The sequence below is a fragment of the Ornithinimicrobium cryptoxanthini genome, from assembly GCF_023923205.1.
Taxonomy (GTDB): Bacteria; Actinomycetota; Actinomycetes; order Actinomycetales; family Dermatophilaceae; genus Ornithinicoccus; species Ornithinicoccus cryptoxanthini.
Genome location: NZ_CP099490.1, coordinates 1,658,912 through 2,581,657 on the forward strand (window position 1 = coordinate 1,658,912; position 922,746 = coordinate 2,581,657).

The 922,746-nt window shown below is 68.7% G+C and carries 848 protein-coding genes, 10 tRNA genes, 3 rRNA genes, 2 other RNA genes, 10 pseudogenes and 4 riboswitches (2 of these 877 only partly in view); of the genes and pseudogenes, 395 read left to right on the forward strand and 478 right to left on the reverse strand.

Annotated features, from left to right (window positions below; translation table 11 throughout):
• Positions 1-1,002 carry the 5' portion of an MFS transporter gene (locus tag NF557_RS07640; protein ID WP_252623278.1) on the reverse strand. Its footprint begins 300 nt before the window's first position, so 1,002 of the gene's 1,302 nt are visible here — the first part of the coding sequence; its start codon is at positions 1,000-1,002; its stop codon lies beyond the left edge, outside the window.
• A 136-nt stretch (positions 1,003-1,138) separates the two neighbouring features.
• Positions 1,139-1,328: riboswitch (cyclic di-AMP (ydaO/yuaA leader) on the forward strand.
• Between NF557_RS07640 and NF557_RS07645 the strand changes: the two genes are divergently transcribed.
• The 6 genes from NF557_RS07645 (at position 1,329) to NF557_RS07670 (ending at position 6,444) form a co-directional block, all read left to right on the forward strand.
• On the forward strand, positions 1,329-2,327 hold the full coding sequence (locus tag NF557_RS07645; RefSeq protein WP_252623281.1) for a C40 family peptidase: 999 nt from the start codon (positions 1,329-1,331) through the stop codon (positions 2,325-2,327). It begins immediately after the preceding riboswitch.
• A gap of 181 nt (positions 2,328-2,508) precedes the next feature.
• On the forward strand, positions 2,509-3,447 hold the full coding sequence (locus NF557_RS07650; RefSeq protein ID WP_370584138.1) for an ABC transporter ATP-binding protein: 939 nt from the start codon (positions 2,509-2,511) through the stop codon (positions 3,445-3,447).
• Entirely contained in the window at positions 3,440-4,303 is an 864-nt protein-coding gene (locus tag NF557_RS07655; protein ID WP_252623299.1) for an ABC transporter permease, read from the forward strand. The genes NF557_RS07650 and NF557_RS07655 overlap by 8 nt, the downstream gene beginning before the upstream one ends.
• 46 nt (positions 4,304-4,349) lie before the next feature.
• Positions 4,350-5,165, forward strand: a complete 816-nt coding sequence (locus NF557_RS07660; RefSeq protein WP_252623302.1) for an ABC transporter permease — start codon at positions 4,350-4,352, stop codon at positions 5,163-5,165.
• A 127-nt stretch (positions 5,166-5,292) separates the two neighbouring features.
• A complete protein-coding gene (locus tag NF557_RS07665; RefSeq protein ID WP_252623305.1) occupies positions 5,293-5,739 on the forward strand; it encodes a hypothetical protein in 447 nt (148 codons plus the stop codon).
• A gap of 60 nt (positions 5,740-5,799) precedes the next feature.
• Positions 5,800-6,444 carry a 4a-hydroxytetrahydrobiopterin dehydratase gene (locus NF557_RS07670; RefSeq protein WP_252623307.1) on the forward strand — a complete coding sequence of 215 codons (645 nt, stop codon included), beginning with the start codon at positions 5,800-5,802 and terminating at the stop codon, positions 6,442-6,444.
• A gap of 24 nt (positions 6,445-6,468) precedes the next feature.
• Here the strand turns inward: NF557_RS07670 and NF557_RS07675 are convergent, their stop codons facing one another.
• Complete coding sequence (locus tag NF557_RS07675; RefSeq protein WP_252623310.1) at positions 6,469-7,545, reverse strand: DNA polymerase IV; 1,077 nt, start codon at positions 7,543-7,545, stop codon at positions 6,469-6,471.
• A gap of 187 nt (positions 7,546-7,732) precedes the next feature.
• On the opposite strand from NF557_RS07675, the gene NF557_RS07680 reads away from it, so the two are divergent.
• The 8 genes from NF557_RS07680 (at position 7,733) to NF557_RS07715 (ending at position 19,255) form a co-directional block, all read left to right on the forward strand.
• On the forward strand, positions 7,733-8,971 hold the full coding sequence (locus NF557_RS07680) for a glycosyltransferase family protein (protein WP_252623313.1): 1,239 nt from the start codon (positions 7,733-7,735) through the stop codon (positions 8,969-8,971).
• Positions 8,958-10,253: a glycosyltransferase gene (locus NF557_RS07685; RefSeq protein ID WP_252623315.1), complete on the forward strand. Its 1,296-nt coding sequence runs from the start codon at positions 8,958-8,960 to the stop codon at positions 10,251-10,253. Before NF557_RS07680 ends, NF557_RS07685 begins: the two co-directional genes overlap by 14 nt.
• Before the next feature lie 12 nt (positions 10,254-10,265).
• Positions 10,266-11,531 (forward strand): glycosyltransferase family 4 protein, encoded by a 1,266-nt coding sequence (locus tag NF557_RS07690; RefSeq protein ID WP_252623319.1) that lies wholly within the window; start codon positions 10,266-10,268, stop codon positions 11,529-11,531.
• The gene (locus NF557_RS07695) at positions 11,528-13,378 is read left to right on the forward strand and encodes an ABC transporter ATP-binding protein (RefSeq protein WP_252623322.1); all 1,851 of its coding nucleotides are present in this window, start codon (positions 11,528-11,530) and stop codon (positions 13,376-13,378) included. The genes NF557_RS07690 and NF557_RS07695 overlap by 4 nt, the downstream gene beginning before the upstream one ends.
• Positions 13,375-14,682: a phosphotransferase gene (locus NF557_RS07700; protein ID WP_252623325.1), complete on the forward strand. Its 1,308-nt coding sequence runs from the start codon at positions 13,375-13,377 to the stop codon at positions 14,680-14,682. The genes NF557_RS07695 and NF557_RS07700 overlap by 4 nt, the downstream gene beginning before the upstream one ends.
• Positions 14,679-15,800 carry a phosphotransferase gene (locus NF557_RS07705; protein ID WP_252623327.1) on the forward strand — a complete coding sequence of 374 codons (1,122 nt, stop codon included), beginning with the start codon at positions 14,679-14,681 and terminating at the stop codon, positions 15,798-15,800. The genes NF557_RS07700 and NF557_RS07705 overlap by 4 nt, the downstream gene beginning before the upstream one ends.
• Before the next feature lie 89 nt (positions 15,801-15,889).
• Positions 15,890-16,513, forward strand: a complete 624-nt coding sequence (locus NF557_RS07710) for a TetR family transcriptional regulator (RefSeq protein WP_252623331.1) — start codon at positions 15,890-15,892, stop codon at positions 16,511-16,513.
• Between the two features lie 120 nt (positions 16,514-16,633).
• On the forward strand, positions 16,634-19,255 hold the full coding sequence (locus NF557_RS07715; protein ID WP_252623333.1) for an MMPL family transporter: 2,622 nt from the start codon (positions 16,634-16,636) through the stop codon (positions 19,253-19,255).
• A gap of 304 nt (positions 19,256-19,559) precedes the next feature.
• On the opposite strand, the gene NF557_RS07720 is transcribed toward NF557_RS07715, so the two are convergent.
• Together NF557_RS07720 and pta are read right to left on the reverse strand one after the other, a co-directional pair.
• Positions 19,560-20,774 carry an acetate/propionate family kinase gene (locus NF557_RS07720; protein WP_252623335.1) on the reverse strand — a complete coding sequence of 405 codons (1,215 nt, stop codon included), beginning with the start codon at positions 20,772-20,774 and terminating at the stop codon, positions 19,560-19,562.
• Between the two features lie 2 nt (positions 20,775-20,776).
• Positions 20,777-22,843 (reverse strand): phosphate acetyltransferase, encoded by a 2,067-nt coding sequence (pta, locus tag NF557_RS07725; protein ID WP_252623338.1) that lies wholly within the window; start codon positions 22,841-22,843, stop codon positions 20,777-20,779.
• Between the two features lie 125 nt (positions 22,844-22,968).
• Here pta and NF557_RS07730 point away from each other — a divergent pair, with 125 nt between their 5' ends.
• The 4 genes from NF557_RS07730 (at position 22,969) to NF557_RS07745 (ending at position 25,665) form a co-directional block, all read left to right on the forward strand.
• Complete coding sequence (locus tag NF557_RS07730; RefSeq protein WP_252623341.1) at positions 22,969-23,871, forward strand: aminotransferase class IV; 903 nt, start codon at positions 22,969-22,971, stop codon at positions 23,869-23,871.
• Positions 23,872-23,954: 83 nt separating this feature from the next.
• Positions 23,955-24,028, forward strand: a tRNA-Val gene (locus NF557_RS07735).
• Positions 24,029-24,193: 165 nt separating this feature from the next.
• Positions 24,194-24,496, forward strand: coding sequence for a helix-turn-helix domain-containing protein (locus tag NF557_RS07740; RefSeq protein WP_252623342.1), 303 nt, complete (start codon positions 24,194-24,196; stop codon positions 24,494-24,496).
• Positions 24,497-24,711: 215 nt separating this feature from the next.
• Positions 24,712-25,665 (forward strand): tyrosine-type recombinase/integrase, encoded by a 954-nt coding sequence (locus NF557_RS07745; RefSeq protein ID WP_280923992.1) that lies wholly within the window; start codon positions 24,712-24,714, stop codon positions 25,663-25,665.
• Positions 25,666-25,687: 22 nt separating this feature from the next.
• Here the strand turns inward: NF557_RS07745 and NF557_RS07750 are convergent, their stop codons facing one another.
• Positions 25,688-26,866, reverse strand: coding sequence for an IS110 family transposase (locus NF557_RS07750; RefSeq protein WP_252623391.1), 1,179 nt, complete (start codon positions 26,864-26,866; stop codon positions 25,688-25,690).
• A 1,271-nt stretch (positions 26,867-28,137) separates the two neighbouring features.
• Between NF557_RS07750 and NF557_RS07755 the strand changes: the two genes are divergently transcribed.
• The 26 genes from NF557_RS07755 (at position 28,138) to NF557_RS07880 (ending at position 55,104) form a co-directional block, all read left to right on the forward strand.
• Complete coding sequence (locus NF557_RS07755; protein WP_252623394.1) at positions 28,138-28,758, forward strand: hypothetical protein; 621 nt, start codon at positions 28,138-28,140, stop codon at positions 28,756-28,758.
• Positions 28,759-29,219: 461 nt separating this feature from the next.
• Positions 29,220-29,669: a hypothetical protein gene (locus tag NF557_RS07760; protein WP_252623397.1), complete on the forward strand. Its 450-nt coding sequence runs from the start codon at positions 29,220-29,222 to the stop codon at positions 29,667-29,669.
• 250 nt (positions 29,670-29,919) lie between these two features.
• Positions 29,920-30,459 carry an SAF domain-containing protein gene (locus NF557_RS07765; protein ID WP_252624013.1) on the forward strand — a complete coding sequence of 180 codons (540 nt, stop codon included), beginning with the start codon at positions 29,920-29,922 and terminating at the stop codon, positions 30,457-30,459.
• A gap of 41 nt (positions 30,460-30,500) precedes the next feature.
• Positions 30,501-31,241 (forward strand): hypothetical protein, encoded by a 741-nt coding sequence (locus NF557_RS07770; protein WP_252623400.1) that lies wholly within the window; start codon positions 30,501-30,503, stop codon positions 31,239-31,241.
• Positions 31,238-32,845 carry a TadA family conjugal transfer-associated ATPase gene (locus NF557_RS07775; RefSeq protein WP_252623403.1) on the forward strand — a complete coding sequence of 536 codons (1,608 nt, stop codon included), beginning with the start codon at positions 31,238-31,240 and terminating at the stop codon, positions 32,843-32,845. Before NF557_RS07770 ends, NF557_RS07775 begins: the two co-directional genes overlap by 4 nt.
• On the forward strand, positions 32,842-33,702 hold the full coding sequence (locus tag NF557_RS07780) for a type II secretion system F family protein (protein WP_252623406.1): 861 nt from the start codon (positions 32,842-32,844) through the stop codon (positions 33,700-33,702). The genes NF557_RS07775 and NF557_RS07780 overlap by 4 nt, the downstream gene beginning before the upstream one ends.
• Positions 33,699-34,613, forward strand: a complete 915-nt coding sequence (locus tag NF557_RS07785) for a type II secretion system F family protein (protein WP_252623408.1) — start codon at positions 33,699-33,701, stop codon at positions 34,611-34,613. The genes NF557_RS07780 and NF557_RS07785 overlap by 4 nt, the downstream gene beginning before the upstream one ends.
• Before the next feature lie 86 nt (positions 34,614-34,699).
• Positions 34,700-34,900 (forward strand): hypothetical protein, encoded by a 201-nt coding sequence (locus NF557_RS07790; protein ID WP_252623421.1) that lies wholly within the window; start codon positions 34,700-34,702, stop codon positions 34,898-34,900.
• Positions 34,901-34,980: 80 nt separating this feature from the next.
• Complete coding sequence (locus tag NF557_RS07795) at positions 34,981-35,322, forward strand: TadE/TadG family type IV pilus assembly protein (RefSeq protein ID WP_252623423.1); 342 nt, start codon at positions 34,981-34,983, stop codon at positions 35,320-35,322.
• Positions 35,319-35,762, forward strand: a complete 444-nt coding sequence (locus tag NF557_RS07800) for a TadE family protein (RefSeq protein ID WP_252623426.1) — start codon at positions 35,319-35,321, stop codon at positions 35,760-35,762. Before NF557_RS07795 ends, NF557_RS07800 begins: the two co-directional genes overlap by 4 nt.
• 5 nt (positions 35,763-35,767) lie before the next feature.
• A complete protein-coding gene (locus NF557_RS07805) occupies positions 35,768-36,211 on the forward strand; it encodes a pilus assembly protein TadG-related protein (RefSeq protein WP_252623429.1) in 444 nt (147 codons plus the stop codon).
• The gene (locus NF557_RS17540) at positions 36,208-39,522 is read left to right on the forward strand and encodes an AfsR/SARP family transcriptional regulator (RefSeq protein WP_280923987.1); all 3,315 of its coding nucleotides are present in this window, start codon (positions 36,208-36,210) and stop codon (positions 39,520-39,522) included. The genes NF557_RS07805 and NF557_RS17540 overlap by 4 nt, the downstream gene beginning before the upstream one ends.
• A 444-nt stretch (positions 39,523-39,966) precedes the next feature.
• On the forward strand, positions 39,967-40,734 hold the full coding sequence (locus NF557_RS07815) for a hypothetical protein (RefSeq protein ID WP_252623432.1): 768 nt from the start codon (positions 39,967-39,969) through the stop codon (positions 40,732-40,734).
• A 37-nt stretch (positions 40,735-40,771) separates the two neighbouring features.
• A complete protein-coding gene (locus NF557_RS07820) occupies positions 40,772-40,984 on the forward strand; it encodes a hypothetical protein (RefSeq protein WP_252623435.1) in 213 nt (70 codons plus the stop codon).
• A complete protein-coding gene (locus tag NF557_RS07825) occupies positions 40,981-41,841 on the forward strand; it encodes a hypothetical protein (RefSeq protein ID WP_252623437.1) in 861 nt (286 codons plus the stop codon). The genes NF557_RS07820 and NF557_RS07825 overlap by 4 nt, the downstream gene beginning before the upstream one ends.
• Positions 41,831-42,139, forward strand: a complete 309-nt coding sequence (locus tag NF557_RS07830; protein ID WP_252623440.1) for a hypothetical protein — start codon at positions 41,831-41,833, stop codon at positions 42,137-42,139. The genes NF557_RS07825 and NF557_RS07830 overlap by 11 nt, the downstream gene beginning before the upstream one ends.
• A gap of 1 nt (position 42,140) precedes the next feature.
• Positions 42,141-42,977, forward strand: a complete 837-nt coding sequence (locus tag NF557_RS07835; protein ID WP_252623442.1) for a hypothetical protein — start codon at positions 42,141-42,143, stop codon at positions 42,975-42,977.
• 21 nt (positions 42,978-42,998) lie between these two features.
• On the forward strand, positions 42,999-44,468 hold the full coding sequence (locus NF557_RS17545) for a TrbL/VirB6 family protein (protein WP_280923988.1): 1,470 nt from the start codon (positions 42,999-43,001) through the stop codon (positions 44,466-44,468).
• Between the two features lie 73 nt (positions 44,469-44,541).
• On the forward strand, positions 44,542-46,044 hold the full coding sequence (locus tag NF557_RS07845) for an SCO6880 family protein (RefSeq protein ID WP_252623445.1): 1,503 nt from the start codon (positions 44,542-44,544) through the stop codon (positions 46,042-46,044).
• 43 nt (positions 46,045-46,087) lie between these two features.
• Positions 46,088-47,575: an ATP-binding protein gene (locus NF557_RS07850; protein ID WP_252623448.1), complete on the forward strand. Its 1,488-nt coding sequence runs from the start codon at positions 46,088-46,090 to the stop codon at positions 47,573-47,575.
• Between the two features lie 5 nt (positions 47,576-47,580).
• Positions 47,581-49,143, forward strand: coding sequence for a peptidoglycan DD-metalloendopeptidase family protein (locus NF557_RS07855; RefSeq protein WP_252623450.1), 1,563 nt, complete (start codon positions 47,581-47,583; stop codon positions 49,141-49,143).
• Positions 49,144-49,207: 64 nt separating this feature from the next.
• A complete protein-coding gene (locus NF557_RS07860) occupies positions 49,208-49,657 on the forward strand; it encodes a hypothetical protein (protein ID WP_252623452.1) in 450 nt (149 codons plus the stop codon).
• Positions 49,658-49,665: 8 nt separating this feature from the next.
• Entirely contained in the window at positions 49,666-51,111 is a 1,446-nt protein-coding gene (locus NF557_RS07865; protein ID WP_252623457.1) for a type IV secretory system conjugative DNA transfer family protein, read from the forward strand.
• Complete coding sequence (locus NF557_RS07870) at positions 51,108-51,764, forward strand: hypothetical protein (RefSeq protein ID WP_252623460.1); 657 nt, start codon at positions 51,108-51,110, stop codon at positions 51,762-51,764. Before NF557_RS07865 ends, NF557_RS07870 begins: the two co-directional genes overlap by 4 nt.
• A 208-nt stretch (positions 51,765-51,972) precedes the next feature.
• Entirely contained in the window at positions 51,973-52,278 is a 306-nt protein-coding gene (locus NF557_RS07875) for a hypothetical protein (RefSeq protein WP_252623463.1), read from the forward strand.
• A gap of 246 nt (positions 52,279-52,524) precedes the next feature.
• On the forward strand, positions 52,525-55,104 hold the full coding sequence (locus NF557_RS07880) for an ATP-dependent DNA helicase (RefSeq protein ID WP_252623466.1): 2,580 nt from the start codon (positions 52,525-52,527) through the stop codon (positions 55,102-55,104).
• 205 nt (positions 55,105-55,309) lie between these two features.
• Here NF557_RS07880 and NF557_RS07885 read toward each other — a convergent pair whose 3' ends face one another.
• The gene (locus tag NF557_RS07885; RefSeq protein ID WP_252623468.1) at positions 55,310-56,617 is read right to left on the reverse strand and encodes an ATP-dependent nuclease; all 1,308 of its coding nucleotides are present in this window, start codon (positions 56,615-56,617) and stop codon (positions 55,310-55,312) included.
• A 750-nt stretch (positions 56,618-57,367) separates the two neighbouring features.
• Positions 57,368-58,570, reverse strand: coding sequence for an AlbA family DNA-binding domain-containing protein (locus NF557_RS07890; protein ID WP_252623471.1), 1,203 nt, complete (start codon positions 58,568-58,570; stop codon positions 57,368-57,370).
• A 611-nt stretch (positions 58,571-59,181) separates the two neighbouring features.
• Between NF557_RS07890 and NF557_RS07895 the strand changes: the two genes are divergently transcribed.
• Genes NF557_RS07895 through NF557_RS07905 form a run of 3 tightly spaced genes read left to right on the forward strand, consistent with a single transcriptional unit; the run spans position 59,182 to position 62,889 of the window.
• Positions 59,182-60,429: a dsDNA nuclease domain-containing protein gene (locus NF557_RS07895; protein ID WP_252623473.1), complete on the forward strand. Its 1,248-nt coding sequence runs from the start codon at positions 59,182-59,184 to the stop codon at positions 60,427-60,429.
• Positions 60,426-60,950 (forward strand): hypothetical protein, encoded by a 525-nt coding sequence (locus NF557_RS07900; RefSeq protein WP_252623475.1) that lies wholly within the window; start codon positions 60,426-60,428, stop codon positions 60,948-60,950. The genes NF557_RS07895 and NF557_RS07900 overlap by 4 nt, the downstream gene beginning before the upstream one ends.
• Positions 60,951-60,957: 7 nt before the next feature.
• Entirely contained in the window at positions 60,958-62,889 is a 1,932-nt protein-coding gene (locus tag NF557_RS07905; protein ID WP_252623477.1) for an AAA family ATPase, read from the forward strand.
• A gap of 626 nt (positions 62,890-63,515) precedes the next feature.
• Here NF557_RS07905 and NF557_RS07910 read toward each other — a convergent pair.
• The gene (locus tag NF557_RS07910) at positions 63,516-64,034 is read right to left on the reverse strand and encodes a hypothetical protein (RefSeq protein WP_252623480.1); all 519 of its coding nucleotides are present in this window, start codon (positions 64,032-64,034) and stop codon (positions 63,516-63,518) included.
• 34 nt (positions 64,035-64,068) lie between these two features.
• Positions 64,069-69,777 (reverse strand): MobF family relaxase, encoded by a 5,709-nt coding sequence (mobF, locus tag NF557_RS17550; protein WP_256855757.1) that lies wholly within the window; start codon positions 69,775-69,777, stop codon positions 64,069-64,071.
• A 396-nt stretch (positions 69,778-70,173) separates the two neighbouring features.
• Here mobF and NF557_RS07930 point away from each other — a divergent pair, with 396 nt between their 5' ends.
• The 19 genes from NF557_RS07930 (at position 70,174) to NF557_RS08000 (ending at position 87,411) form a co-directional block, all read left to right on the forward strand.
• Positions 70,174-70,533: a hypothetical protein gene (locus tag NF557_RS07930; protein WP_252623482.1), complete on the forward strand. Its 360-nt coding sequence runs from the start codon at positions 70,174-70,176 to the stop codon at positions 70,531-70,533.
• A 578-nt stretch (positions 70,534-71,111) separates the two neighbouring features.
• Positions 71,112-71,408, forward strand: a complete 297-nt coding sequence (locus NF557_RS07935; protein ID WP_252624337.1) for a transposase — start codon at positions 71,112-71,114, stop codon at positions 71,406-71,408.
• 67 nt (positions 71,409-71,475) lie between these two features.
• The gene (locus NF557_RS07940; RefSeq protein ID WP_252623484.1) at positions 71,476-72,168 is read left to right on the forward strand and encodes a GntR family transcriptional regulator; all 693 of its coding nucleotides are present in this window, start codon (positions 71,476-71,478) and stop codon (positions 72,166-72,168) included.
• A complete protein-coding gene (locus tag NF557_RS07945) occupies positions 72,165-72,974 on the forward strand; it encodes a carbon-nitrogen family hydrolase (RefSeq protein ID WP_252623485.1) in 810 nt (269 codons plus the stop codon). Before NF557_RS07940 ends, NF557_RS07945 begins: the two co-directional genes overlap by 4 nt.
• A 1-nt stretch (position 72,975) precedes the next feature.
• A complete protein-coding gene (locus tag NF557_RS07950; RefSeq protein ID WP_252623487.1) occupies positions 72,976-73,668 on the forward strand; it encodes a DUF2848 family protein in 693 nt (230 codons plus the stop codon).
• Entirely contained in the window at positions 73,661-75,112 is a 1,452-nt protein-coding gene (locus NF557_RS07955; protein ID WP_252623489.1) for a 4-hydroxyphenylacetate 3-hydroxylase family protein, read from the forward strand. The genes NF557_RS07950 and NF557_RS07955 overlap by 8 nt, the downstream gene beginning before the upstream one ends.
• Positions 75,113-75,131: 19 nt before the next feature.
• Positions 75,132-75,479 carry a cupin domain-containing protein gene (locus NF557_RS07960; RefSeq protein ID WP_252623490.1) on the forward strand — a complete coding sequence of 116 codons (348 nt, stop codon included), beginning with the start codon at positions 75,132-75,134 and terminating at the stop codon, positions 75,477-75,479.
• A gap of 35 nt (positions 75,480-75,514) precedes the next feature.
• Positions 75,515-76,000 carry a flavin reductase family protein gene (locus NF557_RS17710; RefSeq protein ID WP_306255017.1) on the forward strand — a complete coding sequence of 162 codons (486 nt, stop codon included), beginning with the start codon at positions 75,515-75,517 and terminating at the stop codon, positions 75,998-76,000.
• 97 nt (positions 76,001-76,097) lie between these two features.
• Complete coding sequence (locus NF557_RS07965; protein WP_252623492.1) at positions 76,098-77,135, forward strand: ABC transporter substrate-binding protein; 1,038 nt, start codon at positions 76,098-76,100, stop codon at positions 77,133-77,135.
• 131 nt (positions 77,136-77,266) lie between these two features.
• Positions 77,267-77,968 carry an ABC transporter ATP-binding protein gene (locus NF557_RS07970; protein WP_252623494.1) on the forward strand — a complete coding sequence of 234 codons (702 nt, stop codon included), beginning with the start codon at positions 77,267-77,269 and terminating at the stop codon, positions 77,966-77,968.
• The gene (locus NF557_RS07975) at positions 77,968-78,834 is read left to right on the forward strand and encodes an ABC transporter permease (protein WP_252623496.1); all 867 of its coding nucleotides are present in this window, start codon (positions 77,968-77,970) and stop codon (positions 78,832-78,834) included. Before NF557_RS07970 ends, NF557_RS07975 begins: the two co-directional genes overlap by 1 nt.
• Positions 78,831-80,567, forward strand: a complete 1,737-nt coding sequence (locus NF557_RS07980) for a thiamine pyrophosphate-binding protein (RefSeq protein WP_252623498.1) — start codon at positions 78,831-78,833, stop codon at positions 80,565-80,567. Before NF557_RS07975 ends, NF557_RS07980 begins: the two co-directional genes overlap by 4 nt.
• On the forward strand, positions 80,564-81,700 hold the full coding sequence (locus NF557_RS07985) for a CaiB/BaiF CoA transferase family protein (RefSeq protein ID WP_252623500.1): 1,137 nt from the start codon (positions 80,564-80,566) through the stop codon (positions 81,698-81,700). The genes NF557_RS07980 and NF557_RS07985 overlap by 4 nt, the downstream gene beginning before the upstream one ends.
• 1 nt (position 81,701) lies before the next feature.
• Positions 81,702-82,856, forward strand: coding sequence for an acyl-CoA dehydrogenase family protein (locus NF557_RS17795; protein WP_370584438.1), 1,155 nt, complete (start codon positions 81,702-81,704; stop codon positions 82,854-82,856).
• A 232-nt stretch (positions 82,857-83,088) separates the two neighbouring features.
• Entirely contained in the window at positions 83,089-83,835 is a 747-nt protein-coding gene (locus NF557_RS17800) for an acyl-CoA dehydrogenase family protein (protein WP_370584440.1), read from the forward strand.
• Positions 83,832-84,650 (forward strand): enoyl-CoA hydratase-related protein, encoded by an 819-nt coding sequence (locus NF557_RS07990; RefSeq protein WP_252623502.1) that lies wholly within the window; start codon positions 83,832-83,834, stop codon positions 84,648-84,650. Before NF557_RS17800 ends, NF557_RS07990 begins: the two co-directional genes overlap by 4 nt.
• 11 nt (positions 84,651-84,661) lie before the next feature.
• On the forward strand, positions 84,662-85,483 hold the full coding sequence (locus tag NF557_RS17805; protein WP_370584439.1) for an alpha/beta fold hydrolase: 822 nt from the start codon (positions 84,662-84,664) through the stop codon (positions 85,481-85,483).
• The gene (locus NF557_RS07995; RefSeq protein ID WP_252624018.1) at positions 85,476-86,036 is read left to right on the forward strand and encodes an FAD synthetase family protein; all 561 of its coding nucleotides are present in this window, start codon (positions 85,476-85,478) and stop codon (positions 86,034-86,036) included. Before NF557_RS17805 ends, NF557_RS07995 begins: the two co-directional genes overlap by 8 nt.
• A 247-nt stretch (positions 86,037-86,283) precedes the next feature.
• On the forward strand, positions 86,284-87,411 hold the full coding sequence (locus tag NF557_RS08000; protein ID WP_252623504.1) for an MFS transporter: 1,128 nt from the start codon (positions 86,284-86,286) through the stop codon (positions 87,409-87,411).
• A gap of 495 nt (positions 87,412-87,906) precedes the next feature.
• Here the strand turns inward: NF557_RS08000 and NF557_RS08005 are convergent, their stop codons facing one another.
• Positions 87,907-89,034, reverse strand: a complete 1,128-nt coding sequence (locus NF557_RS08005) for an HNH endonuclease family protein (protein ID WP_252623506.1) — start codon at positions 89,032-89,034, stop codon at positions 87,907-87,909.
• The gene (locus tag NF557_RS08010; RefSeq protein WP_252623508.1) at positions 89,031-90,134 is read right to left on the reverse strand and encodes an adenine-specific methyltransferase EcoRI family protein; all 1,104 of its coding nucleotides are present in this window, start codon (positions 90,132-90,134) and stop codon (positions 89,031-89,033) included. Before NF557_RS08010 ends, NF557_RS08005 begins: the two co-directional genes overlap by 4 nt.
• A 621-nt stretch (positions 90,135-90,755) precedes the next feature.
• Here NF557_RS08010 and NF557_RS17555 point away from each other — a divergent pair.
• The 3 genes from NF557_RS17555 to NF557_RS08020 all read left to right on the forward strand — a co-directional run bounded on the left by NF557_RS17555 (position 90,756) and on the right by NF557_RS08020 (position 92,165).
• On the forward strand, positions 90,756-90,881 hold the full coding sequence (locus tag NF557_RS17555; protein ID WP_256855759.1) for a hypothetical protein: 126 nt from the start codon (positions 90,756-90,758) through the stop codon (positions 90,879-90,881).
• Between the two features lie 100 nt (positions 90,882-90,981).
• Entirely contained in the window at positions 90,982-91,629 is a 648-nt protein-coding gene (locus NF557_RS08015; RefSeq protein ID WP_252623509.1) for a hypothetical protein, read from the forward strand.
• Positions 91,630-91,634: 5 nt separating this feature from the next.
• Positions 91,635-92,165, forward strand: a complete 531-nt coding sequence (locus tag NF557_RS08020; RefSeq protein WP_252623512.1) for a hypothetical protein — start codon at positions 91,635-91,637, stop codon at positions 92,163-92,165.
• Between the two features lie 201 nt (positions 92,166-92,366).
• On the opposite strand, the gene NF557_RS08025 is transcribed toward NF557_RS08020, so the two are convergent.
• The gene (locus tag NF557_RS08025; RefSeq protein ID WP_252623513.1) at positions 92,367-93,263 is read right to left on the reverse strand and encodes a hypothetical protein; all 897 of its coding nucleotides are present in this window, start codon (positions 93,261-93,263) and stop codon (positions 92,367-92,369) included.
• 257 nt (positions 93,264-93,520) lie between these two features.
• Here NF557_RS08025 and NF557_RS08030 point away from each other — a divergent pair, with 257 nt between their 5' ends.
• Positions 93,521-93,877 carry a hypothetical protein gene (locus NF557_RS08030; RefSeq protein WP_252623516.1) on the forward strand — a complete coding sequence of 119 codons (357 nt, stop codon included), beginning with the start codon at positions 93,521-93,523 and terminating at the stop codon, positions 93,875-93,877.
• Between the two features lie 32 nt (positions 93,878-93,909).
• Positions 93,910-95,337: a hypothetical protein gene (locus NF557_RS08035; RefSeq protein ID WP_252623519.1), complete on the forward strand. Its 1,428-nt coding sequence runs from the start codon at positions 93,910-93,912 to the stop codon at positions 95,335-95,337.
• A 274-nt stretch (positions 95,338-95,611) separates the two neighbouring features.
• On the opposite strand, the gene NF557_RS08040 is transcribed toward NF557_RS08035, so the two are convergent.
• The 5 genes from NF557_RS08040 to NF557_RS17565 form a co-directional block, all read right to left on the reverse strand.
• Positions 95,612-96,916: an MFS transporter gene (locus NF557_RS08040; RefSeq protein WP_252623521.1), complete on the reverse strand. Its 1,305-nt coding sequence runs from the start codon at positions 96,914-96,916 to the stop codon at positions 95,612-95,614.
• 192 nt (positions 96,917-97,108) lie between these two features.
• Complete coding sequence (locus NF557_RS08045; protein ID WP_252623524.1) at positions 97,109-97,879, reverse strand: LamB/YcsF family protein; 771 nt, start codon at positions 97,877-97,879, stop codon at positions 97,109-97,111.
• Positions 97,876-99,021, reverse strand: a complete 1,146-nt coding sequence (locus NF557_RS08050; RefSeq protein WP_252624021.1) for a diaminopropionate ammonia-lyase — start codon at positions 99,019-99,021, stop codon at positions 97,876-97,878. Before NF557_RS08050 ends, NF557_RS08045 begins: the two co-directional genes overlap by 4 nt.
• 243 nt (positions 99,022-99,264) lie before the next feature.
• Positions 99,265-99,936 (reverse strand): transposase, encoded by a 672-nt coding sequence (locus NF557_RS17560; protein WP_256855766.1) that lies wholly within the window; start codon positions 99,934-99,936, stop codon positions 99,265-99,267.
• 279 nt (positions 99,937-100,215) lie between these two features.
• Positions 100,216-100,572, reverse strand: coding sequence for a hypothetical protein (locus NF557_RS17565; protein ID WP_256855762.1), 357 nt, complete (start codon positions 100,570-100,572; stop codon positions 100,216-100,218).
• 347 nt (positions 100,573-100,919) lie between these two features.
• Between NF557_RS17565 and NF557_RS08060 the strand changes: the two genes are divergently transcribed.
• The 4 genes from NF557_RS08060 to NF557_RS08075 all read left to right on the forward strand — a co-directional run bounded on the left by NF557_RS08060 (position 100,920) and on the right by NF557_RS08075 (position 104,797).
• Entirely contained in the window at positions 100,920-101,990 is a 1,071-nt protein-coding gene (locus NF557_RS08060; RefSeq protein ID WP_252623527.1) for an ABC transporter substrate-binding protein, read from the forward strand.
• 23 nt (positions 101,991-102,013) lie between these two features.
• Positions 102,014-102,880: an ABC transporter permease gene (locus NF557_RS08065; RefSeq protein WP_252623530.1), complete on the forward strand. Its 867-nt coding sequence runs from the start codon at positions 102,014-102,016 to the stop codon at positions 102,878-102,880.
• Between the two features lie 47 nt (positions 102,881-102,927).
• Positions 102,928-103,692 carry an ABC transporter permease gene (locus NF557_RS08070; protein ID WP_252623533.1) on the forward strand — a complete coding sequence of 255 codons (765 nt, stop codon included), beginning with the start codon at positions 102,928-102,930 and terminating at the stop codon, positions 103,690-103,692.
• Between the two features lie 76 nt (positions 103,693-103,768).
• Positions 103,769-104,797: an ABC transporter ATP-binding protein gene (locus tag NF557_RS08075; protein WP_252623536.1), complete on the forward strand. Its 1,029-nt coding sequence runs from the start codon at positions 103,769-103,771 to the stop codon at positions 104,795-104,797.
• Here NF557_RS08075 and NF557_RS08080 read toward each other — a convergent pair.
• A complete protein-coding gene (locus NF557_RS08080) occupies positions 104,774-105,679 on the reverse strand; it encodes a LysR family transcriptional regulator (protein WP_252623539.1) in 906 nt (301 codons plus the stop codon). The two genes, NF557_RS08075 and NF557_RS08080, sit on opposite strands and share 24 nt — an antisense overlap.
• Before the next feature lie 727 nt (positions 105,680-106,406).
• Between NF557_RS08080 and NF557_RS08085 the strand changes: the two genes are divergently transcribed.
• From NF557_RS08085 to NF557_RS08095, 3 genes are all read left to right on the forward strand, one after another.
• Positions 106,407-106,544 (forward strand): hypothetical protein, encoded by a 138-nt coding sequence (locus tag NF557_RS08085; protein ID WP_252623542.1) that lies wholly within the window; start codon positions 106,407-106,409, stop codon positions 106,542-106,544.
• Between the two features lie 45 nt (positions 106,545-106,589).
• Entirely contained in the window at positions 106,590-106,751 is a 162-nt protein-coding gene (locus NF557_RS08090; RefSeq protein ID WP_252623545.1) for a hypothetical protein, read from the forward strand.
• A gap of 777 nt (positions 106,752-107,528) precedes the next feature.
• Positions 107,529-108,164 carry a hypothetical protein gene (locus NF557_RS08095; protein ID WP_252623548.1) on the forward strand — a complete coding sequence of 212 codons (636 nt, stop codon included), beginning with the start codon at positions 107,529-107,531 and terminating at the stop codon, positions 108,162-108,164.
• A 315-nt stretch (positions 108,165-108,479) separates the two neighbouring features.
• On the opposite strand, the gene NF557_RS08100 is transcribed toward NF557_RS08095, so the two are convergent.
• Complete coding sequence (locus NF557_RS08100; RefSeq protein ID WP_252623550.1) at positions 108,480-108,947, reverse strand: nucleotidyltransferase domain-containing protein; 468 nt, start codon at positions 108,945-108,947, stop codon at positions 108,480-108,482.
• 129 nt (positions 108,948-109,076) lie between these two features.
• Between NF557_RS08100 and NF557_RS08105 the strand changes: the two genes are divergently transcribed.
• From NF557_RS08105 to NF557_RS08130, 6 genes are all read left to right on the forward strand, one after another.
• Complete coding sequence (locus NF557_RS08105) at positions 109,077-109,289, forward strand: heavy-metal-associated domain-containing protein (protein ID WP_252623553.1); 213 nt, start codon at positions 109,077-109,079, stop codon at positions 109,287-109,289.
• 210 nt (positions 109,290-109,499) lie between these two features.
• A complete protein-coding gene (locus tag NF557_RS08110) occupies positions 109,500-111,692 on the forward strand; it encodes a heavy metal translocating P-type ATPase (RefSeq protein WP_425342967.1) in 2,193 nt (730 codons plus the stop codon).
• A 57-nt stretch (positions 111,693-111,749) separates the two neighbouring features.
• Positions 111,750-112,064 carry a metal-sensitive transcriptional regulator gene (locus NF557_RS08115; RefSeq protein WP_252623556.1) on the forward strand — a complete coding sequence of 105 codons (315 nt, stop codon included), beginning with the start codon at positions 111,750-111,752 and terminating at the stop codon, positions 112,062-112,064.
• Positions 112,065-112,071: 7 nt separating this feature from the next.
• Positions 112,072-112,842 carry a response regulator transcription factor gene (locus NF557_RS08120; RefSeq protein ID WP_252623558.1) on the forward strand — a complete coding sequence of 257 codons (771 nt, stop codon included), beginning with the start codon at positions 112,072-112,074 and terminating at the stop codon, positions 112,840-112,842.
• A 50-nt stretch (positions 112,843-112,892) separates the two neighbouring features.
• Positions 112,893-113,969: a sensor histidine kinase gene (locus NF557_RS08125; protein WP_252623561.1), complete on the forward strand. Its 1,077-nt coding sequence runs from the start codon at positions 112,893-112,895 to the stop codon at positions 113,967-113,969.
• 157 nt (positions 113,970-114,126) lie between these two features.
• Positions 114,127-114,304, forward strand: a riboswitch (cyclic di-AMP (ydaO/yuaA leader).
• 352 nt (positions 114,305-114,656) lie between these two features.
• Positions 114,657-115,241, forward strand: a complete 585-nt coding sequence (locus tag NF557_RS08130; protein ID WP_252623564.1) for a C40 family peptidase — start codon at positions 114,657-114,659, stop codon at positions 115,239-115,241.
• Positions 115,242-115,688: 447 nt separating this feature from the next.
• Here the strand turns inward: NF557_RS08130 and NF557_RS08135 are convergent, their stop codons facing one another.
• Positions 115,689-117,335: an alpha/beta-hydrolase family protein gene (locus tag NF557_RS08135; protein ID WP_252623567.1), complete on the reverse strand. Its 1,647-nt coding sequence runs from the start codon at positions 117,333-117,335 to the stop codon at positions 115,689-115,691.
• A 290-nt stretch (positions 117,336-117,625) separates the two neighbouring features.
• On the opposite strand from NF557_RS08135, the gene NF557_RS08140 reads away from it, so the two are divergent.
• The 5 genes from NF557_RS08140 (at position 117,626) to NF557_RS08160 (ending at position 123,158) form a co-directional block, all read left to right on the forward strand.
• Positions 117,626-119,110, forward strand: a complete 1,485-nt coding sequence (locus tag NF557_RS08140; RefSeq protein ID WP_252623570.1) for a leucyl aminopeptidase family protein — start codon at positions 117,626-117,628, stop codon at positions 119,108-119,110.
• Positions 119,111-119,280: 170 nt separating this feature from the next.
• The gene (locus NF557_RS08145; RefSeq protein WP_252623572.1) at positions 119,281-119,772 is read left to right on the forward strand and encodes a DUF1269 domain-containing protein; all 492 of its coding nucleotides are present in this window, start codon (positions 119,281-119,283) and stop codon (positions 119,770-119,772) included.
• Positions 119,773-119,829: 57 nt separating this feature from the next.
• Positions 119,830-121,392, forward strand: coding sequence for an SLC13 family permease (locus NF557_RS08150; protein ID WP_252623575.1), 1,563 nt, complete (start codon positions 119,830-119,832; stop codon positions 121,390-121,392).
• 72 nt (positions 121,393-121,464) lie between these two features.
• On the forward strand, positions 121,465-122,670 hold the full coding sequence (locus NF557_RS08155; protein WP_252623577.1) for a hypothetical protein: 1,206 nt from the start codon (positions 121,465-121,467) through the stop codon (positions 122,668-122,670).
• Positions 122,671-122,747: 77 nt separating this feature from the next.
• Positions 122,748-123,158 (forward strand): phage holin family protein, encoded by a 411-nt coding sequence (locus NF557_RS08160; RefSeq protein WP_252623580.1) that lies wholly within the window; start codon positions 122,748-122,750, stop codon positions 123,156-123,158.
• A 93-nt stretch (positions 123,159-123,251) separates the two neighbouring features.
• Here the strand turns inward: NF557_RS08160 and NF557_RS08165 are convergent, their stop codons facing one another.
• Positions 123,252-123,551 (reverse strand): SHOCT domain-containing protein, encoded by a 300-nt coding sequence (locus tag NF557_RS08165; RefSeq protein WP_252623582.1) that lies wholly within the window; start codon positions 123,549-123,551, stop codon positions 123,252-123,254.
• Between the two features lie 135 nt (positions 123,552-123,686).
• Between NF557_RS08165 and NF557_RS08170 the strand changes: the two genes are divergently transcribed.
• On the forward strand, positions 123,687-124,070 hold the full coding sequence (locus NF557_RS08170) for a hypothetical protein (RefSeq protein ID WP_252623586.1): 384 nt from the start codon (positions 123,687-123,689) through the stop codon (positions 124,068-124,070).
• Here the strand turns inward: NF557_RS08170 and NF557_RS08175 are convergent.
• Entirely contained in the window at positions 124,041-124,268 is a 228-nt protein-coding gene (locus NF557_RS08175) for a hypothetical protein (RefSeq protein WP_252623588.1), read from the reverse strand. The two genes, NF557_RS08170 and NF557_RS08175, sit on opposite strands and share 30 nt — an antisense overlap.
• 175 nt (positions 124,269-124,443) lie before the next feature.
• On the opposite strand from NF557_RS08175, the gene NF557_RS08180 reads away from it, so the two are divergent.
• Genes NF557_RS08180 through NF557_RS08190 form a run of 3 tightly spaced genes read left to right on the forward strand, consistent with a single transcriptional unit; the run spans position 124,444 to position 127,687 of the window.
• The gene (locus NF557_RS08180) at positions 124,444-124,917 is read left to right on the forward strand and encodes a hypothetical protein (protein ID WP_252623590.1); all 474 of its coding nucleotides are present in this window, start codon (positions 124,444-124,446) and stop codon (positions 124,915-124,917) included.
• 45 nt (positions 124,918-124,962) lie between these two features.
• Positions 124,963-126,990, forward strand: coding sequence for a winged helix-turn-helix domain-containing protein (locus tag NF557_RS08185; protein WP_342454514.1), 2,028 nt, complete (start codon positions 124,963-124,965; stop codon positions 126,988-126,990).
• Positions 126,935-127,687: a helix-turn-helix transcriptional regulator gene (locus NF557_RS08190; protein ID WP_252623593.1), complete on the forward strand. Its 753-nt coding sequence runs from the start codon at positions 126,935-126,937 to the stop codon at positions 127,685-127,687. The genes NF557_RS08185 and NF557_RS08190 overlap by 56 nt, the downstream gene beginning before the upstream one ends.
• A gap of 39 nt (positions 127,688-127,726) precedes the next feature.
• Here the strand turns inward: NF557_RS08190 and NF557_RS08195 are convergent, their stop codons facing one another.
• Positions 127,727-128,542 carry a siderophore-interacting protein gene (locus NF557_RS08195; protein ID WP_252623595.1) on the reverse strand — a complete coding sequence of 272 codons (816 nt, stop codon included), beginning with the start codon at positions 128,540-128,542 and terminating at the stop codon, positions 127,727-127,729.
• A gap of 64 nt (positions 128,543-128,606) precedes the next feature.
• Here NF557_RS08195 and thrS point away from each other — a divergent pair, with 64 nt between their 5' ends.
• The gene (thrS, locus tag NF557_RS08200; RefSeq protein ID WP_252623597.1) at positions 128,607-130,592 is read left to right on the forward strand and encodes a threonine--tRNA ligase; all 1,986 of its coding nucleotides are present in this window, start codon (positions 128,607-128,609) and stop codon (positions 130,590-130,592) included.
• 161 nt (positions 130,593-130,753) lie between these two features.
• Here thrS and NF557_RS08205 read toward each other — a convergent pair whose 3' ends face one another.
• Complete coding sequence (locus NF557_RS08205; protein ID WP_252623599.1) at positions 130,754-131,212, reverse strand: nitroreductase family deazaflavin-dependent oxidoreductase; 459 nt, start codon at positions 131,210-131,212, stop codon at positions 130,754-130,756.
• A 208-nt stretch (positions 131,213-131,420) separates the two neighbouring features.
• Between NF557_RS08205 and NF557_RS08210 the strand changes: the two genes are divergently transcribed.
• The 22 genes and pseudogenes from NF557_RS08210 to NF557_RS08315 all read left to right on the forward strand — a co-directional run bounded on the left by NF557_RS08210 (position 131,421) and on the right by NF557_RS08315 (position 153,302).
• Positions 131,421-131,873, forward strand: a complete 453-nt coding sequence (locus NF557_RS08210) for a type IV toxin-antitoxin system AbiEi family antitoxin domain-containing protein (RefSeq protein ID WP_252623601.1) — start codon at positions 131,421-131,423, stop codon at positions 131,871-131,873.
• Between the two features lie 135 nt (positions 131,874-132,008).
• Positions 132,009-133,253, forward strand: a pseudogene (locus NF557_RS08215) (IS110 family RNA-guided transposase).
• 167 nt (positions 133,254-133,420) lie between these two features.
• Positions 133,421-133,966 (forward strand): hypothetical protein, encoded by a 546-nt coding sequence (locus NF557_RS08220; RefSeq protein WP_252623617.1) that lies wholly within the window; start codon positions 133,421-133,423, stop codon positions 133,964-133,966.
• 106 nt (positions 133,967-134,072) lie between these two features.
• Complete coding sequence (locus NF557_RS08225) at positions 134,073-134,621, forward strand: HIT family protein (protein ID WP_252623619.1); 549 nt, start codon at positions 134,073-134,075, stop codon at positions 134,619-134,621.
• Between the two features lie 151 nt (positions 134,622-134,772).
• The gene (locus NF557_RS08230; protein ID WP_252623622.1) at positions 134,773-135,621 is read left to right on the forward strand and encodes a nitrilase-related carbon-nitrogen hydrolase; all 849 of its coding nucleotides are present in this window, start codon (positions 134,773-134,775) and stop codon (positions 135,619-135,621) included.
• Positions 135,622-135,630: 9 nt separating this feature from the next.
• Positions 135,631-137,052: a dihydropyrimidinase gene (gene hydA, locus NF557_RS08235; RefSeq protein ID WP_252623625.1), complete on the forward strand. Its 1,422-nt coding sequence runs from the start codon at positions 135,631-135,633 to the stop codon at positions 137,050-137,052.
• Between the two features lie 10 nt (positions 137,053-137,062).
• Entirely contained in the window at positions 137,063-138,079 is a 1,017-nt protein-coding gene (locus NF557_RS08240; protein WP_252623629.1) for a TIGR03842 family LLM class F420-dependent oxidoreductase, read from the forward strand.
• A gap of 39 nt (positions 138,080-138,118) precedes the next feature.
• A complete protein-coding gene (pgsA, locus tag NF557_RS08245; protein WP_252623631.1) occupies positions 138,119-138,739 on the forward strand; it encodes a phosphatidylinositol phosphate synthase in 621 nt (206 codons plus the stop codon).
• A gap of 2 nt (positions 138,740-138,741) precedes the next feature.
• Positions 138,742-139,725: a phosphatidylinositol mannoside acyltransferase gene (locus NF557_RS08250; RefSeq protein ID WP_252623633.1), complete on the forward strand. Its 984-nt coding sequence runs from the start codon at positions 138,742-138,744 to the stop codon at positions 139,723-139,725.
• A complete protein-coding gene (locus tag NF557_RS08255) occupies positions 139,725-140,975 on the forward strand; it encodes a glycosyltransferase family 4 protein (protein WP_252623634.1) in 1,251 nt (416 codons plus the stop codon). Before NF557_RS08250 ends, NF557_RS08255 begins: the two co-directional genes overlap by 1 nt.
• Positions 140,972-141,520: a hypothetical protein gene (locus NF557_RS08260; RefSeq protein WP_252623636.1), complete on the forward strand. Its 549-nt coding sequence runs from the start codon at positions 140,972-140,974 to the stop codon at positions 141,518-141,520. Before NF557_RS08255 ends, NF557_RS08260 begins: the two co-directional genes overlap by 4 nt.
• Before the next feature lie 148 nt (positions 141,521-141,668).
• Complete coding sequence (gene pdxS / locus NF557_RS08265; RefSeq protein ID WP_252623638.1) at positions 141,669-142,595, forward strand: pyridoxal 5'-phosphate synthase lyase subunit PdxS; 927 nt, start codon at positions 141,669-141,671, stop codon at positions 142,593-142,595.
• Positions 142,592-143,260: a pyridoxal 5'-phosphate synthase glutaminase subunit PdxT gene (gene pdxT / locus NF557_RS08270; RefSeq protein WP_252623640.1), complete on the forward strand. Its 669-nt coding sequence runs from the start codon at positions 142,592-142,594 to the stop codon at positions 143,258-143,260. Before pdxS ends, pdxT begins: the two co-directional genes overlap by 4 nt.
• Positions 143,260-144,030, forward strand: coding sequence for a YebC/PmpR family DNA-binding transcriptional regulator (locus NF557_RS08275; protein WP_252623642.1), 771 nt, complete (start codon positions 143,260-143,262; stop codon positions 144,028-144,030). The genes pdxT and NF557_RS08275 overlap by 1 nt, the downstream gene beginning before the upstream one ends.
• A 131-nt stretch (positions 144,031-144,161) precedes the next feature.
• Positions 144,162-144,842 carry a crossover junction endodeoxyribonuclease RuvC gene (gene ruvC / locus NF557_RS08280; RefSeq protein WP_252623644.1) on the forward strand — a complete coding sequence of 227 codons (681 nt, stop codon included), beginning with the start codon at positions 144,162-144,164 and terminating at the stop codon, positions 144,840-144,842.
• Positions 144,839-145,438, forward strand: coding sequence for a Holliday junction branch migration protein RuvA (gene ruvA, locus NF557_RS08285; RefSeq protein WP_252623656.1), 600 nt, complete (start codon positions 144,839-144,841; stop codon positions 145,436-145,438). Before ruvC ends, ruvA begins: the two co-directional genes overlap by 4 nt.
• A 38-nt stretch (positions 145,439-145,476) precedes the next feature.
• Positions 145,477-146,580 (forward strand): Holliday junction branch migration DNA helicase RuvB, encoded by a 1,104-nt coding sequence (ruvB, locus tag NF557_RS08290; protein ID WP_252624024.1) that lies wholly within the window; start codon positions 145,477-145,479, stop codon positions 146,578-146,580.
• A gap of 270 nt (positions 146,581-146,850) precedes the next feature.
• Positions 146,851-147,186 (forward strand): preprotein translocase subunit YajC, encoded by a 336-nt coding sequence (yajC, locus tag NF557_RS08295; protein ID WP_252623667.1) that lies wholly within the window; start codon positions 146,851-146,853, stop codon positions 147,184-147,186.
• Complete coding sequence (gene secD / locus NF557_RS08300) at positions 147,186-149,069, forward strand: protein translocase subunit SecD (RefSeq protein ID WP_252623670.1); 1,884 nt, start codon at positions 147,186-147,188, stop codon at positions 149,067-149,069. The genes yajC and secD overlap by 1 nt, the downstream gene beginning before the upstream one ends.
• Complete coding sequence (gene secF / locus NF557_RS08305) at positions 149,069-150,337, forward strand: protein translocase subunit SecF (protein WP_252623673.1); 1,269 nt, start codon at positions 149,069-149,071, stop codon at positions 150,335-150,337. The genes secD and secF overlap by 1 nt, the downstream gene beginning before the upstream one ends.
• A gap of 25 nt (positions 150,338-150,362) precedes the next feature.
• A complete protein-coding gene (locus NF557_RS08310; protein ID WP_252623676.1) occupies positions 150,363-150,926 on the forward strand; it encodes an adenine phosphoribosyltransferase in 564 nt (187 codons plus the stop codon).
• Positions 150,927-150,998: 72 nt separating this feature from the next.
• Positions 150,999-153,302, forward strand: a complete 2,304-nt coding sequence (locus tag NF557_RS08315; RefSeq protein WP_252623677.1) for a RelA/SpoT family protein — start codon at positions 150,999-151,001, stop codon at positions 153,300-153,302.
• A gap of 30 nt (positions 153,303-153,332) precedes the next feature.
• Here the strand turns inward: NF557_RS08315 and NF557_RS08320 are convergent, their stop codons facing one another.
• From NF557_RS08320 to NF557_RS08330, 3 genes are read right to left on the reverse strand one after another with little or no spacing between them, the layout of a single operon-like run.
• A complete protein-coding gene (locus NF557_RS08320) occupies positions 153,333-154,640 on the reverse strand; it encodes a M18 family aminopeptidase (RefSeq protein WP_252623680.1) in 1,308 nt (435 codons plus the stop codon).
• Positions 154,641-154,643: 3 nt separating this feature from the next.
• A complete protein-coding gene (locus tag NF557_RS08325; protein ID WP_252623683.1) occupies positions 154,644-156,935 on the reverse strand; it encodes a DUF349 domain-containing protein in 2,292 nt (763 codons plus the stop codon).
• Positions 156,932-157,579 (reverse strand): peptidylprolyl isomerase, encoded by a 648-nt coding sequence (locus tag NF557_RS08330; protein WP_252623686.1) that lies wholly within the window; start codon positions 157,577-157,579, stop codon positions 156,932-156,934. The genes NF557_RS08325 and NF557_RS08330 overlap by 4 nt, the downstream gene beginning before the upstream one ends.
• Before the next feature lie 204 nt (positions 157,580-157,783).
• On the opposite strand from NF557_RS08330, the gene NF557_RS08335 reads away from it, so the two are divergent.
• The 12 genes from NF557_RS08335 (at position 157,784) to lgt (ending at position 169,080) form a co-directional block, all read left to right on the forward strand.
• On the forward strand, positions 157,784-158,476 hold the full coding sequence (locus NF557_RS08335; RefSeq protein WP_252623687.1) for an MBL fold metallo-hydrolase: 693 nt from the start codon (positions 157,784-157,786) through the stop codon (positions 158,474-158,476).
• 64 nt (positions 158,477-158,540) lie between these two features.
• Complete coding sequence (gene hisS / locus NF557_RS08340; RefSeq protein WP_252623690.1) at positions 158,541-159,944, forward strand: histidine--tRNA ligase; 1,404 nt, start codon at positions 158,541-158,543, stop codon at positions 159,942-159,944.
• 250 nt (positions 159,945-160,194) lie between these two features.
• A complete protein-coding gene (locus NF557_RS08345) occupies positions 160,195-160,563 on the forward strand; it encodes a YerC/YecD family TrpR-related protein (protein ID WP_252623693.1) in 369 nt (122 codons plus the stop codon).
• Positions 160,564-160,643: 80 nt separating this feature from the next.
• Positions 160,644-161,552, forward strand: a complete 909-nt coding sequence (gene hisG / locus NF557_RS08350; RefSeq protein ID WP_252623696.1) for an ATP phosphoribosyltransferase — start codon at positions 160,644-160,646, stop codon at positions 161,550-161,552.
• Positions 161,549-162,871, forward strand: coding sequence for a histidinol dehydrogenase (hisD, locus tag NF557_RS08355; protein WP_252623699.1), 1,323 nt, complete (start codon positions 161,549-161,551; stop codon positions 162,869-162,871). Before hisG ends, hisD begins: the two co-directional genes overlap by 4 nt.
• Positions 162,868-164,103, forward strand: coding sequence for a histidinol-phosphate transaminase (hisC, locus tag NF557_RS08360; protein WP_252623702.1), 1,236 nt, complete (start codon positions 162,868-162,870; stop codon positions 164,101-164,103). Before hisD ends, hisC begins: the two co-directional genes overlap by 4 nt.
• A complete protein-coding gene (gene hisB / locus NF557_RS08365) occupies positions 164,100-165,194 on the forward strand; it encodes a bifunctional histidinol-phosphatase/imidazoleglycerol-phosphate dehydratase HisB (protein WP_252623705.1) in 1,095 nt (364 codons plus the stop codon). The genes hisC and hisB overlap by 4 nt, the downstream gene beginning before the upstream one ends.
• A gap of 13 nt (positions 165,195-165,207) precedes the next feature.
• Positions 165,208-165,819: an imidazole glycerol phosphate synthase subunit HisH gene (gene hisH, locus NF557_RS08370; protein WP_252623708.1), complete on the forward strand. Its 612-nt coding sequence runs from the start codon at positions 165,208-165,210 to the stop codon at positions 165,817-165,819.
• Complete coding sequence (gene hisA / locus NF557_RS08375) at positions 165,816-166,562, forward strand: 1-(5-phosphoribosyl)-5-[(5-phosphoribosylamino)methylideneamino]imidazole-4-carboxamide isomerase (RefSeq protein ID WP_252623711.1); 747 nt, start codon at positions 165,816-165,818, stop codon at positions 166,560-166,562. The genes hisH and hisA overlap by 4 nt, the downstream gene beginning before the upstream one ends.
• Positions 166,559-167,347, forward strand: a complete 789-nt coding sequence (gene hisF, locus NF557_RS08380; RefSeq protein ID WP_252623713.1) for an imidazole glycerol phosphate synthase subunit HisF — start codon at positions 166,559-166,561, stop codon at positions 167,345-167,347. Before hisA ends, hisF begins: the two co-directional genes overlap by 4 nt.
• Positions 167,344-168,015 (forward strand): bifunctional phosphoribosyl-AMP cyclohydrolase/phosphoribosyl-ATP diphosphatase HisIE, encoded by a 672-nt coding sequence (gene hisIE, locus NF557_RS08385; RefSeq protein WP_252623716.1) that lies wholly within the window; start codon positions 167,344-167,346, stop codon positions 168,013-168,015. Before hisF ends, hisIE begins: the two co-directional genes overlap by 4 nt.
• A gap of 96 nt (positions 168,016-168,111) precedes the next feature.
• A complete protein-coding gene (gene lgt / locus NF557_RS08390; RefSeq protein ID WP_252624026.1) occupies positions 168,112-169,080 on the forward strand; it encodes a prolipoprotein diacylglyceryl transferase in 969 nt (322 codons plus the stop codon).
• Positions 169,081-169,211: 131 nt separating this feature from the next.
• Here lgt and NF557_RS08395 read toward each other — a convergent pair whose 3' ends face one another.
• Complete coding sequence (locus NF557_RS08395; protein WP_252623719.1) at positions 169,212-169,829, reverse strand: hypothetical protein; 618 nt, start codon at positions 169,827-169,829, stop codon at positions 169,212-169,214.
• A 12-nt stretch (positions 169,830-169,841) separates the two neighbouring features.
• Here NF557_RS08395 and NF557_RS08400 point away from each other — a divergent pair, with 12 nt between their 5' ends.
• The 10 genes from NF557_RS08400 to NF557_RS08445 all read left to right on the forward strand — a co-directional run bounded on the left by NF557_RS08400 (position 169,842) and on the right by NF557_RS08445 (position 178,357).
• Positions 169,842-170,843 (forward strand): site-specific tyrosine recombinase XerD, encoded by a 1,002-nt coding sequence (locus NF557_RS08400; protein WP_252623722.1) that lies wholly within the window; start codon positions 169,842-169,844, stop codon positions 170,841-170,843.
• Between the two features lie 92 nt (positions 170,844-170,935).
• On the forward strand, positions 170,936-171,868 hold the full coding sequence (locus NF557_RS08405) for a ParA family protein (RefSeq protein WP_370584446.1): 933 nt from the start codon (positions 170,936-170,938) through the stop codon (positions 171,866-171,868).
• Between the two features lie 17 nt (positions 171,869-171,885).
• The gene (locus NF557_RS08410; protein ID WP_370584445.1) at positions 171,886-172,818 is read left to right on the forward strand and encodes a segregation and condensation protein A; all 933 of its coding nucleotides are present in this window, start codon (positions 171,886-171,888) and stop codon (positions 172,816-172,818) included.
• The gene (scpB, locus tag NF557_RS08415; RefSeq protein ID WP_252623724.1) at positions 172,811-173,458 is read left to right on the forward strand and encodes an SMC-Scp complex subunit ScpB; all 648 of its coding nucleotides are present in this window, start codon (positions 172,811-172,813) and stop codon (positions 173,456-173,458) included. The genes NF557_RS08410 and scpB overlap by 8 nt, the downstream gene beginning before the upstream one ends.
• Complete coding sequence (locus NF557_RS08420; RefSeq protein WP_252623728.1) at positions 173,455-174,447, forward strand: pseudouridine synthase; 993 nt, start codon at positions 173,455-173,457, stop codon at positions 174,445-174,447. The genes scpB and NF557_RS08420 overlap by 4 nt, the downstream gene beginning before the upstream one ends.
• A 65-nt stretch (positions 174,448-174,512) precedes the next feature.
• Positions 174,513-175,244, forward strand: a complete 732-nt coding sequence (gene cmk / locus NF557_RS08425; protein WP_252623731.1) for a (d)CMP kinase — start codon at positions 174,513-174,515, stop codon at positions 175,242-175,244.
• Positions 175,241-176,110 (forward strand): sulfurtransferase, encoded by an 870-nt coding sequence (locus NF557_RS08430; RefSeq protein WP_252623734.1) that lies wholly within the window; start codon positions 175,241-175,243, stop codon positions 176,108-176,110. Before cmk ends, NF557_RS08430 begins: the two co-directional genes overlap by 4 nt.
• On the forward strand, positions 176,110-176,589 hold the full coding sequence (locus NF557_RS08435) for a SufE family protein (RefSeq protein WP_252623737.1): 480 nt from the start codon (positions 176,110-176,112) through the stop codon (positions 176,587-176,589). The genes NF557_RS08430 and NF557_RS08435 overlap by 1 nt, the downstream gene beginning before the upstream one ends.
• 2 nt (positions 176,590-176,591) lie before the next feature.
• Entirely contained in the window at positions 176,592-178,061 is a 1,470-nt protein-coding gene (gene der, locus NF557_RS08440) for a ribosome biogenesis GTPase Der (RefSeq protein WP_342454515.1), read from the forward strand.
• A 222-nt stretch (positions 178,062-178,283) separates the two neighbouring features.
• A tRNA-Pro gene (locus NF557_RS08445) sits at positions 178,284-178,357 on the forward strand.
• Positions 178,358-178,473: 116 nt separating this feature from the next.
• On the opposite strand, the gene NF557_RS08450 is transcribed toward NF557_RS08445, so the two are convergent.
• Entirely contained in the window at positions 178,474-178,962 is a 489-nt protein-coding gene (locus NF557_RS08450) for a VOC family protein (protein ID WP_252623742.1), read from the reverse strand.
• Between the two features lie 129 nt (positions 178,963-179,091).
• Here NF557_RS08450 and clsA point away from each other — a divergent pair, with 129 nt between their 5' ends.
• The 11 genes from clsA to NF557_RS08505 all read left to right on the forward strand — a co-directional run bounded on the left by clsA (position 179,092) and on the right by NF557_RS08505 (position 189,430).
• Entirely contained in the window at positions 179,092-179,697 is a 606-nt protein-coding gene (clsA, locus tag NF557_RS08455; protein ID WP_252623745.1) for a cardiolipin synthase ClsA, read from the forward strand.
• Positions 179,694-180,557: a DUF881 domain-containing protein gene (locus tag NF557_RS08460; RefSeq protein WP_252623748.1), complete on the forward strand. Its 864-nt coding sequence runs from the start codon at positions 179,694-179,696 to the stop codon at positions 180,555-180,557. Before clsA ends, NF557_RS08460 begins: the two co-directional genes overlap by 4 nt.
• Positions 180,554-180,886 (forward strand): small basic family protein, encoded by a 333-nt coding sequence (locus tag NF557_RS08465; RefSeq protein ID WP_252623753.1) that lies wholly within the window; start codon positions 180,554-180,556, stop codon positions 180,884-180,886. Before NF557_RS08460 ends, NF557_RS08465 begins: the two co-directional genes overlap by 4 nt.
• A 3-nt stretch (positions 180,887-180,889) precedes the next feature.
• Positions 180,890-182,011: a DUF881 domain-containing protein gene (locus NF557_RS08470; protein ID WP_252623756.1), complete on the forward strand. Its 1,122-nt coding sequence runs from the start codon at positions 180,890-180,892 to the stop codon at positions 182,009-182,011.
• Positions 182,012-182,052: 41 nt separating this feature from the next.
• Positions 182,053-182,442 (forward strand): glycine cleavage system protein GcvH, encoded by a 390-nt coding sequence (gene gcvH, locus NF557_RS08475; RefSeq protein ID WP_252623759.1) that lies wholly within the window; start codon positions 182,053-182,055, stop codon positions 182,440-182,442.
• Between the two features lie 26 nt (positions 182,443-182,468).
• Complete coding sequence (locus NF557_RS08480) at positions 182,469-182,921, forward strand: FHA domain-containing protein (protein ID WP_370584134.1); 453 nt, start codon at positions 182,469-182,471, stop codon at positions 182,919-182,921.
• Positions 182,918-183,694, forward strand: a complete 777-nt coding sequence (gene ftsR / locus NF557_RS08485; RefSeq protein WP_252623762.1) for a transcriptional regulator FtsR — start codon at positions 182,918-182,920, stop codon at positions 183,692-183,694. The genes NF557_RS08480 and ftsR overlap by 4 nt, the downstream gene beginning before the upstream one ends.
• Before the next feature lie 10 nt (positions 183,695-183,704).
• Entirely contained in the window at positions 183,705-184,199 is a 495-nt protein-coding gene (locus tag NF557_RS08490) for a bifunctional nuclease family protein (RefSeq protein ID WP_252623764.1), read from the forward strand.
• Positions 184,200-184,252: 53 nt separating this feature from the next.
• On the forward strand, positions 184,253-184,831 hold the full coding sequence (locus NF557_RS08495; RefSeq protein WP_370584447.1) for a MerR family transcriptional regulator: 579 nt from the start codon (positions 184,253-184,255) through the stop codon (positions 184,829-184,831).
• Positions 184,832-184,882: 51 nt separating this feature from the next.
• Positions 184,883-184,972: riboswitch (glycine riboswitch) on the forward strand.
• A gap of 51 nt (positions 184,973-185,023) precedes the next feature.
• A complete protein-coding gene (gene gcvP / locus NF557_RS08500; protein WP_252623765.1) occupies positions 185,024-187,843 on the forward strand; it encodes an aminomethyl-transferring glycine dehydrogenase in 2,820 nt (939 codons plus the stop codon).
• Between the two features lie 96 nt (positions 187,844-187,939).
• Complete coding sequence (locus NF557_RS08505) at positions 187,940-189,430, forward strand: glutamate-cysteine ligase family protein (RefSeq protein WP_252623766.1); 1,491 nt, start codon at positions 187,940-187,942, stop codon at positions 189,428-189,430.
• Positions 189,431-189,457: 27 nt separating this feature from the next.
• Here the strand turns inward: NF557_RS08505 and NF557_RS08510 are convergent, their stop codons facing one another.
• Positions 189,458-190,039 carry a histidine phosphatase family protein gene (locus NF557_RS08510; protein ID WP_252623768.1) on the reverse strand — a complete coding sequence of 194 codons (582 nt, stop codon included), beginning with the start codon at positions 190,037-190,039 and terminating at the stop codon, positions 189,458-189,460.
• A gap of 18 nt (positions 190,040-190,057) precedes the next feature.
• Here NF557_RS08510 and NF557_RS08515 point away from each other — a divergent pair, with 18 nt between their 5' ends.
• From NF557_RS08515 to NF557_RS08525, 3 genes are all read left to right on the forward strand, one after another.
• Positions 190,058-190,480 carry an OsmC family protein gene (locus tag NF557_RS08515; RefSeq protein WP_252623771.1) on the forward strand — a complete coding sequence of 141 codons (423 nt, stop codon included), beginning with the start codon at positions 190,058-190,060 and terminating at the stop codon, positions 190,478-190,480.
• 147 nt (positions 190,481-190,627) lie between these two features.
• Positions 190,628-191,557 (forward strand): GNAT family N-acetyltransferase, encoded by a 930-nt coding sequence (locus tag NF557_RS08520; RefSeq protein ID WP_252623772.1) that lies wholly within the window; start codon positions 190,628-190,630, stop codon positions 191,555-191,557.
• Positions 191,558-191,588: 31 nt separating this feature from the next.
• Entirely contained in the window at positions 191,589-192,209 is a 621-nt protein-coding gene (locus tag NF557_RS08525; protein WP_252623775.1) for an L-threonylcarbamoyladenylate synthase, read from the forward strand.
• A gap of 3 nt (positions 192,210-192,212) precedes the next feature.
• Here the strand turns inward: NF557_RS08525 and NF557_RS08530 are convergent, their stop codons facing one another.
• The 4 genes from NF557_RS08530 to NF557_RS08545 all read right to left on the reverse strand — a co-directional run bounded on the left by NF557_RS08530 (position 192,213) and on the right by NF557_RS08545 (position 196,989).
• On the reverse strand, positions 192,213-194,876 hold the full coding sequence (locus tag NF557_RS08530; protein ID WP_252623786.1) for a multicopper oxidase domain-containing protein: 2,664 nt from the start codon (positions 194,874-194,876) through the stop codon (positions 192,213-192,215).
• Between the two features lie 59 nt (positions 194,877-194,935).
• Positions 194,936-196,018 (reverse strand): hypothetical protein, encoded by a 1,083-nt coding sequence (locus NF557_RS08535; RefSeq protein WP_252623789.1) that lies wholly within the window; start codon positions 196,016-196,018, stop codon positions 194,936-194,938.
• A complete protein-coding gene (locus NF557_RS08540) occupies positions 196,015-196,575 on the reverse strand; it encodes a hemerythrin domain-containing protein (protein ID WP_252623791.1) in 561 nt (186 codons plus the stop codon). The genes NF557_RS08535 and NF557_RS08540 overlap by 4 nt, the downstream gene beginning before the upstream one ends.
• A gap of 111 nt (positions 196,576-196,686) precedes the next feature.
• Positions 196,687-196,989, reverse strand: coding sequence for a DUF2249 domain-containing protein (locus NF557_RS08545; protein WP_252623794.1), 303 nt, complete (start codon positions 196,987-196,989; stop codon positions 196,687-196,689).
• A gap of 54 nt (positions 196,990-197,043) precedes the next feature.
• On the opposite strand from NF557_RS08545, the gene NF557_RS08550 reads away from it, so the two are divergent.
• From NF557_RS08550 to mobA, 10 genes are all read left to right on the forward strand, one after another.
• On the forward strand, positions 197,044-197,739 hold the full coding sequence (locus NF557_RS08550) for a helix-turn-helix transcriptional regulator (protein WP_252623797.1): 696 nt from the start codon (positions 197,044-197,046) through the stop codon (positions 197,737-197,739).
• A 102-nt stretch (positions 197,740-197,841) separates the two neighbouring features.
• Complete coding sequence (locus NF557_RS08555; RefSeq protein WP_252623800.1) at positions 197,842-199,077, forward strand: MFS transporter; 1,236 nt, start codon at positions 197,842-197,844, stop codon at positions 199,075-199,077.
• A 60-nt stretch (positions 199,078-199,137) separates the two neighbouring features.
• Positions 199,138-200,409 carry an MFS transporter gene (locus NF557_RS08560; protein WP_252623803.1) on the forward strand — a complete coding sequence of 424 codons (1,272 nt, stop codon included), beginning with the start codon at positions 199,138-199,140 and terminating at the stop codon, positions 200,407-200,409.
• Positions 200,410-200,685: 276 nt separating this feature from the next.
• Positions 200,686-201,522: a helix-turn-helix transcriptional regulator gene (locus NF557_RS08565; RefSeq protein WP_252623806.1), complete on the forward strand. Its 837-nt coding sequence runs from the start codon at positions 200,686-200,688 to the stop codon at positions 201,520-201,522.
• Positions 201,519-205,274 carry a nitrate reductase subunit alpha gene (locus tag NF557_RS08570; RefSeq protein ID WP_252623809.1) on the forward strand — a complete coding sequence of 1,252 codons (3,756 nt, stop codon included), beginning with the start codon at positions 201,519-201,521 and terminating at the stop codon, positions 205,272-205,274. Before NF557_RS08565 ends, NF557_RS08570 begins: the two co-directional genes overlap by 4 nt.
• 74 nt (positions 205,275-205,348) lie before the next feature.
• The gene (gene narH / locus NF557_RS08575) at positions 205,349-207,100 is read left to right on the forward strand and encodes a nitrate reductase subunit beta (protein ID WP_252623812.1); all 1,752 of its coding nucleotides are present in this window, start codon (positions 205,349-205,351) and stop codon (positions 207,098-207,100) included.
• Positions 207,100-207,873 (forward strand): nitrate reductase molybdenum cofactor assembly chaperone, encoded by a 774-nt coding sequence (narJ, locus tag NF557_RS08580; protein WP_252623815.1) that lies wholly within the window; start codon positions 207,100-207,102, stop codon positions 207,871-207,873. The genes narH and narJ overlap by 1 nt, the downstream gene beginning before the upstream one ends.
• Positions 207,870-208,607 carry a respiratory nitrate reductase subunit gamma gene (gene narI / locus NF557_RS08585; RefSeq protein WP_252623818.1) on the forward strand — a complete coding sequence of 246 codons (738 nt, stop codon included), beginning with the start codon at positions 207,870-207,872 and terminating at the stop codon, positions 208,605-208,607. Before narJ ends, narI begins: the two co-directional genes overlap by 4 nt.
• A complete protein-coding gene (moeB, locus tag NF557_RS08590) occupies positions 208,600-209,754 on the forward strand; it encodes a molybdopterin-synthase adenylyltransferase MoeB (protein ID WP_252623821.1) in 1,155 nt (384 codons plus the stop codon). The genes narI and moeB overlap by 8 nt, the downstream gene beginning before the upstream one ends.
• Positions 209,754-210,368, forward strand: coding sequence for a molybdenum cofactor guanylyltransferase (mobA, locus tag NF557_RS08595; protein ID WP_252623823.1), 615 nt, complete (start codon positions 209,754-209,756; stop codon positions 210,366-210,368). The genes moeB and mobA overlap by 1 nt, the downstream gene beginning before the upstream one ends.
• A gap of 11 nt (positions 210,369-210,379) precedes the next feature.
• On the opposite strand, the gene NF557_RS08600 is transcribed toward mobA, so the two are convergent.
• Positions 210,380-211,582: a methyltransferase domain-containing protein gene (locus NF557_RS08600; RefSeq protein WP_342454516.1), complete on the reverse strand. Its 1,203-nt coding sequence runs from the start codon at positions 211,580-211,582 to the stop codon at positions 210,380-210,382.
• A gap of 65 nt (positions 211,583-211,647) precedes the next feature.
• Here NF557_RS08600 and NF557_RS08605 point away from each other — a divergent pair, with 65 nt between their 5' ends.
• The gene (locus tag NF557_RS08605) at positions 211,648-212,451 is read left to right on the forward strand and encodes an alpha/beta fold hydrolase (RefSeq protein ID WP_252623826.1); all 804 of its coding nucleotides are present in this window, start codon (positions 211,648-211,650) and stop codon (positions 212,449-212,451) included.
• Positions 212,452-212,485: 34 nt separating this feature from the next.
• Here the strand turns inward: NF557_RS08605 and NF557_RS08610 are convergent, their stop codons facing one another.
• Positions 212,486-212,884 (reverse strand): single-stranded DNA-binding protein, encoded by a 399-nt coding sequence (locus tag NF557_RS08610; protein WP_252623829.1) that lies wholly within the window; start codon positions 212,882-212,884, stop codon positions 212,486-212,488.
• A 175-nt stretch (positions 212,885-213,059) separates the two neighbouring features.
• Between NF557_RS08610 and NF557_RS08615 the strand changes: the two genes are divergently transcribed.
• Complete coding sequence (locus NF557_RS08615) at positions 213,060-213,299, forward strand: MoaD/ThiS family protein (RefSeq protein ID WP_252623832.1); 240 nt, start codon at positions 213,060-213,062, stop codon at positions 213,297-213,299.
• Between the two features lie 37 nt (positions 213,300-213,336).
• Here the strand turns inward: NF557_RS08615 and NF557_RS08620 are convergent, their stop codons facing one another.
• Complete coding sequence (locus tag NF557_RS08620; RefSeq protein ID WP_252623834.1) at positions 213,337-213,840, reverse strand: hypothetical protein; 504 nt, start codon at positions 213,838-213,840, stop codon at positions 213,337-213,339.
• 128 nt (positions 213,841-213,968) lie between these two features.
• Here NF557_RS08620 and NF557_RS08625 point away from each other — a divergent pair, with 128 nt between their 5' ends.
• Together NF557_RS08625 and NF557_RS08630 are read left to right on the forward strand one after the other, a co-directional pair.
• A complete protein-coding gene (locus NF557_RS08625; RefSeq protein WP_252623836.1) occupies positions 213,969-215,654 on the forward strand; it encodes an NAD(P)/FAD-dependent oxidoreductase in 1,686 nt (561 codons plus the stop codon).
• The gene (locus NF557_RS08630; protein WP_252623838.1) at positions 215,651-217,009 is read left to right on the forward strand and encodes an adenylate/guanylate cyclase domain-containing protein; all 1,359 of its coding nucleotides are present in this window, start codon (positions 215,651-215,653) and stop codon (positions 217,007-217,009) included. The genes NF557_RS08625 and NF557_RS08630 overlap by 4 nt, the downstream gene beginning before the upstream one ends.
• Before the next feature lie 2 nt (positions 217,010-217,011).
• Here the strand turns inward: NF557_RS08630 and NF557_RS08635 are convergent, their stop codons facing one another.
• From NF557_RS08635 to NF557_RS08695, 13 genes are all read right to left on the reverse strand, one after another.
• Positions 217,012-217,431, reverse strand: a complete 420-nt coding sequence (locus NF557_RS08635; protein WP_252623840.1) for a CBS domain-containing protein — start codon at positions 217,429-217,431, stop codon at positions 217,012-217,014.
• Positions 217,432-217,602: 171 nt separating this feature from the next.
• The gene (idi, locus tag NF557_RS08640; RefSeq protein ID WP_252623842.1) at positions 217,603-218,175 is read right to left on the reverse strand and encodes an isopentenyl-diphosphate Delta-isomerase; all 573 of its coding nucleotides are present in this window, start codon (positions 218,173-218,175) and stop codon (positions 217,603-217,605) included.
• Positions 218,172-218,930, reverse strand: coding sequence for a glycosyltransferase family A protein (locus NF557_RS08645; protein ID WP_252623843.1), 759 nt, complete (start codon positions 218,928-218,930; stop codon positions 218,172-218,174). Before NF557_RS08645 ends, idi begins: the two co-directional genes overlap by 4 nt.
• Positions 218,923-219,441 (reverse strand): DUF2238 domain-containing protein, encoded by a 519-nt coding sequence (locus tag NF557_RS08650; protein ID WP_252623844.1) that lies wholly within the window; start codon positions 219,439-219,441, stop codon positions 218,923-218,925. The genes NF557_RS08645 and NF557_RS08650 overlap by 8 nt, the downstream gene beginning before the upstream one ends.
• A gap of 31 nt (positions 219,442-219,472) precedes the next feature.
• Positions 219,473-220,381, reverse strand: coding sequence for a prenyltransferase (locus NF557_RS08655; protein ID WP_252623845.1), 909 nt, complete (start codon positions 220,379-220,381; stop codon positions 219,473-219,475).
• Complete coding sequence (locus NF557_RS08660; protein ID WP_252623846.1) at positions 220,378-220,689, reverse strand: lycopene cyclase domain-containing protein; 312 nt, start codon at positions 220,687-220,689, stop codon at positions 220,378-220,380. The genes NF557_RS08655 and NF557_RS08660 overlap by 4 nt, the downstream gene beginning before the upstream one ends.
• A complete protein-coding gene (locus NF557_RS08665) occupies positions 220,686-221,018 on the reverse strand; it encodes a lycopene cyclase domain-containing protein (protein ID WP_252623847.1) in 333 nt (110 codons plus the stop codon). Before NF557_RS08665 ends, NF557_RS08660 begins: the two co-directional genes overlap by 4 nt.
• Positions 221,015-222,661, reverse strand: coding sequence for a phytoene desaturase family protein (crtI, locus tag NF557_RS08670; RefSeq protein WP_252623848.1), 1,647 nt, complete (start codon positions 222,659-222,661; stop codon positions 221,015-221,017). The genes NF557_RS08665 and crtI overlap by 4 nt, the downstream gene beginning before the upstream one ends.
• Complete coding sequence (locus NF557_RS08675; protein ID WP_342454517.1) at positions 222,658-223,491, reverse strand: phytoene/squalene synthase family protein; 834 nt, start codon at positions 223,489-223,491, stop codon at positions 222,658-222,660. Before NF557_RS08675 ends, crtI begins: the two co-directional genes overlap by 4 nt.
• Before the next feature lie 35 nt (positions 223,492-223,526).
• Positions 223,527-224,690: a polyprenyl synthetase family protein gene (locus tag NF557_RS08680; RefSeq protein ID WP_252623849.1), complete on the reverse strand. Its 1,164-nt coding sequence runs from the start codon at positions 224,688-224,690 to the stop codon at positions 223,527-223,529.
• A gap of 126 nt (positions 224,691-224,816) precedes the next feature.
• Entirely contained in the window at positions 224,817-225,767 is a 951-nt protein-coding gene (locus NF557_RS08685) for a MerR family transcriptional regulator (protein ID WP_252623850.1), read from the reverse strand.
• A gap of 81 nt (positions 225,768-225,848) precedes the next feature.
• Positions 225,849-226,301, reverse strand: coding sequence for a hypothetical protein (locus tag NF557_RS08690; protein WP_252623851.1), 453 nt, complete (start codon positions 226,299-226,301; stop codon positions 225,849-225,851).
• Between the two features lie 70 nt (positions 226,302-226,371).
• Entirely contained in the window at positions 226,372-227,748 is a 1,377-nt protein-coding gene (locus tag NF557_RS08695; protein ID WP_252623854.1) for a cryptochrome/photolyase family protein, read from the reverse strand.
• 141 nt (positions 227,749-227,889) lie between these two features.
• Here NF557_RS08695 and NF557_RS08700 point away from each other — a divergent pair, with 141 nt between their 5' ends.
• From NF557_RS08700 to NF557_RS08735, 8 genes are all read left to right on the forward strand, one after another.
• Positions 227,890-228,690, forward strand: a complete 801-nt coding sequence (locus tag NF557_RS08700) for a DUF4397 domain-containing protein (RefSeq protein WP_252618803.1) — start codon at positions 227,890-227,892, stop codon at positions 228,688-228,690.
• 4 nt (positions 228,691-228,694) lie between these two features.
• On the forward strand, positions 228,695-229,456 hold the full coding sequence (locus tag NF557_RS08705) for a class F sortase (protein ID WP_252618805.1): 762 nt from the start codon (positions 228,695-228,697) through the stop codon (positions 229,454-229,456).
• A gap of 24 nt (positions 229,457-229,480) precedes the next feature.
• Positions 229,481-230,020: an RNA polymerase sigma factor gene (locus tag NF557_RS08710; protein WP_252618807.1), complete on the forward strand. Its 540-nt coding sequence runs from the start codon at positions 229,481-229,483 to the stop codon at positions 230,018-230,020.
• Positions 230,017-230,694 carry an anti-sigma factor gene (locus NF557_RS08715; RefSeq protein ID WP_252618809.1) on the forward strand — a complete coding sequence of 226 codons (678 nt, stop codon included), beginning with the start codon at positions 230,017-230,019 and terminating at the stop codon, positions 230,692-230,694. Before NF557_RS08710 ends, NF557_RS08715 begins: the two co-directional genes overlap by 4 nt.
• Before the next feature lie 70 nt (positions 230,695-230,764).
• Positions 230,765-231,556: a TspO/MBR family protein gene (locus NF557_RS08720; protein WP_252618810.1), complete on the forward strand. Its 792-nt coding sequence runs from the start codon at positions 230,765-230,767 to the stop codon at positions 231,554-231,556.
• Positions 231,557-231,686: 130 nt separating this feature from the next.
• Positions 231,687-232,220, forward strand: a complete 534-nt coding sequence (locus tag NF557_RS08725) for a pyridoxamine 5'-phosphate oxidase family protein (RefSeq protein WP_252618811.1) — start codon at positions 231,687-231,689, stop codon at positions 232,218-232,220.
• Between the two features lie 38 nt (positions 232,221-232,258).
• A complete protein-coding gene (locus tag NF557_RS08730) occupies positions 232,259-232,981 on the forward strand; it encodes a CPBP family intramembrane glutamic endopeptidase (protein WP_252618812.1) in 723 nt (240 codons plus the stop codon).
• 7 nt (positions 232,982-232,988) lie between these two features.
• On the forward strand, positions 232,989-233,996 hold the full coding sequence (locus NF557_RS08735) for an NAD(P)H-binding protein (RefSeq protein ID WP_252618813.1): 1,008 nt from the start codon (positions 232,989-232,991) through the stop codon (positions 233,994-233,996).
• 15 nt (positions 233,997-234,011) lie between these two features.
• On the opposite strand, the gene NF557_RS08740 is transcribed toward NF557_RS08735, so the two are convergent.
• Positions 234,012-236,102, reverse strand: a complete 2,091-nt coding sequence (locus tag NF557_RS08740) for a cytidylate kinase family protein (protein WP_252618815.1) — start codon at positions 236,100-236,102, stop codon at positions 234,012-234,014.
• 176 nt (positions 236,103-236,278) lie between these two features.
• Between NF557_RS08740 and NF557_RS08745 the strand changes: the two genes are divergently transcribed.
• The 5 genes from NF557_RS08745 to NF557_RS08765 all read left to right on the forward strand — a co-directional run bounded on the left by NF557_RS08745 (position 236,279) and on the right by NF557_RS08765 (position 241,641).
• Positions 236,279-238,453 carry a glycoside hydrolase family 3 protein gene (locus NF557_RS08745; protein WP_252618816.1) on the forward strand — a complete coding sequence of 725 codons (2,175 nt, stop codon included), beginning with the start codon at positions 236,279-236,281 and terminating at the stop codon, positions 238,451-238,453.
• Positions 238,454-238,864: 411 nt separating this feature from the next.
• Positions 238,865-239,746: a diacylglycerol/lipid kinase family protein gene (locus NF557_RS08750; RefSeq protein ID WP_252618818.1), complete on the forward strand. Its 882-nt coding sequence runs from the start codon at positions 238,865-238,867 to the stop codon at positions 239,744-239,746.
• Positions 239,747-239,831: 85 nt separating this feature from the next.
• Positions 239,832-240,308 (forward strand): nitroreductase family deazaflavin-dependent oxidoreductase, encoded by a 477-nt coding sequence (locus tag NF557_RS08755; RefSeq protein ID WP_252618819.1) that lies wholly within the window; start codon positions 239,832-239,834, stop codon positions 240,306-240,308.
• The gene (locus NF557_RS08760; RefSeq protein ID WP_252618821.1) at positions 240,305-241,048 is read left to right on the forward strand and encodes an NUDIX hydrolase; all 744 of its coding nucleotides are present in this window, start codon (positions 240,305-240,307) and stop codon (positions 241,046-241,048) included. The genes NF557_RS08755 and NF557_RS08760 overlap by 4 nt, the downstream gene beginning before the upstream one ends.
• Before the next feature lie 68 nt (positions 241,049-241,116).
• Positions 241,117-241,641 (forward strand): DinB family protein, encoded by a 525-nt coding sequence (locus tag NF557_RS08765; protein WP_342454476.1) that lies wholly within the window; start codon positions 241,117-241,119, stop codon positions 241,639-241,641.
• 66 nt (positions 241,642-241,707) lie between these two features.
• On the opposite strand, the gene NF557_RS08770 is transcribed toward NF557_RS08765, so the two are convergent.
• From NF557_RS08770 to NF557_RS08785, 4 genes and pseudogenes are all read right to left on the reverse strand, one after another.
• Positions 241,708-242,433: a response regulator gene (locus NF557_RS08770; protein ID WP_252618822.1), complete on the reverse strand. Its 726-nt coding sequence runs from the start codon at positions 242,431-242,433 to the stop codon at positions 241,708-241,710.
• Positions 242,430-242,870: a sensor histidine kinase gene (locus NF557_RS08775; protein WP_252618823.1), complete on the reverse strand. Its 441-nt coding sequence runs from the start codon at positions 242,868-242,870 to the stop codon at positions 242,430-242,432. Before NF557_RS08775 ends, NF557_RS08770 begins: the two co-directional genes overlap by 4 nt.
• Positions 242,871-242,903: 33 nt before the next feature.
• Positions 242,904-242,990: pseudogene (locus NF557_RS17810) on the reverse strand (hypothetical protein); the annotation flags it as partial.
• 1,461 nt (positions 242,991-244,451) lie between these two features.
• On the reverse strand, positions 244,452-245,177 hold the full coding sequence (locus tag NF557_RS08785) for a hypothetical protein (protein ID WP_252618825.1): 726 nt from the start codon (positions 245,175-245,177) through the stop codon (positions 244,452-244,454).
• Positions 245,178-245,353: 176 nt separating this feature from the next.
• Here NF557_RS08785 and NF557_RS08790 point away from each other — a divergent pair, with 176 nt between their 5' ends.
• From NF557_RS08790 to NF557_RS17715, 5 genes are all read left to right on the forward strand, one after another.
• The gene (locus tag NF557_RS08790) at positions 245,354-246,262 is read left to right on the forward strand and encodes an alpha/beta fold hydrolase (protein ID WP_252618826.1); all 909 of its coding nucleotides are present in this window, start codon (positions 245,354-245,356) and stop codon (positions 246,260-246,262) included.
• A gap of 9 nt (positions 246,263-246,271) precedes the next feature.
• Positions 246,272-246,502, forward strand: a complete 231-nt coding sequence (locus NF557_RS08795) for a ribbon-helix-helix domain-containing protein (protein ID WP_252618827.1) — start codon at positions 246,272-246,274, stop codon at positions 246,500-246,502.
• Entirely contained in the window at positions 246,489-246,836 is a 348-nt protein-coding gene (locus tag NF557_RS08800) for a type II toxin-antitoxin system PemK/MazF family toxin (RefSeq protein ID WP_252618828.1), read from the forward strand. The genes NF557_RS08795 and NF557_RS08800 overlap by 14 nt, the downstream gene beginning before the upstream one ends.
• A 360-nt stretch (positions 246,837-247,196) precedes the next feature.
• Positions 247,197-248,417 carry a hypothetical protein gene (locus NF557_RS08805; protein WP_252618829.1) on the forward strand — a complete coding sequence of 407 codons (1,221 nt, stop codon included), beginning with the start codon at positions 247,197-247,199 and terminating at the stop codon, positions 248,415-248,417.
• Between the two features lie 210 nt (positions 248,418-248,627).
• Complete coding sequence (locus tag NF557_RS17715) at positions 248,628-249,620, forward strand: AAA family ATPase (protein WP_342454477.1); 993 nt, start codon at positions 248,628-248,630, stop codon at positions 249,618-249,620.
• Positions 249,621-249,693: 73 nt separating this feature from the next.
• Here NF557_RS17715 and NF557_RS08815 read toward each other — a convergent pair whose 3' ends face one another.
• The 4 genes and pseudogenes from NF557_RS08815 to NF557_RS17930 all read right to left on the reverse strand — a co-directional run.
• Positions 249,694-249,957, reverse strand: coding sequence for a type II toxin-antitoxin system RelE family toxin (locus NF557_RS08815; protein WP_252618831.1), 264 nt, complete (start codon positions 249,955-249,957; stop codon positions 249,694-249,696).
• Positions 249,954-250,214, reverse strand: coding sequence for a type II toxin-antitoxin system Phd/YefM family antitoxin (locus NF557_RS08820; RefSeq protein WP_252618832.1), 261 nt, complete (start codon positions 250,212-250,214; stop codon positions 249,954-249,956). Before NF557_RS08820 ends, NF557_RS08815 begins: the two co-directional genes overlap by 4 nt.
• Positions 250,215-250,397: 183 nt before the next feature.
• A complete protein-coding gene (locus tag NF557_RS08825; protein ID WP_252624332.1) occupies positions 250,398-250,568 on the reverse strand; it encodes a hypothetical protein in 171 nt (56 codons plus the stop codon).
• A 56-nt stretch (positions 250,569-250,624) separates the two neighbouring features.
• Positions 250,625-250,669 (reverse strand): annotated as a pseudogene (locus NF557_RS17930) (hypothetical protein); the annotation flags it as partial.
• Between the two features lie 173 nt (positions 250,670-250,842).
• On the opposite strand from NF557_RS17930, the gene NF557_RS08830 reads away from it, so the two are divergent.
• On the forward strand, positions 250,843-252,972 hold the full coding sequence (locus NF557_RS08830; protein ID WP_252618833.1) for a M1 family metallopeptidase: 2,130 nt from the start codon (positions 250,843-250,845) through the stop codon (positions 252,970-252,972).
• Between the two features lie 103 nt (positions 252,973-253,075).
• On the opposite strand, the gene NF557_RS08835 is transcribed toward NF557_RS08830, so the two are convergent.
• Positions 253,076-253,513, reverse strand: coding sequence for an MmcQ/YjbR family DNA-binding protein (locus tag NF557_RS08835; RefSeq protein ID WP_252618834.1), 438 nt, complete (start codon positions 253,511-253,513; stop codon positions 253,076-253,078).
• 110 nt (positions 253,514-253,623) lie between these two features.
• Between NF557_RS08835 and NF557_RS08840 the strand changes: the two genes are divergently transcribed.
• Both NF557_RS08840 and NF557_RS08845 read left to right on the forward strand, forming a co-directional pair.
• Positions 253,624-254,964, forward strand: a complete 1,341-nt coding sequence (locus tag NF557_RS08840) for a uracil-xanthine permease family protein (RefSeq protein ID WP_252624040.1) — start codon at positions 253,624-253,626, stop codon at positions 254,962-254,964.
• A gap of 53 nt (positions 254,965-255,017) precedes the next feature.
• Positions 255,018-256,175, forward strand: a complete 1,158-nt coding sequence (locus tag NF557_RS08845) for a glycosyltransferase family 4 protein (RefSeq protein ID WP_252618835.1) — start codon at positions 255,018-255,020, stop codon at positions 256,173-256,175.
• A 58-nt stretch (positions 256,176-256,233) separates the two neighbouring features.
• On the opposite strand, the gene NF557_RS08850 is transcribed toward NF557_RS08845, so the two are convergent.
• Positions 256,234-257,253 (reverse strand): LLM class flavin-dependent oxidoreductase, encoded by a 1,020-nt coding sequence (locus NF557_RS08850; protein WP_252618836.1) that lies wholly within the window; start codon positions 257,251-257,253, stop codon positions 256,234-256,236.
• Positions 257,254-257,308: 55 nt separating this feature from the next.
• Here NF557_RS08850 and NF557_RS08855 point away from each other — a divergent pair, with 55 nt between their 5' ends.
• The 5 genes from NF557_RS08855 (at position 257,309) to NF557_RS08875 (ending at position 263,566) form a co-directional block, all read left to right on the forward strand.
• Positions 257,309-258,202, forward strand: coding sequence for a patatin-like phospholipase family protein (locus NF557_RS08855; RefSeq protein WP_252618837.1), 894 nt, complete (start codon positions 257,309-257,311; stop codon positions 258,200-258,202).
• Positions 258,203-258,355: 153 nt separating this feature from the next.
• On the forward strand, positions 258,356-259,582 hold the full coding sequence (locus NF557_RS08860) for a multidrug effflux MFS transporter (RefSeq protein ID WP_252618838.1): 1,227 nt from the start codon (positions 258,356-258,358) through the stop codon (positions 259,580-259,582).
• A 13-nt stretch (positions 259,583-259,595) separates the two neighbouring features.
• Positions 259,596-261,161 (forward strand): aspartate:alanine exchanger family transporter, encoded by a 1,566-nt coding sequence (locus tag NF557_RS08865; RefSeq protein ID WP_252618839.1) that lies wholly within the window; start codon positions 259,596-259,598, stop codon positions 261,159-261,161.
• A gap of 158 nt (positions 261,162-261,319) precedes the next feature.
• The gene (locus tag NF557_RS08870) at positions 261,320-262,159 is read left to right on the forward strand and encodes a D-hexose-6-phosphate mutarotase (protein ID WP_252618840.1); all 840 of its coding nucleotides are present in this window, start codon (positions 261,320-261,322) and stop codon (positions 262,157-262,159) included.
• Positions 262,160-262,249: 90 nt separating this feature from the next.
• A complete protein-coding gene (locus NF557_RS08875; RefSeq protein ID WP_252618841.1) occupies positions 262,250-263,566 on the forward strand; it encodes an AI-2E family transporter in 1,317 nt (438 codons plus the stop codon).
• A 133-nt stretch (positions 263,567-263,699) separates the two neighbouring features.
• On the opposite strand, the gene NF557_RS08880 is transcribed toward NF557_RS08875, so the two are convergent.
• Positions 263,700-263,882, reverse strand: a complete 183-nt coding sequence (locus tag NF557_RS08880; RefSeq protein ID WP_252618843.1) for a CsbD family protein — start codon at positions 263,880-263,882, stop codon at positions 263,700-263,702.
• A gap of 324 nt (positions 263,883-264,206) precedes the next feature.
• On the opposite strand from NF557_RS08880, the gene NF557_RS08885 reads away from it, so the two are divergent.
• Positions 264,207-264,566 carry an RNA polymerase-binding protein RbpA gene (locus NF557_RS08885; protein WP_252618845.1) on the forward strand — a complete coding sequence of 120 codons (360 nt, stop codon included), beginning with the start codon at positions 264,207-264,209 and terminating at the stop codon, positions 264,564-264,566.
• Positions 264,567-264,696: 130 nt separating this feature from the next.
• On the opposite strand, the gene NF557_RS08890 is transcribed toward NF557_RS08885, so the two are convergent.
• The 9 genes from NF557_RS08890 to kdd all read right to left on the reverse strand — a co-directional run bounded on the left by NF557_RS08890 (position 264,697) and on the right by kdd (position 274,883).
• Positions 264,697-265,377, reverse strand: a complete 681-nt coding sequence (locus NF557_RS08890) for an FxsA family protein (RefSeq protein WP_252618847.1) — start codon at positions 265,375-265,377, stop codon at positions 264,697-264,699.
• Positions 265,356-266,183, reverse strand: a complete 828-nt coding sequence (locus tag NF557_RS08895) for a polyprenol monophosphomannose synthase (RefSeq protein ID WP_252618848.1) — start codon at positions 266,181-266,183, stop codon at positions 265,356-265,358. Before NF557_RS08895 ends, NF557_RS08890 begins: the two co-directional genes overlap by 22 nt.
• 11 nt (positions 266,184-266,194) lie before the next feature.
• A complete protein-coding gene (gene lnt / locus NF557_RS08900; protein ID WP_252618849.1) occupies positions 266,195-267,688 on the reverse strand; it encodes an apolipoprotein N-acyltransferase in 1,494 nt (497 codons plus the stop codon).
• A gap of 48 nt (positions 267,689-267,736) precedes the next feature.
• Positions 267,737-268,837 (reverse strand): 3-deoxy-7-phosphoheptulonate synthase, encoded by a 1,101-nt coding sequence (locus NF557_RS08905; RefSeq protein ID WP_252624042.1) that lies wholly within the window; start codon positions 268,835-268,837, stop codon positions 267,737-267,739.
• A gap of 581 nt (positions 268,838-269,418) precedes the next feature.
• Positions 269,419-269,811, reverse strand: a complete 393-nt coding sequence (gene kal, locus NF557_RS08910) for a 3-aminobutyryl-CoA ammonia lyase (protein ID WP_252618850.1) — start codon at positions 269,809-269,811, stop codon at positions 269,419-269,421.
• A complete protein-coding gene (gene kamE / locus NF557_RS08915) occupies positions 269,808-270,614 on the reverse strand; it encodes a lysine 5,6-aminomutase subunit beta (RefSeq protein ID WP_252618851.1) in 807 nt (268 codons plus the stop codon). Before kamE ends, kal begins: the two co-directional genes overlap by 4 nt.
• A complete protein-coding gene (gene kamD, locus NF557_RS08920; RefSeq protein ID WP_252618852.1) occupies positions 270,611-272,200 on the reverse strand; it encodes a lysine 5,6-aminomutase subunit alpha in 1,590 nt (529 codons plus the stop codon). The genes kamE and kamD overlap by 4 nt, the downstream gene beginning before the upstream one ends.
• Complete coding sequence (locus NF557_RS08925) at positions 272,197-273,798, reverse strand: amidohydrolase (RefSeq protein WP_252618853.1); 1,602 nt, start codon at positions 273,796-273,798, stop codon at positions 272,197-272,199. Before NF557_RS08925 ends, kamD begins: the two co-directional genes overlap by 4 nt.
• Positions 273,795-274,883 (reverse strand): L-erythro-3,5-diaminohexanoate dehydrogenase, encoded by a 1,089-nt coding sequence (kdd, locus tag NF557_RS08930; protein ID WP_252618854.1) that lies wholly within the window; start codon positions 274,881-274,883, stop codon positions 273,795-273,797. Before kdd ends, NF557_RS08925 begins: the two co-directional genes overlap by 4 nt.
• Before the next feature lie 82 nt (positions 274,884-274,965).
• On the opposite strand from kdd, the gene NF557_RS08935 reads away from it, so the two are divergent.
• The 6 genes from NF557_RS08935 (at position 274,966) to ybaK (ending at position 282,548) form a co-directional block, all read left to right on the forward strand.
• On the forward strand, positions 274,966-276,420 hold the full coding sequence (locus NF557_RS08935; protein ID WP_252618855.1) for a KamA family radical SAM protein: 1,455 nt from the start codon (positions 274,966-274,968) through the stop codon (positions 276,418-276,420).
• Between the two features lie 171 nt (positions 276,421-276,591).
• Complete coding sequence (locus NF557_RS08940; protein WP_252618856.1) at positions 276,592-278,268, forward strand: peptide ABC transporter substrate-binding protein; 1,677 nt, start codon at positions 276,592-276,594, stop codon at positions 278,266-278,268.
• 135 nt (positions 278,269-278,403) lie between these two features.
• Positions 278,404-279,330, forward strand: coding sequence for an ABC transporter permease (locus NF557_RS08945; RefSeq protein WP_252618857.1), 927 nt, complete (start codon positions 278,404-278,406; stop codon positions 279,328-279,330).
• Entirely contained in the window at positions 279,323-280,309 is a 987-nt protein-coding gene (locus NF557_RS08950; RefSeq protein WP_425342938.1) for an ABC transporter permease, read from the forward strand. The genes NF557_RS08945 and NF557_RS08950 overlap by 8 nt, the downstream gene beginning before the upstream one ends.
• The gene (locus NF557_RS08955; RefSeq protein ID WP_252618858.1) at positions 280,306-282,048 is read left to right on the forward strand and encodes a dipeptide ABC transporter ATP-binding protein; all 1,743 of its coding nucleotides are present in this window, start codon (positions 280,306-280,308) and stop codon (positions 282,046-282,048) included. The genes NF557_RS08950 and NF557_RS08955 overlap by 4 nt, the downstream gene beginning before the upstream one ends.
• A gap of 5 nt (positions 282,049-282,053) precedes the next feature.
• Complete coding sequence (ybaK, locus tag NF557_RS08960; protein ID WP_252618859.1) at positions 282,054-282,548, forward strand: Cys-tRNA(Pro) deacylase; 495 nt, start codon at positions 282,054-282,056, stop codon at positions 282,546-282,548.
• A 16-nt stretch (positions 282,549-282,564) separates the two neighbouring features.
• On the opposite strand, the gene NF557_RS08965 is transcribed toward ybaK, so the two are convergent.
• Positions 282,565-283,017 carry an Lrp/AsnC family transcriptional regulator gene (locus NF557_RS08965; RefSeq protein WP_252618860.1) on the reverse strand — a complete coding sequence of 151 codons (453 nt, stop codon included), beginning with the start codon at positions 283,015-283,017 and terminating at the stop codon, positions 282,565-282,567.
• A gap of 21 nt (positions 283,018-283,038) precedes the next feature.
• On the opposite strand from NF557_RS08965, the gene NF557_RS08970 reads away from it, so the two are divergent.
• Entirely contained in the window at positions 283,039-283,986 is a 948-nt protein-coding gene (locus NF557_RS08970) for a 5'-3' exonuclease (RefSeq protein ID WP_252618861.1), read from the forward strand.
• 34 nt (positions 283,987-284,020) lie between these two features.
• Here NF557_RS08970 and NF557_RS08975 read toward each other — a convergent pair whose 3' ends face one another.
• The 18 genes from NF557_RS08975 to NF557_RS09060 all read right to left on the reverse strand — a co-directional run bounded on the left by NF557_RS08975 (position 284,021) and on the right by NF557_RS09060 (position 304,013).
• Entirely contained in the window at positions 284,021-284,569 is a 549-nt protein-coding gene (locus NF557_RS08975; protein WP_252618862.1) for a PH domain-containing protein, read from the reverse strand.
• A 71-nt stretch (positions 284,570-284,640) separates the two neighbouring features.
• On the reverse strand, positions 284,641-287,613 hold the full coding sequence (locus NF557_RS08980) for a DEAD/DEAH box helicase (RefSeq protein ID WP_252618863.1): 2,973 nt from the start codon (positions 287,611-287,613) through the stop codon (positions 284,641-284,643).
• Positions 287,614-287,776: 163 nt separating this feature from the next.
• A complete protein-coding gene (locus tag NF557_RS08985) occupies positions 287,777-288,658 on the reverse strand; it encodes a diacylglycerol/lipid kinase family protein (protein WP_252618864.1) in 882 nt (293 codons plus the stop codon).
• 43 nt (positions 288,659-288,701) lie between these two features.
• A complete protein-coding gene (gene tatC, locus NF557_RS08990; protein ID WP_252618865.1) occupies positions 288,702-289,481 on the reverse strand; it encodes a twin-arginine translocase subunit TatC in 780 nt (259 codons plus the stop codon).
• Between the two features lie 56 nt (positions 289,482-289,537).
• Complete coding sequence (locus tag NF557_RS08995; RefSeq protein WP_252618866.1) at positions 289,538-289,948, reverse strand: twin-arginine translocase TatA/TatE family subunit; 411 nt, start codon at positions 289,946-289,948, stop codon at positions 289,538-289,540.
• Positions 289,949-290,007: 59 nt separating this feature from the next.
• Complete coding sequence (locus NF557_RS09000) at positions 290,008-290,979, reverse strand: helix-turn-helix transcriptional regulator (RefSeq protein WP_252618867.1); 972 nt, start codon at positions 290,977-290,979, stop codon at positions 290,008-290,010.
• Positions 290,979-291,971 (reverse strand): helix-turn-helix transcriptional regulator, encoded by a 993-nt coding sequence (locus NF557_RS09005; RefSeq protein WP_252618868.1) that lies wholly within the window; start codon positions 291,969-291,971, stop codon positions 290,979-290,981. Before NF557_RS09005 ends, NF557_RS09000 begins: the two co-directional genes overlap by 1 nt.
• Positions 291,972-292,067: 96 nt before the next feature.
• The gene (locus NF557_RS09010; RefSeq protein ID WP_252618869.1) at positions 292,068-293,240 is read right to left on the reverse strand and encodes a DUF3866 family protein; all 1,173 of its coding nucleotides are present in this window, start codon (positions 293,238-293,240) and stop codon (positions 292,068-292,070) included.
• Positions 293,241-293,402: 162 nt separating this feature from the next.
• Positions 293,403-293,780 (reverse strand): FKBP-type peptidyl-prolyl cis-trans isomerase, encoded by a 378-nt coding sequence (locus NF557_RS09015; RefSeq protein WP_252618870.1) that lies wholly within the window; start codon positions 293,778-293,780, stop codon positions 293,403-293,405.
• A 67-nt stretch (positions 293,781-293,847) separates the two neighbouring features.
• Positions 293,848-294,861 (reverse strand): FKBP-type peptidyl-prolyl cis-trans isomerase, encoded by a 1,014-nt coding sequence (locus NF557_RS09020; RefSeq protein WP_252618871.1) that lies wholly within the window; start codon positions 294,859-294,861, stop codon positions 293,848-293,850.
• Between the two features lie 88 nt (positions 294,862-294,949).
• The gene (pafA, locus tag NF557_RS09025; RefSeq protein WP_252618872.1) at positions 294,950-296,329 is read right to left on the reverse strand and encodes a Pup--protein ligase; all 1,380 of its coding nucleotides are present in this window, start codon (positions 296,327-296,329) and stop codon (positions 294,950-294,952) included.
• On the reverse strand, positions 296,330-297,229 hold the full coding sequence (prcA, locus tag NF557_RS09030) for a proteasome subunit alpha (RefSeq protein WP_252618873.1): 900 nt from the start codon (positions 297,227-297,229) through the stop codon (positions 296,330-296,332).
• Positions 297,226-298,053: a proteasome subunit beta gene (gene prcB / locus NF557_RS09035; RefSeq protein ID WP_252618874.1), complete on the reverse strand. Its 828-nt coding sequence runs from the start codon at positions 298,051-298,053 to the stop codon at positions 297,226-297,228. Before prcB ends, prcA begins: the two co-directional genes overlap by 4 nt.
• A complete protein-coding gene (locus tag NF557_RS09040; protein ID WP_252618875.1) occupies positions 298,050-298,244 on the reverse strand; it encodes a ubiquitin-like protein Pup in 195 nt (64 codons plus the stop codon). The genes prcB and NF557_RS09040 overlap by 4 nt, the downstream gene beginning before the upstream one ends.
• Before the next feature lie 56 nt (positions 298,245-298,300).
• A complete protein-coding gene (gene dop / locus NF557_RS09045; protein ID WP_280923958.1) occupies positions 298,301-299,815 on the reverse strand; it encodes a depupylase/deamidase Dop in 1,515 nt (504 codons plus the stop codon).
• Positions 299,816-299,872: 57 nt separating this feature from the next.
• Complete coding sequence (locus NF557_RS09050) at positions 299,873-300,448, reverse strand: TetR/AcrR family transcriptional regulator (RefSeq protein ID WP_252618876.1); 576 nt, start codon at positions 300,446-300,448, stop codon at positions 299,873-299,875.
• The gene (locus NF557_RS09055) at positions 300,445-302,487 is read right to left on the reverse strand and encodes an MFS transporter (RefSeq protein ID WP_252618877.1); all 2,043 of its coding nucleotides are present in this window, start codon (positions 302,485-302,487) and stop codon (positions 300,445-300,447) included. Before NF557_RS09055 ends, NF557_RS09050 begins: the two co-directional genes overlap by 4 nt.
• Positions 302,488-302,606: 119 nt before the next feature.
• Positions 302,607-304,013 (reverse strand): sugar porter family MFS transporter, encoded by a 1,407-nt coding sequence (locus NF557_RS09060; RefSeq protein ID WP_252618878.1) that lies wholly within the window; start codon positions 304,011-304,013, stop codon positions 302,607-302,609.
• A 115-nt stretch (positions 304,014-304,128) separates the two neighbouring features.
• On the opposite strand from NF557_RS09060, the gene NF557_RS09065 reads away from it, so the two are divergent.
• The 7 genes from NF557_RS09065 (at position 304,129) to NF557_RS09095 (ending at position 310,907) form a co-directional block, all read left to right on the forward strand.
• Positions 304,129-305,310, forward strand: coding sequence for a sensor histidine kinase (locus tag NF557_RS09065; protein WP_252618879.1), 1,182 nt, complete (start codon positions 304,129-304,131; stop codon positions 305,308-305,310).
• A gap of 42 nt (positions 305,311-305,352) precedes the next feature.
• Entirely contained in the window at positions 305,353-306,078 is a 726-nt protein-coding gene (locus tag NF557_RS09070; protein ID WP_252618880.1) for a LytR/AlgR family response regulator transcription factor, read from the forward strand.
• A 16-nt stretch (positions 306,079-306,094) separates the two neighbouring features.
• Positions 306,095-306,457: a hypothetical protein gene (locus NF557_RS09075; RefSeq protein WP_252618881.1), complete on the forward strand. Its 363-nt coding sequence runs from the start codon at positions 306,095-306,097 to the stop codon at positions 306,455-306,457.
• Positions 306,454-308,211 carry a sodium/solute symporter gene (locus NF557_RS09080; protein ID WP_252618882.1) on the forward strand — a complete coding sequence of 586 codons (1,758 nt, stop codon included), beginning with the start codon at positions 306,454-306,456 and terminating at the stop codon, positions 308,209-308,211. Before NF557_RS09075 ends, NF557_RS09080 begins: the two co-directional genes overlap by 4 nt.
• Before the next feature lie 268 nt (positions 308,212-308,479).
• A complete protein-coding gene (locus NF557_RS09085; protein ID WP_252618883.1) occupies positions 308,480-308,758 on the forward strand; it encodes a DUF4212 domain-containing protein in 279 nt (92 codons plus the stop codon).
• Positions 308,755-310,485 carry a sodium:solute symporter family protein gene (locus NF557_RS09090; RefSeq protein ID WP_252618884.1) on the forward strand — a complete coding sequence of 577 codons (1,731 nt, stop codon included), beginning with the start codon at positions 308,755-308,757 and terminating at the stop codon, positions 310,483-310,485. Before NF557_RS09085 ends, NF557_RS09090 begins: the two co-directional genes overlap by 4 nt.
• Positions 310,482-310,907, forward strand: coding sequence for a hypothetical protein (locus NF557_RS09095; RefSeq protein WP_252618885.1), 426 nt, complete (start codon positions 310,482-310,484; stop codon positions 310,905-310,907). The genes NF557_RS09090 and NF557_RS09095 overlap by 4 nt, the downstream gene beginning before the upstream one ends.
• Before the next feature lie 295 nt (positions 310,908-311,202).
• On the opposite strand, the gene arc is transcribed toward NF557_RS09095, so the two are convergent.
• The 3 genes from arc to NF557_RS09110 are packed head-to-tail and all read right to left on the reverse strand — an operon-like array spanning position 311,203 to position 315,085.
• The gene (gene arc, locus NF557_RS09100) at positions 311,203-312,873 is read right to left on the reverse strand and encodes a proteasome ATPase (protein WP_370584226.1); all 1,671 of its coding nucleotides are present in this window, start codon (positions 312,871-312,873) and stop codon (positions 311,203-311,205) included.
• Positions 312,874-312,904: 31 nt separating this feature from the next.
• Positions 312,905-313,957 carry a tRNA (adenine-N1)-methyltransferase gene (locus tag NF557_RS09105; protein ID WP_252618886.1) on the reverse strand — a complete coding sequence of 351 codons (1,053 nt, stop codon included), beginning with the start codon at positions 313,955-313,957 and terminating at the stop codon, positions 312,905-312,907.
• Between the two features lie 30 nt (positions 313,958-313,987).
• Positions 313,988-315,085, reverse strand: coding sequence for a site-2 protease family protein (locus NF557_RS09110; protein ID WP_252618887.1), 1,098 nt, complete (start codon positions 315,083-315,085; stop codon positions 313,988-313,990).
• Between the two features lie 93 nt (positions 315,086-315,178).
• Here NF557_RS09110 and NF557_RS09115 point away from each other — a divergent pair, with 93 nt between their 5' ends.
• The gene (locus NF557_RS09115; protein WP_252618888.1) at positions 315,179-316,087 is read left to right on the forward strand and encodes a RecB family exonuclease; all 909 of its coding nucleotides are present in this window, start codon (positions 315,179-315,181) and stop codon (positions 316,085-316,087) included.
• A 9-nt stretch (positions 316,088-316,096) separates the two neighbouring features.
• On the opposite strand, the gene NF557_RS09120 is transcribed toward NF557_RS09115, so the two are convergent.
• Positions 316,097-316,795 carry an HAD family hydrolase gene (locus NF557_RS09120; RefSeq protein ID WP_252618889.1) on the reverse strand — a complete coding sequence of 233 codons (699 nt, stop codon included), beginning with the start codon at positions 316,793-316,795 and terminating at the stop codon, positions 316,097-316,099.
• Between the two features lie 141 nt (positions 316,796-316,936).
• Here NF557_RS09120 and NF557_RS09125 point away from each other — a divergent pair, with 141 nt between their 5' ends.
• Positions 316,937-317,788, forward strand: a complete 852-nt coding sequence (locus NF557_RS09125) for a PAC2 family protein (RefSeq protein WP_252618890.1) — start codon at positions 316,937-316,939, stop codon at positions 317,786-317,788.
• A 27-nt stretch (positions 317,789-317,815) separates the two neighbouring features.
• On the opposite strand, the gene mshC is transcribed toward NF557_RS09125, so the two are convergent.
• The 6 genes from mshC to NF557_RS09155 form a co-directional block, all read right to left on the reverse strand.
• On the reverse strand, positions 317,816-319,081 hold the full coding sequence (mshC, locus tag NF557_RS09130) for a cysteine--1-D-myo-inosityl 2-amino-2-deoxy-alpha-D-glucopyranoside ligase (protein ID WP_252618891.1): 1,266 nt from the start codon (positions 319,079-319,081) through the stop codon (positions 317,816-317,818).
• A 61-nt stretch (positions 319,082-319,142) separates the two neighbouring features.
• Positions 319,143-319,985, reverse strand: coding sequence for an SCO1664 family protein (locus tag NF557_RS09135; protein ID WP_252618892.1), 843 nt, complete (start codon positions 319,983-319,985; stop codon positions 319,143-319,145).
• Between the two features lie 25 nt (positions 319,986-320,010).
• Complete coding sequence (locus tag NF557_RS09140; protein WP_252618893.1) at positions 320,011-320,550, reverse strand: DUF3090 domain-containing protein; 540 nt, start codon at positions 320,548-320,550, stop codon at positions 320,011-320,013.
• 10 nt (positions 320,551-320,560) lie between these two features.
• A complete protein-coding gene (locus NF557_RS09145; RefSeq protein ID WP_252618894.1) occupies positions 320,561-321,292 on the reverse strand; it encodes an MSMEG_4193 family putative phosphomutase in 732 nt (243 codons plus the stop codon).
• A complete protein-coding gene (locus NF557_RS09150; protein ID WP_252618895.1) occupies positions 321,292-322,338 on the reverse strand; it encodes an LLM class F420-dependent oxidoreductase in 1,047 nt (348 codons plus the stop codon). Before NF557_RS09150 ends, NF557_RS09145 begins: the two co-directional genes overlap by 1 nt.
• Positions 322,339-322,341: 3 nt before the next feature.
• A complete protein-coding gene (locus NF557_RS09155) occupies positions 322,342-322,743 on the reverse strand; it encodes a hypothetical protein (protein WP_252618896.1) in 402 nt (133 codons plus the stop codon).
• 157 nt (positions 322,744-322,900) lie between these two features.
• Here NF557_RS09155 and NF557_RS09160 point away from each other — a divergent pair, with 157 nt between their 5' ends.
• Positions 322,901-323,086 carry a DUF5703 family protein gene (locus NF557_RS09160; RefSeq protein ID WP_252618897.1) on the forward strand — a complete coding sequence of 62 codons (186 nt, stop codon included), beginning with the start codon at positions 322,901-322,903 and terminating at the stop codon, positions 323,084-323,086.
• 38 nt (positions 323,087-323,124) lie between these two features.
• Here NF557_RS09160 and NF557_RS09165 read toward each other — a convergent pair whose 3' ends face one another.
• Positions 323,125-324,462, reverse strand: a complete 1,338-nt coding sequence (locus NF557_RS09165) for a M20/M25/M40 family metallo-hydrolase (protein WP_252618898.1) — start codon at positions 324,460-324,462, stop codon at positions 323,125-323,127.
• A 147-nt stretch (positions 324,463-324,609) separates the two neighbouring features.
• On the opposite strand from NF557_RS09165, the gene NF557_RS09170 reads away from it, so the two are divergent.
• Both NF557_RS09170 and NF557_RS09175 read left to right on the forward strand, forming a co-directional pair.
• The gene (locus NF557_RS09170) at positions 324,610-325,455 is read left to right on the forward strand and encodes a phosphatase PAP2 family protein (protein ID WP_252618899.1); all 846 of its coding nucleotides are present in this window, start codon (positions 324,610-324,612) and stop codon (positions 325,453-325,455) included.
• 129 nt (positions 325,456-325,584) lie between these two features.
• Positions 325,585-326,052, forward strand: coding sequence for a nuclear transport factor 2-like protein (locus tag NF557_RS09175; protein ID WP_252618900.1), 468 nt, complete (start codon positions 325,585-325,587; stop codon positions 326,050-326,052).
• Between the two features lie 83 nt (positions 326,053-326,135).
• Here NF557_RS09175 and NF557_RS09180 read toward each other — a convergent pair whose 3' ends face one another.
• The 3 genes from NF557_RS09180 to NF557_RS17815 all read right to left on the reverse strand — a co-directional run bounded on the left by NF557_RS09180 (position 326,136) and on the right by NF557_RS17815 (position 327,883).
• Positions 326,136-326,834 carry a DUF981 family protein gene (locus NF557_RS09180; protein ID WP_252618901.1) on the reverse strand — a complete coding sequence of 233 codons (699 nt, stop codon included), beginning with the start codon at positions 326,832-326,834 and terminating at the stop codon, positions 326,136-326,138.
• Between the two features lie 4 nt (positions 326,835-326,838).
• Positions 326,839-327,090, reverse strand: a complete 252-nt coding sequence (locus NF557_RS09185) for a hypothetical protein (RefSeq protein WP_252618902.1) — start codon at positions 327,088-327,090, stop codon at positions 326,839-326,841.
• Between the two features lie 541 nt (positions 327,091-327,631).
• Entirely contained in the window at positions 327,632-327,883 is a 252-nt protein-coding gene (locus NF557_RS17815; protein ID WP_370584444.1) for a transposase, read from the reverse strand.
• Positions 327,884-328,014: 131 nt separating this feature from the next.
• Here NF557_RS17815 and NF557_RS09190 point away from each other — a divergent pair, with 131 nt between their 5' ends.
• From NF557_RS09190 to NF557_RS09200, 3 genes and pseudogenes are all read left to right on the forward strand, one after another.
• A complete protein-coding gene (locus NF557_RS09190) occupies positions 328,015-329,133 on the forward strand; it encodes a site-specific integrase (RefSeq protein ID WP_252618903.1) in 1,119 nt (372 codons plus the stop codon).
• Positions 329,134-330,439: 1,306 nt separating this feature from the next.
• A pseudogene (locus NF557_RS09195) lies at positions 330,440-330,919 on the forward strand (tyrosine-type recombinase/integrase); the annotation flags it as partial.
• 437 nt (positions 330,920-331,356) lie between these two features.
• Positions 331,357-331,797, forward strand: coding sequence for a DUF6262 family protein (locus NF557_RS09200; protein WP_252624047.1), 441 nt, complete (start codon positions 331,357-331,359; stop codon positions 331,795-331,797).
• Between the two features lie 421 nt (positions 331,798-332,218).
• Here the strand turns inward: NF557_RS09200 and NF557_RS09205 are convergent, their stop codons facing one another.
• From NF557_RS09205 to NF557_RS09210, 3 genes and pseudogenes are all read right to left on the reverse strand, one after another.
• Positions 332,219-332,518, reverse strand: a complete 300-nt coding sequence (locus NF557_RS09205; protein WP_252624334.1) for a hypothetical protein — start codon at positions 332,516-332,518, stop codon at positions 332,219-332,221.
• 249 nt (positions 332,519-332,767) lie between these two features.
• Positions 332,768-332,917 (reverse strand): annotated as a pseudogene (locus tag NF557_RS17570) (PIN domain-containing protein); the annotation flags it as partial.
• Entirely contained in the window at positions 332,917-333,171 is a 255-nt protein-coding gene (locus tag NF557_RS09210; protein WP_252618904.1) for a type II toxin-antitoxin system Phd/YefM family antitoxin, read from the reverse strand. The gene NF557_RS09210 and the pseudogene NF557_RS17570, both read right to left, overlap by 1 nt.
• A 443-nt stretch (positions 333,172-333,614) precedes the next feature.
• On the opposite strand from NF557_RS09210, the gene NF557_RS09215 reads away from it, so the two are divergent.
• Both NF557_RS09215 and NF557_RS09220 read left to right on the forward strand, forming a co-directional pair.
• Positions 333,615-334,208 carry a hypothetical protein gene (locus NF557_RS09215; protein ID WP_252618906.1) on the forward strand — a complete coding sequence of 198 codons (594 nt, stop codon included), beginning with the start codon at positions 333,615-333,617 and terminating at the stop codon, positions 334,206-334,208.
• A 214-nt stretch (positions 334,209-334,422) separates the two neighbouring features.
• The gene (locus tag NF557_RS09220) at positions 334,423-334,893 is read left to right on the forward strand and encodes a UPF0158 family protein (protein ID WP_252618907.1); all 471 of its coding nucleotides are present in this window, start codon (positions 334,423-334,425) and stop codon (positions 334,891-334,893) included.
• 159 nt (positions 334,894-335,052) lie between these two features.
• Here NF557_RS09220 and NF557_RS17820 read toward each other — a convergent pair whose 3' ends face one another.
• Complete coding sequence (locus NF557_RS17820; protein WP_370584443.1) at positions 335,053-335,388, reverse strand: DUF3024 domain-containing protein; 336 nt, start codon at positions 335,386-335,388, stop codon at positions 335,053-335,055.
• 139 nt (positions 335,389-335,527) lie between these two features.
• On the opposite strand from NF557_RS17820, the gene NF557_RS09225 reads away from it, so the two are divergent.
• Together NF557_RS09225 and NF557_RS09230 are read left to right on the forward strand one after the other, a co-directional pair.
• Entirely contained in the window at positions 335,528-336,397 is an 870-nt protein-coding gene (locus NF557_RS09225; protein WP_252618908.1) for a formate/nitrite transporter family protein, read from the forward strand.
• 105 nt (positions 336,398-336,502) lie between these two features.
• Complete coding sequence (locus NF557_RS09230) at positions 336,503-336,649, forward strand: LuxR C-terminal-related transcriptional regulator (protein WP_256855770.1); 147 nt, start codon at positions 336,503-336,505, stop codon at positions 336,647-336,649.
• Here NF557_RS09230 and NF557_RS17825 read toward each other — a convergent pair.
• Positions 336,638-336,808, reverse strand: a complete 171-nt coding sequence (locus NF557_RS17825) for a hypothetical protein (protein WP_425342969.1) — start codon at positions 336,806-336,808, stop codon at positions 336,638-336,640. The two genes, NF557_RS09230 and NF557_RS17825, sit on opposite strands and share 12 nt — an antisense overlap.
• 382 nt (positions 336,809-337,190) lie before the next feature.
• Between NF557_RS17825 and NF557_RS09235 the strand changes: the two genes are divergently transcribed.
• On the forward strand, positions 337,191-340,442 hold the full coding sequence (locus NF557_RS09235) for an ATP-binding protein (RefSeq protein ID WP_252618910.1): 3,252 nt from the start codon (positions 337,191-337,193) through the stop codon (positions 340,440-340,442).
• Positions 340,443-340,458: 16 nt separating this feature from the next.
• Positions 340,459-341,265 (forward strand): 3-(cis-5,6-dihydroxycyclohexa-1,3-dien-1-yl)propanoate dehydrogenase, encoded by an 807-nt coding sequence (hcaB, locus tag NF557_RS09240; protein WP_252618912.1) that lies wholly within the window; start codon positions 340,459-340,461, stop codon positions 341,263-341,265.
• 288 nt (positions 341,266-341,553) lie between these two features.
• Here hcaB and NF557_RS09245 read toward each other — a convergent pair whose 3' ends face one another.
• The gene (locus tag NF557_RS09245; RefSeq protein ID WP_252618913.1) at positions 341,554-342,603 is read right to left on the reverse strand and encodes a GNAT family N-acetyltransferase; all 1,050 of its coding nucleotides are present in this window, start codon (positions 342,601-342,603) and stop codon (positions 341,554-341,556) included.
• Between the two features lie 491 nt (positions 342,604-343,094).
• Between NF557_RS09245 and NF557_RS17830 the strand changes: the two genes are divergently transcribed.
• Complete coding sequence (locus tag NF557_RS17830) at positions 343,095-343,364, forward strand: DUF2938 family protein (protein WP_370584442.1); 270 nt, start codon at positions 343,095-343,097, stop codon at positions 343,362-343,364.
• A gap of 111 nt (positions 343,365-343,475) precedes the next feature.
• Entirely contained in the window at positions 343,476-343,889 is a 414-nt protein-coding gene (locus tag NF557_RS09250) for a PPOX class F420-dependent oxidoreductase (RefSeq protein WP_252618914.1), read from the forward strand.
• A gap of 118 nt (positions 343,890-344,007) precedes the next feature.
• Here NF557_RS09250 and NF557_RS09255 read toward each other — a convergent pair whose 3' ends face one another.
• A complete protein-coding gene (locus tag NF557_RS09255; RefSeq protein ID WP_252618915.1) occupies positions 344,008-345,201 on the reverse strand; it encodes a hypothetical protein in 1,194 nt (397 codons plus the stop codon).
• Between the two features lie 268 nt (positions 345,202-345,469).
• Between NF557_RS09255 and NF557_RS09260 the strand changes: the two genes are divergently transcribed.
• Positions 345,470-346,267 (forward strand): hypothetical protein, encoded by a 798-nt coding sequence (locus NF557_RS09260; protein ID WP_252618916.1) that lies wholly within the window; start codon positions 345,470-345,472, stop codon positions 346,265-346,267.
• Positions 346,268-346,316: 49 nt separating this feature from the next.
• Here the strand turns inward: NF557_RS09260 and NF557_RS09265 are convergent, their stop codons facing one another.
• The 6 genes from NF557_RS09265 to argS all read right to left on the reverse strand — a co-directional run bounded on the left by NF557_RS09265 (position 346,317) and on the right by argS (position 357,991).
• A complete protein-coding gene (locus NF557_RS09265) occupies positions 346,317-347,105 on the reverse strand; it encodes a hypothetical protein (RefSeq protein WP_252618917.1) in 789 nt (262 codons plus the stop codon).
• 279 nt (positions 347,106-347,384) lie between these two features.
• Complete coding sequence (locus tag NF557_RS09270) at positions 347,385-350,585, reverse strand: hypothetical protein (protein WP_252618918.1); 3,201 nt, start codon at positions 350,583-350,585, stop codon at positions 347,385-347,387.
• Positions 350,586-350,781: 196 nt separating this feature from the next.
• Positions 350,782-352,872, reverse strand: coding sequence for a hypothetical protein (locus tag NF557_RS09275; protein WP_252618919.1), 2,091 nt, complete (start codon positions 352,870-352,872; stop codon positions 350,782-350,784).
• Between the two features lie 73 nt (positions 352,873-352,945).
• Entirely contained in the window at positions 352,946-355,168 is a 2,223-nt protein-coding gene (locus NF557_RS09280) for a hypothetical protein (protein ID WP_252618921.1), read from the reverse strand.
• On the reverse strand, positions 355,165-355,854 hold the full coding sequence (locus NF557_RS09285) for a hypothetical protein (protein ID WP_252618922.1): 690 nt from the start codon (positions 355,852-355,854) through the stop codon (positions 355,165-355,167). The genes NF557_RS09280 and NF557_RS09285 overlap by 4 nt, the downstream gene beginning before the upstream one ends.
• Positions 355,855-356,260: 406 nt before the next feature.
• The gene (gene argS, locus NF557_RS09290) at positions 356,261-357,991 is read right to left on the reverse strand and encodes an arginine--tRNA ligase (protein WP_252618923.1); all 1,731 of its coding nucleotides are present in this window, start codon (positions 357,989-357,991) and stop codon (positions 356,261-356,263) included.
• 200 nt (positions 357,992-358,191) lie between these two features.
• Between argS and NF557_RS09295 the strand changes: the two genes are divergently transcribed.
• The 4 genes from NF557_RS09295 (at position 358,192) to NF557_RS09310 (ending at position 360,732) form a co-directional block, all read left to right on the forward strand.
• Positions 358,192-358,389, forward strand: coding sequence for a ribbon-helix-helix protein, CopG family (locus NF557_RS09295; protein ID WP_252618925.1), 198 nt, complete (start codon positions 358,192-358,194; stop codon positions 358,387-358,389).
• Complete coding sequence (locus NF557_RS09300) at positions 358,386-358,775, forward strand: type II toxin-antitoxin system death-on-curing family toxin (RefSeq protein WP_252618927.1); 390 nt, start codon at positions 358,386-358,388, stop codon at positions 358,773-358,775. Before NF557_RS09295 ends, NF557_RS09300 begins: the two co-directional genes overlap by 4 nt.
• 563 nt (positions 358,776-359,338) lie before the next feature.
• Complete coding sequence (locus tag NF557_RS09305) at positions 359,339-359,629, forward strand: hypothetical protein (protein WP_252618928.1); 291 nt, start codon at positions 359,339-359,341, stop codon at positions 359,627-359,629.
• 2 nt (positions 359,630-359,631) lie between these two features.
• Positions 359,632-360,732 carry a radical SAM protein gene (locus NF557_RS09310; RefSeq protein ID WP_256855768.1) on the forward strand — a complete coding sequence of 367 codons (1,101 nt, stop codon included), beginning with the start codon at positions 359,632-359,634 and terminating at the stop codon, positions 360,730-360,732.
• Positions 360,733-360,936: 204 nt separating this feature from the next.
• On the opposite strand, the gene NF557_RS09315 is transcribed toward NF557_RS09310, so the two are convergent.
• Positions 360,937-361,521, reverse strand: coding sequence for a TetR/AcrR family transcriptional regulator (locus NF557_RS09315; RefSeq protein ID WP_252618929.1), 585 nt, complete (start codon positions 361,519-361,521; stop codon positions 360,937-360,939).
• Between the two features lie 34 nt (positions 361,522-361,555).
• Here NF557_RS09315 and NF557_RS09320 point away from each other — a divergent pair, with 34 nt between their 5' ends.
• A complete protein-coding gene (locus NF557_RS09320; RefSeq protein WP_252624053.1) occupies positions 361,556-362,443 on the forward strand; it encodes a flavin-containing monooxygenase in 888 nt (295 codons plus the stop codon).
• Positions 362,444-362,603: 160 nt separating this feature from the next.
• On the opposite strand, the gene NF557_RS09325 is transcribed toward NF557_RS09320, so the two are convergent.
• Positions 362,604-362,972 (reverse strand): VOC family protein, encoded by a 369-nt coding sequence (locus NF557_RS09325; RefSeq protein ID WP_252618930.1) that lies wholly within the window; start codon positions 362,970-362,972, stop codon positions 362,604-362,606.
• Between the two features lie 161 nt (positions 362,973-363,133).
• Here NF557_RS09325 and NF557_RS09330 point away from each other — a divergent pair, with 161 nt between their 5' ends.
• Positions 363,134-363,460: a DUF1905 domain-containing protein gene (locus NF557_RS09330; protein WP_252618931.1), complete on the forward strand. Its 327-nt coding sequence runs from the start codon at positions 363,134-363,136 to the stop codon at positions 363,458-363,460.
• Positions 363,461-363,913: 453 nt separating this feature from the next.
• Here NF557_RS09330 and NF557_RS09335 read toward each other — a convergent pair whose 3' ends face one another.
• Positions 363,914-365,074, reverse strand: coding sequence for a hypothetical protein (locus NF557_RS09335; RefSeq protein WP_252618932.1), 1,161 nt, complete (start codon positions 365,072-365,074; stop codon positions 363,914-363,916).
• 267 nt (positions 365,075-365,341) lie between these two features.
• Between NF557_RS09335 and NF557_RS09340 the strand changes: the two genes are divergently transcribed.
• Both NF557_RS09340 and NF557_RS09345 read left to right on the forward strand, forming a co-directional pair.
• Positions 365,342-365,539: a ribbon-helix-helix protein, CopG family gene (locus NF557_RS09340; protein ID WP_252618933.1), complete on the forward strand. Its 198-nt coding sequence runs from the start codon at positions 365,342-365,344 to the stop codon at positions 365,537-365,539.
• Positions 365,536-365,925, forward strand: a complete 390-nt coding sequence (locus NF557_RS09345; protein WP_252618934.1) for a type II toxin-antitoxin system death-on-curing family toxin — start codon at positions 365,536-365,538, stop codon at positions 365,923-365,925. Before NF557_RS09340 ends, NF557_RS09345 begins: the two co-directional genes overlap by 4 nt.
• A 40-nt stretch (positions 365,926-365,965) precedes the next feature.
• Here the strand turns inward: NF557_RS09345 and NF557_RS09350 are convergent, their stop codons facing one another.
• The 3 genes from NF557_RS09350 to NF557_RS17835 form a co-directional block, all read right to left on the reverse strand.
• The gene (locus NF557_RS09350) at positions 365,966-367,207 is read right to left on the reverse strand and encodes an IS110 family RNA-guided transposase (protein ID WP_252618936.1); all 1,242 of its coding nucleotides are present in this window, start codon (positions 367,205-367,207) and stop codon (positions 365,966-365,968) included.
• Between the two features lie 275 nt (positions 367,208-367,482).
• Complete coding sequence (locus tag NF557_RS09355; RefSeq protein WP_252618938.1) at positions 367,483-368,688, reverse strand: IS110 family RNA-guided transposase; 1,206 nt, start codon at positions 368,686-368,688, stop codon at positions 367,483-367,485.
• Between the two features lie 281 nt (positions 368,689-368,969).
• Positions 368,970-369,443: a transposase gene (locus tag NF557_RS17835; RefSeq protein ID WP_425342939.1), complete on the reverse strand. Its 474-nt coding sequence runs from the start codon at positions 369,441-369,443 to the stop codon at positions 368,970-368,972.
• 247 nt (positions 369,444-369,690) lie between these two features.
• Between NF557_RS17835 and NF557_RS17575 the strand changes: the two genes are divergently transcribed.
• From NF557_RS17575 to NF557_RS17840, 8 genes are all read left to right on the forward strand, one after another.
• Positions 369,691-372,471, forward strand: coding sequence for a winged helix-turn-helix domain-containing protein (locus NF557_RS17575; protein WP_280923959.1), 2,781 nt, complete (start codon positions 369,691-369,693; stop codon positions 372,469-372,471).
• A gap of 179 nt (positions 372,472-372,650) precedes the next feature.
• The gene (locus NF557_RS09370) at positions 372,651-372,893 is read left to right on the forward strand and encodes a hypothetical protein (protein ID WP_252618939.1); all 243 of its coding nucleotides are present in this window, start codon (positions 372,651-372,653) and stop codon (positions 372,891-372,893) included.
• On the forward strand, positions 372,859-373,608 hold the full coding sequence (locus NF557_RS09375) for a DUF4386 family protein (RefSeq protein WP_252618940.1): 750 nt from the start codon (positions 372,859-372,861) through the stop codon (positions 373,606-373,608). Before NF557_RS09370 ends, NF557_RS09375 begins: the two co-directional genes overlap by 35 nt.
• 99 nt (positions 373,609-373,707) lie before the next feature.
• On the forward strand, positions 373,708-374,649 hold the full coding sequence (locus NF557_RS09380) for a hypothetical protein (protein WP_252618942.1): 942 nt from the start codon (positions 373,708-373,710) through the stop codon (positions 374,647-374,649).
• Between the two features lies 1 nt (position 374,650).
• Positions 374,651-375,583: an ABC transporter ATP-binding protein gene (locus NF557_RS09385; RefSeq protein ID WP_252618944.1), complete on the forward strand. Its 933-nt coding sequence runs from the start codon at positions 374,651-374,653 to the stop codon at positions 375,581-375,583.
• Entirely contained in the window at positions 375,580-376,392 is an 813-nt protein-coding gene (locus tag NF557_RS09390; RefSeq protein ID WP_252618945.1) for an ABC transporter permease, read from the forward strand. Before NF557_RS09385 ends, NF557_RS09390 begins: the two co-directional genes overlap by 4 nt.
• Before the next feature lie 283 nt (positions 376,393-376,675).
• Positions 376,676-377,002 carry a hypothetical protein gene (locus NF557_RS09395; RefSeq protein WP_252618947.1) on the forward strand — a complete coding sequence of 109 codons (327 nt, stop codon included), beginning with the start codon at positions 376,676-376,678 and terminating at the stop codon, positions 377,000-377,002.
• Entirely contained in the window at positions 376,939-377,136 is a 198-nt protein-coding gene (locus NF557_RS17840) for a hypothetical protein (RefSeq protein WP_425342970.1), read from the forward strand. Before NF557_RS09395 ends, NF557_RS17840 begins: the two co-directional genes overlap by 64 nt.
• Positions 377,137-377,513: 377 nt before the next feature.
• Here NF557_RS17840 and NF557_RS09400 read toward each other — a convergent pair.
• A tRNA-Leu gene (locus NF557_RS09400) sits at positions 377,514-377,600 on the reverse strand.
• A gap of 73 nt (positions 377,601-377,673) precedes the next feature.
• Positions 377,674-379,077, reverse strand: coding sequence for a DNA polymerase IV (locus tag NF557_RS09405; protein WP_252618948.1), 1,404 nt, complete (start codon positions 379,075-379,077; stop codon positions 377,674-377,676).
• A gap of 38 nt (positions 379,078-379,115) precedes the next feature.
• Here NF557_RS09405 and NF557_RS09410 point away from each other — a divergent pair, with 38 nt between their 5' ends.
• From NF557_RS09410 to NF557_RS09425, 5 genes are all read left to right on the forward strand, one after another.
• On the forward strand, positions 379,116-379,883 hold the full coding sequence (locus NF557_RS09410; protein WP_252618950.1) for a HipA family kinase: 768 nt from the start codon (positions 379,116-379,118) through the stop codon (positions 379,881-379,883).
• Positions 379,880-380,257: a DUF3037 domain-containing protein gene (locus tag NF557_RS09415; protein WP_252618952.1), complete on the forward strand. Its 378-nt coding sequence runs from the start codon at positions 379,880-379,882 to the stop codon at positions 380,255-380,257. Before NF557_RS09410 ends, NF557_RS09415 begins: the two co-directional genes overlap by 4 nt.
• Entirely contained in the window at positions 380,254-380,469 is a 216-nt protein-coding gene (locus NF557_RS17720; protein WP_306255099.1) for a YbaK/EbsC family protein, read from the forward strand. The genes NF557_RS09415 and NF557_RS17720 overlap by 4 nt, the downstream gene beginning before the upstream one ends.
• Positions 380,470-380,542: 73 nt before the next feature.
• Positions 380,543-380,785 (forward strand): YbaK/EbsC family protein, encoded by a 243-nt coding sequence (locus tag NF557_RS17725; protein WP_342454520.1) that lies wholly within the window; start codon positions 380,543-380,545, stop codon positions 380,783-380,785.
• 108 nt (positions 380,786-380,893) lie between these two features.
• Positions 380,894-382,162 carry a hypothetical protein gene (locus tag NF557_RS09425; protein WP_252618953.1) on the forward strand — a complete coding sequence of 423 codons (1,269 nt, stop codon included), beginning with the start codon at positions 380,894-380,896 and terminating at the stop codon, positions 382,160-382,162.
• Positions 382,163-382,166: 4 nt separating this feature from the next.
• Here NF557_RS09425 and NF557_RS09430 read toward each other — a convergent pair whose 3' ends face one another.
• The 5 genes from NF557_RS09430 to NF557_RS09450 are packed head-to-tail and all read right to left on the reverse strand — an operon-like array spanning position 382,167 to position 389,211.
• Positions 382,167-385,958: an adenylate/guanylate cyclase domain-containing protein gene (locus NF557_RS09430; RefSeq protein WP_252618955.1), complete on the reverse strand. Its 3,792-nt coding sequence runs from the start codon at positions 385,956-385,958 to the stop codon at positions 382,167-382,169.
• A 10-nt stretch (positions 385,959-385,968) separates the two neighbouring features.
• Entirely contained in the window at positions 385,969-386,754 is a 786-nt protein-coding gene (locus tag NF557_RS09435; protein WP_252618956.1) for an MBL fold metallo-hydrolase, read from the reverse strand.
• A 38-nt stretch (positions 386,755-386,792) separates the two neighbouring features.
• Positions 386,793-387,674, reverse strand: a complete 882-nt coding sequence (locus NF557_RS09440) for a TrmH family RNA methyltransferase (protein WP_252618958.1) — start codon at positions 387,672-387,674, stop codon at positions 386,793-386,795.
• A complete protein-coding gene (locus tag NF557_RS09445; protein ID WP_252618959.1) occupies positions 387,671-388,432 on the reverse strand; it encodes a sulfite exporter TauE/SafE family protein in 762 nt (253 codons plus the stop codon). Before NF557_RS09445 ends, NF557_RS09440 begins: the two co-directional genes overlap by 4 nt.
• Positions 388,429-389,211, reverse strand: a complete 783-nt coding sequence (locus NF557_RS09450) for an ABC transporter ATP-binding protein (protein WP_252618960.1) — start codon at positions 389,209-389,211, stop codon at positions 388,429-388,431. The genes NF557_RS09445 and NF557_RS09450 overlap by 4 nt, the downstream gene beginning before the upstream one ends.
• A 42-nt stretch (positions 389,212-389,253) precedes the next feature.
• On the opposite strand from NF557_RS09450, the gene NF557_RS09455 reads away from it, so the two are divergent.
• Positions 389,254-390,003, forward strand: a complete 750-nt coding sequence (locus tag NF557_RS09455; RefSeq protein WP_252618961.1) for a hypothetical protein — start codon at positions 389,254-389,256, stop codon at positions 390,001-390,003.
• 45 nt (positions 390,004-390,048) lie between these two features.
• On the opposite strand, the gene glgA is transcribed toward NF557_RS09455, so the two are convergent.
• A complete protein-coding gene (glgA, locus tag NF557_RS09460; protein ID WP_252618963.1) occupies positions 390,049-391,275 on the reverse strand; it encodes a glycogen synthase in 1,227 nt (408 codons plus the stop codon).
• Positions 391,276-391,330: 55 nt separating this feature from the next.
• Here glgA and glgC point away from each other — a divergent pair, with 55 nt between their 5' ends.
• The 3 genes from glgC to cphA all read left to right on the forward strand — a co-directional run bounded on the left by glgC (position 391,331) and on the right by cphA (position 396,482).
• Positions 391,331-392,584 (forward strand): glucose-1-phosphate adenylyltransferase, encoded by a 1,254-nt coding sequence (gene glgC / locus NF557_RS09465; RefSeq protein WP_252618964.1) that lies wholly within the window; start codon positions 391,331-391,333, stop codon positions 392,582-392,584.
• Positions 392,585-392,647: 63 nt separating this feature from the next.
• Positions 392,648-393,580: a cyanophycinase gene (locus NF557_RS09470; protein WP_252618965.1), complete on the forward strand. Its 933-nt coding sequence runs from the start codon at positions 392,648-392,650 to the stop codon at positions 393,578-393,580.
• Between the two features lie 19 nt (positions 393,581-393,599).
• Complete coding sequence (cphA, locus tag NF557_RS09475) at positions 393,600-396,482, forward strand: cyanophycin synthetase (protein WP_252618967.1); 2,883 nt, start codon at positions 393,600-393,602, stop codon at positions 396,480-396,482.
• 39 nt (positions 396,483-396,521) lie between these two features.
• Here cphA and NF557_RS09480 read toward each other — a convergent pair whose 3' ends face one another.
• Genes NF557_RS09480 through fabG form a run of 3 tightly spaced genes read right to left on the reverse strand, consistent with a single transcriptional unit; the run spans position 396,522 to position 400,236 of the window.
• A complete protein-coding gene (locus NF557_RS09480; RefSeq protein WP_252618969.1) occupies positions 396,522-398,723 on the reverse strand; it encodes a tetratricopeptide repeat protein in 2,202 nt (733 codons plus the stop codon).
• A 5-nt stretch (positions 398,724-398,728) separates the two neighbouring features.
• Complete coding sequence (gene fabI / locus NF557_RS09485; protein ID WP_252618971.1) at positions 398,729-399,484, reverse strand: enoyl-ACP reductase FabI; 756 nt, start codon at positions 399,482-399,484, stop codon at positions 398,729-398,731.
• Positions 399,485-399,507: 23 nt separating this feature from the next.
• Positions 399,508-400,236 carry a beta-ketoacyl-ACP reductase gene (gene fabG, locus NF557_RS09490; protein WP_252624055.1) on the reverse strand — a complete coding sequence of 243 codons (729 nt, stop codon included), beginning with the start codon at positions 400,234-400,236 and terminating at the stop codon, positions 399,508-399,510.
• A gap of 67 nt (positions 400,237-400,303) precedes the next feature.
• Between fabG and NF557_RS09495 the strand changes: the two genes are divergently transcribed.
• The 6 genes from NF557_RS09495 (at position 400,304) to NF557_RS09520 (ending at position 405,554) form a co-directional block, all read left to right on the forward strand.
• A complete protein-coding gene (locus tag NF557_RS09495; protein WP_252618972.1) occupies positions 400,304-400,684 on the forward strand; it encodes a DUF3099 domain-containing protein in 381 nt (126 codons plus the stop codon).
• Entirely contained in the window at positions 400,671-400,874 is a 204-nt protein-coding gene (locus NF557_RS09500) for a hypothetical protein (protein ID WP_252618974.1), read from the forward strand. The genes NF557_RS09495 and NF557_RS09500 overlap by 14 nt, the downstream gene beginning before the upstream one ends.
• Before the next feature lie 2 nt (positions 400,875-400,876).
• On the forward strand, positions 400,877-401,674 hold the full coding sequence (locus NF557_RS09505; protein ID WP_252618975.1) for an SURF1 family cytochrome oxidase biogenesis protein: 798 nt from the start codon (positions 400,877-400,879) through the stop codon (positions 401,672-401,674).
• 38 nt (positions 401,675-401,712) lie between these two features.
• A complete protein-coding gene (locus tag NF557_RS09510; protein ID WP_252618977.1) occupies positions 401,713-402,480 on the forward strand; it encodes an SDR family oxidoreductase in 768 nt (255 codons plus the stop codon).
• A 102-nt stretch (positions 402,481-402,582) separates the two neighbouring features.
• The gene (locus NF557_RS09515; protein ID WP_252618978.1) at positions 402,583-403,011 is read left to right on the forward strand and encodes a universal stress protein; all 429 of its coding nucleotides are present in this window, start codon (positions 402,583-402,585) and stop codon (positions 403,009-403,011) included.
• A gap of 185 nt (positions 403,012-403,196) precedes the next feature.
• Entirely contained in the window at positions 403,197-405,554 is a 2,358-nt protein-coding gene (locus NF557_RS09520; protein WP_252618980.1) for an HNH endonuclease signature motif containing protein, read from the forward strand.
• A 36-nt stretch (positions 405,555-405,590) separates the two neighbouring features.
• Here NF557_RS09520 and NF557_RS09525 read toward each other — a convergent pair whose 3' ends face one another.
• Together NF557_RS09525 and NF557_RS09530 are read right to left on the reverse strand one after the other, a co-directional pair.
• Positions 405,591-407,489 (reverse strand): ABC transporter ATP-binding protein, encoded by a 1,899-nt coding sequence (locus tag NF557_RS09525; protein ID WP_252618981.1) that lies wholly within the window; start codon positions 407,487-407,489, stop codon positions 405,591-405,593.
• Positions 407,490-407,531: 42 nt separating this feature from the next.
• Positions 407,532-409,130, reverse strand: a complete 1,599-nt coding sequence (locus tag NF557_RS09530) for an ABC-F family ATP-binding cassette domain-containing protein (RefSeq protein WP_252618983.1) — start codon at positions 409,128-409,130, stop codon at positions 407,532-407,534.
• 119 nt (positions 409,131-409,249) lie between these two features.
• Between NF557_RS09530 and ypfJ the strand changes: the two genes are divergently transcribed.
• Positions 409,250-410,176, forward strand: a complete 927-nt coding sequence (gene ypfJ, locus NF557_RS09535; RefSeq protein ID WP_252618985.1) for a KPN_02809 family neutral zinc metallopeptidase — start codon at positions 409,250-409,252, stop codon at positions 410,174-410,176.
• Positions 410,177-410,205: 29 nt separating this feature from the next.
• Here ypfJ and NF557_RS09540 read toward each other — a convergent pair whose 3' ends face one another.
• Genes NF557_RS09540 through NF557_RS09580 form a run of 9 tightly spaced genes read right to left on the reverse strand, consistent with a single transcriptional unit; the run spans position 410,206 to position 417,486 of the window.
• Positions 410,206-410,826 carry an acVLRF1 family peptidyl-tRNA hydrolase gene (locus tag NF557_RS09540; protein ID WP_252618986.1) on the reverse strand — a complete coding sequence of 207 codons (621 nt, stop codon included), beginning with the start codon at positions 410,824-410,826 and terminating at the stop codon, positions 410,206-410,208.
• Positions 410,827-410,854: 28 nt separating this feature from the next.
• Positions 410,855-411,181, reverse strand: a complete 327-nt coding sequence (locus NF557_RS09545) for a metal-sulfur cluster assembly factor (RefSeq protein WP_252618988.1) — start codon at positions 411,179-411,181, stop codon at positions 410,855-410,857.
• Between the two features lie 55 nt (positions 411,182-411,236).
• Complete coding sequence (sufU, locus tag NF557_RS09550) at positions 411,237-411,692, reverse strand: Fe-S cluster assembly sulfur transfer protein SufU (RefSeq protein WP_252618989.1); 456 nt, start codon at positions 411,690-411,692, stop codon at positions 411,237-411,239.
• 8 nt (positions 411,693-411,700) lie between these two features.
• Positions 411,701-413,014, reverse strand: a complete 1,314-nt coding sequence (locus tag NF557_RS09555; RefSeq protein WP_252618990.1) for an aminotransferase class V-fold PLP-dependent enzyme — start codon at positions 413,012-413,014, stop codon at positions 411,701-411,703.
• The gene (sufC, locus tag NF557_RS09560; protein WP_252618991.1) at positions 413,014-413,775 is read right to left on the reverse strand and encodes a Fe-S cluster assembly ATPase SufC; all 762 of its coding nucleotides are present in this window, start codon (positions 413,773-413,775) and stop codon (positions 413,014-413,016) included. Before sufC ends, NF557_RS09555 begins: the two co-directional genes overlap by 1 nt.
• 18 nt (positions 413,776-413,793) lie before the next feature.
• Entirely contained in the window at positions 413,794-414,156 is a 363-nt protein-coding gene (locus tag NF557_RS09565) for a non-heme iron oxygenase ferredoxin subunit (protein ID WP_252618992.1), read from the reverse strand.
• A complete protein-coding gene (sufD, locus tag NF557_RS09570; protein WP_252618993.1) occupies positions 414,153-415,355 on the reverse strand; it encodes a Fe-S cluster assembly protein SufD in 1,203 nt (400 codons plus the stop codon). The genes NF557_RS09565 and sufD overlap by 4 nt, the downstream gene beginning before the upstream one ends.
• Positions 415,355-416,776, reverse strand: a complete 1,422-nt coding sequence (gene sufB, locus NF557_RS09575) for a Fe-S cluster assembly protein SufB (RefSeq protein WP_252618994.1) — start codon at positions 416,774-416,776, stop codon at positions 415,355-415,357. The genes sufD and sufB overlap by 1 nt, the downstream gene beginning before the upstream one ends.
• The gene (locus NF557_RS09580; RefSeq protein ID WP_252618995.1) at positions 416,773-417,486 is read right to left on the reverse strand and encodes a helix-turn-helix transcriptional regulator; all 714 of its coding nucleotides are present in this window, start codon (positions 417,484-417,486) and stop codon (positions 416,773-416,775) included. Before NF557_RS09580 ends, sufB begins: the two co-directional genes overlap by 4 nt.
• 172 nt (positions 417,487-417,658) lie before the next feature.
• On the opposite strand from NF557_RS09580, the gene NF557_RS09585 reads away from it, so the two are divergent.
• The 3 genes from NF557_RS09585 to NF557_RS09595 all read left to right on the forward strand — a co-directional run bounded on the left by NF557_RS09585 (position 417,659) and on the right by NF557_RS09595 (position 420,148).
• Positions 417,659-418,357: an ABC transporter ATP-binding protein gene (locus tag NF557_RS09585; RefSeq protein WP_370584450.1), complete on the forward strand. Its 699-nt coding sequence runs from the start codon at positions 417,659-417,661 to the stop codon at positions 418,355-418,357.
• Positions 418,354-419,133, forward strand: coding sequence for an ABC transporter permease (locus tag NF557_RS09590; protein ID WP_252618998.1), 780 nt, complete (start codon positions 418,354-418,356; stop codon positions 419,131-419,133). The genes NF557_RS09585 and NF557_RS09590 overlap by 4 nt, the downstream gene beginning before the upstream one ends.
• Positions 419,134-419,206: 73 nt before the next feature.
• Entirely contained in the window at positions 419,207-420,148 is a 942-nt protein-coding gene (locus tag NF557_RS09595) for a COX15/CtaA family protein (protein WP_252619000.1), read from the forward strand.
• A 75-nt stretch (positions 420,149-420,223) separates the two neighbouring features.
• Here NF557_RS09595 and NF557_RS09600 read toward each other — a convergent pair whose 3' ends face one another.
• Positions 420,224-421,174, reverse strand: a complete 951-nt coding sequence (locus tag NF557_RS09600) for a heme o synthase (RefSeq protein ID WP_256855774.1) — start codon at positions 421,172-421,174, stop codon at positions 420,224-420,226.
• Positions 421,175-421,438: 264 nt separating this feature from the next.
• On the opposite strand from NF557_RS09600, the gene tkt reads away from it, so the two are divergent.
• From tkt to pgl, 5 genes are read left to right on the forward strand one after another with little or no spacing between them, the layout of a single operon-like run.
• A complete protein-coding gene (gene tkt, locus NF557_RS09605) occupies positions 421,439-423,661 on the forward strand; it encodes a transketolase (protein ID WP_252619001.1) in 2,223 nt (740 codons plus the stop codon).
• 5 nt (positions 423,662-423,666) lie between these two features.
• The gene (gene tal / locus NF557_RS09610; RefSeq protein WP_252619003.1) at positions 423,667-424,797 is read left to right on the forward strand and encodes a transaldolase; all 1,131 of its coding nucleotides are present in this window, start codon (positions 423,667-423,669) and stop codon (positions 424,795-424,797) included.
• Positions 424,794-426,425 carry a glucose-6-phosphate isomerase gene (locus tag NF557_RS09615; protein WP_252619004.1) on the forward strand — a complete coding sequence of 544 codons (1,632 nt, stop codon included), beginning with the start codon at positions 424,794-424,796 and terminating at the stop codon, positions 426,423-426,425. Before tal ends, NF557_RS09615 begins: the two co-directional genes overlap by 4 nt.
• Complete coding sequence (zwf, locus tag NF557_RS09620) at positions 426,422-427,963, forward strand: glucose-6-phosphate dehydrogenase (RefSeq protein ID WP_252619006.1); 1,542 nt, start codon at positions 426,422-426,424, stop codon at positions 427,961-427,963. The genes NF557_RS09615 and zwf overlap by 4 nt, the downstream gene beginning before the upstream one ends.
• Positions 427,960-429,828 carry a 6-phosphogluconolactonase gene (gene pgl / locus NF557_RS09625; protein WP_252619007.1) on the forward strand — a complete coding sequence of 623 codons (1,869 nt, stop codon included), beginning with the start codon at positions 427,960-427,962 and terminating at the stop codon, positions 429,826-429,828. The genes zwf and pgl overlap by 4 nt, the downstream gene beginning before the upstream one ends.
• Before the next feature lie 3 nt (positions 429,829-429,831).
• On the opposite strand, the gene NF557_RS09630 is transcribed toward pgl, so the two are convergent.
• The 10 genes from NF557_RS09630 to uvrA all read right to left on the reverse strand — a co-directional run bounded on the left by NF557_RS09630 (position 429,832) and on the right by uvrA (position 441,663).
• A complete protein-coding gene (locus NF557_RS09630; protein WP_252619008.1) occupies positions 429,832-430,179 on the reverse strand; it encodes an RNA polymerase-binding protein RbpA in 348 nt (115 codons plus the stop codon).
• A gap of 89 nt (positions 430,180-430,268) precedes the next feature.
• On the reverse strand, positions 430,269-430,511 hold the full coding sequence (secG, locus tag NF557_RS09635) for a preprotein translocase subunit SecG (protein WP_252619009.1): 243 nt from the start codon (positions 430,509-430,511) through the stop codon (positions 430,269-430,271).
• Between the two features lie 81 nt (positions 430,512-430,592).
• Entirely contained in the window at positions 430,593-431,381 is a 789-nt protein-coding gene (gene tpiA / locus NF557_RS09640) for a triose-phosphate isomerase (protein WP_252619010.1), read from the reverse strand.
• A gap of 3 nt (positions 431,382-431,384) precedes the next feature.
• Positions 431,385-432,590 carry a phosphoglycerate kinase gene (locus NF557_RS09645; RefSeq protein WP_252619011.1) on the reverse strand — a complete coding sequence of 402 codons (1,206 nt, stop codon included), beginning with the start codon at positions 432,588-432,590 and terminating at the stop codon, positions 431,385-431,387.
• 8 nt (positions 432,591-432,598) lie between these two features.
• Positions 432,599-433,603, reverse strand: coding sequence for a type I glyceraldehyde-3-phosphate dehydrogenase (gene gap / locus NF557_RS09650; protein WP_252619013.1), 1,005 nt, complete (start codon positions 433,601-433,603; stop codon positions 432,599-432,601).
• Positions 433,604-433,799: 196 nt separating this feature from the next.
• Positions 433,800-434,780 (reverse strand): DNA-binding protein WhiA, encoded by a 981-nt coding sequence (gene whiA / locus NF557_RS09655; protein WP_252619015.1) that lies wholly within the window; start codon positions 434,778-434,780, stop codon positions 433,800-433,802.
• A gap of 88 nt (positions 434,781-434,868) precedes the next feature.
• Positions 434,869-435,816 carry a gluconeogenesis factor YvcK family protein gene (locus NF557_RS09660; protein ID WP_252619016.1) on the reverse strand — a complete coding sequence of 316 codons (948 nt, stop codon included), beginning with the start codon at positions 435,814-435,816 and terminating at the stop codon, positions 434,869-434,871.
• On the reverse strand, positions 435,813-436,751 hold the full coding sequence (rapZ, locus tag NF557_RS09665; RefSeq protein WP_252619017.1) for an RNase adapter RapZ: 939 nt from the start codon (positions 436,749-436,751) through the stop codon (positions 435,813-435,815). Before rapZ ends, NF557_RS09660 begins: the two co-directional genes overlap by 4 nt.
• Positions 436,752-436,761: 10 nt before the next feature.
• A complete protein-coding gene (gene uvrC / locus NF557_RS09670) occupies positions 436,762-438,768 on the reverse strand; it encodes an excinuclease ABC subunit UvrC (RefSeq protein WP_252619018.1) in 2,007 nt (668 codons plus the stop codon).
• A gap of 3 nt (positions 438,769-438,771) precedes the next feature.
• Positions 438,772-441,663 carry an excinuclease ABC subunit UvrA gene (uvrA, locus tag NF557_RS09675; protein WP_252624059.1) on the reverse strand — a complete coding sequence of 964 codons (2,892 nt, stop codon included), beginning with the start codon at positions 441,661-441,663 and terminating at the stop codon, positions 438,772-438,774.
• A gap of 398 nt (positions 441,664-442,061) precedes the next feature.
• Between uvrA and gltB the strand changes: the two genes are divergently transcribed.
• Genes gltB through NF557_RS09695 form a run of 4 tightly spaced genes read left to right on the forward strand, consistent with a single transcriptional unit; the run spans position 442,062 to position 449,694 of the window.
• On the forward strand, positions 442,062-446,645 hold the full coding sequence (gene gltB, locus NF557_RS09680; RefSeq protein WP_252619020.1) for a glutamate synthase large subunit: 4,584 nt from the start codon (positions 442,062-442,064) through the stop codon (positions 446,643-446,645).
• Positions 446,638-448,095 carry a glutamate synthase subunit beta gene (locus tag NF557_RS09685; RefSeq protein WP_252619021.1) on the forward strand — a complete coding sequence of 486 codons (1,458 nt, stop codon included), beginning with the start codon at positions 446,638-446,640 and terminating at the stop codon, positions 448,093-448,095. Before gltB ends, NF557_RS09685 begins: the two co-directional genes overlap by 8 nt.
• A 19-nt stretch (positions 448,096-448,114) precedes the next feature.
• Complete coding sequence (locus NF557_RS09690; protein ID WP_252619022.1) at positions 448,115-448,813, forward strand: MBL fold metallo-hydrolase; 699 nt, start codon at positions 448,115-448,117, stop codon at positions 448,811-448,813.
• A complete protein-coding gene (locus NF557_RS09695) occupies positions 448,810-449,694 on the forward strand; it encodes an EamA family transporter (RefSeq protein WP_252619023.1) in 885 nt (294 codons plus the stop codon). The genes NF557_RS09690 and NF557_RS09695 overlap by 4 nt, the downstream gene beginning before the upstream one ends.
• A 23-nt stretch (positions 449,695-449,717) precedes the next feature.
• Here the strand turns inward: NF557_RS09695 and NF557_RS09700 are convergent, their stop codons facing one another.
• The 3 genes from NF557_RS09700 to coaE all read right to left on the reverse strand — a co-directional run bounded on the left by NF557_RS09700 (position 449,718) and on the right by coaE (position 454,047).
• On the reverse strand, positions 449,718-450,788 hold the full coding sequence (locus tag NF557_RS09700; RefSeq protein WP_256855776.1) for a TerC/Alx family metal homeostasis membrane protein: 1,071 nt from the start codon (positions 450,786-450,788) through the stop codon (positions 449,718-449,720).
• A gap of 213 nt (positions 450,789-451,001) precedes the next feature.
• On the reverse strand, positions 451,002-453,113 hold the full coding sequence (gene uvrB / locus NF557_RS09705; protein ID WP_252619024.1) for an excinuclease ABC subunit UvrB: 2,112 nt from the start codon (positions 453,111-453,113) through the stop codon (positions 451,002-451,004).
• A gap of 10 nt (positions 453,114-453,123) precedes the next feature.
• Positions 453,124-454,047, reverse strand: coding sequence for a dephospho-CoA kinase (coaE, locus tag NF557_RS09710; protein ID WP_252619026.1), 924 nt, complete (start codon positions 454,045-454,047; stop codon positions 453,124-453,126).
• A 36-nt stretch (positions 454,048-454,083) separates the two neighbouring features.
• On the opposite strand from coaE, the gene NF557_RS09715 reads away from it, so the two are divergent.
• A complete protein-coding gene (locus NF557_RS09715) occupies positions 454,084-454,839 on the forward strand; it encodes an SDR family NAD(P)-dependent oxidoreductase (protein WP_252619028.1) in 756 nt (251 codons plus the stop codon).
• Between the two features lie 320 nt (positions 454,840-455,159).
• Here NF557_RS09715 and rpsA read toward each other — a convergent pair whose 3' ends face one another.
• Positions 455,160-456,647 carry a 30S ribosomal protein S1 gene (rpsA, locus tag NF557_RS09720; protein WP_252619030.1) on the reverse strand — a complete coding sequence of 496 codons (1,488 nt, stop codon included), beginning with the start codon at positions 456,645-456,647 and terminating at the stop codon, positions 455,160-455,162.
• 166 nt (positions 456,648-456,813) lie between these two features.
• Between rpsA and NF557_RS09725 the strand changes: the two genes are divergently transcribed.
• The 5 genes from NF557_RS09725 (at position 456,814) to NF557_RS09745 (ending at position 461,985) form a co-directional block, all read left to right on the forward strand.
• A complete protein-coding gene (locus NF557_RS09725) occupies positions 456,814-457,686 on the forward strand; it encodes a class I SAM-dependent methyltransferase (RefSeq protein WP_252619031.1) in 873 nt (290 codons plus the stop codon).
• Positions 457,687-457,965: 279 nt separating this feature from the next.
• Positions 457,966-459,225, forward strand: coding sequence for a branched-chain amino acid ABC transporter permease (locus NF557_RS09730; protein WP_252619032.1), 1,260 nt, complete (start codon positions 457,966-457,968; stop codon positions 459,223-459,225).
• Positions 459,226-459,237: 12 nt separating this feature from the next.
• Positions 459,238-460,215: a branched-chain amino acid ABC transporter permease gene (locus NF557_RS09735; RefSeq protein WP_252619033.1), complete on the forward strand. Its 978-nt coding sequence runs from the start codon at positions 459,238-459,240 to the stop codon at positions 460,213-460,215.
• Between the two features lie 178 nt (positions 460,216-460,393).
• A complete protein-coding gene (locus NF557_RS09740; RefSeq protein ID WP_252624069.1) occupies positions 460,394-461,200 on the forward strand; it encodes an ABC transporter ATP-binding protein in 807 nt (268 codons plus the stop codon).
• The gene (locus NF557_RS09745; RefSeq protein WP_252619034.1) at positions 461,197-461,985 is read left to right on the forward strand and encodes an ABC transporter ATP-binding protein; all 789 of its coding nucleotides are present in this window, start codon (positions 461,197-461,199) and stop codon (positions 461,983-461,985) included. Before NF557_RS09740 ends, NF557_RS09745 begins: the two co-directional genes overlap by 4 nt.
• A gap of 447 nt (positions 461,986-462,432) precedes the next feature.
• Here NF557_RS09745 and NF557_RS09750 read toward each other — a convergent pair whose 3' ends face one another.
• Both NF557_RS09750 and polA read right to left on the reverse strand, forming a co-directional pair.
• On the reverse strand, positions 462,433-463,788 hold the full coding sequence (locus NF557_RS09750; protein ID WP_252619035.1) for an ABC transporter substrate-binding protein: 1,356 nt from the start codon (positions 463,786-463,788) through the stop codon (positions 462,433-462,435).
• 203 nt (positions 463,789-463,991) lie between these two features.
• Positions 463,992-466,664 (reverse strand): DNA polymerase I, encoded by a 2,673-nt coding sequence (gene polA, locus NF557_RS09755; RefSeq protein ID WP_252619036.1) that lies wholly within the window; start codon positions 466,662-466,664, stop codon positions 463,992-463,994.
• A 19-nt stretch (positions 466,665-466,683) separates the two neighbouring features.
• On the opposite strand from polA, the gene NF557_RS09760 reads away from it, so the two are divergent.
• On the forward strand, positions 466,684-467,091 hold the full coding sequence (locus NF557_RS09760; protein ID WP_252619037.1) for a PaaI family thioesterase: 408 nt from the start codon (positions 466,684-466,686) through the stop codon (positions 467,089-467,091).
• Between the two features lie 92 nt (positions 467,092-467,183).
• Positions 467,184-468,029, forward strand: a complete 846-nt coding sequence (locus NF557_RS09765; protein ID WP_252619038.1) for a DUF554 domain-containing protein — start codon at positions 467,184-467,186, stop codon at positions 468,027-468,029.
• A gap of 14 nt (positions 468,030-468,043) precedes the next feature.
• On the opposite strand, the gene NF557_RS09770 is transcribed toward NF557_RS09765, so the two are convergent.
• From NF557_RS09770 to pyrR, 35 genes are all read right to left on the reverse strand, one after another.
• Positions 468,044-468,730: an ANTAR domain-containing response regulator gene (locus NF557_RS09770; RefSeq protein ID WP_370584175.1), complete on the reverse strand. Its 687-nt coding sequence runs from the start codon at positions 468,728-468,730 to the stop codon at positions 468,044-468,046.
• Positions 468,731-468,838: 108 nt separating this feature from the next.
• Positions 468,839-468,921, reverse strand: a tRNA-Leu gene (locus NF557_RS09775).
• 40 nt (positions 468,922-468,961) lie between these two features.
• The gene (gene pyk, locus NF557_RS09780) at positions 468,962-470,419 is read right to left on the reverse strand and encodes a pyruvate kinase (protein WP_252619042.1); all 1,458 of its coding nucleotides are present in this window, start codon (positions 470,417-470,419) and stop codon (positions 468,962-468,964) included.
• Between the two features lie 51 nt (positions 470,420-470,470).
• On the reverse strand, positions 470,471-471,211 hold the full coding sequence (locus tag NF557_RS09785) for a DsbA family protein (RefSeq protein WP_252619043.1): 741 nt from the start codon (positions 471,209-471,211) through the stop codon (positions 470,471-470,473).
• Positions 471,211-471,732, reverse strand: a complete 522-nt coding sequence (locus NF557_RS09790; protein WP_252619045.1) for a MauE/DoxX family redox-associated membrane protein — start codon at positions 471,730-471,732, stop codon at positions 471,211-471,213. Before NF557_RS09790 ends, NF557_RS09785 begins: the two co-directional genes overlap by 1 nt.
• Before the next feature lie 11 nt (positions 471,733-471,743).
• Positions 471,744-472,541: a tryptophan synthase subunit alpha gene (trpA, locus tag NF557_RS09795; RefSeq protein ID WP_252619047.1), complete on the reverse strand. Its 798-nt coding sequence runs from the start codon at positions 472,539-472,541 to the stop codon at positions 471,744-471,746.
• Positions 472,538-473,734 carry a tryptophan synthase subunit beta gene (trpB, locus tag NF557_RS09800; RefSeq protein WP_252619048.1) on the reverse strand — a complete coding sequence of 399 codons (1,197 nt, stop codon included), beginning with the start codon at positions 473,732-473,734 and terminating at the stop codon, positions 472,538-472,540. Before trpB ends, trpA begins: the two co-directional genes overlap by 4 nt.
• Entirely contained in the window at positions 473,731-474,546 is an 816-nt protein-coding gene (gene trpC, locus NF557_RS09805) for an indole-3-glycerol phosphate synthase TrpC (protein WP_252619049.1), read from the reverse strand. The genes trpB and trpC overlap by 4 nt, the downstream gene beginning before the upstream one ends.
• A 121-nt stretch (positions 474,547-474,667) precedes the next feature.
• Positions 474,668-474,874: an HGxxPAAW family protein gene (locus tag NF557_RS09810; RefSeq protein WP_252619050.1), complete on the reverse strand. Its 207-nt coding sequence runs from the start codon at positions 474,872-474,874 to the stop codon at positions 474,668-474,670.
• Positions 474,875-474,933: 59 nt separating this feature from the next.
• Positions 474,934-475,602, reverse strand: a complete 669-nt coding sequence (locus tag NF557_RS09815) for a Trp biosynthesis-associated membrane protein (protein WP_252619051.1) — start codon at positions 475,600-475,602, stop codon at positions 474,934-474,936.
• 66 nt (positions 475,603-475,668) lie between these two features.
• On the reverse strand, positions 475,669-477,507 hold the full coding sequence (locus NF557_RS09820) for an ABC transporter ATP-binding protein (protein WP_252619052.1): 1,839 nt from the start codon (positions 477,505-477,507) through the stop codon (positions 475,669-475,671).
• The gene (locus NF557_RS09825; protein ID WP_252619053.1) at positions 477,504-479,414 is read right to left on the reverse strand and encodes an ABC transporter ATP-binding protein; all 1,911 of its coding nucleotides are present in this window, start codon (positions 479,412-479,414) and stop codon (positions 477,504-477,506) included. Before NF557_RS09825 ends, NF557_RS09820 begins: the two co-directional genes overlap by 4 nt.
• Before the next feature lie 145 nt (positions 479,415-479,559).
• Complete coding sequence (locus tag NF557_RS09830) at positions 479,560-479,988, reverse strand: PH domain-containing protein (RefSeq protein WP_252619058.1); 429 nt, start codon at positions 479,986-479,988, stop codon at positions 479,560-479,562.
• A gap of 37 nt (positions 479,989-480,025) precedes the next feature.
• Entirely contained in the window at positions 480,026-480,733 is a 708-nt protein-coding gene (locus tag NF557_RS09835; RefSeq protein ID WP_252619060.1) for a nicotinamide mononucleotide transporter family protein, read from the reverse strand.
• A 153-nt stretch (positions 480,734-480,886) separates the two neighbouring features.
• A riboswitch (FMN riboswitch) is annotated at positions 480,887-481,017 on the reverse strand.
• 57 nt (positions 481,018-481,074) lie between these two features.
• A complete protein-coding gene (rpe, locus tag NF557_RS09840; protein WP_252619061.1) occupies positions 481,075-481,734 on the reverse strand; it encodes a ribulose-phosphate 3-epimerase in 660 nt (219 codons plus the stop codon).
• Between the two features lie 19 nt (positions 481,735-481,753).
• Positions 481,754-483,250 carry an RsmB/NOP family class I SAM-dependent RNA methyltransferase gene (locus tag NF557_RS09845; protein ID WP_252619062.1) on the reverse strand — a complete coding sequence of 499 codons (1,497 nt, stop codon included), beginning with the start codon at positions 483,248-483,250 and terminating at the stop codon, positions 481,754-481,756.
• The gene (fmt, locus tag NF557_RS09850) at positions 483,243-484,223 is read right to left on the reverse strand and encodes a methionyl-tRNA formyltransferase (RefSeq protein WP_252619063.1); all 981 of its coding nucleotides are present in this window, start codon (positions 484,221-484,223) and stop codon (positions 483,243-483,245) included. The genes NF557_RS09845 and fmt overlap by 8 nt, the downstream gene beginning before the upstream one ends.
• A 127-nt stretch (positions 484,224-484,350) precedes the next feature.
• Positions 484,351-486,117 (reverse strand): ABC transporter ATP-binding protein, encoded by a 1,767-nt coding sequence (locus NF557_RS09855; protein WP_252619064.1) that lies wholly within the window; start codon positions 486,115-486,117, stop codon positions 484,351-484,353.
• Positions 486,117-487,061, reverse strand: a complete 945-nt coding sequence (locus tag NF557_RS09860) for an ABC transporter permease (protein ID WP_252624071.1) — start codon at positions 487,059-487,061, stop codon at positions 486,117-486,119. The genes NF557_RS09855 and NF557_RS09860 overlap by 1 nt, the downstream gene beginning before the upstream one ends.
• 153 nt (positions 487,062-487,214) lie before the next feature.
• Positions 487,215-488,732, reverse strand: coding sequence for an ABC transporter permease (locus NF557_RS09865; protein ID WP_252619065.1), 1,518 nt, complete (start codon positions 488,730-488,732; stop codon positions 487,215-487,217).
• A gap of 239 nt (positions 488,733-488,971) precedes the next feature.
• Complete coding sequence (locus NF557_RS09870; protein WP_252619066.1) at positions 488,972-490,852, reverse strand: ABC transporter substrate-binding protein; 1,881 nt, start codon at positions 490,850-490,852, stop codon at positions 488,972-488,974.
• Positions 490,853-491,112: 260 nt separating this feature from the next.
• Positions 491,113-493,275, reverse strand: coding sequence for a primosomal protein N' family DNA-binding protein (locus tag NF557_RS09875; RefSeq protein WP_252619068.1), 2,163 nt, complete (start codon positions 493,273-493,275; stop codon positions 491,113-491,115).
• A 26-nt stretch (positions 493,276-493,301) separates the two neighbouring features.
• Positions 493,302-494,516 carry a methionine adenosyltransferase gene (gene metK / locus NF557_RS09880; RefSeq protein ID WP_252619070.1) on the reverse strand — a complete coding sequence of 405 codons (1,215 nt, stop codon included), beginning with the start codon at positions 494,514-494,516 and terminating at the stop codon, positions 493,302-493,304.
• Between the two features lie 49 nt (positions 494,517-494,565).
• Positions 494,566-495,864 carry a bifunctional phosphopantothenoylcysteine decarboxylase/phosphopantothenate--cysteine ligase CoaBC gene (gene coaBC, locus NF557_RS09885; RefSeq protein WP_252619072.1) on the reverse strand — a complete coding sequence of 433 codons (1,299 nt, stop codon included), beginning with the start codon at positions 495,862-495,864 and terminating at the stop codon, positions 494,566-494,568.
• Between the two features lie 49 nt (positions 495,865-495,913).
• The gene (rpoZ, locus tag NF557_RS09890; RefSeq protein WP_269762038.1) at positions 495,914-496,177 is read right to left on the reverse strand and encodes a DNA-directed RNA polymerase subunit omega; all 264 of its coding nucleotides are present in this window, start codon (positions 496,175-496,177) and stop codon (positions 495,914-495,916) included.
• A complete protein-coding gene (gmk, locus tag NF557_RS09895; RefSeq protein ID WP_370584177.1) occupies positions 496,174-496,857 on the reverse strand; it encodes a guanylate kinase in 684 nt (227 codons plus the stop codon). Before gmk ends, rpoZ begins: the two co-directional genes overlap by 4 nt.
• Positions 496,858-496,864: 7 nt before the next feature.
• Complete coding sequence (mihF, locus tag NF557_RS09900) at positions 496,865-497,182, reverse strand: integration host factor, actinobacterial type (RefSeq protein WP_252619073.1); 318 nt, start codon at positions 497,180-497,182, stop codon at positions 496,865-496,867.
• Positions 497,183-497,363: 181 nt separating this feature from the next.
• Complete coding sequence (pyrF, locus tag NF557_RS09905; protein ID WP_252619074.1) at positions 497,364-498,212, reverse strand: orotidine-5'-phosphate decarboxylase; 849 nt, start codon at positions 498,210-498,212, stop codon at positions 497,364-497,366.
• Positions 498,202-499,152, reverse strand: a complete 951-nt coding sequence (locus tag NF557_RS09910; protein WP_252619075.1) for a beta/alpha barrel domain-containing protein — start codon at positions 499,150-499,152, stop codon at positions 498,202-498,204. The genes pyrF and NF557_RS09910 overlap by 11 nt, the downstream gene beginning before the upstream one ends.
• Before the next feature lie 8 nt (positions 499,153-499,160).
• Entirely contained in the window at positions 499,161-499,958 is a 798-nt protein-coding gene (locus NF557_RS09915; RefSeq protein WP_252619076.1) for an iron-sulfur cluster-binding protein, read from the reverse strand.
• Positions 499,955-503,350 carry a carbamoyl-phosphate synthase large subunit gene (gene carB, locus NF557_RS09920; protein WP_252619077.1) on the reverse strand — a complete coding sequence of 1,132 codons (3,396 nt, stop codon included), beginning with the start codon at positions 503,348-503,350 and terminating at the stop codon, positions 499,955-499,957. Before carB ends, NF557_RS09915 begins: the two co-directional genes overlap by 4 nt.
• A complete protein-coding gene (carA, locus tag NF557_RS09925; RefSeq protein ID WP_252619078.1) occupies positions 503,337-504,485 on the reverse strand; it encodes a glutamine-hydrolyzing carbamoyl-phosphate synthase small subunit in 1,149 nt (382 codons plus the stop codon). Before carA ends, carB begins: the two co-directional genes overlap by 14 nt.
• Positions 504,482-505,834 (reverse strand): dihydroorotase, encoded by a 1,353-nt coding sequence (locus NF557_RS09930; RefSeq protein WP_252619079.1) that lies wholly within the window; start codon positions 505,832-505,834, stop codon positions 504,482-504,484. Before NF557_RS09930 ends, carA begins: the two co-directional genes overlap by 4 nt.
• Entirely contained in the window at positions 505,831-506,787 is a 957-nt protein-coding gene (locus NF557_RS09935) for an aspartate carbamoyltransferase catalytic subunit (RefSeq protein ID WP_252619080.1), read from the reverse strand. Before NF557_RS09935 ends, NF557_RS09930 begins: the two co-directional genes overlap by 4 nt.
• Entirely contained in the window at positions 506,784-507,389 is a 606-nt protein-coding gene (gene pyrR / locus NF557_RS09940) for a bifunctional pyr operon transcriptional regulator/uracil phosphoribosyltransferase PyrR (protein ID WP_252619084.1), read from the reverse strand. Before pyrR ends, NF557_RS09935 begins: the two co-directional genes overlap by 4 nt.
• Before the next feature lie 520 nt (positions 507,390-507,909).
• Here pyrR and NF557_RS09945 point away from each other — a divergent pair.
• Positions 507,910-508,947: a hypothetical protein gene (locus NF557_RS09945; protein ID WP_252619086.1), complete on the forward strand. Its 1,038-nt coding sequence runs from the start codon at positions 507,910-507,912 to the stop codon at positions 508,945-508,947.
• 24 nt (positions 508,948-508,971) lie between these two features.
• On the opposite strand, the gene nusB is transcribed toward NF557_RS09945, so the two are convergent.
• The 3 genes from nusB to NF557_RS09960 form a co-directional block, all read right to left on the reverse strand.
• Positions 508,972-509,385: a transcription antitermination factor NusB gene (gene nusB / locus NF557_RS09950; protein WP_252619087.1), complete on the reverse strand. Its 414-nt coding sequence runs from the start codon at positions 509,383-509,385 to the stop codon at positions 508,972-508,974.
• 7 nt (positions 509,386-509,392) lie between these two features.
• Entirely contained in the window at positions 509,393-509,953 is a 561-nt protein-coding gene (efp, locus tag NF557_RS09955; RefSeq protein WP_252619088.1) for an elongation factor P, read from the reverse strand.
• Between the two features lie 121 nt (positions 509,954-510,074).
• Positions 510,075-510,512, reverse strand: coding sequence for a type II 3-dehydroquinate dehydratase (locus tag NF557_RS09960; RefSeq protein ID WP_252619090.1), 438 nt, complete (start codon positions 510,510-510,512; stop codon positions 510,075-510,077).
• Between the two features lie 52 nt (positions 510,513-510,564).
• Here NF557_RS09960 and NF557_RS09965 point away from each other — a divergent pair, with 52 nt between their 5' ends.
• The 3 genes from NF557_RS09965 (at position 510,565) to NF557_RS09975 (ending at position 514,258) form a co-directional block, all read left to right on the forward strand.
• Positions 510,565-512,130 carry an FMN-binding glutamate synthase family protein gene (locus NF557_RS09965; protein ID WP_252619092.1) on the forward strand — a complete coding sequence of 522 codons (1,566 nt, stop codon included), beginning with the start codon at positions 510,565-510,567 and terminating at the stop codon, positions 512,128-512,130.
• The gene (locus NF557_RS09970; protein ID WP_252619094.1) at positions 512,127-513,350 is read left to right on the forward strand and encodes a phosphotransferase; all 1,224 of its coding nucleotides are present in this window, start codon (positions 512,127-512,129) and stop codon (positions 513,348-513,350) included. The genes NF557_RS09965 and NF557_RS09970 overlap by 4 nt, the downstream gene beginning before the upstream one ends.
• A 350-nt stretch (positions 513,351-513,700) precedes the next feature.
• Positions 513,701-514,258: a hypothetical protein gene (locus NF557_RS09975; RefSeq protein ID WP_252619095.1), complete on the forward strand. Its 558-nt coding sequence runs from the start codon at positions 513,701-513,703 to the stop codon at positions 514,256-514,258.
• A gap of 7 nt (positions 514,259-514,265) precedes the next feature.
• Here the strand turns inward: NF557_RS09975 and aroB are convergent, their stop codons facing one another.
• From aroB to NF557_RS10020, 9 genes are read right to left on the reverse strand one after another with little or no spacing between them, the layout of a single operon-like run.
• On the reverse strand, positions 514,266-515,348 hold the full coding sequence (aroB, locus tag NF557_RS09980) for a 3-dehydroquinate synthase (RefSeq protein WP_252619100.1): 1,083 nt from the start codon (positions 515,346-515,348) through the stop codon (positions 514,266-514,268).
• Positions 515,345-515,860 (reverse strand): shikimate kinase, encoded by a 516-nt coding sequence (locus NF557_RS09985; protein WP_252619101.1) that lies wholly within the window; start codon positions 515,858-515,860, stop codon positions 515,345-515,347. The genes aroB and NF557_RS09985 overlap by 4 nt, the downstream gene beginning before the upstream one ends.
• A complete protein-coding gene (gene aroC / locus NF557_RS09990) occupies positions 515,857-517,170 on the reverse strand; it encodes a chorismate synthase (protein WP_252619102.1) in 1,314 nt (437 codons plus the stop codon). The genes NF557_RS09985 and aroC overlap by 4 nt, the downstream gene beginning before the upstream one ends.
• A 20-nt stretch (positions 517,171-517,190) precedes the next feature.
• The gene (locus NF557_RS09995) at positions 517,191-517,940 is read right to left on the reverse strand and encodes a prepilin peptidase (protein ID WP_252619103.1); all 750 of its coding nucleotides are present in this window, start codon (positions 517,938-517,940) and stop codon (positions 517,191-517,193) included.
• Entirely contained in the window at positions 517,937-518,755 is an 819-nt protein-coding gene (locus tag NF557_RS10000) for a shikimate dehydrogenase (protein ID WP_252619105.1), read from the reverse strand. The genes NF557_RS09995 and NF557_RS10000 overlap by 4 nt, the downstream gene beginning before the upstream one ends.
• A gap of 3 nt (positions 518,756-518,758) precedes the next feature.
• The gene (gene mltG, locus NF557_RS10005; RefSeq protein ID WP_252619106.1) at positions 518,759-520,036 is read right to left on the reverse strand and encodes an endolytic transglycosylase MltG; all 1,278 of its coding nucleotides are present in this window, start codon (positions 520,034-520,036) and stop codon (positions 518,759-518,761) included.
• Positions 520,033-520,545, reverse strand: coding sequence for a Holliday junction resolvase RuvX (ruvX, locus tag NF557_RS10010; protein ID WP_252619107.1), 513 nt, complete (start codon positions 520,543-520,545; stop codon positions 520,033-520,035). Before ruvX ends, mltG begins: the two co-directional genes overlap by 4 nt.
• 13 nt (positions 520,546-520,558) lie before the next feature.
• The gene (gene alaS / locus NF557_RS10015; RefSeq protein WP_252619109.1) at positions 520,559-523,252 is read right to left on the reverse strand and encodes an alanine--tRNA ligase; all 2,694 of its coding nucleotides are present in this window, start codon (positions 523,250-523,252) and stop codon (positions 520,559-520,561) included.
• A 32-nt stretch (positions 523,253-523,284) separates the two neighbouring features.
• The gene (locus NF557_RS10020; RefSeq protein WP_370584449.1) at positions 523,285-524,670 is read right to left on the reverse strand and encodes a replication-associated recombination protein A; all 1,386 of its coding nucleotides are present in this window, start codon (positions 524,668-524,670) and stop codon (positions 523,285-523,287) included.
• Positions 524,671-524,775: 105 nt separating this feature from the next.
• On the opposite strand from NF557_RS10020, the gene NF557_RS10025 reads away from it, so the two are divergent.
• Positions 524,776-525,558 carry a GNAT family N-acetyltransferase gene (locus tag NF557_RS10025; RefSeq protein ID WP_252619110.1) on the forward strand — a complete coding sequence of 261 codons (783 nt, stop codon included), beginning with the start codon at positions 524,776-524,778 and terminating at the stop codon, positions 525,556-525,558.
• 33 nt (positions 525,559-525,591) lie between these two features.
• On the opposite strand, the gene pepN is transcribed toward NF557_RS10025, so the two are convergent.
• The 6 genes from pepN to aspS form a co-directional block, all read right to left on the reverse strand.
• Positions 525,592-528,183, reverse strand: coding sequence for an aminopeptidase N (gene pepN / locus NF557_RS10030; protein WP_252619111.1), 2,592 nt, complete (start codon positions 528,181-528,183; stop codon positions 525,592-525,594).
• A gap of 51 nt (positions 528,184-528,234) precedes the next feature.
• Positions 528,235-528,906: a methionine ABC transporter permease gene (locus tag NF557_RS10035; protein WP_252619113.1), complete on the reverse strand. Its 672-nt coding sequence runs from the start codon at positions 528,904-528,906 to the stop codon at positions 528,235-528,237.
• The gene (locus NF557_RS10040; protein WP_252619114.1) at positions 528,906-529,925 is read right to left on the reverse strand and encodes a methionine ABC transporter ATP-binding protein; all 1,020 of its coding nucleotides are present in this window, start codon (positions 529,923-529,925) and stop codon (positions 528,906-528,908) included. The genes NF557_RS10035 and NF557_RS10040 overlap by 1 nt, the downstream gene beginning before the upstream one ends.
• A gap of 44 nt (positions 529,926-529,969) precedes the next feature.
• Positions 529,970-530,914 carry a MetQ/NlpA family ABC transporter substrate-binding protein gene (locus NF557_RS10045; protein ID WP_252619115.1) on the reverse strand — a complete coding sequence of 315 codons (945 nt, stop codon included), beginning with the start codon at positions 530,912-530,914 and terminating at the stop codon, positions 529,970-529,972.
• A gap of 317 nt (positions 530,915-531,231) precedes the next feature.
• A complete protein-coding gene (locus tag NF557_RS10050; RefSeq protein ID WP_252619116.1) occupies positions 531,232-532,722 on the reverse strand; it encodes a phytoene desaturase family protein in 1,491 nt (496 codons plus the stop codon).
• Positions 532,723-532,841: 119 nt separating this feature from the next.
• Positions 532,842-534,680: an aspartate--tRNA ligase gene (gene aspS / locus NF557_RS10055; protein ID WP_252619118.1), complete on the reverse strand. Its 1,839-nt coding sequence runs from the start codon at positions 534,678-534,680 to the stop codon at positions 532,842-532,844.
• 387 nt (positions 534,681-535,067) lie between these two features.
• Between aspS and NF557_RS10060 the strand changes: the two genes are divergently transcribed.
• Together NF557_RS10060 and NF557_RS10065 are read left to right on the forward strand one after the other, a co-directional pair.
• The gene (locus NF557_RS10060) at positions 535,068-535,568 is read left to right on the forward strand and encodes a SigE family RNA polymerase sigma factor (RefSeq protein WP_252619119.1); all 501 of its coding nucleotides are present in this window, start codon (positions 535,068-535,070) and stop codon (positions 535,566-535,568) included.
• Positions 535,561-536,475: a hypothetical protein gene (locus NF557_RS10065; RefSeq protein ID WP_252619120.1), complete on the forward strand. Its 915-nt coding sequence runs from the start codon at positions 535,561-535,563 to the stop codon at positions 536,473-536,475. The genes NF557_RS10060 and NF557_RS10065 overlap by 8 nt, the downstream gene beginning before the upstream one ends.
• A 119-nt stretch (positions 536,476-536,594) precedes the next feature.
• Here NF557_RS10065 and NF557_RS10070 read toward each other — a convergent pair whose 3' ends face one another.
• The 39 genes from NF557_RS10070 to NF557_RS10260 form a co-directional block, all read right to left on the reverse strand.
• Complete coding sequence (locus NF557_RS10070; protein ID WP_252619121.1) at positions 536,595-537,020, reverse strand: DUF1801 domain-containing protein; 426 nt, start codon at positions 537,018-537,020, stop codon at positions 536,595-536,597.
• A gap of 70 nt (positions 537,021-537,090) precedes the next feature.
• On the reverse strand, positions 537,091-537,762 hold the full coding sequence (locus NF557_RS10075) for an NUDIX domain-containing protein (RefSeq protein WP_252619122.1): 672 nt from the start codon (positions 537,760-537,762) through the stop codon (positions 537,091-537,093).
• A complete protein-coding gene (locus tag NF557_RS10080; RefSeq protein ID WP_252619123.1) occupies positions 537,762-539,444 on the reverse strand; it encodes a CTP synthase in 1,683 nt (560 codons plus the stop codon). The genes NF557_RS10075 and NF557_RS10080 overlap by 1 nt, the downstream gene beginning before the upstream one ends.
• 6 nt (positions 539,445-539,450) lie before the next feature.
• Positions 539,451-540,557 carry a glycosyltransferase gene (locus tag NF557_RS10085; protein ID WP_252619124.1) on the reverse strand — a complete coding sequence of 369 codons (1,107 nt, stop codon included), beginning with the start codon at positions 540,555-540,557 and terminating at the stop codon, positions 539,451-539,453.
• Positions 540,558-540,561: 4 nt separating this feature from the next.
• Complete coding sequence (gene murJ / locus NF557_RS10090; RefSeq protein ID WP_252619126.1) at positions 540,562-542,196, reverse strand: murein biosynthesis integral membrane protein MurJ; 1,635 nt, start codon at positions 542,194-542,196, stop codon at positions 540,562-540,564.
• Positions 542,193-543,131 (reverse strand): hypothetical protein, encoded by a 939-nt coding sequence (locus NF557_RS10095; protein WP_252619127.1) that lies wholly within the window; start codon positions 543,129-543,131, stop codon positions 542,193-542,195. Before NF557_RS10095 ends, murJ begins: the two co-directional genes overlap by 4 nt.
• Complete coding sequence (locus NF557_RS10100) at positions 543,128-544,345, reverse strand: copper transporter (RefSeq protein WP_252619129.1); 1,218 nt, start codon at positions 544,343-544,345, stop codon at positions 543,128-543,130. Before NF557_RS10100 ends, NF557_RS10095 begins: the two co-directional genes overlap by 4 nt.
• Positions 544,346-545,530: a putative cytokinetic ring protein SteA gene (gene steA / locus NF557_RS10105; RefSeq protein ID WP_252619130.1), complete on the reverse strand. Its 1,185-nt coding sequence runs from the start codon at positions 545,528-545,530 to the stop codon at positions 544,346-544,348.
• A gap of 144 nt (positions 545,531-545,674) precedes the next feature.
• On the reverse strand, positions 545,675-547,414 hold the full coding sequence (gene recN, locus NF557_RS10110) for a DNA repair protein RecN (RefSeq protein ID WP_252619131.1): 1,740 nt from the start codon (positions 547,412-547,414) through the stop codon (positions 545,675-545,677).
• A 9-nt stretch (positions 547,415-547,423) separates the two neighbouring features.
• Complete coding sequence (locus tag NF557_RS10115; RefSeq protein WP_252619133.1) at positions 547,424-548,311, reverse strand: NAD kinase; 888 nt, start codon at positions 548,309-548,311, stop codon at positions 547,424-547,426.
• The gene (locus tag NF557_RS10120) at positions 548,312-549,160 is read right to left on the reverse strand and encodes a TlyA family RNA methyltransferase (protein ID WP_252619135.1); all 849 of its coding nucleotides are present in this window, start codon (positions 549,158-549,160) and stop codon (positions 548,312-548,314) included. It lies immediately after the preceding gene.
• A 7-nt stretch (positions 549,161-549,167) separates the two neighbouring features.
• The gene (locus tag NF557_RS10125; protein ID WP_252619137.1) at positions 549,168-549,329 is read right to left on the reverse strand and encodes a hypothetical protein; all 162 of its coding nucleotides are present in this window, start codon (positions 549,327-549,329) and stop codon (positions 549,168-549,170) included.
• Between the two features lie 117 nt (positions 549,330-549,446).
• Positions 549,447-550,271, reverse strand: coding sequence for an HAD-IIA family hydrolase (locus NF557_RS10130; protein ID WP_252619139.1), 825 nt, complete (start codon positions 550,269-550,271; stop codon positions 549,447-549,449).
• The gene (locus NF557_RS10135; protein WP_252619141.1) at positions 550,268-551,149 is read right to left on the reverse strand and encodes a tetratricopeptide repeat protein; all 882 of its coding nucleotides are present in this window, start codon (positions 551,147-551,149) and stop codon (positions 550,268-550,270) included. Before NF557_RS10135 ends, NF557_RS10130 begins: the two co-directional genes overlap by 4 nt.
• Positions 551,071-551,793: a hypothetical protein gene (locus NF557_RS10140; RefSeq protein ID WP_252619143.1), complete on the reverse strand. Its 723-nt coding sequence runs from the start codon at positions 551,791-551,793 to the stop codon at positions 551,071-551,073. Before NF557_RS10140 ends, NF557_RS10135 begins: the two co-directional genes overlap by 79 nt.
• Positions 551,794-552,129: 336 nt before the next feature.
• Positions 552,130-552,246, reverse strand: a 5S ribosomal RNA gene (gene rrf / locus NF557_RS10145).
• A 115-nt stretch (positions 552,247-552,361) separates the two neighbouring features.
• A 23S ribosomal RNA gene (locus NF557_RS10150) occupies positions 552,362-555,491 on the reverse strand.
• Between the two features lie 442 nt (positions 555,492-555,933).
• Positions 555,934-557,452: ribosomal RNA gene (locus tag NF557_RS10155) — 16S ribosomal RNA — on the reverse strand.
• The 16S, 23S and 5S rRNA genes sit together here, the layout of an rRNA operon.
• A gap of 518 nt (positions 557,453-557,970) precedes the next feature.
• Positions 557,971-559,236, reverse strand: coding sequence for a tyrosine--tRNA ligase (tyrS, locus tag NF557_RS10160; protein ID WP_252619145.1), 1,266 nt, complete (start codon positions 559,234-559,236; stop codon positions 557,971-557,973).
• A gap of 46 nt (positions 559,237-559,282) precedes the next feature.
• Positions 559,283-559,909, reverse strand: a complete 627-nt coding sequence (locus NF557_RS10165) for a DNA-3-methyladenine glycosylase (RefSeq protein ID WP_252619146.1) — start codon at positions 559,907-559,909, stop codon at positions 559,283-559,285.
• Positions 559,910-559,946: 37 nt separating this feature from the next.
• Entirely contained in the window at positions 559,947-561,368 is a 1,422-nt protein-coding gene (argH, locus tag NF557_RS10170) for an argininosuccinate lyase (protein ID WP_252619148.1), read from the reverse strand.
• A complete protein-coding gene (locus tag NF557_RS10175) occupies positions 561,365-561,952 on the reverse strand; it encodes an arginine repressor (protein ID WP_252619149.1) in 588 nt (195 codons plus the stop codon). The genes argH and NF557_RS10175 overlap by 4 nt, the downstream gene beginning before the upstream one ends.
• 28 nt (positions 561,953-561,980) lie before the next feature.
• Positions 561,981-562,943, reverse strand: a complete 963-nt coding sequence (locus NF557_RS10180) for an aminoglycoside phosphotransferase family protein (protein ID WP_252619151.1) — start codon at positions 562,941-562,943, stop codon at positions 561,981-561,983.
• Positions 562,944-563,025: 82 nt separating this feature from the next.
• Positions 563,026-563,799: an SDR family NAD(P)-dependent oxidoreductase gene (locus NF557_RS10185; protein WP_252619152.1), complete on the reverse strand. Its 774-nt coding sequence runs from the start codon at positions 563,797-563,799 to the stop codon at positions 563,026-563,028.
• Positions 563,796-566,345 (reverse strand): phenylalanine--tRNA ligase subunit beta, encoded by a 2,550-nt coding sequence (gene pheT / locus NF557_RS10190; protein ID WP_252619153.1) that lies wholly within the window; start codon positions 566,343-566,345, stop codon positions 563,796-563,798. Before pheT ends, NF557_RS10185 begins: the two co-directional genes overlap by 4 nt.
• Positions 566,345-567,439 (reverse strand): phenylalanine--tRNA ligase subunit alpha, encoded by a 1,095-nt coding sequence (pheS, locus tag NF557_RS10195; RefSeq protein WP_252619155.1) that lies wholly within the window; start codon positions 567,437-567,439, stop codon positions 566,345-566,347. Before pheS ends, pheT begins: the two co-directional genes overlap by 1 nt.
• 141 nt (positions 567,440-567,580) lie before the next feature.
• Complete coding sequence (locus NF557_RS17845; protein ID WP_425342940.1) at positions 567,581-569,077, reverse strand: IS30 family transposase; 1,497 nt, start codon at positions 569,075-569,077, stop codon at positions 567,581-567,583.
• A gap of 194 nt (positions 569,078-569,271) precedes the next feature.
• Complete coding sequence (locus NF557_RS10205) at positions 569,272-570,078, reverse strand: TrmH family RNA methyltransferase (protein ID WP_252619157.1); 807 nt, start codon at positions 570,076-570,078, stop codon at positions 569,272-569,274.
• Between the two features lie 31 nt (positions 570,079-570,109).
• Positions 570,110-570,505 (reverse strand): 50S ribosomal protein L20, encoded by a 396-nt coding sequence (rplT, locus tag NF557_RS10210; RefSeq protein ID WP_252619158.1) that lies wholly within the window; start codon positions 570,503-570,505, stop codon positions 570,110-570,112.
• A gap of 33 nt (positions 570,506-570,538) precedes the next feature.
• Positions 570,539-570,733, reverse strand: coding sequence for a 50S ribosomal protein L35 (gene rpmI / locus NF557_RS10215; protein WP_252619159.1), 195 nt, complete (start codon positions 570,731-570,733; stop codon positions 570,539-570,541).
• Between the two features lie 78 nt (positions 570,734-570,811).
• Positions 570,812-571,474, reverse strand: coding sequence for a translation initiation factor IF-3 (infC, locus tag NF557_RS10220; RefSeq protein WP_252624080.1), 663 nt, complete (start codon positions 571,472-571,474; stop codon positions 570,812-570,814).
• Positions 571,475-571,758: 284 nt separating this feature from the next.
• Positions 571,759-572,589 (reverse strand): SseB family protein, encoded by an 831-nt coding sequence (locus NF557_RS10225; protein ID WP_252619161.1) that lies wholly within the window; start codon positions 572,587-572,589, stop codon positions 571,759-571,761.
• Entirely contained in the window at positions 572,586-573,302 is a 717-nt protein-coding gene (locus NF557_RS10230) for a HisA/HisF-related TIM barrel protein (RefSeq protein ID WP_252619162.1), read from the reverse strand. Before NF557_RS10230 ends, NF557_RS10225 begins: the two co-directional genes overlap by 4 nt.
• On the reverse strand, positions 573,299-573,928 hold the full coding sequence (locus tag NF557_RS10235) for a hypothetical protein (protein ID WP_252619163.1): 630 nt from the start codon (positions 573,926-573,928) through the stop codon (positions 573,299-573,301). Before NF557_RS10235 ends, NF557_RS10230 begins: the two co-directional genes overlap by 4 nt.
• 9 nt (positions 573,929-573,937) lie before the next feature.
• Complete coding sequence (locus NF557_RS10240) at positions 573,938-576,955, reverse strand: bifunctional [glutamine synthetase] adenylyltransferase/[glutamine synthetase]-adenylyl-L-tyrosine phosphorylase (protein ID WP_252619164.1); 3,018 nt, start codon at positions 576,953-576,955, stop codon at positions 573,938-573,940.
• Positions 576,952-578,289: a glutamine synthetase family protein gene (locus NF557_RS10245; protein WP_252619165.1), complete on the reverse strand. Its 1,338-nt coding sequence runs from the start codon at positions 578,287-578,289 to the stop codon at positions 576,952-576,954. The genes NF557_RS10240 and NF557_RS10245 overlap by 4 nt, the downstream gene beginning before the upstream one ends.
• A gap of 88 nt (positions 578,290-578,377) precedes the next feature.
• Positions 578,378-579,397, reverse strand: a complete 1,020-nt coding sequence (gene fgd, locus NF557_RS10250) for a glucose-6-phosphate dehydrogenase (coenzyme-F420) (protein WP_252619166.1) — start codon at positions 579,395-579,397, stop codon at positions 578,378-578,380.
• A 60-nt stretch (positions 579,398-579,457) separates the two neighbouring features.
• On the reverse strand, positions 579,458-579,745 hold the full coding sequence (locus tag NF557_RS10255; protein ID WP_252619167.1) for a DUF1905 domain-containing protein: 288 nt from the start codon (positions 579,743-579,745) through the stop codon (positions 579,458-579,460).
• Positions 579,746-579,771: 26 nt separating this feature from the next.
• Positions 579,772-580,005: a methionine aminopeptidase gene (locus NF557_RS10260; protein ID WP_252619169.1), complete on the reverse strand. Its 234-nt coding sequence runs from the start codon at positions 580,003-580,005 to the stop codon at positions 579,772-579,774.
• Between the two features lie 45 nt (positions 580,006-580,050).
• Here NF557_RS10260 and map (NF557_RS10265) point away from each other — a divergent pair, with 45 nt between their 5' ends.
• Entirely contained in the window at positions 580,051-580,914 is an 864-nt protein-coding gene (gene map / locus NF557_RS10265; RefSeq protein WP_252619171.1) for a type I methionyl aminopeptidase, read from the forward strand.
• Positions 580,915-580,951: 37 nt separating this feature from the next.
• Positions 580,952-581,722, forward strand: coding sequence for a polyphosphate--glucose phosphotransferase (gene ppgK / locus NF557_RS10270; protein ID WP_252619172.1), 771 nt, complete (start codon positions 580,952-580,954; stop codon positions 581,720-581,722).
• Positions 581,723-581,833: 111 nt separating this feature from the next.
• On the opposite strand, the gene NF557_RS10275 is transcribed toward ppgK, so the two are convergent.
• Entirely contained in the window at positions 581,834-583,291 is a 1,458-nt protein-coding gene (locus NF557_RS10275) for a GuaB1 family IMP dehydrogenase-related protein (protein WP_252619173.1), read from the reverse strand.
• A 70-nt stretch (positions 583,292-583,361) separates the two neighbouring features.
• On the opposite strand from NF557_RS10275, the gene NF557_RS10280 reads away from it, so the two are divergent.
• Complete coding sequence (locus NF557_RS10280) at positions 583,362-584,024, forward strand: MBL fold metallo-hydrolase (protein ID WP_252619174.1); 663 nt, start codon at positions 583,362-583,364, stop codon at positions 584,022-584,024.
• Positions 584,025-584,036: 12 nt separating this feature from the next.
• Here the strand turns inward: NF557_RS10280 and NF557_RS10285 are convergent, their stop codons facing one another.
• The 3 genes from NF557_RS10285 to NF557_RS10295 form a co-directional block, all read right to left on the reverse strand.
• Positions 584,037-585,143, reverse strand: a complete 1,107-nt coding sequence (locus tag NF557_RS10285; protein WP_252619175.1) for a VIT1/CCC1 transporter family protein — start codon at positions 585,141-585,143, stop codon at positions 584,037-584,039.
• 73 nt (positions 585,144-585,216) lie between these two features.
• On the reverse strand, positions 585,217-585,696 hold the full coding sequence (locus tag NF557_RS10290; protein WP_252619176.1) for a DUF421 domain-containing protein: 480 nt from the start codon (positions 585,694-585,696) through the stop codon (positions 585,217-585,219).
• A gap of 11 nt (positions 585,697-585,707) precedes the next feature.
• Positions 585,708-586,223, reverse strand: coding sequence for a hypothetical protein (locus NF557_RS10295; protein WP_252619177.1), 516 nt, complete (start codon positions 586,221-586,223; stop codon positions 585,708-585,710).
• A 65-nt stretch (positions 586,224-586,288) separates the two neighbouring features.
• Here NF557_RS10295 and NF557_RS10300 point away from each other — a divergent pair, with 65 nt between their 5' ends.
• Positions 586,289-587,020: a tyrosine-protein phosphatase gene (locus tag NF557_RS10300; protein WP_252619178.1), complete on the forward strand. Its 732-nt coding sequence runs from the start codon at positions 586,289-586,291 to the stop codon at positions 587,018-587,020.
• 4 nt (positions 587,021-587,024) lie between these two features.
• Here NF557_RS10300 and rnpB read toward each other — a convergent pair.
• From rnpB to NF557_RS10315, 3 genes are all read right to left on the reverse strand, one after another.
• An RNA gene (gene rnpB / locus NF557_RS10305) (RNase P RNA component class A) lies at positions 587,025-587,407 on the reverse strand.
• Between the two features lie 65 nt (positions 587,408-587,472).
• Positions 587,473-588,882 carry an MFS transporter gene (locus NF557_RS10310; RefSeq protein WP_252619179.1) on the reverse strand — a complete coding sequence of 470 codons (1,410 nt, stop codon included), beginning with the start codon at positions 588,880-588,882 and terminating at the stop codon, positions 587,473-587,475.
• Positions 588,883-588,996: 114 nt separating this feature from the next.
• A complete protein-coding gene (locus tag NF557_RS10315) occupies positions 588,997-590,433 on the reverse strand; it encodes an RNB domain-containing ribonuclease (protein ID WP_252619180.1) in 1,437 nt (478 codons plus the stop codon).
• Between the two features lie 86 nt (positions 590,434-590,519).
• On the opposite strand from NF557_RS10315, the gene NF557_RS10320 reads away from it, so the two are divergent.
• Complete coding sequence (locus tag NF557_RS10320; RefSeq protein ID WP_252619181.1) at positions 590,520-591,272, forward strand: YaaA family protein; 753 nt, start codon at positions 590,520-590,522, stop codon at positions 591,270-591,272.
• A gap of 57 nt (positions 591,273-591,329) precedes the next feature.
• On the opposite strand, the gene NF557_RS10325 is transcribed toward NF557_RS10320, so the two are convergent.
• The 5 genes from NF557_RS10325 to NF557_RS10345 are packed head-to-tail and all read right to left on the reverse strand — an operon-like array spanning position 591,330 to position 596,779.
• Positions 591,330-592,475 (reverse strand): cystathionine gamma-synthase, encoded by a 1,146-nt coding sequence (locus NF557_RS10325; RefSeq protein ID WP_252619182.1) that lies wholly within the window; start codon positions 592,473-592,475, stop codon positions 591,330-591,332.
• 41 nt (positions 592,476-592,516) lie between these two features.
• Complete coding sequence (locus tag NF557_RS10330; protein ID WP_252619183.1) at positions 592,517-593,875, reverse strand: cystathionine beta-synthase; 1,359 nt, start codon at positions 593,873-593,875, stop codon at positions 592,517-592,519.
• Positions 593,875-595,143, reverse strand: coding sequence for a bifunctional RNase H/acid phosphatase (locus tag NF557_RS10335; protein WP_252619184.1), 1,269 nt, complete (start codon positions 595,141-595,143; stop codon positions 593,875-593,877). The genes NF557_RS10330 and NF557_RS10335 overlap by 1 nt, the downstream gene beginning before the upstream one ends.
• 2 nt (positions 595,144-595,145) lie before the next feature.
• Entirely contained in the window at positions 595,146-595,883 is a 738-nt protein-coding gene (locus NF557_RS10340; RefSeq protein ID WP_252619185.1) for a zinc ribbon domain-containing protein, read from the reverse strand.
• Positions 595,880-596,779: a Nif3-like dinuclear metal center hexameric protein gene (locus NF557_RS10345; RefSeq protein WP_370584455.1), complete on the reverse strand. Its 900-nt coding sequence runs from the start codon at positions 596,777-596,779 to the stop codon at positions 595,880-595,882. Before NF557_RS10345 ends, NF557_RS10340 begins: the two co-directional genes overlap by 4 nt.
• Before the next feature lie 106 nt (positions 596,780-596,885).
• Here NF557_RS10345 and NF557_RS10350 point away from each other — a divergent pair.
• Positions 596,886-596,958 (forward strand) — tRNA-Val (locus tag NF557_RS10350).
• Here the strand turns inward: NF557_RS10350 and ctlX are convergent.
• From ctlX to NF557_RS10365, 3 genes are all read right to left on the reverse strand, one after another.
• The gene (gene ctlX, locus NF557_RS10355) at positions 596,918-597,898 is read right to left on the reverse strand and encodes a citrulline utilization hydrolase CtlX (protein ID WP_306255175.1); all 981 of its coding nucleotides are present in this window, start codon (positions 597,896-597,898) and stop codon (positions 596,918-596,920) included. The genes NF557_RS10350 and ctlX overlap by 41 nt on opposite strands.
• 149 nt (positions 597,899-598,047) lie before the next feature.
• Entirely contained in the window at positions 598,048-598,530 is a 483-nt protein-coding gene (locus NF557_RS10360; protein ID WP_252619186.1) for a peroxiredoxin, read from the reverse strand.
• Positions 598,527-598,943, reverse strand: coding sequence for a DUF3052 domain-containing protein (locus NF557_RS10365; protein ID WP_252619187.1), 417 nt, complete (start codon positions 598,941-598,943; stop codon positions 598,527-598,529). The genes NF557_RS10360 and NF557_RS10365 overlap by 4 nt, the downstream gene beginning before the upstream one ends.
• Before the next feature lie 140 nt (positions 598,944-599,083).
• Between NF557_RS10365 and aceE the strand changes: the two genes are divergently transcribed.
• On the forward strand, positions 599,084-601,903 hold the full coding sequence (aceE, locus tag NF557_RS10370; protein WP_370584456.1) for a pyruvate dehydrogenase (acetyl-transferring), homodimeric type: 2,820 nt from the start codon (positions 599,084-599,086) through the stop codon (positions 601,901-601,903).
• A gap of 102 nt (positions 601,904-602,005) precedes the next feature.
• Here the strand turns inward: aceE and NF557_RS10375 are convergent, their stop codons facing one another.
• Both NF557_RS10375 and NF557_RS10380 read right to left on the reverse strand, forming a co-directional pair.
• A complete protein-coding gene (locus NF557_RS10375; protein WP_252619189.1) occupies positions 602,006-603,007 on the reverse strand; it encodes a glycerophosphodiester phosphodiesterase in 1,002 nt (333 codons plus the stop codon).
• Positions 603,000-603,587: a DinB family protein gene (locus tag NF557_RS10380; RefSeq protein WP_252619190.1), complete on the reverse strand. Its 588-nt coding sequence runs from the start codon at positions 603,585-603,587 to the stop codon at positions 603,000-603,002. The genes NF557_RS10375 and NF557_RS10380 overlap by 8 nt, the downstream gene beginning before the upstream one ends.
• Before the next feature lie 87 nt (positions 603,588-603,674).
• Here NF557_RS10380 and NF557_RS10385 point away from each other — a divergent pair, with 87 nt between their 5' ends.
• The 6 genes from NF557_RS10385 to NF557_RS10410 all read left to right on the forward strand — a co-directional run bounded on the left by NF557_RS10385 (position 603,675) and on the right by NF557_RS10410 (position 609,957).
• Positions 603,675-604,853 carry a PucR family transcriptional regulator gene (locus NF557_RS10385; RefSeq protein WP_252619191.1) on the forward strand — a complete coding sequence of 393 codons (1,179 nt, stop codon included), beginning with the start codon at positions 603,675-603,677 and terminating at the stop codon, positions 604,851-604,853.
• 79 nt (positions 604,854-604,932) lie between these two features.
• On the forward strand, positions 604,933-605,883 hold the full coding sequence (locus NF557_RS10390; RefSeq protein WP_252619192.1) for an ACP S-malonyltransferase: 951 nt from the start codon (positions 604,933-604,935) through the stop codon (positions 605,881-605,883).
• On the forward strand, positions 605,880-606,929 hold the full coding sequence (locus NF557_RS10395) for a beta-ketoacyl-ACP synthase III (RefSeq protein WP_252619193.1): 1,050 nt from the start codon (positions 605,880-605,882) through the stop codon (positions 606,927-606,929). The genes NF557_RS10390 and NF557_RS10395 overlap by 4 nt, the downstream gene beginning before the upstream one ends.
• Positions 606,930-606,993: 64 nt before the next feature.
• Positions 606,994-607,242, forward strand: a complete 249-nt coding sequence (locus tag NF557_RS10400; RefSeq protein WP_252619194.1) for an acyl carrier protein — start codon at positions 606,994-606,996, stop codon at positions 607,240-607,242.
• A 144-nt stretch (positions 607,243-607,386) separates the two neighbouring features.
• Positions 607,387-608,637, forward strand: a complete 1,251-nt coding sequence (gene fabF / locus NF557_RS10405; RefSeq protein ID WP_252619195.1) for a beta-ketoacyl-ACP synthase II — start codon at positions 607,387-607,389, stop codon at positions 608,635-608,637.
• 186 nt (positions 608,638-608,823) lie between these two features.
• Entirely contained in the window at positions 608,824-609,957 is a 1,134-nt protein-coding gene (locus NF557_RS10410) for a glycosyltransferase (protein WP_252619196.1), read from the forward strand.
• 10 nt (positions 609,958-609,967) lie between these two features.
• On the opposite strand, the gene NF557_RS10415 is transcribed toward NF557_RS10410, so the two are convergent.
• Together NF557_RS10415 and NF557_RS10420 are read right to left on the reverse strand one after the other, a co-directional pair.
• Complete coding sequence (locus NF557_RS10415; RefSeq protein WP_252619197.1) at positions 609,968-610,483, reverse strand: DUF3145 domain-containing protein; 516 nt, start codon at positions 610,481-610,483, stop codon at positions 609,968-609,970.
• Positions 610,484-610,662: 179 nt separating this feature from the next.
• Positions 610,663-610,736, reverse strand: a tRNA-Ile gene (locus NF557_RS10420).
• A 152-nt stretch (positions 610,737-610,888) separates the two neighbouring features.
• Here NF557_RS10420 and NF557_RS10425 point away from each other — a divergent pair.
• The 4 genes from NF557_RS10425 (at position 610,889) to NF557_RS10440 (ending at position 614,206) form a co-directional block, all read left to right on the forward strand.
• The gene (locus NF557_RS10425; RefSeq protein ID WP_370584186.1) at positions 610,889-611,662 is read left to right on the forward strand and encodes an amino acid ABC transporter ATP-binding protein; all 774 of its coding nucleotides are present in this window, start codon (positions 610,889-610,891) and stop codon (positions 611,660-611,662) included.
• Positions 611,663-611,702: 40 nt separating this feature from the next.
• On the forward strand, positions 611,703-612,551 hold the full coding sequence (locus tag NF557_RS10430; RefSeq protein WP_252619198.1) for a glutamate ABC transporter substrate-binding protein: 849 nt from the start codon (positions 611,703-611,705) through the stop codon (positions 612,549-612,551).
• 84 nt (positions 612,552-612,635) lie between these two features.
• Positions 612,636-613,316 (forward strand): amino acid ABC transporter permease, encoded by a 681-nt coding sequence (locus NF557_RS10435; protein WP_252619199.1) that lies wholly within the window; start codon positions 612,636-612,638, stop codon positions 613,314-613,316.
• Positions 613,313-614,206 carry an amino acid ABC transporter permease gene (locus NF557_RS10440; protein ID WP_252619200.1) on the forward strand — a complete coding sequence of 298 codons (894 nt, stop codon included), beginning with the start codon at positions 613,313-613,315 and terminating at the stop codon, positions 614,204-614,206. Before NF557_RS10435 ends, NF557_RS10440 begins: the two co-directional genes overlap by 4 nt.
• 186 nt (positions 614,207-614,392) lie before the next feature.
• On the opposite strand, the gene NF557_RS10445 is transcribed toward NF557_RS10440, so the two are convergent.
• The 4 genes from NF557_RS10445 to NF557_RS10460 form a co-directional block, all read right to left on the reverse strand.
• Positions 614,393-614,465, reverse strand: a tRNA-Asn gene (locus NF557_RS10445).
• Between the two features lie 39 nt (positions 614,466-614,504).
• On the reverse strand, positions 614,505-615,038 hold the full coding sequence (locus NF557_RS10450) for a hypothetical protein (RefSeq protein ID WP_252619201.1): 534 nt from the start codon (positions 615,036-615,038) through the stop codon (positions 614,505-614,507).
• Entirely contained in the window at positions 615,038-617,017 is a 1,980-nt protein-coding gene (dnaG, locus tag NF557_RS10455) for a DNA primase (protein WP_252619202.1), read from the reverse strand. Before dnaG ends, NF557_RS10450 begins: the two co-directional genes overlap by 1 nt.
• A gap of 43 nt (positions 617,018-617,060) precedes the next feature.
• Entirely contained in the window at positions 617,061-618,095 is a 1,035-nt protein-coding gene (locus NF557_RS10460) for an alpha/beta fold hydrolase (RefSeq protein ID WP_252619203.1), read from the reverse strand.
• Positions 618,096-618,133: 38 nt separating this feature from the next.
• Between NF557_RS10460 and ligD the strand changes: the two genes are divergently transcribed.
• Complete coding sequence (gene ligD, locus NF557_RS10465; protein WP_252619204.1) at positions 618,134-619,102, forward strand: non-homologous end-joining DNA ligase; 969 nt, start codon at positions 618,134-618,136, stop codon at positions 619,100-619,102.
• 38 nt (positions 619,103-619,140) lie between these two features.
• Here the strand turns inward: ligD and NF557_RS10470 are convergent, their stop codons facing one another.
• From NF557_RS10470 to NF557_RS10480, 3 genes are all read right to left on the reverse strand, one after another.
• The gene (locus NF557_RS10470; RefSeq protein ID WP_252619205.1) at positions 619,141-620,388 is read right to left on the reverse strand and encodes a deoxyguanosinetriphosphate triphosphohydrolase; all 1,248 of its coding nucleotides are present in this window, start codon (positions 620,386-620,388) and stop codon (positions 619,141-619,143) included.
• Positions 620,389-620,415: 27 nt separating this feature from the next.
• Positions 620,416-621,279: a sulfurtransferase gene (locus NF557_RS10475; RefSeq protein WP_252619206.1), complete on the reverse strand. Its 864-nt coding sequence runs from the start codon at positions 621,277-621,279 to the stop codon at positions 620,416-620,418.
• A gap of 80 nt (positions 621,280-621,359) precedes the next feature.
• Entirely contained in the window at positions 621,360-621,629 is a 270-nt protein-coding gene (locus tag NF557_RS10480; protein WP_252619207.1) for a DUF2277 domain-containing protein, read from the reverse strand.
• Between the two features lie 90 nt (positions 621,630-621,719).
• Here NF557_RS10480 and NF557_RS10485 point away from each other — a divergent pair, with 90 nt between their 5' ends.
• On the forward strand, positions 621,720-622,322 hold the full coding sequence (locus tag NF557_RS10485; RefSeq protein WP_252619208.1) for a hypothetical protein: 603 nt from the start codon (positions 621,720-621,722) through the stop codon (positions 622,320-622,322).
• 1 nt (position 622,323) lies between these two features.
• Here NF557_RS10485 and NF557_RS10490 read toward each other — a convergent pair whose 3' ends face one another.
• From NF557_RS10490 to NF557_RS10505, 4 genes are all read right to left on the reverse strand, one after another.
• Complete coding sequence (locus NF557_RS10490; protein WP_252619209.1) at positions 622,324-624,945, reverse strand: DUF4153 domain-containing protein; 2,622 nt, start codon at positions 624,943-624,945, stop codon at positions 622,324-622,326.
• A 3-nt stretch (positions 624,946-624,948) separates the two neighbouring features.
• Positions 624,949-625,644 (reverse strand): response regulator transcription factor, encoded by a 696-nt coding sequence (locus tag NF557_RS10495; RefSeq protein WP_252619210.1) that lies wholly within the window; start codon positions 625,642-625,644, stop codon positions 624,949-624,951.
• 99 nt (positions 625,645-625,743) lie between these two features.
• Complete coding sequence (dusB, locus tag NF557_RS10500; RefSeq protein ID WP_252619211.1) at positions 625,744-626,976, reverse strand: tRNA dihydrouridine synthase DusB; 1,233 nt, start codon at positions 626,974-626,976, stop codon at positions 625,744-625,746.
• Positions 626,977-627,018: 42 nt separating this feature from the next.
• Positions 627,019-627,567, reverse strand: a complete 549-nt coding sequence (locus tag NF557_RS10505) for a type 1 glutamine amidotransferase domain-containing protein (protein WP_252619212.1) — start codon at positions 627,565-627,567, stop codon at positions 627,019-627,021.
• Between the two features lie 132 nt (positions 627,568-627,699).
• Between NF557_RS10505 and NF557_RS10510 the strand changes: the two genes are divergently transcribed.
• Positions 627,700-627,939, forward strand: a complete 240-nt coding sequence (locus tag NF557_RS10510; RefSeq protein WP_269762039.1) for a ribbon-helix-helix domain-containing protein — start codon at positions 627,700-627,702, stop codon at positions 627,937-627,939.
• Positions 627,939-628,241, forward strand: a complete 303-nt coding sequence (locus tag NF557_RS10515) for a type II toxin-antitoxin system PemK/MazF family toxin (RefSeq protein WP_252619213.1) — start codon at positions 627,939-627,941, stop codon at positions 628,239-628,241. Before NF557_RS10510 ends, NF557_RS10515 begins: the two co-directional genes overlap by 1 nt.
• A 3-nt stretch (positions 628,242-628,244) precedes the next feature.
• Here the strand turns inward: NF557_RS10515 and NF557_RS10520 are convergent, their stop codons facing one another.
• The 8 genes from NF557_RS10520 to NF557_RS10555 form a co-directional block, all read right to left on the reverse strand.
• The gene (locus NF557_RS10520; RefSeq protein WP_252619214.1) at positions 628,245-628,805 is read right to left on the reverse strand and encodes a (d)CMP kinase; all 561 of its coding nucleotides are present in this window, start codon (positions 628,803-628,805) and stop codon (positions 628,245-628,247) included.
• A complete protein-coding gene (locus NF557_RS10525; RefSeq protein ID WP_252619215.1) occupies positions 628,802-629,266 on the reverse strand; it encodes an NUDIX hydrolase in 465 nt (154 codons plus the stop codon). The genes NF557_RS10520 and NF557_RS10525 overlap by 4 nt, the downstream gene beginning before the upstream one ends.
• A 119-nt stretch (positions 629,267-629,385) precedes the next feature.
• The gene (locus NF557_RS10530; RefSeq protein WP_252619216.1) at positions 629,386-630,054 is read right to left on the reverse strand and encodes an FMN reductase; all 669 of its coding nucleotides are present in this window, start codon (positions 630,052-630,054) and stop codon (positions 629,386-629,388) included.
• On the reverse strand, positions 630,054-631,184 hold the full coding sequence (locus NF557_RS10535) for an LLM class flavin-dependent oxidoreductase (protein WP_252619217.1): 1,131 nt from the start codon (positions 631,182-631,184) through the stop codon (positions 630,054-630,056). Before NF557_RS10535 ends, NF557_RS10530 begins: the two co-directional genes overlap by 1 nt.
• A 180-nt stretch (positions 631,185-631,364) precedes the next feature.
• The gene (locus NF557_RS10540; RefSeq protein WP_252619218.1) at positions 631,365-632,603 is read right to left on the reverse strand and encodes a hypothetical protein; all 1,239 of its coding nucleotides are present in this window, start codon (positions 632,601-632,603) and stop codon (positions 631,365-631,367) included.
• Positions 632,600-633,139 carry a SigE family RNA polymerase sigma factor gene (locus NF557_RS10545; RefSeq protein WP_252619219.1) on the reverse strand — a complete coding sequence of 180 codons (540 nt, stop codon included), beginning with the start codon at positions 633,137-633,139 and terminating at the stop codon, positions 632,600-632,602. The genes NF557_RS10540 and NF557_RS10545 overlap by 4 nt, the downstream gene beginning before the upstream one ends.
• Before the next feature lie 88 nt (positions 633,140-633,227).
• A complete protein-coding gene (gene map / locus NF557_RS10550) occupies positions 633,228-633,995 on the reverse strand; it encodes a type I methionyl aminopeptidase (RefSeq protein WP_252619220.1) in 768 nt (255 codons plus the stop codon).
• A 7-nt stretch (positions 633,996-634,002) separates the two neighbouring features.
• A complete protein-coding gene (locus NF557_RS10555; protein ID WP_252619221.1) occupies positions 634,003-635,406 on the reverse strand; it encodes a glycine--tRNA ligase in 1,404 nt (467 codons plus the stop codon).
• A gap of 57 nt (positions 635,407-635,463) precedes the next feature.
• Here NF557_RS10555 and NF557_RS10560 point away from each other — a divergent pair, with 57 nt between their 5' ends.
• The 5 genes from NF557_RS10560 to NF557_RS10580 are packed head-to-tail and all read left to right on the forward strand — an operon-like array spanning position 635,464 to position 638,993.
• Positions 635,464-635,787 (forward strand): DUF6703 family protein, encoded by a 324-nt coding sequence (locus NF557_RS10560; protein WP_252619222.1) that lies wholly within the window; start codon positions 635,464-635,466, stop codon positions 635,785-635,787.
• A gap of 38 nt (positions 635,788-635,825) precedes the next feature.
• A complete protein-coding gene (locus tag NF557_RS10565; RefSeq protein ID WP_252619223.1) occupies positions 635,826-636,755 on the forward strand; it encodes a metal ABC transporter substrate-binding protein in 930 nt (309 codons plus the stop codon).
• A complete protein-coding gene (locus tag NF557_RS10570; protein WP_252619224.1) occupies positions 636,752-637,624 on the forward strand; it encodes a metal ABC transporter ATP-binding protein in 873 nt (290 codons plus the stop codon). The genes NF557_RS10565 and NF557_RS10570 overlap by 4 nt, the downstream gene beginning before the upstream one ends.
• Complete coding sequence (locus tag NF557_RS10575) at positions 637,624-638,598, forward strand: metal ABC transporter permease (protein WP_252619225.1); 975 nt, start codon at positions 637,624-637,626, stop codon at positions 638,596-638,598. The genes NF557_RS10570 and NF557_RS10575 overlap by 1 nt, the downstream gene beginning before the upstream one ends.
• Positions 638,595-638,993, forward strand: coding sequence for a Fur family transcriptional regulator (locus NF557_RS10580; protein ID WP_252619226.1), 399 nt, complete (start codon positions 638,595-638,597; stop codon positions 638,991-638,993). Before NF557_RS10575 ends, NF557_RS10580 begins: the two co-directional genes overlap by 4 nt.
• Before the next feature lie 114 nt (positions 638,994-639,107).
• Here the strand turns inward: NF557_RS10580 and NF557_RS10585 are convergent, their stop codons facing one another.
• The 3 genes from NF557_RS10585 to NF557_RS10595 all read right to left on the reverse strand — a co-directional run bounded on the left by NF557_RS10585 (position 639,108) and on the right by NF557_RS10595 (position 641,246).
• The gene (locus tag NF557_RS10585) at positions 639,108-639,929 is read right to left on the reverse strand and encodes an isoprenyl transferase (protein WP_252619227.1); all 822 of its coding nucleotides are present in this window, start codon (positions 639,927-639,929) and stop codon (positions 639,108-639,110) included.
• On the reverse strand, positions 639,926-640,657 hold the full coding sequence (gene recO / locus NF557_RS10590) for a DNA repair protein RecO (RefSeq protein ID WP_252619228.1): 732 nt from the start codon (positions 640,655-640,657) through the stop codon (positions 639,926-639,928). The genes NF557_RS10585 and recO overlap by 4 nt, the downstream gene beginning before the upstream one ends.
• A gap of 61 nt (positions 640,658-640,718) precedes the next feature.
• Positions 640,719-641,246 carry a hypothetical protein gene (locus tag NF557_RS10595; RefSeq protein ID WP_252619229.1) on the reverse strand — a complete coding sequence of 176 codons (528 nt, stop codon included), beginning with the start codon at positions 641,244-641,246 and terminating at the stop codon, positions 640,719-640,721.
• A gap of 174 nt (positions 641,247-641,420) precedes the next feature.
• On the opposite strand from NF557_RS10595, the gene NF557_RS10600 reads away from it, so the two are divergent.
• Positions 641,421-642,068: an alpha-ketoglutarate-dependent dioxygenase AlkB gene (locus NF557_RS10600; RefSeq protein ID WP_252619230.1), complete on the forward strand. Its 648-nt coding sequence runs from the start codon at positions 641,421-641,423 to the stop codon at positions 642,066-642,068.
• A gap of 2 nt (positions 642,069-642,070) precedes the next feature.
• Here NF557_RS10600 and ptsP read toward each other — a convergent pair whose 3' ends face one another.
• From ptsP to hrcA, 14 genes and pseudogenes are all read right to left on the reverse strand, one after another.
• Complete coding sequence (ptsP, locus tag NF557_RS10605; protein ID WP_252619231.1) at positions 642,071-644,596, reverse strand: phosphoenolpyruvate--protein phosphotransferase; 2,526 nt, start codon at positions 644,594-644,596, stop codon at positions 642,071-642,073.
• A 114-nt stretch (positions 644,597-644,710) separates the two neighbouring features.
• Entirely contained in the window at positions 644,711-645,337 is a 627-nt protein-coding gene (gene dhaL, locus NF557_RS10610; protein ID WP_252619232.1) for a dihydroxyacetone kinase subunit DhaL, read from the reverse strand.
• Positions 645,338-645,339: 2 nt separating this feature from the next.
• Entirely contained in the window at positions 645,340-646,344 is a 1,005-nt protein-coding gene (gene dhaK / locus NF557_RS10615; protein ID WP_252619233.1) for a dihydroxyacetone kinase subunit DhaK, read from the reverse strand.
• Between the two features lie 122 nt (positions 646,345-646,466).
• A complete protein-coding gene (gene era, locus NF557_RS10620) occupies positions 646,467-647,441 on the reverse strand; it encodes a GTPase Era (protein WP_256855783.1) in 975 nt (324 codons plus the stop codon).
• On the reverse strand, positions 647,438-648,790 hold the full coding sequence (locus tag NF557_RS10625; RefSeq protein WP_252619234.1) for a hemolysin family protein: 1,353 nt from the start codon (positions 648,788-648,790) through the stop codon (positions 647,438-647,440). Before NF557_RS10625 ends, era begins: the two co-directional genes overlap by 4 nt.
• Positions 648,791-648,806: 16 nt before the next feature.
• Positions 648,807-649,307, reverse strand: a complete 501-nt coding sequence (gene ybeY, locus NF557_RS10630; RefSeq protein WP_252619235.1) for an rRNA maturation RNase YbeY — start codon at positions 649,305-649,307, stop codon at positions 648,807-648,809.
• Positions 649,304-649,654: pseudogene (locus NF557_RS10635) on the reverse strand (PhoH family protein); the annotation flags it as partial. The gene ybeY and the pseudogene NF557_RS10635, both read right to left, overlap by 4 nt.
• Positions 649,655-649,918: 264 nt before the next feature.
• Positions 649,919-650,740 (reverse strand): annotated as a pseudogene (locus NF557_RS17730) (LAGLIDADG family homing endonuclease); the annotation flags it as partial.
• A pseudogene (locus NF557_RS10645) lies at positions 650,729-651,508 on the reverse strand (PhoH family protein); the annotation flags it as partial. The pseudogenes NF557_RS17730 and NF557_RS10645, both read right to left, overlap by 12 nt.
• 13 nt (positions 651,509-651,521) lie before the next feature.
• On the reverse strand, positions 651,522-651,881 hold the full coding sequence (locus NF557_RS10650) for a histidine triad nucleotide-binding protein (RefSeq protein ID WP_252619236.1): 360 nt from the start codon (positions 651,879-651,881) through the stop codon (positions 651,522-651,524).
• Positions 651,882-651,941: 60 nt separating this feature from the next.
• Entirely contained in the window at positions 651,942-653,303 is a 1,362-nt protein-coding gene (locus NF557_RS10655; protein WP_252619237.1) for an MFS transporter, read from the reverse strand.
• Entirely contained in the window at positions 653,294-654,037 is a 744-nt protein-coding gene (locus tag NF557_RS10660; RefSeq protein ID WP_252619238.1) for a 16S rRNA (uracil(1498)-N(3))-methyltransferase, read from the reverse strand. Before NF557_RS10660 ends, NF557_RS10655 begins: the two co-directional genes overlap by 10 nt.
• Complete coding sequence (dnaJ, locus tag NF557_RS10665; protein ID WP_252619239.1) at positions 654,034-655,155, reverse strand: molecular chaperone DnaJ; 1,122 nt, start codon at positions 655,153-655,155, stop codon at positions 654,034-654,036. The genes NF557_RS10660 and dnaJ overlap by 4 nt, the downstream gene beginning before the upstream one ends.
• 13 nt (positions 655,156-655,168) lie before the next feature.
• A complete protein-coding gene (gene hrcA, locus NF557_RS10670; protein WP_252619240.1) occupies positions 655,169-656,197 on the reverse strand; it encodes a heat-inducible transcriptional repressor HrcA in 1,029 nt (342 codons plus the stop codon).
• Positions 656,198-656,406: 209 nt separating this feature from the next.
• On the opposite strand from hrcA, the gene NF557_RS10675 reads away from it, so the two are divergent.
• From NF557_RS10675 to NF557_RS10685, 3 genes are read left to right on the forward strand one after another with little or no spacing between them, the layout of a single operon-like run.
• Positions 656,407-657,558, forward strand: a complete 1,152-nt coding sequence (locus tag NF557_RS10675; RefSeq protein ID WP_252619241.1) for a peptidoglycan-binding domain-containing protein — start codon at positions 656,407-656,409, stop codon at positions 657,556-657,558.
• Position 657,559: 1 nt separating this feature from the next.
• Positions 657,560-658,216 carry an ABC transporter ATP-binding protein gene (locus tag NF557_RS10680; protein WP_252619243.1) on the forward strand — a complete coding sequence of 219 codons (657 nt, stop codon included), beginning with the start codon at positions 657,560-657,562 and terminating at the stop codon, positions 658,214-658,216.
• A 39-nt stretch (positions 658,217-658,255) separates the two neighbouring features.
• On the forward strand, positions 658,256-659,356 hold the full coding sequence (locus tag NF557_RS10685) for an ABC transporter permease (protein WP_252619245.1): 1,101 nt from the start codon (positions 658,256-658,258) through the stop codon (positions 659,354-659,356).
• A 66-nt stretch (positions 659,357-659,422) separates the two neighbouring features.
• Here the strand turns inward: NF557_RS10685 and NF557_RS17850 are convergent, their stop codons facing one another.
• Positions 659,423-660,970 (reverse strand): IS30 family transposase, encoded by a 1,548-nt coding sequence (locus tag NF557_RS17850; RefSeq protein ID WP_425342941.1) that lies wholly within the window; start codon positions 660,968-660,970, stop codon positions 659,423-659,425.
• A gap of 561 nt (positions 660,971-661,531) precedes the next feature.
• Here NF557_RS17850 and NF557_RS10695 point away from each other — a divergent pair.
• Both NF557_RS10695 and NF557_RS10700 read left to right on the forward strand, forming a co-directional pair.
• A complete protein-coding gene (locus NF557_RS10695; RefSeq protein ID WP_252619247.1) occupies positions 661,532-662,410 on the forward strand; it encodes a DUF3097 domain-containing protein in 879 nt (292 codons plus the stop codon).
• Between the two features lies 1 nt (position 662,411).
• Positions 662,412-663,026 carry a DUF4870 domain-containing protein gene (locus tag NF557_RS10700; RefSeq protein ID WP_252619249.1) on the forward strand — a complete coding sequence of 205 codons (615 nt, stop codon included), beginning with the start codon at positions 662,412-662,414 and terminating at the stop codon, positions 663,024-663,026.
• 89 nt (positions 663,027-663,115) lie between these two features.
• Here the strand turns inward: NF557_RS10700 and hemW are convergent, their stop codons facing one another.
• Complete coding sequence (hemW, locus tag NF557_RS10705) at positions 663,116-664,339, reverse strand: radical SAM family heme chaperone HemW (protein ID WP_252619251.1); 1,224 nt, start codon at positions 664,337-664,339, stop codon at positions 663,116-663,118.
• A 152-nt stretch (positions 664,340-664,491) separates the two neighbouring features.
• Positions 664,492-665,442, reverse strand: a complete 951-nt coding sequence (locus NF557_RS10710) for a type IV toxin-antitoxin system AbiEi family antitoxin domain-containing protein (protein ID WP_252619253.1) — start codon at positions 665,440-665,442, stop codon at positions 664,492-664,494.
• Between the two features lie 243 nt (positions 665,443-665,685).
• Between NF557_RS10710 and NF557_RS10715 the strand changes: the two genes are divergently transcribed.
• The 5 genes from NF557_RS10715 to NF557_RS10735 are packed head-to-tail and all read left to right on the forward strand — an operon-like array spanning position 665,686 to position 669,533.
• Positions 665,686-666,117: a GntR family transcriptional regulator gene (locus NF557_RS10715; RefSeq protein ID WP_252619255.1), complete on the forward strand. Its 432-nt coding sequence runs from the start codon at positions 665,686-665,688 to the stop codon at positions 666,115-666,117.
• Positions 666,114-667,001, forward strand: a complete 888-nt coding sequence (locus NF557_RS10720) for an ATP-binding cassette domain-containing protein (protein WP_252619257.1) — start codon at positions 666,114-666,116, stop codon at positions 666,999-667,001. Before NF557_RS10715 ends, NF557_RS10720 begins: the two co-directional genes overlap by 4 nt.
• The gene (locus NF557_RS10725; protein ID WP_252619259.1) at positions 666,998-667,750 is read left to right on the forward strand and encodes a hypothetical protein; all 753 of its coding nucleotides are present in this window, start codon (positions 666,998-667,000) and stop codon (positions 667,748-667,750) included. Before NF557_RS10720 ends, NF557_RS10725 begins: the two co-directional genes overlap by 4 nt.
• A gap of 2 nt (positions 667,751-667,752) precedes the next feature.
• On the forward strand, positions 667,753-668,736 hold the full coding sequence (locus tag NF557_RS10730) for an ABC transporter ATP-binding protein (RefSeq protein WP_252619261.1): 984 nt from the start codon (positions 667,753-667,755) through the stop codon (positions 668,734-668,736).
• Positions 668,733-669,533 carry an ABC transporter permease gene (locus NF557_RS10735; protein WP_252619262.1) on the forward strand — a complete coding sequence of 267 codons (801 nt, stop codon included), beginning with the start codon at positions 668,733-668,735 and terminating at the stop codon, positions 669,531-669,533. Before NF557_RS10730 ends, NF557_RS10735 begins: the two co-directional genes overlap by 4 nt.
• A 34-nt stretch (positions 669,534-669,567) precedes the next feature.
• On the opposite strand, the gene trmB is transcribed toward NF557_RS10735, so the two are convergent.
• Both trmB and lepA read right to left on the reverse strand, forming a co-directional pair.
• Positions 669,568-670,284 (reverse strand): tRNA (guanosine(46)-N7)-methyltransferase TrmB, encoded by a 717-nt coding sequence (trmB, locus tag NF557_RS10740; RefSeq protein ID WP_252619264.1) that lies wholly within the window; start codon positions 670,282-670,284, stop codon positions 669,568-669,570.
• 47 nt (positions 670,285-670,331) lie between these two features.
• The gene (lepA, locus tag NF557_RS10745) at positions 670,332-672,200 is read right to left on the reverse strand and encodes a translation elongation factor 4 (RefSeq protein WP_370584462.1); all 1,869 of its coding nucleotides are present in this window, start codon (positions 672,198-672,200) and stop codon (positions 670,332-670,334) included.
• A gap of 68 nt (positions 672,201-672,268) precedes the next feature.
• Between lepA and NF557_RS10750 the strand changes: the two genes are divergently transcribed.
• A complete protein-coding gene (locus NF557_RS10750; protein WP_252619266.1) occupies positions 672,269-672,775 on the forward strand; it encodes a type II toxin-antitoxin system PemK/MazF family toxin in 507 nt (168 codons plus the stop codon).
• Here the strand turns inward: NF557_RS10750 and NF557_RS10755 are convergent.
• On the reverse strand, positions 672,768-673,967 hold the full coding sequence (locus NF557_RS10755) for an MFS transporter (protein WP_370584464.1): 1,200 nt from the start codon (positions 673,965-673,967) through the stop codon (positions 672,768-672,770). The genes NF557_RS10750 and NF557_RS10755 overlap by 8 nt on opposite strands.
• 30 nt (positions 673,968-673,997) lie before the next feature.
• On the opposite strand from NF557_RS10755, the gene NF557_RS10760 reads away from it, so the two are divergent.
• The 7 genes from NF557_RS10760 (at position 673,998) to mgtE (ending at position 678,207) form a co-directional block, all read left to right on the forward strand.
• Positions 673,998-674,204 carry a hypothetical protein gene (locus NF557_RS10760; RefSeq protein ID WP_252619270.1) on the forward strand — a complete coding sequence of 69 codons (207 nt, stop codon included), beginning with the start codon at positions 673,998-674,000 and terminating at the stop codon, positions 674,202-674,204.
• 62 nt (positions 674,205-674,266) lie between these two features.
• On the forward strand, positions 674,267-674,530 hold the full coding sequence (locus NF557_RS10765) for a type II toxin-antitoxin system Phd/YefM family antitoxin (protein ID WP_252619271.1): 264 nt from the start codon (positions 674,267-674,269) through the stop codon (positions 674,528-674,530).
• A complete protein-coding gene (locus NF557_RS10770; protein ID WP_252619273.1) occupies positions 674,527-674,952 on the forward strand; it encodes a type II toxin-antitoxin system VapC family toxin in 426 nt (141 codons plus the stop codon). The genes NF557_RS10765 and NF557_RS10770 overlap by 4 nt, the downstream gene beginning before the upstream one ends.
• 55 nt (positions 674,953-675,007) lie before the next feature.
• Entirely contained in the window at positions 675,008-675,493 is a 486-nt protein-coding gene (locus NF557_RS10775) for an RNA polymerase sigma factor (RefSeq protein ID WP_252619275.1), read from the forward strand.
• Positions 675,490-676,116 (forward strand): methylated-DNA--[protein]-cysteine S-methyltransferase, encoded by a 627-nt coding sequence (locus NF557_RS10780; protein ID WP_370584463.1) that lies wholly within the window; start codon positions 675,490-675,492, stop codon positions 676,114-676,116. The genes NF557_RS10775 and NF557_RS10780 overlap by 4 nt, the downstream gene beginning before the upstream one ends.
• Positions 676,117-676,142: 26 nt before the next feature.
• Positions 676,143-676,745, forward strand: a complete 603-nt coding sequence (locus NF557_RS10785) for a DNA-3-methyladenine glycosylase I (RefSeq protein WP_252624098.1) — start codon at positions 676,143-676,145, stop codon at positions 676,743-676,745.
• Positions 676,746-676,866: 121 nt separating this feature from the next.
• Positions 676,867-678,207, forward strand: a complete 1,341-nt coding sequence (mgtE, locus tag NF557_RS10790) for a magnesium transporter (protein ID WP_252619277.1) — start codon at positions 676,867-676,869, stop codon at positions 678,205-678,207.
• A gap of 57 nt (positions 678,208-678,264) precedes the next feature.
• Here mgtE and NF557_RS10795 read toward each other — a convergent pair.
• The 5 genes from NF557_RS10795 to NF557_RS10815 all read right to left on the reverse strand — a co-directional run bounded on the left by NF557_RS10795 (position 678,265) and on the right by NF557_RS10815 (position 680,204).
• Positions 678,265-678,337, reverse strand: a tRNA-Ala gene (locus NF557_RS10795).
• A gap of 71 nt (positions 678,338-678,408) precedes the next feature.
• Positions 678,409-679,044, reverse strand: a complete 636-nt coding sequence (locus NF557_RS10800; RefSeq protein WP_252619279.1) for a histidine phosphatase family protein — start codon at positions 679,042-679,044, stop codon at positions 678,409-678,411.
• Positions 679,045-679,404, reverse strand: a complete 360-nt coding sequence (gene rsfS, locus NF557_RS10805; RefSeq protein WP_252619281.1) for a ribosome silencing factor — start codon at positions 679,402-679,404, stop codon at positions 679,045-679,047. It lies immediately after the preceding gene.
• Entirely contained in the window at positions 679,405-679,986 is a 582-nt protein-coding gene (gene nadD / locus NF557_RS10810) for a nicotinate-nucleotide adenylyltransferase (RefSeq protein WP_256842472.1), read from the reverse strand. It abuts the gene before it with no gap.
• On the reverse strand, positions 679,986-680,204 hold the full coding sequence (locus NF557_RS10815) for a hypothetical protein (protein WP_252619283.1): 219 nt from the start codon (positions 680,202-680,204) through the stop codon (positions 679,986-679,988). The genes nadD and NF557_RS10815 overlap by 1 nt, the downstream gene beginning before the upstream one ends.
• A 35-nt stretch (positions 680,205-680,239) precedes the next feature.
• Between NF557_RS10815 and NF557_RS10820 the strand changes: the two genes are divergently transcribed.
• The gene (locus tag NF557_RS10820) at positions 680,240-681,211 is read left to right on the forward strand and encodes a glycosyltransferase family 2 protein (RefSeq protein ID WP_252619285.1); all 972 of its coding nucleotides are present in this window, start codon (positions 680,240-680,242) and stop codon (positions 681,209-681,211) included.
• Between the two features lie 47 nt (positions 681,212-681,258).
• Here the strand turns inward: NF557_RS10820 and NF557_RS10825 are convergent, their stop codons facing one another.
• The 3 genes from NF557_RS10825 to NF557_RS10835 all read right to left on the reverse strand — a co-directional run bounded on the left by NF557_RS10825 (position 681,259) and on the right by NF557_RS10835 (position 684,245).
• Entirely contained in the window at positions 681,259-682,398 is a 1,140-nt protein-coding gene (locus NF557_RS10825; RefSeq protein ID WP_252619287.1) for a hypothetical protein, read from the reverse strand.
• Positions 682,395-683,369 carry a hypothetical protein gene (locus NF557_RS10830; protein ID WP_252619289.1) on the reverse strand — a complete coding sequence of 325 codons (975 nt, stop codon included), beginning with the start codon at positions 683,367-683,369 and terminating at the stop codon, positions 682,395-682,397. The genes NF557_RS10825 and NF557_RS10830 overlap by 4 nt, the downstream gene beginning before the upstream one ends.
• A 180-nt stretch (positions 683,370-683,549) precedes the next feature.
• Positions 683,550-684,245 carry a class I SAM-dependent methyltransferase gene (locus NF557_RS10835; RefSeq protein WP_252619291.1) on the reverse strand — a complete coding sequence of 232 codons (696 nt, stop codon included), beginning with the start codon at positions 684,243-684,245 and terminating at the stop codon, positions 683,550-683,552.
• Between the two features lie 101 nt (positions 684,246-684,346).
• Here NF557_RS10835 and NF557_RS10840 point away from each other — a divergent pair, with 101 nt between their 5' ends.
• Positions 684,347-684,763, forward strand: a complete 417-nt coding sequence (locus NF557_RS10840; RefSeq protein ID WP_252624104.1) for a VOC family protein — start codon at positions 684,347-684,349, stop codon at positions 684,761-684,763.
• 196 nt (positions 684,764-684,959) lie between these two features.
• On the opposite strand, the gene NF557_RS10845 is transcribed toward NF557_RS10840, so the two are convergent.
• The 7 genes from NF557_RS10845 to NF557_RS10875 all read right to left on the reverse strand — a co-directional run bounded on the left by NF557_RS10845 (position 684,960) and on the right by NF557_RS10875 (position 694,174).
• Positions 684,960-686,243: a glutamate-5-semialdehyde dehydrogenase gene (locus NF557_RS10845; RefSeq protein WP_252619293.1), complete on the reverse strand. Its 1,284-nt coding sequence runs from the start codon at positions 686,241-686,243 to the stop codon at positions 684,960-684,962.
• A 77-nt stretch (positions 686,244-686,320) separates the two neighbouring features.
• Positions 686,321-687,448 carry a glutamate 5-kinase gene (gene proB / locus NF557_RS10850; RefSeq protein ID WP_252619295.1) on the reverse strand — a complete coding sequence of 376 codons (1,128 nt, stop codon included), beginning with the start codon at positions 687,446-687,448 and terminating at the stop codon, positions 686,321-686,323.
• A 94-nt stretch (positions 687,449-687,542) separates the two neighbouring features.
• The gene (gene obgE, locus NF557_RS10855; RefSeq protein ID WP_252619297.1) at positions 687,543-689,069 is read right to left on the reverse strand and encodes a GTPase ObgE; all 1,527 of its coding nucleotides are present in this window, start codon (positions 689,067-689,069) and stop codon (positions 687,543-687,545) included.
• 104 nt (positions 689,070-689,173) lie between these two features.
• Positions 689,174-689,461, reverse strand: a complete 288-nt coding sequence (gene rpmA / locus NF557_RS10860; RefSeq protein ID WP_252619299.1) for a 50S ribosomal protein L27 — start codon at positions 689,459-689,461, stop codon at positions 689,174-689,176.
• A 36-nt stretch (positions 689,462-689,497) separates the two neighbouring features.
• Positions 689,498-689,806: a 50S ribosomal protein L21 gene (gene rplU / locus NF557_RS10865; RefSeq protein ID WP_252624105.1), complete on the reverse strand. Its 309-nt coding sequence runs from the start codon at positions 689,804-689,806 to the stop codon at positions 689,498-689,500.
• 156 nt (positions 689,807-689,962) lie between these two features.
• Positions 689,963-693,139 (reverse strand): Rne/Rng family ribonuclease, encoded by a 3,177-nt coding sequence (locus NF557_RS10870; RefSeq protein ID WP_252619301.1) that lies wholly within the window; start codon positions 693,137-693,139, stop codon positions 689,963-689,965.
• Between the two features lie 303 nt (positions 693,140-693,442).
• Positions 693,443-694,174: a TIGR03936 family radical SAM-associated protein gene (locus NF557_RS10875; RefSeq protein ID WP_252619303.1), complete on the reverse strand. Its 732-nt coding sequence runs from the start codon at positions 694,172-694,174 to the stop codon at positions 693,443-693,445.
• Positions 694,175-694,362: 188 nt separating this feature from the next.
• Between NF557_RS10875 and serC the strand changes: the two genes are divergently transcribed.
• Both serC and NF557_RS10885 read left to right on the forward strand, forming a co-directional pair.
• Complete coding sequence (serC, locus tag NF557_RS10880) at positions 694,363-695,442, forward strand: 3-phosphoserine/phosphohydroxythreonine transaminase (protein ID WP_252619305.1); 1,080 nt, start codon at positions 694,363-694,365, stop codon at positions 695,440-695,442.
• A gap of 54 nt (positions 695,443-695,496) precedes the next feature.
• Positions 695,497-696,678, forward strand: a complete 1,182-nt coding sequence (locus NF557_RS10885; protein ID WP_252619307.1) for a phosphoglycerate dehydrogenase — start codon at positions 695,497-695,499, stop codon at positions 696,676-696,678.
• 4 nt (positions 696,679-696,682) lie between these two features.
• On the opposite strand, the gene NF557_RS10890 is transcribed toward NF557_RS10885, so the two are convergent.
• The 10 genes from NF557_RS10890 to NF557_RS10935 form a co-directional block, all read right to left on the reverse strand.
• On the reverse strand, positions 696,683-698,662 hold the full coding sequence (locus NF557_RS10890) for a TIGR03960 family B12-binding radical SAM protein (RefSeq protein ID WP_252619308.1): 1,980 nt from the start codon (positions 698,660-698,662) through the stop codon (positions 696,683-696,685).
• Positions 698,663-698,744: 82 nt separating this feature from the next.
• A complete protein-coding gene (locus NF557_RS10895) occupies positions 698,745-700,589 on the reverse strand; it encodes an AMP-dependent synthetase/ligase (RefSeq protein WP_252619310.1) in 1,845 nt (614 codons plus the stop codon).
• A 96-nt stretch (positions 700,590-700,685) separates the two neighbouring features.
• Complete coding sequence (rodA, locus tag NF557_RS10900) at positions 700,686-701,783, reverse strand: rod shape-determining protein RodA (protein WP_252619312.1); 1,098 nt, start codon at positions 701,781-701,783, stop codon at positions 700,686-700,688.
• Positions 701,784-701,786: 3 nt separating this feature from the next.
• Positions 701,787-702,749, reverse strand: coding sequence for a bifunctional riboflavin kinase/FAD synthetase (locus NF557_RS10905; RefSeq protein WP_252619314.1), 963 nt, complete (start codon positions 702,747-702,749; stop codon positions 701,787-701,789).
• Between the two features lie 10 nt (positions 702,750-702,759).
• Positions 702,760-703,737, reverse strand: a complete 978-nt coding sequence (truB, locus tag NF557_RS10910; RefSeq protein WP_252619316.1) for a tRNA pseudouridine(55) synthase TruB — start codon at positions 703,735-703,737, stop codon at positions 702,760-702,762.
• Positions 703,718-704,224, reverse strand: a complete 507-nt coding sequence (rbfA, locus tag NF557_RS10915) for a 30S ribosome-binding factor RbfA (protein WP_252619318.1) — start codon at positions 704,222-704,224, stop codon at positions 703,718-703,720. Before rbfA ends, truB begins: the two co-directional genes overlap by 20 nt.
• Positions 704,225-704,386: 162 nt before the next feature.
• The gene (gene infB, locus NF557_RS10920; protein WP_252619320.1) at positions 704,387-707,287 is read right to left on the reverse strand and encodes a translation initiation factor IF-2; all 2,901 of its coding nucleotides are present in this window, start codon (positions 707,285-707,287) and stop codon (positions 704,387-704,389) included.
• 232 nt (positions 707,288-707,519) lie between these two features.
• Positions 707,520-707,834 carry a YlxR family protein gene (locus NF557_RS10925; protein WP_342454480.1) on the reverse strand — a complete coding sequence of 105 codons (315 nt, stop codon included), beginning with the start codon at positions 707,832-707,834 and terminating at the stop codon, positions 707,520-707,522.
• Positions 707,835-707,843: 9 nt separating this feature from the next.
• Positions 707,844-708,854, reverse strand: coding sequence for a transcription termination factor NusA (gene nusA / locus NF557_RS10930; RefSeq protein WP_252619322.1), 1,011 nt, complete (start codon positions 708,852-708,854; stop codon positions 707,844-707,846).
• The gene (locus tag NF557_RS10935) at positions 708,854-709,396 is read right to left on the reverse strand and encodes a ribosome maturation factor RimP (RefSeq protein ID WP_252619323.1); all 543 of its coding nucleotides are present in this window, start codon (positions 709,394-709,396) and stop codon (positions 708,854-708,856) included. The genes nusA and NF557_RS10935 overlap by 1 nt, the downstream gene beginning before the upstream one ends.
• 99 nt (positions 709,397-709,495) lie before the next feature.
• Between NF557_RS10935 and NF557_RS10940 the strand changes: the two genes are divergently transcribed.
• Together NF557_RS10940 and NF557_RS10945 are read left to right on the forward strand one after the other, a co-directional pair.
• Positions 709,496-710,614, forward strand: coding sequence for a DUF4439 domain-containing protein (locus tag NF557_RS10940; protein WP_252619324.1), 1,119 nt, complete (start codon positions 709,496-709,498; stop codon positions 710,612-710,614).
• Positions 710,607-711,590: an aminoglycoside phosphotransferase family protein gene (locus NF557_RS10945; protein ID WP_252619325.1), complete on the forward strand. Its 984-nt coding sequence runs from the start codon at positions 710,607-710,609 to the stop codon at positions 711,588-711,590. The genes NF557_RS10940 and NF557_RS10945 overlap by 8 nt, the downstream gene beginning before the upstream one ends.
• A 10-nt stretch (positions 711,591-711,600) precedes the next feature.
• Here NF557_RS10945 and NF557_RS10950 read toward each other — a convergent pair whose 3' ends face one another.
• Together NF557_RS10950 and NF557_RS17855 are read right to left on the reverse strand one after the other, a co-directional pair.
• Positions 711,601-712,407: a DUF1206 domain-containing protein gene (locus tag NF557_RS10950; protein ID WP_252619326.1), complete on the reverse strand. Its 807-nt coding sequence runs from the start codon at positions 712,405-712,407 to the stop codon at positions 711,601-711,603.
• A 131-nt stretch (positions 712,408-712,538) separates the two neighbouring features.
• Positions 712,539-714,035, reverse strand: a complete 1,497-nt coding sequence (locus NF557_RS17855) for an IS30 family transposase (RefSeq protein WP_425342940.1) — start codon at positions 714,033-714,035, stop codon at positions 712,539-712,541.
• Between the two features lie 139 nt (positions 714,036-714,174).
• Here NF557_RS17855 and NF557_RS10960 point away from each other — a divergent pair, with 139 nt between their 5' ends.
• Positions 714,175-716,166, forward strand: a complete 1,992-nt coding sequence (locus NF557_RS10960; protein ID WP_252619328.1) for a thioredoxin domain-containing protein — start codon at positions 714,175-714,177, stop codon at positions 716,164-716,166.
• A gap of 86 nt (positions 716,167-716,252) precedes the next feature.
• Positions 716,253-717,554 (forward strand): CapA family protein, encoded by a 1,302-nt coding sequence (locus NF557_RS10965; RefSeq protein WP_252619330.1) that lies wholly within the window; start codon positions 716,253-716,255, stop codon positions 717,552-717,554.
• 6 nt (positions 717,555-717,560) lie between these two features.
• Here NF557_RS10965 and NF557_RS10970 read toward each other — a convergent pair whose 3' ends face one another.
• The 3 genes from NF557_RS10970 to NF557_RS10980 are packed head-to-tail and all read right to left on the reverse strand — an operon-like array spanning position 717,561 to position 720,845.
• Positions 717,561-718,310 (reverse strand): TSUP family transporter, encoded by a 750-nt coding sequence (locus tag NF557_RS10970; RefSeq protein WP_306254909.1) that lies wholly within the window; start codon positions 718,308-718,310, stop codon positions 717,561-717,563.
• A 25-nt stretch (positions 718,311-718,335) separates the two neighbouring features.
• Entirely contained in the window at positions 718,336-719,067 is a 732-nt protein-coding gene (locus NF557_RS10975) for an HAD family hydrolase (RefSeq protein ID WP_252619334.1), read from the reverse strand.
• Positions 719,067-720,845 carry a proline--tRNA ligase gene (locus tag NF557_RS10980; protein ID WP_252624107.1) on the reverse strand — a complete coding sequence of 593 codons (1,779 nt, stop codon included), beginning with the start codon at positions 720,843-720,845 and terminating at the stop codon, positions 719,067-719,069. Before NF557_RS10980 ends, NF557_RS10975 begins: the two co-directional genes overlap by 1 nt.
• 80 nt (positions 720,846-720,925) lie before the next feature.
• Here NF557_RS10980 and NF557_RS10985 point away from each other — a divergent pair, with 80 nt between their 5' ends.
• The gene (locus tag NF557_RS10985) at positions 720,926-721,864 is read left to right on the forward strand and encodes an alpha/beta hydrolase (protein WP_252619336.1); all 939 of its coding nucleotides are present in this window, start codon (positions 720,926-720,928) and stop codon (positions 721,862-721,864) included.
• Here the strand turns inward: NF557_RS10985 and NF557_RS10990 are convergent.
• From NF557_RS10990 to NF557_RS11015, 6 genes are all read right to left on the reverse strand, one after another.
• Positions 721,849-722,598 (reverse strand): ABC transporter ATP-binding protein, encoded by a 750-nt coding sequence (locus NF557_RS10990; RefSeq protein ID WP_425342945.1) that lies wholly within the window; start codon positions 722,596-722,598, stop codon positions 721,849-721,851. The genes NF557_RS10985 and NF557_RS10990 overlap by 16 nt on opposite strands.
• Positions 722,595-724,271 carry a branched-chain amino acid ABC transporter ATP-binding protein/permease gene (locus tag NF557_RS10995; protein WP_252619338.1) on the reverse strand — a complete coding sequence of 559 codons (1,677 nt, stop codon included), beginning with the start codon at positions 724,269-724,271 and terminating at the stop codon, positions 722,595-722,597. Before NF557_RS10995 ends, NF557_RS10990 begins: the two co-directional genes overlap by 4 nt.
• 1 nt (position 724,272) lies before the next feature.
• On the reverse strand, positions 724,273-725,148 hold the full coding sequence (locus NF557_RS11000; protein ID WP_252619340.1) for a branched-chain amino acid ABC transporter permease: 876 nt from the start codon (positions 725,146-725,148) through the stop codon (positions 724,273-724,275).
• 44 nt (positions 725,149-725,192) lie between these two features.
• The gene (locus tag NF557_RS11005; protein ID WP_252619342.1) at positions 725,193-726,374 is read right to left on the reverse strand and encodes an ABC transporter substrate-binding protein; all 1,182 of its coding nucleotides are present in this window, start codon (positions 726,372-726,374) and stop codon (positions 725,193-725,195) included.
• A gap of 15 nt (positions 726,375-726,389) precedes the next feature.
• A complete protein-coding gene (locus NF557_RS11010) occupies positions 726,390-727,664 on the reverse strand; it encodes an alpha-hydroxy acid oxidase (RefSeq protein WP_252619344.1) in 1,275 nt (424 codons plus the stop codon).
• A gap of 114 nt (positions 727,665-727,778) precedes the next feature.
• Positions 727,779-728,621 carry a GNAT family N-acetyltransferase gene (locus tag NF557_RS11015; protein WP_252619346.1) on the reverse strand — a complete coding sequence of 281 codons (843 nt, stop codon included), beginning with the start codon at positions 728,619-728,621 and terminating at the stop codon, positions 727,779-727,781.
• 139 nt (positions 728,622-728,760) lie between these two features.
• Here NF557_RS11015 and NF557_RS11020 point away from each other — a divergent pair, with 139 nt between their 5' ends.
• The 4 genes from NF557_RS11020 (at position 728,761) to NF557_RS11035 (ending at position 733,301) form a co-directional block, all read left to right on the forward strand.
• Entirely contained in the window at positions 728,761-730,515 is a 1,755-nt protein-coding gene (locus NF557_RS11020; protein ID WP_252619348.1) for a glycerol-3-phosphate dehydrogenase/oxidase, read from the forward strand.
• A gap of 90 nt (positions 730,516-730,605) precedes the next feature.
• Complete coding sequence (locus NF557_RS11025) at positions 730,606-731,331, forward strand: MIP/aquaporin family protein (protein WP_252619350.1); 726 nt, start codon at positions 730,606-730,608, stop codon at positions 731,329-731,331.
• Positions 731,332-731,380: 49 nt separating this feature from the next.
• Positions 731,381-732,937 (forward strand): glycerol kinase GlpK, encoded by a 1,557-nt coding sequence (glpK, locus tag NF557_RS11030; protein WP_252619351.1) that lies wholly within the window; start codon positions 731,381-731,383, stop codon positions 732,935-732,937.
• Positions 732,938-733,073: 136 nt separating this feature from the next.
• Positions 733,074-733,301 (forward strand): hypothetical protein, encoded by a 228-nt coding sequence (locus tag NF557_RS11035; RefSeq protein ID WP_252619353.1) that lies wholly within the window; start codon positions 733,074-733,076, stop codon positions 733,299-733,301.
• Between the two features lie 30 nt (positions 733,302-733,331).
• Here NF557_RS11035 and NF557_RS11040 read toward each other — a convergent pair whose 3' ends face one another.
• From NF557_RS11040 to NF557_RS11075, 8 genes are all read right to left on the reverse strand, one after another.
• On the reverse strand, positions 733,332-734,039 hold the full coding sequence (locus NF557_RS11040) for a nucleoside/nucleotide kinase family protein (protein WP_252619355.1): 708 nt from the start codon (positions 734,037-734,039) through the stop codon (positions 733,332-733,334).
• A gap of 33 nt (positions 734,040-734,072) precedes the next feature.
• Positions 734,073-735,215: a flavodoxin-dependent (E)-4-hydroxy-3-methylbut-2-enyl-diphosphate synthase gene (gene ispG / locus NF557_RS11045; RefSeq protein ID WP_370584191.1), complete on the reverse strand. Its 1,143-nt coding sequence runs from the start codon at positions 735,213-735,215 to the stop codon at positions 734,073-734,075.
• A 49-nt stretch (positions 735,216-735,264) separates the two neighbouring features.
• A complete protein-coding gene (locus tag NF557_RS11050; protein ID WP_252619359.1) occupies positions 735,265-736,590 on the reverse strand; it encodes a M50 family metallopeptidase in 1,326 nt (441 codons plus the stop codon).
• Positions 736,587-737,849, reverse strand: a complete 1,263-nt coding sequence (dxr, locus tag NF557_RS11055) for a 1-deoxy-D-xylulose-5-phosphate reductoisomerase (RefSeq protein ID WP_252619361.1) — start codon at positions 737,847-737,849, stop codon at positions 736,587-736,589. The genes NF557_RS11050 and dxr overlap by 4 nt, the downstream gene beginning before the upstream one ends.
• Positions 737,846-738,628, reverse strand: coding sequence for a hypothetical protein (locus NF557_RS11060; RefSeq protein WP_252619362.1), 783 nt, complete (start codon positions 738,626-738,628; stop codon positions 737,846-737,848). Before NF557_RS11060 ends, dxr begins: the two co-directional genes overlap by 4 nt.
• Positions 738,628-739,893, reverse strand: coding sequence for an AAA family ATPase (locus NF557_RS11065; RefSeq protein ID WP_252619363.1), 1,266 nt, complete (start codon positions 739,891-739,893; stop codon positions 738,628-738,630). The genes NF557_RS11060 and NF557_RS11065 overlap by 1 nt, the downstream gene beginning before the upstream one ends.
• Positions 739,890-740,195, reverse strand: a complete 306-nt coding sequence (locus NF557_RS11070; RefSeq protein ID WP_252619364.1) for a hypothetical protein — start codon at positions 740,193-740,195, stop codon at positions 739,890-739,892. Before NF557_RS11070 ends, NF557_RS11065 begins: the two co-directional genes overlap by 4 nt.
• A gap of 150 nt (positions 740,196-740,345) precedes the next feature.
• Positions 740,346-741,389: a hypothetical protein gene (locus NF557_RS11075; RefSeq protein ID WP_252619365.1), complete on the reverse strand. Its 1,044-nt coding sequence runs from the start codon at positions 741,387-741,389 to the stop codon at positions 740,346-740,348.
• 1,007 nt (positions 741,390-742,396) lie between these two features.
• Between NF557_RS11075 and NF557_RS11080 the strand changes: the two genes are divergently transcribed.
• Positions 742,397-743,572, forward strand: a complete 1,176-nt coding sequence (locus NF557_RS11080) for an LOG family protein (RefSeq protein ID WP_252619366.1) — start codon at positions 742,397-742,399, stop codon at positions 743,570-743,572.
• A 15-nt stretch (positions 743,573-743,587) separates the two neighbouring features.
• Here NF557_RS11080 and NF557_RS11085 read toward each other — a convergent pair whose 3' ends face one another.
• Positions 743,588-744,010, reverse strand: coding sequence for a hypothetical protein (locus NF557_RS11085; RefSeq protein ID WP_252619367.1), 423 nt, complete (start codon positions 744,008-744,010; stop codon positions 743,588-743,590).
• Between the two features lie 730 nt (positions 744,011-744,740).
• Here NF557_RS11085 and NF557_RS11090 point away from each other — a divergent pair.
• Both NF557_RS11090 and NF557_RS11095 read left to right on the forward strand, forming a co-directional pair.
• Complete coding sequence (locus NF557_RS11090) at positions 744,741-745,805, forward strand: LOG family protein (RefSeq protein WP_252619368.1); 1,065 nt, start codon at positions 744,741-744,743, stop codon at positions 745,803-745,805.
• Between the two features lie 567 nt (positions 745,806-746,372).
• The gene (locus NF557_RS11095) at positions 746,373-747,035 is read left to right on the forward strand and encodes a hypothetical protein (protein WP_252619370.1); all 663 of its coding nucleotides are present in this window, start codon (positions 746,373-746,375) and stop codon (positions 747,033-747,035) included.
• Positions 747,036-747,201: 166 nt separating this feature from the next.
• On the opposite strand, the gene rlmN is transcribed toward NF557_RS11095, so the two are convergent.
• From rlmN to rpsB, 7 genes are all read right to left on the reverse strand, one after another.
• Complete coding sequence (gene rlmN, locus NF557_RS11100; protein WP_252619372.1) at positions 747,202-748,368, reverse strand: dual-specificity RNA methyltransferase RlmN; 1,167 nt, start codon at positions 748,366-748,368, stop codon at positions 747,202-747,204.
• 13 nt (positions 748,369-748,381) lie between these two features.
• Complete coding sequence (locus NF557_RS11105; protein ID WP_252619374.1) at positions 748,382-749,827, reverse strand: MFS transporter; 1,446 nt, start codon at positions 749,825-749,827, stop codon at positions 748,382-748,384.
• Between the two features lie 55 nt (positions 749,828-749,882).
• Complete coding sequence (locus NF557_RS11110; protein ID WP_252619376.1) at positions 749,883-750,758, reverse strand: phosphatidate cytidylyltransferase; 876 nt, start codon at positions 750,756-750,758, stop codon at positions 749,883-749,885.
• A gap of 27 nt (positions 750,759-750,785) precedes the next feature.
• Entirely contained in the window at positions 750,786-751,352 is a 567-nt protein-coding gene (gene frr / locus NF557_RS11115) for a ribosome recycling factor (protein ID WP_252619378.1), read from the reverse strand.
• A gap of 69 nt (positions 751,353-751,421) precedes the next feature.
• A complete protein-coding gene (gene pyrH, locus NF557_RS11120; RefSeq protein WP_252624111.1) occupies positions 751,422-752,117 on the reverse strand; it encodes a UMP kinase in 696 nt (231 codons plus the stop codon).
• Positions 752,118-752,552: 435 nt separating this feature from the next.
• On the reverse strand, positions 752,553-753,380 hold the full coding sequence (gene tsf / locus NF557_RS11125; RefSeq protein WP_252619380.1) for a translation elongation factor Ts: 828 nt from the start codon (positions 753,378-753,380) through the stop codon (positions 752,553-752,555).
• Positions 753,381-753,441: 61 nt separating this feature from the next.
• Positions 753,442-754,440: a 30S ribosomal protein S2 gene (rpsB, locus tag NF557_RS11130; RefSeq protein ID WP_252619381.1), complete on the reverse strand. Its 999-nt coding sequence runs from the start codon at positions 754,438-754,440 to the stop codon at positions 753,442-753,444.
• A 227-nt stretch (positions 754,441-754,667) separates the two neighbouring features.
• Between rpsB and NF557_RS11135 the strand changes: the two genes are divergently transcribed.
• Together NF557_RS11135 and NF557_RS11140 are read left to right on the forward strand one after the other, a co-directional pair.
• The gene (locus tag NF557_RS11135; protein ID WP_252619383.1) at positions 754,668-755,828 is read left to right on the forward strand and encodes a pyridoxal phosphate-dependent aminotransferase; all 1,161 of its coding nucleotides are present in this window, start codon (positions 754,668-754,670) and stop codon (positions 755,826-755,828) included.
• 52 nt (positions 755,829-755,880) lie between these two features.
• On the forward strand, positions 755,881-756,390 hold the full coding sequence (locus tag NF557_RS11140) for a hypothetical protein (protein WP_252619385.1): 510 nt from the start codon (positions 755,881-755,883) through the stop codon (positions 756,388-756,390).
• Here the strand turns inward: NF557_RS11140 and NF557_RS11145 are convergent.
• The 17 genes and pseudogenes from NF557_RS11145 to NF557_RS11220 all read right to left on the reverse strand — a co-directional run bounded on the left by NF557_RS11145 (position 756,300) and on the right by NF557_RS11220 (position 769,807).
• Positions 756,300-757,211, reverse strand: a complete 912-nt coding sequence (locus NF557_RS11145) for an alpha/beta fold hydrolase (RefSeq protein ID WP_342454481.1) — start codon at positions 757,209-757,211, stop codon at positions 756,300-756,302. The genes NF557_RS11140 and NF557_RS11145 overlap by 91 nt on opposite strands.
• Before the next feature lie 93 nt (positions 757,212-757,304).
• Positions 757,305-758,240: a tyrosine recombinase XerC gene (locus NF557_RS11150; RefSeq protein WP_252619387.1), complete on the reverse strand. Its 936-nt coding sequence runs from the start codon at positions 758,238-758,240 to the stop codon at positions 757,305-757,307.
• A 118-nt stretch (positions 758,241-758,358) separates the two neighbouring features.
• A complete protein-coding gene (locus tag NF557_RS11155) occupies positions 758,359-758,988 on the reverse strand; it encodes a murein hydrolase activator EnvC family protein (RefSeq protein ID WP_252619389.1) in 630 nt (209 codons plus the stop codon).
• 32 nt (positions 758,989-759,020) lie between these two features.
• Positions 759,021-760,139: a DNA-processing protein DprA gene (gene dprA, locus NF557_RS11160; RefSeq protein WP_252619390.1), complete on the reverse strand. Its 1,119-nt coding sequence runs from the start codon at positions 760,137-760,139 to the stop codon at positions 759,021-759,023.
• The gene (locus NF557_RS11165) at positions 760,136-761,668 is read right to left on the reverse strand and encodes a YifB family Mg chelatase-like AAA ATPase (protein WP_252624115.1); all 1,533 of its coding nucleotides are present in this window, start codon (positions 761,666-761,668) and stop codon (positions 760,136-760,138) included. The genes dprA and NF557_RS11165 overlap by 4 nt, the downstream gene beginning before the upstream one ends.
• Positions 761,668-762,036 carry a YraN family protein gene (locus NF557_RS11170; RefSeq protein WP_252619391.1) on the reverse strand — a complete coding sequence of 123 codons (369 nt, stop codon included), beginning with the start codon at positions 762,034-762,036 and terminating at the stop codon, positions 761,668-761,670. Before NF557_RS11170 ends, NF557_RS11165 begins: the two co-directional genes overlap by 1 nt.
• Positions 762,037-762,162: 126 nt before the next feature.
• The gene (locus NF557_RS11175; RefSeq protein ID WP_252619392.1) at positions 762,163-762,483 is read right to left on the reverse strand and encodes a DUF2469 domain-containing protein; all 321 of its coding nucleotides are present in this window, start codon (positions 762,481-762,483) and stop codon (positions 762,163-762,165) included.
• Positions 762,480-763,154, reverse strand: a complete 675-nt coding sequence (locus NF557_RS11180) for a ribonuclease HII (RefSeq protein ID WP_252624117.1) — start codon at positions 763,152-763,154, stop codon at positions 762,480-762,482. Before NF557_RS11180 ends, NF557_RS11175 begins: the two co-directional genes overlap by 4 nt.
• 80 nt (positions 763,155-763,234) lie before the next feature.
• Positions 763,235-764,050: a signal peptidase I gene (gene lepB / locus NF557_RS11185; RefSeq protein WP_252619393.1), complete on the reverse strand. Its 816-nt coding sequence runs from the start codon at positions 764,048-764,050 to the stop codon at positions 763,235-763,237.
• 194 nt (positions 764,051-764,244) lie between these two features.
• Positions 764,245-764,604, reverse strand: coding sequence for a 50S ribosomal protein L19 (gene rplS / locus NF557_RS11190; protein ID WP_252619394.1), 360 nt, complete (start codon positions 764,602-764,604; stop codon positions 764,245-764,247).
• A 210-nt stretch (positions 764,605-764,814) separates the two neighbouring features.
• Positions 764,815-765,492: pseudogene (gene trmD, locus NF557_RS11195) on the reverse strand (tRNA (guanosine(37)-N1)-methyltransferase TrmD); the annotation flags it as partial.
• 1 nt (position 765,493) lies between these two features.
• Positions 765,494-766,003 carry a ribosome maturation factor RimM gene (rimM, locus tag NF557_RS11200; RefSeq protein ID WP_252619395.1) on the reverse strand — a complete coding sequence of 170 codons (510 nt, stop codon included), beginning with the start codon at positions 766,001-766,003 and terminating at the stop codon, positions 765,494-765,496.
• Between the two features lie 103 nt (positions 766,004-766,106).
• Complete coding sequence (locus NF557_RS11205; protein WP_252619397.1) at positions 766,107-766,349, reverse strand: RNA-binding protein; 243 nt, start codon at positions 766,347-766,349, stop codon at positions 766,107-766,109.
• Positions 766,350-766,354: 5 nt separating this feature from the next.
• The gene (locus NF557_RS17935; RefSeq protein WP_441007268.1) at positions 766,355-766,669 is read right to left on the reverse strand and encodes a sunset domain-containing protein; all 315 of its coding nucleotides are present in this window, start codon (positions 766,667-766,669) and stop codon (positions 766,355-766,357) included.
• A gap of 132 nt (positions 766,670-766,801) precedes the next feature.
• Positions 766,802-767,308 (reverse strand): annotated as a pseudogene (gene rpsP / locus NF557_RS11210) (30S ribosomal protein S16); the annotation flags it as partial.
• 304 nt (positions 767,309-767,612) lie between these two features.
• Positions 767,613-768,542, reverse strand: a complete 930-nt coding sequence (locus tag NF557_RS11215; RefSeq protein ID WP_252619399.1) for a DUF559 domain-containing protein — start codon at positions 768,540-768,542, stop codon at positions 767,613-767,615.
• A gap of 152 nt (positions 768,543-768,694) precedes the next feature.
• Positions 768,695-769,807, reverse strand: a complete 1,113-nt coding sequence (locus NF557_RS11220; RefSeq protein ID WP_252619401.1) for a metal-dependent hydrolase family protein — start codon at positions 769,805-769,807, stop codon at positions 768,695-768,697.
• A 353-nt stretch (positions 769,808-770,160) separates the two neighbouring features.
• On the opposite strand from NF557_RS11220, the gene NF557_RS11225 reads away from it, so the two are divergent.
• The 3 genes from NF557_RS11225 (at position 770,161) to NF557_RS11235 (ending at position 772,860) form a co-directional block, all read left to right on the forward strand.
• Complete coding sequence (locus NF557_RS11225; protein WP_252619403.1) at positions 770,161-770,697, forward strand: hypothetical protein; 537 nt, start codon at positions 770,161-770,163, stop codon at positions 770,695-770,697.
• Positions 770,698-770,706: 9 nt separating this feature from the next.
• Positions 770,707-772,218, forward strand: a complete 1,512-nt coding sequence (locus tag NF557_RS11230) for a phytoene desaturase family protein (protein ID WP_252619404.1) — start codon at positions 770,707-770,709, stop codon at positions 772,216-772,218.
• An 87-nt stretch (positions 772,219-772,305) separates the two neighbouring features.
• Complete coding sequence (locus tag NF557_RS11235) at positions 772,306-772,860, forward strand: Uma2 family endonuclease (protein ID WP_252619406.1); 555 nt, start codon at positions 772,306-772,308, stop codon at positions 772,858-772,860.
• A gap of 3 nt (positions 772,861-772,863) precedes the next feature.
• Here the strand turns inward: NF557_RS11235 and ffh are convergent, their stop codons facing one another.
• The gene (gene ffh / locus NF557_RS11240; RefSeq protein WP_252619408.1) at positions 772,864-774,483 is read right to left on the reverse strand and encodes a signal recognition particle protein; all 1,620 of its coding nucleotides are present in this window, start codon (positions 774,481-774,483) and stop codon (positions 772,864-772,866) included.
• Between the two features lie 140 nt (positions 774,484-774,623).
• Between ffh and NF557_RS11245 the strand changes: the two genes are divergently transcribed.
• On the forward strand, positions 774,624-775,514 hold the full coding sequence (locus NF557_RS11245) for an oxygenase MpaB family protein (protein ID WP_252619410.1): 891 nt from the start codon (positions 774,624-774,626) through the stop codon (positions 775,512-775,514).
• Between the two features lie 20 nt (positions 775,515-775,534).
• Here the strand turns inward: NF557_RS11245 and ftsY are convergent, their stop codons facing one another.
• From ftsY to NF557_RS11290, 9 genes are all read right to left on the reverse strand, one after another.
• Complete coding sequence (gene ftsY, locus NF557_RS11250) at positions 775,535-776,734, reverse strand: signal recognition particle-docking protein FtsY (RefSeq protein ID WP_252624120.1); 1,200 nt, start codon at positions 776,732-776,734, stop codon at positions 775,535-775,537.
• Between the two features lie 2 nt (positions 776,735-776,736).
• Positions 776,737-777,999: an MFS transporter gene (locus tag NF557_RS11255; RefSeq protein ID WP_252619411.1), complete on the reverse strand. Its 1,263-nt coding sequence runs from the start codon at positions 777,997-777,999 to the stop codon at positions 776,737-776,739.
• Between the two features lie 7 nt (positions 778,000-778,006).
• Positions 778,007-778,219, reverse strand: a complete 213-nt coding sequence (locus NF557_RS11260) for a hypothetical protein (RefSeq protein WP_252619413.1) — start codon at positions 778,217-778,219, stop codon at positions 778,007-778,009.
• Positions 778,220-778,371: 152 nt separating this feature from the next.
• Complete coding sequence (gene smc / locus NF557_RS11265; RefSeq protein WP_252619415.1) at positions 778,372-781,947, reverse strand: chromosome segregation protein SMC; 3,576 nt, start codon at positions 781,945-781,947, stop codon at positions 778,372-778,374.
• A 104-nt stretch (positions 781,948-782,051) separates the two neighbouring features.
• Positions 782,052-782,333: an acylphosphatase gene (locus NF557_RS11270; RefSeq protein WP_252619417.1), complete on the reverse strand. Its 282-nt coding sequence runs from the start codon at positions 782,331-782,333 to the stop codon at positions 782,052-782,054.
• A gap of 4 nt (positions 782,334-782,337) precedes the next feature.
• Complete coding sequence (gene mutM / locus NF557_RS11275; RefSeq protein WP_252619418.1) at positions 782,338-783,255, reverse strand: bifunctional DNA-formamidopyrimidine glycosylase/DNA-(apurinic or apyrimidinic site) lyase; 918 nt, start codon at positions 783,253-783,255, stop codon at positions 782,338-782,340.
• Positions 783,256-783,261: 6 nt separating this feature from the next.
• Complete coding sequence (gene rnc / locus NF557_RS11280; RefSeq protein WP_252619419.1) at positions 783,262-784,104, reverse strand: ribonuclease III; 843 nt, start codon at positions 784,102-784,104, stop codon at positions 783,262-783,264.
• A gap of 13 nt (positions 784,105-784,117) precedes the next feature.
• The gene (gene rpmF, locus NF557_RS11285) at positions 784,118-784,312 is read right to left on the reverse strand and encodes a 50S ribosomal protein L32 (RefSeq protein WP_252619420.1); all 195 of its coding nucleotides are present in this window, start codon (positions 784,310-784,312) and stop codon (positions 784,118-784,120) included.
• Position 784,313: 1 nt separating this feature from the next.
• On the reverse strand, positions 784,314-784,895 hold the full coding sequence (locus NF557_RS11290) for a YceD family protein (RefSeq protein WP_252619422.1): 582 nt from the start codon (positions 784,893-784,895) through the stop codon (positions 784,314-784,316).
• 129 nt (positions 784,896-785,024) lie between these two features.
• Between NF557_RS11290 and coaD the strand changes: the two genes are divergently transcribed.
• Both coaD and NF557_RS11300 read left to right on the forward strand, forming a co-directional pair.
• Entirely contained in the window at positions 785,025-785,504 is a 480-nt protein-coding gene (gene coaD, locus NF557_RS11295) for a pantetheine-phosphate adenylyltransferase (protein ID WP_252619423.1), read from the forward strand.
• A gap of 5 nt (positions 785,505-785,509) precedes the next feature.
• Complete coding sequence (locus NF557_RS11300) at positions 785,510-786,187, forward strand: HAD family hydrolase (protein WP_252619424.1); 678 nt, start codon at positions 785,510-785,512, stop codon at positions 786,185-786,187.
• 44 nt (positions 786,188-786,231) lie between these two features.
• Here the strand turns inward: NF557_RS11300 and rsmD are convergent, their stop codons facing one another.
• The 3 genes from rsmD to NF557_RS11315 are packed head-to-tail and all read right to left on the reverse strand — an operon-like array spanning position 786,232 to position 790,863.
• Positions 786,232-786,807 (reverse strand): 16S rRNA (guanine(966)-N(2))-methyltransferase RsmD, encoded by a 576-nt coding sequence (gene rsmD, locus NF557_RS11305; RefSeq protein ID WP_252619425.1) that lies wholly within the window; start codon positions 786,805-786,807, stop codon positions 786,232-786,234.
• Positions 786,804-789,206: an ATP-dependent DNA helicase RecG gene (locus tag NF557_RS11310; protein WP_425342971.1), complete on the reverse strand. Its 2,403-nt coding sequence runs from the start codon at positions 789,204-789,206 to the stop codon at positions 786,804-786,806. The genes rsmD and NF557_RS11310 overlap by 4 nt, the downstream gene beginning before the upstream one ends.
• Positions 789,181-790,863 carry a DAK2 domain-containing protein gene (locus tag NF557_RS11315; RefSeq protein ID WP_252619427.1) on the reverse strand — a complete coding sequence of 561 codons (1,683 nt, stop codon included), beginning with the start codon at positions 790,861-790,863 and terminating at the stop codon, positions 789,181-789,183. Before NF557_RS11315 ends, NF557_RS11310 begins: the two co-directional genes overlap by 26 nt.
• A gap of 103 nt (positions 790,864-790,966) precedes the next feature.
• Between NF557_RS11315 and NF557_RS11320 the strand changes: the two genes are divergently transcribed.
• The 4 genes from NF557_RS11320 to rpmB all read left to right on the forward strand — a co-directional run bounded on the left by NF557_RS11320 (position 790,967) and on the right by rpmB (position 793,309).
• Positions 790,967-791,152 (forward strand): hypothetical protein, encoded by a 186-nt coding sequence (locus NF557_RS11320; protein ID WP_252619429.1) that lies wholly within the window; start codon positions 790,967-790,969, stop codon positions 791,150-791,152.
• Positions 791,130-792,089: a 1-phosphofructokinase family hexose kinase gene (locus NF557_RS11325; protein ID WP_252619431.1), complete on the forward strand. Its 960-nt coding sequence runs from the start codon at positions 791,130-791,132 to the stop codon at positions 792,087-792,089. The genes NF557_RS11320 and NF557_RS11325 overlap by 23 nt, the downstream gene beginning before the upstream one ends.
• Complete coding sequence (gene surE / locus NF557_RS11330) at positions 792,089-792,916, forward strand: 5'/3'-nucleotidase SurE (protein WP_252619433.1); 828 nt, start codon at positions 792,089-792,091, stop codon at positions 792,914-792,916. Before NF557_RS11325 ends, surE begins: the two co-directional genes overlap by 1 nt.
• A 195-nt stretch (positions 792,917-793,111) precedes the next feature.
• On the forward strand, positions 793,112-793,309 hold the full coding sequence (gene rpmB / locus NF557_RS11335; RefSeq protein ID WP_252619435.1) for a 50S ribosomal protein L28: 198 nt from the start codon (positions 793,112-793,114) through the stop codon (positions 793,307-793,309).
• 97 nt (positions 793,310-793,406) lie between these two features.
• Here rpmB and thiL read toward each other — a convergent pair whose 3' ends face one another.
• Entirely contained in the window at positions 793,407-794,417 is a 1,011-nt protein-coding gene (gene thiL, locus NF557_RS11340; protein ID WP_252619436.1) for a thiamine-phosphate kinase, read from the reverse strand.
• A 92-nt stretch (positions 794,418-794,509) separates the two neighbouring features.
• Between thiL and NF557_RS11345 the strand changes: the two genes are divergently transcribed.
• Positions 794,510-794,743: an Lrp/AsnC ligand binding domain-containing protein gene (locus tag NF557_RS11345; RefSeq protein ID WP_252619438.1), complete on the forward strand. Its 234-nt coding sequence runs from the start codon at positions 794,510-794,512 to the stop codon at positions 794,741-794,743.
• A 113-nt stretch (positions 794,744-794,856) separates the two neighbouring features.
• Positions 794,857-795,348, forward strand: coding sequence for a DUF3515 family protein (locus NF557_RS11350; RefSeq protein ID WP_252619440.1), 492 nt, complete (start codon positions 794,857-794,859; stop codon positions 795,346-795,348).
• Between the two features lie 43 nt (positions 795,349-795,391).
• Here NF557_RS11350 and NF557_RS11355 read toward each other — a convergent pair whose 3' ends face one another.
• From NF557_RS11355 to NF557_RS11365, 3 genes are all read right to left on the reverse strand, one after another.
• Complete coding sequence (locus NF557_RS11355; protein ID WP_252619442.1) at positions 795,392-796,528, reverse strand: D-alanine--D-alanine ligase family protein; 1,137 nt, start codon at positions 796,526-796,528, stop codon at positions 795,392-795,394.
• 73 nt (positions 796,529-796,601) lie between these two features.
• Complete coding sequence (locus NF557_RS11360) at positions 796,602-797,603, reverse strand: NAD(P)H-dependent glycerol-3-phosphate dehydrogenase (protein WP_252619443.1); 1,002 nt, start codon at positions 797,601-797,603, stop codon at positions 796,602-796,604.
• On the reverse strand, positions 797,600-798,319 hold the full coding sequence (locus tag NF557_RS11365; protein WP_252619445.1) for a lysophospholipid acyltransferase family protein: 720 nt from the start codon (positions 798,317-798,319) through the stop codon (positions 797,600-797,602). The genes NF557_RS11360 and NF557_RS11365 overlap by 4 nt, the downstream gene beginning before the upstream one ends.
• A gap of 63 nt (positions 798,320-798,382) precedes the next feature.
• On the opposite strand from NF557_RS11365, the gene cofC reads away from it, so the two are divergent.
• From cofC to NF557_RS11380, 3 genes are all read left to right on the forward strand, one after another.
• Positions 798,383-799,063, forward strand: a complete 681-nt coding sequence (gene cofC / locus NF557_RS11370) for a 2-phospho-L-lactate guanylyltransferase (RefSeq protein WP_252619447.1) — start codon at positions 798,383-798,385, stop codon at positions 799,061-799,063.
• Positions 799,064-799,093: 30 nt separating this feature from the next.
• On the forward strand, positions 799,094-799,324 hold the full coding sequence (locus tag NF557_RS11375; protein WP_252619449.1) for a hypothetical protein: 231 nt from the start codon (positions 799,094-799,096) through the stop codon (positions 799,322-799,324).
• Between the two features lie 90 nt (positions 799,325-799,414).
• On the forward strand, positions 799,415-800,008 hold the full coding sequence (locus NF557_RS11380; protein WP_252619451.1) for an HU family DNA-binding protein: 594 nt from the start codon (positions 799,415-799,417) through the stop codon (positions 800,006-800,008).
• A 64-nt stretch (positions 800,009-800,072) separates the two neighbouring features.
• Here NF557_RS11380 and NF557_RS11385 read toward each other — a convergent pair.
• The 6 genes from NF557_RS11385 to NF557_RS11410 all read right to left on the reverse strand — a co-directional run bounded on the left by NF557_RS11385 (position 800,073) and on the right by NF557_RS11410 (position 803,816).
• Positions 800,073-800,145: transfer RNA gene (locus NF557_RS11385), tRNA-Glu, on the reverse strand.
• A 98-nt stretch (positions 800,146-800,243) separates the two neighbouring features.
• Positions 800,244-800,315 (reverse strand) — tRNA-Gln (locus NF557_RS11390).
• A gap of 150 nt (positions 800,316-800,465) precedes the next feature.
• Positions 800,466-801,905: a glutamate--tRNA ligase gene (gene gltX / locus NF557_RS11395; RefSeq protein ID WP_252624124.1), complete on the reverse strand. Its 1,440-nt coding sequence runs from the start codon at positions 801,903-801,905 to the stop codon at positions 800,466-800,468.
• Between the two features lie 219 nt (positions 801,906-802,124).
• Positions 802,125-802,736, reverse strand: a complete 612-nt coding sequence (locus tag NF557_RS11400) for a DUF2017 family protein (RefSeq protein WP_252619453.1) — start codon at positions 802,734-802,736, stop codon at positions 802,125-802,127.
• Positions 802,736-803,062: an ATP-dependent Clp protease adapter ClpS gene (gene clpS, locus NF557_RS11405; protein ID WP_370584124.1), complete on the reverse strand. Its 327-nt coding sequence runs from the start codon at positions 803,060-803,062 to the stop codon at positions 802,736-802,738. Before clpS ends, NF557_RS11400 begins: the two co-directional genes overlap by 1 nt.
• 22 nt (positions 803,063-803,084) lie before the next feature.
• Complete coding sequence (locus tag NF557_RS11410) at positions 803,085-803,816, reverse strand: sulfite exporter TauE/SafE family protein (RefSeq protein ID WP_252619455.1); 732 nt, start codon at positions 803,814-803,816, stop codon at positions 803,085-803,087.
• An 11-nt stretch (positions 803,817-803,827) separates the two neighbouring features.
• On the opposite strand from NF557_RS11410, the gene NF557_RS11415 reads away from it, so the two are divergent.
• Positions 803,828-805,192 carry a nicotinate phosphoribosyltransferase gene (locus NF557_RS11415; protein WP_370584123.1) on the forward strand — a complete coding sequence of 455 codons (1,365 nt, stop codon included), beginning with the start codon at positions 803,828-803,830 and terminating at the stop codon, positions 805,190-805,192.
• A gap of 25 nt (positions 805,193-805,217) precedes the next feature.
• On the forward strand, positions 805,218-805,805 hold the full coding sequence (locus NF557_RS11420; RefSeq protein ID WP_252619457.1) for an isochorismatase family protein: 588 nt from the start codon (positions 805,218-805,220) through the stop codon (positions 805,803-805,805).
• A 275-nt stretch (positions 805,806-806,080) separates the two neighbouring features.
• On the opposite strand, the gene NF557_RS11425 is transcribed toward NF557_RS11420, so the two are convergent.
• The gene (locus tag NF557_RS11425) at positions 806,081-807,040 is read right to left on the reverse strand and encodes an RDD family protein (protein ID WP_252619459.1); all 960 of its coding nucleotides are present in this window, start codon (positions 807,038-807,040) and stop codon (positions 806,081-806,083) included.
• Between the two features lie 184 nt (positions 807,041-807,224).
• Here NF557_RS11425 and NF557_RS11430 point away from each other — a divergent pair, with 184 nt between their 5' ends.
• Positions 807,225-807,644, forward strand: coding sequence for a Uma2 family endonuclease (locus tag NF557_RS11430; RefSeq protein WP_252619461.1), 420 nt, complete (start codon positions 807,225-807,227; stop codon positions 807,642-807,644).
• 79 nt (positions 807,645-807,723) lie between these two features.
• Here the strand turns inward: NF557_RS11430 and NF557_RS11435 are convergent, their stop codons facing one another.
• The 5 genes from NF557_RS11435 to NF557_RS11455 form a co-directional block, all read right to left on the reverse strand.
• The gene (locus NF557_RS11435; protein WP_252619463.1) at positions 807,724-809,475 is read right to left on the reverse strand and encodes a DEAD/DEAH box helicase; all 1,752 of its coding nucleotides are present in this window, start codon (positions 809,473-809,475) and stop codon (positions 807,724-807,726) included.
• An 86-nt stretch (positions 809,476-809,561) separates the two neighbouring features.
• Complete coding sequence (locus NF557_RS11440) at positions 809,562-809,873, reverse strand: DUF3039 domain-containing protein (protein ID WP_252619465.1); 312 nt, start codon at positions 809,871-809,873, stop codon at positions 809,562-809,564.
• 39 nt (positions 809,874-809,912) lie between these two features.
• On the reverse strand, positions 809,913-810,491 hold the full coding sequence (locus NF557_RS11445) for a YqgE/AlgH family protein (RefSeq protein WP_252619467.1): 579 nt from the start codon (positions 810,489-810,491) through the stop codon (positions 809,913-809,915).
• Positions 810,488-810,877 carry a VanZ family protein gene (locus NF557_RS11450; protein WP_252619469.1) on the reverse strand — a complete coding sequence of 130 codons (390 nt, stop codon included), beginning with the start codon at positions 810,875-810,877 and terminating at the stop codon, positions 810,488-810,490. Before NF557_RS11450 ends, NF557_RS11445 begins: the two co-directional genes overlap by 4 nt.
• Before the next feature lie 13 nt (positions 810,878-810,890).
• Entirely contained in the window at positions 810,891-812,306 is a 1,416-nt protein-coding gene (locus NF557_RS11455) for an NAD-dependent malic enzyme (RefSeq protein ID WP_252619471.1), read from the reverse strand.
• A gap of 103 nt (positions 812,307-812,409) precedes the next feature.
• Here NF557_RS11455 and NF557_RS11460 point away from each other — a divergent pair, with 103 nt between their 5' ends.
• The 4 genes from NF557_RS11460 to NF557_RS11475 all read left to right on the forward strand — a co-directional run bounded on the left by NF557_RS11460 (position 812,410) and on the right by NF557_RS11475 (position 815,040).
• Complete coding sequence (locus NF557_RS11460) at positions 812,410-812,799, forward strand: thioredoxin family protein (RefSeq protein ID WP_252619473.1); 390 nt, start codon at positions 812,410-812,412, stop codon at positions 812,797-812,799.
• Between the two features lie 353 nt (positions 812,800-813,152).
• Positions 813,153-813,767, forward strand: a complete 615-nt coding sequence (locus tag NF557_RS11465) for a GAF and ANTAR domain-containing protein (protein ID WP_256855743.1) — start codon at positions 813,153-813,155, stop codon at positions 813,765-813,767.
• Positions 813,768-814,039: 272 nt separating this feature from the next.
• Positions 814,040-814,702, forward strand: a complete 663-nt coding sequence (locus NF557_RS11470) for a GAF and ANTAR domain-containing protein (RefSeq protein WP_256855744.1) — start codon at positions 814,040-814,042, stop codon at positions 814,700-814,702.
• Positions 814,703-814,803: 101 nt separating this feature from the next.
• Positions 814,804-815,040, forward strand: a complete 237-nt coding sequence (locus NF557_RS11475) for a hypothetical protein (RefSeq protein ID WP_252619479.1) — start codon at positions 814,804-814,806, stop codon at positions 815,038-815,040.
• A gap of 169 nt (positions 815,041-815,209) precedes the next feature.
• Here NF557_RS11475 and ssrA read toward each other — a convergent pair.
• Positions 815,210-815,576: a transfer-messenger RNA gene (gene ssrA, locus NF557_RS11480) on the reverse strand.
• Positions 815,577-815,728: 152 nt separating this feature from the next.
• Between ssrA and NF557_RS11485 the strand changes: the two genes are divergently transcribed.
• On the forward strand, positions 815,729-816,211 hold the full coding sequence (locus tag NF557_RS11485; protein WP_252619481.1) for a hypothetical protein: 483 nt from the start codon (positions 815,729-815,731) through the stop codon (positions 816,209-816,211).
• A gap of 72 nt (positions 816,212-816,283) precedes the next feature.
• On the opposite strand, the gene NF557_RS11490 is transcribed toward NF557_RS11485, so the two are convergent.
• From NF557_RS11490 to ftsE, 5 genes are all read right to left on the reverse strand, one after another.
• On the reverse strand, positions 816,284-816,703 hold the full coding sequence (locus NF557_RS11490) for a CBS domain-containing protein (RefSeq protein ID WP_252619483.1): 420 nt from the start codon (positions 816,701-816,703) through the stop codon (positions 816,284-816,286).
• A 77-nt stretch (positions 816,704-816,780) separates the two neighbouring features.
• Positions 816,781-817,257, reverse strand: coding sequence for an SsrA-binding protein SmpB (smpB, locus tag NF557_RS11495; RefSeq protein WP_252619485.1), 477 nt, complete (start codon positions 817,255-817,257; stop codon positions 816,781-816,783).
• A 92-nt stretch (positions 817,258-817,349) separates the two neighbouring features.
• Positions 817,350-818,903: a M23 family metallopeptidase gene (locus NF557_RS11500; protein ID WP_252619487.1), complete on the reverse strand. Its 1,554-nt coding sequence runs from the start codon at positions 818,901-818,903 to the stop codon at positions 817,350-817,352.
• A 14-nt stretch (positions 818,904-818,917) separates the two neighbouring features.
• A complete protein-coding gene (ftsX, locus tag NF557_RS11505; protein ID WP_252619489.1) occupies positions 818,918-819,841 on the reverse strand; it encodes a permease-like cell division protein FtsX in 924 nt (307 codons plus the stop codon).
• Positions 819,838-820,539 carry a cell division ATP-binding protein FtsE gene (gene ftsE / locus NF557_RS11510; RefSeq protein WP_252619491.1) on the reverse strand — a complete coding sequence of 234 codons (702 nt, stop codon included), beginning with the start codon at positions 820,537-820,539 and terminating at the stop codon, positions 819,838-819,840. Before ftsE ends, ftsX begins: the two co-directional genes overlap by 4 nt.
• A 252-nt stretch (positions 820,540-820,791) precedes the next feature.
• Here ftsE and NF557_RS11515 point away from each other — a divergent pair, with 252 nt between their 5' ends.
• Positions 820,792-821,517: a L,D-transpeptidase family protein gene (locus tag NF557_RS11515; RefSeq protein ID WP_252619493.1), complete on the forward strand. Its 726-nt coding sequence runs from the start codon at positions 820,792-820,794 to the stop codon at positions 821,515-821,517.
• A 33-nt stretch (positions 821,518-821,550) separates the two neighbouring features.
• Here the strand turns inward: NF557_RS11515 and prfB are convergent, their stop codons facing one another.
• The 4 genes from prfB to NF557_RS11535 form a co-directional block, all read right to left on the reverse strand.
• Entirely contained in the window at positions 821,551-822,669 is a 1,119-nt protein-coding gene (prfB, locus tag NF557_RS11520) for a peptide chain release factor 2 (protein WP_252619495.1), read from the reverse strand.
• 61 nt (positions 822,670-822,730) lie between these two features.
• Positions 822,731-824,185 carry a nitronate monooxygenase gene (locus NF557_RS11525; RefSeq protein ID WP_252619497.1) on the reverse strand — a complete coding sequence of 485 codons (1,455 nt, stop codon included), beginning with the start codon at positions 824,183-824,185 and terminating at the stop codon, positions 822,731-822,733.
• A gap of 201 nt (positions 824,186-824,386) precedes the next feature.
• Entirely contained in the window at positions 824,387-825,361 is a 975-nt protein-coding gene (gene holA / locus NF557_RS11530) for a DNA polymerase III subunit delta (RefSeq protein ID WP_252619499.1), read from the reverse strand.
• Positions 825,358-827,643, reverse strand: coding sequence for an ATP-dependent DNA helicase (locus NF557_RS11535; RefSeq protein ID WP_252619501.1), 2,286 nt, complete (start codon positions 827,641-827,643; stop codon positions 825,358-825,360). The genes holA and NF557_RS11535 overlap by 4 nt, the downstream gene beginning before the upstream one ends.
• Positions 827,644-827,762: 119 nt before the next feature.
• Between NF557_RS11535 and NF557_RS11540 the strand changes: the two genes are divergently transcribed.
• On the forward strand, positions 827,763-829,316 hold the full coding sequence (locus NF557_RS11540) for an outer membrane protein assembly factor BamB family protein (protein ID WP_252619503.1): 1,554 nt from the start codon (positions 827,763-827,765) through the stop codon (positions 829,314-829,316).
• Positions 829,317-829,412: 96 nt separating this feature from the next.
• On the opposite strand, the gene NF557_RS11545 is transcribed toward NF557_RS11540, so the two are convergent.
• From NF557_RS11545 to hflX, 3 genes are all read right to left on the reverse strand, one after another.
• Positions 829,413-832,100: an MGH1-like glycoside hydrolase domain-containing protein gene (locus NF557_RS11545; protein WP_252619505.1), complete on the reverse strand. Its 2,688-nt coding sequence runs from the start codon at positions 832,098-832,100 to the stop codon at positions 829,413-829,415.
• A gap of 118 nt (positions 832,101-832,218) precedes the next feature.
• Complete coding sequence (locus tag NF557_RS11550) at positions 832,219-833,238, reverse strand: isopenicillin N synthase family dioxygenase (RefSeq protein WP_252619508.1); 1,020 nt, start codon at positions 833,236-833,238, stop codon at positions 832,219-832,221.
• A 251-nt stretch (positions 833,239-833,489) separates the two neighbouring features.
• Positions 833,490-834,980 (reverse strand): GTPase HflX, encoded by a 1,491-nt coding sequence (gene hflX, locus NF557_RS11555; protein WP_252619511.1) that lies wholly within the window; start codon positions 834,978-834,980, stop codon positions 833,490-833,492.
• A gap of 89 nt (positions 834,981-835,069) precedes the next feature.
• On the opposite strand from hflX, the gene NF557_RS11560 reads away from it, so the two are divergent.
• On the forward strand, positions 835,070-835,672 hold the full coding sequence (locus NF557_RS11560) for a class I SAM-dependent methyltransferase (protein WP_252619513.1): 603 nt from the start codon (positions 835,070-835,072) through the stop codon (positions 835,670-835,672).
• On the opposite strand, the gene NF557_RS11565 is transcribed toward NF557_RS11560, so the two are convergent.
• The 4 genes from NF557_RS11565 to miaA all read right to left on the reverse strand — a co-directional run bounded on the left by NF557_RS11565 (position 835,650) and on the right by miaA (position 838,928).
• Positions 835,650-836,063: a hypothetical protein gene (locus NF557_RS11565; RefSeq protein ID WP_252619515.1), complete on the reverse strand. Its 414-nt coding sequence runs from the start codon at positions 836,061-836,063 to the stop codon at positions 835,650-835,652. The two genes, NF557_RS11560 and NF557_RS11565, sit on opposite strands and share 23 nt — an antisense overlap.
• Positions 836,063-836,467 carry a cupredoxin domain-containing protein gene (locus NF557_RS11570; RefSeq protein WP_252619517.1) on the reverse strand — a complete coding sequence of 135 codons (405 nt, stop codon included), beginning with the start codon at positions 836,465-836,467 and terminating at the stop codon, positions 836,063-836,065. Before NF557_RS11570 ends, NF557_RS11565 begins: the two co-directional genes overlap by 1 nt.
• Positions 836,468-836,519: 52 nt before the next feature.
• Positions 836,520-837,863: an MFS transporter gene (locus tag NF557_RS11575; RefSeq protein ID WP_252619519.1), complete on the reverse strand. Its 1,344-nt coding sequence runs from the start codon at positions 837,861-837,863 to the stop codon at positions 836,520-836,522.
• A gap of 150 nt (positions 837,864-838,013) precedes the next feature.
• Positions 838,014-838,928 carry a tRNA (adenosine(37)-N6)-dimethylallyltransferase MiaA gene (miaA, locus tag NF557_RS11580; protein WP_252624130.1) on the reverse strand — a complete coding sequence of 305 codons (915 nt, stop codon included), beginning with the start codon at positions 838,926-838,928 and terminating at the stop codon, positions 838,014-838,016.
• Between the two features lie 52 nt (positions 838,929-838,980).
• On the opposite strand from miaA, the gene NF557_RS11585 reads away from it, so the two are divergent.
• From NF557_RS11585 to NF557_RS11595, 3 genes are all read left to right on the forward strand, one after another.
• Positions 838,981-839,817: a pyruvate, water dikinase regulatory protein gene (locus NF557_RS11585; protein WP_252619521.1), complete on the forward strand. Its 837-nt coding sequence runs from the start codon at positions 838,981-838,983 to the stop codon at positions 839,815-839,817.
• Positions 839,818-839,970: 153 nt separating this feature from the next.
• Entirely contained in the window at positions 839,971-842,634 is a 2,664-nt protein-coding gene (gene ppdK / locus NF557_RS11590; RefSeq protein ID WP_252619522.1) for a pyruvate, phosphate dikinase, read from the forward strand.
• A 1-nt stretch (position 842,635) separates the two neighbouring features.
• Positions 842,636-843,427 carry a (2Fe-2S)-binding protein gene (locus NF557_RS11595; RefSeq protein ID WP_252619523.1) on the forward strand — a complete coding sequence of 264 codons (792 nt, stop codon included), beginning with the start codon at positions 842,636-842,638 and terminating at the stop codon, positions 843,425-843,427.
• 19 nt (positions 843,428-843,446) lie between these two features.
• On the opposite strand, the gene NF557_RS11600 is transcribed toward NF557_RS11595, so the two are convergent.
• Positions 843,447-844,637: an amidohydrolase gene (locus tag NF557_RS11600; protein ID WP_252619524.1), complete on the reverse strand. Its 1,191-nt coding sequence runs from the start codon at positions 844,635-844,637 to the stop codon at positions 843,447-843,449.
• A gap of 437 nt (positions 844,638-845,074) precedes the next feature.
• Here NF557_RS11600 and NF557_RS11605 point away from each other — a divergent pair, with 437 nt between their 5' ends.
• Positions 845,075-845,323 (forward strand): WhiB family transcriptional regulator, encoded by a 249-nt coding sequence (locus tag NF557_RS11605; protein WP_247088463.1) that lies wholly within the window; start codon positions 845,075-845,077, stop codon positions 845,321-845,323.
• A 21-nt stretch (positions 845,324-845,344) separates the two neighbouring features.
• Here the strand turns inward: NF557_RS11605 and NF557_RS11610 are convergent, their stop codons facing one another.
• Entirely contained in the window at positions 845,345-846,883 is a 1,539-nt protein-coding gene (locus NF557_RS11610) for a sensor histidine kinase (RefSeq protein ID WP_252619525.1), read from the reverse strand.
• Between the two features lie 111 nt (positions 846,884-846,994).
• A complete protein-coding gene (locus NF557_RS11615; RefSeq protein WP_252619526.1) occupies positions 846,995-851,794 on the reverse strand; it encodes an NAD-glutamate dehydrogenase in 4,800 nt (1,599 codons plus the stop codon).
• Positions 851,795-851,919: 125 nt separating this feature from the next.
• Between NF557_RS11615 and NF557_RS11620 the strand changes: the two genes are divergently transcribed.
• Positions 851,920-852,387 carry a hypothetical protein gene (locus tag NF557_RS11620; protein ID WP_252619527.1) on the forward strand — a complete coding sequence of 156 codons (468 nt, stop codon included), beginning with the start codon at positions 851,920-851,922 and terminating at the stop codon, positions 852,385-852,387.
• 9 nt (positions 852,388-852,396) lie between these two features.
• Complete coding sequence (locus NF557_RS11625) at positions 852,397-852,900, forward strand: DUF2505 domain-containing protein (RefSeq protein WP_252619529.1); 504 nt, start codon at positions 852,397-852,399, stop codon at positions 852,898-852,900.
• A gap of 64 nt (positions 852,901-852,964) precedes the next feature.
• Here NF557_RS11625 and pruA read toward each other — a convergent pair whose 3' ends face one another.
• From pruA to NF557_RS11650, 5 genes are all read right to left on the reverse strand, one after another.
• Positions 852,965-854,593 carry an L-glutamate gamma-semialdehyde dehydrogenase gene (pruA, locus tag NF557_RS11630; RefSeq protein WP_252619531.1) on the reverse strand — a complete coding sequence of 543 codons (1,629 nt, stop codon included), beginning with the start codon at positions 854,591-854,593 and terminating at the stop codon, positions 852,965-852,967.
• Between the two features lie 63 nt (positions 854,594-854,656).
• On the reverse strand, positions 854,657-855,094 hold the full coding sequence (locus NF557_RS11635) for a DUF6912 family protein (protein ID WP_252619533.1): 438 nt from the start codon (positions 855,092-855,094) through the stop codon (positions 854,657-854,659).
• A gap of 74 nt (positions 855,095-855,168) precedes the next feature.
• Positions 855,169-856,584: a WS/DGAT/MGAT family O-acyltransferase gene (locus tag NF557_RS11640; RefSeq protein WP_252619535.1), complete on the reverse strand. Its 1,416-nt coding sequence runs from the start codon at positions 856,582-856,584 to the stop codon at positions 855,169-855,171.
• A gap of 12 nt (positions 856,585-856,596) precedes the next feature.
• Positions 856,597-858,003 carry a CpaE/TadZ family protein gene (locus tag NF557_RS11645; protein ID WP_252619537.1) on the reverse strand — a complete coding sequence of 469 codons (1,407 nt, stop codon included), beginning with the start codon at positions 858,001-858,003 and terminating at the stop codon, positions 856,597-856,599.
• Entirely contained in the window at positions 858,000-858,674 is a 675-nt protein-coding gene (locus tag NF557_RS11650; RefSeq protein ID WP_252619539.1) for an SAF domain-containing protein, read from the reverse strand. Before NF557_RS11650 ends, NF557_RS11645 begins: the two co-directional genes overlap by 4 nt.
• A gap of 188 nt (positions 858,675-858,862) precedes the next feature.
• On the opposite strand from NF557_RS11650, the gene NF557_RS11655 reads away from it, so the two are divergent.
• Positions 858,863-859,105 carry a helix-turn-helix domain-containing protein gene (locus NF557_RS11655; protein WP_252619541.1) on the forward strand — a complete coding sequence of 81 codons (243 nt, stop codon included), beginning with the start codon at positions 858,863-858,865 and terminating at the stop codon, positions 859,103-859,105.
• A 4-nt stretch (positions 859,106-859,109) separates the two neighbouring features.
• Here NF557_RS11655 and NF557_RS11660 read toward each other — a convergent pair whose 3' ends face one another.
• A complete protein-coding gene (locus NF557_RS11660) occupies positions 859,110-859,670 on the reverse strand; it encodes a hypothetical protein (RefSeq protein ID WP_252619543.1) in 561 nt (186 codons plus the stop codon).
• A 152-nt stretch (positions 859,671-859,822) separates the two neighbouring features.
• On the opposite strand from NF557_RS11660, the gene NF557_RS11665 reads away from it, so the two are divergent.
• Positions 859,823-860,686 carry a LysM peptidoglycan-binding domain-containing protein gene (locus NF557_RS11665; protein ID WP_252619545.1) on the forward strand — a complete coding sequence of 288 codons (864 nt, stop codon included), beginning with the start codon at positions 859,823-859,825 and terminating at the stop codon, positions 860,684-860,686.
• Complete coding sequence (locus NF557_RS11670) at positions 860,683-861,234, forward strand: Rv3235 family protein (RefSeq protein ID WP_252619546.1); 552 nt, start codon at positions 860,683-860,685, stop codon at positions 861,232-861,234. The genes NF557_RS11665 and NF557_RS11670 overlap by 4 nt, the downstream gene beginning before the upstream one ends.
• 17 nt (positions 861,235-861,251) lie before the next feature.
• Here NF557_RS11670 and secA read toward each other — a convergent pair whose 3' ends face one another.
• The 12 genes from secA to kynA all read right to left on the reverse strand — a co-directional run bounded on the left by secA (position 861,252) and on the right by kynA (position 880,671).
• The gene (secA, locus tag NF557_RS11675; RefSeq protein ID WP_252619548.1) at positions 861,252-863,999 is read right to left on the reverse strand and encodes a preprotein translocase subunit SecA; all 2,748 of its coding nucleotides are present in this window, start codon (positions 863,997-863,999) and stop codon (positions 861,252-861,254) included.
• A gap of 167 nt (positions 864,000-864,166) precedes the next feature.
• Complete coding sequence (locus NF557_RS11680) at positions 864,167-868,066, reverse strand: ExeM/NucH family extracellular endonuclease (protein WP_252619550.1); 3,900 nt, start codon at positions 868,064-868,066, stop codon at positions 864,167-864,169.
• 129 nt (positions 868,067-868,195) lie between these two features.
• A complete protein-coding gene (locus NF557_RS11685; RefSeq protein WP_252619552.1) occupies positions 868,196-869,392 on the reverse strand; it encodes a winged helix-turn-helix domain-containing protein in 1,197 nt (398 codons plus the stop codon).
• A gap of 114 nt (positions 869,393-869,506) precedes the next feature.
• The gene (hpf, locus tag NF557_RS11690; RefSeq protein WP_252619554.1) at positions 869,507-870,190 is read right to left on the reverse strand and encodes a ribosome hibernation-promoting factor, HPF/YfiA family; all 684 of its coding nucleotides are present in this window, start codon (positions 870,188-870,190) and stop codon (positions 869,507-869,509) included.
• A 312-nt stretch (positions 870,191-870,502) separates the two neighbouring features.
• Positions 870,503-871,267, reverse strand: a complete 765-nt coding sequence (locus NF557_RS11695) for a ComF family protein (RefSeq protein ID WP_252619556.1) — start codon at positions 871,265-871,267, stop codon at positions 870,503-870,505.
• 96 nt (positions 871,268-871,363) lie between these two features.
• The gene (locus NF557_RS11700) at positions 871,364-873,151 is read right to left on the reverse strand and encodes an LpqB family beta-propeller domain-containing protein (RefSeq protein ID WP_252619558.1); all 1,788 of its coding nucleotides are present in this window, start codon (positions 873,149-873,151) and stop codon (positions 871,364-871,366) included.
• Positions 873,148-874,770 carry an MtrAB system histidine kinase MtrB gene (mtrB, locus tag NF557_RS11705; protein WP_252619560.1) on the reverse strand — a complete coding sequence of 541 codons (1,623 nt, stop codon included), beginning with the start codon at positions 874,768-874,770 and terminating at the stop codon, positions 873,148-873,150. The genes NF557_RS11700 and mtrB overlap by 4 nt, the downstream gene beginning before the upstream one ends.
• 4 nt (positions 874,771-874,774) lie before the next feature.
• Positions 874,775-875,452, reverse strand: coding sequence for an MtrAB system response regulator MtrA (gene mtrA / locus NF557_RS11710; RefSeq protein WP_256841301.1), 678 nt, complete (start codon positions 875,450-875,452; stop codon positions 874,775-874,777).
• A 9-nt stretch (positions 875,453-875,461) separates the two neighbouring features.
• The gene (gene ahcY, locus NF557_RS11715; protein WP_252619562.1) at positions 875,462-876,931 is read right to left on the reverse strand and encodes an adenosylhomocysteinase; all 1,470 of its coding nucleotides are present in this window, start codon (positions 876,929-876,931) and stop codon (positions 875,462-875,464) included.
• Positions 876,932-877,113: 182 nt separating this feature from the next.
• Entirely contained in the window at positions 877,114-878,499 is a 1,386-nt protein-coding gene (locus tag NF557_RS11720) for a mycothione reductase (protein WP_252619563.1), read from the reverse strand.
• Positions 878,500-878,558: 59 nt separating this feature from the next.
• A complete protein-coding gene (locus NF557_RS11725; RefSeq protein ID WP_252619564.1) occupies positions 878,559-879,797 on the reverse strand; it encodes a kynureninase in 1,239 nt (412 codons plus the stop codon).
• On the reverse strand, positions 879,790-880,671 hold the full coding sequence (gene kynA / locus NF557_RS11730) for a tryptophan 2,3-dioxygenase (RefSeq protein WP_252624139.1): 882 nt from the start codon (positions 880,669-880,671) through the stop codon (positions 879,790-879,792). Before kynA ends, NF557_RS11725 begins: the two co-directional genes overlap by 8 nt.
• A gap of 227 nt (positions 880,672-880,898) precedes the next feature.
• Here kynA and NF557_RS11735 point away from each other — a divergent pair, with 227 nt between their 5' ends.
• On the forward strand, positions 880,899-881,819 hold the full coding sequence (locus NF557_RS11735; RefSeq protein WP_252619565.1) for an amidohydrolase family protein: 921 nt from the start codon (positions 880,899-880,901) through the stop codon (positions 881,817-881,819).
• Here NF557_RS11735 and NF557_RS11740 read toward each other — a convergent pair.
• The 4 genes from NF557_RS11740 to NF557_RS11755 all read right to left on the reverse strand — a co-directional run bounded on the left by NF557_RS11740 (position 881,816) and on the right by NF557_RS11755 (position 885,183).
• Entirely contained in the window at positions 881,816-883,093 is a 1,278-nt protein-coding gene (locus NF557_RS11740) for an SIS domain-containing protein (protein WP_252619566.1), read from the reverse strand. The genes NF557_RS11735 and NF557_RS11740 overlap by 4 nt on opposite strands.
• 11 nt (positions 883,094-883,104) lie before the next feature.
• The gene (locus tag NF557_RS11745) at positions 883,105-883,311 is read right to left on the reverse strand and encodes a Trm112 family protein (protein ID WP_252619567.1); all 207 of its coding nucleotides are present in this window, start codon (positions 883,309-883,311) and stop codon (positions 883,105-883,107) included.
• Positions 883,308-884,729 (reverse strand): phosphomannomutase/phosphoglucomutase, encoded by a 1,422-nt coding sequence (locus tag NF557_RS11750; RefSeq protein ID WP_252619568.1) that lies wholly within the window; start codon positions 884,727-884,729, stop codon positions 883,308-883,310. The genes NF557_RS11745 and NF557_RS11750 overlap by 4 nt, the downstream gene beginning before the upstream one ends.
• Before the next feature lie 97 nt (positions 884,730-884,826).
• The gene (locus NF557_RS11755) at positions 884,827-885,183 is read right to left on the reverse strand and encodes a DUF3499 domain-containing protein (protein ID WP_252619569.1); all 357 of its coding nucleotides are present in this window, start codon (positions 885,181-885,183) and stop codon (positions 884,827-884,829) included.
• Between the two features lie 171 nt (positions 885,184-885,354).
• Here NF557_RS11755 and NF557_RS11760 point away from each other — a divergent pair, with 171 nt between their 5' ends.
• Complete coding sequence (locus NF557_RS11760; RefSeq protein WP_252619571.1) at positions 885,355-885,768, forward strand: metallopeptidase family protein; 414 nt, start codon at positions 885,355-885,357, stop codon at positions 885,766-885,768.
• A gap of 8 nt (positions 885,769-885,776) precedes the next feature.
• On the opposite strand, the gene NF557_RS11765 is transcribed toward NF557_RS11760, so the two are convergent.
• The 3 genes from NF557_RS11765 to NF557_RS11775 are packed head-to-tail and all read right to left on the reverse strand — an operon-like array spanning position 885,777 to position 891,446.
• Positions 885,777-887,909, reverse strand: a complete 2,133-nt coding sequence (locus NF557_RS11765) for a DUF5719 family protein (RefSeq protein WP_252619572.1) — start codon at positions 887,907-887,909, stop codon at positions 885,777-885,779.
• Positions 887,910-887,946: 37 nt separating this feature from the next.
• Positions 887,947-891,174: a glycosyltransferase gene (locus NF557_RS11770; RefSeq protein WP_252619573.1), complete on the reverse strand. Its 3,228-nt coding sequence runs from the start codon at positions 891,172-891,174 to the stop codon at positions 887,947-887,949.
• A gap of 17 nt (positions 891,175-891,191) precedes the next feature.
• Positions 891,192-891,446 carry a WhiB family transcriptional regulator gene (locus tag NF557_RS11775; RefSeq protein ID WP_252619574.1) on the reverse strand — a complete coding sequence of 85 codons (255 nt, stop codon included), beginning with the start codon at positions 891,444-891,446 and terminating at the stop codon, positions 891,192-891,194.
• A gap of 211 nt (positions 891,447-891,657) precedes the next feature.
• Between NF557_RS11775 and cofD the strand changes: the two genes are divergently transcribed.
• Together cofD and NF557_RS11785 are read left to right on the forward strand one after the other, a co-directional pair.
• Entirely contained in the window at positions 891,658-892,644 is a 987-nt protein-coding gene (gene cofD, locus NF557_RS11780) for a 2-phospho-L-lactate transferase (RefSeq protein WP_252619575.1), read from the forward strand.
• A gap of 10 nt (positions 892,645-892,654) precedes the next feature.
• On the forward strand, positions 892,655-893,740 hold the full coding sequence (locus NF557_RS11785; RefSeq protein ID WP_252619576.1) for a coenzyme F420-0:L-glutamate ligase: 1,086 nt from the start codon (positions 892,655-892,657) through the stop codon (positions 893,738-893,740).
• Between the two features lie 4 nt (positions 893,741-893,744).
• Here the strand turns inward: NF557_RS11785 and NF557_RS11790 are convergent, their stop codons facing one another.
• A complete protein-coding gene (locus NF557_RS11790; protein WP_252619577.1) occupies positions 893,745-894,713 on the reverse strand; it encodes a DNA-3-methyladenine glycosylase family protein in 969 nt (322 codons plus the stop codon).
• A 61-nt stretch (positions 894,714-894,774) separates the two neighbouring features.
• On the opposite strand from NF557_RS11790, the gene NF557_RS11795 reads away from it, so the two are divergent.
• Genes NF557_RS11795 through NF557_RS11805 form a run of 3 tightly spaced genes read left to right on the forward strand, consistent with a single transcriptional unit; the run spans position 894,775 to position 896,965 of the window.
• Positions 894,775-895,488 carry a TIGR03089 family protein gene (locus NF557_RS11795; RefSeq protein ID WP_252619579.1) on the forward strand — a complete coding sequence of 238 codons (714 nt, stop codon included), beginning with the start codon at positions 894,775-894,777 and terminating at the stop codon, positions 895,486-895,488.
• Positions 895,489-895,536: 48 nt separating this feature from the next.
• The gene (locus NF557_RS11800; RefSeq protein ID WP_252619581.1) at positions 895,537-896,325 is read left to right on the forward strand and encodes a CoA transferase subunit A; all 789 of its coding nucleotides are present in this window, start codon (positions 895,537-895,539) and stop codon (positions 896,323-896,325) included.
• A 1-nt stretch (position 896,326) separates the two neighbouring features.
• A complete protein-coding gene (locus tag NF557_RS11805; RefSeq protein ID WP_252619582.1) occupies positions 896,327-896,965 on the forward strand; it encodes a CoA transferase subunit B in 639 nt (212 codons plus the stop codon).
• 85 nt (positions 896,966-897,050) lie between these two features.
• On the opposite strand, the gene NF557_RS11810 is transcribed toward NF557_RS11805, so the two are convergent.
• Positions 897,051-898,016, reverse strand: coding sequence for a glycosyltransferase family 2 protein (locus NF557_RS11810; RefSeq protein ID WP_256855737.1), 966 nt, complete (start codon positions 898,014-898,016; stop codon positions 897,051-897,053).
• Positions 898,017-898,126: 110 nt separating this feature from the next.
• Between NF557_RS11810 and NF557_RS11815 the strand changes: the two genes are divergently transcribed.
• Together NF557_RS11815 and NF557_RS11820 are read left to right on the forward strand one after the other, a co-directional pair.
• Positions 898,127-899,476, forward strand: coding sequence for an LCP family protein (locus NF557_RS11815; RefSeq protein WP_252619584.1), 1,350 nt, complete (start codon positions 898,127-898,129; stop codon positions 899,474-899,476).
• Positions 899,473-900,408: a class I SAM-dependent methyltransferase gene (locus tag NF557_RS11820; protein WP_252619586.1), complete on the forward strand. Its 936-nt coding sequence runs from the start codon at positions 899,473-899,475 to the stop codon at positions 900,406-900,408. Before NF557_RS11815 ends, NF557_RS11820 begins: the two co-directional genes overlap by 4 nt.
• Positions 900,409-900,420: 12 nt before the next feature.
• Here NF557_RS11820 and selD read toward each other — a convergent pair whose 3' ends face one another.
• Entirely contained in the window at positions 900,421-901,458 is a 1,038-nt protein-coding gene (selD, locus tag NF557_RS11825) for a selenide, water dikinase SelD (protein ID WP_252619588.1), read from the reverse strand.
• A 106-nt stretch (positions 901,459-901,564) separates the two neighbouring features.
• Here selD and NF557_RS11830 point away from each other — a divergent pair, with 106 nt between their 5' ends.
• Positions 901,565-902,455 (forward strand): universal stress protein, encoded by an 891-nt coding sequence (locus NF557_RS11830; RefSeq protein ID WP_252619590.1) that lies wholly within the window; start codon positions 901,565-901,567, stop codon positions 902,453-902,455.
• 25 nt (positions 902,456-902,480) lie between these two features.
• The gene (gene selA, locus NF557_RS11835) at positions 902,481-903,782 is read left to right on the forward strand and encodes an L-seryl-tRNA(Sec) selenium transferase (RefSeq protein WP_252619592.1); all 1,302 of its coding nucleotides are present in this window, start codon (positions 902,481-902,483) and stop codon (positions 903,780-903,782) included.
• Between the two features lie 31 nt (positions 903,783-903,813).
• Here selA and NF557_RS11840 read toward each other — a convergent pair whose 3' ends face one another.
• From NF557_RS11840 to NF557_RS11850, 3 genes are all read right to left on the reverse strand, one after another.
• Positions 903,814-904,443 (reverse strand): hypothetical protein, encoded by a 630-nt coding sequence (locus NF557_RS11840; protein WP_252619594.1) that lies wholly within the window; start codon positions 904,441-904,443, stop codon positions 903,814-903,816.
• Positions 904,444-904,591: 148 nt separating this feature from the next.
• Positions 904,592-905,200, reverse strand: a complete 609-nt coding sequence (locus NF557_RS11845; protein ID WP_252619596.1) for a class F sortase — start codon at positions 905,198-905,200, stop codon at positions 904,592-904,594.
• A 203-nt stretch (positions 905,201-905,403) separates the two neighbouring features.
• Positions 905,404-906,564, reverse strand: coding sequence for an acyl-CoA dehydrogenase family protein (locus NF557_RS11850; RefSeq protein ID WP_252619598.1), 1,161 nt, complete (start codon positions 906,562-906,564; stop codon positions 905,404-905,406).
• Between the two features lie 102 nt (positions 906,565-906,666).
• On the opposite strand from NF557_RS11850, the gene NF557_RS11855 reads away from it, so the two are divergent.
• Positions 906,667-907,239 (forward strand): Uma2 family endonuclease, encoded by a 573-nt coding sequence (locus tag NF557_RS11855; RefSeq protein ID WP_252619600.1) that lies wholly within the window; start codon positions 906,667-906,669, stop codon positions 907,237-907,239.
• On the opposite strand, the gene NF557_RS11860 is transcribed toward NF557_RS11855, so the two are convergent.
• Both NF557_RS11860 and NF557_RS11865 read right to left on the reverse strand, forming a co-directional pair.
• Positions 907,214-907,615, reverse strand: coding sequence for an SdpI family protein (locus NF557_RS11860; RefSeq protein WP_252619602.1), 402 nt, complete (start codon positions 907,613-907,615; stop codon positions 907,214-907,216). The genes NF557_RS11855 and NF557_RS11860 overlap by 26 nt on opposite strands.
• A complete protein-coding gene (locus NF557_RS11865) occupies positions 907,612-908,640 on the reverse strand; it encodes an LLM class F420-dependent oxidoreductase (protein WP_252619604.1) in 1,029 nt (342 codons plus the stop codon). The genes NF557_RS11860 and NF557_RS11865 overlap by 4 nt, the downstream gene beginning before the upstream one ends.
• A gap of 99 nt (positions 908,641-908,739) precedes the next feature.
• Between NF557_RS11865 and NF557_RS11870 the strand changes: the two genes are divergently transcribed.
• Positions 908,740-909,192 carry a CoA-binding protein gene (locus NF557_RS11870; RefSeq protein WP_252619605.1) on the forward strand — a complete coding sequence of 151 codons (453 nt, stop codon included), beginning with the start codon at positions 908,740-908,742 and terminating at the stop codon, positions 909,190-909,192.
• A 145-nt stretch (positions 909,193-909,337) separates the two neighbouring features.
• Here NF557_RS11870 and NF557_RS11875 read toward each other — a convergent pair whose 3' ends face one another.
• The 9 genes from NF557_RS11875 to NF557_RS11915 all read right to left on the reverse strand — a co-directional run bounded on the left by NF557_RS11875 (position 909,338) and on the right by NF557_RS11915 (position 914,915).
• Complete coding sequence (locus NF557_RS11875; protein WP_252619607.1) at positions 909,338-909,973, reverse strand: transcriptional regulator; 636 nt, start codon at positions 909,971-909,973, stop codon at positions 909,338-909,340.
• Positions 909,974-910,057: 84 nt separating this feature from the next.
• Positions 910,058-910,318 carry a 30S ribosomal protein S20 gene (rpsT, locus tag NF557_RS11880; RefSeq protein ID WP_252619609.1) on the reverse strand — a complete coding sequence of 87 codons (261 nt, stop codon included), beginning with the start codon at positions 910,316-910,318 and terminating at the stop codon, positions 910,058-910,060.
• Between the two features lie 182 nt (positions 910,319-910,500).
• A complete protein-coding gene (locus NF557_RS11885) occupies positions 910,501-910,974 on the reverse strand; it encodes a pilus assembly protein TadG-related protein (RefSeq protein ID WP_252619611.1) in 474 nt (157 codons plus the stop codon).
• On the reverse strand, positions 910,964-911,419 hold the full coding sequence (locus tag NF557_RS11890; RefSeq protein WP_252619613.1) for a pilus assembly protein: 456 nt from the start codon (positions 911,417-911,419) through the stop codon (positions 910,964-910,966). Before NF557_RS11890 ends, NF557_RS11885 begins: the two co-directional genes overlap by 11 nt.
• Positions 911,416-911,859 (reverse strand): TadE family protein, encoded by a 444-nt coding sequence (locus tag NF557_RS11895; RefSeq protein ID WP_252619615.1) that lies wholly within the window; start codon positions 911,857-911,859, stop codon positions 911,416-911,418. Before NF557_RS11895 ends, NF557_RS11890 begins: the two co-directional genes overlap by 4 nt.
• Complete coding sequence (locus NF557_RS11900; protein WP_252624142.1) at positions 911,856-912,077, reverse strand: hypothetical protein; 222 nt, start codon at positions 912,075-912,077, stop codon at positions 911,856-911,858. The genes NF557_RS11895 and NF557_RS11900 overlap by 4 nt, the downstream gene beginning before the upstream one ends.
• 71 nt (positions 912,078-912,148) lie before the next feature.
• On the reverse strand, positions 912,149-913,078 hold the full coding sequence (locus tag NF557_RS11905) for a type II secretion system F family protein (RefSeq protein WP_252619617.1): 930 nt from the start codon (positions 913,076-913,078) through the stop codon (positions 912,149-912,151).
• Positions 913,075-913,941 (reverse strand): type II secretion system F family protein, encoded by an 867-nt coding sequence (locus NF557_RS11910; RefSeq protein ID WP_252619619.1) that lies wholly within the window; start codon positions 913,939-913,941, stop codon positions 913,075-913,077. The genes NF557_RS11905 and NF557_RS11910 overlap by 4 nt, the downstream gene beginning before the upstream one ends.
• Entirely contained in the window at positions 913,938-914,915 is a 978-nt protein-coding gene (locus NF557_RS11915; RefSeq protein WP_252619620.1) for a TadA family conjugal transfer-associated ATPase, read from the reverse strand. The genes NF557_RS11910 and NF557_RS11915 overlap by 4 nt, the downstream gene beginning before the upstream one ends.
• Positions 914,916-914,947: 32 nt before the next feature.
• On the opposite strand from NF557_RS11915, the gene NF557_RS11920 reads away from it, so the two are divergent.
• Positions 914,948-916,354, forward strand: coding sequence for a recombinase family protein (locus NF557_RS11920; RefSeq protein WP_252619622.1), 1,407 nt, complete (start codon positions 914,948-914,950; stop codon positions 916,352-916,354).
• Positions 916,355-916,603: 249 nt separating this feature from the next.
• On the opposite strand, the gene NF557_RS11925 is transcribed toward NF557_RS11920, so the two are convergent.
• The 3 genes in view from NF557_RS11925 to NF557_RS11935 are tightly spaced (at most 54 nt apart) and all read right to left on the reverse strand, a layout consistent with a single transcriptional unit that may run on beyond the window.
• Positions 916,604-917,065: a hypothetical protein gene (locus NF557_RS11925; protein WP_252619624.1), complete on the reverse strand. Its 462-nt coding sequence runs from the start codon at positions 917,063-917,065 to the stop codon at positions 916,604-916,606.
• Between the two features lie 54 nt (positions 917,066-917,119).
• Positions 917,120-920,476, reverse strand: a complete 3,357-nt coding sequence (locus tag NF557_RS11930; protein ID WP_252619626.1) for a DUF499 domain-containing protein — start codon at positions 920,474-920,476, stop codon at positions 917,120-917,122.
• A gap of 1 nt (position 920,477) precedes the next feature.
• Positions 920,478-922,746 carry the 3' portion of a DUF1156 domain-containing protein gene (locus NF557_RS11935; RefSeq protein WP_252619628.1) on the reverse strand. Its footprint extends 485 nt past the window's final position, so only the last 2,269 of its 2,754 coding nucleotides appear in the window; its start codon lies off the right edge, out of view — the gene reads right to left on this strand; the stop codon is at positions 920,478-920,480.

The following is a 922,746-nucleotide window of genomic DNA, read 5'->3' on the forward strand; positions in this document are numbered from 1 at the left end:
GACGCAGGCCGCGACCAGGATCAGCACCCCGCCCAGGATCACAGGTCGTGCGCCCCACCGGTCGGTGAGATAGCCGGCGACCGGCGACAGGCCATACATCCCGAGGATGTGGATCGAGATGACGAAGCCGATGACCTCGACCTGCGCGTCCCCGTGAGCCATGTGAATCGGGGTCATCACCATCACCGCGACCATCACGACATGGCCACCGGTCACCGCCAGCGTGCCGAGGCGCAGCACGGGGGAGGCCAGGATCTGTCGCAGCCCGTGCGCGATCGAGCCTCGCTGCCTGGCCGTAGGCACCTGGGCGACCGTGCCCGTCGTCGGCGCCACCACGGGATGGCCGGTTGCCGAGTGGTCGGCGAGAGCACGCGCGGTCAGGAGCGGGTCCGGACGCAGCAGCACCGAGAGCACGACGGCCGCGACCAGGAAGCCGGCGGCGCTGAACAACCAGGCGCCCGCCAGGGGCGGGAGGCCCAAGGACTGCGCCAGCGCCTTGCCCGGTCCCAGGATGTTGGGCCCCAGCACCGATCCGACAGTGGTGGCCCAGACCACCAGACTGAGGTGCCGTCCGCGCCGCCTGGGTGGTGCCAGGTCGACCGCGGCATACCGAGCCTGGCTGTTGGCCGTCGAGGAGGCGCCGAACAGAGCCGTGCCGAGCAGCAGCAGGGGGAAGTTGCCGAGGACCGCTGCGGTGATCGCCAGCGCGGCACCGACCGTGCCGATCAGATAAGCGGCGACCAGGCCGACGCGTCGACCTCGGGCTGCCATCAGCGCGGCGATCGGGATGGTGATCAGAGCGCCTCCGAGCACCTGTGTGGTGTTGGCCAGCCCAGAGAGGTCGTCGCGGCCACTGATCTCGGCGGCCATCAGCGCCGCGACGGCGATGCCGCTGGCCACCCCGACGCCACCGAGCACCTGGCTGCTCATCAGGGTGCCCACCGTGCGGTTCTGCAGTGCGTGGACCCCAGCGGCGTCCGGGGGCCGCGGGGCGGTCATCATCGGCACAGTCTGCCAGGCACCCCGACCGACTCTGCCCACTCTGAGCCGACACGGCAGCGTGGCGCGCCGTTACCAGATTGTGACAATTGTCGCCAGGTCCGGTACCGTCGTTGGAGCCCGTCGCACGACTGGCCGCGAGGAACGGACGCCGAATCTTGTCACCGTCACCTCGGACCCCTGCACCCCCCTGACAAGAGCGGGGAACCCACGTTCCCCGGGAGAGAGACTCTCCCTTGGGGCCAAGGTTGGACCTGGCACCAGGTCTGACCCGGGCATCTCCAGCCCGCGCCCGACAGCTAACTCCGCAGGCGTTGGAGAGGTATGCCGTGACCCGACTGACCGCAGGCGGGCGCCACCGCGCGCCGAGCCGCATCGCGACAGCCCTGGCCCAGGGCCGCTACTCGACGACGTCCACCCTGTCGGTGGCCGCTTCGGGTGGCATCCTGGCGTCCTCGGTCCTGGTCGCCACGACCCAACCACAGGATCACCTGCAGGCGGCCATGGCTGCCCTCGAGCCCGTGCTGAGCGCCGAGGTTGCCGGTGCTGCCCCGGACACACCCATGACGGAGGCGGACACGCTGAGCGTCGCTGCCGACGCACTGAGCCCCGCCGCCGCAGCCCTGGCCCTGCCCGGCAACGTCCAGACCTTCACCCAGCGCATCGACCGACCGGTCCAGGCTGTCGCCGCGCCGGCTGACGCAGACGTCGCCCCGATGGGCGAGCTGGGTTTTGTCGGCGTCACGCCGGTCGTCGAGGAGCCCGAGCCCGTCGCGGCGGTCGAGGAGAGCACGGCGGCTGCGGATGCGCCGTCGCAGGACCGCACCGAGACGACGGCAAGCCGTTCGACGGCGCGCTCGACCGCGCCCGCTGCGGCGCCTGAGCCGGCGCCCAAGCCCGCGCCAGCACCAGCACCCGCACCAGCACCAGAGCCGGCGCCCGCCCCGGCTCCCGCGCCCTCGGGAGGTGCCGAGACCGCGATCGGCTGGGCCTACAACCACCTCGGACTGCCCTACATCTATGGTTCGGCCAGCGGCGGGGGTTTTGACTGCTCGGGCTTCGTCAAGGCCGCCTATGCCGCAGCCGGCGTGAGCCTGCCGCACGGCAGTTCCGCGCAGTACTCCGCGACCTCCCGGGTCTCCCTGGACAACATCCAGCGCGGTGACCTGCTCTTCTACAGCCAGGGGAGCGGCATCTATCACGTCGCCATCTATCTCGGCGATGGTCAGGTCATCCACTCGCTGAGGGACTGGAGCGGCGGCTTCAGCGGCTCCAAGGTCACCGGGATGCACTACTCGCCCGGCCTGTTCGCGGCCGGTCGGCCCTGATCACCTGAACGCACCGCATCACCTGAACGCACCGCATCACCTGAACGCACCGCCGAGGGGCGGGTGAGGCTGTCCATCGACATCCTCACCCGCCCCTCGGCATACGGTCCCTGGGTCCGCTCTCCGCGTCGTGCCGCCATTGGTTTGGTGACTGTCGGTGCCGGAGACCATGATGACCACCGTGACTGACGCAGAGGCCGGACCGATCATCGTCGCGGAGGCCTTGACCAAGGTCTACGGGCAGACCAGAGCCGTCGACGGGATCTCCTTCAGCATCACCAGCGGCGAGTCGTTCGGGTTGTTGGGCCCCAACGGCGCGGGCAAGTCGACGACGATGCGGATGATCGGCGGCACGCTGACCCGCACCGGCGGGTCGATGCTGGTGGCCGGCCTCGACCCGGACGCGCAGGGCCCGGAGGTGCGGGCCCACCTGGGTGTCGTGCCCCAGCAGGACAACCTCGACGAGGAACTGTCGGTGCGCGACAACCTGATCGTCTACGGCCGCTACTTCGGACTCTCGCACTCCTACCTGCGCAGCAAGGCGGACGAGCTTCTCGAGTTCGCGCAGCTCACCGAGAAGGCCAGGGCCAAGGTCACGGCCCTGTCCGGCGGCATGAAGCGCCGCCTCACCATCGCCCGCTCGCTGATCAACGAGCCGCGGGTCCTGCTCCTCGACGAGCCGACCACCGGCCTGGACCCGCAGGCCCGACATGTCCTGTGGGACCGACTGTTCCGCCTCAAGGAGGTCGGTGTCACCCTCGTGGTGACCACCCACTTCATGGATGAGGCCGAACAGCTCTGTGACCGCCTCATCGTCGTGGACCACGGCCGGATCATGGCCGAGGGAAGCCCCCGGGCCCTGATCCGCGAGTTCTCCACACGAGAGGTGCTCGAGGTCCGCTTCGGCGCGCGGCGCAACGCCGAGGTCGTGGATCGGCTCCAGGGCGTCGGCACGCGCCTGGAGGTCCTGCCAGACCGCATCCTCATCTATGCCGAGGACGGGGAGGCCGCGCTCGAGGACGTGACCCGCCTAGGACTGTCACCCATCACCTCCCTGGTGCGGCGGTCCTCGCTCGAGGATGTCTTCCTGCACCTGACGGGGCGGACCCTCGTTGACTGACAACATCCAGGATCTGCGCCAGCTCGCTGCCTCCGGCCGGGTCCCCGCACCGGAGGTCCTCGCCGCGCGCTCACGTCGCTGGGGCTGGTGGTACTTCGTGGAGTACTGGCTGCGCACCGCCCGCGCCTGGTTCGTCTCGATCCTGGTCTATATGGTCGGGGAGCCGCTGCTCTATCTCGTGGCGCTCGGCCTGGGGCTAGGCGCTCTTGTGGACAGCGGGGTCGGCACGGTCGACGGCGTGTCCTACCTGGTGTTCGTGGCACCGGCGTTGCTGATCTCGACGGTGGTGATGTCGACCGGTGGGGAGCTGACCTATCCGGTGATGGCGGGCTTCAAGTGGGACCGGCTCTACTACGGCCCGGCCGCGACCCCGGTGACACCGGCGCAGATCGCGGTCGGCCAGTTCCTGGGCGTGATGATCCGGTTCACGCTCCAGGCGGGCATCTTCTGGGCGATGCTCCTGGCGTTCGGGGCGGCCCCGCGCGGGTGGGCGATCTCGCTGCTGACCATCCCGATCGCAGTGCTGACCGCCGCCGCGTTCGGCGCACCCCTGCAGGCGTATGCCGCGAGCCTCACCGATGAGGGATACCAGTTCGCCTTCGTGCAGCGGTTCGTCATCATGCCGATGTTTCTCTTCGCCGGGACCTTCTTCCCGCTGTCCTCGATGCCTGGCTACCTGCACTGGATCGGCTGGGTCTCCCCGGTGTGGCACGGCACCCAGCTCTCGCGCCAGGTGACCTACGGCGCGGTCGAGCCGGCGTGGCTCACCGTGGTGCACATCGCCTTCCTGGTCGTCCTGACGGCGCTCGGGCTCGTGTGGGCGCGCCGCAACTACACGGTGCGGTTGGGGAGCTGACGTGACCGATGAGATGAGGACCTCGAGCCCTGCCGTGAGTACCGGCGTGAGCACCGGCGTGAGCACCGGCGCGCGCGGACGCCTGAGCGCGGTCTACGGGGGCAACGCGCGGGCGGTCATCGAACGCGGGTTCCGGGTCATCGCCCGGCAGAACTGGATGATCCTGGTGTCCGGCTTCTTCGAGCCGGTGCTCTATCTGCTCGCGATGGGTCTTGGCCTCGGAGCTCTGGTGGGCGAGGTGGAGGGACCGGGTGGCTCGAGCATCCCCTACACGGCCTACATCGCGCCGGCGCTGCTGGCGACGTCGGCGATGAACGGTGCCATCTATGACTCGACGTGGAACGTCTTCTTCAAGCTCCGCTTCGCGCGTCTCTACCAGGCGATGCTGCAGACCTCGCTCGGGCCGATGGATGTGGCGCTGGGCGAGATCTTCCTCGCGCTCTTCCGCGGCTTCCTCTATGCCTGCGGGTTCATGGTCGTGATGCTGGTGATGGGCCTGGTGACCTCCCCGTGGGCTCTCCTGATGATCCCCGTCGCGCTGCTGATCGCCCTTGGCTTCGCCAGCTTCGGCATGGCCGTCACCTCCTATCTGAAGTCGTTCCAGCAGATGGATGTCGTCAACTTCGTGATGCTGCCGATGTTCCTCTTCTCGGCGACGCTCTATCCCATCGAGGTCTTCCCCGAGGCCATCCAGTGGTTCATCAAGGCGATGCCGCTGTGGCACGGGGTCGAGCTCATGCGGCACCTGGCCGTCGGCTACCTGTCCTGGGCAGCGGTGGGTCACGCCCTCTATTTCGTGGTGATGACCGTGGTCGGCGTGTGGTTCACCACGGTGCGGCTGCGGGCACTCTTCCTGCGCTGAGGCCGCCCGACCCGTCGTGGCTAAGCCAGCTGCGCACCGATGACGGACGCGACCTACGACTTCCCGGGAGGTGGTGTCATCCTCCCGGACGATGTGCGCAGGACCCGGCCGTCGCTACGGTCGAGGCGTGAGGATCTGGGCAGTGGGTGTCGTGCTCCTGGCTGGGCTGGCCGCCTGCCAACCGGCAGCCGACCCACAGGTCGTGGGCAGGGCGGGCGTGAGCGTGGGCGCCGACGGGGTGCCGGTCGCCCACTTCGTCACCTGCGGGGAGTCCTTCGTGGCCGAGATCGAGGTGCGCCTGCGTGACGGGGTGCCCGAGGACGAGATCGCGCCACTGGTCGGTTCGGCAGTTCCTGCCGACAGCTTCGAGCGTGGCCAGGTCGTGCTGGGCGCCGACGTCGTGCCGAAGTGGGATCCTGACCTGCGCTACTGGGTCGAGGCGGAGCATGCCGACGGTGACGAGGTGATTGAGCCGGCGGTCTTCCAGCGGGCACACCTGGATCACCTGGCTGACGGCCAGGTGATTGCCGGCGACGGTGAGACGGTCAGGCTCGAGCTGCTGCACACCTGTTGAGTTGGAGCCCGGGGCGGGTGAGGGGTGGCCCTTGTCAGACCCCGGTGGGACGCTGAGGAGATGGACACGCTCACGCACACACAGTTCACTGAGGCCGGGTTGGCCGACTGGCGCGACCTGGCGCAGGGGATCCACGCCAGATTTGCCACCGGCGACTTCGCGACCGGGCTCCGCTTCGTGACCGCAGTCGGACAGGCCGCAGAGGAGGCCGGACACCACCCCGACGTCACCCTCACCTATCCGCACGTCGACATCATGCTCGTCAGCCATGACGCCGGCGGCCTGACCCCACGCGACCTCGACCTGGCGGGTCAGATCTCCGACATCGCCCGTGACTCAGGCGTGAGTGCGGCGGTCGAAGCCCTCGTGGAGGTGGAGCTGTCTCTCGACACGGCGGACGGGCAGACCATCGGCCCGTTCTGGGCCGCGCTGCTGACCGGGTCGACGGACAGCTTCGCCGACGGTCAGGTCCGCGACAGCGGGGGCAGGGTGCCACTCCTGTGGTTCCAGGACACAGACGCGCACGAGACCCCTCGTCAGCGGTTCCATCTGGACGTGTGGGTGCCGACCGAGCTGGCCGAGCAACGCATCGCGGCCGGGGTGGCGGCAGGTGGCACGGTCGTCGACGACAGTGCAGCGCCCTCCTTCGTCGTCCTGGCGGATGCCGAGGGCAACCGCGCCTGCGTCTGCACCACCGACCGCTAGGTGCCTCCTGCCGAGTAGGCCCGCTCAGGGGGAGCCGCGGCGACCGTGGGTGCGTGGTGGGTCGTAGCCTCCCTCGGGCGCGACCATCTCTGCCCTGACCCCCAGCAGCCGGATGGGTCGGTCGTCGTCGAGCTTGGCCAGCAGGGCGAGGGCGGTGTCGGCGATCACGCCCGCGTCGACGGTCGGCTCAGGCAGTTTTCGCACCCGGGTGACGGTGAAGAAGGGGGCAAACCTCACCTTGAGGTGCACCCTCTCGCAGGCGCGCTGCTCGGCCGTGACGTCGGCGACCACCTGGCGGGCCAGCGAGCGCACCGCCTGCTCGATCTCGTCCGGATCCGTGAGGTCCTGCTGGAAGGTCGTCTCACGGCCGTGGGCCCGCGCGACCCACGGCGTGTCGTCCACGACCGCGCTGCCGCCGCCGCGGCCCAGCGTGCGCAGGTGTGGCCCCGTGGAGGGTCCGAACTCCGCGACCAGGACCTCCTCGACCGACTCGGCCAGGTCGCGGACCGTGCGGATGTCGAGGCTCTCCAACCGCGCCGCGATCCGGTTGCCGACACCCCACAGGGCGTGGGTGGGCCGATCACCCATGACCTCGTCCCAGTTGTCGCGGGTGAGACGGAAGATGCCGCGCGGCTTGCCGAAGTCGGTGGCGATCTTGGCCCGCACCTTTGTGTCCCCGATTCCGATGGAACAGTGCAGGTCGGTGGCGCCCAGGACCGCGGCCTGCACCTCCCGCGCGGCCTGCTCCGGGGCGGCCGTGTTGAGCCCCACGAAGGCCTCGTCCCACCCGAGCACCTCCACGACGGCGCCCGGACACGCGCGCAGGGTCGCCATGACGTCCGCCGACGCAGCCTCATAGACCGGGAAGTCCACGGGCAGGAAGACCGCCTCCGGACACCGCTTGGCCGCCGTGCGCAGCGGCATCCCCGAACGCACACCGAAGGCGCGGGCCTCGTAGGACGCCGTGCTCACGACACCGCGCTCAGTCGGGTCACCGCGACCGCCGACGACGACCGGCAGGCCGGTGAGCTCCGGCCGCCGCAGGACCTCGACGGCCGCGAGGAACTGGTCCATATCGACGTGCAGCACCCACTGCGTCATGGGTCTATCGTGCCGTGCCGACACGCCGGCCGCCCGTGCGCCGCGCTGGTGTGAGCCCTCATCCCGGGCTGCTCGTGAGCGTGGATGAGAGAGGTCTCACCAACTCCTCACGCCCGGTTCATCTTCCGGTAGTTCAGTAGTTCCCAGCGCGCCGAACCTCGGCGCACCCACCTCAGGAGGTGACCGGATGCGCCCCATGGCGAACGACCCGTTCCGGGTTCTGCTCTACTCCCATGACTCCGTCGGCCTGGGGCACACCCGACGCAACCTCGCCCTGGCGCACGCGCTGGCGGACCAGCTGCCGGCCCGGACCGGTCGTCCCGTCACCGGGATGTTGGTCACCGGTGTCGGGCACGGCACCTCCCTCGACCTCCCGGACGGCTTCGACGTGGTCATGCTGCCCGGCGTGCAGAAGACGGGTGCCGGCTACCGTCCCCGTCACGTGCAGGTGCCGATGGCCGACCTCATCGACATCCGCGGCCGCATGCTCAAGGGTGTGGTGGGCGGGTTCTCCCCGGACCTGATCATCGTGGACCGGCACGCCTATGGCGTCGACGGTGAGCTGCGCACCACGCTGGCTGACGTCCGGCGCTGGAGCCCGCAGACCACGGTCGTGCTCGGCCTGCGCGAGGTGCTCGACGAGCCTGAGGCGACCGACCGCGAGTGGGAGCGGCTGGGCGACCTGGGCGAGTTCCGGAGCCTGTTCGACCAGATCTGGGTGTATGGCGACAAGGAGGTTCACGACGTCCGCACCTCGGGGGAGGTCCCGGCCGAGCTGGCCGACCTGATCCGCTACACCGGCTACCTGGCCACCGGGCGGCACTGGACCCCCGAGGACCCGCCCACGCCGGTCCCGTTCGTCCTGACCATGGTCGGCGGTGGCAGCGACGGAGTCTCGCTCTGCCTGGCGGCGGCCCAGGCCGCGGTCCCCGCCGGCCACCAGCACGTCGTCGTCACCGGCCCGCAGATGGCCGAGGCCGACCGACTCTCGATCCAGGCCGTCGCCACCGAGGGGACCACGGTGGTCGACTCCGTCCCTGACGGCCTGGCCATGATCCGGCGGGCCAGCGCTGTCGTCTCGATGGCCGGCTACAACACCGTCTGTGAGGTGATGAGCACCTCGACCCCCGCTCTGCTGGTGCCCCGGGAGCTCCCGCGACAGGAGCAGCTCATCCGGGCTCGCAGCCTGCACGTCGCCGGCGCGATGGACCTGTGCCGCGAGTCAGAGCTAGCTCCCGCGCAGCTGGGGACGTGGCTCGAGGGCGCCGTGCGCCGCAGCCAGCCTCGTGACCACCTCGACCGGGATGGACTCGACGGGGTCGCCTCCATCGTCTGCCAGATCGCGACCTGCCCCGACACCGAACCCACCGCCGGTCTCACCACCAGCCTCACCACCGCCCAGGAGCTCTCCCATGTTGCCAGCTGACCCCTCGCTGACCCACCGCGCCGAGCGCATCGGCTATGTGCTCAAGGTCTATCCGCGCTTCTCCGAGACCTTCGTGGTCACCGAGATCCTGGCGCGCGAGGCCGCCGGGGAGGACCTGGCCATCTTTGCGCTGCGCCCCACCAGTGACGCCCGCTTCCACCCGGAGATCTCTCGGGTGCAGGCACCCGTGACACACCTGCCCAAGCCGGCCAAGCTGTCCGACGCCTGGACCGCGCTCCGGCTCGCCCAGCAGGAGGTGCCAGGTCTGGCCGACCGGCTCCCCGGCATACTCCCGGTGTTAACCCGGCTCGAACCGGCCGAAGCCATCCAGGGCATCAACCTGGCGGTCTCGGCCACCCGGGAGGGCATCACGCACCTGCACGCGCACTTCGCCTCCCTGGCGGCGCGGGTCTCACGTGTGGCGAGTGCGCTGACCGGCATCCCCTACTCCGTCACCACCCACGCCAAGGACCTCTTCCACGAGGACGTCGACCACGAGCTGCTCCAGGACGTGCTCACCCACGCCGACCACGTGGTGGCGATCAGCAAGTTCAACCAGGACCACCTGGTCACCACCTTCCCCGAACTGGCGGACCGGGTCGTCCTGATCCACAACGGTCTCGACCTGGCCAGGTTCCGCTATGCCGAGCCGCAGCCGGTCACCGGCCCGCTGAAGGTGGCTGCGGTGGGGCGCCTGGTCGAAAAGAAGGGCTTCACCCACCTCATCGACGCAGCCCGAGTGATCACCAAGCGAGCGGCTGGTGGCACAGCGGGTGCCCCGTCGGTCGAGGTCCGGATTGCCGGCGACGGGGAGCTGAGGGCTGAGCTGGCTGCCGAGATCACCGCCGCCGGACTCGGCGACGTCGTGGAGCTGATCGGCCCCCGGAGCCAGGACGAGGTGCGCGAGCTGCTGACCTGGGCTGATGTCATGGTGGCGCCCTGTGTCGTGGGAGCTGACGGCAACGCCGACGGACTGCCCACCGTGCTGCTGGAGGCCATGGCGATGGGAGTGCCGGTGATCGGCACCGACGTCACGGGGATCCCGGAGGCCGTGCGCGGCACCGGTCCGCGACCGACCGGCATCCTGCTGAGCGCCGACCAGCTCGCCGCCGGGGATGGCCGCGCCCTGGTCGAGGCCCTCACCGCGGTGGCCGCGGACGACTTCCCCCGGGTGGCGATCAGTCGTGCCGCCCGCGACCTGATCGAGAGCGACTTCAACACCGCGACGCAGTCGAGGCTGCTCGCCGACCACCAGCGCCAGTGTGTGCGCCTGGCGAGCTGAGAGGACCTGACCATGACCCGCCTTGCTTATCTGAGCGCCGACCCCGGCGTGCCCGCCTTCGGCACCAAGGGTGCCTCCGTGCACGTCCAGGAGATCCTGCGTGCGTTCCGTCTGCGCGGAGCCAGTCCCACGCTCTATACGGTGCGGACCGACGACCACGTGCCCGCCGACCTGGCGGACGTGCCGGTCGTGCACCTGCCGGTTGACAGCGACCGTGCCGACCGTGCGCTGCCGCAGCGCGAGCGTGTGGCCCGCCGCGAGCAGCGCCAGGTGCAGGTCGCCGGCGACCTGGCTGCCCGTGCCATCGCAGACGGTGCCGATGTCGTCTATGAGCGCTACTCCCTCTTCTCCACCGCCCTGGCCGAGGTCACGCAGGCCCTGGGCGTCCCCGGCATCCTCGAGGTCAACGCGCCGCTGATCGATGAGCAGGCCACGCACCGCCACCTCGTGGACCGGGACGGCGCCGTGCAGTCCCTGCGGACGCAGGTCGCCGCCGCCTCGGTGATCGCCTGCGTGTCCCGTCCCGTCGCCGACTGGGTGCTGCGCCACTGCCCGGACGCCGGCGAGCGGGTCCGGGTGACACCCAACGGCGTCAACACCGACCGCATCGTCCCGACCGCACCGTCGGCGGGCAGCAGCCCGACCGTCCTGTTCGTCGGGACGCTCAAGCCCTGGCACGGCGTCGAGGTGCTGCTGGACGCCGCGGCCGTCGCGCAGGAGGACTGGCAGATCCGCATCGTCGGTGACGGCCCGCAGGGTGTCGCACTGGCCGAGCAGGCGGAGCGCCTCGGGCTGACCGTTGACTTCCGCGGTGCTGTGGCCCCGAGCGAGATCCCTGCCGCCCTGGCCGGGGCCACCATCGCGGTGGCTCCCTACCCGGCGTTCGTGGACGGGGACGACTACTTCTCACCGCTGAAGATCTATGAGTATGCCGCGGCCGGACTCCCCGTCGTCGCCTCCCGGGTCGGGCAGGTGCCCACCATCGTGGGGCACGACGTGACCGGGCTGCTCGTCGAGCCATCCGACCCGCAGGCCCTGGCGGCCGCCATCGACGCCCTGGTGGCCGACCCGCAGCGGGCGCGCGACTATGGCGCCGCGGGTCGGGCTGTCGTCGAGGCCGCCCACTCCTGGGACGCGGTCCTCGGACAGATCCTGGAGGGTGTGTGTGACGATGCCCGGCACAGTGTCCCGCAGGACACGCACGACGGTGACGGGGATGGCGCGCACAACGGCGTCGTGGAAGGCGCTGGACGCGAGCACCTGGTGCAGATCGCATGAGCCGCACCAACAAGGCCCTGCAGGTCAACCGCTCTGCCCTCCGGCGCACCCTCGGGCTGGTGCGGCCGCACCTGCCCAAGCACGCGCCGATCCTGGCCGGCGGCGCCGGCGCCCTGCTGCTCGAGGTCGTCTTCCGAGTCCTGGAGCCCTGGCCGGTCAAGTTCGTCGTGGACGCGGTCACGCGCTCGCTCGGCGCGGACCTGGCTGAGCCGGGTCCGACGGCCACGACCCGGTTGCTGCTCGCCTGTGCCCTGGCGACGATCTCGATCGTCGGCTTCCGGGCCCTGTTCAACTATCTGGCCACCGTCGCCTTCGCCCTGGGAGGCTCCCGAGTGGCCATCGAGCTGCGCCAGCGGGTCTTTGCCCATGTCAACAGTTTGTCCCAGCGCTTCCACGCCAATGCCCGGTCGGGTGACGTGGTGCAGCGACTGATCGGTGACGTCGGCCGGCTGCAGGAGGCAGCCGTCAGCGCCGGCATGCCTCTGCTGGTCAACCTGTTCACCCTGGTCGCCATGGTCGGGGTCATGCTCTGGCTCGACCCGCTCCTGGCCCTGGTCGTCGTGGTGGCGGCACTGTCGTTCCTGCTGCTGTCGCGGACCAGCTCCGGCAAGATCACCCAGGCGTCCCGCAAGACCCGCAAGAGCGAGGGCGACCTGGCCAACATTGCGCAGGAGGCCCTCGGCGGGATGCGTGTCGTCCAGGCCTATGGTCTGGAGAGTGCGCTGGAGCAGCGTTTCAGCGGTCGCAACAACCGCTCACTCAAAGACGGCGTCCAGGCCCGGCGGCTGGCCGCAGGGCTGGAGCGGATGACCGACATGCTTGTGGGCGTGGCCACGGCGGTGGTGCTCCTGCTCGGTGGCTACCGCGTCATGCAGGGGGCCATGACCCCCGGGGACCTGGTGATCTTCCTGACCTATCTGAAGACGGCGATGAAGCCGCTGCGCGATATGGCCAAGTACACCGGCCGGATCGCCCGCGCTGCCGCCTCCGGTGAGCGGGTTGCCGACCTGCTCGACACCCAGCCCGAGATCACCAGTCCGGACAACCCATGGCGCCTGGGTCGGGCTCGTGGCGACCTCGAGCTGCGCGGAGTGCAGGCCAGCTATGACGAGGCCACACCGGTGCTGCGCGGCATCGACCTGGCCATCCCGGCCGGGCAGCGGGTCGCCATCGTGGGACCCTCAGGGGCGGGCAAGTCGACCCTGACGGCGCTGATCATGCGGATGATGGATGTCTCGGCCGGTGCCGTGCGACTGGACGGTGTCGATGTGCGCCGCCTGGACCTGACCGAGCTCCGCTCCCAGGTCGCCGTCGTGCTGCAGGAGTCGGTCCTGTTCAGCGGCACCATCGCCGACAACATCCGCTATGGCAACCTCGAGGCCACCAACGCGCAGGTGGGATGGGCCGCCCGGGCTGCTCGGGCCGAGGAGTTCATCCTCGCGATGCCCGACGGTTATGAGACTGTTGTCGGCGAACGCGGGGCCACCCTGTCCGGCGGTCAGCGACAGCGCATCGCCATCGCCCGCGCCCTGCTGCGACACTCCTCGATCGTCATCCTGGACGAGGCCACCGCCGGCCTGGACGGTGAAAACGCCCTCGCGGTGCGGGAGGCGATCGGGCACCTGACCCGTGGCCGAACGACCCTCGTAGTCACCCACGACGAGGCCACGGCCCGTGAGTGCGACCGCATCGTGTGGATCGAGGACGGCCAGGTCAGGTGGGACGGCCCGGCCGACGGCATCCTGCCCGACGGCGCCGCCTTCACCGGGTCGTCCGGCTCGCCCGACCGCGGAGCTGCGGACCCGGCAGCACCGCCCTCGCGGGTGCGGATCGGAGTGGGAGGGTGAGCGTCACGACCTCTCGCGCGAGCCGCGCCGTGCCAGTGAGCGGCCGGGTCACCGCCGACCTGTTGATCGACTCGGCGCGACTCTCCGAGCTCCTGGGACGACCGGCCCGCGCGACCAGACTGCGGCACAAGCCCGGCCTCTCCACGACAGCCGCGCTCATCGACCCCACCGGAGAGCAGCCCCCCGGGTGGGTCCAGGTGACCCACCCGGAGCACCAGGACAAGCTGAGCAACGCGCTACGACGGGCGGGGGAGCGCGGACAGCAGGTGCACCTGCGAGACGTGCCCGAGGCCCTGGCCCCCGGCCGCCTCCAGCTGGCCTGGGGCGGCTTCGACACCGACCCCCGTCTGCAGAGCGGCCTGGACACGGTGCGGGTGGCCCACCCCGACCTGCCCGAGGCGGTGCGCGGCGGTCGGCTGACCGTGCTGCGCTACAACCCGCACCGACGCCTCGTCCTGCACCGGCCGATCAATGGATGTCAGCCCTTGGTGCTGCGGGTGACAGCACATCGGCAGCGTTATGTGCAGCGCAACCTCGCCAGGTTGGCCGCAGCCGGCGTGCCGCTGGTGGCACCACTGGCCACCCACGGTCTGGAGCGGACGAGGCGGGTGAGCGTCTGGCCGTGGTTCGGCGAGGGCGACCTGCAGCACCGCAGCACGAACGACGCGCCGCCGGCAGAGATCGCTGCGCTGGCCCACGAGGCTGGTGAGGCACTGGCCCGGGTGCACCACACAGCAGACCTGATCGTGGAGGACAGCACGGAGCCACGCAAGGAGCTGCAGCGCCTGCGCCGGGATCTCGCCCACTGTGATCCCGCGGCGGGGGAGCGCATGGACGCCCTGAACCTTCGGGTCCTCAGCCTCATCGACGAGCGTCCCTGGGCGCGCGGCACCCTGCACGGTGACTTCTCCGCCGACCAAGTCCTCATCGCGACACCCGGCACCGACGGGGACCGGATCGCCCTGATCGACTTCGACCGGATCAGCACCGGCCCACTGGCCCGTGATCTCGGCAGCTTTGCCGCGCACGAGCTGCTGAACCACCCGGTCACGGGGGAGGGGTCGGAGGTCCCGGGGGAGCTGTCCATGACCGCCGCGCTGCTGCAGGGCTATGCCGTGAGCGGCCGTGCTTGGAGTGGTCGGCGGAGCGACACCACCCCCGACGGTTCCGCCGAGCACGATCTGCGCACCTGGACGGCCCACGCGCTGCTCCTGAGGGTGCTCGAACCGTTCCGGGCCGCTGAGCCCGCGTGGCTCGGCCTCATCCACCAGCGGCTGGACCAGATCGAGGAGATCCTGCGATGACGATGTCCAAGACCTCCACCGCGACGGTGGACGAGAGCTTCGGTGGGCCCGTGCCGACGGCGGTGCGCTGCGGCGACGACTTCCTGGTGATCCAGCGGGCCTGGCCCCACGAGCGTCAGCCGGGCGACGCGGGAGCAACGCTGACTGTGGAGGGGCGTGATGAACAGGGACGCCTGCGGGCGGGCCGGCTCGAGCTCACACAGGGCGGCGCCACCTCATCACCAGGCCCCGTGTGGCAGGTCCGGGCAGCGCAGATCACACCGCCGGGGTCTGATCCCAAGCTCGCGGGTCTGGCCGCCGCAGCCGAGGGACACACGGTGGTCGTGCACCGGTTCGGCAAGCGAGCGGTCATCGCCCGCACGGCCGACTACGTCAAGGTCGTGCGGGCGGGACGCGGACCCGGCGTGGCTGAGCAGGCCCGGCGGGGCCGAGAGCTCAGTCAGGCGTCCGGCTTCGCTGCACCCGAGGTCCTGACGGAGGCTGCGGACCAGGTGAGCTTCGGCATACTGGCCGGCCAGAGCCTGCACGAGGTGGGCGCCCACGCGCCCCTGGAGCAGTGGACGGCCACGTGGCAGCTGTGGGGACATCACTGGCAGGTGCTGACCGGGCTGCACGCGCCCGACCTGGCGCCCCACACCCCCGAGGACGAGGTCCGGGTGCTGCAGCGCTGGATCGGTCTGGCCGAGGAGTTCGGCGCCCTGCCACCCCGAGTGCTGGCGGGCCTGCGCGCTCGCGCGGACCGAGTCTGCGCCGTGCTGCTCGGCGGGGAGGCGCAGGCACCGGTCGTCAGCCACCGCGATCTGCACGACAAGCAGATCCTCGCGGACGGTGCCTCGCTCGGGCTGCTGGACTTCGACACGGCAGCGCTGGCCGAGCCGGCGCTCGACCTGGCCAACCTCTGGGTGCACGCCGGGCTCCGCGCGGACCAGCACCTGTGGTCTCACGAGCATGCTGAGGTCGCGCGGGAGGCCATCATGGGCCTGGCCGACCAGCTCGACGTGGAGCCGGAGCGCTTCGAGACCTATGCCGCGGCGACCCGACTGCGACTGGCCTGCCTGTATGCGTTCCGGCCGGCACACCGCGACCTGGCTCTGGCGTGGGCCGACAAGGTCGTGTGACTCGCACCGCGCGTCGCGTGACCGACATCACAGCTGCTGCACCGAGTGCAGGTTTGCACTGAGTGCAACTGTCGACTTATCGTGATCGGGTGACCACCACCCACCACACCCGGCGCGAGCTCAACAAGGCCCGCACGCGGGAGGCGCTGCTGGACGCGCTGCGGACCCAGCTCGCTCAGCGAGGCCTGACCGAGCTCAACGTCGAGGAGATCGCCGAGGCAGCAGATGTCTCCCGGCGCACGTTCTTCAACTACTTCCCGAGCGTCGAGGCCGCCCTCAGTGAGGCGATCTCGGTCCCGATCGGGCACATGGCGTCGATGCTCGGGGACCGTCCCGCGGACGAGCCGCCCCTGGTGGCCGTGCGGCGGGTGGTGGAGGAGTCACCGCTGCCGCAGCAGATGCTGCGCTGGGTCTCCAACGTGCGCTGCTCCTTCACCGAACGGCAGGGCTTCGCCGTCAACGTCTGGGCCTATCACCGAGAGCTGCTCGAAGAGATCCTGCGCGAGCGCCTCGGCGACAGTGATGCGCTGGCCGTCAGCTCGCTTGCCGGCACGATCATGGCGGTCTTTGACGCGACCGAGCGCGTCTGGTTCACCCCCGACGCCGAGGTCGATGAGGAAGCCACCGCGCGGTTCAACGTGCTCCTGTGCCGCGGGCTGGAGCTGGCCGCCTCCGGTTGGACGCACGCATCTGAGCCCCGAGCCAGCACCTGACCCACCGAACTGACCCACCGGTCGGCGCGCGCTCACCGACGAACGTGCGCACCGGCATACGACACCCAAGAGCCTGACTAAAGACCGCCGGACCACGGGTCCGGTCACGAGAGGACAACCGTGGCTTCCTTCCTGCACCGCCTGGGGCGTTGGTGCGCCAACCACCCGTGGCGCACCATCGTGGCCTGGGTCCTGGTCGTCGCTGCCGCCAGCACCGCCGCGGCGACGCTGGCCAAGCCACTGAGCAACGAGTTCAGCATCCCGGGCAGCCGCTTTGAGGCCGTGCTGACCCAGCTCAAGGCGGAGATCCCCGAGGCGGCGGGCGCCATGGGCACCGTCGTGTTCAGCAGCGACGATGGCTTTGACGACGCGGACCGGGCGGCCGTCGGTGACCTGATCGAGGAGTGGGGGCAGCGGGACGGGGTCACTGCCGCCATCGACCCGTTCTCCTTGCAGGCCCAGCTCGACGCCTCGGACGGCCAGCTCACCGACGCGCGCGAGGAGCTGCGCCAGGGCCGCGCGGGCATCGAGACCGGCTGGAGCGAGCTGCGCGCCGCCCAGCAGGAGATCGACAACGGCTGGACGCAGTATGACGGCGGCCTGGCCGCCCTGGACGAGAACAGGGCCGCGCTGCCCCCGGAGGCGGTCGCGGAGGCTGAGGCCCAGCTCGAGCAGGCACGAGAGCAGCTGGAGGCCGGACAGGCCGAGCTGGACGCGGGCAAGCAGGAGCTTGAGGCGGGAGCGGCCGAGCTGACCGCCGGCGAGGAGCAGGTAGCGCTGGGGGAGCGGCTGGCTGGTCTGAGCGAAGGCATGCGCTTTGTGTCGGAGGACGGCACGGTGGCCCTGGCCCAGGTGCAGTTCGAGCTGGAGGGTGCCGCGGTCGACCCCGAGATCGGAACCTTCCTGCAGGAGACCGGTGAGGCGCTCGAAGCGGACACGGGGATCACGGTCGACTACTCCCAGTCGATCGTCCAGGACATCGCGAGTGTCGTGGGCACCACCGAGGCCGTCGGCATCGCGGTCGCGGCGATCGTGCTGCTGGTCATGCTCGGCAGCGTCCTGGCCGCCGGGTTGCCGCTGCTCATGGCGCTCGTCGGGGTCGGCGTCGGTGTCGGCGGTGCGATGGCGCTGACCCAGGTCGTGGACATGAACAGCGCGACCCCCGCCCTGGCTCTGATGCTCGGTCTGGCCGTGGGCATCGACTACTCGCTCTTCCTGATCAACCGGCACCGCACCCAGCTGCGCCAGGGCATGGCGATGACCGACTCGATCGCGCTGGCGACCGGCACCTCCGGCAACGCCGTCGTCTTCGCCGGGATGACGGTCTTCATCGCCCTGGCCGCGCTGGTGGTCACCGGCATCCCGTTCCTCGGCGTGATGGGGCTGGTGGCTGCAGGCACCGTGCTGGTGGCGGTGCTGCTCGCCATCACGCTGACCCCGGCGCTACTGTCGCTGCTGGGCACCCGTGTGCTGGGTCGTCGACGGGGGACGGCGCGTCGGCAGGTGCCCGAGTACGCCGAGGACCCGGTGCGTGGTCGCGGTGGTTGGGCCGCCTGGGTGCAGCGCCGCCCGTGGGCCGTGATCGTCGGGGTGCTGGTGATCGTGGGCACCATGGCCTTCCCAGCCCTGGACATCCGTCTGGGGCTACCGGACGGGTCCTCCGAACCGGCCGACTCCACGGCCTATGCCACCTTCGACCTGACGCGGGAGCACTTCGGCGCGGGCGCGAACGGGCCCATCGTGGCGGTCGCGACGATGGACGCGCCGATCGAGGACTCCGAGTCGGCGCTGATGGAGGCGCAGGTCGGGCTCGCCGAGGACCTCGCGCACGTGCCCGGAGCGGAGTCGGTCGTGCCCTTCGGCGTGAGTGAGGACCGCACCACCCTGGCCTTCCAGATCGTGCCGGAGGGCGGCCCGGCCGAGGAGGTCACGGTCGACCTGGTGGGCAACCTGGACAACTCCGCCGACCAGATCGGCGAGGCGCACGCGGCAGAGCTGGGCTTCACCGGTGCCACCGTGGCCAACATCGACATCTCCCAGCAGCTGGCCGACGTGCTGCCGCTCTATCTCGTGGTGGTCGTCGGTCTCTCCCTGGTGCTGCTCCTCCTGGTCTTCCGCTCCATCCTGGTGCCGCTGCTGGCCACCGGTGGCTTCCTGCTGTCGATCGCGGCCTCCTTCGGCGCTGTCGTGGCCGTCTATCAGTGGGGCGTGGCGGACTGGTTGTTCGGTGTGCACGAGCCGGGACCGATCTTGAGCTTCCTGCCGATCCTGCTGATCGGAGTGCTGTTCGGGCTGGCGATGGACTATCAGGTCTTCCTCGTCACCGCGATGCGGGAGGCCCACGTGCACGGTGAGGAGGCCCGCCGAGCGATCGTCAGTGGTTTCAACCACAGCGCGCAGGTGGTCACCGCCGCCGCGATCATCATGATCTCGGTCTTTGGCGGCTTCGTCTTCGCGCACCTGGCGATGGTCCGCCCGATCGGGCTCGGCCTGGCCATGGGCGTCCTGGTCGACGCCTTCCTGGTGCGCATGACGCTAACTCCGGCCGTGCTCTCCCTGCTGGGGGAGAAGGCGTGGTGGCTGCCTCGCTGGCTGGACCGGACCCTGCCGGACATGGACGTCGAGGGTTCTCAGCTGGAGCGGTCGCTGGGGGTGGACACCTATCCCGACGGTGACGTCGACGTCGTGCCGGACGCGGCAGGTGCTGGCCACGACCACCAGCTGGAGCCGTCGCGGGACTGAGCCCTCGGCATACCCACAAAAGGCCTTGCCGTGGACGCTGCTGGCGTCGTACGGTCTGGGGACACGAGAAGGGAGGTGGTCCGGCCTGTGAATACCTATCGGACGCGTGAGGTGGCTGAGCGCTGAGCCCAGCCTTCGCCTGGCCTCCCTGCCTCGGCAGCGGCCAGAACCCGGACGGGTGACGCGAAAACCACTCAGTCACCGGAGCCCGTGAGCATGGCGTGCTGTCGTCCACCACGCCCCCGCGCACCCGCGCGGGACTCACGGGCTCTCGCCTGCCCGGTGTGGCGTTCCGTGGCCCAGCTCAGCTGTGGGCCAGCAACTGCATCGCCTCGCGGGCGATCTCCCACTCCTCGTTGGTCGGCACGACAAAGGCCGCGACCGCACTGTCAGTCGTGCTGATGCGGGTCTCGCCGCGGGCCGTCGCGTTGGCGTCCGCGTCGAGCTCGATCCCGAGCAGCCCCGCGCGCTGGAGCACGGCCGCCCGCAGCTCGGTGCTGTTCTCCCCGATGCCGGCAGTGAACGCCACGGCGTCCAACCGTCCGAGCACCAGGGCGGACGAACCCAGGTGACGCACCAGCTGCTGCACGACCACGTCGAACGCCAGCGTGGCCTCCTCGTCCCCGTCAGCGCGACGCTGCTCGATCGCACGGAAGTCGCTGTCGCCGGCCAGACCCTTGAGACCTGACTCCTTGTTGAGCGCGTGGTCGAACTCCGGCAGCGTCAACCCGCTCACCCGCGACAGGTGCGCCGGCAACCCCGGGTCGAGGTCGCCCGGCCGGGTGCCCATCACCAGGCCCTCGAGCGGCGTCAGCCCCATCGAGGTGTCGACGCTGCGCCCACCCTCCACGGCGCAGGAGCTCGCGCCGTTGCCCAGGTGCAGCACCACCACGTTGGTCTCCTCGAGCGGGCGCCCCAGGAGCTCGGCGGTGCGCCGCGACACATAGGCGTGCGAGGTCCCGTGGAAGCCGTAGCGCCGGATATTCAACGTCTGCCGCCACGCCAGGGGCACCGCATAGGTGAACGCTGCGGCCGGCATCGTCTGGTGGAAGGCCGTGTCGAAGACCGCGACCTGCGGCAGGTCCGGGAACGTCTCGAGGGCCACCTCAATGCCGGCGATGTTGCCCGGGTTGTGTAGGGGAGCTAGCGGCACCAGCCGGCGCAGCGTCTCCAGCACCTCGTCGTCGATGCGCACCGTCGAGGCGAACTTGGCCCCACCGTGCACCACCCGGTGACCGACCGCCCCCGGGGCAGTCTCCCGCAGGTCTGGACCATGCTCGGCGAACTGCACGGTGAGCAGCTCAAACGCGGCAGCGTGGTCTCGGACCTCCTGCTCGGTGACGTGGTCGGTGCCGTCGACGGTATGCCGTGCGCTCCCGTCGTCGAGGCCGATCCGCTCGATCAGTCCGGTCGCCAGGGACTGGCCCGTGTCGGCGCGGACCAGCTGGTATTTCAGGGAGGAGGACCCGGCGTTGATCACCAGGACCGGCGCTGCGGGGTCAACCGGGTCGGACGGCATACTCACTTCGTCTCCTTGGCCTGGACCGCGGTGATGGCGACCGTGTTGACGATGTCACGGACCGTCGCACCACGCGACAGGTCGTTGACCGGCTTGCGCAGGCCCTGCAGGACCGGACCCACCGCGATCGCCTGGGCGCTGCGCTGGACCGCCTTGTAGGTGTTGTTGCCCGTGTTGAGGTCGGGGAAGATCAGCACGGTCGCGCGCCCGGCCACCGTCGAGTCCTTCAGCTTGGTGGCGGCGACGGCTGCGTCGACCGCGGCGTCATACTGGATCGGCCCCTCGACCTGCAGCTCCGGAGCCAGCTGCCGGACCAGCTCTGTCGCCGTGCGCACCTTGTCGACATCGGCACCCGTCCCGGAGCCTCCCGTGGAGTAGGAGAGCATCGCCACGCGCGGCTCCACCCCGAACTGGGCGGCGGTCCGGGCGGAGGAGATGGCAATGTCCGCGAGCTGCTCGGCCGTGGGGTCGGGGTTGATGGCGCAGTCGCCATAGACGAGCACCTGGTCGGCCAGGCACATGAAGAAGACCGAGGAGACGACCGAGACCCCCTCGTCGGTGCGGATCACCTCAAGCGCGGGACGGATCGTGTGGGCCGTGGTCGTGATCGACCCAGAAACCATGCCGTCGGCGTCACCGTTGAGCACCATGAAGGTGCCGAAGTAGGACGGGTCGACCACCGTGTCGATCGCGCGGTCGAGGGTGACGCCCTTGTGGGCCCGCAGCTCGGCATACTGCTCGGCATAGGCCTGGCGACGCGGGTCGGTCGCAGGGTCGACGCAGGTCGCCGCCTCGATCCGCAACCCCAGCGAGGTTGCCCGAGCACGGATCTCGTCCTCCGGCCCGAGGAGGATGAGGTTGGCAACTCCGCGGGTCAGCAGTTGGTCGGCGGCGCGCAGGATGCGCTCCTCCAGTCCCTCCGGCAGGACCACGGTGGCCGCCGCCTCCCGGGCCCACTCCGTCAGTCGGTGCTCGAACATGCGCGGCGTCACGATGCCGGAGGCGCGGGTGACGCCCTGGGGCAGCAAGGCAGCGAGGTCCAGGTTGGCGTTGACCAGCGCGACGGCCTCTTCGATCTTGCGGTGTGAGCCGGACGCGATGCGAGGCCGTGCGCCATAGCACTTGGTCGCTGTGGTGAAGGTGCCGTAGGAGGTGGTGACCACGGGCAGCTGGACCTCAAGCCCCTCGACCAGCCGTCGCACGTGCGGGTTCAGCGGGAAGCCGCCGTTGAGGACGATGCCCGACAGCCCGGGGAAGGTGCTCGCCCGGTGGGCCTGCAACGAGGCGAGCAGGACCTCCTCACGGTCGGCGGGGCAGATGACGACTGCGCCCTCCTTGAGCCGGTCCAGGACGTTGGGCATGGTCATGCCGGCCACGATCAGGCTCATCGACTCCTGGTCCAGCAGCGCCTCGTCGCCCAGAAGGAGCTCGCCGTCGACGGCGGTCATCAGGTCACGAACCGTGGGCGCGGCGAGGATCGCGTTGGCCGGCAGGACGTATGCGGAGTGCTCACCGAGGTGCTGCGCCAGCGCCGCCCTAGTGGGCTCGACCTGGTCGGGGGCGACCCGGTTGGCGATCACCCCGAGGACGTCGGCGTGGCGGATCCTTGCCTCGTGCACGTTGAGCGAGGCAGCGGTCACGACGTCCTCGGCGGACCGGTCGATGGCGGGCACCACGAGCATCATCGGTGAGCCGATGTTGGCGGCGATGCTGGCGTTGACGGAGAACTCTGTGGGGCCGGGGATGTCGGTGAAGTCGGAGCCGACGACGAGGACGGCGTCGTGCGCGTCGGCATACTGGTGGAAGCGGTCGACGACCTCGCTGATGGCACCCTCGGCGTTGGCATGGATGCGGTCATAGGTGACCCCGACCGCCTCAGCCTCCCCGAGCGGCGAGCTGGCCCGCGGCAGGAGCAGCTGGAGCACATGGTCTGGGACGTCGTCCTGGACGATGGGCCGGAAGACCCCGACCCGGCCGCCGAGGCGGGTCAGCTGGGCCAGCAGCCCGAGGGCAACGGCGGACTTGCCGGAGCGGGACTCCGCCGAGGCGAGATAGAGACTTGTAGGCACCCTCAGAACCTATCGCCCTGCACGCAGTCTGGGATGGGGGCACCCGCTGAGCCGATTGTCCGGGACTCCGGGCCTGTCGGCATACTCCGGCTGCTTGCGTCTGCAGGTCGTGAGAGTCTGACCAGATGAGTGCAGACCGGATCAGGGTGTGGGTTGATGGCCAGCGGGTCGACGAGGGGCCGGCGATCGCGGCGCTCGATCACGGGGTGACGGTCGGCGACGGAGTCTTCGAGACGGCCAAGATCATCGACGGCCAGGTGTTCGCGCGCACCCGCCACCACGACCGGATGGACCGCTCGCTGGCCGGGCTGGGCCTCGGGACTTTGGACCGGGAGCGGGTTGACGAAGGCATCGAGGCCGTGCTGCAGGACGAGATGATCGAGTTCGGACGGCTGCGCTACACCATCACCGGGGGAGTGGGTCCGCTGGGCTCGGACCGGCTCGACTCCCCGATGACCTACATCGTCACGGCGGGGGACCAGCCGCGGCCGACGCCCGCAACCACCGTGGGGGTGGTCCCCTGGATCCGCAACGAGCGGGCCGCGACGGTGGGCCTGAAGACGACGTCGTATGCCGAGAACGTGGTTGCTCTTGCTGCCGCCAAGAAGCTGGGAGGCACCGAGGCGATCTTCGCCAACGGCGCTGGTGACCTGTGTGAGGGCACGGGGTCAAACATTTTTGTCGTGCGCGACGGGGTCATCTTCACCCCGCCACTGGAGTCCGGTCCCCTGGCAGGGATCACTCGGGCCCTGACGATCGAGTGGTGCCGTGAGGAGGGTCTGGAGGTCCGTGAGGAGGCGCTGCCGCTGTCGGTGCTCGGCGAGGTCGATGAGGCCTTCCTGACCTCCAGCACCCGCGACGTGCAGGCGATCGCTGCAGTCCGGGTCGTCGGCGCGCAGCAGACGCTGGCGGGGGAGCTCCCGGCTGCGGACCTGTCGGATCGTCACCTCGGTGACCTTCCCGGGCCGGTCACCGCCAGGGCAGCTGAAATCTTCGCCCGCCTCGGCAGGGAGCGCCTAGACCCCTGACCCGGCCCACCCACCATCCTCCAGGGGGAGGCGACCCGGATTAGGATGGGCCGACCGCGACGGGTTAAAGTAACCGCCGATCGGGACGTGTAGCTCAGCTGGTTAGAGCGCTCGCTTCACACGCGAGAGGTCAGGGGTTCGAGTCCCTTCACGTCCACCCCTCTCCAAGCGTCTGACCTGCGGAAACACGCAGAACTCATCAGTGCGCTGGCTCCGAGCCAGGCGAATAAATACCAGAACACATACCAAACGCGTACCACGATCAACGCGTTGCGCCGTCCTCAGACACCCTGACAGCGGGTTCGCCCGCATAGGGAACTGTATGAGCGAGCGGACCTCCACCCCACTGATGCCGCGCGAGTTGTGGACCGCGCCCCAGCTTGCCGACTACCTCGGCAAGCCGCTCAAGTACGTCTACAGGCTCACCCACGAGCGACGCATCGACCACTACGTCATCGGTCGCGAACTGCGCTTCGACCCGGAGCACGTCCGGTCGTTCCTGGATGAAGCCCACTACGCGGTGCATGTCAGTGACGAAACTGCCGAGCAGGCCCCCGAAACCGCCACAGTCCTTCCGCGCATCGGACGCCCCAGGGGTCACCGAAATGATCGGCATGTGACATGAAGCCCAAGCAGAAGCCGAAGACCGCAGCCGATCGGCGCAAGCTGTCTCCGGGGGTCGGGCTGAGCTCCTACCCGTCTGGTCGGGTCGCCTACCGCTACCGCTGGACTGACAGGACCGGCAAGAGGCAGGTCGCGACGTTTGACACCGCTGACGAGGCTGAATTCTTCCGGGTCCGCATTCTGTCCGATCCACAGGCCGAGGCAGTCACCCGGACCATGACGTTCACCTCGTGGTGGGAGCGGTGGATGGAGCCTCGCGACCTGTTGCCCTCAACCAGGAAGGGCTACGAGTCCCTGGCTCGCAACCACATCTTGCCTGCTGTGGGTGATCTGCGGCTGTGCGACATCAGGCCCTCGCACTTGGTACGGATGCACGCCGACATGCTCCAGAAGAAGGGCTTGTCTGACAGCCACGCCGGCAAAGCGCTAGAACAGGTGGGAGCCTGCCTGCAAGACGCTGTGGTCGAAGGGATACTCGCCAGCAACCCGCACGCGATCATGCCGCGTCGAAAGCGTCGGAGCGCAGGGACGCAGAAGGATCAGTACGCACTGACGGTCTCGGAATTGATCGCTCTCGAGCGGGCGATGGATGCGCACTGGGCCGTCCTGGTGCCGTTCATCGCAGAGACCGGCCTGCGCATTGGTGAGGTCTCCGCCCTGACCGTCGGGGACGTCGACCTGGACAACGGACGGGTGAGCGTGACCAAGTCCCGCAAAAAGACCGGCGAACTGGGCCCACCCAAGTCGAGGGCCGGCTACCGGACGGTGCCGACCCTGACGAGCACCACGACAGAACGGTTGCGGATGAAGATCACGGACCAGACCCTAACCAAGCAGTCACCATTATTCGCCGGCAAACGTGGAGGAATCCTCAACCAGGACAACTTCCGCGGCAGGGAGTGGGCTGACGCCGTAACCAAGGCCGGTCTAGACAAGCTGGCTGACGGACGACCCGCACCGACACCCCACACGCTGCGTCACACGGCCATCACCATGTGGATGCAACGGGCCCACCTGTCCCCGTACCAGGCAGCCCGGCTCGCGGGACACGAGACCAGCGTCGTCACCGAGTCCATCTACTCTCACCTGAATCCCGGCGAGCTCGGGTTCGTCAGAGACGCGATGGAAGGGTGGGGAAGGGCAAAGCTGCGGGCAGTCAGTGATGACTGAGGGTCGTCTGACTGCCCATTCCCTACGGCGTCGCGTGGGGTCGGCTCGACCCAGGGGACCCCCAGCCTGCGGCCAACATACTGTCCGACGGGTCCCCAAACTTGAGTACCGGAAGGGAAAGGTGGGTGGACGCGATGGGGTCAGGCCCCGTTCTGTAGACGAGCTCGGGCAGGCGTCGTTTGAGCGATCTAGGCAGTCGTGATGCTGAGTCATTGCTTGCCGCTGTGGCGATGCGGGTCGTACACGGTGTCGGTGGTCCAGCAGGCCCAGATGACACGGACGCAGCCCCGGGCCAGGATCCGGACCGCGTGCGGATGGCGGGCTCCACGTGTGCCCGCGCGCGTCGGTAGCAGTCGCTGGCCCCGGCCGAGGAGTGGCGGGAGTTGTCGGCGAAACTGGTGATTGCCACCCGTGCCTGCTTGTTGGCGGTGTAGCGGAACCCGACAGTGCGGGACTTTCCCGAGGCCTTGGTGACCGGTGCTGCACTGCAGAGGGCGGCGACTTGCTCGGGGTTGTCACAGCGTTCGAGCAGAGGCCCGATCTCCGCGATGAGACGCGCCAGGCTGACCGTGGCAGTCCGCGGCAACGTCTGCAGCAGTGAGGTTTTGGGGTGTGCCGCTAGGGCGGTGGCGATCTGCTGTTCCAGCACGACGATCTGGCCGTTCAGCATCCTGATGTGGATGATAGAGGCGCCGACGATGACCGTAAGCACGCTCGGTGCGATGGCGGAGGCGCTAACCGGCGCGGCGCGCAGTCGCTGGACCAGTTCGGCTGGGGACTCGCCACCGCGGTAGCTGTGACGGTGGCAGAACTGACGCATCCTGCCCTCGCCGAGGTGTCGCGCTGACTGCGGTGCCGGATAGTCGGCCAGGAACGCCAACGCGATCGGTGAGGTGAGCTTCTGGAAGATGAGCGCGGCTCCGGGCCAGTGTTCAGCCAGGATGGCCCACAGCTGGTTGGATGCCCCCGCGCGTGCCTGCACCAGAGCGGTCCGGGCCCGCACGAGTGCGGCCAGTTCACGTGTGGGCTGCGCCACCGGCTCCACTCGGCGCAGACGGTGGTTGTCGGTGCGGGCGTAGTCGGCGAGCATGAACGCATCAGCGCTGTCGGACTTGGCTCCGGCCGACCCCCATGGGGGGCGGGCTGCCTTGAACGCGGCTGGCTCGACCATCATCACGCGGTGCCCGGCCTGAGTGATCAAGCCCACCACCAAGCACTCACGCGCGCACGCTCGCCACCGGCAGCGCGGCCGGGTCGCCCCGTTTGGCGAGCTGGGCGAATAGCGAGGCAATCTCGCATCGCGCGACTGACCTGCGCGCGAGGTCGTTGCCCTGGGGCGTGGCCCGTTAAGGTCTACGCGTGACGATTCCTGGTATTGGGGCGAGCGACCGACATGAGCAGATGCTGCTCGAGCGGGTGGCAATTGCGTCAGCCGAAGCGCACCGAGCGGACGCCGAACTGAGAGCGGCTCGAGACAGACGCGACACCGCGATTAGGGCGGCAATTAGGGCGGGCATAGACCCGTTGGTCGTCACGGAGCAGGCGGGCATGTCGCGTGGATTTGTCAGTCGCGTTGTCAACGCACCTCGATAGTCCTACGCGGCGCGCCGTTGTTCCTCACGGATCTGGAGCCCTCTCTGCGCAAACTCCTAGCACGCCACGTGCTGGCGTACGGTCCGCTGTTCGCTGACCTGGAAACTAGGCCGACGGCTGCGATCTAGCGACCTGCGGCCGGGAGTAGCCTCATGAGACGGTCAACGTCTTCAGGATCCACGCGGAGAATCCGCGGGCCGCTCCGGTAGGCGGGCAAGCTTCCGTCCGAGATACGGCGTCGTTGCGTTCGCTGGCTGATACCAGTTCCTTCGGCCGCTCCGGCCAAGGACTCGTAGTGCCGCCGGGTCGTTGACTGTGTCGGGCTGTGTGCGCTCATGCACTCTAAACGCCCTGCGCGTGTCTGGGAGCCAGCACCCATGGCGTGGACCCCAGAAGGCAAACAGCACATCTGTCTGAGGCGCCCATGTGGGGGCGCGGGGCCAGTAGCGCCTTGTGAGGCGGCGAAGGCGTTGGTCGAAAAATGGGACGACTCGTGTCTGTCGGGGGCGCCCTTGACGACAACGATCGCACTTGAAGTCCCGGCGACTCCTGTCTATCTGTCGCACGTGCTGACCAGCACGAACGTTTTGGTCGCACAAGGCGGTGCCCGACCGGACGCCACGGTCCGACACGAGAACGGGCCGAACCGAAACCCAAATCTGTCGAATCTTTACCTGATCATTGGTTTCTGCTGAGGATCTTGGGTCTACGGTCGTTAAGACGTGCCGGAGCGCAGTGGGATGACTGGGGCAACCTGCATGTCGGGCTGTGGACAACAAAAGCGGGGGTTGGCAGACCAGTTCTACAGTGCGGAACGTGGCTGATTGAGTCCCAGAACACAGCTTGGGCCGCTTTGGGCGGTAAACGACGGAGAAACTCATGATTCTGACGACCTCCCGGACCACGGGCGCGTACTTGACATTCGCGACGTGCCTCGCGCTTGTGGCGTGTAGCGATGCTGTCGACGAGGCGCCCACACCCTCCACGACAGACACCTCAACAGCAAGCACCTCCGACCCGGCCGTGACCACCTCGACACCGTCGGCCGATGGCAGCGTCACCACCACGGCGCCGCCGGATCAGTCGGCCGAGGAGCACGATCAGGCCGACATTAAGGAAACCCTTGAGCTCTACACCGGGGCGATGACGGCCGCGTTCAACGGCGAAGCGTCGATCGAGGAGATCTACCCTTACACCAAGGGCACGGCACGCGAGCAGTGGACAACCGAGGTCATGGCCGCCGAAGCGCAGGGCTACACCTTTAGCGGGGAAACTCAACTGGAGGTGCTAGAAGTCTCGGTGGATGGAGACTCAGCGACCGTGTTGGCGTGCGCAGACGTCTCGACTGTCGAGGCGATCGACGAGAACGGTGACTCGATCATCGCGGAAGATCGACTCGACCGGACGCTGAACGACTTCGTCCTGGTGCGTGACGACTCGGCGGCCGTGGGCTGGTACGTCGTGGAAGACACGAACAGGAGCGAGCCGTGCGACGGTTGATCGCCCGCTTCTGCGCCCTCGGGGTAACCCTGGGCTGCTCCCTTGTCGTGCTTTCCGGCTCACCGGTTCAAGCTGAGCCAGAGTGCAGGGAGAAGAGCAAACTTACTGGACAGTGCTTGGTTTACGTCACGCCGCCTCCGCCGGATTACCCGTTACCTCCGGGTGTTAGCCCGGGCGAGCCGGGAGACCCGGGTGTCCACAACTGTGTCGACCCTGTGACTGGCACTGACTACGCGTGCATCGTGGGTGACTGGTACTGGTCGTATGAGTGGGCTTGCTATACGAAGTATGCGGAGCCTCAGCCGCCGTGGAGTGACCCGGTGTGGTCGGGCAGTACGGAGGGGGCCGTCTTTTGGTGCTCTCGTGGTGTCACTTTGACGGACCGCTTTCCAGCGGACACGGTTGCGCGGTGGGCGCCGTCTCCGCCGTGGGGTGCCCCGCAGGATCCGAGGGATCTGGCGTTGGCCGCGATCGAGACGATGAACTTGCGGGCGATAGAAATTGGGATTGTTCCTGAGCAGGGCGCGAACCGAGTCGGGCTTTTGGGGTTGCCGACGTGGATGTGGGTGGATGACGTGGAGGGGTCGACCTGGGGGCCGATCACGCGCACCGCAACCTCGGGCCCGTGGTCGGTGACCGCCACTGCTGAGGTGGACCGGATCGAGTGGGACATGGGTGACGGAACTGTCGTGACCTGCACGACGTCCGGGACTGAGTACCAGGACGTTTACCAGGACGCGGACAGTCCGGACTGTGGCCACCGGTATGAGGACCAGGGGACGTTCGCGGTGTCGGCGACTTCCTACTGGGTCATCACCTGGTCGGGTATCGGACAGTCGGGAACGATCGAGATGGACTTGACGCAGGACGGACAGATTGTGATGGGGGAGGCCCAGGTGCTGAGCCAGTAGTTCGCCAAGGGCGGGATCCAACTCGGGGAGGCAGACCTCGAGCCACAAGGGCACAAGCGACGGGGAGAGCGAGAGTATGGCCAAGAAACTGGACCTGGCAGAGGGCCAGCCCGGCAGTGGTGGCGGATCTTTGCCACCTACCACTACGACACCAACCGAGCCCACGGTGGCGGCGCCGCCGAAGTTGCGGCGGCGCCCGGTCTTGGCCCTTGCTGGGTTGGCGTTGGTCATCATCGGTGCGTTGGCTGCGGTGTGGATCTACCTGTTGAGCAGCGAGGCCGTGGAGGCCGTCGCGGTGCGGGAGACGGTCATGCGGGGCGCGATGATCGAGGCGGGCGACCTGGTGACGGTCCGGGTGAACCCGGACCCTGCTCTGCAGCTCGCGCCGGGGGAGCAGATGGACTCGTTCGTGGGCCAGCGAGCAGCCCGGGATCTGAGTGCCGGCAGTCTGGTCACGCGGGAGGCGGTCACCGAGCAGGTGATGCCAGCTGGTGGGCTTTCGATGGTGGGGTTGGCGTTGACCCCGGCGCTGATGCCGGGGGAGGCGCTGCTGGTGGGGGACTCGGTGCGGATCGTGGCCACGCCCGGTCAGGGGGGTGACCCGGCAGATTTTGAGGCCGCGGGCACGTTGTTCCCGGCCGAGGTGGTGGGTGTGAGCCGTTCGTCGGTGGACTACGCGGCTGAGACGGTTGTCTCGGTTCTGGTGCCGCAGGGTCAGGCGGCGCAGATCGTGCAGTGGGCCTCGGCGGGGCGGGTCGCCCTGGTGCTGGACAGCAGGGAGACGAACTGATGGCTGTGATCGCGTTGGTGTCTGCCTCAGGCTCTCCGGGAGTGACGACCACTGCGCTGGGGTGGGCCCTGTCTAGGGTTCGGCGCACGATCTTGGTCGACGCGGACCCGACGGGCGGGGCGGCGATGCTGGCCGGCTACCTGCGTGGTCAGATGGTGCCTCCCGACGCCTTGCTCGAACTGTGGGCGGCTCACCAGCAGGGCAAGCTGCGGGCCGTGCTGCCTACGGTCACGATGTCCTTGCCGGATTCGCAGGTGGGGTTGTTGCCGGGAACCCGCGCGCATAGTCAGGCGGGCAGCCTGGCTGGTTTGTGGGAGCCGTTGCTGGCGGCGCTGAAAGCGCTGGACGGCACTGGCCAGGACGCGATCGTGGACGTGGGTCGGCTCGGGTTGGCAGGGTCGCCGACCCCGTTGCTGTATGGCGCGGATCTGGCGTTGGCCGTGTGCCGCACCGATCTGGTGTCGCTGTCGGCGTTGCGTTCCTGGCTGGCCACGTTGCACACCGAGTTCGAGGACGTGGGCGGAGCCGCATCGTTGGGGGTTGTCCTGGTGGGACCGGGACGTCCCTACTCCAGGGGTGAGGTCGGCAAGGTGCTGTCCGATGTGTGCGGTGGAGTGGACCCGGTCATCGCGAGTGTGGACTGGGACCCGAAGGCAGCGGCCGCGTTCTCTGCCGGGGCACCGGTGCGACGGCTCGATTCCAGCAAGTTGGTGCGAAGCCTGAAAGTCCTTGAGACGTCCGCACGCAGGATCATCGGGACCGCCGAGCAGGTGGCGTCGTGAGCGTGGAGGAGTTCGAGGTGCAGCCCGACTCTGCGGCGAGCACGGACCCGGCCAGTCTGCCGATCTTCGGCACCCCCACTGACACTGGTGCAGGTACGACGTCGACGTCGGCATCGCGCCCTGGTCGCCGCCGTGGTGGGTTCATGTTGGATCAGGCCGGGACGGAGCGTGAAGAGGCACCGCGCGCCTCCACGGGCAACGTCGTGGCCCTGCCGCCGAGGATGGCGCAGTGGGCCAAGCCGGTCGAGTCCTGGGCGGTAGAAGAGGGTCTGGACTGGGACTTGGTGGCCAGCGTGCGTCAGCAGGCCGCGGACCGGCTCAGCCAGGAAGACTCCGGCGGCACCGAAAGCCGCGTAACTGAACGGGAGCGTGGTCGGGCGATCATCTTGGAGCTGTTGGCGCGGGAGGCCAAGGAACGGTTGCGGGCGGGGGAGAGCGCTTGGCCTGCGGACTTGGCGGACCGGTTGGCGCGGGCAGTGTTCGACGCGGTGTTTGGGCTGGGCAGGCTGCAGCCGTTGGTCGATGATCCGCAGATCGAGAACATCATGATTTTCGGGCACGACCAGGTCACGGTCGAGCTGACCGGGGGCCGACAGGTGGCCGCACCGCCGGTGGCTGACTCAGATGAGGAGCTGGTGGACTTCCTGGCGTTCGTCGCCTCCCGCTCGGAGGTCAACGCCCGTTCGTTCTCACCGGCACACCCGGCGCTACACATGCGCTTGGACGGCGGGGCCCGGTTGGCCGCCCAAGCCTGGGTCACGCCGCGCCCGCAGGTCGTCATCCGGCGCCACCGGTTGACGCAGATCGCCCTGGTTGACCTGGTGGGTTTGGGTGCGTTGTCACCGGTCGCGGCGAGCTTCCTGGCGGCCGTGGTGCGCAGCGGACGCTCGATCGTGGTCTCCGGCGCCCAGGGTGCGGGGAAAACCACGATGGTGCGGGCCTTGTGCGATGAGATCGGCAGGCACGAGGTCATCGGCACGTTCGAGACCGAGTACGAGCTGCACTTGCACGAGATGCGTACCAAGCACCCGCACGTCTTCGCGTTCGAGGCCCGGCCCGGGTCCGGTGAGGTCGGCCCTGATGGCCGTCGTCGTGCTGGTGAGTACACCTTGGACCAGGCGCTGCACGACAGCTTCCGGATGAACCTGAACCGTCAGATCGTCGGTGAGGTCCGCGGCCCGGAGGCGGCCGCGATGCTCAAGGCGATGCAGTCGGGGTCGGGGTCGATCTCGACCACACACGCCGCGCACGCGCTCGGCGCGGTGGAGAAGCTGGTGACGTGCGTGATGGAGTCCGGTAGCCACGCCACCCACGACTACGCGCTGCGTGCAGTCGCCTCGGGCATCAACGTCATCGTGCACGTCGACAAGCAAACGAAGACCACGCCGGACGGGCAGGCGCAGGTGTCACGGTTCGTCTCCGAGATCATCACCCTCAGCTTGGGCGAGCAGCAGAGCGGCTACGCGACCACACACGTGTTCAAGACCGCACCGGGAGCAACGACCGCCACCGCCTACGTGCTGCCCGATGAGTACCGGGACCTGAGCAGGCATGGCTTCGACCTGGACGCCTTCACCCAGGAGCAGCAGGGGAGGCGCACATGAGCACCCTGATTGTCGCGGTCGCCGGCGCCCTGGTCGCTGGCGGGGCCTTGATGACGGTGCTGGGCCTCGCGCGCCGACCGGTGGCACCCGCCACGCCTGCCCGGTCGCGCCGGGCGGGGCGCTTCCACCTGGACCGAGCGGGCAGGGTCAGGGCCCTGATCGGCCTGGGCATCGGTGCACTGATCGCCGTGCTGACCGGATGGTTGATCGCGCTGATCGTCACGCCGCTGGCACTGGTCGGTATCCCGGTCCTGCTCGCCGCGCCACCGGCCGAGCGCGAGATCGACCGGATCGAGGCGATGGAGGAGTGGGTGCGCACGTTGGCCGGCTCCCTGGGTGCTGGCGTCGGTCTGGAGCAGGCGCTGATTCGTTCGCTGCGCTCCACCCCCGACCCCATCCGGGCTGAGGTCACCCGGTTGACCAGCCGCCTGCGTGCACGGTGGCGGACCGAGGACGCGCTACGGGCCTTCGCCGATGACCTGGACGACGCCACCGGTGACCTGATCGCCTCCAACCTGCTGTTGGGCGCCAACCGCCGTGGCGGCGGGCTGGCCACGGTCTTGGAAGGGCTTGCCGAGTCAGTGGGCCAGGACGTGCACAACCGCCGCGAGATTGAGGCTGACCGGTCCAAGCCGCGCAGCAACGCCCGCATCATCACCCTCATCACCCTGGTGGTGCTCGGCGGGTTGGCCGTCTCCGGTGACTACATCACCCCCTATGGCACACCGCTGGGGCAGGTGCTGCTGGCGACCTATCTTGGCCTGTACGTGGCCATGCTGGCCTGGTTGCGCAAGATGGCCCAGGGCAGGGCGATGCCACGCTTCGTCGGGGCCAGCGTGCGCGAGCAGGTGTCATGACGACCCTGCAGATCCTCATCGCCGCCGGCTCCTTGGTGGGGTTGGGCGTGGCCCTGATCCTGTTCCAGCTGGTCCCGACCCAGCCGGACCTGGGCCAGGCCCTGTCCAGGCTGTCCCCGGCCGGGGCGCGGCAAACGCAGGCCCGGCAGCTCCCGGCGGGCACGGCCAACGGCAGCGAAGACGTACGGGACGTGCTCGGGTCGTGGGCTGAAAGGGTCCTTCCGGCGGCCCTGTGGGGCAAGGTCAAGGCGCCCGACCTGGCCGTCCTGGGCATCAGCCCGGCCCGGCTGTACGGCGAAAAGATCCTGTACGCCTTCCTCGGACTTCTGGCCGGACCGATCCTGTCCGCTGCGGTCATGTTCTCGTTCAGCATCCCCTTCTACCTGCCGGTTATCGCGACCCTGATCCTGGCCGCGGGCCTGTGGTTCATCCCCACCTACAACGTGCGCACCGACGCCGCCGACGCACGGGTGGCGTTCGCCCGGTCCCTGGGCGCGTTCGTGGACCTGGTCACCTTGGAGATGGCCGCAGGTTCCGGACCCCGGCAGGCTATGGAAGCCGCGGCCACCGTCGGGGACTCCTGGGTCTTTCGCCGGCTGCGCGAGGAACTGGCCCGCACCCGCTGGTCGGGCATCACCCCCTGGGACGCGCTGCGCGGGCTTGGCGAAGAGATCGACATGCCGGACCTGCACGAGCTGGCCGACATCATGCGCCTGTCCGGTGAGGACGGCGCCGCGATCTACCCCCAGCTGAAGGCCCGGGCCACGAGCATGCGGGCCGCGATCCTGTCGGCGCAGAAGTCCAAAGCCAACGAGACCAGCGAGGCGATGACCTTGCCGATGACCTTGCTGGCCCTGATCTTCCTTCTCATCCTCATCACCCCCCAGTTCCTACGGATGGTGGTGGGCTGAGACGAACACCGAACCCAACACCCCCGTCACCAGATACCCACCTCGAACCCCACCCGTTGTGCCACCCACGTGAGAAGGAGAACACCATGAAGAAGTCCACTCTCAACGCCAGCATCTGGACCTGCACCCGAGCGGGCCGGGTCCGTGATGAATTCGCAACCCGACGCGAGCAGGGGTCTATCTCCGTCGAAACTGTCGTGATCGCCCTGGGCCTGTTCGCCCTGGCCACCTTGATCATCGGGCTGCTCACCGTCTGGGCGACCGGCAAGCTCGGTGGTCTGAGCTAATGCCCCCCCGGCTCGGGGTACGGCCTGGCGACGGGGCGCGCATCCTGCGTGCCCAGTCCAAAGACCGTGGTTCGAGCTCGGTGGAAACCGTGATCCTGCTGCCGCTGATGTTCTTGCTGCTGCTCGCGATGGTCCAGGGCGGGCTGTGGTTCCACGCCCGGGCCGTCGCCCTGGGTGCCGCGCAGGAAGGAGCACGGGTCGCGGCGGCAGAAAACTCCTCGGCCGGCGCCGGGATCTTCGCGGCGACCACTTTCGTGGCCGACGCAGGCACGGGGGTGGTGGTCAACCCGACAGTGACCGGTTCACGCTCGGGTGCTACCGCGACCATCACGGTCACCGGGGCGGCACAGTCCCTGGTGCCGTTCCTCAACCCCGCTGTCAGCCAGAGCGCCAGTCTCCCGGTCGAAAGGATCACGGGATGACCCGGACCTGGGGAGTCAACGCACGCGAGGCAGGGTCGGTCTCGATCGAGGTCGTCATCCTGGCCCCGGTGTTGATGCTGTTCATCCTGGGCATCGTGTTCGGCGGCCGGTACGCCCTGGCGCAGCAGGGCGTGCAGACGGCTGCCGCTGATGCGGCACGCTCTGCCTCCATCGCCCGCTCCGCAGGCGAGGCCGGCGATGCCGCTGCCAGCGCAGCCGCATCGTCCCTGGCCAACCAGAACCTGTCCTGTGCCTCCCAGTCGGTGAATATCGACACCGGCGCCTTCGCCGCCCCACCGGGGACCCCCGGGACGGTCTCGGCAACCGTCACCTGCGTGGTCGATATGTCCGACCTGGCCTTTCCGGGTATCCCGGGCAACCAGACTCTGACCTCGACGATGACCTCACCGCTGGACACCTACCGCAGCAGGAACGGGTGAGAACCATGGAAGCGACCCTCCGCCAAGTCAGCACCAAGGCACAGGACCGGGGTTCGGTCAGCGTGTTCGTCATCGTCATCGCGACCGCCTTTTTGATCATGACGGGTCTGGCCGTCGACGTCTCCGGCCAGATCCACGCTATGCAGGAAGCCCGCAGCCTCGCCCGGCAGGCGGCCCGTGCCGGCGGCCAGGAGCTGAACCTGCCTACCGGGGTGCGCGGGCGGGCCGCTGTGGCTGACCCCGGCGCGGCCGCAGCCGCAGCCCAGAACTACCTCGCCCATGCCGGAGCCAACGGCTCGGCGTCAGTGACCAGCCCCACGAGCATCACCGTGGTGGTCACCACGGCCTACCCGACCAAGTTCCTCTCGATCATCGGCGTCGGCAGCCTAAGTGCCAGCGGGACCGCCGACGCCAGGATCACCCGGTCCGTAGAAGGAGTAGAGCAATGAGAACACGGCTACTACGAGGCCTGGGCGCCCTGCTGGTCCTGGCCGGTATCCTCATCGGTCTGCCGGCACTACTTCTCGCCGTGGGCGGCACCCCGCTCCCCGAGAGCATGCCCACCCTGGCCGGTGTCCGCGATGCCTTGTTCACCCCCGACGACGGCACACTTGCGCTGACCGCGGCGCTGATCCTGGGCTGGTTGGTGTGGGCAGCCCTCACCCTCACCATCCTGATCGAGCTGGCCTGGCAACTGCGCGGAGTGAGAGCCCCTGCCCTGCCCGGACTGGCCCTGCCGCAAGCCTCCATGAGCGCCCTGGTCGCGGCCGCGGTGGCACTGTTCATCGCCGCCCCGCTCGGGGTCGTCCAAGCGACCCCCGCCACGGCTGCCCAGATGGCAGGTGTGACAGCCCCCCAGGCCAGCACCGCACCGGCAACTCCAGGGAGCGAGCAGCAGGTGGCTTCCCACCCCTTGAAGGACACGACGGTCGAGGACGACAGTGTTTCTGACCTGCAGGACACCACCGAATACGAGGTGCAGCCTGGGGACACGTTGTGGTCGATCGCCCAGAGGCACCTGGGCTCTGGGCATGACTATCTCCGCATCGTCGACCTCAACGCCGACCAGTTGCGTCAAGGCGCCGACTGGGTGACCCCAGGTATGCGTTTGAACCTGCCCGCACCGCAGGGCGCACCTGCTTCGACACAGCAGCAAGAGGCTCAGGTCGTCGTCGAAACCGGCGACACCCTCAGCGATCTGGCGGCCGAGCACCTCGGCGACGGAGCCGAGTGGCCGCAGATCTACCAGGCGTCCACCGACCTGGTGCAGCCAGACGGTCGCCAGCTGGAAGACCCGGACCTGATCTACCCCGGCTGGCACCTGAACCTGCCTGCCCCTGCAACCCACGCACAACAGCCGCCGACCACCACTGCAGGACTGGTGGCCGCCGACGACGCGCCGTCCCTGGGTGCACAGACCGACAGTAGCCACGAGGCTTCCGACCAGGCCCCAGCTGCTGCCCCGGAGCAGGGGGATGAGACGGACGGGTCGGCCCACGCGAGCACCGGCGTCGACGTGGGCGCGGCAACGGCGACCGCGGACAAGCAGCGACCCGCAACGGTCGCCCAGATCGCACCTGACACGGCTGGGGACGCTACCGGGAACGCCGAGACAGACACGGCTAGGGACGCCGAGGCGGACAGCCCGCCGGCCTGGCTGCTGGAAGGCATCGTCGGTTCCGGGGCTCTGCTTGGTGGGGCGTTGTTCCTGGCACTGAACCAGCGCAGTCGTTCCCGGTTCCGGACCCGCCGCCCTGGTCGGGCCGTCGCGGCCGCCGATCGCGTGCTGGCACCGGTGGAAAAGACCGTCCAGACGCGCGGACCCGCGCCCGCTCTTACCCTGGAGCACCTGGATGAGGCCATGCGCCGACTCGGCGCACAGTGCGCTGCCATCGGCACTCCCGTGCCGGCTCTGGCGGCGGTGCACCTGGCCGACACCGGGATGACGTTGCACCTGCTCGAACCGGGCACGCTGGCCGCGCCATGGCAGGTCGCAGGGCAGGGCCAGCACTGGTTCCTGCCAGCTGATGCATCTCTGGACCAGGTGGGGCCACTGCCGCAGGACTGCCCCGCCCCGTTCCCGCTGCTGGTCTCCATCGGTGCCGCCGATGATGGGTCGGCCTGGCTGCTGAACCTGGAGGACTTGGAGGTGGCCCTGACCGGGGCAGGGGAGTACCCGGCCGACCTGGCCCGCTACCTGGCTGCCGAGGTCGCCGTGAACCCCTGGTCGGCTGGGGTGCGGCTGGACTGTGTGGGCATCGCCGAGGAGGTAGCGCCGATGAACCCGGCTCGGGTCCGCGTCGCTGACGCCCACGCCGTTGAGAATCTCGTCGCCGAGGTTGTCGGTGTGATCGACCGGGTGGGGGAGGGGGACGTCCCCACCTCACGGGTGCGTCAGGACGGGGAGGACACCTGGCCGGCACGCCTGGTGCTGCTCAACACCGACGCGGCCGCCTCACCGGCCGCGAACCAGATGCGTGAGCTGCTGGCGCAGCACGCGAGGCGCACGGGTGCCTCCATCGTCATGCGTGCCGGCGCCCCGACCGAGACAGCGATGGAGATCCAGGCCACCGAGGACGGCCGCATCCTGATCCCGGCCGCCGGCCTGGACCTGATCGGTGTCGGCCTGACCATCGACGAAGCCACCGGGTGCGCCGCCTTGCTGGCCCAGTCCCAGGAGCAACCGGACGTGCCGATGCCCGCAGCCACCTCCGGGGAGCAGGAGTGCTGGCGCGACTGGACCGACCAGGCCGGCGCAATCCGCACCGAACACACCATGCCCCGAGAGCAGGGCGACGACGCTGCGCTCACCCTCCTCCCGCAAGACGATGACGACTATGAGGAAGCGGGCGCCACCACTGCCGCTGACCTGTCGACGTTGTCTCCGCGGGTGGAGCCAACGGTCGCCCAGCAGGTGCTGGACGTCGACCCCACCCTGGATGCAGACCTCGCGGCCTGGTGGGACGAGCGGGCCCACGTCCCCAAACTGACCCTGCTGGGACCGGTGAAGGCCAAAACGTGGGGCAAACCGCTGGCCACGCGCAAGGCGTACCTGACCGAGCTGCTGGCCTACGTCGCGTTGCGCCCCCAGGGTGTGAGCACGGCGGAGACGGCCGAGGCGTTCGCCATCACGGAGGCCAAGACCCGCGACTACATCGGCCGGTGCCGCGAATGGTTGGGCCAGGACCCGGCCAACGGCCAACCGCACCTGCCGCACGCACAGGACGCCCCGGCCGCCCAGCTACGTGGCGTGAACGTCTACCAGGTGATCGGGCTGCTGGTCGACGTCGACCTGTTTCGCCGACTGCGCACCCGCGCCGGAGCCCGCAGCGGCGCCGACGCCATCGCAGACCTAGAGCAGGCACTACGGCTCGTCCAGGGCCGGCCCTTCGACCAACTGCGCCCCGGCGGCTGGGGCTGGCTGTTTGAGGGAGACCGACTCGACCACCACATGACCTGTGCCGTGGTCGACGTCGCACACATCGTGGCCACCCACCACCTGCAGACCGGCAACCTCGAAGATGCCCGCGCGGCCGCAGAGATCGCGTTCCTGGCCGCACCCCACGAAGAGATTCCCACCCTGGACCTGGCCGCCGTCACCGCCCGCTCCGGACACACCGCCGAAGCCGTCCGCCTCCTGCAGAGCAACGTGTGCAACCGCACCGACGACCCCGACCTGCCCCCAGGTGACCTACCCGAACGCACCCAACAGATCCTCGACCGCCACGGTTGGCTGGAAGACCGCAAGGAAGCCGTCTAAGCCAGGACCGCCGCAAACAGCGACCCCCACGCACTCTCTTCCCCGAGTCTGCCCAGCGTGGGGGTCGCGGTATGCCCGAACAGGTCGGAGCTGGCTTATTCGCTGCGGGCGCCGGAGGGGTCGACGTCGACGTCGACGTCGATAAGAGAAGCGTCGGCCCGCGACCTGAAGAAGCTTTCCCATGGCGCGCCCGCGAGCTGGCCTTGCCACGACGTTCGGCGCGCCGGCGAGGCGATCGGCGGCGGTGGGTGACAAGGAAGCAGTAGAGCCCACTTTGTCATCCCGACAAGGCCTTTTGTAGGGACGTGTGGGGACGCACTCTGACCTGCGGGTTTGTCGCGTCCCCAGGGGTGTGCGCCGACCGTTTGGCCTCGGCTGGGGACGCTGGCGGGAGCGCTCGGTGGAGACCTTCCTCTCATGTTCAGGCGACGAGAGGAGTTGGCGATGAGTCTGGAGAGGCAACTAGGGCTGGAGGCGGAACCATTGGTGGCGGCTTGTTCCCGGTGGTGTGCTTGGCAGCGATTCCATCCAATCCTCGGTGTCTGCGACGACGTGCACGACCTACGGGCGTGGGTGAAGCAAGCGGATCCTGCCGAGGCGAATGAGGTGCTGTTGGCCCTTGGCGAGATTGGTGCGGTCGATGGCGGTGATGACCCGCTCGCTTCGACCGTCTTGTTGTGGCTTCTGCTTCCCGGCGCGATTCGTATGGCCCGTTCCTTGCTGCCCTTGAGCGACCGGATTGATGAGTTGGTTGCCGCGCAGTTGTGGATCTGCGTGAGGACGGTCAGCTGGCGCAAGCGGGTGCGGGTGGCCAGCACCGTGTTGATGAACACTCGCCGTGAGGTGCTGACTGACCTGGGAGTGTCTTCCTCAGGCAGGCCACGCGTGTTTCCGACAGCCAACGTAGAACTGCTGGAGGGCTCACCCTCGCCGCAAGATAACGACGCGGCTTTCGATCTGCTCCACAGTCTTCTTCAGGAAGCTACGAGCACTGGGCTGGTGAGCCGAGACGACTGCCAGCTTCTCCTGCGGTTGGCCGAGCGCTCTGACGCCGTCCGTGTGGCCTGTGGGCACGGGGGACTGTTGGCCCGGTCGGCGACATCATCCGTGGCCAGCGAGTGGGGTCTGTCCCGGTCGACGATCACCCGTCGGGCACAGCGCGCACTGGCAGCACTGCACCACGCCTACGCATCAGAACCTCGGTCGGCGTGAGCCCCGGCACGGGGTTTGCGGTGCTTTGGGAGTTGTGATGAACCAACCTGAGATCGGAACCGACGTTGAGCAACTGCTCGAACTGTCCGCGTCGGGGCCGCTGGTGCTGGCGAGTCTGGATGCTTGCGTGCGGCGTTTGCGTGAGGTCCAGGCTGCCAAGTCCGCTCTTGCTGCACTGTCCACCGAGGATGTGCGGCGGGCGATCGCCCGCCGGCAGCAGCGGATGGCCAATCCCGGGAGCCGGGCGTGAGCGTGGTCAGCGTCGATGAGTTGCAGCGGGCCTGGCGTGCCGTCCAGGACGGGCAGTTCCGTCCAGGGGCGCCGGATCATCGCCCGACCCGTGCTAGGGCCAGAGCGCGAGCCTCGAAAGGGGACACCTGCCCCAACTGGTTGCCGACTGCTGGCGTGCTGCCGGTCCTGGGCTGCCACGGGTCGGCCGGTGCCACCACGTTGGCGGTCGCGGTGGCAACCGTCTTGGCGCGGCCGGTACGGGTGGTCGAGGCCAGCTCGGCTGGTGCCAGTGGTCTGGCAGGGTTTGCCACCGCCGAAATGGGCGGGACTGGTACGGGGTGGCTTCGTGGGCGCCGGGACGACCTGGTCCTGGACCGGCTGGAGGACGGGTACGCCTCGCTGCGTGACCTGCCGCTTCCGGACCCGGACCCAACGGAAGGGTCGCCGTCGCTGAACATCCTCGACGTCGGATGGGCAGTGGAGACCCTCGCCATGTCTCCCGGTTGGGTCCGCTCGACCGTGTTGGGCGCACGCGATCTCCTTCTGGTCACGACGGCGACCGTTCCGGGCCTGCGCCGTCTGGAAGGGGCATTGCACGAGCTCGACACGAGCAGCGTGCGCCTGGTCGTGGCGGTCCAGGGCCCGAAGCGGCGCCGCTGGCCTCGAGAGGTGACCCACTGCGTCCGCTCACGCACAGCAACCGTGCTCGACGAGGCGCTGGTGGAGATCGCCCACGATCCCGCCATGGCCATCCGCGGGTTGGACACCTCACCTCTTCCTGGCGCCCTGTTGTCCGCCGCCGCCACAATCACCCAGCTCTTGGCGCTGGGGAGCAGTCCTGACCACCACAAGAAGGGAAATACCCATGTTCGCTAACCTGCAAGACACTGGCCTGCAAGCCGCCACTTTTGCGGCGCAGGTCTGCCCCAAAGCCCCCCCGGGCGCCCAGACGCACGTCGACGACATCCTGGGCTATGTCCTGTGGGGCGTGGGCATCCTGTTCTTCCTCGGTGTCGTGGTCGCGGTTGGGTCCGTCGTCGCGGGGCGGGTGTTCGGGATGCCGCACGCCTCCACCGCCGGCATCATCGGCCTGGTCGTGGTGTTCATCGCGGTCATCGGCTACCTGATCCTGCCGGGCATCCTCGACGCCATGATTGGCTCTGGGTGCGTCTGAGATGTCAGACCAGACACCTGGAGCGTGGAGCCGGGGCAAGCTGATCGCCATCCTCGCGACCGCTGCCGTCGCCGGGCTGGGCCTGCTCGTTGGCCTGGGGTTGTTCATCTGGCAAGTCCTGGGGACCAACGAGCCCCCGACCCAGGCCAGTGAAGGTCGTGTATCCGCCGGCACGCCTGCTGTCGTCGTGGTGGATGAATCCACCCTGGCCCCAGCCGGGCCACAACGGCGCGAGCAGATCGCGGACGCGCCAATGCTGACCGTGCAGGACCCCCTTGCCTACCGGGAGGGCGTGGTCGCCGCAACGGTGACCGAACCGTTGGCCATCCCCGCAGCGACCCGCACCGGGGCGTTGGACGTCCCCACCGGATACCCCCACACCCAGGAGGGGGCGGTGGCGCAACTGGCTGCGATCGACGTCGTGGTCATCTCGGGCATGTCCGTGCCAGCCACGCACGAGGTCTACCGGGCCTGGTCCAGCGGCGGGGGCGACCCAGCTGACTGGGTGATGACGGGCAACGTCACCACCTTCCTGACCGCTGCCAAACAGAGCGGTCAGGCCAAAGAGGCCGGCCTGGTCGTGACGGCGGTACCAGCGGCCGGCCAGATCAAGGGCAGCGACGGGAACGACTGGGTCCTTGCCTGTGTCCTGCTGGAGCTGCGTGCTGATCTTGTGGAGGAGGCCAAGGCTGCTTACGGGCACTGCGAGGCGATGACCTGGGATCAGGACCGGTGGCTGATTGACACGACCCACCCGGTCTCACCGGCGCCCTCGACGTGGCCTGGGACCGAACTGGCCGCCCAGGCCGGGTGGCGGCCTTGGGCCGACGAGCACTAACAGAGCAAGGAAGGCCAAGTCATGTTCGGCATCCCGAACCCTTTTGAGTATCTGGCAGAAAAGGCCGTGGGCGAGTTGGTCGCTGACGCCTGGACCTCCATCATGATGGTGTTCTGGATGAGCGGCCTGTGGTTCCTTCGAACCATCTTGGGGTTCGTCGACGCCATCCTCACCCCGGACATCACCGCTGATGGTCCGGCAGGTGAGGTCTACCGCACCACCTTCTGGTTGGCGTTGGCGTTGGTGCTGATCCTGGCGATCGCCCAGCTGGGGGTAGCCGCGTGGACCCGTGAGGGTGCCGACCTGGCCCAGGCGGGGGTCGGGGTCGCGCAGTTCATGGTCATCTTCGCCGGCTGGGTGGGCTACTGCGTGATGATCATGGCAGCCGCCCAGGGACTGACCAGATCCTTGATGCAGGCCATGTTCGGTGTCGAGTCTTTCGGCTATTGGGAACCCTCCGACGTCTTCCTCATCGCCACCGAGGACGTCACCGACGCACTGCTGGCCACGGTCTTAGGCTTCATGGGGCTGTTTTTGTGGCTGGGCGCGATCGGCTTCTTGCTGGTGATGCTCACCCGGGCCGGGGCGCTCTTGGTGCTGGTCGCTACGGGTCCGATCGCAGCGGCCGGCCTGGTCAGCGGGTTTTCTCGATCCTGGTTCTGGAAGTCGTTTCGGTGGTTCCACGCGGCCGCGTTCACTCCCGTCCTGGTCGCGCTGGTGCTCGGGCTGGGCATCTCGTTGACCACCGGGATCGTGGCGGGCCAGGCCGAGGGCCTGGCCAAGACGATCGGCACAGCGGTGCCTGGGGTGTTCCTGATCTGTATCGCTGTGTTCTCACCACTGGCCCTGTTCAAGCTGTTGGCGTTCGTGGACCCGGGAACGTCCTCGGGGGCAGCGATGCGTGCTGGGTATGAGGCGCAGGGGGGAGTGCAGGGATTGGCCAGTGGATTGGCTAGCCGTGGAGGCGGTTCAACCTCTAACGCGGCCTCCACGGTGGATTCCAACGGCCGCTCCAGTGGCGAGGTGTCCGCGGAGGGGCAGGCCAACCAGCGGGGCGCGCAGGCGGCCGGGAGCATGGCAAAGGTGGGCGGGGGCGCTATCAGTGGTGCCGGCGCTGTAGTGGGTGCAGGGGTGGCCATCGGTCTGGACGCGATGGTCTCGGCAGGAACCCGAGGCGCGGTGGTCGGCGCGGACGTGGCCAACCAGTCGGGCTACGGGCACAACACCTACATCCCCGACTTTCAACCGAACAAAACGGTCCGGCGGCGGGGCACACACCCCGAGCAGCGTGGCGAGGACGCAGGTGGAGGTGGCAGCGATGCGGGCGGAGGGGGGAGCAGTGGGGCAGTCCAGACGCCGCCACCGGCACAAGCCAACCCCAGCACTGGGGGCGGTGCAAGCGGCGCCCCCGGCGGCGGCGCCGGCGCTGCCGGTGGAGGCGCGGGCGCTGCTGGGGCAGGCGCGGGCGCTGCGGCGGGCGCGGTGACGTGATGAGTCCCTGACCGCGCCGGCCCCGCTTTAGGAGCAGACCGACACCGACACAGCCTGCGGGAGGGCACCAACTATGAGCGTCTACGGCGATTACACCAGGGGCCGGATCGGCTGGTTCTTCGGGCTGACCGGTTTGCAGTTGGCGGTCCTGTCTGTGGCGGTCCTGCCGGTGGCCTGGTCGGTGTCCGCACAGGACTGGCTTGCCGCCGCGCTGTTCGTGGTCCTGTGGGGGCTGCTGTTCCTGGTCCTGGCGGTCCCGGTGCGGGGACGGCCGATGACCGGGTGGATCGGTGCGACGCTAAGGCTGGCTGCTGGCACGTTGGCCGGTTGGACCCGGTTCCGGGCAAGGGCCACCCGCGGGCAGCCCAGCGAAGCCGGGCATGCCGACCTGCCCGGCATCTTGTCCAGCATCGTGATCCACGAAGGCCCACCGACGGGACACCACAGCGCGCGGGTGGCTCTGATCCAGAACCACTCCACCCGCACCTGGGCGGTCACCGCCTCGATCGTTCACCCCGGTCTGGGCATGACTGAGCTCGAGGATCGGGCGGCTTACGGGTCGGGCCTGACCGAACTGCTCGACGCCGCGGTGCGGGCAGAGCTGGTCACCGAGATCATCTTCATGGTCCGCACCGTCCCTGAGGACGGCGCCGAGCGTTTGGACTGGGTGCGCCGCCACCGCGCGGCGAACGCGCCAGCTCAGGTCAGCGGGATCAACGACGAACTGCACGAGTCTTTGACGGCCGCGACCGTGCGCACCGAGCAGTACGTCACCGTCGTGGTGCCCGAAGCGCGACTGGCCAAGGTGGCTCGTGAGTACGGCGGTGGCATCAACGGGCGGGCGCGTGCCCTGTACGGCGCGATCACCGAGATCGAGTCTCACCTGCGCGCAGGTATGGGCGTGACCAGTGTGCAGTGGCTGACCAGCCCGGAACTGGCTCATGCGTGCCGGACCGGGTTCGCGCCCGGTGATCGGGCTTCCCTCATCGACGCCCTGGCTGCAGCGCGGACCGACGCTGGGGTCAACGCTGACGTGCCGTGGGAGATGGCTGGTCCCTCCGGTGCCGACGCAAGCGCACGTCACTACTCCCACGACGCCTGGAACTCCGTCTCATCCACGATCAAGCTGCCGATCAAGGGCGCCGCGATGGGTGCCCTGGCCCCGGTGCTGTCCGCCCACCAGGACGGGGAGCGTCGCTCTTTCATGGTCTGCTACCCCCTCGTTGCCTCCAGCCGTGCCGACCGCTCCTCTGCCAACAGTGAGTTCGGGGCGGACCTGGGACAGTCTCTGCGGGTCGCGGCCAGGATGAAGCAGCGAACCAAGAACGTCGACGAGTCCGAGAAGGTGCGCCGGCTGGAGGCGAAACTGGCGCGCGGCAACTCGATGACTGTTCCTTACGCGGTGGCCACGGTCACGGTCCCCAAGACCGTCGCGGCGGCTGAGGCGGGTCGGCGGTTGGACTCCTCGATCCGACGGGCCGGGTTCGCCCCGTTGCGCCTGGACCTGGCCCACGACGTGGCCTTCGCCGCGTCCGTGGTGCCGATGGGGGTCAGCCTGACCCGAAAGGCGGTCTGAGGTGCCCGCCGCACGCGCGCGACGCGCAGCAGGTGGTCGGGACGTGGCACGCCTGTTGGCCGACTTCGGCCACGACGCCCCCTCCATCCCGGCGCCGGTGGCAAGCCCCGGCCGTGAACCGCGGATCTTTCGGCCTACCAGCCCCAAAGGTCCGCGCCGTCGGGACCGGGGCTGGGCGCCAGCGACCGCTCCGGTGGCGACCTGGCGGATGACCAGCGACCAGGCGCCCGCGCTGTGGCCCTTCATCTCTACCCCTGCGCTGCCACCGACCGGTGCGCAGATGGGCATGGACGTTGCCTCCGGCGCGGCGTTCCATTGCGACCCGCTGGGATGGGTGGTGCGCCAGGACGTGCCGATCACCAACCCGAACATCATGTGCTTCGGCAAACCGGGGATGGGCAAGTCAGGGACCACCAAGGCGTTCATTTTGCGGATGATGGACTTCGGTTACCGGGCTCTGATCCTGGGCGACACCAAGGACGAGTACGAAGGTGTGTGCAGGTTCTTGGGGGTCGAGCCGATCGCTCTGGGCGCCGGCCTGGGCGCCAGGGTCAACCCGTTGGCGCTGGGGCCGCTGGCTCACGGCTGGGACCGTCTCGACCGGGTGGAAGCCGGGCGCCGTGCCCAGTCGGTGTTCGGCCGGTGGCTGACCTTGGTGCGGGCACTGGTCGGCTCGCAGCAGATCGGGGATGCCCTGGTGCCGTTCGGCCCGTCCGACGAGGCGGTCGTGCGCACTGCCCTGGCCGACCTGACCGGGTACGCCCACGGAGTCACCCACCTGGCCGAGACCACGCTGCCCGCACTGTGGAACGCCCTGGACAGCCCCAGTGACGACCTGGTCAAAGCGACCCGCCACCCCTCCCAACGTCACTTCATGGAGGCGACCCGACTGCTGCGCGATGCCCTGGGCCAGCTGGTCAACGGGGCCCTGGCGGGCATGTTTGACGAGCACACCAACTTCGACATCGACTGGCTCGCCCCGATCCAGTCGCTGTCCCTGTCTCGCCTCCCCAAAGAGGCGGTGGGGATTGCCCTGACCTGCCTGGGCTCCTGGGGTGCCGGGCAGCGCGAGGTCGTCTCCCGGGCCGACCAGCGCGTCGTCGTCCGTGACGAAGCCTGGCGCCAGCTGCGCTTGGGACCGGAGGCAGTTAAAGCCTTCGATGCTGACATGCGCCTGTCCCGGGGGTTCGCTGGAGCAGGCGGAGACATCCAGTACGCGGTCGCCCACAAACCCTCCGACCTGCTCTCGGCCGGGGACGAAGGATCGCAGGCCCAAACCATCGCCCGAGACATGCTGCACCTGGCGGACATCAAGATCCTGCACGGGCAGGGGGAGAAGGTCGCCCGGGAACTCGACGAGCTCCTCGGTCTGGGTCCGTTGGCAGTGGATGCGATCACCCGGTGGGCGCGTCAGGAACCGGGTCGTGCCGTGTGGCAGGTGGGGGACCGCATGTACAAGGTGGCGACGATCCTGCACCCCCTGGAGAGGAACCTGGCCAACACCAACACCGGTATCGAATCGGCGGGGTGAGAGGGGTGAAAGTTCTCGTTGGTGCGCTGCTTGTGCTCGGGTTGTTCCTGGGACTGCCGGTGTCGGCCGCGGTGATCGTCGCCTCGGTAGCCACCCCGGCCGTAGCCGAAGAGCACCGCACGCTGGCCTGCGAGGGAGTGCTGCCGGCAACGGGGCAGTGGCGCCCACCCTTTGAAAGTGCCTACACCCAGACGTCGCAGTTCGGGAACCGGTTTCACCCCATCCACAAGGAGTGGCGCCTGCACGCTGGGACCGATCTGGTGTCCCAGCCCCCTGGTGGGCAGGTGGTCGCGGCCAGTGGGGGGACGGTATCGGCCGTGGGGTGGTCGGGTGGGGGTGGGAACACGGTGACCATCGACCACGGCGGCGGCGTCGTGACCCGCTATCTGCACCTGGCCGCCCCCAGCCCCCTGTCCACCGGGCAGGTGGTCCACACCGGGCAGCGGGTCGGTATCGAGGGTTCCACCGGTGACTCCACCGGCTCACACCTGCACTTCGAGGTCCACCAGGGCGGGCAGCCCCTCGACCCAGTTCCGTTCATGCTGGAGCACGGTGCACCACTGAGCGGTGCCGCCGTTGGCCCCTCAACACCGCCGGTCGAGGAGCTCCCGGGTCCGGGGCTGCCGGAGGACGGGGAGGGTGGCATCGGCTTTGAGCTTCCTGAGCCTGGGCAGCCACGGCGGGACTCCCTGACCAACCCACCCCGACAGGTTCCTCCCGCCGTCCAGGCGCTCTACGCCGAGGCCGGCCAGAAGTACGCGATCCCCTGGACGTTGCTGGCCGGGATCGGGATGGAAGAGACCGCGCACGGGGCGAACACCGCAACCAGCTCAGCCGGCGCCAGGGGACCGATGCAGTTCATGCCCGCCACTTTCGCCACCTACGGGGTCGATGGCGACGGGGACGGGCTGGCCCAGATCGACAACGACGCCGACTCGATCCACTCGGCCGCGAACTACCTCATCGCCTCGGGAGTCAACAACGGTGAGCAGGGGGTGCGCGGCGCGCTCTTCGCCTACAACCACGCGCACTGGTACGTCAACGACGTCCTCTTCTACGCCCACGCCTACGGCGGGGGACTGGTACTGGGGGACCCGTTGCACTGTCCTGGTGGGCCAGGCAACCCTGACCTGCCCCCAGTCTCCGATGAGCGGGTGGCGACCATGCTCGAGTTCGCCGCCGCCCAGAACGGGGATGCCTACATCCTGGGGACAAACGGACCCGACGCCTGGGACTGCTCCTCCCTAACCCAGACCGCGATGGCGGCTATCGGGATCACCGCACCACGCACGGCCCAGGCTCAACGGGACTGGCTGGCGACCGGTAACGGGTTCCGGGTCCCGGTCCAGGACGCCCAACCCGGCGACCTGTTCTTCTTCGACTCCTACCTGGGCCCCCTGACGATCGGGCACGTCGGGTTCGTCTGGGACCCCACCACCCTCGCCTCGATCGAAGCCGCGAACCCAACCAAAGGGGTCGGACACTTCAGCTACGAGCACGCCCTGGACAACAACATCTTTGAGATCTGGCGCCTAGGCAACATCAACGACAACCCAAAACCCAACTGAGTCCCTGAGCGGACCCGCCCCGCTTTAGGTCACAGAAACTTCCCCTGGATGGAGATGAGGACCAGTGCAACAGGACAGACTTCGCAACCCCCACCCGTGGACCTACGAGATCCCGGTGGCCATCCTCCTGCTCCTAGTGCTCGTCACCGTCCTGGGCATACACACCGGGAGAGCCGTGGCCAACCTGGCCGCTGGAGCAGGCTGGGCCTGGCCGCCAACAACGGAACTGTTCTCCAGCCTTCCCGGACTGCTCTCCGGCGACGCAGGGGCCGGGCTGAGCGACCCGGGCGTGGTCGCCAGCCCCCGCTCCCTGCGGGTCTGGGTCGTGGCCACACAGGGACTGAACCTCATCGTCTGCCTGACCCTGTCCGCTCTCGCTTTCCGGGCCTGGGGACCAGGCCGGTTGCGAGGCATGGCCAACCGGACCCAAGCCGCTGCGTTGCTGGGCCTGCCCCGGCTGCGCAAACACCGGGCGATCATCCGCCCCGACCTGTACGGAAACGCCACACGATGAAACGCCGCGTGCAGTTTGACCCCCGGGACGTCGGGTGGAACCTCGGTCGCTCCACGGCCCCGGCCGGCGTCGACCTGTGGGTGCCCTGGGACCGCACCGCTGGGGTCATCGGCCCCCAGGGGTCTGGCAAGACCCTTGACCTGCTCACCCCGGCACTGCTGGAAGCACCAGGCGCAGCTCTGGTCACCCTCACCAAGCCCGACGACCTGCTACTGACGTTCACCGCACGCTCCGCCGGCAACCGCCCCTGCGTCGTGCTCGACCCCTTCGGGTTGGTGCCCGGGCTGCCCGAGCTGGTCTGGGACCCGATCGAGGGGTGCGTGGACCCCGTCGTCGCCGAACGGCGCGCCAAAGCCTTCACCGCCGGCACCATCAAAGGCGCCGTCGCCGAAGGGTACGGCGACCAGGCTGCCCGCTTCTACGCCGCCGAGGCCGCCAAGGTCATCCAGGCCTACTTCCACGCCGCCGCACTGACCAGACGCACCCTGGACGACGTGCTGGAGTGGGTCTCTGACCCCCGATCCATGATCGAACCCTCAGAGATTCTGCGCACCCACCCCCAGGCCGCCCAGTTCTGGCACGGCCTGCTGCAAGGAGCCCTGCACGGTGACGAACGGACAGCCGGCAACACCGTCACCACGGTGCAGCAGGCGCTGTCGCTGTTCTTCCAGGAACCGATGCGCAAACGTTGCGTCCCCGGGCCTGGCCGGCCACCGACCAACATCGAAGACGTGATCGCCGCAGGCGGCACCATCTACATGCTCGGCCGCGAAGACCCCTACGCCTCCGCCTCCCCGCTGATGACGGCCCTGGCAGAGCACGTCCTAGACACCGCCCTCGTCCTGGCCCAACGCTCTGGGTGGGGCCGGCTGTGCCCACCCATGCTCGCCTGCCTCGACGAGCTGCCTTCCACCGCTCCACTACCCACCCTGCGCACCCGCATGGCCAACGAACGCGCACTAGGGCTGTCGTTCATCTGGGCCGCGCAGACCCGCGCCCAGCTGGACGCGATCTTCGGCCAGCAGGAAGCGCGCTCCGTGCTCGGTCTGACCAATAACCTCGTCCTGTTCGGTGGCTCCAAAGACGTGGCCTTCAACCAAGAAGTCTCCGACCTAGTAGGCAAGGTCCGCGTCGGGCGAGCCACCTGGAACACCGGCCACCGAGGCGGACGCAGCTACTCCGCCGAAGACATCCCCGTGCTGACCGGCTCCGAGATCCGCCAGATCAAAGAACGTCATGCGCTGGTGATCTCCGAGAACGGCAAACCAATCATGGCCAGGTTGCACCGCTGCATCGACGGCAAGGCCGGCAAGAGACTCCTGGCCGACCAGTCCATGCTGCGTGAGCAGATTGGCGGCCACCAACGTGCGGTCATCAGTTCCCAGGCCCGGACCACCGCCGCACTAGCCGCCGCCCGCCAGCACGGCCTCATCACAGCGGAGTACGACCGGTGAGCACACCCCACCAGACGGGAGAACAAGGACGGCGACGCTACCCCCTGGCCAGGCCCTTCCCCAGTCCGGGCCTCCTGATCGTCCACGCCTACCGTGAGCTGGACATCGCCCTCAACGGGGACGACGCCCAACGCAAGGCGATCGGTCATCCGAGCAAGCTGCCCCGACCCTGGGACCCCGGATCCATCGAAGACCCGCCCATGCGGGCCGAGCTGTGGGAATGGCTCGCGGCTGTCGTCGAGTGGGTAAACACTGAGCACGTCTGGGATCCCTCCTACCTCGTCCCACCGTGCTGGCCCGCCCACCCCCACCTCGTCCACGAGATCGCAGTCCTGGCCGACCAGCGTCAAAAAGCCGGCCAGGCGATCGCCAGCGACGCCCTCGAAGAATGGCACCGCTACGCGCTGCCCGCCTTTTTCGACCGCCGAAAGACCCGGCTCCGCACAGCCTGCGACAGCCGCCACCACGACTGGCCAGCCCGACCCGCGCACGTCCGCTTCCAGGACGCCAACGAGCACCGAGCACGGCAGTACACCGGTGACGTCGATCACCACCGCCACCTGCTGCAACCCCCCGACCAGACCCAACCGGGTCCGCACCTGCGCATCGTCGACGGACACCGAATAGACCCACAGACCGGGGAGGTCCGTTGACTCAGTGCACGGCATGTCCCGGGCGTCCGCAGCCCGCGTCACTTGCGGCGTTATGACGCATGTCGAGGAGCGCTTGCCCAGCAGCCAGTCGGAGTCGAGTCAACGTGCGGCGCGTGGCACCACGGAGGACGCAGCTTTCAGTCAGGCCGGGAGTGAGGCATGAGCAGGTCAGATCCGGGTCGACGCTACGTGTGGCAGGCTTCCCGGCATGGACTACAACGACCTCGCCGCCAAGGCCCGGCCGGCGCTCATCACCGCCTCAATGCGCCGCTCGACGATGACGTACGGCGAGCTCGCCCGCGCAATCGACCTTGACCCCGACGTCCCGCTCTCCCACCACATCCGTCGCGTGTTGGATCTGGTCAGCGAGGGCTGCATCGGCCGCAAAGAACCTTCTCTTGCAGTCCTGGTGATCAACGAGAAGTCCGGTGAGCCCGGGCCCGGGTTCCGCGCCGGCAAGACCCCTTGGCACACCGAGACCCGCCGCTGCTTCGATCGCTGGCGGCCCGCCTGACTTGGTATACGGTCCCGGCGGAATGACGCACGCTGAACGGCGGATGGCCCCTGTGCCCTCGTCGGCCCATCGCTATGGTCTTCGTACCGAGGGCAATCTGTGTCGTCGCCGTCTTATCGGAGGTTCGACGTGGCCAACGTTGCCGAACACATCAAGGCCGCCGACGCAGTCATCTGCGCCAACATCGCCACGCTGCCCAGTCAGCGTGACCTCCTATCCCAGAACGTCCTCGGGCAGCTGCGGAACTTGGTCGAGGGCGTCGCCGTGCGCCTGCACGCCGGCAGCGGGGACGTCGAGTACAACTATGACGCCATCGAGGCTGCACTCTCCTGGGTGAAGGCGAACGGTCGACTAAATTTCGTCACGAAGTTCCACACCTTGGTGAAGCCGTCGGTCTCCCACTACACGTTCGACGGGGACACCTCGGAGCGGCTCATGCTCCGCTACTACGAGTACATGCTGCGTCTGCGCACGCTCCTGTACAACGAGGCCGGTGTCGCGGTTCTCGGCAACCTCGAGCTGTTTCCGCTCGACCAGGACCCGGCGCTTGTCGATTACCACGAGAAGATCGCCGTCGAGATCGACAAGCCGGGCAGGGCGACCTCGGCCCGTCACGATCGGTTCTACATCCACAAGACGCGGCCGTTCGTTACCGGCGGCCGAGTGTTCTATGAGGTCACGTTCTACAAGGCCGTCAACCGGGTGAGCAAGGCCGACCGCATCATCGGGTTCACCGATATCGACATCGCGGACAACTACTCCGCGAAGCTGGGCCTTCAGGCAGCCAGCATCGAGGTCTTCGGGCAGCAGGTGCCGGTGACCCTCATCCGCAATTGGGAAGTATCCATCCGGCCGTGCGAGGTCGACCACTTCGCCAGCCTCGTCGGGAAGCCGACGAAGGTGCGGACGGACTCTGCCGAGTACAAGTTCGTGATGACTGGCCTGACCGGCGGCTCAACCCTGCTCGACCTCGTCGATGCCTCCGACGAGTGGTACAACGACGTCAAGGCGCGGGGAACGGTCACCTCCCGGAGTCCGCAGATCTTCCCGGCTATCGACGAGGCGCGCAGCATCATCCGCGGGAAGAGACCTGGCCACAACCTCCTGCGCTACCTGCTTCTTCGGATGCGCAACGACTGGCTGAAGGCGCAGTACCACCGGGAACCGAACACCCGCCTATCGAACCTCAACTTCAACTACGCGTGCATCCCGTTCGACGAGATGCCGTTCTGCACCGCACCGCGGGCCCACAACCCGCGGTTCTGGGACCTCATCAACAGCCTCGACACCACCGGCCGCACCCACGAACTGTTGGCTAGCCGCGTACAGCACAATGTCGAGGGCCGCGGGATTCTTTACACCCCGGTCGCCGACCTCGAGGACCTGGGCGACGTGGCTGCCCTCATCGCCACCTACAACGGCAAGCTGTACTACAAGCACCGGCCTGCCCGGGACCTCGTCCTCGACAACGGCCACGTCTTCATCCAGAGCTATGAGGACGATACCCACGACATCGTGACAAAGCTCCAAGCGCACGCGGCCAGCGGCATCAGCGGGTACACGGCCGCGGTCGAACAGTGGCTCAGTACGACGGCGCACACCGTGGACGACGCCGCCAAGCGCGCAGCACTCACCACATTGTTCACTCAGTCTCGCGTGGCGCTCGTCTACGGTGCCGCCGGGACAGGGAAGACCCGCATGGTCGACCACATCGCCAACTACTTCGGCGGGAACCAGAAACTGTTCCTCGCCAACACCCACCCCGCAGTCGAGAACCTGCGCCGCCGCGTCAGCGCCCCAGAATCAACCTTCCGGACCATCGCGAGCCACAAGCACAACCCCACCGGAGACTTCGACCTGCTCGTCATCGACGAGTGCTCGACGGTCAGCAACGCCGACCTCTTGGACATTCTGGAGAACACCAACTTCAAACTCATCGCGCTCGTCGGGGACGTCTTCCAGATCGAGTCCATCAGGTTCGGAAACTGGTTCAACATCGTGCGGTCCTACATCGAGCCGTCTTCCATTTTCGAACTGACCACCCCGTACCGCACCAGCAGTGATGAGCTCGTCGACTTCTGGACTAAGGTCCGCAACCTCGACGAGAGCATCACCGAGACCATCGCCCGCAACGGGTACTCGACCGTCCTGGATGACAGCCTCTTCGACCACCAATCCACCGACGACATCATCCTGGCGCTGAACTACGACGGCCTGTACGGCATCAACAACATCAACCGGTTCTTGCAAGCCAGCAACCCCTCGCCCGCCGTCCCGTGGGGGCCTGCCGCGTACAAGGCCGGCGACCCGGTCCTGTTCGCGGACAGCAACCGGTTCAAGCCGCTGATCTACAACAACCTCAAGGGCACCATCGTCGACATCCAAGCTTACGACGGAAGCATCCAATTCGACGTTCGCCTCGACCGGCCCGTGACCGAGTTCGACGTCGAGGGGTACTTCGACCTGCAGTGGATCTCCGATTCGACCGTGCGGTTCGCGGTCTACGACATCGACATCAGTGACGAGGACGACGACACCGACACCACCACCGTCCCATTCCAAGTGGCATATGCCGTCGGCATCCACAAGGCTCAGGGCCTGGAGTACGACGCGGTCAAGGTCGTCATCACGAGTGCCAACGAGGACGACATCACGCACAACATCTTCTACACGGCCATCACCCGGGCCCGGCAGGAGTTGCGGATCTACTGGTCGCCCGAGACGCAGCAGGCGGTCATCAGCGGGCTGCAGGCTGTGGACACCAGGAAAGACGTCGCGCTCCTATCTTCGCGAAGGGGTCTCACTCCTATCCGGCGGCGCCCCTAACGAGACGCAGCCCTGGCCTTCAACTCTCACGATATTCTGGGCGAAACGCGGCGGAAGGACGCACTCCGGAACGACCGACCCGCGGCATGGCAGCACGGTCCCGGCCTCGTAGAGTCGAGACGTGGTGAGCGACCTACTGTTGTTGCCCGAGCTCGCTGCTATTCGGTTCAGAGCCCATCCGGGAGCAGGGCCATGTGTCGTCTGACTACTTCGGGCCCGCCTTGAATGCATCTGTGAACTTGTCGTGCAAGCCGACGAGCGCACGTTGACCGGATTGCGTGAGCCGGACGTCCGCGCGGATTAGCGCGTAGGCCATCTCGACCTTGCTCGGGGTGCGAACCCTCTTCCGCTTGGCCCAGTCGGTTAGCGCCTTGGCTACGGGCACCCCGTCGGGGACATCGGTCGCTGTGAACCGCTTGGCCTGCCCCATCGTGTCTAGAAACTTGTTCAGCACGGTGATGTAGTCGTCGCGGTTGATGAGGTCTTCGACCGCGTGGGCCGTGGGGAGGCTGAAGATGCGGCTACCGTCGACGCCCACGGCTTTGAGAGCGGCATTGTGTTCGTTGCCGCCCTTATCGCCGTCGGTGAGATATACAACCTTGGCTGCGACTTCCTCGACGCGGATCCCTGAGCCGTGTGCGTTGGCAAGGCCCGGGGCCACCTGGTAGTCGAGGTCGTCGAGTCTTGTGGCCTTACGGACGAGGGTCGGCAGGAGCACCATGTCGGATGCTCCTTCGGCCAGCACGGCGCTGCGGCACATGGAGAACGCTGCTGCTCCTGCTCCCATGGCGAACAGGAGCGGAGAGAATCCGGGACCTTCTCCCTCCCAGAAGTTGCTCTTGATGACGCTGGCATCTGCGTACTCTGGGTCGCGGGCGAGGACGCGGATTCCGGTGCCGAGGTCGCTGGGAAGGCACCCCGGGGAATGGGTGGTGTAGAAGACTTGGGCTGCGTCGACGCTCTTGAGTAGCACACTGACGAGGTCGGCTTGGGCGTCGTAGTGGAGGTGCGTCTCAGCCTCGTCGATGAGCAGCACAGGCGGCACCGTGTGACCGCCGGATGCGAGGAAGGCGACGAGTGCGACGAACGTCTTGAGCCCGTCGCTGCGCTCGGCGATGTTGGTGACGTCGCCGTTGCCGTGGAGTTCTTTTAGCAGGACTTCCAGAAGGGTGCCGTTGACGTTGAACCGAACGGTAACCTTGCTCTGGTTCCATGCGTGGTCGAAAAGTTCCCGCAACCGGTCGTTGCCTCGCTCGAGGGCCGTCTCCCGCTTGGTGGAGTCACTGGTTTGGATGTGACTCCACATCTCGTCGAGGTCGATGCCCGCGAGGGTCAGCAGCCGCTCGACGGCCGGTGAGATGGCCCGGTTCTCGGGCTGGAGGTTGTAGGACGTTTCGAGGGCGCGATCCTCGTCTTCGAAGAGCACGAAGTCGGGGATGCGATTCGCGATCGCGTTCCAGACGCCTTCCGACGGGTGCGCGTCGGTGACGAGTTCGTAAATGTGGTCGAGCATCCGGCGAGCTGCGTGTCGCGGGCCCGCTTGCGGCCAACTGGCGTCTCCTTGAACCAGGCACTGAGTGACTGGATTGCGCCGAGCCATTGAGATGACCAATCCTCATCGGGGCTTGAAAGTGCTTCGTTCACGGTCTCGGCCCACTCGTTCGGGTCATGCTGCTCCTCATCGACGGCCGCAGCCAACTGAGCCGCCAACGTGGTAGCTGCCTTCGTGAGTCGCGCCCGGGCTAGTTCGAATGGCTTCGCCGGGCGGGTGGGACGCGGAGACAGATCGCGGATGCGGTTGCCGTCCCGCTGCTTGTAGAGCACCAACGTGGTTGGCGCGTTGTCCATCGCAATGTCGGCAAAGGCATTCTTGTCCTCGCCGTCGAGTTCGTAGAACACCTTTACGACGGCGGAGCTGTCCGACGCGGGCGGACGGCTGCGGTTGTGGTCGATGGGTGACATTTGCCCGCCGTGGGTGAACCACGACAGCCCACGCAGGAAGGTGGTCTTGCCTGCTTCGTTGAACCCGACTAACGCTGTCAGCGGGCCGTCAATACTCGTGGCTGTGCTGGCGAGGCGGCGATATCCGTTGAACTCGATCCTGCTAACCCGCACGAAGGCTCCTGTCAGTTGCAGCTACTAGCGTTCGATAGGCGATGTCGTAAGAGGTCGCCACTCCCGTCGTTCTCCTAGAGCCGGCCATCTGACTCGCCAGCCCCTCAAGCCTGGGGTCTCGTGGATAGCCAGCGAGCTCTTGGCGTCGCTAGCGCCGCGTGAGTACCTGCTTAGTCTTCCATCCCTCGTACCCAAGGCCGCGGTACAACCCTGCCAGGAGGCGGTCCGCCAGCAGTGTGACATCTTGCGTCATGAGTGAGGACACCATCGCCTTCGTGTAGTCCGGTGCCTTGAATCGCACGTCGGCAGCTCGAAGGCCGTTGGTCTGTGCTGGTTTGCCCATGAGCTTCGTGCAGTGGATCCCAACACGCCACTCACCTTGGTATCCCCACTGGTTGAGGGCCAGTTCTCGGACTACTTCGATCCACTGGACGGTGAGGGTGGCGATCAGGCCATGTAGGACCGCCTCCTGTTCGTCTCCACCGGGCATGCGCCACTTGGCTGTGGCGCCGCCGCCGACGACGATGACCCGTCCGTCGTCTTTGACAGACACATAGGTCAGCCACTTTTCGTCTGTCGCTTCAACGGGGTGCGAGGTCCACGCCAGTGCAGCGCCGTCGGGGTCGTGTGCGCTACTTGGACATTGGTCAAGGCCAGCATGCCAGCCACTGGGGGTGACGCCACGGAGCGCATCTCTGAGCACGTCCGGGTCGGAGAGGTTCGCTGCGAGTATCGGCCCGACGGGCTCGGCTAGGAGGTACACGTGGCCGTTGCTCTGCTGTCCGGCGATCAACGGCAGCAATGGGTCGCGGTCTGGGAGACCTTGGAGTCGTTGTTCGAACCTGCCGTGGTGCTCGGTGCGTTGATCCAGGATGCGTCTGATCTCGGGGTCGCTCAGTGTCCGCTTGCCGTGGGCGGACCTGCCCCAATACCTGCCGTCCACCATGTGCGGGCCGTCCGCCGATGGTGGCACTGTGACGATGAGGACGGCCTTTGAATCATCGTCAGGGTTCGGGACCGGGTCGTGTACGAAGGGCGACAACGGGGGCGTGACACTTATGGCTGCCACCTGGGAGACCCTTTGGGCGATGCTGGTTGCGTCGCAGCCGACCGGTGTGCCGTCGTCGGCCACGCCGAAGATCAGGATCCCGCCGTCGACGGACAGCGAGGCGAGGTCCCGCGCTAGCTCTGTGTTGACGCCCTTGTTGGTCGGGCCGAGGCTCGCTTTGAGTTCTACCCATTGGTGTTCACCGAGCAGTCCGCCTGCCCCTGCCTCGGTGAGTTCCTCCCAGGTTGAGAGGACCGTAAGGGGTCTGCCGGGCCCGAGATAGAAGCTTGTCTTGGTGTTCACGCGCTGGTCCTGTCACTAGTGCTCGGCGATGTATTCGTAGGCGCGGTCAAACAGGCCGTCGACGCGGTGCGTGCACGTCCCCTAAGCCATGCTAAGACTCGCCCGCTGAACCGCCTTATCGCTGTCTTCCGGGGCAACCCGCTTCTTCATGGTCGAGACCGTAGCCGAACCGCCAACGCTCACGAACTCATGTAGGCAGCGAGGATGTAGTTGGGGTGGCGGTCGGGTCTGCCCCCGAGTGTCAACCAGACCGGGGGCAGACCCATGCGTAGACAGTCGGAAAGGACGGGGGCCATCGTTGACGGGGCGCGGACGTAGTCCCGAACGGCTCGAACGCGTCCTCACCGCCAAGTGCTCCAGGCGCCTGGAAGGGCGGCAAGCGGACGATTTCCTCGTCCACCCCCAGGACGCGCAGCCTTACCTGGTAGATCCCAGTCGCGGCGCTGTCCCAATGGATCGCGCTCGACGCAGCAATGGTCGCACGCAGCTCGGCATCTGGTAGGGCGGACAATCGGCGGAACTACGCTCTTGACCCTCGGACCCATGGTGAGGCTTCGCAGGGCCGGAACCGTGTCGCGACCAGCGCTTCCTCAGATAGTCTCCAAGGCATCATGTCCGAGGAATGCTCAGCGGCAGTGCCTGCGTCACTGGCGAATAGGCGCCCAGGCGAAGACGCAGGCGCCACGTCGTCCGGGTACTACGAGTTCCAGTACGGCTGGGTTGCTCGTCATGCCCTTGAGATGTCCGACCCCAGGAATGATCTCGAATGGGTCCTCTGTGAGTGGCACACGGACTTCATCCTCGGTTGGGCGACTTCGTTCGCTCCTGTGAGCGTGAAGCACCGCGAACCGAACTCGAGCCACTGGACGATCGCGACGTTGTTCAGCGACGGGGGGATGCTCACTCTCTATAGGCGCTGGTACGAGCTCGGCCGCCCAAAGCAGTGTCGTTGGGTGACCAACGGTGGTCTCAACCGTGAGTGCCGGACCCTGGCCAAGGCGTGCGCCTCCACTGACACAGACGCGCTTGATAACTGGCTCGACAAGCATGTCTTTCGTTTCGTCGGTGCGAGTCGTTCCGACGTGCTCGCCTTCCTGCTGGCGCTTCGAATGGACAACAACAGCTCCCAAACCACGGATCAGCGGATCCTCCACATCGAGCGCTTTGCCCGACCGGCTCTACGTGCTCTCGGGCTTAGCACCCGCGAGGCCCCCGCCGTTTACGACGCGGTGGTGGGTATCGCTCGAACTGCTTCGCAGGGATTCGTGGGAACCGAGCCAACGACGTGGTCGAGCAGCCGCGCTGACGCGTTCGATTCGGCTGTCCTCGCCGCTGCCGACTCCACCAAGCGGGTCATCAGACCGGGACCCATCGGCCACTTGGCGCGGAAGCTTGCTGCGCCGGCTGCAGCGGAACCGCCGCCGGAACCGGCGGCGGACACCACGCTTATCAAGAAGTTGCGCCGCGGGGACGTCGTCCCGACGGCTGATATGGCCGCTCGTCGAGCCCGGATGGGTTGGACAGCGTTCGAGGCAATGTATTCGGAGCCGTTGCCACTGGACGGCCAGCCGAGCAAGTTCGAGTCCCTGCGGTCCCGCGTTGTTTCGGAAGCAGCCGACTCCCAGATCGTTGCCGAAAGGTCCGGGCAGCCGTACGGAAACCGCATGTACCAGGAGGTGCGTGCACGGATGCGCGCGGTCGCCGTGGAACCGTCGCCCTTGGGTGCGCTGACCCCTGACCTGTTGATGGGGCTCGCGTACGACCTAACGGCACGCTGCGAAATCTGGTGGTCGGAGCGCTTCGACGTCGACGCGCCAGCCCTCGCCCAAGCCGTCGAAGACGCCCAGGGTGAGTCATGAGCGCACGCAGCCAGCGTCTGGACGCACACACAGGGCGAGTGCTCATCCTCCTCCGGCACTTCGGCGCCACCGGCGAGACGCCTCTCGAAGGACTCACCAAGCTCGCGAAGCTCGACTTCCTTATTCGATACCCGGTATTCACCGACCGACTGTTGGAAGATCTCGGCGCCGACTGGATGCTCGGGACACAACCCACAGATGACGAACGTCAGGCGGTCGAGAGTCGGATGGTTCGCTACAAGTACGGACCATGGGACGACCGCTACTACCCGGTGCTAGGCACGCTCGTCGGCTTGGGCCTGGTCACGTTGGGCAAGAAGGGTCGGACACTCGTGATGAGTTTGACCGAAGCCGGGGCTGACCTCGCCGCGAACATCGCAGGCCAGGAGGACTGGCAGCAGGTAGATCTCCGCGCTTCATTCCTACGAACACATTTCAACGTGACCGGGTCACGACTCAAAAGGCTTATTTACACCAAGCTTCCCGACGTCGTCGACCGCCCAATTCGGACAGTGATCTAGGAACACCATGGGTAAGCGACTCGTCATCGAAAGTCTTGAAGTCCGCACGGATACACGCAGCGTGACCTACGTATTCCGAACGGGCGTCAACGCCGTCACTGGTCCGGTCGGTTCCGGTAAGAGCTCGATGCTGGAACTCCTCAAGTACAGCCTCGGCGGAAGCGCGAAGGTCATGCCAGCCGTTCGCGACAACGTGCAAAGCGTCAAGGTAAAATTCCGCGCTGGGGACGAGCACTGGGAGTTCACGCGGGCGCTACGCAGCCACGTCGTCCAGGTCTTCGACCTCAAGACTCAGGAGTCGCTCGGCGAATGGGCCGCAACAAATCGGCAGAACTCGCGCAAGGTCGGGCCAGCGCTCCTTGACGCGCTTGGTCTGCCTCCGGACTGGCGAATTCCAAAGAGTCGGAAGAATCCCACCGACGAGACCGTGCCCGTGAGCTTCTGGGACGTGCACAAGTACCTGTACCTCGACCAGAACAGTATCGACGCTAGCGTCATCGGCCACAAAGACGCGAACCTTAACAACAAACGCATCGCGGTGTTCGAACTGATATACGGTCTCGCCAATGCGCGGACCGTCGAGCTCCTCACGGAACGAGGAAAGCGACGTGCCGAAGCTTCGGCTCTCCGCAAGAGCGCCGAGGCGGTCTCCGCCTTCCTGCAAGACATGGGCGACCCCGACCCCGCCGAACTAACGGCCAGAAAAGCTGGACTTCTGATAGAGCTTGGGCGCAGCAAGGATGCGCTCAACGAAGCACGCAACGCAGCCCAAAGCGGGTTGGTGAGCGCCGAGACGCTCAATGCCTTGGGCTCGAAACGCGCTCATCTCGAAGACCTCCTCGCTCAACGCGATGCCCTCCAAGTTGCAGTCGCCGAAGCCAAGAGCGTGACCGCGCAACTGAACCTCGAGGAGCAACGAATCAAACGGAGTTCAGGCGCGAGCCGAAGCCTGTCTGGCCTGGAGTTCGTTCAATGCCCTCGGTGCCTCCAAGGACTACCGTACGGCCGCTTCGACGACGGTCACTGTCACCTGTGCGGACAGGCCCAAGAACCGGATGCAAACGATAATGCAGCCGACTCGCTGCTGAAGGTACTCCGAGAGCAACGCCGTGAAACTAAGGATCTCGCCGACGCTGACGAGGCAACCCTGGAGGGTGTGAGCGCACAGATCGAGCTCGCAGAGCAAGCGGTCCTCTCTCAGCTGCGTGCTGCTTCGAACAGTGACGAACCCCGTGCGTTGCCATACATCGGCTCACTCGAGCAGGCAGTCGCCCAAGTGGCGGTGACAGAAGCGGCGATCCAACGAATCGATGACGTTGAGAAACGCTGGGCCACCCATGATGGCCTCCATAAGGAGGCAGATAATCTCGACGTCATCGCTCGAGGAATGGCGAAGGAGGAGTCCCGCATCAAACTCGGACTGCGCGAAGACACGCCCTTGCTGGCTGGTCTGTCCGAACTCTTCGACGAGATTCTCCGAGGACTGCGCGACCCCTGGTTCAACAAAGCGCATGTCGACACCACCGACTACCTCCCCATCGTCGACGGTGAGCCTTTCGACATGCTCGCCGTCGGAGGCGGGCGCAAGACCATCGTGAACCTCGCCTACCACGTCGCGAACCTGTACATGTCGCTCTCTGAGCGGACCGACATGCTTCTCCCGACCCTCCTCATCGTGGACAGCCCCCGGAAGAACGTGGGCGAAGGAGCCCTTGACCGAGCAGTCGTGGAGTCGATCTACTCACGCCTACGGACTCTGCAGGATGCTTCACGGGACGACTTCCAGATGATCTTTGCCGACAATGACATGCCCACCGAGGCATCCAAATGGGTGTCCCAACACATCTCCTTGGACTACGACAATCCGTTCGTTCCTGGGGTCGTCCATCGCGGCGAGCAAGAGCCTAATGACCCGAAGACCGCTGAAGAAATCGACTAGTTTTGCACAGCCGCCGCTGCCCTTGGCGCCGTTCGAATGCCGCCAACTCGATGGTTCGGCCCGCCGGCGACTAACTAGCCAACACCGATCTCGACCCGCGACTTGGGCGGGTCCCAATGCCTCCAAGCCGCAGCTAGATCCCGCTACGCTAAGGGCTACGCGGCATTCCGGTCGAGTGATGATGCCGTCGAAGAACATCGCCGAAGAACACTGCGGCGGGCGACCGTCTGTCGGAGCTTCGGCGCGTCCATCTACCGCACCGTCCGCAACTTCGGCGTGTCAAGGTTTAGGAGCAATCTGCGTGCACATGCATGGGCGTTTCCGAACCGTCCAACGGCCTCAACGAAACGTCCGCACATCGGCGGTTGAGTGATGTCACGACCCTCTGGTGCGCGACTCCCGGGGTGGGACTGAGCCGCGCTAGCCCATAGTGGGCGGTAGGACGCTCGCTACTCGGCGGTACCGCGATGTACCGACCCTCGGCCCTACGCCGATCACCAATATATCCCTGATGAGTGCGCCCACATCGGCGTGACAGCGATGTACCGCCCGTGCTTGTCGACGATGCCTCCAGCAATGACGTGCCGGGGCCTGCGGCATCGTGTGGGTAGGTGACGCCGGGTTGTCTACGGGCGGCGGCCCTCGCGAGGGTCCGGCATGGCTCCGTTGGTGGATCGTTCGCCTTCGGGCCGGCGGATTGATTTGGGGGCAGGGAAGGTCGTGGCGCCTATGGTTCCGTACTTGAGCGACGACCCAGGTGGATTGGCAGGGGCAGGGACCGCAGTGGCTGGCGACAGTAGCCGGGGTCTGCCAGCGGCGTGCGCGGTGGCGGCCAGAACGAGTAGGAGGAGTTCGTCGTCCAGGCCGGAGAGGTCGTTGGACAGGTCGACCGGGTAGTCAGGTGACCCCATCGAGACGGCGATGTTGAGGAAGCGTCGTTCGCCGCCGGAGAAGACGCCCAGCTCGTCGTGGAGTCGGTCCCAGTCGACACGGTAGAAGGAGGAGGAGGGTCCTAGCCGCTCGATCCATGGTTGTGACTCCCGGGCGAAACGTCCGCCCTTTCCGCGGATGAGGAGCTCGACGGCTGCCTCGGTGGGGTAGTGGCCTTTGGCCCATGCCCTGAGGTCGTATGCGGGGACAGTCATGATGGTGCCGCCTTCCTGGGTGAGGTCTCTGTGGTCACCGCGGTACGCCTTCCGAACGGTCGTGCCCGGGGGCGATGATGCGGTGGTCTTCGTCGTGACTCTTGGGCTTGTTGCCCGTGACGGCGTGTGGGGTGGCTTGGGCGGTCGGTGCGATGACGGCGAGGCGGTAGCGCAGCGCCTGTGCCGGACGGGAGGACACCAGGGGCTCGTCGGTGATGCTGGCCCGGGCCAGGGCCTCGACGTCGTGGCCTTCGTCGTGCAGGTGCTGCATGGTGCGGGCCAGGGCGGGCCAGTCCTCCTGGGTGGTGAGGCGGGCGTCGAGCCGGTCGCCGGCGGGAGCCCAACGCTCTTCCGTGGCCTGTCGGGCGGTTGCCTCGATCCGGGCGCGTACCTCGCGAGCGTTGTCCAGCTGTTGGGTGGCTACGGCGTGGGGGTCGTCGTGCCAGGCGCGGACGGCCTGGTGCAGGGCGCGGCGGGTGGTCTGGTCGGTGGTGCCGAGCCGGTCGGCGATCTCGGTGCAGGTGCGGTCCCAGCTGGACGGGTCGGCGGTGGCGAGCACCCGCGCGGCCGCCTTGAGCGCCTCGTCGATTGACAGGTTGGTCAGCCGTTCCTGCAGCAGGAGCTCGGACAGGGGGCAGGAGCCCAGGATCGCGCTGGTCAGGGCGTCTGCGCCCTGGTTGTGGAGCAGGTCTGCGGGGTCGGTGCCCTGCGGTAGGGGTGCGGCGAAGGTGGGGATGTTGTGCTGGGACACCAGCCAGTGGGCACGTTCGGCGGCCATGCGGCCGGCCAGGTCGGCGTCGGTGGCCACGATGACCGGGCCTCCGAGCTGGGCCAGCTGGGTGGCCTGGTCACCGGTGAGGGCGGTGCCCAGAGGAGCGACCCCCACGTACATGCCGCGGGTGGCCAGGGTGATGGCGTGGGCGTCCATCGGGCCTTCGACGAGGACGGGGGTGGCCCCGGCCGCCAGCAGGCTGGCGTCGGCGCCGTAGAGCTGGTTACCTTTGGAGAACAGGGGTGTGGTGGGGGTGTTGAGGTACTTCGGTCCGGCGTGCGGGGCATCGTCATTGACGGAGGGGTTGCGGCGGCCGATGAATCCGAGCACCTGCCCGCTGGTGTGGTCGGTGATGGGGAAGACGGCCCGGTCGCGGAACCGGTCGATCAGGCGACCGTCCTTGGTGGTGCTGGCCAGCCCGCTGGTTTGCAGCTCGGTGTCGGTGACACCTTGGGCGTGCAGGTGGTTGACCAGCCGGGTCCAGCCTGCGGGGGCGTACCCGGGGCGGACGTGGGGGTGGCCGGCAACGTCCTGGCCGAAGCGGTCGGCGAGGTAGTCCCGTGCCCAGCCCCCTGCGGTCAGTTGTTGCTCGTAGTAGTCCAGGGCCATCGCGTTGACCTGAGCCAGGCGCCGCACCGGAACGGGCGACTCCTTCGCCAGGATGACACGGTCGTAGGCGCGGTCCAGGTCGGTCTCGCTGGGGTCCAGGGGACCCATGAGCGGGCGGTACTGGGCGGCCCAGGCCAGGGATGCGTTGACCCGTGCCATGTCTAGTGGCTCAGTCGGGTCGATGGTTGGGGTATCGGCGGCGATGGTGTTGAGGTGTTCGCGGTACTCCGCTTCGGTGGCCTGTACCGAGTAGTGGTGCGGCTCTAGCTCGGCGTGCTCGTGGTCGTGGTCCTGGTCGGTGTCGACGGCGTCGTGGTGGTGGGTCGGGTCGTCCATGAGAGTGCTGATCGTCCAGGTCATGGCCGCGGCGTCGTCGACGTCGGCGCCCGGTGCGGGGGCGGTGGCGGCGAGGTCCTCCAGCGACCACCCGCGGGCCAGGGCGTGGTCGACGGTGGTGACCAGGGAGGGCCACCAGGGGCTGGCCTGCATCTGCTTGGCACGTTCTGTCCCGAGCTTTTCGGCCAGGGCGGGCACCCAACCCGTGGTGAGGTGGTCGGCGTCGGTCGTGGTGGCGACGGCGGGGGCCAGGTGCTCGGCTATGCGCCACCAGAGTGCGGCGGCGCCGTGATCGTCAGGCAGTGGCTTGTCGGCGGCGGCCTGACGGAGCAGGGTGGCGGCGTCGATGCCGGCGCGGGACGCGGCGGCCAGGCGCTCGGCCAGGATCGGCACGAACCAGTCCGTGCGGGCCAGAGGGGCGACTTGGTCCAGCAACGGGCCCCACTCTCTAAGGGCGGGGGTACGGCCTGCTTGCACCAGGGTCGCGAGGGTGGCTTGGTAGGTCGCGGCGGCCTTGCTGGGGTGGGGGCGGCCGGTGGGTCGTAGGTCGGCGTTGTCGATCTTGTTGACGGCTCGCCATACTCCGACCTTGGCCAACACCTCTGCGGCCGGGCGGGCGGCGCCTTGGCAGGCCCAGTCCGGTGTCGGCCCGGTGACGGCGTGGTCGGTGACCTGTTGGGCCAACGTGGTGACCCGCTGTGCCCGCTGGGTGAGGTAGGCCCCCCAGGTCGGGTCCTGCCCCAGGGTTTCGGGGACGGCTGGGATCCACGGCAGCGGGCCGGGCTTGGTGTTGCGCATCCCGGTGTCGTCCAGACGCCAATCCACGACGGAGGCAGGGTCGGCCGCAGTGTCGATCTCGCGGGACAACACTGCCTCACGCAGCACCTGGACCGGGTGGGCCCCGGCGGCGGCCATGAGGCTCAGGTGCGCGCGCAGGGTCGGCCACGCGGGAGCTTCGCTCATCCCAGGAACGAACCGCTCGGCGGCATCGTCCAGACGGACGAGCCCTTCGGTACCCACGTTCTTCGCTGCTGCGGTGTAGAGAGCGTCGACGTAGCGGGCGGTGGCCTCACCGAGGAGGACGGTCGGGTCGTCCAGGCTGGTCAGCATGGTGCTGGCTGAGGTCGGGGACTCGTCGCGGGCCAGGATCGTCTCGAGGAGGTCGGTCCCGGTGCGGGGGTTGATGGTGTCCGGTTTGATGACGTTGTGCTCGTCACCGTCGCCGACGACTTGCAGGTAGACGTGGTTGGCGTGCCGACCGCGGGTCATCATCGTGTACAACTGCTGGCGAGACTCAGCCCCCGTGGCCAGGGCGTGGGTGACGTCGACGGAGACACCCTGAGCGGTGTGCACGGTAGAGGCGTACCCGAGCTCGACGTTGGCGGCCACGTAGTCGGCCGGCAAGATGATTTTGCGCCCGCTCCCGCGGTGCTGAACCGCCAGGGCACCGGTGTCACGCACCTCAAGCACGGTCCAACGGTCCCCGTTCTTCACCCAGTCGGTGACCGCCGTGCGCAACCGGCGGTCGTTCGCCCGGGTGATAACCACATCCCCGGTGGAGGCACGGTTACCGTCCGACAGGCTCGTCTCCGGCCCGGGAAGTTCGACGCCTTCGAGTCGGTCGCGCCGGGCGCGCAGGTTCAGTTCGGCGACCAACTCACGGGTCGGGGCCAGCATGATCGCGTCCCGCCCCTGGCCCCGGTCCGCGCGCCAGGCCTCGAAAACGTCGTCGGTCATCGTGGCCAGGTCCCCGACGTGGACCCGCCTCGCGTCCAGGTAGAACCCGAGGGCGGAGGGCAAGCCGTCGCGCAACTCCAAGGACGCGGCACCTTCCCCCGTGCCAGTGAAGCGCATCAGCTCGGTCAGGTGCAGCGCGCCGTGGGTGGCCCGGATGTCACGAAGCACGCCACCGGCGCCGACGGAGGCCAGTTGCTGGTCGTCACCGATGAGCCGTACTGAGGCGCCGCGGGAGGTGATGAAGTCCACGGCAACGTCGAGGGAGAGAGTGTCGACCATTCCGGCTTCGTCGATCAGGACCAGGGTGCGTTCGTCCATACTCGTAGCCCATCCGGGCAACTCCGCGGGGGAGTGCTGAAGGTGCCAGACGAGTTTGGCGAGGGTGTCTGCTTGGGTCTGCGCGTTCTCCCGCAACACCGCAGCTGCTGCTGCGGACGGGGCCAACCCGATCACGGTGCCACCCGAGGACTCCCACGCACTGGCCAGGGCCCGCATCGCGGTCGTCTTTCCTGAGCCGGCCGGGGCGATCGCCAGTTGCACCCGCGCCCCGGAAGTAGCCATCGCCCGCACGAGGGCGCCCTGCCCCGCGTTGAGATGGACGCCGTTGGCCACCGACTCCAGCAGCGCCAACTCGACGTCCTGGGCCTGGGCGCGGCGCCCGTCGGTGCGTCCTGCAGCGTCCACCAACCGAGCTTCGGCCTCCAGAACGGCGCTGGAGGTGAACCACCGCGAGCCAGCGATCGTGTAGACGCTGGCCCCGTCGGCTCGGCGCAGCGACTCAGGTTCTACCGCCGGGTCCTCGTTCGTCCCCCGCATCGCCATGCTGGACGTCAGGGCTGTCTCGGTGAGCTGTTCCACCAGCGCCTCGACCTGGTCCAGCCTCACGTCGGCACCCCGGACGCGACGTTCGGCCTCGGCCCGCACGTGCCACACCTGCCACGCTGAGCGCGACGTCTGCACGGTGCCCAGGACCCGCTGTGCGGTCTTGTTGATCCAGGCTCGGTCGACCCGTTCCCCGACCCCGTGGGTGCGGGTCCCGGCCAGGGTGGTGGTCACCATCGCGTGCAGCTGGCTCTGGTCACCGAGGACGCGGAGGGCTTCGGCCTGCCAGACCTCGCGTTGTTCTGCCTCGGAGCGGGGCTCGTGCTTGGCTTCCCGTGTCTCCAAGGTGGCCTGTTGCGCCAGTTGGATTGACTCGATCGGGTTGGGTGGCCGGCCGTGTTCGGACTGGAACTTGGCGGCTAGTTCGCTACGGCGGGCCTGGATGCTTGCGCGGCGTGTGGACCACCGTTCGTTGAGTTCTGGGTCGACACCGACGACCTCACGGATGGCCCGCTTGCGGGTGTCCTGGCCCGTGGTGGGGCGTGCGGCGAACGTCAGACCCAGGGGCTGCAGGTGCTTCTCCAGGGCGGTGTTGTAGACCTCGGAGGCTGACACTGTGGCCTTAAACAGCACACTGCCGTCGATGGAGAGCCACCGCCCGTCGGTGACTGTTTGGACCTTGTTGGCGACCGCGACGTGGGTGTGCAGGTCCGGGTCGCCGGCCCGTGAGTCGCGGTGGGTGAACGCGGCGGCGACCATCCCGCAGACGTCGACCTGCTGCACGCCGTCCTTGCCAGTGCGGGTGAACAGGGCTTCCGTCTCCAGGTAGGTCAGGGCGTCGCGGACGGCGGCCTGGTGCGCTGCTTCGATCTGTTGGGCCAGGGGCCGGTCGGCGACCGCCCAGAGGGTGGAGACGGACTTCACGGGAGAGAAGGTCAGGTCGAAACCGGCCACAGCCGTCGTCTTGGGCCGCGACTGTTTGGCGATCAACCCCGCCAACTCCCGGGCATCAGCGGGGGCCCGTCCGTGCTCCTTGAGGAACATCTGCGTGCCGACCAGGGTGCGGATCTCTGCTCGTTCTTCGACCGGGATCGGGTGATCCACCGGAAGCCCAAGGGACTTGTTCCTCGCTTCGCAGCGCCGGGCGACCTCGATGCGGAACGGGGTGACGTCATCGCGTCCTCCGTAGACCTTGAACGGCCGTCCCAGTGAGTGGCCGGACTCATCGCCCAGGGGATGCTCGCCGGTGCCGAACAGGCGGGTCATCTGCTCGGCGGTGACTTCATCCCCGACCGACAAGCCCTTGATTCCGGTCATTCCGGCGCCGACCCAGACCCCGGGTGCCTCGCCCTTGGAGGTGTAGTAGCTGCCCAGCCCGGAGTGGCCGACCTCGGTGGCGTCCTGACGAGCGACTTGCCGGGTCAGGTAGTCATACCCCGACCCCGCCGTCAGCCTGTGGATCGTCATCGCCATACCTATACAAAGCGGGGGACCGGCGCTCAGGGACTCACTTTCGGGCAACTTCTTGGCCCGGTTCGACCGATTTCGACGGGCCGAACTGCGGAGTTCGTGGGGTGGGGACTCGCGTCTCCAGCACCGCCCCGGACATGTCAACCTGGAGTTGATTCGCGGCCTTGGGTCCGGCAATGCAAGAGGTGTGTGGCACATGAGCGGGGCGGTTTCCGTCAGGTTCAAGGTCGGTGAGTCTGCGCGGGTGGTGCGTGGCTCAGGCTCGGTGAGCGTGCACGGGTGGTGCTCGGTTCGGTTGCTCTGGGCGATGATCTGAGCGGGGGTGAGCCCCTCGGGCGTGTTCACCCGCTTTGGGTGGTGTCAGGAGCTCTTTCCAGATCGAAGGAGAGTTGCGTGGATCAGTTGCTGAGACAGCAGGCTCGGGCGCGTGCTCGGCAGGCGCGGACGAAGGTGCGCCAGGAGCAGGCGAAGCGGGAGCGGCGGCTTGCGAAGTGGGGCGAGGCGGTGGCCGTGGCCCTGGCCGAGCGGGACGCGATGGTGACCGACTGCGAGCAGCGGGCGGGGCGGGCGCTGCGGTCCATGATCGAGGCAGAGGAGTTGAGCACGCAGGAGGCGTTGGCGTGGTGCGGTGACGACACGTTGACGGGACGGGAGGTCCACCGGCTCATCCGCGGCGTGGCTGACGGCGAACAGGCGCATGACTCCGACGAAGACCCGCGTGCGGAATGCACCGATCACACCATGCTGGGGTGACCGCACGGCGCTTGTCGGAGGCGCGGGGCGGCTCTGCTCTCAACTGCGCTGCGAGGCCTACGATGAGCGGTCGGAGTGGGGCTGGTCCACGGTAGAGGGACCTGGGCGAGTGGTCAGAGTAACCTGCCTCGCGGGCTGTGCCGTACGCGAAACAGTTCCCCGTCCCGCCCGAGGTGCAGGTGAACCCACTCGACCTTGTGCTGCCCCGCCGAGGGGTTCTCCAAAGATGCGGTCGACAGGATGTAGGCGCCGAAGAGTCCGGCAAGCTCGTGAAAGGCGTCGACAGCACTCTGGACGGGCGGGCATCAATGCTTAACAGCCGGGGATCTCGCCCTTCCTCATACGTCTCGCGGGTCGACGGCTGGATGACTTCCATCCTCGCGCTGAAGTCGCTACGTATTGTCTATGTCGATGTACAGGATCTTGTGCACGGGTCCTCGGAGGTAGCGCGGGTGGTGTGGGCATCTTGTTAGGCCAGAGCCGTTCTCCGCGTGCACCTCGCCGGACACACAGGGCACCGCCACGGGCGTGCTAGCCAAGTGGACAGTGTCGGGGCGGGGCGGTACCGTCTGCTGCCGGTGGCGGAGAAGCCACTGCGTTACCGGTTCCTGCACGTGCCCGCACGGCTCACCCACGGCGACCGCCGACAACGCCCGCGGATCCCGTCGACCTGGCCCTGGGCCACCGCGATCGTGGACATCTTCGCCAACATCGCAGCATTCCGCACCCGCCTGGTCCTGGCCGGTCCACCCATGACATCGCCCGGAGAACCGCAGCCCGGCAGCGCCAGTCAGTACCACAGCGTGCCCGCGCACACCCAGTCGAGCCGCCACGACGGTCAGGCCCTCGTCGCCGTCCTCAGCACAACCTCATGAAAGTCCGGAGCTAGAGCGGAGCTAGAGCGAGCTAGGGCCTTGTGCACCCGGTAGCCATCGTGTATACATGTTGTCTATGACACGGCAACGGGCCCAGCCCAGCGCGCAGGATCGCGCGTATGGCTGGCTGAAGGAGTACGTCGCGGCACTGCCCGGCACGCAAGGCAGATTCCTCACGGAGGCCGAAGTCTGCGCAGAGACCGGCCTCTCCAGAACGCCTGTGCGCGAGGCTCTCTTGCGCCTCGAAGCCGAACAATTCATCGAAATAATGCCCAATAAAGGGGCATACATACCACCCATCACAGAGAGACAAGTCGCTCACCTCATGGATGCTCGCGCTCTCGTCGAAGACTGGTGCGTAAGACGCTCTGTCGAACTAAGTCAGCACATTGTACCTCGACTCCAAAACATAATAGCTGAGCAAAAAGGGCTTAAAGATCGTCCTGTTGACTTCATAAATTGCGATAGAGAGTTTCATCGAACCATTGTTGCAGCAGCAGGGAACGAGGTCATAGCCAACATCTACGAATCCCTCCGGGACCGGCAACTTCGAACCGGCCTGACCGCCCTGGCAGCATCAGCAGAGAGGACGGCCTTGGTACTTACCGAGCACCAAACCATCGTAGATGCAATCGCCACAGGAAAAGCCGATGTGGCGGCTAGAGCAGTTGAGAAGCATCTTGCCAGCACGTTGGGAGTACTCCATCGACTAAACACGGCGAAGAGTACTCCAATGCTGACCGGAAGGACGTTTACATGAAGGTCGCCCTAGTACAGATCGGAAGTCCATCGACGGAGTCTAAGTCCGAACGCATCCAGCGCGCTGAGGACATGCTCCATGACATTCCGTCGGCGGACCTTATCGTCTTCCCGGAGCTGTGGGCACCAGGTTACTTCTATTTCGATCGGTACGAAGAAAACGCAGAACCCTTGGAGGGTCCGGTCCTCGGACACGCGAGGAGGTGGGCGAAGCGGTTGTCTGCCCACGTGCACGTGGGCAGCATCATAGAGACGCGAGATGGCCAACTCTACAACACCGCCATTCTATTGGACCCCTCAGGTGATGTGGTTCAAGTGTATCGAAAAATTCACGTGTTCGGTTACCAATCTAGAGAAGCCCAATTGTTGACGGCTGGGGAAATGGTAACCACTACTGGAACGCCATTCGGTCGCCTTAGTTCCACGACCTGTTATGATCTGCGATTCCCTGCAGTCTGGGAAGCGCTCGTCAAAGAAGGCACCGATATGGCCATCGTGCCAGCAGCCTGGCCAGCCGCAAGGTTACACCACTGGCAACTATTTACCTCGGTGAGGGCTGTTGAGAACCAAATCTATGTGATTGCGTGCAACGCGGTGGGGGAGCAGGAAGGAATCTCGCTCCCCGGTCACAGCCGCGTTGTGGACCCGTGGGGGGATGTCCTTTTTGAGGCAGGTGACGAGGAGGGAATCTACATGTGCGAAGTGAATCCAGCATTAGTTGAACAGGTGCGTCGCGAGTTCCCAGTTCTCGCGGACCGCCAGAAAGTCGGTACGGGAACTAGTGCGATAGCGGAATGGAGCGTTTAGCGTGCATCAGGAACAAAACATCGGATTGAGGCTCCATGTGGTCAATGGCGAAAACTTGGAAATGCAGTCCCCGTGTCTAGTGATCGCTGGATATACAGGAAGCGATCCGGATAGCGTCGCCAGACATATTGACGAACTCCAGGCTATCGGCGTTGCCCCACCTCCATCAGTCCCAACATTCTATCGGCTGCCTTCTGACCTACTGACAACAAACGAAACCGTAGCCACCGTGGGAGATCGAACAAGTGGCGAAGCAGAGCCAGTTCTGATCCGACACGCAGGGCAATACTACATCGGCATAGGCTCTGATCATACTGACCGTGAAATAGAGAGGCTCTCCATACACGAGGCGAAAGCTGCCTGCCAGAAGCCGTTGGGACCAGTCGTTCGCCACATAGGGAGTAGCCCACAGGTTGAGTCTTGGCATCGCGTGCAACTTCGATCGTGGGTTGATGAGGAGCTGTATCAGAACGGAACGCTCACCGACATCCGCAACCCAGATGACATCCTGGATAAACTCGGCGCGCTTCCAATGAGCGGTGACTCAACCGACCTAGTCCTCTTCCTTGGAACTATTCCGATTACCGGTGGCACGTTCCATTATGGGGACTCGTGGACTGTAGAGTTGTTGTTTCCAGACGGCCAGAGCTTGCGTCACTCGTATTCCGTTAGAAAGGAGAACAACCATGCGTAGTGGTTCCCAGTACTTAGACTCCCTTGAGGCTAAGCGAGAAGTTTACGTTGACGGAAGACGGGTGGAACATGTTCTAGAGCACGAGGCCTTCCGGCCCATCGCAGAAACCATAGCAGCGCTTTACGACACGGCTTCCGATCATAAAAATCAGATGATCTACCACTCACCAGAGATTGACGCCGACGCTAACAGAGTCTTCTCGATTCCACGCACGCACGAGGAATTGGTGCTCCGCCGCAAGGCGATTGAAACTTGGGCGAACCAGACACATGGCTGGGTGGGCCGTAGTCCCGACCATGTGGGGGCGTTCATCGCCGCCTTCGCATCGAACCCCAACATGTTCGCGAGGCAACCCCACGACTTGGGGCAGAATGTTGTGAATTACCACAAGAAGATACTTCAGGAAAGTCTGTATGTATCGTACGCTATAATTCCACCACAGGTATCGAGGGCCACGACAGCGCACGGATGGGCGGGGGACTACCTGCAAGTTGGAGTTGTTGCAGAAGATGCTGATGGCATCATGGTTCGAGGCTCCCAAATGCTAGCAACTGGGGCGGTGGTCGCCGATGAATTGTTCGTATCCTGCATTAAGCCCCTCACGCCAGAAGATGCAAAATTTGCTGTCAGTTTTGCCTTGCCGATTACGACGCCGGGGTTAAAGTTGTACTGTCGGCGTCCTTACGCGTCTGGGGATACTAGCGTCTTCGACTATCCACTCACAAGCCAGTTCGATGAGACGGACTCGCTCGTTGTGTTTGATGATGTGAAAGTGCCTTGGGACCGTGTTTTTGTCAACCAGGTCCCTTCCGACCTGTCCAAACAGTTTTATGGCACGGGTGCCCACGTGATGGGAAACAGCCAAGCACAGATTCGGTTCGTGACGAAGCTCCGCTTCATGGCCGGACTGGCTCGTAAGGTGGCAGCGGTCAATGGAGCCGACAAATTTCCAGGCGTACAAGAGAAACTGGGTGAACTTGCGAGCCTTGCGTCCCTGGTTGAAGCGGCGGTATTTGCCTCCGAGTACAACGCGGAGCCGGATAACGAGGGAATGTGGCGTCCTCAAGCGAGGCCACTCTACGGTGCGATGGGTATGCAAGCGGAAATCTATCCCCGGGTCTTGGCAATCGTTCGTGATTTGACTGGGGGAGGCGTACTCCAGCTGCCTGCGACCGTGAATGACGTGCTGTCGGAGGACGAGTGGCCCGACATCGAACGCTATGTCCAGTCGCCAGGCGTGCCCGCAGTTGAACGGATAAAGTTGTTCAAACTCGTTTGGGATGCCATCGGCTCGGAATTTGCTGGACGCCACCACCAATATGAGATGTTCTATGCAGGCGCCCCGTTCATTGCCAAAGGTCATTCTTTCCGGAACTTTGACTACGATGACGCTGTGTCACGTGTCGAAGGATTCCTGTCCACGTACAAAGCCGAAGCTTTGTAATAACTTAGGAGGAACTGAAATGTCCAAGCCTGAGCATGAGTTTCATCCCGTAGACACTGTGGCGTTTACTGACTGTGAGGGATCGGTGGCATCTCTCACTGAGAGAATCCTTGCACAAGATTCAAGGGGAAATGTGACACGCATCCTCTCATTCGCACCCGGTACCGATACGACCCCGAACGGTGTCCAGCGGCACGATTTCTGGGAGGAGGTTTACATCCTCGATGGGAGCATTAGGGACATCCGCATAGACAAAACCTTCACGGCGGGGATGTACGCATGCAGGCCTCCAGGGATGCCGCATGGTCCGTGGGTCAGCGAAGACGGCTGCACAACATTCGAGGTCAGGTACGGGAGCGACTCGTAATGGCTAGCACGACAACCGCTGTGGATGCGTTGAAGATGCGGGATGCGCTCGGCCGCTTTGCGACCGGCGTGGCGGTCATAACCACTCATGACGGAGCTGGACGACCACAGGGGATGACCGTAAATTCCCTAACATCCGTTTCGTTGACGCCACCTCTCATTCTGGTTTGCTTGAGTGAGTCAGCCCGCACTACCAAAGCTGCCCTTGCAACTGGCTCGTTTGTCGCGTCTGTGTTGTCCGAGCGTCAAGAGCCTCTCGCGCGCAGATTCGCGTCGCCGGCCAATGATCATTTCGCGGACCTAGACTTGCACTATGGTGAGCATCTTCTACCGGTTATCCCGGAGGCACTTGCGCACATAGAGTGCTCGGTGGCAGATGTATTTCCAGGCGGTGACCACGTGATATTGGTTGGCCACGTGGCACGCCTGTGCGCGCGCCCAGGACAGCCACTCGCGTTCTACAGTGGCAAGTTTGGTGACTATCAAGACCGTGGCCAAGAACCAGTGAGGTGGTTCTTCTGATGTGAATCGTTCGTCCGGACTCAAGAAGTACGAGTTTCACCCCAAACGTGACTGGCAAATCAAGCTTCAACTACATTCCGACAAAGGAGTCAGAACCATGCGATACCGCAAGCTTGGAGTCTACGCAGTAGCCGTTGCCTTGATGGGTACTGCCGCCTGCAGTCAGAGCCAGCCTGATGACGGAGAGGGCGTTAGAAGTATAAACTTGACACTGTCGTCTACCGCCATGTCTTCGGGCCCTATACTTGCTGCAATCACCCAGGATACGTTCGGTGACCATGGTTTGGAGGTGAACTATACTTCGACGGCAGGTGATTCAACAACCGCACTGGCGACCGTCGCAAGCGGTCAGGCGCCATTCGCCACAGTGGGTGCGTCGACGGTTATCGATGCGCAACAGGAGGGCCTGCCCGTCCAGTTTGTGCTCAATATCGAGAGTCCTGCCGTGACCATCGCCATGCGGGACGATATTGCAGCTGAAATAATGGCTGAAACGGGTGTCGGTCCGGACTCCCCCATTGCGGAACGAGTCGAGGCGTTGCGTGGGCTCCAAATCGGCGCACCGCCAAGCGGCGGTGCAAACTATACCCTGCTTGCACTCATGCTTAACCGGAACGGGATCGACCCCGAAAGTGACGTCACACTACTGCCTTCGGACCAGCAGACTGTTGTTTCCGGAATCAAGGGCGATCGATTTGAGGTTGGTTTCTGGTCCGCCGGGGCACTAGAGGGCGCGATTGTCGACGGCGACGCGGTCAAGTGGATTGATGTGTCGGCAGGTGATATTCCTGAGTTCAGCGATTTCCTTTACATGACCGCGATCACGTCAGAAGACGTCATTAACGAAGACCCCGAGCTCGTCAATGATTTCATCGCGAGCGTTAGAGACGGCGCACAGTTGTTGATCGACGACGATGCTGATACGAAGGCCGCAATCAAGGAAGAGTTCTTTCCTACCTTGCCTGACGGCACATGGGACCTAACATGGGATAGCGCCCGCCAGGCAGTCATTCCCAACCAAACATTCACGCAGGAAGCCCTCGACTACACAGTAGAAGCGACCGAGACGGTGTACGGCAGGGTATACGAGGACCTCATGCTTGCCGATCTGGTGGTCGAGCAAGCTCGGGATTAGGGATGTGATTGAAGATGTTGGCTAGGCAGAGAGATGATGTGCTGAATCGTGAGCCGTCGACTAGACGGGAACCTGTCATCGAGCTCCGAAATGTGGCAATGGGCTTCGGTGGCCCTACTGTGATCGCCGGCGTGACTAATGAGATCCACAGAGGAGAGTTCGTTACGCTCTTTGGGCGGAGCGGGTGTGGTAAGTCCACAATGCTTAATATTGTTGCTGGATTGCTCAGCCCCATTTCTGGAGAAGTTAAGTTTGAAGGAGGTCCCGTAAAGGGGATCAACACGCATGTGAGTTACATGACACAGGAAGACACCCTTCTGCCTTGGAGAACGGTACGCAAGAACATCGAGGTACCCCTGAGACTTCGAAAGTTTAAGAAGCGTGACATTCAGGACCGAGTCGATCGCTACTTGGAACTACTCAACCTGACAGCAGCAGCGGACCGCTACCCGTCACAGTTGTCGGGCGGCATGCGCCGGCGTGCTCTGGTGGCGCGAAGTCTTGTGTATGACCCGGCGGTCATCCTGATGGATGAACCGTTCGGGGGAATCGACGCTAGTCTCCGAGAGGGGTTGCACGACGAACTTCGTAATGCTGTCGAGAAGCTTGACTTGACTGTACTCTTCGTGACCCATGACATACCGGAAGCGGCCCTCCTGTCCGATAGAGTCTTGGTATTCAGGAGCCGTGATGGTGCACCCACTTATCTCGCCACCGAAGTGAATATACCTTTTGGCGAAGAGCGAAACCTGGCAGAGGTGCGTATGTCCCCAGACTATGTCGATGTCCAAAGGGATTTGCGTATGAAACTCGAAGGAGACGAGGTGTCCTGATGAAGTCTGATACGGAGTCGCGCAAGGGCAGGGTTCTATCCCAGGAGACTTCTGTCCAGCCGCCCAATGGGGCAGCGACTCAGGAGGATGCGGTTGCTACCCGCCGACGGAGTGGGCCGCTCGTTCCCCGATGGATGATGCGGCTAATTCTGGCAGTTGTCTTTATCGGCGGCTGGGAACTAGCCTCTGGAAGGCTAGTTGAGGACTACTTCATCAGTAGTCCCTCTCGTATCGCTGTGAGGTTCTGGGAACTACTTGTGGATGGCACGTTGTTGGATAACGTTGGCGTTACAGTAATCGCCGTTGTCATTGGCTTTATTGTTGGCGCAATTGCCGCGTTGTTACTCGGGTATGCACTGGGTTCGAGTCCATACTGGGCTAGCGTCGTGGAACCGTTCATCACGACCTTCTGGAGCATACCTCGCGTGGCTTTGATCCCATTGCTAGTTATTTGGGTTGGGATCGGAACCCAACTCGCCATCACAATCTCAGCTATTCTAACCTTTTTCCTCGTCTTCTTCAATACGTACTATGGTATTCGAGAGGTAAGCCAGGGATTGATTGATGTGGTTAGGATCATGGGCGGCACCCGCCGTGATGTGGCGGTTCGTGTGAGGATTCCATCCGCATTCGTCTGGATCGCCGCAGGAATCAAGCTGTCCCTTCCAATGGCCTTAGTTGGCACCGTTACTGCTGAGATGCTCGCGTCCAACCGAGGCCTTGGGTTCTTGGTAAAGTTCTACGGTAACAGTTTTGATACTACTTCTACCTTCGCGGTACTGCTCGCCCTGCTAATTGTCGGGTTCCTCTTGGATAGGCTAGCCAACAGTGTGAGCAAGCGCGCTTTAGTGTGGAAGTCCACATGATGCCCGCGGAACATGCGACTGGCGGTGACAGGAATTATGAGGTTATTGCCAAACGCCTGCATGGAGAGCTAGCTGACTCGCCATTATACATCCTTGCTGGCGATGCGAATATGAAGCTGATTCATGCCTGCATGTGGGAAGGCATGCGCTGTCTCTCTGCCCGCCACGAGAATGCGGCCGTTTCCATGGCAGTGGGCTATGCGAAAGGTTCCGGACTCGTCGGCGTCGCGAGCACGACACAAGGCCCTGGATTAACCAATGCCGCAACCTCCATCGTCGCGGCCGTCCGGTCTCGACTCCCCGTGGTGCTATTGTGCGGCGCGGCACCTGGATCGGTCCCCGATCATCCTCAGCAACTTGATCAGACCCGCTTCTTGGAAGCATGCGGCGCCTTGGTCCTGTCTGCAGGCGACGGAGTAGACCCGGGAACGTTGGTGAGCCGGGCATTGGAAACGGCTCGTACGCAGCGAACTCTGGTGGCAGTTTCTATGCCTTCGGATTGGCAGGAGCGCGCTCCATCTAATGTGCATATGGTGCCCGTAACGGGGACGTCACCTGGCATGGACGTGGAAGCGGCCGAGGTACTCGGCGACACTGCGACGCAGGATCAGGTCGAGAAGATCGCTTCCTCTTTGCTTGCTGCGGAGCGGAGTCTCATTCTGGTGGGCCGGGGAGCGGTAAATTCAGAGAGCGCCATGCGAGATTTGCACGCTGTCGCCGAGAGGACAGGGTCTATTGTTGCGACAACGTTGCCATGTCACGGAGCGTGGGGAGAATGTCCACGAGCTGTTGGTGTCATCGGGGGCTATGCCCTTCCTGAGGCCCATGCAATGTTCAAAGAACTTGACATTGTACTCGCCGTCGGGGCTTCGCTCGGCTATCGAACCACGAAGTATGGTAGTCTTTTCGGGGAGGCGACAGAGATAGTCCAGGTTGATCATGCTGAGACGTCATTGGGACGATATACTCCCGTTTCTTCGTCCGTTTTGTCCGATAGTGGTGGATTCGCTGAGGCTCTTCGAAAGACCATCGAGGCTAGGGCGCACCCAGGTTCCGGTTATGATTGGGGAATTGCAACTGGGAAATTTCTCAGTCAAGCACGCTCGGGGGTGATAGATTCGAAGGGCGGCACGGAAAGTGGGGAGTCAAAAGGAGAGGCTCAGTGGCATCCATCCGACTTGATGCGTGCGCTTGGCTCAGTGCTGCCCACCAACCGTGCCATTGTCGTTGATGGGGGTCACTGTTCGGGTTATCCCCCAATCTATCTGGACGTACCTGATGGAAAAGCATTCTACTATTCACTCGAGTTCGGAAGCATTGCTCTTGGTTTGGGTGCGGCCATGGGCATGGCCGTGGCTCGCCCTGACCTCATCACCACCCTGGTGATCGGTGACGGTTCACTGATGATGTCGTTGGGAGAATTGGAAAGCGCGGCGCGCCAGAAAATACCAATCTTGGTGGTGCTTATAGACGATGGCGGTTACGGTGCAGAGCGACACATATTGCACCTTAACGGTCTCACTTCGGAAGAGATCTCTGACTTCGATAACCCTGAATTCGTTCCTCTGGCTAGGGCACTCGGTGTTCACGCGATGAATGTCTCCAGCAAGATGGATATGTCGAGGTTTCTTGATCAATGGTTGGCCGAGAACTCGGGACGGCCGGGCCTGATGGTGTGTAACAGTGATCCCGCGGTGCGCGGTGAGTGGCTCAGTTTAGCGTTAGATAGGTGACATTTGTGACAGCTCCACTGGATGGAATCGTAGTGGTCGAGGCCGGCAGGTTTATTAGTGCCCCCCTCGCAGGAATGATCCTTGCTGACTTCGGAGCAACGGTCATTAAGATCGAGGCGCCGGATGGAGGCGATCCATTTCGCGCATGGCGTCCGAACGAGCTTTCTCCTAGATTTGTTGCCGTTAACAGGACTAAACGCTCTCTTGCCTTGGACCTGAGAGACGCGGATGATTTACAGGCTGCTCGCCGTCTTCTAGACAAGGCTGACGTATTCATACATAACTTCAGGCAAGATTTTATTGAAACTGTTGGACTCGATCATGAAGCTCTGAGCAGGACGAACCGCCGCTTGGTCTACTGCGAAGTCAGCGGTTCCGGAAACGCGGCGTCGTTGGCAGGAACTCCAATGTACGATGCCATCGGCCAGGCTCTCTCTGGACTGACAGCTGTAACCGCAGACCCAACACAACCCGCCGGCCCATCAATGTCAGATAGTGTCACAGGATACAGCGCAGCCATGGGCATATTGGCTGCACTAAACCGCAGGCATGTGACAGGCAATGGTTCCCTGGTTCGCGCGTCAATGATTTCTTCGTCTGTCAGCTTTCTGTCTGAGCTCTACACGTATTTCCTCGTCACAGGCGAACGTCCGGACGCTCTGACGCGTGTACGACAATCGCAGAGCTTCTCGTTTCGGTGCTCAGACGGTGGCATGATTTCAATACACTTGTCTACGCCAAAGAAGTTTTGGGAAGCTTTCACGGGGGCGATCAACAGAGTCGACCTGCGACCTGACAAACGATTCACAAGCTATACCGATAGGGTGGACAACTACCTAGCCCTCCGAGACGAACTGACGGGAGAGTTCCTAACTAAACCCGCACAAGTTTGGCTCAAAATCTTGCGAGAAGTGGACGTGCCGTGTGCGGAGATAACTCAGATACCCGAGGTGCTTTCCTCACAGATCGCGGAAGAGTTGGATCTCTTGCGGCCATACGCAGATTGGCCCGAGTCGCCGGGGAGTGTCCTCCCAGCGGTGGAAATGAGTGGGATGCCGCAACCGCGCAAACCGCCGGAGCTTGGGGCGGATAATGCGTGGTTGAGGACGTTTCTTGGGGAGGGTGAGGCATAGCATGAGGAATGGCTTGTTATGGGAAAGTCTCGAGGCCCTGCTTATACCCGCGGACTCTTTTACAGAGGTCAGGCGTGAGGCGCGACAATTCCTGCGTCAATGCAAGGCTGAGAGTAGATATCACAGCAGAAGTGATAATTGGCACATAGGCTTTTCGCCGGAGTTTACCAAACTATTGGCAGGTCGCGGATGGATCGGTATGACGTGGCCGACGGAATTTGGAGGACGCGCGGCCGCGGCGGGGGAGCGGCTTGCCGTGATCGAAGAGCTTCTAGGAGCGGGGGCACCCCTGGCTGCCCATTGGGTGGGGGATAGGCAAGTAGGTCCAACGATACTGAAGTTTGGCACTGTGGAGCAGGCTCATAGATTCCTCCCGGCAATGGCAAATGGAGAGTGCTACTTTGCGCTGGGAATGTCGGAGCCTGACGCAGGATCTGACCTGGCATCCGTCCGGACGTTTGCGCGCAAACAAGAGGATGGTACCTGGGTTCTAAATGGCTCGAAGATCTGGAGCAGCCACGCTCATCGTTGTGACTATATGGTCGTCTTATGCAGAACAGATAGCACCGTCAGTAGTAAGCACGAGGGGCTAAGTCAACTGATAGTGCCGCTTCGCAGTGAAGGAGTGCAGGTGTCCCCAATACGCTCCACGGGGGGCCACAAACACTTCGCAGAAGTGTCCTTCACGAATGTCCATCTCGACAATGATGCATTACTCGGGACTGATGGTGATGGGTGGACACAGGTTCGCGCAGAACTCGCATATGAGCGCAGCGGACCCGAAAGATACCTGAGCACATGGCCGCTGATCGCAGCGATGCTCACTGAATCTCCGGGGTCTGATAGGAACCGCACTGCCGCAGTTCAATATCTGGCACGTATCCAGTCGCTGCGTTCCTTGTCCCGTGCCGTCGGGCACTTGATGGACTCTGGGAAACCTCCTGAAGTGTTGGCATGTGTGGTGAAAGACATCGGGACTTCCCTGGAATCCGATTCGGTCTTTGCCTTCGAGGCTGCTAAGGCAGATGCCGGCGACAACGATATGGATGCCAGCGAGGAACTCAAGAACCTGGCGAGACTGTTTCCGTCATTCACGTTACGCGGAGGCACTAACGAGGTACTCCGCACGGTCCTAGCGAGAGGCATTTATGAGTAGCATGCTTGGAGACATGAACCTCTTGACCGAAGGTATCCTGGCCAGTCCTCTTTGGGAATCGCATCCCGACTATCCGGATGGATGGAAGGCGGTAGTCGACTCTGGCATCACCTCCCTGGGCAAGGGGTACGGAACGCAGTCCCATGAAGTATGGACGCACGCGTTGGAGATGGCGCGGTCTATGGGGTACCACGACCTACATGCTCCCGTCGCCGACCATGTCCTTGGCAACATGCTCTTGGGAAATCTCTCCGAATCTAAGACATTTGCCCTGGCCTTCGCTACCGGACGCCGATTGGACGATGGACGTAGCCTGTGTCGGGCGAACACTCTCTGGGGTGGGGTCTCCGAAAACACGCTTGTCGTTGAAGAGGATGGACTGCGTCTACTAAATGAGAGCCTTGCTATAGTTAGCCGGGTTGGGGGGGATGGGTCATGGATCGGTGAAGCAGAGTATGATTGTGACGGTGGAGATCGCATTGCTTGGTCCGAAGTTGAGTCCGGTTGGGTGAAGGAAGCATGGTCGGTCTTGCTTCTGAGTCAAGTGTTGGGAGCCCTAGTTAGGGTAACGGATTCGGCTATAGCATACGCGGACCTGCGAGAGCAGTTCGGGCGGAAGATTCGGTCTTTCCAGAGGGTCCAAGACCTCATCTGTATAGCGGTTGAGGAAACGTTGATCATGTCAGGCTTGCTCGTCAACTGCATAACTATGGAGGAGCAGCGGTTATCCAGTTTCAATATTTCGCTTACAAGCTCACACGCGAGACAGTGCGTCCGACGGGTTGTTCAGGCGGTGCATCAAACGTATGGTGCGATGGGTTTCACGGAGGAAGCCGGCATCGGTGGCCGTACCAGCAGTGCGATAGCGTGGAGTCAGGCGGTGTCGGGATTGAATGCATGGGAAGAGAGAACTTTGGAACTTATGCCCAGACAGTGGATTGGGATGTCTTTGTTGGAACGTGAGGGAGAAGAAGAGTGACGACTGACACGGTTATTTATGATCTGCGGGATGGCGTGGCGACGCTGTGGCTTAATCGGCCATCTGCGCGAAATGCTATGAACTCACAACTGCATGAGGCGATGGAAGGCCAACTAGATCGTGCGCGGAAAGACCCCGCCGCTAGGGTGGTCGTTATTCGAGGAGCGGGGGGGACGTTTTGCGCGGGTATGGACCTAGGGGATACTTTCGTCCCCGATGCAGACCCAGCCGAAGCCCTTGACAGGGCGCAACTCGCGGCAAATTGGCGCCTCAATGTGTTGCCGAGTTTCCCAAAGCCAACCATCGCCGCAGTAGAGGGGTACTGCTTCGGCGGGGCGTTCAGCATAGTTCAAGGCTGCGACCTCGCATTTGCGGCCGAGAATGCAAGGTTTGGGCTGTCCGAGATCAATTTCATGATGTTCCCTGGTGGTCCGGTATCTCGCTCTCTTGGGTTGTCTATGACAAGCAAGGTTGCTCTCTACTACGCCATGACGGGCGAGCAGTTCAACGGGAAGTCCGCCCAAGAAATTGGCTTCATCAACGAAGCTGTCCCCGACGAGAGGCTTGATGAACGCATACGTGAAGTTGCCGCATCGCTGACTGAGAAAGACCCACATGCTCTCCGCGCGACAAAGGAGGCATACCGGTTCTCGCTGGAGATGGGTCCTGAAGCCGCGATCAACTATGCCATTGCTAAGCAAGCAGAACTTTCTGTTCGTCAGAACGATGAGTGGCGTACTGGCGGTGTGAAGGACTTCTTAGACGGGGTCTACAGGCCCGGTTTCGGTGCACGCGGTTCGAAGATTCAAGAATAGTTCGCAACTCCATGACATCGCAAGAGATTTACTTCGAGTCCCTAGGGGAAGGGCCGCCTCTATTAGCCATTCCTGGGTTAGGACTTAGCGGGGGTGCGCTCAGGGAGTTGCTAGAGACAGTGTCGCGTGTCCGAAACGTGGTTCTTATCGATCCGCCAGGCAGTGGCAACTCTCCACGTTGGTCGAGTCCGTTATCAAGCGATTCGGCATGCGATTTCGTTCTGAAAGTAATGGACGACCTTAGCATAGAATCGGCTGATTTCGTTGGCTTATCGATGGGTGGTATGGTGACGCAAGAAATGCTGATTCGGCATCCCGCCCGCGTGAGGAGCGCTGTTCTCTTATCGACTCTGGGGCGTCATACCGAATGGTCACGCCGAGTTTATGAGTTTCGGCGTGAGTTGTTGCGAGTGTCACCGGCGTTGCACTTCAATGTGTCAACCCTCCTGTTATTTGACCCGAGTTCGATCAGTGCGCACGTTGGACTCTATGAGTCACTCTTGGAGGGGATGAGGGGCGGGGATGTTGATGTCGAGGGTTACGCAGACCAATTGGAGTTCTTCATTCAACACAATGCTTTGGAGCGGTTGAAAGGAGTGACCCACAGGGTTCTCATTGTGTCAGGTGAGTCAGATTTACTATCACCTAAAGAGGCGGCACTTGATCTTGGTGCTGGTCTCGAGGCAAGTCAGGTGTTGATGGTGCCAGGAAGTGGTCATGCCTTGTGGTTACAGCACCCGGGTGTCGTTGGTAAAGCAATTATGGACTTTATCGGTAGAACGACTCAGCGGCATGAAACGGGGTCTCCTGAACTGCCTGGGCGAAATGCTTAGCTCAGGAGATAGTGTGGTGCCTCAGAATTGCTTTGGGCGAGTCGTAACTATTGGGAACTTTGACGGATTCCATATTGGTCATGTTGCCCTTGTGACGCGAGCTGTGGCCGAGGCGAAGGAGCGAGGCATCCCCTGCACGCTAATCACGTTTGATCCGCACCCACTTACCGTGTTGAGACCGGATGAGTGTCCAAGAATCCTTATGACGCTCGAAGAGAAGATCGCACGTGCGATGAGTCTGGGTGTAGATGATGTTTATCCAATTCGTTTCGATGCCGAATTTGCGGATACCACTCGTGATGAGTTTCTTGTGTCGACGCTAGTAGATCGTCTGCAGACTAGGGTGGTTATTGTTGGTCGTGACTTCCGATGTGGCAAAGGGGGGACAGGTGACATCGCGTGGCTAGAAGCAACTGCTCCTCCCTACGGAATCGAAGTGCTTGCAGAGGAGCTTGTTGTTGATGGATCTGAGAAAGTTTCCTCTAGTGCTATCCGTCTCGCGTTGGAGGAAGGGGATATCAACGCGGCGGTGCGAATGCTTGATGGCGGGTAACTGTAGGTTGGTTCGCCTGTGCGAAGGTCCACCTTGTGCCCCAGGCCAGTCGAGTATGGCCTATCAGGCTTGGTCCGATCGCGGCTATGCCATAGAGCCCCATGGAGCACTTCCTAGATGCCTATAAGAAGGGCTGTATTGAATGCCATCCCTTGGGTACAGGAAAAGCCTCTTGGCGAGTCTGACGGCGACGATGGCTGTAGGTCCCCTTTTCACACATAGTTTGTCGAGCTCCGGTATCGCCCTCGTGGAGCAGTATTCGATATCTGTGTCGCAATTTGGGTATTTTGCAGTGGTATTGTTCTCGAGCGCGGGTCTTGCGAGTCTTTTATTGGCTGGTATAGCTGACAGATTGACGGTTGTCCTGCAGTTGATACTGGTTCATGGTGGAACCGCTGTAGCGTTCTTGTTGGTGGCCGTTGGATCGAGGCTCTGGGTCATCTTGTTTGCCGCAGGTGTCGCGGGTGCATGTCAGGCGTTTTCCACACCGATTACGAATCTGATCGTCGCTCGAAGTGTTAGTGCGTCTTTGCGTCCAAGTTGGATAGGCGTTAAGCAGTCTGGCGTGCAGGCTGGGCAGGTGGTTGCGGGTATCGGTTTTCCCGCGCTGTACCTGATCGGTGGTTGGCGTTTCGCCTGTCTCGTCGGGGCGGCCTTCGCTGTGATGCTGCTGGTGTTTGGGATTTTGATTGAGAAGCTCGCAGGGGAGGCGAGGGAAGCGCGCTTTCCGGATCCTGCATCGACAGTGAATGGAACCTCCGACGGCGAAGTAATTTCGGGGTTGGGCTTGGTTTCGCAGACTCTGTTGCTCACAGGGTTCACGTTTATGGTGGGGATTGGGATTCAGTCCACGAATGTATATTTGTCACTGTTCGCGGTAGAACGTCTTGAGATGTCCCTAGTCGCGGGTGGTGTAGCGGTTAGCGTCGCAGGCGGTATTGCTATACTCAGTCGTTTGGCTTTCACGAGAAGCACTTGGGTGCTGCAGCACCGGGTTCAGACGTTGCTGCGTGGTTTAGTAAGTGGTGGTGTCGTAGCCATGGCTGCTCTCATACTCGCGGATGTGTTGCATGCCCCTGTGTTGTTTTGGGTGGGGACGTGCATTCACGGTGCTACTTCTCTAGTTATTATTGTTGTGGTGAATTCCGTAATCGTTCAGAGCAGGTCAGGGAGGGGAATTGGCCTAGCCACAGCAGTAGTGGCTGGGGGTACGTATCTGGGTTTCGCTAGCGGTCCTTTAGTGATGGGCCTTCTGCTGTCTATGTTTGATGGTTTCCTTTGGGCATGGGTTGGTGTCGGGACTGGCTATATTGGGGCTTTTCTAATTCTTCTCGCGTGGGGCTGGTGGGGATCCAGGGTGGCTGGGCGCCCGTGATAATCATTTTGGCTGCTAGGCATGTCTAGTGAGCCGTAGTTGTTTGGCGTGTGATATATTCTCGAACTATTCGTCTTTCCGTTATGTTGTGTCGGCGTGTGAGCTAATTCCTCCTGGTTGCCCGAGGCCCGACATCGACGAGGGCCATTTCGCCGGGGTCAACCAGAGTGACGCGGCGAGGATGAAAGCGCTCGAGCAGGTGGGCGGAGGAGGGTCCCAACCTCACCAAGAGGGAGGTGTCCCTGGCCGTGGCAAAGGGCTTGTATGACTTGGAGTGCCTCCTGGTGACGGGTGGTGGCGATCGGTGATGGTGTCCGAGTCTGTGTCCGACGTCCGTCGCTGGGTAGGCTCCCTCATGCGTTCATTTGTCCTCGGAGACGTGTCACATGGTTGGACTAAGGTCTGTGCCGGTGGTTGGGGGCAACCATGGAGCGTCCTGACGCGGCATGGCACCGCTGTCAGGAGGGCTCCTCTAATAGCGTGCCGCGGGCGCGACTACAGGTCTCCCTTGGACCTGTTGCAGGCGATGCAGAGCATCTGGCAGTTGTCGGGGGTGGTTTTCCCACCATTGGACCAGGGCACGATGTGGTCGGCGTCCATCTTCGACAACTCGAACGTCATTTGGCCGTGAGTGTTGCCGGGGGTCTTGCACTTCTTGCCGTTGGCGCAGCGAGCCTTCTGGCGGGTGAAGGCTCCTCGACGGGCTGCCTTGTCGAACTGGCGCAGGCTGAGGTGCTTCTCGTCACGAGTGAGGACGTAGGGGTAGATACCCTTCTTCGACTTGACCTCGTCGTCGGCCATGAGGTCGTTGATTTCAGTTTCGAGGGCAGCGGTGTCGACGGGGTCCTTGCCGTACTGGTCGTACAGCGGGCCCCAGGCGATGCCCTTCATTTCCGTGCGGTAGCCGACGAAGCAGTCCTCGACCCAGTTCAGGACGTTTCGGAAGTAGGTCCATAGTTTGTTAGCGTTCTGGTCGTGCTGGTGGGTCGCCATGTAGTGCTCGATCTTGCCGTCGCTGATCCACTTCAGCGCGGTCTCCAGGTAGTGCTGGCGGATCGGCGCCCCGGTCAGGTACTTGTCGCCGAGGCCGTAGGCCGCTCCGCCGGTCTTGGAGAAGATCGACTTGGCGTGGGTGAGCCACGGGCCGGTGTAGACCGCGTTGAGGAGTTCCTGGTCGGTGAGCTTCTCGCCGGCGATGTTGATGATGCGGAACCAGTCGAGCTTCTCGGAGTCGGTGCCCTGGCAGAAGTAGACCATGAGCTCGTAGTCGAGGAACTTTTCGCGCTCGTCGGTGGTGAGGTTGTCGAAGCCCTTGCGGTTGCCGTTGAGCAGGACGGAGAAGTCGCCGGCTGCGTACTGGCAGAGCGAGACGGTGCGCTGCTGGCCATCGAGCAGCTCGTACGTCCCGTCCTCGTTGACCACCCAGTAGAAGACGTTGAGCGGGAACCCCTTGAAGATGGTGTCGATGACCGCGTCGCGCTGCTTGTCCTTGTAGACGAACTCGCGCTGGTAGGGCGGGCGAATGTTCAGCTGCCCGCCGTAGCCGAAGACGCCCTCTTCGGCGTGGTCGCGGTAGTTCTCGATTATGTCCCGGATAGGTATCTGGTGCCGATCGATCTTCACGATGCGCCTCCGATTTGCTTGATGATGACACGGTCGAACATGCGCTTGTAGGTGCCATCACTCTGCGCAAGATAGAACCTAGGCCCACCCTTGGTGTAGGTCCCATCGGGCGCGATGTCTTTCATGGGCTGGGCCAAACCGCCGCTGTAGCCGATGATCTCGAACTGATCGGGGTTGTGGCTGTCGAGGAAGGTCGAGGAGACCCCCATCTCACCGTCGTAGTCCCGTGGGATCTGACTGACCGTCCCGACCTCGATGGCCGGATAGTTGACGTACGTCGGGTACTGCTCGGGGGTGTAGCGCTTGAAGAGGGTGAGGTTCTCGTGGCGCTTGGCGATGTCGAGGTTGGTGAACCAAGAGATGTTGCGGAACTTGACGAGGCCGGTCTTGGGGTCAAAGACCCCGCTGGCGAACTTGCGGTCTCGGTAGGCGTCCGGCACTCGGAAGTAGGCGTTCCCGTTCTTGAAGCCGTTCCCGAGCCACATCCGCCCGGATTGGAAGAAGGGCCAGATCGGTTTATAGGTCACAGACAGCTTACTGGCCACGATGACGAACTTCTTGTCGTGCTCCATGAGCTGCCCGATGAACTCCGACAGCAGCGAGAACGGGGGGTTGGTCACGACGATGTCGGACTCATTGAGGAGCTCGACGGACTCTGAGCTGCGGAAGTCTCCGGTGCCCTCCAGCATTGTCATGGTGTTGGCATCGTGCCGCAGGAGCTGCTCGACGTCGAGCAGGTCGATCGCACCGTCGTCGTTGAGGTCGGGCACCTCAGTGATCTCGACCTTGTAAGGCTGCTTCGGATCCGGCGCGTCGCGCAGACCGGCGGTCTCGAAGAGGTCGATTTGGTTCCCGACGATGGGCGACCTGGTGTAGCTGGTGGCGATGAGCTTCTTCAGCCCAAGCGCGTTGAAGTTCATGGCGAAGTACTTGAAGAAGTCACTCTCGTAGGGGTCGTCGCAATTGCAAAAGACGACCTTGTCCTTGAAGTGAGGCTTGTAGTGCCTCAGCTCGTACTCGATGTCCTCGATCCTGCTGTAGTACTCGTCCTTGGGGTCACCAGCCCGCTCGCTGAGTGCCTTGCTGCGTGCCGTCGCCATGCTTCCAGTCCCATCCGCTCGCCTTCGAGGGAGTCTATCGAGCCGGTGCCAGCGCTGACCACAGCCGTCCTGGCTCGGGCGGCGGCTTGCCGTACCCCAGCGGTGGTTGACCATCGGCCGGCAGTAGGTCGAGGCGATCGAGCCGCAGACCGAGCAAGACCAGGAGGACGGCTCACGGCTGCGGCACACAGTGGCGGGCCTGCACCTGGCGCTGGAAGAGTCCCGGATGGAGTTGGGCCGCGCCCAGGCTGCGCTCCTGCGGTCTGCCGCCGCCGTACGGGAGTCGGTCACCTGCCCGATGGGCTGAGGTTCGAGCCCGTGCACGCCAACCTGCTGCACCGCCCGCTTCTCCCAACGGTGTCACGGGTGTCGAGCCAGACCGGCAACGTCCTGTCCTTACCCGACAGCGCATCACGGGCCGCTGGTGAGGGGATGAGGGGCCATCGGGACGTGCCAGGTGACGGCATTGGGCCGGCGCTGTCGATCGCGCGATAAGCGACGGTGAGACCCGGACGCGCGTGCGGCCGCTTTTGGTGCGTAGGTGGGTTCGTGCGGCGGGCCCTGACACAACACCAAGCGAAGGAACGTGACATGACGCAACCATTCACGAACGCTGTCCCGATGGCCGCCCAGCTGCAGGAGGCGCGCATGGCCGTGGCCCGGGTCGGTGAATTGCTGGAGCAGGCGGACGGACAGCTCGAGGTGATTCTGCGATCCGACCTGCAGGCGGTTGACTGCGATGAGTGAGTCCAGCGAGACCGCTGGCGCTGAGTCGGTGCGCGGTGGGTCCGCGGCGTCGAAGGATCCGTTGACGTGGCGGTTTGCCGGGGCCTCTGAGACTCGTTGGTTGCTGTCTCAGACGAAGCACACCCTGGGGCAGGCGCGCGACGGGATCCGGCAGATGAACCAGGCCGTGACACAGGCGTGGTCGTCCGTGGAGGGGATCAACACTCTGCGCGGCAGCCGTGAAGCTGCCAGTTCGGGCGAGGCGCTGCGGGAGCTGGCAGAGGCGTGCGAGAGCGCCGCTCAGAGCGGGCGCAGCATCCATCACCATGTCCGCCAGGGCATCGAGGATGCCCGCACTGCCGTGGTCAAGGTCAGCCGGTTGGAGTCGCCTACCCGGCGGGACGAGGTCGACCGGGACATGTTGGTTACCCGACTGGAACACCTCGACGAGCGGTTGGGTTCGGCCCTGCCGCTGGTGGAGCAGTCCGTGGTCGCTTTGGCTGGCATCGCCGAGCACGCCCGGCAGTCCACGCCCACCCAAGGCCGCGACGCTTCGCTGGCCACGGCCACCCTTGAACACCGCCTGAGGGCTTCGACCGGCGCCGGGGGCGTTCTGCGTGATGAGCTCGCCCGGGCCGAACAGGCCTCCGACCTTGCACGGGCCCAGGCGCTGACCATCTCCCACGGTGTCAGGGTTCGTATGGACGCCGCCCGTGAGCGCGCCCCCGTACCCGGCGGCCCCGGGTCGGCTCCTGGAGTGGGACGGTGAGACAGGTGGCGGCGACGGCCGTTGACCCGCAGGTCCGGGCAGCGGGGAGCCTGCCGGATCTCCAGCAACTCCTGGACGCTGCATATCAGCGGTTCGATGACTGGGCAGAACTGGTCGAGCATCATCCCACGGCTAACACGGGGGTTGTCATCGACCAGGCCGAGGACCTGCGGCGCCTCTTTCGCCAGGCAGCCAACGGCGCCTACAAACTACTCACCGAACTGCGCAGGTCCCAGAAGGTGACGCCTTCCGCAAGTGGGTCCTACCCGCCGGCGATCTTGGCGGTCCTGGCCGCGGCGGCCTCCTTCGACGCCGCGACACAAGCGATCAGCCCGGTGGCCTCCGGGCTACGCCTCGACACGCAACTCCGCTACAAGGTCCCGGCGTCCCTACGGGCCACTGCCCAATTCCTGGCCGCAGCCACCAACGCCCTCACCCAGACACAAGCCTTCCTCGCCCAGGCCGAGAGCGAGGTGACCTCGCAGTCACCGCACCTGCCCGTGGCGCGCACTACCGAACGCACAGGAGGTTGTTGACGAAGGACAGGTCTGGCGAACAGCAGACAAGGGCGGCGCGGGCTGCCCGGGAGGCGCAACGGACCGCACGGACACCTGCGATTCGGCGTGTGCAGGACCTCAACCACACCCAGCGGCTACAGCAGGCGCAACGGATCTAGGAGCAGGAGGACCTCGTCGCCGAGGACGTCGAACGGGCAGGTCGCGACGAGCCGGGGAACGTCAGCGGGCCGTCGTACTGAGCGCGGGGTTTGCTCGCGGGGCCTCGCCCGGGACGACCACCTGCTCACCTTGCATTTCTGGGTGCTGCAGGCGCACTGCCCGGTCCCTGGTGTAGTCGTCGGTGAAGCTCTTGACCAGCAGCTGCGCGTAGACCCTCGCGAGGCCGGTCTGCACCAGGTAGTGGTCACCGATCCGATGACGGGCCCGCGACCAGGACCGGAATGTCCACCAGGTCCACAGCACTACCGCCCAGCAGGCGGTGCTGACGAACATGGCGGGGTCCTGGGTCGCGCCGAGCCAGATCCCCGCGCCGGCATTCATCAGCAGGCAGGTCAGCATGAGCCAACGGGGTATCAAGGCGGAGGCGACGGCCCACATGAGAGCGATGAACGTCAACCAGACCTTCCACGGCGCGAGCAGGACCCTGATCGCCGGGTCGCTGCGGGTCAGGCCGGCACGCATCACACCCACCTCGTGCGCGACAACGGCTGCGGCTGCCCCTGTCGAGAGGTGACCCAGGCGCACGTCCTCGATCAACCCTCGGCTGACCACGATGATCCGTCTCCCGACCGCGGTGACCGCAATTCCACGGCTGGGCCCGACAAGCAACGTCAGGTGTGCTGATTCCACGCCGTGCTCGAGCAGGACCTGCGCGACCGGGCCGAGGGTGTGGCGTTGGTGCAGCCGTGGAGCCCGCGCCCACATGAACACCGCCTGGCACCGTTCTCCTACGGGTGTGCTGGCAGCGATGGCCAGCACCGGCACGATCACCAGCAGGAAGGCCGGCCAGTACTGGCGCGCTACCAGGGCGGCGACGACCAGCCACATCGCCGCGCTCATCACCATCGGCACGATCATCACCCGCGCATAAGCGCGTCGTGCCCGCCCTGCCGTCATCGCTGCCACCTCCACGTGGTCGTTCACCGCCAGTCGTTTGGTCGAGTTTGGGTGGGTGGTTTTGACACCCCCGGCTCTCGCGTCCCCGCTTTAGGGGTCATGACCAGAGTGCCCGAGGCCACCGACAGGCCGCAGCGGTTATCCACAGGCGTTCGCGGCCGCCCGTACGCCCCCAGATCCGCCGCCGGCCAGGACTGCCTTGCCAGGGCGTTGCTAGGCAGGCGGATACCGCCGTCCCTGACCACGAAGGAACTCCCATGATGCCGCTCGACCAGCCGGTTACCACTCCTGCCGCTGCCCAGGTCCTGGTACGAATGCACCAGCTGCTGTGGCAGGCCAGCACCGAGGCCCACCGACGCGCGTGCGCTGCACCCGATCCGCCCGCTGTTGACCTGGCGTTCATCCTGGACCACCTGTGCGCCCAGGTCTATGACCTGGTGCCGGGCGACTACCGCGACGCCCTCCTGGACCGGCCGGCGACGTGCGGGGCCGATCCGGTAGATCTCGCTGCGCAGGCCGAGGGGCTCAGCCGACAGGAACCTGTCAACGACTTCCCGCCCGGGATCTGTCTGGTCGTGGTGCGGTTGATCGACACCGTCCGGGACTTCTCATGACCCGGCGGCCGCCGGCCATCTACCCGCCGAGTGTGGGGGAGCTGATCGAGCGGGGCGAGGTGCTGGCCCGCTCCCTGATGTATGACGCACACCAGCGCGACGGGCGGGCGATGCTGCGCGCCTGGGGCGAGGTTGTCGAGGGGGCCAACGACCTGTGGAGCCGCCTGCCTCAAGCCTCGGACGTTCCTGGGACAGGTAAGCAGGTGATTGACCAACTGGAACGGTCCGCCAGGACGTTGCGCCGCGCAGCTGGCGATGCCCGCGAAGTCGATTCGACGCTGCAGGAGATCGGTCAAGTCTTCACCCAGGCAGCCGAGATGATCGGGCAAAGCGGTGTCGCCGAACGCCGAGAACCCACCCGATGGACCAGCGCACAACTGCGCGACTCTTTCGCCGCGCGCGTCAGCATCATGCACACCCTGTACGTCGCCTCGCACGCGGTCTCTGTGGCCTTGTCCGAGAACGCGCTGGCCGAGCAGCTCGACGCCCGACTGCGGCACCATCGGCGCACGCCAGCGCACGAGTTACGCCATCGAGTCCTCGGGGTTGAGCAGGTCGCCCACTCCTACATCAACGGTCACTACCCGCAGGCGCTGACCGGCAAGCAACGTGAGCCGGTGGACCATGTTCGGATCCCGAGCGCGATCGCAGCCTGGGACGTCTACGCCCAACGGGTCCTCACCCAGGAACCAACAACTCACGCGATGGCCCGGGTGGCCGAGGCGGCGTTCGCGGCGTCGACGCATGCCCACCGCATGTGGCGGGCCGCGGTCCAGGCCGGCCACGTTGACCAGGCGGTGTTCGACTCGCAGATCGCCCCAGCCCTGGAAACCATGATCGAGAAGTGGGGCGAAGCGCACACCCGCTTCAAGCAACTCACGCACCCTCACGAGACGAGTCCGCCGTCTTTGCGGGAGGCAGGCTGGGAACTAGCGGACGCGATGCGAGAGGTGACCACGACTCCTGTGGGTCCCGCCTCGGCGAAAGACATAGGAAATCGTGCCGATATGCCCTCCCTGGTGCGCTCCCTGCACCGCTTCCATGCCACGGTCGCCGGCGTAGGAGCCCTCTTCCACGAAACAGCCCGCCAGGCGCCGCTGGAAGTCGATGCGCGCGCCGCTAACGACATAATCAAGGCAGCCCTCGACACCGACGACGAGCGTCTGTCCCCATCCCGCGACGCCTTCGCGGTGACACCTAGAGATGTACAGCTCAAACGGGCAGTCCCTCTTCCAGACGGAATGCGCGGCCGCCTCGAAAACGCAGGCCACGACGTGGCTACCGCGACCCGCGCGTCACTACGTGCCACCATGGCTGCCAGCGATCGCGGACGAGACGCCATGACCGTCCCGAACAGCTGGACCCATCACGTGGGTTCTGGAAACAAGTTGCCCACCAGCCGGGACCGAGAACAGTCAGCCGCAACGATCAACGTCAGCGTGCCCCACGTACCCAGGTGACATGGGTCCGGTAAGTGTGGCTCTGTGTCAACAGTTCGGGGTAGATTTCGCCTGAATCGTGTACAGATGCGTTCATCGGGTCGAGTGCCCTCAAGGGGCTGTCCCGCCCTTCGGCTCACATCGACTGGCTGTTTTACGCTGATGGTCCCTGCCAGCGATGCCACGTACGACAAGCTAAGCAAACTCAGCCGCACTTGGCGAGACGACGATGAGCCGCAGCGGATGAGCAAGAGCATCACCATCGCTCCCGGCTGCGTCGGTCCTCGGGACCAGCTCAATCCAAGTTCTGATCTTCTGTTGGTTCGGCTGCACCGCCGATGACGCGTCGGGGGCGTCTACGTCCTCCGCCGAAGTAGAACACACTCCTCGGCGGTCGACGAAGTAGATCGCGGCGGAAGCCTGATCGAGCGAGCAAGACAAGCGCCGCGGACACCACGAACAAGACTCCTCCCGCCCTCCAGGCCCACTCGAAGCCGACGCCTTCGACTACGAGTCCCAGCAGCGCCGGACCTGCAGCTCCTCCAACGAACGCGCCAGATTGCACCACCGAGATGGCCTGAGTGGGCGCGTCCCGACCGACCCGGGCCACGGCGAAGAGCATCAGGCCGTGCCAGGACCAGCCGACCCCGAACGCCAAGACGCCGAAGAGAATCACACCCCACAGCTCAGGCACCGCGCCGATCCCGAAGAGGGCGAGCGCCCCTCCGAGCATCATCGTTGCGACGACGGACATGTTACCGCCGAAGCGCCCGTCGGCGCGCAGTCCGCTGAGCACCCGAACCGCCACAGAAGTGCCAGCCCCGCAAGCCATCAGCCATCCAGCTTGCTCAATGGTTAGCCCAGCCTCGTGCGCCCAGATGGCCAGGTAGGCACCGAAGAAGTTGCACGCCATGCTCGCACACCCCACAGCGACCGCGCACAGGGCAAGCGGTCCTAGGGGTGCATGGTCGGAGAGGTCGGAAGTGTGGAGTGAGGGCCTGATCCGCAGCCTCACCGCCTCCTCGCGAGGTTCGCCGGGGGGATGGCGTTGGCGGCGAGTGACCCCCTCCCCAAACGCGTCAACCAGTGCGTACCCGAAGACAAGGATGCCGAGACAGCCGGTGGCCACAAACGTGCTCCGCCAGCCGAGCATCGTCGTAGTCAGGGGCACTGCGAGGCCGCCGAGCATGATGGCGGTTGGCACAGCTGCCTGCTTGATACCGAAGCCGAGCCCGCGCCGGTGCGGCGGCAGCATTGAGGCGACCGTCTTGTTGGACGTCCCCTGGCAGGCGGCGTTCCCCGCGCCCAACACGACCATTGCAAGCGCCAGCCCCGGCAGATCCCGGACGATCAGCGCGACCGCCAGACTCCCGATCGCCACGAGCGCTCCGGAGACCGCCCGGCCGGTCCGTCTGCTCATCCGCTCGAACGTTCCAGTCGACAGCACCGTCACAAGTGCCGCGGCGCCGAAAAACACTGAGACAGCCAGCCCCACTCCAGCCGCGCCGAAGTCTAGGTCGCGCATCACCAAGACTGCCTGGGTTCCCACGAGGAAAGGGGCCAGCGAGCCAAGCACGGTGAGCGCACTGGCTGAGAGCATGAGGCGCCCCATTCCGGGGGGCGCATATGGTGGTGCACCAGCGCTCCGGACTGCTGCGCGCCGGGCAGGGTTTGCGTCCTTAAAATCCATTTGCCGGCCACCTGGGAGGCAGCATCTTACCGACCGGGCTTTCACCAGCGAATCTTGCTGCAGAACTCGCTTCAGGGGGGCGGAACCGCCCGACCGGATCCATCACAATTGGGCGCTGAGCTGAATACCTGCTTTTTGGAGAGCCTTGCGTGTGCGACGGGCGACCTCTACGGCACCAGGAGTGTCCGAGTGGACGAGAAGCGCCTGCGCACTGATTGGGAACTCTTCACCCGACTGCGCAGTGATGCGGCCATGCGTCACCATGCGGACAGCCCGCTGCGCAGCTTCATCGGGGTCGGTTACGAGCGCATTGGGCTGCGTGCGGGGGAGCAGAAGTCCGTCCGCGGTGTAGGCACGGTCTACGAACGCCTCTGCTACAACGCGTATCCCCGACTCTTGAGCGATCGTCCACGTCGCCGTTCCGTCCTGACACAGGATCGGTAAACTGGGGTCGAATAGTCGAGTCGCTTCTACGATTGCTCGAGCGTGCCCCTTGTGGGTGGCCGCCGCATTGTAGAGGGCCCCATGCGCCCGTACATAGGAGACTGAGGATCCCGCTAGTCGGGCAAAGATGTCAAGGGCGCCCATCTGGTACAGCAAGTCGTCGATAAGTTCGTCCACATCGGCGTCGACGAAGCGTCGTCCGAAGCCAGCGAGATCGCGGTAGCTGACCTGTGCCCCGATCGCGACCGCATTCTCCGCAGCCATCTCGCATGTGGCACGCATTATGCGAGGATCCCCCCCATGGAACCCGCAGGCGACGTTCGCAGCCGTCACAATCTTCATAAGTGCTTCGTCGTCACCAAGGCGCCAGATACCGAATCCTTCACCAATATCCGTCGTCAGGGCAACGCGTCTTACATCCTCGCTCATTTGTCCTCCTCCAGTAGCCCGCCATCTGGCAAGGGATTAGCCGACCGCGACTCAGTACTTAGAAGTATGACCGAGGTTTCCGGGTCGAGTTTCAGCGCATCACGCATGGGTTCGTCTGCGGCAGCGACGCGGAGTCCGGCCAGCGTCGCCGCACCACAGGGCCCGGAATCAACCCCAGCGCGGGCTAGGTCGTGAACTGCACCTGCAACCTCGACATCATTGACTGTGACAGAAGCAGAGAGTCCGTCCCTCAGCCAGGGCCAAGCATCGTAGGAAATCGTGCCGCAATTCAGACCTGCCATAATCGTGGGGCGGGTCGCTACCGACACAATGGCTCCCGCCAGCAATGACGTCGTCACCGAGGGCGCCACGTCTGGCTCGACGCCGAGGACGGACACCTGTGTTTGGCTGGCCGCGAATTGAAGAGCCGCCATCGCAAGTGAACCCACACCGATGGGAACGACCAGAAGCAGCGGTTGCGTTCTGTCGGCCTGCTCGAGGAGTTCATCGAACAGTGTCGTATAGCCATTCACGATGAGCTCAGGTACGTCGTGATACCCCGGCCACGAGGTATCCTGCACCAGCAGGACGTTGGGCGTCGAGGCGGCAAAGCTACGAGCGACCTCAACCGCCTCGTCATAGTCGCCTGGCAAGATTTGGAGTGTGGCCCCCTCATCAATGATCGCCTGTTGCGCAGTCTTTGAAACAGAGGAGGGGACGAATACCTTGGCATCAATCCCCAGCCACTGCGCCGCGCGGGCAACCGCGCGGCCATGATTGCCGTCCGTAGCTGTGCTGAGCGTAGGCGTTGCCGCCTCTCCAACTCGAGAGAGAGCCGTTCGGAGCGACTCTGCCGTGAGGGCAGGTTCCTCCCCGTACTCGCGTAGGAAGCGCTGAACCGTTACCGCTGTAGCGTAGGACGCCCCAAGGATCTTGAAGGACGGGAGCCCGAAGCGGCCTACCTCCGACTTGACCAAAAGTCGGCCGATTTCTACCGAGGACGCGAGGTGAGGCAGCGTAATCAACGGGGTCGGTACGTAATCCGGCAAGCTACGGTGAAAGGCACGAGCATTAGCAGCCCAAGCCACGTCGCCTCGCAACCTCGGATGGCCAATGTAAGTCAATCGTTCCACGAGCCCCATCGTGGTCGTCAGAACTGGCTGGGTCCAGTAGGGAATCCTGAACTGCACTCGGCAGCAATCGCACCGGATCACCAGATCTGCGGGTGGCTGTCAAATAATCCGGTCCCCAGAAGGTACAGCAGACGACGCACACCCGCGTGCCGCCGACACAGGTGCCGGGGAGCCTGGACCTGATCAGGGTCTGCGATATCCTTCCCCCGTCAGACCGTCGGACGTGGTCAACCACCCGGGTAATGGGGCTCTTCACAATCGAGGGTGTAGTTGGGGTCTGATTCCGCCGGTCTTGAGTAGTGCTCGGGCGATGTAGTGGGTGAGGTTGCGGAAACCGAGGGCCAGGCCGCGGAGGTGCTCGAATCGACCGTTGATGGCCTCGCTGGGGCCGTTGCTGGTGCGGGGCCGTTCGAAGTAGGACAAGACGTCGCAGACGCGCCGGGCCAGGGTGCGGCCGAGCTTGCGCAGCTCGACCAGCTGGGCGGGTACGGTCTTGTTGCTGAGGGCCTCGATGACCGAGGCCATCTCCGCCCGCCCGGCGCCACGGTCGCGGTCACGGTAGGCGGCGATCATGCGCTGGTAGATGCCCCAGATGCACTCCACCTCCTCGTGCTGCGGTCGGGTGAAGAGGGTCTCGATCCCCTCGGGCTGGCCGTCGGTGAGCAGGTTGGCACCGGTGTGCAGGGTCCTTCGCGCCGAGTAGAGCGGGTCGCCCTTGCGGCCACGGTGGCCGTGCAGTTCCTGCTGCACCCGGCGCCGGCACTCGTCCAGGGCCTCCCCGGCGAGGCGGACGACGTGGAAGGGATCCACGACCGCCACGGCTCCGGGCAACTCCTCGGTGGTGGCCGTCTTGAAGCCGGAGAACCCGTCCATGGCCACGACCTCGATCCTCTCGCGCCAGGCCAGACACGCTGCGCGAGCCAGTCCTTGAACGCCTTCTTGCTGCGGCCTTCGACCATGTCCAGCAGCCGGGCAGGGCCGGTCCCCTCACGGACGGGGGTGAGGTCGATGATGACGGTGACGAACTTGTCGCCCTGCGGGTGTGCCGCCAGGCGTGCTCGTCCACGCCCAGGACACGGACGCCGTCCAGACGGGCAGGGTCATCGATCAGGACACGTCGACCTTCGGCCAAGACCGCGTCGTTGGCGGTGTTCCACGCCACGCCGAGCCCTTCGGCGACGCGCGCCATGGACAGGTGCTGGGTCACGATGCCGACAAGGCCCCACCGCAGCCCCGCACGGAGATCTTCGCCCGTGGCGCGGCCGCGGCGGTCGTGTCCTGGCGCCACACGTGCGAGCACTCGATGCTGCGGTAGCGGCGGACGGTGACCAGCAAGGTCGTGGGTCGCCACCCGAACGGCTCGTGCGCCAACTCCCGAGTCGCCGTGTCCCTCGGGACGCCCTGGCAGCCGCACCGCCGGCACCAGTCGTCCGGCTCCACGACCCGGCACGCGAGCTCCGCGCGATCCGGCTCCACGAGCTGGGCGGTGACTCCGAGTCCCAGGCCGTCGAGGCGTGTGAAGGTGGTCAGGTCGGGGCGCGTGAAGGTAGCGTCGGGCACGTCGAGGTCGTTTCGGATGGCTGGCGTAGGAACCTACATCTTCGGAAGGCCTCGACACCTACCCCGGCAACGACGCGCCAGCGACCTCTACACCGTCATCTGCGAAGAGCCGGTAATGCTGCACCCTCCGTGATCGGCTCGTTCCAGCTCCCACTGTCAACTATCCCCAACTGACGGCCTGGTGTACCGGTGTGCCGGCGGCGCGTCTGCACGTCCAATCGCACACAGTCCCTACCGAATACTGGGCAGAATCCGTACGTTGACGCTGACTGTCACCCCTGCTTGACTCGAGTTTGTCCTCGCATGACTCATCCGCGAGACATGCGACCCGGAGATGGGAGAGTGGCATGAAACCACTGCACACTCGGTGGGCGGCCCTACTAGCGGCTGCACCTCTGTTGATCGTGGCCGGCTGCGGCTCCTCCGCCGACGAGGGAGGGGACTCTCCAGGAGCACAAGAAGCGAGCGCTGATGACCTCGTCGTCGCAGCGGGGGGCGGCGATTACCGAGACTTCCAAGAGGACTTCAATGTTCCAGCGATGACTGACCAATGTTCCAGTTCTATCGTGTGGGACTACACCGAGGACGATGTGAAGATCACCACCGTCCGCACCCAGGGCGAGGCAGCAGGAACCCTCGACGTGGTGGAACTCCCTGACACCCGGATGCAACAGCTTGTCAATGACGGACTCATGCTTCCTTTAACTGAGGATGAGGTCCCAAACATATCCATTATTCGTGAAGGTCTCACGAGCGAGTATTGGATTCCACACATCTATTCGGCCAGCGTCATCATCTATAATGAGGATAAGGTTCCTGACGCATCTAGTTACAACATTCTATGGGATGACCAATACAGTGGGAAAATCGGAGTGCTTTCGACTCAATGGAGCAACTTCTTCTATGCGGCTACCGCGGTATCCCCTGATGCGTCAAATAGCAGCGACTGGGGTGCTGGATGGGAAAAACTCAAGGAGCTGTCTGACGATGTCGTCGTCTTCGCTTCACAGGAGGAAATGGGGCAAGCGCTAATGTCAGGGCAAATATGGCTCACCGTGAACTGGAAAGCGCGCGCTCTTCAATGGAACGACATGGGAGCCGTGCCCCTCGGAGCCTCCGTGCCCGAAGAAGGCACATTCCCAGTGGTCTTCGCCGCCGGCGTCCCGGCCAACGCTCCGAATCCTGAATGTGCATTTGACTATTTGAACGGGCTACTCGACCCAGAGGGCCAGACCCAGTTCGCTGAAAATATGGGGTACGCCCCCACCGTTACCGAAACAACGCTCGGCGACGAACGCGCCGAAGCTGTGGATTTCACACCTGACGAGCAGTCGAGGATTCAGCCGCTAGACATTTCCTACATTGCTGAGAATGACGCGGACTGGGGAGATCTGTGGCAGCAAGAGTTCATCAATTGAGCTGCTGAAGGAATAGTTGACATATGAACCTGAGTCCCAGGTCGACCAGATTGCTGGCAGCAATACCGATCCTTGTAGTTGGACTCGGACTCCTAGTTCCCTTGGCATTCTTCCTTCGTTTTGCTTTTGCTGAGAGCGCTGGTGCTGGAGTCCCAACGAGTGGCTTCACCCTTTCCAACTTCGGGGAACTCTTTACCCGCGACTACTACCGGGATACCCTGACTCGCACATTCGCAATCGGCATCGGTTCAACCCTGTTCACCTTGGTCCTCGGCCTGGCAGTTGCACAACTCATCGTGTCAGTGGGTCCGCGCTTGAAAGCGGCTCTCATCATCATGACCGTCTTCCCAATGTTCGTGGGCACCGTTGTCAGGGCCGTTGGATGGCTCGCTCTTTTCGGGTACGACGGTGTTCTTAACGCCCTCCTCCTCGGAGCGGGGCTCATAGATACACCGATGATGGTCCTCAAGACCCCTGCGGCTGTAGCAGTGGCCATCACCTCGGTCGAACTTCCCATTATGGTCCTCACCCTATACTCGGGTCTGCAGCTCATCGGGACCGAAACCACTCTTGCGGCACAATCGCTTGGGGCGAAGCCCATTAGGGCCTTTATAGAGGTCACCCTTCCTCAGATGGGCCCGGCACTCGTCACAGGTGGATCGCTTGTTCTCGTGGATTCCGTTAACGCATACGCAACCCCGGTCCTAGTGGGCGGATCTCAGGTTCCAATGATCGCGCCCGAGATATACGACTCCGTGACACGAACAAATGACTGGGCATTGGCAGGCGCCTTCGCAGGGGTAACCATGGTCATTAGCCTTGCGCTGATAGGCATCTATTCCGCGATCATGCTGCGCTCGCAGCGCCGTTGGCGGGAGGTAGCACAATGAAACGGTCACCTACCCTTTCGGTGATCGCATGGCTATCCGTCATATTCATGTTGGCTCCAGTCGTTCTGGTGATGTATTTAGCCTTTGTCGACGACAACTTTGTGACGGTGCAACCCAGCGGCTACTCGATCAAATGGTTTCGCGAAGTTCTCAGCCGTGGTCAAATGGTGGACGGCCTTATATACTCAACCCAGATATCAGCTGTGGCAACCCTCTTGTCCGTTGCATTGGGTTTGCCCGCGGGGATCAGTTTAGCCCGATCGCGGATGCGGGGTCGTCGCATACTAGAAAGCATGTTCATTCTTCCTGTGGTTATTCCGGCCATCGTGGTGGGAGTTACGCTCTATATATCTCTATATCAGGTAGGTGGCACCTTAGGATTTCAGCTGGCTCCTAGTTTTGGGTCCCTGGTGCTCGCTCATATTCTAATCACGTTTCCCTGGACATTCAGACTCGTCTACGCTGGTATGCTCAGTATCGACCCAAAGGTTGAGCGAGCCTCGATCGACTTGGGCGCTAATCAATTCCAGACCACGCTTCGCGTTATATTGCCCCTCCTGCGTCCGGCAACCATAGGTGCAGCGACTCTAGCATTTGTGTTCTCCTTTTCGAACTTGGAGGTCAGTTTGTTCCTCGTCGATTCCGGGAACAGCACCCTGCCTGTTGCCATGACCCAGTACGCCAAATTTCGCGTCGATCCATCAATCGCCGCCATCTCTACAATTCAAATTGCCCTGGCAGGAGTGCTGTTGATTGTAGCCAATCGGGTCCTAGACTTTGGCACCACCTTCTCCGGAGGCAGTAAGGGATGACGAATCAATCGGAAGGAAATGTCTCGTGAGCTCGCTATCATTACGCGGCGTCCACCGTGCCTACGGACCCAAAGTCGTGCTGGATTCGTTTGACCTCGACGTGGCAGATGGCGAGTTCCTCAGCCTACTTGGTCCGAGTGGTTGTGGCAAAACGACCACGTTGGGGATAATCGCCGGCTTTGTATCCGCAGACGCGGGAACGGTGCAGATTGATAACATAGATGTAACCCACATGGCAGCGAATAGGAGAGATTCCGCCATGGTCTTCCAGAACTATGCTCTCTTTCCGCATTTGACGGTAGCTGCCAATATTGGCTACGGGCTACGGGTACGAAAACTTGCAAAGTCAGCTATTTCAGAACGAGTCGCCGAGTGTGTCCAATTGATGGGCATTCCTGAACTTGTTGACAGGTATCCGGGTCAGCTCTCAGGCGGGCAGCAACAGCGTGTAGCTGTCGCACGCGCGCTGGCAGTACGTCCGGGGGTGCTCCTGATGGATGAACCTTTGTCGAACCTGGACGCCCGACTTCGTGCTGATATTCGCAGCGAACTCCGTTCCATTCAACTTGATCTTGGTCTCACAGTGGTGTTCGTCACCCATGATCAGGAGGAAGCTCTGACAATGTCCGACCGTATTGTTCTTATGAATCGCGGGAAGGTTGAACAGGTGGGCGCCCCAGAGTCTGTGTACGAAGCGCCACGAACAACGTTCGTGGCGGACTTCCTGGGGGTACGGAATATTATGAAGGGCAAGGGCGACGGATCAATATGGCGTAGTGAGAAGGGCATTGAGTTCAAAACAGATATTAAGTCTCCAAACGTCGGTGTTCGCCCATCAAAGATTGGCCTGCTGAGTGGGCATTCGGGGTCGCCAGATCAGCATGCATCCAGCATTCGAGGCCAGGTGACTTCGGCTTCCTATCAGGGAGATACAGTAAGTTACGAGGTACAGACGAGCGCCGGGCTGTTCCGTGCGGGCGGTTCCGCCGCAGGGAACGTATTTGGTCGGGACCAAGATGTGCGCCTTGTAATCGATCCGGCGAATCTGCTACCTCTAGAGGCAAGCGTTGGAGGAGATCTTCTAGAAGGAGATGTCCCTGCCTGAGTGATGTTGACTCAACGCTCTAATCTCTTCGACTGTTGTGACGACTGCGGGATAGTGAATGGATTGTGCCCTAGTTATTACCTTGACTCGTCGAAAGGGGCTATCTAGGGTGAGTAGTGTTACGTTGTCGAGCGCGGTGCACGCCTTGATAAGCGCTGGAAGAAAACCAACCGCGTGGCCGGACTTGATTAGTGCAACATGAGTCAACAGGTCGTTGGTCTGATAGCGGACTCTGGGCTCAAACCCTGCCTCGCGACATCTGCTAACTGCCCATCTGCGGGAAAGTGAGTCGTCAGGCTCCATCACCCATGGCATTGCCGCGGTGTCAGCTATCTCAGTGACAGTCCCCGTCATGTTTTTTGGTATGGCTAAGTAGAGGGGGTCTTTCATCACTGCTAAAGTCCTCAGGTCTCGCGTCGTAGCGGGCTGGTGGTCGCCGTAGCCTTCGGCTATCGCTACGTCAAATTCGTGATTCAGAAGCGCGGGGAGAGCCGCTTCAGGTTCGAGTTGGGATGCGATAACTTCGATTTGCTGTTCAGCTAGGTTTCTTATCAGGTTGGGCAAAATAGCTATATTGAATGTTTGAAAGGCCGCGATCTTTACCTGTCCTGTGGCTTTCGTCTGGACCTCTGCCAGCGCCGCCTCGGTTCGTTCGGCCTGTTCGAGCATGATTACGGCGTTGTCGCATAGGATTTCGCCTGCTCGAGTCAACCGAACACGGCGCCCGACACGTTCGAGGAGCGTGACGCCTGTTTCGTCCTCGAGTGTGGCCAGTTGCTGGGAGACCCCTGAGGGGCTGTAATGGAGAGCCTGGCCAACAGCGGCGATGGTCCCCAGGCGGCGCAGTTCGACGAGGAGTTGCAACCGGCGCAGATTGAGCATTCTGGAAATTTATCATTGCTCGCTGAATCTCCCTGTCCGAGGGCGGATGCTGCTTCAGGGCAGACCAGACATCAGAGTTTTGCCCCCATCTCATACCCAGGGCGTTCAGCTCAGCCGAATGCGTGGCAGGCCCGGACGAGGCAGGGTCCGGCGATGGCTGCTCGGCCGTCAGAGTGGGCGCCGTCGTGCTGGGTCGAGCCCAGTACTGGGTGAGTCGCACCCCGGGGGCATGGAAGGTGTCCACGACTGTATCGACCGGGGTGGCGATGTCCGCCAGGTCTGGAATGATCTGGGACTGGTTGTTCCCGCCGGGGCAAGTAGGACCCGCCCTGTGCCCCGGGTGCGAAATGTTCGAGACGGGTCGCGGCTCTGAGCGTCGGCGCGGATACCAAACTGCTGTGTCGGTGCATACCAATGCGCATACCACTTGACTAGGAACGTGCGGGAAGTTGCCGGAACTCACGGGTACGATCGCTGGTGTTCATATCCATCTCCAGCGCCCCACAGGAGACAAACATGCAGGTCACAGTATTGGGCAGGTCTCGCTGCCGAAACGTGACCGCAGGCTTCACACGCGAGAGGTCAGGGGTTCGAGTCCCTTCACGTCCACTAATAGTAAATGGCCCTTGACCAGCGGAAACGCCAGTCAGGGGCCTTCGTCATCCCGGGCGCGTGTCCATAGCGTGTCCAACGGTCCGGCCCCGCGATCCGCAGGAGGGCATGACCAATGACCACCACACCGAACTCTTGGCTCCACCTCGCCGGGTGCACCCTGCACCCCGAGCACCGCGGCCCGTGCATCCTCGCGCGCCCGTTCCGTATCCGGCCAGAGGGCGGGCGCGAGTATGTGGGGGAGGGCCAGTGAGCGCCCTGCCCGGTCCCGACATCGCGGCAGGCAGCCGAGCAGTACGTGAGCAGCTGCCTGGGTGAGTACGCGCCCGAGCACGACGTGCCGGCGATCACTGACGCGCTCTATGACCTCGCGGGGTCGTGGGACGTGCGCCAGGTCGCCCCGGAGGACTTCTGGCAGGTCGTCAAGGCGCACGCGCTCGACAGCAGCGCAGGTCAGTAAGTGTCCGCCCTACGTGATGGGGGACGCCGAACGCGGGCCAGGTCCAGGGTCACCGCAGCAGCGTCCGCCCCACGTGATGGGGGACGCCGCCCAGCTGAGCTACTGGCCCCGGTGCAGGTCAGAGTCCGCCCCGCGTGATGGGGACGGGGCGTCCCACCTCTGCGAGGACTGTGGCCGGGCCACGTCCGCCCCGCGTGATGGGGACGGGGCGCGACGATGAGCACTAGCGGCGGGGCATCGGTGTTGGCCGGTGCGGTGCGCGCCCTACTCGCGGAACGTCTGTTGTCTCCCGAGGTCGTGGCAGCAGAACTAGAGATGCCCGAGGATGCCGCACCGTCTCGAGCGCCACCCAAACTGTTGACAGTTCGGTCTCGAGACTCTAACGTGCGGTCCACAGCCACCCATCCGGGGGGCGTCCAGATGGGACTCAATCATAGCAACCATCACTGCTGGACGGATCGGTACCTCAGCGTTGCTCGCGACTGCACTCCTCGCCACCGCGGCACTTTCGGCCGAGGCGTACACTGCCGCTGGCACAGGGATCAACTGCGCTGACGGTGACTGGGCCGCCGTCGGAGGGCGGACCGAAGGCACCGTGAATGCCCAGAATCGGAGGGCGTACCTGATTGACGGCCGTCAGATCGCCTATATCGTGCCGGTTCAGTACAGCGGGGTGACCTTCTGGGTGAAGACTTCCTGGGAGGACATTGCGGATTCCTCCTCGTACGGGAACATCGCGGCCTACTGGGCGGCATCCGACTGCTTCGACTGATGGCCATGAGAAGTCATCGCGCCGCCTGGCCGGCGGCGCTCCTTTTGCTTCTGGCGTCGACCGCTTGCGCGAGCAGTACTGAGGAGCCCTCGGTTGGCGCTTCATCTCCGGTTGTCGTCGAAGGTGCCGCGCCCAACGGCGACCTCGCGACGCAGCTCGGTATCGCCGACCCTCCGGAGGTGGAGGTAGTTCGCGAGACAACGCCCGCCGATCACCATGAGGCCCTCGCGGCGTGCCTGCAGGATGCCGGCTGGAGCGCCAAACTGCTGCCAGACGGAACGATCGAAGTCGGACCGTTTAGTCCCGAGCAGGAGGCTGCCTACAACCGCGCCTACTACGTCTGTGCGATGCAGTATCCCATGGCCGAGATCTACACGGCGGAACTTACTCAGGCACAGCGCGGCATCGTCTACGAGCACCTTCGCGACGAGTTCGTTCCCTGTGTCGATGAGTTGGGCATTGAGCTGGGTGCGCTGCCGAGCCTGGAAGCCTATCGGGCTGATCCGGGGAAAGACTGGATGGGTGACGTTACCCCGCAGCTCAAGCTGGCGCTCGCGGATGGGCGGCTCGCCTATCCCAACGAATGGTTGGTCATCTGCCCGCCGAGTCCGCCGACCGAAGTCCTGTACGGGACCGGGTAGGGGACTGGGTAGTCCGTCGCGGTTCTCCGCCCACTTTCACGAGGTGTGTCCCCTCGGCTTGCATGACTCGGCGGGCCTCCTGGTGACGGGTGCTGGCCCCTTGGTGCCGGCCATGCTCCTGTTCCTGTGGCGCATCACCGCCCCACAGCGACTCTGGGTCGCGAGAAAGAGCCTCGATGCCGGCGGAGAGCCGCATGCAGGTGGCGTCGACTGTCAACTGGTCATCTAGGTCTGCCGTGGCGTGCCGTTGGGCCAACTCTAGGTGCCCGAGCGCCTCGCCCAGGATCTCGCGCGTCGATCTCGTCGACCGGTACGTCATAAGGGCAACGCCTCGGCCAGCACCCGTTCACGAAGGTCCGGGCGCACCACGCTCTCCGGGATGAGGTCGACGTCAGCTCCCACGACTTTGGCCACCTGCTGCTCGAGTTCACCCAGTTCCATGAGACTCATGGGAGAGGACATCGTGAAGACCAAGTCGACGTCCGAGCCGGGTCTCTCCGCGCCTGTTGCTACAGAACCGAAAATTCTGACGTTCGTGCCGCCAGCTGACCTGATCAAGGCAAGGATCTGTGACCGCGCGGACCTGACCTTCTGACCTAGAGGACCTGTGCCGTGAAAGCGCAGCAGGCGGGACACCTCGGGCTGGCTACGACCGATCGCGGCCCCGATCTGCTCTTGAGTCATGCCCTCCGCTGCCGCCTGCCGTACTGCGGCGACCAACCGGGCACGCGCGTCGCGGACCGCCTTGTCCGCCTCGTGGGAGACCGATTCTAAGGTCGACATGCAAGTCAGTATAGCACTTGCTATGCCTCTCTGCTCTCGATTCTTTAGGGCGCCCGCCTGCGTCAAACGCTTGATTTGATACCCCATACGGGTATACGGTGGCTGCACGCCACAGAAGAGGACACCACGATGAACAACATTCAGACTTATGCGGTGACCGGAATGACTTGCAGGCACTGTGAGTCCGCTGTGCGTGGGGAGGTCTCCCAGATCCCTGGCCTGGAGCAGATCGCTGTCAGCGCCTCGACCGGGTCGCTTGAGATCACCGTCGGCAGCCCTGTTGACGACGCTGCGGTGCTCGCTGCGGTAGATGAGGCTGGATACCAGGCAGCGCGGAACTAACCATGCGTGCGGTCGCCGGTGCCGAATTTCACCATGTGCACCTGCAACGCGACGCCAGCACATGGTCCATCCCGTGGCAGGGGACCCGGGCGGGCAGGCCCCCGCCATGGTCGGTACTACGCCTTAACAAGGCGGGCGAGCACAATCCCCACCGTAGGGGCCACGCGGCACAAACTCACTCCATGACAGGTATGCGATAGGAGCATGACCATGCGCCACGACAATAGGGACGGCTCCGACGTGCCGCACCGCGCCGATGATTCCCACGGCGGTCCCGATCAACACGGTGAGCACGCTCACCACACGGAACAGAGGGTTGATCACCCCGGCCATGCGCACAGTGCCCATGACGGGCATGAGGGGCATGGTGGATCCGGTCATGGTGGTCATGGTGGTCACGCCGGCCATGGTGATCACGTGGGACAGTTCCGGCGGTTGTTTTGGATCATGCTGGTCCTGGCCGTGCCGGTCGTGGCGTTCAACGACATGTTCGCGGATCTCCTGGGGTATGACCTGCCCTCCGGGGGATGGGTCTGGTGGGTCTCGCCTGTGCTTGGCACGGTGGTGTACGCCTGGGGTGGTCAGCCGTTCCTGACCGGGGCGGTAGAGGAGATCCGTGCCCGCAAGCCCGGCATGATGCTGCTGATCGGCTTGGCGATCACGGTGGCGTTCGTTGCCTCGTGGGGCGCGAGCCTTCGCGTCCTTGATCACGAGCTGAACTTCTGGTGGGAGCTAGCCCTGCTGGTGGTCATCATGCTGCTGGGTCACTGGATCGAGATGCGTTCCTTGGCGCAGACCACCTCTGCGCTGGACTCTTTGGCGGCGCTGTTGCCGGATGAAGCTGAGAAGGTCAGCGGCGAGGGGGTCGTCAAGGTGGCCCCGGGCGATCTGGTGGTCGGCGACGTCGTGTTGGTTCGCCCTGGCGGTTCGGTCCCCGCCGACGGCAGGATCGTCGACGGTTCGGCGAGCATGGATGAGTCCATGGTGACTGGCGAGTCCAAGACCGTCCGTCGCGGAAACGGTGAGCAGGTGGTCGCCGGGACCGTGGCCACCGACTCCGGGCTGCGGGTCGAGGTCACGGCCATCGGCGATGACACCGCTCTGGCCGGTATCCAGAAGCTGGTCGCCGATGCCCAGGCATCCTCGTCGCGGGCCCAGCGGATCGCCGATAAAGCGGCGGGGTGGCTGTTCTGGTTCGCCCTGGGTGCCGCGGTGGTCACCGCGACTATCTGGTCGCTGATGGGTCTGCCCGACTCGGCGGTCGTGCGCACGATCACCGTGCTGGTGATCGCCTGCCCCCACGCCCTCGGTCTGGCGATTCCGCTCGTGGTGTCCATTGCGACCGAGCGCGCGGCCAGGGGTGGCGTTCTGATCAAGGACCGCCTCGCGCTGGAGTCCATGCGCACGGTCGACGCCGTCCTCTTTGACAAGACCGGCACGCTGACCAAGGGCGAGCCCACCGTCAGCGGTGTTGAACCCGTCGCGGGGCGCGGTCAGGACGAGGTCCTGGCATTGGCCGCGGCAGCGGAGTCCGACAGTGAGCACCCGCTGGCAAAGGCTATCGTCGGCGCGGCCCGCGGCCGGGAACTGACGATCTCGTCCGCCTCAGACTTCTCCTCCTCCCCAGCAGTTGGGGTGAAAGCCAGCGTTGAGGGGACGGTCATCGAGGTGGGTGGGCCGTACCTGCTGGAGAAGCACGGTGCCAGCGAGCTGCCCGTCGTCGAGGGCTGGCGTCTGGAGGGTGCGATCATCCTGCACGTTCTCGCCGACGGTGAGGTGATCGGTGCGCTGCGCCTTGCTGATGAGATCCGCCCGGAGTCCCGGGCGGCGGTCGAGGCGCTCCACGCTGCCGGCGCGCAGGTGGTGATGATCACTGGAGACGCCCAGGCCGTGGCGGACACCGTCGCCAAGGAACTGAACATCGACCGGGTCTTCGCCGGGGTACGCCCGAAGGACAAGGCCGCCAAGGTCGCTGAACTCCAGCAGGAGGGGCGCAAGGTCGCCATGGTTGGCGACGGGGTCAACGATGCCCCCGCCCTGGCCCAGGCCGATGTTGGCATCGCCATCGGTGCTGGCACCGACGTGGCCATCGGCTCGGCAGGGGTGATTCTGGCCTCCTCGGACCCACGCTCGGTCCTGTCGGTGATCGAGCTGTCGCGTGCCAGCTACCGCAAGATGAAGCAGAACCTGTGGTGGGCCGCGGGCTATAACCTGATCTCCGTGCCTCTGGCTGCCGGTGTCCTGGCGCCTGTTGGGTTCGTGCTGCCGATGAGTGTCGGCGCGATCCTCATGTCGGTCTCCACGGTCGTGGTCGCGCTCAACGCCCAGTTGCTGCGCCGGCTCGACCTGACCCCGGAACACAGCGCCCGGACCTTCCTCGAACAGCAAAGCACCACCCCGTAAGCCTCCCGAGAGGCAGGCAGCGACCCCAGTCGTCATCACACAGGAGGATTCAGTCATATGACCACCGAGACCACACCACGAGTCGAAGCCACGCATGGCTACATCAGCAACAAGTCCCGTTACCTCGCTCGGCTCAAGCGGATCGAAGGACAGGCCCGAGGAATCCACCGGATGGTCGATGAAGACACCTACTGCATCGACATCCTCACCCAGATCAGCGCACTCACCTCGGCCCTGGAGAACGTCGCGCTCGGACTGCTTGATGACCACCTCAAGCACTGCGTCGTCGCCGCCGCGAAAGCAGGCGGTTCCGAGGCAGAACAGAAGATCAACGAGGCTTCGCAGGCCATCGCCCGACTGGTCAAGTCATAAGCAGCGCATGACAGCCGACCTGCCGCCCCCCGGCCGCCGCGGCCCCGGCCGTGGATACCGGGTGCTCGTGGTCGATGATGAGAAGCCCCTGGCCGACGTCGTAGCCCGGTACCTACTGCGGGACGGCTACGACGTCACGGTCGTCCATGACGGACCGGCCGCCCTGCAGTGTTCGCGCCGACTGGACCCCGACGTCGTCATCCTCGACCTGGGACTACCCGGACTTGATGGCCTGGACGTCTGCCGCGGGTTACGCGAGTTCTCGGACTGTTACATCGTCATGCTCACCGCACGAGCCGAGGAGCCGGACACGTTGGCGGGGTTGCGTGCTGGCGCCGATGACTACATGACGAAGCCGTTCAGTCCCCGCGAACTCGTGGCACGGGTCCAGGTGATGCTGCGACGGCCGCGACAGCAGGTGGCGAAGGAGCCACCGGCAGGTGCCCAGCTGTACGTCTTTGGTCCGCTGAGCATTGACGTCTCGGCCAGGGAGGTCCATCTGGATGGCGATCGTGCCGTGCTGACCCGCACCGAGTTCGACGTCTTGCAGGCCTTGGCCGCACGGGCAGGCCAGGCGATGACTCGCCGCCAGATCATCGACGGTGTCTGGGGAGAGACGTGGGTCGGTGATGAGCAACTGGTCGACGTCCACGTTGCCCACCTGCGGCGCAAACTGGGGGATCCTGCCAGCGGCCCGCGCTTCATCCATACGGTGCGAGGGGTGGGCTATCGGTTGAACGTCGGACAGGTCACCTCCTCGCCGGAAGGGGACCTCTAATGCAAGGTGCTTCCGTCAGCTTTCGGGAACGCCTGCGGACAACTGGGCTGGTGACCCGCCTTCTCATAGCGCAGGGTCTGGTCGTCCTGGTCGGACTCGCGACGATTTTGGTGGTCACAGAGATCGTGGGCCTGGCGCTGTTCCGCGAGCACATGGTGGCGGCCGGCCACGAGAACCCTGACGTGGAGGCTATCCACGTCGAGGAGGCGTTTCGTTCTGCAATCACGTTCGCCCTGGTGGTGGCCCTGGCCGCGGCCCTGGTGGTCGCGCTGGCCGCGAGTTACTACCTCACCAGGCGGGTGGCGCGGCTGGTGCGAGGGGTAGCAGAAGCGGCGTCAACTATCGCAGCAGGTGACTACGAGGCTAGAGTCCAAACCCCAGCCTTGGGACCGGAGTTTAAGGTCCTGGCCGACTCGTTCAACCAGATGGCAGGCCGGCTCGCGGACACCGAGACCACGCGCCAGCAGATGCTGGGAGACCTCGCTCACGAGATGCGCACCCCCATCGCCACCCTGGATGCCTACCTTGAGGGCACCGAGGACGGCGTGACCCAACTGGACCCGCCGACCGTGGGGATGCTGCGCGGGCAGACTCAGCGGCTCGCACGGTTGGCCGAAGACATCAGCACCGTCTCGCGCATCGAGGAACACCATCTGGCCCTGGTTCATGAACCGGTGCACATCGGACGACTGATCGAGCAGGCCATCACTGCACACGAGGCGGTCTACGCGGCTAAGGGGGTCCGCCTCGCGAAAAAAGTTGAGGAGGATCTGCCAACGGTCGGCGCGGACCCCGATCGGTTGGGCCAGGTGATGACGAACCTGCTGGACAACGCGCTGCGTCACACCCCTGAGGGGGGTGCGGTCACCATTTCGGCACAGTCCACCGGGGAGCGGGTCGTGGTGACGCTCGCCGACACCGGCGAAGGCATCCCCGCCGACGCTCTGGAGCACGTGCTCGAACGGTTCTACCGCGTCGACACCGCCCGCGACCGACAGCGCGGTGGCTCCGGGGTTGGCTTGACGATTGCCCGCGGCATCGTCAAGGCCCACGGGGGAGATCTCTCGGTCACCAGCCCCGGCCCAGGGCGTGGGACAACCGTCGCCTGGTGGCTCCCGGCCCTGTAGACCCCCGTCTGCAGCGGTGTGCCCTACGCACTGCCCGGCTTTCATGAAGGTTCCATGAAGAACGACCATGATTCGGGTCCTGAGGGCGTTCCACTGAGTCCTGGCCGTTATCGTTTTGTTACCTACCTGCCCCTGGTGGGTCCCGGGCGTTCGCCGAGTCTTGTCAGCGCTGCGGGTCACACGAGAAGTCCGCATGACAAGAGCGGGGGACCCATGAAGTGGAACGCCTTGCGTTCCTCCGGGGCGAAGGTTCGGCTCACGAACACTGGGCCGTTTCCCGGGCAACTCCAGCCCGAGCCCGACAGCTAACCCCGCAGGCGCAGGAGAGGTAAACCCGTGAAGCGACGCATACCCGGGCGCCACCGCGCCCCACTCAACCTGCCCCGTCCCGTGACCGGAACCGCCACCGTGGCGGCCTCCGGCCTGCTCGTGGCCGCCCTTGGGGCCGCGACCTCCGTGCCCGCGCCCCCAGCGACAGCCTTCGGTGTCATCGGCACTGACCCGCTCCCGGCTCCGGAAGGCATTCAGCGCCCGATGGTGATCGATCAGAGCTCCACTCCCAGCTCTGCTGCCTCGCTCCGTGTGACCGCCGAGCCGGCCAGAGACGTTCCTGTGCAAGCGCTCCCGGCACCAGCCCCGGATGACGTTGAGCAGCACAGCCACTTTGGCGAACTTGGCTTTACCGGCGTGACCCCGGCACCGGAGCCGGCACCGGAGCCGGAGCCGGAGCCGGAGCCGGTGGAGGTGGCGAACGAGAGCACCGCGCCGGCTTCCGAGAATCTCAGTGACGCGGGGGTCTCCGCCGCGCAGACCCGCGAGGAAGACAGCGCGGGCAGCCGGTCGGAGTCCCGGCAGGAGGCGCCGGCCGAGCCGGTTGCACCCGTGGCCCCCGTCGGTGGCCAAGGCGCCGAGGCAGCCATCGCCTGGGCACAGGCCAACCTGGGACTTCCCTACAGCTGGGGATCGAACAGCGGCGGTGCCTACGACTGCTCCGGCTTCACCACAGCGGCCTTCCGTGCCGCCGGCATCAGCATCCCGCACGGGAGCGAAGCCCAGTACCACGCCACGAGCCGGGTCTCCCTTTCCGAGATCCAACGAGGCGACCTGCTCTTCTACAGCAGCAACGGCTCCCCCTCTGGCATCTTCCACGTAGCCATCTACCTCGGGGGCGGGCAGGTCATCCACTCCCTCCGCGACTGGTCCAGCTGGGACGGTTCCAAGATCAGCGGCATCAACTACGCCTCCGGGCTGATGGCAGCTGGTCGCGCCTGAAACTCGAAACAGCATGGTCACGGTGACCCTGTCCTCGAGCGGTATTTCGGCCCACCTCGAGGTGCAGGGTGACGGCCGTGGCAGTCCTATCGCTGACTGCGAGCCTGTATGCGGACGCTTCGTCCGCTCGGGCTGGCCATCGCCTGACAGATCGCCCACGCCCACGGTGGTTCGCTCACCGTCGACAACCGGGCCAGCCCGATGCCCGGTTCGTCCTCAGCCTACCCCTGAGGATGAGGACTCCTTCTTGGACCAAAGCACCGCTGAGGCTCCTCACCGGATGGAACTGGCCGAGTATGCCGTGCGCTGGCGCGGCTCTTCCTCCAGCCACTTCTCGTCCTGTGGGCACTCTACGGCGGCGGCTGGCTCCGGCGAGCCTCGCCACCGAAGCCTCGATCCGACTGACTGGCCCGACGCCACGGACACGACCAGGTCCTCGGGCATCGGTCAGCGCTCCACCTCTTCTAGTCGTTGGCGCAGCGACTCCAGCCGCTCGGCGTCCCACCCCTCCGGTTGCACCACGGCATACCACGCACTCAACGGTTGCGTCCCGTAAAGATGTCCGTGGTCCTGGTCGAAGTCGTTGCCGACTGCCATGTCGACCGCGACCTGCAGGAACGTGGCCACCGGGGTCCAGTCCATCGCCGGGTTCACCGCGGCGTCGAGTGGCTCTTCCAGCCAGTCTGGCTCGGTGACGAGCAGGTCCCAGTCCCACCAGACGATGGGGTCGTCCGCCTGTTGGAGGAAGACCGAGTGTGCTGTGGCTCCCTCCATGTCGCTCTGGCGGTTGGCAAACAGGAAGGTCTTGCCGTCGCCGACGATCGGTCTGATCTGCAGCGACCCTGGCGCGCGGGTGCGCTCGGCCTCCCGGCGCAGGTGCATGGTCTCGGGAGATCCCACCCAGACTGCTCCCGCGACACGCTCTCGGCTGTCCTCCAGGGAGTCAAAGGCCTGCGAGCCGCCGGAGGAGCCGAGGCTCTCACCGGCCATGTAGATCGTGGGTCGATCTCCCTCCAGTGCAGCAACACGCTCCTCCACAGCCTCGAGGAGCGCGGCAGCCGTCTCGCCAGCGGCCTCAGACTCAGCGACGAACGCCAGTGGGCTGGGCAGGTGTGAGTACTGCATCGACACGGTGGCGATGTCACCGCCGTAGAAGTACTCCAGGGGCTGGACGATCTGCTCGTTGATCCATCCCGTGCCGGTGGGAATCATCACCAGCAACCCCTCACGGTCAAAGGCACCGAAGCGCTCCATCTCGTCCATGACCAGGTCGACCCGTTCGGTCACCGTCTCGGCACTCGCCCGCCCCGCATAGACCCGGATTGGCTCGGTCACCTCGCCGGTCGCGAAGTCAGCCAGCTGCTCGGTGCCCACTCCACCGGAGAGGAAGTGGCGTCCCTGCAGGCCGATCTCATCCCAGGCCATCATCGAGGCGGGCCCACCGGAGCGCAACGCAGAAGTGGGCAGTGGCGGGGCGTTCTCGAGGCTCAGGTCGCCACGCGCGAAGGTGTCATTGATGCCGTCGATCGTGCGCTGGAAGACGAAGGTGTTGAGTGACGCCAACACCACCCAGCCCACCAGCACCAGCGCCAGCGCCCCAGCGATCCAGGCCGGGAGCATCCGGGCGCCAACGTGCGTGGTCCGGACCCACATGATCTTCAGGAGGCGACCGAGCCCGAACAGCACCAGGGCCAGGACCAGGGCCAGGAGCAGGGAGCCGAAATAGACAAACCAGAACGAGGAGCGTTCATAACCGAGCCTGTCCCAGGTCCACCTATGTTCGGGGACTGCCCCGACCACCGCCCAGAGGCACAAGACCGCGACGAGCACAAAGAGGATGATGCGCAGAGTCTGATCGGAGCTGGGCGTCAAGGGCTGCAACCCCCAGCCGAAGCGCGCTCGGAGCAACTTGCCCAGCCGTGTCAGGCCCAGTCCGATGCCGTAGCCGAGTGCCACCGAGGCCCCGGTGACGACACCCTGGAAGAGCCAGGAACGGGCCAGCAGGGACGGAGCCAGCGACTCGGCGAAGAGCCAGGCGGCGAGCACCATGCCCAACAGGCTGGGGCGGTGCAGCAGTCGTTCCCAGCGTGTCATCGGCTGGGGATCAGTCGGAGAGAGCGCGTCTGGCATCAACTGCGGTGTGGCAGAACGATTCTCCGACATGGTGAGCCTCCTTGGCTGTGTTGAAGACTACATTCGAGAGTTCCGTTGTCGCTGCCGATGGCGACATGCATGAGGCCACTCTCATCGGTGGACACCTCGCGCGATCCACCCACTGCGGGTGATGTCGCACGGGCAGGGGCGAGGTCATGCTCGTGGCACGTCGTGGAAGTCCACCCCACGACACAGGTGTCCCCACTCTCCCGCCGAGTCAAGGAGTCCGCATGTCTCACCCCGCGCCATACCCACCGCTCAGTCTCCCCACGCGCCAGCTGCGCGTGACTGCGGGCGCTGCGACCGGCGACGTGACAGCCGTGGGTCACGTCGTCTTCGAGGGCGACGACCCACCCGATGAGTCGGGCCTGACCCGCGCCAGGACCACCGAACTCGGCTTCACCCCATCGGTGGGCAAGTCCCTCGTGCTCCCGGGAGCTACGGGACCGGTCATCGTCCTGCTCGGCGGAGGTCAGAGGGCAGACGTCACCCCGGCGGTGCTGCGCGACCTCGCCGCGTGCCTGGCCCGCGCGGTTCCTGGACAGGAAGACCTCGCCATCGTCGTCCCCGACACCAAGGTGCCCTCCGAGGAAGCCGCGGCAGCGTTCATCGAGGGTGCCGCCCTGGCCAGGTATGTCTACCGCATCGGCGAGGAGCTTCCGGAGGCCAGACTTGCCTCCCTGACTCTGGTCAGCGGTGAGGGGAACACCGCTGCACTCGAACCGGGGATAGCTCGTGGGCTCACCCTCGTGAGGGCGACCAAGCTTGCGCGTGACCTGGCTGGGACACCCGGTGGCATTCTGACAGCGAGTGCCCTCGGCGAGGTGGCGCGTGATCTCGGGGTCGCAACTGGTCTGGAGGTTGAGGTCTTCGACGAGGAAGCCCTCCTCGAACTGGGGTGCGGCGGCCTGCTCGGTGTCAACCTGGGCAGTGACGAACCACCGGTGATGGTGAAATTGGTCTACCGCCCCGCTGGCGAGCCCACGGGAAGGCTCGCCCTCGTCGGCAAGGGGATCATGTATGACGCGGGGGGACTGGCACTGAAGCCCGGGGACGAGGTCCACGCCACCATGAAGAACGACATGGCTGGTGCGGGAGCCATCCTCGCGGCGATGACTGCTCTGGCGGAGCTGGGCTGCACTGCCCAGGTGACGGGGTTCCTGATGTGCACCGACAACATGCCCTCCGGGTCGGCGCTCCGCCTGGGAGACGTCATCGTGATGCGCGGTGGCAAGACCGTTGAGGTCATCAACACTGACGCCGAGGGCCGTCTGGTGATGGCGGACGCACTGGTCCTGGCCCGCGAGGAACCCGTGGACGCGATAGTTGATGTCGCTACCCTGACCGGAGCCTGCCTGCGCACTCTCGGCACCGAGATCGCGGGTCTCATCGGCAACAACGATGCCTTGCTCACCCAGGTGAAAGCCTCCGCGGAGCGTGTCGACGAACCGGTGTGGGAGCTACCGTTGGCGCACCGATACCGCAAGGAACTGGACTCAGGGATTGCGGACCTGCGCAACCTTGGTGGTCCCAACGCCGGATCGATCACGGCGGCCCTGTTCCTGGCGGAGTTCGTGGGCGACACCCCATGGGCGCACCTCGACATTGCCGGGACAGCGCAGTCCCCCCAGGCGCAGAAGTGGACCAACAAGGGCACCACAGGGTTCGGCACGCGACTTCTGGTCGACCTTGCTCTCCACTTCGCCCAGCCCTGACCGGGCCCGGCACCACAGACGCTGCCCGACGTCGACTCGGTCCACGCTGTCCTGCGAGGCAGGGTGGACTACCCGTAGGGGGTGATGCGAGCCACTGTCACGGAACTCAGAGTGGGCATCGGCACCGCGCACCTGTGTCGCGGCCTGCTCCGACCTCGAGGAGACGACCCATGTCTGAACTGATCATCATCGGCTACGACGACCACACCGTGGCCGAGCGCGCCAACAACAAGGTGCTGGAGCTCCAGCGCGACTTCATCGTCGATCTCGCCGGTCTGGCGGTCGTCCGCGTCGACACCGACGGCAAGAGGCACATCGACACACCTGGGTCGATCGTCGGTCGCTCCGCGTCCTCTGGGGCGATCTGGGGTGCGGTCATCGGACTGTTGTTCCTGGCCCCAGGTCTGGGACTGATCGTCGGGGGAGCCTGGGGTGCTCTCATGGGCAAGGCTTCCAAGGCGGGGATCAACCGGAGCCTGCGTGAGCGTGTCGACGGGCTACTCGAGCCCGGCAAGGCGGCGCTCGTGGTCATGGCCAGGAAGGTGACCGAGGACAAGTTCTCCGCCGCCATGGCCGAGTTTGGTGGGACTGTCCTGAAGACCTCGCTCTCGGACGCCGATGAGAAGGAACTCGCCGTCGAGCTCGCAGACTCGCAGGGGTGAGTCCGGCTCGTTGCCACCGCCACACCGATTGCTGCGACCGAACCCACGGGAGGTGACGTGACCGACAGCGTCATCACGCTGCTCGTGCTGGCAGTCACCGTCGGGCTCTTCATCTGGGACCAGCTGCCCGTCTCCGTGGTGGCTCTGCTGGTGCCGCTCCTGCTGTGGTCAGGTGGGGTTCTCGAACTGGACGACGCGCTGGCAGGGTTTGGGGATCCGACCATCTTGTTCATCGCCGGCCTGTTTGTGGTGAGCACGGCACTGGAGGCCACCGGGGTGACCGCTTGGGTCGGCAACCTGGCCATACGCGTTGCCGGGGAGAGCCCGTCCCGGCTCATGGTCACGGTGTTGCTCCTCGTGGCCCTGGTCACCGCGCTGCTCACCCCGAACGGTTCCATCGCAGCTCTCACGCCTGTCGTGGTGGCGCTGGCCGTGCGGGCTGGACGCTCGCCGTCCCAACTCCTGCTCCCGGCTGCGTTCTCGGCCCATGCCGGCTCTCTGCTCATGTTGACCGGGACACCAGTCACCGTGGTGATCGCCGACTACCTCGAGAGCGTCACCGGCAATCGTCTGGGGTTGTTCGCCATCGCTCTCGCCGGAGTGCCCCTCGTCCTAACCACGATCCTGCTTGTCGTCCTGCTGGGCTCCCGGCTGGTGCCGGAGCGGGCACCCCGGACCGCCCTGCGTGACTTCGGATCCCACGGCGAGACCCTTGGCGTCCACTACGCACTGGCCGGTGAGAGCGGCCCCCTGATGGGCCGCGACGGTGGCGTGGGCGAGTTCATGATCCCCCCGCGGTCTCCCGTGATCGGGTCCGAGGTCTATCGCGGCATGATCACCGAGAGTGGCGAGCTGGTCGTCGCGGCGGTGCACCGCAAGGGGCACGACGTGCAGGAACGGATCCGTCTGGCCGCGGGCGACTCACTGCTGCTCCAAGGATCCTGGCAGGCGCTTGAGGAGGCTGCGCGCACGCCCGACCTCCTCGCCGTGGACGATCCCACAGCGGTCAGGCGCCAAGCCGTCCCGTTCGGCCCCGGCGCGACGAAGGCGGTGATCGTCCTGGTCGGCATGGTGATCCTGCTCGCGACCGGTGTCGTGCCTGCTGCGGTTGCCGGAATCGTGGCGGGCATCGCCATGATCGTGCTGCGCGTGATCGCGGTGGACACGGCCTATCACGGGATCTCGTGGACGACCCTGATCCTGGTCGGCGGGATGATGTCTCTCGCGACGGCGATGGTGTCCAGCGGAGCCGCGCAGACACTAGCCGAGAGCCTCGTCGCGTTGACCGGGCCCGGCGGACCATACGCACTGCTCGCGGGTCTGTTCATCATGACCGCGCTCATGGGCCAGCTGATCAGCAACATGGCTACGGCTCTGATCGTGATCCCCATCGGCTTCTCGGCAGCCACGGAGATGGGGATCTCCTCGGCACCCGTCCTGCTTGCGGTCGCAGTCTTTTCTGCCGGCGCGTTGCTGACCCCTGTTGCGACCCCCGCCAACCTCGTGGTGATGGAGGCGGCTGGATACCGCTTCTCCGACTACTGGCGACTCGGACTTCCACTCCTGCTTGTCTACGGATTGGTCGGGACATTCCTCGTCCCTGTCTTCTGGCCCTTCTAGCTCCGTCTGGTCCTACAAACCCACACACCGAGAGGTCCTCATGCATCAGAACCCACATCCGGAGCGGATCCGATGAACCCGGTGCTGGCCTTCGTGGTGGTGATGGCGGTGTGGACCGTCAGCGACTTCGTGGCCAAGAAGACCCAGTCCCTGCTGTCGTCGCTCTTCGTCGCGTCCATCATCTTCCTGGTCGGGTTCCTCACGGGGATTTTCCCCGAGGACCTGCTGGCGAGTGCTTCGCTGCTGGCCCTGGGCGGCGTCGTGGTGGGTTTTATCATCGTCCACCTCGGCACCCTGATCAGCGTCGACGACTTCAAACGACAGTGGAAGACCCTCGTCGTGGGGATCGTCACGGTGGTCGGCATCGGCGTCCTGCTATGGATCGCAGGCTTCATCTTTGGCGGTGGGCGTCAGGAGGGCCGTTATGACGGCGTCGCCCAGGCGCTCGACTTCGTCATCGCAGGCGTGGGTGCCCTCAGCGGCGGGACGATCTCGGTGCTCATCATCCAGGAGGCTGCCCTCGACGTCGGTCTGACGGCGGTGGCCGTCTTCCCGGTGCTGATCGCGGCGCTTCAGGGCTTGATCGGGTTCCCGCTCACCTCGATCATCCTGCGGAAGGAAGCGGCTCGGTTGAAGGGGGAGTACAGGGCCGGCAACCTGGCCACACCCGTCTCCGAGGAGGTAGCGGCTGTCGCACCGTCGAAGTTGCCGGCCGTCCTGCAGACCACCCCGGGCGTGCTCATGGTCGTGGGTGCGGTCGTGCTTGTCTCGATCCTCATTAACAACGCGACCGACGGCATCCTCAACACCTTTGTCGTCGCGCTGATCCTGGGCATCGTGCTGCGGGCCACGGGTGTTTTCAAGACGGGGATCTTGAACGGGATCGACTCCTTCGGGCTGATGATGATCTCTATCCTGATCCTGGTGTTCGCCCCGTTGGCCACTGTCGAGGTGGCGGATGTCACGGCACTTGCCTTCCCGCTGCTGATCGCGTTCGTCTTCGGTGTGGCCGGCATCCTGCTGTTTGCGGCCATCACCGGCAAACTGCTTGGCTACACGGTCTCCATGTCAATCGCCATCGGGCTGACCTCGCTCTACGGCTTCCCAGGGACGATGATCCTGTCCCAGGAAGCTGCCAAGGGGGCTGGGGAGACTCCTGAGGAGGTCGCCGCGATCGAGGGCGAGATCCTGCCCAAGATGATGGTTGCGGGCTTCTCCACCGTCACGATCACCTCGGTCGTCGTGACCGGAATCATCGCCAGCGGCATCGGGCGGTGAGCGATCAGCACCACCCCTCTGGCCAGCTTCCCCACGTTGTCGGCACGGACCGAGACCTTCCACCACAGGAGTGACCCATGATCCGCTTTCTGGCAACCTCGTTGCTCTATCTGATGGGCAACGCGCTTGGCCTCCTGGTGGCGGCCTGGCTGCTGCCCGGCTTCCACCTGGCACCGCTGGGCTTCCTGATCAGCGTGCTCTTCTTGTCCCTGGTAGAGATCCTTCTTGGACCTTTTGTCTTCAAGATGGCCGTGTCCTACGTCCCAGCCCTGCGTGGTGGCATCGCCCTGGTCACGACGTTCATCGGCCTCCTACTCACCACCATCTTCACCAACGGTGTCCGGATCGAGGGTGTGCTGACCTGGGTGTTGGCGCCATTCGTGGTCTGGATCGTGGTGCTCCTCGCGGCGGTCCTGCTGCCACTGGTGCTCTTCAAGAAGGTTCTTGCGGGACGCAGAGGCGAGAGCGCCAGCGCTGCACAGCCCTGACGCCCCAGAACGCCCTGACGCCTCGGAGCGCCCTGACGCCTCGGAGCGCACTGAGGCCCCAGAACGGCAGCGACTTGTGGTGCGGCCCTCAGCTCAGCCGCCGTGGAGCACCCGAGCTTTCTGCACCTCGAACTCGGCGTCCGTGAGCACCCCCGCAGCCTTCAGTTCGCCCAGTTGGGTGAGCTGGGCGATCATCGTGGCCGTGTCCTGTGCGGGGGCTGGGGTCGGCGCTGCGGGCGCGGCTGCGGGAGGTGGTTCTGGCGCCGCCGGAGCCACAGGCTGCTGGTGCTGCTCAGCCCACTGGCCGCTCTGGCGCCGTGAGGCGCGCTGGTGGACCCGGGTGGCCGTGCTGGTGATGACTGCTGTGCGTGCGGCAGTGCGGAGCAGGCTCATGCTGGTGTTCCTTCCATCTCGTCTGGGTCTTGTTGGTCGGCCAGGGCTTCGGCAACCGCTGCGGCGTCGAGGTGGGCTGCGGTCACTAGGCGGGCCCGCCCATCCTGGAGCGTCGACCAGTGGCGTCAGCCACACGTGCTCGAACACCACGACGGCGGCGAGACTGCCAGGCTCGATCTGTTCCCCGACGAACGCTACGTCGTCCTCGTCGAGCAGTCCCGAGGAGGCACCGATGAGGAAGTTCAGTTCAGGGGATGCCACGCCGACGGCCTCCTCGATGTCGATGAGGCGGACGTCTCCCTGCTTGCCCGAGCGGACCAGTTCCAGGTCCAGGATATGGATGACGTGGCGACGGACCAGATCCTGCAGCACCTCGAAGCCCTGGGTGGAAAGTTCTCCGCCAGGGAACTCGACGACGATCATGTCGACTGGTGCGAGACGGTCCTGCGCGGCGACAGTCATGGTCTGATCAGTCCTTCTCAGTCAGGGTCAGGCCCTCGGAGTTGTCCCCGAGAGTGAGATGCGTGCCGTCCATGGACACTGCGGGCTGCGATTCAGGAAGGTGGAGAGCCACTCGTCCTGCTCCATCACCCCAGACGCTGTCTCGGTCACGAACGAGCGCCCAGCAAGGTCAGGAGAGCCCGCGCCACCGCAGGCACTGAGCACGACGCTCGCGGGAAGCGCCACGGACGGCACCCGGATGATGAGTTCGGCCATCAGGTGTCCTCCTCTGGGTGGGGACCGCGCACGTTTCGCGACGGCAGGGGGCGCGACGGCCCATCAAATGCGGTGAACATTCGAGTTCTCGGCCCAGCCTGCTGCCCCGCCCTGCAAGCGCGGATCACCCCCAACGGGTAGTCACAGGAGGTGTTACGCCGCGCACGATGGTCAGGTGTCCTCCGTCAAGGTGCAAATTGGTGTGCGTGGTGAGTTTCCCCGCGCGGTGCGCGAGGAACTGTCGGGCTTTGTCGAGAGCCCGGTGCCGGGCGGCAGCATCCTGCGTGGGGTCGTTCCTGATCAGGCCTCACTCCTCGGTGTCCTGGAGCGGCTGCACTTTGCCGGTCTGTCGCTCGACGACGTCGAGCGGCTGGACCCCGGACCTGTCGACCCGACAAGGCACGTGGGCGCGCATCCGGAGACCGAGCCGGGGCTCCAGGTGCGCATCCAGGTGGAGGGGAACGTTGCGGCATACATCCTGCGCGCACTGGACTCGGTCCCACAGGTCGAGCAGCGGTTCACCACGACCTTCGAGGTGCTCCTGGCCGACCAGGACGCACTCTTCGCGGTGCTGTCGCGCCTCGAGGCGTCGGCGACAGTGATCAGGGAGATCCACGTCGCGCAAGACCCTTCCCAGACGTTGGGATGATCGCTAGTCTAAGAGCGACATTGGCGGCTTGAGGAGACAACCGGCATGCCACGTGCAGAGGGGGTCTCGCCACTGGCTGCGGCCAGACTGACTGTCCCGCTGCCCTCCACTCGGCTGATCTCGCGCGAGCGCGTAACTCGACTGCTGGATCGCGCCGTGGCCCGTCCGCTCACGCTCGTCAGCGCGGGGCCCGGGACCGGCAAGACCCTGGCTGTGGCCACGTGGGTCCGCGAGGGCCGCGCCCCCGGACCTGTTGCCTGGGTCACGCTCGATCGCGTGGTGGGTGTGCCTAGCCGGTTCTGGGGTGCCGTCCTGACTGCTCTCGAACGAGCGCTGGAGCCTGGGACGCTCGGCGTGGTCCAGTCTCCTCGCAGCGTTGACGACGAGTTCGTCGAGGCACTGCACGGACGCCTCGCGGGTCATCAGGTCGTTCTGGTCCTGGACGACGTGCATGAGCTCCCGGCTGACGTGCTCGATGGTCTCGACCAGTTGCTGCGACTTCCGCCTGAGGGCCTGCACGTCGTGTTGATCTCCCGGCACGATCCCTCGCTCTCCCTGCACCGGCATCGACTCGCGGGGCACCTGGGGGAGGTGCGCGCCGCTGACCTGGCCTTCACCTCCGCGGAGACGCGTCAGCTCCTGGAGGACGGTGGCGTGCGTCTCGCCGAGGACGGGCTCGCTGAGCTGGTGCGCATCAGTGGGGGGTGGGCCGCTGGTCTGCGCCTGGCGCTGCTCTCCATGGAGGGCGCGAGCGACCCTCAGCGTGCGCTTCGTCAGTTCAGCGGCCAGCAGCCGCTGGTGGCGGGCTACCTCGACGAGGAGGTCATGCGCAGCCTCGGCCCGGCGCGCGCCAACTTCCTGCTGCGCACCTGCGTCACCGACCGGATCTGCGCGCCCCTGGCCGAAGTCCTGACGCGGGACGACTCTGCACCGGGACTGCTCAGGTCCCTCTCCGGCGACCACCTGCTGGTCCATGAGCTCGGGGAGAGTGGCTGGTCCCGCTACCACCCACTCCTCCTGCAGACCCTCCGGTCGCGCCTGAACCGGGACGAGCTTGAGCTGGAGCACGAACTGCACCGCCGCGCGAGCGTGTGGTTCGAGGGCGCCGGGGAGTGGCTTCTCGCGCTGGAGCATGCCGTCGCCAGTGACGACCTGGCGCTGAGCGTGCGCGTGGGGTTGGGTTCCTCGGCCGTCCTGGTGTTCTCCGGGCACCGTTCGCCGCTGGGGTCGATCATCAGCCGGATCTGCGCACAGGCGTCACCACACGATCCCGAGCTGCTGATGCTCCGTGCCCTGGGCGCCTACAGCCAGGACAACCATGCCAGGACCGTCGACCTCCTGCCGCTGGTGGAAGCTGGGGTCCACGAACTGCCCGAGCCTCGCCGCACCATCACGCTGCTGAACCTGCGGGTGTTGCAGGCGCTGGAGGCGCGCGTGGCCGGTGACACCGAGCAACTCACCAGGGCGTCTGAGGAGGCCGTTCGGTTGGTCGGGGGACTGCGTGGCGAGGACGCCCCCGGTTGGGCGGTCTTCAGGGGAGTCCCCCTCAAGATCGTTGCGGTGGGCCAGCTGTGGTCGGGTCGGCCGGCAGCTGCGCTGCGACTCCTGCGTCAGGCGATGGTCTTTGGCCAGGAGACGTTCACGGGATACGCCGCGGTCTATCACCAGGGACTGACTGCTCTGGCGCTGGTGATGTGTGGGCAGGTTGCCGCAGCCCGGCGCGAGGCGCTCGCGGTGGTCGGCCAGGTGGAGGCGTCACCGATCGAGAGACCGCACGGGAGCGGCCCAGCTTGGCTGGCGCTCGCCCTTGCGGAGCAGTCGTTGGGACACCAGGAGACGGCTGCCAGCGCTGGCAGCCGGCGAGAGTGTTGCGGTCGGTGGACCCGACCCGTTCGTGCCAGTCTGTCTGGCGCTGGCCCGTGTGCGGGCAGCGCTCATCGCCGGGGACCTGCGAGGCGCACGAAGAGCGCTCGCTCGTTCCGAGAAGGACTGTGCCTATCCCGGGCTGACGTATGCCGTGCTCCTGCGGGCCGCGCTCGAGATCGAGGTCGAGCTAGGGGCGGGCAATGTTGATCACGCGCTGGAGTTGCTCGCTGCTCATGACCTGCGCCGGACGCAGCTTCGAGGCGATGCCACGGTCAACCTCGATTGGCCCGATGAGGACCCGATCGAACTGGTCAGAGGTCTGGTGCTGCTAGCTTCTGGTCGGCCGGAGCAGGTTCGCGCGGCCGCGGCGACAGCCGTCGAACAGTCGCCCTCCTCGGCCGCAACCGGGTGGGTGGCGACCGCGCTGGCCGAGGACCGGCTGCGTCACGACGTCCTGGCGACGGAGGCGATGGGCTATGCACTCGACGTTGCGGCCCCACAGGGACTGGTCCTGCCCTTCCGCGTGCCGGGCGGCCACGTCGCTGCCATTTTGCGGCTCCACCAGTTGGTCGACGGTCGCCATGGCGCGTTTGTCCAGCTGCTCCTGCAGCAGATCGAGGTGAAGCCTCCGGCGGCTCCCTCCCTGGCGACGTTGCTCGAGCCCCTCACCGAGCGCGAGCGCGTGGTCGTCGCCTATCTGCCGACCATGCGGTCCAACGCCGAGATTGCCGACGAGATGGGCATCTCGGTCAACACGGTCAAGCAACACCTGAAGTCCGTGCACCGCAAACTGGGGGTCACCAGTCGACGGGAGGCGGTCCGCGCAGCTCGCCAGTTCGACCTGCTGCCAGAACCGGCCGGACTGGAGTCCGCCGAACCTGCACCAGTCGGTCCGCGAGACTGACGCGGCCCACCCCGGGCTGCTGCTGGTGCAGCCTGATGGTCAGTCCGGGATCTTGCCGATGGGCTCGCGCTTCTCGGCCTGGAAGCGGTCCTCGGTCCGTCCGTTGGCCCAGTAGCCCGACAGCGACAGGTCCTCACGGGGCACGCCCCGCTCCTTGAGGACAGCACGCACGGCCTTCATCGACTCCCGCTCACCGTGGGCGAAGACGTGCACCCGGCCGTGTGGCCACGGCCATGCCGCCGCGGCGTCCGCGAGCAGGGTGGTCTGCTCGGCAGGGCCGACCAGCCACGTCTGTCGTATGCCGACCGGCCCGGTGATCTCGAACCGTCCCGACTCCTCGGTGACCTGGAAGAAGGCTGCCCCCCGGGCATCTGACGGCAGCCGCTCCAGCGCAGCGGCGATGGCCGGCATGGCTGACTCGTCGCCGATGAACAGGTGCCAGTCCGCCGTGAGGTCGGGGGAGTAGGCCCCGCCTGCCCCCGAGAGGCTGAACTGGTCGCCCGGTCGGGCGTTGCGGGCCCAGGGCGCGGCGAAGCCGTCGTCCCCGTGGACCACGAAGTCGATCGCCAGTCGCTCGCTCGTCCGGTCCACCCAGCGCAGGGTGTAGGTGCGTCGCACCGGCCAGTCCTCGGGCGGGAGCTGCTCGCGAAGGGCCGCCTCGTCATACGGCGGAGTCAGCCCCAGCTCCGGCCGGACGAAGACCAGCTTCACGTAGGCGTCGGTGAAGTCGTTGAAGCTGAGTTCTGAGAAGCCGGGTCCGCCGGCGACCAACCGCACCGTGGTCGGGGAGACCCACTGGGAGGACTCGACGGTCAGGACCGCCTGGGGGCGTGGTGGACGATTCGGCTGGCTCACCCCATTAGAGTTGCATAGCGCCGCCCTGCGGCCGAAACCATGCACACCCACCCGAGGAGTCACTGTGTCCGCCCAGATCACCGTCACCGTCGCCGGCAGCGAGCGAACGGTCGATCAGGGCACGACTGCCGCTGACCTATTTGCCGACGACAGGCAGGTCGTGGTCGCGCGGGTCGGTGGGGAGCTGCGCGACCTGGCCCACGAGCTGACCGAGGGCGAGGTCGTGGAGCCGGTGCTGATCAGCGAGCCGGACGGGCTCGACGTGCTGCGCCACTCGTGCGCCCACGTGCTCGCGCAGGCCGTCCAGGAAATCAACCCGGCGGCCATGCTGGGCATCGGGCCCCCGATCCGCGACGGCTTCTACTACGACTTCGATGTGGCCGAGCCCTTCACCCCGGAGGACCTGAAGCAGCTCGAGAAGGTGATGCAGCGCATCATCAACACTGGTCAGACGTTCCACCGGCGCGAGGTCTCTGACGACGCCGCCCGCGCCGAGCTGTCGGGCGAGCCCTACAAGCTGGAACTGATTGGGCTCAAGGGCGGCGCTGCCGAGGACGCCGCGGAGGGCGCCTCGGTCGAGGTCGGCGGGGCCCAGCTGACCATCTATGACAATGTCGACCGCAAGGGTGAGCCGGTCTGGGGCGACCTGTGCCGCGGACCGCACCTGCCCACGACCAAGCTGATCGGCAACGCCTTCAAGATCACCCGCAGCGCCGCGGCATACTGGCGCGGTTCGGAGAAGAACCCGCAGCTGCAACGGATCTATGGCACCGCCTGGCCGTCCAAGGACGAGCTGAAGGCCTATCTGGACCGCATCGCCGAGGCCGAGCGCCGCGACCACCGCAAGCTCGGTGCCGAGATGGACCTCTACTCCTTCCCAGAGGAGATCGGCCCGGGCCTGCCCGTCTTCCACCCCCGCGGCGGCGTGCTCAAGCGGGTGATGGAGGACTACGTCCGCCAGGCCCACATCGAAGCCGGCTTCCAGTATGTCGGGACGCCGCACATCTCCAAGGAGGGGTTGTTCCACACCTCCGGGCACCTGCCCTACTACGCCGACGGGATGTTCCCGCCGATCGACGACGACGGGCAGCCCTATCGCCTCAAGGCGATGAACTGCCCGATGCACAACCTGATCTTCCGCAGCCGCGGTCGTTCCTACCGTGAGCTGCCGCTGCGCTTCTTTGAGTTCGGCACGGTCTATCGCAACGAGAAGTCCGGCGTGCTGCAGGGCCTGACCCGCGTGCGGATGATCACCCAGGACGACAGCCACTCCTACGTCACGCGCGAGCAGGCTCCTGCTGAGATCAAGCACCTGCTCAACTTCGTGACCACGCTGCTGAGCGACTTCGGGATGGACGACTACTACCTTGAGCTGTCCACCCGTGACGAGGACGGCGACAAGAAGGACAAGTTCATCGGCTCGGCCGAGCAGTGGGAGGAGGCCACCGCGATCCTGGAGCAGGTGGCCAGCGAGTCAGGTCTGGAGCTGGTGGCCGACCCCGGAGGTGCGGCCTACTACGGTCCGAAGATCTCGGTCCAGGCGCGCGACGCGATCGGGCGGACCTGGCAGATGTCGACGATCCAGTATGACTTCAACCAGCCCGAGCGCTTCGAGCTGGAGTTTTCGGCAGCCGACGGCACCCGGCAGCAGCCGGTGATGATTCACTCAGCGAAGTTCGGCTCGATCGAGCGGTTCATCGGGGTGCTGGTCGAGCACTATGCCGGGATGTTCCCGCCGTGGCTCGCGCCGGTCCAGGTGCTGGGCGTGCCGGTGGCCGAGGAGTTCGACGGCTATCTCAAGGAGGTCGAGGCCCAGCTGCTGGCCGCGGGCCTGCGCGTGGAGCTGGACCTGTCTGACGACCGGTTCCCCAAGAAGATCCGCAACGCGAGCAAGTCGAAGGTGCCGTTCATCCTGATCGCCGGTGGCGACGACCGCGACGCCGGTGCGGTCTCGTTCCGTTATCGCGACGGGTCGCAGAAGAACGGCGTCCCGATCGCGGAGGCCATCGAGGAGATCGCCGCAGCTGTGCACGACCGCGTCCAGATCTGAGTCAGTTCCGGGGAAGTCCGGATCGTGCCTCGCCCCTCAACCCGAGAAGGTGGCCCTCAACCCGAGAACGAGTCCCTCAACCCGAGGTAGTTCGTCGGGTTCGGGGCCACTTTCTCGGGTCAAGCCGGGTCCGCGGTCGAGTGGGCTTGAGCAGGCGGCGGTCAGCGTGGCTCGAGCAGGAAGACCGGGATCGTCCGCTCAGTCTTGCGCTGGTAGTCGGCGTAGGGCGGGAAGGCCGCGACACCGCGATCCCACCAGAGGTCGCGCTCCGCACCGGGACTCAGCTCGCGGCTGGTCATCGGGATGTCGGTGGTGCCGTCGCGCACGACAACCTCGTCCGGGTTCTTGCGGATGCTGGCGACCCACACCGGGTCCTTCGGTGCTCCGCCCTTGCTGGCGACCGCGAGATAGCGCCCACCGTGTTCCACCCGCATCAGGGGAACGCGTCGTGGAAGTCCACTCTTGGCACCGACCACCGTGACCACGACAATCGGTCGACCCTGAATCTGGGCGACCGTCGTGTCTCCGCCTGCATCGTCGATGACATCGAGCTGCTTGCGCACCCACGGCTCCCCGGGCTGGATGAACTCCTGCTGTGCTGAACTCTTCGAATCGGGCATGTGTCAAGAACCAGGCTCGGGCGGTGCCTGTTCCCACGCCGCACAGCCCGCCCTCAAGGTCACTTCCCGAAGACCGTTGGCGAGGGCCCCGACATCCAGAGCCTCGACTCTCTCGTGCGCTGTGCACCGCACTCCAACTGGCCAGCCGTCGTCCACAGGTCGCCCAGCATCGAACCGCCGCCGGTGCAGTGCAGGTGAGGGTGCGGGAATGGACCTCGCGGTGCGGCAACTGGCGGAGAAGCAGCACGGACTCTTCACGACGGGGCAGGTGCATCTAGTCGGAAGCTCTCGCAAGGCAGTGCGGCACGCGCTGGCGGCCCACGAGATCATCCGGCTCACCCGCGGTCTCTACGTCCTCGCAGACCACTATCCGTCGACCACGGTGGAGCGCCATCTCCAGCTGGCTCGTGGCGCGCTGCTCCTGGTGCCGGACGGTGTCCTTAGCCACTGGACCGCGTTGCTGGCCCACGGGATCCCCGTCGTGACCGTGCCGCCAGAGGTGCGCTTGCGGCGGCCAGTCTCATCAGAGTGCCTGGGGCCGCGTGGCGGCCGTCGTGGGGTCAGAAGAGTCCTGACTGGTCACCTTGGTCGTTCGGGTGGACAGTGGGGAGCGTGGATCGTGGTCGACCTCGGACACTTCTTTGTGCCGGTGAGCCAGTAACAGAGTGTGAGGTGCGGGGCCTGCCACGGGAACCGTGGATTGTTGCTACGAGCACGCGAGTCAGACTCCAGAACCTGATCAGCCCCGCCCGCGGTCCACACATCTCAGATCACGGATCACGGAAGGAACAGGACGATGGAAGTGCTGCACCCGCGCTGTGCGGGACTGGATGTGTCCAAGCGGGACGCCAAGGCGTGCGTGCGGATCGTGCCCTCGGGCAAGGTCCGCCCCACCGAGGAGATCACCACCTGGTCGTCGATGACCGGCGACGTCCTGGCGCTGCGCGAGCACCTGGTCACGGCCGGGTGACGTGCGTGCGTGGTGATGGAGGCCACGGGTGACTACTGGAAACCGTTCTACTACCTGCTGGAGGACGGCCCGTTCGAAGTGACGCTGGTCAACGCGCATGAGGCAAAGAACCTGCCCGGCCGCAAGACCGACGTCTCGGACGCCGCCTGGTTGGCCCAGTTGGCCGCGCACGGGCTGCTACGGGCCAGTTTCGTGCCGCCGCCCCCGATCCGCCAGTTGCGGGACCTGACCCGCGCCCGCACCGCGGTCACCCGGGAACGCACCCGCGAGGCGCAACGCCTGGAGAAGGTCCTCGAGGACGCCAGCATCAAACTGTCGGTCGTGGCCACCGACATCACGGGAGTCTCCGGGCGGGCGATCCTGGCAGCGATGGTCGCCGGGGAACGCGACCCCGCCACGCTGGCCGAGCTGTCGGTGCGCAGGCTGCGGGTCAAGATCCCGGCCCTGACCCAGGCACTGGCCGGCCGGTTCACCGAGCACCATGCCTTCCTGGTCCAGTTATACCTGGAACTGATCGACCAACACACGGCCGCGATCAACACCCTTACCGAACGTATCGAGGAGGCGATGGTCCCGTTTCGCGCAGCCCGAGAGCTGGTCACCAGCATCCCCGGGATCGGCGTCCCGACCGCCGACGTCATCATCGCCGAGACCGGTGGCGACATGAGCGTCTTCGCCACCCCCGGGCACCTGGCCTCCTGGGCCGGTGTCTGCCCAGGCCACCACGAGTCCGCCGGCCGGAAGAAATCCAGCAAAACCCGCCCCGGCAACCGCTGGCTCAAGGGCGCGCTCGGTGCAGCAGCCCTGTCCATCGCCCGACACCCGGGCACCTTCCTCAACACCAAGTACCGCAGGCTGGCCAAGTCCCGCGGAAAAGGCAAGGCCGTCGTCGCTACCGAGCGCACCCTGCTCACCCTCGTCTGGACCATGATGAACACCGGCGAGCTCTACGCAGAGCCCGGCCCGGACTACTACACCCGACGCAACCCCGAACGCGCCAAGCGCCACGCCCTCCGCCAACTCCAAGCACTGGGCTACGACGTCACCGTCCACCCCCGAGGAGCCGCCTGACAGCCCCAACACTCACCTGATCTTCGAGTCAGGTACGGCGCAAGGGTCAGGTCCGCCGCGCCGGGATCGTCATCGATGCCGGAGCAGACGATGCGGTGAGGGCAAGTCCTCACGGGCCCACCGTGGCGATCAGCACCGCCCTCCTGCAACATGCGAAGTGCAGAGGGGTGGAAGAAGGCTTAGCCTCCGCGGATGCGGCCGTCCGCGCTGCTCTCGTGCCGCGCCGAGAGCTGGTGGAGAAGGCAGCCGCTGACGTTGGGCCCCACTCGCGCCGAGGCAGGCGGGTCGCCGAGCTTGCTGTCGGACGGATCGAGTCGGTGGGGGAGTCGCGCATGCGGTTCGTCTGCATCGTGGGCGGGATTGAGGTCGTTCCGCAGGCCACGATCAGGGACGAACAAGGAACTTTTGTGGCACGCGTGGACTTCCTGGTCAGGGGGACCAACGTGGTGCTTGAGTTCGACGGCAGGGTGAAGTATGCGGATGCCACGGGCCGAGCGCTCTGGGACGAGAAGCGACGAGAGGACAGGTTGCGGGCGCTCGGGTATGTCGTGGTGCGGGTCATCTGGACCGACCTGGCTGACCCCATGGCCGTGGTGGTCAGGATCCGGGAGGCGATGGTGTGTGGGACCAGCTCCCAGCCGGCTCCCGCACGCGCCACGCCCGCGCGGGGCACGTTCACCCAGCCCGAGAAGGTGTCCCCCGACCCGGGGTAACTTGTCGGGTCGCGACCCACCTTGTCGGGTTTAGGCCCACCGTGTCGGGTCGACTGACCGTCCGGCGGGGCCACGGCAGGAGAGCGCCACGGTTTAGGATCGCGGCATGGTCGAACTGGAGCACGGGGACGACTTCGCGGGCGTGCCTGACGGCTTTGAGCGACTGTGGACGCCGCACCGCATGGCTTATGTCCAGGGCGCGCGGCCCACCGAGCACGCGGGGGAGGGCTGCCCGTTCTGCGCGGCGCCGGACAAGGACGATGCCGAGGGGCTGATCGTGCACCGCGGCGCGAACTGCTATGTCGTGCTCAACCTCTTCCCCTACAACCCGGGGCACGTGCTGATCTGCCCCTACCGCCATGTCCCGCTCTACACCGACCTGACCGACGCCGAGACGGCCGAGTTCACGGCGCTGACCAAGTCGGCCATCGAGACCCTGCGCCGTGCGTCGGCCCCCGGCGGCTTCAACATCGGCATGAACCAGGGCGAGGTCGCGGGTGCCGGCGTTGCCGCCCACCTGCACCAGCACATCGTGCCGCGCTGGGCTGGCGACATGAACTTCCTGCCCGTGATCGGTCAGACCAAGGCGCTGCCGAGCCTGTTGGAGGACACCCGGCAGGCGCTGGTGGCGGCCTGGGGGCAACCGCCCGCCTGAGCCCAGCAACAAGTCGTCAGCCAAAACCCTTAACGCCGGCTCCATCCTCCGCTAGATTGGGTGATCCTCGGGGCCGCGTGCCAGGACTGCCTCACAGGGCAGGACTTAGGACGCGGACCACCTCACGTCAGCGTCGACGAACAGGACACACATGGCTACCGTCAGGGCGGCAATCACCCAGACCACCTGGACCGGTGACAAGGACTCGATGCTGGACAAGCACGAGCAGTTCGCCCGGGATGCCGCCGCGGGGGGCGCGCAGGTCATCTGTTTCCAGGAGCTGTTCTACGGCCCCTACTTCGGCATCACCCAGGACGCGAAGTACTACCGGTACGCCGAGCCGTCCGACGGCCCAATCGTCCGGCGCTTCGCCGACCTGGCCAAAGAGCTCGGCTTGGTCTCGATCCTGCCGATCTATGAGGAGGAGCAGACCGGCGTCTACTACAACACGACGGTCGTGGTCGACGCCGACGGCAGCGTCCTCGGAAAATACCGCAAACACCACCTCCCGCACCTGGACAAGTTCTGGGAGAAGTTCTACTTCCGGCCGGGCAACCTGGGCTACCCAGTGTTTGACACCGCCGTCGGCAAGGTCGGGACCTACATCTGCTACGACCGGCACTTCCCGGAGGGGTGGCGCGAGCTCGGTCTGAACGGCGCACACCTGGTCTTCAACCCCAATGCCACCAAACCGGGGCTGAGCAACCGGCTGTGGGAGGTCGAGGGGCCGTGCGCGGCTGTGGCCAACGGCTACTTCGTGCTGCAGCCCAACCGGGTCGGGCGGGAGGACAACGAGTATGGCGAGGAGGCCGTCACCTTCTACGGCACCAGTCAGGTGATCGACCCCCGCGGCAACTTCGTCGGGGAGCGCGGCTCGTCGGAGTCTGAGGAGGTGCTCATCCGCGACCTGGACCTGGACATGGTCCAGCAGATGCGCGACGACTGGCAGTTCTATCGTGATCGCCGCCCGGACTCCTACACCCGCATCGCCCAGCCCTGAGGAGCAGTGATGGCAACCACCCTGATCAGCGGCGGCACCGTCGTCTCATCCACCGGTCGCACCGAGGCCGACGTCCTCGTGGACGGCGAGAAGATCGTCGCCGTCCTCGCCCCAGGCTCCACGGTGCTCGGTCACGACCTGGCCGCCGGTGCGGACACCGTGATCGACGCCACCGGCAAATACGTCATCCCCGGCGGCATCGACGCGCACACCCACATGCAGATGCCGTTCGGTGGCACGGAGGCCTCCGACACCTTCGAGACCGGCACCCGGGCGGCAGCCTGGGGCGGCACCACGACGATCATCGACTTCGCGATCCAGCGCTACGGCGAGCGCGTCGAGGAGGGGCTGGCCGCCTGGCACGACAAGGCGAGCGGCAACTGCGCCGTCGACTACGGCTTCCACCAGATCATCGGTGGGGTCGACGAGTTCTCCCTCAAGGCGATGGAGACTCTGGTCGACGAGGGGATCAGCAGCTACAAGCTGTTCATGGCCTATCCCGGCGTCTTCTACAGCGACGACGCGCAGATCCTGCAGGCGATGCAGAAGGCCGCCGACCTCGGTCTGCTGACGATGATGCACGCGGAGAACGGCCCGGCGATCGACGTCCTGGCCGAGCAGCTCTACAACCAGGGCAAGACCTCGCCCTACTACCACGGCATCGCGCGGGCCTGGCAGATGGAGGAGGAGGCGACGCACCGCGCGATCATGCTGGCGGACGTCACCGAGGCTCCGCTGTATGTCGTGCACGTGAGCGCCAAGCAGGCGGTCGAGCAGCTGGCCGCGGCCCGGGGCAGAGGTCGCAACGTGTTCGGCGAGACCTGTCCGCAGTACCTTTACCTCTCCCTCGAGGAGCAGCTGGGAGCCCCCGGGTTCGAGGGCGCCAAGTGGGTCTGCTCCACGCCACTGCGCTCGCGCGCCGAGGGGCACCAGGAGGCCATGTGGCAGGGGCTGCGGACCAACGACCTGCAGATGGTCTCCACCGATCACTGTCCGTTCTGCATGAAGGACCAGAAGGAGCTGGGCCGCGGCGACTTCCGGGCGATCCCCAACGGCATCGGGTCGGTCGAGCACCGGATGAACCTGATGTATCAAGGTGTCGTCACCGGGGAGATCAGCCTGGAACGCTGGGTCGAGCTCACCTCGACCACGCCGGCCCGGATGTTCGGCCTCTACGGCGCCAAGGGCCTCATCGCACCGGGGGCGGACGCCGACATCGTCATCTATGACCCCAAGGGCCACACCTCGATCGGGCTGGAGAAGACGCACCACATGAACATGGACTACGCCGCCTGGGAGGGCTTCGAGATCGACGGCCACGTCGACACGGTGCTCTCGCGCGGTCGCGTCCTCGTCGACGGTGGGAGCTACCACGGGTCCGCCGGCCACGGGCGCTACCTGCGGCGCGGCCTCAGTCAGTACCTGGTCTGAGGAGGCACCCGTGGACTTCGGAGCCGTCTTCCAGACCGACCCGCCCTCCAGCCGCGTCGTCCAGCTCGCTCAGCTGGCCGAGCACCACGGCTTCGGCCACGTGTGGACGTTCGACAGCCACCTGCTGTGGCAGGAGCCCTATGTGATCCACTCGGCGATCCTGGCCGCGACCCGCAAGGTCACGGTGGGACCGTTCGTCACCAACCCGGCCACGCGTGACTGGACGGTCACCGCGAGCGTGTTCGCCACGCTGAACGAGATGTATGGCAACCGCACCATCTGCGGGATCGGCCGGGGGGACTCCGCCGTCCGGGTCACCAACGGGGCGCCCTCCACGCTGAAGACCCTGCGGGAGAGCGTGGAGGTGATCCGGGAGCTCGGCAACTCACGTGCGGTCGACTACCGCGGCTCGACACTGCGCTTCCCGTGGTCCACCGGCTCCTCCCTGGAGGTGTGGGTTGCGGCCTACGGCCCCAAGGCCCTGGAGCTGACCGGCCAGGTCGCCGACGGCTACATCCTCCAGCTGGCCGACGTCGACATCGCGCGGTGGATGATCCAGGCGGTGCGGGACGCGGCGGACAACGCCGGCCGGGACCCCATGTCGGTCAAGATCTGTGTGTCCGCGCCGGCGTATGTCGGACCGGACGTGGCGCACCAGCGTGAGCAGAGTCGGTGGTTCGGCGGCATGGTGGGCAACCACATCGCCGACATCGTGGACCGTTACGGCAGTGCCGGAGCGGTGCCTCAGGCACTCACCGACTTCGTCGCGGGACGCACCGGCTATGACTACAACACTCACGGGCGGTCCGGCAACGACCACGTCGACTTTGTGTCCGACGAGATCGTCGACCGGTTCTGCGTGCTGGGGACGGCCCAGGACCACATCGACAAGCTCACGGCGCTGAAGGAGCTGGGAGTCGACCAGTTCGCGGCCTATGTCATGCACGACAGCAAGGAAGAGACGCTGCGGCAGTATGGCGAGATCGTGATCCCGGCTCTCCACGAGCACGTGCTGGCCAGGGGCTGACACACTCCGGTCCAGAACGTCAGTACCCTTGGGCACGCCATGCTGAACAAGTACGCGCGCTCTTTCGCCACCGTCGTCTTCACCCCTCTCGCACGCCTCCTGCTGCGACTCGGGGTGAGCCCAGACGCCGTGACGCTCCTGGGAGTCCTCGGCGTGACCTTCGGCGCGCTCTGGTTCTATCCCCGCGGTGAGCTCTGGTGGGGCTCCTGGTTCATCGCCGTCTTTGCCATCACCGATCTGATCGATGGCACGATGGCTCGCACGTCCGGACGCACGACGTCGTGGGGGGCGTTCCTGGACTCGACCCTGGACCGGATCGGTGACGGCGCGGTCTTTGGTGGACTCATCCTCTATTTCACCGGCCTCGGCGACCACGACCTCAACGCGGCTCTCGCGCTGGTGTGCCTGATCCTCGGCTTCGTCACCAGCTATGCCAAGGCCCGCGCCGAGGGCCTCGGCTACACCTGTGACGTCGGCATCGCCGAGCGCGCCGACCGGCTCACCGTCGTCCTGGCGACCACCGCCTTCGTCGGGCTCTTCCTGCCCATGTGGGTGCTCACGGTCGTGCTCGCCCTGCTGGCCGTCGCCAGCGCGGTGACCGTGCTCCAGCGCATCCTCACCGTCCGGGCACAGGCCCTGGCCACGACGGCAGGGGGATGAGTATGCCGATCCGCGAGCAGGTGCAGGTCGGCGCCTACCGGTGGGGCTGGGCGGCCGTCCGCAAGCTGCCGGCCCCCGTGGCCTACCGCCTCTTCGACAGGATCGCCGACGGCATGTTCCGCCGAGGCGGCAAGGGCGTGGAGCGGATGCGGTCGAACTACGCACGAGTCCGCCCCGAGCTCGACCCCGAGGAGCTCGAGGCACTGGTCCACGCGGGGCTGCGCTCCTACCTGCGCTACTGGTGCGACTCCTTCCGGCTGCCGGACCGCTCTGCCACCGAGCTGGCCGCCACGGTGCGCGTCGTCGGCGACGGACCGCCGCGCGCTGCACTCGACAGCGGTCAGGGTGTCGTGGCCTTCCTCGGGCACCTGGGCAACTGGGACACCGTCGGGGCGTGGGCCACCCACCACCTGGCCAGGGTGACGACGGTCGCCGAGCGGCTGAAGCCCGAGGAGGTCTTCGACCAGTTCGTGGCCTACCGCGAGGCGCTCGGCATGACCATCCTGCCGCTGACCGGTGACACGCCCCCGTTCCCGACCCTGGTCCGCACGGTGCACGCCGGCGGACTGGTGCCGCTCCTCGCCGATCGCGACCTGACCGCGTCCGGGATCGAGGTCACGCTGTGCGGGCACGCTGCGCGCATGGCTGGTGGTCCTGCCGCGCTCGCCCTGGCCACCGGTGCCCCTCTGCACCCGGTGACCGTCACCTACGAGCCGCTCCCGGAGGCCGAGGCTCCCGCAGAGTCGCGCACGCTCGCCGACCGGGCCAGAGGGGCACTGCCACGTCGGCGCCGACCGGACCCCTCCGCATACCGCGTGGTGCTGACGTTCGGGCCGGCCGTGCCCGTGCCGACGGGCGGGACCCGGGCCGAGCAGATCACCGAGCTGACCCAGGCCTGTGCCGACTACCTCGGAGAGACCCTGCGCGAGCACACGGAGGACTGGCACATGATGCAGCGCGTCTTCGTCGCGGACGGGATCCGCTGATGCGCATCGGTCTGGTCTGTCCCTACTCCTTCGACGTCCCCGGCGGGGTCCAGCTGCACATCCGTGACCTGGCGGACTACCTCATCGACCGGGGGCACGAGGTCTCCGTCCTGGCCCCTGCCGAGGAGGACACCGAGCTGCCGTCGTATGTCGTGAGCGCAGGTCGGGCGGTCCCGGTCCGTTACAACGGCTCGGTCGCCCGCCTCGCCTTCGGCCCGATCGTGGCCAACCGGGTGCAGGCCTGGCTCGACAAGCACGACTTCGATCTCCTGCACCTGCATGAGCCGGCGGCGCCGAGCCTGTCGCTGCTGGCGCTCTGGGCGGCCGAGGTGCCCGTGGTGGCGACGTTCCACAGCTCGCAGACCCGGTCGGTGGCGCTGCGCGCGGCCCAGCCGATGCTGCAGCCGGGGCTGGACAAGATCTCGGCCCGCATCGCCGTGTCGGAGTCTGCGCACCGCACCATGGCCGCCCATGTCGGTGGCAGCACGGTGGTCGTCCCCAACGGGGTCTATGTCCAGCGCTTCTGCACCGGCACCGATGTCGTCCCGGACCCTGGGGCCGCCCGCGTGGTCTTCCTCGGTCGGTTCGACGAACCCCGCAAGGGGCTGCCCGTGCTGCTGGCGGCGCTGCCGCTGGTGCGGGCGCAGGTCCCCGACCTCGAGGTGCTGGTCGCAGGGCCCGGAGACATCAGCGAGGTCCAGGAGACCCTGTCCGGCCAGGTGGCTGACTGTGTGCGCTTTCTCGGTCTGGTCAGCGAGGAGGAGAAGGTCGAGCTGCTGGCCGGTGCCAACGCCTACATCGCGCCCAACACCGGTGGCGAGAGCTTTGGCATCATCCTCGTCGAGGCGATGAGCGCGGGAGCGCCCGTGATCGCCAGCGAGCTGGAGGCGTTCACCGCGGTGCTCGGCGACCAGGGCGCTGGCCGGGTCTTCCCCGTCGGCGACCACCGGGCACTGGCGGCCGAGATGGTCCGGGTCCTGGAGGACCCGGTCGAGCAGGAGCGGCTCCGCGCGGCGGCCCGGGTGCGGGCGTTGGCGTTTGACTGGTCCCGCGTCGGGGCGCGGATCGAGGCGGTCTATGACTCGGTCGCGGTCGAGCGCGAGCGTGCTGCTGGCGACTCGGTCGGCAAGCACCGAGAGGCTGCGGAGACCCGTGCGTGGACCGCCCCGATCGCGGCCGCGGTGTCGACGCCCCGGGCCGTCGTGAACCGACGGGTGTCACGGCCCCTGCGCAGGTGGCTGGACCGATGATCAGCGACTGGGGACCGTTGGAGTTCGCCATCATCGGCGCCGTGCTCCTGGCGCTCCTGCTGGCCGTGGGGTGGTATCTCTCCTACACGGCGGTGCGGATCGACCGGCTGCACCACCGCGTGATCGGCACCGCTGCGGCTCTGGACGCCCAGCTGGTGCGCCGCGCCGAGGCTGCCCTGGAGGTCGCCTACGTCGCAGGCATCGACCCCGCCTCGGCCACGCTGCTGGCCGCGGCGTCGGCCCAGGCGCTGGACCACGACGAGCCCTGGAGCCAGGAGCGTCTGGACGCGGAGTCGCAGCTGACCGAGGTCATCCGGCTCACCGAGTCGCCGACGGGCGAGCACCTCGTCGAGGTCGCGGAGCTGCTGACCCGGTTGCAGGGCGCGGGGGAGCGGGTCAAGCTGGCCCGCCGCTTCCACAACGAGGCGGTCAGTGAGACGCGTCAGGTCCGTGGGCACCGGTTGGTGCGGGCCCTGCGGCTGGCCGGGAGCGCCCGGGTGCCGCTGCCGATCAACTTCGACGACGACTGGCCGCGCGAGGCCTGAGCCCCGGGCTGGTGCGGTGCCACGCGCCTGGGACCGTAGACTGGACAGCCGACCCCCACGACCACGTGGGACGACTGCCCCGGCGGCGTCCCGCACCCGTGACCCCGGCAGTATGCCGAGCACCAGTTCGCCCGGAAGGCACCAGCAGATGAGCACCCCAGAGAGCAATGCGGCTTCGAGCGCGACCCCCGGTCAGCAGGCCGGCACCACCCGAGTCAAGCGCGGCATGGCCGACATGCTCAAGGGTGGCGTCATCATGGACGTCGTCACGGCCGACCAGGCCAAGATCGCCGAGGACGCCGGCGCGGTGGCCGTCATGGCCCTAGAGCGGGTCCCGGCGGACATCCGCGCGCAGGGCGGCGTCTCCCGGATGAGTGACCCGGACATGATCGACAGCATCATCGAGGCCGTCTCCATCCCGGTGATGGCCAAGGCCCGGATCGGCCACTTCGTGGAGGCCCAGGTCCTGCAGAGCCTTGGGGTGGACTACATCGACGAGTCCGAGGTGCTCACCCCTGCGGACTACGCCAACCACATCGACAAGTGGGCCTTCACGGTGCCGTTCGTCTGTGGTGCGACCAACCTGGGTGAGGCACTGCGCCGGATCACCGAGGGCGCGGCGATGATCCGCTCCAAGGGCGAGGCCGGCACCGGTGACGTGTCCAACGCGACCACCCACATGCGCGAGATCCGGCAGGCGATCCGACGGCTGCAGAGCCTGCCCGAGGACGAGCTTTTTGTCGCAGCCAAGGAGCTGCAGGCACCCTATGACCTGGTCGCCGAGGTCGCCCGCACCGGCAAGCTGCCCGTCGTGCTCTTCACCGCCGGCGGGATCGCCACCCCCGCCGACGCCGCGATGATGATGCAGCTCGGTGCCGAAGGTGTCTTCGTCGGATCCGGCATCTTCAAGGCCGGCAACCCCGAGGCCCGGGCCGAGGCGATCGTCAAGGCCACCACCTTCCACGACGACCCCGACATGATCGCCAAGGTCTCGCGCGGGCTGGGTGAGGCCATGGTCGGCATCAACGTCGAGGAGATCCCGCAGCCGCACCGGCTGGCCGAGCGCGGCTGGTGACACGGCATACCTCTGCCCCTCTGATCGGGGTCCTGGCCGTCCAGGGCGACGTGGTCGAGCACGTCCGCGCGCTGACCCTGGCCGGTGCTCAAGCGGTCCCTGTGCGCCGTCCCGCCGAACTGGCGACGGTTGATGGCCTCGTCATCCCCGGCGGCGAGTCGAGCACGATCGACCGGCTGATCCGCATCTTCGAGCTGGATGCGCCCCTGCGCGCCCGGCTGGCCGACGGGATGCCCGCCTTCGGGTCCTGCGCCGGGATGATCCTGCTGTCCGGTCAGATCCTGGACGGGCACCGCGACCAGCGCTGTCTCGGCGCACTGGACATCTCCACGCGGCGCAACGCCTTCGGCCGACAGGTGGACTCCTTTGAGGTGGACCTGCCGGTCACCGGGCTGGCGGAGCCCTTCCGGGCCGTCTTCATCCGGGCCCCCTGGGTGGAGCGCGTGGGTGAGGACGTCGAGGTGCTGGCACGGGTCGAACGTGAGGGCAGCGAGCATGTGGTGGCCGTGCGCCAGGGCAGGGTGCTGGCCACCTCCTTCCACCCCGAGATGACCGACGACCCGAGGATCCACGCGCTGTTCGTGGAGATGGTGCGGGAGGCGGGTAGCATCGACAGCCGAGCAAACACCAGAGCAACCGCACGCGCGACAAGCAAGGATGACTGATGGCAGGGCATTCCAAGTGGGCGACGACCAAGCACAAGAAGGCGATCACTGACGCCAAGCGCGGCAAGCTCTTTGCCAAGCTGATCAAGAACATCGAGGTGGCCGCACGCACCGGCGGCGGCGACCCGGCGGGCAACCCGACGCTGTTCGACGCCATCCAGAAGGCCAAGAAGACCTCGGTCCCCAACGACAACATCGACCGCGCCGTCAAGCGCGGCTCGGGCGCGGAGGCCGGCGGTGCCAGCTATGAGGCGCTCGTCTATGAGGGCTATGCCCCCGGCGGTGTCGCGCTCTATATCGAGTGTCTGACCGACAACAAGAACCGTGCCGTCATGGAGGTCCGCACCGCGCTGACGCGCAACGGCGGGACCATGGCGGACAGCGGGTCGGTCGCCTACCTCTTCGAGCGCAGGGGTCAGGTCGTCGTCCCCAAGACCCAGGAGGACGGCGAGACCAGCGAGGACGCCCTGCTCGAGGTCGTGCTGGAAGCCGGTGCAGACGAGATCTCGGACCTGGGGGACTCCTTCGAGGTGACCTCCGAGGCCACCGACGTGGTGGCCGTGCGCACGGCGCTGCAGGAGGCTGGGTTGGACTACGACTCGGCCGAGGTGACTTTTGTGCCGAGCATGCAGGTGCCCCTCGACGTCAACGGTGCACGCAAGATGATCCGCGTGGTCGACGCGCTGGAGGACTGCGACGACGTGCAGAACGTCTTTTCCAACGCTGACATCTCCGACGAGGTCCTCGCCGAGCTCGACGCCGACGACTGACGCTGGCCAGGCTGCACGGCGAGTCCTGCGCCGGACTGTCCGTGCGGTGTCGTAGCGTGGTTCGCGAACAGGTGTTCGGACCGGGCCGCGAGGTGGCCGCAGGTCCGGCGCCGCGGAGGAGGGCTGGACAGGTGCGTGTCCTTGGCGTGGACCCTGGGCTGACCCGTTGCGGCCTGGGCGTCGTGGAGTCCGACGGAGGCCGCCGGGTGCGGATGGTCGCCGTGGGTGTCGTCCGCACGCCCGTGGGTGATGATCCCCAGGAGCGCCTGCTGACGCTGCAGACAGAGATCGACGAGTGGTTGGCCGAGCACCGCCCGGACGCCGTCGCGGTCGAGCGGGTCTTTGCCAAGGCCAACATCAAGGGGATCATGGGCACGGCGCAGGCGTCTGCCGTGCCGATGCTGGCCGCCGCCAGGCTCGGCCTGCCGCTCGCGCTGCACACGCCCACGGAGGTCAAGGCTGCCGTGACGGGCAACGGGCGTGCCGACAAGGCGCAGGTCACCCTGATGATCACCCGCATCCTCGGACTCGACACCCCGCCCAGGCCGGCCGATGCCGCCGACGCCCTCGCGCTGGCGGTGTGCCACCTGTGGCGCGGCCAGGCCGACGCACGTCTGCAGGACGCGGCCCAGGGCAACGCGCTGCAACGTGCCGCGGGCGAGGCTGCGCGCTCCGGCAGGCCGCGCAACCGGCTAGAGGAGCTGCACGCCGCGCACCCGGGCCGCCGCAGGAGTGGGGCCCCTGCAGTCAAGGCCACCGCCGTCAAGGCCACCGCAGTCAAGGCCACCGCCGTGCGAAGGAGCGCCCAGTGATCGCGTCTGTCCGGGGCACCGTGCTGCACGTCGGTCTCGACCATGTCGTCGTCGAGGTCGGCGGTGTCGGCCTGCAGGTCCGCACCACGCCGGCCACCGCTGCCGGTTGCACCACGGGTCGCGAGGTCACCCTGGCTACCACGCTGGTGGTGCGCGAGGAGTCCCTGACGCTCTATGGCTTCGACAGCAGCGAGGCCCGGGGCCTGTTCGAGCAGGTCCAGACCGTCTCCGGGGTGGGGCCGCGGCTGGCGATGGCGATGCTGTCCGTCCATCCGCCCGAGCAGGTGCGCCAGGCCATCGCCGGCGGTGACCTGGTGGCGCTGACCAAGGTGCCCGGCATCGGCAAGAAGGGCGCCGAGCGCATCGTCCTCGAGCTCAAGGACAAGATCCTGGCCATGGGCGTCGAGCCCTCCCTCGGCGCGACCCCCAGCTCCGGTGCAGCAGACGCGACCAGCAACCAGGTCCAGGCCGCGCTGGTCGGCCTCGGCTGGAGCGCCAAGCAGGCTGACGACGCGGTCGCGAGGGTCGCCACCAGCGGCGCCCCCACCCAGGTGTCCGAGTTCCTGCGGGCCGCGCTGCGGGAGCTGGGCCGGTGAGCCTGCATGATCAGGCTGGCCAGGGCGAGGGCTGGGCGCTGTCCGCCGATGGCCCCGACCGTGCCGGTGACGGCTCCGTCGACGCCACCGCCCGCGTGGTTGACGGAGCCGCCGCCACGGACGAGGAGCGGCAGGTCGAGGCCGCACTGCGGCCCCGCCGGCTCGCGGAGTTCCCCGGCCAGCAGAGGGTGCGTGACCAGCTCGGCCTCGTGCTGGAGGCCGCGCGTCGCAGGCAGGCCCCACCGGACCACGTGCTGCTCTCGGGCCCGCCTGGCCTTGGCAAGACCACCCTGGCAATGATCATCTCGGCCGAGCTCGAACAACCGATGCGGATCACCAGCGGGCCGGCCATCCAGCATGCCGGCGACCTGGCCGCGGTGCTGTCCTCGCTCGTCGAGGGCGAGGTCCTCTTCGTCGACGAGATCCACCGGATGGCCCGGCCCGCCGAGGAGCTGCTCTATCTGGCGATGGAGGACTTCCGGGTCGACGTCATCGTCGGCAAGGGACCCGGGGCCACCGCCATCCCGCTGGAGCTGCCACCGTTCACGGTGGTGGGCGCCACCACCCGCGCCGGCCTGCTCCCGGCACCGTTGCGGGACCGGTTCGGCTTCACCGGGCACCTCGACTACTACTCGACCGAGGACCTCCAGCGGATCCTGGTCCGCAGCGCCGGGCTGCTGGAGATCGAGGCCACCCGCGACGGCATCTATGAGATCGCCTCACGCTCCCGAGGCACCCCGCGGATCGCCAACCGGCTGCTGCGACGGGTCCGGGACTGGGCCCAGGTGCACGGCCAGCACATCGTGGACCATGAGGCGGCCCTCGCGGCACTCGAGCTGTTCGACGTCGACCAGCAGGGTCTGGACCGGCTCGACCGTGCCGTCCTCGAGGCGCTGTGCAAGAGGTTCGGCGGGGGACCGGTCGGTCTGGGCACCCTGGCCGTCGCTGTCGGTGAGGAGCCGGACACGGTCGAGACCGTGGCCGAGCCCTACCTCGTGCGGGAGGGTTACATCGTCCGCACCCCGCGCGGCCGGTCGGCCTCGCGCACCGCCTGGGAGCACCTCGGGCTGACGCCACCCCACCCGGGCGTCGCCCAGGACCAGCTGCCGATCGGGGAGCAGCCCGGTCGTCTCGACCACTGAACGGGTCGCCATACCACCACGGCCGGGTCGTCTGCACACGTGCCCACGCGAGACGTTGCCAGCCGTCGGCAGGCCCCCGAGGGCGGTCGTCGTGCCGGTGCCCCGACCACATCTGGGGCAGAGGTGACCGAACCGTGATCTGCCGCGCGGGGTGTGGTGTTGGGCGGACCCAGACTCGTCACCTAGACTGCCGCGAGTGTCCACCGGGAGGACCGACAGCGGTCACGGTGCCGGGACACCCTCAGACAGACGTTTGTTAGGAACTCTTTGATGTCGCCAATGGCCTCGGCCGCTAACTCGGGTGGGAGTGGGTTCACCTCGAGCCTGCTCCTGCTGTTGCCGCTCCTCCTGATCGCCTACATCGTCTGGTCTCAGCGACGTCGGCAGAAGAAGATGCAGGAGCTGCAGGCCGACCTGCAGGTCGGGGCCCGCGTGATGACCACGACCGGCCTCTATGGCACGATCGCCCAGCTCGACGAGTCCACCGTGATGCTCGAGGCCGCGCCAGGCGTCGTCCTCCAGTGGGACCGCCGCGCCGTCGTGCCGGCCCCCGGTGACCAGCCGCCGCACGTGCAGCCGGGCGCCGACGAGGCCGGGACAGTCTGATGGCGCGCAACCCGCGCAACCGTCACTCTCGCAACACGCTCCTGGCTCTGCTGGCGATCATCGTCCTGCTCTTCACCGGGATCGGCGCCGCCAGCATGTGGGGCACTCCGAAAGGGCAGTGGACTCCGCTGCTGGGGCTTGACCTGGCCGGCGGTCGGCAGGTGGTCATCGAGCCGATCGTCGAAGGCGGGGCGAGCGTCAGCGGTGAGCAGCTCGACCAGGCCATCGACATCATCCGCCGGCGCGTGGACGGCAGCGGCGTGGCCGAGGCCGAGGTCTCACGCCTGGGCTCCAACATCCAGGTGGCCATCCCCGGTTCACCGACGGCCTCCCAGCTCGAGGCGTTGAGCAGGTCCTCCCAGCTGCGCTTCCGCACCGTCCTGGTGGCGACCCCCGTGGCCACGCAGGCGCCCACCGAGCCGCCACGTGAGCTCCCGATGCCGGTCGGACCGGTCGAGGAGCCGACCGAGGCGCCGGAGCAGAGCACGGACCCCGCGACCGACGACACCGAGACCACCAACGCCGCCTATCCCGAGGGGTTGCTCGCCGACCAGCAGCAGGTCCTCCAGGCGGGCGGTCCGGTCCCGGTCCCGCAGAGCAACGACGGCGCCGAGGCGACAGAGTCACCGGCGCCGGGAGCTGACGACGACAGCGCGACCTCAGACGGCCCCGAGGCCCCTGACGTCACGGACGGCCCCGTGCCGACCAACGCCAGCGACCTGGCGTGGGTCACCCCCGAGCTGCAGGCCCAGTTCATCGACTATGACTGCTCCGACGCCGACAACCAGCGGGCTGCGGCCACCACACCGATGGCCGAGGCGATGGTGGCCTGCAACGTGGACGGCACCGAAAAATACATTCTCGGCCCCTCCGAGCTCAGCGGCGCCGAGCTGACCGATGCCAGCTCCGGCCTCCAGGTCGGTGCGGGAGGCCAGCCCACCGGCCGCGTGGAGGTGCGACTGCAGTTCAACGACGAGGGCACGACCGCCTTCCGCGAGATCACCACCCGGCTCTTCGGTTTCGGGCAGAACACCACGCAGAACCGGTTTGCGATCGTCCTGGACGGACAGGTCATCTCCGCCCCGGGTGTCAACACCCCGATCAACGACGGTGTCGCCACCATCTCGGGTGGCTTCACCAACGACAGCGCCAAGGAGCTGGCCAACCAGCTGAAGTTCGGCGCGCTGCCGATGAGCTTCGACGTGCAGACCTCCGAGCAGCTGAGCCCTCAGCTCGGCGGTGAGCAGCTGCGGTTGGGCATCATCGCCGGAGCGATCGGCATGGTGCTGGTCTTCATCTACTCGCTGTTCCAGTACAGGGCGCTGGGGCTGGTGACGATCGCCTCACTGATCATCGCCGGTGTCATGGCCTACGGCGCGGTGACGCTCCTGGGGTGGACCAGCAACTTCCGGCTCACCATGGCCGGGGTGACTGGTCTGATCGTGGCCATCGGTGTCACTGCCGACAGCTTCATCGTCTATTTCGAACGCATCAGGGACGAGGTCCGCACCGGCCGACCGCTCAGGTATGCCGTGGACACCGGCTGGAAGCGGGCCCGCCGCACCATCCTGATCTCCGACTTCGTCAACCTGATCGCCGCCGGCGTGCTCTACTTCCTGTCCGAGTCCGGTGTCAAGGCCTTCGCCTTCGCGCTCGGACTGAGCACCGTGATCGACCTGTTGGTCGTGGTCATGTTCACCCACCCCGTGGTCAGCATGCTCGCCAACACCAAGTTCTTCGGTGAGGGCCACAAGTGGTCGGGGATGGACCCCGAGCACCTGGGCGCGCGCCGTTCGACCTATCTGGGACGTGGACAGTTCGCCATGCCTGAACCGGAACGGACCGGCCCGACCCGCGAACAGACCGAGGGAGGCATCGTCTGATGTTCAGCTTCGCAAAGTTTGGCAACGACCTCTTCTCCGGCAGGCGCTCCTTCAACATCGTGGGGCGGCGCAACCTGTGGTACACCATCGCGGCCGTGCTGCTGCTGGTCTCCCTCTTCGGAATCCTGGTCAAGGGACTCAACTTTGGCATCGAGTTCCGCGGTGGCACCGAGCTGCGGGTGCCCGGCGTCAGCAACATGCAGGACTACGAGACCAGGGCTGAGACCACGCTGCGTGAGCAGGCCCCGGACCTGCCCGAGGTCTCCGTCACCCAGATCGGTGACAGCACGGTGCGCCTGCAGACCGGTGAGCTCACGGTCGACGAGTCGAACAGTGCGATCACCTCGCTGGCCGACGAGTTCGGCGTCAACCCCGACAACGTCACCAGCTCGTTCGTGGGACCGTCCTGGGGCGACACGGTCACCACCAAGGCGATCCAGGCGCTGGTGGCCTTCCTGGCTCTGGTGACCGTCGTGCTCGCGCTCTACTTCCGCACCTGGAAGATGGCCCTGGCCGCCATGATCGCGCTGCTGCACGACGTGGCGTTCACCGTCGGGATCTATGCCCTCCTCGGCATCGAGATCTCGCCCGCCTCGATGATCGGCTTCCTCACGATCCTCGGCTACTCGATCTATGACACCATCGTCGTCTTCGACAAGGTGCGGGAGAACACCGAGTACGCCCTGGAGTCGAAGCGCACCACCTATGCCCACGCGGCCAACCTGGCGGTCAACCAGACCCTGGTGCGGTCCATCAACACCTCGGTGGTGGCACTGCTGCCGGTCGCCGCGATCCTCTTCTTCGGCGTCGCGTTCATCGGCCCGGGGACCCTGCTCGACCTCTCGGTCGCGTTGTTCGTCGGGATGGCGGTCGGCACCTACTCCTCGATCTTCATCGCCACGCCCCTGTTGGTGCACCTGCGCCAAGGGGAGGCGGAGGTCAAGGCCCTTGACGCCAAGATCGCCAAGCGCGCCGACCGGGTGGCCGGCAAGGTGGACTACTCCGCGCCCCCAGGCATGGAGGCCATCGACAACAACGCCCCTCCCGGGATGGAGGCCATCGACGCCACCTCCCGCTCAGGTGGGGTCGACCTGCTGACCGAGCCGGATGAGGACCTGCCGGAGGCACCGGAGGCATCGGGCGCCGCCACCAAAGCGCCGACCGGGACCACGCCCGCCCCCGACGTGCACCCACGAGCGCGGACTGTGCACCCGCGCGCCCGCGGCCCGCGCAACCAGCCGAAGCGGCCGCCGAGGTCGAAGCGCTGAGCACGGCGCACGGCATACTCACGCTATGACCCCAGACCAGCGTCCCGTCGACGGTGACGGTCCCGATCCACACCTGGCCCGGGACGTCGCGGCCAGCCTGCGCGCGATCCCGGACTTCCCCGAGCCGGGGGTGCTCTTCAAGGACTTCACCCCGCTCCTGCTCGACGTCGACCTGCGCAACCGGGTCAGCACAGATGTGGTGCGTCGTTATGACGGCGCTGCCGACCTTGTGATCGGCATCGAGGCACGCGGTTTCATCCTGGGGTCGGTCATCGCCGACCGGCTCGGTGCGGGCTTCGTCCCGGTCCGCAAGGAGGGCAAGCTGCCCTCGCAGACACACTCGGTGTCCTACTCGCTCGAATACGGCTCGGCGACCGTCGAGGTGCACACCGACGCGATCCAGGCGGGCCAGCGCGTGCTGATCGTCGACGACGTGCTGGCGACCGGCGGGACGGCTGCCGCCGCCGTGGAGCTGGTCCGACGCTGCGGCGGCGAGGTCGTGGCCGTCGAGGTCGTCCTGGAGCTGGGCTTCCTGCGCGGCCGGGACAAGCTCGCGGGAACGCGCGTCAACGCCCTGCTAACCGACTAGACCCAGGGACGCGGGGTCGGCGCGAGGTGCGCGCGGGCGAAGTCGCCGGCTCGTTCGGCCTACAATCACGTCATGAGTGAGGACCTCCCGCAGACCTCCTCCCACACCAGCCAGGGCGTGCGGGCTCGCCTGGCCAGACTGGGAGGGACCCGCGCCGGGTCGAACCCGGTGCTGGAGCCGTTGCTGCGCGCCGTGAAGGCGACCCACCCCAAGGCCGACCTCGAGCTGATCGAGCGCGCCTACGACGTCGCCGAGCGCGCCCACCGGGGCCAGGAACGCAAGAGCGGCGACGCCTACATCACCCACCCCCTGGCGGTCGCCACCATCCTGGCCGAGCTGGGCATGACCCCCTCGACCCTGGCCGCGGCGCTGCTGCACGACACGGTCGAGGACACGGCATACTCCCTGACCCAGCTGCGCACGGAGTTCGGCGAGGAGATCGCCATGATGGTCGACGGGGTGACCAAGCTCGACAAGGTGCAGTATGGCGAGGCCGCCCAGGCGGAGACCGTCCGCAAGATGGTGGTCGCCATGGCGCGGGACATCCGCGTGCTGGTCATCAAGCTCGCCGACCGGCTGCACAACGCCCGCACCTGGCGTTATGTCTCGCCCGAGTCGGCCGCCCGCAAGGCCAACGAGACGCTGGAGATCTATGCGCCGCTGGCGCACCGGCTCGGCATGAACACGATCAAGTGGGAGCTGGAGGACCTCTCCTTCGCCCAGCTCTATCCCAAGGTCTATGACGAGATCGTGCGGATGGTCGCCCAGCGCGCCCCGGCCCGGGAGGAGTACCTCGCGGCCGTGCGGCGCGACATCCAGAAGGACCTCAAGGAGGCCCGGGTCAAGGCCGTCGTCACCGGCCGCCCGAAGCACTACTACTCCGTCTATCAGAAGATGATCGTGCGCGGGCGGGACTTCGAGCAGATCTATGACCTGGTGGCCGTGCGGGTGCTCGTCGAGACGGTCCAGGACTGTTATGCAGTGCTCGGTGCGCTGCACGCGCGGTGGAACCCGGTCCCGGGCCGGTTCAAGGACTACATCGCGATGCCGAAGTTCAACATGTACCAGTCGCTGCACACCACCGTGATGGGCCCCGACGGCAAGCCCGTCGAGGTGCAGATCCGCACCCACCAGATGCACCGCCGGGCGGAGTATGGCGTGGCCGCCCACTGGAAATACAAGGAGGACGGCTCCAAGTCGCTCGGCTCCGACGGCGGACCGGCCCAGATGGAGGGCATGGAGTGGCTGCGCCAGCTCCTCGACTGGCAGAAGGAAACCGCGGACCCGGGTGAGTTCCTGGAGTCCCTGCGCTTTGAGATCAGCGGTGCCGAGGTCTATGTCTTCACCCCTGGTGGTGACGTCATGGCGCTGCCGTCCGGCGCGACCCCGGTCGACTTCGCCTATGCGGTCCACACCGAGGTCGGCCACCACTGCGTCGGGGGTCGGGTCAACGGCAAGCTGGTGGCCCTGGACAGCTCCCTGAGCAACGGCGACGTGGTCGAGATCCTCACCAGCAAGGCGGCCGGGGCCGGCCCGAGCCGCGACTGGCTCAACTTCGTCAAGAGCCCGCGGGCCCGCAACAAGATCCGCCAGTGGTTCTCCAAGGAGCGCCGCGAGGAGATGATCGAGTCCGGCAAGGACCAGATCGCCAAGGTGCTGCGCAAGCAGAACCAGCCGCTGCAGCGGCTGATGTCGCACGAGACGCTGACGGCTGTCGCCAACGACCTGCGCTACACCTCGGTCGACGGGCTGTATGCCGCGGTGGGTGAGGGCCATGTCTCCGCAGCCCACGTGGTGAGCCAGCTGGTCGCCAACCTCGGCGGTGAGGACGGCGCCACCGAGGACCTGGCGGAGGCGACCCTGCCGAGCCGGGGCCGCAGCCGCACCCTGGACGCCGGTGTCACGGTGGTCGGCACGGATGATGTGTGGGTCAAGCTGGCCAAGTGCTGCACACCTGTCCCGGGTGACCCGATCATGGGGTTCGTCACCACCGGCAACGGGGTCTCGGTGCATCGCACCGACTGCACCAACGCCGAGTCGCTGCGGCGCTATCCCGAACGCATCATCGACGTGGCCTGGAGCCCGACCGAGACCAGTGTGTTCCTGGTGCAGCTGCAGGTGGAGGCCCTCGACCGAGCCGGCCTGCTCGCGGAGATGACCAAGGTGCTGACCGAGCAGCACGTCAACATCCTGGCTGCGTCGGTGCAGACCGGACGGGACCGGGTCGCCCTGTCGAAGTTCACCTTCGAGATGGCCGACCCGAGCCACCTCGAGTCAGTGGTCCGCGCGGTGCGGCGCGTCAGCGGCGTCCTGGACGCCTATCGGATCACCGGCACCGCCCAGACCGACCCGCACCGCCGGCACCGCACGGCCTGAGCCCCCTGGCGCCTGAGGGTCTGAGCCCCCTCAGGCAGGGAAGAGGAAGGCTGCGAGCGCCGCGGCATACATCGCCTGGTCGGCCACCCCGCACGCCTCGCGGGTGGAGTGCATCGACAGCGTGGGAGCCCCGAAGTCGACCGTGGTCGCGCCGGTCAGCGCCGAGGTCATCGGCCCCACCGTCGAGCCACAGGGCAGGTCGGTGCGGGTCACGAACGACTGCACCGGCACGCCCGCCTGCTCGCAGGCCAGCCGGAACGCGGCGGCGCCCATGCCGTCGGTGGCATAGCGGGCCTGCGCGTTGATCTTGAGCACCGGGCCGCCGTTCAGCTGCACGTGGTGGCCCGGCTCGTGGCGGTCGGCATAGTTGGGGTTGGTGGCGTGCGCCATGTCGCCTGAGGCGATGACGGTGCCGGCCAGGGCCCGCAGGTAGTCCTCGCGGGTGCCGCCCCTCGAGAGCACGATCCGCTCCAGCATCGCCGGCAGGAAGGTCGACTGGGCCCCGCGCTCGGTGGTGCTGCCGACCTCCTCGTGGTCAAACAGGGCCACGACGGGGACGACGCCGGCGCCGGGGGCCAGGTCCTCGTCGACGGAGGTGGCCAGCGCGACTGTCGCGGCGAACGAGGTGGCCAGGTTGTCCAGCCGGGCCGAGGCCAGCAGGTCACGGTCGCGGCCGATGCGGCGCGCCGGAGTCAGGTCATGGGTCATCAGGTCCCAGCCCAGGACGTCCTCGGGGGCCACGTCGAGGCGGTCCGCGACGAAGCCCACGAAGTCACCAGCCTCGTGGCCCTGCCCCCAGTGCGGCACCAGGTGCTGCTGGGCGTTGAGGCGCAGCCCCTCGCTGTTGACCGTGCGGTCCAGGTGCGGTGCCAGCTGGGAGACCCGCAGCAGGGGCTCGTCGATGAGCAGCAGTCGCGGCTGTGCCCCGTGGTCGGAACGCACCGCGACCCGGCCCGACAGGCCCAGGTCACGGTCCAACCAGGTATTGAGCAACGGCCCACCATAGATCTCGACCGCGAGCTGCTGCCAGCCGTGCCGCAGGACGTCGGGGCGTGGCTTGATCCGCAGGTTGGGGGAGTCGGTGTGCGCGCCGACGACCCGGAAGGGCGTGGCCGGCCCCTGATCCGCCTCGGTGGTCCAGGCGATCAGTGATCCGCCCCGGACCGCCAGATAGCGGCCGGGCTCGGTCGGTGTCGGGTCGGTCTCAGCCACCCGCGTGAAACCGCTGGCGCCGAGGATGAGCGCGGCGCCCTCGACCGCGTGGAACGGGGAGGGAGAGGCATCGAGGTATGACGCCAGGAGGGCTGCGATGTCGTCCTGGTCGAACTCGTGGGCCACGGGTCAGCCGCCGAACTCGGAGACGCCGCCCCGGGCAGAGTCCAACCACTCGCGGCGCGCGTCGAGCGCGGCCTGGGCCTGCTGGATCTTCGTGTCGTCGCCGGAGGCCTGCGCCGCGGCGAGGTCCTGCTCGAGGCCCTGCACCGCGCGCTCGAGCTGCTCGACCATCGACTGGGCACGGGCGTTGAGCTCGGGGTTGGTGCGGGTCCACTTGGCGTCGTCGAGGTCGCGGACGGCCTGCTCGACCTTGCGGAGGCGACCCTCCACGCGGGACATGTCCTCGCGGGGCACCTTGCCGGCCTCGTCCCAGCGGTCCTGGATGGCCCGCAGCTGGGCCTTGGCCGAGGTCAGGTCCTTGACCGGGACCAGCGACTCGGCCTCCTTGAGGAGGTCCTCCTTGACGACCAGGTTGGCCTTGAACTCTTCGTTCTCGGCGGCCACCACCTCGTCCTTGGCGTTGAAGAAGGCGTCCTGGGCAGTCTTGAAGCGCTCCCACAGGGCGTCGTCGTCCGCACGCTGGGCACGACCGGCGCGACGCCAGTCCTGCATCAGCCGCTTGAAGGCACCGGCGGTGGAGCCCCAGTCCTTGCTGGTGGAGAGTGCCTCGGCCTCAGCGACCAGCTTCTCCTTGGCCCGCTTGGCTTCGGTGTGCTGGGTGTCGAGCTCGCTGAAGAAGCCCTTGCGCGACTTGTCGAAGGTGCTGCGGGCCGAGCTCAGCCGCTGCCAGAGGGCGTTCTCGACGTCCTTGTCGAGCTTGGGGCCCTTCTTCTGCAGGCCGCGCCACTCGTCGAGCATGCCGCGCATCCGTGCGCTGGCGGTCTTCCACTGCACCTGGTGGACGTCGGCGGCGGCGAGCTTCTCGGCCTCGGCGACGAGCGCCTCGCGGGTCACGGTGGCCTCAGCCTTGGCCTGGGTGCGTGCCTCGGTCTCGGCGCGCTGGCGGTCCTTGACCGCGACCTCGATCTGGTCCACGGCCTCGCGCAGCGCCGGCAGGTCGCCGACGACGTTGGCCTCACCGATCTGGTCTCGGAGCGTCTTCAGCGCCTCGCGCGCCTCGTGGGCGGAGAGGTCGGTCTGCCCCAGACGCTGCTGGAGCAGGCCGGCGTTGGCGGTCAGCTCGTCATACTTGCGGGCGAAGTAGGCTAATGCCTCCTCGTGGCTGGCCTCGGGGTAGGACCCGACGGCACGCTCCTGCTCACCGTCCTTGACGAAGACCGTGCCGTCGTCGCCCACCCGGCCGAACTTTACCGAGTCGGACATGGCCGCTGGGGGCGGCATGACCGGCACGACAGGACGCGCTGCCGGCCGGCGGCCTGCGAGGGCCGCGGGTGATGGCACGGGCGGACCCGGCTTCGGCGTCGGAACCGGGCTCGGGGGAGTGGCTGCGGGCTCGGGGGCTGCCTCAGTTGCCGGCTCTGGTGTGGCCACGGGGGCGGGCTCGGGCGCTGCCTCAGCGGCCGGCTCCGGTGCGGCCACAGCTGCGGGCTCGGGGGCAGGCTCGGCCTCCGACGACGCCTCAGCAGCGGGCTCCGACACGACCTCAGGAGTCGCTGTGTCCGGGACTGACGCGAGCGGGTCGGGCTCGGGGGTCGGGTCGACGGGGTCGGGGACTGGGGACGGTGCTGGGTCCGGCTGGCCCGGCTCGGGCTGAGGTTCAGGTGTCGGCTCGACGGGCTCTGGCAGACCGGGGACCGGGACGGTCGACGGGTCGGGGCTGGGCACTGACTCCGCCACCTCCGCACCGCTCGTCTCTCCTGCGGGTTCGGGTGTTGTCTCAGGGGCCGGCTCGGCTGCGGGCTCGGGGGTCGGGTCGATGGGGTCGGGGACTGGGGACGGTGCTGGGTCCGGCTGGCCCGGCTCGGGCTGAGGTTCAGGTGTCGGCTCGACCGGCTCTGGCAGACCGGGGACCGGGACGGTCGACGGGTCGGGGCTGGGCACTGACGCCGCCACCTCGGCACCGCTCGTCTCGGCTGCGGGTTCGGGTGCTGTCTCAGGGGCCGGCTCTGGTGTGGGCTCGGGTGCTGTCTCGGTGGCCGGCTCGACGGGGTCGGGGACTGGGGAGGGTGCTGGGTCCGGCTGACCCGGCTCGGGCTGAGGTTCAGGTGTCGGCTCGACCGGCTCCGGCAGACCGGGGACCGGGACGGCCGACGGGTCGGGGCTGGGCACTGACGCCGCCACCTCGGCACCGCTGCTCTCGGCTGCCTGGTCTGCGGGTGCCGTCTCGGGTGTCGTCTCGTCCGGAGCCACCGAGGGCTCGTCCGGTGTGGCTGGGGTTCCCTGCGTGTGCTCGCTCACTCTGACGCCTTTTCCTGTGTGACCTCGACCGAGAGGATGCTGATCGGTGCCGCGGGAGGCCCGTCGGCACCGCCGCCATCGACGCCTTGTTCGGCGACGCGGTCAACGATGTCCATTCCACTAGTGACCCTACCGAAGATGCTGTATCCACCACCTTGCGTCGGCAGCTCGGTGTCGTTGTAGACGATGAAGAACTGCCCGCCGTTGCTGTTGGGGTCCTGGCTTCGCGCCATCGCAAGGGTGCCGGGTGGATACTTGCCGTCCTCGGGGGCGTTCTCGATGCCGAAGGTGTAGCCCGGCGTGCCCCGTCCAGTGCCGGTCGGGTCACCGCACTGCAGCACATAGATCCCCTGCGTCGTCAGTCGGTGACAGGGACTGTCCTCCCAGTAGCCATGCTCGGCCAGGTGCGCGAAGGACCCGACAGTCTGGGGTGCCTTGTCGCCGTAGAGCTCGACCTCGATGATGCCGCAGTTGGTGGTGATCGCACCCTGCCACGTGCCGGTGATCTCAGCCTCCGGCGCCTCCACCTGGGTCTGCCTGCCGCTGGGCACGGCGGGCGCATAGCCACAGCCGGCGTCGGCGCCGGCCGGAGACAGTGTGGTGGAGACGGCCGTCTCCTGAGGGGACGAGGACGGTTCGGCCACTGGAGCCTGAGAACTGCCGCAGGACGCGACGACAAGCGCGCTACCCACCAGCAACCCCCGGGCCAGCCACCGGTGACGACCCAACGCCATTCTTGTGCTCCTGACGTGCTCATCGGGTGGAGCCGCCAGTTTAGGCAGCGGCCCGACGCGAAGTGGTCACAACGTGATGACGGTTTGGACACGATCACGCGTAGGTTGGGTCATGTGTTGGTGAAGCGGATTGAGGCGGCGGCCTTCGGGACCAATTGCTACGTCGTGGCGCCGGAGTCGGGACAGGAGTGCGTCATCGTCGACCCCGGCGTGGGTGTCGAGGCACACCTGGCAGAGGTGCTCGCGGACAGCGGGTTGCGCCCGGCCGCGGTCCTGCTCACCCACGGTCACCTCGACCACACCTACTCCGTCACGCCGGTCTGTGCGGGGACGACGGCCGCCTACATCCACGAGGATGACCGCTATCGCCTCCGCGACCCGCTGTCCAGCACGAGCCCGGCGCTGCTCAACATGCTGGAGCAGCAGTTCGGCACCCGCGCCTCGTGGAGCGAGCCCGACACCGTCGTGGACGTCAGGGGAGGGCAGGTCCTCCAGCTGGCTGGGCTGACCCTCGGCATCTCCCACGCCCCCGGTCACACGGAGGGGTCCGTCCTCTTCGACCTGGCCGGGGTCCCGAGCGGCATCGACGCGGACGTCGACCGCACGGTCCTCACCGGTGACGTCCTTTTTGCGGGGTCCATCGGGCGCACCGACCTCCCGGGCGGCGACCACGGTGCGATGCAGCGCTCCCTGCGTGACGTCATACTCCCGCTGTCCGACACCAGCCTGGTGCTGCCCGGTCACGGGCCAGCCACCACGATCGCCCACGAGCGGGTGACCAACCCCTATCTGACCTCGCTGCGCTGACGCCCGCCGCGCTCACCTCCTTCCGGCGACGGGCCAGGGCCAGGATCTCGTTAGACTCGCCGTCGTGATCAAGCCCCGCACCGCCCCCGGCACCCTCGAGCTCCTGCCCACCGAGCAGATCGCGTTCCAGCGCATGCTCGACGTGATCCGCAGCGGCTACGAGCGGTTCGGCTTCCTGCCGATCGAGACGCCGGCCTACGAGGTCACCGACGTGCTGCTGACCAAGACCGGCGGCGAGACGGAGCGGCAGGTGCTCTTCGTCCAGTCCACGGGAGCGCTGGAGAAGGCTGCAGCGAACCCCGCGGCGGGGCTGCCCGACCTCGCGCTGCGCTTCGACCTCACCGTGCCGCTCGCGCGCTATGTGGCCGAGCACGAGCACCAGCTCACCTTCCCGTTCCGTCGCTATCAGATGCAGCGCGTCTATCGCGGTGAGCGTCCCCAGCGGGGCCGGTTCCGGGAGTTCTATCAGTGCGACATCGACATCATCGGCAAGGACGGTCTCAGCTCACGCCACGACGCTGAGTGCCCGGCGGTGATCCACACGATCTTCACCGACCTGGCCATCGGCCCGTTCACGGTCCAGCTCAACAACCGCAAGCTGATGCGCGGCTACTTCGAGGACCTCGGGCTGACCGACGCAGACCTGCAGGTCACGGTCCTGCGTGAGGTCGACAAGCTGGACAAGCGCGGTGCGGACGCGATCCGCCAGACCCTCGTGGGCGAGGGCCTGGGGCTGTCGGAGGAGGCCGCGGACGCCGTCCTGGCCCTCGTCGCCGTCCGTTCCACCTCCCACCAGGAGGCGCTGGCGCACCTGGACCGGGTCCTGGGGGAGTCGCGCGGCTCGGAGCTGCTCGCGACGGGAGTCGCCGAGCTGCGTGAGGTGCTGACGGTGCTGCGTGACCTGGGTGTCCCCGAGAGCGACTACGCCCTAAACTTCTCGATCGCCCGCGGTCTGGACTACTACACGGGCACCGTCTATGAGACGACCCTGGATGACCACCCGGAGATCGGGTCGGTCTGCTCCGGCGGCCGCTACGACGACCTGGCGGGGCAGTACACCAAGTCCACGCTGCCCGGTGTCGGCATGTCGATCGGGCTCAGCCGCCTCTTCTGGCAGCTGCGCGAGGCCGGGCTGGTGCAGACCGCCGAGTCGACGGTGCAGGTGCTGGTGCCGCAGCTTGATGAGGCCCACCTGCCGCAGTGCCTGGCCCTGGCCACCGACCTGCGACAGGGCGGGATCAACACCGAGGTGGTCCTGGACGGCGGCAAGCTCGGCAAACAGCTGAAGTATGCCGATCGCGCCGGGATCCGCTTCGTCGCCATCCTGGGGGAGCAGGAGGTCGGGGCCGGCACGGTGACGATCAAGGACCTGCGTCGTCAGGACCAGTTCTCCGTCGCCCGCGACGAGATCGTGCCGGCGCTGCGCGTCGAGCTGGCGCAGCCCCTCGACCTGCCGCGCGACGACTGAGGCGACGAGTGCCCCGACTGTGCGGGTCGGGAGCACGGCGAATTCAAGGGGTCAGCGGCACGTCACCGGGGCACTCGCGCAGCAACTCGGCATCCTTGCCCTGCGCACACGGCATACCTGTGCGGCCGGCCGGGTCGAGTCGTCATACCCCGACCATGCGGTGGCATGGTCGGAATCAGCCGCGAAGCGTGTTAGCGTAATAACGCGCTAACACACCGGTTGGCGTCGGACACCACTCACGGGAGCCTTGATGAAGCGACGCGACACCGGCCAGCCCCTCAGCGTCGCTGACGAGTCGTCACGAGGTGCGCGGGCGCAGGTCGAGCTGGCGCGGGCCCTGGCAGCCGTCGACGACGCAGACCGGATGACGGACTTCCTGGCCGACCTGTGCACACCGGCAGAACTGGAGGCGCTCGCCGACCGGTGGAGCGTGGTGCCGCTGCTGGCCGACGGGGTGTCCTACCGCCAGGTGCACGAGCAGACCGGGGTCAGCGTCACCACCGTCGGACGAGTGGCCCGCTGCCTGGAGCACGGCACCGGTGGTTATCGCGACGTGCTCGCCCAGACCCGCGCGGAAGCCCTCGGGCATAGCCGCGGTGCGCAGCCGGCCCACGGCTGAGCGCACCGGATCAACCTGACGCGACGACGCGCCTGCCCCAGACACCAGGGCCCACAGCGGCCCAGACCCGGAAGGTCACGATGACCCCGCCTGCCACCACCCGAGACCGCCTGCGCGTGGCGATCCAGAAGTCCGGCCGCCTGGCCGAGCCCGCCCGCGACCTGCTCGCCTCCTGCGGCCTGACCTGGCGGGAGAGCCGCGACCGGCTCTTCTGCTATGGCGAGTCCCTGCCCGTCGACCTACTGCTCGTGCGCGACGACGACATCCCCGGCCTGATCGCCGACGGCGTCTGTGACCTCGGGATCGTCGGGCGCAACGTGCTCGTCGAGAACGACCTGGCGCGGCAGCACGATGGTGGGACGAGCGCCTTGAAGGAGTGGCGTCAGCTGGGCTGGGGCGTGTGCCGGTTGGACATCGCGATCAACGACGACGAGCAGTGGACCGGCCCGGAGCAGCTGGCCGGGCAGCGCATCGCCACGAGCTTTCCGCGCACCCTCAGCCGGTGGCTGTCCGACAAGGGGGTCAGCGCTGAGGTGGTCACCCTCTCCGGCTCGGTCGAGATCGCCCCACGCCTCGGGCAGGCGGACGTGGTGTGCGACCTGGTCTCCACCGGCGGGACCCTGGCCGCGAACTCGCTGAAGCCGGTCGAGACCCTGCTGCACTCCGAGGCGGTCATCGCCGGGCCGGTCGCGGCGCTGGAGGACGGTCGTGAGGAGATCGCTGACCTGCTGCTGCGGCGGATGGACGGTGCCCTGCGCCTGAAGGAGACCCGCCTGCTGATGCTGCGTGCCGACCGCGCCGTCCTCACCGACGTGCTGCAGCGGCTGCCGGCCGGCGGCGAGCCGACGATCCTGGCCGTGGACGGTCGCGACGAGGTCTCGGTGCAGCTGCTGTGCCACAACGCCGTGCCGTGGCCGCGGCTGGAGGAGCTCAAGCGTGCCGGCGCACACACGATCATGGTGCTGCCGGTCGAGGGGATGCTGGCATGAGGACCGTGGTCTGGGCAGAGCTGGCTGAGGCCGAGCGCGCCGACCTGCTCTCGCGGGGGACTGCTGTGGCCGGCCCGCAGGTCACCGCCGGGGTCGCCGAGATCCTCGCCGGTGTGCGCGAGCGTGGAGATGCCGCGCTGGACGAGTATGGCGCGCGCTTCGACCCCGTCCCCGCCGAGTCAGTGGTGGTCGCACCCGAGGAGATCGCCGAGGCGGTCCGGGGCCTGACGCCCGAGCTGGGCGAGGCCATCACCGTGGCGGCAGACACCATCCGGACCTTCCACGAGGGCGGGATGGCCAGCGACTATGAGGTCGAGACGGCTCCGGGCGTGAACTGCGCCAGAGTGATCCGGCCGATCCGCCGGGTGGGCCTCTATGTCCCGGCCGGCTCCGCGCCGCTGCCGTCGACAGCGCTGATGCTCGGTGTCCCGGCGCAGCTCGCCGGATGCCCTGAGATCGTGCTGTGCACCCCTCCGGGACCGGACGGGCGGGCCGATGCGACCGTGCTGGCCGCGGCTGCCGAGTGCGGCATCAGCCAGGTCTTCGTGATCGGCGGGGCACAGGCGATCGCCGCCATGGCCTATGGCACTGCCTCGGTCCCGCGCTGCGACAAGATCTTCGGCCCGGGCAACGCCTGGGTCACCGAGGCCAAGCGGCAGGTCAGCACCGCCGAGGGAGGACCGGGCATCGACCTGCCTGCCGGGCCCTCGGAGGTCGTCGTCATCGCTGACGCCGGGGCTGACCCCGAGTTTGTCGCGGCCGACCTGCTCTCGCAGGCGGAGCACGGCCCGGACTCGCAGGTGCTCCTGCTCACCGACGACGCTGTGCTGGCGCAGGCGGTCGGCGAGCAGCTGGAGGCCCAGCTGGTGGACCTCCCGCGCGCCGAGACCGCGGCAAAGGCACTGGGGGCCAGTGCGGTCGTGATCACCAGCGACCTGGACGAGGCCCTCACCATCAGCAACGACTATGCGCCGGAGCACCTGATCCTCGCGCTGCGCGAGCCGTCGACCTGGGTGGACCGCGTCGAGCGCGCCGGATCGGTCTTCCTGGGGGACTGGGCACCAGAGACCCTGGGCGACTACTGCAGCGGGACCAACCACGTCCTGCCCACGGCCGGCGCGGCGCGGTGGACCGGTGGCGTCAATGTCGCGAGCTTCCAGATCGCGATGACCGTGCAACGTGTCACGCCGGCCGGCCTGGCAGCACTGGCCGCGACGGCGGTGGAGCTATCCGCTGCCGAGGGACTCCTCGGGCACCAGGCGGCCGTCACCCGCCGCCTGGCCCGCGCCCGGGGCACGGACCGTGAGGGGAACTCATGACGAGCAGCGAAACCCCTGCAAAAACACGGGGCCGGGCAGCAGAACCCCTGCAAAAATTGTTTCCGGCCCACCTGATCCGGGCGGACCTGCAGGACTTCACCGGCTACTCCTCCGCACGGACCAGCGACGACGGCCCGCCGGCCATGATCTGGCTCAACGCCAACGAGGCCTCCAGCGCCAGCGCCGTCGACCCGGAAGGCGCCAACCGCCGCTATCCCGATCCGCAGCCGGCCGAGCTGGTCGAGGCCCTGGCCCGGACCTATGCCGTCTCGCCCGACCGTGTCGTCGTCGGCCGGGGCAGCGACGAGGCCATCGACCTGCTGGTCCGCACCCTGTGCCGACCGGGCAGCACGGACGCGGTCGTGCAGACCTCACCGACCTTCGGGATGTATGCCGTCAGCGCCCGGCTGCAGGCCGTGCCGGTCATCGACGTCCCCCAGCGGGACCTCGGCGCCAGTTGGGAAGTTGACGTCGCCGCCGTCGCGCACGCCGCCCGCGGTGCGGGTGCCCGGCTGGTCTTCCTCGCCAGTCCCGGCAACCCCACGGGGGCCGTCGTCCCGCTGGATCAGGTCGCAGACCTGGCACACGCCCTGGCGGACACCGCGGTCGTCGTGATCGACGAGGCCTACCAGGAGTTCGCAGGCCCACCCAGCGCCACGACGCTGCTGCCAGAGCACGCCAACCTCGTGGTGCTCCGCACCCTGTCCAAGGCGCACGGCCTGGCAGGAGTGCGCGTCGGCGTCGCCCTGAGCCATCCCGACCTGGCCACGGTGCTGCGCCGGGTGCAGGCGCCCTATCCCGTCCCCGCCCCCGTCGCCGAACTGGCGGTCAGCGCCCTGTCCACCTCGGCCCGGCGCTCCGTCGCTGCTCGGGTCGCCGAGACCCGCGCCGGGCGCGAGCGCCTCGTCGAGCTCCTGAGTGCCGACCCGAGGGTGCGCACCGTCTGTGGCAGCGAGGCCAACTTCCTGCTCGTCCGCAGCCCCGACGTGGATGCGCTGCTGACCGTCCTGCGCGGCAGTGGCATCGTGGTGCGCGACATGCGACACCTCCTCGACGACGCCCTGCGCGTGACCGTGGGCTCGCCGGCGGAGATCGACGCAGTGGCACGCGCTCTTGGCCGGCCCGCTGAAGGGGCACCGACCGCCTCGGTGCAGCCACCGACCGACGAGCTCCACAGCAGACCTGATCTCACCCGACCAACCACCACACCAGCCCGAGGACAACACCCATGAGCACCCTGCGCCCCGTCCTGTTCATCGACCGGGACGGCACGATCATCGAAGAACCCGAGGACTGCCAGATCGACTCCTACGAGAAGCTGCGCCTGGTGCCCGGGGTCCTGCCGGCCCTGACCATGCTGCGCGACGCCGGGTGGGACTTTGTGATGGTCTCCAACCAGAACGACCTCGGCGGCCCGAACTTCCCGGTCGAGACCTTCCAGGGCCCGCACGACCTGCTGCTGCACATCCTGGAGAGCCAGGGCGTCACCTTCAAGGAGGTGCACGTCGACCCGCACCCGCCAGGTCCGAACCAGCCGGACACCCGCAAGCCGGGCATCGGCATGGTGCGTCACCTGCTCAGGGACCGCACCATCGACTGGGACCGCTCGATGATGGTCGGCGACCGGCTCTCCGACCGGGAGTTCGGCGACAACCTCGGCATCAAGACCTTCCTGCTGCAGAGCTCGATGGGCCAGGGTGGCGACGAGGCGGTCAGCTGGGAGCAGATCGCCCACGTCCTGGCGAACCGTCCGCGGGTCGCGGTCGTCGACCGCAACACCTCCGAGACCAGGATCCACGTCGAGGTCGATCTGGACCGCACCGGCGACATCGAGATCTCCACCGGCCTGGGCTTCCTGGACCACATGCTCGACCAGCTCGCCAAGCACGGCGGCTTCTCGATGAAGGTCACCTGCGAGGGCGACCTGCACATTGACGAGCACCACACCACCGAGGACACGGCCCTGGCGATCGGCCAGGCCCTCGACGAGGCACTCGGCGACCGGCGCGGCATCGGCCGCTATGGCTTCACGGCGCCGATGGACGAGGCGCAGGCGAGCGCCGCTCTCGACCTGTCGGGTCGGCCGTTCCTGAAGTTCGACTGCACCTTCGAGCGCGAGATGGTCGGCGACCTGCCCACCGAGATGGTCGAGCACTTCTGGCGCTCTTTCGCCGAGGCCCTGCGGGCGACGCTGCACCTGGGCGTCACCGGAGACAACGCCCACCACAAGATCGAGGTGGGCTTCAAGGCCGTCGCCCGTGCGCTGCGCCAGGCGATCGCGGTGGAGGGCACCGAGCTGCCGTCGACCAAGGGGGTCCTGTGAGCGCTGGTGGGCGATGAGGCGACCGACGATCGCGCTGGTCGACTCCGGCGGGACCAACATCGCCTCGGTGCGCTACGCCCTGGACCGGGTCGGTGCCGACGCGCGGTTGACCGACGACCCTGACGTCATCCGCGCTGCCGACCGGGTGATCCTGCCCGGTGTCGGGGCGGCCGCGGCCGGCATGCGCCGGCTGCACGCCGCCGGTCTGGTCGAGGTGCTGCGCGACCTGGAGCAGCCGCTGCTCGGCGTGTGCCTGGGCATGCAGCTGCTCTTCGACCGCTCTGCCGAGGACGGCGGGACGACGTGTCTGGGTCTGCTGGCCGGCGAGGTGGTCGCGATCACGCCCCGCCCCGGCCAGCGCGTGCCGCACATGGGTTGGAACGAGCTGACCTCCCTGCGCGAGGACCCGTTGACCAGCGGGCTGGCCGACGGCACGCGCGCCTATTTTGTGCACAGCTATGGTGCGCCTGTGACCGGGGACACCGTGATGACCACCGACCACTGCGGGACCTGGAGTGCCGTCGTCCGCAGTGGCAACCACTGGGGTGCGCAGTTCCACCCCGAGAGGTCGGCTACCGCAGGCCTGCGGCTGCTGACAAACTTTGTCCTGGAGGTGTCGCCATGACCGACTTCACCATCTATCCGGCAATCGACGTGCGCGAAGGTCGCGTGGTTCGGCTGCTGAAGGGTGACTACAACAAGGAGACCCGCTATCCCGACGACCCGCTGACGGTCGCGCGGGAGTATGCCGAGGGTGGAGCCACCTGGCTGCACCTGGTCGACCTGGACGCGGCCCGGGCTGGTGACTACACACTGGTGCCGCTGCTGCGACAGATCGTGGCCGAGACCGGGCTGTCCGTGCAGACCGGTGGTGGGGTGCGCGGCAAGGAGGACGTCGCCGAGGTGCTCGAGGCCGGCGCCAGCCGCGTGGTCCTGGGCTCGCTGGCCGTGCGCGAACCGGAGACGGTCGCGTCCTGGATCGAGGAGTTCGGTCCCGAGCGGATCACGGTCGCGTTCGACACCCGGGCCGGTGAGGACGGCTCGTGGGTGCTGCCCACCAGCGGGTGGACCGCAGACTCCGAGACCGACCTGGCAGCGCTGCTGAGCCACTATGCCCGGTCCGGGCTGGCGCACGCGCTGTGCACCGACATCGGGCGCGACGGGACCCTGTCCGGCCCCAATCTCAACCTCTACACCTTCCTGACCCGGGCGGTGCCCGACGTGGCGGTCCAGGCCTCCGGCGGTGCGCGCCACGCCGCCGATGTGCGCAGCGTGCGCAAGGTCGGCTGCGCCGGCGTGATCCTGGGCAAGGCGCTGCTCGAGGACAAGCTGACCATCACCGAGGCGATTGCTGAGGAGCGCCAGTGACGTTGGCGCGCAGGGTGATTGCCTGCCTCGACGTCCGGGACGGACGGGTGGTCAAGGGCACTCGCTTCCGCGACCACCAGGACATGGGCGGCATCACCGAGCTGGCCGCGCACTACAGCGCGGAGGGCGTCGACGAGCTGGTCTTCTATGACATCACCGCCAGCCCGCAGGGGCGGCGCGTCGACCTGTCGTGGGTCGACGCCGTCGCCCGTCAGATCGACATCCCGTTCTGCGTGGCCGGTGGCATCGGCTCCGTCGCTGACGCCCGCGCGGTGCTCCTGGCCGGAGCCGACAAGATCTCCGTCAACACCCCCGCGACCCGCCGCCCCGAGCTGGTCCAGGAGCTGGCCCGCGAGTTCGGCAGCCAGTGTGTCGTCGTCGGGGTGGACAGTCTGCGCGACGAGGACGGCACCTGGCGCATCCGGCAGCTCACCGGCGACCCCGACGCCACTCGAGCCCTGGAGGTCACCACGCTCGACTGGGTCGAGCGGGTCCAGGAGCTCGGTGCCGGTGAAGTCGTGCTCAACGCGATGGGCTCCGACGGTGTCCGACAGGGGTATGACGTGGAGCAGCTGAGCGCCGTGCGGCAGGTCTGTGAGGTGCCCCTGATCGCATCGGGCGGGGCGGGGCGGGCCCAGCACTTCATCGACGTCTTCCGGGCGGCGGACGTCGACGGCGCGCTGGCGGCCGGGGTCTTCCACTCCGGCGACCTCAGCATCGCGGCCCTCAAGGTGGAGCTGGCGGCTGCCGGCATCGTCGTCCGGCACGTGGAGGTGTTGTCATGACCACCCCGCAGGGGGAGGCTCACGCTGGGGCGCAAAGTAGCGCGCAGCGTCCGGCGCTGCAGCTGCCGCACGGGTTGGGCGTGGCCGACCTCGACTTCGCCAAGCAGGGCGGGCTGCTCCCCGTCGTGGTCCAGCACCACCGCACCGGGCACGTGCTGATGCTGGGTTATCAGGATGCCGAGGCCCTGACCACGACCCTGCGGACCGGGCTGGGCACGTTCTTCAGCCGCAGCCGCCAGCGGCAGTGGGTCAAGGGCGCCACCAGCGGCAACTACCTGCGGGTGGTCTCGGTCGAGGTCGACTGTGACCGGGACACCGTGCTCCTGGTGTGCTACCCGGACGGGCCGACCTGCCACACGGGGGAGGAGACCTGCTTCACCGGCGGGGCCGGCTCGTTCCTGGCGGAGCTCGAGGAGATCGTGCTCGCGCGTGACCAGGAGCGACCCGAGGGGTCCTACACGAGCTCGCTGCTGGAGGGCGGCGTGCGCCGGATCGCCCAGAAGGTGGGGGAGGAGGGCGTCGAGACGGCCCTGGCTGCCGTGGCCCAGGACGATCCCGACCTGATCGGCGAGTCGGCCGACCTGATCTATCACCTGCTGGTCCTGCTCCGCAGCCGCGGCCTCGCCCTCGCGGACGTCGAGGTCGAGCTGCGACGACGCCACGGCTGAAGCCCACGCGGCGGTCCGAACCACCCCACAACGGGGAGCGAGCAGGGGGTCGTTTCTCGACGGGGCATGCGGTCCAGCATGATGGGCGGTGTGATCATGTCGATCCCCAGCCCAGACATCAGCCAGTTCTCCATCGGCCCGCTGACCATCCACATCTATGCCCTGTGCCTGATGGCCGGCATGATCCTGGCCTGGGTGCTGGGGCGCTGGCGGTGGGTGAGGCGCGGCGGACTGGCCGAGACCTGGGAGTCGATCGCCTTCGTGGCGATCATCAGCGGCATCATCGGTGCCCGCATCTATCACGTCCTCACACACTGGGGGGACTACTTCGGGGCTGGCCGCGACCCGATCAGCGCGCTCTACATCTGGGAGGGCGGCATCGCGATCTTCGGCGCCCTCATCGGCGGCGGCCTCGGTGCGCTGTATGTCGCGTGGCGCAAGGGCGCCCGGCTCAGCGCCTTCGCCGACGCACTGGCTCCGGGTCTGATCTTCGCCCAGGCCACCGGCCGGCTCGGCAACTGGTTCAACCAGGAGCTCTTCGGTGGCCCCGACGACGGACCGCTGGGCCTGGAGATCGATCCGGACCGGCGCCCTCCCGAGTTCCGGGACGTGGAGACCTTCCAGCCGACCTTCCTCTATGAGCTGACCTGGAACGCGCTCGGCGGGCTGCTGCTGCTCTGGCTGGACCGCAAGTTCACCCTGGGTTGGGGCAAGCTGTTTGCGCTCTACATGGTGGTCTACGGCTCGGGCCGATTCTGGATCGAGGGGATCCGGACGGACTTCAGCTATCTGATCGGCCCGTTTCGCACCAACCAGTTCACGGCCCTGATCTTCATCGTCGTGGGGCTGCTGCTCTTCGCCGCGCTGCACAAGCTCCGGCCCGGACGTGAGCCCTGGGTCGAACGGGCCGGTGTGGGCGGGCCGGACGAGGTCACCCCCGCGGAGGAGAGGGCCGGCTCTGGCGAGGCTGCGACAGACAGCGTCGTCGTGGACGAGGTGGCCAGCGACGCGCAGTCAGAGGACGTCGGCGCCGAGGCCGGGGGGCCCGACCCTCGGGAGACGTGACACTGGTGTGCCCCCGCGCACCAGTGTCACGTGTGCACATCACCCCTGCTCAGGGCCACCTCGTCAGGGGCCACCGCATCAGGAACGACCGTGTCAGGGCTTCTCAAGACCTCTGCTGACTCCCGCCCAGATCACCGTGGGCTGAGCGGCACGGAGCGCAGGCCCAGGCGACGCAGCTCCAGTCCGGCCAGCGCGGCGACGGTCTCTGTGTCCCCTGCCCGCCACTGCTCGAGCGGGTCGGGGTGGACCCGGGCCAGCGTGGCAGGAGCCTGGGTCACCAGCGCCCGCAGTGCCAGGAGCTCGACGGTGCCCGGAGCCTCGCGCAGCCGGGCGATCGCCGTGGCGCGTCGCAGATAGGTGACCCGCAGCGCCAGATAGGCACCTGCCACGAGCAGGATCGGGGTGGCTGCCACCAGGATGGCGAGCAGCCAGGCGACCCGGTTGACGGCACTGTCGAGCGAGTCACCGGCCTGGACGAGCGATCCGCCCGCGTCCGCCGCGCCGGCGAAGGGCCCCGTCAACCGGTCGCCGACGAGCGGCACCTCGCTGATCCGGCCGGCCACCTCATCGAATCGTCCCTGCACCGTCGTGCCCGCCGCGCGCAGCGGGTCCGCAGGGGCGGCGAGGAGGCTGACCAGGCCGAAGGTCCAGCGGCCGATGAGCACCCAGGCGACCACCCAGCCCAGGACGAGCAGATCCCCCACGACCTGCCGGGAGCGTCGGACGGGAGTTTCGGCATACCACTGCATGACAATGAATGTATGCCGACGCCCGCCCTCGCACCCCGCGACCCGCTGAGCCGGGCCGCCCGTGGGTGGCTCGACCACCTCAGGGTCGAGCGCGGCTCGTCGGAGCACACCCTGAAGGCCTATCAGCGTGATCTGAACCGTTATCTGGGTTTCCTCCGGGCCCGGGAGGTGGCCTCGCCGGTCGAGGTCTCCGAGGGCATGGTCTCCGACTTCCTGGCCCACCTGCGCACCGGCGACGAGGATTGCCCGCCGCTGGCCGCGTCGTCGGCCGCCCGGGCTCTGGTGGTGGTCCGCGGGTTCCACCGCTTCCTCGCGGCCGAGGGAGAGTCCGCCGACGACCCGGCACAGGTGGTGGCTCCGCCGACCCCGGCCAGACGACTGCCCAAGGCGATCAGCATCGAGGAGGTAGAGCGGCTGCTGGAGGCCGCCAGCGTCGGCAATACCCCGGCGAGCCTGCGCGACCGTGCGCTGCTGGAGGTGCTCTATGGCTCTGGGGCCAGGGTGAGCGAGGCGATCGGGCTGGACATCGACGACATCGACCTGGGGCCGCGCGGCGGTGCCGGTGGGGCGCAGGGCCCAGGGGAGCAGGGCGACACGGCGCCCGGTGCCGTGGTGCGACTGTTCGGCAAGGGCAGCAAGGAGCGGATCGTGCCGCTGGGGCGCTATGCGGCCGATGCCCTGGACGCCTGGCTGGTGCGCGGCAGGCCAGCGTTCGCGACCAAGGGCAGGGGCACCCCGGCGGTCTTCCTCAACCAGCGCGGCGGGCGACTGTCCCGGCAGAGCGCGTGGTCCGTCATACAACGTGCCGCGGAGGCGGCAGACCTGTCCGGGCACCTGAGCCCGCACACCCTGCGACACTCCTTTGCCACCCACCTGCTGGACGGTGGGGCCGACGTCCGGGTGGTGCAGGAGCTGCTGGGCCACGCCTCCGTGACGACGACCCAGATCTACACGCTGGTCACCGTGCGTCACCTGCGTGAGGTCTATGCCCAGTCCCACCCCCGGGCCCGGTGAGGCTGACCGGAGCACCACCATTGGTCCCCGGGGCCGTCTGCAGTTAAGGTCGGAGCGATCGGCGAGACGCCGAACACGGACCGGAGGGCGGAGTGAGTGTGACATCCGAGGCGACGAGGCAGGACGCAGCGAGCAACAAGACCTCGCACGACCGGCTGCCCGGCACCGAGACCGCAGGCAGCGGACAGGTCGGTCCGACCGGTCGGGTGATGCCCGAGTTCCCCACCCCACCGCCGCTGGATCGGCACGGTCCGGCCCGGATCATCGCGATGTGCAACCAGAAGGGTGGCGTGGGCAAGACCACGACCACCATCAACCTGGGTGCCGCCCTGGCGGAGGCCGGCCGCCGCGTGCTGCTGGTCGACTTCGACCCGCAGGGCGCCCTGTCCGTGGGCCTCGGCATCCCGACCCACCAGCTCGACACCACGATCTACAACCTGCTGGTCGAGCGCGGCCATGACGTCCACGACGTGATCCAGCAGACCCGCGTGGAGAACCTGGACGTCGTCCCCGCCAACATCGACCTGTCCGCGGCCGAGGTCCAGCTCGTCGGGGAGGTGGCCCGCGAGCAGGTCCTGGCCCGCGTGCTGCGCCCCGTGCTGGACGAGTATGACGTCGTCCTGATCGACTGCCAGCCCTCCCTCGGGCTGCTCACCGTCAACGCGCTCACCGCGGCTCACGGTGTGATCATCCCGCTGGAGTGCGAGTTCTTCGCGATGCGCGGCGTGGCCCTGCTGATCGAGACCATCGACAAGATCACCGACCGGCTCAACCCGGCGCTGACTCTCGACGGCATCCTCGCGACGATGTATGACGGGCGCACCCTGCACTCCAAGGAGGTCGTGCGCTCCGTGGTCGACCACTTCCAGGACAAGGTCTTCCACACCGTCATCAGCCGGACCATCAAGTTCCCCGACGCCACCCTCGCGGCGGAGCCGATCACGTCCTACGCGAGCACCCACAGCGGCGCTGAGGCCTACCGGCAGCTGGCCCGCGAGCTCGTCTCGCGCGGCGGCGCGCCCTGACCTTGCAGGTCGCCCACGTGGAGCCCGCGGCGGAGGCAGTCGCCGACCCGGCCACCGACCCGAAGTTCGATCCGGGCACACCCGAACCCGTCCTCCACCCGGAACAGGCCGTCCCCGGTGGTGTGCTCACCCGCCGTGGTCCCGTGCCGTTCCAGGTGCACCTCGACGTCTTCCAGGGTCCGTTCGAGCTGCTCCTCGGCCTGATCGCCAAGCACAAGCTGGATGTCACCGAGATCGCCCTGGCCACCATCACCGACGAGTTCGTGGCGCACCTGCGGGCCGCGCAGAGCACCAGCGAGGAGTGGGACCTGTCCCAGGCCTCGGAGTTCGTGCTGATCGCGGCGACCCTGCTGGACCTGAAGGCCTCCCGGTTGCTGCCGAACCGTCGGGAGGAGGACGAGGAGGACCTCGAGCTGATCGAGGCCCGAGACCTGCTCTTTGCCCGGCTGCTGCAGTATCGCGCGTTTAAAGACGTCGCGGCCGCCTTCTCGAGCAGGATGGCCACGGTCGGTCGGATCTTCCCGCGCGACGTGGCGCTGGAGGATGAGTTCACCTCGCTCCTGCCCGAGCTGATCATGAACATCACGCCCGATCAGCTGGCCATGATCGCGGCCCGGGCGATGATCCCCAAGCCCCCGCCGACCGTCGGCCTCACCCACCTGCACGCGCCCCAGGTCTCGGTGCGGGAACAGGCTGCGATCGTCGTGGAGCGGCTCCGCTCGCGGGGCACGGTCAGCTTCCGGGACCTGGTCTCGGACGCGGACACGACGCTGGTCATCGTGGCCCGCTTCCTGGCGCTGCTCGAACTGTTCCGCGAGTCGGTGATCGGCCTGGAGCAGGAGGACGCGCTCGGCGAGCTGACGGTCCGCTGGACCGGGTCGGCCACGGGCGGGGTCGACGTCAGTGACGAGTTCGACGAGGACGACGTGCAGGAGGTCGATGATGACTGAGCCCGAGATCGAGAACCAGTCCGAGGTCGAGAGCGAGCCTGAGGACGGGGCCGTAGAGCAGGTCGCCTTTGACATCAACGACTTCCCCGGTGGCGCACGATCTGCGCTCGAGGCCGTCCTGATGGTCATCGATGAGCCCGCGGACGAGGCTGTCCTCGCCTCGGCCCTGGAACTGCCGCTGGAGGACGTCACCGCCATCCTGGAAGACCTCGCGGCCGACTATGCCGAGAGCGACCGCGGCTTCATGCTGCGCAAGCTGGGCGGGCGCTGGCGGATCTATACCAAGCCTGCCTATGCCCCTGTCGTGGAGAAGTTCCTGATGGGCGGGCAGCAGGCGCGGCTCACGCAGGCCTCCCTGGAGACCCTGGCCGTCGTCGCCTATCGTCAGCCGATCTCCCGTGCGCGCGTCAGTGCTGTGCGCGGCGTCAACGTGGACGGTGTCGTCCGGACGCTGATCTCACGCGGCCTCATCCAGGAGGTCGTCATCGACGGTGAGCCCGGAGCGGCTGCGCTCTATGGCACCACCGACCTGTTCCTGCAGCGGATGGGCCTGGACAGCCTGGACGATCTGCCAGCGTTGGCGCCCTATCTGCCGTCCGCTGATGTCATCGAAGAACTCGCCTCGGAAGGACACGCATGAACCCGCCCCAGCAACGAGGTGGCTCCAGTGGGGGCCGTTCAGGTGGCTCCAGCGGGGGTCGCTCAGGTGGTTCCAGTGGGGGTCGCTCGGGTGGCTCCGGCGGTGGCCGCGGTGCGCCAGGTGGCGGCGGCAAGCGCCGGCACAATCCGCGTGGTCGCCCCGGCCGTCCGGTCGGACCGGACGCCGGCCCGCCCCGCAAGGTCAAGCCCAAGCGCCAGGCTGGGCCGCCGCCGGTGGACGACTCCGGTGCCGATGTCCACCAGCCCGACGGTGTCCGGCTGCAGAAGCTGCTGGCCGCTGCGGGCATCGGCAGCCGCCGCGCGTGCGAGCTGCTGATCACGCAGGGACGGGTGGAGGTGGACGGACACATCGTCACCGAGCTCGGCGTCCGCGTCGACCCGGTCGGCCAGACCATCCACGTGGACGGCACCCGCGTCGTGCTCGACGAGAGCCGGCTCTATCTGGCGTTCAACAAGCCGCTGGGAGTGGTCTCGACGATGAACGACGACCTCGGCCGTCCCTCCATCGCCGACTACCTGCCGCCCCGCAACGAGCGCCTCTTCCACGTCGGCCGTCTGGACGCCGACACCGAAGGACTCCTGCTGCTCACCAACGACGGTGAGCTGGCGCACCGGCTGCAGCACCCGTCATACGAGGTGCCCAAGACCTATATCGCCCGGGTGCCGGGTCCGATCCCGCGCGACCTCGGCAAGACCCTCCGGGCCGGTGTGGAGCTCGAGGAGGGCCGCGTCGCCGTCGACTCCTTCAAACTGATCGACTCCGCGCCGGGCAAGGCGATCGTCGAGCTGATCCTTCACGAGGGCAAAAAGCACGTGGTGCGCCGCCTGCTCGCCGAGGTGGGGCACCCCGTGGAGGCGCTCTCCCGGGTCCAGGTCGGCCCGATCCTGCTCGGTCAGCTGCGCTCGGGCAGGACCCGTGCGCTCACCGCGGAGGAGGTCGGGGGCCTCTATCGGGCTGCCGGACTCTAGGACCGGGCACAGCCGTGGCCACCCGGGCGGACGATCAGCTCCGCCCGGGCCGTTAGGCTGGTCCGGTGCCCGACAACCCCATCACCATCGCCATCGACGGGCCCAGTGGATCTGGCAAGTCCAGCGTCTCCAAGGAGGTCGCCCGTCGCCTGGGCCTGGCCTACCTCGACACCGGCGCGATGTATCGCGCCCTGACCTGGTGGTGCCTGGACCGGGGCATCGACCTGACCGACGCCGAAGCAGTGTCCTGGGCCGCGCAGGGCTTCCCGTTGCAGATCAGCACCGACCCCGACCGGCCCACGGTGCAGGTGGACGGGCGGGACATCAGCGCCGACATCCGCACCACGGACATCTCGGAGCAGGTCTTCCACGTCGCCACGAACCTTGGAGTCCGTGCGAGCCTGCGCGACCAGCAGCGGCAGGTTATCGCGCACGCCCGTCGCGACGGCGCCGGGATCGTGGTGGAGGGCCGGGACATCACGACGGTGATCGCCCCCGACGCCGAGCACCGCGTGCTGCTCACGGCCTCGGAGCAGGCACGACTCGCCCGCCGGGCCAGGGAGCTCTTCGAGACCGACGACGCCGGCGCGATCGAGGCCACCCGCGCCCAGGTCGTGGGCCGCGACGCCGCAGACTCCACCGTCTCGGCCTTCTTCGAGCCCGCGCCGGGAGTGGTGGGAATCGACACCTCCGAGCTGACGTTCGCACAGTCAGTGGCAGCCGTGCTCGACACCGTCGCGGCGGGCGCGGCCCCCTACACCCCTGTCCACACCCCAGACACCGGAGGCAACCGATGAGCACCCAGACGGACTCGCAGACCAAGCTGGCGGCATACGCCCACCCTGAGCGGCTGGTGAGCACCAAGTGGCTTGCCGAGCACCTCGGTGACGACAACCTGGTCGTGCTCGAGTCCAACGAGGACGTCCTGCTCTATGACACGGGCCATATCCCCGGCGCACGCAAGCTGGACTGGCACCTGGATCTGAACGACCAGCTCTCGCGCGACTACGTCGACGGTGAGCGCTTCGCCCAGGTGATGGGGGAGCGAGGCATCGGACGCGAGACGACCGTGGTGATCTATGGGGACAAGAGCAACTGGTGGGCGACCTACGCCCTGTGGGTGATGACGCTGTTCGGGCACGAGGACGTCCGCATCCTCGACGGCGGCCGCGCCAAGTGGCTCGCGGAGGGGCGTGAGATGACCACCGAGATCCCCGACGTGGACCCCGCCGACTACCCCGTCATCGAGCGCGACGACTCGGTGATCCGTGCCTTCAAGCAGGACGTGGTCGAGCACCTGGGCCAGCCGATGGTGGACGTGCGCTCGCCCGGTGAGTTCTCCGGTGAGCTGCTCTCGATGCCCGACTACCCCCAGGAGGGTGCCATGCGCGGCGGGCACATCCCGGGTGCGAAGTCGGTGCCGTGGGGCAGGGCGGCCAACGAGGACGGCACCTTCAAGACCCGCGCGGAGCTGGAGGAGCTCTATCAGCAGGAGCAGGGACTGGCGCCGTCCGACGACGTGGTGGCCTACTGCCGCATCGGAGAGCGCTCCAGCCACACCTGGTTCGTCCTGACCCACCTGCTCGGCTTCGAGAAGGTGCGCAACTATGACGGGTCCTGGACCGAGTGGGGCAACTCCGTCGGCGTCCCCGTGGAGCGCTGATGGCGCAGTTCGCAGCATCGGACCGCACCGACGACCTGCCCGAGGCCATGGCCGAGCTGGCGGGGGAGTTCCACGCGCTTGCCGAGCGGGACCGCCTCCAGCTCCTGCTAGAGCTGGCCAACGACCTGCCGGACCTGCCGGAGCGGTATGCCGGCCGGCTGGACGAGATGGAGAAGGTCGACGAGTGCCAGTCGCCGGTCTTCCTCGCGGTCGAGGTCGATCCGGAGGGGGAACGGGCGGTGCACCTGCACCTGTCCGCCCCGCCTGAGGCACCGACCACGCGCGGCTTCGCCGGCATCCTGCACGAGAGCCTCGACGGCCTGCCCGCCGAGGAGGTCCTTGCGGTGCCCGACGAGGCACCCTTCCGCTTCGGCCTCGCCGAGGCCGTGTCCCCGCTGCGGATGCGTGGGATGGTGGGCATGCTGGGCCGGATCAAGCGCCAGGTGCGCGCTCACATCAGCATCGACGAGAGGCAGTGACCGTGTCGGACAGCAACGGCGAGGGGGGTGCGGTCCTCGACCCCTCGGTGGAGAACGCCCTGCGGGCCGGCCTGGACGATTTTGAGCTCAGCGAGGAGGACCTCGCGCTCGTCGAGGGACGCCGAGCCGAGGCGGCGGAGCAGGCCGAGGCCGCGACCCGCCCCGTGGTGGCCGTCGTCGGACGGCCCAACGTCGGCAAGTCGACCCTGGTCAATCGCATCCTGGGCCGTCGCGAGGCGGTCGTGGAGGACGTCCCTGGTGTGACCCGGGACCGGGTGGCGTATGACGCGGAGTGGTCCGGACGCCGGTTCACCGTCGTCGACACCGGCGGCTGGGAGGTCGATGCGACCGGCATCCACCTGCGCGTGGCCGAGCAGGCTGAGGTCGCGGTCGCGCTGTCGGACGTCGTCCTGTTCGTCGTCGACGCACGGGTCGGGGCGACCGACACGGACGAGAGCGTGGTCCGACTGCTGCGCCGCTCGGGCAAGCCGGTCGTGCTCGTGGCCAACAAGGTCGACGACCAGAAGGCCGAGCTTGAGGCCGCCGCGCTGTGGTCCCTGGGCCTAGGGCAGCCGTGGCCGGTCTCGGCCCTGCACGGTCGGGGCAGCGGTGACGTGCTCGACGCAGTCCTGGCCGAGCTGCCGGACAGCACGACGGTCGCCGGCGCCTATCCGCGTGGCGGCCCGCGCCGGGTGGCCCTGCTGGGGCGACCCAACGTCGGCAAGTCCTCCCTGCTCAACAAGCTGGCCGGTGAGGAACGCGCCGTGGTCGACGACGTGGCCGGCACCACCCGCGACCCGGTGGACGAGCTCATCGAGCTGGGTGGTCAGCCGTGGCGCTTCGTGGACACGGCCGGGATCCGGCGCCGGGTGCACCAGACCCGGGGCGCTGACTTCTATGCGTCCCTGCGCACCCAGACTGCGCTGGAGAAGGCTGAGGTGGCGGTCGTGCTGGTGGACGCCTCGGAGGCCATCGCCGAGCAGGACATCCGGGTGATCCAGCAGGTGATCGACTCTGGGCGGGCTCTGGTGATCGGCTACAACAAGTGGGACCAGGTCGACGAGGAGCGCCAGCACTTCCTGGAGCGTGAGATCGAGCGAGAGCTGGTCCAGGTCACCTGGGCACCGCGGGTGAACCTGTCCGCCCTGACCGGCCGGCATACCAACAGGCTGGTCCCGGCGCTGACGACGGCACTGGAGTCGTGGGACCGCCGCATCACGACCGCCAGGCTCAACGCCTTCCTGGGTGAGATCGTCGCGGCCCACCCGCATCCCGTGCGTGGAGGCAAGCAGCCACGGATCCTGTTTGCCACCCAGGCAGACACCCGGCCACCGCGCTTCGTGGTCTTCGCCAGCGGCTTTATCGAGCACGGCTACCGGCGCTTCCTCGAGCGCCGCCTGCGCGAGGAGTTCGGCTTTGAGGGCAGTCCCATCGAGATCTCCGTGCGAGTCCGGGAGCGGCGTCGGCGTTAGTCGCTGGTGGTGGCGCCGTCTGCGACCCACAGGTCACTCGCGTCACCTTCCGGCGTGCAGTTGGACGCATCCTTCACGCTCCGGTCGGCATTCCTGTGAAGGATCCATGCAGTTGGTCACCGCGCTGGGCAAGGGGTGGTCGCACCCGGTGGTCCCAGCACATAGTCAGGATTACTTTGTCGGGCGGATCATGGGATAAGGTTCAGGTCGCTCACGAGCACTCGGGCTGTGGCGCAGTTTGGTAGCGCACTTGACTGGGGGTCAAGGGGTCGCAGGTTCAAATCCTGTCAGCCCGACCGAGGAACGTGCAGGTCAGAGGCCGTCTCCAGAACATCTGGGACGGCCTCTGAACTGTCCGCCGATGCCCGTGCTGGTCCGGCACGCAGCGCGTGGTCAGGCACCTCAAGAGCCGTCAGGTGCGGACTGCCGCCTCCATCGCGCTCTTGATCTCGGAGACATCGATGCGGGACTGCGACAGCATGGTGCGCATCGCAGCGGCCGCACGCTGAGGGTCGGGGTCCTCGAACAGCTCGTCCAGCTCGCTCGGATAGATCTGCCAGGACAGGCCGAACCGATCCTTGAGCCAGCCACAGGGACCGAACTCGCCACCCGTCCCCAGCGTCTCCCAGAGCCGGTCGGCCTCCTCCTGGTCGTCGCAGGCCAGGACCAGGGACGCCGCCTCGGTGAAGGGGAACTCCGGTCCTCCGTTGAGGGCCTGGAAACGCTGGCCGTTGAGCTCGAAGTCCACGGTCAACACACTGCCGACCGGGTTGGGCGACGGCGTCTCGACCGTGTAGTGCGTGACTTTGGTGATGCGCGAGTTCGGCACCAGGGAGACATAGAAGGTGGCTGCCTCCTCGCCCTCGGTGTTGAACCACAGACAGGTGGTGACCGGTAGCATGTGTGGGCTCCTTGCCAGATCGGTGACGCCGCGGGTGCGGTGCCTAAGGTTCAGACCGACTCTCCCGCCTGATCTCATCGGTGCGCGCCGTGTCGGACTATCTGCGCCCACGGCCGTAGGCTGTCTCCCGTGAGCAAGAGGCAGGGGCACGGGGGTGGTCAGAACGCGCTCAACGTGCCCAATGTGCTGTCCATGCTGCGCGTGGCTGGAGTCCCCATCTTCCTGTGGGCCATCCTGACCGAGCAGGACGTGCTGGCGCTCCTGGTGCTCATGGGATCGGGGATTACCGACTACCTCGACGGCAAGATCGCCCGTCACTATGGCCTGGTCACGACGCTGGGCCAATATCTCGACCCGATCGCCGACCGGCTCTACATCGCCTCGACCCTCTTCGGCCTGGCCTGGCGCGACATCATCCCGTGGTGGTTGGTCGCACTGCTGGTCGCTCGCGACGCCTTCATCCTCGGGATGTATCCCGCGGTGCGCTCCTACGGCCTTCCGGTGCCCCCGGTGCACTTCATCGGCAAGGCCGCCACCTTCAACCTCATCTATGCCTTTCCCCTGCTGCTGCTGGGCAGCTTCGACTCCTGGCTCGGCACGGTCGCCCTGCCGGTTGGTTGGGCCTTCGCCTGGTGGGGCACGGGGCTCTACTGGCTGGGCGGGCTGCTCTATGCGTGGCAGGTCAGCGATATGCTCGGCCAACGACGGAGACAGTGGCAGGCGGTGGATGCGTGAGGTTCCTACGCAACCGAGTCGTCGACCCCGATCGGGACCCCGCGGAGTCGATGGCTCTCCTCCGCGAGGTGATGGACCCACCGCTCGACCCGGGATACAGCTCCTGGGCTGAGACGCGCGAGCTCAGTGGGCTGCCGCGGAGCACCGGGGGCAAGAGCTGGCTCCTGCTCGTGACGGCAGTGGCGCTGGGCTTCCTGCTCACGGTGTCGGCGCAGACGTTGCGCACCCCCGCCCTCGACGACGGCACGGCGGAGAGCGAACTGCGGGAGCGAGTCGAGGCCGCCGACCTGCTGGGTGACGAGCGGGCTGCTGAGATCGATGTGCTGCGGACCGAGGTGGCGGCGCTGCAGGCCTCGCAGCTGGCCGCGCAACCTGACCCCGCTGCTGCGCGCGCGGCGTCGATCAACGCGGGGGCCGCGGCACTGGTCGGACCCGGAGTTGTGGTCACGCTCAACGACCCGCCGCTCTCGGCGGATGCGCAGGAGGGCGAGCGGGTGCTCTCCCGAGACGTGCAGCTCATCGTCAACGGACTCTGGGCCAACAGCGCCGAGGCGATCTCGATCAACGACCTCCGGCTGACCTCGACCTCGACGATCCGGTTTGCGGGCAAGGCCATCGTCGTCGACAACAAGGGGTTGGCGCGCCCCTACGTGATCAGCGCCATCGGCCCGCAGGCACAGCTGATGGCCGAGCTGACCTCGGGTGACACGGGCACCTATCTCAGCGACCTCAGGTCCGAGTTCAGGATCGTGGTCGACGTTGCTGCAGACGATGACATCACCGTGCCGGCAGCGGCCCGGCTCAGCACGCGGGTCGCGCGTGTGCCGGACGACAGCATGACAACGGAGGACAGTTCGTGATCCCTCTCATCGGCCTGCTGGCGGGCGTCTTTATCGGGCTGTTCCTGTCGCCGACCGTGCCCCTGTGGCTCGAGCCCTATCTGCCGATCGCCGTGATCGCTGCCCTTGACGCGGTGTTCGGCGGTGTTCGTGCTGCCCTGGACGGTGCCTTCAACGACAAGGTCTTCGTCGTGTCGGTGCTGTCCAACGTGCTCGTCGCCGCTGTGATCGTCCTGCTCGGCAACCAGCTGGGGGTCGGAGCACAGCTCTCGACGGGTGTCGTGGTCGTCCTGGGGCTGCGGATCTTCTCGAACGTCGCCGCCATCCGGCGCCACCTCATGGGGGCCTAGCCCGTGGCACAGCCCCGCAAGAAGCGCCGGGCGGTGCGCCGGCAGGGACCGCCGCCCGTCCGCTCAGCTCCGGACGTCGCGATCGACCTCGGCCAGCCACCTGTTGCTGAGGTGGTCAGCGACTCGACCGCCGACGAACCGGCGGTCGAGTCACCAGGCATGGACCAGCGAAACGATGCCACCCCAAGCGATGCCATACCGAGCGATGCCACACCGAGCGATGCCACCCCAAGCGATGCCACACCGAGCGATGCTGCCCCGGACGGTGACGAGCCGGGCGATGTCCCGCCAGCAGGAGATGCGGCATACGAGATCCCGACCGAGACCGCTGCTGCCGCTCCGGTCGATGCCGGCCCGGTCGACGACGATCCCGCCACGCCAGCGGCAGAAGGCGGCAACATGCCGGTCTCCACGCGCCACGCGTGGCGCCGCCTCGAACGTCTGCTCAAGCCTCGCATCAGCACCGGCAACGTGCTCGCTGCGCTGATGACGCTCGCAGTCGGGTTTGCCCTGGTCGCTCAGGTGCAGAACGCGCAGGGCGGCGGGTTGCAGGACCTCTCCGAGACCGAGCTGGTGGCGCTGCTCGACGACGTGAGCGAGCGGGCCGACTCGCTCGAGGAGGAGATCCGGCTCCTGGAAGCCGACCGGCGCACCCTGGAGCAGGGGTCGGGTGTCGAGGCAGCGGAGGCCGCCCAGGCACGCCTGACCAGCAACCAGATCCTTGCCGGGTCGGTGCCGGTCATCGGACCAGGCATCACGATGAGTGTGTCGGCACCAGAGGGCGGGTTCACTCCGACGATGATGATCGACGTCATGCAGGAGCTGCGCAACGCCGGAGCAGAGGCCATCCAGTTCGGCACCGTGCGGGTCGTCGCGAACACCTGGATCGGGACCGAGGACGGGCAGCTGACGGTGGACGGGCAGATCGTGGAGGCACCTTTCCGCATCCTCGCGATCGGCGACTCGCACACCCTCTCCGGCGCGATGGCGATCCCCGGCGGCTTCACCGACAGCGTGCGCGGCATCGGTGGTGACGTGCAGATCGTGGAGGGTGAGTCGCTGCTCATCGACTCCTTGAAGATCACGGGCGAGCCTCGCTACGCTCGCCCCGTCCCGTCAGAGTAGGGTCGGCACCACGGAACGTTTCGATGAGGAGACTGGAAGACATGAGCGAACTTGAGTACCCCGAGGACCTTCGCTACACCAGCGACCACGAGTGGATCCGGGACCAGGGAGAGGGCGTGGTCCGGGTCGGCATCACGTCCTACGCCCAGGACGCGCTGGGCGACGTGGTCTATGCCAGCCTTCCGGCCGTCGGCGATGAGCTGGCCGTGGGTGACGCCTGCGGCGAGGTGGAGTCGACCAAGTCCGTCAGTGACATCTACGCACCGCTCGCCGGTGAGGTCGTCGCCGTCAACGAGGCGCTCGACGCCACCCCCGAACTGCTCAACTCCGACCCCTACGGTGAGGGCTGGATGATGGAGATCAAGCTGGCCAACGAGGCGGACCTCGACGGGCTCCTGGATGCGGGCGCCTACCGGGAGCAGGTCAACTAGGCTGGCGGTCGAAACGAGGAGGTTTTGTGAGCGACAGGGAGCGTGAGCACTACGGGTCCGGTGTGGACCCGACAGCCAACCTGCCCCCGGGGGCCGACCTGCCGGCGCAGGGCTACTCCTTCGACGAGGACCTGCCGCGGCTGTCCGACGCCGACCAGCGCACGGTCGATGCGCTCTTGCCGGGCACGGCCCTGCTGATCGTCCTGCGCGGACCCAACACCGGCGCGCGCTTCCTGCTCGACGCCGAGGAGGTCAGTTCTGGACGGCATCCGAGCAGTGACATCTTCCTGGACGATGTCACCGTCTCGCGTCGGCACGCGGTCTTCGCGCGATCGGGCTCCGGCTATGAGGTGCGCGACATCGGGTCGCTGAACGGGACCTACGTCAACCGTGAGCGGATCGACCAGCAGACGCTGGAGCCGGGGGACGAGGTCCAGATCGGGAAGTTCCGGCTGGTCTTCTATCTTGGGCGGCAGTGAGTCTGCTCACGATCGGACAGGTGCTGCGCGAGCTGCAGCAGGAGTTCCCAGATCTCACCGTCTCCAAGATCCGATTCCTCGAGACTGAGGGGCTGGTGCTGCCGCAGCGCCGAGAGTCGGGTCAGCGTGCCTTCGCCCCTGACGATGTGGTGCGCCTCCGCTTCGTGCTGCGGGCCCAGCGAGACAAGTTCTGGCCGCTGAAGGTCATCAAGGCAGCCCTGGACCGGATGGACCTGGGGGTGGACCTCCAGACTCCGGAGCGATCGACCAACGAGTATGCCGAGGCACCGGGCACCGAGGACCAGGCCGGGACCGGCGACGGCCCGGCCGGCAGCGCGGCCACCGACACCTCTGCCAGTGCCGCGCCCCGGCTGCCGACGGCCGCCCAGCTGCGGCGCCGACGAGCGATCCGGCTGACCCCGCTCGAGCTGCGCGAGCACACCGGGCTGGACCTGGCGGCCTACACCCAGCTCAAGGCCTTCGGACTGATCCGGCTCGACTCCTCGGGCCGCCACCCGGCCGACGACCTGGACGTCGCCCGGGAGTGCACCGCCTTGGCGGCCTACGGGCTGGAACCACGCCACCTGCGCCTCTTTCGGGTCGCCGCCGACCGGGAGGTGAGCCTGGCCCAGCAGATCCTCGAGCCGGTCCGCCGTCGGCGAGCCCGAGGGGTGCCCGAGGCTGACCCGGAGGCGCTCGAGACGGAGATCATCGCCCACACCCTCGCCCTCCACGTGGCCCTCGTGCGGGCAGGTCTGGGTCAGACGCAGTAGCCTGGGGTGCGTGAAGGAGTTGGACGTCCTGGGTGTGCGCGTCGAGATGCCGACCAACAACCCCATCGTGCTGTTGCGGGAACGAGATGGCCAGCGTTACCTGCCGATCTGGATCGCCGCGCCCGAGGCCACTGCGATCGCCTACGCCCAGCAGGGCGTGCAGGCACCGCGACCGCTGACCCACGACCTGATGGTCACCGTCCTGGAGGATCTGGGTCACCGGTTGGACGAGGTGCGGATCACCAGGCTCGAGGACAACATCTTCTATGCGGTCCTGGTCATTGACGGCACGATCGAGATCTCGGCCCGGCCCTCGGACGCCATCGCCCTCGCGCTGCGAGCCGCGACGCCGATCCTGGCTGCCGAGGACGTTTTGGACGCCGCCGGCGTGGCGATGGCTGTCGATGACGAGGACGAGGTGGAGCGCTTCCGCGAGTTCCTGGACCAGGTGTCGGCAGAGGACTTTGACGAAGGACAGGACGACCCACCGCGTGGCGGTGATTGACCCAGGGCGCAACTACGCCTACCGTCGAATCACACCAACGTAGTCTAGGAGGACTGCCAGTGGGCACAGGAGCCGAAGTGCGCGGCCCGCAGGATCCCGCGTCGCCGGAGCAGGGGTTGCTGTTCACCTCCGACGTGCCAGCGCTCGAGGAGGGCATCGGCTACCGCGGTCCGACCGCGTGCAGCGCGGCCGGGGTGACCTACCGACAGCTGGACTACTGGGCCCGGACCGGGCTGCTGGAGCCGTCCGTGCGCAACCCGAGCGGGTCGGGCACCCAGCGTCTCTACAGCTTCCGCGACATCCTGGTCCTCAAGCTCATCAAGCGGCTGCTGGACGCGGGGGTCTCCCTGCAGCAGATCCGGGTCGCCATCAACCACCTGCGCGAGCGAGGGGTGCAGGACCTGGCGCACATCACCTTGATGAGCGACGGCGCCAGCGTCTATGAGTGCACCTCCGACGACGAGGTCATCGACCTGGTCCGCGGCGGACAGGGCGTCTTCGGCATCGCCGTCGGAAGCGTGTGGCGCGAGGTAGAGGGGACCCTGGCCTCCATGCCCAGCGAGAAGGCTGAGGCACCCGGCGCAGGCGACGATGAGCTCTCGCAGCGCCGGCGCGCCCGCAAGAGCAGCTGAACCGCAGACCTCTCGGGTCGGCACCTTTCTGGTTAGACTCGGCACTGCTGTTGAACCCGCGCGTGAGAGTCCTCACGCTGTGAGGCGCCGAAGGGGCAATCTCCCCGCCAAGCTCTCAGGCGCCAGGAACGCGCGGCCGAGGCAACTCTGAACGGGTCACCGGACAGAGGGGGCGCACCAGAAGGAGCCCTCATGTCAACGCTTCCGGAGTTCGCGAGCCGTCACATCGGCCCCCGCGACGACGACGTCGCCACCATGCTGGAGACCGTCGGCTACCCCAGCCTCGCGGCTCTGGTGGACGCCGCGGTGCCCCCACGGATCCGCACCGGCGCAGCCCTCGACATCGAACCGGCCGAGTCCGAACAGGCGGTCATCGCCGAGCTGCGCGAGGTCGCTAGCCAGAACACCGTCGTCACCTCGATGATCGGTCTGGGCTACTACGGCACCCAGACACCGCCCGTCGTGCGTCGCAACATCCTCGAGAACCCTGCGTGGTACACCGCCTACACGCCCTACCAGCCGGAGATCTCCCAGGGCCGGCTCGAGGCGCTGCTCAACTTCCAGACCGTCGTCTCCGACCTGACCGGCCTGCCCACGGCGGGTGCCTCCTTGCTGGACGAGGGCACCGCGGTGGCCGAGGCGATGACCCTGATGCGTCGCGGCACCAAGCTCGGCGACGACGCGGTCCTGCTCGTCGACGAGCACCTCCTGCCGCAGAGCGCCGCCGTCCTGGCCACCCGTGCGCAGTCCCTCGACATCGAGGTGGTCACCGGCGACCTGTCCGATCCAGAGGCGCTGGCTGCTGGCAGGCCCGTCTTCGGGGCCATCGTGCAGTATCCCGGCGCCGACGGAGAGATCCGCGACTGGTCCGCCCTCGCCGAGACCGTGCACGCCGGCGGCGGGCTGGTCACCGCGGCCGCGGACCTGCTCGCCCTGACGGTGCTGCGGGCACCGGCGGAGTGGGGTGCCGACGTGGCCGTCGGCACCACCCAGCGGTTCGGCGTCCCGATGGCCTTCGGAGGCCCCCACGCGGGCTTCATGAGCGTGCGCGCGGGGCTGGAGCGGACCATGCCCGGCCGCCTCGTCGGGGTGAGCAGGGATGCCAGCGGCGCTCCGGCATACCGGCTGGCCCTGCAGACCCGTGAGCAGCACATCCGGCGCGAGAAGGCGACCTCCAACATCTGCACCTCACAGGTGCTCCTGGCCGTGATGGCCAGCATGTATGCCGTGTGGCACGGTCCCGACGGGTTGCGCCGCATCGCCGAGCTCGTGCACGGCCGCGCACGCTACCTGCGCGACGCGCTGGTCGCCGGAGGAGTGGAGGTGGTGACGACCAACTTCTTCGACACGCTGACGGTCCGAGCCGACTCCGCGGCGGTTGTCTCCGCCGCCCTCACCGAGGGCGTCAACCTCTGGCCGCTCGACCCCGAGCACGTGCTGCTCAGCACCGACGAGTCGATCACCCGGGCTGACCTGGACAAGGTGCTGCGTGCCTTCGGGGTCGAGGCCCCGACCGCTCCCGGAGCTGAGGGTCCCGCCTGGGACCCAACGTTCTCCCGGACCAGTGACTACCTGACCCACCCGGTCTTCAACACCCACCGCAGCGAGACGCAGATGCTGCGTTACATCAAGGCCCTCGGCGACAAGGACTTCGCCCTCGACCGCGGCATGATCCCGCTCGGGTCCTGCACGATGAAGCTGAACGCCACGACCGAGATGGAGTCGATCACCTGGCCGGAGTTTGCCTCGTTGCACCCGTTTGCCCCGCACGACCAGACGGTCGGGTCGCGGCAGATCGTCAGCGAGCTGGCGTCGTGGCTGGCCGAGATCACCGGATACCACACGGTCAGCCTGCAGCCCAACGCCGGCTCCCAGGGCGAGCTCGCAGGCCTGCTGGCCATTCGCGCCTACCACCTGGCCCAGGGCGATGAAGCCCGCAGGATCTGCCTGATCCCGGCGAGCGCCCACGGCACCAACGCCGCCAGCGCGGTCATGGCCGGGCTCAAGGTCGTCGTGGTCAAGACCGCCCCTGGCGGCGACATCGACATGGACGACCTGCGGACCAAGATCGACAATCACCGCGAGGAGCTGGCGGCCATCATGGTCACCTACCCCTCGACCCACGGCGTCTTCGAGGAGACGATCAGCGAGCTGTGCGAGCTGGTGCACGAAGCCGGAGGCCAGGTCTACGTCGATGGCGCAAACCTCAACGCCATCATGGGACTGGCCCGTCCGGGCGAGTTCGGCGGCGACGTCTCGCACCTCAACCTGCACAAGACGTTCTGCATCCCGCACGGCGGCGGCGGCCCCGGTGTCGGTCCGGTTGCGGTGCGTGAGCACCTGGCCCCCCACCTGCCCAACCACCCGCTGGACAGCAGCGCCGGCCCCGAGTCCGGCGTCGGTGCCATCTCGGCGGCACCCTACGGCTCGGCAGGCATCCTGCCCATCTCGTGGGCCTACGTGCGCCTGATGGGCGGCGCGGGCCTGACCCGTTCGGCCGAGGTTGCCGTGCTCAACGCCAACTACGTCGCCAAGCGCCTCGGTGAGCACTACCCGGTGCTCTATGCCGGCAAGAACGGCCTGGTGGCCCACGAGTGCATCCTCGACCTGCGCGGCCTCACCAAGGAGACCGGAGTCACCGTCGACGACGTGGCCAAGCGCCTGATCGACTACGGGTTCCATGCCCCGACGATGAGCTTTCCTGTCGCCGGCACCCTGATGGTGGAGCCGACCGAGAGCGAGGACCTGGGCGAGCTGGACCGTTTCATCGACGCGATGATCGCGATCCGCCGCGAGATGGACGACGAGGGTGCCCGCGAGATGCTGCGCGGTGCCCCCCACACAGCGCTGGAGCTGGCGGGGGAGTGGGAGCACTCGTACGACCGCATGGCCGCGGCCTTCCCTGGGGGTGCAGCCGGGAAGTACTGGCCGCCGGTCAAGCGCATCGACGGCGCCTTCGGAGACCGCAACCTGGTCTGCTCCTGTCCGCCACCCGAGGCGTTCGAGGACTGAGCCTTCGAGCCTGTCAGGTTGTGCCTGCCGGACGTGTCCGGCAGGCACAACCTGTCTGCGTCTGACTAGTCTGTCTTCAACGTCAGGAGGCGCCATATGGGACAGGAAGTCAGTTCTGCTGCGTTCAGCCGTGAGGACCGGCAGGCCTACCGGCACAAGGTGCTGCAGTCGCTCGACATCTTCGAGCACATGCTCGAGCAGAGCCGGTTCGACTTCACCCGCCCGCAGATGGGTCTGGAGATCGAGCTCAACCTGGTCGACAGCGCCCTTGACCCTGCTCTTATCAACGAGGTGGTCCTCGCGGACCTCGAGGGGACCGAGTTCGACTTCCAGGCCGAGGTCGGCCGCTACAACATCGAGATGAACGTGCCGCCGCGCCCGATGGCCGGCGACCAGGCGGTGCGTCTGGAGCGCTGGCTCAACGAGTCCCTGCGCCGCGCTGGGGATGCTGCCCGGGTCCACGGGGCGCAGGTCACTGCTGTCGGCATCCTGCCGACCCTGATGCAGGACCTGTTTGACGACGAGTGGCTCAGCCTCGGCGTGCGCTACACCGCGCTGAACAACGCGATCCTCGCCGAGCGTGGAGAGGGCCTGGAGCTGGACATCGAGGGCCCGACCGGCGAGCGGGTCTCGGGCTACTTCGAGACGATCGGACCGCTGTCGGGGTGCACCTCCGTGCAGCTGCACCAGCAGGTGACCCCGCAGGACTTCCCGATGTACTGGAACGCGGCCTCCGCCATCACCGGGGTGCAGGTCGCCCTCGCCGCGAACTCGCCATACCTGTTCGGCCGGCGGCTGTGGGCCGAGACGCGGATCCCGTTGTTCAGCCAGATGGTCGACACCCGATCCGTGGAGCTCAAGGCCCAGGGCGTGCGCCCCCGGGCCTACTTCGGCGACCGCTGGATCACCTCGATCTTCGACCTGTTCGAGGAGAACGTCCGTTGCTTCCCGGCGCTGCTGCCGGAGCAGACCGAGGAGGATCCGGTCGCGGTCTACAAGTCTGGGGAGGTCCCCACCCTCGGGGAGCTACGGCTGCACAACGGGACCGTCTACCGCTGGAACCGGCCGATCTATGACAACGTGCGCGGCGTGCCGCACCTGCGCGTCGAGAACCGGGTCCTGCCCGCCGGCCCCTCGGTGATCGACATGGTGGCCAACGCGTGCTTCTACTACGGGCTGCTCGAGAAGCTGACCAGCAGCGGGCGCCCGATCTGGACCAAGATGCCGTTCAGCGACGCCGAGGACAACTTCGAGCAGGCGGCCCGCCACGGCATCGTCTCCTCGCTGGCCTGGCCCGGGCTCGGCAAGCTGCCGGTGACCGAGCTGGTCGCCGAGCACCTGCTGCCGCTGGCCGACGAGGGGCTGGCCGGCCTGGGGCTGCGCAAGGAGGTGCGGGCGCACTATCTGGAGGTCATCGCCGAGCGGTGCCGGTCGGGTCAGAACGGTTCGTCCTGGCAGGTGGCCTGCACCGAGCACTTCGAGGAGCAGGGGGATGACCGTCCCACCGCGCTGCACAAGATGTTTGCGCTCTACATCGAGAACATGGACGAGAACCGGCCGGTGCACACCTGGGAGCTCCCCGGCTAGGACGGCACCGGCCTCCCACCCCGCCTGTCAGGCGAGGATATTCCACCCCTCGATGACCGGATCCTCCCGGTGGTGTCCCAGGATGCCGACCGCTCCGGTCTCAAAGGTCAGGTGCGCGCCAAACCGGGGTTCGGTGCGCAGGAAGACCGCCGTCAGGATCCGCAGCGACTGGCCGTGACCGAAGAGCAGGACGTCACCCTCGAGGTGGCTGACGTTCGCCAGCACCCGGCTGGCCCGGGCCGCGACCTCCTCGACGGTCTCTCCGGGTGTCCGTCCGGGCTGCACACCGTCACGCCAGACGCTCCAGGCAGTGCCGGTCTCAGCGCGGATCTGCGCGGTGCTGATGCCCTCGGCGGCGCCGTAGTCCCACTCGACGAGATCAGGGTCCACGGTGTCGACCCGCTGACCGGCCAGCTCTGCCGTGCGCAGAGCTCGTTGCAGAGGTGAGGACCGCACATGGGCGATGTCGAACCGCGCCAGCAGCGGCCGCAACGCTCGGGCTCCCTCCTCGCCGGAGGGCAGCAGGGGCAGGTCGGTCAGGCCAGTGTGCTGACCGGACTCCGACCACTCGGTCGCTCCGTGCCGGACCAGGATCAGTCGCTGCGTCATTCTGGCAGGCTAGTGCGTATGAGCGATGACAACCTGCGGAAGATCACCCTGACCCGCACGGGGGAGCGTGACTACGAGGCCGAGAACCCCAGAGGGGGCCGGCTCACCTTCGGGGAGGGGCAGTCGGCAGACTTCACGCCGGTGGAGCTGCTGCTGACCGCGATCGCAGGCTGCTCCGCCATCGACGTGGACTACCTGACCACGCGACTGGCCGAGCCGACCCAGTTCGACGTCGCAGCAGAGGCGGAGAAGCTGCGTGACCACGAGGGGAACCACCTCGGCGAGGTGAGGATCACCTTCACCGCGCGGTTCCCAGCCGGACCCGAGGGAGACGCCGCTCGCACCCGGCTCCCGGACGCGGTGGCCAAGTCGCGGGACCGGCTGTGCACCGTCTCGCGCACCGTCCAGCTCCCCACGCCGGTGGACTACGTCATCACCTGACAGAGCTCGCGCGCCGCCTCGGACTCAGCGACGCGGTGGTGCTCGGGCTCGGTGTGCTGGCCTACCTTTTCCCGCGCCCCTCCGGCGGGACGGGCGGGACGGCCTAAACAGGTTGAAGGCAGAGATGCGGACCCGGATACTTTGGGCATGACCACCTGGGGACACCTCCGCACCGAGGACGTGCCCGCCTGGGCCGAGCTGACCAACCTTCTGGCGCGCGTGGACGAGACCGAGGAGTTCTATGAGCCGGAGGACCTGGCCGAGGAGCTGACCGAGCACGGGTTCACGTCGGAGCTGGACTCGTGGACGCTGTGGCAGGCGGAGCAGCTCGTCGGCTATGGCCAGCTGCGGTTGCGCCAGGACCACCAGGGTGACGTGGTGGCCCACCTGGGCGGCGGCATACACCCTGATCACCGGGGGCGGGGCCTCGGCCGGGCGCTGATGGACCGGATGGAGGCGCGCGCAGTCGAGCTGGGCGACCAGCGTCATCCAGGTGCGCGCCAGCTCTGGGGTGCGTCAGGCAACCTGGAGGGCGCTTCGGTGCGGCCCATGCTGGAGCACCGAGGCTACCGGCCCGTGCGGTGGTGGAACGAGATGAAGCAGCTCTTGCCTGCCACGGTGGACGTGCCCGAGGTGGACGCGCTGCTGGTGTCGCCCACCGACGAGCACCAGGAAGCCACCCGCCTGGCCCACAACGAGGCCTTCCGCGACCACTGGGGGTCGGGACCGACCACGCCCGAGCGCTGGGCCGACAGCTGGACCGCACGCTCCAACCGCCCGGCCCTGTCCACCCTCGCACTGGACGCGGACGGCAGTGTCCTCGCCTACGTGATGGTCGGCCAGTGGGTTGCGGGGGAGGCCTACGTCAACCTGGTCGGCACCGTTCCCGCAGCGCGCGGTCGCGGGCTGGCGCACGCTGCCCTCCTCCGCACGATCGGTCGCGCGGAAGGATATGAGTCGATCTCGCTCGACGTGGACTCCCACAGCCCGACGGGGGCCACCCGGCTCTATGAGAAGGCGGGCTTTGTGCTCAGCAAGACCACGGCGTCCTATCAGCGGGAGGCACTGCGCCGCTGACGGTGCCGCCCCCGCGTGGCTATTGTGAGGCATGGCCACCTTCCTCGACATCCACCCCGTGGACCCGCAGCCCCGTCTCGTCAGCCGGGTGGTCGACACCCTGCGCGAGGGCGGACTGGTCGCCTACCCCACCGATGCCTGCTATGCGCTGGGGGCCGAGCTGGGCAACCGCTCGGCCAGGGACCGGATCATCGACATCCGCAAGCTGGACGACAAGCACCACTTCACGCTGGTCTGTGCCGACTTCGCACAGCTGGGGCAGTTCGTGCAGCTCGACAACGCAGTGTTCCGGGCGGTCAAGGCCGCCTCACCTGGGCCGTTCACCTTCATCCTGCCGGCCACGCCCGAGGTGCCCAAGAAGTTGTTGCACCCCAAGAAGCGCACCGTGGGGGTGCGGATCCCGGAGCACCGGATCACCCAGGCCATCCTTGCGGAGCTGGGCGAACCGATGCTCTCCAGCACGCTGCTGCTGCCCGGTGACGAGGAGCCGCTGACCTTCGGCTGGGAGATCAAGGAGCGACTCGACGGTCAGGTCGACATCGTGATCGACGGTGATGCGACCGGCCACGAGCCGACGACGGTGATCGACTTCTCGCAGGGCTACCCCGAGGTGGTGCGGCAGGGCGCAGGGGATCCCGCACAGTTCAGCTGACCGCTACTCGGTGACCCGCAGGACCCCGTGGGCACCGCGCTCCGCATCGACCATCACGTGTGACACCAACGGATAGTGCCCGGCCTCCGGGAGCACGAGCTCCACGAAACCGCCCTGGGCCGGCTGCAGGCCCAGTGCCTGAGCGCTGCCGGTGCCCTCACCGTCGGCACTGTCCGAGCCTGCGCCGTCCGGCCCGCCGAGGACCCAGCGGCCCTCCTCATAGACGGTGTCGAACTGACCACCGACCACGTGGAAGCTGCTGGCGCGGTTTGGACCGGAGTCCAGCACCCAGATCCGCACCCGCTCACCGACCCCGGCCTCGAGCTGGTGCTCGTCATACTGGTTGGCGATGCCGTTGAAGACGACCAGGTCGGGGCGCTCGGCGACGATCTTGTCGGCACTGACCTCGGTGGCGTCGTCGGCCGACGTGGCGACCTCGCTGAGATACACCTCGGACTGCACCAGGAGATATTCGTGGTCGACCTCCGGGAGGTTGGGCGGGTCGATGATCACCGCACCGGTCATGCCCGCCGCGATGTGACTGGACATCGGCATGGTCGAGCAGTGATACATCCAGATGCCCGAGTGCGTGGCTGTGAAGCGATAGACGAGGGACTCACCCGGGGGGATGGTGCGCATCGGACGGTCCGGCGCCAGCGACCCGGCGTGGAAGTCGATGGAGTGGCCCATCGTGCCGTCGTTGACGAGGGTGATCTCGAAGACGTCACCGACCTTGCCGCGCAGCGTGGGGCCCGGGGCCGTCCCGTTGAAGGTCCACCGCTTCTGCCACACGCCGGGCGCGACCTCCAGCGCGACCTCCTGGGCCGTGAAGGTGACCTTGTGCAGGGTGCCCTCAGGGGCTGGCGCCAGCACGGGGTCGATCGGTGCCAGGACCGGTGGGGGGTCATTTGTGAGGATCGGCGCGGCGGGGGCCGAGCCCGCCGGACCGCCGTGCAGGTCGCCCTGGGTGTCGCCGCTGGGACCGCTGGGGCTGTCGGCCGACGTGCCCGCGGGTGCGCCCTCGGTCTGCACCGTGAAGGTCATCCCCATCTGCCGGTGGCCCACGACGGTGCACCAGCCGTCCATCGGGCCGGTGACGACGTCAATGACGACCTCGGCGCGCTCCTCGTGGCCCAGTCGCGGGGTCTTGGCGTCGCCCAGGACGAGGTCGTGCGTGGTGGACGGGTCGTTGTTGACCAGGTCGATGACCAGACGGTTGCCGAGGGGCACGGTGATGCTCGACGGGGTGTAGGACATGCCGTCGGCAGAGACCTCGACCCGCGTGGTCTCGCCGGTCGCGACCACCCCCTGGGCCTGGGCCGCCGATGTCGGAGTGGTGCTGCTGAGACCGGCGGCGACGGGGTCCAGCCCGACGCCGATCGTGATCGCCACCAGGAGTGCGGAGACGCCACCGACCGACTGGGCGACGGTCAGCGCCGACGCAGGGCGTTCGACAGGGGTGCCGGGCTGGCGCACCGGCACCGCGGGCGGACTGTCGGCGGCCGCCCGGCGGGCCCGGACAAAACTGACGATCGCGGCGATCATCAGGGGGATGAAGCAAGCCAAGGCCGCCAGCACGAGCACGGACACGGTCACGCGCACCAGACTGGGCACCGGCAGCAGGCACAGCAGGAGTCCGACATTGATCACCACCAGGCGCAGCGCGGCCAGCTTGTTGAACCAGGCCTGCGGGATGCGGACCAAGGACGGGCCCCCGCCGAGGACGACGGGCATCAGATAGGACAGGGCCCCGGTGAGCAGCTGGGCGGCGAAGCCGACGACGAAGATCGAGGCCAGCAGACCCACCGAGTCCGAGACCGGGCCCCGTGCGACGAGCCAGGTCGTGACGGCGATCCCCACGGCAAGCCAGACCAGGGCTGAGCCCACGGAAGCCGTGGCAAACTCACGCGGCGGGCGCCGACGGGCGGGCCGCCACAGGGCACGGCCCCACCACACCAGGCCTGCGGCATACACCAGCAGGCCAGCGACCGTCACCCAGCGCAAGCCCGCAAAGGCGCCAGCGTTGAGGATCACCAGCGCGGTCGCGAGCAGGGGCAGGGCCTGGGTGGCCAGCGACTCGGCCCGGGTGTCCATCGGGGTGCGCAACATGGTCGGCCAGAGCGTGATCAGGGTGCCGGTGACGGTCAGTCCGACCCACCCGAGCAGGTTCGTCATCATGTGGGCGACCAGCAGCCGCTCGTGCCAGCTCTGGCTGAGACCGAGGGCCAGCGTGGCCCCGAAGGCGGCGCCGAGCGGCAGACAGACCGCGGCCAGCAGGTAGTAGCGCAGGGTGATCCGGAACCGTCCCGGCAGGGCGTGCCGCAGTCGGCGCCGCAGCATCAGCGCGTGCCAGATGACTGCGACCGACACCAGGCTGGCCCCGACCACGACGAGCCACCAGGTGGCGGTGGGCACGCCGACCAGGACGACCGAGGTGCCGACCAGCAGGAGCACGAGGCGGCGGTTCTGGTGGGATCGGGAGTCCAGCTCGTCAGGAGTCTTCAGCAGCGCCTGGGCGAAGTGGGTGCTCCACACGAAGATGGCATGGGTCAGCGCCCCGAGCAGGACGAGGTGCACCATCAGCCACGTCGCGTCCGGCACCCACTGGTGGATCGCCGCGACGACGACGGCCAGGACCATCCAGAGCAGGCTCGGGTGGTCGCGCATCGGCCACCTGCCTCGTGCCTGACGGCCGGAGGGCGCGGGACGGGGGGACGTCGTCAGACTCATGAGGTTGCCACCAGATAGATCGCGCAGATCGCGAGCAGGAGCACCGCGACGATGGTCAGGACGGAGCCGGACTGCCAGGCCACCGGGCTGGCGCCGCCGAGCAGGTTGCCACCGACGCGCAGCAGCATTCCGGTGTGCAACACCACCAGCGGTGCCCAGAGCAGTGGGCGGTAGGGCAGTTTTACGGAGAGCACCGCAGGCAGGATCACGGGCGCGTGAGCCATCACCATCGACATGGCGAAGCCCAGGAAGGTGGCGTGCACGACGGTGTCATAGGCCGTCGGGTGGTTGGCCAGCAGCCCACCGCCGGCGCCGGGGACCGCGCCGAGGGCCCACAGGCTCCCCGCGACGGCCAGCCAGCCGTAGCCGGCCAGGAGCGCTGCTGCGCTGAAGCGCGGCAGGCCGGTGCCGTTGATGAACCGTCTGGCCACGTCGTGCCGTGCCAGCCAGGCGGTCAGGATCAGCAGGGAGAGCCCGAAGAACGGCCCTCCGACGGCTGGCCAGATCAGTGAGGTCGCGACCGCGGCGGTCAGCAGGAGAGACAGGGCCATCAGCTGCTCACCCGCGCCCCTGGGCATGGCCAGGCGAGCGAGCTCGGCACGCTCGGCCGCGATCGTCAGGACCAGGAAGGCGACCAGCCAGGGGAGCACAGCCCCGACGTCCGTGCGCAGCCACAGGGCCGCACCACCGGCCGCGAGTATGCCGCCGAGCAGCTGGACCAGGACAGTCACCTCGTGCGCCCGTTGCCAGAGCGCGGCATAGACCGCGACCAGCGCCAGGCAGCCCAGGACCAGAAGGACCTGGCCGACAACCAGGGGTGCAGGACTGATCAGGGCCAGACCGCCGGCTCCGAGGAGCCCAGGGGCGAGGGCCCCCCACAGCCTGCGCAGTGCCTGCGCCCGCTCCAGGGCGATGACGGTGCCGAGGAAGCCGAGCACCATGAGCATGCCGTGCACATCCGGCAGACGGTCGAGGGTCACGGGTGCGGGCAGACCGAGCAGCAGGAGTGCGGCGTTCAGGCCGGCCAGCATGCTGATGCCGCCGCCGGCCAGGAGCAGGAACCGGGTGGGTCGGGTCACGGGTGGTGCTCGTGCGAGTGGCCGTTGTCGTGCGAGTGCCCGTGGTCGTGCTCGTGCGGGTGGTCGTGGGGGTGCTCGTGCCCGCCCCCGAGGAGGTGTCCGCGGCCATCGGTCAAGGGTGCCTGCGGGGGAGGTGTCGAGGCGTCCACCCGTTCCCACTCCGCACCGGCGAGCGACATCGCGGCAGCCGGGAACAGGCCGTTGTCCTCCTTGTCGATGTGGGTCCGGAGAGCGAGCTCAAACTCTGGCGCCCGTGCGAAGGCACCGCCGACGACCACCTCGAGCAGCTCGTCGAGGGTGGTGTGCTCTCCGCACAGCACGTCGATGTGGTCGGTGAACTCCTCCTGCTCGCGCATGACGCTGAACAGCCCGACCTCCTCGGCCTGGGTGTGCGGGTGCAGCAACCGGGCCACGACCTCCGCGGTGGCCCGGACCTCCGCTGCGTCCCCGGCCTGGGCCGCCCGCACCATCAGACCTGTCGCATTGATGATCTCGTCGTGCTCAGCCATGAACCGGCCGACGACCGTGATCGACTGACAGCCACAGTAGGAACACATGGGCACACTCCTTGGTCTGTGCGGGCGGTGGCTTCGCGGGGCAGGGCTGCGCGGCGATCTGCGGACGATGCCGCGGCCGGGGGACGGACGTGAGCGTCCGGTGGACGCGACCTAGCGCGTGCGGGTCAGTCGCAGGGTCCAGGCCTCGGGGCCGGGCACGAGGTACTCGACGTCGATGGCACCGCTCTCGCGGTCGTTGATCTGGGCGAGCAGCGGCTTGGGGTCGTGCGGAGCCACCAGGTCGAGAGCGCCGCCGACCTTGACCGCGGACAGTGCCCCGAAGACGGTGGCGTGGCGGATCGCGTGCGGTATGGCGCGGACGTCAAGCTCGGGGACGTCATGGTCGTGCTCACCGCAGGTGCAGGCAGAGGCGGACTGGCCGGACACGTCCTGGACGGGAATCTCGCTGGTCATGGTGGGTTCTCCTGGGGTTTGCGGTTGTGACTCAAGTATTATTACACTCACAATGTGAAGAAATCGAACCGGCTCGGACCCGAGCCCTGGCGCCCGTCTGGTGCGACGGATCAGTCGCCCGCCGAGCGGGTTCTGGCGGCTCTGACCGAGCAGGTGGGGCCGGTCACGACCGCCGAGCTGGTGGCGGTCATCGGGTTGCACGCCAACACTGTGCGGGCCCACCTGCAGGAGCTCACCGAGGCAGGTCTGGTGCGGATGGAGACGGTGGCCTCCGTGGGTCGGGGGCGACCGGCCCACCGCTACTCCATCACCGACGAGGGGCGCGCCGTGCCCCGAGTCAACGACCCCGCGTTCGCGGAGTACCGCGGCCTGACCACGGCCTTCGCGACCTATCTCGCATCGAGGTCGGACAACCCCTCCGACGAGGCCCGCGAGATCGGTCGAGCCTGGGGCCGTCAGCTCGGTGACGATGCGGGCCCGGGCCGCGCTGACCCCGCAGGCATGATCATGCAACTGCTGGCCCGACTCGGTTTCACACCGGTCCCTCCTCCTGCCACCAACCCGGGGGAGGGGATAGCGCTCCGGACCTGCCCGCTGCTGGAGCTGGCGGAGGAGATGCCCGAGGTGATCTGTCAGGTCCACCAGGGACTGGTCGAGGGAGCGCTGGACCAGGCCGGCGCCTCGAGCGTGGGGGTCGAGCTCCTGCCCTTCGCCGAACCGGGAGCATGTCGGTTGCACCTACGGCCCTGAGACACGGCACAATATGACACCACGTAGTAGGTGGGAGGGGCCTGGCGTCCACACCACCACGGCATCCACCGCCACGGCGTGTGCACACCACTAAGGAGCGCGATGTCCGAGCTAGCGGGCACCACCACCGACACCCCGACGACGAAGGCGCCCCGCCGCGCCTGGCTGATGCTGATCATGGCCACCCTGGGGTTCGCCGTGAACTTCTGGGCCTGGGCGTTGCTGAGCCCACTGGGCCCACTCTGGCGGGACAACAACGCCCTCGGCGACATCACCGAGGGCGACGTCGCGCTGCTCGTGGCTGTGCCGGTCATCGTCGGGTCCCTCGGCCGCATCCTGGTCGGCGCCTGGACCGACCGCTACGGCGGCCGGGTGATGTTCCCCCTGGTGTCCGCAGCCACGATCGTCCCCGTGCTGGTCATCGGCTTCTGGGCGCAAAGCTCCCTGATCGCCCTCCTGATCACCGGCATTTTCCTCGGCATCGGCGGCACCGCCTTCGCCGTGGGCGTGCCCTTCGTCAACTCGTGGTTCCCGCCCGCCCAGCGCGGGCTGGCCATCGGCATCTTCGGAGCCGGCATGGGCGGCACTGCCATCAGCGCGTTCACCACGGTCCCGCTCTACAACCAGTCCGAGTCGCTGCCGTTCCTGGTCACCGCGATCGCCCTGGCCATCTATGCCGTGGCCGCGTGGCTGGTCATGCGGGACGCGCCGGGACGCACGATCCCGACCACGTCGTTGGTCGCCCGCGTCGTCGCCAACTCCAAGCTGTCCATCACCTGGATGCTGGCCTTCCTCTATGCCGTGGCCTTCGGCGGCTACGTCGCCTTCTCGGTCTACCTGCCGTCCTATCTGAAGGTGGCCTACGAACTCGACCCCGGTGACGCCTCCAACCGGATGGCCGGCTTCGTCATCGTGGCGGTCATCGGCCGGCCCCTCGGCGGGTGGCTGGCCGACAAGCTCGGTGCCATCGAGGTGCTCTCCGGATGCTTCCTGGTGGTGGCCATCGGTGCGACGATCGCCTCCACCACGCCGATCCTGGAGCACCTGGGCACCTTCGCGTTCCTGGGGATGGCTGCCGCGCTGGGCGCCGGCAGCGGCGCAACCTTTGCCCTCATCGCCAAGGTGACCGAGCCGGCCCGCGTCGGCGGGGTCACCGGCATCGTGGGTGCCGCCGGCGGCCTCGGTGGCTTCCTGCCGCCGCTGCTGATGGGCTACATCTATGGCCGCACCGAGTCCTACGCGCTCGGTCTGCTCCTGCTGGCCATCACGGCCATCGTGGCGCTGATCCTGACGATCACGCTGGTGCGCAAGAAGCAGGCCGAGCCGGCCACCGCCTGACCACTCTGGCGGGCCCACACCGCCACCGGCTCGAGCACCGGCGGGTGGCAGCATTGGGCGGTGCGCCGCGTCCTGCTCGACATCACCCCGCTGCGGCAGTCGCGTCCCTACCGCCACCTCTATCTGGGGATGGTCACCTCGGGCATCGGTGCCCAGCTGGCGACCACCGCCATCGCTCTGCAGATCTATGCGCTGACCGGATCATCGTTCGCCGTCGGTCTGGTCGGCCTCTATGCGCTGGTCCCGATCGTCGTGCTCGGGCTGTATGGCGGGGCGGTGCTCGACACCCACGACCGCCGGACGGTGGCTCTGGTCGGCGGGATCGTGCTGTGGGTTACCGGCGGTCTCAACGTGGCGCAGGCGGCGCTCGGCAACACCGAGGTCGGCGTGCTCTATGCGCTGGTGGCGCTGCACAGTGCTGGGTTTGCCATCATGAGCCCGGCCAGGTCGTCCATCTATCCGCGACTGCTGCCCCTCGAGCAGCTGCCCGCGGCGAACGCCCTGAGTGTGGCCTCGATGAACATCGCGATGACGGTCGGGCCGCTGCTGGCCGGGGTGATCGTCCAGTTCAGTGGCTACACCACGGCATACATCCTGGACGTCCTGCTCTTCACCGTCGCGATGTGGGGACTGTCGGCCCTTCCCCCCATCAGGCCCGAGACGAAGGCGACCAGGAGGGCACCCGGCCTGTCGAGCGTGGTCGACGGCCTGCGCTTCCTGGGCACCCGCCCCAACGTGCGGATGACCTTCCTGGCCGACTTCTGCGCGATGATCCTGGCGCAGCCCCGAGCGCTGTTCCCGGCGATCGCCGTGGTGGCGCTGGCCGGCGGGGAGGCCACCGTGGGCGTGCTCTCGGCCGCCCTCGCGGTGGGGGCAGTGGTGGCGATGATGTTCTCCGGCCCGCTCGGTGCGGTCATCCACCAGGGACGCGCCGTGGTCTGGGCCGTGGTGGCCTGGGGCGTGTGCATCGTCCTCGTCGGACTGGCGGTGCTGGGCTCCGGACGCGTCTTCGGTCCCGGCGCGGCCCTGGTGCTCGCCTGCCTCGGTCTCGCGGCGGCGGGAGCAGCGGACTCGGTCTCGGCGGTCTTCCGCAACACCATCCTGCAGGCGGCGACACCGGACCACCTGCGAGGGCGGTTGCAGGGGATCTTCATCGTGGTGGTGGCTGGCGGCCCCAGGCTCGGCGAACTGGTCTCTGGCACCATCGCCTCCGCGTGGACGGAGTGGGGAGCACTGCTCCTCGGTGGTCTGGCGTGCGTCGTCGCGATGCTGAGCCTGGCACGGGTCCAGCGGGGCTTCCTGACCTATGACGCGCGCGATCCGCAACCCTGAGCGCTGAGGCGCTCGCCCACCAGCTCCACGTGTCGCGTACGGCCATAGGCGGCGGCCGGCCAGGCCTCGCGCGGCTGTTCCGCTAAATATGCCGGTCGCGCCGACGACTTCAGACAAAATGCCGTTTTAGCGCATGGGATCGTGCCCTAATCCAGCCGTAAGGTGGGTCGAAACTGCAGGTCACGACACGCGTCTGCCCCCCTGTCGCGACTACGGTCAACGCGCTAGGGTGGCGCCCAAGTGCATTCCGCTAAATCGCACGGAGAGATGGTCACCATGACAGCGCAGCCGTCGGGAGCGGGCTTGGAGCTGCTCCGCTCTGACGTGCGCCGACGCCTGTTCGACCACCTGTCCAGCCTGCCGGCCGGGACCTCGACCGGTGCTACCGGACACACGAGCCGCCAGCAGGCGCTGAGTGCGCAGGAGCTCGCCGAGGTCGTCGGCCTGCACCTGACCACGGTCCGGTTCCACCTCGACCAGCTGGTGGACGCCGGACTGCTCATGGCGGTCCGGGCGGCCCCCTCTGGAGGCGCCGGACGACCCCGCAAGCTCTACTCGGTGCCGACAGTGCCGATGCAGGCGCCCACCGAGCCACACGCGCTCCAGGCCTATGCCGCGCTGTCCGAGATCGTGACCCGCGCCACCGAACAGTCCGCCAGCCCCTCTGGTGAGCGCACCGACCACGACCAGTCCCCCTTGGAGCAGACACCGCGGGTGCTGGAGGAGTCGGGCCGCGAGTGGGCGCGCGACCGCGTGGACCGGGTGGTCGTCGAGGTCAGCCAGCTTGGGCCCGCGACGACCCCCGGCGCCTGGCTGGCCAAGATCGGCGTCGTCCTGGACCTGCTGGTCGGCTGGGGGCACGCCCCCGAGCTGCGGACCACGGCCGGAACAGCCGAGACCGACATCCTCCTGCGGGACTGCCCCTTCCTGGCCCTGGCCAAGGACCAGCCGCACCTGGTCTGTGGCGTTCACCGAGGCCTGCTGCGCGGTGCGTTGGACGCCTTGGGCGAGGAGAGCGTCGAGCTGGACCTCGCGCCGTTGGTCGATCAGCGCACCTGCCGAGCACACCTGACTGTGACCACCCCGTTCGCCGACCGTGGAGAGCAGAGATGACAGACACCGCAGCACGACCGCAGAACGAGCAGCTTGGCTTCGACGGCCCACTGTCCGCCGCGCTCGTGGGGACCCGCAGGTTCTTCACGCGCGGCAAGGTCTCCGACGACCAACGCACCCTCTCTCTCGAGGGCGGGCGCGCGGGCGACTCCTTCTACCGCGACCGGTGGAGCCACGACAAGGTGGTGCGCTCCACCCACGGCGTCAACTGCACCGGCTCCTGCTCGTGGAAGGTCTACGTCAAGGACGGGATCATCACCTGGGAGGCGCAGCAGACCGACTACCCGACAACCGGCGGGGACCGGCCGGAGTACGAACCTCGCGGCTGCCCCCGTGGCGCGGCGTTCTCCTGGTACACCTACAGCCCCACCCGGGTGCGATACCCCTATGTCCGCGGGACTCTGTTGGAGCTCTACCGCCGAGCCAAGCAGGAGTTCGGCGACCCCGTCGTCGCCTGGGCCAGCATCGTGCAGGACGAGCAGAAGTCCAAGGTCTACAAGTCCGGCCGAGGCAAGGGCGGGCTGGTCCGTTCCACGTGGGAGGAGACGGTCGAGATGATCGCCGCCGCCCACGTCTACACCATCAAGCGTTGGGGTCCGGACCGGATCGCAGGGTTCTCCCCGATCCCAGCGATGTCGCAGGTCAGCTACGTCTCCGGCGCGCGCTTCAACGAGCTCATCGGTGCTCCGATGCTGTCGTTCTACGACTGGTATGCCGACCTGCCCAACGCCTCGCCGCAGATGTGGGGCGACCAGACCGACGTGCCGGAGTCCGGCGACTGGTGGGACGCGGCATACCTGATCATGTGGGGTTCCAACGTCCCGATGACCCGCACCCCAGACGCGCACTGGATGGTGGAGGCGCGATATCGCGGCCAGAAGGTCATCGCCGTGGCGCCGGACTATGCCGAGAACGTCAAGTTCGCCGACGAGTGGGTCGCCCCCGCACCCGGCACCGACGGCGCGCTGGCCATGGGCATGGGCCACGTCATCCTCAAGGAGTTCTTCGTCGACCAGCAGGTCGAGTTCTTCGAGGGCTACACCAAGCGCTTCACCGACCTGCCGTTCCTGGTCTCACTGGTTCCGGTCGACGACGAGGCCGGGGTCGGGGGGGACACGGGGGGCGGAGCCTCCCGTGCGAGTTCCTACCGACCTGGGAAGTTCGTGGTCGCGGGCGATCTCGAGGGCCACCCCGAGGGCTCGTCGGAGAACGCCATGTGGAAGCCCGTGGTGCTGGACCGAGGCACCGACGACGTGGCCGTGCCGCAGGGCTCGATCGGGCACCGCTTCGGCCCCGAGGGCGAGGGGAAGTGGAACCTTGACCTCGGCGACATCGATCCGGTCCTGTCGCTGTATGCCGACACCGGCGACTCGGTGCCCTTGGAGCTGCCCCGTTTCGACAGCGGCGACAAGGTCGTCTACGAACAGCGCGGGGTGCCGGTCCGGCGCATCGGTGGACACCTGGTGACCACGGTCCTCGACCTGATGCTGGCGCACTACGGAGTGGGCCGTCCGGGGCTGCCCGGCACCTGGCCGGAGGACCTGGAGGACCCGTCGGTGCCAGCCACGCCGGGCTGGGCCGAGGCGATCACCTCGGTGCCCTCGCACCAGATCGCCCGTCTGGCCCGTGAGTTCGCCCAGAACGCCATCGACACCGGTGGTCGCGGCATGATCCTGATGGGCGCCGGCACCAACCACTGGTACCACTCCGACCAGATCTATCGCGCGATGCTCGTCCTGACCACCATCACCGGCTGCCAGGGCCGCAACGGCGGCGGCTGGGCGCACTATGTGGGGCAGGAGAAGGTCCGTCCGCTGATGGGCTTCCAGCACATGGCCTTTGCCCTGGACTGGGTGCGTCCACCGCGGCACATGAACCAGACGGCCTACTGGTATGTCAACACCAGCCAGTACCGCTACGACACCTTCACCACTGACGACGTCGGCGCCGGCACCGGCGCCTTCCAGGGGCGGTCGATGATGGACCTGCTCGCGCAGTCGGTCCGGTTGGGCTGGACGCCGTCCTACCCGCAGTTCAACCGGTCGAGCCTGGTGCTGGCCGACGAGGCTGCAGAGGCGGGGACCGACGTCAAGGCGTATGTCGTGGACCAGCTCAAGGAGGGCTCGCTGCGGTTTGCCGTCGAGGACCCGGAGGCGGAGGAGAACTGGCCCCGGGTGCTCACCCTGTGGCGGGCCAACCTGTTCGGCTCCTCGGCCAAGGGCAACGAGTATTTCCTCAAGCACCTGCTCGGGACGACCAACGCGGTCCGCGCCAGCCAGGCCGGGCCGGACCAGCGTCCCCGCGACATCGCGTGGCCGGACGAGGTGCCCGAGGGCAAGCTCGACCTGCTGATGACGATCGACTTCCGGATGACGAGCTCGACGCTGCTCTCTGACATCGTCCTGCCGGCCGCGACGTGGTACGAGAAGCACGACATCAACACCACCGACATGCACCCCTACATCAACTCGTTCAACCCGGCGATCTCCCCGCCGTGGCAGAGCAAGAACGACTGGGACGCCTGGAAGGAGGTGGCCAAGCGCTTCTCCGAGCTGGCCGCCGACCACCTGGGCACCCGCAAGGACGTGGTGGCCAAACCGCTGTGGCACGACACCCCCGAGGCGATGGCCACGGTGCACGGTGTGGTCCGGGACTGGAAGACCGGTGAGGTCGAGCCGATCCCGGGCAAGACCATGCCGGTCCTGGTGGAGGTCGAGCGCGACTACACGCAGATCTACGCCAAGATGACCGCGATCGGGCCCCTGCTCGAGAAGGTCGGGATGGTCACCAAGGGCGTGAAGTACGACCCGTCCGACTTTGTCGACCGGCTCCGCGTCGTCAACGGCACCGTCCGGGGAGGGGTGGCCGACGGCCAGCCGAAGCTGGAGACCGACGTGCACGTCGCGGAGGCGATCATGCACCTGTCGGGCACCACCAACGGTCACCTGGCGACCCAGGGCTTCAAGGACCTGGAGAAGCGCACCGGCGTGCAGCTGCACGACCTGTCGGCCGAGCACGAGGGCAAGATCATCACCTTCGCGGACACCCAGGCAGCTCCGGTGCCGGTCATCACCAGCCCGGAGTGGTCCGGCTCCGAGAGCGGCGGGCGGCGGTATGCGCCGTTCACCATCAACATCGAGCGGTCCAAGCCGTTCCACACCCTCACCGGGCGCCAACAGTTCTATGTGGACCACGACTGGATGCTCGACATGGGGGAGGGGCTGCCGACCTATCGACCACCGCTGAACATGACCCTCCTCTTCGGCGAGCCGGAGATCGGGGCCGAGGGTGAGCTCGGTGTCTCGGTGCGCTACCTGACCCCGCACAACAAGTGGTCGATCCACAGTGAGTACCAGGACAACCTGTTCATGCTCTCGCTGTCCCGAGGTGGCCAGACGATCTGGATGTCAGACCTGGACGCCGACAAGATCGGCGTCCTGGACAACGACTGGATCGAGGCGGTCAACCGCAACGGTGTGGTCGCCGCGCGAGCCATCGTCAGTCACCGGATGCCCGAGGGCACCGTCTTCATGCACCACGCGCAGGACCGGCTGATCGACGTGCCGCTGACCGAGACGGACAACAAGCGTGGCGGGATCCACAACAGCCTCACCCGGATCCTGATGAAGCCCAGCCACCTGATCGGTGGTTATGCCCAGCTCGCCTACTTCTTCAACTACATCGGCCCGACCGGCAACAACCGCGACGAGGTCACCACCATCCGCAAGCGCACCGCACCGGTGACGTACTAAAGACCACCCACCCGAGCCCCTCCGGGGGCGCTCGGGGGCAGCGCCCCCGGGTGACGGCATACAGGAGAGATCACATGCGAGTCATGGCACAGATGGCCATGGTCATGAACCTGGACAAGTGCATCGGGTGTCACACCTGCTCGGTCACGTGCAAGCAGGCCTGGACCAACCGCAGCGGCATGGAGTACGTCTGGTTCAACAACGTCGAGACGCGGCCTGGGCTGGGCTACCCGCGCGGCTACCAGGACCAGGAGGAGTGGAAGGGCGGCTGGGTGCGCACCCCGGCGGGGCGGCTCAAGCTGCGCTCCGGCGGGAGGCTCAACAGGCTGCTCAACATCTTCTCCAACCCCAAGCTGCCCTCGATCGAGGAGTACTACGAACCCTGGACCTATGACTACGAGACCCTGCTGAACGCCCCGGCCCAGGAGAACTTCCCGGTCGCCAAGCCCTACTCGCTGATCTCGGGCAAGCAGATGAACATCGAGTGGTCTGCCAACTGGGACGATGACCTCGGCGGCAGCAAGCAGCACGCGGCCAAGGACCTGATGCTCAAGGGCATCGAGGACAAGGTCAAGATGGAGTTTGACGAGACCTTCATGTTCTATCTGCCGCGGATCTGCGAGCACTGCCTCAACCCCAGCTGCGCGGCGGCCTGTCCCTCCGGAGCGATCTACAAGCGTGAGGAGGACGGCATCGTCCTGGTCGACCAGGACAAGTGCCGTGGCTGGCGGATGTGCGTCACCGGCTGCCCCTACAAGAAGGTCTACTTCAACCACAAGACCGGCAAGGCCGAGAAGTGCACCTTCTGCTATCCCCGCATCGAGGTGGGCATCCCGACCGTGTGCGCCGAGACCTGCGTGGGCCGGCTGCGCTACATCGGTCTGATGCTGTATGACGCCGACAAGGTGCTCGAGGCGGCGTCGGTCGAGGACGAGCACGACCTCTATGAGGCGCAGCGCGCGGTCTTCCTCGACCCGCACGACCCGGTCGTCCAGCGGGAGGCCGAGCGTGCCGGGATCCCCGGTGACTGGGTCGAGGCGGCCAAGAAGTCGCCGGTGTGGCGCCTGATCAGTGAATACAAGGTGGCTCTGCCGCTGCACCCGGAGTACCGCACCATGCCGATGGTGTGGTACATCCCGCCGCTGTCACCGGTGGTCGACGTGATCAAGGACACCGGTCATGACGCGGAGGACACCGACAACCTGTTCGCGGCGATCGATGCGCTGCGGATCCCGATCGAATACCTCGCCAACCTGTTCACGGCGGGCGACCCAAAGCCGGTCGACCTGGTCCTGCGCAAGCTTGCGGCGATGCGCTCCTACATGCGTGACATCAACCTGGGTCGTGACCCGCAGGCCCACATCCCCGAGTCGGTCGGCATGACCGAGGAGGAGATCTACGAGATGTATCGCCTGCTCGCGATCGCCAAGTATGACGAGCGCTACGTGATCCCGTCGGCGCATGGTGAGGAGGCGCACGCTCTGGAGGAGACTGCCACGGACTGCCCCGTCAGTGGTTACGACGACGAGCTGATGGAGCTGTCGGGTCCCTTCGGTGAGGGGTCCGGTCGTGGTGGCACCACTCCTGTCGCCGTCGAGAACTTCCAGATGCTCCAGCAGCGGCAGACCTCTGACGTCCTGCTGTCCGGTGGCTCCAAGAGGGGGCGGGTCAACCTGCTCAACTGGGACGGCAAGGGCGTGCCCGCGGGGATGTTCCCGGACAGCGAGAAGGACGCCTCGGTCAGGACCGTCGACGAGCCGGCCCAGCTGGACAGCCCGCACTCCCGCCCGGACAACACCGCCGGGTCGGACGGGAAGGTCACCTGATGCTTCCCTGGCGGCGACACCGGCGCACCACCTCACGTCTGGACCCCAGGGTGCAGGCCGACGGTTGGCAGCTGTGCTCGCTCCTGCTCGACTACCCGGACGAAGCACTGGTGGAGCGGCTCCCGGTCCTGTGCGAGGTCGCGGCCGCGTTGCCGCCGGAGCTGGCCGAGCCCTTGGCACGGTTCCTGACCCATGCGGGCGGGACGAGTCTCGACGTGCTCCAGCAGGACTACGTCGAGACCTTCGACGTCACCCGCAAGTGCGCGTTGCACCTGACCTACTTCCTGCACGGCGACACGCGCAACAGGGGAGTGGCGCTGGTCCAGTTCAAGCAGCTCTTCCGTGAGCACGGGGTCGAGCTCACGGACGGCGACGGCGAGCTGCCCGACCATCTCGCGGTCGTGCTCGAGTTCGGGGCCACCGTCGCCCCCGACGCGGCGTGGAAGATCCTCAACGACCACCGCGTAGGCATCGAGCTGCTGCGCAGGGCCCTGCTGAAGCGAGAGTCCCCCTGGGCCGACGTGGTCCAGGCGGTCCGGGCCACCCTGCCCGAGCTCAAGGGTGACGACAACCAGGCACTCGCCCGGTTGATCTCCCAGGGCCCACCGCAGGAGACGGTCGGCCTGGACGACGCGGCGCTCAACGCCCCCTATGCCATCGACCCGGCACTGGACCAGATGCACGCCCCGGCAGCGGGATGCGGTGACGGTTCTACCTCGACCAGCAGTAGTCAGTCTCTCGGCACATCTATCCCCGTAGGAGCCCCCCGATGAGCACCTTCCTCTGGGTGATCTTTCCCTATATCTGCCTGGCGGTCTTTGTCGTCGGGCACGTCTGGCGCTATCGCTACGACAAGTTCGGCTGGACCACCCGCAGCTCGCAGCTCTATGAGACCAAGCTGCTGCGGATCGGCAGCCCGCTGTTCCACTTCGGCATCCTCGGTGTGGCGGGCGGGCACTTCCTGGGGTTGATCGTCCCGCAGAGCCTGACCGACCGGATCGGCATCAGCCACGACATGTATCACTTCGTCGCGATGGCCTTCGGCATCCCGGCCGGCATCGCCGCGCTCGCCGGTCTGGTCATCCTGGTCTATCGCCGCCGCACCGTCGGTCCGGTCTTCTCCGCGACGACCGTCAACGACAAGGTGATGTATGCCGTGCTAGGACTGGTCATCGTGCTCGGCATGTGGAACACGATCGCCGGCGGTCTGCTGACCATCGGAGGCGAGTACAACTACCGTGACGGTGTCTCGCCGTGGTTCCGCCAGATCTTCTGGTTCCAGCCGGATGCCTCGCTGATGGAGGGCGCACCGCTCGGCTTCCAGCTGCACGCGTTCTTTGCGTTCCTGCTCTTTGCGATGTGGCCGTTCACCCGCCTGGTCCACGTCTTCAGCGCTCCGATCGGCTACTTCACTCGGCCCTACATCGTCTACCGCAGCCGCGACGATCGTCCGGGCGCGGGCGCTGGCACTCGAGCACCGAAGCGGGGTTGGGAGAAGGTTGGCTAACAGTCCGACCGTCGATCCAGTCGACAGCCTCACCCCTGACCAGCTGACCCGCTACTCGCGCCATCTGCTGCTGCCGGGGATCGGGTTGGAGGGCCAGAAGCGGCTGGTCAACGCCCGCGTCGCCGTGGTCGGTGCTGGCGGGCTCGGCTCGCCGGCGCTGCTCTACCTGGCCGCAGCCGGCGTCAGTCACCTCACGGTCATCGACGACGACCAGATCGACCTGACAAACCTGCAGCGCCAGGTGATCCACCGCACTGCCGACGTCGGGATGTCCAAGGTGGACAGTGCCGCTCGCGCGGTCCGCGACCTCAACCCGCTGGTCACCGTCGACGGTGTGCGCGACCATCTCGACGAGGACAACGTGCGCGGCATCCTTGCCGGGCACCACGTGATCCTGGACGGCAGCGACAACTTTGACACCCGTTATGTCGTCAACGACGCGGCGATGGCCCTGGGGATCCCCCTCGTGTGGGCAGCGGTCCTGCGCTTCGACGCGCAGATCAGCACCTTCCTGCCCCCTGGGCTGGGTGGCGCCGGCGCCGTGCAGCTGCGCGACCTGTTCCCGGTGCCGCCGCGCCCCGAGGACGTGCCCAGCTGCGCCGAGGCCGGCGTCCTGGGCGCGATGGTCGGTCAGGTCGGCTCGATCATGGCTGCCGAGGCGGTCAAGCTGATCACCGGCACCGGCGAGCCGCTGGTGGGGCGGATCCTCCTGCTCGACGCGCTCACCCAGCGCACACGCGAGATCCCGCTGCGCCCGGCGGCTGCCGACGCCGGCACCGCGACGCCGCACCGTGCCCGGATGCCCGAGGCCGGTGAGAGCCGGGACCTCGTGGCCATCCCGGAGATGACGGCGACCGAGGTGCATGACGGTCTGGACGCGTTGCAGGTCATCGACGTGCGGGAGCCGGGGGAGCACGCGCTCGGGACGGTGCCGGGTGCGCGCACCATCCCTGTCGGCGAGGTGCTGACCTGGGAGGACCGGGCCGCCGTCGGCGACGGGCCGGTGGTGCTCTACTGCAAGACCGGACCGCGGGCCGGCCGGGCGGCCCGCCACCTGGTCCATCTCGGCCACCCCGACGTGCGGGTGATGACCGGCGGGATCCTGCAGTGGATCGAGGACGTCGACCCGAGTCTGCCGAGATACTGATGCCGAGCGATGACCGGGCGCCGCAGCGACCGGCCCGACCCGAGCACGACATCATCGTGCTGGCGGGCGGTCGCGGCTCCCGGCTCGGCGGGATGGACAAGGCGGCGCTTGAGGTCGCCGGACGGCGACTGCTGGACCGGGTGCTGGACTCTGCGGCGGCGGCACGCCGGGTCGTGGTCGTCGGGCCGGTCGCTGTCGTCGAGCCGGTCCTGCAGACGGTGGAGGAGCCGCCTGGCGGCGGACCCGTCGCCGGCATCGCCGCCGGCATGATGACCCTTGGTGCGCTGCCCGGCACGGTCGCGTGGACCCTGGTCCTGGCGGTGGACCAGCCGCAGGCCGCCGCCGCGGTCCCCGACCTGCTCGAGGCGGCCGCCCACGCCGGGTCTCACGTCGAGATGGTGTGTCCCCAGGACACGACGGGGCACCCTCAGTGGCTGCTCGCCGCCTACCGCACCACCGCGCTGGTTTCCGCACTGGACCGCGTCGGCACGGGTCACGGGACGTCGGTCCGACGACTCGTCGCTGACCTCTCCTGGGCCCCCGCGAGCGCGGCCCACGTGGGCGACATCGACACGTGGGAGGACCATGCGGCCTGGCAGGCCCGGCTGGAGTGAGGCCCACCCCCTCAACCGCGCCGGAGCAGGGTCAGCACCTCCAGGTGCGGTGTCTGCGGGAACATGTCAAACAGTCGCGCCCGCACCGGCACGAGTGAGGGCATGCGCTCCAGGTCCCGGGCGAGCGAGTCCACGTTGCAGCTGGAATAGAGCACGTGCTGCATCTGTGAGGACTCCAGCCATTCGGTCAGGACGGGGCCGATGCCCCGTCTCGGCGGGTTGACCACGACCAGATCGGGTGGTGCCAGCCCTCGGAGCGGCCCTGCCTCACCGGCTCCCACACCGGAGGCGGCGTCCCCGACCTCAAACCTGGCCGCGCCCGGCAGCTCCGCCGCTGTGGTGCGGGCACTGGCCACGGCCTCGGACGAGATCTCGAGGCCCAGGACATCGCGCGGTGTGCCGTCAGGACGCAGCAGGGCGTGCAGCGCAAAACCACCGACGCCGCAATACAGGTCCCACAGCGTGACGGGGTCGACCTGGTGGATCCAGTCCTGCGCCTGGCGATAGAGGCCGGCAGCCACCGTTGTGTTGGTCTGGAAGAAGGACCCGGTCCGCAGACGCAGCCGCACCTCGTTGACCTGCATCGGCAGGTCCTCGGCCACGGTCAGGACAATCTCTTCCGGACCCTCCAGGACTGCGGCATGGTCCGGCTGGAGATTGACCGAGACGACGCGCAGCCCGGGGATGGTCTCCAGCAACCAGGGGAGGGCACGCGCGATGCGCACCTGCTGACCCGGTGACCGGAGGACAAACCGGATCATCAGCTCCCCGTCGGGGGAGTGGGTCAGCAGGACGTGCTTGAGCTCGCCGCTGCGACGCACGACGTCATAGGGCACCAGCCCCAGGGTGGCGATGACCTCCGGCACCTGCTCCACGACCTCGGCCAGACCTGGCTCATAGAGACCGCAGTGCCGCAGGTCGACACCCTGCCGGTGGGCGTCGAGGATGCCGGCTGTCGGCTCGTCCCGCGTGCCGCCGACGACCAGCTTTGCCTTGTTGCGGAAGCCCTCCGGCACGCTGCCGAACGGCGCCTCCCAGCTCAGACCTGGACAGGCTGCCGCCAGCGCACGGGCCGCGCGCGACTGCTTGTCAGCGAGCTGACCGGCATAGTCGGTCCCCATCAGCGAGCAGGAACGACACCTGCCAGCATCGAAGTAGTCGCACTGCATGACCTGGGCGACAGACAGCTGACCGAGGGGGTGGGCGTCTGACACCAGGCCAGGGTAGTCGGCTGCGGTGGCCGGCACGCAGACGACGGGTGCGACGTAGGGTTGGGGCCGTGACTGACCTGACAGCCCCGACGCTCAACACCACCACCGTCGGCGAGGCCGGGGCCGACGAGCGGGTGGTTTTCCTGCACGGCCTCTTCGGCCAGGGCAAGAACTTCACCACCATCGCCAAGGCGCTCCAGCCGGGGTTCACCTCGTTGCTCGTGGACCTGCCCAACCACGGCAGGTCGGCGTGGACCCAGGAGTTCTCCTATGCCGACATGGCGGACACCGTGGCTGACCACCTGCGCGAGGATTTCGCGGCGGACGGCCGGGTGCACGTCGTCGGTCACTCGATGGGTGGCAAGGTCGCGATGGCCCTGGCCCTGCGCCACCCCGACCTGGTGGACCGCCTGGTCGTGGTCGACATCGCGCCCGTGTCATCAGCCGACATGAGCGAGTTCGAGCACCTCCTTGGTGCGCTGGCCACCCTGGACCTCGACGACCTGCCGAGTCGCAGCGCCGCCGATGACCGGCTGGCCGACCGCATCCCGCACACCGGCACCCGGGGCTTCCTGCTGCAGAACCTGCGTGCCGACGGGGACGGCTGGCGCTGGCAGGCCAACCTGGACCTGCTGCTCGCCGAGCTGCCGACGATCGGCGGTTTCATCCCCGACGGTGCGCCGTTCGACCGGCCCGTGCTCTGGGTCGCCGGTGAGCGCTCGCCCTATGTCCAACCAGAGCACCGTCCCGCGATGGAGGAGCTCTTCCCCCGGACCGTGCTGGTCACCATCAAGGGTGCCGGGCACTGGGTGCACTCGGAGCGGCCGGAGGCGTTCACCTCCGCCGTGCGCACCTTCCTGACGGCCGAGTGACGAGGGGCCTGAGACCCCGTCGGGACGGGTGACCTCAGGGTCGGGCGGCTCTGGCGCGGCGCAGGGCCCTGGCCTCCACCTCATAGCGCGAGGCGCGACCCGCCCCGGTGGCGAAGAAGCGCCGGTGCAGGCCTCCCTCGACCTCCACCATGTCGTCGACGGTCAGGCGTTTGGCTGCCGCGCGGGTGCGAGCGCTCCAGCAGGCGACCTCGATGGCGTCCACCTGGGTCCTGGCCTTCCCGGGTGGTTCGCCCGTGGGCGCGGAGCGGCTGCGCGCGCGTGGTCGCGGCACGACGACGCGGAGCTGGACGACCTCGTCACCGCTGGGCATCACGCGTGACTCGGGGCCCCAGCTGACCCGGCCCACCAGGTGGACGGTGTTGCGGGTCTCGATCTCGGGAGCGGCACGAGCTGATCTCGGTGGTGGACTCATGCTGACAGGCTCGCCGGTCAGGACGCGGTCGGTCGAGCCGGCAGCCGCCCACTGTGGACGCACGGCGGTCTGGGTACACCCTGTGGACTGTGCGCCCTCACCGGCCGACACCACAGGCGCCGCCACATCGCCGGTTCGATCTGAGAGACTACGGGTTCACCCACAGGAGGACACCGTGCCCACCGTTCGATACTTCGCAGCCGCCGCCGAGGCTGCTGGCACCGATCAGGAGCAGGTCAGCGCCAGCACGATTGAGTCGCTGCTCAGCGGACTGGTCGCCAGGCACGGAGATGCGATGGACGCCGTGCTCGCCCGCAGCTCGCTGCTCCACGAGGGACGCTACGTGTCGGATCCCACTGTGGTGCTCTCCGCGGACGCCGTGGTCGACGTGCTGCCACCGTTCGCCGGCGGCTGAGCCACACACGCCGGCCATCGCGGTGAGTGACTAGGCGTCAGGCCTCGGTGAGGAAGTCGTCCTCCGCCTGGTCGGTGCGCTCCACGTGCTCGAGGGCGAGCTGCAACGTCATCGCGGCTGACTGGTAGTCAGCGTGGCAGTAGACGCTGATCCGGGCCGGACCCACCAACCAGTGGGATGCCTCACTGGGGGGGCGACGCCGGTCGTAGTCCTTGCGCGGTGGTCCGTGCACCTCCGTCAGGTCAGCACTCATCTCACCACAGACCCGTTGGACGTCCTGGGCCATGCCGTTGCCGAGGATGTGCAGCCCCACCAGCGCCCCGTCATACGTGTGAGCCAGCACAAAACTGGCGTCCAGCTCACGCTCGCCGGTGAGGCGGAAGGCGCGGCCTGGATAGCCGGGGAGAGTGTCGGCGCGGGTGAGTCGCAGCTCCCCGAGGAACGCGTCGAGCTCGGCCTCGGTGCCTGGCCACCCACCGTCCATGACCTCCTCCACGAGGTCACGCAACATGACTGTCGTGGGGAGACCGTTGCGCACCATGCGTTCACCGTATGACGCAGGGCGCGGTGTCGCATGTTCTGACGACAACCGGTGGCACCGGCCCGGCGCCACCGGACCGGTGGCTGAACCCATTCCCACGAGTCCCTGCGGGCGCTAGACTCGGCGCTGTGGCGCGCCCGCTGATCATGGCCGTGGATCCGGAGCCCGAGGCACTGTCACGCACCGAGGGAGAGTTGAGTCGCCGGTTCGGCGCCGACTACACGGTGCGCGCGGAGACCTCGGCCGACGATGCGTTGCGCCACCTGGAGCGCGCGGCCGAGACGGGCGAGCCGGTGGCGCTCGTGCTGGCTGACACCTGGCTGCCGGAGATTCCCGGGGCTGAGCTGCTCGCCCGGGTGCGCACCCTGCATCCGGACGCGGGCCGTGGCCTGATGGTGCCGTGGGGCGCGTGGGGTCACCGGGAGACGACGACCCAGATCTTGACGGCCATGTCGCGGGGGGACATCAACTACTACGTCCTCAAGCCCTGGACCACGCCGGACGAGCTGTTCAACAAGACCGTCAGTGAGTTCGTCCAGCTGTGGTCGCGCAGCGTCGCCGGTGCCGAACGTGAGGTCGTGGTGGTCGGGGAGCCTCGTGACCGTCGCGGCCACCAGGTCCGCAGCTTCCTGACCCGCAACGGCATCCCGCACGCCTTCCTCGAACGCGGCACCCCGGCTGGGGCGGAGGCGCTCGGGCGCAGCGGCGTGCCCGATCCCGAGTCAGTGACCGGCCCCCTGACCGTGTGGATGCCGGCCATCGGCGGCACCGTCCTGCAGGACCCCACCGATGCCGAGCTCGGCGAGGCGTGGGGCCTGCACACGACCCTCGCTCCTGGCGACCGTGACGTCGACCTGGTGGTGATCGGTGCCGGCCCGGCTGGTCTGGCCTCGGCGGTCTCAGCCTCGTCAGAGGGGCTCAGCGTCCTGTGTCTGGAGCACCTCGCGCTCGGGGGCCAGGCGGGCACCAGTTCCCTGATCCGTAACTATCTCGGTTTTGCCCGTGGACTGGGCGGCACCGAGCTCACCCAGCGAGGCTTCCAGCAGGCGTGGGTCTTTGGCACCAGCTTCGTGATCACCCGGCCAGTGACCGCACTGCAGGCCGATGATGTCGGCTTCCTGGTCGAGGTCGAGGGCGAGGGACCGGTCCGCTCACGGGCGGTGGTCCTGGCGACAGGCGTCGCCTACCGCCGCCTCCCGGTCGAGGCCCTCGACCGCCTCCAGGGCACCGGGGTCTACTACGGCGCGAACGTCTCGGAGGCCCAGGGGCTGAAGGGTGCCCGGACCATGGTGGTCGGCGGAGGCAACTCCGCCGGACAGGCAGCCCTGCACCTGCAGCGGTATGCCGCTCAGGTCGCCATTGTCATCCGGGGGCCCGACCTGTCCGCGACCATGTCGCAGTATCTGATCGACGAGATCAACTCCAGCGACCGGATCACCGTGCTGGCCGACAGCGAGGTCGTCGCGGCGACCGGCGAGGAGTGGCTGGAGTCGGTGACGCTGCGACAGCGCACATCGGGGGAGGAGACGGTCCACCCGGTGCAGGGCCTCTTTGTGATGATCGGTGCAGAACCCCACACCCAGTGGCTGCCCGAGGAGGTCACCCTGGACACGCGGGGCTTCGTGGCGACCGGGATCGAGCACGGCCCGGACCGCCCGCACCTGTCCTACGAGACCTCGGTCCCGGGCCTCTTTGCGGTCGGTGACGTCCGCAGCGGCTCGGTCAAACGCGTTGCCGCGGCTGTCGGCGAGGGATCAGTGGTCGTCGCACAGATCCACCAGTACCTCGCCCTGAGCGGTCCCGGGCCGCGATGAGACCGCGGGCGAGGCTGCTTCCAGCGGCCATCGCCCTGGCGCTCCCGCTCGCCGGTCTAGCCCTCCTGCTTGGTTTTCCCCAGCTGGACCTTGTCTGGCAGCATCACCCCTCGCACTTCTGGATCGTGCTGGGGGCCGCGCTGCTCAGCGTGGCTCTGTCCTATGTCACCTGGGTCAACGCCGCTCGCCGCGCGGACGCACGCGTGATGCTCGTCTCCCTCGCCTTCCTGGCCCCCGCCGGCTTCCTGGCGCTGCACGCTCTGGCCACACCAGGCGTCCTGCTGGCCGGCGGCAACGCGGGCTTCGACCTGTCCACACCTGTCGGCATCGCCCTCGGGGCTGCCCTCGCGGCGCTGTCCGCCCGCGAGGTGGAGGGCGCTGCCGCGGTGACATCAGTGCGTCGGGCGCGGCTGCTGCGCCTCACCCTGCTGACCGTGATGGCGGCCTGGGCGGCGGTCTCGCTGCTGGAGCTGCCCCCGCTCGGCGGCGGCTCGACCCCGGAGCGTGTGTCCGGGTGGTTTGTGACCATCGCGGTTGCGGCGACAGGTCTCTATGGATTCGCAGCCGTGGCCTATCTTCGCCTGTGGGGTCGCCGGGGCGGTCTGATGCCGCTGGCGGTAGCCGCCGCGTTCGTCCTCCTGGGCGAGGCGATGGTCGCGGTGACCCTCGCGCCGAACTGGCACCTGAGCTGGTGGGAGTGGCACCTCCTGCTGCTAGTGGCGTTCGCCCTGGTCGCCTGGGGGGCCAACCGGCAGTGGCATGAGGAGCGGTTCGCTGACCTCTACCTCGACCGGACCGTCTCCGGCACCCGTGAGATGACCGTCCTCTTTGCCGACCTGCAAGGGTTCACGACCTTCTCGGAGTCGCACCCACCCGACGAGGTCCGCACCATGCTCAACACCTACTTCGACGCCGCCATCCCGCCGGTGGTGACCCGGCACGGGGGAGTGGTGGACCGCATCATCGGGGACGCGCTCATGGTGACCTTCAACAGCCTCGGGGACCAGCCGGACCATGCGGTGCAGGCCACCCGAGCCGGGCTGGCGCTCCAGGCAGAGACCAGCCGCATCGCAGAGCAGCACCCGAGGTGGCCACGGTTCCGGGTCGGGATCAACACCGGTGAGGTCGCCGTCGGGATCGTGGGCAGCGCGGGAGGTCGGACCCTGACCGTCATCGGGGACGTCGTCAACACGGCGTCCCGGCTGGAAGGTGCTGCCCCGGTGGGGCGTGTCGCGATCAGCGCCGCCACCCTGGACCAGCTGCCCGACGGCGTGGTCACCCAGCCGCTGGGTGACCTGGAGCTGAAGGGTCGCACCGAGCCTGTCGCCGCCTACGTTGTCGACCGCCTCGGCTGAGCTCAGCGGCGCAGGTAGTCCTCCAGGTGGTCGCGCTCGGCCTCGAGCGCGTCGAGCCGGGCCTTGACCACGTCACCGATGGAGATGATGCCCTTGAGTGCACCGTCCTCGATCACCGGCAGGTGCCGCAGGCGCCGCTCTGTCATCGTCGCGGCCAGGTTGACCAGGTCGTCCCCGGCCGTGACGGAGTGCACCTCGGTGGACATCAACTCGGACAGGGGGCTGGTCTGCTCGTGACCGGTCCGCAGATGATGGACCACGTCACGTTCCGAGACGATCCCGACGACGGTGTCCTCGTCCAGGACGACGACAGCACCGATCTTGTGGTCATCGAGGGTCTCCAGCAGCTGTGTCACCGTCGCGGTGGACGGCAGGGTGACGACGGAACTGCCCTTGTTCTTGATCAGGTCGGCGACGCGCATACATGACGCTAGCACGCAGGTCAGCACGCTGTCTCGAATCGTCTGACAGACTTCGGCGCCCCACCCAACCTTTCGTGGGTCCGACGGGGTGGACCAGGTGTCGTCACGACGTTTTCCGGGGGAGCTTCGGTGCCGGGGACGCTGTCTGTGCCGAGTGGCTGAGCAGGCGGGTCAGGCACCTGGTCGGTCACTCAGCTGCGCCAGCTGCTCGACCAGCCACGGGCTCAGGGCCCACGGGGCAGCCGCGGCGGCGGCGGAGAGCTCACCGGGGGTCACCCACCGCAGGTCCATCACCTCGTCGGGGTTGGGGTGAGGCTGCTGCGAGGTCCGGGCGGTGAAGACGGGACATACCTCGTTCTCGACCGTGCCGGAGGCGTCGACGGCTCTATAGCGGAAGGTGGGGAGCAGCGGTTGCAGGTCGGTGACCTCCAGACCCAGCTCGTGCCGGGCATGCCGGCGCACGGCATCGGCCGGGTCCTCGCCGGGGCGCGGATGACCGCAGAAGGCGTTGGTCCACACCCCCGGCCAGGTGCGCTTGGTGAGAGCACGCCGGGTCAGCAGCACCCGGCCCTGCTCGTCATAGAGGTGGCAGGAGAAGGCCAGGTGCAGCGGCGTGTCCTCGTGGTGCACCGTCGCCCGGGGAGCAGAACCGATGGGTGTGAGGTCCTCGTCCAGCAGGATGACCTCGTCGGGGAGGTCGCCGAGTCCAGGGTCGTCGTCGGTCGGAGTCGTCGGGTGTGTCACGTGGTGGCCTTTCGGAGGGGGCGTCGGTCTGGACGCGTGAACGTGTCTGCCCATCGCTGCCAGGGCGGGATGTCCTGCCAGTTGACCCGCAGTGTGCGCAGGGCGCGGGTCATGCGGCGCCGTCGCTGGACGGCGCCCCGCAGGGACCGCATGGAGACGCCCACGGTCATGGAGGGGACCAGGTCGATCCGCGCGGCAGGGCCCAGCACCAGGGCGAGATCCATGTCGTCGTGCAGCTCGCGGTCGTCGCGGTGCACCGCCGCTGACGCCTGCTGCCAGGCGTCACGGCGGATGGCCATCGACGACCCCCACAGCACATGGTGCCCGGCCGCGAGCAGGCCGAGCGCGTAGTAGCTGCCCAGGTAGGCGACGGACAGGAGGTGCCCTAGTCCCCGCGGTGCATCGTGGAAGACGCCCACCCCACTGACGGCGACGGTGCCGGGCCGGCGGTCCAGGGCTCGGACGACCTGCTCGACCCACGCCCTGGACGGCAGCGAGTCCGCGTCGAGCCGTGCGATCACCGAGCCGGTGGCCGCGTCATAGCCCGTGGCGGCCGCCGCGGGGATGCCTACCGAGGGCTCGGTGACGACCCGTGCGCCGTGGGCGAGCGCGACTGCCACGGAGTCGTCGCTCGAGGCGTTGTCGACCACGACGACCTCCAGCGGTGCCACGGTCTGGCGGGCCAGGGCCTGCAGGCACCGCTCCAGACGCCGGGCGTCGTTGCGCACCGGGATCACCACGCTCACGTCACTCATCGTCGTCCTCAGCCACTGCTCCCAGCGTCGCACCGGCCAGTGCCGATCCCACCGTCCCGGCCGCGAGGTCACCCACCGTGTCGTCATAACCCACGCCGATGGCGTCGTTGAGATACGTGTAGCCGAACCATTCGCCAACCTCCCAGATTACGCCGAGGAGCGCCCCGACGCCGGCGGTCACGATGATCGCGCCCAGCCGGGACATCAGCGGGGCGACGGCCCGGTAACGCACCATGACCAGCACGGCCACGAGGGCGAGCAACCCGTTGGCAACGGCATGGACGAGCAGGTCGAGCCCGGGCACTTTGACGTACCAGTCGAGGGTGGCGGCCCAGGCTCCCAGGATGAGGGTCGCTCCGGTGGCGGCCTGCACGACACCGGACAACCCGGCCACCCGGGGCACCGTCACGCCGAGCAGGACGAGGGCAAAGACCGCGACGACGACACCGTCCCACCAGAACGCGGCCAGGAAGGAGACGATGGCGACGCCCGCGACGAGATCGGTCGCCACCCTGGCCCACCGAGGGCCGGGCACCAGGAGCTCAGGAGGCAAGGCTGATCCAGATGAACAGCTGGGTGACCAGGAAGCCAGTGACCAGGTTGAGCCAGATGAAGCGTCGCCACCCGGCGTTGGCCTGCTCGCAGTCCGCATCTGCCAGCCCGAGGTAGGGGGCGACGCTGGCGGCATACGGCAGGACCAGCAGGGCCGCGAGCCCTCCCGGCCACCCGGTGAGCAGCAGGATGACCCCCGCCGCCAGATAGCCCACGAAGGCCGCTCGCACCGTGCGCGCGGCCCCCAGCCAGGTCGCGACGGAGGAGATGTCGGCGGCGCGGTCGGCCTGGATGTCCTGGACCGCACCGAAGGCCTGGGACGCCATGCCCCAGACAAAGAATGCCGCCAGGGCAGCCAGGACTGGCGGCGAGAACGTGGCGTCCGCCAGGGCCAGGCCGAACACGGCCGGGCTGACGAAGTGGGTGCTGGACGTGGCCGAGTCCAGGACCGGCCGCTCCTTGAAGCGCAGGCCCGGTGCCGAGTAGGCGACCACCGCGAAGACGCTGACGGCCAGGATGATGGTGGACCGCAGGTCGCCCCACAGCACCAGGACGACCACGAACGGCAGGTTGGTCACGGCTGCGGCCCACAGGGTCAGCCGGTGCCAGCGCCGCGACAGGATCACGCCCTCCAGCCCTCCCTTGCGGGGGTTGCGCAGGTCGGACTCGTAGTCGAAGACGTCGTTGACGCCATACATCAGCAGGTTGTAGGGAATCAGGAACCACAGGGTGCCGACCACCAGCGCGGGGGTGATCCCGCCACCTGACATGAGGTATGCCGCGGCGAACGGATAGGCGGTGTTGACCCAGCTCACCGGGCGGGAGGAGCCGACGAGCTGACGCACGGCCGCCACGGCCGGGGGACCGGACGTGGCGGAGGCCGAACTGGTGGCCGTCATGTGATCCCCTCTCTGTGGATCAGCAGCTCGCGCAGGGCCGGCAGCAGCAGTCCGGCTGCCACGGGCCAGGCGAGGTCCTCGACAGGAGCGTGCCACAGCCGCACCCCGAGGAGGGACTCCTCGTTGAAACGGAACAGGTCCGCCTGGATCATCAAGCTGTCGAACACGACGGTCAGGACGAGGAGGATGCCGATGGTGATGCCGGTGGCCAGCCACCACCGGGTGGTCAGGCGGCAACGGACCGAGGCGAGCACGGCCACCGCGCCACACGCGGCCACGAAGACCCCCGCGAGGGCTGCATAGCTCATCGTGCGCCCTCCCCGACCCGTGCGAGGCACAGCTCGACCAGCCCGCGGAGCACCAGCGTGACGTAGCACAGGAAGGTGATGAAGAGCAGCTCCTCGACCGGCAGCTCGGGCGCGAGCATGAGGCCGGTCATCGCCGCACTGTCCCCGCGGTGATAGAAGCCGAGGGAGATCGCGGCGACGTCCCACAGCAGGAACACGACGATGCCGGTGGCCAGGACGAGCAGGGAGCGGCGGCGGTCCCGCCACAGGACCAGGTTGAAGCGCCTGTCCAGCAGAGCCATGCACGCCGTCGCCGCCAGGAGCACGCCGGCGTAGGCCAGCCCGCTCACGGTGCCTCGCTCAGGGGTCCGGTCCTGGTCGGCACGGGTGAGGGACCAGTCGACGTGTCGCCGCGCAGGTGCTTGAGCACCAGCTCGGCGCTGATCAGGCACATGGGGAGGCCGATCCCGGGGATCGTGCTCGCGCCGGCATAGAGCAGGCCGTCCACGTGGCGCGACCGGTTGCGGGAGCGGAACATCGCGCTCTGCCTCAGCGTGTGACTCGGTCCGAGCATGCCGCCCTGCCATGCCGACAGGTCCGCGGCAAAGTCGCCCGGCCCGATGGTGTGGCGCACCACGATCCGCTCGGCCAGGTCCGGGATGCCCGCCCACTCGGCCACCTGGGTGATGGCCGCGTCAGCGACCCGCTCGATGACCGGGTCTCCTGCTCCGTGTGCACCACCGCGGCCCAGCGTCGGGTCGGCTGGGACCGGGACGAGCACGAAGAGGTTCTCATGGCCCTTGGGGGCGACGCCGGAGTCCGTGGCCGACGGCTTGCAGACGTAGACCGACGCCGGGGTCGGCACGCGCCCACCGAAGATCGCGTCGAAGTTTGCGTGCCAGTCGTGGGTGAAGAACAGGGAGTGGTGGGGCAGCTGCGGGAGCTCACCCTGCACACCGAGGAGCACCAGCACGGCTCCCGGCCCGGAGACCTGTGTGTCCCAGTATTTCTGGGGATAGGTGCGCAGCTCGTGGGGGAGCAGCTGTGTCTCGAGATGGTGCAGGTCACCCGCTCCGACCACGACATCGGCGTGGTGCTCGTGATCGAGACCGTCCGCGCCCCTCCAGCGCACGCCGGTCACCCGGGCACGGGGGCGCTGGAGCCGCGGAACGGGCAGGGCGCCGCGTCTTAGGCCGGTGGCCTGAGTGGTCACCGCGGTGACGGTCGCACCGGTGTGGATGCGCACGCCGCGCTCCGTGGCGAGTGCGGCGATGACCTCGATGAGACGGGCGAAGCCACCCTGGGGATACATCACGCCCCCCGTCAGGTCCAGGGCACTCATCAGGTGATAGAGACTCGGCGCGCGGTCGGGGGAGGAGCCCAGGAACACCGCTGGGTAGCCGAGGACCTGGCGCAGCCGCACGTCGCTGAAGCGTGCCGCCACAAAGCTCTCCAACGAGCGGGCGAGCTGGGGCAGCAGACGTGGCAACCGCCGGGCGACGTCGGGGGAGGCCTGGGCCAGTGCAGAGGTGAAGTTGGTGTAGAGGAAGTGGCGCAGTGCGATGGCATAGGCCTCCCGCGAGGAGTCGAGGTAGGCCGCCAGGGCACTGCCCGCCCCCGACTCGATCTGCTCGAAGGCCGCCAGGTTGGCCGCGGTGTCCGCCATGACGTCCAGGTGCGGCGGTGGCTCGGTCCCAGACTCGCCCTCGAAGAAGACCCGGTAGGCAGGGTCGAGCACCTGCAGGTCGAGCTGCTCCTCCATCGAGGATCCCAGGAGCTGGAAGAAGTGGTCGAACACCTCGGGCATCAGCAGCCACGACGGCCCGGTGTCGAAGCGGAATCCGTCGACCGTTCGCGAACCTGCCCGGCCGCCGACCTCCGGCTGCTGCTCGAACAGGTCGACGTCGTGCCCGTCGGCAGCCAGGAGTGCAGCAGAGGCCAGGCCGGCGATCCCGCCGCCGATCACCGCGATCCTGGTGGGAGCCGGAGTCACCGAGCCACCAGTGCGCTACGCGCCACGATCTGTGCCTTGACCAGGTCTGGCACGCGCACCCGCTCACGGGAGATCTGCGCGGCCGGTGTCGCACGCAACCGGGCCGACAGGGCGGCAAAGAGCGCGTGCGCTGCGTGGACGGCACGCCGGCTGCTGGGCGGCAGCCGGGAGATGGCGAGGGCCGCTGTGCGGAGGTCGGCGTCGATGTCGTCCAGGAGCAGGTCACGCTCACGGTCGGTGAAGGTGCCCAGGTCGATCCCGGGAAAGTAGGTCCGGCCGAGCAGGTCCTGGTCCGCCCGGAGGTCGCGCAGGAAGTTGACCTTCTGGAACGCGGCACCCAGACGTCGTGCCCCGGGCGCCAGGTCGTGATAGGCCTCGTGGTCCCCGCCAACAAACACCCGCAGACACATCAGACCCACCACCTCGGCGGAGCCGTAGACATAGCCGGACAGACTCTGCTGGTCGTGGACCGTCACGGACAGGTCGGCGCGCATCGAGTCGAAGAACGGGTCAATGAGGTCAGCGCCGATGTGGTGCTCGGCTGCGGTCAGCGCGAAGGCATGCACGACCAGGTTGGCGCTCCCGCCTGCCTCGATGGCCCGGTGGGTCTCGTCCTGCAGCCCGTCCAGCAGCCGGGACCGCTGGTCTGCGTCCCAGGGCTGCTGGTCGTCGTCCACGAGCTCGTCCGCGACGCGGACCAGGGCATAGATGCACCGCACGTGGGTGCGGACGGGTTCGTGGAGCAGCCGGGTCGCCCACCCGAAGGATGTGGAGTAGTGCTCGATCACGGCAGCGGCGCTAGCCCGCGCGGCGTTGTCGTATGACGTCAAGGGGGGATGTGGCCTTCGCCGGGGGGGCAGGGGCATCATGCGGCTCCTCGCGCGCTTTCGTGGGCGGATGCCACGGTCTCGTCGGAGGGCCTGAGCGTAGCGGACCGGACCAGCAGCAGCTCGGTCATCGCGGCCATGGTGGCTGCCGCCCGGTCGGGCAGGGCGGCAGAGGACGCAAGGGCGGCATCACGCAGCGCCCCCACGTGGGTCTCCACCGCGTCCCGGGCGCCACTGACCACCAGCAGGTCGCGGGCCCGCTGGGCACCCTGGGGCGACAGGTCGGGGTCTCCGACGAGGGTCTCGAGCTGCTCCCACAACGGGGTTGAGCGGGCCGCGACGATGAGGGCGGTGCACTTGCCCTCCCGCAGGTCGCAGAGCGGGTCCTTGCCGGTCTCCTCGACCGGGGCGAAGACACCGTCCAGGTCGTCGCGCAGCTGGAAGGCGATGCCCAGGGCCCTGCCGGCCTGCGTGAGGGCGTGCACCACCTCGTCATCGGCGCCGGCGAGGATCGCGGCCGCCTGCATCGGCAGCTGGAAGGAGTAGGCGGCGGTCTTCCACTCGGCGATGTCGAGCGCCTCGACCATCGACGCGTCTGCGCTCAGGCTCACCCGCACGTCCGCCAGCTCCCCGGCGGCGCTGCGGTGGAGGACCTCCTCCAGCAGGTCGAGGAGACGGGCCACCACCGTGGGACGAGCGCCGCACAGGGCGATCTCACGGACAGCCCCGGCAAGCGCCAGATCACCGGCCAGGATGCCGGCCGCCTCCCCATAGTGCCGGGCCGGGCCCGCAGCCGCACCGGACGCGGTCGCGCGGTCTGTGAACGTCCCGGTGATGTTGGGTCTCCCGCGCCGGACGCCGTCCCCGTCGATGACGTCGTCGTGGATCACAAACGCCGTGTGCAACAGCTCGACCGCGTCACCGACGCGGGCCGCGACCTCGTGGTCCGTCCCGCCGAGCGCGGCATACAGGCCGGTGAGCAGAGCCGGACGGAACCTCTTGCCGCCCTCGGTCTGCTGCTGCAGCGTCTGCCAGAGCACCCGGTCGTGCTCGTCCACGACCTGTGCGTGACCGGTCGCGAAGAAGCGCTGATGGGCCGAGGCGGAGCGGGGCGCAGGATCGGGGGCGACGGCGGTCTCGGGCGCTGAGACCGCCGGGGGAGTGGTGACTCGCCGCGTCGTGACGGCAGTTGGTCTGGTCATGGTGGCTCATCTCGTGCGTCGGGGACCGGAAGTCCGGTGTGTCGCCTAGAGCAAGCATGCACCATAGACAAACATATGACAAACACTAGACACACTCGGCGCGTCGATCCTGAGGACGCCCGCGCGTCAGCGCGCGGGGCGGACCTTGACCGCCACTTCGCGCGCCGCTTGCACCACGGAGTGAGGCAGCAGGATGCCCTCGACGGCCTCGGCCTTCGCAGCGCCACCGCCGACGAAGACCAGCAGTCCTGGATACAGCTCGCGCAGCCGCCGGACCACCGTGACCGCCGGCGCGGCGTCTCGGGGCGTCGGCGCGGACAGGACGACGCCTGCAGGAGCGAGGCGTCCGACGGCGTGGACCCAGCTGTCGACCGGGAGGTCGCTGCCCAGCCAGCGCACGTCGGCTCCCAGCCTGCGCAGGCAGGTGGCGAAGGAGAGGGACCCCAGCGCGTGCAGAGAGCCTGGTGGGAGGCCGACCAGCACCACGGGCCCCTCGAGCGCGGTGCCGGCGGCCTCGAAGGCCTGGCTCAACCGAGCCTGCACGGCCCCGCTGACGAAGTGCTCGCCGGCCACGTCGATCCGGCCGTCGACCCAGGCCTCACCCAGCTCGGTGAGGGCTGGGAGCAGCCAGTGCTCCACCACGGACTCGAACGAGCCGGCCGCAAAGGCGCGGTCCAGGAGCCGGTCCAGCTCACCGCCGTCCAGGGACCGGGCGGGGGAGACCAGTGCCTCGAGTGCGGGCGAGGCGCTGTCCGGGGGCAGGGCCGGCAGCGTGACCCCCGGTGCGTCGCGACCGCCAGCAGTGCTGGCCCCCACCGCGGCGTTGGCGTCGGTGCCCGTGACGACCTCCGGGCGGGCGTGGGAGGCCCGGACCTGCTCCGCGGCGAGTGAGGCGGGCGCGCCGGTCTCGACGAGCTGGACCATCATCCGGAGCCGGGCGAGGTCGGCGTCGTCATAAAGGCGATAGCCCGACTCGCTGCGCGTCGGGGACACCACGCCATAGCGCCGCTCCCAGGCTCGCAACCGGTCGGGGCCGATCCCGGTTAGGGCACTGACCTGCTTGACCGTGTAGGGCACGGGCCTCACCTCCTGAGGCATAGCCTATCCGGTCTTTGGACAAACCTTGGACCGCGGCGCAGACGGCGCGTCCGAGAGGACTCAGAGATCCTGCGGGCCAGCCTCGTGTCCGGAGCGGCCGTGGGTGCGCCGCCGCTGCTTCATCTCGGCCTCGTAGACGTGCCGCCGACCCTGGGTCATCGCGTCACGGACCGCACGGTCCAGCTCCCGAGCGGCCGTCCAGTAGCCGTCGTCGAAGTCCTCGACCAGCTGGAAGCTCCAGCGCCCGGCAACCACGTTGAGGCCGATCAGCTCTTCGCGCAGGCGCCCCGCCAGGTCTTCGTGACCGCTGGCGACCAGCTGGTCAGCGCCCTCACCGAAGCCCAGGTCGGCCGCGCCGATGAGCTGATGGAAGGAGTAGAGGTGTCCGCGGGCCCGCTCGATCTTCTCCAGCGCCTCGCTCACCGTGCCCGCTGCCTCGATCTCTGCGTCGGTCGCCGTGGCGGGTCGGGAGTGCTCCGGGTCCAGGTCGAGACCGGTGTCGTCGGTGTCCATGCGTTCCAACGTAGACCGACTCAACCCGGCCTGCCGGTCCGCAAGGACGGGGTCTGGCGCCCACGCGCGCTCAGGAGGTGGCGGACCTGCCAGTCTCGTAGCGCCGCAGGGCCTCCACCCGCTCCTCGGCATGGTCGACAATGCGTCGTGGGTAGCCGTGGGTGTAGCCCTCGGGGTGTGCCCAGGGTTGGTGCACAGCGGGGCCCGGCAGGTGCGCGAGCTCGGGCACCCAGCGGCGCACGTAGTCACCGTCGGGATCAAAACGCTCACCCTGCCGGACGGGACTGAACACGCGGAAGTAGGGTGCCGCGTCCGTCCCGGTCCCAGCTACCCACTGCCACCCGTGGTTGTTGGAGGCGACATCACCGTCGATGAGGTGGTCCAGGAACCACCGCGCACCGACCGGCCACCACACGTGCAGGTCCTTGGTGAGGAAGCTCGCGGTGATCATCCGCAACCGGTTGTGCATCCACCCGGTGGCCAGCAGCTGACGCATCCCTGCGTCGACGAAGGGATAGCCGGTGTGTCCCGACCTCCAGGCCGCCACCGCGTCCTCGGGCTCGTCGTAGGACAGCCCCGCCAGCTGTGGCCGCAGGTCTCGCCAGGCGCTGTCGGGCCGGTGCCACAGCACGTCGGCATAGAACTCGCGCCAGGCGAGCTCGGTGACAAACCGTGCGGCACCGGGCGCGGTCTCATCCTCCAGGTCGGCCAGCAACGTGCGCGGGTGCACCGCACCGACCTTGAGGTATGCCGACAGCTGGCTGGTGCCGTCAAGGTCCGGCCGGTCCCGGGCCTGGTCATAGGCGGCGAGGTCCTGGTCCAGGAAGGTGCGCCAGCGGGTCAGCGCGGCACGCTCACCGGCGTCTGGAAGGGCCGGCAGGTCGTCCTCGGCCAGGGCCTCGTCCAGGAGGCGCTCACCCTCATCGTCACTGGCGAGGTCGACCAGGTCGAGGCGACGCGGGTTGGCAGCGGGCGCGGCCCACCCGTGCTCGCGCCAGGCCCGGGCGAAGGGAGTGAACACCTTGTAGGGGTCACCGGTGCCGTTGCGGACCAGGCCCGGCCCGACGGCATACGGCGTCCCGGACTCGACCCAGCGAGTCCCTGCTGCCGCGACGGCTTCGCTGACGTCCGCATCGCGACGCACGCCGAAGGGGGTGGTCTCCCGGCTGACGTGGACGGACGCGGCCCCCACCTCGGAGACCACGGCAGGCAGCACCTCGCGGGGGTTGCCGACGCGCACCGCAAGGCGGTCGTCATACTCCTCTCGAGCTGCGCGGAGGCTGGCCGCGACCCAGGCCCGGCGCACGGCACCGGAGCGGCTCCACAGCGCGGGGTCGAGCACGAAGACCACCGCCACGTCGGTGCCCGGAGTCTCGCCCCGAGCTGACAGCAGCGCCGGATGGTCACGCCGACGCAGGTCTCGCCTGAGCCAGAGGAGCGATGTCATGCGCATATCGTAGGCCCGCCGTGAGCACAGTGGACAAGCTTTTGACAAACATTTGACAAACCTGAATCCAAACGGGGGTTCTCGCCCGTAGTGGTAGGTGAGGACGGAATCGATCCGCCCCAGACCCAAGGAGCAGTCACCATGCGCAAGACCACCACCCTCGCCCTGATGACCGGCGTCACCGCCGTCGCCTTCGCCGCTCCTGCCGCGGCAGACGGGCACGAGTCCACCGTCTCTGTCCTGCACGGCGTGCCCGGGCTGACCGTCGACGTGTATGTCAACGGCGAGGAGGCCATTCCGGACTTCGAGCCCGGCACGCTCACCGACCCGATGATGATGGCCGCGGGCAGCTATGACATCGACATCTATGCCGATGGGGACACGCCCGACACCGCTGAGCCGGCACTGTCCGCATCAGGCCTGGAGGTCCCCGGTGGCGCCAACCTCACCCTCGCAGCACACCTGGGTGAGGACGGGACGCCGATGCTGAGTGCTTTCGTCAACGATGTGTCGCAGACTGCCGCGGGCGAGGCTCGCCTGACCGTCCGGCACGCGGCCGCGGCTCCGGCCGTGGATGTGCGCGCTGGCGGCACCCCCGTCATCGAAGGCCTGACCAACCCGAACGAGGAGGTCCTTGACCTGCCCGCCGGCACTGTTTCTGCCGACGTCGTGCTCGGGGGCACCGAGGACGTCGTCCTCGGCCCGGCCGACCTCAACCTGGCCGAGGGGACCAACACGATCGTCTATGCCTGGGGCTCAGCTGCTGACGCCAACCTCGACCTGGCCGTGCAGACCATCGACGGCCTGCACAGCGCCCCGGAGGGCGTGCCGTCCGGTCAGGGTGGCCTGGCCGACAACGGCGCACTGATGGTCCTCGCCCTCGCGGGCGTGGCCGGCGCGGTCGTGGCCGGCCGTAGCATCGTCCGCTCCGAGCGGGTCTGAGCCCATGGGCCGTGCCACCGCCCATCGACGTCACCGGGTCAGCCTCGTCGCGGTTGTCGTGACACTGGCCAGCCTGGTGCTCGTCGGCTGGGCGGTGCGCGGCCTCATGCAGGACACGGTGCCGGCCACTGCCGACTTCGGGTCTTCATCGGTCTTAGAGCCGGTGACTGGCCAGGAGTCCGTCGGTGGCAACGGGCCGTCCCCGGGGGCGGACACCTCCACCGCCACCGGCTCCCCTTCGCCGTCGGCCACCCCTTCCGCGGCGGAGGGGAGCACCACGCCGGGCCGCTCCGCGGCGTCCCTGCCCACCGTGAGGGAGCAGGCGCTGCCGGTGCGGCTCCTGGTCCCCGCACTCGATCTCGACATGGAGCTGGATGCTGTCGGAGTCACGCCGGACGGGCAGATGGAGGTCCCGGAGGACCCCGACCGGGCCGGCTGGTACCGCCACGGTCCTGCCCCCGGTAACGACCTGGGTTCGGTCGTCCTGGCGGGCCACATCGATGACGCAGCCGGGCCTGGTCCGTTCTTCAGACTGACCGAGGCACGCGAAGGCGTCGAGGTGGTGGTCGAGCTCTCCGATGGGACGAGCACGGCATACCGCATGGTCGGCGGTGAGCAGGTCGCCAAGTCCGACCTCGCCGTCGACGAGCTCTTCCGCCGCGACGGCGACCCCGTGCTGCGACTGGTCACCTGCACTGGTGACTGGTCACCGCGTGCCGGGCACTACACCGACAACCTCGTCATCACTGCCGAGCCCGTCCGATGAGTGCCCACCTCCTAGAGTGACTGCATGACCGATGCGCACACTGCGGACGCGGCGATCGCAACAGCATGGACCCACGGGGCGGAGGACGCTCTCGAGCGGGCCTACACGCGCTGGAGTCCTCTGGTCCACGGCCTCGCCCGCAAGGCGGTCGGTCCCGTGGACGCCGAGGACATCACCCAGCAGGTCTTCCTCTCGGCCTGGCGCGGCAGGGACACCTTCGACCCGGCACACGGTCCACTGGGTGCCTGGCTGGTCGGCATCACCCGGCGCGCTGTCGCCGACGTGCTGCGGCAACGCCACCGCACCGCGGAGGTGCCCGACCCCATGGAGGAGGACGCGATCGACGAGCAGTCGGTGGAGCTGGACCGCGACGACCTCCTGGCGGTCTATGAGGAGCTCGAGCGCATCGGCGACCCGCCGCGGCAGATCCTGCTGCTGGCCTATGTGCACGACAAGACTCAGAAGGAGATCGCCGAGCTGCTCCAGCTGCCGCTGGGGACCGTCAAGACCCACACGAACCGGACTCTCGCCCGGCTCCGAACCCTGATGGGAGCTGTCCAGTGAACCAGCACGGAACTGGCCCGGAGCAGCCGCCCGGGTCGCAGGGGTCCGCCACGGATGCGCAGACCGTTGAGCTGCTGCGTCGTGGCGGAGTCGTCGAGCACCCCCCGCCTGCTCACGTCTGGCCCTCGATCGTGGAGGCGCTGGGCAGCTCCCTCAACAGCGCACGCCAGTCGCGCGGCACCACGGGGGTAGGCGCTCGCGACCTGGCGCACGCCCGTCACGCCCGCAGCGGCGGGCGGGCGGGTTCCTGGGCCGGCAGCGGGGTGCGTCTGCTGGCCGCGGCAGCCGTCGGCGCGGTGGTGGCGTGGACCGGTGTCGCGCTCACAGACCGCGACCAGGCAGCAGAGGTTCTTGCCAGCGGAGAGCTCGTCCCGCTTGCGGACGGCGGGACCGGGGGCAGTGCCCAGGTGGTCGAGGTCGACGGGCACCAGCGGCTGCGGGTGCAGCTGAGCGCTGCGCCAGACGCGGCCGACGGCTACCTCGAGGTGTGGTTGCTCCGACCCGACGTGAGCGGCATGGTGACCCTGGGCGTGCTCGACGGGGACGAGGGCGAGTTCCTCCTGCCGGGCGGCATCGACCTGGCGGAGTTCGCCGTGGTGGACATCTCCCGGGAACACATGGACGGTGACCCGGGCCACGGGGGTGACAGCCTGGTGCGTGGGGAAGTCGGGTGACCCGGAGGCCGGACTCCGACGGGTGCGTCAGACCCGGCCCAACCACGGGCACGAGCGATAGCCTCGGCCGATGAGCACCGTGCGTCGAGACCAGCTCGCTGTCTCCTTTGCTGCCCTCGTGTGGATCGGTGGGACCCTCATCGGCACCGGTCTGGTCGGCGGCGGAGGCGTCGCGGAGCAGGGCGAGGGTCTCTTCTCCGACAGGGCCACTCTCATCGCGCCCGCTGGACCGGCCTTCTCGATCTGGTCGGTGATCTATGCCTTCCTCGCCGGTTATGTCATCTGGCAGTGGCTGCCGCGCAGTGCTGACGCCGCGTGGGCGACGCGCACCCGGCTCCCGGCGGCCGCATCGCTCGCGCTCAACGGAGTCTGGCTGCTCGTCGTCTTTGCGGGCTGGGTCCTGGTCTCCGTCCTCGTCATCGCCGGGATCGCAGTGTCACTCGGCGTCATCCTGGACCGGACCGCCGGCCTGCCGGACGGAGGATGGGGCCCGAGGATCTTCGTCTCAATCACCTTCGGCCTCTACCTCGGCTGGATCTGCGTGGCCACGTGCGCAAACGTGGCCATCTGGCTGGTCAGCCTCGGGGTCCCGACGGAGGGCCTCGGCGCCACCATCGCGACCGTCGCAGTCCTCCTTGTCGTCGTGGGACTGGCCGGGTTCCTCCTGACCCGCACGACCGACCACGCCTTGCGTGCCGCCTTTGCGGCGGCGCTCGTCTGGGGCGTCTCCTGGGTGGCCGCCGGTCGCCTCAGCGGTGAGCTGCGCCATGAGGTGGTCGGCTATTCTGCGGTGGCCGCTGCGGTCGTCATCACCGCGACCTGGGCTGTGCTGACCAGCAGGACTGCCCTGGGTCGCCCCTGACCTGACTCTGGTCACGACGGCGACCCCAGCCCGTGTCGTTTCGGTCTGCACCCGGACCCCGGGGGATCTAGCGTGGGGTCGTGCGGCACCCGACTGGGCGCACAACACACGGCAACCGTCAGGAGCGTTGATGACCGAGCATCACGACACGAGCCCCCATGACCCCGTGCGAGTCAGTGATGACCCGGCAGAGGTGGCCAAGGTGCACGAGATGATCTCCGGCATGGACATCGCGATGCTCACGACGGTCGACTCCAGCTCGAGCGAGGGCCGGCTGACCAGTCGCCCCCTGTCCACCCAGGTCGCCGAGGATGACGGTGACGTCCTGTTCCTCGTGCGCAGCAGCAGCGCGGCCGCGGCCGACGTCCGGGCGGACCCCAGGGTCAATGTCGCCTACTCCTCGATGAAGGCGTGGGTCTCACTCGCGGGCACGGCCTCGCTCGTCGAGGACCGGGCGCTGGTGGAGCAGCTCTGGTCGAAGGGAGCGGACTTGTTCATGGAGGGCGGCTCGGACAACCCGGACAACGTGGTGCTGCGAGTCTCGGCCGACACCGCCCACTACTGGGGCGGTGACTCCCTGTTGGGCACCGCGGTCAGCACGTTGAGGGCGGTCACGGGTCGGGACTCCGACGAGCCCTCCTCGACGGTCGTCGAGCTGCCCTGAGTCGGGGCTTGCGCCCCGAACAGGGCAGAGTGGGTCAGGTGAACCCGCTGACCGAGCTGCGCGCCTTCCTGCGCGCTGCTCTGGTGACCCCCGTCCCACGCGACCAGCGCGATCCTGCCCGGGTCCTGCGGCGTCGGCGATGGGCTGCGGGCGTCACCCTCGTGGCGGGCGCCGCAGTGCTGTGGTGGTCCCTGCAGCTGCGTCCGGGCGACCCACTGTTCTATGTCGGCACCGGGGCGCTCGCCGCGACCTGGCTGATCGGCGCGCTGGTCGCCGGACCGCTCTATCTCGGCCGCGCGCACACCCGGTCGGGCACGGGCTATGCCCGGCCCGTCGTGCAGTCCCTCGCGCTGGGCGGCTTGCTCCTCGCGATCTTTCTGGCAGGTGCCCTCCTGGTCGCCCAGGTGCCGGTGCTCCGCGGCCCGGTCGACGACCTGCTGGACCACGCCCGCTTTGGTTCGCTTGCGCTCGTCCTGCTCATCACCATGGTCAACGGGGTCGCGGAGGAGATCTTCTTCCGCGGCGCTCTGTATGCCGCCATCCCGCAACGTTGGACCGTTGCGATGACCACGGTCGTCTATGCCCTCACCACCATCGTCGTGGGGGTTCCGCTGCTGGTGCTCGCCGCGGCCTGCCTGGGGCTGGTGTGCGGCCTGCAGCGGAGGGTCACCGGGGGCGTACTCGGTCCGGTCATCACCCACGTCACGTGGTCGACCGGGATGCTCCTGCTCCTGCCACCCCTGCTCTCATCCCTGAGGTGATGTCGTCATGAACGCTCCGCGCACAGCCCTGGTCACGGGTGCCTCCGGCTATATCGGAGGACTCCTGGTCCCACGCCTGCTTGAGTCTGGGTATGCCGTGCGCGTCCTCACGCGCTCGGGTCACCTGGACGCCCCCTGGGCAGGAGACGTCGAGGTGTGCCAGGGCGACGCCGGTGACCCAGCGCACCTGCGCGAGGCCCTGCGGCAGGTCGACGTCGCCTACTATCTGATCCACTCCATGGACGGTGACGGGGACTTCGTGCGTCGCGACCGCGACCTGGCCGAGGGGTTCGGCCGGGCGGCCCGCGAGGAGTCGGTGGGACGGATCGTCTATCTGTCCGGGCTGCACCCCGACGGCGAGCTCTCGACGCACCTGTCCTCGCGTGTCGAGGTGGGGGAGCGATTGATCGCCTCCGGTGTGCCGACCGCGGTGCTGCAGGCTGCGACCGTGATCGGCCGCGGTTCGGCCAGTTTTGAGATGCTGCGCTATCTGACCTCACGGCTGCCGGCGATGGTGGCCCCGCAGTGGCTCGACAACCGCATCCAGCCGATCGGCATCGACGACGTGCTGCACTGGCTGGTGGCAGCAGCCGACCTGCCGCCCGAAGTTAGCCGCACCTTCGACATCGGTGGCCCGGACGTGCTCACCTATCGCGAGATGATGCAGCAGTTCGCCGAGGAGACCGGCCAGCGCCCACGCTTGATCCTGACTGTGCCCGTCATGACTCCCTGGCTCGCCAGCCACTGGGTCGGGCTGGTGACGCCGGTCGCTGCCGCTGTGGCCAAACCGCTGGTCGGCTCGCTGGTGCACGAGGTGGTCTGCCGCGAGGACGATCTGGAAGCGCTGGTGGGTGCACCACCCGGTGGGGTGACTGGCTACCGCGACGCGGTCCGGCGCGCGATGGAGGGCGTCGAGCCAGACCCGAGGCACGCGGTAGGCGTCGCGGCAGCAGTCGTGGGCCTCGCGGCGGCGGTCGCCGCCGGGCTGGCTGCCCGTGCGGTCCGACGATCCTGACGGGGACGGTGGGCCTCAGCTGGTAGGTGAGGCCTTCGAGTCGGACTCCGGGTACTTGCTGCGATAGAAGCCGACGATCGCGTCCACGACCTGCTCATAGGTCACCGTTCCGGTGTTGATCACGAGGTCGTAGTACTCATCCGTGTTCGGGTCCCACTGATAGAGGTTGCGGGACATCTCGGCACGGACGCGGTCCTCGACGGCGATCCGCGACTCTGCGTCCGACTGGCTCAAGCCGGTCTTGGACCTCACCCTCTCGATGCGCATCTTGAGTGGTGCGGTCAGCCGCACGTGCAGGCCGCCGACCGCGCGGCCGAGGACATAGGCTCCGTTGCGGCCCCGGATGACGGCGCCGTCCTCGGCGAACTTCAGCAGTTCCAGGCGGTTCTGCTCCGCGATGGAGTGGTCCTCGGCGTAGTCCAGGGCGCGTGCCATGTCCGCATCCTGGGTCCCGGTGTAGGACACGGTTCGCAGCCAGCGTTCAAAGCCACTGTCGGAGAACAGTGCCTGCGTGTCCACCTCGGCCACCTCATCGGAGCTGAACTTCTGAGGCACGTACTTGACCCCCAGCTTCGCGGCCACGGCAGGACCGATCTCCGAAGCGCCAGCACCTTCGAGCTCGAAGATGGTGACCACCGGCAAGATTCCCTCCTCGCGCGGGCGCAGCAGCAGGTTCCGTGCGTCACCGAGCTCTTCGATCACGACCCGGTCGGCCTCCACGCCGTACGCCGTGCTGACAGCGCCCTCCGAACGACGGGCGTTGAGATCGCGCACGATTTTCGTGTGGTCGTCGACGCTGAGGTTGTACCAGATCATGACCACGGTCGCGGCAACGGCCAGGAACGCGGGCAGCAAACCCGTGGCCAACCGAATGCCCTGCTCCGCTGTCGCGTCCTGCACATCCGCCTGGGCAACGTAGCCGTAGGCACCGATGAGAGCTGCGCCGGCCCAACCCCCGACGCCCTGGCCGGACTTCCGGATGAAGGAGAGGACGGAGTAGGACCCCCCCTCAGCACGCACCCCGGTCTTCCACTCGCCATAGTCGACTGTGTCCGCCTGCATGGAGAACATGAGGGCATTGGTGCCACCTGAGCCCAGGCCGAACAGGAACCAGGCGACGATGGCGATGGGTAGGTTGCCGTCGGGCACGAAGTAGATCAGCACGAAGGCAGAGATGGCGATCATGGCTGCGCCGATGTAGCCGTTCCGCTTCCCGTAGCGCGAGGTGATGCCGGGCACCAGGGAGGCCACAATGACCGTGCCGACTGTCTGGGCCAGCGCCAGGAAGGTGAACCAGCCGGCGTTGCCCAACACATAGCGCGCGTAGTAGAGGCCCACCGCATTCATCGTGAAGATCGCGGCGAGGAGGAAGAACGCCGCCAGGCACAGGACGATCAACGGCCTGTTGTGGCGAATCATCTTCAGGGTGCGCTTGAGGGAGATCTTGGTCGCGCTGCGCGGCACGACCTCCCTGGCGTTCTTGAAACAGATGAGGTAAAGGACGATGGCGACAATGCCCAGCGCGACCGTGGTCAGCGTGAACTGGAGCCGAACGTTGTCGCCGGTGGTGTCCTGGAACTGCGGAGCGACGATCGCAGAGAGCACAACGCCGGTCAGCGCGTTGGCGATCGACCGGGCACCCGACAGCTTCGACCGGTCGACGGAGTCCTGAGTCATGGCGGCGGACAACGACCCGTAGGGGATGTTGACGAACGAGTACGCCAGCTGGAAGAGCGCATCGAACAGGAAGATCCAGGCGATGGTGAGTGCGGGGCTGAGCCCGGCGGGGACACTGAACAGGAGGACGAAGACGATGGCGAGCGGCGTGCTGCCGAAGAGCAGCCAAGGACGCAGCCGGCCCCAGCGCGTGTTGATGCGGTCGACGGTCTGGCCTGCGATCAGGTCGGCGACGCCAGCCCAGATCTTGGTGACTCCGTAGATCGTGCCTGCGACGCCGGCCGACAGTCCCGCGATGTCCGTCATATAGACCATGAGGAACATCGACGTCATCATGAACGTCAGGTTGTTGGCGACGTCCCCGAGGGAGTAGGAGAAGACCTGGCCGCCCGAGAGGGTTCCCGTGTCCTTCGTGGGCTTCTTGGCCATTGCTCGTCCCCTCGTCAACGCCGTTGGCGGCAGATCACATCGGATGCGCTATCCAGACTCTAGGGCCAGGCGCGCCGCCCGGCCAGAGTTTCCTCAGGTGCGACCCGCAGGACACGGCGGCTCGCGTGCGGTTGACTGGAGGACAATGCCAGCGCCGTGAGAAAAGTGAGGATGCCATGTCCGATCGCCCTAGCTCAGAACAGCCCAGGATCGGCGCCCGATCGAAGGCGACCATCGAGGTCGACGGACTGGTCTTCCGTGACCTGGACGGCGACCAGCACCTGAGCCCCTATGAGGACTGGCGGTTGACCCCGCAGGAGCGGGCAGACGACCTGGTGTCTCGGATGACGCTCGACGAGAAGGCTGGCCTGATGCTCATCGACACGGTCAACGCCGGCTGGGGTGGCACCGTCACCGAGCTCGCCGAGGACTACATCGGCCGGGGTCACATGCGGCGCATCATCTTCCGCAATGTCGTGGCGGTGCCGGGGGAGGAGCGCCAGGGGGACGACAGCCACCCGTTCGTGGCCGGGTCGTCGGTCACGCCGGAGCAGGCCGCGTCGTTCCTGAACGCCGTGCAGGATCTGGCCGAGGGGAGCCGGCTGGGCATCCCGGTGCTGGCCAAGTCGAACGCCCGCAACCACATCGACCCGGACGCCCGCGCCGGCATCAATGAAAGTCACGGGGCGTTCAGCGGCTTCCCCAAGGAGGCCGGCCTGGCCGCTGCGGCACTGGGCGCGGACAGCATGGACCCGGTCGTGGCGTTCGCCGAGGTCATGGGCGCGGAGTGGCACGCTATCGGACTCCGCGGCATGTATGGCTACATGGTCGATCTCATCACCGAACCGCGGTGGTATCGCACCCACGAGTGCTTCAGCGAGGACGCTGCGCTCACCAGTCGGATCGTGACCGCTCTCCTGCAGACGTTGCAGGGGTCCGAGGTTGTCGACGGCTCGTCGCTGAACCCCACGACCGATGTCGCGTTGACCATCAAGCACTTTCCCGGCGGCGGCCCGCAGGAACGAGGGCTCGACCCCCACTACTCCTTCGGCAAGACCCAGGTCTACCCGGGAGACAACTTCGGCCAGCACCTGGAGCCGTTCCGGGCGGCGATCGCGGGCGGAGCGGCCGCGATCATGCCCTACTACGGGGTGCCGATGGGCGTCACCCACGACGGTGTGACCTATGACCAGATAGGCATGGCCTTCAGCGACGAGATCGTGACCGGACTGCTGCGTGACAGCCTGGGCTTCGCCGGCTACGTCAACTCCGACACCGGCATCGTCACCGACCGCGCCTGGGGGCTGGAAGAGGTGACGATCCCGCAGCGGGTCGCGGCCGCCATCAACTCCGGCACCGACACCCTGTCCGGCTTCCACGACATCACCGTCATCACCAGCCTGGTCGAGAGTGGCCTGGTCTCCCAGGAGCGTGTCGACCTCGCCGCAGTGCGGCTGCTTGTCCCGTTGTTCCGGATGGGACTGTTTGAGGACCCCTACGTGGAGGAGGAGGCGGCGAACGACATCCTGGCCACCCCCCGGCATACTGACGTCGCCCTCGACATCCAGCGCAAGTCCGTGGTGCTGCTCCAGAACCAGGATCGGGCCGACGGCTCCGGTCCGGCGCTCCCGCTGCAACCGGGGTCGACAGTGTTCGTCCTGGGCACGGTGGACACCGACGCGCTCACCGCACGCGGCTTCACGGTGGTCGACGGCAACGCCGAGGACCGGCCGAGCGCCGCGGGCGCTGACCACGTGCTGGTCAGTCTGAGCGCGCTCACCCTGGGGACGGGGGACTACCGCAGCGCCGACCCGAACTCGGGGATGCGCCCGGACAAGATCAGCCCCGTCGTCTTCCCCGGCGTCCGCGGGCTGGACGGCAAGAGCCCCTTCGGCGCGGCCGACGCAGGAGTGGCCTACGGCGCCCCGACCTGCACCGACGACGGGCTGCCGTTCGGCGGCCCGTTGCCGTGGGAGAGCGGGGTGCTGGACTTCTCCGGCATGGAGGAGGCCGAGTCGTGGAGCGTCCGGCCGTCCCTGCGCACCATCCAGGAGGTAATGCGTGAGGTCGACGACCCGACCAAGGTGGTGCTCGACGTCTACTTCCGGCAGCCGTTCGTGCTGGACCAGGGGAGTGGGCTGCGCGACGCGGGGGCGATCGTGGCGACCTTCGGCATCTCCGGCGAGGCACTGCTGGACGTGCTCACCGGCGCGTTCGCCCCACAGGGGCGGATGCCCTTCGCGCTCGCCGCGTCCTCGCTGGCCATCGAGGAGCAGTCCAGTGACCTGCCCGGCTACGACGACACGACCGACGGCGCGCTCTACGGGTTCGGGCACGGCCTCACGTTTTGAACGCGCGGGACGCCAGCGTCGATCAAGGAAGCCCAAGAGCGAGGTAACCTTGGTTCGTGAACCGAAAGTGGTTGACGTTCTAGTCCCACAAGTTTCTCGAACCTCGGTCCTCCATCTCGCCCGTCAAGCAAGCGCGGGCACCTGAGCGGCAACTGAGCTGACCTGGCCGTCAGTTCGACGGCCCCCACTGCTGGTTGCCTCGGCGCCGGCAGCGCTAGCGACGAAGGACGCGACACCACCCATGCGAATCGGACGAAACATTGACGTCAGACCACTCGGCGGCGGGCCAGGATGCCTAGCCATGATCATCTTCTCGGTCCTCGCCTCGGTCGTGCTCACCCTCGCCCTCAACCTCCTCCTGCGCTGACCGGGCCGTCTGCGCTAATGACCATTCTCAAAGGAAGTGCGTCAATGACTGCATTCGACCGAATCGTGCTCATCTTCAACCCGAAGAGCACTGGCCCAGCCCCGCAGCTGGCGCAGGAGCTGCACGACGAGCTGACCGCCCGGCTGCCTGACACCGAAGTTGCGATGTCGCCCACCCAGCACGCCGGTCACGGCCGCGACCTGGCGCGGGATGCAGCCTCCACGGGCAGGCCGTTGATCGTCTCGGTCAGTGGGGACGGTGGCTACAACGAGGTGGTCGACGGTGCGATGCAGGCGGGCAACGAGGAGGCGGTGTGCGCCGTGATGGCGGCCGGCAACGCCAACGACCACCGCAGGACCACGAGCGAGCGACCGTTGGCAGACGCGATTGTCAGGGGCGAGGTTCACCGCATCGACCTGCTGGCGCTGACCATCGGGACCGGTCCGGAGGCTCGGACCCAGTTCGCACACTCTTATATCGGAGTCGGACTGACCCCGGTCGTCGCCGTCGACCTCGAGAAGGGCAGCAAGGGCTCCTTGCGCGAGATCGTCTCCGTCGTGCGCACCTTCGCCCGGTTCCGGCCCTTCACGATCCAGCTGGAGGACGGCACCAAGCGCAGCTTCGACAGCCTGGTGCTCGCGAATATCGCCCAGATGGCCAAGCACGCCACCCTGAGTGAGAGCGGCAGCCCGGAAGATGGTCGGTTCGAGGTGGTCACGGTGCGGCACACCGCCAAGTGGCGCGTGCTTGGCGTCGCACTGAAGGCGGCCACCCGCGGGCTCGGCCCGCAACCTACTGCCACCCACTACGGCTTCACCACCCTCAAGCCGACCCCTGTGCAACTTGACGGCGAGGTCCTTGAGCTCGACGCCCAGACCACGGTCAGCATCGACATCGCCCCGCGCGCGCTGGCCACCATCACCTGAGCCCGGCTAGGCACCGACCGAGCTGCTCCTGGCACAGTGGGACCATGATCGACCAGCGACGGCAGATGGAAGGGCTCGCGAGGTCATGAGCGACCGGGTGCATGCCTGGGGCGCCAGGTTGCTGCAGAGCCGGACTTTTGTGCGAGCCCCCATCCCGCTGTTCCGCGCCGGCCTGGGGTTCCTCCTCACCAGGCGGCTGCTGATGCTTGAGCACGTGGGCCGCACCTCTGGACAGGCGAGGTATGTCGTCCTGGAAGTGGTGCGCGAGGAGCCACCGGACGCGTTTGTGGTCGCCTCGGGGTTTGGTCGCACCTCCCAGTGGTTCTGCAACGTGGTCGCCGAACCCAGGTGTCACGTGAGCATCGGGTTCACCCGACGGCGGTCGGCCACGGCCACTGTTCTGGGCACTGCGGAGAGCGAGGCTGCCCTGGCCGACTATCAGCAGGCGCACCCGGGCTCGTGGGAGGACCTGTCAGCCATCATCCGGAAGGCGACGGGGGAGGCTGACCCCGAGATCCCCCTCGTGCGGTTGCAGCTGCAGGCCGCGGGGAGCACCAGGTGACGCACCACAAGCAGGACGCGTCCGTCATACCCCCTCCCATCAGGTATGACGTGGCGCTGCGTGAGCGATTCGTCGCCAACCTGGCGGGACACCAGCGCAGGGTCGTCGATCTCGCCGGCCGTCGGCACGCTGCCGTCGCCCTGGTCCTGGTCGACTCGACGCCCGACTCGGCCATCGTCTGGGCACGACACGAGGACGGCAGGTCGGCTCGCGACGCCCGCCTCCCACACGAAGGGCTCCTCGCGGCGGCGGGAGGGGCCGCCTTCCTGTTGTGCCGCAGGCCTCTGGCGATGCGGCGGCACGCCGGGCAGTATGCCCTGCCGGGCGGTCGGCTGGAACCGGGGGAGGGGGCGGTCGAGGCCGCGCTGAGAGAGACCCACGAGGAGGTCGGGGCCGACCTTGGACCCGACCGGGTGCTCGGTCTGCTCGATGACTATGAAACCCGCTCCGGCTTCGTCATGACGCCGGTCGTCGTGTGGGGCGGGGGAGTGGATCTGCGACCTGACCCAGGAGAGGTGATGGCGGTCTTCCGGGTGGGCCTGCACCAGTTGCAGCGGTCCGACTCACCCCGGTTCGAGTCGATCCCCGAGAGCGACCGCCCGGTGGTCTCGGTGCCCCTGGGATCGACGGAGGTGCACGCCCCGACGGCGGCTGTCCTCGTGCAGCTGAACTGGCTGGGTCTGTTGGGGCGATCGGATCCGGTTCACGACTTCGACCAACCCGTGTTTGCCTGGCGCTGAGCCGCAACCCCGTGCCCGAGCCCGGAAACCTCTCGACAGCCTCCGTGGCCGATGCCACACTGCAGAGCGTGACCTCTCACCCACACCCGCCCATGGACGGCGACGAGACCAGCACCCTGCGCGGGTTTCTCGACCTCCACCGCGCGGTGCTGCGCGAGAAGTGCCAGGGCCTGACGTCCGAGCAGCTGGCCCAGACCCTCCCGCCATCGGACATGACGCTCGGTGGCCTGCTCAAGCACCTGGCGGTCGTCGAGTCGGGCTGGTTCTCGGAGGACTTCCTCGGGGGACCGCTGATCGCACCGTTCGACACCGTGGACTGGGAGGCGGACCGGGACTGGGAGTGGCACACCGCCCACCAGGACACCCCAGAACAGCTGCTGGGTCTGTATGACGCCGCGGTCGCTGAGTCCGAGCGCATCACCGACGAGGCGCTGGCAGCGGATGCCGGGCTCGACACCGTGGCCGCTCGCGACAGCCACGGCCAGCACCCCACCCTGCGCTGGATCCTGGTGCACATGATCGAGGAGTACGCCCAGCACAACGGGCACGCCGACCTGATCCGCGAGTCGATTGACGGCCGCACCGGGTTCTGAGCGGACCCTCCAACGGCGTCGCGCCGGCTCTCACTCGGCACGCATTCGCCTCACACCACCAGCCGCCTACGGCCCTTCGTCGCCCAGCCCGGCCTGCCGGGCGCGCAGGACGGCGTGCACCCGGTCCCGGATGTGCAGCTTGGCGAAGATGCTCGAGATGTGGTTGCCCACCGTCTTATGGCTGATCACCAGCGTCTCTGCGATGTCGCTGTTGCGTTGGCCGGCAGCGATGAGTCGCAGCACCTCGAGCTCCCGTGGGGTCAACCGGTCAAGCGAGGTGTCGCCCGGTGGTTCCGTCGCGACGTGGGTCGCGGGCGTCGGGGTGGGTGGGGCAGGAGCAGCCGGTTCCGCGCCGAACTGGTCAAGCACCCGCTGGGCCACCGGGGCGCCGAGGAGCGCCTCACCGCTGGCCACCGCCCGGATCGCGCGGACGAGATCGCCCCGCTCGGCGTCCTTGAGCACGTAGCCGCGCGCTCCCGCCTGGAGTGCGGCGAAGACCGAGGCATCGTCCTCGAGCATGGTGAGGACCACGACCCCCACCTCGGGGTGCCGCGCCCTGAGCTCTCTGGTCGCTGCGATGCCGCCGAGCCCGGGCATGTTGAGGTCCATCAGGACGACCTCCGGGCCGAGCTCGTCCACGAGTGCGATCGCCTCCTCGCCGCTGGCGGCCGACCCGACCAGGTCGAGGTCTGGTGCTCGCTGCAGCAGGCTGGCGACCCCTTCGCGGAAGAGCCGGTGGTCGTCGGCGAGCACGACGCGGATGACCGGCTCCACGCCCTCCGACCCGGTCACGCCGACACCACCTGGCTCGCCGGCTCGGCGGGCAGCCGGGCACTGACCAGGGTCCCCCCGCGTGGTGCGGGCGCCACCCTGAGCGCGCCGCCGAGCAGCTCGGCCCGGGACCGCATGCTGCCGATGCCGGCGCCGGACTCGCGCAGGTCCTCGGCGACACCCGCCCCGTCGTCCCGGATGGTCAGCGTGACCTCCTGGGTGGACAGCTCCAGGTCAATCTCGACCAGCTCGGCCCCTGCGTGCTTGGCGACGTTGACCAACGCCTCCTGGACGATCCGGAGCACGGCCACCTGCGTCGCGGCCGGCAGGCTGTTGAGGGCGTGGCTCGCGGTGAGTCGGACCTGCAGGGCCGACTCACTCGTGAAGCGGTCGCAGAGCTGGGTCAGGGCACCGACGAGGCCGAGCTGCGCGAGCTCTGCGGGATACAGGTCGTGCACGAGGCTGCGGATGTCGGCGGTGGCCTGACCGACGAGGGCATGAAGCTGCTCCAGGTCCGCAGTCAGCGCCGGCGTGGTCGGGGGCACGGTGTCCAGGCAGGCCTCGAGGCGCAGACGCATGCTGGCGAGGACCGGTCCGAGTCCGTCGTGAAGGTCCCGATGGATCCGCAGGCCGCTCCTCCTCCTGCGCGGCGCAGAGCGCACCCACCTCCTCCCCGCGGTGGGTCAGCGGGTGCACCACGGTGATGCCGCGCACCCCGACGAGCTCTGCGGCGTCGCCGACCTGCCCGTGCGGCGGCTGCTCACCGTGCGCTGCACCCAGGTGCAGCGCAGAGTCGTGGGCATACCAGATCTCCACCTGTGTCAGGTCGAGCGCGCGGGCGATCGTGCGCGCGATGGTCGGCAGCACCTCCTGTGGCTCGGGGACCGACTCCAGGCGCCGACCCAGTTCGGAGACCACCGTGTAGGGATCGACCTGCTGTCCGTACATCAGCCGGTTCACTCCCAGCTGCAGGCGCTCGCGGACCGGTGCGAACAGGACCGCGACCAGGCCGGTGGCAGCCAGCGAGACCCAGGTGGCGTCCCGCTGGGCCTGGACCAGCGAGGCGAGGTAGGCGACCACGAGCAGGTAGGTCCCCAGCAGCACGGCGGTGAGCGCGGCATACACGAGGGTCCGGTTGACGATCCGGTCGATGTCATACAGCCCGTGCCGCAGGATCGCGATGCCCACCGCCAGATACAGGACGCTCAGCGCCAGGGTCTCCAGCGCGGCGTCCAGGACCGGCGGTGCCTCGACGAAGGGGTCCACGGCGAGGAACGACCCGACCAGCACCGCGGCATACGCGAACCAGGCGATCTGGCGTCGCTCGGTCTCCTCTGCGGCGCGGTAGCGGAACACCAGGGAGACCGCTCCGGCGATCACGCTGACGAAGAGGATGTAGACCCCGACGTCGGTGAGCACGCTGAGGACCGCGGCCGCCTCCGTGGGCGCACTCAAGGGGTTGTCGACCGGGATCACCCCGAGCTCCGGCCCGAAAGTGCCGCACACGAGCAGCAGGCTCCCTCCCAGCCCGGCCACCCGGGCCGCCCACCGCCACCGTCGGGAGGGCAGCGACCCGGTGGGATAGAGCAGGAGCAGGAACGGCATCGAGGCCAGCCACAGGACCCAGCCGAGGTTCGCTACGACACCGGCCACACCGTGGCCAGGAGCGCCGCCGGCAGCGGCGTAGCTGGCGTAGGCGCGGGCGCTGAGGGACAGGGCGAGGGCCAGGCCGAAGCCCAGCCACAGCCAGCCGTAGCGGTTGGCGGGGCGGCGCCCAGCCACCAGGACGCCGAGAATCGGAGCGCCGACGGCACCGAGGACGGAGACGACCTGGCCGGACCAGGGGACGTATCCCGCAGGCACCGGGGCAGACCAGCCCAGGGCGAGGAACCACAGGGCTACGGCCAGCAGGACGAGACTGGTGCCGCACACGAGCCACGCCGCACGGGTGGTGTGTGCTGCCCGGTGCATGGTGGCCTCCGTCCGGAGGGGCCGGCCCAGCGGCGCGGGGCGCCAGGGGGGTCCGCCCCGCATCCTGGTCACGATAGCGGAACAGCACCTGCGGGAGCGGGGACGGGGGAGTGGTTGCCGGTGGTCAGGCCGGCCCACTCGGGGTCGGACAGTGACAGGGCACTCCGGGCCGTGGCGCCCATCCCGACGAGCAGGAGCGCAGAGGCCACCAGTGTCAGCGGCAGACTGGACCCGGCGTTGGAGAACACCAGCATGCTGAGGATGATGGCCCCGGCCGGCAGGCGTCCGATGACACGCGCACGGAGGAGGGCGACGGCGAGGACGATGTTTCCGAGGGTGAACCCGGCGATAAACATCAGCAGGGCGAAGAGGAAGCCAGGCGTCTGCTCCATCTCCACGACGAGGGTCTCCATGACCGGGTGGGAGTCCCGCACGGCCGCCATGCCGCCGGTGAGCACGTTGCCGAAGATGTTGTGCCCGGCGGCCCCGAGGACGCCGACCATGGCGAGCGCACCGCCGATATGGGCCAGGACCGGGGACCGTCCGCGCGTGAGGTGGACCATGCCCCACACTGCCGGGACCAGGAGGATGACCGAGATCATGTCGATGACGGTCATCAGCTGCCAGAGGCCGGGGCTGGCGTCGATGGCGGCGAGGAGCTCTTGCTCCCCGGTTGTGCCTCCGAAGGCGGTGAGGCGCAGCACCTGGCCTGCCGCGAGGGCGACCGGTGCGGCGATCAGGCTCACACCGGCCAGGGTGCGGCCGAAGTTGTTCGGGTCGGTGATGTTCAACATGACGTGGACTCCTTGGTGAGCGGGTGGGACGTCGTCCAGCCTTCCCTCCGAACCGCCCCGGGTCATGAGAGCAGACCCCCAAGTTCGCCCCAGATCCCAGACGTCGTAGGGCCCCGCCCCCACCTGCCACCGCATCTGGGCTGGCCACTGCGCCCCGCCCCAGTTAGCGTCTGGCTATGGACAGACTCCACCGCGAGGGGCTCGTCCTCGACATCCTGGACGGCGGACCGGGCGACGGCGAGCTGGTGGTCCTGCTGCACGGTTTCCCGCAGGACGCCACGACGTGGGGGAGGGTCGTGCCACACCTGCACCGAGCCGGGCTACGCACCCTCGCGCCGCACCAGCGCGGCTACTCGCCGGGCGCCCGCCCAAGGCGAGTCTCGGCATACCGCATGGAGGAGCTGGTCGGCGACGCGCTCGCCCTGCTGGATGGCGCCGGTGTCCGTCGGGCGCACGTGGTCGGGCACGACTGGGGCGGCGCGGTGGCGTGGGCGCTGGCGCAGCGGCATCCCGAGCGGGTGGCGAGCCTTGTGGTGCTGTCCACGCCCCACCCGGAGGCGTTGGGCTGGGCCTTGCGGCACGGTGACCAGGCCCGGCGCAGCTGGTACATCCTGGCCTTCCAGCTCCCGGTGCTGCCACAGGTCCTCGGGGCCCGGATGCTGCGGTCCGGGGCACTGCAACGCTGGGGCGTCCCGGAGGACGACAGCCAGAGGTATGCCGCGCGGCTGGGTCGACCAGGGGCCCTCCGGGGACCCATCAACTGGTATCGAGCCGCCGTGCGCGACTTGTTCCGTCGGTCGAGGGCCGGTGGCGGGGATGTCACCGTGCCGACGACCTATGTGTGGGGCTCTCTGGACCCGTTCCTCGGGCGTGACGCGGCTGAGCGCACCGCCCGCCACGTGTCCGGCGACTACCGCTTCGTCGAGGTCGCTGGCGGACACTGGCTGGCCGAGCGGCAGCCGGTGCTGGTGGCGCGCGAGATCCTGGCTCGCATCCGCGCGGGGGAGCAGGGGCCCTGTGACTCGCGACCAGCGGCATGTCCGGATGATGCCACGCAGGTAGTAATCGGTATCCTACCGAGGTAGGATACATGCATGAAGGTGAGTGTGAGTCTGAGCGAAGAGGACCTCGCGGCCCTCGACCGGTATGTCCAGCAAGCCGGTCTCGAGTCGAGGTCGGCTGCCGTCCAGCAGGCCATCCGCCGATTGCAGGACCCGCAGCTGGAGGCGGACTATGCCGCCGCCTGGCAGGAGTGGGCCATCGCAGGAGATGAAGACGCATGGGCCGCAGCGTCCTCGGACGGGCTCACCGATGCTGCGCGGTGAGATTCTTCTCGTCGACCTGGACCCCGTACGCGGTAGCGAGGCCAACAAGCGTCGGCCCGCGGTGCTCGTCAGCAATGACCAGGCCAACACCATGGCCCAGCGGCTCGGTCGCGGAGTAGTGACCGTGGCACCCGTCACCAGCAACGCGGAGCGGGTCTTTCCGTTCCAGGTGCTGCTGCCAGCGGACGAGACAGGACTGCGGATGGACTCCAAAGTCCAAGCTGAGCAGGTGCGTTCGGTCGCAGTTGAGCGGGTGGGCCCTGCACTAGGCCGAGTTCCGCCTGGCCTCATGGCTGCGGTCGACGAAGCGCTGCGCCTCCATCTGCAGTTGTGACCGCGCGACGCGCGGCATGACCGGATGTGTTTGCTCGGCTACTCGCGAACACCTCACTCAGGTGCGCGCGGCCCGGACCGGCCGTCCAGCCGGGTGCGCAAACCGTGACCTGGTCGTGACCCACGGGGTGGCTCCGCGCAGCACACTGGACTCCACAGGAGGTGCGTGCGGGTGCGACGGACATGGGCTTCACGACGTGGGTGGCGGGCCTCTAATCGGGTGTGGACTGGCTCGCTTCTGACGGGTTTGCTCCTGGTGAGCGCTTGCGGGACGCAGAGCGGGGCAGGACCGGGCGACTCGCCAGGCGGAGCCCCCACCACCACGACGGGGGGCATCGCCGGCTTCCCGGCGTGCGCCGACGTGCCCCAGATACGGGCCGACGAGTCGCTCTACCGGGACGAACCGGTCCACGGCAACGCCGACGAACTGGTCCAGGAGGTCCACGAGTGGGCGGCCGGGCAGCCGGGCTTCGTCGAGATCGGGCTGGACCGGGAACGCAACGGGTGGGTCACGCTCTGGGTCAAGGACGCCGACGTCGAGGCCATGTCCGAGCAGGTCGCCCAACGCTGGCCCGGCGAGGGGATCGTGGTGGTGGAGTTGCCCTGGACCGTCGGCGAGCTGGAGTCGCTCGCCACCGAGGTCAATGCTGCCCTGGACCAGGCCGGCGTGCGCACCGGCGGGACCGCGTTGATGCCGCACCATGGTGTGGCGGAGATCGGCCTCGGGGTGATCACACCGGAAGCCGAGGAGGTCCTGGCTCAGTTCGCCGGACGCCCCGTCTGCGTCGAGGGAATCCCCGCCGACGAGGCACCGCAGGAGAAGGGACAGCTGATGGCCGGCGAGGGCTGGCGCCTGCTCGGGGAGGACGAGACCGGCGAGGCCTACCGTTCGGGGGTCGCGACGACGGATGCTCAGCTGGACCAGTTGTGGGCGCTGGCCGGCCTCGAGGGCGAGCCCGCGACCGTCGAGTGGGACAGCGAGATCGCCGTGTGGTTCGGCGCGGTCTACGGGAGCGGGTGCCCGGTCCGGATGGACGGCGTGGTCGTGGAGGGCGACCTGCTGCATGCGGACCTGGTGGTCCCGAACGCGGTGTACGGCTGCGCCGACGACGCCAACCCGCACGCCTTCGTGGTGGCGGTGGAGCGGCAGCTGCTGCCGGAGGGGCCTTTCCGGGTGCAGCTCGAGGCCCGCGATCCCTATCCCGGTACCGCGGAGGAGCGCACCGTCGTCGACGTCGACCTGTCCGCTCCCGGCAACACCGCTACCGACGAGCAGCTGCACATGGACCCGACCTTGGCCCTACCTGCCGAGCCCCCGCTCGTCACGGACGGCGATGCGCTCCACGGTGACGAGGCGGTGCGCTACTTCTACCGACACGACCCGGGGTGCGAAGTCCCCACCCTCGGCCCGCTCGACGGATCGACCTGGCGGCTGGCGGACCGGGAGGCGCCCTGGGACGTGGAGGACGGCGAGGTGCTCACCCTCTACCCGCTCGGCGGGGAGGCCGACCAGATCATCGCCTCCACGCAGCAGATGGACTGGATCTTCGCGCGGCTCCCCGAGGGCAACACCTGCCCCTGAGGCCGTCGAGTGTCGACCTCGCACCAGCCGCGCCGATCAAGGCTTCGGCCTGAGTATCCAGGCCAAGACCTCGTGCAGCCGGTCCGCGTCATCGTCCCCGTTTCCACTGAATAGTCGATGCACGGGGCCGGCCACTGAGGACCGTAGGACTCCACGACGCCGCTGTCGGGGTATCGCTCGGCAAAGCGCAACGGATCCGCCTCCCAGAGCATGTCCTCACACTCGCGACAGGCGCCCCGTGGGGTCGCGCTAGTTGTGGGGGCGCGCATCCTGGAGTACTGCCGGATCACCTCCGAGTCGTCAGTGCCGGTGCCACGCTGCTCTAATCCGGGCATCTCGCCTCCTGGCCAGAGCGGGCCATCTGGACGCCGACCTCGGCCCTGTTGGCACTGTCCGCGTGGCGTGCGCGTCGACAGGGAGCGACTCAGCCACCCGCCACTTCCTGACGGTGCAACAACGTCATCGGGACATGGCCTCACGACCTACCTGCGGCAGAGCTGGACGTTTCCAGGGGCGGCTGGAGTTGACCGCGGCTGGCGGGGACAGCGTCAGTTCGTTCGCGATACTGGACTCGTGGTGACTACTGCTCTTGGGACGCAGCTGGAGCAGGTCGTGTGGATCGGTGGCGGCTCCGGCTCGGGCAAGTCCACCGTGGCTCGTCGACTGGCTGAGCAGGGCGGGATGCGGCTGTACTCCACCGATGAGGCGATGAGCAGGCATGCTGACCGGATGTGCCCGGCCCAGGCTCCACTCCTGGCCGCGTTCAGGACCATGGATATGGACCAACGCTGGTGCCAGCGCTCGCCTGAGCAGATGTTGGAGACGTTCCACTGGTTCGCCGGTGAGGGGTTCGGCCTGATCGTGGAGGACCTGCTGGCGTTGCCTCGTGAGCCTGTCATCGTCGAGGGCTTCCGACTCCTGCCCCGTCTGGTCGCGCCGTTGTCCGCCGCTGGCCGAAGCGTCTGGCTCTTGGCCACACCGGAGTTCCGGCGGAAGGCATTCGCTACACGAGGCTCGCTGTGGCAGATCGCCAACAGGACCAGCAACCCGGAGCTGGCCTTGTCGAACCTGCTGGAGCGCGACCGGCTGTTCACCAATCAGTTGACGACAGAGGTCGAAACCAGGGGGTTGCGGGCCGTCGAGGTGGATGTCGAACTGACTACCGAGGAACTCATGACGCGTGTTCGTCAGGCGCTTGAGTGATCACCGTCGGATAAGGCGGCGCATCCGGCGGTGGTCGGAGGCGGCGCGCTGGGCGCGGCAACACCGCCTGTCGTCAGCGGCGCTGGTAGATCTCGCGACGGTGCCCCACGGCCAACACCAGGATCACCAGGACTCCGTCGTTGATCTCGTACACGATCCGGTAGTCACCTGTGCGCACCCGCCACTCCCCGGCGCCGCCGACAAGCTTCTTGGCCGCAGATGGGCGCGGGTCGGTCGCCAGGAGCTCGATCGCGGCCTGGACTCGACGCCGAGCGGAAGGGTCAAGCTTGCGAAGCTGCCGGGATGCTGCCGGGGACAGGTCGATCCGGTAGGTCATAGCAGACCGAGATCAGCCTTGACCTGGTCCCAAGGAATCGTTCCCTCGTGAGCAATCTCCGCACGCGCGGCCTGTGCTGCCTCGATGTCGGCGAGATCCTCCGCGGCCTCGATGAGACGGTCTAGGTCGTCGGCGTCGATGACCGCCGCCACCCGCCGTCCACGGCGCGTGAGATAGATGGGGGCGTGTCCCACCCGCGCCGCGTCGACCACATCTGCGAGGCGGGCTCGCGCATCGGTGACCGTCAGTTCCCTCATGCACCCATCATGCGCTACAACCGCCGAAATGTATACCCCAGCGGGACTGGCTCAACGCGCTGTCAATCGGCACTTCCGGCCTCCGATGCGCTGTCCCGCCGACCATCCGCTACTCCGCGGCCCGGTCGCCTCAGACATCAGCTCCCAAACATCCGGACATCGGCGTGATGTGGGTATCGGTTGTCAAGAGGCCTCGTCGTCAAGGCCGGTGAGCAGTTTGTCGTAGATGTCGGCGCGTCGGGTCCGGCCCTTGGCGCAGGCGTCGTGGCGCTGGGCGAGCAGGGTGGAGCGGAAGGCGATGCTGGTCTGGAAGAAGGTGGAGGTCTCGCAGATCGCCTCGTAGACGCAGTCCATGGTCGTGGGTCTGGTGCAGGGCTCTTGTCCGCGGAGAAGCGCACGTCCCGGTAGGGACGGAAGACCGTGGCCGGGCCGAACTCGCCAGCCAGCTCGTCCATGACGGCTTCGATCCGGCCCGCACATGCTGGAGGTAGTCCTGCTGGTGCGCCGTCCAGTAGGTGCGGCTCCACGCGCGCACTTTGATGATTCAACGCGACCCCTTGTGGAGGGTGGTAAGGCAGCCGTATTGTTGGTGGGCTGGTCTTCTCGGCGCGAGGTTAAGGAGCGTCCGATGTACCGATCCAAGTCAGCCCTCATCTCCCTAGTCGCTGCGGCCAGCCTGATCCTCCCGGCGGGGGCGGTCGCCCACGGGGACCGGGACAGACCCGACCCGCAGCCGGGGGCCGTCGGGGTCGGCGATCCCTACTTTCCCACGGACGGCAACGGCGGGTATGACGTCAGGCACTACGACCTGGACCTGCGCTACGACCCGGAGACCGACGTCCTCGATGGCCGGGCGAAGATCTCCGCCAGGGCGACGCAGCACCTGAGCAGCTTCAACCTCGACCTGCAGGGGCTGGAGGTCGAGTCGGTCCGGGTGGACGGCAAGCAGGCCCGCTGGGAGCGGGACGGGGACGAGCTGACCGTGACGCCGCGACGGGCGCTGCGCGACCACCGGCGGTTCCAGGTCGTGGTGACCTACAGCGGCATACCGGAGGCGGCCTCGGACATCCTTGGCGCCGGCGGCTTCCTGCACACCGACGACGGAGCGCTGGCCGTCGGCCAGCCGCACGCGGCGGCCACCTGGTTCCCGGTCAACGACCACCCCATCGACAAGGCGTCATACGACATCGAGATCACAGTGCCCAAGGGACTGGAGGCGATCTCCAACGGCGTGCTCGAGGACCGGGACACCCGGCGCGGATGGACCACGTGGGAGTGGAGCGCCCGGGAGCCGATGGCGTCATACTTGACCGTCCTGGCGATCGGCGACTTCGACCTGCGCAAGTACCGCGAGGACGGGATCAGGTACTGGGACGCGGTGGACGTGGACCTGGTCACGACCTCCGAGGCGCGGACCGGTGAGTATGTCGCGGGCGCCGTGGGTGCGGACCTGAGCTACCAGCGGCTGGGGCGGACCCTGTCCGTGCCGGCCGGGGGCGCGTCGCTCACCTTCTGGTTGGACCGGCGCGTGGAGCCTGAGTGGGACTTCATGATCGTGGAGGCGGCGCCGGCGGGGACTGGGGACTGGACCACCCTGCCCCCGCTGGAGGGGCACGCGACCCAGAGCACCGGGTTCGGGTGCCAGAACCTGCTCGGGATCCATCCGTTCCTTGAGCACTACCTCACCCCCGACGGGTTCGACTGCACCCCCGCCGGCACGACCGGGGACTGGTGGGCGGCCACCGGCGTCAGCGCAGGCTACGAGCAGTGGACGATCGACCTCGGCGCCTATGCGGGCGGCGACGTGCAGGTCGCGATCAGCTACGTCTCCGACGAGGTCGTCTCCCTGTCGGGACTGTTCGTGGACGACGTGGTCGTCTCGACGGGGGAGGGCACGACCTCCTTCGAGGACGACGGCGACCCGTTGGACGGCTGGACCGTCCTGGGTGCGCCCCCGGACAGCCCTGGCAACGTGGTCGACTGGGCCGTCATGGCCGGGGAGGAGATCCCGCCGACGACTGGGGAGATCATCGACGCGGCGCTGGCCCGCCAGCCGGAGGTCATCGACTTCCTCGCCGGCATCTTCGGCGACTACCCGTTCCGCACCGCCGGTGCGATCGTTGACGACTACCCCGAGCTCTTCTTCGCGCTGGAGACCCAGACCCGGCCGATCTATGGCCTCGTCTTCTTCTCCGACGAGTTCAGTGCCGAGTCTGTCGTGGTCCACGAGCTGGCGCACCAGTGGACCGGTGACCTGCTGACCGTGGAACAGTGGCAGCACATCTGGCTCAACGAGGGCTTCGCGACCTACACGGAGTGGCTCTGGGCCGAGCGGGAGGGCTGGACCAGCGCGCAGGAGATCTTCGAGGGCGTGACCAGCGCCCCCGCTGACGACCCCTTCTGGGAGGTCATCATCGGCGACCCTGGCCCGGACCTGATGTTCGACTTCGCGGTCTACTACCGGGGCGCGGCCACGCTGCACGCCCTGCGACTGCTGGTCGGGGACGACGCCTTCTTCACCATCCTGAGCACCTGGGTCGAGGAGCACGAGGGCGGCCACGTCACCACCGACGACTTCATCGCGCACGCCGAGCAGGTGAGCGGCATCCAGCTGGACGAGTTCTTCGAGCAGTGGCTCTTCACCGCGGCCAAGCCCTCAGGACTGCCTGAGGTCCCGGCGCTGATGTCGAGCGAGTCGCTGCAGAACCTGCTGGTGCCGGACCTGCACAGCCGCGAGCAGGCGGAGGTTCGCCACTGATCGGGCGGGTGGGCTCAGTGATTCATCTGATGCACCACGCAGACTTCTACTTGACATAATGTGCCTTATCGGCACTAGATGATCCTGCTGGATCGAACGGTGATCACGGTGTGGTGGTGCTCTTCTCCAGGCCCGCCAGGTCCGCGAGCCGTGCCGGCGCCTGGAGGCAGTAGGACTCGGTCAGCATCTCGGCGAGCTCAGCCCAGTCGGAGCTCTCCTCGAGGATGATGCCCACGACGTTGTCACCCCAGCCGGCCCTGAAGTAGCGAGGGCCCAGGTGCTCGAAGGCCATGACCTCGGCCAGCTCGGCGCGGAAGACGATGCGGAACTGCTGGTCCTCGCCGCCGAAGACGTGGGCGATCGTGGCCTGTCCCACCCTCCAGCGGTGCCCCACCCAGGCGCGCTCACGGTAGGACTCCGGCAGGGACTCGAAGACGATGTCGAGTCTGCGGATCCAGTCCTGTGAGACCTCGGGACGTTGCACCACACCTGCAGTCTGCACCAGACCGCCGACGGTATGCCGGGTGGTTTCCACCCGCATGACCCGCTGGCTCTCGCCGATGCCGGCCCGATAGCATCACGGTCGCGACCTCGCTGCCGCACGGCGTTCTGCGGTGTTGCCCCACCCATCCTGAGGAGGATCTCGTGAGCCTGTGGAGACTGCACGGCGACGGCTACCGCATCGAGCCGGGACAGGTTGTGGCTCCCGACGAACGCCTGGCCTGGGTGCCCACGATCGGCATCGGCATGCAACACGTCGTCGCGATGTTCGGCGCCACCTTCCTGGTGCCGCTGATCACCGGCTTCCCCCCGAGCACCACGCTGCTGTTCAGCGGTGTCGGCACGATCCTCTTCCTGCTCATCACCCGCAACCGGGTGCCGTCCTATCTCGGCTCGTCGTTCGCCTTCCTGGCGCCCATCGCCGCGGCGCAGAGCGCCCACGGACCGGCCGGTGCCCTCGGTGGCGTCGTCGTGGCAGGTGTCGCGCTGGCCATCTTCGGCCTGGTCGTGCAGGTCGCCGGGCACGGCTGGGTCGGCGCCTTGATGCCGCCGATGGTCACCGGCACGATCGTCGCCCTCATCGGGCTCAACCTGGCCCCGGCCGCGTGGAACAACGTCAAGGGCGCCCCGGTCACGGCCTTCGTCACGCTCCTTGCGATCATCCTGTCCACCGTGCTGCTGCGCGGTCTGCTCGGGCGGCTCTCCATCCTGATCGGTGTGCTGGTCGGTTATGCCGTGGCCGGGCTGCGCGGCGAGATCGACTACACGGCCATCGGCGACGCCGCCTGGTTCGGCGCACCTCAGCTGATGGCCCCGGAGTTCCACGTCAGCGTGCTGGGTCTCTTCCTGCCCGTGGTCCTGGTCCTGGTCGCCGAGAACATCGGCCACGTCAAGTCGGTCGCACAGATGACCGACTCCTCGGCCGACGCCCTGGACCACATGATCGGCCGCACCCTCATCTCCGACGGACTGGCGACGACACTGGCCGGCGCCGGCGGAGGATCTGGCACCACGACATACGCCGAGAACATCGGGGTCATGGCGGCCACCAAGGTCTACTCGACCGCGGCCTACTGGGTCGCCGGGTTCACCGCGGTCGGCCTGGCCTTCCTGCCCAAGTTCGGTGCCGCGATCCAGACGGTGCCGGTGGGCGTCCTCGGCGGCGCAGCCACCATCCTCTACGGCATGATCGGCGTCCTCGGCTTCCGGATCTGGGTCGAGCACCGCGTCGACTTCGGCAACCCGATCAACCTGACCACGGCCGCGGTCGCGCTGGTCATCGGCATCGCCAACTACACCTGGGCACCCGGACAACTGGTGTTCGAGGGCATCGCCCTGGGCACCGGCGCGGCACTGCTGATCTATCACGGCATGCATGCCATCAACCGCATCACCGGAGCAGTCGAGAGCGAGGGCCACCTCACCGTCGGTGGGTCCACAAACCGCGCTCCCGAGATCGCGGACCCGACCTGGGACGAGCCGCGCGGCTGACGCTCCCCCACCCGGGCGCCGGGTGAGTCAGCGCCGTCCTATAGCGTGCCACCGTGCGCCGGACCCTGCTCGTCACCAACGACTTCCCGCCGCGGCACGGGGGGATCCAGAGCTATCTGCACAACTTCGCGGCCCAGCTGCCGCCGCAGGACCTGACTGTCCTGACCTCCAGCTATCGCCACGTCGAGACCGGGGCCTTCGATGCTGAGCAGCCTTATGAGGTCCACCGGTCTGCGCGCACGGTGATGGTCCCGACCCCGGACGTGACCCGGCGCGCAGCCGAGCTGGTCCGCAGCCACCAGATCGAGACGGTCTGGTTCGGGGCAGCTGCACCGCTGGGGCTGATGGCCGGTGCCCTGCGACGAGCCGGCGCCGACCGCATCATCTCCACGACGCACGGTCACGAGGTCGGCTGGTCGATGACCCCCGGCGCACGCCAGGCCCTCACTCGCATCGGGGACGCCAGCGACGTGGTGACCTACGTCAGCGACTACACCCGGCGCCGGCTCGCGACTGTCTTCCGAGGTGCCGGGGAGCTGGCCCACCTGCCGTCCGGCGTGGACCCGACCGTCTTCCGCCCGGACCCGGAGCGCCGCGCCGAGCTGCGCGAGCGCTACGGCCTGGGTGACCGGCCGGTGGTGCTGTGCCTGTCACGCCTGGTCCCCCGCAAGGGCGCCGACATGCTGATCCGGGCGATGCCGCAGGTGCGTGCGCAGGTCCCCGGCGCCGCCCTGGTGATCGCCGGAGAAGGTCGCTACCTGCGCACGCTGCGCAAGCTCGTGGACCAGCACCAGGTCGGCGACGACGTGCTCTTCACCGGACGCGTCCCCGCGGACGAGATCGCCGCGCACCACGCGATGCCGGACGTGTTTGCGATGCCGTGCCGCACCCGGGGTGGCGGACTGGACGTGGAGGGTCTGGGCGTCGTCTATCTGGAGGCCGCCGCGGCTGGCGTGCCGGTCATCGCCGGCACCTCTGGGGGCGCCCCCGAGACCGTCGACGAAGGCCGCACGGGGCTGGTCGTCGACGGCCGCTCGGTCCACGACATCGCCGACGCCGTCGGGTCCGTCCTGGGTGACCCCGACCGCGCGGCGCAGCTGGGTGCGGCGGGGCGGGTCTGGGCCCGGGACCGCTGGGGCTGGGACACCCTCGGTGCGCGACTGCGCTCGCTCATCGACGGCGACACGTCACCGTCCACGCCCTCGGACTGACCCCAAACCATCACAGCGAGGTCGTCACCGGCAGCGCAGCGAGCCTGTCACCGTGGGCTCAGCGCCAGCCGAGTCCGGGCGCCACGTGCGTGACGATGCTCTCCATGAGGTGGGCGTTGTAGTCGACACCCAGCTGGTTCGGCACCGTGATCAGCAACGTGTCCGCGGCAGCGATCGCCTCGTCCTCTGCCAGCTGCTCGATGAGCTGGTCCGGCTCGGCGGCATACGTCTTGCCGAAGCGGGCCCGGCCGCCCTCCAGCTGGCCCACCTGGTCCTGGCTGCGGGTCTCGAGCCCGAAGTAGTGGTGGTCCAGCTCGCTGACGAGCGGGAAGATGCTGCGGCTGACCGACACCTGCGGCTGCCACGAGTGACCAGCCCTGGCCCATGCGTCGCGGAAGACCTGGATCTGCTCGGCCTGGAGCTGGTGGAAGGGCACACCGGTGTCCTCGGTCAGCAGGGTCGAGCTCATCAGGTTCATCCCCTGCTCGGCCGTCCACTCCGCCGTGGCGCGCGAACCGGCTCCCCACCAGATCCGCTCGCGCAGACCCGGTGAGTGCGGCTCGAGGCGCAACAGACCCGGTGGGTTGGGGAACATCGGTCGGGGGTTGGGCTCGGCGAACCCCTCCCCCTCGAGGAGCTCCAGAAAGCGCAGTGCGTGGCGCCGGGCCAGGTCGGCGTCGTTCTCCCCCGCGCCAGGCACGTGCCCGAAGTGCTCATAGCCGTTGATCACCTGCTCGGGCGAGCCGCGGCTGATGCCGAGCTGGAGCCGTCCACCGGAGATCAGGTCGGCCGCCCCGGCGTCCTCGACCATGTAGAGCGGGTTCTCATAACGCATGTCGATCACGCCCGTGCCGATCTCGATACGAGAGGTGCGCGCGCCGACCGCTGCCAGCAGGGGGAAGGGCGAGGCGAGCTGGCGGGCGAAGTGGTGGACGCGGAAGTAGGCCCCGTCGGCACCGGCCTCCTCGGCCGCGACCGCGAGGTCGATCGACTGCAGCAGCGCGTCGGCGGCCGACTGCGTCGCCGACTGGGGGTGCGGCGTCCAGTGGCCGAAGGACAGGAACCCGATCTTCTTCATGCTCTGGTCAACGTCGCCGGCACACTGACATTCCCAGGCGACTACCGTATGCCGGGTGGTCGCCCCCTCCCCCAACGTCACCGACACCGCTCTCCTGTTTGAGGGTGGTGGTATGCGCGCCAGCTACACCTCCGGGCTGGTGGTGGCGCTGCTGGAGGCCGGGATCCACCTGGGCTGGGCCGGCGGCATCTCCGCCGGCTCGAGCAACACCGCCAACTATCTGTCCCAGGACCCTTTCCGCGCACGACACTCCTTCACCGACTTCGCGGCCGACCCGCACTTCGGCAACCTGCGCACCTTCGTGCGCGGTGAGGGACTGTTCAACGCCCGCTACATCTATCAGGAGTCGGGTCTGCCCGGTCAGGCCCTGCCCTTCGACTGGGACACCTTCACGGCCAACCCGGCGCGCTTCCGGATCGGTGCCTTCAACGCGACCACCGGCGAGCAGGCCTCCTGGGGGCGGGAGGACGTCGGCGACATCCACGACCTGATGATCCGGATCCAGGCCTCGTCGACGATGCCCGTGCTGATGCCGCCGGTGACCATCGACGGCGAGGTCTATGTCGATGGGGCGCTCGGCCCCGCGGGCGGGATCCCGCTCGATGCGGCGCGCGCTGACGGCTACGACAAGTTCCTGGCGGTGCTGACCCGGGAGCGCGGCTACACCAAGCCCCCGCAGGGCAACGCATGGTTCTTCCGCCGCCACTTCCGCAGGTACCCCGAGATCACCGAGGCGCTGCTGGCCAGGCCGGCACGTTACAACGCCACCCGTGAGGAGCTCTTCGAGCTCGAGCGTGCCGGTCGGGCCTATCTGTTCGTCCCCGAACAGATGCCGGTCGGCAACGGCGAGCGCAACGTCGCCAAGCTCACCGCGACCCACCTGGCGGGACTGGCCCAGGCCCGGCGAGAGCTGCCGGCCATCCGCGAGTTCCTCGGGCTGGGCACCTGATCCACTCCCGCTGCACCGACGCGCGGGGACGCCCCCGCAGTGTCACCGCGGAACTGTCGGTCATGCGGCATACAGTGGCTCCTCGCGACACCTGACTGGGCCAGGACCGCGACCTCCGTAGGAGGGCCGAGCCGGGTCGACTAGCCTCCCAAGGTGACCACAGCCCGCCCTTCCGCGCCGCGCTCGCCCGCGCGTGCCGGCATACTCATCACCGCCGTCCTGGCCGGCCTGGCGATGATCGGGCCGTTCACGATCGACACCGTCTTCCCCGGCTTCGCCTCGATGGGACGTGACTTCGGCGCCACCGATGCGGCGATGCAGCAGGTCACGAGCATCTATCTGCTCTCCTTCGGGCTGATGAGCGTGCTGCACGGCCCGATCTCAGACACCCTGGGCCGCAAACCGGTGATGCTGACCGGCCTGGGCCTCTATGTCCTGGCCACGATCGCCTGCGCCCTCTCCCCCACACTCCCGGTGCTGCTGGCCGCCCGCGCACTCCAGGGGGCGTCGGCGGGGGCCGCGACGATCGTCAGCCGGGCCGTGATCCGCGACATGTATGACGGCGCGGAGGCCCACCGCCTGATGAGCCAGGTGATGATGATCTTCAGCGTCGCTCCGGCGATCGCCCCGGTCGCCGGCGGCCTGCTGCTGGCGTGGGGCCCCTGGCCGCTGATCTTCTGGGCGATCGCGGGCTACGGCGTGGCGATCGCGGTCCTGACCGCGGTGGTCCTGCCCGAGACCCTCCCGCCGCAGGACCGTCACCCCCTGCGGATCGGTTCCGTCCTGAGCGGCCTGTTCGAGGTTGGCCGTCATCCCGGGTTCGCCCGCCTGGCCTTCGCCACCACCTTCGTCTTCGCCGCCCAGTTCGTCTACATCGTCTCCGCGCCGATCCTCATGGTCGACCTGCTCGGCAAGGGTGAGCAAGACTTCTGGATGCTCTTCGTCCCCCTGATCAGCGGGCTGGTGGTCGGCGCCTGGCTCTCGGGGCGGATGGCAGGCCGGATCGACGCCTCCCGGCTGGTGGACGGGGCCATCGCCCTCTCGCTGGTCGCGGCGGGGCTCAACCTCACCCTGGTCACCATCGCCCCCCGGCTGCCGTATGCCGTGCTGGGCCCTGGCCTGATCGCGGTCTCGGTCGCCATCGCCTTCCCGGTCCTGCAGCTGCTGATGCTCGACCTGTTCCCCCACCACCGCGGGGCCGCGGCCTCCCTGGCCACCTTCGCGAGCCTGATGTTCAACGCGTTGCTCGCCGGTGCCATCTCTCCGTTCGTCACCTCGTCGCTGGTCGTGCTGGCCACGTCGAGCACGGTCTTTGCGATCGTCGGGTCGGGGTTCTGGATCGTGCACCGGCAGCTCCAGCGGCCTGCGGCCCACACATGAGACGCTGAGACCTGTGGTGGACGTGCTGGCCTCCGTGCCGCTGCTGACGATGGCGATAGTCATCGCCGCGGGCACCCTGATCGGGGCGATCCCGTTCGGCCCCCTGCGCTTTGGGCCCGCCGGCGCTCTCTTCGTCGGTCTGGCCGTCGGGGCGCTGGACCCTCGCCTGGGCGAGGGGCTCGAGCTGGTCCAGTCCCTGGGGCTGGCCCTGTTCGTCTACACCGTCGGCGTGGCCGCCGGGGCCCGGTTCTTCCGCGACCTGCGCCGGCAGCTGCCGCTCATGCTCGGGGCTGTTGCCGTGCTGGGCGTGGTCACGGTGGCAACCGCGTGGTTCGGCAACCTCCTGGGGCTGGAGCCGGCCCTGCAGTCGGGGACGTATGCCGGCGCTCTCACCTCCACCCCCGCGCTCGCCGCCGCCAGCGAGGTGGTGGGCACCGACGAGCCGGCCGTCGGCTACTCGTTGGGCTACCCGGTCGGGGTGGTGGTGACCATCCTGATCGTGAGTGTGGTCCTGTCCCGTCCCTGGGCAGCCCGCTCGGACCCGGACTCCGCAGCCGGGCTCGGTCTGGTCGACATCTCGGTGCAGGTGGAGCGCGCCACCCTGTTGCCGGACGTGCCGGGGATCCGCGACGGCTCGGTGCGGGTGTCCTATCTGGCGCGCGGCGGCACGATGCGCGTGGTGACCCCGCGGGAGCTGCTGCAGCCCGGGGACCAGGTGGTGGTAGTCGGGCCCCGTGAGGCAGTCGCGCGGGCCCGAGACCACCTGGGGCACAGGGTGGTCGAGCACCTCGCGCACGACAGGCGCGAGGTGGACTATCGCCGCTTCGTGGTCTCTGACCAGCGGGTCGCCGGGCGCACGGTGGGCGAGCTGGACATCCCCGGTCGCTTCTCCGGCATCGTCACCCGGATCCGGCGCGGCGACCTGGATCTGCTGGCCACCGAGGACAGTGTCCTCGAGCTCGGGGACCGGGTGCGGGTCATCGTGCCGCGCGGACGGCTCAGCGAGGTCAGCGACCTGTTCGGGGACTCGGAGCGCAAGGTCAGCGAGATCGACGCGTTCTCGCTGGGCGTGGGTCTCGCCCTGGGTCTGGCGCTCGGACTGCTCACCCTCCCCCTGCCAGGTGGCCTGCGCTTTGCGCTGGGGTCTGCGGCGGGTCCCCTGGTCGTGGGCATGGTGCTGGGGCGCCTCGAGCGCACCGGCCCACTGCACTGGGGACTGCCCCTCGCGGCCAACCTGACCATCCGGCAGCTGGGCCTGCTCCTCTTCCTCGGCGCGACCGGGCTCGCCTCGGGCCAGGCCTTCGCCGCCCAGGCGTTGAGCACGACGGGCGCGCTCGTCATCCTCCTGGCGCTGGGAGTCACCCTGGTTGCGGGGACCCTCTTCATCGTCGTGGCCAGGCTGGCGGGGGCCAGCACCGAGCGCGCAGCCGGCGGGCTGGCCGGGTTCGTGGGGCAACCCGCGATCCTGGCCTATGCGAACTCCCGGGTCTCTGACGAGCGTGTGGAGGCGGGCTACGCCTCGCTCTTCGTCCTGGGCATCATCCTCAAGATCCTGCTGGTGCAGTTCCTCGCGACGTGACCCCGGCGCCATCCTGCCGTGTGCGGTGCCAGGCACTAAGTTTGGCCCATGGATCCGGCCCTGGGTGACCTGCTGGCGACCGGTCTGCCCGTCGGCATGGGAGCCATCATCTTGGCGGGCGTCGGTGTCGCCCTGCTCGTCAGCTATCAAGGAGCGACATGAGACCACACACCTATCCCACGGCCGGTGGCACGGTCATCACGCACGACCAGGGTGCCCACCTGACCGAGTGGCGCCTCGGCGACACCCCGGTGATCTGGGTCAGCTCCGAGTCTGAGTATGCCGAGGGTCAGCCGATCCGCGGCGGTGTCCCCGTGTGCTGGCCCTGGTTCGGACCCGGTCGCCCCGGTGATCTCACCCCCGCGCACGGCTTCGCCCGGGTCGCACCATGGAGGCTCGTGCAGGAGGACTCCGACGGTTCGGCGCTCCGGCTCGCCTGGGAGCTGACCCACGCCGACGTGCAGGGCCTGCCGGGCACCGAGCACTTCGTCCACGACTTCACGGCGCGCCTGCACGTCACGGTCGAGGAGGCAGCCTCGGTGGCCCTCACGGTGCGCAACGACGGGTCGGAACCGTTCGACTACGAGGCGGCGCTGCACACCTATCTGCAAGTCGGCGACATCCGCCAGGTCGAGATCGCCGGACTCGACGGGTGCGACTACTTCGACAAGGTCCTGCGCGCGGACGCGACGCAGGAGGGCCCGGTGGTCTTCGGGGGCGAGACCGACCGCGTCTATGCCTCCTCGGGCACGGTGCAGGTGCACGACCCCGTGCTGCGGCGCACCCTGATGATCGAGAAGTCGGGGTCCCCCAACACGGTCGTCTGGAACCCGTGGGCCGACAAGGCCAGGGCTATGCCCGACTTCGCGGACCATGAGTGGCAGCAGATGGTGTGTGTCGAGGCAGCAACCGTCGGCGGGCACGCGGTGGCGCTGGAGCCGGGGCAGGAGCAGACCCTGTCCACAACGGTGCGGGTCATCACCGCCAATGGGTCATGATGGGGCGGGCCCGGACATGAGGGCCGAAGCGCACAACAGACGGGCCGAGCCGCAGAGGGCGGGCCGGGCCGCACAACTGGAGGTTCTTTCGTGAGTGCTGACCGCCGTGCCGAGGAGAAGCCGTCTGACCCCGTCCGGCCCGACGCCAATGTCGGCATTGACCGTGGCGAGGTCATCGGGGACGCGATGCGGGTCTCCGCCATCTGGGCGGGCCGGTTTATCGTCGTCGCCATCGCGACAGCCATCCTCCTGTGGGTGATGTCCCAGGTCTGGGTCGGACTGTTCCCGGTGCTGCTGGCCCTGATCGTCTCGACCGTGCTGTCCGGGCCGGTGCGCTGGCTGAAGCGTCACGGGCTTCCCGCTGCAGCCGCCGCAGGGATCACCCTGGTGACCTCACTGCTCCTGGTGATCGGGGTCCTCGCGGCGATCGCGCCGTCGATCATCGGCCAGTTCGGCGATGTCGTGGACCGCGCCAGCGAGGGCGTCGGGGAGGTCAGGAAGTGGCTTGCCGGTCCCCCGGTGAACCTCGAGAACGAGCAGATCAGCAACGCCATCCAAGAGGGCACCGCGTGGCTACAGGAGCGAGGCAGTGACATCGCCTCGGGCGTCTTCACCGGTGTCTCGGCCGTCACCTCAGGCTTTGTCACACTGGCCCTGGTCATCGTCCTGACCTTCTTCTTCATCAAGGACGGGCCGGCCTTCCTGCCATGGTTGCGCCAGGTGAGCGGTCGCACTGCCGGTCGTCACCTGACCGAGCTGCTGACCCGGGTGTGGACCACCCTCGGCGGGTTCATCCGCACCCAGGCGATCGTGAGCGCCGTCGACGCCGTCTTCATCGGTCTGGGGCTGGTCATCCTCGGGGTGCCGCTCGCGCCGGCTCTGGCGATCCTGACCTTCATGGCCGGCTTCATCCCGCTGGTCGGAGCGTTCGTCGCCGGTGCCCTGGCGGTCCTGGTGGCACTGGTCTCCAACGGCTGGGTGACCGCGTTGTGGGTGCTGGGCATCGTGCTGCTCGTCCAGCAGGTGGAGGGCAATGTCCTGCAGCCCGTGCTGCAGAGCCGCACCATGCAGATGCACCCGGGCATCATCCTGCTCTCGGTCGCCGCCGGTGGCACATTGTTCGGCATCCCGGGTGCGTTCCTGGCCGTCCCCATCGCAGCCTCGGCGATCGTGGCACTGCGCTACTTCTCCGAGCAGGTCGATCTGCGCACCGGCGACCTGCATCCAGGGGATCTGACCCTGGCCACGCCAGAGGGGGTCATCACGGCCCAGGAAGGGGAGCGCGCCGCGAAGGAGCACCGACCGCAGGCGCCGGCAGACTCCGCAGACGTGGCGGCTGCCCCCGCGAGCACCGCGACCGGGTCCAGCCCGCTCGGACGGCTGCGCCGCCGCTTGCGGCGTCGCTGAGCCGCCAGCCCAGACGAGACACACCCGCGCGCGGCGCTGCTTCTGCACTCAGGACACACGAGAGGGCCGCACCGACTGAGTCGGCGCGGCCCCTCGTGGTCTGCGGACCACTACTTTCGTGGTCTGCGGACCACTACTTCGTGTTGTCGTCCCAGGCGTCCTTGAGCTTCTCGCCCTCCTGCTTGGTGTCAGCCTTGGCCTGGTCGACCATGCCCTCGGCCTGCATGCTCTTGTCGTCCGTCGCGTCTCCGTAGGACTCCTTGGCCTTGCCCTTGGCCTCTTCGGCAGCGTTCTTGATCTTGTCGCCCATACCCATAACTAACCTCCAGGTCGGTGGTTCTCGGTCTCCACCACTGTCACTCGGGCGGAAGATCAGCGCAACCGCAGCGGCACCCCCCCTGCTCCCAAGACCCACCAGTGGGGGGTGACCTGCGGATTGGCGCCCCAACCCCGAGAGTCGCTAAACTGTAGGGCTATCCCCTCCAAAGGTGCCTGCGAGGTCCGCATGCCGGACTGCGCCGCGTCCACGCGTGCGTTCTCCCCGGTGCCACCGGTGGGAACACGACGCTCGCCGCGAGCGTTGACACCAACAGTCCGCCAGATTGTTTAACCGTGTTCACCAACACGATGGGAGTTCGACATGGCCGAGAGGTCCCTGCGAGGCACCAACCTGTCCTGGTTGTCCTTCGAGAGTGACGAGGGCGTCACCTTCTCCGAGCGTCAGATGGTCGCCTACACCTGCCCCGACGGTCACGTGACCGAGCTGCCCTTCTCCGTCGAGGCTGAGATCCCGGGCATCTGGGAGTGCCGCTGCGGCCTGAACGGCAAGTTGAACGACGGCCCCGAGCCCGAGCTCAAGCCGGTCAAGGCCCCCCGCACCCACTGGGACATGCTGCTGGAGCGTCGCAGCGTCCCCGAGCTGGAAGAGCTGCTCGAGGAGCGCCTGGCGCTGCTGCGCGAAAAGCGTGGCGAGAAGCCCCGCCGTCAGCGCACCGCCTGACCAGCACACACGACAGCACGAGGCCCACCCGGTTCAACCGGGTGGGCCTCGTGCTTCTCAGGCCGATCTCCCGACAAATTTGGTAGCGGTTTTGCTGGTCCATCCCGTCTTTTGATAGCGGTTTCGCGGCTTACTCGCGGGGCGGCGGGTCCTCAGAGACGATCTCTCCCTCAATGACGTCGGAGCCTCCCGGCCCTCTCGAACCCGGCCCAGAACCCGTCCCCGCACCGGAGCGGGACCTGGCTCCCCCGGCCCCTGGCATGGTCCCGGGCAGGACGGTCGCCACGCGGGCGCCCAGGACCACCTGGAGCAGTCTGCGACTCACGCCGCGGGTGAACGGCAGGATCAGGAAGATGCCGAGCAGGTCGCTGACGAACCCGGGCAGCAGGAGGAGCAGACCGCCCACCAGGATCAGGCTGGCATCAGCAAGCTCACGCCCGGGCATCCGCCCGGTGTCCACGGCGGTGCGCAGTGCCCGCCAGGTGCGCGAGCTCTCCCGGCGCACCAGGACGCTGCCGATGACGACAAAGAGCAGCAGCAGCCCGATCGTCCACCACGGACCGATGGCCTGGCCCACCGCGATCAGCACCACGATCTCCAGGAGCACCAGCAGCATCACCCCGGCAAAGATCAGACGCAGTCTGCGGGGCGCTCGGCGGCGACCGGGCCGCGTGCTGGAGACCCGCCGGCGCCCCGAGGGGCCGCCACCGCCTGCAGACCCGGTCCTTCCTGATCCGGCCGCGCCAGGTCCGCTGCCCGAACCGCTGTCGTCCGGGCGGATCGGGCCGCTCAGTCCGTCAGTTCGCGCCATGTCCCGCCCGATCCGATCCGGCCGACCGCCCGACGCGCTGCGGCGCCGACCTGCGCCCCACGACGGCTGATCCCCCACAGGGTCACCCGGCCCAGAGCCTCCTGCACGATGCGACGATCCATCTTGGAGGTGCCCACCTCACGCTCGACAAAGTCGATCGGCACCTCGACCACCCGCAGTCCGCGGTCGACCGCGCGCAACGTCAGGTCCACCTGGAAGCAGTAGCCCTGGGAAGCGACTCCGTCGAGGTCCATCTGGCGCAACGCGTCCAGCCGATAGACCCGATAGCCGGCCGTCGCATCACGCACCGGGATGCCCACCGCGGCGCGAGTGTAGGTGTTGGCACCGCGGCTGAGCAGGTCTCTCGAGCGTGGCCAGTTGTGGGTGGCCCCGCCAGGCACCCAGCGCGAGCCGATGACCAGCTCAGCCTCCTCGGCCGCAGCCAGCAGCGTGCCCAGCTGCTCCGGCAGGTGGGACCCGTCGGCATCCATCTCGACGACCGCGTCATACCCCTCGGCCGCCGCCCAGGCAAAGCCAGCGAGATAGGCAGGACCGAGCCCCTGCTTGCCCGCCCGGTGCAGCACCCGCACCTGCGGATCGGAGGAGGCCAGCTCGTCGGCGAGGGCGCCGGTGCCGTCCGGGCTGTTGTCATCCAGGACCAGGATGTCGACCTGCGGCTGGGCTGCGCGCACGCGCGCGACCACGCCGGGAAGGGAGTCCTTCTCGTTGTAGGTCGGGATGAGGACGACGACCCGTCCGAGGGGCTGCTTCATGGTGCTGGAGGACCTGCCTTGCTGAGGAGACATGTCCCAGCAGCCTAACGCCGGCGGCGGGTCAGAACCGCGCCGAGGATCATCGCGGCCAGCCCGGCGACGGCGATCCGCTCGGGCCACCAGCCCAACTCCGCCGCCAGGGTCAGGTCGGTCCGGCGCGGCACGGACCCGGAGATGATGTCCTGGGTGAAGAGCTCGGTCTTGTCATGCACCGACCCGTCCGGCATGACCAGGCCGCTGACCCCGACGGTGCTCACGTGCACCACCGCTCGGCCCAGCTCGACCGCCTTGACCCGGGAGGCGGCCAGCTGCTGCTCGGACTCGGCGGTGAAGCCGAAGGTCGCGTTGTTGGTCGGGACGAACAGGACCTCCGCGCCCAGCAGGACGTTTTCGCGCATCAGGTCATCCACCACGACCTCGAAGCAGATCGCGACGCCGAGCATGAGGTCACGACCTGCGAGCGGGACCGTCAGCACCCCGGGCTCGGTGCCGGCCACGAAGTCGCGGGCCACGAGGTCGACCTGGTCGCTGAAGAGCCGGAAGAAGTCCCGATAGGGGATGTACTCGCCGAACGGCACCGGTCGCTGCTTGACATAACGATCGACTACGCCCTCCCCCGGCAGATAGAGCAGGCTGGCGTTGGTGGAGTGGTCCTCCGGTTCCCGCAGGACAGCCCCCACGATCAGGGGCACGTCCAGCGCCGCGACCGCCTCGGCGATCGCCATGGCGGCGTCCTGGTTGCGCAGCGGATCGATGTCAGAGGCGTTCTCGGGCCACAGCACCAGCTCCGGTGCCGCCAGCTCCCCACGCTCGACCAGCTCCGCTGCGTGCAGCGTGGTGGAGACGTGCTTGTCCAGGACGGCGCGACGCTGTGCGTTGAACTCCAGGGTCATCTCCGGCACGTTGCCCTGCACGCCCAGGACCTGAAGGGGCTCACCGTCGATCGGACGTGGGATCGCCAGTGGGCCGACGAGCAGCACAGCCGCTGTCAGCCCGGCAGCCGGGGCCACCCAGCGGCTGGGTCCGCGCACGGCGCGTTCCAGGGCGAGTGCCCCCAGGGCTCCGACGAGGGCTGCGACAAAGGTGACACCGGGTGTGCCGAGCCATGACGCCACGGCCAGCAGGGGCGCGTCGGCCTGGCTGAAGCCCACCCGCGCCCAGGGGAACCCGCCAAAGGGGGTGGTGGACCGGGCGAGCTCGCTGACCACCCAGGCCAGGGCCACGGACAGGGGCCGCACCCCGTCCCGCTGGAGGTAGCCGCAGACGGCCCCCAGCCCCGCGACATACAGGGCCTCCAGCCCAGAGAGCGCCAGCCAGGGCAGGGCACCAACGAAGACGCCGGTCCAGGACAGCAGCGGCACGAGATAGGCCAGGCCGGCCGTCAGGCCGAGGGCCAGCCCGCGCCAGAGCCCGACCTGCGCGGTCGCCAGTGCCAGGGCACCGATCCCGACGTAGGCCATCCACCACAGGTCGTGGGTGGGGAAGGCCAGCCACAGGCACAATCCTGCGGCGACGGACAGGACCAGGCGGAGCAGCACGAGGTCACCCTAGGTGACGGCGCTGCGAGGTCCGCTCCCCCGCCTGGTTCAGGAGCTCCGTCGGTCCCGCCGCTCGCGCGTGGCGGCGGCGAGGTCGCTCAGCACCTGCTCCGTGGTGGCCCACTCCATGCAGGAGTCGGTCACCGACTGACCATAGGTCAGACCGTGCGGTGCGGGCTCCTGCCGGCCGCCCACCAGGAAGCTCTCCAGCATCACCCCCGCGACCGTGTCGTCACCTGCCGCGACCTGGGCTGCGATCTCGCGGGCGACGACGGCCTGGCGGATGTGGTCCTTGCCGCTGTTGCCGTGGCTGGCGTCGACCACCAGGCGAGGAGTCAGTCCTGCCTTGACGAGCCGCTCACGGCTGCTGGCCACGGACGGGACGTCGTAGTTGGGGCCGGTGCGTCCGCCACGCAGGATGACGTGACCGTCGGGGTTGCCCTCGGTCTCCACCAGGGCGGCGCGGCCGGCGTCGTCGACCCCGAGGAAGGTCTGAGGGGCCGCGGAGGCCACGCAGGCGTCCACCGCGACCTGGACGCTGCCGTCCGACCCGTTCTTGAGCCCGACCGGCATGGACAGGCCTGAGACGAGCTGCCGGTGCACCTGCGACTCGACCGTGCGGGCCCCGATCGCGCCATACGTCACGGTGTCCGCGATGTATTGCGGCGTCGTGGTCTCGAGGAACTCACACCCCGCGGGGAGACCCGCGGCCAGGACGTCCAGGAGCACCTTGCGGGCCAGCCTCAGTCCGCGCGGGATGTCATAGGTGCCGTCCAGGTCCGGGTCGTTGATCAGACCCTTCCAGCCGGTCGTGGTGCGCGGCTTCTCAAAATAGACCCGCATCACCACCACGAGGTCGTCGGCCAGCTGCTCGGCCAGCGCGGACAGGCGGTGGGCATAGGCGATCACGGCGACCGGGTCGTGCACCGAGCACGGGCCGACGATGACCACGAGCCGGTCGTCGACGCCGCGCAGCACGTCCTGCACGTCCTGGCGGGAGCGCGCGACCAGGTCGGCCAGCCCATCGGACAGCGGTTGCTCCGCGAGGATCTCCGCAGGGGTGGGCAGCGGCTCCATGCGTCGCACGCGCAGGTCGTTGGTCGTGACGTGCGTGCTGCTGGCCGCGGTGGCGTCCGGGTGGGGGCTCATCATGGTCCTCTAGGTCTAGGAGGCGGGATCACCCTCGCTGCCGAAGCGTCCGCCCCACTGAGATGGCGAAAGGCGCGGACCGTGTGGTCCACGCCCTGGTCGGCTCCGGTGTGCGCGCGTCAGATGATCCTCGCGCCGGCCGGAGCCGACCCAAAGAACCAATAGTCGCGAGCGGTGTGCATGGCTAGAGGGTACCTGGCTCCGGTGAGTGCTGTGAGTCAGGGTCCGTGCGCCGTTGGTGCCGATCCTCCCGCGACGGGTTGTCGCCGAAGTCACGTTGTCTACTGAGCGCACGGACCCTGACTTGTCCACAGTCATGCGTCCCGGCACCCTTGCGCGGTCGACACGTTGGCACGGGACGAGCAACCGGCGGTCCGGGCTACCAGGGTGGCCCCACCTCGCGATGAAACCTGTTGCGGACCTGGGAGCTAACTTAGCCTGCTGGCGCGTCCTGTCAAACCCCGAGTGACCTGCGGTTTTGCGCGTTCATGCAGGTCAGGTGGTGGTGCGCCACGTCACACTTTGCGACGAACGGCAGGCGGACCCCGGCGTGTCGCGGACGACACGCCGAGGGGACGTGTTCACCCGGCCGGCGGGACGACGACGACACCGCGCGCGGTCGTCGCCAGGAGGGGCGGATCCAGCAGATCCGCGGCCGACTCACCGCGCTGGCTGGTGCCGCGGGCGGTCACCCGCACCTCGAAGTCCATCTCTCGACTGCGCGACCCGACGCGCACGAGCGTGGCGGAGATCTCCAGGCAGTCACCGGCGCGCACCGGGCCGAGGAACTGCACGTCGGAGTAGGACGCGAAGAGTCCTTCGTCGCCGTCCGTGCGGATGCACAGCTCAGTGGCGACGTCACCGAACAGAGCCAGGCTGTAGGCCCCGTCGACGAGGTTGCCGGCATAGTGCGCGTGACTGTAGGGGACATAGCGGGAGTGGACGACGCGGTCGCCGACGGTGGCCTGGCTCACTGCTGCTCCTGTGGTGGCTTCGAGGACTTCTTGGGGTTCTGCGGTGGCCGGGACTTCCGGGACGCGACGGCGTGGACCAGATAGGAGGCCACCTCGGACGGTGTGGTGCCCTTGCCGAAGATGCGATCGACCCCCAGCTCCTGGGCCGTTCCCTCGGCGAAGCGCGGACCGCCCGCGATCAGCAGCGGGACCTCGCCGCTCGGATAGGCCTCGCGGAAGGCGGCGGACATCGCCGTGGTGTTGTGGATGTGTGCGTCGCGCTGGGTGACGACCTGACTGATGAGGACCGCGTCCGCCTGCTCAGCGCGCGCGGCCTCCACGAGCTCAGGCACCAGCACCTGCGCGCCGAGGTTGACCACCCGGACCTCGGAGTAGGACTCCAGCCCCTTCTCACCGGCAAAGCCCTTGATGTTGAGGATCGCGTCGATGCCCACCGTGTGGGCGTCGGTGCCGATGCAGGCGCCGACCACGACCAGCGGACGACGCAACGACTTCTTGATGGCCCCGTTGACCTCCTTGGCCGACAGCAGCGGGAAGTCCCGCTCAATGACCTCGACCTTGTCCAGCTCGACCAGATGGGTCACGCTGCCATAGACGACAAAGAAGGTGTGCTCACGGCCCATCGCCTTGGCGTGCACGAGCAGCGCCGGGGACAGGCCCATCTTCTCGGCCAGCTGCAAGGCCGCGCCCTCGGCCCGCTTGTCGTGCGGGATCGGCAGGGTGAACGAGACCTGGATCATGCCGTCACCGGTCATGTCGCCATAGGGGCGGATCACCGAGCCCTGCTCCTTTGCGCCGCTCACTGACCCTCCTCCAACAACGTGGTGGCCGGGTTGTCGTAGTCTGCGGCCTTCTGGGCCACGCCCTCCAACCCCTTGCCCCGGTCGGCGGGACGCTTCATGTGACCGAACGTGCCGACGGCGATCGCCTCGAGGAGTGGAGCCCATCCGTGCGTCGACGGCTCGACGTGGATCTGGTCCATCAACTCGATCGCCTCGCCCAGCACGTGCCGGGCCCTGGTCTGGATGAAACCGTCCCGCGGCGGGTGGAAGTCCTCGGCCAGCCCACCGGCCGCGTTCAGCACATAGCGGACGTTCTGCAGCGCGAGATCCCGGTCGGACAGGAACGGCGTGACGACCGCCTCGGTCATCATGCCGACCAGGAGGATCGACTGACCGGTCAGGACTCCCGCAAGGTTGAAGAACCCGTCGAGCAGGAAGCCCTTGAAGATGTCTCCGGTCATGTGCTTCGTCGGTGGCATCCACTTCAGCGGCGCGTCGGGGAAGAGGTGGCGTGCCAGCAGGGCGTGCGCCAGCTCCATCCGGAAGCTGTCCGGCAGGTCCGGGTTGATCTCGAAGGCGTGCCCGAGGCCGAGCTGCCAGTCCGCCAGCCCGGCCTCCTTGCCGAAGTACTCGTTCATCAGCTGGGAGACGGTGACCGTGTGGGCCGCCTCGACCGCGTCGGCGGTGGTGAGGTAGTTGTCCTCACCGGTGTTGATGATGATCCCGGCCCGGGCATGGATCTGCCGCGAGAACCGCTGGTCGACAAAGGTGCGGATCGGGTTGATGTCGCGGAAGAGGATGCCGTACATCGAGTCGTTCAACATCATGTCGAGACGCTCGAGGCCGGCCAGGGTGGCGATCTCGGGCATGCACAGGCCGGAGGCGTAGTTGACGAGCCGGATGTAGCGACCCAGCTCCTTGCCGACCTCGTCCAGCGCTGCCCGCATCAGGCGGAAGTTCTCCTGCGTGGCATAGGTCCCGGCGAAGCCCTCGCGGGTCGCGCCCTCCGGCACGTAGTCCAGCAGTGACTGCCCCGTCGAGCGGATGACCGCGATGATGTCGGCACCCTCCCGGGCGGCGGCCTGGGCCTGCGGGATGTCCTCATAGATGTCACCGGTCGCCACGATCAGATAGATCCACGGGCGCTGCTTCGGGTCACCCAGCCTCGTGATCATCTTCTCGCGGGTGGCCCGTTGCCGGTCGATCTGCCGTATGCCGGGCCGCACCGCTGCCATCGCCGCCCGTCGGGCGCGGGTCAGCTCTGTCTTGGTCTCGGGGATCTGGAAGGTGACCGCGCCGGTGGAGGCCTTCTGGGCCAGGGTGAGCAGGTCCGGGGCCTCCTGGCGGCGCAACGCGTCCCACACGGGCGTGGTCACGCCGTGCTCGATGCCGACCTGGTCCCGGACGGCGTCGACCAGGTGGTTGACCCACGGCACCCGCTCGTGGTCGGCTCCCGACAGTCCCGCCAGGCGCAGCGTCGCCCGCTCGACCGAGACGGTCGTGTGCGAGGTCGCCAGCTTCACGACAGGCTGACCGAGCCTCGCGGCGTGGCTGCGCGCGCGGCGGACCTCGGCGCGGTCGAGCTCCAGGACCTTGCGGGCACTCACGTCAGTTCTCCTTGTCGGTCAAAGGTCACATGGCCGTCGACGACGGTCAGTCGGGCGGTCGGCAGGGGGCTCTGCGGGTCTGCCGCCAGGTCGGGCAGGCCGTCGCCCGTGCGCGGCAGGTCATCGTCCTGGTCCCAGACGACGTAGGACGCGGCCCGGCCCGGCGTCAGGGTCCCGCCGTCCCGCCCCGCCAGCTCGTAGCCGCCGCGAGTGTGGGCGGCGAAGGCTTCCGCGACGGTCAGCCGCTGGTCCGCGTTGTGGTGCCACACGGCATACATCACCGCCTGCCAGGGGTCCATCGACGTCACCGGGCTGTCCGAGCCCAGGGCCAGCCGGACTCCGGCGTCCACCATGGCGCGCAGCGGGACCGCGGCCAGGGCACGCTCCTCCCCCAGCCGTGCGGCATACATCCCCTCGGTGCCGCCCCAGAGTCCGTCGAAGGCGGGCTGCATGCTGGCCCAGATGCCGAGCTCGGCCATCGTCGCCAGCACCTGGGCGTCAGGCAGCTCGACATGCTCCCAGCGGTGGCGCGCGGCCACCATCGCCTCGACCCCCACCACCTCCGCCGCCTGGCGGAACCCCTCGGCCATGGTGTGCAGGGCGGCGTCGCCGATGACGTGACCACCGGCCTGCAGACCGGCGCGCGTGCAGGCGACGACGTGGGCGGCGATCTGCTCGGCGCTCAGGTAGCCGTAGCCGTGGCCGGGCTCATCGGCATACTCCTCAAGCAGGTGCGCGGTCCGCGACCCGAACGAGCCGTCGGCGCACAGATCGCCGGCCAGGCCCAGCACCCCGAGGTAGCGGCCGAGCTCAGCGGCCTCCCCCACGTCGGCCGTCAACTGGCCCCAGTAGGCGACGGTCGCCGTGCGGGCAGGACGGCGCCCGGCCTCCAGCACGTGCTGCAGGTCGGTCCCGGAGGTGAGGTGGTCGGCGCCGGTCTCGTGGACCAGCCCGATGCCCTTCTCGGAGGCCGCGCGCAGCGCGAGGTCGAGGTAGTGCTCCCGGTCGCTGTCGGTCATCGCCGAGGTGAACGCGTTGGTGACGGCGGCGAAGGCATCGCGGGTGACCACCCCGCTGCCGTCCCACCCGTCCAACCCGCGGACCCGGGCCACCGCGGCCATCGCGGAGGACACGCTGGCGGAGTGGGCGTCGATCCGTGGCATATAGACGACGCCGCCGTAACACGCCCGGTCAAGCTCTGCTGCCGTGATCGGCCTTCCCTCGGCCCACTTGGTCTCGTCCCACGAGTGGGCATAGATCGGCCGTCCCCGCAGGTGCCGGGAGGCCGACTCCACCAGTCGTAGCGCCTCCCCCACCGAGGTCGTGGCCGACAGGTCGATGCCGTCCAGCCCCTGACCCGTCATGGTCAGATGCACGTGGGCATCGCTGAACGCCGCGGTCACCAGGGCCCCGTCGAGGTCGACCACCTCGTCGGCGGCCCCCTCGTGCGCCCGCGCCTCCTGAGCGGAGCCGATCCAGGCGATCTGGCCGCCGCGGGACACCAGTGCGGTGGCACCGGGATGTCCGTGGATCTGTCCCCCGCGCAGGAGGATCGTCGGGACCGGGGGCGGAGCGGTGTGCTGCAGGTTGGTGGTCACGAGGTCCCAGTCTGCTCCCCCGCGAGGCGGGACTCGAACAGGGCACGCACGCCCGGGGTGTTGCGCAGCAGCTCGAGGGCGTAGTCGGCGTGCCCGGGGACATAGCCGTTGCCGATCATCATGCGGACATCCGCAGCCAGCCCCTCGGCACCCAGCGCCGCTGCGGCGAAGTTGGTAGCCATCGAGAAGAAGATGACGGTGCCTCCGGCGGCGGTGGACAGGATGGCGGGCTGCTCGCACCCGGGCACGTCGACGCACACGACCGTCACATCAGCGGGGCCTCCGGCCTGCTCGACCGCCGCGAGCAGACCCAGCGGGGAGCGCGCGTCGGCGATCACCACGGAGTCGGCCAGACCGGTGCCCTGGAGCAGGTCCGCCTCGCGCTGGAGCGGCACCACCGCGATGCGACGCGCCGCGCCGGCGTCCGCGGCGGCGGCCAGCGACAGGCTCCCGGACTTGCCGGCCCCACCGAGCACGGTCACGACCGGGTCCTGACCGGTGCGCGCACGGTGCTCGGTGACGACCCGGGAGACCAGCGCCGGGGCTCCGCAGACGTCCATCACCATCAGGGCGAGCTCGGCATCCAGGTCTTCGGGCAGCACCGCCGCGATGGAGCGACCAAACAGGATCGCGTGCCCCTTCGCCGGGACCCGCTCCCCCAGGCCGTCCCACGCCGCGAGCCCGTCGGTGATCCGCAGCGGTGTCAGCGACAGCGAGACCAGCGTGGCGACGTGGTCTCCCGGCTGCAGCCCCAGCGTGCTGTCGGGCCCGACCTCGGCGACGCGGCCGATCAGCATGCCACCCGACCCGGTCACCGGGTTCTGCATCTTGCCCCGGCTGGCCACGATCTCGAGGACCTCTGCGCGGACGGCGGCTCCGTCCACGGTGCCGTCCGAGCGGGTGTGTTTGCCCTCCATCTGGCGATAGGACGCCGCGTCGAGGTTGAGCACCTCGATGTCGATGCGCACCTCGTCGGCGCCGATCTGCGGGCTGTCATCCAGCCGCTGGGCAGCCTGCGGCAGGGTCAGTCCGCTGCCGACCGGTTCCAGGACCCGGTGCAGCCCGACGGGGCTGGTCGCAGTCATTCGTCCTCCCATGAGGCTTTGGCACAAGAAATCCTCCGGCGGGTGTTCGCTTTCACCGGAAGATATCCGTAGCATGCCACGTATGAGCAGTCTTATCGAGCAGCCCTACGACTACCAGCAGCGCGAACTGGTGGAACCTGACTGGACGCGCTTCCCGGGGTGGCGTGAGGTCACGGCCGAGCAGTGGGCCGACGTGCAGTGGCAGCGGGCCCACTGCGTCAAGAACATCAAGCAGCTGCGCGAGCTGATGGGTGACCTGCTGACCGAGGACTTCTATGCGGATCTGGAGCGGGACCAGGCCGAGCGCGCGACGATGTCGATGCTGGTGCCCCCGCAGATGCTCAACACGATGGTCTCGGAGATGACCTGGGCCGACGGTCGGATGCCGGCGGCCGGCGCGGAGTTCACCGCCGCCTTCTATGCCGACGCGGTGCGCCACTACATGCTCCCGGTCTTCTCCGACCGGCGCACCGACTGGCCGTCGCACCCCTACTCCTCGCGCGACTCGCTGCACGAGCACGACATGTGGGTGGCCGAGGGTCTGACGCACCGCTACCCGACCAAGGTGCTCGCCGAGCTGCTCCCCACCTGCCCGCAGTACTGCGGCCACTGCACCCGCATGGATCTGGTGGGCAACTCCACCCCGCAGGTGACCAAGCTCAAGCTGGCCGGCAAGCCGATGGACCGGCACGAGGCGATCCTGGACTACCTGCGTCGCACCCCGACCGTGCGCGATGTGGTGGTCTCCGGGGGCGACGTGGCCAATATGCCGTGGAAGAACCTCGAGTCCTTCATCGACCGGGTCCTGGACGTCGACAACATCCGCGACATCCGCCTGGCGACCAAGGCCCTGATGGGCCTGCCCCAGCACTGGCTCGCTCCGGACACCGTCGAGGGCGTGGCTCGCGTGGCCGCCAAGGCACGCACCCGTGGCGTCGGGCTGGCGATCCACACCCACGTCAACGCCGCCCAGTCCGTCACCCCGCTGGTTGCCGACGCCACCAAGGCGATGCTCGACGCCGGCATCCGCGACGTCCGCAACCAGGGAGTCCTCATGCGCGGCGTCAACGCCACCAGTGAGGACCTGCTGGACCTGTGCTTCGCCTTGGCCGACGGAGCTTCTATCACGCCCTACTACTTCTACATGTGCGACATGATCCCGTTCGCCGAGCACTGGCGGACCTCGCTGGCCGAGGCGCAGCACCTGCAGCACTCGATCATGGGCTACCTGCCCGGCTTTGCGACGCCGCGCATCGTGTGCGACGTACCCTTCGTCGGCAAGCGCTGGGTGCATCAGGTCGACAGCTACGACACCGAGCGCGGCATCTCATACTGGCGCAAGAACTACCGCACCTCCATCGAGGCCGCCGACGTTGACGTGACCAGTGCCGAGTACGTCTACTACGACCCGATCTACACCCTGTCCTCCGAGGGCCAGAAGTGGTGGCACGACCACGGCGACGCCGCCACGACCCACGAGGCCGCCGCCGAGGCGGCCCGCAGCTCGCACGCAGCGTCGGTCGCGCAGCTGGACTAGGCGGCGCACCGGCTCGTCACAATGCGATCACGCAGAGATCACGACTATGCTCCGCTGGCGGCCTATCAGACCCAGGGGTCGTATGGTGCGAAGAGATAGGCCGTCCTCCCCGGTCCTCGGGGTGGGCAACAGCAGCAGGTTCTGTGGGTTGGAACCGTCCAAGGAGGAACGATGAAGAGCAGGCGTATGACGGGACTCGCCGCGGTGGTCCTCGCGGGTTCCCTAGTGCTCACCGCGTGCAGCGGGGGCAACGGGGACGACGAGAGCACTGACGGCGACGGCCCCGCGGACAACGGGACCGACGGCACATCGGAGACCAACGGCGGCGAGAGCGCTGCCACGACCGGGATCGTCACGGCCAACTCCAACGAACCTCAGAACCCCCTGATCCCGACCAACACCAACGAGGTCGGTGGTGGCAAGATCCTCGACCTGATCTTCGAGGGCCTGGTCTACTACGACGCCGATGGGGCCGCCCACAACGCGGTGGCAGAGTCCATCGAGACCGAGGACAGCCAGAACTACACCATCACGCTCAAGGAGGGGCTGACCTTCTCCGACGGCTCCCCCGTCACCGCCGAGAGCTTCACCAAGGCATGGAACCAGGGAGCGCTGCTCAGCAACGGTCACCTGTCCAGCTACTTCTTCGAGCCCATCGAGGGCTTCAGCTATGACGAGGACTCCGACCTCACCGGTCTCGAGGTGGTCGACGAGACGACGTTCACGGTGGCGCTGCAGCAGCCCGAGGCGGACTTCCCGCTGCGACTGGGCTACTCCGCGTTCTTCCCGCTGCCCGAGTCCGCCTTCGAGGACCCCGACACCTTCGGTGAGAACCCGATCGGCAACGGCCCCTACATGCTTGACGGAGAGGGCGCCTGGGAGCACAACGTCGGCATCTCCCTCGTCCCGTCGGAGTCCTACCAGGGCGACCGGGTGGCCCAGAACGGCGGTGTCGACCTGAAGTTCTACGAGACCCAGGACGCGGCCTACAACGACCTGCTGTCGGGCAACCTGGACGTGCTCGACGCGGTCCCCGACTCTGCCTTCGGCACCTTCGAGGACGAGCTGGGTGACCGTGCGGTCAACCAGCCGGCGGCGATCTTCCAGTCCTTCACCATCCCGATGGAGGCCGAGCACTTCTCCGGTGAGGAGGGCACGCTGCGCCGTCAGGCCCTGTCCCACGCGATCAACCGTGAGGAGATCACGCAGGCCATCTTCCAGGGCACCCGCACCCCGGCGGTCGACTTCACCTCACCGGTCATCGACGGGTGGTCGGACAGCATTCCGGGCGCCGAGGTCCTGCAGTATGACCCGGAGAAGGCCAAGGAGCTGTGGGACGAGGCCAATGCGATGTCGGAGTGGGAGGGCACCTTCACGCTGGCCTACAACACCGACGGTGGCCACCAGGCCTGGGTCGACGCGACCGTGAACTCGATCCGCAACACGCTCGGCATCGAGGCGGAGGGCAACCCCTACGCCGTCTTTGCCGACCTGCGCTCGGACGTCACGGCCCGCACCATCGAGGGCGCGTTCCGCACCGGTTGGCAGGCCGACTACCCCGGTCTGGGCAACTTCCTCGGCCCGCTCTACGGCACCGGCGCAGGGTCCAACGACGGTGACTACTCCAACGCCGAGTTCGACGACCTGCTGAGCCAGGCCGCCAGCGCCGGTTCGGTGGAGGAGTCCTCCACGCTCTACAACCAGGCACAGGAGATCCTCTTCCAGGATCTCCCGGTGATCCCACTGTGGTACTCCAACGTCACCGGTGGCAGCGCCGAGACGGTCGACAATGTGGCGTTCGGCTGGAACTCCGTGCCGATCTATCACGAGATCACCAAGTCCGAGTGACCTCACCGCGCGACACGTGAGAGCAGGGGGCGGGGCCGAAGTGGTCCCGCCCCCTCGCCCGTGTCTTCGCGAGACTCGGCTGCCCGTGGTCGACACGGGTGGGCCCAGACCCAGACCGACTAGGAGGACGACCGGATGCTGCGGTATATCGGGCGCAGACTCTTGCAGGTGATCCCGGTGTTCCTCGGGGCCACCCTGCTGATCTACTTCATGGTGTATGCGATGCCCGGCGACCCGGTTGCGGCGCTGGGCGGCGAACGTGGACTGCCCGAGGCGGTCCAGGAGCAGATCCGTGAGCGTTACAACCTGGACAAGCCGTTCATCGTCCAGTACCTGCTCTATCTCAAAGGCATCCTGACCTTCGACTTCGGGATCACCTTCTCAGGCCGCGAGGTGATTGACGTCATCCGCGAGGCCTTCCCGGTGACGATCAAGCTGGCGTTCATGGCCATCGTCTTCGAGGCCGTCCTGGGAGTTGCCGCCGGTCTGGTCGCGGGGCTGCGTCGTGGCGGGATCTTCGACGCCACGGTGCTCGTCGTCAGCCTGCTGGTGATCGCGGTGCCGACCTTCGTCATCGGTTTCGTGCTGCAGTACTTCGTCGGGGTCGAGCTGGGCTGGCTGCCCACCACCGCGTCGAGCGACTCCACCTTCCGAGACCTGCTGATGCCCGCTATCGTGCTGGGCGCCGTCTCCTTCGCCTACGTCCTGAGACTGACCCGCACCTCGGTGGCCGAGAACCTGACGGCTGACTATGTCCGCACCGCCGCGGCCAAGGGCCTGTCCCGCAACCGGGTGATCAGCGTGCACGTCCTGCGCAACTCGCTGATCCCCGTGGTCACCTTCCTCGGAGCCGACCTCGGAGCGTTGATGGGCGGTGCGATCGTCACCGAGGGGATCTTCAACATCAAGGGCGTCGGTGGCACCCTCTATCGCGCGATCCTGCAGGGAGAGTCCGCGACGGTCGTCTCACTGACGACCGTGCTGGTGCTGGTCTACATCGTGGCCAATCTCTTCGTCGACCTCCTCTATGCCGCACTCGACCCGAGGATCCGTTATGTCTGAACACTTCGGCACGGGCCGGGAGAGCGGCCCGGAGCCGGACGCGGCCCGGCGACACCAGGAGCACTTCTTCGCCGAGATGGACGAGACCGGCCTCGGCGCCGTCGATGCGGTCCAGGACACCGGGGCCCCCTCTTCCCTGTGGTCTGAGGCGTGGCACAAGCTGCGTCGCCGCCCCCTCTTCTGGGTCTCGACCCTGATCATCACCGCGGTGATGGTGCTGGCACTCTTCCCGTCCTGGTTCACGTCCGTGGATCCTCGCTTCTGCGAGCTGTCCAACTCCCTGGGTGAGCGCGCGCCCGGCCACCCGTTCGGGTTCGACCGGCAGGGCTGCGACATCTTCTCGCGCACGATGTATGGCGCTCGCGCGTCCGTCCTCGTCGGCGTGCTCACCACCGTCGCGGTCGTCGTGATCGGGGTGACCGTCGGGGCCATCGCCGGCTTCGTGGGTGGTTGGGCAGACACGCTGCTCTCGCGGGTCACCGACATTTTCTTCGCCATCCCGCTGGTCCTGGCCGCCATCGTCGTGATGCAGGTCTTCTCCGACAGCCGCTCCATGTGGACGGTCATCGCCGTGCTGGGTGTCTTCGGGTGGCCGCCCATCGCCCGGATCACCCGTGGGACGGTGATGAGCATCAAGAACAACGACTACATCACGGCTGCGACGGCGCTGGGTGTGAGCAGGTTCAGCACGCTCATGCGCCACATCCTGCCCAACGCCGCCGCACCGATCATCGTCTATGCCACGGTCGCCCTCGGCACGTTCATCGTGGCCGAGGCGACGCTCAGCTTCCTAGGCATCGGGTTGCCGCCGTCGGTGACCTCATGGGGAGGCGACATATCCAAGGCACAGGCGTCCCTGCGTTCCAACGCCACGGTGCTGTTCTATCCCGCCGGCGCGCTGGCCACGACCGTGCTCGGCTTCATCATGTTGGGCGACGTCGTGCGCGACGCCCTCGACCCCAAGGTGCGCAACCGATGACCGACCCCCAGAACCCGACCAGCGGCGCGAGCCCCGCACCCGAGGCGGAGGGCCAGACCCCGCTCCTGGAGATCAGGGACCTCGAGGTCGCCTTCCGCTCGTCGACGGGCATGGTGCCCGCGGTGCGCGGCGCCAATCTGACCGTCTATCCGGGGCAGTCTGTCGCCATCGTCGGTGAGTCCGGTTCGGGCAAGTCGACGACTGCGCACGCCATCATCGACCTGCTGCCCGGCACCGGCCGGGTGACCGGCGGCTCAATCAAGTTCGCCGGCAAGGAGCTGACCTCTGCGTCGCGCAAGGACATCGAGCACCTGCGTGGCCGGGAGATCGGACTGGTCCCCCAGGACCCGATGTCCAACCTCAACCCGGTGTGGAAGATCGGCTTCCAGGTCAAGGAGGCCCTGATAGCCAACGGTGTCGCCAAGGGCAGCGACATCGCCAAGGAGGTCGAGGCGGTGCTCTCCCGGGCTGGGTTGCCGGACGCGGCACGCCGCTCGAAGCAATACCCCCACGAGTTCTCCGGAGGCATGCGCCAGCGTGCCCTGATCGGCATCGGTCTCGCGGGACGGCCGCGGTTGCTGATCGCGGACGAGCCGACATCGGCACTGGACGTGACCGTGCAGCGTCAGATCCTGGACCACCTCGAGGAGCTCACCAGCGAGCAGAACGCCGCGGTCCTGTTCATCACCCACGACCTCGGACTCGCCGCCGAGCGCGCCGAGCACCTCGTGGTCATGCACCGCGGACGGGTGGTCGAGTCGGGGCCGTCCCGACAGATCCTGAGCAGCCCCCAGCACCCCTACACCCAGCGTCTGGTGGCCTCCGCGCCGTCGCTGGCCTCCCGACGGATCCAGTCGGCCCACGAGCGAGGGGTCGAGTCCGACGAGCTGCTCGTCGAGGACGAGGCGTCGACCGCGTCCAACATCGTGGAGGTCGAGCAGCTGACCAAGGTGTTCAGCCTTCGGGGTGGGCCCGTTGGTGCCAGTCGTGAGTTCAAGGCGGTCGACGACGTCTCGTTCGTCATCCCGCGCGGTTCGACGATGGCCCTGGTCGGCGAGTCCGGTTCGGGCAAGTCCACGGTCGCCAACATCATCCTCAACCTGCTGGAACCCACCGAGGGCAAGGTGCTGTTCGAGGGCACCGAGGTCGGTGCGCTGAGCCGTCGGCAGCTGTTCGACTTCCGCCGCCAGGTGCAACCGATCTTCCAGAACCCCTATGGCTCCCTGGACCCGATGTACTCCATCTTCCGCACCATCGTCGAACCCCTGCGGGTGCACCGGATCGGCGACGCGAAGTCCCGCTCCAAGCGGGTCGCGGAGCTCCTTGACCTCGTGTCACTGCCCACCTCCACCATGCGCCGCTATCCCAACGAGCTCTCGGGTGGGCAGCGTCAGCGCGTCGCGATCGCGAGGGCGCTCGCGCTGGAGCCCAAGGTCGTCGTCTGCGACGAGGCGGTCTCCGCCCTCGATGTGCTGGTCCAGGCCCAGGTGCTGAGCCTGCTCCATGACCTCCAGCACGAGCTCGGCCTGACCTATCTGTTCATCACCCACGACCTTGCGGTCGTCCGGCAGATCGCCGACACCGTCGCCGTCATGCAGAGCGGGCGCATCGTCGAGCAGGCGGGCACGGCCGAGGTCTTCGACAACCCGCGTGAGGAATACACCCGGGAGCTGCTCGAGGCCATCCCGGGTGCCAGTCTCGACATCGGCTATCAGGCGCCGAAGGTGCAGGACGCCTGAGCGCCGTGGCCAGGGCAGGGTCGAAGTCGGCCGGTGGCACCCCTGCCACGGTCCTGCTGGAGCGGGCCGGTGTGCCGTTCACGGTCCGGGCCTATGACCACGACCCTGCCGCGGCCTCCTACGGGTTGGAGGCCGCTCAGGCCTTGGGGGTGGACCCGGCCCGCGTCCTGAAGACTCTCCTCGTCGAGACGGACGCCGGACTCGGCGTGGGGATCGTCCCCGTCGCCCGTCAGCTCGACCTCAAGGCGGTCGCCGCCGCGCTGGGCCAGAAGAAGGCGGTGATGGCCGACCCGACGGTGGCCGAACGGACGACGGGCTATGTCGTCGGTGGCATCAGTCCTCTGGGACAGAGGAAGTCCCTGCCCACCGTGCTTGACTCCACGGCAACGCAGTTCGCGACCGTGCTCGTGTCTGGGGGCAAACGCGGCCTCGACCTCGAGCTGGCCCCCCAGGACCTCATTGCGCTCACCCGCGCCACCCTGGCGCCCATCGCCAGGTGACGCCCAGAAGGGCTAGCTAGCCCTCGGTCGGCAGCCTGACCGGACGGCCCTCCCACGGGGTGGACAACACGACCGTGGTGCTGCTCGCACAGTTGGCGGCGACCCGGATGTCGGCCAGGAGCTGCTCGAGGTCCGACGGCTTGGCGAGCCGGACCTGGATCACATAGTTCTCCCGCCCGGCGACGGACCAGCACGAGTCGATCTCCGGCAGGTGCTCGAGCCGCTCCGGGATGTCGTCGGGCGCCGCCGGGTCAAACGGCGTCAGCGCGATCAGCGCGGTCAGCGGCAGGCCAACCTTCTCGAAGTCGATCTCGGCGCGGTAGCCGGTGATCACGCCGCGCTCCTCGAGCCGCTTGACCCGTTGGTGCACAGCCGACGTGGACAGCCCCACCGCCCGACCCAGGTCGGCGAAGCTCATCCGGCCATCCGCAGCGAGCAGTCCGACGATCTGGCGGTCAACAGCTTCCATGACCGCATAGCCTAGTGACCCATGACCCCGCAGATCAGCCCAGGCCAGCGCCTCCTCCTGCTGGACGCCGCGAGTCTCTACTTCCGCGCCTTCTTCGGCGTCAAGGACGCGGCCCCCGCGCCGGACGGGACTCCCACCAACGCCGTGCGCGGGATGCTGGACTTCACCGCGACGCTCATCAACCGGTTCCACCCCACACGCCTGGTCGCCTGCTGGGACGACGACTGGCGGCCCGCCTTCCGGACCGCCGCGATCCCGTCATACAAGGCACACCGTCTGGTCGAGGGGGCCACCGGCAACGTGGAGGAGGTCCCCGACGCGCTGCAGGTGCAGGTGCCGCTGATCCGCACGGCGCTGGAGGCCTTCGGCTTCCCCGTTCTGGGCTCTCCCGGTTTTGAGGCTGACGACGTCATCGGGACGCTCACGCACCGGCACACGGGGGTGCTGCCCGTGACAATCGTGACCGGCGACCGCGACCTCTTCCAGCTCGTCGACGACGAGCACGACATCAGCGTCGCCTACACGGCCCGCTCCGGTGTGCGGGACGCTGAGGTGATCCGGCAGGCCGACCTCCAGGCACGGTATGGCGTGCCCTCCGGGGCCGCCTATGCCGACATGTCGATCATGCGCGGCGACACCAGCGACGGTCTGCCCGGGGTCGCCGGGATCGGCGACAAGACGGCGGCGGCCCTGATCGCCACCTATGGCTCGCTCGCCGGCGTGCGCGAGGCCCTGGCCGCAGGTGACCCGGCGATCAAGGGTGCGCGGCGCAAGAACCTGGAAGCCGCCTCGGACTACCTCGACGTCGCCCCCGGCGTGGTCCTGGTCGCCCGGGACGCGGCCCTGCCTGATCGTGCGCTGACACTGCCCCGTGAGCTTGCCGACCCGGGCACGCTGCTGCAGTTTGTCGAGGCCTACGGCATCTCCGGACCGGTCTCCCGGCTCCTGGCCGCCCTCAACCTGAGCTGAAGGTCGAGCCGAACGGTCAGCTGCGAGTTGCGCGTCAGCCCCGACCCCGCGCACGTCGCGGCTCATTGGGCGGCCACTCTCCGTCGTCCGATCCGTCGTCGCCGGCAAACAGCAGGTTCTGCAGCTGGACCTGCACGTCCTCGACGCGGGGCACGTCGTGCAGCTCCATGCCCGCCTTGTCCGTGGCGTCCGAGACGATGAGCGTGCCGCATCCCAGGATCCGGTCGAGCACACCCTTCTCGATGCCGATGTCGTTGATCCGGTGCAGCGGGATGTCCCGGCCGATCTTGGTCAGGATGCCGGAGCGGTGGCTCAACCGGCGATTGGTGATGACATAGCGCTCGGTCGACCAGCGCAGGATCGGCACGAGCACGAACCAGGCGGCGATCAGGGCCGCCAGGACCGCGCCGGCGATGGTGACCCAGTTGCCATAGGACAGGTCCCGGGTGAACCACCACACGGCCCACAGCAGGGCGAGCAGGAAGAGGGCTAACGCGATCGGCCCAGCCAGTGCCTTCCAGTGCGTGCGGATGCTGAGCACGACTGATTCGCCGTCGCCGAGGTGCTTCTCCTTCAGAGCCATGGTGGCATCCTGCCACCAACACCACTGCCGGCGCGATGGTTGGCCGCGACGGCGCCGTGGGTGCTGCGCGCTCAGTCCATCCGGTCCGCTGCGACGACGCCTCGCAGCATCGCGTCGGTGGCGCGGCGGGCCGTGGCCGACACCGGCCCGTCAGCCGCCTGCGCGATCTGCCCCAGCAGGTCCACCACCTGCTTGCTGCGCCGCACGAAGTCGCCCGCAGAGAGCTCGCTGTCGCGCAGCACCTCGTCCAGCGCCCGGCCCGACGCCCAGCGGTGGATCATCCACGCGATCCCCGGGTCCAGCTCGCCGGTCAGCGGCAACCGGTGGTCGGCCTCCCGGTCGGTCAGCTGCGACCAGATGGCGACCATTTCGTGGAAGGCCTCCTCCACCTCGGTCGTCGGCCAGCGCGGCGACGGGCTCTCGTCGCTGCCGCGTGGCTCGTGGATCAGGGTGGAGACCACGGCCGCCAGACCGGCCGCGTCTAGACGCTGCCACGTGCCCTGGGTGATGGCCTGGGCCGCCACCAGGTCCTTCTCGGTGTAGATCCTGCGCAGGCTCGCGCCCGCGTCGGTCACCTGCTGACCGTCCTCGGTGAGATAGCCGAGCTCGCTGAGCAGCGTGCAGATCCGGTCAAAGGTCTTGGCCACGGTGTTGGTCCGCCCGCTCACCCGCCGTTGCAGATCGTCGGTGTCGCGCCGCAGCTTCCACCACCGCTCCGCCCACCGCGCGTGGTCCTCACGGTCCGGGCACTGGTGACACGGGTGTGCTCGCAACCGGCTGCGCAGCTCATCAGGGTCCGTATGCCGTGTCGCACCACTGCCCTCCCCCGCACCTGAGGCCCGGGTCTGCTCAGGCTCACCCTGGTGCCCCCGCACACGCTGGCCCGCCGCCTCCGTGCTGGGCCACTGGCTGGGCGGTGGTTCGAAGGGCACCTGGGCCCGCAGCGTGGCTGCCAGGTCCTTGCGGGAGCGCACGTTGCGCGGGTTGAATCCCCTGGGGATCGCCACGCGGGCGACCGGGATCACCGGGTCCTGCAGGTCGTGCACGGTCAGCCGGCGCAGCTGGGCGTCGGAGTCCAAGATGCTCGGCTCCGGTGAGCGGCCGGGCTTGGACGGCACGGTCAGCACGATGGCCATCCCCTTGCGACGCCCCTGCGGCAGGCTGAGGACGTCCCCGGGGGACAGTTCCTCAAGGCTCACCGCGATCTCGGCCCGGAGGGAGGCCGAGCGACGGCGGGCGGCGGTCTTCTCGGCATCACTGAGCTCGCGGCGCAGGCGCGCGTACTCCCGGAAGTCACCCAGCTCGCAGTGCATCGACTCGGCGTAGCCGGCCATCGCCTCCTCGTTGCGACGCACCTGACTCGCCAGTCCCACGACTGCGCGGTCCGCCTGGAACTGGGCGAAGGAGGACTGGAGCAGCTCGTGGGCGACCTCGCGACCGAACTGGGCCACGAGGTTGACCGCCATGTTGTAGGTGGGCCGAAAGGAGGATCTGAGGGGATAGGTCCGCGTGGAGGCCAGCCCTGCGACGTCGATCGGGTCCAGGCCGCGGCGGTGCAGCACGACCGCGTGACCCTCGATGTCGATCCCTCGCCGTCCGGCGCGTCCGGTGAGCTGGGTGTATTCGGCCGGGGTGACCGGAGCGTGCTCCTCCCCGTTGAACTTCACCAGCTTCTCCAGGACCACGGTGCGAGCGGGCATGTTGATGCCCAGCGCCAGCGTCTCCGTGGCAAAGACGGCCTTGATCCGCCCCGCGGTGAACAGCTCCTCGACGATCTCCCGAAAGAGCGGGAGCATGCCCGCGTGATGTGCGGCAAACCCGCGGCTGAGCCCCTCGACGAAGTCGTGATAGCCGAGCACGGGCAGGTCACGTTCGTCGACCTCGGCCACCCGCTCCTCGACGAGGCGGCGGATCCGCTCGCCCTCCTGGGGCGGCACCAGGCGGGTCCCGCGGCTGAGCAGCTGGGTGACCGCCCCCTCGCAGCCAGCCCGGCTGAAGATGAAGGTGATCGCCGGCAGGAGCCCCTCCCGGTCCAGCCGGTCGATCACCTCGGAGCGGCTGGCCGTCCCTCCGGGCAGGCTTCCGGCACCCCCGTGGCCGCGTGTGTGGTCCGCGTCGTCGCCGCCGGGTCGGCCGTCGCCGCGCCGCCGGTCATAGCCACCACCGCTGCGCTCGGCCCGCCCGCGACCAGACCGCCCCCGGTCGTCCCGGCCGTGCGGGCGCCCACGACGACCGCGCGGGCCCCCCGCGTCGTCGCGGCGCCAGCGGGCGTCGCGCTGCGTGCTCATGATCCGGCTGATCAGCTCGGGGTTGATGCTGGTCTGCTGAGCCGGCCCGGAGGGATCGACGACCAGGCCGTCGCCCTCGTGGACGAACAGGTCCATCAGGTCCTTGCCGACCATCATGTGCTGCCAGAGCGGCACCGGCCGGACCTCGGAGACGATCACCTCCATGTTGCCGCGCACCGTGCGCAACCAGTCGCCGAACTCCTCGGCGTTGCTGACCGTCGCGGACAACGAGATGACCTGCACCGACTCGGGCAGGTGGATGATCACCTCCTCCCAGACCGCACCACGGAAGCGGTCTGCGAGGTAGTGCACCTCGTCCATCACCACGAAGCCCAGGCCGGCCAGGGTGTGCGACCCGGCATACATCATGTTGCGCAGCACCTCGGTGGTCATGACGACCACGGGAGCCTCGCCGTTGACGGACGCGTCGCCGGTCAGCAGGCCGACCTTGTCGGATCCATGCTGGGCGACGAGGTCGTGGTATTTCTGGTTGCTCAGCGCCTTGATGGGGGTGGTGTAGAACGCCTTGCGCCCGGTCTCGAGTGCGAGAGCCACGGCGAACTCCCCCACGATCGTCTTGCCGGCTCCGGTCGGGGCCGCCACGAGCACGCCCTGCCCCGCGTCCACCGCCGAGATCGCCGCGAGCTGGAAGTCGTCGAGCGGGAAGTCGAGCCGTGCCGTGAACCGCCCGACCGCCCCCCTGTCTCGCGTGTTCCGCTCGCGGGCAGCGGCATACCGCTCAGCAGGAGAGGACATGGCCCCAGGCTACGCGGTCCCCCCACCCATTTTCGTAGTGGTTCTGCGGGTCCCCCTCGTCGGCCCGAGCGTTCACCTGCACGCTGCGGCCGGGATGCGTCCGCGTGTCGTCGGCCCGAGCGTTCACCTGCACTGTGCGGCCGACGCTAGTACGAAGAGGCACTCAGCCCGCCGGGACCAGGACGTCGATCGCGCCGGGCACGACGCTGCAGTCGACCGGCAGCGGGCACAGAGCCTCCCCATCGCCGTGCGCCACGAGCTCCGGCCCGGCCACGCTGACCCGGCGCGCCCGCTCGATCCGCACGGGCGGATGGTTGCTGTGCCGCCCGGAGAAGACCCCGGCAAGCAGCCGCACGGCCGAGGTGGCACCGACCGGCTCGATGATGATGACGTCAAGCAGCCCGTCGCCAGGATCCGCGTCGGGCGCGATGCGCATGCCGCCGCCATAGACCGGCATGTTGCACACGGCCACGACCAGGGCGTCCAGCTCCAGCACCTGGTCGTCCAGCTCGAGGCGATAGGCCATCGGCCGCAGCCTGACGAGCTCGGGCAGCACGGCGACGGTGTAGGACTGGGCTCCCAGCCAGCGGGGCAGGGTCGCGGCGCGGGCCGCGATGAGCGCGTCCAGGCCGCACGGCACCGAGCCGACCACGTGCCGGTCGAGCGGGTCCACGTGGATCAGGTCGATGCTCCGGCGGGTGCCGGAGAGCAGGGTGGCGACGGCCGCGTCGATCCTGAGAGGTATGCCGAGCGAGCGCGCGTTGTCGTTGCCCGTGCCCGACGGCACGATGCCCAGGGCCGTGCCGCTGCCGACCACCTGTCCTGCGGCGATCTGCACGACACCGTCGCCACCGACCGCGACAAGGGCCTCGACGCCGTCCCGCACCGCCCCCTGGCACGCTTCCCGCGCCTGCTCGACGGTGGCTGCCACGAGCTCGTGGACCTGCTGGCCGGCGGCCCGCAGCTGCTCGACCACCTGTTCACCCACAGCACCGGCCCCCCGGCGGCCGGATCGTGGGCCGTGCAGCACGGCATACCTCGTCATGGGTTGATTGTGCCCCAGCGCCTCGCGCAGCGGGGCACGCCACTCACAAGGGGCTGGCCTCGTCCGGTGACAGGTCCTTCCAGGCGGTCGTCGGATCCTTCTTGGCGCGTCGTCGCTCCATGACCACCGAGACGCCGATGGCGCCCCAATAGAGGATGTAGACGGGGATGGACAGGGCGATCATCGTCCAGGCGCTGGGGTCGGGCGTCACGAACGCCGCGAAGATCAGGATGATCATCAGGGCGACCCGCCAGCCTTTGATCATCACGCGGGCCGACAGGATCTTGAGCTGGTTCAGACCCACCAGCGCCACCGGCATCAGGAAGGCCAGGCCGAACGCGAGGATGAAATAGAGCACGAAGTTGAGATAGGTCATCGCGTCCTGCAGGTTCGCCGCACCCTCAGGGGTGAACGACAGCAGGATGGCCACCGTGCGTGGGATCGCCCACGCGGCCAGGGCGGCACCGGCGAGGAACAGAGGCACGGCCGCACAGAAGTAGGCCAGCGCGATCCGGCGTTCCTTCTTGGTCAGCCCGGGCATCAGAAAGCCCCAGATCTGCCAGATCCAGATCGGGCTCGATAGCACGATGCCGACGAAGATCGCGACCTTCAGCTGCACCGAGAAGGGTTGGGTGATGCTCGCGCCGAAGTTGATGTTGACGATCTCGCGACCGCTGGCGTCGCGCACGTCCTTGAGCGGCTGGATCAGCAGCCCGATCAGGTCAGCGTAGACATACCACCCGACGACGGATAGGACCAGGACGCCGAGGCTGGCGATGACGACCCGGTTGCGCAGCTCCCGGAAGTGGTCCGCGAGAGACATCCGTCCCTCGGGATCTCGGGAACGGCGACGAAGTGCCACAGGTGCAGCGGTGACCGTCAGGCGCGCGGGTTGTTCGAACGCCCGTCGTCGCCGCGCAGCCCGTCACGGAACTCGTCGCGCACGTGGGCACCACGGTCGCGCACATCGTCGGCTGTGTCGCGGGCGCGGTCCTTGAGGTCATCGGCGCGATCCCGCAGACCGACGCGGTCACGGTCCTCACGGTCCCGGTCACGCACGTCACCATCGGTATGCCGATCGGCCCGGTAGTCGTCGCGGTAGCGGTCAGCCGTCTCCCCCGGGACCGTGTCGCGGCTGGCCGCGCTGGGCTCCTTCATCTGGTCGACCTCGGACTTGAAGATCCGCATCGACTGCCCCAGGCTGCGCGCCATGTTGGGCAGGCTCTTCCAGCCGAACAGCAGGATGAGCACGATGATCAGGGCACCGATTTGCCAGGCCGACGGCTTCATGCGAGGGGACCTCTCTCACGGGGCGGTGACTGCACGCCTGTGCAGCCCCGTTAACGTCCTCAGTGTAACGGGTAGAACTGCAGAGCCAGGTCCGCTCCGGCCCGGGTTTCTGCCGCGAGCTCCGGCGGGCTCGTGACGGTCCCCGCACCTCCCAGACGCCACACCAGACGCTGCACCCAGGCGGGATCAGCAGCACGCAGGGTGACGCGCAGCGACCCGTCGTCGCGCCGCTCGACGGACTCCATCGGGAAGTTCTCGGCCACCCACGCGGCCCGGGGCGCGAGCTCCAGCTCGACCAGCACATCCTGCGGTGACCCCTGGAACGCGGTGCTGCCCGTCGCGCGGGGTCGGGCGCGTTCGGGTGGGGTCCCGTCCTCGTCCAGGACCGCCAGGTCCTCGATCCGGTCGAGGCGGAAGAGTCGCACGTCCTGGGCGCGGTGGCACCAACCCTCGAGATACCAGCGACCCTCCAGCGAGACGACCCGCATCGGGTCCACGTCACGCTCAGTCGTCTCATCGCGGGTCGCGTTGTAGTGGCGCAGGTGGACCCTGTGCGGTCCCGCCAGCGCCTCACGGATCTGCTCCAGCCGCTGCTGCTCGCTCTCCCCCACCTCTAGGCTCACGCTCACCTGTCCGGCGGCAACGCCCCCGGCTTCCGCCGCATCCTCCAGCTTGGCCAGGGCCCGCTCGATGGCGTCGCTGGCACCCACCCCCGGAGTCGCGGCCAGCGCGCGCAACGCCACGATCAGCGCCAGGGCCTCGTCCCGGCCCAGCCGCAGGGGGCGCGCGATCTCCTTGGCGTTGCCGACATGGACCCGGCCGTCCTCCCAGCTGGCCTCGATCAGGTCGTCGGGGTAGTGCCCCGGTGTCCCACAGACAAAGAGCAGCTGCAGGTCGTCGACGATCTGCTCCTGGGAGACGCCGAGATCCCGGGCCGCCTCCTCGATGTCCACGCCCTGGCGGTTCAGCAGCCAGGGCACCATCGTCAGCAGCCGTGACAGCCGCTGCGTCGCGGTCTCCGGGACGGACATCAGCCCACCGTCCCCCGGTGCGCGGCTGCGACCGCCTCCAGGCTGCGGCGCACCCCGGTCACCAGCTCCTCGGGAGCAAGAGCCACGGCGTCCGGCCCGAGGCCGGCGATCTCCTCGATCAGGGGCCACGGGGCGCCCATCTCCAGCTCGACGACGTCCCAGCCCTGCGGCCCACGCTCGTCAAGCACCTGCCCGCGTCGGCGCACCCGGTGACCGGCGCCGGGCCGCACGGCCACGCGTGCCGACCGCTCGCCCGGCTGCTCGTCGGCCGTCGTGATCATCGCTCGCGGGTCGTGGTCCTTGGGCACCTGATAGGCACCCGGCCGGCCGGTGATCTTCAGGTCGCCATCGATCCGGTCCAGCCGGAAGACCCGAGGGGCGTCCCGGTCCAGGTCGTGGCCCGTCAGATACCAACGACCGTGCCACGAGGTCAGCGCCCACGGCTGCAGGTGTCGCTGCGCCGGTGACCCGGCGGTGCCCCGGCGATAGCTGAACGACACCTCGCGGCTGGCCAGCACGGCGGCGCGGGCCGCCTCGAAGGCCGGCTCGTTGGTGTGCAGCAACGGTTCGATGCCGGCGACGGAGGACTCGTCGCGAGTCAGCCCGGTCGACTCGAGCTTGCGCAGCGCCTGTGCGGCGGGGCCCGCCAGGCTGGCCTGCGACCACGCGCGCGAGGCGACGCCGATCACGGCCAGCTCGTCGGGCTCGAAGGCGATCTCGGGCAGGGAGTACTCACGGCGGTCGATGCGATAGCCGGTCTCGTCGTCGAAGAGCGGGTCGACCACCTCGGTGCGCAGCGGGATCCCGAGCAGTCGCAGCTCGTCCTTGTCGCGCTCAAACATGCGGTCGAAGGCCTCGTCGGTGCTCTCGGCATACTGCGGCACCGCCGTGCGGATCCGGCTCTTGCTCATCGGTTGGCGGGTGTAGAGCAGCGCGATGACCAGGTTCAGGAGCCGTTCCGTCTTCGCGGCGGCGGGACTGGGACGAACCATGGCGATGACGCTACCTGACACTCGCCCGTGACCCGGCGTCGGCACGGCGGGTCTGTGCGGGCGCCGACCTGCTCGCGGCCGGACGCTGCGGATCGGTCAGCACAGGAGCGACGCGGCGTGGCGTCCGGCCGCGGCCGCCGTCAGGAAGGCCGCAGGGTCGTCGCGCAGACCCCGTCCCATCGTCGACAGGCGCACCGGCGAGTCGGCCAGGGCACGGTCCAGCCCGGTCAGGTCGATGTCGTGCCGGGTCAGGTGGGGGCCGGCCTCGACCAGCTCGTCTGCCTGGCGCAGCACCTCGTCGGCCAGGGCGTCGTCGATGCCGCAGTGCCCCCGCAGCAGTGGGACCGGCACGTCTGCGGGGCGGTTGAGGAGCCGGGCGTATGCCGTGCGGCTGTGGTGCGAGATGCCGCGGTGCCGTTGCCTGGGGTCGGCCCCGGAGACGCGGAGGGTGGCGACCCCGGCGCCACCGAGGACGGCTGCCGCGTTGAGGGCCTCACCGGCGGAGACTCCGGAGAACCCCCAGGTGGACCCCGTCCCCAGGTTGCCCGGCCCCTGGGCCACGATCACGGCGTCCGCGCGGACCACATGGCGGGCGGCCAGCAGTCCGGAGAAGACGTTGACCGCCTCCAGGTCACCACCGTAGGCCTGCCCGCAGCTGATCACCGAGGCCAACCAGCCGTCCTCGCGCAGGCTGGCGCAGGCCCGGGAGAAGGCGGCGGGCAGCGCTCCACCGTCGGTCATGAGGTAGGCCACGACCACGCCGGGCGCGCGCTCGCGCAGGCCGGCCAGGACCGCGGGGATGCTCGAGTGCAGGTCTGCGACGACGACCGGCAGTCCGGCCAGGTCGGCGGCCCCGTCGAGGGCGCTGTGGTGCGGGCTGTCCTGCTCGTCGACGCCGAAGACCATCGTCTGCAGCGGGGTGTAGCGCGCCTTGACCAGATGCCCGGCGCCGGCGGGGTCTGCAGCGTCGTCGCCAGCGTCGGCGGGCAACCGGTCCGGCAGCGCCACGACCATCGCCACTCCCCCGGTGCCGAGCTCGTTGTCGAGGGCGTTGGTGTTGAGCAGCACCCGGTCGCCGACCACCGGCTCACCGGTCACGGAGCGATAGGCCAGCGCACGCACGATGGGACCTGGCTCTGGGGCTTGCGACTCCCCCCGCGGGTCCCGCGTCGCGTGATCTCCCACCGAGATCACCTGCACGTCCACCTCGACAGCGTCCCCCCAGTGGGCGCGCTCGCGCACGACCTTGCCCTCGCGCCACCGGATCACAGACCGACCCTAGGTCAGATCGACCCTCAACCTGAGAAGGTGCCGCTCAACCCGACAAGAAAAGTCGGGTCAAGCGGCACCTTCTGGGGTCCAGCACCGGATGTGCCTCCGGGCGCGGGTGACACGCCTGGTGCGTTCACCCGGCGTCTGCGACGGGTCGCGTCAGCGCACGCCCTCGAGGTCGACGACGAAGATCAGCGTCTCGCCACCCTTGATCGCGCCACCGGCGCCGCGGTCGCCGTAGCCCAGGTGCGGCGGGATGGTGATCTTGCGGCGTCCTCCGACCTTCATGCCGAGCAGGCCCTGGTCCCAGCCCTGGATGACCTGTCCGACACCGACCTGGAAGTCCAGCGGGGCGCCACGGTTCCAGGAGGCGTCGAACTCCTCGCCGGTGGACCAGGCCACGCCGACGTAGTGGGCGGACACGACGGAGCCGGTGGTGGCCTCAGCCCCGCCACCGACCTCGATGTCCTCGATGATGAGGTCGGCCGGCGGGGTGTCGCCGGGGAACTCGACCTCGGGCTTGGTCTTGTCACTCATGCGCGGTTTCCTTCCGTGCGGTTGCTGCGGCCGGGTGGCCCCAGTGGGTGAACTGTGGGGTCGGGAACTACTGGGCCGCCAGGATGTCGACGACGAAGACCAGGGTCTCGTCCTTGAGCTCATAACCCGGGCCATCCTCCTGGGCCGCGCCATAGCCCATGGCCGGCGGGATGACGAGCAGCACGCGTGAGCCGACGGTCTGGCCGACCAGGCCCTCGTCCCAGCCCTGGATGACCTGGCCGGCGCCGATCACGGTCTCGAACGCCTCGCGGCCCTCCTGCAGGGAGGTGTCGAACAGCTCGCCGTCAGACCACTGGACCCCGGTGTATTGCATCCGCACCTGCTGGCCGGCCTGGATCTCGGCGCCCTCGCCCTTGATCAGCGGCTGGACCACGAGCTCGGACGGGGGCTCCTCGCCCTCGGGGATGGTGATCGTCGCGGGACTGGTGCCGTCGGCCTCGACGGTGGGGAGACCCTCGACGGGCTCGACCGCTTCACCCTCGGCCTGGGTCAGCGGGGTGGTCGCCTTGACCACCTCGACATAAAAGATGACGGTGTCGTTGGGTCCGATCCCGAGCTGGGCGTTGCCGGCCGCGCCGAACGCGTCCTGCGGCGACATGGCCAGGATCATCGACTGCCCCGGCTTGGTGCCGACCAGGCCGTTGAGGAAGCCCGGCAGCAAGTTGGGGTTGGACAGCGACATGACGACCGTCTCGTCGGTGGGGAAGGTCGACAGGATCTCCTCGCCGGTGGTGCCGTTGACAGCGAGGTATCGCAGCTCTACGTCCTGCTCCGCCGTGGTGGTCTCGCCCTCGCCCGCCTCGATCTCCTGGACGGAGGTCTCCGCGACGGACAGCGGGGTCTTGGCGAGCTCAAGAGCCGGGACCGTCGAACCCTCGACGTCGGCCTCGGTCAGGGTCACGTCCTCGACGGTGCCGTTGGGAGCGATCGAGGTCGCCGCCGCGTCGTCACCGGCAGCGGTCTGGCTGGCGTTGTCAGCGTCACCGTCCGAGCCGCAGGCGGACAGGAAGATGAGGGGGGCCACGGCGAGGCCGAGCAGCCGGAACTTGGGAGAGCGCACGCGCCATCCTTGTCTGGAGAGGGATTGTTGGACGGTTAAGACTAACCCGGCGACCCTGGGTGATTGCTGGGTGCGCGCCGGTGTTCTCTCAGTGCCGGCCGTCCTCGATCGAGGCGATCAGCTCATCGATCCGGTCGTCCTGGCTGACGAACGGGTCCTTGCACAGGACCGTGCGCTGGGTGGAGTCGTTGAGCTTGAGATGGACCCAGTCGACGCTGAAGTCGCGCCGGTGCTCCTGGGCGGCCCGCACGAAGTCTCCCCGCAGCTTGGCCCGCGTGGTCTGCGGAGGCGTGCTGCCGGCGGTGGTGATCTGCTCGGGTGTCACCACCTCGGCCGCTCCCCCACGACGGGAGACGATGTTGAACAGTCCCCGGGTCGGGTGGATGTCGTGCCAGGCCAGGTCCAGCTGTTGCAGCCTCGGGTCGCTCATCGGCAGACCGGACCGGTCGGCATACCTCTGCAGTGTGTGCCACTTGAGCACCCACTCGATCTCGGTCTCCACCAGCGACAGGTCCTGGGCCTCGAAGGCCTTCAGGCTGCGCTCCCACAGCTCCAGCACCTGCCGGTAGGGCTCGCGCTGGGCCAGTCCGGCACGCTCGGCGTGGTCCCGGGCCCGGGTGAAGTAGTCGACCTGCATCTGCGCGGCCGTGATCCGCCCGCCGTTGGTCAGCGAGAGCTCCTGTCGGCCGGTCAGGTCCCGGCTGACCTCGCGGATCGCGCTGATCGGGCTGAGCAGGGCGTGGTCGGGGAAGACCACGCCTGCCTCCAGCGCCTTGAGCACCAAATCGGTGCTGCCGAGCTTGAGCAGGGTCGTGGTCTGGCTCATCGTGGAGTCGCCCACGATCACGTGCAGGCGACGGAACCGCTCGGCGTCCGCGTGCGGCTCGTCGCGGGTGTTGATGATCGGGCGGGACCGGGTCGTGGCCGAGCTCAGACCGTCCCAGATGTGGTCAGCGCGCTGACTGATCTGGTAGGTGGCCTGGCTGGCCGAGACGTTGAGGCGCCCGGCTCCGCTGATGATCTGCCGGGTGATCAGGAACGGGATCAGCACATCCGTGACCCTGCTCAGCTCACCTCGCCGACCGATGAGGTAGTTCTCGTGACAGCCGTAGGAGTTGCCGCGGGAGTCCACGTTGTTCTTGATCACATAGACCCGGGCCTCGATCCCCTCCTCGGCCATCCGGGTCTCGGCGTCCAGGGCCAGGTCACACAAGATCGCCTCGCCCGCCTTGTCGTGGGCGATCAGGTCATAGAGGTCGTCGCACTCAGCCGTGGCGTATTCCGGGTGGGAACCGACGTCGAGATAGAGGCGCGAGCCGTTGGCCAGGAAGACGTTGCTGGAGCGGCCCCAACTGACGACCTTGCGGAAGAGATAGCGTGCGACCTCGTCAGGGGCCAGGCGTCGCTCGCCCGGGAAGGCACAGGTCACCCCGAACTCGGTCTCGATCCCGAAGATCCGCCGGTCCATCTAGTCCTCGCGCTGGGTCTGTGGGTTGGTGGTGTCCTGCTCTCCGTCGGAGCCGTCCGCCTTGGTGTCGTCCGCCGTGGTGTCGCCAGCCCTGGTGTCGGCCGGCGCGTCGGTGGCGTCGGGGTCGACCGCCGCCAGGTCCTGGGTCAGGGTGTCGTGCAGCCCGGGGCGGGGGTCGTCCTGGGTCGGGACGTCCTGCGTGGCGCTGGCCTCGTCGAGCAGGGCGTCCAGCAGTGGTCCGCCCAGCCGGCGGAAGGTCCGCCTCGGACGGCGCCGGTCGAGCACCGCGACCTCGAGGTCGTCGGCGGCCAGGTCACGGGGGTCCTCCTCGTCGCGTGCCGCGAGGACCTCCACCGCGACCCGGAGCACCTCGGCCAGTGGCAGATCGGGTGCCCACCGCTCCCGCAGCGCAGTGGCGATGGGCTCGCTGACCCCACCCATCGCGACGAACCCGCGCTCCTCGGTCACCGACCCGTCGTAGGTGAGGCGATAGATCTGGTCGGTCTGCTGCGAGGAGCCCACCTGCGCCACGGCGATCTCCACCTCGTAGGGCTTGGACTCCTGGGTGAAGATCGTGCCGAGCGTCTGGGTGTAGGCGTTGGCAAGCCCTCTGGCTGTCACGTCGCGACGGTCGTAGGAGTAGCCGCGCATGTCGGCGTAGCGGATGCCTGCCACCCGGAGGTTTTCGAACTCGTTGTATTTGCCCGCACCGGCGAAGCCGATCCGGTCATAGAGCTCGGAGACCTTGTGGAGCGTGCGTGAGGGGTTCTCGGCCACGAACGCGATGCCGGTGGCATAGCTGGCCACGACCACCGAGCGGCCGCGGGCGATGCCCTTGCGAGCGAAGTCCGCCCGGTCCTTCATCAGCTGTTCGGGCGAGACATACATCGGCATCGTCATCGGGCACCTCCTGGGTTGCCGCGCCGCCCGGCCACCACGGCCTGGGTCAGCTCCTCGAGCCGTTCGTCATCGACGAACCGGACCCCGGCCTCGGTCACCACGGCGCAGGTCGGCCAGATCCGGCGGCCCAGGTCCGGCCCGCCGGTGGCGGAGTCGTCGTCCGCCGCGTCAAACAGCGCCTCGATCGCCACCGAGAGCCCCTGCTCCTCGGGCATGTCGTCGTGCCAGAGCTTCTTGAGCGCCCCGCGGGCGAACAGCGACCCCGATCCCACGCTGTGGTGGCGCTGCTCCTCATAACACCCACCGGTCACGTCGTAGGAGAAGATCCGTCCCCGCCTGTCCTCCAGGTCGTAGCCCACCAGGACCGGCAGCACGCTCAGCCCCCGCATCGCATTGGCCAGGTTGCCCCGGATCATTGCTGCCAGCCGGTTGGCCTTGCCCTCCAGGGACAGCAGGGTGCCCTCGATCTTCTCGTAGTGCTCGAGCTCGACCTGGAACAGCTTGATGATCTCGATGGCCATGCCCGCAGAACCCGCGATGCCGACGGCCGAGTAGTCGTCGGCAGCAAAGACCTTCTCCATGTCACGATTGGCGATGAAGGTGCCCATCGTGGCCCGTCGGTCGCCCGCGAGCAGCACGCCACCAGCGAAGGACAGGGCCACGATCGTGGTGCCGTGGGGTGCCTCGACCACACCCTCTCCCCCGGCTCTCAGGCCGGCTCCGGGCAGCAGCTCGGGAGCGCGCGTCGCCAGGAACTCCGTGAAGGAGCTGCCGCGCGGCGTGCGGAACTCCAGCGACAAGCCGTGGCCCTGGTCGGCACTCACTGGCCGCCCTTCTGCACAAACCCGTGCACGAACTCCTCGGCGTTGGTCTCGAGCACCCCGTCGATCTCATCGAGCAGGTCGTCCACCTCGGCCGTGCGGTCGCTGTCCTGTTGATGCGTCACCGGCGCTGCGGGCGGCGGGGTGTCCTCGTCCTCGCGCCGCTGTGGGCGCTTCTGCTCCTGACCGGCCATGGCTGCCTCCTGTGACCACCGACTGCGGGTGGCCTCGACGAGTGGTATCCCCGACCCTAACCCTCTGGGCTGACAAGGTGGGCCAACAGGTCTTCGACGCCCTCGACAGAGTCCAGCAGGGCACCGATGTCGGCGCGCGAGCCCAGCTCCGGCTCGGGCAGCTGCACCCGCCGCAGGCCCCGCTGACCGGTCGCCGGCTCGAAGACCACCGAGTCCCAGGAGGCGGCTCGCACCTGCCCCGTGAACCGGCTGACGCACTGGCCCCGAAACCAGGCCCGGGTCCCCTCAGGAGGATTGATGACGGCGGCCGCGACCTCGTCGGGAGTCACGAGGTTGGTCAGTCGCCCCGAGGCCCGCATCCGCGCCGCCAACCCGCGGGCCGGGTCGATGTCGGACCACTGGATGTCGATGGCGGCCAGGCGGGGGTCATCCCACTGCAGACCGTCCCGCCGGCGATAGCCCTCCAGCACCGCGAGCTTGGTGGCCCAGTCCACCCTCCCGGCGCAGCGCAGAGGGTCGATCGCCAGGTCGCCGGTGACGCCGTCCCAGAGGTCGAGCACCTCACGGGTGTCGGCGTCGGCCGCGTCCCCGACGTGGGCCTCGATCGCCTCCCGATAGACCGCCAGGATGTCCAGGGCGCTCATGGTGCGCCCGTCGACCAGCTCGACCGTATGCCGCAGGCTGGGGTCGTGGGAGATCTCCCGGATGGCGGTGACCGGGTCAGCCAGCTCGAGCTCGGGGGCCAGGCCGGCCTCGATCAGCCCCAGCACCAGGCTGGTGCTGCCCATCTTGAGCAGGTTGGCGACGTCGCACAGGTTGGCATCGCCGACGATCACGTGGAGCCGCCGATGCTTCTCCCCCGTAGCGTGGGGCTCGTCGCGGGTGTTGACGATCGGGCGCTTCAGGGTGGTCTCCAGGCCGATCGAGGCCTCCATGTAGTCGGCGCGCTGGCTGATCTGGAAGCCGGGCTCCTGCGAGAACTGACCGATCCCGACCCGGCCCGCGCCGCACATCACCTGTCTTGCCACGAAGAAGGGCAGCAGGCCGGCGGCGATCGCCAGGAACGGCACCTGTCGCGGCACCAGGTAGTTCTCGTGGGTGCCGTAGGAGGCGCCCTTGCCGTCCACGTTGTTCTTGTAGAGACGGACCTGCTCACCGCCCTGGGCCAGCGTGTGCACCGCCTGGAGCATGAGCTCCTCACCGGCGCGGTCCCACACGACGATCTGGCGTGGGGTGAGGACCTCGGGCGAGGAGTACTCCGGGTGGGCGTGGTCGACATAGAGGCGCGCCCCGTTGGACAGCACCGAGTTGGCGGTCGCGGGGTCGTCCAGGTCGGTCAGCTGACTCAGGTCAGCCAGAGCCCGGGCCATCTCATATCCCCGTGCGTCCCGCAGCGGCGTCTCGTCGGCGTAGTCCCAGCCCGCACCGCTCTGCAGCGCCCTGCCGGGTCCGGCGCCACTGGCATAGGCACGCACCACCAGGCCGGACAGGTGCACGGCACTGGCGTGGGGGTCCCCGGGCCGGGTGAGGCCGAACTCGGTCTCGATGCCCATCACGCGTCGCACTCGCATGGCACGACCCTAATGGGGCGCTGCTGGGCCCGACCCCTGACAGTCGGCCGCTGGCCCTCAGACGTCCTGGGCCGACCCGGCCACCATGCGATCCAGGACCTGCTGGACCAGCGCGCCATACTCGCTGACCACCACCTCCAGGTCGGTGCCGTCCGGATCGAGCAGGCGGATCGAGCGCGTCCCGGCCGCCAGACCGACCATGAGACAGGCCAGCTGGTCCGCCTGCCGGCGCACCAGGTCGTGGACCGGGTCGTCGGCACGGTCTGCGAGGTGCTCAAAACGACTGAGGAAGCGCTCCCGGAAGTCGCTGCGGGCACTCGCGCGGTCGGGGGCGTCCGCGATCAGATAGAGCGCCCGCAACCACGGCTCGGCGCCGTCCTCCTCGCGCCGGTTGAGCATGCGCCTGACCAGGACCTCACCCAGGCCTTCCAGAGGTATGTCGCGGGGCAGCGGTTCTGGCTCCAGCGGTGTGGCGTCGGCATGCAGCTGCTCCTTTGAACCCCCCACCTTCATCACCATCGCCGGCGACACCCCCGCGGCGATGGCGATCTCCCGGATCGTGACGGCACCGTAGCCACGCTCACCGAACAGCTGGCGGGCGGCCTGCAGGACGACGTCGCGAGTGTCCGTCACCGGACCGCCGTCTCTTCGACCGGCCGTGAGCGGTGGGGCGGGATGCCGGTGACGATGTCGATGTCGAGGGTGGCCGACGTCGATCCGACCTGGACCGCGCGCGAGCGGGTCCGGCCGGTGGGGTGGTCCACCACGGTGAGCACGTAGCGGCCCGGCGGTGGCAGGTGGAGCTCGTAGCCACCGGTGTCGTCGGCGTGCCCCGTGGCGACATACTCCCCGGAGTGCCGGATCAGCGAGATCATGACCGCGGGCAGCGGCTCCCCGGAGTCGGTCACGTGACCGGTCAGCCGCAGGCGCCGGTTCATCCGGATCTGGTCCAGGTCGGAGTCACCGAGGTTCTCCAGCCCTGACATCGGTCCCCATCCGTCGGCGCTGACCACCACAAGATAGCGGCCGACCTCCGGCAGCGCCAGCACATAGCGTCCGCTGTTGTCGGTGCGACCCCAGTCCACGTGTCGCCCGTCGGGGTGCAGCACGGTGACCACGGCCTGCTTGATCGGACGGTCGTGGTCATCGGTGATCAGGCCGCCGACGACGACCTCGTTCTCGGCCTCGGGCTGCTTGACGTCGTGGCGCTCCGAGCGCTGCACCTCACCTGCCGCCCGAGAGCTCTGCGCGACCGGTCGGGGCCGGGCGATGAAGGCGGCGATGAACGCGCCCAGCAGTGCCGCACCGGCACCCAGCCAGAAGACCAGCTGGTAGGCGGCGAAGCGCGGGACGTTCGGCATCCCGTCGACGGCCATGGCGGCGAAGACCGCCGCCACCACGGCGCTGGCGGTGGAGGTGCCGATGGCCCGCAGCAACGTGTTCAGACCGTTGGCGGAGGCGGTCTCAGTGATCGGGACGGCGCGCATGATCAGGGTCGGCATGGCCGCAAACGCGAGAGCGGTGCCGAGCGAGGAGATGCCGGAGGCGATCATCACCTCAAGGACGGAGTTGTGCAGGAAGGCGCGGAGCACGAAGCCCACGGCGATGACGACCGCCCCGCCGATGATGACCGCCCGCGGGCCGTAGACCCGGATCAGCCATGCGGCGACCGGAGCCATGGCGACCATCAGGATGCCCGCCGGGAGCATGACCAGCCCGGTGTCGATCACCGACAGCCCGAAGCCATAGCCGGTCTCGACCGGCATTTGCACCTGCTGGGCGCTGGTCAGGAAGTTGGTGAACATCGCGAACCCGATGAGGATCGATGCGACGTTGGTGAGCAGCACCGTGCGGCGCATCGAGGTGCGGATGTCGACGAGGGGCTGCCCGAGGCGCAGCTCGAGCGGGATCCAGGCGGTGAGCACGAGCAGTGCCAGGAGGATCAGGGTGATCGTCTTGCGGTCGGTCCAGCCCCAGCTGCCCGCCTTGGACACGGCCAGCAGGAAGCTGGTGAGCGCGATCGACAGCAGCAGCGCACCGGGATAGTCGAAGCGGCCGAGGGTGCGCACCGTCGACTCCGGCACGACGGCCCAGACGAGGCCGAGCATCAGGACGGCGAAACCGCCCGAGACGACGAAGAGCATCTGCCAGTCGAAGTTCTGATAGATCACGCCGGCCAACGGCATGCCCACTGCCCCGCCGATCCCCAGCGTGGCGCTCATCAGCGCGACGCCCGAGCCGACCCGCTCCGCGGGCAGGTGGTCTCGCATGATGCTGATGCCCACCGGGACCAGGCAGGTCCCGATGCCGGTGAGACCGCGCGCCACGATCACGAGGAAGAGCGAGTCACTCAGGGCGCCCAGCACCGAGCCGATGATGACCGACACCAGGCACAGCAGGAGCATGAGGCGCTTGCCGAACATGTCGGCCAGGCGAGACACGATCGGGGTCCCGACGGCGCCGGTCAGCAGGGTGATCGTCACCAGCCATGAGGCGTTGTCGGAGGTGGTGTCCAGGATCTCGGGAAAATCGGGCAGCAGCGGGAGCACGAGGGTCTGCTGCAACGAGACGAGCGTGCCGCACAGGGCGAGCACCACGATGATCAGGCCGGTGGGGAGGGACTTGGTGTCTGCCCCTGCGTTCGGGCGGTCGATGACGGCGGACCTGGGCACGCTGCTCCTGCGGAGGGGTGAGTGATGGAGTGGCCGGTGAACAAGTGTTCACCGACCGCGGCAGTCTAGCCCGTGCCCTGTGGCGTCCAGGCCACGTCCGGCCAGGGACCGCCCTCCCGTCAGTCCATGTCCTCCAGCTCACGACCCTTGGTCTCCGGCACCCACTTGAGGACGAAGAAGAACGACAGCAGAGCAAAGAGGGTGTAGAACCCGTAGGCAAACCCCAGCCCCACGTCCGCCATGACGGGGAAGCTCGTGGAGATCGCGAAGTTGGCCAGCCACTGCGCCGCCGCCGCGACGCCCAGCGCGGTCGCGCGGATGGCGTTGTTGAACATCTCGCCGAGCAGCACCCAGACGCCGGGGCCCCAGGACATCCCGAAGAACACCACGAAGGCGTTGGCGGCCACGAGCGCCACCAGCGCCATCGAGTCGCTGAGCTCGGGTGCTCCGTCCACGACGGGGGCGCTGGCAAAGGCCCAGGCCATCGTCCCCAGCGACAGGAACATTCCGGCCGAACCGATCAGCAGCAGGACCCGTCGGCCGATCTTGTCGATGAGCGCGATCGCCACCACCGTCACGACGATGTTGGTCACCGACGTCAGGACCGTCTGGGTGAGCGCGTCATCCTCGGTGAAGCCGACGGCCTGCCACAACGTCGAGGAGTAGTAGAAGATCACGTTGATGCCGACGAACTGCTGGAAGACCGACAACGCGATCCCGATCCAGACGATGGGCAGCACCTTGCCTGCGGAGTTCCTCAGATCACGCAAGGAGGCCCGAGCATCCCGTCGCACCGTGCGTTGGATCTCCGAGATGCGCTCGGGGATGCCGCGCAACATGACCCGTCCCAGGACGTTCTTGGCCTCGTCCACCTTGCCTCTTGCCACCAGATAGCGCGGCGACTCCGGGATGGTCAGCGCCAGGACGCCGTAGGCGACGGCGGGGATCACCTCGGCCCAGAACATCCAGCGCCACGCCGTGCTACCCCAGAGCGACTCGCCCGAGCCCCCCGCGACGCCGGCGATGAAGTAGTCCGACAGGAGCGCGACAAAGATGCCGAGCACGATGGCCATCTGCTGCAGGGACCCCAGCCGGCCGCGGATGGAGGCGGGCGAGACCTCAGCGATGTAGGCCGGCGCGATGACGGAGGCGGCGCCGACACCCAGGCCGCCGACCACGCGCCATACGATCATGTCCCACGCACCGAAGGCCAGCCCGGACCCGATGGCGGAGATGGTGAACAGGACCGAGGCCAGGAGCATCACCTTGATCCGACCGACCCGTTCGGCGAGCTGCCCTGCGAGGTAGGCGCCGGCGACGCACCCGAGCAGCGCAGAGCTCACCACGAATCCGGTCAGCGCCGAGCCCATCTCGAAGTCCTCGCGCATGGCGTTGACGGCGCCGTTGATCACGGCTGTGTCGAAGCCGAAGAGGAACCCGCCCAGGGCTGCCACCGAGGTGAGCAGGATCGCCTGACTCAGGACGTAGTCCTTCTGCGTGGTCTGCTGATGACTCTCGTCCGCCATGGCGGGCCTCCTCGTCGGCCGGACCCGATGCCCACATCAGGGTTGTCTCGCCCCAGTGTCACCACGCGATCGCCACCCACGCGAGACGAACGGCCATCCCCCTAGGGTGAGCGCTATGGACACCCTGCTCGCCGTCGTGGTCGGCGTCCTCATCATCGTCGCGGGGGCCGTCCTGCTCACCTGGTTCGTCCGCTCCCGGCTCGTGCTGGGCACCCCCGAGGACCAGGCGACCTATCGGGTCCTGCACCTGAGCAGCCTGGCGACGGCCGAGCTGCGCGCCGGGCTGAGCACCGGGTCAGGTCGCGCGGCTCGGCACCTGCGCTCCCTTCTCGGCACGCCCGCTGTCGCGCTCACCGACGGCACTGCCACGGTCGCGTGGGACGGCACCGGCGAGAGCCTGCACGCACCACACACGCTCGAGCACGCCCAGGAGAGCTTGCGCAACGGCTCGACGGTCGTGCTGGGACCATCGATAGTCGCCTGTCCGGACCCCGACTGCCTGGTCCGCCATGCGATCACCGCGGCCCTGACCTCGGAGGATCACGTCGTCGGCACGCTGACCACCTACACGACAGCTCGGCCGTCGGCGCGACTGGTGCGGGCGGTCGAGGAGGTGGCCCTCTTCGTCAGCGGGCAGCTCGAGCTGGGTGAGCTGGACCGCTCGCGCGCCAAGCTCGCCGAGGCCGAGATCCGCGCGCTGCGGGCCCAGATCAGTCCGCACTTCATCTACAACTCCCTCGGTGCCATCGCCTCCTACGTGCGCACCGACCCCGAGCACGCCCGTGAGCTGCTGCTCGAGTTCGCCGATTTCACGCGCTACTCCTTCCGCCGGCACGGGGAGTTCACCACGCTGGCCGAGGAGCTGCGCTCGATCGAGCGCTACCTGACGCTGGAGCGGGCCCGGTTCGGTGACCGGCTGCAGGTGACCCTGCGCGTCTCCCCCGAGGTGCTTCCCGTCGTCGTGCCGTTCCTGTGCCTGCAGCCCCTCGTGGAGAATGCCGTCCGGCACGGTCTCGAGGACAGGCGGGGGCGGGGTCACATCACGATCGTCGCCGAGGACGCCGGCAACGAGGCGAGCATCAGCGTCGAGGACGACGGGGTGGGCATCGATCCGGAGACCGTCCTGCAGTCGCTCACGGGCGAGGGTGGTGACCACGTGGGGCTGGGCAACGTCGACGAGCGCCTGCGCAGCGTCTTCGGCGACGAGCACGGGCTGGTCGTCGAGACGGCACCCGGCGCGGGCACCAAGGTGAGCCTGCGGGTGCCGAAGTACGCCCCGGGAGTCCACGCGAGCTGAGGGCGGCTCGACCCCCCGTGCGGACCGGACTACCCTGCCTGTATGCCGTGTGCCCTCGCCGTCGACGACGAACCTCCCGCACTGCGCGAGCTGGCCCACCTGCTCTCCCGCGACCCGCGGATCGGCACCGTACTCACCGCGTCCGACGGGGCGGGTGCGCTGCGGCTGCTCGAGCAGGAGGACGTCAACATCGTCTTCCTGGACATCCGGATGCCGGGGCTGTCCGGCCTGGAGCTGGCCCGGGTGCTGGCCAGGTTCCGACGCCCCCCGGCGATCGTCTTCGTCACCGCCTACGAGGACCACGCCGTGGACGCCTTCGACGTGCAGGCGGTTGACTACGTGATGAAGCCCTATCGTCCGGCGCGCCTGGCTGCCGCCCTGGGTCGGGCTCTCGAGCAGGTAGCTGATGGCGACGCGGCAGAGTCCGAGGTGCAGGACGAGTCGATCCCGGTCGAGCTCGGGGGGGTCACGCGTTTCGTGAGACGACGGGACATCCTCTTCGTCACGGCCCAAGGCGACTACGCCCGGCTGCACACGGCGCTGGGCAGTCACCTGGTCCGCATGCCGCTGGCCTCGCTGGAGAAACGGTGGGCGGAGGCGGGGTTCGTGCGGATCCACCGCAGCCACCTGGTGGCGCTGCCCCACGTCGAGGAGATCAGGTCGGACGGCGGCCGCTACTCGGTCGTAGTCGGTGGGCGGGACCTGACGGTCAGTCGCCGGCACACCCGCGAGCTGCGGGACCTCCTGGTGAAGCGAGCCAACGGATGAGGCAGGACCAGAGGCGATGAGTGAACGGGTCACCGTCACCCACCCCAGCCGTCAGCGGCCCCGTGTCCGGCCGGCCCCGTTGCTGCGGGAGATCGACGAGCAGACCGGTCTGGGCGAGGTCTACATATCCTCCCTGATCCGCTCTCAGCTCAGGTTGAGCCTGGCCGTCATCGCGGTCTCCCTGGGCGTGCTGGCCGCGTTGCCCGGCGTCTTCCACCTGTTCCCCGAGGTGGCCGACATCCAGGTGCTCGGCCTGACGCTGCCGTGGCTGATCCTGGGCGTCGTGGTCTATCCCGCGCTGCTGGGCGCCGCCTGGTTCTACGCCTACAACGCTGAGCGGGTGGAGCGGGACTTCGTGGACCTCGTCGACCGACCATGAGTCCAACGCTCGGCATGGCCGCGATCGCGGTCACGGCGATCGTCACCGTCCTGGTGGGTGTGATCGGCGTCCGGGCGGCCCGGACGACCAGCGACTTCTATGTCGCCTCCCGCTCGGTCACGCCCTGGTGGAACGCCTCAGCCATCGGCGGTGAGTATCTGTCCGCCGCCTCGTTCCTGGGGGTGGCCGGACTGGTCCTGGCCTACGGCGCCGACATGCTCTGGTTCCCGGTCGGCTACACCGCGGGCTATCTGGTGCTTCTCGTGCTGGTGGCCGCACCGCTGCGCCGGTCGGGGGCCTACACCCTGCCGGACTTCGCCGAGGCCCGGTTGGAGTCGTTGACCGCCCGGCGCACCGCCAGTGTCCTGGTCGTCACCATCGGTTGGCTCTATCTGCTTCCCCAGTTCCAGGCCGCCGGCCTGACCGTGCGGACTGTGACGGGCGCGCCGCGCTGGGTCGGACCGGTGGTGGTGGCCGTGGTCGTCCTCATCGGCGTGGTCTCGGGCGGGATGCGCAGCATCACCTTCGTCCAGGCGTTCCAGTACTGGCTCAAGCTCACGGCCCTGGCCGTCCCAGCGGTCTTCATCATCCTCATCTGGCAGTCGCAGGGCAGCCCGGCCATCAACCAGGAGGGTCCGCCGACGTTCGCGGAGAGCACCGTCGTCGACATCGGCACGGACGTGTCCGTCGAGGTCACCGATGAGGTCGAGGTCGTGGTCCAGGGTGTCCTGAACGGCCAGGCGCAGGAGGGGACCGTCCGACTAGCTCCTGGCCACCACGCACTCTCGCGCGGGACCGAGGTGACCTTCCCCGCTGGCGCGGTGATCCCCCACGCCGACGCCCTCAGACCACTGGCCGGCGAGGACTGGCTCCTGCCCCTGCAGTCCTCCAGCCAGCACCCGCTCTATTCCACCTACTCCCTCATCCTGGCCCTCTTCTTCGGCACGATGGGCCTGCCCCACGTGCTCGTGCGCTTCTACACCAACCCCGACGGTCGGGCCGCCCGGCGCACCACGGTCACTGTCCTCGGCCTGCTGGGCATCTTCTATCTCCTGCCCACCGTGTATGGCGTGCTCGGGCGGCTCTACACCCCCGACCTCCTGCTCACCGGCCGCACCGACGCCGTGGTGCTGCTGCTGCCCGGCCGTCTGATCGACGGGCTGGCCGGGGACCTGCTGTCCGCGCTGGTCACCGCCGGAGCCTTCGCCGCGTTCCTGTCCACCTCCTCGGGCCTGACCATCTCCGTGGCGGGCGTCCTGTCGCAGGACCTGATCGGACGCCGCGTGCCCAACCCGGTCCGCGCCTTCCGGCTCAGCGCGCTGTTGGCTCTCGTGGTGCCGATCGCCCTCGCGCTGGCGAGTCCCTCGCTGGGCATCGCCGATGTCGTGGGCCTAGCCTTCGCCGTCGCTGCGTCGAGCTTCTGTCCCCTGTTGATCCTGGGCATCTGGTGGCGCAGGCTCACCGACGTCGGCGCCATCGCCGGGCTCATCACCGGCGGTGGACTCTCGACGCTGTCGGTCCTGGCCACCCTGCTGTGGGCGCCCTCCACCGGTTGGTGGGCCGCTGCCCTGGCCCAGCCCGCGGCCTGGACCATGCCGATCGCGTTCCTGATGATGGTCCTGGTCTCCCTGGTCACCCCGCGTCGGATCGCGGCCGGGGTGGGGCGCACCATGATCCGGCTGCACACACCGGAGAGCGTGGACCTGGATCGCGGGGACTGGGACCCCGAGGACCGCTGGCGGACCCGCACCTAGACCCCAGCCCGGCCCGCACCTGGCCCGCTGCCGCGCGATGGATGGGGGTGAACTGCGACGAGACCCACGACCGCTCGTCCCGTCGATGACGCCGTTGGGCGCACGGCATACGGCCGCACAGCGACGGGTCGCGTCACTGACCGCACCTGACCGTCGGAATCCTGCCATCACGGTGTTCACATCCCTAGCGTGACTCCAGTCACAACGCCGTGATCTTTCGAGGTGAGGAGACCATGTCCATGACCACCGCAACTGTCGAGGAGTCCTGATGGATACCGCCCAGCGCGACAAGTACTGGAAGCGAAATCTTCGCCTGATGGCGATCCTGCTCACGATCTGGGCCCTGGTCTCCTATGGCGCCGGGATCATCTTCGTGGAGCAGCTCAACAAGATCCAGATCATGGAGATCCCCCTCGGCTTCTGGTTCGCCCAGCAGGGCGCGATCATCACGTTCCTGATCCTCATCGCCATCTATGTGTGGCGGATGGACAAGCTCGACGCTGAGTTCGGCATCACCGAGTACGAGGACGAGGTGCGCCACTCATGAGCAGCGTGCAACTGTGGACCCTCGTCTTCGTGGTCCTGAGCTTCGGCCTCTACATCTACATCGCCTACGCCAGCCGGGTGAACACCACCGCCGGCTTCTATGTCGCCGGTGGCGGCATCCCCGCACCGGCCAACGGTGCCGCGATCGCCGCCGACTGGATGAGTGCCGCGTCCTTCATCTCGATGGCCGGCATCATCGCCCTCTCGGGCAACGGCTACGGCGCTTCGGTCTACCTGATGGGGTGGACCGGCGGTTATGTGCTGCTCGCCATGCTGCTGGCGCCCTACCTGCGCAAGTTCGGCAAATACACGGTGCCGGACTTCGTCGGTGACCGCTACTCCGAGTCGGCTCGTCTGATCGCTGTGGTCTGCGCGATCGTCGTGTCGTTCGTCTACGTGGCGGGGCAGATGTCCGGTGTCGGTGTGGTCTTCCAGCGCTTCCTCGGCGTGGACACCACGGTGGGTGTCATCATCGGCATGGTCATCGTCTTCCTGTATGCCGTGCTCGGCGGCATGAAGGGCATCACCTGGACCCAGGTGGCGCAGTACTCGGTGCTGATCGTCGCCTACCTGATCCCGGCGGTCGCGATCTCCCAGAAGCTCACCGGCATCCCGGTGCCCCAGATCGGGTTCGGCCAGATCATGGACGAGCTCAACGGTCTGCAGGCCGATCTCGGTTTTGCTGAATACACCGCGGCGTTCACCTCGACCAACATGCTCAACATGTTGCTGATCACGGCGGCGCTGATGTTCGGCACCGCGGGTCTGCCGCACGTGATCGTGCGGTTCTACACCGCCAAGAGCGTGCGCGCGGCGCGGTTCTCAGCCCTGTGGGCCCTCTTCTTCATCTCGCTGCTCTATCTGACGGCTCCGGCCATCGGCGCGTTCAGCAAGCTGAACATCCTGCGGCAGCTTCCGGGCACCGAGGAGGCGTCGGCCCCGGCGTGGTATCAGTCGTGGAAGGAGGTCGGCCTGATCGAGTTCACGGACAAGAACGGCGATGGACTGATCAACTTCACCGCGGCCACGGACGCCGCCAACGAGCTGCTGATCAACAACGACATCGTCGTCCTAGCCACCCCGGAGATCGCGGGGCTGCCGGCACCGATCGTTGGTCTGGTGGCGGCCGGCGGCCTGGCCGCAGCACTGTCCACAGCCTCTGGACTGCTCCTGGTGATCTCCTCGTCGGTCGCCAACGACGTCTACTACAAGAGGATCAACCCGCAGGCCACCGAGGCCCGCCAGCTGTTGGTGGGTCGGATCGCGATGGGCGGCGCCATCGTCGTCGCCGGCTACCTGGGCATCAACCCTCCCGGGTTCGTCGCACAGGTGGTCGCCCTGGCCTTCGGGCTCGGTGCCGCCAGCTTCTTCCCGATCCTCGTGCTGGGGATCTTCTGGAAGAAGTGCACCGCGGCAGGAGCCACGGCCGGCATGATTGCCGGTCTGGGCACGACGTTGGCCTACCAGCTGTGGACGATCGACATCTATGGCGGCAGCGACGGTCTCTTCGGCATCAACGAGACCGCGTTCGGCACCATCGGCATGCTGATCAACTTCGCCGTGACGATCACCGTCTCGCAGTTCACGACCAAGCCGACGGAGGCGATGCAGCAGCTGGTCGAGGACATCCGCTACCCCGGTCGCAGCGAGCTGGTTGCCGCGCACGCCGCGGGAGAACTCGACGACGACCTGCTGCACGGCGAACACCGCGACGGTGAGCACTCGTGACTGCTGTGGCTGAGCGCAAGGCCGCGGCACCGGGCCAACGCGTGCGCGGGCGCAAGATGCCCGGGCAGAAGCGGATGCTGGGAGCCAGCGTGATGATCCTGGTTGGGGCTTTCCTGCCCTGGCTCTACACCCCGCTGGGCAACTTTACCGGCATGAACGGCCCGGGCCTGTGGACCGCCACCGTGGGCATGCTGGCCCTGGCCGGCGCGCTGGTGCCGCTCCGGAGGCTGGCGATAGGTCAGGCGCTGATTGCGGCGGCCGTCGCCGTTGTCATCCCGGTGTGGCAGTTCTGGCACATGTTCAGCCTGGTCGGCTTCGCGGGCTGGATGCCGGGCCCTGGTCTGCTGCTCACCGCGGTGGGTGGCCTGCTGTGCGGCATCGCCGCCTGGGAGCTCCTGAACCTGGAGGTGGCCAAGGGCTGATGCAGCCAGCCCACGTCTGAAGGGACGGGGTATGCCGACGCTCCAGTCGGCATACCCCGTCCCGTGCGTGAGCCTCGCCGGCCCCGCCCCGCCGCTCTTGAGTCCCGCTATCCGGCTGCCCGTCCCGCCCGTGCTCCACCCCAGACCGTCTTGCAGCGCTTTCAACGTCTTGGAGCGCCGGAGTCGTCTTGGAGCCGACTGCAGTCGGCTCTATGAACGCCAAGGCGCTGTAAGACGTCGCTGCGCGGCGACCGGGTACGGGTCTCAGCGGTCAACGGTGGCGGTCAACGGTTGCTCAGAGGTACTGGCCGGTGTTGCCGCGCTCTAGGCTGCGACCCGGCGACGTGCCGTCCTTGCCCGAGATCAGGGTGCGGATATAGACGATCCGCTCGCCCTTCTTGCCGGAGATGCGCGCCCAGTCGTCGGGGTTGGTGGTGTTGGGCAGGTCCTCGTTCTCCTTGAACTCATCGACGCACGACTGCAGCAGGTGGTCCACCCGCAGGCCGTGCGACCCGGAGACGAGCAGGTCCTTGATCGCCATCTTCTTGGCGCGGTCCACGATGTTGTTGATCATGGCGCCGGAGTTGAAGTCCTTGAAATAGAGGACCTCCTTGTCCCCGCCCGCATAGGTCACCTCGAGGAACTTGTTGGCGTCGATCTGCGAATACATCCGCTCGACGACCGCCGCGATCATCGCCTCGACCGTGGCCTCACGGTCTCCGCCGTGCGCAGCCACGTCGTCCGCGTGGAGCGGGATCGCGGAGGTGAGGTACTTGCTGAAGATGTCCCTGGCGCCCTCGGCGTCCGGCCGCTCGATCTTGATCTTGACGTCCAGGCGCCCCGGACGCAGGATCGCCGGGTCGATCATGTCCTCGCGGTTCGAGGCCCCGATCACAATGACGTTGTCCAGGCGCTCCACTCCGTCGATCTCGGCGAGCAGCTGGGGCACGATCGTGGTCTCGACATCGCTGGACACGCCGGATCCGCGGGTGCGGAACAGCGACTCCATCTCGTCGAAGAAGACCACCACCGGTGTGCCTTCGCTGGACTTCTCGCGGGCACGCTGGAAGATCGTGCGGATGTGCCGCTCGGTCTCCCCGACATACTTGTTGAGCAGCTCGGGGCCCTTGATGTTGAGGAAATAGCTGCTCGCGTCCTTGCGGCCCGCACGCTCTGCCGAGTGACGGGCCAGCGACGCGGCGACCGCCTTGGCGATGAGCGTCTTGCCGCAGCCGGGCGGGCCATAGAGCAGGACGCCCTTGGGCGGACGCAGGTGGTGCTCCAGATAGAGCTCGGTGTGCAGGAAGGGCAGCTCGACCGAGTCCTTGATCATCTCGATCTGGTGCGCCAGCCCACCGATGTCCTCATAGGAGATGTCGGGCACCTCCTCCAGCACCAGGTCGCTGACCTCCGACTTGGCGATCCGCTCATAGACAAAGCCCGACCTGCCGTCCATGAGCAGCCCGTCGCCGGCCCGGAAGGGCGGCTGCAGGGAGCCGGCAGCACGGCACACCCGCTCCTCATCGCCGCGCACCAGCACCAGGATCCGCCCGTCCTCGAGCAGCTCCTTGACCATCACGACCTCGCCGGTCCGCTCGAACTCGGCGACCCCCACGATGGTCTGGGCGTCGTTGAGCAGCACCTCGCGACCAGCCACCAGGTCACGGGCCGGGACGTCCGAGATTGCCCGGACCTTGAGCTTGCGCCCGACGTGAGAGATCTCGACGGTCCCGTCGTCGTGGCGCTGCAGGACCGTGGCATAGCTCAGCGGCGGCTCGCCCATGGAGTCCAGGTCCTCGCGCAACCGCACGATCTGCGAGCGGGCGTCACGCAGGGTGTCCGTGAGCTTCTGGTTCTGGGCGGTCACGGTGCCCAGGCGCGTCTCAAGGTGTAGCACGCGCTGTTCGAGCAGGTGGTTGCGGGAAAGACCGGCGCCTCCGGGCCGGTCCGGGAACTCTTCGGGCACGGACGCCTCCTTAAGAGCGGGTCACTCCAGCCTAGTCGCCATCGGCCGTGGGATCGGCACCGCTGACCCGGTCGACCTCGCGGTGCAGGTCACGCACGGTGCGCCTGACCCGCTTGTCGGAGACGACCCGCTCACCGACGTCCTCGGGGGTCCACTCCTCCTGCGGCGGGGTGTAGTCGTCGCCGTAGGCACCGTGCGCGGGGCGGGTGCGCCGCACCGGAGCTGAGGTGTCGGGCGCCAACCGTCGGGTGGTGATCAGGAAGCCGGTGTGCCCGTGCATCCGGTGCTCCGGGCGCACGGACAGACCCTCCAGGTGCCAGCCGCGGACCATCGACTCCCACGCCTGGGGCTCGGTCCAGCCTCCGTCGTCGCGGGCCGCCTCCGCGACCCGCGACAGCTGGGTGGCCGTCGCGACATAGCAGATGAGCACGCCACCGGGCGCGAGGGCCTCCCCGACGACATCCAGGCACTCCCACGGCGCGAGCATGTCCAGCACCACCCGGTCGATCGTGCCTGCCTCCACGGTCTGCGGGAGCGACTCCACCAGATCCCCGACCGTGACGGTCCATGCGGGGTGGTCGGCCCCGAAGAAGATCCGGGCGTTGGCCCGCGCGATCTCGGCGAAGTCCTCGCGCCGCTCAAAGCTGAACAGCGCTCCCCCGTCACCCACAGCGCGCAGCAGCGACAGGCTCAGCGCGCCTGAACCGACACCAGCCTCGACGACCCGCGCGCCGGGGAAGATATCGGCCATCGTGACGATCTGACCGGCGTCCTTGGGATAGACGACCTGGGCCCCGCGCGGCATGGACAGGACATAGTCGGACAGCAGCGGCCGCAGGGCGAGGTAGCTCGAGCCCGAGCTGTGCGGGATCACCGAGCCGTCCGGCATACCGATCAGGTCGTCGTGCTTGATGTGGCCGCGGTGGGTGTGGAACTGCTTGCCGGCCTCCAGCGCGATGGTGTGCAGCCGCCCCCGTGGGTCAGTTAGCTGCACCCGGTCCCCCACCTGGAACGGCCCACGACGCAGTATGGCGCCAGTCGGGGTCGGCTGGTCGGGCTGCGGTTCGTTCTGAGGCTCAGTCACAGCGGGAGAGTCTAGGCGTCCACGCCCAGATCACAGGTCCTGCGCACGCACCACACCGTGCACCATCCCGTCGGCACCACGCACAGCGATCATCGCCAGCTTGTCCGTCTGCATGGCGACCACCACGTTGGTCAGGTCGTCGGCGGGCGTCCCGGTGACCACCCAGGACGCGGGCAGGTGCTGCAGCACGGAGGCGATTGTCGTGCTCTCCCACAGCTCTTGCGGCACGGTCCGCAGCGCCGCCGGGTCGAGGATGCCGAGCGGCCGACCGCCCGCGTCGGTGCCCAGGACGAGCTGGCCCGCGGGCGGAGGCAGGTGCGACAACGGGGCGTCAGCCGGGACCGTCGTCACCTGCGTGAGGTAGTCCTTCACCCGGACCGCCTCCAGGCTCCGGCGGGCGTGCCCGACCTTGATCGCCTCGCTCGCCCCGAACCACAGGAAACCCCCGAGCAGGACGAGCCACACGATGCTGGTCAGGCTCGGTTCGCCCCCGGCGAGCAACGGCCGCCCGATCAGCCACCAGGCCACGGCGAGGACCATCAGACGGCCCGCCCAGCCAGCGGCGATCATCCCTTGACCCCGGCTGCCGGTCAGCTTCCAGACCAGCGAGTCCACGAGGAAGCCGCCGTCCAGGGGCAGGCCCGGCAGCAGGTTGAAGGCTGCGACGAAGGCGTTGGCATAGGTGAAGCCGGCCGCGAGCAGGAAGCTGATGCCGCTCTGGGACTGTGACAGCCACAACCATCCGAGCAGCGCCAGCGCGCCGTTGGCCAGCGGCCCGGCGATGGCGACCAGCGCACTGCGTCCCGGGGTGCTGTCGCGGCTGTCGTAGGCGGTGTGCCCGCCCCAGAAGTCGGCGACGACCCGGTTGACGGAGTAGCCGCAGGCCTGGCCCATGAAGGCGTGCGCCGCCTCGTGCACCAGGACCGAGATGAGCAGGAGTATGGCGAACAGTCCGGCGACCGCGTAGGCCCAGGGGCCGAGCTCGGGCAGGGTGCCCTGCACCACCGGACCGAAGACGAGGATGATCACTCCGGCGACCAGGAACCAGCTGCGCCCGATGTAGACGGGGGCTCCTGCGAGGCGGCCGACGCGCCACCCAGGGCTGCGCGTGCTGGTCGCCTCGGTCATGGTCGCAGCCTAATCGCCTGGACCGACACCTCCCGCCGCTCCGGTGTGGACGCGATGGTCAGGGTGTCGGTCGCGGTCCGTATCGTGCCTGACATGACGCCAGCACTGTCGCCCAGCCGGGCCTCGGACTTCATGCAGTGCCCGCTGCTCTATCGCTTCCGGGTCATCGACCGGCTCCCCGAGCCTCCGAGTGCTGCCGCCGCGCGTGGGACGCTGGTCCACGCTGCCCTCGAACGGATCTTTGACCTGCCGGCCGCAGAGCGCACTCCGGAGGCCACGATCGGGCTGCTCGCCTCTGAGTGGGCCCGGCTGGTCGAGGAGGAACCAGACCTGGCGGGGCTGGTGCTGCCTGCGGATGAGGTCGGCAACGACGAAGGGGACGGTCCCGACGCGACCGAGGATGCCGACACGTCTGTCCACACCCAGGCCTGGCTGGACGCCGCTGCCGCGTTCGTGCGCACCTGGTTCACCCTGGAGGACCCGACCCGCCTGGAGCCTGCCGAGCGCGAGCTCTATGTCGAGGCCGAGGTTGACGGACTGGTGATGCGCGGTTATGTCGACCGGCTCGACGTGGCGGCAGACGGTCGACTCCGGGTCGTCGACTACAAGACCGGTCGGGCGCCCTCCGAGCTGTGGGAGGGCAAGGCGCTCTTCCAGATGAAGTTCTATGCCCTCGTGCTCTGGCGCACCAGGGGCGTGGTGCCGACGCTGCTGCAGCTGGTCTATCTGCGCGACGGCCAGGTGCTTCGCTATGCCCCGGACGAGCAGGACCTGCGAGCGACAGAGCGCAAGATCCAGGCTCTGTGGCGGGCGATCGAGCTGGCGGCCGAGACCGGTGACTGGAGGCCCCGTCCCGGACGGCTGTGCAGCTGGTGCCACCACAAGCCGATCTGTCCGGCCTGGGGCGGCACTCCCCCGCCGCTGCCCGAGGATGCGGGTCAGCGGGCGCTCGACCCACGAGCCACCGGCCGGTCCCAGCCCGCCGACGACGTCGTGGACTGAGACCGCTGCCTAACGGACCTCGGCCGAGGCTGAGGCGCGCACCTCGGCGGCCAGGGCGGCGAGATCCTGCAACGTGACCCCGTGCAGGGTCGGCACGCTCAGCACCCCGGCGAGATCCGGGATCGGCACGACGTGCGGGATCCCGATCGTGGGGACCCCCGCCGCGACCGCTGACCGGACCCCGGTCCCTGAGTCCTCCAGTGCCACACAGTCGACCGGCTGCACGCCGAGCCGTTCCGCCGCGAGCAGGTAGGGCTCGGGGGCCGGCTTGCCGTGGGTGACCTGGTCACCGGTCACCACCGCGCTGAACGTGCCCGCCGGCAGGCTCTCCAGCAACACGTCCGCCAGCGGCGCCCACGACATGGTCACCAGCGCGCACGGCACCTCGGCGGCCACGCACTCCTGCAACAGTTCCTGGGCACCTGGACGCCAGGGCAGGTGCGCACGGGTGCGGGCGACAACGCCCATCAGGAGCCGGTCGACGACCTCCTCCGGTGTCCCTGTCACCGGGGTGCGCGCCAGGATGATCTCTGCCGAGCGGATCAGGTCGTTGCCGACCAGGTCCTCAGCGTCCTCACGGGTCCAGGTCCCACCGGCCTCCGCGATCAGCTCACCCTCCTCGGCCATCCAGTAGGGCTCGGTGTCGATGAGCGTGCCGTCCATGTCCCAGAGCACCGCTGCGGGCACGGGCGGCGGTGGAGTAGTCACGCAGCGATCCTAACGAGCCACGGAACCTGGCTACCCACACGGTGGCACACGAGCGTCGAGACCCCAGACCATCTGCGCCTGCGCGGGAAATGCGCCTCCAACTCGTAGGCTGGCGGCTACCTGTCCAACCGGAGGCTGATCATGATCGACGTGCGCGAGATGCCCGAGCTGAACGACCCGATCGTCATCGCGGCGTTCGAGGGATGGAATGACGCCGGTGAGGCCGCGACCACGGCCGTCGAGCACCTCGTGCACGCCTGGGACGCCCAGATCGTCGCGGCCCTGGACCCTGAGGAGTTCTACGACTTCCAGGTCAACCGCCCTCACGTGAGCATCGTCAACGGAGAGCGCCAGCTGACCTGGCCGACCACGAGGATCCTGCTGGCCCGCGACACCCCGCTGGGCTGCGACGTGCTCCTGATCCTGGGGATCGAGCCCTCGACCCGATGGCGCACCTATGTCGACGAACTGCTCACCCTGGCCTCCGACAACGGCGCGACGCTGCTCGTCACGCTCGGGGCACTGTTGGCGGACGTCCCGCACAGCAGGCCCATCCCGGTGTCGGTGACCTCCGAGGACGCCGAGCTGCGCGAGGTGCATGACGTCGAGCGGAGCAGCTACGAGGGACCCAGCGGCATCGTCGGAGTGCTGATGGACCAGGCCCACCAGCGGGACCTGCCCGGCCTGTCCGTCTGGGCCGCCGTGCCGCACTACGCCGGTGGTCCTCCGTCCCCGAAGGCGAGCCTGGCACTGGTGAGCCGGCTGGAGGAGCTGCTCGGCTGCGTCGTCGACGAGGGCGACCTGACCGAGGCGTCCCGGGCCTGGGAGCGTGGTGTCGACGAGCTGGCCGCCTCTGACGACGAGGTCAAGGAGTATGTCGAGGCGCTCGAGCAGGCGCAGGACACCGTGGACCTGCCGGAGGCCAGTGGCGACGCGATCGCTCGTGAGTTTGAGAAGTATCTGCGCCGACGCGGCGGGCCCGACGCCGGCTGACTCACGCCACTGACGCAAGCCGCTGGCTCAGAGGCGCACGCCGAGCAACGCGTCCACCGCGGCGGCGAGCGCGGCCCGGTCCCCGGGCGCCCCGACCCGGACCCACTCGTCCACGGCCAGCAGCGCAGCAGGTGAGTCCAGGTCGGCGGCCAGCGCGGTCCGGATCTCCGCCACGACGGGTGACTCCTGTGCCTCCATCCCCGTGGCAGCCGCGGACACCGCCGACCGCCAGTTGGCGAGCCGCTCGACCGCGGTCTGCAGGATCTCGTCCGTCCAGTCCCACGGGGTGCCGTAGTGCTTGCTCAGCAGGGCCAGCCGGATCGCCATCGGGTCGACCCCGCCGCGACGCAGCGCGGACACCAGCACCAGGTTGCCCTTGGACTTGCTCATCTTCTCGCCGTCCAGCCCGACCATCGCCTGGTGGACATAGACCGACGCGAAACGCTCCCCGGTGAGCGCCCGAGCCTGCACGGCGCTCATCTCGTGGTGCGGGAAGATCAGGTCGGTGCCGCCGCCCTGCATGACAAACGTGGGGCCCAGATAGCGCAGCGCGATGGTCGTGCACTCGATGTGCCACCCCGGCCGACCGGGGCCGAGATCGTCTCCGTCCCAGTGCGGTTCGCCCGCGCGGTGGCCGCGCCACAGCAGCGGGTCGAGCCGGTCGCGCTTGCCGGGCCGGTCGGGGTCCCCGCCCCGCTCGCCGAAGACCTCCATCATCTGGTCGCGGCTCCAGCCCGACACCTCGGGGAACGTCGGTTGGGTGGCCAGGTCCAGGTAGTAGTCGTGTCCGACAGCGTCGGTCCCGGCATCGCCACCGGCTGCCTCATCCACGGGCAGGGCGTATGCCGTGCCGTCGGCAAGCAGCTGCCGCACCGCGGTCACATCGTCAGGGATCCCCTCGACCGCCCCCACGTAGTGCTGCGGCGCGATCACGTTGAGCGCCTCCATGTCCTCGTGGAAGAGGGCGATCTGGTCGGCGGCCAGATCCTGCCAGGCCAACCCGTCACGCTCGGCACGCTCCAGGAGCGGCTCGTCCACGTCGGTGACGTTCTGCACATAGGTCACGTCCAGGCCGGCGTCGCGCCACACCCGGACCACGAGGTCGAAAGTCACATAGGTGGCGGCGTGCCCCATGTGGGTGGCGTCATAGGGCGTGATCCCACAGACATAGAGCCCGGCTCTGCCCGAGGCCGGGTGCACCACCTGCGCCAAGCCGGTGGCGGTGTCGTGGACCGTGAGGGGGCCACCTTGTCCGGGGGCGTCAGGCACTGGTGCAGTTGTCCACGTCTTCACGGTTCGTGAGCCTAACGCCAGTGCCGTGACAGGTTGACCAGTGGGGCCGAGCCGGGCAGGCTCACCAGAGCGGCCACGGCAGCGGGTAGCGCCCCGTCGGCAGAGCAGGGAAGACCGGGTCGGCCAGCAGCTGATCGACCCGTGCGCGCAGTGCGACCAGCTCTGCGGCGCTGACCAGTCCGCCCGTGTCATCGCCGGGGAGGTCACCAACGGGCTCCGTAAGACGGGTGGCGAGCCCGGCGCCCGCCGCCAGCTCGACCCGCAGCCGTCCTAGCCGCGCCAGGTCCTCCTCAGGCAGCGGCTGCCCGGCCCAGCCCCACAGGACCGTGCGCAGCTTGTCATCGAGGTGCAGCGTCAGCCCGTGGTCGAAGCCCCAGAGGTGACCGTCGGCGTCACGGACCAGGTGGGCACCCTTGCGGTCGGCGTTGTTGAGCACCACGTCCAGCACCGCCAGAGATGCCAGGTCGGCCGTGTCGGCGTGGCACACGGTCACGGGCGAGCCGTCCGCCGCCTCGCCCTGCACCAGCGGCAGCCAGCCGTCAGGGACCGCGCCGTCGGGGAAGGCCTCGAGCAGTCCGGCACCGGGGCCCCAGCCGGTGGACTCCCAGTCGATCCACCGCTGCACCGAACCCGGGCCCAGCGGGCCGTCCCGCAGCACGGTCTGCGGGATCAGGTCCCAGCCGCCGACCGAGCTGATCAGATAGGCCGCCACCTCTCGCCGGCCAAGGGTGCGAGCGGGGAAGTCGCGCAGGGGTGCCTCCCCGCGGATCGGCTTGTAGAGCGCGCGCTCCCCCGTCGGCTCCCCTGCCGCGTCGGTGAGCAGCACCCGTGCGGTGAGGTTCGACGCGTCGGTCAGGACCCCCTCCACCTGCAGCTCTGCCGTGGTCAGGGTGCGCCCGCTCACGCCACCCCCGCGTCGCTCGCGCGGGTCACCGGCGATAGCCGTTGGCCCGTGGGCAGATGTGACCCTCCGGGTCGAGCGGCCCCCCGCAGAACGGGCAGTTGGGCCGGCCGCCCTCGACCGCCGACGCGCAGCGCTCGGCAAACGCGCGCGCCATCGCTGGGGTGAGGACCACGCGGATGCTCTCGAGCAGGGCCATCTCCTCCTCGCTGGCGACCTCGTCATCCTCCTCGGGCACCGCTGACTCGTGTGCCTCGATGATGACCCGTCGCCGGGCGGGCTCCCAGGCCAGGCTGAGACTCTGCACGCGGAAGTCGTCCTCGATCGGCGTGTCCAGCGGGGCGTTGTCAATCAGGCCGGCCGTCGCCTCGGGCGCTCCCTCGGCCCCCGCGATCTGGTCCAGCAGGTCTGCCACGCGCTCGCCGAGGACCTTGACCTGCTCCTTCTCCAACGAGACCGTCGAGCGCCGCCCATGGGCGGAGGCCTGGAGGAAGAAGGTCCGTTGGCCAGGGGGCCCCACCGAGGCGGCGATGAACCGCTCGGGTGGGTCGAACTCGTGCAGTGGCATGAGATCGACCCTAATCGCTTCCGGCGCCACCGCCCACGGCCGCATCGCCGTCTGCGCCTGGGGCGGCCTTCGTCAGCGACCGGGACAGACCGGTCAGGTCGATGTCGTCGGACCCGGTGTCGTTGACGCGGAGCACGAACGGATGGGTGGGCGCGTGCCGCACGATCGAGACGGAGGCTGGGTCGATCACGATGCGCTGGAAGCGGTCGAGCGGGCTCCCCAGCGCCGCTCCGACCAGCGCCTTGATGACGTCACCGTGGCTGACTGCGGCCCACACCGCACCCGGGCCGTGCTCCTCCTCGATCCGGGCGTCCCACCTGCTGATCGCGGCAGTCGCGCGATCGAGCATCTCGGCGATGGACTCGGACCGGAAGTCGTCGTGCGGGGGGAAGCGCACCGAGCTCGGCCGCTCCTGGACGTCGCGCCACAGCGGCTCCTGGGCCAGCTCGCTGAGGGGGCGACCGGTCCAGGCGCCGTAGTGGCACTCCCCGAGCTGTTCATCCGTATGCCGTGCTGGCGGCTCGCCCTGCTGCTCCCCGGCGATCGCGTCGGCGGTCTGGACGCAACGTTGCAGGGGGCTGCTCACCACGGCCACCAGTGGGGTGGGGGCAAGGCGCCGACCGACCCGCCCGACCTGCTCGCTGCCGCGCTCGTCCAGGCCCACGCCCGGCGTCCAGCCCGCCAGGACGCCGTCCACGTTCGCGGCGGTGCGGCCGTGCCGCACCAGCACGAGGATCGCCATCAGAGCAGCCCGGCCTGCTCAGCTGCAGCCACACCCGTCTCCAGCGCGCCGACCCGTTCCTCCAGCGTGTCGCCATAGGGCGCGAAGGTGACGGTCGTGACTCCCGCATCCGCATAACGCTGGAGGCGCTCGGCGAGCCGTCCCTGCGGGCCCAGGAGGCTGGTGTCGTCGATGAACTGCTGCGGGACAGCCGCTGCGGCGTCGCGGTGGCGGCCGGCCAGATAGAGGTCCTGCACCTGCGCGGCAGCCTCCGCATAGCCCATCCGCACGGCCAGTGCGTTGTAGAAGTTCTGGGTGCGCGAGCCCATGCCCCCGACATAGAGGGAGGCATAGCCGCGGACCGCGTCGGCCGCGGCCGAGACATCGTCATTGACACTGAGCGGCACCGTGGCGTCCACCGCGAAGGCCCGCTCCGGCTCGGCCGAACGGGAGCGCCCGTCCTCGATCTGAGCCATCTGCTCACCGGCGAGGTCGGGGTTGAAGAAGATCGCCAACCACCCGTCGGCGATCTCGCCGGTCAGTTCCAGGTTCTTGGGCCCGACCGCGGCGAGATAGATCGGCACCTGGTGCTCCGAGGGGGCCGCCGAGCTGCGCAGCGCCTTGCCCGGACCGTCGGGCAGCGGCAGCTCGAAGTGGTTGCCGTGGAACTCCACCCGCTGCCGGGCCAGCGCCATCCGGACGATCTCGACATACTCCCTGGTGCGTTCTAGGGGCTTGGCGAAGCGCACTCCGTGCCAGCCCTCCGAGACCTGGGGGCCACTGACGCCCAGGCCAAGGTCGAACCGGCCGTTTGACAACGAGCTGAGCCCGGCGGCGGTCATCGCGGTCATCGCCGGGGTGCGGCCGGGGATCTGCAGCACCCCTGCTCCCAGCCGGATGCGCGAGGTCTGCGCCCCGATCCACGACAGGACCGTCACGGCGTCGACGCCGTAGGCCTCCGAGGCCCACACCACGTGGACACCCAGCTCCTCAGCGCGGCGCACCAGCGCCAGGTGGTCCTGGTCCTGGCCGATCCCCCACCAGCCACAGCTCAGCCCAAGACGCACCGCTCAGCCCCGTCCGCCGCCATCGGAGTCGTCATCACCGTCGTCGTCGCCGTCAGCTTCATCGTCGTCGTCACCGTCGAGGTCGTAGTCCTCGTCATCGAGCCCGACATAGCCGCCGCTGCGTGTCCCCTCGGCGATGTCGTCGTCCAGGTCGTCATCATCGTCGTCGTCGAGCAGGTCGTCATCGGCGACCTCCTCGTCCTCCTCGGAGTAGACGTCGAGCGGTGTGACCTCGCCGTAGGCATCCAGCAGTGCGTCGTCATAGGCGACAAAGGCGTCGGCGACCTTGTTGTAGGCCGTGATGACAGCAGGGTCGTCCTCCCCCCGGCGGACAGCCGACAGTTCGAGATGGGTCTCGAGCGCGGCGATGAAGGTGGACAGCGCAGCGCGCGGGTCAGACGTCATGGTGTGACCGTAGCGAATTTCGGCCGGTCGCGCGCCCAGATTGACCCGGCGGTGGTGCCCGCTCCGCCCCCACGGCACCCGTGCGGGCGCGTTCCTCGTGCGGCGCGCCGGTCGCCGCAGTTGATTTCTGGCGCCAGCGTGCGCAGTATCTGTCTCAATGGCCGACTACGAGTACCTCATGCTGAGCTTCAGCCGCGGCCAGTCGCGTGCCGAGGTGCGCCAGTCCCTGGCCGAGCACGCGGAATACGGCCACTGGGACCTGCTGCGGGTCAGCCTCTATGTCGGTGGGGTCCGCAAGGTGGTCCTGCGCCGCCGGATCATCCGGGTCCAGCGCACGGCCTGACTGCGTCGGTATGCCGCGACGCCGGTCTCCCTGCACCCTCAGCAGTCGTCGATCAACCGCTGCAGCACCCGGGTGCCGAAGGTCAGCGCGTCCACCGGGACGCGCTCGTCGATGCCGTGGAACATCCCGACGAAGTCCAGGTCCGGGGGCAGCATCAGGGGCGCGAAGCCGTAGCCGGTGATGCCCAGCCGGGAGAGGTGCTTGTTGTCCGTGCCCCCCGAGAGGCAGTAGGGCAGCACATGCGCCCCCGGGTCCTCCTTGAGCAGAGCCCGCTTCATCGACTCGACCAGCTCGCCGCTGGTGGGCGATTCCAGAGCGATGTCCTTGTGCAGGATCTCGACCTCGACGTGCTCGCCGGCCAGCTCGCGGATGGTGTCGAGCAGCTCGTCCTCATGACCGGGCAGGAAGCGGCAGTCCAGCGACGCGGAGGCCGTCTGCGGGATGACGTTGTGCTTGTAGCCGGAGTCCAGCATCGTGAAGTTGGAGGTGTCGCGCAGTGTGCCCTCCACGAAGCCGCGGGCACCCCCGAGACGGGCCAGGATCGACTCGGCGTCCTCGTCGTCCCAGGTCGCGCCGGTGATGCCGGCGATCCCGTCGAAGAGCTCACGGACCGAGGCGATGTAGGTGCGGGGCCAGGGGTGGGCGCTGATCCGGTTGATGGCGCCTGCCAGCCGGACCAGGGCGTTCTCGTCGTTGGGGACCGACCCGTGGCCCGCGCGGCCGTGCCCGTGCAGCCGGATCCAGGCGATGCCCTTCTCGGCCGTCTGCAGCAGATAGGCCCGCTCCGGAGCACCAGTTGCCTTGCCGTCCAGCGTGATCGAGAAGCCGCCGACCTCACTGATGGCGTCGGTGCACCCCTCGAACCACTCCGGGTGCTTCTCGACCACGTGGCCGGCGCCCTTGAGTCCGCCGGCCTCCTCATCGGCGAAGAAGGCCCAGATGATGTCGCGCGGCGGCTGCTGCCCGGTGCGTGCCAGGTGCCGCACGTTGGCGAGCAGCATCGCGTCCATGTCCTTCATGTCGACCGCGCCCCGTCCCCAGATGCAGCCGTCCTTCTCCTCCGCGGCAAACGGGTCGACCTGCCAGTCCTCCGCGGCCGCCGGGACCACGTCCAGGTGACCGTGCAGCACCAGACCAGGGCGGCTGGAGTCACGCCCAGGGGTGCGCACCACCACGCTGGCCCGCCCCGGCTCGGACTCGGTCAGCTGCGGGTCCAGGCCCACCTCGGTCAGCTTCTCCATGACGTATTCCGCAGCTGCACGCTCCCCCGGCCCGCTGCCGTCGCCATAGTTGCTGGTGTCGATCCGGATCAGGTCCTTGCAGATCTGGACGACCTCGTCCTGGGCCGACGGGACGGTGGTGGCATCGATGCTCATGACGATCAGGCTAACCCCGAGGTATGACGAGGGGCCAGGCCCCCTGCCCCTCGCCATACGGCATCTCAGGTGGCCATCGTGCTGTTCGGCGTCGGCGGGCTCTTCGCCGCAGACTATGGGAACACGGGTCAGGAACGAGGTGACGACATGACAGACCAGCCCGCCAGACAGGCCGACGTCCCTGCCAGGGGCGTCGAGGGTGAGCTGCACCGGGATCGCCAGCTTGGTGGTCGCGACCTCACCCACTGGGCAACGCCCCCGGGACGGTGGCTCGCCGGGCTGGTGGAGCGGGTGGGTGTGGCCCTTGGTGCCCGACAGACCCTCGTGCTGATCCTGGCCGTCGGGGCCACGGTGGCCGCCACCATGTCCTGGCTCGCGTCGGAGACCTATGAGGCAGTCACTGAGTCCGAGGGAGTGGCGTTGTGGGACCAGCCGCTGCTGGACACCATGCTCACGCTCCGGTCGCCAGGGCTGGACACCTTCGTCACCGGCTTCACCAATGTCGGTGGGGTGATCGGCATGCCCGTGCTGGCGCTGAGCCTCACGGCGTTCCTCACGGTGCGACGACAGTCGTGGACGCCGGTGCTCCTGGTCGCTGCTGCGGCCACCGGCTCATTGCTGATGACCATCGTCGGCAAGAACCTCATCGGCCGCAGCCGGCCGCCGCTGAGCAGCGCGGTGCCTCCCTTCGAGCACACCGCCTCCTTCCCCTCCGGGCACTCCCTCAACGCCCTGGTCGTCGCCGGGGTGATCGCCTATCTCGTCGTGCTGCGCCAGAAGTCTGCTCGGGCCCGGGTCCTTACCGTCTCCGTGGCCGCTCTCTTCGCGTTCGCGATGGGGATGAGCCGGGTCTTCCTGGGCCACCACTGGTTCACCGACGTGCTCGCCGCCTGGGTGCTCGGGCTGGGTTGGCTCACGGTCGTCATCACCGCCCACCGTCTCTATCTCACGACCCGACTACGCACCCGCGAGACGATCGTGGACGCGTCATAGCGGCCGACGTCATTCCCCAGGATGAGACGGCGGCCGACTTGCGGACGATGACAGCGCTCGGCGGATCTGGTTCAGTCGTTCGTGGGGGTCCGGAAACCAGTTCCGGCCACGACACAGGAGCGCAGACAGATGACGATCGACGCCATGCAGACGACCATGACCGAGCAGGAGCGGATGGAGCTCGTGGACCGACACGCCTCGGCCGAGATGGTCCAGGACTGGGACGGCACGTGGGACACCCTCGACCCGGAGGGCTCCTACGACTACTTCCCGCTGGGCATCCGGATCTCTGGCCGCGAGGCGATGCAGGAGCACTGGCGCCGGCTCTTCGGCAACCCGGCGCTGAAGGACATCGCCGACACCGTCCTCACGCGCTGGAGCCGGGAGGAGGACGTCGTCCTGGTGACCCAAGCGCCGGTGAGCATGCCCGACGGCACCGTGCGCTACTCCGTGAGCACGGCGCTGTTCAGCTTCCGCGGCGACAAGGTCTTCCGCGAGAGCGTCTTCGCCGACGACCTGCTCCAGCCGCTGCTGGAGCAGATGTTTGACGAGGAGTTCATGCAGCTGCCTGGGGTCAGCCGACTCAGCCAGTTCTGAGCATCGCTGACGCGAGGACGCAGCGCTCCCCAGTCGTCACGGCAAGGATGCCCGGGCGTAGTCACTTCGTTGGGGACTGTCGGCTACGGGTGCATCACTGGCTCGTTGAACGGGTACGGGAAGAACCCGACGTGGCCGTAGAACAGCGTGAGGCCGAGGAAGATCCACATCATTCCAAAGAACCACGTGAACACAGTAAACGCGCGCCCCGCCAGCCTGTTCGTCAACGCGAACGGGGAGAGCAGAGCAGCGATGCCGGTGCCGACATACATAGCGAAGACCGTGAGCGGCTCGATCATCGAGCCGGATAGAAGGCGGGCGATCGGCTCGACATCCGGCGGGCGCCATTGGCCGAAGTGCAGACCGGCGATGCCGAACATGATCAGTCCAAATCCCCCGACGGCCGCGACGTAGAGGAGCGGACGCAGCGTCGCGACGAGATCCAGAGGGCGCAGACCCTGGTCTGCCTTTTCTTCCGCACGGATGATGGCGATTCCCGCGATCAGGGTGAGCAGCCCGTAGAACGCGGCTGGTTCGCCAAATGTGACGTTATCAACGGCGCAGCAGAACGTATCCTCGATCTGCTCGAGGGGCCACGTCAGTGTCATGTGCATGCCCGTGACGCCCAGGAATGCCCCGAGGAAGACGAACGCCCACCCGAATCCGGAGATCGGCCGACCATGGGGGGTCGCAGCGGAGCGCACGAAGAGTGGGATCAGGATCATGATGATGCCCACGACCAGACCCATCGTGGTGTTGTAGGTGATGCCTTGCAACAACATGGCCCTAGACGCTCTCTGCCAACAGCGTCTGGCGGATGGACATCAGCGCGACGGACCCGGAGAAGGAAAGGACCCAGATCAGGGCTCCCACATCCTCGCCTGTCGTGCCGTCGACGAGCAGCCACACCGCGTAGCCGACGACCACGCCGATTGCGATGACTGCCCAGCTAAGTTTCACGAGTTGGGGGGCCCACTTGTTCACAACCTCGTCGTCTACCTCGACGGATTGAAAGGTGCCCTTCTTACTGCTAGCCATATCCATCCTGTCTTCGGGAGGGCGGCAATCATGGACCTGGAAAGTGCCGCAGCAAAATCTGGCCTACCAGCCGATGTATATCACACACTTGTCGACGCCGCACCGGAAGTAGCCACGCCCGGAGGCGGGCCATCACGCAGCCCCTAGCTAGGCATCGCCCGAGCAGACATGCAACTTGCCGCACCGAGTGCACGACCTGCGCCGCGGCCAATACGACTCAACTGACGCGCGACACTTCGCGCAGGCCATGCTCACAAACTTTCCACAATTCGCGCCGGGCAATATCGGCGGTGCCCTCGTTGGGAAAAGCCTATGGCTTTGGATCGACTACACGCCGCTGTAGTCCCAGACCCTTCTTGACCAGGTGGTCGACATACCTCGATGATTCATGGCGGTTGACGCTGGGTGCTGGATCGCCGCGCCGATCGCTCGAGGGGATCTGACGGTCTGGTGGGCAGGGTTGGCGTCCGATCCGCTCGGGTGGGCGTCGGATTCCACGTTCCGGATGCTGCTGGGTTGTTGGTGGACGGGGACCTTTCGGTCAGGCGGGGTGGAGGGCCCGGAGCCGTGCGAAGGCGTCGGCCAGGTGTGTGGCCCAGGCCCAGCCGGTGGGAATCTTTAGGACCCGTTGCCGGGCGTGGCGGACATACCGTGCGGGGGCGGATAGCAGCCGGAATCGTAGTGTCTTTGGTTCGGCGGTCGCGAGGTCACCCTCCAGAGCGAGGAGCCGCAGCCAGGACAGGACGCTGACGGCCGTGGGCGGCCAGGTGCAGCCAGGCGCTGTTGCGGGCATATGACTTCGACGTTATCTAGAGTCCGATTCCGAGCTTCCATGACGTGCACGACGAGCGAGCCTGTCCGAGCATCTGCGTCGTGGATGCGGTTACCTGCAGTTGTCCACCACGACGACGGAGAGGTTTCCTCATGCGGGTACAGCGCGTGCTCATGCCGGGCTCGGGAGCAGAGTCCTGGACAGTGCTCGACGAGGATCTGGTGCCGCTGGACCCGGTCGAGCGGTTCCTGGCGTACCTGGCCTCGATCGAGCGGTCACCGAACACGGTCAAGGCGTATGCGCATGACCTGAAGGACTGGTTCACGTTCCTGGCGGGGAGGGGCCTGGACTGGCGCGCCGTCACGCTCGAGGACGTCGCGGGGTTCGTGGCCTGGCTGCGGTTGCCCCCGGCGGCACGAGCCGGCCTGGTGCAGGTGCTGCCGACGGTTGAGCACCACTGCGGCGAGTCCAGCGTGAACCGCAAGCTGGCGGCGCTGACCTCGTTCTGCGAGTTCCACGCCCGGCACGGCGTGCCGTTGGGCGGGCTGCTGACGACCGTGGCACCGGCTGGGCGCAGGGCAGCGGCGTCGACCTCGTTCAAGCCGTTCTTGCACCACATCACCAAGCACGATCCGCAGCGGCGCCGCGCCCTCGCGTTGAGGGCCACACCGCCGCGCCCACGTGTGCTGAGCGCCGCCGAGGCGCAGGCGATCCTGGATGCCTGCGAGCACCTGCGCGACCGGCTCTTGTTCGCTCTCCTGCTCGACACCGGGGTCCGGATCGGCGAAGCGCTGGGGCTGCGGCACGAGGACCTGGACATAGCCGGGCGCCAGGTCGCCGTCCTGGCCCGGGTCAACGACAACCGGGCCCGAGCCAAGGGTGGCCGGCCCAGGTGGATCCCGGCCAGCGCCGACCTGATGCGGTTGTACGCCGACTACCTCACCAGCGAGTACGGGTGCCTGGACTCCGACTACGTCTTCGTCAACCTGTGGGGCCGTCCGCTGGGGCACCCGTTGACCTACCCGGCGGTCTATGACCTGGTAACCCGGCTGCGCGCGGCAACCGGGACCGAGTTCGGGCCGCACTGGTTCCGCCACACCTACGCCACCTGGCTGCTGCGCCGGGGCGCAGGGATGGAGTCGGTCAAGGAGCTGCTCGGGCACGCCTCGATCACCACCACCGTCGACACCTACGGTCACCTCACCGTCGAGGACGCCCGCGCCACTCTGGAGGCAGCAGGCTGGTTCACCGGGAAAGAGGTCCGGCTATGAGCCCGGCCGAGGAGCTGGCCGACCGGGCCCGGTCAGGGCTGCTGGCCAAGCTCGTCGCGGCGGTCCGGGCCGAGTTCCGGGTCGATCTCTACGTGCCCGACCCCGACCACCCGGTCCTGGGCCGCGGCGTGTGCTGTGTGGCCGGCTGTGACCGCTCACCCTCGGGCAACCGGATGTGCTCGAGCCATCAGCGACGCTGGATCGATCGTGGACGCCCCGACCCGGTCACGTTCCTGGCCGACCCCGGTGCACCGATGAACGGCCGCCGGGACCTGACCGGTTGCGCGGTGCCGGGCTGCCGGTACGGAAGCAGCGGGCAGGGGTTGTGCTCGCGCCACCGTCGCCGGTGGGCCCGCAGCGGCGAGCCCGACCTGGTCGCCTGGGCTGCTACCGCGACGTGCCGGACCCGACAGGCCAGCATGTGTGTCCGCTGCCGTTCTGCTCGCTGTGGCTGGAAAGCGAGCGGGACACGTTCTGCCGGGCACACCAGACACGGTGGCGGATGCAGGGGCGTCCTCCGGTCGAGGCGTTCATCGAGCGCTGTCTGCTGACCGGACGCGACCGGATCGACTTCGCCGGGCTGGGTCCGCAGCTGAGGTTGGAGCTGCAGTACGCGGTCCAGCGTCGGGCCGATGCGGCTACGATCACACTGCCGGCACCGGTGGTGAACTGGGCGGTCGCGCAGGTACGGACCGCCCAGGTGACCTCGCTGCTGGACCGACCATCATCCTGGTGGGTCGAACGGGCCGGACGAAAGTCGGGCATCTACCCCGGGTTCCTGGCCTTCGTCCGCGACGTCGTCGAAGAACTCCACGAGGGGACCGGATGGGAGGTGGAGTACCACCGTGACATCTGGCGGCTGGAGCGGCTGCCCGGACTGACCGGCACGCCGGAGCGACCCTACACACGGACCAGGTTGTACTTCGACCGGATCAGCCAGCCCTGGCTCCGTGCCCCGGTCAAGCGCTGGGCACGGCTGCGGCTTTCCTCGGGGATGGCCGTGGGCACCGTCACCTCCGACATCAAGGCGCTGCGGCGCTTCAGCCAGTTCCTGACCGAGGCCGCCACCGGCGTGGACTCCTTCGCCACACTGGACCGTGGCGTCCTGGAGCGGTACCTGGCGTGGTTGGCCACCGCCGGGCTGGGGCGCGGCGCCCACGAGGACGCCGTTCACTGCCTGGGCATGTTCTTCCAGGGACTGCGGCAGCACGACTGGGAGCCGGCCCTGCCGACCACGGCGGTCTTCTTCCCCGGCGACCTGCCCTCTCGGCCTGCCATGCTGACCCGGCACCTGGCCGAGCATGTGATGGCACAGGTGGAGGCCTCGACCAACCTGGACCGGTGGCCCAGCCCTGAAGGACGGCTGGTCACGCTGATCCTGATCCAGGCCGGGCTGCGCGCCACCGACGCCTGCACCCTGCCCTTCGACTGCCTGCTGCACGACGCCCAGGACGCCCCGTACCTGCGCTACGTCAACCACAAGATGCGCCGCGAGGCGGCCGTGCCGATCGACGCCACCCTGGAGGCCGAGATCCGTTCCCAGCAGGAACGCGTCGCCGCCCGGTGGCCGCAGGAGCACCCGCACCTTTTCGTCCAGCCGACGCGTAACGCCGGCGGGCAGCGCCCGCTGAGCTACAACTGCTACCGTGGCATGCTCAAATCCTGGCTGACCCTGTGCCAGATCCACGACGAGCAGGGCGAACCTGTACACCTGACCCCGCACCAGTGGCGGCACACCTTCGCCTGCCGGCTCATCAACCGTGACGTCCCTCAGGAAGTGATCCGGGTACTACTGGACCACGAGTCGACCCAGATGACGGCACACTACGCCCGGATCACGGACCAGAGCGTCCGCCGGCGCTGGGAACAGGCCACCAAGGTCAACATCGACGGTGAACGGGTCACCATCGACCCCGACGGTCCCCTGGCCCAGGCGCAGTGGGCCAAGACCCGCTACGGCATGGCCACCCAGACCCTGCCGCACGGCTACTGCGGGCTACCGGTGCAAAAGACCTGCCCGCACGCCAACGCCTGCCTGCCCGGTCTTCCTCACCGGCCCAGAGTTCCTCCCCGAGCTACGAGACCACCGTGGACGCACCCTCACTCTGATCGCAAAGGCCGAAGCCGACGGACAGACCCGCGTAGCGCAGATGAACACCCAGGTGCTCACCAACCTCGACAAGATGATCGACCAGCTCGACGACGAACCGAGCGGAGCCACCGATGCGGGCTGACAACTCCGCCCACCTCCTCGCCGCCGCACGGCGACGGGCCGAGCAGACCCGAGCCCGCGCGCTACGGGCCCTGCGCAACCTCGACACCGCTGGCACCCCGGTCACTTTCGAGGCAGTCGCCCGCGAGGCCGGCGTCTCCCGGTCCTGGCTCTACAGCCAGCCGGATCTGCGAGCCACGATCCACGACCTTCGCGCCCGGGACCGACCGGCCGCAACGCCAGCACCGCCGCAACGCCAACGCGCCAGCGATGCCTCCCTGCTGCGCCGGCTGGAGGCCAGCGCTGCGCGGCTGCGTCAGCTCGAGACCGACAACCAGCAGTTGCGCCAAGCCCTGGCCGAGGCCCTCGGCGCAGCCCGCTCGCAACGGAACACCGGCACCGGCGGCGACACGCCCGGGAAACACGGTGCGAAAATCATCGGCCCGTGCTGAACGACACCTACCGACCCTGCGTCACGCACACCGTCCACGACACAAACCTGCAGGCCAACGACCCGGCCACCGCTCGGACTCAAGATAAGCAGGGGCAGCCGAGTCGCCCCGCACGCCTTCAACTCCTTGATCCGGTCCTCCACGTGCGCCTGGGTCCGGTGTCGGGCATCGAGGTACTGGACCTGCCCGGTGGTGTTGGTGGCGAACGCGCCGTAGCGCCAGTTCGGGTCCTGGCCGAGCTCGGCCTGCTCCCCAGCTGATCGAGGGGTGCGGCGGGCGACCCTGGATGCCGTCCTGCGCGTCCACTGCGTGAGACTGGGCGTGGCTCCTTACCAGCACTGCTCGCCGGTGAGCCCTGGCTGGCGCTGCCCCGCCTGACCAGGGGATCAGGACAGGGGTGGATCTTCGCAGTTGCGAGCAATCACTCCAGCGGGAAGCACCGATCGTAACCTGACATGTACCAGGAGCCATCCGGGTGTGCCTCGAGCCGGAACTTGTAGAGCAGCCGGCCGTCGTCGCCGATCCGGTGCCACCAGTACTCCGAGACTCGGACGTCCTCTGCTCCCGGGCTCAGCCCCTCACTTTCCGCGAACCGTGCGACAGCGACGGCCGGATCGGCATCGGCCCCCTCCGGCGCGGCGGTGGCCGCGTCATAGTCGAACTCCGCGCTCTCCACCATCTCGCAGTCCAGCTCCGACGCCCTGGTGGGTGCCGTGGTCACCGCCCCCTGGTCCGCGCTCCCGGGCAACTGTGGATCGCCCCCGTCCTCACCGCAGGCGGTGATTCCGCCAAGAACTGCGAGACTCAGCACAGCGGCAGCGAAAACTCTGCGCTGACGACGCCCTGGACCGAGGTTCGGTGCATGGCTAGTTTTAAGCCGGCCTGACTGTGTGGATGTCATGTGTCTCCAGAGTTCGCCAGTATGTGTATGTGCCACCCAGGAACGTGGGGCACATCGTGTGAAGATTGACGGCAGGTGCCGTTCGGCTTCGTCGTAGGCGATCGACGGGGCGAAGAACTCGACGTCGGCGGCATACGTGGTGATCACGCCCCTGACGCGACTGCCCAGAACTGCCCGGATCAGGATGTTGGCGTCCAGAACGAGGCGACGCACAGCCACTATCGCTTGGCCTTACGAAGCCGCTTGAAGTCCGTCACCATCTCTTCGACCTCACCCTCGGTGAGTTCAAGCAACGCGTCGAGTTTCTCGCCGGCCGCCCGCAGCGCGACGGCATCGGCCGCCCGGTCCTGCTTGACAGGGATGAAGTAGCCGACAGTCTGCCCGTGACGGGTCACGGCCACCGGCGCATCGGAGTCGACGAAGTCGGCCAGGCCAGCGCGAAACTCGCGGATCCCTACCTTCGTCGCAGTCATGAGCTCTCCTCGAGTTGTGTGAACTGTGTGTACACATTAGCACGCCCGCGGTTCAGAGGCGACCCGCAGTTGAGACAGCGACGCCAGAGTCCGGCTACTACCCATCCCGCCAGGCATTAGACCTTCCCGAACATCTGCTGTCCACGCAGCAGGGGTCGTCGGGCAAGGGCCAGGACGCACAGTTCTGTACGTCGGCGCCATCGCGACCTGCGTCACTTCGCCGCAATCCGGGCTCTACTGAGGGTGCGTCACTCCGCCGATGGACGACCAACCACGACGGCTACTCACCCTCGGGAGCCGGGCGAGCCGAACGTCCGCAACTACCGGCACTCAAAGCGGCCCAGGGTGCCCGATCACTGGCGCGTGAGGATCGACTGAAGACGGGCAAGATGTCGCAAGTCGGATCTGAACGCAGGACTGGCACGCCGGAATATCATGTCGAAGTGAATTTCGTGCCCGACGCGGCGGAACCGACGTCCGTGGCATCTCGTCGGATGGGCATGCGACGCCGTCAGCCCATGGCCAAGGGAGTCAGGCTCGCCGTGGCCACCGGGGTGCTTTGCCTCTTGGTCGCGGCTTGCGAGTCGAGCCCCGGGTCCACGCCGGATCAGGACCACCCGGGAAAGACTGTAACGGCGGAGCCACCGACCAGCCCACGTCCTGATGCATCGACTACGGCAGATGTGAGTGATATCCGACTGGTCGATGAAGCCGACGCCGACCTCGTCCTCTATGTCAGCAACCAGTCGTTCACGGACAGCCCGGTCAGCATCCAGATCGCCATCGATGGTGTCCAACTCGTGGATCAGACCTTCGCGATCGAGGGGGGACATAACTGGTTCACCTTCCCGATGTCGCTCCCTCCTGGCGAACACGTCCTCACAGCCACCTCCGGTACAGGTGCCTCAATCGAGCAAGCAATCGAAATCCCAGATGGTGAACAACGATGGGCCGCGCTCGACTACTGGCACTCCCCGAAGGGTGAGCCACGAAGGTTCACCTGGCACATCTCTACCGAGCCCATCCGGTTCGCCTAAGCTTTCGTAGGCCCCATCCTGCTCGCGCAGGCACGGTACCGCCGCCGGAGGAGCGGAAAGAGGCAGCTCGATGCCCGAAGCCTGGTCACCACCAAGCATCCGCAACTGCCGCGGGCCGGTCGTTCCAGAGTGCGGCACTTCGCCGCGAGCCGCGCACTAGCCGTCAGCCGCTTTGACTGGTGCACGTGAAGTACTCCGGTCCTACGCTGGGTGGATGCTCGACCTGGACGCTATCGACGTTGAGGAGATCGCCAACGCTCTGGCAGATCAGACCGACTACGAGCATCGATGGTTGATCGACCCGAGAACGGGCGAGGTCGCTTTCTGGACCAGCGACCTGGGTATCGATGGTGAGAACCCGGTCGAGCTCGACGAGCTGGACCTGATCCTGATCGACCCCCTGCCGCCTTACGTCTGGTACCAGGACATGGTCGACTTCTCCGACGGCATCAGCGACCGCAGCTCAGGGGAGCGTCTGCGCCGCTCGCTGGAGGGCAAGGGCGCATTCCGGCGCTTCAAGAATGCGCTGTACCAGCAACACCCCGACCTGATCTCGGTCTGGCACACGCTGCGGGATGCCAGGGCACGGGCCCGGGCCGTGCAGTGGCTGGCAGACGAAGGGCTGATCGACGAAGACGCCGCCCAAAGGTTCCAGCGAGACCACCCCGAGCCCGCCCTGCCGTGAGGCCGAGCAGCGCGAAGTCCGGCCAGATCCGCGTCGTTCTACCTGCGTCATACCACGGCGTTTCGCCATGTGTGAGGCTTCTCGGAGTCCGCCCGTATCTCCTGACGTCGGACACTCGGACGTTGGCTAGGTTCCTCAGGCACAGCGGATAGGCCCTGGCTACGGGGCTTGGTCAGCCCCAGAAGATGTGGGTGGGGCCGCGGTCCATCTCGTCGAGGAGGTCCTCAGGGTGTGTGAAGGCCGGACCCGGTCGTAGAGGTGGAAGCGGAGGTTGCGGTTGCGCCAGTACGGGGTCCAGGTCTTGTGCGTGGCGGTGTAGCGCAGGCGGGCGATGGGGAGGCTGGTCCATTCGGGTCCGAGGTCCTCGCGCCAGGGCGCGCGCCGCTCTTGCCGTTTACTCGTGCTTCGCGCGGGATCGAAGTAGCACGGCGACAGCCAAGACCAGACCCCACCAGGCGATGCCTGCGATGCGTGAGTGACGACGCGGGGCTGCATAGCAAGGGCAACACGGTGCACCAAGATCGGTGACAGAATGCGGCGTAGGCCGGGCTACGGATTGATCGGGCCCGCCTGCTCGTCGGCCGGTCCGTGCGTGGACAGGCACCCGAGCGGGGGCACCCTGAAGGAGGGCACCATGAGCGAGAAGCCCGGCCAGCAGACGGACGACCAGGTCGCCGAGGACTCAGACGGCCAGGTCGACCCAGCCGCTGCGCGGGTCGAAGAGGAGGTTCGCGAGTCTTTTGACCGGACCGTCGAGAAGGGTGCCGAGCGTCTGCATCGAGGCTGGCGGGTGCTCATCACGACCGGGCTCTTCGGCGGCCTAGAGGTCGGACTGGGCATCCTGGCCTACCTTGCGGTGCTGCACCAGACAGACAACCACCTGCTGGCCGGGCTCGCTTTTGGTATCGGCCTCGTGGCGTTGTATCTGGCGCACAGTGAGCTGTTCACCGAAGGCTTCCTCCTGCCGATCATGGCTCTCTTCGCCCGTCGGGGCACGGTGTTGCAGCTGCTGCGGCTCTGGGGCATGACGCTCGTGACCAACCTCGTCGGGGGTTGGGTGTTTATGTGGTTCGTCGCGCACGCCTTTCCGGAGTTCGCCGGGCTACTGACCGAGACCGCGCGGCACTTCGTCGATGCGCCGCTCGGCCTTCGTGCGGTGGCGCTTTCGGTGCTGGGCGGCATCGTGATCACGGTCCTGACACGGATGCAGGAAGGGACCGATTCGGACGGGGTCAAGGTGGTCGCAGCGTTCTCTGTCGGTTTCCTGCTGGCGGGGCTGAGCCTGTTCCACTCCGTGCTGGACTCGATCATCATCTTCGGTGCCATCCATGCCGAGGGCTCGGTCTCGTATGGCGAGTGGCTGGCCTGGTTCTGGTATGTCGTGCCGCTCAACATGCTGGGCGGGCTGGTCTTCGTCACGGCGATGCGGCTGGTCCGCGCCAGCGAGCTGCCGGAGGCACCGGGCCCGGATAACCGCGTCGATGAGGCGTCCGAAGCGTCCTGAACGCAAGTCAGCCGCCATGGGCTTGACCCTCGGGTTCAACCAGACGAACTATGAGAAACTGGCCAACCCACAGCCCCGACTCTGAGCACCGCCGTCCCCACCCGAGTGTCGGAGCTGACCGAACGCGAGATCGACGTGCTGCGGGCGATGTGCCGCGGGCTGTCCAACGCCCAGATCGCGGCGTCCCTGTACGTCGGAGGACGCCGGCGTGCCACTTCCTCACCGCCTACGTCGCTCAGCTCAGCGGCATAGCCGAGGGCCCGGCGGACGGGGAGCATCCGATGCACCACATCCTCCTGCGGCACCAGCCCCCCGCTGCCGCATCTCCGCATGATCGCGGTGCATGTCCCGCTCGTCGAAGTTCACCGCTCCGGCATTGGCCCGTCGGGCGCCTGTCAGAACGTTGAGCAGCGTCGACTTGCCGGCGCCCGACGGGTCCGATCACTGCGAGCAGCGAAGACGACGGCACCACGAAACTGACGTCGTCTAGCAGCACCTTGCCGTCGGAAAGCGTGACGATCCCGCAGCTGATCCTGGCCCTCGGCGTGCTCGCCGCCCGACTCTCAAGTGGGACCCCAAAGCGAGGAGATCGCGAACTCCCTGGGCGAGGACGCCGAGAAGCGCGAGGCCATCATGGACGAGACGCTCGTGGGGACGCTCTAGAGGTCGCAGTGCCTGCTGACTGGACGTGGACGGCTCGGCCTGCGGAGGACTATCGTCGGAACGGACCGGTCATCCCCACGACACGCCGTCGGGGCCGCTGGTGCCGGCTCGTCGCGCAGAGGACTGACCCGTGGCAGGTGCGCAGCAGACCACAACACGGCTGCCCGCTGGCCGCGTCACCTTCGTCATGACGGACATCGAGGGGTCGACCCGCCTCTTCGAGGGGTTGGGCGAGCAGTTTGTCGCCCTGCTCGAGATCCACAACGTCCTGCTGCGCCACGCCTTTGAGAGCCATCGCGGTGTGGAGTTCGACACCGAGGGCGATGCCCTCGTGGTGGCCTTTGACGACGCTGCCCAGGCGCTCGCAGGATGCCTGGACGGCCAGCTCGCGCTGCGGTCCCACGCCTGGCCACCAGGGGCAGCCATCCGCGTGCGGATGGGGCTGCACACGGCCGAGGCCAGACCGACGGGCAACAACTACGTGTCGCTGGGGCTCCACCAGACGGCACGGATCTGCACTGCTGGCCATGGTGGCCAGATCCTGCTGTCCGAGGCCACCGCCGCCGAGGTGACAGGGCGGCTGCCCGCCGATGTCAGTCTGTCCACGCTCGGCTCGTTCCAACTGCGCGGATTCGCCGAGCCCGCCCGCCTCTTCCAGGCTAACCACCCGCGGCTTCCCGTCGACTTCCCACCACCGCGGGTCCAAGGGGTGGTCCACCACAACCTGCCCTTCTATCGGGCCGGCTTCGTCGGGCGCTCTCGGGAGCGGGCCGCACTCGCCGAGCTGATCCGGCAGACCGGTGTGCTGACCGTCGTCGGCATGGGCGGCGTCGGCAAGACCCGCCTGTCGGTGCAGCTCGCCTTCGACGTGATGGACGACTTTGACGACGGCGCCTGGCTGGTGGAGCTGGCCCCCGTCACGGACCGGCAAGGTGTCGCCAGCGCGGTGGCCTCGGCCCTGCACGTCACGGAGGTCCCCGGACGCAGCCTGGAGGACGCGGTGATCGACGACCTCTCCACCAGATCGGCCCTCATCGTCCTGGACAACTGCGAGCAGTTGCTGGAGGCGGCAGCTGGTTTCACCGAGGCGCTCACGCAGCGCAGTCCGCAGGTCGTCGTGGTCGCGACCAGCCGGGAACCGCTCAGGCTCGAGGGTGAGGTGGTCTGGCGGCTCGAGCCCTGGCCCGTCCTTGAACCGGCAGAGGTCACGAGCACGTCCGCCGTGGTCGCGCAGGATGCCGTCCGGCTCTTTGGGGAACGCGCAACCCTGGTCCGCCCGGGCTTCACCATCACGGACGACAATTCCATGGAGATCGCAAGGATCGTGCACCACCTGGACGGCATTCCCCTGGCCATCGAGCTCGCGGCTGCGGCCCTCGCCGACCGCTCCGTCGAGGGCGTGCTCGACGGCCTGTCGGACCGGTTCTCCTTGCTCACCGGCGGACGGAGGACCGCCCCACAGCGTCACAAGACCCTGCGGGCCGCGCTGGAGTGGAGTCTGGACCTGCTCGGGCCCGACGAGCGGCTGCTCTTCGGCAGGCTGGCGACGTTTGCCGGGACAGGCACGATCGACGCCGTTCGCGCGGTATGTGGCACGCCCCCACTGTCCGACGCGTCCGTCCCACACTTGGTCCGAGGGCTGTTCCGTGCCTCCCTGCTGTCCCCCAGGGACGACCCAGGGCGCTGGACAATGCTGGAGTCCGTGCACGAACTCGCCGACCTTGAGCTGACCGCGACCGGCGAGAGCGCGGCGCTGGCCGAGCGGCACCGGGACTGGCTCGCCCGTCACGTGGAGACCCTCGGACGCGACGTCGGCCTCCGCGGTCGACGCGACGCCGTGACTGCTCTGGTGAGCGACCTCCCCAACATCCGCCAAGCCCTCACCACCGCCATCACGGCTGGTGACGGTGACCGTGCACTGCGGACCGCGACAGCCATGACCCCGTTCTGGATCTCGCACGGTGACTGGACCGCGGGGATCGAGCACCACCACGAGGCACTCGGCCTGCCCGCGGGAGCCCACCGGCTCCGTGGCCCCGCGCTGGCCGCCCTCGGCAGCCTGCTGATCCTGCAGGGCGAGATGGCCGACGCCGAGGCGGCCTTCCGGCAGGCGGATGAGATCGCCTCCTTGCAGGAGGACGAGACCACCCAGGCCCGGTCCCGGTCCGGCCTGGGTTATGTCGCCTTCCGCAACTCGGCACTTGACGAGGCGGAGGCGCGCTGGAGTGAGGCCCTGGGGCATGCCGAGCGGGCCGGTGACGAGCGAGTCGCTGCCGGGATCCTGCGGAGCCTGGCGATCGCCGCGGGCAGTCGAGGTGATCAGGTCAGGGCCGGGCGGCTGCTTGACGGGGGCATCCACTCCGCGGAGCACGCTGAGGACGACCAGCTGCTCCGGCTGCTGCTCGGGTCGAAGGCGGAGATCGAGTTGTGGCTCGGCCACTACGCAGCGGCGCAGGCACTCTACGGCCAGGCGCTCGACCTGGCCTCAACGATCGGAGACCTGTCCGCTCGCCCGCTGCTGCTCTCCGAGCTGGGCTGGGTCGCGTTCCTCGGTGGTGACCTGACGACGTCACATCGGCTGGCGTCGGAGGCGTCCCAGCTCGCCGAGGACCTCGGGAACCGCCGGACGTTGACCAGCGCGCTGCGCGTGCGGGGAGAAGGGCTGGTGCGTCAAGGTCGTTTCGTGGAGGCGGAGGTTGACCTGCAGCAGGCGTTGGCCGTGGCCGAGGCGTTGAGCGCTCCCGCCGATATCGCGGGGGTGCTGTGCGCACAGGCCCACGCCGCCCTGGAGCAGCATCGGGTCACGGAGGCCGCGCGACTGGCCGAGTCCGCTGTCAGCCTGTCGACGTTGGGCCACACGATGCGCGACACGTTCCCGCAGTGGGTGCTGGGCGTGGTCGCCCTGTCCCGCGGCGACCTGCTCGCCGCCGAACAACTGTTCCGCGCTGAGGCCGAGGACGCGATCACCTCGAGCGCCCCGCGCCACCAGGCCAACAGCCGATGGGGACTGGCCCGCGTGAGCAGTGCTGCCGGACAGGCCCCAGATGCCGCGCGACTGCACCGCGAGGCCCTGTCCATCCGCCACCGGATCGGCGACCGGCTGGGCGTGGCCGAGTCGCTCCTCGGGTCAGCGGGCGTCGTCGCCACCGTGGACCAAGTCACGGCGTCCGACCTGGTCGCTGCGGCTCAGCGGTTGCACACGGAACTGGGCGTCGTCATGACGCCTCGTCTGACCGGCGACCTTGAGGTCATCCGGTCCCTCCTGGGCGGTCACGAGGTGGACGGTCAGAGTCACGAAACCGGCGACGACGCACAAGCAGTCGAGCGGGCTGTGCGCGCGCTGCGGGCCCTTGAGGGCTCGGGTGCGGCACGAGCCGGCTGACGAGAGAGGACGACCGATGGGATGGTTGGAAGGTGATGTGGCGCTGATCACGGGTGCCGGATCGGGGCTGGGCAGAGCCCTGGTCGACCGCTTTGAGTCCGAGGGAGCCCGGGTGGTCGCGTTCGACCGGAGCCCCGAACGGGTGGCTGCCGTCGAGGCGGCCCACCAGGGCACCGTGGTGGGTGTCGCCGGCGACGTCGCGGTCGGTGAGGACAATGAGCGGGCCGTGGCGCAGGCACTCGAAGCCTTCGGGCGACTTGACACGTTCATCGGCAACGCCGGGCTGTTCGACTACGGCGCACGGTTGGCGGACACGCCGATGGAGACTCTCGACCGCGGGTTTGACGAGCTCATCGCCGTGAACGTCAAGGGCTGCCTGCTGGGCGTCAAGGCGGCGCTGGACGCACTCGTCGCGGCCTCCGGCAGCGTGGTGCTCACGGCCTCGCTTTCCTCACGCAACGCCGGAGTGGGCGGAGCGATCTACACCGCCTCCAAGCACGCCGTTGTCGGTCTGGTCGAGCAGCTCGCCTTCGAGCTCGCCCCGGAGGTCCGCGTCAACGGCGTCTCCCCCGGGTTCATGCGCACCGACATCCGCGGCCCCAGCGCCCTCGGCCTCGCCGACCGCACCCTGGACTCGATGCCCGACCTTGACCAGCTGGCACGTGCTCTGCTCCCGCTGCGGTTCCTGCCGGACCCAGCCGACTACTCGGGCCACTACGTCCAGCTCGCCTCGCGCGCGAACGCGGCAGCCACGACCGGCGTCGTGGTCGATTGCGACGGTGGCTTCTCGGTGCGCGGCATGCCGCCGCTCCCCGGTGGCTGATCCAGCCTCACGTGGGCGGTTGCCCTCGACTACTGGAACCTGACTCCGCTCGGCAAGCAGCCTGACGATCAGTCCTGGCTTCCGTCCTGGGGACCAGCGGTTCGGAGTCTCTAGCTGAGCGGACCACGCCCTGACCGACCGTCGAGTTCGACCTGATCCCGCGCGAACAGGCGACACAGAGTGCCTGCCGGACCGGCATACCATGCCGTTTTGTGCTGACCTCTGGCGACATCACGTCCATCCAGGACGGGTGCCCGAGCGAACTGATCGCAGACAGGGGGAACCTGACTACAGCTCGATCGAGTACATGACCGAGCCGTGCTCCTTCACGTAGCCGAGGCTCGCGTAGAGCCCCTGGGCGCCGGATGGGTTCTCCGTGTCGACGTCGAGCACCGCCGCTTCCATCCCGCCATCGGCGAAGGCACGCATGCTGGCCCCAAGGGCAGCGAGCGCCGCCTTCCGTCCGCGGTAGGCGCGGCGGGTGCCGAGGACGTCTGTGTAGCCGAAGGAGTAGCCGCGCACCGGGAAGTCAGCCTCGTAGCGGCTTGACAGTGCGTAGGCGACGACCACCGGCGCACCAGCCTCGACCGCAGACTCGTCGATGACCACAAACGACCACTCGGGGACAAACTCGCTGCGCCCATTGACCCATTGCTCCCTCGTCTGCGGCTCGGAGCCCCAGTGGTCGCGGAACGCGTCGTTGTGGGCCAGTCGCGTGGCGTCGTCCAGCTCGGCCGAGAACGGCACGAGCCGCAACGGCTCTGCCAGCTCGACCTCGGGGATCGCGGGTGCGTCCCCGATGAGTGGGCGTTTGAGGTCGGCGTAGAAGCGGCGCGGCTCGAAGCCCGCGCGCTTGATCAGGTCGTGCCGCTCCGCCGGGTCACTGTCCTCCGCGAAGGCGGCGAGGCGCCCGGGCAGCTCCTTGCCCGAGGCCGCAAGCACCTGCCGCGCCCTGGCGGTCTGCCACGCGAACACCTCGCTCCCGATGCCCTGACCGCGTCTCGCGGGGTGCACGCCGCCGAAGAGGAACGCGCGCACGGTTGACTCATCGCCTGGTGGCGCCATCACCGATCCGTAGGCACGCACCTCCCCCGCCTCGTCGACGCCGATGGTCGTGTCCCGAGCGAGGTCGACTCCCGGCGCCGTGAGGTCGTCCTCGGTCTCCTCCCGCGTGACGCGGTAGGGCGCGCCGTCGGCCTTGGCCATCGCGTTGGTCAGAGCAGTGAGGGTGGCCACGTCGTCGATGGTCGCGGGGCGCCACACCAGGCCGCCAGCGGTGATCGCCGGCACTGTCTGGGGCGCTGCTGCGCGCTCGACGATGGACCGGGGCGGACTCATCCTGAGAGCGTAGTTGGCCGCCGATGAGCCGTGGAAATGGTTTTCCGCGGCCCCAGCCGCTCACCCTGCACTCACTCCCAGGTTGCCCGCTCGTCCTCCCTGCGCGCGAGGACGGTGCGCGTCTGCGTGTCGAAGGTCCGCACCGGCCGGGCGGCGCTCCACGCTCCCACCCCGGGTCGCCGTGCGTGGTGCAGGCGACCCACGCGCTGTGCGTCTCCGCCGCGAGCGACTCGGGGGCGACTCCCCCGGTGCAAGATCGGTCGCTTTGAGATAACGGCGCACCTCGAGCACGTCCTGACGTGGAGTCTGTGCGTCCAGCTCGGCCTGGAGCACCTCCGACAGTGAGAGCTGAGTTGACGCGCTGCTGGAGACCAAGCTGCTCCGTCCGCGAGTGCGTCGCGACACCGTGCCGCGGACGCGACGGGCGACCGCCGGGACTGACCTCTGGGGCTGGGCCGCTCGTCGGACACTCGGCATCCGCGGCGTCGACGATGACCTCCTGGGTCGCGCACTACGCGACCGGCATAACCTTCGCGCTCGTCCTGCTGGGAGTGACGGGAATCGGCTGGGCTCACTTACCAACCCTCTGGCCAGCACTGCTCGTCGGGTGGGTCGCCATCGTCGCCCTGTGGTTCGTCCTGCAGCCCGGCATGGGCCTTCGGATCGCCGCGTGGCGGACTGCCCATCCGGATCCGCAAGGTAGCGGAATCTGGCGACCCACACGGCATACGGCGTCAGTCTGCATGGCACGGCCTCCCTAACCCCTCGCCTGGCCGTGAGCTGGCGAACGCCGTCGGCGAGAGCTCGTCTGCCCACGACCGCCTGAGCCAATACGATTAGGCGTTCTGCCCAGGTCGCGTGAGAGAGGCGCCATGATGGAGCTGTCGGAGTCCGCACGGGCTGTCATCGAGTCGGGACGACTCGCCCACCTGGTGACCATCAACGCCGACGGCAGTCCACAGGTGACGATCGTGTGGGTGGGCCTCGACGGAGACGACATCGTCGTCGGCAAGCTGATGGTCGACCACAAGGTGCGCAACATCCGGCGCGACCCCAGGGTCTCGCTGTCCATCGAGGCCGACGGCAGTGACCACGGCATGCAGCACTACCTCGTCGTCGACGGCACCGCGCAGATCGACGAGGGAGGGGCACCAGCTCTTCTCCACGATCTCGCGCAGCGCTATGTCGGACCCGGCACGGACTTCCCGCCGATGCCCAACCCGCCGGAGGGCTTCGTCATCAGGATCACCCCGACCCGCGTGCGGGGCATGGGCCCCTGGGCGTAGCCAGCCGCACAGCGCACCGAGACGGCGGCTAGTCCGTGTCGTGGGCCAGCACCGGCCAGAACAGCCGCCCGTACATCCCCACCTCCCGGTTATCTTGACGTCAAGACACTGGTGAGTGTCACAGGTCGTACTCGGGTGCGGCCCTCTCCGTGGCGCCCTGCGGCAGCCTGAACAACGACGCGAAGATCAAGAAGAGCGTCGCCAGACCCCACACAGCCGCGCTCCCGACACCGATGTTGGCTCCGTGCAGGAGGACGAACGGGATCAACAGCGCCATCGTGGCGGCGCCGAACAGTGAGAGGAACAACCCAGCATTCGCGCGGCGCGATTGATTCTCGGCCTTCGCTCGCTGGTAGGTCGCCACTAGCCGGTCTCCTGCGGCCACGAGCACTGCCGCGATGAGTCCGACCACGAGGACTCCGCCTAGGTCAAGACCAGGCACCAGGTCCGTCCACGTCGACAGTCCAGCTGTGGCCAGGGCAAGGGCGCCGTAGATCGAAGCCATGACCGGCAGTGACGGAATCGCCTTGTCGTCCTGCTCGCCAGCTAGTTCCTTCTCCCGGCCCTCCGCATACTCCGTCGGGTTGCCACGGAACACGCCAAGAAGCGCCACCAGTCCAGCTGTGATGGCTAGGAGCCCATAGCCCCATGGGTGAATGATCCGCTTCACGACATAGGGCACGCTCGCTGTGTCGGGCGTCAACGTGCCCGGAACGGTTGGCACGGCCACCAGCCAGCCCCGGGCTGGTTCGCTCACCCTCATGTCCACGCTGAGATCAACGGGCACGATCCGCGGCGCACACACTTGCTCCTGCCGCGACTCCTTCTCGATGAGGTCGACTGGCACGCCCAGTCCGTCAACCGAACCCGTCGTATTGCTCGGCACCATCACGACCGCAGGCAGGTCCGCCTCATCGTCCAAGTCACGGTTGCTGACCCCGCAACCGGCGACCATCAGCGTCCTGGCGGTCGCGTCACCCTCGCGACCAATCAAGAGCTGCCAGGCATCGGGGAGAAAGTGGAAGGTCACCTCGTCCTGCAGGAATGGATCGACCGCGTCTGGAGTGTCAGGAACGGCAACCTCCTTCCCCGAATCTGCTGATGCCCCCTGCGGCGGGACCGGCTCATTCGTCTCGGATCCCGACCCCACCACTGACGAGCCGATGAAGACGGCGAGCGCCGCGGCATATAACCCTGCCCTTGCACCAACACCCGTGACCGACCCTATCCCCATGGGACACGAGACTAGTGGTCCGCGGCCAGACTGGAAATGGGCAAAACTGCCTAGGTCTGGAGGACTACGCGACGGCATACTGCCACGGCCTTGCCAAACCCAGGGACACTGGCAACGCTCGCGTCACGGACAGTTCGCGTGCTCCTTGCACAGTCGTCCGGCTGACGTCCACCGGGACGCGAGCCCGGTGGGCATGCGCGATCACTCCCAGCCCTGTCCCTCGTGGCTGCCCTGCTGATGTCCACGCCGTGGGCCGCCACTGCCGGGACCAAGCCCGATGACACCAAGCCCACTCACTATCTACTCCTCCAGCTCAACCTGTGCCTCTCCTGCTATGCGGGCTGCTATGCCGGCGGCGAATATCCCAAGGGTCGTCGACGAGGCGATCGCCACGATCGGCGCGATCGCCACGATCGGCGCGACCGCGCCGGACGCGGTCACCATCAACGAGGCCTGCAGCGGTGCCATCGAGCGCATCGCCGAGGAGACCGGCTATGACTACGCCTTCGGGACCGTGATCTACATCGGTGGCGAGCTGGCCTGCAAGAACCCCAACGGTCGCGGCGCGTTTGGCATCGCCGTCCTGACCGCGTCCGAGATCGGTTCCCTCCGGCGCGGCGTATGCCGTCCAGCGGGGTTTGGAGGAGCGCCGCCGGCTCTGCGCGGAGACAGTGGACGGGCGCACGTCTGCACCAGGCACCTGGCGGTGGGCTCGCAGGTCGAGACCAATGAGGCCCAGTGCCCGGAGTTCACGGCCATCCTCGACGCCCCCCCCCCGCCGCGAGGCGACGATCGCGGGCGGCGACCTCAACCGGCCAGACCAGTTGCGCCCCTGCCGGCGCCTCGTGACGCCGGGCCAGGGAAACCGATCGCGGCACGACTGTCGGTCGCGGCCCACAGAGGGTCGACCTGCCCTCTTCATCGCCGTGACTCGACGTCCGCAAGTGCGCACGTGGGCCGACCGGGCCGTGGCTGCGGTCGGGGCGAGGCCAGGCCGCGTCACCCGGTGCTGATGGGCAAGCTGCCGCGTCAGTTCGCCCAGATTGACGCGCAGTCCGGCGTAATGTTTGCCGATCGTGGCGCGGTCCTACTGATTACGAGTTTGTGGCTTGGAAGCCTGGCGAACCGGCCAGCTGATTTTTAGGGTATCCGAATGCGGAGGCGTCGCGTTGACGGGATCGTCGCCTCAGTCGTCACAGGTTAGCCGAGACCAACACCTCGACCAGCTGCTCGGGTTCGAAGATCAACTTGGTGTTGAATCGCTCGTCAAGGCGATCCTCCTTATCGCGGGTCAAGGCCCGGACCCACTGGTGCTCGGTGAACACCACGTCGCAGTAAACCGTGGGAACCGGTAACTGTACGACGTCGAAGAAGTCGTTCGCCTTCCACTTCTGGTGCGGTCGCGGATGGAGGTGCTTGCTCACACGGAGAGCGTTCGTCACTCGGCGGGTGGGGAGAGACTGAACGAGTTGGAGCAGGCCCGCGCCGCCCAAGGTCTCGGTCACCTCCGTGGTGCTGATGCCCGCGACCGTGACCCGGTGAAGGATGGCTGACGCGATGTCGTTGAAGTCCGAGTGGACAACCGAAGGAAGCAACTCAGCGCGCGGTACCTTCCGTCGCGCGATCTCTTCAGCGACGCTGACTTCGTGCTGCACGAACAAGTCACCCCAGTTGACTAGATCAAGCCGTAGACCCGCGCGTGCGTGAGTTCTTGGGCCAGCACGCAGTAGTAGCTCTTCGAGCTGGTGGTCGATCGGAGTTCGGAGGTCGCTGCTCTTGTCTTCGGACGCGGGCCGCTGGTCAGTCGGCCTCAACGAGTTGTGGACGCCGCCGGCAGTCAGGTGAGCGATGCCGCGCCCGAACACGCGAGGCGCAGTCACATCGGTTGGCCGTCCGAAGCGAGCCCGCAGGGCCATGTCGATCTCGTAGTAGAGAAGTTGCTTGGGCATTGTGATGGCGTCAAAGTCGGACAACTCGATCATCGTGTCGACCAGGCGGTTCCTGGAGCCGTCGTTGTGGTTCTTGACTGTCTCCCAGTACCGATACAGATCGAGGGGGAATGATGCTACTTCGTGCGCCCTTGCGGCCCGGCACATTTCGAGTGCGCCGCGGTACCGCGCACCGTCCGGCCGATCATGTGCCGCCCTGGCGAGACCGATCCACGCGAACTGATCGAGGTAGACGTGAAGCACAGACGCTCAGTTCGCAGCGGAGCACATGCTCAAACTCACATCCACGGGCGTGCCCCCTCCCACTTGACGCTAGTCAAGTGTGCTATTCGCCACTCCATGTTCCTGGGCACTCCCCGTGTCCGATGGTTGCCGACGAGATCTAGGCGGACTCGCTGGCGTCGCGGACGCGGTGTCCATCCTCGCCGTGGCAGCGGGTATGTCGAGAAGAGCAAGCAGTTTGCCGTCCTCGTCGAGGCAGTTGAGTAGATCGCGGTGTGGGATGTCATCGGCGGCGTATCGGTACCGGCGGGTTAGGAGGTCACGCATCGCGTTCTCACCGGGAGCTTCGGACCTTCCGCGCAGTTTCCATCGCTGTGCCACTGACACCGTCTGAGTGAAGATGTGCATGTCGACGACGCCGTCAGCGAACTCTGATAGCGGCATTGTCGGGGAAGCTGATGTCTCTGGTTCGCGGGCGAGGTCGAGCGCTCGCCGGGGGTCGCCTACACCGGGTTGTATTCCTGCTCGTTTCATCCGCCAGTTCATGGAGGTGTTCACTAGAGCGACGAGGATCTGCCAGTCGAGCCAGCCATCATTGCGTAGCCTCACGATGGTCGCTCGCCCAGCTTGATCAGACAACAGTCGCGGGAGCGTGAACCGCAGGGCCTCATTGGCAACTTCGTACCGTTCACGAATGGCTTGGAGCGACTCATCACGGTCATAGCCCGGGCCCGTGACGGTTGAGGCTGAGAGGTGCTCGTATCCGGTAGGGCGGTAGGCGTCGGAGGACGGCCTGCTTGCCTGGGCACATCGGATGTAGTGATCGTCGTCCAGCAATGCGGCGGTCTCCTCATAGGGGCGACCGATGGAAACCTTGTGAATGAGGCCGCCCTTGAACAGCGGCTCCAGAAGGTCTTGGAGTTCGTTTGGTGGACGGACGTGAACGGCGTGCAGCAGTTGGTAGCACATCGCGAGGATCGTTCTGTCTCGTGCCTCAATATCAGTCAAGGAGTTAGAGACGGTGACATGCGCCACGATCTCGGGTCCTGAGTCATCGATGTCGATCGAATCGTTTTCTCGGCTCGCATCGGGTCTTACGGCCACATCGACCCGGACGGTGCTGCTAATCAGGACGGGGTTCATCGGCGCGATGTCGGCCAAGAGGACCTGGAGCGCGGCGACGAAGCCCTCACTGGTCAGAACCGTGTCCCGGTTGTTGTCGAACTCGAAGGTCCAGCGGATGCCGAGGGCTTGGAAGTCGATGAGCCGTCTAGCGCCTATGTCGCCGAGCAGTGGGCCTGCGAGCTGGTCGGCGGCCCGAGTCTGGAACTCGTCCACGGTGATCTCGGACCGTGAGTCGCCGTGCTCGATGACTTCGACCAGCTGCTCGTACCAGTCCGTCGTCTTGTGGGCTGCTTCGATGAGCGGCTCAAGCTCGGGCCAGAACGTGCGGATGCCGGCCAGCTCCAGAGTCGCGTAGGTGGCGTGAGCTGCGAGGTCGGGGTGTCTGTCGTAGTCGAACGGATCGGTCAGCATCTGGGCGCGAGCCAGGAGTGCGACCTCGGTGAGTCCGGCTGCGTCGACCCAGGTGCCGGCCTGTTGAGCGTACTTGGCTGTCTCCAGCAGGGCCTTGGGCACGTGCGTCTTCACGTCGGTGTCGTCGCTCATCATGGCCAGAGCCACGGCGGTGCACGCGTACATCTTGGCCGCGTACACCAGCCCAAGACCGGCGTACAGCGAACCCAGGTAACGCATCGTGAGGGCGGCGCCGTAGATGGTATCGCCGTTGAACCACTTCGCCTTCGCGTTGTGCAGCTCGGCCAGAGCCTTCAGGGGCTGGCCGGCCCTGACGAACGCCATGCCGCGATCGCGGCATCGTTCCGCGGTGGCGGAGTCGCCCTGTACCTCAGCCAGCACGATGTCGAAGCCGTCCCGGACCTTTTCGTAGTTGACGTGACCGGAGGCTGCTGGCGCGTACATCGTGAACAGACGCGCGAGTTCGCTGGACGAGTAGGCGCGAGCCCGTGGCAGCAGGTCGACCAACTGCTCCAGATACGACATCGCCGCATCGAAGTCGAACAGGTACGACACCGGCAACGCTGAGGTGTCGACGGCGGACTCGTCCAGTTGCACTCCGACGTTGGAGGCAACCTCAGCGGGTGCAGGCTTACCGTCAGTCGTCTCGATGCGCTCCCAGTCCGGTACCAGGTGGGCGAATGCGAGCGTTCCCGTCAAGGTCGCCGAGCGCACCGGATGCGTCACCGAATCTGTAGCTTCGAGTAGGTTGACGAGGTGCGATCGCAGCCGCGTCATCGCAGCATTGATCTCGGCTGCCTCGGCCTGCGCGACCCCGGTTATCCACATCGTCCCCCAGTACGCGCAGAGCGTCACGGCGTCGTCGACGATGTTCGGTCGGCTGCTGGTACATGCGTAGGCGACGGCGCGACGAACCAAGTCCTCGATACCTGCCGCGACCCCCATGCCTCGGAATCGTGCGATGGCCATCTCGTAGCAGGCGCGGAACACGAGTTCGGTGTCTGAGCCGTCTCTGGAGTCGGCCAGGAACGCGCCCATGAAGTCCAACCACTCCGGCAGATCGGCGTTCGCGTGCTCGTCCCAGGTCGCGTGTCGAAGCCCGTGAGTGATCTCTCCCTGCACCGCTGGCGTCAGGGCTACTGGCCCGTGGTTGTGACGCAACCCATCGATTAGGTCCGCGTACCACTGCGGTGCTGGCTCGTCTTCCGGCGCGGGGACCAGATGCGAAGGCAGTTCGAGGTAGTGCCGTGCGACCCACACCAAGTCGGGCTCGGCGAGGAACGTTGAGATGTCGCCGCCGCAGAAGATGTCCAGGGTCACTCCGTAGGACTCGCGGGCAGTCCGCTGGAGGTCGTGGGTGACGCCCTCGGAGATGGGGTGCACGCTGAAGAAGGCGACGTGATCAACCTCAGCTGCATCGTCGGCGCAGATGCCGGCGAGGTCACTGAGGACTTTCTGTTTCAGGCTTCCGGTTTGTACGGTGCATGCCACCACCACCGGCGACGTGGAGGAGGCAGCCGCGAATCCTGCCGAGTGGGGCAGCTCGTTCGGGAGGCGGGTCGTAAAGGTCTCTGCGTCTCGCTGCTGATCGCCACCCGAGCTGACCGGTCCGGTGGCGATCAAGATGTTCGAGCTGATGCGCTTCTGCGCAATCCGTGTCGCGATCTCCTCGAACCGATGATGCTCGTTCCGCGAAGACAGCTCGTCCAGGCGGAACCTGATGTACGCCTCTGCCTCAGGGATGTGCTCAGTCACAACTCCATTCTCCCATCGCAGTGCTTACGCTGGAGCCGCGCCTCACCGTATGGAATGCGTTCCGGCGCCGGCTCCACTTCCTCACCGCGTACGTCGCCGGCGTCTGAACCAGTCCCCGGTATACGACTGGCGTCAGTTCCGCCCAGAATGACGCGGGGCTGTTCCTGCGACTGGCGTGGCCGCACGATCTCGTTGACTACCTCGACTGCGACGGGATCGTACGGCTACCTGGGATAGCAACGAGCACCATGTGTCGAGGCACCGGGTCACCGTCGATCGGGAATGCAGTGTGGGTGATGAGTGCCTTGCTGTGAGGCGGAGGCCCCGTGGGATCGAATGCCTTGTGTCGGAGAGCGACGAGAAACCCTATGCGGATGTCGTTGCCCTGGTAAGTGGCGGCCTGCTTGAGGTACGCGGTCCGATCCTCCATCGGGATATGGGTGCTGTCGACCTTCATCTCGATGTGGAGGGCGAACTTGTCGAACTTCAACCGGATGTCGACGCGGCCTCCGCCGACGTGCGAGACCTCATACTCCGCACGGTCGCCGAGGTTTCCGACGAGGTAGTTATACAGGTCCTCCTGGATGGCGTTCTCGTTGGTTGCGGGGTCGAACAGGTACTTGTAGTGGTTGGACTGGCCGCCGGTCCGACTGGCCACGAAGTTGATGATTAGAACCAAGATCTCGTCGAGGACGGGGATGACGTCGTCCTTATAGTCCGGGCTGCTTGCGAGCTGCTTGCGGAGGTCGTCGAACAGTTCCGCATGCACAAGGTTGAGGTGGCGCCTCGCGGCGGCCACGTGGTCGAGTCGTTCCTCGATCGCGGCGAGCGTGGCGGGCGTTATGTGCTCGATGAGTTCGGCGTCAGGCGAACCGGGCGGAACCAGCGTTCCAATCAGCGGTGGGAGCGGCGCTGACGGGGCGCCGCCGTCGGCTTTTCCCGGCATCTCGCCGCCTGTCGCCACGCGTCGTGCCGCCTTGAGGATGTCGCGAGCAGCGTCCAGCCGCTCGTGCAGGTCCTCGTCTTCACTCTTGGTCGCGGCGTCGGTGAGTTGCGCCGTGTACTCCTCGAGGTTGCACAGGTGGCTGGAGTTGGACGCGAATCCACCTTCGATGACCGGCTGGATGAGGTCTTGGACTCCGGCGATGTCGGCGTCGCGACTACCGACACGGAACGCACGGGAGCTGAGGTAGACGTTGAGCAGGCCGTTGATGACGACCTCGGTTTGGTAGAACCCGTCCTTGCCGAGCTGGTTGCGCATCTCATCGAGGTCGGCGGCAAAGTGGGCCCACGCGCGGAGGGTTGACACCTTGCTGTCGCCGAACCAGTGGTCCAGCCCGCTGGAGGCGACGGAGAACCTGTGCACCTGATCCTGGATGCCGCCGAGCATGTCTGCGGAGAGTGGTTCGCCGACCATCGCGGCCATCGGGTCGCTGGCAAGGATGCCGGCGACGAGTTCCCGGAGCGCGTTGATGATGGCGAGCATCGGGCGGGCGTCTGGGCGTTCGTAGGCGGTTTCGGCTACCTCGAAATACCTGGCCGCCTCTTCCAGATGCGGACCCATGTCGGTGAGCGTCGATGCCCTCAGGCTTGCGACGAGCGCTGCCATCGCGAGCACCCAGGCGGCGTCAGACTCGACGTCGGCTGCGAGCGAGGTGTCAGCGCCTCCTACCGGGTCGAGACCTCCGACGACACGGACTACGCCGACGAGTTGGTCGGCAGCGGGCCAGATGTCGACCGCGGTGCTGACCGACCGGATGACTGCGCGCGCCATGGGTGCGACGGTCGGCTTCTTGAACTTCTCGAGGAACGCCAGGAGCGCGAAGTGCGAACCGTGACCAGCAGCGACCAGGCGGGTGAGTGCCTCGAGCGCGTCGGCGGACAACAGGTCAGGGACCGCGTCGCGGTTCTGGCGTGTGAGGAACGCCGAGGCCAGTGGCTCCAAGCCTGCGGCAAGCTTGTCGCCGGTGACCTGCGTCGCAACCGCGCTGGCCAGGAGCGGGTCCAACGAGTCCTTGAGCAGTGTCGGCTGGTCCGTAGCCAGGATTGCTTCGGCGATCGCTTCGAGCGCGGCAGCCGTGTCCGCGTCGCCGAGTTCGGCGTCACGGGCGGCGAGGTTCGACACGATGGGAAGGACCGGGGTTCCGGCAAGGGTTGCGGCTTCGGTCGCGAGGCGAGCCCAGCCGCCGAGGTCGGCCACAGCGGTGTGCGGGAACGGCTTGCCGGCGGAGGCCTGCGCCATGGCCAGGACAGCCTCGATGAGCGAACCACCGGCGTTGTCGCTCACGTCTCTCCGTCCTCGAAGTGCGCTGGTGTGTCTGATGGTCGCTCAGACGTCCGGCTGAACAACTACTGTGGGCTCACCAGACGAAGTTGTCGCCTTCCGCGATGAGCCGATACTCCTCCGGCAGCAACTCCACCAGCGGTCCCGTGCTCCTGGTGGCGACGATGATCTGCATCGGCGCCTCCTTCGCTACTTCTAGGAGAGCCGCCACCATCGTGGCCAGGTCCCCGTCGGGCATCTCCTCCGCGGCCGGCGAGTCCAGCAACAGGAAGCCGGGGTGCCGTCCGATGCCCTCACCGTACCCGTGCTTGATCAGCGCGATGACCGCGGCGATCTTCAACCGCAGTTGCTCCCCCGGTGTCACCTGCCCGTACGTTGTAGGGTCACCGTTCTGCCGCAGCGACATGTTCGCGGCGCCGTCGAGCTTGATGTTGCTCAGACTGTCCGCACCGAAGTTCACGACCAAGCGCTCGATCTCAGACGAGATCTTCGTCAGCAGCGGATCCTGATGCCCCTTCACCCAGCCGCTGAGGACCTTCTCCGCAGCCTCAGCAACGCCCAGCTGGACCGGGTCGACCGGAGACACATCGACCGGTGGGACAGGGGCAGCGAGCGCCTGTACGGCGCCCTCCGCGCGGGCCAGCTCGATGTCCAAGAGCCGACGGTCTTCGACCGCCTGCGACAACGTCGCATCCAAGGTCGTTTCTGCGACGAGCTCATCGTGGGTGACCTGAAGCACGTCGATCTGCTCCCGGAGCCCAACCATGACGGCCTCGACACGCTCACCGGCTTCGCCGAGCGCCTCGATCTCAGTCTTCGGCGCCGGCTCCTCCCCGGCCTTCTCGGACACGGCAGCGGTCGCCTCCACCAACGCGGTCGCGACGGCGTCATCCACAGAGTCGGCGACGACGACGTTCGCCTTGAGGGCCTCAAGGTTCAGGTCGCTCGTGCACACCGAGCATTTGTGCTCGTCCGGCTCTGCTGCACGTCGCTCGTCGGTCACCCCCGCCGTGCACCGCGGACACACGGTCGGTTCCATCTGGTGGAAGAACTTCGTCAGCAGCGCGTGCTCGTACTCGGTGTGGTGTCGCGCCCTTGCCGCCTTCAACTGCTGCCGAACAGTGTCAGCGGCAACCGACTGGCGCAGCAGTTGGGTCTCCAGCATGTGCATCTTGCGCACCAGGTCACCGATCCGGCCGTTTGCCTGCGCAAACTTCGCCGGGTCCGGAGTTCCCTTGGGGAGCGCTGCGATCTTCGCCTCAACGGCTTTCACGACCTTCTGGGCCTCGACACGAGAGCCCGCCATGGCGTCGGTCGCGGTCTTCTTCCGCTCCGCCGCGACCTTCTGCTCCGCCTCCAGTGACCCGGCAACCGTCGACGCTGTGGCCAGAACCGGCACCCAGTCGGTTCCGATGAACATCTGCATGAGCCGGACGCTGAGCGTTGCCTCCTTGCCGATGATCGACTTCAAGTCCTTGGGCCGAACCCACAACGCGTTCACGTACGACGCCCATTTGTGCGTCACCGGCTTGCCCGCCTGCGACACCGTGAAGCTCTCCAGCCGCAGCCGGCTCAGCATCACTGAGTTCATCGCATCCTCGAACGTCTCGGCGTCCCCGAACGTCGCGATGACGGTGCTGCCGGAGCCGTCCTCCTCGATGACCGTCACCGCGCCGTTGCTGACCTCACCGTTGTCTGCGTCGAACGCGACCCGCAGCGTCTCCGCACCGACAACCCAGTCAACCTCGACATGCTCGATCCAGCGGCGCACAGCAACTGAGAACACCGCACAACGGCCGGACACCGACCACAGGAGCAACTCCACGATGCTCGACTTGCCGCGCAGGTTGCTGCCCGACCCGATACCGTTCACTCCATCCAACGGCTCCCACGTGAAGTCGAACGGCACCAGCGCCCGCACAACTGGACCCTCGGACTCCGCCTCCTCAGCGTCACCCTCCTCGGGCTCGCCCTGGTCGGCGACCTGGCGATCCTTCGCTTCGGCGGCAGCCTCGCCGCCGGCGGTTTCGTCGAGGTTCAGCTCAAGCAGCTCGTCCGGGTCGCCGCCCATCTCCCCCAGCGGGAAGCCCTCCGCATCCGGATGCGCCGGATCCAGCCGCTTCGTCCCCGAGAACGACACCCGCGCCACCCGCAGATGAACAGGCACGCCCTTCGACGCCGATGTCGGGATCCCGAGGTCGTCCAAGACCTTGTCAACCTCGGGCACCTTGAGCTCCAGTCGGCTCTCCTTGCGACGGCGCCCAAGGACCTTGACAATTTCCTCTGCGAGCGCGCTCACACGACACCACCTCCAAACGCAGCCGCGCTAGACCTCAGCCCATCGAGCCGCGTTCGCACATGCTCAGCGATCGGGGCGATGCTCAAGCCCAGTTCCGTACCCGCGTACGTCGCCTGCTCGTACTGCCGCTCCTTCAGCTTGCTGCCCACCGTGTCCCCAGCCACCAACGCCACCAACTCCGCTTGCCGCACATACCAGCCGAGGACCGGGTCGGCCGCCAGCTCGCCCACCGCCCGCTCCCCCGCAGCCGTCACGAACATCTGGTTCCGATAACTCTTCGAACCCGGCTCACCCGAACGGCGGTACGTCGCCAACCCGTATGTCTCCAACAGCGCCATCGCGTCATCGATCGCCTCGTACGCGCCATAGAACCACCGCGGCATCGGGTAGTAATGCAGATCCGGCTCGGGGTCATCGAGAAGGCTCCGGGCGATGTCCAACATGCCGGCCGCCAGCGCACCGGACTCGACCGCCGAGATCAACTCATCCGCCAGGTAGTCCGGGTTCCGCATCCAGAAGTCCATCGCCTGCAGACGCAACTCGCTGCGAACAGCCTTAACCGCTGTTGGCGGATCACCATCCGCAACCGCCTCACCCGTCCGGTCCATCAACACCAGAAGCCGGATCGCGTGCTGCGTGCGCGTGTGGGCAGGACGCTCGATCGGCGCCGCAGAGTCCGCCGCCATCAACACCTCTCGCGGAGTGAGACTGTTCCGCTCCCGCAGAAACTACCAAGAACGGCCGGTCCCGGGAACGATTTGGACACGCGCCGGTATGGCTATGACTGAAGCGGCTTGAAACGAGGCCGCTTTGCCAGAGTCTAGTCTCCAGACGCCGCCGCACCAGCAGCCACGCTGAGACCTGAGCGGTTTCGATCGGATCTGCCACAACAGCGTCATTCCGCCGCGTTTCGCCCACTATGGGCTAACCGATCCGCCCGGAATTGGCTACCAGCAGTCAGCGCCTCACGCGCACGGTCGATACATCGCTGTACCGCCGAGTAGAGGACGTTCCGTGAGGGACCCCGATGCTGCCGGACACGCCGATGTTTGGATGTTGCCCTGCCTGGTTGGTGCTCGACGGACGGTCCCGTCACATCACCTCGGGTGAGTCGATGCCCAACAGCCCCAACCCGGTTACGAGCACGTCGAGCATTACGGCGCACAGCGCCAGGCGTGAGTTTCGCACTTGCGGGTCTGCGGCCTTGAGCACCGGGCAGTTCTCGTAGAACGCCGAGAACGCCTGCGCCACCTGGAACAGATGACTGCACAGCCGGTGCGGCTCGAGCGCCATGCCTACGTGTGCGACGACCTCACCGAACTCGATGAGCTCCAGGGCAAGCTCCCGCTCGGCCGGCTCGCGGACCACGATTCGGCCCCGTGCCTGCCCAGGACTAATGCCGGCGGTGCGGAAGATAGAGCGCACCCGGGCGGCGGCATACTGCAGATAGGGACCAGTGTTGCCTGTGAGCGCGGTCATCCTGTCCAGGTCGAAGACGTACTCGCTGTCGTGCGCGACGGACAGATCGGCATATTTCACCGCCCCGATGCCGATCTGCGGGGCGATCGCCGCGCGGGTCTCCTCCGGCAGGTCTGGCCTGGCCTCGTCGATGACCGCGCGCGCCGCCCCAACAGCCTCCTCCAGCAGTGCCATCAGCCGTAGCGGAGCACCGGAACGTGTGCGCAGGATCTTGCGGTCCTTCCCCAGCACGTTGCCGATCTGAACATGGACTACCTCGACCGACTGCGGAAGCCAGCCGGCCAGCCGAGCCGCGTCCCACACCATGTTCAGGTGCAGCGCCTGCGGGGCGCCAATGACATAGAGGATTCGGTCGGCGTCCAGGTTGCGCACGCGGTGCCGGATCGTAGCCAGGTCAGTCGTGGCATAGCCATAGCCACCGTCGGACTTGCGGATGATCAGCGGCACCGGCTTACCGTCGCGACCGGTGTAGCCCTCGAGGAAGACACACAGGGCGCCGTCGCTCATCGTGGCGATCCCGGCCGCCTCGAGCTCTTCACAGATCGCCGCCAGGTCGTCGTTATAGGTCGACTCACCGGCCAGGTCGGCGTCGGTCAACGTCACGCCCAGGGCGCCATAGATCCGGTTGAAGTAGTGCTGAGACAGTTCGACCAGGCCGTCCCACAGTCGCAGCGTCTCCTCGTCGCCGGCCTGGAGCGAGACGACCCTGGCACGGGAGCGGGTCGCGAAGTCCTCGTCGGACTCGAAGCGCGCGCGAGCCGCCTGGTAGAAGGCATTGGGGTCGCTCTCCAGGAGCCGTGCTGCTTCGCTGTCCTCACCGACCTCAAGCAGGTGCTCGAGCAGCATGCCGAAGGGCGTGCCCCAGTCACCAATGTGGTTCTGCCGGATGACGTGGTGGCCCAGGTGCTCCAGCGTGCGGGCCAGCGCGTCGCCGACCACCGTGGTGCGCAGGTGGCCGACGTGCATCTCTTTCGCCACGTTCGGCGCGGAGTAGTCGATCGGGACCTGCTGCGTATCCTGCCGCGGTACGCCGAGGCGGTCGTCGGCGGCCATGGCGCTCACCTGGTTGCTGATCCAGTCGCCGGCCAGAGTGAGGTTGATGAAGCCCGGCCCGCTGATCTCGACCTGCTCGAACGTCCCGTCCGGGGCCAAGCGCTCCACGATGTCCGTGGCGATGTCGCGCGGTGCTCTGTCAACGCGCTTGGCGAGGCCGAGAGCTGCGTTGACCTGGATGTCTGAGAACTGGCTGGGCCGCAGCACGGGGTCGGCTCCCGTGAACTCCGCACCAAGTGCGGCCTCGATAGCGGCAGAAACGAGCGGAGCTAGTTCCGACTGAAGCGACATGTGCCACAACCTACGCCGGCAGCATCGCGATGCCCCTGGCCGGTGGCGAGACCAGACCGCCGCGCGGACCCGTTCCGCATGCACTCATCTGCCGCGGGTCGGTCGTTCCGGAGGTGCGTCATTTCGCCGCGAAGCGGGCCCCTGAAGCTGGCGGCGCACAGTTCCTGAGCGCCATGGTACCGCTGCGGTACCATCCAGATATGGCGATGAACCTTAGGCTGACCGACGCCGAGACCGAAGCCCTGCGCAAAAAGGCCGAGCAGGAGGGGCGTTCCATGCAGGAGGTCGCTCGAGCCGCGATCGCTCAGTACGTCTCAGAGCGTCCCCAGCGACTGAGGGCCGCGATCGACCGAGTCCGCATTGAGGACGGCGTGCTGCTTGAGCGACTGAGTCGGTGAGCGCCGAGGAGCTGGACTACCTCTCGGTCGAGGACCTTCTGGAGATCGCATCCGGGGTGCTCGACGACGTCGCGGTTAGGGACCCTGGCCTCCTTGCCGCGGCCGCCACCCGGCCGATGACCACCGTGTTCGGCGACGACGCCTACCCGGCGTTCGAGGACAAGGTCGCGGCGCTGCTGCATTCCCTGGTCCGCAACCACGCCCTGGTGGACGGCAACAAACGCCTTGCCTGGTCGGCCGCCCGAGTCTTCTGCCTCCTCAATGGCCGCGATCTGACCTACACCGTCGACGAGGCAGAGCAGATGATGCTCGGAGCGGCCGCCGGCGGACTGGACGTTCGGCAGATCGCGGACTGGCTCGCAGCGCGAATCGGACCCGCGTCATAGCGCCGCGACTGGACGCGATGCTTGGGGTCGGCGTAGATCATGGGAGTCGACAGCCTCCTCGGGCTGGCGGCGGGCACCGACTTGGCCCGGATTCAGGTCGCCGCAGGAGGCGACCATGTCCACCACGGGCAGCTCCAGAACGACACTGCCGTTTCAGCTAAGTAGGACGCGAACCTTGTGTGCGCGACTGCCACGCACAACGCGACGACCGAAGCCAGCGAGAACGGACACCTCGGGAGCCGGGAACCACACGACCCCCGTGAAGGAGGAGACAACGCCGGGGGGGTTGATCGTCCGCGGACAACTGGATGCCAGGTGCTAGTCGTGATTGGCCTCGTTCCCGTTTGCCTCGCGTTCGCTCCTTACGAGGAGGGCTCCTCGTACCTCGTACCCGCTTTGTCCACCTCTACTGGTACCGGGCGTGGCTGATCGACCTTGGGCTGTCGCATACCTCTCGATGGGGCATAGGCCAAAGGCCGCGGCTCCACCGGAGCGGGAAGGCTTCCCGCGTGAGCCACGGGAGGAGTATGGTCGCAGCACGAACGAGCTGCGTGGAGGAACAAATGACCAGCAGAGATGACGCCTCCGAGGCATACGACCAGCACATGGCTTCTATCCCGCACAAGGCCGCGCCGCACGAGAGCCGGTGGTTGGACGAGTACCGACCGAGCGGCGCTCACGAGTCGACCTACATCACCTCATGGTTGGACGAGTACCGACCGGCTGGTGCCCACGAGTCGACGCAGGAGACCCGGTGGCTCGACGAGTACAGGCCGGCCGGCAGGCAGCGGTCTACCCATGAGGTGAAGTGGCTCGACGAGATAAAGTCTCAAGACAGCCCGCCGGCCGAGTGACGATGTCTCCGCAGGTCGCCCTCCTGCGGCTGCAGAGCACTCCTGCCTGCAACCTCAATTGCACGTACTGCTACATCCCGGAGACGAGCCGGATGCGGCGAGGGGTCATGTCATGGGATGTCCTGGGCGACTGCATTAGGAAGCTGCGCAACGAGGAACTCCTGGGAGAGGGGCTCACGGTCTCGTGGCACGGCGCCGAGCCCCTGATGGCGGGCCTTGATTGGTATGAGCAGGCCTTCCAGCTCATCGAAGACGAACTGTCGGCGTCAACGCGCGTAGAGCACGTCTTCCAGACCAACGGCGTGCTGCTCTCAGACGACTGGTGCCGCTTCCTGACCCGCACCGGCGCCCACATCGGTGTGAGCCTGGACGGCCCCGAGACCCACAGCGGGTCACGCGTCAATTGGGCCGGTCGCCCAGCCTGGCGCCAGGCGATGGCCGGCGTCGACCGACTGAACCAACACGGTGTCACGTGGTCGCTGCTAACGGTGGTTACACCAGAGACGATGCGGTCGCCGGAGCAGTTCGTCGACTTCGTCCTGGGCACGGGCTGCAGCGCGCTCGGGTTCAAGGTCGAGAACACCCTCGCGGCTCACGAGAGCCGCCTCGAGAGCAGCGTGGAGACGCTGCGCCTCTACCGCGATTTCGTCAAGCACTTGTGGACCGCACTCCCGAGGGACGGCGTTATCCGTGTCCGGGAGTTCGACCAGTACCTGGCGCTGCGCGACACGGGCGCTCAGGCGATCCCGGTCACCATCGTTCCGCTGCGAAACTTGACGGTCGCGGTGAACGGGGATTACACCGTATTCGCGCCCGAGTTGCTCTACCGCGACGACAGAGCCTTCGTGTTCGGCAACGTCACCGACGACGCCCCGCTGCTGGACTGCCTTGTCTCACCGCTCTTCGAGGCAGTGTCGCGGGAGATCCTGGCTGGGGTGGCGAGGTGCGCGGGTGAGTGCGACTACTACCGTCGATGTGGTTCTTACTACGTGAGCCACAAGTTCTCCGAGACCGGCAGCTTCGACGTGGGCGAGACCGCTGCATGCCGCCTGGAACTGCAGACTCTCTTCGGCGAGCTGGACACGCTTACTGGGCACCGCTGACTGTCGCCCGTCGCGGAGCTTCCCACCGCGTCATTCCGCCGCGTTCCGCCCGCTTTGACCCACATGGCTACGGCGCGGCAGCGGTCGCTGGTGAGCAGTGTGCTGAATGAGGCCCCGGTCCCGGGAAGCCTTCCGGACGGGGCTAACGGAACGGCGCGGTGTCGTCACGGCGGATGCTCAGCGCTGGTGCCGGAGGAGGTTCCTCTACTGGGATGCTGCGCGTGCTGCGGCGCCGATGCCGGTGATGACGTCTCGGATGAGGATCGCGGCGGTGTCGGGATCGGGCTGGCCGGCGTCCAGCCAGGCGGAAATCGCGGCAATGGTTGCGGTGGGTGCCAGGTGCGCTGCCCACTGCGCCCACGCAGGATCCGGGATGTCTTGGGTCAGTTGACCGCGGGCCATCTCGATCATCTCGGCGTTGAACCGGTCGGTCTCGGCGCGGAACTCAGACTCTCGTGCTGCGTGGTGGAAAAGGAGGCGGAAGCCGGCTGGGTCCCGGGCTGCTGCCGCGAGGAGGTCGTCGATGATTCCCTCGGTGTAGTCCGGTTCACCCACGGCCCGGTGAAGTCGTTCGCGGGCACGGTCAAGGACTGCGCGGTACAGCTGTGCCTTCGACTCGAAGTGGCGGTAGAGGATCGCGCGGCTGATCCCGGCAGCCCCGGCCACGTCCTCCAGGCCGGTGGAGGTGAACCCGGCAGTTGCGAAAACTTCCGTGGCGACGGAGAGGATCTGCTCGCGGCGCTGCGCCCGAGGGAGCTTCGCGCCGGGTGGTGCCCCTTCGCCTGTCATGGTCACCAGTGTATCCGCTACCGTGTACACGGTGATGTCAACATCGGGTAGGGGCCAGACGAGTCAGGCGGCGGTCGGAACCGTCGTGGTGGGTGCCGGTCAAGCCGGCCTCGCAGTCGGCTACCACCTTGCTCGTCATCGGCACCACTTTGTCATCCTCGATGCCGCCGACAGCGTCGGGGCAAGCTGGCCGAACCGCTGGGACTCGCTGAGGCTCTTCACCCCCGCCGGATTCACGCATCTGCCCGGGCTCGCCTTCCCCGCTGCCCGTTCGGAGCTTCCCGGCAAGGATGCCGTCGCGGACTACCTGGCTTCCTACGCCGAGCATTTCGCGCTGCCTGTCGAACTCAACAGCTTGGTTGAGTCCGTGCGCCGTCAGGAGGACGGATTCCTCGTCGTTGCCGGGTCGCGTCGCTGGCAGGCACGCAACGTGGTGCTCGCCACCGGAGCCCACGCTGCCCCCGTTGTGCCGGCGTTCGCCGACGAGGTCGATCCCGGGATCGTCCAGGTGCACGCATCCGACTATCGAGCCCCGGATCAGCTGCCAGGCGGTGTCGTCCTTGTCGTTGGCGCCGGAAACTCCGGCGCCGAGATCGCGCTCGACCTGGCGCGAGTCCGCGCCGTGCCTGACGGCCTCCCGCACGTTGGTGACGGCACCACGTTGGAACCGGACGCCATCGTGTGGTGCACGGGACTTCGGCCCGACTACAGCTACCTGGACCTCGACGTGTTCGATGAGCACGGACGCCTCCAACACCGTCGAGGCGTCGTCGCCGAGGAGCCCGGCCTCTACGTCGTCGGCCTGCCTTACCAGCGTTCGATAACCTCCCACCTCCTTGGGGGCGTTGGAGTCGATGCCAAGTACGTCGTCGACCGGCTCATCTCTCGGCGATTGAGCCGATTATCAACCCCATCCCGCTGATGATCCTATGCGGAACGGAAGCTGGAGTCCGCTTCGAGGAGGACTACGAGCCCGGGCGCCGTCGTGGCGGGTTCCCTCTGCGGCACGGGTCGGCTGTGGCCGACCGGAAGTCAAGCCGCCTCTGGAACGCCTCCGGCGACAGTCTTGCCGTAGTCCAGCCCTACTTCTTGACCCAGCAGAGGCAGAAGGGATGGCCGGCTGGATCCGCGTAGACTTGGAAGTTGTCGGGTTGGTCGTTGTCCGCTGCCCCTTGAAGCAGCTTCGCCCCTAATGACATGACTTCTTCGTGCGCTGGCTCGATGTCGTCCACCCACAGGTCAAGGTGAATCTGCTGAGGGGTTCCGTGTGGCCAGTCCGGTGGGACGTGGCCCGGCGCGAGCTGGACTCCGACACGCGCGCTGCCGTCCACGAGCACCATGTGCCAGTCGTCCTCGGCGTCGACCGTCCCACCGAGCAGCCCAGCCCAGAAGCCGCTTTCGGCAGTCAAGTCGGCCGCGTCGAACACCACGACCTGGCTGTTGATTCTCATTGCGCCAGCCTCGCACGGTCGCTTCCCAGGTGCTACGGGCCGGGACCAACCGGGCAAGGAGGCGCCGCGCCAACTCAGCCGGACTGGGGCTACAGAGGCCATCTATCGGGCCAGGCTTCCAGAGGTCGTCCTTCCGACTGATCATCACTAGCCTGCCCGGTGTGGACACGACTTTCAGCGCGAGATTGTTCGAGTGGCGCGGTCCGGCGCCGTTCTACTGGTTCCCGCTGCCCGAGGACGTGTGCGACTACGTCAGTGCCCAAGCGGTGCAAACTAGCTACGGCTGGGGCGCGATCCCGGTGCGCGTGCGCGTCGGACGCACGGAGTGGGAGACCTCGCTGCTGCCGCGCGACGGAGGCTACGTGCTGCCGGTAAAGAGGGCCGTCCGCATCCAGGAGCGTTTCGGCGACGGCGACACCGTGACGGTTGCGATGAGCGTGGCTCCCCGTGGTGGACGAGCCGCGAATGGCATCGGCCCGACAATGTGACGCGGCGCCAGTCAGGCGGGACGGCGCCGCGGCTGGCGTCGCCCGGCTATGCGGGTCTCCGGAGCGCTCGGTGCCTTGCGATGATCACCAACCTCTACTCGAGCGGCTCGCATCCTTCGCTCCGCAATCCGATCGGCTCATGGACACGATTGCCCCGCGTGTTACCGCCCCCGGGCGGCAGTCCCGAGTAGTTAGCGGCTCTCCGTGGCGTAGTGGCTGCGCAGCTCGGCGAGCAGGTCCACGGTGAGGTCCTCGCCAGCGGCGACAGCGGCGTGGACGTCGCGGAAGTACTGCTCGTACCCGGGCGGGGTGTACAGGCAGAGGGCCCCGGACCGCGGTGTCGGCGCTGGCGTTGCGGAACCCGTGCAACGAGCCTCTGGGGCCCAGTCGCCACCCTGCAGACCGGCCCGCAAGGGGATCCGCTTGCGGTGACGGCCAGGCGACGCGACCGCCTCATAAGCCGTTGGTGCAGTTCTGCGCTGCTTGACGCTTCTTGTGTCGAACGCCGCATCCATCGTGAAGAAACCTGCCATCCTCTTCGTGGATGACCCTGTCTGATGATCCGCCATCGTCCGCGACCTCGGCGTCCAGATCCTCCTGCGATAGCCCTCTGGCGAGCGGTTCGGCGTCCTTCCAGAGCTGCTCAGCATGCGTCCTAATTGCCTCCGCAGCGACGTCGGTCATCTCCATGAGCAGGGCCATCGACGACTTGCTGACCCCATTCAGCGACGCGGTGAGCGTGAAGACGTTCTGCTCACCCACGAGGTAGCGATCATGGAAGTTTGCTCGTCGCAACTCACGAACGATGCCGACATCGCTGGGTCGTGACAACTTGATCTGGAGAGAGAGTTCTGTGACGCGATCCCTGGACATGTTCGGACCGATCATGAAGCGAGATGCATCTGTATGCTCCAGCAGGTCCATGAGCTCCTGAACACCAAGGTAGTGGTCAGCGACCAACGCGTCGCCACACGTTGAAACTCGACCTAGAACCTGACCGTAGCCCAAGTTCTGATCCTCAGGCGCAAGCACAACGACGGACGAGTCTTGGAGCTCCGACTCCGCCATGGCCTCGGCGGCCAGCAGGGCGTGACCGAGCTTGGTAACGCTGTATCGATGCCAGCCATCGCGATCGATCCATCCCAGCCGTCGAAGGTGCGCTAGGAACTTCTCCGGAGGTTTGTCCGGGGCGTAGACGGCTGGCTTGCCGGGCTTGCCTGGGATGGTTTCGTACTCCCACTCGTCGAACAGGCCGAGTCCCGCGAACTGCCCCGTGTTGAAAAGTCCGGCGAAATCCCGACCGGGGATATTCAGGCCCGCCAGCGCGCGGGAAATTGAGTTGGCGTACTGACGCGAAGACGCATCGGCGACCTGCTGTGACTTCAGTATGCTGTCCACGAGAGCAGAGATGCCCGTAGCGTTCCTCTTGTGCTTGCGGACACGCCGATCTGGTACGGCAGGGATCTCGGGCTCCAGCAGGTTGCCCTTCCTTCGTGGCTTTGGCTCAGGCTGGAGGCGCCATTGGTTGATTTCGCGCCCGGTCGGGCGGTAGCCGCCACGGTTCACCGCGGCGATGAACTCCATCGCTCGGCGCTGCTCCTCGTTTACGATCACCCGTCTATTGCAGCACGAAGGTCCGACAGCCCTCGGCCTGCGACCGTAGCCACTCGGCGGATGCTCTCGTTTCGGTCAGTCTGCTCGCTCGGGGTGTTTGAGCCTGATGGCTGAAGCGACACCCCCCGGTACCCGTAGTCGGATCGGCTAACGAGACACGTCGAGCATCGGAGCCTGGACTCGCGTCATTCCGCGAAGCGGGCCCCTTTGAAGTTGGCGGGCGCACAGTTCCTGCGCGCCATGGTACCGCTGCGGTACCATCCAGGTATGGCGATGAACCTTAGGCTGACCGACGCCGAGAGCGAAGCCCTGCGCAAGAAGGCCGAGCAGGAGGGGCGTTCCATGCAGGAGGTCGCTCGAGCCGCGATCGCTCAGTACGTCTCAGAGCGTCCTCAGCGACTGAGGGCCGCGATCGACCGAGTCCGCATTGAGGACGGCGTGCTGCTTGAGCGACTGAGTCGGTGAGCGCCGAGGAGCTGGACTACCTCTCGGTCGAGGACCTTCTGGAGATCGCATCCGGGGTGCTCGACGACGTCGCGGTTAGGGACCCTGGCCTCCTTGCCGCGGCCGCCGCGCGGCCGATGACCACCGTGTTCGGCGACGACGCCTACCCGGCGTTCGAGGACAAGGTCGCAGCGCTGCTGCATTCCCTGGTCCGCAACCACGCGTTGGTGGACGGCAACAAACGCCTTGCCTGGTCGGCCGCCCGAGTCTTCTGCCTCCTCAATGGCCGCGATCTGACCTACACCGTCGACGAGGCGGAGCAGGTGATGCTCGGAGCGGCCGCCGGCGGACTGGACGTTCGGCAGATCGCGGACTGGCTCGCAGCGCGCATCGGGCCCGCGTCATAGCGGCACCCCTGACTCGAAGATCAGGTGAGTGTTGGGGCTGTCAGGCGGCTCCTCGGGGGTGGACGGTGACGTCGTAGCCCAGTGCTTGGAGTTGGCGGAGGGCGTGGCGCTTGGCGCGTTCGGGGTTGCGTCGGGTGTAGTAGTCCGGGCCGGGCTCTGCGTAGAGCTCGCCGGTGTTCATCATGGTCCAGACGAGGGTGAGCAGGGTGCGCTCGGTAGCGACGACGGCCTTGCCTTTTCCGCGGGACTTGGCCAGCCTGCGGTACTTGGTGTTGAGGAAGGTGCCCGGGTGTCGGGCGATGGACAGGGCTGCTGCACCGAGCGCGCCCTTGAGCCAGCGGTTGCCGGGGCGGGTTTTGCTGGATTTCTTCCGGCCGGCGGACTCGTGGTGGCCTGGGCAGACACCGGCCCAGGAGGCCAGGTGCCCGGGGGTGGCGAAGACGCTCATGTCGCCACCGGTCTCGGCGATGATGACGTCGGCGGTCGGGACGCCGATCCCGGGGATGCTGGTGACCAGCTCTCGGGCTGCGCGAAACGGGACCATCGCCTCCTCGATACGTTCGGTAAGGGTGTTGATCGCGGCCGTGTGTTGGTCGATCAGTTCCAGGTATAACTGGACCAGGAAGGCATGGTGCTCGGTGAACCGGCCGGCCAGTGCCTGGGTCAGGGCCGGGATCTTGACCCGCAGCCTGCGCACCGACAGCTCGGCCAGCGTGGCGGGGTCGCGTTCCCCGGCGACCATCGCTGCCAGGATCGCCCGCCCGGAGACTCCCGTGATGTCGGTGGCCACGACCGACAGTTTGATGCTGGCGTCCTCGAGGACCTTCTCCAGGCGTTGCGCCTCGCGGGTGCGTTCCCGGGTGACCGCGGTGCGGGCGCGGGTCAGGTCCCGCAACTGGCGGATCGGGGGCGGCGGCACGAAACTGGCCCGTAGCAGCCCGTGCGCGGCCAACTGGGCCAACCAGGCGGCGTCCGAGACGTCGGTCTTGCGGCCGGGCAGGTTCTTTGCCTCATGCGCGTTGACCAGCGTCACTTCGAACGGGCCGTCCTCCAGCAGGTAGTAGAACGGTTTCCAGTAGTCACCCGTGGCCTCCATCACCACGCACGTCACCCCGGCCGTGACCAGGTGCTCGCGCAGCGCCAGGACGTCGCCGGTCATCGACGACCAGGTGGTGATCTCCTCGGTGGGGCGGACCTTGCCCGAGGGCACGATCCGCACGCACGCCTTGGCGTCCCGCTTGGACACATCCAGTCCCGCACAGCGCGGGTGCAGCACTTCCATCGTCCTGTTCCTTCCGTGATCCGTGATCTGAGATGTGTGGACCGCGGGCGGGGCTGATCAGGTTCTGGAGTCTGACTCGCGTGCTCGTAGCAACAATCCACGGTTCCCGTGGCAGGCCCCGCACCTCACACTCTGTTACTGGCTCACCGGCACAAAGAAGTGTCCGAGGTCGACCACGATCCACGCTCCCCACTGTCCACCCGAACGACCAAGGTGACCAGTCAGGACTCTTCTGACCCCACGACGGCCGCCACGCGGCCCCAGGCACTCTGTTGTCAAGAGGCGGGTTCGAGGTGCCTGACGGTGTTGGCCTTCCTCGCTGGGCCCGGCGCGGGTAGCGTCGTGGGTGCGGGTCCGGGAAGTGGCTGATCCGAAGTGCCGGTGTGCGGGTGCGAGCCGGCCGCGCTGGATTCATGTGACGCCCCGCGGTGCCCTCCCGGACCCGCGTCCACCTGCTCGTCGCGGCCAGAGTCGGCGTCGGCCCGGAGTTGGCGGTAAAGGGCGTCGGAGATCCTGCGCTTGAGGCAGCGCATCGCCTCGGCACGGGTCTTGCCGGCGGCGATCTTGCGCAGGTAGTAGGCCCGGCCGGGAGTGTCGAGCCGGATCTGGGTCGTCGCCGCGATGTGGATCATGTGGTTCATCTTCCGGTTCCCGGCCCGGGAGAGCCGGTGCCGGACGATCTCGCCGGAGGAGGCCTCAATCGGCGCGGTCCCGGTCCAGGACGCGAACCTGTTCCGGTCGGCAAACCGCGCAACGTCACCGACGTCGGCCAAGACGCGGGCCGCGACCACCGGCCCGACACCTCGTAGTTCCATCAACCTCGATCCGCGGGCGCTCACCATCACCTTGAGCTCCTTGGTGATCGCCTTGATCTTCTTGTCGACCGTGAACAGGTCGGTCAGCTGCTCGACCGCGAGCCGGCGCCGGGTCTTGCCAGCGAGGTCGCCGGGCCGCACCGAGCCCAGAATTGCCTTGGCCTGCAACGCGGTCAGGTCCTTCTTCCCCTTCCCGGGGATGAGCTCGCAGAGCAGTCGCTGGAGCCGGTTGACGGTCTGGACCCGCTGCCTGGTCAGCTCCTCACGTCGGTCGGCCAGCATCCGCAGCGCCTCGAGCTCGACGTCGTAGGACAGGACTCGTAGCCCCTTGGTGCGGACCGCGACAACAGCGACCGCGTGCGCGTCGTGGGCGTCGGTCTTGTGGCCGGTGTCGAACAACCGAGCCCTGGCCGACAGCTTCGCCGGGACGTCGACGACGTGCTCGCCGTCGGCGAGGAGCCGCTGCGCCAGTGGTCGGCCGGCGCCGTTGCTGCCCTCGATCGCCCACTCCCGCCCGGGCCAGGCGTGCACATGTTTGCGCATCGCCGCGTAGCCGGCCTTGTCCGTGGTGAACCGCCCGGTTGCCAGCACAGTCTCTCGGTCGTCGACGACCTCGATGGTCGCCGACAGCTTGTGGGGATCGACCCCGATGAACACCTTCGCCATTTGCCTCTACCTCGCCTCGTGATGAACCTTGTAGGGATCGCGAGGTGGGCAGTGCTACTGAGAGCTGGGCAGACCCCTCTGGAGCCACACCTCGCCTGCGGTGCCCGACGGGAACGCAAACCGCTAGAGAGCCACACCGATCAAGCTGGTGGGCAGCCGCGAGGAGAGCATCCCGCCGGGCGCCTGGACCGAGTCTGGCCGGACACCGGCCCTAACGGAAGTGTCTAGTAGCCGCGTTCGACCGCCAGACACACGGGCGTCGATCCGGCTCCCTTCTGTTGTCAAGGGGTGAGGATCGGCTCTTTTGATCGTGCGCCGACGCTTGTCGCCGTCAAGACGTCCGGCGGGCGCTGCACCTTGACGGCTCTGGCGCGTCGGCGCGGTTGCTGGGGAGCCGGTCGCGGACGGGGCTGAGCAGGGGTCGCGCTGAGCGGTGGCGTCGTGGGCGCGTGTCCGGGAAGTGGCTGATCCGAAGTGCCGGTATGCGGGCGCGAGCCGGCCGCGCTGGAGTCACTGACGTCATCCGCCGGTTCCCAGCGCGGGAGAGGCGTTGCCGGTTCTGCTCTCCGGAGGAGGGCATCCAAGGGTGCGGTGCCGGTCCAGGACGCGAACCGGTTCCGGTCGGCGAACCGGGCCATGTCACCGACATCAGCCAGAATCCGGGCGGCCACCACCGGCCCGACACCATGCAGGTCCATCAGGTGAGAGTCGCGAGCCAGGACCAAGGGTTTCAGCTCGGCGGTGTCCTTCTTCATCTTGGCCTCCACCGCGACCAGCTCACTCGGCCAACTCCTCGGCCGTGATATGCCGACAGGTCTCGCCAGCAATGTCACGGGGACGGACGCTGGCCAGCATCACACATCCCCCGTTTCGCGGGCATTCTTAGGCACCAGGCCCGTTTCGCGAGCACTTTAGGTGAGTCTCGTCGGGACCTGGACGTGTTGTGCATTGCGTCATATCATGAGCAGATCGTCTCTGCGGGTGTCGGTCTGAGGGTGGCCCATGAGTGATTCGTCTGGACATCCGACGGCCGCAAGCCCGTTGCTTGATACCAAGTTGTACATTCCCCAGCGGCGATCCACTGCGGTGCCGCGTCCCAGGTTGATCGAACGCCTGGATGAGGGGACCGAGCGCAACCTCACCCTCGTGTCTGCCCCGGCCGGGTTCGGCAAGACGACGCTGCTGGCTGAGTGGCTGGGTGGACCAGCTGCCAGCAAGCGGCCCGCAGCCTGGCTGTCACTGGACCGGGGGGACAACAACCTCGAGCTGTTCTGGGCGTACGTCATCACCGCATTGCAGGGGGTGCGACCCGAGCTCGGGGAGAACACTCTGTCGTCGCTGCGGTCGTCGCAGTCGCCACCCAATGAGTGGGTCGTAACGACCCTGATCAATGACATCACTGCGATCGATGGCGAGTTTTCGACGGGTTCGGGGTCTAAATTGACCCTGATCCTCGACGATTACCACGTGATCGAGGCCGAGCCTGTCCATCGCAGCGTCACGTTTCTTCTCGAGCACCTGCCGCCGCAAATGCATCTGGTGGTTGCCACTCGCTCCGACCCGCCTTTGCCACTGGCGCGCCTGCGAGCGCGGGGCGAGTTGACTGAGCTGCGGGCCGCGGATCTGCGTTTCGCCCCCGATGAGGCGGCGGCGTTCCTCAATGAGGTGATGGGGCTGGACCTTGCGTCAGCCGATGTGGCAGCCCTAGAGCGGCGGACCGAAGGTTGGATCGCGGGGCTGCAGTTGGCTGCGCTGTCGATGCAGGGGCGGGCGGATGTCCCCCGGTTGGTGCGTGCTTTCGCTGGCGATGACCGTTATGTCGTTGACTACCTGGTCGAGGAGGTCCTGCGACGCCAGCCCGACCACATCCGCGGCTTCCTGCTGCAGACCTCGATCCTTGACAGGCTGAGCGGCCCGCTGTGCGATGCGGTCACCGGCCGGGAAGACGGTCAACAGCTGTTGACGACCCTGGAGCGAGGGAATCTGTTCGTCGTCCCGTTGGATGACAAGCGCCGCTGGTTTCGCTACCACCATCTCTTCGCGGACGCGCTCCGGGTGCACGTGGCGGAGGAGCAACCCACCGGGATGCCCGTCTTGCACCGGCGGGCCAGCGCATGGTGTGAGCGCAACGGTCAGCCATCCGAAGCGGTGCAGCACGCCCTGGCCGGCGAGGACTTCGGTCGCGCGGCGGGCCTGGTCGAGCTCGCTGGCCGAGCAATGCTCATTGGTCAGCAGGATGCTGTGTTCCTGGGCTGGCTGAAGATGCTGCCAGACGAGCTGGTGCGTACCAGGCCCGTGCTGTGCGTCTACTACGCCCTGGCGTTGGTGTCCTTCGACCCCGAAGCGGCTGAGGGCCGCCTGCGTGACGTCGAACGGCTGGTCGACATGGCCGTACAGGGGAGCGAGTGGCCAGCGGGCGCTGCCGGGGAGATGGTCGTCCACGACGACGAGGGGTTTGGGTCGCTGCGGGGCATGATCGCGATCGTTCGTGCCTATCGTGCCGGTGCGCTCGGCGATGTGCCTGGCATCGTCTACTACGCCCGGCAGGCATGGCAGCTCCTCCCCGAGGATGATCACCTGTGGCGTGGCGCCGCGGGTGGGCTCCTGGGCCTTGCGCACTGGACCAGCGGAGACCTGGAGGCGGCCTACCGGGCACTTGCCGACGCATGGGCCAGCCTGCGGATGACCGGCGACAGCCAGGAAGTCAGCAGCGCCTTCGTGCTGGCTGACATCAGGGTGGCGCAGGGCCGGCTGAGCGAGGCGGCAAGACTGTATGAGCAGGCTCTGCACCGTGCGGCTGGGACGGGCGGGTCCATCCCGCCGCCAGCGGCGGATCTGTATGTGGGGTTGGGCGAGCTGAGCTGTGAGCACGGCGATCTGGAAGGCGCCAGTCGCTACCTGCAGCGAAGCAAGGAGCTGAGCGAGCACGGCGGGATAGCGGAGCACCGGCATCGTTGGTTCGTGGCCATGGCACGGATCGAGGAGGCCCGGGGAGACCTGGACGGCGCGCTCGACCTGCTCGACGAGGCAGAACGCGTGTATGTCAGCAGTCCCGCCCCCGACGTGCGTCCTATAGCGGCGTTGAAGACGCGCGTGTGGGTCCGCCAGGGCAGGCTGGCCGAGGCGTTGGGTTGGGCCCGCGAGCGCGGCCTGTCTGTTGATGAGCATCTCAGCTACCTGCGCGAGTTCGAACACATCACGCTGGCGAGGGTGCTCATCGCAAGCCACAAGCGCCACCAGGAGGAGGGCCCGCTTCGAGACGCAATGGCGCTACTGGAGCGCCTCCGCGACACGGCGGAGGCGGGCGAGCGGACGGGCAGTCTGATCGAGATCCTGACGGTGCAGGCGCTCGCGCACGAGGCACAGGCCGACGTCGCCGGTGCCCTGGCGCCGCTGGAGCGTGCTCTCACGCTGGCTCAGCCCGAGCGCTACGTGCGGACCTTTGTAGGCGAAGGACAGACCATGCGCACCCTGCTCCGCCACGCCGCCGCCGGTGGCATCGCAAGCGCCTACACGCAGCGACTGCTCGCTGCGATCGACGAGTCTGCGCAGCCTGTGTCCACCGCGGCCCAGGTCGCCCCCGGACTTGCCGAACCGCTGACAGGACGGGAGGTCGAGATCCTGCGTCTCATTGCTACAGGCATGCGGAACCAGGAGATCGCCAACCACCTGTTCATCAGCCTGTCCACCGTCAAGCGTCACATCGCCAATGCCTACCGCAAGCTGGACGTCAGTCACCGGACCCAGGCGGTTGCGCGAATCAACGAGCTGAACCTGTTGTAGCAGCGGTTCTCTGCGTCGCCGCCGCCGGCCTCACACCGGGCAGCGCACACATCGGCCCGGCATCGCCAACGACACCCGCAAATTGCACCCCCCCAGCTACACCCTTTGGTCGATGCCGACAGGGTCCATCGTTCGTAAATTGTCACCGTGATGACATGTGAAAGCGCTGGCGACCCGCCATGAGCGATGCCTACGAGGTGCGCGTGCAGGGGCACCTCAACGACCGCTGGTCTGACTGGCTTGGCGGCCTGGCCGTGCGACGACAAGCAGACGGCACGACCGTGCTGGCTGGATCAATCGTTGACCAGGCCGGGCTCCACGGCGTGATCACTCGCATCCGTGACCTCGGCCTGCCTCTGCTGTCGGTGCAGCGGGTCGGCTCAGGCAGTGAACATCCAGAACCAAAAGATGATCTTAACTAGAAGGAGGCACAAGATGAATGGTTTGCAGAAGATGGGTGCCGTTGCGGCACTGGCCATGGCAGCGGCATGGGTGGTGGCCTTTGCGGTGCTCTTAGGGGTACTAATGCCCGCCGGCTACGACGACGAGGGTGCCAGCGCCCTCGAGAAGGCGGGAATTCTCACAGAGAACCAGGCACTGGCGTCCATCGGGTTGTATCTCATCCCCTATGTGGCATGGGGCATCCTTCTTGTGGTCTTGGCTCTGGCGCTCCACGACCTCTTGAAGGCCGGTTCGCCAGCCGTGGCGCAGATCGCGACCGCTATCGGGTTCATCTGGGCCGGTCTGGTCATCGCTAGCGGCATGGTCGCCATCAACGGTATCCGGGTGGTCGGCGAGCTCTACGGTACGGACGCAGCGCAAGCGGGGGCAGTCTGGGCGCCGGTCGAAACCGTCGTCGGTGGGCTTGGCGGTGGTGCGGGCGAGATCCTCGGCGGCGTGTGGCTGCTGCTCATCGGTTGGGCGGCCTTGCGGGCGCAGGAGCTGCCCAGGGCACTGAGCTCCCTGGGCATCGTGCTCGGAATCGCCGGCATCCTCACGGTGGTCCCGGCCCTCGAGCCCGCCGCATCCCTATACGGGCTCGGCCTCATCGTGTGGTTCGTCTGGCTTGGGACCCTCATGCTGCGTACCAGCGCGAGGCGCACAAGCCGCACGCCGGCCCGCGTGGCCGCGGGCTAGAGGGCGAAACGACAGCAGGAGCGAGGACCAATGACATCGGTACGCTCACACACACGCTCGACGTCCAGGCGGCAGATCGCGCTCGTTGTCCTCTCCCTGATGCTCGCGGTCCTCTTCGCCTACCCCGGCTCGGGACTCCTGTTGGGCTGGTGGAACACCGAGTCCGGCGGAATCCACCAGTTTCACACCGTCGTGTGGGGCACGCACACCGCATTGATGCTCTCGGTCGGGCTGTTCGCCCTAACAGTTCGAACCGAACAGCGCGTCGCCACCGCCCAACAAGTGGGCGTCGCGATGGCCGTCATGATGACGGTCTTCTTCGGCAGCGTCGTCATCCCTCACTTTGGAGAGCCCGGGGTCGGGATCGACCGTGTCGTGTTCAGCATCATGGTCCTGGTTCTCACGGGCGTGGTCCTAGCGCTTCACCCACGCCGCGGGGAGCTATTGACGAGTGGACGGGCAATCAGCAAACCGATGGCTGCGCTGGCTGTCGTCGGTCTCGCAGTGGCCGCTCCATATGCCCTCGACCAGATCCAAATCCAACTGGCCGCGGACCTGGCCACGGACCCGCACTCGGCAGGCGGAAGGGAGCATTGGGTCGAAATGGCCAGCGCCGCGCTCACGCTCCCACTCATCGCCTTCGTTGCCGCGCTACGCACACGCGGGTTTCGGCTGGTCGCGTGGACCGCAGGGATCGGCACGATGGTCTTCGGCGCTGCCTCGGTCGTGTTGCCGGAGCAGGCATCCAGTCCGGGTGTCGCTTGGGGTGCGGTCGTGCTGGTCGGCGGGGCCCTGTTCGTAGCGGTCGCCGAGATCGAAGCCCAGCCGCGAGGCACCCTGTTACTGCCACTGACCCTGGCCACCCTTCTGCTGACCTCCGTCCTGGGACTGGCGGAGGCGACCCAGTGGACGCCATGGAACCTGACCCTCAAGTCGTTCGGGGTGGACCGGCCGCTCTTGGTGCTCGTGCTCCTGGCGCTCGGCGCTGTCGCCTTCCACGCGCTCACCCGCCGTGTCCCGGTCGCCGTCAAGGAGGGTTGAGGTGGGATCCCCCGTCATCGAGGTCGTCCACCTCGCTAAGTCCTACGGCTCGACCCGAGCAGTCGCCGACGTCTCCCTCACGGTCGCGGAGGGCGAGATCTTCGGCATCCTGGGGCCCAACGGTGCCGGGAAGACGACGACCGTGGAGTGCCTCTCCGGGCTGCGCAGCCCGGACAGCGGGTCGGTGCGCGTGCTGGGCATCGACCCGCTCCGGGACCCGGCCGCCGTCCGGCAGGTCCTGGGCGTCCAACTGCAGGAGTCCAGGCTGCCGGGCAAGCTGAGAGTGCTCGAGGCGCTGCGGCTCTACGCCGCGTTTTATCCCGAGCCCGCCGACCCGGAGGAGCTGCTCGGGCTGCTCGGGCTCACTGACCGCCGGGACACCTCCTACCGAGACCTATCCGGCGGTCAGAAGCAGCGGCTCTCGATCGCGCTGGCCCTCGTCGGCCGGCCCCGTGTGGCGATCCTGGACGAGCTGACCACGGGTCTGGACCCGCAGGCTCGCCGGGAGACGTGGGGGCTGATCGAGCGGGTCCGTGACAGCGGGGTCACCGTGCTGCTGGTCACCCACTTCATGGACGAGGCCGAACGGCTCTGCGACCGCCTCGTCGTGATCGACCGGGGACAGGTCGTCGCCCAGGGATCTCCCGCCGAGCTGACCGGCGATGACGGCGAGCAGCGGACCTTCCGAATGCGCCTGCCCGCGGGCTCGCTACCCGGCACCGGCCTGCTGACCGCCCTGCCCGAGGTGACCGTGGCCCACGAGGTCGACGACCTCCTCGAGGTCACCGGGACGGCGACGGTGCTGCCCGCGGTGATCATCGCCCTGCACGACCGCGGCATCGTTCCGGACGAGGTCCGTACGGTGAGCCGCTCCCTCGAGGACGCCTTCGTCGCCCTCGTCGCCCGCAACCCGCAGGAGGAAACCCAGCGATGACCACCCCGACCCGGCCCCAGAGCGCACGCCGCAGACTCGCCGAGCACCACGGCATGCGCGGGCTGACCACCCTGCTCGGCAGCGAGGCAAGGCTGTTCACCCGCGACGTCGGCAACGTCTTCTTCGTCGTGGGATTCCCGACGGTGCTGCTGCTGGGCATGGCGTTCGCCATCCCGGGGATGCGCGAGACCATCACCGACGCGCCGCAGCCCTTCACCGGGCTGCGCCCCATGGACCTCTTCGCGCCCATTGTGGTCGCGGTCGCCGTCGCCACCGCAGGCCTGACCACCCTGCCCACCTATCTGGCCGCCTACCGGGAGACCGGCGTGCTCCGCCGGCTGGCCACCACGCCGATGCGACCGCTGGGCGTGCTGGTTGGCCAGGTCCTCGCGCAGCTGGCCGGTCTGACCGTCGGATGCGGGCTGGCCCTAGGTGTCGGTGCGATGGTAATCGGACTGCCCGGGCCGGAGCGCATTGGCCTGGCCGCCGCGAGCTATCTCCTGGCAGTGGCGGCCATCTTCGCGATCGGGCTGATGCTCGGCGGGTTGGCGCCCAAGGCCACGACGGCATCGGGGATCGGCATGCTGCTGTACTTCCCGATGCTTTTCCTGGCCGGCATGTGGACCCCGGGCCCGCTGATGCCGGACACGCTCGAGCGGATCGCGGCATACAGCCCCCTGGGTGCAGCCTCCCAGTCGCTGAGCGCGGCCTGGTTCGGGGGCGACCTGCCGATCCTGCAGCTGCTGGTGATGGCCGGCTGGGCCGTTGCCGCATTCGGCGTGGCCCTCAGAACCTTCCGCTGGGACTAAGTCGGTCCGCCGCACGGGTGGCGCCACACGGGTCCTCCCGACAGGGTTCGGTGGGCTGCAAGAAGACCCGCTGGTGCGCCGCGTGATGCACGCTCACGCCGCAACGAGGACACGCAGCTTCCGAGTCTGCCGCCCGGCGCTCACCTGATGACATGCGCGAGGGCGTCCTCGGCAAGGGCCTGTGACGTGCCGTCTTCAACGAGCAACGTGAGGTCTCAGGGCAGTCAAACGCGTGTCGGGCAAACGCGTCACGCTCTCGACGCAGGTAGGCGGAGTCCACGACGTGGACGCTATCGATGTTGAGGAGATCGCCAACGCTCTGGCAGATCAGACCGACTACGAGCATCGATGGTTGATCGACCCGAGAACGGGCGAGGTTGCTTTCTGGACCAGTGACCTGGGTATCGATGGTGAGAACCAGGTCGAGCTCGACGAGCTGGACCTGATCCTGATCGACCCCCTCCCGCCATACGTCTGGTACCAGGACATGGTCGACTTCTCCGACGGCATCAGGGACCGCAGCGCAGGGAGCGCCTGCGCCGCTCGCTGGAGGGCAAGGGCGCATTCCGGCGCTTCAAGAATGCGCTGTACCAGCAACACCCCGACCTGATCTCGGCCTGGCACACGCTGCGGGATGCCAGGGCGCGGGCCCGGGCCGTGCAGTGGCTGGCAGACGAAGGGCTCATCGACGAAGACGCCGCCCAAAGGTTCCAGCGAGACCACCCAGAGCCCGCCCTGCCCTGAGCCCGAGCAGCGCGAAGTCCGGCCAGATCCGCGTCGTTCTACCTGCGTCCTACCGCCGCCGTTCCGGGCGCCACAGCACCGCGAGCGGCTCAACGGTCGGTCTGGGCGCAGACGCAGCCGGGGCGGATGACGCCTAGGCTGCAGCCGCAAATACCTGTCGGCAAGCTCATGCCGCTGGACCACGGGTTCAGTCGAGCAGGTGCAGGTACTGGCGACGTGCCTTCATCGCGTGAATCACAAGTTGGTGCCCCCTGTGCTGGGCTTCGACCGGAGCGGCCGTCTCGTTGTGACTCATCGTCATCCACAACTGCAAGGCGTGGGGGTTCATGTCGGGGTTCGCGCCAGATGGCCGCATTTGCACAGGTCAGAGGCCTGCCTGGTGTCCGGAGGGGGACTTGAACCCCCACGCCCGTTAAGGGCACTAGCACCTCAAGCTAGCGCGTCTGCCATTCCGCCACCCGGACAAGGGTGTGCGCCGACCACCTGAGGAAGGTGGGCAACGACGGGCAAGATTAGCACGCATCCGCTCCACATCCTTTACCCGTCCCGCCAGTCTGGTGGGTCGCCCGCAGCCAGCGCAGGATCGTCGGAAGCAAACGTGCGGACCGGACCCGGCGCGGTCCGCGGTCCCTCGAAGCGGACCGTCACCCGGCCGAGACCGCTGCCCCACACCCAGCCCGCGCCATACTCCTCGTGGTGCACGTCAGCACCTGGGCGCCACTCCACACCATCCGCCACCTCGGGCGTATGCCGACGCTCGGGGGGCTCCACCACCCGAGCGCCCCCCGGCAATGCACCGATGCTGTCGGGCACCTCCACCTCGGTGCTGATCGCGAGGTCGACGGCGAAGAGGCCCTCCCCCAGCTCCAGCTCCTCCTGCGCGTGCGTGGTCAGGCCAGAGACGCCGACGCCGAGCAGCCGGATGCCAGCGGACACGTCGATGGCGCCCAGCAGCCGTCTCGCCTGGCGCCCGATGACCGCAGGGTCGCCGGTCGCCCAGGGCAGGGTCCCCGAGCGCGTCACCTGGCTGAAGTCGTGCTGTCGCACCTTGACGGTGGTCGTGCGACCAAACAGCGCCGCCCGTCCCAGCCTGCTCGCGAGCCTGGCCACCAGCAGGTCCAGTTCGCGCTCGAGAGCCCCCGGGTCGGCGATGTCGACGTCAAAGGTCTCCTCCACCGACAGGCTCTTAGCCTCCCGCTGGCTCTCCACCTGGCGGTTGTCCTCGGCGCGTGCCAACCGCGTCAGGCTCGCACCCTGGGCGAGCCCGAAGATGGCGACCAGGTCGCCCTCGCTGACCCGCGCCAGGTCGGCGACGGTCTCCACGCCGAAGGCATGCAGGCGGGCCGCGGTCGCGGGCCCCACCCCGGCGATCGCCCGCACCGACATCGGTCCCAGCACCTCCTGCTCGGTGCCCGGCTCGATCAGGGTCATGCCGGCGGGCTTGTTGAGCTCGCTGCCGATCTTGGCCATCATCTTGGAGGTCGCGATGCCCACCGAGGCCGTCAGTCCGCCGGTGGCCACCTGGATCCGCTCCATCAGGTCCTCGGCCAGCGCGGCCAGCCCAGCGGGAGTCAGGTCGCGCGGAGGACCAGCGGCCAGGTCGACATACGCCTCGTCCACCGACACCTGCTCCACCACCGGGGACAGGTCGCGCAGCAGCTCCATCACCACCTGGGAGCTCATCCGATAGGCATCGAAGCGGCCACCCAGGAACGCCGTCCCCGCCGGGCACCGCCGCCGCGCCTCCGAGGTGGGCATCGCTGATCGGGCCCCGAACTTGCGGGCTTCGTAGGAGGCAGTTGAGACGACACCCCGCGGCCCGACCCCGCCGACCACCACCGGCCTGCCGCGCAGGGACGGCTTGTCCCGCTGCTCCACCGCCGCAAAGAACGCGTCCAGGTCCAGGTGCAGGACGCTGGACTCGCGGCGGGCGGGCGGCATGGGGCCACTGTCGCACAGCGCGCGGATAGGGTCAGACCGTGCTCGAACACGTCACTGCGATCCGCTATGTCACACCCCTGCGCGAGGGTGGGTCGATGCCCGGGGTCGTCGAGGGCAACGACCTGGGGACGTATGTCGTGAAGTTCCGTGGCGCGGGTCAGGGCCTGAAGGTGCTGGTCGCCGAGGTCGTCGTCGGCGAGCTGGCCCGGCGCCTCGACCTGCCCGTGCCGCGGATGGTCACCATCGAGCTGCCCCGGGCCATCGCGCGCTATGAGGCCGACGAGGAGGTCCAGGACCTGCTCAACGCCTCCCCCGGCACCAACCTGGGCGTCGACCTGCTCCCGGGCTCGCTCGGCTATGACGGCTCCCGGCCGCCGGCCCCGGAGCTCGCCTCACGCATCCTGTGGCTCGACGCGTTCACCGCCAACGTGGACCGCACCTGGTCCAACCCCAACCTGCTCACCTGGCACCGGCAGACCTGGCTGATCGACCACGGTGCGGCGCTCTACTTCCACCACTCCTGGCCGAGCAGGGCTCCTGACCCGCAGCGGTTTGTCCGGCAACCATTCATGGCCGACGAGCACGTGCTGCGGGCGATCGCGACGGACCTGGCCGGGGCGCACGCAGCGCTGGCGCCGCGGATCACGACCGACCTGGTCGCCGACGTGCTCGACCTCGTCCCGGATGAGTGGCTCGAGACCACGGACCACCTGCCGGACGCGCGGTCGGTGCGCGCGGCATACGCCGATCATCTGCTCGCCCGGGTGGAGACTCCTCAGGTGTGGCTGCCCGGAGGTGCGCGGTGACCTACGACTATCAATACGTCACCATCCGCCTGGTGCCCCGGATAGAGCGCGAGGAGTTCATCAACGTCGGCGTCGTGCTCTACAGCCAGGAGGCGGAGTTCCTCCACGGGGCCTTCCACCTCGATGAGGCCAGGGCCGCTGCGCTGGCCCCGGAGCTTGACCTGGAGTCGGTCCACGCCGCGCTCGAGGCCGTCTGCGGGGTGGCCGCCGGAGAGCACTCCCCCGCCACGCCGCGGCTGGACAAGCTCGGTCCCCGCTTCGGGTGGCTCAGTGCCCCGCGCAGCACGATCATCCAGCCCGGGCCGGTGCACGGCGGCACGACAGAGGACCCGGCTGCGACGCTCCAGCACCTGGTGCGCATCCTGGTGGCATGACACAGCACCTCAGCTGGCACCCGGTCAGCACGCGCCCAGACCTGCTCGCCGAGCCCGGCCGCACCGCGCTCGAGGGGTCACCACTCGCTGACTCTGTCCAGGTGGCCGCCATCGATCCTGACCTGGCAGACACGCAGGCGCTGGTGGACGCGACCGACGTCACCCTCGAGGAGTCGGCGAACTGCATCGTGGTGCTCGGCCGCCGGGGGTGAGATCGAGCGGGTCACCGCCGCCCTGGTCCTGGCGACGACGCGGGCCGACGTCAACACCACGATCCGCAAGTCCCTGGACGTGCGCAAGGCCAGCTTCATGCAGATGGAGCGTGCAGTGACCGAGACCGCGATGGAGTTTGGCGGCATCACGCCGGTCGGCCTTCCAGCGGACTGGCCGGTGCTCGTGGACTCGCGAGTGGTTGAGGCTGCCCGGGTCGTGATCGGATCCGGCATCCGTGGTTCAAAACTGCGGCTGCCCGGCGCTTCCGTGGCGCGTCTGCCCGGCGTCAGGGTGGTCAAGGGTCTGGCCCGCTGACCCAGCACTCACTCGCCATTATCATGGCGCGTCTCGATTTGCACTATTTAGTTCGTGCGCTGCGCGATCTGAGCCGCTAGGCTGCTGAGCGTCCACCTTGGAGTGGCCGTGACTGCTCCCACCCAGATGGGCACTTCCCACTGGAGGATCAGCATGACGAAAATTCGTTCGGGGCTGCGACTCATCGCAGTGTCCGCGGCGGTGGCTCTGGGCCTGGGCTCGGTCTCGGCGGCGGGTGACACGGAAGCTGAGGAGACGCTCCGGCTGCACCTGGGCAGCTACGGCACGTATTTCGAGTACAGCAACCACGGTGAGCCGATCAAACAGAAGATCACGACTCCGCATAAGAAGAAGAGCTGCCAGCTCATCGACGTCAACGGGCCGCTGGCGGCTCTCAGCGGCAGCGACTACGGGCCGGGCCTCAAGGATGGGGCGATCGGCATCAAGTCCGGCAACGACAACGGGACCCCGTGCTCCCTGGTTGACCCCACCGAGGACCTGACTCTCAGCCTGGGCGATGTGCCGGACGCTCTGCAGGTCGCGCTCGACCTGGAGCTCAAGGGCGATGTCCGGGTCCAGATCGTGCTGTCCCACGGCGGCGTGCCGGCGGGCACCTTCGAGGTGCGCTCAGGCGGGGGCATCGTGCCCGGTGAGGGAGTCGACGGCAGCACGAAGGCTCCCTTCACAGCGACCGCGACGACGGCTGAGCCGATCGCCAACTGCCTCAACGGTTCGGCGAGCTCCGGCATCAACGACAACTGTTATGTCACCATCATCCCGTTGGGACCGTTCGACGCCATCACGTTCAAGCCGCTCAGCGGGAAGATGTCGCTCGAGGGCGGCGGTGACTACGGCAAGAAGAAGGGCAAGGACTTCGAGACGGTCTTCACGCTGGTTGACTACGACGGTTGGCTGGGCTGCGACGACGAGACCAACTCCGTCACGATCGAGGAGAGCACCGTCTATGGCGACATCACCCGGCTGCAGAACACCGACGGCTCCGAGTGCGTTTCCAAGCCCTACAACATCGACGTCGACGTCACGGCGGACACGCTGAGCTTCGTGCCGCACGACAACCCAGGCGCCCCGCAGCCCTCTGCCTACCAGGCAACCCTGAGGTTCTCGCCCGAGACCGCAATGATCCCGTTCGCGAGCCTGTTGGAGTATGACCAGGATGACGACGGGCCACTGCCTTTCCAGATCATGCCCTGGTGCACTGGTGACCCCTTCGCGGGTGCGAACGGCTCGATCAACACCACGGTGATCCCCACCGGTGACACCTGGTGCGTCGTCAGCGCGTCCACGGACCTCGTCGGCGAGGGCGAGATCCGTACCACCTGGAACGTCGTCGGGATCGGCGACCCGAAGTTCCGCTGACCCCTCAGGCGGTGCGGACCACGCCAAGCTGCTGGAGGAATCCCTGGGACTCCTCCAGCAGCTCCCGCTTGCGGTGCGGGTCGACGGTGAGCTCAGCCTGGGTGAGGCACAACAGCGCCACCTCGTAGGCTAGGCCCTGCTCCCTGGCCTGCACCAGGCCGGCCTCCACGGCCGCGCGCGCCTCGTCCATCCGGTCGAGCCCGGCGAGGGCCTGGGCCCTGGTCCGCGCCAGTGAGCTGCCATAGAGCTCGGCCTCCCCACCCGACCGGCGCTCGATGTCATCGATGAGGTCGAGCGCCGCCTGCGGCTCGCCGTCCTGCACCTGGCCCCAGGCGATGAGGATGGCAGCCTCGATCGCCGACTGCACCTGGCCGATCTGTGTCGCCTCAGCTCGCAGCGCCAGCAGGGTGTCCATCGCGCCGTCCTCACGCCTGAGCAGGCGCAGGCGGCCCAGCTGGATCTCGGCGAAGATGGCAGCGTCGAGCAGCCCGTGGGCGCGCAGCACCCGGACGGCACCGACCAGCACCTCCTCGGCCTCCTCATAGCGGCCCTGGCTCACGAGCACCTCGCCGATGTTGGCGCCGCAGGTGGCGGCTTCGGCCTCGTTGCCGGCCCGCACGAAGGCGTCCTGGGCGCGAGCATAGAAGCCCAGTGCGTCCTCCCAGCGGCCCTCAAAATAGGCCTGCCCGCCCAGGTTATTGGTGACGATCGCGGTGCCGGCCAGGTTGTCGAGCTCCTCATAGATCTTCAGGGCCCGCTCGCCATACACCGCCTGTGCCGACTGGCCCAGCATGTTGTAGGCCGCGTCCAGCACCTGGTAGGACCGGGCCAGCGCCTCGCGCTCCCCCGACGCCTCCGCCTCGGCCATGGCCTGCGTGGCCAGCCGCAGGGCCGTCCGGGGATGTTCCTGCAGCTGCCGGATCTGGGCGTTCAGCGCATTCAGCCGTGCCGTCGCCCCTAGCGCCTCCCGGGTGCCCACCTCGGTGACGATGCGCCGGCCCATCGTGAGGTCGCGGTATGCCGTGGAGTAGGCCCCGGTGCGGGCACGGGACCGCGCTCGCTTGCGCAGCAGGTCGGCGCGGCGGATCGGGTCCTCGGGGACCAGCTGTGTTGCGCGGCGGAACGCTGCGACCGAGTCGTCAAACAGGCCCGCCTGCTCCAGGACGTCACCCAGCGCCTCCGCCACGTCCGCGACCACCCTGGGTGCCAGGCCGTCGATGTGACGCGCGGCCGTCAGCGCGCGCCGATAGAAGGTGGCGGCCGCAGCGTTGGCATAGATCTCTCTGGCGCCGTCGCCGGCCGTGCGAGAGTAGTCCCACGCCTCGGGCCAGCGGCGGGCCTGCGAGTAGTGGACGGACAGCAGCTCCGCCTGCAGGTCGGCCTGGTCCCCTGCGCTGGCGCAGATGGCGTCACCGACCTGGGCATGCAGCTCTCGGCGGGTCCTGAAGGGCAGGCCCGCATAGGCGACGTCACGGATCAGGGTGTGCCGGAAGCGGACCCAGCCAGACGGCTCGACATCGAGGAACTCCCCCAGCCGCCGCAGAGTCGTCACCTGCTCGCGCTGAGCTCCCGCCGGCCCGAGCACCGCCGGCGTGTGCTCCTGCCGGAACCCAGCGCCCAGGACCGCGAGCCGCCGCAAGATGTTGCGGTCAGCAGGCGGCAGCTTGTCGATCCGCGCCGCGATGAGTCCCTCCACCGAGTGCGGGAGCTGGTCCACGGCCGCGTCGGCGCGCATCACGTGCAGCAGCTCGAGCAGGAACAACGGGCTGCCGTCCGCCCGCTCCGCCAGCGTGTCCACCTGGCTGGTGAGCAGCGGCGAGCCTTTCGTCGCGGACTGCAGCAGCTCCCTGGCTTCGGTCACGCCGAGAGGGCTCAGTTCCAGCTGGGCCACGGCCGGGTGAATCGGCGACACGAATCCTTGCGCTCCTGGCTGGCGGCTGAGCACGACAAGCCAGGGCAGCGCGTCGATGCCGGTGATCAGTCCCTCGAGCAGGTCGCGGGAGGCCGGGTCCATCCACTGGGTGTCCTCGATGAGGAAGAGGGTCGGCTCCCGGCTGGTGGCCTGCAGCAGTGCGGCAACCGCTGCGAGGGTGCGCGCCGGCCGGAACTGGTCGTCCAGCTGCGCGACCTGGGGTGACTCTGGCAGGGACAGGCCCAGGGGTATGCCGAGGAGCGCGAGCCAGGGCTGCAGTCCCGGTGCCGCATGGCTCACCAGGTCGGTGAGATCGGCGGCCGTGGTCGCGGGGTCGGGGTCGTCAAGTCCCCACGCTGTGCGCAGCAGCGTGCGGAACGGGAAGTAGGGCGTGGCGGTCTGATAGAGGCGGCACTCAGCACGCACGACCCGCTGCGGCGAAGCCACTGCCAGCAGCTCCTGGATCAGTCGGGTCTTGCCCATCCCCACCTCGGCCGCGATCTCGACCACGCGCCCCTGGGACTGACCGGCGCAGGCCCAGGCAGCGGTCAGGACCGCCAGCTCGTCGTCGCGACCGATCAGGGGGGTGGCCGGCCCCTCCTCGCGCGCTCGGCTGCCCTCGGGCTCGCCGACGGCATAGGCCTGGACGGGAGCCCGTTTGCCCTTCACGAAGAACGGCTCGGGAGCCAGGACCTCAAAGGTCGTCCGCGACCCGTCGAGCACATCGCTGGTGGCATAGACCTCGCCAGCGGGAGCCTTGGCCATCACGCGGGCGGCCAGGTTCACGGCGTCACCCATGATCGTGTAGGTCCGGCGATAGGGCGGTCCGACGGACCCGGAGAAGACGTAGCCCCAGTTGAGGCCGATCTGCAGGGGGAGGTCCGGGGGCGCGTGGTTGCGGATGTCACGCACCGCCAGCAGCATCTGCTCCTCGTTGTTGCCGGCCGTGTCGGGCACCCCGGCCGTCAGGATGATCTTGCCCCCGTCCGGGGCGATGTCGGTGGCGAGGAAGGTGACGCCGTGCGTGTCGGCATACTCCTGCACGGTGGTGACCAGCTCGTCCAGGACGGCGGCGGCGTGCTCGGGGTCGGCGCGGACCACCCGGTCGAAGTCGCTGTAGTGGATGAAGGCGATGGCTGCCGGGCGGTGCTCGGGGTTGATGGCGTCGCTGAGCAGGGTCTGCCGCAGGCCTCGGGGGACGAACTCCTGCAGATCGACCTCGGGGCTCACCGCTGCGCGGAAGCCCGTCTGCTCCACGCGCGGTGCCCGACGCAGGAGGCAGCCGGGCCCGCTCCCGCCGCCGAGGCACGACCTGGGCAGCATCCGCGAGGTCTCCGGGCTGAGCAGGATCTGCGCGGCTGAGGCCGCGGCCTCCATCTGGACCGTGCGGGTAGCCGCCGGACCCGCCACGACGAGCTCTCGGTGCGAGCTGCCGACGAGGAAGAAGTCGAAACGGCCGCTGTGAACACCGACCGACATGCGGAGCAGCACCTTGCCAGCCGAGGTCTGGAACCCGCCGATCCGGCGCAGCTCGGCGCGCATGGCGTGGGCGGCCGCCGCGGCACGCAACTGGTGTCCCTCGCCGGTAAAGAGGAGCAGCTGGGCATCACCGCCAAACTTGATCAGGTTGGCGCCGAAGGTGTAGGCCGCCGGGAGCAGCCTGCCGAACGTGTCGTCGATAACGCCGGTGACCTCCTCGGCGCCCACGTTGCCGTGGCGTGCCAACCGCTCGGACATCTTGGTGAAGCCAGAGATGTCCATCAGCACCATGGAGCCGTCGACCGCTCGGTGCAGGCGTCCGGGAGCCTCCACGTTCCAATAGCGGATCAGCCTCGGCAGATAGGCCTGCAGCGGATCCACCACGGTGTCACCGGGCGATGTCATGGTGGCGTCATCAGAGGGAGAAGCGGTCGGCGCAGCTGGCACCGGCTGCCTGCGGGAAGAGGTCCACGCTCCGGGCGACGAGATCGTCCACGGCCGCATCCGAGCGCGACGGGTCGTGGCTGGCCATGAGCAGCTGTCCCGCGCCTGCCTGGCTGGCCATCGCGACAGCCTGCTCCCACGTGCTGTGGCCCCAGCCGCGCTTGGACTCGATCTCACTGGGGAGATACTGCGCGTCGTGGACGAGCATGTCGGCCCCCTCTGACCGGCGGACCAGCGCCTGGTCCGCGTCGGTGCCGGCCTCGTGGTCGGTGGCCACGACCACGGAGCGGCCGTCGTGGTTGAACCGATAACCCAGCCCGCCCTGGGGGTGGTTGAGCGGGAAGGTCGTGACCTCGACCTCGCCGATGTGGAACGACTCCGGGGCGCTGACGAACTCGATCTTCATGTCCGCGATCGGCACCGGGAACCACGGTGGGCTGATGGCTCCTGACACCGCACCCGCCACGTCACCCGGGCCGATGATCCGCAGGGAGAGGTCGCCCTGCCACATCGGGGCGCACATGGACAGCCCCTGGATGTGGTCCCAGTGGTAGTGGGTCAGGACGATCGTCACGGTGGTCCCGGGCTTCGAGATCTGTGGCACCAGCAGCCGCAAGCCGGTGCCCGCGTCGATGATCGTCACCAGGTCGCCCTCGTCGTGGTGCAACGAGTAGCAGGTGGTGTCACCGCCGTAGCGCGCGAACTCCGCTGTCCCCACCGGCATCGAACCACGAGCACCGTGAATGTCGAGAAGCATGGAGCTGCCTTCCTGGATGCGAGTCGCTGGCAGCCAATCTAGACCTGAAAGCCCCCGTCGTGGGGCAGTTCTCCGGTCTCAGTTGTGAGTTGGCACTGCAGCGCCCAGAACGCGACCGCGCTCGCGGCGGCCACGTTGAGGGAGTCCACGCCCCCGGTCATCGGGATACGCACTGCCAGATCGGCCTCCGCGATGGTCCGCGCCCCCAGTCCGTCACCCTCGGTCCCGAGCACCAGGGCCAGTCTCTGGGGTGGGGCGGCGGCCAAGGCGCCGAGCTCCACACCGTCCTCGCGCAGGGCCAGGGCAGCCACCGTGAAGCCAGCTTCCCGGAGGGTGTCCATCCCCGCGGGCCACGGTTCGATGCGGGTCCAGGGGACCTGGAAGACGGTGCCCATCGAGACGCGCACCGACCGGCGATAGAGCGGGTCTGCGCAGTGTGGGGTGACGAGCACGGCGTCGACACCGAGGGCCGCGGCTGAGCGGAAGACGGCTCCGACGTTGGTGTGGTCGACGATGTCCTCCAGCACCGCCACGCGACTGGCACCGGCAAGGACCGCGGCGACCGTCGGCAGGACCGGGCGCTGCATCGCGGCCATGGCACCGCGGTGCACCCGGAACCCGGTGACCTCCTGCGTCACCGCGGGGTCCATGACATAGACGGGAACCCCCTCGGAGAGCGCACGCTGCACCAGGTCGGCCAGGTCGGTGACCCAGCGCGGGGTGAGCAGGAGTGAGCGGAGCTGGTGGCCAGCGTCTAGTGCGCGCGTGATGACCTTGGCGGACTCGGCCAGATAGAGACCACGTGCCGGCTCGAGCACGCGGCGCAGGGCCACGTCGGTCAGCCCGACGTAGTCGCGCACGCGCTCGTCGTCAGCGCTGTCGACCCAGGTGACGCCGGCGGGGAGGTCGGGCCTCGTCATACGAGCAGCACCACGATGGCCACCACGCCGATCACCACGATCGTGGCGCGCAACAGCCACGCCGGCATCATGCGGCCGACCCGGGCGCCGATGAACCCTCCGGCGAAGGACCCGACCGCGATGAGCAGGACCACCGTCCAGTTGACCTGCGCTGGGTCGACAATGACGAAGACCATGGCTGCGGTGAAGTTGACGATCACGCCCAGGAGGTTCTTGATGCCGTTGATCGCCTGGATATGCACCGGGAGCAGCACACTCATCAGGCCGACCAGCAGGATCCCCTGCGCCGCACCGAAATAGCCGCCATAGGCACCTGCGACCAGCACCCCCGCGATGAGCGCGACGAGGCGACCGGTGGTCAGCTCGTCGGCGTGCTGGCTGGCCGCCCACCGGCTCAACCGAGGCCCGAGGACCACCAGGAGCAGGGCCAGGGCGATCAGCACCGGGACGATCGCCTCGAAGGCTGACTCGGGCAGCACCAGGAGCAGGAGGGCTCCGATGACTGACCCGACCAGCGAGGCCGGCGCCAGCTTCTTGACCAGGTCCAGGAACGGGGCCACCTCGCGGCGATAACCCCACGCCCCTGAGACGCCGCCGGCAACTAGCCCCAGGCTGTTGGAGATGTTGGCGGACACCGGCGGATAGCCGAAGAAGAGCAGCGTGGGGAAGGTGACGAGTGTGCCCGAGCCGACGATGGTGTTGATCATGCCGGCCCAGACGCCGGCGAGCAGGATCGCCCCGACCTCCAGCGGACTCATGCGGCGCGCGCCAGCCAGCGCTCTCCGTGCTTCTCCACCACGAGGGGCAGGTCGAAGGTCGTGGACAGGTTCTCCGCGGTGAGAGTCACCTCGAGCGGCCCGGCGGCCACGATCCTGCCCTCCCGCAGCATCAGGATGTCGGTGAACCCGGGCGGGATCTCCTCCACGTGGTGGGTCACCAGGACCATCGCGGGAGACTCGAGGTCGAGCGCGAGGACCGAGAGGCGACCGACGAGCTCCTCGCGGCCACGCAGATCCAGGCCCGCAGCCGGCTCGTCGAGCAGCATCAGCTCGGGGTCGGTCATCAGGGCACGCGCGATCTGCACACGTTTGCGCTCACCCTCGCTGAGCGTGGAGAAGCGCCGGTCCGCCAGCTGCGAGACGCCCATGGTGCGCAGCAGCTCGTCGGCGCGCCCGGTGTCCATCACGTCATACTCCTCGCGCCAGCGACCGGTCACCGCCCACGACGCCGTGACGACGACGTCGCGCACCACCTCCTCGGGCGGGATCCGCTCGGCCAGGGCTGCGCTGGCCAGGCCGATCCGCGGGCGCAGGTCAAAGACGTCAACCGTGCCGAGCACCTCCCCGAGGATGCCCGCCACACCGGTCGTCGGGTGGATCCGGGCAGCCGCGATCTGCAGCAGGGTGGTCTTGCCCGCGCCGTTGGGGCCGATGACCACCCACCGCTCCCCCTCTTCCACCGACCAGTCGATGTCGTCGAGGAGGGCGTTGCCGCCACGGCGCACGCCGACACCAGCAAATTCGAGGACGTCGCTCATGTCGAGCAAGGTTAGTTGCTCGTCCCGGCCTACGATCACCGCATGGCAGACCTGCCGGCAAGTGTCCGCGTCGCGCTGTGGTCCACAGCAGCGCTCGCGGGTGGCCTGGACCTCAAGGAGGTCCCCCACCGCGCGATGCCGGACCTTGACCACGTCGAGGGTCTGCTGCCCCAGCTCTCGCTGTGGCGGGACCTCGGTGAACGCCTCGTGCTGGTGGCCCTGCCGCGCCCGGGTGACCTGACGAGTATGCCGAGCGGCCCAGCGGCACTCGTCGCTGCGGCGACCGAGGCGGAGGAGCTGGTCTATGTCACGGGGCTCGGCGGCGCGCTGGTGCCCGACATCCGCGAGTTCGGGCCGGAGGGCGACCAGGGCTGGGAGGCCAGATGGACCGCCTATGACGCCGACCCGGTCCCGCAGCACGTGGTCCAGCAACTGTCGCTGCCCGACGTGGAGCTGCAGCTGCGCCGCGAGATCGGGGCGCTCACCAGCGAGCTGGGCAACGCCCCCGGCCAGCCGCTGAGCGGCCACGGGCTGGAGAACGCCGTGCGCGAGGGACTCGACACCGACTGGGGCCTGCCTGACAACCTGCCACCACGCGCGGTCCGGGTGGTCGAGCTGGCCGGTGCCATCACCGGCCTGGCGGCCGCAGGACTCGATCACCGCCTGCACAGCGTGGACTCCAGCTCGACGCTCCAGCGTGAGCAGATCCTGCGCAGGCTGCACGACCACGCGTCGCATGCGCTGGTCGCCGCGGTCAACGTCGCGGCCCTGCACCTCGCCGGCTGGCGCTAGCCTTCCCGGGCCCGCGCGCCACCCACGCTCGGGCAGGGGGTCACCTCAGGACCAGCCGTCGACCACCGAGCGATAGACCTCAAGGGTGCGGTCGGCGATCGAGCTCCAGCTGAAGTGCTCCACCGCGCGAGCTCGTCCGGCCGCGCCCATCCGCTCGGCCCGCTCCGGGTCCGAGACCGCCTCATTGATGGCAGCCGCCAGGTCGGCGACGAACGTGTCGGGGTCGGTCGGTGTGCCGGTGCCGTCGGTGACCTGGTCGATGGGGACCAGCCACCCGGTCTCCCCGTCCACGACGACCTCGGGGATCCCGCCGGTCGCCGTCGCGACCACGGCCGCTCCGCAGGCCATCGCCTCAAGGTTGACGATGCCCAGCGGCTCATAGACGGAGGGGCACAGGAAGACAGTGGCGTGGGAGAGCACCGCGATCACCTTGTCCCGGGGCAGCATGTCGCCGATCCAGGTCACGCCCCCGGCGCCCGGTCCGCGCCCGTCGCGCAGCTGGTCGACCAGGGCGATGACCTCGTTCTTGATCTCCTCGGTGTCCGGCGCCCCCGCAAGGAGGACGACCTGGACCTCGGACGGCAGCTCGGCCAGCGCACGGAGCAGATAGGGCAGGCCCTTCTGCCGGGTGATGCGCCCCACGAAGACGACGCTGGGGCGATCCGGGTCCACGCCCAGCTCCTGAACCGCGGCACGCGCCTCTGCCGAGGTGTTGCGCTGCCAGAGCTCGGAGTCGATGCCGTTGTGCACCACGTGGACTCGGTCTGGGTCGATGTCCGGATAGCTTGCCAGGATGTCCTTGCGCATGCCCGCAGACACCGCGATCACGCCGGCGGCCGCCTCATAGGCGGTCTTCTCCGCCCACGAACTGACCCGATAGCCGCCGCCCAGCTGCTCGGCCTTCCACGGGCGCATCGGCTCCAGGCTGTGGGCGGAGATGACATGGGGTATGCCGCCGAGCAGGCTGGCCAGGTGGCCGCCCATGTTGGCGTACCAGGTGTGGGAGTGGACCAGGTCGGCGCCCTCGGTCACCACGTCGGAGGCCATCGCGACATCGACCCCGAGGGTCTTCAGCGCGGCGTTGGCCGACGTGAGGTTCTCCGGTGTCGGATAGCCGGTCGTGTCGGCCTCGTCGACCGGTTCGTCGAAAGCTCGCACGGAGACGGTCAGGTCGGGCAGCTCACGCAGGGCACGAGTCAGCTCGGCCACGTGAACACCCGCTCCGCCATAGATGTTGGGTGGGTACTCACGAGTCAGGATGTCGATGCGCACAGTTGCAACGCTATCCCCTGTCGACCAAACGCGCTCGGGCCTCTAGGTTGGGGTCATGGTCTCAAGAACGGGAAGGCTGAAGGTTCTCGCCATCGTGCTTGCGGGAGGTGAGGGCAAGCGACTCATGCCGCTGACTGCCGACCGGGCCAAGCCGGCCGTTCCGTTCGGGGGCAGCTATCGACTCATCGACTTCGCCCTGTCCAACATCGTCAACTCAGGGTGCCTCAAGGTCGTCGTCCTGACGCAGTACAAGTCCCACAGTCTCGACGCTCACATCACCCGCACGTGGCGCATGTCCAACCTCCTGGGCAACTACGTCGCTCCGGTCCCGGCGCAGCAGCGGATGGGCAAGCACTGGTTCGCGGGCAGCGCCGACGCGATCTATCAGAGCCTGAACCTGGTGCACGACGAGAAGCCCGACATCATCGTCGTGGTCGGCGCCGACCACGTCTATCGCATGGACTTCTCGCAGATGATCGACCAGCACATCGAGACCAAGGCAGGGGTGACGGTGGCCGCGATCCGCCAGCCGCTGAGCCTGGCCGACCAGTTCGGCGTCATCGAGGTCGACGACGCCGACCCGCGCCGCATCGGTGCCTTCCTCGAGAAGCCGAAGTCAGCCAAGGGTCTGCCGGACGCCCCCGACGAGGTGCTCGCCTCCATGGGCAACTACGTCTTCGACGCCGACGTCCTCGAGCGGGCCGTCCGCGAGGACAGCGACCTCGAGGACTCCGCCCACGACATGGGCGGTGACATCGTCCCGGCCTTCGTCGACCGCGGCGAGGGCTATGTCTACGACTTCAAGGACAACGACATCCCCGGGGCGACGGACCGGGACCGCGGCTACTGGCGCGACGTCGGGACCATCGACTCCTACTACGACGCCCACATGGACCTGGTGTCCGTGCACCCGATCTTCAACCTCTACAACGACCGTTGGCCCATCTACACCAACTACGGCTCGCCGCCCCCGGCCAAGTTCGTGCACGGGTCGCACGACCGGGTGGGGCACGCCGTGGGCTCGGCCGTCTCGCCAGGCGTGGTCATCTCCGGCGCCACCGTGGCCGACTCGGTGATCTCACCAAGGGTGCACGTCCACTCCTTCAGCAACGTGTCCCGCTCGGTGCTGCTGGACAACGTCGAGGTCGGTCGCAGCTGTCAGATCCACCGGGCCATCATCGACAAGGGTGTGCGGGTCCCGTCCGGGGTCAACATCGGGATCGACCACGAGGAGGACCGCGCCCGGGGTTTCACCATCACCGACAGTGGCCTGGTCGTCGTCGGCAAGGGGACGGTGATCGAGGGGTGAGCCTGCGGGACTGCGCGCAAGGGCTGTGCGGACCACGGCTGCGCACGCCATAGAGTGCTCCCCATGTCCACGCACAACGGTTCCGTGCCGGGCTCCGCCGAGCCGTCATCCCAGGAGCACACTCGCCGGACCCTCCTTGTCATCGGTGGCGCCGAGGACAAACGCCGGCGCACCCTGGTGCTCAAGCGGTTTGTCGAGCTCGCCGGCGGACGGGAGGCCCGGATCGTGGTCATCCCCACCGCCTCCTCGATGGCCGAGGAGGCTTTTGACGTCTATCAGTCGGTCTTCGGGCGACTGCGCTCCCGCGAGGTCTCACTGGTCAACCCGCAGACCCGCCTCGAGACCAGCGAGCCGTCCCTCGCCGAGGCGATCGACAACGCCACCGGGGTCTTCGTCACCGGCGGCAACCAGCTCAAGCTCGGTCAGCTCATCGTCGGCACCCCTCTCCACGAAGCGATCACCCGCGCCTACCACCGCGGAGCGGTCATCTCCGGCACCTCCGCGGGAGCCTCGGTCCTGAGCCAGTTCATGATCTCGATGGGCGAGGAGGGCGTGGCACCACGACAGCGGGTCTCGCAGCTCAGCGCCGGCCTCGGCCTGCTGCCTGGCGTCATCCTCGACCAGCACTTCGGCCAGCGCACCCGTTATGCGCGGCTGCTGTCCCTGGTGGCTGCCTCACCCAGTCTGCTGGGAGTCGGCATCGACGAGGACACCGCAGCTGAGATCGTCGACGAGCGCTCCATGACGGTCGTCGGCTCCGGCGCCGTCTATGTAGTGGACGCCCGCGCCGCCGTCAGCGACGCGCACGAGGCGCGACACGCCGCTCCGCTCATGGTGTCCGGAGCCGTGGTCCACTCACTGCCCTACGGTGCGCACTTCGATCTCGGCGCGGCCCAGCTCCTCGACTTCCAGGAGATGCACCCCGAGGTGGCTGTGGTCACCTCCCCCACTGACGCGCACGACACCGCCAACGCAGCCGCCGCGCTGCGCCGCTGACCCGGACCAGGAGGCCCACATGACGAAGTCCCCGAGCCCGAGCGCCCCGGCCGCGCCCGACCTGCGGATCGTCGAGCAGCGGGTCTATCGCGGTCCCAACATCTGGAACTACGAGCAGGCGATCCACCTCGTCGTGGACCTCGGGGTCCTTGAGGACTATCCCTCCAACACCCTCCCCGGGTTCACCGACCGTCTCATCGAGTGGCTGCCCGGGCTCCAGAACCACGTGTGCTCCCGGGGCAAGGCCGGCGGGTTCATCGAGCGGCTCCGGGAGGGCACCTGGGTCGGTCACATCAGTGAGCACCTGGCCCTCCAGCTGCAGAACGAGGCGAGCCACGACCTGCGCCGTGGCAAGACCCGTGCGGTCCGTGGCACACCTGGCCACTACAACGTCATCTATGCGTATGTCGACGAGCGGGTCGGTCTGGCCGCGGGCGAGCTCGCGGTCCGGATGATCAATGCTGGCGTCGCGGCGGACGAGTCCTTCGACTTCGAGACCGAGCTGGATGACTTCCTGCGACTGGCCCAGCGCACCGCGTTCGGTCCCTCGACCTCGGCGATCCTCGAGGAGGCCGTGGCACGCGACATCCCCTTCATCCGGCTCAACAACGCCTCGCTGGTGCAGCTCGGGCAGGGCGTGCACGCGCAGCGGATCCGCGCGACGATGACGTCCAAGACCGGCGCGCTAGCGGTCGACATCGCCGGCGACAAGTCGCTGACCAACACCCTGCTGTCCTCCGCCGGGCTGCCGGTGCCGCTCAGCGACACCGTCCGCACCGAGGACGGCGCCGTCATGGTCGCCAAGAGCATCGGCTACCCCGTCGTGGTCAAGCCCCTCGACGGCAACCACGGCCGCGGCGTCGGGATCAACCTGCGCAACGAGGCCGAGGTCCGCGCCCACTTCCCGGTCGCCGCGGAGCAGTCGCGACGCGCGATCATGGTGGTCGAGTCCTTCATCACCGGCAACGACTATCGCTGCCTGATCGTCGGCGGCAAGATGCAGGCCATCGCCGAGCGCGTGCCGGCCCACGTGATCGGCGACGGCAACCACACCGTCCAGGAGCTCGTGGAGATCACCAACGCCGACCCGCGACGAGGCGTCGGCCACGAGAAGGTGCTGACCCGCATCGCGCTCACCGAGGGCTCGGAGGCGCTGGTCCGCAACCAGGGCTTCGCGATGGACGACGTGCCCCCGGAGGGCACCATGGTCAAGCTCGCGCTGACCGGCAACATGTCCACCGGCGGCATCTCGGTCGACCGCACCTTCGACGCGCACCCGGAGAACGTCGAGATCGCCGAGGAGGCCGCCCGCCTGATCGGCCTGGACGTCGCCGGCATCGACTTCATCTGCCCCGACATCTCGGCACCGGTGCGCGAGACCGGAGGCGCGATCTGTGAGGTCAACGCGGCCCCCGGCTTCCGGATGCACACGCACCCGACGGTCGGTGAGCCGCAATACATCGCCAAGCCGGTGGTCGACCTGCTCTTCCCGCCCGGCACGCCCTCGCGCGTCCCGATCGTGGCGGTCACCGGCACCAACGGCAAGACCACGACGTCGCGGATGATCGCGCACATCATGAAGGGTCTCGGCCATCAGGTCGGCATGACCTCGACCGACGGCATCGTCATCGACGAACGTCTGGTCAAGCGTGCTGACGCCTCCGGACCGAAGTCGGCCCGCATGGTGCTGCAGAACCCCCGCGTCGACTTCGCCGTCATGGAGGTGGCCCGCGGCGGCATCCTGCGCGAGGGGCTCGGCTATGACCGCAACGATGTCGCGGTCGTCACCAATGTCAGCGCCGACCACCTGGGCCTGCGCGGCATCGACACCCTCGAGCAGCTGGCGGCAGTCAAGCGGGTCGTAGTCGAGGCGGTGCCTCGCAACGGCTTTGCCGTCCTCAATGCCGACGACCCCAACGTGCGCGACATGCGGCGGCACTGCAGCGGGAGCATCGTCTACTTCTCGATGCAACCTCCAGGCAGCCCGGAGCGGCAGTTCATCGACACACGCCTGCGACGGGGCGGCCGCGCCGTGGTCCTGGAGCCCACCGACCGTGGCGAGATGATCGTGATCAAGCACGGCCGCCGCTCGATGCAGCTCGCGTGGACCCACCTGCTCCCATCGACCTTCGGGGGTGCCGCCCGCTTCAACATCGCCAACGCGATGGCGGCGGCCGGGGCCGCCTTCGCCGTCGACGTGCCGCTGCACGACATACGACAGGGTCTGCGCACCTTCGCGACCAACTACTACCTCTCCCCCGGACGTCTCAACATGCTCGACGTCAAGGGCATCAGCGTGGTCGTGGACTACTGCCACAACCCGGCCGGCATGCGCGCCCTCGGCGAGTTCGTGGACAACTATGCGACCCAGAAGGAGGCCTCCGTCGACAACGCCCGGATCAGCAGGATCGGCGTCATCGGGGGCACCGGCGACCGTCGCGACGACGACCTGGCCGAGCTCGGTGCGGTGGCCGCGCGCTACTTCGACGTGATCGTCGTGCGCGAGGACGATAACCCCCGCGGACGGCCCCGCGGCGAGAGCGCCGAGCACGTCCTGCGCGGCATCAACGAGTGCATCGCTGCTGGCGAGGCACGCACCCGGCACGTCGACACCGTGCTGGCCGAGGTCGACGCGGTCCGCCACGCCATGGTGCTGGCCAACCCCGGTGACCTCGTCATCGCCGCGGTGGACAAGCACGCACGGGTGCTCGCCGAGCTGGAGGAGATGAGCAACTCGGCCTATGCCGGCTCACGCGCCGACGAGGAGCGCACCGGTGACCCGGACCTCGACCCCGTCGAGCTGAACGAGGCGGCGGCAGTGTCGGCCGAGGAGGCCCGCAGCGACTACACCGATCTCGAGCCGGAGACGGCCGAGCCGGAGGAGCTGCTCCCGCAGACCTGAGCAGGCACGCGCTTGGCAGACGTCAACTGACAGCCGACCTCAGCTGGCGGGCTGCGTCGCGCGCATCTCCTCGGCGAGGGCACGCAGGGCATCGCGCTGCGGGGCGTCGTCGGTGCTGGTGGCGTGGGTCATCAGATAGTCGATGAGGCGGGCTACTCCGGTGCCAGCGCGGCCGGCGTCCACGTCCAGGAGGCTCTGCAGTGCCACCACAGCAGCGCTGTCCTCGCGTTGGACGGCGACCTCGTTGACGAGCTGCTCGGCCTCGTCCTGACGGCCCAGGGCGCGCAGTCCGCTGGCCAGTGCCACCTGGGCCCGGAAGCGGTGCGGCTCGCGCAGGCGGGCGCCGAGCGCCTCGGCATACCTGGCCATGGCCTGCTGGGTCTGCCCGGCAGCGTCAAGCGCCGCCGCGACCTCGAAGACCAGCCGCGGGTCGTCAGGCGTCTGGTCCAGCAGGTTGCGGGCCGCCTCGACCCGTTCCGCCGGAGGCTGCTCCTGGATGGCGGCGAGGACCGCCTCGAGCTCGTGCTCGCCACGGGCAGCCACGACCTTGCGGCGGATCTGTCGGGCGGTGTCCTGGTGCGCCCCGTGCGCGCGCAACCACTCGACCACGTCAGCCCGGTCGGCGTGGACCATCAGGGCGCCGACATCACCGTCGGCCATGTGCTCGACCATGGTGGCGAGGCCGTCCACCTCGTTGTCGGAGGAGCCGGTCGCGACAGCGCCCACGTTGGCCAGGCCCTGGACGAACTGTGCCTCCAGGTCCTCGGTCGTCCGCCCCCGCAGATAGTGGCCCTTGTGGACGATGTGGACGCGGTCAACCCGCCGGCCGGCGATCTCGCCCAGGCCGATCAGGATCTCATCGGTGCGGTCCCCGACACCGCCCAGTCCGAGGTGCACCCGGTCGCCGGGCGGTCGCAACCCCTCGGCCACGTTGAGCAACGCCTCGAGGCCGGCCTCGTTGTGGGCCGCGTCGATGATCATCGTCGCCTTGCCACCAGACGGCAGGGGGACGGTCCAGACATTCATCCGGCCCGGGTTGTGCTCCAGGTCGGGGGTGAACGTGCGCAGGCCCTCCACCACGGCGTCTCGGGACAGGCCGAGCCCCAGCGCCCCGGCCGTCGCGGCCAGCGCGTTGGCGATGTTGTGCTCGGACAGCCCGGAAAGAGTCATCGGCACGTCCAGGATCCGGATCAGCCGGTCCGGGTCCGCACCGCGCCGCAGGATGACGATGTCGCCCTCGAGCACCGTCATACCCCGTCCCCCACGGTCCACCGTCTCGCGCAGGGCCGGCGAGTCGGGGTGGAGACTGAACATCCAGATCCGACCGCTGGCGTCGTTGGCCATCGCCCGCACCCGCGGGTCGTCTCCGTTGAGCACCACCCAGCCGTCCTTGCGGGTGACGCGGGTGATGATCGCCTTGACCTCGGCCAGCTGGTCGACCGTGTCGATCCCCTGCATCCCCAGGTGGTCGGCAGTCACGTTGGTCACGATGCTGACGTCGTTGTGCGAGACACCCATGCCCTTGAGCAGCAGTCCACCACGTGCCGTCTCGAGCAGCCCCAGCTGGACCGACTTGTCCTGCAGCACCATCCGCCCGCCCGACGGACCGGAGTAGTCCCCGGGCTGGATCAGCTCGCCCTGGATGAACACGCCCTCGGTCGAGCTCCATCCGCAGCGCTGGCCGGCCGTCATGCCCATGTGCGCCAGGAGGCGGGTGGTGGACGTCTTGCCGTTGGTGCCAGTGATCGAGGCCACCGGGATGCGCGGCCGCATCTGGGTCGGTGCGGTCTGGTCTTCTGCGGAGCGGACGAGCTGGGCCGCCGAGGCGAGCAGCTCGTCGGCATCCTCGCCGTCGAGCAGGCCCTGGAGCACCGGTCCGAGAGCCTCACCGAGAGCGACTGCGCGCCCACGGTGGCGCCACGGGAAGGCGACGATCACCGCATCCAGGGCGGTCCCGACCCGTCCACGGACCCCGACCCGACTGGGCACGCCAGCGGCGATCCTGCGCAGCAGTGTGCCGGCCAGGCGGCTCAGGAAGCGCTGGCGCTGCTCGGTGTGCGGCTTGCCCGGCACCGCCCGGCGCAGCCCGACCTTCTCGGCGAGCTCGGCAGCGGTGGTCCCGTCGAGGGCCTGGTATCCGGGGAGGGAGAGGCTCACCTTCACCGAGGGCCGCGCGAAATACAGGTTCGGGCCCTCGAGGAGGCGCACCTCGGTCACCTGGACCGTGGACACTTCGGTCATCGTGGTCAGAAGCCCATCGCGTGGAAGCCACCGTCCACGTGGACGATCTCTCCGGTCGTGGCCGGGAACCAGTCGGACAACAGCGCCACACAGGCCTTGGCGGCCGGCGCGGCGTCCTTGAGGTCCCAGCCGAGCGGCGCGCGCTCACCCCACTTCTCGAACTGCTCGAACATCGGGATGGAGCGTGCTGCCGTCGTGGCGATCGGACCGGCGGAGACCAGGTTGGAGCGGATGCCCTGAGGCCCCAGGTCGCGCGCGAGATAACGGTTCGTCGCCTCGAAGGCCGCCTTGGCTACGCCCATCCAGTCATAGACCGGCCAGGCCAGCTGGGCGTCCATCGTGAGCCCGACGACGCTGCCGCCGCTGCGCATCAGCGGGAGCGCGGCGACCGTCAGCGACTTCAGGGAGTATGCCGACACCTGCAGGGCCGTGGCGACGTCCTCCCAGGGGGCGTTCATGAAGTCGAAGGCACCCTTGGGTGCGAAGCCGATGGAGTGGAGGACGCCGTCCAGGTGGTCCGTGTGCTCGCGCAGTCGCTCGGCCAGGGAGTCGAGGTCGTCCTGCTTGGAGACGTCGAGCTCGACGACCTCGGGCATGACCGGCAGGCGCTTGGCGATGGACTGGGTGATCCGGAAGGTGCGTCCAAACGAGGTCAGGACCACCTCGGCGCCCTGCTCCTGAGCCAGGCGGGCGACGTGGAACGCGATGGAGGAGTCCATCAGGACTCCGGTGACGAGGAGCTTCTTTCCTTCGAGCAGCATGGGGAGCAGACTAGCGCCGAACCTCAGTGGCCCATGCCAAGACCGCCGTCAACCGGGATCACGGCGCCGCTGATGTAGCCCGCATCCGGCCCGGCCAAGAAGCGGACCGTGCCCGCAACCTCGGCCGGCGTGGCGAACCGACCGGCGGGGATGCCGGCCAGATAGGTCTTCTGACGCTCCTCGGGCAACGCGGCCGTCATCTCCGTCTCGATGAACCCTGGCGCGACGACGTTGGCCGTGATGCCGCGTCCGCCGAGCTCGCGGGTGATGGAGCGGGCCAGGCCCACCAGCGCCGACTTGGAAGCGGCATAGTTGGCCTGCCCCGGTGAGCCATAGAGCCCGACCACCGACGAGATCAGGATGATCCGTCCACGACGCATCCGCATCATCCCCTTGGCAGCACGCCGGGCACAGCGGAAGGCGCCGGTGAGGTTGGTGTCCAGGACCGCCTCGAAGTCGTCGTCGCTCATCCGCATCAGCAGGGTGTCCTTGGTGATGCCGGCGTTGGCGACCAGGACCTCGATCGGGCGGCCGAGCAGCTCCTCGGCCTGGGTGAAGGCGGCGTCCACGCTGTCGGAGTCGGTCACATCACAGATGACGCCTCGCAGGCCTTCGGGCGGGGTGCCGCTGCGGTGGGTGATGATCACCTCGTCACCAGCCTCGACGAAAGCCCGGGCAATGGCCAGACCGATGCCGCGGTTGCCTCCCGTCACCAGGACGGTGCGGGCGTCGGGCGTGGAGTCGGTCGTCATCTCGGTCACAGCCACACGCTAACCCCTGGCTCCTCGTCGCACGACCCCACCGGCGTATCGTGGAGAGGTGAGACGCAGGCAGGTGGCCCAAGGGGTGACGACGGCCAGACGATCCGCCAAGGAGGATCGTGAGCACCGCATGCGCACCTACCTGATCGCCATGCTGATCCGGACCATCTCCTTCCCCCTCGCCGTCTGGGCGCTGCTCAGCGGGTGGCTGGTGGTCGGGCTGATCTTCGCCGCGGCGGCGATCTTCCTGCCGCAGATTGCCGTCACGATCGCCAATGCGGTCGACCGCCGCACCGTGCCCGACGCGGCTCCGGTCTCACCCATCCGCGCCCTGCCCGAAGGCGGCCCGCCCCGCCCCCATCCCACGGCCCACCCCGACGGACACCATCACCGACCGGACGGCGCACCATCCACGGACGGTCGCGATGATGGTCTGTAGCGCCAGGGCCTGCCGCCAGCAGGCGGCATACGGCGTCGTGTGGAACAACCCCAAGCTGCACACGCCCGACCGACGCAAGGTCTGGCTGGCCTGCGAGGACCACCGGGACAGCCTGAGCGGCTTCGTCTCCCTCCGCGGCTTCCTGATCGAGGTCGTCCCCGTCGACCAGCTCGACGAACGGGACGGATAGGTTTGCTGCGCACTCTCCTGACCCGCCGATGGCTGACCGCCCTCGCGCTGGCCCTGATCTTTGCGGTGGTCGCCGTGCTGCTGGGCAACTGGCAGTTCTCCCGGCACCAGGAGCGGGTGGCCGCCCGCGACCTGGTGGAGTCCCACTATGACGCCGCGCCCGTGCCGTTGGAGGACGTGCTGCGAGGCGACGCTCCGCTGGCTTCGGAGCGCGAGTGGACCCGGGTGCAGACGAGCGGTGAGTATGTCGGGGAGCAGCTCTTCGTGCGCAACCGCCCGCGTGAGGGGACCTTTGGTTATGAGGTCGTGGCCCCCCTGCAGACCGCCGTCGGCACGCTGACCGTCAACCGGGGGTGGGGCCCGAACGCTGAGAACGCCGCCACGCTGCCCGACGTGCCCACGACGCCAGAAGGTCCGGTGGAGGTCACCGGGTGGCTCCGGCCCGGTGAGGTGGACCTGGACCGTGCCGCTGTCGAGGGGCAGCTCGCGTCGATCAACCTGGCGGCGGCCGGTGAGCAGTGGCAGCGACCGGTGCTGGGTGCCTATCTGGTCCTGGAGTCGGAGCAGCACGTCGGGGAGCCGGGCAGAGACATCGCGCGACCGCTGCCCCTGGAGCCGCCGCGGACCGGTCTAGGAGCGCACTTCGCCTACTCCCTCCAGTGGTGGCTGACCTCACCCGTCGGGTTGATCCTGGTGCTGGTGATGGCCCGTCGGGAGTGGCAGGACACGGAGGCCGGGGCCGGGACGGCTCGTCCGGCGAAGGCCAAGAAGGTGCGCATCTGGGACGAGGAGGACGAGTAGCCGAGCCTCTCGGAGTGCGCGGGTGCGACGATGGGGCCATGGACCTGGGACTGGCGGGACGTGGCTATGTCGTGACCGGAGGCTCTCGCGGGCTGGGCCGGGCCACTGCAGAGTGTCTGGTGGCCGACGGGGCGTCAGTGTTGATCGTGGGACGCGACCCTGACTCGGCGGCCGCGACGGCAGCCGAGCTGACCGAGCAGGGCGAGGGCACGGCATACTCCCTCGCCGTTGACCTGGCCGACCCCACCTCTGGCGAGCAGATCCTGCACGCGGCCCAGGCGCAGCTGGAGTCTGTGGATGGCGCCGTGCTCAGCGTGGGTGGCCCGGCGACCGGACCCATCCGGGACAAGACCGACGAGGAGTGGCGGGCGGCCTTCGAGCAGGTGCACCTGGGTCCCCTGCGCGTGGCGCGCGCCCTGCTCGAGGCGGCGACCCGCCCGCAGGCCATCACCTTCGTCCTGTCGACCTCGGTGCGCACTCCGCTGCCCCCGTTCGCGCTCTCCAACGGTCTGCGTCCCGGCTTGGCGATGGCCGCCAAGATGATGGCTGATGAATACGGCGAGCTGGGGCACCGGGTCAATGGTGTGCTGCCGGGTCGGATCGACACCGACCGGGTCCGGCAGGCCGACGCAGCCAGCGACGACCCGGAGCTGACCCGAAGGCAGTATGCCGAGCAGGTCCCGTTGCGCAGGTATGGCCAGCCCGAGGAGTTTGGCGCCGTCGCAGCCTTCGTCACCTCTCCTGTCGCCTCTTATGTGACGGGGTCCATGGTGACGGTCGACGGCGGCGCGACACGCACGATCTGAGCCGAGGTCGTGCAGGAGCGCTAGGCTGAGCGGCGCGATGCCCAGGGGTCGACGCCAGGGGCGTGGTGCGAAGTTGTCGAACAGGAACCAAGGAGTCAGACCATGCCCGTCGCCGTTGCCTTCAACGCGAGGCCCAAGGGTCGTAGCGCCATCTTGGCGGCCATGGAGTGGGCCAGGGTCCACGAGACCTCCGTGCTGGTGCTCCACGTGCAGGACACCGGAGTGACCGGCACCGCGGGGCTTCCCGCCGACGATGCCAGTGTCGAGTCGGTGCGGGAGCAGGTCGCGGCGATCACGGCCGACCTCACGGATCCCTCGACGCCGCAGTGGCAGGTCATCTCCCTGACCTCGGCCGGAGATGTGGCCTCCGCACTCCTGGAGATGGTGAGAGCCCACGACGTCGACGTGCTGGTCGTCGGCTCTCAGAAGCGCTCGGAGCTGGGCAAATATCTTGCCGGCAGGACGGTGCAGCGGGTCCTCCTCGACTCGCCGGTGCCCGTGCTGGTGGTCAAGAGCAGTCCGAAGGCGTAGTCGCCCCGCTCACCCTTCGTCCTGCAGCTCAGGCCAGGCGCTCAAGTCCCGCCGGTGGTCCTGCATGCCAAACCGGCACCCTCCCCGTGCTCATCCACAGGCTGGTTGCGCTCTGCGACCCACTGTCGGACATCTGTTCTAATATAGTGGTAGTGGAGAGAACAGACGTTCGTGGGGAGGTGACAATGATGGGGACAGAACTCTTAGCCGACCGGCTCGGGGAGTTGCTGAGCGCTACCCCTGGGCTGGAGTTAGGCCGGGACGGGCTCTGGCGTGGGTCCTGGCCGTTGCCGCCCATCGTGCCGGAGCCGGCTGACGGGCAAACCTCATCACGGGCCGACAGGACGTCGCAGGAAGACGCTGAGGAGCAGCTGCGGGCGGCGTTAGCGCGACTGGGTGTGGAGCCTGGGGCGGCGGAGGCGTTGACGCGTGCCTCGCTGGCCTGCGCGACCGTCGCCGAGCGGCCGAGCACGTCTGAGGCCCCGCAGCTGGTGGAACACGGCAGTGACCTGCTCGGGGCGATCGAGTCCCTGACCGGCGTGGCCGGCCATCTGGAGTCGGTCGTCCTCTCCGCGACCAAGCAGTTGACCTGGGTGCACGGGAAGTTGCTGCTGGGCGACAAGGGCGCGACCAGCTCGGAGGAGCTCTCTGCCTCCCAGCAGGAGCTGTGGCGTGCGCGGGCGAAGTCGAAGACCTGCGCAGAGATCGAGGCAGGCATCGGGTGGGGTGAGGGCGAAGTCCGCGACCTGGTCGCTGTCGCTAACGCCGCACCCGAGGTCGCCGGCCCGGTCCACCACTCCCTGAGGTGTGGTGAGTCGTCCTGGCGGTTGGTCCGCAGTTACTACCGGGCCTGCACCGGCATGGCCCACGAGGACGGTGCCGCGATCGCCAACGGCTTCTTCGGCACCGACCCTTGTGCTGCGGTCACCGAACGCCTCGACTCCGCCGGGAGCTTTCTGGGTGGCCCGTGGCGGCACAAGGAGTTCAACCGGGCCCTGAAACGCGAGATCGCCCGGGTCAACGCCCAAGACCCCGAAAAGCAGAAAGAGGCCGACGCTGCCGCGAAAGCCAACGCCGACACCCACCTGATGCTCGATGAGAACGGCACCGGCACCTTCATGATCGGGACCACCCCGCTGGAAGGGACCGCGATCAACGAACGGATCGACGCCGCCGCCCGCCGGGCCCGCGCCCTGGGCGACCCACGCAGCCAGCGTCAGCTGCGGTGCGCGATCGCGACCGCGCTCCTGCTGAAAGGGACCGTCGACCTCTCGGCCATCCCCGACGACCCGGACCAGGTCACCATTGAACAGTCCGAGCAGCTGGCCCGGGTCCTGTCCGGGCTACCGCCGGCCACCCTGGACGTCATCGTCCCCCTCACCACCCTCCTCGGCACCGATGCTGAAGGCACCCCGATCCCAGCAGCGTTCACAGCCCGACCCGGCAGTACCCAAGGTCCGGGCGGGCCGGGTTGCACCTGCACCTGCACCTGCGGCGCCAGCGGCACCGCGACCGGCTCGTCCACCACGACGACATCGGGTGCCGCCGCGACGGCAGGCTCCGGCGACCCACCAGGTCCCGGCCTGAGGGGACAACCCTGCCCCGACCCCGCCGCTCAAGCCCCTAGCCACCCTGATGCTGATGCTGATGAGGATCCCTACGATCTCGTCGATGAGCAGATCCGCCTGCCCGATGTCGGTGTCGGTGAGGTCGTCGGGCGCGAGTCACTGTTCCTGTCCCCGACTCAGGTGCGTGACCTGGCCCTGGTGCCCGGCTCGACGCTGTACCGCCTGCTGACCGACCCGGCCACCGGCCGGTGCGTAGAGCGGTCGATCACCGCCTACCGCTTCGATGCGGCGATGCGGGCCCAGATCATCGCTGCTGACCGGTTCTGTCGCGCCCCCGGCTGCGTCAAGCCCGCCAAGATCTCCCAGCTGGATCACGTCCAGGAGTACGGCACCACCGGTGGTCACACCTGTGAGGCCAACGCCATGGCCCTGAGCACTACCCACCACGACAAGAAGACCAAGAAGGACGTCGACGCGATCATCAACGCCGACCGTGACGTCACCTGGACCACCTTGCTGGGGCGGATCTACACGACCAAGGCCTTCGATTACAACCAGTACACCAAGCTCCTGACCGCGGCGAAGACCCAGATCAACCAGGAGATCGCCGCAGGGGCGACGAAGGGCGACGCGATCGACACCGCGATCTACCAAGCCCTGTCCTACCGGCCCCCCGGATCACCCTTCGAAGCCCGCGAAGACAACCCCGGGTTCGAGGACGACTTCACCGGCTGGGACCAGATCACCCTGACCCACACCGGCCCCGACGGACAACGGGCCTACCGCCCCGCCCCCGACACCACCCGAGCCGAACACGAGCGCCATAGGGCTACCCGCACCCACCACGACGACGCGAGCGATGGCGATCAGCCGAACCGTGGCGAGCACGAGGCCGGTGAGCAGCAGGCCGGTGACCCGGACGACCGCGAGCACGGACCCTGGTCCGACCCCCACGACGACCCACCACCCTTCTAACCCAAGGAGCGACGCCGCCTCGGCGACTCCTCCCGCTCACTTCAAAGACTCTGGCTCAGCACTCCGATCGGTGCGGAACTGCGTGTCATACAGGGCGCGATACAGCCCACCCTCGGCCAGCAGTTCCTCGTGGGTGCCGCGCTGCACCACCCGCCCTCGCTCCAGCACCAGGATCTGATCGGCATCGCGCACGGTGGACAGGCGGTGAGCGATGACGATCGAGGTCCGACCCGTGAGCGCACGATCGAGTGCCCGTTGGACTGCGGCCTCGGACTCGCTGTCCAGGTGGGCTGTCGCTTCGTCCAGCAGCACGACAGCCGGGGACTTGAGCAGCAGTCTGGCAATGGCCAGACGCTGCTTCTCACCACCGGAGAGCCGGTGTCCACGGTCACCGACGACCGTGTCCAGACCATCGGGGAGGCGGTCCACCAGTGCCCAGACCTGCGCTGCCTGCAGCGCCTCCTGCAACTGCTCGTCCGTGGCGTCGGGCGCGGCATACAACAGGTTCGCCCGGATCGTGTCGTTGAACATGTGGGCTTCCTGCGTCACGACGCCGACCGTCTCCGACAGGCTGGCAAACGTGGCCTGCCGCAGGTCGGTGCCACCGATCCGCACGCTCCCACGGGTCGGGTCATAGAGCCGTGAGACCAGGGCCGTCAGCGTCGTCTTGCCCGCCCCGCTCGGACCGACCAGTGCCACAAGCTGGCCCGCGCCGATGTGCACGTCGATGTCGTGCAGGACGTCTCCCTCCCCTTCGCGACCCAGATCCGGTCGGCTCTCCAGGGAGGCCACCGAGACCTCCTCGTGCGACGGGTAGCCGAAGGACACGTCATCCAGCTCGACAGAGACCGGACCGTCAGGCAGCTCCACGGCGTCCTGCGACTCACGCACCAGGGGGCGCAGATCGAGCACCTCAAAGATCCGCTCAAAGGAGACCAGTGCCGTCATCACGTCGACCCGCACGTTGGACAGTGCCGTCAGGGGGCCGTACATCCGCCCGAGCAGGGCAGCCATGGCCACGAGAGTGCCCACTGACAGCTCGTCGGCGACAGCCATGAGGCCACCCAGGCCATAGACCAGGGCTGTGGCCAGCGCTGCCACCAGACCCAGCCCGGCCATGAAGATCACCCGGTTCACCGCGATCGCTACCCCGGCGTCACGCACGCCACGGGCGCGGGCGGCATACTCCTGGCTTTCCTGGACCGGCCGACCGAAGAGGCGCACCAGCAGGGCACCAGCGACGTTGAACCGCTCGGTCATCCTCGTCGCCAGCTCCGCGTTGAGAGTCATCTGGCGCCGGGTCAGCTCCGAGAGCCGCTGCCCCATCCGGTGCGCTGGGATCAGGAAGATCGGGAGGAGGAGCAGCGCCAGCAGGGTGATCAACCACGACATGGTGAAGAGGGCACCCAGGATCAGCACCAGGGAGACCACGTTGCTGACCAGCCCGGACAGGATGCTCGTGAAAGCTGTCTGAGCTCCGATCACGTCCGTGTTGAGCCGGTTCACCAGGGCGCCGGTCTGCGCGCGGGTGAAGAAGGCGATGGGTTGCCGCAGCACGTGTGCGAAGACCTCGCTGCGCAGGTTGAGGATCAGCCCCTCACCGATGCGGGAACCATAGAAGCGCGTGACGATCGTCAGCAGCGCCTCAAAGACCGCCAGGACAGCCACGACGACCCCGAGCCAGATGACGACGTTGCGGTCTTTCGGGATGACCCCGTCGTCGATGATCCGCCCGAGCAGGAGGGGCGTAGCCACCCCGAGCGCCGACGCCACGATGGTCAGGACCAGATAGAGAGAGATATCTGCCCGGAACGGCCTGCCGTAGCCGATCACCCGCGGGCCGGTGCCCTCGCGGAACTTGTGGTCGCGCACCGAGCGGTCCTTAGTGAAGCTGCGCACCGATCCCATGGGCCCACGGCCCATCCCCATGCTCATGCCGCTCCTCCTTCTCGCGCCCTCCGGCTGCTGTTCAGGCCGTCACGCAAGGGTGATGAGGTCCTGGTAGTCCTGGCTCCAGTGGTCCTCGACGCCGTCGGGGAGCAGCAGGACCCGCTCGGGCTCAAGAGCCGCGACCGCACCCTCATCGTGGCTGACGAGCACCACGGCTCCCTCGTAGGCCCGCAGAGCCCCCAGCACCTCTTCACGCGAGGCGGGGTCGAGGTTGTTGGTCGGTTCGTCGAGGAGCAGCACGTTGGCTGCCGACACGACGAGCATGGCCAGCGCCAGCCGGGTCTTCTCTCCACCGGACAGCACCCCAGCCGGCTTCTCCACATCGTCGCCGGAGAAGAGGAAGGAGCCGAGCACCTTCCGCGTCTCCGTCTCGTCCAGGTCCGGCGCCGCGGACTTCATGTTGGCCAGGACGGAGCGCGCCACGTCCAGCGTCTCGTGCTCCTGGGCGTAGTAGCCCAGCTTCAGCCCGTGGCCTGCCTGGACCTCCCCCGTGTCCGGCGGGTCAACACCTGCCAGCATCCGCAGCAGCGTGGTCTTGCCTGCACCGTTGAGCCCCAGCACGACGACCCGGGAGCCGCGGTCGATGTTCAGATCCACGTCCGTGAAAACCTCCAGCGACCCGTAGGAGCGAGAGAGCCCCTCAGCGGTCAACGGCGTCTTCCCGCAGGGTGCGGGGGTCGGGAAGCGCAGCTTGGCCACCTTGTCGACCACCCGCTCCCCATCGATGCCGGCCAGCAGCTTGTGTGCCCGCCGGGCCATGTTCTGGGCCGCCACGGCCTTGGTCGCCTTGGCGCGCATCTTGTCGGCCTGCGCCAGCAGGATGGCCGCCTTCTTCTCCGCGTTGGCCCGCTCCCGCTTGCGTCGACGCTCGTCGGTCTCCCGCTGCTGCAGATAGGTCTTCCACCCCATGTTGTATTGGTCGATCTCCCCGCGGTTGGCGTCGAGGTGGAAGACCCGGTTGACGACCTGGCCGATCAGGTCCACGTCGTGGCTGATGACCAGCAGGCCACCGGGATAGGTCTTCAGGTAGTCGCGCAACCACACGATCGAGTCGGCGTCCAGGTGGTTGGTGGGCTCGTCGAGCAGGAGCGTGCTGGCACCGCTGAACAGGATCCGGGCGAGCTCGATCCGGCGGCGCTGACCCCCGGAGAGCGTGACCAGCTCCTGCTCCAGCACCCGCTGTGGCAGACCCAGGCTCGAGGCGATCGCCGCCGCCTCGGACTCGGCGGCATAGCCACCACGGGCGTTGAACTCCGCGTCGAGACGGCTGTAACGGCCCATCGCCTTCTCGCGGACCGCATCGTCCTCGCTCGCCATCGCCGTCTCGGCGGCGCGCAGGTTGCGGATCACGCTGTCCAGCCCCCGTGCCGCGAGGATCCGGTCCCGGCCGAGGACGTGCAGGTCCCCGGTGCGCGGGTCCTGCGGGAGATAGCCGACATCGCCACGTCGGGTGACTGATCCGGCGGCCGCCTCGGCCTCACCGGCCAGGACCTTGGTGAGTGTGGTCTTCCCAGCCCCGTTGCGCCCGACCAGCCCCACCCGGTCTCCTGGAGCGACCTGGAAGGTGACCTCGTCCATCAACAGACGGGAGCCCGCGCGCAGTTCGAGCCCCGAGACAGTGATCACGTGCAGGACTCCTCGAAAAAACGTTCTGGTGTGGGTAGCGTGCTTAGACGCCGGGAGGTCGTTAGTCTACGCGTGAGATCTCGGCGCAACGTGCCGCGAGTGATCAGAGTGGAGAGAGCATGACCTTCAAGGAGAACGCCCGGCTCGACACCAGCCAGGTGCGTGGAGGTGGCGGCGGCGGTCGTCGTGGCGGTGGTGGCGGGCTGGCGGCCGGTGGCGGCATCGGCGGGATCATCCTGCTGGTTCTCTACATGCTCTTCAGCGGGGGTGGCGGCCTGGGCGGGGGCGGCAGCACAGCGTCCGGCTCACCCTGGAACTTCAGTGCCGGTGACGTGTCGGGCTCCGGCGAGGAGGGTGCCTCGGGGGACTTCTCACACTGCCAGACCGGTGCCGACGCCAACGAGAACCTGGACTGCCGGGTGGTCGGCACCGTCAACAGCGTGCAGGCGTTCTGGGAGAGCGCCTGGTCGCAGTATGAGCCGGCCCAGACGGTGATCTTCTCGGGCACGGTCCAGACCGGCTGCGGCGCCGCCAACAGCCAGGTGGGCCCGTTCTACTGCCCGCTCGACCAGGGCATCTATATCGACGTGAGCTTCTTTGACCAGCTCGACCAGATGGGCGCCGACGGTGGCTCCCTGTCCCAGATGTATGTCGTGGCGCACGAGTATGGCCACCACGTCCAGAACCTCAACGGGGTGCTGGGCCGCGCTCAGCAGGATCCTCAGGGACCCGAGAGCGGTGCGGTGCGCGTGGAGCTGCAGGCTGACTGCTATGCCGGCGTCTGGGTCGCCCACGCCGACGGCACCCGCCTCGGCCAGGAGGACGCAGCGATCCTGGAGCCGGTGACGCAGGACCAGATCCGGTCGGCCCTCAGCGCAGCCGAGGCCGTCGGCGACGACCGCATCCAGGAGCAGATGCAGGGACGGGTCACCCCCGAGAACTGGACCCACGGATCGTCCGAGCAGCGCCAGAAGTGGTTCCTGACCGGCTATGAGACCGGCGACCCCAACGCGTGCAACACCTTCTCCGCCGAGGACCTTGGCTGACGGTTCCGCGCACCCGGTGAGGTCTCCCCTCAGGGCGAGGCGGGTTCAACGATGCGGATGCGGGTGGCCCGCCCGCGTCGCAGCGTCTCCTGCAACACCTTGAGCCGGGGGTCGGGCAGGTCATAGAACTCCCGGCGTGCCAGCACCGTCAGCGGTGTCAGGACCGACTCCTGCAGCACCTGACGCACCAGCGCCTTGTCACCACCGACGACCAGGCCGTCGACCAGCGCACCCTTTGGCCCGAGCAATCGGCCGGCGGCCTGCTCCACCACCCGCCCGACCAGCGCGTCCGCCTGGTTGCCGCGGCGGCGGGCGAACCGCTGCTGTGACCACCCACCCGCGGCGGTCCGAGACTGCACATAGCGCGTGCCGCAGTGGTGGTCGGTGAGCTGCTCCCCCTCGGCCAGCCCGACGGCATACCCACCCCGTCGCACCAGCACCAGACCCAGACGCTCGGGCAGCTCGACTGAGCCAAACGGATCGTCAGCACCAGGCGCCCACGCGAGCACCTCGGCGACGGCTCCGTCAGGGGCGGACAGCACCAACGGCACGGCACCGGGGTCGTCCCGAAGGGACCGCTCCGGCACGCCGTGCCGTTGGGAGAAGCCGTCGATCCACCGCTCCAAGCGCGCGGGGTCGATCTCGACCACCCGCGCCGGGCCGGTGCTCAGGACGATCTCAGACGTTGAAGCCGAGGGCGCGCAACTGCTCGCGCCCCTCCGGGGTGATCTTGTCCGGGCCCCACGGCGGCATCCAGACCCAGTTGATGCGGTGGCTGGACACCAGGCCCTCGAGAACCGTGCTGATCTGCTCCTCGATCACATCGGTGAGCGGGCACGCGGCACTGGTCAGGGTCATGTCGATCACCGTGTGCGCCTGGGCGTCGACGGTCAGGCCATAGATCAGGCCCAGGTCGACGACGTTGATGCCGAGCTCGGGGTCGACGACGTCGCGCAGCGCCTCTTCGACATCTGCGACGTTGGGCGGGGTGACTGTCTGGCTCATCAGGTCCTCCTAGGTGTTGCTCTCAGGGTCTCACGTGCTGGGGTGATGGTGGTCGTCAGGCATGCTCCGACGCCGCTGCAGAGATGTCGTGACCGCTCTGGGCCAGGGCGTCGGTGAAGGCGGTCCAGCCGAGCAGGGCGCACTTGACCCTGGCCGGATAGCGGGACACGCCGGCAAAGGCCACGCCGTCGCCGATCTGCTCGAGGTCCCCGGCGTCTGCACCCTTGCTGGTCAGCATCCGGCGCATGGCCTGGAACGTCTCGAGGGCCTGCGGCACGGGGTGCCCGATCGTCTCCTCGGCCAGCACCGAGGTCGAGGCGATCGAGATCGAGCAGCCCATCGCGTCATACGAGACATCGCTCACGACGCCGTCAGCCACGTGCACCCGCAGGGTTACCTCGTCGCCGCAGGTCGGGTTGACGTGGTGCACCTCGGCCTCGAACGGCTCGCGCAGACCCGAGTGCTGTGGGCGCTTGGCGTGGTCGAGGATCAGCTCGCCATACAGTTCCATGGTCCTCCTCAGGCGCTCAGTCCGAAGACGCCCGGGACGGTGTCCAGGGCCTCGACGAACGCATCGATGTCGGCGCGGCTGGTGTAGACCGAGAAGCTGGCCCGGGTGCTCGCCGGGATGCCGAGTCGACGGTGCAGCGGCCAGGCACAGTGGTGCCCGGTCCGCACGGCGATCCCCTGGTCGTCCAGCACCTGCCCGACATCGTGCGGGTGGATGCCGTCGACGGTGAACGCCACGGCGCCGACCCGGTCAGCTGGGTTGGTCGGACCGATGACCCGCACCCAGGGGCGCTGGGCCAGCTGCTCGAGGCAGTATGCCGTGAGCTCGGTGTCGTGCTGACGCACCCGGTCCATGCCCAGCTCGCTGAGATAGTCGATCGCCGCGGCCAGTCCCACAGCCTGGGCGGCCATCGGCACGCCGGCCTCGAAGCGCTGCGGTGGCGGGGCATAGGTCGAGTGCTCCATGTGGACCAGCTCGATCATCGAGCCGCCCGTGATGAACGGCGGCATCGCTGCGAGCAGCTCCGGACGACCCCACAGGACGCCGATCCCCGACGGCCCGATCACCTTGTGGCCGGTGAAGGCCAGGAAGTCAGGACCGCAGTCCACTCCGTCCGGGCCGAAGGCCCGCACGTCGACCGGCAGGTGCGGCACCGACTGGCAGGCGTCGACCAGGGTCAGCGCGCCCACGGCCCGCGCCGCGGCCACCAGCGGGGCCACGTCGTTGAGGGTGCCGAGCACGTTGGAGACCTGGGTGAAGGCGAGCACCTTGGTGCGCTCCCCCACGACCGAGCTCGGGTCCTGCAGGTAGCCGTCGTCAGTGACACCGACCCAGCGCAGGGTGGCCCCGGTGCGCCGGGCCAGCTCCTGCCAGGGCACGAGGTTGGCGTGGTGCTCCATCTCGGTGACCACGATCTCGTCACCCGGTGCCAGCAGCAGCCGAGCCGCAGCGGTCGGGTCCGCGCCGTCGATGGCGCCGGGCGCACCGGCGTTGCTCATCGCATAAGCCACGAGGTTGATCGCCTCGGTGCCGTTCTTGGTGAAGACAACCTCGTCCGCGGCAGCGCCGATGAAACGGGCCACCGTGGCGCGCGCCTGCTCGAAGGCCTCGGTGGCCTCCTCGGCGAGCTGGTGCGCGCCACGGTGCACCGCGGCGTTGTGCGTCGAGTAGTACTCCCGCTCGGCGTCCAGGACGACCCACGGCTTCTGGGCGGTCGCGCCGCTGTCCAGATAGACGAGGGGCCGGTCCTGGCGCACCGTGCGGGAGAGCACGGGGAAGTCGGCCCGGATCCGGGCCAGCTCATCCTCCGTGAAGGCGGTCATCAGACCGCGGGAGCCGTCAGGTAGCGGTCGTAGCCCTCGGCCTCGAGGCGGTCAGCCAGCTCGGGGCCACCGGACTCGGCGACGCGACCGTTGATGAACACGTGCACGTGGTCCGGCTGGATGTAGCGCAGGATCCGGGTGTAGTGCGTGATCAGCATGACGCCCAGTCCGGTCGCCTCCTTGACCCGGTTGACGCCCTCGGCCACGATCTTCAGCGCGTCGACGTCCAGGCCGGAGTCGGTCTCGTCGAGGACGGCGATCTTCGGCTGGAGCAGCTCCATCTGCAGGATCTCGTGGCGCTTCTTCTCACCACCGGAGAAGCCCTCGTTGACGTTGCGCTCGGCGAAGGAGGTGTCCATCCGCAGGGCCTCCATGGCGCCCTTCATGTCCTTGACCCAGTGGCGCAGCTTGGGAGCCTCGCCGTCGATCGCGGTCTTGGCGGTGCGCAGGAAGTTGGACACGGTCACGCCCGGCACCTCGACGGGGTACTGCATGGCCAGGAACAGGCCCGCCTTGGCACGGTCGTCGACAGCCATCTCCAGGACGTCCTCGCCGTCCAGGGTCACCGTGCCGCCGGTGATGATGTATTTCGGGTGGCCGGCGATGGCGTAGGCCAGGGTCGACTTGCCGGAGCCGTTGGGGCCCATGATGGCGTGCGTCTCACCGGAGTTGATGGTCAGGTCGACCCCGCGCAGGATCTCCTTGTGCTCGGTGTCGGTCTCGACGCTGACCTGCAGGTCGCGGATCTCAAGAGTGGTCATAGTTTCTCCTCGTAACGTCTAGGCAGTGAGGGCGACGAAGACGTCCTCGCCCTCGATCTTCACGGTGTGTATGGCGATGGGCTGGGTTGCGGGAAGGCCGGTCGGCTCCCCGCTGGTCATGTCGAAGCGGGAGCCGTGCAGCCAGCACTCGATGGTGCCGCCGTCCAGGTCGCCCTCGGAGAGGGAGACGTTGGCGTGGGTGCACGTGTCGTCAAACGCGTGCACCTCGCCGCTGGAGTCACGGGCGATCGCGACGAGCCGACCGTCGAAGCTGGCCTGGACCGCGCCCACCTCGGGCAGATCGGCCAACGTGCAGACCTTGACGAAGGACAGCGTCCCCGCGTCGTCAGTCCGGACAGGCTCGGTCATGCTCTCGCTCACGCAGTCGCTCCCCTGTCGGCAGCGAGCTCCTCCTCGATCGCAGCCATCAGCGTGTCCACGACCTCGGGCACACCGATCTTGGCGATGATGTCGGCGAAGAAGCCGCGGACCACCAGACGACGGGCGTTCTTCTCGTCGATGCCGCGAGACATCAGATAGAACAGCTGCTCGTCGTCGAACCGGCCCGTGGAGCTGGCGTGGCCGGCCCCGGCGATCTCACCGGTCTCGATCTCCAGGTTGGGGATGGAGTCGGCGCGCGCGCCGTCGGTCAGCACCAGGTTGCGGTTGAGCTCGTAGGTGTCGATGCCCTCGGCCTCCTTGCGGATCAGCACGTCGCCGACCCAGACCGTGTGCGCACCGTCGCCCTGCAGGGCACCCTTGTAGGTGACCAGCGAGTTGGTGTGCGGAGCGTTGTGGTCCACGAACGAGCGGTGCTCCAGGTGCTGGCCGGCGTCGGCGAAGTAGACACCCAGCAGGGTGGCCTCACCGCCGGGGCCGTCGTAGCGCACGTTGGAGTTGACCCGCACGATCGAGCCACCGAGGCTGACCGCGATGTGCTTGTACTTGCCGTCCCGGCCGACCGACGCGTCGTGCTGGCCGAGGTGGATCGCCTCGTCGTCCCAGCGCTGCAGGGTGACGACCGTTAGGTCGGCGCCCTCTCCGACGATGACCTCCAGGTTGCCCCGGTGGTCAGCGGCGCCGGTGTGGTCCAGGATCAGCAGGCCCTTGCTGTGGTGCTTGGCCTCGACCACGTAGTGCGCGCTGCTCAGGCGACCCGGGCCGTTGCCGTGGACGTTGACGCGCAGCGGCTCGGCATACTCCTTCTCGGCCTCGAGGACCAGGTGCAACGCCTCGGCGCAGTGGGCCGAGGCGACAACCGCGCCGCGGTCGCCGGGCACCAGCACGGTGCCGCGGGGAGCCTGGCCGGGGGCCAGCGAGTCACCCATCAGGTCAAGCACGCCGGAGACGTCGTAGTCGGCCGGGTGGTCATCGCCCCGGACGTCGTCGGCCTCGTCGGCGAAGACGCCACCGAGGCGGTCGACGGGGGTGAAGCGCCACTCCTCCTCGCGGCCGTTGGGCACCGGGAAGTCACTGACCTCAAAGGAGGTCGGGCGCGCGGCCCGAGACTCCTCCGGGGGCTTCCCGACGGTGCTCTGGGGGTCGACGTGGGTCGTGGGCTTGTCGGTGAGCAGGGTCATCAGCCGACGGCTCCTTCCATCTGAAGCTCGATAAGGCGGTTGAGTTCGAGGGCGTACTCCATGGGCAGCTCGCGGGCGATCGGCTCGACGAAGCCGCGGACGATCATCGCCATGGCCTCCGTCTCGCTCAGGCCGCGGGACATCAGATAGAACAACTGGTTCTCCGAGACCTTCGAGACCGTGGCCTCGTGGGCCATCTGCACGTCGTCCTCGCGGATGTCGTTGTAGGGGTAGGTGTCCGAGCGGGAGATCTGGTCGACCAGGAGCGCGTCGCAGACGACGCTCGAGCGGCTGTTCTTGGCGCCCTCGAGCACCTGGACCAGGCCGCGGTATGACGTGCGCCCACCACCGCGGGCCACCGACTTCGAGACGATGGTCGAGGAGGTGTTGGGGGCGGCGTGCACCATCTTGGAGCCGGCGTCCTGGTGCTGGCCCTCACCGGCGAAGGCGACGGACAGGGTCTCACCCTTGGAGTGCTCGCCCAGCAGGAAGACGGCCGGGTACTTCATGGTGACCTTGGAGCCGATGTTGCCGTCGACCCACTCCATGGTGGCGCCCTCGGCGCAGGTGGCGCGCTTGGTGACCAGGTTGTAGACGTTGTTCGACCAGTTCTGGATCGTCGTGTAACGCACGCGGGCGTTCTTCTTCACGATGATCTCCACGACGGCGCTGTGCAGGCTGTCGGACTGGTAGATCGGGGCCGTGCAGCCCTCGACGTAGTGCACCGAGGAGCCCTCGTCGGCGATGATCAGGGTCCGCTCGAACTGGCCCATGTTCTCGGTGTTGATGCGGAAGTAGGCCTGCAGCGGGATCTCGACGTGCACGCCCGGGGGGACGTAGACGAAGGAGCCACCGGACCACACGGAGGTGTTCAGCGCGGAGAACTTGTTGTCGCCGGAGGGGATCACCGAGCCGAAGTACTCGCGGAACAGGTCTTCGTGCTCACGCAGAGCAGTGTCCGTGTCGAGGAACAGGACGCCCTGCTCCTCCAGGTCCTCGCGGATCTGGTGGTAGACGACCTCGGACTCGTACTGCGCGGCGACGCCGGCGACGAGCCGCTGCTTCTCGGCCTCCGGGATGCCCAGCCGGTCGTAGGTGTTCTTGATGTCCTCGGGCAGGTCCTCCCAGCTGGTCGCCTGCTTCTCCGTGGAGCGGACGAAGTACTTGATGTTCTGGAAGTCGATGCCGGACAGGTCGCTGCCCCAGGTGGGCATCGGCTTCTTGTCGAACAGGTTCAGGGCCTTGAGGCGCTGCTCGGTCATCCAGGCAGGCTCGTCCTTGAGCGCAGAGATGTTGCGCACGACGCCCTCGTTCAGACCGCGCTGAGCGGTCGACCCCGCGGTGTCGCTGTCCGACCAGCCGTACTCATACGTGCCCAGCCCCTTCAGGCCTGGGTTCAGTTCTTCGATGTTTGTGCTCATCGCGTGGACCTTCCTTCGGTGGGCTCAACGACAACCGGACCCTCTGACAGGGCCCCGGTGGGGATGTAGGTGGTGCAGACGTGCTCGCCGCCGGCCAGGGTAGCCAGTCGTTGCACGTGGACTCCGAGCAGGCGTGAGATGGCGTCGGTCTCGGCGTCGCAGAACTGACGGAACTCGGTGGCGACGTTGCGCACCGGGCAATGACCCTGGCACAGCTGGATGCCCGCCAGCCCGGTGCCCTGTGCCACCGGGCGCGTCGAGGCGGCAAAACCCTCGGCAGACAGCGCCTTGGACAGGGCGTCAATCCGGGCCAGGAGGTCATCGCCTGCCTCGTCGACGGCGTCCTTCAGTCGCAGCTCCAGCTCGCGGACCCGCTCCTGCGCGAACTCCTCGACGGCGGCCTCTCCCGAGCGCTCCGCAAGGAAGCTCAGGGCCGCAGTGGCGACCTCGTCGTAGTGGTTAGCCATCTGCTCCTGGCCCAGCTCAGTCAGCACGAAGCTGCGAGCTGGCCGGCCTCGGCCGCGTGGGCCCGGTGCCGCCTCGTGCTCGATGATGAACTGAGCCTCCTCCAGCGCGTCAAGGTGACGGCGGACAGCGGCGGGGGTCAACCCCAGGTCAGTGGCCAGGTCACGGGCCGAGATCGGACCCCGTTCCCCGATGGCTCGGCGGACGCGGTCCCGCGTGCGGGACTCAGCAGCGCCTTCAGCCATAAACACCATGCCAGTGTGCCCTATATCCACATCAGGTCCAACGAAGCCCCGCCTAACCTCATTCCGCCCCACCCGCTTTCGGCGGTCGTTCGGACCGCGCCCCACCGATTCCGGGCTGGCTTTGACCGGGCGCCTTCATCACCAGTTGCGTCGCATAGGCTCTGCCATCGTGATCCACGTCCAGAACCTGACCCGTGCCTTCGGCCGGGTCACTGCGCTCGACGGAGTCAGCTGGATCGCTCGACCCGGCGAGATCACGTGCCTGCTCGGACCGAACGGCGCGGGCAAGACCACGACCGTCGAGATCGCGGAGGGCCTTCAGCGGGCCGATGGCGGGTCCGTCCAGGTGCTGGGCACCGACCCCTGGCGAGCCGACGCGGCACATCGCGCCCGGGTGGGCGTCATGCTGCAGGACGGCGGACTCCCCCAGTCGGTCAAGCCGGTCTCGCTGCTGCGTCACCTCGCCTCCTTCTATGCCGCTCCGGCCGACGTCGCGGAGCTGACTGGCGAGCTCGGCATCGATGAGTTCGCCGGCACCACGGTGCGGCGTCTGTCGGGAGGCCAGCGTCAGCGGGTGGCGCTGGCCGCCGCCCTGGTGGGCCGTCCCGAGGTGCTCTTCCTCGATGAGCCGACCGCGGGGCTGGACCCGCACGTGCGTCGCACCGTGTGGGACCTGGTCACCTGCACCGCCACGGCCGGCGCGACCGTCGTGGTCACCACCCACTCGTTCGAGGAGGCCGAGCGTCTCGCCGACCACCTGGTCATCATGGCCGCTGGGCGCACCGTCGCCGAGGGGTCGACCTCCGAGGTGGCCGGCAGCGGGACTCTCGAGTCGGCATACTTCGAGCACACGGACGGTGAGCGGGCATGAACGACGTGGACGCCACCGGCCGGACGGGCCAGCGGGGCCCGGCCCCTGCGGCACGGCGCGTCATCGCCCAGGCAGGGTTCGAAGCTCGCGGGCTGCTCAGCCACGGCGAGCAGCTGTTGGTCAGCGTGGGGCTCCCGCTGATGGCGCTGATCGCCCTGGCCATCACGGATGCACCGTCGCTGGGCATGGGTGCGCGGATCGACCTCGCGACGGCCGGCGTGCTAGCCCTCGCCATCATCTCGACGGCCTTCACCGGACAAGCCATCCTGCTCGGCTTTGAGCGGCGGTGGGGCGTGCTTCGGATGCTGGGGACCACTCCACTCGGTCGCGATGGGCTGCTGCTGGCCAAGGCCTTGTCAGTCTTTGCCGTGCTCGTGGTCCAGTTCCTCGTGCTCGGTCTGGTCGCAGCCTTCCTGGGCTGGCGGCCCGACCCTGCCGGGATCCCCGGCGCGATCGTCGTCACGGTGCTTGGTGTCCTCGCGTTCGTCTCGCTCGCGGCCCTCGTCGGGGGCACCCTGCGTGCCGAGGCAGTCCTCGCCCTGGCGAACCTGCTGTGGATCGTGCTCGCCGCCGCAGGGGGTGTCCTCATCCCCGCGGACCGCTTCCCGGAGCCGTGGAGCACGATCGTGAGCTTCCTTCCGTCATCCGCACTCGGCGACGGGCTCCGCGCCGCCCTCGTCAACGGCGCCTTCCCGACCGGCGACATCCTCGTGCTGGGAGTGTGGGCCGCCGTCACCGGGCTCCTGGCCTCCCGCCTCCTTCGCTGGTCCGACTAGTTCCACGAGTGGTCGGGCACGGACCGACCCGGGGCGCTGAGGGATCACGCCGGTGACGACCTACCATGAGCAGGTGCCCGTGAACTCCCCCTGGCTGCCCCGGATCCTCGCCACCAACCTCGTCCTGCAGGTGCTCATCGTCATCACGGGCGGGCTCGTCCGGTTGACCGGCAGCGGCCTGGGCTGCCCGACCTGGCCCCGCTGCGAGGGCGACTCGTTCACGCCGGTCATCCACGACGCCATGACGTTCCACCCGTTCGTGGAATATGGCAACCGGATGCTCAGCATCCTGGTCGGGGTGGGCGCCGTCGCGGCGGTGTGGGCGGTCTATCGCTGGGGTCGGGGCCGCTCCCCCATGCTGGGACTGGCCCTGAGCATCCTCGGCCTCACCGTCGGCCAGGGCGTCCTCGGGGGCATCACCGTGCTCACCGGGTTGCACCCCCTCACCGTGATGGGACACTTCCTGGTGTCCATGACCCTTGTCGCGCTGAGCACCTGGCTGGTGTTGCGCGACCGTGAGCCCGACGGTCCCTCCCGGCCGGTGGTCCCGGTGATCGTGCGACGACTGGCGGCCGTGACCGCGCTCGCCCTCGTCGCGGTCCTGGTCCTGGGCACCGTCGTCACCGGGTCGGGCCCGCACTCCGGCGACGCAGAGCGGCCGGCCAGATTTGCCCTCGACGCACGCACGATCTCCTGGCTGCACGCCGACGCGGTCATGCTCTTTGTCGGGCTCGTTGTGGCCATGGTCGTCGCGACCCGCCTGATCCGCGGCGGGCTCCGCGCCCGTGACTGGTGGAGCTGGGTGCTGCTGATCGCCCTGGCCCAGGGCGTGGTCGGCTACACGCAGTATCTGACCGGACTTCCCGAGGTGCTCGTCCTCGTGCACATGCTCGGCGCGGCTGCCCTGACGAGCACGGTGACCGCAGGCGTGCTGACCCTGTCCGCCCGCGAGGCGGTCTCTGTGGACGACGGCAGCCTCGCCGATCAGCCAGAGGTCGCGGCGCGCCAGAGCTGACTGCCGTTGTATGACGACTCGCGCCTGCCGGGGGTGTTGCGTGCAGGTGGGCCGCGGGTTCTGCATAGGAACGGGTCAGAAGGGCAGCGCGAAGAAGAGCAGCGGGTCGACCGCGACGGCAAGGAAGACCAGCGTCAGATAGCTGATCGAGAAGTGGAACAGCCGCATGGCGCCCAGCTTCTTGCCGATCGCCCCGGCCTTGGCACGGGTGAGCAGCCGGTGCGCCTCGAGCAGGAACACCGCGCCGAAGAGGAGTGCCGCCACGGCATAGACCCAGCCCATCGGAGCCACCGGGACCAGCGCCAGCGACGTCAGCACGGTCAGCCATGAGTAGACGACCACCTGACGGGCCACCGCGATGTCCTCGGCCACCACCGGGAGCATGGGCACCCCGGCCGCCGCGTAGTCCTCCTTGAACCGCATGGACAGCGGCCAGTAGTGCGGCGGCGTCCAGAAGAAGACGACCAGGAACAGGATCAGCGCCGGCCAGGCCAGGGAGTTGGTGACCGCCGACCAGCCGATGAGCACCGGCATACAACCCGCGATCCCGCCCCAGACGATGTTCTGGCTGGTGCGGCGCTTGAGCAGCATCGTGTAGAACCCGACATAGAGCACGATCGCGCCCAGCCCCAACCAGGCGGACAGCCAGTTGACCAGCAGCCCCAGCCAGGCGACCGAGATCACGCCGAGCACCACGCCGAAGACGAGGGCAGCGCGCGGACTGATCGCGCCAGTCACCAGCGGACGGTTCTCGGTGCGGTGCATCTGGGCGTCGATGTCGCGGTCCAGATAGCAGTTGAGGGTGTTGGCCGACGCGGCCGAGAGGGTCCCTCCCACGAGCGTGGCCACCATCAGCCACAGCCCGGGCACACCACGCTCGGCCAGGAACATCACCGGGAACGTCGTGACCAGCAGCAACTCGATGATGCGCGGCTTGGTCAGCGCGATGTAGTCCCGGGCGACCTGTCGCCACCCGCGGTCGGCGACAGGAGAAGTCGTCTCCGTGGAGTGGTCGAGAGTGGTCACGTCATCCTTCGTCGCCGCTGGAAACTGTATGACGGGCGCGCCGGTGGGCAGGCCCGTGTCCCGAACTCATGGTAGCCCTCGCCCCCGCTGAAGTGGACACTGCCCGGGCCCGGCGTGCCCAGGCTCACACCACGTCAGCCGGCCATCCGCTCGCGCCCGCCGGCGGCACTCCCTGGCACAGTGCGTCCGCGCGCAGACCGGACTAAGGTCGGGGTGACTCGGGTGCAGCCGCTGCACCGCCCCGCCGACACCGAGGAGTGACTCGTGACCGAGACGACTCAGCCCACCACTAACCGGGACGAGAGTCTCGCCGCCCCCGTGGCCAGTGAGGTCGGCTGGACCGATCTCGATGTGCGCGCGGTCGACACTGCCCGCCTCCTGGCGGCCGACGCGGTGCAAAAGACCGGCAACGGCCACCCCGGCACCGCGATGAGCCTGGCCCCGGTGGCCTATCTGCTCTATCAGAACGTCATGAAGCACGACCCCAGTGACCCGCACTGGCTGGGCCGGGACCGTTTCGTGCTCTCCTGCGGCCACTCCAGCCTGACCCAGTACGTCCAGCTCTATCTCAACGGCTACGGACTGGAGCTGTCCGACCTGGAGGCGCTGCGCCAGTGGGAGAGCAAGACCCCCGGCCACCCCGAGGTGCATCACACGACGGGCGTGGAGCTCACCACCGGCCCCCTCGGCAGTGGTCTGGCCACAGCGGTCGGCATGGCCATGGCCCAGCGTCGTCAGCGCGGTCTGCTCGACCCGGACGCGGCCCCTGGCACCTCCCCCTTCGACCACCACATCTGGGTGATCGCCTCCGACGGCGACATCATGGAGGGCGTGGCCTCCGAGGCCTCGTCGCTGGCAGGGCACCAGGAGCTGGGCAACCTGACGCTCATCTATGACCAGAACTTCATCTCGATCGAGGACGACACCGACATCTCGTTCTCCGAGGACGTCGCCAAGCGCTATGAGTCCTACGGCTGGAACACCGAGACGGTCGACTGGCGCGAGCACGAGCCCTACACCGAAAACATCGACGCCCTCTTCGCCGCCCTCGAACGGAGCAAGCAGTCAGACCGGCCGACCCTGGTGCTGCTGCGCACGATCATCGCCTGGCCCGCGCCCAACAAGCGCGACACCGGCGCCTCCCACGGCTCGGCCCTGGGCGACGACGAGGTCGCGGCGACCAAGAAGCTGCTCGGCTTCGACCCCGACGTCGCCTTCCCGCACGAGCCCGAGGTGCTGGACCATGCGCGCAAGGTCATCGAGCGGGGCCAGCAGGCGCACGCGGAGTGGGACACGGCATACCACTCCTGGCGTGAGGCCAACACCGAGGCAGCAGCCCTCCTCGACCGCCTGGTCGCCAAGGAGCTGCCCGACGGCTTCGAGGACGCCTTCCCGGTCTTCGAGGCCGACGCCAAGGGCAAGGCCACCCGCGCCGCCTCCGGCGAGGTGCTCAACGCCCTGGCCCCGGTCATGCCGGAGCTGTGGGGCGGGTCGGCGGACCTGGCCGGCTCCAACAACACGACGATGAAGGACGAGCCCAGCTTTGTCCCCGCGGGCAAGTCCACCGACATGTTCAAGGGCAACGAGTACGGCCGCACCCTGCACTTCGGGATCCGCGAGAACGGCATGGGCATGATCCTGTCCGGGATCGCCCTGGAAGGTCTGACCCGGCCCTACGGAGGCACCTTCCTGGTCTTCTCGGACTACATGCGGCCCGCGGTCCGCCTGGCCTCGATCCAGCAGCTGCCGGTCGTCTACGTCTGGACCCACGACTCCATCGGGCTCGGCGAGGACGGCCCCACGCACCAGCCGGTCGAGCACCTCGCCGCCCTGCGCGCCATCCCCGGTCTCGACGTCGTCCGGCCCGCCGACGCCAACGAGACCGCCGTCGCGTGGCGGACCGCGCTGCAGATCAAGGACCACCCGATCGGGCTGGCCCTGACCCGCCAGAACGTCCCCACCTTCGACCGCACCACGTTCAACTCGGCCGAGGGCGTCGTCAAGGGCGGTTATGTCCTCGTCGACGCCGACGGCGGCGACCCCGACGTGGTCCTCATCGGCACCGGCTCGGAGGTGCAGCTGGCCGTGCAGGCGCGCGAGCAGCTGGCCGAGCAGGGCGTGCGGGCCCGCGTGGTCTCGATGCCGTGCCGCGAGTGGTTCGACGCCCAGGACCAGGCCTACCGCGACGAGGTGCTCCCACCTGCCGTCCGGGCCCGGGTCAGCGTCGAGGCCGGCGTGGCCCAGGGCTGGCGCGAGGTCGTCGGAGACACCGGGCGCATCGTCAGCCTCGACCACTTCGGCGCCTCGGCCGACTACGAGACCCTCTACCGCGAGTTCGGCATCACCGCAGAGGCGGTCGCAGCGGCCGCCCAGGAGTCCATCGCTGCCGCCCGTGCCGACGGCGCCCCCACCCAGGAGTCCGGCGCAGACCCGGCCGAGGGTGGCCCGACCATCGGCGACGTCCCCGCATCCACCCAGGAGAAGTGAGCACCATGACTGAGTCCACCAAGAACCCGCTCGCCGAGCTGTCCGCCGCCGGCGTCTCCATCTGGCTCGATGACCTGAGCCGCCCGATGATCACCACGGGTGAGCTGCAGAAGCTCATCGACACCAGCCACGTCGTCGGTGTCACCACCAACCCGACGATCTTCGCCACCGCGATCAGCGCCGGCGACGCCTACGACGCGCAGGTGAGCGAGCTCGCCGGCAAGGGCACCGACGTCGACGCCACCGTCTTCGCGCTGACCACCGACGACGTCCGCGACGCGTGCGACATCCTCAAGCCGGTGTATGACGCCACGAACGGGGTCGACGGCCGCGTCTCCATCGAGGTTGACCCACGGTTAGAGGCAGACACCGACGCCACGGTCGAGATGGCCCGTCAGCTGTGGACCACAGTGGGTCGGCCCAACCTGTTCATCAAGATCCCGGCGACGGTCGAAGGGCTCCCGGCGATCAGCAAGGTGCTGGCCGACGGCACGAGCGTCAACGTGACGCTGATCTTCTCCCTGGATCGCTACCGCGGCGTCATGAACGCGTTCCTGACGGGCCTGGAGCAGGCCCGCGAGGCCGGCAAGGACCTGTCGACGATCCACTCGGTCGCCTCCTTCTTCGTCTCCCGCGTCGACAGCGAGATCGACAAGCAGCTGGAGGCCATCGGCACCGACGAGGCGCTGGCCCTGCGGGGCAAGGCCGGTGTGGCGAACGCACGGTTGGCCTACCAGGCCTACGAGGAGGTCTTCTCCACCCCGCGCTGGCAGAACCTCAAGGACGATGGCGCCAACGCCCAGCGTCCGCTGTGGGCCTCGACCGGCGTGAAGAACCCGGACTACCCCGACACGATGTATGTCACCGACCTCGTGGCCCCCAACACCGTCAACACGATGCCGCACAAGACGATGGAGGCCGTCGCTGACCACGGTGAGATCAGGCCCAACGCCGTGGAGGGGACGTATGCCGAGGCGCAGCAGCTCATGGACGACCTGGAGCGCGTGGGCGTGAGCTATGCCCAGGTTGTGGAGACCCTTGAGGTCGAGGGGCTCGACAAGTTCGTGGGCTCCTGGAAGGAGCTGCTCACCGACGTGCAGGGCGAGCTGGACCGGCTCGGGGGCGGGGCGAAGTGACTTCGCTGTCCGTCGAGGCGCTCGGCGCGGCGGCCGACGCGGTCGAGGCGCACCTGCCGGTGCTGGTCGAGGAGAAGTTCGCCTCCCGCCTGTTTGCCCAGGACGCCACCCTGTGGGGTCCTGAGGCAGAGTCCGAGGCCTCGATCCGACTCGCGTGGACAGGTCTGCACCGCTCCTCGCGGCCCCTGGTCGGCGAGATCGCGGCACTGCGGGAGGAGCTCCAGACCCGTGGCGTGCACCGGATCGCGCTGTGCGGCATGGGCGGCTCGTCCCTGGCGCCAGAGGTCATCTGCGCGACCGCCGGTGTGGAGCTGGTGGTCGTCGACTCCTCCGACCCCGACATGGTGCGCTCCTGCGTGCAGGACGACCTGGCCGGCACCGCCGTCGTCGTCTCCTCCAAGTCGGGCTCGACAGTCGAGACCGACTCCCAGCGGCGCATCTTTGTCCAGGCGTTCGTGGACGCCGGGATCGACCCCACCGAGCGCGTCATCATCGTCACGGACCCGGGCAGCGCGATGGACCAGCAGTCCCGCGCCGACGGCTACCGCGTGATCAACGCCGACCCTGACGTCGGGGGTCGCTACTCGGCCCTGACCGCCTTCGGCCTCGTGCCCTCGGGACTGGCCGGGGTGGACGTCGGCGCGCTGCTGGACGAGGCCGAGGTGGTGGCTGACCTCCTCGCCGAGGACGACTCCGCCAACCCTGGCCTGCGCCTGGGTGCTGCCCTCGGTGGCACGCAGCCGCTGCGCGACAAGCTGATCCTCACCGACCGCGGCACGCCGATCGTCGGGTTTGCCGACTGGGCCGAGCAGCTCATCGCCGAGAGCACCGGCAAGCAGGGCACCGGGCTGCTCCCGGTCGTCGTCGGCACCGACGGGGCCGCTCCGGCCGTGGCCGGTGCCCCGGACGCCTCCGTCGTGGCGCTCGTCGCCGACGACGATGAGTCTCCCGCCAGCGAGGACGTCCCGTCCCAGATCAACGTCTCAGGCACCCTCGGCGCACAGTTGCTCCTCTGGGAGGTGGCCACCGCCGTGGCCGGGCGTCTGCTGGGCATCAACCCGTTCGACCAGCCGGACGTCGAGAGCGCCAAGAACGCCGCGCGCGAGCTGATGGCCGACCCCTCGGACGCCACGGAGGCACCGCTTAGCACCGACGGCGCGGTCGAGATCCGCACGGCGGGCGCGAGCCTCGACCTCGGGACGTCCGCTGACTCCCTGTCTGCAGCGGTCGACACCCTCCTCGCACAGGTGGACCCGGACCGGGGCTATCTCTCGGTCATGGTCTATCTCGACCGGTTGGCGCACGCTGACCTCGCGGGCGTCCGCGACCCTCTCGAGACCCGCCTCGGTCGTCCGGTCACGTTCGGGTGGGGGCCTCGGTTCCTGCACTCCACCGGTCAGTTCCACAAGGGCGGCCCTGAGGTGGGCGTCTATCTGCAGGTCACCGGCGAGCCGGTGGCTGACCTGCCCGTGCCGGGCCAGGAGTTCACGCTCGGCACATTCATCGCGGCGCAGGCCGCAGGTGACGCCAAGGTGCTCGCGGACGCTGGCCGACCTGTCCTGAGGCTGCACCTGGCCGACCAGGAGGAAGGGTTGGCACAGCTGACCGCCGTGCTGGGTTCCGGGTGAGCTCCGCACGCACCGAGGAGCACAACCCGCTCCGCCACCCGGACGACAAGCGCCTGCCCCGAATCGCGGGGCCGTGCAGCATGGTGATGTTCGGCGTCACCGGCGACCTGGCCCGCAAGAAGCTGATGCCGGCGATCTACGACCTGGCCAACCGCGGCCTGCTGCCCGCCGGGTTCTCCCTGGTTGGCTTCGCGCGTCGGGACTGGGCCGACCAGGACTTCGCCAAGGTCGTCTACGACTCGGTGCGCACCTATGCCCGGACACCGTTCCGGGAGGACGTCTGGCGCGGTCTGGCGGAGGGCTTCCGTTTTGTCCCCGGCAACTTCGACGACCCGGAGGCCTTCCAGGCGCTGGCCAGCACCGTGCGCCAGCTGGACGAGGAGCGGGGCACCGGCGGCAACCACGCCTTCTATCTGTCGATCCCGCCAGACTTCTTCGCCACGGTCTGCGAGCAGCTGCGCCTGTCCGGGCTCAGCGACCCGACCCCGGGCACCTGGCGCCGCGTCGTCATCGAGAAGCCGTTCGGGCACGACCTCGAGAGCGCCCGGGAGCTCAACCGGATCGTCGAGGACGTCTTCCCCCAGGACTCGGTCTTCCGGATCGACCACTACCTCGGCAAGGAGACGGTCCAGAACATCCTGGCGCTGCGCTTTGCCAACCAGATGTTCGAGCCGATCTGGAACGCGCACTACGTCGACCACGTGCAGATCACCATGGCCGAGGACATCGGGATCGGCGGCCGCGCCGGCTACTACGACACCGTCGGAGCCGCCAAGGACGTCATCCAGAACCACCTCCTGCAGCTCCTCGCCCTGACGGCGATGGAGGAGCCGATCGGCTTCACCGCCCCCGCCGTGCGCACCGAGAAGGTCAAGGTCCTGGCCTCCACCCGACTGCCGGCAGACCTGTCCACCGGCACCGCCAGGGGGCAGTATGCCGAGGGCTGGCAGGGCAGCGAGCTCGTCCAGGGCTACAAGGACGAGGACGGCGTCGCTGCCGACTCGCTCACCGAGACGTATGCCGCGCTGAAGCTCGAGGTGGACACCCGCCGGTGGGCGGGGGTCCCCTGGTATCTGCGGGCCGGCAAGCGGCTCGGCAAGCGGGTGACCGAGATCGCCGTGATGTTCAAGCGCGCGCCGCACCTGCCCTTCAGCAGCACCGCCACCGAGGAGCTCGGCAGCAACGCCATCGTCATCCGGGTGCAGCCCGACGAGGGCATCACGATGCGCTTCGGGTCGAAGGTCCCCGGGACCCAGATGGAGGTGCGCGACGTGACGATGGACTTCGGCTACGGCGCCTCCTTCACCGAGTCCAGCCCGGAAGCCTATGAGCGACTGATCCTGGACGTGCTGCTCGGTGACCCACCGCTCTTCCCCCAGCATGAGGAGGTCGAGCTCTCCTGGAAGATCCTGGACCCCGTCGTGGAGCACTGGGAGAGCAAGCGCGTGGTGCCCGGCTCCTACCGCGCGGGCACCTGGGGTCCTGAGTCCGCGGACCAGCTGATGCGCCGGGACGGGCGCGAGTGGAGGCTGCCATGATCGTCGACCTGCCCAGCACGACCACGACCGACATCAGCAAACGCCTGATCGCCCTCCGCCACTCAGTGGGGGCCATGGCGATGGGCCGGGTACTGACCCTGTTGCTGGTGACCGACGAGGAGCTGGCGGACACCGCCATCGAGGTGGCCAACGACGCCACGCGTCAGCACCCAGCACGGATCCTGGTGCTGGTGCGGGCCAACCGTCGCGGTGCCAGCCGCCTCGATGGTCAGATCCGGGTCGGTGGTGACGCCGGCGCCAGCGAGATCGTCATCCTGCGGCTCTTTGGCGAGATGGCCGACCACGGCGCGTCCGTGGTGACCCCGCTGCTCCTGCCCGACTCCCCCATCGTCGCCTGGTGGCCCGGAGAACCACCGGCAGACGTCGCGGCCAGCCCCCTGGGTGCCATGGCGCGCCGACGGATCACCGACGCAGGTGCCTGCGCCAAGCCGGCCACCCAGCTGCGGCGCCGGGCCAAGCACTACGAGCCGGGAGACACTGACCTGTCCTGGACCCGCATCACGCGGTGGCGCGGCCTCCTCGCGGCCGCGCTGGACGAGCCACCGCACGAGCCCGTCACCTCCGCCGCCGTCGTCGCCGAACCGGGCGAGGCCAGCGCCGACCTCATCGCCGGGTGGCTCGCGCAAGCGCTCGACGTCCCGGTCCAGCGGGTCAACAGTGCCCAGGGCACCGGGATCGTGAGCGTGCGCCTCGACCGCGCGGATGGTCCTATCGACCTGGTGCGGGCCGACGAGGGCCTGTCCACCCTGGCCCAGCCTGGGAGACCGACCCGCGAGGTGGCGCTGAGCATCCCGAACGCCGCCGAGTGCCTGGCGGCAGAGCTGCGCCGGCTCGATGCGGACGAGGTCTATGCCGCCTCCCTCACCGACGGTCTGCCAGAGGTCACCCGCCGGACCGTGGGCGCTGCCAAGGCCGCCCGCGCCGGGGAGGTGCCCGCCGGCCCGGCGGAGCTGCCGGACAGCGATGGCCCCTCGATGTCGGCCCGGGCACTGCAAGGTCGCAAGCCACGCGAGGAAGTCCCCTCCCAGACCCGGTTGCAGGAACAGGTGGATGCAGCCGTCGCCGAGGCCGGTGCCGGGACGGTGCGGGAGTCTGCGGACCCGGACTCTCTTGCCGGCGCCGTCGCTGCCGCACTGGTCAGCACGCTCGAGGCCGCCGTGGCGGTGCGCGGCGTGGCACACGTGGCACTGACCGGCGGCTCCATGGGTGCCCGGACCATGGGCGCCCTGGCCGAGCAGGACCTGTCCTCCGAGGTCTGGAGCCAGGTCCACATCTGGTGGGGCGATGAACGCTTCGTGCCGGAGGGTGACGCGGACCGCAACGACCAGCAGGCTCGCGATGCCGGTCTGGAGCGACTCCCGGTGCCCGCTGCCAACGTCCACTCCGCTCCCGCCGGGAGCAGTGAGGACGAGCTCGGCGAGGCCGCAGCCAGGTGGGCCAGCGAGCTGGCTATCCATGCCCCTGAGGGTGCGCGGTCGCCGCAGTTCGACGTCGTGCTGCTGGGTGTCGGGCCCGATGCCCACGTGGCCTCGCTCTTCCCCGACCGTCCCGAGCTGCACGAGACCGACCGGGGGTGCGTGCCTGTCACTGACTCTCCCAAGCCGCCCCCGCTGCGGCTCTCGCTGACCGTGCCCGCGATCAACGCGGCCGAACGGGTCTGGTTGGTCGTGGCCGGGGCCGACAAGGCCGAGGCGGTCCGCGCAGCACGCGCCACCCGGGATGACCCGCACCTGCCGGCCTCGTGGGTCCGAGGGACCGCAGAGACGATGTGGTGGCTCGACCGGGCGGCTGCCGGGAACGAACAGGCGGCTGCCGGGAACGACCAGGCGGCTGCCGGGAACTGAGCGTCAGCCTCCGCGACGCTCGCGCAGGGTGTTGAGGGCCTCGTCGAGCAGTTCCGCACCCGCCGAGTCGGAGCGACGCTCCTTCACATAGGCCAGGTGCGTCTTGTAGGGCTCGTTGCGGGGCTCGGGAGGCGGGTTGTCCTTGTCCTGTCCCGCCGGGAGTCCGCAGCGCGGGCAGTCCCAGAACTCGGGGGCGTTCTCCACCCCCTCGGTGGCAAAGCTCGGGCGGCTCTCGTGGCCGTTGGCGCACCAGTAGGACACCTGGATCCTGGGCGCGGCCTCACCGCGCTCTGCCTCACCCATGGGCCCCGACCCCACACGACTGCCCCGGATGGAACTGGACCCGACCATGACTGGACCTCCTGGAGACTCAACTGCCCCGAGTCAGCAATGTAACCCGGGAAGACCCCGCGCGTCAGCAGGGCGCGGGGCGGGTCGCGTCAGCCGAAGCGGATGAGCATGCCGATCCCGACGATCGAGGCGACCCAGATCAGGGACACGGCCACGGTGATGCGGGTCAGGTTGCGCTCGGCCACGCTCGATCCGCCGAGGCTGCTGGACATGCCGCCACCGAACATGTCGGACATGCCACCACCACGCCCCTTGTGCATGAGGATGAGCAGCACCAGGAACGCACTGCTCAGCACGAGCAGCACGTCAAGGAAGATCCGGACCACATCCACTGGCTAACACCTCACGTCGGGGTCGGGCCGCCTGGCCCGCGTTCTTGAGCAGATCCCAGGGTAACCCACAGTGGGGCGCCGTTAACCCACGTGCTGCTGGTAGCGGCAGATGCTCGCGAAGTCCTCGACGTTGATCGAGGCGCCACCCACGAGCGCGCCGTCGACGTCGGTCTCGGACATGATCGAGGCCACGTTGCCGGGCTTGACCGAGCCGCCATACAGGATGCGCACCGCGTCGGCTGTGTCGCCGGTGGTCAGCTCGGCGACCCGGGTGCGGATCGCCGCGCACACCTCCTGAGCATCGGCCGGGGTCGCGACCTCGCCGGTGCCGATCGCCCACACCGGTTCGTAGGCGATGACCAGGCCCTGCGCCGTCGCGGCGTCGAGCCCGGCCAGAGCCGCGTCGAGCTGGGCCAGCACGTGTGGGACGTGCTCGCCGGCCTGGCGGACCTCCAGCGGCTCTCCGACGCAGATGATCGGCACCAGGTCGTGGCGCAGTGCAGCCGCCACCTTGGCCGCGACGACCTCGTCGGTCTCGCCGTGCAGCTCCCGCCGCTCGCTGTGACCCACGACGACATAGCTGCAGCCCAGCTTGGCCAGGAACGCCCCTGAGATCTCGCCCGTGTAGGCGCCGGAGTCGTGCTGGGACAGGTCCTGGGCGCCATAGCCCAGCTCCAGTCGGTCCCCCTGCACCAGCGTCTGGACCGAGCGCAGGTCCGTGAACGGCGGCACCACGACGACCTCGACCGCAGCGAAGTCGTGCTTGGCGTCCCGCAGGCTCCAGTCGAGCTTCTGCACGAGGTGCGTGGCCTGCAGGTGGTCCAGGTTCATCTTCCAGTTGCCCGCCATCAGCGGGATCCGGGTCGCCATCGTTCAGTCCTCCAAGACGAGTAGGCCGGGCAGGGTCTTGCCCTCGAGAAACTCCAGTGAGGCACCGCCGCCTGTCGAGATGTGCCCGAACTCATCGTCTGAGTGCCCGAACTGGCGCACCGCGGCCGCGCTGTCGCCGCCGCCGACCACCGTGAGTGCGCCGTGGCTCGCCGTGATGTCGACCAGGGCTCGTGCCACAGCCTCGGTGCCCGCGGCATACGGCTGCATCTCGAACGCGCCCATCGGCCCGTTCCAGAACACGGTCTTGGCGTCGGCCAGCTTCTCGGCGAACAGCCTGGCCGAGTCCGGGCCGATGTCCAGCCCCATGCGGTCGGCCGGGATCTGGTCTGCCGGGACGACCTCGTGGTCCGCGTCAGCGGAGAACTCGGTCGCCGCGACGATGTCGGTCGGCAGGACGATCTCGACGCCGGTCTCCTCGGCCGTCTTCAGGTAGCCGCGGACCACGTCGAGCTGGTCCTCCTCAAGCAGGCTCTTGCCGACCTCGTGGCCCTGGGCCTTGAGGAAGGTGAACACCATGCCTCCACCGATGAGCAACCGGTCGGCCTTGCCGAGCAGGTTGTCGATGACCCCCAACTTGTCGGACACCTTCGCACCACCCAGCACCACGGCATACGGCCGCTGCGGATCCTCGGTGAGGCGACGCAGCACCTCGACCTCGGACTGGACCAGCCCGCCGGCCGCGGACGGCAGCAGCTTGGTGATGTCGAAGACGCTGGCCTGCTCCCGGTGCACGACACCGAAGCCGTCGCTGACGTAGGCGTCGGCCAGGGACGCGAGCTGCTCGGCGAACTCGCGGCGCTCTTCCGCGGTCTTGGCGGTCTCGCCCTTGTTGAAGCGCAGGTTCTCCAGCAGTAGCACCTGCCCGTCCTCCAGGGCCTCGACGGCCTCCCTGGCGGACTCCCCCACCGTGTCGGTGGCGAAGGCGACCGGCTGGCCGAGGAGCTCCTCGAGCCGGCTCGCGACGGGCTTGAGGGAGTACTTCTCCTCCGGGACGCCCTTGGGGCGCCCCAGGTGCGCGGTCACGATGACGCGCGCACCCTGGGAGGCGAGCTCCTTGATGGTGGGCACCGAGGCGCGGACCCGTCCGTCGTCCGTGATCGCGCCGCCGTCGTCGAGCGGGACGTTGAGGTCGCTGCGGACCAGGACGCGGCGACCGGTGAGGTCGCCGAGGTCGGCGATCGTCTTCATCGCGCGGCTCAGAGCTTGCTGCCGACCAGGACGGTGAGGTCGACCAGGCGGCTGGAGTAGCCCCACTCGTTGTCGTACCAGCCGACGACCTTGACCTGGTTGCCGATGACCCGGGTCAGGCCGGCGTCGAAGATGCACGAGGCCGGGTCCCCCTCGATGTCCTTGGAGACGATCGGGTCCTCGGTGTAGCGCAGGATGCCCTCCAGAGCGCCCTCGGCGTGTTTCTTCACCGCGGCGTTGACCTCCTCGACGGTCACCTCACGGCTGGCCTCGAAGGTCAGGTCGGTCGCCGAGCCGGTCGGGGTCGGCACGCGCAGCGCGAAGCCGTCGAGCTTGCCCTTCAGCTCCGGCATCACCAGGCCGATCGCCTTGGCGGCGCCGGTGGTGGTCGGCACGATGTTGAGGGCAGCGGCACGGGCGCGACGCAGGTCCTTGTGCGGGCCGTCCTGCAGGTTCTGGTCGGCGGTGTAGGCGTGGATCGTGGTCATCAGACCCTTGACGATCCCGAACTCCTCATGCAGCACCTTGGCCATCGGTCCCAGGCAGTTCGTCGTGCAGGAGGCGTTGGAGATGATGTGGTGGTTCTCGGGGTCGTAGTCGCCGTCGTTGACGCCGAGGACGACGGTGAAGTCCTCGTTCTTGCCCGGGGCGGAGATGATGACCTTCTTGGCGCCGCCGTCGAGGTGGGCCTTGGCCTTGGTTGCGTCGGTGAAGATGCCGGTCGACTCGATGACGATGTCGGCGCCCAGGTCACCCCATGGCAGGGCCGCCGGGTCCTTCTCGGCGAACGCCTTGATGGTCTTGCCGCCCACGGTGATGTCGTCGTCGGTGGAGGAGACCTCCTGGCCGAGACGCCCCAGGATCGAGTCGTACTTCAACAGGTGCGCCAGGGTCTCGTTGTCGGTCAGGTCGTTGACGCCGACGATCTCGACGTCCGCGCCCGAGGCCAGCACGGCCCGGGCAAAGTTGCGGCCGATGCGGCCAAAGCCATTGATGCCTACGCGAACGGTCACTGGACCAGCCTCCAAAATCCTCCTGCAGCACCTGCAGGGTCGTGAACGGGTGGAACCCTTCAAGACCTAACCTATGGGATGAGTCCCTGCAGCAACCACCCGGCACCCGCACTCCTGGGGCGCGCTCCGACGTGGTGAGTCAGACGTCCAGGCTGTCGGCGGTCAGCTCGCCCCGGAACACTCCGGGCATGGTGAGTCAGTCGTCCAGCATGTCGGCGGTCAGGCTCGCCTCGGTGCCCTCGATGCCGAGGTCCTCGGCCCGTTTGTCGGCCATCGCCAGCAGCCGTCGGATCCGCCCGGCGACGGCGTCCTTGGTCATCGGCGGGTCCGCAAGCTGCCCCAGCTCCTCGAGGGACGCCTGCTTGTGCTGAACCCGCAGCAGCCCGGCCACCTGCAGGTGCTCGGGTGCCTCGTCACCGAGGATCTCCAGGGCCCGCGCCACGCGCACCCCCGCAGCCACGGCGGCCCGCGCAGACCGCCGCAGGTTAGCGTCGTCAAAGTTGGCCAGCCGGTTGGCGGTGGCGCGCACCTCTCGGCGCATCCGGCGCTCCTCCCAGGCCAGCACCGCCTCGTGGGCACCCAGCCGGGTCAGCATCGCCCCGATCGCGTCGCCGTCGCGCAGCACCACCCGGTCGACCCCGCGCACCTCCCTGGCCTTGGCCTGGATGCCCATCCGTCGCCCGGCCCCGACCAGGGCGAGGGCTGCCTCAGGTCCCGGGCAGGTGATCTCCAGGGCCGACGAGCGTCCGGGCTCGGTGATCGACCCGTGGGCCAGGAACGCACCGCGCCACGCGGCCTCCGCGTCACAGACGGACGCCCCGACGATGCGGGGCGGCAGCCCGCGCACCGGCCTCCCCCGATGGTCGATCAACCCGGTCTGCCGGGCCAGCGACTCTCCGTCGGAGGTGGCGCGCACGACATACCTGGTCCCCTTGCGCAGGCCTCCGGGGCCCATCACGACCACCTCGCTGCTGGAGCCGTAGACCTCGGCCATGAAGGCGCGCAGTCGACGGGCAACCTGTGCCGTGTCCACCTCGGCCTCAATCACGATCCGTCCACCGATGATGTGCAGGCCTCCGGCGAACCGGAGCATCGTGGAGACCTCGGCCTTCTTGCAGCAGGTCTTGGTCACCGGCAGCCGGGCGAGTTCGTCCTTCACGCGAGCTGTCATGGCCATGGTGCCCCCCTTAGAGGTCCGATTCTGTGAGGTCCGATTCTGTGAGGTCCGATTCTGCGACGTCCGAGTCTTTCGGGTGGTGCCGTGCTCAGCCACCGAGGATCACATCTCGGTAGGCAGCCGCCAGCCGCAGGGTGTCGTGCTCCCGCGGTCTCCGCATCTTACGCACCGGCGTCACGACGAGTTCAGCGCCGATGCCCTGAGCGACCTCGCGCAGGCCGTCCTCGTCCGGCCGGACCACTGCTGGATCGGCGATGACGTAGTCGACCGTGAGGTCGGGCGCGTGGGCGGAGAGGACCTCGATGTGCTCCGCCGGAGAGAAGCCCTGGGTCTCGTCGTCGTCCATGCCCACGTTGAGGGTGAGGATGCGTCGGGCCGGCGTGTGCACCAGCGCGTCGCGAAGGTCTGGGACCAGCAGGTGCGGCATGACCGAGGTGAACCACGAGCCGGGCCCGAGGATCACGAAGTCGGCCAGCTTGATGGCCTCCAGCGCCGGTTCGGACGCCGGCGGCTCGTCGGGCACCAGGCACACGCTCATCACCCGCCCCGGGGTGGCCGCGACTCGCGACTGGCCCTTGACGACCGAGATCTCCTGGGGCTGCTCGGGCTCGGCACCGAGGACCGTCGCCTCGATCTCGAGGGGCACCTCGCACATCGGCAGGACCCGGCCGCGGGTGTTGAGGAGCCTGCCGACCAGGTCCAGTCCGCCAATCGGGCTGTCCAGCAACTCCCACAGGCCCATGATCAGCAGGTTGCCCAGCGCGTGGCCCGCGAGCTCTCCGCCACCCCCGAGACGGTGCTGGAGGACGGCGGACCACTGGTGGCCCCACGCGGTGTCCTCGCAGAGTGCCGCCAGGGCCATCCGCAGGTCACCGGGAGGGAGGATGCCGAACTCGTCACGCAGGCGGCCGCTCGAGCCACCGTCGTCGGCGACGGTCACCACCGCGGTAATCTCCTCGGTGAGGTGCCGCAGCGCCTGCAGTGACGCGGCGAGGCCGTGACCGCCGCCCAGCGCGACGACGCGGGGGCCGCTCACTCGCGTCCCAGATCACGGTGGAAGCTGGTGAGCGCGACCCCGTCCCGGCCCTCGAGCCGACGGATCAGCTCCTCGGTGACCGCCACGGAGCGGTGCTTGCCGCCGGTGCAGCCGATCGCGACCGTGACATAGCGGCGCCCCTCTGCGAGGTAGCCGTCCACCGAGACGTGCAGCATCTCGGTCACGGCGTCCAGGTAGCGGTCCAACCCGGGCTGCTGGAGCACGTAGTCCCGCACCTGCGGGTCGCGGCCGGTGAACGGGCGCAGCTCGGGCTGCCAGTAGGGGTTGACCAGGAAGCGGAGGTCGAGCACGACGTCGGCGTCCAGGGGGATGCCGTACTTGAAGCCGAACGACAGGATCGCCAGGCGCAGCTTGACCGTGATGTCGGTGTTGATCAGCTCGTCGACGGCGATGCCCAGCTGGTGCACGTTGTAGCCGGTGGTGTCGATGACGACATCGGCGCCGGCGCGGATGCTACCGAGCATGCGGCGCTCCTTGTGGATGCCGTCCAGGAGCAGCCCCTCGTCCTGGAGGGGGTGCGGTCGGCGCACGCTCTCGAACCGTCGCACCAGAGCCTCGTCGGTGCCGTCCACAAAGATGGTGCGCGGTCTGATGCCCTTGTCGTTGAGGGTCTGGATGGCCTGGGACAGCTCGGTCGTGAAGTCCCTGCTGCGCACATCCACGACGGCCGCAAGCTTCTGGGGGCGCGTGCCTCCAGAGACCACGTCGACCAGGTCGACGAGCATCTTGGGCGGGATGTTGTCCACGACATACCAGCCCCGGTCCTCCAGGACGTTGGCGGCGGTCGACCGGCCGGCCCCGCTCATGCCGGTGATCAGCACGAACTCCCGGTGCTCAGAGTCCGCCATAACCTCCGACCCGTGGCTGTCAGACGCGGCAGGGGCCTCGGACGCGTCCGCGTCGAGATCAGTCATGTCGCTCTCCTCAGTCAACAACTTCGCCAGTGGCCAGGTTAACGCCCGGCACCCGCGCCTGGTCACCGGTGAGTCTCGCGTGGACGAGCACGGCCAGGGCGGGACCGATGCCGGAGACCTCGGTCAGCTCCTCGACCGTAGCCGCTTCCATGCGGCGGACCGACCCGAAGGCCCGCAGGAGCGCCTTCTGCCGGGCCGGACCCAGCCCCGGGATGCCGTCGAGCCGGCTCACGGTCATCGACTTGGACCGACGCTGGCGATGGAAGGTGTTGGCAAACCGGTGAGCCTCGTCACGCACCCGCTGCAGGAGGTAGAGGCCCTCGCTGGTGCGCGGCAGGATGACCGGGAACTCCTGGCCGGGGACCCAGATCTCCTCGAGGCGCTTGGCCAGCCCGATCACGGAGACATCGGTGACGCCGATCTCGCTGAGGGCCGCGGCTGCCGCGTTGACCTGGGGCAGGCCACCGTCGACGACCACGAGGTTGGGCGGATAGGCAAACCGGTTGGGCCTGCCGTCGGGGCCGACCGGCTGCCCGATGGGCTGTTCCCCAGAGGTTGCGTCGGGCTGTTCCCCCGAGACTGCGTCGGACTGTTCCCCCGAACGCACGTCGGACTCCGTCGGCGCGGGAGCGGTGACCAGGTGCCGGAAGCGGCGGGTGAGCACCTCGTGCATCGCCGCGGTGTCATCTCCGGTGCCGTGGCGCACGATGAAGCGACGGTATTCGCTCTTGCGTGGCAGGCCGTCCTCGAAGACCACCATCGACCCCACCACGTCGCTGCCCTGGACATGGCTGATGTCGAAGGACTCGATGCGCAGCGGGGCCTCGTCGAGATCCAGGACCTCCTGCAGCTCCTGCAGCGCCTGGCTGCGCGCGGTGAGGTCTCCGGAGCGCGCGACCTTGTGGCGCGCCAGCGACTGTTGGGCGTTGCGGGCCACGGTCTCCAGGAGGGCTCGCTTGTCGCCGCGTTGCGGCACCCGGACCTCGACCCGGGCACCACGCAGCTCGCTCAGCCACGCCTCCAGGTTGGCCCGTCCGCTCGGCGCCACCGGGACCAGGACCTCCCGGGGCACCCCCTCCCGGGACTCATCGCCATACACCTGCAGCAGCAGGTGCTCCACGATGTCGGCCAGCTGCTCAGCCCCCTTCTCGCTGACCCACCCGCGCTGCCCGCGCACCCGGCCACCGCGCACGTGGAAGAGCTGGAAGGCCACCTCCAGCTCGTCGTCGGCGAGCGCGAAGATGTCGGCGTCGGTGGCATCCGGGAGCACGACCGCCGACTTCTCGAGGGCACGTTGGAGCGCCACGATGTCGTCGCGCAGCCGGGCGGCCGTCTCGAAGTCGAGCTCCTTGCTCGCCGCCTGCATCCGGCGCTCGAGGTCCTTGACGAAGTGACCGGTGTTGCCGGCCATGAAGTCAGAGAAGTCCTCGGCGATCGCGCGGTGCTCCTCGGGCGAGACCCACCCGACGCAGGGTGCCGCGCACTTGTCGATGTAGCCGAGCAGGCACGGACGGCCCACCTGGTGCGCCCGGTTGAAAACCCCCTTGCTGCAGGTGCGCATCGGGAAGACGCGCAGCAGCTGGTCGAGGGTCTCCCGGATCGCCCACGCGTGCGCGTAGGGCCCGAAGTAGCGGGTGCCGGGCTTCTTGTCCCCCCGCATCACCTGGGCGCGGGGGAACTCCTCGCCCATGGTCACCGCGAGGTAGGGGTAGGACTTGTCGTCGCGGTACTTGACGTTGAACCGCGGGTCGTACTCCTTGATCCAGGCGTACTCAAGCTGCAGCGCCTCGACCTCGTTGCGCACGACCGTCCACTCCACCGAGGCGCCCGTCTGGACCATGGTGCGGGTGCGCGGGTGCAGCGCGGAGATGTCCTGGAAGTAGGAGTTCAGGCGGGACCGCAGGGAGATCGCCTTGCCGACATAGATCACCCGCCCGTGGGCGTCGCGGAAGCGATAGACCCCCGGCTCGGTCGGGATCTCACCGGGCCGGGGACGGTAGGTCGAGGGATCAGCCATGGGTCAGGCGGACCGCCCCCGCGCTCGGGGAGCGGGGGTAGCACTGCGCCCGCGGTCGAGCAGCGCGGCCAGGAAGCGCCCGGTGTGGCTGTCGCTGTTGGAGGCGACCTGTTCGGGCGTCCCCTCCGCGACGACGGTGCCGCCGCCACGTCCACCCTCGGGCCCGAGGTCGATGACCCAGTCGGCGCTCTTGATCACATCGAGGTTGTGCTCGATCACCAGCACGGTGTTGCCCTTGTCGACCAGACCCTGCAGGACCCCGAGGAGCTTGCGGATGTCCTCGAAGTGCAGGCCGGTGGTCGGCTCGTCGAGCACATAGATCGTCCGCCCGGTCGAGCGCTTCTGCAGCTCGGAGGCGAGCTTGACGCGTTGGGCCTCGCCGCCGGACAGCGTCGTGGCGGGCTGGCCGAGCCGGACGTAGCCCAGGCCGACCTCGACCAGGGTCTTGAGGTGCCGTGAGATCGCCGGGACCGCGGCGAAGAACTCGGCGGCCTCCTCGATCGGCATGTCCAGCACCTCCGAGATGGTGCGTCCCTTGAAGTGGACCTCCAGAGTTTCCCGGTTGTAGCGCGCGCCGTGGCACACCTCGCAGGGGACGTAGACGTCCGGCAGGAAGTTCATCTCGATCTTCAGCGTGCCGTCACCGTGGCACGCCTCGCAGCGGCCGCCCTTGACGTTGAACGAGAACCGTCCCGGCAGGTAGCCGCGCACCTTGGCCTCGGTGGTCTCGGCGAACAGCTTGCGGACGTGGTCGAACACGCCGGTGTAGGTCGCCGGGTTGCTGCGCGGGGTGCGCCCGATCGGGCCCTGGTCGACGTGCACCACCTTGTCGAGCTCGCCCAGCCCGTCGACCCGCTTGTGCCGGCCCGGCACGTGCCGGGCCCGGTTGAGCTTGTTAGCCATCACCTTGTAGAGGATGTCGTTGACCAGGGTGGACTTGCCCGACCCCGACACCCCAGTGATCGCCACCAGGTTGCTGAGAGGGAACGTGACGTCCAGACCCTGCAGGTTGTTCTCGCGAGCGCCCACGACCTTGACGTGGCGACCGTCCTGAGAGCGTCGGCTCTGCGGGACCGGGATCTCCTTGCGCCCCGACAGGTAGGCGCCGGTCTCAGAGGAGGGGTGGGCAAGCAGGTCGGCCACGGAGCCTGAGTGCACGACCCGACCTCCGTGCTCACCGGCGCCCGGGCCGATGTCCACCACCCAGTCCGCCGCCTCGATGGTGTCCTCGTCATGCTCGACGACGATCAGCGTGTTGCCGAGGTCACGCAGGCGGGTCAGGGTCTCGATCAGCCGATGGTTGTCCCGCTGGTGCAGCCCGATGGAGGGCTCGTCGAGGACGTAGAGCACGCCCACCAGACCGGAGCCGATCTGGGTGGCCAGGCGGATCCGCTGGGCCTCGCCACCAGAGAGGGTGGCGGCGGGACGGTCCAGCGAGATGTAGTCCAGTCCGACGTCGAGCAGGAAGCGCAGCCGGGAGGAGATCTCGTGGGTCACCAGCTCCGCGATCTGGGCCTCGCGCTCGCTGAACTCCACATCCCGGATGAAGGCAGCCCCCTGGTCGATCGGCAGGGCACAGACCTCGGAGATGCTCTTGCCGCCGACGGTGACCGCAAGGCTCTCCGGCTTCAGGCGGCTGCCCCGACAGACTGGGCAGGGCACCTCGCGCATGTAGGACTCGTAGCGCTCCCGGCTGGTGTCCGACTCGGTCTCGGCATGCTTGCGCTTGACGTAGGGGATCACGCCCTCGAAGCCGGTGCTGTAGGCACGCTCCCGGCCGAACCGGTTGCGGTAGCGCACGTGCACCTTGTGCTGGTAGCCGTGCAGGATGGCGTCGCGTGCCCGCCCGGGCAGCGCCCGCCACGGGGTGTTCAGGTCGAACTTGAGGTCCTCCCCCAGTCCGCCGAGCACGCGCACGAAGTAGTCGCTGATCCCGCTGGCGGTGGACCACGGGACGATCGCGCCGTCCATGATGCTGGCGTCCTCGTCACGGATCACCAGCTCGGGGTCGACCTCGAGCTCGACGCCGATGCCGGTGCAGGTGGGGCAGGCACCGAAGGGGCTGTTGAACGAGAACGAGCGGGGCTCGATCTCGTCCATCGACAGCGGGTGGTCGTTGGGGCAGGCCATCTTCTCGGAGAACCGCCGCTCCCGCGGCCGGCCCTGCGGGTCGTCCGCGGCGATGTCGACGAACTCCACGACGACCAGACCACCGGCCAGGCCCAGCGCCGTCTCCACCGAGTCGGTCAGGCGCTGCTTGGCCTTGCTGTCGGCCCCCTTGGCCACCAGGCGGTCGATGACCACGTCGATGGAGTGCTTCTTCTGCTTCTCCAGCGGCGGGGGCTCGGTCAGGCTGATGACCTCACCGTCCACCCGGGCCCGCGAGAAGCCCTTGTGCTGCAGCTCGGCGAAGAGGTCGACGAACTCACCCTTGCGCGCTCGCACGACCGGTGCGAGGACCTGGAAGCGGGTGCTCTCGGGCAGCTCGAGCAGCCGGTCCACGATCTGCTGCGGCGTCTGCCGGCCGACCGGTTCACCGCAGACCGGGCAGTGCGGTCGCCCGACTCGGGCGAAGAGCAGCCTGAGGTAGTCATAGACCTCGGTGATCGTCCCCACCGTCGAGCGAGGGTTGCGGTTGGTCGACTTCTGGTCGATGGAGACCGCGGGCGACAGTCCCTCGATGAAGTCGACGTCCGGCTTGTCCATCTGCCCGAGGAACTGGCGCGCATAGGCCGACAACGACTCGACATAGCGCCGCTGTCCCTCGGCAAAGATCGTGTCGAACGCCAGGGATGACTTGCCCGAGCCGCTCAGACCGGTGAAGACGACCAGCGAGTCCCGCGGGATGTCGACAGAGATGTCCTTGAGGTTGTGCTCACGCGCACCACGCACCATGAGGCGGTCGTGGCGGGGCAACGGGGTCGGGGCAGTCGGAGAAGGCACGCTCTCGATGTTATGTCCTCCCACTGACAGTGCCCCACGGCTGAGGCACACCTCCCCCAGCAACGCACCACCGGCGCGGATGCTTCCCATGGGGTCGGCACAGCGCGCCGACCCGCGTATGACGCATGCTTTCCGCGCAGTCTCTGACCCTTCCACCAGTCCTCATGACAAGTTATGCTGCAACCTGCATAGTTATGTGACGTTCGCCACGGTTCCGTCCGGGAGCCACGTGCAGCGTCTACAGTCACCGCAGCAGTTTCCGGCGCTTCCCGGGAGCTGCGCCCGCCGGGTCAACGCAGCCCCGGGTCATCTCCCCGCGGCTACAGGCTGCCCGCCCCCAGGACGGTGCCATGAACCAGAGCCCCCCTCACCCGACCACCACCGCGACCGGCCCGGTCTCTGCGACGCACCCGGTCGGCCTCTATGACGGCGCCCACGAGCACGACGCCTGTGGCGTGGCGTTCGTCGCCACCCTGCGCGGCTATCCGGGCCACGACATCGTCGCGCACGCGATCACCGCGTTGCACAACCTGGATCACCGGGGCGCGGTCGGCGCAGAACCGGACTCCGGTGACGGAGCCGGCATCTTGACTCAGGTCCCCGACCGCTTCCTGCGCGCGGTCCTGCCGGTCGAGCTCCCCGAGCCCGGGAGGTATGCCGTGGGGCTGCTCTTCCTACCCGCCCACCGCGACGAGGGCCAGGTCCGACGTCAGGTGGACGAGATGCTGACCGGGGCCGGCCTTAAGGTGCTGGCCTGGCGTGAGGTTCCCACCCGTCCGGACATCGTGGGGCCGACGGCGCGCACGACCATGCCGTTGCTGCGCCAGGTGGTCGTGGCCTCCGCCACCGGCGAGTCCGGCCTGGACCTGGAGCGCCGCGTGTGGCTGGCACGCAAGGTGATCGAACGGCATACCGAGGTCTATCCGGTCTCCCTGTCGAGTCGCACGCTGACCTACAAGGGCATGCTGACGACCACCCAGCTGGCCGAGTTCTTCCCCGACCTCACCGACGCACGGTTCGAGTCACGGCTGGCGGTCGTGCACTCCCGCTTCTCCACCAACACCTTCCCCTCCTGGCCGCTGGCCCACCCCTATCGGATGATCGCGCACAACGGCGAGATCAACACCGTGCGGGGCAACCGCAACTGGATGCACGCCCGCGAGAGCAACCTGACGACCACGGTGTTCCCTGGCGAGCTGGCGGACGCACTGCCCATCTGCACCCCCGGGGCCAGCGACTCGGCCACCTTCGACGAGGTGGTCGAGCTGTTGCACCTGGGCGGGCGCTCGCTGCCGCACGCCGTGCTGATGATGGTCCCGGAGGCGTGGGAGAACAACGCCGAGCTGCCCGACGAGCTGCGCGCCTTCTATGAGTTCCACGGCACGCTGATGGAGCCCTGGGACGGCCCCATGAACCTGGTGTTCACCGATGGCACGCAGGTCGGCGGGGTCCTGGACCGCAACGGTCTGCGTCCGTCCCGCTACTGGGTCACCGAGGACGGGCTGGTCGTCCTCGGCAGCGAGACCGGCGTGCTCCCCATCCCGGAGTCCTCGGTGGTGCGCAAGGGGCGGGTCGAGCCGGGTCGGATGTTCCTGGTCGACACCGCTGCCGGCGAGATCGTCGACGACCACGCGCTCAAGGCACAACTTGCGGCGCGAGCGCCCTACCGGACCTGGTTGCAGGACAACCTGGTGCGGTTGGAGGACCTGCCCGAGCGGGTGCACGTGCGCCACACGCACGCCTCGGTGACCCGCCGGCAGCAGATCTTCGGCTACACCGAGGAGGAGCTGCGGATCATCCTCTCCCCCATGGCCCAGGCCGGCACGGAGCCGCTGGGCGCGATGGGCTCGGACACCCCGATCGCCGCGCTGTCGACGCGGCCCCGGTTGCTCTTCGACTACTTCGTCGGGGCGTTCGCCCAGGTGACCAACCCACCGCTGGACGCCATCCGGGAGGAGATCGTCACCTCCCTGGCCTCCTCGACCGGCCCTGAGGCCAACCTGCTCGAGGAGAGTCCCGCCCACGCCCGCCAGGTCGTCCTGGACTTCCCCGTCATCGACAACGACCAGCTCGCGGCGCTGCGCCACATCAACCTGGAGGGCCAGCGCCCTGACTTCGCTCCCGTCGTCATCCGGGGCCTCTATCGGGTCGACGGCGGCGGCGACGCGCTCGAGGCACGACTGGAGGAGATCTGCGCACAGGTCTCCGAGGCCGTGGCCCGCGGGGCCTTCTTCATCGTGCTGTCGGACCGGCACGCGGACCGGGAGCATGCCCCCATCCCGTCCCTGCTGCTGACCAGCGCGGTCCACCACCACCTCGTTCGCGAGCACACGCGCACCCGAGTGGGCCTGCTCGTGGAGGCCGGCGACGTGCGCGAGGTGCACCATGTTGCCCTGCTCGTCGCCTTCGGCGCGGCCGCGGTCAACCCCTATCTGGCGATGGAGTCGGTTGAGGACCTGTGCCGCTCAGGCCAGCAGCTCGACGGCCTCGACCCGGACGTCGCGATCGCCAACCTGATCAGGGCGCTGGGCAAGGGCGTGCTGAAGGTGATGAGCAAGATGGGCATCTCGACGGTCTCCTCCTACCGTGGCGCGCAGACCTTCGAGGCCCTGGGCCTGTCGCGGGAGCTGGTGGACCGGTGGTTCACCGGCACGACCAGCCAGCTCGACGGCGTCGGGCTGGACGTCGTCGCCGAGGAGGTGCGCCGCCGGCACAGCGTCGCCTACCCGCTGAGCGGGATCACGCCATACCACCGCAATCTCGATGTCGGTGGTGAGTACCAGTGGCGCCGCGAAGGGCCTCCGCACCTGTTTAACCCGGAGACCGTCTTCCGGCTGCAGCACTCGACGCGCACCGGCCGCTATGACATCTTCCGGCGCTACACCGATCTGGTCGACCATCAGGCCGAGGAGCTGATGACCCTGCGCGGCCTGCTGCGCCTGACCGCCGACCGCGAGCCCGTGCCGCTGGAGGAGGTCGAGCCGGTCCAGGAGATCGTCCGGCGGTTCGCGACCGGCGCGATGAGCTATGGCTCCATCTCACGCGAGGCTCACGAGACCCTGGCCATCGCGATGAACCGGCTCGGCGGCCGCTCCAACAGCGGCGAGGGCGGTGAGGAACCGGATCGCCTCCTCGACCCCGAGCGACGCTCCGCGATCAAGCAGGTCGCCTCGGGCCGGTTCGGGGTGACCAGCGCCTATCTGGTCAGCGCGGACGACATCCAGATCAAGGTGGCGCAGGGCGCCAAGCCCGGCGAGGGTGGTCAGCTGCCGCCGGGCAAGGTCTATCCCTGGATCGCCGCGACCCGGCACTCGACCCCCGGGGTCGGGCTCATCTCGCCGCCGCCGCACCACGACATCTATTCCATCGAGGATCTCGCCCAGCTCATCCACGACCTCAAGAACGCCAACCCCCGGGCGCGCGTGCACGTCAAGCTGGTCAGCCAGGTCGGGGTCGGCACGGTCGCGGCCGGCGTCGCCAAGGCGCACGCCGACGTCGTGCTCATCTCCGGCTTCGACGGGGGCACCGGGGCCAGCCCGCTCACCTCGCTGAAGCATGCGGGCACACCGTGGGAGCTGGGCCTGGCGGAGACGCAGCAGACGCTGCTGCGCAACGGGCTGCGCGACCGGATCACGGTGCAGGTCGACGGCCAGCTCAAAACCGGCCGCGACGTGATCATCGCCGCGCTGCTGGGCGCCGAGGAGTTCGGCTTCGCCACGGCCGCACTGGTCGTCTCCGGCTGCGTGATGATGCGCGTGTGCCACCTGGACACCTGCCCGGTGGGGGTGGCCACCCAGAACCCCGAGCTGCGCGAGCGTTTCACGGGGCAGGCCGAGCACGTCATCACCTTCTTCGAGTTCATCGCCGAGCAGGTGCGCGAGCAGCTGGCTGCGCTCGGCTATCGCACCCTGGATGAGGTGATCGGTCGGGTGGACCTGCTCGACACGGTGGCCGCCGTGGATCACTGGAAGGCGGCCGGACTGGACCTGGCACCGATCCTGCACGCCGAGGACGTCCCTGAGGGCACGGCGCTGCGGCGCACCAGGACCCAGGACCACGGACTGGACCGGGCGCTCGATCACGACCTGATCGCGGCCGCGCAACCGGCGCTGCTGCACCGCTCCCCGGTCACCGCGCAGTTTGCTGTGCGCAACGTGCACCGGACGGTCGGCACGCTGCTCGGGCACGAGGTCACCAGGCGTCACGGACCGGATGGCCTGCCCGACGGCACCATCGACGTGACCCTGACCGGCTCGGCCGGCCAGTCCCTCGGGGCCTTCCTCCCCCGCGGCATCCGGCTGCGGATGGTCGGCGACGCCAACGACTACGTCGGCAAGGGGCTGTCCGGCGGACACGTCGTCGTGCGACCACCCGAGCAGGCGAGTTTCGTCGCGGCCGACCAGGTCATCGCCGGCAACGTCATCGGCTATGGCGCCACGTCCGGTCAGCTCAACCTCCGCGGTCGGGTCGGCGAGCGCTTCTGCGTGCGCAACTCCGGCGCTGTCGCGGTCGTGGAGGGCGTGGGCGACCACGCGCTGGAATATATGACCGGAGGCACGGTGCTGATCCTCGGTCCCACCGGCCGCAACCTGGGCGCCGGGATGTCCGGTGGCACGGCATACTGCCTCGATCTCGTGTCCGCGAAGGTCAACCAGTCCGCGTTGACCACCGGCGACCTCCTGCTGGAGCAGCTGGAGCCGGGCGGACTCACGGCCGGGATCCTGCACGCCCTGCTCACCGAGCACGTCGAGCTGACCGGGTCGTCCGTGGCCCAGGACGTCCTGGCGACACCGGACTGGCCCGCCCGGTTCACCCAGATCACCCCGCGGACGTATGCCGGGGTGCTCCGGATCCGCGACGAGGTGCAGGCCCGCGGAGACGACCCGGACGGACCGCACGCGTGGCAACTCATCCTGGAGGACTCCCATGGCTGACCCGCGCGGCTTCCTGACCCACCGGGACCGTGAGCCCCAGCCCAGCCGGCCGGTGCCAGTGCGGATCATGGACTGGAAGGAGGTGCACACCGCCCAGGAGGACGGCACGCTGCGCCGCCAGGCCGGTCGGTGCATGGACTGCGGCATCCCGTTCTGTCATCAGGGGTGCCCGCTGGGCAACCTGATCCCGGAGTGGAACGACCTGACCCGTCGCGGCAACTTCCGCGAGGCCATCGAGCGGCTGCACGCGACCAACAACTTCCCGGAGTTCACCGGTCGGTTGTGCCCGGCACCGTGTGAGACGGCCTGCGTGCTGGGCATCAGCCAGCCCGCGGTCACGATCAAGCAGGTCGAGCTGTCGATCGTGGACCGGGCCTTCGACAACGGCCTGGTGTCCGCGCAGGAGCCGGACTGGCTCAGCGGGCGGACCATCGCCGTCGTCGGTTCCGGACCCGCCGGCCTGGCCGCCGCCCAGCAGCTGGGGCGCGCCGGACACACCGTCGTGGTCTTTGAGCGGGACGACGCGATCGGCGGACTCCTCCGTTATGGCATCCCCGAGTTCAAGATGGAGAAGTCCGTCCTGGACCGCCGACTGGTCCAGCTGCGGGCGGAGGGCATCCGCTTCCGCACCGGCGTGACCATCGGTGGTGACGGGGAGGACGACCTCACGCTGGCCGAGCTGTCCGAGCGCTTCGACGCCGTCGTCGTGGCGGTCGGGTCGACGGTCCCTCGCCCGCTGGGCGTCGCGGGTCAGCAGATCGCGGGTGTGCACCCGGCCATGGACTATCTGGTGCCCGCCAACCGCGAGGCGCTCGGGGCCGCGCGCGGCCTGGATGCGGCCGGCAAGCGCGTCGTCATCGTGGGTGGCGGTGACACCGGGTCGGACTGCTTCGGCACCGCCATCCGTCAGGGCGCTGCGAGCGTCACCCAGCTCGACATCCGGCCCCAACCGTCCACCGACCGCCCGGAGCACCACCCGTGGCCGATGTATCCCCTGATCCACCGGGTCAGCGAGTCCCACGAGGAGGGCGGCGAGCGGGTCTTCGGCGTCAACACCCTCGAGGTGCTCACCCAGGACGGGGTGGTCACCGGGGTCCACATCGTGGACGGCGAGCGCGTCGACGGCTGGTTTGACGCACAGGCCGGCACGGAGCGGACGATCCCGGCCGACCTGGTGCTCGTCGCTCTCGGCTTCACCGGACCGGACCCGGTCATCCGCACGGGGACGACGCTGGCCACCACGGCACGGGGCACCCTGGCCCGGGACGAGGACTACGCCACGGAGCAGACCGGCGTCTTCGTGGCCGGTGATGCCGGTCGCGGACAGTCCCTGATCGTGTGGGCGATCGCCGAGGGCAGGGCCTGTGCAGCCGCGGTCGACCGCTATCTCACGGGCACCACCACGCTCCCGTCCCCGGTGCGCCCCTCGGACGCCCCGATCGCCGTCTGAGGCTGCCTAGACTCAGACCATGGCCGACAACACCGCTTCCGACAGTCCCTCCCACGACGCGCGGCAGCGCGCCCATGTGGAGCCAGGTGGACCGTTCTGGCTGGACCACCTGGGCACCGCGATCGTGCGCAAGGGCAGCGTGTCCGAGATGGACAACAACGCCTATCTGATCACCTGTCGGCGCAGCGAGGAGCAGTTGCTCATCGACGCGGCCGCCGAGCCGGACCGGCTGCGTGATCTCGTGGCGGCAGGATCGGGGCGGCTCGACGTCCTGGTGACGACGCACCGGCACTGGGACCACCACCGGGCGCTGGCGGACCTCGTGCAGGGCTACTCCCCCCGCACGGCCGCAGGGGAGCAGGACGCGGGTGAGCTGCCGGTCACCCCGGACGTGGCGCTGGGTCACGGCGATCAGATCGCGGTGGGCGAGCTCAGCCTGGACGTGATCGCGCTGCGCGGACACACCCCGGGCTCGGTGGCCCTGGCCCTGACCGACGGGGCCGGGCGCGTGCATCTGTTCACCGGCGACAGCCTCTTCCCCGGCGGGCCGGGCAAGACCCCTGACGCCGCCGCGTTCACCTCGCTGATGGACGACCTCGAGTCCCGCGTCTTCGACGTCTATCCCGACAACACCGTGGTCCACCCCGGCCACGGGGACAGCACCACGATCGGCGCCGAGCGCCCGCACCTGACGACGTGGCGCGACCGCGGGTGGTGACAGACCCACCGTCCAGGGATCGCGGGGTCACCGCTGCGCTCCAGGGGCACCCCATCCTGCTGGTCCTCGCTGCGGTCCTGTCCGTCCAGTTCGGCGGTGCGCTGGCGGCCACCCTGCTGCCGCTCATCGGTGTCTTCGGGTCGGTGCTGCTGCGCATCCTGCTCGCCGCCGTCATGCTGGTGGCCCTGGTCCGCCCACGCTGGCGGGGCCGCAGCCGGGAGGACTGGCTGACGGTCACGATGTTCGCCCTCGCCCTCACCTGCATGAATGTGGCGTTCTATGCCTCCCTGGAGCGGCTGCCGATCGGCGTCGCGGTCACCATCGAGTTCCTCGGCCCGCTGACCCTCGCCGCAGCCATGTCCCGGCGGTGGCGAGACATCAGCGCGGTCGCCCTGGCGGTCGTGGGCGTCGTGCTGATCTCTGAGGTCCTGACCGTGCCCTGGGCCCAGATGGACCTGGTGGGCATCGGTCTGGCCGCGGCGGCCGGCGGCTTCTGGGCGTGCTACATCCTGCTCAGCGGTCGCACAGGTGCCCGGTTCGAGGGCCTGGACGGCATGGCCATCGCGCTGGTGATCGGCGGCGTGGCCATGCTGCCGCTGGGACTCTTCGACGCCGGCACCTCGCTCCTGGACGGAGAGGTCTTGTTGCGCGGACTGGGCATCGCGTTGTTGTCCTCGGCGATCCCCTACTCCCTCGAGCTGCTTGCCCTGCGCCGACTCTCGGCCGGTGTCTTCGGCATTCTGCTCAGCCTGGAGCCGGCCGCCGCTGCCCTCGCGGGTCTGTTGGTGCTGGGACAGACCCTGGCCCCCTCGCAGCTGGTCGGCATGGCCCTGGTGGTGTGCGCCAGCATCGCCGTCCTCGGTCGGCGCGGCCGGGTCTAGCTGTACTGCCCGGGGCGGTACATCTAGCGGGGGCGCGCCGAGCCATCCGCGTCCTCGGTGCCGGGAGTGTCCTCGTCCTGGTCATAGAACCCGGGCGAGGCGCCCTCGTGCACCGAGAGCTGCTCGACCTCGAGCCTCTTGGCGTCCCTGCTGCTCTTCAGGAGACTGAGGACCGTGGTGATCACGAGGATGCCGATGATGACGGTCAGGGACAGCCAGATCGGGATCTCCGGCGCCCACTCGAAGGGTTCACCGCCGTTGATGAAGCTCAGCTCGTTGACGTGCATCGCGTGGAAGATCAGCTTCAGGCCGATGAAGGCCAGCAGCACCGCCAGGCCTAGGCCCAGGTAGACCAGCTTGACCAGGAGGTTGCCGATGAGGAAGTAGAGCTGGCGCAGCCCCATCAGGGCGAAGATGTTGGCCATCAGGACCAGGAACGGGTCCTGGGTCAGGCCGAAGATCGCCGGGATCGAGTCGAGCGCAAAGAGCAGGTCGGTCATGCCCAGCGCCAGGATGACCAGCAGCATCGGGGTGAAGACGCGCTTGCCGTTCTGGACGGCGCTGAGCTTCTTGCCGTGGTCCCACGACTCAGTGAAGGGCAGCACCTTCTGCACAAACTTGATGAGCTTGCTCTCTTCTTCCGCGTCCTCCTCGTCGCCCCCGATGTTCTCCTTGGCCAGTTTGACCGCTGTGTAGATGAGGAAGGCGCCGAAGATGTAGAACACCCACGACCAGGCCTCGATGGCCTGCGCGCCGAGCATGATGAAGATGGCCCGGAGGATGAGCGCGATGACGATGCCGATCAGCAGCGCGTACTGCTGATACATCCGCGGCACCTTGAGGTTGGCCATGATGATGATGAAGATGAACAGGTTGTCGATGGACAACGAGTACTCCGTGAGCCACCCGGCGAAGAACTCGCCACCGAGCTGATTTCCGCCGACCACCCAGACATAGATCCCGAAGGCGACCGCCAGCCCCACATAGATGCTGAGGGCGGTGCCCGTCTCCCTGTTGCTCGGGACGTGCGGCCGCCGCCCAAGGATGATCACGTCGAAGAGGAGCACGATGATCATCGCGCCGACGAAGATCATGGCAGTGCTGGCGGGAACGAATGCGTTGTCGAACAAGGGGCGGTGGCCTTCCGGGGAGAACTACACGAGTGGCCGGAGGTCTCTCCCACCGGTCACTGACGACCGGCCGACTGCCCGGGCACCAGCATGGTGCCGTGATGACGGATAGCCGACGAGATGGGGATACTCCCCTCCGCACCGCACAATTCTCTCACAGCTGGGAGCCCCCGAGCTTCAGCCGGCGTGCTCACGCATCTGACGAAGCTCTTTCTTCAGATCGCCGATCTCGTCCCGCAACCGGGCGGCCAGCTCGAAGTGCAGGTCGGTGGCGGCCTGGTGCATCTGGTCACTGAGCTCATGGATCAGTTGCGCGAGCTCACTCGCCGGCAGGTCCTCGCGCCGGGCTCCCAGCGCGACGCTCGCGTCAGCGACCACCGCACCCGCGCCAGGACGCCCGCCCCGCTTGCCACGGGACTGCGAACGACCGCTGCCCATGAGGGACTCGGTGTCGGCGTCCTCCCGCTCCAGCAGGTCGGTGATGTCCGCGATCTTCTTGCGCAGCGGCGTCGGGTCGATCCCATGCTCAGTGTTGAACGCGACCTGCTTCTCCCGGCGGCGGTTCGTCTCGTCGATGGCCTGCTCCATGGAGGGGGTCATCTTGTCGGCATACATGTGGACCTGACCCGAGACGTTGCGCGCGGCACGACCGATCGTCTGGATCAGCGACCGCGACGAGCGCAGGAAGCCCTCCTTGTCGGCATCCAGGATGCTCACGAGCGAGACCTCCGGCAGGTCCAGTCCCTCGCGCAGCAGGTTGATGCCCACGAGCACGTCGTACTCGCCGAGGCGCAGCTCACGCAGCAGCTCCACCCGGCGCAGCGTGTCGATGTCTGAGTGCAGGTAGCGCACGCGCACACCCTTGTCCAGCAGGTAGTCGGTGAGGTCCTCGGCCATCTTCTTGGTCAGCGTGGTGACCAGCACGCGCTCGTTCTTGGCCGTCCGCTCGCCGATCTCGTGCAGCAGGTCATCGATCTGACCCTTCGTCGGCTTGAGCACCACCTCGGGGTCCACCAGGCCCGTGGGCCGGATGATCTGCTCGACCACGCCGTCCGCCCTGGCCATCTCGTAGTCGCCCGGGGTCGCGGACAGATAGACGGTCTGACCGACCCGGTCGAGGAACTCCTCCCACTTCAGCGGGCGGTTGTCCATCGCGCTGGGGAGCCGGAAGCCGTGGTCGACCAGGGTCCGCTTGCGGGACATGTCCCCTTCATACATCGCCCCGATCTGCGGCACGGTCACGTGCGACTCGTCGATGACCAGCAGGAAGTCCTCGGGGAAGTAGTCCAGCAGGCAGTTGGGCGCGGTGCCGGGCTCGCGACCGTCGATGTGCAGCGAGTAGTTCTCGATGCCGGAGCACGAGCCCACCTGGCGCATCATCTCGATGTCATAGGTCGTGCGCATCCGCAGGCGCTGCGCCTCGAGCAGCTTGCCCTCGCGCTCGAAGACCTCCAGCTGCTTGACCAGCTCGGCCTCGATGCCGGCCACGGCCCGCTCCATGCGCTCCGGCCCGGCCACGTAGTGAGACGCCGGAAACACATACATCTCCTGCTCCTCACGCACCACCTCCCCGGTCAGCGGGTTGAGCGTGTAGATCTTGTCGATCTCGTCGCCGAAGAACTCGATGCGGACGGCGAGCTCTTCGTATTGCGGGATGATCTCGACCGTGTCACCGCGCACCCGGAACGTGCCGCGCGTGAAGGCCATGTCGTTGCGGGTGTATTGCATGGTGACGAACTTGCGCAGCAGGTCGTCGCGCTCGATCTCATCACCGACCTTGAGCCGGACCATACGGTCGACATACTCCTGTGGGGTGCCCAGGCCGTAGATGCAGGACACGGACGCCACGACGACCACGTCACGCCGGGTGAGCAGCGAGTTGGTCGCCGAGTGGCGCAACCGCTCGACCTCGTCGTTGATCGAGGAGTCCTTCTCGATGTAGGTGTCCGTCTGCGGGACGTAGGCCTCGGGCTGGAAGTAGTCGTAGTAGCTGACGAAGTACTCGACCGCGGTGTGCGGCAGCAGCTCGCGGAACTCGTTGGCGAGCTGGGCGGCCAGCGTCTTGTTGGGGGCCATCACGAGGGTCGGGCGCTGCACCTGCTCGAGCAGCCAGGCGGTGGTCGCCGACTTGCCGGTGCCGGTGGCACCCAGGAGCACGACGTTCTGCTCGCCGCGGTTGATCCGCTCGGCGAGGTCCTTGATGGCAGCGGGCTGGTCACCGCTCGGCTGGAAGTCGGACTCGACACGGATCGGCGCGACGGTCCGCTGGAGGTCGGTGGTAGGTCGCATATCTTAGAAACTAACCCCCGGCACCGACAGTGTGTTCCCGCACGGTCAGCAGGACGGGCCGGCCCGGGTCGGCGGCGGCGTGCTGGCCATCCCCCACCTGCGGGAACCCGGCCTCGGTCAGGCGTTCCGCCACAGCGGCCGGAGGGGTGCCAGCTGTCAGCATCAGCAGCAGGGAGTCCGTCCCGGGGTCCAGGTCGGGGGGTCCGGCCAGGTCGTCGCCCAGGACATGCTCCAGCCGGGCACCGAGGCGTCCCAGCACCTCCGGGCCCGGCACCCCGCGCGCCGCCACAGCCCGACCCTGCTCCAGGTTGGCCAGATAGGGAGCCAGGCGCTCGGCATACAGACCCTGTGTGACAGACCGCAGCTCCTGGACGCTGCCCTCGTTGGTGAGCCACACGTCGGCCACCGCGCGGCGCGCGTCGTCGCTGGCCTGGGCGTCAATGCGCTGCTCGGCCTCGGCACGGTCCATGCCCCGCAACCGGACCAGCCGCTCGAGACGGGTCTCGCGTGAGGTCCCGACGATCACGACGAGGTGATAGCGCGGCGCATAACCCAGTTCGACCAGGAGCGGCACGTCGTGCACGAGGATGCTGCTGGGTGGTGCCGCGGCGACCACCTCCCTGGTGCGCTCAGCGATCAGCGGGTGGGTGATCCTCTCCAGCTCGCGGCGGGCGGCGGGGTCGGCAAAGACGATCCTCCCGAGGGCGGGCCGGTCCAGGGCCCCGTCCGGGGTGAGTATGCCGGACCCGAACCTGTGCGCGACCGCCTCAAGCCCGCGGGCGCCCGGCTCGACGACCTCCCGCGCCAGGGCGTCGGCGTCGATCACGACGACGCCGTGCCGGGCCAGTGCGGACGACACCGTGGACTTGCCCGAGCCGATTCCTCCGCTCAACCCGATCCACAACCTGTGGGCAGCGTCAACGGTGTGGGGCATCTGGCCAGCGTAACCAGGGTGCGGCAGACTCTCGCTATGGCACAGCGCATCGTGGTCACAGGAGGGGGCACGGGCATCGGTCGCGCCATCGCCACCGCCCTGCTCCCGCAGGCCAGCCAGATCGTCCTGGTGGGTCGGCGCGCGGAGGTGCTGCGCGAGACGGCCCGCGAGCTGGCTCCGCTGGCGCCGCCGGGGGTGCAGATCAGCCCGTTGGCGTGCGACCTCACCGTGCCGGCTGAGGTGGAGCAGCTCGCCGAGATCCTGCACCGCGGCCCCGCCATCGACGTGCTGGTCTGCAACGCCGGCGGCAACCTGGGAGTCGGGGCCGGGCCTGATCTTGCTTCGGTAGCGGACGGTTGGCGGGCGGACTTCGACGCCAACGTCCTGTCGGCCGTGTTGCTGACGCAGGCGTTGTTGGACCACATCCGCCGGCCGGGTGGTCGGATCATCGCCATGAGTTCCATTGCGGCACTGCGTGGTTCGGGATCGTATGGCGCGGCGAAGGCTGCCGTCAACGCCTGGGTGCTCTCGCTGGCGATGGAGCTGGCCGCGGACGGGGTCACCGTCAATGCGGTCGCGCCCGGCTTCGTGCCGGACACGCCGTTCTGGGAGGACCGCATCGCGGCAGACCCGTCGCTGCGGTCGAAACGGATTGCGACCATCCCGATGGGACGGTCCGGCACGCCGGAGGAGGTCGCGGCGGCGGTGGTCTATCTGGCCAGCCCGGGCGCCGCCTGGACGACCGGCCAGATCATCCAGGTCAACGGCGGGACGCTACTGGGCCGGGGATAGTCCTGCAGCGCGCGGCGCAAGCGGGACACCGCTGGTCGCACCACCACGGCCTCGGCTGAGTTTGCCCCGCGACCACGCTGACCTCCCGCGCCCCGCCCCGCGCCCATCATCCGACCTTCCACCCACCCGCTGCCTGGTCGGTGCGAGCGAATCGCCGTCGACGTCACGGCTAAGTGCTCGCATCGGCGCGTGTCTGCTCGCACCGGCGGTGGCGCGCGGACCACGGCCCTCTGGCAATGCGAACGGCCCGGCTCCCACAGGGGAAACCGGGCCGTTCGGCATACTCCGGCAGCCGCGTCAGCGGCTGGTCAGAGCGGTGCTCAGTTGCCGGTGAGCTTCTCGCGCAGGGCGGCGAGAGCCTCGTCGGAGGCCAGCGTGCCGGTCACTTCGGCCGGAGCGGCCGGGGTGGCGGGGTCACTGCCGCTGGAACTGCCCGAGGAGGAGTAGGACGCGGTGACGTCGGTCGCGACGTCAGCGGTCTCCTCGGCCTCGGACGCAGCCTCGACCTGGGCCTTGTGCGCCTCGAAGCGCTCGTGGGCCTCGGCGTACTCCTTCTCCCACTTCTCACGCTGCGTCTCGAAGCCCTCGAGCCACTCGTTGGTCTCGGAGTCGAAGCCCTCGGGGTACTTGTAGTTCCCCGCCTCGTCGTACTCCGCGGCCATGCCGTAGAGGGTCGGGTCGAACTCGGCCGTGACGGCGTCGTTGGCCTGCTTCAGCGACAGCGAGATGCGGCGACGCTCCAGGTCGATGTCGATGACCTTGACGAAGATGTCGGTGCCCACAGTGACGACCTGCTCCGGCAGCTCCACGTGGCGCTCAGCCAGCTCGGAGATGTGGACCAGGCCCTCGATGCCGTCCTCGACGCGAACGAACGCACCGAACGGCACCAGCTTGGTGACCTTGCCCGGCACGACCTGACCGATGGCGTGGGTGCGCGCGAAGTGCTGCCAGGGGTCTTCCTGGGTCGCCTTCAACGACAGGGAGACGCGCTCGCGGTCCATGTCGACGTCCAGCACCTCGACGGTGACCTCGTCGCCGACCTCCACGACCTCGCCCGGGTTGTCGATGTGCTTCCAGGACAGCTCGGAGACGTGGACCAGACCGTCCACGCCGCCACCCAGGTCGACGAACGCACCGAAGTTGACGATGCTGCTGACCACACCGGAGCGGACCTGGCCCTTCTGCAGCTCCTTGAGGAAGGTGGTGCGGACCTCGGACTGGGTCTGCTCGAGCCAGGCGCGGCGGGACAGGACCACGTTGTTGCGGTTCTTGTCCAGCTCGATGATCTTGGCCTCGATCTGCTGGCCGACGTAGGGCTGCAGGTCGCGCACGCGGCGCATCTCGACCAGGGAGGCAGGCAGGAAGCCGCGCAGGCCGATGTCCAGGATGAGGCCACCCTTGACGACCTCGATGACGGTGCCGGTGACGACCCCGTCCTCTTCCTTGATCTGCTCGATCGAGCCCCAGGCGCGCTCATACTGCGCACGCTTCTTGGACAGGATCAGACGACCTTCCTTGTCCTCCTTCTGGAGGACCAGGGCCTCGACCTCGTCGCCGACGTTGACGACCTCGGACGGGTCGACGTCGTGCTTGATGGCCAGCTCGCGAGAGGGGATGACACCCTCGGTCTTGTAGCCGATGTCGAGCAGGACCTCGTCCCGGTCGACCTTGACGATGACACCTTCGACGATGTCGCCGTCATTGAAGTTCTTGATCGTGGCGTCGATCGCTGCGAGGAGTTCTTCCTCAGATCCGATGTCGTTGATCGCGATCTGGGAGATGGCCTTCTCAGGCGCAGTTGCAGTCATGTAGTAGGGGCTCCGTAGTGTGGACATTCTGTGTGGACGGACCAACGGCGTCGGCCCACCCGGGATGGACAGTTGATGTGATGCGCGGGCACGCACAAGTGCACGCGACGCGCGGACCCACCTTACCCACCCACGCCACCGCTGGTCAATCCGGCACACTGCAGTCATGAGCACGTCACGGACCGGCTCCCCCACCCCCGCAGACACCACCGGGGCCGCTGCCCAGTATGCCGTGGGGCCGGCCGAGTCGGTCGACCGGCGGTGGGCCACGCAGGGCGAGAGCGTTGCAGCCAGCCGGCACTGGTGGGACGCCGAGGCCGACGACTACTACGAGGAGCACCGCGAGGTGCTCGGTGATGCCGAGCTGATGTGGGGCCCGGAGGGCATCTACGAGTCGGACCTGGGGCTGCTGGGTGACGTGGCGGGCCAGGACGTGCTCGAGTTCGGCGCGGGGGCGGCGCAGGGAAGCCGCTGGTGTGCCCGCACGGGAGCGCGTGCGGTCGCGACAGACATCTCAAGCGCCATGCTGACCCGTGGACGCGCTCTGGACACCGACCCTCAGACTGGCGCCCCGGCATACGTCCAGTGCGACGCGACCCGGCTGCCGTTCGGCGACACCACCTTCGACATCGTCTTCTCGGCCTACGGCGCGCTGCCGTTCGTGGCCGACTCCGAGGGCCTGCTCCAGGAGGTGGCCCGCGTGCTCCGGCCGGGCGGGCGGCTCGTCTTCTCCGTCAGCCACCCGATCCGCTGGACGCTGCCGGACGTCCCCGGCGAGGCCGGCCTGACCGTCCGGCATTCCTACTTCGACCGCAACGCCTACGTCGAGGCGGACGCGGCCGGCGCGGCGACCTACGTCGAGCACCACCGCACCATGGGCGACCGGGTCCGCGAGATCGTGGCGGCCGGCCTGCGGCTCACCGACCTGGTCGAGCCGCAGTGGCCCGAAGGAGCAACCCACGAGTGGGGCGGGTGGAGCCGGCTGCGCGGCAGGCTGGTCCCCGGGACGGCGATCTTCATCTGCCGCCGGGACCCCTGACGGGACCGCAGCGAGTCCATCCGTCGGCGGGGGTGCCCGTCCGGCTGGCGCACCGGCGCACCATGTCGTAGGTCACAGATCGGTCACCATGTGGGCCGATGGCCCCTGAATGCTGGACGTGGGGCCATGTCTGGCGTTTACTACCGGATGCGACACCTGACGGCTGTCGTCTGCCCCTGCCCCCCGAAGTGAGGTCCCGTGACCACGATCGGATCAATCAGGCCTGGCCAGCACGTGCCAGATGCCCTGCCGCCGACCAGGAGTTGGCGCACCCTGTGGATGATCATCACCGCATGCTTCGTCGTGCTGCTGCAGGGGGCCGCCCCCGCCAGCGCCCAGGGCGACGGCTCAGAGGTCGGCCTGGACGACAACGACTACAGCATCACCGCCAACGTCCGCTTCAACAACGAGCCCGTCCAGGACGTGCGCATCGTCGTCAGCGGTGGGGGCTACGAGGCCGAGGCGCTCACCAACGAACGCGGACAGGTCCGCGTCGGAGTGCCCACCACAGATGGCTACGACGTGCTTATCGACGAGGAGACGCTGCCCGAGGGGGTAGCCGTCGAGGGGGAGAACACCCAGTCCGTCGCCTTCGGGTCACAGTTTTTCGCCCCCGCCAACTTCTTCCTCGGTGAGGACGTGCGAGAGACGGCCAGCTTCTTGTCCCAGTTCGTCGAAAGACTGATGAACGGCATCAACTTCGGCCTGATGCTGGCGCTCGCCTCGATCGGCCTGTCGCTGATCTTTGGCACCACGGGGCTGACCAACTTCGCGCACGCAGAGATGGTCACCTTTGGTGCCATCTTCGCGCTGTGGATGGTGATGATCGACCTGCCGATCCTCGTGGCGATCGTCCTCGCGGTGATCGCCAGCGGCATCTTCGGGTGGTTGTTCGACGCCTCCCTCTGGAGACCGCTGCGCCGGCGCGGCATCGGGCTCGTGCAGATGATGATCCTGACGATCGGCTTCTCCCTGGCCCTGCGCTACATCTTCCTGATGCTCATTGGTGGTGGCACCACCCAGCTCCCGGGCTCCGGAGGCGTCAAGCACCAGATCATCGGCCCGATCCAACTGTCGACGATCGACATGGTCAGCATGGGCCTGAGCCTGCTCGTCCTGCTCGCAGTGTCCTACTGGTTGCTGCGCACCCGGATCGGCAAGGCCACCCGCGCGGTCGCTGACAACCGTCAGCTCGCCGCCGCCAGCGGCATCAACGTCGAGCGGGTGACCCGCATCGTCTGGGTCATCGGTGGAGCGCTGGCCGGCCTGTCCGGTGTCCTGTGGGCCTACTTCCGCCCGGGCATCAAGTGGGACATGGGCATGCAGATCTTGCTGCTCATCTTTGCCGCCGTCGTCCTCGGTGGTCTCGGCACCGCCTTCGGAGCGCTGGTCGGCTCACTGGTCATCGGAATCCTGGTCGAGGTGTCGACCCTCTGGATCCCGTCTGACATCAAGTATGTCGGCGCGCTCGGCGTGCTCGTCATCGTCCTGCTCGTCAGACCCCAGGGACTCCTGGGCCGACGCGAACGCGTCGGATAAAGGAGGCATGCAATGAACTGGGGTTCCATCCTCAACAACACGGCGAGCTTCATGCTCTCCCCGGAGACCATCGGGTTCATGCTGGCCGCCCTCGGCCTGGCTGTCCACTTCGGCTACGCGGGCCTGCTCAACTTCGGCATGGCCGGCTTCATGGCGATCGGGGCCTACGCCTACGCGATCTCCATCCTCAGCTTCGGCTTCCCCTGGTGGGCTGCGATCATCGTCAGCATCGTCGGTGCGGTGATCTTCGCGATCCTCCTGGGCATCCCGACCCTGAAACTGCGAGGCGACTATCTGGCCATCGTGACGATTGCTGCGGCCGAGATCGTGCGATTGCTCTTCCAGTCGCGCGTCTTTGACCAGTGGACCAACTCCGCAGATGGACTCGGTGGCTACCACACGAGCTTCCGGGAGGCCAACCCACTCCCGGCGGGCACCTTCGGGTTCGGTCCCTGGGAGTTCACCTCCGACCAGTGGTGGAGCCGCCTGTTCGGCCTGTTCCTGGTCGCCGTCGGTCTGCTCCTGGTGTGGCTGCTGATGCGCAGCCCGTGGGGCCGTGTGCTCAAGGGCATCCGTGAGGATGAGGACGCGGTCCGCTCACTGGGCAAGAACGTCTACCTCTACAAGATGCAGGCCCTCATCATCGGTGGTGTGCTCGGCGCGCTGGGTGGTGTGGTCATCGCCCTGCCCTCCGCGGTGATCCCGCAGTACTACCTGCCGAGCCTCACCTTCTTCGTGTGGACCGCCCTGCTCCTGGGTGGCGCTGCCACGCTGTTTGGCCCGATCCTCGGTGCCGTCATGTATTGGGGCGTCATGGCCTTCCTGGCCGGCGTCCTCCCAGCCATGGCCAGCGAGGGCTGGCTGCCCATGTCGTCCACCGCGGCCGGCAACTTCCGGTTCGTCCTCGTCGGCGCCGCCCTGATGCTCCTCGTCGCATTCCGACCACAGGGCCTCCTGGGCAAGAAGAAGGAGATGACCTTTGTCAAGTAGCAGCCCAGACCCCACCGTTCCAGACCTGCCGGACGCTGGCGGGGGCCCTGAGCTCAAGGGAGTCGACGAGGACACTCTCGTCGAGACCCTCGAAGTCGAGCCGACTCACCAGATCCAGACGTCGACCGGCCTTGCCAAGGGGCCACCTGCCCCCGGCGTGGCCAAGACTGACCCCATCATGATCGCGGACCGCATCACCCGCTCCTTCGGTGGTGTTCAGGCGGTCGACGTCGAGCACCTCGAGATCCCCCGCAACGCGATCACCGCGCTCATCGGACCCAACGGTGCGGGCAAGACCACCTTGTTCAACCTGCTGAGCGGTTTCGACAAGCCCGACACCGGGGCCTGGTCGTTCAACGGCCGCGCCCTCGCCGGGATCCCCGCCTTCAAGTCCGCCCGGATGGGTCAGGTCCGCACCTTCCAGCTCACCAAGGTGCTCGCCCGACTCACCGTGCTCGAGAGCATGAAGCTGGGTGCCACGGGCCAACGTGGCGAGTCCATGCTGGCCGCGGTCGTGCCTGCCCTCTGGAGCTCCCAGGAGCGGGAGATCGAGCAACGCGCGCTCCGGCTCTTGAAGAAGTTCAACCTCTTCGAGAAGAAGGATGACTACTCCGCGAGCCTCTCCGGAGGTCAGCGCAAACTGCTCGAGATGGCACGCGCCCTCATGACCGAGCCCGAGTTCGTGCTGCTGGACGAGCCAATGGCGGGCGTCAACCCGGCGCTGGTGCAGTCTCTGCTCGACCATGTGCTCGACCTGAAGGCCGAGGGCATGACCGTCCTCTTCGTCGAGCACGACATGCACATGGTGCGCCACATCGCCGACTGGGTCGTCGTCATGGCCGAGGGACGCGTCGTGGCAGAGGGCCCGCCCTACGAGGTGATGCGAGACCCGGCAGTGATCGATGCCTATCTCGGCAGCCACCTGGATGCGGACATCGGTGTCATCACCGGACGCTACGACGAGGAGGGGAACAAACTCCCATGAGCGACTCCAGCACCCCCACGACCACGCCGGAGGCACAGTCGCCGGGGCGGAACACGGGCGAAATCGTGATCGATGTGCAGAACGTGACCGCAGGCTACCTCCCGGGCATCGACATCCTCACCGACACCAACCTGCAGGCCTACGACGGTGAGCTCATCGGCATCATCGGGCCCAACGGTGCGGGCAAGTCGACCCTCCTGAAGGCGATCTTTGGGATGGTCCAGGTCCGCAACGGGTCGATCTCCCTCCGCGGCGAGGACATCAGCAACCTCAAGGCCAACGAACTGGTCGCCAAGGGTGTCGGTCTGGTCCCCCAGACCGAAAACGTCTTCCCGACCCTGACCATCCGGGAGAACCTCGAGATGGGCGCCTTCCAGAAGCCTGCGGGAGTCAAGGAGAACCTCGAGTTCGTCATCGACATCTTCCCTGCCCTGGGTGACCGTCTGAACCAGGTTGCCGGATCGCTCAGCGGTGGCGAACGCCAGATGGTGGCAATGTCACGTGCGCTGATGATGCGCCCCGAGGTCCTCCTTCTCGATGAGCCCTCAGCGGGCCTGTCGCCGGTGCGGCAGGACGACGCCTTCATCCGCGTCTCATCGATCAACAAGGCTGGCGTCACGACCATCATGGTCGAGCAGAACGCGCGCCGTTGCCTGCAGATCTGCGACCGCGCCTACGTCCTCGATCAGGGGCACGACGCCCACACAGGCACCGGCCGAGAGCTGCTCAACGACGAGAAGGTCATCGGGCTCTACCTCGGCACGCTGGGCCAGGAGTCCGCTTAGCTGGCCCACGCGGCGCACAGGGGACCCGACGGTCACCTGCCTGCTGCATCACAGCACCACGGCCCTCGGGTGATCATCGCCCGGGGGCCGTTCTGTGTCCGCTCCGCCACCGCCAGACCCGGGGCGGGCGTCGCGGGGTGGGGGGAAGCGGCCCCAGCGTGCACATGAACTCTGCAGCCGACGACACGCCCAAGCAGGGCGGCCCCAGCGTGCACATGAACTCTGCAGCCGACGACACGCCGAAGCAGGGCGGCCCCAGCGTGCGCGTGAACTCTTGAGCCGACGTGCCGGGGGTCGACGTGGCGGGGGGTCGACGTGGCGGGGAGCCGACGTGTGATGGCGGGTGCGCGCGTCGGCCGGGTGCAGGACGCCTCCCGGAAATGACAAGGCCCCCGGGAGAAACCTCCCGGGGGCCTCGCGCTGGGTCACCGACCCAGCGGCAGAGCGTCAGTTCTGGCGAACCAGGCTGTTGTTCTCGTCGTACTGGAAGATGCCGATGGTGGCCTCGGTCGGGTCACCAGCCGCGTTGAAGGTGATCGGCCCGGAAGGACCGTCGTAGTCAACGACCGTGCCCTCGATGATGGCAGCCGCAGCGTCGGCGAACGTGGTGAACTTCTCACCATCGCCAGTCCCACCGGACACCTGACCCATCCAGGTGGCCATGTCCGGACCCTCGATCGAGTTGGCAGCCAGGGCGGACAGCGCCGCCAGGATGATCGCGTCGTAGGTCTCGGCGGCGTAGTTGAAGTCCACGAGCTCCTCGCCCGAGTGCTCCTCCCAGCCAGCCACCAGCTCGGTCCGGAAGTCGTCCTCCAGGGCCGGGCCAGGCGTCGTGCCCTTCGAACCCTCGAGCGTGCCAGGGTCAAAGTCCTCGCTGAAGTCGGCGATGTTGCCGTCCACGAAGTACAGGCTGCTCATGTCAACGCCAGCCGACTCGAGCGCCGGGATGATCGTCTTGATCTCCTCAAAGGTGATCAGGGCGAGCGCGTCCGGGTCTGCGGCCAGGATGGAGCTGATCTGCGCGTCGAACGTGGTGTCACCAGCGTTGTAGGACTCGGAGGCGACAACGGTGCCGTTGGCGTTCTCGAACGTCGTGGTGAGCTGGGCCTCAAGGCCGGTGCCGTAGGCGTCGTTCAGATAGAGAATGCCGAGGTTGACCACCCCGTCGGACGCAATGAGGTTGCCCAGCACCTCGCCCTGGAGCAGATCCGAGGGGGCCGTGCGCCAGTAGAGGCCGTTGTCCGGCCAGTCGGTGAACTCCGGGGCCGTGTTGGCCGGGGAGATCATCAGCGTGTCAGCGGCCACGACCTCGTCGATGAACAACTTGGAGACACCAGAGGAGGCGGCTCCGATGATCACGCTGTTGTCCGCGTTGAGCAGCTGCGGGACGGTCGTCGCATAGGCGCGGTTGTCGGGGTCTCCGGAGTCGCCGAGCGTCAGCTCGATCTGGATGCCCACGTCAGCTTCGTTGATGTCCTTGGCGGCCATCAGGGCGCCGGCCTCTTCGGGCGGGCCCAGGAACGCGAGGGCACCTGTCTGCGGCAGCACGGTGCCGACCTTGAGCACCAGGTCGCGCTCGCCGGCCTCGGGCGCACCCGGGTCCTCAGCGGCAGCCGGCGCGTCCCCGGTGGACTCGGTGTCGTCGCCGGTTGCGTCGTCGCCCTCCGCCGCTGCGTCGGGGGTCTCATCGTCACCGTCGTCACCGTCGCCCCCGCACGCAGCGAGGATGAGGGACGACGCGGCCAGCACTGCAATTCCGCGGGCGGTCACGGACGTCCGCTTGCGGAGAGTAGATGAACTCATGTTGCTCCTTGCTAGTCGTGATTTGTCGCGATGCATCCAGGGGATGGGGCACCTCACGTATGTGCAAGGTAAGTGGCGATTTTGCGCCACACAAGAGGCTCGCGCGACTCGTTGCGGGAACGGTTCCAAATCGTTACCCAGCAGTGATGTTGAGCACGATTTCGGGCCCGCAGCGAGGACGTCGCATCCGACGAGCCGGACGGTCAGTGGGCAGCGTCGTGCCAGGTCCGTCCCCACCCGACGCTGACGTCGAGAGGGACCGCCAGCTCCGTGGCGGCGCCCATCTCACGTCGCACGAGCTCCTCGACGGCGGCCTTCTCGGCCGACGGCACCTCGAGGACGAGCTCGTCGTGGACCTGGAGCAGCATCCGGGCCGAGTGACCCTCACGTCGCAGGGCCTCATCAACGCGCAGCATGGCGACCTTGATGATGTCAGCGGCAGACCCCTGGATCGGGGCGTTCAGGGCCATCCGCTCGGCCATCTCCCGGCGCTGCCGGTTGTCCGAGGTCAGGTCGGGCAGATATCTGCGCCGGCCGAGCATCGTCTCGGTGAACCCGGTGCCGCGGGCCTCGGCGACCACATCGCGCAGGTAGTCGCGCACTCCCCCGAACCGGGCGAAGTACTCCTCCATCAGGGCGCTGGCCTCACCGGTGGAGATGCCCAGCTGCTTGGACAGGCCGAAGGCGGACAGGCCGTAGGCCAGGCCGTAGCTCATCGCCTTGACCTTGGAGCGCATCTCGGCCGTGACGTCCGCCGGCTCGACCCCAAAGACCCTGGAGCCCACGAACCGGTGCAGGTCCTCACCCGTGCGGAACGCCTCGATGAGGCCCTCGTCGCCCGAGAGGTGCGCCATGATGCGCATCTCGATCTGGCTGTAGTCCGCCGACAGCAGCGCGTCGTAGCCAGCCCCCACGACGAAGGCCTCACGGATGCGGCGGCCCTCCTCCGTGCGGATTGGGATGTTCTGCAGATTTGGCTCGGTGGAGCTCAGACGACCGGTGGCCGCGATGGTCTGCTGGTATGTCGTGTGGATGCGCCCGTCATCGGCCACCGACCTGATCAGGCCCTCGGCGGTCACCCGCAGCCGGGACTTGTCGCGGTGGCGCAGCAGCGCCTCCAGGAACTGGTGCTCCGTCTGGGCATAGAGCCCGGCCAGCGCGTCGGCGTCAGTCGTGTAGCCGGTCTTGGTCCGTCGGGTCTTGGGCAGTCCCAGCGTGTCGAACAGAACGGTCTGCAGCTGTTTGGGTGACCCCAGGTTGACGGTGTCGTCACCGATGGCGTCCCAGGCATCCTGCTGGGCCTGGGACATCGCGTCCGCGAACTCCGACTCCAGGCGCTCCAGTGCCTCCAGGTCCACGGCGATCCCGACGCGTTCCATGGTGCCCAGGACACCGATCAGGGGCAGCTCCAGATCGGCGAGCAGACCCGAGCCCTGCACGTCGGCGATCTCGGAGTCCAGGGCCTGCGCCAGGTCGAGCGCCGCACGGGCGTGCACGATCGAGGACTGCACGGCCGCGTCGTCCTGCCCGAGGTCAAGATCGAGCAGGCCTTGGTCCGTGCTGCCCTCCTCGGCCCGCAGCTCACGCTTGAGATAACGCAGCACCAGGTCGGCCAGGTCATAGGAGCGCTGGTCGGGGCGGACCAGGTAGGCCGCCAGAGCGGTGTCGCTGACCAGACCGGCCAGGGGCAGCCCCCGGGAGCGGAGCGCGTGCAGCGGCCCCTTGACGTCATGCGCCACCTTGGGCACCTCGGGATCAGCCAGCCAGGCCGCCAGGGCGGCCTCGGCGGCCTCGTCGAGGTCGGCCAGGCTCACATAACCCGCAGCCTCGGAGGTGGCCAGGCCAAGGCCGGTCGCGTCCCCGACGCCCCGGCCCCAGCTGCCGCTGACGTGCACACCGGTGCGCGTGCCCGCTGGCGCGTGCTCGGTCAACCAGGCGGGCATCTCCGCAGGCTCGAGACGCCCGCCGGTCACCTCGAAGCCTTCGTCGGCCTCGTCCTCCACCGGGTCGAGGTATTCGAAGAGCCGGTCCCGCAGCACCCGGAACTCCAGGCGGTCGAAGACGGTGTGGATCTCCTCGCGGTCCCACACGCGACGCTCGAGGTCCGCCAGCTGCAGCGGCAGCTCGAGGTCACCGACCAGCTGGTTGAGCCGGCGGTTGCGCAGCACGCCGTCCAGGTGGTCGCGCAGGGACTGGCCGGCCTTGCCGCTGAGCTGGTCGGCGTTGGTGACGATCCCACTCAGGTCGCCGAACTGGTTGATCCACTTGGCGGCCGTCTTGGGCCCCACCCCAGGCACACCCGGGAGGTTGTCGGAGGACTCACCGACCAGCGCTGCCAGGTCGGAGTAGAGCTCGGGACCCACGCCATACTTCTCACTCACCGCGGCCGGGGTCATCCGAGCCAGGTCGGAGACGCCCTTGCGCGGGTAGAGCACGGTCACCTTGTCCCCCACCAGCTGCAACGCGTCCCGGTCACCACTGCAGATGAGCACCTCCATCCCGTCCTCGCGCGCCCGGGAGGTCAGGGTGGCGAGGATGTCGTCGGCCTCGAACCCGTCGAGCTCGACGTGCGGGATCCGCAGCGCGTCCAGGACCTCGCGGATGATGGGGATCTGGCCCTTGAACTCCGAGGGGGTCGCCGAGCGTCCAGCCTTGTATTCGGGGTACTCGGTGGTGCGGAAGGTCTGCCGGGACACGTCGAAGGCCACGGCGATGTGCGTGGGGGCCTCGTCCCGCATCACGTTGATGAGCATGGAGGTGAACCCGAAGACCGCGTTGGTGCTCTGCCCCGTCGTGGTCGAGAAGTTCTCCACCGGCAGCGCGAAGAACGCGCGGTAGGCCAGTGAATGTCCGTCCAGCAGTAGCAGTCGACTCACGCATGACACTCTAGGTGCCATGACCGACACCGGACTCCCCGACCTGACGACCGGCACGCTGCTGGAGCGCATGGAGATCGAGATCACGCAGGCCAGCTCCGAACGCACTGTCGGACGCATGCCCGTGGCCGGCAACACCCAGCCCTACGGCCTCCTGCACGGCGGCGCGTCAGCCGTCCTCGCCGAGAGCCTCGGGTCGATCGCCTCCGCCCACCACGCCGGGGCGGAGCGCATCGCCGTCGGCATCGACCTCAACATCACCCACCACCGCGCGGCGCGCGAGGGCTATGTCACCGGTGTCGCCACGCCGCTCAGCCTGGGTCGTTCGGTCGCGGCCTACGAGATCGTGATCTCCGACGAGTCCGGGCAGCGGATCGCCTCGGCCCGGCTCACCTGCCAGCTGCGCGACCGGCCCCCCGGCAGCTGAGAGCGGCCCCGGCAGGGTCTTCCGCGCCAGTCGCCCCGCCACCGGCCAACCCCGGGGCGCAGATCGGGCGCGCCTCGGCATACGCTCCGTTCGTGGACCTCTTCCCCGGAGCCGGCACGGCCCTCAATGTGGTGACCATCCTGGTCGGCTCGGTGCTCGGCATGCTCTTCGGTCACCGGCTCTCCGAGCACACCCGGTCGGTCGTCACGGACTGCTTGGGCCTGGTGGTGGTGCTGATGGCCGTGGTCTCGCTGCTGGAGATCTCCTCCCCCGCACTGCTGGAGTATGTCGGGGCGGGGGCACCGGTGATGATCGTCCTGGGGGCGATGCTGCTGGGTGGGATCATCGGCTCGCTGCTGCGCATCGAGCAACGGGTCGAGTCACTCGCAGGGGTCATCCAGGCCGCGGTCGCCCGACGGTCACCTGCCGTCGTCGCGCTCGAGGGACCGCGGGAGGAGAGCAACCCCGCCGACGGGGGCTCCGACGGTGGGCACGCGCCCGGAGCTGCCCGAGCGTCCGACGCCGCCCGTGAACGCTTCATCGAGGGCTGGCTCACGGCCTCGCTGTTGTTCTGCGTGGGTCCCCTGACGATCCTGGGCTCCCTCAACGACGGGCTGGGTCGCGGCATCGACGAGCTGGCACTGAAGTCGGTGCTCGACGGGTTCGCCTCCATCGCCTTCGCCTCGTCGTTCGGTCTGGGCGTCGCCTTTTCTGCCGTGTCCGTGGTGGTCGTCCAGGGGGCGCTGACGCTCGTGGGCCTCATGCTCGGCTCGCTCGTGCCGGACGCCCACATCGCCACGCTCACCGTGGTGGGCGGCCTGCTGCTGATCGGGATCGCCCTGCGCTTGCTGCGGATCCGCGACGTCCCGGTCGGTGACCTGCTGCCCGCGCTCGCGGTCGCACCGGTGCTGACCTGGCTGGTCGCCACCCTCACCTAGAGGTGGCGTGGTGACTACTTGGCCGGCATCCCGGAGATGACCGCGTCGGCCACCTCTCGCATCGAGAGGCGACGGTCCATGGCCGCCTTCTGGATCCAGCGGAACGACTCGGCCTCGGACAGCTTGAGCTGCTGCTGCAGCAGGCCCTTGGCGCGGTCCAGACGCTTGCGGGTCTCGAACCGCTCGGCGAGGTCGGCGACCTCGGACTCGAGCGCCTGACGCTCCTGCCAGCGCGAGCGGGCGATATCGAGCGCCGGAAGCACGTCGTTGGCCGTGAACGGCTTGACGACATAGGCCATCACCCCGGCGTCGCGGGCCCGCTCGACGAGCGAGCGGTCGCTGAAGGCGGTGAGCATGACCACGGGCGCGATGCCCTCACGAGCCAGCACCTCAGCGGCACTGATGCCATCCATGCTCGGCATCTTGACGTCCATCACGACCAGGTCCGGGCTCAGCTCGCGGGCCATGGCCACCGCCTGCTCACCGTCGGCGGCTTGGCCGACCACGTCATAACCAGCCTCCCCGAGCATCTCGACCAGGTCGAGCCGGATGAGCGCCTCGTCCTCCGCGACCAGGATGCGGACGGGGGCCGGCCCCGACTCCGCGGACTGCTCTGCCGCCGTCTGCTCGTCCGGGGCCGGGGTCGCCTCCGGCTCGGGCGTCTTGGGCGGGCGCGGGACGGGGCGCTCTGAGGTGCTCACCGGTGCAGGATATCGCCTCACGGTGACTGGTTCGCGACTGGGACAACTCGGCACCGCGCGGTGCGGTGCCCGCCGCGGCGCCGTGGGACCGCTGGTGAGCCTGTTGGGTGCCGGGAGCGGGACTCGAACCCGCACGCCCTTTCGAGCAGAGCATTTTGAGTGCTCCGTGTCTGCCATTCCACCACCCCGGCCGGTGACCGGGACAGCATACCGGCCGAGGGCGGCAGGGCCTCACTCCCGCTCGAGGATCTTCCGGTAGGCAGGGGCCCTGCCATAGACGGCATCCCCCACGCGGTGCAGGCGCAGGGCGTTGGTGGCTCCGGCCGTGCCCGGCGGGGAGCCCGCCACGACCACGATCAACTCACCCTCCTGGCACCGCTGCTGCTCGACCAGCACCCGGTCGACCTGCAGGACCATCTCGTCGGTGTGCTCCACCATGGGGGTCAGGAACGTCTCGACGCCCCAGGTCATCGCCAGCTGGGAGCGGGTGGCGGGCACCGGCGTGAACGCCATCATCGGGATCTTGCTGCGCAGCCGGGCCATCCGGCGTGCCGAGTCGCCCGTCTGGGTGAAGGTCACCATGTAGGCGGTGTCCAGGAGCTCGGCGATCTCTGCGGCGGCCTTGGTCACCGCACCGCCGGTAGTGTGCGGGTTGGTCCCCAGCGGAACGATGCGGTCCAGGCCGTGCTCCTCGGTCGCCTCGATGATCGTGGCCATCGTCTCGACAGCCTTGATGGGCCAGGCCCCGACGCTCGTCTCGCCCGAGAGCATGATGGCGTCCGCACCGTCGAGCACTGCATTGGCGCAGTCACTGGCCTCGGCGCGCGTGGGCCGCGGGTTCGTGATCATCGACTCCAGGACCTGCGTCGCGACGATCACCGGTTTGGCGTTGCGCCGGGCCACCTCGATGGCCTCCTTCTGGACCAGCGGAACCGCCTCGAGCGGCAGCTCCACGCCCAGGTCCCCGCGGGCCACCATGATCCCGTCGAAGGCCGCGACGATGTCGTCCAGGTTCTCCACGGCCTGCGGCTTCTCGATCTTGGCGATGACCGGCAGGCGCATCCCCTCCTCGTCCATGATCCGGTGCACCTCCTCGATGTCCTTGCCGCTGCGCACGAAGGACAGGGCGATGACGTCGACCCGGGTGCGCAGGGCCCACCGCAGGTCCTCGGCGTCCTTCTCACTCAGGGCCGGCACGGACACGGCCGTCCCCGGCAGGTTGATGCCCTTGTTGTCCGAGACCGCGCCACCGATGACGACGGTCGTGACCACGTCGGTGTCGGTCACGTCGATGACCTTCAGCTGCACCTTGCCGTCGTCGATGAGCAGGTCGTCACCGACCTGGACATCACCGGCCAGCCCGTCATAGGTGGTGCCGACGATCTGCTGGTCCCCCGGCACGTCCCGCACGGTGATCGTGAAGCTCGCGCCGGGGACGAGCTCGATCGGCCCGTCGGCGAAGGTGCCGGTCCGGATCTTGGGGCCCTGCAGGTCCGCCAGCACGGCGACGGCGTGCTTCATCTCGTCACCGGCCTGGCGCACCATGTGGTAGCGGCGGTCGTGGTCCTCATGGTTGCCGTGGGACATGTTCATCCGGGCAACATCCATGCCCGCACCTACGAGGGCACGGATGCCTTCGTAGGTGTCGGTGGCAGGTCCCAGCGTGCAGACAATCTTGGCTCGGCGCATGACCACCAGACTAGGTGCACCGAGCCCGTTTCGGACGACCGGCGCGGGCGACTACTGGCGGTTTGCGAGGATGCCGGTCAGGGCGGTCGGGTCATAGAGGAGGTTGTTCATGTCCTCGCTGCCCAGCTCCTCACCGTCGATGAAGACCCGTGGGCTGCCGGTCACACCCTCCTGGTTGGACCTGGTCTGCATGTCGCGGACGTAGTCGAAGTGCGTCTCGTCGTCGAGGCACCCGGTGAACTCCTCGATGTCGTCGACTCCCACCTGGTCAGCCGTGTCGATCAGCTGCTCGTCGGTCCAGCCGGCGCCCTCCTCGGGCTGCTCCGCATAGAGCGCCGCGTGGTAGGGCACAAAGGCACCCTGGTCATCGGCGCACATCGCGGCGTTCGCGGCGCGGATCGAGGAGTCGTTGCCGATGTTGCCGTCGAGGAACGACATCAGGGTGTAGGTCAGCTGGATCTCGCCCGCCTGCGCCGCCTTGGTGAAGGCCGCACCGGAGGTCTGCTCCAGCAGTCCGCACCACGGGCACTGGAAGTCCTCATAGATGTGCACCACAGGCACGTCCTCGCCCGCGTCCCCGACCCGGATGCCCCCGGCGTTGGGCAGCGCGCTGGCGGAGCTGGCACCGCCGCTGATCGAGGCGCTGTCCCCCGTCCCCACCGGGTCTGGCCGCACCACGATGTAGACGGAGACGGCGATGATCGCGACGACGAGCGCCACCACGCCGCCGATCAGGCCCATCGACGGACCCTTCGTCGGGGGCGGGGCGACCTTGACTGGTGGACGGGGCATCAGAGACTGCCTTTCGTGACAGACGGTGCGGTATGCCGGGGGTCACCGGCCGTTTCGGAAGGTGCCGCGGGGCGGCGGAACAGGAGAGTGTCGAGGGCCAGCAGCGAGCGCGGGCGGACCACGAGCCAGAGCCCGGCCAGCGCCAGTGCTGCGTCGCGCACGATCTCTTGCAGATAGGCGGTCTCGGACGGGTCGATCGGACCGCCGGTGCCGAAGCAGCCACAGTCGATGGCCAGACCACGGGCCCACGCGGAGGCGATGCCGGCGATGAAGATGACCATCAGGAGCCCGCCGACCAGGGCGCTCCACCGGGTCAGCAGTCCGACGACGAGCAGTAGGCCCACGGCGATCTCGACGATCGGGAGCATCAGGCCGATCATCTCGGCCAGGCGGTAGTCGAACAGCCGGTAGGCCACCACGGACTGGATCGACCCGGTGGGGTCGCCCACCTTGAGCAGCCCGGCTGCCAGGAGGACTCCGCCCAGGGCCAACCGGCAGACGAGTCCGATCAGGTCCAACACGCGCGCCCGGCTCATCCCCGACGCACTCCCGCGGCCAGCTCAACGGTCAGCTCGCGCAGCGGCGCCAACCCGGCGCCGGAGGCCACGCCGTCGCCCAGCGTGCGCACCAGTGCCGACCCGACGATCACCCCGTCGGCGAAGGTGGCCACCTCCGCAGCCTGCTCCCGCGTGGAGACTCCCAGCCCGACGCAGAGCGGGAGGTCGGTGACGGCTCGGGTGCGCTCGACCAGTGTGCGTGCTCCGGTGCCGACGCTGGTGCGGGCACCGGTCACGCCCATCGTCGAGGCGACATAGACGAACCCCCGGCAGGCCGCGGCGGTCGTGGCCAGCCGCGCGTCGGTCGAGCTCGGTGCGACCAGGAAGATCGGGGCGATCCCGTGCTCGTCAGCCGCTGTGCGCCACTGCCCAGCCTCGTCGGGGATGAGGTCCGGGGTGATCAGGCCCGCACCACCGGCCGCGGCCAGGTCGCGAGCGAACGCGTCGGGGCCGTAGCGCAGGATCGGGTTCCAGTAGCTCATGACGACCGGCACTCCGCCGGCAGCAGCGACCGCCTCGACGTTGCCGAGCAGGTCCCGCACGTGGAACCCGCCAGCCAGGGCCCGGTCCGCAGCGTCCTGGATCACGGGCCCGTCCATCAGCGGGTCGGAGTAGGGCACCCCGACCTCGACGATGTCCGCCCCTGCCTCGACGACGGCGGTCGCGGCGTCTCGGGACGTGGCGTTGTCGGGGAAGCCCGCAGTGAGGTAGGTGACCAGTGCCGCCCGCCCTTCGGCGCGGCAACCCTCGAACACGGTGCCCAGCGCGCTCATGACTCTCCCTCGCTGTCCATCCCGAACCACTGGGCGGCGGTCTCCACGTCTTTGTCGCCCCGGCCGGAGAGGTTGACGAGGATGACGGTCCCCGGCTCAGACTCACGGCCCAGCCGGAGCGCTCCGGCCAGCGCGTGGGCGGACTCGAGGGCCGGCAGGATCCCCTCGGTCCGGGCGAGCAGCGAGAAGGCCTCCATGGCCTCCTCGTCGGTCACCGGGTAGTAGTCCGCCCGCCCCGTGTCGCGCAGGTGCGCGTGCTCGGGTCCCACCGAGGGGTAGTCGAGCCCGGCAGAGACCGAGTGCGAGTCGAGGGTCTGGCCGTCCTCGTCCTGCAGGACGTAGGTGGCCGCGCCGTGCAGCACGCCGGGCAGGCCGCTGCTGAACCGTGCCGCGTGTCGCCCGCTGTCGACACCCTCACCGCCGGCCTCGAGGCCGACCAGGCGCACCGAGGGCTCGTCGATGAAGCGGTGGAAGATGCCCATGGCGTTGGAGCCGCCACCGACACACGCGCAGACGATGTCCGGCAGACCGCCAGTGGCCTCGAGGACCTGCTCGTGCGCCTCGTCGCCGATGATCCGGTGGAAGTCGCGCACCATCGTGGGGAACGGGTGCGGCCCGGTCACGGTGCCCAGCAGGTAGTGGGTGTCCTCGACGTTGGTCACCCAGTCCCGCAGCGCCTCGTTGATCGCGTCCTTGAGCGTGGCGCTGCCGTGCGCGACCGGCACGACCGTGGCGCCGAGCAGGCGCATCCGCGCGACGTTGAGCGCCTGGCGCCGGGTGTCCTTCTCGCCCATATAGACCGTGCAGTCCAGACCCATCAGCGCCGCGGCCGTCGCGGCGGCGACTCCGTGCTGGCCGGCCCCTGTCTCGGCGATCACCCGCTTCTTGCCCATCCGGACGGTCAGCAGGGCCTGGCCAAGGACGTTGTTGATCTTGTGGGAGCCGGTGTGGTTGAGGTCCTCCCGCTTGAGGAAGATCCGCGCAGCACCGGCGTGCTCGGCAAACCGTGGCACCTCGGTCAGCGGTGTCGGGCGCCCGGTGTAGTCCCGGTGCAACCGCGCCAGCTCTTCGAGGAACTCTGGGTCGACCATGGCCGCGGTGCGTGCCGCATCGAGCTCGTCCAGGGCTGCGATCAGGGCCTCGGGCACATAGCGTCCACCAAACTCGCCGAACCGTCCCACCTGCTGGGTCATCGTGCCTCCTCCACGTCCAGTTGACGTCCGCCTGCTGCCAGGAGTTCCCGCACGGCGGTCCGCGGGTCCGTTCCTGTGACGAGCGCCTCTCCCACCAGCACCGCCCGCGCCCCGGCCGAGACATAGTCCCGCACGCTGTCCGGCCCGCTGACGCCCGACTCGGCCACCCCGACCACCTCTGCGGGCAGCGAGGGCAGCAGCCCGGTCACCGTCCGCGGGTCGACCTCGAGCGTCTTGAGGTTGCGGGCGTTCACCCCCACGATCCGGGCCCCCGCCTGCAGGCACCGGGCCAGCTCCTCCTCGTCGTGGGCCTCGACGAGGGCGTGCATGCCGAGGGACTCGACCAGGCCCAGCAGGTCCACCAGGGGGGACTGCTCGAGGGCCGAGGCCATCAGCAGCACCAGGTCGGCGCCATGGGCGCGGGCCTCCCACACCTGATAGGGCTCCACCACGAAGTCCTTGCGCAGGACCGGCACGTCGACGGCGGCCCGCACAGCGTCCAGGTCGGCCAGGCTCCCACCGAAGCGGCGCCGCTCGGTCAGCACGCTGATCACGCTCGCGCCGCCCGCGGCATAGTCCCGCGCGAGGGTTGCCGGGTCCGGGATCGGGGCCAGGGCTCCCTTGGACGGGCTGGCCCGCTTGACCTCGGCGATCAGGTGCACTCCCCCGGGTGCGCTCAGGGTGGCGAAGGCGTCGCGCGGGGCAGGCGCGGCGTGGGCCGCTGCCTGGACCCGGCTCAGTGGCAGGGCCGCTTCACGGGTGGCCAGGTCATCGCGGACCCCGGCGAGGATCTGGTCGAGGACGGTGGACACCGCTCCAGCCTAGTCGGGCTGGGCAGGGGTTCTGGCCCCGGTGCGGGTGGTCTTGGTCACCCTGGACGGGGTTGCCCACTCCCCTCGGGTGGTGGGAGGAGGTCCGGCCCGCAGAGCAGGGTCAGCGGGACTCCCAGTGGCCCTCGTCATAGCCGGCGGCGTTGAGCCCCCACCAGGCGCCGGCGCCGATGATCGCGACCGCCACGCCGCTCCAGGTCGCCCAGCTCACGTTGAAGAAGACGCCCACGGCAAGCAGGACGGCGGCCAGCAACATGATGATCACTCCGGCCCACGCTGCGACGCTGTGGCCGTGTCCGGGTTCTTCCATGCTCACTCCTGTGGTTCGGGTCTCATGACGTGCGGTCGGGCGCATGCCCATTGTGCCAGTTAGTCATCCACGGTCGGGTCGTCGCCGCGCGACAGGTCGTCCCAGGCGTCGCTGCTGCGCTGCCCGCGCCGCTGCGCCGGTCCGGGAGCAGGAGCCCCGGAGGCGGCGGACGGCGCGGGGTCCGTTGATCCCGGGTCCGTCGGTCCCGGGTCCGTCGGTCCCGGGACCCCACCGGCCGGATCGGGTTCGCTCGCCGCCCCGGTCGCAGCAGGCTGCGGCGGACGGAACCACAGCAGTGCGCACAGGATCGCGCCGAGGAGAACCAGGACCGCCCCGAGCGCTCCGAGCCACGGCCAGAGGGTGGCACCCGCGTCCTCGATCTGCAGTGTCAGGCCGCCCGCGCCCGGCCGGTCCGCCGCGACCGCCTCGGCGACCGCACCGGGGTCAACCAGGGTGCGTATGACGGGCAGACCCGCCAGCACACCGCCGCCGGCCAGGCACAGGGCCGCGGCGAGCCGGACCGGCCGGGTCCCGACCAGTCCCGCCAGCAGGGCGGCCCCGGCCAGGAGTGCTCCGGCGGTCAGGGTGCTGCCCGCCTGGGCACCGGTGGCCTGGATGCGGGTGGAGCCGAGCACCGGATCGACCGTCGTGCCGGTCGCCCAGGTCTGTCCAGAGCCGACCAGGAGCAGGGCCGTGCCGAGGGCTGCCAGGACCCACCAGCGCCTCATCGCCCCAGCCCCGACGCAGGTGTCTGCGGGCCACCGGTGGTCGTGCTCATGGAGACCATCATGACGTCAGCCCTGCTGCTGGGCGGCCCAGGACTCGTGCATCCGCGTGTAGACACCACCGGCGTCGACGAGCTCGTGGTGGGGACCGACCGCCACGATGCGACCCCTGTCGACGACAACCACCACGTCAGCGGCCTCGGCCGTGGAGAGCCGGTGGGCGATCGCCACGGAGGTCCGGCCACGGGTCAGACCCTCCAGCGCCCGCTGGATGCGCACCTCGGTGGCCGGGTCGACCGCACTGGTGGCCTCGTCGAGCACCAGCAGGTCAGGGTCTGCCAGATAGGCCCGCGCGATGGCGATCAGCTGACGCTCCCCCGCGGACAGGGACTCACCGCGCTGCCCAACCTGGGTGGCCAGGCCCAGCGGGAGGCCCTCGAGCCACGGGTCGAGGCCGAGCTCGGTCATCGCGAGCTCGACGTCCTCGTCCGAGGCCTCCGGCCGCCCGAACCGGATGTTCTCCAGCAGCGACTGGTCAAACAGGAACCCTTCCTGCGGGACCATGACGATGCGTCGGCGCAGCGAGTCGAAGGCGATCTCCCGCAGGTCCACCCCGTCGACCAGGACGCGTCCCTCGCTCGGGTCCATGAGTCGGGTCAGCAGCTTGGCCAGCGTGGTCTTGCCCGAACCGGTCTCCCCCACGATCGCGATCCGGGTCCGCGGCTCGAAGGTCAGGTCCACGTCCCGCAGGACCCGGGCGCCCCCGGGATAGGAGAAGTGCACGTCGTCGAACTCGACGGTGATCGGTCCGCGCGGCAGCCGGATGCCGTCCTCACCGGGGTCGGAGACGTCGGCCGGGGTGTCGATCACCCCGATGACCCGGCGCCACCCCGCCACGGCGTTCTGCATCTCGTTGAAGATCTCAGTGGCCATCAGCACGGGCTGGGTGAACAGGTTGACCAGGAAGAGGAAGGCCAGCAGCTGCCCCAGGCTCACCATGTCGTTGACGGCGAGCACGGTGCCGACCACGAGCACGATCGCCGTGGTCAGGCCGGCGAACGCCTGACCGGAGACGAAGGCCATGACCGAGCGGACCTGAGCCCGGATGGCCGCGACCCGGTGGTTCTCGATGGCCATGTCGATCCGCTCCGAGGTGCGCTTCTCGACGCCATACGCGCGGATCGTGACAGCGCCGACGATCGACTCCGACACGGCCCCCAGCAGGTCGCCGACGCGGGTGCGCACCGCGGTGTAGGCCCGGCCCAGGATCGGCTGGAACTTGGTCACCACGACGACCAGCGGCAGCAGGCACAGATAAACCACGCCGGCCAGGATCGGGCTGTAGATCACCATCAGCACCGTGGCGACGGCCATCTGGGCGATCGACACGAGCAGCATCAGGCCGCCGAACTGGACGAACATGGAGATGGTGTCGACGTCGCTGGTGACGCGGCTGACCAGGGCGCCGCGCCGTTCGGTGCTCTGGGTCAGCACCGACAGGTCGTGGATGTGGCGGAAGGCCTTGATGCGCAGGGTCGCCAGACCCGACTCGGCGGCGCGGAAGAGCCGGATGTTCACGGCATACTGCGCGATGCTGGTGAAGACGATCGCCCCTGCGGCCAGCAGCACCATCCGGACGACGAACGCGACGTCGGGGCCACCCTCGGCCATGATGCCGTGGTCCGTGGCCTGCTGCACCACGAAGGGGATCAGCACCTTGCCGAGAGTGGCGAAGACCGCGAGCAGCACGGTCAGCCACAGGCCGCGGGCCAGCTCCGGGGACAGCTCGAAGCCGCGGCGCAGGGTGGCCACGGTGCTCAGCTGGTGACTGCCACCGATCTCACTGCTGGCCGCGCCCTGCTCATCCTTGCCTTGCTCATCCTTCGGGGCGGCGGTTGCCGTGCTCATTGGACCTCCTCGTCGGCGGCGACGGCCGCTCGGTCAGCAGCCTCGCGGGCATACGCGTTGACCAGGTCGCCGTAGCCGGTGCAACGGGCGAGCAGCTCGTCGTGGCTGCCCTGGTCGACGACGCTGCCTTGCTCGAGATAGACGATGTGGTCGGCCAGCTGGATGGTGGCCATGCGATAGGCGATCACCAGGACGGTCATGCCGTCCTTGGTCTCCCGCAGCCCACCCAGGATGGCCTGCTCGATCGCCGGGTCGACCGCGCTGGTGGCGTCGTCGAGGACCAGCAGCCGCGGCCGTCGCACGATGGCCCGGGCCAGGGCGATGCGCTGCCGCTGACCACCGGAGAGGTTGCCGCCCCGCTCCCCGATCACGGCGTCCAGCGCACCCGGCATGCCGCTGACGAAGCCGTCGGCGCGTGCGGTGCGCAGCGCATCCCAGACGACCTCGTCGCTCAGGTCCAGGCCCAGCGTGACGTTGTCCCGGACAGGGTCGTCAAACATGAAGGTCTGCTGGGCCACCAAGGTCCCCACGTCAGGGATCTCGCCCTTGCGCACGGTGCGCAGGTCGATGTCGTCCAGGCACACCGTGCCCGTGTCCGGGTCAACGAGGCGCAGCACCAGGTTGGCCAGGGTGGACTTGCCGGCACCCGTGGGCCCGACCAGCGCGGTGGTGCGCCCTGCCGGCACGTCCAGGGTGACCTCCCGGATCGCCATCGCCCGCTGCGGGCCGACCGGGGCGGTGTCCAGGGCCCCGGTGTCCTCCGCGGGCAGTATGTCGGCACCCAGGACCGCGCGCTCGGTGGGCTCGGCATAGGCGTAGGACACGTGGTCGGCGCGGGCCCGGGCCGCGCCCTCACGGGAGAGCTGCCCCTCGCCATACTCCATCGAGCCCTGGGCCTGGAGGACGGAGTCGACGCGGCGATAGCCGACGACCGACCGTGGGATCTCGGCCAGCACCCAGCCCAGCGCCCGGACCGGGAAGGCCAGGATCGAGAAGAGGTAGGCCACCTCCACGACGTCGGCCGCGACGAGGTCACCGGAGGCCACCCGGGAGGTGCCCACCGCCAGGACGGCGAGGGTGCCGAGCACCGGGATCGCCTCGATCACCGGCTCGAACACGCCACGGGTGCGGCCCACGTCGATCAGCGAGTCGCGCAGCTCGTGGGTCACGCCCCGGAAACGCTGCGTCTCCTCGGCCTCCCGGCCCATCGCCTTGACCAGCATGCCGGCCTCGAAGGACTCGTGGGCCACCTCGGCGACCTCGGCGCGCAGCTGCTGGGCCCGGGTGATCCGCGGCGACATGAACCGCTGGAACACCAGGTTCGCGGCGAACAGACCGGGGAAGACCAGGAAGCCGATGAGTGCCAGGAACGGGTCGACGGAGACCATCTGTGCGCCCCCGATGACCAGCATCACGATGACGCCGATCGCCATGGGCAGCGGGTTGAAGACCTGCCAGGCCGCCTCGATGTCGGCGTGGGCGTTGGACAGCAGCTGACCGGAGGGGTGTGAGTGGTGCCAGCTCAGTGGGAGTCGCAGATACTGCCGCGTGACCCGCTTGCGGTAGGCGGCCTGCAGGTTGAACCCGGCGACGGTGGCCGCCACGCGACGCAGCACAACGCCGATGACGTTGCCCACGAGGACGCCGACCAGCACCAGGAAGATCGTCCACAGCGCCCCGCTGGTGACCTCCCCCGAGGTCACTGCCGGGGTGATCTGCGTGGCCGTGACGTGCCCGATGGCCCAGGCGGTGCCGACCGTCGCCAGGGCCCACAGCGCCGACCCCAGCACGGCGATGGCAAAGACGCCCTTCTGCTGCTTGATGCCCGTCCAGATGACTGACAGGCCCTGACGCAGGATCGCTGGTGTCGGGCGAGGACGCTCGACCGGTCTGGTCGCAGAGGTCACGTCGGAGGAACTCCTTCAGGCGGGCGGATGGCGCCCTCGATTCCCGGCGGAGGCGCACCGTCCATCTTCGCACGACCGGTTGACAGTTCCGAATCAAGTCCCTCCCGCCTGGACCCGCAGGCCCACGGGGTGGCAGAGGCCAGGATCAGCTGCTGTGGTGCTGCACGAGGGCGGCCAGCCGCGCCGCCTCCGCACGGGCGAACGCGCCGTCGGCGCGCTGGATGCCCATCACGGCCAGCTCCTCGGTGTCCGCCAGCTCGAGCAGCACCCACGGCGTCCCGTCGGCGAAGCTGACCCGCAGGATCTCGGCCCACTCCAGCTGCCGGGCGTGCACGAGGTTGACGACCAACAGACCGTCGGCGCTGGCCAGAGCCCGGACCATCCCGAAGCGCCAGAGTCCCGCCGCCGCCAGCAGTCCGAAGAGGAACAGCAGGACCCGGTCGGCCGGTGCCCAGTCACCGGGAGCCAGCAGAGCCAGGCCCCCCAGCACGGCGACCGTGGCCAGCGCGGCCCCCCGCGCGACGAGAGCGCCCCGCCTGGGCCGGAACTCGGCATACGGGTCCTTGGTGGTCACCGGTCCAGACTAGGTCACCCGTCACGGACCTCCGCGGTCAGCCGACGCCGCCGCCCGAGGTCACCGGCACCGGCTCGGGCGCCTCCGTCTTGGCCGCACGCTTCCACACGAAGAAGCCCCAGACCACCAGGGCGCCATAGACCAGGAACATGACCGCCGAGGGATAGTAGCCGCCGTGCCACAGCAGCGGGACGCCGACGAGGTCGACCGCGATCCAGACCAGCCAGAAGTCGGTCCACCCGCGGGCCATGGCATAGGTGGCCAGGATCGAGCCGACGAAGATCCAGGCGTCCGCCCAGTAGTACCAGCGCGGCGCCTCCCAGCCGACCCCGACGGAGAGGAAGATCCACTGCACCAGCACGATCCCCACGGCGGCGGCCACGAGATAGGTCGTCCGCTCGCGTGAGCTGGCCCAGCGGGGCGTGATGGCGGGGGCGCCGGCAGTGCGGGTGCGTCGCGACTGGTCCCAGCGCCACCAGCCATAGACGGAGGTGATGATGAAGAAGATCTGGCGCGAGGCCTGCCCGAGCAGGCTGTGCTCCTGCGGCGTGCTGAACCAGACACCCATGAAGACGGTGAAGAGGAGCACGTTGCCGATGATGCCGATGGGCCAGGCCCAGAGCCGGCGGCGCAGGCCGCCGAGGGCCGAGGCCATCCCGAAGGCGTTGCCGATGACCTCGCGCCACAGGATGTCGTGACCCGCGATCGTCAGCGTCGCGCCGAAGAATTCGTTCCAGATGTCCACTGCTGTCCTTCGTGTCAGGACGGGAAAGCCCCGTCAAGCATTCGTGACGGGGCGCAGTGGAGGAGTTCGTCGAGAGACCCGCTCACCGGAGCGGCACGTCGGCGCAGCCGTGGGGACCACGGATGGCCGGCCCGCCGACAGGTGTCGGGTGCCTCGCGTGCTGCCTCCCATCCGGACTTTCACCGTCGGTCCCGGAGTTTCACCAGGTCAGCCGGCCGCTGGCTGCGGCCGGGTCGCGGACTATCACCGCCGGTTCGGAATTACACCGACCCCGGAGCACGTCAATCACCGACCATTCTGCCACAGTGCCCCCGTGGACCGCTGGTGCAGGGCTGCTCAGATCAGTGCGTATGCCGCCCAGCCAGGTCGCGCAGGACCTGCACCTGCTGACCGGCATCGTCGGCACCGAAGACCGCCGACCCTGCGACGAAGACGTCCGCGCCGGCCTCGACACACCTGCCGATCGTCTCCTCGGACACGCCGCCATCCACCTGGATCCACACCTGTCCCCCGTGCCGACGCACCGCCTCGCGGACCTGGGTCACCTTCGGCATCTGGTCGGCCATGAACGACTGTCCGCCAAAGCCGGGCTCCACGGTCATCACCAGGACCATGTCGACCTCGGGGAGCAGGTCGGCATAGGGGGCGAACGGAGTGCCGGGCTTGAGCGCGAACGCCGCGCGCGCTCCCGCTGCCCGGATCGAGCGGGCCGTGGCCACGGGGTCCTGGGCCGCCTCGATGTGGAACGTCACTGACGAACCGCCGGCCTCGGCATACTGGGGAGCCCACCGGTCCGGGTCCTCGATCATCAGGTGACAGTCCAGCGGGATCGGGCTGACCCGGCGCAGAGCCTCGACGACGGGCAGGCCGAGTGTCAGGTTGGGCACGAAGTGCCCGTCCATGACATCGACATGGGCCCAGTCGGCCCCGGAGATGCGGGAGAGCTCGGACTCGAGGTTGGCGAAGTCGGCGGACAGGATGCTGGGGCTGATCTGGAGCACGGTCGCAGCCTACCGGCGCTCAGCCGACCCGCAGGAGCGCCAGGAACATCCCGTCAGTGCCGTGGCGGTGCGGCCACAGCTGGGCCGTGGGCCCGGGGCCGGTGTCCGGCAGCGGATTCCCCGCCCGGTCGAGCAGGAGCGGCCGCACGTCCTCAAGAGTCACGTCGGGACGGGTCCGCAGCACGTCCTGGACCACGAACTGCGTCTCGGCCAGGTGCGGCGAGCAGGTGGAGTAGAGCACCACCCCACCCGTGGCAGTCGCCTCGATCGCCGAGGCCAGCAGGTCCCGTTGCAGGGGCCCCAGCTCGGCGAGGTCCTTGGGCGTGCGCCGCCAACGTGCCTCCGGGCGTCGGCGCAGGGCGCCCAGCCCCGTGCACGGCGCGTCGACCAGCACCCGCTGATAACGCCCCCGGTCCGACTCCCCCACCTCTCGACCGTCGTCGACGGTGACGGTGACCGTGCCGGGGTGCGCGTGCCGGACTGCGGCGAGCGTGTTGCGGACCAGGTCGGCGCGGTGTGGCTGGACCTCGTTGGCCCGCAATGTGGCGCCGCGCTGGGCGGCGACGGCCCCGAGCAGTCCTGCCTTGCCACCGGGGCCGGCGCACAGGTCGAGCCAGGACTCCGGCTCCGCGTCACCGTCCACGGGCACGCTCGCCAGCGCCAGCGCGAGCAGCTGCGAGCCGGCGTCCTGGACCGCGGCCCGACCGTCGCGGACCACCGCGAGCCCGCCCGGGTCCCCACTGGGCATGACCCACGCGGTGGGGGCCGTCTCGTCGGGGGTGGCGCCCGCCCGCTCCAGCTCCACCTCGGCGCCCAACCCGGGGCGGGCCACCAGCGTCGGGGCAGCGGCCCGGTTGTGCTCCTCGAGAAGTGCGACGAGATCCATGTCGACAGACTCGGCCGTGCTGCTGCCGTGGCCGATCAGCGCCGCCCGCAGGGCACGCACGATCCAGGCGGGGTGCGAGTGCGTCAGCGCCAGGCGTTCGACAGGGTCGGTGGTCGAGGCCTCCACCAGCTCAAGCCACTCCTGCCGCGAGCGTTCAGAGACCCGGCGCAGGACGGCATTGACGAAGCCTCCCGCGCCCGTCCCGACGTGCTGGCGCGCGAGGGCCACGGTGGCACTCACCGCGGCGTGGTCGGGCACCCGCATCGCCAGCAGCTGGTGGGCTCCTAGGCGCAGGATGTCGCGCACCGTCGGGTCGATGCTGCGCCCAGGTGGGTCGACCGCTGCGTCCAGCACCGCGTCATACAGTCCCTGCATGCGCAGGGTGCCGTAGGTCAGTTCCGTTGCGAAGCCAGCGTCACGGCCGTGCAGACCGGCGGTGCGGAGGGCCTTGGGCAGGACCAGGTTGGCATAGCCACCGTCGGCGACGGCACGCATCACGGCATAGGCCGTGTCGCGCGCCGGGTCGCCCCGTCGCGCGCGCTGCGCCGGAGCCTGGGCCGAGCGCTGACGGGGCCCGCGCCCCCTCCCGGACCGGGACCCTGACGGTCGTCCCCTCTGGTCGTCAGCCACCAAGCAGCTCCTCAGCCTCGATCCGCGCGCCGCGGGCCCAGTCGGTGGCCGGCATCGCCTTCTTGCCCTGGGGCTGAACGGTCCCGAGCCGGACCGGGTCGCTCCCGGTCCCGACCAGCACCGACCCGCGCCCCACCTCGATCTCCCCGGGTCGCAGATGGGGACCAGGCTGGTCAACGTCGTGACTCTGGGCCGGGCCTCCCGCGTGCACGGTGGCCTGGTCGGCCCGGGCCAGCGGTTGCACCTTGAGCCGGTCCCCCCGGAAGGTGGTCCAGGCGCCCGGGGCCGGAGTGCACCCCCGCACCAGCCGGTCGACAGCATAGGCCGGTCGGGACCAGTCGATGCGGGCGTCCTCCACCGTGAGCTTCGGGGCGTGGGACACGCCGTCCGCCGGCTGAGGCTGGGCCGTCAGCGACCCCTCCTCCAACCCGTCCAGCGTCGCCACCAGCAGCTCAGCACCCGCCGTCGCGAGGCGCTCCAGGAGGTCACCCGAGGTGTCGGTTGCTCGGATCGGCTCGGTGAGCGAGCCGAGCACGGGGCCCGTGTCCAGGCCCTCCTCGAGCACGAAGGTCGTCGCCCCGGTCAGCTCGTCACCCGCGAGCAGCGCCCGTTGCACCGGGGCAGCTCCGCGCCAGGAGGGCAGCAGGGAGAAGTGCAGGTTGACCCAGCCGAGGCGGGGCACCTGCAGCAGGGCGGACGGGATCAGCGCGCCATAGGCCACAACCGGGCACGCGTCGGGAGCCAGCGTCACGAGGCGGGTGGCGAGCTCTGGGTCGCGGGTGCTCTGCGGGGACAGCACCTCCAGTCCGTGCTCGGCTGCGATCTCGCCCACGGGCGAGGTCACCACCTTCCGACCCCGCCCGGCACGCGCAGCCGGTCTGGTGATGACGGCCGCCACCTCGTGCCGGGACGCGAGCAGGGCCCGCAGGGCCAGCGCGGCCGGCTCAGGGGTGCCGGCAAAGACGACGCGCACGAGATTCCTTCCGTTGGTCCAGCTGGTTCGTCGACCGGCGCAGCCCCACATGGACGCACACAACCGACCGTGCCGTGACCCGCCTGCTCGTCGCAGCGGGTCACGGCACGTCAATCTACCGCCTGGGTCAGAGGTCCTTCGGGTCCTCGCTCGCCGCCGATGCAGCGTGGAAGTCCTCGACGAGCTTGATCTCAGAGATCTCGTCGCCCAGTGCGGTCAGCAGCGCATGCCGATCTTCACGGCGCGTCCTCTGCTCGCGTGGGTCCGGCACCGGAGCCGCTGCGAGCAGACGCTGGGTGTATTCCTCCTGCGGGTTCAGCAGGACCTGCTCTCGCGGACCCGCCTCGACCACCTTGCCGTTCTGAAGCACCACCACCTTGTGCGCCAGCAGGTCGATGACCGCGAGGTCGTGGCTGATGAAGAGGCAGGCGAACTTGTAGCGGGACTGCAGATCACTGAAGATGTTGAGCACCTTGGCCTGCACCGACACATCGAGCGCCGACGTCGGTTCGTCGGCGACGAGCAGCTCCGGGTCGAGGACCAGGGCACGCGCGATCGAGATGCGCTGCCGCTGGCCACCGGAGACCTCGTGCGGATAGCGGTTGTAGACCTCCCGCGGCAGCTCGACGGCGTCCAGCAGCTCATAGACCTTCTGCTCGCGCTCCTGGCGGTTGCCCACCTTGTGCACCACCATCGGCTCGCTGATGCACTCCCCGATCGGCACTCGGGGGTTCAGCGAGGCCGCAGGGTCCTGGAAGATCACGCCGATGCGTCGCCGGATGGCCTTGAGGTCGCGCCGCTTCATGCCCGCGATGTCCTCGCCGAGCAGCTTGAACGAGCCGCCGGCAGCAGGGATCAGGCCCAAGGCGCATCGACCGATGGTCGACTTGCCCGAACCGGACTCACCCACGAGCCCCACGATCTCGCCGTGGCGCACCTGGAAACTGACGTCATCCACCGCCCGGAAGGGCGGCTTGCCCATCCGGTGATACTCGATGACGAGGTTCTCCAGATCGATGGCCAGCCCCGCGTCCTCGTCGACCGTCACCTGCGAGGTGTCCAGACCGAGCTGGTTGCGGCCCGCGCCGAGCCGGGGGACAGAGGCGAGCAGCATCTTGGTGTAGTCGTGCTGCGGGTTGAGCAGCACCTCGTCGGCCGTGCCCGTCTCCACGAGCTCGCCCTTGAACATCACACACACCCGGTCAGCCATATCGGCCACCACGCCCATGTTGTGGGTGATCAGCAGGATGCCCGTGTTGAGCTTGTCCTTCAGCGACCGCAGCAGATCGAGGATGTCAGCCTGGACCGTGACGTCCAGGGCCGTCGTCGGCTCGTCGGCGATGATGACCTTGGGGTCACAGCTGATCGCGATGGCGATGACCACACGCTGGCGCTGGCCGCCGGAGAGCTCGTGCGGGTACTGCTTGACCCGTCGCTCCGGCTCGGGGATGCCCACCATGTCGAGCAGCTCGATGGCTCGTTGGAGCGCCCTCTTGCCAGACGCGATGCCGTGCAGCTCCAGTGCCTCGGTCATCTGCGTGCCGATGGTGAGCACCGGGTTCAGGGCGGTCATCGGCTCCTGGAAGACCATCGCGATGTCGTTGCCGCGCAGGCGGCGCATCGCGTTGTCCGACAGGTTGCGGATCCCCTGACCGTTGACCTCGATCTCGCCACCGACCCGGGCGTTGCCCGGGAGCAGGCGCATGGCGGTCATCGAGGTGACGGACTTGCCCGAACCGGACTCGCCGACCAGCGCGACGACCTCACCGGGCTGGACGTGCAGCGAGACGCCCTTGACGGCGTGCACGGAGCCGAACTCCGTCCTGAACCGGACGTCGACGTCAGAGAAGTCGAGGACGGCACCGGTCGTCGAATCTGTCGAGGTGGCAGTCATCAGTCGCTCCTGGTCTGGCGGGGGTCGAAGGCATCACGGAGGCCGTCACCGAGGAAGTTCACCGACAGCGCGATGCCCAGGATGATCAGGCCGGGCCACCAGAACAGCCAGGGTCGCACGGTGAAGCTGTTCTGGTAGGTCGAGATCAGCAGGCCAAGCGACGTGTCCGGTGCCCGGACCCCGAAGCCCAGGAAGCTCAGGGCAGCCTCGAGCAGGATCACGGCGGCGATGGTCAGCGTCGCGCTGACAATGATGGTCCCCATCGTGTTGGGCAGGATGTGCTTGAAGATGGTGCGCCACGGCGAGGTCCCGATGGCCTCCGCAGCGGTGACGAACTCACGCTCCCGCAGAGACAGGACCTCACCGCGCACGAGGCGTGCGAGGCCGGTCCACGAGACCAGGCTGAGCATGATGGCCAGCGGCCAGATGCCACCACCACTGCGCTGGCCCAGGACCGCTGCCATCACCAGGAGCGGGATGACGATGAACAGGTCGGTGACGCGCATAAGGATCGCCTCGGTCCAACCGCGGAAGTAGCCCGCGATGGCCCCGATGAGGGTGCCGACCAGGGTGGTCAGGATCCCGACCGTGAACGCGATGGTCAACGAGCGCTGGGTCCCCCGCATGGTGAGCGCGAAGTAGTCCTTGCCGGCGTCTTCCTGACCGAACGGCTGCTCGCCCCAGACCGGCGGGAAGAGGCTGAGGGTCGGTTTGCCGCCGTCCTCGATGAAGGCGGCATCCACGTAGCTCTTCGGCCACCATCCGGGGATGGGTCCCCACCCGATGGAGGTGATCGCCATCAGGGTGATGAAGACCAGGAAGGCCAGCGAGGCCATGGCCCCCTTGTGCCGGAAGAACCGCCGGCGGATCAGTTCGCCCTGCGAGTAGGACTTCTGGGTCAGGTCGATCTGCTGCTCGACCGAGAGCTCCTCCGACATCACCATGTCCCGGTGCTGTGGTGAGCCGGTGTCGCGCTGGTCAGGGATTGGCGAGAGGTGCTCCCGGCCGCTGCCGGGAACTTCTGGCTTGTCGTTGTCACTCATGGTGTCCTCCGGCGGCGGTCGAGAAGGGCTGGGGTGTCATCTGCAGCACGCTCCTCACGTCCGGATCCGCGGGTCGAGGAAGGCATAGGCGATGTCAGCGATCATGTTCATGAGCACGGCCGCGGTGCCGGTCACGAGATAGAAGGCCATCACGGGACCGGGGTCGACCCGGTCCAGTCCCGACTCGAACATCGCGCCCATCCCGCTCCAACCAAATACCGACTCGGTCACCACGGCGCCACCGATGAGACCGGCGAAGTCGAAGGCCACGATGGTGGTGATCGGGATCAGGGCGTTGCGCAAGGCGTGCTTGGTGATGACCACCCGCTCGGAGAGCCCCTTGGAGCGAGCCGTCCGGACGTAGTCCTGGCGGATCGTCTCCAGCATGGAGGCGCGGGTGTAGCGGCTGTAGGCCGCCAGGGAGATGACCGTCAGCACGACGGTGGGCAGGATGAGCTGCACACCCCAGTCCCAGACTCCGGTCCAGAACGGACCCTCGAAGTTGGGCGCGCCGGACCCGATTGTCGAGATCGGTCGCGGCTTGCGCTCCAGGAAGGGACCCCAGTTGCGGAGCAGCTGGTCCAGTGCGGTCGCCCCTGCAAACGCGACAGCCGTCCCGATGGAGACCCAGATGGCGATGCCCTTGTCCCAGCCACCCCATAGCCAGCCGGACACGATGGCCACGGCGACGCCGATGGCGAGCATCAGCAGCAGGAGCGGATAGGTCGGCTCCTTGATCCAGGACTGGAAGACGAAGAAGCCGACGACCCCGACGGCGATCGTGGTCAGGGCGGCGTAGAGGATCTTGGGGTTCGTGCGGCCCACCGTGAGGTAGGTCAGGACCACAGCGGCGCCGACGGCTATGAGGATGATCAGGCCGAGGCCGAGAGCCGGCTGTCGCCACCAACCCACCGAGTCGAAGTAGAGCATGGCACCGATCGCGAAGACCGCCGACGCCGCACCGGTGATCAGCTTGCGTCGCAGGTCTCCGCCGAGCAGTGAGGCAAGGGTCACGCCGAACAGCAGCCCGATGATGATCGTGGCTGTGAGTGATATCCCTGGATCAGCTATCCAGTCGTTGAACCGGATGGCGCCGTACTCCTTGAGCAGCACGGCAACCCAGAAGACCGGCAGCGAGAAGAAGAGGAAGGAGGCAAAGGTCACCGCGTAGTCGAAGCCGGAGTACTGGCGGATCGCGGCCAGGATGCCCATCGAGATGCCGATGATGATGGCCAGCACCGTCGCGAGGGTGACCAGGCGAAGGGTGCTGGAGGCGGCACTCGTCAGAGCGGACTGGATGTCCCTCCCGGTCGAGTCCACGCCCAGGTCACAGTTGAGCGTGACGCACTTGGCGACGCCGACCGCCCACATCCAGTAGCGGACGTACCACGGCTCTTCGAGGTTCATGTTCCGGATCCGCGCTTCCATCTGCTGTGGAGCGGTGCGGTCGCGGCTCTCGCGGAGGTCTTCCAGGGGGTCACCGGAGAAGACGGTGATGAAGAACAGGAAGACTGATCCCAGCACGAGGATGAAGGCGGAGACGCCCAACCTGCGCAAGATGAATCTGAGCACGGAGTTTTCCCTTCGAGGTACTGGACGCTGCCAACGCCCGGGTCGTCAGAGCGTAACGTCGATGTCGTGGCGTGTCACCCGCTCCGACGCTTCTTCAGCCCCCGTGAGGCGCAGTGACGTCAGACGGACCGGTGGGGCGGGACTCTTCAGTCCCGCCCCACCGCTACTGCCCTTGCATCTGGTGTGGTGACCCGTAGGGGTCACCGTGACCGGTGAGTCACCGGCCGGTGCTCACCAGATCAGTCCGCACGCACCCACTGCTCGGCGTTCCAGGCCACACCGGTCTGGCTCGCGTTGTGGATCACGTTGTTGAGGCTCGAGTCGAACGCGATCACACCCGGGTGCGCAAACAACGGGATGCTGTGGAGGTCGTTCCACGCCTCGGTCTCGATGATCGTCAGCTGCTCCTGCTGGGCGTCCTCGTCCAGCGTGGTCGAGATGACCTGCCAGGCGGTGTCGGCCGGCTCGTTGACCCAGCCGCCGAAGTTGCCACCGGGGTTGTCAATCTCGTACCAGAAGGACGAACCGGTCACCGTGCCGGAGCCGGCCCAGGCGAACAGCGCGATCTCCCAGTCACCCGAGGAGAGAACGTCTCCCAGACCCGGAGCTGCCGCGTCGGTGATCTCGAAGCCGACCTGGTCGCAGGAGGCCTTGATCAGCGAAACCTCGCTGGTGCGGCGCTGGTTGCCCGCGCCGTAACCGATGCGGATCTCGGTGCCCTGCTCGAGCCCGGACTCCTCGAACTTGGCCTGGGCCTCCTCCAGGTTGACCTCGTCGTAACGACCGTCGTAGATCGTGCCGACATACTCCTCGTAGCCCGGCTGGAAGGGGAAGACCTCACGGGCGTTCATGACGACCGCTTCTTCGTTGATCGGCTTGATCAGGTTGTCGACGATCTGCTGACGGGGCACGCAGTAGGCGAAGGCCTCGCGAGCCGCCAGGCCACCTGCATCCTCGGCGAAGGGGCTGCCCTCGGCGAAGTTGTAGTCCAGGTGCTCGAACGTCATGTCGTTGCCGGTCTCCATCGTGACGGAGTCACCCAGCGCCTCGATCTGCTGGACCGTGTCGATGGTGGCCTGCGGCTCGATGATGTTGAGGTCACCGTTGCTGAGGGACTGGACGTGGGTCTGCGGCTCAGCAAAGCGGAACGTCAGGTTGGACGTCGCCGGCGGCGGGCCCCAGTAGACGTCGTTCGGGCCCAGCGTGATGTATTCGCCCGTGCGCCACTCCGCGCCCGCGGCCGCGTCGATGGTGTAGGGGCCGCTGGACTGCGCGATCATCGGGTCCGGGAGCGTGGCGTCCGGGGACAGCCAGATGGTGTTCCACTGCTCACCGAGCGCCTGGAGAGCCTCGACGTCTGCGTCCTGGATCGCGGTGACCATCTCCTCCGGCGTCATGCCGGCGGCCTCTGCCGCCACGTGGGAGGGGAACGCTCCGCCGACCGTGAGCTCGTAGTCGGGGTAGGGGTCCGGGTAGGTGATCGTGAACGTCTTGCCGTCCAGCTCGCCCTGCGGACCGTCCGGCACATAGGTGCCCCAGTCGGTGGCCACGTTGTCGAACGCCGGGACGAAGTCCTCGTCGTCCTCCGGCGCCGGCCCGAAGACGCTCTCCGGGTTCTGAGCAACCCACTCGAGCAGGAAGTCGTTGTAGGTGATCTGCGTGCCGTCCTCCCAGACCGCCTGGTCCGAGATGGTGTACTCGACGGTCAGGGGGTCCTCGGACGTGACCTCGTAGGTGCCGAAGTCCTCGTCAGGGTAGACGGTGCCGTCGGTGCCGTAGTACCAGAAGCTGGACGCCAGGCGCGAGGACACGACCGAGTTGTAGACCGAGTTGGTCGCGGCGGTCGCGGTGTTCAGACCTGCCCACTCGTCCGCGCCGACCGAGTAGAAGATGTTGCCTTCCTTGGTGGTGATCTCACCGAGGTCGGGCTTGGCCGTGTCGCCGCCAGCGGCGTCACCATCGGGAGCGTCCGTGGTGGAGTCCTCGGAGTCAGCCGGAGGAGCCGAAGCGTCCTCGCTGTCGCTCTCGGTCTCCTGGCTGTCGGGAGTGGTGGGGTCCTCGTCGTCGGTGCCGGACGTGCAGCCGGACAGCACCAGGGCTCCCGCGGCCACAATCGCCATGGTTGTGCGCCTGATCTTCAATGTTCCTCCTATTGAGCGGACACTGCCACAGGCGGGCGCCGGCCCCCATGGCCGACACCCGACAGCCTGCAACGCGCCGGGGTGTGCGACTGCCAAGTTATGCACTGTCGGGCCGATTACCAACCCAAGTCGCGCTAAGGTGACCCGATCGTTACCGACTTGATACGCAATCCGGTGGCGTCGTCAAGAGCCTCCTGCGCCCGCTGCGCGAGGGTCAGATGCCAAGGCGGACGGATCGTTTAGATGTCGAGGTCGGGCGGGTCCAACCGCACGAGCAGTCCCCCGCTCTCCTTGCGCAAGCTGCGGCCTGCCCTCAGGTCTCGCAGTGCGGTCGACAGCGCGGCACTGTCTGCGCGGCGCTCTCCCTGCTCAGCGACATCGCCGGCACCAGGAGGCCGCTCACGCACCACGAGACGAAGTTGCCCGCCCTCCTCTGCCGGGCCGCCGCTGACCGCCAGTGGGCCGAGGACCTCCAGCCGGGCGGCATACGGCTCACCCGTGAGGACCTGCTCCGCGGCGGCCACCGTTGCTGGCTCACCGGTGACCGAGGCGGCGCGGCGCGCCGGCGGGAGGCCGAGGACCAGGCGCTCCTCGACCTCACGCACCGCGAGCCAGATGGGGTCCCATCGCACCAGGGCCTCCACCGGCGGGAGGGTCGCGTGCGGTGGCACGCCGGCGAGCACCACCGTGGCGCCGGGACGGGTCAGGGCTGCGGCCGCCATCCAGCGTCGGAGCGCCTCGACGCCTGAGTCGAGGCCACCCCGGTCGAGCATGGCCCAGCCATCGAGCAGCAGCGTCGCCGCATAACCACCCGCCGCCACCGGCTCGGCACCCGGGGTGGCGACGACCACCGCTGGGCGGTCGTCCACCGCGGACAGCACCTGGCCCGCGCGAGACACGACAACCCGGACACCCGGGAAGGCACGTCCCACCTCCTCGGCGGTGCGCGCCTCCCCCACGACGCTGGACCTGCGGGCGGTGGCTCCGCAATGTCGGCACGGCCGGCCGGCATCGGGCCTGGCGCACCAGGCGCACTCTGCCGCACCAGCTGCTCGGCCCACCCGCAGCGGTCCCGAGCAGTGGGCGCACCGGACCGGGGTGCGACAGTCCTCGCAGCTGAGCGCCACCAGGTAGCCGCGGCGCGGCACCTGCACCAGAACCGGTCCGGTCACCAGGCCCTCCTTGACCGCACGCCAGGCCACGCTCGGCAGCCGCGCGGTCGCTGCGCCCGCATCACGCTCGCTCTGGTGGCCCTCGCCGGCCACGATGACGCGCGGCCTCGTCGCCGTCAGCGCGACCGCCGAGCCGGGCACCTCACGCAGAGGACCGTCGCGCACCCAGGCCTGCACCTGCGGCGTGCGCGCGTAGCCTCCGACGAGCAGCCCAGCGCCACTGAGGCTGGCGCGGCGACGCAGGATCTCGCGCACGTGCGGATAGGGAGCCCGGGGCTCCTGCAGGTTGTCGTCCCCGTCGTCCCACCAGGCGAGCAGACCGAGGTCCTGCACCGGCGCAAACGCTGCTGACCGTGAGCCGATCACGATGTGGGTGTGGCCGCGCAGCACGCGGAGCCAGGCGGAGTAGCGCTGCTCAGGGCCTAGGTCGGCCGTGAGGCGGACGTAGGAGTCAGCGCCCAGTGCCGCATCGAGTGCCGCCGCCAAGCGGTCGAGGTCACGGTGGTCCGGTGTCACCACGATCGCACCACGCCCTGACGCGCGGGCAGCCACCACGGCAGTGGCCAGCGCGGCGGGCCACCCCTGAGCAGATCCGGCGTCAGGCAGCGCGGTCCACGCCGCTGCCGGGGCCTCCCCCATCGCGATCCGGCGCAACATCGCGGCCCCGGCCGGGTAGTCCTCCCACCCGCTCAGCACCAGGGACGGGTGCCCGGATGACGGAGTCGTCACCCCCTCGTCTTCCGCCGGCGGTCGACGGGCCGGGGTTGCCTTCTCGGCCCGCGCATGGCGAGGCGGGACGGCTAGTCGCAGCACGTCCGCGAGGGTGCCGGCGTAGTGGTCGGCCAGCTCGCGGCACAGACGGGCCAGGTGCGGAGTGAGGACCACCTCGTCCGACACCACCTTGAGCAGCGGAGTCAGCCGCCCGGTGTGCTCTGCCGTGTCCTTGCGTGCCAGCACGAACCCGTCGACCGGTCGGCCGGCGAAACGGACCCGGACCCGGACACCGGGCTGCGCGGCCTGCGCGAGCGTGGCTGGCACGGAGTATTCAAACGGACGGTCCAGGTGCGCCAGGTGGCTGTCCACCGCCACCTCCGCCACCGGGTCGGTCGCGGCCACCTCATCAGCGGTCCCCGAGCGCTGCGGGCCGGCGGGCGGGGAGGCGGGCACGGACAGGCCCGCCAGGGTCGGTTGGCTCTCCTGGCTCGGGGGACCCTCCTGGTCACCAGACATGGCTCAGACCGCCGGACCGGAGGCAGTCAGACCGCGGCCTGCAGGTCCTCGATGCGGTTGGTCTGCTCCCAGGTGAACGGCCGTTCCACCCCTTCAGCGACACTGCGCCCGAAGTGGCCGTAGGCCGCGGTCGCCTGGTAGATCGGGCGCAGGAGGTCCAGCTCCTCGACGATGGCGGCCGGGCGCAGGTCGAACACCTTGGTGATCGCGTCCTGGATGCGCTCGACGGGACGGGTCTGCGTCCCGAACGTCTCGACATACAGACCCACCGGGGTTGCCGTCCCGATGGCATAGGCCACCTGGATCTCGCACCGACCGGCCAGGCCTGCAGCCACGACGTTCTTAGCGACCCAGCGCAGCGCGTAGGCAGCCGAGCGGTCGACCTTGGACGGGTCCTTGCCCGAGAACGCACCTCCACCGTGCCGCGCCATGCCGCCGTAGGTGTCCACGATGATCTTGCGTCCGGTCAGGCCGGCGTCGCCCATGGGCCCGCCGATGACGAACTTGCCCGTCGGGTTGATCAGCAGCCGGTGGTTGGAGGTGTCCAGGTGCAGCCCGTTGTCACGGGCCCGGGCCAGGACCGGCTCGATGACCCGTGCCCGGACGTCGGGCTCGAGCTGGTCGCGCAGGCCGATGCCGTCGGCGTGCTGGGTCGACAGCACGATGGTGTCGAGGCGGACGGCGCGGTCGCCGTCATACTCGATCGTGACCTGGGTCTTGCCGTCGGGGCGCAGGTAGTCCAGCTCGTTGCTCTTGCGCACGGCGGTCAGCTGCTCAGCGAGCCGGTGCGCGAGCCAGATCGGCAACGGCATGAGCTCGGGGGTGTCGTTGCAGGCATAGCCGAACATCAGGCCCTGGTCGCCCGCGCCGAGCAGGTCATAGCGGTCGGCCGAGGCGTTCTCACGCTGCTCGTAGGCCGAGTCCACTCCCATCGCGATGTCCTCGGACTGTGCACCGATGGAGACCTGCACCCCGCACGTGCGCCCGTCGAAGCCCTTGTGCGAGTTGTCGTAGCCGATGTTGAGGATCGTCTGACGCACGATGCCCGGGATCTCGGCGTAGCCCGAGGTGCGCACCTCGCCTGCCACGTGCACCAGCCCGGTGGTCACCAGCGTCTCCACCGCCACGCGGGACTCGGGGTCCTGGCGCAGCAGCTCGTCCAGGATGCCGTCACTGATCTGGTCGCAGATCTTGTCAGGGTGCCCCTCGGTGACGGACTCGGACGTGAAAAGACGTGCCACAGAGGGCCTCCTCTAGGGATTCAGCGGCTGCTGATGGAACGGCGGCAGTCTACTGTCCGGCACCGACACCAGGGACGGCAGTCCACAGCTGGACGACCTCGTCCCACACCGCTGCGGCGATGACCGTCTTGCTCGCCGGACCGACGGTGCGGGCCTCGTCCTGCCCGGGACGCAACAGGTGGACCAGGGAGTCGTCCTTGCCGAACGTGACGTCCCGGCCGACCTCGTTGGCCACTAGGAGGTCGCAGCCCTTGCGCTCCAGCTTGGCCCGCGCGTGCGTCAGGACATCGCCGGAGTCATCGCCCGTCTCCGCCGCGAAGCCGACGATCAGGGGCGTGCGCCCGGTGCCCCGGTCAGCCACGAGCCCGGCCAGGATGTCCGGGTTGCGCACCAGCTCCACGCTGGGGGCGGCGTCCTCCTGACCGGGTCCGTGCGTCTTCTTGATCTTGTTGTCCTGGTAGGCACGTGGACGGAAGTCGGCCACGGCCGCCGCCATCACGATGACATCGACCCCGGGCAGCGCCTCGCGCACGGCGTCCTGCAGCTCCAGCGCTGTCTCGATCTCGACGACGTCGACCCCCGGGGGCACCGGCAGTGAGGCGTTGGCCGAGACCAGCGTGACGCGGGCACCCCGGGCCGCGGCGACGGCCGCCAGCGCGTAGCCCTGCTTGCCCGAGGACCGGTTGCCCAGAAAACGGACCGGGTCAAGGGGCTCACGGGTGCCCCCGGCGCTCACCAGGACGTGACGTCCCGTCAGGTCGGCAGGGGGCCCATCGGGGGGCAGGGCACCAGAAGCAGCGACGCCAGGGCTAGCGACGCCATGGCCAGCGACGCACTCGAGGGCTGCGGCAAAGATCGCCTCCGGCTCCGGGAGTCGTCCCGGCCCGGTGTCCGCCCCGGTGAGCCGGCCGGCGGCAGGGTCGAGCACGTGCACCCCCCGCTCGCGTAGCAGGCTGACGTTGGCCTGGGTCGCGGGGTGGGTCCACATCTCAGTGTGCATCGCCGGGGCCATCAGCACCGGGCAACGGGCCGTCAGGAGTGTGTTGGTGAGCAGGTCGTCAGCCTGGCCCGTCGCGGCCCGGGCGAGCAGGTCCGCCGTGGCCGGGGCGACCGCCACGAGGTCTGCCTCCTGGCCGAGGCGCACGTGCGGGACCTCGTGGACCGAGCTCCAGACATCGGTGGCAACCGGGCGGCCCGAGAGCGCCGCCCACGTGGGCTCTCCCACGAACCGCAGCGCGGCCGCTGTGGGGACCACCGTGACCTCGTGCCCGGCCTCGGTGAGCAGCCGCAGCAACAGGGCGGCCTTGTAGGCGGCGATGCCACCGCTGACTCCGAGCACGACTCTCATCTGGACAACTCCCTCAGGGCGCCGGGCGGGGGTGGGTCGTGTGGCTGGGTCAGCTCTCCGGGCTGGAGGTGTGCAGCTTGCTCTGGTTGATCTCGTGCAGCGCGATGGACAGCGCCTTGTCGGTCATCTCCGACTCGACCAGCGGCCCGACATACTCCAGCAGTCCCTCGGAGAGCTGGGAGTAGTAGGCGTTGATCTGGCGGGCACGCTTGGCGGCATAGATCACGAGGGCGTACTTGGAGTCCGCGTGCTGGAGGAGATCGTCGATGGGCGGGTTGGTGATGCCGTCCGGGTGGGCAAGAGTGCCAATCACGTCAGGGTTGTCCTCGTCGTCTCGGGGCGCGCACCTGCCCCGGAGGAGGTTTCCTCGGGGCGTGGTGAGCGGGGGTCAAACATCAATGATACGAGTTCTTCGCCCGCGCGTGAAACCTCGTCGTTCATGATCACCGCGTCGAACTCGGGCGCCGCGCTGAGTTCGGCGCGTGCCGTCTGGAGCCGGACCTGCTGCTCGGCCGCCGTCTCGGTGCCTCGGCCTGTCAGCCGGTCCACCAGGTCCTCCCACGTCGGCGGGGCCAGGAACACGAAGAACGCCTCGGGCATCGCCTCGCGCACCTGGCGCGCTCCCGCCAGGTCGATCTCCAGCAACGCGGGACGTCCTTGCGCCAGAGCACGCTCCACGGGACCCCGCGGCGTGCCGTACTTGGCGCGCCCGTGGACCACGGCCCACTCCAGGAACTCACCCGCCGACCGCAGCCGGTCAAACTCCTGGTCGTCCACGAAGTGGTAGTGCACGCCGTCGACCTCACCGGGCCGGGGCTGGCGAGTGGTCATCGACACCGACAGCCAGACCTGCGGATGGTGTCGGCGGATGTAGGCGGCCAGAGTGCCCTTGCCGACCGCCGTGGGGCCGGCGAGGACAACCAGTCGGGAGGAGGATGGGTCCGGGTGCTGCTCCCGCTCCGGGTGCCCCGTGCCCTCCGGGGCGCGTGTCAAGGGAGAATCAGCCCTCGTTGAAGCGCTCGAGCAGGTCGCGCATCTGGTTGGTGCCGAGCCCACGGACGCGCCGGCTCTCGGAGATGCCGACCTCCTCCATGATCTGGCGGGCGCGCACCCGCCCGACGCCGGGCATCGACTCCAGGAGTGCTGAGACCTTCATCTTGCCGACGATGTCGCTCTCCTTGCCCTCGGCGAGGACCTCCGCCAGGGACCCCTGCGCGTTCTTCAGACGGTTCTTGACGGCAGCACGCTCACGACGCGCGACCGCCGCCTTCGCCAGGGCGTCAGCTCGCTGCTCGGGTGTCAGCTGGGGAAGTGCCACGGTTGCTCCTTCATCGGTGTTCACAAGTGGGTCCTACGTGACAGCGGCGCACCGGTGCGTGCGTCGTCATCATCCTGCTTCCTGCTGCTGGCTCCTGGGCCGGAGATCGCTCGTGTGAGCATCCTCCCTGATCCGGTTGCCAGGAACTGTCACGACATGGGTACACCCTGCCAATCCTGCGTCAGGTCCACAACTTCGCGGTCAGTTCGGCAGTCAGCTGGAGCGCTGCCTCCCGGATCCGCTCAGGGCCTGGACCGGTGCCGAGGATACCCCTGCTCACTGGCACGAGCACACGACGTTCCACCCCCGCGAAGGTGGTGGCCAGGTCCTGCGCCGTAGCACCCTGCGCACCGACGCCAGGCGCGAGCACGATGCCGTGGGCGCCCACGAGGTCCAGGCCCAGCCGTCGCGGCCAGTCGCCGACGGTCGCTCCCACGACGATGCCGACGTCACCCGTCACCTCGGCCCCCGCGTTGAGGCGGGCCACCTCCTCCAGCACGGTCCGCGCGACCGACGGCTCCCCCGCGTGCTGGACCGGCGCGGCCTCCGGGTTGGAGGTCAGGACCAGGACGAAGATCCCGCGACCGCTGGCACCAGCCAGCTCGACCGCCGGGGCCAGCGCCCCCACCCCGAGGTAGGGCGTGACCGTGATGGCGTCGGCCGCCAGCGGGGCACCCTCACCCAGGTAGGCCTCGGCATACGCGCCCATCGTCGAGCCGATGTCGCCACGTTTGACATCCAGCACGCTGATGGTCCCGGCTGACCGCAGGTCGGCCAGGAGCCGTTCCAGCACCGCGACCCCGGCGGCTCCATGACGCTCGAAGAAGGCCGACTGCGGTTTGACGGCAGCCACCCGCCCGCCGACCGCCTCGAGGACGATGTCGCAGAAGCGGGCCAGCCCCTCGCCGGAGTCCGGCAGGCCCCACCGCTGTAGAAGCTCGGGGTGCGGGTCGACGCCCACGCACAACGGACCGTGGGTCTGCATCGCGGCGACCAGCCGCGGGCCGAGACGGACGGGGTCACCAGACATGTGGTCCTCCGGGTTCGAGAGGGTGGGAGCCGTCGGGCGGCTCGGGAGGGTTGGACGGATCGGGAGAGTCGGGCGGCTCGGCGTCAGCGGGTGAGCGGATCTGCGCCGAGAGTGCGTCATGGACCCGCCAGAGGAGCTCAGGATCGGCGAGGATGCCGGAGCCGAGCTGCACCCCGTCGGCGCCGCCCGCCCGGACTGCCAGGGCGCTCCGGACGTCATGCACGCCACCGACCGCCACGAGCGGCACGTCGGGGACGCGGGCGGTCCTGACCGCGTCGCGGAGGCACGTCACGAGCCCGAGCGTGATCGGGACGACCGCTGGTCCGACCAGATGGTGGCCGGGGGCCAGGGCCGGCACGCTGCCACTGAGCACCAGGGCTCGGGCGCCACCACCCACCGCGGCCCGCGCGGTGGCCACGGGATCGGGACACTCTCCGCCGAGCTTGGCCAGGAGGAGCAGATCCCTCGGCAGCTGCTCACGGGCCGCCGCGAGGAGCTTGAGGCAGGCCTGGGGGTCGACCGACCAGGGATCCAGCATTGGCGCCTCGGGCAGTCCGGCGACCGCGGGGCGCGTCGCTGCTCGGGGTGCGCCCAGGTCGATCTCCACACCGACCACTGAGACGAAGTCGAGGGAGCGACTCAGTCGCTGCAGGCTCTGCGTCACCGCGCCCACCGTGCTGCCGCGCACGGCACACACGACACGCAGGTTGCGGGCGTGGAGCCAGGGCAGCACGGTCTCAGCAACGTGCTCCACGGACAGCACAGGAGCGGGTTCGTGGACCAGGCCCGAGGGCGTCGCCACGAGCCGCGGTGCAGGCTCGGCGTCACCGGTCAGCCCGACCGGCCCGATGAGGACAGCGTCGAGAGAAGTGAGATCACCGAAACGGGCCAGCTCGGCTCCGGTGCCGCCACAGCCGGCGGCCGCGGTGACCAGAGGCACCGGCGCCCTCACGGAAGCCTCTCCCAATCCACGAGGTCCCCGCGCAGCACCGGTCCGTCGAAGCAGGGACGGCTCCGCTCCCCGCGCCGGTGCCCGGCCGCCAACGGCAGGTCACACCCTCCGCACAACCCGTGCCCGCAGATACCGACGGCACCGACCTCCACGCCCGTGACCTGACTGACCCTGACCAACTGGCTGGCCACGCGAGCGACCGTGCGGGACAGGGAGACCGGCCCCACGGCATACAGCACGGAGGCTGCGGTGCGGTCGGTCAGATCGGCGACGACGGCAGCAACGGCCCGGGGCTCGGTGAGGACGACACCGTCGGCGGAGCGGCGGGCCTGCACCAGGTCAACATGCTGGTCGGGATCCTCCGCGCACGAGACGAGGTGCGCTGCGCAGCCGACGGCCCTGAGCCGCTCGGTCAGCCAGCGCCCCACCGCACCGGCGGCGCCCTGCGTCACGACCACCGCGGTCACCGGCGTGGTCGGCATGCCGAACCCACGACCGAGCGGGCCGCGCACGGCCAGGACGTCACCAGGCTCGGGAAGCGGCCCCTCCTCGTCGGGGTTCTCTGCCACGACCAGCTCAAGGGTGCTGCCGAAGCCGACCTCGCTGTGCTCGCCGGTGATCCACCAGGTCCTGGGCAGGACGCGGTCTGCCCGGCCAGGTGGCACGGTGACGAACTGGCCCGGACGCGCGGGAGCCGCGATGGCCGGCACCACGATCGACAGCTGCCGGTAGGCACCCAGCGGCCTGGTCGCCACCACCTCCCCGGCCCGTCGGGCCCCCACCGGAGCCGTCATGCCTGCGCGGTCTCCACAGCGGGTTGGCCGAACAGGTCGAGCTGAGCGGCGTGCTCCTGCAGGGATGCGACCTCCATCGACCCGGCCCCGGCGGCCTCGATGCCCAGGACCGCCGCGCCCAGCTGCTGGACAGTGGTGATGATCGGCCGGTCGAGGCTGGTGGTGGCAGCGCGGATCGCATAGCCATCGGCCCGGGCATCCCGACCGGACGGGGTGTTGATCACCATGTCGATGACACCGGAGCTGATCATCTCCACGATCGTGGGCTCACCGGAGGGTCCGCGGCCCTGACTGTGCTTGCGCACCACCTCAGCCGGGATCCCGTTGCGCCGCAACACATCAGCGGTGCCCGAGGTCGCGACCACCGTGAAGCCGAGATCCGCGAGTCGCTTCACCGGGAAGATCATCGAGCGCTTGTCGCGGTTGGAGACGGAGACGAAGACCGTGCCCGACAGCGGCAGGCTCGAACCGGCCCGCAGCTGGCTCTTGGCGAACGCCGTGCCGTAGTCGGCCGCGATCCCCATCACCTCACCCGTCGAGCGCATCTCCGGACCCAGGATCGAGTCCACCGCCTGGCCGGTCTGGGTGCGGAAGCGCCGGAACGGCAGGATGGCCTCCTTGACCGACACGGGCGCGTGCTCGGGCAGGTTGCCGCCGTCGCGGTGGCGCGGCAGCACTCCCTCGTCGCGCAGCTCGGCGATCGTCGAGCCCAGCATCACCCGGGCAGCGGCCCGCGCCAACTGCACACCGGTCGCCTTGGCCACGAACGGGACCGTGCGGCTGGCGCGCGGGTTGGCCTCCAGGACATAGAGCACGTCCTGCGCCAGGGCGAACTGCACGTTGATCAGGCCGAGCACCCCGATCGCCTCCGCGAGCTTGCGGGTGGCCGCGCGGACCCGGGCCATCTCTTCTCGACCCAGCGTGGTCGGGGGCAGGACGCAGGCCGAGTCACCGGAGTGGATCCCGGCCTCCTCGATGTGCTCCATGATGCCGCCGACATAGAGGTCATGACCGTCATACAGCGCATCGACGTCGATCTCGATGGCCTCGTCGAGGAACCGGTCGACCAGCACCGGATGCTCCGGCGCGGCCGTCGTGGCACGGGTGACGTAGGTGATCAGCGACTCGTCGTCATAGACGATCTCCATGCCACGGCCGCCGAGCACGTAGGAGGGACGCACGAGGACGGGGTAGCCGATCTCCTCGGCCACCACCAGCGCCTCCTCCGCGGAGTATGCCGTGCCGTGCCGTGGTGCGACCAGGCCCGTCTCCTGCAGCACCCGGCCAAACGCGCCCCGGTCCTCGGCCAGGTCGATCGCCTCTGGTGAGGTGCCCACGATCGGCACCCCCTCGGCCTTCAGCGCGGCGGCTAGCGCCAGCGGTGTCTGCCCGCCGAGCTGGACGATGACGCCGGCCACGGGACCGGCCTGCCGCTCGGCGTGGACGACCTCCAGGACGTCCTCGAGGGTCAGCGGCTCGAAGTAGAGCCGGCTGGAGGTGTCGTAGTCGGTGGAGACCGTCTCCGGGTTGCAGTTGACCATCACGGTGTCGAAGCCGCGCGCGCGCAGGGCCAGCGAGGCGTGCACGCAGGAGTAGTCGAACTCGATGCCCTGCCCGATCCGGTTGGGACCAGAACCCAGGATGATGACGGCGGGCCGCTCGCGCGGGGCCACCTCGGTCTCGGAGTCATAGCTGGAGTAGTGGTAGGGCGTGGTCGCCGCGAACTCACCGGCACAGGTGTCGACCGTCTTGTAGACCGGTCGGACCCCGAGTGCCTGCCGCACACCGCGCACGACCGGCTCGGGGGTGCCGGTGATCTCGGCGATCTGGGCGTCGGAGAAACCGTGCCGCTTGGCCCGGCGCAGCAGGTGCGGGGTCAACCGTCCGGACGGCCCGGCCGCCGCATCGGCGAGCTCGTCCGCGATCTGGTTGATCAGGGCGATCTGGTCCAGGAACCACGGGTCGATCCCGGTCGCCTCGTGCGCCTGCTCGACGCTGACCCCGCCGCGCAGGGCCTGCTGCACGAGGATGATCCGGCCGTCGGTCGGCGTGGCCGCCTCGTCGATCAGCGCCTGGGCCATCTCCGGGGTCGGTGCCTCCTCACGCCGCCAGTGGAACGAGGAGTTCTTGCGCTCGACCGAGCGCAGCGCCTTCTGCAGCGCCTCGGTGAAGTTGCGCCCGATGGACATCGCCTCACCCACCGACTTCATGGTGGTGGTCAGCGTCGCGTCGGCCGCTGGGAACTTCTCAAACGCGAACCGCGGGACCTTGACCACGACATAGTCCAGGCTGGGCTCAAAAGCCGCGGAGTAAAAGTCGCGGGCGCCGGAGGCGTGGTGGGGGGCACTCGGGGGGCGAAGCCCCCCGAGCGAGGTGATGTCGTTGGGCACCTCGTCCAACGTGTATCCCAGGGCCATGCGTGCCGCGATCTTGGCGATCGGGAAGCCCGTGGCCTTGGACGCGAGTGCGGAGGAGCGCGAGACCCGGGGGTTCATCTCGATGACGATGATGCGCCCGTCCTGCGGGTTGACCGCGAACTGGATGTTGCAGCCACCCGTGTCCACGCCGACCTCGCGGATGACCGCGATGCCGATGTCGCGCAGCTTCTGGAACTCCCGGTCGGTCAGGGTCATCGCGGGTGCCACGGTGATCGAGTCGCCCGTGTGCACCCCCATGGGGTCCAGGTTCTCGATCGAGCAGACGACCACCACGTTGTCGGCGTGGTCGCGCATGAGCTCCAGCTCATACTCCTTCCACCCCATGATGGACTCCTCGAGGAGGACCTCCGTGGTGGGGCTGTCCTGCAGGCCGGCACCGGCGATCTGCCGAAGCGACTCCTCGTCGAACGCGAAGCCGGAGCCGAGGCCTCCCATCGTGAAGGAGGGGCGCACGACCAACGGGTAGCCGAGCTCCTCGGCCGCCGCCAGACACTCCTCCATGGTGTGCGCGATGATCGAGCGCGCGCTCTCGGCGCCGCACCGCTCCACCACCCCCTTGAAGGCCTGTCGGTCCTCACCGAGCTGGATCGCCTCGACGTTGGCCCCGATCAGTGGGCAGCGGTAGCGCTCCAGCACCCCCGACTCGTGCAGCGCGATCGCGGTGTTCAGCGCGGTCTGTCCCCCGAGCGTGGCCAGGACCGCGTCCGGGCGCTCCTTGGCGATGATCGTCTCCACGATCTCGGGGGTGATCGGCTCGACATAGGTCGCGTCCGCGACGTCGGGGTCGGTCATGATCGTCGCGGGGTTGGAGTTGACCAGGATGACGCGCACGCCCTCCTCGCGCAGCACGCGGCAGGCCTGGGTGCCGGAGTAGTCGAACTCCGCCGCCTGACCGATGACGATCGGGCCGGAGCCGATCACCAGCACGCTCTTGATGAACTCATCCCTGGGCATCGCGGGCCTCCTGCATCAGCTCTGAGAACCTGTCGAACAGGTAGGTCGCATCGTGCGGGCCGGCCGCCGCCTCGGGGTGGTACTGCACCGAGAAGGCGGGCCGGTCCTGGCACTGCAGCCCCTCCACGACGTCGTCGTTGAGGGCCACGTGGGACACCCGGACCGAGCCGTATGCCGTGTCGACCGGGTGGGTGGTGTCGCCACCGGGCCAGGCGATGGCGAACCCGTGGTTGTGGCTGGTCACCTCGACCTTGCCGGTCGTGCGGTCCAGGACCGGTTGGTTCATGCCGCGGTGCCCGAAGGGCAGCTTGTAGGTGTCGAGCCCGAGCGCCCGCCCCAGCAGCTGGTTGCCGAAACAGATGCCGAAGAACGGGATCCGCGCGCCCAGCACGCTGCGCAACAGCTCGATCTCACTCTCGGCGGTGGCCGGGTCACCCGGCCCGTTGGAGAAGAAGACGCCGTCCGGTCTGAGCTCACGGATCCGGTCGAAGCCGGTGTCCGCGGGCAGCACGTGCACGCGGATCCCACGCTCGGCCAGCTGGCTCGGGGTGGCCCCCTTGATGCCCAGGTCCAGCGCCGCCACGGTGAAGCGGTGCGCGCCCACGGGCTCCACGACATACTCCTCGCGGGTGGTCACCTCCCCGGCCAGCGCGGACCCCGCCATCTGGGGCGCGGCGTGCACCTTGGCGAGCAGCTGCTGGGTGGGCTCGAGGGCGACCGGACCGGAGAAGATCCCGGCCCGCATCGCGCCGCGCTCGCGCAGGTGAAGCGTCAGGGCGCGGGTGTCGACCCCAGAGATCCCGACGACCCCGTGCTCGGCCAGGGCGGTCTGCAGGTCACCCTGCGCGCGCCAGTTGGACGGCCGGATGGCGGGATCCCGGACCACAAACCCAGCGACCCAGATGCGCTGGCTCTCCATGTCGGCGGCGTTGACCCCGGTGTTGCCGATGTGCGGTGCCGTCATGACGACGACCTGGCGGTGATAGCTCGGGTCGGTCAGCGTCTCCTGGTAGCCGGTCATGCCGGTGTTGAAGACCGCCTCACCGACCGTCTCACCGGTGGCGCCGTAGGACTCCCCCTCGAAGACGCGCCCGTCCTCAAGGACCAGCACGGCCGGCGTGGTCAGCTCGCTCATGCCTGCGCTCCCCACACGAGTCCCTCACGGGCCGTGACGCGGCCGCGAAGCATCGTCAGGTGCACCCCGCCGACCAGCTCGCGCCCGTGCCACGGGTTGTTGCGCGAGAGGGACTTGGAGTTTGCGGCGTCGACGGTGACCTTGCGGTCCGGGTCGACGAGGGTGAGGTTGGCAGGTGCGCCCACGGTCAGTCCCTGTCCCTGGTCGGTGAGGCGTGCGATGCGCGCCGGGTCGGTCGACATGGTGCGGGCGACGTCCGCCCAAGTCATGCGTCCCTGCGCCACCATGACCGTGCTGATGACCGACAGCGCGGTCTCCAGGCCCAGCATGCCGAAGGCGGCGTCGGTGAAGGCGTGCTCCTTGTCCTGGCGGACGTGGGGGGCATGGTCGGTGGCGACGATGTCGATCGTGCCGTCGGCCAGTGCCTCGCGCAGCGCCTCGACATCCTCCTGCGGGCGCAGGGGCGGGTTGACCTTGAAGACCGTGTCGTATGTCGTCAGCAGGTCCGTGGTCAGCAGCAGGTGGTGCGGGGTCACCTCGGCGGTGGCGTCGATGCCCTGTGCCTTGGCCCAGCGGAGCACCTCGACGCTTCCGGCGGTCGAGACGTGCGCGACGTGGACGCGTGAGCCGGTGTGCCGGGCCAGCATCACGTCACGGGCGACGATCGACTCCTCGGCCACTCCGGGCCATCCTGGCAGCCCGAGCCGGCCGGAGAGCTCCCCCTCGTGGCAGCACGCGGTGGGGCCTGCCAGGCTCGGGTCCTGGGAGTGCTGGGAGATCACGCCGTCGAAGGAGCGGATGTATTCCAGCGCCCGGCGCATCACCCGCGCGTCGTGGACGCACTTGCCGTCGTCGGAGAAGACCCGCACCCGGGCGCGCGAGCGGGCCATCAGCCCGAGCTCGGCGAGCTCCTCACCGGCCAGGGCCTTGGTGACCGCGCCGACGGGGTGCACATCGACATAGCCGGCGCGCTGCCCGAGGTCCCAGATCCGCTCGGCAGACTCGGCGGTGTCAGTGACGGGGCTGGTGTTGGCCATCGCCAGCACGGCGGTGAACCCGCCCGCAGCTGCCGCCTGCGACCCGGTCTCGATCGTCTCGGAGTCCTCGCGGCCGGGCTCACGCAGGTGGGTGTGCAGGTCGACCAGGCCGGGCAGAGCCACCAGGCCCTCGGCGTGGTAGCGCTGGGCTCCCTCGGGCGCCTGGTCGCCGGCGTCGGGGCCCGCGGCAGCGATCCTGCCGTCGATCACCAGGAGGTCTCCGGCGCCCGCACCGGCCAGGTCGGCCCCGGTGATCAGCAGCGGGGAGCCGGTGGAGAGTGACTCAGTGTTCGGACGGGTCTCGGCGCTCATGCGGCGCTCCCTTCGCCGGACTGCGCACCGGACGACTCGCCCGCGAGCAGGTGATAGAGGATCGACATGCGGACTGCTACTCCCGCGGAGACCTGGTCGAGCACCAGGGACTGCGCGGCGTCCGCGGCATCCCCGGAGATCTCCAGCCCGCGGTTCATCGGGCCCGGGTGGCAGATCACCGCGTGGTCCGGCAGGAGGGCCAACCGGTCCTTGGTGAGGCCGTAGGTGACGGCATACTCCCGGGCCGTGGGGAAGAACCCGCCGGACATCCGTTCCCGCTGGACCCGCAGCATCATCACCGCGTCCACAGCGGGGAGCACCGCATCCAGGTCGTGCGAGATCTCGAGACCGTCGTGGGCCGACCACGCGCCGATGCCGGCGGGCATCAAGGTGGCGGGGGCCACCAGGGTGACCTTCGCGCCGAGCTTCTGCAGGCACAGCACGTTCGACCGGAAGACCCGCGAGTGGGTCAGGTCGCCGACCAGCGCCACGTGCCTGCCCTCGAGGTCGCCGAGTCGCTGGCGCATCGTGTAGGCGTCGAGCAGGGCCTGGCTGGGGTGCTCGTGCATGCCGTCGCCGGCGTTGACGATCGAGCACCTGGTCCATCGGGCGATCTGGGCGGGGGCGCCTGAGGCCATGTGACGGATGATCATCATGTCCACCCCCATCGCGTCGATCGTCTTCACCGTGTCGCGCAGGGACTCTCCCTTGGACACCGAGGTGCCCTTGCCGGTCAGGTTGATGGTGTCCGCGGAGAGCCACTTGCCGGCGAGCTCGAACGAGCTGCGGGTGCGGGTGGAGTCCTCGAAGAAGAAGTTGATGATGGTGCGGCCGCGCAGCGTCGGGAGCTTCTTGACGTCGCGGTGCTGGACCTCGTGCATGCTGACGGCGGTGTCGAGGATCTCGAGGATCTCCTCGCGGGACAGGTCAGCGATCGAGAGCAGGTGTTTCACCGGGCCTCGACCTCCGGCGTGGAGATGACGACTTCGTCGACCCCGTCGGTCTCGGTCAGGCGCACGGAGACCCGCTCGGCCTGGGCGGTCGGCAGGTTCTTGCCGACATAGTCGGCGCGGATCGGCAGTTCGCGGTGACCTCGGTCGACGAGGACTGCGAGGCGGACTGCGCGGGGCCGGCCGAGGTCGGCAAGGCTGTCCAGCGCGGCGCGCACGGTGCGGCCGGAGTAGAGCACGTCGTCCACCAGGACGACGACCTTGCCGTCGACTCCGCCGTCAGGCACCTGGCTGCGTTCCATCGCGCGGACGGGCTGGGAGCGCAGGTCGTCGCGATACATCGTGATGTCCAGGGTGCCAACCGGGATGTCGACGCCCTCCACCTCATGCAGGGCGGTGGCCAGCCGATGGGCCAGGGGCGCGCCGCGGGTGGGGATCCCCATCAGGACCAGGTCCTGGCTCCCCTTGTTGCCCTCGAGGATCTCGTGGGCGATGCGACGCAGTGCTCGGGCGATTTCTGACTGGGCCAGCACCACCCGTCCACCGGTGTCGTCGGTCGGTCCGCCGGAAGTGCTCACGGGGCCTTGGTCACGGGCAGGGCGCATGGCCCACTCCTTCCCCGCCTCACTGGACGGTGGTTAAAGGATCTGTCGGTGGTGTGGCCCCAACACTACGCCGCCCCTTCCCGACCGACGCACCGGGGCGCTTAACAGCCGGGTCTGCAGCCCCAACCTGCTCGCGGTCGTCAGATTGTTGCCCATAGGCTGGCTATCGTGCCTTGGACGTTCAGCAGCGGAGACTCGGGAGGGTCCTCATGAGGTTTTCACGCACGTTGACACCGGACGCGGCATGCCACTGATGGCCGCGAAGGGCTCTGTCTGTAGGGGCTATGCGGCCCTAGCGGTGGCCACGGTCCTTGGTCTCACTGCCTGCTCGCCCACCGTGCCTGTTTCCCACTCGCCCACATCTGTCGCAGCTGCAGCGACCGAAACGGACAGGGTGCGGCCAAGCACCGGGACGCCTGGTGGGACCGAAGACTCGGCGCCGACCACACCACAGGTGGCACCAGGGCCGGAACCTGGGCAGTGGTGCGAGGTGCCGCTGCCTCAGGCCTGGCGGGACGCGTTGAGCGCACCACGCGGGGCCGACCAGGACCTCTTTGCGACGTTGTTGTCGGTCCATGATGACGGTTCCCGGGCGGACGCTCAGTACGAGACCGCCGTGCCGGTCGAGCAGGGTGTCGTGCTGGTGTGGACCTCTGCCAACGGCGAACAGGTGGAGGTCATGGACCTCAGCGACACCCCTGGTCAGCAGGTCGTGGGCGCCTCATTCGACGGACGCTACCTGGCCTTCTCGGTCTATGAGAACGAGGAATTGTTCTCCAGCCCCTGGACGGGGTTCATCTGGGACAGCGTGGAGCGTGGCGAGGCAACACAGATTGCTGCCAGCCCGCGCGAGGACTACCCGGACGGGGCTCCAGGCGCACTGCCCCTGATGTACCCCCTCATGAACGATGGGATTGCCTACTGGCTGGAGTCCGATCCCACCGAAGAGGAGCGGGACTTCCGCGCGCTCAAGAGTTACGACGTCGGCACGGGCCAGACCGAAACCTTGGCTCGAGGGCCATTCGACAAGCCGAGACTCTTCGGCGACTCCCTGCTTGTCGGGTCCTGGCCCTCAGAGGGACGAGCCCAGGTCATCCAGGTCCCCATCGGGGCGAACGTGCCAGACCTCCCGGCTGAGTTACTTGCCTCAGAAGGGCTCAGCGAGTTTGTCGCGAGCGGAGAGTCTCTGGCGTGGGTGACCAGCCGGTCAACCGTGTTCCTCTACGATCCCGACCGGGGAGCCGTGGAGACGATCACCGGACCCGGCACCGCGATGGCGGGACAGGTCTGGGAGGTCGGCACGCTCACCCTCAACGGGGACGTGCTCACGCTCTACGGCCAGGACTCGGAACACGAGTTTCACCAATACGTCTACGACTCCCGTAGTGGCAGCTTCACCAGCCCCGCACCGTTGGGGTCAAGTGATTTCCACGCTCATCCCGGACACCTGTCGTTGCACCACGCGGACGCGCAGGAGGAACGCCTTGAAGGGCGGGCCGTCGTCCTGCCGATAGATGAGGTGCCGCCCCTACCGGACTGCGAAAAGAGCATCGACTGACCGCAGCGCCGCCACCACATTCCGTCAGGCGATGGTGGCCTTGACATCAGCGACGCGAGCGAGGAGCCCATTGACGAACTTGGGCGACTCGTCGGTCGACATACCCTGGACCAGCGCGATCGCCTCGCTGATCGCGACCGGATCGGGCACCTCGTCGTTCCAGACGATCTCCCAGGTCGCGACGCGCAGGGCGGCGCGGTCGACCGCCGGCATCCGGTCCAGCTGCCACCCCTGGCTGTAGGTCTCCAGGACCTCGTTGATCTCGCCCCAGTGAGCCAGGACGCCCTCCACGACGGTCACGGTGTAGTCCGGGAGCGGGTGCTGAGTCGTCGGTTTCGCGACCCGGTCAGCGAGGAGCTGGCCGACGTTGAGACCACGGGCCTCCGCCTCGAACAGGATCTCCAGGGCTCGCTTGCGCGCCTTGGTGCGTGCTGCCACGAAAGGGTCAGTTCACGCGGCCGAGGTAGGACCCGTCACGGGTGTCCACCTTGACCTTGGTGCCAGCCTCGAGGAACAGCGGCACCTGGATCTCGGCACCGGTCTCGAGGGTCGCGGGCTTGGTGCCACCGGTGGAACGGTCACCCTGCAGACCCGGGTCCGTGTGGGTGATCTCCATGACCACGCTCGGTGGCAGCTCGACATACAGCACCGCACCCTCGTGCTGGGCGATCATCGCCTGACCGTTCTCCAGCAGGTAGTCCCTGGCGCTGCCCATGATGTCTGGGGACACCGGGACCTGCTCGAAGGTCTTCTGGTCCATGAAGATGAAGTCGGTGCCGTCGTTGTAGAGGTACTCCATGTCGCTGCGGTCGACCGTGGCGGTCTCGACCTTGGTGCCAGCGTTGAAGGTCTTGTCGATGATCTTGCCCGACGTCACGTTCTTGAGCTTGGTGCGCACGAACGCCGGACCCTTGCCGGGCTTGACGTGCTGGAACTCCAGCACCTGCCACAGCCCCTTGTCCATGTCCAGGACCATGCCGTTCTTCAGGTCGTTCGTGGTTGCCACAGTGTCTCTTTCGGTATGTCGTGTGTGCCGCTCCGGCGCACGGGTGCACTCAGGTGGGGCACCAGTGAGGGCTCGGGATCGTCGGCCAGTTTAACCGCTGCACGCCCGCAGGCGCTAATGATCAGTCGGCGAGTGCCCGCAGCGCCAGCAGGTAGGAGCCGGCACCGAAGCCGGCGATCGTCCCGGTGGCAGAGCGCCCCACCACCGAGGTGTGCCGGAATGTCTCCCGTGCCGCCGGGTTGGATAGATGCACCTCGACCAGCCGCGAGCCCACCCCCACGAGGTGCGCGCAGGCGTCGCCCACGGCATACGAGTAATGCGTAAAGGCCGCCGGGTTCAGGACGACGTCCCAGCCCGCTGCGGCCGCCTCGTGCAGCCAGCCCACCAGCTCGGCCTCGTCGTCAGTCTGTCGACAGGTGACGTCCAGCCCCAGCCGCTCCCCCTCCCCCACGACCTGCGACTCCAGCTCGACCAGCGTCAGGGTCCCGTAGATCTCCGGCTCGCGACTGCCTAGCGCAGCCAGGTTGGGACCGCTGAGGACCAGGACACGTGGGGACACGCGCCCATCGTATGCGGCTCACTGACAGTCCGTATGCGGCAGAGTGGCGGGCATGACGTGGAAGACGGCGATCGGACTCCCCGCGGCCGGACTGGTCGCCCTGGCCACCCATGACCTGCTGCAACGCAAGCACGCGATCCTGCGTACTTTCCCGGTGATCGGGCACGCGCGCTACCTCCTGGAGAAGATCGGCCCAGAGCTGCGGCAGTACATCGTGACCGACAACGACGAGGAGCGACCCTTCAGCCGGGACCAGCGGCGCTTCATCTATGCCAGCTCCAAGCTGGAGAACCCCTACTTCGGTTTCGGGTCCGACAACGACATCGAGCATGCCGAGGGGTATGCCGTGGTGAAGCACCGCACGTTCGCCGACGTCTCCCCCAGCACGCTGCCGCACAGCGGTGAGCGGGACGTGGTGCCGTGCGCGAAGGTCATGGGGGCCGCGCGCGGCCGGCGGCACGCCTTCCGGCCGCAGTCGGTGATCAACGTCTCCGCCATGAGTTTCGGCTCGCTCTCCGGACCGGCGGTCGAGGCCCTCAACCGGGGCTGCGCGGTGGCCGGCGTGCTGCACAACACCGGCGAGGGCGGCATCGCCAGGCACCACCGGCACGGTGCAGACCTCATCTTCCAGATCGGCACGGCCTATTTTGGCTGCCGGGACGAGGACGGCGCCTTCAGCCTCGACAAGCTCAAGGCGCTGGTCGCCTCGGCGCCGGTCCGCGCGATCGAGGTCAAGCTGAGTCAGGGTGCCAAGCCCGGGCTGGGCGGCATGCTGCCCCAGGCCAAGATCAGTGACGAGATCGCCGACATCCGGGGCATCCGCAAGGACCGCGACTGCGCCAGCCCCTCGCGGCACGCCGAGTTCGACGACGTCGACAGCATGCTCGACTGGATCGAGATGCTGGCCACCGAGACCGGGCTGCCGGTCGGGATCAAGTCGGCGGTCGGTGACCTGGCCTTCTGGGAGGAGCTGGCCGAGCAGATGGCCACCACGCAGCGGGGCGTCGACTTCATCGCGATCGACGGGGGCGAGGGCGGCACCGGCGCAGCCCCGCTGAGCTTCGCCGACTCGGTCTCACTGCCGTTCCGACTCGGCTTCCCGCGGGTCTACCGGATCTTTGCCCAACGCGGCCTGACCGACCAGATCGTGTTCATCGGCGCCGGCAAGCTGGGCCTGCCCGACAACGCCGCCGTCGCGTTCGCCCTGGGGGCGGACCTGGTCTATGTGGCCCGCGAGGCGATGTTCGCCATCGGCTGCATCCAGGCGCAGCGATGCCACGACGACCACTGCCCCACCGGTGTCGCCACCCAGAACCCTTGGCTCACGCGTGGCATCGACGTGCCACTGAAGTCGGAGCGGACCGCCAACTACCTGCGTGCCTGGCGGCGCGAGATGCTCAAGCTGGCCGAGGCCTGCGGCGTGGTCCATCCTGCGCTCCTGGACCCCGATGACGTCGAGATCCTGCTCGGCAACCGGGCCGCGACACCGCTGCGCGAGGTCGCCGGCTATGAACCGGGCTGGGCGCTGCCCTCGCCCGAGCAGCAGGAGGAGGTCCGCCGACTCATGCTGCCCGCCTCCCGCGGCGGCAGCGCCCCGAGGTCGGTGACGGCTCGATGAGCTCCGCTGTCCCGCTCACCGACCGGAAGTGGACCGCGTCCCTGACCGACCCGGACCTGCCCGTGCTGACCGACCTGCTGACCGACCAGGTCCCTGGCCCGTTGGCCGCGGCAGTCGCGGCCGCTGACGGGGTGGTCACGGCTGTCGCGGTGAGCCAGGTGACCTGGTGGCCAGGACGCAGCGCAACGGTCTCCTGGGACACGGTCGTGGAGGGCGGACCACTGGCCGGGCGCGCGACCTATGTCGGCACGACCCAAGACCCGCCCGAGGGGGCGGTGGTCGTGGGGGACGGCGAGGAACGGGTCACGATCTGGCGTGTTCCGCACGACCCGTTCCTGCCTGCCCTGCCGACGGCCCTGCAGCCCGAGGTCGCGGCCGACGTCATCTCCTCACTGGGCGGCACGATCGCCAACCCCAGCACCCGTCTGCGCGCCTATCGCCCGACCCGCCGGGCTGTCATCGAGGTCACCGGCGAGGGCCACCGGGTCTATCTGAAGCTGGTGAAGCCGCGTCGGCTGCACTCCCTCCACCAGCGTCACCTCGACCTCACCGGGGTGCTGCCGGTGCCCGAGCCACTGGGCATCAACGAGGAGCTCGGCCTCCTGGCGATGCGCAGCATGACCGGCGCGACGTTGCGCGCCGTCCTCGAGGACGGGACGGGGCCGCTGCCGCACCCAGAGGTGGTGACCGGCCTGCCCGGCACACTGCCAGCCCTGTCCGGTGCCGCGACAGTCCACTCGGCTGTCGAGGCGGTCCCACGGATGGTCGAGCTGTTGACCAGGTTGCTGCCCATGGAGGCTGACCGCATCCACCGCATCGCCGAGGGCATCGGGCCCGACGACGTCGCCGACCGGGTGCCCGCTCACGGTGACTACCACGAGGCCCAGCTGCTCATCGAGGACGGCCGGGTCAGCGGGATCCTCGATGTGGACACTCTCGGCGTGGCCCGCCCGGGAGATGACCCGGGCACCATGCTGGGTCACCTGGCGGTCTGGCACACGATGTCGAGCCAGCCGGACCGGGTCGCGGCCTATGCCAGCGCACTGCAGGAGATCTGGGAGTCCCGGCTCGACCCCGTCGACCTGCGGCTGCGGGCCGCCGCCCGGATCGTAGGCCTGGCGGCCGGTCCGTTCCGGGTGCAGCAGCAGGGGTGGCCCATCGAGACCTCCCGCCGACTGGCGCTCGCGGAGCACTGGGTGGAGTCGGCTCGCGCCCTCTGATGCGGCCTCGAGGTCGAGGCGGCCCTGAATGCACCGTGCCGTTGTCGCCACCCTCGTCGTCCTCGCCACCGTCGTCCTCGTCACCGTCGTCGTCCTCGTCACCGCCCTCGCCGTCGGGCAGGCCGGTTCAAACGTCATGCGTTCTCGGTGTTGCAGAAGTTGGGCTCGAGCCCAGATCTTGCAAGACCGAGATCGCATGACGCGTCGCGCCGCTGCTTCGGGCCGGACGGGACGCCAGCACTGGGTGAGAGGACTCTCACCGGATTCCAACGACCTGCTCATCTGGGAGGTCCACGATGGAGTCATCACCAAAACCGGTCCCGAGTCCCGAGTCCCGAAAGGACAAGATCATGAACACCCCAGCTCCCCAGAAGTCCCGCGTCTGGAAGATCGTCGTCGCCACGACCGCCGTTGCCGCCGTCGGTGGCACCTCCGTCGCCGCCAGCTGGGCGGACCCGGCAGCCGGCACGGAGTCCATCTCCCTGAGCCAGCAGCAGTCTCTCGCGAAGGCCCCGGCCCTCGAGGCGAACGCACGGGCCACCGCCGCGAAGGACTTCGGTGAGCTGGCCACCCGCCTCGGCACTTGGACCGGCGACAGCGTCCCGGCCGTGAGCAGCGCGTTTGCCAAGGCGCGTGACCTGGCTGCGGCCCAGGACGTCCAGAGCGCCAGCGTGCAGTCGGTCCAGAGCGTCGCCTCGGTCGTCTCGGCTCAGTCCGTGCAGTCCGCCCAGTCAGCTCAGTCTGTGCAGTCAGCCCAGTCCGTGCAGTCGCCGAACAGCCCAGACAGCGTCGACAGCCCCGCGAGCGTCGACAGCCCCGCGAGCGTCGACAGCCCCGCGAGCGTCGACAGCCCCGCGAGCGTGGACAGCCCGATCAGCCCGGACAGCGTCGACTCCCCTGACAACTGACGGATGGTCAGCCAGCGTCAGCCACCGCCGTGAAGGCCTCGATGAGCACCTGCTCGTCGGGGCCTTCGAGCCGTTGCGGCGCGCCGACCCCCGAGAGGACCACGAACCGCAGCGTGCTGCCGCGAGACTTCTTGTCACGGGCCATGGCAGCGCGCAGCTGCTCCCAGGGCGCACCGGCGTATGACGTGGGCAGGCCGACCGACCGCAGCACCGTGCGGTGGTGCTCCAGCACGTCGGGCGAGAGGACTCCGCTGCGCACGGCGACCTCGGCGGCAAACACCATCCCGACCGACACCGCATCGCCGTGGCGCCACGCATAGTGCTCCACCTGCTCGATCGCGTGCGCGAACGTGTGGCCGTAGTTGAGAATCTCCCGCAACCCGCTCTCATGCAGGTCCGCATCGACGACGCGGGCCTTGACTGCCACCGCGCGGGAGATCAGCTCGGTCATCACCGCCGCCGTCGGGTCGCTCGCTGAGGCGGGGTCTGCCTCGACGAGAGTCAGGATGGTGGGGTCGGCGATGAAGCCACACTTGATGACCTCGGCGAGGCCGGAGACCAGGTCCGGCCGTGCCATGGACCGCAGCCACGTCGGGTCGCACAGCACGGCTCGTGGTTCGTGGAAGGCCCCGACCAGGTTCTTGCCCTCGGCGGTGTTGATGCCGGTCTTGCCGCCAACCGCCGCATCCACTACGCCCAGCAACGACGTCGGCAGCTGGATGGCATCCACCCCGCGCAGCCAGGTGGCCGCGACAAAACCTGCCAGGTCGGTGGCTGCTCCCCCACCGACGCCGATGACGAGGTCGTCGCGGGTAAAGCCCGCCAGACCGAGGGCCTGCCACGCACCGGCGAGCACCGACACGTCCTTGGCCGCCTCGGCATCCGGGACCTCGTGCGCGTGCGCCTCTCCGCCCGCGGCGCGGATCTGCTCCAGCACCCCGGCCACCAGCGCGGTGCGCCCGGGCTGGTGGATCACCATCACCCGCCGACCACCGGTGACCCACCCGCTCAGCCGGTCCAGCACCCCTGGCCCGACGTGCACGTCATACCGCCCGCCGACGGAGATGGCCTGCGCGCCCACCGGGGTCACGGCTCGCCCAGCTCGGCCACGACTGCCGCCACCACCTCGGCCGGGGTCCGGCCGGCGGTGTCGACCCGGACGGTGCTCACGCTCTCGTAGGTCGGGCGGCGGACCTTCATCAACCTGTTCCAGGACGCCCTCGGGTTCACGGCCAGCAGCGGGCGGGAACCGTCGAAGCCGACGCGTGACGAGGCGTCCGCGATGCCGACGTCGAGGAACACCACGCGGTGGCCGACGAGCGCCTCCTGGACGTCAGGGTCCAGCACGGCACCCCCTCCGAGCGCCAGCACCCCCGCGCTGGTGGTCAGGCTGGAGACCACGGTCTCACGCTCCAACGCACGGAAGAAGGCCTCTCCGTCATCGACGAAGATGTCCGAGATCGATCGGCCCTGGCTCTGCTCGATCAGCCGGTCCGTGTCTCGGAAATCGGCGTGCCAGTGGTCTGCCAGGAGTGCCCCCACCGTCGACTTGCCCGCACCGGGCGGGCCGACCAGCACGGCAAGGGGTCGTGTGCTGCTCACTCGGACTCCTGCCCGGCGCCGGTGTCCCCTGCGCCAGTGTCGCCTGTGCCAAGGTCCCCTGTGCCGCTCCCGGTCACCATCCCCTCAGGGATGGCCGCGAGATAGCCGGCGAGGTTGCGCCTCACCTCGGCGACCGAGTCGCCGCCGAACTTCTCGATGACCGCATCCGCCAGCACAAGAGCGACCATTGCCTCGGCGACGACGCCGGCTGCCGGCACTGCGCAGACGTCGGAGCGCTGGTGGATGGCGGTCGCCGCCTCGCCCGTGCTGACGTCGATCGTCTGCAACGCACGGGGCACCGTGCTGATCGGCTTCATCGCGGCCCGCACCCGCAGCACCTCTCCGGTGCTCATGCCGCCCTCGGTCCCACCCGAGCGCTGGGTCGTGCGGCGGACCTGTCCGTCCGAGCCGCGAGCGATCTCGTCGTGGGCCTGGCTGCCGCGGCGTGCGGCGGTGCGGAAGCCCTCCCCGATCTCCACGCCCTTGATCGCCTGGATCCCCATCAGGGCTCCCGCCAGCCGGGAGTCGAGCCTGCGGTCCCAGTGGGTGTAGGAACCCAGCCCCGGTGGCAGCCCCCACGCCAGGACCTCGACGACGCCGCCGAGGGTGTCGCCGTCCTTCTTGGCCGCATCGATCTCGGCGACGATGGCCGTCGAGAGGTCGGCGTCCAGGGTGCGCACGGGGTCGGCATCGATGCGTGCCACGTCATCCGGGTGCGGCAGGGTGTCCGCGTCCGGGGCGTCCTGAGCCCGCTCCTCCCCGGGGACCGATCCCACCGCCACCGTGTGGCTCACCAGCCGGATGCCGGCGGCCTGCTCCAGGAACGCAGCGGCAACCGCGCCGAGGGCCACCCGGGCCGCCGTCTCGCGGGCACTGGCCCGCTCCAGGACTGGGCGTGCCTCGGTGAAGCCATACTTCTGCATGCCGACCAGGTCGGCGTGCCCCGGACGCGGGCGCGTCAGCGCCTTGTTGCGGGCGATCTCCTGTGGGGCACCGATATCGCTGGCGCGCTCCAGGTCACCCGCCTCGACCGGCTCGGGGTTCATCACGGCGGCCCACTTGTCCCACTCGGAGTTGGCGATCTGCAGGGCGATCGGGCTGCCGAGCGTCTGGCCGTGGCGCATCCCCGCCAGGAACGAGAGCTGATCAGCCTCAAAGCTCATCCGGGCGCCGCGACCGTAGCCCAGCCGGCGGCGGGCCAGCGCGGCCTCCACGGCGGTCCGATCGACCCGCACCCCAGCGGGAAGTCCCTCCAACATCGCGGTGAGCGCGGGACCGTGCGACTCACCGGCAGTCAACCAGCGCAGCATGGCTGGCATCTTCCCACGTGTCAGAACAACGAGCTCAACGCACCCGGTGAGGTGAGCAGCGCCAGGACCGCACCAACCATCATCGGAGGACCGTAGGCGAGGTCTCCATCACGGCCGACCCGACGGGTCAGCAGCAGCACGAGCGCGAAGACGCCACCGGCAAGGAACCCCGCATACATCCCGATCAGGACGGTCTGCCACCCGAACCAGCCCAGCCCCATCCCGAGCAGGGCCGCGAGCTTGACGTCCCCCAGGCCGACTGCCAGCGAACCCCTGGCCAGGGACAACAGCGCCAGGAGCAGATAGCCTCCGCCACAGGCGAGCCCAGCCAGCACCACACGCAGGATCGCCCCCCACTCGGTCGCCACGACACCGGCGATGGACAGGCCCACGAGCAGCACGCCCATCGAGGGCCACATCAGGCGGTCCGGGAGCCGGTGCACGTCGAAGTCCATGGCGGCGAGGCAGACGCTGGCGAGCGCGACGACCAGCAGGGTGACCAGGACGATGGCCTGGATCAGGCGCGCGTGAGGTGAGTCCGCGCCAGGGTCCGACCCACCGGGCTGGGCCGGGTCGGCCACCAGCACCCGCCAGGCCAGGACCCACCACGAGATGGCGAGGATCGGGACCACCCACCACCGCGACCCCGGGATCGGCATCTCTTCCTCATCGGGCTTGCGATAGGTGACCCATCGCAGCCACCGGGCCACGGGGATGGCGACCACCAGCCCGAGCCCGGCTATCAGCCACGGCGCGACCGCGATCGTCACGGCGCCGCCCGGAGGGCGGCCGATAGTGCCTCGCCCATGAGTGCGACGGGGGCGTTGCGGCCGGTCATCAGCTGCACCTGCGCGACCGCCTGGTGCAACAGCATCCGGTCTCCCCTCGCCACCGTGACTCCCTCGCTTCGCCACTGGGCCGCCCACGGAGTCGGCCACCCGGCATACACCACATCAAACACCACGCACCCCTCCGGGAGCCGCCAGCCATCCACAGGCGGTGTGGCCCCGCTGGGCACGGTGCTGATCACGGCCCCCGGACTCCCCCACGCACCAGACCCATGGGCATAGTTGCGACTACTGACCGTCATCCCTAGCCGCTCGGCCAGTGCTGCGGCGGCGGGCCGGACCTGATCGCGGACCAGGAAGGTGACGTCGTGGGCTCCGAACCGGCTCAGCGCCAGCAGCGCCGACCGTGCCGTCGCCCCAGAGCCCACGATGACGGCGGAGCCCACCTCGCCCAAGCCCGCCTCGCGGAGCGCCATCTCCAGGCCCTGGACGTCGGTGTTGTCCGCCCGCCAGCCCTGCTCACCCCGCGTCAGGGTGTTGGCGGCACCCACGAGCTCTGCCTCGTCACCGCGGGTGACGGCGAGCGCCAGGGCCTCCTCCTTCAGCGGCATCGTCACCGACACACCGACCCACTCATCGGACAGGCCCCCGACGTGCGTGCTGAGGCCACCGGCCTCGACCTGGTCACGGTCGAAGGTCCAGTCAGCCAGGCCGAGCGCGGCATAGGCCGCCCGGTGCAGGACGGGGGACATCGAGTGGGTGATCGGGGAGCCGACCACCCCGGCACGCCGGGTCACCGCTCAGCAGCTGTCTGGGTTGTCTTCACACCACTGGAGGAACTGCTCGACGTTCTTGTTGTGCTCCTCCAGCGTGTTGGTGAAGACCGTCTCACCCGTCGACGGGTTGACCGTCACAAAATAGAGCCAGTCGCCCTCGGCGGGATTCATCGCGGCGTCGATGGCGGCTGCCCCCGGACTGTTGATCGGTCCGGGCGGAAGACCCGGGTGCTCATAGGTGTTGTAGGGACTGGGGTTGGCGCGCTGCTCATCGGTCGTGCCGGCGCGCCCACGCTCCCGGTAGATGAAGTGGATCGTGGAGTCCATCTGCAGGTGACCGTTGGTCTCGGAGTCGCCGGCGAGACGGTTCTCGACGACCCGCGCTACCTTGGGCAGGTCCTCGGCGAACATGCCCTCTCCCTGCACGATGCTGGCCTTGATGATGATGTCGTGCAGGTCCGCATCGCTGAGGCCCAGCTCCTCGTAGCGCACCGCGCCGAGGTCGATCATGGCCTGCAGCTGCTCCTCGGGTGTCGAGCTCGGGCTGAACTCGTAGGTGTCGGGGAACAGGTAGCCCTCCAGCTCGCCGTTGGCGGCCTCCGGCAGGTCCAGGGAGGCCGGGTCGACGGCTTCGTAGTCGGCCACCTCGTGGCCCGTGGCATCGGCCAGGACCGCGAAGACCTCGTCCTTCCACAACCCCTCGCGGATCGTGACACCCGTAGTCTGCCGGGAGTCTGGGTCGACCAGCCGGTCCAGGGCCGCACCGGAGCTCATCTGCTCCGCCATCGTGTAGGTGCCGGGCTGGATGCCGGTGGAGCGGGGGTCTGCGGCGGCCGTGTTGGAGAACGCCTCCGCCGAGGCCACGACGCCGGCGTCGAACAGGATCGTGCCGATCTGGCCACCGCCAGCACCCGGGGGGATGTCGACCAGCACCTCGCCGCTGCCGCTGCCCTCAAAGTCCTCGGGCGCGGCCGTGCCGAGCGAGATGTCCGGGATCATCCCCCGCACCGCGTTGAAGCCCATGATGCCGCCGACCACCACGACCAGTGCGGCGACCGCGATCGCGCCGAAGCGGACCAGCGGGTTGTGCTTCCTCCTGCGCCGTCGCGGGCGCAGCATCTGCTCGCCGTCCGCCGAGGCCGGGGCCAGGACGTCGTCGGCCAGCGTCTGGTCGTGATAGTCGAAGTCGTCGTGGAACTCGTCGAGGAACTCGTCGTCGTGCAGATCGTCGCCGTGCTCAGCGTCCTGCCAGTCACTCTGACGCGGCGCGTGGGCCGAGTCGTCCGCCGGGGGTCGGCTCATCGTGGGCTTCCCTCACTGTTGGTTGCGCTGCGCTTGGTCCTGGGTTTGCGCGTCACGAGCTCTTCACCGGCGGGGCCACCGGTGTTTCTTTCCGTGTCAAGGGCAGCCTGCAGTATGACGACTGCTGCCGCCTGGTCAACACGCGCGCGATGACGCCGCCCGGCGACGCCGCTGGCGTGCAGAGATCGGTGCGCATCCACGGTCGACAGTCTTTCATCGAACAGCCGCACCGGCACCTGACCCAGTCGTCGGCGCAGTGCCAGAGCATAGTCGCGGATGGCGGCTGCGGCCGCACCCTCGGTGCCGGCCAGGCTGCGCGGAAGCCCGACGACCACCTCGATGGCCTCTCGCCCGCGGGCCTGCTCGACGATCGCCTGGAGGTCGGTCAGGCCCTCCCGGTCACGGGTGAGCGTGGCGACCGGGGTCGCCAGGATCCCGTCCGGGTCGCTGGCGGCCAGACCCACCCGAACCTCGCCGACATCGACACCGAGGCGCACCCCGCGGCGCATAGCGCCGCCCGCGTCAGGCGCGACCAAGGGCCCGCCCGATCTGGGTGAGCGCCTCGCTGATCTGCGACGCGTCCTGCCCCCCACCCTGGGCCAGGTCGTCCTTGCCTCCACCGTTGCCGCCCAGTGCCTGGGCGCCGATCTTGACCAGCTGGCCGGCCTTCAGCCCCCGTTCCCGAGCCGCCGCGTTGGTGGCGATCACGATGACGGGACGGTCTCCGGCGGCCGACACCGCCGCGACCACGCTCGGGCGCTCCTCCCCGAGGCGGCCCCGCAGGTCGGTGACCAACCGGCGCAGGTCATCGCCGCCCACACCGGGGCCGGCGTCGTGACCGAGCCAGGTGACCCCGTTGACGTCCTCGGCCGAAGCCACGAGGGCGCCGGCGTCCGAGAGCACGGCCGCCTGGCGCATCGCCGCGATCTCCTTCTCGGCCTCCTTGAGCCGGGTCAACACCTGTCCCACCCGGTCACTCAGCTGCTCGGGCCGCACGCCCACGAGCCCGGACAGCTCGCTGACCAGGGCACGCTCCCGGGCGAGATAGCGCAGCGCGTCCATCCCGACGAGGGCCTCGATGCGCCTCGAGCCCGACCCGACCGACGACTCGCCGGTGAGCGTCAGCGCCCCGACCTGGCTGGAGTGCCGCACGTGGGTCCCTCCGCACAGCTCGCGCGACCACGGGCCACCGATCTCGACCACCCGCACCTGCTCGTCATACGTCTCACCGAACAGGGCGAGCGCACCGGCCGCGCGGGCCTCGGGCAGGGTCATGTAGGCCGCGGACACCGGCAGGTCCTGGCGCAGCGCCAGGTTGGCGACCTCCTCGATCTCCGAGCGGGTCTCACGCGAGAGCGAGGAGTTCCAGGCGAAGTCCAGGCGCAGGTATCCCGGCTTGTTGTAGGAGCCGCTCTGCAGCGCCGTGGGGCCGAGCACCTGGCGCAGCGCCGCGTGCACGACGTGCGTGCCGGAGTGAGCCTGGCAGGCCTGCACCCGCCAGTCGGGGTCGACCTGGGCGTTGACGCCCGCGCCCTCGGTGAGCTCGCCGGACTCGACCTCGACCGTGTGGGCGATCAGACCCTTGACGGGTCGCTGCACGTCGCGGACCCGCAGCACCGCACCGGACGCGGTCTCGATGACGCCCTCGTCAGCGGTCTGGCCACCGGACTCGGCATAGAACGGAGTGCGGTCCAGCACGATCATGCCGCGCTGACCCTGGGTCAGCGCCGGGACGCGGGCCCCGTCGACCACCAGACCGCGCACCGAGGCCTCGGCCGTCAGCGTCTCGTAGGCCAGGAACTCGGTGGGGCCGTGGTCGCGCAGGTCGCGCCAGACCTCGGTCGAGGCGTGGCCGGACTTCTTGGCCCTGGCGTCGGCCTTGGCACGCTCGCGCTGCTCGGTCATCAGGGTGGTGAAGCCCTCGCGGTCGACCTCGAGACCCTGCTCGGCCGCCATCTCCAGGGTCAGGTCGATCGGGAAGCCGTAGGTGTCGTGCAGGGCGAAAGCCTGGTCCCCGGCGAGGGTGGTCGCACCGCGCTCCTTGGCCTTGTCGACCGCGAGGTCCAAGATGGTGGTGCCCGCGACGAGGGTGCGCCGGAAGGCCTCCTCCTCGGCATACGCGATCTGGCTGATCCGGCCGAAGTCGGCCTCGAGCTCGGGGTAGGACGCCTTCATGACGTCCTTGCTGATCGGCAGCAGCTCGGTCAGCGCGGGGTCCTGCACGCCGAGCAGCCGCATCGAGCGCACCGCGCGGCGCAGGAGCCGCCGGAGGACGTAGCCACGGCCCTCGTTGCCGGGGGTGACGCCGTCAGACATGAGCATCAGGCCGGAGCGCACGTGGTCGGCCACGACCCGGAACTGCACGTCAGCACCGTGGTCGGCGCCGTAGTCGCGGCCACTCATCTGCTCGGCGCGCTCGATGACGGGGTAGACCTCGTCGATCTCATAGAGGTTGTCCACGCCCTGCAGCAGGTAGGCGACGCGCTCCAGACCCATGCCGGTGTCGATGTTCTTGCTGGGCAGCTCGCCGGTCACGTCGAAGTCGGCCTTGGACCGGATCGCGGAGAGCTCCTCCTGCATGAAGACCAGGTTCCAGATCTCCAGGAAGCGCTCCTCGTCGACCAGCGGGCCACCGTCGGGGCCGTACTCAGCACCGCGGTCGACATAGATCTCGCTGCATGGGCCGCCGGGGCCGGGCACCCCCATGTGCCAGTAGTTGTCCTCCACCCCGCGGCGCTGGATCCGCTCGTCGGGCAGGCCGGCGATCTCGCGCCACAGCGCGGCGGCCTCCTCGTCGCCGTCCGGAAGGTGCGGCAGCAGGCCGGGCCCGAGCACGGTGACCCAGACCTTGTCGGGGTCGAACCCGAGGCCGCCCTCGGCCTGGGATCCGGTGACCAGCTCCCACGCCTGGCGGATCGCCCCCTCCTTGAAGTAGTCGCCGAAGGAGAAGTTGCCGTTCATCTGGAAGAAGGTGCCGTGGCGGGTGGTCTTGCCGACCTCCTCGATGTCGAGGGTGCGCACGCACTTCTGCACCGACGTGGCGCGCTTCCACGGCGGGCTCTGCTGCCCCAGGAAGTAGGGCTTGAACGGGACCATGCCGGCGTTGACGAACAACAGGTTCGGGTCGTCATACACCAGGGGTGCGCTGGGCACCACGGTGTGGTCGGTGCCTTCAAAGAAGGACAGCCAACGGCGGCGGATCTCGGCGGTTTCCATGGGCTCCTCGTCGTTCAGGGGGACGCTGCACTCTATCTGCCGGGGCGGATCCCCCGGATGATGGCACGGAGCTCACGCCAGCGCGGCCCCAGCCGCTCCTCCCATCCGCGGTCGGTCGGACGGTAGTACTCAGCGTCCATTAGGTCGTCCGGGAGGTACTGCTGGGGGCCGACCGCGTTGGGCTCGTCGTGGCTGTAGCGGTAGCCCGCGCCGTGGCCCAGCTTGGCCGCGCCGGCATAGCCGCTGCCCCGCAGGTGGGCGGGGACGGCGCCCCCGCGACCGGCCCGGACGTCCTCGATCGCGGCGTTGATGCCGGAGTATGCCGCGTTGGACTTGGGCGCGAGAGCGTTGTGCACGACGGCCTGCGCCAGGATGATCCGTGCCTCGGGCATGCCGATCTGGGCCACCGCGTGCAGTGCCGCGACGGCGGTCTGCAGCGCCGTCGGGTCGCCCATCCCGACGTCCTCGCTGGCCGAGATGACGATGCGGCGCGCGATAAACCGCGGGTCCTCCCCCGCCTCGAGCTGGCGGGCCAGATAGTGCAGCGCGGCGTCGACGTCACTGCCGCGCATCGACTTGATGAAGGCGCTGGCCACGTCGTAGTGCTGGTCACCGGTCTTGTCATAGCGCACCGCCGCCTGGTCGACCGCCTGCTCGGCCGCCTCCAGGGTGATCACCACGGTCTCGCCCTCACGCCCCGCGGCGACCCCGTCCAGCGCGACCCCGGCGGCAGCCTCCAGGGTGGTCAGCGACCGACGCGCGTCACCCCCGGCGATCCGGATGATGTGCTCCCGTGCAGCAGTCTCGAGCTCGAACTGGCCACCCAGACCGCGCTCGTCGGTCAGCGCCTGGTCGATGACCTCGCCCACCTGTGTGTCGTCCAGGGAGGTCAGCCGGATCAGCATGGAGCGGGACAGCAGCGGGGCGATGACGCTGAACGAGGGGTTCTCCGTGGTCGCGGCCACCAGGATGACGAGGCGGTTCTCGACGCTGGGGAGCAGTGCGTCCTGCTGGGCCTTGCTGAACCGGTGGATCTCGTCGAGGAAGAGCACGGTCTGGCGGCCATAGAGGCTGCGCTCGCGGGTCGCCTGCTCCATCACCGAGCGCACGTCCTTGACGCCGGCGGTCACCGCAGAGAGCTCGACGAAGGTGCGCCCGGCGGCCTGTGCCACCAGGTGGGCGAGGGTGGTCTTGCCCGTCCCAGGTGGCCCCCAGAGGATCGCGGAGAGCGGCCCGGCCGCGCCTGCTGAGCCCTCGATCAGACGGCGCAGCGGGCTGCCCGGTCGCAGCACGTCGGCCTGGCCCCGCACCTCCTCGATGGTCGAGGGGCGCATGCGCACGGCCAGTGGAGGCTGCAGGTCCCCAGCACCGACGTCGGACTGCTGGGCAAAGAGGTCGTCAGCCTGGGTCGGGGACACACTGGCAGGCTAACCCGCCGCACCGACGTTGACCGCTGCCACCTCGGGACCGCCTCCCCGCGGACCGGCACCGCCGCCCGGTCTGGCCATGACTACGATTCCGTCGTGATCGACCACTGCGGACTGCGCGAGATCGCCAGCCACCCGGCGCTGCTGGAGCTGACCGGCAACGACCCTTTTGTGCGGTGGGGCGTGCCCTCGCCCTTCAGCGGTCGCGTCCTGGCCGGGGACGGTGCCGTCGCGATCGAGCGGGTCGGTCGCCGCGGCCGTGGCATGTGGGTCATCCCGCACCATGCGGGCGGAGCACCCGGCATCCGGTCACTGCTGGAGCAGCTGCGCTCTGGTCCCGTCGAGCGGCTCGGCGTCACCCACCTCTCGGTGCCTCAGGAGTATGCCGACCAGCTGGCGGCGATCTTCGCCACGGACGGCGGCGGCAACTGGGACTGGATGTGGACCACCACCGAGCCGGCGCCGGTCCCCCACGAGGCCGATCTGGTGACCCTAGATGACACCGCTGACGCTGCCGAGCTGATCGCGCTGGCGGCCGCGCACAGCCCGGCTGGCGAGGGTGACCCGGGCACCGGCGCCACCCACCTGTGGCTCGGGCTGCGCGACGACGCTGGTCGGCTCATCTGCGCCGGTGCGCTGCAGTTCCTGGACTCCGGCGCCCCGCACCTGGCTGGGATCGTGACCGACACGTCCCTGCGTGGGCGGGGTCTGGGCCGGGCGGTCACCGCCGGCCTCACGCGCTGGGCGATCGCCCGGCACGGGGTGTGCACGCTAGGCATGTATTCGGACAACCCGCCGGCTCGCGCGGTCTATCTGGGCCTGGGCTACCGCACGGCCTATGCCTGGCACTCACGACGCCTCGCTCTGCCGCAGAGCTGAGAGGACGGGCGCCACCCCGCCCTCTCGCCAGGGTTAAGCCGCGGCCTGGGCCCGCAACGCGCGCAGCAGGCCGTCCGCCTCCTCGATCACGATGCGGCGCAGCGCTGCCGGGGCCGACTCGTGGTCCCGCAACCACTGCTCGACCCGCACCAGGACCTCGTGCTCCTCGGGGCCCTGACCGCTGGCCAGGTCACCACGGGGGAAGAGTCCCCGGGCCAGGACGGTGGCCATGACGATGGTGCGTCCGGACCACCAGGAGGTGAGCGAGTCGAGGTAGGCCTCGGCATACCCCTGCCTGTCGTGCGAGCTGGCCGGCTCGGTGAACCCGGCGACCATGGCGCGCAGCCGGTCGTTGGTCAGCGAGGTGTCCGTCGTCATCGCCTCCCAGACGCGGGCCTTGGCGTCCGCGCCCGGTCGGCCAGAGCTGGCCCGCACGTGTGCCGTGCGACCGCCCATCGTGGCGTCCTGGGCGAGCTCGGCGGCCAGCTCCTCCTCGGTCGTGTCGTCCTGGGCTGTCAGGGCAGCAAGGGCCGCCCAGCGCAGCTCCTGGTCGACGCGGAGCCCCTCCGGCACGGCCGTGCCGTCCAGCAGACCGCGGACGGCAGCGACACCGTCGCGGCAGGAGGCCGTCGCGCGCACCAGCGCCCGGGCCCAGACGATCTGCAGGTCGGAGCCGCTCTCGGCGGCGGCGAGGGAGGTCGTCGCGGTCCGCACGAGGTCGGACCGGGCGGCATCGCGGTCGGCCACCGGGGTGTAGTCCTCGATCGCCGTGGTCAACGTCGTCAGGACCGTCGCGGCCAGGGCCGGGTGGGTCTCGGAGCTGAGCTGGGCGAGGGCGCCGCGCACATAGTCACCGACCGGCAGGACCGCGTCTCGTGTCGCGTTCCACAGCGAGGACCAGACGATGGCGCGGCTGAGCGGCTCACTGATCGTGGTGGTGTGCTCAAGCGCGTGCCGCAGGGACACCTTGTCAAAGCGGACCTTGGCATAGGTGAGGTCGTCGTCGTTGACCAGGATCAGGTCGACCGCCTCCCCCACGGCCTGCGGCACCTCGGTCCGGGCGCCCGTCACGTCGAGCTCGATCGTGCGGGTGCGGGTGAGCACTTCGTCCTTCAGTCGATAGAGGCCCAGGACCAGCCGGTGCGGACGCTCGACCGGGGCGTCGTCGCGCAGCGGGTCGCGCGCGTCCTGCTCGATCACCAGGCGGGTCAGGTGCCCGTCCGCCCCCACCTCCGGGACGGGAGTCAGCTCCGAGATGCCGGCGGTCTCCAACCAGGCCTGCGACCACGTCTCCAGGTCTCGGCCGGACGCCCGCTCCAGGCACTCCATCAGGTCACCCACCTCGGTGTTGCCGAACGCGTGGCGAGCGAAGTAGTCACGGGAGCCGGCAAAGAAGGGTTCCTGGCCGACATACGCCATCAGCTGCTTGAGTGCCGCCGCACCCTTGGCATAGGTGATGCCGTCGAAGTTCTGCTGGGCTGCCTCGACATCGTCGATGACGGCGACGATGGGGTGCGTGCTGGGCAGCTGGTCCTGCCGGTAGGCGAACTGCTTGCGGTCGGCGGCGAACCTGACCCAGCCGTCGGCATACTGCGTGGCAGCAGAGGTGACGTGATAGCCCATCAGGTCAGCGAAGGACTCCTTGAGCCAGAGCCCGTCCCACCAGCGCATGGTGACCAGGTCGCCGAACCACATGTGCGCCATCTCGTGCATCACCGTGGAGGCGCGGCCCTGTCGCTGCGCGCGGGTGGACGTGCCGCGGTGGAGATACTGCTCGGTGAAGGTGACCAGGCCGGGGTTCTCCATGGCGCCGATGTTGTATTCAGGCACGAAGATCTGGTCGTACTTGCCCCACGGGTAGGGGAAGCCGAAGTGCCTGTCGAAGAAGTCCAGCCCCTGGTGCGTGACAGTGAGCACGTCGTCTGCGTCGAAGTGCGGCACCATGGTGCGCCGGCACAGGACCGTGAGCGGGATCTCCTGGCGGCTCCCGTCGGCCCGCTCCACCGACCAGGTGCTCTCGACGCGGTGGTAGGGGCCGGCGGCGACGGCGGTGATGTAGCTGGAGAGCGGTGGCGTCGGCGCGAAGGTCACGGTGGCGCACCCGTCGGCCGTGGTGCGTCCGACCTCGGGCTGGCCGGAGAGGATCTCCCAGTCCTGTGGGGCGGTGACCACGAAGGTGAACTCCGCCTTGAGGTCGGGCTGCTCGAAGACAGGATAGAGCCGGCGGGAGTCCGTGGGCTCGAAGTGGGTGTAGAGGTAGGTGTTGTCGTCCTCGGGGTCGGTGAACCGGTGCAGGCCCTCGCCGGTGACGCTGTAGACGCAGTCGGCCTCGACCCGCAGCTCGTTCTCGGCCTCCAGGCCCGCGATGACCAGGCGGGCGCCGTCATAGGTCGAGACGTCGAGAGGCGTGCCGTTGAGCGTGGCGGCGATGACGCTGTCGGCCACGATGTCGATCCAGGTCTCGTCCGTCGTCGCGCCGAACGTCACGGTGCTCACGGCGCGGAAGGTCCGCTGTGCGGGGTCGGGCGCTCCCGAGAGGTCGAGCTCGACGCGTTGGCTGCGCAGGCTGATGGTCCGGGCGCGCTCGGCGCACTCTGCATGGGTCAGGTTCATCTCGGCTGTCACGGTGACCAGTCAAACAGACGCGCTGCACTGAGCCCGTCGTGCTCTCGAGGCTCAGCCGTGGTGCATGGCCTTGCGGGACAGCCTGTTGCCCAGTGCCTGAGCCAGCTGAACCAGGATGATGATCACGATGACCGTCACCCAGACCACGCCAAAGTTCCAGCGCTTGTAGCCGTAGTCGAGGGCGAAGGCTCCCAGACCACCGCCATCAAGAGTCCCTGCCAGAGCCGACATGTCGACCACCGCAATGCAGATGAACGTGTAGCCCAGGATCAACGGCCCGAGTGCCTCGGGCACCAGCAGACTGGTGATGATCCGCCACCTGGTGGCCCCCGTCGCGCGCGCCGCCTCGATGACGCCCGGGTCGATGGCGACGAGGTTCTGCTCAACGATGCGCGAGACCCCGAAGGTCGCTGCCACCGACATCGGCACGATCATCGCGGTGCTGCCCAGCCGGGTGCCGACGATGCCCACGGTCAGCGGCGCGACAGCAAAGAGCAGGATCAGGAACGGGATCGGCCGGAAGATGTTGACCGTCAGGTTGAGCAGGGCGAACACCCAGCGGTTCTCCACCAGTCCCCCGCGGCGGGTGGTGTAGAGCGCCAGGCCCAGCACCAGCCCCAACAGCCCGCCGATGACCAGCGTGGCCGCGACCATATAGAGCGTCTGCCCGGAGGCCTCGAGGAGTTTGGAGCCGTGCTCGTTCCACTGGAATCCTTCGTTCATCAGGCGACCTCCTGGATCTCGGTGACGTCCCGCAACTCGGTGACCACCCGGTCGACAGCGTCCTCGGACCCGGTCAGGGCCAGGGTGAGCGAGCCGAACGAGCGCGCCTGGAGCGTGCCGATGCCGCCATAGACGATCTCGAACCGCACGCCATGAGCACCCGCATCGGCCAGGACCGCACCCAGTCGGGAGCCGTCGTGGATGGTCGCCGTCACGATCCGGCCAGGGTGGGCCGCCCTGATGCGGGCGAGATCCTCGCCGCGTGGCTGGTCATGAATGACGGTGGAGACGAAGCGACGGCCGACCTCGGAGCGGGGGTTGCTGAACGTCTCGAAGACCGTGCCGATCTCGGCGACGTGTCCGTTCTCCAGAATCGCCACCCGGTCAGCGATCGCGCGGACGATCTCCAGCTCGTGGGTGATCACGACCACCGTGACGCCGAGCTCGGTGTTGACCTTCTTGAGCAACCGCAGGACATCCTGAGTCGTCTCCGGGTCCAGCGCACTCGTGGCCTCGTCAGCCAGCAGGATCTTGGGACCCGCGGCCAGGGCACGGGCGATGCCCACCCGCTGCTTCTGACCACCAGAGAGCTGGTTGGGATAGGCGTGGGCCCGGTCGAGCAGCCCCACGAAGTCGAGCAGCTCGGCCACTCGGGCAGCACGCCGGTCCTTGGGCCAGCCGGCCACGCGCAACGGGAAGTCCACGTTGCCCGCGACCGTCCGCGACCCAAACAGGTTGAACTGCTGGAAGATCATGCCCACGTCGCGACGCTTGCGTTCCATCTGCGACTCGGACAGCTCCGCGACGTTCTGGCCGTCGACGATCAGCTCGCCGGAGGTGACGCGCTCAAGACCGTTGATCAGGCGCACCAGGGTCGACTTGCCGGCCCCCGAGTAGCCGATGACCGCAAAGATCTCGCCCTGCTCGATGCTCAGGTCGACGTGGTCAACCGCGGTCAGATCGCTGGCCCGGCCCCGGAACACCTTGGAGACATCGCGGAACTCGATGATCGGGGGCACGGTGCCCTGCCTCTCGTCGTGGGTGGGGTGGGTGAGGCGAACCGTCAGTTGGCAGCCTGCAGGTTGGTCTCGGTCTCCTCCAGAACCTCCTGGAGCCGATCGGCGTCGTAGCCCTCGACGATCAGGGCGGTCCCACCCGAAGAGTCGACGACGGACTCCAGCACCTCCGGGTTGTGATAGATCTCGACGATCTTGCGGAAGGTCTCGTTCTGCACATCACCGGGACGAGCCGCGAAGATGTTGATGTAGGGCTGCGCGCCCGCGGACTCCGGGTCGTCCGCGTAGAGGTAGCTCGCCAGGTCGAACCCAGCGTCAGTGGCGAAGTTGTTGTTGACGATCACCGCGGCCACGTCGGCGTCCTTGATCAGTCCGGCCGTCTGGCTAGCCTCGACGGGGCGAACGACCACGGTGGAAGCCTCCTCATCCACGTCGTCCGGGGTGGGCGAGGCCGGGTCGCCGGTGAAGGTGATGAGTCCGGCGCCCTCCAGGACGAACAGGGCGCGGGCCTGGTTGGTCGCGTCGTTCGGGATGGCGACCTGGTCGCCCTTGACGAACTCCTCGAGGGAGTCGTACTTCTCGGAGTACAGCGGCAGCGGGACGATCATCGTGGAACCGATGGGGCGCAGGTCGTCACCGGTGTTGAGGTTGTGGTCTGCGAGGTAGAGCAGGTGCTGGAAGGAGTTCAGGTCGATCTCCTCCTCCGCCAGGGCCGGGTTGGGCAGGGTGTACTCGCTGAAGTTGACGATCTCGACCTCGATGCCCTCCTCCGCGGCCTTCTCCTTGAGAATCTGCCAGTGTGGCTGCGAGGCCTCCGTGGTGCCGATCCGGATCACGTCGGCGTCTTCGCCCCCTCGCGTGAGCGCCCAGCCGCCGACGGCAAGGGCCGCGACGAGGACGGCGGCCCCAGCGATCAGCGGCGTCCTACTGCGCTTCGGCTTCTCGGGCAGGACGGGGGCCGCGCCGGTCGTGGTGTCGATGGGCTCAGACATGATGGTGCCTTTCAGGGATGGTCAGCGCACCTGGGCGGCATGACCGATGGGACTGGCGGGATGCAGGTGGAACGGACGCAGCCAGGCTCCGGCTGGAGTGCGCGCACTCAGGTTCAGCGGCGCGTGCGTCGGGGACCGGCGGCGACGTTGCCGCGAGGTCTAGGGGTGGTGTGGAGGCCGAGTACCAGCGGCTGCTAGGGCTGCGGTCAGCGGCCGACTCAGTGGTTCCATTAGAAGGTCTCTGAGAGCCAGTTGTCAAAACAACTGTCACGCAGAACCCTCGTCGAACTACCCCTAGACAGCGACTACAGTCGCAGTTACTTCGGTGAGACACTCCCCAGTGATGGCATCTTTGAGATTCCGAACTCCTTGCGCAAGACCCGGCGGGCCGCGTGGAGTCCGACCATTCCGTGCACTCCCGGCCCGGGTGGCGCTGATTGTGAGCAGAGATACACCCCCGGGGCCACGGCATACGGATCGATCCTGGGCCCTGGACGGGCGACCATCCGCCACATCGAGACCATTCCCCCCGCAATGTCGCCGCCGGGATAGGCGGCGTTGTGCTCAGCCATCCGCGAGGCCGGGGTCACGACGCAGTCGACCACCAGATCGCGGAAGCCTGGGGCGAACCGCTCCAGTTGCCGGTCCGCCGCTGCCCGCACATCGCGCGTCGACCCCGTGGGGACGTGCGCATAGGCCCAGATGGGCCGCAGACCGCTGCGACCGAGGCGGGTGTCATCGTGCTGGGCTGGGTCACTCACCAGAAGCATCGGCCGGTCCGCATGCCGACCTGCCGCGACCTGAGCCTCCGCCGTGCGCATCTCCTCGAGCGTGCCGCCCACATGCACTGTCCCGGCGCGCTGCACCAGCGGTTCGCGCCACGGCACCGGACCGCTGAGGACATAGTCGAGTTTGCACACACCACCACCCAGGGGCAGGTCGCGCAGCCGCGAGCGATAAGGCTCGGCGAGCAGCTCAGCAGCGACCCGGGCGTGTGTGTTGAGCAGGTGCACCCGTGCCGGAGGCAGGTCGCTCGGGGTCCGCACGGGGTGGTCGACCACCAGTTGCCCACCGTGCGCCAGCAGGTCCTCCACCAGCACGCTGCTGATCACTCCAATGCCGCCGCGAGCGAGTGGCCATCCTGCAGGGCTGTGCGCCAGTGCCCCCAGATAGCTCGCCGTGCCCGCTGCGGCCAGGGAGGGCAGCGCCGAGATGGTGTGGGCGGACACCCCGCCGATCAGGCTTCGGGCCTCCTCGGTGTGCCAGTAGCCGTCACCCCAGGCGCCTCCCATCAGCGCCGTGCTCGTGGCGAGGGCCAGCCCCGCCCGGGCCAACCGCAGGGGATCTCCGTGTGGTGGTGTTCGCTTGTCCGACAAGGCAATCGTCGCCACTTCACGAGAGTATGCCGCGAGTGGCCCCAGCAGGCGGCTCCACCGCCGGCCGTCGGTTCCGAGCCGCTCCACGGTGCGGTCCAGGTCGTGGAAGGCGATCCCGGCCCGACCGCCGTCCAGCGGCTGGGCGTAGGAGACCTCGGGGGTGATCAGCTCGATCCCGCGGGCGGCCAGGTCGAACTCTTCGAAGAACGGTGAGGTCGGCGCCGCAGCGGGAACGGCCGCGCACACATCACGCAGCAGTCCCTCGGCATCGGTGACCGTGTCACTGACCAGCGGGAGCGTGCGCATGCCCCCGCCGGGCGTGTGCTGCCCCTCGAGAACGGTGACCGACAGACCCGCCCGCGCGAGGATCACTGCGGCAGCCAGACCATTGGGTCCGGAGCCGAGGATTACTACGTCTGCGCGTGCCGTCACTCTCAAGACACTACTCACCCACCCCGCGGTTGGGCACGACGCAGGACGCCCCTGTCACCGAGGTGTTCTCGGTGACAGGGGCGGTGCGGACGTGTCAGCCTGTGCCGGGGTTGACCGCGTCAACTCTGCTTCGGGTTGACCTGCTCAGCGCCCAGCGGTGCCGGTGTCCTGGACTCCGTGGTGGACTCCGGCTTGGCATCCACGCCAGCCTCCTTGCGCTGCTGCGCCGTGATCGGCGCGGGCGCCTCCGTCAGCGGGTCGAAGCCGCCACCGGACTTGGGGAAGGCGATGACGTCGCGGATCGACTCGGTGCCGGCGAGCAGGGCCACGATGCGGTCCCAGCCGAAGGCGACCCCACCGTGCGGCGGGGCACCGAACTTGAACGCCTCGAGCAGGAAGCCGAACTTGTCGTCGGCCTCCTCCGGCGAGAGCCCCATGATGCCGAAGACCCGCTCCTGGATGTCGCGGCGGTGGATTCGGATCGAGCCACCACCGATCTCGTGGCCGTTGCAGACCAGGTCATAGGCATAGGCCAGCGCCGAGCCAGGGTCGGACTCGAGGCTGTCCAGGAACTGCTCCTGCGGCGAGGTGAAGGCGTGGTGCACCGCCGTCCACGCGCCGCCGCCCACGGCGACGTCACCCGAGGCGACGGCGTCACTGGCCGGCTCGAACAGCGGGGCGTCGACCACCCACAGGAACGACCAGGCGGACTCATCGATCAGCTCCGCACGCCGACCGATCTCCAGACGGGCCGCGCCGAGCAGCGCCCGGGAGGCCTTGGTCGCCCCGGCGGCGAAGAAGACGCAGTCGCCGGGCTGGGCACCGACGTGTGCCGCCAGTCCGTCGCGCTCTGCGTCGGAGAGGTTCTTGGCCACCGGACCACCGAGCGTCCCGTCCTCGGCCACGGTGACATAGGCCAGACCCTTGGCCCCGCGCTGCTTGGCCCACTCCTGCCAGGCGTCGAACTGGCGCCGGGGCTGAGCCGCACCGCCGGGCATGACGACCGCGCCGACATACTCCGCCTGGAAGACCCGGAAGGGGGTGTCGGCGAAGAAGTCGGTGCACTCGACGAGCTCCAGCTCAAAGCGCAGGTCAGGCTTGTCCGTGCCATAACGTGCCATCGCGTCGGCATAGGTCATCCGGGGGAACGGCGTGACCAGCTCGATGCCCTTGACGGCCCAGACCGCCTTGGCGATCACCTCGCCGAGCTCGATCACGTCGTCCTGCTCAACGAAGCTCATCTCGATGTCGAGCTGGGTGAACTCCGGCTGCCGGTCGGCGCGGAAGTCCTCGTCCCGATAGCAGCGGGCGATCTGGTAGTAGCGCTCCATCCCGGCCACCATCAACAGCTGTTTGAACAGCTGCGGGCTCTGGGGCAGGGCATACCAGCTGCCCGGCTGCAGGCGGGCGGGCACCAGGAAGTCGCGGGCGCCTTCTGGCGTGGACCTGGTCAGCGTCGGGGTCTCGATCTCGACGAAGTCACGCTCCGCCAGCACGTTGCGCGCGGCGGCGTTGACCTTGCTGCGCAGGCGCAGGTTCTGCCCGGCCGCGTTGGCACCCGGACGACGCAGGTCGAGATAGCGGTGACGCAGGCGTGCCTCCTCACCGACGGTCACCCGCTCGTCGATCTGGAACGGCAGTGCCTCGGCGGCGGACAGCACCTCGATCTCGGTTGCGACGACGTCGACGGAGCCGGTGGGCAGGTCGGGGTTGACGTCCTTGTCCTCGCGGGCGGTCACGTCCCCGACGACGCGCACGCAGTATTCGCTGCGCAGGTCGTGGGCGGTGCCGGTCAGCACCTCGTCGCGGGCGACGACCTGGACGATGCCGCTGGCGTCGCGCAGGTCGATGAAGGCAACGCCGCCGTGGTCCCTGCGGCGGGCCACCCAGCCGGTGAGGGTGATGGTGGTGCCGACGTGCTCGGATCGAAGCGTGCCGGCCTCGTGGGTGCGAAGCATGAGGTCTCCTCTCGGGTCGCAAGCGCTGGAGAGTCGCCCCCAGCACTGACGATTGGGCAAGCCCGGGAGGTGCGGGCGGGGGCCAGATCGCGGTGCCACCACACCTTTGCCGAGGGGACCTCGGCCTCTCGTCGTCGACCGGGCTCGAGCCAGGTCCGCCGGACGCGCGGTGCGCGGGTGAGTCGGCCTGGGCCGCCTCGGGTGGATCGTCACTCCACCCCGGGCACGGCGCCCATTCTACGACCCCGTGGGCGGCCTCGGCACCACGTTTGTCGCGCGGGCCGTCGGCTCCGGCGACGGCAGCCTGACCTGCAACCTTCTGCCGCGTCGCCGCGTGTGGAGAGATAGAAGCACACCACCGGACGACAATGAGGGCAGGAGGGACCGATGAGCCGGAATCAGGCGGAGCACGACTTCGAGGAGTTCTATGCCGCGGCGGCACCGAGAGTGGTCCATCTCGTCTATGCCACCACCGGTGACATGACGATCGCCCAGGACAGCACGCAGGAGGCGTTTGCCAGGGCCTGGCAACGCTGGACGACCATCCGCGAGTATGACGAACCGCTGGCCTGGGTGCGCACCGTCGCCAGGCGCCTGGCCATCTCGACCTGGCGCAAGCAGGGTGCGCAGGACCGGGCCTATGTGCGACACGGCGCGACGGCCACCAGCGAGGGTCCCGGCGTCGACCGGGTCGCTGTCCGCGCAGCGCTCCAGACACTGAGTGACCCGATCCGTGAGTCGGTCACCCTGCACTACATCGCCGACCTGTCGATCGAGCAGATCGCCCGGGAGACCGGGGCAGCCGTCGGCACCGTGAAGTCCCACCTGCACCGCGGTCGGCGCCAGCTCGCCGACGCGCTCGAGATCAAGGAGAACGACCATGCGTGAGGAGCAGGAGTTCCAGGACTGGACCCAGGACGCAGACGACGAGCTGCGCCGCGCCCTCGGCAGCCTCCGGCACGACGTGGACGCCGCCGGCATCCCCGACGTGCGGTTCGTGATGCGCAGAGCCGGTCGACAGCGGCACCGCGCCCTGGCCGGTGTCGCCGCCGGTGCCGCTGCGGTCCTCGGGTTGTCGTGGTTGGGCTACCAGGCGATCGACAACGCCCCGAGCACAGCGCCAGCAGGTCAGACCGAGCGGGACCAGGGTGAGACGACAGCAGACGAGACGACCCCCGACGAGGCGATCCAGGATCCCGGCGATGACGAGGGCACCGACGCGGCGCCCGTCGACAGGGTGGACCTCTTCACGTCCGAGGCGTCCATCCCTGAGCTGTCGCTGTTCGTGCCTCCCGGCCTCTGGTCATCGCAGACCTTCACGGACGGCGCGGCCACCGGATCCGCCATGGGTGACCCCGAGGGCACCACGCTCTTCGACTGCGACCCCGACGACGTGATGTGGGGCAGCGCCGACGAGGGCACCTTCGGCATCATGACCATCTGGGCAGAGGGCCGGGCCTTGGGAAAGCAACGCGTCCGGGTGCTCGACTCCACCGACGCCACCACCGGCTACGTCAACGATATGAACGCCGCGTTGAGCGAGTGCGAGGCCCCGGCCGAAGCGACCAATATCGTCCTGGACGTGCAGCCGCTCGAGCTGTCCGGGGCCTATCGCATTACGACCAACTTCGTCGACGGCACCGAGTCGATGACCGACTTCGTCTACGTCGTCCAGCACGAGGGCATGCCGGAGGCCGTCTCGACCATCCGGATCACCGACTGGTCGCGAGCGGCCACCGACGCTGAGGCGGCCACCGAGCTCGAGCGGCTCGCCGGGCTGGTGACCGACAACTAGGGTCCTCTGCCGACCAGCCGCATCGTCGGTGCGACCGGATCTGCGCCCGTGCGAGCACCTGGTGCTCGCACGGGTGCACTTTCGTCGCACGGAACGGAGATGGACCAGCAAGTGCGGGCTCAGCCCGGCAGCGGGTCGTCGCCGCGGGCGGCCGCGATCGCGATGAGGCGACGCAGCACGTCCTCGTCGATCTGGTCCAGTCTCTTGACATAGACGCAGCCCGCTCCCTCGGTGTAGGCACCGAGCTCGGGCAGCAGCGCGGCTCCCTCGGGCAGGTCCTTGAGGCCATAGAGCGTCAGCGCGGCCTTCCGTGGCGAGAACGCGACCCTGGGCCAGTCGCCCTGTCGGCGCGGATCGCTGGGCGAGACATAGCGATAGCTTCCGTAGCCCACCATCGACGGACCCCACAGGACCGGCTCCTCCCCCGTCACCTCCGCCATGATCTCGGCCAGGCGGTGCCCTTCAACGACCCGCCGGGCGGGCTGGGCGGCGTCGAGGAAAGCCCCGACGTCAGCGTCAGTGGGCCCGGTCTTCGGTGCACTCATCCAGCTAGCGTAGACCGCGCTCAGTGAGGTCGGGTGCGCAGTCGCGGACCTCGGGTGAAGCAGTGCGGGGCTACCGGTCGCGCAGTCGCGGGTGCGCCGGCCACGGCTCGTCCGCCCGGCGCAGCGAAGCCCACCCCTGGGCTCGTGACACCTGTGCACTGAGCAGCCCGATCGCGACGGTCGCGTTGCGGATCCGCCCGGCGAGCACCGACTCCACTGCCACGTCGAGGTCGACCCAGCCGGTCGGCATACCGAGCTCCTCACCCTCCCGCTCGAAGACCTCGTCGCCGGGCACGTCGGACAGGTCCCGGGCGAGGAAGACCCGCAGCGCCTCGCTGAGGCCTCCGGGTGAGGAGACATAGTCGGCCAAGAGGTCCCAGCGCCCCGCGCGCAGGTCAGCCTCCTCTGCCAGCTCGCGCGCCGCGGCGTGAACCGGAGGCTCCCCGTCGACATCCAGGAGGCCGGCCGGCAGCTCCCACTCGAACGCACCGACCGGGTGACGGTACTGCTGGATGAGGAGCACCTCGGCCGGTCCACGGTCCTCACGCAGGGCGAGCACGGCAACGGCACCGGGGTGGTCGACATACTCCCGCGTGACGGTGCCGGCCTCCCCCAGGTCGACGGTGTCCCGTCGCACGTCCCAGACCCGGCCCTGGAGAGCGACCTCGCTGGTCGGGACGGGCCGTGGCTGCACCCGGTCGACCAGGTCGGCCACCCTCAGTCGCGGGGCGCCGAGCGTCATCAGCCGGCCGGTGTGCGCTCGACCTCGACCAGGCGCAGGCTGCGCTGCGCGTCGAGGGCCGCGGCGACGAGACCGGCGAAGAGGGGGTGCGCCCGGTGCGGGCGTGACTTGAACTCCGGGTGGGCCTGGGTGGAGACGTAGTAGGGGTGCACGTCGACCGGCAGCTCGACGAACTCGACGAGCTGCCCGTCCGGGGAGGTCCCCGAGATGGCCAGACCCGCGTCCGAGAGCTGCTCGCGATAGGCGTTGCCGACCTCGTAGCGGTGCCGGTGACGCTCCTCGACCTGCGTGGTCCCGTAGGCCCCGGCGACGACGGACCCCTTGGTCAGCATCGCCGGATAGGACCCCAGGCGCATGGTGCCGCCCAGGTCCCCGGCGCCCTCGACAAAGGCGCGCTGCTCCTCCATCGTCGCGATGACCGGTGCGCCGGTGTCCGGTTCGAACTCGGTGGAGCTGGCACCTTCGATGTGGGCCACGTTGCGGGCGTACTCGATGACCATGGCCTGCAGCCCCAGACAGATGCCCAGCGTGGGCACCTGGCGCTCCCGCGCCCACCGGAGCGCGCCGATCTTGCCCTCGATGCCGCGGATGCCGAAGCCGCCGGGGACCAGGATCGCGTCGACCCCGCTCAGCGCCCTCGTGGCGCCGGCCTCGGTCGCGCACTCGTCGGAGGCGACCCACCTGATCGCGACACGCGCGTCGTTGGCGAAGCCGCCGGCACGCAGCGCCTCGGTGATCGAGAGGTAGGCGTCGGGCAGGTCGATGTACTTGCCGACCAGGGCCACCTCGACCTCGTGCTCGGGCCGGTGCACGCGCTGCAGCAGCGCGTCCCAGTCGGTCCAGTCGACGTCCCGGAAGGGCATGCCCAGGGTGCGCACGACATACGCATCCAGGCCCTCGGTGTGCAGCACCTTGGGGATGTCATAGATCGACGGCGCGTCGACGCAGCTGGCGACCCCGTCGACCTCGACGTCGCACATCATCGAGATCTTGCGCTTGATCGACATCGGGATCTCGCGGTCCGAGCGGAGCACGAGCGCGTCGGGAGTGATGCCGACCTGACGCAGCTGGGCCACGGAGTGCTGCGTGGGCTTGGTCTTCAGCTCGCCGCTGGGCGCGAGGTAGGGCACCAGCGAGACGTGCACGAAGAAGCAGTTGGCGCGGCCCAGGTCGTGGCGCACCTGACGGGCCGCCTCCAGGAAGGGCAGGGACTCGATGTCACCGACGGTGCCGCCGATCTCGGTGATGATCACGTCGGGGGTCTGGTCGGCGGGCAGCTCGGTGGCGTCGGCGCGCATCCGGGCCTTGATCTCGTTGGTGATATGCGGGATGACCTGCACGGTGTCGCCGAGATACTCCCCCCGCCGTTCCTTGGCGATCACGTCGTTGTAGACCTGCCCCGTGGTCACATTGGCCCGGCCGCGCAGGTTGACGTCGAGGAAGCGCTCGTAGTGGCCGATGTCGAGGTCGGTCTCGGCCCCGTCCTCGGTGACGAACACCTCACCGTGCTGGAACGGGTTCATCGTGCCCGGGTCCACGTTGATGTAGGGGTCGAGTTTTTGCATCGTCACGCGCAGTCCGCGCGCCCTGAGCAGAAGTCCGAGGCTGGAGGCCGTCAGGCCCTTGCCGAGTGAGGAGGCGACGCCCCCGGTTACGAAGATATGTTTCGTCTGGTCCACCACGGGCTGTCAGTCTACGTCACGGACCGCGGCCGCGGACACGGCACGCCGGTAGGCCTCCAACGCGGCCTGCGCCGCGTCCTCCTCCGTGGGCAGGACAGCCGCTCGTGCCAGTGCCCGCGCCCGCAGGTCGTCCCGCAGCCCCTCGTCCACGAGCAGCGCCGTCAGAGCCGCCCCCAGCGCGTCAGGGTTGTCAGCCGGCACCAGCACCGCGGCACCGTCGAGCACCTGCTCGGTCCCGCCGACATCGGTGGCCACGATCGGCAGGCCCACGCTGAGCGCCTCCTGCAGCCAGACCGGCTGCCCCTCCCAGCGGGCCGCGGAGACCGCGACGTCTGCTGCGGCCAGCAGGTCCGGCACGTCGCTGCGGTGGCCCAGCAGGCGCACCGGCAGCCCCGCCCGGTCGATCCGGCGCTGCAGCGCCTGCGCCTGGGGGCCGTCACCGGCGATCGCGACCAACGCGTCGTCGCTCGTGGTGCCGGCCGCCACCAGTGCATCGAGCAGCCGGTCGAAGCCCTTCTGCGGGGCCAGCCTGCCGACCGCCACCACCAGGAGGGTCGAGTCGGCAAGGCCCAGCGCCTCACGCACCTGCCCACGGTCCTGCTGTGGTGTCGCCCGCACCGCCGGGACGACCGCCAGGGCCACGTCCGCCGCACCGCGCTCCCAGGCATCGGCGACGAGGTCAGCCGACACGCCGAGCACCAGGTCGGCGCCTCGACATGCCATGCGCTCCAGCCCGCGGTGGACGACCGCCGCAAGTCGCCCCTCGGGCGCGGCGTTGTGCAGGGTGACCACCAGGCCGGGCCGCTCCCCGTCACGTGCCATCGTCGCCAGGGCGCCCGCCCGCACGCCGTGGGCGTGCACCACGTCGACCTCTCGCATCGCCTCGCGCAGCACCGCCGTCGAGCGACGGTCCCGGTGCGGCGAGGGGCGGGAGCCGACCTCGAGGGCCACGTGCTGGGCGCCGGCTTCCACGAGTCCGAAGTGGGAGGCGACGACGTCGGGGCAGGCGACCAGGACGGTGTGGCCGAGCCCGACCAGGCTCCTGGTCAGCTGCTCGACGTGCCTCCCGACGCCACCGGCGACGACTCCGGTCACCATCAGGATCGCGCTCACCCTGTCATCTAACCCCACGACGCAAGATCCCTCCCACCAGGTCCGCAAACGTCTCGCGGGCACCGATCCGCAGCGCGAGCAGGGAGGCGGCGAGCACCGCGCCCCCGGTCACGGTGCCGCTGGCCAGAGCGACCGCCCAGTGGCTGACCTCCAGTCCGCCGACAAGCTCGCGCACCACCAGCACCGCCAGCGCACCCCCGAGGGCCACCAGCGCGGCCGACCAGACCCCATGGGTCACCGACGCCCCCCAGGCGCGTCGGACCAGGACAACCAGGAGTATGCCGGTCAGCGACATCCCGATCGAGCTGCCCCTGCCGAGGGTCACCAGTGCCTGCGTCGAGGTGGGTGTCGTGCCGGTCAGCAGCAGCACGGGGATGGCGGCCGCGACCAGCCACCCGATGGCCACAGCTGCACCTGCGGCCAGGGCCGAGCCCCGGGCATACAGCGCCCGGGACAGCAACGCGGTGAGGGCGAGGCCGACCAGACCGGGGGCATACCACCCGAGGGCCGCAGGCAGCGCGCGCAGTGCCTGCTCCCCTGCTCCTGAGCCTCCCGCGTCGATCGCCTGGAACAGGGCGCCGACCTCGCGCCGGACCGCGACCAGGGCCACCGCCCCTGCCACGCCGGCTACGGCGACCGACAGCAGGGTGCGACGCAGGACCGGACCTGCCTCGTCAGAGGTGAGCCGGGGGAAGGCCGCGGTCGCGAGCGGGACGGCCAGCACGGCATACGGCAGCAGGTAGGCGGTCTGGGCATAGGTGTAGACGTTGAGCGTCCCGACCCCGTCGGCCGCGTTGGCCAGCCACACGGTCACGAGGACGGTCACCTGCTGGGCCCCGACCGCGACCAGCCCAGCGACGGCCAGCGTGCCGACGCGCCGACCGGCGCCCTCGGGGAAGCGCCAGGTGGGGCGCAGCCGCACCCCCGCACGCCAGGTGGGCACGAGCAGGGGCAGGCTCAGAGCCACCACGCCGGCCGTCGTGCCCCAGGCCAGGAGCAGGATGGCGTTGCGCGGCGTGCCGTCCAGCCCCGCATCAGGCGCGACCCAGGCGCCATAGGCCAGGAAGACGCTGATCGCGACGATGCTCGAGAGCACCGGCGCCAGCGCGGCCGCGAGGAAGCGGCGGTGCGACTGCAGCACCCCCGCCAGCACGATCCCGATGCCATAGAGCACGATCTGCGGCGCGAAGACGGTGAGCATGGTGGCGCCGGTGTTGACCGCCGCGCTCCCGCACTCCGCGTCCGCGCCGAGCAGCACGCGCGTCAGCGGGCGCGCCAGCAGCGCCACCAGGATCGACAGGGGCAGCAGGACGCTCAGGGTCCAGGTCAGCAGCGCGGAGGCGGTGCGGTCGGCCAGATCCTCCCGGCCGCGGTGCAGATAGCCGGAGACGAGCGGCACGACCACTGCGGCCAGGGCTCCACCCGCGGCGATCTCATAGAGCGCGTTGGGCACCTGGTTGGCCGTCGCATAGATCTCGCCCACGCAGGTGGCGCCCACGCCGTGGCTGAACGCGACCCACCGGCCCAGGCCGACCGCACGCCCGACCAGTGTCACGACCGCGATCAGCCCCGCGGCGGCGGCGATGCTGCCGGCCGCCAGGCGCGGGCTGGGCGTGCCCGCTGGCCCGGTCAGGCTCATGTCGCGAGGCTCGGGTGCGGCTTCCTGCCCAGCTGGTCCAGGTCCCGCAGCACCGGTGTCGACTCGATCACGGCCGTGAAGCTCACCCGCTCGGAGGCCAGCGTCAGCGCGGTGACCACGGCGAGGGTGAGCGTCCTGGCGAGGGGCCCCTGGCGCTGCACCAGGGCCAGGCCGAGGGTGGCGCCCAACGGGTTGGCCCCCGTGTCGCCGAGCATGCTGACGCCAGACAGGTCGTCGGGCAGGAGGGCGAGCGCGACCCCGAGCGTAACGGCGCCGGCCGCGGAACCGGCCCCGGTCACCACGAGCGGCACCGCCGTCAGCACGCCGACCTTCAGCGCCCGGCCGGGTCGCAGGTCACACAGGTTGGCCAGGTTGGCCGAGCCGGCCACCACGGCACCACCGGCGAGCGTGCCCCAGAGGCAAACCGCGGGTGTATGCCGCGCGCCCCGGTCTCCCTTCAGCGCCGGTCCAGGCGTGGCGGGCTGTGCGTCCCAGCTGGTTCGACGGGAGGACCGGGCGTCGTCCCAGGCGACGGTGATCAGCCCGGTCGCGGCCAGTCCGAGGATCTTGATCGCTCCGGTGGTGACCCTCCCCTGGGCCAGCGCCCGCAGGTGCCCACCCAGCCCCTTGCGGTCGGTGTCCTCGCGCAGGTCGTCCACCGCCCCGAGCAGCCCCGCGCCGACCGAGGCCACGGCATACGGTCCCGGACCGGTGACCCACCCCGAACGCGAGCCCACCCCGGACACGACAGCGGTGCCCGCGCTGCCGACGACGAGCGCGACACCCTCCAGCAGCGTCACCTCCCGACCGGCGTGGTTGGTGCGTAGCCACCGCCGTGCCCAGCCCTCGGTGCGGCCCTCTCGCAGCTGTCGCCAGACCAGCGTCGTGGCGCCTGCACCCGCCGCGCAGAGCAGCCCGTCCCGCAGCGGCCTCACGAGGTCGGTGCGCCAGTGGTGGGCACAGCGTCGGTGGTCGGTGCTTCCCCGGGCTCTGCGGCAGAGGACCCCTCCGTCGGCGCCTCCCCGGTCGGGCTGCTGTCACCGGGGCCGAGGGTGCCGGTCTCGCCCGCACCGTCCTCGCCGTCACCGCCTGGCGCAGTGGGCTCGGGCACGGGGAACGGCCCGGGTGCTGTCGTGGTCGTGTCCGCCTCCTGGACCTTGGGCTGCGGGACGGCTGGCACAGGGGCGACCGCATCCGTGCCCAGACCCCAGTGACCTGGTTGGTCCTCGATGGTCCAGCGCAGCGCGAGCACCGCGGCCAGCTGTCCACTGGGTCCCTCGATGTTGTCGACGCTGCTGACCACGTCCGCCAGGTCGGCCTCGGCCCGCACTCCCCGGACCACGGGCGACTCGGCCGTCTGGACGGGCGCTGCATAGGCCTCGGTGCCATAGCCGGCCACGAGCGTGGGCACCCCCAGGTCGCCGAAGCCCGCCACCAGGTCCAGTGCCTGCTCCAGCCTGGCCTCGCCGTCCTCCCCCGCCTCGACCTCGGCGGTGCTGAGCGAGCCGGTGACGAGCACCACGGAGTCGGGCGGTCCGGTCGTGACCGCGTCCTGGCCCACGCCCCAGCTGGCGTCCAGGAGACCAGCCGCGCCGAGCTCGTCCATCGCCAACCGCCACGCGCCGGAGCCGGCGACGGCGTCCTGACCCGTGACGGCTGCCGCCAGCACCGTCTCCACCGTGGGCTCGTCACCCGTGCGCGGCGACGGCACCGCCAGGTCGGTGGCCAGCTGGGCCGCGAGCTCGTGACGCTCCGCGGACCGCTCGAGGTTCGGGTCGGTCCACGAGTTGTCGAGCCGAGCCGTCACGGCCACGGCACCACCAGCTCCCGAGATGACGTCCTGGAGCTCGCCCACCAGGTTGCGGTCGGCCCCGGGCATGGCCACCAGCGCCACGCGATGCCCGGTCAGCTGGTCCATCGTCACGGTGGGGGTGACGACCTCGACCACCTGGTCCTTCAGGTCGCCACGGGCTTCGGCCTGGTCCAGCTGGTCGCGCAGCCCGTTGCGCTCCTCGCGCAGGTCACGCACCTGAGCCTCCAGCGTCGAGGAGATCTCCTGCCCCAGCGGGCCGGCCCCGAGCACGATGCCGACGGCGAGCGCCATGAAGACGGCCACCAGGGAGACGAGGTGATAGCGGAAGTCGATCACCTAAAAGAGCCCTCCGATCCAGGCGAGAAGGTCGTCCCAACGGACCGCGAGGACACCCATCAACGTGCGGCCACCGGGCGTCGCCGCCAGTGCCGCGAGCACGGCCAGCAGTCCGGCGAGCACCAGCCAGGTGAGCGCACCGGACGAGATCCGGCTGCGATAGAGCAGGCTCACTCCCTTGGCATCGACCAGCTTGCCCCCGACGCGCAGCCTGGTCAGGAAGGTCGAGGCCATCCCCTGACGGCCCTTGTCGAGGAACTCGATGAGCGTGGCGTGGGTCCCGACGGCGACGATCAGGTCGGCCCCCTTGCCGTCAGCCAGCAGCATCGCGACGTCCTCGCTGGTGCCGATGGCGGGCAGCACGATGACGTCCTTGACCCCCAGTGCGGTGACCCGCTCCAACCCTGGCGCGCGACCGTCCCGATAGGCGTGCACGATGATCTCGGCACCGCTCCTGAGCGCGGCGTCCCCCACGGAGTCCATGTCGCCGACGATGATGTCGGGGCGGTAGCCCAGCTCGATCAGCGCGTCCGCGCCGCCATCGACGCCGATCAGGACCGGTCGGGCCTCTCGGATGAACGGCCGCAAGGTCTGCAGGTCCTCCTTGTAGTGGTAGCCCCGCACCACCACCAGGGCGTAGCGCCCGTCCAGGTCGGTGCGGATCTCCGGCAGCTTGATGCCGTCGAGGAGGAGGTCGCGCTCCTCACGGACATATTCCATCGTGTTGCGGGAGAAGGCCTCGATCTGCTGCGAGAGGTTGCCACGCGCCGCCTCCATGGCAGCGTCGACGGCCTTGGAGCTGAGCAGGGTCCCCTCGGCCACGACGTGGCCCTCGACGACCAGCCGGTGGCCCGACACCCGCCCGTTGGCACCCTCTGTGACCTGCGTCAGCACCGCTTCTCCCGCCCGGTCGATCAGGGGGACGCCGGCATCGAGGAGGATCTTCGGGCCGAGGTTGGGATAGGTCCCGCTGATGGAGGCTGCCGCGTTGATCACCGCGGCCGGCTTGCAGGCCACCAGGGCGTAGGCGCTCACCTGGTCGATGTCCTCGTGGTTGATCACCGCGATGTCGCCGGGCTCGAGCCGCTTGGTCAGGTTCTTGGTGCGGGCATCGACCCGGACCCGCCCCACCACGGAGGGGCCGTCGGAGGCGGCCTCGGGCACCGGGGGTCTGGACAGGCTCATGGTGGCCCCATCGTGCCACGCTTCGCCCCGGAACCGGCCCGGACGGGCCGCTGAGGGAGTATGCCGAGATGCACCCCTGTGACGGCCGTCACCAGCAGCGCTGCACTGATGACGTCACCGGACTGGGCACGCTGCACCCAGCCGTCAGCGGCCGAGACGCTGCGGTGCATGCTCCTCGACGAGCTCGCGGGCGTGCTCCAGCGCGGCTGCCGAGTCGGTGACACCCCCGAGCATGCGGGCGATCTCGGCGACCCGGTCGGCGCCGTCCACGGTGCTGACGTCACTGGCCGTGATCACACCGTCCGAGCTCTTGTGCACGACGTGGTGGCGGTCCGCGAAGGCCGCCACCTGCCCCAGGTGGGTGACCACCACGACCTGCGCGGTCCTCGCCAGCAGCGCCAGCCTGGCCCCGAGGTCGAGAGCGGCGGCCCCACCCACACCAGCATCGACCTCGTCGAACACATAGGTCGGGACGTCACCCTGGGCAGACACGACCTCCAGCGCAAGCATGACCCTCGACAGCTCACCGCCGGAGGCCGCCTTGGTCACGGTCCGAGGCTGTGCGCCGGCGTTGGCCGCCAGCATGATCTCGACCTCGTCCAACCCGTGCGCCCACGCCCTGACTCGCTGCCCGTCGGCGAGCTCCAGGCCCTGCTCGTCGGGTCGCTGGGTCACCGAGACCTCCAGCCGCGCGCTGCCCATGGCCAGGTGCGCCAGCTCGGCCTCGACCTTGCGGCCCAGGTCGGCAGCCGCCGCCTGCCTGACCCGGGTCAGCTCGGCTCCTGCAGCCACCACCGCCTCCCGCAGCCGCGTCTCGTCCTGGGTGAGCGCGGCGATGCGGTCGTCGGCCCCGTCCAGCTCAGCCACCTCCCCGGCCGCATCCCTGGCCCACGCCAGGACGGCTGCCGAGCTCTCGCCATACCTGCGCAGCAGTCCGGTCAGGACCGACCGACGCTCCTGCACCCCCGCGAGGCGGGCGGGATCCACCTCGATGTCGGAGGAGTATGCCGCGAGCTCGGTGGCCAGGTCGGCCGCCAGATAACCCAGCTCGTCAAGTCGCTGGCGCAGTCCAGCGAGGGCCGGGTCGTGCTCGGCGACCGGCCCCAGGGTCTGGCTGGCTGTGGCGAGCAGCTCAGTGACCGGACGGATCTCCTCGACCGTGTCGTCGCCGCCGGTCAGGGCGGTGTGCGCCGTCTCCGCCGCCTGGCGCAGACCATCAGCGTGCGCCAGGCGCTGCTCCTCGGTGCGCAGGTCGTCCTCCTCACCCTCCTGGGGGTCGATGGCCTCGATCTCCTCCAGCGCCGCCCGGAGCAGGTTGACGCGCAGGGTGCGCTCGGCACCGAGGCTGCTCAGCCGGACCAGCTCCTCGCGCGCGGCGTGCCAGTCGCGGTGGGCGGTGGCATAGGCGTCTCGAGCACTGTGCACCGCCGCCCCGCCGAAGGCGTCCAGGAGCACCCGGTGCTGGTCAGGGGCACGCAGACGCCACTGGTCGGCCTGCCCGTGCACGGCCATCAGGTGCTGACCGACCTCGCTGAGCACGCCCACCGGCGCCGCACGGCCACCGACGTGCGCGCGGGAACGACCTTCTGCACTCACCGTGCGCACCAGGATGAGACCGTCCTGAGTCTCTCCTCCAGCCGCCTCGACCCGTGCCGCAGCAGGGTGGGCCTGAGGGACGTCGACCTCCCCCTCGACCACGGCCGAGGCAGCCCCTGCCCGGACCATGCCGGCATCGGCGCGGGCACCGAACAGCAGCCCCAGGCCGGAGACGACCATGGTCTTGCCAGCGCCGGTCTCACCGGTGATCACGTTGAGCCCAGGGGACAGCTCGAGCTCGGCGTCCTCGATGACGCCGAGTCGTTGGATCCGGATGCGGGTCAGCACGCTCGCACCCTAGGCGGGGCTGCCGTCAGGCTTGCCGCGCCACCCGGCGACCGGCAGCTCGAACTTGGCGACCAGACGGTCCGTGAACGAGCCGGTCGACAGCCGGGCGAGACGCACCGGGGTCTCGCTGCGGCGCACCTCGATGCGCGCCCCGGGCGGAAGGTCGACGGTGCGGCGGCCGTCGCACCACATGACACCCTGGGTGGTGGCGTGGGGCACGACCTCGACGGCGACCCGGGTGTCGGGTCCCAGCACCACGGGGCGGGCAAACAGCGCGTGCGCCGAGATGGGGACGACGAGCAGTGCCTGCACGTCTGGCCAGACGATCGGGCCTCCACCAGAGAAGGCATAGGCAGTGGAGCCGGTGGGGGTGGCCACCACCACGCCGTCGCAGCCCCACGTCGACAGGGGCCGTCCGTCGATCTCGACGGTCAGCTCGAGCATGCGCTCGCGGGCAGACTTCTCGACGGAGGCCTCGTTCAGGGCCCAGGTGTGGTCGACGAGACGACCGTCCTGATAGACGTCGACCTCCAGGGTCATCCGCTCCTCGACCGTGTAGTCGCGAGCCACGATCCGCTCGACGACCTCGGAGGTCTCCTCCCGCTCGGCCTCGGCCAGGAAGCCGACCCGACCCAGGTTGATGCCGAGCAGGGGGAGGCCAGCACCACGCGAGACCTCCGCGCCACGCAGGATCGTGCCGTCACCGCCGAGCACGACCACCAGCTCGGCGCCCGCAGCGGCCTCGGCGACCTCGAGGTCGCCCTCAAGGCTGTCCCAGCCCTGCTCTAGCTCGACCACCTCGATGCCCTGGTCGCGCAGCTGGGCCGCGACCGCCGCTGCCAGTGCCGGCAGGTCGGGGCGGTTGGCGTGCGTGACAAGCAGGATCCGCCTGGCCATCTAGTCGTCCTCCCCTGTCAGCTCGTGGATGCGGGCGGTCGTATCGACCGCACTCATCATGCCTGCTGTGGATGTCGCGAGCCAGAGCAGGTACTCCCTGTTGCCGTGGGCGCCGGCCACCGGAGAGGCCGCGAGGCCGTGCACGTGCCAGTCCAGACCGGTCGCGACCGCCACGACCTGCTCCAGGGTGCGGGTCCGTTCGGCGGCAGACGTGACGACGCCCCCGCGCCCCAACCGATCGCGCCCCACCTCGAACTGTGGTTTGACCAGGAAGACGACGTCACCACCGGGCGCGAGGAGCGGGGCCACGGCGGGCAGGACGATCTGAAGTGAGATGAAGGAGACGTCCCCGACCACGACGTCGAAGGTGCCGACCTGCTCCGGGTCCACATCGCGGATGTTGGTGCCCGGCAGGTCTGTCACCCTCGGGTCGTCCGCCAGCTCGGCGACCAGCTGGTCGTGCCCGACGTCGAGAGCGGTGACGTGATCGACACCGTGCTTCAGCAGGACCTGGGTGAAGCCTCCCGTCGAGGCCCCGACGTCCAGGGCGCGACGGCCCTCGACGCGCAGCAGACGCCGCTCGTCGGAGACTGGCTGCGAGGGTGCCGCGCTCCCCCAGATGGTCAGCGCATGGAGCAGCTTCAGCGCTCCCCGGCCCACCCACCGACTGGTGTCATCGTCGACGACACTGACCTGCTGTCCCGGCTGCACGGCATACGACGGCTTGTCGATCTGTCGGCCGTCGACCTGGACCGAACCTGCCCGGATGAGACGTTGCGCCACGTTCCGGGAGCGCGCCAGGCCGGCCCGGACCAGGTGTTGGTCGAGTCGGCTGTCCGCTGGGATCACGCAGGTCTCACGCGCCGGGAGGGGAGTCGGTGAGCCGTGCCTGCAGTCCACCCTGCGCCTGACGCGCGGCCTCGGCCCGCTCCGCGAGCGGCTGACCATCAGTCTCCTGGAAGGTGCTGATGACTTTATCGACCACGGGATCACCGGTCTGCGGCAGCGGCTGAGTCATGCTGGCAGGTTATCGCGACTGGGTCGGCCCACGACGCACTTGTCCACAGCAGGTGCGTCACCTGCTGGTCCAGCGCGACAGTCGGTGGTTCGGCGCGACAGTCTGTGGTTCGGCGCGTCAGCCTGTGGTCCAGTGCGGAACCAGACCAGGGATCGTGTCCGCGATCAGATCCGGGTGGTGGCTGGCCTCGGCCTGGTCGACCTCGGCGCGTCCGTGCACCCCCGTGAGGACCAGTGCCGTCCGCAGACCCGCCTGCTTGGCGCCGGCGATGTCGGTGTCGAGCCGGTCCCCGATCATCAGGACATCCTGGGCCGGCAGACCGATGCGTTGCAGCGCGATCTCAAACGCCGGCGCATGGGGCTTGCCTGTCACCAGATCCGGCTCTCGGCCAGAGGCATGGGCGACTGCCGCGACGAGGGACCCGTTGCCCGGGGCCTGGCCACGCTCGGTCGGCAGGGTGGCGTCGGTGTTGGTCGCCACCCAGTAGGCGCCCGCAGACACGGCATACGTGGCCTCGGCGAGCTCGCTCCAGTTGACGGCGGCGCCATAGCCCTGCACGACCGCCGCGACGATCTCGCTGCCGCCGTGCCCCAGCACCTCACTGGGTTCGATCACGGGGATGCCCTGCTCGTCGAGGGCTGCGGTGACTCCGGGGCCACCGATGGGCAGCACGAAGCGGCCCTCTGGCACCGGATGGTGCTGGCGGAGATAGCTCGCGGCGACCTGGGAGCTGTTGAGCACCTCGTCGGGCTCTGCCTGGACGCCCAGAGCCGTGAGGTGCGCCGCAACCTCTCCCGGAAGCCTGGCTGCGTTGTTGGTCAGGAACAGGATCGGCAGCCCCGCCTCCCTGGCCGTCTGCAGCCCCTCGACAGCGCCGTCGCAGGCGGTGCCGCCGCGATAGACGACGCCATCGAGGTCACACAGCAACCCGCGGACGGTCATCGAGCATCCGGCCCGTCCTGCGCGGGTTGATCCTCAGAGCCGTCGGGGGCAGGCTCGGCGGCTTCATCATTCATGGCCGCAGGCTCCTCATAGGCGTCGAGCTCCTGCAGGGGCACCCCACCTTCCTCGCGCAGGTCAGATGTCTCCTCGTCCACGTCAGTCGTGCCCTCGTCCGAGTCATCATCACCGAGGTCAGTGATGTCGACGCCGTCGAGCTCGCTGAGCCGGTCGGCCGCGTCGGTCAGTGCGTCCTTGTCGGCTTCCAGGGCACGGGCGAACCACTCACGTGCTGCATCCTGGTCGCCCGCGCCCAGCAGTGCTTCTGCATAGGCGTAGTAGAGCCGGCCGGCCCAGGACCGCTGCGGTGGGCTGGCCTGCACCAGCTCGCGCAGGGACTGCACTGCCGCGTCGTCCTGGCCGAGGTCGCGCCGTGCGCCACTGACGACGATCGCCAGCTCGACCCGGTCTGCCGCACTCAGCGACTGGGCAGCTGGTTCCTGCGCGAGTTCGATCGCCCGGTCGGGCCGTCCGAGGCCACGCTCGACGTCGGCCATGTGCGGCAGTAGGTGGTTCGAACCGCTGAGCCGCCTCGCGGTGCGGAACTCCCGCAGTGCCTCCGCCCACTCGCCACGGCGGTAGCGCACGAAGCCCAGGACCTCCCGCACGATGGCGACACGGCCTGCCCGGCGGGAAGCGTTCTCCGCGTGGTCGAGCGCGCCATCGAGATCCCCGGCAGCAAGAGCCTCCGAAGACGCGACGAGATGACGCGCCACGCCGTCAGCGTTGTCCTTGCTGAGAGTCAGCAGCTCCCGTCGGGCAGCCCGATCCAGCTGCTTTGCCTCAATGTGATCGGGGATCTCCGGTTCTGGCTTGCGCACCGGTCTGTGCCCAGAGTCACGGAAGTCGCGCTCTCGCGAAGGCCGGTCGCTGCCACCACGCGGCGCATGCCCCCGGTAGCCGCCGCGCTCGTCATCACGACGAGGCCCACGCCGGTCATCCTGACCCCGATAGCCCCCACGCTCGTCATCACGACGAGGCCCACGCCGGTCATCCTGACCCCGATAGCCCCCACGCTCGTCATCACGACGAGGCCCACGCCGGTCATCCTGACCCCGATAGCCCCCACGCTCGTCATCACGACGAGGACCACGACGGTCATCCTGACCCCGATAGCCACCGCCACGCTCGTCATCACGACGAGACCCACGACGGTCATCCTGACCCCGATAGCCACCGCCACGCTCGTCATCACGACGAGACCCACGACGGTCATCCTGACCCCGATAGCCCCCGCCACGCTCGTCATCACGACGAGACCCACGACGGTCATCCTGACCCCGATAGCCCCCACGCTCGTCATCACGACGAGGCCCACGACGGTCACCCTGACCCCGATAGCCCCCACGCTCGTCATCACGACGAGGCCCACGACGGTCACCCTGACCCCGATAGCCGCCACGCTCGTCATCACGACGAGGCCCACGACGTTCATCCTGGCCCCGATAGCCACCGCCACCGCCACGGTCATCGCGCCCCCGGTAGCGATCCTGCGCCGGCCGATCCGCCCGAGGACGCCACTCGCTGCCCCCACCGCGGCGTCCGCCTCCACCGCTGTCCGACCGCCAGCTCCCCGACCTCTGGTCCCGGCTGTCACCACGACTCTCTCGCCGATCGTCGCGTTGACCGTCCGACGCCGGCTTCTCCGGGGACTCCTCAGCCATGCGGCCCTCCTTATTGAAAGTTCTGTGGCAGTCTACGCGCCCACTCACTCACGCCAACTCCCGACGAAACTAGGTCCAGACATGGCAGTAGCCCCGCCCTGGACCGTGTGGTCTGGGGTGGGGCTACTGGAGTGTTTGTCCGGCGGTGTCCTACTCTCCCACACCGTCACCAGTGCAGTACCATCGGCGCTGAGAGGCTTAGCTTCCGGGTTCGGTATGTGTCCGGGCGTTTCCCTCTCGCTATGGCCGCCGTAACTCTATGGAGATGTCAAACCATTCTGGGCCCACCCGGGACACCACGTGTGTGGTGTGGGGGTGGGGTTTGTGGTTCGTATCTCGGGAACCACACAGTGGACGCGTGTCATCTTTGTTGTTAAGTTATCGGCTTATTAGTACCGGTCAGCTCCGCACATTGCTGTGCTTCCACGTCCGGCCTATCAACCCAGTAGTCTAGCTGGGAGCCTTCCAGAGTTACCTCTGTGGAGACCTCATCTTGGAGTGTGCTTCCCGCTTAGATGCTTTCAGCGGTTATCACGTCCGAACGTAGCTAATCAGCGGTGCCCTTGGCAGGACAACTGACACACCAGTGGTTCGTCCATCCCGGTCCTCTCGTACTAGGGACAGCTCTCCTCAAGTTTCCAACGCGCGCAGCGGATAGGGACCGAACTGTCTCACGACGTTCTAAACCCAGCTCGCGTACCGCTTTAATGGGCGAACAGCCCAACCCTTGGGACCGACTCCAGCCCCAGGATGCGACGAGCCGACATCGAGGTGCCAAACCATGCCGTCGATATGAGCTCTTGGGCAGGATCAGCCTGTTATCCCCGGGGTACCTTTTATCCGTTGAGCGACGGCGCTTCCACAAGCCACCGTCGGGTCACTAGTCCCGACTTTCGTCTCTGCTCGACATGTCTGTCTCACAGTCAAGCTCCCTTGTGCACTTACACTCGAAACCTGATTGCCAACCAGGCTGAGGGAACCTTTGGGCGCCTCCGTTACTCTTTAGGAGGCAACCGCCCCAGTTAAACTACCCACCAGGCAATGTCCCTGATCCGGATCACGGACCGAGGTTAGATATCCAGAACGACCAGAGTGGTATTTCAACGTTGACTCCACGAACACTGGCGTGCCCGCTTCATAGTCTCCCACCTATCCTACACAAGCCGTACCGAACACCAATACCAAGCTATAGTAAAGGTCCCGGGGTCTTTCCGTCCTGCTGCGCGTAACGAGCATCTTTACTCGTAATGCAATTTCGCCGAGTTCGTGGTTGAGACAGTCGAGAAGTCGTTACGCCATTCGTGCAGGTCGGAACTTACCCGACAAGGAATTTCGCTACCTTAGGATGGTTATAGTTACCACCGCCGTTTACTGGGGCTTAAGTTCAGAGCTTCGCCTTACGGCTAACCCGTCCCCTTAACCTTCCAGCACCGGGCAGGCGTCAGTCCGTATACATCGTCTTGCGACTTCGCACGGACCTGTGTTTTTAGTAAACAGTCGCTTCTCGCTGGTCTCTGCGGCCGTCCCGGCTTCGACACCGCTAGTGTGTCTGACCGGTCGGGCCCCCCTTCTCCCGAAGTTACGGGGGCATTTTGCCGAGTTCCTTAACCACGATTCACTCGATCGCCTTAGTATTCTCTACCTAACCACCTGAGTCGGTTTGGGGTACGGGCGGCTCGAACCTCGCTAGGAACTTTTCTAGGCAGCATAGGATCACCCTCTTCCCGCATACGCGGTCACTATCAAGCCTGGGGCACAAGGGGTGCGGACTTACCTACACCCCGCCTTACACTCTTAGACGTGGACAACCATCGCCACGCGGAGGCTACCTTCCTGCGTCCTTCCATCGCTTACCTACTACAGTCTCGGGTCCCGCGTTCCACACACCCCACGTCCCCCCGAAGGGAAACGCAACGGGCGTGTTTCAGGCGGTTAGCATCAACTGATTCGGTATGGGTCGGTTCTTCGCCGGTTCCGGAATATTAACCGGATGTCCATCGACTACGCCTGTCGGCCTCGCCTTAGGTCCCGACTTACCCAGGGCAGATTAGCTTGACCCTGGAACCCTTGGTTATTCGGCGGAGGAGTTTCTCACTCCTCTTTCGCTACTCATGCCTGCATTCTCACTCGTGTGGCATCCACGACTGGATCACTCCGCCGCTTCACTCGCCACACGACGCTCCCCTACCCATCAACACGCCTGGACACCAACCCCGAAAGGATGGTGCCGAGCAAAATGTTAATGCCACAGCTTCGGTGGTGTGCTTGAGCCCCGCTACATTGTCGGCGCGGAATCACTTGACCAGTGAGCTATTACGCACTCTTTAAAGGGTGGCTGCTTCTAAGCCAACCTCCTGGTTGTCACAGCAACTCCACATCCTTTCCCACTTAGCACACGCTTAGGGACCTTAGCTGGTGATCTGGGCTGTTTCCCTCTCGACTACGAAGCTTATCCCCCGCAGTCTCACTGCCACGCTCTCACTTACCGGCATTCGGAGTTTGGCTGACGTCAGTAACCTGGTGAGGCCCATCAGCCATCCAGTAGCTCTACCTCCGGTAAGAAACACGTGACGCTGCACCTAAATGCATTTCGGGGAGAACCAGCTATCACGGAGTTTGATTGGCCTTTCACCCCTACCCACAGCTCATCCCCTCAGTTTTCAACCTAAGTGGGTTCGGTCCTCCACGCCGTCTTACCGGCGCTTCAACCTGGCCATGGGTAGATCACTCCGCTTCGGGTCTAGACCCAGCGACTATGGGCGCCCTATTCGGACTCGCTTTCGCTACGGCTTCCCCACACGGGTTAACCTCGCCACTGAGCACTAACTCGCAGGCTCATTCTTCAAAAGGCACGCCGTCACCCCACAAGAGGGCTCCGACGGATTGTATGCACACGGTTTCAGGATCTATTTCACTCCCCTCCCGGGGTACTTTTCACCTTTCCCTCACGGTACTTGTCCGCTATCGGTCACCAGGGAATATTTAGGCTTAGCAGGTGGTCCTGCCAGATTCGTACGGGATTTCTCGGGCCCCGTACTACTTGGGAACACCCATCAGGAGTCCTCACTGTTTCGGCTACGGGAGTCTCACCCTCTATGCTAGGCCCTTCCAAGCCCTTCGCCTACAACAAGAATTTCTTACTCCTGCCCAACCCGGTAGAGCTGGGGCAAGGGTCCCACGACCCCGAACGTGCAACGCCTACCGGCTAATCACACACGCCCGGTTTAGCCTCATCCGCTTTCGCTCGCCACTACTCACGGAATCACATGTTGTTTTCTCTTCCTGTGGGTACTGAGATGTTTCACTTCCCCACGTTCCCTCTACCCACCCTATATATTCAGGCGGGAGTGACTGGCGATGAAGCCAGCCGGGTTTCCCCATTCGGAAATCCTCGGATCAATGTCTGGTTATCGACTCCCCGAGGCTTATCGCAGATTCCTACGTCCTTCTTCGGTTCCTGGTGCCAAGGCATCCACCGTGTGCACTTAAAAACTTAAGCCACAAAGATGCTCGCGTCCACTGTGTAGTTCTCAACATACGAAACGAAACACCCCAGCACCGTCCCCACCAACCCACCACCACAAACCACTCTTGCCGGTTCGCGTACGTGGGCGGTATGGGAACCACCAGGGCCCCGTCACAACCAAGACACCCAACCACCAACCCCCACCAGCGGCCCACCGCAACATCCGGCAACCACCAAAGGGGTTGTTGGCCCGATCTCTCAGGACCCAACAACGTGTCACACCCACACCCAGAAACCCCAACCACCCGTTCCACACCACCACCTCAAAGGTCATGGTCGTACTAGGACTGTCAAGGACCCGAGACTGCAGGCCTATAACCGATGTTCCACCCAGAGCTAGCCCCCACGGAACACTCGTCCGTGCAAGGACCGCTACAAACCCACCCAGCAACACCGGGCAGGTTGTGCTCCTTAGAAAGGAGGTGATCCAGCCGCACCTTCCGGTACGGCTACCTTGTTACGACTTAGTCCCAATCACCAGTCCCACCTTCGACGGCTCCCTCCCAAGGGTTGGGCCACCGGCTTCGGGTGTTACCGACTTTCGTGACTTGACGGGCGGTGTGTACAAGGCCCGGGAACGTATTCACCGCAGCGTTGCTGATCTGCGATTACTAGCGACTCCGACTTCATGGGGTCGAGTTGCAGACCCCAATCCGAACTGAGACCAGTTTTTTGGGATTCGCTCCACCTTACGGTATCGCAGCCCTTTGTACTGGCCATTGTAGCATGCGTGAAGCCCAAGACGTAAGGGGCATGATGATTTGACGTCATCCCCACCTTCCTCCGAGTTGACCCCGGCAGTCTCCTATGAGTCCCCACCATCACGTGCTGGCAACATAGAACGAGGGTTGCGCTCGTTGCGGGACTTAACCCAACATCTCACGACACGAGCTGACGACAACCATGCACCACCTGTATACCGACCTTGCGGGGCACCCATCTCTGAGCGTTTCCGGTATATGTCAAGCCTTGGTAAGGTTCTTCGCGTTGCATCGAATTAATCCGCATGCTCCGCCGCTTGTGCGGGCCCCCGTCAATTCCTTTGAGTTTTAGCCTTGCGGCCGTACTCCCCAGGCGGGGCGCTTAATGCGTTAGCTGCGGCACGGAACTCGTGGAATGAGTCCCACACCTAGCGCCCAACGTTTACGGCATGGACTACCAGGGTATCTAATCCTGTTCGCTACCCATGCTTTCGCTTCTCAGCGTCAGTTATGGCCCAGAGACCTGCCTTCGCCATCGGTGTTCCTCCTGATATCTGCGCATTCCACCGCTACACCAGGAATTCCAGTCTCCCCTACCATACTCTAGTCTGCCCGTACCCACTGCAGGCTCGGAGTTAAGCCCCGAGTTTTCACAGCAGACGCGACAAACCGCCTACAAGCTCTTTACGCCCAATAATTCCGGACAACGCTCGCACCCTACGTATTACCGCGGCTGCTGGCACGTAGTTAGCCGGTGCTTCTTCTGCAGGTACCGTCACAAAAGCTTCGTCCCTGCTGAAAGAGGTTTACAACCCGAAGGCCGTCATCCCTCACGCGGCGTCGCTGCATCAGGCTTTCGCCCATTGTGCAATATTCCCCACTGCTGCCTCCCGTAGGAGTCTGGGCCGTGTCTCAGTCCCAGTGTGGCCGGTCGCCCTCTCAGGCCGGCTACCCGTCGTCGCCTTGGTAGGCCATTACCCCACCAACAAGCTGATAGGCCGCGAGTCCATCCCCCACCGAAAAACTTTCCACCACCATCCCATGCGGGAAGTAGTCATATCCAGTATTAGCACCGGTTTCCCGGAGTTATCCCAGAGTGAAGGGCAGGTTACTCACGTGTTACTCACCCGTTCGCCACTAATCCACCCAGCAAGCTGGGCTTCATCGTTCGACTTGCATGTGTTAAGCACGCCGCCAGCGTTCGTCCTGAGCCAGGATCAAACTCTCCGTTAAAATCAAACACCCAACCACCCACCCCAAAAAGGCGGACAGCCAAGCAAACTTTGACCCAAAGAAGGGCACAATCACTAGCAGAACAAGTCACACTGACTCATCCAACAAAATAATCAAAGAAATCCTTGCCACCAGAACACACCACACACCCACACAAAATGGGCCCATGCCATGCCCCAGGACAGGGTAAAAATTGGCATCGATTACTGACACGCTGTTGAGTTCTCAAAGATCGGACACACACCAACCACCACACCAGAAACAACCAGCACAGCGATTGGGGCAACCTGACTACTGTACCACCTTGCCGGCGCGTTTTGCACACCCGGCATCGCAGCGAACTGCGGCCGGCTTCGGCGTGGTGGAGTGTCTGCTCCTGCGGGACCGGCCACTCCGGTGAACCGGGTGTCCGTGCCTCCCTGCTGGGCTGACGTGATGAAACTTTAGGTCACGTGCGCCGAGGAATACAAATCCGCAGGTCAGCGGCCCAGACGCCGCGTCGACCAGCGTTGCGCGGGTCAGGATGCGGCGCGACGTGCCGCAGCGAGGTTCTTGCGACCTCGGCGCAGGAGCGCGATGGACCCGTGCAGGAACTCGTCCTCCCCGAGACTGAGCTCAGGGTCGGTCACCTTCACGTTGTTGATGCTCACGCCGCCCTCCCCGATGAGGCGTCGAGCAGCGCCCTTGCTGTCCGCCAAGCCGGTGATGACCAGGGCGTCGACCACCGTCGTGCCGACCGACACCGGCCCACCCGGCAGCTCTGCGGTCGCGTCGGACAGGGTGCGGGCGTCGATCTCGGCAGGGTCGCCCTTGCCGAAGAGCACCTGGCTGGCGGCCTGCACCTGCGCGGTCGCTTCAGCTCCGTGCACCAGGGTCGTCACATCCGTCGCGAGCACTCGGTGCGCCTCGCGCAGGTGCGGTCGCTCCTGCGTCGAGCGCTCGAGGTCCTCGATCTCCTCGCGGGTGCGTGTGGTGAAGACCTTGAGCAACTTGCTGACCTCCGAGTCGGCCACGTTGATCCAGTACTGGTAGAAGGCATAGGGGCTGGTCATGTCCGCCGACAGCCACACGGCGTTGCCCTCGGACTTGCCGTATTTCTGACCGCTCTCGTCGGTCAGCAACGGTGTGGTCATGACATGCACGCTCGCCCCCTCCGCGCGGTGCACCAGGTCGACACCGGCGGTGAGGTTGCCCCACTGGTCCTGTCCACCGGTCTGCAGCGTGCAGCCGTGCTCGCGGTAGAGGTGCAGGTAGTCCAGCGCCTGCAGGATCTGGTAGCTGAACTCGGTGTAGCTGATCCCCGCCTCGCTCTGCAGCCGGGCCGCGACCGCATCCTTGCGGATCATCTGGTTGACCCGGAAGTGCTGGCCGATCTCGCGCAGGAAGTCGAGCGCCGACATCGGGGCCGTCCAGTCCAGGTTGTCCACGAGCAGAGCCGGGTTGTCGCCCTCGAACTCGACGAACGGCAGGACCAGCTCCTTGATCCGCGCCACGTTGGCTGCGGTCTGGTCCTTGGTCTTGAGAGTGCGTTCGCTGGTGGGCTTCGGGTCCCCGATCAGGCCGGTCGAGCCGCCGACGAGGACGATGACCCGGTGGCCTGCGCGCTGCAGGTGGCGCAGCATGACCAGCTGCACCAGGTTGCCAAAGTGGAGGGAGGGGGCGGTCGGGTCGAAGCCGCAGTAGACCGTGACCTGGCCGTCACTCAGCTCCTTGCGCAGCGCTGTCTCGTCGGTGGTCTGGGCCACCAGCCCTCGCCACTGCAGCTCTTCGAAGATGTCGCTCACGTCTGCCTCACGTCTCTCGGATCGGTCGTGCTGGGTCAGCCTACGTTCAGCTGCGACGGCGCAGGGGCGCGGCGGGCCGATAGTCGGACACGCTCGGCTCCCCGTCGATCCAGAACCGCCAGGGGTATGCCGTGCCGTCCCCACCCGGACCCCGCACTCCGACCCGTGGTCCAGTGCGGATCACGCCGGGATCGATCCGCTCCTCACCAGGGAGCAGCCGCACGGTCCCCGGTCCCAACAGGTCAGCGCCGTAGTCATCCAGCGTCAGCCCGAGCGCCTGGGCCAGCCGCGCGGGACCTCGCGCCAGGTCACGCACCGCAGGCACCCGGCCGGTGCGCGCCGACGTGCGCCGGCTCCGGGCCGCCTCCTCCCCGCTGATCAGCTCACCGGCCCGCAGCAGCACAGCCTGAGCGGTGCCGTCGGTGCCGCACACCACGTTGGCGCAGGTGTGCATGCCATAGGTGAAGTAGACATACAGATAGCCGGCCGGCCCGAACATCACCTCGTTGCGCCTGGTGCGACCACGGAACGCATGGGATCCGGGGTCCTGCTCGCCGGCATACGCCTCGACCTCGGTGAGCCGCACCGCGACGCCATCGTGCTCGATCACCGTCCCCAGCAGGTCTGGTGCCACCTCGAGGGCAGGACGGGCCAGGAACTCGTGCGTGATCACGGGGTCAGGCTCAGCGCGGGACGTCACGGAAGCCCGGTCAGTCGACGATCTTCGGCAGGTCGTTGACCCAGTGCCTCGCGACGGCGATCTGCTTGCGCAGGTGCGTGCGCTGCTCACTCACCCTGGGCGCGGCGGTGCCACCACGGGCGTCGCGCGAGGCGATCGAGCCGGCCACGGTCAACACGGTGCGCACCTGCGGGGTCAGGTGCTCACTGATGTCAGCAAGGTCGTCGTCGGACAACTCGTCCAGTCCGATGCCCCGCTGCTCACAGACGCGCACGCACTCACCGGCAACCTCGTGGGCCACGCGGAACGGCACCCCTTCGCGCACGAGCCACTCGGCGATGTCGGTCGCCAGGGAGAAGCCCTGTGGAGCCAGCTCCTCGAGCCGCTCGGGGTGGAAGGTGAGCGTCTCGACCATGCCACTGACGGCGGGCAGCAGGACGTCAAGGGTGTCGATCTGGTCGAAGACGGGCTCCTTGTCCTCCTGCAGGTCCCGGTTGTAGGCCAGCGGGAGCCCCTTGAGTGTGGCCAGCAGCCCAGTGAGGTCGCCGATCAACCGACCAGCCTTGCCCCGGGCCAGCTCGGCCACGTCGGGGTTCTTCTTCTGCGGCATGATGCTCGACCCGGTCGAGAAGGCGTCATCGAGGGTGACGAAGCCGAACTCCGCTGTCGCCCAGAGGATCACCTCTTCGGACAGGCGGGAGATGTCGACGGCGATCATCGCCATGACGAAGGCGAACTCGGCCGCGAAGTCGCGGCTGGCCGTGCCGTCGATCGAGTTCTCCACCGAAGCGGTCATGCCCAGGTCGTGCGCCACAGCCTCCGGATCGAGCCCGAGCGAGGAGCCCGCGAGAGCCCCGGAGCCATAGGGCGAGACCCCCGCGCGCCTGTCCCAGTCACGCAGCCGGTCCACGTCACGCAGCAGCGGCCAGGCGTGCGCCTGCAAGTGGTGGGCCAGCAGCACCGGCTGGGCGTGCTGCAGGTGGGTGCGCCCGGGCATCGCGACCTCGGGGTGGCGTGCCGCCTGGCCTGCGAGCGCCTCGACGACTGCGAGGACCTTGCCGCCGATGACGCGCGCGTGCTCGCGCAGATACATCCTGAAGAGGGTGGCCACCTGGTCGTTGCGGGAGCGCCCGGCACGCAGCCGCCCGCCGACGTCAGGGCCGACCCGCTCGATCAGACCCCGCTCGAGGGCCGTGTGCACGTCCTCGTCCTCAGGCGCCGGCACGAACTCCCCTGACTCCACGTCGGCCAGCAGTCGGCGCAGCCCGTCGAGCATGGTGGCGGTGTCCTCGGCGCTGAGCAGCCCTGCCTGATGCAGCACCCTGGCGTGCGCGCGCGAGCCGGCGATGTCATAGGGCGCTAGCCGCCAGTCGAAGTGGGTCGAGCGGGACAGCTCGGTCAGGGCATCGGCTGGGCCGCCGGCAAAGCGGCCGCCCCACAGGCTCAGGGTCATGGCTCCATTGTCTCTGGTGTGTCAGTCGTATGCCGAGTGCCGGCTGACGCTCCGGTCGGCCGGTCGACGACGTCGTGGCCGGCCAGCGCCAGGAACCGCGCCGCGACCTCCTCGCCACCGTCGGGCTCCAGCGTGATCACCAGGATCGTGTCGTCGCCCGCGATCGTCCCCAGCACGTCGGGGTTGTCGCTGCGGTCGATGGCCGAGGCGAGATACTGCGCAGCACCGGGAGGGGTCCGCAGCACGGCCTGGTTGCCGGTGGCCCGCGCCGCCACGAGCAGCTCCTCGCACAGCCTGGCCAGCCGGGTGCCGTCCTCCACGAACGCCGGGCGCAACGCCTGGTCACCGCCCTGGGCGGGCACGGCATACACCTGCCCCCGCCCCTTGCGAACCTTGACCGCGCCGAGCTCGAGCAGGTCACGCGACAGCGTCGCCTGGGTGACCGAGATGCCGTCCCGGGCCAGGAAGTCCAGCAGGTCGGACTGTGAGGCGACCTCGTGCCGGTCCAGCACATCAACAATTCGTTGATGGCGTGCGGCACGGGTCGTCGGAATCCCCCCGGACGGCAGCTCTGCAGTGCTCACCTGCACAACTATACAAGCGCATGCATAGTCATGCGGAATCGCCCCACCGTTCGCGCAGCCAGTCCGCGGCCGCGCCGCCCTGGGCACGCTGGAACGCGCGCACCGTCGGCAACCCGGGCGGTGCGGGCAGCCGGGCGGCGTGCACGAAGTAGCCGAGCAGCGCGCTCAGCAGGACGTCCACGTCCTCCTCGCTCGCGCCCAGGTCGGCCAACCGCGGCGCGTATGCCGCCACGTCCGGTCCCCCATGGACCCGCACGTTGAAGAGCAGCATCAGCGAGTCGACCCAGGCACTCCCGCGGCAGGCCCAGGGCCAGTCGACGACCCGGACAGCACCGTCTCCGGTCACCAGCAGGTTGTCCGAGCGGATGTCGGTGTGCACCAAACGGTCACCTCGCAGGAGCGGCACAGCTGCGGCGCTCAGCTCGACGAGCCGGTCCAGGTGGGCCACCACCCACGGGTCCAGGCCCTCCGGCGGGTCGGCCACGATCTCGGGCCACAACGACACGTCGCCGGCCATATCCTCCTCCAGTGCCGGCAGGTCGACCGTCTCGGGCAGCGGCTCAGCTGCCAGGCGCGCGAGGGAGTCCAACGCCGCCTCGACCTCGTGGCCCTGCCACGGCACATGCGGGTGGCGCCCTGGGATGTCCTCGACCATCAGGGCGACCCAGCGCTCACCCGCGATGCGCTCGTCGAGAGAGGAGAGCAGGACCGGCGCCCCGGCATACGCCGGCAGCTGTTGCAGGACAGCGATCTCGCGGGCGACCAGGTCCGGGGTGTGGGCGTTCAGACTCTCGCCCACCGCCTTGACGAACGCGCTCCCCCGCGAGCCACGCACCCGATCGGCCGTGCCCGGCGAGAAGCCGCCCTGTTGCGGGCGGACCTCGCCCACCTTGCCGAGCTCCCCAGCCACCCAGTCGCGGACTGGCTGCGGCAGATCATCCCAGCTGATCCGCACGCCATAGGGCTGGATCGGCTCGGGGGTCGCGGACATGCGAGCACGCTAACAAGTCGCCATGATGCCCGCCGACCGGATTCTCGTGCGGTGCTCGGACCGTCGCACCACCCGCACTGGCTCACGCCAACGGATCGTCCTCGCCCCAGGGGCGCAGCCGGAGCATCCGCTCGCCGTCACCCAGCCCCTCGGCCGACTTGGCTCGCAGCACGTCAAGGTCGTCGGCTCCGGCCCGCACCATGCGTCCCGAAAAGCCGTCGAGCTCACCGTCCGCGATGGCCAACGCCAGGGCCTTGAGGTCCTCTGGACTCGTCCATTCGGTCCGGTCCTCGTGCATCTGCATGCCGTGGGTCATGTCGGTCTCGATGACACCTGGCGCCAGGTCGAAGGCTTGCACGTTGTGCTCGGCACCTGCGAGCGCCACCCCGCCGGTCAGCCGCGCCAGCGCCGACTTGCTGGCGTGGTATGCCGTGAGGACCGCGCTCTCCCGCGTCCCCGAGCCGCTGTTGAGGTTGATGATCCGGCCGCCACCGGCAGCGATCATGTGCGGCACGACGGCACGGGTCACCAGGAACGGACCGCGCACGTTGGTCTCCATCACCTGCCACCACTGCTCGGGGTCGGCCTCCCAGAGCGGGACCTCACGCTCGACCAGGCCGGCGTTGTTGACCAGCAGGTCGATGCGGCCGTGCTCGGCGATCACCCCGTCGACGGCTGCCTGCACCGCGGCCAGGTCGGTGACGTCGCAGGCGGTCGTCGGCGTTCCAGTGGAGTCGTCAGCTCCGCTGCGGGACAGGCCCACGACCTCCCACCCGGCGCCACGGAAGGCTCCGGCAAGGTGCGCCCCGATGCCTCGTGAGGCACCGGTGATCAGGGCAACCCTCGGCATCCTCATCGCTGGACCGCGCCGTGGTCCTTGGCCGCCTGGGCGACCGCTGCATCCCGGGCGGCGTTGACTTCCTCGGTCTTCAGCGTGCGGTCATCGGCACGGAAGACCAGGTGGAAGGCCAGGCTCTGCTGGTCGTCACCGATCTGGTCGCCGCGGTAGACATCGAACAGTCGCACCGACTCGAGCAGCTCACCTGCGCCGTCGCGCACCGACTCGAGCAGGTCGCCGAAGCTGGTGCTGCGAGACACAGTCAGCGCGATGTCAGAACCGGCGGGCGGGTGGTTGGACATGGGGGCGCCCTGGGCGCGACGGTCGCTGGCCGCGATCAGGACGTCCAGGTCGAGCTCGGCGGTGACGGTGCGCTCGGGGACGCCGAGAGCCTTGGAGGCCTTGGGGTGCAGCTCGCCGGCCCAGCCGATGGTCGTGCCATCGGGCAGGGTCAGCTCGACGCAGCGACCGGGGTGGAAGGGCTCGCGTTCGGTCTGCAGCCGCTCGACCTCCACACCGAGAGCGTCGCAGACCGCATGGGCCCAGCCCACGACGTCGGTGACGTCGGTGGTGCGGCCGGGGCCCCACCACCCGGCGCGCTCGGCCTGGCCGGTGGCGACCATCGCGACATGCAGCGGCTGGTGCGGGACAGCTGCGCGGATCTCCTCCAGCACCGCGTCATCGGGCTTGACCCCCACGCCGGGCACCGGCGCCTTGCGGGCCAGGTCGGGCAGGGTGACGGTGTCAATCTCAAACAGTGCGACGTCCTTGGCCCCGCGCCCCAGGTTGCGACGCACTGCGTCCGGCAGCGTCTGGAGCAGCTCGGTGCGCATGAGCGGTGCCTCGTCCGACAACGGGTTGGCCAGTCGGACCGCGTGCCGGCGCTGGTCGTCCGCTCCCAGACCTAGGTCCTCGAAGCGGGACTCACCGACGAACGGATAGGTCAGCACCTCGTCTAGGCCCTGACCGGCAAGGGCTGCGGCCACGGTGCGGCGGGCACGCTGGGCGTGGGTGAGTCCGCGTCCACCCGGCGCGGTCGGCAGGATGGAGGGGATCTTGTCGTAGCCATCGATCCGTGCGACCTCCTCAACCAGGTCGGGCCCGGTCAGCAGGTCGGGGCGCCAGGTCGGTGGGGTCACGGTGAGCTGTCCGTCCCTGCCATCGGTGACCGTGCACCCGATGGTCTCGAGGATCTCGCGCACCCGGTCGGTGCCGTAGTCCACGCCGACATAGCGCGTCGGCATCGTGGGGTCGAAGCTGATCGGCTCCGGCGCGCTGACCTGGCCGGCGTCGGTGACCGCGGGGTCGGCGGTGCCGCCGCCGAACTCGACCATCAGCTCGACCATCAGCTGGGCCGCCTGCGGGGCGAGCTCGGGGTCGACGCCACGCTCGAACCGCTTGGACGCCTCGCTGGAGAGCCGGTGCCGACGCGCGGTGCGGGCGACCGTCTTGGGGTCGAAGTGCGCCGCTTCGATGAGCACGTCGGTGGTGGTCTCGCTGACCTCGCTGGAGGCGCCACCCATCACACCGGCGATGCCGAGCAGGACCTCCCCACCGTCGGTGATCAGCAGGTCCTCGGCGTCGAGCGTGCGCTCGACGCCGTCCAGGGTCGTCAGCTTCTCCCCCGCCCGGACGCGGCGCACGACGATCGGCCCGGTGACCTTGGCCAGGTCGTAGGCGTGCGTGGGCTGGCCGAGAGCGAGCATGACGTAGTTCGAGATGTCGACCGCAAGGCTGATCGGACGCATCCCGGCCTCGGTCAGGCGGATGGCCATCCACGCGGGTGTCGGCGCCTGCGGGTCCAGCCCGCGCACGATGCGGGTGACGAACCGGTCGCAGCCCTGCGCACCTTCGAGGGGCGACTCGTCGCGCAGCTCCACGCCGAAGCCGTCGGCGGTCGCGGCGGGTGCCGTGAGCGGCTGCTCCTGCCCGTCGACGACGCGCACCAGCGCTGGGTCACGGTAGGCGACACCGGTGCTGTGGGAGTACTCCCTGGCGATGCCGCGCAGGGAGAAGCAGTAGCCGCGGTCGGGCGTGACGTTGACCTCGACGGTCTCCCGGTCCAGGCCCAGCAGTGGGATGGCGTCCTGGCCGGGTTCCAACCCCTCGGCTCCAGCACCCAGCCAGTCAGTGAGCACGATGATGCCGTCGTGGTCGTCACCCAGGCCGAGCTCGAGCGAGGAGCAGATCATGCCGGCGCTCACATGGCCATAGGTCTTGCGCGCCGAGATCTCGAAGTTCCCGGGCAGCACACCGCCGGGCAGGATCACCGGCACCAGGTCACCGACCGCGAAGTTGTGCGCCCCACAGACGATCCCCTGCGGCTCGCCCGTGCCGTTGGCGTGGCCGACGTCCACCTGGCACCAGTTGATGGTCTTGCCGTTCTTCTGCTCCTCCGGAGTCATCTCCAGCACACGACCAACCACGAGGGGACCCTGCACGTCACCGCCGTGCAGACCCTCCTCCTCCAACCCGACCCGGACCAGGTCAGCGGCCACCTGGGTGCCGGTCGTGCCTGCCGGCACCTCGGCATACTCCCTCAGCCAGTCAAGGGGAACCCGCATCAGATCTCCATCCCGAACTGCGCGTTGAAGCGCACGTCTCCCTCGATGATCTCGCGCATGTCAGCCAGGTGGTTGCGGAACATCAGGCTCCGCTCCACCCCCATGCCAAACGCGAAACCCTGATAGCGCTCCGGGTCGATGCCGCAGGCGCGCAGCACGTTGTGGTTGACCATGCCGCAGCCACCCCACTCGATCCAGCCCGTGCCTCCGCAGGTCCGACAGTCGGTGTCCTCACCCCGGCAGACGAAACACTGGAAGTCCATCTCGGCGCTGGGCTCGGTGAACGGGAAGTATGCCGGGCGCAGCCGGGTCTTCAAACCCTCGCCGAAGAGGGCGCTGGCCAGGCGGTCCAGGGTCCCCTTGAGGTGGGCCATGGTCAGACCCTCGTCGATCGCCAGGCCCTCCATCTGGTGGAAGACGGGCGTGTGCGTGGCGTCCAGCTCATCGGTGCGGAACGTCTTGCCCGGCACCGCGACATAGAGCGGCGCGCCGCGCTCGAGCAGCGAGCGGGCCTGGCCCGGCGAGGTGTGCGTGCGCAGGACGATGCCGGCGTCGGCGGGGTCGACAAAGAAGGTGTCCTGCATCTGGCGGGCCGGGTGGTCCTTGTCGAAGTTGAGTGCGTCGAAGTTGAACCACTCGGCCTCGACCCCGGGCCCCTCGGCGATCTCCCAGCCCATGCCGACCATCACATCGGCCATCCGCTCGGCCGTCAGCGTCAACGGGTGGCGGTGTCCGAACGGCCGGCGGTCTGGACGCACGGTCAGATCCATGGCCTCCTCGACCAGGATCCTCTCGTCGCGCTCGGCCTCGAGCTCGGCCTGCCGGACGGCAAGCGCCTTGTTGACCTGCCCACGGGCCTGGCCGACGCGCTTGCCGGCCTCGGCTTTGGCGCTCGGTGGCAGTGCCCCGATCTCACGGTTTGCCAGGGCAAGCGGGCTCTTCTCCCCGGCGTGCGAGATGCGGGCGACCTTGAGCTCGTCAAGGCTGGCCGCTGCGGTGATGGCTGCGAGGGCCTCGGTGACGTTGCTCTCGATCGCTTCGGGGTCGAGGGCGCTCACCTCGACCGGGTCGTAGTTGGTGTTGGGTCCGGACACGCGCCCGAGTCTAAGTTGCCGCGGCTCCCCGGGACGAACGGGTTCCCGCGGCCTCGTCCCCGGCCCGCCCCGGCACGTGCCCAGCTCCGCTCCTCCGCCCCGGCACGTGCGCGGGTTCTACCCAGCGAACCGCTGGCGAATTCAAGGGGTCTGCGCAACGGTGAGTAGTTCGGCGAGTCTAGCGGCGGGAGTCGCGAAGCCGAGTGTTTTGCGGGGTCGGGTGTTCAGGAGGTCCTGGGCGTCACGGACTTCTTCGTCGGTGACCTTGGCGAAGTCGGTGCCTTTGGGGAAGAAGTCACGGATCAGGCCGTTGGTGTTCTCGTTGGTGCCGCGTTGCCAGGGTGAGTGCGGGTCACAGAAGTAGACCTGGCAGTCACTGGCCAGTGTGAAATCAGCGTGCTCAGCCAGCTCAGATCCTTGGTCCCAGGTGATGGTTCGGCGCAGGTCGCCCGGGAGGTCGGCGACCATCTGGATCAGGGCCTGGGTCACGGTCGGGGCGTCGTGGCGGTCCGGGAGTCGGTAGATCAGCACGTTGCGGGTGGCCCGCTCGGCCAGGGTGATCAACGCGGTGGCGCCCTTGGCACCGATGACGAGGTCTCCTTCCCAGTGGCCGGGCACGGCCCGGTCGGCCACCTCGGCAGGTCGGGCGCTGATGTGGTTGTCCTCATCGATCCAGGACCGGCTGCTGGCCTTGGGCGGCAGCTTGGAGCGGGGCTTGCGGCTCGTGCGGCCGGTGCGGGTGGCCTTGGCCACCTTCACCTCGTGACGCAGGGAGCCTTTGCCCTGGACGTACAGCGCTTGGTAGATCGTCTCGTGGGACACCCACATATCTTCCTCGTCCGGGTAGCTGAGACGCAGGTCAGCAGCGACCTGCTCGGGCGACCACCTCTTGTTCAGCCGCTCGATCACCGCGGCTCGCAACCGCGGGCAGGACAACCGGCGGGCCTGCGGACGGGCCGCCGCGGCAGTGGCAAGGTCCTGCGCGGCCCGAGCGCGGTAGCCGGCTCGGTCAGCGAACCGGGCCAGCTCCCGACCGATCGTGGAGCGGTGCACGCCCAGCACCCTGGCGATATGGGCGTTGGTCGCGGTGGTGCCAGCCAGGTGCTGGAGCACCCCGCGCCCGGCCTGGGTCAACCGGCCCCGCTCATCGCGGTAGTCCTCATCCATAGGTACAGCAGGTACCAGGCTCGCGCGAGCCGCCGCCCGCGACGCGCCGTCCAACCCCCCGATCCCACCGGGTTGCCCGGACCACCCCTGCGCGACGATCCACCGGTACAGGGTCGACTCGTTGATGCCGAGCGTGCGGGCGACCGCTGTCAGGCTCTTTCCCTCGGCAAGCATTCCGAACGCTTCGGCGCGACGCTGTGCACTGCTCGGCTGGCCCACCTGACCGGCCACCCGCACCGGAGCGATCAACTCCTCCCCGGCCGGGGTCAGCAAGCCCCGGGCATCGACATAACCGCCCTCAAGGAAGCCAGCCGGCAACAGCTCCGGTCGCAAGACGAGCTGGTCGGCGGCCACACCCGTGGCCCGCACCCAACGAAGCACCGACGACCGGTCCCGGGCCAAGACCCTGCCCACCTCCTCCAGAGCCATCCCAGCAGCCACCAAACCCAGACCATACGAACGCAGCACCATGCCTCCCGGCAGATTGGTGTTGCGCTGACCCCTGAACCCAAGGGGCCTGGCTCGGGTAGTTCCCGTGCACGTGCCATGGTCAAGAGGCAGAAGACGGCGGGGCGGACTGTGCCGAGCCCTCACTCTGCGGGTTGACGCGCAAGTCCGCGTGGTGTTGGACCTGTCAGCGGGCAGCGGAGGAAGAGGCGGGCAGGTCAGCGGGCAGCGGAGGAAGAGGCGTGCAGACAGACTGTCGCGGCCATCGCGAGGTTGAGGGACTCGGCGCGGACGATGGGGATGGACACCACGTCGTCACACAGGGCACGGACCTCAGGCTCCAGTCCCCACGCCTCGTTGCCCATCACCCAGGCGTGCGGCACCGACAGGTCGACGTCTGGCAACGAGGTGGTGCCTGCGCCATCGGCGGCCAGCACGCGCAGGCCGGCAACGCGGCAGGCGTGCAGGAGCTCGGGTACCGGCGTCCCCACACTCACCGGCAGGTGGAACAGCGAGCCGACCGTGGACCGAACCACCTTGGGGTTGTAGACATTGACACTCGCGTCGCTCACCAACACTGCCGCGGCTCCGAAGGCGTCGGCGGCACGGAGGACGGTGCCAGCGTTGCCAGGGTCACGCACGTTGGTGAGCACCACCACGAAGCCGTCTCCGGCAGCTGACAGCGCCTCGGCGAGCGGCACGTCAACCGGCGCGGCCACCGCGATCATCCCCTGCGGGTGCGGGGTGTCGGTCATCGCGGCGAGGACCTCATCGGTGCACAGCCGCACCGCGACCCCAGCCGCGTTGGCCCGTTCCACGACCTCCGTATGCCGCTCAGCCGCCGAGGAGGTGACGTACAGGTCTCGGGCGGCGTGGCCGGCATACGACAGGAGCTCACGGACCGCCTGCGGCCCCTCGACCACAAAGAGGCCCTGCCGCTGCCGGACAGCACGACGGCCCAGGGACCGGACCGACCGGACCCGCTCGCTCCGAGCATTGCTCAGCAGCGTCAGGTCGGTGGTCACAGTGCCCTGGGCCGTCGGGTGGTGCGGTGACTCAGGCGGCAGACGTGTCGTCGGCCTTGGTGTCAGCCTGGGCCGGGACGTTCGCGCGAGCGATCTCGACCAGCGCGGTGAACGCGGCCTCGTCGTGCACGGCCAACTCGGCCAGCATGCGACGGTCGACCTCGATCTCGGCGATCTTCAGACCCTGGATGAAGCGGTTGTAGGTCATGCCGTTGGCGCGGGCCGCAGCGTTGATGCGCTGGATCCAGAGACGACGGAAGTCGCCCTTGCGGGCGCGACGGTCACGGTAGCTGTAGACCAGCGAGTGAGTGACCTGTTCCTTGGCCTTGCGGTAGAGACGGGACCGCTGGCCCCGGTAGCCGCTGGCGCGCTCGAGAACAACCCGGCGCTTCTTATGGGCGTTGACCGCCCGCTTCACGCGTGCCACGTGAGAACTCCTTTAGATCAGTGGTGGGTCGGCTCAGCGGCCGAGCAGCTTCTTGGCGGTCTTCTCGTCCGCGGGGGACACGACCTTGTCGTTGGCCAGGCGGCGAGCCGCGCTAGCGGTGCGCTCCTGGAACTTGTGCACGTGGCGCGCACGCTGGTGCATGATCTTGCCCGTCCCGGTGACACGGAAGCGCTTCTTGGCGCCACTGTGCGTCTTCATCTTCGGCATGTGCCGATCTCCTCGTTGCTCTGGCGGCCGCTGTTGACCGCTTGCCTTGCGATGGAAAATCTGGGGTGCTGCTGGACGTCAGCTGGCGGTGCTGGTGGTCTCGGGAACCTCGCTCGGCTCCGCGCTCCCGCTGGCCTGCTCCACGTCCGGAGCCGGCGCGCTGTCCGTGCTCGAGTCGTTCGCGTGAGCCGCAGCCGCCTTCTCGGCGCGCTTCTCGTTGCGCACGGCCGTCTTCTTCTTGGCCGGCCCGAGGACCATCACCATGTTGCGACCGTCCTGCTTGGGCGAGGACTCGACGAAGCCGAGCTCGGCCACGTCCTCGGCCAGCTTCTGCAGCAGGCGGAAGCCCAGCTCCGGACGCGACTGCTCGCGACCGCGGAACATGATCGTCACCTTGACCTTGTCGCCACCCTTGAGGAAGCGCACGACGTGACCCTTCTTGGTCTCATAGTCGTGGCTGTCGATCTTGGGGCGGAGCTTGATCTCCTTGATGATCGTGTTGACCTGGTTCTTCCGCGCCTCACGGGCCTTCACGGCGGCTTCGTACTTGTATTTGCCGAAGTCCATGAGCTTGGCGACCGGTGGGCGCGCCATCGGAGCCACCTCGACGAGGTCAAGGTCGGCTTCGGCGGCCAGGCGCAGCGCGTCCTCGACGCGCACGATCCCGACCTGCTCACCGTTAGGTCCAACCAACCGCACTTCGGGAACCCGGATGCGGTCGTTGATTCGAGGCTCGCTGATTGCCTACTCCTTCGTTCATGTCAATGGACACCCCGCAACGAAGAGAGGCCCCTCGTCACGGGTGCACGAGAGGCCTGGAGTTCCGCCATGATCAAGGTATGCCGACGGGTTGCCCCGGCAGCCACCTCACCCTCACGGGCGGGAACCAAAGGAACCCGGCGACCGAGATGGTCGTCGCGGGTGGAAGCTGTCAAGCCTCACTTGCACGGTGCCCCAGATCGCTGATGCGTTCCAAGACACCTGGTTGCCCACCATGCTAGCAGCCACGTGCCTCCCGGATCGAATCAGACGGCACCCAGGGCAAAACTGATTGCGTCGATCCGCGCGCGGACCTCGCCATCAGTGGCCACCCGCTCGCTGACACGCTGGACCAGGTCGCGGACCTGCGACCCGTCGAGGCCGGGCTGAAGTCCCAGCCGGATGACCAGCTCCCCATCCGATCCGCCCTCGAGTCGCACGGACCCGACGTCCGGCTCTGGCGCAGTCGCAGCCTCGACGCCCGCCCTCACCTGAGGGTCCTGGTGGGCTGGCAGCCAGTCGCGTCCCATCGCCAGGGCCCAGACCATCGAGCCGCGCAGGGTGCCGGCGGTGGGCAGCCCGGGGTCGAGCACGATGACGTGGCAGCCCTCCTGCACGGCAGCCTGGGCGGCCCGCTGCGCCGAGACCGGCACCGGACGGGCGCTGGCGTCCCACTGCCCCAGAGCCGCAAGGCTCGTGAATGCCGGGAGGGCACGCTGTCCGTCAGGGGCCACCAGCGTGACCGCAGCCATGTCGCTGGTGGCGTCGCTGACTAGACCGTTGACCTCGGTCATCTCTCCGGCGACGGCGACCACGGGCACCAGGAGGCGCGCGGCGGTCACCAGCTCCACCAGTCGCACGTCGTCCGCCGCGGTGGCCTCGGCACCACGGCGGCGCAGAGCCTCAATCAGGACCGCGTCCGCGTCGCCGGTGTCGCCGTCAAAGCCGGTGCTGGTCAGCTGTCGGCCGGCCCATGGCGTGCCACCCGTGTCGACGCCCGCCTGCGGGTCATGCCCGGCGAACCGTCGCCGGATCGCCTGGTCAGCTCCCTCACCAGGATCAGCACCACCAGGATCAACGTCTGGTCGATCAGTCATCTCGCACCTCCTGCGACCTCGAGTGCATCGGCCAGCGTCAAGGCCCCGTGATAGAGCGCCGCACCCAGCACCACTCCGCTGACCCCGACGTCGGCCAGCAGGCGCAGTCGGCGCAGGTCATCGAGGGAGGCCACGCCACCGGAGGCGATGACCTGTCCCTCCACCCGTTCGGCGACATGGCGGAACAGGTCGGTGTCGGCCCCGTGCAGGCTCCCGTCCCGGTTCGCGTCAGCCACGACGTAGGTCCGGCAACCGATCCCGTCCAGGTCTGCCAGGACATCGTCCAGCGACCCGAGACGGATGTCACTGCCGCGGGCGACGACCTCACCGGCCTGCACGTCGATCCCGACCGCGATGCGTGCAGCGTGCTCGCGGACCACCTCTTTGACCCAACCCCGGTCGCGCAGTGCGGAGCTGGCCAGGTTGACCCGGGCCGCCGCGGTCTCCAGCGCGACCGCGAGCGAGGCCTCGTCGGCGATCCCTCCGGACACCTGCACCGGGACGTCATGTGCCGCCGTGAGCTCGGCGATCAGCGCGGCGTTCTCGCCACGGCCAAACGCCCGGTCCAGGTCGACCAGGTGCAACCACTTCGCCCCTTCGGCCACCCAGCGCGCCACGACCTGCGCAGGGTCATCCTCGCCGTCACCCACGACCTGGCTGGCGCGACCGCCGGAGATGTCGACGGCGGGAAGCAGTGTCAGAGCGCTGGTCACGCCTCCAGCTCCTGGCGCAGCCGCACGGCGTCACGCACGGCGTCGTTGAAGTAGCCGACCTCCTTGGGTGCCGGCAGGACCGAGACCGCACCAGGCAGCTCGGACACGCCGCTCGCATCGACCATCAGCCGAGCGCCCGGCAACTCGAGGACGGCCACGACAGCCGCGAGCAACCGGTCCGGCTGGACATAGAGCTCGTGCAGGATCTCGATCAGCTCGCGGCGTGACCCTCCGCCAGCGACGCGTTGCAGGGTCACCGGCCCGGCCTGGGGCAGACCCGGTGGCTCGACGATGCCGCGCTCGGGCTCCCACACGACATACCGGATCCCGCCGCGTCCCCTGGTCTGGACCGTGATGATGGCGCGACCGTCCACGACCCAGAACCCCAGTGCCGGGCCGAGCTGGCGGGGCACGGGCCGGCTGGCGGTGACGACCGTCCCGTCGGTGTATGGCGGATCAGCGAAGGAGCGACCCTCCGGGAATACCGCGGTCCAGCCATCCATCGGGGCGACGGTGGCAGGGACCACGCCCCTGCGCAGCCAGGTGCTCACCTCTGGCACGGAGCCGCGCAGGAGGAGGCACCCCGCCGGATCGTCCCCGATGTCGGGGCGGGGACTGGTGCTCACCCGCCCATCCTACGAAGGCCGGGCGCCAGAGCCCGGGAGGCGACCCGTCGCCGTGCCGTGCAACGGACCGCCATAGAGCAGCTGTTCCACGACGTGACGGCACCGCCGGGCGGTCCGGCGCCACTCCTCGGCCAGCTCACTGCCGTGCCCCGGGGGCCGTCCGAGGATGCGGCTGACGCCCTCGGCCTCGCGGCTGTCGCTCGGCACCGACTCGACCGGCCGCCCGCGCCACAGCACGCCGGCGTCGCGCAGGCGCGAGGCCAACGTCCACGAACGGCGGAGCACGGAGGCGTCCTCCTCCGAGATCAGGCTGGCCTCGACCGCCGCGTTCAGGGCAGCCAGGGTGCCCGTCGTGCGGAGCCCGTCGTGCTCGTGGGCATGCTGCAGCTGCGTCAGCTGGACCACCCACTCGACGTCGGTCAAGCCGCCAAGGCCCAGCTTGAAGTGGGTGCGGGGGTCGGCTCCGCGAGGCAGTCGCTCGCCCTCCATCCGCGCCTTGAGACGACGTATGTCGCGCACCGCCGCCTGGTCGATCCCGTCGTCGGGCCAGCGCAACGGCTGGATCAGGTCGGTGAACCGCTGAGCCAGGTCGTCGTCCCCGGCCAGCGGTCGGGCGCGCAGCAGCGCCTGGGACTCCCAGCCGGCAGACCAGCGCTGGTAGTAGACGCTGTAGGACTCGAAGCTGCGGACCAGGGGCCCGGACTTGCCCTCCGGCCGAAGGCTGGCGTCGAGCTCGAGCGTGGGGTCCGGGCCGTTGCCCGACAGTCCCTTGCGGAGGGCGGCGATGATCTCCGAGGCCTGCTCCGCTGCTCCCTCGGCACCCTCGAGCGGCTCATAGACAAACATCAGGTCCGCGTCGCTCGCATAGCCCAGCTCGCGGCCTCCGAGACGCCCCACCCCCACGATCAGCATGGAAGCCGCCGGCTGACCGTCGCCGACGACAGCGCGGGTGGCCACCCCGAGGGCAGCTGCCAGGAGCTCGTCGGTGAGCTCGGTCAGGGCTGAGCGCAGGGCCGGCTGGTCGATCTCACCGACGAGGTCGGCCAGGACCAGGCGCAGGAGCTCCTTGGCCCGGACGGAGCGGATCCCGGTGAAGGCGTCCTGGGGATCGTCGTGCCGCTCGGCCGCAGCCAGCATCCGCGCCCCCAGCGCCTCGCGGCTGACCGGGCGCAGACCGGTCGCCTCACCGAGCAGAGAGACCGACTCAGGGGCCTTGATCAGCAGCTCCACGGCATACCGGCTCGTGGCCAGGACATGGGCGAGCCGCTCGGCTGCGCTGCCCTCGTCGCGCAGCATCTTCAGATACCAGTGCGTGGTGCCCAGCGTGTCGCTGATCCGGCGGAAGGCCAGCAGTCCCGCGTCGGGGTCGGCGCCGTCGGCGAACCACCCGAGCATGACCGGGAGCAGGTGCCGCTGGATCGTGGCCCGACGGGAGACGCCGTCGGTCAGCGACTCCAGGTGGCGCATCGCCCCGGCGGGGTCGCGAAAGCCCAGCGCGGACAGCCGCACTCGGGCGGCTTCCGGCGACAGGCGCACCTCGTCACTGGTCAGCTTGGCGACGGCCGCGAGCAGGGGGCGATAGAAGAGCCGTTCGTGCAGCCGGCGCACCTCGCGCTGCTGGGCCCGCCACCGCTGCACGAGCGAAGCCGCCGCGTCGCGCCGCTCCCCCAACGACCGCCCGAGCCGGCGCTGGTCGGCCTCGGTCGACGGCATCAGGTGGGTGCGTCGCAGCCGGTGCAGCTGGATGCGGTGCTCCAGGACCCGCAGGAAGCGATAGGCCGCATCCAGGTCGCCCGCGTCGTCGCGGCCCACATAGCCACCGTCCCGCAGGGCGGTCAGGGCCTCGAGGGTGGTGCCGGAGTGCAGCTCCTCGTCCGTGCGGCCGTGGACCAGCTGCAGCAGCTGCACGCTGAACTCGATGTCGCGCAGCCCGCCCGGGCCGAGCTTGAGCTGCCACGGAGCCTCGGCAGGTGGGACATGCTCCTCGACCCGGCGCCGCATCGACTGCACGTTCTCCACGAAGCCCTCGCGCGCGCTCGCCTCCCACACCATGGGCTGGACCAGGTCGAGCCACTCGCGGGACAGCTCCTCGTCACCGGCCGCATGCCGGGCCTTGAGCAGCGCCTGGAACTCCCACGTGCTGGCCCAGCGCTGGTAGTAACCTCGGTGCGACTCGAGCGAGCGCACCAGCGGGCCGTTCTTGCCCTCCGGGCGCAGCGCCGCGTCGACCTGCCACAGGGCACCCTCGCCCGTGGACTGGCTGCAGATGCGCATCACGGCGGTGGCGAGCCTGCTGCCGACCGCGAGCGCCTCGTCGTCCCCCTCACCGGCCGGTCCGACCAGGAAGACGACGTCGACGTCGGAGATGTAGTTCAGCTCCCGCCCGCCGGTCTTGCCCATGCCGATCACCGAGAACCGGCAGTGCTCCTGCCCCTCGGTCTGCGCGCGGGCCAGGACCACGGCCGCCTCGAGAGCGGCGCAGGCGAGGTCGGCCAGGGCTGCGGCCACATCCGGCAGCAGCTCGACAGGGTCCTCCGACACCAGGTCGGCAGCGGCGATGAGGAGCAGCTCGCGGCGATAGGCGACGCGCAGCGCGTCCATCCCCTCCCGGTCGGTCAGCCCCTCCACCGCCCTGACGAGACGGTCGGTCAGTTCCCCAGGCTCCGGCAGCGCACGTCCCCGTCCGAAGGGATGGGTCTGCGCCAGGACTGCGACGTGCTCGGGGTGGCGCACCAGGTGGTCGGCCAGGGCCGTCGACCCACCCAGCACGGCCAGCACCCGATCGCGCGCCGTGCCGGCCTCGTGGAGCACCAGCCCGACCTCCGGGTCCGCCTCCACGAGGCGGACCGCGCCGAGCAGAGCCTCGTCGGGGTCGGCGACCCGGGACAGGGCGTCGGTGAGATCCTCAGCGTCCGGGTCCCCCGGCATACTCGCGAGCAGTTCGTCCAGCAGCCGCTCGGCCCGCCGGGCGTCGGTGAAACCCGCGCGGGACAGGTGGGCCGGGAGCGGCTGGCGGGCGGTGGTCACAGCCGGACCAGATAGCGGTCCAGCTCGAAGGGGGTGACCTGGGCGCGGTAGTCGTACCACTCCTGCCGCTTGTTGCGCAGGAAGAAGTCGAAGACCGTCTCCCCCAGGGTCTCGGCGACCAGCTCGCTGGACTCCATCACCTGGATCGCCTCAGACAGCGACTGCGGGAGCTCCTCGATGCCCATCGCCCGCCGCTCACCGTCGGTCAGCGCCCACACGTCGTCCTCGGCCTCCATCGGCAGCTCGTAGCCCTCCCGCACGCCCTTCAGGCCCGCTGCCAGGATCAACGCGAATGACAGGTAGGGGTTGCAGGCCGAGTCCAGGGAGCGGATCTCGATGCGCCGGCTGTGGCCCTTGCCGAAGCTATACATCGGCACCCGGATCAGGGCACTGCGGTTGTTGTGGCCCCAGCACACGTGCGCGGGTGCCTCTCCCCCGCCCCAGATGCGCTTGTAGGAGTTGACCCACTGGTTGGTGACCGCGGTGATCTCGCGGGCGTGGCGCAGGACCCCGGCGGTGAACCGGCGGCCGGTCTGGCTGAGCTCGTAGTTGGCGGTCGGCTCATAGAACGCGTTGCGGTCACCCTCGAAGAGCGAGACGTGGGTGTGCATCGCCGAGCCCGGCTGGCCCGCAAGGGGTTTGGGCATGAACGAGGCCAGGGCGCCATGCTGCAGAGCGACCTCACGGACGACGGTGCGCATCGTCATGATGTTGTCGGCCATCGAGAGCGCATCGGCGTAGCGCAGGTCGATCTCGTTCTGGCCGGGGCCGCCCTCGTGGTGGGAGTACTCCACCGAGATGCCCATCTTCTCGAGCATCGTGATCGCGGCGCGGCGGAAGTCGTGACCGTCCCCGCGGGCGACGTGGTCGAAGTAGCCGGCCTGGTCAATCGGGATCGGCCCGACGGCGGCGTCGTAGGGCTCCTTGAACAGATAGAACTCGATCTCGGGGTGGGTGTAGAACGTGAAGCCGTCCTCGGCCGCGGAGTCCAGTGCCCGGCGCAGCACGTGCCGGCTGTCGCTGGCGGCGGGGCTCCCATCCGGCATCCGGATGTCACAGAACATCCGAGCCGTGCCCGGGTTGTCGCCGCGCCACGGGATGACAGTGAACGTGCTGGCGTCCGGCTGCACGATCATGTCGGCCTCATAGACACGGGTGAAGCCGGCGATCGCGCTGCCGTCGAAGCCGATGCCCTCGGCGAACGCCTGCTCGAGCTCGGCCGGCGCCACGGCCACCGACTTCAGGGCGCCGAGCACATCGGTGAACCAGAGCCGGACGAACCGGATGTCGCGTTCCTCGATGGTGCGAAGGACATATTCCTGCTGACGATCCATGCGCTCATCCTGCCGTATGCCGAGGGTCCGGGTCAGGGGCGCGTCACGGTGTCGCGGAGCGAACCGACTGTCCGCGACGCCGGCCGGATCAGCCCAGTGCGCGCAATCGGGGTGCCAAGTCCTCCTCGAAGTGGGTGAGGAAGCGCTCCTGGTCGTGGCCGGGGCCGTGGAAGACGAGGTGGTTGAACCCGGCCTCGACGTAGGGCCGGACCTGCTCGATCACCTCCTCGGGGTCGGAGGAGACGATCCAGCGCTTGGCGACCTGCTCGATGGGCAGCTGGTCGGCGAAGTGCTCCATCTCGATCGGGTCGTGGATGCTGTGCTTCTGCTCAGGCGTCAGCGACAGCGGCGCCCAGAAGCGGGTGTTCTGCAGCGCTGCCTCGTGGTCGCGGTCGTAGGACAGCTTGATCTCGATCATCCGATCGATGTCACCCAGCGACCGACCCGACTTCTCCAGCCCCTCCTCCACCGCCGGCATCAGCTTGTCGGTGTAGAGCTCCATGCCCTTGCCCGAGGTGCAGATGAACCCGTCACCGGCACGGCCGGCATACCTCGCCACGACCGGCCCGCCCGCCGCCACATAGACCGGCACCCCGCCCTCGGGCACGTCGTAGATGCTCGCGCCATGGGTGCGGTAGTAGTCCCCCTCGAACTCGACCTGGTCGCCGAGCCACAGCTCACGCATCAGCGCCACCGCCTCGCGCAACCGGGCAAACCGCTCCTTGAACTCCGGCCAGCCGCCCTCCACCGCACCGGTGGCGATCTCGTTGAGCGCCTCACCGCTGCCGACGCCCAGGATCACCCGCCCGGGGAAGAGACACCCCATCGTCGCGAACGCCTGCGCCACCACGGCCGGGTTGTAGCGGAACGTCGGGGTCATCACCGACGTGCCCAGCACCAGACGCTCGGTCTGGGCGCCCACCGCCGACAACCACGCGATCGCAAACGGCGCGTGCCCTCCGTCGTGGCGCCACGGCTGGAAGTGGTCGCTGACAAACGCAGAGTCCATCCCGTGCGTCTCAGCAAGAACCCCCAGCTCCACCAGCTCCCTCGGGCCGAACTGCTCGGCGGAGGCTTTATAACCCAGTCTCAGTCCCTGATCGCTCACAACCGCCACCTTGCCAGACTGCACCGACACCACCCGCACCATGCCTGCCGACGCGCGAGGTCAGGTGTCGACGGTCAGTCGGATCGTCACCGTGTCGCCGATGTCCAGCTCCTCGGCACGCTGCACGACCGCCTTGATCGGCACGATGTAGCCCCCATCCTTGGGAAAGAGCGACGTCGTCCAGGTGGTCGCCCCGATCCGTGCCGTGACCGGGATCATCCCCCAGCCGTAGGTCACCTGCGGCGCGATCGCAGAGAGGTCGGCCGCCTGCTCGTCGGGGACGGTGACGAAGTGGTGCGGCGCCGGGCCGCGCCAGAACCAGATCTCGCCGCTGAACTCAAGCTCCACGGCGCTCCGGTCAGCCCCTCTACGATTCAGCCGTTGAGCGGGTTGTTGTCCGAGTAGTGAGAGTCGGCGTCCCCGGTCTCCCACTCGCGCTCGCGGCGCTCTGCCTCATCCCAGGCCTCGGTGCGCTTGCGAGCGGTCTCGAGCGCCTGGGTCGCCTCGGCCTCGGTCTCGTAGGGACCCATCAGGTCGCCGCCCTGGGCGCGACCCGGGTCGTCGTGGGCCTCGACCTGGCCGGTCTTGACGTTGAACCAGTAGGACATCACTGCACTCCTTGCCGTCGGGACCTGTTGCCTAGACTTCACCGTATGCCGAGCATCACCGCAACCGTTGCCCCCGGGAAGGTCTCCCCGCGCCGGGACGTCCCCGCCTCCATCCCACGACCGGAGTATGTCGACCGGCCGGCTCCGCGTCCGTTCACCGGTTCGGAGGTCAAGGACGCCGAGACGATCGAGAAGATGCGGATCGCCGGACGGATCGGTGCGCAGACGCTGGCCACGGTCGGTGCGGCCGTCGCCCCGGGGGTCACGACCGAGGAGCTGGACCGGATCGGTCACGAGTTCATGCTGGACCACCACGCCTACCCGTCCACCCTCGGCTACCGCGGCTACCCAAAGTCACTCTGCACCTCCGTCAACGAGGTGATCTGCCACGGCATCCCCGACTCACGTCCCCTGGAGGACGGGGACATCGTCAACGTGGACGTCACGGCATACATCCACGGGGTGCACGGCGACAACAACGCGACCTTCCTGGTCGGCGACGTGGACGAGGAGTCACGGCTGCTCGTCGAGCGCACCCAGGAGTCGCTGCGCCGGGCGATCAAGGCGGCTCTGCCGGGTCGCCCGATCAACGTCATCGGGCGGGTGATCGAGTCCTACGCCAAGCGCTTCGGCTATGGCGTGGTGCGTGACTACACCGGCCACGGCATCGGCGAGAGCTTCCACTCCGGACTGATCATCCCGCACTACGACGCAGCACCGGACTACGCCGAGCTGATCGAGCCGGGCATGACCTTCACGATCGAGCCGATGCTCAACCTGGGCACTCCCGACTGGACAGAGTGGGACGACGGGTGGACCGTGGTCACCGCCGACCTGCGGCGCTCGGCGCAGTTCGAGCACATGATCCTGATCACCGAGACCGGCAACGAGATCCTGACGCTGCCCTGACCCACGCAACGATCCGCACTCAACGACGAGGAGTCACATGAGCAAGGCAACCGGCAAGGGGCTCTTCCTGGGCATCGACATCGGCGGCAGCGGCATCAAGGGTGCCCCGGTCGACCTCGACAAGGGCGAGCTGGCCGCGGAGCGGAGCCGCATCGACACCCCCAAGAAGGCCACGCCCGAGAAGGTCGCCGAGATCGTCGCGGAGATCGCCGAGGGTTTCGTCGACGAGGTCGGTGCCGACACTCCGGTCGGGGTCACGGTGCCGGCCGTCGTGCACCACGGCGTGACCCGCAGCGCGGCCAACATCGACGACTCGTGGATCGACACGAACGCGGACGAGCTCTTCACCAAGGTGCTGGGCCGGCCGGTGGTCGTGATGAACGATGCCGACGCTGCTGGCGAGGCCGAGGTCCACTACGGCGCCGGCAAGGACGTCAAGGGGGTGGTGCTGCTGACCACCCTCGGCACCGGCATCGGCTCGGCACTCTTCCTCAACGGGGCGCTGGTGCCCAACACCGAGCTCGGCCACCTGGAGCTGGACGGCAAGGACGCCGAGGACCGGGCTGCCTCCAGCGTGCGCGAGGAGAAGGACCTGTCCTGGGAGAAGTGGGCCGAGCGGCTGCAGCGCTTCTATCGGCACGTCGAGGACCTGTTCTGGCCCGAGCTGATCATCGTCGGCGGCGGCGTCTCCAAGCACGCCGACAAGTTCCTGCCGCTGCTGGACCTGCGCACCCCGATCGTCCCGGCCGCGCTCCTCAACGAGGCCGGCATCATCGGGGCCGCCTGGCACGCCTCCCAATCTTCATAGCGGTTTTGCTGGCCCGCCACCCATTTTGATAGCGGTTTCGCAGGTCGACCTCGCCGACAAAACCACTGCAAAAATGCGGGACCCACCGACAAAACCACTACAAGAATTGTTCTACCAGGACGTATGCCGCGGGCGCCCCTCGTCATACCCCGCAGCGCCCTGGATGCCCACCACAGCGCGGGAGTGGAAATGTCCGATCGTCTCGGCGCCGGCATAGGTGAAGGCCGACCGGACGCCCGAGACGATCTGGTCCAGCACGTCCTCGACGCCGGGCCGGTCGGGGTCGAGATACATCCGCGAACTGGAGATGCCCTCCTCGAAGAGTGCCAGTCGAGCCCGGTCGAACGCCGAGCGGTCCCGGGTGCGGTTGCTCACCGCCCGCGCCGACGCCATGCCGAAGCTCTCCTTGAAGAGCCGCTCACTGCCATCACGCTGCAGGTCTCCAGGGCTCTCATAGGTGCCGGCGAGCCACGAGCCGATCATCACCGAGGCGGCCCCGGCTGAGAGCGCGAGCGCCACGTCGCGGGGATACTTCACGCCGCCGTCGGCCCACACGCTCGCGCCGACATCCTTGGCTGCAGCCGCGCACTCCAGCACGGCCGAGAACTGCGGTCGCCCGACGCCGGTCATCATCCGCGTGGTGCACATCGCGCCCGGACCGACGCCGACCTTGATGATGTCCGCGCCGGCCGCGGCCAGGTCGCGGGCACCTTCGGCGGAGACGACGTTGCCGGCCACCAGTGGCACGCGGACCCCGGTGGCCTGCTCGTGCGCGTCACGCGCCTCGCGCACGGACGGAAGCACGTCGATCATCTTGTCCTGGTGGCCATGGGCGGTGTCCACGACGAGCACGTCGACGCCGAAGGACAGGACCGCCTCGGCGCGGGCCCGCACGTCACCATTGATCCCCACCGCACCGCCGATCCGCAGCCGCCCCTGCCCGTCCAGCGCGGGCTTGTAGATCGCGGAGCGCAGCAGACCCCTGCGCGTCACCACGCCCACCAGCGAGTCGCCGGAGACGACCGGTGCCAGGTCGAGGTGCTCCCGGTCGAGCAGGTCAAACGCCTCGCGCACGTCAGTGCCCTCCGGCACGGTCAGCCCGGGTGCCTGCATCACGTCGCGCACCTGCGCGAACCGGTCGACCTCGGCGCAGTCGGCCTCGGTCACGATCCCCAGCGGGCGGCCGTCCTCGACGACCACGGCGGCATGGTGTGCGCGCTTGCCCATCACCGAGAGGACCTGGGCGACAGGCGAACCCGGCTCCACCACAATCGGGGTCTCATAGACAGGGTGCGCCGACTTGACCGCGCTGACCGTCCCGCGGATCGCGTCCACGGGGATGTCCTGCGGCAGGATCGCCACCGCGCCGCGACGGGCGACCGTCTCGGCCATCCGCTTGCCGGAGACCGCCGTCATGTTGGCGACCACCACCGGCACCGTCGTCCCCACTCCGTCCGGCGTGGTCAGGTCCACATCCATCCGCGAGGTCACCGCGGACCGCGAGGGGACCATGAAGACGTCGTTGTAGGTCAGGTCGTGCTGCGGCTGCGTGCCGTTGAGGAACTCCACGCCATGCAGGATAGGCGAGGGCAGCCCCTCCCTGGCTGCGGACCGGCTACCCGCGGCCTACGGTGGGGTCATGGACATCACCCACCTGGGCCACTCGTGCGTCCTGCTTGAGGTGGCCGACCAACGCATCCTGGTCGATCCGGGCAACTTCAGCGACATCGCCGACGTGCGCGACCTCACCGCGGTGCTGGTCACGCACCAGCACCCGGACCACGTCGACCCGGCCCAGCTGGCTGGCCTGCTGGACCGCAGCCCCGACGCGCGGGTGCTCCTCGAGCCAGAGTCGGTCGGTCAGCTCGCCGAGGCGGCCGGCGAGCACCGCGACAGGCTGGAGAGTATGCCGAGTGGCACCGACATCGAGCTCGGTCCCGTCACGGTCAGTCCGGTGGGGCACCGGCACGCCTTCATCCACGACTTCGTGCCGCGCATCGACAACGTCGGGCTGGTCATCCGGGCCGACGGCGAGCCGACGCTCTTTCACCCTGGCGACGCGCTGGATGCCGAGCCGGGGCCGGTGGACGTGCTGCTCGTCCCGGTGAGTGCGCCGTGGGCCAGGGTCGGCGACACGGTCACCTTCGTGCGCCGGATCGCGCCGACGCGGGCGATCCCGATCCACGACGGCCTGCTCAATGACACCGGCCGGGAGATGTATCTGCGCCACATCAGCTCGTTCGGGGCGGACGGCGGGCTGGAGGTGCTGGACCTGCGCGAGCAGGGCAGGACACGCCTGTAGGGCCAGCGGCGCTCAGCCCAACAGCCCGCTGGCGCCGAAGGCGAGCCCCAGCAGATAGGTGGCCCCGGCCGCTCCGAAGCCGATCGCCAGCTGACGCAGGGCACGGCGCAGCGGCGGAGCGCCCGAGAGGAGGCCGACGACACTGCCGGTGATCATCAGGGCCAGCCCCACGAGGACCGCCGCGACGATCAGGGCCGGGTAGCCCGTCATACCGAGAAGGAAGGGCAGCACGGGGATCAGCGCGCCACTGGCGAAGAAGGAGAAGCTCGACGAGGCAGCACCCATGGCGCTGCCCATGGCCTCCTGCTGATCGACGTTGACGACGGCGTCGGGCATGGCGCCATCGGGCACGGCGCGCTCCGGATGCCGTTGCACGGCCGCCAGCACCTCGTGGGCCTTGGCCTCCGCGTCCTCCAGCACCATCCCGCGGGAGCGATAGACGAGGGTCAGCTCGTTCTCCTCGATCCCGAGATCGGTCACCGCGGCGTGCGCGTCGCTGCTCGTGTGCGACGCGGCGAGCAGCTCGCGCGCCGACTGCACCGAGATGAACTCCCCGGCCCCCATCGACAGCGCACCGGCGAGCAGTCCGGCGATGCCGGCCGCCAGCACGATGCCCGACCCGGCGCCCGTGCCGGCCATGCCCATCACCAGGGCGAGGTTGGACACCAGGCCGTCGTTGGCACCGAAGACCGCGGCGCGGAAGTTGCCGGTCATCCGAGCCCGGCCCCGAGCGGCCAGACCCCGCAGGACCTCCTCGTGGATCTTCTCATCGGCCGCCATCTGCGAGGTGGCGGCCGCCTCCGCAAAATAGGGCGTGCGCGACTCGGCGTTCTGGGCCAGCGCCAGCACGAAGACCGACCCGAACCGCTTGGCGAGCCCACCGACGACACGGTTGCGCATCCCGGGACGCACCGGCTTGCCGACCTCGTCTCCGAGCAGGTCCACCCAGTGCTGCTCGTGCCGCTTCTCGGCCTCGGCCAGCCCGAGCAGGATCTCGCGGTCCACGCCGTCGCGCCGCTCGGCCAGATAGCGATAGACCTGAGCCTCGGCCCGCTCGTCCGCGAGATAGCGTCGCCAGCGGCGAGCCTCCTGCGGAGTCGGCCTGATGGCGCTGCTCATGCTTCTCCTACTGCTAGTGCGGTCGTGTGCGTCCCCCGGGTCGTCGCTGACCAGCAGCCAAGCCTACGCTGTCTCAGCCGACCGGTGGCTGTTGCTGAGCGCCTGAGCTCTCACCGTCGGTGGTGAAGAAGGACAGCTGCCCGTTGGCCTCCAGCACGGCCACCTGGATGTCACCGACCCGCTCGATGCCCTGGCCGCGGGACGCCGCCAGCAGGTCGTCCATGCCCAGTCGCTCACGCCTCATGATGTCGAGCAGCGGCTCACCGTCCTTGACGACGACCACCGGCACCCCGTGCGTGACCCGGGCGGGCCCACGCCAGCGAGAGTTGAGCCAGGCCAGGAAGATGGTCAGGACGGCGAAGGTGCCGACCGCCAGCGCGCCCGCCGTGAACGAGTAGTCCTGCTGCACGATCGCCTGCCCCACCAGGTCGCCCATCGTGATGAACAGGATCAGCTGGAACGAGCTCAGCTCGCCGAGGGTGGAGCGACCCACGACCCTGGTCACGAGCCACAGGAACAGGAACATCAGAGCCGCTCTGACGACGATCTCCATCGGGCCTCCGATCAGGGGAACAGAGTTGTCTTGAAGGTCACGGGTCGGCCCGGCACGCCATCCTCCACCACCGCGACCCGCCCCTCGCGGCCACGCACCTGGTCCGGCTGGATATAGGCGTCGAACCCGATGACCATGGTGGTGCGTCCCTCCGTCCCGAAGGTCAGATAGAGCCACTCGCCGTCTCGGGTCTCATCCGTGGCCGCGGGATACCACGCCTGCGTCTCATAGATGTCGAGATAGTCGGCGTCCAGCGCGAGCGTGACCTCCTGGTCGAGACCGGCCGGGTCGGTGACCTCGATCTCGAACGGCACGTCCTGTCCAGGTCGGCTGACCGACGGATAGGTCACCGCCAGGTGGATCGACTCTCCGCTGTCCCCCTCCACCACATCCTGTCGGTCACCGAAGAAGCCGAGGAGACCTCCCGCCACGAGGAGGGTCAGGGCCACCACGCCGGTGCGCCGCCAGAGCAGGGAGCGGCGTGAGCCGGCCTCCGGCACGTCCTCGAGAGTGGACACACTCGACATGCCACCGTGTCTACACGTCGGCGCGAACTCCTGCCACCTGATCGCATGCTCTATGGTTCCCCTCCATGAGCCCGTCGCCGGTCCCTGGTAGTGGGCCCCTCGACATCCCGAGGACCTACAACTTCCGTGAGGTCGCGCCGGGGGTGCTCCGGCCAGGTCAGCTCTATCGCTCCGACGGACTGCACCGCCTCACGCGTGAGGGCCGCAGGACCCTGGCAGACCTAGGGATCGAGCTGGTCATCGACCTGCGGTCCGACTTCGACCGTCGCCTCGGCGGTCGCGACCGGCTCAGGGGCACGGGCGCCGAGCGGTTGTCCGTCCCGATCCTGGGGGCCTCCCCGCGCACCGACCCGTCCACGATCGACCTGCGGTGGGTCTATCGCACGATCCTGACCCAGCACGCGGACGACCTCGCCACCGCCATCCGCGCAATCGCGCAGGCCGACGGCCCGGTGGTGGTGCACTGCACCGCTGGCAAGGACCGCACCGGTCTGGTCGTGGCGCTCGTGCTCAGCGCGGTGGGAGTCGACTACGAGGTCGTCGCCAACGACTATGCCGCCAGCCAGGCCAACCTGGCGGGCGACTGGACCGAGGCGATGCTGCGCAAGGCGCGGCGGTTCCGGGTGCCGATCACCGAGACCCTGGTGGAGGTCGTGGCCCACTCCCCCGAGCCCGTCCTGCGGGAGACCTTCGGCTGGCTCACGACGGAGTATGGCGGCACGCAGGACTACCTGCGCGCGGCGGGCCTCGAGGACAGCACGGTCGCGCTCCTGCGCGAACGGCTCATGCCGAAGTGATGGGTGGATGAGTCGGTCGATACGCCGGGTCCTGTCCCGTCGCGCCGTTTCCGGCACTGCGACGGTGGCGACCATCCATCTCGGGTGACCGTTGCCGGCCACCTCTAGCGATCTACCCGCACGCTCGGGCGGGCCGCCCTCAAGCGCGTGCTGTCTGACCTTGCTCCCAGTGGGGTTTACCTAGCCGCGCCGGTCGCCCGGCACGCTGGTGGTCTCTTACACCACCCTTTCACCCTTACCTCCGGCCGGAGCCGGAGGCGGTCTGCTCTCTGTGGCACTGTCCCGCGGGTCACCCCGGGTGGCTGTTAACCACCACCGTGCCCTGTGGAGCCCGGACGTTCCTCGGCGAGTCCCCGAAGGGCTCGACGCGGCCGCCTGACCGACTCATCCACCGCTCAGTCTACGGGCTCACGACAGGGCCGTATGCCGATCGCCGCGGTCCGCAGGGACACTCACCCGACGCGGTGGTCGGTGTGCTCCTTGACCCGCATCATCGCCAGGGCGCCGGCCGCGAGGATGAGCACGATCCCGAGAATGCCCCAGTACTGCGTGTTCTCCTCACCGGTGACGCGGGCGCCCAGCCAGATCCCGACCCCGAACGCGGCCGGCGACAGGAAGGAGACAACCCGTCCCGTCGTCGCATAGAGACCGAAGATCTCGCCGCTCTTGCCCTCGGGGATGAGCCGGGCCAGGAACGAGCGCGACGCCGCCTGGGCCGGTCCGACGAAGACCGTCAGGCCGAGCCCGAGCACCCAGAAGACGCTCTTGCCGCCGTCGTGCAGGAAGAAGATGAGCAGGCCCAGCACGACCAGCGCCACGAGGGAGATCATGATGACCTTCTTCGGCCCGATCCGGTCGTCCAGCAGGCCGAACAAGATGGTGGCCACGCCCGCCACGATGTTTGCGGCAGCGCCGAAGATGATGACCTCGCCGGCGCTCATCCCGAACGTCCCGGCAGCCAGGACGGCGCCGAAGGCGAAGACCCCGGCCAGCCCGTCGCGGAACAGCGCCGAGGCCAGCAGGAACCAGACGGTGTGGCGCGAGGTCTTCCAGAGCCGACGGACGGTCCCGAACAGCAGTCGGTAGGAGTCGACGATGCCTACCCGAGGGGCTCGCGGCACCGGGCGGTCCTTGAGCTTGAGGAAGGCCGGGATCGTGAAGAGCGCGATCCAGATGCCGCACATGAGCATGGAGACCCGGATGTCCATCCCGTCCTCACCCGTGACGCCGAACAGGCCGACCTCGGGCTCGATGAACAGGAAATACATCACCAGCAGCGCCACGATGCCACCGAGATAGCCGAAGCCCCAGCCGTAGCCCGAGACCCGGCCGATGTTCTTGGGCGTCGCCACCTGCTCGATCGTCGCGTTGTAGTTGACGCCCGCGATCTCGGAGACGACCGACCCGACGCCGAGCAGGACGAGACCCAGGACCAGGTAGCCGGGGTCGGCCTTGACGAAGAACAGGCTCGCCGCGAGGGCCGCCAGCACCCAGGTCTGCCACCGCAGGTTGCGCACTGTGCGGCCCGAGCGGTCGGAGTTCTGGCCCAGGACCGGCGCGAGCACCGCGACGAAGAACCCCGCGAGGGCCGTCGCCAGCGCCAGCATCTGTGAGGTGTAGTTCGTCGACCCGAAGCTGTCGCTGGTGAGGTAGACGGCGAACACGAACGTCGTGATGACGGTGTTCCACGGTTGCGCGCCCCAGTCCCACAGCGCCCACGCCGTCACGGTGGTCTTGGAGGCCCCGCTAGACGACCCCAGCGCGGTGGGGACCTCGTCGGGGTCGAGGGACCCACCAGCGTCCGGATCGAGCTGGCCGCGCTCGTGCGGTCCAGCCGCTGTGCTGTCATCTCGCGTGGTCACAGGACTGACCGTATTGCTCCGCGTATCGAATCCGCTGTTGAACCCGCCGAGTTCGCCCAGGAGACACCCGCCGAACCCTCCGCAGCTGAGGGCCCGGCGAGGCGACGCGCGGGTTCAGACGATCCGGAACCGCACCTGCTGCGTGGCGATCTCGGCCTCGACGAGCTCCACGCGCACCTCCTCCGCCAACTCAGCGCTACCCTGAGCCAGCGCGTTGACGGCCGGCTCGGTGAGCTGGACCTGGAGGCCCCTCTTGCCGGCGTCGTCGACCACGACCGCGTCGAACTCCTCACCGACCCGGTGGGCCAGGACGGCAGCCTCGGTCGCATCGGTGCAGGCGCGCTCCACCGCCTTGGCGAGGCGGCCCGAGTCATCCATGATCTCCGGCAGGGTCGGTAGGGCCTCACGCACCCAACCGGGGATCTCACGGCCCTGGGTCAGCGCCTCACAGACCACGAGCACGAACCGGTCGATGAGCCGCCGCAGCGGGGCCGTCACGTGGGTGTAGGGCGCGGCGATGGCAGCCTGCTCCGTCTGCTCGGGGACAGATCCGTCAAAGGCCGCATAGCTCGCCCCCCGGAACAGTGCCGTCGCGTCGTGGATAATCGCCAGGTGCTTGGGATCCTCGCGGTCCAGCGTGCGCAGGAAGTCGCCATAGGCCATCCCCTTGGGCCAGGTCACCCCCAAGGCCCTGACCTGGCGCCGGAAGCGGTCGACGTCACGTTGCTGGGCCGCCGGCATGGTGCGCAGGATGCCGACCTTGCCGTCCAGCATGATCTGGGCTGCCACCATGCCGGTCAGCAGACTGATCTGAGCATTCCAGTCCTCGACGGGAAGCAGTGGCCGGAACTGCAGCGAGTAGCGCCCGTCATCGTCGACGTGCACCTCCTGCTCCGGCATCGGCAGGCTCGCCCCGCCCCGCTCGGACTCCCGGCGGATCCGGTGCTCACCGACCTCCTTGAGCAGCAGCAGAGTCTCCTCCGCCTCACCCCTATCGACCAGCCCTTGCGCCTCCTCATAGGTGTAGCGCCGCACCGAACGCACCATCGCGCGATAGAGCTCGGCGCTCTCGCGGACACCCTCCGGCGTCAACCGCATATCCCAGACGTATGCCGGACGCTCCGTGTCCGGGAGCAGGCTGGCCGCTCCCTCGCTGATCTCTGTGGGGTGCAGCGGCACCCGGGTGTCGGGGCAGTAGATGGTCTGGCCACGAAGGCGCACCTCGGTGTCCAGCGCCCCGCCGGGCTCAACGAACGCCGGGACGTCTGCGATGGCGTAGCGGATGCGGTAGCCCTCACCCACCCGCTCGATGTGCATCGCCTGGTCCAGGTCCATCGAGCCGGGCGGGTCGATCGTGAGGAACGCGATAGCCGTCTCGTCACGCTCGGGCAGCGCCGGGTTCTTCGCTGCGGTGCGCGCCTCGGCCAGCGCCGCCTCGGGGAACTCGTCCCGCACCTCGAGCTTGGCTCGGATGTCGGCGAAGGCCTCCTCCAGGGCGGTCTCGTCCTGGGTCTCGCGGTGGTCACGGATCCTCGTCGCTCGCTGCGCCATACCGGTCACCCTAAGCAGAGGGGCCAACTGCCAGCGAGCGCTACCTGCCCTCTGGGGCTGCACCTGCGGTGACCTACCGTGTCCTCGTGCTCATCCTGCTGCCGCCCTCGGAGTCCAAGACGGGCCGCTCCCGCGGCCGCACCCTCGACCTGGAGCGGCTCTCCCTGCCAGGCCTGACCGCTGCCCGCGCTGCCCTCCTCGGGCCGGTTGCGGAGACCAGCGCACGTCCCGACGCGGCCTCCCTGCTGGGGGTCAGCCCGAACCTGACGGAGGAGATCTCCCGCAACACCCGGCTCACGACCGCACCGTCCGTGCCCGTCGCCGAGCTCTACACAGGGGTGCTCTACGACGCGCTCGACCTCGCCTCCCTCGACCCGGCCGCGCGACGCCGGGCCAACCGGCGGATCCTGGTCATCTCCGCCCTCTTCGGAGCGCTGCGGCTGACCGACCGGGTGCCGCCCTACCGGCTCTCGATGGCGGTCAACGTGCCCGGCGTGGGACCGTTGGCCGGCCACTGGCGGCAGCCGCTCGCCCTGGAACTGCCGGAGCAGGTCGGGCGCGGGGTGGTCATCGACTGCCGCTCCAGCACGTATGCCGCAGCCTGGGTCCCGCAGGGCGACCTCGCCAGGCGGTGGGTCCAGATCCGGGTGCCGGGCGCGACCCACATGGCCAAGCACACGCGGGGGCTGGTCACCCGCGCCCTCTGTGTCGCAGACGCCGATCCCCGCTCGGTGGCCGGCCTGGCTGACCTGCTGGGCCAGGACTTCCGGGTGGAGCTGCACGAGCCCGCGTCCGCCACCAAGCCCTGGGTCCTCGACGTCCACCCACCCCAGGCCTGACGCGCGGCGTCGTGGTGGTGGGTGACAGTCCCGGGGGTTGGCGTCAGTCCCCCGGGTTCAGCCCAGGGCGTCGAGCGCCTGCGCCACGTCGGCGACCAGGTCGGCCTCGTCCTCGATGCCGACGGAGAGGCGGATGACGTTGTCAGCCACCTCGAGCTCGGTGCCACGCACGGAGGCGTGGGTCATCTCGGCGGGATAGTTCACCAGCGACTCGACACCACCGAGGCTCTCGGCCAGCTGGAAGACCGACATCGACTCCGCAAACTGCCGGGCAGCCCCTGCCCCACCGGCCAGAGCCAGCGAGACCATGCCACCGAAGTTGCTCATCTGGCGTGCGGCGATCTCGTGCCCTGGGTGGTCGGCCAGCCCGGGATAAAAGACCTGCTCCACCGCCCGGTGCCCCACCAGCGACTGCGCGACCGCGGCCGCGTTGGAACTGTGCTTCTCCATCCGCAGCGCCAGGGTCTTGATGCCGCGGATGGTCAGGAAGACCTCCCACGGCGCGGACACACCACCGGCTGCGAACTGCAGGAACTGGATCTTCTCGCCCACCTCCTCGCTCGCGGTGACCACGACACCGCCCAGGACGTCGGAGTGTCCGCCGAGATATTTGGTCGCCGAGTGCACGACGACGTCGGCCCCGAGCGCGATCGGCGTCTGCAGCGCCGGGGAGGCAAACGTGTTGTCCACCACCACGGTCAGGCCATGCTCGTGCCCGAGGGCCGCGAGCGCCTCGATGTCGGTGATCTTCATCAGCGGGTTGCTGGGGGTCTCCAGCCACAACATCGTCGTCTCGGGCCGGATGCCGGCACGCACCGCGTCCAGATCGGTCATCTCCGCGGTGCTCAGGTTGATGCCCCACGGCGCGAGGATGCGGTTGACCAGGCGGTGGGTGCCGCCATAGACGTCGTTGCCCATCAGCACGTGGTCGCCCGGGCCCAGCAGGGCTCGCAGCGTGGCGTCCTCGGCGGCCAAGCCTGAGGCGAAGGACAGGCCCTGGACCCCGCCCTCGAGGTCGGCGACCAGCACCTGCAGTGCGTCCCGGGTCGGGTTGGTGCCGCGGGTGTACTCATAACCGCCGCGCAGTCCGCCCACGTGCTCCTGCACAAACGTGGAGGTCTGGTAGATCGGCGGGATCACCGCTCCGGTCGTCGGGTCAAAGGCCTGCCCGGCGTGGATGGCGCGGGTGGAGAATCCGGTCACGTCATGGTCCTTCACATCTTGGGGTGATCTGGAACGCCCTCTCACTTCGAGAGGAAGGTCAGCAGGTCGGGGCGGGTCAGCACGGCGACGGGCTTGCCGCCCTCTGTCACCAGCAACGCGTCCGCGTCGGCAAATGCTTCCCGCGCCGCGGACACCGTGTCGTTGACACCGATCAGCGGGAGCATCGGACCGGTCAGGGCAGTCAGTGCGTCGGTGAGCTTGGCCTCGCCGTGGAAGACGGCGTCCAGCAGGTCCCGCTCGGTCAGGCTCCCCTTGACCTCGCCCAGGACGACCGGCGGCTCGGCACCCAGGACGAGGAGCTGGCTGACGGCATACTCGCTCATGATGTCGATCGCGTCGCGGACGGTGTCGGTGGGGTGCACGTGGACCAGGTCCGGCAGCTGACCGGTCTTGGCTGACAGGACGTCGCGCACGGTCTTCTCCTCGCCGACCGCGCTGAAGCCGTAGGAGCGCATCCAGCCCTCGTTGAAGATCTTGCCGAGGTAGCCGCGGCCACCGTCGGGCAGGAGCACCACGACCGTGTGCTCGGGTCCGAGATCCTTGGCGGCCTTGAGCGCGGCCACGACCGCCATGCCCGAGGAGCCGCCGACAAGCAGGCCCTCCTCCAGCGCCAGGCGGGTCGTCATGGCAAAGGACTCGGCATCAGTCACCGGGATGATCCGGTGCGGCACGTTGGTGTCGTAGGCCCCCGGCCACATGTCCTCGCCGACCCCCTCGACGAGGTAGGGGCGCCCAGTGCCCCCGGAGTAGACCGAGCCCTCGGGGTCGGCACCGATGACGGTCACGTCCCCGACCTCCCTGAGGTAGCGGCCGGTGCCGGAGATGGTGCCGCCGGTGCCGACGCCAGCCACGAAGTGGGTGACGGTGCCGTCCGTGTCACGCCAGATCTCCGGGCCGGTCGACTCGTAGTGCGAGGCGGGGCCGTTGAGGTTCTCATACTGGTTGGGCTTGTAGGCGCCCTCGATCTCCTCGGCCAGTCGGTCACTGACGCTGTAGTAGGACTCGGGGTGCTCCGGCGGCACCGACGTCGGCGTGATCACCACCTCGGCCCCGTAGGCCTTCAGCACGTTGATCTTGTCCTCGCCGACCTTGTCCGGGCAGACGAAGACGCACCGATAGCCGCGCTGCTGGGCCACGAGCGCCAGGCCGACACCGGTGTTGCCCGAGGTCGGCTCCACGATCGTGCCCCCCGGCTTGAGCTTGCCCTCGGCCTCGGCCGCGTCGATGATCTTGATCGCGATCCGGTCCTTGACCGAGCCGCCGGGGTTGACGTACTCGATCTTGGCCAGGACCGTCGCGGCGATGCCCTCGGTGACGTGGTTGAGCCTGACGAGCGGCGTGTCGCCGATCGTGTCGAGGATGGTCTGTGCGACGCGCATCAGTGGTCTGCTCCCGGGTCGGTGGATGGCTGGTCTTCGAGGTCGTGCAGGTGGTGGGTGTCGTTGACGAAGGCGACCTGCACGCCGCCGTCGGGCCAGAACTCATAGGCGGTGAGCGAGGCCGGCGCCGTGGCGATCGACCAGGCGCGGTTGCTGTCGACGCCCAGGACTCTCGAGAGCACGACCATCAGCGGCAGCCGGTGCGTGGCCACGACGACCGTCCCGCCCCGTGCCACGGCCCTGGCCAGCGCGTGGTTGACCCGACTGGTCAGCTGGTTGCGGCTCTCGCCACCTGGACGGGCGTATGCCGGGTCCTGGCGGAGCGCGAGCAGCTCGTCCCCCGAGTGGGTCACCAGGTCGGCCATCGTCTGGCCGTCCCAGTCCCCGAACGCCTGCTCGTCCCAGTCGTGGTCGACCTCTGGGGTCAGCCCGAGGGCGTCGGCGATCGCTCCCCCGGTCTGCATGGCGCGGGTCAGGGAGGAGGTGATGACCGAGACCGTGGTCGGGCCCGATCGGTCGATGAGTCGCTTGACCGCTCCGGCAGCGGCGGAGGCCTGGGCCAGGCCCTCGTCGTTGAGCGGTGGGTTGGAGCCGCCACGGCCGTCGAGCTTGTGGCTGCGGGTGAAGTCGGTGACGCCGTGGCGCACCATGATCAGGCGGCAGGAGCCCTCCAGCGTGGGGTCGGTCTCGGTGCTGAAGAGCTCCTCACCGACGGTCGTCTGCTCCTCGCCGGCGGTCGTCTGCTCCTCGCCGGCGGCGGCTCGCACCTCCCCGACGGCGGCGCGCACCTCGCCGAACGTGGGCTGAGCCCGCGACGCCGCGTGGTCCCGACGGACGGTCTCCCCGTCCATGCCCCTGTTGGACAGTGCGTCAGCGGCGGCGTTCTGGTCACGCGGGACCCAGCCATAGGCCACCTGCCCACCAGCAGCCTCGATGGCACTGGCAAGCTCGCGTGCCTCCCCGGCCAGCCGGCGCATGTCCTCGTGCTTGATCTTCCACCGGCCACTCATCTGCTCCACGACGAGCTTGGAGTCCATCCGCACCTGGACCTGCGCGGCCTCGCGTCCCAGGTCCAGCACAGCCCGCAAACCCTCGATCAGGCCGGTGTACTCCGCCACGTTGTTGGACGCCGTGCCCAGCGGCGCGGCGCGCTCCGCCAGGAGCTGGCCGTCAGCCTCACGCACCAGAGCGCCATAGCCCGCCACCCCGGGATTTCCCCGCGACCCACCGTCCGCCTCGACGATCAGCCGGCCCCCGGCTGACGGCATACTCACAGTCCTGACTCGGGCGTGCGCACCAGGATCCGACGGCACTCCTCACACCGCAGCACCTCGTCGGGGTCGGCCGCACGGAAGCGGCTCAGGTCAACCTGGTTGAGCTCGAGCTGACAACCACCGCACCGTCGTTGCTGCAGCGGGGCTGCGCCCGTGCCGGAGACGGTCCGGATCTTGTCATAGAGGGCCAGCAGCTCGTCACTGACGTCGGCGACGATCGCCTCCCGGCCGGCGGCGACCTGCGAGCGGTCGCTCTCGATGGTTGCGCTCTTGGCGTCCCGGTTGGCGGTGAGCTCGGCCTGCTGGCCGGCGAGGGCCGCGCGGTCGGCCTCAGCCCGGGCCACGGCGGAGTCCAGCGTCTCGGCGCGCTCCATGACCTCGAGCTCCTCGTCCTCCAGCGTCGCCTGCCGGCGAGCCAGGGACTCCAGCTCATGCTGCAGCGCCTGCATGTCCTTGGCGCTGCCGACGCCGGCATCCAGCCGCTGCTGGTTGCGCGCGGCACGGTCGCGCACGAGCTGGACGTCGGTCTCGGCCTTGCCCAGCTCGCGCTGCACGTCGCTGCGCTCGGTCGTGGTGCGCACCACCTCGGCGTCCAGGTCGGCAGCCCGGGTGGAGAGCTCTGCCAGCTGTGCGTGCTCAGGCAGGACCTCCAGCTGGTGGTCGAGCTGGCCGAGTCTGGTGTCAAGCGCCTGGAGCTCGAGCAGTCGCTGCTGCTGGGTGGGGTCGGCTTTCACTGGTCTCCCTGGGTGTGTTCTCCGGGTCCGGCCGCGCCCAGGACGAAGTCCCACGGGTCGGTCCGCACCTGCGAAACGGTGACCTCCAACCTAGCCCCCGCCGCCCCCAGCTCACTCATCAGTCGCGTGGCCAGGCCGGGGAGCCACAACGACTCGCTCGCATAATGACCGGCGTCGACCAGGTATGGCGTGCCGGCACCGATGCCGGCCTCCTCGCGGGCCTCGAGGGCGGGGTGGTGTCGCAGGTCGGCAGTGACATAGACGTCGGCCCCGCTGGCGCGGACCGCGGCGAACGCGCTGTCCCCTGCTCCGCCGAGGACGGCGACCCTGCGCACGGTGCCGTCAGGGGGTCCGGCCACCCGGATGCCGCCCGCGGTGGGTGGCAGTCCCGCCACCAGTCGGGCCGCGAAGTCGGCCAGCTCCAGCGCCTCCGGGAGGTCGCCGACGCGTCCCAGCTCCTGACCCTCGGTGATCTCGAGCGGCTCGGTGTCGGTCAGGCCGCAGGCGAGCGCCAGGGCTTGTCCCACACCGGGGTCGGCGACATCAGCGTTGGTGTGTGCGCAATAGAGCGCGATGTCGTGGACGATCAGCTCGGTGACGGCGGCCCCCTTGGCGGTGGTGGTGGCGACCGAGTGGATGCCGCGCAGCAGCAGGGGGTGGTGGGTGATGATCAGGTCGGCGCCGGCCTCCCGCGCCTCCGCGATCACGGCCAGGGTCGGGTCGACCGCCAGCAGGATGTGGCGCACCGGCTGCTCCGGATCGCCCGCGACCAGGCCGACCCGGTCCCACGACTGGGCCGTGTCCGGTGGGAACATCATGTCCAGGGCCGCGACGACCTCGCGCAGGGTCAGGTCCCCCGCTGTCTGGTCCTCGGCTGTCTCAGTCACGCTGCCCATGCTAGGTCGCGGTCCCGACACTCGGCTGCTCCATTCGTCCGCTGCTCCATCGACTGGCACAATGGGGCGCCGCAGCGCCGCGTCGGTTGTCACCGAGGGCGCGCTGGGGCCTGTAGCTCAGTTGGTAGAGCACCGCGCTTACACCGCGGTTGTCGTCGGTTCGAGCCCGGCCGGGCCCACCGAGTCCCGCAGCTCCCGGCGGGCATCCAGATCGATGCCCGCCAGCATGCACCGCACCGAGCCTCCCGCGAGCTCGATCGTGGGGACGTCGAGCGGCAGCAGGGTGCAGCTTGCCTCGATCACCTCACGCTGCCCGGCGGTCAGGGTCGCGGCTGCGCGAGTCGACAGCGCCAGGAACCGCTGACCCTGATGGCCCTCCAGCTCGATCGAGTTGCCCGCGAAGTCGTGGATCTGCTCAGGGGTCAGGTCCAGGACTGTGCGGGTGCCACGGCGTCCGGACAACCGGTGCGCGACCTCTTCCCGGCGACGGGGGTCGGTGATCATCGACAGACCGATCAGGACGAACTCTGAGGCGATGCACATGATGACGTTGGTGTGATAGACCGGCGTCCCGTTGCTGTCCGCGGCGTCGAACACCATCGGCTCGTAGCCAAACGCGGTGCAGAACCGCTCCAGCACCACCGGGTCAGCACGGCGCGATCGGGCGGTGTAGGCGATCCGCGAGACCTGGTCCAGCACCATCGCGCCCGTCCCCTCGAGGAAGACGTTGTCGTGCTCCAGGCCGGAGTAGTCGATGACGTCCTGGACGCGGTACTGCGTCTTGAGCATCTCAACGATGTCCTGGCGGCGCTCGGTGCGCCGGCTCGGTGCATACATCGGGTAGAGCGCCGCCCGGCCCCCGGCGTGGGTGGAGAACCAGTTGTTGGGAAAGACGCTGTCCGGCCGGGTGGCGTCCTCGTCGTCGAACAGGTGCACCGTGATCCCGGCGTCCTTCAGCACCTCGGCAGCGCGGGTCACCTCCTGGTAGGCCTTGTCGGCCAGCACGTCTGGGGCTCCCGTGGCCGCCACCTGGAAGGCGTTGTCTGCGGCGGTGTCCGGGTTGGGGGTGAACCGGTGGGGGCGGATCATCACAACTGCGCTGGGGGCCTGGACAGGCATAGACACCTCTTTCACGGTGGAGTGGACGCGGTGGGCACACCGCGTTGACCCGAGTGTCCCATCCCGACGTCGGGGAGTGGAATCAGCGCACCTCACCCGCTCAGGGGGGAGGAGGGCAGCCCTGGAGGTGCGGGAGTGCCCGGGCGCTCCTAGAGGTGCTTCACGGCTGCGTGGAGGACGCCGATGTCGCGCTGCTCGCCCGGGCCGTTGACCAGGCTCCAGACGATCCGCAGCTGCGGGTCCACCACAAAGGTCCCGCGCACGGCCATGCCAGACGCCTCGTCGAACACACCGTAGGCGCGAGCCACCTCACCGTGGGGCCAGAAGTCGGACAGCAGCGGGAAGCGATAGCCCTCGTGCGCGGCCCAGGCCGCCTGCGCGTGCCGGGGGTCGCAGCTGATCGCATAGACGTTGACCCGCTCGTTGACGAACTCGTCGACGTTGAGCTGGATCTCGAGCAGCTCGCCGGTGCAGATGCTGGAGAACGCGAACGGGAAGAACACCAGCAGCGCGTGCCGGTCCCGCACTGCCTCCGAGAGGGTGACGTGCGCGCCGGTCTGGTCGGTCAGGGTGAAGTCCGGGGCCAGGTCGCCGACGGCGGGGGCCGGGTTGGTGGCCAGGGGCAGGCTCATCGTCGACCGACCAGTCGCTGCGCGTGCCACGCGCCGCCCTCGCCGATCGGGATGACGCCACTGGCGGTCAGTCCGGCTGTGGCACAGGCCTCCTGCACGTCGTGGGCCGCGACCCGGTCGGGCCGTCCGGCACCGGGGGTGACGAGCACGATGAACCCGCCGTCCTCCAGCAGCGCGAGGCAGTCGACCAGCTCGTCGGTGAGGTCACCGTCGCCGTCGCGCCACCAGAGCAGCACGGCGTCCACGATGCCGGTGTAGTCGTCCGGCTCGAACGACGCACCGATCACGGTCGCCACCCGTTCGCGGAACATCTCCGACACGTCGTCGTCGTGGCCGTACTCCACGACGATCTGGTCGTGCTGGAAGCCGAAGCGGTCCACTGCGCCCGCGGAACGGGTGTCATTGTCAGACATAGTTCCTCCAGTTCACTAGAGAACGCTGGCAGTGGCAAGACACGACACGCAGGTGCTGGTCCGGAGATGCCTGGTGATGATGAGTATGACGGGGGTTGGGCGTGCCGGCATCGTGCCGGTCCGCCGTGGTGGAGAGGCCCATGCGGACACGGTACAAGGCGTGCGAGGATGGACAACGGAGAGTGTGGCTCCCAGTGGAAGGAACACCAGTGACAAGCAACCAGCCAGGCCCGATTGTCAACGGACTGCCCAGCCAGATCCCGGACACTGACCCTGAGGAGACCCAGGAGTGGTTGGCCTCCCTGGAGGGTGCGATCGAGGCAGGTGGTCGACGTCGCGCCCGCTATCTGATGCTGCGCATGCTGGAGCGGGCCCGTGAGTCCCAGGTCGGGATCCCCTCGCTGACCACCACGGACTACATCAACACCATCGCCCCCGAGCAGGAGCCCTGGTTCCCCGGCGACGAAGAGGTCGAGCGCCGCTACCGCGCCTGGATCCGCTGGAACGCCGCGGTCATGGTCCACCGCGCACAGCACCCCGACATCTCCGTCGGTGGACACATCTCGACCTATGCCTCGGCCGCCACTCTCTATGAGGTCGGCTTCAACCACTTCTGGCGTGGTCGCGACCACCCGGGCGGTGGCGACCAGATCTTCTTCCAGGGTCACGCGTCCCCGGGCATGTATGCCCGCGCCTACCTCGAGGGGCGTCTGGAGGAGGAGGACCTCGACGGCTTCCGCCAGGAGAAGTCGCACATCGTCGACGGCGAGATCCGGGCGCTGCCGTCCTACCCGCACCCGCGGAGCATGCCTGACTTCTGGCAGTTCCCGACCGTGTCCATGGGCCTGGGGCCGATGAACGCGATCTATCAGGCGCAGTTCAACAAGTACCTCCACAACCGCGGGCTGAAGGACACCTCCGAGCAGCAGGTGTGGGCCTTCCTCGGCGACGGTGAGATGGACGAGCCGGAGTCACGGGGTCTGTTGCACGTCGCCGCCAACGACGAGCTGGACAACCTGACCTTCGTCATCAACTGCAACCTGCAGCGGCTGGACGGTCCGGTCCGGGGCAACGGCAAGATCATCCAGGAGCTGGAGTCGTTCTTCCGCGGCGCCGGGTGGAACGTCATCAAGGTCGTCTGGGGCCGCGGCTGGGACCAGCTCCTGGCCGCCGACCCCTCCGGTGCGCTCGTCAACCTGATGAACGCCACCCCTGACGGCGACTACCAGACCTACCGCGCCAAGACCGGTGGCTTCATCCGGGACCACTTCTTCGGCCGCGACCCGCGCACCAAGGAGCTGGTCAAGGACTGGTCCGACGAGCAGATCTGGTGGTCTCTCAAGCGTGGTGGCCACGACTACCGCAAGGTGTATGCCGCCTATCAGTCGGCGATGAACCACACGGGCCAGCCGACGGTCATCCTGGCCAAGAGCGTCAAGGGTTACAGCCTCGGCTCCAACTTCGCGGGCCGCAACGCGACCCACCAGATGAAGAAGCTCACGCTGGAGGACCTCAAGGCCTTCCGCGACGGGTTGAAGATCCCGATCACCGACGAGCAGCTCGAGGCCGATCCCTACGCGCCGCCGTTCTACCGGCCCGCCGACGACGACCCGACGCTGCAATACATGCGCGAGCGTCGCAACAAGCTCGGCGGTGGGCTGCCCAAGCGCCAGCCCGAGAAGGCCAAGGCGCTGACCCTGCCCGGTGACGAGACCTACGCAGTTGGCAAGAAGGGTTCAGGCAAGCAGCAGGTCGCCACGACGATGGCGTTCGTCCGCATCTTCCGGGACCTTATGCGGCACAAGGAGTTCGGCAAGCACATCGTGCCGATCATCCCCGACGAGGCCCGCACGTTCGGCATGGACAGCTTCTTCCCGACGGCCAAGATCTACAACGTCCACGGGCAGAACTACACGTCAGTCGACGCCGAGCTGATGCTGGCCTACAAGGAGTCCGAGCAGGGCCAGATCCTGCACCTGGGCATCAACGAGGCGGGCTCGGTCGCGGCACTGACCGCCGCCGGCACGTCATACGACACCCATGCCCTGCCGATGGTGCCGTTCTACGTCTTCTACTCGATGTTCGGCTTCCAGCGCACCGGTGACGGCATCTTCGCAGCGCAGGACCAGCTGGCCCGTGGCTTCATGATGGGTGCCACCGCCGGTCGCACCACGCTGACCGGCGAGGGTCTGCAGCACGCCGACGGGCACAGCCACCTGCTGGCCTCGGCCAACCCCGCCGTGGTGTCCTACGACCCGGCCTACGGCTATGAGATCGCCCACCTCATCCAGGACGGCCTCCGCCGGATGTATGGCGACTCCCCCGAGGACGTCCTCTACTACATCACGCTCTACAACGAGCCGATGGTGCAGCCGCCGGAGCCCGAGGGCGTCGACATCGAGGGCATCCTCAAGGGCATGCACCGCATTGCCGACCGTGGTGATGGCGACAAGAACGTGCGGTTGCTGGCCTCCGGTGTCGGCGTGCCGTGGGCCCTGGAGGCGCGCGACCTGCTGGCCGACGACTGGGGCGTCTCTGCCGAGGTCTGGTCGGTGACCTCGTGGACCGAGCTGCGCCGTGAGGCGCTGGACTGCGACAAGGACGCGTTCCTGCACCCCGAGCAGGAGCGCCGGGTGCCCTACGTGACCCAGCGGCTGTCCGAGGGCAGTGGTCCGGTCGTGGCCACCAGCGACTACATGCGCGCGGTGCAGGACCAGATCGCGCAGTGGGTGCCGGAGGACTACTACTCCCTCGGCGCGGACGGCTTCGGCTTTGCCGACACCCGCGCTGCGGCACGTCGCTTCTTCCACATCGACGGACCGTCGATGGCGGTGAAGGCGCTGCAGATGCTCGCCGACCGTGGCGAGATCTCTGCGGACATCCCGCTGCAGGCCGCGCAGAAGTATCAGCTGCTCGACGTGCGCGCCGGCACCAGCGGCACCGCAGGCGGCGACGCCTAAGTCCGAGCGGGCGACACATCGCAACCTGAACACGGTTGTCGAGGCTGCGGGAGGGAAATATCCCTCCCGCAGCCTCTTTTTCCGTGCCCAGGCACGGGGGGCCTAGCCCGGAGGGCGCGCGAGGGCGAGGACGCCCAGGTCGGTGTGGTCGGTGAAGAAGCCGTCCACACCGGCGGCCAGGTGCGCGCGGATCTCGGCCACGACGTCGCCCCGGCCGTCGGCACCACGCAGGTCCGTGGGCAGGAACTCGTTCTCCCATCGGAACGTCCAGGGATGCACCACCAGCCCGGCCTCGTGCGCGTCCGCGACCAGCGACGTGGGCTCCCCAAGGCTCCCGTCCGCGGTGCGGGCCACCACGAGGTCCTTGTGCGGGCCGATGCCCTCGACCCAGCGCGAGAGCTCGGCCAGCCCGCTCGGCGTCAGGAGGTCGGCGAAGGTCCGTCGGTCGCCCGCGGCCACCAGGTCGAAGGGTGCACCGGTCGCGTCCGCCAGGAAGACGAGCGGCACGCGGGCGCCGAGATCGCGCCGGAGCATGACCAGGTTGTCCAGCTCGAAGGACTGCACGAAGACCGGCGCGTCGGGCCGGTTCAGCCCGGCCTCGCCCAGCTGCGCGACCAGGGTCTCCTCCAGCGGCAGGCCGATCGAGCGGAAGTATGTCGGGTGCTTGGTCTCGAGATAGAGGCCCAGCTCCCGGTCCAGCTCGGTCGCGAGTCGTGATCGCAGCGCGAGGATGTCCTGCAGGGTCGGCACCTCGAACAGGTCGTCGCTGACAGTGTTGACCGGTCGCAACCGCGGGAGGCGCTCCCGGCAGCGCAGGGTGCGCAGCTCTGCCAGGGTCAGGTCCTCGGTGAACCAGCCGGTGACCTCGACACCGTCGATCTCTTTGGTGGTGTGCCGGTCGGCGAGCTCAGGATGGTCTCTGACGTCGGTCGTGCCGGAGATCTCGTTCTCGTGACGGGCCACCAGGTGCCCGTCCGCGGTGGCGACCAGGTCCGGCTCGAGGTAGTCGGCCCCCATCTGTGCCGCGAGCCGGTAGGCCGCGAGGGTGTGCTCGGGGCGGTAGCCGCTGGCGCCCCGGTGCGCGATGAGGATCGGCTCAGGCACCTCGCCGCCCCGTGGGTGCCCCCGCGCTGCCGGCGCCCACGTCGTGCAGGTGGTGGGCGAGGTCGTGGACCAGATAGCGGCCCAGGGTCAGGGCGGTGAACGACGCACCGTCGGACCGTTGGGTCGACCGGTCCCAGTCGCCGCTGTCGTAGCGGTCCAGCTGCTCCACCAGCGCGTCCGTCCTGGTGCTGATCCCCGCGCCGACCTCCGCAGGGTTTTGCACGGCATAGGCACCTGCGACCGCGGCCTCGTCCTGGTCCCAGTTGGGCAGGGTCGGGTCCTCCTTCGCCAGGACCAGGGCGAAGCGACCGGCGAAGACGTCGAGCACGTCGTGCACATGGCAGGCGTACTCCAGCGGTGACCAGGTGCTCGGGTCGGGGCGGTCGCGCAAGCCCGCCGCGGCGGCCTCCTGGTCATCGAGGACCAGCGCCCAGGGGCGGGTCAGCGCACGCACCAGGGTGGGCAGCTGGTCGGCGGTCACCGCCGAGGCGTCGAAACCGCACTCCGCGCACGGTCGCTGGGTGGTCCAGGTCCAGTCCTTGGTGTCGGGCACGATCGGGTCAGCAGGCTCGGGCGACATGCGTCGAACCTACCGCTGTCCAGGAGTGGGGGCTCCCACGCCCGGCGGTTGTGTGGCAGCCACAAATCGGCGGGATACAGTGCCGACGTGGACAGCGACGCCCCCAACGGCTCCGGGGAGCTCACGCTGCGCAACGTCGGCGCCGTCGCGACCTTCGCAGCCCAGGGCATGGAGCGCGAGCACCAGTGGTATCGCGAGCTGTCGGCGCAGGACCGCTCCTGGGTCGGGCTCGTGGCCCAGGCCGGGATCCACGGGTTCCTGGCGTGGTATCGCCAGGGTGAGGACTCCCGGCCCGTGACAGCGGACATCTTTGGCACGGCGCCGCGCGAGCTGGCCCACACCATCACCCTGCGGCAGACGCTGGACCTGGTCCGCACCACCATCGACGTCGTCGAGGAGCACGTGGACCTGCTGGCACTGCCCGGCGAGGAGGCCCGGGTCCGCAACTCGCTGCTGCGCTACTCCCGCGAGGTCGCCTTCGCCGCCGCCCAGATCTATGCCGCGGCGGCCGAGTCCCGCGGTGCGTGGGACGCGCGGCTGGAGTCGCTCGTCGTGCACGCGGTGATCCGCGGCGAGGCCGACGACACGCTGCAGTCCCGCGCCGCCGAGCTGGGCTGGGAGCAGGTGCCCGACGTCGCGGTCGTCGTGGGTGTCATGCCCCAGCGCAGCAGCGCGGAGGTGGCAGAGGGCATCCGGTCGGCCTCGGCCCGCGAAGGGCTCGAGGTCCTGATCGCCGTGCAGGGCAACCGGCTCATCGCCGTCCTGGGCCGGCTGACCGACCCGTTGGTCACAGCGGCCCGGCTGGCCAGCCACTTCGGCACCGGTCCCGTCGTGGTCGGACCGCTGGTGCCGCACCTCTTCGCGGCCGGCCGCTCGGCGCGGTCCGCGCTCTCCGGTCTGGACGCGGCCCCGGCCTGGCCGGAGGCGCCCCGCCCGGTCGCCGCCGACGACCTGCTGGCCGAGCGCGCCCTCAACGGCGAGGGTCCGGCTCGCCGACTGCTGGTCGACCGGGTCTATCGGCCCCTCGCCCAGCACGGGGGTCTCCTCGAGACGGCCACGACCTATCTGGAGTCGGGGGCCCGGCTCGAGGCGAGCGGACGGGCGCTCTTCGTGCACCCCAACACGGTGCGCTACCGACTCCAGCGGATCGCGGACGTCGTCGACCTCGACCTGACCCAGCCGCGGGACGCGTGGGTCGCCCGGATCGCTCTGGCCTATGGCCGGATGGCCTCCGGTGCGCAGGTGACCTGGCGTCGCACGTTGTAGGTTTCCTCCAAGGAACGGTGCCAGATGTCGTGGGTAACGATGTCGTCACCTCGAAGCTCCGGACGGGAGAGTGGGACTTGTGCTTGTGATCGTTGCGCCCGGACAGGGCTCCCAGACCCCCGGCTTCCTTGACCCCTGGCTCGAGCTGGACGGCTTCCGCGACCGACTGGAGTGGCTCTCTGCGGCAGCCGCGCTCGACCTCGTCGGTCACGGCACCACCTCCGACGCCGAGACCATCCGCGACACCGCCGTCGCCCAGCCCCTGATCGTCGCAGCCGGCCTGGGGACCCTGCCCGCCGTCCTGTCCGAGACCGGTGGCACGGTCAGCGGCTGGGCCGGGCACAGCGTCGGTGAGATCACGGCGTATGCCGCGGCCCAGGTGCTCTCGCAGGAGCAGGCGATGATCCTGGTGCGTGAGCGCGGCCAGCTGATGGCCGAGGCTGCCGCCGCCACCCCGACCGGCATGAGCGCCGTGCTCGGGGGCGACGCGGACGAGGTCACCACGGTGCTGGAGCAGCACGGTCTGACCCCTGCCAACATCAACGGCGGCGGACAGATCGTGGCGGCCGGCACGATGGACCAGCTCGCGGCCCTGCAGGACGCGCCGCCAACCCGGGCCCGCGTCATACCCCTGCAGGTCGCCGGCGCCTTCCACACCCACCACATGGCCAGCGCGGTCGAGCAGCTCAGCAGCTATGCCCGCGTGATCACCACCCACGACCCGACCAGCACGCTGCTGTCCAACTCCGACGGTGCCGCCGTCACCAGCGGCCCGGACGCCCTGACCCGGTTGGTCAACCAGGTCAGCAACCCGGTGCGCTGGGACCTGTGCATGGAGACCTTCGCCGAGCTCGGCGTCACCGGCCTGATCGAGATCCCGCCGGCCGGCACCCTGACCGGCCTGGCCAAGCGCGGGCTCAAGGGCGTGGAGCTGCTGGCCCTGAAGACCCCGGACGACCTCGAGGCCGCCCACCGCATGATCCGCGAGCACGGCAGTGCCGCGAGCCGCCCCCAGGAGGATGCCCAGTGACCGCCCAACCCACGGCCAAGGCCGACCAGCCCACTCTGACGGTCCCGGAGGGGCCCCGTCACGCGCGCGTGCACGGGGTCGGTGGCTACCGCCCCGAGCGCATCGTCACCAACGAGGAGATCTGTCAGTGGATCGACTCCAGCGACGAGTGGATCCAGCAGCGCTCCGGCATCAAGGAGCGCCGTTTCGCCCGTGCGGACGAGACCGTGATCGACATGGCCGAGGCGGCCTCGCGCGATGCGATGGCGATGGCCGGCATCACCCCGGACCAGATCTCGGTGGTGCTCATGGCGACCGTGACCCACCCGTACCAGACCCCGGCGGCGGCGCCGATCCTGGCCGAGCGCCTGGGCACCAGCGGCCCGGCCGCCTTCGACATCTCCGCCGCGTGCGCGGGCTACTGCTATGGCATCTCGCTGGCCAACGACATGGTGCGGGCCGGCAGCGCTGAGTATGTCCTGGTCGTCGGCGTCGAGAAGCTGTCCGACTTCACCGACAAGCACGACCGCGGCAGTGCGTTCATCTTCGGTGACGGCGCGGGTGCGGCCATCGTCGGTCCGTCCGACTTCCCCGGCATCGGCCCCACGATCTGGGGCTCGGACGGCGAGAACTGGGACAAGATCATGCAGAAGGAGCCCTGGACCGGACTGCGGGCGGACATGACCTCGGCCGACGCCGGCGCGGTCGAGTGGCCCCACTTCGCGATGCAGGGCCAGTCCGTCTTCCGCTGGGCGGTCTATTCGATCGCCCCCGTGGTCGACCAGGCGCTGGCTGCGGCCGGCATCAGCTCCGAGCAGCTGGACGTCTTCATCCCGCACCAGGCCAACATGCGCATCACCGACGCGATGATCAAGCACATCAAGCTGCCGGAGGGCATCCCCGTGGCGCGGGACATCGCCGAGACCGGCAACACGTCTGCCGCCTCGGTCCCACTTGCGACGGCGCGGATGCTCAACGAGGGTGAGGCACCACACGGCGGCCTGGCGCTGCAGTTCGGCTTCGGAGCCGGGCTGGTCTATGCGGCGCAGGTCATCGTCCTGCCCTGACAGGTTCCCGAGGCCCGGCGGGTTTCCCGGGTCAGTCCAGATGGAAGAAGAAGGAGCACGCCACATGGCTATGAACGAGCAGGAGATCCTGGCCGGCCTTGCCGAGATCGTCAACGAGGAGACGGGCATCGAGGCCGACGCGGTCCAGATGGACAAGTCCTTCCAGGAGGACCTGGACATCGACTCGCTGTCGATGATGCAGGTCGTCGTCAACGCCGAGGACAAGTTCGGCGTCCGGATCCCCGACGACGAGGTCAAGAACCTCACGCACGTCAAGGACGCAGTGAACTTCATCGTCAGCGCCCAGGGCTGACCCAGCACGCGACTCACCGGCGGGCGCCCGACCCACAGGGGCACTCGGCATACGCCAGCACCTCCGTGTCGGGCGCCCGCCGGAGCAGCACCGCACCATCACCAGACACCGCACCACTCACACACCCTTATCGAGGAGCACCAGATGTCCCCGAACCCCGTGCGTCGCGTCGTCGTGACCGGGATGGGCACCACCAGCCCGGTCGGCGGCAACGTCGACGAGACCTGGCAGGCCATCCAGGCCGGCACCTCCGGAGTCCGCACCCTGGAGCAGGACTGGGTGGCCGAGCACGAGCTGCCGGTGACCTTCGCTGCCAGCGTGCACACCTCGCCGGCCGACGTGCTGCCCAAGGTGGAGGTCCGCCGCAACGACCCGGCGGGGCAGTATGCCCTGATCGCCTCCCGCGAGGCCTGGGCCCACGCCGGCTCCCCCGAGGTCGAGCCCGAGCGGCTCGGTGTCGCGATCGGGTCCGGCATCGGTGGCGTGTGGACCCTCCTGGACCAATGGGACAACCTGCGTCAGCGCGGCCCGCGCCGCGTCTTCCCGCTCACCGTGCCGATGCTGATGCCCAACGGCCCAGCGGCTGCGGTGTCCCTCGACCTGACCGCCCGCGCCGGCGCGCACACCCCGGTCAGCGCGTGCGCCTCCGGCGCCGAGGCGATCGGACTGGCCCTGAACATGATCCGGTCCGGGCGCGCCGACGTGATGGTGGCCGGCGGCACCGAGGCCGCGGTCCACCCGCTGCCCCTGGCCGCGTTCGCCGCGATGACCGCGCTGTCCAAGCGCAACGACGACCCGGCCGGAGCCTCACGTCCCTATGACGTCTCGCGCGACGGCTTCGTCCTCGGTGAGGGCGCTGCCGTGCTGGTGCTGGAGTCCGAGGAGCACGCCAAGGCCCGTGGCGCCACGATCTATGGCGAGCTGGCCGGGGTCGGCAGCTCGGCCGACGCCTATCACATCACCGCCGGCGAGCCCGAGGGTGCAGGGGCAGCCCGTGCCATGGCGGAGGCGGTGGAGAACGGCGGTCTGAGCACCTCCGACATCGTGCATGTCAACGCGCACGCCACCTCGACGCCCGTCGGCGACGCCGCAGAGGCCAAGGCGCTCGGCCGGGCCTTCGGTGCCCACAGCGAGGAGATGGCTGTCACGGCGACGAAGTCGATGACCGGCCACCTGCTCGGTGCCGCGGGAGCCATCGAGGCCCTGCTGACGGTGCTGACGCTGCACCACCGCTCGATCCCGGCGACGATCAACCTGACCGAGCAGGACCCCGCGATCCCGCTCGACGTGGTCACGGGCTCCAGCCGCGAGCTGCCCTCGGGCGACCTGGCCGCCCTGAGCAACAGCTTCGGCTTCGGCGGCGCCAACGTAGCCCTGACGTTCAAGAGCGTCTAACCGGAGCACCTGGGCACGGTTTCACCGCCTGCGGGAGAGGAATTTCCCTCCCGCAGGCGAGTTATCCGTGCCCAGCCTAAGCGGGTGGCGACCGGTGCCTGTCGTATGCCGGTCAGTCGTCTGCGCGGGCCCGCCCAGTGTGCAGTGCGAGACGATGCGCCCGCACGGGGTAGCGTCTCGACCCCTATGCACATTCTCCGGGTCGCCAACTTTGTCAGCCCCACGTCCGGCGGCATCAAGACCGCGCTCCGACACTGGGGCGAGCTCTATCAGGCACGCGGTCACACCGCGTCCCTGATCATCCCCGTCGGCAAGGGCGAGGAGCCCGGGGTGACCCACGAGTCCCAGGGCACGGTCTACCGCGTCCCGGCGACCCGGATCGTCGGCACCGACTACTCCCTGATGTTCAGCCGGGTCCGGATGAGCCGTCTGATGGAGAAGATCTCCCCTGACACCCTGGAGGTCTCGGACCGCTCCACGACCCGTTGGATGGGGCGCTGGGCCCGGCGACGCGGCATCGGCAGCATCATGATCAGCCACGAGAACATGACGGGCATCATGGTGCGGCGCACCCCGGTCCCCGACGCGCCTGCGGTGTGGGCCGCCGACTTTATCAACGGCCGCAGCGCCGACGACTACGACGCCATCGTGTGCCCGAGCAACTTTGCGGCCGACGAGTTCCGTCGCAATGGCATCCCGGCCAAGGTGGTGGAGCTGGGGGTCGACCTGGATGTGTTCCACCCCGACGACTCCTACACGCACCTCACGCCGGGCGGGAACCGCCGGAGCGACGACGAGGCCTTGCAGATCATCCACTGCGGGCGGATGGCACCGGAGAAGAACCCGCAGCTGTCCATCGAGACGCTCCGGGCACTGGTCCGTCGAGGCATCCCGGCGCACCTCACGGTCCTCGGCCAGGGACCACTTCGGGAGCACCTGATCGAGGTGGCGCGGGACCTGCCGGTGACCTTCCACTCCTATATCCGTGGGCGTGCGGCGCTGGCGACGGTCATGCAGCGTGCGGACGTCGCGATCGCACCAGGACCGCTGGAAACGTTCGGGCTGGCCGCCCTGGAGGCGCTGGCCTGCGGGGTCCCGACGGTGTGCCCCGACGAGGGCGCCCTGGCGGAGGTCGTGAAGGACGGCGGCATCGCGGCACCGTCGGACCCGGAGAAGTTCGCTGACGCGGTGCTTGAGCTCAGCCAGCGCCCGGGGGCGCGAGCACTCGCCAGGGCTCAGGCCGAGACGTTCAGCTGGGAGCACTCAGCCGACGACATGCTGGCCGTCCACGAGGAAGTGGCGCGTCTGCACAGGAGTTGACGAAGAGTCGTCAGCTCACCTTGTGGAGCCACTTGACCGGAGCGCCCTCGCCGGCATAGCGGAACTCCTCCAGCTCGGTGTCCCAGGCGGAGCCGAGCGCACGGTCCAGCTCGGCGGTGAGCACCGCCATGTTGCCAGCTGCCTCGTCGACGATGCCGCGGATGCGGTCCTCGTTGACGACGACGTCGCCATTGGCCGAGAGCCTGCTGTGGTGAATGCCCAGCTCGGGCGTGTGGGTCCAGCGGGCACCGTCGCTCCCGCGGCTGGCTTCCTCGACGACCTCATAGCGGAGGCCATCCCAGCCGCGCATGGCGCTGGCGAGAGATGCCCCGGTGCCGGCGTCGCCGGTCCAGGAGAACTCAGCCCGCATGGTGCCGGGCTGCGCCGGCTGCGGGACCCAGTCAAGGGACACGCGGGTGTCGAGGACACCCTCGAGCGCCCAGGTGATGTGCGGGCACAACGCGGTAGGGGTGGAGTGAATAAACACCACCCCGCGCGTCACGATACGCGGCGTCACAGCAGACATCCGGAACCTCCTGTGTGGTGTGAGGGACGTCTTCCCCAACGGCCTCAACCACACGTCGATGCGGGTGTCGCATCCGGTGACGCGACCCATTGTGCTCTCTTGTCACACGAGTATCAAGTGTGACAGCGTGGCGAGTTCTGCGACACGCCGACGGAGACAGTCTGTGGTCACGTCTCGGGTGGGCCAGCAGGGGCTTGAACCCTGGACCGACGGATTATGAGTCCGCTGCTCTAACCGGCTGAGCTACTGGCCCCAAGCGGGACTGATCCTAACGCGAGCAGTCGCCGCGCCCGGTCCCCCAGGGGCGCAACCCCCACGCGCCCGGCCACGCCGTTTGGACTCATTTCGGTTACGGCTCACGCAAACTCCTACACCTCGGTGTCGCACCCGACTAGGGTTCCTGCCATGAGCGACGACGCCGACGGCTACCCGGAGCCCACCAACGTGCCACTGGTGGTCCTCGAGGATGTCAACAAGCACTTCGGTGACCTGCACGTGCTCAAGGACATCAACCTGACGGTCCACCAGGGCGAGGTCGTGGTCGTGATTGGACCCTCTGGCTCTGGCAAGTCGACTCTGTGCCGCACGATCAACCGCCTGGAGACCTACGAGTCCGGCACGATCACCATCCACGGGGACCGGCTGCCCGAGGAGGGCAAGGCTCTGGCCAAGCTCCGCGCCGACGTCGGCATGGTCTTCCAGTCCTTCAACCTCTTCTCCCACAAGACGATCCTCGAGAACGTCACCATGGGCCCCATCAAGGTGCGCGGCGTGAAGTCAGCCGACGCCAAGAAGCGGGCCATGGAGCTGCTTGAGCGCGTCGGGGTGGCTCACCAGGCGGCCAAATACCCTGCCCAGCTCTCCGGCGGGCAGCAGCAGCGCGTGGCCATCGCCCGGTCCCTGGCGATGGAGCCGACCGTGATGCTCTTCGACGAGCCGACCTCGGCGCTCGACCCGGAGATGATCAACGAGGTCCTCGACGTCATGATCCAGCTCGCCAAGTCCGGCATGACGATGATCGTGGTCACCCATGAGATGGGCTTCGCACGCAAGGCCGCAGACCGGGTCGTCTTCATGTCCGACGGCGCGATCCTCGAGGAGAACAACCCGGAGCAGTTCTTCACCAACCCGCAGACGGACCGGTGCAAGGACTTCCTGGGCAAGATCCTCACCCACTGACCCCCGACCACCGAGCAGGACCACAACCAAGGAGAAACCTATGCAGCGCAACACCTTCCGCATCGCGGCATTGCTCGCGGCCGGCGCCCTGGCGCTCAGCGCCTGTGGCGGTGACGGCGACGACACCGAGGCCACCGAGGGCGGCGGAGGCGACTCCGACGAGACCCTAACTGTCGGGATCAAGTTCGATCAGCCCGGACTGGGCTTGAAGGACGGCGACGAATACGTCGGCATGGACGTCGACGTTGCCCGCGCCGTGGCCGAGGAGCTGGGCTTCAGCGAGGACCAGATCACCTTCAAGGAGTCTCCGTCCGCCCAGCGCGAAACCATGCTGGAGACCGGCCAGGTCGACATGATCTTCGCGACCTACTCCATCACGGACACCCGCAAGGAGAAGGTCCAGTTCGCGGGGCCCTACTTCGTCGCCGGCCAGGACCTGCTCGTCGCGACCGACAGCGACATCACCGGGCCGGACGACCTGGACGGCAAGCTCCTCTGCTCGGTGACCGGGTCGACCTCCGCAGTCAACGTGCAGGAGGCAGTCCCCGGAGTCCAGCTGCAGGAGTACGGCACCTACTCCGAGTGCGTCGAGCAGCTGGCCAACGGCACCGTGGACGCGCTCACCACCGATGACGTGATCCTCGCCGGCTATGCCGCGCAGGAGCAGTACGCCGGCCAGTTCAAGGTCGTGGGTGCGCCCTTCAGCGAGGAGAACTTCGGCGTCGGCCTCGCCAAGGACGACGACCGGTGCGAGGAGATCAACGAGATCCTCAACGGCCTGTGGGAGGACGGCACCATGGACCAGATCATCGAGGACAACCTCGGTGGGGCCGACTACACGCCCAACGCCGACAACAACCCGCCTGAGGCGGGCGGCCACTGCGGCTGACCCCCGCGACGCCCGGCATACTCCCCCCACTGCGGGAGTATGCCGGGCGGGCCCGGTGCCTGACCAACTCACCCTGGGAGACAGATGCTTGAGCTGATCGAGGACTACCAGCTCCTCTCGGCGTTCTGGATGACCATCAAGCTGGCCGCGTGGTCCGCGGTGTTCTCGTTGATCATCGGCACGATCGTGGCGATCATGCGCGTCTCGCCGGTCAGGATCTTCCAGTCCCTTGGCACGGCCTACGTCACGCTGCTGCGCAACACGCCCCTGACGTTGATCGTCCTGTTCGCCAGTCTCGGTCTGTGGGGTCAGCTCGGCATCGAGCTGGCCTCCCGCGACTCCTCGACGTTCGTGATCGACAACGGGTTCCGGCTCGCGGTGCTCGGTCTCAGCGTCTACCACGCGGCCTTCGTCTGCGAGGCGCTGCGCAGCGGCGTCAACACGATCCCGGTCGGTCAGGCGGAGGCGGCTCGCTCGATCGGTCTGACGTTCGGCCAGAGCCTGCGCAACGTGATCCTGCCCCAGGCCTTCCGCGGCGCGATCACCCCACTGGGCAACGTGCTGATCGCGCTCACCAAGAACACTACGGTCGTGGCGGCCATCGGTGTCGCCGAGACCGCCTACCGGATGAAGGCGATCGCCGAGTTCGAGCCAGGCATGCTGATGGTGGGCTTCGCCATCGTGGCACTCGGTTTTGTGATCCTGACCCTCCCGATGGGCATGTTGACCAGCTATCTGTCCACACGTCTGGCGGTGCGGCGATGACTGACACGACACGCGTCCTGTTCGACGCACCCGGCCCCCGGGCACGCCTGCGCTATCGGATCCTCGCGGGCGTCGGCATCCTGCTCGTGCTGGCCCTGGCCTATGCCGTTTTCCTCCGGCTCGACGAGAAGGACCAGCTCACCGCGGCCCGGTGGGACTGGGTCCTGACCGCCAGCGCGTGGAACAACTATCTGATCCCCGGCCTGTGGGACACCCTGCGCGCCGCCGCCATCTCGATCGTGCTCGCGATGGTGCTCGCCCTCCTCCTGGCGTTGGCCCGGATGTCCGAGATCGCACCGCTGCGGTGGGCAGCAGGTGTCGTCGTGGAGTTCTTCCGCGCCGTCCCCGTGCTGATCATGATGCTGTTCGTCTTCTGGTTCCTGGCCCACCGCGGCTGGTTCCCGAACACCCTCAACCCGATGATCGGCGTCATCATCGGCCTGGTGATGTATAACGCCTCCGTGCTCTGCGAGGTCATCCGCAACGGCGTCGTGTCCCTCCCGGCCGGACAGCGCGAGGCTGGCCTGTCGATCGGGCTCTCGCCCGCGCAGGTGCGGCGCTCGATCCTTATCCCCCAGTCGCTGACCGCGATGCTGCCGACGCTGATCAGCCAGATCATCGTCATCACCAAGGACACCGCACTGGGCTACCTGATCCTCTATCCCGAACTGGTGACCAGAGGGCGGCAACTCGGCTCGTCGGAGGCGGCGACGCTGCCCGCCTACGTGGTGGTAGCGGTCCTGTTCATCCTCATCAACTACACCCTCAGCAAGATCGCTGAGGGCGTCGAGAACCGCCAGCGCAGGCGCGCCCGCAGCGCCGGACCGGTCGCCGACGCCGACCAGCCGGCCGTCCAGGTGCCCATCACACCTGGCGGATCCACCTTCTGAGGGGGTTCCCTCGTCACGCCGACGGCCCGGATCTGCTCCCAGATCCGGGCCGTTTCTGCGCTGCTTGGGGCGGTGGGCATGCGGGTTCCGCCAGCTGAGCGACCACCGTCATCGCCCGCGACGGGTGAAGCCCGGACCTACGATCCGTAGCCGGGCTTGATGTCGCAGATGGAGCAGTTCCGTCGGCTCCCCCGGTTGGACTCGAACCAACAACCTGCCGGTTAACAGCCGGCTGCTCTGCCAATTGAGCTACAGGGGAATGTGCACACCCCGAAGGTGGCAGCGAGCAGTGACTCTATCACGCACCCAGGGGCGACATGCCACTCTGGTCGCGCAGTGTGGCACGCGCCACGGCGACCTGTCTGGCCAGCTCCTGATCGTCGGATCGGGCCCTGGCGCCGAGCACTACCTGGTCGATCAGCTCGCGGGTCGCCAGGTCCTTGCGGATCGCCACCTGGGCGGTGCGGCCGGGGCCGAGATCGACCTGGCGCACCAGCACCACGCTGGCCTGGACGCGGTCGCGGAAGGCGTCGGTGAACGGGCGGGCGGGACGTCCCGTGAGCTGCCAACTGACCGGAGCGCTGCCGTCGACCCAGGTGACCTGCAACGTGTCGGACTCCGGGTCCCAGCCGCCGCGGTCGACATCGAGCCAGGGTCGGGAGAGCCGCACCTGCGCATCAGGTCCGACGACCATGAGGCGGGTGACAGAGGCCAGCACCCACTGGTCGCCCGCGTCGTCATGCGCGGCCGCCACGAGCCGATCGCCGTCGGCCAGCGCCGCTGCCAGGACCTCAGGCGGCGGGTCCTGCTCCTTGTTGCGCCAGCCCATCATCACTCCGTCTCTGCGCGCAGCCGCGCCCGCTCGCGATACAAGACGGTCAGCTGCTCACTGATAGCCCGTTCCTGGGTGCTGCCGGGCTCGGCCCGCTGCAGGGCGCTCATCGCGTCCGCGATGCGGCGGGCCAGCCCCGCCTCGACCACCCTGCTCAGCAACGAGTCGACATAGCGCCGCGGCGGCAGGGCGCTGCCGGGTTCGAGGGTGACCGGCAAGGGTGCCACCGAGAGCTCGTTGACCAGCGGCTGAGCCTCAGGTCGCGTCGCCTCCGCCACGGCAGCGGCCCAGCCCTGGGTGCTCAGGGTGCGCGCGGTCGCCAGGCCACCGCCGTCCTTCACTCCCTCGAGCACGACCTGGTGAGCAGGAGCCCGCAGAGCATCCGGCGGGAGGCTCGACAGGGCATCGTCGTCCAGGGAGCCGGGGTACTGCAAGGTCACCTGCAGGAGCTGGCGCTCGGCAGCGACGAGCGGGTCGCGCAGGTCCGGCCGCGGCAGCACGGGTGCTTGCGCAGCCTCGCCCGACTGGTCCGGGCCGGGCCCTTGTCCGCCCGGGCCGGAGGGGCGCCCGTTCTGACCTGCGGTCGGTGCGGCACGACGCTCGGCAAACTGACCGGGCCGCCCCGAGGGTGCCCGGCCGGCCCTGGCCACCTCGGCGGCAACACGCTCCACGGGCATGCCGAGCCACCCGGCGGCGGTCCGGACATACTCCGGTCGCAGCGCCTTGTCCCTGATGCCCGCCAAGATCGGGGCCGCAGCACGCATCGCCGACACCCGCTCCTCCGCACGGTCCAGGTCATAGGGCGCGATCGTGGAGCGGACCGCGAACTCAAACATCGGCACCGCCGCGTCCACCAGTTCCCGCACCGGCTCGTCGCCACCGCGCAGACGCAGGTCGTTGGGGTCCTGCCCGGCCGGAGCCACCGCGACATACGACTGGCTGGCCCACCGCTGGTCCTCGCCGAACGCCCGCATCGCGGCCTTCTGCCCGGCGACATCGCCGTCAAAGGTGAACACCACCCGCGCTGGGGACAGGCCCGGCTCATCACGCAGGATCCGGCGCAGCATCTTGATGTGGTCGATGCCGAAAGCGGTGCCACAGGTGGCCACGGCCGTGTCGACACCGGACAGGTGGCAGGCCATCACGTCGGTGTAGCCCTCGACGACCACCGCACGGCGCTGCTCGGCCATCGGCTTCTTGGCCAGGTCGAGGCCATAGAGCACCGAGGTCTTCTTGTAGATCGGCGTCTCGGACGTGTTGAGGTATTTGGCCGCGATGCGGTCATCGTCATAGATCCTGCGCGCCCCGAATCCGATGGTGTCACCGGTGATGTCCCGGATCGGCCAGATCACCCGCCCGCGGAAACGGTCATAGAGCCCTCGGCTCCCCCGCCCGGACAAGCCGCCGATCACCAGCTCGTCATCAGTGAAGCCCTTCGCCCGCAGGTGCCGCGTCAGTGCCTCACCCGACTGCGGCGCATACCCCACCTGGAACACGGCTGCATCATCGAGCGTGAAGCCCTTGGCGTCCATGAACTCGCGGGCCTGCTGTCCCTCCGGGCTCTCGGCATAGGCGCTGGCATAGAACTCGGCCGCCGCTCGGTGCCCCTCGACCAGGCGTGCCCGCCGGCCCAGTCCACCCTCGGAGTCGCGCCGGCCCCGGCCCCCGGTGCTCTCGTCATACCTCAGCTCCATGCCGATCTTGCCGGCGAGACGCTCGACGGACTCGGCGAAGGTGAGGTGGTCGACCTTCATGACGAAGGAGATGACGTCGCCGCCCTCGCCACAGCCGAAACAGTGATAGGCACCCACCGCGGGTCGGACCGTGAAGGATGGGGTCTTCTCGTCGTGGAACGGGCACAGCCCCTTGAGCGACCCGGTGCCTCCGGGGCGCAGGGTGACGTGCTCGCGCACGACGTCCTCGATCGAGCTGCGCTCCTTGACGGCCTGCACGTCCTCGGGTCTGATCAGTCCGGCCACCGACCCTCCTTCAGGTATGCCGTGAGTCTAGGCTGCGGGACCGTCACCTCAGGAAGTTGCGCACATCGTCCGCGAATCGCTGCGGGTGCTCCAGGTGCGGAGCGTGGCCACAGTCGTCATAGACCAGCTCGGTGAACTCACCGGCCGCCTCCAGGACGGCGCGCAGCTGGCTGACCATCGGCTGGGGCGGCACCATGTCCTCGCCCGGATAGCCGGGGATCGCGCCCAGCTTGCCCAGCTGCGCCAGGTCGAACATCGAGGTGTCGGAGACGATCTGGTCGTCGGCGCCGCGGATCCACAGCACCGGCGGCGCCGGGTCCAGGTCGGCGAAGGCGCCCTGGTTGAGGTACTGCGGCGAGAGGGCGTTGTTGGTGCCGGTCGTCCCAGGGGCAAGTCCGGGCCAGTTCTGCGAGGTGGTGCTGTCGCCCGGGTAGATGTCGTCACCGACGCTCGTGGCCAGCATCCCGTCGAGGTAGCGCTGCTCGACCTCGGGATCGAAGGTGAACCCGGGCTTGACATAGAAGGCACGCAGCGTCGTCAGGGGGCTGGTCGGCTCCTCGCCCCGGTCGCCCGCGGCCAGCCGCTGGCAGAAGTCGGGGTTGGCCGTCCCGCCTCCGGTCCCGGCGAAGTCCTCTGCGGTGGGGGTGCCGTCCAGCCCGTGAGTGCCGCCGAAACCGTATGGCGAGCCGCCAGCCTCGAGGACCAGCCGCCTGACCCGGTCGGGGTGGTCGATCGCCAGCTGCAGCACGATGTTGCCCCCGGCTGACCAGCCGAGCAGGTCGACGGGCAGGGTGATCTTGAGGGCGTCGAGCAGCGCCACGACGTCGTCGGAGAAGTCCGCCATGCCTCGGGTCGCGTCGATGGTCCTGCGCTCGGACCCGCCGTAGCCGCGGTAGTCGGGGGCGATGATCCGGAAGCTGTCGGCCAGCTGCTCGATCAGCGCGTCGAAGAAGACCGACGAGCTGACGTTGCCGTGCACGAGCACGAGCACCGGGCTGTCTGGATCACCCGCCTCCCGCACGAAGGTGTTGAGACGGGAGGTCTGGACCAGCCGGGTCGTCACGTCAGGGGTCGTCATGGGCCGATCATGACAGACGGCAGTGACATGATCGGCAGATGGCCGCGTCGTCGAAGTCCCCCGCGATCGAGCTCCAGGTGGGCGAGCGCTCCGTGCGCCTCTCCAACCCCGACCGGGTCTATTTCCCCGAGGGCGGACACACCAAGCTCGACCTGGCCAACTACTACCTGTCGGTGGGCGATGGCATCGTCAACGCCCTGCGCGAGCGGCCCTGCATGCTGCACCGCTTCCCGGAGGGCATCGAGGGCGAGAAGGTGCACCAGAAGCGGCTTCCGCGCGGTGCCCCCGACTGGGTGGAGACCGCGCACGTTACCTTCCCGAGGTGGAACCGCACAGCCGACGAACTGTGCGTCACCGAGCTGGCCAGCGTGATCTGGGCGGTGCAGATGTCGACCGTGGAGTTCCACCCGTGGAACAGCCGGCGCTCTGACGTCGAACGGCCCGACGAGTGGCGCATCGACCTGGACCCCGGGGAGGAGTGCGACTTCACCACGGTGCAGCGGGTGGCCGGTGTCGCCCAGGAGGTGCTCGACGAGATCGGGGCGACCGGCTGGCCGAAGACGACCGGCAGCAAGGGGCTGCATGTCTATGTCCGGATCGCGCCGGACCACGGGTTCGGCGACGTGCGCCGGGCGGCCCTCGCCTTCGCGCGAGAGGTGGAGCGCCGCACCCCGCAGGACGCGACGACGACGTGGTGGCGCAAGGACCGTGACCCCACCGCGGTGTTCGTCGACTTCAACCAGAACGCAAGGGACCACACGATCGCTGCGGCCTACTCCGTGCGGGGTCGGCCCGACGCCAGGGTCTCGGCGCCGCTGACCTGGGCCGAGGTGCCGGACGTCGACCCGGCGAACTTCACGATCGTGACGATGCCGGAGCGCTTTGCGGATCTCGGTGACCTGCACGCGGGCATCGACGATGCCGTCTTTGACATCGCTCCCCTGCTCGAGTGGGCCGAGCGGGACGAGGCGGCCGGCGCCGAACCGGCACCCGAGCCGGAGGACTGACCGGTGCCGGTCACGGTCAGGTCCCTGACCTGCGCCGGTCAGGGGCGGGTCGCCGCGTGCAGCAGCAGTGCGCGGGCGTCCGAGAGCGAGGCAACCTGGTCGATGACCGCGCGCAGCTCTGCCCCGTCGTCACCGGCGGCACGAGCCTCCACGCGAGCCAGCCGGTGGAGTGGGTCCATCTGTTCGGGGTGGTCCAGGAAGTGCTGCACCAGCTCACCGACCACCTCGCGCTGCCGGCCCATCAGGTCCTTGCGCTCGGCGGTCAGCATCACGAAGTGCGCGGCCGTCGCCTTGAGCACCGCCGTCTCTGCGCGCACGTGGTCCGGCACGACCAGGTCTGCGCCATAGCGGGTGAGGATGCCGCCCCCATGGAGGGCGCGGGTGCTCTGCTCGACGGTGCTGACGAAGCGGCCGATGAGACGACTGGTCATGTCCTTCAGCGCCGCCAGGTCCGCCCGGCTGCCGTCGTGCGACTGCGGCACCCACCCTGAGACGAGCAACCGCTGCAGGGCCGCGGACAGCTCGTCGGCCGACAAGTCCGCGGCATAGGACCGGCGGGCCACCTCGATCACCGCCTGCTGCTCCGGTGCCGAGCGCAGTGCCGCCGGATCCACCCGTCCGGAGGCGATGGCGTCCTCCACGTCGTGCACGCAGTAGGCGACGTCGTCGGACCAGTCCATCACCTGGGCCTCCAGGCACCGGCGTCCCACCTCGTCGGGTGCCCCGGACCGCAGCCAGGTGAAGACCTCCACATCGTCGGGATAGGCCCCGAACTTCGGTGTCGGCTCAGGGCCCGCTCCCCGGGTCCAGGGATATTTCGTGGCCGCGTCGAGACTGGCCCTGGTCAGGTTCAGCCCGGCCGAGCGGCCGTCGGCGTGCGAGCGCTTGGCCTCCAGCCGGGTGAGCACGCGCAGCGTCTGCGCATTGCCCTCGAAGCCGCCGATCTCGGCGGCCAGCTCATCGAGCGCCGCCTCCCCGTTGTGCCCAAACGGCGGGTGGCCGATGTCGTGGGCGAGGCAGGCCGTGTCGACGACGTCGGCCGAACAGCCCAGTGCCGCCCCGAACTCGCGACCGATCTGGGCGACCTCCAGCGAGTGCGTCAGCCGGTTGCGCACGAAGTCGTCGGAGTCCGGGGCGACCACCTGGGTGGTCGCCGAGAGGCGCCGCAGACCTGCCGAGTGGATGATCCGCCCACGGTCGCGGGCAAAGTCGTCGCGGTCCAGCCGCTTCAGGGCCGGGTCCTCAGCAACCCAGCGCTCACGATCGTGCGCCGAGTAGCCGGTCACCCCCTCATCTCCTCCCACGGCCCGGTCTCACGCCCCGGTGGCCACCGGTCGGTCGGGGTCGGTGATCCAGTCGCTCCACGAGCCCATGTAGACAGCCGGGTCATAGACCCCGATCTCGGCCACCTCCATCGCCAGCGCCATGTGGCACGCCTGGACGCCAGACCCGCAATAGACTGCCGTGCGCTTGTCCGGTCGGACCCCGAGCGCGGTGAACCGCGTCTCCAGGTCGTCCGGGGGCAGGAACCGCCCGGAGGCATCGACGTTCTTGACGGCCGGGATGCTCAGAGCCCCGGGGATGTGCCCGGCGACGGGGTCGATCACCTCGTTCTCCCCCCGGAAGCGGTCTGCCGGGCGGGCGTCGATGACCTGGTGGCGGTCCAGGTAGTGCTCGATGCCGTCGGCGTCCACCAGCCGGCGGCCACCAGGGGTGAGCACGATGTCGCCGGGCTCGGTCTCGGGGCTCTCGGTCTCGGTCGGCAGGCCGGCGGACACCCAGGCCTGGTAGCCGCCGTTGAGGACGCGCACGTCGTCCTTGCCGTAATACTCCAACAACCACCAGGCGCGCGCTGCCGCAACAGAGTTCGCCCCGTCATAGACCACGACCGGACGCACGTCGGTCACCCCGACCGACCGGAAGGCGGCCTGGGCGTCGGCCAGGCGAGGCATCGGGTGGCGGCCACCGCTACCGTCGGCGGCCGGCTCGGCGGACAGGCCCGTCTCCAGGTCCAGGAAGGCTGCGCCGGGGATGTGCCCGGCGAGGTATTCGGCGTGGTTGGCCTCCCGGCCGACTCCCAGCGCCCACCGGACGTCGAGGACCACGGGGCGGGCCTCGGGGTCGTCGGCAGCCAGCAGCTCCGAGAGCTCATCCGGCTCGATCAGCAGGTCAGACACGGTGCTCCGTCCTCAGGGGATAGACCACCTGCCGGAGGACCCGGCAGGCAGGGCACACACTACTGGGCCGGTCGGCCCGTTCAACTGGCGAAGCGTGCGGCGGAGCGGGCCTTGGCCTTGGCCGCCTCGGTCTCGCGGTCCTTCGGCGGGGCGGTGGTGACCAGGGCGTCCAGCAGCTCCTGGCTGGCGGCGGCGATCTTCTCCACAGCCGTGTCGTAGGCGGCCTGGTTGGCGGCCGAGGGCTTGGTGGCACCACCGATCTTGCGGACGTACTGCAGCGCGGCTGCGCTGACCTCGTCGGTGGTCGCCGGCGGGGCGAAGTTGTTCAGTGGGCGAATGTTCCGACACATAACTCCACGATCCCACGCGACACCGGCAGTCGCACCCTCCGGCTGAGAGTTCCGCCACCGGCGTCGGTGCAGGCGGCTACCGTTGGCCCCATGACCGTCAGACCACCGGAGACGAGCCCTCTGGCCCCCACGCCGGCAGAGCTCCTGCCCACCCGGGTGAAGGTGCGTCACCGGGTCAACTGGCTCAACCTCTCGACGTTGCTCGGCCTGGGGGTGGCCAAGGCCGGTGGTGCGGAGGTGCGGCGCGGCCCGATGAAGCTCTATCTCGCCGAGCACTACCGCTGGAAGTTCCCGACCGGCGGCGCCTTCACCGTCGGTGACGTGGTCCTCACCCGCCACGACATCGACGAGCTCGTCGCCCGACGGCCGCACCTGCTCGAGCACGAGGAGGCCCACAGCCGGCAGTGGATGGCCTGCCTGGGCCTGCCCTTCCTGCCGCTGTATGTCGCATCGATGGGTTGGTCGTGGCTGCGCACCGGCGACCGGGCGTCGCGGTCGTACTTCGAGCGCAGCGCCGACCTCGCCAAGGGCGGCTATCGCGACGTCCCGCCCCGCCCGCTGACGCCCGTCATCGCGGCGGGAGCCCGCCGGGCCATGGCTGCGGTGCTGGGCCGGCGCACCGCAGAGACCGGCACCGACATCGGCACGGGGTCGCAGGGGCAGTCCGGGTCGCAGGGACAGTCCGAGCGCTGACCTACTCCCCGATCGTGGTCGGGCACCCTGGCCGACCGACCCGGTCGGTGCCGCCACCGGGCACCACCGCGTCTGCGCGCGCCCGGCCCAGGTTCCACTCCAGCGGGTCGTCCTGCGGCGCGGGCTCCGGCGCGCCGACGACGCACCGTGCGAGCTCCTCCGGCAGCCCGTCGACGATCACCGGTGTGGCATCGGGCCCCAGTGAGGCGAGATAGGACAGGTCCACCCGGCCCGTCTCGGCATACCGATCGATGTTGCGCTGGGCGACCCAGGCCTCCGGGTTCATCAGGCCGATGACCAGCAGGAAGACCGCCGCGGAGAGCAGCGTCGCCCGCGGCAGCCAGCTCCCGCGCAGGCGCACCCCCGCGATCAGCACCAGGACCACGACCAGGCCAAGCCACAGCTCGAACGCGTCCACGAGCACCCGCAGGACGGTGTAGCCGTAGGCCTCCTGATAGAGCGACATCCGATAGAGCGCCGAGGCGACGACCACCAGCGTCAGGGCGCACAGCACGCCGAGCAGGACGCGCAGCACCTGCCGCTCGCGGGCCGTCGCCCGGGGTGCCTTGCGCACGGCGACCGCGATGGTCACGAGGGTGAGCAGGGTCGCGACGACGAGCTGCCCGAAGCCCTGGTGGACATACTCGGCATACGTCAGTCCCGTGGCCTGCTGCAGATAGTCGTGACCGCCCCACATGGCGGTGGCCTGGGCGACCAGGAAGGCCGCGAAGACCGCGATGACGACTCCGACCGGCACCTGCCACTCCCACGCGCGGGTGACCGGTCGGGGATCGCCCGGCCCGACCGTCTCGACGGCCGGCGGGCTTAGTGCGAGATAGCAGGCTGCCAGCACGATGCCACCGATCATGAACCAGGTGAACGCCCGCAGGACCAGGGTGTCGGCGATCCGGACATCGGGCAGTATGCCGGACACCCAGCTGCCGAAGAGCGCGTCACCGGAGGCGAAGAGACCGACGAAGACGACGAGCAGGATCAGCGAGATCGCGGCCGTCCGAACGACGGGCCACAGGACGTGGTGGCGGCTCGTGGCCGTCAGGGTGCGGCCCAGCAGCGGCAGGCCGCGCAACCCGCTCAACACCCAGGACGCACCACCGGCGATCATCGCCAGCGGGCGCCGGGCGTCGGTCAGCGCCGTGGTGACCAGGGCTGCGGAGACCAGCAGCCCCAGCACCGCCAGCCACTCGGCTGCGCGCAGGAAGACCAGGGCACCCAGCCCCACGCACAACGTGGCCGATGCCAGGGCCCAGAGCCGACCTCGGTGGACGGACAGCCGCAGCACCAGCGCGCCGGCGGCCAGGAGCACCAGGAACGTGCCGATGCCGAAGTTGCGTTCGGGCAGGATGATCGCGCCGAGCAACCCGACCGCGACGGATCCCAGCAGCGCGCCGGGCGCGGTGCGCAGGCTGTCGCGCTCCGGCCAGAAGTGGCCGAACATCGAGGCGATGACGGATCCGTTGGGCGCGTCTGTGGGCGTGGCGGACGACGGAGCGGCCTGGACGGCGACGGCGGTGACCCCGCTGGCAGGAGCCGCACCCTGCTCTGGCGTCATGGTCATGATGGTCCTCTCGGGTGATGGTGCAGACGGTGTCTGGTCAGGGTGGAGGGGCAGCTCGGCCCGGATCCGGGCGCCGGACCCTCCGTCGGGGGGCAGGGCGCCAATGGTCCCGCCGTGCAGCTCGCAGACCCAGCGGGCGATCGCCAAGCCGAGGCCACTGCCGCCACCAGTCGGATCGGCCGTGCCGAAGCGGGCAAAGATGGCTTCCGACCGCTCCGCCGGGATGCCCGGCCCCCGGTCGGCGACCTCGAGGGCCCACCGGTCGCCTCCCAGGTCCTGTGCGCTGACGCGGACGACGCCATCGGTCGGGCTGTGCCGCGACGCGTTGTCGAGCAGGTTGGCGACGACCTGGTGCAGGCGCGCGGCGTCGGCCTCCACGTGCAGGTCGGGAGGTTGCACCGACACCTCGTAGCGCACCGGCCGACCCCCGATCGCTGACTCGCGGACAGCAGCGTCAAGCAGCTCTGCGACCGCGACCTCGGCCAGGTCGAGGCGCACCGCGCCGCCGTCGAGACGGCTCGCGTCGAGCAGGTCCTCGACCAGGTTGCTCAACCGCTCGGACTGGGACAGCGCCGCCCCCAGCGCCGCGTCGTCCGGCTGCACCACGCCGTCGACGAGGTTCTCCAGCAGCGCCCGCTGACCCGCGAGCGGGGTGCGCAGCTCGTGCGAGACCGTGGCCACCAGCTCGCGGCGCTGCTGGTCAGCCGTCGCCAGGTCCCCGACCATCGAGTTGAACGCCCGCCCCAGCTGACCCACCTCGTCGGCCGATGTCGCGGTGACGCGGGAGGAGTAGTCGCCGCCCGCCATACGGCCGGCTGCGGTGGTCATCTCGCGCAGCGGGGCGGTCATCCCCCGGGCCAGCCACTGGGTGACTCCGAGGGCTGCGGCCAGGGTGACCGGCAGGGTGAGCCAGGCCGGCACACCAGCGCGGTTGCCCACCTGCAGGACGACAGCGGCCACCAGGATGCTCAGGGCGACCAGCAGCCCGATCTTGATCTTGATCGAGCCGACCGGGTCGAGCGGCCGCTCAGGGTCCAGGTCAGCCACGGCTCAGACCTCCAGCGCGTAGCCGACGCCGTGCACGGTCCGCACCCGGGCGGCACCGATCTTGGCGCGCAGCGACTTGATGTGACTGTCCAGGGTCCGGGTGCCACGGGCATCGGCCCACCCCCACACGCCGGCCATGAGGTCCTCGCGTGAGTGCACCGCGCCCGGGTCGGCAGCCAGGGCCGCCAGCAGGTCGAACTCCAGCGGCGTCAGGTGGACCTCGTCGGCGCCGACCCGCACGCGACGCGCACCCCGGTCGAGGTGCAGATCGCCGAGGGTCACCAGAGCCTCGGGAGTGTTGGCCAGCTCGGCCGCACGCTCGACCCGGCGCAGCAGTGCCCGCACCCGGGCCACGACCTCGCGCATGCGGAACGGCTTGGTGACGTAGTCGTCGGCGCCCACGCCCAGACCGACCAGGATGTCGGTCTCGTCGACCCGCGCCGTCAGCATCAGGACGGGCACAGGACGCTCGGCCTGGATCCGTCGACACACCTCGAGGCCGTCATAACCGGGGAGCATCACGTCCAGGAGCACCACGTCCGGACGGTGCTCCTGGAAGGCCGCGACGGCACCGGGTCCGTCGAAGGCGCGCACCACGGCAAAGCCCTCGGCGACCAACCGGTCGCTCAGCGCCTGGTTGATGGTCGGGTCGTCCTCGACGACGAGCAGTGTGTGCGCTCCAGCGGTGGCCTCGGTCATGACTCCGAGCCTAGGAGGGCGGTGCTGGTGTTCGGGCGTGCGACGTGTGCAGATCCTGTGAAGATCGCCCCCGGTTGCCGGACTGGTGGCCGGCGAGCGTCAGCCGCCGTCGGAGACGGTGTCCTCCGCGCGGGCCACCGCCGCGCGCTGGGTCTCGTCCAGCTCCTGCGAGCGCAACCAGCCATCAGGCAGAGCGACGACGCGCGAGGAGCCGGCGCGACCACGCTGGCCCTCTGCGGCGTCGCCGGGCCACGGCATGCTGGGGTCGAGCCCGTCGATCAGGTCGTCAAGGGCGGCCAGCGAGTCCACCAGCGCGAGCTTGTTGCGGAAGGCACCGCCGACGGGGAAGCCCTTGAAGTACCAGGCGATGTGCTTGCGGATGTCGCGGCAGCCCTTGCCCTCGTCCTGGTGGAACTCCACCAGGTATTCGGCGTGCTGGCGCAGGGTCGTCGCGACCTCGCCGAGTGTGGGGGTGACCCGCAGGTCGGAGCCCGCGAAGGCGGCGGCGAGGTCGGCGAACAGCCACGGGCGACCAAGGCAACCGCGCCCGACCACGACACCGTCGCACCCGGTCTCGGCCACCATCCGCACGGCGTCCTCGGCCGACCAGATGTCGCCGTTGCCCAGCACGGGGATGCTCGTCACCGACTGCTTCAGCTCGCGGATGCGCGACCAGTCGGCCTGCCCTGAGTAGGCCTGGCTGGCGGTGCGGGCATGGAGTGCCACCGCGGCTGCGCCCTCGCCCTCGGCGATGCGGCCGGCCGCGAGGAAGGTGATGTGGTCGGAGTCGATCCCGACCCGCATCTTGACCGTCACCGGCACGTCATACGGCGTGGCGGCGCGCACGGCGGCTGACACGACGCCGCGGAACAGCTCGGTCTTCCACGGCAGCGCGGCCCCGCCGCCCTTGCGGGTGACCTTGGGCACGGGGCACCCGAAGTTGAGGTCGATGTGGTCGGCGCGGTCCTCAGAGACCAGCATGTCGACAGCCCGGCCGACGGTGGCCGGATCGACGCCATAGAGCTGGATCGAGCGCGGCGTCTCCTCCGGGTCGTGCTCGATGAGCTTCATCGAGACCGGGGTGCGCTCCACGAGGGCACGAGAGGTGATCATCTCGCTGACATAGAGCGAGGTGGCCCCACTGGCCGGCTGACCGGCGGCACCGGCCTGACGGCAGAGCCGCCGGAAGGCCCGGTTGGTGATGCCCGCCATCGGTGCCAGGACCACCGGCGAGTCGATGGTGTGGCGCCCGATCTGCAGGGGCGGGAGCAGTCGCTCCGGGGCCGTGACGTCGCTGGAAGCAGTCGGGCGTGGCGTGGTGATGGCAGACATAACGCCCCCATTGTCCCAGAACGAGACGGTGGGAGCGTCCGCTCAGGCGGTCTGGCCCTGGTGCTGCCCCTCGCCGATCTCCTCGACCAGCTTGGCGTTGAAGGCCGGCAGGTCGTCCGGCGTGCGGCTGCTGACCAGGCCCTGGTCGACGACGACCTCCTCGTCGACCCACTCCGCGCCGGCGTTGCGCAGGTCGGTCTTCAGGCTGGGATAGGACGTCATCGTGCGACCGCGGACCACATCGGCGTCGGTGAGGATCCAGCCGCCGTGACAGATGACGCCGACCGGCTTGCCCGCCTCGAAGAACGCCTTGGTGAACGCCACCGACTCCTCGCTCATCCGCAGCTTGTCGCCGTTGGCGACGCCGCCGGGCAGGACGAGCGCGTCATAGTCACCGGGCGCGGCCGCAGTGACGACCGCGTCGACGGCCGCCTCGTGCCCCTTCTTGCCGGTCAACGACCCGGACTCGGGCGACACCAGCACCGCCTGAGCCCCCGCCTCGGTCACCGCGTCCCACGGAGAGGTGAGCTCACTGTCCTCGAACCCGTTGGTGAGCAGGAACGCGACCTTCTTGCCGTCGAGCGACGCCATGACTTCTCCTTCGATTGCCGTGTCGGGATCACCTCCACGTTAGGTCGGATGCCCGGCCCGAGCACGCCGAGGGCGAAGGGCCTGTGCAGAGTGTCACCCGTTCTGTCACCCGCAATGGGATACACTCACCTCATGTCCACTCAGGTCTCGCTCCGGCTCAGCGACGCTCTGGTCGCCCGCATCGACGAACTGGTGCGTTCGGGTGCCGCTCGCAGTCGCGCAGAGGTCGTGGAGTCAGCTCTCGAGCGTGAGCTGCGACGTCGGCTCTATGAGCAGGACGCCGAGATCTATCGCTCCGGAGAGCCCGATCCTGACCTCGACGCCCTCAACACCTGGATGCAGTCACGACGCAGCTATCCGGGTCTGGGCTGATGCGGCCGATTCATGCTGTCCGGCTCGACAAGGTCCGACCCGCGCTCGTCCTGACACGCCCGGAAGTCCGCCTGGCTCGCACCTCCGTCACGGTGGCGGCGATCACCTCAACCCGGCGTGGCCTGTCGGTGGAGCTGCCCGTGGGGCCGGCCAACGGTCTGGGCCGGGAGTCGGTCGTCAACCTCGACACGATCTACACCATCGCCGTCGACGACCTCGGCCCCCAGCTCGGCACCCTCAGGGAGGACCAGGAGCCTGATCTGGCAGCAGCCGTCTTCCACGCCTTCGGCCTGGACTGGTGAGCCTCAGGTCCGCACGGTGAGCTCGGCGCGCTCGGCGGTGCGGTCCGCGCCGAAGAGCGCCCGCTCCTGCGCAGCCCAACGCTGCCAGTGCGGTCGATAGGTCTCACCGTCCCGCTCGATCCCCCGCTCCATCCGCTCCTGGGGATCGGCGTCCACCCAGACCCGCAGCGCGGCATACTCCCCCGCACGGCCGACGCTGCTGCCACAGCCCTCGAGGACGACCACGTCGTCCGGAGGCACGGTCCTCGTGCGCCCCCAGTCCCCTTGCTCCCAGTCCCAGACCCGGTATGCCGCGCGCTCACCGCGCGCGAGCGGCTCCAGCACGTGGTCGGTCACCAGGTCGACGGCTGCGGCCAGTCCGTCCCAGCCCGGATAGAGGTCGTCCATCTGCACCAGCGGACACCCTAGGTCTGCGGCGACGGCCCGGGCCAGACTGGTCTTGCCGGAACCGCTGGGGCCATCGATCGCGACGATCTTGGGGCCACCGTGCGGAGCCACGACTCCCGGGACCGCCTCGACGATCTGCCGCGCTGCCTCCCCGTCGATGAGCGCCTCGTCGATCACCGGACCGTCCCGCGGCTCATGTCCGGAGAGCTCCAGGCCCAGGTCGACGATGCCGGCGCAGGTAAGGGGGACAGCTCGCTCAGCGGCACCCAGCGGGCGTCGTCGGTCGAACCGTCGACCTCGGCGGTCAGCTCGCCGCCCACCACCTCGGCGCGATAGAGGAGCTGCAGCAGCAGGAAAGGGCGGTCAGCCTCTGGGTCATAGCGCTCAGAGGTGGCGACCACGTGGCTCCCGCTGCCGAGCAGCTCGCCCAGCGCCACGGCATACCCCGTCTCCTCGGCGACCTCGCGGACCGCCGCCTGCTCGGTGGTCTCGTGCAGCTCCAGACCGCCGCCGGGCAGAGTCCAGCAGGCGTGCAGGACGCGACCATCGGGTGCCACCGTCCCGGACCACCGGGTCAGCAGGACCGAGCCGTCCCGCTCGATCCACGCATAGCAACCCACCCGGGTGTCGAAGTCCACCGACCAACCGTAGGCGAGAATCGCGTGTGTCAGGCACCCACAGGGTCAGAGTCCTGCGGATGCCTGACACAAGCCTGCTGCGGAGTGGACGCCGCGGGAGTGGAGGTTCGGGGCGCGGCTCAGCGCAGCTGGTTGCCGAGCAGCTGCTCGAAGGGCGTCAGCGACTCCTCGTTGATGCGGTCCACCTTGCCCACCTCGTCGACCGCGGGGGCGGTGAAGCCGGGGACCGACCCGGACGTGGAGACCAGCAGGGCACCGAGCTCAGAGGCCGCACGGGCGACGCGCCGGTCCAGCCCGTCGTGGCCGTCGCGACCGCCGGAGTCCCCGAAGTCCTCGGTCGCCGCGAAGACCCCGGTCGGCACGACCACGGCCCGCAGATAGCTGAACAGCGGCCGCAGGGCGTGGTCCAGCACCAGCGAGTGGCGCGGGGTGCCGGCCGTGGCGGCAATCAGCACCGGCTTGCCGGCCATCGCGTCGTTGTCGAGCAGGTCGATGAATGACTTGAACAGCCCGGAGTATGACGCGGTGAAGACCGGCGTGACCGCCACCACCGCGTCGGCCGAGGAGACCGCGCTCAGGGCGCTCTGCAGGGCGGACGGCGGCATGCCCGAGACCAGGTGGTCGGCGATCTCGCGCGCCAGAGTGCGCAGCTCGACCACCTCGACGTCCAGGCTCTCACCACGTGCCGTGACTTCGCGCTGCACCGCACCGGTGACCCGGTCGGCGAGCATCCGGGTGGACGACGGGACGCTGAGCCCCGCGGAGATGACCACGAGAGTGCGGGCCATCAGTTGCTCCCGGCCGAGACGCGGCTGGCGGGACCCATCTTGGCGTTGGCGTGCGCGTCCCCGGCCTCGACCAGGCTCGCGTGAGTGGGCGGGTCCGAGGGCACGTCCTTGGGGCGGCGTGCCTCGAACTCCTTGCGCAGCACCGGCACGACCTCGGAGCCGAGGATCTCCAGCTGCTCGAGGACGACCTCCAGCGGCAGGCCGGCATGGTCCATCAGGAAGAGCTGGCGCTGGTAGTCACCGACGGCGTCGGCGAAGCCGAGCGTGCGCTCGATGACCTGCTGCGGGCTGCCCACGGTCAGCGGAGTGGCCCGGGTGAACTCCTCAAGGCTCGGGCCGTGGCCATAGACGGGGGCGACGTCGAAGTAGGGGCGGAACTGCTTCACGGCGTCCTGGCTGTTCTTGGCCATGAACACCTGACCGCCCAGGCCGACGATCGCCTGGTCCGCACGCCCGTGGCCGTAGTGCTCGTAGCGGCGGCGATAGAGGTCGACCATCCGGGCGGTGTGGTCCATCGTCCAGAAGATGTTGTTGTGGAAGAAGCCGTCGCCGTAGTAGGCCGCCTGCTCGGCGATCTCCGGCGAGCGGATGGAGCCGTGCCAGACGAAGGGCGGGACGCCGTCCAGCGGGCGCGGCGTGGCCGTGAAGCCCTGCAACGGGGTGCGGAACTTGCCCTCCCAGTCGACGACCTCCTCGCGCCACAGGCGACGCAGCAGGTGGTAGTTCTCCACCGCCAGGGCGACGCCGTTGCGGATGTCCTGACCGAACCAGGGATAGACCGGGCCGGTGTTGCCGCGGCCCATCATCAGGTCGACGCGACCACCCGACAGGTGCTGCAGCATCGCGTAGTCCTCAGCGATCTTCACCGGGTCGTTGGTGGTGATCAACGTCGTCGCGGTCGAGAGCTTCACCGTGGTGGTCTGGGCGGCGATGTAGCCCAGGAAGGTGGTCGGCGAGGAGGCGAAGAACGGCGGGTTGTGGTGCTCACCGGTGGCAAACACGTCCAGGCCGACCTCCTCGGCCTTGAGCGCGATCTGGACCAGGTCCTGGATCCGCTCCGCGTCGGTCGGGGTCTTGCCTGTCGTCGGGTCAGTCGTGATGTCACTGACACTGAAGATGCCGAACTGCATGCTGCTACCTTCCCACGGTCCGACGACCCTCGCCGGCACTTGATTGAACTGTCAACTTCCTCAACGGTGCCGTGGTCCTCGTCATTCCCGCCCCGCCGGGCACGACGAAGCGGTCCGGGGCACGACGAAGAGGGCCGGGACCACTGTGGGTCCCGACCCGCTCCGTCTGGCGGTTCCTGCTCAGGCCATGTACTGCCGGTGCACCAGCACGACGTCGCCGGCGTCGTCGCGCAGGATCGCCAGCAGCAGCGGGACGTCGGGACGCGTCTGCAGGTCCTGCGTGGCCCGCTCGGTGAACTCCCCGCACTCGATCACGATCTCCCCCAGGCCGTCCGGGGTGGTCTCGACGGCATCCGCCGGACGGTCCATGCAGACCGTGGTCCCGACGGTGACCAGCGCACCGGTCTCGCCTGTGGCCACCAACTCGACCGGGCCATCGCGCTCGAGGAACTCCTGCAGGTCACCGGTGAGCACGCCGCCCGACTCCCCGGTCACGACCATCACCTCCAGGTGAAGGTCGCTGACCGCACCGCTGAGGTCGAAGCCGCCCAGCTGCTGCGGCACCTGGTCGCCGTGCAGGTCGCTGCTGACCGTCAGGCTCAGGTCAGGGATCGACCAGTATGCCGGGGAGTAGGTCTCCCCGCCGGCGCAGGTGACCTCCCAGCGCTCCCACTCCGCCGCGTGTCCGTCCACGTCAACCCTGCCCTGCGCGACGGGGCCGTCCGACAGCAGCGAGACGACGTTGTCCGCGGCGAGCGGATCCGCCAGGCAGGCCCCGCCGACACCGAGCCACTGACTCTCCGGTTGCGGCTCCAGCTCGCCCCAGCTGACGACGCTGATCGCGCAGCCAGGCTCCTGCGCCCCGCCCGGTTGAAGGCAGGTCTGGCCGGCCGAGCCGGTCATGGCCGGGCGCAGCGGCAGGACGTCCCAGCCGTCCTGGCTGATGATGCCGAGCCCGTCGCCGATCGGGACCAGCGGCCCAGAGACATCGGTGGGGATGACCACGTCGCCGTCGATGGCAGGAGGGTCCTGCTCCTCCGCGGTCTCCGCGCCTGTCGGACCGGTGTCCGAGGGTTCACCGTCGGTGGTCTTCTCGACCGTGGGCTCCGACTCGGTCGATCCGGTGGGAGTCTCGGAGGCCTGCGGAGCGCTGTCCTGCGTCACCTGGCCACCGCCCCCGGTCCCGTCGGCCGGGTTGATCTGGGCGTTCTCCGTCGGGAGTCCTCCGCTGAGCGCGAAGGCCGTCGCCGCCGCTGCAGCCACGAGCATGGTGCCGCCCGCACCTCCGGCCACCAACCGCCGGGTCCTCCGGCGGCGGCCTTCATGCCAGGCTGCGGACGCGAGGTCCGACTGCGGCGTGCCTGCGTGCCCCTGGGCCATCAGCTGCTTCATCTGGTCGTCAAAGTCGTTGGTGTTCATCGCGCACTCTCCCTCTGCTGGCGCTCTGCTGGTTGCAGGTGTGGGAGCAGGTCCCGCAGCTTGGTCGCTGCGGCACTGGCCTGGCTCTTCACGGTGCCGGCGCTCACCCCGAGCGTCTCGGCGATCTGGGCCTCGGAGAGGTCCTCGAAATAGCGCAGGACCATCACGGCGCGCTGCTTCGGCGGCAGCTGCTGGAGCGCCTCGCGGATCTCCTCCCCCGCCGCCCACTGGCTCAGCGGGTCATAGATCGTGGTGCCGATCCGCCCGGGCGCATCCTCGGGTGCGGCGTGCGACCGCTCCCGCCTCGTCCTGCGCCAGCGCGACACCGAGTCGCGATAGAGCGTGCGCCGCACCCAGGAGTACTCCGCCCCGCGCGAGACCGACTCCCAGCGGTCGGCCAGCTTGACCAACGCCTCCTGCAGCAGGTCCTGCGCCGCGTGGAAGTCACCCGTCATCAAGACCGCCGCGTGCAGCAACTGCTGCTCCCGCGCTGTCACGAAGGCCGTGAACTCGGCCTCGCCATCACCTGTCGCCATGCACCCCACCTCCTTCAGTCGCCAGGCCCCCGTTGGCCCGGTGTGCGAGAGAGACGCGCCGCAAGGGGCAAGAGGTTGGGCGACTTTACTAGGACGCCTGGGTGAGCACGAGCGGTCCGTCGGCAGTGAGCGCCACGGTGTGCTCGCTGTGCGCGGCGCGGGAGCCGTCGGCGCTGCGCAGGGTCCAGCCGTCGGCGTCGGTGAAGATCCGGTCGGTCCCCGCCAGCAGCCACGGCTCGATCGCGATCACCAGTCCGGGCTGCAGCTTCAGCCCCCGGCCCGCCCGGCCGTCGTTGGGCACGTGCGGGTCGCCGTGCATGGTGCGCCCGACCCCGTGGCCACCGAACTGGAGGTTCACGGCATAGCCGGCCCCACGGCATACCTCACCGATGGCCGCGGACACGTCGCCCAGCTTGCCTCCGGGGCGCATGGCAGCGATGCCCGCCGCCAGCGCACGCTCAGTGGTCTCGATGAGGCGCAGGTCCTCGTCGCGGGCCTGCCCCACCACGAACGAGACGGCCGAGTCAGCCACCCAGCCGTCGACCGCGACGGCGAAGTCCAGGCTCAGCAGGTCACCATCACTCAGGTCGTAGTCAAAGGGCAGACCGTGCAGGGCGGCGTCGTTGACCGAGGTGCAGATGACCTTGCCGAACGGCATGGCGCCGAAGCTGGGGTGATAGTCCACGTAGCAGCTCGTGGCACCCGCCGCGGCGATCAGCTCGGTGGCCCTGGCGTCGATCTCCAGCAGGTTGGTGCCGACACCGACCTCCTCGCGCAGGGCGGCCAGCGCGTCCGCGACAAAGCGGCCCGCCGGCCGCATCGCCTCGATCTCGCGCGGGGTGAAGTGCTCGATCACCAGAGTCTCAGCAACCGATGAGCCGCTGGGCCAGATAGCCCTCGACCTGGTCCAGGGCGACCCGCTCCTGGGCCATCGAGTCACGCTCCCGGATGGTCACGGCGTGGTCGTCCAGGGTGTCAAAGTCCACCGTCAGACAGAACGGTGTGCCGATCTCGTCCTGGCGGCGGTATCGGCGGCCGATGGCACCGGCGTCGTCGAAGTCGATCATCCAGTGCTTGCGGAGCTGTGCTGCCAGGTCGCGCGCCTTCGGAGTCAGGTCCGCGTTGCGGGACAGCGGCAGCACCGCGGCCTTGATCGGCGCCAGGCGGGGGTCGAGGCGCAGCACGGTGCGCTTGTCGACGCCGCCCTTGGTGTTGGGGGCCTCGTCCTCGGAGTAGGCGTCGACCAGAAACGTCATCAGTGAGCGACCCAGGCCTGCTGCCGGCTCGATGACGTAGGGCGTGTAGCGCTCTCCCGTGGCCTGGTCGAAGTAGGTCAGGTCGGCCCCGGAGTGCTCGCTGTGCGTCTTGAGGTCGAAGTCGGTGCGGTTGGCGATGCCCTCCAGCTCGCCCCATTCCGAGCCGGCGAAGTTGAAGCGGTACTCGATGTCGACGGTGCGCTCGGAGTAGTGCGACAGCTTCTCCTTCGGGTGCTCGTAGTGACGCAGGTTGTCCCGGTTGATGCCGAGGTCGACATACCAGTTGGTGCGCTCGTCGATCCAGTACTGGTGCCACTCCTGAGCAGTCGACGGCTCGACGAAAAACTCCATCTCCATCTGCTCGAACTCGCGGGTGCGGAAGATGAAGTTGCCCGGGGTGATCTCGTTGCGGAAGCTCTTGCCGGTCTGGGCGATGCCGAACGGCGGCTTCTTGCGGGCCGCCCCCATGACATTGGCGAAGTTGATGAAGATGCCCTGGGCGGTCTCCGGGCGCAGGTAGTGCAGGCCGGACTCGTCCTCGAGGACGCCCAGATAGGTCTTGAGCATCATGTTGAACTCGCGAGGCGTGGTCCAGGCACCCTTGGTGCCGCAGTTGGGGCAGTTGACGTCGGCCAGGTCGACGTCGTCGGGGTTGACCTCCTTGCCCTTCTTGGCCGCCTTGTCAGCCACGCCCTCCTGCAGGTGATCCGCCCGGAAGCGCTTGTGGCAGGACTGGCACTCCGTCAGCGGGTCGGAGAACGTGCCCACGTGGCCCGACGCGACCCAGGTCTGCCGGGGCAGGATGATGGAGGAGTCGATGCCGACCACGTCGTCGCGGCCCTGGACGACCGCACGCCACCACTGCGCCCTGATGTTGTCCTTGAGCGCCACGCCCAGCGGCCCGTAGTCCCACGCCGACCGCGTGCCGCCATAGATCTCGCCACACGGGAAGACGAAGCCTCTGCGCTTGCAGAGGCTGACGACGGTCTCGACGGTTGAAGTAGCTGCCATGCCGCAGAGTCTAAGCGGGCCGCGGACCGGGTCGGCCCAGCGGCTAGGATCTCAGTCGTGTCCGACCCGATCCACTCTGCCGACCCCCACTACCACTCGACCGGCACCCGTGCCGCGATCGAGCGGGCGAGCCTGCCGGCGCTCGCCTGGCTCGCCAAGCTGCCGACCTGGCTGCCCATGCTGGCGATGGCCGCGCTCATCCTCGTCGGCGCCTTCCTGGGCGGCGTGGTCGGCGCGGTGCTGGTCGGCCTGGCCCTGCTGGCCCTGGCCTGGCTGCTCTATCTGAGCTGGCCCCACCTGACCACTCCCCTGCGGATGATGCGCATCGCGGTCCTGGTCCTGCTGATCGCCATCGTCATCACCCAGTTCGTCCCACGTTGACTTGACAATGATTCTCATTAGCAGTGAGAATCATTGTCATGACCCGAACCTTTCTCACCGTGGCCGCCACGGCACTGCTGCTCACCGCCTGTGGCAGCGGGGAGCCGGGCGAGGCCGGCGATCAGGTCACGGTCGTCACCGGCTTTTATCCGCTGGAGTATGCCGCGCAGCGCGTCGTCGGTGACGTCCCGGGCGTCAGGGTCGAGACCCTGGCCTCCCCCGGGGTCGACGCCCATGACCTCGAGCTCACACCGCGCCAGGTCGCATCGGTGCAGGATGCCGACCTGGTCGTCTATTCCGCCGGGTTGCAGGCCGCGGTCGACACCGCGGTCACGGACCAGGCGCCCGCCCGCAGTCTGGACGTCGCCTCCGTGGTGGACCTCCTGGAGGACGACCATGATGAGCACGAGGACGACGAGGAAAGTCACGAGGGCCATGACCACGGCGGCGTCGACCCGCACTTCTGGCTCGACCCGCAGCGTTATGCGCTCGCCGGAGACGCCATCGCTGACGAGCTGGCCACGGTCGACCCCGACAACGCCGCTGCCTACCGCGCCAACGCGGAGCAGTTCAGCGCCGACCTGCGCGACCTCGACACAGAGTTCACCGACGCGCTGAGCAGCTGCAGCCAGGACACCCTGGTCACCACGCACGAGGCGTTCGGCTACCTGGCCGAGCGTTATGGTTTCAAGCAGGTGGGCATCACCGGCATCACCCCGGACTCGGAGCCGAGCCCGGCTCGGATGGCCGAGATCACCGACGCCGTGAAGCAGCTCGATGTCACCGCCGTCTATGCCCAGAGCACCCTTGGGCGCGACCTGGCTGACGTCATCAGCTCCGAGACCGGGACCCAGGTGCTCGTTCTCGACCCGATCGAGAGCATCACCGACAGCTCGGCAGGCACGGACTACCTTGAGGTCATGCGAGCCAACCTGGAGTCGCTGCGGCAAGGTCAGGGATGCGCATGACCGCGCAGGCCTCGACCACCTCCACGCCCACCACCCCCGCCATCGACCTGCGCCGGGTCTCGTTCGGCTATGCCGGCAAGCCCGTCGCCGAGGACGTGAGCCTGGCCATCCACCCCGGGGAGGTGGTCGCGCTCCTCGGTCCCAACGGGTCCGGGAAGTCGACCCTCGTCCGCGGACTACTCGGCCTCAACGACCACCTGGCGGGTGAGGCAATCGTGCTGGGCACCCCGCTGGCCGACCTGCACGACCGCAGCAGGCTCGGCTACGTGCCCCAGCGACATACCCTCTCCGGTTCCGTGCGCTCCACCGTCCGTGAGGTGATCGCGACCGGTCAGCTGGCCAGCCGCCCCTGGTGGCGGCGCGCGACGCAGGAGGATCGCGAGACGGTCCACCGGGCGGCCGACACCGTGGGTCTGGCGGACCGCCTCGAGGCCGACGTAGCCACCTTGTCAGGGGGACAGCAGCGACGGGTCCTCATCGCACGGGCCCTGGCGGCCCAGCCCGACGTGCTGATCATGGACGAGCCGACCGCGGGGGTCGACGCGGCCAACCAGGACGTACTCGCGGCCGTGATGCACCGACTGGCCGGGCTGGGCGTGACCATGCTGATCGTCACCCACGAGCTCGCCGCCCTGCGCGGCATCGTCGACCGCATCGTCGAGATGGACTCCGGTCACGTCTCCTTCGACGGCACCCCGCTGGCGTATGCCGAGCGTCAGGCGTCCGTCTCGCGTGCGGCCGACGCCGGTGGTCACGGACACCACCACCACTATGACGAGCACGAGGACGGCACCGACGAGCGCGACGGGACCGGACTGGTCGGCGGCATGGGGCCGTTGGACGGTTCGGTCGAGGGGCGGACGGGCTGATGCCGGAGATCCTGTCCTATGACTTCATGCGCAACGCGCTGCTGGCCGCGCTGCTGGTCGGTGCAGTCGCGCCGATGGTGGGCATCTTCCTCGTCCAGCGGCGCCTGTCCCTGATCGGCGACGGGCTGGGGCACGTGGCGCTGGCGGGTGTCGCCGTCGGTGTGCTCACCGACAACCTGCCGATCATCACTGCACTCATCGCAGCCGTCCTGGCCGGCGTCGCCGTGGAGGTCATCCGGGCCCGGGGTCGCACCAGCGGTGACATTGCCCTGGCGGTGATGTTCTATGGCGGCATTGCCGCCGGCGTCGTGGTCATCAACAAGGTCGACGGCAGCCAGAGCTCCAACCTCACGGGCTATCTCTTCGGGGCGATCACCACGACCTCGACCGGCGACCTGGTCGTCTTCGGTGTGCTGTCGGCGGTGATCCTCGGCGTCACGCTGGTGCTGCGCCAGCGCCTGTTTGCGGCCGCCGGCGACGAGGAGTTTTCCCGCGCCAGTGGCCTGCCGGTCATGGCCCTCAACATCACCCTGTCGGTCCTCACCGCGGTCACGGTCGTCGTCTCGATGCGTGTGGTCGGCCTGCTGCTGATCAGCGCCCTGATGATCGTGCCCAACGCGGCCGCCCAGGAGGTGGCGCGCAGCTTCCGCTCGGCCACCGTGTGGGCCGTCGGCTTCGGCATCCTCTCCTCGGTCGGCGGCGTGGTGACCTCGTTCTATGCCGACACCGCCGCCGGTGGGACGATCGTGCTCCTGGCCATCGGGCTCTTCCTGCTGGTCGCTGCCGTGTCCGCGCTGGTCGCCGCCGCCACCGCCCACCGGCACCGGGTCGCCGAGCGCCACCCGCACGAGCACGGGCCCGGGTGTGGGCACGAGGCCATCCCGCACGACGACCACGTGGACTATCTGCACGGCGACCACCGCCACGCGCCCCATGGAAGCCACTACGACGAGCACGAACAGGTGAAGCCGTGACCAGCCCCCGACGACGACCGACCCGCCAGCAGGCGGCCGTGGCGGCTGCGCTGCAGGAAGTCCAGGACTTCAGCTCGGCCCAGGAGCTGCACGCCCGGCTGCGCGAGGCCGGCGACACCGTGGGCCTGGCCACCGTCTATCGCACCCTGACCGGCATGGTCGACACCGGCGAGGTCGACGTGCTGCGCACCGACGAGGGCGAGGCCGTCTATCGGATGTGCAGCAGCGGCCACCACCACCACCTGGTCTGCCGCGACTGCGGCCGCGCCGTGGAGATCGAGGGGCCGGCCGCGGTGGAGCGGTGGACCGACCAGGTCGCCGCCGAGCACGGCTTCAGCGACATCTCACACACGCTGGAGATCTTCGGCACCTGCACCGACTGCGCCCGCGCCTGAGCGCCCGTCAGTCCTGAGGCCGTGGCGGGCGCGGTGAGATCGCTTGTGTCAGGCACCTGCAGGGTCAGGGGCCTGTGGATGCCTGACACAAGCCGGCGGTGACAGATGTCCGACTCACGCCTGGGACTGGTCGATCGCACCGCCATAGCGTCGGTCTCGCGCGGCATACGTCTCGATCGCCTGCCACAGGTGGCGCCGGTCATAGTCGGGCCACAGCGTGTCCTGGAAGACCATCTCGGCATAGGCGCTCTGCCAGACCAGGAAGTTGGAGGTGCGCTGCTCCCCCGAACTGCGCACAAAAAGGTCCACGTCGGGGACCTCGGGGTGATAGAGGTAGCGCCCGATCGTGCGCTCGTCGATGCCGCGGGGGGAGATCCGCCCCGCCCTGACGTCCTCTCCGATCCGGCGGACGGCATCGGCGATCTCGGCCCGCCCGCCATAGTTGACGCAGAAGTTGAGCGTGATGATGTCGTTGCCTCGGGTGCGGCGCTCAGCGTCCTGCAGCTCGGAGATCACCGACTTCCACAGCCGCGGGGTGCGGCCCGACCACACCACCCGCACGCCCCAGCTGTCGAGCTCGTCGCGGCGCCGGTGGATGACGTCGCGGTTGAAGCCCATCAGGAAGCGGACCTCGTCGGGACTGCGGCGCCAGTTCTCGGTGGAGAAGGCATAGGCCGAGACGCACGTGACGCCGATCTCGATGGCTCCGGCGATGACGTCGAGCAGGCTTGCCTCACCGGCCTCGTGCCCCTCGGTGCGCTTCAGCCCCCGCTGGTTGGCCCAGCGCCCGTTGCCGTCCATCACGATGGCCACGTGGTCGGGCACCAGCTCTGCAGGGATGTCGGGGGGCTGGGCCCCGCTCGGATGCGGGAACGGCGGCACCGGACTGGCCTTGGGCGTGTCCCCGCGTCGGGCTGTGCGTCGCGACTCCCTCACGGCACCCGCTCCACCAGGCGCAGTGAGCGCACCCCGCGCTCCAGGTGCCAGTGCACGTGGGCCGAGGCGAGCTTGCTGGCCTCCCGGCGGTGCTTGAGGTCGCTGGCGTCGGCCTCGACCCAGTCACCGCTGAGCAGCGCCGCCAGCAGGATGAAGGTCTCGGGTGCGGGGGCTGCGCACCCGGGCGGTCGGCATACGGGACAGACCGCCCCACCAGAGGCGATGTCGAAGGCCCGGTGCGGCCCCTCGGCACCACACTTTGCGCAGTCGTGGAAGCTGGCCGCCCACCCGGCAATCGCCATGGCGCGCAGCAGATAGGAGTCGAGCACCAGCCCCGCCTCGTGGGTCTGCCCGGCGAGCGAGCTGAGCGCACCGGCGAGCAGGGCGAACTGCTGGACGGCGGGCTCACCCTCCTCGGTCAGCCGGTCGCAGGTCTCGAACATCGCGCTGGCTGCGGTCCAGGCCTCGTAGTCGCGGGCTATCGCATCGCCATACGACGCCAGCGACTCCGCCTGGGTGACGGTGTCGAGGTTGCGGCCCTCATAGCACTGCAGGTCCACGACCATGCCCGGCTCGAGGCGCGCGCCGAACTTCGACTTGGTGCGTCGCACCCCCTTGGCGACCGCGCGGACCTTGCCCCTGCCGCGCGTGAGCATGGTGACGATGCGATCGGCCTCACCCAGTTTGTGGGTGCGCAGGACGATCGCAGCGTCCCGATAGAGCGGCATGGCCCCAGTCTCCCACCCGGCACCGTCAGAGCCGGGTCACCGGGGTGAGTATGCCGCGTGTCTAGCTCCGCCCTGCGGGTGGAGCGCGCAGCACGAGGAGCGCGACGCCACCGAGCAGCAGGCTGAGTCCGGCCGCGCCGAGCGCCACGGCGCGGACGACTTCGGTCAGACCACCGAAGAGGGAGACGTCCCCGAGGGCGAACTGCGCCTCCTCGGCGCACTCGATCGTGCCGCCCTCCGGCCAACCGGACGCCTCGAAGGCTCCGTAGAAGGTCGTGCCGTCAACCTCGACCGGGTCCGTCAATGCACCGGCGATGCCGTTGAGGGGCACACCACTCACCGGATCACCGCTCTCGTCGAGGACCTCGCAGCCGAGATCACGATCATCGGCGCCCTCGGCACTGGAATAGACCATGACGCTCGACCCGAGCAACCCGGGTGCGGGGAGGGTGATCGGCGGACCCTCCACCGTGGCTGCACCCGGCTCGACCCGTGGCAGCAGGAGCGCGAACGGCAAAAGCACCGCCCCCAGGAGCAGCAGCATGGCGGCACCAAAGGTGAGCACGGAGCGCTGACGTTGCGAGAGCATCCGGAGATCTCATCACGGACCTCGCGGGGGCGTCGAATCCTGTGGGCGACCCGCGCGGTTTCCGCGTGACGAGCCTGGAGGTCACACCGGCTGACTGATCAACCTCAGCCCGATGCCTCCCCTGGCCAGCGTGGACACTGGACAAGATCCAACACCTGTTCTAATCTCGAACACATGTCCGTCGCACTGCAAGGATCGCTACTCGACCAGGTCGACGACGTCGGCCTCCGACCCCTGCGCGGCGCTGTGCAGCGCACTACCCTCACCGCGGGTGCCTGGATCGATGTGCGCCCAGGCTGGGTCACCGGTTCCGACGAGCTGTTCACCCGGCTCGCGCTGGGTGGACCGGCCGGTGTGGAATGGCGTGGGGAGCGCCGCGTGATGTGGGACAACGAGGTGGCCACTCCCCGACTGTTGCGCTTCTATGACGAGCGCGAGACTCTGCCAGACCCGGTGCTCACCCAGGCGCGGGAGGACCTGAGCGCCTACTACCGCCCCGAGCCGCACGAGCCCTTCCGGACCGCGGGCATGTGCCTCTATCGCGACGGGCGGGACAGCGTGGCCTGGCACGGGGATCGGTTCGGCCGCGGCAACAGCCAGGACACGATGGTCGCCATCGTCTCCATCGGTGCTCCGCGCGCCCTGCTGCTGCGGCCCAACGGGGGCGGCGCCGGCCGCACGGTCCGCCGGGTCATCGGGCACGGCGACTTGCTCGTGATGGGCGGATCCTGCCAGCGCACCTGGGAGCATGCGGTCCCCAAGACTGCCAAGCCGGTCGGGCCACGGATCAGCATCCAGTTCCGCCCGCGCGGGGTGCGCTGACGTCAGCGACGCAGCAGTTCGCGCACCTCGGCGGCCGAGTCCGCCTGCAGCGCGCGGGCAGCAAGGTCCTGTGCGTCGACCAGGCTGACCGCCCGGATGGCGTCCTTGACCGCCGGCACCGACGCGGCCGTGGCGCTCAGGTCGGTGACTCCCAGGCCGATCAGCAGCACCGCGAGGCCGGGATCGCTGGCGGCATCCCCGCACAGCCCCACCTCGACCCCCTCTGCCACGCCCGTGCAGGTTTCCCTGATCAGCTGCAGCACAGCAGGATCCGCGTGGTCGGTGAGCCCCTCGAGCAGGGCGCTGCCACGTTCGGCTGCCAGCACATACTGCGTCAGGTCGTTGCTGCCGATGCTGACGAAGTCGAGGAGCGCCGAGAGCGCCTCGGCCCGCAGCGCGGCTGCGGGCACCTCGATCATGATGCCGACCTCGAGAGCGTCCGGCCGTCCGTCCGGCAACCGGCCCGCGGCCTCGTCCAGCCGGGCCAGCGCCCAGTCGACCTCCTCCACCGTGGTCACCATGGGGAACATCACCCGCAGCGGGTGCTCGCGCGCGACCCGGCAGATCGCCTCGAGCTGGTCCACCAGCAACCTCGGGTCCTCCCGGAAGGCTCGGATCCCCCGCAGCCCCAGGAAGGGGTTGGCCTCGATGGGATGCGTGTGGAAGGGCAGCGGCTTGTCCCCGCCCACGTCCCAGGTGCGGATCGTCAGGGTCCGCCCGGGCAGTGACTCGGCGATCTGCTCGAAGGCGGCGATCTGCTCGGCGACGGACGGGGCCTGCGCGCGGTCACCGAAGAGCGCCTCGGTGCGGATGAGCCCTGACCCGTCGGCCCCGGAGTCCGCCGCCAGGGCAGCCTCAGCCACGCTGGCGAGATTGGCCTTGACGAGGACCGCGTGGCCATCTGTCGTGACGGCTGGTTCGTGGGCGTGCTCCAGCATGCGCCGTCGTCCGTCGGCCCGCTGCCCCAGCAGCTCCTCGAAGTCGTTGCGGGTCTGCTCGTCGGGGTCGATCACCAACCGTCCCGTCCGGCTGTCGAACGCCACGACCGTGCCGTCCTCCACGGTGTCCGCGGCGCGGGCCCCGGTCAGGACAGGAAGGCCCCGGGCGCGCGCCAGCAGCACTCCGTGCCCGGTTCCTCCACCGGCGACCGTGAGCACCCCAAGCGTGGTCACCGCGTCCACCTGCACCGCCGTGGCGGGGTCGAGCTCGTGCACCACCAGTATCCCGGGCCGTTCCAGGGTCACGGAAGCAGGCGAGCTTGGGGAGGCCTCACCCGCCAGCGCCCGCAGCAGGCGGTCGCCGACGCTCGAGACATCCGCCCCGCGCTCGCGCTGATAGACGTCGGTCAGGCCCTCGAACTGAGCGCGCAACACGCTGACCTGCGCGCGCACGGCGTCAGGGGCACTGACTTCCTCCCGGAGCGCCAGCCGCACCTGCTCGTCCAGGGCCGGGTCGTCCAGCATCGCCAGATGGGCATCGAAGACCGCGGCCTGCGCTCCCCCGACGCGGGTCTCGGTGTCTGCGCGCAGCTGCTCCAACTCCCGGCGAGCCTGCGCGAGCGCACGGTCATAGGCCTCCGTCTCATCGCCAGGGTCACCAGCGGTGTAGTCTTGCAGCTCCGGAGCAGGGTCCAGCCGGTAGGCCGGTCCGATGGCAGCCTCCAGCGCATAGGTGGGCCCGGTGCCAGAGCTGGGAACGGTGCCCGGACTCGTCTGCGGTGGGGCGGTCGCCGCAGTGGTGGCCCGAGTCGGTGCCAGGTCGCCGAAGCCGCTGTCAGCCAGGTCGCTCAGCGCGTCCAGAGCCTCCTCCGCGCCGGCGCCCCGTGCCTGGATCTCGAGGCGGTGCCCCTGACGCGCGTCCAGCGTCGCGATGGCCGTCAGACTCCGTCCGTCGACCGGTCCTCGTCCGGTCTCAAGATTGCGCACCCGGACCTGGACACCGGGGTGGGCGGCCACCTCCCGGACGAACCTGGCCGCTGGCCTGGCGTGCAGCCCGTGCGGCGCACTCACCGACACCTCCCGGGTCACCGCGGTCTCCCCCCAATTTTTGCCGGGGTTTCGCTGGTCCTGCTCGTCTTTTTGCCGGGGTTTCGCTGTTTCATCCGCAACAGCTCCCTGCCCGGTTCCGAGGTGGTGCGACTTGGCCATCAGACCCTGCTCCGCCTCAGCAGCCACCGCTTCCAGGTCGGCTCCGGCTCCTGCCGCCACAGCCGCACCGACCAGGCCCTCAACCAGTGGCGCGCTAGAGATGCGGACTCGACGGGCAACATCGGGGTCCACGAACTCTAGGGCCATCTCCGCCGACAGCACCGCACTACCGAGGTCGAGCAGCACCAGAACGCCGTCCCCGCTGTCCGCCGCGCCGATCGCCTCGGCCACCGCGGCAGCGTCCGTGCCGAAGGTCTCAGCATCCAGCCCCGCAGCGATCTTGATCGCCGGGCCGTTGGCCGGGTCAGTCATCTCCCCTGCCAGAGCCACAGCTGCGTCGGCCAGGGCACGGCTATGGCTGACCACCACGATCCCGATCATGACCAGCCTTCCTCACACATCAACAGATAACTACACACCGAGAAGGCTGGAGATCGACCAACGAAACCCCGGCAAAAATTGGTTGTGGACCAACGAAACCCCTGCAAAAATTGGTCAGGCCAGGGTGCGTGCGGCCGACTCCAGCAGCATCGTCGAGCTGGTCGCACCCGGGTCGATGTGTCCGCGGCTGCGCTCGCCCAGATAGCTCGCCCGGCCTTTGCGCGCGACCAGGTCCTCGGTGCCGTCCCGGCCCTTGGCCGCGGCCTCGGCCGCTGCCGCGAGGGCACCGGCCAGGTCACCGCCAGCACCGACGGCAGCGTCGAAGGCGTCCAGGGCAGGCGACCACGCGTCATACATCGTCTTGTCGCCGACCTCGGCCTTGCCGCGGGCCAGGATGCCCTCGACACCGGCCCGCAACGCGGCACCCACCTCCTCGGCGCCGGCCTCCTCCACCCCCGCAAGGGCACCACCCATGCGCAGGAAGAACGTGCCATAGAGCGGCCCGCTCGCGCCGCCCACGTTGCTGACCAGGCTCATGCCGACCTTCTTCAGATAGGCGTCGATCGCGGTGAACTCTTCCTCGTCCGCGAGACGCGCGGCACGGGCCATCCCGCGCTGCATGTTGCTGCCGTGGTCGGCATCGCCGATGGCCCGGTCGAGGTCGGTCAGGTAGTCGGCCTGTTCGGCGACGACGCCTGCGTAGTCACCGATCCACGCGGCGAAGGACTGCAGGTTCGCCACCCTCACACCCCCCACCGCAGGCCGGGGGTGTTCACGGGTGCGTCCCAGAGCCCGACCATGTCGTCATCGGCCTTGAGCAGCGTCACCGAGCAACCGGCCATCTCCAGGCTGGTGATGTAGTTGCCGACCAGGCACCGCGCGATCGTGACACCGGACCTCTCCAGGATCTGGGCCACCTCGGCATACATCAGATAGAGCTCGAGCAACGGGGTGCCACCCATGCCGTTCATCAGCACGATGGCGCCGGAGTCGCCGGTGAAGTCCAGGTCCGACAGGATCGGCTCGACCAGCATCTCGGCGACCTCACGGGCGGACGCGAGCGGGACTCGCTTGCGCCCGGGCTCGCCGTGGATGCCGATGCCGACCTCCATCTCGTCCTCGGCGAGCTCGAAGGTGGGCTTGCCGGCGGCGGGGACGGTGCAGGAGGTCAGCGCCATGCCCATCGAGCGGCCGTTGTCGTTGACCCTGGTCGCCAGCGCGGCACAGTCGGCCAGCGAGCGGCCCTCCTCCGCGGCCGCGCCCACGATCTTCTCCAGCAGCACGGTGGTGCCGACGCCGCGCCGGCCGGCGGTGTAGAGGGAGTCCTGGACAGCGACGTCATCATCGACGACCACGGCCTGGACCTGGGTGCCCGCGTCGGCGGCGGCCAGCTCGGCGGCCATCTCGAAGTTCATCACGTCGCCGGTGTAGTTCTTGACAATGTGCAGGACGCCCGCACCGCCGTCGACCTCCTTGGTCGCGGCCATCATCTGGTCCGGCACCGGCGAGGTGAAGACCTCGCCGGCGCAGGCCGCGTCGAGCATGCCCAGCCCGACGAAACCACCATGCATCGGCTCGTGGCCGGAGCCACCACCAGAGATCAGGCCGACCTTGCCGGGCCTGATCTGCTCCTTGCGATAGACGACCTTGTTGTCCAGGTCCACGCGCAACCGGCCTCGGTGGGCCGCTGCCATCCCTCGAAGCGCCTCGACGACGACGTCGGCGGGGTCGTTGATGAGTTTCTTCATGGCTACAGCAAACCACCATCGCGGTCCGGCCACCATGGCTCGGACCGGTGGGTTGTCGCGGGTCGCCGAGGGTGGGCTCAGCGGCAGGATCAGAGTCGGCCCAGGGAGACCCGAAGGTAGGCTCAGAAACCGAGGCGCTGCAGCTGCTTGGGGTCGCGCTGCCAGTCCTTGGCCACCTTGACGTGCAGGTCCAGGAAGACCTTGTGGCCGATGATCTTCTCGATCCCGGTGCGTGCCTGGGCACCGACCTGGCGCAGTCGGGACCCGCCCTTGCCGATGATGATCGCCTTCTGGCTGGGGCGCTCGACGAAGATGTTGACCCGCACGTCGGTCAGCGGCTTGTCCTCGGGTCGGTCCTCGCGGGGCACGACCTCCTCGACGACGACCGCCAGGGAGTGGGGCAGTTCGTCGCGCACACCCTCCAGAGCCGCCTCGCGGACCAGCTCGGCGATCATCACCAGGGTCGGCTCGTCGGTGAGCACGTCGTCGGGATAGAGCTTGGGCGAGACCGGCAGGAAGGAGGCGAGCACGGTCGCGACGTCCTCGACCTGGTCGCCCTTGGTGGCCGAGCACGGCACGATCGCGTCCCAGGTGCCGAGCTGGTCGATGGCGATGAGGTGCTCGGCGAGCGCCTGCTTGCCGACCGTGTCCGACTTGGTCGCCAGCGCGACGACCGGCACCCGCCTGGCCCGCCGCAGGTCGGCCAGGTCTCGCGCGATGAAGGTGTCGCCCGGTCCGGGGCGCTGGTCGGCGGGCATGCAGAAGCCGATGACATCGACGTCGAGCAACGTCTCGCGCACGAGGTCGTTGAGGCGCTGTCCGAGCAGCGTGCGGGGGCGGTGCAGCCCGGGGGTGTCCACCAGGATCAGCTGGTAGTCCTCCTCCGTGCGGATGCCGCGGATCGCGTGGCGCGTGGTCTGCGGCTTGCTCGAGGTGATCGCGACCTTCTGCCCGACCAGGGCGTTGGTCAGGGTCGACTTGCCGGCGTTGGGACGGCCCACCAGGCAGGCAAACCCGGCGCGGTATGCCGTGGCCTCGGGTGGCTGCTCGACCCCACCCGGGTGCGCGTGCTGGGGGCCGGGGTGGGACTGGCTCACGTGCGGTCCTCCGCGTCCTGGTCGGCACCGGCGCTTCCGGTGCTCTCCCCATCATCGTCCACACCAGGGTCGGCCGGGTCCGCCACCGGTTCGGCGTCGGGCTCCACCCGGTGCACCAGCACCGTGGCCACCCGGCGACGTCGGCCGGCCATCCGCTCAGCGGTCAGACGCAGCCCCGCCAGCTCGGCCCAGGAGCCGACGATCGGGACCATGCCGATCTCGGCCCCGAGCAGCCCCCCGACGGAGTCCACGTCCTCGGTCTCGAGCTCGACGTCAAACATCTCGGCAAGGTCATCGACCGGCATCGTCGCGGGCACCCGGACGCTGCCGTCCTCCAGGGTCTCGATCTCGACGACGTCCCGGTCATACTCGTCGGTGATCTCACCGACGATCTCCTCGATGATGTCCTCGATGGTGATCAACCCGGCCGTCCCGCCATACTCATCGATGACGATCGCGATGTGTGAGCGGTCCCGCTGCATCTCACGCAGCAGCCCGTCGACCGACTTCGACTCGGGGATGCGCTGCACGGGTCGCATCAGCTCGCTGACGGGCTCCTGGGAGTTGTCGGCGTTGGCGTTGACCGCGCGGGCGACGTCCTTGAAATAGAGGATGCCCTGCACGTCGTCGCTGCCCTCACCGATCACCGGGATCCGGCTGAATCCGGAGCGCAGGAACAGTGACATCGCCTGGCGCGCCACGCGGTCCTGGCGGATGGAGACCATGTCGGGCCTGGGCACCATCACCTCGCGGGCCACGGTGTCTCCGAGCTCAAAGATCGAGTGGATCATCTCGCGCTCACCGGCCTCGATGACCTGGCTCTCTCCGGCCAGGTCAAGCAGGTCGCGGAACTCGGCCTCGTTGGCGAACGGCCCCTCGGCATAGCCGCGACCCGGGGTGACCGCGTTGCCAAATATCACCAGCATCTTGGCCAGTGGTCCCAGCAGGATCCGCAGCACGCGGATGACCGGCGCGGACAGCAGCGCCACCTTCTCGACGTGCTGACGGCCCAGGGTGCGCGGGGAGACCCCGACGACCACGAACGAGATCAGCGTCATGATGCCGACGGCGATCAGTGCGGTGCGCCAGTGGCTGTCGGTCTGGGTGTCGACCGCGACCGTCACCGCGACCGCGGTCACGGCCTCGGCGACGACCCTGGTGAAGGCGGCCACTGCCAGATAGGCGCCAGGGTCGGCGACGACCCGCGCCAGCGCGTCGGCGCCGCGCTGGTCCTCCTCCTGCAGCTGCTCGACCCGGTGCCGGGAGATGCGCAGCAGGGCGGTCTCGCTGGCAGACAGCAAGAAGGCCACAAGGGTCGCCAGGATGGCGACGACGGTCAGGGTAATCACGGGGCTGCCTCGGTGTTCAGTGCTCGGTCGACGCGTCGGGGGCCGCGGTCGTGGTGCGTCCGCGCTGGGCCAGATAGGTCAGCAGCAGGGTGCGCTGCAGGTCAAACATCTCGCGCTCCTCGGCGGGCTCGGCATGGTCGAAGCCGAGCAGGTGCAGGATCCCGTGCGTGGTCAGCAGGAGGATCTCGTCCTCGACGCTGTGCCCGGCCTCGGTGGCCTGGGCGCGGGCCACGGACGGGCAGAGCACGACGTCGCCGAGCACCCCCTCGGGGGTCTCGGAGTCCGACCCCGGGCGCAGCTCGTCCATGGGGAAGCTCATCACGTCGGTCGGTCCGGGCAGGTCCATCCACTGCACGTGCAGGGCCGTCATGGCGTCCTCGTCCACGAGCGTGATGGCCAGCTCGGCGCGTGGGTTGACGCGCAGCTGGTCGAGCACGTGGCGGGCCAGGTCGTGCAGCTCCTGCTCGGCGACCGGGGCCGGGACCTCCCCGGACTCGTTGAGCACCTCGATGCTCACCGGCCACCTCCAGCCGTATGCCGTCTGGTCCGGTCAGGACCCCTGCGCCGGTCAGGCGACTGCTGGGTCTCGTCGTGCCTGCCGTAGGCCTCCACGATCGAGCTGACCAACCGGTGGCGCACCACGTCGGCGGCGGTGAGGTTGGCGAAGTGGATGTCCTCGACGTCGGCCAGGATGTCGCGGACCACGCGCAGACCGGAGCTCGTGCCGCTGGGCAGGTCGACCTGGGTGACGTCGCCGGTGACGACCATCTTGGACCCGAAGCCGAGCCTGGTCAGGAACATCTTCATCTGCTCGGCGGACGTGTTCTGAGCCTCGTCCAGGATGATGAACGCGTCGTTCAACGTGTTGTGCGTGACGAGGAAGTCGTCGGTGACATAGAGCGAGTCGGCTGCCGCCACCTGGATGCACACCGTCTCCCGCACCCCCACCGGCTCGATGCGGTCGACGAACCGCATCGGTCGGCCACCGGTATGCGCCTCGTAGGTGTCGCGCTTGCGCTTCATCCTGAAGGGTGCCACGCCAGCTGGCAATCTGATGTCGAGCACGAAGGCATCGTGCCGATAAGGCAGCGGCCGCCCGTTGGCCAGGCCGGGTTTGCGTCCTTCGGCAGGTCTCGCCCGCCAGTAGGCGGTGCCTCCCAGCGAGCGCACGAGGAACACCACGTCATCTCGTAGTCGCGGCGACGTGGTGGTGTACTGCACCCGGCAGGTGCGGCCCTTTTGCGTGACGGGGCCACCGTCGGTGTCCAGGAGTCCCTGGAGCACGGACAACCTCACCGCGACAGAGTTGAGCAGGTAGTCCTTCGGGACGAACTTGGTGTGGGAACGGGTGCCGGCCAGACCGAGCTCGCGCAAGATTGCGGTGACCGGATTGGCTGTGATGACACCCCCACGCCCGCCACCGCCCTTGCGGATCAGCACATAGTCGTGCGCACCATGCTCCCGCAGCTCAACGCCCTCCAGTGCTTCTTCGAGCGCCACCGCCAACTCTGCGTCAACAGTGGTGAAAGCGGGCGTTGTCGAGGTGGTGAGGCAGCCGTCCCCCAGCAGGAGCCCCAGCGCATAGGCGTCCATCGGCACCTCGCGCGGTGCTAGCTCTGGCGGTGCCATCATCGGAAGTTCGAACCGTCGGGCATGAGCTGCACGGAGCCGCCCGATCATCTCGCTGGTCTGCACCACGCGAGTGCGGCCGCGACGCTTGTCAGACGGGGTCCTGACCTGCCAGAGGTGCTCGCCGCACGCCAGGGTGGACGCGCCATCCTGGGTCGAGACCCGGTAGACCTCACGCTGCCCCTGCCGGTAGACGCCGAGTACGGCCGTCGCCACACCATGTGAACCGATGACGCGGTCCCCCACCTGAAGAGATCCGATGTCGCGGAAGCCCTCCGGAGTCAGCACCTGCGCGTCGAGTGGTTGTGCGCGCCCGCGCATGTAGGCCAGGGGGGCCACCTCGATGGTGCCGGCCGCCATCAGGCGCGGGATCGAGTCGGGGTCGACCATGTCGTGCAGCGCGTCATACAGCGGCCGCAGATAGGGGTCGATCTTGTCGTTGAGGGTGCCGGGCAGGAAGCCGAGCCGCTCTCCCGCCTCGACCGCCGGCCGGGTCAGGATGATGCGGTTGACCTGCTTGGCCTGCAGCGCCGCCACGGCCTTGGCCATCGCCAGATAGGTCTTGCCGGTGCCCGCCGGGCCGATGCCAAAGACGATCGTGTGCTTGTCGATCGCGTCGACGTAGTGCTTCTGGTGCAGCGTCTTGGGCCGGATCGTGCGGCCCCGGTTGCTGATGATGTTCATCGTCAGCACGTCGGCGGGGCGCTCGGCCGAGGCGCTGCGCAGCATGCCGATGGCGCGCTCCACCGCGTCGCGGTTGAGTGGCTGCCCCGCGGCCACGATGACGATCAGCTCGTCGAGCAGCCGCTCGATGATCGCCACGTCACCCGACGGCCCCACGAGACGGAACTCGTTGCCCCGCACCAGCACGTCGACGCGCGGGAAGGACCGCTCGATGGTGCGGAGCAGCTCGTCGCGCGGACCGAGCAGGGCGGCCATCGAGGTCTCCGGCGGGATCACCACCGTGTGCGTGGAGCCGCCGGCTCCCTCCCGCTCGCTGCTGCCGGTCCCTGCTGGCGCGGGGAGGTCGCTCGGTGCTGTGTGCTGGGGGTCGGTGTCTGCCGACCCCGGATGCTCAGGTTCTGTCATCAGGGGGCCAAGTCTAGCTGCGGCGCGGACCAACCGGTCCCAGCTGCTGGGCTCCCAGCACGTGCACGTGCACGTGGAACACCTCCTGGCCGGCGTCGGCGCCCACGTTGCTCACCACGCGGTAGCCGCTCTCGTCGATGCCCTCGAGGCGGGCCACCTCCCCCGCCGCGGTGAAGAGCTCCGCCACGCTGGCGGCGTCCTCCCCGGCCATCTGCGCCAGCGTGTCCTGGTGCGTCTTGGGGATCACCAGGACGTGGACGTTGGCTCTTGGGGTGATGTCCCAGAAGGCCAGCACGGTGTCTGTCTCATAGACCGTGTCGTGCGGGATCTCCCCGGCCACGATCTTGCAGAAGAGGCAGTCGCTCGAAGTCATGCCCTCACGCTACTGGCCGCCAGTGGTGCGGGTCGACGGGAGGGCTCGCGGACAGGGGTGTCAGGCCGGGCGGGAGCGGGCCGACGTGGCGACCGCTGCCATCCCGGCCAGGACCGAGGCAGCCGCGACGGCGAGGAAGGCGGCCTGCATCGATCCGGCATACAGCGCGGTGAAGACGGCGCCGACGGCGGCGAGCGCCACCGCTGACGCGAGCGCCTCGCTGACCTGCAGGGAGGAGGAGTTGCGGCCGAGCTCCTCAGGGGTGGACAGGCGCATGGTCATCAGAGAGGTCGTCGGATAGGCCAGCCCGACGCCGCCCTGGGTGATGCCCCAGATCACCAGGAGGGTCCAGCCGGGCCAGCCGAGGCCGACGGCGGTGAACAGCAGTCCCGTCCCGAGCAGGATGACCGAGCAGCCGACCACCATGACCCGCGCCCGGTCGACCGAGCCGCCCAACCGTCCCTGCAGCCAGGAACCGCCAGCCCAGGTGACCGCGCCGACAGCCAGGGCACCACCAGCCTGGGCCGGGCTGTAGCCGTGCAGGTCCTGCAGCAGCAGCGGCAGATAGGCCTCAGTGGCCATGAACGAGGCCCCGATCGCGCCGCGAGCGGAGATCACCGACGGCAGTCCCCTGCCGAGGGTGAGAGTGCCAGGAGGCAGCAGCCGCCAGGCGGCGACCCCGAGCGCGATCGCGAACGGCAGGCCGATCAGCACGTCCCGCCCGGAGATCGCCTCACCACCGAGGTTCAGCACCCCGACGCTCAGGGCCGCCAGCACCGCCCAGAAGATGGTGGACACTCCGAGATGGGCAGCGTCCTCGCTGGGCTCGGTGCGTCCGAGCGCGGGCAGCAGGACGGCCATGCTGAGCAGGACCAACGGCGCCACCCCGAGGAAGACCCAGCGCCACCCCACGTGCTCGACCACGACCCCGGTCAGCACGGGGCCGAGCAGGCCCGGCACGACCCAGGCCGCCGCGAGCAGGGAGAACATCTGCGGCCTCAGCTCGTCCGGGATCCCCTGCGCGATGACGACATAGATGGCGACGATGGCCATCCCGCTGCCGAGGCCCTGCAGGCCGCGGGCTGTCACGAAGAGCTCCATGCTGGGGCTGAGCCCGGCCGCGAGCAGCCCGGTGGCAAACGTGGCGGCTCCCGCGATCAGGACCGCGCGCGGGCCGGACCGGTCTGACCACCACCCGCCCAGGATCATGCCGATGACGCTGGCGGCGATGGTCGCGCTGAAGGCCAGGGCATAGAGACCGAGTCCGTCGAGGGCCCGGGCCACGGTGGGCATGGCGGTGCCGACAGCGATGTATTCCACCGCGAACAGCGAGATCAGAGCCGTGCTGCCGATCGCGATCTGTCGCAGCTCTGGAGCGAACAGTGAAGAGGGCAGTGCCTCGTCGGGCAGCGTCACGCCCATCGGGACCGGCCGCTGAGCAGCGCCAGCGCGGCGGATCCGGCGGTCGAGGTGCGCAGCACGGTGTCGCCCAGGCGCACCGTGCGGGCCCCGGCGTCGACCAGAGCCTGCGTCTCCTCCGGGCTGATGCCACCCTCCGGCCCCACGACCAGCAGCACCTCGCCCTCGACCGGCAGCTCTGCGGAGGCGAGGGGCTCGTGCGCCTCCTCGTGCAGGACGAGTGCCAGGTCGGCTGCCCGGACCCGTTCAAGGAGGGTGGACTGGTGGGCGAGCTCGGCGAGGACGGGCACCCTGGCGCGCCGGGCCTGCTTGGTCGCGGCCAGGAGCGTGCGCTCCCACTTGGCGTGGGCCTTGGCGGTCCGCTCGCCGCGCCAGACGACGACGCTGCGCGACGCCGCCCAGGGGATCACCTCGTCCACGCCGAGCTCGGTGGCCACCTCGATCGCCAGGAGATCGCGGTCGCCCTTGGCGAGCGCCTGCACGAGGGTGAATCGGGGCTGCGGCACGGGCTCGTCGGTCAGCTCCTCGACGACGAGATCGAGCTCGCCCCTGCCGACGACGTGGACCCGGCCGCGGGCGACCCGACCGGAGCCGTCCGCCACAAGGAGCTGCTCACCGGGGGCGAGCCTGGTGACCGTGGCGGCGTGCCGCCCCTCGGGGCCGTCCAGCACGACCACGTCGCCCGGAGCACGTCCCTCGAGCGCCCGGGCGCCCACGAAGAACAGGGGGGCGCTCACCTCGCGGAGAAGGCTTCCTTGAGCTTGCCGAAGATGCCGGAGCTGGCCGGGGCCATGCGACCCACGGGCTGGGACTCGCCCCGCTCCTCGGCCAGCTGGGCCAGGAGCTCACGCTGGCGGTCATCGAGCTTGGTGGGCACCCGGACATCGAGGTGGACGATGAGGTCGCCACGGCCCGTGCCCCGCAGGTGAGTCACGCCCTGGTCGTCCAGGGTGATGGTGTCCTGTGCCTGGCTGCCGGGCCTGAGGTCCACCTCGGTCGGCCCGTCGAAGGTGTCCACGATCAGGGTGGCCCCGAGGGCAGCGGCGGTCATCGGCACCTCGACCGAGCAGTGCAGGTCGTCGCCGCGCCGACGGAACGTGTCGTGCGGGCGCACGGCGATCTCGACATAGAGGTCACCGGCCTCGCCACCCCCGGGGCCGACCTCGCCCTCGCCTGAGAGCTGGATGCGGGTCCCGGAGTCGACGCCCGCCGGCACGCGCAGGGTCAGGTCACGACGGGCGCGGATCCGCCCCTCCCCGGCACAGTCGACGCACGGTTGCTCGATGAGCTCGCCGAAGCCGCGGCACTCGTGACACGGCCGCGTGGTCATCACCTGGCCGAGGAAGGAGCGCTGCACGGACTGGACCTCGCCGCGACCGCCACAGGTCAGGCAGGTGCGGGTGCCGGTGCCGGGCTGGCTGCCCGCACCCTCGCACGTGGAGCAGCGACCGGCGGTGTCGATGACCAGGGTCTCCTGCCCGCCAAAGACGGCTGTCTTGAGGTCGATGTCCAGGCGGACCAGGGCATCCTGTCCGCGCTGGACCCGTGAGCGCGGCCCGCGGGACCCGGCTGCGGCACCACCGAAGAACGCGTCCATGATGTCGCTGAAGCTGAACCCCTGGCCAAAGCCCTGGCTCGCCCCGGCATACGGGTCCTGACCACGGTCGTAGGCCGCGCGCTTGGTCGCGTCGGAGAGCACGTCATACGCCTGGCTCACCTTCTTGAACTCGACCTCCGCCTCCGGGCCGGGGTTGACGTCAGGGTGCAGCTCGCGGGCCTTCTTGCGGTAGGCGCGCTTGATGTCCTGCGCGGCCGCGTCACGCGACACGCCCAGGTCGGCGTAGTAGTCGTTCACTGCAAAAACCTCTCTAGCTGTCCAGGATCTCGGACACGTAGTGCGCTACAGCCCGCACCGACGCCATCGTCGTGGGGTAGTCCATCCGCGTCGGCCCGACCACACCCAGGCCTCCGGCGCTGCCATAGGTGGTCGTCACCACCGACGTCGACTGGAAGCCTTCATAGGTGTTCTCGGCACCGATGCTGACGGCCACGGCCTCCTCGTCAATGAGGGTGGCCATGTTGGACATCAACTTCAAAAGCACCACATGTTCTTCCAGGGCCTCCAAAACGGGGCCGATGGAGAGGGGGAAGTCGGTGACCACCCTGGCCAGGTTGGCCGTGCCAGCCAGGACCACGCGCTCCTCAGTCTGCGCCGACAGGGCCTCTCCGAGCGAATCGACGACAGCCTGCGCCACCACCTTGTCCCCCTCCACGATGCCGTCCATGGCCGCCGCCAGCAGGGCCGGCACGTCGGGCAGGGGACGCCCGGCGGCCACCGTGTTGAGCACGGTGCGCACCTCCCGGACGGTCTGCTCGCCCCGCAGGTCGCTCAGGTCACGGCCCACGTCAACCACCCGCTGCTCGACCCGGCCGGTGTTGACGATCAGGACGACCATCAGCCGGGTGCCGCCCACGGGCACCAGCTCGATGTGGCGCACGGAAGAGCGGGCGAGCGAGGGATATTGCATGACGGCGACCTGGTTGGTCAGCGAGGCGAGCAGCCGCACCGACCGGTCCACGACGTCGTTGAGGTCGACGGCGCCGGCGAGGAACTCCTGGATCGCGGTGCGCTCGGCCCTGGTCATCGGCTTGATGGCGGCCAGCCGGTCGACGAAGACGCGGTAGCCGGCGTCGGTCGGGATCCGTCCGGCGCTGGTGTGCGGCGCGGCGATCAGACCCTCGTCCTCGAGCTGGGCCATGTCGTTGCGCACCGTGGCAGCGGAGACGCCAAGCTGGTGCCGCTCCAGCAGTGACTTCGAGCCCACCGGCTCCGAGGTCCGCACATAGTCCTGGACGATGGCACGCAGGACTGTGAGCCGTCGCTCGTCACTGCTCATCCCGGTCTCCTCCTCCGACACTCCCTGGCACTCGTATGGGCCGAGTGCCAGTCTAGCGCCGTGGGGCACACGTGCCTGCCGTGCTGGTGCCTGACGGAAGTTGCCGCAGGTCACGATCGGGTCACGACGGGACTGATCGCTGCGTTCGCCACGACCCTGTGCGGTATCAATGGCGCAAGGGTCCTTCAGAGTCTGTGAGGCGGGTGGGCATGACGGCACGAAGGCGGGGTCGAGGGCTGCTCGTGGCCCTGGCGAGCCTGTTGGCACTGGCGCTCGCGGCCGGGGTCGGCTGGTGGGCGGCCAGGGCCACCCTGGAGCCGCAGACACCCGAGTCGGCCGCGACGGCACCGGATGTCGTGTGGGCGGAGGCGACGACCTCGAGCGTGGGTCGGTCACTGCCGTTGTCGACGACGCTGCGCCAGCCAGCTCGCACCGTGGCCTCAAACGCCCTGCCGGGTGTCGTGCTGTCCACTGCTCCGGGTGAGGTGGAGCAGGGATCCACGGTCTATGTCGTGGCCGGCACCCCGGTGCGGGTCGTGGAGGGCCAGGTCCCGTTCTATCGCGATCTGACCCGGGGCACGGAGGGTGAGGACGTCGCGCAGCTGCAGCAGGTCCTGGTCGACCTGGGCCACCTGGACGGGGAGGCCGACGGAGACTTCGGCTGGCGCACCGAGCGCGCGGTCAAGGCGTGGCAGAAGGAGCTCGGTCAGCGGCAGACAGGCACCATCCCGCTGGGTGAGCTAGTGGCGGTCGACCAGCTGCCGACCGTCATCCAGCTCGGCGAGACAATCGTGCGCGGTGCGACCCTCGGCGGCGGCGAGGAGGCGGTGCTGGCCCCCACCGGCGAGCAGCAGTTCGTCGTGGTCGTCACCCAGGACCAGGCCCGGATGATCCCCGCCGAGGCGACGGTGCAGGTCACCTGGCAGGAGCAGACCTGGCAGGCGGTCATCACCAGCTCGGAGCAGGACGACTTCGGCAACACCGAACTGTCCCTGTCCGCACCCGATGGCGGTCCCGTCTGCGGCGACGCGTGCGACACGCTGCCCGGCGATGCCCAGGTGACCCTGCGGTCCGAGATCGTCATCGTGCCCCGCATCGAGGGCACCGCGGTGCCCGCCGCAGCGGTGCACACCCGGGCCGACGGGTCGGCATACGTCATCACCGAGTCCGGCGAGACCGAGGTGACCGTGCGCGGCTCCGGGGGTGGTGTCGCGATCGTGGACGGCATCGAGGTCGGCACCCGCGTCCAGGCGCTGTCCGGCGCTCCTGGCGCCCCCGCACCTGCTCCGCAGCCCGCGCCGCAGGACACGGTGCCACCCGCGGACGAGGGCGGCGACGAGGCCCCCACGACGGAGGGCTGAGGTGCTCGCGGTGCGGGACCTGTCCTTCGCCTACACCCGCGGTGGTGAGGAGCTGTTTGACGGCCTGACCCATGAGTTCACCCCCGGCAAGGTGACCGCGGTGACCGGGCCGTCGGGGCGCGGCAAGTCGACGCTGCTCTATGTCCTGGGCCTGATGCTCACCCCTTCCCGCGGCGAGGTGATCCTCGCCGGGGAGCCCGTCAGCCGCGCCTCCGACACCGTGCGCTCCCGCCTGCGTGCAGCCGAGATCGGGTTCGTCTTCCAGGACGCCGCGCTCGATGCCTCCCGCATCGTCCTGGACTCGGTGATCGAGCCGGCGCTGTATGCCGGATGGTCGCCTCGGCGCGCTCGTGCCCGTGGCCGGGAGCTGCTGGAGCAGATGGGTGTGGCCGCCCGCGCCGACCACAAGCCCGGTGAGATCTCCGGTGGTCAGGCCCAGCGGGTCGCGGTGTGCCGGGCCCTGGTGACCGATCCGGCCGTGGTCCTGGCCGACGAGCCCACCGGCAACCTGGACCGAGGCAACGCTGAGGGTGTGCTCGCTGCGCTGACGCGTGCGACGAGCCACGGCCGGGACGGGGACGGTTCCGGCCGGACCGTGGTCATCGCCACCCACGACCCGTTCGTGCTGGAGCACGCCGACGAGGTGCTTGCCCTATGAAGTGGGCATCGCGCGGTGGGGCATCGTGAGGTGGGCACCGTGAGGTTCCTGTCCCTGGTCCGGGAGTCGCTCTCGACAGCCTGGGCCAACAAGGTGCCCACGGCACTGGTCGCCCTGCTGGTCGCCATCATGTGCGCAGCCACCCTGGCCACCGTCGGGCGCACCGCTGCCGCCGAGCAGCAGGTGGCCGACCGTCTGGACGCCGCCGGCTCCCGCCTGCTCGTCGTGACCGACACACGGGGCGGGGAGCTCATCACCCCGGCCGTGGTCCAGCTGTCACAGGAGCTGTCCGTCAGCGAACGGGCAGTCGGCGTGCAGATCCCGGTCGATGTCGTCAACAAGGTGGTCGGCCCAGGAGGCACCCGCGTGCCCGCCTGGACGGTCGACGGCGACCTCACCGACGTGCTGACGCTCACCGCCGGGCGCTGGCCGGGACCGGGCGAGGCCCTCGTCGCCGAGCGGGCCCAGCAGACCCTGGGGATGGATGACCCGGTGGGCGCAGTCCAGTTGGCCTCGTCGACGCAGGTCGGTGACTTCTCCGTCGTGGGTTCCTTCACTCCCAAGGAGCCGTTCGGTGCGTATGCCGCGGGGCTGGTGATCGCGGCTCAGCCCGGCGCCCCGTCGGACTCGCTCTATGTCGTGGTCACCGACTCTGCCGTGGCCTCCGCGGCCCAGTCGGCGGTGATCGGCCTCGTCGCCCCGCCGGAGTTCGACTCCATCGCGATCCAGTCTCCGGTGGCCCTGGCTGAGCTGCAGGCCGAGGTCGCCGCTGACCTGGGGACCTTCGGCCGCACCCTGCTGCTGGGCGTGCTCGGCGCCGGCGCCTTCCTGGTCGCGATCGTGGTGCTGGCCGACGTGCTGGTCCGCCGCAAGGACCTCGGCCGCCGCCGGGCCCTGGGCGCCACCCGCGGCGCGATCGTGGCGATGGTGATGGGGCGCACCCTGCTGCCTGCGCTGCTCGGAGCGGCGATCGGCGTGGGCGCCGGCCTGTGGCTGGCAGCACGGCTCGCCGCCGTCCCACCGTGGCAGTTCACTGCCGGCACCGCGATCCTGGCCGTGCTCGCGGCGGTCGCGAGCGCCATACTCCCTGCCTTGTATGCCGCCACCCGCGACCCCGTGCGAGTCCTGCGCACCCCCTGACGCTGCACACACGACCCCAGTCCGGTGCAACTGCATGCATCCTTCACGCCGCATGGGGAGGCGAATTCAAGGGGTCTGCGCAACGGTGAGTAGTTCGGCGAGTCTAGCGGCGGGAGTCGCGAAGCCGAGTGTTTTGCGGGGTCGGGTGTTCAGGAGGTCCTGGGCGTCACGGACTTCTTCGTCGGTGACCTTGGCGAAGTCGGTGCCTTTGGGGAAGAAGTCACGGATCAGGCCGTTGGTGTTCTCGTTGGTGCCGCGTTGCCAGGGTGAGTGCGGGTCACAGAAGTAGACCTGGCAGTCACTGGCCAGTGTGAAATCAGCGTGCTCAGCCAGCTCAGATCCTTGGTCCCAGGTGATGGTTCGGCGCAGGTCGCCCGGGAGGTCGGCGACCATCTGGATCAGGGCCTGGGTCACGGTCGGGGCGTCGTGGCGGTCCGGGAGTCGGTAGATCAGCACGTTGCGGGTGGCCCGCTCGGCCAGGGTGATCAACGCGGTGGCGCCCTTGGCACCGATGACGAGGTCTCCTTCCCAGTGGCCGGGCACGGCCCGGTCGGCCACCTCGGCAGGTCGGGCGCTGATGTGGTTGTCCTCATCGATCCAGGACCGGCTGCTGGCCTTGGGCGGCAGCTTGGAGCGGGGCTTGCGGCTCGTGCGGCCGGTGCGGGTGGCCTTGGCCACCTTCACCTCGTGACGCAGGGAGCCTTTGCCCTGGACGTACAGCGCTTGGTAGATCGTCTCGTGGGACACCCACATATCTTCCTCGTCCGGGTAGCTGAGACGCAGGTCAGCAGCGACCTGCTCGGGCGACCACCTCTTGTTCAGCCGCTCGATCACCGCGGCTCGCAACCGCGGGCAGGACAACCGGCGGGCCTGCGGACGGGCCGCCGCGGCAGTGGCAAGGTCCTGCGCGGCCCGAGCGCGGTAGCCGGCTCGGTCAGCGAACCGGGCCAGCTCCCGACCGATCGTGGAGCGGTGCACGCCCAGCACCCTGGCGATATGGGCGTTGGTCGCGGTGGTGCCAGCCAGGTGCTGGAGCACCCCGCGCCCGGCCTGGGTCAACCGGCCCCGCTCATCGCGGTAGTCCTCATCCATAGGTACAGCAGGTACCAGGCTCGCGCGAGCCGCCGCCCGCGACGCGCCGTCCAACCCCCCGATCCCACCGGGTTGCCCGGACCACCCCTGCGCGACGATCCACCGGTACAGGGTCGACTCGTTGATGCCGAGCGTGCGGGCGACCGCTGTCAGGCTCTTTCCCTCGGCAAGCATTCCGAACGCTTCGGCGCGACGCTGTGCACTGCTCGGCTGGCCCACCTGACCGGCCACCCGCACCGGAGCGATCAACTCCTCCCCGGCCGGGGTCAGCAAGCCCCGGGCATCGACATAACCGCCCTCAAGGAAGCCAGCCGGCAACAGCTCCGGTCGCAAGACGAGCTGGTCGGCGGCCACACCCGTGGCCCGCACCCAACGAAGCACCGACGACCGGTCCCGGGCCAAGACCCTGCCCACCTCCTCCAGAGCCATCCCAGCAGCCACCAAACCCAGACCATACGAACGCAGCACCATGCCTCCCGGCAGATTGGTGTTGCGCTGACCCCTGAACCCAAGGGAACTCACGTGAAGGATGGGTGCAGTTGCACGCCGCGGCAGCCTTCAGATCACCAGGTCGGCGTCCGACTGCGTGTGAGATTGGCGACACGCCGCCGCTGGGGTTAGTCCCAGAGGCGACGCACCGCTACAAATGATGTGGTTGCCCTGCCTGGTATGAGCCTGCAGGGACCCCGGCTTGTCCAGAGCCGTCACAGATGAGGTGTGGGCCCTCGCAAAGTATGAGTTTGCGAGGGCCCACTGTGTGTCCGGGGTGATGCTCCGAACGACCAATCAAGTAGTCGGTTGGCTCGCGCCACCTCAGCACAGGTGGTGGTCACCGGGACGAACCCGGATCGCGAATCCGCGACCGTGTCTTGCGGTCAGCTTCTCGTTGCCGAGATGCGTAGGGACAGTTGTAGTCGCCTTCCCTCACGAAAGCAAGGGGTTGGGAAGGAAAAGTTCACAAACTCGGCGTGTCCTCGGCGTGTCGCGATCACGAACGCGATTGGGTGTGCAGTTCCGGCCGTATCCCCACCGTCGCCAGCGCGTCATACGAGCAGTGTCCGACCCGCTGCCTACGCTGTGGGAGTGAGCGATCGATATGGCACCGATGTCCTGTCCGGCGACTGGCGCGCACCGCGCGGCGGGCGCGCCGTGCCCACCGAGGCTGAGTCCGGCCTCGTCGTCGAGGATGTCCAGACCGGTTTTGTCGGCGCCGTCGTGCGCGTCGAGAAGGCGGGCGGCATGCAGGTCCTGCACCTGGAGGACCGCCACGGCCGCACCAAGGGCTTCCCGCTCGGCCCCGGCTTCCTGCTCGACGGCAAGCCGGTGATCCTCACTCCCCCGACCGCCGAGTCCCGCCAGGCCCTGGCGCAGGCCAGGGCAGCGACCTCACGCACGGCGAGCGGCTCCCGCGCCGTCGCCCACGCACCGGCCAGGGTGGCCGCCGGCTCACGCATCTTTGTCGAGGGCAGGCATGACGCCGAGCTCGTGGAGAAGATCTGGGGTGACGACCTGCGTGTTGAGGGCGTGGTGGTCGAGCTGCTCGAGGGCGTCGACGACCTGTCAGCCGTGATCCGTGACTTCGCGCCCAGCCGGGACCGGCGGATGGGCGTGCTGGTGGACCACCTGGTCCCCGGCACCAAGGAGGACCGGATCGTGCGGGCCGCCGAGAAGCTGCCCCAGTCCCGGTGGGTGCGCATCCTCGGCCATCCCTATGTTGACGTGTGGCAGTCCGTCCGCCCCGCACGGCTGGGTCTGACTGCCTGGCCGGTGATCGAGCGGGGCCGCCCCTGGAAGGAGTCGGTCCTCGCCGAGCTCGGGTGGGCCCATCGCAATCAGGCCGATGTTGCGAGAGGATGGAAGCAAATCCTGGGCTCCGTGCGTTCCTACGGTGACCTTGAACCCACGTTGCTCGCCAGCGTCGAGGAACTGATCGACTTCGTCACCGTCCCACAGGAGGACTGACATGACCGACAACCCGCAGCAGTGGCAGCCGGGCCAGACCCCGCCGCCTCCGCCCCACAACCCGCAGCAGCCCGACCAGTCCGGGCAGCAGCAGAACCCCGGACCCCAGGGCCCACCCCAGCAGAGCCAGTGGCAGGGGCAACCCCAGCAGGGAGGTTGGCAGGGGCAACCCCAGCAGAGCCAGTGGCAGGGGCAACCCCAGCAGGGAGGTTGGCAGGGTCAGCCCGTCCAGGGCGGGCCCGGCCCTCGCCTGGCCGAGTCCGACGAGCGCACGTGGATGCTCCTGGCTCACCTGTCCGCGCCGATCGCCTACGTCGTCAGCCTTGGCACCCTGAGCATCCTCGGCCCCCTGTTGATCTGGTTCGTCCGCAAGGACGACAGCCAGGCGGTGCGCATGGCCGCGTCCGGTGCCTTCAACTTCAACCTGACTTTCTGGCTCCTCTATCTGCTCGGCTGGGTGGCCGGAATCGCCACCCTTGGGCTGGGCTTCCTGCTGGTGATCCCGTTCTGGATCGTGCTCTTCCTGGTTGCCGTCTATGTGCACATCAAGGGCACCATGCGGGCGGCGCGTGGTGAGACCTACATCTATCCGTTCCAGCTCAAGGTGCTGAACTGAGCTGATCCGGCCGCGCCGGGTTGGGCTTCGCGCCAGCAAAACCTTCACAAAAATGCGTGAACGGTGAGCAAAACCCCTATGAAAATGGGTTAGGTGGCGAGGAGGCGGTGCACGACGGTGTCGGCCAGGAGTCGACCGCGCACCGTGAGCAGGGCTCGGCCGGCGAGGGCAGCCCGGCCGTCGATCAGGCCGTCGGCGATCAGTCCGGCGACGGCCGTCCGCCCGGCGCCGTCGACCTCAATGAGGTCGAGCCCCTCCACCAACCGGATCCCGAGCAGCACCGCCTCGTCGTGACGCTGCTCGGGCGTCAGCACCTCGCGCCCCGCCCCGGGCGAGACACCGGCGGCGACCCGATCGGCATACGGCGCAGGGTGCTTGACGTTCCACCACCGCACCCCGCCGACGTGGCTGTGCGCTCCCGGACCGATCCCCCACCAGTCGGCCCCCCGCCAGTAGTTCACGTTGTGCAGACACCGGTTCTCTTCTGACAGAGCCCAGTTGCTGATCTCGTACCACCCATAGCCAGCTCCGCCGAGGAGCTGCTCGGCCAGCTCATACTTGTCGGCCCCGTCATCGTCGTCCGGCATGGTGACCTGCCCGCGCCGCACCTGGGCCGCCAGCCTGGTGCCCTCCTCCACGACCAGCGCATAGGCCGAGACATGGTCCGGCGCCAGGTCGATGACCGCCTCGAGGCTCGAGCGCCAGTCCGCCAGCGACTCACCGGGCGTGCCATAGATCAGGTCGAGACTGACCTGCATCCCTGCCGCCCGCACCGCGGCGACGGCCGAGCGCACGTTGGTGGGGTCATGCGTGCGGTCGAGCGTCGCGAGCACGTGCGGCACCGCCGACTGCATGCCCAGGCTGACCCGGGTGAAACCACCGGCGGCCAGGGTCTGTGCGACCTCGGGAGTGATCGTGTCCGGGTTGGCCTCGGTCGTCACCTCTGCGCCGGTGGCAAGGCCGAACTGCTCGCGTATGCCGTCGAGCACCGTGACCAGGTCCTGCGGCGGGAGCATGGTCGGGGTGCCACCGCCCACGAAGACGGTCGCCACGGGAGGCGCGCCCTCCCCCAGCACCTCCCGGGCGATCCGCAGCTCCGCCAGCGCCGCGTCCGCATAGGTGTCGACCGTGGCACCGTGACCACCCAGCTCAGACACCGTGTAGGTGTTGAAGTCGCAGTAGCCGCAGCGCACCCGGCAGAACGGGACATGGACATAGATGCCGAAAGGCCGCTGCCCCAGCCCGACGACCGCGCTCTGCGGGAGTCGACCGTCTGCGGGCACGGGGTCTCCCACTGGCAGTGCTGACGGCATGCGCCCAGTGTCTCAGCCAAAGGTGCCGGTGACCGAAACGCGGCGGCGAACATTCCTCATGCAGCCCCGCCCCGTCTCGCGGGTCAGTCTCGTGCGCTGCAGCAACACCCAACCTCCCCACGAGATTGGTGGGGCCGCATCGATCAGCGCGGCTATTGGCTCTCGGGCCCAGCTGCCGCCCTCGGTATCGCCCTCACACCGCACGTCCGGGAGCACGGGATGGGCGTGCCGGTCCAGCCGCGTCCTCGCAGGGTGTCGGCGAGATCCTGGGCAAGGTCGCAGGGGTCATCCTCGACGTCCCACCAGGTCGCACGCACGGTGAGGACTCCTCGGGCGCTGCTCTTGCGGTCTCGCCGTCGGTCTGACCGAAACGCCCCCGCGTGGAAGGCCAGCCCGTCGATCTCGGCACTCACCGCGAACTGCTTGTTGGCGAAGTCAGCTCGGGTCTGACCCATGATGACCTGCATCGCGAAAGGCGGCAGCTCGTGCGCCCGCACCACGCCGTGGAGAAATCGATGCTCAGCCAAACTTTCGAGCCCGTCCGTGAGGTCGCCCAGGATCAGCCGGAGCGGTCGCCGCATGCGGTGCCCCCGCCGAGAGGCCAGTTCCTCGATGATGCGCTCCGGAGTGGTGAACCCCTTCTGACAGACCTTGGCCGCCAGCGCAATGACATCGTCCACCGCGGCCCCGGGGACATCTGCAACGTCCACGACCGCGCGGTGCAGCGACGTCGTCCGGTAGCCGTTGACCGAGCGCGCTCGGGGCAGATCGCGGGTTCTCACAAGGACTGCGCCGTCGACACGTCGACGACGATCGTGCGGGACAAGCACGGTCCACTGCGTCGGAGGGGGCCCGACGCCCCACACCCATAGGGCCGACCCGTGGCTCAGCAACGCGTCCTCACCGGCAGCCAACAGCACCGCCCACGCCACCGCGTCGTCGCCCACCGGGCCGCTGTGCGTGAGGTAGACGCCACGGTGCAGCCGCTGCCACTTCCCGGCCTGAAGGCGTGCACGGACCGCGCCAGGGGTGAGTCCGGCCCTGAGCGCCTGCTGCAGCGTGACGACACCGCCCTGCCACCGGGCCACTCGCTTCCAGTCCATCGCCCCACCGTCGCAGGAGCGGCACCCGCAACTGCGGGTTATCCACAGCACGCGGCGCCGCGTCACCTGCAGCGGCACGCCCGGCTCTCCGAGAGCCACAACCTCGTGGATCAATCTCGCGCACGGAAGCAGCGCCCAACTTCCCCACGAGATCGCGACGGCCCGGTCGAGGCCGGAAAGGAGTTGCGCACAAGGCGCTCCTTTGGTTCACTAGTCGAGTAATGAACCAAGGAGGAGTGCTGCATGTTCGAGGGACGTGAGCCGATCTACCACCAGATCGCCGAGGCGATCCGTGGCGAGATCCTCTCTGGCGCGCTCGAGGAGGAGGACCAGGTCATGTCGACCACGCAATACGCCACGACCTATCGCATCAACCCGGCCACGGCCGCAAAAGCGTTTGCGCAGCTCGTCGACGAAGAGGTTCTCTACAAGCGGCGGGGCGTCGGCATGTTCGTCGCCCCGGGCGCGGCCACGAGGCTACGCTCCGCGCGGCGCTCCGCCTTCTTCACCGAGCGTCTGGACCCGGTGATCCGAGAAGCAGACCTGCTGGGCCTGACCACCGATGACCTGATCGCGCACCTGACCGCGCACCGCCCAGACGCACCGCACGATGCCGCCGCGACCGCCATACCGCCCGACCAGCCGCGCAACCAGAACACCAAGGAGAGCCGATGACCGGCTATGCAGTCCACACCGAGGGCCTCAGCCTGAGCTATGGAGACGACCCCGCGCTGACCGGCGTCGACCTCGACCTCGCACCCGGCCGCATCCACGGCCTGCTGGGCCGCAACGGTGCTGGCAAGACGACGCTGATGTCTGTGCTGGCAGCCCTGCGCCGCGGCACCGGGACCGTCCGCGTTGACGGGCAGGACCCGTTTGAGAACGAGGCGGTCATGGAGGACGTCTGTCTCATCCGCGAGAGCGGCGACACGCTCACCGACGAGCGGCTGCGGACCAACCTGGACTTCCTTGAGGATGCGCGGCCGTTCTTCGACCGTGCCTATGCGGAGTCGCTGATCGCGGCCTTCGCGCTGGACCTGGCCAAGAAGCCCCAACACCTCTCCCGTGGCCAGGCGTCGGCGTTCGGCGCGATCGTGGGCCTGGCGTCCCGGGCGCCACTGACGATGTTTGACGAGGTCCACCTCGGCATGGACGCCCCGTCGCGGCAGCGGTTCTATGACGAGCTGCTCCGGGACTTCGCCGAGCACCCCCGCACGATCATCCTGTCCAGCCACCTGATCAGCGAGGTCGAGCACATGCTCGAGACCGTCACGATCCTGCACGAGGGGCACCTGCTGCTCTCCGGTGAGGCCGACGACCTGCACAGCCAGGGCGCCACACTCACTGGCCCGAGCGAGGTCGTCGACCGGCACGCGAGCGACCTGGCTGTGGTCGGCACCCGCGACCTCGGGCCCACCCGGCAGGTCACCGTCTTCGGCGACCTGGACGAGTCCGCCCTGCGCCGGGCCGAGCACGACGGTCTCCAGGTCGGCGCCGTTCCCCTGCAGGACCTGTTTATCCACCTGACCGACACGCAGACCCACCAGGAGGCGTCATGACCACGGTCACCGCCACGCCAACCACCACCCGGCGGACCCCGCAGTGGCGGCGCGCGTTCACCTACCTGCTCTCCGGCTACGTCTACATGCTCACCCTGTGGTTCTGGGCCATCGCCCTGCCCGCCGTGGCGATCATCATGTGGGTCGTCAGCCTCAACGTGGACCAGGTCAGCGCCTCCGGCGTGGCCTTCACCCACCACGGCGCCCTGTGGTTCCCGTTCAGCATCGCGATCATCCTGTCGGTCACCTACCTGCCGATCCATGTCGCCAACGGGATGACCCGACGCTCGTTCGTCCGCGCCGCCCTGACGGTCAACGTGGTCGTGGGGGCCCTCAACGCGCTCATCGCCACCGTGGCGCTGCTGGTCGAGCGTCAGATCTATGACGCGCTCGGCTGGTTCCACGGCAGCAACTCCGGCGACGGGCTGGAAGTCTTCCACGGCGGCGTCCTGACCTACGGGTTCGGCCTGGTGCTGCTGTTCACCGCCGGCCAGATCAGCGGATCCCTGATCGGCATCGCCTACTACCGCCTCGGCGGGTGGGTGGGCACGTTCGCCCTTCCCCTGTGCCTGCTGCCCCTGGGTGCCACCGGGTTGCTCGGGCTGGGCGCAGGCGTCCAGTGGAAGCCATGGGGCTGGACGGCCGACATCGCCCCCTGGGGCGCCGTCGTCGCCGTCGCCGTCCTCATCGCCTCGGCCGTGGCCTTCTCCGCACTGGTCCGCAACATTCCGATCGACAGCAAGGACTGACCATGACCACCAGCACCCCTGCCAGTATGCCGACAGTCACCTCCTCCTCCCCCGCCACCGAGACAGTGGTCGAGGTGCGCGGGCTGCACAAGACCTATGGCGCCACGGTCGCCGTCGCCGACGTCTCCTTCGCCGTCGGGCGCGGTGAGATCGTCGGGATCCTGGGCCCCAACGGTGCCGGCAAGACGACGACGGTCGAGTCCATCGCCGGGCTGCGCACCGCCGACTCAGGCACCGTGTCCGTCCTGGGCCTCGACCCGCAGCACGACCCGGCACCGGTCCGGGAGGTCCTGGGCGTCCAGCTCCAGGAGTCGCGCCTTCCCGCCAAGCTACGGGTCGCCGAGGCGCTGCGCCTGTATGCCTCCTTCTATGCCCACCCCAAGGAGCCCGACGAGCTCATCGCGCTCCTGGGCCTGGCGGACAAGCGGGACACGGCATACGAGAACCTGTCCGGCGGGCAGAAGCAGCGCCTGTCCATCGCCCTCGCGCTGGTCGGCAACCCGCAGATCGCGATCCTGGACGAGCTGACCACCGGACTGGACCCGCAGGCCCGCCGCGAGACGTGGGACCTGATCGAGGCGGTGCGCGACAGCGGCGTCACGATCTTGCTGGTCACCCACTTCATGGACGAGGCCCAGCGCCTCTGCGACCGGGTGATCATCATCGACGACGGCGAGGTCATCGCCGAGGGCACGCCCACCGAGCTGGCCGGTCAGGGTCGCACGGGAGTCACCTTCCGGATGCGGCTGCCCCAGCCCCCGCAGCCCCTGGACGTCACGCTGCTCTCCGACATCCCGTCCGTGGTGTCGACCCGGGAGGTCGGCACCGCACTGGAGATCACCGGCGGGCCGACCGTGCTGCCCGACGTCATCATCGCCCTGCACTCCCGCGGCATCGTGCCGGACGAGGTGCAGACCATCAGCCCGAGCCTGGAGGACGCCTTCGTGGCCCTCGTGGGCCACTCGTCTCAGGAGATCCCAGCATGAGCACCAGCACCCTCTCCCCCGCACGCAGCCGCACCGGAACCCGCGGCCTGCCCACCCTGATCGCGGCAGAGCTGCGGCTGTTCCTGCGCGACCCCGGCAACGTCTTCTTCGTCCTGGCCTTCCCCACGGTGCTGCTGATCGGCATGGGTTTTGCCATCCCCGGCATGCGCGACCCGATCACCGACCTGCCCGAGCCGTGGCTGGGCCTGCGCGCGGTGGACCTGTTCGTCCCGCTGATGCTGTGCGTCGCCACAGCCACCGCGGGGCTGACCACGGTGCCGTCCTATCTGGCCAGCTATCGGGAGACCGGGGTGCTGCGTCGCATGGCGACCACGCCGATGCGCCCGCAGGGGGTGCTCATCGCCCAGGCCGTGGTGCAGCTGGCCGCGGTCGCGGTGGGATGTGCGTTGGCGCTGCTGACGGCCCGCCTCGTCTTCGATGCGCCGATGGCCCAGAACCCAGCCCTGGCGCTGCTCGTCCTGGTCCTGGCCACCACCGCGATGTTTGGCATCGGCGTCCTGATCGGCGGGCTGGCCTCCAAGGGCAGCACTGCCTCGGGCATCGGGATGCTGATCTACTTCCCGATGCTGTTCCTGGCCGGCTTGTGGACGCCTGGTCCGATGATGCCGGACGCGGTCGAGAAGGTCGCGACCTACACCCCGCTCGGTGCGGCTTCCCAGGCGATGAACGACGCCTGGTTCGGGCTCGGCATGCCATGGGTCCAGCTGGTCGTCATGGCCGCCTGGACGGTGCTCCTGTTCGTCATCGCTGCCCGCACCTTCAGGTGGGAGGTCTGAGGCAAGGCACCAGCCGGGTCCCGAGACCCTGCGGTCAGCGCCGCCGGTAGGCCAGGTCGGTGATCGTGCGTCCCACGGCCACACCCTTGCTCTCAAACCGGGTGACTGGCCGCAGCGACGCACGCTCGGTGGAGACCAGCTCAAACCGCTCGTCGGCGTCGAGCACCCTGCGCATGTGGGTCGCATAGGCCTCGATATCGGTGGCCAACCGCCAGATTCCCCCGGGAGCCAGCACCCGGCATACGGTCCCGGCAAACTCGGGTTGCACGATCCGGCGCCGCAGGTGCTTGCGCTTGGGCCAGGGGTCTGGGAAGAAGGTCCACACTTCCGCAACAGAGGCCTCGGGCAGCATCGTCTGCAGCGCGACGGCCGCGTCGGCCTCGACAAACGCGATGTTGGGCGGCTGCTGCTCCCGCAGGTGCATCAGCGCCTGCCCGATCCCAGGACGCCAGACCTCCAGGGCCAGGAAGTCCCAGTCCGGCCGTGCAGCAGCACCGGCCAGCAACGCGTCGCCAGAGCCTGGCCCCACCTCGACGACCAGCGGCGCCGTTCGACCAAACACGTCCGCAACGTCCAGGGTGTATGCCGGGTCGACCGTGGTCTCCCCCCCATCCCGCGGGACGTCAATCACATAGCGCGGCGCCAGATCGTCGTAGGCCACCTGGTGCCGCGGCGGCATCCGGTCGCCGCGACGGGTGAACGAGCGCGTGCGCGAAAGATAGGGGTGCGGAGCGTTGACCTCAGGAATCACGACGAGACCTTCAAACAGTGGTCGATGAGATAGGGCATGCAGACGCCCTACTTCTTGGCCTTCTCGCCGCCGCCGTCCTGGGACAGCGCGGCGATGAACGCTTCCTGGGGCACTTCGACCGAGCCGACCATCTTCATCCGCTTCTTGCCCTCCTTCTGCTTCTCCAGCAGCTTGCGCTTGCGGCTGATGTCACCGCCATAGCACTTGGCGAGCACGTCCTTGCGGATCGCGCGGATGGTCTCGCGGGCGATCACGCGTGCGCCGATCGCGGCCTGGATCGGGACCTCGAACTGTTGCCGAGGGATGAGGTCCTTGAGCTTGCCGGCCATCATCACGCCATACGGATAGGCCTTGTCGCGGTGCACGATCGAGCTGAATGCGTCGACCGTGTCGCCCTGCAGCAGGATGTCGACCTTGACCAGGTCGGCCTCCTGCTCCCCGTCGGGCTCGTAGTCCAGTGACGCATAGCCCTTGGTGCGCGACTTGAGCATGTCGAAAAAGTCAAAGACGATCTCGGCCAGCGGCAGCGTGTAGCGCATCTCGACACGCTCGGGCGAGAGGTAGTCCATGCCGCGCAGGGTGCCGCGTCGGCTCTGGCAGAGCTCCATGATCGTCCCGATGAAGTCACTCGGCGCCAGGATCGTGGCGCGCACCACCGGCTCGGTAACAGAGGCGATCTTGCCGCCGGGGAACTCGCTGGGGTTGGTCACCTCGACCTGGGTGCCGTCGTCGAGCTGCACCTCATAGACCACGTTGGGCAGGGTGGAGATGAGGTCCAGGTCGTGCTCGCGCTCGAGTCGCTCACGCACGATCTCCAGGTGCAGCATCCCCAGGAAGCCGACGCGGAAGCCGAAGCCCAGGGCGGCCGAGGTCTCGGGCTCATAGACGAGGGCAGCGTCGTTGAGCTTGAGCCTGTCCAGGGCGTCGCGCAGCACGGGGTAGTCCGAGCCGTCGATCGGGTAGAGACCGGAGAAGACCATCGGCCGTGGGTCCTTGTAACCACCCAGCGCCTCGGTGGCCGGCTTGGTCGCGGTGGTGACCGTGTCTCCCACCCGCGACTGGCGCACATCCTTCACGCCCGTGATCAGATAGCCGACCTCACCGATGCCGAGCCCCTTGGACGGCACCGGGTCCGGTGAGATCACGCCGATCTCGAGCAGTTCGTGGGTCGCCTTGGTCGACATCATCGCGATCTTCTCGCGTGGGGTCAGGTTGCCGTCGATCACCCGGACATACGTGACGACCCCTCGATAGGTGTCGTAGACGGAGTCGAAGATCATCGCCCGGGCCGGGGCGTCAGCGTTGCCGGTCGGCGCCGGCAGGGTCCGCACGATCGTGTCGAGCAGTTCGATGACACCCTCGCCCGTCTTGCCCGAAACCCGCATGACGTCCTCGGGCGCGCACCCGATCAGCCCCGCCAGCTCCTCGGCATACTTCTCGGGCTGGGCGGCCGGCAGGTCGATCTTGTTGAGCACCGGGATGATGGCCAGGTCGTTCTCCATAGCCAGATAGAGGTTGGCCAGGGTCTGCGCCTCGATGCCCTGCGCCGCGTCCACCAGCAGGACCGCGCCCTCGCACGCGGCGAGCGAGCGGCTGACCTCATAGGTGAAGTCGACGTGACCGGGGGTGTCGATCATGTTCAGGATGTGCGCCGTCTCGCGCCCGTCCTCGTCGACCACCGCCCACGGCAGTCGCACGGCCTGGGACTTGATGGTGATGCCGCGCTCACGCTCGATGTCCATGCGGTCGAGATACTGCGCCCGCATGAGGCGCTGCTCGACCACGCCGGTCTCCTGCAACATCCGGTCGGCCAGGGTCGACTTGCCGTGGTCGATGTGCGCGATGATGCAGAAGTTGCGGATCAGCTCCGGCGGCGTCGCGTGGGGCTGCGGCGCGGAGTGGGCGATCGGTGACACGCTGGGAGAACCTCGGGGTCGTCGGGGACAGTTCCCTTAGTGTCCCACGCGCTGGCTAGGGTGACCGCATGTCTGCCCTGGAACGCCTGATCCGAGCCGTGAACCAACTGGTGGCCCCGGCCCGTCGCGCCGCGAAGCGCGGTCGGCCCGCCGCTGACGCCGGTCCGCGCGCCTATGCCGGCGACTTCCAGGGCACTCCCACGATCGTCTACGAGCCGGTGCACGACGACCTGCCCGATCCCGGCGAGGTGGTGTGGGCGTGGGTGCCGTATGAGGAGGACCACTCCCAGGGCAAGGACCGCCCGGTGCTGGTGATCGGCCGCGACGGTGACCTTGTCCTCGCGCTGCAGATGAGCAGCCAGGACCACGACGCGGACGCCGAGGACGAGGCCCGCTGGGGCCGCTACTGGGTCGACATGGGGTCGGGTGCCTGGGACCGGGGGCGTCGCCCCAGCGAGGCGAGGGTCGACCGGATCCTGCGGCTGGACCCTGACTCCGTCCGCCGGATCGGCGCGGTGCTGGCCCGCGAGCGCTTCGACGAGGTGGCCGCCGGCGTGCGCGAGCACGCTAGCTAGGTCGTCGGAGCCGATCCACCCGCCCGGTCCAGTAGGCCACCCAGGCGGTGCCCACCAGACCCAGCACACCGGCGATGACGCAGGCAAGGGCGAGCGGTGTCACCACGAGCAGTCCGGCCAGGCCGACCGGTCCCCCGGTGACGCCGATGTCGCCTGCAAAGCGCCAGGCTCCTAGGAACTGGGCCCGCCCCACCGCCGGTGACGCGTCGGCGCCAAGGGTCATCACGATCCCCGAGCCGAGCCCGTTGCCCAGCGCCATCAGCAGTGCCACCGCGGTGACCCCGACGATCTCGCTGGTCAGCGGCAGCAGCAGCGTGCCCACGGCGACAGCGAGGACGACCGGCACCGCGACGAAGCGCCGGCCACGGTGGTCCATCAGCCACCCCGCGGGATAGAAGAGCAGCATGTCCAGTGCGGCCGCGATGCCAAAGACCAAGGAGGTCTGCGCCGGCGTCATGTGCACGTGCTCGGCCCACAGCGGCAGCAGCGTGGTGCGCAGCGCCCGCGAGGCCGCGATGACCACGACGACGCTGCCGAGGATCACCAGCACGCGACGGTGCTCGCGCATCACGGACCACACCGACAGGTGCCCGGTGGCGGCCTGCACCCGGCGTGTCTCAGCACCCGGGTCAGGCATCACCAGAGCGATCCCGGCGGCCGCCACGGCAGCGAGGGCACCCAGCCAGAAGACTCCGCGGATCCCCCAGGGCTGCACGGCCAGGGCACCGAGCAACGGCCCGATGAACAGTCCGATCCGGTGCGAGCCGCCGAGCACTGACATCGCCCGGGCGCGGAAGTGGTCAGGCACCACCTCGATCATGAACTGCTGCCTGGCCAGCAGGAACACCGTCCAGGTCATGCCGCTGACGAGCACCGCGACGCTGAGCCAGAACACCGTCGCGGACAACCCCGCCCCGACCATCGCGACCGCGTCGATCAGGCCTGCGCCGACCAGCGCGCGTCGCTCGCCGATCCGGGCGACGAGGGCACCGGCCGGCAGCGAGGCGAGCAACTGGCCGATGCCGAGCAGCGCCACGACGAAGGCCGCGGTCCCCAGGTCCGCGCCGAGTTCGCGGGCACGCAGCGCCAGCATCGGCAGGACCGCCCCGTGCCCGATGGCGCTGACGACCGACGGCCCGTAGGCCGTGACAGCCACGTCGCGCAGGCGGAACTCGGTGGTCACTCGCGGCATCATGTCACTGCCGTCTGCCACCATGGGGCTATGGCTGAGCACGGTGGCACTGCCGATCGCGCGACCCTGGAGCGCTGGGAGGCGTTCGGGGGTGTCTGGCGCGTGCTCGCGTCCGACGAGCACGCCGCCGCGACGGTTTCGATGTGCCGGTGCGACGGCGGTGAGGAGATGCAGCGGCTCACGACCGAGGACCCCGACCTTGTCGCATGGCTCGCTGAGCACCCGGAGTCCGAGTGACACTTTCCAGATCACTGAACGTCAATGCTACGATTGCTACAGTCATCGAAGGGATCACACATATGGACACCATCCCGCACCGAGAACTGCGTAACCACAGCAGCGAAATCCTGGCGCGCGTGAGCCGGGGCGAGTCGATCGCGGTGACCAATCACGGCACGTTGGCTGCGATCATCTCGCCGCCGACCAGCAGCCCGCTGGAACGGGCACGACGGGCCGGTCGAGTGCGCGAACCACGAGGTCGAGTGGACCTCACCACGATTAGGCGCGTCCAGCTGAGGGAGACTTCCCAAGAGAGCCTCGCTGACCTCCGTGGCGACCGGTGATCCATTACCTCGACACCTCAGCCGCGCTTAAGCTCCTCGTCCAGGAACCCGAGTCGGCGGCGATCGCGGACCATCTGAACCACATTCAAGATGTCGGGAACGACATCGTCTCGTCGATGCTCCTCTACACGGAACTCCACTGTGCAGCCGCCCGGCGCGGCGCGATGAGTGCTGACGCCATCAACTCCGTGCTCGACGTCGTCGCACTGGTGGACGTAGAGCGTGTCGACCTGACCCGGGCGGCGACCTCCGCCTGGGGACTGCGCAACGCAGATGCCATCCACCTCGCGGCAGCGCTTCGCCTCGAAGCCGACGCGATGCTCACCTACGACGCAGAGTTGACTCGGGCCGCTCGAAGGGCAGGGATCGCTGTTGACCTGCCTGTGCCACCGACATCGACCGGGCCGGGATCCTCAGGGTAGGCCCCACAGGTGACCTCACGTTCTGTGTCGCTGGTGCGACTACCAGGTGATGAACATGCAGCAGCCGTTTGAGCAGGCCGTCACCGTGCACGGCCCCACCGTCCTGAGGGTCGTGCGGTCGGTGCTCGGCCCCGGGCCGGACGCCGACGACGCCTGGTCCGAGACGTTCCTGGCGGCGCTGCGAGCCTGGCCGGACCTGCCGGAGGAGACCAACGTGCAGGCATGGCTGGTCCGCGTCGCCCACCGCAAGGCGATCGACGTCACCCGTGGGGTGGCCCGCCGGGCTGTGCCCACCGACATACTCCCCGAGCAACCCACGAGCACCGGACTGCCCGAGGCCGCCCACCCTGACCTGTGGGCGGCTGTCGCCGCGCTCCCCGAGCGGCAGCGGCTGTCGCTGGCCTACCACTACCTCGGCGGCCTGCGCCACACCGAGACCGCCGAACTGATCGGCGGCACCCCGGAGTCCGTGCGCCGGGCCGCCTCAGACGGGCTGCGCGCGCTGCGCCGCACCTATGCCCCAGAAGGAGCCTCCAGATGACCGACCACACGCTGACCAACCACCAGCTGACCGACCCTGCCCTGATGGACGCGATGGCCCCGCCGACCGATCTGGCCGGGCTGCACCAGCTGCTGGAGGCACGCGCCGAGCAGGAGGGTCTGCTGGACGTCGCCTACCGCACCGTCGACTCGCCCCTCGGCACCCTCCTGCTGGCCGCCACGACCACCGGTCTGGTCCGGGTCGCCTTCGAGCGCGAGGGTTTTGACGCCGTGCTGGAGTCGCTTGCCACCACCCTCGGGCCCCGGGTGCTGCGCGCCCCCCGAAGGCTCGACCTGGCCGCGACGCAGCTGGACGACTACTTCGCCGGCTCCCGGACCACCTTCGACCTCCCGCTGGACCGGGCGCTGTCCCACGGCTTCCGCGGGCAGGTGCACCACTACCTGCCGCAGATCGCCTATGGGCACACCGCGTCCTACCAGGAGGTCGCCGCAGGGGTGGGCAACTCAGGCGCAGTGCGGGCCGTCGGCAGCGCTTGCGCCACCAACCCGCTGCCGATCGTCGTGCCCTGCCACCGCGTGCTGCGCAGTGACGGGAGCCTGGGCGGCTACCTGGGCGGAACTGCGGCCAAGACGGCGTTGCTGACGCTGGAACACGCGGCGTGACGGCCTCCGGCAGGATCGGACCCATGATGAGCCCGGAGACAGCAGTGGTCGTGGGTGACGACGGTCTGGCCCGGCCGCCGTGGGCGGCCACCGACCCGTTGCTGCGCGACTACTACGACACCGAGTGGGGCCTGCCGGTGCGTGACGAGCGCGGCCTCTTCGAGCGGCTCAGCCTGGAGGCGTTCCAGTCCGGACTCTCGTGGGCGACGATCCTGCGCAAGCGCTCGGCCTTCCGGGCTGCGTTCGACAACTTCGACCCCGAGGCGGTGGCTGGCTACGGAGCCGCCGACGTGGACCGGTTGATGGCCGACGCGGGGATCGTGCGCAACCTGGCCAAGATCCGGGCCACGGTCGGCAACGCGGCCGCGACCGTGCGGCTGCGCGAGCGAGGTGGACTGGTCGCCCTCATCTGGTCGTTCCAGCCGGACCACACGCCGGCCCCGCGCCACCTGCACGAGATCCCGACGACCTCGCCAGAGTCGGTGACGCTGGCCAAGACCCTGCGCCGCGAGGGCTTCTCCTTCGTCGGACCCACCACCATGTTCGCCCTGATGGAGGCCGTCGGGATCGTCGACACCCACCTGGTGGGCTCGCACCGCCGGGGCAGCTCGGAGGTCTGGCCAGGCTGAAGGCCCCGACCCCGACCCCGGCCCTGACCCCGGCCCCGGCCGTGTTTGCGGGGGCTCGGTGTGCGGGGTGGGAGACGATGGGTCGGGTCGGGTGCCCGACCCATCGACCCAAGGAGCTCCCATGTCCGTGGACACGCTTGCCGACCTGCTCGGTGGCGAGATGACACCGGCCGCCCTCCAGGAGGCAGCCCAGCTCGCCGCCGGTCTCAGCGATGGTGAGATCGTCGGCCTGGTCGAGCGACTGTCGGCAGCCCGGGCCTGCGTGCTCCTCCAGACGCTTGACGAGAGACGCGCGCTAGCCGTCTTCGAGGCTCTTGACGCCGCGCACCAGGCCGTCCTGGTCGACACCCTGGGCGAGGACGCGGCCACCGACCTCTTCGTCGCCATGGACCCCGACGACCGGGTCAGCCTGCTGGACGAGCTCTCCCCCGACCTGGCCGAGCACTTCCTGGCCCAGCTTGACCCTCGCGAGCGTGGCCTCACCTCCTTGGTGCTCGGCTCTCCCCGCCAGTCCATCGGCCGGCGGATGTCGCCCGAGGTGGTCTCGGTGCCCGTCACGGACACGGTGGACCAGGCCCTCGGCCGGGTCCGCCTGCGACTCCATGACGCCGAGACGGTCTACACCCTGCCGGTTGTGGACGAGAGCGGTGTCCTCGTCGGCGTCCTGGGGCTGCGGAGGCTGCTGGCCACGGCTCCCGAGACGCCCGTCGCAGACGTCATGCGCCCGGCGGAGTCCGGTGTCGTCACTGAGGACGCCGAACGCACCGCCCGGCGGTTCCTGGACCGCAAGCTGCTGGGGATGCCCATCGTCGACGCGGACCGCCGCCTCGTGGGCATCGTCACGGTCGACGACGCCCTGGCGATCACCGAGGAGGCAGACTCGCAGGACGTCGCCCGCCAGGGCGGCACCGAGGCCCTGCGCCGGCCCTATCTGTCGACGGCAGTGGGCGACCTGGTCCGCTCCAGGATCGTCTGGTTGCTGGTGCTGGCCGTCTCGGCCGCGCTGACCGTCCAGGTGCTGGAGATCTTTGAGGCCACGCTGACCGAGGTGGTCGTCCTCGCGCTGTTCATCCCCCTGCTCACCGGCACCGGCGGCAACACCGGCAACCAGGCAGCGACCACCATCACGCGGGCCCTGGCGCTGGGTGATGTCACACCGCGAGACATCTCCCGGGTGCTGCTGCGGGAGGCACGGGTCGGCGCACTCCTGGGTGCCGTGCTGGGCTCCCTGGCGTTCCTGATCGCCGGCGTGATCTATGGCCCGCAGATCGGTCTGGTCATCGGTCTGACCCTGTTGTCGGTGTGCACGATCGCCGCGACGGTGGGTGGGGCGATGCCGATCATCGCGCAGAAGCTGCGGGCCGACCCGGCCGTCTTCTCCAACCCCTTCATCTCCACGTTCACCGACGCGACGGGGCTGGTCGTCTATTTCCTCATCGCCCGGGCGGTCCTCCATCTCTGACCAGGGAAAACACGAAGGACCCGGGTCGACAGACCCGGGTCCTTCGTCACCGTGCGGTGGAGCTGAGGGGACTCGAACCCCTGACCCCCTCCATGCCATGGAGGTGCGCTACCAGCTGCGCCACAGCCCCTTACGGAACCAGGAGAGTTTACCCACACCGCACCCGGTTCCACCAAATCGCGCGCGCTGGTCAGACGCCGTTCAGCGGTCACTGGTGGAGAGCACCGACTCGGTGACCCCGACGTTCCAGGAGAGCATCCGCCAACCCGTGCGGTGCTGGGCCAGCTCGGCCCAGTGGCAGTTGCGCAGGCCCCCCAGTGACAACCACGCGTCGTGCTGCGGCAGGCCGATCTGCGAGGCGACCAGACTGCGGCCGGCCACGCCATGGGTGACCACCACCAGGGTGCCGTCGTCAGGCAGGTCGGACAGCAGCTCCTCGGCTGCGGCGGCAACCCGGAGCGCCACATGGGCCACGGACTCCCCGTGCTCGCCCCGCACGAGATCCTCGCCGCGCGCGAGCGCGGCCACGGCGTCGGGATAGCGCTCGGCGACGTCGCCCTGACTCATCCCCTGCCAGGTGCCGACGTGGATCTCCCGGAAGCGCTCGTCATACGCCACCGGCAGTCCGGTCACGGCACCCAACTCGGCCGCGGTGTGCGCGGCACGGCGCAGGTCGGAGCTGACGATGCGGGTGGGGCCGAGCTCGGCGAGGGCGAGCGCTGACGCACGCGCCTGCTCCACCCCGCGCTCGGACAGGTCGGTGTCGAGCTGGCCCTGCCACACTCCCCCGGCGTTGTGCTTGGTCTCCCCGTGCCGCCAGACGATCAGGCGTCGCACTCAGGCCTCGGGCAGGGTGATGACCGGGCAGTCCTTCCACAACCGCTCGAGGTCATAGAACTCGCGGTCCTCGGTGTGCATCACGTGGACGACGATGTCGCCGAAGTCCAGCAGCACCCAGCGCCCCTCACGCTGGCCCTCGCGGCGCAGCGTCTTGGCGCCCAGCTCGAGCAGCCGCTCCTCGACCGCGTCGACGATCGAGCTCACCTGCCGCTCGTTGGGGGCCGACGCGATCACGAAGACGTCGGTCAGGGCCAGCTGCCCGGTGACGTCGAGTCCGACGACGTCCTCGGCGAGCTTGTCCTGGGCCGCATGGGCGGCGGCGCGGGCGAGGTCCAGGGCACGGGTTGTCGCTGCCACTCACTGCTCCTTGTAGAGGTCGTACTTGCCGATGTACTGCACGACGCCATCGGGCACGAGATACCAGACCGGCTGGCCGGATCGGGTGCGCTGGCGACAGTCGGTGGAGCTGATCGCCATCGCCGGCACGTTGAGCAGGGTCACCCGGTCCTCGGGCAGCCCGGCGTCGCTCAGGGCATGGCCGGGGCGGGTGACGCCGACGAAGTGTGCCAGGTCAAACAGCTTCTCCGCGTCCTTCCAGGACAGGATCTGCGCCAGTGCGTCGGCGCCGGTGATGAAGAAGAGGTCGTCGTCGGGACGTTGCGCGTCCAGGTCGACAAGCGTGTCATAGGTGTAGGTCGGACCGTCGCGGTCGACGTCGACGCGCGAGACGGTGAAGCTGGGGTTGGAGGCGGTGGCGATGACCGTCATCAGATAACGGTGCTCAGCCTCACTGACCCGGCGGTCGTCCTTGCGGTAGGGCTGGCCCGTGGGCACGAAGACGACCTCATCGAGATCGAGGAGGGCGGCCGCCTCGCTGGCGGCCACCAGGTGGCCGTGGTGGATGGGGTCGAAGGTGCCACCCATCACGCCCAGGCGCATCAGTGGTGGCTGCCCGCACGCCCGGCGGGGGTGCCGGCGTCGACGTCATCGTGGTGGTGGGCCACCGGGTCCATCGCCAGGGTGTTGCGGAAGGACCAGAGCAGTCCCAGCAGCGCCAGGAAGATCACCAGGGCGATCACGCCATACCAAAACGGGTTGAACGGCAGGTCCTTGCCGTGGTGGACGACCTCGCCAGCCTGCAGAAACACGTGCGTCATAGGGAGCAGACTACCGTGCCGCCTAGAGTTGCCCCATGCACCCGGAGCTGTCTGTCGTCATCCCGATGTATGACGAGGAGCAGGTCCTCCCCCTGTTGGTGGAGCGCCTGCGCCCCGTGCTGGACGGCGTGGACGCCTCCTACGAGGTGGTGGCGGTGGACGACGGCTCCCGTGACCAGACGCCGGTGCTGCTCCAGCGGTTCCGTCGGGAATGGCCCGAGCTGCGCGTGCTGCGGCTGCGCGCCAACGCTGGACACCAGGCCGCGATCTCCGCGGGGCTGTCCGCGGCGCGCGGTGACTGGGTGGTCACCCTCGACGCCGACCTGCAGGACCCGCCCGAGGTGATCGCCGAGATGATGGCGGCCGCGCGCACCGGCGGCGTCGACGTGGTCTACGGCATCCGGACGGACCGGCGCACCGACTCGGTCTTCAAGCGGGTCAGCGCCAAGGGCTTCTATGCCGGCATGCGAGCCGCCGGGGCGACGGACCTGCCCACCAACGCCGGCGACTTCCGGCTGATGTCGCGTGCCACCGTGGATGCCGTCAACGCGCTGCCCGAGCACCACCGCGTCCTGCGCCTGGTGATCCCCTCGCTCGGGTTCCCCTCTGCGAGCGTAGGGTATCGCCGCGAGGCGCGGGCCGCGGGCGGCTCGAAGTATCCGATCGGCAAGATGATCCGACTGTCCGTCGACAGCCTCACCGGCTTCTCCCTGGCTCCCCTGCGGCTGGCCACCTGGTTCGGCCTCGGCGGCTTCCTGGCCGCCGTCGGCCTGCTGCTCTATGCGCTCGTCGCAAAACTGACAAACATCACGGTGGCCGGCTGGACCTCGACCGTGGTGATCGTGGCCAGCGTGGGAGCCGTGCAGTTGCTCTGCCTCGGCATCCTGGGCGAGTATGTCGGGCGCATCTACTCCACCCTGCAGCGACGGCCCACCTACTACGTGGCCTACGACTCGCTCAGCGCGGCCGAGGAGCCGGCTCAGCCGGCGCCGCAGCACCGCGACTGAACGATCGACAGCGCGGCCCTGGCTGCGAGGCCCTCGTCGCGCTGGACTCAGGCGTGGATATAGATCCGCTTGCGGTGCAGTGCCCAGGCCAGCGCGAACCACCCGAGCACGAAGACCACCGCAAAGGCGGTCCGTGGAGAGCCCCACGCCCAGGAGAACATGGCCAGCAGCTGTGTCTCCCCGGGGAAGGAGCTCAGGGCGATCAGGGACAAATGGGAGCCGAAATAGAGGACCAGGGCGTTGCGCCCCATCGCCACGAACGGCTGCGCGGCCGCGTCGCGCACCGACAGCCACCAGCGCGGACCCTGTGGCTGGTCGTGCAGCAGGAAGCCCAGGACCAGCAGCATCAGCGCCACCACGGCCGTCAGGAGCGCGAAGCTCGGAGTCCAGAGCCGCTTGAACGGCTCGATGAACACCATCGTGGCCAGCCCCAGCAGCAGCACGCTCACGGTCCAGACCGACAGGTCCACGAGCATGCGCACGGTGTCGACGCCGCGGCGCAGGAGCAGCTTGCCGGCCACGACGCCGACCAGCATGGTCACGAGGGCACCCGTGATCACGATCAGCCCCTCCGGGTCGTGACCGAGCTCGCCCTGCCGATAGAGCTGGTCTGCGGGCAGCAACCTGAGGTCCACCGCCCGGGACAGGTTTGCGTCGCGGGTCGGCGTCCCACCGGCCAGCACCTGATGACCGGCCCAGAAGAGGCCGGCCCAGGTGAGACACGCGACCACCGTGACGACGATCCAGTCCCGAAGCGTGCGCAGGACCACGTGGGCCAGCGCGATCACCAGGACCAGCACGGCATACACCTGCAGCGGCCCGGTGACCCTGAGGGTGGCCAGACTGCCGTCGCCCAGGAGGAAGACGCTGTTGTAGAGCAGCCCGGCCACGAGGAGCACGCTGACGCGCCGGGCCGTGACCCAGGCACTGACGCGGCGCGAGTAGGCGAAGGCCAGACCGCAACCGCTCAGGCACACAAAGAGCGGGAAGACGATGTCAAAGACCGTGACGCCGAGCCAGTCAGCGTGCCTCAGCTGGCGAGGCGACGGCGGCAGGACCGAGATCACGACCAGGTTGAGCAGCACCATGACCCCGCGAGCCCAGTCGAGCGAGGTCAGCCGCTGCCGGGACGCAGGCAATGCGGGCCGGATCTCGCCTGCCAGGGCGGTCGGCACCCCGGCGCTCACGGCACGCGTCCCGGCAGGACGAGGTAGTCGTGCTGCCGGGCGAAGAGCACACCTGAAGCTGCCGTGGCCCGTTCGCCGGTGATCCAGATCGGATCGGGGTAGGACAACCAGCCATAGCTCTGGTGCAGGAGCTCGACGAGCTGCTCGTAGTCCGGGGCAGCCAGGGCAGCCGCCCTGATGGTGGCGGTCGGAGGAGCACCGAGCCAGTCCGCGGCGCTGGTGCCGGCGGCAGGCGGCAGGACGATCCAGGTCTCGGCCGATGACTCAGCAGCGACCCACACCATCGCCTCCGCCGTGCGCCGGTGGTCCGCATGCTCGTACTCATAGGCCTCGGCTAGCCCCGGGCAGTCCGAGGCCTCGCGGCAGTCGCCGCTCGAGGTGGTCCGGTTGCCGTGCGCGTTCGAGTCGTTCCAATAGGTCGCCGAGACGATCCGGGTCACCGGCAGGTCAGGCAGCAGGTCACCGCGCAGGTCAAGCACCTGCGTCACGGCGCTCGTCGCATCGCCGACGCCGACGGCACCGTCGGGCAGCGTGAGCGCGATCCGCGCCCCCGTCTCACCGACCCAGACGTCAGCCTGGCGTCCGCCCGGACCGTTGTCGAGCACGACGTGTGCGGCCGGTCCGGTCCGAGCCGCCGGGAAGTCACGTCCCGCCGCCTCGAGAAAGGTCCACCACGAGTAGAGGCGAGCATGGCCGCAGGTCGGGTGACCGATGCCGACGGGCGACGGACGCGGTGCCCGCTCGCCGTGCTCGTGCTGGACCTGGCCCTGAACCTCACGGCAGGCACGGGTGGATTCGCCACGGGTCAGCGTCAGGAAGACGGCGTAGCTGTCCGCACCGGTGTCCGCCAGTGCCGCCCATGCCGTCAGCTCGTCGTCCGGGTGGGGGGCGACGACCAGGACCAGTCCGTCCTGGGCATCACCTGGTGCACCCGGCGCAGCCGGAAGAGGCGCACTGCTCTCAAAGGACACGGGCGCCGGACCATCCCCGTGCACCGCCAGGAGCGCCCAACAGGCCACCAGCCCGCTGCACAATGACGCACCCACAGCCCCCAGGACAGTGGCTGCCATGGTGCGTCGAGAACGACCGGAGGCCACTGGCGAAGTCTAGGAGCGGATCCTGACGCGTGCAATGCTCGGGCGGCACCCGCCTCAGTGCGGCCGACGGGCCGTCACAAACACCGACACACCGGGCGCACGACTGACCGGAAGGACCCGCTCCAGCCGGACGACTCCGGTCAGCGCCGCGTTGACGAGCGGGTGCGGCTCGTCCAGGTCGCTGCCGCTGGAGGAGCGCCGGCGCCAGGCGACGGCCGGCCGCAGGAGCACCATCCAGGAGCGCGCCTCGAGGATCTCCAGACCCGCACTCTGCAGGAGCGCCAGGAACTCGCGGGGCTCGTAGCGCCGCTCGTGCCCGACCGCCACGTCGTGCTCGGACCACAGCCGCTGGTCGACCGGGACGGCCGCCACCAGGACACCGCCCGGACGCAGCACCCGGTGGATCTCGGCTGCTGCGCGCTCGTGATCCGGCAGGTGCTCGAGCACGTCGAGGGCGGTCACCAGGTCGAGCGACGCGTCCTCGACAGGGAGGCGCTGAGCGTCAGCGCGGATGACCTGCAGTCCCCGCTCGCGAGCGACCTGCGCCCCCTCCTCGCTGAACTCCAGCGCGAGCACGTCCCAGCCGAGCGACTCGAGCACGCGGGTGTTGCCCCCGCCGGCAGCGCCGATGTCCAGCGCCTGGCCTGGGGCGAGGTCGCGGACGCGGCGGCGCAGCAGGTGGCGTCTCTCGCGATACCACCAGTGCTCGTCCTCGAGCAGGACCAGCTTGCGGATCTCGGCGCCCTCCATGGGTGGCATCCTGTCACCCCCAGCGGCGTGCGGCGGGCAGGACATCGACCGCAGTGCGGCGCGGTTGCCGCGCGCGAGGCGACCAACAGGCATACCGTCACCTGGTGACTACTGCACCCACGCCATACCTGCACCTGCCCGGCACTGCCCGTGAGGCACTGGACTTCTACGCCGGGGTGTTCGGCGGCGACGTCGTGGCCCACACCCTCGAGGAGTTCAACCGGACCGACGGGCCGCCGGACGCGATCGCCCACGGCCAGCTGGGCGGCGGGCCGGTCGCCCTGTGCGTGGCCGACGCCACCGGGGACCAGCCCGCGTTCCGCAGCGAGGGGATGATGCTCTCGCTGCTGGGCACGGCCGACCCAGCGACCCTGCGTGAGTGGTTCACGGCGCTGTCCGAGGGCGGTGAGGTCGTCGACGACCTGCAGCGCAGGCCGTGGGGTGCCAGCGACGGACGGGTCATCGACCGATTCGGACTGCTCTGGCTGATCGGCTTCGAGGGCGAGGAGCCGACCTGACGCCGGAGGCACACCGTCGTCTGACAGCCCGTTCGGGTTCTTGGAGCCTGCTGCAACAGGCTGTCAGACGCCGAGGAGGCTCCAAGACGACCAGGCGAGGGGACGACCAGGCGAGGGGACGACCAGGCGAGGGGACGACCAGGCGAGGGGACGACCAGGCGAGTGAAAGCCCTTGCCCACTCGCACCGCGAGACGCTCAGCGGATCTGACCGTCGCCCTCGACGACCCACTTGGTCGTGGTCAGCTCGGGCAGGGCCATCGGGCCACGGGCGTGCAGCTTCTGGGTGGAGATGCCGATCTCGGCGCCGAAACCGAACTCGCCACCGTCGGTGAAGCGCGTCGAGGCGTTGACCATGACGGCGGCCGCGTCCACCTCGTTGACCCAGCGCCGGGCCGCTGCGCGGTCCTCGGTGACGATGGCTTCGGTGTGCCCCGAGGTGTAGCGGTGCACGTGCTGCAGCGCCGCGTCCAGGTCGTCGACGACCGCCACGCTCATCTCCAGCGCGTGGAACTCTGTCGCGAAGTGCTCGTCCGTGGCCGTGTCATGGGCGACCCCGGCCGTGGCGGCAAGCTCCCCCGCCTGCTCGTCGGTGTGCAGGACCACACCCTCTCCGGCCAGCTCGGCCAGCACCTTGGGCAGGAAGTCTGCGGCGACGGCGCGGTGCACCAGCAGCGACTCGGCGGCGTTGCAGACGCTCGGGCGGTGAGTCTTGGAGTTGATCGTGATCGCGGCGGCCTTGGTCAGGTCTGCGCCGGCGTCGACATAGACGTGGCAGTTGCCGATGCCCGTCTCGATGACCGGGACCGTCGACTCGGTCACGACCGTCTGGATCAGGTTGGCCCCGCCGCGCGGGATCACCAGGTCGACGAGACCGCGGGCGGTCATCAGCGCGCGGCCGGCATCGTGCCCGCCCTCGGTGAGCAGGTTGACCGCGTCGGCGGGCAGGCCCTGGTGGGTCAGCGCGTCGCGAAGGATGTTGACCAGTGCCTCGTTGGTGCTGGCTGCAGCTGAGCCTCCGCGCAGGATGACGGCGTTGCCGCTCTTGAGCCCGAGCCCGGCAGCGTCAACCGTCACGTTGGGCCGGGCCTCATAGATCATGCCGACCACGCCCATCGGGACCCGGACCTGGCGCAGGGTCAGGCCATTGGCCAGCGTGGAGCCACGCACGACCTCACCGACCGGGTCAGGCAGGGCGGCGACGTCGCGCAGGGCCTGCGCCACGGCCTGCACCCGCTCGGGGGTCAGGGCGAGCCGGTCCAGCAGACCCTCGGCCATCCCCTTGTCCCGGCCGCGCTGCAGATCCTCGGCGTTGGCTGCCACCACATCGGCGGCACCGGCCTCAAGCGCGTCCGCGAGCGCGAGCAGCGCGGCGTCCTTCTGTCCGCGGTTGAGCAGCGCGAGCTCGCGCGAGGCCACCCGGGCCCGGCGCGCGATGTCGTGGACATAGTCCACGACCTGGGGGTCGATGGCCTCAGTCATGGCGTGTCTCCTGCCAGTTGTCGGGGTGGTTTGAAACGGCTTGTCTGTATGCTTGGGGTGATCTGGAAGGCCGCCATCTAGAACACGACCAGGTCGTCGCGACGGATCACGGTGCGGGCCGGGGGCGTCGCGTTGCGGCTGCGGGCGGTGGAGGTGGCACCGTCCAGGCGGCGGCCGACCAGCGGGATCAGGTCGACCGAGTCATAGCCGACCAACCCGCGCGCCACGACACGTCCGTCGGGGTCGCACAGGTCCACAGTGTCACCGGTGTGGAAGACCCCTTCGACGCGCGTGACGCCCACCGGCAACAGGGACGTCTGCCGCTGCACCACGGCCTCGACCGCCCCGTTGTCGAGCACCAGCCGCCCGGCCACGTTGCTCGCGTGCGCCAGCCACCTGCTGCGCGCTCGCCGCTTGCGACCCGTCGGCGTGAACAGGGTGCCCACGTCGTCACCGGCCAGCGCCTGGGCCGCCTGCTGCGCCGACGTCAGCAGCACGTTGATCCCCTCCGCCGTCGCCAGCTGGGCCGCGGCGACCTTGGTCACCATGCCGCCCGTGCCGACGGCCGACCCGGTCGCCGAGATGTCGACCCCGGCGATCTGATCCATCGAGGTGACCACCGGGATGCGGGAGGAGCCCGGCAGACGCGGGTGTCCGTCATACAGGGCATCGACATCGGTGAGCAGGATCAGGGCGTCGGCGTCGACCAGGTGCGCCACCAGCGCAGCCAACCGGTCGTTGTCGCCGAACCGGATCTCGTCCGTGGCCACCGTGTCGTTCTCGTTGATGACCGGCACGATCTCCAGCTCGAGCAGCTTCTCCAGCGTGCGGCTGGCGTTGACGTAGTGCGAGCGGCGGTGCAGGTCATCGGCGGTCAGCAGCACCTGGCCAGTGTTGAGCCCGTGCAGCTGGAAGGCGGTGGTGTAGGCCGCGACAAGGCCCCCCTGCCCGGCACTGGCGGCTGCCTGCTGGGTCGCCAGGTCCTTGGGCCGCTTGGTCAGCCCGAGGGGCGTCATGCCAGCGGCGATGGCCCCGGAGGAGACGAGCAGCACCTGGGCACCGGCCAGCCAGCGTTTGGCGACGACCGCGGTCAGTGCCTGGAGCTGATAGAGGTCGACGCCGCCGCGGGGTGCCGTGATCGAGGATGAGCCGATCTTGACGACCACGCGCCGCGCATCCCTGATCACATCCCGAGGCTCTGCCATGACCGAATACTATTCCATCCTGCCGTATGTTCATGCACCACCATCCGCCCGCGTCGATGCGCGACCGACCGCCCTTGACGAGGGGCTCCCGCCCTCAGCCGTCTTTGTCGGCCAGGTCGTCGCGGTCGGTCCAGATGCCGGCCCGACGGTCCTGGTCGAGCTCGGCCCGCGCCTGCGCGGCGGCATCCATCTTGCCGTGGAAGGCATCACGCTTCTCGTGGCGGGTGGGCCGGTGCCGGTCCTCGAGCCTGATGTCGGTGCCGCGCTGCCCCAGCAGCTCAGCGCCTGCTGAGATCGTCGGCTGCCAGTCAAAGACGACCGCGTCGTCCTCGGGGCCGATCAGGACGGTTGACCCTGCGACCGCCCCCGCGGCGAAGAGCTCCTCCTCCACACCGAGGCGGTTGAGCCGCTCCGCCAGATAGCCGACGGCCTCGTCGTTGCCGAAGTCGGTCTGGCGCACCCACCGGGTGGGCCGGTCCCCGATCACTCGGAAGACCTCGCCGTCGGCGGTGTTCTCCCGGCGCACGTGGAACTCGGAGTCGTCGATGGCCCTGGGTCGGACCACGACCCTGGCCGGCTCGATGACGGTGTGCTCGGCGCGCGCCTTGGACACTGCCGCCGCGAGCGCGAAGGTCAGCTCCTTCAGACCCGTGTGGGCCACCGCCGAGATGATGTGCACCTCCAGGCCACGGGCCTCCAGCTCAGGCTTGACCATCTCGGCCAGGTCACGGGCCTCCGGCACGTCGGCCTTGTTGAGCACCACTATGCGCACCCGGTCTGCCAGCGGCATGCCACCAAGTGAGGAGTCCGGGACATACTCGGCCAGCTCGTGCTCGATGACATCCAGATCCGTCAGCGGGTCGCGACCAGGCTCCAGGGTCGCGCAGTCGATGACGTGGACCAGCACGTGGCACCGTTCGACGTGCCGCAGGAACCGCAGGCCCAGACCCTTGCCCTCGGAGGCACCGGGGATCAAGCCCGGGACGTCGGCCACGGTGAAACGCTGACCACCGGCCGTGACGACACCCAGGTTGGGCACCAGGGTCGTGAACGGATAGTCGGCGATCTTGGGTCGGGCCGCCGAGAGCACCGAGACCAGGCTGGACTTGCCCGCGGACGGGAACCCGATCAGGGCGACGTCGGCCAGTGTCTTGAGCTCGAGGACGACCTCGCGCGACTCACCCGGCTCGCCCTTGAGGGCAAAACCCGGCGCCTTGCGCCGCTTGCTGGCCAGCGCCTTGTTGCCCAGGCCGCCTCGGCCACCTCGCGCTGCGACATACTCCGTCCCGGCGCCGACCAGGTCGGCGAGCACGTCACCGTCGCGGTTGGTGACCACCGTGCCCTCCGGCACCGCCAGGACCAGGTCCGAGCCCTGGGCGCCGTTGCGCTCGCCGCCCTCCCCCTGCCTGCCGCTGGGAGCCGTGCGGTGCGGTCCGTGGTGGTAGTCGAGCAGCGTGGTGATCTGCGGGTCGACCCGCAGGATGACGTCGCCGCCGCGCCCGCCGTTGCCCCCGTCGGGGCCGCCGAGCGGCTTGAACTTCTCGCGGTGGATCGATGCCACACCGTGCCCGCCGTTGCCTGCGGACAGGTGCAGGATGACGCGGTCAACAAAGGTGGCCATGGCCTGATCCTCTCAGGGGCGGAGCCCCGGGTGCTGGAAAGACAGAACGCCGGTGGTTGCCCTCAGGCAACGCACCGGCGTCCGGAGTATGTCGTGTGCTCGCCTCAGGCGGGCTGGCCCACGGTCTGGGTCTCGCTGGCCTGGGCGGCCACGATGTTGATGACCTTGCGGCCACCCTTCGCGCCGTACTCCACCACGCCCGCGTTGAGCGCGAACAGGGTGTCGTCCTTGCCGCGGCCCACGCCCACACCTGGGTGGAAGTGGGTGCCGCGCTGCCGGACGAGGATCTCGCCGGCGCTGACGACCTGACCGCCGAAGCGCTTGACGCCTAGCCGTTGTGCGTTCGAGTCGCGACCGTTCTTGGTCGAGGACGCACCCTTCTTGGTTGCCATCTGTCAATCCTCCTGAAGGAAAGTCGTGCCCGACGCTCAGGCGTCGATCGCGGTGATCTTGACCTGGGTCAGCGGCTGGCGGTGGCCCTGGCGCTTCTTGTAGCCAGTCTTGTTCTTGTATTTCTGGATGACGATCTTGGGACCCTTGGCGGCCTTGACCACCTCGGCGGAGACCTTGACCTTGGCCAGGGCGTCACCATCGGTCGTGACGGTGGTGCCGTCAACGACCATCAGCGGAGTGAGCTCGACGGCGTCGCCGGCCTGCCCGCTCACCTTGTCGATGATGAGGACGTCGCCGACGGAAACCTTCTCCTGACGGCCGCCAGCGCGGACGATCGCGTACACGTTCAACTCACTTCCTGCAGTTCATGGTGGGGGTCGGATGCTGATCCGGGCCCGGGAGCGGAGTGACACACCCCGATTACACGCCGACGCGGCGCACCGAGGGTCAAGCCTACCCCGTCCGCGGGCCCGGAGACAAACCCGGGGGCGCTGCCTCAGTCACTGACCGGCGGGCTCGGCAGCGGGCTCGGGGCCGTCCTCTGCGGCAGACTCCGCCGTCGCCGGGTCGACGGTGTCGGTCGGCACGCCTCCGGGAGGTCCGGCCGGTGACACGACCCGGCCACGGCGGCGCCGGGGGCGGGGCGTCGGCTGTGTCTCCGACTCGGCAGGCTCAACGGGCTCGGGCTGGGACGCGGGCACTTCTGAGGCGGACCGGGTCACCGGCTCGGAAGGCGCCTCGCCAGTTGACTCGGCGGGCTGGGCCCTGGCCGGGGCGCCGGCCCCAGCGCTTCCGCGGCGGGGTCCCCGCTTGGGACGCCTTGTCGTCGTAGCCTCGGCTGCGGTGTCCGCGGCGCCGGCATCAGCCGCCGGAGCACTGCCCGCAGCACCGGTCATCTCAGCCGCTGGCGCGTCTGCCGTTGTCGCGTCTGCCGTTGTCGCGTCTGCCACGGCAGCCTCACCCGCCGGTGCCTCAGCGGCGTCCGAGCTGCCGGAGCCACCGCTGGCTGCCGGTGTGGCCTGGCTGGAGCTGGCAATCGCGGCGGCGTGCGCGGCCGCGGCGATCTGGGCCGGGGTGGGGCCACCCGGTGCCGGCGTGGGGCGCGCGGGACGCTCCGGCTCGCTGCTGGGGGTGCCGGAGCGGCCGCGACCGCGTCGGCCACCACCGCTGGAGCTGCCACCGCCGTTGCCGTTGTGGTCGGACTTCTCGATCGGCTCGGAGTGCACGACGATGCCCCGGCCGTTGCAGTGGACGCACTGCTCGGAGAAGACCTCGATCAGCCCCGCGCCGACCCGCTTGCGCGTCATCTGCACCAGTCCCAGCGAGGTGACCTCGGCCACCTGGTGCTTGGTGCGGTCGCGGCCCAGGCACTCCAGGAGGCGGCGCACGACCAGGTCGCGGTTGCTCTCCAGCACCATGTCGATGAAGTCGATGACGATGATGCCGCCGATGTCGCGCAGCCGGAGCTGACGGACGATCTCCTCGGCCGCCTCGATGTTGTTCTTGGTGACCGTCTCCTCCAGGTTGCCGCCGGACCCGACGAACTTGCCCGTGTTGACGTCGACCACGGTCATCGCCTCGGTGCGGTCGATCACCAGCGACCCACCGGAGGGCAGCCACACCTTGCGGTCCATCGCCTTGGTCAGCGCCTCGGTCACCCGGTAGTGCGTGAACACGTCCTGGGTGCCGGTCCACTTCTCGAGCCGGTCGGCCAGGTCGGGAGCGACGTCGGCGATGTAGTCGCTGACCTCGGTCCAGGCCTGCTCACCGGCGACGACGACCTTGGCGAAGTCCTCGTTGAACACGTCCCGGATCACCCGGACGGTCATGTCCGGCTCGCCGTGCACGAGAGCCGGGGCGTTGACACTCTTCTGCTTCTTCTCGATCCGCTGCCAGATGCCGGTCAGCCGCTCGACGTCGGCGCGCAGCTCCTCCTCGCTGGCCCCCTCGGCCGCGGTGCGCACGATGACGCCCGACCCCTCGGGGACGACCTCACGAAGGATCTTCTTGAGCCGGGCCCGCTCGGTGTCGGGCAGCTTGCGGGAGATGCCGGTCATCGAGTTGCCCGGCACCAGCACGAGATAGCGGCCCGGCAGGGAGACCTGCGAGGTCAGCCGCGCACCCTTGTGGCCGATCGGGTCCTTGGTCACCTGGACCAGGACCGAGTCGCCGGACTTGAGGGCGTTCTCGATGCGCTTGGGCGCGTTGCTGTCCAGACCGGCGGCGTCCCAGTTGACCTCGCCGGCATAGAGGACGGCGTTGCGGCCCTTGCCGATGTCGACGAACGCGGCCTCCATGCTGGGCAGCACGTTCTGGACGCGGCCCAGATAGACGTTGCCGGCCATCGTGCTCTGCGTCTCGCGCGAGACGTAGTGCTCGACCAGGACCCCGTCCTCGAGGACCCCGATCTGGGTGCGGTCGGCCAGCCCGCGCACCACCATGGTGCGCTCGACGCTCTCGCGGCGGGCCAGGAACTCGGCCTCGGTGATGATCGTGCGGCGGCGGCCCGCCTCGCGACCCTCACGGCGGCGCTGACGCTTGGCCTCCAGACGGGTGGAGCCACGCACGCCGGTGACCTCCTCACGGGCACGGCGCGACTCACGCGCCTCGCCGTCCTCACCGCGCCGGTTGCTGCGCCGACGGCGTCGCACCGTGCCGGTCGAGGACTCGTCGTCGGAACCGTTGTCGGAGGACTCGTCGGCCTGCCCAGAGTCGGTGGGGTCGGAACCGTCCTGGGAGTCGGCATCGTCCTCGCCCGTCCCACGCCCGCGCCGGCCCTTGCCGCCCCGGCGGCGACGGCGACGGCCGCTCAGGTCGTCAGAGTCGTCCGAGGAGTTGGAACCATCCTGCGAGTCGTCGCTGTCTCCGCTGTCGCCCTGGCCCTGCTGCCGGGCATCAGGCTGCTCGCTGGTCTCGCCCTCGCCTCCTGCGGTGCTCGGGCGGCGGCCGCGGCGGCCCCGCGAGCGCGGCGTGGTCCCGGCGCCGGAGCCCGCGTCAGATCCCCCATCAGAGGTGGAGTCCGGCGAGGTGTCGGAGGTGGTGTCCGAGTCGGAGGTGGTGTCCGAGTCGGAGCGCGAGTCGGAGTCCGCATCGCCGGTGGTCTCGGGCGCGGACGCGGCCGGTGCGCGGCGCCGCGGCTGCCGGGTCGGCACGGCGCTCAGGTCAGGAGCCTGGAAGAGCAGGCCGAACGGTGAGGCAGGAGTCGTGGTGGCTGCCTCTGCCTGGTCCACCTCGGTCTCGTCCAGCTCGGTCTCGACGGCCTCGGTCTCGACGACCTCGACGTCAACGACCTCCGTGGTCAGCTCAGCGTCTGCCGGTGCGTCCGGCTCGGTCGCGACAGCCGGCTCGTCCGACTCGGTCGCGGCAGCCGCGGACTTGGCGCTCTTGCGGGGAGCCGCCTTCTTGGCTGTGCTCTTCTTGGCGGCGGTCGTCTTGGCGGTGGTCGCCTTCGCAGCGGTCTTCCTGGTCGCGGCCCGGCGCGCGGTGGCCTTCTTGGGCGCCGCCTCAGAGGCCTCGCTGTCCCCGTCGCTGGGAGTTCCCCCGCTGGTGACCTTCTGCGCGGTCGGCGCACCCTCCGCGTCGTGGGAGAAGAGCGACCCATAGGCCGTCGCACCCCCCGTGGCCTTCTTCGGTGCTGTCTCAGCGGGTGTGTCGGGGCTCTGGTCCATGGTGGCCATGGTTTCCTCTCGTGGCCCGACAGGAGCCCACACCGGACCCATAGGTCCACTCCCGCAGGGCGCGGGTTGCGTCGTCGGACCGGCGGGGCGCCGGCCGGACGGAAGTCGTCCGGATACGCCGGGCGGCTCGCGCAGTTCGCGCGTCACCGGTGGCGGCGCCGACCAGATCCTTGAGTGACGTGGAGTCACTCGCTCGCGTGCCTGCTCTCTGGCCGCACTGCGGGAGATCGTGTCGGGTCGTGCGGCTGGTGTGGCCGGTCGCACAACCACGGTCACTATCTCACACGGGGGCCGGACTTCTGGTCATCTCAGGGGATCGAGGAGGGTGCCGTCCTCACCCAGGCGCCCCTGGGCCAGCCGCGTGCTCGCCGGTCGGGGCAGGTCGACCTCGCTCACCCCGCGCAGGGCCGTCCAGATCTCGGCGGGCCGCACCGTCGGTGTCGTATGCCGGATGGTCACCAGCAGCACAGCCGCCGGACCGTGCGTGTCACCTCCGGCCACCACCTCAGCGAGCAGCACGGGTGGCCGCACGTCGATGGCGCGCGGACCCTGCTTCATCATCCGTGTCACCTCCACCGACTCCTGGACTAGGAAGGCGTCCACCGCCTGCTGCACGTGCTCCACCGAAAGACCGGGGAAGCTCAGCTGCCACCGGCTCGCCACGAGCAGGTCCGCGAGGGCGCCGGGTGCGGCCTCGACCGCGTCGACGATGTCCAGCCCGTCCGGCAGCGCGGCGTCCAGCGACTGGACCAGTTGGTCAGCGTCGATGACCCGCGTGACCGACAGCTCGGCATACTCCGCCTCGGAGGCGACCCCCGTCGGGGCGGCATTGGCATAACTGACCTTGGGGTGCGGGTGGAAGCCGGCCGAGTAGGCCATCGGCACCTGCGCCAGTCGCAGCGCCCGCTCGAGGGCACGCTGGAAGTCACGGCTGGAGGTGAACCGCATCCGCCCCCGCTTGGCATAGCGCACCCGCAGCTTCTGCACCGCCGGGTCCGGCGCGGGGCCCACCGGGACACGTCGGGCAGCAGCCATGGCAGGCAGACTAACCGGCCCGGCCGACACACCGGGACGCCCAGTGTGGCCAAACCCATACCCCCGAATCTTTGGGCAGGCTGGTGCGCGTCGTAAGGTCGGCAGATCATGGTTGCCTGAACTGGCCGCACTCAACGAGGCGCTGCGACCGCTTTCGCGACTGACACCCGTTCCCCGGAGGTCCATCCGTGCGTGTCCACAACTTTGCCGCAGGTCCCGCCGCGCTCCCCCTCGAGGTGCTCGAGCGCGCCCAGTCCGAGCTGACCGACTTCAACGGACTCGGCATGTCCGTGATGGAGATCAGTCACCGCAGCAAGGACTTCGTGGCGGTGGCGGCGGAGTCCGAAGCCCTGCTGCGCGAGCTGCTGGGCGTGCCCGACAACTACGCGGTGCTCTTCCTGCAGGGAGGGGCGACCGGCCAGTTCGCCGCGATCCCGCTGAACCTCACCGCCCCCGGTGACCAGGTGGACTACATCAACACCGGCGCCTGGTCGACCAAGGCGATCGCCGAGGCCCGCAAGTTTGCCGAGGTCAACGTCATCGCCGACGAGCAGGCCTCCAACTACTCCACCACACCGGCTGCGGACACGCTGCGCGTCACCGACGGCGCGGCCTACCTGCACTACACGGCCAACGAGACGATCGGTGGGGTCGAGTTCGGCTACCTCCCCGAGGCCGGCGACGTGCCCCTCGTGGCCGACCTCTCCTCCACGATCATGTCCCGCCCGCTGGACGTTTCGAAGTTCGGCCTCTTCTATGCCGGCGCCCAGAAGAACCTCGGCCCGTCCGGGATCACCGTGGTGATCGTGCGCGACGACCTGCTCGGCCGCGCCCGCCCGCAGACGCCGTCGGTGCTCGACTACGCCGTCATGGCGGGGGCCGACTCGATGCTCAACACACCCCCGACCTTCGGCTGGTATCTCCTGGGCCTGAACCTGCAGTGGGTCCGCGACACCGGTGGCGTGACCGCCATGGCCGAGCGCAACCAGCGCAAGGCCGAGACGCTCTATGCCGCGATCGACGGCCTCGACTTCTACTCCAACCCGGTCGAGACCCGCTCGCGCAGCTGGATGAACGTGCCGTTCCTGCTGGCCGACAGCTCGCTGGACCAGGAGTTCCTCACCCAGGCGTATGCCGCGGGGTTGACCAACCTCGAGGGTCACCGCTCCGTGGGCGGCCTGCGAGCGAGCATCTACAACGCCACCTCCCAGGAGTCCGTCGACGCGCTCGTCGCCTTCCTCAAGGAGTTCGAGCGCACCCACGCCTGACCGGCCGACCCGACACCGCCCCTTGCTGACCCGCGACAGACCGAGGACCCACCCGTGACCTTCGCCATCCAGACGCTCAACGCCATCTCGCCGCTCGGCCTGGAGCGCCTCGACCGCTCCCGGTTCGACGTCGGCACCGACATCCCCGAGCCGCGCGCGCTGCTCCTGCGCTCGGCTGACCTGCACTCCTACGAGGTCCCGCCGAGCCTGTATGCCGTGGCCCGCGCCGGGGCCGGCACCAACAACATCCCGGTCGACGCGATGGCCGCACGGGGCATCCCGGTCTTCAACACCCCGGGCGCCAACGCCAACGCGGTCAAGGAGCTGGTCATCGCCGGCATGCTCCTCGCCGCGCGCAACCTCTATCACGCAGCCGACTACACCAAGAACCTCGTGGCGGAGCAGCACCTGTCCGGCAAGGAGCTGGACCAGCAGGTGGAGGCCGGCAAGAAGGCGTTCGCCGGCTTCGAGCTGCCCGGTCGCACGCTCGGGGTCATCGGCCTCGGCGCGATCGGCGTGCTGGTCGCCAACGCCGCCCAGTCCCTCGGCATGAAGGTGCTCGGCTATGACCCCGCGATCACGGTGGAACGCGCCTGGCAGCTCTCGCCCAGCGTCGAGCAGGTCACCAGCGTCGAGGAACTGCTCGCCAGCTCGGACTTCATCACGCTGCACGTGCCGCTCATCGAGGCCACCCAGGGGCTGGTCAGCGCGGAGCGGATCGCCACGATGCGCCCGGGCAGCGTCATCCTCAACTTTGCCCGCGGCGGCATCGTCGACGAGGCCGCGGTGATCGCCGCTCTGGACTCCGGGCACCTGCACGCCTATGTCAACGACTTCCCCACCGAGGCCGGCTCGATCCACCCCAAGGTCATCGCGCTCCCGCACCTGGGGGCCTCGACCAGCGAGGCCGAGGACAACTGCGCCGTGATGGCGGTCGACCAGCTGACCGACTTCCTGCTGCACGGCAACATCCGCAACTCGGTGAACTTCCCCACCGTCGTCATGGGCCGCACGCCCGGCACGACGCGGCTGGCCATCTTCAACGAGAACAAGCCCAACATGATCGGTCAGATCACGGCCGTGCTCGCAGAGGCCGGCCTCAACGTCGCCGAGTTCACCAACCGGGCGCGCGGGGACTACGCCTACACCCTCGTCGACGTCGAGGGCCAGGTCGAGGACGACCTCAAGGCCTCGATCCTGGCGATCGACGGGATCATCCGAGCCCGCAAGGTCTGAGCCCTCACACCACGCTGAGCGGCAGCAGCTTCTTGCCGGTGGGGCCGATCTGGATCTGGGTGTTCAGCTGCGGACAGACGCCGCAGTCATAGCAGGGTGTCCACCGGCAGTCGTCCACCTCACGCTCGTCGATGGCGTCCTGCCAGTCGTCCCAGAGCCACTCCTTGTCGAGGCCGGAGTCGATGTGGTCCCACGGCAGGACCTCACTCTCCCCCCGCTCGCGGGTGGTGAACCAGGCGACGTCGACACCCGACCCGGCCAGCGCCCGCTCAGCCGCGCCCATCCAGCGCTCGTAGTGGAAGTGTTCGCTCCAGCCGTCGAACCGCGCGCCGTCCCGCCAGACCTGCTCGATCACCGCACCGACCCGGCGGTCCCCCCGAGAGAGCAGCCCCTCCACGATGCCGGGCTGGCCGTCGTGATAGCGGAAGCCGATGGCTGAGCCATAGCGCCGGTCGGCCCGCAGCGCCTGGCGCAGCTTCGTCAGGCGGGCGTCGGTCTCCTCGGCACCCAGCTGGGCAGCCCACTGGAACGGCGTGTGGGCCTTGGGCACGAAGCCCCCGATCGACACGGTGCAGCGGATGTCCTTGTGCCCACTGACCTGTCGGCCGGTGTCGATCACCTTCTTGGCCAGGTCAGCGATCTGCAGCACGTCCTCGTCGGTCTCGGTCGGCAGACCACACATGAAGTAGAGCTTGACCTGACGCCACCCCGCGCAATACGCCGCCGCCACGGTCCTGATCAGGTCCTCCTCGCTGACCATCTTGTTGATCACCTTGCGCAGCCGCTCGCTGCCCCCCTCCGGCGCGAAGGTCAGACCGGAGCGCCGACCGTTGCGGGTGAGCTCGTTGGCCAGCTCGATGTTGAAGGCGTCCACCCGCGTCGAGGGCAGGGACAGCGAGGTGTTGGTGCCCTCATAGCGGTCGGCCAGTCCCTTGGCGACGTCAGCGATCTCACTGTGGTCGGCCGAGGACAGGGAGAGCAGCCCGACCTCCTCGTAGCCGGTGGCGTCCAGGCCCTGGGCCACCATCGCGCCGATCCCCTCGATGGAGCGCTCGCGCACCGGACGGGTGATCATGCCTGCCTGACAGAACCGGCAGCCGCGGGTGCACCCGCGGAAGATCTCGACGCTCATCCGCTCGTGCACCGACTCGGTGACCGGCACCAGCGGCGTCTTCGGATAGGGCCACGCGTCGAGGTCCATCACCGTGTGCTTGCTGACCCGCCACGGCACCCCCGCCTGGTTCGGCACCACCCGCTGGATGCGGGCGTCCGGCAGATAGTCCACGTCATAGAAGGCCGGCACATAGACACCGCCGGTGCGCGCCAGGCGCAGCAGCAGCTCATGCCGCCCACCCGGTCTGCCCTCGCTCTTCCAGCCGCCGATGAGCTGTGTCGCGGCCAGCACCGCCTCCTCACCGTCACCGACGATGGCAGCGTCCACGAAGTCGGCGATCGGCTCGGGGTTGAAGGCGGCGTGCCCGCCCGCGATCACGATCGGGTGCTCGTCCGTGCGGTCCACCGCATGCAGCGGAAGACCCGCCAGGTCAAGCGCCGTCAGCATGTTGGTGTAGCCGAGCTCGGTCGAGAAGGAAAGCCCGAACACATCGAAGTCACCCACAGCCCGGTGCCCGTCGACGGTGAACTGCGGCACACCCTCGGCGCGCATCAGCCCCTCCAGGTCCGGCCAGACGGAGTAGGTCCGCTCCGCCAGCGCGAACGGCTGCTCGTTGAGGACCTCATAGAGGATCATGACGCCCTGGTTGGGCAGCCCGATCTCATAGGCGTCGGGATACATCAGCGCCCAGCGCACCGTGAGCTCCGCACCCTCCGGCCCGAACCCGGCCACGTGCCAGTCCTTGACCTGCGAGTTCAGCTCACCCCCGACATACTGCACCGGCTTGCTGACCTGCTCGAGCAGCGGCTCCAGCGCAGGGAAGATGCTGTCGCCAGGCGTGCGCGGGCGGGATTCGTCCGTGGCAGTCATGACAGCAAGGGTATGCCGAGCGGCCCGCGGTGAGGCGGGCCGCTCGGCATCTCCGTGGCGGCGGTGTGAGCGCGTGTCCAGGTCAGTCCGCGTAGAGCGCGTCCAGCTGGTCGGCATACTTCTTGGTGACGACCCGGCGCTTGAGCTTCATGCTCGGAGTCAGGTCGCCCTCCTCGACGGTGAGGTCGTGGTCCAGGATGACGAACTGCTTGATCTGCTCCCAGCGGTTGAGCTGGAGGTTGAGCTCGTCGACATAGCCCTGCACCATCGCGCGGCACTCGGGGGAGGTGACGACCTCGGCGTACTCCTTGCCGGCCATGTCGTTCTTCTCCGCCCAACCGGCGATCGCGTCGGGGTCGAGGGTGATGATGGCGGACACGAACTTGCGACCGTCTCCCTCGATGACCAGCTGGCTGGCGTAGGGGCAGATCCCCTTGAACATCGACTCGATGACCGACGGCGCGACATATTTGCCGTTGGAGGTCTTGAACAGGTCCTTCTTGCGGTCGGTGATCCGCAGGAAGCCGTTGGCGTCGAGCTCACCGATGTCGCCGGTGTGGAACCACTTGTCCTCGCCGAACGCCTCGGCCGTGGCCGTCTCGAGCTGGTGGTAGCCGGTGGTGACACCCGGGCCGCGGAGCAGGATCTCGCCGTCCTCGGCGATCTTGACCTCAGTGCCGGGCAGTGCCCACCCGACGCTGCCGAACTGGTAGCCGCCGATGCTGGGGCGGTTGACGAAGGAGGCCGCCGAGGTCTCGGTGAGGCCGTAGCCCTCGATGATCCGCAGGCCCACCGCGTCGAACCACTCGGCGACGTCACGGTTGAGCGCCGCCGAACCGGAGATAAAGAACCGGACGCGGCCACCGAAGCGCTCCTGGACCTTCTTGAGCACCAGCTTGTCGGCGATCTTGTGCTGCACCGCGAGGACGCCGGTGGGTTCCGTGCCCGTCTGGCGCAGCTCGCTGACCTTGCGCCCGACGCCCGTGGCCCAGTGGAACAGCTTCTCCTTGATGCCGCCCTCGTCGGCCATCATCATCGTGATGCGGCCATAGGCCTTCTCGAAGATGCGCGGGGCCGCACCCATGAAAGTCGGCTTGACGACGGCGACGTTCTCGACGATCTTGTCCACGCGTCCGTCCACTGCGGTCGGGAAGCCGACCTGCAGGGGCAGCACGAGCAGCACCTTGCCAAAGACGTGGGCCAACGGGAGCCAGAGGTACTGCAGGTCGTCGGAGTCGAGGATGCCGATCGCGTCGACCGCGGCCGCCTCATAGGTCCACGCCGAGTGCGGGAGCCGCACGCCCTTGGGCCGGCCCGTCGTGCCGGAGGTGTAGATGATGGTGGCCAGATGGTCCGGGGTCAGCTGGTCGATGCGCTCGTTGATCAGCTCTGGCTCGGCCTCGAGCCGGGCCTGACCCCGCTCCTCCAGCTCAGAGAGGGTGATGACCCAGTCGCCGTCACCCTCGCCGTCGATGACGACCACGTGGGAGACCTCGGGCATGGAGCCGCGGTGCGCGCGCAGCTTCTCGACCTGCGTGGAGTCCTCGGCGATGACCACCTTGCTGCCGGAGTCGGACACGATGTAGGCCACGTCGTCGGGCAGGGTGGTCGGATAGATCGTGGTGGTCGCGGCGCCGGCGGACATCACGGCCTGGTCGGCGAGCACCCACTCCAGCCGGGTGGCGGAGCACAGCGCCACCCGCTCCTCGCCCTGCACGCCCAGGTCGACCAGACCGGCCGCGATCGCGTTGGCGCGGGCACCGGTCTGCGCCCAGGTCAGCGACTCCCAGGACTCTCCGACCGGATAGCGGAACGCCTCTGCGTCCGGCGTGCTGGCGACCCTGTCACGGAACAGGTGGCCGACGCTGGCAGCGCGGTTGTCGATTTTGCTCTGGTCGAACTGCTCGTCGCGGGAAGACAGCGCCATAACTCGTCCTTCGTTGGGCGGGTGTGTGAGCCTGATCCTCTCAGGTCGATGGCCGATTCGGTAGGCCGACCCCCACAACCGCTGCCCAAATGTTACCTACGGGTAGGTGCGCCGGGGTTGCTGACAGGCTGCGACCAGTCCGACCGCCAACCAGCAGGCGAACATCGAGGACCCGCCATAGGACAAGAAGGGCAGCGGCAGGCCGGTGACCGGCGTCAGCCCGAGGTTCATGCCGACGTTCTCGACGGTCTGGAAGAGCAACCAGCCGGCCACCCCGACGGCGACCAGCCGGGCAAACGGGTCCTCGGTGCGGACCGCCACCCACAGTGCCCGGATCACGACAAACAGGAGCAGTCCGAGGATGCCGAGGCTGCCGACCAGGCCCAGCTCCTCCCCCGCGATGGAGAAGACGAAGTCGGTGTGCTGGAAGGGGATGAACCCGCCCTGGGTCTGTGGTCCCTGGCCGAGGCCGGCTCCGTCCCAGCCACCGGAGCCGATCGCCAGACGGGCCTGCCGGGTCTGGTAGCCGATGCCCTGCGGGTCCCGGGACGGGTCGGCGAAGGCGAGCAGCCGGTCCAGCTGGTAGCCATCCAGCAGCGGCACCCTGATCGCGGCCACGATCGCCCCCACCGCCCCGGCGACCGCGAGCACCGTCCAGCGCAGCGCCGCTCCCGACGCGGCCACGACACCGACCGCCATGGCGCCCAGGACCAGCGCGGTCCCCAGGTCCGGCTGCAGCAGGATCAACCCGATGGGCAGACCCGCCAGCAGCCACGCGGTCAGCACGTCACGCCAACCGGGTGTGCGGCTCGGGCTGCGCGACTCGGCAAGGATCATCGCCAGGCCGATGCACAGCGCGATCTTGGACAGCTCGGCCGGCTGCAGGGAGAACCCGCCGGGCAGGTGGATCCAGGAGCGGGAGCCGTTGACGGTGACCCCGAGCGGGCTGAGCACGACCAGCAGCCCCAGGATGCCGGCCAGATAGAGCCAGGGAGCGGCGGCTCTGATCCAGCGGACGTCGACCCGCAGCAGGAGCACCGCCATCGTGATCCCGATGCCAGTGTTGATCAGGTGCCGCACGACCAGGGCCGAGCCCACGTCCTGGTGGGTGCCGGACCAGATGAGCAGGGCGCCGAGCAGACTCAGACCCAGCGCTGCGACATACAGCCCCCAGTCGATGCGCAGCCAGGCCATGGCCTAGCCGAACAGGATGGACCGGCTGGCGTCGACGTCGCGACCGATCTGGGTGAGCAGCTCATCCACCGACTCGAAGCGCACGTTGCCGCGCAGTCGCTCCACGAAGTCGACGCCCACCTGCTCGTGATAGAGATCCAGGTCCAGCCGGTCCAGGACGTGCGCCTCGACGACCCGCACCGGCACGTCGTCAAAGGTGGGGTTGGTCCCGACCGAGATAGCGGCCGGCAACCGGCGCTCCGGGTCGCCCACCGGCAGGTCAAAGCGCTCCAGCCAGCCGGCATACACGCCGTCCGTGGGGATCAGTCCCTCGACCGTGCCGCCCAGGTTTGCGGTCGGGAACCCCATCTCGCGACCGCGACGCTTTCCGTGCACGACCTCACCGGTGACGCGGTGCGGACGACCGAGTATGTCGGCAGCCAGGTCCACCTGACCCTCACCCAGGAGGGCGCGCACGTGGGTGGAGGACCAGTTGCGGGCCCCCTCGGTGGTCTCGCCGACCGCGGCCAGCTCCACCACCTCGAAGTCGTCGCTGGCGCCGATCTCGCGCATCGTGTCGATGTTGCCCGAGTTGTGCACGCCAAAGCGGGAGTCGGTGCCGAGCACGACCGCCGTGGCACCGAGCGCGTCGACGAACACCTCGCGGACGAACTCGTGAGGCGTCATGGCCGCGAGCTCGTGGGTGAAGGCCAGCACGAGGATCGCGTCCAGGCCGGTGCCCGCCATGAGGTCGAGGCGGTGCTCCACGCCGGCGATCTGCACGGGGGCCCGCTCGGGGTGCAGGACGGCAAGCGGCGGGGGGTCGAAGGTGACGGCCACGGCCCGTGCGTCCCGCGCGCGCGCCTCGCGGACGACGGTCCCCAGCAGGGCGCGGTGGCCGCGGTGGACCCCGTCGAAGTTGCCGAGGGTCACCACGCTGGGTCCGAACCCGGACGGGATCTCCTGCAGGTCGGTCCAGCGCGGCACGGACTCCACTCTAGAGGGCGGGGAAGACGACATGACTGCGCGCCACCTCCCCGGTCTCGTCCAGCATGGCCACCAGCACGCCATCTGGACCGATAGCGGCCACCGGCTCGGTCCGCCCCGCCTGTGCTGCCGGGAGTCGTTTGCCGTGACCGAGGTCGATGGCCTCCTGGGCGCTCAGGGTGCGGCTGGGGAAGGTGGCCGTGGCAGCCTCGGCCAGCGGCACCAGGTGGGCGGAGACGCCGTCCTGCTCAAGCTGCTCCAGCGTCGCTGCCGAGGCCAGTTCGAAGCCCCCGACGCGGGTGCGGCGCAGGGCGGTCAGGTGCCCACCCACGCCGAGCTGCTCCCCGAGGTCGCGAGCCAGGGCACGCACATAGGTGCCGGAGCTGACCTCGACCTCGACGTCCAGGTCGAGCCAGGCGACGACGGGCTCGGTCGGGCTAGCTGCGTCCGTGTCTGTCTGCGAGTCGCCCGCGCGGATGTCGGACACCTCGAAGCGGTGGACCGTCACCGGCCGTGCGGGCAGCTCGACGTCCTCACCCGCCCGGACCCGCGCATAGGAGCGCTTGCCGTCGATCTTGATCGCGCTGACCGAGCTGGGCACCTGCTGGATGCTGCCGGTCAGGTCGGCGATCGCAGCCCGGACCGCCGCCTCGGTCAGCTGCGACGTGTCGTGGCGCGCGGTGACCTCACCCTCGGCGTCGTCGGTCACGGTGCTGACCCCGAGCCGGATGGTCGCGGTGTAGGCCTTGTCCGCCCCCACCAGGAAGGTGAGCAGCTTGGTGGCCCGGTTGACCCCCAGCACCAGCACCCCGGTCGCCATCGGGTCCAGCGTGCCGGCGTGCCCCACCCGTCGCGTGGCGCACAGCCGCCGGGACCGTCCCACGACGTCATGGCTGGTCCAGCCCGCAGGTTTGTCCACGACGAGCAGCCCGTCACCGGCGGGAGGGTGCACCTGCTGGGCCCGGGACTCAGTCCCGGCCGTCGGCATACTTCTCGATCTGGTCGCTGTCGTCGGGCTCGTCGTCCTCGTCCAGCTCGTCGCCGACCGGGTCTGCCTCGCGCGCCTTGCGATAGGGGTCGGCCTCCCCCGCATAGCCGCTCTCAGTCCGGTTGGCGGCCAGTTGCGAGTCGCGCTCGTGCACCTGACGGAAGATGTCCTCGAGGTGCGCGGCGTCCTCGGGCAGCGCGTCGGGCACGAACTCCAGCGTCGGCGTCAGCCTGATGCCCAGGCCCTTGCCCATGTGCGAGCGGAGCCGGCCGCGATAGGTCTGCAGGACCTCAGCGGCATCCGCGCGCTCCTGGTCCCCGCCCAGCACGGTGTAGAAGACGGTGGCCTGCTGCAGGTCCCCCGTGACCCGGACGTCGGTGATCGTGACGAACCCCAGCCTGGGGTCCTTGACCAGCGTGTCCAGACCCTGGGCCACCAGGACCTTGATGCGCTCGGCGACCTTGCGGGCGCGTGCGGGATCTGCCATGTCTCCTCCTCGGTCGGGTTGCAACGAGTCAGTCTAGGTCGCCTCGCGGCCGACCCGCGCACGCAGTGGCGCCGCCAACCTCTCCCGTGCGTGGAGGTGGGCCCTGGACGCGACAGAGCCCGGGCGCAACAGGTGCACCCGGGCTCTGCGATCCTCGACCGATCAGCTGCGCGGGATCTCGCGCATCTCATAGGTGGTGATCAGGTCATCGGTCTGGACGTCGTTGAACGAGCCCAGGTTGATGCCGCACTCGAAGCCCTCGCGGACCTCGGTGACGTCGTCCTTGAACCGCCGCAGGCCGGCGATCTCCAGGCCCTCGGTGATGACCACGCCGTTGCGGGTGATCCGAGCCTTGGCGCCGCGGCGGATCTCGCCGCTGCGGACGAGGGAGCCGGCCACGTTGCCGAACTTGGAGGAGCGGAAGATCTCGCGGATCTCCGCGGTGCCCGTCTCGACCTCCTCGTACTCCGGCTTGAGCATGCCCGTGAGCGCGCTCTCGATGTCCTCGATCGCCTGGTAGATCACGCCGTAGTAGCGGATCTCCACGCCCTCGCGCTCGGCGACCTCGGCGTTCTGTCCCTCGGCCCGGACGTTGTAGCCCAGGATGATCGCATCCGAGGCCGCAGCCAGGTTGATGTTGTTGAGGGTGATCGCACCGACCCCGCGGTCGATGATCCGCAGGTCGACCTCGTCGCCGACATCGATCTGCAGCAGAGCGTCCTCGAGCGCCTCGACCGAACCGGACACGTCGCCCTTGAGGATCAGGTTGAGCGTGTCCACCTTGCCGGCAGCCAGAGCCTCGTTGAGGCTCTCCAGGCTGATCCGCTTGCGGGCCTTGGCCAGCGAGGCCTGCCGGTCGGCGCTCTCGCGCTTCTCGGCGATCTGGCGCGCGGTGCGGTCGTCGGGGGCCACCAGGAAGGTGTCACCCGCCCGTGGCACCGAGGCCAGACCGAGCACCTGCACCGGACGCGACGGGGTCGCCTCCTGCACGTTGTTGCCGTGCTCGTCGAGCATGGCGCGCACGCGACCGTGGGCCGAGCCCGCCACGATGGCGTCCCCGACCGTCAGGGTGCCCTGCTGGACCAGCACCGTGGCCACCGGGCCACGACCGCGGTCCAGGTTGGCCTCGATGGCCACACCGCGAGCGTCCTTGTTGGGGTTGGCCCGCAGGTCCAGGGCCGCGTCCGCGGTCAGCAGGACCGCCTCGAGCAGCGCGTCGATGTTCTGGTTGTTCTTGGCGGACACGTCCACGAACATCGTCTCACCGCCATACTCCTCGGCGATCAGGTTGTATTCGGTCAGCTGCTGGCGCACCTTGGCCGGGTTGGCGCCGTCAACATCGATCTTGTTGACCGCCACCACGATCGGCACGTCCGCAGCCTGGGCGTGGTTGAGCGCCTCGATCGTCTGCGGCATGACACCGTCGTTGGCCGCGACCACCAGGATCGCGATGTCGGTCACCTTGGCACCACGGGCACGCATGGCGGTGAACGCCTCGTGACCCGGGGTGTCGATGAAGGTGATCGGACGGTCGTCGCCCTCGTGGTGGGTGTGCACCTGGTAGGCACCGATGTGCTGGGTGATGCCACCGGTCTCGCTGGCACCGACATCGGCCTGACGGATCGCATCGAGCAGTCGGGTCTTGCCGTGGTCGACGTGACCCATGACGGTCACGACCGGGGGACGTGCCTCCAGGTCCTCGTCGGTCTCGGCCTCGGTCTCAGCATCCAGGTCGATGTTGAAGGAGGTGAAGAGCTCGCGCTCCTCCTCCTCCGGCGAGACGACCCGGATGTCATAGCCCAGCTCGGAGCCCAGCACGCCGAAGGCGTCCTCGTCCAGGGACTGGGTCGCCGTCGCCATCTCACCGAGGTGGAACAGCACGGTCACCAGCGATGCCGGGTCGACGTTGATCTTGTCGGCGAAGTCGCTCAGCGAGGCGCCACGGCGCACCGTGATGGTCTGGCCGTTGCCGCGCGGGATGCTGACGCCACCGATGCTCGGCGCCTGCATCTGCTCGAACTCTGCGCGCTTTGCCCTCTTGGACTTGCGTCCGCGGACCTTGCCGCCTCCACGACCGAAGGCACCCTGCGTGCCGCCACGCCCACGCGGGCCGCCACCGGGACGACCGCCACCGCCACCGCGGTAGCCACCGGGACCGCCACCGGGTCCACCGGGGCCGCCACCGGGTCCACCAGCGCCGGGACGACCGCGGCCACCAGGGCCGCCACGGGCCGGGCGCTCACCCGGACGGGGAACAGCCGCACGGTCGGGCATCATGCCGGGGTTGGGACGCGGACCACCAGGGCGCGGACCGCCAGGACCGGCCTGGCCGCCACGGGTGCCACCGGGGCGGGGCATGCCCTGCGACGGCGCGAACGGGTTGTTGCCCGGACGCGGTGCACCGCCTCGCTCACCACCGCGCTCGGGACGGTCGGAGCGCTCGGCGCGCGGACGCTCGCGGCCCATGCCCTGCTTGGAGGCGAAGGGGTTGTTGCCAGGCCGGGGGCCGGGCTTCACGCCAGGACGGGGAGCGCCCTCACGGGACCCGGAAGCAGCCGGGGCCTCGGGCGTGCGCGGGCCGGGACGGCCCGAGGGGCTCGACGAGGCGGCGGGACGCGCGGGCTCATCAGAGCCGCTCGCAGCCGTGCTCGTCTCCGGTGCGGTCGGTGCCTGCGGGGCGGCCGGCGCAGCTGCTTCGGGTGCGGCGGTGCCGCCCGGCTTGGCCGGGCCGGGCTTCACGCCTGGCTTGGCCGGTGTCGGCGCGCTCGCAGCGGGAGCCTTGGCGCCCTCCTGCGCAGAGGCGGGGGTCGCGTCGACATCAGCAGACGCCAGCTTGGCGGCTGCCTCCTTGGCGGGGGCAGCGTCCTTGGCGGGCGCAGCCTTCTTGGCGGCAGGCGGCTTGGCCGCTGCCGGGGGGTTCTCACGAATCTTGCGGACCACGGGAGGCTCGATGGTCGACGATGCCGACCGGACAAACTCTCCTTGTTCCTTCAGGTGGGCGAGCAGCTCTTTGCTCTCAACCCCGAGCTCTTTCGCGAGCTCATAAACCCGGACCTTAGCCACAGTTCTCCTTCGTTGGGCGTCTCGGTCCGAGCCTGTTCAGGGCGCACGACCGGGACTAGTGCTGGTGGGTGCTCATTGCTGAGTACTCATCGGGTGCTCATCAGCGTCAAACCCGCTTCCGGTTCCTCGATGACAGGGCCGCTCGGCCCCGCCTGATCTGGCGGTCGGACCTGGTGGTCCGTCCGTCCGGTGTCCGACCCACGGTGGGTCGGACGGTCCCGTTGTGCTGGGGTCAGTCGGACTGACCCAGCAACGCCTCCAGCGCCGTGGTGTCCGGTCGACCAGGCCGACGAAGGGCCCTGCCGAACGCACTGCGCTGGGTGGCAGCCGTCACGCACTGCGGGGTGAGGTGCACATAGGCTCCTCTCCCCTGCCGGCGGCGCTGTGGGTCCGGGACCAGCAGCCAGCCCTGTGAGGGGTCGGGGTGGTCGACGGCAGCGACGCGCAACAGTGCGGTCTGCTCCGCGCGGTGCCTACAGCCCACGCAGGTGCGCACCGGGGTGCGCGGTCCTGACAGGCCGTCAGACGGCGGAACAACCTGCACCACTCTACAGGGTCACTCGCCGGGAGCAGTGTCCGCCGGCGCGGTGTCCGGCCGGATGTCGATCCGCCAGCCCGTGAGCTTGTGCGCGAGCCGGGCGTTCTGACCCTCGCGTCCGATCGCCAGCGAGAGCTGGTAGTCAGGGACGACGACGCGCGCCTGACGAGCACGGTCGTCGACGATGGTGACCGACTGCACCCGCGACGGGGACAGCGCCGAGGCGACGAACTCGGCCGGGTCGTCGCTGAAGTCGACGATGTCGATCTTCTCGCCCTGCAGCTCGGTCATGACCGCGCGCACCCGCTGACCCATCGGGCCGATGCAGGCGCCCTTGGCGTTGACGCCGGGGACGGTGGCGCGCACCGCGATCTTGGTGCGGTGCCCGGCCTCGCGGGCCAGTGCCTCAATGCGGACGGTCCCGTCGGCAATCTCGGGCACCTCGAGCGCAAACAGGCGACGCACCAGGTTGGGGTGGGTCCGCGACAGCGTGATCTGCGGACCGCGCGGACCGCGCTTGACGCCGACCACGAAGGTGCGCAGGCGCTGACCGTGGTCATAGGTCTCCCCCGGCACCTGCTCGGAGGTGGGCAGCTCCCCCTCGACCGTGCCGAAGTCGACCAGCACGTGGCGCGGGTCGTTGGACTGCTGGATCACCCCGGAGACGATGTCGCCCTCGCGGCCACGGAAGTCGCCGAGGATCGCGTCGTCCTCCAGCTCGCGCATCCGCTGCACGATCACCTGGCGGGCGGTCGCGGCCGCGACTCGGCCGAAGCCCTCGGGGGTGTCGACGAACTCGGGTCCCGGTTCGCCGCGCAGGCCGGTCTCCTCGTCGATCTCCCCGGACTCACGCGCCCAGACGGTGACGTGACCGGTCTTGCGGTCCAGCTCGACCCGGGCGTGGGGGTGATGTCCCTCCGCGCGCTCGTAGGCCATGAGCAGGGCCTGCTCAATCGCCTGGACGATCGTCTCGAGCGGGATCTCCCGCTCGCGCTCCAGCTGCCGCAGCACGGCGATGTCGATGTCCATCAGTTGTCCTTTCCACCCGGGCGGGTGAACTCCACCTGCACCCTGGCAGCTGCGATGCGGTCATAGGGCAGCAGGCCCTCTGGCGTCTGGGTCCCACCGTCAAGACGTATGCCGTCCGGCCCGGCCTCGGTGAGCCTGCTCTCGGTCTCGGTCTGGGTCGTGGGGTCGCCGGCCTCCCCCTCCGTCGGAGCCAGCCGGACCCGCAGGAGCCGACCGACGTTGCGGCGGAACTGGGCCGGGGTCGTCAGCGGGTGGTCGACCCCGAGGGAGCTGACCTCCAACGTGTAGGGGGCGGCGCCCATCGCGTCACTGTCATCGAGGGCGCTGCCCACGACCCGGCTCGCGTCGGCCACCTCGTCGAGGGTGAGCGGCTCGACAGGAGTGGACAGGTCGTCGGCCAGGAGGTGGGCCACGTCGCGGGCCACGCCGACCCGCACGAGCCGCCGCTTGCCCGCCGGGTGGACGGCAACGTCCTCGACGACCACGCCGCTGCCGGCGAGTGCTGCACCCGCCGTCTCGCGAACCTGCTCGGCCTGTCCCATGATCGGGCCTCCCTCTTCTGCTGTCGCGACCTGTCCAGATCGTGCCGGGATCGCCCGGAACGGCCACTCTAGCCGCTCCGGTGTGTCAGGATCGCGCTCATGGCCGCTGCGATCACTCGTCGATCACTGCTGGCCGTCATGGGGGCGGGGCTGGGAGCCGTCCTGGTCGGTTGTGACTCCGAACCCACGTCCCCCGAGGCCACCGCCACACCGGGGCCGACGCAGCCCGACGAACCGGCCGCCTCCCCGTCACAGCCTGCCGACACGGAGGTGCTGCTGCTCGCGCTGGCGCGAGCCCGGGAGCTGGCCGACCGGTGCCGGGCCATCACCGGCGCTGAGGGGGCGGCCCGCGCCATGCAGACCCAGGTGCAGGGCTCCCTCGACGAGCAGGCCCAGGTGCTGGCCGACGTCCTGCGCGCCGGCAACGTCGCCGTCCCTGAGCCCACGACACCGAGCCCGACCCCCCAGGACGCCGACAGGGCCACCACGACCAGCACCCCCACGGGCGATGCCGCCACCGCCACCTCCGCCCCGGGTGACGCCAGCACGGGCGACGACGGCACGGGCGACGACGACGCGACCGGTGACGCCGAGGAGCGCACCAGTGGCCCTTCCCCGGCCGCGCAGGCGGCACAGGCGCTGCAGCAGCTGGGGCGGGCGGCGCTGGACGACGTCAGCCCGGCCGCGCTGAACGCACTGGCGGAGGTGAGCAGGGCCAACCTGCCGATGCTGATCGCGCTCACCGCCCAGCGCGGGGCGATGGCGCACCTGTTCGGGCAGGAGCCGAGCTGGCCCAACCTGACCGGACCGACCGAGGCTGCGGCCAACAACCTGCTGAACGTCTATCGGCCCGCCGTCTATGGGTTCGAGGTGATCGCCGCGCGGTCCCACAACGATGAGCGGGCGGCATACCGCACGGTCCTGGGCCCGCTGCGAACCTTTACCCGGCAGCTCACCGAGCTGGCGGGCAAGGCTGCCGCCCCTGCGCCCCTGGGCTATGGACTGCCGCAGGACGTCGACTCGGCAACAGCACGTGGCACCCTTGCCGGTGAGCTGATGGCGACACTGCCACCGTCGATCATGGCGCAGACCGCAGCGTTCTCGGGCGACGAGGCTGCCGTCGCGGGGTCGGTGCGGCTGCTGGCCGACGCGGTGCGGCTCGCCCAGCCGTGGAACCCGGTGACCGCCTTCCCCGGCATGCGGGTCCCGGGTGCCTGAGCCGGGGCTGCGGTCGACGGAGCCGTTGCCGCGCTCGGTCACCGACCTGGTGCCCCAGGGGCTGATCGACCGGATGCACCAGCACGTCCCGGCACCGGGGTTCGGGTCCGGGCCCGACTGGCTGCGCACCCTCCCCGGCCTGGTCACGGAGCTGCTGGACCAGTGGGGCCTGGTCGTCAGTGGGCCGCCCAGCCACGGGTATGCCGCGCTGGTGCTGCCGGTCGACGGTGCCGACGAGCCTGCGGTGCTCAAGGTCGCCTGGCCGCACCCCGAGGCCAGGGACGAGCACCGCACGCTGCGCACCTGGGCTGGTCGTGGGGCCGTCCGGCTCATCGCCGCCGACCCGTCCCGCGGTGGCCTGTTGCTCGAGCGGCTGGATCTGCGCGACCTGAACGGACCTCGTGTGGGCGTGCTGGAGTCGTGCGAGGAGATCGGGCGGCTGGCCGCGCGGCTGAACCGACCCGCCCCGCCGTGGCTGCGGCTGCGCTGCAGCGAGCACCTGGCAGAGCTGGTGCGCGACATCGATGCGCTGCGCGGCGGGCAGTCGCGCGCCCTGCCGCGTCAGGTGCTGGACCGGGGGCGGGCTCTGGCTATGGAGCTGGCTGCCGAGCCCGACATCGACGCCCATCTGGTGCACGCGGACCTGCACCAGGAGAACGTGCTGTGGCGACCCGACCCGGGCGAGTGGGTGGCGATCGACCCGCAGGCAATGGCCGCCGACCGGGCCTGGGTCGTGGCCCCGGCGCTGTGGAACAGGTGGACGGAGGCCCAGACCGCCCACGACACGCGCCTGCACCTCAACCTTCGGCTGGAGATGCTCTGCGAGGCGGCCGGCATCGACCCGGACCGCGCCCGGGCGATGACCGAGGTCCGGATCCTGCGCAACGCGGTCTGGGACATCCAGGAAGAGCCGGCTGACCTGGCCGAGTCGCTCACCCGGCACATCACGATCAGCAAGGCGATGCAGCCGGCCTGACGGCCGCAGGTCACATGGTGGAGTAGCGCGCCCGGGCGAAGGAGTAGATGCCATAGGCCGCCAACCCGATCGCCACGAGGAGCAGCAGGATCCACCCGAATGGCTGGTCCTGCAGGGTCTTCAGCGCAGCGTCGAGGCCCGTCTCCTGGTCCGGGTCCGCCTGGAGCGCCGCGAGTCCGATCAGTGCACCGACGATGCCGAGCGCGACGCCCTTTGCGGTGTAGCCCGTGACGCCGAGCACCTCGACCGCACGCGTGACCTCGCCGCCCCCGGTGCCCTTGAGGTCCTCCAGGAACTTGCGGGCCACCCCCTTGTAGACGTGGTAGGCCCCGACCCCCAGCACGACCAGGCCGACGACACCGACCAGGATCCGTCCGGCCGGCGCCTGCATGAGAGTCGCGGTCGCCGAGGTGGTGCTCTCGCCGCTGTCCGAGCCCTGACCGGTCACCACCTGGAAGGTGGTCCAGCCCAGCGCCCCATAGACCACCGCCTTGCCGACGGCCTTGCCACGGTCGAAGAACTGGTCCTTGGTCGAGCCCCCGTGCGGCACCGCTGCCTCGACAAGGTGCCAGATCGCCAGGGCCGCGAACCCGGCGGCACAGACCCACAGCAGCACGCCACCGACCGGGGTGCCGCTGAGCTGCTGCAGTGCACCCGACTGGTCCGCCTCGCCGGACCCGCCCAGTGCGACCTGACCCGCGATCCAGGCGATCAGCAGATGGATCAGGCCACTGGCGGCATACCCGATCCTGGCCAGCAGCTCGAGGGAGTCACTGCGTCCGGCTCGCGCGGCCAGGTCCTGCACGTCGTTGCTCACGTGCTGATTCCATCAGACAGAACCGGGGACGGCCACCTCCAGGGGCGGGCCAGCAGATGACCTCTGGCGCAGTCCGGGACCGCAACGAGGGTGCAACTGCATGGATCCTTCACACGAGATGCCGGGCGAATTCAAGGGGTCTGCGCAACGGTGAGTAGTTCGGCGAGTCTAGCGGCGGGAGTCGCGAAGCCGAGTGTTTTGCGGGGTCGGGTGTTCAGGAGGTCCTGGGCGTCACGGACTTCTTCGTCGGTGACCTTGGCGAAGTCGGTGCCTTTGGGGAAGAAGTCACGGATCAGGCCGTTGGTGTTCTCGTTGGTGCCGCGTTGCCAGGGTGAGTGCGGGTCACAGAAGTAGACCTGGCAGTCACTGGCCAGTGTGAAATCAGCGTGCTCAGCCAGCTCAGATCCTTGGTCCCAGGTGATGGTTCGGCGCAGGTCGCCCGGGAGGTCGGCGACCATCTGGATCAGGGCCTGGGTCACGGTCGGGGCGTCGTGGCGGTCCGGGAGTCGGTAGATCAGCACGTTGCGGGTGGCCCGCTCGGCCAGGGTGATCAACGCGGTGGCGCCCTTGGCACCGATGACGAGGTCTCCTTCCCAGTGGCCGGGCACGGCCCGGTCGGCCACCTCGGCAGGTCGGGCGCTGATGTGGTTGTCCTCATCGATCCAGGACCGGCTGCTGGCCTTGGGCGGCAGCTTGGAGCGGGGCTTGCGGCTCGTGCGGCCGGTGCGGGTGGCCTTGGCCACCTTCACCTCGTGACGCAGGGAGCCTTTGCCCTGGACGTACAGCGCTTGGTAGATCGTCTCGTGGGACACCCACATATCTTCCTCGTCCGGGTAGCTGAGACGCAGGTCAGCAGCGACCTGCTCGGGCGACCACCTCTTGTTCAGCCGCTCGATCACCGCGGCTCGCAACCGCGGGCAGGACAACCGGCGGGCCTGCGGACGGGCCGCCGCGGCAGTGGCAAGGTCCTGCGCGGCCCGAGCGCGGTAGCCGGCTCGGTCAGCGAACCGGGCCAGCTCCCGACCGATCGTGGAGCGGTGCACGCCCAGCACCCTGGCGATATGGGCGTTGGTCGCGGTGGTGCCAGCCAGGTGCTGGAGCACCCCGCGCCCGGCCTGGGTCAACCGGCCCCGCTCATCGCGGTAGTCCTCATCCATAGGTACAGCAGGTACCAGGCTCGCGCGAGCCGCCGCCCGCGACGCGCCGTCCAACCCCCCGATCCCACCGGGTTGCCCGGACCACCCCTGCGCGACGATCCACCGGTACAGGGTCGACTCGTTGATGCCGAGCGTGCGGGCGACCGCTGTCAGGCTCTTTCCCTCGGCAAGCATTCCGAACGCTTCGGCGCGACGCTGTGCACTGCTCGGCTGGCCCACCTGACCGGCCACCCGCACCGGAGCGATCAACTCCTCCCCGGCCGGGGTCAGCAAGCCCCGGGCATCGACATAACCGCCCTCAAGGAAGCCAGCCGGCAACAGCTCCGGTCGCAAGACGAGCTGGTCGGCGGCCACACCCGTGGCCCGCACCCAACGAAGCACCGACGACCGGTCCCGGGCCAAGACCCTGCCCACCTCCTCCAGAGCCATCCCAGCAGCCACCAAACCCAGACCATACGAACGCAGCACCATGCCTCCCGGCAGATTGGTGTTGCGCTGACCCCTGAACCCAAGCCGACCCCAGCGTGAAGGATGCGCTCAGGTGCACGTCGACGCAGGACGAGGCGCCGTAGGTCTGCACGGCCGGTCGGTGAGGTGAGACGGTGGGGGCATGGCCAACCGTCTCTCCACCGCGACCTCTCCCTACCTGCGACAGCACGCCGACAACCCGGTGGACTGGCACGAGTGGACCGACGAGGCCTTCAAGCTCGCGCGCTCGAGCACCAAGCCGGTCTTCCTGTCCGTGGGCTATGCCGCCTGCCACTGGTGCCATGTCATGGCCCATGAGTCGTTTGAGGACGAAGCGGTCGCCGAGGCGCTCAACGCCGGCTTCGTGCCGATCAAGGTCGACCGCGAGGAGCGACCCGATGTGGACTCGGTCTATATGGACGCCACCGTGGCCATGACCGGGCAGGGTGGGTGGCCGATGACGTGTCTGCTCACCCCTGAGGGCGAGCCGTTCTGGTGCGGGACCTATCTGCCCCGGCCCCAGCTCCTGCAGCTGCTGCGCGCGATCACCACCGCCTGGGCCGAGCAGGAGGACCAGGTCCGGGCCAGTGGCACCGCCGTCGTCGAGGCACTGGCCCGCGCCCAGGACGGGGTGACTCAGGGACAACCGATGAGCGAGGACCTGCTCGCCGGCGCCGTCGCCACCCTGACGCGCAGCTTCGACCAGGAGCACGGCGGCTTCGGCACCGCCCCGAAGTTCCCCCCGACCATGGTGCTGGAGTTCCTGGTCCGCCACCACGCCCGCACCGGCAGCTCCTCGGCCTGGACCATGCTGGAGGAAACGGCCATCGCGATGGCGCGCAGCGGCACCTACGACCAGGTCGGTGGCGGGTTTGCGCGCTATGCCGTGGACCGGGCCTGGGTGGTGCCGCACTTCGAGAAGATGCTCTATGACAACGCGCAGCTGCTGCGTCTCTATGCGCACGTCTGGCAGGCAGCCGGCCGCCAGGACGCCGCCCCGCTGCGTGAACTTGCGGAGCGGGTGGTGCGCGGGACGGCCGAGTTCCTGCTCGGCCCACTGCACACCCCCGAGGGCGGCTTCGCCTCGTCACTCGACGCCGACACGGAGGGAGTCGAGGGGGCGACCTATGTGTGGACACCCGAGCAGCTGGGTGACGTGCTCGGTCCGCAGGACGGTGCGCGCGCCGCCGAGCTGCTGGTGGTGACCGAGCAGGGCACCTTTGAGCACGGCACCTCGACGCTGCAGCTGCCGGTCGACCCAGAGGACCCCACCTGGTGGCAGGCCGTGCGCGCCCAGCTGCAGCAGGCTCGAGACAGTCGGCCCCAGCCCGACCTTGACGACAAGGTGGTGACTGCCTGGAACGGTCTGGCGATCGCCGCCCTCGCCGAGGCCGGCTGGCTGCTGGACGAGCCGGCCTGGGTGGACGCGGCTGTCGGTGCGGCGACGCTGGTGACCGAGGCGCACCTGGTCGACGGGCGGTTGCGGCGCAGCTCCCGCGGCGGGGTCGTGGGTCACGCCGAGGCCGTTGCAGAGGACTTCGGCGACCTGGTTGAGGGTCTGGTCACCCTCCATGCCGTCACGGCGGACCAGCACTGGCTGACCGTGGCGGGATCACTGCTCGACGACGCGGTCGCACGCTTCAGCGACGGCGACGGGGTCTTCCACGACACCGCCTCGGACGCCGAGCAGCTGGTGCTGCGTCCTCGCGGCCGCGGGGACAACGCCGAGCCCAGCGGTCAGTCCGCGCTCGCCGGAGCCCTCCTCGCCTATGGTGCCGCCGCCGGGTCCGCCGACCACCTGCGCCTGGCGAGCGACGCGCTGGCGCCGATGGGCGCGGTCGCGGCCCGGGAGCCGAGGTTTGCCGGGTGGGCGCTGGCGGTCGGCGAGGCGCTGCAGACCGGTCCGCTGCAGGTGGCCATCAGCGAGGGCGAGGGGCAGAGCGAGCTGGCTGCGACCGCCCTCGCGCTGACACCGCCGGGGTCCCTCGTGGTGGTCGGGCGCCCCGGAGCCTCGCCGGCCCTGCTGCAGGACCGTGGGCCGGTGGCTGGCCGGGCCGCGGCCTATGTCTGCCGCGGCACCACCTGCGACCTGCCCGTCTCCACGGTCGAGGCGCTGAGACTGGCACTGGGTTGAGACTGGCCCTGCGCTGAGCTCCCGCAATCCCACCGACGCCGCCGTGTTGGGGCGGCGGCCGGGACCACGCGGCATACAGTCGGATCATGTCCTCGCGCACCCGCACCCGCACGCCGACCCGGGCGCTGGCTGCCCTGGTCGCCCCGCTCCTGCTGCTGACCGCGTGCGGTGGCGACGACGAGCCGGGGACCAGCGCGCCACCGATGGGTGAGCACCCAGGAGCAACGAGCAGCGAGAGTCCCTCTGATGGTGCCGCCGCGACCGACGGTGCGACCTCGAACCCGGTCCAGGACGGCTTCAACTCCGCGACCGGCGGCACCGACAGCAGCGACGACACGGCCACCGAGGCTCCTGGCCCCAAGGAGGTCACGATCGGCGCGGCCGGCGACCTCCTGGCCCACGCGCCGGTGATCGCCAACGCCCAGGCCAATGCCGGCGGGGAGGGCTATGACTTCGGCCCGATGTTTGCGGACGTCACCGAGCTGCTCAGCGACAACGACCTGACGATCTGCCACATGGAGACACCGTTGTCCCCGGACAACACCAACCTCACGGTCCCGCGGGTGCTCGTCTTCAACACCCCGCACCAGCTGGCGGACGCGGTGGTGGACGCCGGCTACGACGGTTGCGACTTCGCCTCCAACCACACCTGGGACCGAGGGCTCACCGGGCTCGCCGACACCCGGCAGGTCATCGAGGATGCTGGCCTGCAGTATGCCGGGCCCGTCGCCGACGAGGCCGACGCCGGGCACCACGCGACCTACGAGGTCAACGACGTCAACGTCGCGCAGCTGGCCTACACCTACACGATCTACAACTCCGGTCAGCCGACCACCGACATCCCGCCGGAGGCCCCCTGGCTCGGCGACTACCTCTGGCCGGTTATCGGCGCCGAGGGGATCATCGAGGACGCCGAGGCGGCCAAGGCAGACGGCGCCGACTTCGTCGTGGTGAGCATGCACTGGGGCAACGAGTACTGGACCGACCCCACCGACCAGCAGCGCGAGATCGCCCAGGAGCTGCTCGAGTCCGACGCCGTCGACCTGATCCTCGGCACGCACGTCCACGTGATCCAGCCCTGCGAGAAGATCAACGACAAGTACGTCATCTACGGCCTCGGCAACTTCCTGTCCAACCAGTCGCCCGACACCACGCGCGGCAACCTGCGCAAGGAGACCCAGGAGGGCATGATCGCCCGCTTCCACCTGGTCAAGGACGAGGACGGGCAGGTCACCTCCCAGATGGAGTTCCAGCCCACCCGCGTGCAGATCGACAACCACGTGATCCGCCTGGCGACCCCGGAGCAGAACGCCGAGACCTATCACCGGGTCGTGGAGACCATGGACCGGTTGGGCGAGAACGCCTGCGACGCCGAGCCGCTGAGCTGAGGCGACTCAGGCGAACTGCGCGAAGGTGTCGTAGCCGATCTTGAGGATGAACGCCACCAGCAGCACCACGAAGACGACGCGCACGAAGCCGCTCCCGCGGGCCACGGCCGTGCGTGCACCGAGGTAACCGCCGAGGATGTTGAAGATCCCCAGGAGCAGGCCGACCTTCCACATCACCGCGCCCATCGGGATGAAGACGCACAGCGCTGCCAGGTTGGTGGCCAGGTTGGCGATCTTGGCTTTGGCGCTCGCCTGCAAGAACCCGTAGCCCAGCAGTCCGACCAGCGCGAAGACCATGAAGGAGCCGGTCCCCGGACCCAGCGCCCCGTCATACACCCCGATGGCGAAGCCGATCAGGCCGGCCACCACGTGGTGGGTGCGCCCGCTGAAGCGCAGCTGGGATAGCTGTCCCATGCTCGGCCTGGCCAACGTGTAGGCGCCCACGCCGACCAGCACCACCAGGATGATCGGGTTGAACAGGTCCTTGGGGATGTTGGCGCCGATGAAGGCTCCCCCGAGCGACCCTAGGAAGGCCAGCCCCGCCATCGGCAGGGCGGTCCGCAGGTCGGGGCGCACCCGGCGGAAGTAGGTGATGGAGCTCGTGGTCGTGCCGCAGATCGAGCCGAGCTTGTTGGTCGCCAGGATCTGGACCGGGCTGGCCCCCGGGAAGCCGACCAGCAGCGCGGGCAGCTGGATCAGCCCTCCGCCACCGACCACCGCATCGACCCAGCCAGCGGTGAAACCTGCCAGCGCCATGAGACCCAGGAGCCAGATCGAGGGGTCATCCACCAGTCACCCCGGCGTTCCAGCCGTGCACGATGCCTGCGACCTCGGCCAGGGAGTGCGCTACCGCGTCCGGACGCACCTCGACCTCGACCTGTTGCTCCAGCGGAATGTCGCTGTGCGGCACCAGGATCGCGCGCATGCCCGCACGCTGCGGGCCGTGCACGTCCTCAAAGAGCCGGTCCCCCACATAGACGCAGCGCTCCGGAGCGGTCCCGACGGCGGCCGCGGCCGACAGGAACGCCTCGGGGTGCGGCTTGGTCCACGGGATCTCACTGCTGTAGACGTCGCCGTCGATCAGGTGCAGGACGCCGTCACGGTCGAACAGGGCCCGGTGATAGTCCCGGCTCCAGATCGTGTTGGACAGCACCCCGACGCGGATCCCCTGCTCACGCAGGCCCTGCCAGAGCGGCCGGACCTGCGGGTCGGTCAGGGTGAACGGCTCCCAGAACCGCTCGTAGGCGCTGCGCGCGCGGTCGTATGCCGGGTGCTCGGCCCCGAGGCCCAGCTCCGTGAGCAGGTCCTCCAGCCGGGCGCTGCGGTGGGTGGTGCGCGAGTGGTCCCAGGCTGCCGACTCGGCCCGCAGGATCTGCTCGGCGACCTCGGTGATCTCCGCGGCGCTCCCGCCGAGCTCGGTGGCGAACGCGTGCCACTGGCCCAGGTGGTCGACCGTGCGCCAGGGCGTCAGCGTCCCGCCCCAGTCAAACAGGACCGCCTGGACCGGGCGCATCAGCCTGCGGTGCCGGGGCGGACCTCCGCCACGATCGCGGCAGCGGCCTCGCCGACCGGGACCTCCCGGCGCTCACCCGTCCGGCGGTCCTTGATCTCGATGGTGCCCTGCTGCAGCCCCTTGCCGACCACGACGATCGTCGGGACCCCGAGCAGCTCGGCGTCCTTGAACTTCACGCCCGGGGAGACCTTGGGGCGGTCGTCATAGAGCACCGTCAGGCCCTGTGCCTCGAGCTCCCCGACCAGGGTGTCCGCGGCGTCGAAGACCGACTGGTCCTTGCCGGTGGCGACCAGGTGCACGTCTGCGGGGCTGAGCTCACGCGGCCAGCAGAGCCCGATCTCGTCCAGCGTGCCCTCGGCGACCGCGGCCACGGCCCGGCTCACGCCGACGCCGTAGGAGCCCATCGTCACCGTCACCAGCTTGCCGTTGACGTCGAGGACCTGCAGACCCAGCGCCTCGGCATACATGCGGCCCAGCTGGAAGATGTGGCCCATCTCGATGCCGCGGGCCAGGGTCAGGGTGCCGTTGCCGTCGGGGCTCGGGTCGCCCTCCCGGATCTCGGCGGCGTGGATGACACCGTCGGCGGTGAAGTCGCGCCCGTGCACCAGGTCGAAGACGTGCTTGCCGGGCTCGTCGGCGCCGGTGATCCAGGCGCTGCCCTCACCGATGCTCGCGTCGAGCAGGTAGCGGATCCCGGAGGAGCGCTCCAGCCCCAGCACACCCGGGCCGATGTAGCCCTTGGCCAGCGTGGGGTGCGCGGCGAAGTCCTTGTCCTCGAAGGGGCCCGGCTCGGCGGGCGAGACCTGGGCCTCGAGCCGCTTGGCGTCGACCTCGCGGTCACCGGGCACGCCGATGGCCAGCGGCTCGCGCGTGCCGTCCGGGTGGCTGAGCATGACCAGCACGTTCTTGAGGGTGTCCGCGGCCGTCCACTCGCGGCCGTCCTCCCGCGGGTGGTTGGCGTTCGCGGAGGCCACGAGGGTCTCGATGGTCGGGGTGTCGGGGGTGTCGCGCACCTGGGCCGCGGGCACCGCCGAGGCGTCCACCGGCGCCGGCGTGGGCACCTCCACCGCCTCGACGTTGGCGGCATACTCCCCCGTCGTGCTGCGCACGAAGGTGTCCTCGCCGAAGGGGCTCACGGCCAGGAACTCCTCGCTGGCGGAACCGCCCATGGCACCGGAGTCGGCGTGCACGATGACGTAGTCGAAGCCGAGCCGGTCGAAGATCTTGATGTAGGCCTCGCGGTGCCGCTGGTAGGCGGCCGCCAGACCCGCGTCGTCGACGTCGAAGGAGTAGGAGTCCTTCATGATGAACTCACGGCCACGCAGCAGCCCGGCGCGCGGACGTGACTCGTCGCGGTACTTCGTCTGGATCTGGTAGAGGCTGACCGGCAGGTCCTTATAGGAGGAGAACAGGTCCTTGACGGTGAGGGTGAACATCTCCTCGTGCGTGGGCCCGAGCAGCATGTCGACACCCTTGCGGTCCTGCAGCCGGAACAGGTTGGGGCCGTACTCCGTCCACCGGTTAGTTGCCTCGTAGGGCTCGCGCGGCAGCAGCGCCGGGAAGCTCAGCTCCTGAGCGCCGATAGCGTCCATCTCCTCGCGCACGATGGCCTCGACGTTGCGCAGCACGCGCAGGCCGAGCGGCAGCCAGGAGTAGATGCCCGGGGCCGCGCGACGGATGTAGCCCGCGCGGACCAGCAGCTTGTGGCTCGGCAGCTCAGCGTCCGCCGGGTCCTCGCGCAGGGTCCGCAGGAACAGGGTCGACATCCGCAGTGCCACGTGGGCTCCTTCGTCTTGGGGGTATGCCGACCGGCCGGCTGGGGCGGTCGGGCTCACCGACCGAGGATAACCTTTCGCAGGTGACCTCCTCAGCCATGCCGGGCCGGCTGCGGCGCTATCCCCGTCGTCGCCGCGTGGTCGGTGACCTGCGCTACTGGCGTGACGTGGACCTGCCGGGGCTCCACCGGCGCAGCGACCTCTATGTCTGGCTCCCACCGGACTACGACCGGCAGGACACCCGCTATCCCGTCGTCTATCTGCACGACGGCGCCAACCTGTTCGACCACAAGGTCGCCTTCGCCGGAGTCACCTGGTCGGCGGACCGGGCGCTGACCGCACTGCACGAGCAGGGTCTTGACGTCATCGCTGTCGGCATCCCGTGCTCGCCGGACCGCCGCATTGAGGAGTACTCCCCCTATCGCCAGGAGGGTGTCGGCGGTGGCGACGCGGACCGCTATGTTGCCTTCCTCGCGGACCACCTCAAGCCCTGGGTCGATGAGAGTCTGCGGACCAGGCCGGAGCGCGAGCACACGCTGGTCGCCGGCTCCTCGATGGGCGGCGTGGTCAGCATGCACGCCTGGGTCGCCCGCCCGGAGGTGTTCGGCGGGGTCGGCGCCTTCTCCACTGCGTTCTGGGTCCCGGGTGAGCCGCACCTGCGTGACATCGAGACCGCCCTGGCCACCCGGCATACGTCAGCTCGCTTCTATCTCGACGTGGGTGGCCGGGAGGAGCCGGACCACCCGCGACTGCAGGAGGAGTATGTCGGCGGCACCGAGCGCGTGGTCGCGGCGCTGCGCGCCAGTGGCACGCCGGTGCGCTATGTCTATGACTCCGCCGCCTATCACTTCGAGTCGGCCTGGGCAGAGCGTCTCCCCTCCGCGCTGGCCTGGCTGCTGTCGGGGTATGCCGTGACCCGCCCGGACGACCAGGCGGCCGCCGAGCGTGGGCTCGGCCCGGCGGTCCGTCGGGCGGTGCAGCGCCTGGGGCGCCGGATCGCGCGCGGTCAGACGCCCAGGTAGGCCTGCACGACGCGGTCGTCCGCGAGCAGCTCCGCCGCCGGTCCCTGGTGGGCGATCTCGCCGCTGGCCAGGACGTAGCCGTGGTCGGCCGCCCTCAGCGCGCGCCGGGCGTTCTGCTCGATGAGCACGACGGTCGTGCCCGAGGCGCGGATCTCCTGGATCACCGAGAAGACCTCGTCCACGATCTTGGGGGCCAGTCCCATCGAGGGCTCGTCCAGCAGGATCAGGCGCGGGCGGGCCACCAGCGCCCGCCCGATCGCCAGCATCTGCTGCTCGCCACCGGAGAGTGCGCCGGCCGGCAGCTCACGACGCTCCGCGAGCACCGGGAAACGGTCATAGACCTCGCTGATCGCCGCCGAGTCGCCGGTGTGCCACCCGCCGAGCTGGAGGTTCTCATGGATCGTCAGGGTCCCCAGCACCTGCCGCCCCTCCGGCACCTGGACCAGGCCCTGGGCGACGAGCTTGTGGGCGGGCCAGCGGGTGATGTCCTGGCCCTCAAAAAGGATGGTGCCCGAGCGGGGTCGGATGATCCCCGAGACCGCGTTGATGACCGACGACTTCCCGGCGCCGTTGGCTCCGACCAGGGTGATCAGCGAGCCGGGCTGTGCGTCGAAGGAGACGCCCCGCACCGCCTCGACCCGGCCGTAGGTGACGACGAGATCCTGCACGGACAGCATCGGCTCACCCCGGTCGGGCTGTGTCGTGGTGGGTGCCTGCGCCTGGGGCTCGCTCACGTTGCGTCCTCCGACTCGGAGCTGCCGAGATAGGCCTCGACGACAGCTGGGTTGTTGGCGATCTCCTCCGGGGTGCCGGTCGCGATGACCTCGCCGAAGTTGAGCACGACGATGCGGCTGCAGGTCTTCATGACCATGCCGACGTTGTGCTCGATCAGCAGGATCGTCAGGCCGTCCTGGGCCAGGGATCCGATCAGGTCCGAGAGGGCGTCAGCCTCGACGTGGTTCATGCCAGCCGCCGGCTCGTCGAGGATGAGCAGGGAGGGGTCGGAGGCCAGCGCGCGGGCAATCTCCAGCCGTCGCTGGTCGCCGTAGGACAGCGCGGAGGCCCGGGTGGTCTGCTTGTCCTCGAGCCCGACCCGCTCAAGGCAGCGCAAGGCGTGCAACGCCAGGCGCTGCTCGTCCTGTCGGGCCGACGGCAGCCACAGCAGCCGTCTGAGGAAGGTGGGGCGCCCGACCAGGTGGCCGCCGACCATGACGTTCTCCAGGGCAGAAAGCTGGCCGAAGAGCTTGGACTGCTGGAAGGTCCGGCTGACTCCGGCGGCCGCGACCTTGTGCACCGCTGCCGTCCCGGGATGGAGCCCGAGCACCTCTGCCGTGCCCGACGTCGGCCTGGACAACCCGCTGATCATGTTGACCAGGGTGGTCTTGCCGGCCCCGTTGGGACCGATCAGGCCGAGCACCTCCCCGCCCGTGATGTGCAGGTCGATGTCCTTGTTGGCGTGCACGCCGCCGTAGTCCTTGCCCAGCCCCACCAGGTTCACCACGGACTCGCCGTGGGCTGGGTGGGCCCGCCTGGACAGAGCGTTCGCGCCCTGCGCCCCGTCCACCGCGACGCGCTGTGGGCGCCGGGGCAGCAGGCTGGCCAGGCCGCCGGGCAGGAAGAGGATGACCAGCAGCATCAGCAGGCCGGCCAGGAACGGGCGGATCCAGCCCGCCTCGATGCCGATGGCGCGCTGCACCTCGGGGATCATCTCCAGGAACACGCTGCCCAGCAGGGGGCCGATGAAGTTGGTCGAGCCACCGACGACCGCCGTGACCAGGCCGTCAATGGCCTTGGCGAAGCCGAAGTCCTCGGGCGCGATGAGTCGGACATAGAAGGCCCACAGCACGCCATACAGGCCGGCGATCGCACCAGCTGCGATGAAGGCCGACAGTCGGTGGCGCCCCACGTCGATGCCCATGGCGCGGGCGGCCAGCTCGTCCTCCCGGATGGCTGCCAGCGCGCGGCCGTAGCCGGACGCGCCCTGCCGCCAGAACCAGTAGGCGACCAGGGCCAGGATCGCCCATGCCATCCACGGTTCGAGCACCTTGGGCACGGACATGCCCTGGGCGCCCCCCGTCCACTCCATGTTGATGATCAGGATGCGCACGGCCTCCGCGAAGGCCAGCGTCGCGATGGCGAGGAACACGCCCCGCAGCCGCATCGTCGGCAGACCCAGCACGATCGCCGTCACGGCACCGACCGCCATGCCGATCACGATCGCGATCAGCAGGGCCGGCAGGTCACCGACGGAGTCCGGGTCCGGAGCCAGGGCCGCGGCGGTGAAGCCGGCGAGGGAGGCGAAGCCGGCCTGACCCAGGCTCAGCTGCCCCGCCACCAGCACGGCATAGAAGGAGTAGGCAAAGATCGCGCTCAGCGCGATAAAGACGAAGGTCGACTCGGTGAACATCTCAGACCTCACGCACCTTGCGCGCGCCGAACAGTCCCTGGGGGCGGACCAGCAGGATCAGGAAGAGCAGACCGAAAGCGATCACGTCGCGCCAGGACGACCCGACATACTGCACCGCAAACACCTCGGCCAGGCCGAGCAGCAGGCCGCCGACCAACGCGCCGGGCAGCGAGCCCATGCCGCCGACGATGATGACCGCCAGACCCTTGAGCTCGATGGCGCTGCCCATGCCGAGCTGGGCGCTGTTGACGTTCATCGCAAACAGCGCACCGGCGACGGCACCGAGGGCGGACGAGATCGCGAAGGTGATCACCGTCACCCGGTCCACGTTGATCCCCAGGACGCGCGCCGCGGTCGGGTTCTCCGCGATGGCTCGCATCCCGCGGCCGAGGCGGGAGCGGGCCACCAGGAGGCTGAGCGCCACCATCAGCACGATCGAGATGACCAGGATGGCCACCTGAAGCAGCGTCATCTGCGCCCCGAACACCTCAAAGGTCGTGCTCGGGAAGGAGTCGACCGGGAAGCGGCGGGTGTTGGGTCCGTAGCGCCACTGCAGCAGCGCGATGAACATCCCCGCCAGGGCGATCGATGAGATCAACCCCGCGAAGGTGGCATCGGGTCTGTTCTTCAGTGGTCGGAAGGCGACCCGTTCGATCACCACGCCTAACAACCCGCCGACCACGAAGATGATCGGCAGGGTGAGCCAGATCGACAGGCCGGCGACCTCCACCAGCTCGATCCCGACGAAGGCGGCCACCGCAAACACCGCGGGGTGGGCCAGGTTCAACCGGTCCAGCACTCCGAAGACCAGCGTGAAGCCGATCGCGAAGAGCGCATAGATGGAGCCGATGAACAGTCCGTTGAGCAGTTGTTGCATGGGTGTCCGCCTCCGTCAGGGGTCAGTAGGTGGAGCGGCGTGGATCAGGGCAGGACGGTGAACTTGCCGTCCTTGACGACCTGGACGACCGCGTCGTGCTCGGCGTCCCGATCGGCGTTGATGCTGATCGGGCCGAGCACGGTGGGCAGGTCGGTGATGTTGCCCAGGCCGGCCTTGATCGCCTCGCGGCTGCCGTCGCACCCTTCGCGCACGGCATGGTCGATGATCGTCATCGCGGCATAGGCCTGAGCGGCGAACTGGTCGGGCCCGGACCCGAACTTCTCCTCGTAGGAGGAGAGGAAGTCGGCGTTCTCCGGGTTGTCCGAGGCGGAGTTCCAGGCAGCACCCACCACGACACCCTCTGCCGCGTCACCGGCGTCGGCCATCAGCTGGGGGTTGTTGAAGCCGTTGCCGCCGATGATGGGCATGTCGAGACCCAGCTCGCGGGCCTGGGTGACGAGCGGGATCGCGGCCTCGATGAGCCCGGAGACGAAGATCGCGTCCGGGTTGGCTGCCTTGGCCTCGGTCAGCAGGGCGCGGAAGTCGGTGTCGGCCTTGGAGAAGGTCAGCGTGTCAGCCACGGTGATGCCCTCCTCCTCGAGCGAGGAGGCCATGACGTCATAGCCGGACTCGGTGAACGCGTCGTCGTTGGAATACATGACGATGACGTTCTCCAGCCCGTAGGTCTCCACCGCCTTGGCGACGGTCTGCGGGATGACCTGACCCTCGGTGAGGGAGTCGCGGAAGATCCAGTCACCCTGCGCGGTGATGCCTGCCGCGGTGTTGGAGATGGCCAGCACCGGCACGCTCTCCTCCTGGGCGATCGGCTGGGCCTGGAAGGCGGTGTTGGACAGCGTCGGGCCGATGATCAGGCTGGTGCCGTCACCAGCGAAGGTCTCGAAGACGCTGATGGCCTGCTTGGGGTCGGTCTGGTCGTCCTCGACGGTCAGGGCATAGGTGACCCCGTCCTTCTCGTTGAGGTGCTCCGCCGCCAGCTCGAGACCGTTCTTCTGGGACTCACCGTAGGACGCCGCGGCGCCCGTGAGCGACACGGCTGCCCCGATGGGGATCTCTGCCTCGATCACGCAGGTGTCGCCCGAGCCCTCACCGGCGAGCGCGCCGCCGCCCTCGCCGTCGGTGTCACCGCCGTCGTCGGAGCCGCAGGCGGTCAGGGTCAGGGCCAGAGCACCGGCGACAGCGGTCATCTTGAACAGGTTGTTGCGCATGTTTTCCTCCAGGGGTTAGGCGTGGTGCGAGGTGGGGATAGGTCCTGCTGGGTGCAGGACGGCGTGGTCAGGGGTGAGCTGGTCGATCGAGGTCACGCCGAGCAGGCGCATGGTGCGCTGGACCTGGTTGATGAGGATGTCGAGGGCACGGGTCACGCCCGCCTCGCCGCCGGCCATCAGACCATAGAGGTAGGCCCGGCCGACCAGCACGGCGTCGGCTCCGTTGGCGACGGCGGCCACGATGTCGCCGCCGTGCATGACGCCGGTGTCGAGCAGGACGGGGACCCGGCCTCCGACTGCCGCGGCGATCTCGGGCAGCACCTCGAGCGGGGTGACGGAGCGGTCCAGCTGGCGCCCTCCATGGTTGGAGACGATCAGGCCGTCCACTCCCAGGTCGACGAACTCCCTGGCATCGTCCACGTGCTGGATGCCCTTGAGCACGATGGCCCCCGGCCAGTTCTCGCGCATCCAGACCAGGTCCGCGGTGTTGAGCGTCGGGTCGAACATCGAGTTGACCAGGGACTCGACGGTGCCGCCGGACTCGCGCAGCGACGCGAACTCCAGGGGGTCTGTGGTCAGCAGGTTGAGCCACCAGCGCGGGTGGGTGGCCATGTCGGCCAGCGTCCGCGGCGTCAGCTGCGGTGGGATCGTCATGCCGTTGCGGACGTCGCGCAGCCGTTGCCCGGCGATCGCGGTGTCGACCGTGAGCACGAGAGTGGTGTAGCCGGCGGCCCGGGCCCGCTGCATCAGCGCGAGGGAGGCGTTTCGGTCCTGCCAGAGATAGAGCTGGAACCAGCGTTGCAGGTTGGGGACATCCGCAGCCAGGTCCTCCACCGAGACGGTGCCCATGGTGGACAGGGTGTAGGGCACGCCAGCGGCCGCGGCGGCCCGACCGACCGCGCGCTCGCCCTCGTGGTGCATCATCCGGGTGAAGCCGGTGGGCGCCAGGACCAGCGGGACCGGGCTGGTCACGTCCAGGACGCTGACCGAGGTCTCGATGCGAGAGACGTCGCGCAGCACCCGGGGCCGGAACTCGACCCGCCCGAAGGCGGCACGGGCCCGGGCCAGGCTGACCTCGCTCTCGGCCGCGCCGTCCACATAGTCGAAGGCCGAGCGCGGGGTGCGCCGACGTGCGAGGTCCCTCAGGTCGTAGATGGTGTTGGCGCGCTGCAGCGCCCGGTGGGTCCGCTGCCAGGTGGGGCGTTCGACGCGCACGAGGGGTCGCAGCTCGGCAGCTCGTGGCAGTCGTCGCTGCACCCGCGCCATGCTGACCCACGCTCTCTCACTCATGCATATGCATGCATCCCGACGAATAGTTCCTCAGCGAGTCTAGATCCCGCGCCGGTGGGCGGGGGCATCACACGACCTGCTGTGACCAAATCGTCACCGCCGCCGTCCCGGGCCTCACAGGAGCACGGTGGCGAAGGTGCCGGTCTGCACGAACCCGACGTGTCGATAGGTCGCCAGCGCGGGTCCGTTGAAGTCGTTGACATAGAGCGTCACCGTCGGTGCCAGGTGGTCCAGGATGTGCTCGACCACGGCCGCCATCGCCGGGACCGCCACTCCTCTGCCCCGCCAGCGCGGGTGCACCCAGACACCCTGGACCTGGGCGACCCCGAGCGCGACGCTGCCGATGTCGGCCTTGAACACGACCTCACCGTCCTCGATGCGCACCAGCGAGCGGCCGGCGCGCACGAGCGCCCCCACGGAGAGCCGATAGGCCCGGTCGGAGCCCCGGTAGGGCGGATAACCGATCTCCTCAGTGAACATGGCCGCCGCGGCGGGGACCACGAGGTCGGTCTCCTCGACCGTTGCGGGACGCACGTGCGGGTCGGCGCCGACGCCCAGCAACGAGGGCGACAGATCCATCGTCAGGACCGGCTGGTTGCGACGCACCTCACGGGCGGGACCCCACTGCGGGGCCAGGGTCTCCCACAGGGGCAGCACCTGGTCGACGGGCCCAAAGAGTGAGGACGCCCAGGCACGCCGCTTGGTCACCTTGGCCGCCAGGGGCTCGATCATGTCCTCGTCGAGCTCGACGGGGACCACGTTTGCTGACGTCCAGCACAGGCCGATGCGCCCGTCCCGCTCATAGCCCAGGACCGAGTTCCGGCCACCCGCCATGCCGCCCTCGAGGATGCGGGCGGCCACGAACACGTTGGTGATGGGGTCGCGACCACACAGCTCAAGTGCCCGGGGCGCATCAGAGAGTCCCAGGCCACGCACCGGGGCCGGGAGGCGCAGCATGGCCTCAGCGTAACCATTCTCCTCCGCGGCGTGCTGCTCCCGCGCAGAGGACGCCGCGCGGCCGCCCTCAGGACACGGTTGCGCGGAGCCACCATGGGCGCGAGGATCAAACCCAACATCCGCAACGGAGGAGAAGCCGATGCAGCCACGCCCCCTGACCACGCAGACTCGACAGGACGCCCTGCGGACGCTCGCCGAGAGCAGTGCCGGTGGCGCGGTCATCGATGTGCTGGTCATCGGCGGTGGTGTCACGGGGGCCGGGACCGCGCTGGATGCCGTGACTCGCGGACTGTCCACCGTCGTGGTCGAGGCACAGGACTGGGCGTCGGGGACCTCGTCCCGCTCCACCAAGCTCGTCCACGGGGGCCTGCGCTATCTGCAGATGCTCGACTTCAAGCTGGTGCACGAGGCGCTGACCGAGCGCGGCCTCCTGCTCAGCAAGATCGCGCCCCACCTGGTCAAGCCGATGGCCTTCCTCATCCCCCTGGAGCACCGCATCTGGCAGCGCGCCTACTACGGCGCCGGCGTCTCGCTCTATGACCTGCTCGCCAACCTGATGCCGGGCCGGCGCACCCTGCCGATCCACCAGCACACCACGCGCAAGGGTCTGCAGCAGCAGTTCCCGGACCTCAAGCACGACACCGCGATCGGTGCGGTCAAATACTGGGACGCCACCGTCGATGACGCCCGCCTGGTGTCCACCCTGATCCGCACCGCGGTGACCTACGGCGCGCACGCCGCCACCCGCACCCAGGTCGTCAAGCTGACCAAGGACGACACCGGGAGGGTCAACGGCGCGATCCTGCGCGATCTGGAGACCGGCGAGGAGCTCACGGCGCGCGCCCGCCACGTCATCAACGCCACCGGGGTGTGGACCGAGGACACCGCCGAGCTGGCCGACACCAGCGGCGGCCTGCACGTGCTGGCTTCCAAGGGGATCCACCTCATCATCCCGCGCGAGCGCATCCAGGGCACCTCCGGCCTGTTCCTGCAGACCGAGAAGTCCGTGCTGTTCTTCATCCCGTGGTCGCGCTACTGGATCCTGGGCACGACGGACACTCCCTGGACCCTTGATCCCCAGCACCCGGTGCCGACCAGCCAGGACATCGACTACGTCCTCGAGCACGCCAACGAGGTGCTCACCACCAAGCTCACCCGCGAGGACGTGATCGGTTCGTATGCCGGGTTGCGCCCGCTCCTGCAGCCCGGCACCAAGGAGGGCACCGACTCTGCCAAGGTGAGCCGTGAGCACACCGTGGCCAGCCCCGTGCCCGGCCTGACCATTGTTGCCGGAGGCAAGCTCACGACATACCGGGTCATGGCCAAGGACGCCGTCGACTTCGCCCTCGGCGGCGAGTCGGAGCAAACCCCCAGCATCACCCACGAGATCCCGCTCGTCGGTGCCGAGGGTGAGAAGGCAGTGCGCCGCCAGGCGGCCCACTGGCGCACGGAGTTCGGCTGGTCCGAGCAGATGGTCGACCACCTGCTGCACCGTTATGGCTCTCTGCTGACCGAGCTGATCGACCTGATCCGGGCGGACCCCTCGCTCGGCCGGCCGCTCGAGGCCGCCCCGGCCTACCTGCGCGCCGAGATCTCCTACGCCGCCAGCCACGAGGGTGCCCTGCACCTGGCCGACATCATGTATCTGCGGACCCGCCTCAACTACGAGACCGGGGACCGCGGGCTGGCCGCTCTGGACGAGATCGCGGCGCTGGCCGCCGACGTGCTCGGCTGGGACCAGGAGCAGACCGAGCGCGAGATGGCTTCCTACCGTGCACAGGCGCAGTCGGAGGACCTGGCAGCCAAGCAACCCGACGACGAGTCCGCAGAAGAGGTGCGCGACCGGGCACCCGACCTCACCCCCATGGTCCCGATCGGGACTCCTGACAAGTAGGCACATCTAGCGTGCGCCCCCTTCCATCCTGAACCCACGTCTGGCACGCTCTCCCTCACAGACTTTCCCTCACAGAAAAGAGTCCCGCGCATGGGAGCGATCTTCCTCTACGAGATCATGGGCACGGCCATGCTGACGCTGCTGGGTTGTGGTGTGGTCGCCAACGCGATCCTGCCCAAGACCAAGGGCAACGGCGGCGGCTGGCTGCTGATCAACTTCGGCTGGGGACTGGCGGTCTTCGCCGGTGTCTACGTGGCCTACAAGACCGGGGCCCACATCAACCCGGCCGTCACCTTCGGCCTGCTGACCAGCGGTGCTGAGTTCTATGACCCGAACGGCGCGATCCCGGTCAACTTCGGCAACACGATCGCCTACATCGTGGCGCAGATGATCGGTGCCTTCATCGGTGCCGTTCTGGCCTGGCTCGGCCACAAGCAGCACTTCGACGAGGACGCCGAGCCGGCGGTCAAGCTGGCCGTCTTCTCCACCGGTGCGGAGATCCGCAACCCGCTGTGGAACACGGTCACCGAGATCCTGGGCACCTTCGTGCTGGTCTTCGTCATCCTCCAGTTCGGCAACACACCATCGGGTCTCGGCCCGCTGGCCGTCGCCCTGCTGGTCGTGGGTATCGGCAACAGCCTCGGTGGTCCCACGGGGTATGCGATCAACCCGGCGCGTGACCTGGGTCCCCGCATCGCGCACGCGGTGCTGCCCATCCGCGGAAAGGGTGACAGCGACTGGGGCTACTCCTGGATCCCCGTCGTCGGCCCGATCCTCGGCGCCGTGATCGCCGGTCTGCTCCATCTCAGCATCTGACCCACAGTGACAAGACCTCGACCACAACGATGTGAAGGAGTCAAGAACGATGGCTGACTACGTACTCGCGATCGACCAGGGCACCACGAGCACCCGGGCGATCGTGTTCACCAAGTCCGGAGAGATCCACTCGGTGGGTCAGAAGGAGCACGAGCAGATCTTCCCCAAGGCGGGCTGGGTCGAGCACGACCCGGCCGAGATCTGGGACAACACCCGTGAGGTGATCGGTTCGGCTCTAGGCAAGGGCTCGGTCGCCAACTCCCAGCTCGCCGCGATCGGCATCACCAACCAGCGGGAGACCGCCGTGGTGTGGGACAAGAACACCGGCGAGGCTGTCTACAACGCGATCGTCTGGCAGGACACCCGCACCGACAAGATCGTCGCCGAGCTCGGCGGCGACGAGGGCGCAGACAAATACAAGGCGATCTGTGGTCTGCCGCTGGCCACCTACTTCTCCGGACCCAAGGTCAAGTGGATCCTGGACAACGTCGAGGGTGCCCGCGACAAGGCCGAGGCCGGCGACCTGCTGTTCGGCAACACGGACACCTGGACCCTGTGGAACCTCACTGGTGGGCCGGAGGGCGGCGTGCACGTCACTGACGTGACCAATGCCTCGCGCACCATGCTGATGGACCTCAAGACCCTGTCCTGGGACGAGGGCATCGCCTCCGACATGGGCATCCCGCTGTCGATGCTGCCGGAGATCAAGTCCTCCTCCGAGGTCTACGGCGAGAGCGAAAAGCTCGGCGTGCCGATCGCGGGCATCCTGGGTGACCAGCAGGCGGCCACGTTCGGACAGGCCTGCTTCGAGAAGGGCATGTCCAAGAACACCTACGGCACCGGCAACTTCATGCTGCTCAACACCGGCACCGAGATCGTGCCGAGCGAGAACGGCCTGCTCACCACGGTCTGCTACAAGATCGGCGAACAGGATGCGGTCTATGCTCTCGAGGGCTCGATCGCCGTCACTGGTTCTCTGGTGCAGTGGCTGCGCGACAACCTGGGCCTGATCAAGGAGGCCCCGGAGGTCGAGGAGCTGGCCAAGCAGGTCGACGACAACGGCGGCTGCTACATCGTCCCGGCCTTCTCCGGCCTGTTCGCGCCCTACTGGAAGGACGACGCCCGTGGCGCGATCGTCGGTCTGACACGCTATGTCAACAAGAACCACATCGCGCGGGCCTCCCTGGAGGCCACCGCGTTCCAGACCCGCGAGGTGCTGGACGCGATGAACGCCGACTCCGGGGTCGACCTGGCCGAGCTGCGGGTCGACGGCGGCATGATCGCCAACGAGACCCTGATGCAGTTCCAGGCGGACATCCTCGGTGTGGACGTGGTCCGTCCCAAGGTGGCCGAGACCACCGCGCTGGGCGCGGCCTATGCGGCTGGCATCGCCGTCGGGTTCTGGGAGGGCGAGCAGGACGTCGTTGACAACTGGGCCGAGGGCGCTCGTTGGAGCCCGAAGATGGCCGACGCCGAGCGGGACCGTCTCTATCGTCAGTGGAAGAAGGCGGTGACCAAGACCTTCGACTGGGTCGATGAGGACGCCGAGGCGGTCGAGGAGGCAGCTGCGGAGGAAGCCGCAGAAGACGGCGACGGCGCTCCCTGACTGCACCGCTGTTCACCCGCACGAGCCCGGTCCCGCACCCGCGGGGCCGGGCTCCGGCATACCCGCGGGGTCGCGCACGCCTCGCCGGGCGAGACGTGCGGTGGCAGGCTTGGGTGAACAACTGGAGGAGCGTGACATGACAGGTGCACAGGATCCGCAGCAGCGCACCGACGGGGAGCTGACCCAGCACAGTGCCGACGAGGCCCGCGAGGACTGGGACGTGGCGGCAACCAACCCTCAGCCGACCGGTGCCGGCGCAGGCGAGACACCGGACGCGGCCGCTGCGGGATCGGGCGGCCGTGACGGCAACCTCGGCGAATCTGGCCGGTTGCACGGCGAGCAGGATCCGGACCGCGCTGACTAGGACAACTGGCTCGGCTGATGCTACGGCGTCTCAGGGCAGCTCAAGCCACTGTGGCTCTTCAGGGTCGGGCTCGAGCAGCGCCGGGCGCTGCAGGTCTGTGTTGTCCAGGATCCAGGTCGGCGGGTGCAGTCGCGCCTGCTGCAGATAGAGCTGCTGCCCACCGACATAGCGGGCATTCGCCTCGTGCGCCGGATCGTCCGCACCCTCCGGGCGGCCCTCGAACCGGGCATTGCCGCGCGGCACCGAGACGCTGAGCGGCACCAGCACCAGCAGCGTGGCGTCCCACTCGGCAGCGAGCTCGGGTCGCCTCAGGAAGATGCCGTCCACGAGCAGCAGCGCGTCGTCCGAGGCCGTCACCGGGGCTGGTGAGACCGCGTGGTCAGTGCGCACGTCATGCACCGCGGGCACATAGTCCTCGCCCACCCGGAAGGGCCGCAGCACACTGGCGCGGAATGCCTCGTAGTCGTAGGAGTCCTGATAGAAAGTCTCCGGCCCGGTGCCCCTGGCGTGCCGGCGGGCGCGCGGGTGGTGGAAACCGTCGATCGAGACACTGCGGACCTCACGCCCCGCGACGTGCGGGGCCAGGGCCACCAGCTCGGCGGCCAACCGGCTCTTGCCTGCACCGTCGACACCGTCGATGCCGATCAGCACCCGCTGCCCCGGATGCACGGACAGCATCATCGACAGCAGGTCCACCAGGACCAGCTGTCGGACAGGGAGGAACCCGGGGCCGGTCATGCGGGGCGTATGCCGTCTGCTCGGGTCGGCAGGTCAGCCGACGGTGACGGAGGGGGCGCCCCCGGTGACACCATCGACGGGCTCGCCCATCTCCTCGGCGATCCGCATGGCCTCCTCGATGAGGGTCTCGACGATCTGGCTCTCGGGGACGGTCTTGATGACCTTGCCCTTGACGAAGATCTGGCCCTTGCCGTTGCCGGAGGCGACACCGAGGTCAGCCTCGCGGGCCTCCCCCGGACCGTTGACGACGCAGCCCATGACGGCCACCCGCAGCGGGACCTCGAGGCCCTCCAGCCCCGCGGTGACCTCGTCGGCCAGGGTGTAGACGTCGACCTGGGCCCGGCCGCAGGACGGGCAGGAGACGATCTCGAGCTTGCGCGGCCGCAGGTTGAGGCTCTGCAGGATCTGGTTGCCGACCTTGACCTCCTCGACCGGAGGGGCCGACAGGGAGACCCTGATCGTGTCGCCGATGCCCTGGGACAGCAGCGCGCCGAAGGCGGTGGCTGACTTGATCGTGCCCTGGAAGGCGGGCCCGGCCTCGGTGACACCGAGGTGCAACGGCCAGTCGCCGCGCTCGGAGAGCAGTTGATAGGCACGCACCATCACGACGGGGTCGTTGTGCTTGACCGAGATCTTGAAGTCGTGGAAGTCGTGCTCCTCAAAGAGCGAGGCCTCCCAGACCGCAGACTCGACGAGAGCCTCGGGGGTGGCCTTGCCATATTTCTCCATCACCCGCTTGTCCAGCGAACCCGCGTTGACGCCGATCCGGATCGAGACCCCGGCGTCCTTGGCGGCCCGGGCGATCTCCTTGACCTGGTCGTCGAACTTGCGGATGTTGCCGGGGTTGACGCGCACCGCCGCACAGCCGGCGTCGATCGCCGCAAAGACATACTTAGGCTGGAAGTGGATGTCGGCAATGACCGGGATCTGGCTCTTCCGCGCGATCGCGGGCAGGGCCTCGGCGTCGTCCTGGCTGGGGCAGGCCACCCGCACGATGTCGCAGCCGGTGGCGGTCAGCTCGGCGATCTGCTGCAGCGTGGCGTTGATGTCGGTGGTCGGGGTGGTGGTCATCGACTGCACCGAGATCGGGGCGTCGCCGCCGACCTCGACCTTGCCGACCCGGATCTTGCGCGTCTTGCGCCGCGGGGCCAGGACCGGCGGCGGTGCGGCGGGCATGCCAAGGGCGATGGGGGTGCCAGCAGTCATGTGTCCAGTATCTCCTTGCTCATCCGGCGAGTCGGATGGGGTTGACGAGGTCGGCATAGACCAGCAGGAGGGTCATGCCGATCAGGGCGATAGCAACGGTGTAGGCGACCGGCAGCGCCTTGGCGATGTCGACCGGGTGTGGTTCGGGGCGGCCGCGCACACGGGCCCAGCCCTTCTTGACGCCCTCCCACAGGGCGCCCGCGATGTGGCCACCGTCCAGCGGCAGCAGCGGCACCATGTTGAAGACGAAGAGGGCGATGTTGAGCGAGGCCAGCAGCGAGAGCAGCATCGCGGCCTTGCCCTCGATCGAGTCGGTCAGTGCCCCGAGCGAGCCGTCGGTCACCTCGCCGGCGACCCGGCCGACGCCGACCACCGACATCGGGCCCTCGGCGTCACGCTCCTGGTCCCCAAAGGCGGCCTGATAGACGCCGACCAGCTTCTCGGGCAGCTTTAGGAAGATCCGCGCCGTGTCGACCACCGCACCACCGACGAAGGCCGGGGCCTCGGAGATCGGCTGCGCGACATACTCGATCGAGCCGCTGGCGCCGAAGTAGCGGCGCGGCTCCATGACCGGCTCGCCCGCGGCGTCCAGCGCGAAGGTGCCGTCCGCGGTGTAGACCGGCCGCTCCCGCTCGACGAGCGTGGCCGGCAGCTCGAGCATCTGCCCGTCGCGGTTGACCACGAAGGTGGCCTGCTCGGGGCTGTTCTGGATCGCGTATGACGCCTCGCTCCAGCTGGCCACCGGGACGCCATTGACCTGCTCGATCACGTCGCCCTCCTGCAAACCTGCGAGCAGCGCCGGGGAGGCGGGCTGACCGGCGCAGTCGGTCACCGTGACGTCGGTCGGCGCGCACTCGGACACCATCGAGATGCGCGCGGTGCCCTGCGGCAGGCCGAGGAGGACCAGGATGCCGGTGAGCAGCACGGTGGCGATCGCCAGGTTCATCAGCGGTCCGCCGAACATCACGATGATGCGCTGCCAGACCGGCAGTTTGTAGAACACGCGGTCCTCGTCACCGGGGCCGATCTCCTCCATCGACTCGGCACGGGCCTGGTCGGCCATCTGGCTCCAGCGACCGGTCGAGGACGCACGCAGGCGGCCCCCGTCCTTCGGGCGTGGGGGGAACATGCCGATCATCCGGACATAGCCGCCGAGTGGGATGGCCTTGACGCCATACTCCGTCTCGCCGCGGCGCCGGGACCAGATCGTGGGGCCGAAGCCGACCATGTACTGGGTGACCTTGACGCGGAACTTCTTGGCGGGGACCAGGTGACCGATCTCGTGGAGCGCGATCGACAGCGCCACGCCGAAAGCCATGATGAGCACCCCGAGGAGGTACATCATGGGTGGCTCACTTCCTGTGACGTCTGGCCGATCTGCAGTAATGTTGAACACCTGGCGAGTGCCTGCTGCCTGGCCTGCTGGTCTGCGGCCAACACGTCCTCAACAGACAGTGCAGCGGAATAGTTCCCCTGCGGGTCAGATTCTACGCCCGCAGCGCCCCCCGACCGCTGCCTGAAGTCGTCCACCACCTGCTGCACGGTGTCGACGATGTCCAGGAAGCCGATCGTCCCGTCGTGGAAGGCGTCGACGCACACCTCGTTGGCCGCGTTGTAGACGGCCGGCATGATGCCTCCCGCCTCACCCACCTGGCGGGCGAGCCGCACGGCCGGGAACGCGTCGTCGTCGAGCGGATGGAACTCCCAGGCGCTGGCGGTGCTCCAGTCGCAGGGCTCGTCGACATCGGCCAGCCGATCGGGCCAGGAGAGGCCCAGCGCGATCGGGACCAGCATCCGTGGCGGTCCGGCCTGGGCGATCGTCGAGCCGTCGTGGAACTCGACCATCGAGTGGATCTGCTGCTGCGGGTGCACCACGACGTCGATGTCACTGAACGGTATGTCGAAGAGCAGGTGGGCCTCGATCACCTCCAGCCCCTTGTTGACCAGGGTCGCGGAGTTGGTGGTCACAACCCGTCCCATCGCGAAGTTGGGGTGCTTCAGGGCCTGCTCGGGGGTCACCTCCCCCAGCTGCGTGCGGGTGCGCCCCCGGAACGGACCACCGCTGGCGGTGAGCACCAGCCGGCGCACCTCCTGGGCTCTGCCGGCCCGCAGGCACTGGGCGATAGCGCTGTGCTCGGAGTCGACCGGCACGATCTGACCGTCGGCCGCCGCGGACGTGACCACCGAGCCACCCACGATGAGCGACTCCTTGTTGGCCAGCGCCAGGGTGCTCCCCGCTGCGAGCGCCGCCAGGGTCGGACGCAGGCCGATGCTCCCGGTGATGCCGTTGAGCACGATGTCGGCACCGTTGCCCGCCACCTCGCTGGCAGCCTCCGGACCGACGAGCAGCTCGGGGCGGCGTCCACCGGGGCCGGCCAAGTCCTCCAGCGCGGCACGCACCGCGTCCGCGGCATCCTCGCGGGCGACGGCCACCTGCTCCACGCCCAACGTGAACGCCTGCCGGGCGAGCTGCTGGGGGTCGGAGCCGGCAGCGCTGATCGCCCGGACCGTGAAGACCTCCGGGTTGGCCAGGATGATCTGCTCGGCCTGGGTGCCGATCGAACCGGTCGAGCCGAGCAGGGTCAGCGTGCGAGGTGGTGTCACTCCCCCATTGTCGCCGACTCCTCCGACAGTGCTGCCTCGGTCTGCTGCAGCAGCTCGGTGATCATCTCGCGCAGCGCAGTCGGGCGATAGGCCTGCGAGTCCTCGCTGACGAAGGTCCCGCCGGGCCCGAGCGCGACCATCCGAGAACGCACACCGTCCGGGAGCAGTGCGGCTGCCTCCACCAGGACCGTGGGGTGGCCGAGGTCGGCGAGGAGCTCACTGACCGCTCCCTCTCCGGTGCCGAGCACGCGCACCGGCCCGGTCCCGGGCTCGGCGTCGGGCGGGACGATGAAGTCGGCCACGGCCCGCTCCCAGTGCTCGCGCTCGATCGTGAGCAGGCTGTGCATGCCGTGGTCGGTCACGTCCTCCAGCACCGCGATTCCCGGGTGGAGGTGCAGATATCTCGTGGCCACTGAGGGATCGGCAGCACCGCCCGGGTAGGGGCCGAGCACCCGTTGCAGCGCCAGCACACAGGGCGCGAGCGACCGCAGGCACAGCGTCAGTCCCAGGGGCTCGCTCGCGACCCACGCCGCCGCGTCCGCCAGCTCCGACGGGTAGGGGCGACTGCCCTCAGGAGGCTCCGGTGTCACCAGCCCGCGGGCCATCAGGGAGCGGGTGGCCACCGACAGCGCCAGGTCGCGCTGGTCGGTGTCGGCAGGGAGCTCGATGCGGGGCGGCACTACGCCGAGATCACCATGCGTCAGCACGAGCAGCTCCTCCTCCGTCACGGTCAGCGCCGGTCGCAACGGGATCGCGGCCCGGGACTCCGCTGCGGCCATCAGAAGAGCTTCCGCAGCGCCGGGAGCACGATCGGCACCGTCAGCAGACTCGGCGGCGGGACCACCGGCAGCCGCAGACCGGGACCGATCGGCACGTCGGGCAGCCGCAGCGGCACCTCGATGTCCGGCACGAACCGCCTCAGGTCATCGAGGTCGGGCAGGTCGGGCAGATCCGGCACCAGCCCGTCGCCGATTGGCACCAGCGGGCCAAGCGGCCCCCACGGGAGGCCAGGTCGTGGCCGGAGCATCTCGTGCGCCACCTTCTTGACCGTCTCCCGGTTCTGCCAGACATACCGACCCACTTTCGCGATCTGCTGGCGGTTGTCATAGATCGCGTTGCCACCCTTGACCAGGTAGTACGCGCCGACGGTGATGCCACCGGCGCCAGCGACGACAGGGTGGGGCATGATCATGGCCACACTCCCGGGGATCGCGAGTCCCGCGCTGACGCGGACCATGCCACCGCGCCACCCGGTGTAGCCGCCGCCATCGACCAGGTCGGGCCACGCGTCGCTGACCACGACGATGGGCACCAGCAATCGCCCCAACGGTCCGGCCAGCAGAGCGATCGCCGGTGGCTTCATCACGGCCTTGAGCAGCCGGGCGACCTTGATGTCGAGCATCTGCCGCACGAAGGGCGAGACCTCGCGGGCCGCCTTGGCCGTGGTCAGCAGCAGCCGGGTGGCCACGACCACGAGGCTGCCGCCCCGCCAGACGGGGAGCACCTCGCGGCCAGCGGTGACGAGGTCAGAAAGGTCGTCCCAGGACTGCCCGACCCACGAGTCCTGGAGGAGGTCCTCGACCACCCGGCGGCCCCGCTCGAGGCCGCCTTCAGCCTCGTCGATCTCGTCCTGCGCCCGTTGGATCAGGCTCTCCAACACCATGACCCGGTCGCGGACCGCCTCGGCCTCAACCGGCTCGGTGATGGTCGTCAGCAGGTCGATCTGTCGCCTGCGCGCTGCCTGCGCCTCGTCGCGGGCACGTTGAGCGGCGCGGACGACCGTCTGCGCCTGGGCCCCCTGCTCGGCCAGGGTGTCCAGGGACCGGGCCAAGCCACCCAGTGGCCCGCACCGGGCCAGCACCGCGCCCTGCACCCGCCCACTCGCAGCCCGTTGGCCGAGCGCAGCGACCCCCTGCCAGCCCCCGGCCGTCGAGACGTCCGAGCGTGCCAACCGAGCAGCCAGCTCCTCCAGGTCGCGCTGCGCGACCACCAGTGACCGAGCCGCCACCCGCAGGTCGTCCGGACGCACCGCCAGCGCAGTCACGGCAGCACCCTGGGCGCGAATCGTCCCCGGGTCTGCAGCTCCACCAGGCCATAGGCCAACCCGGCCGCCTCAGTCGCGCGGGACAGGGCAAGGCTCGCCTCGGCATACCCCTCGAGACCCCTGGCCCAGTGCCTGGCCGCCACGGTGGCGCTCGAGGCGAGCCCCGCCGAACCCCCTGCCCCCGCGGCCACCTGCAGTCCGCCGGCGATCCGGTCCGCACTCGCCCGCACCTGCTCGGCCACCGACCACAGCGTGCTCGCGGCGGCCTCGATCGCCTGCGCCTCGACCTCGATCCTGCGCATCGCCCCTCCCTCTCCCTGGAGACCCGTGCCACTCCCCTCGCGGCTCCTCACACGTTAGGAGAATCCGCGACGGCGTGGGCGCGTTGTCCACAGCCCCTGATGAGACGGCCTCGAGCCGGAATGGGTCGTGCGACGGTCTAGCGACCGCGGTCAGCCACACTTCGGCAGCGGCGGAAGCTCCTGCGTCGTTGCCAGGGCACTCGGACCGGGATAGCCGGAGTTGAGATCCGCTGCGTCGTAGCGGACTTCTAACGCCGACGGATAGACCGTGAACTCGCCGCGTGGCCCATCTTGAGGAAGCTGCGTGTAACTCATCGACCTCAGGTCGAGGACATAGGTGAACTGGTCCTCATCGGTGCCTAGCCGGAAGGCCAGCAGCTCGTCGCTGAATGTGACAGCGTCCAGCCAGGTGACGAGTTGACCATCAGGCGCGACGCCGTCCACCAGATGCATTGACTCACTCGTGTCTGCTCTCCAAAGCCAGAGCGACCACCTATTGTCTGCCCACGCCATCCCGGCGTCCGAGACGTGCAGTATGTGAGCAAATGAAGAGTCCCGGAACTCAGTCGGCAGCACCACAGGCTCAGAATCCGACATTGGCACGACGGTCCACGTCACGACGTCGGACGCCGGAGTCATAGCGGGGAGGACGACCGAACCGCCAACACGTTCGACGGGCGAGAAGGGACCTCGGTCTATAACCGTGGATTCATCCGTCTCTACGTCATAGACCACGAGCGAACGCGAGAAAGGGTCCTCACTGGTTGGATCGAACTCAACCCAGGCAACTTGCCCGCCGTGAACTGCAACGTCAGGCAGAGGAGCGACACCAGCAGTGCCATCGGGATAGTCGCCCTCCGGGGAGTTGCCGATGAGCAGCGGCTCGCCGCCCATCGTCGTGTCCCACACATAGATCGACCACGGGCTGAGGAACACCTCGTAACTCCAGGTCACGGAGTAGGCCAGGTATCTTCCGTCGTAGTCAGAGTTGAGGATCTGAGCCTCAGGTTTGTCGGTGAACTCTTGAACTACTTCGACCTCACCTTCGGGATCAGTCCACTCCAGACGCGGCGCTGCTGTCGAGACGAAACTGGCAACCGAGCCGTCTTTCGCTGCAAGCGCGAGGTAGGTGGCTGGCTGCTTTGGTCCCGGGACTGGTCCGGGAAGCAGCGCCTCTTGCCAGGACTGGGGCATATCGACCAGGCACGCAGCAGTCGTCGCATCGACTGTTGAGGTTGCGGGAGGTGGAGCGACTGCTGACTGAGTCGGCGCCTCTCCGGGTGTCACGTCTGTCTCTTGCACAGCGGTTCGAGTGCTGCTGGACTCCGCCGCGGGCTCCAGGCTGGACGGCGGCGACGGTGAGCAACCAGCGGTGGGCACCAAGATGGCAGCGGCCAATGCCACCACCCTAGATCGCTTACCAGACATAGCCACGTGCACCCATCACAACCATCATGCTGTTGGACGAGTAGGTGCCGTACTTCGCCACATAATTGAAGGAGACGCCGACCCCACCGGACGCGGGGTCCACGTAGTAGGTATTAGAACCGTAGTTGCTGTAGCCACGAAAGGCGACCATTGAAAGATTGTCGAATTCGGGTACCCTGGCAGTCGATAACTAGACCCGGCTGTCATGTATAGGTTGCCCGCGAGGCCGTCTGGGCAGTTGTTCAGCACCCCCAAATCGCCACTTGAGCTCATGGATGCTATGTCCGGGTTGAGCGCGACAGATGCTTGGAAGTTCTCCCGAGCGATGCGAATCTGGCTCTCGTCGCCTGATTCAACCGCTTCCTTGACGGCCATGAGTGCCTGATAGTCGGCAGTTGCCTGCGCATCTGCCCGTCGAGCTTCCGCTTCTTGCTGGGGGGTGGCAGGGTCACCCAGCATCACAGGGGAGCGCTCCAGGGAGCCATATTCCACTTCGTGTCTGTCGCCGCAGCGCTGGTCAATGGCGAGGTCAGCAGTGCCACTGCCAAGAATGCGGTGATGGGCCGTGTGAATGATCGGCCGAACCGCCACGTCCTTTCACACCCGGAGTGGTTCGGTGTCAGATGTCGTGCCACCATGATCCCCCTTGTATGACATCACCTTTGATGCCGTGTGAGCGGGAGGGTAGTCCGCCTCCGTCAGTCTGTCAACTGTCAGCCGAAGCCGCCAGGACCTGTCTGAAGAGGCAACTCCAAGACCGTTAGGGTCGTGGCATGACCGACCCCGTCGAGCGGGAGCACTCGGAGCACGAGGTGCGCTATCACCGTCCCTTCCGTGCCGCGCTGCCCGGCTTGATCCACGAGGTCAGGGACCTGGACACCCTCGAGGCGCTCCTCACGACGGGGGCCGCGCTGCGCGGATCACGCCTGAAGGCACTGGACCTGACCCACGTCGAGGAGCAGCTGCTGGCACGAGAAGACCTCGAGGGGCTGATCGTGCTGGGCGGCGCGGTCCCGCCCGCGCTAGAGCAGCACCTGCGACGCTGTGGGGCGATCATTTTCCCAGCGGCGCCACATGCCCCCGTGCGGCCCTACCGTGGGTCGCTCTACACCGCGGACGAACTCTACGACGGCCTCGCTGAGCACGGTTATGAGCAGACGACCGACGCGAAGGCCTATCGGTGGCTCCAGGATGCCACCGTGCGGCACGACGCCTACGTCACGGTCCTGCGCGCGATCCATGACGACGCCATGTCCGATGCCCTGGTCGACGTGGTTTCTGAGCGCAAAGTGGTCGGGGTGATGGGCGGGCACGCGCTGGCCCGCGGGTCGGCCGGGTTCCGCGACGCGGCACGCCTGGGGTTCACGCTGGCAGAGGCGGGGTATGTCGTGGCCACAGGCGGTGGGCCCGGCGCGATGGAGGCGGCGAACCTGGGGGCCTGGTGCCGCAGTGCCGACCTCCTGGAACCAGCCTTGGAGCAGCTGGTCACGGTGCCGCACTTCGATCAGGGCGTCGGCGCCTGGGCCCAGGTGGCCCTCGACGTGGTCCACGCCGCCTACGGCACCGACCGGCCGCCGTCACCCCTACGCAGCCTCGGCATCCCGACCTGGCACTACGGTCACGAGCCACCCAACGTCTTCGGTGACCTGATCGCGAAGTTCTTCAGCAACGCTCTGCGCGAGGATCTGCTCCTGCACCACAGCACCTCCGGACTCGTGGTGCTGCCCGGCGCCGCCGGCACCGTGCAGGAGATCTTCCAGATGGCGACCCGCCTCTACTACGAGGTGGACCACCGGGTCCCTCCCCTGGTGCTGGTCGACCGGAGGCACTGGACCGAGCACCTACCGGTCTTCCCCCTGCTGGAGGCGTTGGGCCGCGACCGAGCGATGGCTGCTCAGCTCCACCTCGTCGACACCGTCGAGGAAGCCGCATCACTGCTGATCGGGTGATCCGGAAGCGCGCAGTCACCACTCGATATCTTCGGGTTGTGGCCTCGGACAGGCGGGGTCATCGATGTAGGGCTGACCCTGCTGCGCCGGCAGGTAGGCGTCCCACGCCTGGTCTGTGTGAAACTGGGCGATGTAGGTCTCTCGAGACGGTGGCGGCATGGGGTTGTGGCCATGCTCGACCAGACACTCATACGACTCCACCTGCAGGTCATAGAACTTGCTGAGCTCCTCATCGCTCGCTGGTGCCGCCGACGGAAGCGGACCGAACTCCTGGTCGCACTCCTGACTGGCTTGCCGAAATTCGTCGTATTGGGCGCCATGAGCAGTCTTGACCGATCCATTCGGCATCAACTCGGAGGGAAATCCGGCTTCCGTCAGGCAGTCAGCAGTGAACTCCAGGTACTCGCGTCGATACTCGGCCTCAGCAGCCCTGTCCACCGGCGCACCCTCTGTCTCGCTATCAGCCGTGCTGCACCCACTGGCCACGAGAGTGCCGAGGAGCACCACAGCAAGACCCAGCGGCGCACTACGGAGCCGTGCAACTGCCGAAGGTGCCCAGCGCATCCAAGTCTCCGTATGCAAGGACATACCACCAGCCACCCGCCATCAAGCCAGGGTCCGTTGCCCCAGCGAAAAAGGTGCCAGTGCTGTACGTCAGGGTGGAGCCAGATCCTGGCGGCGTAACCTTCACTGTGCCTTGACGGGCGCGCCACGTCACAGCAGGACGAGTGTCGGCCCCAAACGCACAGTCCGCAGGCCACCTGTAGCCGCCATCGTCTTCTGAGGCAGGGACCACTGCCCCCTGAGTCCCCGTCATCTTAAGCGCCGCGCTGGCGACAGAAGGCACGGACCCACTGACAACTTCGCCCGAAGAAGTTACCGCACCAGCCAAAACTAAACTAATGGCTAAGGACAGAACCAAGCCAGCTCTGTTTCCAGACCTTCGGCCCATGTCACCCCCCGTGTCAGACTGCTGGAACCACTCGTTGCAGCAGGATGCCCCTCACCGTCTCACACGCCACAGGCGCATGCAATAGCGGAGGTGCGGACTGGCGCGCCGTCGAGTGGCCCCGGTCATCAGCACCACCCGGAAGGTCTGAAGAAACGCGAAACCGAGCGCCACGTCCGTCCAAACGGGTCTGAATCCCCCGATCCTTCTGCACCACGAGTGGCGCTGCTCACGGCGGGCGCCGCACTGGGCGGTTCGCGCCTGAAGGGACTGGCCCTGACCCAGGTCGAGGAGCAGCTGCTGGCCCGCGATGACCTGGAGGGACTCATCGTGCTGGGCGGCACGGTCTCGCCCGCGCTGGACCGGCACCTTCGCCACCGCGGGGCCATCATCTTCCCGGCGGCGCCCGATGCCCCCGTGCGTCCCTACCGCGGGTCGCTCTACACGGCGGACGAACTCTATGACGGCCTGGCCGAGCACGGTTATGAGCAGACGACCGATGCGCGGGCCTATCGCTGGCTCCAGGACGCCACCGTCCGGCACGACGCCTATGTCACGATCCTACGGGCGATCCACGACGACGCCATGTCCGATGCCCTGGTCGACACGGTCTCCGAGCGCAAGGTCGTCGGGGTGATGGGCGGGCACGCGCTGGCCCGCGGGTCGGCCGGGTTCCGCGACGCGGCACGCTTGGGCTTCGGCTTCGCCGAGGCGGGGTATGTCGTGGCCACAGGAGGTGGGCCCGGCGCCATGGAGGCGGCAAACCTCGGAGCCTGGTGCCGCAGCGCCGACCTGCTGGAACCGGCACTGGAACAGCTGGCCACGGTGCCGCACTTCGACCAGGGGCTCGGCGCGTGGGCGCAGGTGGCCCTCGACGTGGTTCACGCCGCCCAAGGCACCGACCAAGCGCCGTCACCGCTGCGCAGTCTGGGCATCCCGACCCGGCACTACGGCCACGAGCCGCCCAACGTCTTCGGTGACCTCATCGCGAAGTTCTTCAGCAACGCCCTGCGTGAGGACCTGCTGCTACACCACAGCACCTCCGGGGTCGTGGTGCTGCCCGGTGCCGCCGGGACTGTCCAGGAGATCTTCCAGATGGCGACCCGCCTCTACTACGAGGTGGACTACCGCGTGCCACCGCTGGTGCTGGTCGACCGGAGGCACTGGACCGAGCACCTACCGGTCTTCCCCCTGCTGGAGGCGTTGGGCCGCGACCGAGCGATGGCTGCTCAGCTCCACCTCGTCGACACCGTCGAGGAAGCCGCATCACTGCTGATCGGGTGATCCGGAAGCGCGCAGTCACCACTCGATATCTTCGGGTTGTGGCCTCGGACCGGCGGGGTCATCGATGTAGGGCTGACCCTCCTGCGCCGCAGAGGATCTCGCAGACTTTTCACCGCTTGGGCCAGTCAACGCGAGCTCTTGTGTTCTTGAGACCGGGGGGGGGTATTCTACTATTCACCAATCTCGAACACTTGGGGGTAGAAATGCTTACGTCGCAGCAACGTCGCGCGCCGCTAGGCCGCCTAGGAGGAGGTTTAGCAGCATTAGCGCTTGTGATTGTTTCAGCAGCACCCGCCTCGGGTGCCAGTTTCGTCCGGTTCGGCGAAGATTGCTACGTGCCGATCAGGATCACTGCGGGAACTATCGGAACATTGAAGTTTGACGCATGGAAGCACACTGGCAAGCCGTTCGTTCGCGGAACCCACAGTTGGAAGTACTACTCGTGGGTCGATTACCCGAATCCCGACCGCACTGTCAACATGCTCTGGACGACTGTCTCAGAAATCCAGGCTAATACCAGTCGGGCCTCATGGGTCAGCCGTCCACGCCTCATGTGCGGGTGAGCGGGTGAGCGGGCGACACCTGGGAGCTTCGCTGAGTGCCGTTGAAGTCGCATCCAGCATCTTGCTGAGCGCGTGCTCTGGGAATCCAGACATCGGGCAAACATCACGCACAACACACGGGAGCCATCCCGGCCCGATTGTCTGGGACGATCATCTCGCTGGTCTTGCCGAGTCGCTCGGGATCGCGGATCCGCCGGAGGTGCCCGTTGTCCGAGAGGTGAGCCCGTCCGAGTCTCAAGCGGCCGTGGATGGTTGCCTTGCGGAAGAAGGCTGGATGCAGGGCAATGATGGCTGGGTGACTGTGCCTGAGGATCAACTCGAGGCAAGCAATCTCAGCATCTACATCTGCACTGCTCAGTATCCGATCCGTCCCGAGTTCCTGTCTCCACTCACCGACCGTCAGTTCGCGCGACTGTATGACCACTGGATCACCGAGACGTTGCCCTGCGCGCAACGCAACGGCGTGTCGGTGGACTTGGACGCTGTTCCTACGAAGGAGACTTTCCTTCAGGATCCGTATTCATGGACACTATTCTCACTTTTGATGCCGCAACTCGTGAGCATGGAAGAAGCGGGTGCGATCGCGTCCGTCGACTCCTTCCTGACTGACGTGTGCCCTGGGCCAGATGAGTGGGAACTGCGGGACTTGGTCCCGCCTGAAGATTGAGGCTCTTCGCATCCCACTCGTTGTCGGCGCCTTAAGGTTCGTGAGATGACTGCCCCCCGTCGAGCGGGAGCGCCCGGAGCAGGACGCGACCGTGCGGCACGGCGGAGCCTATGTCACGATCCTGTTGACCGGGTGACCTGCGCCCTGTGGCGAAGGCCCACGCAACTCAGACCGTGGCAGCGAGCTGGCCGCAGGCACCGTCGATCTCCGAGCCGCGGGTGTCCCGCACGGTGGTGGGGATCCCGTGGGCCAGGAGTCGCTCGACGAACTGCTGCTCGACACCGGGGCGGGAGGCGGTCCACTTCGAGCCCGGCGTCGGGTTCAACGGGATCGGGTTGACGTGCACCCAGCCGCGACCGCGGGCGTTGAGCTTCTCGCCGAGCAGGTCAGCCCGCCAGGCGTGGTCGTTGATGTCCTTGATCAGGGCGTACTCGATGCTGACGCGGCGCCCGGTCGTCTCGTAGTAGCGGTAGGCGGCGTCGAGGGCCTCGTCGACCTTCCACCGGGTGTTGATCGGCACCAGCTCGTCGCGCAGCTCGTCATCGGGGGCGTGCAGGGACAGTGCGAGGGTGACTGGGATGCCCTCCCTGCCGAGCTTGTCGATGGCCGGGACCAGGCCGACGGTCGACATGGTGACGCCACGGGCGGACATGCCGAGCCCCCCGGGCGAAGGGTCGACGAGGCGACGGATCGCGTCGACGGCCTTGCGGTAGTTGGCCAGCGCCTCCCCCATGCCCATGAAGACGACGTTGCTGACGCGCAGCGCGTCCTCGGTCGAGCCGGCCCCGTCGGTGCCGCCCGCGAGGTCGCCGTGGCGAAGGTAACGGGCGGCCGCCACGACCTGCTCCACAATCTCGGCCGTCGACAGGTTGCGGGTCAGGCCCGCCTGCCCGGTCGCGCAGAAGGGGCAGTTCATGCCACAGCCCGCCTGGCTGGAGATGCACATGGTCACCCGGCCCGGATAGCGCATCAGCACCGACTCGACCATCGCGCCGTCGTGCAGCCGGTGGACCTGCTTGACCGTCGCACCGTCATCGGTCGACAGAGTGCGGATCGGCGTCAGCAGCTGCGGCAGCAGGGTCCCGACCAGCTCGTCACGCCCCTCTCTGGGCAGATCGGTCATCTGCTCAGGGTCGGTGACCAACCGCTCAAAGTAGTGGCGCGACACCTGGTCGGCGCGGAACGGCTTGTGGCCCAGCTCGGTCAGCCAGTCGCGGCGACCGGCCATGTCCAGATCAGCCAGATGGGTTGGCGCCTTGCCCCGTCGTGGCGCGCTGAAGGTCAGCGTCCCAGGGGCGGGGCGGGTGCTGGGGGTCGGCAGTTCGGTGGTCATCGCCTCCAGTGTCTCAGGACCGCCGCCGGAAACCCACCTGCCCGAGGTCCGCCACCTGTTCGGAGCGCCAGGCCAGTGGGATCAGCAGCAGTGCGAGCATTCCCAGGGCGAGGTAGACCCCCGCCGCGAACACACCGCGCTCGGTCGCTGCCGAGAGCACCCAGGCGAGCGCTGAGGCGGTCACGGTCGCGAGCAGGGCGGTGCCGACGACCTCGGCCATCACCAGTGCCTGGGCCGCGACGTGGGTGCCGATGCCGTCGGGTGCGGTGGGCTCGTCCAGCACCCGGTTGAGCGTGTCGACATAGGCGAGCCCCATCCCGGCACCGGTCAACGCCCAACCCACCAGGTGCAGTTCCCAGGCGCCTGTCGCGGAGGGCAGGAGTGTCGCCGGCAGGAGGGATGCTGCCGACAGCAGGGACAGGGCCAGGGCAGCAAAGCCCGCAGCCAGCAGCCCGGCAGCACCCACGACCCGCCGGAGGTATGCCGTGTGGTCCCGTGCCGGCCACCGGCCACAGACCATGCCGAGGACGGACCACGCGGCACCGCCGAGCCCCAGCAGGAGGGCCAGGTCGCCGGCGGTGCGCCCTATCAGGTCGTGTGCGGTGATCGCCACCACGGCGTGGCCCCCGAAATAGACGGCACACAGCAGACCCATCAGCAGGATCGTCGCGGGTCTTCCCGGTCGGGCCACGAGCGTGCCGGCGGGCAGGATCCGAGCGGCCGCTGCCAGCACGAGTGCGCCTCCCGCGATGCCCACGACCGTGCCGGGGACCGAGGTGCCGACCAGTGACAGGAGGGTCACGCCGGTGGCCAGCCCGACTGCCGGCCCCAGCCCCAACGGATCCCGTCCGTCCTGCTGGGCCCGGTCCAGCTGCCGCAGTCGCACGATCACCACGGCCCGCGCGATGAGGAAGAGCGGCAGATAGGCGACCAGCGACCACCGCCAGCCGATCGCCGAGGACGCCCACCCGGCATACACCGGCCCGACAAGGGAGGCGACCAGCCAGACCATGGCATAGCCCGCCAGCACCAGCCGGCGCCAGGCTGCGGGCAGCGCCGTGGCCAGCGCGGAGAGCGAGACCGTCATCAGCGCACCGGCCGCCAGCGCAGCCAGCACCCGGCCAGACACGAAGAGGGCAAAGGTGGGCGCGAACGCGCTCAGCACTCCCCCGACGACGACCAGCGGCGTGAGCCACGTCAGCATCTGCGAGGCACTCCACCGGGACAACAGCGCCGCCCCCAGGGGCATGGTCAGGAACATCGCCGCCTGGGTCGCGGCCACCAGCAGGCCATAACCGTCCTGCGCGTGCAGGTCCTGCGCCATCAGCGGCGTGATGGTGGTGGTCAGATAGGACTGGCAGGCCGCGACCAGCTCGACGAGGAGGAGAGCGGCGGCCAGGACGGCGGCAGAACGAGCCTCCGTGCGAGGCTCGGCGTGGGCGACAGATCGCGTGGTCATTCTATGATGCTAGCACTCTAGTGAGCCGTCAGACCACCTGTTTGCAGGAGTTCGCTCAGGCGGGGACCAGCACGCTGAGCAGGACCCAGGCCACCGGCGCCGTGATCAGCAGGGAGTCCAGCCGGTCCATGACACCCCCGTGACCGGGCAGCACGTTGCCCATGTCCTTGATCCCGAGGTCCCGCTTGATGGTCGACTCAGACAGGTCCCCGACCGTGGCGAAGAACGCGATCGGCACGCCGAGGAGGGCGCCAGCCCACCAATCACCGCCCAGGAGCAGCGGCACACTGATCGCACCAGCGACGACAGAGGTCAGCACCGAGCCGGCAAAGCCTTCCCACGACTTCTTCGGGCTGATCGAGGGGGCCATCGGGTGCTTGCCGAACAGCACCCCCACGGCATACCCACCGATGTCGCTCATCGTGGTGAGCAGGGCGAAGACGATGATCCGCTGGCCACCGTCGGGTTCGGCCAGCATCAGCGCGGCAAAGCCGGCCAGACCGACATAGGTGACGATGAAGACCCCGCCGGCCACGTCGCGAACCGCACCGGTGGGACCGTCCAGCGCACGCCATACGAGCACCGTCAGGGCCACCAGGCCATAGCCGAGCAGATAGGCCGAGCTGCCCCCCACATACGCCAGTGGCACCAGGGCGAGGGCGCCGATGAGGACCGGCACCAGTGGTGCGTTGATGCGTCCGGTCCGGAGGGCGTTGACCAGCTCGAGGGATCCGATCACGGCGACGATGGTGACCAGGGCGACGAACGCCGGTCTATAGAGCAGGGCCGTGGCAATGACGAGGGCCCCTAGGGCGACCCCCACTGCGATCGCCGCGGGGAGGTTGCGGCCGGCCCGAGAGGGTGCCTTGGCGGTCGCCGGATCCGCCGACCGCTGCTGTGCCTTGAAGGCGCGCCGCGACGATGCCTCCATCGTCCCTCCTCCAGGGATCAGGGTCCCTCAGACCTCCAGCAGCTCGGCTTCCTTGAGTTTGAGCACCTCGTCGATCTGGTCCACGAACTTCCTGGTCAGGGCCTCGATCTCCTTCTCGGAGCGGGCACCCTCGTCCTCACCGATCTCGCCGTCCTTGACGGCCTTGGAGATGGTGTCCATGGTGGCGCGCCGCACGTTGCGCACCGACACCTTGGCGTCCTCACCCTTGGTGCGCGCCAGCTTGATGTATTCCTTGCGGCGCTCCTCGGTCAGCTGCGGCATGACGATGCGGATCGCGTGACCGTCGTTGCTCGGGTTGAGGCCCAGGTCGCCCTCGCGCAGCACCTTCTCGATGCCGGACATGGCGCCCTTGTCGAAGGGGGTGATCAGCACGGTGCGGGCGTCCTGGACGGTGAAGGAGGCCAGCTGCTGCAACGGGGTGGGCGCACCGTAGTAGTCGACCATCAGCTTGTTGAACATCGCCGGGTGGGCGCGGCCGGTGCGGATGGCGGCCATGTCGTCCCGGACGACCTCGACGGCCTTGCCCATCTTTTCCTCGGCCTCCAGCTGGGCCAGTTCGATCGTCTCCGACATGCCTCGTGCTCCTTGTCGACGGTGCGCACCGATCGCGGCGCGCAGGCTGTCTGCTCGTGGTCGCTGCTCTCAGTGCGCGGTGACCAGTGTTCCGATCTTCTCACCACGCAGCGCGCGGGTGATGCTGTCCTCGCCGCCCATGCCAAAAACAAGCATGGACAGACCGTTGTCCATGCACAGGCTGAAGGCGGCGGCATCGACGACGCGAAGGTTCTCGGAGAGCGCCTCAGCATAGGTCAGGGTGTCGATCTTGACGGCGTCCGGGTTGGTCTTGGGGTCTGCGGTGTAGACGCCGTCGACCCCGTGCTTGCTCATCAGCACCGCGTCGCAGTGGATCTCCAGCGCGCGCTGGGCCGACACGGTGTCGGTGGAGAAGTAGGGCATGCCGGCGCCGGCGCCGAAGATCACCACGCGGCCCTTCTCCAGGTGCCGGATCGCCCGCCGCGGGATGTAGGGCTCGGCGACCTGCCCCATCGTGATGGCCGTCTGCACGCGGGTGTCGACGCCCTCCTTCTCCAGGAAGTCCTGCAGGGCCAGGCAGTTCATCACGGTGCCGAGCATGCCCATATAGTCGGCGCGCGCCCGGTCCATGCCCCGCTGCTGCAGCTCGGCCCCCCGGAAGAAGTTGCCGCCGCCCATCACGACGGCGATCTGCACACCCTCGGCCGCGGCCCGTGCGATCTGGCGCGCGATGCCGCGCACGACGTCGGGGTCGAGCCCGACGCTGCCGCCACCAAAGGCCTCACCCGACAGCTTCAGCAGCACCCGGCGTGGCTCGACGCTGCCCTCGGCAACGTTGTCCGGTTCGGGTGCGCTCTGCTGTGTCGGGGATGCGGCAAAGGTGGTTGTCAGACTGTCGGGCACCAAGATCTCCTACCGGTTCCTGCGGCGGTCAGCGGTCGCTCGATCCTGCCACACGCAGGCGTCCGCGGCACACCTGGCTGCACGGGGCCCTGCTGAGCGCGCCCCACCGTCCCCTCGCGTCACACGTCCTGGTGCAGCTGGACGCATCCTTCACGCCCGGGTCGCGTCACGCGTGAGGGATCCATGCAGCTGGACGCATCCTTCACGCCCGGGTCCGCCGTCAGCCTCTGGTCGCTCGACAGCGAGCACGTGCGGCTCAGCACCGTCAGAGACGCCGAGAGGCCGGACCCCACAGGGGGACCCGGCCTCACGGCATACGACCTGATGGAGCCTGGCTCAGACGCCGACCTTGAAGCGGGCGAAGGAGGTGACCTCCGCGCCGCCCTCCTTGACGATCTGGGCGACAGACTTCTTGGGGTCCTTGGCGAACGCCTGGTCGAGCAGGACGTTCTCCTTGAAGTAGCCGTTGACGCGACCCTCGATGATCTTGGGCAGCGCCTGCTCGGGCTTGCCCTCCTCACGAGCGGTCTCCTCGGCGATCCGACGCTCTGCAGCGACGGTCTCCTCGGCGACCTCGTCACGGGTCAGCACGGTCGGGCTGAACGCCGCGACGTGCATCGCGACGTCGCGACCCAGCTGGGCGTCGCCGCCCGCGGTGGCCACGAGGACACCGATCTGCGCGGGCAGGTCGGGGCTGGTCTTGTGCAGATAGGACGCGACCTGCTCGCCCTCGACGCGGGCGACCCGACGGATCTCGATCTTCTCGCCGATGGTCGCGTTGGCGTCGTTGAGCACGTCCTGCACGGACTGACCGTCGAGCTCGCTGGCCAGCAGCGTCTCGGCATCGGTCGCGCCGGTGGCGACGGCCTGGGCCAGCACCTTGTCGGCCAGCTCGCCGAACTTCTCGCCCTTGGCGACGAAGTCCGTCTCGCAGTTGATCTCGACGAGGGTGCCGGTGGTGCCGTCGACGTGCGCGACGACCATGCCGTTGGAGGCCGAGCGGCCCTCGCGCTTGGTGACGCCCTTCAGGCCCTTGACCCGCAGGATCTCGGTGGCCTTGGCGGTGTCGCCGTCGGACTCGTCGAGGGCCTTCTTGACGTCCATCATGCCGGCGCCAGTCGCCTCGCGCAGGGCCTTGATGTCAGCGGCGGTGTAGTTCGCCATGGATCGGGTTCGCTCCTTCTTGGTGGAACTTCGTGGATTGCGGTGGCGTATGCCGAGTGGCTCAGGCCTGCTCGGCCGGTGCGGCCTCTGCGTCGGCTGCGGGAGCCTCGGTGGTCTCAGCGGCGGGGGTCTCAGCAGTGGGGGCCTCGGGGGCCTCGGGGGCCTCGGTGGCCTCAACGGCGGGGGCCTCAGCAGCCGGGGCCTCGGTGACCTCAGCGGGAGTCTGAGCGGTCTCAGCAGTCGGAGCCTCAGCGGTCTCAGCAGTCGGAGCCTCGGCAGCCGGGGTCTCCTCGGTGCCGGCGAGCAGCTCGCGCTCCCACTCAGCCATCGGCTCGGCGGCCGCGGCGCCCTCCTCGGAGGAGCCGCCACCAGCGCGGGACATCAGGCCATCGGCGACAGCGTCAGCCATCACGCGGGTCAGCAGCGCGACCGAGCGGATCGCGTCATCGTTGCCCGGCACCTTGTAGTCGACCTCGTCCGGGTCGCAGTTGGTGTCCAGGATCGCGATGACGGGGACGCCGAGCTTGCGCGCCTCGGTGACCGCCAGGTGCTCCTTCTTGGTGTCGACGACCCACACGGCGGAGGGCACCTTGCCCATGTCGCGGATGCCACCCAGGGTGCGGTCGAGCTTCTCGTGCTCGCGGCGCATCATCAGGAGCTCCTTCTTGGTGTGCCCGGAACCGGCCACAGCGTCGAAGTCGATCTCCTCGAGCTCCTTGAGGCGGGTCAGCCGCTTGGAGACAGTCTGGAAGTTGGTGAGCATGCCGCCCAGCCAGCGGTGGTTCACGTAGGGCATGCCCACGCGGGTGGCCTGGTCGGCGATGGCCTCCTGGGCCTGCTTCTTGGTGCCGACGAACAGGATGGTGCCGCCGTGGGCGACGGTCTGCTTGACGAAGTCGTAGGCCTCGTTGAGGTAGGTCAGCGACTGCTGCAGGTCAATGATGTAGATGCCATTGCGCTCGGTCATGATGAAGCGCTTCATCTTGGGGTTCCAGCGACGGGTCTGGTGCCCGAAGTGGACGCCGCTCTCGAGGAGCTGGCGCATAGTGACGACGGCCATGCCGAGGTCTCGCTTTCTAGTCGGTTGCAGTTGGTCTCCTGGCACGGGCGACGACCTCCACCCGACCCCAGTGGTGGGGACGGGACCGCGGAGGTGCGACCCGGCATACCTGGCCGTCGACCGGAGGTCGCGGTGGTGTGCCGGTGAGCTCGTGCGCGAATTCGTCCGGTGCACCCGTCTCCGGGCACACTGCACGTGCCTGCCATCTTACGGCTACCGTGCTGGTCATGCGAAATCCTCTTGTCACGCGCATGACCGGCTTCGGCACCACGGTCTTTGCCGAGATGACCCAGCGCGCCCTGCAGTTCGACGCGGTCAACCTCGGCCAGGGCTTCCCGGACACGGACGGGCCGCAGGAGCTGCTCGACATCGCGCGCGAGTCGATCGCCTCCGGGTTGAACCAGTACTCCCCTGCCATCGGCATGCCGGTGCTGCGCTCGGCGATCGCTGAGCACCAGGAGCGCTTCTATGGTCTGTCCGTCGACCCGGACAGCGAGGTGCTGGTCACGGTGGGGGCGACCGAGGCGATCGCCGCCTCAATCCTGGCGCTGGTGGAGCCGGGCGAGGAGGTGGTGACCTTTGAGCCGTTCTATGACTCGTATGCCGCGTCGATCGCCTTGGCAGGTGGCGTGCGCCGCACCGTGCCGCTGCACTTCCCGGACCTGGCCGTCGACGAGTCCGCGCTTCGGGCGGCCTTCGGTCCGAGGACCCGGGCCGTGCTGCTCAACTCGCCACACAACCCGACCGGCAAGGTGTTCACCCGGGCCGAGCTGGACCTGGTGGCGCAGTTGGCCCGCGAGCACGACGCGGTGGTGATCTCCGACGAGGTCTATGAGCACCTCACCTTCGACGGGCTGACCCACACCCCGATCGCGACGCTCCCGGGGATGGCGGACCGGACGCTGACGATCAGCTCAGGCGGCAAGACGTTCTCGCTGACGGGGTGGAAGGTCGGGTGGGTGCACGGACCTGCCGATCTGGTGGACGCGGTGCGCGCGGTCAAGCAGTTCCTGACCTTCGTCGGCTCTGGTCCCTTCCAGCCCGCGATCGCCCACGGCTTGGGCCTGCCGGACTCGTTCTTCGTCGGCTTCGCGGCCGAGATGCAGGGCAAACGCGACATCCTGGTCGAGGCGCTCACGGGTGCCGGGCTGCCGGTCATGCCGTGCCAGGGGACCTATTTCGTGATCGCGGACGCCGCTGCGCTGGGGGTCGCCGACGCGGTCGAGTTCTGTCGTCGGATGCCGGAGGAGATTGGCGTGGTCGGGGTGCCGGTCTCGGCCTTCTGCGACGATGTCGAGCCGGTGGCGTCGCTGGTGCGGTTCGCGTTCTGCAAGCAGGAGGACGTGCTGCGCGAGGGAGCCCGTCGCTTGCAGTCGCTGAGGCACTAGGGTCGGAGCATCAGCACGTGCAGGGCATCCCACCGCATGAGGAGATCCGCTGATGGTCGTGAACCGCCTGCGTGCATCCCGCAGACAAGTCTGGGCGACACTGGCTGCCGCACTGCTGTTGGCGCTGCTCGGTGGGTGCGGGGATGGTGACTCGACGACCAGGCAGCCCACGGCGGAACACTCGCAGCTCACGGCGGAACGCTCGGAGTTCACGGTGGAACGCACGACCAGGGGTGGCCTGTGCGCGGAGGGTCCCTGTCGATCAGAGCTCGTGGTCGAGCACGACGGTGTCTGGCACTACCGGGCCAACGACGGAGAGTCCAAGGGCCGGCTCACCGAGGGAGAACTCAGCCAGGTGCGCGAGGCGCTGATGAGCACCCGGCTGGGGCAGGCCACAGCACCGTCGACCCACTGCGCCGAGGACAGCGACGGCACCTCAATCGGCTATGCCTGGACGGTTGACGGGCACCGTCAGGACGTCGACTCGTGCGAGGTGCAGATCAAGACCGATGACCCCCTCGTGCGGGCGCTTGACGAGCTCGCCGAGCGTCTCAAGAGCTGAGTCCGGCGTGCTGCGCAAAGAACCTCGCGAGCACCCGCGCGACTGGGGCGCTGTGGGTCTCGAGGACCGCGTGGCCGGCTCCTAAGACCAACGTGCTGTTCGCAGTGCGGGAAGAGGCTGGCCACCCAGGCAGCTTGGTCCTCGAACCACGGGTGGCTAGAGCCACCGCCGAGATAGAGCACCGGCGGCTCTCGCGCAGTCAGCTGAGTCGGATCCAGTCGCCACGACATCAGCGCCGGGATGTCGACCATAAAGAAGGTGGTGGCGTCGCGCTCCACCGCGGCAACGACCTCCGGATCGCACATGGGCCGTTCCTTCGCCCATCTCGTCCTGCTCCGCAGTGTGCGGGTGAACTCATCGAGTGCCACCGTGACCCCTCGTTCGACGAAGACCGTGCTCAGCTCGGAGCAGGCCGCCAGGAACTCCGGCCCACTGCTCCCATGCACCGGGGGCGGCTCCAACAGCACGAGAGTGGCCACCATCTCCGGTGCCAGCGCGAACAACTCGAGTGCGACGGCGGCGCCATAACTCGCACCGACCACGTGCGCGGGCGGGCACTGAGTCGCCCGGAGAACGGCCAGGCAGTCTGCGGCATCGCGGGTGACCGAGCCCGGCCCGCTGGCCGGACTGCTCGCCCCGTATCCACGGCGTCGTAGGTCGAGGATTCGGTGACGGTCTGCGAGGACGGGCTCGCGTGCCAGGTGGGCGACCTCCTCGGGTGCGAGGGCCGTCTGGATGAGGAGCACCGGCTCACCGGTGCCTGAGGCCCTCACCTCCAACCGGCAGCCACCACCGACGCTCACGAGCTGGGGACGCTGCACCTCTCCACTGTTCCACCCTGGCCTGCTCTTGTCATCGACCCTGGAGCGGAAGAGTCCCTCAGGGACGGACGCCTCGCTGGCAGCGTGAGGCGCTCAGGCTCGAGGGTGTGCCTGCTGGTAGGCCGCACGGAGCCGGTCCACGGAGACGTGGGTGTAGATCTGGGTCGTAGCCATGCTGGCGTGACCAAGCAGCTCCTGGACCACGCGCAGGTCCGCTCCGCCCTCCAACAGGTGAGTAGCGGCGCTGTGCCGCAGCCCGTGCGGGCCGAGGTCCGCTGCGTCCGGCAGGTGCGACAGGAGGTCGTGCACGACCGAGCGCACCTGCCTCTGGTCGACGCGCCGGCCGCGACGCCCCAGGAAGAGCGCAGGGCCCGACTCCGCTGTGACCAGTCGCGGACGACCACCGTCCAGCCAGCCCTGGAGCGCCTCGGCGGCGGGCGCCCCGAAGGGGACCGTGCGCTCCTTGGCTCCCTTGCCGAGCACCCGCGCCACGTGCTGCGACAGATCCAGGTCGTCGAGATCGAGACCGGCCAGCTCGCCGACCCGCATCCCACTGGCATAGAGCAGCTCGAGGATCGCGCGGTTGCGGATGTGAACAGGGTCGTCGTCATCGGCGGCCACCGCTGCCAGCTCCATCAGATCGCTCGCCTCGGCCTTCTTCAGGACCCCTGGCAGGGCGCTGCCCTTGCGTGGTGCCCCGAGACGTAGTGACGGATCTGCGCTGATGCGGCCCGTCTGCTTGGCCCAGCGCAGGAACGTCCGCGCCGCTGCAGAGCGCCGGGCGATCGTCGAGGGCGCGGCGCCCTCGGTCGACTGCGCGCCCAGCCACGAGCGCAGGTCGGCGAGCGTGATGTCAGCCAGCCCCGCGACGCCGGACTCCGTCAGAGCGTGGGACATCGCGCCCACATCGCCCAGATAGGCGCGCACGGTGTGCTCGGAGCGGTTGCGTTCGGACTCCAGGTGCCGACGGAAGGCGTGCAGCACCTCGTCCGGGACGACGTCCCTCGGCTCCTCCAGCGGCTGGTCCACACATCCACGGTGCCACGACCTGTGGCCTGCGGGAGGCAGGACTCGCGGCACGCCGCACCGCGGCATCGAGCGCGACTGCCGATGCCGGCCCGGAACGCGGGTGCTGGTGGGCTCCCCGCTAGTCCCCGTGCGGGAGCAGCGAGATCTCCCAGTGCTGCAGGAAGAGCAGCGGGTCCACATAGTCCCGCTTGCCCCACACCGCCCCCAGGTGAAGGCAGGTTCGCAGCAGGCAGTGGCTCCCGAAGCCCCCGAGCAGGCCCAGCTGATCGCCGACGCGGACCTGCTCACCCTTGCTGATGCGGTCGGTCACCGGCTGATAGGTGCTGCGGATCCCGCTCTCATGGGTGACCGAGACGATACCCACACCCGCGATGCTTCCGCTGTAGGTCACCGTGCCGTCCGCCACTGCGAGCACCCGGCTGGTGGTGATGCCCGCGAGATCGATGCCGCGGTGTCCGCGCAGCCACGCCTGGTCGGGTGGGTCGAAGTGCTTCACCACGCGCGGCTGCCCTGGCAGTGGCCACTGCCAGGAGCCGACCGGTTGGCGCTCGGCATTCGCCCATGTCCCTGCCTCGAGTTGCGACTCGGCCACTGCGGCGTCGACCTGCGCCAGCCTCGCCAGGTGGAGCGACTCCATCACCGTGGTGAACGTGGACACCACATCATGGACCGCATCGTCGCGCTCGGTCTGCGGGTCGCTGACCGCTGCGACCCCGCCGGTCCAGGTGATCACCAGACTCACGAGCATCGCTAGCAGCATGGACGTGGGTCTGCGACGTGTCATGTCAGCCGCCCCCACCCGTCGAGCCGCTGCTCGGCCAGTCCGGCCAGCGACAGCTCGCCGAGCGCTCCGAGCACCTCGGTGGCCGACAGCCCCGACTGCACGGTGACCTCCTCGACCGTCTTCGACCGATAGGGGGCCAGAACCCCCCAGACCCGCCGGGGCAGCTCCTCCAGCGAGTCCTCGACCCGCACCGGACCGCGCTTGGCTGGCGCCAGGTCGTCCCCGCCGATGTGCCCCAGCAGGTCCACGACCTCTGCGGCGTCGGTCACCAGGACCGCCTGCTTCTCACGGATCGCCCAGTGGCAGCCCGCGGACGTCATCGAGGTCACCGGACCGGGCACGGCAGCGATCGGACGGCCGATTTCCGCGGCGGCGTTGAGGGTGTTCAGCGCTCCCGAGCGCAGCCCCGCCTCGACGACGACCGTCCCGGTTGCGAGTGCGGCGATGATCCGGTTGCGCGCCAAGAACCTGACTCGGGTCGGAGCCGAGCCCGGTGGCACCTCGCTCACGACGGTGCCGGCGGACAGGATCTGTCGCAGCAGGTCGGCGTGCGCCACGGGATAGGAACGGTCGACGCCGCATGCCAGCACCGCCACCGTCCTGGCCTCGGTGGCGAGGGCGGCCCGGTGCGCAGCGGCGTCGATCCCGAACGCTGCCCCCGACACCACCGTGAACCCGCGGGCCCCGGTGCCGGCCGCGATGTCGGCCGCGACGTGGTTGCCGTAGGCCGTGCTCGCCCGAGCCCCCACGACCGCCACGCTGCGCTCACACGCACCGGCGAAATCGAGACGCCCCCGCACCCACAGGCACCAGGGCGGGACCTCCAGGTCATCCACCTGCTCCGGCCAACCGGGTTCGCCAGGAACCAAAATCTTCGCGCCGAGACGGCCGGAGATCTCCTGGTCCCGCTCAAGGTCGAGCTTCTCCAGCCGGGCCGCGAACCGGTCGACCTGCTGGCCGGTCGCCAGCCGACCACCTCGTTGAGCGACAGCCAGTCCGTCCTCGAAGCCGAACCGCTCGATCAGCGCCACCGCCACCTTGTCGGTCGGCTCGGCGATCCGCGCCCACGCCAACCGGGCCATCCGCTCGTCGGTGATGCTCCGCATGATCGTCATGCCGCCACCTCCGAGCTCGAACGCAGGGCGAGGGCCTGACCAAGATGCTCGCGCCCCGGACGTTCTGCTCCGGCCAGGTCCGCGACGGTCCAGGCCACGCGCAGACAGCGGTCGTGTCCTCGCAGGGTCAGCTCGCCACGGTCCATCGCCGCCTCCAGCGGCGCGGTGACAGCGCGCGGGAGGCGCCACTCACCTCGCAGCACGCTGCCGGGCACCTCGGCGTTGACCGTCCATGGCGTGCCGGACCACCGCTCCCGCTGCCGCTCGCGGGCTGACAGCACGCGCTGGGCCACCTCGAGGGTGGGCTCGCCCGGTGGTCCCGACAGCGCCAAGCGGTTGACCGGGAACAGGCTGACCCGCACATCGATCCGGTCCAGCAGCGGCCCGCTCAGCTTGCCGAAATAGGTCCGCCGCGCCAGCGGTGTGCAGTGGCAGTGTGCCCCCTTGCCGATGCCGCGACCGCAGGGGCAGGGGTTGGCTGCGGCCACCAGCTGGAACCGCGCCGGCAGGCGGGTCTGCCGCTCCGCTCGGGCGATGACGACCTCGCCGCTCTCCAGCGGTTGGCGCAGCCCGTCCAGCACGTCCCGGCGGAACTCCGGCGTCTCGTCCAGGAACAGAACTCCGCGATGGGCCCGAGAGACGGCACCGGGTCTGACCCGGGCGCTGCCCCCACCGATGACGGCAGCCATCGACGCGCCGTGGTGCGGAGCCACGAAGGGGGCGTGCGACACGAGTGAGTCAGCCGTGTCCAGGACACCGAGCACCGAGTGCACCGCAGTCACCTCCAGCGCCTCCGACTGCTCGAGCGCCGGCAACAGCCCCGGCAGGCGCTCGGCGAGCATGGTCTTGCCCGCGCCCGGTGCCCCCACCATCAGCATGTGGTGGCGCCCCGCGGCCGCGACCTCGAGTGCCGCTCGCGCCTCCGGCTGCCCCACCACGTCGGCCATATCCGGCAGCGGACCAGCCGAACTCTGCGCCCGCACGTGGCGGGCGGCCGTGGGGATGATCCCGACGCGGGCAGCGAGATGGAAGTCGATCAGCTCCCGCAGGCTGGCCACGCCATAGACGCTGATGTTCGGCACCAAGGCGGCCTCGGCGACGTTGGCCGTCGGCACCACCACGGTCCGCATGCCAGCGGCCGCGGCGGCAGCCACCATCGGCAGCACCCCGGCCACCGGACGGACAGCACCGTCGAGCCCGAGCTCCCCGATGTGCACGACCGACTCCACCACGCGGGCCGGCAAGACGTCGTTGGCGGCCAGTTGAGCCACGGCGATCCCGACATCAAACCCGCTCCCCGCCTTGGGCAGCCAGGCTGGCGTCAGGTTGATGGTCCACCGTCGCTGCGGGATCGGCACGCCACAGTCCTCAGCGGCCGCGCGCACCCGGTTGGGTGCCCGCGAGCACGCCGCGTCCGGCAACCCGCTCATCGTCATGGCGGGCAGTCCCTGGGCCATGTGGGCCTCCACCTCCACCAGCTGTCCCTCGACGCCGCTGAGCGCGACCGCGTGCGTGCGACCCAGGCCCATCACGCCACATCCCGCAGGTGCTCGATCTCGGGCGGGGCGCTGCCACGTCGGAGCACGCCGATCACGTCGATGCGCACCTCATCGACCCGCGCCGAGTGCGCACGCAGCCAGGAGACCGCGAGCCGTCGCAGCCGCATCGCCTTGCGCACCGTCACCGCCTCGACCGGCGACCCGAACTGCGTCGACCGACGTGTCTTGACCTCGCAGAAGACCAGACAACCGCCGTCGCGCGCCACGATGTCGAGCTCGCCCTGGTCACACCGCCAGTTGCGGTCGACGATCTCGTAGCCGAGCCCCTCGAGATACTCGCAGGCCAGGTCCTCGCCATACTCCCCGATCGCACTCGCGATCCGGTGGGACATCCCCATCTCCACCACCTCCGAGGCCTACTCTCGGAGGCGGTCCCGCCCGTCGGAAGCGTCAGTCCCCGACCTGTGGAGCCCGCGGCGGCCCGCAGGGACCTGTGGACAGGCGACCGGCCAACGGCTCGGCGGTCAGCTGTTGCGTTCGAGCTTGGTCAGGTCCAGGTCGGACTTGGCCAGCTCCTCCACGTTGACGTCCTTGAACGTGATGACCCGCACCTTCTTGACGAACCGCGCCGGCCGATAGACGTCCCACACCCACGCGTCACTCATGGTGACCTCGAACCAGGTCTCGCCGCCGCCGGTGCGCACCTGCACGTCCACCTCGTTGGCCAGATAGAAGCGCCGCTCGGTCTCCACGACGTGGCTGAACAGGCCGACGACGTCTCGGTACTCGCGATAGAGCTGCAGCTCCATGTCGGTCTCGTACTTCTCAAGATCCTCGGCGCTCATGCGTGGTTCATCTCCCTCGCCTCGGGCGGGACGATCTCGCCCCGGTTGGTGTTGCCGGTGATGTTCCAGCTCCGTCGGTGGTGGGCACAGGGGCCCAGGGCGCGCAGGGCCGCGAGGTGTTCCGGCGCGGCATACCCCTTGTTCAGCTCCCATGAGTATGCCGGGTGCTCGGGGGCCACCTGCACCATGTGGTGGTCGCGGCTCACCTTGGCCAGGACGCTGGCGGCGGCCACCGATGAGCAGGTCAAATCGGCCTTGATCAGGGTGCGCACCGGGACCTGAGGCGGCGCGGTCGGGTCAGCCAGGGCGAGCAGTCCCTCCCGGGACGGGTCGGTCAGCCAGTCGTGGTTGCCGTCCAGGACGATCAGGTCGGCGGTGAGGTCGAGCTGAGCCAGGGCGCGCTGACCGGCGAGGCGAAGGGCGGCCATGATGCCGATCTCGTCGATCTCCTCGGGCCAGGCGTGCCCCACGCCCCAGGCCAACGCCCACCGCTCGATGCGCGGGACCAGCCGCTCGCGGGCCTGCGCGGTGAGCAGCTTGGAGTCCTTGACGCCCTGGGGCGCGCTGCGGCACGTCTCGTCGATCGTGACGGCGCCGACCGAGACCGGACCGGCCAGCGCGCCGCGACCGACCTCGTCCATGCCGACCAGGACCCGGTGGCCCTCGCGCATCAGCGAGCGCTCGAGCCGCAGGCTCGGGCGGGTGCTCCGCGGCGGGGTCCGCCGACGGCTCACCACCCGCGCTGACCCGGTCACTGCGTCCCCGCGTCGGGGACCGACCCGAAGACGTCGGTCGGGTTGCCGAACCAGTCGAAACGGTCGAGCGGCCAGACCAGGACCATGGCCTGACCGACCACCCGGTCGCCGGGCACGGAGCCCGCGGTGCCGGTGCCGTCGTCGTGGGCCCGCGAGTCGCGCGAGTAGGACCGGTGGTCGCCCATCATCCAGTAGCTGTCCTCGGGGACGGTGATGTCGAAGTTCTCCAGGCTCGGCTCGTCGCCGGCAAAGAGGTAGGTCTCGTTGAGGGGCTCGCCGTTGACCGTGATCCGCTGCTGGTCGTCACAGCACACGACGTGGTCCCCGCCGACTCCGATGACGCGCTTGATGAGGTGGTTGCTCTCCCCCTCGGGGGCCACGCCAATGAACTTGGCGATGGTCACCAGCGTGTCCATGACTGCGCCCCGGTCGCTCGGTGGGGCGGGCGGCAGCCAACCCCCCGGGTCCTCGAAGACGATGATGTCCCCGCGGTCGACCGCCATCGGGCCGGCCTGGATCTTGCTGACCAGGACCCGGTCGCCATAGACCAGCGTGGACTCCATCGAGCCGGACGGGATCCAGAAGGCCTGCACGAGGAAGGTCTTGATCAGGAACGAGATGAGCAGTGCCGTGGCGCCGATGACCACGACCTCGCGCACGAACGCGAGCACCGGGTGCCTGGGCCGCGGGGAACGCGCCGTCGCACGGTTCGACGACGTGCCGGCTACAGACTCGGCCGCCGGTCCGTCATAGTGAGGCTCGACGACGTGTTGCCGCGCGCTCTCCCCCTCGGGTCGCGGGTCCTGGGTCACGGATGGTTCCTTCACTGCCGGTGATGATCACTGGGACAGGCGCGCTGCCGCGTCCGTGGGACGTGACGAGTGCCGTCTCTCGCCGACACTAGTACCCGCACCTGTCTATGCCGGTCTTCCCCCGCCAGGGTGGGCCCCCAGACATGACAAACGCCCCGTGCCGGTGGCTCGGGGCGTTTGTCGGTGAGCGTTGCTCAGGTGGTCGGCGCGTTCTCGCGCTTCTCCTTGATCTTGGCGGCCTTGCCGCGCAGGTCGCGCAGGTAGTAGAGCTTGGCGCGACGGACGTCACCGCGGCTGACCACCTCGACCTTGTCGATGTTCGGGGAGTGCAGCGGGAAGGTGCGCTCCACGCCGACGCCGAAGCTGATCTTGCGCACGGTGTAGGTCTCACCGATGCCGCCGCCGTGACGGCGGATGACCACGCCCTGGAAGATCTGGATGCGGGAGCGGCTGCCCTCGATGACCTTCACGTGGACCTTGATGTTGTCGCCGGCGCGGAAGGCCGGGATGTCGGTGCGCAGACCCGCTGCGTCCAGGTCGTCAAGCTTGTGCATGGTGCGTCGCTTTCTCGTCGGTGCCACAGGTCACCCACGGCGTTCAGTCCATCCTGCGAGAGGATGGCTACGGTTAGGGGCGCGTCCCACCGGTCAGTCGCACACTTCCCCCTGTGGCAGGGGCACGATGAGTTGGTCCGACAGGGCCGCAAGGATCAAGTTTGCCACACCTTTCGGGCCACCCTGAAATCGTCGGACGGCTCAGTCAGCGAGCAGGTCGGGCCGTCGGGCGGCGGTGCGCTGCAGCCGCTGCTCGTGACGCCAGTCCGCGATCCCCCCGTGATTCCCCGACAGGAGGATGTCGGGGACCTCGCGCCCACGCCATACGGCCGGCTTGGTGTAGACGGGATATTCGAGCAGCCCGCCCTCGTGCGACTCCTCGACCAGCGACTGTTCGTTGCCGATCACCCCGGGGATGAGCCGCGCGATCGCCTCAACCATGGCCAGCACCGCGACCTCTCCCCCGTTGAGCACATAGTCACCGAGCGAGAGCACAGACACCGGCATCGTCTCGGCGGCCTCCTCATAGACCCGCTCGTCGATGCCCTCATAACGCCCACAGGCAAAGGCGAGCCACGGCTCGGCCGCCAGGTCACGCGCCAGCTGCTGGGTGAACGGGATGCCGCCGGGGCCGGGGACGATCAGGTGCGGCACCCGCCCATCCTCGGCCAGGTCGTCGAGCGCCTCCCCCCACGGCTCGGGCTTCATCACCATGCCGGCACCCCCGCCATACGGCGTGTCATCAACCGTGCGGTGGCGGTCGTGCGCGTGCTCGCGCAGGTCGTGGACGCGCAGTTCGATCAGGCCGTCGCGGCGCGCCTTGCCGATGAGCGAGAGGTCCAGCGGCGCCAGGTAGTCCGGGAAGATCGTGATGACATCGAGGCGCACGTCAGTCCCCCAGCTCCAGCAGGCCCGGCGGCGGATCGACCACCACGCGGCCAGCCTCCTCGTCGACCTCAGGCACGATCTCCTCGACGAAGGGGATGAGCACCTCGCGACCGTCGCTGAGGCGCACCTCGAGCAGGTCCTGCACCTCGCGCGTATGCAGTGCGCTCACCTCTCCCAGGACGCTCCCGTCGGTCAGCACGACGGTGAGGCCGAGCAGGTCCTTCTCATACCACCCACCATCGTCGATCTCGTCCTCGACGTCGTCCTCGTCGTGGAGCAGCCGGGTGTTGCGCAGCGCCTCGGCGGCGTTGCGGTCGGTGACGCCCTCGAAGCCGAGCAGATAGGTCTGCTGGTGGAGCCGGGCGGAGCGCAGCACCAGCGGCCCACGGTCCGGCTCGGTCGCAAACTCGGTGCCGGGGGTGAAGCGCTCCTCCGGCGAGTCGGTGTGCACCTGGACGGTGACCTCACCGCGCAGGCCGTGGGCCCTGCCGATCCGGGCGACGATGCGCACGTGGCTCTCCTGGTTCGGGTGGTGACTGGGGGGAAACGCAACGGAGGGGTATGACGACAGCTCGCGCCGCGTCATACCCCTCCAGGGCGTTGCGTGGTCGGGCTCAGCGAGCCCGGTCGGTGTCGACGATGTCGACGCGGACCTTGTCGCCGCCGGCGATGGCACCCATGACGGTGCGCAGCGCGCTGGCGGTGCGCCCGCGTCGGCCGATCACCCGGCCGAGGTCCTCGGGGTGCACGCGCACCTCAAGGACGTCGCCGTGGCGCACGTTCTTGGTGCGGACGCTCACGTCGCCGTCATGGTCGACGATCCCCTTGACGAGGTGCTCCAGGGCCTCTTCAAGCATCGGGCTCAGCCCTCAGCCTTGTCGGTGCCGATCTCGGCGCCGGCGTCGGCGGACTGCTTGGCAGCGCCACCGGCCGGCTCGAAGCCAGCGGCCTGAGCGGCCTCGGCCGTGCGGAACCACACCTCGGCGGTGGTCTGGTCATACCACTGCGAGCCCTCGACGTGATACTTCATCGAGTCCTTGTTGCCCTTGACTGCGAAGCCGTCGGGGGCCGAGCCGTCCTCGGTCGCGGCGGCGGAGTCGGCGCCGAAGCCACCGTCCGCGATCGCGCCAGCAGCCTCAGCGGCGTTGCCCGCGGCGGGGGCCTCGGCGTCAGCGATCGCCTCGGCCGGGGACTCGGCGGCAACCTCAGCCGCAGCAGCCTCGTCGGCCTTCTCCTCAGCCTTCTTCTCGGCCTTGGCCTCGTCGGACTTCGGGGCCTCGGCCTTGGCGTCGTCCTTCTTGGCCTTCGGCTCAGCCTTGGCCTCGTCAGCCTTGGGGGCCTCGGCCTTCTTGTCAGCCTTGGCCTCGTCAGCCTTGGGGGCCTCGTCCTTCTTGTCAGCCTTGGCCTCGTCAGCCTTGGGGGCCTCGTCCTTCTTGGCCTTGCGCGGCGTGTCGGCCGAGCTGGCCTCCTTGCCGTCAGCAGCGGCCAGGGCGGCCTCATAGAGCGACTTCTTGTCCGGACGCGGCTCGGCGACCTTGAGGGTGCCCTCGGCGCCTGCCTCGCCCTTGAACTTCTGCCAGTCGCCGGTCACCTTCAGCAGTGCGGCGACCTGCTCGGTCGGCTGGGCGCCGACGGAGAGCCAGTACTGCGCACGCTCGGAGTCGACCTCGATGAGCGAGGGCTCCTCGGACGGGACGTAGCGACCGATCTCCTCGATCGCACGACCATCGCGCTTCTTGCGGCCGTCCATGACGACGACGCGGTAGTACGGTGCACGGATCTTGCCCATGCGCTTCAGACGGATCTTGACAGCCACGAGTTCGGGTGTCTCCTCATTCTTGGTCAGGGTGAGCAACCGCTTGCCCACGTGGGGAAACACGCGCGGGGCGGATGCTCGGGAACACGCTGGGGCCGGAGAGAGGGGCCGGTCCGCAGACGGGTACCGGCCCATTGTGCCAGATCCAGCGCCCACCACGAACCACAGCCACCCCACCGCATCTCCAACCTGGGCACGGTTGTTGACGCTGTGCAATAGATATATCGCTCTCATTGACCTCGGAACCGTGCCCAGTAACCCGGCGGGCGGCAGCCTTCCACAAATGGCGCACCTGCAGGGCGCTTCAGCTCGCCGACGCAACCAGTGCGAAGGCGGCCATGACCTTGCCGAGCACCCGCACGGGGTGGGCCAGGTCATCCCACGTCAGGCGCACCACCGTGTAGCCGAGCGCTCGCAGCCGGTCTTCCCGCAGTTTCTCCCTCATGAGGTCGTCCCGGGAGGAGTACTTGATCGCGCCGTCAAACTCCACGATGGTCCGCTTCTCGCGGAACAGGAAGTCGACCCTGCCCAGGAGTTGTCCGTCCCGGCCGTGAATCAACACCTGCCGTTCCGGCACCGGTAGATCAAGCATGTGGAACACCCACCCGCAGCGGGACTCTCCAGCAGACTCGGACAAACCGTCGGCGTGAGCGACCACCTTCTTGGCCCGCGATGTTCCGTGGCCGTAGCCCCCGACCGCTAGGGCTTCGTCCAGGTCTGACGGCTGGCACAGCTCCAGGTGAAGGCAACCGTCGGCACTCACCAGTCCGGACTGGATGCCAAACGTTCCAGCCACCTGGAGCGCCGCCCGGGCTGGTTTGACGACCCGGATCCCGTCGACCTCCGTCACCCAGGACGGACTGATGGGTGCGTGCACCCGGAGCAGGTCGTCGCTGTGGCCACGGCGTCCGTCGGTCCGCACCACGTGCACCCTGTTGTCGACTCCAAACAGCGGCACCCCCAACAGGCTCAGCGCACTGTGGTGGCTCAGCGCGAGCGCCGGCGCGGTTTGAGGGCTGTGCATGATGGCCCGGGCGCGGATCCGGTGCCGGTCCCACGGCTGCGCTGCCTCCCACACAGCAGCACTGACCACGACATCGCGCCGCAGCCGGATGAGTTCACCCCGTCGAAGTGCCCGGGCAATCTCTTGACGTGCCACCCCCGCCTTGACCATTCGGGACACTGAGCCCACGTCGCCGGTTGCCGCGAGGCTGATCCTGATGTCGTCGTGCATCCGCACACCATGCTGCGCGAAGGAGTCCGCCCGCAGATTTCGTCCACACCCCCTGCCTGGGCACGGTTGTTCGCGCCGCGGGAGTGCTATTTCGCTCCCATGCCGCGCACAACCGTGCCCAGGTTCAGTGGTGGCTCAGTGGTGGTGGCGGCTCAGTGGTGGTGGCGGCCCTGGGACTCGTGCGCGTGACCCCGGAGTATGACGCGGTGCGGGTCGGCCATCGTCCTCAGGTCCTCGCGGGGATCGTCGCGATAGACCACCAGGTCGGCCGACTTCCCCTCGGCGATCCCCGGCCGACCCAGCCACTCCCGCGCGGCCCAGGTCGCAGCGCCAATCGCCTCGAGGTTGCTCATGCCCGCCTTCGTCAGCGCCTCGACCTCGCGCGCGACCAGCCCGTGCGGCAGCTGCCCGCCGGCATCGGTCCCGACATAGATCGGCACCCCAGCCTCCCGCGCCTGGGCGACCGTCTCGTAGCGTCGCTCATACAGATCCATCATGTGGTCGGCATACGTCGGGAACTTCCCTCGCCCGGCGTCCGCGAATTTCGGGAAGTTGTCGATGTTGACCAGCGTCGGCACGATCGCGATCTGCTGCTCGGCAAAGGCGTCGATGGTGTCGTCGAGCAGCCCGGTCGCGTGCTCGATGCAGTCAGTCCCCGCCGCGGCAAAATCACGCAGTGACTGCTCTCCGAAGCAGTGCGCCGTCACCCGGGCACCCTCCTCGTGCGCAGCGGCGATGGCTGCAGTGAGCTCCTCCACCGGCCACTGCGTGCCCAGGTCACCAGTCTCCCGGTCGATCCAGTCCCCCACGAGCTTGACCCATCCATCTCCCCGTCGCGCCTCACGTCGCACGTAGGTGACGAGGTCCTCCGGCTCGATCTCGTGCGCGAAGTTGCGGAGATACCGTTTGGGCCGCGCGATGTGCCGGCCCGCCCGGATCAGCCGCGGCAGATCCTCACGATCGTGGATCCACGAGGTGTCCAGCGGGCTGCCCGCATCGCGCAGCAGCAGGGCCCCGGCGTCCCGGTCCGCGAGCGCGTGCTCCTCGGCACGCTCGGGCGGGACCCCTCCGGTGGCCTCCAACCCGACGTGGCAGTGCGCGTCCACGAGACCAGGCAGGACCCAGCCCTCGATCGTCTCGACCTCACCCGCCATCCCCTGAGGCGCCGTCATACTGATCCGTCCGTCCACCACCCAGACCTCATCGAGCGTCTCCTCGGGCCCCACCAGCACCTGACCACGGATGTGAAAGGTGGGTTGATTCATGAGCGCCACGTCCGATTCCAGAAGATTTCAGTGAAGCGGCTCGAAAGTCGCGGCCTGCGTCCTCTACCAGTAAGGACCCATCGTGCCGTAGGCGAGCCGAGCTGTTGGCGACTTCTTGAAGAGAGTCTATCTATTGTTGGGCGACACAACAGGTCGTGGTGACGAATGTCAGGTAGTACAGGGAGGCGTCGCGTGTCCACAGCACCCGTTCGACTGGGGCTTGTGGCCCTGGGGGTAGGCATCCTCGTGGCGTGCTCCGGGGGGTCACTGACTGGACCGGACGACCCCACTGACCAGCCACAGAACTGCAGACCGAACAGCCCCATGAAAAGGACAGGGATCAACTCCCGTCGGTGACGAGGGAAGATGTGCTGCAACTCCTCTGGGAGGAGCGAGGGCTGGAGGGGCCGCCCGAGCAGATTGACCTCGTCCGTGAAGTCTCCGATGCGGAGTACATGCCGGTCCAGGCAGAGTGCCTGACCGCGGTTGGATTCCCGCCTCAGGTCAGTGGTGACTCCTACACCTGGCAGGTCCCGGCGGCACAGTCAGACGCCTTTACCCTGGCGGACTACCGTTGCGCGGCGCAGTACCCACGACTCCTCGCCTACTCACAGCCATACACCGACGAGCAGATGACTCTCATCTACACCTGGGTCGCCGACCAGACCGTTCCCTGCTACGCCGGGCAGGGTCACCACGTGAGCGGGATGCCGACCCATGAGTCCTTCCTGGAGCAATACGTCACAACCCAGACCTGGTGGCTGCCGCAGGACGGCATGGACCTCATCACATTCGAGGAGCAGGAAGCACTGGGAGTCGGTGTGCCCGCGCCTGCCGCCGCAGGAGGTGCTCTACGGGGACTAGCTGGGACGGCTCTTCCCGGCCGATAGCCTGAGCACATGAGAGTTGATGCCGTCGTCATCGGAGCCGGCCACAACGGCCTGACCGCCGCCGCCTACCTGGCCAGGGCCGGGCGGTCGGTCCTGATCCTCGAGCGCTCCGACCACATCGGCGGGGCCGCGCGCTCCTACCAGGTCTTCCCCGCCCACGACGCCCGCCTGTCGGCATACTCCTATCTGGTCAGCCTGCTGCCGGACCAGATCATCGACGAGCTCGGCCTGGACCTGCAACTGGTCCGCCGCCGGATCAGCTCCTACACCCCGGTCGGTGACGGCGGCATCCTGGTCGACAACGGCGATGCAGCCCGCACGGCCCGCGACCTCGGTCCTGATGCGCAGGCCTGGGACGACTTCTACGGCATGACCGGCGAGCTCGCCCAGCGGCTCTTCCCCACAGTCACCGAGCCGCTGCGCTCGCGGGACGACGTCCGCTCCCTCGTCGGCGAGGAGGCGTGGCGCGACGTCTTCGAGCAGCCGCTGGGCGAGGCGATCGAGGCGCGCTTCACCTCCGACGTCGTGCGGGGCATCGTGCTCACCGACGGGTTGATCGGCACGTTCGGCGGGGCCCGCGACGCCGAGCGCCTGGTCAACCGCTGCTTCCTCTATCACGTGATCGGCCGCGGCACCGGCGACTGGGATGTGCCGGTGGGCGGCATGGGCGCCGTCACCGATGGCCTGCTCCGCACTGCCCAGGAGTATGGCGCGCAGCTGCGGACCTCCTCCACCGTCACCTCGGTCTCCACCGACGGGGCCGAGGCGGTGGTCCAGACTGCAGACGGGCTGGAGGTGCGTGCGGGGCAGGTCTTCGCCAACTGCGCGCCGAACGTGCTGGACCGACTGCTGGGTGAGGCTCCGAGCAGGCCGGAGCCAGAGGGTGCCCAGCTCAAGATCAACATGCTGCTCTCCCGGTTGCCCGCGCTGAAGGATCCCTCCGTGACGCCGGAGCAGGCGTTCGCGGGGACGCTGCACATCAACGAGGGCTATGAGCAGATCGCGACCGCCTATGCGCAGGCCGCGGCCGGGCAGATCCCGGACGTGCCGCCGTGCGAGGTCTACTGCCACAGCCTGTCCGACGACTCGATCCTCGGACCTGACCTGGTCGCGTCCGGGGCCCACACACTGACGCTGTTCGGGCTGCACATGCCGGCTCGGTTGTTCCGGGAAGACCCTGCGGGCGCCCGCGAGCGCGCCGCGGAGCTGACGATGGCCTCGATCAACTCGGTGCTCGCCGAGCCGATCGAGGACTGCCTGCTCGCGGCCGACACGATCGAGGTGCGCAGCCCGCTCGACATCGAGACCTCGGTCGGCATGCCTGGCGGGCACATCTTCCACGGCGACCTGCAGTGGCCCTTCGCCGAGTCGGCGGACGACGTGGGCCGGTGGGGCACCGAGACCCGGCACGCCAACGTCTTCCTGTGTGGGGCCGGCGCGCGGCGCGGTGGCGGCGTCAGCGGGATCCCCGGCCGTGCCGCGGTGGCTGCCGCCCTGGGCGAGGACGAGCTCAGCCGCTGATCGCGCCGGCCTGTGGACAAGTTCTGAGCCAGTCCCCCGACCATGTTTCGCTGGACCACATGAAAGAGAGGGGGCACCATGGGACTTATGCCGACGCTGCCGCGGAGCGGCCCACTGACCCTCGAGGACTTCGAGGCGATCCGTGATGTCGACGACGGGCACCGTTACGAGCTCATCGACGGGACGCTCGTCGTGACACCGTCACCCGTGCCCGCACACCAGAACGCGGTGCAGGAGTTGTTCTTGCGACTGCACGGCACAAAACCAGCTGACATACGGGTCTTCGTCGCGCCACTGGACATCAGGTTTGCGGGCGACACGGTCCTGCAACCTGACGTGCTGGTGGTGCCCAGGTCCGCAGTTGGTGGGCGGCGCATCGAGGGCGACCCGCTGCTGGCGGTCGAGGTGCTCTCTCCCAGCACCCGCACCTTCGATCTGGGCGCCAAACTGCTGCGTTATCAGCGGGCCGGCACACCGGCCTACTGGGTCATTGATCCGGATGAGCCCTCGCTGCGCGTCTGGGAACTGCGCGACGACGTCTACGTCGAAGTTGCCCACGTCACCGGCGACGAGGTCGCGAAACTCTCCCTGCCGTGGCCCATCGAGATCGCCCCCAGCCACCTGGTCGACGACCTGCGCTGAGCGCTACTGGTCCTTGAGGAACTTGTCGAACCCGGCAGGCAGTTTGAGGCTGGACAGGTCCTGCTCACCAGCGTCGTCTGCACCGCCGGGAAGACCGAAGGCGCTGCCCATGGCGTTGCCGCGCGACTCCTCAGCCTTCTGCGTGGCCAGCCGCTCCTGCTCGGCGCGCTTGGCGGGGTTGCCGCTCTTGCCCTTCTTGCGCTGGGGCGCCTTCCCCTTGCCCTTGGCCGAGCCGCCACCCAGGCCAGGCATCCCCGGCATCCCGGGCATGGCGCCGCCCTTGCGCATCTGACGCATCATCTTCTGAGCCTGACCAAACCGCTCGAGCAGCTGGTTGACCTCGGACGGTGAGACGCCCGAGCCCTTGGCAATGCGTGCCCGGCGCGAGCCGTTGATCTGTTTGGGGTGCATCCGCTCGAACGGGGTCATCGAGCGGACCATCGCCTCGACCCGGTCGAACTCCTTGTCGTCCAGGGAGTCCAGCTGGGCACGCATCTGCTGCATGCCCGGCATCATGCCGAGCATCTGCTTCAGCGACCCCATCTTCTTGATGGCCTGCATCTGCTCCAGGAAGTCGACGAAGGTGAAGTCCTCCTCGGCCAGGAACTTGCGTGCCATCTCGCGCTGCTGCGCCTGGTCGAAGGCCTTCTCGGCCTGCTCGATCAGGGTCAGCACGTCACCCATGTCGAGGATCCGGCCGGCCATCCGGTCGGGGTGGAAGGTCTCGAAGTCCTTGACGCCCTCGCCGGTGGAGGCAAACAGGATCGGCTCACCGGTGACGGTGGCGACTGACAGCGCCGCACCACCGCGCGCGTCACCATCGAGCTTGGTCAGCACCGTGCCGGTGATCCCGACACCGTCGGCGAACGCCTTGGCAGTCTCGACGGCGGCCTGACCGATCATCGCGTCGATGACGAACAGCACCTCGTCGGCGTTGGTCTCCATCCGGATGTCGTGCGCCTGGCGCATCAGGTCGACGTCGACGGCCAACCGGCCGGCGGTGTCGATGATGACCACGTCGTGGTTCTTGTCCCGGGCGTGCGCGACACCGTCGACGGCGACGTCGATCGGGTCGCCGAACGAGCGCGTCCCCTCGCCCGACTCCAGCGCCGCGTCGTGTCCGAACACGTTGCCCCGCTCGGGCGCGAAGACCGGCACACCCGCGCGCTCACCGACCACCTCGAGCTGGGTGACGGCGTTGGGGCGCTGCAGGTCGGCTGCGACGAGCAGCGGGGTGTGGCCCTGCTCCTTGAGCCAGAAGCCGAGCTTGCCGGCCAGCGTCGTCTTGCCCGAGCCCTGCAGGCCGGCGAGCATGATCACGGTCGGCGGGTTCTTGGCCAGGTTGAGACGCCGAGTCTGCCCGCCGAGGATGCTGACGAGCTCCTCGTTGACGATCTTGACGACCTGCTGCCCCGGGTTGAGCGCCTTGGACACCTCGGCGCCGAGTGCCCGGTCCCGGACCTGGCCGGTGAACTGCTTCACCACCGGCAGCGCCACATCGGCGTCGAGCAGCGCCATCCGGATGTCACGGACGGTCTTGTTGACGTCGGTCTCGGACAGGGCACCCTTGCGCTTGAGGTTGCGGAAGGTCTCTGTCAGGCGGTCGGAGAGGCTGTTGAACACCCCCACAGGTTAACTGCTGGCGTCGCCTCGCCCATCCTCGCCGTCCCCTCCCCGAGTCTGGGCACGGCTACGTCACGTGCGGGAGCGATATATCTGTCGCGCTGACGCAACAACGGTGCCCAGGTTGCACAATGGTGGGCATGCCGATCCGTCGCCGACTCGCCGCCGCCCTCCGCCACCGGGTCGCCGGGCCCGACGCCGACCGCCGGGCAGCCGAGATCTGGCTGGCTCCGGGCGAGCGACGCTTTGCACCCACCGATCCGATCTGCCGGGTGCACAACCATGCGGGGATGTATGCCGGGGGCCTGCGTGCCCTGCTCCTCCAGTCACTGCACCCGCTGGCGATGGCGGGGGTCGGCGAGCACTCCGGCTATCGGGGTGACCCGTGGGGGCGGTTGCAGCGCACCAGCGAGTTCATCGCGATGACCACCTTCGGCCCGGTCGACGGGGCCCAGCGCATGGTCGACCACATCAACCGGGTGCACGCCACCGTCTCGGGGACCGCGCCCGACGGACGGGCCTACGCCGCGCGCGACCCGCACCTGCTGGCCTGGGTCCACCTGGGGGAGGTCGACTCGTTCCTGACCTCGCACCAGCGACACTCGCGCACCCCACTCACTCCCTCCGAGGCAGACACCTACGTCGCCCAGACCTCGTGGGTGGCCGGCGAGCTGGGCGTCATCGACGCACCAGTCACGACAGCGCAGCTGCAGGCGCAGCTCGCGCACTACCGCCCCGAGCTCGAGCTGACCGAGGGTGCCCGGGATGCAGCGGCCTTCCTGCTGCGCGAGCCTCCGCTGCCGGTGGCGGCACGTCCCGGCTACTGGATGCTGGCCGCCGGCGCGGTGTCGATGCTGCCCGACTATGCCCGGGACCTGCTAGGCCTGCGCGTCGGCGGACGGCTGGACCCGGTGGCTGAACGCCTGCTGCTGCGACCGGCGGGTCGGGTCGGCACCGCCGCAGTCGGCTGGGCCCTGGGCGAGCCGGGCGACCCCCGCAACTCTCCTGCCAGCTCTGCCGTCGCGAGCTGAGCGGGCAGCTGGCGTGCCGGTCAGCCGATGATTGCGTCGACGAAGGCTTCCGGGTCAAAGGGCGCGAGGTCGTCTGGGCCCTCGCCCAGTCCGACCAGCTTGACCGGGACACCGAGACGGCGCTGGACGTTGACGACGATGCCGCCCTTGGCTGTGCCGTCCAGCTTGCTCAGCACGATGCCGGTGACCTCGACGGCCTGACCGAAGACCTCCGCCTGACGCATGCCGTTCTGGCCCGTCGTGGCGTCCAGCACGAGGAGCACCTCGTCGATGGGGCTCTGCTTCTCGATGACCCGCTTGACCTTGGACAGCTCGTCCATCAGGCCAGCCTTGTTGTGCAGTCGTCCGGCGGTGTCGATGATGACGACGTCAGCCTCATACTCCGCAGCAGACTTGACAGCATCGAACGCGACCGACGCCGGGTCTGCCCCCTCGCGCTCCGAGCGGACCGTCGGCACGCCCACCCGCTCTCCCCACGTCTGCAGCTGGTCGGCGGCCGCGGCGCGGAACGTGTCCGCGGCGCCTAGCACGACGTCCTTGTTCTCTGCCACCAGCACGCGGGCCAGCTTGCCCACGGTGGTCGTCTTGCCGGTGCCGTTGACGCCCACCACCAGGATCACCGAGGGCCGCTCGCCCACCCTGCTGGCGGCGACGCGCCGGTCCATGCTCGGGTCGACCAGTGCCAGCAGCTCCTCGCGCAGCCACCCCTTGACGGTCTCGACGTCGGTGGCACCGTCCACCTTCACGCGGGTGCGCAGCTTGCCGACGAGCTCGTCGGTCGCCTCCACGCCGAGGTCAGCCTGGAGCAGGGTGTCCTCGACGTCCTCCCAGGACTGCTCGTCCAGCCCGCCGCTCGACAACAGCGCCAGCAGCACGTTGCCGATGGCGTTGTTGGAGCGGGACAGCCGCGCCCGCAGCCGGGCGAGGCGGCCACGGGCCGACTCAGGACGCTCCAGCGTCGGGGTCGGAGCCTCAGGCTCCAGCACATCGACGCCGCCCCCGACGTTGTCGACGTCGTCTCCGGGCGGAGTCTGCACCCCCTCGCGATCAGCTCGCTCGTCCTCCACCGTGGTCGGCGCGGTGGTCGGCGGCCGCTCGATGGTCTTGGTGCCGCCCTTGCCACCTCGGCCACGCACCAGGCCAACGATCAGCGCCAGGCCGGCCAGGGCCACCAGGGTGGCGACGGTCAGAATCTCCCACAGGCTGTCCACGGCAGCCATTCTCACAGACGGACGGTGAGGGTCTGGCCACCGCGGGGCCGCACCCCGCTGCCCAGCGCCAACGCCGCCCCGACCACCGTGAGCGCGGCGAGCAGATAGAAGGCCGTGGTGTAGCTCCCGACCAGCTCCGCCAGGAAGGCAGCACCGGCCGGCGCGGCGACCATCGCCACCGTGGCCGGCACCGTCGCGATCCCGTTGAGGGCGCCAAAGCTCCTGGTGCCCCACCGGTCACTGACGCTCGTGGCCTGCAACAACGTATAGATCCCGCGCGCCACTCCTGCCCCGACCGAGGCAGCCACCACGAGCATCAGTGGTGCGTCGAAGACGGCCAGCACCAGCACCATCACCGCCCCGAACCCCAGGACCAGGGCTGCTCGCGCAGGCGCGTCGAGCCGGCCCGAGAGCGCTGGATAGCCAAACCGCCCGAAGAGCTGACCGACGCCCACCAGCCCAAAGATGACGGCGGCCGTCTCGTGGCCCATGCCCCGTTCGGTCAGGAACGGGATCAGGTTGAGCGTGGCGCCGAAGAGCCCGAACCCGGTCAGCCCCAGCATGGCCAGCAGGAAGGCGAAGGGGCGGCTGTGGCTCGTGCGGCGGACATAGGCACGGTCGGACTCAGCGGCCTTCTCCACCGTCCGGTCATCCTCACCCGCCGCGTCGTGCGTCACCTGACCAGGCGATCTCGCCGCCCCCGGCCAGGCCGGCGTGAGCGCCAGTGCGTGCAGCGGGATCGTGACCACCGCGAGGATGACGGCCAGGGCCACGGTCGTCCCCTGCCAGCTCAGGTGCCTCAGCAGGAGTGCCGTGAGCGGTGCGAAGACGGTGCCGGCCAACCCTCCGGCGAGCGTGACCGTGGTGATCGCCGCCACCCGCGACGAGCCGCACCAGCGGGTCAGTGCCGCAAAGGCTGGCGCATAGAGGACGGCCGCCTGGGCAAGACCGACCACTGCCCACGCCATGACGAACCAGAACAGGTTGGGTGCGGCCGCAACGCCGAGGAGCGAGACGGCTCCCAGCACAGACCCCCACCCCATCACCGCGCGGGGCCCGACCCGGTCCAGGAGCCGGCCGACCCGCGGAGCCGCGACGGCAGAGGCCAGCAGCCCGACGGAGAACGCGCCGAAGGCGGTGCTGGTCGACCACCCGGTGTCGGCCGCGACGGCAGCCAGCATCACGGGATAGGCGTAGTAGAGGATGCCCCAGCCGGTCAGCTGGGTGACGCAAAGCGCTAGGACAACCCGCCGTTGCTCGGCGGGACTGATCAACCCAGGGTCAGCGACGGCCGATGGTCTGAGCCGACTTGCGGCCCAGCTGCAGCCCCTGTGCTCGAAGGTCCTCACCACGGCGCTTGGCGCCGGCCAGGATCTCCTCCCCCTCGGGCGTGAAGATCTCTCGACCGTCACGCCGAGCCTCCACCGCCACATAACCGACGACGAGTCCCCCCAGCGCCACGCATACCAGCATGGTCAACACGATCACGATCATGTCTCAACTGTGCAACGTGGCACCCGCATCGACAAATCACCATGCCGTGCAGACGCCGATTCTTTGCAAGAACGTGAGGACTCTCACGCGCACGCCGGTCAGGCGGGCACAAGATCAGCGTCCGGACCACGCCGGCGAGGAGCCAGTCGGCCTCAGGCAGGCTGCGGTTGCACGTCGCGCAGCCGTTGCGAGACCACGGTGGTGACACCATCGCCCTTCATCGCCACGCCATAGAGCGCGTCGGCAACCTCCATGGTGCGCTTCTGGTGGGTGATCACGATCAGCTGGCTGGAGTCGCGCAGCTCCTCAAAGAGGGTGATCAGGCGCCCCAGGTTGGTGTCGTCCAGTGCCGCCTCGACCTCGTCCATGATGTAGAACGGGCTGGGTCGGGCCTTGAAGATCGAGACCAGCAGGGCTACGGCTGTCAGCGACCGCTCGCCACCGGAGAGCAGCGACAGCCGTTTGATCTTCTTGCCGGGTGGCCGCGCCTCGACCTCGATGCCGGTCGTGAGCATGTCGTCGGGGTTCGTCAGCGTCAGCCGACCCTCGCCGCCGGGGAACAGCCGTGAGAAGACGCCGGCGAACTGCTCGGCCGTGTCCTCGAACGCCTCGGCAAAGACGCGCTCGACCCGCTCGTCGACGTCCTTGATGATGTCGAGCAGGTCCTGCTTGGACCGCCGCAGGTCCTCCACCTGCTCGGTGAGGAACTTGTGCCGCTCCTCCAGCGCAGCAAACTCCTCCAGCGCCAGCGGGTTGACCTTGCCCAGCGCGGAGAGCTTGCGCTCGGCGGAGCGGAGCCGCTTGTCCTGCTCCTCGCGCACGAAGGCCTTGGGTTCGGGGAGGTCGTCGGGGTCGTCGTCAGGTCCGGGGATCGCGGGGATCAGCTGGTGGGGACCGAACTCCTCGACCAGGGCCTCGGGGTCGATGCCGAGCTCCTCCACGGCGCGGGTCTGCAGCGCCTCGATCCGCAGCCGCTGCTCGGCCCGGGCCACCTCATCTCGGTGCACCGAGTCGGTCAGGTCGCGCAGCTCATCGCCCAGCGTGGCCGTCCGACCACGCGCCTCGCTGAGCCGGGCGTCGCGTTCCACGGCCTGGGCGCGGGCCTCGTCGCGCACGGTGGCGGCACGTGCGACGAGGGTCTGGACCTCGCCCAGCAGGTATGCCGAGCCCTCGGCGACGGCAGTCGCGACCCGGGCGGCGTGGGCCCGGCGTTCGCGACGCGCTGCCGCCCGCTCCCGGGCGGCGATCTCGTTGCGAGCGGCAGCTTCCAGGGACTCCGCGCGTCCCTGCAGTGCGCGGGCGCGCTCCTCCTGGGTGCGCAGCTGCAGCCGGACCTCGGTCTCCCTGGTGCGGGCGGCGGCCGCGGCAGCCGCGAGCCGGTCCCGTTCCTGGGTGCTCGGCTCCGCCTCACCCGGCTCGGCCTCGGCGTCCGAGAGTCGCTGGGCCAGCGCTACCAGCTCCACCCGGCCGCTCTCGAGGGCCTCCTCGGCGGAAGCGATCGAGGCAGTGGTCCGCTCGTGCTCGGACCGGGCGGCACGCACGGCGGCGCCCAGCTGGCCCAGCTTCTCCGCGACGGCAGCCATCCTGGCGTCGGACTCGTGCAGCTGGTCCATCGCCCGCTGGGCGATCTGGGCGTGCCCGGACAGTTGCTCCCGGGCGGTGGACAGCTGGAAGGTGGCCTGCTCACCGCGGGCGGTCGCCGCCTGCAGTGCTTCCTTGGCCTCATCGAGGGCGCTCTGGACCTCCAGCAGGCTCGGCGCGGCCGTGCTGCCTCCGCGGACCCAGCCCGCGGCATACACATCACCGTCGGTGGTCACGGCGGTGACCTCGTGGCTGGCCACCAGGTCCGCGGCGGCCCCGTCGCCGTCGACGACCGCGACCCGGTGCAGCAGCGACTCGACCGCCGGAGCGGCGGATTCGCCCACCGTGACCACGTCGCGCGCCCACACAGCACCGCTCGGCAGTGTCGGCCAGGAGCTGCGATCGTCGGCGCGGGCGGTCTGTGGCACGAGCAGAGCGGCCCGCCCCTCGTCGTTGTCGCGCAACGAGGCCAGCGCCCCGCGCGCGTGCTCAAGGGTCTCCATGACCAGACCGTCACCGGCCCACCCGAGGGCGGCGGCGATGGCCGACTCATAGCCCGCGCGCACGCTGACCAGGTCCGTCACGGTGCCCACGACCCCGCGGCCCTCAGGGGCCGCGAGCAGGGCGGCGACGCCATCCTTGCGGCGCAGGCTCAGCTCGAGGGCCTCGCACCTGGCGGTGAGGCTGGCCTTCTCGGACTCGGTCGAGCGCACCGCCTCGGTGAGCTGCTCGACCTGCTCGGCCGCGGCGACGCGGGCCGCCTCGGCCTTCTCAAAGTCGTGGTCCAGACCCTCCTCGCCCTCCTCGACGTCGAGGACGCGCCCCTCCAGTGCCGCGAACTCCTGCTCTGCGGTCGCGGCCCGGCTGGCGATCGCCTCCAGCGCCTGCCGCAACCGGCCGATCTCGGCCTCCCCCGCCTCCTGTCGGCTGCGGGCGGCGGCGACCTTGCCCGACAGTCGGGCCAGGCCCTCGCGCCGGTCGGCGGCCGCACGGGCGAGCCGAATCAAACGCTGCTGCTCCTCCTGGTGGGCCGACTCGGCGTCGCGCCGGGCCTGCTCGGCAGAGTGCAGCGCCTCGCCGACGCTGGCGACCTCCTGCTCCAGCTGCTGCTCCTGCTCGCGCAGGGCCGCGGCCTGGGAGCGGAGCTTGTCGGGGTCGCGACCTTCACCGGACCCGCCGACGGCCTCTTCCTCACTCTCGCTGGCCAGCAGGCGCACGCGCTCGCGGGCCAGGTCTGCCGTGGCTGAGGTGCGCTCGACCAGCGCCGACAGCGCATAGAACTGGTCCTGCGCGGCGTTGAGCGCCGGAGCGGCCTCCGCGGCCTCGGCCTCCAGCGCGGCCACTGCCGACTGCGCCGCCGTCAGCGACTGCTGCGCGGCGGTGCGGCGGTTGATCATGGCGGTCTCGTCGGCGAGCTCCTGCTCCAGGGTGGTGGTCAGCTGGACCAGGTCGTCGGCCAGGATGCGCAGCCGGGCGTCGCGCACGTCGGCCTGGATCGTCGCGGCCCGGCGCGCGGTCTCGGCCTGGCGCCCCAACGGGCCGAGCTGACGACGGATCTCGCTGGTCAGGTCGCCGAGGCGGGTGAGGTTGCCCTCCATCGTCTCCAGCTTGCGCAGCGCCTTCTCCTTGCGCTTGCGGTGCTTGAGGACCCCGGCCGCCTCCTCGATGAAGCCGCGCCGCTCCTCGGGCGTGGCCCGCAGCACGGCGTCGAGCTGGCCCTGACCGACAATGACGTGCATCTCGCGCCCGATGCCGGAGTCGGAGAGCAGCTCCTGGATGTCGAGCAGCCGGCACGAGGTGCCGTTGATGGCGTAGTCCGACCCGCCATTGCGGAACATGGTCCGCGAGATCGTCACCTCGCTGTAGTCGATCGGCAGCGCACCGTCGGTGTTGTCGATCGTCATCGTCACCTCGGCCCGTCCCAGCGGCGGGCGCCCCGAGGTGCCGGCAAAGATGACGTCCTCCATCTTGCCACCGCGCAGGCTCTTGGCCCCCTGCTCGCCCATCACCCAGGCCAGGGCGTCGACCACGTTGGACTTGCCGGAGCCGTTGGGTCCGACGATGCAGGTGATGCCCGGCTCCAGGCGCAGCTTGGTCGCGGAGGCGAACGACTTGAACCCCTTGAGGGTCAGGCTCTTGACATACACGCTGTGGCGGCTCCTGTGGCGATGAGACTCCCGGTCACCCTACCCGCGCACCCGCCAGGATCTGCGGACCCTGGGTGACCCAGTTCGTGCTCAGCCCGCGCTGACTACCGCTCGCGGAAGCCGGTGAGTGAGTCCACCGGCTCGTGCCACTGCACCGTGATCCCCAAGACGTGCCCCGGCCGGCTGCGCAGCGAGGTCTCCTCACCGAGCAGGTCGATGAGGGCGCGCACCGCATCATCGGGACCCTGGGCGTTCACCTCGACCCGCCCGTCCGGCAGGTTGCGCGCGTGCCCCACCAGGCCCAGCTCCAGCGCCCGCGCCCTGGTCCACCACCGGAACCCGACGCCCTGCACCCGACCGCGCACGAACACCACTGCCCTGACCACCGGCTCACTCCTTGGCTTCGACGACGTGGACGTGCCTCATCCTCGGTCGCGGCTGGCAGCGCGGACAGTAGTGCGAGGACCGGTTCATGAACGTCTCGCGCCGGATCAGCGTTCCGCAACGGTCGCACGGCTGCCCCTGCCGCCCATAGGCGTTCAGGGACCGGTCGAAGTAGCCGCTCGCGCCGTTGACGTTGACATAGAGCGCGTCAAAGCTCGTGCCGCCCTGGCCCAGCGCCTCGGTCATCACGTCCCTCGCGTGGTCGAGCACCCGCGCGAGCGTGGGCTTGGTCAGCGCCGAGGTCTCGCGCAGCCCGTGCACCCCGGCGCGCCACAGCGCCTCGTCGGCATAGATGTTGCCGATGCCGCTGACCACCCCCTGGTCGAGGAGCGCCCGTTTGATGGCCGTATGCCGACGCTTCAGGGAGCGGACCACCGCACCCTGGTCATAGGCCGGCTCGAGCGGGTCCGGTGCGATGTGCCCCACGGGCACGGGGACGCCGTGGCTGTGGTGACTCCCGGCATACGGGTCAGGGACGAGCTCGGTCAGCGCCAACCCGCCGAAGGTGCGCTGGTCGACAAAGCGCAGCTGCGGTCCGTCATCGGCGAAGTCGAAACTCGCGTGCAGGTGCTTCTCGCGGGGAGCGTCGGGGGGCTCCACCAGCAGCTGCCCGCTCATGCCGAGGTGGACGACCAGTGCGTGCGGGTCGTCGCCGGGGGCCTGGACGACCAGCCAGAGATATTTGCCACGCCGGTCTGCGACCCGGACCTCGGCGCCGGTGAGCCGCTCGGAGAGGTCAGCAGGCCCCGCCACGTGGCGGCGGGCGACCCGAGCGCCGGTCAACGTCGCGGTCTCGATGCGGCGTCCCACGACATGGTCCGCCAGACCGCGGCGGACGACCTCGACCTCGGGGAGCTCGGGCACAGCCGCTCAGTCGCTGGCGGGGTGGGCGGCGACGTCGGCGCCGGGCACGCCGGCGGTCGCGTTGGCGGTCGCGTTGGCCGCTGTCTCGGCGTCCTCTCGAGCGGTCGCGCGCTCGGTCAGCAGGGTCCAGGCGGCCTCGGCAGCCTTCTGCTCGGCGGCCTTCTTGCTGCGGCCGACGCCGGTGCCGAGGACCTCCTCCTCCACGACCGCGGTGGCCGTGAACACCTTGTCGTGGTCCGGGCCCTCCTCGACGATCTGATAGGTCGGGCTGACCGGCGCGTCGGTGGAGGCCAGCTCCTGCAGGCTCGTCTTCCAGTCCAGGGCGGCGCCCAGCGTGGCGCTCTGCTCCATCATCGGGTCGAGCAGGTGGTGCACGAAGGTGTCAGCGGCCGGCAGCCCGACGGAGATATAGATGCAGCCGATGACGGCCTCGGTGGTGTCCGCCAGGATCGAGGCCTTGTGTCGTCCGCCGGTGGACTCCTCACCGCGCCCTAGCAGCACGAAGTCGCCCAAACCGATGGTCTGGGCGACCTCCGCGAGGGCGCGGGAGTTCACCACCGCGGCCCGCAGCTTGGCCAGCTGGCCCTCGGGCAGGTCGGGGTGACGGCGATAGAGCGTGTCGGTGACGACCAGGCCCAGCACGGAGTCGCCCAGGAACTCGAGACGCTCGTTGTGGGGCAGGTTGCCGTTCTCGTAGGCGTAGGACCGGTGCGTCATGGCGCGCCGAAGCAGCGCCTCGTCGCAGGGCTGCCCGACCACCTCGGTGAGGTAGTCCTGCAGATCAGCGAGGGGACGCTGCTCGGGGGTCGCGGGGCTGGTGCCCGCGCCAGATCCTGAGCCCGACGTCATACCGACGGGCGACTCAGCCCTGGTGCTCGGTGCGCTCTGCGGCGTCGTAGTGACGACCCGCGTAGGTGCCGCAGGAGGGGCAGGCCATGTGCGGCTGCTTGAGCTCCTTGCACTGCGGGCACGTGCTCACAGCAACCGGCGTAGCCTTCCAGTTGGCGCGGCGGGAACGGGTGTTGGAGCGGGACATCTTCCGCTTCGGGACAGCCACGTCAGTTCCTCTTCTTCTCGTCGTCGGTGCCCGGGTGGGCCAGGTCGGCCAGTGCCGACCACCGTGGGTCAATCACGTCATGGTGGTGGTCCGGATCGTCAGCCAGGCGAGCTCCACACTCAGAGCACAGTCCTGGACAGTCGTCCCGGCACACCGGTTGGAACGGCAGGGCGGTCACCACTGCGTCCCGGATCATCTCCTCGAGGTCCATCAGGTCACCCTCGAGCTTGTGCACGTCGTCCTCGTCCTCGTCGCCCGCCACCTGCTGGTGGTGGGCAGCGCGATCGGAGTATGCGAACAGTTCCTGGAAGGTGACGTCGACACGCTTGTCCACGTCGTCCAGGCACCGCACGCACTCGCCGGTCGCCGTCGCCCGGACCGATCCAGTGGCCAGGACACCCTCCATCACGGACTCCATGCGCAGATCAACCTCGACCGGGTCCCCGGCCTTGATCGCGATGACGTCCGTGCCGAGCCGGTCCGGAGCCGTCACGACCCGCGAGGTCTCCTTCATGGCGCCCGCCCGGCGGACGAGCTCCCGGGTGTCAAAAACCCAGGGGCTCGCGGCGTCCTGCGTTGCCATGTCGTCCCTCGTGTGTCGTGTGGATCGATCTGGCCCAGACGGGACACAGACCGACGCACAAGATTAGCCGAGGGGCCCGTGGCCCAACAAATCGGCAGCCCAGCAGCGCCTGCCCAGTAGGTTGGCTCCATGAGTCGCTGCCTGTGCCCCGGATCCTACGACCCAGTCACCAACGGCCACCTGGACATCATCACCCGCGCCGCCGAGCTGTATGACGAGGTGGTGGTCGGCGTGCTCCACAACCCGGCCAAGACGGGCCGCTTCCCGGTCGAGCAGCGGATCGAGTTCATCACCGAGGCGATCCCGGAGGGGCTGCCCGTGCGAGTGGAGGCCTTTGGCGGGCAGCTGCTGGTCGACATCGCCCGCCAGCTGGAGGCCCGGGCGATCGTCAAGGGGCTGCGCGGTGGCACCGACTTCGCCTATGAGCTGCCGATGGCGCTGATGAACCGGCACCTGACCGGCATCGAGACCGTCTTCCTGCCCGGCGACCCGGCCCTCGAGCACGTGTCCAGCTCTCTGGTCACCGAGGTCGCGACGTATGGCGGGGACGTCACCGGCCTCGTCCCCGAGCACGTGCGCGAGGCCCTCGAGGCCCGGCGCTCCCGGTGAGGTCGATGGCGCCCCCGCCCATCACCGCGGTCCTGTTCGACTTCCACCAGACGCTGGTCTGTGGGGGCGACGCCTCCGGCTGGCTGCAGGACGGGTGGAGGCGGGCGGGCCGAGGGGACGACCCGGTGGGAGCGCTCGGCGACGATGCGGCGGCGGATCTGAGCGACTTCCTCGACCGGATCTGGGAGCACGCGTCCGTGATCGACCCCGCGAGCGCCCGTGACGAGAGCCCGGAGCAGCACCGGGCGGTCTTCCTGGAGACCGTGGCCGGCTGCCCGGGAGTCGATCGGGACCTGGCCGAGGCGCTGTATCTCGGGATGCCAGACCGCTGGGACTCCTTCGACGACACGGTGCCCGTGCTGGACGAACTGCGGGCACGCGGGGTGCGCACGGCGATCGTCTCCAACGTCGGCTTCGACCTGCGCCCCGTCATCGAGCGCAACCACATCGTGGTCGACGCGCTCGTGCTGTCCTATGAGGTCGGCAGCGTGAAGCCGGATGCCGGGATCTTCACCTACGCCCTCGACCTGCTCGAGGTCGAGGCCGCCCAGACGCTCATGGTGGGTGACAGCTGGCGGGATGACTCCGGGGCTGCGGCCCTCGGCATCCGCACGCTGCTGCTCCCGCGCACCGACGGCCCGGTCCACGGCCTGGAGTCGGTGCTCCGCCTCGTCGGTCCCTGAGCTCGGGCTGTCGCGACGAGCCCCAGTCACGCAGCAGCCGGCGCTCACGCGGAGTCGGAGCTCGGCTCGGCCAGGTGGACCGTCGTCTCGCCGTAGGTGCGCGACTCCAGGCTCACCAGTCCCTCGGGCCAGGCCGGGTCGGGTGACCGCGCGGAGCGTTCCAGCACCACGAGGGCATCCGGGGCGAGCCAGCCGTGGTCGACCAGCCCGGCCAGGACGCGTGCAATCTCAGGCTCGCCCAGCGGATAGGGCGGGTCGATCAGGACCAAATCAAACTCCTCGCCGGCCGGGCCGCGCTCCAGGGCTCGCTCGACCAGGTCGCCGCGGACCGTCGTCTGCGAGCCCACGCCGAGCTCGTCAGCATTGGCGGTGATGAGCGCGGTCGCGCGTCGGTCCGACTCGACCAGGACCGCGCGGGTCGCGCCGCGGCTCAGGGCCTCGAACGCGAGCGCGCCGGACCCGGCATAGAGGTCGAGCACCCGAGTGTCGGTCAGGTCCATCAGGCTCTCGACCCGGGAGAACAACGCCTCCCGGACGCGGTCGGTCGTCGGGCGCGTCCCAGCACCCTTGGGCGCACGCAGCCGCCGACCGCCCAGACGCCCGGCGATCAGGCGGGTCACCCGCGCTCCAGGAACGCTGCCCGCTCGGCGTCCATCCGGTCCAGCTCGGCCCGCAGCTCGGGGTGCCCCTCCAGGTCCGGGTCCTGCCCCACGATCTGCCACGCGTCCTCGTGCGCGGTCACGATGAGGTCCTCGTCCCGGCTGAGCCGCAACAGCCGGATGCCACTGCGCCGACCGGACTGCGAGGCCCCCAGCACGTCACCCTCGCGGCGCTGGGCCAGGTCGAGCCGCGCCAGCTGGAACCCGTCAGTCGTGGCCGCCACCGCGTCGAGCCGCTCCAGTGACAGGCTCTCGGCCGACTGGCACATCAGCAGGCACAGCCCGGGCTTGCTGCCACGACCGATGCGACCGCGCAGCTGATGGAGCTGGGAGATGCCGAAGCGGTCGGCGTCGATCACCACCATCTGCGTCGCGTTGGGCACGTCCACGCCGACCTCGATGACGGTGGTGGCGACCAGCACGTCGATCTCTCCCGAGCTGAAGGACTGCATCACGGCATCCTTCTCCTCGGGCGACTGACGACCGTGGAGTATGCCGATGCGCAGGTCAGCCGTCGCCGGCAGCTCCCGCAGGGCGCGCTGCACCTGGAGCACCCCGTGCAGCTCGGCCCGACCGGACTTCTCCTCCTCGTCCGCGTCAGCCTCCCAGGTCAGCGTCTCGTCGTCGAAGAGGTCATCGCCACCGGGCGTGCTGCTCGGAAACGTGCTCCTCGGAGACGCGCTTGTGGAGGTCGTGTCGCCCGTGGACGTCCCAGGGGCCGGCCCGCCCCCCTCCTGCCGCCGCATGATCGGCCCACCCGGACCGATGGTGGTGCCTTCGGGCAGATCGGGGTCGTCCGGTTGACCGATGCGGGGACACACGACATACACCTGCCCGCCGCGAGAAACCTCCTCGGCGACCCGCGACCACGTGCGCTCCACCCAGTTGGGCTGGTGACCGCGGACCACGTGCGTAGTGATCGGCTGGCGCCCGCTCGGCACCTCGCTGAGGGTGGAGGTCTCCATGTCGCCGAAGACGGTCATCGCCACGGTGCGCGGGATCGGGGTCGCGGTCATCACGAGGGTGTGGGGCGTGTGGCCGTCGGCCTTGGTGCGGAGGGCGTCCCGCTGCTCCACCCCGAAGCGGTGCTGCTCGTCCACGACGACCAGTCCCAGCTCGGCGAACTGAACGTGGTCCTGGATCAGGGCGTGCGTGCCCACCACGATGCCGGCCTCACCACTGGCCGCCATCAGCAGGTTGGCCCGCCGCTCCGCGGCCGACTGGCTGCCGGTGAGGAAGGCGATCCTGGTCCCGTCTGCGGCCCCTCCAAGAAGGCCCGCCTCTGCTAGCGGCCCGAGCAGTGCGGTGATCGAGCGCTGGTGCTGGGCGGCGAGGACCTCCGTGGGAGCCAGCAGCGCGGCCTGTCCTCCCGCGTCGATCACGGTGAGCATGGCCAGCAGCGCGACGACGGTCTTGCCGGACCCCACCTCGCCCTGCAGGAGCCGGTTCATCGGCACCGTGCGCTGGAGGTCCTGCCTGATCTCGGTCAGCACCTGCTCCTGGCCGTCCGTGAGCTGGAAGGGCAGCCGCTCCCGGAACTGCTCAGCCACTCCCCCCGTCACCGGTGTGCGAGGGACGGCCGGGACCGCGTTGGAGGAGTGGCGCAGCCGGGCCAGGGCGGCCTGGAGCACGAAGGCCTCCTGGAACTTCATCCGCCACCGGCCCTTGCGCTCGTCCTGGACGCTGCGGGGCTGGTGGAGCATCGCATAAGCCCGGTCCAGCGGAGGCAGTCCATGCTTGGCCCTGACGCCGACCGGGATCGGGTCAGGCACCGGCTCCAGCGCGTGCAGGACCAGGTCGACCGCCCGGGCGACCTTCATCGAGTTCATCCCGGGCACCGGCGCATAGACCGGGATCGGACCTTCGTCGAAGGCGCCGGGGGTGTGGCCTCCCCGTTTGACCGCCTCGTATTCCGGGTGGGTCAGCTGCATCCGCCCGCCGCGCGAGTCCTCGTAGTAGCTGATGGTCCCCGCTGCGAGCACCAGCCGGCCGGGGACGAGCGCGTCCTGGTGGCCCCAGGCGGAGAAGAAGGTCAGCTCCAGCTCGTGCCCGTCGCCGTCCTCGATCGTGGCGATCAGCATGCTGCCGCGCCGCGTCTTCATCTTGCGGGTGACGGCGGTCTTCACGAAGGCCAGGACCACGACATACTCCCCGATCTGCAGGGACGAGAAGTCGGTGGGTCGGGTGGGGTCGAGATAGCGCCGCGGCCAGAACTCCAGCAGGTCCCGGACGGTGATGATCTCGCGCTTGGCCAGGTTGGTGGCGGCCCTGGCGATGATCGTGCGCAGCGTGGTGTCCAGCGTCGTCACCCGCTCACCCCCTGACGACCCAGCATCACTCTGCCCCCAACAGCCACGCATAGGCAGGTTGTCCACCGTCGAGCCAGACCACCTCAAGATCGGAGTGAGCCGCCTCGATCGCCGACACGGCCTGCTCCATGTCGTCGCGCCGCTCGTCGTCCACGTCTGCGCCGGCGACGAGGGTGAGCAGCTCGGTGTGGTCGGTGACCAGGCGCGCCAGGAGCCTGGTGGCAGCCCGCGTGGGCTCGTCGTCCACGATGACGATCTGCCCGTCCAGCAGGCCGAGCCATTGCCCCACTGCGACGGGCCCGGCTCCGGTCTGGGCGTCGCGCGAGGCCACCGTCAGCTCGGCGTGCAGCGTGCCCTCCGCCGCCTCGCGCATCGCCTCGAGGGCGTCGCCGAACGAGGCGTCCGGATCGAGGACCGCGAGCGCGGACACGCCCTGGACCGCGGCGCGGCTGGTCACGACCTCCACGACCAGCCCCTCCTCCCGGGCGGCGCTGGCGGCCGCCTGGGCGGCCATCAGGGTGTCCCCGTCGTTGGGCAGCACGATGACTGCCTCGGCGTGCGCGGCCCAGATGGCGTTGAGCAGCTGTCCCGTCGAGGCCCGGGCTCCCGGGGCTGACCGCACCACGGTCGCCCCGGTCTGCTCGAAGAGGGTGAGGAGGCCGTCGCCCCCCGCGCAGGCGACGACGCCGACAGCCGCCCGGGGCACCTCGGAGCGGGAGGTGGCCCGCGCGACGGTGCGGACGAGCTCCTCGGTGCGGATCTGGTCGACGTGGCCTGCCATGGTGCCGGCCTCGATCGCGACCTGGGGTTCGTCACAGTGCACGTGGACCCGCCAGGTGTCCGGACCGCCGACCACCAGGACCGAGTGGCCGATCTGCTCCAGGTGGGCTCGCAGGTGGGCCGACCTCACCACGTCTGACTCGCTCAGCAAGAACATCACCTCGTAGGCGCCCTCGCCGTCGTCGTCGCAGTCGATCGCCGTGACGACGGCGCCGGAGCGCAACCACGGGGCGTCGGCCACGTCGTCCCCGATCCGACCGTCCGTGAGCACGCGCTGCAGTGACTCGAGCACGATGACCAGCCCGGCACCGCCGGCATCCACCACTCCTGCCCGCGCGAGGGCAGGCAGCTGGCTCGGCGTGCGCTCGAGCGCCGTGCGGGCGGCCGCAACGGCGGCCGCACTGACCTCGGCGGCGGTGGACGCCGGCTCATCTCCCGGGCCGCCCTCCAGCGCCACCCGGGCTGCTGTGGCCGCCGCCCGGGACACCGACAGGATGGTGCCCTCGATAGGTGAGGAGACCCCGGCCCAGGCGAAGTGGTCCGCCCGGACGAAGGCGTCCGCGAGCAGTTCCGGGCTGATCTCCTCGATCGGCGACTGCGCCTCCTGGGCGGCCTCGTGCAGTCCCCGGGCCAGCTGGCTCAGGATCACGCCAGAGTTGCCGCGCGCAGACAGCAGCATGCCGCGTGCGAGCAGTGCGAGCCCCTCGGTCAGGTCGATCGGCGCCCCGTCGATGCCCTGGTGGCCGCGCAGGACGTCGAGGGCACCGTCGAAGGTCAGGAACATGTTGGTGCCCGTGTCACCGTCGGGCACCGGGAAGACGTTGAGCGCATCGATCTGCTCGCGCGCCTCCGCCAGGCCCGCCCTGGCCGTCAACGCCCAGCGACGGGCGGCAACCAGGTCCAGTGGGACCTCTGCTGGGCTGCTCACGTGCCTCTCCTGCCTCGGGTCTCGGGTGCACAGGCACAGTAGCGCCCGGATGGGACAGTGCTCTGCACGTGCGACTGTCAGGGGCCGGTGCCACGGTGGAGGCATGAGCAGCCACCGACAACAGAAGAACACGCCGGACGAGGCACCCGACTCGACTGAACCCTACGACCCGGAGCAGGACCCGGACGCCGACCCGGAGATGCTGACCTCGCAACACCCCGCTCTGACGGGTGAGAACGAGCGCGATCCCGCCGAAGGCCCTGACGATGAGTCCACCACAGGCGAGTGAGCCCTGGGTCTGCGTCGTCGCGCCCACGTCGGTCCTGATGGTGGAGATCGAGAACGCCACGGGCTCCGACGAAGCAGGCCCATCTCACGCTGAGATCCACGTGCACCCGGGAGGTCAGGGTCTGTGGGTCGCGTCGATGGCCAGGTCCCTGGATGCGCGGGTGAGCGTGTGCGGACCCTTCGGCGGAGAGACCGGCGCGATCCTGCGGCAGCTCGCCGAGACGGACGGGCTGGACGTCACCGCCGTCGAGTATGCCGAGGGCAGCGCGGCCCGCGTCCACGACCGCCGCAGCGGGGAGCGCAAGGAGGTCGCGAGCATGCCGGCCCAGGCACTGCGCCGGCACGAGACGGACGAGTTCTTCGGCGCCGCGCTGGTGACCGGCACGGAGGCTGATGTGTGCGTGATCACCGGTGCTCAACCAGCCGACGTGCTGGGTGCCGACTTCTTTGCCCGCCTGACGCACGACCTGCTCGTCGGAGGGGCCCTGGTGGTGGCCGACCTCTCCGCCGAGGCAGCGGTGCAGGTCGCGGCGCAAGGCCCGACGCTGCTGAAGATGAGTCACCTCGAGGTCATCGCCGCCGGCTTGGCCGACGAGGAGACAGTGGACAGCCTGCACTGGGCGGCTCGGGACCTCGTCGCGCAGGGAGTGGGGACGATGGTGGTCTCGCGAGCGGACGAACCGACGCTGGTGGTCGACCCCGAAGGATCCTGGCTGGTGCACACACCCGCGTTGTCGACAGTGGACCACCGCGGGGCCGGTGACTCGATGACCGCCGCGATCGCGGTCGGTCTCGGCCGCGGCATGCCGGTGCTCGAGGCGGTGCGACTGGGGGCGGCCGCCGGCACTCTCAACGTCACCCGCCGCGGGCTGGGCACGGGAGGACGCGCCCAGATTGAGCGGTTTGCGACACGGGTCATGATCGAGGAGCTGGACTGATGCGAGTGCTGGTGACCAACGACGACGGGATCGACTCCCCTGGGCTGGCCGTCCTGGCCAACGTGGCCCACGCTGCGGGCCACGAGGTGGTGGTGGCGGCTCCCTCCCATGAGTACTCCGGTGCCTCGGCCTCGCTCATCGGGCACCAGAGCGACGGCAGGCTGGAGCTGACGACCGGGCGTCCACCGGGTCTGGCCGAAGGCGTTCGCTCCTTCGGCGTCCGGGCCGCGCCCGCGCTCATCGTCTTTGCCGCGAGCTACTCCGCCTTCGGCGACCGGCCGGACCTGGTGCTGTCCGGAGCCAACCTGGGCGCCAACACGGGGCACGCGACGCTCCACTCGGGCACCGTGGGCGCCGCCCTGTCGGCGGCCACCCAGGGCATCCCGGCACTGGCCGCGTCGGTCGCCTCGGCAGACCCACAGCACTGGGACACCGTGACGGACGTATGCCGAGTGGCGCTGGACTGGGTAGTGCGCCACTCCCCCGAGGGCCGGGTCCTCAACATCAACGTGCCGGACATCCCACCGGATCAGCTGCGCGGGCTGCGCAAGGCGCGGTTGGCCGCTTTCGGCGCCGTGCAGGCGACGGTCAAGGAGCGCGGGGAGGGGTGGGTCCACCTGGCCTATGAGGAGCTCGATGCCAAGCACGAGCCCGACACGGACGCCTACCTGCTCATGCACGGGTGGGCCACCTCGTCACTGTTGCGCACGCCGATGCACGACGTGGCAGACCCGGCACCCCCGGAGTTCACCACGGACGCTGCCGATCGGGAGGAGCACGAGGTCGCCGTCAGCCGGGGCCGGACCATGTCCACCGGGACGGGGTGACCGTGGCGACGGGACCGACACGGGACCGTTGGCGCACCGGGCGCCTGGCCGAGGCAGCCGGCCGAGGTTGCGGTTTGGTGCCCTGCCTCGCCGTCGGCTACGCTAGGCCGGTTCCCCGACGGAGTTGATGGTCGCCTGCGCGCCCACGGCTGCTCGGGGCGCCCACCGATCCACTATTCGACCTCAGGAGACACCGTGGCTGCCACTTGCGACGTCTGCGGCAAGGGACCGAGCTTCGGTCACAGCATCTCGCACTCCCACCGCCGCACCAAGCGTCGTTGGAACCCGAACATCCAGCGCGTCCGGGCCCTCGTCGGCCCCAAGGGCGTGACCCCCAAGCGCGTCAACGTGTGCACCTCCTGCCTCAAGGCCGGCAAGGTCGTCACCCGCTGACACCACGCGGTCCCCGCGACCGCACCCGACAGGCCGGACTCCCTCGTGGAGGTCGGCCTTTGTCATGCTCAACGCGGACCCCTCCTCGCAGCGGCGGTCAGCCGCCGAAGTGGTCCCATCCGCCACCCGTCGCGCGCTCACCGCGCCACCACACCCCCGGTCCAGCGGCCCCTGTCTCGGCGATGGTCCCCACCACTGTCCATCCCCTCGGCGCCTCGCCGGCAGGAAACGCGGCCAGCAACGAGTGCTCCTCACCACCGGAGAGCACGCAGTCCAGCGCCGTGCGGGCACCCAGCACCGGCTCATAGACCCCGGCCGACCCGGCCAGCACCTCCTCGTCCAGGTCGACGCGCACGCTGCTGGCGGTGGCGATGCGCCCCGCGTCACGCACCAGGCCATCCGAGACGTCGAGCATGGCCAGAGCACCGGAGTCTGCCGCCCGCGGTCCCTGCGACAGGTCCGGGTCAGGGCGACAGTGATAGGCCACCCACCCGGCTGCCACCTCGGCATACTCCTGCGGTGGCCACCAGTCGGCGTCGCTGCGCCGCAGCACCTCCAGACCGGCTGCCGACCGCCCGAGAGACCCCGAGACGGCCAGGTCCGCACCCGGCGCGGCACCCGAGCGCAGCACCGCGCGACCACCTGGCAGCTCGCCCAGCGCCGTCACGGACACCGCTACGGCGCCGTCGGAGGAGGAGAGGTCGCCACCGATCACCGGCACGCCCGTGGCCGCCGAGACCTCCGCGATGCCGCCCGTCAGCTCGCGGGCCCACCGCGCCGGCAGCGTGCCCGGCGCGATCAGCGTGACGAGCAACCCCGTGCCCACCCCGCCCATTGCCGCCAGGTCGGCGAGGTTCTGCACCACCACCTTGGCGCCCACGTCGCGTGCCGAGGACCACTCGTCGAGCCAGTCCCGCCCCCGAACCATTGCGTCTGTGGTGGCCAGCACCGGTCCGGACGTCGCGAGCAGCGCGGTGTCGTCCCCCGGCCCCACCAGGACCCGCTCGGTGGTGGTCAGGGCAGCAAAGATGTCGCCGAGGATCCCCGCCTCCCCCAGCTCCCCGAGCGTCACCGCATCGCCTGGTCCTGCCTCGCCGGCCACCGACATCGTCGGGCCTCCTCCCACATCGTGTGCCTGCACGGTAGCGTCAGGGCCAATTCAGTGTGGGAGCCCCCACGCACACGGACACCGGAGGCGACATGGTCCAGGCATACATCCTCATCCAGACCGAGGTCGGCAAGTCCGGCATCGTCTCGCAGACGGTCAGCGATCTCGCCGGGGTCGTCGCTGCCGAGGACGTGACCGGCCCCTACGACGTCATCGCCCGCGTTGAGGCGGCCAGCGTCGATGAGCTCGGGCGAGTGGTGATCTCGCGGATCCAGGAGGTCCCGCACATCACCCGGACCACGACGTGCACGGTGGTCCACCTCTGACCGCGCCCGCCACGGCCCGCCCGTCCCCAGACCTTCGCCGGTTTCGACTGCGTGCATCGTTCATCCGGCTGGTCCAACTGCATGCATCGTTCACACGAGACGTCGACGCGAGCGTGAAGGATCCATGCAGTTGCACGCCAAAGAGTCGGGGCTCGAGGTTCACGCTCGTCGCGCGCCTCGGCATCCTCGCTGCTGTTGCGCTGCCCCTGGCCGCCTGCACGTCGGCGGTCAAGGTCGCGCCGTTCGAGGGTGCCGAGACGGAGGCCTGCCACGCCGTCGGGGCACGCTGGCCGAGCCAGGTGGGCCCAGCACAGTGGCGCGAGACCGCGGTCGAGTCGGTGACGGTGGCGGCGTGGGGCGACCCCGCTATCATCGCCCGCTGCGGGGCCGTGCCGCCCGGGCCGACGACGTTGCCGTGCCTGGACATCGGCGGGGTCGACTGGATCATGGACGAGCTCGATGACGGCTACGTGTTCACCACCTACGGCCGCAGCCCCGCGATCGAGGTGCTGGTGCCCGACGCCTACGAGACGGCGCCCCTGTTGCTGCCGGCGTTCGCCGCCGCTGCCGAGACGATCGAGCAGGGTCCCAACCGCTGTTCGTGAGTATGCCGCGCGGCCGGGAGCCTTGCCCAGCCCGGGCCATGTCTCAGCGCAGGCCGGTGCGACGCTCGAGCGCCAGGGAGATCAGCTCATCGATGAGCTCGGGATAGCTGACCCCGGAGGCGGCCCAGACCTGGGGATACATCGAGAACGGTGTGAAGCCGGGCATCGTGTTGATCTCGTTGAGGAGCACCTCGCCCGACTCGGTGAGGAAGCAGTCGACCCGCGAGATGCCCTCGCACCCGGCGGCCTCGAACGCGACGGCAGCGATGCGCTGGATCTCGTCGCGGACCGTGTCCGGCACGTCGGCCGGGCAGGAGAGGGCGACGTTGGCCTCGTCGAGATATTTTGCCTCGAAGTCATAGAAGTGGTGCGCCCCGGAGACGACGATCTCGCCGATCTCGCTGACCCGCGGACCATCGGTGCCGTGACCGCCGAGGACGCCGCACTCCAGCTCGCGCCCGACGATGCCGGCCTCGATGACCACCTTGGGGTCGTGCGCCCGCGCTGTCTCCACCGCCGCCTCGAGGTCCGCCGGGTCGGCGACCTTGGTGATGCCGACGGAGGACCCGGCCCGAGCCGGCTTGACGAAGACCGGGAACGACAGGGCGTGGGCCGCGTCCAGCGCAGCTGCCTTGTCACGCCGCCACTGCAGGTCGGTGATCACGGTGTAGGGACCGACGGGCAGGCCGGCATTGGCGAACAGCACCTTCATGATGTGCTTGTCCATCATTGCGGCGGAGGCGAGGACGCCGCAGCCGACATACCTGATGTCGGCCAGCTCCAGCAGCCCCTGGATCGTGCCGTCCTCGCCGAACGGACCATGCAGCAGGGGGAAGACCACGTCGACCTCGGCCAGGGCCTGTGGGACCTGGCCGGGCGGGGTGACCGTGACCGTGTTGCTCCCGGTGCCCAGCGGCAGCACCACGGTGTTGCCGGTGTCGGGGACCTCGGGCAGGCGCCCGGCGGTGATCTCCAGCGCAGCCGGGTCGTCGGCAACCTGCACCCACTGACCCTCGCGGGTGATGCCGATCGGCACCACGTCATAGCGGTCGCGGTCGATCGCGCGCAGCACGCTGGCCGCGGTGGCGCACGAGATGGCGTGCTCGGCGGAGCGACCGCCGAAGACCAGGGCGACGGTAGTGCGACCGGACTCGGACTGGGGTGCGGGCTGTTCTTCCATCGCCGGTGAGCCTAGCCGGTGCGCCCGCCCCGCCCTCGTCGCCACGCCTCACCTCCCGCCCTCGGAAGTCCGCTCAGTGACGCTCGTGCTTGTGCGGGCGGGCCATCAGCTCGTCACCGAGCTGACGCACGTCCATCCGACTCTCGACCACCGCAGTGACCCCAGCACAGATCGGCATGTCGACCCCGTGCGTTGCGGCCAGCTCGACGATCGGACCGCACGACTTCACGCCCTCGGCCGTCTGCAGGGTGATCGCGACGACCTCCTCGACCGACAGCCCGCGCCCGAGGTTGACGCCGAAGGAGTGGTTGCGCGACAGCGGGGACATGCAGGTGGCAATCAGGTCGCCCACGCCCGCCAGGCCCATCAGGGTTGCGGGGTCGGCGCCGAGGGCAGCCCCGAGCCGCGCGGTCTCGGCCAGCCCACGGGTGATGATCGTGGACTTGGTGTTGTCGCCATAGCCCATCCCCTCGGCCATGCCGACCGCCAGCGCGATGACGTTCTTGACCGCGCCACCGAGCTCAGCCCCAACCACATCGGTCTGGGTGTAGGGCCGGAAGTATGCCGTGGCGCACGCCTGCGCCACCTGCTCGGCCGTGCGGATGGCGCTGCAGGCCACCACGGCCGCAGCCGGTTGCCGGACCGCGATCTCCTTGGACAGGTTGGGACCGGACAGGACCACGACGCGATCGGCCTCAACGCCCCCGGCCTCCTGGATCACCTGGCTCATCCGCAGCCCGGTGCCGAGCTCGATCCCCTTCATCAGCGACACCACCGGGGCGCCGGTGGGCAGGTGCGCGCCCCACTCACCCAGGTTGGCCCGCAGGGACTGGGACGGGATCGCGAGCACCACGAGGTCGGCGCCGTCGGCCGCCGAGGCCGGGTCGTGGGTGGCGCTCACGCTGTCGGGCAGCACCAGGTCGGGCAGGTAGCCGGCATTGACGTGGGTCTCGTTGATGGCGTCGGCGACCTCGCGCCGGCGCGCGTGCAGCACCACGGAGCAGCCTGCATCGGCCAGCACCGAGGCGAACGCGGTCCCCCAGGAGCCACTTCCGAAGACGGCGGCGCGGGTCATGCGTCCTTCTTCCAGACGAACGGGGTGGCCGGCGGTTCCTCGCCACGGATGTCGGCCAGCAGACCGGTGAGAGCGGTCATGACCCGGTCCGTGGCCTCGGTGGCTGCCTGCGCGTCCGTGCGTCCGGCCAGGTCCGAGAGGTCGACGGCAGGGCCGGCCTTGACGTGCATCACGTGCCGCGAGAACAGCCCGGTGGGGCGGCGCGCATAGGGCGCGAGCAGCCGCTGGACCCCCCACTGCGCGACCGGGATCACCGGCGCCCCCGTCATCAGCGCCAGCCGCCCCACCCCGTTCTTGGCCTTCATCGGCCAGAGTCCGGGGTCACGGCTCAGCGTTCCCTCCGGCATGATCACGACGCAGTCGCCGCCCTCGACCGCCTCGGCAGCCGCGCCCAGTGCCGCCGAGGCGTCGCGCGTGCCCCGGTGGACCGGAACCTGACCCAGCATGTGCAGCGCCTTGCCCAGTGCGGGCACGTCGAAGAGGCCGGCCTTGGCCAGGAACTTCGGGACGTGCCCGTGGTTGACCAGGAAGTGGGCCACCATGAAGGGGTCGATCTCAGAGATGTGGTTGCCGGCGACGATGAACCCACCAGACTGCGGCAGATGCTCACCGCCGCTCCAGTCCTGCCGGGTCACGCGGGTCAGGAGTGGGCGGACCGTGGCGATCACCCCGCGATAGAGCAACGGGGCCTTGGTGCGGAGCGGCTGCGGTTTCACGCGCCCATCCTGTCATCCCGGGGCCCTGCTCACCTGGTGCAGCCGATCGGCATACTGACTCTCGTGACCCCCTCTCTGCGTTGGCGCCTGGTCGTGCCCGTCAAGGAGGCGCACCTGGCCAAGACCCGCCTGGTCACGCCGTCGCAGCTGTCCCGCCCGGGACTGGCCCGCGCCATGGCGCTGGACACCCTGGAGTCCGTATGCCGTGCGCTCACCCCTGGAGACGTCATCACGGTGACCTCGGACGAGGTGGTGCGACACGCGGCTGACTCCATGGGAGCAGTGGTCGTGGCTGACCCTGGGGGTGGGCTCAACCCCGCGGTGCAGGCGGGGATCGGTGAAGCCGTCCGGGGGGCGACGCCGCGATCCGGCACGGCCGACCTCGGGGTCGCCGTGCTGCTCGGCGACCTGCCCGCGCTGCGGCCCGGCGACCTGCTGGCCGCGCTCGCGGAGTGCGCCCGTCACGACCGGGCCGTCGTGCCTGACCTAATGGGCACCGGCACGGTGCTGTTGACGGGGACGCGCGGCGCGCTGCCCGAGCCGCACTTTGGAGAAGGGTCGGCGCACCGGCACGCCGAGCTGGCCACCGTGCTCACCCCCGACCTGCCGCGACTGCGCCAGGACGTGGACGATCGTGCCGGGCTGGCCGCCGCGACCGCTCTGGGCCTGGGGCCGCGCACCACCTCGTTCCTGGCCCAGGACCAGGACCGGCGGGCTGCGTCGAGCGCCATCGAGAAGAGCTAGCTCAGAACTGGCCCCACTAGGGTGAGATCCATGCAGGCAACGGTGCACACGTTCGACCCGGCGACCACAGCTGGGAGCGTCATCCTCGACACCGGCAAGGTCGTCCCGTTCGAGGCCGACGTCTTTGGCCACAGCGGCCTGCGGCACCTGCGGGTCGGGCAGCGGTTGAGCATCGAGGTCTCCAGCGACCCGGAGGGTCCGGACTCCCAGGTGACCCGTCTGTGGATCGTCGGCATCGGCGCTGACGAGGCGATCCACTAACGACGATCCCCATCGCTCGCGGTTGCGTGAATCCGCCTGTCCCGTAGTGTGAATCGGGTCCTCTTGTCCAGTGACGGAACGGAGCGCCCGGTGAACAAGGCAGACCTGATCAATCACCTGAGCACGCAGTTGGGGGGTCGACGAGCGGCCACAGTTGCGGTGGAGGCTGTGGTCGACGTGGTGATCCGTGAGGTGGCAGCAGGAGGCAGCGTGGGGATCACCGGCTTCGGCACTTTCGAGCGCGCCGAACGTGCTCCGCGGACCGGCCGCAACCCGCGCACCGGTGACCTGGTGCCGATCGCCGGGACGAGCACCCCGCGGTTCCGCCCGGGGACGCACTTCAAGGCGATGGTCGCCGAGCCGGACCTGCTCCCTGCCGAGGGCATGGCCGGTGGTCGCGCCCCGGCGGGCAGCGCGACTGGCCGAGCCACGGCCGCCGCACACCAGAGCCGGGCCAGCTCGAGCACCTCCGCCAAGAGCAGCAGCAAGGACAAGTCGGCCAAGACCAGGACGGCCAGGGGCACGTCGTCTAAGTCCGCCACATCGGCGAAGGCAGACGGTGTGAAGGCCAGCAAGAAGGACACGTCCAAAAAGGTCGTCACGAAAAAGTCGGGCACAAAGGCGGACGACAAGAAGAGCGACAAGAAGAAGAGCGGGAAGAAGAAGTCCGGCAAGAAGAAGTAGCCGCCCCAGGCTCATAGACGCAGAACGGCCCCTCACCGCAAGGGTGAGGGGCCGTTCCCACGAGTAGCCCCGACGGGATTCGAACCCGCGCTACCGCCTTGAGAGGGCGACGTGCTAGGCCGCTACACAACGGGGCCCTAGCTGATGCTGACAGGCGAGCCCGACAGCGGGTGGAAGTTTACCGCACAGCGGTGGAACTTCCGAATTGGACTGTGCCACAGGGGCATTGACCAAGCTGGGGTACCAGGACTCGAACCTAGAATGACGGTACCAGAAACCGTAGTGTTGCCAATTACACCATACCCCAATGGGGTATCACCGCGGCTGTGGCCCGAAGACCTCATGCACCGGTGAACCGAGGACCGATACTACCGGCCGGCCCCGCCACTCCCAAATCGGTCTGGTGGACGCCGGCTGCGGACAACGACGCCGACCCCGTCGACACCGGACCCGTCGGTCACAGGGAGTCGCGCAGGCGCCGCAGGCGGGCCACCGTCGAGGTCTTGCCGAGGATCTCCATCGACTCGAACAGCGGAGGGGAGATCCGCTGGCCGGACACGGCGGTGCGCAGCGGCCCGAAGGCGAACTTCGGCTTGATGCCCAACCCGTCGACGAGGGCCGCGCGCAGCGCCTGCTCGATCCGCTCGTGGTTCCAGTCCGGCTGAGCGCCGAGCGTGTCGGGGATGGTTCCGTCGATCGGCTCCAGCGCCGCCAGTGCGGCCTCGAGCACCGCACCGGCGTCCTCCTTGAGCTGGCCACGGGCGTCATCGGCGATCGGCAGCTCGGCATCGGCCGTGTAAAACGGCGCGACCAGGGGCACGGCGTCGGTCAGCGTGGTGATGCGGGTCTGCACCAGGGCAGCGATCTCCTTCAGGCGGCCCAGCTCGGGCAGGCTCGGCTGGTCGGAGAGCACGCCAGCGGTCTGCAGATAGGGCAGCAGCCGGCTGGCGACCTCGCCGGCCTCGAGCTGGCGCAGGTAGTGACCGTTGAGCCAGTTGAGCTTGTCCAGGTTGAAGACCGGCCCGACGGTGTTGACCTTGGACCAGTCGAAGTCCCGGCTGAACTCCTCGAAGGTGAAGATCTCGCGCTCGGTCCCGTCCGCCTCGATGATCGGTGGATAGCCCAACAGCGCAAGGAAGTTCAGCAGCGCCTCGGGCAGGTAGCCCGCCTCCTTGAACCAGGTCAGGCGCGCCCACGGGCTCTTGCGCTTGGAGATCTTGGCCTTCTTCTCGTCCCGCAGCAGCGGCATGTGCGCGAACTGCGGGGTGGGCAGCCCGAGCCACTGATAGAGGAGCACGTGCTTGGGGGTGCTGGAGATCCATTCCTCACCACGGACCACGTGGGTGATGCCCATCTCGTGGTCGTCGACCACCACAGCCAGGTGGTATGTCGGAAAGCCGTCAGCCTTGACAATCACCTGGTCGTCGGGCCGGGGAGCGGAGACCTCGCCGCGGACCAGGTCGGTGAAGGTCAGCGGAGCGTCGTCAGGGATGAACATCCGCACCACGGGTGTGTCACTGAAGCCCGGCAGCTCGGCGCGCTCCTCGCGGGTCGTGCCATAGCAGAGCCGGTCGTAGCCGGTCGGCTGCTTGAGCTTCTGCTGCTGCTCGCGCATCGCGGCCAGACGCTCACCCGAGCACCAGCAGAGGTAGGCGTGGCCGTCGGACACCAGCCTGTCGGCATACGGACGGTAGGTCTCAAGCCGCTCGGACTGGCGGTAGGGCGCGCACGGGCCACCCTTGTCCGGTCCCTCGTCCCAACCCAGCCCCAGCCAGGACAAGGTGTCAAAGATCTGCTGCTCGCTGTCCTCCTGGAAGCGGGCACGGTCGGTGTCCTCGATCCGCAGGATGAAGCGGCCACCCTGCTGGCGGGCGAAGGCCAGGTCAAACATCGACATGTAGGCCGTGCCGACGTGCGGGTCCCCGGTCGGGGACGGTGCGACGCGCAGCCGGACGGTGCCGGGCAGGGTGCCGTCCGGGGCGGCCTGCTCAGGCGCGGGGGCGACGTCATCCTGACGGGCGTCGATGATGGTGCCGGGGCTGGGGGTGGGTGCCTGCTCAGTCATGGTGCCCTGAGCCTAACGCGACGCCGATCCCGTCAGCGTGACGCAGCCCACTCAGCCGAGCATCGCGCCGGTGAGCGACTCCTGCACCCACGTGAGGAAGTCGTAGTAGGCCATCTGCTGGACCGTCGCCGGGTCCATCTCGCCCTCGCCCTGCAGGACTCGCTCAAACTCCTCGTGGAGACGCTCGGAGTCCTCCTCGGTGCGCATCCCCAGCCGCTCCCCCAGGATCAGCCGGATGTCGGTCAGCGCCATGGTCATCGCCCTCGCCTGCCCGGCGTCGAGAGCCAGCTGCACCGGCTCGTCGGGCTCGTGGTCACCCTCGTCCGGCAGGGCCTGACTCAGCGCAGTGATCGCGGTCGCCAGGTTGGCCGCCTTGCGCGAGCGCAGCGTGTGCTCGGTGAGCCGGCGGAACTCGGCGGCCTGCTCGGCATCGGTGCGGTGGGCGGCGGGCAGCAGACGCCGCAGCGCGGGGTCGCTGGGCTCTTCGGGGTCGGCGGTGCCCCCCAGCCCGGCGACCAGGTCCATGAACGGGTCGCCGGTGCTCTCCCGCTCGGGCGCCACGAAGTCGTGCGTCAGCTGCAGCAGGTGCAGGACGACCGCCACCTCGGCCGTCTCCCAGGTCGCGGTCAAGAGGCCCTCGCGGCGCCGGAACATCGTGGCCATCAGTCGTCCTTCTGGAACGTGGCCCACAGACCGAAGCCGTGCATCGCCTCGGTGTCGGCCTCCATCTTCTCGCGCGTGCCGGTCGAGACGACCGACCGGCCCTCCTCGTGCACCTGCATCATCAGTCGCTCGGCCTTCTCCTTGGAGTAGCCGAAGTGCGTCTGGAAGACCCACGAGACATAGGACATCAGGTTGACCGGGTCGTTCCACACGATCGTGACCCAGGGGTGCTCGACCTCGGGACGGTCCAGCACCGCGACCTGACCGGCCTCCTGCGGTCCCGGTGCGTCGGGTCCGGTCGGCGGGAGGGAGCAGGTCGTCAGCACGGCGCCCACTCTACGGCTCAGGTCAGGTCGCCAGGCTGCGCACCAGCAGCACCAGCGCCGACGCCGCGCAGACCAGCAGCATGATGTTGCGGATCCGCGCTGGCGGCACTCGTCGGTCGACATGGTGAGAGAGCCAGAACCCGGCCAGGAGGAAGGGCACCAGGAGGAGCGCCAACCAGACCTCCCGGGCCTCGAGCTGTCCGGTGACGCCCAGGCCGGTGAGGCTGAACACCGCACCCAGGACGAAATAGACCGCCAGCGTGCTGCGGATCTGCACCGGCGATCGGTGCTGATAGAGGATCGCGATGGGCGGTCCTCCGATCGAGGTCGCCGTCGACGTGACACCAGAGATGATCCCCGCGCCGACCAGCGTCGTCGGGGTGATCGGCACGGTCACCGTGTGCCAGGTGAGCAGGACCGCCGCGAGCACCATGAGCCCCACCGCGACGGACAGCTGTTGCACGGTGAACACGGCGACCAGCCACACACCGAGCGCGGTCCCGGGCATGCGGGCCGGCAGGGCCCAGGCCAGACCGCGCCAGTCGATCTCCTTGCGGTTGCGCGCCAGGTGCAGCAGCGGCACCAGCGCAGCCGTGCAGAGCAGCAGCCCGGGCATCAGCTCCGGTGCGACCAGGGTGGCGATCGGTGCCCCCACCAGCCCCAGACCGAGGCCGACCAGACCCTGCACCAGGGTCCCCACGAGCAGCGCGAGCGCGATCACACCCAACGCCCACAGCGGCACCCCGAAGATCATCAACTCACCCTATGGGGCGTGAATTCTCTAGAGTGCTGGGCGTGAGCGTTCTGAATCCGCGCAGCACCGCGCTGCTGACCGACCACTACGAACTGACGATGCTGCAGGCCACGCTGGCCAGCGGGCACGCTGATCGTCCCTGCGTCTTCGAGGCGTTCACCAGACGGCTGCCCGAGGGCCGGCGCTATGGCGTCGTGGCCGGCACCGGCCGGTTCCTGGAGGCGCTGGCCGAGTTCACGTTCGGCACCGAGGAGATCGACTTCCTGCGCGAGCGCACGATCGTCGACGAGGCCACGCTCGACTACCTGGCGTCCTACCGGTTCACCGGCGACATCTGGGGCTATGCCGAGGGCGAGTGCTACTTCCCCGGCTCCCCCCTGATGATCGTCGAGTCCACCTTCGCCGAGGGGGTCGTGCTGGAGACCCTGGCCCTGTCGATCCTCAACCACGACTCGGCCATCGCTGCCGCCGCGTCCCGGATGACGGCGACGGCCGGCGACCGCCCCTGCATCGAGATGGGTTCGCGACGCACTCACGAGAGGTCGGCCGTGGCAGCTGCGCGCGCGGCATACATCGCGGGGTTCGACTCCACCTCCAACCTGGAGGCCGGCCGCAGCTTTGACATCCCGACGAGGGGCACCGCAGCCCACTCCTTCACCCTGCTGCACGACTCGGAGCGGGAGGCCTTCGCCTCGCAGCTGAGCAGCCTGGGCCTGAGCACCACGCTGCTGGTCGACACCTATGACGTGACCGGCGCCGTCACCCTCGCCGTCGAGCTGGCCGGCCCCGAGCTGGGCGGGGTGCGGCTGGACTCCGGCGACCTGGTCTCGCAGGCCCACGAGGTGCGCGAGCAGCTGGACTCCCTGGGCGCGACGGACACCCGGATCGTGGTCACCTCCGACCTGGACGAGCACGCGATCGCGGCGTTGCAGGCCGCCCCTGTGGATGCGTATGGCGTGGGCACCCGCGTCGTGACCGGCTCCGGTCACCCTGCGGCCGGCATGGTCTACAAGCTGGTGGCCCGGGCGGACGCCGACGGCACGATGGTGGGCGTGGCCAAGGCGAGCAAGGACAAGTCCTCCATGGGCGGTCGCAAGTTTGCGCTGCGCCGGCGCAACAGCACGGGCGTCGCGCACGAGGAGCTCATCGGCATCGGCAGTGCGCCGGTGGACGACGGCGACGACCGGCCGCTGCTGGTGCAGCTGGTGCGCGGCGGTGAGGTGATCGTGCCCACCGACGCACGCAGCGCGCGCGAGCACCACGCGAACTCGCGTGCCGAGCTGCCGACCAAGGCTCTGCGCCTCTCGCACGGCGACCCCGCGCTGCGCACCGTCTATCAGGACGAGCAGAGCCGCACCGAGGTGGAGGAGGACTAGACCTGGGCGGGGCTAGGTTGGGTCCATGACCCGAGCACTGATCATCGTGGATGTCCAGCTCGACTTCTGTGAAGCCGGCTCGCTGGCCGTTGAGGGCGGCGCCGCCGTTGCCGCCGGCATCACCACGTATGTCGCACAGCACGGCGAGGAGTATGCCGCTTTCGTCGCCACCGCGGACTGGCACGTCGACCCCGGTGACCACTGGTCCGAGGAACCGGACTTCGTGGACACCTGGCCGGTGCACTGCGAGGCCGGGACCGTCGGTGCGGAGTTTCGTCCCGAGCTGGCCGGCGCACTGGACCACGTGCAGGCCGTCTTCCGAAAGGGTGAGTATGTCGCGGCATACTCCGGCTTTGAGGGCAGCACCGAGGTGGAGGGCGAGCAGGTCGGCCTGGCCGACTGGCTGCGTGAGCGGGACGTGACCGCGGTCGACGTCGTCGGCATCGCCACCGACCACTGCGTGCGAGCGACGGCGCTGGATGCCCGGGCGGCGGGCCTGGACACCACGGTGCTTTTGGGCCTCACTGCTGGTGTGGCGCCGGAGACCACGGCAGCCGCGCTAAAGCAGCTGCGTGCCGCGGGTGTCACGATCAAAAAGTCCGCAGGCACCTGAGTTCGAGAAGCCTCACGCAGTACCGGGCGGACTCCCGTCTTACAGCCTCGTGTGCGTCTTGGAGCCGGTTGCAACAGGCTCCAAGAACCCGACGAGGCTCTAAGACGACGGTCGTCTAAGTGGCGCGCGTGGGGTGGCGGGCGCCGGCCCTCGTCGTCAGCTCTTGCGCTGGAAGAGGGCATAGAACGCCCAGAAGACGAGCGTCAGCAGGACGATGAAGATGGCGGAGTCGATGAGGGTCTGCATGGTGTTCCTGTCGTCGGTTCTGGTCTGGGTCAGGAGCTCTTCTTGACCACGTTGGTCTTGGCGAACTTGTCGTTGAGCGACTGCTTGTTCTTGTCCCACAGGGGGAACAGTCCGTTGACGATGCTGAAGATGCTGGTGAGGAAGGACAGCATCTGCACGCCAGACAGCAGCCCCGGCCCCTGCCACACCAGCGCGCGGATGACGGCGGTGCTCCAGGACAGCGGCCCAGGCTGGTCCCGCAGCCGCACTCGCAGCCCGGTGGCCAGCTTGCCAAGGGTCGCACCGAAGGACTTGAGCATGAGTATCTCGTAGGCCAGCGCCATCACCCCGAGGCCAAGGCCGACCCGAAGGAGGCTGGCGCTGAGGTCCGCGGGCAACGTGGTCGGCGGCGTAGCACCGCTCTCTGCCGCCGCGAAGACCTCGTCGAACCAGTCCTGGAACTGCCCCATCAGGTCTGGGGCTAGCACGACGAGGGCGATGAGACCGAAGACGATGCTCGTGAAAAGCCAGTCGATGATGCGCGCCAGGAAGCGGATCCCCCAACCGGCCAGCGGCTGTCCGTCCGGCGTGGTCGGCCCGGCCATCGTGCCGACGTAGCCGCCACCGGGCATCGGCTGCCCCCAGCCTCCCTGCTGCTGTCCGTACTGGTAGTTCTGCTGGCCCTGCTGACCGTACTGGCCCTGGGGCGCGCCGTAGCCCTGCTGCCCTTGCTGGCCCCCGTACTGGCCCTGCTGACCCGGCTGACCCCCGTACTGCTGCCCCTGCTGACCCTGACCATGCTGGCCCTGCTGTCCCTGAGGAGCGCCATACTGACCCTGCTCGCCGTCCTGTCCCTGGCCGTACTGTCCCCCGGCAGCGCCGGCCCCTGCCTGGTCCAACCCGGGCTTCTGCCGCGGGCTGGTGTGCTCAGTCCACATCACGCCGTCCCAGTAGCGCAGGAGGCTGCTGTCCTGCGGGTCGTCATACCAGCCTGCGTTACGTGTCGTCATGGTCCTAGCCTCCCATGCCGACCCGGCCAGTTCCTACGTGACCATCCCCCGCGCTCCCGCCACCCCACCCGCGCCGCGAGCACGCGGTTCGGCCGTCAACTCGGGGGCTGTGGATAACTTCCGGGCCGGTGTCACGGACTCGGCATACTGGCGACACCTGCCGGGAGGGGGCAGTATGGAGGTTATGACCGATCTGATCCAGATTCCGCACGGTCGGGTGTTCACCGCCGCGGACCTGGAGGGGATGCCCGATGACGGCAACCGCTACGAGATCATCGACGGGGCACTGATCGTGCTGCAACCCGACCTGCTGGTGGCTACGCGAGAAGCGCTGGCCGGCCGGAAGATGGTCGGGCTGCCGGTGCTCGCGATCGAGGTGCTCTCCCCCAGCACGCGTCTGATCGACCTCAACCTCAAGAAGGCAGCCCTCGCCGAGGCGGGAGTTGTCCACTACTGGGTCATCGACCCGGAGCGACCGTCGCTGACCGCCTGGCGGCTAGCACAAGGCGAGTTCACCGAAGTCGGCTCCGCGACCGGGGCGCAGGTCTTCACCGTGACCGACCCCTTCCCGGTGCACGTCTCCCCCGCTGCCCTGCTCCACTGACACGATCGTGGCAAGCGACACGACGGACCGAAAACACAGGTGATAGCGCCAGCCGATGCCCGGCCGACAGGCCGACGAGTCAGCGACGGCCGACGAACCACTTGCGGATGGTGGCGATCCGCTCGGTCACCTGATCGCTGCTGGCCGTCGCCAGCTCCGGGCCACCACAACGACGCCTGAGGTCGGCGTGGACGATGGCATGCGGCTGACCGGACTTCGAGGCATATGCCGACACCAGCTTGTTGAGCTCCTTGCGCTGCTCGGCGAGTGCCCGGTGCGCCGACACCTGCTGCGCGGCAGCCTTGCCGCCGTCGTTGCGCACCTGCTTGCGCTGCCGGTCGCGCAGGACGTGGGCCACCTGATCGGGCTCGAGGAGCCCGGGTAGTCCGAGGTAGTCCTCTTCCTCCTGGCTCCCGGGGACGGCACCGAGTCCGAACTGCTCGGAGTCGAAGAGCACGTGGTCAAAGAGGGCGTCGGACTCGAGTGCCTCGAAGCTGCCCTCGTCGGAATCGGGCGCGCCCTCCTCCGCGTTGGCCTGGGCCAGCAGGTCCTCCTCCGGGCTCCAGTCCACCTCGTCGCCGTCGGTGCGCTTCTTGTTGAGGGCGTGGTCGCGCTGCAGCTCCATCGAGCCGGCGTGCTCGAGGATCAGGGGCACGCTGGGCAGGAAGACCGAGGCCGTCTCGCCGCGGCGCCTGGCGCGCACGAACCGACCGATGGCCTGGGCAAAATAGAGCGGCGTCGAGGTGGACGTGGCATAGACACCGACACACAGGCGCGGCACGTCGACCCCCTCGGACACCATCCGGACGGCGACCATCCACCGCGAGTCCCCCTCGGCGAACTCCTCGATGCGCCCGGACGAGCCGGGGTCGTCAGAGAGCACCACGGTCGGCTTCTCGCCGGTCAGCGCGGTCAGCTGCTTGGCATAGGCGCGCGCCGAGCGCTGGTCGCTGGCGATGACCAGGCCACCGGCGTCCGGGACTCCGCGGCGCACCTCGGTCAGTCGCTTGTCCGCCGCAGCCAGGACGGTGGGGATCCACTCACCCGCGGGATCCAGCGCGGTGCGCCACGCCTGCTTGGAGACGTCCTTCGTCAGCGGCTCCCCCAGCCGTGCGGAGATCTCGTCACCCGCGCGGGTGCGCCACCGCATGCTCCCGCCGTAGGCCAGGAAAAGCACCGGGCGGACGACCCCGTCACGCAACGCCTCGGCATACCCATAGGCATAGTCGGACTCCGAGCGCAGGACGCCCTCGTGGTCCATGGCGTAGCGCACGAACGGGATGGCTGCGGTGTCGGAGCGGAACGGGGTTCCCGTCAGCGAGAGGCGGCGGGTGGCCGGCTCGAAGGCATCGCGGATCGCCTCCCCCCAGCTCAGCGCGTCCCCACCGTGGTGGATCTCATCGAGTATGACGAGGGTGCGGGCGGCTTCCGTCCGCGCTCTGTGCAGCAACGGTTTGCTGGCGACTCCCGCGTAGGTCACGACCACACCGCGGAAGTCGCCACCGTGGCGTCCCTGGGCGTTGGCGAAGCGCGGGTCGATGTTGATGCCCACGCGGGCGGCGGCCTCGGCCCACTGGGTCTTGAGGTGCTCGGTCGGTGCCACCACCGTGACCCGCTCCACGACACCGGCGTCGAGCAGCTCGGTGGCGATCTTCAGGGCAAAGGTCGTCTTGCCGGCCCCTGGAGTCGCCACGGCCAAAAAGTCGCGTGGCTGCTCGGCGAGGTACTGGTCCAGCGCTGCCTGCTGCCAGGCCCGAAGCTTGCTGGCGGTGCCCCAGGCCGCCCGCTCGGGATAGGCGGGAGAGAGATGAGAGGCGGCTGAGGTGGACATCGCAGATCAGGATACGAGGTCCGCGGAGCACTTCCGGACGGCCTGTGGAAACGTGCTGGTCGTCCGCGCGCCGCGCCCTCAGAGACCTACTCCCCGCCGTCCTGCGGTGCGCGGAGTCCTTCGTAGATCTCCTTGCACGTGGGGCAGACCGGGAACTTCTTAGGGTCGCGGCCGGGCACCCAGATCTTGCCGCAGAGCGCGACCACGGGGTCACCCGACATGGCGCTCTCCATGATCTTTTCCTTGCGCACATAGTGCGAGAAGCGCTCGTGGTCCCCCGGCTCGCTCAGCTGCGGGTCGGTGCGGGTGTCCTCCCGCTCCAGGACCGCGGTCTGGGTGGACGGTGCGCTGGGCGCCTCGGGGGCGTCCAACGGCTCCTGCGACATGCTCCAAGACATGTCTCCACTGTAGTGCGTGCTCAGTTCTGTAGTGCGTGCTCAGTTCTGCTCGGGGTGCTCGGTGTAGGTCGCCAGCAGCGACAGCGAGTTGCGCTGCCGCATCAGCACGTCGCGCCACAGGTCCCCCGACTCGTGGAACGGGTCCCGGGGCTCGCGCTCCACGACATACCAGGCGCCCTCGATCAGCTCGGCCTCGAGCTGGCCTGCTGACCATCCGGCATACCCGACGAAGATCCGGAGGCCCGAGATCTCGGGCACCACCACGGGCGGGGGCGTGTCCAGATCGACCAGGGCCAGACCGCCGAAGAGCACGGAGATGCCGAGCGTCTCGGTCTGGGCCTCCTGCCCACCGGGCACGCTGACGATCCCCAATGCCGAGTCCACCTCCACCGGACCGCCCTGGAAGAGCACGCCGGGCGGGGTGACGTGCGGCTGCCAGTCCGGCAGGACCGCGCTGACCCCGGCCTCCATCGGCCGGTTCAGCGTGACACCCGTGGCCCCGTCCTCGTCGTGATGCAGGACGAGGACGATGGAACGCGCAAAGAAGGCGCCGGTCCGGGGCGTGGCCACGAGCAACTGCCCGGCCAACGACCCCGCTTCATCCGACGGCTGGCTCACGGCACCAGCATCTCAGCCGCGGGCGCCTCGGCCGAGTGACGGGCCCGGCGCCGACGCACCCACCAGACGCCCACCGCCGCGAGCCCGATCCCGACCAGGTCCGCGACCAGGTCCCAGACGTCGACGGTGCGGGTGGTCGTCAGCAGCCCCTGCAGTGGCTCACTGACCACCGCATGAGCGAGTATGCCGAGGGCCGCCGGCCTCGACCGGAGCACGAGGGCCACGGCGAAGGGGATGCCGAACAGGAGCAGATGACCGATCTTGTCCTGTCCGGAGACGAACGGCTCCCCCTCCCCTGGCGTGACGGCATACAAGATCCAGACCTGTGCGAGGAACAGGATGAGCAGCACAGCCCAGAGCAGCCCGCGCCACCATCGTGGGTGCATGGACTCGGAGTGGTCAGTCGTTCTTCTCGTCGTGTGCGCGGACAGCCTTCTCCACCGCCTCTGCCACGGCCTTGCTGACTCGCGGGTTAAACACGCTCGGGATGATGTAGGTCGGGTTGCGCTCGTCCTCACCCACGACGTCGGACAGCGCGATCGCGGCGGCCAGCAGCATCTCGTCGGTGATGTGTTCGCTCTGGGCATCGATCAACCCCCGGAACACCCCCGGAAAGACCAGCACGTTGTTGATCTGGTTGGCGAAGTCGCTGCGACCCGTCGCCACGACGGTGGCGTGCTCGGCAGCGTCCACGGGGTCGACCTCCGGCTGAGGGTTGGCCATCGCAAAGACGATCGAGTCGGTAGCCATCGTGGCGACATCGTCACCGCTGAGGATGCCACCGGCCGAGACACCGATAAACACGTCCGCACCCACCAGGGCGTCCTGCACGGTGCCCCGGAGCCCGGCCCGGTTGGTCTGGGAGGCGATCCAGGCCATGTTGGCGTTGTCGCCGCGGGCGATGTCCGTGCGCTCGGAGTGCAGGATGCCGTGCACGTCGGAGACGACCACGTGGGTCGCGCCGGCCAGCAGCAGCAGGCGCAGGATCGCCGACCCGGCGGCGCCGGCGCCGGAGAGCACGATCTTGACGTCGGCCAGCTGCTTGTTGACCACCCGCAGCGCGTTGCGCAGGGCAGCCAACACCACGATCGCCGTGCCGTGCTGGTCGTCGTGGAAGACCGGGATGTCGAGCTCCTCGCGCAGGCGCCGCTCGATATAGAAGCAGCGCGGTGCCGAGATGTCCTCGAGGTTGATGCCGGCAAAGCCCGGTGAGATCGCCTTGACGATGCGCACGATCTCGTCCGCGTCCTTGGTGTCCAGCACGATCGGGAAGGCGTCGACGTCGGCGAACCGTTTGAACAGCGCTGCCTTGCCCTCCATCACCGGCATCGCCGCGAGCGGGCCGATGTCTCCCATGCCCAGCACCGCGGTGCCGTCGGTGACCACAGCGACGGTGTTGCGCTTGATGGTGAGCCGCCGCGCGTCCTCTGGGTTGTCGACGATCGCCTGGCAGACCCGCGCCACCCCGGGGGTGTAGATCATCGACAGGTCGTCGCGGTTGCGGATCGGGGTCTTGGGCTCCACGCTCAGCTTGCCGCCGAGGTGCATCAGGAAGGTGCGGTCACTGACCTTGCCGATCTCGACTCCACGCACGGTGCGCATCGCCTCGACAATTTGCTTGGCGTGTTCCTCACCCCAGGTGGCGATAGTCAGGTCGGTGCGCAACCGCTCGGCCCCCGACTCGGCGATGTCCACCGCGGTGACCATGCCTCCTTCCTTCTCCACCGCCGCGCTGAGCTCGCCGACAGCAGTGGCGCGCGCGGGCAGTTCGAGACGGACCGTGATCGAGTTGGAGACAGACGGAGCGAAAGCCATGCCGGCCATTGTCCCGTATGCCGACGGGCTGGCTGTCCAGCGCGCCGCGTGTGACCAAGGTCGCCCCGGGAATCGCCGCGGGTGCGTTGGCGTTGCCACCCACATGAGCACAGTTGAACTGACCCGCGAGAACCTGGACCAGACGCTGTCCGACAACGAGATCGTCCTGATCGACTGGTGGGCTGAGTGGTGTGGTCCGTGCCGCGCCTTCGCCCCGGTCTATGAGCAGACGTCGGAGAAGCATGAGGACGTCGTCTTCGGCAAGGTCGACACCGAAACTCAGCGCGAGCTGGCCGCCGGCGCCCAGATCACCTCGATCCCGACCGTGATGGGCTTCCGCGACGGCATCCTGCTCTTCGCCCAGCCGGGCGTGCTGCCGGCTGCCGGCCTGGAGAGCCTGATCGGCCAGCTCAAGGACCTCGACATGGACGACGTGCGCGCCAAGCTGGCCGCCGCCGAGTCCGAGCTGACTGACGACAAGGCCCAGGGCTGAGCAACTGCTCCTGAGCCTGGCTGCGTGCCAGGCGAGGGCGCCGTGCGCCATCCCAAACAGACCTTTGGGACGACCTGCCGCCGGGCACCATCGCTTGAGCAGGCTGAAATGCAAGTGCTAATCGGCGACCGCGCCCGAGCTCGCGGCCCAGGGTGCCACACGCACGGACAGCCCCTAGCACGTGCCTCGATGGATCTCCATGGAGTAGCCAGGCGTCGGAGGTCACACAGGGTTCCCACTCAATGCGTGTGGGCGATAATATGGCGCATGGAGGTCCAGAGCATCAACGACCGCATGGCCTACTTCGCGCGCGAGGTCAGGGTCGGTGACGACGTCGAGCAGGCCGGGACCGGATCTGCGAAGCAGCAGTGGATCTGCTGGGTGGACAGGCACAGGCGGGGATCACCATCGCTCATCGCGAGCGTCAGGTAGAAAGCATCGGCGCGACCGCGGAGTTGGTCCGTCGCGGTGATGAGCTGCAGGCCGAGCTGGGCGAAGGTCCGTGTCTGGACGCAGCCTGGGACCAGGAGCAGGTGGTCGTCGACGACCTGGCGCGTGAGGCGCGGTGGCCGCGGTGGGGTCCGAGGATGGTGCAGGACTTCGGCGTCAAGAGCATGCTGTGCACCCAGCTGTTCACGAACGAGAAGCAGCTCGGGGCGCTGAACATCTACTCCACCGAGCCGGTTGCCTTCGACGAGGAGGCCCAGGAGGTGGCCCGGCTGCTGGCCGTGCACGCCGCGATGGCAATCGCTCAGGCCCAGCAGGTCGAGGGTTTACGGTTTGCCAACGACCGGCGCACCACGATCGGCAAGGCGCTGGGGATCGTGATGGTGACCTACGACCTCGACGACGCCAAGGCCTTCGACGTCCTGCGGCGCCTCTCCTCGCACGAGAATCGCAAGTTGTTCGACCTCGCCCAGGACATCATCAACGGACGCCAGGCGGCGCCCCGCCCACCGCAGCAGTAACCTCCTCACGCCACTGGCCAATCGCCGGCGCAGAGTCCTTTAATCCGCCCCCTTCGGGCCATCGATCGGCGCCTGTGTCTACAGCGGGCCGGACCAGACAGGTTGGCGTACGGTGAGGAACAAGGGCTCGCACGTGGTGGCCGGCCGTTCGGCAGGGCCAGGTGCAGGTGACGGAACGCGGAGCGGAGACGATCATGAGTGCCCAGACATCTGGACAGGACGGGCCGACCCCCGTGGCCCAGCTGACGACGACCCTCGCCCGTGTTCATGGGATGCTGCTGAGCGAGGAGGACTCCGCTGCAGCGGTGGAGCGGTTAGCTCTAGTAGCCCGTGACCTGGTCCCCTCCTCGGTCGGAGCAGGTGCCTCCCTGATGGACCAGACGGGGCAGCGCACCTCCACCGGAACCACCGACAAGGTCGCCGCGGCCGCGGACGTCCTTCAGTATGAACTTGGTGAGGGTCCATGTCTGAGCGCCTGGGCCACGACGGCAGTCCAGCACATTCACGACACAGCCACCGAGAGCCGATGGAGGACATGGTGCGCCGCGGTGCAGGGACTCGGCGTGCGTTCGGTACTCAGCGCCCCGATGGTATTCAAAGGAAACAGCATCGGTGCCATGAAGGTCTACAGCACCACTGCGGACAGTTTTGATATCCAGGACGAGCACCGGCTCCTGCTGCTGGCCGGAGCGGCGGCCACCCTGTTGGGTGTTGCCCAGGGTTCCGACGCGCCGCAGCGACTGTCGGCTGGGCTGCAGGCGATGCTGGAGGACCGCCAAGCCGTTGAGACGGCCACTGGCATGCTGATGGAGCGCCACCATCTTGACCATGACACAGCGCGATCGCGTCTCTTGGAGACCGCGCGCAGCAGACGTCTTCCCGTCGCCCAGCTCGCCCGCACGATTGTGACCCCCTCCATCGCGCCGAGAGCCTAGAGCGAAAGATGGACGGAGACGAGGAGCGCGTCAACCATGAACAGGCCCACTTGATGCGTCGAGCACGCGAGCGTGCCGGTCTAGGAGCACATGAGGTCTGGATGCACTACTTCAGCATCGGTGGCAACGCAGGGGAGATGGAAGTCGAGGCCTTCTTGCATCACGCGTTACCGCTACCCCCTCTCGAGCGCGACATGTTGGCTCACGCGGTCAACGAGTTGATCGACCACCGCCCCATCATCTATGCACCGTACAGCGACGACCTCACCGGTGCTCACGGCGTGGACCACCGCGAGACGACCGCGATCGATGAGGACAACGACGCCGAAGATCACTAGTTAGATCCGCCTCCAGCATGCCCTGTGCCAGCAGTGTGACAGAAATGCTGGCCGTCACATACGTAGACATGACTACTCCTGTCCTCAACGCAAAAGCCCCCCTGACCAGCGCGTTTGCGCAGGTATGGGGGGCTTTTGTGCCCGCATCGTATGACGTGCCCACCGCGTTGAGTGGAGGTGGCGGGAATCGAACCCGCGTCCGCTGCCGGAAGACCAGGACTTCTCCGGGTGCAGTGCGCTATGGAGTTTCTCGGCCCCAGGGCTCGCGCGCACACGTTCCCTGACAGGCCCAGTTGAGTAAGAGTCCCGCGTGATCCCCCAACATGATCACGCAGCAAGTTTCCTAGCTGATGCCAGACACTGAGTCGGAAACTAGCTCAGGCTGACAGACTTCGTGGCTCGCTCAGGCGGCGAGGGCGAAGTCGGTGCGCTTGGAATCGGCACCTATTGGTTTGCAAGGGACATTAACGAGTTGACCTTGCATTCTCGACCCGCTTCTCCTGGAGTTGCAAACAACGTCGAAACCGATCACCCCCATGGAGCAGGGGCACGTCACACTGTGCAGTTATCAAGTCCGGTCGCTGCTCACGCAACCACCGGAGGTCCAGACTACCTGTCCAACAGCCGCGCGGTCCAACAGATTCCCGCCGCACCGAGCCGACCAGCGGGGAGGGTAGAGTCCACCGGCGTGAACCCCACGAGTCAGCTCATGACCCTGCGCGTGCTGTCCGGCGCCTTCATCGGCGGCATCGCCATCATCGCCGCCTTGATGTTCTTCGTTGCGCCGGAGACCGTGCTGCCACAACCCTGGGTGCTCGCGGTGTTGCTCGGGCTCGTCGCGACCACCGCCGTGGTGTCGCTGGTCATGGTCGGCCAGGTGCCGGCGGCCTCTGAGGACGACACCGTGGGTGCAATGCTGGGCAAGGTCCAGCCGGTGCACATCCTGCGTCTGGCGCTGATGGAGGCCCCGGCAATCCTCGCGGTCGTCCTGTTGTTTCTGGCGGACGAGCCGTCCTGGGTCACCGTCGCGGTCGCCGCCGTGCCCACGATCCTGCTGATGCTGCTGCTGGTCTTTCCGCACCAGGGCGTGCTGCGCCGCTATGAGCAGGCGTTGGACTCAGGCGGCGCCCACACCCGGTTCACCGACAAGCTGCTGGGCCACGCCGCCTGACTGGTGGTATGACGAGGGGCCGGGTCTGCACGGCCGGCCCCGCGTCATACCGCTGGGTCACTTGCGGCTGACTCAGTTGCGGCCATAGACCATCGTGACGAAGTGGTGGATCTGGTCCTCGGCGACATTGCGCGCCAGGTCGGACTCGCTGATCATCCCGATCACCTCGCCGTTGTCGACCACTGGCAAGCGCTTGACCTGCTGGCTGCCCATCAAGTCCACGATCGTCTCGACGGGCTCATCCGGGCCGATGGTGGAGACGATGCCCTGGGCCAGCTCCCCCGCTGGCGTCGAGGCAAGGTCGCGACCCTCGGCGCACGCACGCACGACGATGTCGCGGTCAGTGATGATGCCGGTCAGCGCCCCTTCACCGGACTGGACGGGCAGACAGCCCACTCCCAGGTCCCGCATCATCGCGGCCGCCTCGCTCAGCGACTGGTCCTCCCGGATGGACTGGATCCCGCTGTTCATGATCTCGCGTGCCGTCGTCATCTCACTCCTCGGTGTGGGATCTGCATGTCCATCCACTGTCACCCAGGCCGGCGCGACCGGCAACCGCGAGGGCGCGCTCAGCCGTGCTGGCGCAGGTGCGAGGACATCGCCCGCTGGACCTCGCGGGCGTCCTGCTTCTCGCGCAGGGTCTGGCGCTTGTCGTGCAGCTGCTTGCCCTTGGCAAGAGCGATCTCGACCTTGACGCGCCCGTCCTTGAAATAGAGCGACAGCGGCACGATGGTGTGCCCCGCCTGACCCGCCTTGGCCATCAGCTTGTCCAGCTCATGGCGGTGCAGCAGCAGCTTGCGACGCCGGCGCGCGGCGTGGTTGGTCCAGTTGCCCTGGACATACTCCGGGATGTGCACTCCCTCGAGGAACAGCTCCCCGTGGTAGTCGGTCGCATAGCCGTCCACCAGCGACGCGCGCCCCATCCGCAGCGACTTCACCTCAGTCCCGGTCAGGACCAGCCCGGCCTCGATGACGTCCTCGATGTGATAGTCGTGCCGTGCCTTCTTGTTGCTCGCGATGAGCTTGCGGCCGGTCTCCTTGGCCATGGGTCCTGCACCTCCAACCAGGCTGCTGTATGCCGTGTGCTCGCCCGGGCGGTCCGGCGCGACCTCCCAGACTACCTGGCGAGGCGTCGGGGTCAGAGCCAGTTTCGCGGGTTGACCGGGACGCCGTTCTCCCGCGTCTCGAAGTGCAGGTGGCAACCGGTCGAGGTTCCCGTCGTGCCGACATACGCGAGGACGTCTCCGCGGTCGACCGCGCCACCCGTGCGCTCAAAGCTCTCCAGGTGCAGATAGCGCGTGACCAGGTTGACACCCTGGATGACGCCGTGGTCGACCGTGATGATGTTGCCACCACCGGGGCTGTAGCTCGTGCCGATGATGGTCCCGCTCGCCGGCGCCCGGACAGCCGTCCCGCATGCGGCGCCATAATCGAGGCCGGCGTGGAGCCGGGCATAGCCGAGCACCGGGTGCATCCGCCAGCCGAACTCGCTGGTCGTGGGCGCGTTGACCGGGTGGCTGAGGACACCAGCCGCAGGAGGCGGAGGCGGCGGAGCGGGCGCGGGGGGTTCTGGTGCAGGCGCTGGGGCTGGCGGAGGGGCAGGCGCTGGAGCCGGCGCGGGTGCCGGCGCCGGGCTCGGCGACGAGCGACGCTCGCGCTCCTGACGCTCGCGCTCGGCCTGCTCCCGCTCGGCCTGCTCCCGCTCGGCCTGCTCCCGGGCCGCACGGTCCGCGGCCTCCTGCTCGAGTCGCGCCTGGCGCTCGGCCTCACGCTTCTGCCGAGCCGCCTCCTCGATGCGAGCCTGCTCGGCGGCCTCATCCTGCTTCAGGCCATATTTCTCCTGGGCCAGGGTTGCCAGCTCGTCCTGGAGCGCGTCGGCCTCAGACTGTTCCTTCGCCAGGTGCTCCTCGAGCTTGACGATCTCCAGCTCGAGCGCCTCCTTGTCCTTGGCCTGCTGCACCTCCAGGGCCTCGAGGTCGATCTTGGCCTGCTCCGCGCGGTCGCGCGCCTCCTGCTTGCGGATCGTGTTGGCCTCCGCCTCGGCCAGCAGGAAGGCGATGTCCCGGCGCACACCGGCGAGGCGGTCCTGCTCCGCGGTCTCCTGCGCCAGCTGGGTGCTCAGCCGCTCCAGCGTGCTGTCCTGCACCCGCATCACGGTGCGAGCCATCGACATCTCCTGGATCGCGTCACCCTCCCCCGACAGCATCTCCAGGGTCATCGCCAGGTTGCCCAGCCCACCGGACTTGTAGGACTCCCGGGCGATCGAACCGACCGCCACCCGTGTCTCCTGCTGCGCAGCGGCATTGTCCGCGAGGCTGCCCTCGATCTTCGCCTCGTTGGCATAGGCCACGTCCAGCTCACCCTCGATGCGCACCTGCTCGGCCTCGGCGTCGGCCAGGTCGCCCTCCGCGCCCGTCAGGTCGAGGCGGGCCGCCTCCACCTTGGCCGTCGTCTCCTTGAGCCGCTTGTCCGCAGCGACCAGGTCGGCGCTGGTCTCCTCCAGGTCGTGCTCCAACTCCTCGGCGCGGTCCTGCGCGGCGGCGCGGTCCTGCGCCTTCTGTGCCTCCTGGCGCTCCACGTCGCGAATCCGGTCGCGGATGTCGTCCAGAGCCACGGCGGGGGTCGCCATCAGCACACCGGCTACGGCCAGGGCCGTGGCGGCGCCCCAACGCTGTCGAGGTGTTGCGTTCATCTCGCGATCCCTTCTCAAACCCGGACGTGGCGGCGCACTGCCAGCCACGACGTGATGACAGCCAGCAGCACGGCACCGCCGACGAGGATGGGTATGACGGTCCACAGGTCGCGCGTGCCGATCAGTCCGATCATCCCGGTCTGGCCGGCGAGCAGCTCGGTGAGGAAGCCGCTGATCCCATAGGTCACCATCGCCCAGAGGAGCCCGATGGCCAGCGCGGCGCCCAGGAGCGTCGCCAGCACGGTCTCGACCAGGAACGGGACGTGGATGGTGAAGGCCGAGGCTCCCACCAGGCGCATGATGTTGGTCTCGCGGCGCCGGCTCCAGGCCGTGAGCCGGATCGTGGTGCTGATCAGCAGGACCGCACAGACCACCATCGCGCCGGCCAGGGCCACCGCCGACAGACTCACCGCGTTGAGAAAGGTGAAGAGCTTGTCGACCACCTCGCGCTGGTCCTCGACGCTCTCCACACCGGGCGCGCCCTCGAAGGCGCTGGCGACCACCTCATACTTCGTCGGGTCGGCCAGCTGGACCCGGAAGCTCTCGGGGATCGCCTCCTGCGGGATGGAGTCCAGCACCGGCGAGTTGCGGAACTGCTCGCGGAAGCGGTCATAGGCCTGCTCGTTCGACTCATACCAATAGGTCTCCACGAGACCTTCGAGCCGGTCCAGGTCGCTGCCGAGCTGGTCGCGCTGCGCCTCGGTCACTCCCCCACCGGCGCACGAGGCGACATCAGTGGTGTCGGGGGTGCACAGGAAGATCGAGACCTGGACCTTGTCATACCAATAGCCCTTGAGCGTGTCGACCTGGCGCTGGGCGAGCAGTCCGCTGCCCAGGAAGAAGAGCGAGACCATCGTGACCAGCACGACGGCGACAAACATCGAGGTGTTGCGGCGCAGGCCGTTGCCGACCTCGCCGAGCAGGAAACCCAACCTCATACGAGGCCCTCCTCGACCACGGCATACTCACCCTGGGCCTGGTCCCGCACGATCACGCCGTCGCGCAGCTGGATCACGCGCTTGCGGAAGGTGTCCACGATCGTGGTGTCGTGCGTAGCCATGACGACGGTGGTGCCGGTGCGGTTGATCCGGTCAAGGATGCTGACGATCTCGGCACTGGTCCCCGGGTCCAGGTTGCCGGTCGGCTCGTCGGCCAGCAGGATCGGCGGCTTGTTGACCATGGCGCGCGCGATGGCGACGCGCTGCTGCTCACCGCCGGAGAGCTCGTGGGGCAGGCGCCGCCCCTTGTCTTCCAGACCGACCAGCTCCAGCACCTCGGGGACCAGCTGCTTGATCGTGTGCCGCTTGGTCCCCAGCACCTGCAGCACATAGGCGATGTTCTGGCTGACGGTCTTGCCCGACAGGAGGCGGAAGTCCTGGAAGACGGTCCCCACCTGGCGGCGCAGCATCGGGATCTTGCGCGTTGGCAGCGTCGACAGGTCGTGCCCGGCCACGAGCACCTGCCCGGTGGTGGCCACCCGTTCGAGGGTGATCAGGCGCATCAGCGTCGACTTGCCGGACCCGGACGCGCCAACCACAAAGACGAAGTCGCCCCGGCCGATCTCGGCATTGATGTCCTGGAGCGCTGGCGCGTCATTCTTGGCGTAGCGCATCGTGACGTTCTCGAACGCGATCATGACGTGGGTACCGCTGCCTTCGTTGTGCGGGACCTCACCGGCACAGGGCCGTCGCCGGTAGGCCGTCCGCGACACGGGGCTGTCGCGGGTACTTGCCACGGTACGGGTGTGACTGGTGTGATTGTGGTATCTCGGCGCTTCCGGCGTGGTGAGTCAGCTCACGTAGTGCAACCCGGCGGGGCGCTGAAGCGTCTGTGCAGGCAAAGGTGTAGGAAGCAGAGCAACAGGAACTCAGGGGAAGCAGGTCCGACCATGGACACGACCGCCAGGAAGGCTGCAGCACCGAACCCGTCGCGACGGGGAGTGCTGCGGGCGGGCGCAGCTCTGGCCGCCGGTGGCGCGGTGACGTTGCTCGCCGCAGCACCCAGCCAGGCCGCGTGGCCGACCCTCCGCAAGGGCGCCTCGGGGCAGCACATCTATGCGCTCCAGCAGTTCCTGGCGCAGCGCAGCTATTGGTGCGGCACGCCAGACGGCCACTTCGGCGCCCTGACCGAGCAGGCGGTCTTCGCGCTCCAGAAGGCGCGCGGCCTGACCCGGGACGCGATCGTGGGACAGCAGACCCTCAAGGCACTGGCCGACCGGGCACTGCCACCGATCCTCGACCAGGGAGCCGGCACCCGCGTGGTGGTCGACCTGGAGCGTCAGCTGCTCACCGTGCTGAGCGACGGGCTGCTCCAGCTGACGCTGAACACCTCGACCGGCAACGGCGAGCCCTATGACTGGTATGGCCGTGAGCTGGACGCCCACACCCCCACGGGGGCCTACGAGGTCTTCTCCACCTACAGTGCCGGGTGGCAGACCGGCCCGCTGGGCGACCTCTATCGGCCGCAGTACTTCAACGGCGGCATCGCCGTGCACGGCTCCGAGTTCATCCCGCCCTACCCGGACTCGCACGGCTGCTGCCGCGTGTCCGTCCCCGCCATGGACATGCTCTGGGAGGGCGTCATGACGACCGGAACCCCGGTCCGCGTCGTCTAACTTTGGCGCAGGTCGGACCGTGACCCACGCGGCTCAGGCGTTGGCCGCGTCGCGCTCCTGGCCACGCTTCCAGCGGATGCCGGCCTCGATGAAGCCATCGATCTCACCGTCGAGCACCGCCGACGTCGAGCCGACCTCAAACTCCGTGCGCAGATCCTTGACCATCTGATAGGGGTGCAACACATAGGAGCGCATCTGCTCACCCCAGCTGGCCTTGATGTCACCGGCCAGCTCCTTCTTGGCCGCGTCCTCCTCCTGCTTCTTCAGCAGCAGCAGCCGCGACTGCAGGACGCGCAGCGCCGCCGCTCGGTTCTGGATCTGGCTCTTCTCATTCTGCATCGACACCACGGTGCCGGTCGGAATATGCGTCATCCGCACGGCCGAGTCCGTCGTGTTGACCGACTGGCCACCGGGACCGGAGGAGCGGAAGACATCGACCTTGAGGTCTGCCTCCGGGATCTCGATGGTGTCCGTGGACTCGATCAGCGGGATCACCTCGACGGCGGCGAAGCTCGTCTGGCGTCGGCCCTGGTTGTCGAAGGGGCTGATCCGCACCAGCCGGTGCGTTCCCGCCTCGACGGCCAGCGTGCCAAAGGCATAGGGCGCCTTGACCTCGAAGGTGGCCGACTTCAGACCGGCTTCCTCTGCGTATGACGTGTCAAGGACCGCGGTCTGGTGACCGTGCCGCTCGGCCCAGCGCAGATACATGCGCATCAGCATCTCGGCGAAGTCGGCGGCGTCGACGCCACCAGCCCCTGCCCGGATGGTGATGACTGCGTCGCGCTCGTCATACTCACCGCTGAGCAGGGTGCGCACCTCAAGGTCACCGACGGCCTTCTTGATGGAGGCCAGCTCGGTCTCCGCCTCCGCCAGGGTCTCGGCGTCCGACTCCTCCTGACCCATCTCGACGAGGGCCTCCAGGTCGTCCACGCGGGCCTCCATCTTGGTGACCCGGTCGTGCTCGGCCTTGACCCGCGAGAGCTGGCTGGTGACCTGCTGGGCGTGCTCGACGTCGCCCCACAGGTCCGGCGCGGACGCCTGCGTCTCGAGATCGGTGATCTGGACCTCGAGCCCGTCGATGTCGCTGACATCACGGACCGACTTCACGGTCGTCCGGATTGCCTTGATCTCATTGTCGAAGTCCACTGCCACAAGGAGACAGCCTACGCGAGGCAGCCGCGCCGACGGTGCGCGGCAAGCTGAGGCGGTCTGCTCAGGCGAACTGCACGGTGCGCAGTCGGGCGGCGGGGACGCGGCTGAGGAGCCAGCCGACCGCCTCGCGGGCCGACCATCCCTGGACATAGCTGGTGATCAGCTCACGGGCCCCCGTGAGGTCCTGGCCGAGGGTGACCAGGCGAGTCTCGGCATACCCGTCCTTGCGTTCCTGCCCCAGGCCGATGTTGGCCATCAGCCCGTTGCAGAGGCACTTGCGGCCCTGCGTGGCCTCCTCGGCACCACCCTTCTTCAGGTACATGTGGACGGGCTCGGCCGGGCAGCGATAGCCCACCTCGCCGTCCTCACGCTCATAGGGCGTGCGCAGGTAGGACAGGTCGCACAGCCGCGGGCGGGCCTGGTAGACCTCCTCCTGGCTGGCCGTGTCCTCCAGCGAAGCGACCTTGAAGGGGAAGCCCGTGGGGCTGGCCCGCGGGTCGTTCCTGACCTCGAGCCTGTCCTCGCGCAGCTCCTGCAGCATGGCCTCGCGGGTGGCATGGGTGATGCCGCTGTCGAGGGACAGCGCAAAGAGCGTGCCCACCTGGACACCGGTGGCGCCCAACGACAGGGCCTCCTCGACCTTCTCGGGGGTGCCATAGGCACCGGCCAGCCAGAACGGCAGGCCGAGCTCGGCAACCTTGGCCAGGTTGGCGTCGTCGCGGGGCCCGTAGATCGGCTCACCTGCGTCGTCGAGCTGCATCTTGCCCCGCGGCGGAGCGCTGTGGCCACCGGCCACCGGGCCCTCGACGACGAAGCCGTCCGGGCGGATCTCGGGGTCGCGATAGAGGTAGTTGGCCAGCAGATCGATCGAGACGATGGCCAGGAAGTCGGGACGCCTCATCGTCGGCAGGGAGTCGCCGAGCAGGTCCACGGGGTCGACCTCGATGAACCGGGTGATCGAGCCTCCCGCGACGTCGGCGGTGATGCGGCCGGGGCGGCCGGCCGAGATCTCCGTGAGCAGGCGCGGGATCTCGCGCGGGATCCCGGCGCCCATCAAGACGTAGTCGACGTCGGCCAGGACCGCACCGAGCAGAGCGGTCGGGGTGGCCATCTGGACCTTCTCGAGGCAGTTGATGCCGACCGCGCCGTCGTGCCCCTCCTTGGCCAGCCACACCTCCGCGAAGTTGGCGACCACACCGAGCTCCTGCCCGGCCCGGTTGGTCGTCAGGGTCAGCTTGGGGATCGGCTTGTAGGGCGTGCCCGGCTCGCGGCCGCCCTCGATGAAGTACTTGTCCATCACCCGGGCCGCCATGTCGGCGTCGGGGAAGGCAGCGAGCGCGCGGCGCAAGTGACCGCCGGGGTCACCGTCCTGCAGCCGGCGCGAGAGCACCGCGTCCATCGCGGTGCCGGAGATGACGCCCATCTGACCGGTTAGCGCGACCTCGCGGGCGAGTTGCCAGGAGGAGACGGCAACGCCCATCCCTCCCTGGATGACAACGGGTGCGGTGGGAGCCACGGGGGCCTCCTCGGGAGTCTGTGGTGCTCGGCTTACGCAGACGTAAGTTTCGCTTGCGTAACCTACGGTAACGTAGGAAAGCGTTCCGGCGCCAACTGTGCGCCACCCCCTTGATGAGTTCTCCCAAAAGCCTGATGAGTTCTCCCAACAGCGACACGTCGGCGGATGCCGCACCCGATAGTCAGCCTTGACGCAAACTACTCAGCCCTGCCGCGCCCGGCAGACGGCGACGACGGCCCGCTCCACGGCATACTCCGGGTCTCGAGCGACCGCCGTGCCGGTCCGCAACCCACCCTTGACCTCGACATCCGCCGCGGCGACCGCCTCGATCGCGGTGCCAAGGCGTATGCCGTCCCACCCCTGCGCCGTCCGGCGCGCCTGGTCGATCTGCCAGGGAGCCATCCCGAGGTCCCGGGCTAGCGTGGCGGCGCTGGCCCGGCCCGCACTGGCGACCTTGCCGACCTGGCGCAGCTGCATCGCCAGGACGGCAATGATCGGGACTGGGTCGAGCCCGCCGGCAAAGGCGTGCCGCAACAGGCGCAGCGCCTCGGCGGTGTCGCCACGCAGGGCCGCGTCGGCCACCTTGAAGCCGGTGGTCTCGACCTTGTCGCCGTAGTAGGTCTCCACATCGGCCGCCCGGACCCGCCCCGTGGTGTCGCGGATCAGCTGCGCGCAGGCCGTGGCCAGCTCGGCGACGTCCTTGCCGACCGCCTGGACCAGAGCGGTGACGGCCGGCTCCTCGATCTGCCTCGACGCCGTCTTGAACTCCTGCTGCACGAAGGAGACCTTGTCCCGGTCGGACTTGATGGCGGGGGCGGTGATCACCCGGCCCGACTTCTTGAGGACGTCGAGCACTCGTTTGCCGCGGTTGCCGCTCTTGTGGCGGACGACGAGGGTGACCCCCTCGGGCAGGTCGTGGGCCAGGGCGTGGGCGTCCTCCACCAGCGCGTCGTCCGCCTCGTCAAAGTCCTCGACCACGATCGCGGTCCAGCCACCGAACAGGGACGGGCTGGCGTGCACGCCGAGGGCGCCGGGCTCATAGTCGGCCGCGGGGATCTTGACGACGTCGACCTCGGGGTCGTGCGCGCGCAGCGTGGTCAGCACGGTGTCGACCGCACGCTGGGCGAGGATCTGTTCGGGGCCGGAGACCAGGACGAGGCCCGGGGTGTCACTCACAGGTCCAGCATCCCATCGGGTTGCAGCTCGAGCCCGAGCTGGTTGAGGCGCGCCGTCACGGCATCCGGGGGCAGTTGGAGGTGGTCGGCCAGCTCGACGAGGTCCACGCCCGCCTCGACGCCCTCGCGCAGCTCCTCGTCCTGGTCGTCCGTCCAGGCGTGACCGCCGGTGACAGCGGTGCGGGCGCTGCGCGCCACCGGTGGTGGGTCGGCCACGGCTGCTGCGTCCTGGGCATCCGTGGCGACCGTGGTGCTGTTGCCCGTGGTGCTGCTGCCCGCGCCCTTCGCTCCGCCCGACCCACCCCTGGTGCCACGCATCGCCGGCTCGGCGACGGGCAACGGGTCAGGAGCGGTCTGGTCCAACCGGCGCAGCGCATCGAGCACCATCGCGGTGTTGGTAGTGGGCCAGAACGGTGGCAGGGACTTCTGCAGGAAGCCGGCATAGCGCGCAGAGACCATCCGGGAGTCGAGGAAGGCGACGACTCCGCGGTCCTGGCCCCGGCGGACCAGGCGTCCGGCACCCTGCGCCAGCTTCAGTGCGGCATGGGTCGCGGAGACCTGCATGAACCCGTTGCCGCCCATCCGGGCGATCGCCTCCGAACGGGCCGAGGCCAGCGGGTCGTCGGGACGCGGGAAGGGGATGCGGTCGATGATCACGAGCTGGCACGCCGAGCCCGGCACGTCGACGCCCTGCCACAGCGACATGGTGCCGAAGAGGCAGGTCTTGGTGTCAGAGGCGAACTGCCGGACCAGGGTCGGTGTCTGGTCATCGCCCTGGCACAGCACGGTGACGGCGTCGTCCGCGAGCCGAGAGCGCATCTCCTCGGTCGCGGCCTCGGCCGCGCGGCGCGAACTAAACAGCCCGAGCGTGCGTCCACCAGCAGCTCGCACCAGGGCCTCGATCTCGTCGAAGACCTTGTCCGAGGTGCCGTCCCGTCCGGGCGGGGGGAGCGTCTTGGCGACATAGGCGATGGCCTGCTGCTTGTAGTCGAACGGGCTGCCTACGTCGAGTCCGTTCCAGGCCGGCCCGCCACGCCCGGTCAGCCCGAGCGTGCCGGCGACCGAGTCGAACGTGCCACCGAGCTCCAGCGTCGCCGAGGTCAGCACGACGGTGCGCTCGTCAAAGAGCTTGTCGCGCAACAGCATGGCGACGCTCATCGGTGCCACGCGCAGCACGGCGCCGCGCATCCGGTCCTGGGTGACCCAGGCGACGTCGAGCTCCCGCTCCTCCAGGACCCGCTCGGCGGTGTCGAAGACCTCCTCGACCGCCGCTCGCGCCACCTGCCGCGCGCCGTCGGCCTCCTCCTTGCCCTTGGGCTTGAGCTCGGTCTGGAGTGCACGGGCCGCATCGCGAACCGAGCTCAGTGCCAGCACCAGTCGGTCGGGCAGGCCGGTGAGCCGCCCCTCCGGCAGCTCGTCGAGCACCGTCTGCATCGCGGTGGCGGCCTCGGTCAGGTCGCTGGTCTCCCCCATCCTCGCGGCCCGCTTGGCAGCCCCGGCGATCGTGGCGGACGTGAGCTCGTCGGTGATGGTGGACGTCACCCGGTCGGTCAGCTCGTGCCCCTCGTCGATGATCAGCAGGTCGTGGTCGGGCAGCATCTGCCGCCCCTCGAACGCGTCGATCGCCATGAACGAGTGGTTGGTGACGATCACGTCCACCTGGTGCGCCGCGGCCCGGGAGACCTCGACGAAACACTCCCCCACCTGCGGGCAGCTCTGTCCGAGACACTCCCTGGCCGAGACAGACACCTGCCGCCAGGCGCGGTTGCTGACCCCCGGCACCAGCTCGTCGCGGTCGCCGGACTCGGTCACCTCCGACCACTCGCGCAGCCGGAGCACCTCGTCGCCGAGGCGCGAGCGCTCGCGGTCGACCTGGCCGACCGTGAGCAAGGAGTCCTCGTCCTCGTCAGGGAAGCCGCCCTGGAGCTTGTGCTGGCAAAGATAGTTGGCCCGCCCCTTGACCAGGGCGAAAGTGGGTCGGCGGCCGACCACGGGTGCCAGTGCATCGGCGATGCGGGGCAGGTCACGGTCGATGATCTGGGCCTGCAGTGCGAGCGTCGCGGTCGCCACGACCACGGGTTTGCCGGTCGCCATGGCGTGCGCGATCGCCGGCACCAGATAGGCCAGCGACTTGCCGGTGCCCGTGCCCGCCTGGACGAGCAGGTGCTCCTCGCGCTCGACGGCGTCGCGCACCGCGTGAGCCATCTGGACCTGACCCGGGCGCTCGGTGCCGCCGACCCCCTGGACCGCCGCGTGCAGGAGTGCGTCGAGATCGGCAGGCATGCCCACAGAGTATGTCGAGGGGCTGACACCGCTGGCGCCCACCGGTGCGGCCTGTGGACGAGGTTGTCGCCTGTGGACAGTTTCTGCGGCGGCACGCTCGCCCGTGCTCTGCTGTGCGCATGCGCTGCTCACTCCTGCTGCCGACCCTCCCGTGCGTCGCGCTGGTCCTCGTGGCCTGCCAGGCCGAGGTGGTCGATGACACCACGGACGTGAGCACCACCACGGACGTGAGTACCACCACGACCAGCCCAGCTCAGCCGTCCGGGGTCAGCTCCACGTCACAGGGTTCCAGCGACGCCTCGGGATCGTCCGCGTCACCCAGCGCCCGGTCCACCACCGCTCGGGAGCAGGAGCTGGCCCGTGTCCGCTGGCACAACGGCGACATCGTGCCCGCCTCTGAGCCCGTCCTGGTCGGCGACGCACTCGTGCTCTACACCCTGGCGGACGAGCAGCTGCAGATCACGGGCATCGACCCACAGGACGGTGCGGTGCTCTGGTCCAGTCCTGCCAGCGTCTCGCTGCGTCCGCGCGGGCAGTCACTCAGCGTCGTGGGGGTTGACAGCCTGGTGGCTCACCTCGCCCCGTCAGAGTCGGGGCCGGCAGACGCGGCTGCGGCGTTTGCAGTCCTGCGCGATCCCGGGACCGGGCGGGAGGTGCTCAGGTCCGCCCGTGCGCTGAGTCACGCGGACCTGCCGTCCGTCTGTCCGCACGACGACACCCTGGCGTGCGTCACGGTCCCTGTCGACGGGGACTGGAGTCTGCAGTCGCTGCTGGCAGACGGAGGGCTCGAGTCACCTCCTGAGAGCGCCGCCGGCGTGCCCGGCTGGACGGGGATCGGTCCGCTCGGACTCAGCCGGGTCGCTGAGGACGGCACACAGGTCGGCCGCATCGTGGACGGACAGCTGACCTGGCAGATTGATACGACGCAGACCTTTGCCGCCGGCCAGTCCACCGACACCGGCTGGTCCTTCTACAGCTTCGGCGACGGCTCGGTCCTGGTCGGCTCGATCGGGCTCGGCACCGGGCCACCGGCTGACGGTGAGGCCTGGGACATGACGGATCAGCTGACGCTGGGCATGGACGCCGAGACCGGGGAGGTGCTGTGGCGGGCGCCAGCCACCTCCAACTTCTGTGACCCCGACATGACGGGCGCGGACGACGACCCACTCCTGGCCTGCCTGTGGCGCGACGGACAGGCTGTGGCCCAGGATGGTTCGCTCACCTACCAAGACATCGACATCGACCTCGTCCGGCTCGACCCGATGACCGGTGAGCGGCTCTGGCAGGTGGGGCTCGGAGCGACCACCTCCGCGGATGCGGAGCCCTCGCGTCCCGAGCCGTGGCTGGTCAGTCCCACCGAGGTCGCGGTCACAGCGTCCGACGGCTTGCGGATCATCGACATCGAGACCGGGGCGGATCGCCCGGCGACCACGTCGGACCGGCACTGGGTGGAGGACCATGACCTGGTCGACATCCAGACGCCGGGCATCGCGAAGGACCGGGTCCTGGCCTCGGACCGATATCAGCTCCTTGACGGCACCGGCGAGTCAGCGCCAGGTGCGCCGTGGCCGCTGCCCGGCCCCATCGGCACTGCCCTCGCGGAGGGGACGGGAGTGGTCGTGGCGGAGCCGGACGGCCTGACCGCCTATGCCGACCCAGGTGCAGGCCGGTGAGCATGCAGGCTCGCCGCTGCCACCCGCTGCCGCCCGCTGCCACCCGCTGCCACCCGCTCACGCCGGTCGGCGGTCCGCCGCTGCCACTTAGGTCCATCAGCGGTTGGTGATGCCCTCGGGTGCGCAGATGTAGTGAGCGACCATGGCCGTCCAGCCCGTCTGGTGCGAGGCGCCCAGACCGGTCCCGTTGTCCCCGTTGAAGTATTCGCTGAACGTCGGGTGCACGTCCCACAGCGGGCCGCTCGGGTGGTGGATCGGCGTGCTCGGCCGTCGTCCGTCCGGACCGGGACGGAAGAGCGAGACGAGACGCTGCTCGAGCTCGGTCGCGATCTGAGTCAACGACATCCGGTGGCCGGAGCCGGTGGGGAACTCGACCCGCATGTCGATGCCGGCACCACGGCCATAGATCCGCACGGCGTCGGTGAGCATGGCGTTCACCGGGAACCAGATCGGGCCGCGCCAGTTGGAGTTGCCACCGAACATGCCGGACCGGGACTCGGCCGGCTCGTAGCGCAGGCCGAGCTCGTCGTCGCCGATCCGGACCGTCAGGCCCTCCCGGTGCGCTGCCGACAGGGAGCGGATGCCGTGCGGGGCGAGGAACTCGTCCTCGTCGAGCAGATAGCCGACCAGCGAGGCGAGCTGCTCCTGGCTGAGCATCGACAGCGTGCGCACCGAAAAGCCGTGGAAGTTGGTGTGCAACAACGCATCCTGCAGTTCTGGACGACGCTCGATCCACCCACGCAAGAAGTCCGTGAGGTCGGGCAGCTCCTGAGCGACCCAGTTGGGCAGGATCGACACCCCGGTCAGCGGCAGCAGCCCGACCATCGAGCGCACCGGCATCCGGTGCGCCGTGCCGTCGTCCTCCACGAGCACGTCCTGGAAGAACCGCATCTCCGGGTCCCACAGCGAGGTGTGGTCGGCCCCGGCGTCCTCCATCGTCTCCGCGATCGCCAGGAAGTGGACCAGGAACTTGGTGGCCACCTCGTCCCAGGCAGGGTCCTCGCGAGCGAGCTCCACCGACATCCGCAGCATCCGCAGGCAGAACATCCCCATCCACGCCGTCGCGTCAGCCTGCTCCAGGCGCCCGCCCCCGGGCAGCTCCTCAGAGCGGTCGAAGAGGCCGACGTTGTCCATCCCGAGGAAACCGCCCTCAAAGACGTTGGAGCCGTCTGCGTCCTTGCGGTTGACCCACCAGGGGAAGTTGAGCAGCATCTTGAGCACGATCCGCTGCAGGAAGTCCCGGTCCCGGTTGCCGTCGATGCTGTAGACCTGCCACGCCGCCCACGGGTGCACGGGCGGGTTGACGTCGGAGAAGTTCCACTCGTAGGCGGGCAGCTGGCCGTTGGGGTGCATCGCCCACTCACGGCACATGAGCAGCAGCTGGAACTTCGCGAACGCGGGGTCGACGTGGGCCAGCGGCACGGTGTGGAAGGCCAGGTCCCAGGTGGCGAACCAGGGATACTCCCACTCGTCCGGCATCGAGATGACCTCGGCGAGGTTGACGTGCTGCCAGTGCACGTTGCGGCCGGCATGCCGATCCGCACGTTGCGGAGGCGGTGGCGGTTGGGCCGGGTCGCCGGCCAGCCAGCGCGTCACGTCATAGAGATAGAGCTGCTTGCCCCACTGGAGGCCGGCGAAGGCGCGGCGGGCGGTGTGCCGGTCGTCGGCACTGGTGCCCTCCGGGATGACCTCGGCATAGAACTCGTCAGCCTCGCGGCGGCGCGTCTGTAGCACCTCGTCGGCGGGCTTGAGGGTCGGGGGCTGGGGCTCGTGGACCTGCGGGGTCGCCGGGGACTGCTGTGCGGTCAGCCTGAGCCGGACGGTCACGCTGTCCCCGGGACCGACCTCGTCGAACTGCCACCAGAGGGCGGCCTTGGTGCCGGTCTGCCCCGGGTTGCCGGCGTCCTCGCCATGGACGACGGCTCGGTCGATCGCGTCCTTCGGGTATCCCGTGTGGCTGGCCGGGACGGCGTCCTCGCCATAGAGGTCTGCATAGTTGGTCTCGTTGTCGCAGAACAGGACCCGTGGCGCACCGTCGGCAGTGAGCCGGACCTGGCCCAGCTCGTGGTGGTGCGCCTCGAGCACGACCTGGCCCTCGGCATACTCCCCCTCCTCCCCTGCCAGGACGATCGCCGGACGCCGGTCGTCCAGGCCCCACGACCAGGTGTTGCGGAACCAGAGCTGTGGCACCAGGTGCAGGGGCGCCGCCTCCGGGCCGTGGTTGGTGGCGGTCACCTCCATGACGATGTCGGTGGGCGCGGCCTTGGCGTGGGTCACGACGACGTCGAAGAACCGGTTCTCCTGCAGCACACCAGTGTCGAAGAGCTCATACTCGTCGTCGTCGTAGCCACGGGCGGCGTTGCCGTCGATCAGGTCCTGATAGGGGAAAGCGGCCTGCGGGTAGCGGTAGAGCCACTGGGCATAGCTGTGCGTCGGCGTGCCCTCGATGGCCCACCAGTGCTCCTTGGCGTCCTCGCCGTGGTTGCCCTGCGGGTTGGTCAGGCCGAACAGCCGCTCCTTGAGCCGGTCGTCGCGGCCGTTCCACAGCGCCAGACCGAGGTTGAGGAAGCCGTCGATGTCGCACAGGCCGGCCAGCCCGTCCTCGCCCCAGCGGTAGGCCCGCTGGTGGGAGTGCTCGAACGGCAGGTGGGCCCAGGCGTTGCCGTCGGCGGAGTAGTCCTCCCGGACCGTGCCCCACTGCCGGGCGGAGACGTAGGGACCCCACAGGCGCCACGGCGCGCGGGCATCGTCGGACTCGGCGACTCTCTGCTGCTCGGCGTTCACGCCCTCGACCCTCCCACAATTTTGGCAGGGGTTTCGCTGGTCCGCCCCGTCTTTTCGCAGGGCTTTCGCTGGTCCTCCCCGTCTTTTTGCAGGGGTTTCGCTGGTCGTGGCCTGTGGTTCAGGCGCTGCGCTGTTGCGGCGGCAGCAGGTGCGGGTGGTGCGCCTCGGTGACGTCCGGGTGGGCCCGGACCCTGCTCTTGAGCGCGTTCTCGCCGTAGACACCCAGGATCGGGTTGCTCTCGTCGAGCGTCACCCCCGGAGCCCGAGCGGCCAGGTGCTCCGGCAGGGCGAGCTTGGGGAAGACAGCATCCAGCCTCGGGTTGTGAAAGTAGGGCACCGAGATCCGGTCAGTGCCTGCCTCGGGAGCGAGCACCCGGTGATTGGTGGCCTTGAGGTAGCCGTCGGTCGCCCACTCGAGCATCTCGCCGATGTTGACGATCAGGGCCCCCTCGATCGGTGGTGCGTCCAGCGGCTCGCCGTGCCGCTCAACCTGCAGCCCAGCCTTGCCCGGCTCAACCAGCAGCAGCGTGAGCACGCCAGAGTCGTTGTGCCACCCGACGCCCTGCTCGGTGCCGCCCTCAACGCGACCCGGATAGCCCACCACCTTGGTCAGGGTCGCGGGCGCGTCGCCGAAGGTCTCGTCGAAGATGTCGCGCGGCTGACCGAGGGACTCGGCCCACTCCGCCAGCAGGCGGGTGGCCACGTCCGAGAGGGTTTGGTTCCAGGTCTCCACGACCTCGCGGACCCGCAGCAGGGCGCTCGGCCACAGGTTGGGGCCCTGCAGCGCCCAGTAGTCCGGGACGTCTGGTCCGGCCGGGACCGCCGCACGTTCGGGGCCGATGTCGATCTGTTCGCGCCAGTCGACCTTGCCCTGGGTGCGCTCCCCGCCGACGCGGGTGTAGCCGCGATAGTGCGGGCTGGTGACGTTTTCGATCTCAAGCTTGTCGGCCTCGGGCAGGGCGAAGAACTCGCGGGCGACGCTGATGACCTCGCTGGTCAGGGACGGCTCGATGCCGTGGCCGACGAGATAGAAGAAGCCGTAGTCATGGGTCGCCTCACGCAACTGCTCACGGAACAGGTCTGCGGTGGCCGGGTCGTCGGCGAGGGAGAGGTCAAGGACGGGCAGGTGCTCAGTCATGGGTCAGGTTCCTCGGAAGTATGCGGAGTGGCTGGGTCTGAGGTCGAGCTCACCGACGACACAGGTCGCTCGCCAGACACCCGAGGTCCACGTGCAGCCGTCGCACGAGCGCGACGACCTTCCGATTGACCAACACCCGCTTACTGTATCCATCACACAAACTTTTACCAAGACGCATCGGCAGAGATTTCCCACGTACGAAACCCCTACCAAAATGCGAGGAGGGCCTACGAAACCCCTACCAAAATTGGTCAGACGGCGTAGGAGCCCAGGACGCCGTGCAGGTCCGCAGTCACCTTCGCCGTCAGGCGCGTGCCCTCCGGCGTGTGCTCCTCGGTCAGCACGTCGCCCTCGGCGTGCAGGCGGCTCACCAGGTCACCACGCTCATAGGGCACCAGCACGTCGACCTCGATCTCCGGGCGCGGCAGCGCGGCCTCGATCATCGCGGTCAGCGACTCCAGCCCCCGGCCCGTGCGCGCCGAGACGATCGCCACGTCGGGATTGGCCCGCTGCAGCCGGTCCAGCACCTCGGGGTCGGCCAGATCGGCCTTGTTGACGGCGATGATCTCGCGGTTCTCCCCGGCCTCGACCTCGGCGAGCACCTCGTGCACGGCCACGATCTGACCCTCCGGGTCGGGGTGCGACCCGTCGACGACGTGCAGCAGCACGTCGGCGTCGGCCGCCTCCTCCAGGGTCGAGCGGAACGCCTCGACGAGCTGGTGCGGCAGTGAGCGCACGAACCCGACGGTGTCGGTCAACGTGTAGGGCCGGCCCTCACTCGTCTCGGCCCGACGCACCGTCGTGTCGAGCGTCGCAAACAACTGGTCCTGCACCAGCACGCCGGCCCCGGTGAGCCGGTTGAGGAGCGAGGACTTGCCGGCATTGGTGTAGCCGACGATAGCCACCGACGGCACGTGGTTGACCTTGCGCGAGGCACGCTTGGTGTCCCGCGTGGTCTTCATGCCCTTGATGTCGCGGCGCAGCTTGGCGATGCGCTGGTTGATGCGCCGCCGGTCCAGCTCGATCTTGGTCTCACCGGGGCCGCGGGAGCCGATGCCCTCACCGCCGGCCACCCGACCACCGGCCTGCCGAGACATCGACTCACCCCAGCCACGCAGGCGCGGCAGCAGATACTGCAGCTGCGCCAGCTCGACCTGGGCACGGCCCTCCTTGGACTTGGCGTGCTGGGCAAAGATGTCGAGGATCAGGGCGGTCCGGTCGATCACCTTGACCTTCACGACGTCCTCCAGGGCGCGCCGCTGCGACGGGCCCAGCTCGCCGTCGACGACGACGGTGTCAGCGCCCTCGGCGATCACCACGTCACGCAGCTCCTCCGCCTTGCCCGATCCCAGATAGGTCGCCGGGTCCGGGTTGGTGCGCCGCTGGATCATCCCCTCCAGCACGGTGGAGCCGGCGGTCTCGGCGAGCGCGGCCAGCTCCCGCAGCGAGTTCTCCGCCTCGATCAGCGTGCCCTCCGTCCAGATGCCGGCCAGGACGACACGCTCCAGCCGCAGCTGGCGGTACTCGACCTCGGTGACGTCCTCGAGCTCGGTGGACAGCCCAGGGACACGACGCAGCGCCTCGCGCTCCTCGCGGTCAAACTGGTCCCCGTCAAAGGACTCGAGACCTTCGTCGTATGTCGGATCGTTGGGGGCGCCGTCCAGCGCAGCGGCGCGCTCGTCCAGGAGGTGCCCCCTCGCGATGTTGTCGCGGTTGGTGCGGTTGGCGTCAGTGTTCGTCATGTTCTCCTCAGGGTCTCACCGTTCAACGCACCGATCCACTGATTTCGTCCCCCCTCTGAGTCCGCAGGTGTGCGCCTAGACTTCCAGCGATGGCTCAGGACCACTACTTCACCGCCGAACCCGCCTCGCCCGCCGAGCTGCGCGAGCGTGAGGTCGTGCTCGCCGGGCGCCCCGTCGTCGTGTCAACCGCCGGTGGGATCTTCTCGCCCGACGGCATCGACAAGGGCACCTCGGTGCTGCTGAAGCACGCACCCGACCCGCCCGCCAGCGGCACCTTCCTGGACCTGGGCTCTGGCTGGGGACCGTTGGCCCTGACGATGGCGCTCCACTCCCCGGGGGCCACCGTCCACGCCGTCGACGTCAACCAGCGCGCGCTGGATTTGGTGCGCCGCAACGCGGCCGCGCTCGGGTGCACCGTGACCGCCCTGACACCGCAGGACGCCCCCGGCGACACGGCATACGACCTGATCTGGTCCAACCCGCCGATCCGGGTGGGCAAAGCCGTCCTGCACGAGATGCTGCAGACCTGGCTGCCGCGGCTGGCGCCCGGCGGTCAGGCGTGGCTCGTTGTGCAGAAGAACCTCGGGGCCGACTCCCTGCAGAAGTGGTTGGCGACGCAGTTCCCGGACCTGGCGGTCGACCGTCCCAGCACGAGCGGCGGCTTCCGGCTCATCCGTGTCGTGCGGGACTGACTGAACGGCTGGTCCACCAGAAGCCGAGCACCGCCAGGAGCGCCCCGGCCCCCTCCACGAGCGCGCTGATGACCTTGGGGCGGGTCCAGAACGGGTCATACATCGGCGGGATTGGACCGATGGCCGGCAGGTCGACGTAGGTGTAGGTGACCACGGCGGCACACACGGACAGCAGGACCACGGCAGCCACGGCATAGGCCAGCCTGCTCCCCCGCCACAACAGATAGCCGGCGGCCACCAACGCCACGACCGCCTGGATGCGGAACAGCGTGCCGCCACCGATCCCGCCGGGTGCGGCCAGCTGCATCTGCGACGCCTGCTGGAGGTGAATGACGGCGTCCACCACCAGGGCCGCTGCCACCAGCCACCGGAGCACCCGTTCCATGGTCATCAGCCCACCGTGAGCGTCGAGACCATGTTCGGGTGGGGGGTGCAGTGGAAGGGGTAGTCGCCAGGTTCGTCAGGTCCGGTGAAGGTGACCGTCTCCCCTGGCCCCACGGCGACATCGAACTGGCCGTCGGTGTCGGAGGTGACGGTGTGCCCGACGTTGTCCTGGTTGTGCACGGTGATGGTGGCGCCGGGCTCGAACGTGCCGCTGAAGGAGTAGTCGAAGTCGCTGATCGTGATCAGGGGGTCCTCGGCACTCAGCGAGGTGGTCGGGCTCTGCGGGGCCTCGTCCTCCGAGCAGCCGGACAGCACCGCCAGGAGTATGCCGATCGTTGCGGCGGCGGAGAGGCGAGGACCCCGCCGGTGGCTGGCGTCGCGCTGGCCCGTGGTCTTGCTCTGGTGGCTCATGCCCGATTGTACGAGGCCGCGGCCCTCCTGGATTGGGCCGCGGCCTCACCAGTCAGCCTTCGGGTGGTGTGCCCTTCGCTGCGTCGAGGGGTGCGGTGAGGGCGATGGCGGCGCCGACCGAGTTGAGGACGATCCAGGCCGCGACGGTGGTCACCATCCCGGCGCTGTCGGCCAGCAGTCCGCCGGCGACACCACCGACCGGCACGATGCCCATCGTCAGGGTGCGGCGGGTTGCGCCGACCCGACCCAGCAGCTCGGTGGGTGTCAGCTCGGCTGTCAGGCCGGCGTTGACCACGTTGTAGGCCACGATCACCACGCCCCACAGGAACGTCCCGGCCAACAACCAGGCGGTGGCGCGATCGCGGTCGAGCAGCGCGACCAGGGTCAGGGCCGCGGTGGGAGCCAGCAGCAGCAGGGACCCGCGCAGCACCCGCGGCACGCCGAGCCGGTCCGCGAGCGGGACCGCGACCAGGGAGCCCAGCAGGCCGCCCACTCCTCCGGCCGACATGATCAGCCCGAGCGTCGCCGCTCCGAGGTCCAGCTCGCGCAGCACCAGCACGACCTCGATCGCGGAGTAGACGGCCAGGCCGAGGTTGACCGACATGGTCCCCAGCGACAGGCGCCACAGGGCCGGTCGGGAGCGCAGGGTGGCCCAGCCCAGGTGTGCCTCGTGGAAGAAGCGGGCGAGCGCGGCGCGGGCACCCGGCTCGCCCTCGGCTGACCCGGTCGACTCGACGCTCTGCACGGGCAGTCGCAGGACGACGAGGGCGGCCAGGAGGGTGAGGGTGGCTCCCACCGCCAGGGTCACCCCGGCACCGCTGAGGGCCACGAGCCCGCCCGCGAGAACCGGCACCACCAGGGTGATCACAGACTCGGCAGACTGCAGGCGCGAGACCAACCGGGACACGCCCGCCGTCCCGACGACCCGCGGCACGATCGCCGTCTGCGTGGTCTCTGCGACCAGTGCTGCGGTGCCGGCCAGGAGAGCCACGGCATACAGGTGCATCATCGTGAGCACGTCCAGCGACCAGGCGAGGACGACGCTGGTGAGCAGGAGGGTGCGGACCACGCCAGAGCCCAGCAGCAGCCGGACGGTGGGTGACCTGTCGACGATGACGCCCACGGGGATCCCGAGGACGAGGAAGGCGAGCGTCCCCAGGGCGTTGAGCACTCCCATCTGGGCGGCACTCGCGCCCAGCACGACCACGGCAAGGACATCGGTCGCCAGGTCAGCGGCCTGTCGACCGGCGGCGTCGAGGGCGTTGGAGATCAGCAGCGGCAGTCCGCGCCGCGCGGGTGGGCCGGGGTCGAGTCGGTCAGGATCGGGCTGGTCCGGATGGGGCTGGGCAGGATCGGGCTGGACAGGATCGGGCTGGACAGGGTGGTGCGAAGGCATGACTCACCTCAGGAAAGGGAAGGAACAGAGCACGTCGACACCGCCCCGGCGACTGGCGCGGGGCTCGGGGTGTCAGCGGCGACTAGAGGCTGTCGCTGCGGGCTCTGAAGAACACGTCTCTCCTGGGTGCGTGGGCGTTGCGGCAGCAGACTACGTGAGCCCGGTGACGGTCTGCACCACCTGGTCCACGAGGTCGTCCGCATCGTGGGGCAACCAGGTGATGCGAGGGTCTGGGCCGAACCACGCCTCCTGGCGGCGGACCAGCCGGCGGGTCGCGTTGCCGGTGTCCTCGCGTGCCGCCTCCGGGGTGAGCGTCCCGTCCAGCATGGCCAGCACCTGGGCGTAGCCGATGGCCCTCGATGCTGTGCGCCCCTCCCGCAGACCGCGTTCCTCCAGGGCTCGCGCCTCCTCGACCAGCCCCCGCTCCCACATCCGGTCCACCCGGTGGGCAATGCGCCCGGCCAGCACCTCGCGGTCGGCGGACAGGCCGATCTGGACTGTTGGCACGGCATACTCTCGCCGGGGCAGGGTGGCGCTGAAGGGCCGGCCGGTGAGCTCGGTGACCTCCAGCGCCCGCACGATGCGCCGCCCGTTGCGCGGCTGGATGCGCGCGGCGGCCTCGGGGTCGGCTGCCGTGAGCCGGGCATGGAGCTCAGCAACCCCGACCCGCTCCAGCTCCGCCTCCCACCTGGCCCTGACCTGCGGATCGGTCGGCGGGATCTCGAGGCGGTCCAGCAGGGCACGGACATAGAGGCCCGAGCCCCCCACGACGACGGGGATGTGGCCGCGTGACCGGATCGCCACGAGGTCGGCGCGGGCACCGGCCTGGTAGTCCGCGACGCTGGCCTCCTGGGTGACGTCCAGCACGTCGAGCTGGTGGTGCGGCACGCCTGCGCGCTCCTGCGAGGTCAGCTTGGCGGTGCCGATGTCCATGCCGCGATAGAACTGCGAGGCATCGGCGTTGATCACCTCGCCTCCCCACCGCTGCGCCAGGGCCAGCCCGAGGTCGGACTTGCCCGTCGCGGTCGCTCCCACGACGGCGACCACCGGCAGCTGGTCGGACATCTTCCCTGGCACGGCCGCAGTCTGGCACGGACGCGGGCGACATACTGAGGGCATGAGTGGTCCTCCCCTGGAGCTGCATGTCATCGGCGACTCGACCGGCGACACCGCCGCGCGCGTGGCCCGGGCAGCCGCGGCGCAGTATGCCGCCTATGACCTGCGCATCATCCGACATCCGCGCATCACCTCGGCCGAGGGCCTGCGCGCCGTGATCCGCAACCTGGACCCAGGGGCCCACCGGATGGCCGTCTTCTCCACGGTCGTCGACGACGAGCTGCGCGCCCTCGTCGCACAGCTGTGTCTGGAGGCCGGGATCCCCCACGCCGACCTGCTCGAACCGGCCCTGAGCGCGCTGCAGGCGGCCACCGGTACGGCACCCGAGCGGGTGATCCGCCCCGTCGGTGTCGGCGAGGACTACTTCAAGCGGATCCAGGCGATGGAGTATGCGATCGCCAACGACGACGGCCACCTGACCAACCCCCTGACGCAGGCCGACATCGTGCTCATCGGCGTCTCCCGCTCGGGCAAGACGCCGTTGTCGATGTATCTGGGCTATCTCGGCTACCGCACCGCCAACATCCCGCTGGTGCGCGGCATCGACGCTCCGGACGAGCTGTTCCAGGTGGACCGGTGGAAGATCGTCGGGCTGACCCTGGACCCGGAGCGACTCAAGGAGATCCGGCAGAAGCGCGTCCGGGCGCTCGGCAGCCGCCAGCAGGGCGACGGCTACACCGAGCTGATCCGCATCTATGAGGAGCTCGAGGAGGTCAACGCAATCCAGCGCAGGCTCGGTTGCCCCGTCATCGACACCACTGCGCTAGCTCTGGAGGAGGCGGCCGGCCGCGTGATCGAGATCGTCGATCGTCGGCGCGAGGCAGCGACCGGGCGCTGAGTCCCGCTCGCTGCCTCACCACCGCAGATCGGTGTCGGGACACTCACGCACCCGGCAGCGACAGGCCTTCCGACGAACCAGTAGTCTGCCCATGTGGGGGCCGGTGACGTCCGGCCCCGAGCACTCGAGGACGAGACCGAGGAGACGCCTGACATGAGCGCAGACGCCCAGCCCATCCGCTACCTCTATGACCTGGCCGACGGCGACGCGTCGATGAAGGGCCTGCTGGGCGGCAAGGGTGCCAACGTCGCAGAGATGCTGCGCCTCGGCGTCCCGGTGCCCGACGGCTTCACCATCACGACGGCCGCGTGCGTCGACTCGATGGACGCCGGCGGCAGCTGGCCGCAGAACCTCTGGCCGGAGACGGAGCAGGCTCTGGCCCGCCTCGAGGAGCGCACCGGTCGCACGCTCGGCTCGTCGGAGCGTCCGTTGCTCGTCTCGGTCCGCTCCGGCGCCGTCGTCTCGATGCCCGGGATGATGGACACGATCCTCAACCTCGGGATCGGTGATGACACTGTCGAGGCACTCGGCGCCGAGGCCGACAACCCGCGCTTCGCCTGGGACTCCTACCGTCGCTTCATCCAGATGTATGGCGAGGTGGTCGAGGGCGTCCCCGGCCACGCCTTCGAGGACGAGCTGACCGCGCTCAAGCGCACCCGTGGCGTCGAGCAGGACACCGACCTGGGCATCGAGGACCTCCAGGAGCTGGTCGAGAAGTTCAAGTCGGTCGCCCGCGAGCACATGGGCGGCGAGTTCCCCACCGACCCCCGCGAGCAGCTCGAGCGTGCCATCGACGCGGTCTTCCGGTCCTGGATGAACCCGCGCGCCGGCATCTATCGCAAGGCCCACGGCATCCCCGACTCGCTCGGCACCGCCGTCAACATCATGCAGATGGTCTTCGGCAACCGTGGTGACACCTCCGCCACCGGTGTCTGCTTCACCCGCAACCCCTCCACCGGCGCGAAGGAGCTCTATGGCGAGTTCCTCATCAACGCTCAGGGCGAGGACGTCGTGGCCGGCATCCGCACACCCCGTCCGCTGGGCGAGATGGAGTCGGTGCTGCCGGAGGCCTACGGCCAGCTGCTCGACACGATGAACCGGCTCGAGAGCCACTACGGCGACATGCAGGACATCGAGTTCACGGTCGAGGAGGGCACGCTCTATCTGCTGCAGACGCGCAACGGCAAGCGCACCGCGCAGGCCGCCTTCAAGGTGGCCCGCGACCTGGTCGACGAGGGCAAGATCACCCGTGAGCAGGCGCTGCGGCGGATCGAGGCCGGCCAGCTCGACCAGCTGCTCCACCCCGCCATCGACCCCGAGCACGGCCAGAAGCCGATCACCAAGGGGCTCAACGCCTCCCCCGGTGCGGCGGTCGGTGAGATCGTCTTCGACTCGGCCACCGCCGAGGCCAGGGGCAAGGCCGGCGAAGCCGTCATCCTGGTGCGCTGGGAGACCACCCCCGACGACATCGCCGGCACCATCGCGGCCCAGGGCGTGCTGACCGCGCACGGCGGCATGACCTCGCACGCCGCGGTGGTCGCCCGAGGCATGGGCAAGCCCTGCGTGGCGGGCGCCTCGGCTGCCAAGATCGACGCTGCGGCCAAGCAGGTGACGATCGGCGACACGGTCCTGCACGAGGGCGACACCATCACCTTGGACGGGTCGACCGGAGAGGTGTATGTCGGAGCGCTCGAGCTCGTGCCGCCGCAGGTCAACGAGGACTTCGCTGCCGTGGTCGGGTGGGCCGACGACGTGCGCCGGATGGCGGTGCGCGCCAACGCCGACACCGGCGAGGACGCCACCCGGGCCCGGGAGTTCGGGGCGCAGGGCATCGGCCTGTGTCGCACCGAGCACATGTTCATGGCCGAGGACCGGCTGCCGGCGGTCCGGGAGATGATCCTGGCCAACGACGACACGGCCCGCGCCGCGGCCCTGGACAAGATCCTGCCGATGCAGCAGGCCGACTTCGAGTCGATCTTTGAGGCGATGAGCGGCCTGCCGGTCACCATCAGGCTGCTTGACCCGCCGCTGCACGAGTTCCTGCCCGACCTGGTCGAGCAGGCGCTGCTCGTGCAGCGCCTGGAGCTGCAGGGCGGGTCCGACGAGGAGGTGCGCGAGGCCCGGGTGCTGCTGGCCCAGGTCAAGAAGCTCACCGAGATGAACCCGATGCTGGGCACCCGCGGCGTCCGGCTGGCGCTGCTCTATCCGGAGATCCCAACCATGCAGGTCCGCGCGGTCGCGCGCGCAGCGATAGCGGTGCGCGAGCGTGGCAGCGAGCCGATCGTGGAGATCATGGTGCCGCTGGTCGCCTTCGCCGAGGAGCTCAAGCGGATGCGCGAGCTCATCGAGGAGACGCTGGCCGAGGAGTTCGAGGCCAGCGGTCAGGAGTTTGACTACACCATCGGCACGATGATCGAGCTGCCTCGGGCTGCCGTGGTCGCCGACCAGATCGCCGAGCACGCCGACTTCTTCTCGTTCGGCACCAACGACCTGACACAGACCGGCATCGGCATCTCCCGCGACGACGCCGAGGGCTCGTTCCTGGCGCCCTATGTCGACTCCGACATCGTGCCGGACAACCCGTTCGCCTCGATCGACGTCGACGGCGTGGGTGGCCTGGTGCGCCTGGGCACCGAGGGCGGTCGCAGCACGAAGTCCGACCTCAAGGTGGGTGTCTGTGGTGAGCACGGCGGCGACCCCGCCTCGATCGCCCTCTTTGAGTCGATCGGGCTGGACTACGTGTCGTGCTCGCCGTTCCGGGTGCCGATCGCGCGTTTCGCCGCGGCACGGGCCGTCCTCGACGCCCAAGACGACTGAGGTGGGCGGTCCCACCCGGGGACCCGCCGGCATACCTCCTCCCGCGCAGCGGGCCGCCGAGCTCACCGAGCTCGGCGGCTTCGCCGTGTGGCAGGTGGACACCGGCGGGCTGGTCCCTGTGTCTGCGGCGCTGGAGGCCGAGCCGCTTGCTGGCCGGTTCGCCGCCACCCGGGCCGGACTCGCGAGCGGAACGGGACTGGCCACCGACGAGGTGATGGTCCGCACGGCGGTCTCCGCTGCCCAGGTCGGGCTGGTGTCCCGCCTCTGGTCGATCGCCCTGGCTTCGGTGGCGCTGCACGGCTGGGTGCCGCAGCTGACCATGGACCAGCTGCTCGTGGCCCCGACCCACCGCAACCCCGCCCCGATGGCCCTCGTCGATGCCACGGCCGGTGTGGAGGTGACGGACCCTGCCCATGCCGCCCACGCGATCGGCGAGCTGGTGGTGCACGGCGCGGTCGCCGGCATCACGCACGCCTGCCGCGTCGAGGGTCGCACTGCCCCTCGCGTCCTCGTGAGCAACGCAGCGTCGTCCCTGGTGGCTGCTGCCCGGGTGATCGGACGTAAGGTGCCCGACCAGGCAGCTCAGGTCGACGAGGTGGCGCGGCTGCTGTTGCAGACGCCGTGGCTCGCCGCGGGCGGTGGATACCAGGACGTCGAGGACGCCCCGGACACCGACCCGGTCGAGGAGTTCAAGCGCACCGGGTGCTGCCTCTACTACCGGCTGCCCGGTCACGGCCTCTGTCCCGACTGCGTCCTGGTGCGCCCAGGTCACCCGGCGGACACTGACCACTGAGCGATCAGTCGCGCGGGGGTCAGCGCGCGAGCACGTTGCCGCGCCGCTCCTGCTCGTCATAGGTGTAGACCTCACGACCCTCGATCCAGACCCGCAGGGTGCGGGACTGCAGGTCGAGCGGGTCACCTGACCACAGCACGAGGTCAGCGTCCTTGCCCACAGCCAGGGACCCGACCCGGTCGGCCACGCCCATCACCTCTGCTGGGTTGATGGTGACCGCCCGCAGTGCCGCGTCGCGGTCCATCCCCTCCTTGACGGACAGGGCGACCTGGGTGATCAGGTGCTCGATCGGGACGACCGGGTGGTCGGTGATCAGAGAGACCTTCACCCCGGCGCGGTCGAGTATGCCGGGAGCAGCCGCAGTCCGTTCCCGCACCTCGACCTTGGAACGGCTCACGATCATGGGGCCATACAGGACCGGGACCTGCTTCTCGGCGATCAGGTCCGCGATCAGATAGCTCTCGGTGCCGTGGTCGAGGACGAGCTGGTAGCCGAACTCCTCCGAGATCCGGATCGCGGTGGCGATGTCGTCGGCCCGGTGGCAGTGCTGACGCCACGGGATCTCCCGGTTGAGGACCTGGACCAGGGCCTGGTTGACCAGGTGACCCTCGGCATACTCCCCCTCGCGGGTGGCCTTGCCGGACTTCTCGCTGTAGTTGCGCGCCTCGGTGAAGGCCTTGCGCAGGATGAGCGCCACGCCCAGGCGGGTGGACGGCGTCTTCTTCTGGTCCCCGTAGACCCGCTTGGGGTTCTCACCCAGAGCAGCCTTGAGGCCGGACGGGCTGCGCAGCACCATCTCGTCGACGACGCGGCCATAGGTCTTCAGGGCGACGGTCAGGCCGCCGATCGGGTTGCCGGAGCCGGGGTTGACGTTGACCGAGGTGATGCCGCCGCCGAGCGCGTCGTCGAAGCCCTGCTCACGCGGGTTGATCCCGTCCAGCGCTCGGGCCGCTGCCATGACCGGGTCGGTCATCTCGTTGGTGTCCTGACCGGCCCAGCCCTCACCCTCCTCCCAGACCCCGAGGTGGACATGGGCGTCGATCAACCCGGGCAGCAGCCACTGTCCACCGGCGTCGATGACCTCCGCGCCGTCCGGAATGGTGAGCTCGGCCCCGAGCGCGGCGATCTTGCCGTCCTCCACCACGACGGCGCCGGTGAACGGCTCCCCCTCGATCGGAACAACCTGCGCATTGGTGATCGCCAGAGTCATGGCAACTCCTCCTGTGGGACGAACGTTGGCCGGCGCCGTGCGGCGCCGCCTCCACAGTAGGCCCGACTTCAGCGGGCCCTCTCGGCGGGCGGGGCATAGGGCCGACATCGGCGGGCGGGCACAGGGCAGCCGGCACCGTGGCCTGGGGCCGGTGTGACTCATCACTCAGCGATTTGGCCAGGATTGTGCGCGCCACCTCTTGTGGGCGCTGCATCTACCTGTGAGTATGGGAACACTGTGCGCGCGCCTCGCGTTGACACAGCACGAACAGACAGGGCACAAGGTCGTGCCCTGTTGCGTGTCGGCGGCTCATCTGTGAGCACTGGATCTGCGACTGCCACGCTACACCAGACATCAGGCGACACGAATTTTTGGGTCGCATCACAGCCGGACCCGATCACCTCGGGACCTCGGCGGAGAACACAAGGAGCATGTAGATGGATTGGCGCAGTCGCGCTGCGTGCCTGGACGAGGACCCGGAGCTCTTCTTTCCGATCGGCAACACTGGTCCCGCCCTGCAGCAGATCGAGGAGGCCAAGGCCGTCTGTCGCCGGTGCCCGGTCATGGACACCTGCCTGAAGTGGGCCCTCGAGACCGGCCAGGATGCGGGGGTGTGGGGCGGCCTGTCCGAGGACGAGCGCCGCGCGCTCAAGCGCCGCAAGGCTCGCGCCCGCCGCGCAGGCTGAGGCAACGCTCGACGCAGCGCCTCACGCCTGGGCTGACAGCCCCCGGAGCCGCACGACGAACCGCACGACGGTTCCGTGCGGCTCCTTTGTGCCCCAAGTGATCTCGCCGCGCAGATCACTGATCAGGGCCTGGATGATCTGGGTGCCCAGTCCGCCGCTGGGAGCCTGACCGTCCGGCAGTCCGCGGCCGTCGTCGGTGACCGTCACGGTCAACACCTCCCCGCCCGCGTCCGAGCCGCCCGCCTCCGAGCCACCCGCCTCCGAGCCGCCGGCCTGAGGACGGCCACGCACCGCCTCCACGATGACGACTCCTGCGGGCTCACCCCCGGTCACCGGCGTGCTCGTGTCGAAGGCGTGCTCGACGGCGTTGTGGACCAGCTCGGCCAGGATCATCGCCAGCGGAGTCGCGTCCTCGGCCTGGATGCGGCCGAACGACCCGCGGTGCTCGGCCACCACCCGCGCGCCCCGCGAGGCGACCTCGACGGTCGCGCGGGCGATCCGGACCGCGATCTCATCAAACAGGACGGTCTCGTCGAAGCCCTGGCTGAGCGTGTCGTGCACCAGCGCCACCGTCGACACCCGACGTCCTGCCTCCTGCAGCGCAAACCGAGCCCCGGGGTCGTCCAGGCGGCGGGACTGCAGGCGCAGCAGCGCGGACACGGTCTGCAGGTTGTTCTTGACCCGGTGATGGATCTCGCGGATCGTGGCGTCCTTGGTCAGCAGCTCCCGCTCGCGTCGGCGCAGCTCGCTGACATCACGCAGCAGCAGCATCGCGCCATAACGGGTCCCGTGGTCGAGCAGGGGGACCGCCCGCATCGTCAGGTTGACCCGCGCGGTCTCGACCTCGGTCCCCCACGGCGCGCGGCCGGTGAGCACGAGCGGCATCGTCTCGTCCAGGGTGGCGCCGGTGGGCAACCGGCTCGTGACGATCTCCGAGAGATCGGTGCCGTTGACCTGATCGGTGTGCCCGAGCCGGCGCAGCGCAGAGATCGCGTTGGGACTCGCATAGTCGATGTGCCCCTCGGCATCGAGCCTGACCACCCCGTCCCCGACCCGCGGCGTCCCACGACCCACTCCGGTCGGGGCAAGGTCGCTGGGGAAGGTGCCCTGACCGATCATCTGCAGCAGGGACTGCGCCAGTTGCAGATAGTTGACCTCCAGCCCGCCCTGCTGACGCATGCTGTGCAGGTTGGCGTGCCGGACCAGCACGCCGACGGCGTGACCGGCCCGCACCACCGGGACATACTGCTCCTCGACGGACTCCGACGTGAGCGGCTCCACCGGGCGCCTGCTGGAGCGCACCTGGACCAGGATCTCGCGCCGCTCCTTCGACGCGCGCAGGCCGACGACGTCGTCGTTGTAGAAGTTGGGGCCGGTCGTGGGGCGGGCGTGGGCCACCAGCGCCCACTCGTCCTCGTGGTTGGTCGGCACCCACAGCGTCAGGTCGGAGAAGGAGAGGTCAGCGACCATCTGCCAGTCGCCGACAAGTCGGTGCAGCCAGTCGGCATCGGCCCGGGGCAGGGACGCCTGGTGGCCGAGGACTTCACGAAGGGTCGGCACGTGCGCAGACTAACGCGCCGACCCATCGTGGCCTATCCCAGCCCCGGTCCCGATCACCCGACAGGTGCGCGGGAGGCGATCCGATCTACCTCAAAACAATGGGTATGCCGCTCAGTTGCTGGCCCCCTGTCGCACCAGGCCGCGCAGGGCACGCAGTGCCACCGACAGCGGGCCCATCCCGGGTGAGGACAGCCGATCGACGCTGCTGAGCACCTGGCTGACGCGGGTCAGCGCCTCCGCGTTGGCCTCGGCCCAGCCCTCGAGCTGGGCTCGGCCCACCCCGGAGGTGCTCTCGGTGCTGCTCAGCACCGTGCGGGTCAGCGCCTTCAGCACGCCATAGAGGTCGTCGCGCATCGCGCCGCGCGCCAGCGAGTCCCAGCGGTCCTGACGCGCCAGCTCCGCCACCCGGTTGAGCAACGTGTCGATGCGGAACCGCTCGGAGACGGCGTAGTAGAGCGCCGCGGTCTCCTCCACCGACCGGTCCTCCTCCTCGGCCAGCTCCACGATGTCCAGCACCGAGAAGGAGTCCAGCAGCCCGGCATACGTCAGGGCCAGCTCCTCTGGGACACCACCGTCGCGGGCCTGCGCCGCCTGCGACTGGAACCGCTCGACCTCGGCCCCGAGCAGGAAGTCCCCGATCTTGGGACGGATCGAGTTGACCGGCCCGGTGAACCGGTTGATCTCCGACTCCAGGTGTCCCGTCAGCGACTGGTTGTTGAGGAACCAGCGCACGCTGCGGTCCATCAGGCGGCGGAACTCGAGGTAGAGCTTGGTCTGCAGTGCGGTGTCGACCTTGTTGTCCAGCGCCTCGACCTGCTCCATGAAGCCAGCCATGTCGAAGACCGAGCGGCACACGACGAACGCCCTCGCGATCTGGGGGATGTTGGCCGCGGTCTCCTCTATGCAGCGGAACGCGAAGGTGATGCCGCCCCGGTTGACCATCGAGTTGGCCAGATCGTTGACGATGATCTCGCGACGAAGCGGGTGGTCACCGATCCGTTCCCCCAGCCGTTCGTTCAGGGGCTGCGGGAAGTAGGCCCTGAGGGTGTCGGCGAAGAACGGGAAGTCGGGCAGGTCGGACTCGCTCAGCGACTCCTTCAGGTCCAGCTTCGAGTAGGCGACCAGCACCGAGAACTCCGGTGAGGTCAGCCCTTTGCCGGCCTCCTCAAGCTTCTCCATCGCGCGGTCGTCGGGCAGGAACTCCAGCTCGCGGTCCAGCCCAGCGTGCTCGGCCAGGTGGTCCATCAGGCGACGGTGCACCGGGGTCATCACCCCACCGTGGTCGCGTGCGTTGCCGATCAGCACGTTCTGCTCGTAGTTCGTGCGCAGCACCCGCTGGGCGACCTCGCCGGTCATCGACTCGAGCAGCTCGTCGCGCTCCTCAAGGGCCATGTCGCCGCTGGCGACGACGGGCGCCAGCGCGATCTTGATGTTGACCTCGTGGTCGGAGGTGTCGACCCCGGCCGAGTTGTCGATGGCGTCGGTGTTGATGTGGATGCCGGCGTTGGCAGCCTCGATGCGCCCGCGCTGGCTGAAGCCGAGGTTGCCGCCTTCACCGACGACCCTGACCCGCAGGTCGCCACCGTTGATCCGGATGGCGTCGTTGGCGCGGTCACCGATCTGCGCGTCCGACTCCGCCTCGGACTTGACATAGGTGCCGATGCCGCCGTTCCACAGCAGGTCGACCGGCGCCTTGAGCACCGCGCTCAGCAGCTGGTTGGGAGACATCTCGGTCACGTCGTCCTCGAGACCGAGGACCTCCCGCACCTGTGGCGTGATCGAGACCGACTTGGCCGAGCGGGGATAGACCCCACCACCCTCACTGATCAGCGCGGTGTCGTAGTCGGCCCAGCTGGAGCCCGGCAGGTCGAACAGGCGACGACGCTCGGCGTGCGAGCGCGCGGCGTCGGGGTCTGGGTCCAGGAATACGTGTCGGTGGTCGAAGGCACCGACCAGCCGGATGTGCTCGGAGAGCAGCATGCCGTTGCCGAAGACGTCACCGCTCATGTCACCGATGCCGACCGCCGTGAAGTCCTGCGTCTGGGTGTCGTGGCCCAGCTCGCGGAAGTGGCGCTTGACCGACTCCCAGGCGCCACGGGCCGTGATGCCCATGCCCTTGTGGTCATAGCCGGCCGAACCCCCGGAGGCGAAGGCGTCGTCCAGCCAGAAGCCATAGTCCCGCGAGACGCCGTTGGCGATGTCACTGAACCTGGCGGTGCCCTTGTCGGCCGCCACCACCAGATAGCTGTCGTCCCCGTCGCGGCGCACGACGTTCTCGGGCGGGACGATCTGTCCGTCGACCCGGTTGTCGGTGACGTCAAGCAGACCCTTGATAAAGATTTTGTAGCAGCCAACGCCCTCGTTGAGGAAGGCGTCCCGGTCACTGGGGTCGGGCAGCTGCTTGGCCACGAAGCCGCCCTTGGAGCCGGTCGGCACGATCACCGCGTTCTTGACCATCTGCGCCTTGACCAGGCCCAGGACCTCGGTGCGGAAGTCCTCGCGCCGGTCGCTCCACCGCAGGCCACCGCGGGCGACGGCACCAAACCGAAGGTGCACCCCCTCGACGCGGGGGGCATAGACCCAGATCTCGTAGGCCGGGCGAGGCTCGGGCAGACCCTCGATGTCGCGCGGGCTGAGCTTGAGGGAGACGTGCGGCTTGGGCCTGCCGTCCTCGTCAAGCTGATAGAAGTTGGTGCGAAGCGTGCCCTCGACGACCGAGATCAGCGACTTGATGATCCGGTCCTGGTCGAGGCTGGCGACCTCCTGGAGCGCGTCCTGGATCTGGTCGATGACCGCGGCGGCGCTCTCGTCTCGCGCGGCGTCGTCGGCGCCGGTCGAGGGGTCGAAGCGGACGGTGAAGAGCCGGACCAGCAGCCGGGCGATGTGCGGGTTGGTGGTCAGCGCCTCCTCGAGGTACTCCAGGCTGAAGGAACCCACCTGTCGCAGGTAGCGCACCAAGGTCCGGAGGATGACGACAGATCGCCAGTTGAGGTTGGCGTCGAGCACCAGCGAGTTGAGGTTGTCGCTCTCCCCCTGACGGCTCCACGCGACGGAGAAGGCCTCCTCGAAGTCGGCGGCCACCTGCTCGGCCGTGCGGTTGTCGTCCCCCTCCCAGACCTGCGCGTCCTTGGCCTCGAGCCCGAAGTCATAGATCCGCATCGCGATCTCGTCGTCCTCCTCCTCGACGACGTAGGGCCGCTCGTCGGTCACCTGGACGCCCAGGTGGCTGAAGATCGGCATCGCCTCGGTCAGCGTCATCGCATCCTGGCGATAGAGCTTGAGTCGCCGCTGGTCTGCGGGCGCGCCCTCCTCGGCATACAGGTGCAGCGCCATCGTCCGCTTGGGGTCAGCCACCACGGAGCGGATCCGGGCCAGGTCTGCATAGCCCGTCGCCGGGTCGAAGTCTTCCTTATAGCCCTCGGGAAAGGCGGCCGAGAAACTCGCCGCCGTGTCCCCGACGGTCTCGTCCTCCTCGTGCTCCACGATGACGTCAGCCAGCTGCTCGTGCCAGGTGCGCATCGCCTCCTGGACCCGTGCCTGGAGTGCCACGGCGTCGACCTCGGGGATGTCACTGCCAGGCGGCATCCGCAGCACGTAGTGCACCTGAGCCAAGGGCGACTCCCCCACCTTCGTCGAGTAGTCGACGGTCTCGGCGCCGTAGGCCTGCCGCACCAGTGTCTCGATGCGTTGCCGGACGGCGGTGTTGAACCGGTCCCGCGGCATCAGCACGAGCAGCGAGACGAAGCGACCGAACTCGTCCTTGCGCACGAGCAGGCGCGAGCCACGACGCTCCTGCAGGTGCAGGACCTCGTTGGCGCTGTCCACCAGCCAGTCGGTGTCGGCCTGGAACAGCTCGTCGCGCGGATAGTTCTCCAGGACCCCCATGAGGTCCTTGCCGGAGTGACTGTCCGACGCGAACCCGCTGCGCTCGATGATCGTGCGCACCTTGGCCCCGATGACGGGCAACCGCTTGACGGAGTCGGCATACGCGCTCTGGGTGAACAGTCCGAGGAAACGTCGCTCGGCGACGACGTCGCCGGCCTCGCTGAACTCGCGCACGCCGATGTAGTCGAGGTAGACCGGCCGGTGGACGGTTGCCCTCGAGTTGGCCTTGGTGATGGTCAGCAACCGCGGCTCGCGTGCCGTGGCGACCGCCTCCGGCCGCAGCCGGCTGACCGACGGCGCCTCTCCCCTGCGGGCCCGCAGGATGCCCAGGCCGGTCTCCGGTCGGGAGCGCAGAGCCTCGACACCGTCCTCCACCACGAGCTCATACTCGCGGTAGCCCAGGAAGGTGAAGTGGTTGTCCTCCAGCCAGGTGAGGAAGTCGATGGTGGGCTGGACCGTCGCGGGGTCCACGGTGTCGGGCACACCGGCGGTGAGCTCGGCGATGATGTCCCTGGCACGCTCCCGCATGGCGGGCCAGTCCTCCCACGCCCGGCGGACGTCGGCCAACACCTTGCGCAGCCGCTCCTCAAGATCCTCGCGGGAGGACTCACGGGTCAGGCGGTCGATCTCCACGTGGATCCAGGACTCGACGACGTCATCCGGTCCGGCCTCGGCCACGTCGACGTCGGACGGCTCTGTGCCGTGATCGACCTTGCGCGCCACCACCTGCGGGTGCACCAGCAGGTGGACTCCCAGTCCGCGAAGGCTCAGCTCGCCGAGCACCGAGTCCACCAGGAACGGCCGGTCCTCGGTGACCACCTGGATGACCGTATGCCGCGAGGTCCAGCCGTCCTCAGCGCGCGAGGGGTTGAAGACGCGCACCGAGGTCCTGCCCGCCGGCCGCTCCTTCGACAGGGCGATCATCTGGCCCGCGATCGCCTCTCGCACCGCGGGATCCCGCTCCATCAGATCGGTGTGGGCAACGTGTCGGTACAACCGGTTCAGCAAGGTGTCGTCGAGCGACATGATGAGGCAGATCTCCTGTCGGTGCGTCCCGCGAGCGCACGTCGTCGTGCGTCAGAGTGAGCCTAGCGCGTTGGCCGGTGGACGACCTGAGCACAGTGTCACCGGTCCGCCGTAGGGTGTGCGCCATGTCTGGGACGTCCACACCGCTGCCACTGCTCGGTCTGGCCGAGGAGCTCAGCACCCTGGACGCACCGCTCGGGGATCGCAGCCTCGAACTCCTGGTGCGTCACCTCCTCGACCGGGTTGCCGACGCCATCGTCGACCTCACGCAGGGGCGCACCGACCTCTCCCGCCCCGACCTGCCCGCACCGCCCCATGTCCCCACGGGTGAGCTGCCCCTCGACAGGGTCGCCTGCTCCGCCCTGGCGGCACGCTGTCGCCGGGCTGCCGGCGTGGTGGCGCAGTGGGGCCAGCAGGCACCGGTGGACACCCAGCCCCTGGCCGACCGGGTCGGCACGAGCCTCGACCTGCTCGCCGCCGGCCTGCAACGGCTCGTGCAGGACGTGGCGGACGAGTCACCCGCGGCGGCACGGCAACGACTTCAGCGCACTGTGCGTCGTGCCGTCGCAGCCCTGACCGCTCCAGCGATCTAAGGTGTCCCCATGAGGATCCACGAGACCGTCGAGCACGACGCCTCCCCGCAGCAGGTGTTCGAGATGATCTGCTCCCCCGACTACCAGGAGCTGAAGTGCACGCGTTCTGGCGCACTTGAGCACGAGGTCGCCATCGAGGTCGAGGAGGACGCGCGCACCATCGTGACCCGACGTCGCCTGCCCACCGACGCCTTCCCCGACTTCGTCCAGAAGTTCGTGGGTGACTCCGTGGATGTCATCGAGACCCAGGTGTGGGGGCTGACGGCAGACGAGGACGGCGGGCACTCCGCGTCCTTGAAGGTGGAGATCCCGCGCACCCCCGTCACCATGTCAGGCAGCGTCTATCTGACCCCGGCTGGCGAGGGCACCGAGCACACGGTCGAGGGCGAGCTCAAAGCCAGCGTCCCGTTCCTCGGCGCCAAGATCGAAAAGGCCATCGCACCCGTGATCGCCAGCTCGTTGCGGCTCGAGGGTCGCCTCAGCCGGGAGTGGATCGAGGACGCCTCCGCGTGACCTGCCAGCCGGGCCACCCCGCGCGAGGATCTCGCGGGGGGCCCGCCCGTGCTGATGGTCCAGGTCAGCCCATGTGCGGGTAGCGCCACTGCGTCGGCGCCACGAACGTCTCCTTGATCGAGCGGGCACTGGTCCACCGCATCAGGTTCTGCATCGAACCGGCCTTGTCGTTGGTGCCGGACGCCCGGGCGCCACCGAAGGGCTGCTGCCCGACGACCGCGCCGGTGGGCTTGTCGTTGACATAGAAGTTGCCGGCCGCGAAGCGAAGCTTCTCGGTGGCCAGCGCCACCGCCGCACGGTCGCGGGCGATGACCGCGCCGGTCAGTGCATAGCCGGCCACCGACTCCATCTGCGTGAGCATCTGCTCGAACTCGTCGTCGGGATATACGTGCACAGCCAGGATCGGGCCGAAGTACTCCGTGGTGAAGGTGTCGTGGGTCGGGTCGGTGACCTCGAGGATCGTCGGCCGCACGAAATAGCCGACCTCGTCGTCATACGTCCCACCGGCCACGATCGTGACGGCGTCGTCGGACCTGGCCCGGTCCAGGACCTCCTTGTGCTTGGCGAAGGCCCGGTCGTCGATCACCGCGCCCATGAAGTTGCCGAAGTCGCGCACGTCACCGACCGGGATCGACTCGGTGACCGAAACCAGCTCGTCCTTCAGCTCGGCCCAGAGCGAGGCGGGGACGTAGGCCCGTGAGGCGGCCGAGCACTTCTGACCCTGGTACTCAAACGCCCCACGCACCATCGCCGTCCGCAGCACGTCGACGTCGGCCGAGTGGTGCGCCACGATGAAGTCCTTGCCGCCCGTCTCACCCACGATCCGTGGGTAGGCCCGGTAGTTGGCGATGTTGGCGCCGATCTGTCCCCACAGCATCTGGAACACCCGGGTCGACCCGGTGAAGTGCAGACCGGCCAGATCGGGATGGTCCATGGTGACCTTGGACACCTCGACGCCGTCACCGGTGACCATGTTGATGACGCCGTCGGGAAGCCCGGCCTCCTGGAGCAGCTCCATGATGACGGAGGCGGCCCGCTGCTGTGTGGTCGCCGGCTTCCACACCACGGTGTTGCCCATCAGGGCCGGAGCCGTCGGCAGGTTGCCGGCGATCGCGGTGAAGTTGAAGGGAGTCACCGCATAGACGAATCCCTCAAGCGGCCGCTGGTCGGTGCGGTTCCACACGCCCGGGGCGTTGCGGATCGGTTGGTCCGCGAGGATCTGACGACCGAAGTAGGCGTTGAACCGCCAGAAGTCGATGAGCTCGCACGCCGAGTCGATCTCGGCCTGGTAGGAGGTCTTGGACTGGCCCAGCATGGTCGCGGCGTTGAGTCGGGCACGCCAGGGCCCGGCCAGCAGCTCTGCCGCCCGCAGCAGGATCGCCGCCCGGTCGTCGAAGTCCAACGCCGCCCATCCCGGTGCCGCCTCGCGGGCGGCGTCGATGGCGGCCGTCGCGTCGGCCGCCTGAGCAGTGTGCAGCGTGCCCAGCACCTCGGCGTGGGCGTGCGGCTGGACGACCTGCACCTCCGGTCCAGCGCCCGTCACCCGCTGACCCCCGATGACGTGGGGCAGCTCGACGGGGTTGCCCGCCAACTCGGTCAGGGCCGCCTCCAGCTCGGCGCGCTCGGGGCTGCCCGGCGCGTAGTCCTTCACCGGCTCGTTGATGGGGTCGGGAACCGTGGTCACGGCGTCCATGGTGTCTGTCCTCCAGTCGGTCGGGTTGCCTCCACGTCGAGGCCTTCCTCCATGATCACAGGATCACAGCAAAGCACGCACATCGACCAGTTCGGTCGCGTCATACCAGGACAGCTCGACCACCGACTCGTCGTCCGAGACCTGCGCCGTCACACCGACCAGGTCGTCGCCGAGATGCAGCGAGGCGATCCGGGGCAGGGCCACCGGGCCGCGGACCAGCACCCGGGACCCGGTCGGACCGGAGTCGTCGATCGCGTCCCGACCCACGTCAGCCGCTGCGACCAGGACCGGCTGTCCCTCCTGCAGGCAGTAGCCCGCGGCGTCCTGGAGGGCGGCAAACTCCCAGGCCTCGACGTCACCGTCTGGGTCTGACCGCCGCACGGAGTCGGTGACCACGAAGGCGACCAGATCGCCCTCCACCTTTCCGTCCTCGTGCAGCGCCCGCACGTGTTCGGCCGTCAGGGGGATGTAGCACCGGATCTGTGGGTGGATGCCTGCCATGATGCTGATCTCCTCGTCGGGGGTGTCGTGGGTCAGTCGTGGTGGGTCAGTCGTCGTGGGTCAGTCGTCGTGGGTCAGTCGTCGTCGGCCACGAGCTCGGCCAGCGCAGAGAGGATGCAGTCCGCGAGCACGTCAAGGTCGGGCATGGCGTCGCGGTCGGCGTTCAGGCCCAGATGGACCCGGCCGTCGTATGACGTCAGGCCGATGGCTAGGGCCTGCCCCTCCGCCAGCGGGATCACCGGATAGCTAGCCAGGAGCCGGGCGGTTCCGGCAAAGCGGGCCTCCTGCGGCCCGGGGACGTTGCTGATCACCAGGTTGAAGACCCGGCGGGACATGACGCTCGCCGCGCGGGCGGCGAGGCTGTGCAGGGTCGGGGCGGCAAAGCCGGCCAGTCCCACGATCCCGGCCGCGCCGATGGACCGCCCCGCACTCAGCTGCTTGCTCATCCGATAGCTCACCTGCTGCAACCGCATCGCCGCGCTGGGCTCGCCGATGGGCAGGTCGACGAAGGCGGCGACCACCGGGCCGCCGACGTGCGACTCGACCGCGCCGCCCTCGACCGACAGCGGGACCATGGCCCGCAGGGTGCTCGATGTGGTGATGGGTTCTCCGCGGGTCATCAGCCACTCCCGCAGTCCGCCGGCAAGGGTCGCGAGCACGACGTCGTTGACGGAGACGTGTTCCAGGTCGCCGGCACCGAACTTGCGTCGGCGGACCAGTCGGAAGTCCTCCAGGTCCAGGTCGATCAGCCTCACGCGACGACCTGAGCCCACCTCGACGTTCAGCGGCGTCTGGGGTGCGGGGCTCGCTGCGGTGCGCACCAGCGCGGTCCCCGCCTGCTGGGCCGCCTCGGCCACCTTCACACCGGTGTGCCGCAGGTCCGTCACACCGCCGCGCACGCCGTCCCACAGCCGGCGCGGAGACGTCATGGTGCTGAGCGCGGAGCGGGCGAGCAGCTCCGCGTCGCTGGGCTCGGGCGCCGGGGTCCAGGTCTGCACGATCGGGACCACGTCAACCGGGTTCTCATCGAGGATGACCTGTCCGATGTCAAGCCCGTGCACACCGTCCACCATGGCCTGGTGGGTCTTGGACACGAGCGCGAAGCGACCGTCCTGGAGGCCCTCGACCAGATAGATCTCCCACAGCGGACGGCTCCGGTCGAGCAGCCGGGACTGGATCCGGGCCACGAACTCGGCCAGCTGGTCGTGGGTGCCCGGACGGGGCAGTCCAGAACGCCGCACGTGGTAGGTCAGGTCGAAGTCGGCGTCATCGACCCAGACGGGGCCGCCGAGTCCAGCCGGCACCGCTCGGATGCGCTGCCGGTAGCGGTGCACGTAGGCGATCCGGTTGGCCACCAGAGCCATGAGTGTGTCGTGGTCGAAGCCCTCCTCAGGGGTCTCAAAGACCAGCACCGAACCCACGTGCATGGCGGTCACGGGTCCCTCGAGATAGAGGAACGACGAGTCCACCGGCGTCAGACGATCTAGCACGGCCCCATCGTGTCAGACTGCGGCAGCCCGCCGCGCCAGAACGCGTCGCCGGGGTGCTGCCAGCTCCCGTCCGGTCACGCGGGAGGCGGCCTCGCGCACGCCCACCCGGGCCGGACTCGAGGGTCGCGCCTCTCGCAACGTGCGGCCAGCCAGGACTGCTGCGTCGACGCCGGCCTGGTCCTCCGCCACCAGGATCACGTCCTCGACGCCGGCGAACCGCACGAGCGCCTCGCGCACCAACCGGGCCGGGTTCTTGCCGATGGCCTCCGCCCGCACACGGTTGACCACGACAGTCGTCGCAGCCGCGGTCACGCCGGCGAGCTGGTCCAGTCCGCGCACCAGACGTTGCAGCCCCACCGGGTCAGCGGCCCCCACCACCAACACGTGATCAGCGACCTCGAGCGCGGCGAGCGCGGCTCCGTTGCGCCGCGGGGCAGTGGTGTCGAAGCTGAGCTCCTCATCCGACTCCAGGCAGAAGCCGACATCCACCACGGTGACCGGCACCAGATCGGCGCACGCCGACAGCACGTCCTGCACCGCATGGTCGCGCAGCTCGGGCCACCGGTCGGGGCGGGGCATGCCGGTGAGCACCCGCAGTCCCGGGACGACCTGGATCGCCAACCTGCTCAGCGTCGCGCGGTCGAGGCTCCCCTGGTCTGCCGCGCGACTCGCAGCCGCCACGCCAGGAGCCTCGTCGAGGACGGCGAGGACCTGCGCGACCGAGGCGCCATAGGTGTCCAGGTCCGCCAAGATCACGGGTTGATCGGGCTCGGCCAGCTCGGCAGCGACGTTGACCGCGAGGGTCGTCCGTCCCGGTGAGCCCACCGGCCCCCAGACGACGACCACCGTGCCGCGACCTGTCTCGAGGGCGTCGAGTGAGCTGGGTCCCTCGCCCTCATGCCGGTCGGTCTCGTCCGCAGCCTCGTCCCGCTGGCCCTGGCCGGTGCCGTCAGCGGGATCAGCACGGTCCGGGGCCGGGTGTGCAGGTCGGTCTCGGAAGGCACTGCCCGGACCCCCTGAGGACGTCCCGGGAGCGGATCCACCCTGGCCGTCGTCGTGCTGGGGGCTGCTGACCAGCTCGGTCAGAGCACCCTCGAGCTGTGGCTGCTCCGCGTCGGCCGACAGCACGACCTGGACGCCCCAGCGACGCAGCATCCGTTCGCCGCCCTCGTCGCCGGGGCGATGCACACCCAGGACGAGCACGTCGTGGTCCTTCAGCTGCTGGATGGCAGCGCGGTCCAGGCCCCGGAGGTCAGCGGAGACGACGGCCACCCGGCCGATCCCTGCAGCGGCCGAGCCGAGCAGCTCAGCCAGGTCGGCGCACCGGCGCACCACGTGGACGGCCCGGCTGCTGTCGAGCCGGGTGGCCAGCTGCGCCTCATAGCGTGGCGTGACCGCGGTCAGCAGCGGCAGGCTCACGAGGTGGCCCCGGACCCGGGCGAGGGCACCAGCGTGACCTTGGCCTCTTGGTCGACGCTCGAGATCACCGCGCCGACCTGGTCGGCGGGCACTACGACCTGCACGGCTGCCCGGCCCACTCCCATGCCCAGACTGGTGGAGCTCGTGGGGGTGCGAGCCACGACCGCCTTGGCCAGGAGCAGCTCCGGGTCCAGATAGGCGGTGCCCACCTCGTCCGGGTCGCGCCGGCTCACCCACACGTCCACGACCGTGCCGACGGTGAAGGTCTGGGCCGTCGCGGGGTCGACCGGCACGGTGACGGTCTTGTCGTGAGCCTGGCTGGCAGTCCCCAGAGAGGTCGCGGGCACCAGCTCGCCCTCGGTGACCTGCCGCAGCATGACGGTGCCCGGAGCGACCTGCTGGTGGGCGTCGACGTAGTGCGCCATCGGGGCGTCCATCCGGACCCGCACCGGCATCAGGTCATCAGCACCGACCTCCTGGCCGGGCAGGAGGTCGCGCGTGGCGGCATACACCGGGGTGGTCTCGTCCATCGCCGAGGTCAGGCGGACGCCGCCTGCCACCGACAGGAGCACCAGCAGCAGGCCGACGAGGAGCCGGGTGTCCCGCCAACCGGGTCTTCGCAGTCGCCGGGCGACAGGGATCGTCGCGTGATCACCTCGTGCTGCAGTCATGTGTCGTCAGCCCCCGTAGTCGCTTGCTGGTCCTCTTGGTCTGATCCACCCAGGCGAGGTCAGGCTAGCCGCCGGGGAGCAGCGGGATCATCTTGTCCACAGGGCAACTTCGAGAACCACCCAGGACAGGTAAAATCTCGGTCAAGGTTCGCCACCCGCCCCTCCCGCTCACCAGATGGAGCAGTCTGTTGACCCCACGGTTCCTCACTCTCACCGACGTCGCCGAGACCCTCAACATCACGATGTCGCAGACCAAGGCGCTGGTGCGCGGTGGGTCGCTGCCAGCGCTCAAGATCGGCGGACGGGGCGTGTGGCGGGTCGAGGCCTCCATGCTCGAGGACTACATCGAGCGGATGTATGCCGAGACGCGCGAGAGCATCGAGAAGGTGCCTGGCGAGGTGGGCAAAGGACCGGACCACGACCAGCCCTAAGCGATCAGCTGCGGGCCACGCAGACCAGGGCCTGATAGGGGATCGACACCACGGAGAAGACGTCGCGGTCCCGGCGCGGCAGGTCATCGGGGTGCCTGCTGAGGTCGAGATGATCAGCTCCCACCCGGTCGATGGTGCCCAGGGCCAGCCCCCCATCAAGGTCGTGCGCCCGCACCAGGGCACGGTCGCGACTAAGCGCGCGAAGTGCCTGCCTCAGGTCCAGGGACCGTTGCACCCGGCTGGGCCGCCCCGCATCTGAGCGTCCCGACAGGCCGCTGACACTCAGGACCGTCGCGGTCACGATGAGCAGCTCACGGGGACGTGCGGCGCCGTCCTCCTGCAGCACAAGCCAGTCCGAGGCCACCTCGGAGAGGGCTCCTTCCACGACCAGTCCCCCACGCAGACTCAGCCGCACCCGAGCACCCAGGTCGGCCAGGAACCGCTCGCTCAGGCTCACCCGGCCCAGTGCCGCCCGGGTGTGCTCGGCGACCTCCCCCTGCACCTGCGCTGCCTCCTGTGCCGCCAGCTGCGCCTCGAGGTCGTCGAACAGGTCTGTCCATCGCATGGAGTCGATTGTGCCGGACACGCCAGACGCCGCTGACGATCATCCACAACACCACGGCTCCTCTTGCCCTCACAGCTCTTATAGGCTCTAATGGCGTACAGTGAACGCAAATGATCGCAACTGAACGCTTTAGGTGCTGGAGGGGCCACGAGATGAGACAGGACAAGAAGGACAACGGGTGGGTGGGCCGCGATACGGCCGGCGGGGCAGCGGTGCTCGGTGCGCTGGGCGCGGCTCTGCTGGGGTGGGTCTCCACGGCGTGCTGGCAACGGGTCGTGGGCGCCGTCGGACAGGACGCCTGGAGCGCCAGCATCGAGGTGGCGCAGGGTCTCGAGATCATCGTCCTCGCCGCTGCAGGCCTGGTGTCGGCGTGGTTGTCAGTGCTCCTCCTCGCCGGCTCCGCCGCTGCGCTGCCCGGTGCCCGACTTGCTCCACTGCGCTCGTTCACCACGCGTCTTGCGCCCCGCCTGGTGCCTCGGATCACCGCAGGACTTGTGACCACCGCGGTGGTGCTCACTCCGGCGGGTGTCGCTCACGCAGCACCGGAGACCGGCTGGGGCGCAACGCAGTCCGTGTCCGCGAGCGGCGGTCCAGGCACGAGGACAGCTCTGGTGACGCTTGCTGGAGCCGGGACACCCGGCACCGAGGCGCCTGGGACTAAGGCCACCGGGACAGACGCACCCGCGGCCGGCGCACCGGAGCCAGGGTGGCGTCCGACTGAACCGCCACGGACCGCACCCTCGTCCACCTCGATCGACCTGGTGAGCCGTGGCACGGCGGCACCGGACTCGATCGTGGTCCGCGCCGGCGACACGTTGTGGGACATCACCGCCCGCCACCTCGGGGCCGACGCCGACGCACCGACGATCGCCGCCGCGTGGCCACTGTGGTTCGAGGCCAACCGCGACGTGATCGGCGCGGACCCCGACCTCATCCTGCCGGGCACCCTGCTGGTGCCACCGCCTCACGACCTGTTGGCCGCCGCTGCAACCCCCCTCGAGCAGGTGGCACCGTGAGCGCGCAGCCGGTCCTGCAGGCCTTCCGTGGTCCTTCTGCGGCACCGTTTCGGCCGTCCCACCTGACCGTGCTGCCGATCCCGGACTGCGAGCCGACGCCGCTGCCCCAGGGTGAGCGCCCTGCTACGCCTGACCCGCGCTACATCCAGGGCTCGCTCGCCGTGGACTTCCGTCGGGAGGGTCACGACGTCCTCTTCGGCCCTCAGTCGACGAGTCGTCAGGTCCTGCCGGATCCAGAGCTCTGGGCCCGGCGGCTGATCACCGCGATCCTGGAGTCGATGGACGGACTGCGACCCGCCAACCAGCTCGGCAGGTGGGTCGCCCCCGACCTGCGCGACCAGATCGCGCAGAGCGGCGTCCTCGCCCGGCAGCGGCACCAACGTCCCGGCGGGCCGCTCCACGTGCGCGCGATCCGGGTCTGCGAGCCCGTCGACGGGGTGGCCGAGGTCGCTGCCGTCATCGGTTATCGTTCGCGGGTGCGCGCGCTGGCCCTGCGGATGAGCGGCGTGGACGGGCGCTGGTTGATCACCGCCCTCGAGATCGGCTGACCGCGGCGCCGGCCGGCTCAGTTGCCCTTGCGTGCCTTGCGTCGCTCCGCCCGATTGCCGGTGGCCGCGCTCTTGACCGGTGCCTTGGTCGTGGTGGCACCGTCCGCCGTCACCCGGCGCTGCTCCACAGAACCGTCCTCCGACGGAGCGCTGTAGGTCAGCGCGGCTGCGGGCGTCGGCTTGGCGTCCACCAGCCCGGCGAGCGCAGCCGGCACGGCCAGCCCTCCAGCCTGCTCTGCGTCTCCGGCAGCCTCACGCGGCTTGACCTCGAGACGGAACAAGGTGCGGACCGCGTCCTCCTTGACGGACTCCATCATCGCCTGGAACAGCTGGTAGCCCTCGCGCTGGTACTCCACGATCGGCTCACGCTGCGCCATCGACCGCAGGCCGATGCCCTCCTTGAGGTAGTCCATCTCGTAGAGGTGCTCACGCCACTTGCGATCCAGCACCTGCATCACGACGCGTCGTTCGACGTCGCGCATGACGTCCTCTCCGACGAGGGTCTCCTTCTCGTCATACGCGTGCTGGGCGTCGGAGGTCAGCTGCTCGGCGAGCAGCTCCGGGGTGGGGCCACCGACCGCGCCCATGGCCGCCTCCAGTTCCTCCACCGTCAGGCTCACCGGATAGACGGTGCGCAGCTCGGCCAGGACCTTGTCCATGTCCTGGCTCTCGCCATCCACCTCATCACCGCGCAGGGTCTGGGCATAGTCGCCGACGACGTCGTTGATGAAGTCGCGGATCTGGTCCTCGAGGTCCTCCCCCTCCAGGACCCGGCGACGCTCGTCATAGACCACCACACGCTGACGGTTCATGACGTCGTCATACTTCAGCACGTTCTTGCGGGTCTCGAAGTGCTGGGCCTCGACCTGCGCCTGGGCGCTCTGGATCGAGCGGCTGACCACCTTGGACTCGATCGGCACACTGTCGTCCATGCCGGTGGTCTGCATCACGCGGTCGACGATCGCGGCGTTGAACATCCGCATCAGGTCGTCCTCGAGCGAGAGATAGAACCGGCTCTCACCGGGGTCACCCTGACGGCCAGCACGACCACGCAGCTGGTTGTCGATGCGGCGAGACTCGTGGCGTTCGGTGCCCAGCACATAGAGACCGCCGAACCCCCGCACCGCCTCATACTCAGTCTGGACCGCCTCCTCGGCTGCCGTGATAGCACCGTCCCAGGCCTCTTCGTACTCCTCCGGGGTCTCTGCCGGGTCCAGGCCGCGGGCCTTGAGCTCGGCGACGGCCCGGAACTCGGGGTTGCCACCGAGCATGATGTCGGTGCCTCGACCGGCCATGTTCGTCGCGACGGTGACCGCACCCCGGCGGCCGGCCTCGGCCACGATGGAGGCCTCCCGCTCGTGGTGCTTGGCGTTGAGCACCTCGTGGGGGATGCCGCGGCGACGCAGCTGCTCGGAGAGGAGCTCAGACTTCTCCACCGACGTCGTGCCCACCAGGACCGGCTGACCCTTCTCGTGCCGCGCGGCGATGTCCTCGACCACGGCCTCGAACTTCGCCTGCTCGGTGCGATAGATCAGGTCCGACTGGTCCTCGCGGATCATCGGCTTGTTGGTGGGGATCGAGACGACGCCGACCTTGTAGATCTGGCTGAGCTCCGCGGCCTCGGTCTGGGCGGTGCCCGTCATGCCGGCGAGCTTGGCATACATGCGGAAGTAGTTCTGCAGCGTCACCGTGGCCAGGGTCTGGTTCTCGTTCTTGATCTCCACCCCCTCCTTGGCCTCGATCGCCTGGTGCATGCCCTCGTTGTAGCGGCGACCAGCAAGCATGCGACCCGTGTGCTCGTCGACGATCATGATCTGACCGTCGACGTTGACATAGTCCTTGTCGTTCTTGAAGAGCTCCTTGGCCTTGATGGCGTTGTTGAGGTAGCCGATCAGCGGGGTGTTGGCACTCTCATAGAGGTTGTCGATGCCGAGGTAGTCCTCGACCTTCTCGATCCCGGACTCCAGCACGCCGACAGTGCGCTTCTTCTCGTCGACCTCGTAGTCGCCCGAGCCGTCCGCACCCCTGCGCAGCCGCTGGGCCAGCTTGGCGAACTCGGTGTACCAGCGCGGCGAGCCGTCGGCGGGGCCGGAGATGATCAGCGGCGTGCGGGCCTCATCGATCAGGATGGAGTCGACCTCGTCGACGATGGCGAAGTGGTGGTCGCGCTGCACGAGGTCCTTGGTGGCCATCGCCATGTTGTCGCGCAGGTAGTCGAAGCCGAACTCGTTGTTGGTGCCGTAGGTGATGTCCTTGGCGTAGGCCTCGCGCCGCTGGTCGGGGGTCATCGAGGACAGGATCACTCCGACCTCGAGACCGAGGGCGCGGTGGATGCGCCCCATCAGCTCGGCCTGGTACTCCGCCAGGTAGTCGTTGACGGTCACGACGTGCACACCCTTGCCCGTGAGGGCGTTGAGGTATGACGGGAGGGTCGCCACGAGCGTCTTGCCCTCACCGGTCTTCATCTCGGCCACGTTGCCCTGGTGCAGCGCCGCCCCGCCCATGATCTGCACATCGAAGTGGCGCTTGCCGAGGGTGCGCACGGTGGCCTCGCGCACTGTCGCGAACGCCTCTGGAAGCAGCTGGTCCAGCGTCTCGCCATCCGCCAGCCGCGCCCGGAACTTGTCGGTCTCCTCGCGCAGCTCTGCGTCTGTCAGACCCTGGAAGTCATCCTCGAGCGCGTTCACCTGCTGCGCGATGACCTGCAGCCGGCGCAGGGTCTTGCCCTCGCCGGCACGCAGCAACTTCTCGAACAATTTGGCCACAGGGTCTCCTGACACATCGCGGTTGGTCTGCGTGAACCGCACGCCGACCTCAACCTTAGGCTAAACGCCGATCGGCCTACCCCGAAACCCACGCGCCGTCATGGTCCCGGACACGAGCGGGGTGCCGACGGCCACAGCCGTCGACACCCCGTCCATGATCGGATCGACTACTGCGCGAACAGCTCCTCGATCGCCGTGCGGACGGCGTCGGTGATGGTGACCGGTCCACCGAACAGCGTCACCCTCGCAGGGGCCCGGTCCACGAGCGTTGCCGCGGTCGCCTGCGGCAGAGTCTCCGTCCGCGTGAGCAGCAGCGGGCTGCTCTCATGACCAGCCCAGGCCGCGCCGGACAGGGCATCCGGGAAGACGACTCCCGAGGCCACGAACGCTGCGTCGGAGCTGCCGATGCGGCCGGCGATGAGGGCCGCCGTCTCATAGCGATCGTCACCCGCCACCCGGTCGACCGAGTCGGCATACGCGCCGAGCTCGGTCAGCGTGGTGTCGGGGATCCAGTCAGGGCCACCGAGCACGACGACCCGTGCCGGGTCGAGCGCCACGAGAGCGTCGACCGTCGCCTGAGGCAGCGCACCGGTGCCGGTCAGGAGGATGGGGTCATCCTCGATGCCCGCAAGCGGTCCGCCGGCCAGGGAGTCGGCGAACTCCTCACCGGCAGCCACATAGACGGTGTCCACCTCGGCCGCGGTGAAACGCTCCAGCGCCAGCTCCGAGGCTGTGCCATAGCGGTCATCACCGGCGATCCGGAGCACCGTGGCTCCTGTTGCGGCCTCGACCTCGACCAGGACCGCGTCGCTGATGGTGTCCGGGCCCCCGAGCACGAAGACGTGCTCCGGCTGGAGGGTGTCCAGGGCCGTCAGCGCGGACTGCGGCAGCGCACCGGGACGGGTCAGCAGCACCGGGGCGCCGTCACGGACGGCGGGCGCCGTGCCGGTCAGTGCGTCCGGGAACACCTCGCCGCTGGCCAGGTAGGCCACGCCCACGTCGCCGAACTGCTCGGCGATCGCAGCGGAGGTGGCATACCGGTTGTTCCCGAAGGTCCGGTCGATCACGACCGGCTCCGGAGCCGTGCCCGCCAGAGCCAGCCCGACCAGGATCGGGTCGTGGTCACTTGACCGGAAGGCATTCGGCTCGAACAGTGCATCCTGCTCGTCGGGCTTGAACGACGTGTCGTAGTCGAGGATGCTCGGCTCATCTGCGTTGATCTTCCACGCCTCGGCGGCCGTGACCTTGCCGGCCAGCGCCTCGTTGGCCAGGGCATAGTCGAGGTAGCCCAGCTGGCCGTCGAAGACGTAGGAGTACTCGTACTCCCCCTGGTGCTCCAGGAGCAGGTCGGAGTAGCCGTCGTCGAGGAAGACGTTGATCGGGTCCTCCTTGTCATAGGCGTTGAGGTCACCGATGACCAGGGTGTTCTCGGCACCGGTGCCGGTCGGGTCGCCGGCGAGCCAGTCGACCATCGCCTCCGCGGCGTCGGTACGCACCCCATTGCAGTTGGCTGCCCACGGGTCCTCCGGGTCATTCACGTCGTCGCAGGACGAGCCCTTGGACTTGAGGTGGTTGACGGCGACGGTCACCTGCTCACCGGTCGCGATCTCCTCAAACGTCTGCGCCAGCGTCGGACGGTTCTTGCTGTCCAGGAAGCGCGGGTCGTCGGCCGTGGTCAACGTTGCGAAGTCACCGACCGAAGAGACGTTCGCCGGCTTGTAGATGAACGCCGTCGTGATCTCATCGGTGCCGATCGTGCCGGTCGGGACGTAGTCGTAGGTGTCAGCGCCGACGACGTCGTTGAGCGCGTCGGTCAGGGTCTGCACTGCGACATCGTTGTTGTTCTCGATCTCGATGAGCCCCACCACGTCGGCGTCCAGCTCGGCCAGCGCGGCGACGATCTTGACCTCCTGGCGGTCGAACTCCTCCTGGTTGTCCGCGCCGCGACCGGCAAAGTCGGTGAAGTAGTTCAACACGTTGAACGAGGCCACAGTCATGGTGGCACCTGCTGTCGCGGGCGCCTCGACCGGGCGAGGGTTGACCGCCTCGAAGTCTGCGTCCTGAGTCGGCTGGATCCGGTAGAGGTTAAACGAGTAGTCCAGCACCCCACTGAGGTTCGTCAGGGTGTCGCCGCCGCGGAACGTGTACTCGAGGGTGAACTGGCCACCTGCGGGGTGCCGCAGGTAGGGCGGGTTCTGCGGGCTGAGGCCATCGTCGACCAGGATCTGGTGTGAGGCGTTGTAGTCACGCACGGCCACGGCTTCGGCCGAGTCAGGAGCCGCAACCGCAGTCGGCTGGAACTGACGGGCGGTGCTCAGCCCGGTGCCCACGGTCACCTCGCCATAACGTGCGTAGTTGAAGTACTCCAGGATCGACAGGGAATCCGGGAAGGTGACGAACATGCCTTCCACCGCCTCGTAGTCGGTGTCCGTCAGCGGGAAGGCCAACTCGGTCGCCTCGGGCAGGGTGACGTCACTCGCACAGAGCTGGTAGCTCGGCGAGGTCAGCTGGGTCTTGCCGTTGAACTCAGTGGCCGTGCCGGTCACGCGCACCTTGTCGCCAACCGCGACATCTTCGCCGCCGGGAGCGTAGACGAAGACCCCGTCGGAGGTCGTCGCGTCACCGTCACCGGCGTCCTGGACGAAGTAGCCGTCGAAGCCACCAGTCTGGAAGTCGCCAACGACGACGCCCTCGACCGTGACGATCTGGCCGCTCATCGGGGTGGCGTCACCGGATCCCTGGACAGCCCCGATCAGTGTGGCTTCGTCACCGCACTCGCCGCCGGGCGGCGGGGGCTCCTCCTCATAGACCTCGTTGGGGGCGCCGGGGGTGTTCCAGGCCTGACCCGCCGTCGGGATAACAGCATCGAACCCGGGGAAGCCTGCCTTGTTGAAGTCGTTGCGGACCCAGTCGGCCGCGGTGTCGGTGTCGGTCGCGTCCGGGATCCGCGAGGCGCCACCAGGAGCGAAGGCCTCGCCGTCGAACCCATCGTCCAGAGCGGTCTCGGAGTAGATCAGGTCGTCGACGTTGCCGTCCAGGATCGCCACCGAGTCGACCACGGTGAGTCCGATGTCCTCGTCGATCACACCGTCCCGGTCCGCGTCGATGACGGTCTGGCCGGTGTAACCCGTGGCCAGCAGCAGGGTGAGCGTGCCGTTCTGGACCCGGTTGGCGGGAAGGTCAACATGCCAGAAACCGTCGGCATCGGTGCTGCCCACCTGGTCAGCGCTGATGATCGAACCGCGGGAGCCGGAGCTTCCGTCGCCCTCCACCTGCAGGATCGACAGATCCGAGTAGTCGGTCTCCGGCTCGCCGTAGACCTCGTAGAACTCGAAGTCGATCTCAGGGCCCGCGGTGTCGATGGAGAACTCGTTGATGACCGGAGTCTGCGGCTCGGACGGCCCGCAGTCAGCGACGTGCGAGCCCAGCCCCGAGAAGGTGTCGATCGGGAACCCGCTCCACTCTGCGGCGGGGTCGAACTCGTCATTGGTGACCGTGTCGCCGGAGCAGATCGAGGGCAGCCGCCGGAGCGTTGCGTTGACCGTGATTGTGGGTGTGGTGCCCCAGGACGCGCCAGGGTCGAAGCCCACCTGACCGAAGGAGTCGATGGTCGTCCCTGGGTCTCCCTTGACCAGCACATAGGAGTCGTTCCCGTTGTGCGACAGGGAACCCGAGAGCTGGTTGATCACCATCTGTGGGATGCCAGCCTGCTGCGAGTTGGCAACAACGTAGACCCCGCCGGACTCGACGGTGCCCGTCAGAGCGATGGAAAAGCTAGGCGTGTCGCTGCCGTTCGAGTAGAGGCGCAGGACATAGCTCTCCGCGGCCAGGTCGACGGCGGCATCGGTGCCGTTGAAGATCTCGATCGCCTTATTGTTGCCAGATCCCTCGACGTATTCGCTGATGATCAGGTCGTCAAGGGCCATGGGGGCGAACTCGACAGTGGGTTGCGCGGGAGGGGCCTGTGGGGTGATCGCAGTGGCAGCACCAGGGGCAAGCGCCCCGGCGATGGCGACGGACGCCGTGGCGGCAAGCACCGCGCGAGTCCGTCGGGTGAGTCGTGACATGTTTTTTCCTTTAGCGGGTCCGACATGGAAACGGCCACCGATGACATGGCCTGGGCTCCGGACACTAGCCGCTAGCGGTGACACCTGGGAAGACCCTGGGACGTGTCGCCGATGAACGACCGGCGATCGTCAGGTGAAGTCGACCCGGTCCAGCCCGAGCCACCCCGCCAGCTGGCCGAGCTCCTCGCCCAGAGCCTCCCGAGCGCCGGCGGGAGCGTCGGGCTCCAGGTGCAGCCGCCGCACCAGCAGCCGGCCCGCCAGGCGATCCGCCTTGACGTCGACCCGCCCGACCAGGTGCTCGCCCCACAGGAACGGCAGCACGTAGTAACCGAAGACGCGCTGGGCCTCGGGCACATAGATCTCGATCCGGTAGCGGAAGGAGAAGATCCGCTCGGTGCGGGACCGCTCCCACACCAACGAGTCAAACGGGCTCAGCAGGGCACGCGCGGCAACTGCGCGCGGGCGGCGCGCGGCGGCGTCCAGGTAGGCAGGCTGGTCCCAGCCGCGCACCACGACCTGCTCCACCTCGCCGAGCCGCACCAGCTCGGCCAGGGCCGGCCCCGCCATCGACTGTCGAAGCCGGAAGTAGTCACGCAGGTCTGCGGCTGTCCCGATGCCGTGGGCACTCACTGCACGGCGCATCAGCGCAACACCGGACTCGGCCACGTCAGGGGCGTGCGGCTGCCCAGGTGCGCGAGCCAGCACTTCGGGCGGCAGCACGAACGCGGGGTCGCAGTAGCGCCGCTCGAACTGGCTGTTGCGTCCAGAGCTGACGATCTCACCCGCCCAGAAGAGGTGCTCCAGACAGTGCTTGACCAACGACCAGTTCCATCCCCACTGGTCGCGGTTGCGCACGTCACCCGGCTCCACGAGCGCGTCCACCTGCCGTGCCGTCAACGGCCCCTGGTCACGGACCACCCCGCGCACCCGCTCCAGCACGCCGGGATGGTCCCGAGCGACCTGGTGACTCCATGAGTCGTCGGCAGCCCCCGCCATCCGAAAACCGAGGAACGGCCACGTCTCGGGCGGGATCAGGCTGGCGACGTGGGCCCAGGACTCGACGAGCCGGCGCGGTGCCCTCGACCGCGGACCTGTGCCGTCCCGCGCACGATCGAGCAGTGCCGTGTCATAGGCGCCGAGCCGGGAGTAGAACGGGAGGTAGTGGCTGCGCGCCACGACGTTGACGCTGTCGATCTGCACGACCTGGACGCGGTCGATGACGCGTTGCACGTGGCGCATCGTGGCGTTCGTGGGACGCGGATCGGCAAACCCCTGCGCAGCCAACGCGATGCGTCGCGCCTGGGCGTTCGTCAGCTCCGCTTGCATAGTCGCAACCTAGACGAGGGCCCCGACAGTCGTCGAGGCCCTCGTCGTGCTCGGGTAGTGATGGTGTCCGGTCGGTGGTGCTCAGCGCGTCAGGTTCAGCGCGTCAGGGCTGACTCACCCTGCGGCAACCTGCTCTGCCGCGGGCTGATCCGCGCCGGCCGGCTCCAGGCGCAGCACGCCGTAGGACCAGCCGCGACGACGGTAGACCACGGCAGGCTGGTCACTCTCCTCGTCGTGGAAGAGATAGAAGTCGTGACCCACCAGCTCCATCTCGTTGAGCGCCTGTCCCACGCTCATCGGCTCCGAGGAGTGGACCTTCTCCCGCAGCTCGATCGGGGAGTTGCCCTCGGTGCCCAGTGCCTGGGCGACTGCTTCCTCGGCGTCGTGTGGCGCACCGTTGGCCTCCTCCTCGGAGGGCAGTTCGGTGGGAAGTGGATCGGTCGGGAGTCCAAAGGTGGCCTCGGCGACCGAGGCCTTGCGGTGCTTGCCCGTGTGACTGATGCGACGGCGGTCGTTGGACCGGCGCAGGCGCTCCAGGAGGCGGTTCAGCGCGAGGTCGAGAGCGGCGTACTCGTCATCGGCCGCGGCCTCCGCGCGGACCACGGTCCGCCTGATGTAGCAGGTGATCTCCACCCGCTCGCTCTCCTTGGTCTGGCGTGGGTTCGCCTCGTGCGTGAGCACCACGTCCGTGCGCGTCACCCGCGGCGCGAGCTGCGGGATCTTGTCGAGCTTGTCCTCCAGGTGACGGCGGAAGCGGTCGGAGACCTGCTTCTTGCGGCCGGTCACGGTGATTTCCATAGGATCCTCCTCGAGCTGCAAAACAGTGCTGAACCTTGGGCTGACTCTGCCCTCTAGCCGTTCGGCACCACCTCCTGCTGGCGGTTCCCAGAGCCCCCGTCATGCCTGTCGCGGCCACCGCAGAGGGTGGCCGACGGGCGCTGGGGGCTTCCCATAGACAGACACTAACCCGGTTCCTGGGGGAAAGACAGTTGTGGAGGTCGTGTCCTTCGGGCCAGCCCTGACCCCCCTGAGAACGGTGCTGGTGGGTGCACCGCAACGGCTCGCGGGGGCGCGTCGCAGCGGCATCACTGCGACGTGGTCGTGCCCGGTTCAACGGCTCGACCGGAGGGCTGCTGGATGGCGACGGGTTGCTGCCACCGTCACCGCGACGACCTCCGCAGCACCTCCCGAGCGGAGCACCCGCGCGGCCTCGGCGAGGGTGGCGCCGGTCGTGACGACATCGTCGACCACCACGCATCTGGCTCCCACCACGAGTGACGACACCGCAGGTCGCAGAGCCATCGCACCGCGCAGGTTGCTCGCCCGGCCTAGGCTGTCGAGCCCGGCCTGGTCAGCCACGGCGCGACGCAGGCGCAGGGCATCAACCACCCGCGGCCGCTCGCTGGCCGGCAACGGGTCCAGGCACCGGCGGGTCAGGAGGTGCAGGGGTCGGTCACCGCGCCGGCGCACGTTGGACCGCCCGGACGGGGCCGGCACCACGACCGGAGCGGCAGCGTGGGAGCCAACCAGGCCTGCGCCCCCGTCACCGGCGGCCGGAGCCAGCAGCGCGGCCAGCAGGGCCTCGGTCAGCGGTGGCGCCAGCACGCGCACCAGGTCCCGACGCCCGTTGTCCTTCCAGTTCACCAGGGCTGCCCGGACCGGTCCGTCATAGGCAAGCAGCGTCCACACCGGTGGCATGCCCACCGGCGCTGGGGTGGGTGACCACGGCGTCGGTCCGGGAGCGGCCGCCAAAGCGGCTGCGCACCGGCGGCACCAGGGCACTCCCGGTTCGTCACACCCACCGCACCGGACCGGAAGCACCAGGTCACCCAACGCCGAGACCGCAGCACGCGCGGTGGTGGTCAGTGTCGGCATACGTCCGACTCTGGTGGGCAGTCCTCGGCGGTGTCCATGGCCCTGCCCCCGCTGTGGAGGCACACGTCGCACGCCACCACCCTGTGGACCGCGCCGTCAGGTGCCGGGGATGATCACGTCGTCACCGTTGCGCGCGATGCCCCAGTCGGTGCGGTCCTGGGTGTAGACGCGACCCTGCTCACTGAGCACGATCAGGGCGTTGTCCTCGTCGGAGGGCACCGCACGGACGCTGGTGGCCTCCGAGACGGTCCGCAGCGGCTCAAGCCAACCGCCGATGTGCACGATGAACGGCCGGTCTGCGGTGTCCGAGGCCTGCCTGCCGAGGACAAACAGCTCCGTCTGCGACGACCAGGTGGCCGAGCTCACGTGGGTGAGCGTGGGCGCCAACCAGTAGGGCTCGGTCAGCGATGTGGCGCGGCCGTCCTTGTCCCGCACGATACCGGTGAGGCCTATCTGAGCCTCGTCAGAGTCCATGTCCTGCAGCACGATCAGGGCACGCTGGTCATCGGCGGCGACCCGGAACTCGGTGACCCGCTGGTCCTCGTCCAGCCACGGCGCCTCGAGCGGACGAGCGATCGCCTGCCCCAGCGACTCGCTGCGGGCGATGACCCAGACGCGGGGACCGGTCGCCGACCGGCCAGCGACCCACAGTCCACCCGACCGGTCAAACGACGGCGCACTCAGGCCGGTGCCGATCCCCTCCATCTCGACGTCGTTGCCATCGCGCCAGCGCCACACCTGGTCACCGGTGACCGAGACGCCGGCGAACTCCCGCACCTCGGCGTCGGTCGCCAGGTCCTGCCACCGGATCGGCACGCGGGGCAGCTCCTCGGCATCCACCGAAAGGTCATCCTGCAGCTGGTAGTGCAGTCCCATCACCGGGGTGAGCTCGACGTCGGTGCGCAGCAACGCAAATGGCACCTCCCAGCGTGCCCGCGCGAGTCCGGTCGTGGACACGTCGGTCAGAGGGTTGGGCACACCCTCCACCTCGAGCGGCCGGCCGTTGCTGCGCACCAGGACGCTCGAGACGCCGGTCGAGACGCCACCCGGAGCCTGGGTGAGCGTGCTGGTGAACTGCGCCATGATCTCTCGCTGCTGGCCACCGGAGGTGCCCAGCGACAGTCCGCGCAGGTCCACGGTCGCCATCCCCGTCGCCGGGTCGACCGGCACCGCGCTGGCCACGAGGTTCATGTTCTCCGAGATTCCGGTCGTCGCAGCGCCGGCGAGGTAGTCGGGCACCGGCCCGATCTGGGCGGTGGCCAGACCGGTCGCCAGCCCGTCGCTGCGCGGGAACCACCGGGTGTCCGGGATGAGCAGGTTGGTCTCGGGGGTCACGTAGTAGACAGCAGCCGAGCGGAACTGCCGCTCGAAACTGATCTCCGAGAGCCACACCCCGAAGCCGTCGGGGAAGTCGTCGATGCGCCACTCGCCGTCCACCTGCTGCATGGTGAAGTTGTGCAGGCGGGTGGTCCCCCGGGGCACCTCGACCAGGTAGCCGTCCTGGTCCACGGTCCCCCGCACAGTCACCTCGGCCTCCACCGAGCCGTCCGCGAGGCTCGTGAGCCGCGGCTCGTCCTGATAGATCAGCACCTGGCTGGTGGGGCGCCACTGCCGTGCCAGCCCGCCGGTCAGGAAGGCCCTGGCCACCTCGTGGTCATCGGTGAAGCTGGAGTTGGCCCGCACGAAGCTCGCCACGATCTGCTCCGGGTCCGCACCCTCCTCCGGACCGACGGGCAGGGCCTGCACCTCCTGCACGGGGGCGCCCTGGACCGGCAGGCCACGCTCCACCGTCTGGCTGGTCGGCAGGCCGCCGCAGGCCGTCAGCACCACCAGCAGGGGGAGTATGACGGCAAGCAGGCGGGCGCGTCGCGAACGGTGTGTCATGGGGTCCTCTCCGGCCGTGCGCCGACGGCCACCTCGGGCATGCGGGTGTCCTGCGCGGGGTCGAACGGCACCGGACCCGGCTGGGTCGTCAGCGGGGTGTCCTGGCGACGCGGCAGGGTCAGCCGGAAGACGGCCCCCTCCCCGGGTCGACCGGCGACCTGGAGGTGGCCGCCGTGCAGGTGGGCGTCCTCCAGCGAGATCGCGAGTCCGAGGCCGGTGCCGCCCGTCGTGCGGTTGCGCGCCGGGTCGCCGCGCCAGAACCGGTCGAAGACCATGTCGGCCTGGTCCCGGGTCAGGCCGACACCGTGGTCGCGGACGGTCACGGCGACGGCCTCCTCCCGCTCGGCGAGACAGATCTGGATCGGCTTGCCCTCACCGTGGTCGAGCGCGTTGGCCACCACGTTGCGCATGATGCGACTGACCCGGCGCTGGTCCACCTCCACCAGCACGGGCCGGTCCGGCAGGGCCAGCTTCACCTCCGAGCCCATGTGCCTGGACAGCTCGGTGAGCGAGCCGACCACCTGACGGATCACGCCCCGGAGGTCGATCTCGTCGATCTCCAGGTCGGCGGCACCGGAGTCGTAGCGGCTGATCTCCAGCAGCTCGGTCAGCAGCTCCTCGAAGCGGTCCAGCTCCTCATAGAGCAGCTCCGCGGCCCGGCCGACCGGCGCGGTGAAGTCATCCCGGGAGGCGTGCAACACCTCGCCGGCCATCCGGATGGTGGTCAGCGGCGTGCGCAGCTCGTGGGACACGTCCGAGACGAAGCGTTGCTGGAGGATCGAGAGGGTCTCTAGCTGGCGGATCTGGCTCTGGATGCTGTCGGCCATGGTGTTGAACGACATCGCCAGCTGGTCCAGCTCGTCGGAGCCGCGCACCGAGAGGCGCTCACCCAGGTGGCCGCGGGCCATCTGCTGGCTGACCCGCGCCGCCTGGCCCACGGGTCGGGCGACCATGCTCGTCGCGACCCAGGCGACCGCACCGGTCAGGCCGAGCAGCGCCAGCCCACCGACCGCGAACCACTGCCGGATCAGGTCGATGGTGCCCTGCTCGCGGATCATCGGATAGATCAGATAGAGGTTGTGCGGCCCGGCGCGCGAGATGTCCACGCGCGCTCCGACAACCACCGAGGCGACGGCCGTCCCCGCAGCGCCCAGCACGACGTCGGTCACCATTACCTGCTGGTTGCTGGGGTCGTCCTCCAGCGCCTCCGCGAGCGCGACCGGGATGTCGTCCAGGTCCACCCCGTCCGAGCCCAGGGTGGTGATGCGCGCGTCGTGGTCGTTGCCCAGGCTGCGGGTCAGCAGAGTGGGTCGCAGCGACTGGTCGGCCGGGGCGATCTCACCCATGATCCCGTCGGCGAGGGCGTTGAGGCTCGTGTCGTCGCTGCGGTTGGCGGCATCAAACAGCTCCTGGGCGCTGCGCACCTCCTGCGCCGCGTCGTTGGTCGCCGCCGTGACGGCCTGACGGACCAGCCCCTCGGCCACCTGGGCAAACAGGATCGAGCCGATGATCGCGGTGACGATGGAGCCCAGGAGCATCGTGGTGACGATCACCCGCACCCGCAGGGAGGAGCGCCACCAGCGGCGCACTCCCCTGGCGCCCAGTGCGGGGACGCTCATGGCCTCAGCCTGGTCCTGCCTTGTAGCCCACGCCGCGGACGGTCAGCACGATCTGCGGGTTCTCAGGGTCTTTCTCGATCTTGGCGCGCAGGCGCTGCACGTGGACGTTGACCAACCGGGTGTCACCGGCGTGGCGGTAGCCCCAGACCTTCTCCAGCAGGGACTCGCGGTCGAAGACGTGGTTGGGCCGGGAGGCGAGCGCGACGAGCAGGTCGAACTCCAGCGGGGTCAGCGGGAGCTCCACGCCCTCGCGCTTGACCGTGTGCCCGGCGACGTCGATGAGCAGGTCACCGACCGCGAGCTGGGAGGGCTCGCGCCGGTCGCTGCGCCGCAGCCGCGCCCGGATCCGCGCCAGCAGCTCCTGGGGCTTGAACGGCTTGACCACATAGTCGTCGGCCCCCGCCTCGAGGCCGGCGACCACATCGTGGGTGTCGGTGCGGGCGGTGAGCATCACGATCGGGACGCCGGACTCCGCCCTCAGGTGGCGGCATACCTCCACGCCGCTGAGGGTCGGGAGCATGACGTCGAGCAGGACCAGGTCCGGACGGAACTCACGGAACAGGGCCACGGCCCGTCCGCCATCCGCGCAGTGGGCCACTTCCAGGCCCTCCTTACGCAGCACGATGCCGAGCATCTCGGCCAGTGCCTGGTCATCATCGACTACCAGTACGCGTGCGTTCACGGCTCCACCTCAGTAGCGGTAGTGCTCCGGCTTGTAGGGCCCGGAGACGTCCAGGCCGAGATACTCAGCCTGCTTCTTGGACAGTTCGGTCAGGTTCGCACCCAGCGCACCGAGGTGCAGCCGGGCCACCTCCTCGTCCAGCTGCTTGGGCAGCACGTGGACGCCGACGGGGTAGTCGTCAGGGCGGGTGAACAGCTCGATCTGGGCCAGCACCTGGTTGGCGAACGAGTTGGACATCACGAAGCTCGGGTGACCGGTGGCGTTGCCCAGGTTGAGCAGCCGGCCCTCCGACAGCACGATGATCGAGCGCTCGTCGCGGGCAGCCGTCTCACCGTCGGCCTCCTGTGCCGGCAGCGTCCACTCGTGCACCTGGGCCTTGATCTCGGTCCTGCGCACCCCGGGCACCCGCGCCAGACCGGTCAGGTCGATCTCGTTGTCGAAGTGACCGATGTTGCCGACGATCGCCTTGTCCTTCATGGCGAGCATGTGCTCGGGGGTGATCACGTCGCAGCAACCCGTGGTGGTGACGAAGAAGTCGCCGATCCCGAGGACGTCCTCGAGCTGGGCGACCTGGAAGCCCTCCATCGCGGCCTGCAGCGCGCAGATGGGGTCGATCTCGGTGACGATCACGCGGGCGCCCTGCCCGGCCAGCGCCTCGGCGCAGCCCTTGCCGACATCGCCGTAGCCGCAGACGACCGCGACCTTGCCGCCGATCAGGGTGTCGGTGGCCCGGTTGATGCCGTCGATCAGGCTGTGCCGGGTGCCGTACTTGTTGTCGAACTTGGACTTGGTGACCGAGTCGTTGACGTTGATCGCGGGGAAGTGCAGGTCGCCGGTCTCGTGCAGCTGATAGAGCCGGTGCACACCGGTCGTGGTCTCCTCGGTGACACCCCGGATGCCGTCGGCGATGGTGGTCCACCGGGTCGGCTGGGACTCGAGCGTCTCGCGCACCGTGTCGAGGATGACGGAGTACTCCTCGCTGTCCTCCGCCGTCGCGGTCGGGACGGCCCCGGCCTGCTCCCACTGACGTCCCTTCAGGACCAGCAGGGTGGCGTCACCACCGTCGTCGAGGATCATGTTGGGACCCTCGTCGCCGGGCCAGTCCAGGATCTGGGTCGTGCACCACCAGTACTCCGGCAGCGTCTCGCCCTTCCACGCAAAGACCGGCACTCCCTGCGGGTCCTCCGGGGTCCCCTCGGGGCCGACCACGACGGCCGCGGCCGCCTCGTCCTGGGTGGAGAAGATGTTGCACGAGGCCCAGCGCACCCGGGCGCCGAGGGCGACGAGGGTCTCGATCAGGACCGCGGTCTGGACCGTCATGTGCAGCGACCCGGCGATCCGGGCGCCAGCCAGCGGCTGCGTCGAGGAGTAGCGCTCGCGCAGCGTCATCAGCCCGGGCATCTCGTGCTCGGCGAGCCGAATCTGGTGCCTCCCCGCGGTCGCGAGGGACAGGTCCTTGACCTTGTGGTCAAACGTCATCGTCTGGTGCTCCGTCGGTTGCGTGTCCGCGGCGCAGTCTGCCGCGTGCCTGGTCAGGGGGCCGGTCACGTCCGGACCCGACGCCCATCCTACGTTCTCCGGCGCTCCAGGCCGTCTTCTGCGCGCGCCGCGCGCCCATCCCGCTGCCCCACCGACCTGGGGCCGGTGAGCGCGAGGACCCCTCAGAGACCGAGCAGGGCGTTCTCCACCACCTCGGCCAGCGCGGGGTGGATCCAGAACTGGTCACGCGCCACGTCCTCGGCAGTCTGCCCGAAAGACATCGCGTGGATCACCGTCTGGATGAGTGTCGAGGCGTGCGGGCCCATGAAGTGGGCGCCCAGGATCAGACCGGTCGAGGCGTCACCGATCAGCTTGACGACCCCGGTCGTGTCCTCCATCGCCCAGCCGTAGGCCGTGTCGCCATAGCGCTGCAGCTTGACCGTGATGTCGTGCCCGGCCTCGCGCGCGGCCTCCTCGGTCAGGCCGACCATGGCCACCTGCGGGTGGCTGAAGACGGCCGCGGGCACGTTGGTGTGCGCGAACGAGCGCAGGTCGTCGGGGTGCACGAGGTTGTGCGCCACCACGCGCGCCTCATGGTTGGCCAGGTGCTTGAGCTGCACCGGCGCCGACACATCACCCAGTGCCCACACGCCGCCGGCAGTCGTCCGGCCGTGCTCATCGACCTGGACACGCCCGTCGGGTCGCACCTGCACACCGGCAACCTCCAGCCCCATGCCGTCGCTGTTGGGTGCGCGGCCCGTCGCGATGAGCAGGACGTCAACCTCGAGCGGCGAGCCCTCGCTCAGCTCGAGCCGCACCCCGGTGCCGGACCGGCTCGCGCCGACGACCTGGGTGTTCAGCCGCAGGTCCCACTGCTGTTGAGCCTGCTGGGTGAACAGGGTGCCGACCTCGGCGTCCAGCCGGTGCAGCAGCCGGTCGCCGCGCTGCACCTGGGTGACCTGCACGCCCAGCGCCGAGAAGACATGGGCGAACTCGGCACCGATGACGCCACCTCCGATGATCGCCATGGACCGCGGCAGGTCGGGCAGGCGCATGACCGTGTCGGAGGTCTCGTAGGGCACCCCCGAGGACTCGATGACCTCCGGGATCGTGGCGCGGCTGCCGGTGGCGATGACGACCTGATCACCGGTGATCCGGTGCTTCTGCCCCACCGCGTGCGCGCCGCCCGGCCTGGTGATCTCGACCTCGACCTCGCGCTCACCGACAAAGGTGGCCTGGCCCAGGTAGGCCGTGGTGTGGGGACCGCTCACGCGGTAGTCCCGGCCGCTGTCGGAGATCGGGTCGATCCGGCCGAAGACGCGGTCGCGGATGTCCGGCCAGCGCACCCCGTCGAGGGTGGCGTCCACACCGAAACGGGCGGCATCCCGGATGGTCGTCGCGACCTCGGCCGCGTAGACGAACATCTTGGTGGGGATGCACCCCACATTCAGGCAGGTCCCGCCAAAGATGCCGCGCTCGATGACGGCCACCTTCTTGTCTGCGAAGTCCTCGGTCACCAGGGAGTTGCCCGAGCCGGTGCCGATGATGATGAGGTCGTAGTCAGCCACCCCCACAGACTACGGTCGCAGCGCCGCCCCGCCGCGGCGTGGTCCGGACCACCCCAGAGTCAGGCGAGGTGGGCTCGGACAGCCTGCAGCCCCGTGGCGACCTCGGTGAAGCTGGTCGACAGCGGTGCCAGGCCGAGTCGCAGCCCGTCCGGGGCGCGGAAGTCCGGGATGACCCCCTGCTCCCACAGCCGGGCGTTGACGTCCGCGAAGTCGTGCCTGCGGATGGTCAGGTGCCCGCCGCGTCGTGCGTGGTCGCGGGGCGAGGCGATGCTCACGCCGAGCTCGGCCGGCCAGGACTCGACGATCTGCCAGGCGAGGTCGGTCAACGCCAGAGACTTGGTGCGCACCGCCTCGATCCCGGCCTCGGCCAGCTGCGCCACGGAGAGCCGCAACGGGACCATGCCCACCACTGGTGGGGTTCCGCTGACGAGCGAGCGGACCCCCGGGGCGGGCTCGTAGCCCGGCCCCATCAGGAACGGGTCACGCCGGCCCATCCAGCCCTGGATCGGTTGGCGCACCGTGGCGTGGTGGCGCTGCGCGAGATAGGCGAAGGCCGGCGATCCCGGTCCTCCGTTGAGGTATTTGTAGGTGCAGCCGACAGCCGCGTCGACGTCCCACGCGTCCAGCTCGATCGGCACCGAGCCGGCGGAGTGACACAGGTCCCACAGCACCAGGCCACCGGCCGCGTGCACCCGCCGGGTGATGGTCGCAGCGTCCGCGAGGAAGCCCGAGCGGTAGGCCACGTGGCTGAGCAGCACGACGGCGGTGCGCTCACCGAGGACGGCGTCCACCTGGTCGACCGTGACGCCCGATGCCGGGTCGGCCTCGATCCAGACCAGCTCCATCCCCCGCTCGGCGACCACCCCCTCGGCCACATACCGGTCGGTCGGGAAGTTGTCGGTGTCGACGACGATCTGGGTCCGGTCGGGGGCTGCGGTCACCTGCGCGTCGGCGAGGGCACGGAGCACCTTGTAGAGCAGGACCGTGGTCGAGTCGGCGACCACGGTCTGGCCCGGTGCCGCCCCCAGTGCCGCGTCCGCGACCAGGTCACCGGTCTCCTCGGGCCAGCGCATCCACGCCTCGTCCCAGCCGCGGATCAGGCGGGTGCCCCAGTCCTGCTGGACAAAGCGAGCCAGCTCGTGGGCCGTGCCGCGCACCGGGCGCCCCAGGGAGTTGCCGTCAAAGTAGGCCACCACGCCTTCGGCCGGCTCGAACCGATCGACGAAACCAGCCAACGGGTCGGCCGCGTCCAGGTCGGCAGCCACCGCCATCCAGTCAGTCCCGGACCCCTCAGTCATGGTGATAACCCTCCGGTTCGACGTCCTGGATCCGGGACCGGACGGCATACAGCTCGGGGAAGAAGGTGAGGTCCAGGGCCCGCCGCAGGAAGGGCACGCCCGAGGAGCCACCGGTGCCCCGCTTGGAGCCGATGATCCGCTCGACGGTCTTCAGGTGCCGGAACCGCCAGAACTGGAAGTTGTCCTCGAGGTCCACCAGCTCCTCGCACAGCTCATAGACGCCCCAGTGCTGCTGCGGGGCGGCATAGACCGTCCCCAGCAGCTCGACCAGCCCCTCGTTCTCCTGATGCGGCAGGGACCAGTCCCGGTCGAGCAGTTCGGCGGGCACCGGATAACCCTGCCGGGACAACCACGCCAGCACCTCGTCATACAGGCTAGGCTCGTGCAGCAGGGTGGACAGCTCGGCCCGCACCGCGGGGTCGTGCTCAAAGACCCGCAGCATCTCGGCGTTCTTGTTGCCGAGCAGGAACTCCACCGAGCGGTACTGCCAGGACTGGAAGCCCGAGCCGGTCGCCAGGAACGAGCGGAACTGCGCATACTCACTCGGGGTCAGCGTGGCCAGGACCGTCCACTGCTCGGTCAGGATCGTCTGGATGTGCTTGACCCGAGCCAGACGCTTCAACGCCGGCTTCGGCTGGTCCTCCCGGATCAGGTCCCGGGCCGAGCGCAGTTCGTGCATCATCAGCTTCAGCCACAGCTCGCTGGTCTGGTGCTGGATGATGAACAGCATCTCGTCGTGCCGTGGCGGCACCGACCGAGGATGCTGCGCCGACAGGACCCTGGCGAGGTCGAGGTACTCCCCATAGGACAGGTTGCGGGTGAAGTCCCGCTCGATCCCCTCCTCGAGCGCCCGCTCGGTGGGATGCCGGGGCACCGGCTCGTCGGAGGCCGCCGCGGTGCGACCGTCCTGGTCGGGGGTGGACTGAGCGGGAACGGCCTCGTCGGACACGCGAACCTCCTTGTGGGCGTATGCCACCCACGGTAACCCGGCGCCCTGCGCAGCGGCCACGACCTGCGCGACCAGCTCAGCGTCCTCGACCGGGCCTGAGTCGCCCTGGGGCCCCCACCGCGCCACGGTGAGCCCACGGCATACTCAGGGCTGTGCCGATCGACACCGAACCCCTGCCCGCGGGACCGGCGAACGACGCGGAGGTGGCCCAGTGGGTCGCCGGGCTCGGGCTTCCCGGCCTCGCCGACATCCACGTGCACTTCCTGCCCGACCGGGTCCTGGCCAAGGTGTGGGACTACTTCGACGCCCACGGGTGGTCGGCGGGCGGGGACTGGCCGATCCACTACCGGTGGCCCGAGGAGGAGCGGCTGACAAGGGTGCGCGCACTGGGGCTGCGGGGCATTCCGTCGCTGACCTATGCGCACAAGCCCGGCATGTCGGCCTGGTTGAACCAGTGGTGTGCCGACTTCGCCCGGCGCGTGCCGGACGCCGTGCACTCCGGCACCTTCTTCGCCGAGCCCGAGGCTGCCTCCTACGTCCCGCAGCTGATCGAGGACGGTGTGCGGTTGTTCAAGGTCCACGTGACGGTGGGCGGGTTCGACCCGAGCGACGCGTTGCTCGACCCGGCCTGGTCGGCGGTGCAGGATGCCGGCACCCCCGTGGTCCTGCACGCCGGCTCCGGACCGCACCCTGGGGTGCACACCGGGCCGGAGCCGGTCGCGGCCCTGCTGCGGCGCTTCCCCCGTCTCGTGCTGGTCATCGCCCACCTCGGGATGCCGGAGCACCACGAGTTCGCGGACCTGGCGCAGAAGTATGCCGGGGTGCACCTGGACACCACGATGGCCGGCACGGACTATGTCGAGTCGCGCGCCCCGATGCCGGCCGACTACCTGCCCCGCCTCGCCGACCTGCAGGACAAGGTCGTGCTCGGCGCTGACTTCCCCAACATCCCCTATCCCTATGCACACCAGATCGAGGCGCTGGCCCGGTGGGACCTGGGCGACGACTGGTTGCGGGACGTGCTGTGGCGCAACGGGGCCCGGCTGATGGGCTTGGTTGCACCGAGCGACTAGCGGGTGCGGTCGTTGAGGTCCGCCACGTGTGGTGACACCGACGGGTCAAGCCCGAGGCCCAGGGCCAGGTAGGTCGCGGTGAAGTCCACCGTCGTCACCAGCTCGGCCAGCCTGGTCAGCGGTGCCCCGGGCTGGGCGGTCACGTCCATGACGCGCACTCCCGCCTCGCGCGCCGTGGTGAGCACGGCGTCGGTGAGCGCCTCCACCTGCGCAGACTCGCGGGTCGGGGGCTCTGCCGGCGCATCGCGCAGGGTGAGCAGCCCCAGCTCGGGCAGGGACGGCCCGTCCAGGAACGGGTCGGCAAAGATGTCGCGCCCCGACTGACGCGGACGCTCCGCCAGGTCACCCTCGGGCTCGGCGAAGTGGTGCGGCTCCCACCCGCTGGTGTCAATGTCTCCCAGGCGGATCCGGCCGGCGTCATAGGTGCCGGGCCGCCGACCGCCCAGGCTGGTGTAGGGCCCGTCGAAGCACGCGACGATCTGGCTGGCGGCATCGGGCAGCTCGCCCCACGGCGCCGGGACGCGCGCCGTGCGGGCCAGCATCGAGGCGGCCCGAGCTGCGGCGACTCCGGCGAGCGGTGAGTCACCCAGCACCATGGGCATCGTCTCGGCCAGCTGCAGGGCCAGCACCTTGGCGGGGTTGACGAAGGACTCGGAGGTGGGCCGGTAGGCCTCTGCTGCCTCGTCCAACCGCTGCGCCACCTCGGCCATTGCCTCAGCTGGCGTGTCGATGATGCCGATCTGGTCCGCACCCAGCAGCACCGGCACGAGCAGGCTCCACAACGAGGTCCGCGAACTGGTCCGGGAGCGGCCCACGCCGATGTGCACCCCCCGTGCGCGTCGGCATACCTCCGCCAGGGGTGAGTCGTCAGCCCCGACAGTCAGCAGGGAGGCGCCCCGTCGGGCTGCCTCGGCGGCGATGGCCAACGGGCCGGGAGCCCGGCCGGACAGCGAGACGGCCACGACGAGGTCGAGCGGCCCGACCCAGCCGGGCAGCGGCAGGTTGCGGCGCGCCTGGACCGGCACCGGCGAGCCGGGCTCGGCCAGCAGCTCCAGGACGTCGGCGACCAGCGCCGATCCCCCGAGCGCGGCCACCAGCACCGAGCGGGGGCGGTCGAGCCGGGCCAGCCGGTCGACGCCTGCCTCCTGCGCCAGGGTCACCGACTCGCGCACCTGCGCCCCGGCGGTGGCCAGGGCGTGCAAGGTCTGGCGGCTGTCCTTGCGGTGCAGCTCGTCCGGGTCGTCGAGGAGCGCCTCGTCAATGTGCGGTGCCATGGTGGATCCCCTCAGCGCGTGACGGTCGTGGCGTCGCTCTCGAGCAGGACGGGGATGCCGTCCGTGATGGGGAACTGCCGGCGCTGCCCGGCGCCGCCGCAGTCCTCGGCGCACTCCAGCACCGGCTCGCCGGCCTCGTTGGTGGCGTCGACCAGCTCGTGCCGCCCGACCGGGCAGCGCAGGATCTCTCGCACCCAGGGCTCGATCGCATCAGTCATGCACGCACCATCCTCAGCACCTCGTCACGGATCTGGATCATGGTGGCCTCGTCGGAGGCCTCCACGTTGAGCCGCAGGAGCGGCTCGGTGTTGCTGGGTCGCAGCGAGAGCCACCAGAACGGCATGCCCGCCCCGGTGCTCAGCGTCAGCCCGTCGAGCAGGTCGACACTAGCGCCCTGCTGCTCACCCCAGGCGCGCACCCGTGCCGTGGCGGCAGCGACGTCGGCGACCGGCGAGTTGACCTCACCCGAGGCGGCATAGCGTTCATAGGGCGCCACCAGCCCGGACAGCGAGCCTTCGTGGCCACCCAGGGCGGCCAGCACGTGCATCGCCGCGAGCATGCCAGTATCAGCGAACCAGAAGTCGCGGAAGTAGTAGTGCGCCGAGTGCTCGCCGCCGAAGACAGCGTCGTGCTCGGCCATCAGCGTCTTGATGTAGGAGTGGCCGACCCTGGTGCGCACCGCGCGGGCACCGAGCTCGGTGATCGTCTCTGGTACGGCGCGGGAGCAGATCACGTTGTGCACGATCACCACGTCCGATGGGTCGGCGCCGGCGGCCACCTCCCTGGCCACCTCACGCGTGGCGACCAGGGCAGTGATCGCGCTGGGCGTCACCGGCAGACCTCGCTCGTCTACGACGAAGCAGCGGTCGGCGTCACCGTCGAAGGCGAGACCGAGGTCGGCCCCGTGCGCCAACACCGCCGCCTGCACATCGCGCAGGTTCTCTGGCTCCAGTGGGTTCGCCTCGTGGTTGGGGAAGGTCCCGTCCAGCTCGAAATAGAGCGGGATGACCTCCAGCGGCAGCTCAGAACGCTGCAGCACGGCCGGGACCGTGTGCCCCGCCATGCCGTTGCCCGCGTCGACGACGACCTTCAGCGGCCGGCCACCGGTCAGATCGACCAGTGAGTGCAGGAAGTCGGCGTAGTCGACCAGCAGGTCGGCCTCCTCGATGCTCCCAGAGCGCGGGCTGTGGGGCAGATCGTGCTGCTCCCCGCGGTCCAGCAGCCACTGGGCCAGGTCGCGCACCTCAGCCAGCCCGGTGCCGAGACCGACCGGGCGGGCGCCGGCCCGGCAGAGCTTGATGCCGTTGTAGGCGGCCGGGTTGTGGCTCGCGGTGAACATCGCGCCCGGCACGTCACGAGCCCCACTGGCGAAATAGAGACCGTCGGTCGAGCAGAGCCCGATCATGGTGATGTCGACGCCGTGGGCGGCGGCGCCTGCGGCGAAGGCGCGGGACAGCTCGGGTGAGGAGTCGCGCATGTCGTGGCCGATCACCATGGAGCGGTGCCCCTCGGGCAGGACGACGACCTGGGCGAAGGCCGAGCCGAGCGCGGACGCCACGACAGCGTTGAGCTGCTGCGGCACCAGTCCGCGCACGTCATAGGCCTTGATAAAGTCCTGGAGGCGCGCTGAGATCACGAGGGAAGCCTAACTGTCCGGCAGTCGGAGGACGTCTCGCGGCAGTCCGCTGCAGCCGCTGGTCAGCGCGCGGCCTGCGCCAGGTGGGTGGTCGCGATCAGCTGTCCCGGAGCAGTCGCAGGTGGCCCCTGCGGCCGATCTCGGTGACCGACGACTCTGCCGGACGCAGAGGTGGCTCCCCGTACCCCTGGCGGACTGCCTTGTGCTCGCGCACGGCCTCGGCCAGCGCCACGAGGTCGTCCGGTGCCTCCTCGCCCATCGTCAGGCGGACGACGTCCCAGCCCCTGGGTGCGGTGAGCCGGTTGGCGTGGACGTCGCACAGGTCGTAGGAGTGCGGCTCGGCATAGGTGGCCAGCGGCCCCAGCACAGCTGTCTGCTCGGCATAGACATAGGTCAGCGTGGCGAAGGCGGGCTTGCCGCACGCGGTCTTGGAACACTGACGAGAGAGGGCCACGACTCAAGACTGTATGCCGTCGCGCAAGCTCGTGAGGTCCACCACGCCGAGAGGGTGCCGGGTCGGTGCCACCACTTTCGGTGGAAGCGACCGACCGCCTCCGCGCGTCGGGGTGATCGACAACCTCCCGGGTCGGTGGCGCCCGACCGCACGGGTGGCAGACTGCGGTGCGTGGCAGGACCTCTGGGACCAGAACCGACCCCGCGGCGGCGCGACCGCCGCGGCCGGGGCCTGCGCGGCCCCGTGGCATGGCCCCCGGTGCCCGTCATGACGAGCCGGTCGGTCCGCTTCGACGAGCTTGTCCTCGATGCCGTGCAGCTGATCGAGCACCGACTCGGGCACGAGCTGACCGGGCTCGAGTTCGCCGTCGAGGACGTCCCGCCCGCTGACCCTGCTCCGTGGGAGTCCGGCACGGCACTGGGTCGCCTCTTCCCCGCCGAGGGCTCCCTGCCCGCGCGGGTCGTGGTCTATCGCCGGCCCGTGGAGATGAGGTCTCCTGGCGAAGACCTCGCCGGTCTGGTGCACGAGGTGCTGGCCGAGCAGGTTGCCAGCATGTTGGGGATGAACCCCGAGGACCTGGCCTGACCGCCCGATCAGGGCAGCCAGGGAGCGACCGAGCGCACCTGTCGGGTCAGCGGCGCCTCAGGCACGGGCAGGCCCGCAACAAGAGTGCCCAGCTCGTCCTCCACCGAGGTGATCACCGCCGCAGAGGCGGACCCGTTCGTCACCTGCAGCCAGATGCCCTCGATCTCGGGGTCGAGCGCGACGGCGACCTGGCCTCCGGCGGGGACCTCCAGCGGCGCGCTCTCGGAGACACCGCCACTGACCGAGACGACCGCCAGACCTGCGCCCTCGAGCGAGGCCACCGAGAGCTGACGACCCAGCTCCTGGTCGCCGCGGTGGGCGAGCGGCACTCCGAGCAGGCCGTCGGTCGGCGCCACCGCCGGCACCCAGGCGAGATCCCCGACGGACTCCGGGTCGGTGCGGCGCTGGACCTGTGCGGCAGCGACGACCGGCGTGTCGGCCACCACCTCAATCGCGTGCGTGCCCACCGGGAGGTCGGAGATGTCGATGTCGGTCACCGCTCCAGCGTTGACCGTGGTGACGTCGTTGGCCACCCGCACCGGACCCTCGGAGGTCAGGGCACGCAGCTGCACGACCGCCGTCTCTGCACCCGGCACACCGACGCGCACCTGGGCGGTGTCAGCGGAGTCCGCGCGAGGGGCCGGCACAGCAGGGATGAGCAAGCTGGTCGCGGGGGCGGCGGTGCCGGTCGTGAGCTCGCGCCCCCGGTCCAAGGTGCCCTCCAGCCAGCGTTCACCGAGTGCCGCCATGACGGGCCCGCCCACGCTCGTCACGTGGACCACCGGCCGGTCCTCGCCGGGTGCCAGTGCATCCAGCAGCAGCACCTGCCGCCCGTGGGCAGGCACGACCACTCCACGGCCGCCGGCGACCTCCACAACGCCCAGCGCCCCGAGGACCTCGACGTCCGCGGTGACCGGGTTGCCCGTCGGGTTGACCAGCACCAAGCGCTCGACCCGTCCCACCTCGTTGCCGCCGCCCACCAGCCAGGTGTCGTCGCGTGCCTCCAGGCAGGCAGCCGTGGCCAGCCCACGCTCCTGCTCCTGCAGACTCACCGAGACCTGCGAGGCAGCCAGTCCCGCGCCCATCGAGCCGGCCGCCCCCACCCTCACCCAGTGGGCACCCGACACCGCGAGCTTCGCGGCGTCCCCACGGATGGCGGTCTGCGCGCTCTGCCCCGTGCTCCCGCCAGGGTCCTCCGCCGGGCTCCCGCCAGGGTCCTCCGCCGCACCCTCGCCGGCGTCCTCCTGCGCGTCACCCTCTGCGGCTTCTCCCGCCGCGCCCCCGGGGGCGATGACGTCCAACGTGACCGCTCCGTCCCCGGTCGGCGTGATCCCCTCGGGCAGTGCCTCACTCGGCGCGCTGCCCGCCCAGACCGAGATGGTCTGCTCCGACTCGGGCACAGATGGGTCATCCAGGCCAACCAGCTCCGGGCCGACACAGGCCACGCCGGCGTCCGTGATCACCGACAACCCAGCCGTCTGGGGTGACTCCCCCGGCGTGCTCTCCTCATGGCCCAGCGCCTGGGCCAGGTCAACCGATCCGATCTGTCCCGAGCCCGCGGCCCAGACGAGGGTGCCTGCGACGGCCACTACCACGGCCAAGCGGCCCCAGCGGCCGCCTGCTCGCAGTCGGCGGCGCCGGGCGGCAGCCAGCGCGTCGTGGTCGGGATGAGCCGGGTCGTCCTCGGGGTGTCCGCGGCCTCGCAGCGCGAAGTCCTCCTCCCTCTGCGCTCGCTGCCCGCCAGTCTGCTCGCCGTCTTCGTCAGGCTCCGCAGGCCCCTCCACCCATGGATCCCGCTCATCGGCCCACTCAACCTGCTCAACCTCGAGCCCGACCGGCCGGTCGGCTCGCGTGCCCTGCTGGTCGGCCACCGACTCCGGCTCAGTGGCCCGCTCGTCCTGCTCCTCACTCGGCGCGGAGCTCTCGTCGGGCCTGTCGCCAGAGGCTGGCGCGTCGGCAGATTCCGGCTCCGCGCCCTTCGGCGGGCCGTCCGCGTCACCGTCTGAGCGCCCGTCCCCGTGGGGTGTCTCGCCCCCCTGGGCTGCGTCCTCCGGGGCGTCCGGGTTGCCATAGAAGAAGTCGTCGACGCGGGGCTGCTGCGCGTCGGATCCCTTGTCAGTTCGTCTGCGTCTGCGTGGCATCAGAGTCCGCCTCCGTCTCGCACCGGGTGTCGTGCCGTCATGAGGGCCTCCTGCGCCGAGAGCCGAACGGCAGCGCCAGGAAGAGCACCAGCGTCCACAGCCCAGCCGTCACCAGGCGCCACGTCAGGTCCTGCTGGGGCAGCTCGATCTGAATCTGCTCCGCCGCGCCCGCGGTCACCGGATAGCGCAGCGGCCACTCACCGGCCACCGGCTCGAGGACGACTCCACTGGCGCGGACCTGCGCCACCGAGGCCCAGGCCTGCGCCTCGGAGACGACGAGGGCCGCGGTGCCCTCCGGCGCGGTCTCGATGCTGCTGCGCAGGACGCTGTGCGGTCCGTCGACCGGCACGATGCCAAGCGCGTCGCCCGCACCATTCACGAGCGTGACTCGCGCTGGTGGCACAAGGACAGTGCCGTCCCCGGAGCTGCCGACGCGCCACAGCAGCAGGTCATCGGTCGAGTTGACCCTCGTGAGCGCTTCTGTGGCGTCCAGCGAGGCGATCAACGGGTCGTCCTCGGACGCCCGCAGTCCGACATAGCCCACACCGAGGTCGAGCAGTGCCTGGTGAGCTGACACCGGGCTGTCTGCGCTGGCTCCCTCGGTGAGGGCCAACACGGCGTCGCTGAGAGCGACCCGACCCGGTTCCAGCGAGTCAGCTCCGTTGGCCGCGGTCCCGGGGCGGGCGTCCGCGTCACGCGCTGCCCCCCGGTCGCTGCTGGCCACGACCTCAGCGACATGGTCGCGCACCCACAGGCCGGGCTCCCGCCCGGCCAGGCGATAGGTGACCGCGTCGTCCTCCACGCTCAGGTCCAGGATGCGCAGCGACTCGGGGCCACTGGCCTGGGCATCCACGACCGCCGGATAGGGGCGGGTGGCGACCTCGAGCTGCGGACCGACGCCGGCCCAGACCGTCCACGCGAGCGTCCCCAGCCCGGCAAAGGCCACGACACCGGTCAGCACGGTCACCACCGGCGCGTGCCACGAGGCGCGGCCGGCCGGGTGTGGCAGCTCGACCGCCTGGGCTGCGCCGAGCAGCAGGCAGGCAGCGGTCACGCTGACGAACAGGCCCTGCCACGCCGACACCGGGTCCCCCGCGGCGGGGTGTCCCACCGGGACGACACCCACCTGGATGAGTGGCGCGGCGATCGCAGCAGCCAGGCCCATCAGGGCTCCGACCAGCAGGCCACCGGCCCGCCGCCCCCGGTGACCGCGACGCACAGTGGCGCCGATGGCCAGCAGGATCAGGGGAACGGTCCACCAGAGCGTCGGTGAGAGCCCGCCACCGGGATGCAGCAGCAGCGTCTGCCAGGGGTCCGCCGCCGACTGTCCAGCGGTGGTGGCACCGGCGCCGCCGAGCAGCAACCTCGGATCAGCCAGGACCTCTCGCAGCCACGGCCCGGACAGCGCCCAGGGCAGCACGACAAGGAGCAGCCCGCGCAGGCGGCCCCATCCTGGACCGAAGAGCAGCAGGAGCAGTCCGGCGAGGCTGACCAGCACCAGCACAGCCGGCGTGAAGGCACCGACCAGCGTGGCCAGCAGGGCTGTGGCGAACGCTGCGGAGGTGCGCTGAGCTCCTTGCCTGCGCGAGCCCGCCACCATCACCCCGGCGACGATGAGAGGCAGGGCCACGTGGGCGATCACCGGACCCAACCGTCCCTGGTCGACGGCGGCCGACAACGGCGTCATCCCCGCCCAGACGAGACCGGCCAACGCGCGGATCCAGCGCGCGCGCACCCCGATCCTCGTCGCGAGGTAGGCCGACACGATCGAGAGCGGGATGGCGGCGAAGAGGATCCAGGTGAGGGCCACCGCGGCGGGTGACTGGCTCGCGCTGACCCAGGGAAGCTGCTCCACGAGCCAGGTGGCACCAGCCATGGGCAGCAGCCACGGTGCAGCGGTCTCCGCGCTGCCCAGACCGGCGCCCGACCAGGGGCCGGCCCAGGCGTGCCAGAGGCCCGCTGCGTCGGTCCCCACCGGATAGGTCACGCCACCGCTGACGCCGTAGCCGCGACCCGACAGGGAGGGCAGCAGGTCGCGCCAGCGGACCAGTGCTGCTCCGACACCGACCAGCACGGCCAGGGTCAGCGGCCAGCTCCACAGCGACCTCAGCCGTGAGGGAGTCGACTCCAGTGACTCTGCATCTGCTGAGACGGGTCCGGTCTCCACCCCGCTGCGGACGCGGCGCGCGTCGCGGCCCGCGAGCGCCCCGTGCACGGTGTCCGCGGTGCCGTGCCAGCCGCTGGAGGCCGGTGCGAACAGGCCGGAGAGGTGGCTGCGGCGCACCCGGGTGCGACCCCGGAACCTCCACCGCGCGCCCGCCCCGCGCCACGGTGACAGCACCGCCCCGGTGTCGGCGAACTCGGCAGCGGCCTCGTGGGGTCTCTTCACCAGCAGGAGTCCGAGGCCCGCCAGCACGGACGTCACGAGGATGGTGACCGCGCGCCACGGCGCAGACCACCACGAGCCGCGGGCCAGGGCCATCTGTCGGGTGCGGCGCCTGGTCGCCAGCGTGGCAGGCGGGTGTCCGTTCTCGCCCTGGCGCACGACGGCGTCGGTCGCGACCACGACGCGGTGCCCCGCGAGGTGGCTGCGCCAGGACAGGTCGAGCCCCTCGGCGCCCTCGTCGAACGCCTTGTCGATCCCCCGGACGTCGCGGAGCACGTCGCTGCGCACAAGCATGCCGGGCAGCGGCACCCCGAGCACGTCCACGCGCTGGTCGTGCTGGCCCTGGTCCAGCTCGCGTGCCACCTGGGAGTCCACGATCCGGCCGCCCCGGGTGATCCGGTGCCCGACCGAGACCAACCGTCGTGGGTCGTCGGCGCGGACCAGCTTGGGCCCCACGATCCCCACGCCGCTGGAGCTGCGGGTGGCCTCGATCAGGTTGGTCAGCGCCTCGGGATCGGGGACGGAGTCGTCGTGCAGGATCCAGATCCAGTGCTCGGGTCGGGCGTCCAGGTCACGACGTGCGTCCTCGATGACCTGCCACAGCTCTGCCTCCTCGTCCGGGGGGACGAGTGGCTCACGCACCAGGAGCTCGACACCGTCCACGGCGATCAGCGGGTGCGCCCGGGCCTCGACGATCTCGGCATCATCGGCGGTCAGGCCGGTCAGCACGATGCGGTCGGGGCGTCGTTCCTGCAGAAAGAGGGCGTCGAGGGCCTGCAGGACGACGGGGCCACCGGGGTGCGTCAGCAGGAGGACCGTCAGGTCCTCCACCCGGACGCGCGGACGATCGCGCACCCGGGTCACAGGTGTGGCGGGCACGATGTGGGCGGCCGCCTCTAGACGGCGCGCTTCTTGAGTTTGCGGCGCTCTCGCTCCGAGAGACCGCCCCAGATGCCGAAGCGCTCGTCGTGCGCCAGGGCATACTCCAGGCACTCGGCGCGCACCTCGCAGCCGACGCAGACCTTCTTGGCCTCACGCGTCGAGCCGCCCTTTTCCGGGAAGAAGGCCTCCGGGTCAGTCTGTGCGCACAGGGCGCGTTCCTGCCAGGAGGCCTCCTCTGCCTCGGTGTCGGTGCTCGTCAGAAATGTCATGATCTCCAGCTCGTGCACGGTTCCTCCAAACCCTCGACCAGCACAAGTGACAACAAGAGAATTACACGCGTGTCATCCACATTCGTCAAGCCCGGATCTGCTAACGGTCATTGACCTCGCACGTTGTGACCTCACGTGGAGGGCCTTTCGGGCGGTCCGGTGCGGTCCCTGGCCTGTCGCGGTGCGAGGATCGACCCATGAGGTTCACCACATGAGGATCGCCGCACTCGCCGGTGGAGTCGGCGGCGCACGCTTCGTCCGCGGCCTGGTCCACGAGCTGCGCGAGGTGCGCGAAGACCAGGAGACCGAGGTTGTCGTCATCGGCAACACCGGCGATGACATCACCCTGTTTGGCCTGCGGATCTGCCCTGATCTGGACACCATCCTCTATACCCTCGGCGGCGGCATCAACGAGGCACAGGGGTGGGGACGGGACCAGGAGACGCACACCGTCCAGCGTGAGCTGGCTGAGCTCGGCGCCCAGCCGCAGTGGTTCGGCCTGGGCGATGCGGACTTCGCCACCCACATCGCCCGGAGCCAGTGGCTCGGTCAGGGCATGTCACTCACCGAGGTGACCGCTCGGCTCGCAGGGCGGTGGGGGCTGCCGGGCCAGGGGGTGCGGCTGCTGCCGGCCACCGACACCCCGATCGAGACCCATGTCGTGATCGATGACGACGAGGGTGGGCAGCGCGCGGTGCACTTCCAGCAGTGGTGGGTCCAGCTGCAGGCAGCCGTTCCGGCACACCGCTTCACGGTCGCTGGCCTGGCCCAGTCCACTCCGGCCCCTGGGGTCCTGGACACCCTGCGCACGTGCGACGTCGTCCTGTTGCCGCCCAGCAACCCGGTCGTCTCGATCGGCATCATCCTGGGCGTCCCGGGCATCCGGGACGCGTTGCGTGGCTCCCGGGCCCCCGTCGTCGGCGTCAGCCCGATCATCGGCGGTGCCCCCGTGCGCGGTCACGCGGACGCCTGCCTGGCCACCCTCGACGTCGAGGTGAGCGCGGCAGGGGTCGCTGGTCTCTATGCCGACTTCCTGGACGGGTGGCTCGTCGACGACGCCGACGCGGGCAGTGTCCGCGTCCCACGCCTCGACGTCCGCGCCCTCGACCTGCGGATGCGTGACGTGCCGGGGGCCGCCCGCATCGCGGGTGCCGCGCTGGACCTGGCCACCGACCTCGCGGCCCGACGCACCGCCTGAGCCGCGTGCCATGACGGACGCACCCGACCCACGTCAGCCCCTGCTTGCTGGCCAACCGCCCACCGGCACCGTGACGATCTATCCGCTCGTCGGCATACCCGAGGTGGTGTCCGGCGACCACCTGGGCAGTCTCATCCGGTCAGCCCTCGTCGAGGCCGGGCTCACCCTGCGCGACGGTGACGTGCTCGCCGTGTCCAGCAAGATCATCTCCAAGGCACAGGACCTGCGAGGCCCTCTCGAGGACCGCGAGACCCTGGTGCGTCAGCAGAGCCGACGGGTCGTGGCCGAGCGCCGGACGGCCCACGGCACCACCCGCATCGTGGAGGCCCTCGCCGGCCCGGTCATGGCCGGGGCCGGCATCGACGCGTCCAACACAGGGGACAGGGACGGGGTCCTCCTGCTGCCGACCGACCCGGACCTGGCCGCACGCCAGCTGTATGCCGAGCTGCTCACAGCGCACGCCCCACACCCCCTACCCCGCCTGGGGATCGTGGTCACCGACACGGCCGGACGGCCCTGGCGCGACGGTCAGACCGACTTCGCCCTCGGGGCCTGCTCCGTGCAGGTCCTGGACGACCTGCGTGGCGGCGTCGACGCCGACGGACGCGCGCTCACGGTGACGGCGCGGGCCGTGGCTGACGAGATCGCCGCGGCCGCCGACCTGGTCAAGGGCAAGTCCGGTGGGGTGCCGGTGGCACTGGTCCGCGGCCTGGCGGTCGGCACCGTCAGCGACCCGGGGGCTGCCGGCGCCCGGTCCCTGGTGCGCACCGGACCCGGGGACTGGTTTGCCCAGGGCGGCGCGGAAGCCGTCCGCGCGGCCCTCGGCGTCCCTCCCGGGTCACCAGCCGCCGAGGAGGTGGGCATCGCCTCCGTCCTGCCCGAGGAGGCCGCCGACCGCATGGCCCGCGCGGTCCGGCTCGCGCTGCACGGCGAGGGTGCGGCGGTGGTGGACGTGGACCAGCACTCGGGGACGACGACGCTCGTGGTGCGGGCTCCGGACCCGTTCGTGGCGGGTCGGGTCTGCGCGCGGTTGGCGGTTGCGCTCGCCGGCGAGCGGCTCGAAGGTGTCGCCGTGGCTCGCTCCACCGACAGCTGACAGGTCACAGGGCCGGATCGGCCCTGGCCTCACGCACCGGCAGATGGGTTCGTGGCGCCATCCGCGGACCCCGGCGAGGACGCATCGCGCCGGACAGCTCGAGCAGGCGCTGGACCCGGTAGCGATGGCCGCGGTAGGGCTCCAGCAGCTCTGCCAGACCGTCGTCGTCGACCGCAGAGCCCGTGAGCGCCCACCCGATGTTCTTGGCCACGTGGTAGTCACCGAAGCTCACCGCGTCGGCGTCGCCGAGGGCCCGCTGGGCGGTCTCTGCGGAGGTCCAGACGCCGACTCCAGGCACTGCGCGCAGACGCCGATGAGCCTGCGCCAGAGGCAGGTCCAAGACGTCGGCCAGACGATCGGCGACCCGCAGGACGCGCATCAGGGTGTCCGCCCGTTGCGGGCTGACACCCATGCGCAGCCACTCCCAGGAGGGGACGTGCCGCATCCGCGCGGCGTCCGGCGCGACATACAGGCCCAGCTGGGCACCCGGCCCCGGGGCAACCTCACCCATCCTCCGCACGAGACGCCGGTAGCCGCCGAAGGCCTCCTGCCCGGTGACCTTCTGCTCGATGATCGCCGGGACCAGCGCCTCCAGCACCAGTCCGGTCCGGGGCACCCGCCAGCCCGCTCCGCGGCGGGCCAGCGCCGCGGCGACCACGTCGTGGCGTGGCTCGAACCCGGACGGGTCGTCGTCCTGACCGAGCATCTGGGGCAGGCGCTCCAGCAGCGACTCCGCAACCTCCGGTGCACCCCACGCGTGGGCGATGAGGCACCTGTCATGGTGCTGGGTCTCCAGTCGCAGCGTGGCCGGACCCAGGGGGGTGCGGATGCCGCGCCAGAGCACGCCGTCAGCGGTCTTCCAGGTCGGGTCGCCGGCTCCTCGTCGAAGCGTCCCCCAGGTCGCTGCGACATCAACCGGGCGCCCAGGGGCCCAGCGCCGCGCGAGCGGCCGGGCTGAGGCTGTGGCTGTCACGAGGCCACCATGGCATGCCCTGCTGACACGTCAGCGACCTGGTCTCGGCTAACGTGACCACGTGCTCACCCCACACCAGGCGCTGGTCCTCCGGATCGACGAGGACGCGACCCGCCCCGCGATCACCTTCTATGACGACGCCCCCGGACCGACCCAGGGCGAGCGCATCGAGATCTCCCGGCGCGTCCTGGGCACCTGGGTGGCCAAGGCCGCCAACGCGCTCCAGGAGGGGCTGGACGTGCAGCGTGGGTCGGTCGTGCTGATCGACCTGCCGAGCCCGCACTGGCGCACCTGCTACTGGGCTCTCGCGGTCTGGGCGGTCGGAGCCACACTGACCCTGGACCCGCACGAGGGCGCGGACGTCCTGGTCACCACCGACCCCGACTCGTCGACGGCTGAGGACGCCGACGAGGTGGTCGCTGTCACCCTTGCCGGACTGGCCCGGGAGTATCCTGGTGACCTGCGGACCGGCGTGATGGACGAGGCCAGGGAGATCTCCAGCTTCGGCGACGCCTTCCACGCCTGGGACGAGCCGGAACCCGATGACGACGCCCTGGTCCACGACGGTGACCGGGTCATCTACCAAGAGCTGTTTGCCCCGGCCCAGTGGCCGGACGGGTCACGGGTGCTGGTGAGCGGCGAATCGGCATACGCACTCCTGGGGCACCTGCTTCACGCGCTGGCCACCGGCTCTTCCCTGGTCCTGGTCCGCGGCCCCGCCCCCGCTGCCGACGACTCCCGGATGACCTCCGAAGGCGTGACGCTGCGCGCCTGACCGCCCCCGGCTCAGACCTGTCCCCGGGCGCCGGTAGGGTTCGGTCCCATGGACAAGGTTGTCAAGAACGCAGCGGAAGCCGTCGAAGGCATCGAGGACGGGATGACTCTCGCCGTGGGCGGGTTTGGTCTCGGCGGGGTGCCTTCCGTGCTGATCGCCGAACTGCTCGCCAAGGGCACCAAGGAGCTGGAGGTCGTCTCCAACAACTGTGGTGTCGACGACTGGGGTCTGGGCATCCTCCTCAGTGCGGGGCGCCTCCGTCGGATCATCGCCTCCTACGTGGGTGAGAACAGGGAGTTCGCCCGGCAGTTCCTCTCCGGCGAGCTCGAGGTCGAGCTGACCCCGCAGGGCACGCTCGCCGAGAAGCTGCGCAACGGTGGCTCCGGCATCCCCGCCTTCTACACCGCCACCGGTGTCGGCAGCCAGATCTCCGAGGGCGGCCTGCCGTGGCGCTACGACGCCGACGGCAGCATCGCCCTCGCCTCGGAGCCCAAGGAGACCCGCGAGTTCGACTTCGGTGGGCAGCCCGGCACCTTCGTCCTGGAGGAGTCGATCGTGGCCGACTTCGGCCTGGTCCGCGCCTGGAAGGGTGACCGGCACGGCAACCTGGTCTTCCGCCACAGCGCCCGCAACTTCAACCCGCTGTGCGCCATGTCCGGCAAGATCAGCGTCGCCGAGGTCGAGGAGCTCGTCGAGCCCGGCGAGATCGACCCCGACTCGGTGCACCTGCCCGGGATCTATGTGCAACGCGTCCTGCCGCTGACCCCTGAGCAGGCCAAGGACAAGCGCATCGAGAAGCGCACCACCCGGCCCGCGCCGACCCAGAAGGAGGCCTGAGATGGCACTGACCCGTGAGCAGATGGCCGAGCGCGCCGCCCGCGAGCTCGCCGACGGCGACTATGTCAACCTGGGCATCGGGCTGCCGACCCTGGTGCCCAACTACGTGCCCGACGACGTCGAGCTGGTCCTCCAGTCCGAGAACGGCATCCTGGGCGTCGGCGCCTATCCTGTGGAGGGCACCGAGGACCCTGACCTGATCAACGCCGGCAAGGAGACCGTCACGGTCCGACCGGGAGCCGCCTTCTTCGACTCCGCGCTGAGCTTCGGGATGATCCGCGGCGGCAAGGTCGATGCTGCCATCCTGGGCGCCATGCAGGTGTCCGTCAGCGGCGACATCGCCAACTGGATGATCCCGGGCAAGATGATCAAGGGCATGGGCGGCGCGATGGACCTGGTCCACGGCGCCAAGCGGGTCATCGTGCTGATGGAGCACACCGCCAAGGACGGCAGCTTCAAGATCGTCCACGAGTGCTCGCTGCCGATCACCGGGCTGGGCGTCGTGCAACGGATCATCACGGACATCGCCGTGATCGACGTGACCCCTGAGGGACTGGTGCTGCGTGAGGTGGCCGAGGGTGTCACGCCCGAGGAGGTCCAGGAGAAGACCGAGCCCACGCTCGTCGTCGACCTGGCCTGAGCGGCAGGCTCGCGGCGGTCCCCCAGCACCAACCGCTAGGCAACAGGCGAAGGCCCGGACCGGGCGGTCCGGGCCTTCGCCATGGTCAGTCCCGCTGGGTCCCCCTGAGGAACCCGGCTCCCCACCACAGGTGCATGGTCGCCAGGACGGCCGGCATCCGGGCTGCGACCCGCGGTCCGTGTGGGGCGCCGATCACGAGTCCACCGACAGCCACCGCGACGGCATATCCTGCCGGCACCAGCCACAGCGGCCGCCAGAGCGTGCCGCCTACGGCGCCGGCGGCGAGCGCCGCCACCGCGACCGGTGGTGCCAGATAGCGCGCACTCACCGTCTCAGGGTGCTCCTCCATGACCCGGCGACGCCACTGGCCGGTCCGGAAGTACTGCTGCCTCAGGGCTCCCAGATCCGGACGCGGCCGGTAGGTGACCCTCAGCTCGGGAGTGAACCAGACCGTGCCGCCGAGCTGACGGATCCGGTGGTTCATCTCCCAGTCCTGGGCGCGCGCAAACGTGGTGTCGTAACCACCCACGCGGCGCAACCAGTCCCGCCGGAACACCCCGAGGAAGACTGTCTCCACGGGCCCGGCGTTACCGCCGAGGTGGAAACGCGCGTTTCCGAGTCCCAGTGGGGAGCGCATCGCGCAGGCGACGGCACGTTCGAAGTCGGTCTGCCCCTCCGCGACCATCACGCCGCCGACGTTCGCGGCCCCGGTCTCGAGCAGCACCCGCACCGCTGTCGCAATGTAGCCGTCGGACAGCTCCCCGTGGCCGTCCATCCGCACGATGATCTCGTGGCGCGCCGCAGCCAGGGCTGCGTTCAGGCCGTCGGGTGTGCGCCCGGAGGGGTTGACGACCAGCGTGACCCGGGGATGGGTTGCGGCCAGCTCCTCGGCCACCTCCTGGGTGCGGTCCTGGCTCGGACCGACGGCGAGCACGACCTCCAGCTCCCCGGCATACTCCTGCGCCAGCACCGACCGGACCGCCTCAGCAAGGTGCCGCTCCTCGTTGAGGATCGGCATGATGACGGAGACAGGAGGGTGCTGGTCACTCACCCGCACGAGGCTACCCGTGCCACCGTCCGGTCGGGCGGGCAGCGGCTCCGCCGCGCATGCCTCGGCGTGGGCAGTCACCAGCACACAGGTCCACGGCCTAGTCTGTCGGCGTGCCAAACCGCCCCGAGGACGACTGGACCCGCCCGATCCCGCGCAGCCCGCGCGGCGACCGGGCCCGCCCTCGCGACCCCGAGCCCTATGACAGCTGGACGGGCTCGTCGCAGGACGCTTGGGACCCGCAGGCTCATGACGACTGGGCTGACCAGACCCGCGAGCTGCCTACCGGCCGGCGCGCGACCGCTGCCGACTACGGCTACTCGGACGACGAGTTCGCCGACGAGCGGTGGGAGGAGGTCGAGTATGCCGAGGCGCCCCGCGGCAGGACCGGTCGCCGTGCGGACTATGAGGGTGGCGGCTATGACGCTGGGGACTACGACGGCGGAGGACGGCACGGGGGCCGCCCCGGACCCCCGCGTGGCGGCGCGCCCCGCCGGCCCACCCGTCGACGCTTCCGCCTGCGCCGGGTCATGGCGTTCCTGCTCCTCATCGTGCTTGCCTATGTGGCCTCGATGATCTGGGCGGTCGCCAGCATCTGGTCCTCCATCGACCGGGTCGACTCCACCCCCACCAATGCGGCACGTCCCGGCGCAGGATCGGGCAGCAACTTCCTGCTGGTGGGCACGGACAGCCGCGAGGACCTGACCCGCGACGAGCGCAACGACCTCGTGACCGGGCACACCGAGGGCGCCCGCGCCGACACGATCATGCTGCTGCACCTGCCCGACGGCGGCGACCCGGTGCTGCTGTCGATCCCCCGCGACTCCTATGTGGAGATCCCGGGGCAGGGGTCCAACAAGATCAACGCCGCCTACTCCATCGGTGGCCCGAAGATGCTGGTCGACACCGTGGAGCAGTCAACGGGCCTGCGGATCGACGGCTATCTCGAGATCGGCTTCGGCGGGTTCGTCGAGGTGGTGGGCACCGTCGGTGGGGTGCGGATGTGTCTCGATGAGCCGGTCACCGACGAAAAGACCCGCCTGGACCTGCCCGCAGGCTGCCAGGAGCTGGCGGGAAAGGAGGCTCTCAACTATGTCCGGATGCGTTACGGCGACCCCCGCGGCGACCTCGGGCGCGTGGAGCGCCAGCGAGAGTTCCTGGCCGCACTGACCCATGAGATGGCCAAGCCCGCGACCGTGCTCGTGCCATGGCGCCTGCACCAGGTGGGCACGGCGACCGGCTCCGCGATAGCCCTCGGCGAGGACACCTCCATGTGGGAGGCCGGCCGGATCGCACTCGGGATGCGCTCGATCTCCGACGGCAACGGTCAGTCACTGACCGTTCCGGTGGCCAACACCAACTATCAGACCGCGGCCGGCTCCTCGGTCCTGTGGGACGAGGTCGCGGCCGCCGACCTGTTCACCGCACTGCGCACGGGTGCCCCGCTCTCCATCGAGCCATGACCAGGGCTCCGCTCAACCGGTGGTGGGTCAAGGCGGCGGCCCAGGGCGCGCTGGCGGCCGCCCCGAGGGCCGCGGCCCTGGACGACGCCCTCCGGCGACGGATGCGCGGGGCCTACCTCAGCGAGGACTACTTCCTGTCAAAGTGGCGGCACGTCACCCAGCACCTGCGGGCGCTGGGCAACCCGGGTGACCGCCCCCTGCTCAAGACCCGTGCCGTCGAGATCGGCACCGGCTGGTTTCCTATCGTGCCGCTGGGACTGGCGGTCCACGGAGGCACCGTGGTCACCATCGACACCGGCCAGCACCTCGACGCAGCGCGGGTGCGGCTGGCCATGCAGCGTCTGAGCCAGCTCGAGGCTGCAGGCACCATCACGGCCGCCTCCCCCGAGCGGATGGCCCGGTTGCGTGAGCTCCTCCTCGCGCCCCCGCCCTCGTCGGCCGCTCAGCTGCTCGAGCCGATGGGGATCCGCCCGGTCATCGCCGACGCCCAGGACCTGTCCCAGGTGCCTGAGGCGCACGGCTCGAACCTGTTGGTCTCCAACAACACGCTCGAGCACATCCCCGCCGAGATCCTCGCCGGCATCTTCCGTGAGTTCCTCCGAGTTGGCTCGAAGAGCGCCCGGATGAGCCACTACATCGACCTGGCTGACCACTACGCGGGGTTTGACCCCCGGATCACCGAGTTCCACTTCCTGACCATGTCGCCCACCCGCTGGCGTCTGACCAACAACCGTCTAGGTTTTCAGAACAGGCTGCGCATCGGTGACTACCGCGAGCTCCTGTCACAGACGGGGTGGCGCGTCACCCGTGAGAAGCTCACCCGACGCCCCACACGCTCGCTCGATGGCCTACGGCTAGTGCCGCCCTATGACCAGGTGCCGATCAAGGAGCTGCTGGTCGTCAAGGCCCACCTGGTCACGACGCGCGCCTGACGCCCCACTCGCTCAGGACCCGGACGTGATCTCGACGGTGTGCTCCCCGCGGCCCGGCATCACCTCACCGATGACCACCGCACCGGGCAGGTCTACCTCGCCGACCAGCAGCAGCCCACCACTGGTCTGGGCGTCGGCGAGCAGCAGGAGCTCCACCTCGTCCACGTCCGGTTCGCCCAGGTGCGGACTGACCCACTCCAGGTTCCGCCGGGTGCCGCCGCTGATGAACCCGTCCGCGGCGGCCTGGCGCGCTCCCTCTAGATAGGGCACGGCCGCCGCATCCAGCCTCGCGGTCGTGCCTGAGGCCCGCATCATCTTGTGCAGGTGGCCCAGCAGTCCGAAGCCCGTGACGTCGGTCGCGGTCCGCAGTCCGGCGGCCAGGGCCGCCTCGGCCGCGGCGGCGTTCAGGGTCGTCATCGCCTCGATCGCTGCCGGTGACTGCTGCCCGGTCTGCTTGTGCCAGTTGCCGAGCACCCCGATCCCGAGCGGCTTGGTGAGGGTGAGTGGCAGCCCCGGACGCGCTGTGTCGTTGCGGAGCAGCTGGTCGGGGTGTGCGACGCCGGTCACCGCCAGGCCGTATTTTGGCTCGGGGTCGTCGATGGAGTGCCCGCCCACCAGAGGGCAGCCGGCCTCGGCCAGCATGTCGGCACCACCGCGCAAGACCGCACCCAGTGCCTCCTCCGACAGTGTCGCGCGGGGCCAGCCCACCAGGTTGACCGCCATCACCGGCCGACCACCCATGGCATAGACGTCGGAGAGCGCGTTGGCTGCCGCGATCCGCCCGAAGTCATAGGGGTCATCCACCACGGGCGTGAAGAAGTCGGCGGTGCTGATCACCGCCAGGTCCTCGCGCAGCTGCACGACCCCCGCGTCGTCACCGGTCTGTGTGCCGACCAGCACCGCGGCCCCCGGAGCACCTGCCGCACTGGGGAGCCCAGAGACCAGGGACTCCAGGAGGCCCGGAGGGATCTTGCACGCGCACCCCCCTCCGGCGGCGAACTGCGTCAGCCGTGGCGCGGCATACTGTCCCTGTGTTCCTGTGCTGCTCATGACGCCAGTCTGTCAGGCGCAGATCGGCGTCAATCGCGCTTGACCGGTGGCAGACCGGCCGCCGAGAGGACACTATGGCCGCAGGCAATCGACCGAAGGAGTCGAGATGAGCAAGGTGGATGCCCGTCCGGTCGTCGTGGGATACGACGGCTCCGAGCGCGCCGGGAAGGCGGTCGAGTGGGCTGCGCAGCTCGCGCAGCACCAGGGCGAACCGCTCGTCGTCCTGCACGCCGCGGACCGGATCAGATACACCCATGACGCCGGCGTCGGGTTGTGGACCCCTGCGCAGGCTCACGCTTCCGCTCTGGCGATCGCCGAGCGTGGTGTCGAGATCGCTCGCGAGACGGCCCCCGACCTGGAGGTCACCGCCAAGTCCTCCCTCGCGAGCGCGGCGGCCGCCATGGAGGAGATCTCGCTCGAGGCCCGGCTGATCGTGGTCGGCAACAGCGGACGGGGCCGGGTCAGCGGCATCCTCCTGGGGTCGACCGCCTACCACGTCGTCTCGCTGGCGCGCTGCCCGGTGGTCATCGTGCCCCCGTGCACCCTGCACGTCCCCGGCCCGGAGCACAAGATCACGGTCGCCACGGACGGATCTCCCAGCGGGACCCGCGCCGTGCACCACGCAGTGGCCACCGCCCAGCGCTACGACGCCCCGCTGCAGATCCTCATGGCCTGGGAGCGGCCCTACCAGGACAACCGGGGCACCCCACCGGAGGGTTACGCCTCCATGGCCCAGGCCGTCAAGCTGCGCTCCGAGGTGGCGCACCGGGTCACGGACGAGGCCAAGGAGGAGGCGTTGCACGAGGCCCCCGACCTGACGGTCACCACACTGGTGCGCGAGGGTCGGCCGGAGGAGGTCCTGGCAAACGCCTCCAAGGACTCCGCTGCCCTGCTCCTCGGCGCGCGTGGACGCAGCGAGCTGACCAGCCTGTTGCTCGGGTCCACCAGCCGAGCGGTCCTGCACCACGCCAAGTGCCCCGTGCAGATCATCCGCTGAGAGGCGCCCGATCAGGAGGTGCACTGTGCGCGAGCCCGACCCCCGGCGACGCATTCCGCGGACCGATGACCTGCTCGCCGACCCCCGCCTGAGCGAGATGGGCAGCGGGTTGGGGCGCGACGGCATACTCTCGGCTGTCCGGGGTGCCCAGGAGCGAGCGCGGGCTGGCCTCATCGCCCCGGAGAAGGTCCTGCAGGACGCGGTGGCCTCGCTGCCCACGACGAGCAGCGTCCGACCGGTGCTCAACGCCACCGGCGTGGTCGTGCACACCAACCTCGGCCGGGCTCCGTTGTCGCACAAGGCGATCGCGGGCATCGTGCGGTCGGCCGGCTACAGCGATTTGGAGTATGACGTGCACACCGGTCGCCGGGGTCCGCGCGGCGCTGCGGTGCTCGCTGCGCTGTGTGACCGACTGCCTGAGGGCCATGCTGCGCTGGTCGTCAACAACGGTGCGGCGGCCCTCCTGCTGGCGGTGACCGGGCTGATCGCCAGCGGCAGCGACCGCGAGGTGGTGGTCAGCCGCGGCGAGCTCGTCGAGATCGGAGACGGCTTCCGCCTGCCGGACCTGATGACCTCAACGGGGGTCCGTCTGCGAGAGGTGGGCACCACCAACCGGACGTCCCTGGCGGACTATGCCGCAGCAGTGGGTCCGCACACATCGGCCATCGTCAAGGTGCACCCCAGCAACTTCCGGGTCGAGGGATTCACCGGAGGCGTGGGCGTGCCCGACCTGGCCACCCTGGGGGTCCCGGTGGTGGTCGACATCGGCTCGGGGCTGCTGGCGCCGGACCCGGCCCTGCCCGACGAGCCCGACGCGACGACCGCTCTGCGTGAGGGGGCAGCACTGGTGACCGCCAGCGGTGACAAGCTGCTGGGGGGGCCGCAGGCCGGGCTGCTGCTCGGTGACGCCGAGCTCGTCCAACGACTGCGGCGGCACCCGCTCGCCCGGGCGCTTCGGGTTGACAAGCTGACGCTGGCTGCGTTGGAGGCGACGCTGCGCGGTGGCGTGGCGCCGGTCACCGCCTATCGCACCGCGGACCCAGACGTCCTGCGCACGCGCGCCGCAGCGCTCGCGGAGCAGGTCGGCGGTCGGGTGCGGGCCCACGACGGCGTGGTCGGGGGCGGCGGGGCCCCTGGGGTGGTGCTGCCTGGGTGGGCGGTCGCGCTCCCGGAGCCGCTGGCCACAGTGCTGCGCACCGGCACGCCGAGTGTTGTCGGCCGTGTCGAGTCCGGGGAGCTGCTGCTCGACCTGCGGTGTGTCCCTCCGGAGTCGGATGCCGATCTTGCGACGGCGGTGCTGGCGGCCGTCCGTTCGCTGCAGGTCTAAGGTCGCTGGAAGCCCCCGGGAGGTCCCAGTCCTAGCCGGTCGGGGCCTCCAGGACCAGGCCGTTCTCGCCGGGGACGAACCCTGCTCTGCGGAAGTGCTTGTCGTCGCCGCTCGTGCCGCGCGGGACGACCAGTCGCACCAGGCCGAGGTCTGACATCAGGTGGCTGTCCCGATAGACGAACTCCCCGGGGCTGTAGTCACGATAGGCCCGGGTCACGAAGTCCAGCTCCACCTCAGCCGAGTCCGGTCCCGTGCGGCGCAGCACGATCAGGCCCGCCGTGACGTCACCAGTCGCGATGAGGAAGGCGTGTCGACCCTCGTCACCGGCAGATCCGTCGAACTGCGGATAGAACGTGGCGATCTCGGCTGCGTGCTCCCGCAGCGTGTGCTGCACCGTGTCGTCGGAGACGTCGGCCCAGAGCGCGGCATACGTCCGCGAGACGAACCGTTCGCGGTGCAGCCGGATGAGCCAATAGATGTTGATCAGCGCGATGGCGGCGTTCATCGCCGCGAACGGCCAGATCTCGATGGCTGTGTTGTAGATGGTCGCGATGACCGAGCCGGTCAGGTTGAGGGTGCGGAACCTGCGCAGGTTCGACAGCGTCAGCGACACCACCACCAAGATGGACCCCAGCCAGCCAAAGGCCTCGAACCACGTCATGTGGGCCAGTATCACTTAGGCCAGTTCGGCGACGGCCACAAAGTTGGCACTGCGGTGCCCACCTGGTGTCACACCCGAGCGCCTCGTCACAGGTGACGATGGACAACCGGCGAGAGTCCCTCCGGTGGCCTCGCGAGCGGTCCAGGGCTCAGGCGAGCTCGGCGACAACCAGCAGGTGCCCGTCCTGCCCCGGCACCTCGTCCGGTGTGACGACGGCGACGCGACGGGTCTCCGTCTGCAGGCCCCAGATGAGCTGAGAGTCGTGCAGCTCGTCGTCGTCGATCAGGCTCGTCGCCACGACATCCAGCACGAGCGTGACTCCGTCCGCAAACGTGATGACGACCCGATCGCCCTCGTCAACCGTCGTCAGGCCCGCGAACGCGCCACCCTCTCCGGCCTGCGCCGCCACGACGGCCGTGCCCAGCTCCCCTGGGACGACCCGGTCGAGCCCGGTGAACCAGGCGACCTTCCCTGCGGGGGGCTTGAGGTCCGTGCCGTCCAGGCCGGCCACCTGCAACGGCTGGCTGAGGCCGGTTGCCGGCACGTCGATGCGCACCGGGGCGTAGCTCGGGTCCACCAGCGCTGTCGTGGTCGCCGACTCCGCGCCCCCGAAGGTCCCTGCGATGAGAGCTGAGGCGCCCTGGACCCCTTGGACAAGGACGGCGACCAGGAGCAGCCCGAGGCCCGACACGGCCAGTCGGCGGCGCCGATAGACGGCACGCTGTCGAGGCGAGACGGGGGGCCGCGCAGTCGTCATCCAGCACCTCCCAGCCGGCCCGGCCATGCACACACAGTCACACGGCTCACTCTGCTCACATCTGTCCTGATCAAATCTGATCTATGCACGACACATTCACCAAGCGCCCAGCCCGGTGTGTCGCAAGTCTCACCCCTTGTCCTGGGCGCACAAAGCCCCTCGACCGCGACGGCGGGCCGAGGGGCTGGTGGTCGTGGGGTCGGTCAGCCCTTGAGCAGCTGACGCGCCATGACGATGCGCTGCACCTGGTTGGTGCCTTCATAGATCTGGGTGATCTTGGCGTCCCGCATCATCCGCTCGACCGGGAAGTCCTTGGTGTAGCCATAGCCACCCAGCAGCTGGACCGCGTCCGTGGTGACCTCCATCGCGACGTCGGAGGCAAAGCACTTGGCAGCTGCACCGAAGAACGGCAGGTCAGGGTCGTTGCGCTCAGACTTGGCGGCCGCGACATAGACCATCTGTCGGGCTGCCTCCAGCTTCATCCCCATATCGGCGAGCATGAACTGCACGCCCTGGAACTGCGAGATGGCCTTGCCGAACTGCTGGCGCTCCTTGACATAGCCCAGCGCGAAGTCAAGGGCTCCCTGGGCGATGCCGACGGCCTGGGCGCCAATGGTGACCCGGGTGTGGTCCAGGGTGCGGAGCGCGATCTTCAGACCCTCACCCGGTGCGCCGACCATGCGGTCACCGGGGATGGAGCAGTTCTCAAAGAGCAGCTCGCGGGTGGGCGAGCCCTTGATGCCGAGCTTCTTCTCCGGCTCGCCGAAGGTGAACCCGTCGTCGGACTTCTCGACCACGAATGCGGTGACGTTGCGGCCGCGCTCCCCGTCCGGGTCGGTCACGGCGAGCACCGTGTAGAAGTCGGACACGCCCGCGTTGGTGATCCACGACTTCTGACCGTTGAGCAGGAAGGACCCGTCGGGCTGCTCGATCGCCTTGCACTTCATGCCGGCGGTGTCGCTGCCGGCACCGGCCTCGGACAGGCCGTAGGAGAACATCGCCTCACCACGGGCGACCGGCGGCAGGTACTTCGCCTTGATCTCCTCACTGGCACCGAGGATCAGCGGCATCGTGCCCAGTTTGTTGACGGCCGGGATGAGCGAGGAGGACGCGCAGGCCCGGGCCACCTCCTCGATGACGATGCAGGTCGCGAGGGCGTCGGCGCCCACCCCGTCATACTCCTCGGCGATGTGCGGTGCGTGGAAGTCAGTCGCCCTCAGTGCGTCCAGCGCCTCCTGCGGGAACCGGCTCTCCTCGTCGACAGCCGCAGCGTGCGGCGCAATCTTGTGATCGCTGACCTCCCGCACTGCCTCGCGCAGTGCCTCGTGGTCCTCGGAGATGCGGAACAGGTCAAAATCACTCATGGGCGCAGCCTACCTACTCGCTGGTTGTGGACAACGCCGGCCACTCCGGACCCGATGCTGGGATGGTTGCGGGCATGCCTGCGAGAGGACACCATGATGAGTATGCCGACACTCACGGGCCCCGGACGTGACTACCGTCTGTCTCGGGCGGGGTTCGAGGATTTCCGGGACGGGCGCCGTGACCACGCCCGTTATGAACTGCTCGACGGTGAGGTCCTCGTGACCCCAGCCCCGTCGACCGCCCACCAGCGCGCCATCATGGGTCTGGCCCTGGTTCTCGGGCCGGTCCTTCCTCACGGGATGGAACTCTTGGGCGCGCCCTATGACGTCTTGCTCGATGACATCGCTGAGGGCGACACGACGCTGCAGCCCGACCTGCTGATCGCGCGCACTGCGGACCTCACCGATGCCAACCTTCCCGCCGCCCCGGTCCTGGTCGTCGAGGTCTTGTCCCCGTCGACCTGGCGGCGCGACCTCGGGCCCAAGCGCGACGCCTACGCCGCGGCAGGTGTCGAGCACTACTGGGTCATCGCACCCGACACCCCGTCACTGACGGCCTACCGCTTGGACGTCGAGGGCGCCTACCGCGAGGAGGCCTACGTCGCAGGTGACGAGCGGTGGACCACGACCGCCCCGGTCCAGCTGGATCTCAGCCCGGCGGAACTGGTCGGCTGACCTCTGCCTCCCTGGCGGCCCGGCTCGCCACGACCGCGCACCAGACCGCGCCACCCAGGACCACGCCATACCCGAGGGCAAACAGCACGATCGAGACCCAGTGCGGATCTTCCCCCTGCGGGAGGAACGCCGAGGCCGTCAGGGCGACGGCGCACGCCAGGCCGACCCGTCCGATCACCCGGCTCGGGCCGAGGGCCGCCTGGTGACCAGCGACCCAGGCCCGCTCGGAGGCCATCGTCGACGGGAGCCGGATGCCCATCACCGCGTTGGGACCCAGCCCACCCTCAACGGCCGACCGGGTCAGGAACGGGATGACGAATGAGGCCAGCGCCAGCATCGGGCCTCCCAGGAGGCCCATCACCGCGCCTTCGCTCATCGCCCGCTACCCTCCAGCGCCGGGATCACCTCGCGCTCGAACAGCTCGATCCCCGAGGTGTCCCACGCGGCCTCGGCGAAGTAGTGGATGGCATAGCCGAGGCCGGCGGCACGCAGCGCGCCCATCTTCTCGACGACCCGCTCCGGGGTGCCAACGGCCGGTTGTCGGCGCATGCTCTCGACTGCTTGGTCCGCCTTGTCCTTGGTGTGGCCGGTTCTGACCAGGTGGTCGTGCAACCACTTCAGGCGCTCCTCGACCTCTGCCTCGTCACGCCCGATCACCGTGTTGAAGTTGGAGCTGCGCACGATGCTGTCGAACTCGCGTCCGACGTCCCGGCAATGCCCGGCCAGCACCTCCGACTTGTGCTTGAAGCCCTCGAGGTCACCGAAGAAGTTGGTGTAGTCGGCATACTCCGCCGCGATCCGCAGCGTCTTGCGCTCACCACCGCCAGCGATCCACATCGGGATGCCGTTGGCCTGAGAGCCGGGGGCACTCGTGCCCTGCAGCGGTCGGGGGTGCACCAGAGCGCCGTCGACCTGGTAGTGCTCCCCCGCCAGGGTCGCGGACCCCGTGGTCCACGCCTGCCGGAAGATCTCGACACCCTCTCGCAGACGAGCCAGCCGTTCCCCTGCCCGCGGGAACCCGTAGCCGTAGGCGCGCCACTCGTGCTCGTACCACCCGGCGCCGATGCCCATCTCGACCCGGCCACCCGAGACGACATCCACCGTCGCAGCGACTTTGGCGAGGTAGGCCGGGTTGCGATAACTCATGCAGGTGCACATCTGGCCCAGCCGCACGCGGGAGGTGGCGGCCGCGAACGCCGCCATCAGGGTCCAGGCCTCGTGGGTCGGGTCTTCGGTCGGCTCCGGTGTGGTGTGGAAGTGGTCATAGACCCAGATCGACTCCCACTCCGGGTGCTCGTCCGCACGGACGGCCAGGTCGCGCATCACCTGCCACTGGTCAACGGGGTCGATCCCGTGCAGGTCCATCCGCCAGCCCTGAGGCACAAAGAGTCCAAATCGCATGCTGCCAACCGTATGTCGGATCTCTGGTCACGTGCATCAGCACACGAGGGGTGCCGGCCGGAATGCAACGGATCAGGGCGCGCGCGGGATACTGGTCCCATGACCGAGACACGTCGACGGCACCGCAACGACGACAGCGTCATCGTCCGCCTGCTCCACACCAAGGGCACGTGGGCCGTGGTGGGGCTGTCAGCCAACCGGGCCCGCACGGCACACGGGGTCGCGCGGTTCCTGCAGCAGGATCTGGGCCACCGGGTGATCCCGGTCCACCCGCGCGCCGAGCAAGCCCTGGGAGAGACCGGCTATGCCAGCCTGGCCGACATCCCGGACGGCACGAAGGTCGACGTCGTGGACTGCTTCGTCAACTCCTCGCGCGTCGGTGCAGTCGTCGACCAGGCCATCGAGCAGGCGGAGCGGCTCGGCATCACCGCGGTGTGGCTGCAACTAGGGGTCCTCGACCAGGACGCGGCGCAGCGGGCCAAGGATGCGGGGCTCAACGTCGTCATGGACACCTGCCCCAAGATCGAGTACAGCACCCCGACCGGCTTCTGACCGAGCCCCTTTCCCGCCTCCCGAGTCTGGGCACCCTCGCCGCCTCGAGGCCTGGGCACCCTCGCCGTCTCGGAGCCTGGGCACCGTTGGGGCGCCTGCGGGAGGGAAATATCTCTCGCTCAGGCGCGATAACCGTGCCCAGGTCTCACGAGTGTGCCGCTTCGTCGCCGCGGCGCAGACCGAGGGTGGCCAGCAGATCCTCGTGGAACTGGATCCACACGATGTTCATCGAGGCCACCTCGGGAGCATCGACCCACTGACGCTCGCCGTGCAGCGCCCGCTCCAGGGCCGCGGTGATCCGCGGCTGGTGGACCCCAAACCGCGCCAGGACAGACTCAAGTCCGTGTGTGACCTCACTCAGGCCGTCGGCCAGGTGAGTGAGCTCGCGCAGGATCCTGTCGTCATACCTCAGGTCTGTGTGGTCGTTGAACGCCAGCGCATCATCGGAGGTCGGGCGCAGCTGCCAGCGGGTCATCAGCGGACCCAGGCGGGCGTTGAACGGCAGGAAGTCCCGGTGCAGAGAGGTGATCTCTGCACGCGCGCCCAGGGTGTCGAGCTCGGCGGCGAGCAGTTCCTCCTCGTGCCGGCGCCCCAGGTCTGTCATCGACCAGCTGCTGCCCGGCAGGTAGTCCGCACGCCTGACCAGACCGCGGGCCTCCGCATCCAGGAGGTGCTCCTCGACCGTCCCGTCGTCGAGTCCATAGAGGTCAGCGACGGCCCGGCTGGTGGCGTGCCCCAGCACCCGCACGCCGTGCAGTGCCAGGAGGTCGGGGGCAGTCACGAGGACAGGGTATGACGCGTGGAGACGAGCAAGGGCGCCCACCCCGATCGGGTGGACGCCCTCAGCGTCTGTGTTGAGGCAGCCTCAGACGGAGGCGGCCTTCTTGGCCATCGCCGACTTCTTGTTGGCGGCCTGGTTCTTGTGCATGACGCCCTTGCTCACGGCCTTGTCCAGCTTGCGGGACGCGGCGCGGAGCGCGGTCTCGGTAGCCTCGACGTCGCCGGAGGCAGCGGCCTGGCGGAACTTGCGCATGAACGTGCGCACCTCGGCCTTGTGAGCGCGGTTGCGCTCGGTGGCCTTCGCGTTGGTCTTGATGCGCTTGATCTGGGACTTGATGTTTGCCACGAAAAGTCTTCCTGCTTGGTCGGATGTGTGTCGTTGAGGGCGACACACGTGACTCGGGACCGGGCGTGGGGCACCCTTGCTTGAGTCACGTGAGGGTCGTGCTGCATGCGCGCACGACCTGAAAGCGCGCACGCAAGGATCAAATCTACCAGCCTGGAGGCACGGCGCCCAAACGGCCTTCTTCAGTCGAGCTCGGACCGGGCGCGGGACTCGACCGTGATGGTGACACTGCCCCCGAGGGACCTGAGTATGCCGCTCACGACCGGGATCTGAGCCTCACCCTGGAGCCGGACCACGGCGGTGCGGGCGTCGGGGGTGCCGGTGCCCGGGGCCACCTGCCAGCCGAGGAGCCGGTCGGGCACGGGCTGCCGCGCCAGGTGGGCGGCAGCCGCGTCCGTCACGCCGGCCGTGGTGAGGGGGACGCCCTCGCCGAGACCCGCGTCATAGATGGAACCCTCATCGACGGCGTCCGCGGCGGCCAGCGCTGCCGCGTCGGCAGCATCGAGCAGGTGGATGCGACTGAGCTGGACCGACGTGACACCGACCACGCCCAGCACGAGCAGGAGAGTGATCGACACCATGCCGATGAGCAGGATGCTGATCTGACCGCTCTCGGGGTCTGCCCGCTCGAACCCCACCGGTGACTCAGGACTCACGGAACTCATCCACCGGTGCGACATGGCTGGACGACAACGGGATCGAGGTGGGCAGCGCGCCACGCAGGAAGTCAGGGATGAGCGGCAGCTCCACGGTGACGACGGCATCGACGCGCACCACGCCGCCCGGCGTCAGGCACGGGCTGGCCTCGCACACCACAGTGATGCTCCCCTCTTGTGGGGTGAATCCGTGCGCATCCATCACCATCGAGGCGGCGCTCGACGCCGCCGCGTGGCCCGACGGGTCGTCCGCACTGGCCACGAAGGTCCGGCCGCCTTCGCGTGCGGCCGCGGACACGGCATACGCCCCAGCCTGGAGCCGTCCCAGGGTGCCGACCAGATAGAACAGCGGCAGCATCACCAGCACCAGGAGGAAGGCGGTCTCGACGAGCATCGACCCTCTTTCGTGGTCGTCGGCACGCAGCGCTGCGCCGAGCCTGCTCACTGCTCCTCCGCGTAGGCCTGGCCGGTCACGGTCATCGTGCCGGGTAGTCCGAGCGGGCCGAGGACCGGCAACGGCAGGTCTGCCGAGACCTGGACCACGCCGACCCCACCCACGGTCGCCGCGCGCCCCGTGACACTGGTGCCGTAGCGCCCCGGCAGCGTCGTGGCGAGCAGCTCCGTAGCGCGAGCCACCCCGTCGGCAGGGGTGTTGTCGGCCCGAGCGCCGATTCGGGCGCCTTCAATGACGTGAGCGGTGGCCGTGTTGCGCACATGCAGGGCATATCCGACCTGCACCGCCGCCAGGAACAGCAACACCACGAGAGTGGAGACCAGGGCGAACTCCACCGTCGCGGCGCCCCGGTCCCGGACCTGGTGGCCGCCGGCCCGGCAGGGAGCCCCGCCCCTGTGCCAGCGGGCTGCATCAGCGGTGTCGCAGGTCACGGCCCACTGACGCCGGACACCGCGCTGACGAACAGGTCGGACAGCAGCGGCTCCGCCACCAGCCACAGCGCCGCCACGAGGCCGGCCGTCATGATCGTGATCAGCACCCATCCGGGCACGTCGCCGCGCTCTGGCTGTCGTGCCCAGGCGTCGAGGCGCTCCGAGTAGCCCGTCAGTGCCGCGGTCAGACGAGTCCGGCTGCGCATCAGGTGTTGCATCATGTTCTCCCTTGTCGGTTGTCGTGCTCGGTTTGGTGGTCGGGTGGACGCAGTGCGTTCATGGCTGGGCTTCAGACGGTGAGGCGCAAGAGTGAGGCACCGGGAAATACGGCGAACAGAACCGTCACGGGCAGCACCAGGAAGACGACGGGGATCATCATCAGGATCTCGCGGCGACCGCCCTCCTCGATGAGCTCCTGGCGGGCAGCCTCCCTGGCGTCCTGGGCCTGAGCCCGCAGCACCTCTCCGAGCGGTGTGCCGCGCTCGATAGCGACGACGAGTCCGTCTACGAAACGCACGATCGGCGAGAGCCCTGTGCGGGTGCCCATGTTGCCCAGCGCCTCGGCCATCGTGGCTCCGGTCCTGGCCTGGGCCAGGCAGAGCTCAAGCTCGCCAGCCAGCTCGCCGTGGGAGAGCCGGGCGACGCGGTCGAGCGCCTGGGTCGTGCCCTCGCCCGCCGTGACCGACAGCGCCAGCAGCTCCGCGAGCGCCGGGAACTCCGCCATGATCCGGCGCTCGCGCTGGCTCGCGGCTCGGCTGAGCAGCTGGTCCCGGAGCAACATCCCGCCCAGCGCGGCCGACAGCGCGACGATCGCGAGGGCCGGCAGTCCCACGCCACGGGTCCACACCGCCAGTGACCCGAGGAGCACCGTCACCACCACGGCCGCAGCACCCCACAGGACCTGCTGGATCCGGAAACCCTCGACGTCAGGAGGCAGACCAGCGCGCTGCAACCGCGCGGCCACCGACTCACTGCCGCCCAGCAGGCGGTCGACGAGTTGTCCGGCCCGCCGCATCCCGCGCTGCACGGTCTCGGTGAGATCACCAGACCCGGAGCCGACGGCGCGTCTGTGGGCATCGCTCGGCACGCGGTCGAGATAGGGCTCCACCCGTGCGATCAGGTCGCTTCGACCGGGGCGCGGCAGCCTCACGGCCACCAAGGACAGGCCGATCGACAAGCTGCCCGCGAGCAGTCCGCCGAGCAGGGCCGCCCCGCTCATCGCAGCACCCGGTGCTCGACGGGAAGCCGCCCGATCCGGACCATCGCCTGATAGGCCACGATCGACAGCACGCCGCCGATGATCAGGATGACCACACCGGTCGGCTCGCGGTAGGCCTGCAGAGCCGTGCCCCGGGTGGCCATCAGCAGCAGCACGATCCACGGCGCGCACATCGCCAGACGCGCGGCGTTGACTGTCCAGGACTGGCGTGCCTCCAGCTCCGCCCGGGAGCGCGCGTCCTCGCGCAGGAAGGTGGACAGCGTGCGCAGCACCTTGCCGAGGTCGCTGCCACCGACCTCACGGGCCAGGCGCAGAGCCTCCACCAACCGGTCGGCCACGGGATCTGCCATCCGCTCCTTCAACTGGTCGAGCGAGTCTGTGAACCTGCCACTGGCGCGGTAGTCGTGGCCGAAGGCGAGGAAGGCCTCGCGCAGCTCCTCCGGACCGCGGTCGCCGAGCTGGATGAGGGCCTCGGGCAGCGACAGTCCGGCGCGCACCCCGGACGAGATGTGGTCGACGGCATCCGGCCAGACCTCGCGAAGGCGGGAGCGGCGGCTCCTCGCCCGTGCCCTGACGACGGCCAGCGGCGCCCAGCCTGCCATCCCGGCAAAGGCGATGCTCACAGCCGGGACCCGCGTGACGGCGAGCCCGAGCACCGCCACGATGACGACCGCGATCGCGCAGACGGCCAGGAGCCCGGACCAGCGCAGCGAGCGCAGGCCCGCCAGTCGGATGTCGTCGTCGAGCTGCGCCAGGAGCGCGTGGTGTCGCGCCTTCCGCACGGGATCTGCGGCGGGCCAGAACGACCACCAGATGCACGCCAGACCCAGGCCAAGGACCAGGCCGAGAAACGACCCCGTCATCTGGTGCTCCCCGAGCCGAGAAGCTGTGCCAGATCGTGTCCGGCACGAGCAAACCGGTCCGCGTGCGGTGGGAAGCCTTCGCCACGCACCAGCTGGTCGTCACGCGTCAGGAAGATATCCGCGATCTCAACCACCTCGGCCTCGACCCGGCCCGGCAGAGCCACGATTTCCTGGACCCGCCGCCGTCCGTCCGCGTGGAGGGCCAGGTGGACGACGAGGTCGATCGAGCTCGCGACCGTGGGGACAACGAATCCGCTGGCCACGTTGGTGCCAGCCAGCAGGGGAAGGGTGCACATCTTGGTGACCGCCTCGCGGGCGCTGTTGGCGTGAACGGTGCACATGCCAGGAAGTCCGCTGTTCAGTGCGATGAGCAGATCCAGACTCTCCTCCTGGCGGACCTCGCCGACCAGGATGCGGGAGGGGCGCATGCGCAGCGCCTCCTTGACAAGTCGTCGCAGTGGGACCTCTCCGGTGCCCTCGAGGCTGGCCTGCCGGCACTGCATCGCGGCCACGTCACGCAGCGGCACCTTGAGCTCGAAGACCTCCTCGCACGTCACCACCCGCTCGGTCGGTGGGATCGCCGCGGCCAGGCAGTTCAGGAGGGTGGTTTTGCCCGCCTGAGTCCCTCCCGCGACCAGGATGTTGAGACCGCTCTCGACCGCGGCGGTCAGGAACGCAGCAGCTGACGCCGGGAGTGTCCCCAAGCGCACGAGGTCGCCCAGCTCATCCGCAGCGACCACGAACTTGCGGATGTTGACCGCCCAGTGACGCCGGGTGATGTCTGGGATGACGACGTGCAAGCGCGACCCGTCCGGCAGTGCCGCGTCCACAAAAGGGCTGCTTAAGTCCACCCTGCGGCCACTGGAACGCAGCATGCGCTCGACCAGGTCGCGCACCTGCTGCTCGGTCAGGATCGTCGGGGTCAGCTCGGGGCGACCGTGCCGTGCGACAAAGACTTTGCCGGGGAGTATCATTCGCTAGATACTCTCCCGAAGGAGCACCTGCCATGACCGTGCCTGCCGGCATCTACCTCCGGATCTCCCGCGACTCCGAAGGGCTCGGGCTCGGCGTGAAGCGACAACGGGTCGACTGCGAGAAGCTCGTCGCACGCATGGGGTGGGACCTCGCGCAGGTCTATGAGGACAACGACGTCAGTGCCACCAGGAGCAAGGTCCGGCCGGCCTACACGCGGATGATGCAGGACGTGGAGCGGGGAGTGATCAAGGCGGTTGCGGTGTGGGACGTGGACCGCCTCACCCGCACCCCACGTGAGCTCGAGGACGTCATCGACCACGCCGACCGCCTCGGGCTCAAGCTCGCATCAGTCGGTGGGGACATCGACCTGGCCACCGAGCAGGGACGAATGATGGCCCGGATGAAGGGCACCGTGGCCCGGTATGAGGTCGAGCAGCAACGTCGGCGGCTGAAGGCGAAGCACCAAGAACTCGCCGCCAACGGCGCTCACATCGGCAAACGCCCGTTCGGGTGGGACTTCCGAGCTGATAGGACACTCACGATCAACCACGAGGAAGCAGCCGTGGTCCGAGAATGCGTCGACCGCGTCCTCTCAGGCCAGGCCCTGTGGAAGATCAGCAACGACCTGAACAGCCGCGGCATCACCACCAGCAGCGGGCGTCAGTGGCAGACCATCGTCCTACGGCAGATGCTGCTGCGCTGGCGCAACTGCGGCGTCCGCACCCACCTGGGCAAGGAGGTCGGGCCCGGGCAGTGGGACCCGATCATCGACATGCCCACCCACGAGCGAGTCGTCGCCCTCCTGACCGACCCGGCACGCCGGACCAGCAATCGGGGCACCGAAGCCAAGTACCTCCTGACCTCCCTCGCCCACTGCGGAGCATGCGGTAGATCGATGGTCGGCACCAACGAGTACAGCTACGTCCTGAGGAACGGTCGCACCCGGACTTACGCCCACTCCTACACCTGCCCACACGCCGGGTGCATGAAGGTCCGGCGCCGCATGGCCGACGTCGACGACCTCGTCACCCGCGTCGTCCTCGGCGTGCTTGAGCGAGACGGCGTCCAGCTCCTCGGCGGCGACCCCGCCGCGGCCACCCATGCCTCAGACCGCATCGCAGCCCTGGAAGCCAAGCTTGCCCTCGCCGCTGACCAGTTCGCCGACGACACCATCACCAGCGACCAGCTGCGCCGCGTCTCCGAACGCCTCAAGCCCCAACTCGCTCAGGAGCGCGCACGCCTGGCGGCCGCCCAGCCGAGCCCCGAGCTCGCGGGCTTCGCTGGCACCGGCGTCGCTGACGCCTGGGAGACCGCCGACGTGGAGACCCGCAAGCGCATCATCCGATTCCTGGCCATGCGCATCACCATCAACCCCATCGGCTCCGGCAACGGGAGCACCTTCGACCCCACCTCCGTGGCAATCGAGTGGCCCCCGTAGTCGGTGAAGCTTAGACGGCCGGGTACCACCGTGGGACGATCCTCATCGTTGCGGCTTCGCGGCTTCACAGGTCGGTGATCCGGCCACTCGTGGGCGCGAAGGTACTTCCCTGTGGATGTCGGTTGGACTGCCGAGCTGTGCGCACATGAGGTGCCCCCGAACGGAGTGTCTGTGTCTACTCTGACGGCCTCGCGAACGTCGCGAAGGGTGGAGTTTGTTGCTCTTGTCCTCCCTCCGACGCGGAGGCGTTCAACGCTCCGAGGGTCCCTCTGCTCGATCGCCGTCCATCCGCCATCTTGCGATGACTTCGCCTTCCACGCCGCCGTCCCGCCACTCAACTTCGCTACCTTGCGTGAGGATCGCCCAGGGGGCATCGCCGAGGTTCAGGGTTACAGACCCGTGGTCGCCGATGGCGACGGAGGCACAGCTAAAGCGTTCTGCAGTGTCGAATGGCACCGTCTCCTCACTCACTATCAGGAACACCTCGTTCGGCTGGGGGCATCTGGCGTGGCCATCGTCCCCCCTGACTTTCCAGGTCGCGTGGTAGTACCCCCACGAATCTAGGCGGATCTTGGTCGAGTCCAGCACGGTACGGGTTTCGTGAGTAGCAGCAGGTGTCGGCCCGGCGAGCGTCTCAACAGCCCAAGGAATGCCCAGGATGAGCGCGAAGAAGACGACTACGGGCGCGACCGTGTGCTTAGAGTTGGCCATGGCTGGAAGTGTGAAGGGACCCGAGGTCATGCTTGGCCAAGTTGACTCGCATTCTCAGCTCTCCTCGAAGCCCGACTGGTCGAACTTAAGGGTGTGTGCGTTCTCCGAGACGGTGCGGATCTTGTCGTCTGCGAAGCCAGTGGAGTTGGTGGCTTCGATCTCGATGCGGACGGTCAACTGGGTGCCATCGGCGGCCCGCAGGTTGGCGATAACTTCGTCGGCGATGTTCTTGAAGTCTAGCGCGATCTTGTCGGAGCTGAGGGTTTTCACTCCGTAGAAGCGGGTCTTCGGCTTGGCGAAGTCGATGTCGCCCTTTGATGTGGACGGGTCGTGAGATGTAGTTCCGCCGTGCTGCTCGACGACGGCCGCGGACACCTCTTCGGACGGCGCCTTTCGCTCGGACTCGGCCTCACGCTGATTCGTCGCGACATCGGGGCGCACGAGCAGAAGCGCGTCGGTCGCGACCGGTGCCGGGCCCTTGTCCTCCGGGGTCCACAGACCGATGTAGCGGCCGCTGGCTTGGTCGTACTCGGTGGCGAGTGCGAACGCGTCGGTCACCCAGATCATCGGCAGGTCGACGATGCCCTCGTTGAGAACCCTCCGGTCCCGCAGCCGCGGCATGTACGGGTACTGGCAGTACAAGCCCCATAGGGCACCGAGCGCGACGTGGCCGTCCTTCCAGATCTGCGGCACCCGGTTGATCGCCAGCCGGATGGTTGCCGCGGCCTGTCGGGTCGAGAGGTCGCCGTCATTGCCCAGACGCCTCGACACCCGCTCTGCGAGCGACTGTGACTGACCTTCGACCTTGGTCTCTCTCACCAGGAATGGGGAGCTCGGGTCCGGCTGTGTCGGGACGAGCGCCCAGGTAAAGCTCTGCAACAGACGCGCGGTGACGGTCTGGTCGGCCTGCGCCTGACGCTGCGCGGCCTGGTTCTTCTGGTTCTGGGTAAGGTCGAGATCGGCCTCGTTGGCGAGGACGTGACTCCAGCCGAGGTAGTCGCGAGTCGCGGTGTCCAGCTCCCCGAGTCTGGCCTCATCGGCGGCGAGGTAGACGACAGTGTTGCGGTTGGTCCGGTTGGCGCCGCCGCGCTGCTCGGTGGCGTTGTGCGCGAACGCCTTGGCCTCCGACTCGGTCTTGCCTTTGTGCGCCACCTTCGGGTGCAGGATCACCAGCCGCGCCTCGTCGATGTCAGGGATGTCGGCGTTCGACTCCGGACAGACATGGACGCCGGCGAAGTCACCGCGCGTGCGGCCCTGGCTCTGGAGACGTTTGATGATCTCAGCCCACACGTCCTCCTTGTGGAGGCGCTCGGCCTGATCCTTGGCGGTCCGTGTGATGTTGGGCTGTAGGTCATACCAATACTTGCCCGAGCCGGAGTAGAAGTACGTCGCCCTGTCGCCAAGCTGCGTCAGTGCGCTGTGAAAGTTGCCCGGCACGTCGCCGGGGACCGCAGTACCCAGGAACACGCGCTGGGTCCCGATGCCCTTGTGCGTAGAACCGGGCGCGATCGTCGGGGCAGCACCGAAGAACACCGTTCGCGCGAGTCGCTTGGTCAGAGCCCGCTGACCGAACAGCGGCTTCTCCTTGTCGATCCGACCGGGCTCGGAGTTGGGGCCGTCGACATCGGCGTCGATGATCGTCTTCCACGAATCCTGCAGGTATTGCGTCAACTCCGCATTGACATTAGCGGTGGCGAGCGGGATCGAGCCAGGCATGATCAGCGGCGAAGCGTCCTCACCGGTCCAGAGCGCGTGGATAACGGTGCTCATCAGGCGCAGTACACCGCGGGTGCGCTGGAAGCGTTCAAGCCCTGACCACTCCTCGTAGAGGGTGTCGAACATCTCCGGATGGATCGGGTAGGTCCGCTTGATGCGGTCCTCATACGCCGCATCCCTAACCTCGCGCGGGAAGTCGTCAGTGTACTTGCGATACATCTCGACATACGCCCTGGCCGTTGCTCCGATGGACGCCAAGCCTGCGGCGTCGGGCTGTTTGAACAGACGCTGCTTGACGATGTGGTAAGCCTCGTCGGAGGACGCCGGACGCCACTGCTCGGCGACGCGGCGCACCACGTTCTGGAGCCGCTTGAGCGCCTCAAGCCCGTGAGCCCCGCCGACCTCCTCGGCGTTACCGACTGCGATCTCCGCGTCGTCGCCACTCTCGGAGGCAGGGATGGAGATCGCCAGTAGAACCCCAGGAGTGCCCTTGCAGGCTTCGGTCAACGATTGCGCGAAGGTGAACTGGTCATCAAAGGTGCCGCCGGCCAAATCGTCGCGCCCGACGAGGGATCGCGCGTACGCGACCCACTCGTCGATCAGGATCACGGCCGGCGCGTACTTCCTCAGGAGCTCGTGAAGCGCATCCCCAGGGTGAGTCCGGTCACCGTCGGCCTTCGCGACGATCGCGTATGCCTCGACATCGCCGAGCTGCCAGGCGAGCTCCCCCCAAATCGTGTTCACGTGAGTGCCGTCGTCCTTCACCACGCCGGAAGGGCTGAAATGGTTGCCGACAATGGCGACGCGGTTGACCTTGGCTCCCTGGTAGCCGCTAGCGAGCAGCAGCTCCTGCGTCTCCTGCGGGTAGTCGCCCACCGGCAGACCGGCAGCTACATGCCACAGCGATAGCATGGAGTGGGTCTTGCCCCCACCGAAGTTCGTCTGGAGATTGATTACCGGCGACGCGTTGTCGTCACCCGCGAGCCGACGAACCGCACGGCCGATCAGATCGCTCAGACCCGCGGTGAGGTACGTCCGCTTGAAAAACTCGACAGGGTCGGCGTAATCAGAGTCGACTTCCCCGCCCGTAGCGACCTTGTACAGATCCGCGGCGAACTCCGAGGCATGGAAGTTGCCGGTCGCGACATCCTCGTGCGGCTGTAGCACCTCCCGCCACGGCTTGAGCCCACCCACCGCCTGCGGGTTGTCAACCGCGGCCTTGAGAACCTTCTTGTCGTCACGGTCCGCGGTGACTCGCCGCAGATTCAGGCGGATCAACTTGACCTGTTCAGCTTCCGAGGGCTTCCCCAGCAACGTCATCAGTCGCTCTGCCGTGTCCAGCGTGCGATAGGCATCGTCGTCAGTGAAGGAGCCGTTGTGCGCCCAGGTGTTGCGGGCGGTCTTCAACTCGGTGGCGAACGCCTCACCGACTCGGCCTAGAGTGTCGGAGAACGGGTACCAGCGTGGCTTCACGTTGGTGGTGATCGAGGACTCCGTCAGTATGCGGAGCTGGACCTGCGGGTCGAGCGGGTCGTACACCTTGCCCGCGTGGCCGTCCTTCGCCGCGACAAGCTTGACCCAGTTCGCTCCGGCAGACTGGTCGACGGCGCCGATCACGGACGAGATGTAGTCGTCGAGGGCCGGGGCGATGACCTCGAACAGCTTGCCGACGCGGTCACGATTGCTCACTGCCATGTCAGTCGTCCTCGTCAAACGCCAAGGCGCCCTGTGTCTGGGTGGGCTTCTTCGCCGAGCGTGCCACCTCAAGGATCTCGGGCCAGCTCGTTACTAGGTTGTTGAAGGAGAGCCCGTCCTGGGTCCAGCCGTTGCCTTCGGCAACGCGGAAGAGTAAGTGCGCCAACTCCTTCACAAGGTCAGCGTCCACGGTGCCATCCGGGCGGCTCAGCGAGCCCTGGAGAAAGTCACCAGCAGGGGCAATGCCGTCTCGTTCCAAGACTTTGATCAGGTGATGCAGCGCTTCCCAATTGCTTGTGTGCGTGTCTTTGAGGGCGTCATAGTCCCACGGCAGGTCGGCAGGCTTGATGAGCTGGACGTTGCCAGCCCGGCTCGTCAGAATCTTGTCCCGCTCCATGATGTCAACGCTCGTGTTGCGCGCCCGAGCGAGATTGTCAGCGTCACCAAACTTGCCGACACCATACCCATGCCCGCGGTACCACGCAATCGCGAAGCGTGACGTCGGGTCGAAGTCGCCCTCCTGTTCGTTCAGCACCTGATCGAGGATCTCGTTGATGCGCGCGAGTGCGCTTCGAACCGACATCTTCGAGCCATCCGCCTCAAGCACCCCAGAGTGGCGGCTGAACACTGCCATACCAGGGCCGATGGCCGCTTGCGGAAGGTCAACAGGCGCGACCTGGCCCTGCTGCAATCGCCGCAGCGCACCTGGCAGTTCAGCCCCGAGATCGGCGATGAACCCGCGCCGATCCGTGGTCCCGGCCGACTCGGGTCGGGGCCTGAGGCTCAGCACGATGGACGAAGCGAGCGCGTTTGATCCAATGTCACGCATCCGTCCAGCGCTTTCGGTTCGGACCGGCCACGTAGATGTGATCTCCCAGCCTCCACTGATCATGCCTTCGAGGAGGGTCTCCCATCCGCTGGATGCCTCTCCCTCTGCACCCCGGTCGACCTGGCGAAATGCGTAGTAAACCGTGATAGGCAGCGAAGGATCGGCGGAGTCGCGTGCGCACTCAAAGACGCGTCGGAATCCGTCCTCAAAAAAGGTTCTTGCGCCGTCACGGCCGTGCCGTTGCATATCTGCGACGAGCTCTTCCGACTTCGGCACCAGCAGCGTCGATGTTAAGTCGGGATGAACAGTTCTTAAAGCGCGACGTAGCCATACGTAGAAGAAGTCAGACAGGTCAGCGTAGGGCACATTGTCGTAGTACGGGGGGTCAGTACTGATGAGTGCGCCCGCTGGCACGCCGTCTTGCGCTGGTGCTTGGTACACCGAGGCAGTCCCACGAGCGGGGAGCCGCTCAAGCGCGTTAGCAACAGCCGCTGTCATCTTCACCAAACTACCGGAACTGGCCGCGAACGGATTGCCCTCTGCGAAGTCCCATGCCATGGACAAGGCCTGGCGGGAGAATACGTTCCGCAAGATTTCCATTTGAGGATTACTCGCCCATGTCGTGAGATTTGATTGGTAATCGGTCAACCGGCTGACAACAAATGCCAAGTAGAGGGCTAGGGCGTCGGCGTATTCCGCGTCAGCGCCGTCCGCGATTGCACGCGCTCTGGCTTCGTTCACGAGATCGCAGAACGTCGTAAGCGCAACAAGCTGGCGATTGGTGAAAAGCGCTGACGTCGTCATCATCCCATACAACGGCGCGCCCATATACTGGGAGTGGGTCGACAACTCTGCATCCGGTACATCTTCAGGTCGTGGCACGCGCGCCGCCTCAGAATGCGAGTCACTGGGGTCGCAGTAGACACGCCGACGATTACCCTCCGCAACAACGGCCATCAGCGAAGCACCGAGCCGTCCGGCCAGACCCTCAGTCTTGATGTGGTTGCGAGTAATCGCCGCTTTACAGGAGAGGCACGCGCCACCCTGCCGACCAGCCATAGTCGGGGGAATTGACGGCCCACCAGCTCCTGTGCCGATGGAAAATGTGACGCGGAGTCCAGATGGATCTGCAGGGTCCGTGGTCACTCTCGGGACCACGAAGGTCTCCTTTCCCTTCTTCTTCCCAAGCCACCAAGTCTTCACGAGAGGAGCCTCGATGCGGCACGCTGGGTTCGGGCACCTGACCGTCCGTGCCCAGATCCAAGCGATTACTGTCGCCTCTCGTCCGTCGTTAAGATTTGCTTTAGGGTAGAGGAAACCGATTCGCTGCTGAGCCTGCTCGCGAAGCCACGCGCCGTACGCTCGGACGTCGGCTGCAAGACCCTCCGAACCATTCCACTCACGAATTTCCGAATCAGCAATCCCGGGGAACACTGGCGCG

Bases quoted from the DNA above. Each gene is read 5' to 3' on its own strand.
- NF557_RS09455 (WP_252618961.1), top strand. From the start codon at position 389,254: ATGGCAGACCTGCCGGCAAGTGTCCGCGTCGCGCTGTGGTCCACAGCA.
- NF557_RS07720 (WP_252623335.1), bottom strand. From the start codon at position 20,774: ATGCCGTCCGACCCGGTTGACCCCGCAGCGCCGGTCCTGGTGATCAAC.
- NF557_RS08700 (WP_252618803.1), top strand. From the start codon at position 227,890: ATGCGCAAGACCACCACCCTCGCCCTGATGACCGGCGTCACCGCCGTC.
- NF557_RS11420 (WP_252619457.1), top strand. From the start codon at position 805,218: ATGACCCGAGCACTGATCATCGTGGATGTCCAGCTCGACTTCTGTGAA.
- NF557_RS11320 (WP_252619429.1), top strand. From the start codon at position 790,967: ATGAGCAGCCACCGACAACAGAAGAACACGCCGGACGAGGCACCCGAC.
- NF557_RS11615 (WP_252619526.1), bottom strand. From the start codon at position 851,794: ATGTCGCTCGACGACACCTTGCTGAACCGGTTGTACCGACACGTTGCC.
- NF557_RS09085 (WP_252618883.1), top strand. From the start codon at position 308,480: ATGGATACCGCCCAGCGCGACAAGTACTGGAAGCGAAATCTTCGCCTG.
- NF557_RS09005 (WP_252618868.1), bottom strand. From the start codon at position 291,971: ATGGTTCGTCCCAGTCCCGCCGCCGCGAAGACGGAACGGCTCCTGAAC.
- NF557_RS17815 (WP_370584444.1), bottom strand. From the start codon at position 327,883: ATGCCCGCAACAGCGCCTGGCTGCACCTGGCCGCCCACGGCCGTCAGC.
- NF557_RS10280 (WP_252619174.1), top strand. From the start codon at position 583,362: ATGGACATCACCCACCTGGGCCACTCGTGCGTCCTGCTTGAGGTGGCC.
- NF557_RS09070 (WP_252618880.1), top strand. From the start codon at position 305,353: ATGCCGTGTGCCCTCGCCGTCGACGACGAACCTCCCGCACTGCGCGAG.
- NF557_RS11860 (WP_252619602.1), bottom strand. From the start codon at position 907,615: ATGAGCGAAGGCGCGGTGATGGGCCTCCTGGGAGGCCCGATGCTGGCG.
- mgtE (WP_252619277.1), top strand. From the start codon at position 676,867: ATGTCCGTGGACACGCTTGCCGACCTGCTCGGTGGCGAGATGACACCG.
- NF557_RS09760 (WP_252619037.1), top strand. From the start codon at position 466,684: ATGACCGACACCGGACTCCCCGACCTGACGACCGGCACGCTGCTGGAG.
- rpsA (WP_252619030.1), bottom strand. From the start codon at position 456,647: ATGACTGCAACTGCGCCTGAGAAGGCCATCTCCCAGATCGCGATCAAC.
- recO (WP_252619228.1), bottom strand. From the start codon at position 640,657: ATGCCGCTCTATCGGGACGCTGCGATCGTCCTGCGCACCCACAAACTG.
- NF557_RS11475 (WP_252619479.1), top strand. From the start codon at position 814,804: ATGCACTACTTCAGCATCGGTGGCAACGCAGGGGAGATGGAAGTCGAG.
- narI (WP_252623818.1), top strand. From the start codon at position 207,870: ATGAGCACCTTCCTCTGGGTGATCTTTCCCTATATCTGCCTGGCGGTC.
- NF557_RS08735 (WP_252618813.1), top strand. From the start codon at position 232,989: ATGAACGCTCCGCGCACAGCCCTGGTCACGGGTGCCTCCGGCTATATC.
- NF557_RS11080 (WP_252619366.1), top strand. From the start codon at position 742,397: ATGACCGACCCCGTCGAGCGGGAGCACTCGGAGCACGAGGTGCGCTAT.
- smpB (WP_252619485.1), bottom strand. From the start codon at position 817,257: ATGGCCAAGGAGACCGGCCGCAAGCTCATCGCGAGCAACAAGAAGGCA.
- tpiA (WP_252619010.1), bottom strand. From the start codon at position 431,381: ATGGCGACCCGGATCCCGCTGATGGCGGGCAACTGGAAGATGAACCTG.
- NF557_RS09580 (WP_252618995.1), bottom strand. From the start codon at position 417,486: ATGGCTGAAGGCGCTGCTGAGTCCCGCACGCGGGACCGCGTCCGCCGA.
- NF557_RS10600 (WP_252619230.1), top strand. From the start codon at position 641,421: ATGTCCGTCGCACTGCAAGGATCGCTACTCGACCAGGTCGACGACGTC.
- NF557_RS07980 (WP_252623498.1), top strand. From the start codon at position 78,831: ATGATGCCCGCGGAACATGCGACTGGCGGTGACAGGAATTATGAGGTT.
- NF557_RS08740 (WP_252618815.1), bottom strand. From the start codon at position 236,102: ATGGCCAAGAAGCCCACGAAGGACACGGGAACCCTCTCGGGCGGCCAG.
- NF557_RS08705 (WP_252618805.1), top strand. From the start codon at position 228,695: ATGGGCCGTGCCACCGCCCATCGACGTCACCGGGTCAGCCTCGTCGCG.
- surE (WP_252619433.1), top strand. From the start codon at position 792,089: ATGCGAGTGCTGGTGACCAACGACGACGGGATCGACTCCCCTGGGCTG.
- NF557_RS11110 (WP_252619376.1), bottom strand. From the start codon at position 750,758: ATGGAGGCATCGTCGCGGCGCGCCTTCAAGGCACAGCAGCGGTCGGCG.
- NF557_RS09930 (WP_252619079.1), bottom strand. From the start codon at position 505,834: ATGAGCGCCGAGACCCGTCCGAACACTGAGTCACTCTCCACCGGCTCC.
- pgsA (WP_252623631.1), top strand. From the start codon at position 138,119: ATGCTGAACAAGTACGCGCGCTCTTTCGCCACCGTCGTCTTCACCCCT.
- NF557_RS09340 (WP_252618933.1), top strand. From the start codon at position 365,342: ATGGCGATGAACCTTAGGCTGACCGACGCCGAGAGCGAAGCCCTGCGC.
- NF557_RS11565 (WP_252619515.1), bottom strand. From the start codon at position 836,063: ATGACCATGGAACGGGTGCTCCGGTGGCTGGTGGCAGCGGCCCTGGTG.
- ftsY (WP_252624120.1), bottom strand. From the start codon at position 776,734: ATGGCTGCCGTGGACAGCCTGTGGGAGATTCTGACCGTCGCCACCCTG.
- NF557_RS09350 (WP_252618936.1), bottom strand. From the start codon at position 367,207: ATGGAAGTGCTGCACCCGCGCTGTGCGGGACTGGATGTGTCCAAGCGG.
- NF557_RS10545 (WP_252619219.1), bottom strand. From the start codon at position 633,139: ATGGCGACAGGTGATGGCGAGGCCGAGTTCACGGCCTTCGTGACAGCG.
- NF557_RS09860 (WP_252624071.1), bottom strand. From the start codon at position 487,061: ATGGTGATGTCGGAGGAGCTCTCGGTCGAGCAGCAGATCGACCTGACC.
- mobA (WP_252623823.1), top strand. From the start codon at position 209,754: ATGCCGAGCGATGACCGGGCGCCGCAGCGACCGGCCCGACCCGAGCAC.
- NF557_RS08060 (WP_252623527.1), top strand. From the start codon at position 100,920: ATGAAACCACTGCACACTCGGTGGGCGGCCCTACTAGCGGCTGCACCT.
- NF557_RS08140 (WP_252623570.1), top strand. From the start codon at position 117,626: ATGTCTCACCCCGCGCCATACCCACCGCTCAGTCTCCCCACGCGCCAG.
- NF557_RS08010 (WP_252623508.1), bottom strand. From the start codon at position 90,134: ATGGCGACGGCACGCAGCAAGGCACTCAGCGAGCGGGCTGGTGACCCC.
- NF557_RS11325 (WP_252619431.1), top strand. From the start codon at position 791,130: ATGAGTCCACCACAGGCGAGTGAGCCCTGGGTCTGCGTCGTCGCGCCC.
- NF557_RS08555 (WP_252623800.1), top strand. From the start codon at position 197,842: ATGTCCGAGCTAGCGGGCACCACCACCGACACCCCGACGACGAAGGCG.
- NF557_RS09370 (WP_252618939.1), top strand. From the start codon at position 372,651: ATGAGCGATGCCTACGAGGTGCGCGTGCAGGGGCACCTCAACGACCGC.
- NF557_RS08045 (WP_252623524.1), bottom strand. From the start codon at position 97,879: ATGAGCGAGGATGTAAGACGCGTTGCCCTGACGACGGATATTGGTGAA.
- NF557_RS11910 (WP_252619619.1), bottom strand. From the start codon at position 913,941: ATGACGGGGTCGTTTCTCGGCCTGGTCCTTGGCCTGGGTCTGGCGTGC.
- NF557_RS09200 (WP_252624047.1), top strand. From the start codon at position 331,357: ATGCGGGCTGACAACTCCGCCCACCTCCTCGCCGCCGCACGGCGACGG.
- NF557_RS09725 (WP_252619031.1), top strand. From the start codon at position 456,814: ATGAGCACGTCACGGACCGGCTCCCCCACCCCCGCAGACACCACCGGG.
- NF557_RS09815 (WP_252619051.1), bottom strand. From the start codon at position 475,602: ATGAGGCGCTGGTGGGTCCTGGCAGCCCTCGGCACGGCCCTGCTCCTG.
- NF557_RS07830 (WP_252623440.1), top strand. From the start codon at position 41,831: ATGTTCGCTAACCTGCAAGACACTGGCCTGCAAGCCGCCACTTTTGCG.
- NF557_RS10125 (WP_252619137.1), bottom strand. From the start codon at position 549,329: ATGACTCAGCCGCTGCCGCAGACCGGTGATCCCGTGGTCGATAAAGTC.
- rapZ (WP_252619017.1), bottom strand. From the start codon at position 436,751: ATGACTGATCTCGACGCGGACGCGTCCGAGGCCCCTGCCGCGTCTGAC.
- NF557_RS08210 (WP_252623601.1), top strand. From the start codon at position 131,421: ATGGACCTCGCGGTGCGGCAACTGGCGGAGAAGCAGCACGGACTCTTC.
- NF557_RS11070 (WP_252619364.1), bottom strand. From the start codon at position 740,195: ATGCGCAGGATCGAGGTCGAGGCGCAGGCGATCGAGGCCGCCGCGAGC.
- coaE (WP_252619026.1), bottom strand. From the start codon at position 454,047: ATGCCCCACACCGTTGACGCTGCCCACAGGTTGTGGATCGGGTTGAGC.
- NF557_RS07690 (WP_252623319.1), top strand. From the start codon at position 10,266: ATGACCCGCCTTGCTTATCTGAGCGCCGACCCCGGCGTGCCCGCCTTC.
- NF557_RS08545 (WP_252623794.1), bottom strand. From the start codon at position 196,989: ATGACCAGCGAGATTCCCGTCCAGGACGTGTCCGGCCAGTCCGCCTCT.
- NF557_RS08995 (WP_252618866.1), bottom strand. From the start codon at position 289,948: ATGAAGCCGTCGGCCTGGCAAATCGGTGCCCTGATCATCGTGCTCATC.
- NF557_RS10035 (WP_252619113.1), bottom strand. From the start codon at position 528,906: ATGAACGAAGGATTCCAGTGGAACGAGCACGGCTCCAAACTCCTCGAG.
- aceE (WP_370584456.1), top strand. From the start codon at position 599,084: ATGCGGACACGGTACAAGGCGTGCGAGGATGGACAACGGAGAGTGTGG.
- NF557_RS11425 (WP_252619459.1), bottom strand. From the start codon at position 807,040: ATGACGACACGTAACGCAGGCTGGTATGACGACCCGCAGGACAGCAGC.
- NF557_RS10715 (WP_252619255.1), top strand. From the start codon at position 665,686: ATGTTCGAGGGACGTGAGCCGATCTACCACCAGATCGCCGAGGCGATC.
- rpmI (WP_252619159.1), bottom strand. From the start codon at position 570,733: ATGCCGAAGATGAAGACGCACAGTGGCGCCAAGAAGCGCTTCCGTGTC.
- NF557_RS10430 (WP_252619198.1), top strand. From the start codon at position 611,703: ATGCAGCGCAACACCTTCCGCATCGCGGCATTGCTCGCGGCCGGCGCC.
- NF557_RS08970 (WP_252618861.1), top strand. From the start codon at position 283,039: ATGACCCCGCAGATCAGCCCAGGCCAGCGCCTCCTCCTGCTGGACGCC.
- NF557_RS08750 (WP_252618818.1), top strand. From the start codon at position 238,865: ATGACTGCATTCGACCGAATCGTGCTCATCTTCAACCCGAAGAGCACT.
- NF557_RS11235 (WP_252619406.1), top strand. From the start codon at position 772,306: ATGCCGACGCTGCCGCGGAGCGGCCCACTGACCCTCGAGGACTTCGAG.
- uvrC (WP_252619018.1), bottom strand. From the start codon at position 438,768: ATGGCTGATCCCTCGACCTACCGTCCCCGGCCCGGTGAGATCCCGACC.
- ptsP (WP_252619231.1), bottom strand. From the start codon at position 644,596: ATGATCGGGATCGTGGTGGTCAGCCATAGCCGTGCCCTGGCCGACGCA.
- pgl (WP_252619007.1), top strand. From the start codon at position 427,960: ATGATCGTCGACCTGCCCAGCACGACCACGACCGACATCAGCAAACGC.
- NF557_RS11415 (WP_370584123.1), top strand. From the start codon at position 803,828: ATGGGGCGTGAATTCTCTAGAGTGCTGGGCGTGAGCGTTCTGAATCCG.
- NF557_RS08175 (WP_252623588.1), bottom strand. From the start codon at position 124,268: ATGGCCGAACTCATCATCCGGGTGCCGTCCGTGGCGCTTCCCGCGAGC.
- glpK (WP_252619351.1), top strand. From the start codon at position 731,381: ATGGCTGACTACGTACTCGCGATCGACCAGGGCACCACGAGCACCCGG.
- hydA (WP_252623625.1), top strand. From the start codon at position 135,631: ATGGCAACCACCCTGATCAGCGGCGGCACCGTCGTCTCATCCACCGGT.
- NF557_RS10815 (WP_252619283.1), bottom strand. From the start codon at position 680,204: ATGACGCACGTGTTTCTGCAGGCTGGCGAGGTCGTCCACCACGGCAAG.
- rodA (WP_252619312.1), bottom strand. From the start codon at position 701,783: ATGGCCTGGCTGCGCATCGACTGGGGGCTGTATGTCGCAGCGCTGGGT.
- hisIE (WP_252623716.1), top strand. From the start codon at position 167,344: ATGACCACCCCGCAGGGGGAGGCTCACGCTGGGGCGCAAAGTAGCGCG.
- rpmA (WP_252619299.1), bottom strand. From the start codon at position 689,461: ATGGCAACCAAGAAGGGTGCGTCCTCGACCAAGAACGGTCGCGACTCG.
- dprA (WP_252619390.1), bottom strand. From the start codon at position 760,139: ATGACGATCATGCGGAGCATCACCGACGAGCGGATGGCCCGGTTGGCG.
- NF557_RS10530 (WP_252619216.1), bottom strand. From the start codon at position 630,054: ATGGCCCGCACTCTCGTGGTCATCTCCGCGGGGCTCAGCGTCCCGTCG.
- NF557_RS09700 (WP_256855776.1), bottom strand. From the start codon at position 450,788: ATGATCTTCGTCGGCGCGATGATCATCGTGCTCCTCTTCGACGTGATC.
- NF557_RS11500 (WP_252619487.1), bottom strand. From the start codon at position 818,903: ATGAACGCAACACCTCGACAGCGTTGGGGCGCCGCCACGGCCCTGGCC.
- NF557_RS11830 (WP_252619590.1), top strand. From the start codon at position 901,565: ATGAGCAAGGTGGATGCCCGTCCGGTCGTCGTGGGATACGACGGCTCC.
- NF557_RS10225 (WP_252619161.1), bottom strand. From the start codon at position 572,589: ATGACTGATCGACCAGACGTTGATCCTGGTGGTGCTGATCCTGGTGAG.
- hpf (WP_252619554.1), bottom strand. From the start codon at position 870,190: ATGGAAATCACCGTGACCGGCCGCAAGAAGCAGGTCTCCGACCGCTTC.
- kdd (WP_252618854.1), bottom strand. From the start codon at position 274,883: ATGACTGCGACCAGCCCCGTCGGGCTGCACCGGGTCCTGGAACCGGTC.
- NF557_RS10360 (WP_252619186.1), bottom strand. From the start codon at position 598,530: ATGAGCCTGCCCCTGGCCACCAACCCGGCCCCCGCCGTCGGCGACCTG.
- NF557_RS09180 (WP_252618901.1), bottom strand. From the start codon at position 326,834: ATGTTGTTGCAAGGCATCACCTACAACACCACGATGGGTCTGGTCGTG.
- NF557_RS08975 (WP_252618862.1), bottom strand. From the start codon at position 284,569: ATGGCTCTGAAGGAGAAGCACCTCGGCGACGGCGAATCAGTCGTGCTC.
- NF557_RS08510 (WP_252623768.1), bottom strand. From the start codon at position 190,039: ATGACGCAGCGACTGATCCTGGTCCGGCACGGAGCGACCGAGTGGTCG.
- NF557_RS11105 (WP_252619374.1), bottom strand. From the start codon at position 749,827: ATGACCACGCGATCTGTCGCCCACGCCGAGCCTCGCACGGAGGCTCGT.
- NF557_RS08680 (WP_252623849.1), bottom strand. From the start codon at position 224,690: ATGACCAGACCAACTGCCGTCACGACGCGGCGAGTCACCACTCCCCCG.
- NF557_RS09515 (WP_252618978.1), top strand. From the start codon at position 402,583: ATGCCCGTCGCCGTTGCCTTCAACGCGAGGCCCAAGGGTCGTAGCGCC.
- NF557_RS11175 (WP_252619392.1), bottom strand. From the start codon at position 762,483: ATGAGCGCCGAGGATCTTGAGAAGTACGAGACCGACATGGAGCTGCAG.
- mltG (WP_252619106.1), bottom strand. From the start codon at position 520,036: ATGAGCCGACCCCCGGCGGACGACTCGGCCCACGCGCCGCGTCAGAGT.
- NF557_RS10495 (WP_252619210.1), bottom strand. From the start codon at position 625,644: ATGACCGAGGCCACCGCTGGAGCGCACACACTGCTCGTCGTCGAGGAC.
- argS (WP_252618923.1), bottom strand. From the start codon at position 357,991: ATGTCGCTTCAGTCGGAACTAGCTCCGCTCGTTTCTGCCGCTATCGAG.
- NF557_RS08070 (WP_252623533.1), top strand. From the start codon at position 102,928: ATGTTGGCTCCAGTCGTTCTGGTGATGTATTTAGCCTTTGTCGACGAC.
- NF557_RS11865 (WP_252619604.1), bottom strand. From the start codon at position 908,640: ATGCGATTTGGACTCTTTGTGCCTCAGGGCTGGCGGATGGACCTGCAC.
- NF557_RS17710 (WP_306255017.1), top strand. From the start codon at position 75,515: ATGCGGGATGCGCTCGGCCGCTTTGCGACCGGCGTGGCGGTCATAACC.
- NF557_RS08940 (WP_252618856.1), top strand. From the start codon at position 276,592: ATGAAGAGCAGGCGTATGACGGGACTCGCCGCGGTGGTCCTCGCGGGT.
- NF557_RS11075 (WP_252619365.1), bottom strand. From the start codon at position 741,389: ATGCCCCAGTCCTGGCAAGAGGCGCTGCTTCCCGGACCAGTCCCGGGA.
- NF557_RS10890 (WP_252619308.1), bottom strand. From the start codon at position 698,662: ATGACTGCCACGGACGAATCCCGCCCGCGCACGCCTGGCGACAGCATC.
- NF557_RS08135 (WP_252623567.1), bottom strand. From the start codon at position 117,335: ATGACACGCTGGGAACGACTGCTGCACCGCCCCAGCCTGTTGGGCATG.
- NF557_RS09715 (WP_252619028.1), top strand. From the start codon at position 454,084: ATGGCACAGCGCATCGTGGTCACAGGAGGGGGCACGGGCATCGGTCGC.
- narH (WP_252623812.1), top strand. From the start codon at position 205,349: ATGCGAGTCATGGCACAGATGGCCATGGTCATGAACCTGGACAAGTGC.
- NF557_RS11005 (WP_252619342.1), bottom strand. From the start codon at position 726,374: ATGCGCAACAACCTGTTCAAGATGACCGCTGTCGCCGGTGCTCTGGCC.
- NF557_RS08635 (WP_252623840.1), bottom strand. From the start codon at position 217,431: ATGCGCGTCGCCGACCTGATCAAGAACAAGGGCAGTTCCGTCGTCACC.
- cphA (WP_252618967.1), top strand. From the start codon at position 393,600: ATGACGAAGTCCCCGAGCCCGAGCGCCCCGGCCGCGCCCGACCTGCGG.
- NF557_RS09320 (WP_252624053.1), top strand. From the start codon at position 361,556: ATGTCAACATCGGGTAGGGGCCAGACGAGTCAGGCGGCGGTCGGAACC.
- ftsE (WP_252619491.1), bottom strand. From the start codon at position 820,539: ATGATCGCGTTCGAGAACGTCACGATGCGCTACGCCAAGAATGACGCG.
- NF557_RS09645 (WP_252619011.1), bottom strand. From the start codon at position 432,590: ATGAAGACGATCGCCGACCTCGGCGACCTCACCGGTCGCCGCGTCCTG.
- thiL (WP_252619436.1), bottom strand. From the start codon at position 794,417: ATGTCGGTGGCCGGCGAGGCAGGACCAGGCGATGCGGTGACGCTCGGG.
- NF557_RS09480 (WP_252618969.1), bottom strand. From the start codon at position 398,723: ATGACCGAAGTGTCCACGGTCCAGGTGACCGAGGTGCGCCTCCTCGAG.
- NF557_RS10425 (WP_370584186.1), top strand. From the start codon at position 610,889: ATGAGCGACGACGCCGACGGCTACCCGGAGCCCACCAACGTGCCACTG.
- NF557_RS07945 (WP_252623485.1), top strand. From the start codon at position 72,165: ATGAAGGTCGCCCTAGTACAGATCGGAAGTCCATCGACGGAGTCTAAG.
- NF557_RS17820 (WP_370584443.1), bottom strand. From the start codon at position 335,388: ATGCAGCCCCGCGTCGTCACTCACGCATCGCAGGCATCGCCTGGTGGG.
- NF557_RS11680 (WP_252619550.1), bottom strand. From the start codon at position 868,066: ATGTCACGACTCACCCGACGGACTCGCGCGGTGCTTGCCGCCACGGCG.
- lgt (WP_252624026.1), top strand. From the start codon at position 168,112: ATGTCGATCCCCAGCCCAGACATCAGCCAGTTCTCCATCGGCCCGCTG.
- NF557_RS10460 (WP_252619203.1), bottom strand. From the start codon at position 618,095: ATGACGACCCCTGACGTGACGACCCGGCTGGTCCAGACCTCCCGTCTC.
- prcA (WP_252618873.1), bottom strand. From the start codon at position 297,229: ATGACGATGCCGATGTATGTCTCGCCCGAACAGCTGATGAAGGACCGG.
- NF557_RS07895 (WP_252623473.1), top strand. From the start codon at position 59,182: ATGTCCGAGGAATGCTCAGCGGCAGTGCCTGCGTCACTGGCGAATAGG.
- NF557_RS08315 (WP_252623677.1), top strand. From the start codon at position 150,999: ATGAGTGAGGACCTCCCGCAGACCTCCTCCCACACCAGCCAGGGCGTG.
- NF557_RS11035 (WP_252619353.1), top strand. From the start codon at position 733,074: ATGACAGGTGCACAGGATCCGCAGCAGCGCACCGACGGGGAGCTGACC.
- NF557_RS11845 (WP_252619596.1), bottom strand. From the start codon at position 905,200: ATGACGACTGCGCGGCCCCCCGTCTCGCCTCGACAGCGTGCCGTCTAT.
- NF557_RS11660 (WP_252619543.1), bottom strand. From the start codon at position 859,670: ATGCGATGGACAGACCTGTTCGACGACCTCGAGGCGCAGCTGGCGGCA.
- coaBC (WP_252619072.1), bottom strand. From the start codon at position 495,864: ATGAGAGTCGTGCTCGGAGTCAGCGGTGGCATCGCCGCCTACAAGGCC.
- NF557_RS09690 (WP_252619022.1), top strand. From the start codon at position 448,115: ATGGCCGACAACACCGCTTCCGACAGTCCCTCCCACGACGCGCGGCAG.
- NF557_RS11170 (WP_252619391.1), bottom strand. From the start codon at position 762,036: ATGGGGATGTCCCACCGGATCGCGAGTGCGATCGGGGAGTATGGCGAG.
- NF557_RS10440 (WP_252619200.1), top strand. From the start codon at position 613,313: ATGACTGACACGACACGCGTCCTGTTCGACGCACCCGGCCCCCGGGCA.
- NF557_RS08260 (WP_252623636.1), top strand. From the start codon at position 140,972: ATGATCAGCGACTGGGGACCGTTGGAGTTCGCCATCATCGGCGCCGTG.
- NF557_RS09380 (WP_252618942.1), top strand. From the start codon at position 373,708: ATGCTCGCGGTCCTCTTCGCCTACCCCGGCTCGGGACTCCTGTTGGGC.
- NF557_RS09510 (WP_252618977.1), top strand. From the start codon at position 401,713: ATGGACCTGGGACTGGCGGGACGTGGCTATGTCGTGACCGGAGGCTCT.
- NF557_RS11695 (WP_252619556.1), bottom strand. From the start codon at position 871,267: ATGCCGACACTGACCACCACCGCGCGTGCTGCGGTCTCGGCGTTGGGT.
- nusA (WP_252619322.1), bottom strand. From the start codon at position 708,854: ATGGACATCGACATCGCCGTGCTGCGGCAGCTGGAGCGCGAGCGGGAG.
- NF557_RS10875 (WP_252619303.1), bottom strand. From the start codon at position 694,174: ATGGCTGCTGCCCGACGTGTCCCGGTGGGCCCCGCGCCGGACCCGGCG.
- NF557_RS11020 (WP_252619348.1), top strand. From the start codon at position 728,761: ATGCAGCCACGCCCCCTGACCACGCAGACTCGACAGGACGCCCTGCGG.
- secF (WP_252623673.1), top strand. From the start codon at position 149,069: ATGTTCAGCTTCGCAAAGTTTGGCAACGACCTCTTCTCCGGCAGGCGC.
- NF557_RS08820 (WP_252618832.1), bottom strand. From the start codon at position 250,214: ATGAGGGAACTGACGGTCACCGATGCGCGAGCCCGCCTCGCAGATGTG.
- NF557_RS07965 (WP_252623492.1), top strand. From the start codon at position 76,098: ATGCGATACCGCAAGCTTGGAGTCTACGCAGTAGCCGTTGCCTTGATG.
- aspS (WP_252619118.1), bottom strand. From the start codon at position 534,680: ATGCTTCGCACCCACGAGGCCGGCACGCTTCGATCCGAGCACGTCGGC.
- NF557_RS09735 (WP_252619033.1), top strand. From the start codon at position 459,238: ATGAACTGGGGTTCCATCCTCAACAACACGGCGAGCTTCATGCTCTCC.
- NF557_RS10335 (WP_252619184.1), bottom strand. From the start codon at position 595,143: ATGCCGTCAGCCGGGGGCCGGCTGATCGTCGAGGCGGACGGTGGGTCG.
- NF557_RS11605 (WP_247088463.1), top strand. From the start codon at position 845,075: ATGGATTGGCGCAGTCGCGCTGCGTGCCTGGACGAGGACCCGGAGCTC.
- NF557_RS11015 (WP_252619346.1), bottom strand. From the start codon at position 728,621: ATGCTGCGCCTCCCGGCCCCGGTGCGTGGCCTGGGACTCTCTGATGCG.
- NF557_RS08400 (WP_252623722.1), top strand. From the start codon at position 169,842: ATGCCGACGCCCGCCCTCGCACCCCGCGACCCGCTGAGCCGGGCCGCC.
- NF557_RS17795 (WP_370584438.1), top strand. From the start codon at position 81,702: ATGAGGAATGGCTTGTTATGGGAAAGTCTCGAGGCCCTGCTTATACCC.
- NF557_RS09060 (WP_252618878.1), bottom strand. From the start codon at position 304,013: ATGGCGGACGAGAGTCATCAGCAGACCACGCAGAAGGACTACGTCCTG.
- NF557_RS11165 (WP_252624115.1), bottom strand. From the start codon at position 761,668: ATGGGCCTGGGTCGCACGCACGCGGTCGCGCTCAGCGGCGTCGAGGGA.
- NF557_RS17800 (WP_370584440.1), top strand. From the start codon at position 83,089: ATGCTCTTGGGAAATCTCTCCGAATCTAAGACATTTGCCCTGGCCTTC.
- NF557_RS09210 (WP_252618904.1), bottom strand. From the start codon at position 333,171: ATGACTGCGACGAAGGTAGGGATCCGCGAGTTTCGCGCTGGCCTGGCC.
- NF557_RS10295 (WP_252619177.1), bottom strand. From the start codon at position 586,223: ATGTCGAGTGTGTCCACTCTCGAGGACGTGCCGGAGGCCGGCTCACGC.
- NF557_RS07960 (WP_252623490.1), top strand. From the start codon at position 75,132: ATGTCCAAGCCTGAGCATGAGTTTCATCCCGTAGACACTGTGGCGTTT.
- yajC (WP_252623667.1), top strand. From the start codon at position 146,851: ATGTCGCCAATGGCCTCGGCCGCTAACTCGGGTGGGAGTGGGTTCACC.
- NF557_RS10960 (WP_252619328.1), top strand. From the start codon at position 714,175: ATGGCCAACCGTCTCTCCACCGCGACCTCTCCCTACCTGCGACAGCAC.
- NF557_RS07740 (WP_252623342.1), top strand. From the start codon at position 24,194: ATGAGCGAGCGGACCTCCACCCCACTGATGCCGCGCGAGTTGTGGACC.
- NF557_RS10505 (WP_252619212.1), bottom strand. From the start codon at position 627,567: ATGGCGTCGCTCGACGGCAAGAAGGTCGCGTTCCTGCTCACCAACGGG.
- NF557_RS11440 (WP_252619465.1), bottom strand. From the start codon at position 809,873: ATGTCTTGGAGCATGTCGCAGGAGCCGTTGGACGCCCCCGAGGCGCCC.
- cofD (WP_252619575.1), top strand. From the start codon at position 891,658: ATGAGGATCGCCGCACTCGCCGGTGGAGTCGGCGGCGCACGCTTCGTC.
- NF557_RS08950 (WP_425342938.1), top strand. From the start codon at position 279,323: ATGTCTGAACACTTCGGCACGGGCCGGGAGAGCGGCCCGGAGCCGGAC.
- NF557_RS11050 (WP_252619359.1), bottom strand. From the start codon at position 736,590: ATGATGTACCTCCTCGGGGTGCTCATCATGGCTTTCGGCGTGGCGCTG.
- NF557_RS07940 (WP_252623484.1), top strand. From the start codon at position 71,476: ATGTTGTCTATGACACGGCAACGGGCCCAGCCCAGCGCGCAGGATCGC.
- tsf (WP_252619380.1), bottom strand. From the start codon at position 753,380: ATGGCGAACTACACCGCCGCTGACATCAAGGCCCTGCGCGAGGCGACT.
- mtrB (WP_252619560.1), bottom strand. From the start codon at position 874,770: ATGAGCGTCCCCGCACTGGGCGCCAGGGGAGTGCGCCGCTGGTGGCGC.
- NF557_RS09265 (WP_252618917.1), bottom strand. From the start codon at position 347,105: ATGATCGAGTTGTCCGACTTTGACGCCATCACAATGCCCAAGCAACTT.
- NF557_RS07835 (WP_252623442.1), top strand. From the start codon at position 42,141: ATGTCAGACCAGACACCTGGAGCGTGGAGCCGGGGCAAGCTGATCGCC.
- NF557_RS10845 (WP_252619293.1), bottom strand. From the start codon at position 686,243: ATGACTGAGGCCATCGACCCCCAGGTCGTGGACTATGTCCACGACATC.
- NF557_RS17805 (WP_370584439.1), top strand. From the start codon at position 84,662: ATGACATCGCAAGAGATTTACTTCGAGTCCCTAGGGGAAGGGCCGCCT.
- ruvX (WP_252619107.1), bottom strand. From the start codon at position 520,545: ATGCGCCGCGGGGTGCGCCTCGGTGTCGATGTCGGCGAGGTTCGGGTG.
- NF557_RS17830 (WP_370584442.1), top strand. From the start codon at position 343,095: ATGACCTCCTGGGTCGCGCACTACGCGACCGGCATAACCTTCGCGCTC.
- NF557_RS10895 (WP_252619310.1), bottom strand. From the start codon at position 700,589: ATGGCGCTGTCTTCCCGCGACGAGCAGTTCGACCAGAGCAAAATCGAC.
- NF557_RS17855 (WP_425342940.1), bottom strand. From the start codon at position 714,035: ATGGTGCTGCGTTCGTATGGTCTGGGTTTGGTGGCTGCTGGGATGGCT.
- NF557_RS17555 (WP_256855759.1), top strand. From the start codon at position 90,756: ATGGCCGCCCAGCTGCAGGAGGCGCGCATGGCCGTGGCCCGGGTCGGT.
- NF557_RS09065 (WP_252618879.1), top strand. From the start codon at position 304,129: ATGGACACCCTGCTCGCCGTCGTGGTCGGCGTCCTCATCATCGTCGCG.
- NF557_RS10725 (WP_252619259.1), top strand. From the start codon at position 666,998: ATGACCACGGTCACCGCCACGCCAACCACCACCCGGCGGACCCCGCAG.
- hemW (WP_252619251.1), bottom strand. From the start codon at position 664,339: ATGCCGTCAGCACTGCCAGTGGGAGACCCCGTGCCCGCAGACGGTCGA.
- NF557_RS08795 (WP_252618827.1), top strand. From the start codon at position 246,272: ATGAAGGTGAGTGTGAGTCTGAGCGAAGAGGACCTCGCGGCCCTCGAC.
- NF557_RS10730 (WP_252619261.1), top strand. From the start codon at position 667,753: ATGACCACCAGCACCCCTGCCAGTATGCCGACAGTCACCTCCTCCTCC.
- NF557_RS11560 (WP_252619513.1), top strand. From the start codon at position 835,070: ATGGCTCAGGACCACTACTTCACCGCCGAACCCGCCTCGCCCGCCGAG.
- NF557_RS08225 (WP_252623619.1), top strand. From the start codon at position 134,073: ATGGTCGAACTGGAGCACGGGGACGACTTCGCGGGCGTGCCTGACGGC.
- NF557_RS07745 (WP_280923992.1), top strand. From the start codon at position 24,712: ATGACGTTCACCTCGTGGTGGGAGCGGTGGATGGAGCCTCGCGACCTG.
- NF557_RS08630 (WP_252623838.1), top strand. From the start codon at position 215,651: ATGAGACCGCGGGCGAGGCTGCTTCCAGCGGCCATCGCCCTGGCGCTC.
- dusB (WP_252619211.1), bottom strand. From the start codon at position 626,976: ATGTCTGCCATCACCACGCCACGCCCGACTGCTTCCAGCGACGTCACG.
- NF557_RS09405 (WP_252618948.1), bottom strand. From the start codon at position 379,077: ATGCCGCCCGCCCGCCGCGAGTCCAGCGTCCTGCACCTGGACCTGGAC.
- NF557_RS11180 (WP_252624117.1), bottom strand. From the start codon at position 763,154: ATGCGCGAGGGCCACCGGGTCCTGGTCGGCATGGACGAGGTCGGTCGC.
- NF557_RS07910 (WP_252623480.1), bottom strand. From the start codon at position 64,034: ATGACTGTCCCCGCATACGACCTCAGGGCATGGGCCAAAGGCCACTAC.
- NF557_RS07785 (WP_252623408.1), top strand. From the start codon at position 33,699: ATGACGACCCTGCAGATCCTCATCGCCGCCGGCTCCTTGGTGGGGTTG.
- NF557_RS09820 (WP_252619052.1), bottom strand. From the start codon at position 477,507: ATGAGCACGGCAACCGCCGCCCCGAAGGATGAGCAAGGCAAGGATGAG.
- NF557_RS10940 (WP_252619324.1), top strand. From the start codon at position 709,496: ATGGCCGCTGCGATCACTCGTCGATCACTGCTGGCCGTCATGGGGGCG.
- NF557_RS09075 (WP_252618881.1), top strand. From the start codon at position 306,095: ATGAGTGAACGGGTCACCGTCACCCACCCCAGCCGTCAGCGGCCCCGT.
- NF557_RS11535 (WP_252619501.1), bottom strand. From the start codon at position 827,643: ATGCCTGCCGATCTCGACGCACTCCTGCACGCGGCGGTCCAGGGGGTC.
- NF557_RS17845 (WP_425342940.1), bottom strand. From the start codon at position 569,077: ATGGTGCTGCGTTCGTATGGTCTGGGTTTGGTGGCTGCTGGGATGGCT.
- NF557_RS08515 (WP_252623771.1), top strand. From the start codon at position 190,058: ATGAGCGATGACAACCTGCGGAAGATCACCCTGACCCGCACGGGGGAG.
- uvrA (WP_252624059.1), bottom strand. From the start codon at position 441,663: ATGGTGCGTGGTGCGCGTGAGCACAACCTCAAGGACATCTCTGTCGAC.
- trpA (WP_252619047.1), bottom strand. From the start codon at position 472,541: ATGAGCGCGCTGGGCACCGTGTTCGAGGGTTGCCGCGCCGAAGGGCGG.
- argH (WP_252619148.1), bottom strand. From the start codon at position 561,368: ATGACCCTGAGCCTGTGGGGCGGCCGCTTTGCCGGCGGCCCAGCCGAT.
- NF557_RS09140 (WP_252618893.1), bottom strand. From the start codon at position 320,550: ATGCCACTGCACGAGTTCGACCCACCCGAGCGGTTCATCGCCGCCTCG.
- NF557_RS09090 (WP_252618884.1), top strand. From the start codon at position 308,755: ATGAGCAGCGTGCAACTGTGGACCCTCGTCTTCGTGGTCCTGAGCTTC.
- NF557_RS08065 (WP_252623530.1), top strand. From the start codon at position 102,014: ATGAACCTGAGTCCCAGGTCGACCAGATTGCTGGCAGCAATACCGATC.
- NF557_RS08965 (WP_252618860.1), bottom strand. From the start codon at position 283,017: ATGGAAGCTGTTGACCGCCAGATCGTCGGACTGCTCGCTGCGGATGGC.
- murJ (WP_252619126.1), bottom strand. From the start codon at position 542,196: ATGAGCCTGACCGGGCCAGCGGGCACGCCCAGCCCGCGCCTGGCGGCC.
- NF557_RS08815 (WP_252618831.1), bottom strand. From the start codon at position 249,957: ATGACCTACCGGATCGACCTGTCCCCGGCAGCATCCCGGCAGCTTCGC.
- NF557_RS09285 (WP_252618922.1), bottom strand. From the start codon at position 355,854: ATGGCGGCGGACTCTGCGGCGCCGATCGAGCGTCCTGCCCACACGCGC.
- selD (WP_252619588.1), bottom strand. From the start codon at position 901,458: ATGAGCAGCACAGGAACACAGGGACAGTATGCCGCGCCACGGCTGACG.
- NF557_RS11540 (WP_252619503.1), top strand. From the start codon at position 827,763: ATGCGCTGCTCACTCCTGCTGCCGACCCTCCCGTGCGTCGCGCTGGTC.
- NF557_RS08025 (WP_252623513.1), bottom strand. From the start codon at position 93,263: ATGACGGCAGGGCGGGCACGACGCGCTTATGCGCGGGTGATGATCGTG.
- NF557_RS10555 (WP_252619221.1), bottom strand. From the start codon at position 635,406: ATGGCAGCTACTTCAACCGTCGAGACCGTCGTCAGCCTCTGCAAGCGC.
- NF557_RS11900 (WP_252624142.1), bottom strand. From the start codon at position 912,077: ATGCAACACCTGATGCGCAGCCGGACTCGTCTGACCGCGGCACTGACG.
- NF557_RS10675 (WP_252619241.1), top strand. From the start codon at position 656,407: ATGACGGCACGAAGGCGGGGTCGAGGGCTGCTCGTGGCCCTGGCGAGC.
- NF557_RS10565 (WP_252619223.1), top strand. From the start codon at position 635,826: ATGACCCGAACCTTTCTCACCGTGGCCGCCACGGCACTGCTGCTCACC.
- NF557_RS10045 (WP_252619115.1), bottom strand. From the start codon at position 530,914: ATGTCTGAGCCCATCGACACCACGACCGGCGCGGCCCCCGTCCTGCCC.
- NF557_RS08825 (WP_252624332.1), bottom strand. From the start codon at position 250,568: ATGGACTGCGTCTACGAGGCGATCTGCGAGACCTCCACCTTCTTCCAG.
- NF557_RS07675 (WP_252623310.1), bottom strand. From the start codon at position 7,545: ATGACGCAGTGGGTGCTGCACGTCGATATGGACCAGTTCCTCGCGGCC.
- NF557_RS10570 (WP_252619224.1), top strand. From the start codon at position 636,752: ATGACCGCGCAGGCCTCGACCACCTCCACGCCCACCACCCCCGCCATC.
- NF557_RS08520 (WP_252623772.1), top strand. From the start codon at position 190,628: ATGACCACCTGGGGACACCTCCGCACCGAGGACGTGCCCGCCTGGGCC.
- pyrF (WP_252619074.1), bottom strand. From the start codon at position 498,212: ATGTCTGGTGACCCCGTCCGTCTCGGCCCGCGGCTGGTCGCCGCGATG.
- NF557_RS10115 (WP_252619133.1), bottom strand. From the start codon at position 548,311: ATGGCCAGGCGGATCCTGCTTGTCACGCACGCCAACCGCCCCGACCTG.
- NF557_RS10070 (WP_252619121.1), bottom strand. From the start codon at position 537,020: ATGAGTGCACCGAAGACCGGGCCCACTGACGCTGACGTCGGGGCTTTC.
- NF557_RS08945 (WP_252618857.1), top strand. From the start codon at position 278,404: ATGCTGCGGTATATCGGGCGCAGACTCTTGCAGGTGATCCCGGTGTTC.
- NF557_RS10510 (WP_269762039.1), top strand. From the start codon at position 627,700: ATGTCCACTCAGGTCTCGCTCCGGCTCAGCGACGCTCTGGTCGCCCGC.
- NF557_RS08085 (WP_252623542.1), top strand. From the start codon at position 106,407: ATGACCACCACACCGAACTCTTGGCTCCACCTCGCCGGGTGCACCCTG.
- NF557_RS08980 (WP_252618863.1), bottom strand. From the start codon at position 287,613: ATGTCCTCTCCTGCTGAGCGGTATGCCGCTGCCCGCGAGCGGAACACG.
- hisC (WP_252623702.1), top strand. From the start codon at position 162,868: ATGACGAGCAGCGAAACCCCTGCAAAAACACGGGGCCGGGCAGCAGAA.
- NF557_RS11685 (WP_252619552.1), bottom strand. From the start codon at position 869,392: ATGCAAGCGGAGCTGACGAACGCCCAGGCGCGACGCATCGCGTTGGCT.
- NF557_RS09810 (WP_252619050.1), bottom strand. From the start codon at position 474,874: ATGGAAGAACCCGGACACGGCCACAGCGTCGCAGCGTGGGCCGGAGTG.
- NF557_RS10575 (WP_252619225.1), top strand. From the start codon at position 637,624: ATGCCGGAGATCCTGTCCTATGACTTCATGCGCAACGCGCTGCTGGCC.
- glgC (WP_252618964.1), top strand. From the start codon at position 391,331: ATGGTCTCAAGAACGGGAAGGCTGAAGGTTCTCGCCATCGTGCTTGCG.
- NF557_RS08395 (WP_252623719.1), bottom strand. From the start codon at position 169,829: ATGCAGTGGTATGCCGAAACTCCCGTCCGACGCTCCCGGCAGGTCGTG.
- NF557_RS17540 (WP_280923987.1), top strand. From the start codon at position 36,208: ATGAGAACACGGCTACTACGAGGCCTGGGCGCCCTGCTGGTCCTGGCC.
- NF557_RS10260 (WP_252619169.1), bottom strand. From the start codon at position 580,005: ATGTCCTACTGGTTCAACGTCAAGACCGGCCAGGTCGAGGCCCACGAC.
- NF557_RS07790 (WP_252623421.1), top strand. From the start codon at position 34,700: ATGAAGAAGTCCACTCTCAACGCCAGCATCTGGACCTGCACCCGAGCG.
- NF557_RS08345 (WP_252623693.1), top strand. From the start codon at position 160,195: ATGAAGCGACGCGACACCGGCCAGCCCCTCAGCGTCGCTGACGAGTCG.
- NF557_RS09875 (WP_252619068.1), bottom strand. From the start codon at position 493,275: ATGTCTGGTGACCAGGAGGGTCCCCCGAGCCAGGAGAGCCAACCGACC.
- NF557_RS11550 (WP_252619508.1), bottom strand. From the start codon at position 833,238: ATGACTGAGCACCTGCCCGTCCTTGACCTCTCCCTCGCCGACGACCCG.
- fabG (WP_252624055.1), bottom strand. From the start codon at position 400,236: ATGACGACCGACTCCACGCCCGACGCCCGCACCGTCCTGGTGACGGGA.
- NF557_RS10595 (WP_252619229.1), bottom strand. From the start codon at position 641,246: ATGCTCTCGCAACGTCAGCGCTCCGTGCTCACCTTTGGTGCCGCCATG.
- NF557_RS07845 (WP_252623445.1), top strand. From the start codon at position 44,542: ATGAGCGTCTACGGCGATTACACCAGGGGCCGGATCGGCTGGTTCTTC.
- NF557_RS11870 (WP_252619605.1), top strand. From the start codon at position 908,740: ATGACCGAGACACGTCGACGGCACCGCAACGACGACAGCGTCATCGTC.
- NF557_RS08645 (WP_252623843.1), bottom strand. From the start codon at position 218,930: ATGAGTGACGTGAGCGTGGTGATCCCGGTGCGCAACGACGCCCGGCGT.
- NF557_RS11260 (WP_252619413.1), bottom strand. From the start codon at position 778,219: ATGATCGTGATCGTGTTGACCATGCTGGTATGCGTGGCGCTGGGGGGA.
- NF557_RS08725 (WP_252618811.1), top strand. From the start codon at position 231,687: ATGACCGAGCATCACGACACGAGCCCCCATGACCCCGTGCGAGTCAGT.
- NF557_RS09740 (WP_252624069.1), top strand. From the start codon at position 460,394: ATGATCGCGGACCGCATCACCCGCTCCTTCGGTGGTGTTCAGGCGGTC.
- NF557_RS08800 (WP_252618828.1), top strand. From the start codon at position 246,489: ATGCTGCGCGGTGAGATTCTTCTCGTCGACCTGGACCCCGTACGCGGT.
- NF557_RS10735 (WP_252619262.1), top strand. From the start codon at position 668,733: ATGAGCACCAGCACCCTCTCCCCCGCACGCAGCCGCACCGGAACCCGC.
- NF557_RS08420 (WP_252623728.1), top strand. From the start codon at position 173,455: ATGAACCCGCCCCAGCAACGAGGTGGCTCCAGTGGGGGCCGTTCAGGT.
- NF557_RS09520 (WP_252618980.1), top strand. From the start codon at position 403,197: ATGATGGGGACAGAACTCTTAGCCGACCGGCTCGGGGAGTTGCTGAGC.
- NF557_RS09170 (WP_252618899.1), top strand. From the start codon at position 324,610: ATGACAGACCAGCCCGCCAGACAGGCCGACGTCCCTGCCAGGGGCGTC.
- NF557_RS09185 (WP_252618902.1), bottom strand. From the start codon at position 327,090: ATGGCTAGCAGTAAGAAGGGCACCTTTCAATCCGTCGAGGTAGACGAC.
- NF557_RS11575 (WP_252619519.1), bottom strand. From the start codon at position 837,863: ATGCCTTCGCACCACCCTGTCCAGCCCGATCCTGTCCAGCCCGATCCT.
- NF557_RS11310 (WP_425342971.1), bottom strand. From the start codon at position 789,206: ATGCGTGGCTGTTGGGGGCAGAGTGATGCTGGGTCGTCAGGGGGTGAG.
- gcvH (WP_252623759.1), top strand. From the start codon at position 182,053: ATGAGCGAACTTGAGTACCCCGAGGACCTTCGCTACACCAGCGACCAC.
- NF557_RS08885 (WP_252618845.1), top strand. From the start codon at position 264,207: ATGGCCGAGAGGTCCCTGCGAGGCACCAACCTGTCCTGGTTGTCCTTC.
- ppgK (WP_252619172.1), top strand. From the start codon at position 580,952: ATGAGCAAGGCAACCGGCAAGGGGCTCTTCCTGGGCATCGACATCGGC.
- NF557_RS08450 (WP_252623742.1), bottom strand. From the start codon at position 178,962: ATGCTACCGGTCACCACCTGTCTGTGGTTCAACACCGAGGGCGAGGAG.
- NF557_RS10315 (WP_252619180.1), bottom strand. From the start codon at position 590,433: ATGGCGCAGCGAGCGACGAGGATCCGTGACCACCGCGAGACCCAGGAC.
- pyrR (WP_252619084.1), bottom strand. From the start codon at position 507,389: ATGCGCCCTGCCCGTGACCAAGGCCCCGTGAGCACTTCCGGCGGACCG.
- NF557_RS09255 (WP_252618915.1), bottom strand. From the start codon at position 345,201: ATGCCGTCGCGTAGTCCTCCAGACCTAGGCAGTTTTGCCCATTTCCAG.
- alaS (WP_252619109.1), bottom strand. From the start codon at position 523,252: ATGGAAACCGCCGAGATCCGCCGCCGTTGGCTGTCCTTCTTTGAAGGC.
- NF557_RS11300 (WP_252619424.1), top strand. From the start codon at position 785,510: ATGGCGCCCCCGCCCATCACCGCGGTCCTGTTCGACTTCCACCAGACG.
- NF557_RS11740 (WP_252619566.1), bottom strand. From the start codon at position 883,093: ATGGCACCGCACATTGACGAGGCGCTCCTCGACGACCCGGACGAGCTG.
- NF557_RS09470 (WP_252618965.1), top strand. From the start codon at position 392,648: ATGTCCACGCACAACGGTTCCGTGCCGGGCTCCGCCGAGCCGTCATCC.
- NF557_RS17835 (WP_425342939.1), bottom strand. From the start codon at position 369,443: ATGAAGAAGGACACCGCCGAGCTGAAACCCTTGGTCCTGGCTCGCGAC.
- NF557_RS11840 (WP_252619594.1), bottom strand. From the start codon at position 904,443: ATGACGTGGTTCGAGGCCTTTGGCTGGCTGGGGTCCATCTTGGTGGTG.
- NF557_RS08030 (WP_252623516.1), top strand. From the start codon at position 93,521: ATGATGCCGCTCGACCAGCCGGTTACCACTCCTGCCGCTGCCCAGGTC.
- NF557_RS08040 (WP_252623521.1), bottom strand. From the start codon at position 96,916: ATGCTCTCAGCCAGTGCGCTCACCGTGCTTGGCTCGCTGGCCCCTTTC.
- NF557_RS07885 (WP_252623468.1), bottom strand. From the start codon at position 56,617: ATGCTCGACCACATTTACGAACTCGTCACCGACGCGCACCCGTCGGAA.
- rnc (WP_252619419.1), bottom strand. From the start codon at position 784,104: ATGACGTCGGGCTCAGGATCTGGCGCGGGCACCAGCCCCGCGACCCCC.
- hisB (WP_252623705.1), top strand. From the start codon at position 164,100: ATGAGCACCCTGCGCCCCGTCCTGTTCATCGACCGGGACGGCACGATC.
- narJ (WP_252623815.1), top strand. From the start codon at position 207,100: ATGCTTCCCTGGCGGCGACACCGGCGCACCACCTCACGTCTGGACCCC.
- NF557_RS08105 (WP_252623553.1), top strand. From the start codon at position 109,077: ATGAACAACATTCAGACTTATGCGGTGACCGGAATGACTTGCAGGCAC.
- NF557_RS08710 (WP_252618807.1), top strand. From the start codon at position 229,481: ATGACCGATGCGCACACTGCGGACGCGGCGATCGCAACAGCATGGACC.
- NF557_RS11920 (WP_252619622.1), top strand. From the start codon at position 914,948: ATGACCGTGCCTGCCGGCATCTACCTCCGGATCTCCCGCGACTCCGAA.
- NF557_RS11915 (WP_252619620.1), bottom strand. From the start codon at position 914,915: ATGATACTCCCCGGCAAAGTCTTTGTCGCACGGCACGGTCGCCCCGAG.
- rlmN (WP_252619372.1), bottom strand. From the start codon at position 748,368: ATGACCACCGAACTGCCGACCCCCAGCACCCGCCCCGCCCCTGGGACG.
- NF557_RS10060 (WP_252619119.1), top strand. From the start codon at position 535,068: ATGAGCCGGAATCAGGCGGAGCACGACTTCGAGGAGTTCTATGCCGCG.
- ispG (WP_370584191.1), bottom strand. From the start codon at position 735,215: ATGCCCGCCGCACCGCCGCCGGTCCTGGCCCCGCGGCGCAAGACGCGC.
- NF557_RS07905 (WP_252623477.1), top strand. From the start codon at position 60,958: ATGGGTAAGCGACTCGTCATCGAAAGTCTTGAAGTCCGCACGGATACA.
- NF557_RS09245 (WP_252618913.1), bottom strand. From the start codon at position 342,603: ATGAGTCCGCCCCGGTCCATCGTCGAGCGCGCAGCAGCGCCCCAGACA.
- mobF (WP_256855757.1), bottom strand. From the start codon at position 69,777: ATGACGATCCACAGGCTGACGGCGGGGTCGGGGTATGACTACCTGACC.
- NF557_RS09555 (WP_252618990.1), bottom strand. From the start codon at position 413,014: ATGACCGCCTTCACGGAGGATGAGCTGGCCCGGATCCGGGCCGACTTC.
- NF557_RS09430 (WP_252618955.1), bottom strand. From the start codon at position 385,958: ATGACATCGCCCGGTGACACCGTGGTGGATCCGCTGCAGGCCTATCTG.
- NF557_RS11355 (WP_252619442.1), bottom strand. From the start codon at position 796,528: ATGGAAGAACAGCCCGCACCCCAGTCCGAGTCCGGTCGCACTACCGTC.
- NF557_RS08745 (WP_252618816.1), top strand. From the start codon at position 236,279: ATGTCCGATCGCCCTAGCTCAGAACAGCCCAGGATCGGCGCCCGATCG.
- NF557_RS11930 (WP_252619626.1), bottom strand. From the start codon at position 920,476: ATGGCAGTGAGCAATCGTGACCGCGTCGGCAAGCTGTTCGAGGTCATC.
- NF557_RS10300 (WP_252619178.1), top strand. From the start codon at position 586,289: ATGAGCCCGTCGCCGGTCCCTGGTAGTGGGCCCCTCGACATCCCGAGG.
- ypfJ (WP_252618985.1), top strand. From the start codon at position 409,250: ATGACCTTCAAGGAGAACGCCCGGCTCGACACCAGCCAGGTGCGTGGA.
- NF557_RS08110 (WP_425342967.1), top strand. From the start codon at position 109,500: ATGCGCCACGACAATAGGGACGGCTCCGACGTGCCGCACCGCGCCGAT.
- NF557_RS08080 (WP_252623539.1), bottom strand. From the start codon at position 105,679: ATGCTCAATCTGCGCCGGTTGCAACTCCTCGTCGAACTGCGCCGCCTG.
- NF557_RS11375 (WP_252619449.1), top strand. From the start codon at position 799,094: ATGCAGGCAACGGTGCACACGTTCGACCCGGCGACCACAGCTGGGAGC.
- NF557_RS10410 (WP_252619196.1), top strand. From the start codon at position 608,824: ATGCACATTCTCCGGGTCGCCAACTTTGTCAGCCCCACGTCCGGCGGC.
- NF557_RS11455 (WP_252619471.1), bottom strand. From the start codon at position 812,306: ATGGCTTTCGCTCCGTCTGTCTCCAACTCGATCACGGTCCGTCTCGAA.
- NF557_RS09115 (WP_252618888.1), top strand. From the start codon at position 315,179: ATGACGCCAGCACTGTCGCCCAGCCGGGCCTCGGACTTCATGCAGTGC.
- NF557_RS11220 (WP_252619401.1), bottom strand. From the start codon at position 769,807: ATGAATCAACCCACCTTTCACATCCGTGGTCAGGTGCTGGTGGGGCCC.
- NF557_RS10655 (WP_252619237.1), bottom strand. From the start codon at position 653,303: ATGGGCGTGACGCTGCCCGACGAGGCACTGCCCTCTTCACTGTTCGCT.
- NF557_RS08830 (WP_252618833.1), top strand. From the start codon at position 250,843: ATGTACCGATCCAAGTCAGCCCTCATCTCCCTAGTCGCTGCGGCCAGC.
- NF557_RS17715 (WP_342454477.1), top strand. From the start codon at position 248,628: ATGTCCTCACACTCGCGACAGGCGCCCCGTGGGGTCGCGCTAGTTGTG.
- pafA (WP_252618872.1), bottom strand. From the start codon at position 296,329: ATGGACCGGCGGATCTTCGGGATCGAGACCGAGTTCGGGGTGACCTGT.
- NF557_RS11775 (WP_252619574.1), bottom strand. From the start codon at position 891,446: ATGACATTTCTGACGAGCACCGACACCGAGGCAGAGGAGGCCTCCTGG.
- NF557_RS08250 (WP_252623633.1), top strand. From the start codon at position 138,742: ATGCCGATCCGCGAGCAGGTGCAGGTCGGCGCCTACCGGTGGGGCTGG.
- NF557_RS07730 (WP_252623341.1), top strand. From the start codon at position 22,969: ATGAGTGCAGACCGGATCAGGGTGTGGGTTGATGGCCAGCGGGTCGAC.
- NF557_RS08895 (WP_252618848.1), bottom strand. From the start codon at position 266,183: ATGTCTCCTCAGCAAGGCAGGTCCTCCAGCACCATGAAGCAGCCCCTC.
- NF557_RS09525 (WP_252618981.1), bottom strand. From the start codon at position 407,489: ATGAGCATGGGGATGGGCCGTGGGCCCATGGGATCGGTGCGCAGCTTC.
- NF557_RS07755 (WP_252623394.1), top strand. From the start codon at position 28,138: ATGATTCTGACGACCTCCCGGACCACGGGCGCGTACTTGACATTCGCG.
- NF557_RS08905 (WP_252624042.1), bottom strand. From the start codon at position 268,837: ATGAGCCCCCACCCGGACGCCACCGCGGCCAGCAGCACGCACGTCACG.
- NF557_RS09165 (WP_252618898.1), bottom strand. From the start codon at position 324,462: ATGAGCATCGATGCCACCACCGTCCCGTCGGCCCAGGACGAGGTCGTC.
- NF557_RS11205 (WP_252619397.1), bottom strand. From the start codon at position 766,349: ATGCTTGAAGAGGCCCTGGAGCACCTCGTCAAGGGGATCGTCGACCAT.
- NF557_RS10975 (WP_252619334.1), bottom strand. From the start codon at position 719,067: ATGCGCCCGGTCCAGGCGGTCCTGTTTGACTGGGGCGGGACGCTGACG.
- gltX (WP_252624124.1), bottom strand. From the start codon at position 801,905: ATGTCGATGTTTGACCTGGCCTTCGCCCGCCAGCAGGGTGGCCGCTTC.
- NF557_RS09305 (WP_252618928.1), top strand. From the start codon at position 359,339: ATGACCAGCAGAGATGACGCCTCCGAGGCATACGACCAGCACATGGCT.
- NF557_RS10345 (WP_370584455.1), bottom strand. From the start codon at position 596,779: ATGGGCAGCGTGACTGAGACAGCCGAGGACCAGACAGCGGGGGACCTG.
- NF557_RS10540 (WP_252619218.1), bottom strand. From the start codon at position 632,603: ATGAACACCAACGACTTTGACGACCAGATGAAGCAGCTGATGGCCCAG.
- NF557_RS08155 (WP_252623577.1), top strand. From the start codon at position 121,465: ATGAACCCGGTGCTGGCCTTCGTGGTGGTGATGGCGGTGTGGACCGTC.
- NF557_RS11855 (WP_252619600.1), top strand. From the start codon at position 906,667: ATGCCGACACTCACGGGCCCCGGACGTGACTACCGTCTGTCTCGGGCG.
- NF557_RS09730 (WP_252619032.1), top strand. From the start codon at position 457,966: ATGATCATCACCGCATGCTTCGTCGTGCTGCTGCAGGGGGCCGCCCCC.
- NF557_RS07815 (WP_252623432.1), top strand. From the start codon at position 39,967: ATGAGTCTGGAGAGGCAACTAGGGCTGGAGGCGGAACCATTGGTGGCG.
- NF557_RS09450 (WP_252618960.1), bottom strand. From the start codon at position 389,211: ATGAGCGACGTCCTCGAATTTGCTGGTGTCGGCGTGCGCCGTGGCGGC.
- NF557_RS08610 (WP_252623829.1), bottom strand. From the start codon at position 212,884: ATGAGTCCACCACCGAGATCAGCTCGTGCCGCTCCCGAGATCGAGACC.
- NF557_RS11435 (WP_252619463.1), bottom strand. From the start codon at position 809,475: ATGTCCACCTCAGCCGCCTCTCATCTCTCTCCCGCCTATCCCGAGCGG.
- NF557_RS08660 (WP_252623846.1), bottom strand. From the start codon at position 220,689: ATGAGCTATGCAGCCCTCGCGGGGGTCTTCGTGGCCGCGTGTGGCGCG.
- NF557_RS11785 (WP_252619576.1), top strand. From the start codon at position 892,655: ATGACGGACGCACCCGACCCACGTCAGCCCCTGCTTGCTGGCCAACCG.
- sufU (WP_252618989.1), bottom strand. From the start codon at position 411,692: ATGGAACTGTATGGCGAGCTGATCCTCGACCACGCCAAGCGCCCACAG.
- NF557_RS11745 (WP_252619567.1), bottom strand. From the start codon at position 883,311: ATGACTGATGCGATCGAGCCCTGGGTGCGAGAGATCCTGCGCTGCCCG.
- NF557_RS10285 (WP_252619175.1), bottom strand. From the start codon at position 585,143: ATGAGCAGCGCCATCAGGCCGACTCCGCAGGAGGCTCGCCGCTGGCGA.
- frr (WP_252619378.1), bottom strand. From the start codon at position 751,352: ATGTCGGAGACGATCGAACTGGCCCAGCTGGAGGCCGAGGAAAAGATG.
- NF557_RS08525 (WP_252623775.1), top strand. From the start codon at position 191,589: ATGGCCACCTTCCTCGACATCCACCCCGTGGACCCGCAGCCCCGTCTC.
- NF557_RS08095 (WP_252623548.1), top strand. From the start codon at position 107,529: ATGAGAAGTCATCGCGCCGCCTGGCCGGCGGCGCTCCTTTTGCTTCTG.
- NF557_RS11800 (WP_252619581.1), top strand. From the start codon at position 895,537: ATGGACAAGGTTGTCAAGAACGCAGCGGAAGCCGTCGAAGGCATCGAG.
- NF557_RS08620 (WP_252623834.1), bottom strand. From the start codon at position 213,840: ATGGTGCGCAACGGTCTCCCCACGACAGTCATGTTGCGTGACCTCGTG.
- NF557_RS11665 (WP_252619545.1), top strand. From the start codon at position 859,823: ATGAGACAGGACAAGAAGGACAACGGGTGGGTGGGCCGCGATACGGCC.
- NF557_RS10400 (WP_252619194.1), top strand. From the start codon at position 606,994: ATGGCTATGAACGAGCAGGAGATCCTGGCCGGCCTTGCCGAGATCGTC.
- NF557_RS10780 (WP_370584463.1), top strand. From the start codon at position 675,490: ATGACCGACCACACGCTGACCAACCACCAGCTGACCGACCCTGCCCTG.
- NF557_RS09750 (WP_252619035.1), bottom strand. From the start codon at position 463,788: ATGAGTTCATCTACTCTCCGCAAGCGGACGTCCGTGACCGCCCGCGGA.
- NF557_RS09745 (WP_252619034.1), top strand. From the start codon at position 461,197: ATGAGCGACTCCAGCACCCCCACGACCACGCCGGAGGCACAGTCGCCG.
- uvrB (WP_252619024.1), bottom strand. From the start codon at position 453,113: ATGCGACCTACCACCGACCTCCAGCGGACCGTCGCGCCGATCCGTGTC.
- NF557_RS07820 (WP_252623435.1), top strand. From the start codon at position 40,772: ATGAACCAACCTGAGATCGGAACCGACGTTGAGCAACTGCTCGAACTG.
- NF557_RS11585 (WP_252619521.1), top strand. From the start codon at position 838,981: ATGAGTGGTCCTCCCCTGGAGCTGCATGTCATCGGCGACTCGACCGGC.
- NF557_RS09590 (WP_252618998.1), top strand. From the start codon at position 418,354: ATGAACGACGTGGACGCCACCGGCCGGACGGGCCAGCGGGGCCCGGCC.
- NF557_RS09975 (WP_252619095.1), top strand. From the start codon at position 513,701: ATGAACACCCCAGCTCCCCAGAAGTCCCGCGTCTGGAAGATCGTCGTC.
- NF557_RS09220 (WP_252618907.1), top strand. From the start codon at position 334,423: ATGCTCGACCTGGACGCTATCGACGTTGAGGAGATCGCCAACGCTCTG.
- NF557_RS10075 (WP_252619122.1), bottom strand. From the start codon at position 537,762: ATGACGCTCGGCGCCCCGCGACTGAGGGTGGCCGACCTGGTCGACCGG.
- NF557_RS11850 (WP_252619598.1), bottom strand. From the start codon at position 906,564: ATGAGTGATTTTGACCTGTTCCGCATCTCCGAGGACCACGAGGCACTG.
- NF557_RS08530 (WP_252623786.1), bottom strand. From the start codon at position 194,876: ATGCGCGACCACCCGAGCCTGCTCTGGATGGTCCTGGCCGTCGTCGTC.
- NF557_RS08985 (WP_252618864.1), bottom strand. From the start codon at position 288,658: ATGACGAGGTATGCCGTGCTGCACGGCCCACGATCCGGCCGCCGGGGG.
- NF557_RS10935 (WP_252619323.1), bottom strand. From the start codon at position 709,396: ATGGGACAGGCCGAGCAGGTTCGCGAGACGGCGGGTGCAGCACTCGCC.
- hrcA (WP_252619240.1), bottom strand. From the start codon at position 656,197: ATGAGCAGTGACGAGCGACGGCTCACAGTCCTGCGTGCCATCGTCCAG.
- hflX (WP_252619511.1), bottom strand. From the start codon at position 834,980: ATGACGAACACTGACGCCAACCGCACCAACCGCGACAACATCGCGAGG.
- NF557_RS11450 (WP_252619469.1), bottom strand. From the start codon at position 810,877: ATGCACCCACGATGGTGGCGCGGGCTGCTCTGGGCTGTGCTGCTCATC.
- NF557_RS10290 (WP_252619176.1), bottom strand. From the start codon at position 585,696: ATGGAGATCGTCGTCAGAGCGGCTCTGATGTTCCTGTTCCTGTGGCTC.
- whiA (WP_252619015.1), bottom strand. From the start codon at position 434,780: ATGGCCATGACAGCTCGCGTGAAGGACGAACTCGCCCGGCTGCCGGTG.
- NF557_RS11905 (WP_252619617.1), bottom strand. From the start codon at position 913,078: ATGAGCGGGGCGGCCCTGCTCGGCGGACTGCTCGCGGGCAGCTTGTCG.
- NF557_RS10760 (WP_252619270.1), top strand. From the start codon at position 673,998: ATGGCTGAGCACGGTGGCACTGCCGATCGCGCGACCCTGGAGCGCTGG.
- NF557_RS10785 (WP_252624098.1), top strand. From the start codon at position 676,143: ATGAGCCCGGAGACAGCAGTGGTCGTGGGTGACGACGGTCTGGCCCGG.
- NF557_RS10515 (WP_252619213.1), top strand. From the start codon at position 627,939: ATGCGGCCGATTCATGCTGTCCGGCTCGACAAGGTCCGACCCGCGCTC.
- coaD (WP_252619423.1), top strand. From the start codon at position 785,025: ATGAGTCGCTGCCTGTGCCCCGGATCCTACGACCCAGTCACCAACGGC.
- NF557_RS08050 (WP_252624021.1), bottom strand. From the start codon at position 99,021: ATGGGGCTCGTGGAACGATTGACTTACATTGGCCATCCGAGGTTGCGA.
- NF557_RS10415 (WP_252619197.1), bottom strand. From the start codon at position 610,483: ATGTCTGCTGTGACGCCGCGTATCGTGACGCGCGGGGTGGTGTTTATT.
- NF557_RS07705 (WP_252623327.1), top strand. From the start codon at position 14,679: ATGACGATGTCCAAGACCTCCACCGCGACGGTGGACGAGAGCTTCGGT.
- NF557_RS08570 (WP_252623809.1), top strand. From the start codon at position 201,519: ATGACAGACACCGCAGCACGACCGCAGAACGAGCAGCTTGGCTTCGAC.
- NF557_RS09250 (WP_252618914.1), top strand. From the start codon at position 343,476: ATGATGGAGCTGTCGGAGTCCGCACGGGCTGTCATCGAGTCGGGACGA.
- hisD (WP_252623699.1), top strand. From the start codon at position 161,549: ATGAGGACCGTGGTCTGGGCAGAGCTGGCTGAGGCCGAGCGCGCCGAC.
- NF557_RS09970 (WP_252619094.1), top strand. From the start codon at position 512,127: ATGAGCTCCGCTGTCCCGCTCACCGACCGGAAGTGGACCGCGTCCCTG.
- NF557_RS11700 (WP_252619558.1), bottom strand. From the start codon at position 873,151: ATGACACACCGTTCGCGACGCGCCCGCCTGCTTGCCGTCATACTCCCC.
- NF557_RS08870 (WP_252618840.1), top strand. From the start codon at position 261,320: ATGAGACCACACACCTATCCCACGGCCGGTGGCACGGTCATCACGCAC.
- ftsX (WP_252619489.1), bottom strand. From the start codon at position 819,841: ATGAGGTTGGGTTTCCTGCTCGGCGAGGTCGGCAACGGCCTGCGCCGC.
- pheT (WP_252619153.1), bottom strand. From the start codon at position 566,345: ATGCGGGTTCCCCTTGACTGGCTGAGGGAGTATGCCGAGGTGCCGGCA.
- NF557_RS08145 (WP_252623572.1), top strand. From the start codon at position 119,281: ATGTCTGAACTGATCATCATCGGCTACGACGACCACACCGTGGCCGAG.
- NF557_RS11470 (WP_256855744.1), top strand. From the start codon at position 814,040: ATGCTGCTGAGCGAGGAGGACTCCGCTGCAGCGGTGGAGCGGTTAGCT.
- NF557_RS11135 (WP_252619383.1), top strand. From the start codon at position 754,668: ATGCGAAATCCTCTTGTCACGCGCATGACCGGCTTCGGCACCACGGTC.
- NF557_RS11570 (WP_252619517.1), bottom strand. From the start codon at position 836,467: ATGAGCCACCAGAGCAAGACCACGGGCCAGCGCGACGCCAGCCACCGG.
- rpsB (WP_252619381.1), bottom strand. From the start codon at position 754,440: ATGGCCGTCGTCACTATGCGCCAGCTCCTCGAGAGCGGCGTCCACTTC.
- NF557_RS09295 (WP_252618925.1), top strand. From the start codon at position 358,192: ATGGCGATGAACCTTAGGCTGACCGACGCCGAGACCGAAGCCCTGCGC.
- NF557_RS11140 (WP_252619385.1), top strand. From the start codon at position 755,881: ATGGTCGTGAACCGCCTGCGTGCATCCCGCAGACAAGTCTGGGCGACA.
- NF557_RS09355 (WP_252618938.1), bottom strand. From the start codon at position 368,688: ATGGCGAAGGTGTTCATCGGGGTCGATCCCCACAAGCTGTCGGCGACC.
- NF557_RS08505 (WP_252623766.1), top strand. From the start codon at position 187,940: ATGGGACAGGAAGTCAGTTCTGCTGCGTTCAGCCGTGAGGACCGGCAG.
- carA (WP_252619078.1), bottom strand. From the start codon at position 504,485: ATGAGCGAGCTGACCACGCCGGCCGTGCTGGTCCTTGAGGACGGGCGC.
- NF557_RS09260 (WP_252618916.1), top strand. From the start codon at position 345,470: ATGCCGGCGGCGAATATCCCAAGGGTCGTCGACGAGGCGATCGCCACG.
- NF557_RS09325 (WP_252618930.1), bottom strand. From the start codon at position 362,972: ATGAGAATCAACAGCCAGGTCGTGGTGTTCGACGCGGCCGACTTGACT.
- NF557_RS10130 (WP_252619139.1), bottom strand. From the start codon at position 550,271: ATGACCGTCCGCGGGTTGCTGTGTGACCTCGATGGCGTCGTCTATCGC.
- tatC (WP_252618865.1), bottom strand. From the start codon at position 289,481: ATGTCTCTCGCGGACCACTTCCGGGAGCTGCGCAACCGGGTCGTCATC.
- sufC (WP_252618991.1), bottom strand. From the start codon at position 413,775: ATGACCACTCTTGAGATCCGCGACCTGCAGGTCAGCGTCGAGACCGAC.
- scpB (WP_252623724.1), top strand. From the start codon at position 172,811: ATGACTGAGCCCGAGATCGAGAACCAGTCCGAGGTCGAGAGCGAGCCT.
- NF557_RS09000 (WP_252618867.1), bottom strand. From the start codon at position 290,979: ATGTCCGTCCCGGAGACCGCGACGCAGCGGCTGTCACGGCTGCTGACG.
- NF557_RS10835 (WP_252619291.1), bottom strand. From the start codon at position 684,245: ATGGAGGGCGCCGAGATCCGCAAGCTGGTCCTGCTCGAGGACGAGCAC.
- NF557_RS08120 (WP_252623558.1), top strand. From the start codon at position 112,072: ATGACAGCCGACCTGCCGCCCCCCGGCCGCCGCGGCCCCGGCCGTGGA.
- NF557_RS08935 (WP_252618855.1), top strand. From the start codon at position 274,966: ATGAGCAGTCTTATCGAGCAGCCCTACGACTACCAGCAGCGCGAACTG.
- NF557_RS07780 (WP_252623406.1), top strand. From the start codon at position 32,842: ATGAGCACCCTGATTGTCGCGGTCGCCGGCGCCCTGGTCGCTGGCGGG.
- NF557_RS10965 (WP_252619330.1), top strand. From the start codon at position 716,253: ATGTCCTCGCGCACCCGCACCCGCACGCCGACCCGGGCGCTGGCTGCC.
- NF557_RS17545 (WP_280923988.1), top strand. From the start codon at position 42,999: ATGTTCGGCATCCCGAACCCTTTTGAGTATCTGGCAGAAAAGGCCGTG.
- NF557_RS09500 (WP_252618974.1), top strand. From the start codon at position 400,671: ATGATGGTCTGTAGCGCCAGGGCCTGCCGCCAGCAGGCGGCATACGGC.
- pdxS (WP_252623638.1), top strand. From the start codon at position 141,669: ATGAGCACCCCAGAGAGCAATGCGGCTTCGAGCGCGACCCCCGGTCAG.
- hisH (WP_252623708.1), top strand. From the start codon at position 165,208: ATGAGGCGACCGACGATCGCGCTGGTCGACTCCGGCGGGACCAACATC.
- NF557_RS08255 (WP_252623634.1), top strand. From the start codon at position 139,725: ATGCGCATCGGTCTGGTCTGTCCCTACTCCTTCGACGTCCCCGGCGGG.
- steA (WP_252619130.1), bottom strand. From the start codon at position 545,530: ATGAGCCTGTCCAGACCCCCGGTGCCCGAGGCCGCCTCCGACGGCCCC.
- carB (WP_252619077.1), bottom strand. From the start codon at position 503,350: ATGCCCAGGGATGAGTTCATCAAGAGCGTGCTGGTGATCGGCTCCGGC.
- sufB (WP_252618994.1), bottom strand. From the start codon at position 416,776: ATGAGCACAAACATCGAAGAACTGAACCCAGGCCTGAAGGGGCTGGGC.
- proB (WP_252619295.1), bottom strand. From the start codon at position 687,448: ATGGCAGAGCCTCGGGATGTGATCAGGGATGCGCGGCGCGTGGTCGTC.
- ahcY (WP_252619562.1), bottom strand. From the start codon at position 876,931: ATGACGTTTGACCACAAGGTCAAGGACCTGTCCCTCGCGACCGCGGGG.
- NF557_RS09310 (WP_256855768.1), top strand. From the start codon at position 359,632: ATGTCTCCGCAGGTCGCCCTCCTGCGGCTGCAGAGCACTCCTGCCTGC.
- NF557_RS09855 (WP_252619064.1), bottom strand. From the start codon at position 486,117: ATGACTGCCACCTCGACAGATTCGACGACCGGTGCCGTCCTCGACTTC.
- NF557_RS10480 (WP_252619207.1), bottom strand. From the start codon at position 621,629: ATGTGTCGGAACATTCGCCCACTGAACAACTTCGCCCCGCCGGCGACC.
- NF557_RS10065 (WP_252619120.1), top strand. From the start codon at position 535,561: ATGCGTGAGGAGCAGGAGTTCCAGGACTGGACCCAGGACGCAGACGAC.
- NF557_RS07685 (WP_252623315.1), top strand. From the start codon at position 8,958: ATGTTGCCAGCTGACCCCTCGCTGACCCACCGCGCCGAGCGCATCGGC.
- NF557_RS07955 (WP_252623489.1), top strand. From the start codon at position 73,661: ATGCGTAGTGGTTCCCAGTACTTAGACTCCCTTGAGGCTAAGCGAGAA.
- NF557_RS10185 (WP_252619152.1), bottom strand. From the start codon at position 563,799: ATGAGGATGCCGAGGGTTGCCCTGATCACCGGTGCCTCACGAGGCATC.
- NF557_RS08850 (WP_252618836.1), bottom strand. From the start codon at position 257,253: ATGAAGAAGATCGGGTTCCTGTCCTTCGGCCACTGGACGCCGCACCCC.
- NF557_RS10245 (WP_252619165.1), bottom strand. From the start codon at position 578,289: ATGGATCGTCAGCAGGAATATGTCCTTCGCACCATCGAGGAACGCGAC.
- NF557_RS09125 (WP_252618890.1), top strand. From the start codon at position 316,937: ATGATCGACGTGCGCGAGATGCCCGAGCTGAACGACCCGATCGTCATC.
- secD (WP_252623670.1), top strand. From the start codon at position 147,186: ATGGCGCGCAACCCGCGCAACCGTCACTCTCGCAACACGCTCCTGGCT.
- rbfA (WP_252619318.1), bottom strand. From the start codon at position 704,224: ATGGCAGATCCCGCACGCGCCCGCAAGGTCGCCGAGCGCATCAAGGTC.
- NF557_RS08275 (WP_252623642.1), top strand. From the start codon at position 143,260: ATGGCAGGGCATTCCAAGTGGGCGACGACCAAGCACAAGAAGGCGATC.
- NF557_RS11025 (WP_252619350.1), top strand. From the start codon at position 730,606: ATGGGAGCGATCTTCCTCTACGAGATCATGGGCACGGCCATGCTGACG.
- trpB (WP_252619048.1), bottom strand. From the start codon at position 473,734: ATGACCCAGCAGGTGGGACGGTTCGGCGAGTTTGGTGGACGCTATGTG.
- NF557_RS08185 (WP_342454514.1), top strand. From the start codon at position 124,963: ATGCCACGTGCAGAGGGGGTCTCGCCACTGGCTGCGGCCAGACTGACT.
- NF557_RS09965 (WP_252619092.1), top strand. From the start codon at position 510,565: ATGACGTGGAAGACGGCGATCGGACTCCCCGCGGCCGGACTGGTCGCC.
- NF557_RS07995 (WP_252624018.1), top strand. From the start codon at position 85,476: ATGCTTAGCTCAGGAGATAGTGTGGTGCCTCAGAATTGCTTTGGGCGA.
- NF557_RS08100 (WP_252623550.1), bottom strand. From the start codon at position 108,947: ATGTCGACCTTAGAATCGGTCTCCCACGAGGCGGACAAGGCGGTCCGC.
- NF557_RS11010 (WP_252619344.1), bottom strand. From the start codon at position 727,664: ATGAGTGAGAGAGCGTGGGTCAGCATGGCGCGGGTGCAGCGACGACTG.
- NF557_RS08890 (WP_252618847.1), bottom strand. From the start codon at position 265,377: ATGGCGCGAACTGACGGACTGAGCGGCCCGATCCGCCCGGACGACAGC.
- NF557_RS11620 (WP_252619527.1), top strand. From the start codon at position 851,920: ATGTCTGGGACGTCCACACCGCTGCCACTGCTCGGTCTGGCCGAGGAG.
- fabF (WP_252619195.1), top strand. From the start codon at position 607,387: ATGTCCCCGAACCCCGTGCGTCGCGTCGTCGTGACCGGGATGGGCACC.
- NF557_RS09155 (WP_252618896.1), bottom strand. From the start codon at position 322,743: ATGACGTCTGACCCGCGCGCTGCGCTGTCCACCTTCATCGCCGCGCTC.
- NF557_RS10755 (WP_370584464.1), bottom strand. From the start codon at position 673,967: ATGCCGCGAGTGACCACCGAGTTCCGCCTGCGCGACGTGGCTGTCACG.
- NF557_RS09685 (WP_252619021.1), top strand. From the start codon at position 446,638: ATGGCTGACCCGCGCGGCTTCCTGACCCACCGGGACCGTGAGCCCCAG.
- NF557_RS11625 (WP_252619529.1), top strand. From the start codon at position 852,397: ATGAGGATCCACGAGACCGTCGAGCACGACGCCTCCCCGCAGCAGGTG.
- NF557_RS08755 (WP_252618819.1), top strand. From the start codon at position 239,832: ATGAGCGACCGGGTGCATGCCTGGGGCGCCAGGTTGCTGCAGAGCCGG.
- NF557_RS11245 (WP_252619410.1), top strand. From the start codon at position 774,624: ATGCCGATCCGTCGCCGACTCGCCGCCGCCCTCCGCCACCGGGTCGCC.
- hcaB (WP_252618912.1), top strand. From the start codon at position 340,459: ATGGGATGGTTGGAAGGTGATGTGGCGCTGATCACGGGTGCCGGATCG.
- NF557_RS09225 (WP_252618908.1), top strand. From the start codon at position 335,528: ATGAGCGAGAAGCCCGGCCAGCAGACGGACGACCAGGTCGCCGAGGAC.
- NF557_RS11765 (WP_252619572.1), bottom strand. From the start codon at position 887,909: ATGCCACGCAGACGCAGACGAACTGACAAGGGATCCGACGCGCAGCAG.
- NF557_RS17575 (WP_280923959.1), top strand. From the start codon at position 369,691: ATGAGTGATTCGTCTGGACATCCGACGGCCGCAAGCCCGTTGCTTGAT.
- NF557_RS09390 (WP_252618945.1), top strand. From the start codon at position 375,580: ATGACCACCCCGACCCGGCCCCAGAGCGCACGCCGCAGACTCGCCGAG.
- NF557_RS11490 (WP_252619483.1), bottom strand. From the start codon at position 816,703: ATGACGACGGCACGCGAGATCATGAACAGCGGGATCCAGTCCATCCGG.
- sufD (WP_252618993.1), bottom strand. From the start codon at position 415,355: ATGACCCTGCTCACCGACAAGCCCACGACCCACGTCGACCCCCAGAGC.
- NF557_RS08695 (WP_252623854.1), bottom strand. From the start codon at position 227,748: ATGACATCGCTCCTCTGGCTCAGGCGAGACCTGCGTCGGCGTGACCAT.
- NF557_RS10535 (WP_252619217.1), bottom strand. From the start codon at position 631,184: ATGCAGTTCGGCATCTTCAGTGTCAGTGACATCACGACTGACCCGACG.
- NF557_RS08205 (WP_252623599.1), bottom strand. From the start codon at position 131,212: ATGCCCGATTCGAAGAGTTCAGCACAGCAGGAGTTCATCCAGCCCGGG.
- dhaK (WP_252619233.1), bottom strand. From the start codon at position 646,344: ATGAAGAAACTCATCAACGACCCCGCCGACGTCGTCGTCGAGGCGCTT.
- pyk (WP_252619042.1), bottom strand. From the start codon at position 470,419: ATGCGCCGAGCCAAGATTGTCTGCACGCTGGGACCTGCCACCGACACC.
- NF557_RS08310 (WP_252623676.1), top strand. From the start codon at position 150,363: ATGACCCCAGACCAGCGTCCCGTCGACGGTGACGGTCCCGATCCACAC.
- NF557_RS10485 (WP_252619208.1), top strand. From the start codon at position 621,720: ATGACCGTCAGACCACCGGAGACGAGCCCTCTGGCCCCCACGCCGGCA.
- NF557_RS10330 (WP_252619183.1), bottom strand. From the start codon at position 593,875: ATGCGCGTCGCACAGACCATCCTCGACACGATCGGCGACACGCCGCTC.
- gltB (WP_252619020.1), top strand. From the start codon at position 442,062: ATGAACCAGAGCCCCCCTCACCCGACCACCACCGCGACCGGCCCGGTC.
- NF557_RS07805 (WP_252623429.1), top strand. From the start codon at position 35,768: ATGGAAGCGACCCTCCGCCAAGTCAGCACCAAGGCACAGGACCGGGGT.
- NF557_RS09040 (WP_252618875.1), bottom strand. From the start codon at position 298,244: ATGGCCGGTCAGGAGCAGAAGCGCCCACAGCGGCGCGAGGACGAGGAC.
- NF557_RS10775 (WP_252619275.1), top strand. From the start codon at position 675,008: ATGCAGCAGCCGTTTGAGCAGGCCGTCACCGTGCACGGCCCCACCGTC.
- NF557_RS11600 (WP_252619524.1), bottom strand. From the start codon at position 844,637: ATGACTCTGGCGATCACCAATGCGCAGGTTGTTCCGATCGAGGGGGAG.
- hisA (WP_252623711.1), top strand. From the start codon at position 165,816: ATGACCGACTTCACCATCTATCCGGCAATCGACGTGCGCGAAGGTCGC.
- ppdK (WP_252619522.1), top strand. From the start codon at position 839,971: ATGAGCGCAGACGCCCAGCCCATCCGCTACCTCTATGACCTGGCCGAC.
- NF557_RS09015 (WP_252618870.1), bottom strand. From the start codon at position 293,780: ATGAGTGACAAGACCAAGCCCGAGGTCGAGTTCCCCGGCGACACCCCG.
- NF557_RS09545 (WP_252618988.1), bottom strand. From the start codon at position 411,181: ATGAGCCAGACAGTCACCCCGCCCAACGTCGCAGATGTCGAAGAGGCG.
- NF557_RS09160 (WP_252618897.1), top strand. From the start codon at position 322,901: ATGGCCGACTACGAGTACCTCATGCTGAGCTTCAGCCGCGGCCAGTCG.
- NF557_RS08790 (WP_252618826.1), top strand. From the start codon at position 245,354: ATGGACAGACTCCACCGCGAGGGGCTCGTCCTCGACATCCTGGACGGC.
- NF557_RS10765 (WP_252619271.1), top strand. From the start codon at position 674,267: ATGGACACCATCCCGCACCGAGAACTGCGTAACCACAGCAGCGAAATC.
- NF557_RS09785 (WP_252619043.1), bottom strand. From the start codon at position 471,211: ATGCCCCGTCCACCAGTCAAGGTCGCCCCGCCCCCGACGAAGGGTCCG.
- NF557_RS09080 (WP_252618882.1), top strand. From the start codon at position 306,454: ATGAGTCCAACGCTCGGCATGGCCGCGATCGCGGTCACGGCGATCGTC.
- NF557_RS08690 (WP_252623851.1), bottom strand. From the start codon at position 226,301: ATGGACACCGACGACACCGGTCTCGACCTGGACCCGGAGCACTCCCGA.
- miaA (WP_252624130.1), bottom strand. From the start codon at position 838,928: ATGTCCGACCAGCTGCCGGTGGTCGCCGTCGTGGGAGCGACCGCGACG.
- tal (WP_252619003.1), top strand. From the start codon at position 423,667: ATGACTGAGTCCACCAAGAACCCGCTCGCCGAGCTGTCCGCCGCCGGC.
- NF557_RS11635 (WP_252619533.1), bottom strand. From the start codon at position 855,094: ATGGCAGGCATCCACCCACAGATCCGGTGCTACATCCCCCTGACGGCC.
- NF557_RS09315 (WP_252618929.1), bottom strand. From the start codon at position 361,521: ATGACAGGCGAAGGGGCACCACCCGGCGCGAAGCTCCCTCGGGCGCAG.
- NF557_RS10970 (WP_306254909.1), bottom strand. From the start codon at position 718,310: ATGGCGCTGGCAGGTTTCACCGCTGGCTGGGTCGATGCGGTGGTCGGT.
- NF557_RS11345 (WP_252619438.1), top strand. From the start codon at position 794,510: ATGGTCCAGGCATACATCCTCATCCAGACCGAGGTCGGCAAGTCCGGC.
- NF557_RS07875 (WP_252623463.1), top strand. From the start codon at position 51,973: ATGGACTACAACGACCTCGCCGCCAAGGCCCGGCCGGCGCTCATCACC.
- NF557_RS08880 (WP_252618843.1), bottom strand. From the start codon at position 263,882: ATGGGTATGGGCGACAAGATCAAGAACGCTGCCGAAGAGGCCAAGGGC.
- NF557_RS11650 (WP_252619539.1), bottom strand. From the start codon at position 858,674: ATGACTGCAGCACGAGGTGATCACGCGACGATCCCTGTCGCCCGGCGA.
- NF557_RS10700 (WP_252619249.1), top strand. From the start codon at position 662,412: ATGACCGACAACCCGCAGCAGTGGCAGCCGGGCCAGACCCCGCCGCCT.
- NF557_RS17720 (WP_306255099.1), top strand. From the start codon at position 380,254: ATGACACAGCACCTCAGCTGGCACCCGGTCAGCACGCGCCCAGACCTG.
- NF557_RS09440 (WP_252618958.1), bottom strand. From the start codon at position 387,674: ATGACGAGGCCCGACCTCCCCGCCGGCGTCACCTGGGTCGACAGCGCT.
- rplS (WP_252619394.1), bottom strand. From the start codon at position 764,604: ATGCACAAGCTTGACGACCTGGACGCAGCGGGTCTGCGCACCGACATC.
- NF557_RS10435 (WP_252619199.1), top strand. From the start codon at position 612,636: ATGCTTGAGCTGATCGAGGACTACCAGCTCCTCTCGGCGTTCTGGATG.
- map (WP_252619171.1), top strand. From the start codon at position 580,051: ATGCCGAGCATCACCGCAACCGTTGCCCCCGGGAAGGTCTCCCCGCGC.
- dop (WP_280923958.1), bottom strand. From the start codon at position 299,815: ATGCGAGTGCGACGCGTGATGGGCATCGAGACCGAGTTCGGCCTCACC.
- NF557_RS11515 (WP_252619493.1), top strand. From the start codon at position 820,792: ATGGACACGACCGCCAGGAAGGCTGCAGCACCGAACCCGTCGCGACGG.
- NF557_RS09110 (WP_252618887.1), bottom strand. From the start codon at position 315,085: ATGACCGAGGCGACCAGCACGCGCAGCCCTGGGTGGCGCGTCGGCCGC.
- NF557_RS11410 (WP_252619455.1), bottom strand. From the start codon at position 803,816: ATGATCTTCGGGGTGCCGCTGTGGGCGTTGGGTGTGATCGCGCTCGCG.
- NF557_RS09630 (WP_252619008.1), bottom strand. From the start codon at position 430,179: ATGGTCGGGTCCAGTTCCATCCGGGGCAGTCGTGTGGGGTCGGGGCCC.
- NF557_RS08655 (WP_252623845.1), bottom strand. From the start codon at position 220,381: ATGACGGCCACCAGTTCGGCCTCCGCCACGTCCGGTCCCCCGGCCGTG.
- truB (WP_252619316.1), bottom strand. From the start codon at position 703,737: ATGCCGACGGCCGGGACTGAGTCCCGGGCCCAGCAGGTGCACCCTCCC.
- NF557_RS08160 (WP_252623580.1), top strand. From the start codon at position 122,748: ATGATCCGCTTTCTGGCAACCTCGTTGCTCTATCTGATGGGCAACGCG.
- NF557_RS07695 (WP_252623322.1), top strand. From the start codon at position 11,528: ATGAGCCGCACCAACAAGGCCCTGCAGGTCAACCGCTCTGCCCTCCGG.
- NF557_RS09870 (WP_252619066.1), bottom strand. From the start codon at position 490,852: ATGGCGATTGTGGCCGCGGGAGCCCTGGTGCTGTCCGGCTGCACGTCC.
- aroC (WP_252619102.1), bottom strand. From the start codon at position 517,170: ATGCTGCGCTGGTTGACTGCCGGTGAGTCGCACGGTCCCGCGCTCACC.
- NF557_RS10995 (WP_252619338.1), bottom strand. From the start codon at position 724,271: ATGTTCACCGAGTCGACCTTCGTCTTTATCGCGCTGAGCGCGATCTTT.
- NF557_RS11290 (WP_252619422.1), bottom strand. From the start codon at position 784,895: ATGGCAACGCAGGACGCCGCGAGCCCCTGGGTTTTTGACACCCGGGAG.
- NF557_RS11040 (WP_252619355.1), bottom strand. From the start codon at position 734,039: ATGACCGGCCCCGGGTTCCTCCCTGTCCGACAGCTGGTCCTGGTGGAC.
- NF557_RS11400 (WP_252619453.1), bottom strand. From the start codon at position 802,736: ATGGCCACGATGTTCCGGCGCCGCGAGGGCCTCTTGACCGCGACCTGG.
- NF557_RS09915 (WP_252619076.1), bottom strand. From the start codon at position 499,958: ATGACGGCTCCGGTGGGGGCCCGACGGGCCGGGGAGGTGGTGGCGACC.
- NF557_RS11430 (WP_252619461.1), top strand. From the start codon at position 807,225: ATGACCGATCTGATCCAGATTCCGCACGGTCGGGTGTTCACCGCCGCG.
- NF557_RS10870 (WP_252619301.1), bottom strand. From the start codon at position 693,139: ATGGCCACCATGGACCAGAGCCCCGACACACCCGCTGAGACAGCACCG.
- NF557_RS11725 (WP_252619564.1), bottom strand. From the start codon at position 879,797: ATGACTGAGGGGTCCGGGACTGACTGGATGGCGGTGGCTGCCGACCTG.
- NF557_RS10365 (WP_252619187.1), bottom strand. From the start codon at position 598,943: ATGTCTGACAATGACACCCGTTCCGCGGGCGCAGTGGACCGCTTCGGC.
- ligD (WP_252619204.1), top strand. From the start codon at position 618,134: ATGGCCGCGTCGTCGAAGTCCCCCGCGATCGAGCTCCAGGTGGGCGAG.
- nadD (WP_256842472.1), bottom strand. From the start codon at position 679,986: ATGCGCCTGGGCGTGATGGGTGGCACCTTCGACCCCATCCACCACGGC.
- NF557_RS08165 (WP_252623582.1), bottom strand. From the start codon at position 123,551: ATGAGCCTGCTCCGCACTGCCGCACGCACAGCAGTCATCACCAGCACG.
- gcvP (WP_252623765.1), top strand. From the start codon at position 185,024: ATGTCAACGCTTCCGGAGTTCGCGAGCCGTCACATCGGCCCCCGCGAC.
- NF557_RS11925 (WP_252619624.1), bottom strand. From the start codon at position 917,065: ATGGCCAACTCTAAGCACACGGTCGCGCCCGTAGTCGTCTTCTTCGCG.
- NF557_RS09145 (WP_252618894.1), bottom strand. From the start codon at position 321,292: ATGGCGATCCTCGTGCTGGTGCGGCACGGCCGCACCGCCGCGAACGTG.
- NF557_RS10450 (WP_252619201.1), bottom strand. From the start codon at position 615,038: ATGATGGGCTGGCGCAACAAGGAGCAGGACCCGCCGCCTGAGGTCCTG.
- NF557_RS08230 (WP_252623622.1), top strand. From the start codon at position 134,773: ATGGCTACCGTCAGGGCGGCAATCACCCAGACCACCTGGACCGGTGAC.
- NF557_RS10750 (WP_252619266.1), top strand. From the start codon at position 672,269: ATGTCTGCCCTGGAACGCCTGATCCGAGCCGTGAACCAACTGGTGGCC.
- NF557_RS10720 (WP_252619257.1), top strand. From the start codon at position 666,114: ATGACCGGCTATGCAGTCCACACCGAGGGCCTCAGCCTGAGCTATGGA.
- NF557_RS11460 (WP_252619473.1), top strand. From the start codon at position 812,410: ATGAGCACAGTTGAACTGACCCGCGAGAACCTGGACCAGACGCTGTCC.
- NF557_RS07900 (WP_252623475.1), top strand. From the start codon at position 60,426: ATGAGCGCACGCAGCCAGCGTCTGGACGCACACACAGGGCGAGTGCTC.
- NF557_RS11230 (WP_252619404.1), top strand. From the start codon at position 770,707: ATGAGAGTTGATGCCGTCGTCATCGGAGCCGGCCACAACGGCCTGACC.
- NF557_RS08835 (WP_252618834.1), bottom strand. From the start codon at position 253,513: ATGCGGGTGGAAACCACCCGGCATACCGTCGGCGGTCTGGTGCAGACT.
- NF557_RS08955 (WP_252618858.1), top strand. From the start codon at position 280,306: ATGACCGACCCCCAGAACCCGACCAGCGGCGCGAGCCCCGCACCCGAG.
- NF557_RS09190 (WP_252618903.1), top strand. From the start codon at position 328,015: ATGCGGGTACAGCGCGTGCTCATGCCGGGCTCGGGAGCAGAGTCCTGG.
- NF557_RS07800 (WP_252623426.1), top strand. From the start codon at position 35,319: ATGACCCGGACCTGGGGAGTCAACGCACGCGAGGCAGGGTCGGTCTCG.
- NF557_RS09175 (WP_252618900.1), top strand. From the start codon at position 325,585: ATGACGATCGACGCCATGCAGACGACCATGACCGAGCAGGAGCGGATG.
- hisG (WP_252623696.1), top strand. From the start codon at position 160,644: ATGACCCCGCCTGCCACCACCCGAGACCGCCTGCGCGTGGCGATCCAG.
- NF557_RS11820 (WP_252619586.1), top strand. From the start codon at position 899,473: ATGACCAGGGCTCCGCTCAACCGGTGGTGGGTCAAGGCGGCGGCCCAG.
- NF557_RS10820 (WP_252619285.1), top strand. From the start codon at position 680,240: ATGCACCCGGAGCTGTCTGTCGTCATCCCGATGTATGACGAGGAGCAG.
- NF557_RS10710 (WP_252619253.1), bottom strand. From the start codon at position 665,442: ATGGACTGGAAGCGAGTGGCCCGGTGGCAGGGCGGTGTCGTCACGCTG.
- obgE (WP_252619297.1), bottom strand. From the start codon at position 689,069: ATGGCCACCTTTGTTGACCGCGTCATCCTGCACCTGTCCGCAGGCAAC.
- NF557_RS08540 (WP_252623791.1), bottom strand. From the start codon at position 196,575: ATGTGTTCCTACTGTGGCTGTCAGTCGATCACGGTCGTCGGCCGGTTC.
- NF557_RS11000 (WP_252619340.1), bottom strand. From the start codon at position 725,148: ATGCAACAACTGCTCAACGGACTGTTCATCGGCTCCATCTATGCGCTC.
- NF557_RS11215 (WP_252619399.1), bottom strand. From the start codon at position 768,542: ATGCACGACGACATCAGGATCAGCCTCGCGGCAACCGGCGACGTGGGC.
- NF557_RS08720 (WP_252618810.1), top strand. From the start codon at position 230,765: ATGAGCACCGTGCGTCGAGACCAGCTCGCTGTCTCCTTTGCTGCCCTC.
- NF557_RS10380 (WP_252619190.1), bottom strand. From the start codon at position 603,587: ATGTCGCCCGAGCCTGCTGACCCGATCGTGCCCGACACCAAGGACTGG.
- NF557_RS10180 (WP_252619151.1), bottom strand. From the start codon at position 562,943: ATGTCCGCGACCCCCGAGCCGATCCAGCCCTATGGCGTGCGGATCAGC.
- NF557_RS07670 (WP_252623307.1), top strand. From the start codon at position 5,800: ATGGACACGCTCACGCACACACAGTTCACTGAGGCCGGGTTGGCCGAC.
- ctlX (WP_306255175.1), bottom strand. From the start codon at position 597,898: ATGCCTGTCCAGGCCCCCAGCGCAGTTGTGATGATCCGCCCCCACCGG.
- pruA (WP_252619531.1), bottom strand. From the start codon at position 854,593: ATGGACGCCGTGACCACGGTTCCCGACCCCATCAACGAGCCGGTGAAG.
- NF557_RS08115 (WP_252623556.1), top strand. From the start codon at position 111,750: ATGACCACCGAGACCACACCACGAGTCGAAGCCACGCATGGCTACATC.
- NF557_RS09445 (WP_252618959.1), bottom strand. From the start codon at position 388,432: ATGAGTCCGCTGGAGGTCGGGGCGATCCTGCTCGCCGGCGTCTGGGCC.
- NF557_RS07975 (WP_252623496.1), top strand. From the start codon at position 77,968: ATGAAGTCTGATACGGAGTCGCGCAAGGGCAGGGTTCTATCCCAGGAG.
- NF557_RS10650 (WP_252619236.1), bottom strand. From the start codon at position 651,881: ATGACTTCGAGCGACTGCCTCTTCTGCAAGATCGTGGCCGGGGAGATC.
- NF557_RS11360 (WP_252619443.1), bottom strand. From the start codon at position 797,603: ATGACCCGCGCCGCCGTCTTCGGAAGTGGCTCCTGGGGGACCGCGTTC.
- NF557_RS08435 (WP_252623737.1), top strand. From the start codon at position 176,110: ATGGCGCAGTTCGCAGCATCGGACCGCACCGACGACCTGCCCGAGGCC.
- NF557_RS08785 (WP_252618825.1), bottom strand. From the start codon at position 245,177: ATGTTGAACATCACCGACCCGAACAACTTCGGCCGCACCCTGGCCGGT.
- NF557_RS08565 (WP_252623806.1), top strand. From the start codon at position 200,686: ATGACAGCGCAGCCGTCGGGAGCGGGCTTGGAGCTGCTCCGCTCTGAC.
- NF557_RS11155 (WP_252619389.1), bottom strand. From the start codon at position 758,988: ATGCTCGTGAGTCTGGTGATCACCTGGACCGGCGGGGTCGCAGCGGTC.
- NF557_RS09435 (WP_252618956.1), bottom strand. From the start codon at position 386,754: ATGCTTCTCGACATTCACGGTGCTCGTGGTTCGATGCCGGTGGGGACA.
- fabI (WP_252618971.1), bottom strand. From the start codon at position 399,484: ATGCTGCTCGAAGGAAAGAAGCTCCTCGTCACCGGAGTCCTGATGGAC.
- NF557_RS11805 (WP_252619582.1), top strand. From the start codon at position 896,327: ATGGCACTGACCCGTGAGCAGATGGCCGAGCGCGCCGCCCGCGAGCTC.
- NF557_RS11060 (WP_252619362.1), bottom strand. From the start codon at position 738,628: ATGGCCGCAGCGGAGTCCCGGGCCGCGATCCCGTTGCGACCGGCGCTG.
- NF557_RS08430 (WP_252623734.1), top strand. From the start codon at position 175,241: ATGAGCACCCAGACGGACTCGCAGACCAAGCTGGCGGCATACGCCCAC.
- NF557_RS07680 (WP_252623313.1), top strand. From the start codon at position 7,733: ATGCGCCCCATGGCGAACGACCCGTTCCGGGTTCTGCTCTACTCCCAT.